Consider the following 897286-nt stretch of genomic DNA (forward strand, 5'->3'; position numbering starts at 1 on the left):
GACGGCAGCGGGGATTTACTGGCCAAAATCAGCATTGTGCTGCCGGAAAAACTTACTGCCGCTGAAAGAGACCTTTTTGAAAAACTGCGCCAGCTTAGGCCGGACAGTTAAAGGGAGATATTTATGGAAAATGCAAACCAGCCCCGTTATGTAATCTCAGTAGCTGCCGAAATACTGGGTATGCAGACTTATACCCTGCGGTATTACGAAAGGGTGGGCATTATCAAGCCTTTCCGTTCGCAGGGCAGGATAAGATTATACTCGGAACAGGATATTGAACGGCTGAAACTGGCCAAAACCCTGCTGGATGATTTGGGTATAAATATGGCCGGGGTTGAAGTAATCTTAAACATGCGTAACCGCATTCAGGAGCTTATATCCGAAAACGAAGCCCTGAGGGAAGAAATACAATTACTCAGAGAGGAGTAAACCCGTGAGACAGGAAAAATTTACCGAACAAGCCCAGGAAGCCCTCAGTGCTTCACAGATGCTGGTGCAGGAGTACCAGCACAGCCAATGGGACGTTGAACATGTACTGCTGGCCCTTATCCGTCAGGAAAAGGGGCTGGTGGGTGAAATACTAAAAGAACTTAAAGTAAGCTCAGAGGAAATAACCAAGCAGCTGGTGGACTCTTTAAAGCGTTCGCCCAAAGCGGTAGGCGGCAATATCCAGATATACCCCACCCCCCGCATTATAAACCTGCTGCAAACCGCCAACAACGAAGCAGAGCGCCTGCGGGACGAGTTTATCGGCACGGAACATTTACTGGTGGCCATTGCCGGAGATACCCAGGGAGAATCCGCCCGCATACTGAAGCAGTTTGGTATTGACCAGGAAAAAGTATATTCCGCTCTCCAGAAAATACGGGGCGGACACAGGGTGACCGACGCCAGAGCCGAAAGCAAATACCGGGCGCTGGCCAAATACAGCCGTGACCTTACCGAACTGGCCAAGCAGGGCAAAATAGACCCGGTAATAGGCCGTGACCAAGAAATCCGCCGGGTTATGCAAATACTCTCCCGCCGTACCAAAAACAACCCGGTGATTGTGGGTGAAGCGGGCGTGGGTAAAACCGCCATTGCCGAAGGGGTTGCCCAGAAAATTGCGGATAATGACGTACCCGAATCCCTGCGTGACCGCAAGGTAATGGCCCTGGATATGGGCGCTCTGGTTGCCGGAAGCAAGTTCCGCGGAGAGTTTGAAGAACGCCTCAAAGCGGTCATGGACGAGGTGCGCCAATCCGCCGGTGAGATTATCCTTTTCATAGACGAAATCCATACTGTAGTCGGGGCGGGAGCGGCTGAGGGGGCTATAGATGCCTCAAATATGCTCAAACCGGCTTTGGCCAGAGGTGAACTTCAGACAATAGGGGCTACCACTCTGGATGACTACCGCAAATATATTGAGAAAGATACCGCTCTGGAGCGCCGTTTCCAGCCGGTGTTTGTGGACGAACCTACAGTTGAACAGACTATTGAAATATTAAAGGGCATCAGACCCAAATACGAAGCCCACCATAAGCTGAAAATAACTGAGGCCGCTCTGGAGGCAGCCGCCAGACTGTCCAGCCGATATATAACCGAACGCCAGCTGCCGGACAAGGCAATAGACCTTATTGACGAAGCGGCCAGTAAACTCCGTCTGGACAGCGAAAGCGCCCCGCCGGAAGTAAAAAAACTGGAAGATGAACTCCGCCAGGCAGGTATTGAGGAAGAGGCCGCTTCCCAGCTTCAGGAATACGAAAAAGCGGCTGAACTCAAGGCTGAAAAGATGCGTCTTGAGGAAAAATTCAACACCGCCCGTGAGGATTGGCTGAAACAGGAGAAAATAGCCGAAGAAGTCACCGCCGAACAGATTACCACTTTGGTTTCGTCTATGACCGGCATACCGGTCAGCCAGATGCTGGAAGGCGAAGCTTCCAAACTGCTGAATATGGAAGAACGCATCCACGAGCGTATGGTAGACCAGGAGGAGGCGGTAAAAGCCGTAGCCGAAGCTATCCGCCGCAGCCGGGCCGGTCTTAAAGACCCGCGCCGCCCCATCGGCAGCTTTTTGTTCTTAGGCCCGACCGGGGTTGGCAAAACCGAACTTGCCCGCAGCTTAGCCTGGTTTTTGTTTGATGACGAAACCGCCATGGTCAGGCTGGACATGTCCGAATATCAGGAAAAACACACTGTTTCCCGTCTGGTAGGTGCTCCTCCCGGATACGTGGGCTACGACGAAGGCGGGCAGCTGACTGAACTGGTTCGCCGCCGCCCGTACCGGGTTATCCTGCTGGACGAAATTGAAAAAGCCCATCCGGATGTATACAACACCCTGCTCCAGCTGCTGGATGACGGCCGCCTGACAGACGGGCAGGGCAGAACGGTGGACTTTAAAAATACGGTTATCATTATGACCTCCAACGCGGGCATAGAAACTATCAAACGTGAATCTGCCCTGGGTTTTGCCGTCAGGACTGATGACTCCAAAACCCGCCATGACGGCTATGAACGCATGAAAGACAAGGTCATGGCCGAGGTTAAAAAGACCTTCCGCCCGGAGTTTATCAACCGGGTAGACGAAATAATTGTCTTCCATGAGCTGGCCGAAGAACAGATACGCCAGATAGTGGATTTTATGATAAAAGATGTTTCCAAACGGCTTGAAGAACGCAAACTCAAGCTGGAGCTGACCGATGCCGCCAAAGGCTGGCTGGCCAAGGTGGGTTATGACCCGGCCTTTGGTGCCAGACCCCTTCGCAGAGCCATTGAAAGATACATAGAAAGCCCGCTGGCTGACAAGCTGCTTCGCAATGAGTTCAGCGAAAATGCTACAATACTGGTGGACAAGGCGGATGAAGCCCTGAGTTTCAGCCAGAAGGCCGCCTGATACCAGGAAGGCCTTGGATAGTGGATCTGCCCGAAGAAGACATCTCAATATGTGAAACCGGTGCCGAGCTGAAAACCCGTGCTTGGTTTAAAAGGTGGGGGATTTGGCTCGGCATTCTGGTGATAATTATCAGTATTGCCCTTTCGGTCTGGCTTATTATCCGCCGGGATATTATTCAGGACCTGGCCGGTTACGGCTACATAGGCATGTTTGCCATCAGCTTTCTGGGCAGCTCCATCTCCATTGTCCCGGTGCCTATGCTGGCTGTCCAGTTTACTCTGGGGGGTGTTTTGCCCCCGCCGGTGGGGGAGCCGATACTGGGGCCCCTTTTTGCCGGAATAGTAGCCAGCTTAGCCGAAGCCTTAGGCGGCTTCTCCATTTACATGACCGGCTACTCCGGCAAATCCAGCCTGGCCGGGTCAGATTCAGGCAGCAAACTGAACCGCCTCTACTGCAAAATGATACGACTGATGGAAAGGCGGGGTTCGCTCATGGTCTTCATCCTTTCAGCCATTATCAACCCTTTTTTCTACCCCATGACTTTGGCTGCCGGAGCGGTAAATTTCGGTATCCGCAAATTTATGCTGATTTCACTGGCCGGCAAATTTATAAAATGCACTGCCATCTGTTATGCCGGATATTTCGGCTTAACCCGCCTGTTTGGTTTTTAAGAGGTTCGTATTACCCTTTAAATTGACCCGTTTCAAAGCTTGGCGTATAATAAAAAGCTGTCACTCAGATATAAAGAGGCTGTCTGCTTTGCATGAATCTTGCGGCATTTTCGGTGTATTTGCCCCCGGTCAGGATGTAGCCCGGCTCACATTTTTCGCCCTGTTTGCCTTGCAGCACAGGGGACAGGAAAGTTCAGGTATTTCTACATCTGACGGGCGGGAACTTAAGCTTTATTCCCAGATGGGTCTGGTCTCCCATATCTTTACTGAAGATATACTCCGCAAACTGGGCGGACATATTGCCATAGGGCATAACCGTTATTCCACCACCGGTTCAAGCCAGCAGATAAACGCCCAGCCATTCCTGATGGGACAAGGCGACAACGTTATGGCCATAGCCCATAACGGCAATATAGTTAATTCCGAAGCCCTGAATGCCGAACTAAGCTCTCAGGGATATGTTTTTAAAAGTTCTACAGATACCGAAATAATCGGCCAGCTTATCCTGTCAGCAGTTGAAACCGACTGGGTCAAACGGATACGCTATGCCATGAACCGCCTTAAAGGGGCTTTTTCCTGCACCATTATGACCAAAGACACCCTCTACGCCATGCGTGACCCGCTGGGCGTCCGCCCCCTGTGCCTGGGCAAAATTCAAGGGGGTTACGTAGTTGCTTCCGAAAGCTGTGCCCTTGACCATATCGGGGCTGATTTCATACGCGAAATAGAGCCAGGTGAAATTCTGGCTATAAATGAAAACGGGGTAACCAGTTTCAAACAGCCGATTTCCCGCCGGGCTTTGTGCATATTTGAATTTATTTATTTTGCCCGCCCTGACAGCCAGATAGACGGGCAGCTTTTATATTCCGCCCGCCAGGCTATGGGGGCAGAGCTGGCCAGAGAGTACCCGGTAGAAGCGGATTTGGTGATAGGCGTACCTGACTCCGCTACAGCAGCCGGTATAGGTTATGCTATAAATTCAGGCATACCCCCGGCCGAAGGCCTTATTAAAAACCGCTACATGGGGCGGACATTTATTCAGCCTGACCAGCACCTTCGTGACCTGGGGGTAAAGCTCAAGTTCAACCCCCTGAGGAGTGTCCTGGAAGACAAGCGGGTAGTACTGGTAGATGACAGCATAGTCCGCGGGACTACCACCCCCCAGGTTATCCGCCTGCTTCGCAAGGCCGGCGCCAAAGAAGTACATATGAGGGTATGCGCCCCGCCCATAACCAACCCCTGTTTCTTCGGGGTAGACATGGCCACCCGTTCGGAGCTTATTGCCGCTAAAATGAGCGTGCCTGAGATACAGAAATACATAGGGGCAGATTCACTTGGTTACCTCAGCCTGCCCGGTTTGATAAAGGCAGTGGGGCTGCCCAAAGATAACTTCTGCCTGGCCTGTTTCACCGGCGAATACGCCCTGCCGGTTCAGCTGGAGATGGATAAATTTGCACTCGGCAACCAGCGCGGCAACTGCTGCCAGATGCCCTCACCCGGCAGCTAATCCTCCCCCCGCAGGGAGTTATTCCGGATTTAACACCGCCCGAAGTTTTATACCTTCGGCGGTGTTTTTTCTTTGCAGTTGATAGCTATTTCTGATAATCTTAGATACCACAATTTGAGAGGTGGGCACATCAAAGATACATATGCCGGGGCAGGAGTAGATATAAATTCCGCCTCAAAATCAAAAGAACTCATCAAGCAGTACGCCAAAGCCACTTTGGGCTCCCAGGTACTGGCCGGGCCGGGATTTTTCGGCGGAATGTACGAATTCAAAGGTTACAAAAACCCGGTGCTGGTTTCCAGTTGTGATGGAGTAGGCACCAAACTGAAACTGGCCGGGGTGCTGAATAAACATGATACTATAGGCATTGACATTGTCAACCACTCTGTCAATGATATACTGACCTCCGGGGCTGAACCAATCTTTTTCCTTGATTACATAGCCATGGGCAAACTTTCGCCTGAAAAAATAGCTGACATTGTCAAGGGACTGTCTACTGCCTGTCTAGAGGCGGGCTGTGCCCTTATAGGCGGGGAAACGGCCGAAATGCCAGGCCTTTACCACGGGGAAGATTATGATTTGGCCGGCTTTATCGTAGGGGTAGTTGAAAAAGAAAATATGCTTATCAACCGGGGTATCAAACCGGGAGATGTCATTTTGGGTCTGGCTTCAAACGGACTCCACACCAACGGTTATTCGCTGGCACGCAAAGTTCTGGGCGAAAGCCGCGAAGCTCTGGATAAATACTATCCCGAACTGGGGCAAACCGCAGGCGAAGCCCTGCTGGTGCCTCACCGCAGTTATCTGAAAGAAATAAAGCCCAACCTCCCCCTCATAAAAGGGCTGGCCCACATAACCGGCGGCGGCCTGACAGACAATGTCCCCAGGACACTGCCCGAAGATGTATCCGCCCGTTTTGAAACCAAAAACTGGGAAATACCGCCCCTCTTCCAGCTTATCCAGAAAACCGGGGGAATAGACCGCGAAGAGATGTTCCACGTGTTTAATATGGGTATAGGCATGGTGATTATAACCGGCAGCGAAGAGGCCGCTCTGATAATGCAAAACCTGCCGGAAGCAAAAGTAATCGGGGAGATTGCAGCCCGCCAAAGTGGAGTGCAGGTAATAATTGAATAAGCAGCCTGGATTATTCCCAGAGGCAGCTTTTTCACAGACTATACTGGCATAGCTGCCAATAGCAGCTTGCCGCAAATATATTTATGTACCTGGTAAAAAATAAATTTATTTAACATAAGGAGGGATTGTCATGAGGGCTATCCTGAGCGTCTCAGATAAAACCGGTCTTATCGAATTCGCCAAAGGCTTGTCAGAACTGGGTTTTGATATATACAGCACCGGCGGAACCAAGAAATCACTCCAGCAGGCAAATGTAACCGTTCACGGTATTTCGGACATGACCGGTTCGCCTGAAATACTGGACGGACGGGTCAAAACTTTGCATCCCAAGGTACACGGCGGCATACTGGCCCGGCGTGACCTGCCCGAACATATGGCCGAACTGGAAGAACACCATATCCAACCCATTGACATGGTGGTAGTCAATCTCTACCCCTTTGTCAAGACTGTTTCCCGGCCGGATGTAAACCTGACTGATGCACTGGAGAATATTGATATAGGCGGTCCTACCATGATACGGGCTTCCGCCAAGAACTTCCCCAGTGTGATTGTAGTGGTAGACCCTCAGGATTACTCCCGTGTACTGGAACACCTTCAGGCAGGCACTCTGAGCCTTGACGAACGCAAGAAACTGGCCCAAAAGGCCTTCCAGCACGTAGCTATGTATGATACGGCCATCTCCCAGTACCTCTGGCAGGGAGAAGAGGGTTTCCCCGAAAATATGACCATAGCCCTTTCCAAACGCTATGACCTGCGTTACGGTGAAAACCCCCACCAGCCGGCTGTTTTCTATGCTGAAAACAGGGTTGGACAAGGGCAGGACAGCGGCATTACCTGGGCGCAGCAGGTCTGGGGCAAACAGCTTTCCTTTAACAATATTCTGGACGCAGACGCCGCCTGGGGAGCCGCCACTGACTTTGCGGCTGCCACAGTAGCCATAGTCAAGCATACCAATACCTGCGGTCTGGCCAGTGACGAAAACATTGCCGAAGCATATAAAAAGGCCTTTTCGGGTGACCCCGTTTCGGCTTACGGCGGTATAGTAGCCTCCAACCGTAAAGTGACACTGTCCATGGCCGAAGCCATGAAGGGTGTCTTTTATGAAATAATCATTGCCCCCGAATACGAACCGGAGGCGCTGGAATTCCTTAAAACCCGCAAGGACTTGCGAATACTAATAGCCGAACTGCCCAAACATGCGGAAAACAAGGCCGCTTCGCTGGATTACCGCCGGGTAAAAGGCGGGCTGCTGGTACAGGCGGCTGACGAACTGGCCGAAGAAGCCCTTCAGACCAAGGTAGCCACCAACCGGGCACCCACCGCTGAGGAAATGGCAGATTTGAAATTCGCCTGGCGTGCAGTCAAGCATATTAAATCAAACGCCATTGTTTTGGCTAAAAATAAAGTCCTGCTGGGCATGGGCGCCGGGCAACCCAACCGGGTAGTCAGCGTAGACATTGCCAAGAGCAAGGCCGGTGAGGCTTCAAAGGGCAGTGTCATGGCCTCAGATGCCATGTTCCCCTTCCCGGACAGCGTTGAACAGGCGGCTGCCGCCGGAGTAACCGCCATTATCCAGCCGGGCGGTTCTATCCGTGACCAGGAGTCTATTGACGCTGCCAACAAGTACAATATAGCTATGGTATTTACCGGTACCCGCCACTTCCGCCATTAGAAAGAACCGGAGGAATTATGCCTGTTAAACCGAAGTTCAATATACCCGGAAACCTGCTCTCAGGTGATACCACCGATATTTATTTTGCCCGTACAGTGGAAATACTGGCTAAGGAAAACCAGAACCCGGAGACGGTAATGGAAGTATTTACCACCCGCCCCGGTATTCTGTGCGGCCTGAGCGAGGCTGTAGAGCTTCTGCAGGCGGTATTACCGGCGGGTGAGGGTGAAATATGGGCTTTGGAAGATGGCGACCAGATTTCCGCCAAGGAAGTTGTGATGCGTATCAAAGCTCCTTACCTGAGCTTCGGTCTTTACGAGACTGTTTATTTGGGTATGCTGGCATCCGGCACAGGCTGGGCAACCGCCGCCCGTGAGTGTGTTGAAGCGGCCGGGGATATACCCGTTACCAGTTTTGGTGCCCGCCATATTCACCCGCTGGTTGCCGGACGGATGGATTACGCCGCCATGATAGGCGGGTGTAAAGGCTGTTCGTCTATTGAAGGGGCGCGCCTCTGGGGTATCAGCCCTTCGGGTACCATTCCCCATTCCCTGATACTGGTTATGGGTGATACCCTGAAAGCTACCCTGGCCTTTGACAAACACATGCCGCCCCAAGTACCCAGAGTAGCTCTGGTGGACACCTTCAAGGACGAGGTGGAAGAAAGCCTGCGGGTAGCCGAAGCCATGGGACAAAGGCTGGACAGTGTCAGGCTGGACACCCCCTTTGAGAGAGGCCGGGTTACAGCTGACCTGGTTAAAGAAGTGCGGGCTAATCTGGATATGGCCGGACACAATCACGTTAAGATATTTGTTTCCGGCGGCCTTACCCCGGAACGTATCCGCTACTTCGCAGAGAACAACGCCCCGGTAGACGGCTACGGCACAGGCAGTTATATAAGCGGCGCCCGCCCCATTGACTTCACTGCAGACCTGCACGAAATTGCGGGCAAAGCGGTAGCCAAGCGGGGGCGGATACCCGGTCTGTCCCAAAATCCCCGCCTTAAAAAAGTGCGTTAATATTCCCTGTGATACTGCTTAAAGCGGCTCTAACCAGCCGCTTTTTTATTTGACAGAAAAGCCCGCCTGAAGTATTATTCAGTATATTCTGATTTTTCTGATTTATTGCGAGGCCGAGATGGAAGAAAAATGTTGCTGCGGGGTAGATGCCATCTTAAGCGTAGATGCCCGCGGCCAGCTGGTACTGCCCAAAGAAATCCGCACTAAACTGGATATTAAGCCGGGAGACAAGCTGGCAGCTATCACCCGCCATTCAGGCGGCAAGCCCTGCTGTCTGCTGCTTATCAAAGCAGACGAATTTTCAGAACTGGCAAACGAAATAGTCAGCCCTATTTTAAAAAATATGACCGTGGCAGGAGGAAATTAGCCCGTGACAGACATCAAAAAACTGGTTCGTGACGAATATGGACATATCGCCGAAAGAGCAGCTTCGCCAGCCAGCGGCTGCAGTTGCTGCAGCTGCAATTCTGACATAGCCGCCGAATCCAGCCTTCAGGCAGGCTACACCGAAGAGGAAATAAACTCCGTTCCCGAAGGGGCAAACTTGGGGCTGGGGTGCGGCAACCCTCTGGCACTGGCTGAAATAAAAGAGGGTGAGACCGTACTGGACCTGGGGTCAGGCGGCGGCTTTGACTGCTTTCTGGCAAGCCCGCGGGTAGGTGCAAAAGGCAAAGTAATAGGTGTTGACATGACACCCCAAATGCTGTCTATAGCCAAACGCAATGCTTTTCAGGGCGGCTATACCAATGTAGAGTTTATCCAGGGGGAGATTGAAAACCTGCCGCTGGAGTCAGACAGCATAGACCTTATCATCTCCAACTGCGTAATAAACCTGTCACCGGACAAGCCTGCCGTTTTCAAGGAAGCCCTGCGGGTGCTCAAGCCGGGCGGGCGGATAGTTATATCTGATATTGTACTGGAAGGTGAACTGCCGGACGAAGTCCGCAAATCTGCCGCCGCCTATATAAGCTGTATTGCCGGGGCAGAACAGTTTGACGATTATCTGGATATCATCAATGAGGCCGGCTTTGTTGACATAACATTACTTTCCAAAGAAACCTATGGCGCAGATAGCTGCTGTAACGACGATGAAGGTTGCGGATGCAGCTGCGGCTGTTCAGGCGAATCCTGCCAGAGCGGTGAAGATACTGAAACTAACGCACTGGACGGCCTGATAAGCAGTCTCAGGCTAAGGGCTTACAAACCGCTTTAATTTTGGAGTTTAAATTCCACCCGAAGCACCCGGCGGGTATTTTCATCTACCTTGGCAGACTGGCCAATACGGTAGCCCACCAGCCAGAGTATTTCTTCGCCTGAAAAAAGCAGGGGTACTCTGGCCCGCCAGCTTCGGGGGATTTTATTATCTATCATAAATTCCTTCAGGCTTTTGGCTTCGTCCATGCCCAGCGGCTGAAACTGGTCCCCCTCGGTGCGGGTGCGGACAGCCAGGTCACTCCCGGCTTTGTCCATATCCAGATAAGCCACCAGAGTACTTTCACTTAAATCCAGCCCTACCGGGGAAGGCAAGACTTCAGTCTTTACAGTCCAGCCGTCCAAAATAGTTTCAGTGCCAACTCCCAGCCGGTACTCCCCCTGAAAAGGCGGGTATGGACAGAGTTCATCAATCTCCCAGCCCAGCAAATAATGTTCATAGTCCACCTGAAAGACCAGCTTGTAAGGCAGGTCTATCCGCCGTCCGGCAGGCTTGTCCAGAGTCTGGATAATGCTTTCTATATGACGGGCTTCAATATCCTTCAGTCCGCCCAGCAGTTCTTCCAGCATCTGCCTAAGCAGGTTTCTTTTGAGTGCCGGATGAAGCCGCTGCATCTCTATTTTTTCAATCATAAGCACATTGTCCTGCCGGATTACCAGCTCAGCCTTCATTTGAGAAGTCACTTCGTCCAGCAGGGCCATTTCTTCACCCGCAATAAATGCAGTGCGGAGTATGGTTTCTTCAAAGGCGGGGTTAATTCCCCTGAGCATGGGCAGCACCTCAAGCCGGATACGGTTGCGTAAAAGGTCTGTACTCTGGTTAGTTACGTCCTGTACGGGTGAAAGCCCGGCTTCGCGGCAGTAACTTTGAGTTTCAGCCCGGCTAAGGCCAAGCAGAGGGCGGATAACCCTTAGACAGCCTTCACCGGCTACCGTACGGTTTAAAACAGGCCTAAGTCCCTGAAGCCCGCGGGTTCCGCTGCCCCTTACCAGATGAAGCATAACGGTTTCAATATTGTCATCTGTGGTATGTCCCACCGCCACTGCCACCGAACCATACTCAGCCGCGGTACGGCAGAGGAAAGCATAACGCATTTCGCGGGCAGCTTCTTCAGTTGACAGGTGGTGTTCAGCCTGATAGGCCTTGACACTGACTTTCTGCTGGCAAAGGGGTACACCCAAAGCAGCCGCCAGTTCGGTCACATAGGCGGCATCACGCTCTGATTCTTCACCCCGCAGGCCGTGGTTCAAATGGGCCAGCCGCAAACTGAAACCCATTTCACGGCTTAGTTTATGCATTATGTAAAGCATACAGACGGAATCAGGCCCGCCGGAAACCGCCAGCAGGATTTCGTCTCCGTCTGACACCATGCCCTGTTGTTTTATATATTTGCTCACCCGTTCGCTCAAAATTTCATTGTTGTCCAAGGGTATGTCCCGCCTTTTAAAAACTTCGTCAACAAGTATTTTTTCAAATACAACGGCTGTCCTGATGAAAAACGTTTTCATTAAAGAGTGCCAGATAGGCCTGGCTGCCCTTAAACTCTATCAGACTCAGACTGCCAATGTGAAGCCTGAAATTGGCCATTTTTTCCAGAGGCAAATCCAGCACCTTGCAGATAACCGCCAGTATCACAAAATAGTGACAGACCACCGCCACATTCTGGTCAGGATGGTCAGCGGCTATTTTTGTGATAACCCGCCAGGCACGGGTCTGGACATCAGTCAGGGATTCACCGCCCGGAATCCGGGGCAAACCGCCCTCCGGGTGGGGTTCGGTAAAGAGTTCGGTAACCTTCATATTGGCACTGCCCATGTCCATACCCTCAAAATCACCCGCCTCTATCTCCCGAAGGTCTGGTGCGGTATTGATGGCAAGGCTGTGCTCAAGGGCAATCACCTCAGCCGTCACTTTGGCCCGGCTGAGCGGGCTGGAGTATATGGCAGACAGTTTTTCATCTTTGAGCCGCAGTGCCAGATTTCGGGTCTGGCGCAGCCCGTTTTCATTCAGGGGGGTATCACTTAACCCGCCCTGCAGCCGCCTTTTATTATTCCAGTCTGTTTCCCCGTGGCGAATCAAATATATTCTGGTCATGTCTAACCTCTGTCTACACTATGGCGTTTTTCAAATTCGTCTGCCAGCCTAATCCGTTGAGTATAGTTAGGGTGGTCCTGGGTCAGCCGCTCCAGCCAGTTTGAGGGTTCAGCCTCAGCCAGATTCTGGTTGGTCAGGCGGGTCATAGCTGTCCGGAAGGCCGAAGGATTATTACTGATATTAAGGGCAAATTCATCTGCCTGCTTTTCCAGCCTGCGGGTAAAAAGGCTGATTAGCGGGAAAACTGCCATCAGCAAAAGAAACAGGATACTACCCATAAGCGGCAGCCCGGCCGGGTCTGTCAGACCATTATACCCCACCGCATCACCCAGATAACTGAAAATTAGCCCGCCCGCCGCCAGCACCCCGAACAGGACTGCCGCCTGAAGAGAAAAAAGACGGAGCATATCGTTATGCTGCTGGTGGGCAATCTCGTGAGAAAGGACAACCTCTATTTCGGGTATGGCATAACGGTCTATCATGGTATCACTCAGGACTATCCGCCTGGTACGCCCCAAACCCATCAGGGCGGCATTGGCGGCGGTTCCGCGCTTACTCAGCTCTATAACATATATCCCGCGGACATATACGCCTATACGCCGGCAAAGCTCTAAAAGACTGTCTTTCAGCTGCCCGTCTTCAAGCGGTTTCATGGGGTAGAAAAGGGGTATCAGCCAGACAGGGGCAATAAAGGTCATACCCAAACTCACTGCTAAAAATCCCAGCCAGACCAGCAGCCACCAGATATCCGGCCATGCACCCATAACGGCATATACCGCCGCAACCAGGGGCGCACCCAGCACCAGCATAATCAGAAAAGACTTGGCTGTATCCGCAAAAAAATCCCGGCGGGTCTGTCGGGAAGTGCCGTAGCGTTTAGCCAGTATATACCCGGTATAATAACCAAACGGCAGACTGAATATTTCGTAAACAACCGCCAGCAGCAAAAAGTAAATAACGGCTGCCCAGACAGGGTGAGATACCAAATGGGCAGCAAATGAGGCGGATAACCCGCCGAATATTAAAACCAATGCGGCTGCGGCAATGATAAGGGATTGGATATAAGTAAACCGCCGCTCAATACGGCCGTACTCCCTGGCTTTTTGCTGACGCTGGGTATCCAGCTTAGGGGAAGAGTTCAGATTATCTTCAGGGGGAATAGCCAGTTCTTCTTCAGGCATCAGGCCTCCAGGACAAGCCGTATACGCTCCACTGACAAAGGAAATTCGCTGATACCCAGGGCTTTAGTGAATTGTTCGGGGCGGCCTGCCCCTTTGCTGTCACACTGAAGCAGCATCCTCAGGCACAGCACACCCTCGGCCAGAGATACCACTTCCAGTTCAGCTGTCTGGGCGCGTAAATCATATTCCTTTACTTTGTCCTGACGCTGCAGCTGCCACAGGAAGCTGTCTTTAGCCATAAAATCATCTACAGCCTTATGGCATTCCGCCAAAGACATTGAAGTATTTACGCTTACCAGATACTCTGCCTGCCGTACCAGCGCCTGGAGTGAGTCATGTTCGGGGGGAACAACACAGCTTTGAAGTATCTTGACGCCCTCCGGCAGATGGCGGTTAATCAAATCTTCAAAATAATGGGGGCTGACAGCAGCAGAGGTATATAAATCCATAAACTCCGCCCGGCTGGTATACCCCACCGGCAAGGGTGAGGCCAGAGCCATTCGGGGGTGAGGGTTAAAGCCCTCCGAATAGGCCAGTTCTACCCCGGCCCGGTAAAAAACCCTTTGCCACAGGCGTATTATGTCAAGGTGAGAAATAAACTTCAGGTTTTCTCCCCTTTGGTATCTAACTCTTAGACGCTGCACGCTTTTCCTTTGTTATCAGGACTTCATCAATCTTCATACCCTTCATACGGGTAATCACTACCTTAAGGTTCTGAAGTTTAATCTGCTGGCCCTGCTTGGGTATGTATCCCAGGCGGTCAAGTATCAAACCGGCAATAGTCTCATAATCACCTTCGGGCAGGTCCAGTTCCATTTCTGCGTTAGCTTCTTCTATCCGCATGCTGCCGTCCACCTGAAAGGTGTATTCGTTTATAGATTCGTAGTCTTTTTCGGCTTCCGCCAGTTCATCACCCACCGGCCCTACTATCTCTTCCATCAGGCGGGAAAGGCTTACGATACCGGCCGTACCGCCGTACTCATCTACCACCACACACATCCGGAAATTCTTTTCCCGCATCTCGTTAAACAGCTTGCCGATAGGCTTGGTTTCAGGAGCAAAATAAGCCGGGCGCATAAGGTCATCTACCAAATCCTGCTGGTTATGAGTGCCTTTGGCCAGTGCCATCAGCACGTCTTTGATAGATAAAATACCCAGCACGTTATCCATGTTGTCTTCGTACACCGGGAAACGTGACATGGGGGACTCGGCATATAAATCCAGAAAATCTTTCAGGGTTGAGCCTTTTTCCACACTTTCCACTTCCGGTCTGGGTACAATCACTTCCCTGACCGGCCGGTCTGAAAACTCAAATACCTTGTGCAGAAGCTCCGCTTTATCTTCTTCAACCGTCCCCTCTTTATGGCCGACAGTTATCATAGCCCGGATATCATCTTCGGCCACCAGAGAACTTTTAAGGGCAGGGCCGCCGAAGAGCTTGGTAAAACCGGAGGATATCCAGCCAAGCAGAGCTACTATAGGTGCGAATATTTTGGAAATCACCTCTACCGCAGGGGCTACTGCGAAGGCTATTTTTTCAGAATGCTGGGTAGCCAGAGTTTTGGGGGTGGTTTCGCCGAAAACCAGCAAAATAATAGTAACCCCGGCAGTGGCGATAAGCACGCCTCTTTCATTACCCCAGATAGAAACCGCCAGAACAGTACCCAAAGCGGAAGCGGCTGTATTTACAAAGTTGTTGCCCAAAAGTACAGTGGAAAGGAATTTTTCCGGCCTCTCCATCAGCTGCGAGACCTTGTCTGCGCCCTTTACTTTACTTTGAACCATATTTTGCAGGCGGAACCGCTGGATCGAAATAAAGGCTGTTTCAGAGCTGGCAAAAAAAGCGGAAAAGACAATGCACAGAAAGAAGAGTATAAGGTACCAGGTATCGGTACTCATTTTGAAGAAAACCTCACTAACCTAGGCTATATGGCCTGGATATTTATAATAACATTGCCCTATATAGGTGTCAAAGGGTTTAGCCCCTTGACATTGTCTATGCTATAATCCTGAGTATATGAAGATACTCGGTATAGAAAGCTCCTGTGACGAAACCGCTGCCGCAGTAGTGGCAGACGGGGTAAATATTTTATCCAACCGGGTATCCTCGCAGATAGATATCCACTCCCGTTACGGCGGGGTAGTCCCCGAAGTAGCTTCCCGCCAGCACCTGCTTTCCATATTACCGGTCATAAGTGACGCACTTAAGGAAGCACGTACCGGATTTGATGAAATTTCGGCCATAGCTGTAACCAACGGGCCGGGTCTGGCAGGCTCTCTGATAGTGGGGGTAAATGCCGCCAAAGCCATAGCCGCCGCCCGCAGCATACCCCTGGTGGCGGTAAACCACCTGCACGGCCATATCTATGCCAACTGGCTTTCCGGCAGGATACCGGAATTCCCCTGCCTGTGCCTGACTGTCTCAGGCGGGCATACCGACCTGGTGCTGATAAAAGGGCATGGTCAGTATCAGCTGCTGGGGCGTACCCGTGATGATGCCGCCGGAGAAGCCTTTGACAAAGCCGCCAGAATACTGGGTTTAAGCTATCCAGGCGGGCCGGCCATAGACAGAGCTTCGCAGGACGGTGAGGCAGTACTGGATTTGCCGCGCTCGTGGATACCCGGCAGCCATGACTTCAGCTTTAGCGGACTCAAAACCGCCCTGCTCCGGCTGGTGGAAAACGGCGAAGTCTGTTCGGTAAATGACGCCGCTGCCAGCTTTCAAAAAGCGGTGGTAGATGTACTGGTAACCAAGACCCTGAACTGCGCCCATGAGCATAAAGTAAAGCAGATACTGCTGGCAGGCGGAGTGGCCGCCAATAACCTGCTGCGTAAACAGCTAAGCGAACAATCCCCTCTGCCGGTTTCCATACCGCCCATAGGCTTATGTACCGACAATGCCGCCGTAATAGCCTCCTGCGGCTATTTCCGCTTTATATCCGGCGGTCAGGACAGGCTGGACATGGATGTACTGCCGGCGCTATCCGTTGTTTCCTGATACCTAAAGCACTTTTTCGCCAAATAAAAAAGGAACTCGTTTCCGAGCTCCCTTTTACAAACTGTACAGTATTTGAGGCGGCCTGTACAGTATTTCAAAGACCATCCAGATCTTTGAGAACTGCAATCAGTATAGACCAGAACCAGAGCCCTTGCTATCGTACTTAATACGTAAATTGACTGCGCATTTATGCTTAGTACTATTCTATACTTTAGTATATTTTCAGTTTAGCAAACACTGTGAAAGCTCTGCTAAGCATTGCTATTGACACACTGTAAAGCATTCCGGAGAGTTATCAGCATTGGATTAAATAGCTTTTCGTAGTCTGAAGGGTGTATTTATGGTTATTTTATTCTAAATACCTGTAATTACCGCTGCTTGCAGTTGCAGCCGACTTCCCAGTGCTGTATTATATGCCTGTTAGCAGTCTCGTACTGAGACTGCTAAAACATTGCCGCAATAAATTTAGTCAAACTTAGAAGGAGGAATAATGGCAACTAGATTCGAACCCCTGCACAACATGGTACTCATCCAGCCCCAGGAAAAACAAGACATGAGCAAAGGCGGTATCATCATCCCGGACGCCGCTCAGGAAAAATCCCAGGAAGGCGTGATTGTCGCCGTGGGCCCCGGCCGTCTGGACAAAGATGGCAAACGCGAACTCATGAGCATTAAAGTCGGTGACAAGGTTCTTTTCCCCAAATTCGGCGGTGTTGAACTTAAATCTGGCGGTATTGATTACATCATCATGCCCGAAAGCCAGATTATGGCTAAAATCGTAGGCTAAATTTTTTAACGAATATTAGGAGGTATAATGGCTAAGCAGATTATATTTGGCGAAAAAGTCAGGGTCTCCCTCAAAAAGGGTGTTGATACTCTGGCTAACACAGTAAGAGTAACCCTTGGTCCCAAAGGTCATCCCGTTGCCCTGGAGCGGAAATGGGGCGCACCCACTGTTATAGATGACGGTGTAACCATTGCCCGTGATATTGAACTGCCCGATGCTTTTGAAAATATGGGCGCCCAGCTGGTCAAAGAGGCCGCAACCCGCACCAGCGATGCCGCCGGTGACGGTACTACCACCTCTATCGTACTGGCTCAGGCCCTTATCAACGAAGCCTTCAAGAATATTGCCGCCGGTGCCGAACCCATCAACCTGAAACGCGGCATTGAAAAGGCTGTGGCCGCCCTTAAGGCCCAGCTCCGCAAAAACTCCACCCCCGTCAAGGGCAAACAGCAGATTGTTCAGGTAGCCACCATCACCGGTAAAGACCCCGAAATCGGCAACCTGATTGCTGATGTTATGGATAAAGTCGGCAAAGACGGCGTTATCACTATTGAAGAATCCCGTGGTCTGCGCTATGAAACCAGCTACGTAGAAGGTATGCAGTTTGACCGCGGTTATATCAGCGCTTACTTCGTAACTGACCCCGGCCGGATGGAATCCATCATGGAAGATGCCACCATCCTGATGACCGACCGCAAGATTGAAACCGTTGCCGAGCTGCTGCCCGCTCTGGAAAAAATCCTGCAGATTTCAAAGAATCTGGTCATTGTAGCTGAAAACGTTGAAGCCGAAGCTCTGGCTACCCTGGTAGTCAACAAGCTGCGCGGCAACCTGAATATCCTGGCTGTCAAAGCCCCCGGCTATGGCGACCGCCAGAAAGCTATGCTGGAAGATATGGCCATACTGACCGGCGGCCATGTAATCAGCAAGGAAGCCGGCCGCAAGCTGGATTCCGTAACCGAAGCTGACCTCGGTCATGCCCGCAGAGTTGTCTCCAATAAAGACAAGACCACCATTATTGACGGCGAAGGCTCTGCCGAAGCTATCAAGGACCGCATCAAGCAGATTAAAGCCCAGATTGAAGAAACCGAATCTGCCTTTGACCGCGAAAAACTGCAGGAACGCCAGGCTGCTCTGGTCGGCGGCGTAGCTGTTATCGCCGTAGGCGCTGCTACCGAAACCGAAATGAAAGAGCGCAAAGCCCGCGTTGAAGATGCTCTGGCTGCCACCCGTGCCGCCATTGAAGAAGGTATCCTGCCCGGCGGCGGTACCGGCCTCCTGAATGCCCTGCCCTGCCTTGATGCCCTGAAACTGGAAGGCGACGAAGCCACCGGTGTCAGCATTGTCCGCAAGGCTCTTATTGAACCCGTCCGCTGGATTGCTACCAACGCCGGCAAAGACGGCAACGTTATCGTTGACAAGGTCAAGAACTCACCCGTAGGCCATGGTTACAACGCTGAGAAAGATGTCTTCGGCGATATGGCTGAAATGGGTATCATTGACCCCACCATGGTTGTCCGCTCTGCCCTTGAGAACGCTTCCTCCATTGCCAACATGGTTCTCATCACCGACTCACTGGTAGCTGATATTCAGGATAAAAACCCCGCTCCCCCCATGCCTGAAGCTCCCGGAATGTACTAAGACCCAAAAGGGTTAAACAAGAAGGGCGGGACTTTAAAGTCCCGCCCTTTTCTATTATTCACAATAGGCTTAGATACAAATATATTGTCTAGTCTTTCAGCAGACAGGCTACTGCATCTTTGTCAACAGGCCCTACCAGTGCCAGCCGCATTTGGGGTTTTTGGAAGTATTCGTCTGCCAGATCCATAACACCTTTCAGGCTGACCCCGTCTATCAGGCGGATAACATCTTCGTGGGTATTTACCCTTTGGCACAGCAGTTCCTGAGAACCTATCCACTTGGCCATATAGCGGCTGTCTTCCATAGCCAGCTGAATCCGTCCCTTGGACATTTCCTTAGCCTTTGTCAACTCTTCAGCTGTTATGGTTGTCTTGGCAGTTTCCAGTTCACTAAGTACAGCCTTTATACAGGCCGTCAGATTAGCCGGGTCTACCGCCGCAAAAACAGAGAAAGCCCCGGTATCATGCAAATACTCAAGCCCGGACTGGACAGAATAAGCCAAACCCAAATTATCCCTGACACGGGCAAAAAGGCGGCTGCTCATGCCGTCACCCAGTATAGTGTTTAATATGCTGAAAGCATAACGGCGGTCATTCAGACGGTTCATGCCCGGCATGGCCAGCATCAGGTTAATCTGCTCGGCATCACGCTTGTCCACCCCTACCTGACAAGGGTTGCCATCGTGATACGGCTCAAAGGTCTGCATTTTTTCCCGCCCGGCCAAACTGCCGAAAGCCTGAGAAATGGCCGAAACGGCGTTCTCATGCTTTATATCCCCGGCTACTGCCACCACTATATTGGCAGGGGTGTAATGGCGGTGCATAAAATCAAGCAGTTTTTGGCTGTCCAGACCGGCCACACTCTGGCGGCTGCCGGCTATATCCCGCCCCAGCGGGTGGTCCGGCCAGAGTATTTCATCAAGCAGCAGCCCCACCCGGTGGGAAGGGTTGTCCAGGCTCATGCTTATTTCTTCGTAGATTACCTTGCGTTCCTTCTCAATGTCTTCGGGGTTAAACAGGGGGGTTACCAGCATATCCGAAAGCACATCCAGGGCCAGAGCAAACTTGTCACTGCCCACTTTGGCATAATAAAGGGTAGACTCACGGTCGGTAGCCGCATTCAAAATACCCCCCACCCCCTCTATGGCACTGGAAATAAGCTGGGAATCAGGATACTTTTTACTTCCCCTGAATACCATGTGTTCTATAAAGTGGCTGGCACCGGCCTCGCAGTCTGTTTCATAACGCGAACCCACCCCGATATATACGCAAATGGTAACCGAACGGCTGGCAGGCATATGGTGGCTTATTACCCGCAAACCGCTTGGCAAAACACTTAATTCATACAAATAAACACCTCGCTTCTTTCTGAATAATAAACACAGCCTTAAAAGGTGTCAAATACCCCCCGCATTAGACACCCAAGCGGGTCTGCCTTATAATTAAATAAGAATTATGCACGAACTATCCATAACCGAAGAACTGCTAAAAACAATTGTAGCCAAGGCTGAAGAAGCCAAAGCCCGTAAAATCAGCCGGATAAATCTGGTGATAGGCGAATATGCAGGCGTGGTGGAAGACAGCGTAAAAATGTGTTTTGATATACTCAGCCAGGACACTATGGCCAAGGGGGCACTTTTAGAATTTAAGCGCATACCCGCCGAGTTCCGCTGCCGTTTATGCGGCCATACCTTCCCTTCAGGGCAGCATGCACTGGTCTGCCCCAAATGTCAGGGCTGGAATGCCGAAGTGATAGCCGGCAACGAATTTTTTATTGAAAGCATTGAGGTAGATGATGAAAGTCAAAGTTCTTAAAAATATCACTGACATGAATGACCAGTTGGCTGCCAGAAACAAGGATATGTTTGCCGGAAAAGGCATACTTGTGATAAATGTCATGTCTTCACCCGGCGCCGGTAAAACCAGCTTGCTTCTTAAGACTATTGAGCTGCTGGGAGATGATGCCCGGGTGGGTGTGATAGAGGGTGATATAGCCTCAAGCGTAGATGCCGAAAAAATAGCCGCCACCGGTTCGCAGGCTATCCAGATAAATACAGACGGGGGCTGCCATCTGGATGCCAACATGGTAGCCTCAGCCGCAGACGGGCTGGAACTGGACGAGCTGGATATTATTTTTATTGAAAACGTGGGCAATCTGGTCTGCCCGGCCGGTTTTCAGCTGGGTGAGGCCAAAAGGGTAGTGCTGGCATCCGTGCCGGAGGGTGATGACAAACCCACTAAATACCCCTTTATGTTCAGGGATACAGACGTAATAGTCATAACCAAAATGGATTACCTGCCGCTTAGTGATTTTAATATGGAATCCTTCCGTAAAACAGTGCTGGGTCTAAACCCTGACGTCAAAATAATTGAGCTTTCAGTAAGGAATGGCCAGGGGCTGGACGAATGGACAGCCTGGCTGAAAAGCAACCTCCTAAAGGGGAAATAGATGCCCGCACCTAAGCAAACCAAGCGGTTTGCCTTTGCCATCAGCGGGATTGTCCAGGGGGTGGGCTTCCGCCCCTTTGTTTACCAGCTGGCCGCCAAACACGGCTTAAACGGCTGGGTCAGGAATACTTCTGCCGGAGTGGAAATAGAGGCCGAAGGGATTGAACAAGCGCTGGACAGCTTTTCCGATGAGCTAATTAGCCTCAGCCCGCCCCAGTCAGTCATTAAAACATTTAAACAGACTGAAATACCCTTAACAGGTGAAGAAGGTTTTAATATCAAACCCAGCCAGAGCCTTTCCGGGCGTTTTCAGCTGGTTTCACCGGATATAGCCACCTGCACCCAGTGCCAAAATGATATTCTTGACCCCCGGAACCGCCGTTACCGTTATCCCTTTACCAACTGCACCAACTGTGGCCCCCGTTTTACCATCATTGAGGACATACCCTATGACAGACCCCTGACCACCATGAAAGACTTTGAAATGTGCCCGGCCTGCCAGGCCGAATATGATAACCCTTTAGACCGCCGTTTCCATGCCCAGCCCAATGCCTGCCCGGTGTGCGGCCCCCGCCTCTGGCTGGCGGATAAAACCGGAAAAGAGCTTGAAAGTGCCGATGCTATAGCAGAAGCCGCAAAACTGCTGAAAGACGGCCGGATTTTAGCCATACGGGGTCTGGGGGGCTTTCTGCTGGCCGCTGACGCCACTAATCCGCTGGCGGTTAATACCCTCCGGCGCCGTAAACACCGCCCTTCCAAACCCTTTGCGGTTATGCTTCCTGATATAGCCGAAGCCCGCAAACACTGTTTTATATCTGCCGAAGAGGAAAAGCTGCTAATTTCACCCGCCGCACCCATTGTCCTTTGCAAATGGAACAGGGAAAGCCCCGTATGCCCCGAAACCGCCCCCAAACAAAATTATCTGGGCATAATGCTGGCGTATACCCCTCTCCACCACCTGCTTTTAAAGGACACGGGTAAACCCCTTATCATGACCAGCGGCAACCTGAGTGAAGAGCCCATTGCCAAAGACAATGACGAAGCCCTGAAACGGCTGGGCAATATAGCGGATTATTTTCTGCTTCACAACCGCCCCATTTACTCCCGTTATGATGACAGCGTGGTCATGTATGAGGCCGGTGCAAAAAGGGTAATCAGGCGGGGCAGGGGTTATGCCCCCTACCCTGTCCAGACCTCTTTTACGGATAAAGAAGTACTGGCGCTTGGTCCGCAGGAAAAAAACACCTTCTGTCTGCTTAGAGACGGTTATGCTTTTGTCAGCCAGCATATAGGGGATATGCAAAACCCCGAAACGCTGGACAGCTTTGAAGAAACCCTGGCGGTTTACCTGAAGCTATTCCGCTTAAACCCCCAAATAATAGCTTCAGACCTGCACCCCGGTTATATTACCACCGCTCTGGCTGAGGCACGCTCAGCCAGCCTTGACATACCTCTGGTCAAAGTCCAGCACCACCATGCCCATATTGCCTCCTGTCTGGCGGAAAACAACTGTGACGAAGAGGTTATCGGGGTGGCTCTGGACGGCACCGGCTACGGGCTGGACGGGCATATCTGGGGCGGGGAATTTTTCTGCGGGGGCATAAAACAGGGTTTTAGCCGCCAAGCCCATCTGGAATACCTGCCTCTCCCCGGAGGCGAAGCCGCCATTAAAAAACCCTACCGCACAGCCGTGTCATATGTCTATACACTGCTGGGGGAAGAGGGTTTGAACTTTTTTAAAGATATAGAACCGGAAGAACTGGATATCATAAAAACCCAGCTTGACCGGAAACTGAACTCACCCCTTACTTCCAGTGCGGGCAGGCTGTTTGATGCGGTTGCCGCCCTATGCGGAATCTGCCAAGTGGCAAACTATGACTCCCAACCGGCCATAGAGCTGGAAACCGAAGCCGGGGATACCGAATTTGCCCAGTGCTACCCCTTTGAGTTAGACTTAGACAATGGCATTTACCTGATACGGCTGAAGGGCATAATCCAAGACGTCCTTTCAGACCTTTCATCAGGCAAAACAGCCGCTTATATATCGGTAAAATTTCACAATACTGTCAGCCAGATAGTTCTGGACACCTGCCTAAGGCTTTCAGCCCAAAGCGGCCTTACCAAAGTAGCTCTTTCAGGCGGGGTTTTCCAGAACAGGCGGGTTTTCCGCCAGGTGATAAAAAAGCTGGAAGCAGAGGGATTTGAAGTGATTACCCATAAAGAAATCCCCTCTAATGACGGCTGCATATCACTGGGTCAGGCGGTAATAGCCGCCAGCCAAGGAGGAATATAATGTGCCTTGCAGTACCTGCCAAAATAATATCAGTTGAAGACGGGGTGGCGGAGGTAGACCTGAACGGGACTACCTATAAAGCCAGCCTGATGCTCACCCCCGAAGCCAAAGCGGGTGATTACGTACTGCTTCACACCGGCTATGCCATACAGGTAATAGACGAAAAAGACGCTTTGGAAACCCTGTCTATATTCAAGCAGATGGAGATGCTGTAAAGAGTGAATTTCATAGAGGAATTCCGCAGCAGCCAGTCAGGACGCACCCTGCTGGAATATATAAACAAACGTTCCACCAAGCCTGCCCGCTTTATGGAGTTTTGCGGCGGGCATACCGTAGCCATTTTCCGCTACGGCATCCGCCAGCTGCTGCCGCCCCATATTGAAATGCTGTCAGGGCCGGGCTGCCCTGTTTGTGTAACCTCTACCGCTGACCTGGACAAAGTCATAGCCCTGTCCAGGCTGCCAGGGGTTATAATCTGCTCATTCGGTGACCTGCTAAGGGTTCCCTCCAGCCGCCAGAGCCTGCTGGAAGTGAGGGCGGAAGGGGCGGACGTACGTATTGTCTACTCCACCATGGACGCACTGGAGATAGCCCGCCAGAACCCCTTGAAAAAGGTTATCTTTGTGGGTATAGGTTTTGAAACCACCGCCCCCACCATTGCCGCTTCGGTAATACAGGCGCGTAATCAGGGACTTGCTAATTATTATGTAATGTCACTCCATAAAATAACCCCGCCCGTCATGCGGGCTATACTGGATGCCGGTGAAACCCGCCTTTCGGGCATAATCTGCCCCGGCCATGTTTCTTCCATTACCGGCAGCAATGCCTGGGAATTTATTCCAGAGGAATACCATCTGGCATGTGCCGTGTCAGGCTTTGAAAGCCTGGACATACTCTACTGTGTCAAGTCTCTGGTAGACCAGGTGGAAGACGCAACTCCCCGTCTGGACGTCAGCTATTCACGGGCAGTCAAACCTGAAGGCAATACTGCCGCCCTTAAGATTATGGATGAAGTATTTGATATCTGCCCGGCCAACTGGCGGGGGATAGGTATTTTACCCCAAAGCGGCCTCTGCCTGCGGCCTGAATTTGCCGCTTTTGATGCCGAAAAAAACTTTGAGATAAAACTTTCCGAGCCCAGCCGCGAAACACCCGGCTGTCTGTGCGGTGAAATCATCAAAGGCACCCGGACACCTCTGGAATGCAAGCTTTTTTCAAAGGTCTGCACCCCGGAAAACCCGGTCGGGCCGTGCATGGTCTCCTCCGAGGGTACCTGCGCCGCCTATTACCACTACGGAGGCAAACTTGGATAAAACCAAAATCCTGCTGGCCCACGGTTCGGGCGGGCGCTTAACCCATGACCTTATCACCAAGCACCTTGTCCAGTCTCTGTCTAACTCGCTCTTAAATAAGCTGGATGATGCGGCTGTTTTTGAGTCCAAAGGGAAAACGGCTTTTACTACCGACAGTTACGTAGTAAACCCCATTTTCTTTCCCGGCGGCAATATAGGCAAGCTGGCAGTCTGCGGCACAGTCAATGACCTGTCTGTCATGGGGGCTGTCCCCAAATACCTCAGTCTGGCTTTTATCATTGAAGAAGGTCTGGACATATCCGCTCTGGAAGAGATAATAAAGTCTATTGCCGCTGCCGCTAAAGAAGCCGGGGTGGAGATAGTCACCGGAGACACCAAAGTGGTCAATACCGGCAAAGCCGACAAGATATTTATAAATACCGCCGGGGTAGGCTTCATACCCGAAGGGCTGGACATATCCGGTGCAAACGCACGCCCGGGTGATGCGGTAATTGTATCCGGCACTATGGGTGACCACGGCATAGCCATTATGGCCCAGCGGGAAGGGCTGAACTTTAAAACGGCAGTTGAAAGTGACTGCGCCCCCTTGAACGGGCTTATCACCGATATGCTCAAAGTCTGCCCCCGGATACACGTCATGCGTGACCCCACCAGAGGCGGACTGGCAACCACCCTTAACGAGATAGCCGGGCAGTCACAGGTGGGCATAGAACTTAACGAGGAGTCTATACCCGTAAAGCCGGCAGTGGGCGGTGCCTGTGAGGCACTCGGCCTTGACCCCCTGTATGTAGCCAACGAAGGGAAAATTATAGCTATAATGCCGGAAAAAGATGCCCCGGCTGTACTCTCTGCCATGAAAGCTCACCCTTACGGGAAAGACAGCGCCATTATCGGGCGAGTAATCTCCCCAAACCCCGGGCGGGTAAGCATACGCACCCCGCTGGGGGCGCTCCGCATACTGGATATGCAAAGCGGAGAGCTGCTGCCGCGCATCTGCTGAACTAACATCCCAAGCATTGACACAGGCTGGACAGTTATTCTGCCCGGCCTTTTTTATTTTTAAAATCTCCCCGAAATATCTTTCAGGCTGTATTGACAATGCCCGCTTTTAAACTATAATAGACTATATATTGAATGAATATTCAATGAACTTTAAAGGAAACGCCCATGCCCGAAACAGCCAAACCGGAAACCCGCAGAATACAGGCTGAAAAACGCCGCCAGGAAATACTGGACGCTGCCCTAAAGGTATTTGCCGAACAAGGCTATCAGGGGGCAACTATCAGCCAGATATCTGAAACCGCCGGAACATCACTGGGGCTGCTTTACCATTACTTCTCCAATAAGGAAGCCCTGATGGAGGCGGTAATAGCCGAACACAGTTTCCTGCCCCTGTTAAAAAACATAATAGCCAAACAGGGTAAACAGAGTATCGAATCTGTCCTCAGCCAGCTCTGTCTTCAGTTTTACCGCCTGCTGGAATCAAAAAAAGAGCTGGTGGCTATCTTTCTGCGGGAAGGAACCAGCAATCCGGCCGTCAGCCAGGTCTGGTTCAGCATGATACGCCAGGGGGTAACTTCGCTCATCTCCCTACTTGACCAGGGCGTCAAGCAAGGGGTTTTAAAAGAACACCGTCTGGACGTTACTGCCCGTACACTGATGTCAGCGGTAGTTATGCTTTACCTGACCCGGGAAGCTTACGGAGAGGGATTTACCAGCCCGGAAGATTTTATCCCCCAAATGATAGCCAGCCAGCTTTCCGGCATAAAGTCCCCCCAAAAAGAATAGGAGAATAGAATGAAACTGGAACGCAAACATGGATTCGGCATTATGGCACTTGGCTGTCTTATACTTACGGGAGCAGTACTGGTATTTATATCCATACCGGAGTGGGGCAATTTTATCGGCTCGTACTTTCAGGGCATAAACCCGGATGACTATTCCGCCCAGGTTATACCCCTGCTTACCACCTGGAAAAGCCTGTTCAGCCCGCTGCTTGCCCAGGTGGGCGGTTACATGAAAGCAGCCGGAATATTCGGGGGCTGTGCCCTCAGTATTATGGGGCTGATAGCCCTGTTTGTGGGGACTACCATCGCCCGCCAAAGTGCAAAATCTGCCTGAAAACTCTTTGAAAAGCGATGCCGGACGAAAGCTAAACTGCCCTCAGGCGGAGTTGACTTAGGGGGCAGTTTAGTAGTAAGATACTTCTCTAGATTTTTACGATTTAGGAGTGTAGCTCAGTCCGGTAGAGCAGCGGTCTCCAAAACCGCCGGTCGAGGGTTCGAATCCTTCCACTCCTGCCATATTGGCCGAGATGGTGGAATGGCAGACACGCTAGCTTGAGGGGCTAGTGAGTGATGAGCTCGTGGGAGTTCAAATCTCCCTCTCGGCACCAATAAGTTATAGGGGCGGAAGTAGTTCAGCGGTAGAATGCCTCCTTGCCAAGGAGGAGGTCGCGAGTTCGAATCTCGTCTTCCGCTCCAAAATCACTTATCTGGCGTAAAATCTAGTCTTTGGCTGGGCGACGTAGCCAAGTGGCAAGGCAGGGGTCTGCAAAACCCCTATTCAGCGGTTCGAATCCGCTCGTCGCCTCCAGATACTTTCAATCCCCATCAACTTCCCGCAATTTTCATTCTGCTTTTCAGCCTTTCCAAAATCAGTATTGACCGCCTTATCTTTTGCTTTCGCAAGGCTGATACCGGAAATACCTGCCGTTTAATGCGTATTTCGGCATAAAAAACCCGTGCCGCCGGACTGCAATCCGAAGCAAACACGGGTATAAATTTTATAAAGATGGCAAAATGCAGTTATTTAGATGTTTTTGCCGCTGACAACCTTCCAGATTAACTTTAAGCGATACCCCAGAAACGCCAGCAAGGGCACTGCTATGAAAAATGACATAAACAGCAGGTCGGAGTTCTGGTTAAGATGGGTAACTTCGGCCAGGCCGATAGTAAGCAGTACCCCCAGAACAGCCCCTAACACCCCCAGTCCGGCAGAACCCGCATAAGGCGTCCGGAAACGCAGCCAGATCATAGCCATGCTAAGCCCCAGAGGGTAACCCAGAATTATGCCCAGTACAGCCCCGCCCAAAGCGGCAAAACCGGCTGAATCAGAGCCGATGGCAACTACTGCCAGAGTGCTGAATACAAGCGCCCCGGCAATCCCCCCGCCAAACAGAATACCCAAAGCCAAAACATGTTTCAAAAAACCCGGAGCTTCAAATATATTTTTTATCTTCATTATTCCAGTATAGCGTTTTTCCTTGAAAGAAGCACCGTAAGACGCTAAAATGGCGTTACTAATTAGCCGGGGTGGCGGAATCGGCAGACGCAGCGGACTTAAAATCCGCCGGAGCAATCCTTGTGGGTTCGACCCCCACCCCCGGCACCACTTTGAGGCTGCAATATGCCTTTACTCTTTGTCCTGCTAAGTTACCTGCTGGGCACATTCTTGTCCGCCTATCTGGCCGGATACCTGAGCACAGACCGAGATATCCGCCTGATGGGTGACCACAACATGGGCGCCCAGAATGCCTACCGCTGCCTCGGCCGCGGCTGGGGTTTAGCAGTCTTCGTTTTTGACCTTGCCAAAGGCTCTCTGGCCATTATACTGGCTCTGGCGGCTGGTCTCAGCCCCGGCTGGGTGATGTTTTGCGGCTTGGCCGCAGTTCTGGGGCATAACTGGCCTGTCTGGCTGGGATTCAGGGGAGGGCGGGGTGAGGCAACCGCCATAGGGGTAATGCTGCTAATCGCCACCCAGCCCATGCTTATTATGGGGGGTCTGGGCTTGCTGGTACTGCTGTTTACTTCCAGCGTAATTGCGGCTTCGGCAGTTATGTTCGGGCTTCTGTGGCTGGCGGTTATACTTTACGGACTGCCCGGCGGAGTGGTCGCTTACAGTATCGGCCTGCCGGTAGTAGTGGGACTGACCCATTTTATCCGCAGCCGCAAAAACCGCCTTTAAACGGCATAAAAAATCCGGGGCTCATCCCGGATACTTTACATACTTACCCTTAGAAACTCAGGCCTTTTCTGTCCAGCCCAGTTTCTGCCAGAGCCTTTCAAACCAGCCTTTTTTAGGTGCTTTGTCAGGAGTGTTGTCACCCGGTGCATTCAGCATTTTCAGCTGACTCTCCATCTGCTTAATCTTTTCAGTGGCCGCCCCAAGTTGGGCGGCTAAAGCCAGATTTTTCTCATGCAATTCACGCACCACGTCCATAAACTGGACCGGCGTCTGGATAGTCTGCAACGACAGGTCTTCCTCGTCTTCCTTCTTCAGGTCAGAGGGGATTTCATAAATGCGGTATTCCTCACCGAAAGAGCCGGGAACAAGCTCCGCCTGTATCTTGCCGGACTTAATATAACGCCGGATGGTACGGGTGGAAACACCCAGTAAATCAGCGGCTTGGGCAATCGTCATACCTTCTTTAGTCATGGCTTGACAAGTGTAGTCAAAGGCACAAGTTTTGTCAAGGGGTCAGCGGGCTTTATTCCAAAGCTGTACGGCAGGCAAATATTGCTCACCGGGCGGTATGCCCCCAAAATGGAAAAGCCGGGCATGATTCACATCCCCGGCTATTTCAACAAACAGATAAAAAAACCTTATGCTTTGCCGATTTTGAACATTTTGGTGCCGCAATCGGGGCAAACACCCTGAGTAGCGGGACGGCCGTTCTTCATGGTGATCTGCTTGGTATTTTTCATTTCCTTCTTAGCGCGGCATTTCATACAATAACCCTGCATAGCTTACCTCCTATTAGATTTGTATAAACGATAAAACACTCTGAACGCAATGTCAAGCCTTTAGCCAACATTTTTTAGCTATATTTTAGTTTAGCTCCCCCCGCCAACCGCCCCAAGTATCTCCTCAAGACGCAAACCCTTGATAATCATGCTGATTGCAATAGCCGCCAGAAACAGGCTGAAAATGCGTGACATAGCTTTGAGACCGCCCTGCCCCATGTAGTGAATAAACCATTCGTTAGACTTGAAAATAAGCCAGGTTGCCAGCATATTCAGGCCAAAGGAAATTAGTACTATATACACGGGAAATTGGTTTACCAGCAAAATCAGGGTGGTAATAGTGGCCGGCCCCATGGTAAGGGGAGTACCTATGGGCACAACCGCCACCATCTCCTCCTTGATAACCTCCACCATGTGCCCGCTGGTCATATAGCGTATGGCAAAAAGCAGCAGGATAATACCGCCGGCAATGGCAAACGCCCCTACGGATATTCCCATCAGATCCAGTATCAGTTTGCCCATAAAAAGAAACACTAGCCCCAGCAGGGAGGCGGTGATAACTGAAAGGTTGACTACTTTTTTGCGTTCTCCGGCGGGAATTTGGTCAGTAATGGATATTACAAAAGGCAGATTACCCACCGCATCCACCACTATAAACAGCGGCACAAAGGTCAGCAGAATATCATTCCAGAACTCACTCATGCATTTATTACACTCCTACCCCAGAATGCTATGTCCTCAAGGTATATTCTGTCAACACCTGTTGCCACCGTTGCCGTCAGGTTTATAATAATTTATCACAGGCAAGGATTTATTTTGATAAAATATCTGTTTAAAACTGTCTGGCACTTTGATGCCCCGCCCCAAAAGGTCTGGGAGCTGATTAAAGATGCCCGCAGTATGCCCGAATGGTGGCCGGGGGTAAAGCGGTTTGAAATACTGTCTAAAGAACAGGAAATGCTGCCGGGCTGCCGCATACAGACAGCAGTAAAGGGGCTAACCGGAGACCTGAACTTTGAGCTGGAAATAACCAAAGCTGTACCCTTCGGTGAAATAGTGATGCAAAGCCGGGGGGACTTGACGGGACAGGGGGTCTGGACACTTACCGCTGACAATGGCAATACTATCAGCACCTATATCTGGGAAGTAAGCACCACCGGCAAGCTGATGAATTTCCTGGGTTTTGGCTTTAAGCCGCTATTTATCTGGAATCACAACCGGGTAATGAAAGCCGGATATACAGCCCTTAAAAAACGCCTCTGAAAAGGCTACTTGGAGCTTAGAGACAAAGGCAGCAGGTAGGTTTGACCGGGACGGCGGTTAAGATATGACTTGGTATATTCCTGAGGGAATGAATAGACTATCTGAACCTTGGGGTGTTCCAGCCAGAACAGGAAAACGCCCACCACCTGGGGCTTAGTGCCGAACGGCCCTATCACCATGTTATAGGTGGTCTTGACTTCATCATAAATAGACTCAAGTATATTGCGGACTGCCCAGGGATTATCCGCCGGAGCCTGCCGCACCTCTACCGATGGCTGGGAAAGCAGGTACTCGTTATTTTTCTCGGCGTATTTCAGGTATTCAAGGTTGCTGTCACGGGGGGCGGTTATCAGGGCAATGGTACGGGTGGGATTAAACTGCTTCCAGACCGAAAGCGCCCGTTCAGGTTCAAAACCCAGGAACAGCACCAGAACATTGTCTTTTTCCAGAGATATATTCCCGAAGTAATTGGTAACCGTGCTTATCTGCTGCACGCCCTGAGTCAGGCGGGTGGGGGAATAAGACTGGGTGGTATGAATCATACGGGGCAGTCCCAGATTAGCCTCAGCCACCAGGTAATGCATCAACCCCAGCAGGTAGACCTTGGTAAAGCCTGATATATCCACCGTTATAAACGGCTCTTCGGAATCTTTGGGTTTACACCTGTGCCAGATACTCTTTAACTGGCCGATACCGTCAACCGGGTCTTCGCGCTGGCAGCGGATAACAAACAAACCCTCAGCCGTTTTGCGGGAGAGAATAGCCTGTATCTTGGCCAGGTTTACTTCCACCAGTTCTTCATGGCGGGGTTCTTCAATCACAAAAATAATGGAATAGCGGGCCCGGAAATTCGGGCTCATCCGCTGGACAGAGGTAACACACCGTTCTTCAAAACTGGCACAACAGACAAAAAGGTCATCAGGCCCGTATTCGTTAAGACGGGTCAGCACCTCTATCAAGATTGGTTCTTCAGCAGCCTTCATGGCCTCTCCAGACAAACCCGCATTTTGCCCAAATATAAACGGAATCAGTCAATAAGTCAAATTGACGCAAAGCAGGGCAGGGACACTAACGGCCAAATATCCCCCGCTATATCATCCACAACACCCATTTAAAGCCCTTTACCAAACAGCTATAATGATATAATCTAAATAACAGACAGGAGAGTGACATGCTGTATTTCGCCTACGGACAGACCCTCAGCCGCAAACAAATGAAGGAAATCTGCCCGGACGCTGCCCCCAAACAGAGTGCCTCTCTGGCTAACTACAAGCTGGTTTTCCTGGGCTATTCACGCAAATGGCACGGGGCACTGGCCAGCATCAAACCTTCCCGCGGTGACAGAGCCAAAGGCGGGCTTTACGAAATCAGCGAATCAGGGCTGCGCAAACTGGACGCCCATGAAGAGTATCCGGCTAACAGCGAACGAATAAAAGTAAATGTCCATGATGATGACGGCAATCTGCTGGAAGCCTTTACCCATACCCGCCGCCGCTCTGATGACGAGGGCAAACCCTCCGCCGAATATCTGGCCGTAATCCAGCAGGCTTACCATGAATGGGGGCTTATCTGACCCCTGGACAGCGCTTGACAGCCCAGATGCCATGTCAAGGGGAAGTTAATAACCAGCTTCAGAAATAATTTGAAGCTTATCCAAGTAGCCATTGACAAAGGAATAATCAGAGAGATACCCGGATTTTCTCAGCATAACAGGTAAGAAATTTTATCTGATTTGAAGGAGGCACAAAATGACTGGTATCAGCCTGGCACTTAATCCCCGGCAGGTTTTCGGCAACAAAAACAAACTCCTGAGGGCTCAGGGAATAACCCCGGTCCACATCTTCGGTCACGGCCTGAAATCACTGGCACTTCAGGCGAATACACTGGAACTTGAGTCTACCATCAGCCGGGCGGGCAGTTCCCACCTGGTAAGCCTAAAACTGGATACGGACAAAAAGACCCGCAAGGCATTTATACGTGAAATACAGCGCCACCCGGTAAAAGGCTATCTCCAGCACGTAGATTTTTACCAGATAAACTTGAAAGAGAAAGTAACAGCGGAAATCCCCATCCATTTCAGCGGGGAGTCACCCCTTCTCAAAGAAAAAGGCCACAAACTGACCGCCCCCTTCACCCACCTTACGGTTGAAGCCCTGCCGGATGACCTTCCGCCGGAAATACATATTGAGCTATCCCAATTTGACAGTCCGGAAAAAGACCTTTACATAAAAGATATCGTCCTGCCCGGTAATGCCCGGATACTGAACGAGCCTGACCTTCTGGTGGCCAAAGTAAGCGAAATCCACCTTAAGGTCGAAGCCCCGGTAGCGGCCAGCCTGCCTGAAGAACCCGAAGAAAAACCGACTGCCGCTGCTGAAGAAAAAGAAACCGCTGAAAAGGAATAAAAATCCAACCCTTATGATAATAGATTTTCATACCCATATTTTCCCGCCCGAAATCATTGCAGCCCGGCAGGACTACGCCTGCCGGGATAGCTGTCTGGAGATGCTGTATTCAAATCCCAAAGCCAAAATGATTACCGCAGAGGAACTGTTAACAGCAATGGACGAAGCCGGCATAAGTCAGGCGGTAACCCTTAATATCAGCTGGGATTCAGCCGAACTGTGCGCACTTACCAATAACTACCTGTTGGATTCTGCCCGCCGCTATCCCAAAAGGCTTATCCCGTTTTGCGCTTTACCTGTTTCAGACCCGGCGGCCAGCCTTAAGGAACTGGAGCGCTGCCTTGAGCTGGGAGTAAAGGGCTTGGGTGAACTCCGCACCGAAGAGCCGGAAAGACTGGCTGCCCCTGCCTATCAACCCCTGTTTGACCGGATATCCGAAAACGGCCTAATCTGCCTTTTTCACGCCTCAGAGCCGCTGGGGCATATCTACTCCGGCAAGGGCAATACCACTCCGGAAAAGTTTTACCCCTTTGTTGCCCGCTACCCTGAGCTTAAGCTGGTACTTGCCCATCTGGGCGGGGGTATGCCCTTTTACCACCTTATGCCCGAAGCTGAAAAAGCGCTGGCCAATACCGCCTATGACACCGCCGCCGCCCCTTTCCTGTACAAGCCGGAGATTTACCGGCAGGTCATAACCCTGAGCGGGGAAAGTAAACTCCTTTTCGGCAGTGATTACCCCCTGATGGCTTATGAACGCACCTTGAAACATCTGGCACAAGGCTGTCTTGAGCCGGATATACTGGAAAAGGTAATGCAGCAAAACGCCCTGAACTGGCTGGGCGAAGGGAAAGACCAGTCTTGACCGAAGGACTTATCCGCACCTTTATTGCCGTAGAACTGCCGCCGGAGCTCAAAACCAGACTCGCCGGTCTCCGGGATGCATTACCCATACCATCACAAGCTGTCAAATGGGTAAACCCCGAATCAATGCATCTGACTATCAAATTCCTGGGGGATACCCCGTTAAGCCAAATACCCAATATCATAAAGGGGCTGGAGAAAGCCGCACAGGTCTGCCACGCCTTTACCCTATCCACCACCCGCATAGGGGCTTTCCCCTCACTTTCAAGCCCCAAGGTAATCTGGCTGGGGCTGGAGGGTGAGATAGAAAAACTAAATACCCTCTTTGCGGAGGTTGAAAAAAATATTTCAGGGCTGGGTTTTCCGGCAGAAAAACGGGATTTTGCTCCCCACCTAACCCTGGGGCGTCTTAAGGAGGGGGCTGCAAAAAGTGACCTGCAAACCGCCGCCGAATCACTTAAAACCGCACCCCCCGTTCCTAAAACCAGTTTCAAAGCCTCGCATATCTGTCTCTTTAAAAGCCAGCTTTTACCTGCCGGGCCGGTATACACCAGACTGGCCCAAATCAGCCTCGCCTAGTCTTGTCAGGATAAGCCTCTTGGAGTATACTCAATCAACTTAAAACAAGGTCTCAGCCGGGAGGTAGCTTCGTGGAGAATACAGGTTTTCCGAAATGTTTAAAATGCAATCAGGGTGATTTGCTACCCCTGTCAGACTTTGGCAGCCAGGGTGCGTCCATCCATTACAAAGCCTGGGTCTGTTCCAACCCCAACTGCGGCTTCAACCTTAAAATCCGCAACGGGGATATATATATAAACGAACCCATCATAAACGGCAACAACCGCCAGCACTAGGCCGGGAAACGCCAGCTCAATCTGCCGGGGGGCAAACAGATGAAACTTTGGCATCAATCCCTCAAGGATACCCTTCTTGACTTAGTCTTTCCCCAGCAGTGTCTGGTCTGCGGCAAAGAAGGCACGCTGTTTTGTGCCAAATGCAGTGGCAGCCTGAGTTATATCACTCCGCCGGTCTGCTCACTCTGCGGCCATCATACCGGAGATGACGGGGTTTGCCCCATGTGTCTTTCCGGCAAAATCCATCTGGACGGGCTGCGTTCGGTTTTCAACTTTGAAGGCGGCATTGCCCAAGCCATATATGCCCTGAAATACCACAACCTGCGTTCGGTTGCCCCCTTGCTGGGGGATTTTCTGGCAGACTACCTGAAACAAAACCCCATTCCGGCTGATGTTGTTGTGCCTGTACCCCTCCACCCCAGCCGCTTGAAATACCGCGGCTACAACCAGTCCCTGCTGCTGGCAAGGGAACTCTGCCGCAGAACAGGTTTGAAACTGGATGAACACTGGCTAGAACGTTCACTGTCATCTGCCCCGCAGGCACGTACCAAAAGCCGCACCGAACGTCTGGAAAATGTCAAAAATGCATTTATTTTCAAATACCCCACGACAACCGCCCCCAGGGTGATTATAATAGATGATGTAGCAACCACAGGCGCTACCCTGAATGCCTGCGCCGCCACTCTTAAAGAGGCTGGTGCCCTCAGCGTATGGGGGCTGAGCATAGCCAGAGAAAGATAGAGGAGTGTAGAGTATGGAGATTCAGATTACCACCAAGAATTGCCGCCTGGACAACCGCACCCGCAGTTATATCCAACGCAAAATGGGACGGATAACCCGGATACTGCCCCAGATTTCCGAATTCAGGATAGAACTTGACGAGGAACAAACCCGTTCCCAGGCAGACCATTTTATCCTTAAAGCCACTCTCAATACCGGTACAGACGTACTTTACGCTGAAGAACGGGCAGAAAACCTGCTGACCGCCGCTGACCGGGCGGTAGAGGTGCTTAACCAGCAGATTGACCATGCCAAAGGCAAGATGGAAGTAAAAGCGCGCAATCGTGAAAGTATACGCCTCAGTCAGCCGGAGACATTTTCATCTCCCAAAGAGCCCCTAATCCGAAGACGCAAACAAGAGGCCAAACCCATGACCGTAGAAGAAGCGGTCAACCAGATGCACCTATCAGGTGAAGAATACCTGCTCTTTTTGGGCCCGGATACCAAACGGGTAAACCTGCTCCGCCGCTTTGCTGACGGCAAGTTTGAGCTGGTTGAACCCGTACCGGAGTAGTTTTTGATGTCCGGCCTTCCTCCTCAACATACCCAGGAGACCGCAGGCTCAAAAATCAGGGGCGGGTAACCGCTTTTGAGTAGAGTTACACCAAACGGCCCAAAACCCGTCTCCAGCAGGGTTAAGGCTGCCGCCGGTATAAGCTGGGGTATTCTTGAAATCCAACCGGGTTGGGTTGGGGTAATGGCATCTGCACAGGGAATCTGCCGCCTTACCCTGCCCCAGCCCGGCCAAACCGAAGCACTGGCAGAGCTTAAACCGCCGGCGGAGGCTATCCGTACGGACAGCCTTTTCAACCCCCTGGCAACGAAACTTGAAAGCTATTTTCAGGGGAAGGAAACTGATTTCCCGTTCAGCCTTGACCTTAGCGGGTACACCCCGTTTGAATCACAGGTGTTTAAGACCTGCGCCCTTATACCCTACGGTCAAACCGCCAGTTACGGCCAGATAGCCCGCCGGATAGCCCGCCCCAAAGCCGCCAGAGCAGTAGGGCAGGCTCTCCATAAAAACCCCGTGCCTATACTGATACCCTGCCACAGGGTGATTGCCGCAAACGGCAAAACAGGCGGTTTTAACGGGGGCACCAATATAAAATGCTGGCTGCTTACTCTGGAAGCTAGGAAACCTTAAGGTTGATAACCAGCGTATCAGCGGGTATGGAATCCCACGGGCGGGAATAATAAAACCGGAGTTCGGTCTCATCTGTATCCAATGCCCTCAGACGGAAATATTCGGTTCCGCCGCCGCCAACTGCAGCACTGCCCGCATCATCCGGCGTATAGGTTTTTTCAACCAGATATACTTTGGAGCTGGCAGACTGAAATTCCCAGCTATAACCGGTAGTGGGGTTAGATGGCAAAGCCACTATAAACTCATCCCCAGCCCGGCATTCAATCAGAGTATCCGCATCTGTATAAGTTTTGACCTCCGGACTGCAGCCGGAAAAGGCCAGACTGAAAGTGCAGACCAGACTAAGTATCAAAACAGCAGATTTCTTCATTTTCCACCCCTTAAGCCCGGGTTTACTCCGGGTTTCCCCCGAACAGTTCTGCCCGGTATATATGGCGTTTAGCCTCGGAAACGTGCTTCAGTTTCAAATTTAAAAAACCTGTTTCATACTCTCCCATAAGGCCGGCAGCCGCAAAACTGAAATAGCAGTTATCCCCGATAATAATATGGTCTAAAGCCCGTATTTTCATCACCATGGCGGCATATACCAGCTCACGGGTCAGGTCTTTATCTGCCTGCGAAGGCTCGGTCTTGCCGGAAGGGTGGTTATGAACAAAAATAAGGGCGGAGGCATTTTGGGAAATAGCCGCCCCAATCACCTCCCGGGGGATAACACAACCGCTGGCCACTGTCCCGCTAAAAAGGTCTGCCACCTCCAGCACCCGGTGCTGGCTGTCCAGATATATTACCTTGAAAACCTCTTTTTTCAGACCCCGCATGGCGCAATACAGGTAATCAAACACCTGCTGAGCGGTATTGCAGACCGGTTTTTCCATAATCCCGTCCTTAAGGTAGCGCCGGGATACTTCCCTGATAAGGGTAAGGGCCATGGAGTTGACCTCGCCTATTCCCTTTATGCTTGAAAGTTCAGCGGGGGAGGCTTCCAGCACCGCCCTAAGGCTGCCGAAGTGTTTTATAGCCTCTTTGGCCGCTTGCTTGCAATCACGGCGGGGAGTCCCTAAGGTAAGCAGCAGCTCCACCACTTCATAATCATTCAGCCCGTCCAGACCGGCCTTAAGGAAACGCTCACGCAGACGCTGGCGATGCCCGGCGTTCGGGTTAGAGGGTGAAACAGAGGGGGTATCCTCAGTCTTCTTGGGCGAGTTCATCCGGCTCTTCATTCTGCACTTGCAAATCCGCCAATATCTCTTTGGCCTGAGTAAGGTGCTCTTTCAAAACATATAGACTGACCGGCAGCAAAGTTATACCCAGATACGGAAACACCTGCTTCGCTCGCAGAGTGGAGGGAATACCCTCCCCCTCCAGAAAACCCTGCCACATTTCCGCCACTATCTGGTTAGGGGCTACCCCGGCCAGTTCCAGTTTATCCGCTTGGGGCATTATTCTCCAGCCTCACATTGGCACTGCCCACCAGGGCGGCAAGCTTGCTTTTAAGCTCCGGACAATAGTATACCCAGATATCCGGCATTTTCAATATGAAAACCCGTTCGTGGTTTACCACGCACAGCCGTACCTCAGTTTCACCGGGGTATTGCTTCAATATTTCCACTACTTCGTTCAAGCAGTCAATATCCCGGCCCTCATTTTCGGTCTGCTGGATACAGACCACCAGCCGCTGCAGCTGGGGAGCCGGGGGCTCTTTGTCTTCCGCCTTCGGCTGGGGAGCGTTTATAAATACCGGGGCCGCTTTTTTATCTGTTTCCGGCTGATACCGGCTTACTTTTTCCGCATGAATTGATACCCTGTCTCCACGAACCACAGCTTTACCTTCCACTAATAGAATATTCCCCTCCTCCCAGAGGGCTTTAGTTGCGGCATATACTTTAGGCCAGGCGGCTACTTCCACCCGCCCCACCAAATCTTCTATTTCCGCCATTACAAACGGTTTGCCTTCGCGGGTAGCCGAAACCCGCACCGAAGCCACCATACCGGCCACCGTTACCGGCTGGTTATCCAGTTCCTCATCTATCTGGCCACACAAGGCGGTAGTTACCTCCTGAGCCGCACTGGCATAAGGGGTAAAAGGGTGTTCAGATATGAATATGCCTACCAGCTCTTTTTCCCACTGGAGCTTTTCACGGGTGGTAACCGGTGATTCCGCCATCTCCAGACTGGGCATGGGCATGGGTGACTGCTGACCGAAAAGGTCAAACATGGTAGTCTGGTTTGAATCTTTCAGCTTCTGTTCCCGCTGAACCAGGGAAAGTATATTCGGCAGATTAAAAAGGAGAGTCCCCCGGTCACCCAGGCTGTCCAGCGCCCCGGCTTTGACCAGACTTTCCATTACCCGCTTGTTAAGTGATGACCCTTCCGCCCGGCGGCATAAATCCTCAACAGACAGATACTCCCCGTTGGCTTTTCTCTCTGCCACAATCGGTTCCACCGCCGCGACCCCAACATTCTTGACCGCCGCCAGCCCGAAGCGGATTTTCTTAACCCCGTCTTCGTTTTGCTCTATTTCAAAATTAACCCCGCTGCGGTTAATATCCGGCGGCAGCACCTCTATCCCCATATGGCGGGCTTCGGTAACAGCGGTTACCACTTTTTCAGTCACATCGCAAAATGCCTGGAGATAGGCGGTTATATACTCAACCGGATAGTTGGCTTTTAAGTAAGCCGTCTGGTAGGCGATAAGGGCATAGCTGGTGGCATGAGCCTTGTTAAAGGCATAACCGGCAAAGGGCTCAACCAGAGCAAACACCTCTTCGGCTATTTCAGGGGTATAGCCGTTTTTCAAAGCCCCGTCAATAAAATTGGCTTTCTGTTTCTGCATAACGGCCGCAATCTTCTTGCCCATGGCCTTGCGGAGTATATCCGCCTGTCCCAGGGTATAGCCGGAAAAGGTCTGGGCTATAAACAGCACCTGCTCCTGGTAAACAATAACACCGTAAGTTTCTTCCAGTATGGGTTCAAGGGCGGGGTGGGGGTAGGTGATAGGCTCAAGCCCGTGCTTGGATTTGATAAAACGGGGTATCTGTTCCATAGGGCCGGGGCGGTACAAAGCCACCATAGCGCCTATATCTGAAAATACAGTCGGTTTCAGCTCTTTAATATAGCGGCGCATACCCGTGCCTTCCAGCTGGAAAACACCCACCGTTTCGCCGGCCGCCAGCAGCTCAAAGGTTTTTGCATCGTCAAGGGGTATGGCCAGGGGGTCAATATCCTGCCCGGTGTATTCTTTGATAACCGCACAGGCCTTGCCAAGTATATTCAGGTTGACCAGCCCCAGAAAATCCATTTTGAGCAAGCCAATCTTGGCAATATCTTCCATGGTGTACTGGGTCATGACCAGACCCAGATTATTTTCTTTGCTCAGGCGCTGCAGGGGTACATGGTCTGTCAGCGGGTCTTTGGAAATAACCACCCCGGCGGCATGGGTGGAAGCATGGCGGGAAAGCCCCTCTATCTTGCGGGCGGCATCCACCAGATTACGGACCACCGAATCCTGATTGTACATATCTTTCAGTTCGGCGCTTTCTTCCATAGCCTTGTCCAGGGTCATGTGAAGGGAGAATGGTATAACCTTGGCTACACTGTCCACATCAGCATAGGCCATGCCAAGCGCCCGCCCCGCATCCCGCACCGCCGCTTTTGCCCCCAGCGTACCAAAGGTAATAATCTGGGAAACATGGTCACGCCCGTACTTGCCCACCACATATTCAATGACCTCCTCGCGGCGGTCATCCTGAAAGTCCATGTCTATATCAGGCATTTCCTTGCGTTCAATATTCAGAAAACGCTCAAAAACCAGCTTATATTTAATAGGGTCAAGGGCGGTAATACCCAGACAGTACAGCACTATAGACGAAGCGGCGCTGCCGCGGACGCCGTAATACAAACCCTTTTCTTTTACAAAACGGATAATATCCCAGGTAACCAGAAAGTAATTGGCAAACTCGGTGGTTTTAATAACATCCAGCTCATATTTCAGGCGGTCAAGTATCTCCTGGCTGGCATCAGGATAAAACTTGGGCAGCCCCTCATAACACAGGTCTGCCAGATACTCATCCGGGGTTTTACCGGCAGGTATATCTATCTCCGGCAGGTGCAAACGCCCGAAATCCAGGCTTACGTTGCACATTTCGGCTATCTTGGCGGTGTTTTCAATGGCATCCGGTATATCCTGATAGGCTTCCGCCATTTCTTCAGGAGATTTCAGGTAAAAATAATCACCCTCCATCTTCATCCGTTTTTCGTCACTGACCAGCGCATTTGTGCCTATGCAGAGCAGCAGGTCATGATAAGGGGCATCTTCTTTATCCAGATAATGGGTATCATTGGTAGCTACCAAAGGTATATCCAGCTCCCGTGCCATGGGAATAAGAACGCTGTTTATCTTTTCCAAATCCGGCATGGGGTGGCGCTGGATTTCTATATAGTAGTTTTCAAAAGTTTTCTTGTACCACAGGGCGGCCTCTCTGGCTTCATCAAAGCGGTTTTCCAGTATCAGGCGGGGTACTTCCCCCGAAGGACAGGCCGAAAGGCAGACCAGCCCTTCCGAATATTTTTCAAGCAGCTCTTTATCTATCCGGGGTTTATAGTAAAAACCCTCTATGTGTGAACGGGAACTTAACTGGATAAGGTTGTGATAGCCTTTGTTATTTTTAGCCAGCAGCACCAGATGGTAATAGTTTTTATCTGCCGCTGTTTTGGCGGTACGGTCACCATATGCCAGATAGAATTCACTGCCCAGTACCGGTTTTATACCTGCTTCTTTGGCCTCTTTGTAAAAACGGGGAATACCGTGCATAGTACCATGGTCGGTAATAGCCAGCGCCTCCATGCCAAGTTCTTTGGCACGGGCTACCAGCTGGGAGATACGGCACATACCGTCCAGCAGGCTGAATTCGGTGTGGACATGCAAATGACAAAACATAGACTTTCCTAAGGGCAGATTATAACACAGCCCCGCCCAATTGAGGTATGCAGGTAAGCAGTCATTTCAAGGCTCAAAACAGCCCCAAACAGACACCTTCAAGGTTGAAAAGTGCTATTTTCGCAAACAAAAGTGTAAAATACAGCCATGAAGCCGGATTTAAAAAGATTTTTATTCAACACCTGGAAAACCTTAGCTGTAATCATTGCACCGCTGCTGATACTCAGCTTGACCCTGAGCGTTCTCATAAACTGCCGCTGGCTGTATGAACAGGGTTTTGAAAAATATGAGGTAAGCCAGCAAACCGGCTTCACCCCAGCCCAGCTTAAAACAGCCGCATCCGCCCTTATCGGTTACTTCAACAACAGCGAGGAATACCTAAACCTGCATCTGGAAAAAGACGGAGCAGACATGCAGGTATTTAACGAACGGGAAATACTCCACTTGAAAGACGTTAAGGGGCTTATCCGCCTGAATTATTTAATACTTGGAATCTGTCTGGTACTGGGCGGCGGATTTTTCCTGTACCTCTACTTTAAAAGACAGCCCGAATTCAAAAAAGAAGGCGGCCTGGTACTGCTTCAGGGGGGAGTATTAAGCCTAATGCTGCTGGGGGGTATCGGGATTACAGCCCTTAGTGATTTCCAGAGCTTTTTCACCCGGCTGCATCTGCTTGGTTTCAGCAATGATTTCTGGCTGCTGGACCCTACTAAAGACTATCTGATAATGTTTTTCCCCAAAGAATTCTGGGCAGACAGCGCCATTATGCTGGGTATTTTGGCAGGGGTACTGGCCGCCAGTTTCATAACCGGCGGCTATTTACTCAGGAAACCTTCCAGCCAGGAACTCTACTCTTAAAAAAGCCTAAGCGGAAAGTTAGCCGGTTTCTCAGGACTTACTGACAACCATCACCAGCCGGTACTCTTCCGGGGTGATTTCGGTACCTGTTTCAGGGTAGGGAGTAACGTTAAAGCTGAATTTATAATCCCTAAAAGCAGCCACGGCGTCTCCTCCGCCCCTGTTGACTATATAAAGTTTGCTCGTTGCACCGCCGTATTTAATCAGCAGCTCAACTGTCACTTCCCCCTCCCAGACGCACTGAACACCTTCCGGACAACGGCTGTCAGATAATACCCCCACAAACTTGATAGTCAAATCTTCACCAGCTATCAGGCAGCTTTGTCCGGGGGGAAAAGAAATTGACTGGTCCAGCCCGGCAGTAGGAATTTCAGCAGAGCAGGCAGAAAGAGGGAAAACCAGCATTACCAGACCGGCAAATATGGCCAAGGCTCTCTTACGCATATTGTATCCTTTACCTTTCCGGGAAACACACCCTTAAAACCCAAATCCGGCCGAACTGCCATCAGTGCAACAATACCTGAAATATCTGTTTCCCACTTATTTTATAACGATAAACAGCACTTGCAGATAGCCACCCACTAAAAAATATCTCTCCAAGCGGGGTTTGCAGCCGCCTTATCTACCCCGCACAGCCACTTCGCAATACTGCTCTGGAGCTAAAACAAAAAACCGGCACAACACATCGCTCTACAAGATAGATAAATGCATTATGCCGGCATTTGCCGCTTAAGCCTGATAAAACACAGTTGTATTAAGCTGAATTAGTGGCAGCCGGAACAGCTGGAACAAGAACCGCCTGAACAGGAACCGCCGCCCCCGCCGCAGGAATCTATACCGCGGCAGGCAAAACCAGAAACACCTCTGAAAGAGGGGGTTTTGCACTCAGGGCAGAGGGCCTCATCATCGGCCTTGCTGGTAGAGCGGATGTCTTCAAACCTGGTATTACATTTTGGGCATACATATTCGTAAATCGGCATTTTCATCTCCTCTAAAAATTGTATCGTCAAAAAGATTTAAAGTCAACGATTAGGTGACATAACTACATAATTCCAATGCAGATTCCCAAAACAGCAAACCGTCAAAATAAATCCGCCCGCCCGCAACCAACATTCCTGAAGCTGGATTGACACTAGTCTATCCCAATAAGTATAATCTAGCGGTTCAAGTTGTCCGGATTGCCCTGACCAACTGGTGACTTGACAGGCCGAAGTGGCGGAACGGCAGACGCGCTACGTTCAGGGCGTAGTACCTGTAATGGGTGTGAGAGTTCAAATCTCTCCTTCGGCACCATACCGGCGCTTGTAGCTCAGTTGGATTAGAGCGCAGCCCTGCGAAGGCTGAGGCCGTGGGTTCGAGTCCCACCAAGCGCGCCATATATTTCTGGGGCGGTTAGCTCAGCTGGTTAGAGCACCTGCTTTACACGCAGGGGGTCATAGGTTCGAATCCTATACCGCCCACCATTTTTTAAACGTAAAACAGCCCCCATGATTTAGGTTCACGGGGGCTGTTTTTATTGGCGGCACTAAATCCTCCCCAAAAAATCATAACACCTACCTAAACATAACTATAGCAACCAACCCAGGCAACTGAATGGTAAATTATCACCCGCTATTCCCGGAAATCCGCCTTCCCGGCAGTTTGGTTTTAGATACTGCCATTTGGACGCTGTGTTATAATATTACCCAAATACACACATACGTCTAAAGACAGGAGATAATTTTATTATGGATTTACTGGCTTTTATCTTAGCCATACTGGGCATAATGGTAGCTATTTCCTTGCTCTATGTTCTAAATCTATCCGCCAAAGCTTTGATGATTTATATCCGCAAAAACAAAAGCTGAATATCTGAAATAAGCCGGCATTGACAAAGACTTTTTTTATATTGTAATATTGTTTTACAGACTGGGAATGAGATTAGTAGGTCTTAAGCGAAGCTCAGAGAGCCGGGCAAGGTGTGAGCCGGTGCTAGCGCAAAGAACTGAATGGACTCAGGAGTCGCAGGCCGAAAAAGGAAACTTGAGTAGGTTTTGACGGAAGGGCACCGTTATCAGAGCCTAGGGTATCGCCTTGAGAAATCAGGGCCGCACCCGAAAAAAGATGTTTCTGCATTTTTTGCAGAGATAATTAGGGTGGCACCGCGAAGGTTAATCCCTCGCCCCTAAAAAGGACGAGGGATTTATTTTTTTGCGAGGTACCCTAAAATGTATTATCCATCCTTAGCCGAAGTAAAAAAACTGGCTTCACAGGGTAACCTGATACCCATCTCCCGTGAGATTGTGGCCGACCTTGAAACCCCGGTTTCCGCCTTTCTGAAAATCAAGACCAGCCAAAATGCTTTTTTGCTGGAAAGTGTGGAAGGCGGCGAAAGGGTAGCCCGGTACAGTTTCATCGGCGCTAACCCTTACAAAGTAATCACCGCCTATCAGACAGATACCGTTCCACCTCTAAAGCAGGTTGAAAACGAACTGGGTAAATACCGCTTGGTACAGGTGGGTGAGCTGCCGCGTTTTTGCGGCGGGGCAGTGGGTTTTCTGGGCTACGAGGCAGTCACCCGCTTTGAAGAGCTGCCCTCTCCCGCATCAGACCCGTTAAACCTTCCTGAAGCGGTCTTCATGCTGGTAGATACCATGCTGGTTTTTGACCATATCAGCCACTCTATCAAGGTACTCAGCTATGTCCATACAGAAGAGGATATTGAAGCCTCTTATAACAAAGCTATCCAAAATATAGAAAAGCTGATTAACCAGCTCAGGCAGCCGCTTGCCAAAACAGAGTTAAAACCCGCCCCCGCCGGTGTTCCTGAAACAAAGTCCAATTTCAAACAAACGGATTTTGAGAGCCGGGTATCCAAAATAAGAGATTACCTTAACTCCGGCGAAGCCATTCAGGTAGTTTTGTCACAGCGTCTGTCCAGACCCACCTTGGCCCACCCCTTTGACATTTACCGCGCCCTGCGTTCAGTAAACCCTTCCCCATACATGTATTACCTTGATTTCGGTGATTTCCAGATAGTAGGGGCATCACCTGAGGTACTGGTACGGGTGGAAGACGGCGAGGTTATGACCCGCCCGCTGGCCGGCACCAGAAAACGGGGCAAAACCCAGGCAGAAGATATCCGTCTTGAACAGGAGCTCCGCCAGGACGAAAAGGAGTGCGCCGAACATATCATGCTGGTAGATTTGGGCAGAAACGATATCGGCCGCATAAGCAGGCCCGGCACAGTCCGCATAACAGACGTAATGGATGTGGAACGCTATTCCCACGTAATGCATCTGGTTTCCCATGTGCAGGGCAAACTGAAAGCGGATATCACCCCGTTTGAGGCATTGGAGTCCTGCTTCCCGGCAGGCACAGTCTCCGGCGCGCCTAAAATACGGGCGATGGAGATAATTGCCGAAATGGAAACCGAGAAACGGGGCATCTATGCCGGGGCTGTGGGTTACTTTTCCTATTCGGGCAATATGGACATGGCTATAGCCATACGCACCATGGTTGTCAAAGGCGGCGTTGCCCACTTGCAGGCAGGCTGCGGCATTGTAAGTGACAGCGTACCCGAATCTGAATATCAGGAAACACTGAACAAGGCTCAGGCCCTGCTGAAAGCCCTGGACAGGGCAGAAAATATGGCAACGGAGAAACCGCATGTTGTTACTAATTGATAACTACGACAGCTTTACCTACAACCTTTTCCAATATTTTTCAGAACTGGGACAGGAAGTAAAGGTAGTCCGCAATGACAAGATTACCCCTGATGATATAGACGCCCTGCGTCCCGAATACATCGTAATTTCACCCGGGCCGTCTTCACCCCTTCAGGCAGGCGTGTCTAACGAGGTTATCCGCCGCTTCGGCCCCGAACTGCCTATCCTGGGCATCTGTCTGGGGCACCAGTGCATCGGGCATACATACGGGGGGATTGTCAGGCAGGCAGACAAAATAATGCACGGCAAACAGTCACTTATACAGCATGATAACCGGGGTATTTTCAAAGGCCTGCCCAAGGGGTTTCCCGCCATACGTTACCACTCCCTGATAGTAGACAAGCCAACTCTGCCACAGTGTCTGGAGGTAACCGCCTGGACAGATGACGGCACTATCATGGGGCTTAAGCACAAGGAATACCCTGTTGAAGGTATCCAGTTTCATCCCGAATCATTTAAAACCGAGTGCGGCAAGGAGATTCTGGCTAATTTTCTAAAATACTATGCACCTTTATCAGCAAAAAAGGAGCGGAAAAATGATTAAAGAAGCAATCGGGTCTTTAGTTCTGGGCAAATCTCTTACTATTGAACAGTCTGCCTCTGTCATGGACGAAATAATGGAGGGCAAAACCACCCCTGCCCAGATAGGGGCATTTCTGACAGCCCTTCGGGTCAAGGGGGAAACTGCCGAAGAAATAGCCGGACTGGCCAGTGTCATGCGGGCCAAGTCTACCCGGATAATCACCGACACCCCGGTGCTGGACATAGTGGGTATCGGCGGTGACGGGATAAACACGTTTAATATATCTACCGCCGCCGCCTTTGTTATATCCGGTGCAGGGGTAAAAGTGGCCAAGCACGGCAACCGGGCGGCCAGCAGCATGTGCGGCAGCGCTGATGTACTTGAAGCGCTGGGCATAAAAATAGACCTGCCAGCCGAACAGGTAAAAACCTGTATAGAGCAGGCGGGTATCGGCTTTATGTTTGCACCTGTGTTCCATCCGGCCATGAAATATGTAGCCCCCTCCCGGCGTGAAATAGGCATACGCACCGTGTTCAATATCTTAGGCCCGCTAACCAACCCGGCCTGCGCCCAGTACCAGCTTATCGGCGTGCCTGAAATATCTCTGGGTGACAAGATTATTTCAGCCCTGTCCCATATGGATATAAAGCATGCCCTGGTGGTACACGGCTTAGACGGCATGGACGAAATGTCCATCAGCGGGGATTCAGTCATATGGGAGCTGAAAGATAACGAAATAATCAAATTCCGCCATGCACTTTCACCGGAGGAAATGGGCTTGAAAGCATCTCCCCTTGAGTCGGTTAAAGGCGGCTCAGCCCAGGAAAACGCTCTTACCCTGCGTGCGGTGCTTTCCGGCGAAAAAGGGCCTAAGAGAGATGTAGTCCTGCTGAATGCGGCCGCCGCCCTGATGGTAGCAGACCGGGTTAAAACCATTAACGAAGGTATCAGCCTGGCGGCTAAAACGATTGACAGCGGGCTGGCACTGGCCAAACTGGAATCTTTAATCAAACTCAGCCAGTCTCAGGCAGGCGGGTAAAGCCGTGATATTGGAACGTATAGTATCCGGCAACCTGCCTGATTTGAGGCGGAGGAAAGAAGAGCTGCCGCTTTTGAAACTGCAGGCATTGGTAGCGGACATGCCCTGTCCACCCCTTGACATGGCGGCAAGCCTGAAAGGCAACGGTATTAAGCTTATTGCCGAGGTCAAAAAGGCCTCACCCTCCAAAGGGATAATCCGGCCTGACTTTGACCCGGTGGATATTGCCCGCATATATGCCCGAAACGGGGCGGCCGCCATTTCGGTACTGACCGAAGAACACCATTTTCAGGGCAGCCTTGATAATCTGAAACTAATACGTGAGTCCGGGGCGGCATCAAGTCTGCCTTTGCTGCGGAAAGATTTTATCCATGACCCCTATCAGGTATATGAAGCCCGCCTGTACGGGGCGGATGCTGTTTTGCTGATAGCGGCCATGCTTACACCCCAGAAACTGGAGAAACTGCTTTCACTCAGCCACACACTGGGCATGAAATGCCTGGTAGAGGTGCATACCCGGCCGGAACTGGACATAGCCCTCAAGAGCAATGCCCGGATTATCGGCCTGAATAACCGTGATTTGCATACATTTAAAGTGGACCTAAGCGTAACCGAAACCCTCCGCCCCCTGATACCGCCTGAGCGTATAGTTGTCAGCGAAAGCGGCATCCAAACCAGAGCGGACATATCCCGTCTGGCAGAGCTGGGGGTAGATGCGGTGCTTATAGGGGAAGCCCTGACGGCCTCGGCTGATATTGCCGCCAAAATGAGGGAACTGCTGTGATAAAGACCAAGATTTGCGGTTTGACAGAGGTTGGACAAGCCTTGGCCACAGCCCGGACAGGGGCTGATTTTGCCGGAGTGGTATTTGCCCAAAGCAAACGGCGTATCACCCCTGACAAAGCCTTGCAGATAGCCGAAGCCCTAAAACCGCTTAACCCCAGACCTCTGCTGGTGGGTGTCTTTGCCAACCAGCCGCTGGAGGAGGTAAATGAAATTGCCGCCACCTGCCACCTGGATATGGTACAGCTTAGCGGGGACGAAAGCTGGGAATACTGCAACCGGGTAAAGCTGCCGCTTATCAAAGCAATCCATATTGCCGAAGGCACTACCGCCGAAATAGTCATGCAGGAGATACAGGACGGGCTAAAAGCCCTGAATAAACCGCCCGTATTCCTGCTGGATAAACGCACCCAAACATTGCTTGGCGGCAGCGGCCAGAGTTTTGATTGGCAGATTGTAAAACAGGTTTCACAGAAATACCCTGTGATGGTGGCCGGGGGGCTTAATCCCGAAAACATACAGGAGCTTCTGGAAATAGCCGCCCCCTGGGGAGTAGACGTAGCCAGCGGGGTGGAAACAAACGGGATAAAAGATACAGCCAAAATAAACCTTTTCATCAAACGGGTGAAGGATGCGGATGGTAAGCGGATATGTTAGTAATAATGAAAAATGACGCCACAGAGGCACAGATAGCTAATGTTATGAAGGAGATTACCAATTCAGGCTACCGGGGTATACCCATACCGGGTGACCACCGCACCGCCGTCTGCATAGTGGGCAACCAGGGCATGGTGGAGGAAAACCCCTTTCTGGCACTGGAAGGGGTCAAGGAAGTGCTCAGGGTAACCAAGCCCTATAAACTGGTCAGCCGGGAAACCTGCCCCGAACCCACTGTTATCCGTCTGGGAGATGTGGAAATAGGAAACGGGTGCAAACCGGTTATAATAGCCGGGCCTTGCTCGGTGGAGAGCGAAGAACAAACCCTCCGCATAGCCCGTCAGGTAAAAGAGGGCGGTGCCAAGCTCTTCAGAGGGGGGGCATTCAAGCCCCGCACTTCACCCTACAGCTTTCAGGGTTTGGGTAAAGCCGGCCTCAAGATACTGGAAAAAGTACGCTCTGAAACCGGCCTCTTTATTGTCACCGAGGCTACCGATTCTGAAAATCTGAAGCTGGTTGAAGCCAGCACAGACATTATCCAGATAGGTGCCCGCAATATGCAGAATTATTCGTTGCTGCGGCGGGCAGGCCAGACAAAAACACCGGTTATCTTAAAGCGGGGGCTGTCAGCCACCATTGAAGAACTGCTGATGGCCGCCGAATACATTATGGCCGAAGGCAACACCCAGGTAATCCTGTGCGAACGGGGTATCCGCACCTTTTCAGACAACACCCGCTTTACGCTGGACCTGAGTGCCATTCTGTCCGTCAAAGCTGTAAGCCATCTGCCTATCATAGTAGACCCCAGCCATGCGGCCGGACGCCGTGATTACGTTATCCCCCTGTCCAGAGCCGCCATTGCGGCCGGGGCAGACGGGCTGATAGTGGAAGTCCATTCAGACCCCGCTGCCGCTCTGTCAGACGGGGCGCAGTCTTTATATCCGGAACAGTTCAGCCGGCTGGCAAAAGAAGTGGAATATTTAAATATGCTGGGAGTAGAAAAATGCCTGAAGTAAACAGCAACTGCAAACCGGGGTATTTCGGCAAGTACGGCGGCCAGTTCGTGCCTGAAATACTGGTACCCGTCCTGAACGAACTGGAACAGGCTTACGAAAAAGCCAAAACAGATGAGGCCTTTCAGTCACGCCTGAAATACCTTTCAAACACCTTTTCGGGGCGTCCCACCCCGCTGTATGCGGCCGAAAGGCTGACCGAATATCTGGGAGGTGCCCGTATTTACCTCAAACGGGAAGACCTGGCCCATACCGGCGCCCACAAAATCAATAATGCCCTGGGGCAGGGTCTGCTGGCACAGCATATGGGCAAAAAAAGGGTTATTGCCGAAACCGGGGCGGGGCAGCACGGGGTAGCCACTGCGGCTGTCTGCGCTATGCTGGGGCTGGAATGTATTGTCTACATGGGCGAAGATGATATCAAACGCCAGGCCTTAAATGTGTTTCGCATGAAGCTGATGGGAACGGAAGTCAGGAGCGTTTCTTCGGGCAGCCGCACCCTGAAAGACGCCATCAACGAAGCCATGCGTGACTGGGTAAGCAACCCGGAAACCACTTATTACATAATCGGCTCGGTAGTCGGGCCGCGCCCTTACCCGGCCATGGTACGGGATTTTCAGGCCGTTATCGGGCAGGAAACCAAAGACCAGTCACTAAAACAGCTGGGGGGACTGCCGGACTGTATAGTGGCCTGCGTAGGCGGCGGCAGCAATGCCATGGGCATTTTTTATGATTTCATACCTGACCAAAGCGTACGCCTTATAGGGGTGGAAGCCGCCGGCAGCGGCATAAGCACCGACAAACATTCGGCTACCCTGAGTGCCGGCAAAGTGGGCATACTTCACGGAGCCATGTCCTACCTGCTTCAGGATGAGCATGGGCAGGTGATTGAAACCCACAGCATTTCGGCAGGACTGGATTACCCCGGCGTAGGCCCGGAGCACAGCCATCTGAAAGACAGCAAACGGGTGGAATATGTTTCGGTAACAGATGACGAAGCCCTGAACGGTTTTAAACTCCTTTGTTCACTGGAAGGGATTGTACCCGCTCTGGAATCATCCCACGCCATTGCCCACGCCCTGAAAATAGCGGGTAATATGCCCAAAGATAAAAATATAGTCATAAACCTGTCCGGCAGGGGAGATAAAGATATGGATATTGTCCAGAAAGCAATGGGGGTGAACCTATGAGCCGCATCAGTGACGCATTTTGCAAACGCAAACCACTTATAGCTTACATAACAGTCGGCTATCCGGATATTGAGACCACCTTGAAACTGGTGCCTATGCTGGAAGCAAACGGGGTGGATATTATAGAGCTGGGCATTCCTTTTTCAGACCCCTTGGCAGACGGGGTCACTATTCAGAACGCCAGCTACCAGGCACTTCAGAACGGGGTAACCCCTGAAGTCTGTTTATCAGTTGCCGCCCGTTTAAAAGAAAAAACCTCTATACCCATGGTGTTTATGGGGTATTACAACCCCGTTTACAATTACGGGCTGAGCGAATTCTGCAATAAAGCGGCCGCCGCCGGTATAAGCGGCCTTATTATTCCTGACCTGCCGCCGGGTGAGGCCGAAGATATAGAAGCAGCCGCCAAAGAAGCCGGGCTGGATATAATCTTCCTGTTAGCCCCCACCAGCACAGACGAACGGATTAAACTGGTAGCCGCCAAATCAGGGGGGTTTATCTACCTTGTTTCCCACTCAGGCGTTACCGGGGCAACGAGAAACCTTCCGGCTGACCTCGGCAGTTTCGTAAGCAGGGTCAGGAAGGCCGCCCGCCAGCCTCTGGCAGTGGGTTTCGGCATTTCCACCCCCGAACAGGCCGCCGATATCTCAAAATATGCTGACGGGATAATAGTAGGCAGCCGCATTATCCAGCTGGTACAGGCAGACCCTTCACTTGAAAAGGTAAGCGGCTTTGTCAGGCAGCTAAGAAAGGCACTTGACTAAACTGCCAAACCGGAGAAAAAGTTAACAGAAAACGGGGAGAAATTTCTCCCCGTTTGGTTTAGTAATATGGTGCATCATCCCTCAGGCTGATAAATATACTGTGCCTAAATCCCCCCGTAGTATTCTTGGTTTCAGCCGAAATAGGGCTTGGAGAAAACGCTTGCCCCCGTATACTACGCCGCAGATATTTCCGCTTGTGAAAATACTCCCGAATTGGTATCCTTTCGGCATAAGGAGACGCCTCTTATGGAATACAATGTAGAAGTAAAACTGCTGGCTATTACCCCGGATGCCGAAAATCTGGCCGAACAGGCCGGGCGGCTGTGTTATGCCAGCGGCAGTAAACAGGGCAGCAGTCAGGACTGGCTGCAAACCCGCATCAAGCAGGGGCATGAAAGCCTGATTGAACATGTGTCCGCCACTTTTTATATAAAGGCATCACGGGTGGTTACCCACGAACTGGTCAGACACCGTATCGGCAGTTACTCCCAGAGGAGCCAGCGTTACGTAAAGGAAAATCAGGCCGAGTTTATCACCCCGCCAGAAATAGCCGAAGGAAACGACGCCAAACTGGAATTATTTAAAGAGGCCATGGCAAATGCCTGGGATTCATACCGCAAACTGCTTGAGGCAGGCATAAAAGCAGAAATTGCCCGTTACGTACTGCCCAATGCCTGCACTACCGAGATTATCTGCACCTGGAATTTCCGCGAGCTGCGGCATATTTTAAAACTGCGTACCGCCCCGTCTGCCCAACCGGAAATGCGGGCTGTAGCCGGCCGGATTAAAGAAATACTAAAAACAAAAGCCCCCAAGATATTCGGAGACCTTTAAAACACAGCTTTAGCATTATCTCCGGTGTGATTCGGCTTAGACATCAGCCAGAGAGGCAGTTTTGGGCTATCTCGCTAAGCAGTGGTGCTTCTTCCCCGCGGCAAAGCGGCAGGCAAAGTCAGCACGAATGCTTTGGCTCTGATATTTAAAAACCAGTTTCTGTTTTTGGTCTTGTTTACTGGTCTGGCCTCTCTTTAGAGGTACTTCCAGAAGGTCTGTAACCCGCCTACAGGGCTACCTGTTTGCAACTAATACAAAGTTACAGGGTAGTCTTCTTAAGCCTTATAAGGGCATCCCGGTTCTGGCGTTTCAGCCAGACCTGCCCGCCCTCAGTTACAGTTTTGCCGCTGTCCTTAAGAAAATTTTCCAGCCGCGCCAGTTCATCCGGATTAAACCCCGGATTGTAGGCAAACATTTCCAGCTGAACATCCAGCGGTATCTGGTAATCACGGTAAAACACCTCTACATCAGGGCTGAAACCCATCTGGTAGAGTATGTTGTACAGGTAAATATAATCCGGTGAGGCTTGCAGCCCGAAAAGAGTTTTCAAAGCTGGGCGGAGGTCATTGCCGGCAGTGTGGACAATAAACACATTTTTAGCGGCAACCGCTATCATCTTTTCCAGCGCCAGACGGATATTTTCCATTTCCAGTGAATAAACCGCCATTACGTGGTCATGCAGCCCTATTTCCTCAGGAGACAGGGCTTCCCATTCCTGATTTACTACCCTGATATTCCCCAGAGACTCTTTTTCTATCTCTGCCGTAAGCAGAGCTGACTGTGCGGGGGAAGGCTCAATAGCAGTCACCCTGATACCCTGCCGGGCCAGAGGTATAGCGAAGGCACCCGCACCCGCCCCTATATCCGCCAGACTTTCCCCCGCACAGGTAAGCTGGATAATCCTCTCAAGGAGTTTACCCGGATAGTTGCGGTTGACATACAGCCTCATCCAGGTCTGGTATTTCTGCCAGAAATCCTCGCGGCTATGACCCTGCCGCCCAAGGTTGACCCTCAATCCCCTGCGGGCATTAGCCTCATCCCAGGCTCCCGCCCAGTCAATATCAAATGCAGGTCTGTCCATTTCACCATCTCTTATGCAATATTAAGCAATTGCAACTGGTTGCGTTAGAATATAATAAACACCATCACCTGTCAAGCAAGCAGGATTACTCCTAAGCCCTCAGGGAAACCTTCCTCTGCCCATCTGCCCGAAACCGGCATAAGTACCCCGGTACAAGGCCGTTACGTTTATTTATAACCGGCAGGCTTATTTTTAAAGTACTTGCCCCAATGTGTTATAATGACCCGCACGTTTTATTTAATGGGAGAAAGAAACAAAAAGCATAATGGTAGAAATGTTCGAAAACCTTAATCACAGACTCTATCACCACTTCAGCTGTACCTATCTGGGTATTTTGCGTTATATGCAAAAAAGAATGGCCCATGATACCGAATATACCCTTGAGCAAATGTCCATTTTAAATATGCTCAGAAATTTAGGCAAAGCTGACGTAGATACCATGGCACGCCTGATAATCAAAGAGCCGAATACCCTGCTTCAGATTATGAACCGCATGGTAGATAAAGGCTATCTGGAAAAACGGAAAATAGGCCGCAAGACTGTTTACCAGATAACCGCAGAGCACCGCGCTAAACATGACCCCGAACTTTTTAATGAATATACCGGGGATATTTTTGACTGCTTTACCCAGGCGGAAAAAGATAAATACCTGGAACTCTCAGACAAGCTCTTCAATTCGGTAAACACTAAGCTGACCAATTATTTCGTAGAGTACGAATAACCCCAAATTCTACGTACAAAGCACCGTTATTCCTCCGCTTATGACAGTCATTGTCTTTAGCCGGAGGGATGGCGGAACTTAGCGCCCCTAAATCAGGCTATTTCAATTTACCCGCTTCTTCTGCTAAAATATCCCAGTACCTGAATATGATATGGTATACCAAAACTTAATAGGGTGATGAAGCTCGCCTGAAAAAATGCCGTAAGGCTGATAGCTTCTACTGGAGTTCCGGTAGAGGCTTTTTTATTATCCGGCGGTGTTCGCCGCGGGAAATCAGCCAGGTTTTGGCGGACAGCACCCGCCAAAAAGTTAATCTGACCCTATGTAAAGGTCTGGTGAGGAGGTTAGACTGTGCGGGAGATTCTCTATATTGCAGTGGCCGGCGGACTTGGGGCGCTGGGGCGGTATTCCATTTCCGGCTTAGCCCAGAGGATATTCGGAGACGCCTTCCCTTACGGGACTTTAGTGGTTAATATACTGGGGTCTTTTCTGCTGGGATTTGTGATGCAGGCCAGCATGAATACTGACCTGTTTCCGCGCAACTTGCGGCTGGCAGTAACAATAGGGTTTTTAGGGGCTTTCACCACCTTTTCCACCTTCAGTTATGAAACACTGGGATATATTGAAGACGGGGCCTGGCTGACGGCGGGTTTAAACATACTTACAAACGTTGTACCGGGTATTATCGCGGTATTTTTAGGTATTTTACTGGGACGAACGCTATTTGGAGGTGCATAATATGCGCAAGCTTAACGGCGAATCAGCCCTTATCAGGATATTCATAGGCGAGTCGGACAAATATCAGGGAAAGCCCCTCTATCAGGCGCTGGTGGAGATGCTGCGGCAAGAGAAAATAGCCGGAACTACCGTACTCCGGGGCATCATGGGCTTCGGGGCGGGGAGTCACCTGCATACAGCCCATATACTCCGCCTCAGCCAGGATATGCCCATTGTGGTAGAGGCAGTAGATTCGCAGGAAAATATTGACCGCATTCTGCCCGAAGTAGAGAAGATGATGGGAGACGGCCTGATAACACTGGAAAAAGTAAAGGTTTTAAAATACGCCGCCGGACAGCAAAGCCCAGGCTAATCCCGCCTGAAAACCCTTGCTGAGAGTCAAATAAAAAACAGCTTCTTTGGGGAAGCTGTTTTCGTTTATGCTAAACTTAGGCCCTAAAGGCTGGTCAGTGAATATTCAATACTGCGGTCTTTAAGGCTGGAAACCAAAGCATACACATCTTCTTCAGTGCAGACCACCGCCGAAGACAGCCCGTGCAAAGCCGCATCTATAACCACCCCGGAAACATCATAAAGGTAATTCGGCTCTATACCCGCCCTGTGGAGCGCCGCCACAGATTCAAGCCCAACTGCCCCTACATGGCTGACCCCTTTGAGTCTGGTCTTTAAAAGTGCCAAATCAATATGGCGTGAACCGCCCTTGGCAATACCCGGCACTACCAGAATAGTCACCAGCCCGTATTTAAACTCAATCAACCCCTGTATATCATGAACGCCCACATCCTCACCGGCTTTGGCATCAGCCTCCGCAATGCCGGTGGAACTGGTCTGGCAATCAGCTGTGGCATACAGCAGGCCGTTTATCATCTTCAGGCCTACCTGTTCGCCCTTTTTGATATTTTTTTCGGCAATGGCAGGGGATATCACTATACCGTTTATAACGCTGTCTATTCCGTCAAAATAGGCCTTTACCTCGCGGACATTCTTCAGCACCCAGTTTACCCCTTCGCGGGTTATCTGGTAGCGGGAACGCCCCAGATAGGTAATCATGCTTTCGCCTTCCAGCTGACTTATATAATCTGAAACGGCCTGCGGGGTAATAGACAGCTCCTGAGCAATAGCCCTCTGCTGAATAGTTGGCCCGTGAGTGGCTATCTCTATAAGTATCTGGAAACGGGTGGCAAAACTTTTATTCCGAAGTATCTCTACCATACCGGCTTATTATAACGGCTAAACCATCTGCTTACAATGTTCCTGTTTACAAAAACAAGACCCCAACCAGGCTGGAAAAGCATGCTATACTTGTTGCAAATATTCCGGCTAAGGAGGTATGGATGTCTCCGCGCAAACTGAAGACTGACCCGGTAATAACGGATATGCCCGCCCAAAAGATGGCGGTAGTCAGAGGAAAGGGTGCTCCCGACCAGGTTTTCTCCAAGGTATTCCCCGCCCTTTTCGGCTCTGTATACACCCTGAAATTTGACCTTGTGAAGAAGGGCTTGGAATCATTCAAGGTAAGCTGCCCGCGCGCCCGTTACCCTGATGCCAACTTAGTCCCGAAGGGCGAATGGATTATTATTGCCGGTATTCCGGTACCCGAAAATACAACTTCGCTGCCCCAAAAAGAGCCCGGCACCGAAGTAAAACTGGAAACCTGGGAATATGGCCCGGTAGCTCAAATACTTCATCTGGGGTCTTATGACCGGGAAATGGAAACCGTAGAACGTCTTCACAAGTTTATTGCCGAAAACGGTTACGAGATAACCGGCCCGCATGAAGAGGAATACCAGTCCAAACCGGATGCCAAAGTATTAAAAACCCTTATCCGCTACCAGATAAAAAAGCGCCCCTGAAGCAGACCCGGTTTAAGCCATATCAAACAGGGTATCCGGCCGGAAGGGGCAGGTTTATACTTTACGGCTGCTCCCTCTGGACAGGGAAGCAAATATACCTATAAAACACATGCTGGTAAAGAGTATCATGGCGGTGCGGGTGCTGGTCAGCAGGCCTTCATAGTTCTCCGGGCCGATATTCACCGGCCCCAGTATCAGGGAAAACAGGAACATAACCACTGCCAGGCTTATCATCTGGCCGGAAAGACGCATGGTGGAAAGAGTCCCCGAAGCCACCCCGTAATGTTTGCGCTCAACCGAACTCATAACCGCATTGGTATTCGGCGAGGAAAAAAGGGCAAAGCCCATCCCCAGCAGCACCAGGGATATTATTATAAATACCAGCGAAGTATCCGTACTCAGGGTGGACAGAAGGGCCAGACCGACAGTCGTCAAACCCATGCCGGCTGTAGCCACAAAACGCGGTTGAATGCGGTCTGACAGCCGCCCGGCAAAAGGTGACAGGCAGGCCTGAACAAAGGGCATAGCCACCAGTACCAGTCCGGCAGTTTGGGGGCTGAAACCCTTTATATACTGCAAATACAAACTAAGCAAAAAACCGACTGCAAAAGTGGCACTGTAATTTATCAGGGCGGCCAGATTGGACAAAATAAACGGGCGGTTGCCTTTAAACACCCGTATATCAAAAATAGGGCTGGCAAAATTAAGCTCCCTCCAGATAAACACGCTGAAAGCCATAAGCCCTACCAGTATATACCAGATTGCAGACGGGTCAGGCAAAATAGTAGTACCGGCCATAGCCGCTACCACTCCAAGCCCGTATACCAGCGAACCGAAGTAATCAAATTTCTCACCGCAGCACTCAGCCATATCCCAGCCGCGCATCTTCCAGAAAATAAACCCCATAACCAGCAGCCCCAGCGGCACGTTTGACCAGAAAATACTCCGCCAGCCGAAGTGCTCGGTAAGAAAGCCGCCCAGAAAAGGCCCGGCAGACAAACCTATATAAACTGCCGCCACATTTATCCCCAGCACCCGTCCCCGCATACTGGGGGGGAAAGCCGAAATGAGAATAGGGGCGGAAGTACCGAATATACCGGCACCGCCTATACCCTGAATAACCCGGCTGAATATCAGCCAGGCCTCATTGGTAGACAACGCCGAGGAGATAGAAGCCAGCGTATAAACAATAATACCTATGGTCAGTATGCGTTTGCGCCCGTAGATATCCGCCAACCGCCCGAAGGGCACCAGGCAGACCACCGCCGCCATGATAAAGGCGGTAGCTATCCAGCTGAGGTGGACGGCATCAATCCCGAACTCTTCGCCTATGGAAGGCAAAGCGATATTGATAGAAGAAGAGATAAAAGGAGTCAGGAAGGCGCTTAAAGTGGTAACTATCAGTACGGCTTCCTGACTTATCTGTTTCTTGGGCGAATTCACTTGGGTCATAATCCAGTTATTATAGTCCAAATAACTCTGACCGCAAAATCAAATCCGCCCGGTTTTTCTTAAAGAACCAGATTCATAAGTCCCCCCACCCCGATAGCCGCCACCAGCATAACCAGTACTGATTTCAGGGCATCTTTCCGCCCCAGCTCACGGAAGAGTATTACCAGAGACGCTATACAGGGGAAGAGCATGGCCAGCACCAGACTGGCCACCACCAGCTGTTCAGGCCCCATATCCAAAGGCCCTAAAAGGGCCATAGCCGCATCTTTGCGCAGGAAACCCACCACCAGAGGCACAGCCGCATCAGCCGGTAAACCCAGAATACCGGTCACCACCGGCTCGGCCGCTTTGGCGATAACGTCAAATACCTTGGTGAAATTAAGAATATTTATAACTGCCACTACCCCCAGTATGATGGGTAAAGCTTCCTTGAGAAAACTTTTAATCCTGAAAGCCAGCTTTTTCAGCACCAGATTGACAGGGGGCAGGCGGTAGGGAGGCACTTCCAGCAAAAGTTCCGGGCTGAAACCGGGGGTAATCTTGTTCAGAATCATACCCAGCCCCAGCCAGACTGCAAACAGGGTACCGAAAACCAGAAAAACATACCCTATCCCGAATCCCCCCAGCATACCTATTATCATAGCCTGCAGGGAAACACAGGGCACAGCTACCGAAACCAGCGTAGCCGCAATAAAACGCTCGCGTCTGCTTTCCAGACTGCGGGTAGCCATAATAGCCGGCACGTTACAGCCTAATCCCAGCAGGGTGGGTATAAAGGCAAACCCGTGCAGCCCCAGCCGGTGCATTACGTTATCCAGCAGCACCGCCAGACGGGGCAGGTAGCCGGTATCTTCCAGTATGCCCAAGACCAGGTAAAAGGCTACTATGTAAGGCAAAACCATGGCAAACGGCACGTATAATCCGCTGGTAAGCAGCCCCAGGGATTCCTTAAAGTTTATTTCCCCGCCGCTTACATCACCCACCAGCAGCCCATGCAGGAAACCACTGCCGCCCAAAGCATCTGACAAAGAATGAACTACCGGCGCCCACAGATTATTAAAAATGGGGTCAAATACATAGGCTATCAGCCCCTCGCCCACAAACCGCACCACCAGAAAAACTGCCGCCATAATGAATACCGCCATCAGGACACCCAAAACCGGGCTGACACTGGCATCCGCCAGCCTCTCCCCAATGGTATGGTGACGGTGGGTTATCTGCTGAACCTCACGGATAATACCGCCGATACGCTGCCAGCGTTCGTCCTGCCCCTGTTCGGCCAGCACCGGCACTCTGGGTGAAAGCAACTGGACCACCAGCTGTTTAATCCCCTCGCCGCTGGTAGCGGAAGTGGGGGCTATAGGCACGCCCAGTATTTCCGAAAGCTTATCCAAATCTATTTTTATGCCCTTGTGGCGGGTTTCGTCCCACATATTCATAGCTATAACAGTGGGCAAACCCCTCTCCAGAAGCTGCTGGGTAAGATACAGGTTTCTTTCCAGATTAGTGGCATCTATCACATTCAGGATAATTACTTCACCCTCTTTGTCAGACGCCACTTCATCCAGCATTTTTCTGGCCACCGTTTCCGCTTCACAGGTGGGTTCAAGGGTATAAGAACCGGGTACGTCTATAACCTCGGCAATTTCATCACCCAGCTTCATCTGGCCGCGGCTGAAAGTTACAGTCGTACCGGGATAATTGGCAGACATGGTTTGGACGCCGGTCAGGCGGGTAAAGACCACACTTTTACCCACATTGGGGTTGCCGAAGAGCAAGACTTTTTTCATATACCGGCAACTTCCACCATTACTTTGGAAGCCATGCCATGCCCCATAGCCAGCTGGGTTCCGTCAACCTTTACTGTAACCGGCCCTTTAAATGACATGGCACTTATTTTGGTTAATTCCTTGCCCGGCCTAAGCCCCAAAGCCGCCAGGCGGTTATTAACCGCCGCGCCGCCTTCAATGCTGCACACCCGGGCACGGCTGCCGTTTTTCAAATTTGCCAGAGAAACTATTTGCTGAGCCATATGTATCCTTGTCTATATAAAATAATTTACTTACCGAATACTAACGGGCGTCCTGAATTTTAGAGCAGTCAGCACAATACCCGCTGAAACACAGGTCGGTATTCAAAACCCGAAAACCACTGGCTTCAGGCACATTACTCAAAACGTGTTCCAGCGGATACTTAAACTCCACCACCTTGCCGCAACCCAAACATAGCAAATGGTAGTGCTCGCCGCCGGTCTTTATTTCGTAGTAATGGGTATGCTCATCCAGATGAATCTCCTCAATAATCCCGGCCTCTCTAAGGGTTTTCAGGTTTCGGTAGATAGTCCCCAAACTCACCTTGGGGAATTTTTTCTGCACTTTCTGATATATATCTACTGCGGACATATGCCCCTTGGCTTTAGACAAAACCTCCAGCACAGCCTGGCGCTGACGGCTGGCGCGGCTTCCGGCCTGAATATTTTCATTTACTGAGTTAGCCATATTGCTGGCACCTTTCTCTTATCAGTAATGATTACTGTTATTAGTATATGGCAGCCGGCTATCTTTGTCAAACCATTCCCGCAGGCAATTGTAAGGGGCAAGCAGTCTGGGGTATGATATAATGTATATGACTGAGTACGTAACCCTGACAACTAACCGCAAAGCATTTCACAACTATTTCCTGGAAGAAAAATATGAAGCCGGAATAGTCCTGCTGGGCACGGAGATAAAATCTCTCCGGGGCGGCAGGGTAAACATGGGTGATGCATACGTCAAACCTCAGGGGGGTGAGCTCTGGCTGGTAAATGCCCATATATCGGCTTACCAATGCAGCGGACATACCAGCCATGAACCTTTGCGGGAACGCAAACTGCTTATGCACCGCAAAGAAATAGCCCTGCTTATGTCAAAGGTCAAGGAAAAAGGGCTGACCCTGGTACCGGTGCGTATCTACCTTAAAAACGACATTGCCAAGGTAGAGCTGTCACTGGGGCGGGGTAAAAAGCTGTATGACAAACGGGATACCATTACCAAGCGGGATACCGAGCGTGAACTGGAGCGGGAAATAAAACACCGCAATTTCCGCCGTTAAACCAATATTAGGGGACGCGTGGTTTCGACAGGGAAGGTAGGCTACTGGATTGCAGGCTGAGGTGCCATCCACCTCATTAAACAGGTGGCAAAAAACAACTGGCGAACGTGAACTCGTTCTTGCTGGCTAAATAAAACCAGCACATCCTGCCTGGCCCCACCTCAACGGGCCGGGTTTGGGTGCCGATTAGTTGAGGTGCCGTTTCCCCAACGCCGATGAGGGGAACGAAAGAAACATCGGCTGGTTTGGCTAAATTAGGCCGGCAAAAGCTAGCCAGACAAGATTAAATAGACGGCTAATCCTGTAGTAGATCCTGGGTCACCTTTTCTGGACGGGGAGTTCGACCCTCCCCCGTCTCCACCAGAAACACGGACGAGCCGGCGGGTGAAGTACCCAAAGGCTCGTTTAAGATACGTATTTTGGATTCCTTCCTTGATACCGCCACCTGAAAAATGGGTTTAAAGGGCGGCTTCACCTTAACTGCAATCACCGAACAGCTTTGTTTCACATCCACATACACCCCGTCCAGCATGGTCAGGAGTATCTTCCTCTGTTCAGCAAGGTTTGCCTTACCCCAGAGTACAGGCAGATTCTGGATAAGTTTCCCAGCCTGCTCGGATGCGTCATAGTCGGGTACTACCAGTGATTCCAGACTGAGTTCCAGAAGTCTTTTCTGCCTTAAGTATTCTTCCTCAGGTATCAGACCGTCTATATAGGTCTTGGCCATACGGTGGAGTTTGCCGGTTACCTGCTCTTTTTCTTTTTTGACCCTTTCCACTTCATCCTTAAGGCTTATGATAGATAGTACTTCCTCAAGCCAGCCCGGACCAAGCTCTATAGCGGAAACAAGTTCCCTTATCTGATTATCTATTACATGGCAGGCTATAGTACCGCCATGTCCGGGGCATTCCTGTATGCTTCTTGAAGCTTTGTGCTCCCGGTAGTAGCTGTTTCCGCTTTTATAAGTCTGAGCCCACATAGGCATTCCACAATAGGCACATCTGACCAATCCTTTAAGCAGGTATTCTCTACCAGGTGAAGTAGTCAAGGTTTCAGATCTGCCCGAATTCTTCCTTAAGGCCAGTTGGACAGTATCAAATAATTCCCGGCTGATTAAGGCTTCATGGGCACCGGCTAGGATTTCATCCCGGTGGTTTATCTGCCCGGTATAGAAGGGGTTATGCAGGATATTTCTGACCGAGGAACTGGTAAATAGTCTTGGCCCTGAGACTAATTCTCCGTTGGCATCAGGTAGATTTTTGGTGTTGTGGGTACGAAATCCCTGTTCATTTAGCCAGATAGCCAGTTGGGAGAGAGTGGTTGTACCGGAGGAATAGCGCCGGAAAAGCTCGGCTGCTGCTGGCCCTTCCCTTGAGTGGATGTGAAGTCCTCCGGGGTGTTCCTTCTCGCAGCGCCTTTTCTTTTCTCCCTTGTCGCCTATCTCCCAACAGGATTCATAGCCGAAGGGGATACAGCCATTGTGTTTGCCTTCCCTGGCTCTTTGGTCAAGTCCTTTTCTGACATGGGTACTTAAAGCTTCACTGAAATACTGGGCAAATGCCCCCAGCATCTGGGTGAAAAGGATACCGTCCGGTTTAGAATAATCCAGATTTTCAACAATAGAGACCAGCCCTATCCCGTACCTGCCCAGTAGTTTTAATGATTCCAAAGTAACGGTAAGATTCCTTGACCAGCGGTCAAGTGTATGTACAACTACAATCTCAAATTCATTTTTGGCTGCATCTTCAAGGAGTTTCCTGAAGACCGGTCGTTTATGAGTACTGTCTACATGGGCGGATTTGCCTTCTTCCCGATATATGCGTACAGCCTGCCAACCCCGGTTCTTGCAGAGCTCGGTAAAGAGTCTTTCCTGAGCATCCAGAGAGTAACCCTCAACCTGTGAAGCCGAAGAGACCCGGACATAGGCAACCGCCCGTTTAGTTTCGGCCATTTCCTGTTTCCCTGTTAGCTTCACGCTGAGAAACTGAAAATGCCACCTCTGCCAGAGTTGTCAGAAACTGTTCTACCATCATCTTTTGCATTACCTCAACCTCAGAAGTGGCGGTTAGTGTATACGCAGCACGTATACGTGTCAACTCATCCGATTTATCAGATTGAGTTATCTCTTCAGATACAAGCTTGCCGCCATCTTCCTGTATAGACATCTCTAACAATTCCTAGTTCATTTGCAGAAGAGTCTTTCAGATTTTTCTACTACCTGTCTCACATATTCCTGTTGAGTAATAAACCCCCTGAAATGCCTGCCATCTTTCGGGCAGACAAACATAATGAAAGGTTTACCGGATTTACGGCCGCTGGCCAGTTTCACTTCCAGCGTTTCACTGCAGACCGGGCATTTTATGGATTCAACTGCCATATCTTTACTCCTTACCCAGATACGATTGACATAATAGATACAAAGCCTGTCCTCTTAAGGTGGGATTATCACTTTTATTACCTCTGGCAAAGGGAATAAAACGGGTTATGGCTTTTTCTACAACTTTCTTCTGGTCACTTGTCAATTGAAAATTGAGATGACTCAATTTGGCAAGTCTGGATTGCTGCCAGTTTTGGAGCTGAACACTCAATTCTTCCTGGCCTATGGAAGCCAGAGAAGTCAGATTATCCGAGGATTCAGGCAATACCAAAAGTACTTCTTCCTGTTTAATCTGGGACAAAATTTCCCGTAGAAGTTGAGCTCTGAGCCCCAGGTCATCCACCCCGTGGATATGATTTAGAGCCTGAGCCAACAGTTTAGCTTCAGAGTCATTTAATTCAAGTACAATACAAGGCACAGTTTGTATCTTAAGTTCAACCAGTACCTTTAATCTCTGGTTACCGGATAAGACTTCAAAATATCCATCTTTAGATCTGACCACCAGATTTTCAACCAATCCATATCTTTTAATACTCTGCTTCAATTTCCCAAGTGTCTTCTCATCCAGTTGGTTCGGGTTCCAGACTGCTTCCCTGAGAATCCCCAAGGGCAAATTAGTTATTTCCATTATTCCCCTCCTTGATAGGGTAGGGTAATACCGCAGATTTCAGGTATCCCCGCCATTTCGGATCCAGAAAATATAAATATCTGTGCTTGGCAGATTGTTTAATCGCATTAATTTTTATCCCCTGTTTTTTCAGGTAACCCTGATCACGGCTGCCCAGAAAATTATTTAAAGAGCGTCCGTGCCTGAGTCGGCCATCTCCCAAATCATACAAAGGCATCGCCGATGATAGTCCGGTATAAAGCCAGCCGGTAGCCTGATAGATAATTCCCAGATGCCCTGCCGATGGATCGCTGTAGGATATCAGAAACTTTAAATCTGTATGACGTTTTAAGTACCTGAATATCACCCCTAAAACCCTTGATTCAGCGTTTTTAGGTAAATCATCTGATAACCAAAATCTGGTAAGGGTTAAACAATCCTGAGGCTCTGCCCCATCCACCAGTCGGTAAGCCAAGGCTGGACCGGCACCCAGGGTAATGGCACCGGTCAGCCGGTTATCCAACATAACCCCAAAACAAAGCATCGTGCCTGCCGGAAATGAATGCAGATAGTGCTCCCGTTCCAGAATCCGGGCAGCCGCTTTACGGGGAATTGGGCAAACCAAGAGGTTATGGAGCGCCGCGCTGGGATTTAAACCCGCTCCTGTATCCCGGCAGGATACCATGCTACTCATCACACCCGCGGCGCAATTTACATCCATAAAAACCTTCCTTACCTTAAGATCCCAAAACCATTTGATTTCCTAAATTATCTATCTCTCTATTCATCATCATTTTCCAGGTCATAAGTTTCTTCCTCTTCTCTGCGCCGTGCAATTCCTCTGGCTTAGGATACAATAGCCTGGTAAAGAGAATCACCCAGCAAGATTTCATCAGCCCCAATATCCAACTGGTACAGCTCACCCAATAATTGAGCTAAAGTCTTCATTTTCGCATTCCTTTCCTGTGATATAATTTTGCCAATACCTTTTGGCATCAATAACAGTATGTCCTATAATTCATGAGATGTAATTGCGTCATAGGGAGGTATCTATGACAACGGATAAAATACAATGGGCGTTAAATACCTTATTCCCCAAGGGTGAGGAGAATGGAGGGCCAGCGTATTTAATATTAGACAAATATCAACCCGCAATAACAAGTTTACGCAAAAAAGATCCTGCTTTAGCAAGAAAAGTTGAACGTACGCTTAAACTAATATTTCCAGAGTACTTTCCTCGGAGAAAATATATCAAATGGGACGATACTTATCGTGCGACAAAGGCTAGAATAAATCTTTTACCTCATAACCCATATCTTAGAAAAGATATCTCGGATATTAGAAATGCACTTGGTCTTCCTGATGAGCAAATTAAGATACCATTTGAACAAAAAATATATTCTGATAAATTACAATTATTGATGAAACCGAAAAAAAACCAGGAAAAAGTATCTCAAGAAGAGGCCCAAAGGATAATCGGAGTTGAAGTACTATTGGAGTGGTTAAAAGTATTTCATGAAGTCGAGACCAAACATCAAATAGCTGATAGTGATTTACCCCTAGATATCAGAAAGATGGCGATCAAATCTGCAGAGAAAACCTTCAATACTACGAATTTCCCTGTCTGGTTGCAAGAGCACCTTACATCAACAGTAAATGATGAAACTTCTTTTATAGATAAAGTTATAGACCTACTAATCAAACGACACAGACTGCCGTTTGATTTATATTGGAAGTATGCGATTCAACAATTAAAATACTATCTATTAACTAATAATCCAGAGTGGGTCACAAACTTGGGATATAAAAACATTATAATTTCACCAACATTTCATAAGGGTAGTTACGTAACTCATTTTAATGCCACTATCACAAATATCGATGAGACCTTCACTTTTGAAGATTGGACCAAGTTATGGAATAAGTATATAAAGCCAGAAAATAATGCACTACTGGAAGCAAGTGGTAGTATACCTCAAGGGCGCCTCCCTGTCGGAGTTGATTTTAATAAATTAGAGAAACGGATTAAATTTTTCGAACCCATGATTAATAACAATTTAAGTCCACAGGAGATCGCGAATGATTGTCCAAAATACTTAGATTTAAACGATGACGAGCAGAATTTAGAGCAAGAGTCGATTGTTGATTCAATGAAAAAGTTGAAGACACTTCTAGAACCAAATGATTAGAACGATATGAACTGGATCCTTAAGAGTTAACACTAGAATAAAATACGCTGATTATTTAAAACAAATCGGCTTTTAATGGTATTAAAATTATCAGTAAAATACGAACATTTTGCAGGTAAATTTGTCATATTTATCATATTTTATAACACACCTTTGATGTAAACTATGGCGATGATTTTTGGGATTTTACCCAGTTAATCAGATCCTCTTTTATGAACACCCGCTTATTCCCCAGCTTATATGAAGGCAGGCCTTTCTTAATCAGATTATAAATTGTCTGGTGACTAATACCCAGAAACTCCTGAGCCTCTGAAAAAGATAAAAAACCGCACTCAATCTTCGTTTCTGACTTCTCTATTTTCTTTCTAACCATTGTAATACTCCATTTATTTATGGAATATTACACATCCGTATTGTTTTAGGCACATATTGATTATATTTGATTATTATTGACACCTTTGCGTTTATGTTATATCATCTCTTTATCCATTTACGGGAGGATCTAATGCGAAAACTAATTATCCCATTAGCTGTTATTTTTACCTTGCTGCTTTCCATTTGCCTTACCGGCTGCAATACCAATATCTTTGACCCCTCAGGTAACAACCCGGGATTATTTAATCGCCCTCTGGTAACCAAGATCTCATATTTTATAGACAATACATTTGATATTTCCGCAGGTGATTATTATAAATTCGAGTTTACGATTTCTTCTGATATGCTTAATACCCGGGTCGGAGGCTCATTCTACGCTTCCGGTGGATCAGGTAATGATATCCGGATGCTTATTCTGGATAGTACCGATTACGTTAACTGGGCAAACGGTCACTTTGTAACACCTTGTTATGACTCAGGCAAACTGACCACTCATTCATTTATGTTGAATCTTACCGCTGGCACTTACTATCTGGTTTTAGACAATACCTTCTCCTTCATTTCTTCCAAGCAGGTTAAAATCGACGCTGGGATGGAATGGCAGGAATACGAATAAACTTAAGGAGCATCTACATGGCACTTGGCTTCAGCCTTACAATAATCGGTTTAATCCTATTCGCAACCTGTTATGCAGCCTTTGGAATAGACCTCAGCCAACTGGGCATCAGAATCGGTCCTATTGAGTACCAAATACTTCAATGGGTAATGATAATAGGAGGAGGGCTGTTCCTATTAGGATTGGTCAGGATTATTGCTAAATCTATTGAACATAATAAAAACAGTTAGAGCAAAATAAAAGTGATTCTGAGACCTTGCGTGTAAAAATTTTAGGTATATTACATCTAGGTCAGAATATATGTAAGTTCAAGTCCAACACAGTGGGTGGTATTGCACGGCAGACAGAACTAAGACGTTTGAATTGGCATTCATTATATCAAAATAATGTTTACCGGACATTGTATTTCCTTCCTCGTAGTTTATACGGTTCAACCCCTCCTTCCAGATGGTCAACCACCTGTCTAGCGACTAGTTCTAGGTCGATTGCTCCGGCACAGACAATTTCTCCAGAAGTAGCCGTCCCCTTCAATATGTGGAACATATCGGAGTCTGAGGAAACTGCAACATTCGAATTGTGGGTCGTGATTACAAATTGCCGTTGGTCTTTCCTTTGCCGCAGACGCTGAACTATGTCGTGATAAACGGTAGCCACGTCGAGCGCATCTTCTGGCTGGTCAATGATGATAGGCATTGACCCTTCAGACAAAGCGATGAGCAGGAGAGCGGTACACTTTTGTCCCACCGATAACTGGGTAAGTGGATAATATTGCTCATCTTCTTTTCGGTATTGGATGTTGGGAACGTCCTCGGGTAAACATTCATACGGGATGGACAACAGCTGACGCAATAGCGTTTCATTCCCTATTATCGAATCTACAATCTTTGAGGAAGCCGCGGCGGTCAGTAATCCTTTTGTTTCTAACTCCGTCTTGTCTTTTCTTAATACAGCAGCCACAAACTCCCTCGGCATCATATTCTTCACAAGTTGTTCCTTAAATTTCTGACCTATGGATAGTCCACGGGTGATTTCGGTTAACCCTTCTATAAACGCTTGACGGTTACCATTTTGTTCTAACGTCAATTGAAGTCGTTCATCGCTTTTCTTGGTTAGATCTTCATAAATATTCGACCTAGCTACGAAAAGGTCCTGTCTGGCTTTATCCAATGTATCCAACAAAGTTTCTCTTTTTACACGGTGAGTCTCAAAGAAAGATGCTTTCAGATTGAACTCATCTCGCTGGGAGACTATATTATCTAGGTTCTCAGCTAGCCCTTTGCGCTGTTTCGACAGAGCTTCTTGCTGGCCACCGGCTGTCTTCAGGAAGGCTTCGAATTTTTTATCCCATTCGCCCTTTCTTTTGTCAAATTCAGAGCGATCCTTTTGGGCCAATAGCAAAGCATCATCGAAAGCTTTCAATGATACCTTGACATTTGATACCAAGCTATCAGCCGCCGCCGATACTTTGTCTCGATAACCTTTCAGATCAGTATCTTGTTCTCCGTCCGGTAGTCCAGGAACCGCCGGCACCGACTCCGGGTTAACGCTTTGTTCAATTTGTTGCCGAAGTTTTTGGGAAGCCGCATTGACCAAATTTATCAAAGCGACTTTATTATTCCAATCCTTTCCTTCTTTGTACATCGGATCTGCAAGCATATTATCCAACTCTTTGATTTGAGCGTTGATAGTAGCAATGCTCGCATCAAGTTCTTGAACCTTGTCCTTCGCGAGCAGAGAACTTATATACTCCTCAACATTCGATGCAAGATTATCTTGCGCTTCCTGAATTGGCCGGCGTAATGTATCAAGGTCAACTAACCTATCGATCGAACGTAATTGGATGCCGGTATCACGAGAAATATCGATTACTTCATTTTGGCTATATGCGAGTATCGGGAATACTTTCGTTATATCTCCTTGGAAGGCACTCCCATCAGATGAATCAGTAACTTGAATTGGATTAGTATCACCGTCGAATTGCCTTTCGACTATATAATTAATACCTGAGGCAGTTTTGACATGGATGGTGATTTTACCCCCGAGACCTAGTTGATTTTCGAGTTTACTCTTTAAATCGGTTTGAATATCGTGAACATATGAAGGTTGATTGAGTGCAAACCTAACAAACTCCACAACAAGGGACTTGCCGACTCCTTTTCCGCCTAGGATTGCGTTCATACCGGGATGAAACTTGGCACGCAGACCATTGAAAAAGCCTTTGTCGACATGTAAATCCAGAACCATCGGGCATTGGACGTTGGGCGGGTCGATAATTCTGATCCGTGTCTGTGGGTCATAGAAGCACTGCCGAAGTGCACCAATCGACATTGTTCCAATCTTAAAGTACGAGCTCTTACTGCCTATTTCACGCAGTGAATGACTATCTGAGCACTTAATGCAGGCGAGTTTTCTCTGGTAATTAGGATCTTCACCGTCGAAAAAAGCCATAGTCTCGTCTTTTGTAATCTCAGCACCTAGCAAATTTTGATTTCTAATTATGCTAATCCTCGCTTGCCCCTTCATTTCCTTGACAACCCCTGAGGATGAATCGCAATGAGCTAATAATGCAACTCCCTCAGCTTCGGTTATCTTGTTAATGACTTGGTTAACGTCACCTGTAGCAAGTGCGTCTTTCCGTCCCCTCTTTTCTTCGGTAATGTCAATCTGCGCTAGAAAATCATGAACATGTGCCATACCTTTTGAAGGATCGAAAATAGCCAGGACGTGGACGTTTCGTTCGCCGCCCATCACTGTTATCTCGACACCTGGAAAGACGACTATGCCACTTCCACGAGCTGCGGTCTTCAATGAGTCGATCCAAATACCGGTATTGTGGTCCGTAACAGCCAGAGCATCTAATCCGTGTTTCTTTGCCCTAGAGATTATCATTTCAGGCGTTGCTCCGCGCTCTTGATAGTCATCACCTGATCCTGGACTGTGAAAGTGAAGATCTATTTTCTTCCACCTGAGACCTTGAAAATCGGTAGTCATTATCCAGCCCTCCTACAAAGCCGCCCGATGCTACTTGATTTAAAGGTAATCTTTCATCAATGAATTTGCCTATCTAAAAATCCTTACCGCACACTTTCCTGTTTTCTCGAAATCGCTGATGAATCTGCCGTCGTCCTTAATCGCTCTATCGTGGTCATACACAACAAAAAGCATCTTATAATCATTGCTTCCATACTTGGTGATATCCGCAGCAATGCCCTCGGAGGCTTTGCTTGGTGTTGTTTGTCTTCGGATATATTTCGTTTCGATCACGAGATCCAACTCACTAAATGAGTGGTCAGGTATCGTTGTAGCTAATGCGAACCTTATGCCAGGATGCTCTCGTTCGTAATCGTTCCGATTGGCGTTAATAACCGATTGAATCTTGTCATTAAGGTCAGCCTCGTTTAAAGGCAGATTCCGTTGAAAAAGGGTTGGAATTGCTTTGTCTAGTTGGTCACAAATTGTTTCGATTAATCTTATTACGGGTTCCTTCAAATATGTTTGTTCACCCATGATGGCTAATAGCGAATCTTTGGGTCTTTCTTGATACGGTTCATCGTGCAACCTTTGAATTCTCTTCAGCGCCTTATTAATCTCTAACCCATGTCTGTTGCACAACTCCCAGATATTTGTAATCGCAGTCTCTTCGTCCAAAGAGGGGTACAATCGAGAAACGGGTTCACCAAGATATGTAAGTTCATTGAGATAATCATAAGAAAAACTCTCTAATGTCGATTCAGCGAACAGTCGTGCTTGCCGGATGTAGTCAATAAGGCAAGTCTTTTCTTCAGCGTTGTTTGGTTCTTTTATCAAATCATGGTTGTATATACCAGACTCATCGACTGTCTCAAGCTCAGATGCATAGCTCGCTAATCGCCTATCTACACATTGAAAGCATCCTCCGCAATGACTTGCCTGCTTCCGATTTAGAAAAGTCTTGCTACAAGACACAGCGCTTGGTATTAAATTTTCGCGGTTGTGCGTACTCAGTTCTCTAAAAATATCTGATTTTGTTTTGAATAGGAATGGTGTTTCGATTTGAACCTTTGAACCGTGTACCAGCGAGAAAAAGTCTTGAAGCAAGGAGAGAGTTCTGGGATGCGTAGTCCTGCTAGTCCTGGCATTAATCCCATCTTGCCTTCTTGCGAAATTAAGGGAGGTAACACCATTTTCGTGCACATAAAACCGAGGATCATGTTGAGAACTCGCAATGGCATAGGCAATTGACGTGTACAGAAAGGCTCGGGTACGCTGCGTCTCTTCGACCGCTTTGTTAAGAGTTGAAACCAAGCTACACTTAAATTGGTAGTGCCTGACACGATCAGAATAAGTGTCTTTTAGTGCTTGAAATAGCCCGTTCTGTGTTTTTATAGTCCCTGGCTGGCTTTGGTGACTAACAAGGCAGATAACGTCTTTGGACTCTTCGAGTAAATCTACAGCTCCTGCAAGAGAGTCCAACCCTCCAGAAAAGAGCATCACTCTCAAATTCCCATCTTCGGGCAAAACGATACCCGGGTCATCGAACATGCTTGTAGGAGGAGTGGAATGCCCGGCTTGAAACGTGAATTCGTATTCTTTGTCGCCAGTCATGAAAACCAGTGCTTCAGCCAATTTGTGTTGAACTGAGGCATCGTTCCAAAAACTGTAGTCGCGAACTTTCACAATAAAATGAAGTCGTCTAGCCCAGTTGTGATATTCAACGGCGTCTCGGGGGCCACGAGATATCAACCTGTCGGCCGCGTAAATATATCCTGCTATTTCCAGTAAATCTAAAATCCGGTCGGGCAAACGGAATGCTTGGCGAACGAACCGTGGCAACTGAATGGTGATATTCTTCTCTTGCATGCCAACACGATATTCGAGTGACAGTGCTGGGTTAGTTAGAGACTCAGTCGGAGAGGCACCATTGCATGTAACAACTCTTGGGGCTGACTCTGTCGAGCCGGAACCTTCAAAGATAGTTTCAAGGGAAGGGTCTGTCATTTTGCCTCTTCCCTCCGGAGTTCCTCTCTCAGTTTACCAAACGCTATTCTTAAGAAAGTGCGGATTTCGTAGTCTGAGGGAACTTCTCGATCAGCATGCTTGTTAAACCATCCGGCAGCGAATGATTGTGTGATCTTGGCCGTCTCGAACGCATGTTGGGATGCGATATTGATGTGCTCGTTCAGGCGTTTTCTTAGCGCCTCCCTTTCCTGCAGCGTCTTAACTGAGGATGACAAAGCTCTTTCGAGGAAGTAATTCAGATATCGTTCGGTTGTTTTAGCAAAGAACAGGCGCGATATTTCGCAGAAACCGACACCACCTCCGGTACCTCGCCAAGCTTCCACAGAGTTATTATCGGTGTCAAACATTCTCAGTTGCTGGCTATTCTTGCCATGCCAGATTGAGACTGCATCGACCGCAGCAGCCCGAGCAATCTCGCCGTATTCCAATGAACCTATTGTAGCTTCAACATATTTGTGAAGGGCTTTTGCGATGAAATAAGGAGAAGCATTTGTACCGATGTCTACATTTGAATCCGCCAAGAAGCTAAGTGGATTCGCAAACTGTGAAGAGACAGCCAGAGTAACCAAGAATTTAAAAGAAGCAATGACTCCAGAATCCCCTTCGACCTCATTTAAGCGATCCCGGACATTTTCAATGGTTTGGCTTGCAACGATCTTGACCTTGTCTTCTGCAAGGTCTGAACTCATCAGTTCATCGACAATGCGAATCCAAGGTTTGGTCTTTGGTAGAATACCAAGCCGTTCGTGCCCCATTAGCCTTGGTTACCTCATAGCTTAAGCATTATTTGGTCTTTTTCCTGAGACCTGGTTACTTTCTTCTTAACGACCCTCGGCTTAGGGTTGTCCTTATTGCTTTTCAAGCTCCATACATCGTTTTCCAAGGATGAAATACGCCTATGATAATATTTATAACACCTAATCCTCACATATTTTCAATATTGGATGCAGCAATTTACTTGCTGTATCCAATATAATTCCATCAATCTAAAGTAACTATTTGGTCATTTTAGCCCTTATTTTTCTTATACACAATGCCTGCTTTTACCCCGTGAAAACTGCCAAGTTCTTTATAACAGGTATCTGTTTTCAGTTCAGATATCACCTTTGTTCCCTCCATATCAGCCTTATTCCCTTTCCCCGTAAAATATGCCCCCTCCGGAATACAGGAGGGGGCTAATTATCTTTAACTCCGCACCTGCTCTTTCCTTAGTCACCGGAAGGGCAGTACCTGAATCCGGGCGCTTTGCTGGCTTGCTCTTTCCCCCGCTCACAGCAGGCGCTACTGCTCCGGATTTTCACTAAACTATGATTTACTTTGTAAAGACTTTATCTTCAAGACAACAACTTGAAATATCCCAATACCAGTTGTTACCCCACTCATCAGATTTATGCACCTTATCTGAGTTAACTACCCGAAGACGCTTTTTAAAAATGGGCCCATCAAGGACAATAGTATGGTAATATCCAACTTTCCCTTCAGGAGACCGTTCTGCTCTGGATTTCAATTCATCTATCACATAATTATCCAGTTTTTTACCCAACCACTCCGGTGAAAAGTTAGCATCATCAACCACTACAAAACGCACATCAAATCCCAGATCAATCAGCTTCCTCAATATCGTTTCTCTGTCTAAGAACCATAGTGGTATAAAGGCTGTTATATCTATTGGGTTACATATACTTTCAATCCAGCCCCTATGCAATTTCGCTTCACAATTACCTAAATCTACATCTCCAAAGACAGCACCATGAACACCGGTTTTTTTCAGTAACTGCAATTGCTCTCTAAAATCATCATCATAAGTTGAAACAGTAACCGGCAAGACCAATAAAGGCACTCCTATAGCTTCAGCCTGCTTAGACAAGACAGATGGCTTCAGGGCATGCGCCCCCATTCGTCCGGTATGATCAACTGCTGTAATCAGGCAGCGAATATCTAATCCCTGTTGGGTGGCTAAGTAGAACGCCAGATTGCAATCTTTACCCCCGCTCCAAGAAACAACTATTGACATAGACTCCCCATATCAGAATTTTCATTATCCAAACCCATTCCTCAGACTAAACCAGCCTGAGGAATGGGCACATTCGGGATTAATTCAGCTAACGTTTTTGTGCATTGAAGCTAACCGGAAAGCTAAACCAAAAAGTAATAAGCCCGGCAAGCAAACAATCAGCAGGAATATCAATGATGCATGCGAAGCAAACTCAGCAAACCCGGTCAGGAAATTTTGCAATCCGAAGAAGAACATCACCAATCCTATAGCACCAATCAGCATTTCGTACCATCTGACAGAAATCCGTTGATTTCTAATAGATTGGTAAAGCAAAGTTGCACCTATTCCAAGCACAAATCCAATCACTGCCCATATTAAGGTATCAATAGAATTAATCTTGGCTTTCAATTCTCTGGGATGAGGGGGTGAGCATATAAATGAGTCTGCACCCATCTCAAGAATCTCGGAAGATTCATGGCGGTGGCCCAATACCAGTACAGGCATATAAGATAATTGAGCTATCAAAGGAGCTAATTCAGATGGAAGCAATCTGAGGCAGGCCTGGTTCAGTATTACCAAATCCAGCCGGGATTGTGAGGCCTTTATAAGACCCTCAATCCCATTTTTGGCCCGTATGATTTGATAACCATCAGCTTTCAGCAGCGAAGCCAGCTCAACTGTGTTATCAATTAGGAGAATATTTTCTTCCGCCATCTTCAAATTCCAACCTGTATCAAGACCATATCACGCGAAAGTATCGAAACAGGTGGAGACTATACTTTTTTATAAGTATGTTTAATGAAGATTCGGTTTAATTTAGTGAAATTATGACGATATGTATTAGTTATAAATCAACAATCCATCTGCTGCGCCAGAGGAAGAACATGCTGTATTAGAACTGCCTGATAAGGCTGTAACCCAACCCTCGTTCGGTAATAATAATCTTGGGGTACTCCGGATTTGCCTCTATTTTAGACCTAAGATTATGGATATGTTTTTTCAAGAGATTTAAATCCCCGCTGTATTCTGTACCCCATACTTTTTCAAGCAATATCCTGTAGGTAAGTACCTGACCGCTGTTCCGGGTGAGCACAGCCAGCAGACTAAATTCAATAGGCGTCAGATGGACAGGGGAACCGAACAGGGTTAATTCCCGCCGGTTAAAATTAACCTCCAGCCCGTTACTGATAGGTATCGTGCTTTCGGTCTTAAACCCCAAATTCAGGTTACGCCGCAACAACGCATTGGTAACCGCCTGGCATTCAATGCCGTTTATCGGCTTTTCCACACATTCATCTGCCCCGTCTTCCAGAAACTGAACTTTGCTGCCGATTTCCCCGATGGAATTCAGGATAATAATGGGTATATCGGAAAACTCCCGGATACTGATAATTATATTTTGGGCAGCAGCATCACATAAACAGGCATCTAAGAATATGATATCCGGCGAGATTGTTTCTATCAGGCCTATCCCGTCACTAATATTGCCAGATACCGTGTATTCCAGATTTTGATAACGGATTTTGAGGCACAGTACCAGGTCTTTTAAGACTTGTGAGTCATTGCATATTATTAATATTTTCATTGCATGCTGATTTCCCTTACCTCAAGATTAGTCTCCAGCACGGAACGGGTAAATTTACCGGTCCGCATACCATGGTGACACTTAAAATTAGCATGTAAACATTAGCCTTCCTAAATTATCTTCTAATTATCTGCCCCCTTTTCTGTTACTTCCGGTGCAATTTTAAACACGGAAGAGACATTTTATATTCCCAATAAATAAATTTAACATACAAAAGTGTAGAAAAAGGTTAATATTGTGCTTAAAAAGGTCTAATCTACTGAAAATCCCGTTTAATATTGTGAATATTGAACGAAATATTGATAACATTCTTCGGCACCCGCTTCCAGTATTTGAGATTAATCGCAATTGGTATATAATACGATTGTCTACCTGGATTATCCTGATATTCACAGTTTATGGTCTGCCCATTGGGTTGTCAATACCTATAAAAACAATATGGGAAATATTTAAGGTGCTGGCTGCACATAATTAAGTGCGCAACACACACAAACGCCTGCTTTATGATAATATATGGCAGTTAGGAACTAGTGATGATTAAAATCCGGTGGGAAGCTGACATGGGAAAAACCAATCATCTGACAAAAAATCACCTGCTCTGGATAATGATAACCCAGATTGAACACATAGTCGGGCAGGCATTTGCTCACGAATTAAGGAAAATAGGCCTGACACGTGAAAAATGGGCGGTTATCCATGAGTTGGTGTACTTAGGCGGAGAGTCTACCCCGTACAGGTTATCAAAGCGTTTCATTTACGAACCGCACTCTATTTCGGCCCTGCTCAGCCGCATGGAACGTGAAGGATTTATCCTGAAAACCAAAGACCTGGCCAAAAAAAATATGGTCAGGGTTTCCCTGACCGATAAGTCCAAAGAACTCTACCCCAAGGGCATTGAGATTTGCCAGGAACTCTTTACCGATATTATGGGGGATATCCCGGAGGGGGATGGAATAGGGTTTATGGAATCTGTAGCCCGGTTACGGGATTATGCCCTTGTTTCGGCGGCAAAAAGGAAAAACCTGACGCCCTTTAAATACGAATAGCCGCTGCCGGGAATATGAGTTTCAAAGTTCAGGGTCTTTCAGCCCTCCAGCCTTTTAACTACTCTCTGGCCTCCAGGCTGCCTGATTTACAAGCTTGCATTATCACAAAGTACGGGTAACTTACTTTTACTTTGGGCTATACCCATCTGAAGCAGTCTCTAATAGTGGAGAGCAGCCGTGCTAAAAATCAGACTACGGTAAAAGAAACGCTGATTAACTCTGATATATCCAGGTAAACCACAGCCGTATAATCACCGGCAGCAAAGCCGCTTTCCTGCTGCGGATAAAACTCAATGCTGTCAGGATTTTTCAGGTCACTCTCACCCACAGTTTGAGTATAAGTAAATATGATTTCGTCATTGCACTTAAGCACTATAGACAGGTCATGACAGCATATTTCATCGGTTATCCAGTAAGTCAGGATAATTACCTTTGTGCCTTCGGCAAATGTACTGGCAGGGTTTACCGGCACGCCCTGAGCATCTATCTCAGTAGATACTTCGCCCTTGATTATACGTACGTAGGTATCAGGGCAGACGTTGTCAGCAGGCGGTTCAACATAGGCATCATTGGCACAGCCGGTGATGAGCAGGCCTAAACCGGCCAGTATACTTAGTAAGCTAACCACCTTCAGTTTCATTGATACCCTCGTAATTAACAAATTTTTGGGGGGCTGGATTCCAGCCCCCCACACTCTGCCAAAAAGTTAGCTAGCTTTTTGCCTGACGGCAACCAGACGCCAGACTATAACAAAAAGGATAAGCGCCGGGATACCCATAGCCAGTGCACCAAACCAACCGGCTGTCATGTACATTTCAATCTGGGAGCCCATAAAGTGCTGGATGGCCATTATCACCAGTGCCAAACCAACCAGGCTCATCAACCATTCGTACCACTTAAGCCCGATGTTTTTGGAGCGAAGCCAGCTTACCAGCAAGGTTATTGCAGCCCCCAAGATAGCCCCGGTAATTAAAACTGCAGTAAAATCAAACATTATTCACATACTCCCTAAGTTTATTTGACCAACAATGCCGGGTTTACACCATAAGCAGGAATCTGCTCCAGGGGTAGATCCCACCATGATTCAGGCTCTTTGTGGCCATAGTTAAAGGTCTCGGACATGCTCCTGAAGAAGCTGTTGAACACCGGGGTAACAGACATAGTGCCCTTAACAACCTCGTGGATTAGGGAAGCACCAGCTGTACCGAAGGGACACGCACCCATGCAGGAACAGCAGTTACCCATGCACTTGCGGTAGTCCAGCCGCCAGCCGTTGTAGCCGGGGATATTCCACATACAGGTATCACCGCCAACGCTCTGGTCGGCAGCCCAGTCTTGTCCGCAGGCGTTATCCCAGGATTTATCACCCATGGCAATAGCCCCGAACGGGCATTGGGTTCCGCAAACGCCGCAGGTTTCGCAGAAGCGTTCCATACCGGCATCTATGGGTTTGGTAACCGCCAAAGGTAAATCAGTAACTACCCGATACTGTCCTCTAAGATGTGAACCGTATTCGGGAGAGTTAAGGGTAGTACCCATGCGGGTATGCTCACCCACGCCGGTCATAATGCCAAAAGCGGCTGAGGGGCAATAGTTACCGGCATTTATGCTTTGGTAACCCAAACCACGCAGGAACTGTTCAATAAGCAGGTCTATTCTCTTTACATGGGTATAGGCCATGGGGAAGCCAGCCCGGCCTACATGGCTGGGCATACGGGAAGTCAGCTCGGTATCCTGCAGATTTGTCCAGTGGATTACCCACTGGCAATTATTGGGAATAGCAAATCGGTCTGTTGTTGACTCGAATAAATCTATATCCTCGAAAGTAACCTTTTGTTTTCCCACATATGAGTAAAACAATTTGCGAGTCTTTTCATCCACTGGGGCAACAGTTACGGAACTGACGCCAAAGCTGCGGAAAGCGGCCCGGATAGTCCGCAGGTTTTCTTCCGGAGTACCCTGCCACTTGGGCATAGGGCCTATTGAAGTGTTGCCCGAAAGCTGGTCAGGGGTAGGTGCGGGGGTTCTGACAGTCTGGGTACCCATCCAGGTAGAATACCAGGCTTCGTTAAGAGCCCGGTCACGCAGGGTAGTACCTTTCCAGTCAGGAAATTCCCTCTTAACAAACTCTTCAATTTCCAGATAGTAGCTGTAATACCCGTCTGACCTGCCGGCCATAACATCACGGCCGGGCTGGCCGCGTCTGTCCATCCGGTGAATCTGATTCCAGTCAATTTCCAAAGTAGGCTCATCAACTTCTTTTACAAACCAGGCTCTTTTCCAGCCAGCGGTAGGAGAGGCAGTGACCTCATCTAGGTCGTGAAAAACCGGAGATACGGCTGCCGCTGCACCAATACCAGCACCAGCCAAACCAAGCGTTTTCATAAAATCTCTTCTGCTTACGGTTGAATGAAAACTATGCATGTGTATTACCTCCTGAACATAAATTTGATACTGACAATGATTCTGGTAAAATATATTGGGGAAGGTGAAACTAGATTAGTTGCCTGTCTTTTATGCTTTGACCACCTACCTTTCAGGCGGCCTGTGCCAAATAGGCCACCGGTTTATTTAGAGCAAACAGAATACTCACCCGTTAAAAAGATGAATATCCCTAAAGGTGTGATCCCGACTCTCCACTGGCAATTCAGGCTAACACCCACTAAACTGTTATGTAATTGTACATAACACGTATCTTAGATGGACTTTAAGGTCTTTGTGAATCTCTTTGGGTACACCCAAAATACGTAGACAGAAATACGTATATTAGTTGTGAAGGCGTATTTACGCTTGCATCTGGTAAAGCTATTATTTCCGGGTATAATATTATTAGTCAGGTTAGTGTATGCAAAAAGAACAGAGCCACATTAACACGGATAAAAGTGCTAATCCGCCTGTTTTAAATGACTGGGCGACAACACTTCTGGACGCAGCCCCGATTGCCTTCTACCTGCTGGATAAAGACCTGAGAGTCATTGAGGCAAATGCCAAAGGAATAGAGTTTCTGGGTAAAAAATCCCGCTCAGAGGTCATTAACCGAAATATCATGGATATTGCCCCCGGAATACCGCCTATTCATATCCACAGCTACAAACAGATTCTCAAAACGGGCATACCCAAAATATGCCCCAGCATCAAAGCCTGGCCGACAGTTGGGGAAAACCGGTATATAAATTCAATACGCTTTCCGGTGCGGGACGGTCTGGGCATTATCGTGACAGACATAACTGACCAGTATAAACTTGAACGTGAGCTCAAAAAAAATAAAACCCAGCTCAAAGAGCTGGCTTCAGCCTATGTAAGTTCACAGGAAAACGAAAGGGAGCTGATTGCTTGCGAGGTGCATGACCGGGTAATCCAGCTTCTGATTAGTTCCTGCCGGCTGATTGAAAGTACCAAACAGGGCAGCACCGATTCACCCCAAATGAATAAATCCCTGAACGAAATAAACGACACAATCTTAAAAACTATCGCAGAATGCCGCCTGATAACCAAACAGCTATACCCGTCTGTATTGTCAGAAGGTGGACTGGTTTCGGTTATCACCGAAGAGTTAAGTGCCTTGAAACTAACCGGCATGTCAGCCGAACTGACAACCGATAAAACCGCCCCTATACCCAAACCTGTTGCCGAGGTACTCTACCGGATATTCCATGAAGCTATCTGGAATGCCCAGAGACATTCCAAGGCCAGCCATATTGATGTTATACTAAAAATAGTGGAAAACGGCGTAAGACTGGCGGTTATTGATGACGGATGCGGGTTTAATCTGTACAAATCCCTGCAATCCGGCAAATTTGGCGGGCTGAAAAGCATGCGCAGACGGGCCGAACTGATGGGCGGCAGTTTCAATATAGAAAGTGAGATAGGTAAAGGTACATCTATCGAAGTTTTTATCCCGTTTTCGGTAGGGTAGGGAAAATGCTTGAGAGTAAGATAAAAATACTGATATGTGATGACCATGACATAGTTTGTCAGGGGTTAGTAAATATTATTTCCTGCGAAGCTGATTTGGAAATAGTGGGGTGCGCAGCCAATCTAAGTTCAGCTTTGACCATGATAAGAGAATTAAAACCGGATGTTGTCCTGGCTGATATCCGCCTTGGAGATGAAAACGGATTTGACCTGATAAAACAAAGCCACCGGGCGGGGTTCAAAATACCTTTTATCATGATTACAGGGTTTAAAAACGAATTTTACGTATCCAAGGCCATAGAAAACGGGGCAGCCGGACTGCTATCCAAAGAAAGCCCCGGCAGAGTAATAGTGAACTCTATCCGCCTGACTTTTGACGGCAACAGTGTCTGGCCGATGGAATTATTAAAAAACACTTATAACAGTCTGTCCATATCACATTATGCATCAGATACAGATACCAATCTGGCTGTGCCTAACTTCACACCGCGGGAAAAAGAGATAATTAAATTTCTGCTCATGGGTAATACCAATAAAGCCATTGCCCATGAACTGGGTTTATCTGATGTTACCGTGAAAAAGAGCCTTAAAAATATTATGACCAAACTCCATGTTGATAACCGGATGAAATTGGCAATGGTCATAAGCAGGCTTAGCCTGGACTAGCAAAATGTATTTCCCGACCTGCCTGAAATGCCAGCCCGGTTTATACGGATATTCCGTCCCGGCTTTGCCGCTGCTATAAAGACAGTTATCCCCTTAAGCCCTAATATGCAGGCAGAACAGCTTTCCCCTGACATATAAGTGAGCAGGCCAAAACAGCCGTTTCTGCCCGCATGAGTTCCGCAGTTTTGAAACCGCCGGATAAGCCGGGTAGAATCTTCTTTAGTGCAAACGCTCTGTCAGATTCGGCAGTTTGCCTTCAAGGTAAAGCTTCAGGGCGGTGTCTATATCCGCTACGTCAGTCATATGTACATCAATTCCAGCCTGGCTCAGGCTTTGCCGGGCACCCATACCCATACCGCCGGCTATCACCAGCTGGCAATCAGTAATATTTGAAACCATGCCGGCATGAACAGATTGGGAATGGGCATTAAACCCGTGGCAGTCCCCGGCGGCATGATTATGCTGCATGCCCTCGGTATGGTGACCGGATTTGGGTCTTTGCTCTTTGCCAATAACCTGGCCGTTTTCAATACTTGCCACCAGATAATACCCGGCCCGTCCGAAATGCTGACAGATTGTTTTACCGTCGTCAGTGACTACTGCAATTTTCATTAACTATTCCTCCGCTTGCTTGATAGGGTAATACACCCTTTTTTATTTCGGGCATATGCTCTTTATTAATATTAGCCCATTCCGGAAGGTATAGCAAACCCTGCGCATAATAAAAAGCGGGGGAACAAGTCCCCCGCTTCCAGTTCAAGCACCGAAACTTAAACCTAGGTCTTGTTGGCTCTCCTTACGGACAACTGCCAGGCTACCCCCAGCAGAATAAGGGCAATAATGCCAAAGATAAGCGCCCCCATCCAGGCTGACTGAGGCTCATTCTCACGCAGAGAGCTGAAATAATGCTGACCGGTAGCGAACAGGGCTAAGATACCCAAACCAGCCAGCAGCCATTCGTACCATTTGGTAAGTATTCCTTTTCGCACCAGCCAATTGACCGCCAGAGCTATTGCCGCGCCGGCAAGCAGTCCAATCCAAAACATTTCATTACTCCTTTATTCATTAAGTCTTAGTAGGATGTATTTATGCCGTAGGTATAGTCGTCTATATTCCACCAATCACGCGGGTCCTTGCGTCCGTAACCCATAGTTTTCTCCATATTGGCAAAGAAACTGTTGAAAACAGGGGTAACGGAAACGGTATTGCGTACCAAATCATGTATAAAAGAACCGTCACCGTTGGTATTAAAGGGGCAGCTGCCCTGGCAGACCGGACAATGCGGGCAGGTGGTGGTATTGGTACGCCAGCCGTTAAAACCGGGGCGGGTACCGGGCTGGGTAGCCTCCCAGGACGGGTCACCCTGCTCAATAAGGCCAAACGGACAGCTGTCTGCGCAGATACCGCAGGTCTGGCAGAATTTATAGACACCGAAATCTATAGGTTTGGTTGCCATCAGGGGCATATCGGTGATAATTACCCACATAGCCCGGTTGGTCGTGCCGTATTTGGGAACCAGGGTAGGTGATGACATCCGGCAGTGTTCTCCCAAACCGGTCAAGGTGGCTATAGCATTAGTATGATAACCCGCCATATGGGTGGAAACCGCAGTATAGCCTAAGGCATGGATAAATTCCTGGATTATAGCCCCGACAAAGGGGAATCTTTGATAAGACCAATAAACAGCCGCATCTTCATATTCACCGGCCTGGCGCCGGGTAGATTCGTAAGGCTGGCGGGCAGTCCACTGGAGTATGTATTTGGCTTTAGCGGGAATGACCAGCTTGGTGGCAGTCTCAGCCGCTTCGTCTACGTCTTCTATGACCAGCTGTTTGCCGCCGCTTGTCTCATGGAAGAGCTTGAAAACATCTGAATCCATTTCCTGAGCACCGACATCACAGCCACCAAGGAAACGGACTACCTGCCGCAGGGTAAGCAGATTTTCTTCGGGAGTGCCTTCCCAGCGCGGTACACCGAAGTCCTGGGGGCGGAGTGTTTCGCTGGAACGGAGACCCAGGAATGAGGTAAAGGTAGCCGTGCCTCCGGCTGCTGAAATAGCCTGGGCCACATTAACCCGTTTACCGCCCATGTTTATTTCACCCGGCCACATACCCATCCGCATAAATTTGGTGGCCATAAAGAGGGCGGTTGTGCGGTTATCACCCAGACCGGCATAGCCGGGGTCCCAGCCAGGAAATTCCTTCTTCATGTAATCAAAAAGGACTTGGGCCTGTTCAGGACTGGCCCAGACACCCGAACTGCCGCCGGGAATCCCCATGGCATACCTTTCCTGAGCCGACAGGGTCGGTCTGGCCTGGTAGGGGAAAGTACCCTCCATCTTGGGCAGGTTTTGCCAGTCAATGGGGACTGAAGGATTTTTGAAATCCCGCTCCTTTACCCACCAGGGCAGTTTCTGCACTCCGCCTGATGACGCAGTTACCTCATCCAGGTCATGGAAAACCGGAGCAGCGGCAGCAGCCGTACCAATGCCTGCTCCCGCCAAACCCAAAGCCTTCATAAAATCCCTTCGGGAAAGTGTTGAATGAAAAGTTTTCACTTGCTATCTCCTAATCATGTATTTGACACTAATAACCGGTTCAAGGAAAATATAGATACGGGAGGATAATAAAAGTTATCTCTAATCCAGCTAGCTTTAACACCTTCCTTTCTGGCGGCCTCTGGTACAGGCCGCCGGTTTATTTTTCAAAGCCCACTCCGGCAGGGGAAACCTGAATACATCTGCCGGATGAACTTTAAAAATCCTGTTTATATATCTGCATTCACCTCCACAATACTTCAAAACCAGGCGGCAAATACGGAGTGAACGCGGAGTTTAAGCACAAAATTTAACGCCCTGAAGCGCTGTTTGAACGCCGGATAAAAGACTGCTACTTCCCATAGTTATTGTTCGTATCATAATATTCGTACTATAATGTTCGTTATAGAATATACAGCCAGTGTATGAGAGGGTCAATACGCCGAAATGCGTATTTTAGATGAGTTTTGGGGTATACCTTGGTATACAAGGCTGAAATACAGAATTGTTTAGATACTGCTAGTTATTTGTAATTAACAACTGGTTTATTGTTTAATATCAGCACAAACTGATATTTACCAGAATACAGATTGGGGAAACGGGATTATGCCAAGTGACGAAAACACCTTTGAGATTTGGTCTATATTGATGCAGGCCAGGGCAGGTGCCTATAATGTTCGGCGGAAGGAACTGCTGGAAAGCGGAATTACGCCTGAACAAGCCGGTATATTAAATATTTTGTATATGGAAAAGGATTCAATAGTAACCCCAGCCAAAATTTCCAAAATATTTTTGCGGGAACCCCACACCGTTTCGGTCACTTTAAGAGGCATGGAAGCCAAAGGGCTGCTGGAACTGAGAAAAGACCTGGAAAGACGGAACATGATACGGGTGGTAATAACAGAAGCCGGAGAAAAAGCCAGAAACTCCGCCTTTATGATGGAGAAGGTCCAGAAAGTATTTGAAGATTTATCTGCAGAGGAAATAGAGCAACTGAAAACTTTGCTCAAAAAAATACGGGATAAATCTATGATTGAACTCTCCACCCCCAAAATCAAAACAAACTATGATTTAAATATTCTGCACAATTATGACCAGGAAATATCCTTCACGGATAAAACCTGATAAAAAGCCGCTAATCAAGAAAGCTGGGGGATAACCCCCGCTTAAGTCTGTTTTAAAGACCTGTTTCAGGTTTTTTTACTCTTCTGCCAGCCAGCTGCCAAGTAATAAGCAAAAATTAAATATGCCTGAAAAGACCGGGCATATCTTGATAACAGGGCAGAGAACGGTATAATACAAGGGACATGTATACTTATCTGCAAAGGAAGCTTGACCTGAGAAAATCAGGTGCCAAACCCACCGCCGCGCCGCAAAAACAGCCATAATTTATAAGCAGGAGGGATGAAATTAATGTCCAGCGTTAGCCCGTATCCGGCCACTCTAGATGTTGATTACCAGGACAAACCCCGTGACAAAGTAAGTGTAGCTTTCCGCTTTCTTATGATTATCCCTATTGCTATAATCTTATCCCTGGTCAGCGGCGGCACTTATGAATACACTATGGACAACGTAACTTATTCCGCAGGTAATGCCGGAGGCCTTATTATTATGGCTACGGCGCTTATGATTCTCGTCCAGCAGAAATACCCCAGATGGTGGTTTGACTGGAATCTGGCTCTCAGCCGGTTTGGTTACAGGTTTATCTCATACTTCGCCCTGCTTAGGGATGAATACCCCTCAACTGACCAAGAACAATCAGTTCATCTTGACCTGACTTACCCCGATGTAAAAACCGACCTTAACCGCTGGATGCCGCTATTCAAGTGGTTTTTAGCCATACCGCATTATATTATTCTGCCGTTTCTGGTATTTGCCGCATTCATAGCTGCCATTTTCGCCTGGTTTGCCATTCTGTTTACCGGGAAATACCCCAAATCACTGTTTGATTTTGTGGTAGGGGTAATGCGCTGGGGACTTCGGGTATCTGCTTACTCAGCCTTACTGATTACAGACACCTACCCGCCGTTCAGTCTGGAACCCTGAGCCGCTTTTACCTGCCGGAAGGGGAAGACTGCCTTCTCCAGTACAATGAAAAATACAAACCCTGCTTTGCCAGCCAGGCAAAACCTTGGCTGGCAAACTGCTATTTGGCGCTATACATCCTAAGGTCTGCCATAAGTTTATACGCCCCCTAATCAGGCCGGATGCCGGTATTGGCAGCTTTAAATAACCAAATGCGCCCTCCAGGGTATTTACACTGGCAAGTATTTGGAGTAATACTATCATTAAGGGTAATGTACCGACAAAAGGTCATTTCTAACTCTGATACATCAAGAAGGAGACTGCCTAAAGCCTGCCCCTTAAATTGCTTGAACTGCCAAAAATTAAGAAATAATAACCGTATCAGATAAAATGCCGTCAGCCCGGGCGGAAAGCCCACTCCGGTTTATAGCCAGTTTGCGGCTGACAGGTAAAGAGGTACTCTGATTGTGAAAGATAAACCGCAAGAAAATAACCAGACAACAGAAAAACCAGCAGACAACAACCCCGTACCAAATACCCGGCTAACACCTGATGCCCCAAATACGTCAGCCGAGAATTTGGCTAATCTGGAAAAGGCCAAAAGACATTACGGGGAACTGGCGCTTAATCTGACTGATATTTTCTTTGAGCTGGATACGGATTTAAATATTACATACTGGAACAAGGCCTTGGAAAAGCTTATCGGGATAACGGCTAAAGACGCTTTAGGCAAATCCATTTATGCCCTTTTCCCTGAGAGCCGGGGTTCTGAGCCTGATAAAGCTCACCGGAAAGCGGTGGAAACTCACCTTCCCCAGCACCTTTTTGCAGAATACCGCATTGGAAACCAGCAGCGCTACTTTGAAATCAATATTTATCCTACTGCCCACGGCGTATCTGTTTTTGCCAAAGATATTACCGAATCCAGAAATACCCAGGAAAAGCTGCATCAATCCAATATTTTGTATTCCACCCTGGTGGAAAAAAGCAACGACGGGATTATTATAATTCAGGACGAGCTGCTGGTTTATGCCAATCCCAAAATGACCGCCCTGAGCGGCTATTCGCTTAAAGAAATCACGGGCAAACCCTTTATCAATTTCATTTCCCCGGAATATAAAGGGCTGGTCCTGGAACGATACCGAAAGCGGCTTTCAGGAGAAGAACCCCCCAACCAGTATGAGATAGAAATTGTTACCAAAGACAACCGTAATATGCCGGTTGAGGTGAATGCCAGCCAGATTGAGTACAAAAACAAACCGGCCAATATGGCCATACTCCGGGATTTGACTGAATACAAAATGTCCCAGATGAAGCTGGCCGAAAATGAAATCCGCTTCCATGAACTGTTTGAAAACAGCTATGATGCTGTTTTGCTAACCACCCCTGACGGGCATATCCTGGCAGCCAACCCGGCGGCCTGCCGCATGTTCGGCAAAACCGAAGCCGAGATATATACAGCCGGGCGGAACGGGCTGATAGATGCAAATGACCCGCGCTTAAGCAAAGCCCTGGAAACCCGGAACGCAACCGGGGAATTCAGGGGAGAACTAACCTTCCTCCGCAGTAACGGGACGCCTTTCCCGGGTGAAGTCACCTCCAAAATATTTTCTATAAGCAAAGGTGAATTCCGGACAACCATGATAATACGGGACATCAGCGAACGTAAAGAAGCCGAAGAAAAGCTGAAAGCGGCTGAAAAACGTTACCGGGGTGCTCTGGACAATATGCTGGAAGGCTGCCAGATTATCAGCTATGACTGGCGTTATATATACCTTAATAATTCAGCCGTCCAACAGAGCCGCCAGCCCAGACAAGCCCTTATGGGCCATACCATGATGGAAGTATATCCCGGCATTGAAAAAACTGGATTATTTACCACACTCCGCCGCTGTATGGAAACAAGAACTGCTGAAAGAATGGAAAACCGGTTTATTTTCCCGGATAGCACCGAAGGCTGGTTTGAACTGAGTATTGAACCGGTTCCGGAGGGGATTTTTATACTTTCACTGGACATTACCGAACGCAAAAGGGTTGAAAAGCAACTCCAAATCAGTGAAGAGCGTTTCCACCGCGTATTTGACCAGGTACCTGTGGGCATAGCTATTACTGATTTGAATTTCAGGTTTACCCAGGTCAATAAGACCATGTGCAGAATGATAGGTTATTCCGAAGAAGAATTTACCTCAATCACATTTAAAGATATAACTCCCGCCAAATTTTTAGCGTATGACCTTAAGCGGATAAAACTCCTGAATACCGGCGCAATAGACCATTTTGAACGGGAGAAGCAATACATCCGCAAGGATGGCAGTGTTTTCTGGGGACATTTATTTGTAGGCACTATAAAAGATGACCAGGGCAAGATTTTATATTACACCCCCTGCATTATAGATATAACCAAACGCAAACAAGCTGAAGAGTCCCTGCAAAAATACAAGATACTGGCTGACGACAGCCGGGATATTATCTTGTTTTTAGACAAGAACAGCGGCCAGATTCTTGAAGCCAATACAGCCGCCACCAAAGCTTATGGTTATACCCGTAAACAACTGCTTCACAAAACAATCTACGATATACGCCCCCTGGACACACGGGACGCCATTCCCCGGCAACTGGCACAGGCAGATTCCGAAGGAATACTGTTTGAATCAGACCATATGCGCAAGGACGGGAGTACCTTCCCGGTGGAAGTAAGCTCCAGAGGCACCAGCGTAAACAATACCCGAGTAATGGTAAGCGTGATACGCGATATCAGCGAACGCAAAAAAGCCGAAGAGGATTTCAAAACTATATTTAAACACCAGGAGACAATCCTGGCTACCGTTCCGGATATAATTGCCGAGGTAGATATAAATAGGGTCTATACCTGGATAAACGAATCCGGACGGGAATTTTTCGGAGATGATGTAATAGGCAAAGAAGCATCTTATTATTTCTCCAAAGAACAGGATACCTACCAGAAAGTCGCCTCGGTTTTCAGCGGCAATGAAAACACGATTTATGCTGAAAGCTGGCAGCGGCGTAAAGACGGGGAAAAACGTCTGCTGGGCTGGTGGGTACATTCCCTGAAGGATATCACCGGCAAAACCGTAGGAGCGCTATCGGTTGCCAGTGATATTACCGACCGTAAGAAAATGGAAGAGAATCTGGTCAAATCAGCCGCAGAATGGAGCATAACCTTTGACTCTATAAATGACATGATTTGCATTGTGGATGCTGACTATTCCATTCTCCGGGTAAACAATGCCTTTTCCAAATTTTTAAACAAACCGCCTGAAGACATTGTCGGCAAGCGCTGTTACGAGATAATACACGCAACCGGCAAACCCCATTTTATGTGCCCGCATAAGAAGACCCTGGAAACCGGGGTAACCCATGTGAGCGAATACTTTGAGGAAAACCTGAAAATATGGGTTGAGGCCACTACTTCCCCCATATTAGATGCCAAAAACCGGACGGTAGGGTCAGTTCACGTTATGAAGGATATCAGCGAAAGAAAGAAATCCGAAGAGGCTTTGCGGGCAGAACGCAAGACCTATATGTCCCTTTTCAACAGTGTGACTGATGCAATTATTGTCCACCGCCCCAAACCGGACAGGACGCCGGGCAAGATTCTGGAAGTAAATGATGCAGGGGTGGCTATACTGGAATACAGCCGGAGCGAACTGCGGAATATGAAGATAACCGATTTTGTTAAGAGCATAGAGGGAGATAATACCTTGTTCTCCGCTGTTATCAGTCAAATTGAAGAAAACCCGGAAGCTACTTTTGAACGGTTATTTGTGACCAAAAGCGGGCGGGAAATACCGGTGGAACTCCGACCCAGGATATTCCTTTTTGAAGGCAAGCCTACTATCTTGACCATGGTCAGAGATATCAGCGCGCTGAAAAAAGCGGAAGCTGAGAAACAGAAACTGCGGGAACGGGCAGATATGGCTAACCGGCTGGCCGCGGTAGGGGAAATGGCGGCGGGTATTGCCCATGAGATTAACAACCCCTTAACCGGAGTAATCGGCTTTGCAGAGCTGCTTTCAAACAGGTCAGATTTGCCGGCTGATGTACAGGACTCTTTAAAGATAATAAACAGCGGCAGCCTGAGGGTAGTTGAGATTGTAAAGAGGCTGCTCACTTTCGCCCGCCAGACAAAACCGATTATCAGTAAGGTTAATATAACCGAGGTTATAGATAACGCCCTGACTTTGCGGAATTATGTCCTGGAAACATCCGGAATAAGAGTACTCCGGGATTATGCCCCGGACCTGCCTTGGATAAACATTGACCCTGCCCAGATACAGCAGGTCTTCCTTAACCTGATACTAAACGCCGAACAATCCATGAAGAAGGCCCATGAAAAAGGTACGCTGGCTATAAAAGCCGAAAAAGCCGGCCAGTATATCCGCCTGTCATTTAAAGATGACGGCACAGGCATACCGCCGGATGTAATGGATAAAATATTCCAGCCATTTTTCACCACCAAAGACCCGGGGCAGGGCACAGGCCTGGGTTTAAGCCTGTCACAGGGTATTATTCTGGAACACGGCGGCAAAATATGGGCAGAAAACAACCCCGAAGGCGGGGCAACCTTTGTATTAGAACTGCCTATAAACACCGCCAGCGAAATTACGGCTAAACCCCCGGCAGAAAGCGGCAGTACACATCCGGCATCAGACAGGACAGCTTCCATCCTGGTAATAGATGACGAACCCGCGGTCAGGTCACTCCTGAGGATTATTTTAACCCAGGACGGGCACCGGGTAGCTGAATGTGAAAACCCCGAAAAGGCTCTGGAAAAGCTGAAAGACCATACCTATGATATTATCTTTCTGGATATCCGTATGCCCGGCATGAGCGGCACCGAGCTGTATAACAAAATTATAACCAGCCGGCCGGAACTGACCGGTCATGTGGTCTTTATCACCGGTGATACATCTGATGCCAAGGTCAGAGACTACCTGGATAACCATGATATTCCCTATGTTGCCAAACCCTTTGATATGGCCTTGCTCAAGACAGCCATGCACACTATATTAGACAGAATGGACACAGACAACTGATGAATGCACAGCAGGAGACATTACTGATAGTAGATGACGAGGAACTGATACGCCAGTTACTCAAGGTAAAATTTTCAGCCGAGAATTACCAGTGCCTGACAGCCAGTAATGGGATTGAAGCTGTTGAGCTGGTCAAGGGGATACAGGTGTCAGTGGTCCTGCTGGATATCAATATGCCGGGCAAAACGGGTATTGAAACCCTGAAGGAGATAAAAGCCCTCAGACCGGATACCGAAGTGATTATGGCAACAGCCATAAACGATATAGATGTAGCCCTAAAATGCATCCGCCTGGGAGCATATGATTATGCCATAAAACCCTTTAACCTGGAGGTGCTTATTCACATTACCAAACGGGCACTGGAACACAGGCGTCTAGTACTGGAAAACCGGGAATATCAGCTTGGGCTGGAAAAGAAAGTGGTTGAACGTACCGAGGAACTGAGGCGGGCTTTAAATCAGCTGAAAGAAGCCTCGCTGGACACTATTTTCCGTTTGTCGCGGGCGGCTGAATATAAAGACGAAGATACCGGCACCCATATTAGGCGTATTGGCCATTACGTAGCTGAAATAGCCAACACTATGGGACTACCATCTGAGCAAGTGGAAGCCTTCCTGTATGCCGCTCCCATGCATGATATAGGCAAGATTGGCATACCTGACCATATACTGCTTAAGCCCGGAAAGCTTACTCCTGAGGAATGGGAGATAATGAAACAGCATACAGTTATCGGGGCCAGTATCCTTGAGGGGGCAACCTCAGAGGTTATTAAACAGGGGGCGGTAATTGCCCTGAACCACCATGAAAGATGGGACGGCAGCGGTTATCCGAATGGCTTAAAAGGGGGAAACATACCTTTGGGAGGGCGGATTACCGCCATCGCAGATGTTTTTGATGCCCTGACTTCCAAACGCCCCTACCGCCCGTCATCATTTTCAGTGCCCGAGGCTTTGAAAATGATAGAGGCTAATGTGGGCAAACAGTTTGACCCCGAAATATACCAGGCTTTGCAGGGCAGCCTGAAAAATATACTAACTATAAGACAGAGCCCCTGATTTACTTTCCTGCTAGCGCCGGTAATTTTATTTGTATCTGTCCAGCGCTAACCATAAGAAGCCGGATATTTACCTGAGCAGGAAGGGTATTACTACCGCCACCAGCCCGGTGAAGAGTACTGCCAGCATAAAGAGATTGTATCTGAGGGCATAATCACTAAGCATAGACGGGTCATAGTAATCCGCCACACCCTGGTCTTTGTACATCTTGAGTAAACCCTTGATTAGTTTAGTCCGCATCTGGCGGCCGCGGATAAGCCCTACCTCAACTACAAAATTGACCACCAGTATCAGCGCCACAAAAGTAAACATGACTATTGTCTGGGTGCTATCAGCAGAGGAAGACGCTATACCGGAGTTTATACCCAGAGTTACCAGGTTCAGGAAAATAGCCGTCAGGACAAATATAGTATCTGTGCGGGCATTGGAAGCCAGCTCAGCAATCAAGTGTTCATGCACCCGTTCAATCATCTTATCACCTCAAAACCTGTTAATTACGGTTGAAGTGGCGGTAGAACAAAATAAAGCCGCCAATCATCACCAGCCCCAGACCCAGACCCACCCATTGCCAAAGGCCGGAGGTATCCCTGACTAATACGGCAGTACTGCCAAAAGTGCGTGTACCGGCAGTTTCAGCTATGAAGACCAGGTTGTACTCTCCGCGGGAAGTATTTTCAGGTGCCAGCACTACTGCCTCCAGCGGGATGCGCTGACCCGCACCCAGATACGGAATAGATATGGGAGTATATTCCACCGTCCAGTTTTCAGGCAGGTCTGCCAGCAGGTCTATGCCGGATATACCCTGAGTACCGGCGTTTTCAATCTCCAGGTAAAGCGTTTCCGGCTCACCGGGTATAATCTCCGTATAGTAACCTGAAAGCACATACAGGAAAATATCAGGTTGTTCTGTCTGGGCAGTTACCCTGGAGGGCAATACCAGCCCGCTGAACATACTGCCAAACAGCAGGGCGGCACAGACCAGCCCCGCCAGCATCTTATATGTTTTGAAATTTGTTATACATTTATTCATTCCGGGTTAATAATAGACGTTTGGCATAGACAGTGCAATCTGGAATGGCCTGATTTTTGCTTGTCAAGGGTACTTAGTCCCCTGCCGCCCCAATGAATAGTCAGTAAATACCCGAACCTGAATAGCGCAAGGAAACTATTACCCCAGAGACATTACTTTTGTACTGGTTGTAGTAAGAAAGTTTTATAGTACAAAAGGAATAAATCCTTGCTACAAACCTACTCAAGGAATAGAATAAAGGGTATTTAAAAAAACAGCTATATAATATGCTTCCACTGCTAAAAGCATACATTTTCCTTTGAACCCTTAAATATCAAGGCAGGTAAATACATCTTCAGAGCTGATGACCACGGAGAAGACCGATGAGCCAATCCTACCTGGTTTTCTATTATCTGGCCATGACAATTTCGCTGCTGACTTGTCTGACAGTAGTAGTACTAAGCTGGAAGAACCGTGAAGCACCCGGAGCCAGGGCTATGCTGGGTTTGGCAGTTGCCACCTTTATCTGGGGATTTGGCTTTATATTTGAAGCCGCAAGCAGCAGTCTGAGCCAGCAAATACTGTTTAACAATATCGGCTATATAGGCTCAATGAGCGTGCCGGTTACCTGGCTGCTTTTCGCTATTTTGTATACCAACGCCGGCAAGCCCTTTGCAAACTGGAAAAAAGTACTGCTTTCTGTTTTTCCATTTTTCATAATCATAATGGTCTGGAGCAATGATGCCCACCAGCTTATGTGGTCAAATGAGCACCAGGTTGCTTCCGGCCCATTTCTGGTAGTGGCCAAGACCTACGGCCCGCTTTTTTGGATAGCCGTAGTACATAACTATACGCTGGTTATCAGCGGGGCTATTATCCTAATCCGCCAGCTGTTTATCGGCGTGCCTTTATACCGCAAGCAGGCCTTTATACTTCTGTTTGCCGCCTGTCTGCCTTTGGTCTGGAATGCCATATATGTTTTTGATTTGCTGTCACTGCCGCGCAAAGACCTGACCCCGGTAATGTTTGCTATCTCCGGTATAGCCATAACTCTGGGGCTGATGCGTTTTAAGCTGTTTAAAACAATCCCGTTTGCCTATCCGATTATAGTGCAGCAGATGAATGACGGCGTTCTGGTTTTTGACAGCTCCGACCATTTGCTGGAGACCAATCCGGCGGCTTGCCGGATGACCGGCCTGGACAACAGCATGGTCGGGCATGAACTGAAAGATATATGCCATCTTTCACCCCTGCTGGAGTGTCTGGCTATTGCAGATTTCGGACACCTTGATCTGGAATCAACGTCCAAAACAAAGGGACAGTTTTTTGACCTGGACAAGCAGCCCCTTTTTGATAAACGGCAACAGCAGGTAGGCTGGCTGGCCACTATCCGGGATATAAGCCAGCGCAAGCAGACTGCACAGGAACTTAAGGAACGCAAAGAGCAATACTTTACCCTGGTGGAACACGGCAATGACGGCATTGCTATAGTCCAGAACGGGCTGATAATCTATGCCAACTCCAAAATAAAAGAGATGTCCGGCTACCAGCTGGAAGAAATTCTGGAAAAGCCCTTTACCCAGTTTGTATCCCCCGAACAGAGAAAGACCGTTGAGAAATACTATCAGAAGCGGATTGGGGGGCAGGAATCCGCCGGCAGGTATGAAGCCCGCCTGATAAACAAGCAGGGACAGGAAGTCTATGTGGAAATAAGCGCCAGTATTATTGAATATGAAGGCCAAATAGCCGATATAGCCATTGTCCGTGACCTGACTGCCAATAAACAAGCCGAGCTTGAAAACCGCAAACTGCGGGATAAAGCGGAGATGGCCAGCCGTCTGGCCGCAATAGGTGAGATGGCCAGCCGTCTGGCCGCAATAGGTGAGATGGCCGCCGGAATAGCCCACGAGATAAATAACCCCTTAACCGGTGTTATTGGGTTCTCCGAGCTTTTAGCCACTCGCGGGGATTTACCCAAAGAAGTCATGGCAGACCTTCAGATAATCAACCACGGTTCCCAGCGGGTAGTGGAGATTGTAAAGCGGCTGCTTACCTTTGCCAGACAGAACAAGCCGGTTAAAACACGGCTGGACGTGCACGAGCTGCTTGATAATACTCTGGAATTCCGCAGTTACGTATTTAAAACCGCTAATATAGAGGTTATCCGGCAATATGACCCGAAGTTACCCTGGATTACCGCTGACCCGGGGCAGCTGCAACAGGTATTTCTGAACATATTTATAAATGCCGAACAGGCCATGCGGAAAGTACATGACGGTGGGAAAATAACCATAACCACCACCCGGAAAGACCAGTTTTTAAGCATCCGGATTGCAGATGACGGCCCGGGTATGACACCTGAGGTTAAAGCTAAAATTTTCCAGCCGTTTTTCACCACCAAAGGCCCCAAAGACGGAACGGGGCTGGGGTTAAGTTTGGCTATGGCTATTATTCTGGACCACCACGGCACCATAGAGGTTGAAAGCGAATACGGGCAGGGAACTGCTTTTACTATCAACCTGCCGCTGGACTCTGAAACGGAAGCATCTTCCGGCCGGACTGCCGTATCCCCGCCAATAAAAGCGTCTAAGCGGACAGCCAGCATTATGGTCGTAGATGACGAAGAGCACATTTGCCAGCTGGTCAGCCGGGTGATAGAGCAAATGCACCATAAGGCAGAAAGCTTCAATGACCCAACCCAAGCTCTGCTGAAGCTGGAATCAGACAGCTACGACCTGATACTTTTGGATATCAGTATGCCGGGCATGAGCGGTTTGGAATTTTACTCCAGAATAATTGCCAAGCGTCCCGAACTGGCAGACAGGGTAATATTCATGACCGGAGATATGGCCGCTCCGGGTCTGGAAGCCCGTCTGAAGCAAACTGACCTGATGTATATTGTAAAGCCTTTCCAACCCGCTGCACTGGAACAATTTTTGTCTAAGGTTCTGAAAGAGCAGCTGGGATAAAAAATATAATCTGTCAGCCGGATTATACCTATTAACCCGGACTTCATATTTTCTTAACATTTTCCATTATAATTAGTATTATTAGTCCAAATGAAAATTAAGAAGGGAATTAATGTGCCGACTAGCAAAAAATATATAGCTGCCCTGCTTACCATACTTATTCTGCCCGCTCTGCTGTTTTCTTCCTGTGCCGCCATTGCGGAGATGACTTCAGACCAGACTGACAACCCTGATGCCGTTGACAATACCCAGATTTCAGACCCGGATTCGCTGGTGGAATGGCAGGCGGACGGGGTGATAACAACCAATGAGTATTCCAACAGCGCCAATATCAGTGCCAATTTCACCCTGTTTTCCAGAACAGACGACCAATATGTTTACATTGGCATCAAAGCCAAAGCCAGCGGCTGGATTTCTATCGGTTTTCAACCCGTATCGGCCAAAGGCCACACCGGCGCTGATTTTGCCCTGGGCGGGGTAAGCAGCGGACAAGCTTATGTTTATGACCTGTGGGGTATAAGTAAAGATGAGCACTCTCTGGATACCAAACTGGGCGGGACAAACAGCATCTTAGCCTACGGGGCAACCGAATCCGGAGGGTATACGGTTTTAGAGTTTAAAAGGCTGCTCTCCACCGGTGACAGCTATGACCAGAATATTGTACACGGCTCTAACAATATCCTGTGGGCTTACAGTGATGAGGACGGTTTTGCCGCTATGCATATAGCTGAAGGAACCGCTAAAATAAATATACCCTGATAGTTTTAGCGCAGGGGAATATTACACTTGCAGATAGTTTAAAGGGCGCTGAGTAACTCAGCGCCCTTTAGCTTTTAGCTGTTTTAAAACCGTTTTTTAGCCGCCCTGAGCCAGAGCAATGCCAAGCTGTTTGGCACTTTCTTTACCGGCTTCAATTTCATCTACTTTTACATTTAACTCACCGGCTAACTGACCAAGGCCAAGGTGACTGGCAATTGCTTTGATACCCTCTTCGGTAGGTTTGGTATCATTCATATGGCAGATAATAATAGCAAAGGGAATTCCCTTTTTAACCTTGTCCCGGCCTATCCACAGCCGCTCAAACATGCTTTTCATGCCGCCTGCCATGGACTGAAAGGGCTGGGTAGTAGCCAGAATAACCCCGCTGATACTGGCAAAATCTTCCGGACTAACAGCCGATACTTCTTTAACGGCAGCTTCAGCCCCGACAGAAACAGCACCGGCGGCGGCCGCTTCGGCCAAAGACTTGGTCTTGCCCCCAAAGCTTTGGTAAACCACTAGAATTTTGGACATTACACTCTATCTCCTTTTATTTAATAAATCAGATGATTACGGGGAGGGCACTCCTGCGGGCACACCTCTATATTGCAATTGAGGCATTGGCTAACCATGCTTATTATTTCCTTACGCTCACGGCTCTGGCGCTCAAGTTCGGCAATAAGGCTGGCGGCATTTTCGGCTTCCAGTTTAAGCACTTTAAGGGTATGCTCCGCCCTGGCTTTGCGGTCTTCTTCGCCGTCTGCATTTAAAATATCCAGAATACGATTAAGACTCATGCCGCTATCTTTGAGGCGGCGGATAAGTTTCACCCGGTTGACATCTTTTTGGGAATACAGGCTCATACCACCGGAGGTGCGCAGAGAGGGGACAATCAGCCCTTTCTGCTGGTAAAACCTGATGGTACGCAGACTGACACCGGACTGTTTGGCTATTTCACTTATCTGGTAGGCTATTTCTTTTTCCATTGGTATTGATATTACTACGGTATGACGTTACTGTCAAGACATACATTTACGTCACTGATAGCCGCTCAACTAAAACGGAGAGCTATACTACCGAACCGGCTGAAAATGCTATAATAAACATTCATGATACACAGCTATTATTCCCGTATAAATGGCAATTCCCCTGATGAAAAGCCCAAAATCACCCGCGGCTTACTGAAAAGGGTCTGGAGTTATGCCCGCCCTTACCGCTGGCTGGTGCTCTGGATGCTGGTACTCACTCTGGCCACTACCGGCCTGGGGCTTCTGACCCCTTTGATACTGCGTGACCTGATAGACATCACTCTGCCGGACAAGAATATAAGCCGCCTAAGCTGGCTGATTGCAGCCCTGCTGACAATACCCCTTCTGACCAGTTTCTTAAACGTGGTATTACGCAGATATAACTCACGGGTAGGTGAGGGGGTAATATCCGACCTCAGGCTGGCCATGTTTTCGCACCTGCAGCGCATGTCACTCAGCTTTTTTACCCATACCAAAAGCGGCGAACTGATGAGCCGCCTTAATAACGACGTTATCGGCGCCCAGACGGCTATCAGCAATACTTTTGTATCTATAGTAACCAGCCTGATTCAGGCCATAGTGGTATTTTCAGTTATGATTACCCTGGAATGGCGGCTGGCACTGATAAGCGTGGCTATACTGCCCCTTTTTTTCTGGGCAGCCCAGCACCTGGGAAACAGGCTCCGGGATATTGCCCGGAACCAGCTGGACCAAAACGCCAGAATGAATGCCGTTGCCCAGGAACTGCTTAACATAAGCGGGGCTTTACTGGTCAAACTTTTCGGCCGTTCGGCGGAAGAAGACCGCCGTTTCAAAGAACGCTCTGATGAAGTAAAAAATATTGGTATAAAGCGGGCAGTGACCGGCTCACTCTTTTTTGCCAGCATAGGCCTTCTAAGCGCTATTGGCATAGCCCTGGTTTACGGGGTGGGGGGCTATTTTGTAATTCAGGAAACCCTGACTATAGGTACTATCGTAGCTTTGGGTGCGTTACTGACTACCCTGTACGGGGCTTTGCAGACCCTGACTAACGCCCCGGTGGATTTTGCCACCTCTATGGTTAGTTTTGAACGGGTTTTTGAAGTGCTGGACGTACCGCTTGATATTGAAGAGAAAGAAAATGCCTGCATTTTAGGCAATGTAAGCGGCGTTTTGGAATTTAAGAATGTAGTCTTTCATTATGAACGCGAAGAAAAAGGCCTGCTCAGGGAAGTGCGGCGTTTCGGACAGATGCAGGACGTAGTTTCGGTGCTCTCCGGGGCTGACGGAACACCTAAAAACGGCGGTGAAAAAAATGCAGACAGCGCCGGACGGGCAAATGGCGAGGTGCTGGAAAATATTTCGTTCAGAGCCGAACCCGGCCAGCTGGTAGCCTTGGTCGGACCAAGCGGTGCCGGCAAAACAACCCTTACTTACCTTATACCCCGTTTATATGACCCGGTTGCCGGGCAAATACTGATAGACGGGCATGACTTAAGAGATGTCACCCTTGATTCACTGGCCGCCCAGATAGGTATGGTCACCCAGGAAACTTATCTTTTCCATGATACGGTGCGCACCAACCTGCTGTACGGCCGGCCGGATGCCACCCAGGCGGAAGTGGAAGCGGCGGCCAAAGCGGCCAATATCCACAAGTTTATCAAAAGTCTGCCCCAGGGGTATGAGACCATTGTGGGTGAGCGCGGCTACCGGCTGAGCGGGGGCGAAAAACAGCGGCTGGCACTGGCCCGGGTTATATTAAAAAACCCGCGGATACTGGTGCTGGACGAAGCTACCAGCTCACTGGACAGCCAGTCGGAATACCTTATTCAGGAAGCCTTAAAACACGTAATGGTGGGGCGTACCAGCATTGTCATTGCCCACCGCCTGAGCACTATTCTGGCGGCGGATATGATACTGGTGATGGACCACGGGCATATTGTGGAAAGGGGCACTCACCGCGAACTGCTGGCTCTGGGCGGGCTGTATGCCAATCTATATGAAACCCAGTTTCGCAGCAAGGCCAACACGCCCTCAGCGGCGGAGTAATTAGCCGGGTTTTCAACTGATACAGCACCGCTTTTTACGGACGTAAATCTTTTCAGTTAAACTTATTCTGGTTGTTTTCTCCGCCTGAAAACCGCCTGAACCCAAATAATTTCTCCTTACTGTATAATAAAACTACCCTTAGGAGTGAGAGATTATGTTTTTACCTACAACCCCCCAGGAGCTGGCCAAGCTGGGGTGGGATAGACCGGATATAATCCTGGTAACCGGTGACAGTTATATAGACAGCCCGTTTATCGGCTCTGCCCTTATCGGCAAAGTTTTAAGCCGGGCGGGTTACCGGGTGGCTATTATTGCCCAGCCGGATATACATTCGGATACAGACATCTGCCGCTTAGGTGAGCCCAGACTCTTCTGGGGGGTAACGGCCGGCAGTGTGGACTCTATGGTTGCCAACTATACTTCACTCAAAAAGAAAAGAAAGAGTGACGACTATACCCCCGGCGGTGTAAATAACCGCCGTCCTGACCAGGCCAGCATTGTCTATACCAACCTTATAAAGCAGTACTTTAAGCATACCCGCCCCATAGTGCTGGGCGGTATTGAGGCCAGCCTGAGACGTGTTGCCCATTATGATTTCTGGACTGACCGTATCCGCCCCTCAATCCTGTTTGACGCCAAGGCAGATTATTTGCTCTACGGCATGGCTGAAAAAGCGGTGCTGGAACTGGCCACCGCCCTGAACAACGGTACCGAAGTAAGGGATATACGGGGGCTTTGCTATATTGCCGGGGCAGAAGAAAGCGCCGGAAAAAGGGCAGGCTATCTGGCACTGCCGCCGTTTGAAGCGGTTGAGAAAGATGCAAATGCCCTGACGGATATGTTTCACACCTTTTACCAAAATAATGACGCCCTGACTGCCAAAGGGCTTTACCAGCAGACAGGCAACCGTTATCTTATCCAGAACCCGCCGCCCATGCCCTTTTCCCAAAAAGAAATGGACGAAATTTACGAACTGGATTTTGAACGCGCCCAGCACCCCTACTACCAGAAGCAGGGGGCAGTCAAAGCCCTGGAGACTATCCGCTTTTCCATTCAGTCTCACCGCGGCTGTTACGGGGAGTGCAATTTCTGCGCCATTGCCATGCACGAAGGGCGGACTGTCCAGTGGCGAAGCCCCGAATCTATTCTGGCTGAAGCCCGGATACTTGCCGGTTACCCTGATTTCAAGGGGTATATCCAGGATATAGGCGGCCCGACCGCCAATATGTACGGTTTTGAGTGTGAGAAAAAGCTGAAAGAGGGGGCATGCGCAGACAAACGCTGTCTATACCCCCAGGTATGCCCTTCATTAAAAGTGAACTACCACAAACAGCTGGAGATGCTGAAAAAAGTCCGCACAGTTACCGGGATTAAAAAGGTATTTGCCGCATCCGGTATCCGTTATGACCTGCTGCTGGCTGACAGGCAATACGGCGAGCAGTACCTGAAAGAACTGGTGCAGCACCATATATCCGGCCAGATGAAGGTTGCACCCGAACATACCCAAGCTACTGTTTTAAACAAAATGGGGAAACCGGGAATTTCAGGTCTGCTGCGCTTTAAAGAGCTGTTTGACCGCATGAATAAAAAATTCGGCAAGGAACAGTTCCTGACTTATTACCTGATTGCCGCCCACCCCGGCTGCACTAGAAGCGATATGCAAAAGCTGAGGCAGTTTACCCGTGATAACCTTAAGATGAACCCTGAGCAGGTGCAGATTTTCCTGCCGGCGCCATCTACCTATTCCAGCCTGATGTACTGTACCGGACTGGACCCGTTTACCAAAAAACCTCTCTTTGTGGAAAAAGACCCCAAAAACAAGGAGCAGCAGAAAAATATTGCGGTTGCCAAGGAGACGCCAAACCCTGTTACCCAAAGACGCCCCCGCCCAAAACGCAAAATTTAGTTTATCTACCCGCCTGAAATAAACTAAATAGCTTCGGGGGTGCCGCTGCTTGAACGCCACCCCCGAATAATTCTCAAAACCCCAAGGTTAAAAAGCCTTGTTACTTTCCCCGGTAAACCATGCTGTATACAGCCGGTATAACAAACAGGGTCAGGAAAGTAGAGCTGACCATACCGCCGATAACCACAACAGCCAGTTCGGCACTTAACACCGTGCCGGAGCTGACACTAAGCGCCATGGGAATCATGGCCAGTATGGTGGTAAGAGCGGTCATGACAATGGGCCGCAAGCGGATTTTGCCGCCCTCTATCAGGGCGTCTTTGACGCTAAGACCGCGCTTGCGCTGCTGCTCTACCATGGACACCAGTACTATGGCATTGGTAAGCACTATACCCACCAGCATCAGCAGACCCATCAAGGCAGATACACCCAGCGTATAGCCGGTAATTACCAGAGCCAGCATAGAGCCGATAAAAGCCAGCGGTATGCTTAACATGATAAGCAGGGGATTGCGGATAGAACGCATCATCAGTATTACTATCAGGAATACAATGGCAATAGCTACCAGAATGGCAATACCCATCTGGGTAAATGTATCACCCATCTGTTCGGCTATACCGGCAGTAACCACCTCCACCCCGGGGTGAGCGGGCAGGGCATCTACCTGTTCCTGAACCGCCATATTGACCGCACCCACGTTAGCATCAGTGATAAGGCCGGTAATAGTGGCCGAAAGCATGGTATCTGTATGGCTGATATGCGAGGCTACTTCGGCTATGCCTACATTAGCAATATCACTTAGGGTTATCGCCACCGGAAAACCTATTTTCAGACTTTTAGCCTGCTCGGCGTCAGTCAGGCGCTCAGCTATCCCCTTGAAATAAACCGGATAACTGCCGCTTTCAAGTGTAACAGTTGTGCCGGGCAGTGCCCCGCCGTTCATCAAAAGGACAAATTCCTGCTGAAGCTGGGCTAGCTGGGCAGCTGAAATACCAGAAGCAGCCACCTTAGCCGGGTCTACCTCAATATTCAGTACCGGCACTACGGTTGTCAGGTCACTTTTAAGCTCGGTCAGGCCATCAACACCCTCAAGCATCTCCAGCAGCTGGGCAGTGATTGCGGCTATTTCTTCCTGATTCTGCCCCTGTATGGAAAGGTTTATAGAAGAGCTGGATATACTCCCGCCCATACTGTCACCCGAACCGGAGCTGACCTGAATAACCCCCTCGGTGGAAATGGCCTGGCTGGCTACAGTAATATTTGAGAGTTCTGTTTGTAAATCAGCACCTTCCGTCAGGTAGACCGTAATGGTGGCTGTATTGGCGCCACCGCCGCCCTCAGAGGCGCTCATTATACCGGCCATGGAAGTAGCGGATGTGCCGATAGTGGCGCTGTAACTCCGGACAGCCGGGTTTGCACCCAGGATTGCCTCTACCTTGGCGGTAAGGGCACTGGTGTCATTGACATCCGCCGTTGACGGCAGCGAGATATTTATGGCAATAGTTTCTTCGCCGAATGAGCCGGACATAAATGAAGTACCCGCCATGGGCAGAAGCCCGGTGCTGCCAATAAGCAGAATTACCGCCGTGGCCACTACCGCCAGGCGGTGTCCCAGTGTCCATTTCAAAGCCTTGACATAAATTTTCTGATACCAGTTGTCTTTAGTGACAACCGCCTTTTGTTTAGCGCCCACCAGCCACTTGGAGAGTGCCGGAATGAGGGTCAGGGCCACTATCAGTGAGGCCAGCATGGCAAAAGTTACGGTCAGGGCAAAAGGAATAAAGAGCTCACCCACAATACCGCCCACAAACATCAGGGGGGCAAAGATAGCTACGGTAGCCAAAGTAGCCGTAGTAATGGGGGTGGCCACCTCTTTGGCACCGCCGATGGCCGCCTCTTTAAAGCTTTCCCCGGTGCGCAAGCGGCGGTAGATTACTTCTATTATGACTATACTGTCATCTATCAGCCTCCCGACAGCAATAGTCATGGCACTTAAGGTCAGGATATTAAGGGTTATCCCGAACAAACTCATGCACAGGAACCCGAAAAAGATGCTTAAGGGGATAGAGATAGCCGCTATCAGGGATGCCCTGACAGCCCAAAGGAAAAAGAAGACTACCAGCACCGCCAGAATACCGCCCACCACCGCCTTTTCTTCAAGCTGGCTTATGCTGGTATCAATGAAATCTGACTGGTCAAAAACAGTGCTGATGCTGACGCCGTCACCCAGTGTTCCCTGAAGTGCGGTTATCTTTTCATTTATAGCTTTGGCAGTTTCAACTGTATTGGCAGCTTCTGTTTTTATTATAGATATACCTACGCTGGGTTTGCCGTTGGTACGGGTAATGGCGGAGGAAGGCGAAGGGCTGAGGCTGACAGAAGCCACGTCTGAGAGCTTAAGGCCGCTTTCCCCCAGCGGAATCTGTTCCATTTCACTTACCGAGGAATAACCGGCCGAAATTATTCCGGCTATCTGGGAAATAGTTATGCCGTACTGAGCCATTTTGGCGGGGTCAGGTGAGATTACTATATAGTCTTTTTCGCCGCCCTCGGTATCCACCCGGAGTACCCCGTCAAGTTGGGAAAGTGCGGGGACAATCTGGCTGTCGGCAATTTCTTTAAGCTGGTCCGGCGGTAAATCCCCGGATAAACTTAAGCTTATCATGGGCATAATATTCATATTGATAGGGATAATCTGAGGGTTTTTGGCATCAGCCCCCATCATAGCGGCAAAGCTGGTAACCGCCTGAGGAAAGTTTATTTCACCTATGCCCTCATTAAGGCTTTCAGTAACAGCCGTCATGTCCGTGCCGTATTCAAATTCGGCCATAATGACGGACATACCCCCTGAAGAGGTGGAGGTAAGGTGCTTTAAACCCTGGTCTGACCATTCGTCCCAAATAAATCTTTCAATAGGGGTGGTAACATCCCTGACCACCGCATCCGGGGTAGCCTGGGGATAAACTGTAACCACAGTGGTATAGGGCAGGCTGATATCAGGCATCAGTTCCACTTTGATGCCGGTGAATGCCCACCAGGAAGCACCGGCCACAACCAGTGCCAAAAGAATGGTAATAAATCTACTACGCAAAGCCCATTTGGTAATATGCCACATTTAAAAATGCTCCTTTATACTGTTAACCCAGTTCCTGCTGATGCGCCCTTATGGCGGAAATGAGCTCCTTTAGGCCTTTCTCCAGAGATACCAGACCATCTAAACTCATATGTTCCAAGATATCTGCCATATGTTCAGACTTGCTCTCTACCAGATTGGTAACCAGAGCACGCCCTTTGTCTGTAGCTGAAAGCCAGGTAACCCTTCTGTCTTCGGCACCGGGTTTACGGCTAATCAGACCCTGCTCAACCAGACGTTCCACAATGCCGGTTACGTCCCCCGGAGTAACCCCCAGACTCTGAGCTAATGCACCCAGATTCATTTCTCCTTTGCCTATGATAATGAACAAACTTTTCATCTGGGCCAGAGGCACATCCAGTTTGCACCATGAATTCATAGCATAGGGCAGGATAGTCTGGCCTATCCGGCCTTCAATTTTAATTATATTATCAATAATTGCGGCTTTATTCACATCTCCTAAGCCTTTCCGGTTTAATAGGTCTGCAATAAAAATTTATTTTACTTTATATATATAATTTATACAGTATATAGTATTTTGTCAAATACACCGCCTCCCGGTAAGGCTACGCCCCGAAAAATAAAACGGGGGACTTAAAGTCCCCCGTTTTCAGCCGGAACCTTAGTTTCCAGCTAGGCTTTATTAACTCTCCTGACAGTCAGCTGCCAGCTAAGTGCCAGCAGGATAACCGCCGGAATACCAAGCACCAACAGGAACATGGTGGCCGCTTTCGGTTCGGTCTCGCCCAGGGCATCGGTAGCAAACAGAATGGTAGAAAGCAGCAAAGCCAGACCGATAATACCCAAGACCCATTCATACCAGGTTAAGGATACATGGCGGGCTCTCAGCCACATAACCAGACCCAGCAGCAAGGCTCCCAGTACAAAACTTATTATTAACCACATAAAATCATCCTCCCTCGTATTTTAATAATCTTTGCCCAGGGTAACGTGTGCAGTATCAAAGCCGAGTGTTGGCTGGGACATATCCCACCAGGCTTCTTTATCTTCGTGCACACCATAGCCGAAGAATTTATCCGCCTGCCACAGGAAACTGTTGAAAATAGGCGTAGTTGACAGGGTTGCCCTGACAACCGTGTGGATATTAGCCACGTCAGTATTAAAGGTGCAGGTACCCATACAGGCACCGCAGCCTCCGATAGTGGCTTTATACGACCAGCAGGCAATACCGTCCGTCCAGAACTGTTTACGCCCCGGAATGTGGGTGGTATCTTCCTTGCCGTATATCTTCGGCACATCCCAGGTGGGCTCATGTTCTTTAGAAATACACTGGGCGGGGCATTCGTCAGCACACTTGGTGCAGGTCTGGCAGAAGCGCCACATACCGGCATCAATGGGAGGGGTGGGTTCAAGCGGAAGGTCTGTAATCAGGCTGAACAGACCAACACAAGGGCCGAACTCCGGGCTTATGAAAGCGCCGTTGTTTCGGGCACCCTCGCCCAAACCGGTAAGGGTAGCAGTGGCAATGGCAGGGATAGCCCCGTTAAACGGCCGGGTATAGCCGTAACAGGTATAACCCAAAACCTGCATAAAAGTCTGGACGCGGGGCTGGATAATAGAGAACTGGCTGTACCGCATGCTGTTTCCGGCACTCATCAGGTCAGAGCTGGGAGATGAACGGAACATCTCTTTGTTTAAGGGGTGGGTAAAGGCGAAATCATAAAGCTGTACCTTATCAGGGAAGACCAGCTTGTCAGCGCCTTCATAGCCTACCGGCACATCCTCAAACATATATTTCTTGTGGGAGGCATCTTTATCATATTCTCTTATGAGTTTTGTTTTCACCCGGTCAGTTATTTCAGCCATACCCACCTGGGCTGCTCCGAAATGAATCATGGCGGCTCTAAGCATTTTGCTGTTTTCCTCCGGAGTACCCTGCCATTTGGGCACACCCAAAGATTCAGGAGTAGTGCTGGAGACAGGCCCTATAAAAGAAATAGGGTACATATAGTTGCCGGAGGATAAAGCCCTGTCCCTGAGGGTCAGACCGCTTTGATTTTTTTGCACGGCATTGGCAGTATAAGCTGCGGCCGCCGCCCGCCGTTTGGCACCTTCTTCCGCACCCAAAAAGTAATCCTGGGTAGGATTGTTCTGGCCGGTCCAGATGCCATCTGAGCGGTACATAAGCGACCAGTCCAGCTCCACTGTGGGGTCTTCCATCTCACGGTTTTTGACATACCAGGGGCGTTTCCATTCGGCTGCCGGAGATGACATAAATTCATCAACATCATGAAATACCGGGCTTACGGCAGAAGCCGCTCCCAGACCCGCACCTGTCAGTCCAACCGCTTTCATAAAGTCCCGGCGGCTTACCATTGAATGAAATTTTGACATTTTAATTCCTCCTTTTTTAAACGGACTATGTGTTTCCCTGCAACTTACAGCTACCTCTAAACTTTATTTCTTCATCGGCCCTCCTCAATATTTGTGCATATTAGATATTCGTAATAGAATATTATCTATCCTTCATAAGTACTGTCAATTAGTAGAAATACTTAATGAACTAAGCATTTAGTATACGAATAGTATATTTACTGCTTAGTCTTTACGGCTGGCACCCGGATGCGGCGGATAAGATTTGTATCAAACAGCAATTTTGGTGTTTAATTACTCTGCGTATTATTTTCAGCAAAATACAACGCAGGAAGATAACATGAACCACACTTCAAGGCCTGACACTTTTGAAATCTGGGGCATTATCATGCAGGCAAGGGCTGTAGCTTATAATGTACGCAGAAAAGAACTGATGGAACAGGGGCTTACCCCTGAACAAGCGGGTATACTGAATATTCTGCATAAAGATAAAAACAAAATCGTAACCCCGGCCAAAATCGCCAAAGAATACCTCAGGGAACCGCACACTATATCGGTGATACTGAAACGGATGGAGGAAAAGGGGCTGATTGCCCTGACCAAAAACCTGACCCGAAGGAACATGATAAGGGTAACCCTTACCGAAAAAGGGGAATCAGCCAGGGTTGAAGCTTTCCGGCTGGATAGAATAAACAAGCTCTTTCAAAACCTGTCTGACGAGGAAGTTAAAACACTTTATAGTTTACTAACCAAAGTAATGAACAACTCGGTAGAGGCTATGGCAGAATTTGAATCTAGAACTCACCATAGTTTAGATATTTTTCACGAATATGATATAAAACTGAGGTCAGAGAGCTCTCCCTGAGAGAGTAACCCGGCTACCCAGGCCGGAGCCGGCGGTATTCTTAGAATGAGACCATCTGCATTTCCCGAAGCAGGTGAAGAAATTGCCGGCAGTCTTTCTCAATAATATCTTCGGGTGCATTGTATTTAGCCGAAAGTTTGTCTGTTATCTGTCTCAAATCCCGCTGCCCGTCACACAGTTTCAGTATAGCCAGCTCAGTAGCAGTAAGCGAAATCAGGCGGCTTTTAACCGGTTCATACAGTACCGCCGTTTTTTGGGGAACAGCAATCAACCCGGGTGTGCGGCTGATATTCTGCCTGATTTGCAGCAGGTCAAAGTTAAGTACGGCCGCAGTTACCTGTTTGTTCAGCCGGGGTACTCCTGAAGCACTTAACGGATAATCCTGCTTTGCCTCCGCCTGAGGCGATACCCCGGCAGCATTTAACAGGTCTTTGATGAACGGGAAATGGGACACATACGGCAAAAGGTCTGCTACTATAAGCCTTTTAAAAATATCCCGGCTGGGGTGGTTATTTATCAGCTCTGTCCAACTGCTAAGGCTCATTTCCCTGGCTTCCTGCTGGGAAAGCCCGCCAGACGTCTCATAACTGCGTGACAGTTTAAACTCATCTGCCTTTTTGTCTTCTATCACCCTGGTAACACCATATTTTTCAGGCAGTCTGGACACGGCTGAGCCTTTGCCCAAACTGAAGAAGTCTATATTGAAAGAGCGGATAATATCCCTGTTTTTAAGCAGAAAATCAATAGTCTCGTGGTTCAGGCGGTAACGGCTCATATTAGCGGCATAACAAACACCAGAAGGGGCGGTGCGGTACATTTCTTTGGGCATGGGGGTAGTATAGGTAACTATCCAGCGGGCCGTATTGGGGATAACATAATTAGTGTCAGTCATATAGCCCTTATCCACGTCCTCAAATTTATATGACATAATAGGGCCATTGAAAAACATCCGGCTGGCATCCTGGGGGTAGAGCATTTTTTTAACATTGGTGTCCAGCTCTATAGAAGCAATCTGTCCAGCCCCGAAAAACCTCATAGCAGATTTGAGCAGGGCAAAATTCTCTTCAGGAGTTCCCTCCCATTTAGCCACCCCCAAAGTTTCGTGGGTCATGATGGAGCCGACCAGTTCGGGAATAGGCGCCGGGTCTGCCAGTACCGGAGTAACCGGCTCCCGCCAGCCTGCCTGGGTCAGAAAATGAGGCCAGCTGGCCTCCTGAATGGCGGTATCCAGCAGCGAAATAGCTTCACGTGAACCAACCTTTTGTGCCCCTTCCTTAAGGGCTGTCTGCCCCTGAGCCATAGCTGTATTTACCCTGTCCCATCCTACAAATTCGGCCAGCAGGGGCGGAAGATGGCAGCCTTCGGTAGGTATAGCCAAAGCAGCCATTTTATCCCAGTCTATTTCAATAGTAGGCTTGTCAACCTCTCTTACCCACCAGGGGCGTTTGTTAACAGATGAATCAGCAGAGGCTACTTCATCAAGGTCATGGAAAACCGGAGAGACGGCGGCCACTGCGCCGATACCGGCACTGGCTAAGCCTAGCCCCTTCATAAAATCTCTGCGGCTAAGACTAGTGTGAAATTTGTTCATAACTTTTTCCTTTCCTGCAAATATCTCCAGCGTGTCAAAGGGTATTTTTTAGCTTGGTCTTGTCTGCCCCTCCTTTAGGTTATTTGAAGCTACCTGGATATTATAAATAAGCACGGTAAACCGGACGGTAAATCTGAGCAGCTGAAAGTAAAGTTAATATAAGGCTTAATTAAGTATTCTTAACTATTGCCAACCTGAGCATCGGCGGCCAGCATCTGGTTATAGGCAATATCCTGGCAGTATAATATAGCTATAAACACCCGGGAGAACCTGAGTGGAAACAGACGAACTTAAAGAAGAACTGGCCCGGTTAAAACAATGTAATTACACTCTGAAAAAAGAGCGTCTGAAATACCGCGAACTTTTCAACCGCGCTAATGACGCTATACTGCTGTTCAAATTTAATAGCCCCAATGAGCCGGTAACTATTACCGAAGCCAATACCGCTGCCTGCAAGCACTTCGGCTATACGTACGAAGAACTGATAGGCAAAACAAACCTGTTTATTGATTCCCCCGAAACAGCAATCCGGGGGACGGAAATACTGAGTGACCTGTTTGAAAAAGGGCATGAAGTGCTGGAAATAGCCCACAAGAATAAAAACGGCGAGAGTATCCCGGTTGAAATTAACCATAAATTGATTTATCTGGCCGGTGATACCATGGTTATTTCGGTTATCCGGGATATAACTGCCCGAAAGAAAAATGAGCAGGAACTGCGGGAGTCTTTAGAGCGGGAGAAACAGCTCCGGGAAACACTGGAAAATGAAATAAGCCAGCGGGTTACTTTTATGCGGGCATTGGTTCATGAACTGAAAACCCCTCTGACCTCCATGCTGGCTACATCTGAACTGCTGAGCAAGAACCTGAAGGAAGAACCCAACCAGAGTTATATGAAATGCCTGTATGCGGGCATCCAAGACCTTAATCTGCGGATTGACGAGCTGCTGGATATTGCCAGGGGAGAAATAGGGCTGCTAAGGCTGGAATGTGAACCGCTGAATATTTACGAACTGCTTAAAGACGTAAATGAAATAATGAAACCCGTGTTTGAATCAAATGCCCAAAAGCTGACTATAAATATCCAAAACCCGCTGCCTATTATGATTGCGGATTATAAACGTCTCAAGCAGGTTATCTTAAATTTGCTGGATAATGCGGCAAAATACACTAATGTTGGCGGAGATATCCGGCTTTGTGCCTCAACTGATGATAAGTATTTGATAATTGAGGTCAGGGATAACGGCAAAGGCATGAGCCTCAAGGAAACAAGTAATTTGTTTAAGCTATATTCACGCAGCCATAAAAAAGGCTCTCCTTCAGGCCTGGGTATAGGCCTGGCTTTATCCAAGATGATTATTGACCTGCACCAGGGTGAAATAAGAGTGAAAAGCAAACTTGGGGAAGGCAGCACCTTTACTTTTTCCATACCGCTGAGGCCGGAAGCCCCATGAAGATACTTATTATTGAAGATGATTACAAGATAGTGCAGGCAATATCTTTTGCTTTGAAAATAGGCTGGCCTGATGTGACCCTGCTGAGCGCTTCCCGCGGGGAAAGCGGGCTCAGGATGATTGAAGAACAAAAGCCCAACCTGGTTATCCTTGACCTGAGCCTGCCGGATATGGACGGGCTGGAAGTTCTGAAAGACGCCCGGCTTTTCTGTGATACCCCCATTATTATTCTGACGGTACGCTCGGAAGAATCTGATGTAGTGGAAGCGCTGGAGCTGGGGGCAAACGAATATATCATAAAACCCTTCCGCCAGATGGAACTGCTGGCCCGGATACGTTGCATACTCCGCCGCCCCATAACCACCAGCAAAGATGCCCTGCTGGAATGGGGGCCGTTTAAACTGGATTATTTTAAAAGGCTGCTGTTTATAAATGAGAAAACTGTTATCCTGACCACTATTGAAAGCCAGATTATGCATGAACTCCTTAAAGATGCCCCCAATATAGTAACGTATTCAAGGCTGTCCGAACTAATTTCGGGGGGGCATTATCCCGACGTGGTCAACAGCATAAAGGTCCATGTATATAACCTGAGGCATAAACTTGAGGCGGATTCCTATGCCCCGAAATATATTATGAATATGCATGGGGTTGGTTATTTTCTATCCAAGTAAGCGTAATCACCCTGATGAAAGTTCCGTTTAAGTATAAGAGCAAGACGGATTAAAAACTAACCGGTAAATTCGTCTTTGGCAGCCAGCAGCAGTATAACCGCCGGAATACCGGTCAGGATAAATGAGCAGGCCGCCGCTGCGGCACCAATCAGCGCCCATTTCCATTTCTTCCGCAGGAAAATAAAAACACTCCCGGCCAAAGCCGCCAAGGCAATTACAAGCGCCGGTATGGGAGTATCAAAGATAATGCTGGGCACAAAAGGCGGGATATCCCCTTTGCCAAACCCGCTCCCGGCTTCCCCGAAAATTCCCACCCAATAATTCAGTATGCCCAATGCACCCAGCAGGGCTGAAAGAATACATAGACCGCCGGCAATCACTCTTCCCCGGCTTTTCTTTATCTGTTCATTCATGCACTTGCCTTTCTCCATGATAACCACCAGTCAGCCTCAAATACAAGGGCAGGCGGGCGGCAAAGCCGGTACCAAAAAAGCTCCGGGGTATAAAAACGGGGAGCGGGTTTTAAACCCAGCCCCCCGTTTTAGATTTGATTAAGATTTAGCCCTAGGCTGCGCGGTTACGGAAAAACCCTATTCCTATAAAGACAATGCCCACGCCAACCACTATCCAGAAGGCATAAACACTGGCCCACATAATCAGACTCTGGGTAGACTCGGCAGTGCTCACCATCTCGTCAATGGTTTCAGAGGTATAGGCTATGGTTGAAATAAATATCGGCATACTGACTGAGGGGGCAGGGGAGATTTTAAGGGTAGTAGTGGTGTCTGAATACACAGGCACCCCGCTGACCGGCTCTACTTTGATATTTATCAGGAAGTCTCCGCTCTGGGGTATGCCGGTATTAGCGTAAGTACCCAGATTTATATTCTTCTGGTCTACCTGAAAGACATACACAGTCAGACCCTGATAGGTTTCTTCTTTGACGAATTTGGCAGTCAGGCTCTGGTTAGCTGTGGCAGACCAGAACGGATAGTCCTGCTTTTGGGTATCAGCCGGGAAGGTAAACTGGCCGGTGCGGCTGATATCTCCGTAACCGGCAACATTCGCCCGGGTAGTTCTATCCAGGCCATAAACTTCCTCCGAACCGAAAGGCAGCTCTGTACCGGCCTGAGCATGGGTGAAAGTAATCTTCTGGTCTAACAGCAAAACATCATCTTCCAGACCGCTGGCTTTCAGGGCACGGGTAACATTGACCGGCATAGCCGGGTTTAACTGGTTGGTAGCGGAATTAAGTACCTGAACAGTGCCGGAAAAATAATAATTCTGTTCATAATCCGCCGGAAGTTTAGCCATAACCGGAAAGAATACATACACCCAGATAAAAGCCGCCGCTACTAAAAGAGCACCTAAGAATGAGGGCCACCAACGTTTGAACAACCTGATTAACCTCCTACGTCATTTTTTGTGCACGCTGATTTGAAACCGATGCCAATAATGTTTAAGCAGATGCGCCGGAGAGTCCTGTACGGCCTGCGGTATGCCGGAAGCGAGTAATAATAACATACTATTTTATTTTTTGAAAGATATTTTCAAAATTATTCATTTTGAGCAAAAATAATCCTCCGCTCAAAATACCAGTGCCCGAACTTTTCAGGTCCGGGCACTTTTAGTTTTTGCCAGAGGATATTTACCTGTTATACAGGTTTTAGGCTTTGGAAAGTCTCCTGGCAGCCAGCTGCCAGGTTAAGGCTAACAGGATAAGGGACGGCAAGCCGGTAACCAGCAGGAACATATAAGCAGCCTTGGATTCTACTTCTTCAAAACTGCCCATAAAATTTTGCAGGGTAAATACCAGCAATATCAGGCCGACTGCACCTATAAGCCACTCATACCAGGTAAGGTGAAGGTTTTTGTGTTTCAACCACCAGATAAAACCCAACACCAAAGCCCCAATCAAAATTCCTATAAAAAACCACATAAAGCTTTAATCTCCTTTCCTATTTACCGTAACCGCCATCAGCCGCGATAATGGTTGAGTCCTGACCAAGAGTAGGCAGGCTGAGATCCCACCATGTTTCGGCTTTTTCAGCATCAGCACCATAACCAAAGGCCTCACCCAGCTTGTAGAAGTAGGTGTTGAAGAGAGAAACATTAGCCACAGTGCCTTTGATAATCTGATGCACCAGTGAGCCCCGGTTAACTGTAAAGGTGCATTCACCCCAGCAAATGCGGCAGCCATGAGAGGTTTCGTTGGAATACTGGCGGCACAGGGGCAGATTGTTATAAAAAGCCTTGGTACCTTTAACCGAGAAAATGGTCTCCTTGCCTTCGGTCAGGGGTATATCCCAGGAGGGTTCTTTCTCTTTGGATATAACCTGAGGCGGACAATGGTCAGCACACTTCTGGCAGGAATGGCAGAAGCGGTAAATACCGGCGTCTATGGGGTGGGTAGGTTCAAGAGGCAGGTCTGTTAAGACGCCATATAAACGGCCGGGAGCGCCATATTCGGGAGTAAGGGTATAAAGTTTCTGGCGGCTGGCTTCACCCAGACCGGCCATAATAGCCGCTCCGCCTTCGGAACCTACGTAGCGGGAGTCATTACCGATAGTACCGATAAGCTGATAACCCAAATACCTGAGGAAGTTGTAGGTGGAGGCGTGCAGATTGCCACAGTTGTAAAAGGTATTGGAATTGGCAAAACCGCCCAGCAAAGTGCCGGAGGAACGCCAAAGCTCATTTGAGCCCTGGGTTGAAAGGGCTATCTCCCACAGGGGTACATTGGGGATGACCAGCTTTTCAGTGGTCTCATATGCTTTCGCTACATTTTCAAAGACAATGGGGCGGGCAGCGGTAACCGGTACGTCGGTACCGATGTATTTTTCGTTATTTGAATCACCCTTCTCATACGAGAAGATAACATGGTCACGATGTTCCTGGGTAAGCTCGGTATAGCCTACCAGCGAAGCGCCGTAAGCCCGCATAGCCGCTCTAAGCATACGGGAAGCTTCTTCGGGAGTACCAGTCCACTTCGGTTCGCCCCGTTCTTCCGGAGTTTTTACCGGAGCGGGGTCTTTGGTTTCAGCCCAGCCAGGGGCAGTACCCTGAGAAACCCGTTTAAAGCTGCCGGCTAACGCCCTTGACCGGTAAGTATATCCCGGATAATTTGAGGCAGTTCTTTCAGCCAGTTCGGCAGCGGACAAGGCCGCAGCCCCCAGAACTCTATCTGCCCCGTAATACATAGCCCTGACTCTGGCGGACTGACCCTGATTACGCCCGTCATGGCGTTCCATCATATCAAAGTCTACCTCTATGGTAGGGTCATCAATAGGGCGTTCTTTTACCCACCAGGGACGCGGCTGAACAGCCGTATCAGAGGCTATAAGTTCATCAATGTCATGAAAAACCGGAGCTGACGCCGCAACAGCGCCTATGCCTGCCCCGGCCATACCCAAACCCTTCATAAAATCACGGCGGGATACCATGGAATGAAACTTGCTCATAAAATCCTCCTAATTTGTTGACGGTATACCTGTTCTTTCACAACGCCACCCAGTCTTTCCTGAGCGTCATAATACAAACTGCACCTCACTGAAATAAATGATAATCAGGAATAGCAATACATGAGTAAATTATATATTTCGGTGTGTTTTTTACTATCCGCTTTTATACGTAATACGCTTTAGGCATTTTTACTTATTTTTCTTATACGTAAAACTACTTATAAAAAAGAAAAACTGTCCACGTGGATACAGGCGGGCTTTAAAGGGTAATCTGAAATGTTTGTTACCGGGGGAAAAAACTGAAAACACAAAAAACCGGTCTCAAAAAGAGGCCGGTGCAAATCGTTATATTATAAGCTTAAAACCCTGTTTTCAATTTTTTAAAAAACAGCCGGACTATTCCTCAAACACGCTGCCCTGTTCATATGAACCCAGAACATGAATAGTCTCGGTTACCTTTGCCAGTTCTTTCAGGGCGCGCTGGGTTTCAGGCGTATATAAGCCCCGTTCAAAATCCAGATAGAAGTAATAACCCCAGGTACGCCCCATAACCGGGCGGGATTCTATTTTGGACAGGTTTATGCCCTGGTCATAAAAACACTTAAGGCACTTGTAGAGGCTGCCGGCATTGTTCTCGGCCTTTATGGCCAGAGAAGTTTTATTCGCCTGAGGGGGGTATTTGGGCTCTTTGGCTATGATAAGGAAACGGGTATAGTTCTGCTTTTCAGTTTCAATATCTTTGGCCAGTATTTTCATATCATACAGCTGGGCTGAGAGGTTGCTGCTGATAGCAGCGGCAGTAGTAAGGTTTTTTTCTTTTATCATGCGGACACTGCCGGCAGTATCGTAGCCCTCTATACGTATCACACTGGGGTGCTTTTCAAGGAAAGATTCGGCCTGAATCATGGCAATAGGGTGGGTATAAACTTCACGTATCTGTTCCATTTTAACACCGGGCAGGGCAATAAGGTTCAGGATAACGTGCAGATAGGTCTCGCCGACTATTTTGCTTTCATATTTGAGCAAATTGTCATAATTATCCAGAAACGAGCCGTAAAGGGAGTTCTCTATAGCCACAACCCCGTAATCAGCCAGCCCCTTTTTGACATCTTCAAATACCTGATGGGAGGTGTCACTTTCAATAATCTCGGAATCACCGGGGAATTTATGGCGCGCTACAATATCATGAAAAGAGCCGCGAGCTCCCTGTATAGAAATCTTAATCATTGGCCTGCCCCTTTCCGTACCCAGATTATGCTAATAATAGCGTTTACCGCAGGCAGAGGCAAGGGTATATATATACAGCGTTTTTTGGTATAAGACACCTGCGGGTGTACAGGGCGTGGTATAATAAATACAGGCAAGGAGAATTCCTGTCAATACCGGCAAGAAGGAGGCAAGGCATTTGGAGAAACTGCAGGCTCTGTTATGTACTTGGTTTTTCCCTTGTAGCGGCTCTTCGCTGGTGGGAGTTAGGGGGAGTTGACCATCATCAAGCCGGCAAAGAGCGGCGAAGGTTCCTGAGCTTTCCGGTTAGTTTACTCTACGGTTAATGAGAAATCTGGCTTTTCTGGCCAGGCGGGGAAAGTAAGGAACGACCGTTTCCCCCGAAAATTAAATACAGTTTGGAATACATTTGGGCCCCGAATCTTTTACGGGGCCCTCTTTTTTAACTTATTTATTCTCTGGATACAGCCGGAATACTAAGGCGGAAACAGTCTCCCGGGCGGGCTGAAAGCAGACCGGCGGCACTGCCGCCCTGAAGAGCAATCTCCAGCCTCCCGCTGCTGCCGATAACAGCCAGCAAACCGCTGGCCTGAGAATAGTTTTGGCAAAGACCATGGATAGTCCGGCCCAAAATCTCCAGCCCGACAGGTTTGCCGGAAGGCAACATTTGGGGAGTAATATCGGTAACCAGATTGCCGAAATGGTCTGCATATACCACATGCCCGGTAATAGTCCCGTCAGGGGCAGTCTCCGGGCAGGGCAGATGAAAGGCGTTTATCCAGTCAAGACGCGGCCCGAAATCCCGAAGGGGAGTACCCAAACTGATATAAGCGGCGGCCGGTGCAAATATATCCCGCCCGTGAAAGGTGGCACTGACCGCTTTAAGCCAGAAAGCGGGGTTGGTTAACTGAAAAGCCTCTACACCCCGGGGAATATCCAGCTTCAGCAGACCTTCGGCCGGCAGCAAATCACTGTTACTTTTGGGCAGATAGGGGCTAAGCACATAACTGAAAATACCGTTGTCCGGGCCGATAAATATGCCAGCCGGAGTGGCTAAAATAATCCCCCGGCGGCCGCTGCCTACCCCGGGGTCTACTACCGCTAAGTGAATGGTGTCTGCCGGGAAATAGGGGCTGGCCTCACCTAACAAAAAGGCCGCCTGCTGAATATTCTGGGGCTCTACCTGATGGGAAACATCCAGCAGCCGGACATTTGGGTTTATACTCAGGATAGCCCCCTTCATGGCGGCCACATAGGCATCTTGCAAGCCAAAGTCAGTAGTAAGGGTAATAATACCCACAACTAGCCCCCTTTAGCTTAGTTTCAGCATAAGCAGAGATACCAGCAGGAACAGGACTACCAGTACAATGGTGAGTATAAAAAGGGTTTTCTCTATACCCCGTTTGGTACGGTAGACACTGTCTGCCTGCCCGAAGATACCGCCCAGGCCTCCGCCCTTTACTTGCATCAGAACTGAGAGAGTGAGGGCTACGGCCAGCACTATCTGGGCTATAATCAGGTAGGTTTGCATGTTTATCCTTCCTCCAGAGCTTTCTTAAGCAACTCCATGGCTATGTTAGGGTTGGCTCTGCCTTTGCTTTGTTTCATCATTTGGCCTACTAAAAAGCCGATAACCTGGGTCTTGCCTTCGTTATATTCGGCAACCGCCTTGGGGTTATCCGCCAGCACTTTTTTGGCAATAGCTACCAGCTCGGAACTGTCGGAAATCTGGCTGAGACCCTTCTTTTCAATAATAGTCTCGGCATTTTGCCCGGTACTATACATATCTTCAAGCACCGCTTTGGCGGTGGCGGCATTCACTTTGCCGGCTGAAACCAGCACCAAAAGATGGCACAGACTGGCCGGGCTGACCTTGAGGGCAAAAGCGTTTATATCCACCCCGGCAGTATTCATTATGGAGCTTACCGGCCCGACTACCCAGTTAGCCACTTCCTTTATGCCCTTGTCCTGGGGTATATTCTGGAAATCAGCTTCGGACAGAACCGCTTCAAAATAGTCTGCCAGTTCACGGCTGGCCGTCAGCAGTGAAGCATCATATTCGGACAGCCAGTATCCCTGAATAAACCTTTCTTTGCGGACTTCGGGCAGTTCGGGCAGCTTTGCCCTTATAGCCTCTATCCAGTCACAACTGATATGCAGGGGGGGCAAATCCGGTTCGGGGAAATAACGGTAGTCATGGGCAAATTCCTTGGAACGCTGGGAGACAGTCTGGCATTTGTCATCCTGCCAGCCGCGGGTCTCCTGGCTTATCTTTTTGCCTTCATCTGCCATTTTCCGCTGACGGACTTCTTCGTATTCCAAGGCGGAAAAAACCGCCTTGAAGCTGTTCATATTTTTTACTTCCACTTTAGCCCCAAGCTCAGGCGAGCCTGCAGGCCGTATTGAAATATTGGCATCACAGCGGAAACTGCCGTCTTCCATGTTGGCAGTGGAAACACCCAGATAGCGCATGATGGTCCGCAGTTTCATAAGGTACTGGCGGGCTTCTTCCGGGGTGCGCATATCCGGCTCACTGACTATCTCCATCAAAGGTATGCTGGAGCGGTTTATGTCTAAAAGGCTGTAAGGCTGGCCGTTAATATCACTCTCATGGTGGAGTTTGGCCACGTCTTCTTCAAGGTGAATACGGGTTATGCCGATGCGGCGGATAGCCCCGTCTATATTTATATCCATAAATCCCTTGCCGCAAAGCGGCTGGTCATACTGGGAAATCTGGTAACCTTTCATAAGGTCAGGATAGTTGTAATTTTTGCGGTCAAACTTGCTGAAGGAGGCAATATCACAGCCCAAAGCCAAGCCGGACATAATGGTGTATTCCACCGCCTGTTTATTTATAGTGGGCAGTACCCCCGGCATGCCCAGACATACCGGGCAGACATGGGTATTGGGTTCGGCACTGGTATAGTCTGTACTGCAGCGGCAAAACATTTTGCTTTTGGTATTCAGCTGAACGTGGACTTCCAGCCCGATTACTGTTTCATATTGAGTCATTGTAGTTACCATTTCACCTACCTCTGGTTAACTAGCAAGTATATCAATATTCTTCGTCCACTGGCAAGGCAGGCCGGGTATTTTGCTTTAATGCTAAAGCGGGCTTATGTTATAATGCCCTTTACATGGGGCTGTAGCTTAGTTGGGAGAGCGCTGCGTTCGCATCGCAGAGGTCAGGGGTTCGAATCCCCTCAGCTCCATTTTCCCTGCTGTTTTTGTACTACTTTTGTTTACACTAATTCTCTCACCGAGTCCCTGTTCTCACGCATGTTAGAATTAAAATGAACATGGTAACAGAATACATAATTAAAGACGAAATCGAAAAGGAAAGAACGCCTTCTGAGCTACAGAGTTGGTTAAGCCAGAAGGTGGAAAATATTTGTTCAACCCAAGAAGGTTTAAAAGCCTTCAGGCTGCAAAAAGGGCTCTTGAAAAAACTAACCGAGGAAATTAGTCCTCTAGCAAAATTTGGTGAACATAAATTTGGAAACACCAACCAAGTTCTTTTAAAACCAGTTATGGGTAATCAAAGATACGATGCGATAGTCATAGACAAGAGAACAGCGCCTGCAACTAAAACTTACATTGAGGTAACCCAAGCTCACGAGGGGAAAAACGATTATTGGCGCAGGCGCGAACTGTTTAATAAAAGTTATAGTTTTGCAAAGGCTCCTGTTATCAAGACTGGTAAAGGAAAGAACATTCAGGTTTCAATCCCGCCAGAAGCTACCCCAGTAGAAGAAGGAGTAGAAAACGAACTTAAACGAATTGTAGTAGCAGCAGAAAAGAAGGCTGGCAAAGATTATCCAACCAACACTTCTTTGATAATCTCTTTTGACGATGCGGAACTCTCAGAAAAAAGGTTGGAAGAATTAAGCTATCCAACCATAGATGACTTCGTAAAAAAGGAACTCTTGCCATTAGACCTGAGGTTTTCACACCTGTATCTTGCTGGCAAAGCCAACAAGGTCTTTCGGGAATATCTTATTACAAAGCAAGTTTAAAGAGATTTTACGATATGGCTAGGTCACTCTCTTGCCTGTTTAACATATTTAAGCAATAGTTCAAGCTGCCAATCACGCTCCTGTAAACCGCTATTTACATCTGCCGAATGGGCCACAACAGCCCTGGTACTGTATAGTGCCGCGCCCAAAGCATGCGTCACAACATGGGCTGTGCCAACAGCCTGACCCGCAGCGTGGGCAGCAAAGACAGCGTCTGTTTCTTCCTTCCCTTTGGCTGCAGCATGGGCATCAAGAGAAGCTTTGCGTATGGCCGCCATACTAAAGATCCCGGTATCAATCCAGTCCCGGAGTACTTCAATTGCTTTTCTTGGCCTGTCATCACCCGGATAATTTTCTTCAAAAAATGGCAGAACACGCTCCGCACATTCTGCAGCCCAAACAGCCAAAATTATTTGGTCAGGTTTGAAGACCTGATGGTCTATATGTTCTGTAAAAGGCTTATCCAAAATCTTTGAGACAGACTTGCGGATTTCATATAACAGTTTTGTTGGCCTTATCTTTTCCTGCAATCCCGGCCTCCAAATAATACGCATTTTAAGTCATGCCCAAAACAAGCACCTGCACAACTAAACCGAATATTTAAATCAAAGTCCATACTGGTACTGTCTATTATTTACCCCGATTTGCAAACCTAACCTGATAAATAACGGCTAAAAGATTTCCTGTTTAATACCAGATGGATAAGTATTGAGGCAATAAAAGCTATTGCCACAGCCACATGGTGGCCGGAATTACCGGGGTGGACATGGGCTTCCGCAATTCCGGTTATTATGGTGGCCAGAAATAATACTGCCATGGATAAGCATACAACTCTTCTCATCAGGCAATCTCCTTATTATGGTGAATATTTGTTTGAGAAAGGGTTATCGCTTTCTCCGGGCATACCCTGACACATTTTTGACAGCCTTTGCAATTATCCGGCCAGCTGATGCGGGCGTGCTTGTGGAACGGCAGATTAACCTTGTCAAGCACCCCGTTGGGGCAGGTCTCAACACATTTCCAGCAGGCCTGACATAATCTGGTATCCAGGCTGATATATTTAGTAGAGTGGTGCGGTACTCTATGAAGCATCTGGCTTTAACTCTCTTTCTTATCCATATCCTGTTGGTGCATCTCTAAAGCTTGGCGGTAAACCCTTGTAGCCAAATAGGCTTTTAAGCTATTAAGGGTACTAAACAGCCTGGCTACGGGTACTGTATCCATACCACGCATATGATGAATTTTATTGTGTATTTCATCAGCTTCGTTACGTATTACCTCAATATACCGGCTATAAATACCCAGGTCATTCAGTTCCAGACCAAATCCGGCCAGTTCTTTAATAATACCGGCCACACGCAGGTCAATATCATCATACACATCACCCTTGGCGGTTTTCCGAGGCACCAGCAGCCCCATTGATTGCAGGCCCTTAAGCTCCGGAGCAGACAACCCAGAGGCATTCATCAGCTCACCTGCCGTCAGCGGGTTAGGCTCTCCTGTGACTACCGGCTGAAATACATCATCAAGAAGCGTACGCATCTCCCCAAGATGCTCAATATCCTGTCCGTCCCGCCTGGCTTGCAGTATGAGTTTTATTACAGACAAAGGAAGGAATTTTTCTGATTGGAGTTCTTTGATTAACCGGATATCCTCAACACAGTCAGGGCTGTAGTAAGCCATATTGGGGGCAGTTTTGAGCAAGGGGGACAGTAAGCCTTCACGGGTGTAGTAGTGAATAGTTGGCAGAGAAACACCCGCCGCTTTCGCGACTTCACTTATCCGCATCAGGGTCTGTTTGACTATATCTGTTTTTCCCATATTCACTAACTCTATAGTGTATAGTATATACTAACACTATATACTTTTCAAGCAGAAGAGACCAATTAAAATCAGTCAGAAACCTGAAGGCTACCCGCCAGGCAGTGAATGAAACCTGAGGGAGTGCCGTTATAGGAAAACCAGCCACACTTGGACTGGTGATATTCAAACAAATAATCGCAGCTTGTTTTAACCCTGTTATCAGATTTTCCTGCCCCCAGCTGGGCCGAAAAATAATCTGCCAGACGGTACTCCGGTATTTGGGGAAATAACCTGCACCGGGGCGAAGCCAGTAGCCCTGCGCTGACTGGGCTGCCAGTATAGATGGGACAGGGCGCTTAGCATAATGGCGGCCTTAGCTTCTGTCAGCCCGGCATCATTTTGCCCGAAGCTGATAATATCCCTTAGGGCAGACCCTGTGCCCGAAGTTTATCTTTCCAGGTCACCCTTTCAGACATTAATAGTTTCCTTAGCGCGCTTTAAAACTATTATATTGCCGGTCTCCGGGTAAAACCCATGCCATTTCTTAATAATAAGGGCGGCTTTTGGCCGCCCTCTAAAAGAGATTAAAGATAGGGGACAAATACTATTTAGTTAAAGCTTTTTTAATAACTCCTTTGGGGTCACTGGCAAGCAGCACAATTTCCCAAACCAGCAACCCGAATATAATTACGCTTATGCCCAAGAGGGTTGCATCCTGATTGATTTCCAGAAATTCACCTCCTTCCTGCAGATAGGCTATTACGTGGTCAACCAGCCACATTATGCTTGCACCCCAGAACATAAGGCTGAGAAAACCCAGTTTATATTTATCATTTGGAGATTTTATATACCAGACAGCGGTGGTGATAACAGCGGCAGCCAAAGTCATTATCAGCCACATTATGCACCTGCACCAATGTTATTTGCCCTGGCAGATGATTTAAACTTGGCATCTGCAATAAGTACCATAACTGCCCAGATGGCGGTGACCGTAATAGCCATGGCAGTCCCGATAGTAGCCATTTCATGCAGCATGGGGGCAATATCATCCGGGTTCTCCATAGCCGTTAAAAACGGCCACCAGGGCACAACCTCACCATGCCAGACATGCTCCAAAGCCAGCAGCGCCGTGCCGCCCCAGAGCATTTTGTTGAGCCAGCTCAGTTTCCTGCCCCAGCTTATGCCCAAAGTATTATCCGCCTTGATACCCTGCTGTTTTTCCTTTTTTTCTACCGTTTTCTGAACAACTGTGGTAACCACGGCTTCCCCTGCAACTACCAAAAAACATGCCATACCCTGCTGTCTCCTTTCATTTATGAGGTTTTGCCTGAATACTATTTGCAACTGGTTTATTATTGCATCTTGTTGCATTTAGTAATTGTTGCAATTATAAAACGTACGGCTATGCGGCGTCAAGACCAAATGGAAATAATTTTTTCAGAAAAGTGCCGCTTTCCTAAGGAACAAGCAGGGCAGGCAGCAAAAGGGTTAGACGGACGGCAAGGGGCAACAGGGAGGGGTTATTTCTTGCCCAGAGACCGCATAAGCCCCAGCAGGGCAGTGATTATCTGGATTGGTTCAGGCGGATTGCCGGGTATTTTCAGGTCTACCGGCAATATTTTATCAACCCCGCCCAGTACCCCGTAGCCGCCGCAGACAATGCTGCTGCCGCAGGCATCATCACCCAGGGCTATTACCAGCTTGGGGGAGGGCATGGCATCAAAGGTTTTCCTGACGGCAATAGCCATATTCTGGCTGACCGCACCGGTGACTATCAAGATATCTGCGTGGCGGGGTGAGGCAACGAAGCTGATGCCGAAACGCTCAATGTCATAATAGGGGTTGGAAAGGTTATTCAGTTCTATTTCGGCAGAGTTGTCACTGCCGCTGTCCAGCGCCCTGATAGCCAGACTCCGCCCGAAGACAGCATGTATCTCGGTTTTCAGGGCAAAGCCCAGTTTATCAAAGTCTGCATCACCCTTTGGCATCTGCCGGCATACTTTGGGTTTAAAAATATTATTTAAAACGTTTTTCACCTCAGATACCTCACAGGTCTGTCCCGGCATAAGACAGGTTCAGGCTTTTATTTATCAGGGGAAAGTCCGGAATAATATCCCCCAGCACCGCATGCTCTATGGCCTGCCAGTTGCAGTAAGAGGCGGTACGCACTTTATAGCGTTCAATTTTGCCATCCCTGAGCCACAGCCAGTGGAGGGACTGCCCGCGGGGAGACTCAACCAGCACCAGGCTGTAGCCGTTTTGCATCTTAAGCGGGACTATATATTCGCCGGCGGAAAGCCTGGAGGCGGTCTGAAGTATAAGTCCCAGTGAGTTTTGCACCTCGGAAACCCTTACCTTAAACCTGGCCATGACATCACCTTCGGGCAAAACAGGCGGCTCAAACGCAAGCTCAGAGTACAAGCCGTAAGGCTGGTTTAAACGGGTATCTGTATCCGCCCCCGAAGCTCTGGCTGCCACCCCGGTAATATTAAGGGGTACAAGCAGGCGGTTATTTATAATGCCGGTAGTTTCAAAACGGTCAACCACCGAGGTCTTGGCCAGTGCCTTTTCAACCTGCTGGTTAAACCTGCCCTCAAAGACACGCAGGTAATCTGCCAGTTCATTTACAATCCCGGCAGGTATATCCCGGAGCAAGCCGCCGGGGGTAATTATGCCTTTTAAAAAGCGGGAGCCGCTAAGGCGTTTGTTCCAGCGCATCAGTTCTTCACGCAGTGCCATAAGAGCAGCCGCCCCCACCGGATAGGCTACGTCTGTGAGCATACCGCTAAGGTCTGAAAGGTGCGAATAGAGCCTTTCCATTTCCAGCAGTATTAACCTAAGCTGTTCAGCCCGGCGGGGCGGACGCACAGAGCAAATATGCTCAACCCCCAAAGAGTAGGCATAAGTGTTGGCGGCGGATTCATCACCGCTTATAGATTCGGCTATTTTAAGCCCAAAATCTATATCCCTGCCCATGGCCAGTTTTTCAAGCCCGCGGTGTTTGTAAAAAAGCCTGATTTCCAAATTTAGAACAGGCTCGCCGATGGCACTGAAACGGAAATGCCCCGGCTCTATAATACCGGCATGCACCGGCCCTACCCCAACCTCATACACACCTTCGCCGCTGACCTTTTTAAATGGATACAGGGCTTCATCCTCCACCCCGGCAGGCAGACTAAGCGGCTGGTTTTTAAAACTTTTTACCAGCGGATGGAAATTGGCAGGGTAGGTTTCGTGAAGCCAAAGCCGGCGGCGGTCAAAGGCATTTTCAAACTCACAGCCGTAGCCGTCCCGTATTTCCCGCTCAAAGTAACAGGCAGAGGGGAAAATGGCGGCAATAGAGGCAACCGGGCTGTCTGTACGGCGGATAATTACCAGCGTCCCGGAGTAATTCCTTTTTTCAAATACGTATAAAAGGCTGAGCCCCTCGTAGCCCCTGAACCCCTCCAGGCCAAATAAGCCTATAAGCCCGAAGCCGTCTTCGGCCAACTTCGGGTAAAGGGCAGCCGCTTCGGCCCAGTCAAGCCCCAGATAATAATCTTTGTTTGCCCCTTTTTCCAGCCTGAGGGGATTGATAGCAGGGCTTAGGAATTCGGACAGATAAGTATATAAATCAGGTATTTTCATAGCTAAAAACCTAAACCTTTGACTATCTGGCTAAGGAAATCAGCCAGTACGGGAGGTTGGAAAACCCCCAAAATCACTACTCCAGCCATAATGATATAAACCGGCAGCTTCATGGACAGGGGGGTCCGGAAAACAGGGCGGTCGGCAGTTTGTTCACTGCGGGTAAAGGCTTTGAGCAGAAAAGTGGCAAAGGAAGAAGCTACCAGCAGCAGGCAGAAAAGCACTGCCAGCACCAGCCAGACTGAAATACCGCCCAGCTGGATAAGGATATTAAGTTCAGACAGGAAGACCGGAAACAGGGGCATACCGGTAATAGCCGCACTGCCGATTATAACCCCCCAGGCCGCCACCGGCTGGAGACGGAATATATCAAATATACGGTCAAAACGGTCACTGCCGTATTGGCGGCGGATAATGCCGGCTGAAAAAAACAGCCCGCTCTTGACCAGCGAATGAGCCAGGGTATGGAACAGCATCCAGAATACCGCCAGAGGCGTGCCTATGCCTATAGCCAGCAGCATAATACCCATATGCTCTATGCTGGAAAAACCAATAAGCTTTTTAAGATTTCGGCGGGAGAGCATACTGAAAGCGGCTACCCCTATGCTGAGTATACCTAAACCTATCAGCACATTGGAAAAGGTTTCGCCTATCTGGCTTTGGCGAAGCAGGGCGCTTAAGCGGAGAATACCCACTATGCCTATATTCAGCACGGTAGCAGACATCAGGGCGGTAACCACTGACGGGGCTTTGGCATAAGCCGCCGGCAGCCAGTTATGCAAAGGGACTAACCCGCTCTTAGCCAGCAACCCGGTCAGTATCAGCAAAGCACTTAAACCCAGCACCGATGGTGAAAGCAGGGGAGCTAAGCCAGCCAGTTCGTCCCAGTTCAAAGTGCCTGTACCGCTCACCTGACGGGTAAGGGAGAAAAGAATAATAAGCCCGATGAAGGCAAATATCATGGCGGTAGAGGCAATAAATATATACTTCAAAGCGGCCACCAGGTTATCACGGGCATTTAAGGTGGCAATGAGCAGGGCGGAAAAGAGGGTGCTCAGCTCTAAAAAGAGCCAGAATAAAGCCAGATTATTGGCAAAAAAGGCAAAGGTAATCACGGACAGAAGCAGGTTAAAACCCAGATAGAAAACGGGCAGGTTTTCCGTATCCAGCTCTTTATTTGAAATTAGATGGCTGACATAACCGCGGGAATAAAGTGCCGCCAGTATAAACACCGCTGAAGCAATCAGTACCTGAAAGATACCCAGCCGGTCAATGAATAAGTAACGGCTTTCCATGAAATAATGGGGCAGGGGTAAAGCTAAAAGTACCCATAGGCTCAGCCCCAGATGCCACAAGCCATGCCCCAGACTGAATCCGGCCAGCATTTTCGGGGACAAGCTGCCCCTGACTAAACGCAGTCCCAGCAACCCTCCGCCCAGAATGAGTGAAGGCAAAATATAAGCCAGCAGTATCAGGTTTTCCATTACTTTTTCTTGAACCATTCACCCAGCGGCGTAAAACGGGGGTGAAAATCCTCTATAGTTGAATCTATACCGAAAGCCAGCACCGTAAGAAGCAGCACCAGTATCACCAAGTCTATCAGGACCAGTATTTCCAGTATAAAGGGCAGTTCCGCTACAAATAAACCAAACAGTATGGCCCCGTTTTCCATGCTCAGGTAGCCTACTATCTTGGTCAGCATTTTCTTGCGGCTGAAGATGACCATCATGCCCATTAGTGCCATGGACACACCTATAACCGCCCCCAGAGTAAACAGCCGCTCAGGCATTACTTCACCCAGAAGGCTTGAAAACACCTGATAAACCCCGAAAACCAGCAGTATGCTGACTATCAGTGAGCTTACCGGATAAAGGAAGCGGAACTCCAGGTCACGCCGGATATTCATCTGGAAAAGTATCCGGTTCAGAATACGGGGTATCAGAAATACCTTGCCAAACAGAGTTAGCAGGGCAATAAAAAGCAGGGTCAGGTGTCCGTCATGTATAAAAAACGCCAGAGCTACCAATGCCACCAGCAGGGACTGCAGAGCATAAGTTTTAAACAAACTGGTAAGGCTGCGCTGCCACAAAACCAGGGCAGATGTAACCAGCACCAGCACCAGCAGTATTTTCAGTATGTCGTTTAAAGGTATATTTTCTAACATTCTCTAGGCCAAAAATTTAAATATTACGGTGATAAAGGAAAAGAAAAAGGCCAGCATAAAAAGCCCCGGTACCCGGAAAAGGCGGAACTTGGCCATGAGGGACTCAAATATGCCCACCCCCACCGCAAGCAGGCTGCCTTTTATCACAAAAGCCAGAAACGCTAAAGCTATGCCGCCAGCCGTACTTTCCGCCGCCAGTCCCCAGGGAGCGATTATATTTAGAAGCACCCCCATCAGCAGGGTTTGTTTAAGGGCATGAGAAAGCTCTATCAGTGCCAAATCCGGCCCGGAATATTCCAGCGTCATGGCTTCGTGTATCATAGTCAGTTCCAGATGGGTTTCGGGGTTATCCACCGGTATCCGCGAAGTCTCTACAATAAGGATTATAAAAAGTGAAATACCGGTCAGTATCAGGCTGGGATTGGACAAAAAACTGCTTTCCCGCACCTGAGCAAACATATCAAACAGGCTGGTTGTCTGAAGCACATACGCCAGCGCCCCGAATACGATAATAACCACCGGCTCTATAATGGCTGAAATGGTCATCTCGCGGGAACTGCCCATACCCCCGAAACTGCTGCCGGCATCCAGCCCGGAAAGTGCCATGAAAAAGCGGGACATAACCATCAGGTATAAAAACAAGATGATATTGCCCAGACCGGGGTCTGCCGCAGGTATAAAAACCAGCGGCACAGATAAAGAGGCCACCAGCATAAAAACCAGGCTCAGGTAAGGGGTCAGGCGGATTATAAAGGAGGTTTGATAGGAATAAACCCGTTCCTTCTTGAAAAGTTTGTACAGCTGGTAGTAGGTCTGTAAAAGGGGCGGCCCCACCCGCCCCTGAGCATAAGCCTTGACCTTTTTAATAAGGCTGATAAAGAGGGGAGATACCAGCAGTGCCAAGGCCGTGTTTATAAGACCGTATAACACCAGATTTAAGCTCACCACAGCCACCTTGCCGCCAGTATAACCAGCAGAACGGTTATAAAGCTGTACAGGATATGGCTGCCCAAATCAACGTCCTGCAGGCGGGATACGAAACGGGAAATACGCCCGAAGAAACCGGCAATTGGCAGGTAAATATACTCATCAAAAAACTTTAAGGTATGAATGGCGGACTTGCCCTGCTTGAAAATAGCCTGCTGGTTATCTTCGTAACTGCGTTCATTGTAGTGGCGGGTGCGGTATATCAGCCGGAATATCTGGAAAAGAGGTTCGGCAAAGCCGGTGGCGGTATACTCAAAGCGGGGGGTGGGGCGGATATATCCGCAAGCCCAGGTCTCACTCCGGCGGCTTTTCCGGGGTGAAAACAGCCTGACCATACCGAAGACCAAAACCCCGAATATAACCAGCACCAGGCCAACCAGTGACATATCCGGCAGGTCAAAACTGTAACCTGCCGCCTGGAATACCTGAACCGCAAAAAGACCCAGCACCAGACAGGCAACTGCCAGTATGGCCGGCCCGATAATCATGCTTTTTGAAACTTCCTTAGCCGAGGCTGCTTCCTGACTGCGGGGCATGGCCAGAAAGACCGCCCCGAAAGCCTTTACAAAACAGGCAGCCGCCAGAGCCGAAGTAAGTGCCAGTATGGCCAGCACACTGAACAGAAGTATCTTTATACTGCTTTCAGCCAGAGAAAATGACTGGAAGAAAGACTCAAAGAGCATCAGCTCACTCATAAAACCATTGAAAGGCGGCAGGGCGGATATGGAAACCGCCCCCACCAGAAAGATAACCGAAGTGTAGGGCATCAGCTTCACCAGCCCGCCCATTTTTTCAATATTACGGTCACCCACTGCCATAACCACCGACCCGGCAGTCATAAACAGCAGGCTTTTAAAGATGGCATGGTTCAGGCTGTGGAATAAAGCTGAACCGAGTGCCAGCAGGGCTAAAGTATCCTGCCCGTACAGACCGAAAATAACATACAGCCCGATACCCATCAGGATAATGCCGATATTTTCAATACTGTGGAAAGCCAGCAAAGTTTTAAGGTCGTGCTCTTTCAGGGCGTATATTACCCCCAGCAAGGCGCTGACCGCTCCCAAAAGGAGTATGACCACCCCCCACCATATTTCCGGACTGAGCACATCCATAAGGAAGCGTACCATACCGTAAATAGCCACCTTGAGCATTACCCCGGACATCAGGGCTGAAATATTGGAGGGGCTGGCTGAGTGGGCATAAGGCAGCCACTTGTGAAGGGGTATGATACCGGCCTTTATCCCAAAGGCCAGAAATGCCAGTACAAAAACAAGGCTTTGGATACCGGACGGCGCACCGTCAAGGCTGAGCTCAAAACTGCCGTTTTGGATATACATAACCACAGCCATCAGCATCAGGAAAACAGTGCTAAGCTGGGTAAGCACAAAATAATAGACGCCGGCCCGCTGGGTAAATACCGCCTGATAATCATTCATCATCAGGAAAAAGGAGCTAAGCGCCATTATCTCCCAGAAGAATAACAGGCTGAAAGTATTGGCTGAGGCCACCACCCCGGCCATGGAAAATATGAAAATGCCCATAAAAGCCGAAAGCAGGTTGGCACGTTCGTTGGAAGACAGGTGATTATTGTAACCCAGCGAATAAATTGCCACGCAGAGTGAAACCAGGCTGATTATCAGGATAAAAAATGAGGCCAGACGGTCAATATAGAAAGCTATATCCAGCCCGGGTGCAATACTCCAGAGGGAAATATCCAGCGGGTTACCGAAAAATACCCGCAAAGACCCGCAAATCAGGCATACCGCTGCCGCTATAATCAGCCACAGCACCGCCTGCCAGACTTTTTTGCCGCCGTGATTGAAGACTATGCCCGCCAGAGCGGCAAAAAGCAGCAAAATACCCCCGCCGAGCCAAAAACCCGCTGTCATTTTAAGATACAAATCCTCATAAAAAGATAAAGAGCCCCTGTAGGCCCCTCTATTCTATAACTCTGTAAACAGTAGGTTTATATTCTAGGTATTGCCCTAGCTAAAGTCAAAACCTGCCCAAAGCTGGCCGTCTGCCAGCTATTTTACATAATAGAATAATGTCAAAATACCCTGCCACAGGGATTTAACACAACCTTAATATCCGCTTAGCAAAAGCTTAATAATGGGGTGTTACAATGTGATTTACGGAAAGTGAGAGGCACCCCTCTGGAGTGACACGCCATGGAAGAACCTAAGATTACTCTGGGTCTTATTGCCCACAATAACTGCAAAAAGGACATGGTACACCTGATTCAAGCTTATGCCCACCTGATGAAGGGGCATCACCTTATTGCTACTAAGAGCACCGGCGAACTTATCCGGAAACACACCGGGCTGCCGGTTATACTCAAGGAAAGCGGCCCTGACGGCGGGGAACTGCAGCTGGGAGGGTTTGTGGCCAGCGGCATAATCAAAGCCGTAATCTTCCTGCGTGACCCGCTGAAACGCAAAAGCCATGAACCGGATGTTACCGCCCTGATGCGGGTATGCGATGCCCATAATATCCCGCTGGCTACCAACCGGGCTACGGCTGCCTGTGTCCTTCATACAGTACTTTTCCACCCCGACAAACTGGAGGACATGCCGCCTAAAGAAAGCGACGACGACCCTTAAACCTTGCTCCTTCCGGCTATCAGCCACCGGCCATACTTCTACAAACCATGTCTATACTTCTGCTTTAACTAAGCACCCGCATTCAGAAACACTTTACAAGCCGGTATTCTTTTTCTAAAATATTCTGTATAAATGCTTCAGGAGAAATATAGGCATGGCAATATATGAATTCAGCTGCGCCAAATGCAGCCATGTGTTTGATGTTAACCTGAAGGTAGATGACCGGGATACCCCCCAGGTTTGCCCGGAATGCAAAGCTACCGGATGCAAACGCAGCTTCGGCAGTTCGGTCACTTCCCATGTTTCAAGCGGTGCCAAAACAAACAGGAGCGGCACTAAAAACAGAACACCCGAAAAAAAGGTAATCCACCTGAGCAATCTAAACAAGTCCGGCTGATTTCCCCGGATAAAAACCAAATCAGACAGCCTTCATAGCAGCTGTCTGATTTTTATTCAGCGTAATAGAATGAACCTACTCTGAGTCAGACTCCGCTTCCGGATGTTCTCCATCCGGCACTTTGGGAATTTGCACCTTTGTATCCGGCAGAGCATTGCCAAAGAATACTTTGGTATGCGGCCAGGGTATTTCAATATTTTCGCGGTCAAAAGCTATCTTTATCCGCTTGCGAAGCTCGCCTTTGATAGCCCACTGGGTACCCGGCTTGACGTCCCCCAGCACTTTTATATCCACCCCGGAATCACCCAGTTTATTTACCCTGAGCACCCCAAGTGAATTTTTGACTACAGATTTATTCCATTCGGGTTCACTGGTAAATTCGGCGCATACTCTGTTTATGACGTCTATAGCGTGATTTATATCTTCCTGATAGCCGATGCTGATATCAAAATTAACCCTCGAAAGGTACTTGGTGTAGTTACTGGTTATCCGTATTTCGCCGTTGGAAACCACGTGCACCACCCCGTCCAGGTCACGCACAATGGTCCGGCGGAGGTCTATAAATTCAACCTCTCCCACCACATCCATAACCTTTATTACATCTCCCACCGAATACTGGTTTTCCAGTATGATAAACAAACCTGAAAGATAGTCTTTGACCAGACTCTGGGCACCAAAGCCGATAGCCACCCCCAGAACGCCGACCCCGGCCAGGATAGGCCCGATATCCAGCCCCACTTCAGACAGGGCTACAAAAGCCCCCATAGCCACCACTACTACCTCAGCAGTGGAAACGGCCACCCCGATAAGGGTATCCGCCCGCTTTCTGGCCTCTTCTTTGGGTTTGGCAACCCCGCCGAACATTATGCCGCGGATAAGAGCCGGCACCCCCCGGCTGACGGCATAAACCCCGGCAATCACCAAACCGATAATAAGCAGCAGTTTGACTCCGTGCGTACCCAGCCAGACAGTCAGCCCGTCGGCTGATACCCCGTATACGTTTATACCTGCCACAACCAGCGCCAGCAGCGCCAGAAAGGGCACTACGAAACGGAGGCTGTCTATTATATAATCATTTACCTTTGAATTGGCCTTGCCGGGTATTTCCGTTTTCAGCCAGCTAAGCAGCCCCTCTATAAGCCCGGCCCCTATCCAAAGAGTGAAGGCTACCATGAGTAACTCAAGAGCCTGGGAAATCTGCTTGCCCAGCTCTACTTCAATAGTCAGATTTTCAGTAATAACATACAGCGCCAGACACCAGATGATGAGCAAAACCGGGAGGCGGATGGCTTTAAGAACATTCCTGAGCAGGCTTACTTTGTTTTCCTCATCTTTGCGTATAAATTTGGAAAACAGCCTGTTTACCAACAAAAACAGCACCAAGGCCACAGCTGCTACAATAGCCAGCATAACCAGACTTTCAAGTGTAAATTCTATCAGCATAAGGTTTTCTTTCTATCCCGAATTTCCCAACCGGTAGCCAGATTATACTCCAAAAACCGGCTAACCGCGCAAACCATGAATAGCCACCGAAATAACCTCCGGCATAAGATGGGGTTTATTCAGCATTCTTTCAGCAATATTAGGTATGGCATAAACACCCCGCCTGACTATCTGATAGTAAAAGAAAAAGACCTGCAGGCTGAGGTCCTGCCGTATGTAACCGCCGGCTTTCCCTTCAGCCAGCAGCTTGCCGATAAGGTTGTCCCGCTGCTCTCCCCAGTAATCATCAATATACTCCTGCACTACCGGATAACGCTTAGCGGAGGTCTCCATAAGCTCACCCTGATACTGCTGGGTAAAGGCCTCCTGGCTGAAAAACAAGGTCTCCAGCTTTTCCTCAAACGGCATTTTGGCCTCTATTATCTTACGGTAGCTATCCAGCAGGTTGTCCAGAAAGACTTTGAATATCTCTTTGATAAGCTCTTCTTTATTTCCGAAGTGGTTATAGACAGTCACCGGTGAAACGCCTGCCTGCCGGGCAATTTCAGGTATGCAAACACGGCTGAAACCATGCTGCTCAAATAATTCCAGGGCCACTTTTAAAATAGCTTCTTTACTTTGGGTCTTGCGTTTTTCAAATCCGTCCATTATTTCACCGATTTTTTTATTACTTTTACTAATAGTATACAAAATATAAGATTAAACACAAGGCATCAAATATTAAATTTAATAAAATTTATATAAAAAGCTAAATCGCCCCAATATCCTGCCTGAAATGCAGAAAGGGCTGGGGTAAAGCAGGGTTAGCAAAGGCAAATAACCGGATAAAAGTGATAGATACCCCCTGTCAGGCCGGTGCTGCCGGTGATAAAATATAAAGAGGGCCTTTTATAACACCACTCAGCCCTCTATATAACCCGCCGGGAATATGCCGGTAAACTAAAACAGGAGGATAAAATGGAAGAAGTAACTCAACCCATGCCCCGTATAGGGGATATCGCACCCCAGTTTGAAGCTTTGACTACTCACGGCGTTTTGAAACTGGAAGATTTTAAAGGCCAGTGGCTTATTATCTTCTCCCACCCCGCAGACTTTACCCCAGTTTGCACCACTGAATTCATTGCCTTTTCCGAGATTTATCCCGAACTGCAAAAGCGGGGGGTTGAGCTGCTGGGCCTGAGCGTAGACAGCAACTCGTCCCATATTGCCTGGGTAAGAAATGTTGAAGAAAAAACCGGAATAAAAATACCCTTCCCCATTATTGCTGATCTTAACAAAGAGGTCTCTTTGGCTTATGGCATGATTCACCCCGGACAGAGCAAAACCGAGACTGTCAGGTGCGTATTTATAATTGACCCTGACCAGAAAATACGCCTTATCATGTATTACCCCATGAACGTAGGGCGGAATATGAAGGAGATTTTGCGGGTGATTGACGCCCTTCAGACCGCTGACGAAAACATGGTAGCCCTGCCGGCTAACTGGCATCCGGGTGACAAAGTAGTAGTGCCTCCGCCGTCTACCCAGGAAATGGCCGAGGAAAGAATGGGGCAGGGGTATGAATGTATAGACTGGTATTTGTGCAAGAAAAATCTTTAGGAGAATAAAATGCCCTGTTTTGAATCTGACGGAAGCCTGAGCACCAGCGGCAGACAAACTTTAAAAGCCATAAAGGAGCATCCCGGCACACCTGAAGAGATAGCCCCGTTTGCAGGTCTGCCTTTGTATCGGGTAAGAAGCGGGGTACGCTCCCTGACAAATGCAGGGTTAGCTGAGGAAAAAGCGGGCAAATATCAGCTGACACCCAAAGGCAGTAAACTGCTGGACTGAAAAATCAGGCGGAATGAGATATGCCCGTTCCTCAGACAGAACGGGCATATTTTTATTGGAATGGATTAAGGCCTGTCCGGAAGGCAATTGCCCGTTCCGGCGATTTTCAGCTATAATAAGGGCTTGTTGCAGGCCCCTGTAGCTCAGCAGGATAGAGCAGCGGTTTCCTAAACCGCGTGTCGGGCGTTCGAATCGCCCCAGGGGTACCACTTTCTGAAGCTAAAAAGCCCCTTCTGACGGTGTTTTTCCGCAAGGGGCTTTTCTTTTTGCATGTCTCTTTGCTAATCTTTTTTCCCAGACACCCCTATTTATTGCCAGCAGACATTTTTGACCTGATAAGCAACCTCGGCATAGGGGAATAGCTGTTATCCTGCCGCCGTGCTGTATAAACAGCGTTTTACTGCCGGTCTGCCCAGTATCCGCCCATTGACAAGCACCTATGCCTATCCATACACTAATAGATACGTTATATAAGGAGAAGTCTATGATTTGCCCGGCTTGCTCTAAAGATATGCTGGTAGTAGAGTACCGTGAGATAGAGCTGGACTATTGTCCGGCCTGCCGCGGGGTTTGGTTTGATGCCGGGGAACTGGGTCTGCTGCTGGATGCGGTAAAACTGAAAAGCACCGCCCCAGAGGCAGAAGAAATAACCGATAGCCGCGAGGCTAAACGCCATTGCCCCATCTGCCGCCGTAAGATGAAAAAAACTGCCCTCTTAAAAGACCCCCTGCTGATTACAGATGACTGTCCGGGGGGACATGGCATGTTTTTTGACGGGGGAGAAGTAGACCAGCTTATTACCCGTTTAGGCAAAGATACCAACCAACCGGCAGTGGATTTCCTCAAAGAGGTTTTCAAAGCCCGGTAACGCGTTCATTTTGAATATATTTAGTATATAAAGAACACAAGGAGGGAAATATGTGGATTGCACTTATAGTTATTCTGGCACTGATACTGATACTGGGGCTGTGGTTTGCCGGTGCTTACAACGGGCTGGTAGGCCTGCGTAATCAGGTTAAAAACGCCTGGGCCCAGATAGATGTCCAGCTGAAAAGACGCTATGACCTGATACCTAACCTTATTGAAACAGTCAAAGGCTACATGACCCATGAACGGCAGACCCTTGAGTCTGTGACCAATGCCCGGAATCTGGCCCAGCAGTTATCCACTTCTACCAGTGTGGAAGCCAGAGCCAAAGCTGAAGGCGAGCTGTCTTCCGCCCTTTCACGCCTGTTGGCAGTAGTTGAAAACTACCCCAATTTAAAGGCTAACCAGAACTTTCTGGCTTTGCAGGAAGAACTCACCTCTACTGAAAACAAGATAAGCTTTGCCCGCCAGTTTTATAATGATTCGGTTATGAAATACAACAACCAAACCCAGATGTTCCCCTCAAATATTGTGGCCGGTATAGCTAATTTCAAGGCCAGCGAATTTTTTGAGCTTAAAGTAGAAGAGGAACGCCAGGCTCCCAAGGTAAAGTTTTAAACAGGATTTAAACCGATATGTGGGAACAGATACAATCCAATAGAACTCGTTCCATTATGCTGGTTATAGGCATGGGGCTTATTCTGGTAGCCCTGGGCTACGCTTTGGGCATGGCCTTTACCGATAACGGGCTGGTGGGACTGGTAATTGCCCTTGTCCTGTGGGGAATTATGAATCTGGTAGCCCTGACCCAGGGTGACAGTATTCTTCTGGGCATGGCTAATGCCAAGGAAATAAAACCGGCTGACCATCCGCGCCTTTACAACGTGGTAGAGGAAATGAAGATTGCCTCAGGGCTGGATACCATGCCCAAGGTTTATATTATTGACGACCCCGCCTTAAACGCCTTTGCCACCGGACGGGACAAAAACCATATTTCAGTTGCCATTACTTCCGGACTGCTGCAGAAGCTGAATCGTGATGAGCTGCAGGGTGTAATAGGGCATGAAATGGCCCATATCAAAAACCGGGATGTCTCACTAATGGTGTGGTGCAGTATCCTTTTGGGGACTATAGTTATTTTAGCCCAGTACGGCTCACGGATGTTCATTTTCGGCGGAGGGTCACGCCGTTCTTCCTCAAACGAAGGGGGCGGCGGCGGGGCTCAGGCTATCTTGATGGTGGCGGCACTGCTGCTTATTATACTGGCACCCTTGTTTGCCCAGCTGATATATTTTGCCATCTCACGCAAACGCGAATATCTGGCAGATGCGTCATCTGCCCAGTATACCCGTTACCCGGAGGGGCTGGCTTCCGCCCTTGAAAAGCTGGGAGCTTCTACTGCACAGCTGCGCTCAGCCAACCAGGCTACCGCCCCCATGTATATAATTAACCCCTTCAGAGCCAAGGGCAAAGCCGCCGCTGACCTGACTTCCACCCATCCCCCCATAAGCGAGCGGATACGGATTCTGCGGTCTATGAATGGGGCTTCCTACCACAACTATGACGAGGCCTTTAAACAGGTAAAAGGCGGGCATGTTATACCGCCTACCGCCATCAAGCTTGACCACGCCGAGACTATACGGGAGGCTTCGGACGAAGGGCCTTTGGCTACTGAAATCGGCCGCGCCCGCGAAACCTCAAACGCCCTCTGGAATATGAATAAATACCAGACGGTAGATTGTGACTGCGGGGTCAGGCTGCGTGTCCCACCCGGCTTAAAGGGACAGGAAATACAGTGCCCGCACTGCGGCAAAACCCACCAGACCTGATAAATAAGCTGTTAGACCGAAATATTAAAGGGGCGTGAAACCGCCCCTTTTTGTTGTATCCGCAAAATCCATTTTAAAAAGTCAGAGGTTAAACTCTTTCATAATTTCACGTATCTGCCCGCGAAGCTCATCCTGAGGTACTTTCAGCCCGCTGTTTTTTTCAAGCTGGGCAAGCCTGTCCATCAGCTTTTGCTGTTCGGCCAGAACCACCTTTAAGGCATCCGCTACCGGGTCAGGCAGCTTACCGTGTTCCAAATCAATAACCATCTGGCGGGATTCTTCTACTACCCGCCCCGGAATACCCACTACAGTTGCCCCGGCCGGGACGTCTTTGGTCACTACCGAACCCGCCCCTATTTTTGCCCCTTCGCCCACTGTAATGCCGCCCAGCACTACCGCACCTGTGCCGATAACCACATTGCTGCCGATAGTAGGGTGACGCTTGCCCTTGGACAAACTGGTGCCGCCTAAGACCACCCCCTGATACATAAGCACGTCATCACCAATTTCAGAGGTTTCACCAATGACTACACCCATTCCATGGTCAATGAAGAAACGCTGGCCTATTTTTGCCCCCGGATGAATCTCAATGCCGGTGCAGAACCGCCCGCCGTGGGAAAGCCAACGCGCCCAGAAATGTAGTTTGTGCCGCCAAAGCCAGTTTGCCACCCGGTGAAACCAGAGGGCATGCAAACCCGGATAACAAAAAAGAACCTCTGCCACACTTCGGGCAGCCGGGTCTTTACTGAAAACGTTTCTAATATCTTTTATCATTTAAGCACCCATTATAGCACCCATTGGCTATTCCGGAATATCCGGCGGGGCGGAAAGTTCTTTATCCAGCCAGTCCAGATATTCCGGGCTGCCCCCGGCTACCGGCAGTGCCAATATTTCGGGGTTTTCGTAACTGTGAACTTCCTTTACTACCTCTATAAGCGAATCCAGCAGGGACTGGCGGGTTTTAACAATAAGCAGGCTTTCGGCTGATTCCTCTATCTTCCCCTGCCACCAGTACTGCGAGTTTACCCGCGGAACAATGCTGACGCAGGCCGCTTTGCGCTGGCTAAGCAGCGCCTTTGAGATAAGGGCGGCTTCCTCCGCGTCTTTGGCGGTTATGAAGACTACCAGAAATGAATTTGCCTTCACCCTTTTAAGTCACCTTCAGCATTCGTTCTACCGCACCCACTGCCTTACGCCGGATTTCCTCCGGCACACTTACTACTGTCTGCATATTTTCCAAACTGGCAAGCAGCTTGGGCAGGGTGGTCATTTTCATATTGGCACACACAGCCTGTTCGGATACCGGTATAAAGAGCTTGTTTGGGTTTTCCTTTCGCAGGCGGTAGAGCATACCTATTTCAGTGCCTACAATAAGCTCTTTGACATCTGCCCGGGCAGCATAAGCTACCATTTGCCCGGTAGATAAAACCCCGTCTGCCAAGGCGGTTACCTCAGGCCGGCTTTCGGGGTGGACTACCACTTTGGCTTTGGGGTAGTGCTTTTTTAAGTTTAAAATATCTTCGGGCTTTATACGGGCATGGCAGGGGCAATAACCCGGCCAGCTTACTATTTTTTTCGCGGTATGCGCCTGAACAAACGCCCCCAGATACTGGTCAGGAACGAATAAAACCGTATCTGATTTCAGGCTTTCCACCACTTTTACGGCGTTAGCAGAGGTGCAGCAGATATCAGACTCAGCCTTGACCTCCGCAGTAGAGTTAACATAACAAACCACCGGCAAACCGGGGTAACGGGCTTTAAACTCCCTGAGTTCCGCCCCGCTTATCATATCCGCCATGGGGCAGCCGGCCTTTGGTTCTGGTGCAAGGACTGTCTTTTCGGGGCTGAGTATAGCCGCTGTTTCAGCCATAAAGTGAACCCCACAGAAAACTATCACTTCGGCATCAACATTGGCCGCCTTGCGGGCCAGCTCCAGCGAGTCACCCACAAAATCCGCCGCCTCCTGAATTTCTCCCAGCTGGTAGTTGTGGGCCAGTATAACGGCCTTACGTTCTTTTTTGAGTTCCGCTATTTTGTGCGAAATAAGCTCTGTGTACATATATATGCCCCTTACGGCCTAATTTTACCACCCGAAGGATATAAAAACCTATACTATATGACAAACCCGGCTAAACTCTGTGGTTTGCAGCCGGGCTGGTTTATTTGCTGGGAAAGCGCCAATGTTAGAGCGGTTTGCGCGCCTGAATTATCTGGAACATGCCTAAAAGACGCTGGCGGCGGTTAAGAATTTCAAACCCGCCATCCTTTAGTTCACCGCTTAAGACCCCCGGCTGCATCATCTGATAAGCCGGCAGACCCTCAAACACCCGGATAAATACCCTGATACCCAAACCCCCGATACCCTGAGGCAGGTTATAGTCCAGCACGTTGAAAACGCCCCCCGGCTTGAGCACTTTATAAATCTGTTTAATGGCTTCATGGCGGATAGGGGTGGGCATTTCATGCAGGCCATAGGATACAAAAGCCTTGTCAAAAGTACCCTCCGAAAAGGGCAGGTTGTCACCCGAAGCCTGCTGGAAAACAGCCGGCAGGCCTGTTACTTTTTCTTTAGCTCTGGCCATCATATCAGGAGAAAGGTCAACCCCTGTTACCTGACCGTCTTTTAATTTTCCGGCTACCAGACGGGTAGTTGCCCCTGTGCCGCAGCACATATCTATGATATTGTCCCCAGGCTGAATATTGGCTTCATCTACGAATTTGCGGCGAAAGCGCTCTTCCCCGCCGAAAGGCGTGAAAAGCAAACGGGTTAGAAAGTCATAAACCTTGGAATAACGTTTCCAGTAATCTGTCTTGTAATAGGAGGGCGGAGTAACGTTGTCCTGCATCATTTTTTGCCTTCCAGTTCATCATACTTTTCCAGGGCATTATAAAAGGCCTTCCAGAAAGGGTCAACCTGAGGGTGAACCAGCGGTTTTTCCTGCCCGTTTTCCACCAGCTTCATACCGCTTCCAGCCGGGGTTATTTCACCGGCAACCGAAGCTTTGATACCCTTAGCCGCCAGGGCTGAAAGGATTGCCTCCGCCTTATGGGCACGGCAGGTAAGCAGCAGAGTGCCTTCACTTATGGAAGCAAAAGGGTCTATCCCGAACAGGGCGCAGATTTCCTTTACCCCGTCTTCAATCACAATCTGGTCTTTTTCTATGGTGACACCCATACCGGCAGCTTCGGCTATTTCATACAGTCCGCCCCAGATGCCGCATTCGGTTGCATCATGCATAACAGTTACCCCGTTATCCCGCACCCCCACAGACACAGCCGCCAGAGCGTCTTCCACCACACTCATTTTATAAAAAATATCCTGGGCTTTCCGGCTGAAATCAGCCCCGAATTTTCTGGCCAGAAAACCGGGGAACATGGCGGCAAAAATACCGCAGGCTTCAATAGCCGGTCCTTTGGTAATAATTATTTTATCGCCCGGCTTTACGAATTCCGGGCCGACATACTGATTCAGTTCACCCTCACCAATTACGGTTGCCCCGCCAACAAACGGGTAGCCGCAGTTTTCATATCTGGCGGTGTGTCCGGTTACTATGGAAACGCCGTTACTGGCGCACTGGTCATGAATAACCTGCCAGACCAGACTCAGCTGGTCTTTGGTAATACCCATGGGTAAGTTAAGGTCTATGGTCAGATATTTGGGTTTTAAACCGGAGGTAACCGAATCTGAGAGGAGGATATTGATAGCAAACCAGGCAGCCCTCTCCCAGCCATATTCAGGTACTATAAAAACCGGGTCGGTAGTCAGGGAAACGGCCTTACCCCCCAGATTTACCACGGCGGCATCAACCCCGCTTCTAGGTCCTATGAGCACATCCGGTGAGGCTGCCCCCAGTCTGGGATAAATCAGTTCCCTGAAAATATCCGGTGATATTTTACCTATTTCAGGCATTTCGGTCATATCAGCTACTCCTTTTGATACTGGACTACCGGTAAAACAGTGATCTGCAGATTATACCTGAAATATCTCCCGAGACCAATTCTGCTCTGAAGGCAGGGGAATATGGGACTCCCAAAAACCAGATTTCCGGCAGGTTATTTTAAATATCCTTACCGGAAACCGGATAACTATCTTGATGGAAGGGTATGCCCGAAGATTTATTGCAGGGGCTAAACACCCAGCTCCAGAGGAGTTTCAGGTGAACCGCTTTCTTTCCACTGCTGCACTAAATCAGCCAGGCTTATAGAATCCAGAATTTCATCGGTAGCTTTTTTAATCTTCACCCAGACACCGCGGGTGATACAGCCTTCACCGCGCCAGCACACTCTGGGGTCATCTACACACTCCGAAGGGGAGGTAGAACCTTCGGTAGCCTTTACAATATCACTCAGTCTTATTTCTTTGGGGTCTCTGGCCAGTACAAAACCGCCGTTAGCCCCGCGAACGCTTCTGACCAGCCCGGCTATACGCAAAGGGATAAAAAGCTGAGCCAGATACTGTTCAGATATCTTTCGCCGCTGGGCAACATCACGAATCAAAATAGGGCCTTCACCATAATGAACAGCCAGGTCAAACATGGCTTCCATAGAATGCCTGCCGCGGGCTGACAATTTCATTGTATCTGCCTCCAAAAACTAACCATTAATAGTAGTATTGTTATTACTAACAAGCTCAGGAAATACGTCTATGCTATAGGAATGGCAATTTTTTGTCAAGAAAAGGGCATTCGGCAACGCAGATATAAAATAAAAAATGAGGACTGCTTGATTTATGGTCAATAGTCCTCATTTAAAGAGTACCGTTTCAAAAGGGTCAGGTGCTGAGGTGCTCACTTAGGGCACGGTAACCGCTGGTTGTATAACTCTTCAGGTCTTTGCCGATAAGCAAAGCTTCGGCTCCGTCCAAACTCTCCAGCAGTTTAAGGGTCTCGTCTACGCCCATAACCATGGCGGCAGTAGCCAGAGCATCAGCCAGCAGGGTATCACGGGCAATAACCGTAGCACTGCACAGTTCCTGAGGTGAAAAACCGGTGCGGGGGTCAATAATATGGTTATATTTATAATCTGGGGTAAAGGCGTTTTCATAATCACCGGAAGTAGCCAGACAGGCATTGGAAGACTGGATAACATCGTAGTAGCCGGTATAAGCCCTGGGATGGGTAATACCCACCTTCCACGGCTGGCCGTCTTCGCGCATACCCTGAAGGGCCAAATCCCCGCCAGCCTCAACTATTACCTGGCTGACACCCCGCCCCCGCAGATATTCGGTAGCCTTATCCACAATATAGCCTTTGGCAATGCCGTCCAGCGTAAGAGCCATGCCGTTTCTGCCCAAGACTACGTCTTTGCCTTTAATAGACATCTCTTTATAATCAACCAGATATTTTACCTCATCCAGCTGGGCAACAGAGGGGGGCAGCTTGGTTTTGGCAAAGCTGTCCTGGCACAGGTCCAGTGCAGGCAGTACGGTAGGGTCAAATGCCCCGCCGCTAAGTTCGGCACAATACTGGGCACTGGAAAGAACCGAGACAAATTCGCTGGAAGCACCTATGGCCTGACCGCTTTTATTCAAACGGTAAAGCTCAGAGGTAATATCAAAGCGGTTAAATACCGAAGACAAGCGCTCAATTTCAGCAAAGGTATCCTTGACCTTGGCTTCGGCATTGTCCCGGCTACTGTCTACCAGAGTGATGGTTATATAAGTACCCAAAAGAGTTTTGGTTTCGGAATACTGGCATTCAGCCGCAGAGGTTATCAGCTCTTTAACCCCTAAACCTCCGGCAGCTAAAACCCCGGCACCTACAGCCGAAATCCTGATAAAATCTCTTCTGGTAAGTTTATTTTTCACTTTATTATCCTCCCCGGCACCAAACCCCTAAATATAAATGCGGCCGGCGCTGGTAAAAAACTACTGCTATTTTATTTGTACCTATCTGCTGGAAAACTTCCGAACCAGCCCGATAGTGCCTTTGCGTATTTTAAGTATGATATCCATAGTAGCACCCACCGGGCAGAGGTAATGACACCAGAAGTCATGGATAAAGAGAGACACGCCCAGAGTAGCTATAACCAGAAGCCACTGATCCAGCGCCCCCTTCAGACTAAAGATGGTATTCCATGGCTCAAATACTGCCATTGGAGGGGACTGGAAAACCAGAACCAGCACTACTATTACCCAGAGAATAACATACCTGGTGTTACGCATGGCAAGCTGAGTGCGGGTAATGGGACGGGTACGGCCGCCGCCGATAAAATTAAGTCCTTCCTGAATGGCAGAGAACGGGCACATCCAGAAACACCACAGGTTTTTACCGAAAGCAAGGGCCGCCCCTATGATACCGAAAACCATCAGGTACAGGAGCAAGTTGCTTTGCCAGGTGGGGGCAAAACCGGTGGGGAAGACAATGAAGTTAACCAGACTCAGCGGTATGGAAAGCCAGATACCGAAAACTGCTAACCCTATCAGCAGGCTCAGGTAACGCAGGACATGTATTTTGCGTAAAGCAGGCACCATCCGCAGGGCAAATACTGACACAATGCCGGCAATAAAGAAGACTTCGGCCAGCCCGAAATTGACAGGTTCAGGCGGAACAGGATAGGGGTTGCCCAGCTGTTCGGAAAGTATCAGACGTCCTGCGCGCACACCGGTATCAACACCGGTTGAAGAACGGGTAGCCCCGGAAATGGCGTTGATATCTTCATTCAGCTGGAGCGGGTCCTGATAAGAGCGGCCGATAAACTGGGAAAAATAATCATTGGCAGCCAGTCTGCCGTACCAGGCAGGAGTATCATTGGTTTGGGGGACATCCATAGCCAGAATAACGCCTTCGTTGCTCCAGGCAACTACTACCGTCATAGGGCCGGCATAACCTATACCCTGGCCGGAAGTAACATACGCAATCTGGGCGCCATTTGAGTCAAGGGCAGCGAACAGATAGAGGTCATCTGATGCGCGGTCATCCAGTTTTTTAAAGCTGGCAGCTTCCGGAACAACCTTTGAAAGATACTGCTCAACGTCAGGTGAAGCGGAAACCTTGCCTATTACCCCGGCTATAACTACAGAGATAATGGCAAATATTATAAGCGCTTGTTTACCGTGTAGTTTCCAGAAACTGCTCTGCATCTAATGACCGCCTCACTTTCTGAGACACTTTACCAACCGTCTGCGTACCCCAGAAATGATTGTTTATTAAAAACTATTATTAAATAAATAATTCACTGATAATACTACAACTAAATAGCTAGTTTATCACGCATATATTTTATTGGCAAGCTCAAGTATATACCTCAGATTTTCCTTTAAAACAGGCTATTCAGTCTACCAGCCCGGTAGCTTTTACTAGCATAACTATCAGACTGAAAACAGCGCAGAACGCTATCATGACCGCCAGGAAAATATCTATTACCTTTATTTTTTCTTTAACAGGCTTTTCCATTTGTTTCCTATCCACTTACGGGTCTTTACTATTATATCCAGCGAAGCCCCTACAGGGCAAAGATAATTACACCAGAAGTTGTAAAAAATTATGGCACCTATCAAGGTGGCTATCATGAGTATCCACTCCTGAAAGTCCCCTTTGAGGCTGAAAAACAGATTCCAGGGTTCAAAACCGGACACATTGGGCGCTCTGAATATAAACACCAGCATCAAAGCCAGCCAGAGGAGCGCATAGCGCACCCACCTGAAACGTTTCTGGGCATTGGAAGAGGGGGAAATGCCCTCTCCGATGAAATGAAGACCTTCCTGTACCGCAGAGAAAGGACACAGCCAGTAACAGTAGTAGTTTTTGCCAAATAGGATGGCCAAACCCAGTATTCCCCAGACTACAATGTAAAAGATGATAAACTGCTCAAGGCTGGGGGCATAACCTACCAGGAAACTGGCAATATTGTTCAGGCTAAGGGGTACTGAAAGCCAGATACCCACTATAAAAAAGCTGTAGGTAAGTGCCAGATAACGGGCACGTTTGGGATTTTTAAAAGGCTTGAAGGTGCGCACCCAGAACACAAAGGCCAGACCCAAACAGACCATAAATTCGGGTAGACCGAATTTTATACCCGGAAGCGGGTCTTTATAGTCTGACCCCAGTTCCTTCACCACCAGAAGCCTTCCGGCCTTAACAGCCATGGCGACCCCGTTTGAAGAAACGGTAGAACCGGAAACAGCGTCTATGTCTTCATGTATCTGGATAGGGTCTTCGTAGCCGCGGCCTATATACTGGTCAAAAAAATGTCTGGCTTCCAGAACCCGCCACCAGGGAAGGTCTTCGTGCTGAACGGGGACAGATATCTGCTGAATAATGCCGTCAAGGCTCCAGTTAAGGGCAACCAGCAGAGGGCCGCCGTAACCCTGTCCCTGTGAAATAGTAACATAGCTTTGAGGCTGACCCTCGTCATCCAGTATGGCGTAAAGCACACCCTGACTGGTAGCCATTAACTCTGTATACTTAGAATCTTCCGGTACAACCTGAGAAATGTATTCCTTGTAGCCTAAATCCTGATGGGTAAAACCATATATAGCGGCCAACCCCAGACTTAATAAAGCCAGCAGAGTTATTATCTTACTGCGATTTGAGCTAAACCAATTTGAACTTTTCAATCACTTGCCCTTCCGGGGGTATATAAGAGGAGAGGCTTTATTCAAGCCTCTTTAAGATACACTTAGTTTACTCTAATCTATTAGTGAAATTCAAATAGGCCAGAGTATTCACTTTTTTGTGACTAAGATTCGCTGACTTCCCTCTTCTTGCGGTATACCAGTTTTGACAGCCAGATGGATATTTCATAAAGAACAATCAGCGGACCGGCCATGATGGTCTGGTTTACCGGGTCAAAGGTAGGTGTAATAAGCGCGGCAATGACAAAGGCCACGACTATCCAGATTTTGCGCTTGGAAGCCAGCCACTTGGGGGATACCACTCCCAGTCTGGCCAGCACCATAATAACAAAGGGGGTTTCAAATATAAGTCCCAATGCAATGAGTATTCTGGTGACTACATTCATATAGTCCCGGATACCTACCACGGTGAGTACCACATCATCGCCCCAGTGCAGCAGGATATTTAAAGCCGGAGGCAAAGCCACATAATAAGCAAAAGCCAGACCCAGCAGGAACATTCCAGTGACCGCCGGTATGGCCGTAAAAATAAATTTCTTTTCATTGCGGTTTAGAGCCGGGGTAATAAAAGCAATCAGCTGGTAAAGAATGTAAGGGGAAGCCAGAATAAACCCCGCCCAGAGTGATACATTGAAAAAGACCGAGGCATATTCCATGACCCCCAGCTGGGCCGGTTTGAAATCCGGGCCGCCGGGAGCGGTTAAAAAGCCGATAATGGGAGTGGCGAAGAAAAAGGCCACCAGTACACCCACTATCAGGGCAATGATACTCCGGGTAAAACGCTGGCGAAGCTCATTAAAATGCCCGCCGATAGGCATTTTGCCTTTTGCCTTGGCTTCCTCCGGGGGTTCTTCTTCGTCCGTTTCGGGAGTTTCGTTCTTACTGCTCACGCCTTACCCCCGCTTCCAGGTCCGTTCAGAAAATTTTCAAGTGATTTAGATTTGCTGGAAGTACTGGTAGAACCACTGCCGGTCTTCTTTTTACCGGGAGAGGCCAGATTTTCAGCATCAATAGCTCTGGTAAAGTCTCTGGTCATCTCACTGGTTACCTTGCGGAAGGAATTAACGAACTGTCCGATTTGGCGGGCAAACTCAGGTATCTTGCCGGGCCCGAAGATCAGGGTGGCCACAATAAGCACGATAATAATTTCACCGAAGCCGATTCCCAGAAAATCCATAATCTAACGCCTTAATCCAAATTACTAGCGAATTTTACTTTAGAGCCTAGTAAAAGACAAAAGGGCTTAAGACTCTTTTTTAGTCTCAGCTATCTTTTCGTTTATCTTGGCGGAAACCGCATCATCCTCCAGTTTTTTTACAACCTTCGGCTTGGGAGTTTCCTCTTCAAAGTCATTCTTCTTGCGGATATTGTGCAGGGCTTTACCCAGTGATTCGCCGATTTCGGGAATTCGGCTGGCACCAAAAACCACCACAATCAGAAGTACAATAATGAGTATCTCTATTGGGCCAATCTTAGGCATAGCCTACCTCCTATTTAAAACCTTTCACAGGTTTTCAAAACAAATCCCTTCTATACATATAAAAGGGGTTAATTCAGTTTTATTTATTCTGATTTTTCAATGGTCTTGGTTTCTTCCTTGGTCTCAACTTCCTCTTTTTCTTCTTCACCGGAGGAAGCCTTCCTGAAGTTTCTGATGCCCTTGCCGATAGCATCTCCGACCTGAGGAAGTTTGCCTATACCGAACACCACTACAACCAAAATAACTATGATAAGTATTTCCATAGGACCAATCTTAGGCATGTGTGACCTCCTAAATTAAACCTGAAATGGACTTAGACTGAGGCTTAATTGCGATATATCAAATACTCACAACCAACGTTTTATGATACTCGCTAAAATTTGGCTTGTCAAACTACATAAAAAATTAGTTAAGGCTCAAAATACTTTGATTAAGCCCTTTTAAGCTTGAAAATGACGGCTGGGCGGCAGTATTTGCTTGCTCCTTTTATCATTTGCTGAGATAATCATCACAGAGGGGAAAGTTAATGGATTTACCCGCAAAAAAACCTGAAGAAAGCCTCTTTGGCTCAAAACAATTCGGCTGGGGAGAACGTACCTACATAATGGGTATAGTCAATGTCACCGCTGACTCCTTTTCAGGTGACGGACTGGGGGCTGACCCCGAAGCCGCTCTGGAACAGGCCCGCCGTTTCGCTCTGGAAGGGGCAGATATACTGGATATAGGCGGTGAAAGCACCCGCCCGGGCAGCCAGCCGGTAAACACCCGGGAAGAACTGGACAGGGTCATACCGGCGGTCAGGCTTATTTCCCGAAATCTGGATATACCCGTAAGCGTAGATACCTACCGGCGAGAAGTGGCGGAAGAAGCCCTGAAAGCCGGCGCCTGCATAATAAATGATGTCTGGGGATTAAAAAAAGACCCTTCCCTTTTTGAGCTGGCAGCCAAAAGGCCTGCCGGCTGGGTGATAACCTCCAACCAGCGGGAAAACCCGGCGGAAGATATAATGGCGGCAGTCACCAGCGAACTAAGGGAAACTGCCCTGAGGCTGCTTGGCTTGGGTGTACCCGCCCGAAATATTATTATTGACCCCGGAGTGGGGTTCGGCAAAACCCTGGAGCAAAATCTGGAAATTGTCCGCCGTTTGTCAGAACTGAAAGCCCTAAATCTGCCTATACTGCTGGGCACTTCCCGCAAATCCCTTATCGGGCAGGTGCTGGACACCCCGCCGGGCGAAAGGCTGGAAGGAACAGCCGCCACGGTTGCCCTGGGGATAGGGGGCGGGGCGGATATTGTAAGGGTGCATGATGTAGCCTATATGAAACGGGTCTGCCGGATGAGTGATGCTGTTGTAAGGGGTAAAATATGGAAATAATCTACCTGGGGCTGGGGTCAAACACGGGTGAGCGTGAGCAGAACCTGAAAGATGCCCAGAGCCGCCTTTCAGAGAAAATCAGTATTAGCGGCCTTTCTACAATTTATGAAACCAAGCCGCTTAACTGCCCTTCCCAACCCGACTTTTTAAATATGGTGCTGGAAGCCCGCACCGGGCTTTCACCCCAAGACCTGCTTGCGTTTACCCAAAAGGTAGAGCAGGATATGGGACGAAGCCCAAGCAGCCATAACCAGCCCCGCATAATAGATATTGATATCCTGCTGTACGGACAGAAGCGCTTGAATACACCCGCCCTGACTATACCTCACCCCGGCCTGACTGAAAGGGCTTTTGTAATGCTGCCCCTTGTGGAACTGGCAGCTGATTTTATCTATCCGGGCAGCCGCTTAAGTTTGTCAGAGCTGCTTGAAGAACTGCCACCCGGCCAGTCTATCCGACCGTTTTCCCGCCTGCCGCAAAGCGGCGAAGATACAGCGGAAGATGACGAGGAGGACGAGTAATGTACTACCTGAGTGTAAAAAAACATTTTGAAGCCGCCCATTTCCTGCGGGGATATAAAGGCAAGTGCGAAAACCTGCACGGACACCGCTATGAAGTAGCCCTGAAGGTAAGGGCAAATGAACTGGACGAATGCGGCATGGGGGCTGATTTCAAAGTGCTGAAAACCCGCCTGGGTGAGGTTTTACAAAGCTACGACCATACCTGCCTGAATGACTTGACACCCTTTGACAACCAAAACCCCTCCGCCGAAAACATATCCAAAGACATATATGACAAGCTGAAACCGGTTATCAGCCGGATGGGGGTGGAGCTGTGGGGGGTGGAGGTCTGGGAATCACCGGACAGCTCTGTGCTCTACCAGCCTGACTAACCCCACCCTTGACTAAAGGTCTGGACAAGACCGTTTTCACGCACGCCAAAGGGCTGAAAAGTCAAGGGCTTATTGTAGAATAAGTTACTATATGCTATCATTTTGACTAGAAAACGAGGCGAAATGACCACGGAAAAAGATAAGGCACTGGAACTCACTGTCGGCATAATAGAAAAGCGTTTTGGCAAGGGTTCAATAATGAAACTAAGTGACCCTACCTTCAGGCAGACAGTTGAGTTCATTCCTACAAGTTCACTGGCACTTGATATTGCTTTGGGCGTTGGTGGGATTCCCAGAGGCCGGATATCTGAAATATTCGGTCCGGAAGGCTCCGGCAAGACGACTCTGGCCCAACATATTATTGCCCAGGCCCAAAAAATGGGTGAAAAAGCCGCCTACATAGACGTGGAGCATGCCCTTGATCCCAAATACGCTTCAACCTGCGGGGTTAATCTGGATGAGCTTTTAATATCTCAGCCGGATACCGGTGAAGAAGCGCTTGGTATTGCCGAAGAGCTGGTGAGAAGCACCGCCATTGGTGTCATAGTGATTGACAGCGTAGCGGCGCTGGTACCCAAAGCCGAAATAGAAGGCGACATGGGTGACTCACATGTAGGTCTGCAGGCCAGGCTTATGTCCCAGGCACTGCGTAAACTGACTGCTTCCATCGGGCAAACCAGAACGGCCGTAATCTTTATTAACCAGTTGAGAGAAAAAGTGGGTGTTATGTTCGGCAATCCCGAAGTCACCCCCGGCGGCCGGGCGCTTAAGTTCTACAGTTCGGTGCGTATAGATCTAAGGCGCATAGAAACCATCAAGCAAGGTACCGTAGCAATTGGTACACGGGTACGGGCCAAAGTGGTAAAGAATAAGGTTGCTCCCCCTTTCAGGACAGCCGAATTTGATATCATGTTTGACTCAGGTATCAGCCGTGAGGGCAACCTTATTGATTTAGGCGTAACCAGTGAAGTTATAAGGAAAGCAGGGGCTTTCTTTTCCTATGGGGACATTCGCCTGGGGCAAGGCAGAGAGAGCGCCAAAAACTATCTGGCGGCAAATCCAGATCTGGCGCAGGAAATTGAAGAAAAAATACGTGCCTCAGCGGTCACCCTTTGCAGTATTGGTGATGGCGATTAATCCCTGGCTTTAAGTAAAAAGACATCTTTTTATATTGGGGCTGAGGCAGACTGTGTCTCGGCTTTGTCTTTTTTTTGGGGGATTAAATGCCAAGTATAACGGCAATAAGAAAAACCCGAGGTGCTAACCAGAGGTGCAAGATATCTCTGGACAACAAGGATTTCTTCAACCTGTCTTATAGCGTATGTGAGAGGGAAGGCCTGAAAATAGGCCAGGAATTGAGCCCCAGCCAGATTGAAACCTTAAAGCTCATTGATGACTGCCAAAGCTGTTACGAAGCCGCTTTGGGGTATCTGTCCTATCGCCCCCGCAGCCAGTCTGAGCTGGCCCAGAAACTGGTTAAGCGGGGATTTTGCAGCCGGGATATTGACTCTATACTGGCCAAGCTGAAGGAGCAGGGGCTGGTAGATGACCAGGCTTTTGCCCAGTTCTGGCATGAAAACCGCCAGTCATTCCGTCCCCGCAGCCGCAGCCTGACTTCACAGGAACTCAAAAAAAAGGGTATATCTAATGAGATAATTGAAAACGTGGTAAACACTGTTGATGACGTGGACAGTGCTTACCGGGCAGCCCTGACCAAGGCAAAAAACCTGCCCAAAGATAATTACCACCTGTTCCGCCAGCGCCTCAGCCAGTATTTGCTGCGCCGCGGATTCGGCTACGAGGTAATTAACCGTACCGTTTCCCGCCTGTGGGATGAATGCGAAAACGGTAACACAGACGAATTGTAAGTCTTACATAGTTACGGCTCTCTGATACCCCCGTTGAAGAGAGCTTCTAAAAGAAAGGGGTTTATATATATATGTTGGAATTCTTTATGGAGACAGCGCCGACAACAACTACCGGCCTGCCTTTATCTGCCATTCTGGCCATCTTTTTCAGTTTTATTATAGGTATTGTCTTCGGCGGTATGGCCCTGTTTGTATTCAGGGGCTTTATTATGAACCGCCAGCTCCGCATCGCCCAGCGCAAAGCAACCAAAATGCTGGCGGACTCCAAAGTGGAAGCTAAAGATGTGCTGGTGGAAGCCAAGCGCGAAGCTGACAAGGCCCGCAATTCCGCCGAAGCTGAACTTAAAGAACGCCGTTCTGAACTGGCCAAGCAGGAAAACAGGGTTATGCAGAAGACCGAAGCCCTGGACCGCAAGCTTGAAAACCTGGAACAGCGGGAACAGTCCTTAACCAACCGGGAAAAAAGTATTGATGAGACACAGTCCCAGATTGAAGAAATACGGACAGCCGAACTGAAGCGTCTGGAAGAAGTGGCTAGCATGACCACTGAACAGGCCAAGTCAAGTTTGCTTGAGATGCTGGAAGGCGAAATGCAGCAGGAAACCTCCCGCCGATTGCGTGAGTGGGAGATAAAAATCAAGGCTGAAGCGGATGAAAAAGCCCGGGAGATTGTTTCCCAGGCTATCCAGCGCTGTGCCTCTGACGTAGTTACCGAAACCACTACCAATGTCGTACCCCTGCCCAGCGATGAAATGAAGGGCAGGCTGATTGGCCGCGAAGGCCGCAATATACGGGCGCTGGAACAGGCAACCGGAGTAGACCTTATTATAGATGACACCCCAGAGGCAGTTACTATCTCCAGTTTTGACCCGGTACGGCGGGAAATTGCCAGACAGGCACTTTCCAAACTTATTATTGACGGGCGTATCCACCCGGCCCGCATAGAAGAAGTGGTAGCCAAAGCCAAAGAGGAAGTGGAAGCCGCCATGATAGCTTCCGGCGAACAGGCCGCCTATCAGGCAGGCGTTCACGGACTGCGGCCTGAAATCATAAAGGTAATGGGGCGGCTGAAATACCGCACCAGTTACGGCCAGAACGTGCTTCAGCACAGTATAGAGGTAGCCCAGATGTCCGGCATGATAGGCAGCGAGCTGGGGGTAAATGTTACCCTTGCCAGACGGGCCGGCTTCCTGCATGACATAGGCAAAGCGGTTGACCGTGACGTGGAAGGCACCCATACCCAGATAGGCGCAGACATGGTCAAGCAGTGGGAAAAATCACCCGAAGTTATCAAGGGTGTGGCTGAACACCACTTTGACACCCCCACCGTTTCCATCTGGGGTTTTATCGTATCTGCCGCAGATGCCATTTCTTCGGCCAGACCCGGTGCCCGCCGCGAATCACTGGAAAACTACATCAAACGCCTCAAGGCTCTTGAAGAGATTGCCGACAGTTTCAAAGGGGTTGAAAAATCCTTTGCCATACAGGCAGGGCGTGAAGTGCGCATCATGGTCAAACCTGAGGAGATTGATGACCTAGGTGCTATGCGGCTGGCCAGAGATATAGTCAAGAAGATTGAAGACGGGCTGGAGTACCCCGGACAGATTAAGGTTACTGTTATCCGGGAAACCCGGTCTGTAGACTTTGCCAAGTAGGGCAGGTAGTAATGAAGATACTGGTAATCGGTGATGTCATCGGCAAGCCGGGGCGGGATGCCCTGCGGGATATCTTGCCGGGGCTGAAACAGGAATACAAGATAGATTTTACCATTGTAAACGGAGAAAATACGGCCGGGGGGATTGGCATAACCCCGGCCACTGCCCAGGACCTGATTTCGGCCGGGGCAGACGTAATCACCACCGGCAACCACGTCTGGAAACACCGTGACATAGCCACGGTAATGGACGAGGAGAGCCTGCCGGTTATCCGCCCCTTAAACTACCCTCCGGGCGTACCCGGACAGGGTTATGTCCTTAAAGACAAGGTTTTAGTGGTAAACCTGATGGGGCGTACCTTTATGTACGATATAGACTGCCCCTTCCGCAGTATTGATGCCCTGCTGTGCAAACTGAATTTCAAACCGGCTGCCATTATTGTGGATTTCCATGCCGAAGCCACCTCTGAAAAAATGGCGCTGGGTTTCTATCTGGACGGGAGGGTAAGTGCTGTACTTGGCACCCATACCCACGTAGCCACCTGTGATACCCGTTTGCTGCCCAAAAACACCGCCTATGTCAGTGATATAGGCATGGTAGGGCCTATTGATTCCATAATAGGGGATGAACCGGATGCGGTTATCCAGCGTTTCCTGACCGGCATACCCGGCCGCCTGAGTGTAGCCCAGGGCAGGGTCATGCTGAATGCCGTGGTAGTCACCGTAAATACCAAAACCGGACTGGCCACAGGTATAGAACGCATTTACAGGGAGATAAGCTAAAAATGTCTTCCAAAGTAGATTTGCATATCCACACCACCGTTTCAGACGGTGTCCACTCACCAGAGAATATTGTTGCCAAAGCCGCCAAAGCCCACATGGAGTATATTGCCATATGTGACCATGACAACCTGGGCGGGGTTGGCATTGCCATAGAAGCCACCCGGAAATACCCCAAACTTAGGGTCATACCCGGCGTAGAGATAAGCACCGACTACAGCGGCGGGGATGTCCATATTCTGGGGTATTTTGTAGATTACCAAGACCCGGTTTTGAATGATACCCTGACTGAAATGCGCCGCTCCAGAGTGGAACGCGCCCGTGATATGGTCATAAAGCTTAACGGGCTGGGTATGGAAATAAGCTGGCAGAGGGTTTCGGAAATTGCCGGTGAAGGTACAGTGGGACGGCCGCATATTGCCACCGCCATGCTTGAAAAAGGCTATATCCAGAACATGGGCGAGGCTTTTGACAAGTACATAGGGCGGGGAGGGCCTGCCTATGTGGAGCGGATAAAAATGAACCCCGAAGAAGCGGTCCGGCTGGTACTTTCCTGCAGGGGCATACCGGTCATGGCTCACCCCCTGACCATAATGGACCATGAGCCTATGGTGGAACGGCTGGTTCAGGCCGGGCTGATGGGCCTTGAATGCCACTACGGGGGGTTTAACCCCCAGCAAATAGACGGGCTGGTAAAGCTGGCTGGCAAACACCACCTGCTCACTACCGGCGGCAGCGATTACCACGGTCTGGACGAACTTACCGAAACACCCATCGGCGGGGCGGAAGTACCCTTGCAGGATGCAAAAAAGCTGATTGCCAAAGCCCGCCAAATAAAGGCCAAAGGGCTGGCGGAGGATATGGAATGAGCCTGGTATTTATAATCATGGCCATAGCCGGTTATCTGGTAGGGGCTATCCCCATGGCCTACCTGCTTTCCCGCTGGCGCAGGGGTATAGATATACGCCGTTACGGCAGCGGCAATGTGGGGGCTTCCAATGTTGTTAAAACCGCCGGCAAGAGGCTGGGGCTGGCTGTTTTTATTTTTGATGTTTCAAAAGGGGCTGTGATGATACTCCTGTCCGGCGCTTTGGGACTGGCGCTCTGGCAGCAAATAGTAGTCGGTTTGTTTACTATTGCCGGGCATAACTGGCCGGTCTTTCTCCGCTTTAACGGGGGGAGGGGTATTGCCACCTCACTGGGAGTGGCTCTGGTAATGGCACCCGTTCCGGCTTTGATAGCTTTGGGAATAGCCATCGCCTTCGGTCTCTTCAAAAAAATGGCTCCGGGGGTGTTTCTGGGGGTGGCAGCACTGCCGTTTATGTCAGGCTATTTTCACGGGTTTTTTGGCATCCGGGAATACCAGACTATTAGCTGGGGCTTTATAGGAATTTTCCTAATCATGGTTACCCGCCGTCTGATGGCACCTGACAATGAATATGCCCATACCGTTTCCAAAGCCGAGCTGATATTTAACCGCATGTTTCTTGACCGGGATATAAGAAGCCGCTCCGTCTGGATAAACCGGAATTCTGCCCCCGCTGAGGAAAGCCCGGATATTTTATAATCCTGTTTTTGCCTAATCAAAGAATATTTCCGCAGGCAACTGCCCGGACTATCAGTTAAAGCCGCAGATAGTTTTCAGCACACACCCCTGACACACAGGCTTGACCCTGCAATGCTCTTTGGCATGCCTGACTATGAGGGCATGGTATTCGTTAAAAACCGCGGCATCAGCCGCCAGATTTGCCGTAAAAAGCCTTTGAAGACGGTCATAACCCGCATCCCTCTCCGCCAGACCCAAACGGCTGAAAATTCTGCGGGTATAAGCATCTATAACAAAAACGGGTTTTCCGCAGGCGTATAAAAGTATGGAATCTGCCGTTTCCTCACCTATGCCCCATACCCCCAGAAGTTCCTGGCGGAGTGCGTCAGTCTCCGCCGGCAGCAGTTTATCAGCCTGTCCGTTATAACCAGCCACAAGCCAGGCGGCTAAAGCCTTTAGTTTACGGGTTTTGACATTGAAGTAGCCTGAGGGACGGATAGCTTCGGCCAGAGCATCATCATCAGCCTTCATTATAGCTTCCGGTGAGAGCAGACCAGCCTCTTTTAATCTTGAAATGGCTTTTTCTACATTTGTCCAGGCGGCACTCTGGGTAAGCACCGCACCTGTCATCATCTCAAAGCGGCTTTCAGCCGGCCACCAGTGCTGAGGGCCGTATTTATCTAAAAGACACTGGTATATGTAACTGAGTTTTTGACTTAAATTTTGCTGAGCCAAGGTGCTGTTATCGCCTCTTTATCAGAGTCATAATCTATTATAAAAGGCTTGATATCCAGTACCGGCGTACCGTTTATGGCATCCAGCCCTTTGACTTTAAGCACATTGCCTTTATGCTCAAGCAGCCTGACCAGCGTCTTAGCTATAGGATTAGGGCGGAAGGGAGAGCGGCTGGCAAAAACCCCTATTTTACCGAACTCTTTTTGACCTCTGGGATAGACCAGGAGCGCCAGGCCTTCGGACTGGGACTGATGGAAAGACCAGATAATATTCAGGTGAGAAAACTCTTCTATACGCTCAAGTCCCTCAGCCAGTTCCGGATTTATATGTATTTCAGAAACCACATCTGCCCATTTAAAATTATGGTCAGGTTTGGCGGCAATATCATTTACCACAGTGCCGATGGATTTCATTTGTATATTCATCTTACCCTCCAAATAAAAAAGGGGATTTAAATCCCCTTTTTAAAGTCCGGCTTTTTAGTCATTCATAAGCGGTGTCAGAGTAAGCAGGCGGCGGCTTATCTCCGGATATTTGGCAATAAAGATAAGCTCGTCTTCCACCAGAGGTTTATGGGCCTCTACATTGGCATAACGTACCAGTTCCAGTATTTTGTTGGCTTCATCTTTATCTTCAGGCAGTTCCACCGACATATTGCCCATAACGTGGCGGAAGCCTGAAATGCCGCTGTACTGGCCGGCACAGATTTCACGCCCGGTTTCAACCATCAGGGCTTCACCCCGCCCCAGTTCCTCATAGCCGTAAAGCTCGTAGTTCTGGGAGTCTTTGATAACGCCGTCTGCGTGTATGCCGGAGGCATGGGCAAAACAGTTGCGTCCCACACCCGGCTGGTTAATGGGTATTTCCACATCAAACGCATATGAGGCAAAGCGAGCTATCTTCCAGGCCTTGGAAAGGTCTATCTCATGGCCCAGCTGATATTTTTCACCAAAACCCTTGGATTTAAGAACAGCCAGCAGGAAAGCTACCAGGTCGGCATTGCCCGCCCGTTCGCCAATGCCGTTTATGGTGGTATTCACATACACGTCCTGACCGCCGTCAACCACGCCCTTAGCACCGGCCAGAGAGTTGCCGATAGCCATACCTAAATCACCGTGGCAGTGAATCTCTATAGGCATTCCCACTTTTTCTGACAGAGTACGGGCAGTTTCATATATGGTAAAAGGGTTGTCATAACCCAGAGTGTCACAATAACGCAGGCGGGTAGCACCTGCTTCTTTGGCAGCCTTGCCGAACTCAAGCAAGTTTACAATTGAGGTGCGGGAGGCATCTTCGGCATTTACCCCCACTGTCTCAGCCCCTTTGGCATAAGCAGCATTGACAGCCACAGTCATATCATCAATTATATCGGTAAAGACCTTGCGCCCCTGAAACTTGCCGTTTATCATCTGTTCCGAAGTGGATATGGACAAATTGAGGTGTCTCAGGCCGGGTGCCCGGCGGAAAGCCAGGTCTACATCAGCCACAAGAGCCCGTATCCAGCCTTCCAGACGCAGATTCTTGATAACGCCCATTTTGGCCAGCTCAAGGTTAGCTTCAATATAACCGCGCTCATGTTTAGTGGTGGGAAAGCCGAACTCAGACTGAAAAACACCCATTTCGTCCAGATACATATTTATCAGGGTCTTTTCCAGCTTAGAAAGGCCGAGACGCGCTGTTTGGACACCGTCTCTGTTGGTTACATCAACTATGAAAATTTTTCCCACGTGATTATACCCCCTGTAATAGATGCGCTAAATATAATATTTTATCATAGCCTGCTTTAGCTCACAAACCCTTGCGGTTTCTTTCTCTGTTTTAACATCCAAAAACCCTTTGACTTGGGGGCTTTTTACGTTTAAAATCATAAACAGACAAGGAGCTGGCATGGATAATTTATGGGCACCCTGGCGGGCAAAATACATAGAAAAGGCAGTCAAAAACGAAGATAGCGGCTGTATATTCTGCACTTTTCCGGCCGCAAGCGAAGACCAGAAAAACCTGATACTTTTCCGCGGCCAATACAACTTTGTTATCTTAAATGCTTTTCCTTACAATGCCGGGCACCTCATGGTTGTACCCTTCCGCCATACTTCCGCTTTGGAGGAGCTTCCCGAAGAAGAACGCAACGAGCATTACCGTCTGGTCTGCCGGGCGGTTGCCGTACTTAAAAATGAATACAAACCTGAAGGCTTTAATATAGGTATGAATCTGGGACGGGTGGGCGGTGCCGGTATAGACAAACACATCCACACCCATATTGTACCCCGCTGGAACGGGGATACCAACTTCATGCCGGTTATAGGCCAGACCAAAGTTCAGAACGAAGCCCCGGCAGATACCTACCGCCGCCTTAAGCCCTGCTTCCAGTCCGTTTAAATAAGCCCGTTTTTGTCTTTGCCAGCCTTTCAGAAACTTTATTTGCAAAACCCGCCTGCAGGGTCTTGCCTTTTAGTAATACTTGTTATACTATTCATACTAGTAGGATATGTATTATTATCCCCAGATATTTAAACGGGAGGCAGTGGAATGAACCCACAACAGATGGAAATTTTTTACGGTTCGGGTTCGGTGGGAGCTAAGGGGCAGATAGTCATACCGGTAAAATTCCGCAAAATATTCAATATCCACCCCGGAGACCAGGTGATTTTCATGGGAAACCCCCAGCAGAATGCTTTTGCGGTCATGAGGGCTGACCAGCTGTCTGCCATGCAGAGCCAGCTGGACCAGGCAAGAGCCCAGATACAAAGAGCTAACGCCGAACTGGCAAACGAAACAAAGAAGGAGACTAAAACCAAATGATACTTACCAATACCGAAGATGTAGCCGGACACAAGATTATAAAAAACCTGGGGCTGGTAAAAGGAAATACTATCCGGGCTAAACACATAGGCAAGGATATTCTGGCCGGATTAAGGAGCATTGTGGGTGGCGAAATTGAGGAATATACCCAGATGCTGGACGAAGCCCGGAATGAGGCCATACGGCGCATGGAAGCCGAAGCCAAGGAAAAGGGGGCTAACGCTATTATTTGCATCCGCTTTTCAACCTCGGCGGTTATGCAAAATGCTTCCGAAGTAATGGCCTACGGCACAGCCGTAGTAGTGGAATAAAAGGCGGGAAAATAAAATGGATATTAACTGGGCACTTATTGCCCCTCTGATTGTCCTCCAGCTGATACTGCTCATAATAGCGGTGGTGGATTTAGTCAAACGCCCCAAAGTCCGCTGGGACAACAAGTGGGTCTGGGCGGTAATAATCGTATTTGTAAACATTATAGGCCCGATAATCTACCTGACTCTGGGCCGGGAGGAAGACTAAACCTTGGATGCCATACTCTGCCAAAAGCTGACCAAAAAATTCGGTGATTTCACCGCTCTGGACGGGCTGGACCTGGCGGTTGAAAAAAACCGGGTTTTCGGGTTTTTAGGCCCGAACGGGGCAGGCAAGACTACTGCCGTACGGATGCTGACCGGCCTTTCCCAGCCCACTTCAGGCAAGGCTTACGTATCCGGTGAGGAGGTAACACCCCGAAACCTGTCACTCCGCTCCAAGATTGGCTTTCTGCCGGACGTACCTGCCTTTTACGGCTGGATGACAGGACGTGAATTTATGCTTTTTTCTGGCGAACTCCACAAGTTATCTCCCAAAGATAATAATCTGCGGGCAGACGAACTGCTGGAGCTGGTAGACCTGAAAGAGGCCGGTAAACGCCGGGTGGGCGGGTACTCGCGGGGCATGAAACAGCGGCTGGGTATTGCCCAGGCCCTGGTAAACAAACCCGAAGTGCTCTTTATGGACGAACCCACTTCTGCCCTTGACCCTATGGGGCGGAGAGATGTGCTGAACCTTATTGAGCGCCTAAGCGGGGATACCACTGTTTTCATGTCCACCCATATACTTTCAGACGTGGAAAGGGTATGTGACCGGGTAGCTATTATAAGCGAAGGCAAACTGATAACATCGGCCAGCGTGGAGGAGCTTAAACACAAATACTCCACTTCGGCCTTTGAGATACAGTTTGAGGAAGAACCCACCCCCATTCTGACCCAGCTGCTGAAAATGCCTTATGTCAAAACAGCCGAGGTCCGAACTGAAGGTGACCTGAAGGTGGTGTATGTTCAAGCCAGTGACCTTGCCAAAGCCAAAACTGAAATACCCGGCATAATTGCCCAAAGCGGGCTGACCCTAACCCATTATGAACTTACCACCCCCAGTATTGAAGATGTATTTATCCAGCTTGTAGGGAATGGTGCGAAGGCATGAGCGGACTGATACCTTTATTTAAAAAAGAACTGAAGGAGCAGTGGAAAACCTATAAAACACTTATAGTAGCCATTGCCTTTGCCTTCTTCGGCATATCCACCCCGCTCATTCTGGCCTACCTGCCCCAGATTATTGAGATGAGCGGGCAGGGGGGCGACATACCGGTGGTAATGCCTGACCCCACCCCCCTTATGTCCATGCAGGAATTCGGTCAGACCATGCTGCAGGTAGGGGTGCTTATCTGCATTCTGATTGCCATGGGTGCAATTTCCGGGGAACGGGATAAGGGCACGGCCATGCTGACTCTGTCCAAACCGGTCAGCCGGGGGGCATTTGTAATGTCCAAGTATCTGGCTCTGGGACTGCTGGTGCTGGTTTCCATGCTGCTGGGCGCCGGGCTGTGTTACTGGTACACCGTTATGCTGATAGGCGACTTTTCATTTATGCCTTTTCTGGGCAGCACCCTGCTGATGAGCCTGTTTTTGCTTTTGTGTCTGGCAGTTACCCTGTTTTTCTCCAGCTTCTTTAAAAGCTCTCTGGCGGCCGGAGGCACTGCTCTGGTAATTCTGATAGCCCAGGGTCTGGCAACCCAGCTGCCCTGGATAGGCCAATATCTGCCCGGCAACCTTTCCAGCTGGTCTACCCGGCTGCTCTCAGCAAGCAGCGACCCGGCCTGGGGGGCATTGGCGGTAAGCATAGCCATTATTGGTCTTTGTCTGTATTTTGCCCGTATCAGGCTGGAGAGAAAAGAGTTATAATAGGGGAGAAAATGTGAAGGAAGGTTGAAGGAGATGCCTGAGAAAGAGCTGAACCCTGAACCCGATAATTCCAGAGAACCCCATGATGAAGACTTTGAACCTCTAGACAAAAATAACGAGTTTTCCAAAGAAAACTCTGAACCCGCAGATGAATATGAAGAACCTCCGCTGGAACCTGAAACTCCGGCGGAGGTTTCCCAATCAGAGAAAATACCGGGCTACTACTTTTACCGCCGTAAACAAGCTAAGACCAAATTAAAAGGCAGGCACTCCAAAATGCCTGCCTGGTTTAACATAAGCCTGGCGGTACTGATTGTACTGGGTGTAATCTTCGGCAGCTGGGGGCTGACAGCCGGGCATTTCCCGCCCTGGGGTATAGCGGTTGATGTCTCCATTTCCCCGTCCGGTGGGGGAACAGTAAACCTAAGCCCGGATAAATCTTCTTACAGCCGCGGCTCAAGTATTAACCTGAATGCGGTGGCGGCTGCCGGTTACCGTTTTGACCACTGGAGCGGAGACTTAAGCGGTACTAACCCAGCCGTAAGCCTCAGCCTGAACTCATCTAAAAATATAGTAGCCAATTTTGTAAGGCAGTTTCAGCTTAACATAAGCACCTCCCCCCAGGCAGGGGGCAGTCTAAGCACAGTCAGCGGCAGCTTTGATGCCGGGTCTGTCATAGAGCTAAGCGCTAATCCTATGCAGGGTTACCGTTTTGACCACTGGAGCGGAGACATAAGCGGTACTGACCCCTCCATCAGCTTTATAATGGATGCCAACAAGACTATTGTGGCTAATTTCGTACCCCTGCTGCTGCTTGCGGTTAATATCTCCCCGAATGCCGCCGGTATTGTCACCCCCGAAGGGGACTATTTTGACTACGGGGCCAGCATCACCCTGACAGCCCAGGCCGCCCCCGGCTACCAGTTTATAGGCTGGACAGGAGACCTGACTACTAATCTGACTACTATAAATATTACGATGGATAAAAATTACACCTTAACCGCCAACTTTGCACCGGTTATCCAGACCGCTTCTTTAGTGCTGCCTAACCGTATCGGCGAATCTACCTGGATAAGCTGGAGCAAGGAGCTTCTGAAAGACCAGTACATAGTCATCAATTCCAGCCTGACCGGTGCCTTTAACCTGTCGGATTCAAGCCACCTCTGGCGGGTAGAAGTATTCGGTCCGGACGGAGAACATATTGAAAACTGGTTCGGCGACTACTGGCTGACCCCGGAACATATATTCGCCTTTACCGCCCAGGTAAGCGGTACCTATATGCTGAAAATATCCCACTACAGTTCATTTATAAAAGACCTAAATATGTCATTCAGTCCTGGGGGCTGGGTGATAAGCGGTTATTCCTGGAGCTAACGCAAAGACCTGTAACTGCTAAACTCAGACCGGTATAGAGGCAAAACCTATGCCGGTCTTTGCGTTCACATATATAGCCTAAGGAGAGAAAGATGAAAGCCAGTCAGGGAAGTATAGGCAGAGTATTTATAATACGGCTGGAAGACGGCGATAAAGTACCTTCCTGCCTGGAAGATTTTGCCCGCACCCAGCATATAAGCCATGCCCAGGTGGTGCTTATCGGGGGAATTGAGGGAGGGCAGGTGGTGGTAGGGCCGCGCCAAAGCCGTGAGTACCCGCCTGAACCGGTGCTGATACCCCTTGACGGAGCCCATGAAGTGGCCGGGGTAGGTATAATAACGCCTGATGAAAGTGGTAACCCCAAGTTGCATATCCACGCAGCTCTTGGGCGAATGGGTAAAACAACCACCGGCTGCCTGAGGCCGGGGGTAAACACCTGGATTGTGGGTGAGGCGGTTATGTATGAAATACTGGGGGCAAAGGCCATCCGTCGCTTTGATGAAAAAACCCAGTTCAGCCTGCTGCAACCCGAATAACCGTTTTTCAGGTTTAAGGCTGATAACACCACGGGGAAGCAAGTAAGTTTGCTTTGAAGGATACTGCATCAAAACTGCCGTTTGGGAATGCCAAACAGCAGTCTAATGATAATCTGACGCCCTCTTTTAAAACTTAAACAGAGGAAGTGCCAAATCAGGACTACTCACCGCTGGAATCAGGCAGGTTTACCGGGGCTTTATACGAGTCTTCTATCCGTTTCATATCCTGCCCGCAGCAGACCAGCGTTCCGCCGCCTACTTTAATAACACGTACAATATTGCCGCATATGTCGCACTTGTAGGTTTCACCCAGCTGTTTTACACCCATTCCCGGAAGCCTCCGTTTCGTTAAGAATACAGCTAGTCTTTTTTGACAGGTTTAATAATTATTTCTTCTTCGTATTCTTCAGGTTCGCGGATAAGTTTGAAACCCAGCAGAAACAGCCCCATAAAAAGCAGCCCGCCCACAATAAAGAGCGGCCAGTAAATTATACCCGCCAGCATAATGAAGAAACACACCAGAAGAACAATAGTATAAGCTATAACATGGGTACGAAAGTATTCCAGCATATCTGTAACCTCCCGCCAAAGGACTGTAGATATATATTATACCAGTCCGCTTAAGAAACATAGCCGGAAAACAGACAATATTTAACTGCCGGAGTGAAAATAAGAACAGCCGGAGAAAAAATTGGTACCCCCAAGGGGATTCGAACCCCTGTTGACGGCGTGAAAGGCCGCTGTCCTGGGCCTCTAGACGATGGGGGCACACAGGGTAATCAGTATAGCAAAACTAAGGGTAGCTGGCAAACTGAAGCTAGGGCAGGGCGGCTATAGCTTTGAGTCCGGTATCTTCAGATAGTCCCAGCATAATATTCATATTCTGTACAGCCTGCCCTGCCGCACCTTTTACCAGATTATCTATACAGCTTATGACTATCAGCCGTTCATTCAGGGCATCTACCACCGGGTAAATAAAGCACATATTGGTACCGCGGGTATAACGGGTGTGGGGCGGCTCGGCGGTTATCTTTACAAAAGGCTCATCTTTGTAAAAACGGAGGTAGAGCTCTTTGACTTCTTCGTCTGTAACCGGCTGTTTCAAGCGGGCATAGGCACTGGAAAGTATACCCCGGCTCATGGGTACCAGATGGGGGCAGAAAGTAACCCGCGGAATTACTCCCCCGCCAACCAGAGAAAGCTCCTGCACTATTTCCGGCTGGTGGCGGTGAGTGCCAATGGAATAAGCGCAAACATCTTCGCTGGCTTCACAAAATATATTTTTAGCAGCAGGTGTCCGCCCTGAACCGGAAAGCCCGGACTTGGCATCTACAATGGCATTTGGCTCTATCAGGTCCATTTTAAAAGCCGGGGCCAGCCCGAGTATGGCAGAGGTGGGGTAACAGCCCGGGTTTGCCACCAGACGGGCACTGGCAATATCCTTGCGCTTAAGTTCAGGCAGACCATACACCGCTTCGGCAAGAAGCTCCGGACAGGGATGCTCAAACCCGTACCATGCCTGATACAGTGAAGGGTCTTTCAGGCGGAAATCAGCGCTGATATCTATAACCCGCATACCCTTTGAGAGCAAATCAGGTACCAGGGCCGCCCCTTCCTTGTGGGGCAAGGCCATAAAGGCAATATCCACTTCCCCTTCCAGACTTTCAGTAATAGGTAAATCAAGGCTGTGCAGGTAAGCAAATGCATCCGAAAGCTTTTTCCCGGCCAGACTCCGCCCGGTTACCGAACAAAGCTCCACCGAGGGGTGGCTTGCCAAAATACGGGCAAGCTCCAGCCCGGCATAACCGGTTACGTTTATAATACCTGCTTTATATTTTTTCATCTGCTTTTCCCATTAAAAGATGCTAAAAGTATAGCACATCCGGCCGCAGCCGAAGCTACTCCGGTTTACCCATATTCCGCAGGCTGTTTAAAATGTACTGGATTTCAATGGTGGTCATGCCGAAGCGGTGCATGGCGTGGCGTGAAAGTTCCAGACCTACCTCAAACTCAGGCTGGACTACCTCGCTGACACCCATTTTTTTCAGCTTTTCAGCCTGGATGTCACTGGAAACTCTGGCTACTATATCCAGCCGGTCGTTTATCTTGCGGGCATTTTTAACCACCTGTTCGGTATCCGCAAAACCGGGCATGGCGCATATAAGCAGGCGGGCTTTATCCAGGCGGGCAAACCTGAGTATTTCGGGATTAGCGGCATCACCGTAGATAGCGGGGGCTTTCTGGCGGCGAAGTTCGGCTATGGTCTGGGGGTCTAAATCTATAACCAGAAAGGGGAAATTACGGCGGTTCATCACCCGGGTCAGAGTCTTGGCAACACCCCCCTGCGAACAGATAACCGCATGGTTGGAAATATCCAAATCCATAAACTCTGCCTGGCCGGAGGTGCGCAAACTGACCAGCTTGCTGGCCAGCGGCCACTGGCTGACCTTTCGGTAAGCCGCACCGCTGAAACTTAAGGCAAAAGGGGTGATTATCATGGTAATAACGGCACTGCTGATGGTAATAGCATAAATACTGTCTGAAATAACTGATGATGCCAGACCCACCCCGGCCAGTACAAAGCTGAATTCACCTATCTGCATCAGGCCGATACCGGTAGTAAAAGAGGTCTGGAAGGTATAGCCGAACAGCCAGGGGACTGCCCCGGCCACCAGACTTTTAATAACCAGCAAAAATACCACTACCAGCAGAACCAGACCTATATTTTCCACTGCAAAGTTAAGGTTTGCCAGCATACCCAGAGAAACAAAGAACAAAGCCCCGAAAATATCCCTAAGGGGGATTATATCTGCCAGTGCCTGCTTGGCATACATAGACTGCCCGATAAGAAGCCCGGCTATAAAAGCCCCTACCGCCGGTGAAAGCCCCAGCGCAGTTGCCCCCAGAGCCGCCCCCAGGGACAGGGTGATAACAGACAGCAGAAAAAGCTCGTGCGAATGGGAAGCCACTCTCCCCAGCAGACGGGGAAAAACCCAAAATCCCAAACCAAACATGGCCAGAATAAAGGCCGCCGCTTTAGCAAAGGCAATACCTATGGTCAGGCCGATGTCCCCGCCTTCACCCCCCAAAGCCGGCAAAATAATCATCAGGGGAATAAGGCAGATATCCTGCACCAGCAGGATGCCCAGCATCACCCGTCCGTGAGGGGCTTCGGCTTCACCCTTGTCCATAAGTATTTTAAGGACTATCAGGGTAGAGGAAAGGGAGACCATAAACCCGAAGAAGATAGAGGCGTTTACATCCCAGCCAAGGCCTCTGCCCAGCAAAAACCCGAACCCGGCGGTAACCACTATCTGGATAAGGCCGCCCAGCACCGCCACCTTTCCCACCCGTTTAAGCTCATCCAGCGAAAAGTCCAGGCCAAGGGTAAAAAGGAGCAGAATCACGCCGACTGTAGCCATGGACTCAATAACACCCGGAGACTGAACCAGACCAAAACCGTTTGGCCCTATGGCTATTCCCGCCCCCAGATAACCCAAAAGGAGCGGCAGTCTGAAGCGGCGTGCCAGTAAACCGGCCAGAACGGCCGATACAAGCACAATGATTAAGTCCAGCCCGAAGCTGGAGCCTAATTCTTCCAATGCCCTCTCCTTATGCGGGGGAAAATCGGGGATGCCATATTCTAACATATAGACCCGTACTTTCTACACAGGCTTTTGTAACTAACACCCCAAGATAGCCAAAATATTTTCTGAATTGGCATTTGGCTAAATAATGTCTATACTAAGTGTCTGATATGAGCTACACCGAAGAAACCAACAGCATCACTTTTCTGGGTACAGGCGGGGCCAGATTTATGGTCAGCCGCCAGATACTGGCTTCGGGCGGAATCTGGCTGAATCTTGACGGCAAACGGTTCCTGATTGACCCCGGCCCGGGCAGTATTGTGCAGGTATGCCGTCTGGGCTTAAACCCGGAAAACCTGAGTGCTATTCTTTTGTCCCACCGCCATCTGGACCACTCCGGTGATGTAAACGTAATGATAGAGGCCATGACCCAGGGCGGCTTTAACAAAAACGGCCATTTTCTGGCCCCTAAAGATGCCCTGGATAACGAACCGGTTATATACTCGTATCTAAGGCCGTTTCTGAATGACCTGACCGTGCTTGAGGAAGAACACGAATACAATCTGGACGGGATAAAGGTTTTCACTACCCGGCGTCATCAGCACCCGGTGGAAACCTACGGGTTTATATTTGAATCTTGCGGAAAGCGCATAGGCTACGTAAGTGATACCCGCTATTTTGAAGATATGCCCCAGATTTATGCCGGCTGTGACGTACTGATAATAAATGTTGTTCTTAGGGAATCTATAGAACTCATTTACCATTTGAGCATAGCGGATGCTGCCAAACTTATCAGCGGGGCTAAACCCAAAACAGCCATACTTACCCATTTCGGGCTGCAGCTTTTCCGGGCAGACCCGGCCAGGATGGCAGCCAAAGTTGAAACCGAAACCGGCATACCTGTCATAGCGGCCGCAGATGATTTGCTGTTTAAGCTGGAATAAAAGCAAACCATATTTTAACGGACTTGTCCCAGAGAGGAACTTTTGTTGAACTACCCCGAACATATTCTCCATCAGGTTGAAAAACCCGGCCGTTATACCGGCGGGGAGTGGAATTCCGTTTGCAAGAAATGGGCAAAGACACAGCTTAAGGTTGCCCTTAGCTTTCCGGATACTTATGAAATAGGCATGTCCAACCTGGCCATACCCCTGCTTTATGATATTTTAAACCGCAACCCGGATATTCTGGCCGAAAGGGTTTTCAGCCCCTGGCTGGATATGGAAAACCTTATCCGTGAGAGAAAGCTTCCCTTTGTCAGCCTGGAAAGCGGCCACCCCGTAAAAGAGTTTGATATCTTGGGTTTTTCACTGGGGTATGAGCTTACCTATACCAATATACTTAATATGCTTTCTCTGGCAGGCATACCCATACTTGCTTCCGAAAGGGGAGGGGATTTTCCGCTGGTGATTGCCGGCGGCAGCTGCAGCCTCAACCCCGAACCCCTGGCAGATTTTATAGATGCTTTTGTAATAGGTGATGCCGAAGAAGCTATACAAGACCTGTGCCAAGCTGTCCTTGATGCCAAAAAACAGACCCTCGGTAAATACCAAGTCTTGCGGGAACTGGCTAAAATCCCCGGCATTTACGTACCCAGCCTGTATCAGGCCGAATATAACCCTGACGGTACTTTAAAATCCATAATCCCCACCACACCTGAAGCACCTCCCGTAATAAACCGCCGCATTTTGCCTGCTTTGCCGCCGCCAACCGTAAAACCGGTAGTACCGTATATAGAGGTGGTGCAGGACAGGGGAGCGGTGGAGATAAGCCGCGGCTGCAGCCGGGGCTGCCGTTTCTGCTCTGCCGGCATTATTTACCGCCCGGTCAGGGTACGCCCGGCGGCAGAGGTTTTAAGTGCCGTTGAAGGCATACTGGATAACTGCGGTTATGATGAAATTTCGCTGCTTTCGCTGAGCTGTTCGGACTACCCGGGTATTGAAAATCTGGTAAAAACCCTGGCGGAAAAATACGCAGACAAACACCTTGCTTTGTCACTGCCCAGTTTACGCCTGACCCCGGATTCGGTCGGGCTGGTAAACGTGCTGGCGGGCGGGCGTAAAAGCGGGCTTACCTTTGCACCCGAAGCAGCCAGTGAGCGCCTCCAGCGGGTTATAAATAAACTTACCTCTGAAGAAGAGCTGTGTGATACCGCCCGTACTGCCTTTGAAAGCGGCTGGACCAGCTTCAAGATGTATTTCATGATAGGGCTTCCGACTGAAACTGACGAAGATGCCGCCGCTATCTGCCAGATGGCAGGCAGGGTAAATTCACTGTCCCGCGGCGCTCCCGGACGCCGCCCCCAGATACGCCTGAGCCTGGCCTCATACGTACCCAAAGCCCATACCCCATTTCAGTGGGAAGCCCAGCTGGACGAAGAATCCCTCTACCGCAGGGCGGATATAGTAAGGCAGGGGCTGAAACGCTGGGGAATAAAGGTTTCCTGGTCTGATACCAAAATGAGCCTGCTGGAAGCCGTGTTTTCCAGAGGAGACCGCCGTCTGGGCAAAGTGATATACACCGCCTGGCAAAAGGGTGCCAAGTTTGATGCCTGGAGTGAGTGCTTCAATTTTACCCTCTGGCAGGAGGCTTTTGACCAATACGATTTAAACCCTTCGTTCTATGCCCACCGCAAACGCCCGCTTGACGAAACGCTGCCCTGGGGGCATATAAATGCCGGGGTAAGTGCCGAATTCCTGAAAAGGGAATATGCCCGCTCAGTGGAAGGGCAGGATACGCCTGACTGCCGCGAAGGCAAATGCCACGCCTGCGGGCTGGAAAAAGCGGTAGCCGAATGTAACAACCGCCTGCACGGCAAATAAACGGGGTAAAAAGCCCCCTTTGTGTTTTAACCGGAATATTTCAGCTAAAAAGTAGCTACCGCAACCACCCTGTCACCTTCCTCAAGGCGCATTACCCTCACACCCTGAGTGGCCCTGCCCATGATGGGTATGCCATGAGAGGGGTCTTCTTCTTTGACCTGGGTACGGGTAACCATGCCGTCAGCGGAGATAAGCATCATCTGGTCAGTCTCGCTGACTACCTTTGAGGCCACAACCTCACCGGTTTTGTCTACTACCTTGAAGTTTATAACCCCGCTGCCAGCCCGGTGCTGCTGGGGGTATTCCTCTATGGCGGTCAGCTTGCCGGCACCGTTTTCAGTTACCGTTATTACCAGAGTACCCTCCTGGGCAACGTCCATACTGACCACTTCGTCCCCCTTGGAGAGGACTATAGCTTTGACACCGCCGGAAGCCCTGAGGCTGGTGCGGAGTTCACTTACCGGGAAGCGGATAGACTGCCCCATGCGGGTAGCCAGCAGAATATCTTTTTCCTCAGTGGTTTCAACCGCCGCCACCAGTTCATCCGAAGTAGCCAAATCCATAGCTATCAGGCCGGAGGAACGGACTGCGGTAAACTCCTGAAGCGAGGTCTTTTTGATTTCACCTTTATTGGTAGCCATCAGCAGGAAATGGTCTGCCGGGAAGCTCTTTAAGTCCAGTATGGCGGTTATCCGTTCGTCCTGGGTCACAGGTATCAGGTTTACGATAGCCGTACCCTTGGCAATACGGGAGGCATCATCAGGTATATCAAAACAGCGCAGGCTGAATACCTTACCCCGGTTGGTAAAGAAGAGCAGGGTGTCATGGGTATCTGAAACCGAAAGGAAACGGACTGCGTCTGCCTCACGGGTGGGCATGCCCATTATGCCGGTACCGCCACGGTGCTGCAGGCGGAATACGTTAGCCGGCACCCGTTTGATAAAGCCCCTCTCGCTCAAGGTTACGATAACGTCCATATGGGGTACCAAGTCTTCCACCCGGAATTCTATAACCCCCTGGCTGGAAATCTCGGTAGCACGGGGCTGGCCGTAGCTCCCTTTAAGGTCTTTGGCGTCTTCCTTTACCAGGGCATAAATCTTTTCAGGGTGAGACAGTAAATCTTCCAGATAACCTATCCGTTTCATAAGCTCGGCGTATTCGTCCAGTATCTTCTGGCGTTCCAGATTGGCCAGACGGCGAAGCTGCAAGTCCAGAATAGCCTGGGCCTGAATAACTGAGAAATCAAACTCAGCCACCAGATTTTTGCGGGCGGTATCACCGTTTTCAGAGTTTCGGATAATGGCAATAATACGGTCAATAAAATCCAGCGCCTTTTTAAGACCTTCCAGTATATGGGCGCGGTCTTTGGCAGCTTTAAGTTCAAACTGACTCCGGCGGGTGATGATAAGGTGGCGGAAGTCTATAAAGTTTTTAAGCACTTCTTTCAGGCTGAGTACCTGCGGCTGGCCGTCTACCAGTGCCAGCATATTAACGAAGAATGAAGTACGCATATTGGTATGTTTATATAGGCTGTTTAAAACCTGCTGGGGTTCGGCATCCCGCTTCAGCTCAATAACTACCCGCATACCCTGCCGGTCAGATTCGTCCCTGAGGTCGGAAATACCTACTATCTTGCGGTCTTTGACCAGTTCGGCAATCTTGACCACCAGTTCGGCCTTGTTTACCTGGTAGGGAATCTCGGTAACAAATATGGCCTTGCGGTTGTCCACTTCGCCTATATGGGCTTTGGCCTGTATAACAATCTTGCCCTTGCCGGTTGCGTAAGCACTCTTTATGCCGTCGGTACCCAGTATAGTGCCGCCGGTGGGGAAGTCAGGCCCGGAAACAAACTGCATCAGCTCATCTACGCCGCAATCCGGGTTGTCTATCAGGTAGCAGATGGCCTGGCAGAGCTCAGCCAGATTATGGGGGGGTATATTGGTTGCCATACCCACTGCGATACCCGAACTGCCGTTCATAAGCAAGTTAGGTATGCGGGCCGGCAGAACGGTAGGCTCCTCCAGTGAGGCATCAAAGTTAGGCATAAAGTCTACCGTATTTTTATCTATGTCAGTCAGCAATTGCTCGGCTATCTGGGCCAGGCGGGCTTCGGTGTAACGCATGGCAGCCGGAGGGTCGTTGTCCACGCTGCCGAAGTTACCCTGACCGTCTACCAGCGGATAGCGGTAGGAAAAGGGCTGGGCCATACGCACCATAGCATCATAAACGGAAGCGTCACCGTGGGGGTGATATTTACCTAAAACCTCACCCACGATACGGGCACTCTTTTTATACGGGGTATTATGCTTCATGCCCAGGTCATTCATGGCATAGAGGATACGCCTCTGTACCGGCTTAAGGCCGTCACGCACATCCGGCAGGGCGCGCGAAACGATTACACTCATAGCGTAATCAAGGTAAGAACCCTTCATTTCCTCTTCTATATTTATAGGCCTGGTATTACCTGTTACCATCTTCTAAACCTCCAGATCACCCTCGTTTTCATCATCTGTATATGTCTGGCTTTCAGCCTCGGCTTCTTCCACCATCAGTTCGGTTTCGTCTACTTCCATCTCGTATCCGCCTTCTTCTTTGTCACCCTCTTCAGATTCGGCGCTGACCGCACCCTTGGAAAGCCCTCTGGACGAGAATGAGGGAATGCCCATCTGCGAGGGGTGCTGGAAGGTTTCGCGGATAATAACCACCAGTTTTTCTTCATTGGAACTGATAACGGTGGCTGAATATTTGTTGCCGCCCTTCATCAGCTTTATAAGCCGCTTGGAAGTGGGTATGTCCACCATACCCAGCACTTCCCCGCCGCAGTTTTCCACCCACAAATTGGCACCGTCTATCCGCAGACAAAGCTGGTCACCGGCTACAATTCTGGCCAGTACCCCTTTGGGAGCTAAACGGGTCAGGTTTATCACCCCGGCCTTGCCTATTTCTTCAAGGAAATCCTGGGGCTGAACCCGGTGAATAACCGTCCCGGCAGATGCATTTTCTTTGCTGAGTACTTCCAGCCGGTGCAGATTTTTTTCAGCTATTATATTATAAGGATCTATTTCTTTGGCACGGGTATAGGCGGCAATAGCCTCCGGGTAGATAGCCAGTTCCAGATAAGCCCGCCCCAGACGGTTAAAGGCCTCCACATCATTGGGGAACTGCTCAATAATCTTTTTATTAACCTCCACCGCCTCTTGCCAGCGCCCTTCCATGGCTAAACTTACAGCCTGTTTACTGCTCTGGCGCTTGAGTCTTAGCTGTTCCTCTTCTTGGTATGCCATAGATTCCTCATTTTCAGTTATTTGCTAAACGAGTAGTTATTTTACTGTATGCTAAACCCGTCTACAAGTATGAGAAACCCTTTATCCGGTTATTATACTCCATATAGCTTAAAAATTCGCTTATTTCAGGGGCAAATTGACACCATTTCCGGGCTATGGTACTGTAAATTATAGGTGTTTTAATAATTTTTATACTGCTGGAAGGAGCTACTAATGCTGGAAAAAGTGGAAGCCGTTCTGGATAAAATCAGACCGGCCCTGGAAGCCGATGGCGGCAATGTTGAACTGGTAGAAGTTGTGGACGGAGTAGTAAAAGTAAAGCTGGTGGGCGCCTGCGCCGGCTGCCCCATGTCTACAATGACCCTGAAAAACGGCATTGAAAAAATCTTGAAGCGCGAAATACCCGAAGTCAAAGAAGTAGTGGCTGCTTAAGGCAGCCACTCTCTTTTTATATACAGTTTAAACCCCGGTTTATACCCTTTTACAAACCCCTAGTCTTTTTCCATCTCAAAGGCCTTGTGTATAGCCTTAACCGCATCTTTTACCTTATCTTCTTCTATAATACAGGTTATGCGTATTTCCGAGGTGGAAATAAGCAAAATATTTATTCCGGCATCTGACAAAGCTTTGAACATGCGGGCGGCATAACCGGGTGCATTTAACATGCCGGTGCCGATAATGCTGACTTTGCCTATCTTGGAATCACTCAGCACTTCCCGGGCCTGAATATCCTTGGCAATAGGGCCGATAACCTCCAGCGCCTTGCCCAAATCTGACTTGGTAACCGTAAAGGTCAGGTCTGTTATATGGTCCTGGCTGGAGTTCTGGACGATGGTGTCCACGCTGACTCCGGCTTTGGCCAGCGGGGCAAAAAGACCGGCCGCTATGCCCGGTTTGTCAGGCACCCCGAGTATGGTTATCTTGGCAACCTCAAAATCATGGGCTATTCCGCTGACCCTGTTTCGTATTTCCATATTTTCCCCTCCATGTATCAGTGTGCCGGGATTTTCATTAAAGCTGGACGCTACCAGAATGGGTATATTGTACACCTGACCTATTTCCACCGCCCGGGGGTGCATTATCTTAGCCCCGTAAGATGAAAGTTCCAGCATTTCTTCATAACTTATTTCCGCAAGCCGCCGGGCATCCGGTATCAGGCGGGGGTCAGCGGTATAAACGCCGTCCACGTCTGTATAACGCTCACATATACTGGCACCCAAACTGGCCGCCAGAGCAACCGCTGTAGTATCAGAACCACCCCGCCCCAGGGTGGTTACGTCCTGACAGTCTGAAACGCCCTGAAAACCGGCCACAATTACCACCCGCCCTTTAGCCAGTTCATCATGAATACGCTTGGGGTCAATGCCGGTAATGCGGGCTTTGGAATGAGCCGAATCCGTACGGATACCTGCCTGCTGGCCTGAAAGGCTGATAGCATCCTGCCCCATGTTTTTAAGCGCCATGGCCAAAAGGGTGCTGGAGACTATTTCACCGGTAGACAGTAAAACGTCCATTTCCCGCGGTTCGGGACAGTCATTCAGCTTGTGGGCAAGGGCAATCAGGTCATCGGTGGTATCTCCCATAGCCGAAACCACCGCCACCACATCGCTGCCCTTCTGGCGGGCGGCAATAATCCGCTTGGCTACGTGTTTAATCCTTTCGGCATCACCAACCGAAGTGCCGCCGTATTTATGAACTACAACTGCCATACTAAACCCCAAACAATCTGTTTATATTTTGCCTGTACGTTTTAAGAACTGCACAGGCTTAAAAGACGGTTTTGCCCTATATTATAAACCTTTAGCCTGAAAATAAAAGGCTCAGGCGCGGCTGCCCCACCAGAGCACAAACATGATTATCACCAAAACCACCGCCCCGATAATAATCCAGCTGAACAGGCTGCGTTCCACGCTCTTGCGGCGGGCATTTCCCGCCAGCCGCCGGCGGGTGCAGTCCACACAGGTACAGGCCGGGGGATGCCCGTTGTACATGGCGTTCCGGTATCTGTCATCTTCTCTGGGCATATTTATCTACCTCTAAATAAACCTATTTGAGAAAAGCCTGCATCAGATTGCAGCCCTTTTCAAATATTATACCTGTTTTAGCCGCTTCTTTCTCTGTAAAGCGGGAGACACCGTTAGAGGCAACCCCTTTGCCCCACATCAGGAATGGTACCGGCTCTGTCACATGGGTTTTAAGCTCAAGCGGGGTAGGGTGGTCAGGCGTAACCAGCACCCGTATATCTTCGGGATAAGCCAGAAGCTGGCCAACCATAAGCTCGTCTATAAGCTCTATTGCCTTTACTTTATCTGCCAGGCTGCCGGCATGACCGGCTTCATCCGGCGCTTCTACATGGATTACCGCCAGGTCGTTATCCCCAAGTGCCAAAAGGCCGCCCCGCATCTGGCCGGAAAAATCATTATTAAGCCCGTCTGTTATGCCGTTTAGTTCCAGTATTTTCATATTCATCATAATACCCAGCCCCCGCAGCAAATCCACACCTGAATTTAAAACTGCATCCAGCCCGTAAGCCTTTTTGAAAGAGGGCATGGGCGGGATAGGGCCGCTGCCCCAAAACAGCCAGATGGAATTAGCCGGCAGTTTACCCTGACTCTGGCGGCGGAGGTTTAGCGGGTGGTCTTTGAGTATCTGCTGGGAGGAGCTGATAAGCTGGTTTAAAATAAGGCTGCCCTCACCCTGCGGCAAATACGGGGATACCTCACGGTCGGAAATATCATGGGGAGGGGTGCAAAGCGCTTTGGCCGTATCCCCCATGCCCTTTAGTTTAAGCAGGTGGCGGTAATTTACCCCAGGGTAAAACTTTACCCGCTCACTGCCAAGCTCTTTGGCTACTGCCTCAAGCAGTTCGGCCGCCTCTTCGCTGGAAATATGCCCGGCCGAATAACTGGCCATTTTGCCGTCTATTACAGACACCAGATTACAGCGGAAAACAACCTCGTCAGGGGCAACATCTACCCCCATGCTGACCGCCTCAATAGCCGCCCGCCCTTTGTAATATATTTCGGGGTCATACCCCAGCAGGGACATGCAGGCACAGGCAGACGAAGGCTCCATTCCCGGCGGCACATTGGCACTTTGGCCCATAAAGCCGTTTTTGGCCATTTTATCCAGATTGGGGGTGCGGGCCAGTTCCAGTGCGGTTTTACCGCCCTGTTCTTTTATCCCCCAGCCGGAAGCACCGTCAGTAATAAGTACGCAATATTTCATTTTATTTAACCCCTGCCTGCTTTAGCTTCAAGTTGCCCTTATAAGCAATTGTCTCTATAATATTAAATCTGGCGGGGCGTAGCGCAGCCTGGTTAGCGCGCAGCGTTCGGGACGCTGAGGCCGGAAGTTCGAATCTTCTCGCCCCGACCATTCTAATCTGCTTTTTCCCCGTTTTCTTTCTTTTTAGCCGCCTGCCAGAGTTCGTTCTGTTCGCCAAAGCTCAGTTTAGATATATCTCTGCCCGTGTTCCGGCAAAATTCTTCCATGTGTTCAAAGCGGCTGTAAAAACGTTTGTTCGCCCCCCTGAGGGCAGACTCCAAATCTATACCCTGTCTGCGGGCATAATTAGCCAGGGTAAAGAGTATATCCCCGAATTCCTTTTCTTTTTCAGAAAGGGTAGGGGCAGAGCTGTATTCGGCTATTTCTTCTCCCAGCTTTTCCAGCACCCCTTCGTCTTCTTTCCAGTCAAAGCCCACTCTGGCCACCCGTCCCTGCACTTCCTGGCTGTAACTGAGAGCCGGCAGCTGTTTGGGTACACCGGAAAGCATGGACTTGTCATGGCCGCGTTCAGTCTTTTTAATCTCCTCCCAGTTATGCAGAACCTCAGCCGGAGATGTAAATTTAGACTGACTGAATACATGGGGATGGCGGCGGATAAGCTTGGTATTTATAGCCTCTATCACGTCACCCATGTTAAACTCTTTGGCTTCAGCGCCGATTTCGGCGTGGAAAACTATCTGGAGGAGCAAATCACCCAGCTCACCGCAAAAACGCCCTGTGTCTTCTGCGTCCAAGGCTTCCAGCACTTCATAGGTTTCTTCAAGCAGGCTGTCCCGCATGGATTTATGGGTCTGCGCCCTGTCCCAGGGACACCCCTCCGGACTGCGAAGCATATGCAGAATCTGCTGCAAACTTTCAAAACTGCGCAGGTCTTGCGGCTGTTTCATAACCTACCCCCTAAGACTACTGGTGTGATTATACGTTTATAACCCTTAGCTTGACAAGAAAAAACCCCGCTTTTGGGGCGGGGCTTTAAGACTCAAAAAAACAGATACGCGGCAGGTAAAAGCTTTAGTCGTTCCGCCCGAACCCCACCAGCATAAGCACAAAGTAAAGCAGCTGGCCTACCGCCTGAAGCAAAGCCGCCACGTAAGTAAGGGCAGCCGCACCCAGCACGGCTTTGACCCCGGCTGACTCTCTGACCGAAACCAGTGAGCCGCCGCTAAGCATAGCCATGGCCCGGCTGGAAGCGTTAAACTCCACCGGCAGGGTAATGAGCGAAAATATTACCGCCACCGCAAATAAAGCAACCCCCGCCCAGGCAACCGGAAGCCCGAATGACAAGGAGAAGCCGTAAAGGAACAATCCCACCAGTACCAGAATGAAACCGAACTGGCTGCCGAAACTGGCCACCGGAAAAAGGGAATTACGGACTTTCAGGGGGGCGTAAAACTCCCTGTCCTGAACCGCATGGCCTACTTCATGGGCAACAATACCTATAGAAGCCACCGAAGCGGTATTGGCTACTTCGGGAGACAGCCTAAGCACCTTGGCTCTGGGGTCATAGTGGTCTGAAAGCTTGCCCTTGGTAAGCTCCACCTGAACATTTCCCAGCCCGTGTTCGTCCAGCAACCGTCTGGCCGCCTGAAGACCGCTGAGACCGGCCAGATTGCCCACTTTGGAATATTTTTTAAAAGAACTGCTTACCCGCCACTGGGCATACAGCATCAGCGCCAGGGGAGGCAGCATAAACAGCAGATACAAAAACATGATATGCTCCTTAGGTTACATAAATATATTATATTTTAACAGAAATATACCCGCCGATAAAGGCGGTGTGCCTGCGGTTGCATTTGGGTTATATATTTGCTATATTCCATAGGTACATTTTATTGGAGGTAGACTCACTTGCCTAACACAAAATCTGCGGAAAAAGCTTTGCGCGTAGCAGATGCCAACCGTCAGGAGAACCGCCGGGCCAAGAGCCAGGTAAAGACCAGCCTGACCAAGGTCAAGAAACTGGTTGACGCCGGTTCGCTAACCGAAGCTGAAGCCGCTGCTGTGTCCGCTCAGAGCACTTTGGATAAGGCTGCCGAAAAGGGCATTCTTCACCCCAAAAACGCCGCCCGCCGCAAAAGCCGCCTGATGAAAAAGCTCAACCAAGCCGCTAAATAACTCCGCTTTTTATTTGCGTTTTTCACCTTCCTTTGTGTATTGACAGGGAAGGTGTTTTTGATTTATTATGTAGAACAAGTGTTCTTATGCGGGGACAGAGTTGACTTTGAAACTGACCACCAGACAGCGGGCTATGATAGATTTTATTGCCCGTTTCCGCCGCCGTTACGGATATCCCCCCAGCATACGGGATATTGTAAACGGCTGTAATATCAGCTCTACCTCTGTGGTTGATTATAATTTGAAAATCCTGCAGAAAATGGGGCTTATCCGCCGTCAGGCTGAGATATCCCGCGGGATTGAGCTGGTGGGCACGGAAGAAACCGAAGAAGGGCGTATAAGCATACCGGTTATCGGCCAGATTGCCGCCGGCATCCCCATACCCGTTCCCGAATCAGACAGCTTTGCGGTAGTCACTTCTGACGAAAATATAGAGGTGACCGAAGACCTGACCCGCGGCCGGGAGAATATCTACGCTTTGCGGGTTAAGGGCGTCTCCATGATAGAAGATTTGATAAATGACGGAGACCTGGTAATTATGCAGCACACCCAAACGGTAGACAACGGCGAAACGGCTGCTGTCTGGCTGAAAGACCAGAAAGAAGTCACCCTGAAAAAGGTTTATATGGAACCGGGCAGGGTGCGCCTGCAGCCGGCCAACCGCACTATGCCGCCCATATATACCCAGCCGGATAATGTTGAAATACAGGGGCGGGTTATAGCTGTAATCCGCCAGATGGATTAGGGGACAAGCCAACTTTGAATAAACAGATACCCCCTGAAACCCTGAGCTGGTTTATACAGGCCGGAAAACTGCTGTTCAGCAGGGGGCTGGTTTCTTCGCACTCCGGCAACCTTAGCCAGAGACAGCAGGACAAGCTTTACATAACCAGAACAGGCAGTTCACTGCCCCTGCTGGCTGAAACAGACCTGATACTGACAGGTATAGATTATGATGATCAGTTTACCCCGCTTGCCTCAAGCGAACTGCCGGTACACCGGGCTATTTACCGCCGCACTTCCGCCAAAGCTATAGTCCATGCCCACCCGCCGTATGCGGCCGCCCTTTCCCTGCTTGAGGCGGAAATAATACCGGACTGCGGAGAGGGGCTTTACTGTATGGGGGCTATACCGGTTATCGGTTTCGGAGAGAGGGTTCACCCCGGCGGTATGGCTGAAGAAGCGGCCCGGGCACTTGAAAACCGCAATGTTATAGTAGTAGCCGGGCATGGCAGCTTTGCCACAGGGGAGACTATTGAAGAAGCCCTGAAATACACCTTTGCTTTGGAAGAAATGTGCCAGGTGACCTATTTAGCCCGCCAGCTGAAGCGGGCTTGCTAAACCCCCAGATTAACCCCGTCAAAGTGGCGCTGACCGCGCAGGAAATCTGCCGCAGAGCAGGCGGCCTTGCCCTCCAGCTGAAGCCGGATTATCTCAAGCTCTCCCGAAGCTGAGCCAACCATTATTCTGTCACCTTCATAAACCCTGACCTGAGACGGCTGTAAGCCCAAACCCAGCTTTTGGGGTCTTGCTTCCAGTATTTTCAGGGTCTTTTGGTTATACGAAGTAAAAACACCCGGCCAGGGGAAAAACGCCCTCACCCGCCGTTCAATTTCCGCTGCCGGAGTCTGCCAGTCTAACTGCCCCATGTCCTTGGTGACCATACCGAAATAAGTGGCCTCCGCGTTATCCTGAAGCTCCGGCTGGGGCAAAGAGGGAATCCGGCTTAATAACTCTAAAAGCAAGCAACTGCCGATAAAGGCCAGTTTATCAGCCAAAAGAGGTGTGGTATCTTCCGGGCGGACAGGTATCGCAGCCCGGGAATAGACCGGCCCGGTATCCAGCCCGGCTTCCAGTTTCATCAGGGAAACGCCAGCCCATTCGTCACCCCCCAGCAGAGTTGCGGCCACCGGGGTTGCCCCGCGGTAACGGGGGAGCAGGGAGGGGTGGATATTTAAGACCCCGTATGCCGGTATATCCAGCACCGCCTGGGGCAAGATAAGGCCGTAAGCCGCCACTACTATTACATCCGGCTTAAGCCCGCTCAAGACTGCCTGCTCTTCGGGTTTCTTGAGGCTTTGGGGCTGGTAAACCGCCAGCCCGCGTTCCAGTACCAGCGCCTTTACCGGGGGAGGACAAAGCTCACGCCCCCGCCCTGCCGGACGGTCAGGCTGGGTGTAAACCCCGCAGATATCGTATCCTTCGGCAAGGAGCATCTTAAGAGGAGTAAGGGCAAATTCGGGGCTGCCCATAAAAACAATCCTGAGTTCATTCATCACCGCCATTGTAACACCGCCTAATTACCATAACAACTTTATTTTAATTTATGCATCTATGAGGGCCGAAAGAGGCTAAAAACAGACATACCAGTGAGATTTGGAGAGTAAGGGGGTGTCAAGTGACCTTCTATCCCTGCCACAGGCACCTTGCTTGTTGTCAACCGCCATTGTTACTATTTATCTAGTCTTTAACAGATTGGTACTTATTCTTTAAGGGGTGGATCATTTTCATGGCAGAGTGCTTGCCCCCTTGATTTCAGATACGGTTTAATTACTGGGAGGGATATTTTTGTCTGTTCGGCCTGCACAAGAACTTTGGGAAACAGCCCTGGGGGAGATTGAACTTCAGGTAAACAAGCCCAATTTCCGCACCTGGTTTGCCAAAACTGTCGGACTTAAGTACGACGGCAGTGAGTTTATTATAGGTGTTCCCAACACTTTCGTGGCCGAATATCTGGAGGTCAATCAGCGTTCGCTGATTGAAAAAACCCTGATAAATATTACCCACAGCCCGGTTGAGCTGGGTTTCCAGCTTGTCCAGTCCGCTCAGGTACAGGCTAGCGCTCCCCAAACAGCCAGAGAAAAAACCGTTTCACCCTTTAACCCCCGTTATACTTTTGAATCCTTTATAGTAGGCTCTTGCAACCGCCTGGCTCATGCCGCTTCGCTGGCAGCCGCCCAGAATCCCGGCAAGAGCTACAACCCGCTTTATATATATGCAGCAGCCGGTTTAGGCAAGACCCATCTTTTACAGGCTATCGGCCATCTGGCAAACTTAAACCGCCGCAAGGCCCTGTATGTCAGCGGGGAACAGTTTACCACTGACTTTATATCATCTATCCGAAACGGCCAGACCGAAGAGTTCCGTGCCCGTTACCGGGATGTAGATTTATTGCTGCTGGATGATGTCCAGTTTATCGGCGGCAAGGAGCAGACCGAAGAATGCCTGTTCCATACCTTTAATGACCTGCATAACTCCAACCGCCAGATAGTCATTTCGGCAGATTCACCCCCCAAGTCACTGCCCCAGCTGGCCGAAAGACTGCGTTCCCGTTTTGAGTGGGGGCTGACGATTGAGATTGAACCGCCGGATGAAAAAACCCGCCTGGAGCTTTTGCAGCTTAAAGCTGAGCAGTCCGGTACCGAACTTAATATGGACACCCTGGAGTACCTGGCCCAGGAAGTAAAGCATAATATCCGCGAACTGGAAGGCAGCCTTAACCGGGTGTTGGCCTATGCCCGCCTGCTTAGGGCTACCATTACCCCGGACCTGGCCGCCAGAGCCCTGTCGGATATCGGCTCACGCCCGGTCAGGGAAAACAGCCCTCTCCGCCCCGGTAATATAATTTCGGCGGTATCCCAGGTATTTCAAATACCCGCTACCGAACTTTTGGGTGCCGCCCGTGACAAAGATACCGCTCTGGCCCGTCAGTTTGCCATGTTTATGCTAAAGCAGCAAAACTCCGCCTCACTGGTAGAAATAGGCCAGTCCCTGGGGGGAAGAAGTGCTTCCACCGTCAGCCACGCCTGTGACAAAATCCAGCTGGAGATGGAAAACAGCGCCTTTCTGCGCCTGAAAATGAACGAAGTTCAAAACCAGCTTTCCCAGCAGCGCCTTTCCCGCTGATTTAGCCCTTTTCGCCGCACCGCTTTTCCTTATCCTTATATTTTTCTTTATTTTCATTCTGCCAGCAGGGTGCTTTTGCCGGTTTTTTCTATTCTTTTTAGACAGGCTTTCTATAACTTTATTATATTTTTCGATAACCGGGCTGAATTTTCGATAACTTTGCAGATACTTTGCTTTAAAAATAAGGCCGGAGGACAGGAATAGCGATTTTACTCGTAAAGCCTTATTATTAGTATTTCTGATATACTTAAAAAATAAACCAGTTAAAGTTTACAGGTTTTCGATAACTCAAGAATTAGATAACTTTTTAGATAAGGTGTTTTTATATGTTTGACAGAGTGGAAATACGGGTTAAGTCCGGAGACGGCGGCAGCGGCAAGGTCAGTTTCCGCCGCGAAAAATTTGTGCCTTACGGCGGGCCGGACGGGGGTGACGGCGGGGACGGGGGTAATGTATATCTGGAAGCTGATTCCGGGCTTTACAGCCTTTTAAATTTTAAACATAAACGGGTGCATAAGGCGGCCAACGGCGAGAACGGTATGGGCAGCCGCTGCACCGGCCACAACGGGGCTGACCTGGTGATAAAAGTGCCGGTGGGTACGGTTGCTACTATTGTGGAAGAAAACGGCCAGAAACGGGTTCTGGCTGATTTGGCCGCTGACGGAGATCGTACCCTGGTAGCCCGCGGCGGGCAGGGCGGACTGGGCAATACCCACTTTGTTTCGTCCACCAACCAAGCCCCCATGCTGGCTCAGAAAGGCCAGCCGGGCGGCGAATATGAGCTGATACTGGAACTGAAACTTATTGCCGATGTGGCTATTATCGGTTATCCGAATGTGGGTAAGTCTTCGCTGCTTTCACTGCTTACCGCGGCCAAACCCAGGGTGGCTAACTACCCGTTTACTACTCTTTCACCGGTAATGGGGGTGGTGGAAAGACCGGAGGGTACATTTGTTATGGCGGAAGTACCCGGTCTTATTGAAGACGCCCATCTGGGCAGGGGGCTGGGGCATGACTTTTTACGCCATATTTCCCGTACCCGCATGGTTATCCATTTGCTGGACGGGACTTCGGATAACCCCATAGATGATATGATAAAGGTCAACAGCGAGCTGTACCTTTATGACGCCTCTTTGTCGGAACGCCCCCAGGTGGTGGCGGTAAACAAAATAGATGACGAACTGGTGCAGTTAAGGCGGGAAGAGCTGACCGAGACTTTTAAAGAAGCCGGGCTGGAGGTGTTTTTTATTTCGGCCCTGACGGGCGAAGGGGTGGAGGTGCTTTTGGATAAAGTAGCTGAAAAGCTGGCTATTCTTAAAGCGGCAGATGCACCTGAAGCAGAAAATGACCAGGAAATCAAGGTATTCCGGCCTGCCCCCAAGGGCAAAATGGGTTTCCATATAACCCGCCTGGAAGACGGCTGGCAGGTGGAAGCCCCTGAAATTGAGCGGATTATTGAGCACTCTGATATTGAAGATTTGGAGGTCAGGCGGCAGATAATGGTGCTTCTTAAACACCGGAATGTCCAGCAGGCGTTGATAAAGGCCGGGGCAGTTATCGGCCAGAAGATTATAACCGGCAGGCTGGAATGGTATCTTTAAAAACAGGCATACTGGGGGGAACTTTTGACCCTATTCATACCGGCCACCTGATACTGGCGGAAGAGGTAAAAAAGAGGCTGGGGCTGGACGAGATTATTTTTATACCCACCGGCCAGCCATATTACAAAGCGGACAAGGCTATCAGCCCGGCTGCAGACCGCCTGAATATGGTTAAACTGGCTATATCCGGCAAGCCCTATTTCAGGGTTATGGATATTGAAATAAAAAGAAGCGGCCCTACCTATACGGCAGATACCTTAAACGACCTGAAGCTTATTCTGCCCGAAAAGACCGAACTTTACTTTATATTGGGCTGGGATAATCTGGAGGCTTTGCCGCGCTGGCATAAGGCTCCGGAAATAATACGGCTCTGCCAGCTGGTGGCGGTGCCCCGGATAGGGCAGGCAAAGCCTGATGTGGACGAACTGGATGATAAACTGCCCGGTTTGCAGCAGAGCCTTATTATGCTGTCCAAGCCGGAGGTAGATGTCTCTTCGTCTCTGGTAAGGGAAAGGCTGGAAAACGGACAGGGCGTGGAACATCTGGTGCCTGAGGCAGTGGCTGCTTATATCAAAGAGCACAGTCTGTACCACAGGCAATAAAGCCGCTATTTTAACGTCAGACAAAAAATAAGGGGCGTCTTAAGACGCCCCTTAGCTGTTTTCAAAGGCTTTATTTCAGCCTTAGATATCCAGATTCTTAACTGTTTTGGAATGGGACTGGATAAAGGCCTTGCGGGGAGCCACTTCACCGCCCATCAGCAGGTTAAAAATCTGGTCTGCCTTGGCGGCATCTTCCACTTTTACTTCAAGCAAAGTGCGGCTGGCCGGGTCCATGGTTGTCTTCCAGAGTTGCTCGGCACTCATTTCACCCAGACCTTTATAGCGCTGGATATCCACTTTGTTGCTCTTGGTTTGGGAAAGCAGGGTCTCTTTTTCGGCATCGTTGTATACCCAGTGTTCGTTGCTGCCTATTTTTATCTTGTAAAGAGGCGGCTGGGCAATAAACAAGTGGCTTTCGGTAATAAGCCGGGGCATATGGCGGAAGAAAAAGGTCAAAAGGAGTGTCCGTATATGTGAGCCGTCCACGTCAGCATCTGTCATGAGTACCAAACGGTTATAGCGCAGTTTGGCGGGGTCAAAGTCATTATCTATGCCGGCTGCCAGAGCGGTAATGATAGCCCTGATTTCCTCGTGGGCCAGCATCTTGTCCGGTGAAGCCTTTTCTACGTTTAAAATTTTACCCCGCAGCGGGAGTATGGCCTGAAAGCGGCGGTTACGCCCCTGTTTGGCTGAACCACCTGCCGAATCACCCTCTACCAGAAAGAGTTCGCACAGCGAAGCATCCCTTTCCGAACAGTCTGCCAGTTTGCCCGGCAGGGTGCCTGTATCCAGAGCACTCTTGCGGATAATCAGGTCACGGGCTTTGCGGGCGGCTTCACGGGCCTTGGCGGCGGTGATACACTTTTCCAAAATACGTTTTGTATCATCCGGGTGTTCTTCCAGATACAGGGAAAGCTGTTCGGTAACGGCACTTTCCACGAAGCTCTTTATTTCAATATTGCCCAGCTTGCCTTTGGTCTGTCCCTCAAACTGGGGTTCGGGCAGTTTGACGCTGACAATGGCTACTATGCCTTCGCGTACGTCATCACCCATCAGGTTGGGGTCTGTGTCTTTAAGGAATTTTGACTTGTGGGCATAGTCATTGAAAGCCCGGGTCAGGGCGGAACGGAAACCGGTAAGGTGAGTGCCGCCGTCAATGGTATTTACACAGTTGGCAAAGGTCAGGGTGGAATCAGAGTAGCCGTCATTGTACTGGATAGCTACTTCCAGTATAGTGCTGTCTGATTTTTTGGTTATATAAATGGGCTGGCGGTGGCGTACCTCGCGGTTGCGGTTTAAATGGCGGACAAAGCCGGTAATGCCGCCCTCAAAATAATACGTCCGCTCCTGGTCAGATTGTTCGTCATAAATATAAACCTCAAGCCCTTTGTTGAGGTAGGCTATTTCCCGCAGGCGGTCAGTCAGGGTTTCAAAATCATATTCCGTAGTGGAAAATATCTGCGAGTCCGCCTTGAATATAGTGGTGGTGCCGGAACCGTCTGATACCCCCACTTCTTCCAGCGGGGTGCTGGGCTTGCCGCGCTGGTAGCTTTGCTGGTAGATTTTGCCGTTACGCCTGACCTTGACCGTAGTCCATTCGGCCAGAGCGTTTACTACTGAAGCGCCCACCCCGTGCAGACCGCCGGATACCTGATAGGTCTTGCCGCCGAATTTGGCACCGGCATGCAGGACGGTCATAACTGTTTCCAGGGCGGAAATCTTGGTCACAGGGTGAATATCTATCGGGATACCGCGGCCGTTATCTTCAACGCTGACGCTGCCGTCTTTATAAATAATGACCTTTATGCGGTCACATACCCCGGCCATGGCTTCATCTACGCTGTTATAAACAATTTCATAAACCAGGTGGTGCAAACCGCGCTGGTCAGTAGAGCCGATATACATGCCCGGTCTTTTGCGGACAGCGGCCAGACCTTCCAGTACCTGGATATCACTGGCGTTATAGTTTTCGGCATTTGCACCCGGTTTGGCTTTATTTTCATCTAACATAATTTCATTTCATCCTGCGGCTTAAAATATACAAATGAGCGGAGTTTAATACCAAGGCTCTTTAAAAAGAGACAAAAAAAGAGAGGTTTCAGAGGAGGGTTTTGACATACTCTAAAAGCTTTCATTAGATATCCAATTATAGCACACAGGCTTAAACGGGTAAAGAAATCAGCTACACCCCAGCTTTGGAAGGCAGGGCAAAATCAGCCGGACCTTGAGCCGTCCGCACCTACCCGGCTGATACTTATGATGCCGCGTATACCCTCCAGTTTGGCCATCAGCCTGGTCAGCTGGGAAAGGCTTTTTATCTGGGCGGTCATGGCAAGGGTGGTAGTTTTATCGTCGTTTTCAGTTACGGTCATGGAGAGGATACTTATTTTTTCTTCGGCTACCATGGTGGAAATATCCCGTACCAGACCCACCCTGTCCCAGGCCTGAATGCGGATAGAGGCCGGGTAAAGTTCTTCTTTGGGTATACCCCAGTCTACGCTCACCAGTCTCTCCTTCTCTTCCTCGTGGAGAATATTGTGGCAGTCCTGACGGTGTACTGTAACACCCCGGTTACGGGTGACATAACCTATTATATCGTCACCGGGTACCGGGTTGCAGCATTTGGCAATATTGGTTAAAAGAGAACCGGTGCCCATCACCGAAACACTGCTCTGGGAGGAGGGCTTGGCGGTCTGAACCGCCGGGGTGATAACCCTGGGCTGTTCCTGCTGGCTGAGGAGTTTCATGGATACCTGGTGGACTGAAACCGCCCCGTAGCCTATGGCTGCCAGAAATTCATCTGCGTTTTCGTATTTAAAGGCTTTGGCCAAAGCCTCACGGTCAACTGTTTTTATGCCGATATGCTTAAGCTCTTTTTCCAGCAGCTCCCGGCCGCGTTCCAGGTTTTCTGTCCGTTCCTGTTTCTTGAACCAGGCCAGTATCTTTTCGCGGGCGTGATGGGTTTTTATATAACCCATATTGGCATTCAGCCAGTCACGGCTGGGGCCGCGGTCCTTTTTGGTGGTGACTATTTCCACTACCTCACCGTTTTTCAGCTGGTAATCCAGGGGTACCAGCCGCCCGTTTGCTTTGGCACCTATACAGCGGTTGCCCAGTTCGGTATGGATACGGTAAGCAAAATCTATGGGGGTAGCCCCTTTGGCCAAATCTTTTATTTCGCCTTTGGGGGTAAAGACAAAGACCTGGTCGTTGAAAATATCGGTCTTGACGGATTCCAGAAATTCTTCGGCGCCGCGCATATCACGGTGCCACTCAATAAGCTGTCTCAGCCAGCCGATACGGTCTTCAAAGTTTACGTCTTCTTTACCGGCGGTTTTGTAACGCCAGTGGGCGGCCACACCGTATTCGGCAATATGGTGCATCTGGTAAGTGCGTACCTGAACCTCAAGCGGGGTAGTGCCTAAACTCATAACGGCGGTATGCAGGGACTGATATCCGTTCGGTTTGGGGTTGGCTATATAATCATCAAACGCACCCGGTATGGGGTGCCACAAACTGTGGACAATGCCTATGGCATGGTAACAGTCCGGTATGTCATTTACCAGCACCCTCAGGGCGAGTACGTCATAAATATCTTCAAACTGTTTGCCCTGGGAGGCATATTTTTCCATTTTCTGATAAATGCTGTAAAGGTGTTTGGGGCGGCCGGAGAGTTCCACCTTCAGCCCGTTTTTTTCAAATTCGCTCTGGAGAATGGCACTGACGTGTTCAATATAATTTTTGCGCTGGGCAAGTTTTGAATCTACCAGGTTGGCTACCTGGCGGTAATGGCGGGGGTCAAGGTAACGGAAGGCCAGGTCTTCAAGCTGCCATTTCAGCTCCCATATGCCCAGGCGGTGAGCAAGGGGGGCGTAGATTTCCATAGTTTCCTTGGCTATGCTGCGGCGTTTTTCAGCCGAAAGTGCCTGAAGGGTGCGCATATTGTGAAAGCGGTCTGCCAGTTTTATAAAGACCACCCGCAAATCTTCGGACATGGCCACCAGCATTTTACGCAGGTTTTCAGCCTGACGCAGGCTGGCATTGCCGCCGGGGCGGCGGGCGTCTTCTATGCCGGGGCCAAGTGCCAGCTTGCTCAGCTTGGTGACCCCGTCTACCAGCTTGGCTACGTCTGCCCCGAATTTTTTTTCTATCTGCTCCAGGCTGATATGGGCATCTTCGGGGACGTCATGGAGCAGAGCGGCCGCCAGGGTGGCCGAGTCCAGCTGGAGGTCAGCCAGAGTTATGGCCACGTTTAAGGGGTGTTCAATAAAGGGTTCGCCGGATTTCCGCATCTGGCCGGTGTGGGCTGCGGCGGCATAGTTATAGGCTTCCTCCAGAAAAACCAGTTTTTCCGGGGGAAGATACTTGGAGGCCTTTTCTTTAAGATCGGCGAATTCCATCTTGAAATACCGCCCTTGGTTTAATAACTAAAAGTATAGCGCACTGGCAGCGGTGTGTACAAAATCTGGCGTCATGCCTAACTAAAGGCTATAATAGAGACCACTTACAGTTGAAGGAGACAGATAGCTTGTACCAGTCACCCAGAGGTACAGAAGATATACTGCCTGAAGACCAGCCTTACTGGCATTTTGTCAGGCAGCAGGCCGCCCGGATAGCCGCCCTGTACGGTTACCAGCGGACAGATACACCCGTTTTTGAAGATGCCGGGCTGTTTGTGCGGAGTGTTGGCGAGGGTACAGATATTGTCTCCAAGGAAATGTATACCTTTGAAGACCGGGGCGGAGACAAACTGACTTTGCGGCCTGAAGGGACTGCCCCCATTTGCCGGGCTTACCTTGAGCATGGCATGCAGACCCGCACCAAGCCGGTCAAGCTTTATTATCTTAGCTCTATTTTCCGTTATGACCGCCCCCAGGCCGGGCGTTACCGCCAGCACCACCAGTTTGGTTTTGAGGCTATTGGCGAGGCTGATGCTTCGCTGGATGCCGAAGTTATAGAAATGGCCTGGCGTTTTTACAATCTGCTGGGTATCAATGACCTTTCGCTGGAGTTAAACAGCATAGGCTGCCGTGAGTGCCGCCCTGCCTATATTTCGGCCCTTAAAGCTTATTACGGGCAGCATGAGGGCAAACTTTGTTCAGACTGTAAAACCCGTCTGGATAAAAACACCCTGCGTTTGCTGGACTGCAAGCGGGAGGAATGCCAGTGCGTGGCTGAAAATGCTCCCCGCAGCGCAGATTACCTTTGCCCGGACTGCCTTGCCCACTATAACCGCCTGAAGGAGTGCCTGACGGTAGTGGATTTGCCCTTCCATGAAAATTTCCGTCTGGTAAGGGGTCTTGATTACTACAGCCGCACTGTTTTTGAAATCCAGCCCAGGATAGAGGGCGCCCAGAGTACCATTGGCGGCGGCGGGCGTTATGACGGGCTGATAGAACAGCTTGGCGGAGAGCCTACCCCGGCCATAGGTTTTGCTACCGGTATTGAGCGGATTATTTTAAACCTGAAGCGGCAGGGTATTACCCCGCCGTCATTGCCTTCCCCTTCGGTTTTTCTGGCCTATATGGGAGAGGCCGCCTCTTTAGCTTCAATTGCTTTGGCATCAGACCTGCGTAAAGCGGGTATAGGTATATACCAGACATATGCCCAAAAGAGTATCAAGGCTCAGCTCAGGCAGGCCAACAGCCTGGGTGCAGACTGGGCAGTGATACTGGGTGAAGAAGAACTGAAACAGGGCTGTGCTGTCCTCCGGAATATGAAAGAGGCCGGTCAGGCAACCATACCCCTTGACCAGCTGATTTGTGAGATAAAAAAACAGATATGACAAAGAATATACTAATTATCGGCGGTTACGGCAATGCCGGCAGCTGTATAGCTATGTTGCTGCTTCAGGAGACAGATGCCCGCATATTTCTGGGCGGCAGGAATCTGGAGAAAGCCAGGTATGTAGCCGAAGGGCTGAACCAGCTGGAAAACATTCAGCGGGTAGAGGGGGTAAAACTAAATGTGGAAGACCCCCAGAGCCTGAAAGAGGCTTTCTGCGGTATGGACATAGTGGTGGTGGCCTCCAATACGCCCGAATATGCCCGCCAGATTGCTTTTGCCGCTTTGGAAGCTAAAGTGGATTATATTGATATCCAGTATTCAGACCGCAAGCTTCACCAGCTGAAGCTGCTTTCCCAGAAGATAAATAATGCTAATCTGTGCTTTATTACCGAGGCCGGCTCGCTGCCGGGACTGCCTTCGGCCCTGGTGCATTTTTGCCATCAAGGGTTTACCACTCTGGAAAGGGTTTCGGTGGGGGCTATTATCTGCCAGAACTGGAAATCAGCCATATCCGAAGAGCGCACCAACGAAGTAATGCGCCAGCTTTCGGATTACCAGCCCTATATTTACCGGGATTATCACTGGAAGCGTTTGGGCTGGTTTCGCCCCGGCACTTCACGCACCTTTAATTTCGGGCCTTTCGGCCGTTTTTCCTGCGGCCCTATGACCCTTGAAGAAATGCGCCCGCTGCCCGGCATGTACCCCACCCTCAAAGAGCTGGGTTTTTATCTGGGCGGGTTTAACTGGTTTACCAACTGGATAAGCATACCCCTTTTGAACCTTGGGCTTCGCTTTTTGGGCAAAGAGGCTAAACGCTCTTTGGGCAGACTGCTGGTCTGGGGTCTGCGCAATTTTGACAGCCAGCCTTACGGTATGGCTATTAAAGTTTCCGCCAGAGGTGAGAGGGGCGGGATAAGGGAGCGGCAGGAGATGCTGCTTTCCCATAAAGATTCATATATGTTTACGGCTATACCCCTGGTAGCCTGCTTGAAACAGTATATAGACGGTTCAGCCCGGCGTTCCGGCCTGCATTATATGGGGCATCTGGTAGATTCCAGGCGGCTGGTGGCGGATATGGAAAAAATGGGTATGACTATCCGTTTTCAAACTCATCTGATAGACAAGCCCCCGGCAGAACGCCCCCGGATAGAAAACTAACTGTTCTTATCCGGCCGTTTCCAGTGGTCAACTATCAGATTGCGGCGGTTAGCCGGGTCACGCAGGTTTTTCCTGTTATCCAGTACGAACTTTATGCCTATCATCAAAAAGAGCAGGACGGATATCAGGGTGGCAAATTCGGAATGGCTGCCATACCAGACTAAAAAAGGCAGGCTGAACAGGGCAATTCCGGTGGCTAAAGCTATGTTTCGGGTAATGGCTAAAGGTATAAAAACTAAAAGTGCCAGTATGAGCAGATGCTGGGGAAGACCGTAAACAGGCAGCAAAAAGAGCATTGCCCCGAAGGCCGGCCCCAAACCTTTGCCGCCCTTGAAATCTAGCCAGATAGGCCAGTTATGGCCGATTACCGCTGCAAAGCCGGTCAGGATAACCCACTGGGCATTTTGGATAAGCAGGTAATAGGCAACCGAAACTGCCAGAGCGCCTTTGGCCAGGTCCATCAGCACTACTGCCGCACCTGCCCCCACGCCTACTTCGCGGAAGGTATTTAGCCCACCCATATTTCCCCCGCCCATCTGGCGTATATCCCGCCCGGTTAGGCGGCGGGTGACCAGATAAGCAGAGGGGATAGAACCCAGAAAATATCCTATCAGGAGTGACATAAGGGTATACACAGTGCCCTCCTAATGGTTATTTACAGATTATAAACCGGGGTACACCAGCTTGAATATTTGGCTATATTGCCCTTTATAGCTTCGAAATACAAATCTTTCAGTTTGGCGGTTACCGGCCCGATTTCGCCGTTGCCCACTTTGCGGTGGTCAACCTCGGAAACAGGGGTCAGGTGGGCGGCTGTGCCGGTAAGGAAACATTCTTCCGCCATATAAAGTTCCACCCGGTCAATGCTTCTTTCAAGCACCTCCAGCCCCAGCTCTTTTTCGGCCAGCTCCATAACAGAGTTACGGGTAATGCCGTCCAGTATGCTGTCACAGATGGGCGGGGTGATAAGTTTGCCCTTGCGGACTATAAACAGATTTTCGCCGCTGCCTTCGGAGACATGCCCGTCAGGGGTCAGCATGATACCTTCGTCAAAGCCGTTTTCCACGGCTTCGGTCTTGGTAAAGGCATTATTCAGGTAAATGCCGGTTGATTTCAGCTGGGGAGGCATGACGTTATCGTCAGGGCGGCGCCAGGTGGAGACACAGCAGTGGCAGGTGTCTTTGTCTATATATCTGCCCCAGGGTATGGCCACAATCAGCAAATCACAATCCAGATTGTGCAGCCTGACCCCGAAGGTTTCGGAACTTTTATAAGCTAAAGGGCGGATATAAATATCTTCTTTGAAGCCGCACTTTTTTATAAGGTCTAGAGTTATCTTGCAAAGCTCGTCCACAGTGTAGGGCAGGTTCATCTTGAGCACTTTGGCACCGGTCAGCAACCGGGTATAGTGCTCCTTCAGGCGGAAAATGTACATCTGCTTCTTTTCATTATTCCAGTTGCCGCGGATACCTTCAAATACCCCGGTACCGTAGTGCAGGGCGTGGGTCATTACCCCTATCTTGGCATCCTCCAGCGGTATTATCTGTTTTTTAAAGTAAGCATATGACGTTCCCATATTGCGGACTCCTTTCTTTGAAAATAGATTATAGTCCGCCCGGTATTAAAGGACAAGCCGGGTTTGGCTATGGGATAAAGTGAAAAAGATGAAAGTGTTTGTTAGATTGCAAATCAGGACATATAATGGTTTCCATGGAAACTTGTTTGATATTTTCTGATGAAGCAGGCACTTGTGGTGGTAATGACAGCAATATTCATTGTAAAAAGACGCCTTTTTATGTGAGAGCTAATTTAATTGTTAATACCAATAATTGGAAAAATATTTATGCTGGATACGGACAATTATTTAGGGAAATGGGTTTTCCATCGAATAAAGAGGTTAAATGGTCAGAGGTAAGTGAATATATTACTCAAACAAAGAAGGAATCTTCGACTATTAATAAATCTCTAGAGTACTTAAAGAGTTATAGCTATGATAGTTTATTGGGTTTTACAATAAGTTGCTTAAATTTACTCAAAGACAATGATGTAAAAGTAATATTAACAATAAGTTCCAATGAGAATGTGAAATTTAGTACAGCAGACATGATAAACTATCATATTATAAATGCAATGGAACGGCTGGAAATGGTACTTACTAATAAGGATATTCTTGGGTTGTTGTTTTGTGATTCTCTTAATAAGAATGATGCTAATGGTATTAGCGAGGCTTATAAAAACCAATTTGAGAATCCCCAATTTATTAAAAAATATCGACATATATTTGACAGTATTATGTTTCTAGATTCGGACAAAAACTGTTGCATACGACTTGCAGATTATATTTGCGGAATAACTAATGGAATGCTTAAGGGATTTGAAACAAGTCAAAAGTTATTCTTAAAAAATATTTATCCTTTAGTTATTAAGAGCCCAGTTAATAACCCTTTTGGTTATGGTATAAAAATTATTCCTGATGACTCGAAAATGAAAATAAAACAAATTTTTGTTAAGTGCGGCGTTGTATCGGATAATATTTCAAACTCACAAATGCTTTAGGCATAACTTAAAACATATCTTTCAGCTTGTAAGTCCGCCCGGTTTGGACTGAACCAAAACCGTATTTCTGGCGGATTTTATCCAGAGAGGCGTCCAGTTTTTCCAGCCGGGCTCTGGCCGGGTCTATTTCCAGCTGTTTTTCCGGGCCGCAGAAATCACTTATGCCCACCCCCAGCAGCCTGACTGAGCGGCGGTCTGAATCCAGTATGCCGTTCATCAGTTTGAGGGCGGTTTGGAATATTTCCTGATTGCCGGAGCAGGGGTGATTAAGGTGCTTCTGGCGGGTCAGGGTGGTAAAGTCCGCAAAACGTATTTTTATCTGGACTACCCGGGCCTGTTTGTCACGTTTGCGCAGGGTGGCGGCAATCTTTTCAGACAGATAACCCAGCTTTGCTTCCAGAAAAGTATGGTTTCGGGTATCGGTCTCAAAGGTGGTTTCGCGGCTGATAGATTTGGCTTCGGCCGGCATTTCTACCGGGCGGTTATCTATTCCGGCAGCCGCATTCAGAAGGTACGGGGCGTATGTTCCCAGATGGATTTTCAGAAAGGTGGCGGGTATGCCAGCCAGCTTGCCCAGAGTATTTACGCCCAGTGATTTCAGGTGATATTCGGTCTTTTTGCCTATGCCCGGCATTATGGATATATCCAAAGGGGCTAAAAAGGCGGCTTCCTCACCAGCTGGCACTTCACACTGGCCATTGGGTTTGGCACGTTCGGTGGCTATCTTGGCTACTACTTTGGAATTGGCAATGCCGATACTGGCGTTTATGCCCAGTTCGGCGGTGATGCGGCGGCGGATTTTTAAGGCCATTTCGCCTATACTGCCGTGCAGGGATTCAAAACCGGTTACTTCCAGATAGGCTTCATCCAGCCCCATGGGTTCAAGAAAGGGTGAGAAGTCTGAGAGTATCTGCATAAATTTTTCGGAATATTCACGGTAAAGGCGGTGGTTGCCTTCAATAAATACAGCCTGAGGGCAGAGGTGTTTGGCGCTAAGAAGCGGCATACCGGAGTGAATACCAAATTTGCGGGCTTCGTATGAGGCGGCAGCCACCACGCCCCTCCGTTCCGGTTTGCCCCCTACGATAACCGGCTTACTTTTCAGTTCGGGGCGGCGTGATTGTTCTACTGAGACAAAAAAGGCGTCCAGGTCAACGTGCATTACCCGCCGGATAGCCATTATTCACCGCGCTTTATCAGGCATTTTACCTTTTTTTCAAACAGGGGGCGGGGCAGCAGCAGGTGGTGGCCGCAGCGAAGGCAGGTAATGCCGATATCCGACCCCGCAAAATCCACCTTCCAGTCTGCACCGCCGCAGGGGTGGGGTTTACGCAGTTTGTATACATCTCCGGGGAATATTTCCAGCATTTTACTTCCGTATGGCGGGTGAGTTTATTTTGGATGCAGACTTGTATAAAAGCAGCCGCCGTTTCCGTATATTAGAAACGTTTCCGATAATGGTTTATGGCATCACGCATCTGCTTGGCGGCTTCGGCTGCCCCCTGGGCAAATTCACTGCCGCTTCGGGCGTAAAGTATGCCGCGGGAAGCGCAGATAAGCGCCAGTTGGCCGCTTTGGTTAGTTCCGTTTTCTACGGTAGCTTTCAGGTCTCCGCCCTGAGCGCCTATACCCGGAATAAGAAACGGCATTTTGGGGTAGCTGAGGCGGAGTTTTTTTAGCTCCTCCTGCTGGGTTGCACCTACCACCAGCCCAATATTTTCATAGCGGTTCCACTGCAAGGCCTTGTCTGCCACTACTTCGTACAAAAAGCGTTTTTGCCCCAGATACTCGGTTTTGAGCATCTGGAAATCTGCTGAGCCCTGATTGGAAGTGCGGCAGAGGATAAATATGCCCTTGTCCTGATATTCAATAAAAGGCTCAAGTGAGTCATAACCCAGATAGGGGGAGGCAGTTACGCCGTCACAGCCCAGTTCGTCAAATACGGCTCTGGCATAGGCTTTTGAGGTGTTGCCTATATCTCCCCTTTTGGCATCGGCTATGCTCAGAAGTTCCGGCGGAATAAGCTTGCAGGTTTCGGACAGGATTTCCCAGCCCTGTTTGCCCAAAGCTTCATAAAAAGCCAGATTTATCTTGTAGCCGCAGACAAAAGGCGCGGTGGCGGCGATAATTTCACGGTTAAATTCCAGTGCCGTCATGCCCACCGGCATAAGTTTGGGGTCAGGGTCCAGCCCCACGCAAAGCAGGCTGTTATGACTGTTTCCGGCTTGTTTCAGCTTTTCCAAAAACTTCATATGTATAGTCCTCTGGAGAGGATATTAGCAACACTAATGCCTTACAGTCAAGAGAATAAAGTCAGGAAATAGGCTGTCTGCTATATTTAAAAGCCCTGTTTGGGGTGCTAACATAAAGCAGGAGAATAAACAGGGAGGAATTCGGCCATGAAAAAGGAATTTCCGAACAAAAATTTTCAGCGGATAGAGGCCGGGCATGGCTTTGAGCTGAAGCTGATACAGTCAGACAGCTTTGGGGTAACGGTAGATGCATCTGAAGACGGGTTTAAAAATATTGAAATGAAGCAGGAAGGAGATAAGTTGTGGCTTATGTACAGCCCCAGTATCTTCAGCCTGAAAAACCTGCTGCCCGGCTGGTATCTGCCTAAGGCTACCGTTAAAATGCCGCTCTTGACCGGACTGTATATAAACGGTGCGACCAGGGCTAATCTGGAGGGTTTTGATTCCGATGGTAAACTGGAAATATGTCTCAGCGGTGCCAGCCAGCTTGAGGGTGAAGTCAAAGCGGGCGAAGCCCGGATAAAGGCGGAGGCGGCTTCCGAAGTAAGGCTGAAGGGTGTTTTCAAGCAGTTGAAACTGGAGCTGGAAAGCGGCAGTAAAGTTCAGATGGAAGGCTGGACCGAGGAACTGGAAGCCGAGGCTGCTGGTGTCAGCCAGATTGTGCTGGACAAAATGGTTTGCAAGCAAGCCAGAGTAAGGCTGGAAAATGCCAGCCAGGCGGAAGTATGGGTTGAGGAAGTACTGAATGTGAGATTGAATGGTGCTTCCGAACTGAAATATGCCGGATGCCCCTGTTTCAGCGAAGTGGAAATAAAAGGTTCTTCCAGCCTGAGCAAAAGCTGAAAACATGGTATAATCAATCCCCTTCAAGGAGGCTTCAAGTGAAGAAAGCTGGTCTTTCGGGGTTATCTGTATGTATTGTCTTTATAATGGCCTTGCTTGGAGGCGGGTGCATTCCGGGTGTCGGCGGGTTTGTTACAGGCAGCGGGGAGGTAGAAAACCGCTCCTTTGACTACGCTGGTTTTAACCGGGTGGAGGTATCAAATGCTATTACGGCTGATATCTTGTATGCCGGTTCTTTTGAAGTATCCGTTTCCACACATGAAAATATTTTTGAATATCTGGAACTGGAAAAAAGCGGCCAGACCCTTAAAATCGGCTTAAAAGATAGTTATACCTTTATGAACGTAACAATAGAGGCTGTTATCCGTCTGCCGGAATTGGTGGGGCTGAGTGTTTCAGGGGCTTCCCGGGTAAATGCCAGCGGCTTTGATTCGGCAAATGACTTTACGGCTCTGGTGGATGGTGCCAGCCGCCTGACACTGCATAATATGCAGGTGGGGCAAAGCAGTTTTTATATAAGCGGTGCCAGTACGGCCAGCGGAGAGCTTATTTGCGGTAAGGCCGCTATGAAAGTGTCCGCTGCTTCCCGCCTGGAACTTTCGGGGCAGGGCGGTGACATAGAGGTACTGGCTGAGGGTGCCAGTACTGCCAGTCTGGAAAGCTTTTTGGTGGCAAGTGCCAGAGTGGAAGCCACCGGTGTAAGCAATATCCGGATATATACTGACGGAGAGCTGTATATTACAGCCAGCGGCGTTTCTTCGGTAAAATATTTTGGTAATCCGGTTATCAAAGACCTGAACGTATCAGACGTTTCCTCAGCGGGCAAGGGTTAGGGGGATTTTCTGGAAGAGAGTTACCGGGCGGCTTTAAACTACATAATGGGGCTGACAGATTATGAATCTGCCACCAGCCGGGCAGCGGCTAATTATGACCTAAGGCGGGTGGTAGAGCTTCTCTTGAGGCTTCATAGTCCCCATATAGGTATTCCGTCTGTTCATCTGGCCGGTACCAAGGGTAAAGGCAGCACGGCCGCTCTGATTGCTTCGGTTATGTCGGCGGCCGGTTACCGTACCGGTCTTTATACTTCACCCCATCTGCTGGATTTCCGCGAACGTATTCGTCTGGATGGCAAGATGATTTCCAAAGCCCATCTGGTGCGGATTATGGATTACATCAGCCCTATGGTGGAGGAAATGAATGCCCGGACCTGTTTGGGAAAAATAACTTCGTTTGAGGTTATGACGGTGCTGGCGTTTGAGTTTTTTCACCGCCAGCAGGCTTCTTTTCAGGTGATTGAAACCGGGCTGGGCGGCAGACTGGATGCCACCAATGTTATTACCCCCAACCTTTCGGTGCTTACCCCTATAAGTCTGGACCATACTGAGGTCTTGGGAGACAGCCTGGCCAAAATATCTGCCGAGAAAGCGGGTATTATTAAACATTTTGTGCCGGTGGTTTCTGCTGCCCAAAGACCGGAAGCTATGGCAGTTATCCGTGAGCGTTGCCTTAAAACCGGCTCAAAACTGATTGAGGTGACTGACGGCTACAAGGCCGAACTCTTAGGTTACACTGCCCAAGGTCAGTCACTCAAACTTAGCGGCCGTCAGGCTGAATACCGGCTGTGTCTGCCGCTTTTAGGGCATTACCAGCGTCAAAACGCCCTTACCGCCCTGGCATCTCTGGAGGCGCTGGTAGAAGAGGGCTTTAAAATAAGCCCTGAAGATATAGCTGAAGGCTTTGGGCAGGTCAGATGGCCGGGGCGGTTTGAGGTTATCAAGGGCAAGCCCCTGATGGTTATTGACGGCGCCCACAATCAGGAAGCCGCTGCCGAACTCCTGCTTTCGCTGCAAGAATATCCCCCGGCCGCCAAAATAGAAAAAGAAAAAAGGCTGCTGGTCTTCGGCACTTCACTGGATAAAGATGCCGGCGCTATGGCGGATGTGCTTTCCGGGTATTTCGGAACAGTGATACTGACCCATTCCCTCCACCCGCGGGCTATGAAACCGGATTTGCTCAGGAAAGCCTTTGACGGGCGTGGGCTTAAGGTACTTGAGGCAGACGGCGTGCCTAAAGCCTTGGAACTGGCAGGCAGGATGGCTCCGGCAGATGGTCTGGTATGTGTTGCCGGCTCTCTCTTTGTTGCCGCCGAGGCTTTAAAAGGGCAGAGCCAGCCCCGCTCAGGAACTGGCTCTAAGTAACTCTATCAGTTGGCTTTTCTTGTCCGGGTAGGGGATAACCTCTTCCTTCAGTTTTTTCCAGGTCTCCGGGCAGCTTTTGTATTCTATCCCCAGAAACTGGTGGATTATTCTATCCAGTTCCTTGCGTTTTTCCCCCTGCGGGTCTACCCCGGCTGCCTGAAAAATATCCCCTATATGCCTGAAATAGCAGGACATAGTTTGCTCCTTGTTAAGGCAGTTCGGCAAATACGTTGCTTAATGCCTCATCCGGCAGCATGTTATCCAGTATTTTTTCCATTGCCATAGTATGGCTGCACATACCCCAGGCGGCAAAGAAATTACAGGTGCAGTGCCATTGACCGTTAATATATTCGGTGGTGTGGATATCGTTTTCCCCCCGGAACTGGACGGATAGCTGATTAAACCTTATGCGGTCTTTCTCTTGGGCATAGCGTTTGGCTTTTTCTATTTTGCCTATCAGGCTAGACTGCATTTCGCCACCTCCTAAAATATTAAAGGCACTGGTCAAAGCTGACCGGTGCCTTATACCCGAAGTTTATTTAAATGATAAAAAATGAGAATTTTCAGCATCTGCTCCCACTCTCGCTTTTATTATTTACATTGTAATCCCTGCTTGTGCCGGAAGTCTAGAGGCAACAACACCAAATGCCGTCTTATAGCGAGTTTGTTTGTGCCTGATATCTCGCTGTAAGTGGTTATTTCTCCATTATACCTATTATTTCGTTTTGCCAGCTGGATAGTTTAAAATAAGGCGGCATGGAGGCAGGCAAATATGAAAGCGGTAATCCAGAGGGTTAGCCGGGCATCTGTAATGGTAGGCGGAGAGACCGTGGGCGAAATAGGGCCGGGTCTGGCGGTGCTGCTGGGCGTGGCCGAAGGGGATACGGAGGCAGATGCCGAATACCTGGTATCCAAGATAATAAACCTGCGGATATTTGCTGATGGCGAAGGCAAGTTTAATCTGTCTTTAAAAGACCTTTGCCGTGAGCTGCTGGTGGTCAGCCAGTTTACCCTTATTGCCGATACCCGGAATGGCCGCCGCCCCAGTTTTGTTGAGGCCGCCCAGCCAGAGGAAGCCGACCGTTTATATAACTTGTTTATCCGCCTTTGCCGTGAAGAAGGTGTGCAGGCGGCAACCGGAAAGTTCGGGGCTATGATGATGCTGGAAATCCATAATGACGGCCCGGTGACTATTATTCTGGACAGCCGTGACCGTTTGAACCCCCGCCAGTAGAGGCAGTTGCAAACAGTTGCAATAATAAGCTCTAACTGCTAGACTAGCTGTATGCATAAACAAAATTCTATAGCTGGTGAACTGGCAAATGACGGTTTTCGCCTGACCCCCCAGCGGGTGCTTATTCTGGAGGCTCTGGATATGGCTGAAGGGCATATGAGTGCCGAAGATATCTATGCTGAGGTGGGGCAGGAATACCCCAATATAAATATTTCCACTGTTTACCGTACCCTGGAGCTTTTAAAGGGGCAAGGCCTGGTGCTGGAAACAGACATGGGTGACGGGCGTTTACGCTACCATAGTGTCAATAAGGGTTCACGCCATTATCTGGTTTGCCGTAAATGCGGAAAGATAACCGACCTGAGCGAAGATATGGTTAGAGAGCAGGAGCAGAGTATCTTAAAAAAGTACGGCTTTGCGGCTGATTTTAAAAATCTGGTTATTTACGGACAGTGCCGGAAGTGCGGTGATTCGGCCTGAGAGCCGGGTTTTTGGTATCGGATATATTTACCGCCCCCTAAAGGGCGGTTTTTTTATTCGTGTATAACCGGGTTGGGGCTGGGCTGGAAGGGGTGGGTGCGCAGCACCAGTGAGTACAGATGGGGATACTGGGATTTTAAGTGGATAAGGTATTTTATCCACTGGTTAAGCAGCAGGGCATACATACGCTTTACATCATTGGCAATATGGGCTTTGTCAGTTTCCGGCAGATTTTCAAGGCTCTGGCGGGCATCCAGTTCCTCTCCCAGGTGGAAGCTTGCCCAGAGCAGGTCTGTAAAGTCATCTTTTTCCAGCAGGTTAGGGTTTTCAAGCAATGTCAGCATAAAAGAGCGTTTGGCGTCCAGCAGGTTTTTAAGGTGCTGAAGGTCCAGCTTGCCGGGGTTCGGCATATGGCTGAAATGGGCAGAGTAAGTAAGCGCTTTTTTAAATTCGGCATTTGACCAGTTTTTATCTACTGCCATCTGGGAAGAAATCTGTTCGGGGTTGTCAAAGCTGTCCAGCAGTTTTCCCAGCAGGGCATTGCCCAGTTCGCTGTAAAAAGCCCCCACCACCATGTTCATTTTTTGGGATAGGGCGTGCTTTTCCCGGCTGGTAAGTATCCGTTCAATCACCACTACCACCAGAAAGACTTCCAGAGGTATAAAAGCCAAATCCCCCAGCATATAAATAAATATGTGGTGGCTGTCCTGAAAAATATAATAATGAAGCAGATACAGCAGGGTTGAGGCTGTAAGGCTTATTATGGCTACGGTAACAATAAAACGGCCCAGTTTGCGGTTTTCCATAAGGTTATTTAACTTTATAGCCGCCTGCTTGTCAATATATACAGGATTGACCGCCCTTATCCCCTCAATTACAATGTTGCCAGACTGAAAAAGGAGGCTGATATGGCAAAGCATGCACCTGATATGGTGGTGGACAAAAAAGACCAACTGGAGCAGATTGAGGGTATCTGCCTGCCGGATGAGCTTATCCATGCCGTTTTTGACCTGAAAGGTCAGGGTACCGGATTTATCGGCCTGACTAACAAGCGGATAATCTTCTATGACAGGGAGTTTGCCAAAAAGGCCAAGGCTATTGTCAGCCTGCCTTACAGCCGGGTGGTAACGGTGGGCAGTGAAGACAAGGGCGGGTTTATATTCCGCAAGGGTTTTATGGTGAGTGACAAGCTCTACGTGGGTGTATCCGGGCAGGAGGTCAAAGAGTTTGAATTTCGGGGCGGGGACAAGGCCCATCAGGCTCACGATATTATCATGACCTATGTGCTTGATTAAAAAAATAGGCAGGGCGAACGTTCACCCTGCCATATAATAAACTTGCCCGCATGCAGGACAAGCAGACCAGGCTAAAGCGGTTATCTTAAGCCGTAATAGTCGGCCTGCAGGCTTGCACGGCTTCTGTTCCAGAGGTAGGCATATTTGGCCTTTGGGGGCATAAAAAGCCACTTGAACTGGAAAATAGTGCGTTCAATTTGCTCAGCAATTCTGTTAGCCATTTCAGTTCTCCTTTCCGGTGTTCGTTACTTAATATAACGCAACGGGCGGGGAAAGGTTACGGCTGAAAAATATAAAGGCTTTGGCCGTCAGTGGCAAAATCCAGACTGCCCCATATATCAGTGCGGTAGATATGGTTTTCGGCCATAACCAGGCTAAGGCGGGACAGGGTTTCGGGGTGGGGGTGTCCGTAGCGGTTGTCCGCACCGGCTGAAATCAGCCCGAAAACGGGTAATGTTACATTTAAAAACTCTGTGCCGGAAGAATATCTTGAGCCGTGGTGGGCTACTTTTAACACGGTGGTATTCTCAAGCAGGCGGCGGGTGATAAGCTGGTATTCTGTGGCAGTTTCAATATCGGCACAAAAAAGGTAGTTTATCTGCCCGCAGCTTAGGGTCAGCACGGTGCTTTGGTTGTTGTCCTTATCTGCTTCCTTGCTTGCTAAACCCTCAAACGGGCTTATTACCTCCAGAACCGCCCCGTTTGCCAGAGTTATCTGCATACCTGTTTGGGCAGTTCTTGCCGGAATAGCCTTTTCTTGTATTAAATCCTGATAGTTCTGGTAAAGGGCGTCCTGACTCTGGGTTTGGGGCAGAAGCACTTCAGTTACGCTATACCGTTCCAGCACTTCCAAAAGCCCGCTTAGGTGGTCTGAATCCGGGTGGGTCAGGATAACCATTTCTATATTGCGGTCAAAAAAGGGCAGGTGTTTGTCCAGTTCATTGCAGAGGGCTTGGGGGCTGGGGCCGCCGTCTATGAGTATATCCTGATTCTGGTACTGGATAAGTATGGCATCACCCTGCCCCACATTCAGAAAGTAAACGTGCATTTTCTGGTCAGCTGATGGGTTCAGGCTGAAAGAAAATACCAGCACCGGTACGGCTATGCCTGCCAGCACCCAGCGCAGTTTAATTGCCGAAGAGGGGTTGGCATGGCTTCGGGCGGGGATTTTCAAAAAGTGTTTGTAGGCCTGGTAAAGTACCCCCAGTAGGAAATAGTAAATACCCATAAGTATTGCACCTGGGCGGATACCGGCTAAGAGCACGCCCGGAAGTGAGGCGGTTAGGGATACTACTGTAAGCATATAGCGGCAGGGCAGCCAGGTCAGGTAGCCCATAAACACCGCCCCGGCCGGAAAGACCAGCCCCAGCAGGGCAGTTAAAAAAGACAGCACTATAATAAACGGCATGGCCGGCATGGCCAGCAAGGTAGCCACCGGCCCAATAAGGGATATATTTTCAAAATAATAAAGCAGCACCGGCCAGATACCGGCAATAGCGGCCAGGGAAACCCCCAGCCCGTCCAGCAGCATACCCAGAGCTGTCCTGAGTATGCCTTCGGAAAGGCCGAAACGCTCCAGCAGCCTGAGGTTGAGTTCCTTCAGCATGGGGTAAACCAGTATCAGCCCCAGCATGGACATGAAACTGAGCTGGAACGAAACAGACCACAAAATAGATGGGGTAAAGGCCACCATAACCGCTGCCGCCAGGCATAAGGCGGGCATGGCATTTTTCTGCCGCCCCAGCAGCTCGGCGGAAAGAAATATACTGGCCATAATCACCGCCCTGACTACCGGCGGGTCAAAACCGCTGAGCAGGGAGTACCCCCAGATAAGTATCAGGGTCAGGTATATATAAATATAGCCCCTCTTGCCCAGTACCCAGCCCAGGGCCGTAAGGAGTATGCCGGAGAGTATGCTTAAGTTAGCCCCGGATATAGCCAGCAGGTGGGTAGTGCCGGATATACTGAACTCTGCCTGGATATCTTGGGGTATGCCGCTTCTTTCGCCCAGCAGTATTCCCTTGGCAAGTGAGGATTCAGGTTCGGGTATGGCCCTGCTAAGGCTGTCAGAGAGGCTCTGGCGGAAGCTGAATATAGCTGCCATTAGCGGGTTTCCGTTACCCTCTGACAGGAGGGTTATTTCAGGGTAGACCATGACCGAGTATATCTGCTGGTTTGCCAGATAGGCTTTGTAATCAAACCCTTCAAAGTTTTCCGGGGTTTTTAAATATCCGTTTATCTGAATTTCTTCGCCGTAGTTGTATTCGGGGTAGCTTGGCAGGGTCAGAAGGATATTTCCGGATACACCCTGCCAGCCGTCCGGGGTTGCAATGCTGTTTACGTTCAGTACTATCAGGCTGGTTTGGTCACGGTTGTCAGGGTTTTGGGTTATTATGCCCTTAAGCTCCAGTTTGCCGCTGTCATTATAGTAACTCAGCTGGGAAGGGTCTGAATTGGTATTAAGCTGGCTGCCCGCAAGTAAAATCCCGCCGGAGATTGCCAGAACACCCAGACTAAGTCCCAGCAGCAGGCGGTATCTTTTTCTGAAAATGAACCAAAACCCGCCCAGCACTGCTGCCAGCACAATAAACGGCAAGACAGGCAAACTAAAGCGGCTTAAAGCCACCCCGCCAATCAGCCCCAGACTGATAAGGCTGATAATCACGGCATATCTGCCGTTTCAGAAACACATATCAGGTCTTCTATCTGGTCATAAAGGCTCTGGCTGAAGCCGGGAATCAGCATCAGCTCCAGAGTATTTTTAAAGCCCCCGTTCTGGTTGCGGTAGGTGACAATATCGTTTGCCCGCGCTTCGCCTATGCCTGGCAGGGCAACCAGCAGCCAGATTTCCGCCCGGTTCAGGTCTATTTTCTGGGCTGAAGACCCTGGTACAGGCGGATTGAAACTGAGGTAGATAGTTGTAAGCTCTGAGTTATCCATTAGTCCGCCTGCGGCTTCAAGCAGGCTCTGAAGGGTATCCCGGGTGTTTCCGGGGTAAATACCCGGGAGCTTTATATTGCCTGAAATATTTATCTCAAGCTGGTTCGGGCTAATCTGGGAGGGGGTATATACCTCAAGCGGTTCAGTTTCCGAACATCCCTGAGCGCTTAGCACTGCCAAGGCAAGCCCCAGCAGCAGGGCAAATCTTTTAGTAACCTTCATATGTCCTCCCGAAGCCGTAAAGGTATATAAATGTTTCTAGGCTATACTAAAAGGATTTACCCGTCAATATATCCGGGCAGAAGGCTAGAAGACCGGCGGATAAGCTTCGGTCAGGGGTAAGTATGCAAAGGCATCAATACATATGTGAATAGGGGTTTGGCAAAGGGGGCTTAAGCGGCGGCGGTCAGAATATCCCGTATCTCGGTTTCTTTGGAAGCGTCAGCCACTATCATAAACTGGTCACCTGCCTGGACGGTGGTTTCGGGGCGGGGCAGGACGGGTTTGCTGTCTTTGCGGATTATCAGGGAGATAATAGTCTGGGAAGGCAGCACCAGTTCATGTATCTGTTTACCCACTGTCAGGGCATTATCAGGTATGCGTATATCTATAATCTCCAGGTCTTTGCCGTGCAGGGTTAAAAGGTGGGTCATGGCGTGACTGGGTACTTCGTGTTCAATATGTTCCAGTATAATATTGGTGGAGTTTACGGTGGAATCCACCCCCAGTTTTTTAAATACAGATTCATTCTTGGGGTTTCTGACCCGGGCTATAGTGCGGGGTACGTTAAATTTGTACTTGGCAACCTGACAGGCTACCAGATTGTCTTCGTCATCTCCGGTTACGGCAATAAGCAAGTCAGCTCTGGAAGTGCCGGCTTCAGTCAGAACGGCGGTTTCGCAGCCGTCACCGTGCAAACAGACACTGCCCATTTCTTTATTTATGCCGTCACACAGGGCGGAATTTTTTTCAATCAGAAGCACCTCATGCCCGTCATTCAGAAGGGCTTTTAAGAGATAATAACCCAGACGTCCGCCGCCGATTACTACAACATACATAGGTTTATTCCTTGCCTTCTATCTTGTCTTTGAGCATTTGGGCAAAGATAGTAGTGGGACTTATGGCATCCAGCCCAAGCAGGGTATAAAGGTCACGGCGGAGGGGGTCATATATGCGGCAGACCACTTTGGGTACGTTGAAAATCTTTTTGGCTATCTGGGCGGCCATAATATTGCGGTTGTCACCCTGGGTAACGGCTACGAAGGCATCCGCGGTTTCAATCCCGGCTTTTTTTAGTGAATCTTCATCCATTCCGTTGCATAAAAGGGCGGTGCCTTTGAAGTCTGCCGGCAGGCGGCGGAAACTATATGCATCTACATCCAGAGAAATAACTTCATTGCCTTCTTTATCCAGCATGGTGGCCAGCTGGGCGCCAACCCGCCCGCAACCCATAATGACTACTTTCATCTTTTACACCTTGCGCTGATGATAAACTATTACCCGGCAGGGAGCATTCTGAAGTATGTAGGGCAGAACGCCGCCCATGCAAAACTCCCCGAAGCGGGTTTTATAGCTAAGACCTATCAGTATAAGGTCTATTTCTTTCTCTATAGCCTCGTCAATAATAGCGTTGGCTACTTCGCGTGCCTGAAGGAGGTCTGTTTCCAGCTTTACGCCCTGCTTTTCAGCTATTTCTTCGGCTTTGGCCAGAATACCCTCAGCTTTGGTTATGGCAGATGAAAGTTCGGCATCAAGAGGCAAAGCCCGTTCAACCGGAATGATATGAACAGCAAATACCCTGGTTTTGCCGGAAACTTTAGATATAGTGCAGGCTAAACTTATAGCCTCTTCATCTGTTTCCGTACCGTCTACGGGTACCAGTATACGTTCAAATTCCATAGTCTATCGGATAGCCCCTTATTTCCACAAAGTCCATTATAAACTGCGGTTTAATACTTTACAACTAAGCGGCTCTTAACGCCAGCGCCAGAAGGCCGGTATGAACAAAACCAGCAGGGTGAATAGCTCTATTCTGCCTACCAACATGGCTGTAAGGAGTACCAGTTTGCCGATACCGGGTATGTCCGCATAACTGGCCATGGGGCCGACAGTACCCAGCGCCGGGCCTACGTTTCCCAAACAGGAGGTAATGCTGGATAGGGCGGTAACAAAGTCCAGCCCTATGGCACTCATTACTAAAAAGCCTGCCCACAGGGTGGCAAAGTAGAGTATAGTCAGGCCTACCGAACGGGAGATAAGCTTGTCTGAAATAACGTAGCCGCCTATTTTGATGGGTATAACCGCGTTGGGGTTGAAAGTAAGCTGGATACGGCGGTAAGTATATTTAAATAAAACCAGCAGGCGGATTACCTTTAGGCCGCCCCCGGTAGAACCGGCAGATGCGCCTACTACCATAAGCACCAGTAAAATAGCCTGTGAAAAGTGGGGCCACTGGGCGAAATCAGCGGTGGCAAAACCGGTGGTAGTCATAACCGAAGCTGTCTGGAAGCTGGCCTGGCGCAGACCTTCAAAGATACCCATTCCGGCATTGGCTACCAAGTCCCAGTTTATCAGCAGGATACAGCCTATCAGGATACCTATGTATAACTTGAACTCCGCATTGCCGAAAAATTTGGCCGGGCGGCCTTTCCAGAGCAGATAATAATATAGCCCGAAGTTTACCCCGCTGGCTACCATGAAGAAAATAAGAATAAGCTCAACCGCCAGATTGTTATACACCCCGATACTGCTTACCGGGGCAAAGCCTCCGGTGGGGGTAGTGGTCAGGATAATATTAAAGGCATCAAACCCGGGCAGACCGGCCAGCATAAGGGCTATAAAACCGGCTACTGTAAAGCCCAGATAAAGAAGCCACAATGTTCTTGCGGTATCCCGGATACGCGAGGTCAGCCGTTCCTGCTGACCGGGGGTTTCGGCTTCCATGAGCTGGGAAGCGCCTATGCCCAGCATGGGCAGAATGGTCACAAACAGCATGATAATGCCCAAGCCGCCTATCCACTGGGTAAGGGAACGCCAGACAAGTATGCCGTGAGGCAGGTTTTCTACGCTGCTGAATACACTGGCACCGGTGGTAGTCAGGCCGCTCATAGCCTCAAAGATACAGTCTATAACACTGGGAAGCACCCCTGAAATGATAAAGGGAAGCGAACCGAAAAGGGCGGCCATAATCCAGCTGCCGGCCACAATAGCCAGGGATTCGCGCAGGCTGATACGCCTTTCGGTAATGGGGGTGAAACGCCACAGCAGAAAGCCTGCGCTTAAGGTGATGACAATGGAAACGCCGAAAGCTAATTGGTCCGGCTCTGCGTTTATCAGGCTGAAAACAAAGGGGATAAACATGAAGCCGCCCAAGATGGCAATAACCAGCCCCAGGTAATGGAGAACGTTATTTATTTTCATGTCTTATTTAAACAGCTTCTCCACGTCATGCAGAACGTTTAGCTGGGAGACTACAATAACATGGTCTCCGCCATGGATAACGGCTTCGTCAGGGGGAATAATAACCTGGTTATTCTGGACAACCGCCCCGATAACGGCTTCTTTGGGAATATCCAGCTGGTTTACCTTCTGGTTTATAATGCTGGCCTGCGGGCTTACTACAAATTCCACTGCCTCCAGCTGGCCGCTTTCCAGCAGTGCGGCCGCAATAGCTCCGCCGGAAAGCACAAAGTGAGCTATCTTGCGGGCGGTAATAATGGCCGGAGAACCGGCCACATCTATATCCACCGCTTCAGCCAGGGGTATATAAGAAGGCTTGTTGATAACACTAAGGCTGCGGTCTACCCCCAGATTTTTGGCTACCAGGCAGCTTAGAATATTGAACTCGTCATTTTCGGTAGTGGCTACAAAAGCATCAGCCGAAGGCACGCCCTGTTCGGTCAGGAAATCCCGGTCAGTGGGGTCTCCCCTCAGGACCACCGCTTTTTCCAGCCGGATAGCGGCTTTCTGGCTTTTTTCCTCGTCAGGTTCTATCAGTTTTACATCAACGTCATGGTCTGCCAGCCCTTCGGCTACCAGTAAACCTATCTGGCTGCCGCCCAAGATGAAAACGCTGTGGGCCGGGCGCTGAATGGCGCTGAACATCCGCCCCAGGTGGTCCATATTGTCACGTTCGGCCACCAGGTAAAGGACATCTTCTTCTTCCAAAACCAGCTCAGGCTGGGGTATCAGCAGTTCTTCTTTCCGGGCGATGGAAGCTACCACGCAGGGCTTGGTAAAATTAAGCTCGCTCAGGGTCTTGCCGGCCATGGGTGAGCCTTCAATAGTAAAGTTGCGTATCTGAACCAGACCGTTAGCCAGCTGTTCCACCGGGGTAGAGTAAAAACTGGACAAAATACCCAGTATTTCGCGGGCCATTTCAACTTCGGGGTTTATAAAGACGTCTATACCCAGTGACTTGGGGCGGATAATCCGTCTGGCAGACAGGGTGGATTTGGCCGGGGGTATAAAATAGCCGGTGTATTCGGAGTTGCGGATACGGGCGGCGGTAGTGGAAGCCCCCATTTCTTTGGCTATGAAGCAGATTACCATGTTGGTTTCGTCCCGGTCTGTTACCGCTAAAACCAGGTCTGCCCGTTGAACTTCGGCATCACGCAGTATCCGGGGAATGGCGGCATTGCCGAAGATAGTTCTGATGTCCAGCTGCCGGTTAAGGTATTCAACAGCTGTTTCAGACTGTTCAATAACTACCACTTCGTGGTCTTCTACGACCAGCATGGAGGCTATATTAAAACCTACCGTGCCGCCGCCGGCAATCACAATAAACATTTTCTAGTCTCGCTGTTTGCTTATAGAGCTTCTGAACTGCTTCAACTGGCTCATAAGCGAACTAATCCGGCTTTTCTGTTTTCTCTCTATCCGGAATACCTGGTGATGGCAGTGTTCACGGTGAGAGATGGGTTTAAGTATTTCTTCTTTTGGCATTTTCTCAAAAATATATTTCTATAATGGCACTCAGGCTGCCTGATGGTCAAGTGCATTTTTTCAGGCTTAGGCATTTTAGGCAGTTGGCGGGCTGCTGTCAAATAACAGGTTTTTTCAGCTTTGGAAAATATTTTAATGGTGTTTATGTAAGTGAGGTTTCTGTTCTATTTCCAGCTGGCAGAGGATATCGTTTGTCCGGCAAACCCGGCACTCCATCTGGAGGGTGACATGGCTTAGGGCAAAGCTTTCTTTCAAAATGGTTTCTATATGATGGCGGATATCATCTGCCTGGCTTACAGGGCAGTCGTCTATCAGCACATGGGCGGAAAGGGCGTGGATTTCGGGGCTGATACTCCAGATGTGGATATGATGAAAGTCTTTTACCCCAGGTATGGTTTTTACTGAATCAGCCAGCTGGTTTAGGTTTATATCTTTGGGGCTGGCTTCCAGTATCACCCTCAGACCCTGGCGGAAAATATTTACACCTCCCAGGCTGATAATCAGGCCGATAATTATACTGACAACTATGTCCGCCAGATAATTGCCGCTGATTATTATTACCACCGCACTTATAATAACCCCCACCGAAGCCAGAGCGTCACCGGCGGCGTGCCAGAATGCGCTTTTGATATTCAGGTTTTCTTTTTGCTCATGGTGCAGTATCAAAGCAACCGTGAGATTAGTTGCCAGACCCAGCAGGGCAACCGGCAAAACCAGCCCGGCATTTATTTCCGGAGGGTTCTGAAAACGCTGGAAAGATTCGTAAAAAATAAAAACGGCAATGCCGATAAGGCTTATGGAGTTTAAAATAGCCACCAGAACACCTATCCGGTGATATCCGAAGGTCATTTTAAAGTTGGAAGGGCGTTTGGCCTGCATTAAGGCAAAATAGCTTAGGGAAAGGGCTAAAACATCTGTCAGGACATGCCCGGCGTCGCTTAGCAGGGCCAGACTGTTAGATACCAGAGCGCCGATAAATTCGGCCAGGAGGATAATTCCGGAAAACAGGATTCCCAGCTTCAGTTTTTTGCTGACCGACATCTGCTTATCAGAAGTAGTTTTTTTACTTGAGATGGGGGACATAAATTAATGATAGCACAATTATTATAAGTTTATTACGTTAGCTTTGGCTTTGAGCTTTTTCTTGATTTTGACCCCCCGAGACCCTATCATATATACCGTAATAAAAGAGAAAAAATAAATGAGATGCCGTGTTGGCATAGGAGGACAGTTGCCTAAAATCAGTATCATCCCCAGGGAGGAAAAATTCTTTGACCTGATTGAGCTGAGTGCAAAGAACATGGTAAGCACCGCTCAGGAACTGGATGAATTAGTTAATAACTGGGCAGATGTAGACAATAAAGTTGCCCGGATAGCCGATTTGGAACACGAGGGTGACAGTATTGCCCACCAGATTATAAACCTTCTCCACCGCACCTTTGTTACCCCCTTTGACCGCGAAGATATAGCTTTGCTTGCCCACACTATGGATGACGTGACCGACTTTATTCATTCGGCGGCGGATTTTATGTTTATTTACAAGACCGGGCGTCCCGGTGAACGTGCCAAGGAACTGGCCGGTATTATTGTGCTGGCGGCTAAGGAAGTTGCACTGGCTGTGCCCCATCTGCGGCACAAGTCCGAGATGAAGCAGGTTATTGTCCACTGCGTAGAAATAAACCGCCTGGAAAATATGGCGGATGTGGCTTTCAGGGCCGCTTTGGGAGAGCTTTTTACTGATTCAAAGGACATGGCAAACATTATCAAGTGGCGTGAAATATATGAACATATGGAAACGGCCACAGACCGGTGCGAAGACGTGGCCAATGTTCTTGAGGGGGTTGCCCTGAAGAATGCCTGATGCCTCGTTTATCCCTTATCTGATTATTATTCTTTTAGCTATAGGTTTTGCCTTTGTAAACGGTACCAATGACACGGCCAATGCCATTGCCACGGTGGTGGGTACGCGGGTTTTGTCTCCCCGCAAGGCTATAATCATGGCGGCAGCGGCCAACCTGGTGGGTGTTTTTACCGGCACGGCTGTTGCCCGGACTATCGGTAAAGGCATACTGGGGGCTGAATCACTTACCTATGAAACAGTTATTGCCGGGCTGATAGCCGCGGTTATCTGGTCTATGGTGGCTACCCGTAAGGGTCTGCCGGTCAGCCTGACGCACTGTCTGGTGGCGGGCTTAGCTATGGCCGGGGTAGCGATGGCCGGGGTTGGGGCAGTAGACTGGGGAGTTCTTTTAAAGATTGTGGCGGCGGTAGGTATTGCCCCCATTATGGGAATGGCGGGCGGTTACCTGCTTATGGTTGCCCTGCTCTGGATATTCAGGCGGAGTGTTCCTTCCAAGACTCACGGCCTTTTTTCCCACCTGCAGATATTTTCAGCCGCTTTTATGGCTTTCAGCCACGGGCGGAGTGACGGGCAGATGCCTATGGGTATTATTGCTCTGGGCACAGTCCTTTATACCGGCAATGCCGGTCTCTGGGATGCTATACCCATCTGGATTATTATACTTTCGGCTTTGTCCATCAGCGCCGGGACAGCTATTGGCGGCTGGAGGGTTATCCAGACAGTGGGTGTGCGGATGACCAATTTGCGGCCTATAAACGGTTTTGCGGCTGAAACAGCGGCTGCCACGGTTATCCAGATAGCCGCGTCCATCGGTATACCTGTTTCCAGCACCCATGCCATTTCTTCGGCCATTATGGGGGTGGGGGCTACCCGCAGGCTCTCGGCGGTGCGCTGGGGCGTGGCAGGCAATATTGTGAGTGCCTGGCTGCTTACCTTTCCCATTTGCGGTGCTTTGGGCTTTCTGGTAGCCGGTTTGTTTAAGCTTATATTCTAAAGTTCAATAGAACGCGGGTTTATGCGGCAGTGTTCAGCCGAGATTATAGACATAATCTCACTGACTGCATTATCAATCTCCCCCTCAGGGTTGACTACCACGTAGTCAAAGTCGGGGAGTTTTTCTATCTCAAGCGGGGCAGTAGCCAGCCGCCGCTTGAGGGATTCGGGTGATTCGGTCAGGCGGTGTTCCAGCCGGCGGGTCAGTTCGTCCATATCCGGGGGCATCAGGAAAATAAATACCGCATTCGGGACTATTTTCTTAATGCTGGCCGCACCCTGCACGTCCACTTTTACAATAACGTCAAAACCGTGTGCCAAAGCCTGCCTGATAGGCGCCTTGGGGACTCCGTAAAAATTTCCGTAGACATTGGCCCATTCCAGCAGTTCATTCTGTCCGATAAGCTGCTGAAACTCAGCCGGCCTGATAAAATTATAATCAACCCCCTCGGTTTCCTTTTCCCGTTTGGTGCGGGTAGTGGTGGTGACAATATAAGCCAGGGGCAGTTTCCGCTCTTTCATGCGGGCCAGGACTGCATCTTTGCCTACGCCGGAAGGACCGGAAACAACTAACAGCAGGGGTTTATTGGCTTTATTAAAGTTCCAGTTTGTCATCAACCAGCTCAGGCTTTACCGCACCGCCGCGGCTAATAGAAAGGCGACCGGTAATGGTTTCAGGGGCAAGCGCCGCCAGTACGATATGCCCGCTGTCAGTAAATATAACCGCCTTGGTCTTGCGGCCGTTGGTCATGTCTATCAAAAAGCCTTTGGTTCGGCTTTCCTGTATAATACGTTTAATAGGGGCGGAACTGGGCGGGGAAATGGCAATAACCCGGTTCATGGCCAGAATATTGCCGAAGCCAATATGGACAAGTTCAATAAACATGCTATTTCCTTAATGCTTAATAAGGCGACCAGAGGTAAAACGCTTAATATATTATAACTTTGACAAGCTAAATTCAACTGGTTGCAGTTTGAAGTAAGGCGTCATTTAATGCTAAATTATCATAGGTTTTTATATTTACCTGTAAATCGGCACTAATACTCATAGATGCTTCTGGATTATGTCCAGCGGTATACTGGCAAGGAGGGGTATGTACACGATTGTTGAGCGGCAGGATTTATTGCCCAGGGTACACTTGCTGAAGATACAGGCCCCCAAAGTAGCGGCCGCCGCCGCCGCCGGCCAGTTTGTTATCCTCAGGATAGACGCTGAGGGTGAGCGTTTCCCTCTGACTATTGCGGACTGGGACGCTCAGGCAGGCACAGTTACGGTTATTTACATGGAAATAGGGGCTTCAACCCGCAAGCTGGCCAAGCTGGGTGAGGGTGATGCCATACTGGATTTTGCCGGTCCTCTGGGCAAACCTACCGAGATTGAAAACTTCGGGACAGTGGTCTGCGTAAGCGGCGGCTTTGCCATGGCTACTATTGTACCCATTGCCAGGGCTATGAAAGAAGCGGGTAACCGGGTGATAAGCGTGGTGGGTGCCAGAAGCAAAGATTTGTTTTTCTGGCATGACCGCCTTACTAAATATTCGGACGAAATGATAGTCTGCACTGATGACGGGTCTGCCGGTATCAAGGGGGTAGTTACCGAACCCCTGCGTGACCTCCTTGCCTCCAGTACCAAAGTGGACCGGGTAATAGTAATAGGCCCCAGCGTTATGATGAAATTCTGCTCAAAAACCACCCAGCCTTTCGGGGTGAAGACTATTGTCAGCTTAAACCCCATAATGATAGACGGAACGGGTATGTGCGGCTGTTGCCGGGTAAGTCTGGACGGGCAGACCCGTTTTGCCTGTGTGGACGGGCCGGAGTTTGACGGGCACAAGGTAGACTGGGACGGGCTGCTGGTACGCCAGAAATCTTACGTGGCCGAAGAGGCTGTGGCCGCCGAGAGATGCCGCTGTAAGGAAGAGGGGTGCGGAAACCATGGCTAAAGCGGGGTTGAACAGAATAGATATGCCCAAGCAGGCAGTTAATGACCGTATTCAAAATTTTTCCGAAGTGGCCACCGGTTATACCCCGGCTGATGCCCATACCGAAGCTGCCCGCTGTTTGCAGTGCAAAAAGCGTTACTGCGTAGAGGGTTGTCCGGTAAATATAGATATTCCGGAATTTATTTTGGCTTTGCGGGACGGAAATATGCCCGAAGCCGCCAGGGTACTTAAAAAGACCAACAGTCTGCCGGGGGTCTGCGGCAGGGTATGTCCCCAGGAAACCCAGTGCGAACAGGCCTGTATATTAAATAAAAAAGAAGCCCCTATAGCTATAGGCCGTTTGGAACGTTTTGTAGCTGACTGGGAACGCGGACATTCGGCTGAGGTTAATCTGCCCAAAAGCCTTAAGCCCAAGAGCGGGAAAAAGGCGGCGGTAGTGGGAGCCGGCCCGGCCGGACTTACGGCGGCGGCCGAGCTTGCCCGTTTGGGGCATGATGTTACCCTGTTTGAGTCTTTGCATACGGCAGGCGGGGTGCTGATGTACGGCATACCCGAATTCCGCCTTCCCAAAGATATAGTTCAGGGTGAGATAGAGTATGTAAAATCTCTGGGAGTAACGCTGGAGTTAAATTCGGTAGCGGGGCGGCTCTTTTCGCTGGAAGACCTTTTCAAGCAGGGATTTCAGGCGGTTTTTTTAGCAACCGGAGCCGGTTTGCCCTTATTTTTAAATGTACAGGGTGAAAACCTAAGCGGGGTATATTCGGCTAACGAATTTCTGACCAGAGTCAACCTGATGAAGGCTCATAATTTTCCTTCCTCGGATACCCCGGTTAAAAAAGGCAGAAAAGTGGCGGTGATTGGGGGCGGAAACGTGGCCATGGATGCCGCCCGCTGTGCCTTGCGTCTGGGGGCGGAAGAGGTGAGTATCGTCTACCGCCGTTCGGAGCTGGAACTGCCGGCCCGCAAAGAGGAAGTGGACAATGCCCGCGAAGAGGGAATAAAGTTTCATTTTCTGACCAGCCCGGTCCGCTTTCTGGCTAACGAACAGGGGCAGGTGCGGGCTATGGAATGCCAGAAGATGGCACTTGGCGAACCTGACGGAAGCGGCCGCCGCCGTCCCATACCGGTGGGCGGCAGCGAATTTGAAATGGATATAGATTTGGCCGTTATTGCCCTGGGTACACGCCCCAATCCACTGGTCATGCAGTCCGCCCCGGATTTGCAGGTAAACTCAAACGGTACTGTTCTGGCTGATATAAACGGACAGACTTCGCACCGGGCGGTTTGGGCCGGTGGGGATATAGTAACCGGCTCCGATACTGTCATAAGTGCTATGGGTGCGGCCAAACGTTCGGCAGTGGTTATAGACGAATACCTGAGAAGCCTTTAATTCCGGCGGCTCAGCAGTAACATAATAAATATTACCAGTACCCACTTCCAGACATACTCCAAAGGGTCGGCTGTTAGTTTGATTACCAGACTCAGGTTCTGGTCAAGCGGGGCTGTAATCTGGCTGATAAAACTGTGCCAGGCCGGTATAAAACACAGCACCAGCATGGCAAATACATAAAAGAGCAGGGCAGAGCGAAATACGTTCATACCCCAACCGCCTTTCTTTCGGGCAGAGGCTGTCTGCCTGTCTGCCGCACCGTTTTAAAGAAAAACCCCCGCCTTTGTGACGGGGGCTTGGTTTGTTTGCAAAGGATAGTTTACATATAATTCCATTCGGGAGGGGCATCTTCGCCCGGTTCGGAATTCGGGGTTTCATTTTGAGATGCACCGGTTGTTTCCGGAGTGACTTGCTCAGCTTCAGGCAGGGGAGTCGGCCCTTCGGGGAACTCCAGTTCCGCCGGAGCGGATAAATGCATCTGGCTCCAGCGCCATTCATCTTTAATATTTTCCATTACCCCGCTGAGGTAGAAATCAAATTCCTTCTGGTTATCCCCGTTTTTACAGGTATAGGTTACATGGGTATCCAGCCAGACAACCGGACCGTTGCCTTTTATGGTGGTAAACCCTAACTTGAATTTTACCGGGGTGGCTTTGTCCAGCAGGGCTTGCATCCAGCGTCTGAAACCATTCTGCCCCAGGCCGACATTATCCGGGCAGGGACCCACGGTGAGTATATTCGGTTCGCTGTCTACCTGTGCCACCAGTGCCTCTATGTTTTTGGCCTCAACCGCTTCTTTCATAGCATCCAGCACCTGGTTTATCTCTTTGCGGACTTCAGGGTCTATCTTCATGATAAGTCTCCTTGGATATTATCCGGCTTTAATATTCAGCCATTAGTTTTATAGCATTTGGTTGTTTCTGTCAACTGACTTTAGCTTTGGTTACAGTTATCAGCCCGTAGCTGATGGATTGGGTACTTTCAGCTTTGATGCCCAGTTCCTCAAGCAGGGCCGGCACGCCACCGTTTTTCAGGAAGTGGCGGAAATTACGGTAGTGTTCGCCGCCGGCTATGCGCTCTATAAATCTTATAACCTGTCCGGGAAAACTGGCAGGCAGGGGATAGCTGTAGTCCGCTATCAGGATATAACTTTGGGGTTTGACTACCCGTTTCATCTCAGCCAGTATCTCCAGACGGGTTTGGGCGGGTTTGTCATGGAGGGCTAAGGTGATAGACGTATAATCAAAACTGGCATCTGCAAAGGGCAGGTGGCGGGCATCTGCCCCGGTAAAATAATCGGCTTTGTCCGGGTCATAAAGACGGCGGGAGAGCCTGAGCATATCCGGGCTGAGGTCCAGCCCGAACCCCAGAATACCCCGGCGGCGGTATTCGCCTACCTGAGCCCCCGAACCGGAACACACGTCCAGCACCCGTTCACCCGGCTTTATACCCCCGAATTCGGGTATAAAACGTCTTACACCCCGCAAAAACGGGTCTATGACAGTTGAGTAGTCTATTCCCAGCATAAAGGCAGGGCTACTTTTTTACTGACCAGACCAGGGCTACTACCCAGCCGATAAAAGTCCAGCCGAGTAAAAGGTTCAGCAGGAAGATAGCCAGAGTATTGCGGCGGTGATTGGCCAGGGCGATTATGCTAGGCAGGAAGTATAAGGCCAGACTGATTGCAAAAGAGATGAGACCAAAGATTCCGCTGAAGAAAAAATCAAACACTTTAACACTCCTTGATAATATAAAATAGTGGCTATGAAAAGATTAGCCTAAAGACGGCTTATTTACAAGGAATCTGGTTTATAAGCAGGCAGGGCGAGGGTTCGGGCTGTTATTTCAGCCGGGTTCGGGATATTATAAAAATATGGATACAGAGCAGTTTAAACAAATCGTGGCCGAGGCAGTGGATAGCCTGCCTGAAGAATTTTTAGCCCTGCTGGACAATGTTGAAATAATGGTGGCTGACCGCCCCAGCAGTATCCAGCGCCGTAATCTGGATATGCACCGGGGTGAAGAGCTGCTGGGGCTTTATGAGGGTGTTCCCTTGACCGAACGCCATGCCTCTTATGGTATGGTTACCCCTGACCGCATTACCATATTCCGGCTGGCCATACTGGATATGGTTAAGACTGAAGAAGACATAAAAAACGAAGTCCGGCGGGTGGTTAAGCACGAAGTTGCCCACCACTTCGGCATAAGTGACGAACGGCTGGAGGAAATGGGCGGCCCGGTTTAGGTCTCAGCCGTTTTTTAATTTGTCAGCGGCATAAACCCGCCCGAAGCACGCATATTTTTCATTTTACCCTGAAAATAGGGTATATTTATATTTTATGCTCTTTACAGATATATATTTCAGGAGAATAAAACCCATGAGTGATACAGCCGTTTCAGCCCAGAGCCTGCATGAGCAGGGTTTTAACTGCGCCCAGTCTATTTTAGGTGCTTTTGCCCCGTCTCTGGGTATTGAAACCGGGGCAGCTTTTAAACTGGCTTCTGCTTTCGGCGGGGGCATGGCGGGGCGGGGAGACAGCTGCGGGGTAATCAGCGGCGGGCTGATGGTAATAGGGCTGAAATTCGGGCAGACTTCGGCTGAAGATAAAGCGGCCAGAGAAAAGTGCAACCGCCTGGGACGTGAGTATATAAAGCAGTTTGAAACCCGCTTCGGGGCAACGGCCTGCCGTGAACTTATCAAGTGCAATATAGGCACTCCGGAGGGGGCAAAACTGGTAAAAGAAAAAGGCCTCCGTGAAGGCCTTTGTTCAAACCTGGTTTACAGCGGGGCGCAAATGCTTTCCGCCCTTATAGAGCAGGCTTAGACATTAAACAGGAAGTTGGCGGTATCCCCGTCCTGCACTAGATATGTTTTACCTTCCAGCCTCAGCTGGCCGCGTTTTCTGACCTCTGCCAGTGAACCGGCCGCAAGCAGGTCATTTACGTGGACAATTTCCGCCCGTATAAATCCCCGCTCTATATCGGAGTGGATTTTACCGGCGGCTTTCTGGGCTATAGTCCCGCGGGTAATAGTCCAGGCTCGCACTTCGTCAGGACCTACGGTAAAAAAGGATATAAGGTCTAAAAGCTCATATGAAGCCCTTATGGTGCGGTCCAGCCCGGTTTCTTTAAGCCCGTAGCTGGAGCGGAACTCGGCGGCTTCGGCCTCGTCCATGTTTATCAGCTCGGCTTCCAGTTTGCCGCACATTACAATTACCCGGTAGTTTTTGCCTCCGTAGCGACCGTTGAGTTCGGCCTCCATTGCGGCGGCTTTGGGCAGGTCATCTTCGCCTATATTTATCACCATAAGCACCGGTTTGCTGCTCAGAAACTGGTATCCGGAGAGTATTTTGGCTTCTTCTTCGTCCAGTTCAATATCACGGGCGGGGATATCTTTCTCCATGGCCTCTTTGATTCTGGCCATGAGCTCTTTTTCCCGCTCCAGAGCGGCTCTTTCCGGGGGTTTGGCACCCTTCATCTGGCTGCCAATGCGGTTAAGCCTTTTTTCAATAATGGTCAGGTCTGAAAAAATAAGCTCGGCATTCATGGTGGTCAGGTCACGTTCTGCGTTCAGGCCGCCGGCGGGCAGGGGAATGGCGGTATCTTCAAATGCCCTAATAACATTCAGCAGGGCATCCACGTTTTGCAGCTGGGTCAAAAGCTCACCTGAAAAAGAGCTGTCTTTGGTGCCGCCCTTAAGGGAAGCGCCCACGTCAAAATATTTTATTTCAGCCGGGGTGAGTTTCTTGGGGTGAAACATCTCCTCCAGCGGGGTCAAACGGGCATCAGGCACTTTCACTATGCCTACGTTAGCCGAACTGCTCTGTGAATAAGAGCCGGTGGCAGCGTTACTGCGGGTGGCGGCGTTGAAAATGGTGGTGCGGCCGCTTTTAGCCAGACCTATTATACCTATTGTTACTGCCATATATTACTTTCGCTTTTGCTCCTAGATATCGTTCTTGCGGCTGTTTTTAAGTACGTCCCGGGATACTTTCAAGGCCAGGTCACGTTCACCGTAGCTTGCCTTGGTATTGCAGGCAATGTCCAGTAGGGCGCAGAGAGCCTCGTAGGAACCAAAGCGGGCAATATGTTTAATGGTCTGTTCCCTTATTTCAGGGGCTATTTCCATATCATTGGCAATGGCAATATGTTTGCGGAGTTCGTAGGGCATTACAACTTCTTCGGGCATTGTTTCAAATCCTCCAAGTGCAGCTTACGGGCAGATTGTAACATACTGCCAGGCAGTTTTGCACTAAACTTCAAAGGTTACGCGCCCGTTTCGTTATGCTACAATATCAGCCGAAGGTGGCTGTTAAATTTGCTGTATATTTTTACCGGCAGTGATGATTTTTCCCTGAAAGAACGCCTGAAGCAGATAAAACTGGCTTTGGGTGATGAGTCTTTGTCCTCTGCCAATACCACCATGCTGGAGGGCAAAAACCTGACGGCTGCCGAACTTCAAAACTATGTGCAGACGGTTCCTTTTTTAGCCCCTGCCCGGCTGGTTATAGTAAACGGCCTGCTGGAGAGGTTTGAAGGCTCAAAAGGTAAAGCTGCCGCCAAAGATAGGGCAGACAAAAACAGCCCGGATGAATTTGCCCGGGCGCTGTCTAATCTGCCCCCCACAACCCTGGCGGTGCTTCTGGACTATACCACCGCCAAAGACGGTGATTACCGTGAAAAAGAAAAAGTATCCGCTTTGGCCTCAAACCCCCTTTTTAAGCTGGTAAGCCCCGGTGCTGAGGTAAAGCACTTTGCACCCCTTTCTGCCCAGAACCTGCCCGGCTGGGTAATGCAGCGTGCCAAACAGTCTTCCATCCAGATGTCTGTTCCGGCTGCCCGTTTGCTGGCCCGTTTTGTGGGGGCTGATTTGTGGGCGCTTTCCTCCGAGATTGATAAACTGGGCTTGTATGCCCAGGGGCGGGCGGTGGAGGAAGCCGATGTTGAGAATATGGTGGGTTATTCCCAGGAAGTAAATATATTCGGTTTGGTGGATGCCGTACTGGACCGCAAGGTTAAAGACGCCCAGCAGTCTCTGGCGGCTTTTACTGCCGGCGGCGGGTCACCCGGTTTTTTGCTGTTTATGCTGGTACGCCAGCTGCGGCTGATGGTGCGTTATACTGCCCTTAAAAAACGGGGGCTGAAGGAGACCGAGATTTTTAAAGCTATGGGCGGCTCTGAGTACGCCCTTAGGAAAACAGCCTCTCAGGCGGCCTGCCAGAACATGGACAGCCTGAAAGCTATTTATTCCAAACTGCTGGAAACAGATTTTAATATAAAAACCGGCCGCTTTGAACCGGAGCTGGCCATGGGTTTGCTGGTTGCCGAACTTTGCGGGAGAAAATAGCTTGGAAGAAAAACGAAAACAGTCACTGAAAGAACAGCTGAAAGCCGTAAACTGGGGCAGTCTGCTGCTGACCTTCGGGGCTCTTATCGCACTCAGCTTTCTGCTGGCCTGGGGGCTGAATTCGCTGGTGGACAGTCTGGAAGTACCCCTTGATGAATATGCCTGGCTGACCTACCTTTTGGTTTTTGTTATGTCTATACTGGCCAACGCTACCGTAATAGCCCCGGTGCCCTTTGCCATTTCCATAATGGTTGCGGCCGCAACCAATTTTAACCCGGTGATGGTAGCCCTGTTTGGTGCTTTGGGCGGCAGTCTGGGTGAAATGAGCGGTTATTTTGCCGGCCGTCTGGGCAAGAAACTGGCTATTCCCGAAGGGCTGGTGGGTTACAGCCGGGTGGAAAGCTGGATACAAAAATACGGGGCTTGGGCGATTGCCTTTCTGGCTGCCCAGCCGGTAGTGCCTTTCGATGTGGGCGGGCTTATTGCCGGGTTGGCACGCATGCCCGTTCACAAGTTTTTGCCAGCCCTTTTTCTGGGTAAATTTCCCAAGTATATCGTGATGGTGTATGCCGGAATAGGCCTGATAGACTGGCTGCCTTTCCTGAAGAGCTAGGTGCTTATTTTAGCTTTAAAAGTAAGGGATCTTTGTGAACCGGAGTAATTTAGAGGTCATACTTAAGCCCTGTTTGTGCCTGGATATAGGCGGCAGTAAAATCCGCTCGGCGGTAGTGACCCATGACGGACGGGTGGTGGCCTGGGAACAGGAGCCTACCTGCGCCCGGAACGGGGCGGAGGGTGTATTTGAGTCTGTCTGCCGGGTGCTTGACCGCCTGCTTGAGCGTAACAACCTTTGTCTTTCCCAGTTTGAGGCCCTGACTGCGGCGGTAGCCGGGGGTATAGATATGCCAAACGGACTGGTTACCCAGTCTCCCCATCTGCCCGCCTGGCGGGATGTACCCCTTCGGGATATGCTGGCAGAGCGTTATCTTGAAACTTTCCTCATAAATGATGCCTCGGCCGCCGCTTTGGCCGAACACCGGCTGGGAGCGGGGCGGGGGGTTAAAAACCTGGTTTACCTGACGGTCTCTACCGGTATCGGGGGCGGTATTATTATAAATGATGAGCTTTATCTGGGGCAGAGCGGCTGTGCCGGTGAAATAGGTCATATGTGTCTGGATATAAACGGCACCGAAGATGTCTGCGGCAATGCAGGCTGTCTGGAAACGCTGGCTTCGGGTACGGCTATTGTCCGCAGGGTTCAGGCTGAACTTGCCGGGGGTGAGTTTTCTCTGCTTTCAGAGCGGTTTAGGGCGGATTATTCGGCTTTGACGGCTGAGGATATCGGCCGGGCGGCTTCCGAAGGTGACAGGCTGTGCCAGGGGGTTATCCGCCGGGCAGGCGAATATTTGGGAATAGGGCTGGCCGGTATTGCCAATATATTTAACCCTGAGCTTATTATACTGGGGGGCGGGGTTTCCAAACTGGGGGAGATTTTTATTGAGCCTGCCCGCAAAATGCTTTTCAAACGGGCTTTCCGTCTGGCGGGGGATGATGTCCGGCTGGTTGCTTCGTTTCTGGGGGATAATGCCGGGGTGACTGGGGCGGCACTTTATGCCTACGGCTGTCTGGGGGACGGAAATAAAACCCCTTAGGGCTGAACGGGTGTTATATATAATATAGAAGACCCCCTGTCTCTTTATTAAAATTGACAGTATAACGGGCTTAAACTAAAATCGTATTTATCTTATCTATCTTGAAATGGCAGGTGCGGCTTTGTTTAGCAGTGATGAATTACGCGAAAATTATCTGAAATTTTTTGAGGAGAAGGGGCATAAAAGGATTGCCAGCTCTTCCCTGATACCCCACAATGACCCCACCCTTCTTTTAACTACCGCCGGCATGGTGCAGTTTAAGCCCTATTATCTGGGGGTGGCCAAGCCGGAAAACCCGCGTATGACTTCCTGCCAGAAGTGTTTCCGCACTACCGATATTGAATCCGTGGGGGATGCCAGCCACCTGACCATGTTTGAAATGCTGGGCAATTTCAGTATCGGCAATTACTTTAAAAAAGAGGCTATTGCCTGGGCTTGGGAATATGTGACCCAAAGGCTGAACATACCTGCCGAAAAACTCTGGGTGACAGTTTATCTGGATGATGACGAGGCTATTGCCCTCTGGAAGGAACAGGGAGTACACGAAGGGCGGATAGTCCGGCTGGGTGCGGCTGATAACTTCTGGGGTCCGGCCGGGGATTCAGGCCCTTGCGGCCCGTGCAGTGAAATCCACTATGATTTCGGGCAGGAAATGGGCTGCGGCAAGGCTGATTGCAATCCCTCCTGCAAGTGCGGCCGTTTTTGTGAAATATGGAATCTGGTATTTGTCCAGTTTAATCAGGATAAAAGCGGCAAACGCCAGAATCTGCCTGCCCCCAGCATTGACACAGGGATGGGGCTGGAACGCTTGACTATCCTGATGCAGGCCAGAAAAAACGTATATGAAACCGATATATTTGCCCCCGTTATAGAAAAAGCCTGCCAGCTTTCGGGCAGGAAGTACGGGATTGATGCCGAAACTGATAAGGCTTTGCGGATAGTATCCGAACACAGCCGGGGCATTACCTTCCTGATTGCAGACGGGGTTATCCCGGATAAGGCGGGGCGGGGGTATGTGCTTCGCCGCCTGCTTCGGCGGGCAGTCCTTTTCGGGCGCAGGCTGGGTCTGGAGAAACCCTTTTTGGTGGACATGGCAGGGGCTGTTATTGCCCGCATGAGCGGCATTTACCCCGAAATCAAAAAACGCCAGGCATATGTGCTGGAGATGATAGCCAGTGAGGAAGCCCGTTTTTCGGAGACGCTGGCTACCGGGCTTGAGCTTCTGGAAGAAATAGTCCGCCAGACCAAGGGCGGGCAGATTTCCGGGCAGGATGCCTTTAAACTATATGACACTTACGGCTTCCCGGTGGAGATGACCACCGAAATAGCCGCCGAGAGGGGCTTGAGTGTAGACCTTGGCGGGTTTGAAGCCGAAATGGAAGTCCAGCGTACCAAAGCCCGTTCCAGCCGCAAGTTCAGTTTTGATGCGGCGGCTATTGCCGAGGCAGTCAAGAATATGCGCCACGGGGAAAAGACCTGTTTTGTGGGTTATGAACTTACCCGCCAGAAATCAACTATTATGGATATCCTGACCGAAGGCGGCACAGTTGACAGCATAGAAGAGGGTGATGAGGCCAGTATAGTGCTGGATGAAAGCCCCTTTTATGCCGAGATGGGCGGACAGGTGGGTGATACCGGTGAGATTATAACCGGCGGCGGGCGTTTTGAGGTTAAAAATACCCTTCACCTGCCTAACGGGGTTTTCCTGCATCAGGGTAGGGTAATAAGCGGCTGCCTGAAAATATCTGAAACCGCCGCTGCCCATATTGACGAAGAACGCAGGCGGGATATTGCCCGTAATCATACCGCCACCCATATACTCCAGACAGCCCTCAGACAGGTGCTGGGTGAGCAGGTTCAGCAAAGGGGTTCGGTGGTGACGCCGGAGCGCCTCCGCTTTGATTTTTCCCATCTGAAACCCATGACCAAAGATGAAATCCGCCGGGCGGAGGAATTTGTAAATGATAAAATCCGCCGCAACCTGCCGGTTTATGCCGAAGAAATGCCCTACCGCCATGCCCTGGAAGAAGGGGTAACCGCCCTTTTCGGGGAAAAATATGGTGACAGGGTGCGGGTGCTTAGGGTGGGGCGTCCGGCTGTTTCAGCCGAACTCTGCGGCGGTACCCATGTGAGTGCCAGCGGCGAAATAAGCCTGTTTAAAATAGTCAGTGAGAGCAGTGTGGGGGCAGGCCTTCGGCGGATTGAAGCCGTAACCGGGCGTGAGGCCGAGGCTTATATTAACCTTCAGCAGGACAGCTTATCCGAGCTTTCGGGTATGCTGGAAGCTGCGCCTGAGGAATCTCTCCGCAAACTGGCTGAACTTAAAGAAGAAATAGATACGCTTAAGAAAACAGTCCAGAATCTGGAACGCCAGATGTCCCGCGGAGAGGCGGAAGAGCTGCTTTCCAAAGTTGAAGATTATAAAGGGATTAAACTGCTGGTCAGCCGCATGACTTCGGTCAATACGGATACCCTGCGTGAAACAGCTGATTTCCTGCGGGACAAGCTGGGCAGTGGGGTAATAGTGCTGGGTACGGTTAGCGAAGACAAGCCTTTTTTCCTGTGTATGGTAACGCCGGACCTTATTGAGAAAGGTTATCATGCCGGCAATATAGTCAAAAAACTTTCCCAGATAGCCGGCGGCGGCGGCGGCGGCAAGCCGAATATGGCTCAGGGCGGCGGGCGTGACAAAGCCAAACTGGACGAAGCCCTGCAGGCTGTAAAGGGAATGCTATAAAGAACTGCTGCGGAGGGCTAAAATAGGCCGTATACTGGCTCTGGACGTGGGTGACAAGTGGATAGGGGTGGCTTTGAGCGACCCCTTGCGGATACTGGCTTCGCCTTTGGTTATCCTCCGGCGTGACAATGATGTAAAGACAGTGGAAAACATTGAAGCTTTAGTCAAAACCCACCAGCCGGATTTGCTTGTTGTCGGCTTGCCGGTATCTCTGAACGGGACTATCGGGCCTCAGGCGGAAAAGGTAAAAGCCTTTAGCGGGCTGCTCTCACAGAGTTTAAATACCGAAATTGTTTTCCGGGATGAACGCTTCTCCACAGACGAAGCCCGCCGCAAAATGAATGACAGCGGCAAAAACAATAAAACCGTCCGGGATGATGCGGCTGCGGCCGCAGTTATTTTGCAGGATTATTTGGACGAGACCAATCCGCCCTGCTTCCAGCCTTAAATATTCAAGGAGCATACGCTTTTGGATAAATCCTTTATATTAAATAAAACCAGTCCCCGCAGTTCTGCCCGCCGCGGCCGGCTGCTCACAGCCCACGGCCAGGTGGAGACGCCTGTTTTCTGCCCGGTAGGCAGCCAGGCCACTGTTAAGACCCTTACCCCCGAAGACTTAAAATCTGTAAACGTGAACATGATACTCTCTAACACCTATCACCTCTATCTCCGCCCCGGCATACCCGTGGTCAAAGAGATGGGTGGTTTGCACAAATTTATGAACTGGGACGGGGTTATTCTGACTGATAGCGGTGGCTACCAGATATTTTCACTGGCCAATCTGCGAAAGCTGGATGAGGGCGGGGTCAGTTTTCGTTCCCATATAGACGGCAGCACCCGTTACATTACCCCCGAAGATGCGGTCAGCTTCCAGCAGGACTTGGGTTCGGATATTGCCATGGTGCTGGACGAATGTCCCCATTCCGAAGCCTCCGAGAATGAGGTTTTGGCGGCTATGGAACGCACTCACCAGTGGGCAAAACGCTGTCTTGCCGCCCATACCCTGAAAAGCCAGCATCTTTTTGCCATTGTTCAGGGGGGGCTTTCCCCCGTACTCAGGCAGCAGTCTGCCGAATATCTGGCTTCGCTGGATTTCCCCGGTTATGCCCTGGGCGGGCTTTCTTTGGGTGAGCCTAAGGATATTACCTTTGAAACAGTCCGCCATACCCTGCGTTTTCTGCCCGGAAACAAGCCCCGCTACCTGATGGGAGTGGGTGCGCCGGAAGATTTGCTGGAAGGGGTAAGCTGCGGGGTAGATATATTTGACTGTGTACTGCCTACCAGAGTGGCCCGCAACGGGGCTTTTTTCAGCCGCCTGGGCAGGCTTAATATCCGCAATGCCTCTTTTGCCACCCAAAAAGGGCCGGTTGACCCGGAGTGTAACTGCTATACCTGCCGCAATTATTCGGCGGCCTACCTGCATCACCTGTTCCGCTGCGAAGAAATACTGGCCTACCGGCTGGCTACTATACATAACATCGCCTTCCTGAGCAACCTTATGCAGGAGGTGCGTACTTCTATTGAAAAAGACTGTTTTGAAGAGTTTAAAGGGGATTTCCTGGCCCGCTATCAGCCTACCAACGAATCTGTCCGTATTGAGCAGAAACAGAAATGGCTCTCCGCCCGCAGCGGTGAAACCCCTTCCTAGATATTATCTGGCGGCTGTCTTGCGGCAGGGATAAAAAACGGGAGGTCAGGGGGCTGTTTTAACAGTGCTGTTTTCTGTTATTATATTTTTATGATAACAACATTTGAGCTATCCACCCGCATTATCTTCGGGGTGGGCAGCATAAGCAGCCTTAATCACGAAGCTTCACTGCTGGGCAGGCATGCTTTGCTGGTCACCGGTAAAAATTCGGTACGCCGTTTAGGCATACTGGAACGGGCTTTATTTTTACTGAAAGAGGCCTGTATTCAAACCACCCTGTTTGACAGGGTAGAGCCCAACCCCCGTTCATCTACGGTAGATGAGGCTATTGCCTTAGCCAGAGAGAAAGGGATAGACCTGATTATTGCTCTGGGCGGCGGAAGCGCTATGGATGCCGCTAAGGCCATTGCTTTCGGGCTGGCCTGTGAAGGACCTGTTTGGGATTACATAAAACAGGGAGAGTACCCTGAGGGTGATTTTCTGCCTCTTATTATGATACCCACCGTTGCCGCCAGCGGCTCGGAGGCAAACGGGAATGCGGTTATTTCCAACTGGGAAAAGCATGAAAAAAGGGTTATTTCCGATAGCCGTCTTCAGCCCAAAGTATCTCTGGTAGACCCCCTGCTGACCCTCAGCCTGCCTTCCCGCCAGACAGCCCAGGGCGGAGTAGATATATTCTGCCATCTGGCAGAACCTTATCTGACCGCCGCAGATGATGCTCCCCTGCGGGACGGAATGGCTGAGCTGGCCATGCGGTTGGTAACAGAATATTTACCCAAAGCGGTTAAGACCCCGCATGACCTTCAGGCCCGCACCCAGCTTAGCTGGCTTTCAACTATTGCCTGTTCCCAGTTTATGTCACTGGGCGGCAGAAGCGGCGGCATGACCATGCACGGCTTGGAGCATGCCTTAAGCGGTTACTATGATATTGCTCACGCTGACGGTTTGGCTGCCCTTTTGCCGGCTTATATGAGAAACCTTTACCCGGTGCGGCGGCACCGTATAGAAATGCTGGGGGAAAAAGTATTCGGGCAGACAGACGGGATAGAAGCAGTTGAAAACTGGCTCAAAAAAAATAATATGGGTTTCAGCCTGAAAGAGCTGGGGGTTTCCGAAGCTAAAATTGATGAAATGGCGGCGGCGGCAATCGTGATGTCACCCTGGGTGAAAAACCACCCCGGGCTCCTTGACAAGAGGGTGGCTGCAAGTCTATACTCTGATGCTTTTAATTAAGCGCCTTTTACACAGCTTAAAAATCTGAAAAAATCTCCAAGGTTTTTCCCGCTGAACGTGGGGTCGCCCTTGACAGCGGCTGAAGCAATGGGATATAATACCCTTCGCCTCTGAATGAGGCAGAGAGATAAATGATAAAAATAGCTACATAAAAATTAGTTTAAGGTGAATCCAAGCTCGCGGCTTGGTAATGTTACCAAGCCGCTTTATATTTGTTACGCACTTTAAAAACTGAATACTACGGGTTAATATCAATTCCGAAGCAGGTCAAGCAGGTAAGGGCACATGGTGGATGCCTTGGTATCAAGAGCCGATGAAGGACGTGGTAAGACTGCGATAAGCCTCGGTCAGCTGTCTAACAAGCTTAGCCGGGGATTTCCGAATGGGGCAACCCGCTCAGGCAAAACCTGGGTACTCCCAGCTCAACACATAGGCTGGGTAGAGGTAAGTGGGGGAAGTGAAACATCTCAGTACCCCGAGGAAAAGAAATTATTCTCCTAGTAGCGGCGAGCGAACGGGGATGAGCCCAAACCTTGTAATCTTAGTGGTTCTGTGACCTATGTTTACAAGGGGTTGAAAGAAGAATCTGGTTTGTGCAGAGCAAACCGAGAAGTTACAAACCTAACCCTATTAGAAGGTCCCTGGAACGGGCAACCACAGAGGGTGAGAGTCCCGTAAATTAAAGGGTATAGGCTTCTGATTCTTTCTTGAGTACCACGAGACTCGTGGAATCTCGTGGGAATCCGCCGTGACCACATGGCAAGGCTAAATACTCTTGATGACCGATAGTGAACTAGTACCGTGAGGGAAAGGTGAAAAGCACCCCGAGAGGGGAGTGAAATAGAACTGAAACCGTGTGCCTACAAGCAGTCAGAGGAGCGTAAGCTCTGATGGCGTGACTATTGAAGAATTATCCGACGAGTTACTCAGTGCAGCTGGTTAAGCAATTAAGTTGCGCAGCCGAAGCGAAAGCGAGTCTGAATAGGGCGTTTTAGTTGTACTGAGTAGACCCGAAGCCGGGTGATCTATCCATGGCCAGGGTGAAGTGAAGGTAATACTTCGCGGAGGCCCGAACCAGTCAACGTGGCAAAGTTGTTGGATGAGCTGTGGATAGCGGTTATATGCCAAACGAACCCGGGGATAGCTGGTTCTCCTCGAAATGCATTTAGGTGCAGCCTCAGGCGTTCATTAATGGAGGTAGTGCACTGGATAGACTAGGTGGGAGAGATCCTGTCAACTCTAACCAAACATCGAATGCCATTAATCAAAGCCTGGGAGTGAGACTATGGGGGCTAAGCTCCGTAGTCAAAAGGGAAACAGCCCAGACCATCAGCTAAGGTCCCTAAGCGCAGGCTAAGTGGGAAAGGAAGTAGCATTGCCTAGACATCCAGTAGGTTGGCTTAGAAGCAGCCACCCTTTAAAGAGTGCGTAATAGCTCACTGGTTGAGTGGTGTTGCGCCGACAATCCAACGGGGCTTAAGCCTGTCACCGAAGCTATGGATCTACCTATATGGTAGATGGTAGAGGAGCGTTCCCTCGGCAGTGAAGCAGGAGTGTAAACAACTGTGGAGCTTAGGGAAGTGAGAATGTCGGAATGAGTAGCGCAAGGCGTGTGAGAAACACGCCCACCGTAAACCTAAGGTTTCCTACGCAAGGTTAATCCGCGTAGGGTTAGTCGGACCTAAGCCGAGGCCGAAAGGCGTAGAGCGATGGACAGCAGGTTATTATTCCTGCACCACCGTTGTGGAGGTAAAGGGGGGACACAGGAGGATAGATCAGGCATGCCCATTGGACATGGCGTGTCGCTGAACCCTAGACGTTTCAGAATAGGCAAATCCGTTCTGGAGTTAAGTTGAAGTTCAGTGGAAGGTGCGGAGAGATCCAAGCCAATCTGGTTGAGTCCAAGCTGTCGAGAAAAGCCTCGTTACTGTTGAAGCAATGGTGACCGTACCGCAAACCGACACTGGTAGGTGGGGGTAAATGTCCCAAGGTGATCGAGATAACCCTCGTTAAGGAACTCGGCAATCTAGCCCCGTAACTTCGGGAGAAGGGGTGCCCTCGCGAGAGGGTTACAATAAAGTGGCTCGAGTGACTGTTTAACAAAGACACAGGTCTCTGCAAAAGCGAAAGCTGAAGTATAGGGGCTGACACCTGCCCAGTGCTGGAAGGTTAAGGGGAGGAGTTAGGGCAACCAAAGCTCTGAACCGAAGCCCCAGTGAACGGCGGCCGTAACTATAACGGTCCTAAGGTAGCGAAATCCCTTGTCGGGTAAGTTCCGACCCGCACGAAAGGTATAACAACTTGAGCGCTGTCTTAACGAGGGACTCGGTGAAATTGAATTACCCGTGAAGATGCGGGTTTCCCGCGACTGGACAAAAAGACCCCGTGGAGCTTTACTATAACTTGCCATTGAGTCTGGGTTCATCATGTGTAGGATAGGTGGGAGGCTGAGAAGCCAGGGCGCTAGCCTTGGTGGAGCCAACGTTGAAATACCACTCTTGATGGATCTAGCCTCTAACTCTAGAACAAGCTAGAGGACAGTGGCTGGTGGATAGTTTGACTGGGGCGGTCGCCTCCTAAATTGTAACGGAGGCGCCCAAAGGTTCCCTCAGGGTGGATGGAAATCACCCTAAGAGTGCATTGGCATAAGGGAGCTTGACTGCGAGACATACAAGTCGAGCAGGGACGAAAGTCGGGCAAAGTGATCCTACGGCACTGAGTGGAAGGGCCGTGGCTTATCGGATAAAAGCTACCCCGGGGATAACAGGCTTATCTTGCCCAAGAGTTCACATCGACGGCAAGGTTTGGCACCTCTATGTCGGCTCGTCGCATCCTGGGGCTGGAGTAGGTCCCAAGGGTCCGGCTGTTCGCCGGTTAAAGCGGCACGCGAGCTGGGTTCAGACCGTCGTGAGACAGGTCGGTCTCTATCCGTCGTGGGCGTCTGGAGATTTGAGAGGGTCTTTCCATAGTACGAGAGGACCTGGAAGGACAGACCAATGGTGTGTCAGTTGTTCTGCCAAGGGCATTGCTGAGTAGCCAAGTCTGGTTTGGATAAGCGCTGAAAGCATCTAAGTGCGAAGCCGGCCTCAAGATTAGATCTCCCATCCCGGGCAACCGGGGGTAAGACCGCAGGTAGACTACCTGCTTGATAGGCTGCATGTGTAAGTACGGTAACGTATTAAGCTGAGCAGTACTAATGGTCGAGGGCTTGACCTGTTTCTGAATTGATATAAACCCATGTATTCAGTTAATATAGTGTAAACAAATATCGCTTGGATTAAAGTTAACAAGTGAATTAATAGCGTGCATCCGCTCCCCCGGTGGTTAGAGCGGGGTGGTACCACCCGTTCCCGTCCCGAACACGGTCGTGAAACGCCCCAGCGCAGACGATACTTAGGAGGCAACTCCTTGTGGAAAATATGCCACTGCCCGGGGAGCTTTGCTTTTTTATTCACTTGAAAGCGGGCTCCATTTTCCCCCTCGCTGCACCCATTAAAAACAAGGCCTGTCGAGGGCCTTTTTTTATTTCAAAGCTGATACCCTCTGTTTGCTTTACACTTTCTTTTTAGCTGAGCTATAATAAGATTACTAACCTAGTGAAAGTAAAAAAATTATGTCTAGCAGATTTGATAAATTTTCTGAAAGAGCGCGCCGGGTTCTTACCTATGCACAGGAGGAAGCCCAGAGTCTTAACCATAACTATATCGGCACTGAGCATATTCTGCTGGGGCTGGTTAGGGAAGAAGAAGGCGTGGCCGCCCGCGTACTGGTGAATATGGACGTAAACTTGGCCAAGGTACGTTCGGCTGTTGAGTTTATACTAGGGCGGGGCGAACACCCGGCCACCTCTGAAACCGGTCTTACCTCCAGAGCCAAAAAGGTAATAGAACTGGGTATTGATGAAGCCCGGAATCTGGGTCACAACTATATCGGCACTGAACACCTGCTTTTAGGTTTATTGCGTGAAGGCGAAGGGGCGGCTGCCGGTGTCCTTGAGAGCTTCGGGGTTACTGTTGAAAAGGTACGCACCGAAGTAGGGCGTATTTTGAATCAGGGCTTAAATAAACCTAAAGCCGGCCGGGCAACTCCCAGCCGCACTCCCCAGCTTGACCAGCTGGGCTTTGACCTGACGGCAGCTGCCAGAACCGGCAAACTTGACCCGGTTATCGGGCGTGCCAAAGAAATAGAGCGGGTTGTCCAGATTCTTTCCCGCCGTACCAAAAATAACCCTGCCCTTATCGGCGAACCCGGTGTCGGCAAAACCTCCATTGTGGAGGGGCTGGCCCAGCGGATTGTTTCGGGTGACGTGCCGGAAACTCTGGAACAAAAACATATAATTTCTCTGGACGTGGCCTCACTGGTAGCCGGTACTAAATACCGGGGTGAATTTGAGGAACGGCTTAAGAAAGTTATTGAAGAGATTAAAACCGCAGGCAATATAATCCTGTTTATAGACGAATTCCATACCATGGTGGGTGCCGGTGCCGCCGAGGGTGCGGTAGATGCCGCCAATATCCTAAAGCCTTCGCTGGCCAGAGGTGAGGTACAGGTAATAGGGGCAACTACCCTGGATGACTTCCGCAAATATGTTGAGCGGGATGCCGCACTTGAGCGGCGTTTCCAGCCGGTGCTGGTGGAAGAACCGGCCATTGAAGATACCCTGAGTATACTTCGGGGCATAAAAGAGCGCTACGAAGAGCATCATAAGCTTATCATCAGCGAAGAAGCTATTGTCGCTGCCGCCAATATGGCTGCCAGATATATACCTGACCGCTTTTTGCCGGATAAGGCTATAGATTTAGTTGACGAAGCCGCTTCACGGGTGCGGATAAAGAAACGCACCAAGCCGGTCTCTTTGAAAGAGATGAAAGCCATAGAAGACAGCTACCGCCGGGATAAAGAAGCCGCTTTGGCTACCCAGCAGTACGATTATGCCTCCGAATTGCGTGAGCGTGAGCTTCAGATAGCTGAAAAGATACGCCGCATGGAAGACGAATGGCAGAACGAACAGGCCATGGATAAGCCGGTAGTGGGTGAAGAAGATATTGCCCAGGTAGTCAGCATGTGGACGGGTGTGCCGCTGGTACAGCTTACCGGTGACGAAACCGAACGTCTTTTACATATGGAAGAAGCCCTGCATGAGCGGATTATCGGCCAGGAAGAGGCCATTGTTACCATATCCAAGGCTGTCAGACGGGCACGGGCTGGTCTTAAAGACCCCCGCCATCCCATCGGCAACTTTGTCTTCCTGGGGCCCACCGGCGTAGGTAAAACCGAGCTGGCACGGGCGCTTGCCCAGTTTATGTTCGGTTCGGAAGACGCTTTAGTGCGGCTGGATATGTCCGAATTTATGGAGAAGTTTGCCGTATCCCGTCTGGTGGGTGCGCCCCCCGGATATGTGGGCTATGACGAGGGCGGCCAGCTGACTGAAGCTGTTCGCCGCAAGTCTTATTGCCTGATACTGCTGGACGAAATAGAAAAAGCTCATCCTGACGTTTTCAATATTCTTCTGCAGATATTTGATGACGGCCACCTGACAGATGCCAAGGGCAGACGGGTGGACTTTCGGAATACCATTATTATTATGACCTCAAACATCGGGGCGGAGCTTATCCGCAAGGGCAGCGGGACTATCGGTTTTGCTACCCAGACAGATGAATCAAAGGCTCAGCAGACCAACTTTGAGCATATGAAAGACAAACTGCTGGGTGAGCTTAAGAAGAGTTTCCGCCCGGAGTTCCTGAACCGTATTGACAGTGTGGTGGTCTTCCACTCACTTAATAAAGAGCAGATTCGCAGTATTGTTGACCTGATGCTTAAGAGTGTTATCAAGCAGATGTCTGAAAAGGGTATCGGGCTTGAAGTGACTGACTCTGCCAAAGACTTGCTGGGCAAGAAGGGTTATGACGAGGTTTATGGTGCAAGGCCGCTGCGTCGTACTATCCAGACCATGCTGGAGGACAGGCTGTCCGAGGACCTGCTGCGGGCTAAATTTAAAGCCGGGGATAAAGTGATAGTGGATACTGCTGAAGACGAAATAATTGTCCGTCTGGCAGAGCCAGCCGAACTTAGCCAGGCCACTTCGTAAAGACGGGGCAGGGTATAACTGGTTGTTTTAAGGGGAGTTTTTAAAACTCCCCTTTTTATTTGGTCAGAACACGAGGTCAGGGCGGAAACGCCTTTACGATGCAGGGGAAAACGCAAGGTGGCGTGTACTTTGAATCATATCTTAGCCGCAACATCTGACGCCGTTTTGGGCATCAGTATATCCTTGCGTTAGCGGATTAAATTGTGTAGTCTTTGGTATATGGAAAAAAGCCGTAGAGTTTATGTTTGTTCCAACTGCGGGCGTGAGAGCCTGAAATGGCTGGGCCGCTGCCCCGCCTGTCAGGAGTGGAATACTTTTGAAGAAAAAACGGTTGTTTCGCCCATAGGGCGTAAAAGTGAACCTGCCCGGGTTATCAGCCCGGCGGCAGAGCTTTCCAGTTTGCAGGCAGCCGAAACTACCCGGCGGAGTTTATCCATTTCGGAGTTTAACCGGGTTTTAGGCGGCGGTATAGTGCCGGGTTCGCTTATGCTTTTAGGGGGGGAACCGGGCATCGGCAAATCCACTCTGCTTCTTCAGGTGGCGGCTTCGGTAGCCCAAAGCGGCGGCAAGGTAGTATATGTATCCGGGGAAGAAAACCCCGCCCAGATAAAAATGCGCGCCCAACGCCTGGGCATCAGCGGCGAAGGGCTTTTCCTTATGGCTGAGACTGACCTTAATGCCATTTTAGCCCAGCTTTCAGTCCTCTGCCCGTCACTGGTCGTTATTGACTCTATCCAGACTGTATTTCTGCCGGAGCTTGAGGCCGCACCCGGTGCTATAAATCAAGTGCGTGAGTCAGCCCTCCGCCTGATGCAGTGGGCTAAAAGCAGCGGAGCCAGCGTATTTATAACCGCCCATGTCACCAAAGAGGGAAACATAGCCGGGCCGCGCATACTGGAACATATAGTAGATGTGGTCATGTACTTTGAGGGAGAGTCCCAGAGTGCTTACCGTTTGGTGCGTTCGGTCAAAAACCGCTTCGGTTCTACCAACGAAGTGGGTATATTTGAAATGAAAAGTGAGGGTCTGGTAGAAGTGGCCAACCCTTCCCAGATATTTTTATCAAACCGCCAGGCAAATACGGTTGGTTCGGCTGTAACCGCTGTGCTGGAGGGCAGCCGCCCGCTGCTGGTTGAGGTGCAGGCACTTACCAATACCACCAGTTTCGGTCAGCCCCGCCGCACCGCCAACGGGGTGGATTTTAACCGCACCCTTATGATAGCCGCTGTCCTCTCCAAACGCCTGTCCATGCGTTTAGGTACCCAGGACATAATAGTCAACGCTACCGGCGGTATCCGTCTGGATGAGCCGGCCGCAGATTTAGCTATAGCTCTGGCCATTGCTTCCAGTTACCGGGATACCGGCGTCTGCCCAGAAACCATTGCTCTGGGGGAGATTGGTCTTTCGGGGGAACTGCGGACTATTCCCCATCTGGAAAGGCGTCTTTCCGAGGCCAGCCGTCTGGGTTTTAAGAGGGCTTTAGTACCGACCGGTGCTAACTGCCACACTGTACATAATATCCAGATAATTCCGGTTTCAACTGTCAAAGAGGCGGTGAAGCTGGCACTTACCGGGGTAAAAACGGAGACCGAAGATGTTTTTGAATGAAAAAGTCGGGGCAGTTATTGTAGCTGCCGGCCAGAGCCGCCGGATGGGCGGGCAGGACAAGATATTTGCCCGGCTTTCGGGTAAACCTGTTTTGGCTCACACCCTTTCGGTTTTTCAGCAGTCACCGGAGATAGATGATATTGCCCTGGTTGTATCCGAACACAACCTTAAAAAAGCTAAAGAACTGGTCAAAGAATATAATTTCAGCAAGGTAATTGCTATATGTCCCGGCGGTGAACTCCGCCAGGACTCCGTTTCTTCAGGGCTGACCGCCTTGTGTGATTGCGGCTGGGTGCTTATTCATGACGGGGCGCGCCCCCTGCTTGACCCTGTCTCCATACCCGAAGGGCTGGAAGCGGCCAAACTCTGCGGTTCGGCCGTTGCGGCCGTGCCGCTCAAAGACACTGTCAAGGAAATATCCCCGGAAGGGCTGGTGGAAAAGACCCTGCCCAGGGAAAAACTGATATCTGTCCAGACGCCCCAGGTATTTAGGGCAGACATTATCCAGAAAGCCTACCGCAGGGTGGGTATAACCGCCACTGATGATGCCCAGCTGGTAGAAAAGCTGAAGCTCCCGGTCAAGATATTCTCCGGCGCATATGCTAATATAAAGATAACCACACCCGAAGACCTGCTTATGGCAGAAATACTGCTGAAGAAAGGACGGTGAGCATAATGCGTATTGGAAACGGTTATGATGTACATCGTCTGGCACCGGGGCAGAAGCTGGTGCTGGGCGGGGTGGAAATCCCCTTTGAGTGCGGGCTTATAGGCTGGAGTGATGCGGACGTGCTTACCCACGCCATTATGGATTCGCTTCTGGGGGCGGCGGCACTGGGGGATATAGGGCTTTACTTCCCGCCGGGTGACCCCAAGTTCAAGGGCATATCTTCACTTAAACTCCTTGAGCAGGTAACAGCCTTGCTGGCTGAAAAAGGTTTCGGGATAATAAACGTAGATTCAGTTATAGTAGCGGAGGAACCAAAGCTACGCGGCCATGTAGATACCATGCGTAAACACCTTGCCAAGGCCATGGGGATAGACCCGGGGCGGGTAGGGATAAAAGCCAGCACCTCGGAGCAACTCGGCTTTGTGGGCCGCGAGGAGGGCATGGCAGCCTGGGCAGTGGCCCTCGTAGACGAAAAATAGACTATGAAAATATATAACACTTTATCCGGCAAGCTGGAAGAATTTGTCCCTCTGGAAGACGGCAAGGTAAAAATGTATGTCTGCGGCATAACCCCGCAGTCAGAGCCGCATATCGGCCATGCCATGAGCTATATAAATTTTGATGTAATCCGCCGTTACCTCAGCTACAAAGGCTACCGGGTAAAATATATCCAGAACTTCACGGATATAGATGACAAAATAATAGCCAAAGCCAACGCTCAGGGCATAGAGCCGTCTACCCTGGCCGAAAGAAATATCGGGGTATTTCTGGATGCTATGGCCGCACTCAACATAACCCCGGCGGACTACTACCCGCGGGCCACCCAGGAAGTACCCAAGATAATAGAAATGGTCTCCGGCCTTATAGAAAAGGGCTATGCATACGAGGCAGGCGGCAGTGTCTACCTGCGGGTGCAGCAGGTGGAAGGCTACGGCAAACTGTCCCACCGCACTCTGGAGCAGATGATGGCCGGTGCCCGCATAGAGCCGGGCGAAGAAAAAGAGTATCCCATGGACTTTGCCCTTTGGAAGGCTACCAAGCCGGGAGAGCCTTCTTGGGAAAGCCCCTGGGGATTGGGACGCCCCGGCTGGCATATTGAGTGTTCGGCCATGTCTCTGCGTTATCTGGGAGAGCAGATAGACATACACGGCGGCGGGCAGGACCTTATTTTCCCCCACCATGAAAACGAAATAGCCCAGTCCGAATGTTTCAGCGGGGTCAAACCCTTTGTCAAATACTGGCTGCATAACGGTCTTCTCAAGCTTGGCGAAGAGAAAATGAGCAAGTCGCTGGGTAATCTGGTCACCATAAAAGAAGCCCTCAGCCGCTATTCGGCTGATGCCCTGCGTATCTTTGTACTCAGCTCCAGCTACCGTAACCCGCTTACTTACTCTGAAGAAGCTCTGGAAGCGGCCGAAAAAGGGGCGGAACGCCTGCGCCAGACAGCCGCCAGACAGGATAATCCCCAGTTACAAGAAATAAATGTAGATGTTAAAACATACCGTGAGCGGTTTACCCAGTATATGGACAATGACTTTAACACCTCAGCCGCTCTGGCTACTATCTTTGACCTCAGTAGGGAGCTAAACCGCATTGAAGCAGAAGGCGGCAAAAGCACACAAGGGCAAGAACTGTTTAAAGAACTTGCAGATATCCTCGGGCTGAGTCTAAAAATAGCAGAACCCGAGACTGGGACCGATGCCGTACCTTTTATAGAGGTGCTGATAGAACTCAGAAAAGACCTGCGTCTGGCAAAGCAATACCAGTTGGCAGACAAAATCCGTACCAGTCTGGATGCCGCCGGGATACTTCTGGAAGATTCTGCCGGCGGCACTATATGGAAAACAAAAACCAAATAACCGCCGAAGATTTCAGTATAACTATTGACTCTGCGGTTTCGCTGTAAAGCTAAAAAAAGTTGCACTTGGTGTCCATTTGTGATAGATTATCTATCTGTTGCTGGGGCCGTAGTTCACTTGGGAGAACGTTTGACTGGCAGTCAAAAGGTAGAGGGTTCGAATCCCTCCGGCTCCACCATAAAGCTAAAAACAGTCCGGTAGCCAAAAAAGAAGTATGAGCTACCGTTTGTCTACTCAAAAATCCCACGATTGCTCCAATATAGCGAGCTACCTGTTAACTGCTGAAAATAATCTCGAAAAGAGCCTTGCCTCATTCCTTTTGGTCTGCAAGGTGGGGCAGTTAAGCCCGGCAACAATCCACAATTACAGCTACATGGTAGGCAGATTTATTGCCTTTTGCTCACGAAATGGCGTTACTAAACCCCCTCAGATAACCCAGCTGGTAGTCTGTTTGTTTATTCAGGAACTCCAAGAGACCAATTCGGCACAATCAGTCCTGGACTACTTCAAACAGGTGAGAAGGTTTATAAACTGGTTAATAGAAAATGACCAGATAACCACTTACCCGTTAAAGAATATCCGCTTGCCTAAAGTGCCTAGAAAAATAATCCAGCCGTTCAATAAAGAACAATGCCAGGTGTTATTAGACCTGGTATCAATGGACACATTTGAAGCCCGAAGAAACAAGGCTATTCTGATGGTGTTTATAGATACCGGGGTAAGGTGTCAGGAACTGGCAAATATGAAACTGGAAGACTTGAACTTTGAAACCGAGACTATAAAAGTATTTGGTAAAGGGGCAAAAGAAAGGGTAGTCAGAATAAGCCGGAGAACCCAGAAAGCCTTACTCGAATATCAATTTGAGCGTATGAAGCTGATGCCGAATGATAAATGCCCCTTTGTATGGGTAAGCAGGCTAAAGAACAGGTATTCCAGGAAACAGAGCCACCAGCTCACCAATGACGGCATCAGGAGAATGATTGAAAACTTGGGCAAGAAAGCCGGTATACAAAACCTGCGTTGTAGTCCGCACACTTTCCGGCATACCTTTGCCACTATGTCTTTACTTAATGGAGCAGGTGAGTTTGAACTTCAATCCTTGCTGGGGCATAGTACCCTAACCATGACAAGACGTTATACCGCTAGCTTAAATAGCCAGAATGCCGTTTTAGCCCACAAAAAGTTTAGTCCGGTGGAGAACATGAAATTATAAATTCTAATGTTTTTTCATATTCTGGAGAGGAGTAACATTGCTCACATAATTTTTAGGGAGTAATAGTTTTTCCGGTTTATCTTTAATTGCAATCCCCAGCTCTTTATACATAAGAGTTCTAACATATACTGTAAAGGGTAGCCCCTTCTTTTTAGCCTTCAGTTTGAAGTTTTCTAAAATCTTATCGTCTATTCTTACTGAAAACCTTGTTGTAGACCGTCCATGCGACATATTAAAACCCCCTTTTGTCCGACACTATACAGGTTTAATTTTGGGACTTATTAAAACCATCTCAAGACTTATTCTGATGTATTTTAAGGTTTTGTCCGACACTATGCAAGAAAATAGACCAAACGTAAGCCATTGTTAAACAATGAGTAAACAGGTAAGATAAGGCTTGAAATGAAGTGCTGGGCGTTTGAGACCTCCCTGTTAGTAGGTGAGGGAGGTCTGCGGCGGTGTCGAGCGAAGCGCGATTTAATCGGCTATCGCTTTCCACCGTCCGCCCGGACTTTCCGGCTTTTCGGCAGGAGTTTTGCATGGTAGTCAAGGCACGCCCTGGTCGTCTTCGCCGAACCAGTGGCTTTCCTTTGTCAACCTTGACTTACCATGCATGATACCACTTTTGTAAAAGCCGGGAAAGTCTTTTTTGGAGTGGTGGGAAAATTGTTAGTGGGAAGTGCGAGTGCTTTCAATGTACCCATCGAAAAAGGCATTTGCGATGCACTTCAAGAACCCTGGGTCAGTATCCACAGTTTTTATGAAGTCAAAGCAATATTCCTCAGTCTTACGAATAGCAAGGGCTTTGATTTCCTCATCAATACCTTGTTCAAATTCAAAACCTATGTCCGCTATGATATCCGAAATATTGTTTTGATTGACAGAGTTATGCTTAGAATTCCTCATATACCCTCGCATTAACAAGTACTTAACAAGATAATAGCAAGTACCTATCAATGTGTCAATATACTTATTGACTTTGAACATATCATCTTATTATCATATGCATATGAAAACATTAAAGCAGATAAGGGAAAATAAATTCATTACTCAGAAAGAGCTTGCCGATTTAACCGGGCTTTCAGTAATAACAATAAGCCGTATCGAGAATGGCGTTAGTAAACCGACATTCAGTTCAATTAAAAAAATTGCTCAAGCACTGAAAATAGAGCCAGGGGAAATAGATTTCACAAAATAATTCTGGATTGGGACTTTAATGTCGACTAGAACTTTTATTACAATTGCTGGTTTTCTAACAGCTTTTCAAACACTTTGGGTTAGTACTTGGAGTAATATTTCCCTTTCTAACATAGGCACTATTTGGACGTACATCTCTATTTTGGTATCGATTTTAGCAATAGCTTATGTTGTAATACGTAGTTTACTTTCAAATAACAGAGTTGAATATATACCAGACAATACTGCTTGGGGTTTTTTAATTGTTTCTGGATTGATGACATTATTAAATATAGAACAAACAGTTATTACTCAAATCAGCAAACATATAGATGGTATTCCGTACTCCGCATATGGCTGTCATCATCAATCAGAGATTGCCTTTGTAAATACTAATCAGTTTCTTGAAAAGATTTTAAATATTTGTTCTTCTTCCAATCAATCATCAAATAGTCTCTCTTCATGGGCTGATTTTATATTTATAGGTATTGGGCTACTTTTATTAATTTTTTCCACCATAATATTCCTATGTTGTAGGAGAAAAACTTGGTGGATAAATCATCCTAACCGGATATTCTTAGTTTTTTTAACAATACCTGTTGGTTTTGCCGCAATACTGATATTTGCACATTTTTGGGAATAAGATTTCAAAATAAAGAATAAAGAGGTTCAAATAAGGCTACCTGGTGCTTGGTTTTAGGTTTAATCGCTGGCAGTCAAAAGGTAGAGGGTTCGAATCCCTCCGGCTCCACCAAATCAAATACCATCTATTGATAAAAGGAATTTTGTCAGCAGGTGGTTTTTTGTTGTCAAAAAGTGCTTGATTTAAGCCGCTTTCGGGCTTTGTGCTTTTCGCCTTGTAGCAATAGTTGGTGTATTAGAGTTGCCGTTTTCGGAGGATACTTGACACGAACTTGTGGCTGCCAAGTGCTTATTTTTAACGATTAGACCTCTGGGGGTGTGCATCTTTTAACGATTTACCTTGTAATCGTTAAAAGATACTGTTAAGGCAAAAAAAACAGCCCGCCGATTGGCGAGCCGTAAATAGTTGAATGTTAAGCTGTGACTTCCGAGCCGTTTTTGAATCTGAATGTCATTGCGCCATCTTGGTTGACCGTCACTTGGTCGATTACAGCAAGCCACAGTTTTTCGTCAAACTCAGCTATGGCAAGCGGTCGGCTCTCAATGTCTTTGATGAAGCCTTCGATGATTTTGCCCTTGCCAAGGCGCTCTCGCTTGATCGCTTCCAACTCATCGACTTGCTTTGAAGCTTTATGGTGGCGTTCGAGATAGGCGTTGTTACGCGCCGTCCATTCCTTCTGGTCTACTGCCGATCGCGCATTTTCATAAATTGCCTTTCTGGATAGTTCGGTAACAACCTCAATCTCACGGAACAATTCGGCAAGTTCTGTATCAATTGCCGTGGTGTCACAAAGGACATTTTGAGCAAGTCGGCAGTCTTCAATCAGCTCATCGCGGTTATGCATTAGTTGATTGAATGCGGCTAAAAACCTTTCCTTGATCACTTCCTCGGTGATATGTGGCGTCTGGCATCCCTTTCCGGGGTTTCCGAGCCGTTTGTATTTATCATTACACTGCCAGACTTCTTTGCGGTAGGTCTTGTCGCCCTTATAACTGCCCCAGACCTTCTTGCCAAAGCGGCCGCCACAATCCGCGCAGATAAGTCGGGATGCAAATATACTCGTGCTGCTCGTGGGTCTGCCGAGGTTCTTACGTCGCTCTATTTCAAGCTGAACGGCGTCGAACTCATCAGGTTCGATAATGGCGGGATGGCTGTTCTCGACGTAATACTGCTGAACCTGTCCTTCGTTCTTGACCATTTTCTTCGTGAGGAAGTCTGCACAGAAAGTCTTTTGCAGTAGGGCATGGCCTTTATATTTCTCGTTGGTCAGGATTGATTGAACCACCGCCGTTTGCCACGTTTTCTTACCTGCAGGTGACGGAATGTTATGACGTTCGAGGTGTTTGGCAATTGCCGAGAATGTCTTGCCCTCCATGTAGAGACGAAAGATGAGGCGAACAATTTTTGCTTCGGCAGGAACTATTTGCGGTAGGCCGTCCTCACCTTTCTCGTAGCCGAGGAATTGTTTGTACGGAAGGCTGACCTTGCCGTCCGCCATTCGCTTGCGCTGACCCCAAGTCACATTCTCTGAAATGGAGCGGCTTTCTTCCTGCGCCAAACTGCTCATAATCGTAATAAGTAACTCGCCTTTGGAATCCAGCGTATAGATGTTCTCTTTCTCGAACCAGACTTCCACGCCTTTTTCCTTGAGTTTGCGGACGGTTGTGAGACTATCTACTGTGTTTCTGGCAAAGCGGCTGACTGATTTTGTGACGATGAGGTCTATGTCGCCCTCCAGAGCATCAGCTACCATCTGATTGAAGCCATCGCGTTTCTTGGTGGTGACCGCAGAAATCCCTTCGTCCGTGTAGACGGTCACAAATTCCCAGTCTTCTCGGCTCTGGATGAATTTTGTGTAGTAATCAACTTGCGCTTCATAGCTTGTAAGCTGCTCGTCGCTGTCGGTGGAAACCCTTGCGTAAGCCGCCACGCGACGCGTGACAGCGTTCGACTTTGACTGCGCCGACAAAGCTGGAGCGGTGGCAGGGATAACTCGTATATTAGCCATTGTCCGTACCTCCCAGCGCCCGTTCTCTTGCGGTTTGCCGCATCTCGTCAGTCCAGCTCTCTCGTCGGGAGCGATTTTCCCATGTAGATGTTTGCTCTGTGCCGTCTTTAAAAGTAAATACCAGGACGCCGTCGTCGGGGACTGCTATCGCTATGATCTTCCCCGATAATACATCGGGGTCGTACACAGCAAGCCCTAACACTTCGGTGCATTTCTCTTTGAGTATGTCCTCGGGTATTCGCTTGGCGGCACATTCGTGCTTTCCTCGGTAAGTGTAGGTAGCGCAAGCCCAAACCACCTTGGCATATTTTGTGCCCACGCCGCTTACCTTTTTGCGGAATTTTGCTCCACACTTTTTACAGGTGATTAGTCCCGAAAATTCGCTGAATGTCAGCTTCCGGGGATGATTAGCTTTTGCTGCCCGCCGGGCCATCTCAATCTGAACCGCCTCGAAGGTCTCGCGGTCGATAATAGCTTCATGTGAACCCTCGACATAGTATTTCGGCAGCTCACCGCTGTTTGACTTCCATTGCTTTGTAAGGTGGTCAGTGATAAAGCCCTTTTGCAAGCACGTATCACCGATGAATTTCTCGTTCCCCAGAATAGAGCCTATGGTGCTTTCTGACCAGCGACCACCGCACTTGGTGGGTACTCCGAGCCGAATCAGCTTCTTCATAATCGCATTTTTACCAAGTCCCGATAAATAGTCGGCGAATATCATTCGCACGACCTCGGCTTCTTCGGGAATAATGGTTAACTTGAAGTCCTTATAGTCAAATCCGTAAATGCGGATGTTGTTGGAGGGCTTGCCCTCCTTGAAATCTTTTCTGATACGCCACTTTTGGTTTTCGCTGACAGAGCGGCTTTCCTCTTGTGCGTAGCTTGCAAGGATGGTGAGCATTAACTCTCCGTCTCCTGAAAGTGAGTGCAGGTTTTGCTCCTCAAAATATACGCCGACGCCGAGATTCTTAAGTTCCCGTACAGTTTCAAGCAATGTGACTGTATTTCTCGCAAAGCGACTGATAGACTTCGTGAGAATGAGATCGATGCGTCTCGCACGGCAGTCGGCAAGCAGTCGCTGGTATTCAGGTCTTGAATCCTTCGTGCCGGTTTCCGCTTCGTCGGTATACACGCCGACATACTCCCATTCAGGTTTGCCCTGTATCAGATTGCTGTAGTAGCTGACCTGAGCGGCAAGGGAATGGAGCATTTCATCTTTACCGCAGGAAACACGAGCGTAGGCTGCGACCCGTTGTCTGGTCGGCAATGGCGCCGTTTGTTCAACTTTTGTTATCTTTCTGCCCATAATGGCCTCCTTTCGCATTACCATATATCACTCTTTTTTCCTTACATAGCAAGTCATTTTCGAGGAATATACTGCACGAGGATAAACCATACTTTTGGGCAAGTATTGCATCTATTGACTGCAGGTCATCATCAGAAATGATGCCATTTGCGTGCCAGTTTTTAAACACCGCCATAGCTGACTTGTAGCGGAGGATTGCTTCGTCTTTACTCATGGCAAGCCCTCCGTGACTGCCCAAAACAGGCGCGGGAACAGTATCGCCGACGTGCGTTACCATAGCTTTCAAACTCCGTGCCACAGATCGGGCATACGAAATGATATAAGGCTCTGCGGTTCACGGCCTCAGGGTGTGCCTTCCACCAAGCCATACGGCACTTGTCCGAACAGAACCGTTTCTGCTTAGAACCCCGCATGTGCTGAAGTGGAATGCCGCAGTTGGCACAGGCATCAGTATCTACGGGTAGTTCTTGGTTTATCGAAACGCTGATGTTATTTCGGCGGCAGTAGGACTTGACGGTGTTTTCGGACATACCGAGATCGGCAGCGATAGCGGCATAGCTGTTACCTTTACTACGTAAGTATTCAACTCGCTCTTTTTGAGCAGTAGTCATATGCTTTCCTCCGTTCGGAGGGGAAATAAAAAGCGCCCCTCTACCGTCTACAGACAGAAGAGGGGCACTTGCGTACCAGCATATGCTGGTTATTCGGTTTTGATGAAAGCATCCGTAAATCCCGCCGCCTTGACTCTTTTTAGCATGGCATCAGCATTGGCTTTGACGGCGTAAGCACCGACTTGTACACGGTACAGCTTTTTCGGTTCAGTTGGGGTGGGAGGCTTTGACGGTTCTGTTGCCGTGAGTAGCCTTTTGACCTCTGCTCTAAATGTATCCATTGACTTGCCGTGCTTCGGAAACCAGTGACCTGGATCGGCATGGTTACTGGCGATGCCGCGTTTATGCCCCTCGTAATGACCGATAATAACGCCATCTGCCATCGGGTCGAGATTATACTCCTTGCAAAGATAGGCACACAGTTCGGTGGCTTCCTTGTAGATTGCGTTGAAATAGGCTTTATCGGTTAGGCCATCCTCGCAGATTTCAAAACTTGTGTGACTGTCATTGACCGATCCTTTTGAGCCGGAAGCCCCATGCCAACCGCGGTGATTCCACGGCAGTGTCTGATAGGTAGCGATACTCCCATCAGCCAGTTTACCTATAAAGCCATGTACGCAGACCTGCCGACCGTCCGGTTTGTCTTGATTCCAGTGGTTGTTATATTGATTCTTGCCAAGCAATCCATCGTCCGGACCCACATAACGGCGCAGATTCGGATTGTTCGCACCGGTGGAGTGAACCATAATGCCTTTGACAGTAATAGTCCTGCCAGCCTTGTAGCAGGCGTTGTTTGTGAATATCAATTTCCGTAGATTCATTTCTGTTCATCCTTTCCATGAAGCTGTGCCAGCACATCTTTTAACTTGGCAGGCACGGGTAACCCAATAGCCGTGGCATTCTCAACGAGAGAAATTCCCTCATTAGCAATGTAGAAGAAGATAATCGCCGTCCGAAGTGGTGCTCCCGTGCCGCCGAGCAGATAGGTGTCGATGAGATGACCAATGCCGACCACAAGGAATAGCGCTACCTTCTTGGCGATACCCTGCGCTCCGATTCTGCTGGACAGTTTCTTCTCCACAATTGCCCGAAGCACGCCCGTGATGTAGTCGACGACCACGAAGGCGATGAGCGCATAAAGGAAGCCGTCCAATCCGCCCAAAAACCAGCCAAGCGTACCTCCGATGGCTGCAAATGCAACCTGAATCCAGTTCCAAATCTCTTTCATTTTCGTTTTACCTCCTGTTTTTTCGCATAAAAAACGCCTGCTGAATATGCAGACGCGAATGCTAATATGAATGATTATTCTTTAACTCTGTTTCGGGAGTGCCTCCCAAAGCCGCAAGTCTTCCTGACCGAGTGACCATAGGGCAAAACCACGCAACCGCCATCGGTATCCCGCTTCATTTGCCCAGTAGACAATCGAGTCCACGTCTTGGTAGTAGACAATTCCAAAACCATCCCCATCACCGAGGAATACCCTCGAACACCAGACGTTGATGTCACGTGGCGTAAATTTTGCCGTGTAGTCAGCGTTGCATGGAATGTATAGCATTGCTGAATGCACGAAGTCATAGTCCATAGAGATATCCTCGCTTCGGGTAGCGGATTCCTCCACATCTGAGGTAAGCGTGAATACCTCGAATTCACTGTCCCATGTCACGCTACTCCGGGCGATCCTGCCGTAGTTTTCGGTAGTACCGTTTGGCATTGTCACATCAAAGGCTTCATACGGCTCGTAAGTCCAGGCATCGCCTAAACGAAGCAGTTCACACTTGATTTCATTATCCGAGCGAATGCCGCAATAACCGCTTGTCGGTGATACCGTGGCAGTGAAGCGGAGGGTGTTACTGTTACCGGAATAGACCCTCACACGGTTGCCGCGTTTCCTCATTTCAATGAGATACATATTGGGGTTTGTGCGGATGTCGGTGGCAGGTGTTTTAGAGTAAGCTGCACCATAACTGCCGAGCAAAATAGAGTCTTGATAGAGTTCCACTCGCTCAGTGTCGATGTTGATACAACAGAAGATGTCGCCGATAAATACCCCGGCGCGCCCGCTTCCGTTATGAGGGAAAGCAAGCCGTGCTCGAAGGTGAACGTCGGAGAAACCGTCATATCTCCAGGCAAGCTGGCCACTACCTTCGAGCTGTGAATAAACCCTGCCGGACGCATATTCATCGCTTCGCCAGACTGCCCAACTGCCTGAAAGTGTAGTCCAGTAAGTGCTTTGCAGCGTGATGGGATCTCGGAAGTCCTCATACCACACCAGAGCCGAGTCGGGTTTTCGCCGTAGAATCTCGGTGGTCAGCTTGAAGCCTTTGTCCGGCACAGCCATATTCCCGTTCACGTCCTTGAAGCTACGAGGAGAGAGTTCAAAGGTAGCCGAACCTGCCGAGGGCTGTTCAGAAAACGATGAGCAAAGACGAAAGCCATATAACTGCGCGCCCACCACACCGCCATCAACTGTGATGGTATGTTCGCCTGCCGACATGCTGCGTCCTTTGGCAAGAATCGCCCAGAAGGTGCTTCTCCAATACGGCCACCATAGGCGGTTTTCGTAAAAGCCGACCGAGGAACCGTCAAGGGAGATGTTGATACCGTTCTTGTCCCAATACGGATAGCAGATACGGACTGCGACATCATAAATTCCCGATTGCGGAACGGTGATATTGTAGGTCGCTGTACCCGTTTCGGATGAGAGCGTAATCATGCCGTTGCTGATCACCACGCCCTCTGTGTAACTATCCGGCTCTCCGTCACGGTCAATATAGATTGTGCCAAACTCTGCCTTTTGTGTTTTGCCGTAGCAAGTTAAGTATCGACGGCGGTTGTATGTTTCCTCGATTATTGGAACTTCTCGGCTGGTTGCATCGCCACCCTCAGCATAATCGTAGACTTGAGGGAGCATATACGGTACTTGATCGTAATCGTCCCAGTAGGCAAGCCACGGTATCATCGGCTGCGGAGGAGCATTACCCGTGAAGTTATAGCCGCCCTCCGCCCATATTTTGGCGGCGTAATAGGTAAGCGACACGCCACGATACGTCTGGCCGAGGTCGGCAGGGTTTGTGTATATCTGCCACTCCCAACCGTAACCCGGTAAACCCATATAGATCTTTTGCGGATTCATTACTCTGGCGGCATAATCATAAACACCGACAAGCCAGTCCCGTGGAGAGACAGGACCCGGTGCGCTGCCTGCCCAGGCCATACCGTATGACATAATTGCTGCCGTGTCACAGTAAGCATCGAGATCGGCATAGACACACCAATTCTCGCCGCCGACTGAGCCTTGGACGCCCGTCATACCGGGCAAACAGATATTGACCAGCTTGGCGGGATTGTACGCTTTGACAGTTTGGTAAATGTCGCTGAAGAGAATATTTGCCGCTTCCTTGTTCTCATATCCACCGCCGCGTTCCAAGTCGATATCCACACCGGCACACCACGGATATTTCTGCATGATACGCATCAATTCGGAGAGAAACTTCGTCTTTGCGCCACTTTCGTTATTCCGTAGAGCAGTGAAGATAGAAGCTGCGCCGTGGTTCATTACAGTGAGAAACCACCGCACTTTAGGCCATTTATTGATGTACGGCATCATGCCGGATATCGGCGTCCCTGTTTCGGTTATCGTTCCTGTTATGTCCACCTCGAAGGTGAAGATGCCGACGGCTTCAAAGCGGTCGCCATAATTGTTCAAGGCTTGATGCATTCGGGTGTTGCCCATGAAAGACCATATCATGCACTTCTTGCCCTTAAGATAATCCCTGCTCATAGACGCGGATCTCCTTCCATCATTTCTACATATTCGAGGTAGACCCTCGCTGATTTGCCGCTTTCCAGCTTCACGTGGTGCTTGCTGTCGTAAGCGGCGGTATATTGGTAAAATCCATCCTTTGGCGTGGGATTGCCATTTCGCAGACATTCCCTTGACACAGCTTTCAACGCAAATTCATCACCCGCATTTACCGCCGATGTAAATTTGCACTTATGCGAACCCATACCTTGTGAAATTTCAATGCTTCCCGCCGCCATTGGCTGTTTAGGATAGATATATAAGTCAAGACCCGTCGAGGTTTCCCCGGTATTGAAGAGGACGAGGGTCGCGCCGCCACGCACCACGGCATTTTGGTAGCGAGGAGCATTCCCGCTACCTTGAAGCATGGTCGAGGTGTGCGGTGTATAGCCTGTCAGTTTGTCGCCCTCCTGAAGCTGAAGGTCGGTGAAGTAAATCTCGCCCGTGCAATCGGCGATGAGGGGACGGAGGGTTACGCTTACAATTCGCTTTTCCTCTTTGAGTTTTAGTACTTCCGCAAAGCGGATGAAGTTGTTGATTATCTTTGCCACCTCCTCCGAAAACGGTGCATAGCTCAAATGCGAGTGTGTACAAATGCTGAATTTGACAACATAGCCTATTTATTTTATAATGAAAACCAATCTATATTTGGAGGCTTGAATACACCTATGAGTGGAATCTTTCGGACTCGTCAATAAGGTGCACTAAACAAACGGAAGCGTAAAATACTCTTCCTTTAGTTTTGTGCAATTTTTTTCGACCCGAATAGAATCGAAAGAGGTGTATTTTTTATGTCCAAAAATAGAAACCAAGGGCAAAATCCGCCCATTTGTGTATCCCAAAATTACCTGACCAGCTACAAAACAATAAAAAAATTGCTTCATAAAACCAGTATCACCGCAGGTGATCATGTGATTGAAATAGGCCCCGGTAAAGGCCATATTACTGGTTTACTCCTTGAAAACTGCCAGAAAGTAAGCGCTATTGAAGTTGACAAAAAGCTTTATGGAAGGCTTCTTGAAAAATTCAGTGATGACGAAAACCTCGACCTTTATCATCAGGACTTCCTGCAATGGCGGCTTCCTGCTTCTGTGGACTATAAGGTTTTTGCAAACATTCCTTTTTTCCATACCACCAGCATATTGCGCAAGCTGACGGAAAGCAAAAACCCACCAACAGAAGCATGGTTAACGATGGAAAAGGGTGCGGCCAAGCGTTTCATGGGAACCTCGCGTGAAAGCCTGCGGTCACTCATGATAAAGCCAGTATTCGATCTTGAAATCGTCTACCATTTTCGCCGGGAGGATTTTCATCCGAAGCCCGGCGTAGACGTGGTATTGCTCCATCTGAATAAAAAGGCACAACCAGATGTATCGCCAGTCCAATGGCTTGCTTACGAGCGCTTTGTCTCAGCCGGCCTACGAAGCAATGGTGCCGAATTACGACGCATGTTTACAAAAAAGCAGTTGTCCAGAGCATTTCGAGAAGCTGGCATACATGGTTACGCCTCTGGGGAAATGCTTTATGTGCAATGGCTCTGCCTTTTCCGATGCTACTACAAGCATGTACTTCGCAAAGACTGAATCACCCATCCAGTGTCCACCTAATTTCACAGACGTGGCCGACCCAGCCTGTGGCGACGATACCTGCTTGCAACATTAGATCAGTGAAGAACACCTCTCCAGTACAGTTCTGTATAACAAGACGGATGGTGATGGAGCGCAGCCTGCCGTAGCCTTTGGGTGAAGCGTCTCGCGCCACTTGTTGAAAAGATACCATGTGAAATCACCGCCCTCTCAATACAAATCAATAAATCGTGTTTCGGTTGTCCCATCCTCGTATTCAAATACTAACTCGATACCGACCTGTCCGTTCGTTCCCTTGCTTAGGTTATTCGATCCTATTTGCGCCGATATGGTGTAATTGCGTCTTGATGCCGGATAAACTGTTTGTGCCATACTTTTGGTCATATCCGCCACGCCAACTGCCTTAAAGGAGGCTGTACCGGATACACCGTTTTCAGTATCCACTTCAAAACCGCTATTTTGCCAATAGGCAAAGCCGTCGTCGGCTCGGGAGTTTCGCAAATGGTTAAAGGGCACCATATCTTTAATTTCCTGCCCAATGAGATTGCTTTGGTCGAACTGGTCTGCAATCGTCGAGGATGAAGAGTCGCCCAGTTCTCTAAGTTTCGTGGAGAGTTCCAGTACGGTTTTCCATGGCTCTTGAAGGTTATACTGGCGGCGTACAATTCGTGTTTTAATGGTCAGATTCAAATCCCTGTCATCAACGGTTACAATGTCACCTAAATCCCATCGCTCATGCTCATAGCCCGTCAGTACGGACAAATCCATCGCCGATAGGACATAGGATACGCGGGGCTTTGCATATTCGGCAAGCCGCATATTGGTAAATTCAAGCATCTGATAGGGGTTTGTAAAATTGGAGCAGTCGAGTGTCGCTACCCGCACCTCGCTTGAATAGCTGAAGTCTTCCACGTAGTCCTTGCCACCATTGATTGCAGCGAACGTCATGCCGTCCTTACCAATAGCATAGAGCCTCGTGACAAGGGATCGAGTATCGACTACACGCTTAATCCCCGTCAAGTTTTTGCGGTAGGCAAAGAGCGCACCGCTGTCTGTCCCGCTGAATGTCAGTAAGTCCACTCGCCTGTCCCGGCTGTGGAATACCAAATCGCCACCATGGATGTTCTGCACCATCCGCAGGATGGAGAGTGCGTTTTTTTCTTGGCAGGTCCATGTTCTCAGGGTGGTTACACTTACCGTGCCGACTTCCCAGCCTGTGCCCGCAAGCGCAAACGCCATCGGGGCAGCGGGCAGGTCGGCGTTGAATTCAATCGGTTGTTTTTCTGCAGAAAAAGTCAGGTCATAGAATGCCGCTTCAGCATAGACCGTTGTGAGTATGCTGTTGCCATCCGAACCTTTTTCATCCGTCATTGTCCGTATGCGGTAAACATCCTCAGCAATCTGCACCTGCTTCTCGTTGTCAAGCGTCGCCCGCTTCGGGTCACTGTAGGGCAGCTTGAATTCCAAGGTGTCCGCTCCGTTGATCTCGCCCGTAACAATGATGTCGTAAGCATTCTCCAGAACTGTTTCCCACGCTCCGTTCCCGTCCAAAACAACGGGGCGGGCAAAACCCAGTTTCTCATACGGAGATTTGGGGATATCATGAAGTGTTATATCGAGCAGCTTCGGCGTGACCGTCGTATCGCTGGTGGTGAGCGTTACCCTGTAACGGATATATGAGCGATTCGGTGAGGACAGTTCGCCGTTCGTGCCAACTGTCTGCCATGCCGACCAGTCCTGCAAATCATCTGAGGTTGATGTTTCTATCAGTGAAATGGACGTGACGCCCGCCGTGTATTCGCTTGTTGCCGATACCCGACCGCTCCCGGCAAGGTTGCATTCGGCAGCAATCGTCGTCAGTTGGCCGCTTTCGGGGTAGAGATTATCAATGCCTTTCCGTAGGGTAACAGCTCCCGGCTCAGTTAGCGCATCCACGTTACCCGAAGTATCTCCGCCATTGGCAAGCATCGCCTGACGGAAATAGTGAATCAAATCATCAATAGTTAAGTCGCTGTCTGTTTCAAAGAACCACTCGTCCAAGCCACCTGCGTAGTAATACTGGTTTGCGTGCATTCCCATGACGATATCCGCCGTACAGGATGGATTCAATGTACCAGTAAATGTCCGCAAGGGGGCTGTCCACACTACACCGTCGGCACGGTTGCACAGAACTATCTGAGATGTTTTGTCCGTCGCATTTATGATGGCAGAGAGGAAATACCAACCACCATTGACCATGTTGAATCCAGGTGTTTCGGTTTGGTCAAGGATAAGCGTGCCCGCCGAATTATAGAGCATCATTCGCGGCCGCCCTTGATAGAGGGAAATATATAAAATTGGCTGACCGGGTCCTTGCCTTGTATTGAAAAGCGGAATGAAGTTCTGCCCGACAGAATAGGTGGTCGGATTTACCCAACCGCCGACGGCAATTTTATCACCGAGATAAGAAAAGAATGTACCGTCGTTGGTGGCGACAAGGTGCGTCTTTTCTGTGGTTGGGTTGTTGATGTTTATGCGAAAATACCGCCCAAACCTGCCGTTTAGTAAAGAGGCTGTTGTGCCGCTCCAGCCGGAGACAGTAAAATGTCGTCCGTTGCCGGAGGAGTCTGTAAGGCGGGTATCGCTGTCCGGCGTGGATTCGTTGAAACGCCAGAGTGCGGATGTTTTTTCGGTTACAGGGATCTCGCCTGTAAAGTCTGTTTGAGAAGTCAATATGGATTTTACCGCCATGTCCTCACCTCCAACGGCTCTTCGCCTGTATTTGCAGTTCTGTAAAGGTCACACCGATTGCCGTAATGGTTACGCTGTTCGCTCCTTTGCGAAGAATTGGAAAATTCAACTCTTGAAGCAGCGGCAGACCATTTCGGAGCGTTTCGCCCGTGCCGTCTACCACCTTGGCAGTAACCAAACCGCTGTCGATGACAAGGGTTTCCCCGGCAGCCAGCACACCGATAACGCGAAGTTCTTCGTCATTTGTTTTCAACGACACATAGGTTGATGCCCCTGATGGAATGATGCCTTTCAAAAGGAAGACAGGCAATGAGTCTGTATTGCCTTTACTCCTCGTGACCGCATTCGCGCCTGCTTGGGTTAGCGTAAAACCCTCATCCGTCAAAGCGTAAGCATGTGGGTCGGGACAGACGAAGTTCAAGTCAAATGCACCCGCCGAGCGAATAAGCCGTTCACAATTCACTTCCGTCTGAAGTCGCGCCGTGAAATAGCGGTCAGGTACATCGTCAAGCACAAGCTGTTTCAGCCCCTTATCCGGGTCAAGCCATTCTGCCAGACCATCCAGAACTCCAACCAATGAAGCGAGGTTGTGCTTTGGTGCGATATTACAGCGCACGGTTATGACCCGCTCTGCGCTATCACTGCCAAAGTCTGCCACACCGGGTTTGCCGGGTATGGAAACAAAGGAGTTGCGCAAGGGTGGCGAAGCCTGCCAAGAGGTCAGCCGAGCCTTGACGTTCATGCTTTGTGATGAGATTCCGTTGAAAATAAAGCCCACGCCAACACCTCCTTATGCCGGGCTAAACCGCCCCTGCGCCCGCGAGCCGGTTTGCATCAGGTTGTACAGTTCCTGTGATATTCTGCGGATGTCGTCCTCGCTGCGGACAATCATCTGCTGTATGTTGATGAGAGAAGGCATGCCTGATACCGCCAAGCCGCCATGACTTCCTGTCACATCACCCATGTTTATGCCGGGCGTATCAAAAGCGGTGGGGATAGCGTTCTGCATATCGTCTGCGACTTCATCCATCGCCCGTTCGAAGCCCACACCGATGCCCTGACCCATGTTTTCGCCAAGTCCGGCAAATAAGGTGGAGGGAGAACGGATACCGAAGAAGTTTTTAATGCCGTCGACGATCCCTCCGAAGAAGCCGGAGATTTTACCCCAAATCCAATCGGTGACGTTTGAAATACCCTGCCACAGCCCCTTGATAAGGTCGCTGCCGACTTGCACGATTTTACCGATGTTACCGGTAAAGCCTTTCACGATAGCCGTAATAATCTGAGGTATCGCTTTTACGATTTCCACGATGATGGTTGGCAGGTTCTTTATCAACGCCACGAACAGCTGAATGCCCGCACCCACAAGCTGTGGGATGCTCCCGATAATCGCCGTAATAAGCGATGAGATGATCTGTGGTATCGCCGCTACGATGGCAGTTATAATTTGCGGTAGGTTTTGAACCAACGATATTAACAGCTGAATCCCGGCGTCAATAAGCTGGGGAATAGAGCCGAGGATCGCCGTAATTAAACCCTCGATAATTTGCGGTATTGCCGCCACAATTGCTGTGATGATTTCCGGCAAAGCGTCTACTAAGGACATCAGAAGCTGAATCCCTGCATCAATAATTTGCGGAATAGCCCCGATGATAAAATCTACAATGCCGAGGATGATAGCGGGCAGAGCAGCAATCAATTGGGGTAGTGCATCCAGGATGCCCTGTGCCAGTCCGAGAATCAGTTGAAGGGCGGCATCAAGTATCATAGGCAGGCTTTCCATTAAGCCTTGAACAATTGTGATCACAGCGTTCACCGCCGCCGGTATCAACTGTGGAAGTGCATCGGCGATGCCTGTAACGAGAGTGGCCACTAATTGAACCGCTGCATCAATAAGTAATGGAAGATTATCAATCAGCGCACCCACAATGGTCATAACAGCATCCACGGCGGCGGGGATGAGTTCGGGCAAAAGCGTTAAAATCGTTGTCAGCACCTGTGTGAAAAGGTCGACTACCGTAGCGAGCAGAGTCGGAAGCAAATCACCGATTGCCTGTAGTATCCCGTCAAGGGCAGGCGGCAGTGCTCTTACGATATTCTCAATAACTGGAACAATGTTTTTCACGACGTTCTGGAACGCTTCGACCACATTACCAATCAAAAGTCCTACATCAGCATTGGCATTACCCAAACCCGCCATCAAGTTGCCGATAGCCGATTGCATTCCCGCCATAGAGCCAGTTATTGTTTCCGTGGCTTCCAAGGCGGTCGTTCCTGTGATCCCCATTTCGGTCTGAATGACATGGATTGCTTCGGTCAAATCGGAAAATGAAGAGAGGTCGTATTTAATACCGGAGATTTTTTCGGCATCAGCCAAGAGCCTCTCCATTTCAGACTTTGTGCCGCCATAGCCCAGTTTCAGGTTGTCGAGCATCGTGTAGTTCTGCTTGGCGAAACCCTGATAGGCATTTTGGATAGATGCGATGTCCGTACCCATTTTATTGGCGTTATCGGCCATATCCGTAATCGCCATGTCCGCAACCTGCGCCGCTTTTGCGGTATCGCCGCCGAGGGACTGGATAAGACTTGCCGAAAAGCCCGTGACGGTTTCCATATATTCGTTGGCGGACATACCGGCGGTCTTGAAGGCATTTTCGGCATACCCCTGTACAGACTGTGACGCCTCGCCGAATAGCGTATCCACGCCGCCGACCAGTTGTTCGTAGTCCGCATAGGCGGATATAACCTCTTTGCCAAGTTTGATGGCAGCGGCTCCGGCGGCAACAGCCACCGCGCCCAGTGCCACACCGATGCCTTTGAGGATGCCGCCCAGCTTCTCGAACTTTCCACCGGATTTTTCGGCGCTGTCGCCAGCGTCCTCCAGTTCCTCGCCAAGGTCGTCGGCTTCTTCCGCTGATTCTTCTAATTCACGCTCCATGTTGTTGAGTTCCGCGTTGGCGTTATTGAGAGCGATCTGCCAGTTTTGAGTGCGGCGATCATTTTCACCAAAGCTTTCGGAGGCGTTTCGAAGAGCGGCTTCAAGGGTGGAGATTTTGTCCTTCTGGGCGTCTATCGCTTTATTGAGGACTTCGTTACGGGCAGCAGTAGCCGCTATGGATTTGTCCTGTTTGTCGAATTCGCTCGTTACCAGCTTCATTTCGCTACCCAGTACTTTGAACGACTGGTTTATATCACGCAGTGCACTTTTAAACTCCTTTTCGCCCTCGACGCCTATTTTCAACCCGAAGTTGTCAGCCACTTAGAACACCTCCTCCCTCAAAAAATTAGATGCCATCAGGGATGACATCTTCAATAAACAGTTCGCGCTTTGGTTTGGTCATTCCGAGGAACTGGCGATGGCATTCCCACAAGTCCAGCAATTGCCCAATCGGGGTGAGCCACGTTTCCTCTTCGGAGCGATTCAGATGAACCGTACCGTAATATAAAAGTCGGGTAAACAACTCATCGTCGCTTACCCGACCTCGGCGTTTTTTGGTTCGCCATCCTCGCTTTCGATGTTACGAGCCGTCCCTTTGAACATCGCCTCGGTAATTGCCGACTTATACGCCGCCAGTTCAAGTGGTGAGGTGAGCAATTCCACTTCTTCCTCGGTCAGCAGATCTTTCGGATTTTCCTTGTTCCGTAGGTTGTGGATGAGTATGGGCTGGTTAGCAAGGAGCGTAATCAGCCAAATAATCTCGTCGAGCGCCATCTCGAAGTTTTCTGACTTCATTAACTTCTCACCCAAGTTATCCAGCCCTCCGTAGCGTTTGGCGATTTCCTTTGTAGCACGGGTGGACAAAATCAACTGATAATCTTCATCGCCGATTTTGATGACTGCACTTCGTTCGTTATCCATGAGTTAGCCCTCCAAACCTGTGTCAAAGTCAGGTTCGTACACTTCCGTATACCAGCCGCTGATCACACCCGGTAGCACATCTGCATCATCTTCGTTAACTTCCGCTTTCCAAGGATGACGATCGTTGCCGTCCGGTTTATTGCGGCGGGAAACAGTACCTTCAATACTCGGTGTGGAAAAGGTGATGCTATCGCCCTTGGTGGCGAGATTGGTGGACGGAACGCCGAACTTCACGCGGTAAAGCCAGAAGTAGCGGTACTTACCATTCGCCTTTTTTGCCCGGAATCCAATAGCAACAGGGTCACCACCGTCCTCTGAAGCCGAAATAAGAACGCCGTTTTCATCCGTGGTCGCTCCTGTCAGCTTTGCGGCGACGGTTTTTCCGATGTCATCCACACCAAGGGTCAGTTTACCGTTTTTGAATTCCTTGATGATTTCAGCGGCACCATCGTCCGCCCAGAGTGTCGCTTCCGCAAGTTCGACAGATAATTCAGCTGAGATTGCCTTGGCCAGCATTACCGGAGTGTCGTAGGTCTCGTGACCCGTAATAGGCGCTTCGGTGACTGTTGCGTAGTAGAGTTTATCAAGACCAATTGTAGCCATGTTATATTTCCTCCGTTTCGTATTCTTTCGCCACATCGATGGCGTAATGATAATAGCCGCTATCGTTCTCATAGCCGATGTAGCGGCGATCTGTTATCGTAAACGCCGCACCAAGCAGGACGGCGGTAATCTGATTTTTCCGGTTGATGTAATTGCCTTCTGAAAACAGGGATATCCTCACCTCGGACACATCAATAAGCGGTGTATTATCCCCGAACAAGGCAAACTCATCCGTCATCGGTGTGAGAACAAGATACTCGTTGGGTGCAACACCGCTGAATATGCCCGTTTCCACCGGTAGTAGAGGAGAGAGCAGCGCGTTCAGTTCCTGCAAAATGCTCATATGCGCTCCACCTCCTGGTCGAATTTTTCCTTCATCGCTTCAATAGCCGCATTCCTCGATTGTCTGCGGGCTGGTCTCATGAAGGGTTTCGGCGGCTGACCATGCTTACCGTATTCGAGAATATTAGCGATTTTGGCGTTACTGTCGCCGTCACTTCTTGGCTCGTCAAAACCAATTTTGATATCCCAGCCTGAGCCGTCCCGTTTCTGCTTCGCAGGCGACAAACCGAGAGAGTCTTCCAACTCACCTGTGGAACGACTCTTTGTTTTCGTGCCATGCCCGACTACAGAGGAGAGGTTGCTTTTTGCCTTAGAAAGAACGACTTCACCGCCTGCTTCCAGCACTTTCGGGATAATTTCATCCGTTTTATTGCCAAGGCGAGAGAGTTTTAAGAGGAATTCCTCCGGCATTTTCATTTCGATTTTTGGCATTACCTCACCGTCCCTTCCAATTTCTCCACCAACACTTCGATATACATCCCGCGTCCACGTACATCTTCCGCGTTAATAATGTTATAGCGGCCATCAGCTTCGGAGATAAAGTGTGAAGTCGTGACTGTTAAGCCCGGAATTTTGCGGAAGCGAAATATCGCTGTTACGCTTGAAAACGCTGCGTTCCCAATAATCCGTTCCCATTTTGCGGAGGTGTTGCGAACTTCCTTATATGCCTTAACTGAAGCGATGATGTTGTCGCCTTTAGTGACGAAACCCTCTGCATCTTTGATGGGATCGGTTGAGATGATGTTGATTGGCGTACTCATTTTTCCGTATCCCATGCTTACACACCCCACAATCTGTCAAGACGCAAAAGCATGTTGACCGTATTCCAGACTTGTTGAGAAGCCTGAACGCTGTCGGCAAAGAAACCGGCAGTCGAGCCATCGCGGGATTCGTACCAACTCGATACAAGCATGATTACGGCCTGTTCAGTTGCGGCGGGTATAGAATTTTCGGTGTAATAGCCCTCCGCAATATGCTGGTAGCTCTCGGCATAATTGACAGCGGCGGCGATGAGGCGCAGGAGCAGATCGTCGTCATCAGCGTGTGTCAGTATTAGGTTTTCTTTGACTTTTGGCAACAATTCCGTTGGCGTCATCGCCGCTCACCTCCATTATTCTTGGTCTGCCATCAATCCCGCAGCTTTCAGCTTTGCGAGCAGGGCATTGAAATCCGTGACAAGAGTGGCTGTGTCCTCAGCTATGCTGTCAGCTTGATTCGCAGCAGCTTTCACAAGTCCGGAGATTGACTCCGTAGCATCGGTAGGATATGTCGGGACATACAGCTTATGGTCATCGCCGATTTTAACTTCGACGGTGTCATCCTCACCAGCAGCAGCGGCTTTTACACCGCCGAGAGTATCCCCAGTTGCCACAAGGAGAGGGTCGGCGGAGAGCCCCGTTACCGAGGCTCCCTCCTTGATTTCCAGCGTGCCGCCGATAACGGTTTTTTCGCCGCCCTGTTCGGTATAGTTCTTTGTGTTATAGCTCATATTGCACCTCCGTTAAGCTTTTTGCTGGAGAACCTTGATAGCCTCCGGCAGAATCAATTTGCCGTCCACACGTTGGGTGGCAACGAAGCCCACCTGCCCGGTGACAGCGAAGAGTTCATTCAGTCGCTTAAACACACGCCCCTGACGGTCGGCTACCCAGTAATAACTGAAGTCTCCAAACACAATGGTCTTGGCGGCCGCAGCGATGGTGGGTACATATGCGGAGGTGTAAACAGGACGGTTCAAAATGGTGTCAGGCGTACCCGCTTGCAGGGAGGGCTGCCACAGATACTGGCCCTGCCCATCCTTTAACTTGCGGATGGCCTTTACAGTAGCATCGTTCATAACAAATACAGCCTTGTTGCGGTAAGGCGCCTTAAGCGAGTAGAACAAATCAAGCACCTCATCCATCGTGACGGCGGTAGCTCCTGCCGTGGTTACGCCAAGCTGTGCACCGCCAGTCGCAGCAAGGATGCCGGTGGGCTTGCCGGAGCCGTCGCCAGTAAAGAAGGCGTCCTCCTCTTTATTACCGATGCGCCTTGCAAACTCTCTGGAAATGTAGGCTTCGAGATTGAACACGCTGTCGTTTAGGAGTTCCTCGGATACCTTGATGAGCGTACCCAGCTTGTAAGCGCCGATGGACACCTGACCGAAAGCATCATCGCTGTCGGGGATGGTACCTTCTTCGTCGATCCACGATGCGGTACCCTTGGATGCTACGACAGGAATTTTACGATCACCGGAAGAGGTGGTGATGACGTTTGCCAACCTGCGGAAGACATTCTCCTCGTCGAGGGCTTCCACAAGCGTGCGCTCAAATTCGTCGGGCACGAGGTAGCCACCTTCGGAGTCGGTGCCGATTTGCAGGGCGTTCTTTACGCTCATATCAAGACCCTCGTTGCCACGAGTGCGCATGGCATTCCAGAAGGCTTTTCTGTATTCGGCGGACGCACGGCCAGTCTTGTCCTCAGCGGACTTGTTTGGCGCACCCAAAATAGGAGCGGATGTAGGCTTACTCATCTCAAGGTCATAGGCAGCCTGGCGTTCCAGACGCTCAATTTCCTTGCCGAGAGCGACCATGTCGGCTTCCATCTTGTCGTACTCTGCGGCAGCTTCAGCGGGAACAAACCCGTCAGCGCCGCGCTTCTGGTCGAGGAACTCCTTTGCGGTGTTCCAGATTTTGTTGCGCTTCTCGCGCAGTTCAAGGATTTTATTCATAGTCATTACCTCCATAAATTTAGTGGATAATCAAATTGAGCCGCTTTTGAAGCGACTCAGCGAGTACGCCTTGCGGTTCAGATTTCGGTTGCGGTTGTTCTTTGGTCTTTACCTTATCAAGCAAGGAATTGGTGACTGCCCTGCGACTGAACGCATAGGTCGGAGTGGCTTGATGTCTTTTGCTGTCTTCCAGCACACCGTCAGCGAAACCCAGTTCAATCGCCTTGTTTGCGTTCATCCACGTTTCTGCGTCCATCCAGTGGGAGATTTTTGCTCTCGACTGATTGGTCTTGACTTGGTAGGCGTTGATGATGGATTCCTTGACCTCGTCCAGCATGGAGATGGCTTTTTGCATTTCGTCCGTGTCACCAATGGCGATGGTCAGTGGATTGTGCACCATCATCAGTGCGGTGGGAGCCATGAGGACTTTCGTGCCAGCCATAGCGATGACACTTGCCGCAGAAGCGGCGATGCCGTCAATCTTGACCGTGACGTTGTGCGGATAATCCATCAACATGGCGTAGATTTGACTTGCAGCGATGCAGTCTCCGCCGGGCGAATTTAGCCAGATGGTGATGTCACCCTTGTCTGAGAAGAGTTCCGATTTGAACATTGCCGGAGTGATTTCATCACCCCACCAAGTCTCATCCGAGATCTCTCCGTCAAAGTAAAGGACGCGCTCGCCACTTTCGTCAGCATCACGCGCCCAGTTCCAAAACTTCTTGTTTTTTGCCATTAGCTTGTATCCTCCGTTTCATTTGGTTTGTATGCTGCTCCAACATCGGCCAGCTTGACCATGTTGCCGTTGACGAAGTGCAGATCGCCGCCTTCCTCGGCAGTCAGCAGATTCATATCCTCCAAGCCACGTACATCGTTGACCGACATAAATCCGTTTTGAATGCCTGTTGAATAGCCTTGCATACGGCTTTGGTAGTCGCCGCGAAGTAATCCGTCGAGATTAAACTTGATAAAGATCGTCGCTTTTTCCGATGGCAAAATGAGAGCCTGCTGTAAAGACTGCTCCCACCTGACCACCCACGGGTCGAGGGTATACTTGACGAACTCTAAAGACTGCTGTTCGATGTTGGAGAAGCTGCTCTTTTCAAGGTCGCCGACCATATGAGGAGGCACTCTGAAAATACGGGCAATTTCATTTATTTGAAACTTACGTGTTTCCAAAAACTGCGCCTGTTCCGGCGGTATGGACATCTGATGGAATTTAAGACCTTCCTCCAAAACCGCTACTCTGTGTGCATTTGCGCCTCCGAATTGCGACTGCCAGCTTTCTCTGAGCCTGTCGGCCTGTTCCGGCTTGATGACACCGGGGTGTTCCAGTACGCCGCCAGGATTCGCACCGTTGGCGAAAAAAGCAGCGCCGTAGTCCTCCGTTGCAAGGGCAAGCCCCACGGCGTTCTTTGCCATCGCAATCGGCGAGTAACCTATAAGGCCGTCAAAGCCCAAGCCGGGGATATGCAGGATATTCTCGCGACGTAACTTGACCTGACCCTTGTCACTTTGGTAGGTGTAGACCAGTTCGCCGCTTTCGTTTCTATCCACAGCCATTCGGTCGGGCAGGAGTGGATAGAGCGCAATGGGAAAACCCCTGCCGTCTCTGATAATCTGTGCGTAGGCGTTGCCCCAAAGTAAAAGATGACTCATCAGTGTTTCTCTGAACACAAATGAAGTCATCTCGCGGTTAGGCTCATCATGAAGCAGCCGGTAGAGGGGGTGCGACGGTTTTGTGGATTTACTTCCGTTGGCGGTTCGCTCATATACATGGAGCGGAAGTCCCGCCACCGATTCGGCAAGGATACGGACGCAAGCGTAGACCGCCGAGGTCTGCATCGCCGTCCGCTCATTGACCGCCTTACCGCTGGTTGTGCCACCGAAAAGAAAATTCCAGCCGCCGCCTACACGGTTTTTAGGCTTATCCCGTGAGCGGAACAACCCTGAAAATATGCTCATATAAATAACAACCCCCTTTCGTCATAGACACTGTTGTTGATACCACCGCCGAGGGTTGCCCTCGCAAGTCCCATGATCAGCGCGACCACACCATCTATTTTCTCTGTTGATTTCTTTTTATTGGGTTTGATGTTGCCTGCAGCGTCTTGGTCGACGATTACATTACCCATATTCCAGTCGAGGACAGGATGTTTGCCGTGGCGTATTTTGCCCTCCATCACAAACTGATAGAAGTCCTTTGAAGGTGGGGACATGGAAATGAAACCCTGACCGAACGGAAACACCGTAAACCCATGCTCCGCACCCAGTTCTTCAAGGTCGCGGCGAATCTTCTCCGCACCGTAGCGGTCGTAGGCGATTTCACGAATTTTAAAACGCTCCGACAGCTTGGCGATGAAAGCCACTATGTAGTCATAGTCCACCACATTGCCCTCGGTGGTGTTGAACACTCCTGTCTTTTTCCATACGGCATAAGGAACGTGGTCGCGCCTTGTACGCAGGTCAATCACATCTTCCGGCAGCCAGTAAAAAGGCATCACTGTGTATTTGGTATCAACTTCAACAGGTGGGAATACCAGAACCAGAGCTGTAAGGTCTCCGGTACTGGAAAGGTCGAGACCGCAATAGCAATCCCGACCCTCGTATTCTTCAAAGTCTATGTCTTCGCCGCAGGCGTCCCATTTGTCCATAGGCATCCACCTGATATCGGCGTTGCACCATTCGTTCAGGCGGAACTGCCGAAAGTGCATCTCCTCAGCAGGGTTTTGCTTTGCCTGCTCGTAGGCGGCTTGCACTGTCTCGAAGGGAATGGTCACACCGATGGAGGGGTTCACGCGCCGCCAGACGGCTTCGTCGTTCCAATCGTCATCTTCTTCAATGCCGAATACGGCAGGATAGAAGGACGAATCAATTTTTGAGCCGTCCATAACCGCTTTAGCTTTTTGGTGGATTTCATAGCAGATGCTCGTCTTATCCCTGCCTGCTGTGGTGATGAGAAAGTAGAGGGGCTGCCGTCTGGCGTCACCTGTGTACTTGGTCATGGTATCGAACAGTTCGCGGGTCTGCTGGGCGAAGAGTTCATCAAATATAAGACCGGAAACATTGAAGCCTTGTTTGGACTTTGTTTCCGAGGACAGCACTCTATAAAAGCTGTTGGTGTGCGGGAATATAATTCGCTTGGTTGACGGCACGAGTTTTGACAGTTTTGCCAGATCGCCGCATTGCTCGACCATCGCTTTTGCAGTATTGAAAACAATACTCGCCTGATTGATGTCTGCAGCACAGGAGTAGACCTCGGCACCCGCTTCGCCATCGGCGAACAGGAGGTAGAGGGCGATTGCCGCCGCCAGTTCGGACTTGCCGTTTTTCTTGCCGACCTCAACATACGCCGTGCGAAACTGCCGATAACCGTCCTCTCCGACGATACCAAAAATATCACGGATAATTTGCTCCTGCCACGGCATCAACTGAAAAGGTTTTCCATACCATTCGCCGGTGGTGTGCTTGAGCATGGATATAAAATTAACCGCAAAATCCGCTCGACGTACATCGTATCGGCTGGTCGGCAGCATGAGTGGTGTTGGTTTGTATTTGAAATCAGGCACCGTCGTCCTCCTTTCGCGCAAAATAAAAGACCTCCGAAGAAGTCATCAAAATCTATCTGTACGAGAGACAGCCCCTTGTCGGGGTGTCTGTCTTTCGGTTGTTTCGTGTTTAGTTGTACTTGCTGAGGATGATGGTGTAGACCGCCTTGACTTCGTCACCCGGTTCGATATCCCAGCCCCTGTCATAGCTGCAAAGGTCGCGGGTCTCGCCGAACTTGCGTAGTGTCAGCTTGCTGATTTTGCCGCCGTCGATACCGAACGGAGAGCTTTCCTCATAATGCTTGACCCAGTATTTGTAATTGCTGCCTGTCGATGGGCAGTAGATAATTCCTTCACTCCACATTTTCGAGTTCCCCCGTCAATATCAGATTTGCATATCGCTTGGTGTCCGTGGAAATGAAGTTCGCTAACTCGTTGAATCCCATCTCCATCGCAATTTTGAACACTGCTTTAGTATCGAACATATTCGTGCGCCCCGTGGACGCCACCTTACGACATTGTGCTTTGACAACCTCGGCTTTGGAAAGCAGTCTGATTTCATCCTCACCAAAAACCGCTCCGAGATGTGAGCCGCTGTCCCAGATAATGAAAACCGTGCCTGTGTCGTCTACGAAGTCTACCGTTCCCGTGTCGCCGGGTTTCAGCTTGGTGTAGGGGTCAGTCATGAAAATCAGTTCAACACGAGCGCCTTTCTTGTACCTTGCCCTCCGTGCTTCGAGGGCTGCTTTTGAAATGAAACTATTCACTGTCTGCCACCTCCATTTTCTTGCCGCCTTTCCAGCTTGAATTGCCCTCAAGTCTTGAAAGTAATATCTTTCGAGCTGCTTTGTACTCGTCGCCGATGAAGCCAAGGGAGAGCAGGAAACACCGCATGGCGTATTTCGGGTTGCCGTCGATGTCTTTTTCTCTTGCCGTGATACGCTTCTTTTCAATTGCGGTTTTGCAAAGCAGGCTGATCAGCGTGGCGTAGGCTTCTGTGTGTTCTGCATCAATCGTTCCTTTAAACCAGGGGAACTGCAGTGTGTCGGTGGTCTGCTTAATCGGCAGGTCATCCGTTCCGATCGACGCCTTGAGAAGCGGGGCTTTGGCATTCACCAGTTTGGAGAGGTTGTCGAGTTTTTCAGGTGTAAAGCCGTCAAGGGGTATTTCGATGGTCAGGCGGTCGCTGAGATCTGCTTGGTATGTGCTGCTTTCGGGTCCAGTCGCCAGCTCATCGTATTCTTCGGTGACTGCCTTGAAGCTGTGCAAACCGCAAAGGCTAGCGACCAGCTCCCGGTTGTCCTCGCCCATGACCGTGCCAGTCTTGTCGATGTGGTAGCCGCCAATCTCGTAGGCGAATGTCGGCGCTCCGAGGTAATTGGTCGGAGCGTTTAGTTCATGGCTGATGGCTGCGACCAGTGATTTGCGTTCAGGGCCTGTTACGTTGTAAGAAAGTCTCATGCTCGTTTCCTCCATTTTCCTTGATTTTGCAGGGTTTTTTTATCCTCCGCGCACTACATATATCACTCTAAAAGCCTTTATTAGCAAGCTTTTATGTGATAATAAATGCACCGAATATCAAGGAAATACAGCCCTCTGTTATTATGTGTATGACACAATGCCGCTGAGAATAAAATCATACTTGGAAGAGCCACATATTGTTTTTGACTATATTAAAGCCACCTCTTTCACGAGATCGGCATATTGGAATACCTTGCCGTCACGCTCACAGGTGATATCCTCGCCGCCGTTTTGCTTGTACTCGGCATACCTACGTAAAATAACCGAAGCATACTTTTCGTCCAATTCGAGCATGTAGCAGTTGCGATCAAGCTGCTCGCAGGCAATGAGCGTTGAGCCGGAGCCTCCGAAAGTGTCCAGCACGATGGCGTTTGCCTGACTGCTGTTGGTAATCGGGTATGCCAGCAGGTCGAGGGGTTTGCTTGTCGGGTGATCGGCGTTTTTCTTTGGTTTATCGAAGTTCCAAATGGTGGTCTGCTTGCGGTCGGAATACCACTTGTGTTTGGAGGTATTCTTAAAGGCATACAGCACCGGCTCGTGCATTTGCTGGTAATCACCCCGCCCAAGCACGAGGGCGTTTTTCACCCAGATGCAAGTCGTGGAGTAATGAAACCCCGCGTCCACACAGGCACGAAAGAAGTTCACCTTCTCCGAATCCGAATGGAAGCAGTAAAAAGCCCCGCCATCGGCGAGGTTCTCATAAAGGTTCTTAAATGCCGACAGCAAAAAGATGTAGAACTGTTCTGCTTTCATGCTATCGTTCTTGATTTTTAGTCCGCTCACAGATTCAAAGCTGACGTTGTAAGGGGGATCGGTCAGGACAAGGTTGGCTTTGCGGCCATCCATCAGCTTCCTGACAGTTTCCGATACCGTGGCATCGCCGCAAATGAGTCGGTGCCGCCCCAGCGTCCAAACATCTCCGGGCAAAACAAAAGCCGCCTGTTCAAGAGCGGCTGTCATGTCGAAATCATCGTCAGCTACGTCCCCGCCGGAGTCGGTGAAGAGCTTTTCAATCTCGTCGGCGTCAAAGCCCGTAATTTCGAGGTCGAAGCCGAGCTCCTTGAGGTCGGCAAATTCCAGAGCTAAAAGTTCCTCGTCCCATCCGGCATTGAGTGCCAGTCTGTTATCAGCAAGAATATACGCCCGCTTCTGCGCTTCGGTCAGATGCTCCACAAACACGCAGGGGATTTCGGTCAAACCTTCTTCCCGTGCTGCCATAATGCGTCCATGCCCTGCGATAATATTCAGGTCTTTATCCACGATGACCGGGTTGACGAAACCGAACTCACGCAGGGAGGAACGAAGCTGTAAAATCTGCTCCTTGCTATGGGTGCGGGCGTTCCTTGCATATGGGACGAGACGGTCTATATTCACTTTTTCAAATCGTTCTGTCGATTTCATATACTAAAACCCCCTGTTTGTTAGCAATTCGAGAAAGGCGTTCTTTTCTTCGCCCTGCGTGTTGCTGTGGCGATTGATGATTTGCATAATCAGGTTAAAGTCGCCTTGCATCGCCTTATAATACTGAGCGCCTGCCGTGACATAGGGCGAGAGCTTCAGTTCCTTGGTCATGCGCCCGATTTTACGGTTCATGGCTTCGCAGGCAAGAAAGCCCTGCCTGTTCAGCACATAATCTGTAATCGTCTGCGGCGCGACATAACCATCACAGCCGCGAGCCACGATGTATTCCTCAATTTCATTTCGCAGCACATCTGCCGACGGCACTTCTTTTTCACATTCCTTCATCGCAATGGAGAAGTAGTCTGCCATCACATTTTTGGAATTGACCTTTTTTGGTTTTGGCTGAGTTGCAGCATTTGCGCCAGAAGTTTTGCCTTCAAGCTTTTTATCGATTGGATTTTTCCGAGGGCGGCCTGCCCCCGGACGATAGCCTCCGCTGGGCATGAGTGTCACCTCCTCGGTTTGATTCTAAGTTTGATTTTGATTTTTTGATTTTTTGATTTTTGATTATTGAAAAACTCACACGAAAGGCCGAGCGCGCTGTCCGCCTTAGAAGTCACAGGGATTGAGACCGCCCCTCGGTCTGAACTTAAAAGTAGTCGCCTTGCCCAGCGTGAAGTCTTGAGTGGCATTCCTGACAAAGCGCCATCATATTCTCCCAGTCGTTTGTGCCGCCGTCGGTCAGCTTGATCTTATGGTGGGCAAGCGTTGCGGGAGTGAGCCGTCCGTCACGTTTACACATAACACACAGCGGGTTCGCCGACAGGAACGCTGCACGGATTTGTTTCCACGTTCTGCCGTAGCGTTTATTGCTGTCGGGGTTGCGGTCGTGTCTGTTATATCGTTTGGCTTCCTGTTTCTGATGTTCCTCACAGTACCTACCCGTGGTCAGCTTGGCGCAGCCGGGGTAGGCGCAGGGTTTCTTTGCTTTATATGGCACGTTGCACCTCCTGTTCTGCGCATAAGAAAAGCCCCGTGGGGTTGCTCCCGCGAGGCTCGTGTGTGCATTCAATTTTGCCATTTTAATAATAACAGGCTTCTAAGCGGAATTATAGTGGTCAACAGTGGCGTATGGCATCGATCTCGTCCAAAGCCCGGCCATGAAGCCGGTAAACCCAGCGAAGGTCGAAATGCAGCTCGACCGCTATCTGTTCCCATGTCTTGAAACACAAATATCTTAATTCCAGAAGCGTCTGGAGTTCGGGGCTTTCCACGCACTTAATCACCGTGACGATTTCATGCTTCAGATTTATCAGGCGAGTCAGGTCAGCGTTGATTTCAGACTCCAGGTCTACCATCTTGGCGATAACATCTTCCATGCGGTGAACATTGCGGTTTCCCTTGCTTGGCGGCACATCGGACAGAGTGGCACTTGCTTTTCCGGCGAGTTCTCGCAATGACTGCACCTGCTCAATCTTGCTATTGATACGCTGGTCTATGCGATAGGCTTGGGACAAATAATCCTTTGCCGATAGTTTTGGTTTGTTCATAGGCTACCTCCGATAATTTGGTCCACTCGGATTGGCAGCTTTTGACTCCATAGATTGTCATAGATTTGCTTTTACCGCGTCAATTAAGGCGGTTTGTGTTTTGTCCTTGGCGGACAGGGCTTTCATCACCCGTTCGTCAATGGTGTCCTTGGCGATAATGTGGTGGAGAACCACCGTTTCAGCTTTCTGACCCTGCCGCCAAAGACGGGCATTGGCCTGCTGGTAAAGCTCTAAACTCCACGTCATCCCGAACCAAATAATCGTGGAGCCGCCCGACTGAAGATTCAGGCCGTGTCCGGCAGAAGCGGGGTGGATTAAGGCGACAGGCCATTTACCCTCGTTCCAGCTTGCAATACTATCCGATGTATCTAATTTTGTAAATGATATATGCCGGTCTTTCAGCCTTGCTGATATTCGCTCCAAATCGTGCTTGAACCAGTAGGCCACGAGAACGGGCTTGCCGTTGGCGGCTTCGATTAAGTCCTCAAGGGCATCCAGTTTGCGGTTGTGGATGTAGTGGACTGTGCCGTCGTCGCCATAGACCGCACCATTCGCCATCTGGCAGAGCTTTCCTGATAGGGCGGCGGCATTGGCGGCAGTGACATCGCCACCAGCCAGTTTTAATACCAAATCCTGCCGCAGTTCGTCATATCGCTCACGCTCTTTGTCTGATAGCTTCACAGGATACCCAGCGGTTACCAGTTCCGGCATGATCAAGAGGTCAGTAGATTTCATCGATATGGTAATGTCGGCGATTTTGGCGTATATTTCTTTTTCAGCAAAAGGCAGAGGCTTGTAGCTGAATATGACCTGACCGTTTCTTTTGTCGGGCGTAAAGTATGTGCTGCGATACTGCCCGATGAACCGTCCGAGCCGCTGACCCATGTCGAGAAGCCGGTACTCAGCCCATAAATCCATCAAACCGTTACTGCTCGGAGTTCCTGTCAGACCGATGATGCGTACTACCTTGGGGCGAACCTTCATCAATGACCTGAATCGCTTTGTCTGGTGGTTCTTGAAGCTGGATAGTTCATCAACCACCAGGGTGTCGAAATCGAAAGGGATGCCGCTGTCCTCGATCAGCCACCCTACGTTTTCGCGGTTGATGATGTAAATATCTGCTTTAGCCTGAAGCGCCGCTTTGCGCTCCGTCTCCGTGCCGACAGCCACGGATAACCGCAGATCGGAGAGATGCTCCCATTTGTGAAGTTCATCCGGCCATGTGTCACGGGCGACTCGAAGCGGAGCAATTACTAAGATCCTGTGGGCTTCAAAGCTGTCAAACAGCAGGTCGGCGATGGCGGTTAGTGTTAACACCGTCTTGCCTAACCCAAGCCCATATCGAGGAACACAGCTGCGACAGGGTTTTTCTTGATATATTCGGTCGCATATCGCTGGTAATCGTGTGGTATGAACTTCATCCGGCACCACCTCCTATCTGCTCTAAAATTTCTCCAATTTGCGCTCCATCGTCCAGAACGTAGACCGCAAAACCCAACCGCCGAAGCATCCCATGCCGCGCTTCCTGCAAAGGTCGAGGTTTCTCCCCATGCCGCTTCACTTCAACAAAGGCGATTTTGCCGCGCTGCAGGAGAATAAGGCGGTCGGGCATCCCATCAAAACCGGGACTTGTAAATTTAAGTGCGATACCACCCATTGCTTTGACTGCTTGGACGAGTTTCTGTTCTATGGTTTTCTCTCTCACGATAACCTCCAATTTCTCATTTGCCGATTGCCCGATTTTTCCTATAATTACTACGCGTGCGTTTCCCGTGTGCCTATTACTCTTATCCTTACCTATATAAATTAATAGAATAAAAAGGGCAATAAGGGAAAGGGCAACCGTAGAACACTGATTTAGTAGGGGCTTGCGACTTTGCCGAGCTTGGTTGCCGAAGCCCCAAAACGAGCAGACAGGCAATAAAAATGCTTCATTCCGTTCTAACGAAGACCCTTTGAACGCCATAGATGGGCAAGGATTTTTTGCCGGTCTTATTTCCGTCGAATAGAGACCAGCCGCCGATACGGTTCAAGATACCTTGGATTTCGTAAGAATCAGCTTTCTTTATGGACTCGCGGGACTTACCGAAGCACTCACACCATATCTCCATCACGCAGACTTGATTCCTGCGGACGCTTCCGCTCGCTCTCGTGGGGTCGTCAGGAGAACGGATGTATTCGATCCTGCGATAAAGGTCCATTGCATCCCAGCTTTCAGGTAGCAGGGTTTCAAGGTAATCTACAACCATGCCCTCGCGCTCGTCGTTTTCCATAGCGTTGCGCTGTTCGGCAAACGCCGCCATAGCAACATCGCCTTTTAAGAACAATTCTTCGCCGCCTTGGTATTTTACGAGGGCTTCCGCCCAAATCTGGTCTATGTCTGTAAGTTCCCATGCACGGTATTTTCCTTCGCCAGATACCCAAACAGGCCAGAAGCGTCGGTTGCCCGTGATGTCCCGCAGAAATCCGCCGTCTGAGTTGGTCGTACCTACGATAATGCACTGGCGCGGGTGGCTCTCAACCGCCCGACCGTACGAGGGACGATACTTATCATCTGTGCGGGTGATAAACGATTTTACTGTCTCGACATCCATTTTCTTAATGCCCGCAAGTTCCCCGAGCTCGAGTATCCAGTAGCCTTGAAGCTTCTCCGGGGCGGTTTTATCTTTCATATCAGATATAGAAAGGCTGTCGGAATACCATTGCTGGCCCAGTTTGGAGAAGAGTGTGGATTTGCCGATACCCTGCTTACCATTGAGGACAAGGATGGAGTCATGCTTTGTGCCGGGGCTAATAATCCGAGCCACCGCTGCTACGAGGGTTTTACGGGTGACGGCTCTGGTATAAGGCGAATCTTCCGCGCCGAGGTAATCAATAAGCAGTGTGTCGATTCGAGGAACTCTGTCCCATTCTGGCAAGCCTTCGAGGTATTCCCGAATCGGATGATAAGCACGGTCGTCGGCAACCTTAGCCAGCGCAAGTTCATAGTTTCGAGCCGAGAACGTACCATAGCGTTTATCGACAAAAGCCACAAGCTGGGCTGTATCGACATCCCGCCAAGGCTTATGTGGACGTTCCCAGGGCAGTTCGTCACCGTATATCTGGTTGGCGAGGCGATTATGTCGGATACCCGTTAAGGTTTCGTCGTTGTTCAGGATAAGGAGCAGGTTGCCGAGGGTGTTGGAGAGGATGCCGCTTTTCTCACGCTGAAGCTGGGATTTCCAATCAGCATCTTCATCAAAGTCGCTTTCAGCCTTGGCAATGCGCTCCTCGGCGAGCAGTAGTTTTACATTTTCATCCTGTACTGCCAGTGCGCTCATCGCCTTAAAGCCTGCCTTTTCGTCAAGATCGGTGAACTTATGGATGCGGACGAGGTCAAAGGCGTTTAACAGCCTGCCACAGGCGGGGTCGGTGGCGTGATGGGAATACGACCATTTGCTTTCATACAGCACCACACCCGCCGAACTATCGGCAGGGATATAGTCATAACGGCCGCTCATTGCCGACGCCTCGTATACATCAGATAGAAATGTTGCAATCACAGCTTCAATCGAATAAGCACGACAGAAAGCGCCGACTACGCCTTCTTTTTCGAGCGGATCTTGCTGCTGGCGGATGTTGCGCTGTATTACTTCGGACTGGCGGCTTGATGTAGGCCAGAGTGAGCAGTCGTGCCAATCGGAGAGCTTGGAGAGGTATGCGTCTGGATCGAGGACATCGCCATCGATTTCTTTAAAAATGTATCTACCGTCGGAAGGTGTGGACGGCCAGTACATCAGGCGTTCCGGTTCATAGGTGCTGTCGTCAAAGAAGTCCATGCCGATGACTTCCGCTACCAGTCGGGAAACAGCAGCGTATTCGTCCGGCGAAACCTCGCGGGCAAGCGGAATAACCATACGAAGCCGGGGTTCTTCGGGTGTATGGCTGTGGGTAGAATAGATCACGTACTTGTGAGGAAACAACATCTCCACCGTGTCAATAAAATTACTACCGGCGTGATCGGCATCGAGGGTTATCCCTGAGCGACTTTCTACCGTATCCTTTTTACGTCTGCCGCCCTTTAGATGCCCGAGAACATAGCCACCTACATCTTTTGCAGCATCGCGACGGTCTTTGGTGAATCTCTTGTATTCTGCGACAGTTTCAGTTGTGCGGCGGGTGACTTTGAACCGCTCGCACAATTCATCAAATGTGGTCTTTTTATTGATCCACCGTTTTGAAAGACGGCTGTCGCCATATGCGATTTTAAGTTCCATATTCCAGCACCTCACATTTGTGGTTGTAGTATTTGATAGGAATACCGCGCTTTTTTGCCTTAGCGATCTCGCGGGACATACCCTCTGAAGGTTTGCCGAAAACCCATAGTTCATCGCATTTGCCAAGCAGGACAAGAGCAAAGAACATCCCCAATTCGCGCTGCTCTCTGTCATCTTCATCTATGAACTGCGGGTAGTGGAGGTGGGGAGCAATCGGGATGCATCCCTTGGAAACAGCAAAGCGACAATAGCCTCTTGCCCGTTCTATGTTTCTTTCCGTGTCTCCTGCAAAAGGTGAAGCGAGGTAAACAAGCGGACGATAAGTTTTCTCCGGGGCTTCCGATTTGGTAACCGCCGTCAATGCTTCATAGGCGGTCGGGTCGGGATAACCCTCGCTATTGTACTTGTCCATCGGGCACCTCCCCTTGGTAATACTGCTCAACAAGCGAACGCAGCCAGTCGATTTCTTCATCAAGGCGGGCGTTTACCGATTCGTACATAGCGTTCTCAGCTTCAAGCGCAGCAAGCTGTTTTGACCGTTCTGCACTTTTGTCCGCACTGATAAACAGGAGTGAGAAGAAGCATGTCAGCCCGATCCACATCAATACCCACGGGAGCGATGACCATATTGCCTTCCCAACCTTCTTCAGAGCCGTCTTGATAGCTTGCTTCTTCTCAATATTCATTTTCGTTTACCCCTTTCCCAAGGAACAGATTGATGAAATATTGCTGCCCCTTGCCCGTGACTTTTGTAGTCTTGCTGATAGTGACATGACCGTCTGAATGAGTGATGGCGGTTTCCTTGACCCGGAAAAGCCCCAGCTCCATCGCCCTTTGGGTTGGTGCGTTATAATCTGTTCCTTTGCGCTTGATGAGGTAGCCGTCCTGACGAAGTTTTTCAAACAGACGGTTCTGGCCGATTTCGATACCGTTGCCTTTGAGGATTTTCGCCAGTTCACCAATAAGGATGGCGCCTTCGGAGACAGACACCGCATCGGCGAAGATAACCTTTGGTTTATTCTCGGTGGCTTCCAGTTGTAGCCGTTCCTTGGCAGCGCGCTCTTCCTTAAGGGCGGTCAGAACTTTAATCCATGAGTCGGGATCATTCATCAACTCTTCTAATTTGGCGGGAGTGACATACGCGCCGTGCTTGCGGATGGTAGGAAGCACTTCATGGGTGACCCAGCGTTTGAACTTTTTGGCTTCGGGCTTACGGGATAACAAAACAATGCTGTAAAGCCCGCTTTCAGTAACTGCGATCATTTCCTGTCGGCCACCAAGGGTGTCCACTAATAACGGCTCCCTTTCATCGTCGTCTAATCGTGCTGCTGCGTCGCGATATTTCTCAATCCCGAGAATGCCGCACACATCCTTAAGCACCCAGAAAATTTCGCTACCCTTTTGAACAGTCCTGACTTCGTTCCCCTCATAGGAGAACACTTGTAATCCGTACATATTGAACCTCCTGAAAATTTATTTTCGAGAGGCAACAACCCCTCTACTGCATACAGACAGGAGGGGTTGTTTTGCGTACTGGCATTTAATCTTTTTTATAAAATGAGCAATCGAACCCATCGGCAATGAGTAAAAGTCCCTCAGCCCAAGGCGGTGTACGGCTCATTTGCTGACATAAAATTTCGGCAGACATCTCTGGACCGGCTTCAATGACGACTTCGTCGTGGATGTGCATCACGATGGAGCAATGACGGAGCGTCTGCATGGCGTAGGATAAAATATCCCGGCTGATCGCCTGCACAATATTTTCTACAAACTTGGGACCGTAGCTTTCAATACGCTCCCATTTCTTTGTGCCACCGACGCCCTCGTAGGTCACACAGTCTGAGCCGAATTGGTTTGTTCCGATACGTGGCTTGACATAGGAAAGCCTCCTGCCGGAGGGAAGCGTGATAAACAGCATCCCGCTTTGATAGCCGAAGTGAATGCCGTGAGTTTCGGTCATCGTCCTGTCCCTGACTGCTTTCATAGCCGCGCGATCAACATCCCACCAAAACCTCACGATATTCGGGTTCGCCGACCGCCATGCTGAAACGAGTGGACGGAGTTCTTCTTCCGACAAACCCATCTCCAAGGCGCCCATCGCTTTGAGTGCACCGACCGAGCCGCCGTAGCCGAGGGCAAGTTCGGCAATCTTTCCTTTTTGCCTGAGCGGGCTACCTTTGGTGACTTCCTCGATCGGAACATGGAACATCTGACTTGCCGAAGCTTCGTAAATCTTGCCGTGGGTGGCAAACACATCGTTTCGCCACCGCTCTCCGGCAAGCCAAGCGATGACGCGGGCTTCAATCGCCGAAAAGTCAGCGACAATTAGCTTGTAGCCATCCTTCGGCACGAAGGCTGTGCGGATCAACTGGGAGAGAACGTCGGGAATGTTGTCATAGAGAAGTTCCAAAGCGGCGAAGTCTCCATCATGAACAAGCCATCGTGCATCTTCAAGGTCGATCAGATGATTTTGTGGCAGATTTTGCATTTGAATGAGCCGCCCAGCCCATCTGCCGGTTCTGTTAGCGCCGTAAAACTGAAACATTCCACGGGCGCGACCGTCAGCGCAGACGGCGTTCTCCATCGTCTGATATTTCTTGATCGAGGATTTTGCTAATTGCTGTCGGAGCGACAGGACTTTTCCAAGTGGCTCAGGTGCATCCTTAAGCAGCTCCGTTACCACTTTTTTCCCGAGAGAATCAGTTTCCATACCGTTATCGGCGAGCCACTGTTTCATTTGTTGTAGTGAATTTGGATTATCCAGATCGGTGAGTTCCTTCATCAAGCGGGTCAACTTGGTACGGGAGCGGGCATCTGCTTTAATGGCATTGCGGACGAGCGCCATGTCCAAAGCTACGCCACGATCGTTAATCTCTTGGTCATGGGCGTATTCTTCCCATACATTTTCAGGCACGGGAAACTTGGCGAGCCGCTCGTGGATAGAGAGTTCCGTCTCAACGTCGCGGCGATTGTATGCTTTGAATGCTTCCCATTTGTCGGGGGCGTGTTCCGGCAAATTCCGTGTTCTTTGCCCGTTTGTGGCGGTGGGTTTACAGGGTGAGCAGAAATATCTGATGAGATCCTTGCCCTCGGTCAGTTTTTGCTTCTCAAGTCCCAATACCGCTCCCGCGCCTTCGAGGGAGAGGGGCAACCCCATGTATGCTGACCATATCATCGCACACCGCCACGATGCGGGGTTCAGGTATTTCGCCTTGCCGAGAATTTCAGCAGAGTGGTGGTTATCGGCGAAGGGGTCAAGACTGATATCCATATCCGAAAGGTATCGAGAGAGACAGACTCTCTCAAAATTGGCGTTGAACGCCCATTTTTGAACATTATCGTCTGTTAGCGCATTGAGGATTTCTGGCGGTAGATGTTCGCCCGTCGCAAGGTCGATGACCTGAACCTCGCCGTCATCTACGGAATAACCGAACAGAAGAATCTCGAAGTCGGGCGACTCGGTATACTTGTACACGCCGCATTTGGAAAGGTCGTAGCTGCTATAGGTTTCAATATCTATGGATAATGTTCTCATAAGACCTCCATAATCGAAGAAGGCGGCAAGTTGCCCTGCCGCCCTCCGTAGTCTCGCGAATGTAGTTAGCCGAGGAAATCCTCGTCATCGTAGGTGGCAAAATCATCCTCCGCACGGGATTTACCGCCGAGGGGTTCGCCATCGCGGATTTTCTGCAGGTTGTTCAGGCCACAGGCAATGCCTTTATTGCCGTTACTGTTGAAAGCGTAGAAATTGATACTTGCTCTGCCATATACACCGCTGTAAACTTCCGAGCGGTTTATAATTTCCTGACGGTCTGCATCTACCACGCCCGGTGCGGTTGCACTGTTGGCGTTGATAAAATAGGCATTGTTGTAAGCGGGATCATCGGGTCTTTCGGTGTCGCCATCACGGAGCGGGGTCTTGAGGGCGGCAAGGGGCGGTACGGTTTTGCCGTTGCCTTTTAGTTTCGCCTCACCTTCGCGGTAAGCCGCTTCAATCGCTGCCTTGATTTTGGCGATGGTCTTGGTATCTGATTTGGGGATAATTAGTGATACCGAGAACTTCGGCGTGCCGCCGTTGATAGATTTCGCTTCCCACACATTAGCGTAAGACCAGCGGGTATCGGGTCCTGTGATGACCTTCATAGGGTTTTGAGCCTGTGCGTTTACATTGTTTGTCGTGTTAGCCATTGGAATTCTCCTCCTCATAATCATTAAAATCGTGTTTTGCTGTATGGATTGCCGGACGTTTGTCGCCCTCCGGTACGAGCGTTGGTTTGCCTTGTGGCTTCTCGACCAGACTGCCGAGCAGTTCGGAGAACTTTACCTTGCCGAGAGCCTTTTCCATTGCGGTGATGCCCATCACCTTGTGTTCATATGGGTCGTAGCCTGCCGCGCTGACGGCATTAGCGACTGCCTCATCGTTTGTGTACCTGCGGTTAGAACGACCTTCAACCAGTTTCCAACCTGACCAATGCTTGCCACTGAGTGCACTTTGAAGAGCGTAGTCCTTGATGTCAGAAGCCCACGAAACAAGATCGTCTATCTTGCCAAGAATGGGTTCGATTTCATCATCTTCCAGAAGGGGCGGCAGCTTGAATTCGTATTTTGCGAGTTCAAGGTTTTGCTCTGCCCGTTTGCGGCAGTCATGCTTCGCCTTGCAGAATTGGCACCAATCGCCACACCGGAATTCGCCCTTGCCGTCGTAGGCAAGGTCTGCGATAGGTTTTAAGGTTTCTGCTGCCCACTGATAAAGTGATTCTTTGAAAACCGTGTGGGTACTGATGTTATCCCGCCTTGGCTGGTAAATGGTCATGCTGACTGTGTCGATGTCATAGATTCCGTCAAACAACTCCAGAGCACCCAAGGCGTATAGTTTCATTTGCGGGTTGTCGTCAGATTCGATCAGTACACCTTGTCCGTGCTTGTAATCCACGATGTGGAGCGTGCCGTCAGCGATGATCACGCAGTCGCCGGTGCCAAAGCCACCCTCGACATACTTAGAAAAGTCGAGACGCTGCTCAATCAGCACCACAGGGTCGGAGCAATTTTGCTTTGCCGTTTCCACCAGTTCCATGATGTAAGCGGCATATCCGTTGGCGTATTCCTCCATCTCTTCGGAGTAGTAGGTCAGGCTGGTGGTTGGATCTTTGGTGCGGATGCCGAGCGCTGTTTTTAACTTGTACTCACAAAGGGTGTGTGCCTCCGTGCCTTCGGCGGCATAACTGCTGCCTTTATCTTCGTACTGCTCACCAAGCCTGGCCGAGGGAGGGCAGTTCAACCATCGGTGGCTTGAAGAAGCAGAGAGAAGTGCATGCTTACCCATTGCCCAGTACCTCCGCTTCTGCGAGCAGGGCTGCGTACTTTTTGGGGTCGATCTCTGATAGCTTCGCAGCGCCATGCTTTTCAAGCAGTTCCCGAATTTTAGCGGTGTGACCGTTACGAGATTTTTCCGCAAGTACTGCTCTGACATCTTCCAGCGTTAGAGGTTTTGAAGTTGGCTTTGATTCTGGCTGTACCGATGTTCTGGGTTGGCTGCCGCTGAAAAGAGAAGTCAAGCTATCAGCTACTGTGTTCAGGGACTGTGCAGCACTACGAAGTTCGCCGACACAGAGGTCGAGTTCACTCATCTTGCTCATCTGGTACACCTCCTTCTCTGGTGGATTCTTTCTGCTTTTGAAGTGCGATCAGCTTCTTGGCAAGACGTTTAGACACGACGCTTATTGCCGTGAGGATGCCTGCAAGTTCTTCGTCCAGCTCGGCATCACGCATTTCCGCGTTCCTTTCATTTGCTTCTGTTTGCATTTTCTTACCTCCGTTTCCGAGAAGCATTGCCGCCCCTCTACCGTCTACAGACAGAAGAGGGGCGGTTGCGTACCACGGAGAGTGGTTACTCGAAAAACTTCTTCAGGGCTTCGTCATTTCGCAGGATGTCAAGGATACGGCGTACATGAACGGTAATGCTCCGCGATGATTTAAAATCGTACTTGGGCGCTAATTCACGCACGGTTTTTTCAAGGATAATGCGGTCTGTTATAAGCTCACGGTCTTTTTGAGTGAGCGTAGCAAGTGCGGCATAGAGAGTGTCTAATACAGCCTTTTGTTCTAAAAATTCTGTGATATCAGTGGGATCGGCAGGTTCGTAAAATGTATCCGAGCCGTCAGAATCGCTACCCAATGGCTTATCAAGTTCAACTGTGCGGCTCGTGCGGGACTTACAAGTCTCACATTTCTGATCACATTTGTTTGTGCCTTTCCATACGCATTGGAATTTCCGCTCTTGATATTTTTGTTCCCGCCATATAGAGCGCATATTCTCCCGTGCGAGGTCTTCACCCATCTGGTTACGGGGCAGACGGACAACAAGGCCGGATTCTTCATCGACATACCAGCGTTGTGGGAATGAGTTTTCGGGTTCTTCGGAACGGGCAAGGCAAGCTGCCCTTGACGTTTCGGTATGGATTTTCCCATCGTCCGAAAGTGTATAGTAAATCATTGGCTCACCAAATTTCGTGCGATGCGGAATGGGGGTGGTTCTGAAAGTGTTGTTTTGGCTCATGGTTGACTCCTTTCGAATATGCAAGGAGCCAAGCGAGAGATATATGAAGAGCCGAATGCTTACAAAACACAAAAGACCGGATGATTACGAATTTGCGTTTCGTAAATCATCCGGCCATTTGGTAGCTCGCACTCGGCTCCGTTGCTCGGTATGAGTTGATTAATTTAATTACGACTCAGATAAGGTTAAAGGGCTTTCTGTAGTCGTCTGGGTTCTGAAGTTTGCTTTGCCAGACCTACTGGCTCACGTTCGATTGCTACTATGTTGCGGCAATGAATGCATTTGGTTTTTACAACTGTTCGTTCACGCCATTCAAGGTCAAATATCCTTTTGTGGCACTTCGGGCATTTAACTGTTTCTTGCATAAAACCTCCTTTCCCACAAACAAGCAAATCAGCTATGTTGCGAAGTATTTAAGTAAAAAAATAGCCATATTTATGCAATTACTCACGCAAATAGTAACCTCTCTCAATAAGACGGATTTCAGTGGATTGTTTTGATACTTTGAAAAAACTGGCTAACTCATTAACAAGCCAATGATACTTAGATTGCCAATGAATACTTGGGAATTTTGTAGTAGAAAAGTCCTCAATAAATTGCTTTGCCATATCGTCAAATTGTACTGGAGGCATAAGGATACGAGGAGCGATGCCTCGCGCTTGCCACTCCATCCAATCTTCGTCCAACCAGTCCGCCTTACTGGATTCATCGTATTTGTCGAAGCCGCTACGAACTTTAATAGCTTTTTTGGGATCGACCACCGAAGCGGCGATATAGTAATCTCGATGTTTATGCCAGTGGAACGCTTCGTGAGCGATGGTATTATTCTTGCAGCCTTCATTGCGCTTTTCGATTGTATCAGGGTCGATAATCATAGTACCGTAGCGCACCTTCACGCTTTGATACTCATCTGTTTCCTTTACATAAATTTCTTCAATACCACTGGTAAAGCACATTTGACCCAATACACTAAAATCCTCAGATAAACGTCTTTCAACTACTCGCAAGCCCATGCGCTTGCGGGCAATTTCCAAGATAGGTACTGCCATTGGACTCTGCAGTGCCTCTGGATAGTACCTCTCTAAAAATTCTATAGCCTCTTTATCAAAATCATTTCTGGAAATATGCGGAGCATTTGAATCAAGTAATACTGCCATCTACATTCCTCCCATTTACTGTTCCTCATCCTGTTTATTGATTTCCTCACATACCTTCTTCCAAAAAGCATCGCCAAGATTCTTCTCGGTTGCTCGGCGTAATGCTTTTCTGACATGAGGTAACTGCGTTGACATTAGGTATTCCGGCAAATCGGGAGCAGCAGAATCCCTATCCCTTCCGGCAAGATCAAGCATTTCTTCTTTTTCGTCCGATGTTAATTGAAGCACAGCGGCTATTTTTTCGAGAATATGAATCTCAGGCGGATTGCGCCTACCTTTGACGATGTCTGAGAGATAGGAAGCGGTCATCCCCATTGCATCAGCGATGTCTTTTAATTTTATATCATCACCGCCCGAACCGCGCCCTTTCCTTTTACTGTCAATAAATTTGCCAAATTCTCCAGCCATTTTCGAACTCCTTTCATTTGACGCATAACATATTTCTATGCAGCTAATTAGCTACATCGCTTATAAGCGAATTATAGCATTTTATTATGAGGCTTGTCAATACCGGAATTATGAGGAAAGTGTAACTTTTCCACGGAAAGAGATTTAAAGCATTAGAATCAAAAAATCATGCTATCGCACTAATTTATCTTGCAATAACACATCAAAGGTTATATAATAATCAAAATAGCACAGTCAGAGAACCTGAAGGCGAGGTATTGAAATGGCAATAAGCTATAAAAAACTATGGAAACTTCTAATTGACCGCGACCTTAAGAAAAAAGACCTCCCATCCTTGGCGGGAATCAGTTCTGCATCCGTTACGAAACTGGGGAAAAATGAAAACGTCAATACGGAAACTCTCGAAAAAATATGCCGAGCGTTGAATTGTGATATTTCGGACATTATGGAAATGTCTGAAGACGAGTGAGGGGGATAGCACGCAATGTCGTATACAGAGCATCAAATCCGGTTTTTTGCCGAACAACTTATGCTAAGACGCCCGCAAGACAAAATTGACGGGCTTGCTTCATCTATGTCAGGAGTAAAGGTTGACTTAAATCCACACCAAGTAGATGCGGCTTTATTTGCGTTAAAATCACCTCTATCAAGCGGCGCATTGCTGGCAGATGAAGTTGGTCTTGGAAAGACGATTGAGGCCGGGCTTGTACTTGCACAATGTTGGTCAGAACGCAAACGAAAAATACTATTAATAGTAACGGCATCCTTGCGGACCCAATGGAGAACGGAACTTGAAGAAAAGTTTTTTATACGTTCAGAAATATTAGAATCCAAAAATTATAACAAGGCAAAAAAGAACGACCCGTCATGCAATCCGTTTCTGGTTCAAGATGCGGTGGTAATATGCTCATATAATTTTGCATCGGCAAAGATGCGTGACATTCAGTTAGCCAACTGGGATTTGGTGATAATGGACGAGGCGCATAAACTACGCAACGTCTACAAGCGTAACAATGTCATGGGGAACAACCTAAAGCTGGCTCTCAAAGGTAAAAAGAAACTACTCCTTACCGCAACCCCACTCCAAAATAATTTGATGGAACTTTACGGTCTTGTCAGCATTATTGATGAGAGGGTTTTTGGTGACCCTGATATTTTTCGTGAGGCATACGTTAATGTGTCGAACATCGAACTCAGGAACAGGAACTTAAAAACACGCTTACATAATTTTTGCAAGAGAACATTGCGTCATCAAGTACGAGAATATGTTCCTTACACGGACAGAACAGTCATTTTATCGAGTTATACACCAAGTCCTGACGAAGAGAAGCTGTACAATAACGTGTCTAATTATTTACAACGAGAGAGACTTCATGCGTTCCCGCAAGGGCAACGCCAACTTTTGATGTTAGTAGCTCGAAAACTTCTGGCGTCATCCTCAATGGCAATCCACGGTACGCTGTCTACAATCATTGAGCGGTTGAATTTGAAATTGACCGATTATGAAGCCCAGTTAAACCTTACCGACCTCGATGATTACGATGGCATTGAGGAACTTATCGATGGTGAAAACAGCGATGGAGACTGTGGTGCAACTGATGAGCTTACGGCGGATTACGAAGGCATTAAAAAGGAAATTGAGGATTTGAAGCAGTATGCAGAACTCGCTGATAGTATTAAGACAAACGCCAAAGGTGATAACTTGCTCTTAGCTCTTCAAGAAGGGTTTAAGAGAAATGAGGAGCTTGGAGGCGCAAGGAAAGCCGTCATTTTTACCGAATCCAAACGTACTCAACGATATTTAATGAATCTTCTTACTCAAAACGGCTATGACGGGCAGATTGTGTTTTTAGACGGTTCAAACTCTGACCCCGTATCTAACCGTGTTTATAGTGAATGGAAAGTGCGTCATAAGGATGATGGAATGATTTCCGGCTCAATGGCAGCAGACAAGAAATCTGCAATTATTGAAGAGTTCCGAAATAACGCTTCAATACTTATCGGCACAGAAGCGGCCGCCGAAGGTATAAACCTGCAGTTCTGCAATATAGTCGTTAACTATGATTTGCCGTGGAATCCGCAACGTATAGAGCAACGCATAGGGCGTTGTCACCGCTATGGGCAAAAAAATGATGTTATCGTTATAAACTTCCTAAACAACGGCAATGCCGCAGATGAAAGGGTGTATCAACTTCTTTCACAAAAATTCAGGCTGTTCGAAGGCACCTTCGGTTCATCTGATGAGGTTTTAGGCGCAATCGAAGATGGAGTGGACTTTGAAAAGCGCATTCTTGATATTTATCAAACCTGCCGAAAACCTGATGAAATAAAAGCTGCTTTTGATGCTTTGCAGTCGGAACTATCCGATCAAATAGACGAGAGGATGACAGAGGCTCGGCAATCAATTTTAGATAACTTTGATGAAGAAGTATCTGTACGGTTGAAGGATTGCCATACCAATACAATAATGGAGCTTGATCGGTTTTCGCAGTGGCTTTTCAGCTTTTTTGTGATGCAGGGCGCAGAACGTGTTGAACCCCTCAATCAATGGCGTTTTACATATAAAAGCAACGGTGAAACCAAGACCTATAATCTGCGTTGGCGTGATGCAGAGGTACAGCATGATGAGTTTCTGCGTCGAGACGGTGAATTAGTAAGCGATTGGATTAAAGGGGTTATGAAACCCGGCAAGTTACCGGAAGTAGAGATTCAATTCATGCACTCGATTCTACCAACCGCAGAGCGCATAAGCTTTTTAGACAGCCATCCAAATTTGAAGAATGGAATAATATCCATTGATAAAATGACGCACAAGGGTATCGAAAACGAGGAGCATCTTCTCTTTTCAGTCATAACAAATGATGGAACTTATATTGATGATGATATGCTCGAACGTATTATGAGACTGAAAGCCACTGTGGTCGGTGAATGTTCCCCTGAAACTGCAGACCTTATTACCCAGCGGCAAGAGCGGATTGCAAACCAAAAGGCTGAGATTGCCGAGCGTAATATGAGGTTCTTCTTGGAGCAGGAAGCCCAGATGGAGGCTTATACCGAAGATCTAAAAGATGGCTTGCAGAAATATCTAAGGGCGGCCAGAAAAGAAATCGCCGAAAAGAAAAAAGAGCGCCGAGCATTAAAAGATGTAGGAACTCTTGAAGAAATGTTGGATAAATCGGCTGAAATAAACAAACTCGAAACAGCACTGAAGAAGAAGCAACGTGAACTCTACGATGAAGAAGATAGGTTAGAGCGTGAGCGTGATGCTTTCTTGGAAGATATCCGCAGCCGCCTAAACGGTGAGATTGAAACTGAAACGATAATGACATTCTCGTTTGAGATTGTATAACTGGAGGAATACGATATGCAGAAACTGGAGTTAACATGGATTGGCAAAGGAGAAGAACCGGCTGTTGAGCCGCGTATACTTTTGCATGACTCATCAAAAGATTACGGTGATCCTACCGCCGAGAATATGCTCATACATGGGGATAACCTGCTTGCACTAAAAGCATTAGAGCAGGAATTTACAGGAAAGGTGAAGTGTATATATATTGACCCTCCATATAACACTGGGGCAGCATTTGAATTTTATGACGATAATTTAGAGCATTCTATTTGGCTTTCTTTGATGAAGCCAAGAATTGAAATTTTACGACGTTTATTGAGCGCTGATGGGAGTATTTGGATAAGTATTGACGACACCGAACAAGCGTACTTGAAAGTGATGTGTGACGAGATTTTTGGTAGAGGAAACTTTGTGCAAACTATATCAAATCAATCAACGCCAAATGGCAGAGACTACGGTTCGTTTGCTCAAACGCACGACTTTATTCATATATACGCCAAGGATATTCGCACTTTAAAGATGAATAAACTGGCTAACACCGACACAAAAAAGTATAACAAAGAGGATGAGTTTGGTGCGTATTATTTACATCCTCTATTTAATAGCAATAGTAACTTTCACAAAGGTAACCGTCCGAATTTGTACTATCCGTTTTATGTTTCAAATACGCAAAATGAAGATGGATACTATGACTTATCATTAACTCCAACGGTAGACAGCATAGAATTATATCCGCCATTATCGCAAACAGACGGAACACAGTTCGTTTGGCGATGGGGAAAAGAAAAATCTGCACAATATATGAATCAAGAAATTGTTGGGCAATTGATGCGAAACGGTGAATTTAGAATTGCTCAAAAAATGCGGGTCAAAGAAAAGATACCACGCACCATTTGGATAGAGACCGATTTTTCCACGAGACGTGGTACAGAGGAATCGCAAGCGTTATTCGGCAAGAGTAAATTTCCATACCCCAAGCCAGAGCCACTTGTTTCGCATATTCTTACAATAGCTACAGACCCAGACGACCTCATTATCGACTCCTTCCTTGGTTCCGGCACAACTGCTGCTGTTGCTCATAAAATGGGACGCAAATACATTGGTATAGAATTGGGTGAGCATTGCTACACTCATTGCTTGCCACGCTTAAGGTCTGTAGTTGATGGTGAGCAAGGCGGTATATCAAAAACTGTAGAATGGCAAGGCGGCGGCGGGTTTATGCCAGACGGTCGAATTGTTACGAAACTGAGGGAAGTCAATTCAAAGGTTGAGGAAATACTTGGCATTAACCGCGAGCAGTTTGTCCAGATTGCGATGATAGCACAAGGCGAGTTCCTAAAAGTCCTTCACGCCAGCACCGAAGACCGCATTGAGATATTTCGTAAAGTTTTCTACACAGATGCTTACAAAACCTATCAAGACAGAGTCAAGAAAGATACAAGCGGACTCGCTCAAGAGCTTAAAGAGCAACGGCGTAACTACGAATATAACCTCGGCAATATTCAAGTTGATTCTAATGATGATGAAAACAAACAGAAACTCTCAGATGCTAAGTCAGGTCTTATATTGGAAGATGATGTCATTGAATGGCTCAACCAGGTTATTGTTGCTGATAATGAAGTTTTTTCCGCGAACGAAAAACTGCTTACAGAAGTCGGCACTAAACTGGCTGAGATAAACCAAAAAGTCGGACAAGCAGAGCAGGACAAAAAAGCGCGATACACTTTGAAAGCGGCGCAAGACCGTCTACCATCTGAAACAACCGCTCAGGCCGAAGCTGAGTCGGCTTTAAAGGCGGAGAAAGAAAAGCAGCCTGAGTACGAAGGTGTAAAAACTCAAATAACTGAAATAGAGAGGTCTTTACCCAAGTACCAAGAATTGCAGACTCTTATTGATACTATAACGGCGAACGAAGAAAAGCTTTCTGTTGAAAGTAAAAACGTCGAAAACCAACTAAAACAACAAGGTACTGACGCAGCTGCTCTTGAAACTGCCAAAGTAGAACGGGACTCGTTATCGGATGCCGCAGCCAAAGCCGAAGCATTACGCGGTCAACAGGACGCGATAACGACAAGGCAAAGCAGACTCAAGGTATTGGCAACCTCGCTGGATGATTATGGCTCACTACTCGTTAGCTTTAAAACGGCACAAGAGGACTACACAGCAAAGTCTACAGTAGCAAAGACAAAAAGAGATGAATATGAAGCCTTCAACAAGGCTTACCTTGACGAGCAAGCAGGTATATTGGCGGCGGAACTGGAAGTTGGGCGGCCATGTCCTGTTTGTGGATCAATCGAACATCCTGAGCCTGCTGTTTTGTCGCCCAAGGCTCCTACAAAAGAGGTGCTTGATAAAACAAAGAAATTTGCTGAAACCGCTGATACGGAAATGGCAACTGCCAGTGGCTTAGCAAATAATTTAGGAGGGCAAGTCGATACCAAGCGAGATGAGATCAAAGTAACAGCAGCATCGCTACTTGGTGAAACACCGTTCGATAATATCCCAATAGTCTTAAAAAATACATTGGCTGAGTTAGAAGCTCAACTGGTAGGCATAGGTGAGCAACTTGGAGAACAGGAAAAAAGAATGGATCGCAAAAAGGAACTTGATGAAGCGATACCGCTTTCTGAAGAAAATCTTGTGAAAGTCGGCGAGGCTCTTGGTAAAGCAAAAGAACAAGTAGCTACGCTGACCACTCAGATTGAAGCTGATTCTAAAATGCGAGATAAACAGGCTGCAGAACTCAAATTCAAGAGTGAAGCTGATGCAAAAGCGGAAATATCTATCCTCACTATTAAAAAGAAAAAATATGAAGATACGCTTCAAACTGCCCAAACCATATTTGATGCGGCAAAAACAAAAGCTGATGGCACAGCAACAGAGATTCAGACATTACAAGCACAGCTTGGTGATTCAAAGCCCCTGGATTTAGATGCACTAAAACAAGAAAAGGAATCTATCGAAAACTCGCAGCGTGTATTGGGAGAAAGCAACCGTATTATTAGCACTCGAAATTCTACCAATCAAACCACTTTGAGAGCTATCACAAAAACATCAGATACCATCCGTGAGCTCGAAACTCACTACAAATGGATGAAAGAGATCTCTGACACGGTAAATGGGGATATTAGTGGAAAGGAAAAAGTTAAACTGGAAACGTATATCCAAGCAGCATACTTCGATAGAATAATTGCACGGGCAAATATTCGGCTGTTACAAATGTCAAGTAACCAGTATGAATTGAAGCGGCGTGATGTTAGCGGTAAGCAAGGACAAAGTGGCTTGGACTTAAATGTTATAGACCACTATAACGGTTCTGAACGTGATGCCAAAACTCTCTCAGGTGGTGAGTCGTTTATTGCTGCTTTGTCACTTGCACTTGGTCTTTCTGACGAAATACAAAACAACGCTGGTGGCATAAGATTTGATTCAATGTTCGTGGATGAAGGATTCGATACATTAGACGACACAAGGTTAACCCAAGCTATGCAGACGTTAATGAGCCTATCGAAGACCAGCCGACTCATCGGTATCATATCTCATGTGCCCGGGCTTGCTGAAAAAATAGACCGTAAAATTACCGTTACGAAAGAGCGTACAGGTGGTAGCAAAGCTGAAATACAGGTAGGTTAGGAGATAATTATGTTTTACCGGAAAGGTAAAACCGAAAACAATAAGACATTGACTGAAGAACTGACTTCGTGTGGATTGGTTAATCAGGGGGGCGGATTATGAACAATGAGTTTTTTCAAGAACAACGCGAGCAGTCAATAATCAAAGCGCGGATTGTATCAAAATACTTCTCGACGTGGGCGAGCATTATACTTGCGACACAGAAGAGATACCCTCAGCATGCCCAGCGAATGGCATACATAGACTTATTCGCTGGACCTGGTAGGTATGATGACCAAAGTAAATCTACGCCGCTATTGGTTTTAGAAACGATACTTTCCAATCCTGATTTGACGAGCCGAATGGTTACGTTGTTTAATGACAAAGATGCAGCAAACATCGAAAGTCTGAAAACAGCAATTGCACAAGTGCCCGGAATTAAAAAACTTAAGTATGCGCCGAGCTTTTATAATGAGGAGGTCGGCGACGAAATAGCAAAAATGTTCAGTAGCAAGAGTATTGTGCCGACATTCTTCTTTGTTGACCCTTGGGGTTATAAGGGCCTGTCGCTAAATTTGGTATCCTCAATCATCAAAGATTGGGGTTGTGACTGTGTATTCTTTTTCAACTATAATCGTGTGAATATGGGTGTAAATAATGACGCTATAAAACAGCATATGGCTTCATTGTTCGGCGGGGAACGTCTTGACGAGCTGCGAAATCAATTGTTGGATACTCTTACTACCGACGAGCGAGAAGTGATTGTTGTTCAAGAATTATGTGATGCTCTGCGACAAAATGGCAGCAGATTTGTTCTGCCTTTCCGTTTTAAGAACAACAACGGGGCAAGAACAAGCCATCATCTTATCTTTCTGAGCAAAAACTTTCGTGGTTATGAGATAATGAAAGAAATAATGGCGAAAGAAAGTTCTGACACAAAAGACGGAGTTGCAAATTTTGAATACAACCCACGCGATATGTATTATAGGCAAGGCACATTGTTCGATCTGCTTTCACGTCCGCTTGATGAACTGCAGGGTATGCTGATAGAGCAATATGCTGGACGGACAATTGATTTTCTGGAACTTTATGAAGAGCATAGCGTTGACCGCCCATATATCAAGAAAAACTATAAAGAAGTCTTACGCACGATGTTTGACACGGGCTTGATTAGTGCCGTAAATCCAAAAACCAACAATCCTCCACGAAAAGGGTCGTTTTCAGATGAAATGCGTATAACTTTTGGAGGTGCTGTATGAGAACTACTAAGATAGAATGGACTGACAGGACGTGGAATCCGGTAACGGGCTGCACAAAGCAGTCAACTGGGTGCGCTCATTGTTATGCGGAGACAATGGCAAACAGGCTTCGTGCTATGGGCGTTGCAAAGTATGCCAATGGATTTACGCCGACAATGCATGAGGCTTCGTTATGCGAACCTATTAAATGGAAGAAATCTCATACCATATTTGTTTGTTCAATGGCCGACCTATTCCACGATGAAGTGCCGTTCGGTTTTATTGATAGCGTTATGAATACGATAAGGCAGACTCCCCAGCATCGTTATCAAATTCTTACAAAACGTGCAGAACGAATGGCTGGATATTTCTCTCAGACTGATATCCCCAAAAATGTGTGGCTCGGAGTAACAGTAGAATCGCCGTCGGTTAAACATCGCATCGAATCACTCCGTCCATTGCAAGCCTCTGTTCGATTCCTTTCGTGTGAGCCGTTGGTGGAAGATGTGGGTGAACTCGACCTTACTGATATCGATTGGGTTATTGTAGGCGGAGAAAGCGGTGTACAAGCACGCCCGATGAAACCAGAATGGGTTCGCTCAATATTACAACAAGCTGATGAGCAAGGTGCGGCATTCTTCTTCAAACAGTGGGGAACTTGGGGTTCGGACGGAGTTAAGCGTAATAAGAAAGCTAACGGCAAGGCGCTTGACGGCAAAATTATTCAGGCGATGCCGCATTTAGATATGCGTTAAAAAGATTTGGGAATTTGAATTGAAAAAGAAGAACCTCCCAGAACGGCTTGTAAAAATTGACAGTCTGGTTATAGATTAGTCGCTAATGCTACAAAGCAATAGCGACACAGACCAATAATATTTGATAGGAGGTGCTGATGTGATTAAATTTGTAGATTTTATTTCCACACCTGACCCAAAACGAACCAAGGTGAAATTTAACATGAATGCAGGAGACTGGGACAAGCGTGCTTGGGATTTGCTTTTAGAAGATGACCCTGAATGGATTGGCATGAATAGATGGAAAACAAAGCAATCAAACAATAATTTAAACTATGCCGATTATCTCATTGCACTTGCACAATATTACCCATACGGAGCTGAGTATTTTGTCTTTGGCGGTCTCTTTAAAGTCGAAAAAATTATGCCAGAAGTATTTAATGGTTCTGGATACAATCTTTATCCTATGGATGATTATAAAGAGTACATCAAGCGGCTTATAATAAAAATTGACAAGCCTATCGGACGTGACCTTTATAATCGGAAATACGAGAACTTGCAAGAACAGTTAAATCCTGAAATATATGAACTTGCACCAAGCACAAAACTCGGACACTTTCCCGGCTACCAGAGCGTCAGTTTAAAGCATAGTGACCTTAGACAAATAATATCTCAAAACGAGCCGAGTTGGAAACAAGCCCTATCGAATGTAAAGGGCATTTATGTCATCACCGATACGAGCAACGGAAAGCTGTATATCGGCTCGGCTTCCGGCAACAACGAGGGAATATGGCAACGGTGGAGCGCATACGCCGACAAAAGGAATTTGACTGGCGGGAACAAAGGTTTTGTTGAAATCCTCGAATCTAAGGATAACGACTACATTATAAAAAACTTCAAGTATTCCATTTTAGAGATTTTTGACACTAAGACTAAGGTCGAGACCATCATCGAGCGGGAGAACTACTGGAAAGGTGTCTTTGATACGAGAAAGCATGGAATGAACTTTAACTGACTACTGTTGTGGTTCGGGTGGGCTGGTGATCCCTGCTAAAACGGCTAAAATAAGGGGTGTGCAAGAGCGGTGCAAGTTTTAACGATTTGCTTTGGAGCGGTGCATTTTATCAATAGGTAGTACCTTTGCCATAAAGCTAAAAGCACCGCCGGTAGCCAAAAATGAATGCTTTTAGACCATTTAACTAGTTCCGGTTCTCACGAACAGCCCAAAGCTGAAACCTACCATTTAACTGATTTCAAAAACCTTTCTGGAAGGCTGAAAGCCTTTGTTCTCACATGTAAAGTTGCCCGGTTATCTCCGCATACCATCAAGTATTACACTTATCTTTTAGTTATACTTGCAAATATTTTATGCCCACCAATCAAATATAAGCACTGAATAAAAATAACTGCAAAAACCCAATAATTTTCAGGGATAACTTTTTGTTAGGTCCATACCTTAAGAATATTTGTCACAAAGGCTGTGCCTTAGTTAGTTCATATAAGAATAAACTTAAAATCGTTGCGAGTGTGTTTGTGGTGAAAATTGAAAATTGTAAAGATAAGCAAAAGGATCCCTTCCGATACTTTTTTGATCATTGCGTTGATGGATTGGCAATAGTTGATTGCTCTTGTGTACCAATAGAATTAACAGAACAAGAAACTCCTGATATTGTAATATTGGACATAGGGCTACCAGACATTTCTGGGTTCGATGTTATAAAAGAAATCAGGCAATTTTCCGATGTCCCCATTCTCATAACATCTGTGCGAGACAGTGAGCAGGATATTGTGAAAGGCATTCAGCTTGGAGCAGATGAATATGTTGTAAAACCGTTCGGTCAGCTCGAACTTATTGCTCGAATTAAGGCACTGATACGCAGAAACTCACATAATCTTAGGTCTCCGATCGTAAAGGGGACACTCTCTTTCAATCCGATATCTGGTGAATTATTTAATAAATCAAGAAGGATTATTTTAACTAAAACGGAAAGTATCATTATAGGAATTCTCCTTAAGAATTCACCAGAGCTAGCCACTTTTTCAGAGCTTTCAGAGGCAATTTGGGGAGAAGAATACGATGGTGCAATTGAAGCATTGAGGGTATATATTAATCGTTTACGCTCAAAGATCGAAACAGACCATCAAAATCCTGTTGTTATTGTCACGAAACTCGGCAAAGGTTATTGCCTTGAAAATGTTTCTTCAAAAATCTAGTCTCGTAACAAGCTTATTCTATTAATAAATTCGCTTTTACTTGGCTAATGACGCTGCAGATTTATGCTAAAAGTTAAATTAAATTCCTTAAGAGTTCTACCTACTGCAACCTCAGCTCCACCATAAAGCTAAAAACAGTCCGGTAGCCAAAAAAGAAGTATGAGCTACCGTTTGTCTACTCAAAAATCCCACGATTGCCCCAATATAGCGAGCTACCTGTTAACTGCTGAAAATAATCTCGAAAAGAGCCTTGCGTCATTCCTTTTAGTCTGCAAGGTGGGGCAGTTAAGCCCGGCAACAATCCACAATTACAGCTACATGGTAGGCAGATTTATTGCCTTTTGCTCACGAAATGGCGTTACTAAACCCCCTCAGATAACCCAGCTGATAGTATGTTTATTTATTCAGGAACTCCAAGAGACCAATTCGGCTTATATATAATACTGGACCGGCACAATAACTGTACAAAATTTCATAAAGCCGATGCCCTTCTTTCCTCCGTTTTAGATAGCCTAACCACTTGTATTTAGATAACTTTGGCCGCTAATTCAGAATACCTGTTTGATACCTCATTAGTAACCTATCACTGATATTGCATAGGCTTTAAGTACGATGTCAGGGAAGTTTAACAGTGTTATCTTAGTTTAAATTATCACTAAGGTGATAGTCTCCTAATAGAAGTTTTTCAGCTGTATGCTGAAAATAAATGGGCAGTTTTGCGATATGACTGCCGGAAAGAAAGGCATTTAGGACTATTAGTACTGGATGGGTTCGTTCTAAAGGAGCAATCCGGCGCTATAATAGCCGGCGCAATTAAGATGGCATATGCGGGTGTAGGCGCTTGGGATACACGGATTTTGCACCGGGCACTTGTAAACCGGCTGAAAGCGCATACCGGGGATACTATTGATAATTTAGGCAATATTAAGGCTGATATAGACCTTAATGATAAAGAACGGTTGGTCTTCAATCTTCTGGCGCGGGGGTATTCAAATAAAGACATTGAAAGTACGTTAAAATATACTGCCAGTACAGTCAAAAAATATGTGTACACCTGTATGAAAAAATTCGGGGTTTCCAACCGCACGCAATTGGCTCTTATAGCTAACAGTACCGGAGTAAAATAAATTTATACAATCAGTCCGGTTTGGGCTTACGGCTAAAGGCAGATGTGCCTTTGAAGCATATCATAAAGCCATAAATAAGTTATCGGACGGGATAAATGATACTACTAAGGCCTGGGAATGCAGATAATTATGCTAAGTTTAAATTGGCGAAGGAATAAGTTCCCAAAGCTTTGGGAACTTATTCCTTAAGGTGGGCAGGGATTTACGTATGTCTGCCAGTATCAAAAATCCTGATAGACAGCAACCTTTCTAGGGGCAGATTGCAAGTAATTTTTTCTGGGGTTTACCTTTTAATATGTGCCTATGTTAACCCCCGTCGCCTTACTTTTTTGTGAAGCTGTCCGGCTGTTTTGTTGCCCCGCATTGTGAACAGGTCTTATCCTTTCCCCCCAGTTCGCAGCCGGTACAGCCGCCGCTTTTAGCGGAGCTGGTGACCTGACGGATAATTATCCCGGTTACCAGCAGGCCTATTATTACAATTACCACTGTTTCCATGTTATACCTCCCGGTTTAACCCAGCCCGAGCAGCCGCCCGACCTGGTATATCAGTACTGCTACTACCCAGCCTAATATAATGCTGTAGCCGATAGCAAAAGATGTCCATTTCCACGAATTTGTCTCCCTCTTTATTGCCGCAATAGCCGCAATGCAGGGGATATACAGCAGGGTCATGGTCATGAAAGAATAGGCGGAGAGTGCTGTCCAGGAGCCGGCGATGGCGGCGGTCAGTCCCGCTTCCTCAACTCCATAGACTACACCCAGTGTACCCACCACTACCTCTTTGGCCAGAATACCGAAGAGCAGGGCGATACCCGCTTCCCAGAAACCGAAGCCGGCAGGGGCAAAAACCGGTGCGATAAAGCTGCCTATCCTGCCCAGAATGCTTTCCTGGCTGGCATATTCTACCCCGAAGGGCAGGTTGGACAGCACCCAGACCAGAACTACAACCGCCAGAATAATAGTTCCCATTTTGCGCAGGAAGGTGTAACTCCGGTCCCACATATTGGTAAGGGTGCTCCTGAGTGTAGGTATGCGGTAAGGCGGCAGCTCCATGACAAAATGAGATGATTCACCTTTGAAAAGGAATTTCTTAAAGATCATACCCATGATGATTGCCAGAATAATACCCAGCAAGTACAGGGAGAAAATGATTATGCCCTGATTGGCGCTGAAAAACGCTCCGGCAAAGAGGACATAGACCGGCAGCCGGGCGGTACAGGACATCAGGGGGTTAATCAAGATAGTAATCAAGCGGTCATTTCTGTTGCCTAGTGTCCGGGTGGCCATAATGGCCGGTACGTTGCAGCCGAATCCCAGAATAAGGGGCATAAATGATTTCCCATGCAAGCCCAGTTTGTGCATAAAGCGGTCCATGACATAAGCTGCCCGGGCCATATAGCCGCTGTCTTCCAGCAGTGATAGGGCCAGGAAAAGCAGGATAATATTCGGCAGGAAGACAATCACTGAACCCACCCCGCCGATAATACCGTCTACCGCCAGCGAGGTAACAAAATCCGGGGCGGAAATAGCTGTCAGGCCTGTGCTGACCACCCCCCCGAGCCAGCCGAAAAGCTGGTCAACCAAATCTGCCAGCGGAGAACCCAGGGCAAAGGTCAGCTGAAAAACCGCAAACATTGCCAGGAAGAAAATGGGAATACCCAGCAGGCGGTGGGTCAGTATCCGGTCAAGTTTATCTGAGAAAGACTGCTTCTGGCTGGACGGTTTAACTACAATTCCCGTCAGAACCTGGCTGATGAACTGGTAACGGCGTGCGGCAATCAGGGAAGCCATGTCTTCACCCAGTTTATCTTCCAAGCGTTTGACGGTGGCATCCCGCTGTGCCACCAGCTGTCCGGTCTGGCCGTACTTACCGATAACCTTCCAGATATTCTGGTCGCCTTCCAGGATTTTGATTGCCAGCCAGCGGGGAATAAACTTATCTGCCAGACCCGGAATAGTCTTAATGGTCTGGGCCAGAGCGCTAAGCTCCGCCTCAACCTCCCTGCCGTAGTCTATTTTTAGCGGCTCGCGGTTATTAGCCCCGGACTGATTAAGAGCGGCTGTTACAAGTTCCTTCATACCTTCTTTGCGGCAAGCCGTAGTGGGTATTACCGGTATGTCCAGCCGCTTGGAAAGCTCAGCGGTGTCTATTTTTATCTGTTTGGCGCTGACTTCGTCGTACATATTCAGGGCCAGCACTACCCGGGCTCCCATCTCCATCATCTGGACGCTCAGGTACAAGTTACGTTCCAGATTGGTTGAATCAAGCACATTTACCACAATATCCGGCTTCTCCAGCAGGACAAAATCCCGGGCGATAATTTCGTCTTCGGAATAAGCTCCCAGGCTGTAAGCGCCCGGCAGGTCTACGACCTGTATTTCCCGGCCGCCGAAGCTAAAGCGTCCTTCTTTCTTTTCAACTGTCTTACCGGGCCAGTTGCCCACGTGCTGGCGGGCACCGGTAAGGTTGTTGAATACAGTTGTCTTTCCGCAGTTGGGATTGCCCGCCAGCGCAACCACAATTGATTTGCTGTTAATCATTTCCCCACCTCTTTGCAGAGGGCTGTGCCGCATAAGTTAGTAATACCTAACTCATGGCTAAATTTTTTTAGACTGTCAGCCTCTTCAACCAATACCTGCAGGGCAACCCCGCGTCCCAGGGCTAAACGGGTGTCATTAACAGATATAATGAGCGGCCCGCCCGTATCGTTCTTCACTACTTTTACCCGGCAGCCGTCTACCAGTCCCTGCTCAAGCAGCTCCTGTTTCAGGTGCTCGCTACCGCGGATATCCCTGATGACAGCCGTCAAACCGGACTTGACCAGACCAAGCGGCAATCTTTCCATCAGGCGCCCACCTCCACATAGATTTGAGCAGCCTCGTCTTTTCTCAGGGTCAGGTGATAGCCTTTTACATCTACTTCTACCGGGTCACCCATAGGGGCGTGACCTTCCATTTTAATCTCTGCACCGGGGGTAACGCCCATGTCAAGGACACGGCTTTTCAGCGCCTTGTCAGAGGCAATGCGGATTACCCGCCCCCGTTCTCCGACCTTGAGCTCATTTAGAGCTCTGATTGGTTTAGTTTCCATAGGGTTAGTCTCCTTGTTACTTTGCACTTGGCTCAAATTATTTATAGCGGGGGTATCTTTTTGACTGATATTTTTAGCACAGTTCATGCAATCGGTTGATTCCAGAAAATGCATCAGGCGGTTCATGGTGTGCTTACTGACAACGTGCTCCATGAGGCAGGCATCCTTTTCGGCTATTTTGGCATCAACGCTGAGCACTTCGGTCAGGAACTGTTTTAGCTTGCGGTGTCTCCAGCGCACTTCCACGGCCATAGCTTTGCCGCTGGCGGTAAGCTCTACCGGACCATATTTTTCCTGAAGCACCAGCCCGTGTTTTTTCAGGTATTCTATCCCCTGGGTTACGGTGGCTTTGGCTATGCTAAGTTTGGCGGCAATATCCGTCACCCGGATTTCATTTACAGACTCAGACAGGGACAGCATTGTCTCAAGGTAGTCCTGCATGGCCGGAGTAATTGCGCTTATGTCAGTCATTCAAGCACCTCCCTAATAGTTAGGCTTGCCTAACATTTATAATATAACAGGTTCTTTTTTTTCGTGCAAGTGTTTTTTTAAGTAATGCTGGCGGCTGATGAGGGAAATAAAGACAACTGGATTGGGAATGTTTTGTATTAAGGAAAGCAGCTTTACCGTAAGACTGATAAGCAGGCAAACTGAGGGTTGCGGCTTTTTTGTTAAACAGAAGTTTAAGAGGGGCGGTACAGACCGCCCCCCGTGTAACCGGTTTATTTCTTGTGTTTTTCTATCTCTTCTTCTACTTCTTTAGCTCCGTCGGCGTAAAAGGATTCTTCGTCAGGTGCAAGTTCTTTGAGAAGTCTAAGGAATTCACCTGCGTGTACTTTTTCTTCATTGGCAATATCCCTGAGTACTTCTATGGCAAGCCTGTTGGTAGTGGATTCGGCCAATTGCAGGTATAACTGAATGGCTTCGTATTCGGCCGCTACCATAAACCTTATTGCCCGGATAAGTTCTTCATTGTTTAGGGGCTGGCTTTTGGCCAATCCTGAAAACGGTGTTCCAAACTCTGGCATTGTATCCTCCTGCTCAAAATATTGTTATGACCCTTTAATTATAATACACTTTTGCGGCTCTGGAGGCACTGTTTTGGGAAAAGTGACCGGGGGAATGGTATTAGCCGGAAACAGCTTTTTTGTTTGCGGCTATGTCTCTGGCTGTGTCCAGGTCTTCGGGGCGGTTGATATTGAAAAAACTGCGGTGTTCGGGGTCAAATCGGTCAATCTCAGGTTCTTCTATATATCTTGTGTGCAGGCGGGCAAGTAAATCACTGACGGCCAATTTGCCCTGGTCTAACAGGCTAAGGGCTTTTTCACCGGCTGATTTAGAGTAAATGGCATGCAGGGGTTCAGGCCTGTGCCCAAGTCTGGGTACGACAGCCTCAAAGCCTGCCACCTGGTCTTTCATATACTCCAGCAGAGCCCGGTTGAGGAAGGGCATATCGCAGCCTACCACCAGATTAAACTGGGATTTTGAGGCCTTAAGGCCGCTGTAAATACCGGCCAGAGGCCCTTTTTCCGGCAGGATATCCCGCACTATTTTTATGCCGGGTAGCGGCTTTATTTTTGTATCTGCCTGGCCGTAAGCGGTAACCACCAGAATTTCCCGCCCGTAACCGTTAAGGTTAGCCACCGCCCTTTCCAGCAGGGTTTGCGAATCTAAGGTGGCGCTAATTTTATCCCTGCCCATGCGCTTGCTTTTGCCGCCTGCCAGTATAATGCAGCTTATATCGGTTTTGTCAGGCGGGGTTTTAAAAAAGGCGGGGTGTATATCCGGGTCGGCCTCTATATCCTGTATGACAAAAATATTTTCGGACTCCTCCGGGGCGAAGGCGGCCAGAAACTTTTGAAGCAGGGATTTGCGGACTACGGAGACAGTATAAGGTGCTTTCTGGTAAGCCAGACGGGCTTGTCCGGCCAGCCCCTTGCCGGCTATCTCCAGGTGTCCCATTTCATCAAGGAAAATAACCTCATAGCCAGTCCGGAGAGCTTCCTTGATGGCGTTACAGGCGAAATCAAGCCCGCTTTGGAGGATAGAATACCTGCCAACCCTTTCACCCTGAAAATCAGCCGGAGGGTTAGTCAGGCTGAAAACAGCCTCTGCCGAAGTGCGGATATCGGTAACCGTGTAACCTGTTTTGGTGTCTTCCTGAAACACAGGGCGGCAGATAATACCGCCGGTTTTAAAACCGTACTCCCGCAGGTACCGGGCATATCTCTGGCAATGTGAGCTTTTTCCGCTGCCCACTTCTCCGGTGATAATAAGGTTCACCTAACCTCCCAGATGAAATACTGCCGGAATAACCCAGCACGATACCACTGTCACGGCTGAGGTTATGTAGTACGCGCGGGGATAGCTGGTTTTGAAATTAGCCAGTTTGGGCATACCGAATTTACCCAGATAGTAGCCTATGGCCAGGGTAATGCTGCCGGCCAATGCCACCGGCCAGCCGGTGCTTATTATGGTGTCTATCTTGCCGGCCATATCCAGCATAGGCCATTTGCCCATACCGAATACAGAGGCGATAACCGCATATAATACTATACCCAAAGCACCTGACAGAAAGCCGGTAGTTATCTGGGCAAGGAGGTGCTTTTCCATAGCTTTTTTGAAGATAAAGGCCACCGATCCAAAGGCAACCGCTTCCATTATGATGGCGACTGCCGGGTTGATTACATAAGCCGAAAAGACCGGCTCGCCGAATATCAGGGCGGAGAAGGGTTTAAAAGCGGCTGCAATAACGCCCAGCAGGGGGATAAGGGCGGGTTTTTTGGTAATGCTCATAAATATAGCCATAAGGGATATAGCTAAGCCTCCCATAACCGCCCCTTGATAGGTAAAGTGGATTGCGTGCAGGAAACCCCCCAGTGCCATTTCCAGAAGCCCCCAGACAGAGCCGATGACGGCCAGGGTCAGAAGGGCGGGGATACGGTTTTTCTCAGGGTTTAAATATATGCTCATAGTTAGTCTCCTTGTACTTTGGTTAGGTATTAACTTTTTCCAGTCTGACCTTGGTATCATAAAAAACGGCACTGCCCCCGATGGTATCAACCAGACAGGTATTTTTCAGGTGGGGGTCTACCCTCATGGCGGCGTTGGCGTTTACCCCCTTGGTGCGTTTGGCCTCACCTGGAATAAGCTCACCGTCAATGGTGATATCCAGCCCGCCGTAGGCGAAATGGCCGTATCCCAGTGAGAAGGCTACTACTCCGGGGCGGATACCCTGCATAATATTTAGCTTGGCGTTCATAGGCCATTCCTGACCGTTCCGCAGATTCCAGACGCCCCTGGGATTGCTCTCGGATACCACCCTGACTATATCTGTTTCGCCCAAGCCAAGCCTGTCTGCATCAGCTTGGTTAATCAGTATTGTGTTCTCCGGCAGCAGGGGGTTCAGATAATAATTGCCGGCGGTGGTAGGGGTGCGGGCAATCTCCCTGTAGGTAATCAGGTTTAAGTCATAGCCGTTTTTCTCGTCATTCAGTTCCTGCCCGTAGCAATCCCGCCCGGCGGTAATATAGCAGGCATGGCCGGGGATGGGTTCACCCGTCTGCGAGTTTTTGACTTCGGTAGTTTTTTCCAAAAACACGTTGAACAGGCGGCCGTATTTGTTGCCCAGCTGCTGGTTGGCCGGGTAGCCACCCTCATAGTCCTGAAAGCGGCCGCCCCGGTTTAGCATATAAACAACCTTTGGCCAGTTTTCACCCGCCAGACTGCTCCAGCGTTCAAGGTTGTAAATATTATCCGGCAGATGGCGTCTGGCCTGGGTAAATATGCGTATTTCTTCTTCGTCTGCATCAGGAACGGCATCAGAGCCGTCAGCTTTTTCGCCGAAAGCCAGATTAGCCGCCATTCTAAGGTAGAGGTCATCAAAGTGGTTAAGGGGTATGCCGTTACCCAGCCCGTCCGGCCCGAAGCCCGGCAAGCCCATTTTTTCGGCCAGCCCCAGCAGCATGGTCTCCATGGAAAGGGGCATATCCTGACCGAATACTTTCACTATTTCCACCAGCGGGGCAATAGCAGGCTGTCTGACCGGCTGGGATTTAAAGGGGATAGTATTCTGGCTGCCGGCAAACTCCCAGCGTTCCATGTTGGTCAGGTCCGGGAAGATATAATCAGCATACATGGAGGTTTCACCTACCACTATATCGGTAACAACCAGCAGGGGCAGTTTTTCCGGGTCTGACAGAAACTCCAGAGCGGTATGCCCGGCCGGGACTACGTAAACAGGTGAACCCATATGCAGGAAAAGAGCCTTGATAGGGTAGGGATAGGCATCTCCGGCCGAGGGGATAACCTCCTGATAAATATCCTCCGAAAGGGGATACCAGTTCCGCTTGGCCGGATAACCCTGACTCTTAAACAGGGTGGTATCTTCGTATATATGCCCGTACCTTACTATATTTATGCCGGAGGGAGTAAGTGCGCCGGGCTTCATCTTGCCCAGATTAAAAGGGCCGCCGGCTTTGCTGCCGCTGATATCATAAGCAGAGCCTTTGAGCATGCCGCCCTGCCAGTCATAGTTGCCTATAAGCATATTCAGGTTCCACCAGGCAAGGGCGTTATAAAAGCCGTTGGTATGCTGGCTGACTCCCCGGTGGACATCCGCTGCCGCTTTTTTGCCGTGGCTGGTAAATTCGCTGGCCGTTTCGGCAAGGTCATCCGCCTTTACCCCGCAGATTTCGGCCCATTCTTCCAGAGTGTGGCTGGAGGCTTCGTCCCGGAGTATCTGCAAACTGCTTTTCATCCGCAAACCATTTATAACGGTGTCAATGAACAGCTCACCTTCAGCCGCATTTACAGTATCATTCGGGTCAAACCGGGTAGGCTCTCCATTTTTCATAATCAGCGGGGTATCAAAGCCGAAGCTGCCCTGTTCCAGGCCGATATCCGAAGCCCGTAGAAACCTTTCGGCCTTGCCTTCGGCATCTATCTTTACCAGCCAGGTGGAGCCGCTCCAGGTGGGCTCTCCGTCTGCATCAGCGGCGGCTTTGTTGGCATTGGCCAGATATTTGGCGTTGTAGCGGCTGTTATTAAATATCCAGCGGATTAAGGCCAGTGCCAAAGCCCCTTCGGTACCGGGTTTAGCCGGAAGCCATTTCCAGGCCTTTGAAGCGGCCTTGGAGAAACGCGGGTCTGCCACCGCATATTTCATCCGGCCGCTGTCCAGCCCGTCTGCTATCCGCATGGCGCGGCTGGTTGGGCCAAAGCTGGCCTCAAAGGGGGATGCGCCGGTGAAGATGACAAATTCGCTTTTGCCTATATCGGCCATCCAGTAAAATTTATCACCTTCCATAAATTCGCCGGTTGTGGAATCAAACTTGGCACTTAAGGCCTTGGCTGACTGAAATAAACTGCCCTGGCAGACTGTGGTATGCCCGTGGGCGTTTATAGAACCCATGGCGTCATGGGTAAAGCGTTTTATAAAATCCACCCGGCCGCCCTGGGTCCGCCCGAACATATAGCAAAAGCCGTTGTTTTTCAGCCCAAGGTCAGGGTGATTGGGGTCTATAAATTTATCCAGATAATCCCTGTATTTTTCCTTAAAGGCCTCTACCAGAGCTGTTTTTTCAGTTTCATCTTTTTCAGCCCAGATAGCCTTTATATCAGTGTTAATGGCTTTTGTTACTTCGGGTGAGCGCAAGGCCCAGATATCTTTTAAGCCTTCCACGTTCCGGTTTTCTTCACCGGGTACGTTTGAAAAGATTTTGCCGCCGCTGGCTATTTCTTCTACTGCCTGGTCAAAGGGGATGCTCTTCCATTTGTTTGAGCCGCGGGGGCCGTCACGCTTTATTACCTTGACCAGACGGAATGGGTCATAAGAAGTTTGGGCACCCGAATGCCCTTTGGGGCAGATGCTGGCGTCTGTCAGGGCAGAGGTGGTTACCGGTGTTTTATAATCCAGCTGGGGCATCATATTCCAGGGGCTGAACGGGTTTCCGTCCACCTTGGCAATAACCCCGTCAACCAGCTTTACTTTTATACTGCACTGGGTGGCACACTGCTGGCAGGTGCTGTAGATAATATCTTCGGGCCTGGATAAAGAATAATCATTGTCGCCCAGTATCTTTCTGGGGTGGGTCACCAGCTCGCAGCCGGACAGCAGGGCAGTACCCCCCAGCAAAGCGGAAACCTTTATAAAATTAGCCCGGGTTATGCCCCCGGAGGGGTTTTTGGCTTGCCTTTCTTTATTCATTGCCGGTTTCCTCATTTCCAATTCTGACAGGTATCAGTTTCATCATCCTGGCCACCATGTAAAATACCAAAATGGCTGCGGCAGTCACACCCGCTGAAAGCGCCCATTCGGGCAGGGTGGGTATGTAGCTGTCTATATATCTGCTGTCTATAATGGGGCTGGATAAAAAGTCTGCCCCGGCAACTACCTGAGCCGGAATGATAAAATTCAAACGGGCAACAGCCGCCCCCAGAAGCACCAGCACACCTACGCTCAGCCCCCAGGCCGGTTTTTTGGATAAGCCGGGTTTAACCAGAATGGTGATTAGAGCTGCCATGGCTACCACAATACCCAGACCCATCTGGACTATCCAGAAGCCGTACCAGTACTGTCCGAACATTATATAGTTGGCGGCTTCGATAGTGGGCGGGGTGGCGTCATATATGCCCACAAACAGCACCGAGCCTATTATGTAGGTAATGGCAAGCAGTAAAATCATGGTGGAAATTACCATAGTCCTGGCCAGGCGGGGGTAACCGGGGCTTTTTTTATCTCCGTACAGGGCAACTATGATGCGTGACAGGGCGAACCCGGCAGACATACCGAAGATAGGGAAGAGTACCGGAAAAAGACCCACGCTCCAGAATGAATGTGAAGACTGGGTGCTAAGGGTAAATCCCACCGCCCCGCTGGCAATAACCGCTACCGGGAAACCCAAAATCATCAGCCATTTTACTACCGGTTCTTTGGGGAAAGGCAGGCGTTTTTGGGGCATAAACAGAACGAATAAAATTGCGGCCGTAGCCAGGGCAATCAGGGTATAAATCCAGACAGACCAGGCCAGCACCGAATCAAAGTTAGGGTGCAGAAATACGTTCATTACCCGTTCGGGGCGGCCTTCGTTGATAAGGATGTGCACCAGACCGGCACCCAGGCTGGTCAGCGAAGCCAGCATAAATATCTTGCCCGTGCCGGCAAAGGTTTTAACCTTAAAAAGCAGGTCCAGCGAGGCTATAAAAAACATACCGGCTGCGGTACTGGCAAAAAAGACGTAGAGTGCCATCCACAAGCCCCAGACTACGAAACTGCCCAGTCCGAGCATCTGCTGACCGTTGTTGAGGAGCATCAGGAATCCCCAGACTCCGGCCGCCAGGGAAAGGATTAATATACCCAGGGCTATCCTTTTCCAATTCATGGTTTGCGGTACTCCTCCCCTTAAAATAAATAATAAACTGAAGGGTCAGTGCCCAGCTCTGATTTAAGCTGGATAATGCCCGGGTTGGCTATCAGTTCCGAAACCAGGCTGTCAGGGTCATTGGCATCACCGAAGTAGTTTACCCGGCCGATGCAGGTGGTGACACAAGCCGGCAGCATGCCCTTTTCCAAGCGGTGCAGACAGAAATGGCATTTTCTGGCATTGCCGATGGGTGAGTCCCGTTTGGGGGTGCGTGAATGTTGGTAGCCGTATTCAAAACTGGGGGCACTTTGCCAGACCCCGCCTTGCTCATAACCCAGCACCAGGCCAGAGTCCTCAGGTTCGTCTTCCAGATAGTTATCGCCGTAGTCCATAGTCCGGGCAACATAAGGGCAGGCCACTATACAAAAACGGCAGCCTATACAGCGGTGATAGTCAATTACCACTATCCCGTCAGGCTGTTTAAAGGTGGCACCCACCGGGCAGACTTTGGTGCAGGGGGGATTGTCACAGTGCATGCAGGGGCGGGGAGTGAAACGCCGGGAGACATTAGGGTACTGACCCATCTCTTCGTCCATAACAAAGCGGTATATCACCCCCGGAGGGAGTTTGTTTTCCGAGATGCAGGCTTCGGTGCAGGCATGACAGCCGACACATTTCCTAAGGTTTATTACCATAGCCCAGTGGCGTTCGGCGGCTGGTTTTTGCATAGCCCGGCGCAAATCTTCCTGCATCCGGATAAGGGGGTCTTCCTTAACAGGGCTGGGAAGGAAAGTGGTTTCTTCCGGCGGAAAGCTGGCCGCAGAGGGGGGTGCAACAGCCGCTTTGAAATTCTGAGTGCCTTCGTCCAGCTTTATTATAGCCGCCAGACCCAGCACACCTCCGGAGTTTTTTATAAAATCCCTGCGGGTTGGAGGGGGAGTTGACCGGGAATTTCCCTGTTTACGTTTATCTGTCATCGCTCACTCCTGCCATACTTGATACTTATCTAACAAGCTGCCTTGTTTAGTTTGGCTGTTCCGGAGATTAGGGGTGATAGATATTGCGAGGCTGGGGTATTATCTTAGGGTACCAAGTAGTATTAGTTCTTAGGTACTAGTACCACTTGGTAGAGTATAATGAATACAACACCTCGCTGTCAATTTACTCTGATTCGCCTTTGGCCTTATAATTACTATAGCACAGTTTGGGGGGGTGCATTTGGCCAGATTTGCTCATGAAATATATCCGGTATTACTCTGCTTTACGCGCGTTGACGCTTTTAGGGTATTGGTATAATATTACTAACGGGCATATGCTCATAATAACAGAGTAAATTCCGGACTGCAAACTGGTATTTATTGATGTGGTGCAGTTATGCTAAGCGAACCTGACGGCGGGGCTGGCAGGTGTAGGTTTTAAATAAAATACACGGGAGAATATCTGGATTATGTCTACTGAAGCTGAAATACGGGAAATACTGGGGAAAGTAAAGGTCGCAGCGGCTGGAACTACCCTGGCCGAGCTTAATCTGTTACAGGAGGTTACGGTTCAGCCGGATAAAATAGCAGTCAGAGTAGCCAGTGCCGGTTTATCCGAAGACAGCCGGCAGATTTTGCGGCAGGAAATAGAGCTGGCTCTAAAGCCGGTACTTAAAAAACAAACCCTTGAGATTGAGTATATTACAGTCCCTCTGAAAGATCTCAACCGGGTTAAAAAAGTAGTGGCTGTTATGAGCGGCAAGGGCGGGGTAGGGAAATCTCTTATAACAGGTTTGTGTGCGGTGGCCTTAAACCGGCAGGGGTACAGGGTGGGCATACTGGATGCCGATATAACCGGCTCAAGTATACCCAAAATGTTTGGTGCCAACCAGAAGATTATAGGTAACGAAGAGGCTATTTTGCCGGTTCAATCCCGCGGGGGTATTTCTTTGGTATCCACCAGCTTATTATTGACTAATCAGGATGATGCCGTTATCTGGCGCGGGCCGCTTATTTCCAAGATGATTAACCAGTTCTGGGATGATGTACTCTGGGGAGAGCTGGATTACATGGTGGTGGATTTGCCGCCCGGTACCAGTGATGCCGCACTTACGGTCTTACAGGCGCTGCCTATTTCGGGTATTCTGGTTGTTTTCACCCCTCAGGGTCTGGTGGAGATGGTGGCCAGAAAAGCGGTGAGCATGGCCAAGAAAATGGAAAAACCCATTATCGGTTTGGTGGAGAATATGGCTTATCTGAAAGTCCCCGAACTGGATAAAAAGATTGAGGTTTTCGGTGCCGGACACGGTGAAGAGCTGGCCAAATCAATAGGCGTGCCTTTTATAGGCCAAATGCCCTTGGACCCTGCTCTGGCGGCCTTGTGCGATAACGGGGATATTGAAAAGTACCAGCACCCCCTGCTGGATGAGCTGGAAAAGGCTATTTCCCGCTCATAACAAAGTCATAGTCAAGATAAAGGGCAGACCTAAGAAGGTCTGCCCTTTTTTTATATTCGTTTAAAACTGAAGCTAAATCTGTTTTAACCAGGTTTTTGGCCTAGAGGAAGAGTATTACCCCCAGTATGGCCAGCTCCAAAGCTATGGCATAAGCGGCCACTACTGACCAGTTTTTCTGCTGGACAAAGTAACCGGGGCTGTTTATGGCTGAATAAATAAACATACCGGTTGCCAGCAGATACAAGCTTTCCCCCCAGCTCTGTTCAGACAGCAAGCCTGTACCTGCCAGAATAAGCATGAGGGCGGTGGCAAATTCGGCAGCTGAGCGGAGTATGAGCTCATACGTACCCCACCTGGATTTATAGCCTTTGTTGGGGTCCTGGAGCGCCCGCCGGTTAAGGTTTTCTCTCCACTGGAAAATAACAAGCACACCGATAACTATTGAAAATATTGCTGCAAAGCTCATTTAATCCTCCCTGCCTGCCGGGTAGAGTAAGCTCAAGTGGGGTGCTAAATAGCCCCCTATATTTAAAGTATAGCATGTAAAAGGCCGGGGATAATATAAAAAGGGGGGAATACTCCCCCCGCTCAATTAAATACAGTATCTTATATATGATTATCAAGATTCCCTGTAGGCCACCCAGAGGGTGCCGGGGCCGCCGTGAGTCCCCAGAACAGCTCCCAGCTGGGCAAGTATAGTCTGGTCTTTGGGGAAAATATCACTAAGCATATCCGCCAGTTTATGGGCGGTTTCCGGGGTAGTAGAATGGATTACGCTGAAATCAGCTATGTTTTTACCTGTTTTGGCAAACTCCACCAGCCGCTCCAAACCTTTGGCGGTATTGCGTACCCTGCCGCAGGGCTGGTATTCGCCGTCTGCCACTGTCAGTACGGGTTTTACCCCCAGCAGAGAGCCCATAAGTATTTTGGCTTTGCCAAGCCGCCCGCCCACCTGAACATACCGCAGGGTATCAAAAAAGCCCATCAGCTTTATCTTGGGTATGCTGTTTTTGCAGTCTTCCACAATCTCCCCCAGCTTTTTGCCTGAACGGGAGGCTATGGCAGCAGCCTTGATGATAAGCCCCATGCCCATGGAGAGCAGACGGGAATCTATAACCTCTATGGGGCAGCTTACGCCCGAAAGTTTGGCGCCCTCTATGGCGGACTGGTAAGTGCCGCTGAATTTAGAGGAAATGTGGATGGATACAATGCCGGTGGTATTGTCTTTAGCCAGCTCACGGTAGACATTGGCAAAATCTTCGGGGCTGGGCTGGGAGGTTTTGGGGTGGATGCCGCCATGTATCAGCCTGTGAAAAAAGGTTTCCTTATTTATATCCACACCGTCACGGAATACTTCAGTGCCAAAATGGACGTAAAGAGGTACAACCGTAATCCCCAGATTTTTTACCAGGTCAGCCGGTAAATCAGCGGTGCTGTCAGTGACTATTTTGATGGTCATGTGGAATTTACTAACTCCTTGTTGAAATTTATGGGCAGTTCCCACAGTATACTGGTATAACACTTTTGTGTAAAATTTTATTAATATAATTAGACAAATGGTAATATTTTGCATGCTCATTACGGATAGCTTTTATCCGTCTGGAAGGCGGGTATGTTATGATAAATACCAACTAAGCTTTACCGGGGAGTGGGCGAATGGAGTTTCAGATTTGGGGTTATCTGGTTTTTGCACTTAGTCTGGTGGCTTTGGTGCTGGCATTCCGGGTGATGCGGCGCAAGCGGCTGGTAGATGATATACCCACTTCGCGTACCCAAGGGGTATTTATCGGTCTGGTTGAGCTTAAAGGCAGGGCCGAAAGTGAAAATCCTTTTACCGGCTTTCTTTCGGCTAAAAAGTGCGTTTACTATCATTATAAAGTAGAGGAACACTGGTCACGTCTGGTGACTGAAACTTATACCGATGCTAAGGGGCATGTGGGTGTCCGTACCCGGCAGGAGAGCGGCTGGACACAGGTGGCCTCCGGCAAAGAGATGCAGCCGTTTTACCTTAAGGACGAAACGGGGATTATCCTTATACAGCCGGAGGGGGCGGATATCCAGCCCCAAACCCTGTTTGACCAGACCTGCGGCCGGAGTGACCCGCTGTACTATGCCAAAGGCCCGCAGGGGAGTATAGCTAATTCTGACCACCGGCGCCGTTTTACCGAGGAAGCTATCCCGCTGCATGCAGAGCTTTACATAATGGGGCAATCCCGGGAACGGGGGGATATAGTTGCCCCTGAAATAGCCAAAGACAAATCTGCCCCTATGTATGTGATTTCCACCCGGACTGAGAAGCAGATAAGCCGCAGTTACAGCGGCTGGTTCTGGTTCTGGATAATCCTGGGTTTGCTGGTATCTTCAGGCAGCGGGTTACTTTTGTCTCAGCAGGGCACTGAGGGTTTTAATCCGGGCTGGGGTGCGGTTTGGTGGCTGGGGTTTTATCTCTTTGGCTGGCTGCTGGGCTGGCTTTGGGCGGGTTATAACAGTCTGGTGGGGCTTCGGAACAGGGTTTGCCAGGGATATGCCCAGGTAGATATACAGCTGAAACGCCGTTTTGACCTGATACCCAACCTTGCAAAGAGTGTAGCGGGTTTTTCTAAGCATGAGCATGAGCTGCAGGAGATGCTGGCGGAAGTACGCACTATCTCCAGGGTAAACGGGCAGGATACTACGGATATCCGGAGTGCCTCTGCCATACTGGTTTTTAATATGGAAAAATACCCTGAACTCAAGGCAGATACGCTCTTTCTGAAACTCCAGGAGGAACTGGCGGCTACCGAGTCTCGGATAGCTTTGGCTCGTGACTACTATAACTCTATAGCTACTTTTTATAATACCCGCCGCGAGATATTCCCTGACCGTCTGCTGGCCGGGATTTTTGGCTTTAAAGAGCGGGTGCTTATAAATGCCAGTGACCTTGAGCGGATAGCCCCTGAGGTAAAACTGGCAGAATAAAAAAAGTTCTGGGAAATATTTGTTGGCGGACAGGCATGGTTAGAAAGTGAGGTACGGCAGGCATGAGGAGATTTTTTCAGGAAAAGCCGGGTGCAGTGGAATTTTTGTTGCCGGCAATGGTTTTTACCCTGGCGGTGAGTCTGTTTCCGCTATTCAGTTCAGGTATGACCTGGATACTGGGTGACCGCTTCGGACAGGGGGCAGGGGTGCTGGGACTAATTGCCCTTGTCATTTTCGGTCTGTCCTTTCTGGCTAAGCCCCTGCGCGGTTTGTTATGCAGTTATAAAGCCATTATTTTCAGTGCCGGTGGAGTGGCCATACTTAGCCTGCTGGCCCAGATAGGCTTTGCCGAGCCTCTTATAAACTTCATCTGCTCTGCTTTGGGTCTGTCTCTCTTTGCTGTTTTTTTGGCGGTTTATCTGGATAGTGCCCGGGTGCGGGGGGCATCTTCAGTGGGGCATTTCGGGGCGGGGGTTGTCTTCGGCTTACTGCTGAATGCCGCTTTGTCTGCCGGATTTGGCACTTATGACCTGGTAAACCAGCCTTCGGTTTTCCCCTTGCTGATTAGTGCTGTGATAGCGGCGTTTATACTATTTTTGCTTAGTGTGCATATGCCTCTGTCAGAGGGGCCGGCTGCCAGTAACAATGGCTTGGGCTGGCTGGTAATAGGCCCATTTTTGTTTCTGGAACTGGTAATTTTCGGCAATATTGCCCGGCTGTCTGTCCTCAGCGGTTTTTCCAGCCCGGTTGCTTCTTTATTTGTGCTGGGGGCTTTATCACTGGGTTTAGTGGGCATACTCTGGGTGTTTTCACTCAACCAAAGGCATATCAGGCTGCTGTCCATGATTGCCAGCCTGTTTTTGATACTTTCCCTGACCGGTATTTCAGGCGGAGTGGCGGCTATAAGTCTTGCCCAGCATTTTCTGGGGCAGCTGGCATTGATACTCCTGTTCGGAGTGATTCTCCGCTATATTGGCGGCAGAATGGCTGAGGGGCAGCCTGAAAGCCTGAACTTGCCTAACGGGCTGGGTATGATTTTATTCGTTATACTCCTGCTGGGGTATTATGCGGTGTATCAGGTGGCTGTGCCATATGATAATACGGTTTTAGAGCTTGTGGCCGGGCTTATGGTGGTGGTTTTGGGCTTGTATTCGGGGCGGGAGTGTCTGCCTCTGCTGGATTTTAAGGGTGAACGCTTTATTTTGCCGGCTATGTCCATACTGCTCCTGACGCTGCCCCTTTTAGGTTTGCTTACCTATAAAACGCCTCCGGCTGCACCTCAGTTTAGCGGAACTCTGCGTATTATGACTTATAATTTACATAACGGGTTCAATACCCAGGGTAAGCTGGATTTGGAAGCTCTGGCCAGGGTTATTGAAGACAGCGGGGCGGATGTGGTGGCCTTACAGGAAATTTCCCGCGGCTGGGTGATAAGCGGGCGGGTGGATATGCTGGAGTGGCTTGCCCAGCGGCTGAATATGCACTTCGCTTTTGGGGCTACTGTCGGTGAATACTGGGGGAATGCCATATTATCCAAATATCCCATACTGGATACCCACAATGTCAGTCTGGAAAGTGAAGGGCTGCCTATCAAACGGGGCTATCTGAACGCTGTACTGGATTTGGGTGTCAGGTATCTGTACCTGGCGGCTACCCATCTGCACCACGTGCCCGAAGAAGGGGAGGTGAGGGTTATTCAGGCAGAGGAGCTGGCAGATTTTTGGCACCATGCCCCCTCTACGGTAATAATGGGTGATTTCAATGCCGAACCGGATTCAGCGGAGATAGCTATACTGCGGCAGGCAGGCTTTTCTGATAGCCTGGAGGGGCAGACTTCGGTTCTTACTTACCATGCGGCAGATTTATACCAGAGAATAGATTATATCTGGGCTTCGCCTGATATAGAGTATCTGGATTCTTATACTGTATTTAGTCTGGCCTCAGACCATCTGGCTATTATTGCCGATATACGGCTTTCCTGAGCATATCTGGGTAATAAAAAAGGGCGGTAAAAGCCCGCCCTTTTAAGTCCGGTATTTATAGCCGGGGTTACTTGATGTCCAGCTCTGCCTTCATCATTTCCACCACCCGGTTTACAGCCTTGTCTACTGCCGGGGTAAGCTCAAACCCCGGTGCCATACTGCCGGGCTGGATACCGTATATTATAATATCCTTTGGCAGGGCGTCATGGTATTTGGCCAGATTAAGTATTTCCATCAGCCCCATCTGGTGGAAAGAGATATCTATTTTCTGCTCGGTTTTGATATCTTCGGGGCGGAAGCGGTATATCATACCGGGTTCGTCTCCGCCGTGAACCGCATCCAGTATAAATATTCTTTCACGCCTGGATATCACGTCCAGCAAATCCATGGCGGCGGTGCCGCCGTCATACAGCTCCACATCTTCAGGAACAGGAAACCGGGATAGCCGCTCTATGCAGCGTACCCCGGCACCTTCATCACTCAAGAGTATATTGCCTGTACCCAGGACCAATATAGGTTTGGGAGATTCACTCCCCGGATTAAAAAACATACTTAGTATACGCGGAAGCGGCTGATTTCGTTGCCGGTGGGAGAGACCAGGTGAACGGCACAAGCCAGACACGGGTCAAACGAGCGGACAATACGAACCAGCTCAAAGGGATTGTCATTATCACGTACCTTAGTACCGATAAGCGCCTGCTCCACCGGACCGTAAACACCCTGATTATCCTTGGGCGAACAGTTCCAGGTGGTGGGCACTACGCACTGGTAGTTGCTTATTTTGTGGTTTTCAATCTTTATCCAGTGGCCGAGAGCGCCGCGGGGGGCTTCCCAGAGGCCCATACCTTCGGCAGTTTCGGGTATTTCATAATCAGCAATAACCGGCTCGCCAATCTTGAGTTCCATCAGCCACTTGACCATTTCGTCAGCCACAATCTTGCATTCCAGAGCACGGGCGGCATGTCTGCCGAGGGTGCTGAAGAGGGCAGCCGGACCGGCACCGAAATGGGAAAGGGTATCATTCACCATCTGCTGAACCAGGGGGTCACCGGATACGTAGTTGACTACCATACGGGCCAGAGGGCCTACTTCGTAGGGAGTGCCATCGTAGCGGGGGGCTTTAAGCCAGGAATAGCCGTCAGCCTTGGTAAATTCAGGTTCGGTTACCTCGTTCAGGGGATATTCAGTAGTATCACCCTTGAACCAGCTGTATTTGATGGATTCGGTAATCTTGCTGGGGTCAAAGGTGCGGTGAGCCAGGTCAGATGCGGAAACCACACCCTGAGTGAACAGCCTCTGGCGGGTAGCCAGATTAGTGCCGCTGGCCTCAAGGTCAAACACACCATAGCTGAGCAGGTTGCCGCAGCCCACACCGATACCGAAGTAATCAGGATAGGACTCAGCTACTGCAATAACGTCAGGTATGTATACATTATCAATAAAGTTGCGCAGGGTATTCAGCTTGCTCATAAAGTTTGAAATGCTGTCTATGCTGGGGTGTGAAGTAACACCGCCGGCTACCACTGCCACGCTGTGGGGCAGACGGCCGCTGTAAATGGCGGACATTTCATGAGCCAGGCGGCGCATATTCAGGCCCTCAACATAATGGGCAACTGCGGCCTGGGCTACCTTTTTGGGCAGGCGGTAATCACCTTCGTATCTGGGGTAGAAAGGCGCCAGCATGGACATATCACCGGCAGCCAGAGCCCGGGCAATGAAATCTTTAACCTTCAAAAGTTCAGGGTCAGTGCCGTCATAATCTGCTACTTCGGTTACGTCTACATAGTCCAGAGCGGCCAGATGGTAGAAATGGACTATGTGAGAAGCAATGTAGTTGGCACCCTGAATAAGGTTGCGGAGTATCCGCCCGTTATTCGGTATCTTGTCAGCTACACCAAAGGCAGAGTCCAGGTTTAAAGCGGCGGTAGTGCCGTGGGAGGTGGGGCAGACGCCGCAGATGCGCTGGGTAATGTGAACAGCATCACGCGGGTCACGGTCCTTCATAAATATTTCAAAGCCGCGGAACAGAGTGCCGACACACTTGGCATCCTTGACCTCGCCGCCGTCTACGGTGGCTTCGATTTTTAGATGACCTTCAATCCTCGTTATGGGGTCAATTACTATCTTCTGCATTTTCTTCTCCAAAGGTAAGATTACGGTCTACTAACCCTTTTTTGCGGCATTCCGCTTGGCTTTTTTAGCAAGTTCTACGGCTGCTACACCGGCAGTCAGTACCACGGCAGTACCGGCAATACCGATAGCCAGTTTGTCAGTACTATTGATAACAGGCGGCGCTTCAAACATGGGAGAAACCGCATCCGGGAAGCCGGGGTGGGCACAGCCGATACACGGAGAATCAGCTTCTACGCACCAGCGGGTCTTATTGTTCCAGAGCCTGTCAGAACAGTCAGCATAGGTCACCGGACCTTTGCAGCCTACCAGGAACAGACAGTAAGGCTCGGACAGTTTGGTGGCAAACAAACCCTTTTCGTAGTGACCGCGGCGCGGGCACTGGTCATGAAGGAGTTTGCCGTAATAAGCCTTGGGGCGGCCCATCTTATCAAGGTCAAGTGCGTCAAGTCCGCTCATAAGTATGGTAGCCAGAGTGCCCACTACCCAATCCGGATGAGGGGGGCAGCCGGGCAGGTTTACAACCGGGGTAGTTATATTATGGTCTTTAAGAATTTCTTCAAGAGCCTTGGCACCGGTGGGGTTGGGGGCGGCAGCGGTGATGCCTCCAAAGGCGGCACAAGTACCGGCAGCCACAATGGCCAGTGCCTTGGGAGCCAGATTCAGTACATGCTCCAGTATGGTGATGCCTTCGCCGTTCTCTTCGCCTACCTCAGCATAAATCCCGTTATCTTTGAGGGGTACAGAGCCTTCAAGTACCAGTACAAACGGCCCTTTGGCCACAGTATCGGTGATAGTGCTCATAGCCAAATCACCCTGAGCGGCCATGATAGTGGGGTGGTACTGCATGGAGACATGAGTACCGGGGACTACCGAAGTAAGCAGCAAATCCTGGATGGTGGGTGAAACAACGTTGATAGTAGAGATAGTGCATCCGTTGCAGCCCGCACCCTGGAGCCATATAACCGGGATTTCTTTCAAAGCCTCGGCAAACATTTTTTCAAATTCGGGGAGCTTCAAAGCACCCAGACTGAGGGCGGCGGTAGAGCCGGCGGCTAGCTGTACAAAATCCCGTCTAGTAAGTTTAGTATTAAACATTTTTCCTACTCCATTCCAAAGTGGTTCTTTTGTCTAAACCCGCTTACGCCGGTCTAGTGCTTGCCAGCCTTGTTTTCAGCATGCTCGGCATCATGTGCCTGCGCCTGAATTCTGCGGCCGCGGAAATACCATATGCCAACCATCAGCGAAGCTACTATAGAGATTTCCAAGGGTATGTTGCCCAGGAATTCTCTGGTGAAGCTGGGGAAGAACTCATTTTCATGCATGTCAAAGCCGATTTTTTCGGGTTCAACACTGCTTAAGTACAAAACATGAGTACCGCCGGCTTCTTTTTCGCCGTAAACATAGGGGTAATATCTGTCAGGGTCATTTGCAAGTCTTTCATAGGCTTCGGCCAGCAGGTCAGCCCGTTCGCCGAATTTGATAGCACCGGTGGGGCAGGTAGCTGCACAAGCCGGTTCTACACCGTTTTCCACTCTGTTCCAGCACATGGTGCATTTGGTGATTTTAGCCCAGTTGTCATCCCACTCAAATTTGGGGATTTGGAAGGGGCAGGCGTTCTGGCAGTAACGGCAGCCGAAGCATTTGTCCTGATCCCAGACTACTGCACCGGTAGGCCGTTTGTGGAGGGCACCGACCGGACATACCGAAACGCAAGCCGGTTCATAGCAGTGCAAACATCTCTTGTGAGCGAAAATCCAGTTAAGTTTTCCGTCTTCTTCAATCTCCCTGCACTCCAGCAGGTTGTAGTTGAATGCGTTCTGTTCCAGGGGATTGGTCACTTCAGGACTGAAAGTTGTCTTGACAGCAGGGTTTTCGTTCCACTGTTTACAGGCTACCTGACAGCCTCGACAACCAGTACATCTAGTGGTATCAATCAGCATTCCATTAGGCATTCCTGTTGCCCCCCTTGTGCTTTAATCTCTAAAGGGCCTCGCCCTGTATTGCATAAACCAAATGATACTGTGCAGGTATTTTACAAAAAAGGTATAAAACCCATATTGTCTAGAATACCTCTAAACACCATCTGCGTGCAACCTGCAAAGTTCTAATACTTTCTTTCGGTTGTCCGCCGTTAGCACTAAGCCTTTTTTTCTGCCAGAGGCAGGCAGAATTTCAGTTTTTAACTGATGTATTGTAACACACAGGTTTTTACATCGTCAAAGGGGTATTAGTACTTTGATACTAGGTCTTAATCGTAAGGCCGAAAAATATTACCTATTATTTTATAAAAGATTATAAGGAAGTAGAGGTGCCGGGTTTATATATTAACAGGCAGCTTCGTACACTCCTTCAGATTGCCTGCTAAGCGAAGAATTTTAACACCCGTAATACTGAGTGTCAAACAGGTGTTTGCTTCGTGAGCTATGCGGTAGGCAGAAAATATAAAGATGAATTGACTACAAAGGTGAAAGTATCAGGGCAAGTCAGGGGAAATTTGCGGGATAAACGGGAGGGTACGCCTCTGGTCAGATAACTATCATGCGTACTCTGGGGTTTTAAAAAACAGTTATTAGCCGGATAAATCTGGTTCAGGTTACCAAGAAGCGGGCTTTCTAGAGCCGTACACCGCCAGCAATCATAAAAAAGCCGCCTGGTTCTGGACAGAGCGGCTTTATGTTTTAACCCAAAGAGCTTTGTCAGGTATAAAGGCGCAGGGCAGAGTTTGACATGCGTTTGACTACGTTGGAAACCACTGCCAGCAGTATAGCCACCAGTATCACGGTTATCCCTGCGTTCAGGGCTATGTCAGACCAGCCGGCATCATAAATACTCAGGTCTACTACCGGTTTTAAGATGTAATAGGTGGGGAAGAAGTAACCTATCCACTGGGGTATCTGGGGGAAGAGGTAAATGAAAGCCGGCCCGAAAAGGAGCAGCCCGCCGAACTTCCAGACGGCAAAAAGGGTGTTCATATCCTTTATAAAGGCACCTGCCAGAAGCCCCAGCAAAGAGGCCATGAGCGAACCCAGTATTAGCATCAGTACCAGCGGCAGAGGGGCATTGCCGAAAGCTGAGTTCATACCGAGTATAATAAGCCCCATAATTAAGCCCAGCAGAGTGCCTATTGCCCCCTTGGCGGTAAATATTTCGCCCAGAGTGGCCGGGGTGATATTGACTGCTTCCAGAGTGCGTTTTTGTTTTTCATCTATAAGGGAACTGGCCGGCAGCATCAGCCCGCTGAAGAACATGGCCATGAGTACCACGAAGGGAAACAAACGGTCAGACCAGGGTACGTTCTGCTCATCTCCCAGTGAAATGGAGTTTATCTCCACCGGCACATTCGCCCCGGTAATCTGTCTGGCGGTATCAGCCAGCACCGCCGGGATAATCATGCGGTTTTTAGCCAGGCTTTCCCCCCAGACATAGGCACTAGCCTTGAGGGTATTGGTCTGGATAAGGGCAGTATCAAAATCTGCCGGCAGCACCAGCCCCATGTCTACCGCACCGCTTGTGGCCGCCTCTTTAAGGGCGGCTTCGTCAGGGTATTCCTTTATAAGCAGGGTGCTGTTTTCTTTCAGCAGGCTTACAAGCTGGGAGTTGCCCAAATCAGTCAGCCCCAGCTTGGGTTTTTCCGAAAAAATATTGCCGAAAGCCAGAGATATAAACAGGGAAATAAGTATGGGGGTTACCACTACCATTATAAAGGTAACGTCCTTAGGGCCGTGGATTACTTCGCGGTTAAAAAGGGTGATGATGTGCTTTATGCTCATTGGTAACGCCTCCGCAGGACAACAATACCGGCTGCTACTATTACGGCGGTAAAGCCCAGCAGGATAAGCAGGTTTCCGCCCACTGCGCTTAGGTCTGCCCCGTAGTTAACCACCCGGTTTACGGTATCTGTCAGGTAGTACGAGGGTATTACCTTAGCCCAGCTGCTTATCAGGCCGGGGAACATTATGCCCATGCCGGGTATAGCCAGAATGATAAACAGCAGCATACCCCAGGCGGTCACTGACATAAGGCTCTTGGTAAGAGAGGCCAGCAGGAAGCCCAGCCCGGTTACCATAAGGCTGCCCAAAATAAGCACGCTTAAGGTTATAAGCGGCTGGGAACTGAACCCGCCGACCAGCAGCATAAAGAGCACCACCTGCCCCAGCGCCATGCCAACCCCTATTATACCTTTGGCGGCAAAGAGTTCGGGTACGCTCATAGGGGTTACCAGCAGGGCTCTGGCCGTACCCTGTTCGTTTTCTTCGGCTATCAGGCTGGCCAGGCTGAGTATTTCCATCATAAGTATAAATATGGCCAGCAGGGGCACCATTCGGTTGCGCATGGGTATCTGTTCACCCAGCATATCCTGTCCCATTACCTGTTCGTTGGTATCAAAGGTAAGAGACTGGCCGGTCTGAGCGTAGGACAGCTCTTTTACCAGGCTGATTATGGCATCCCGCAGCTCCAGCGGGGCAGATGAGGAATAATAGATATCTATTTCAGGTTTGCCGCCTGAAGCCCAAACCTGCATGATATCTTCGGGCAGGGCAATAACTGCCTGGGTATCCCCGTTTTCCACTGCGGTTTTGGCATCCTCCAGCGAGTCATAGCTGGAGAGGCTGTTTGCCGGGTCTGCCACCAGTACTGAAAATGCCGGCGGCATGACCGGGGCGTATATACCCGCTTTAAGCTGCTCGTCTACTTTGTTGGGCATGATGAAGAAGATAATAATATAAAATACCAGCCCGACAATAGTCATCAGCATATAAAAGCGGTTTTGAAGGAAAAGGGAAAAATCCTTTTTCAGCAGGGCTTTTATAATGCGAAAGTTCATTCGGTCAGCCTCCGTCCGGTTATCTTTATAAAGATATCTTCCAGAGTGGCTTCTTCGCTGTGCAGGGTCAGCACCTGTTCGCTATCAAGGAGCTTGCTGACCTCTGCGGAGGTTTTGCCGGTATCCAGGGCAATCTCTCTGGTTTCCAGTTTTCCGTCCGGGGTTTTTATTTTGGCCACCAGGGAACGTTTGCCGTACTGCTGTTTTAGGTTAACCGGGGTATCCAATGCGGCAATAGAGCCTTCGTTGATAAAGGCTACCCGGTCACATAGTTTGTCTGCTTCCCACATGTCATGGGTGGTTAAAAATATGGTTGCCCCCCGTTTGCGTTCTTCCAGTATGATATCCCGGATAGATTCCGAAGATACGGGGTCAAGCCCGGAAGTGGGTTCGTCCATAAAGAGTATGCTGGGGGTGTTTACCAGGGAGCGGGCTATCATAAGGCGCTGTTTCATGCCCTTGGAGTAACCGGCCACCTTGTCTTTTTCCCGTCCGGCCAGCCCCACCCTTTTTAAAAGGGCATAACCGTCAAAATTTTTCACCCCGAAAAGGTCAGCAAAAAGCTGGAGGTTTTCCAGAGCGGTCATTTGTTCGTACAGATTGGTCTGTTCAAAGCAGATGCCTATCCGCCGGTGGATTTCCTCGGTATCCTTGGCCACATCAAATCCCAGCAGGGTAGCCCGGCCGTCCTTCGGTTTGAGCTGGCCGGTCAGCATTTTCTGAGTGGTGGTTTTACCTGCCCCGTTGGGACCCAGAAAACCCAGAATTTCACCCTGTCCAACCTCAAAACTTATCCCGTTTACCGCTTTGAGGTCTCCGTACCAGTAGCTCAGCTTTTCTACTGAAATTGATATTTGACTCATCAGTTACTCCTTCAGCCGGTTTTTGCCTGAATATTTTGGCGGGTTGGAATAGGGCAGGCATCGTTTTTGAAAAAGCCGTACATCATTATCCGGGAAAGCCCCATCATCAGGTTTATTTTGTCTTTGGAGGGTTCAAACAAGGCGGCGTTGGCATTAAAGCCGTCACGCATTATTTTAAGGTAAATAAAGGCGGTCTCTTCGGAAATGGACGGGTCTACGTATCCTTCGGCTTTGCCGTCCGCTATCAGTTTCTGCCACATGGGCTGGATTTCTTTCTGGTAGATTTCCTGTATCAGAGCGGCCACATCATCGTCCATGTGCACCAGTTTTTTCAGTATCTCTTCCGGCATTTTTCCGGCCATATCGTTTTTGTTGGAGAGTATCAGCTGTATTTTGTCAGGGAAGGGTAGGGAGCCGTCCATAATGTTTTTTGCCTGAGCAATGTTGTTATCTATTATTTTTTTTACTACCCCCTGTACCAAAGCTTTTCTGCCCCCGAAATTGTTGTAAATGGTAGTGGGGGAAACTCTGGCCTTGCGGGCAATATCTTCAATACTTACTTTGCCGGCATCATGTGAGTTCAAAAAAAGGTGGGTAGCGGCCGAGATTATTTTGTCACGGCTGGCAGTGCTCTGTTTGGTTCTGGTCAAGGGAATTTGCTCCCCCTTTGGAATATAATACTGTAGTAATGCTATAACTTTACTACAATTAAGTCAATATCTCCCGGGAAATATTTTTTACAAACAGGTGCTGCCATAGGGAATAGTCAAGTGGTTTAAATACAAAAGGGGGGCAAAAGCCCCCCGTTTTATTTCAGATGGTGCGGTGTCTAAACCAGCATCTCGTCACGTACCACCTTAGCGGCCTGGGGTTTGGCAAACATATCCATCAGGGTCAGGGCAAAATCCATGGCGGCCTGAGGGCTTCGCCCGGTAATAAGTTTGCCTTCCACCTTTACCCGCAGGTCACAGGCCGTACAGTTTTTCAGCAGGTGCTTAACCCCCGGATATATGGCAACCTCTTTGCCGTTTATCACCCCGGCCCGGGAAAGGACGGCCGGCCCGGCGCAGATAGCTGCCAGGTATTTGCCTTCGGCGTGGGCGCTGCGGATAAGCTCAAGCACCCGCTGGTCTTTGCCCATATTTATAAAGCCGGGATTGCCGCCGGGCAGAACCAGCACTTCGTAGTCGCTGCTTTTCAGCTCATCTATACCCAAATCCGGCATGATGCGGATTCCCCTTGAGCCGCCGGTAAGACCGTTTTTAAGCCCCACTATTTTTACCTCAAGGTCTGCCCGCCGGAGAATATCCGTAATGGTGCAAAACTCTATTTCTTCAAAACCTTCGGCTAACAAAACGGCAAAACGGCTCATATTTTCCTCCGAAAACAAATAAAAATAGTTATGCCCGCATGCGGTCGGGTAATACCTTTGGAGGGTTAACATTATATTCCAGAAACACGCCGAAGTGAAATCTGCCGTTTCAGCTATAAAGGCGTAGCCTTTCAAGCCTTGTTAATGAACGGCTAATGCTTGCCGTTTCTTGACAGTCCAATGGGGCTAAGATAGAATTAACTTCACTTCCAGCTTTTTTGCCTCAGTATTTTCAGATGTCCTTTCTGAGCTAATAGCAACCGGATTACTAATATAGACGGTAGGTTAATAATATGGGTATAAAGATAACAGATACCACTCTGCGGGATGCGCACCAGTCACTGATAGCTACCCGGATGCGTACCCGTGACATGATTGATATTGCCGCCAAGCTGGATAAGGTCGGCTTTTATTCACTGGAGGTCTGGGGCGGCGCTACCTTTGATTCCTGCATCCGCTTCCTGAACGAAGACCCCTGGGAACGCCTGCGCCTTATACGCCAGAAAGCTCCCAATACCCCCCTCCAGATGCTTCTCCGCGGGCAGAATCTGGTGGGATACCGCCACTATGCAGATGATGTAGTGCGGGAGTTTGTCCGTTTGTCCGTTAAAAACGGCATAGATATTTTCCGGGTTTTTGATGCCCTGAATGATACCCGCAATATGGAAGTTTCCGTTCAGGCGGCCAAAGAACTTAAGGCTCACGTTCAGGGTACTATCTGCTATACTACCAGCCCCATTCACACCGTAGAAAATCTGGCTGAGATGGCAGTGGAACTGGAAAAGATGGGCTGTGATTCTATCTGTATTAAAGACATGGCCGGGCTTATTACCCCCACCGCTGCCGCCCAGCTGGTAAAATCTATAAAAGCTAAGGTCAAGCTGCCGGTAGACCTCCACTCCCACTGCACCAGCGGCATGGCACCTCTGGCTTATTATGCCGCGGCCGAAGCCGGGGTGGATATAATAGACACCGCCTTCTCCGCCTTTGCCTGGGGTACTTCCCAGCCCACTACCGAAAGTTTCGTGGCCGCTTTTCAGGGTACGAAACTGGATACCGGGCTTAATCTGGAACTGATGAGCGAAATAGGTGAGGAGTTTAATAAAATAAGCTCTACTTACCGCTGCCTTTATACCTGCGAAGCCACCCAGCCGAGTATCGGGGTGCTTCTCCACCAGATACCCGGCGGTATGATTTCAAACCTGGTCAGCCAGCTTCGCCAGCAGAATGCCTTTGACAAACTGCCGCAGGTACTGGCCGAAGTACCCAAAGTAAGGGCGGATTTGGGCTACCCCCCGCTGGTTACCCCGTCAAGCCAGATTGTAGGCACGCAGGCTATTTTGAACGTGCTGAGCGGCGCTCGCTACAAACAGGTTACCAAAGAAACTAAAAATTACCTGCTGGGGTATTACGGCAAAATACCCGGTGCGGTAAATGAAGAAATACGCAAAGCTATTATCGGTGATGAAAAACCCATCAGTGTCAGGCCGGGGGCTTTACTTGAGCCGGAATTGCCCAAGATGAAGGCCGAAGGTGAAAAGCTGGGTATACTCAAAACCGAAGAAGACCTTTTGACTTATGCCATGTACCCTGAGGTAGCGGCCAAGTTCCTCAAGGGTGAGTGCAAGGAAGAGTGCCTTTTGCCGTCCACCCCTGAAGCAGCCAAAGCTGAAGCCAAAACCGAAGCTAAATCCGCTCCGGTCTTTAATGGTTCGGCTGAATACAGCGTTGAGGTAGACGGAGAAGTCTTTACGGTCAAGGTTTCCGCTAAGGCCGGTGCGGTTGGCGAAGCCCCCAAAGCTGCCAAGCCTACGGCCTCACATCCCGGGGCGGTTGTCTCCCCCATGCAGGGTATGCTTCTTTCACTGAAGGTGAAGGAAGGGGACAAGGTTAGCGAAGGTGAAGTGGTGGCCACCATTGAGGCTATGAAGATGGAAAATGATGTTACCGCCGCTGTCAGCGGGGTAGTTTCAGAGATATATGCTTACGAGGGCGAAGTGGTGGGCAGCAAAGACGTAATTATGGTGATTGAGCCAGATGCTAAATAAAATACTGGTTGCCAACAGGGGTGAGATAGCCATACGCATTATGCGTGCCTGCCGTGAGCTGGGCATAAAGACTGTTGCCGTTTATTCGGATGCTGACAAAGGCGCTCTTTTTGTAAAGTATGCAGACGAAGCTTATCATATCGGCCCTTCCCAGCTGTCTGAGAGCTATCTGAATATAAAAAAGATAGTCTCGGCTGCCAAAAAAGCGGGGGTAGACGGGGTTCACCCCGGATACGGTTTTTTATCTGAAAACCCCGGTTTTGCACTGGCTCTGGAAAAGGCCGGCATCAAGTTTATAGGCCCCAGCAGCCGGGTTATAGAGCTGATGGGCAACAAGATTGCCGCCAGACGTGAAATGAAAAAGGCGGGTGTGCCGGTACTGCCCGGCACCGAAGGCTGTGTTTCCGGTATTGAGCAGGCCACCGAAGCGGCCGCGGCTATCGGTTACCCGGTTATTATCAAACCCAGCGGCGGCGGCGGCGGTATCGGTATGCGGGTGGCAAACGGCCCGGACGAACTTAAAGATGCCATAGAATCCTCCCAGAAAGTAGCCGGAAATACCTTTGGTCTGGCCGAAGTCTATATTGAAAAATACATATCCAATCCCCGCCATATAGAGATACAGATAATGGGTGATTCACAGGGGAATGTGGTTTATCTGGGTGAGAGGGAATGTTCTATCCAGCGGCGTTATCAGAAACTTATTGAAGAAGCCCCTTCACCGGTTATTACCCCCGAACTCCGCAAGAAAATGGGTGAAGTGGCTATCAAGGCCGGCAAGTGGGTTAACTATGAGGGTGCCGGTACTATTGAATTTATCTTTTCAAACGGCCAGTTTTACTTCCTTGAAGCCAATACCCGGGTGCAGGTGGAACACCCTGTTACCGAAATGGTTACCGGCATAGATATAGTCAAAGAACAGATAATGGTAGCCTCCGGAGATGAGCTTTCTTTCAAACAGGAAGACGTTCATATGCGGGGTTGGGCTATAGAGTGCCGCATAAACGCCGAAGACCCCTTGAATGAGTTTGCCCCCTCGGCGGCCAAACTGAAGGGTTACCGTTCACCCGGCGGTATCGGAGTGCGGGTGGACAGCGGCGTTCATACCCGCTATAACATACCTTACCTGTATGACCCCATGATATCCAAGCTGATTGTCTGGGGACGCACCCGCGAAGAAGCCATAGCCCGTATGCGGCGCGCCCTTTACGAATACATTATAGTAGGGGTTAAGACCAATATCCCCTTCCATAAGGCGGTTCTGGTTAATCCCAATTTTGTGGCCGGGAATTTGCATACCCATTTCATTGAAAAAGAAACCACCCTGCTTGATGAGATGAAGCGTATCATGAGTGAAGAACAGCCGCTGGAAGAGAAGCTGTCCGAAATATTTGACGATACCCGGAGGATTGCCGCTATTGCGGCGGTTGCCGCTCTGACCCAGCTTCCGGCTGAAATTGATGAAGATGAGATAACCGGCGTTTAAAGGTTTTTCTTTAAACGCCCAATCTCTTTCTGGATTTCCTTGTTTTCCCAGTCACTTTCGTCACGCATGAAGCCGAAAACACTCAGGAAGTGAAAAATCAGCCCGATACCCCAGCCCCCCAGGGGAAAAATAAACCAGGGGTATGAACTGCCGGTAAATGCCCAGATACCTATAAGCATCAGGTTTATCACTATATAAACCGACAGGTGATTGTAAAAATCCTTCTTTTCCTTGACCCTTTTCTGGGCAATACGGTAGATTTCGTCATCAGTCAGCTGTTTCATGTTATCTGCCTTCCTTCACCCAGAATTATGCTTTATTTCACCGGGGTTATCAAGCCTTTAGAGCTAAATCCGGGTACAAAAAAACTGCCGGGTTTTAAAGCCGGCAGTCTGCAAATGCTATGAATTATCTGCTATTAGAAAAGTTTAGCCACAGCGGCAGCTATTATCATAAGGCCTATGGCAACAGGCAGAATCCGGATAGCGTAGTTGTAAACGCCATTCTTTTCCTCCAGAGCGGTTATCTCTGCCTTGCGTTTCTTGGCGGCGGCTTCATAACCGTAACCGCTGGTAATGGCATCCCAGTAGCAGGCGTCTACGCACCGTCCGCAGTAGGTGCAGCTGGAGGTATCCAGACTATAGTCATGTACCTGATGAACAATATCACACCGCAGACATCTCTGGGCTTCCTTCTTGGCAGCTTCGGGAGACAGAGTTTTTTCAATCTCCACTTTGTCACCGCCGGCCTGTTTTACCAGACTAAGCTCTACCTGAGAGCGGTTTTGACCCTTAGGTTCGTTAAGGGGTTTGATATTTTTTTCAGGCGGGGCCAGAGTCTCATCCAGATTGCCTTCGCCCCCCAGATATTTGTCAATCAGACCGGCTACCGAACGTCCGGCGGCCATAGCCTCAATGACCGAGCGGGCACCGCTGATGCCGTCACCGGCGGCAAATACGCCGGGCTGGACTACGGAAAGATAATCCGCCCCCGGTTTTTCATTGGAAGTAACCGTAGTGATAACTGTATCTGCCGCTATAAAGCGGTGTGTATCATTTATTATCTCATAATGGAGTTTATTTTCTTTGTCATATCCGTAAGAGCGGATACGGAAAAGTTCCACTCCCTCAATTTTGCCGTCCAGCCTGACCAGCTTTGCAAAATCCAGTGATGGATGAACAGTCACACCTGCATCTATAGCCCGGTCTACTTCCTCCGGGGAGGCTTCCTTGCTGCCGGCGTGGCGGCTGCAAACCAGATGCACCTCTGAGACCCCCAGGCTCTTAGCGGCAAAGGCACTGTTGTAAGCTTCAATGCCGCCGCCTATTATTACTACTTTGTCACCCAGACTTTCTTTGGTGGATGATTTTATATTCTTAAGGAAATCACTGCCCTGCATCAGGTCTGATTCAACGGTTTCATCACAGGGAAGGAGCAGCCCTTCGTCCAGACCGAGTACGCCGGTGGAAAGGAGGACCGAATCGTATCCCTGTTTGAACAGGGTCTGTACGGACTGCACCTGGCAGGAGGTATGGATAGTTACGCCCAGGTCGGTGATGGCCTTAATTTCTTTATTGAGTATATCTTTGGGCAGCTGATGCTCTGGTATACTGTAAAACATCTTGCCGCCGGCGTATTCCATGGATTCAAATATAGTTGCTTCGTGCCCCAGCAGGGTCAAAAAGTAGGCTGAGGTAAGTCCGGCCGGGCCGGAACCGATAATAGCTACCTTTTTGCCGGTGGAAGGGGCAATTTTAAGGTTATTTTTCCAACTGCCGTCGTCATTTTCAGCGGCATATCTCTTTAAAGCCCGAATAGCAATAGGCTCGTCAAATTTCTGGCGCTGGCACTCCAGTTCACAGGGGTGGAAACAGACATAACCGCACACTGAAGGGAAGGGTATTTTCTCTCTCATAACAGCAGTGGCAGCCGGGGCGTTGCCCTCAGCTACAAAGCGGACATAGCGGGGGATATCCAATCCGGCGGGGCAGGCGCGGGTGCAGGGAGCGGTGCCGACCCGTTTGGTGGGTGTCTTATCCCTATCCAGTTTGATAGCATCTACCGGGCAGATGCTGGCACAGCGGTTACATCCGGTGCAGCGGCTCTGTGTCCAGAAAAACTCACTGCCGGCGGTACGCTTGGTAGAAACTACCTTGCCGTCCTGTTTGATTTCTTCAGCCGGTTCCATTTTGTCTGCAGGTGCTTTTGTTTTGGCCATATATGTCTCTTCTACAAAATATTTAAGCCGATATTTAAAAGACCTAGTTCCTGATATTATACTTGCAACATATAGTACATTGTCAATCTGCAAGCTCACCTGTGAGCCAAACTGCTCTATTCTACCACCCATTTAATTCTTTATCCACCCGGCTTTTAAAGCAGCTGTTTTTTGGGCAAAATGCGGCTAAAATAAGTATTGACAAAACAGAAATAACTAATTAAAATCAAGTCTAATTGAATATGGTCTGCCGGTGCTTTGTAACAAAAGCTTAAAAGGGAAGCCTGTTAGAATCAGGTGCGGTCCCGCCGCTGTATACGGGGACGAAAACTGGAATACGCCACTGTTTCATTAAAATGAAGCGGGAAGGCCCGGTGAGTAGGTTGAGCCGTAAGCCAGAATATCTGCCGGTATAGAGTTTCGCGGAAAATGGCCGTGGGAAATGGTAAATCCCTGAGCCGAAAGGTTTGGGGTTTTATTTTTTTTAATCCTCAAACCTTGGTGGTTTGGGGATTTTTTATTATGGGGGGAAATATGAAAGCGGTCTTGCTGGAAGAACCGGCTAAACTTAGCCTGGCGGAGGTGGACACTCCGTCCTGCCCCAAGGGTGGTGTGCTCTTGGAGGTAGCCTGCTGTGCAATCTGCGGCACAGACGTAAAGATGTTCCGGCGGGGACACCGTGACCTTAAGTATCCCCGGATACTGGGGCATGAAATAGCCGCTGTGGTAGCCTGCTCTGAACACCCTGATTTCAAGGCGGGTGACAGGGTGCAGGTTTATCCGGGTATTGCCTGCGGGGTTTGCCCGCTTTGCCTGCAGGGCAGGGAGAATTTGTGCGGGCAGGTGAAAATAATAGGTTTTAATTATGACGGGGGCTTGGCCGAATATATGGCACTTCCCCCTGAAAGCCTGCCTGGCGGGCTTAACATAATACCTGGGAATGTTTCAGACGAAGAAGCCTCTCTGGCAGAGCCGCTTGCCAGCTGTATCCACAGTCAGTCTGTTAGCCGGGTGGGGGACGGAGATCGGGTGCTGGTGCTGGGGGCTGGGCCTTTAGGTCTTTTACAGGCCATGCTCGCCCGGCATAACGGGGCGGAAAAGGTGCTTATGGCCGAAGTCCTGCCTGACAGGGTGTGTGGGGCGGAACTGGCCTGCCCTGACGGGGTGATAGATTTGGCAAAGACCAGCCTTAAACAGGGGGTTTATGAGCAGACCGGGGGGGCGGGGGTAGATGTGATTCTGATTGCCAGTTCGGGGGTAGAAGTGGGAGAGCTGCCCTCTGTTTTGAGCCCCGGCGGGCGGATAAATTTCTTTTCCGGCCTGCCTAAAGACCGCTCTGAATTCAGCCTTGACGCCAACACTATCCATTACCGGGAGCTGGCCTTGAGCGGCTCTTACGGCTCTACTCCAGCGGATAATGCCCGGGCACTTAGCCTGATAACGGATGGGATTATACCTGTAAAAAGGCTTATCAGCCGGGTAACGGGTATTTCAGATATAGAGGAGGCTTTTCTGGGGGTGGAAAAGCTAAAAGGCCTTAAAACAATTATCAAATTTTAATAAAAAAGGGGGAAACAAAAGTGGACGAAAACAGGGTAAAAAATTTCGGGGCTGTCATAAGCCGCCTTATTTCCAAGGAAAATCTTAACCGTGAGGAAGTAAAAGACTGTTTCTGCCAGATAATGCGGAATGAACAGCCTGACCTCCAGCAGGGTGCCTTTATGGCCGCCCTAACCGCCAAGGGTGAAACAGCACCGGAGATAGCCGGTGTCTGGGAAGCTATATATGAGCAGGATACGGTAAGGGTTAAGCCTTTGGTCAATAAACCTTTGGTGGATAACTGCGGTACGGGCATGGACAGCCTGAAGACCTTTAACATCAGCACGGCTGCTTCCATTGTGGCGGCGGCGGGCGGGGTGGTACTGGCAAAACACGGTGCCAGAGCCCTTTCCGGCAGCTTAGGGACTATTGATATGCTGGAATCACTGGGTGTTGACGTGGAAACAGACGTGGAGACCGTCAGGCGGAGTATTGAAACGGCGGGTATAGGCATTTTTAACGGCATGAGCGCCCAGGTTCACCCCCAGGCTCTTTTCCGTATTCTTTCCCAGATACGTTTCGGGACTACCCTTAATATTGCCGGTTCGCTGGCAAACCCGGCTTTGCCCCGTTATGCGGTCAGGGGGGTATATTCGGCCGAACTATTGCAGCCGGTGGCCGAGGTGATGCGTGAGATAGGTTATAAAAAAGCCCTGGTTATCTACGGCTCTGCCCCCGGCGGCCGGGGAATGGATGAACTTTCCGTTTTGGGCGAAAGCCTCATTGCCGAGCTTGGCGAAGACGGGCAGATTATTAACTACAGCTTGTCCCCGGCAGATTTTGGTTTAAAACCCGGCCGGATGGAGGATATTCTTACTTCAGGGGATAAACAACGCGAAACCCTGCGGCTTCTCCGTATTCTTTCTGGCGGTGAAAACGGGGCTGCCTTTGACGCGGTTTGTCTGAATGCTGCTCCTGTTTTTTATATAGCCGGTGAGGCTGACAGCCTTCAGCAGGGTTATGCTAAAGCGGCGGAGATAATCCGTTCCGGTGCGGCTATTGCCAAGCTCCGGCAGTGGGTGCAGACCCAGAATTCCAACCCCCAAGCCGGTCTTGCCCGGCTGGACAGCCTGCTGGCTGAACTGGACGGAACAAAGGTCAGCTAAGGGTATTTATTTGGGGGGTAAAAGTCAGCCAAGCGCAAATCACGGCGCTGTTTTTTGGCAAGCCCGCTTGGCTTGCGGTAGAGATTTAACCCGGGATGCCTTAATATACGTGTTTAATACGTATTAGAAGATTAACCGGTGCTTGGGCTGATGCTGTCAGCGGTTGAGGCCGGTTTAATATCTGCAAACGGCAGTTCTATACGGAAAGTAGCCCCGTTGCCGGGGGTGCTTTCCGCTGATATTCTGCCATGGTGTTCTTCAATAATGCCATGGCAGATGGAAAGCCCCAGTCCGGTACCCTTACCTACCTCTTTGGTGGTAAAGAAAGGGTCAAAAATACGTTTGATATTTTCAGGGCTGATGCCGGGGCCGTTATCTGAAATACTGATTACCGCATAACCTTTGCGGCGGCTGGTTTTTATGGTTATCTGGGGGTGCTCCTTAAGGCGCAGGAAGAACTCTGCGTTGATAATAATATTTATCAGTACCTGCTGTATCTGGAAGACGTCCAGCATTACCCGCGGCAGGTCGGGGTCCAGTTCGGTTATGCAGCGGATATTATTTATCCGGTGGTCATGTTTGCGCAGTTCAAGCACCTTCTGAATGCTCAGGTTTATATCACCGGCTTCGCGGGTAGGGGTTTGCTGACGGGCAAAAGTGAGCAGATTGCGGACTACTTCAGCCGCCCGCAGGGCTTCGCGGTGAATAGTCTGGACATCTTCTTTGACTGATTCTTCCAGTTCATTCATCAGCAAAAGTTCACTGAAGCCGACAATGCCGGTAAGGGGGTTGTTTATCTCGTGGGCCAGACCGGAAGCCAGCTCACCTACCGAGGCCATACGGTCAGTCATGATAAGCTGCTGTTCCAGTTTCTTGTGTTCGGTAATATCCGCACTGAGTATTATTATGCCCTGGATTTCACCTGAGTAATCACGCAGTACCGCTCCGCTTATCTGGCAGAAATATTCCGTTCCGTCCGGGCGTACACACAGAAGTTCCAGATTGCGTACTTCATTCAGGCTGTCTGCCTGGGCCAGATAGGCTCTGGCTTCTTCACGGTCTTTGGGGGCAATAAATTCCAGCCCGTGTCTGCCTATCATCTGGTCTTTGCTGGTGTAGTTATTCATTTTCAGTATAGTCTGGTTGACTTCGGTAATATAGCCTTGGGTATCCATGACAATTATGCCTTCGTTAACCCCGTTGAACATTCCCCGGATTTTTTCTTCCGAGGCTATCAAGGCATTATGGGTCTGTTTCTGTTCGGTAATATCAGAGATAATGCAGATAGCATTCGTTACGCTGCCGTTTTCATCAAGCAGGGTAGAGCAGTTTACCATCACATCCCGGTACTTGCCGTCTTTGTGGAGCATACGGCAATCCTTGTTATAAATAATTTCCCCGCGGTTTAGGCTGGCAATATGCCTGCGGACTTCATGGCGGAAGGGTTCTTCCACAATTTCCAGAAAGCTCATCCCCACCAGTTCGGCCGGAGTATAGCCCAGTATTTCCTGAACACGCATATTGCAGTCATTTATAATACCGTTCTGGTCAAACGAAATAATAATGCTGGCGGCTGTTTCAAATATAGAGCGGTAGCGGTTTTCACTGCGGGTAAGGGCATCACGGGCATTTTTCAGACGGCTTATATCTGTGAAGGTGGTATAAACCATGTACGAGTTTTCCTGGTTGAGGCGGAACAGCGGCAGGGCAAACAGGTTGACCCAGCGGACCTCACCGGAAAGGTTATTCTTTATGCCCATAAAGACATTCCGCACCGCTTTGCCGGTCTTCAGGGCAGTTATTACCGGGTTTTCCTCCGGCGGCATTATTGAGCCGTTTTCCTGCACATAAGTCCAGACCGGGTCGGCAATATTTGTTCCCAGCAGTTCGCTTTCATGCCTGCCGAAAATAGTATTGGCGGCCGGGTTGGTTTCAATTATGATGCCCTTATCATCAATATAAATAGCCCCCTGGGCCATAGTTTCAAACAGGGTGTGATACTTTTCCTCTGACATACGCAAAGCTTCTTCAATATGTTTAAGCTCGGTGACGTCTTCGCCTGAATACAGTATTGAATTAAATTTTCCGTCCTGGCTGCGGATAGCCGTAGAATGCCACAAAATCACCTTTTCCTGGCCGTCTTTAGTCAGGACTACATCCATATAGCGTTCCGGCAGGTCGGCTTTGCCTGAGATAATTTGTTTGTACATGGAGTGTTTGATAAGACGGCGGTAACCGGGCACAAAACTATCAAACCAGTTACGCCCCACAATTTCCTGGTATTCATAACCCAGTATTTCGCAGCCCCGCTTGTTAATCTGTAAAACAATCTCATCTTCACTTAAGACAACTATAATTACCCCGGCAATATCCAAATACAACTGGGCTTTGTCCCGTTCTTCTTTCAGCCGGATTTCAGTTCTGGCCAGTTCTTGACGGTGGCGTATTTTTTCCACCCCCAGAGATATATCCTGGGAGACCTCTCGCAGCAGGGAAATTTCTTCTCTGCCGAATACGTCCGGGTTATTTGAATAAACGCATAATACCCCCAGCAGTTCATCCCCGAAATCAATAGGCGAACAAAGCAGGCTGCAGCAATGCTGACAGCAGATATCATCACCGGGGCAGGTTTGGATGTCTGGAACTACTATCAGGCTGCGGCTTTTTATAGCCTGCTGGATAGGTTCTCCGGGCAGGTAGAGGCAATGCGGTGCCGGGCACTCCCCGGCGGGAAGCTGGGACGGCTGCCCGCTGGCAGCGTGATAGCGGGGTTCAACTGTCTGCTGGTTAGGGGTTGCATAACCTATCCAGGCTACCTGATACCGCCCGGCATAGACCAGTCTTTCGCACACCCTTTCCATCAGCTCTTCTTCGTTGTCTATATGGGTGATATGGTGGTTTATATCCCGTATCATGGAGAGTATCTGGTTGAGTTCTTCTTCGTGGCTTATTACCCGCCGGTGGTTGTTGATTATCAGCCCCACCAGACTGCCGGCACCCAAAGTTAGCAGCATAACGAAGAAAATAACCGGCTCAAACAAGTCCATTCCAACCATCAGCAGCATACCCGGTATTAGGATGCTGCTGACCCAGATTATGGAAACTTTTAATCCCCAGCGCCAGGTGGCAATGGCAATAATAATAATGGTAGTGGATGCCTCCACCATAGTGGCAAAAAGCTTCCAGTTGGCATTTTGAACGAAGTCCTGCGGGGATAAGACTGAGTATAATCCTAAGATGATTACCAGTACGGATAAGCCGGTGACGTATGTAAAATATTTATCTTTGAAAAGAGGGGGGGATTGCTGGTTTTTCATTGTCCTGTTTTCCCCCTCCTGTTTGCTGGATTATATTAAAACAAAACTTTTTGGATTATTCAAAACAAATCAGGTGTGAGTCAAATAGCATAAAAACCTTTGGAAACACGAATAAAATTCTTAGCCAGGTCCGGGTTTGTGCCGAAATGGAGATGCAGGTAACTGGCCAGTACATTAGTACTACTTCCTATAATAAAACCCTCATTCTGTCCGGCATATTCAGCCGGCTCCAGCAGGGTATAGGCTGGTTTGGTTTGGGGGGAGGGCAGTTTTGACCAGTGGAAAATGTGCCCCCTTAGTTCAGTTCCCTTGCCGGAAAGAATATTATCGTTCTGGACGGCGGCTCTGGTATAGCCCAGACGGTGCAGTTTTTTCTGCATGACGGATACGCCCGGCAGAAGCCCCAGCATCAAGTATTTGTTATTATCAAAGTCTTCTATCGCTTCGGATAAATACATCAGCCCGCCGCATTCGGCATAAATGGGCATACCGCCTTCGGCTGCTTTGGTCAGGGCGTCTTTCATGGCCTGGTTGGCGCTAAGCTCTGATGCCATTATTTCCGGAAAGCCGCCGCCTATATATATGCCGCCGATATTCTCAGGCAGACAGGTATCATGCACCGGGCTAAAATAACAGAGTTCAGCCCCCCAGTATGAAAGCATATCCAGATTAGCCTGATAATAAAAACTAAAGGCTTCGTCCCTGGCTATGGCTATACGGGTAACCGGCCGGGTGGGGGTTTCGGGGAATAGATATGGGCAGGGTTTTTCGGGCAGGGGCGGTGCATTCCGGGCAATTTCCAGAATACGGTCAATATCTATGGTACTTTCAATATGGGCAGCTAAGTTTTGGATAAAGCTTGCCAGTTCGCCGCCTTCAGAGGTGGTCTTCAGCCCCAGGTGGCGTTCCGGTATAGCCAGCTCTTTATTGCGCAGCAGATAGCCTACCACCGGGGTAGAGGTATATTTTTCAATTGCCTTGCGGCAGATTTCATAATGGCGCAGACTGCCGGCCTGATTAAGTATAACCCCGGCAATATTTATCCTGGGGTCCAGGTTTTTATAGCCCAGCACTATGGCGGCGGCGCTTTCCGCCATGTGGGAGATATTAAGCAGCAGTATAACCGGGGCTGAGAGTAATCTGGCAATTTCGGCGGTAGAGCCCCCGGGGCGTTCGCCGCTGTATCCGTCATAAAGCCCCATCACGCCTTCCACCAGGGCAATCTCCCTGTCTTTCAGCCCGTGGAAAAATACCTCGGTCATGGCATCTTTACCCAGCATCCAGGAGTCAAGGTTGTGGCAGGGGTTATTGGCAGCCAAAGTCAGGTATCCGGGGTCTATATAGTCAGGGCCGCACTTGTAGGCGGCTACTTTATGTCCGCGCTTTGTAAGGGCAGCGGTAATGCCGCTGCTTATGGTAGTCTTGCCGCTGCTTGAAGAAATACCGGCTATGACAATACGTGGAAAATTCATACAGCAGAGTATATCACTCAGGATTGATTTGCGTAAAGATTAGTTTTCTTTGAGAATTTTTATGTATACAGTCCGTCTGCGCGGGCCGTCAAATTCTGCAAGGTAAATACCCTGCCAAGTCCCCAGCAGAAGTCTGCCTTCTTCTATAATCAGGTTCAGGCTGTTGCCCATAAGGCTGGTTTTTACATGAGCGGCGGAGTTGCCTTCCGCATGGAGGAAGGGAGTAACAGCCGGGACTATCCGTTCCAGCTGGGCTTTGATATCGGTTATGACATCAGGGTCGGCATTTTCATTTATGGTCAGCCCGGCGGTTGTGTGGGGGACAAATACCTGACACAGGCCGGAGGTAACACCGCTCTGGCTTATAAGCGAACTAATCCGGCTGGTAATATCTATAAATTCGGTCTGGCTGCGGCTGGGTATTTCAAGGCGGTACAGGGGCAGGGAGTCAGGCATGCTTGATAAACTCATTTATCTTGGTTCGCAGTTCCCGCGGGCTGAAGGGCTTGGTAATATAGCCGTCAGCACCCAACTGCTGGCTGAGTTTCTTGTTCAGTTCATAGCCCACTCCGGTCAGCATGACAATAGGAATGGCACTGGTCTGTTTATCACCTTTGAGCATACAGCAGGCGGCCAGCCCGTCCAGTTTGGGCATCATGATATCCATCAGTATCAGGTCAAAGCCCTGCTCTCGGGATTCTTTTACCGCCTCTTCGCCGTTTTTGGCTTGAACTATCTGATAGTCTTTGTCCAGTATGCCGCAAACAAGCTGCCGCACATGCTCTTCATCATCAGCTATCAGTATTTTCATTTTGGGCATGGCTGCCTCCCTAGGATACCATAGGTAATAATAAATAATAGTATAACATTCAATGGTAGGTGAAAACAGGTAAAGTTTTAAAAACCTTAGTTTTGGGCATTAAGTTTTTCTAAAGTTTCGCTGACTATCTTCTTAAGGTCACTTGGGGTGAAGGGTTTGGGTAAAAACGGCTGGCCGGTGGCATCCAGAAAACCCTGGGTGCTTTCGTCCATGAGGTCACCGGTAGTGAATACCATCCGTTTAGCGGTTTCCGGGTAATAGTTCAGCGCATAGGTGTACAGGTTTTTGCCGTTTATAATAGGGGTGCGGATATCTACCAGGCAGAGGTCAAACTTTTCCTGCTGGATAAGTGACTGACCTATCTGCCCGTTTATGGCAATAGTAACATCAAGCCCCATACTCTCCAAAGTGCGAAGGCATACCTGACATATGGATGGTTCGTCTTCAACTACCAGTACCCGGTATTTTTTATCAGTCATAGAGTCCTGCTTATCGGGAGGTGAGTTTGGATTGCTATAATGGGTAATTTATTTATACTAATGGTATATTGTATCACAGTGTTGACAGCTGTCAATAGCGGGGTACAGAAAAGTGTTAATGAGGCAAAAATGAGGTCAAAATGATTAGAATCTAAACTTGCCGCGCTGGATAAGGTAACCGCAGGCAAGCCCCACCAGTAACCCTCCCAAATGACCCTGCCAGGCAACTGACGGCAGGAATGACAGGATAGCAAAACTGCCCAAAACTGCAATCCAGAGGGGGATAGGTATGGGCAGGGGGAAAACCATAACCTTGGAGTTCGGGCGGAGTACGGCCAGAGCGCCGCCAAGTGCAAAAACCGCCCCGGAAGCACCTATGACATACCCGTAGGAGCCGGCGTTGAGTAGTATGAACAGCAAACTGCCCGCCAGACCGCCCCCGAAGAATATGATGAGCCAGCTGCGCTGACTTACCATCTGGAGCAGGGCATTGCCGAAGAAATACAGGGTAAGCATGTTGGCGAAAAGATGCCACAGGTTTGCATGGACAAACAGGCTGGTTAAAATAGTCCAGGGGTGGCTTAGGGCGGTTGCCGGCTGAAGTGCCAGGTACGGCCCGATTTGGGGAGCAAAATTAACCCCGAAGAATACCACCACACAGGTTATTATTATCAGGAGTATGATATCCGGCTGGTTGCGGTAGTTGGAATATCTCATATGGAGTCATTCTGACAGTTTTATCCAAGGCGTGTCAAATTTTTGGCAATAGACGGAGAGCTGAAACGAAAGTTTGGCCGGAAGGTATTTATCAGCTGAAATTACGCTAAGGCCTCTTGGGTGAGCCGGATGCCGCTGTTAAGCAAATATGGCACTAGCTAAAATGCCCTTATCAGCGGGCAGACAAAACTAATACTTTCCATAGCCCTGAGGCAGCATATCCGGGCTTCAGGAAGTGGTTTTTTTAGAGGGTGTCTGTTTGGGGGCTTTTAAGTTTACTTCTTCGGCGGAGAAAGGTGAATAACCCTGTATTATTTCACCTTCGGTAATTATTTCCAGTTTGCCGCCGCACTGGGCACAGGTTTGATGGCGGGCATTTAAAAGTGCCCAACCATGATAATGCCCCCCGCACCTGGTACATCTTGCCTCTGGTATCTGCATACTATTATATTACCATTAAGGTAGGTATAAGCTGTCAACTATTTTGTAGATACTCTTTTGAAAGAAGCCGGTTTTACTGCCAGGCACCGTTTACAAAGGTAAGGTTTGCCCAGTCACTGCCTTCAGGCATCAGGGCGCTTACTATCAGGCCTTTTTCATTCAGGGTATAAATACCTATTACTTCACCCATAACAAAATTATGAACTGCCAGGCTTACCGAAGGTGAGCCGTAGCTGACATTTGAGGTATGGCCGGAGCCGACTGTCCCGCCGTCATTCAGGGTGTTTATTTCCGCATCCACCATAGCTGACAGGACAGCCAGACGGACATTTGCCAGTTCGGTATTGGCAGATTCTACCTTACCCTCGTGCATAAATTTTACTATATTGGGTATTACCACTCCGGCCAGCACCCCCAGTATAGCCACAACTACCAGTATTTCAATCAGGGTAAATCCGTGTTCACGTTTAAAAATATTCCCGGGCATTTTCATAGATTCCCCCTTATGACGGCAACTGTGCACATTTATATAGCCAATAGTACTAAAACCTGGTAAACATTTTCAATACCTGTCTGATGAAATGCCTGTCTTGCTGAAAATAGTCTCTGGCTTTATACTTTAGCCATGCCTGAGCATAAAATACTGGTAGTTGAAGATGATGCCACCTTGCGTGAGCTTTTGTGTTACAACCTTGCCAAGGAGGGATACCAGCTGGAATGTGCTGAAGACGGGCTTAAGGCGCTTGGTATGTACCGCCGGTTTAAGCCGTCTTTGGTTATACTGGACGTAATGCTGCCGGGCATGGACGGCTTTGAACTTTGCCGCCTTATCCGCGCTGAGAGCAGCGTGCCCATACTTATGCTGACCGCCCGTTCAAGCGAAACAGATAAAGTAAACGGGCTGGAAGTGGGGGCGGATGATTATCTGTCCAAACCCTTTGGCATGAAGGAACTGCTGGCCAGAATGAGGGCACTCCTCCGCCGCAGTCAGATGCAGAACTCCCAGCCAGAGCCTGTGAGCGGCCTGAAAATAGATAATCTGGAAATATTTTTTGAACGTCATCTGGTCATGCGGGACGGGGAGGCTTTAGACTTTTCCCCGAAGGAGTTTGACCTGCTGAGTTTTATGGTTCAGAACCGGTGCCGGGTTTTCAGCCGCGAACAGCTGCTGGAAAAGGTTTGGGGTTATGATTATCCGGGCGGTACCCGCACGGTTGATGTACATATCAGCTGGCTGCGCCAGAAAATAGAGACTGACCCGTCCCGTCCCCGCCACCTGATAACAGTGCGGGGAACCGGCTATAAGTTTGAGGAGTAAATATGGCCAGAAGCCTTAAATGGCGTTTAATAAGCCTGTTTTGCCTGCTTATTGCCGCTAGCGTGGGTCTGCTTAGCATTTTCCTGTCCAATCATCTGGAAAACTCTTATCTGGACAATTTGCAGTCCCGCCTTGTTCAGGAAGCCACGCTGCTTTCAGAGATAGTGCCGGAGCATATTTCTGAAGACCCGGACAGTTTTGATGCTTATATTAAGGAACTGGGAGCTTCGCTGGATATACGGCTGACTGTTATAGACCCCGGCGGTCAGGTGCTGGCAGATTCACTCCAGTCACCCTCGGACATGGAGAATCACTCTACCAGAGTTGAGTTTATTGACGCTTTAAAAAACGGCCTTGGCACCAGTGTTCATCAGTCTGCCAGTTTGGGATATGAAATGCTGTACGTGGCTATCCCGGTTAAAAGCGGGGCAGAGGTACTGGCGGTAGTGCGGGTGGCCTTGCCGGTAGAAGAAGTATACGCGGCGGTGGGGGATGTAGACCGGACTATTTTGCTGAGTGCCTTAATAAGCATACTGGCGGCCGGGCTTTTAGCAGTTTGGGTAGCGGCCAGCCTGACCCGCCCGATTAAGGAACTCACCGCTATTGCCCGGCGTATTGCCCGGGGGCAGATGGATGCCGTTCAGATAGAGGTAAGCGGCAAAGGCGAAATGGAAGAACTGGCCCATGCCTTCCGCCTGATGACGGAACGCCTGCGTGACAGCATAAATGCAGTCAGCTCCGAGCGTGACCGCCTGTCAGCGGTACTGGAACGCATGGGTGACGGCATTTTCCTGCTGGACTGCGAAGGCACTATAAGCCTTTTAAACCCGGCTGCCGAGCGGATATTTAAACTGGAAGCCGAACGCGTAATAGGCCACAGCTTTGTGGAAGCAATACGTGACCATGAAATCCACTCTATTTTTGAGCATTCCAAATCCTCCGGTAAGCAGGAGATGGGTTTTGTAGAGCTTGCCTCCGGCAGGCGTTTTCTGGGTATTATTGCTACCCCGCTGGTCAGCCAGTCAGGTTATCTGGTGCTGGTGCAGGACCTTTCAGAGCTTCGGCGGCTGGAGAAGGTAAGACGGGATTTTGTAGCCAATATTTCCCACGAATTACGCACCCCTATCAGTTCCCTGAAACTGCTGACTGAAACCTTGCAGGAAGGGGCGGCATCTGATGCTGCGGTTGCGGCCGGGTTTATTGAAAAAATCCACCTTGAGGTGGATAAACTGGCCCAGCTGGTTACCGAACTGAGTGATCTTTCCGCTATAGAAAGCGGCCAGGCGGTTTTAAACCTCCAGCCGGGAGATATTTCCACAGCTATAAATCTGGCGGCTGCCAGGCTGAGCCCCCAGGCGGAACGGGCAGGTATAAGCCTTGGGGTAGAGCTGCCCGAAACCCTGCCGCAGGTAAAGCTGGACGAAAACCGGATTGAACAGGTGCTGGTAAATCTGGTGCATAATGCCATCAAGTTTACCCCCAAGGGCGGCCGGATAAAGATTGGTGCCCGCACCCAGGGGCAGATACTGGTAGTATATGTATCTGACAGCGGCATAGGCATACCCGAAGATGATTTGACCAGAGTATTTGAGCGTTTTTACAAAGTGGATAAAGCCCGTTCCGGCGGCGGTACCGGCTTGGGTTTGGCTATTTCCAAGCATATAGTGCAGGCACACGGCGGGGATATCTGGGCTGAGAGCCGCTACGGCAAGGGGGCAACCTTCAGTTTCAGCCTGCCGCTTGGCTGAGTATTTTCTTACACCCGTTAGTCTATAAACCAGCTCTATCAGGGCTGGTTTTTTTATTATTCCGGTATTTTAAGATTTTTACATAACCTTAACAAATCCTTTATATAGCCTTAACCTTGGAGATTTAAACTGATAATGTGAATAAGGAAAGAGGAAAAGAAACAAGAAAGGAGGTGAATATAATGGAAAGAATAACTTTGGCTCTGGTAGCCCATGATAACAAGAAGCAGGAAATAGTAGACCTGGTAAAGAAGCACGAAACCGACTTGGCAGGTCTTAATCTGGTAGCCACCCGCACCACCGGTAAGCTCATTCAGGCCAGCACTGATCTGAATGTAAATTTACTCCAAAGCGGCCCTCTGGGAGGTGACCAGCAGATTGGTGCCATGGTAGCCAGCGGGGTAGTAACGGCTATCATATTCCTTCGTGACCCCCTGACCGCCCAGCCCCATGAACCTGATATTTCCGCCCTGATGCGCGTGTGTGACGTACATAACGTACCCTTAGCTACCAACGTATCTACCGCTGAAGCTGTTTTGCACCTTATATTCGAGCATCCGGAGGAACTTAAGGAGCACAGGCTGAAGAGCCAGCTTTTAAATAGTTTAAACAGCTGATACAGGTTTACAGAATAAATAACCATAGAAGGAAGGAAAATTGAACAAGTTAGTAACCAAGAAAAAGATTATGCTGCCTGTTACCGCCGTAATGCTGCTGGCACTGGGCGTGGCAGGATGCAGCAATGATGACGAAGCCGACAACAACGATGATAATAATGACAACACCCCCACTCTCTCAGGAACTATCAACGAAGCCGGTTCCACCACCGTTCAGCCTCTGGCTGAAAAACTGGCAGCCGCTTTCAAAGTTCTGTACCCGAATGTTAACGTGGTAATAGGCGGCGGCGGTTCTTCAGTAGGTGTTAAATCAGCAACTGACGGCACGGTAGAAATTGGTGCTGTCTCACGCGAACTCAAAGACACCGAGACCGGCCTGACCAAATACCTCCTGGCCAAAGACGGCATTGCCATCGTAGTTCACCCTGACAATACTGCGGTGGCTAATCTGACCGTAGACCAGGTACGGGATATCTTCTCCGGTGTTATAACCAACTGGAGCCAGGTAGGCGGCCCTGACAAAGCAATCCATGTAATGGCCCGTGAAGAAGGCTCCGGCACCCGGACTGCCTTTGAAGAACTGGTAATGGGTGAGGGTGTACGGATTGTAGCCAATGCAGTCCTTCAGAACTCCAACGGCGCTCTTAAGACCGCTCTGGCCGGTGACAAAGATGCCATAGGCTTTATCTCCTTCGGCTATATAGATTCAAGCGTAAAAGCCCTGAGCATAAACGGTATAGCTGCTACCTCCGAGAATGGTAAAAACGGTACTTACCCCATTATCCGCCCGCTCTACTTCCTGACCAAAGGCACTCCCAGCGAACTGGTACAGGCCTTCCTGGACTACTGTATGAGTGATGCAGTCCAGCAGATAATAACTGAAGAAGGTTACTTATCTGTAAACTAAGCCCGGGTCGGGTAAATCAGGTAATCACAATGGGCAGAGACCAAAAATCTCTGCCCGGACTGGTTTAAAGGGAAATGTTGCCGAGATATTTTACTGATAAATTAGCCAAATACGGGGTTCTTATTACCGCCCTTGTCTCCATACTGGTACTGCTGGCTATTGCGGTATTTATCATTCAGGGGGGGCTGCCCTTATTCAGCGCAGTAAACCCCTTTGATTTCCTGTTCGGACAGAGCTGGAGCCCCACCTATGACGAATACGGCATATTATCCATGATAGTGGGTTCTCTGCTGGTTACTCTGGGGTCAATGGTGATTGCAGTGCCGCTGGGTATTGCCTGTGCTATTTTGCTGGCAGAGGTTGCCCCCCAAAGGGTGCGTAATCTGCTTCGTCCGGCAGTTGAGCTGCTGGTGGGTATTCCCTCTGTGGTTTATGGTCTGGTAGGTATAATGGTAATTGTACCGGCCATCAGGAATCTGGGGGGTACGGGCTATTCCGTACTGGCGGCAGTGCTGGTACTTTCAATCATGGTCTTACCCACTATTATCAGCATCTCCGAAGACAGCCTCCGGGCTGTGCCCCGCACTTACCGGGATGGGTCTTTGGCACTGGGTGCCAGCCAATGGCAGACTATCTGGCATGTGCTGCTGCCGGCTGCCCGCTCAGGGGTAGGGGCAAGCATAGTGCTGGGTATGGGCAGAGCCATCGGCGAAACTATGGCTATGATTATGGTCATAGGAAATGCGGTTATTATTCCTACTTCTCCCCTTGACCCGGCCAGAACGCTGACCGGCAATATTGCGGTAGAGATAAATTATGCGGCAGGCCTGCATGAAAATGCCCTTTTTGCCACCGGTTTGGTGCTCCTTATCTTGATACTTATACTAAATAGTTTGGCCACTTTGGCGCTGAAGCGGGGTGAACAACATGCTTAAATTTTCCTCCCGCAGTACCCAGAAAGTGGCATTTACAATATTATGGGCGGCAGGCATTATTACTTTGCTGGTTCTGCTGCTTATCATAGGTTATATTATTGTACGTGGGCTGCCCGGTTTCTCCTGGGATTTCCTGATTACCCCGCCGGCTGGCGGTCTGGCAGGAGAGGGGGGTATTTCCTCTACAATTGTGACTACTCTTTATCTGGTCGGGCTGACCCTGCTGATACTGGTACCGGTGGGTATCGGGGCGGCTATATACCTGGTGGAATATGCACCGGACAACCGCCTGACCCGTTTTATACGTTATGGAGTTCAAACTCTGGCGGGTGTGCCTTCTATCCTGTTTGGTTTGTTCGGGTTTGCTCTGTTTGTGACCGCCCTTCATTTCCGTTTCTCTATACTTTCGGGCGCGCTTACCCTGGCCTGTCTGCTGCTGCCGGTGCTTATTACCGCTACCGAAGAAGCCTTAAAGGCTGTCCCCCGCTCTTACCGGGCAGGGGCTATGGCTCTGGGGGCTACCAAGTGGCAGGCGGTGACTCACGTGATACTGCCGGCGGCTTTGCCGGGTATTGCAACCGGGGTAATTCTGTGTGCCGGACGGGCATTGGGTGAGACCGCCTGTCTGTACGTGACTATGGGCGGGAGTGCCGCTATGCCGGAGTCACTTCTTTCAGGAGGGCGCTCACTGGCACTGCATGTCTTTTATCTGGCTACAGAAACCAACGCTATGGATAAAGCTATGGCGACAGCCGCAGTTTTAATAGTGATTATTGTAGGCTTAAACGGACTGACCAATTTTATTTCCCGGCGTTTCCAGAAACGCATCTGCGGAGGAGTTTAAATGGAACCTAAAATCAAAATCCGCGGTGTCAATTTTTTCTATCACCGCCACCAGGTACTTAAAAATATAAATATGGATTTCCCTGACCGCCAGATAACCGCCATTATCGGCCCTTCGGGATGCGGCAAAAGTACCCTTTTACGCGCCCTTAACCGGATGAATGACCTGGTCAGCGGGGCCAGGCTGGAGGGTGAGGTACTGCTGGATAATGAAAATGTTTATTCCCCCAACCTGGACGTGGTCAATCTCCGCAAGAGGGTAGGTATGGTCTTTCAGCAGCCCAATCCCTTTCCCAAAAGCATTTTTGATAATGTGGCTTTCGGTCCGCGGATGCTGGGTATTACTGCCCAGTCCCGTCTGAATGAGATAGTGGAAAAAAGCCTGCATCAGGCGGCACTCTGGGATGAGGTTAAGGATAACCTGCATAAATCAGGCATGGCCCTTTCGGGCGGCCAGCAGCAAAGGCTGTGTATTGCCAGAGTGCTGGCGGTAGAGCCGGAAGTTATCCTGATGGATGAGCCCTGTTCCGCCCTTGACCCTGTAAGCACTATGCGGATTGAAGAATTGATGCAGGAACTGAAACAGAACTATACTATAGCTATAGTCACCCACAATATGCAGCAAGCCGCCCGTGCTTCAGACTGGACAGGCTTTCTGCTGACGGGTGACCTGGTTGAATACGGGCGTACCGGTGAGATTTTTTCCCGTCCCAAGGACAAACGCACCGAAGACTATATTACCGGCCGGTTCGGTTAGAGGAGAGTTATTATGCCGCGAATGGGATTTGACCGCCACCTTAGGGAACTTGAAGATGATATGCTTCTTTTGGGTAGCATGGTAGGCAAGGCTGTTGACCGCTCTATGCAGTCTATGAAAGAGCGGGATTTGGAGCTGGCCAAACAGGTTATAGAAGAAGACAAACTTATTAACCAAAAACGCTTTGAGATAGAAGAAAAAAGCATAGAGCTTATGGCTACCCAGCAGCCGATGGCCCGAGACTTAAGGATAATAGTAGCCGTACTTAACATAATAGTTGACCTTGAGAGAATTGGCGACCATGCCGAAGGTAATGCTAAAATAGCCCTGATGCTGGGTGAAGAGCCGCCCTTAAAGCCGCTCATTGACCTGCCCCGCATGGCTTCCAAAACAGAGGAAATGCTAAACCGGGCGCTGGGGGCTTTTGTCCGGCGTGATTCCGCCGAAGCTTTGCGGGTAATAGACGAAGATGACGAAGTAGACGGCCTGTATAACCAGATTTTCCGGGAACTGCTGGTTTTTATGGCCGAAGACCCCCATACTATCTCCCGGGCAACCCGCCTTATCTGGGCAGCCCATAATCTGGAAAGGAGTGCGGACCGGGTTACCAATATTTGCGAAAGGGTGCTCTTTGTGATTACCGGTAAATCTGAAGAGTTTGGTTCGTCAAAGTACTAATATGGAAAATAAAAAACAGATATTGTTCGTGTGTTTGCATAATGCCGGCCGTTCTCAGGCCGCCGAAGTTATCTTTAATCATCTGGCCGGGGGTAAGGCTCTGGCGGTTTCGGCTGGTACCGAACCTGCGGCCGCTCTCAACCCGGAAGTGGTGACGGTGCTTAAAGAAGACTACGGTATAAATGCAGGTGGTCTCAAACCCAAAATGCTAAGTCAGGATATGCTGGACAGTGCCAGCCGGGTTATCAGTATGGGGTGTGATGTTACCCTGTCCTGCCCGGGGCACCTGTACGGCAAGGAAGATTGGGGCATAACCGACCCGCGGGGTAAAAATCTGGCAGAAGTCCGCCTGATAGTGGGAAGTATCCGCCAAAAGGTGGAAAAATTGCTGGATGAGCTTGGTATAAAATACCAAGTTTAGCAGTCCGGGTATTGGCGGCGGCAGTTGCCGTATCTTCCGGATATTAAGTGGTTTATCTAGATAGCAGGTAATCATTGCGCAGCAGCCCGCAGTATTCCACGTCTTCAAAAACACCGTTTTTCAGCAGGTGCTTGGGAAAGCTGCCTTCATGTTTAAACCCCGCTTTGGCCATTACCCGGCCGGAAGCGGGGTTTCTTGTGAGATAATAAGCCTGCAGCCGGTGCAGGTTCAAATCTAAAAAGGCATATCTTACCAGGGCTTGCAGTGCTTCGGTGGCATAGCCCTGGTTCCAGTAGGGTCTGCCAATCCAGTAGCCCAGTTCAGCCCGCCGGTGGGGAAAGCAGAACACCAGCCCGCAGGCACCCAGCAGATATCCGCTGTCTTTTTCAGTTACGGCAAAGTGCTGCTCGGTATTGGCAGCCAGTTTTTTGGGCTGGCTGTTTATCCATTTTACGGCCATTTCCGGCAGGTAGGGGTGGGGAATATTCAGGGTAGTGTCAGCTATCAGGGCATCGCCTGCCAGTTCGGCAACCATATCCGCATCTGCCCGGCTAAAAGGCCTCAGTACCAGGCGGGGTGTGCTGAGTGTAGTTTTGTAAAGAACCATGTCATTATTCCGAAATATTTTTTTGTATTATATCAGGGGTATTGTTATTTAGGGATAGCCAAGCCTTAAATTTTATGGTATTATATAAAAAGTATTAGTACCTTTCTTTACTCTATACGGCAATAACCTGTACATTTGGTAACTTGCTTACGAAGGGAAAACGGTGCTTATTGGCAAGCCCTTGCCTATTGTTTTATTAGTTTATAGCTGGAATTATTATTCTGATTTGCTAATTTGATATCTTTTGCCGTTATATGCTAGTATTTAAAGGTCTTTTACGCCCCCTATTAAAATAACCGGAGTTACTTCAATATGGAAAGTATCTGGAAAGAAAAAGTAGACGGCGTCATTACCCAGAGCGGAAGCTCTCGGCTCTCTCTCCTTCCATGTTTGGAAGCGGTTCAGGAAGAATGTGGCTATATACCCCATGAAGCTGTAAATTATTTGAGGGAATGCTTAAGCATTCCCTCTATTGATATTTACGGCATGATTACCTTTTATAGCCTGCTCTCAACCAACCAAAAGGGAAAGTACGTGATTCGCCTGTGTAATTCGCTGCCCTGTTACCTGAACGGTACAGAAAACATCCTGGATACCCTGGTGGACAATCTGGGTATCGAACCCGGTCAAACCACTCTGGACCAACGTTTTACCCTGGAGCTGGTCCCCTGTTTGGGATTATGTGACCAGTCACCGGCTATGGTAATAAACGGGGTGGTTTACGGAAAGCTGACTGCTCAGCTGGTAACCGAAGTCCTGGACGAATTGAGGACTTACTAAAATGCAAGACATTAAGATTATTACCCGTCATCTGAATACCGCCAGCTCAGCTGATATTGATGTATATATGGCTGACGGCGGCTACCAGGCCCTTAAAAAAGCCCTGTCCATGACTCCGGACGAAGTAATTGCCGAAGTCAAACGCTCAAAGCTGGTAGGCCGGGGTGGAGCGGCCTTTCCTACCGGGCTCAAGTGGGAGCTTACCCGCAAGGAAAAGGCTAATCCGAAATATATCGTCTGTAATGCCAGCGAGGGCGAACCGGGCACTTTTAAAGACCGGCTGATACTTAAAAACGACCCCCACATGGTGCTGGAAGGTTTTATTATTGCCGCTTATGCGGTGGGTACTTCCCAGGGCTTTATCCATGCCCGTGAGGTTTATACCGAAGAAATAGAGCTTTTCCAGAAAGCCATAGACCAGGCAACCGAACGCGGTTTTCTGGGGCAGAATATCATGGGGAGCAATTTCTCGCTGGATATCCAATTTTACAAGAGCGCCGGTGCTTATATCTGCGGTGAGGAAACCGCCCTTTTTGAATCCCTTGAAGGGCACAGAGGTATTCCCGCCGCCCGTCCGCCGTATCCGGTGCAGGTGGGGCTTATGGATAAACCCACCACTGTTAATAATGTAGAAACTCTCTGCAATGTGCCTGCCATTATAAATAACGGGGCAGACTGGTTTGCTGCAATCGGCCATCCGGACTATCCCGGCACCAAGCTCTTCTGCCTTTCGGGTAACGTGAAAGAGCCGGGTGTTTTTGAAATGCCGCTGGGAACCAACCTTAAGGACTTGCTTGAGGCCGGGGGAGGCGTAGACGGCAAGTTCAAGGCGGTTTTACCGGGGGGCATATCTTCCAGCCTGCTTACCGAAATGGATGTCAATCTGGACTTTAAGACGCTGGCCAAGGCCGGTACTATGCTGGGGTCAGGTGCGGTTATTGTGATAAACTCCGATACCAGCATGGTAAATGTAGCTTCCAACGTAGCCCACTTCTTTGACGAAGAGGGTTGCGGCAAGTGCTCTATCTGCCGCGAAGGCACCCGCCGGGCGGCTGAAATCCTTAGCCGCTTTTCCCGCGGGCAGGGCAACCGCAACGAACTGGAGTGGCTGCTGGAACTGCATGAAGTAATGAAAGATACCGCTTCCTGCGGTCTGGGACAGGTAGCCTTAAATGTGGCTGCCAGTGCCATTCGCAACTTCAAGGGTGAATTCTTGGCGCAGGTGCGTAAGGAGGAAGGCGTATGGTTACGCTAAATATTGACAACAAGCAGATAAGCGTACCTGAAGGTACGACTATTATGCAGGCCGCCAAGCAGGCCAATATCAATATCCCCCACCTGTGTTATTTTGAAGGCCTGAAAAGTTACAGCGGCTGCCGGGTATGTGTGGTGGAAATAGAGGGTGAACCCCGTCTGGCTACGTCATGCTCACGCAAAGTAGCCGAAGGCATGAAGGTTAATACCCACTCCGCCAGAGTACGCCGCGCCCGCCGCACCATACTTGAAATCCTGCTGGCCAATCACCCGCAGGACTGTTTTAACTGTGAGCGTAACCAGAACTGTGATTTGCTGCGTCTGGCGTTTGAATGCGGCGTGAAAAAGCTGCGCTTTGAAGAAAGCGAAAAGCGGGTGCTGCCTATAGACAGTACCAGCCCCAGTATTATCCGTGACCCCAATAAATGTATTGCCTGCGGCCGGTGTGTCCGCGTCTGCCACGATATACAAACAGTAAATGCCATTGGTTTTATAAATAAAGGCCCGGATACCATGGTGGCAACCTCCATGGATAGGGGTATGGGCAATGTTGCCTGTGCCAACTGCGGCCAGTGCATACTGGTCTGCCCGGTGGGTGCTATTAAGGAACGCTCGGCGGTGGATGCTGTCTGGGCGGCCATAGCAGACCCCACTAAACACGTAGTTGTTCAGGAAGCCCCTTCGGTCAGGGTTTCTCTGGGTGAAGAGCTGGGCTTGCCGGCAGGTACGCTGGTTGCCAAAAAGATGTATGCCGCTTTAAGGCGTCTGGGTTTTGACGCTGTATTTGATACCAACTTTACCGCTGACCTGACCATTATGGAAGAGGGCTCGGAACTGGTGGAACGGGTTAAGGACGGCGGGGTGCTTCCCCAGATAACCTCCTGCTGCCCCGGCTGGGTCAAGTTTATGGAACACTATTATCCTGAACTTGCGCCCAACGTTTCCTCCGCCAAGTCCCCTCAGCAAATGTTCGGGGCGGTCTGCAAGACCTATTATGCCGAAAAATCCGGCATAGACCCCAAGGATATTATCAATGTTTCGGTCATGCCCTGTACGGCCAAGAAGTTTGAGTGCCAGCGGCCCGAAATGAATGACAGCGGCTTTAAAGACGTGGATTATGTCTTAACTACCCGTGAGCTGGCCCGGATGATAAAAGAAGCCGGACTGGATTTTGCGTCGCTTGACGAAGAGCCTGCCGAAGACTTGCTGGGTCTTTATACCGGTGCTGCCACTATCTTCGGGGCTACCGGCGGTGTTATGGAAGCGGCTATCCGCAGTGCCTACACCCTGATAACCGGGCGTGAACTGGAAAACCTGGACATAGAACCGGTGCGCGGTCTGGAAGGCATTAAGACCGCCAGCGTTAATATTGACGGGTTAGAGGTTAAAGTAGCGGTGGCTCACGGGCTGGGGAATGCCCGTCACCTGCTTGATGAGATAAAAGAGGGTGTTTCGCCCTATCACTTTATAGAAATCATGGCCTGCCCCGGCGGTTGTGTCGGCGGCGGCGGCCAGCCAATACGCTTTGATTCCAGTCTCAAGAAAAAGCGCGGCGAAGCCCTTTACGAAGAAGACAGGAACATGGCCAAGAGGTGTTCCCACCACAACCCGTCTGTAGAGAAGATATATAAAGACTATCTGGAGAAGCCGCTGGGCAAGCGTTCTCACAAACTGCTGCATACCGAATATACCAGTCGCCCGGTAGTTTAAGGGCAAGTAATAAAAACAATACGCGGGAGGAACAAAATAGATGTTCAATATCCAGAGTATCAGCCTTAGGAAAGAGCTTGTTATTGCTTTTTTAGTTATGCTGGGGCTGGCCACCGCCGCTCCCCTGATAGGTAATCAGTACCTGACCGGTTCGCTGGTAAATGCGGTTCTGTTTATCAGCGCCGTAATACTGGGCTGGAAAAATGCAGTGGCTATCGGCCTTATTTCCAGCAGCATTGCTTTGGCTACCGGTCTTTTGCCCATAGTCATGGCTCCCATGGTACCCTTTATCATAGCCGGTAACGCTTTGCTGGTGGTCAGCTTTCACGCACTCCGCAGCAAGGGCTTCTGGCTGGGTGCAGGTGTGGCTGCCTTTTTGAAGTTTGCTTTCCTCTGGGCTACTTCCAATCTTGTTCTCAATCTCTTTATTGAGCAGAATGTGGCAGACAAGATTGCCGGAATGATGGGTTTGACCCAGCTCTTTACCGCCTTGATGGGTGCGGTTATTGCTTACGGCGCGCTGCGTCTGGGCAAGAAGATATAGCTTTCAGGAAATATCGGGTGCAAAAACTAAAGGGGGCTAAAAAGCCCCCTTTTTGTATTTATAATAGTTAACTGGTGTATCCGGCTTGGCGTTTGGCTCAGCCAGAGCTTAGAGATGGTTTTCAAGCCAGAAAAACAGGTCATTCCAGACCTGAGGGCAGTCAGGCTCATTAAATACCTCGTGGTACATACCGGGGTAGGTTATCAGGGTCTTATCTTTGGAGCTTATTTTCTGGACCAGCTCACGGCTGCCGCTTATGTTTACCAGGTGGTCTTCTTCACCGTGGATAATCAAACTGGGCAGGCTGATATTCTTCAGAAAATCAGGCAAATCCTGGCAGATACGCAGAAATTCGGCGGCCATTTGGGCGCTCATCCGCTGGTGAAGCACCAGCGGGTCTTCATCATAAGCCTTGACTATTTCCTTATTATGGCTGATAGTAGCGGCGTCAATTTTACGTATTCCCAGCATGGGGGCTATTTTGGAAATGGGTTTAACCAGCTGGTTTAAAATGCCCGGCATGCCGGTATAAGGCTTGAGGGCTATGCTGGAAAAAATAAGGCCGCTGGCGTCATACTGGTGCTTGCTGGCATAGGCTGCGGTAACCAGGCCGCCCATGCTGTGGCCGAAGATGAATATTTTGGAAGTGGGATGTTTGGCCTGCACCATGCTAAAAGCGCTGATAAGGTCATAAATATATACATCGTAACTGGATACATAACCGGCTTTGCCGTCTGTTTTGCCGTGACCGAAATGGTCATAAGCATAAACGGCATAACTGCGGTCTGCCAGATAATGGGCCAGCTCACTGTAACGGCCGGAATGTTCTCCCAGGCCGTGTACCACCAGTACAATGGCCTTGGGGCTGCCGTTTGGCAGTAAGGCCTGATAGTAGCAATTGTAGTCCTGACAGCCTTTAAAATGCCCTTCTGTAAACCTCATCTTGCTTTAGTCTTCCACTCCTGCTTCAGCTTCCATTTTGGCCAGACGGGTATAATAATCTTCTATTTCATTCAGGTGAGCCAGGGCTATTTTACCGGTCATTACCGGGTCATCATTGGTGACATTGGTCTTGGGGTCTCTGGTGCCATGTTCCAGCTCTACGTCCATGCCCATGCGGAACTGTTCTATATCAAACTTCTCAAAGGTGATGCCCAGTATTTCGGCCACTGCTTCGGCTTCATCGCTTGAAAAACTTTTTTTAGACATTTTCCAGTTTCCTCCCCTGCATAATCTTAAAGCTATTCTGAAGGTAAACTGAAAATATGTCAACCTGTTTCACCACCTAAAATGGCAAAGGCTCAGCGGGGCAGAAATAATCTTTGCCGGGTGGGTGGCCGGGGGTATTTTATTCGTAGGTTTTCAGCTGTTTGCGCAGGGTTTTCCAGTTGGGACAATACTTTTCCACTACTGCCCAGAATCTATCCGTGTGGTTCATTTCCAGCCGGTGGGCAAGTTCGTGAATTATGACATAGTCCATAAGGGATGGCGGCATGGTTACCAGCTTCCAGTTAAAACTAAGGTCACCCCGTGAGGTGCAGCTGCCCCAGCGGGTTTTTTGGGCGCGTATGGACAGCTTGCCAAAGCTTAACCCCATTTGAGCGGCATTTTTTTCCAGGCTGGCTTTAACTGCCTCGGCAGCCTGGTGGCGATACCACTTTTCCATCACTTCAGCCGCACCTTTGCCGCCGCTAAGCAGGTGAAGATTGCTTCCCTCCAAACTTACGTGGCCTCTTTCCCCGCCTTCCCTTATCCGCAGGGTATAGAGCTTGCCCAGATAGGGGACTTGCTGTCCGTCATGCAGCCCGTCCTCAAGTATAAAGCGGTTGGCGTTCATTTTGGTCTGGTGTTTTAAAATCCAACTTGAGCGTTTCAGCAGGATATCGTCCAGACCGCTCATGTTATAGTGATGGGGGACGGTAACTACCAGTCCGGTGGTGGAACGTATTGCCAGGCGGATAAGGTCTGAAAAACGGCTTTTCCGCAGGGTATAGTGGACTTCTTTACCTTCCAGGACTATGCTTTTCTTACCGATAACCTCAGGGCGGGAATAAATATTGCGTGGACTCAACGCGGTGTCTCAGCCTCCATTTTTTTGGTGCGGGGCTGATTTAACATAACAATAAATATGCCGGCCAGTACCAGCATGCCCCCCAGAAATTCATTAAGAGTAAGGCCTTCACCCAGGAAAATATATCCCAGTATAATAGCGCCCACCGGCTCACCCAGTATGGCTACCGAAACTACCAGTGCGGATACCAGCCTGAGTGCCATATTCAGGCAAGAATGGCCTACCAGCTGGGAAACTACTGCCAGCAGGAAAATCATCAGGTAGGTAGTGCTGGTATATCCGCTGAAACTTTCCCCGCTTAGAAATGCCCCCGCCAGCAGGGTAATTGCGGCACTGCCGTAAAGCAGGGTTATATAGGGCAGAAAATCTATATGGCTGCGCATTTGGCGGCCTATAATCAGATAACCGGTGGTGGGTATGGTGGCTGCCAGAGCCAGCATATTGCCCAAAAATGCCTGTTCACCCACCTGGGTAGTAGCCAGATTTATCAGGGCCATGCCGCCGAAGGCCGACAGTACCCCTCCGATAGCCTTCAGGCTGAGTTTCTCTCTCCACATCACATAGGACATAATGGCTACCAGCACCGGGTGGGCGGTCACCAGAATAACCGAGCTGGCAATAGAGGTGTATTCCAGCGAACTCACCCAGAACAGCTGGTCAATCCCCACCAGAAAACCGGCCAGGATTATAAGCAGCAGGTTTCGCCGGGAAAGGCGTTTTATAGCCAGATATACCGGCTTTGCGGCAAACGGCAGGAGTAGACAAGTGGCCGCAAGCATACGCAAGCTGGTGATTATAATAGGCGGAGCGTCTGCCAAACGGGTGAAGACCGAAGCTGCAGCAATGCCAAATACCCCAAGAAGCAACAGGAGATACATTTTCGCTTTCATGTGAAGGACTTAGCATACCCTAATTCATTGAAAAATACCAGTTTAGGCCGCCTCTGGTGTGCGGCGATTTATGAGTGAAACGCCTCTTGAGAGGCAACCTGATGGCGGTAGCTGGTTTTATTTGTGAAAAAACAGCTGTTAAGTTAAAATTAGCTGATATGAAGAAGTTCCCCAAACGTACATATTCAAATCCCGCCCAGTTTCTCTCAGACATAGGTTTTATCCTGAAAAACCGCCGTAAACTAAAGGAATCCCGCTTAAGCGGATTTCCCAGTCCGGCTTTTCGGGAACGGCTGATGCTGGCGGTAACCGGGGTTAATGAATGCCGCTTTTGCACTTATGCCCATACCAAAATGGCTTTGGAGAGCGGCATTTCCCAGCCGGAAGTAAAAGCCCTGCTTGACGGTGATTTCGGCAACTGCCCTTCGGGCGAATTAAATGCAGTTCTGTATGCCCAGCACTGGGCGGATACTGCCGCCAAACCCTCCACAGAAATGCAAAGCAAACTTGAGGCAGATTACGGGGCTGAAAAAGCAGGTTTTATCCACCTGTATCTGCGTATGATACGCATAGGAAATCTTAGCGGCAATACGGCTGATAAATTTCTGTACTATCTCACCTTTGGCAAAATGGGGCTTAACCGCCAGCCGTAAGTACGTTGAATTTAGATTTTCTATAAGATATAATCGGCCTGAGTTCTTTGGGTGGTTAGCTCAGTGGTTAGAGCACCTGCTTCACACGCAGGGGGTCAGTGGTTCAAATCCACTACCGCCCACCATTCTTTAAACGTAAACAGCCCTCATGATGTTAGTGTCATGGGGGCTGTTTTTATTGGTGGCACTAATTTGGCACTAAACTTACTGGTAGCGGCTTGTTGCTGGCCAGGGGCTACATGGCTGTAAGTATCCAGGGTAATCTGGATGAAGGCCCAGCAGGTAAGGTATGCCCATTTTATCTGACAAGTAAGGGGTTGTATGGTTTCTGCGGTAGCTTCTTTAAACTTTGACATGGGATTAGTTATTGGAATGGTAAAGCTCAAACAAGACCTGTATGAGATACTTCCTTTCAAAGTATTCAAGGACGATGTGGTCAAGGGGCAAGGACTGGTTTTCAACATAGGCGAGCGCCCAGTAATTATCTTTTGGAAACTGCCTTTAAGATGGGTGCGGAGATTTAGAGGATAGGATGAGGCAACTAGAGTAATGGCGTATAATATTAGTTTAATATAACCATTATGTTGACATCTTTGCCGTTAGATTTATAATTTGTTATATATCAGGATATCAGCCGTCTGAGGATGCAAATAGTTGGAATAAAATAAAGAACTTCAGAAAAAGAACGGGATTCGATATGAAAACTAGAAGAAAATTACCTATTTATAAAATAATGACATTTTTCTTGAGTTTTTTCTATATTCCAATTCTGATCATTGTTAGCGAAACTAGAGATGCGCAGGAAAATATATCTGAAATACTATCCCAAGCGTTATTGTTTTTCCCGATCATTATGTTTCTCTTGGCCTGGGTGATCCTTATCATAGATGTGTTCCATAATAAGACGGTAGCAAAGAACCAAAGGGCTTTCTGGGTGTTGTTATTGATTGCCGGCCATTTTGGGGTTTTCCCTTTTTATTGGTATTTCCACATATATAAAAATTCCAAAGAGTCTGCTACGGTTGTTACGGAAGAACCAGTCAAGGCGCAGCGAGGTCTTTTTGAAGGCAAATCTGAGGGTTTCAAAATAATGCTGTTGGTGGGCGGATTATTACCTTTAGTGTTAGGTGTTATAGGCGGTATAGCCCGCGTTTTCTTAAATAATGAGGGATTGTTTTATACATTTGGGATTGCCAGCTATGCTGTGGGGATAGCAATCCTAGTTCTATATATAATAGATGCTACCAGAAACAGCTTGGTTGCTTCGAATCAAAAGGGGCTGTGGATAGTTCTGCTCATACTGGTAAATGTAATTATCTTTCCTGTTTACTGGTATATGAATGTGTGGAAAGAAGCAAGCAGACCGCAGATTTAGAACCTAATAAATAAGGCAAGTAACTATCATTGATTTTCACATATAAATATTGGTGGCACTAATTTGGCACTAATGTTTAGCAAATTGATTTCTGAAAATAAGCTTGTAAAGCTAAAATCAGTGTTACCACCAGCCAAGAGTTTAGCTTTAGCACTACTAAAAAGCAGGTTAGGGATATAATTCACACGCAGGGGGTCAGTGGTTCAAATCCACTACCGCTCACCATTCTGTTCCATGAGCAGAGCTTGTTTCCCCACCCCGTTTACTTATTACGGCTGATAGTCTCAAGGGCTGTATCCTGTTAGGAAGAAGATTCCGCTTTGGGCGAATCCTGGCAGATAAACATATACCCTTTGCCGGGGATATTTATAAGAAACTTGGGGTTGGAAGGGTTGTCTTCAATTTTTTCCCGCAAATGTCTTATATTTACCCTTATTCTCTCGTAAGCATTTTCCCCCCAGATTTTTTGAGCTATCGTTTCATTATAAATATAACGTCCGTTGGAACGCATCAGGTAATACAGTATCTGCCCCTCTATATTTGTCAGGCGTATGGGTTTGTCATTTTTATAGAGTTTGGTTACTGACTGGCCGAAATGGAATGGGCCGCATTCAAATTCCAAATCAACTTCGGGTGAATGCAAACGCCTGCTTATAGCTTTGATACGGGCGAGTAGCTCCATCTGGCGGAATGGTTTGACCAGGTAATCATCCGCCCCCAGGGAAAGTGCCTTCACAATGTCGCTCTCCTCATTCCGGATAGTCAGAATAATCACCGGTAGCTCAGAAAAGAGCCGGATTTGCCTTAGCACTTCATAGCCGCTGATATCCGGCAAGCCGATATCAAGAATAATGGCATCGGGCTTGGCTGTTTCCACCATGGCCAGGCCGCTTTCACCGGAACTGGCTTCCAGCAAACGCACATCCGGCCAGCCGAGTTTAAAAGACAGCTTCACAATTTCGGTTGTTTGGGCATCATCCTCAATTATTAGTATCTTCATGCTCTTCTCAACTTCCGCCATTTTGTTTTATGGGTAAAATAATATCACAGGTGGTACCGTGGCCTTCCTTGCTGTGTATAGTAATCTGCCCCTGGTGGAGGTCTACAAATGTTTTAGATAGAGCCAGCCCCAAACCAAGCCCCCCAGAACTTTCCCTGGAAATTAGCCGGTCGTCATATGAGGTCAGCAAGCGCCTCTGTTTTACTTTTGAAATTCCCCGGCCATTATCTTTTATACAAATAACCAGGCAGCGGCCTTTTTGGAATACGCTCATTTTGATAAAGCCGCCCTGGGGAGTAAATTTCAGGGCGTTTCCCAAAATATTCATCACAATTTGTTTAAACCTGACCGGGTCAACCTCAATTAACGGCAGGTTCGGTTGGAAACCTGCTTCAAGAGTTTGATTTTTAGCCTGTGCCTGGGGGCGTATGAATTCTATGATATCCCCTAATAACCTGGTGCAGTCAATGCTTTCAGTATTCAGCGAAAGTATGCCCAGCTCCCCCCTGACCAGGTCAAACAGGTCATTCATCCTGTTGTTAAGCTCTTCAGCCCCTTTATTTATCTGGCTGGCCAATTCGTGCGAAATATCAGGCGGCGGCATTTTTATCAGCATATCACTGGCGGCTATTATGGGAGTAAGGGGAGTTTTTAATTCATGTACCAGAATGCGGGTGAATTCTGCCCGTTTCTGAGATTCGTTTTCCAGCCGGGTATTGAGCAACTTTTCCCGCTCGTACATATTTTTCAGTTTTATTTCATATTCTTTGCGTAAAGATATATCACGGATAACAGATAATATTACCGGTTTGCCATTTAACTCAAAGCGCAGGCCGCTTACTTCGTTCTGCATAATCTTGCCGGACTTTGACTGATGCAGGAGTTCATAAGTCGCTCCATCTTCCTTGTTGACAGTGGCTTTGGTTCCGGCCAGAAACTTGGCTTTGCTCTCCTTGGAGTTGGGCTGGAAAAAATCAGCATATTTACCGAACATTTCCTGCCGGGTGTACTCAAACCGCTGGCAGGCCATGTCGTTTACTTCAATTATCTTAAAGCCTTCTTTATGGGCATCCCATTCCCAGAGGATTATGGCATCACGGGCTTTATTAAATATGGTGCGGAATTTTTTCTCGCTCTCATAGAGAGCTTTTTCGGTAAGGGTTTGCCTTTCAATCAGGGTCTGTATAAGTTTATTAAAGGTAACCGCCTCATCTGTTTTTTGTCTGGCAATCTCTTTGAGATGGGGTTGGGGTGTTACGGGATTAACTTGAGTAATCTGCTCACTGTCTGCCTTGTTTAAAAAGGCACAGTCATAGTCTGTATCGGAATATCTTAAATATGAATCATTTATGTTTACCGGGATTTTATGGCCTGATTTTGACAATAAAGTGGCTGACCTGATATTAGCGCCTGATTTTTTCAGCCTGTTCCAGTAACTTTCCCACTGCGGGCGGCTGAAATCCGAAGAAATCTGGCAGATATCCAACTGGGCCAGTTCTTTGGCACTGTAACCGGTCATTTTGGTGAAGGCTTTATTTGAATACACCACTTCCCCCCGGTTGTTTAACCAGTAAACGGCCACCGGAGCGCTATCCAGTGCTAGCTTGCCTACAGAATTGAACATCAATAGTTAATTATCCTTAATAACATATGTATCAAATCTCTGTACCAGATTATAGCTGTAAAAATCTAAAAATACACTACCAATTTCCTTTTGCCCTGCCCAGCCATTCGTGGCGGTGTTAATAATTTTAACACCAATTAACAGATAAATAATGAATATCAGCATTATTATTTTTAGTGGTGTTACTATCTGTTTTAGAGGAGGTGACGGCTTAAGAGAGACTTCCGGAAGAGACCGGGTGACTTTGGGAAAGACCAAAACGAAAAGGAAGGAAATTAATGAGTAAATTTCACAGTGCAGTAACTCGTCGTGACTTTATGAAAGGGCTTGGTTTAGCCGGAGCGGGTATTGGTACTGCGGCTGCCGTGTCCCCCTTGTATCGTGATCTAGATGAAATGATCGGTTCGAAAACCGCCCAGTGGAAACGTCCCTGGTGGGTAAAGGAACTCGAACTGGAAGAGCCTACCACTGAAATAGACTGGGATATGGTTGAGAGATTTGATGCCCGCTACTCAGCCCACTCACCAGCTGAAGTATGCCGCTTTGTAGGATTGGATGAGTATAACAGGGTGAGAGCCTTATCTAACGCCAAGCAGGATATGCTTGATAATAAGCCCGGTTCAACCCTGCGGGATAATGCTTTAAATATCGGAGCCGGTACCGGTCAGTATATGAGCGGTTATAAAACTGATTACGTTTTCCCGGCCGCCGGGACTTGCTGCGGTTCTTTCTCCGTATATTGGACCGGACAGAAAGGTGTTGCTACCCCGGAAAGCATGGGTGTACCTAAGTGGTCTGGTACGCCTGAAGAAAATACCCAGATGGTACGGGCTGCCATGCGTTTCTTCGGTGCTACCGACGTATCCGTAGGTGAACTGAATGAACGGACCAAGAAATTTGTTTCCACCTATCCCCAGGGCGGTGACGTCAAATATCTGGATAACTGGCCGCCTCCGGATACCTACATCAAGAAGATTGTCTTTGAAGATGTTGACCAGGGTTATTCCACTGACACCAAATATGTCATTCCCAATAAACCCCTCTACTGCATAACCTATACTGTACCCATGTCAAAAGACCTCTTCAGGACTGGCCCCGGTTCCCAGCTGCGCTCAGCGGCCAATATCAGCCGCTACCGCCTGCGGGCAGCCATTGATACCTGTACCAAAGGTTTCCTGACTGCTTTGGGTTATCAGGGTCTGGAAGAGCCGTATCCTTGCTTCCCGTCACAGGCCGGTGCTGTACTGGACGGTCTGGCTGAAATGGGACGCAACTCAAACGTCTGCATCAGCCCCGAATACGGCAGTGTTCACGGCTATTTTGATATCATAACGGACTTGCCTATGGCACCCACTCACCCCATAGATGCCGGTATATTCCGTTTCTGCCATACCTGCCACAAATGCGCTGATGAATGCCCTGCCAAATGTATTGACCAGGGTTCAGAGCCGACCTGGGATTTCCCGGCCAGCATGTACAAACCCGAAATGCCGGTAGATTACCATGCCCCCGGCAAGCGTTTGTTCTGGAATGACCCCATCGCCTGCCAGATGTATTCAAACTCGGTGGCTGGTGCTTGCGGTGTCTGTATGGCTACCTGTACCTTCAATACCAACGGCGCTTCCATGATACATGATGTAGTCAAGGCTACTTTGGCCAAGACATCTCTGCTCAACGGCTTCCTCTGGAATGCTGATAAAGCTTTCGGCTACGGTTTGGTTGAGGGTGACGAGAAAGAGAAGTTCTGGGAGATTGGTCTGCCTGCTTACGGCTTTGATACTACAGTCGGCTCAACGGTGGGCGGTTACTAAAATTTAATTTTTCAGGAAAATTGTATGAAAAGGTTAATGGTGCTGATAACAGGTCTGTTGATAGTAGGCTGCTTATCTTTATTGGCTTCCTGTGCAAGTAACGTTGAGGCAGAGGATACGCAGGGAGATATTCCTATGGAGCATGGATATCCGGCTAAAGACCCGAATGTTCCTTACCTGCCTGTTCAAGACCCATTGCCGACTGATTCATGTGGTTGCGGGTGAATAAATGTTGAGACCAATCTCTGATGGTTGGTAGGAGGAAAATCAAAATATGTGGTTTATAATTGGCTTGATAGTTGGGGCTTTGATACTGGGAGTAGTCTGGATGTTAAAACGCAATAACGCCAGCCTTTCCTGGTATGAATGGGTAATCGGTTTAGCTGGCCTGGCATTGCTCCTTTTTACAATCCAGAATTTCATTGGCAGCTTTGCCGAGCTGGAATCCAAGGCCGCTTCTATGTTCCTGCTGGTTACCGGTTTGCCTTCGCTGATACTGCTGGCTTTGGCCTGGCAGCTGGCGGCTAGAAGAACCAAAAAAGCTTAACACTGGGGTTATCTATGTATCTGGAAGGGGAGGGGGTTAACCCCCTCCCCTTTGGTATTACCGTGAAACAGGACTGTTTGTTTTGCGGGCGGTTTAGGGTACTTAGAGAACCGGCTAAGAAGCGAGTTTAAAGCTTGTATCCGGGGTGGCTAAAACAGGCGGGGGTTTATTCGGCCAGAGACAGCCGGTATCCTATGCCGGCCTCGTTTTTGATTATGCACCCGGCCTTCAGGTTTTTTTCTATCTTCAGGCGCAGCCGGGATACGTAAACCCGTATGCTTTCATCTGAACCGGGGTAGGCGTGCCCCCAGAGGGCATCAGATATATCCCGGTAGTCCACTATCTGCCCGTTCCTTTGCAGCAGCAGGCTCATAATCATGGTTTCTACTCTGGTCAGGAATACCCGGTCATTCCGGAACGAAAGCTCATGCTTGGCACAGTCAATGGTAATATCCCCGGATTTTATTATGGCCGTATTTTGGCTGATATTTTTAGATAAGGCTTTTTTCACTCTGGCCAGAAATTCAAGATGGCGGAATGGTTTGGTAATATATTCGTCTGCTCCTTGTTCCAGAGCTTTTAAAACATTTTCCTCGTCTTCACAGGCGGTGACCACAATAATAGGGGCACCGGTAATCGGGCGTATTTCGTCCAGAACCTTCAGGCCGTTCATATCTGGCAGCCCCAGGTCCAGCAGAACCAGGTCAGCCTTGTCGGAGTTTACGCTTTCTACCGCCTCATAACCGGTACGGCAAACAGTAATTTTGGCGTCATGGTAAGATAGTCTTAAGATAGAGCTTATGGTTGAGGCAGCCGCGTCATTATCTTCAACTATTAGAATGTTCATTTACTATCCTGAGGTCAGAAAGTTCGTTTTCGGATATGGTTTTAAGAGGTATGGTAAAAGCAAATTCGCTGCCTTTAGGTTCTGCTGGGTTATAAGTAATCTGGCCGCCATGGGCTTCAACATAGAGTTTGGCAATGGGCAGCCCTAGTCCCAGACCGCTGAGGTTATTCCCGCCGCTGAGTTTGCCGTATTCGGTAAAAAGGTCGGGAATCATGCAGGCGGATACGCCCGCACCGCTGTCAGTTACCCTGAAACGTAAAAATCCTTTTTCTACCCGGGCGGCAACTGAAACGCTGTCCTCTGCCTTGGTATACTTTAAGGCGTTGTCTATCAGGTTGGTCAGTATCTGCAGCAGACGTTCCTTGTCACAATATATATAAGCCTCAGGTGTTTCATCACAAAAGGTAAGGTGTTTATGCTGTTTTTGAAAGATGGGCGTATAACGCATTTGCAGTTCGTCCAGGATATCCTCAACGGAATACTGTGCCATTTTCAGTTTCAGCATGCCTATTTTGCCGCGTTCAAGTTCAATCAAATCGTGGATACGGTTGTTTAAAGTCTCTGCCCCTTCGCGGATACTGCTGGCCAGATTATACAGTTCGGTGCCTTTTTCAGATACATTTACCAGAGCGTCACTGGCGGCCAGCAGCGGGGTCAGGGGGGTTCTGATTTCATGCACCAGTGCCTTAAGGTGGGCTTGCCGTTTCTTGGTTTCGTCCTGTAAAGCCTGTCTGAGCAGGCATTCTTTGGTATAGCTTTCGGCTATAGATTTTTCGGAGGTCTTTACCTTGGTAATATCTTCCATCCGCCCGCAAATGCTGGATATAGAGCAGCTATCATCATAAGATACCCAGAGTATCTCTTTTATCCAGGTGGATTGGCCGTCCTGAATAATCTCGTACTCAGTAGTCAAAGAAGAGCGGTTGGCAAAGCGTTTGCATTTGTCCAGATACAGCCCCCGTTGTTTCAGCAGGCAGTCAAAGTCTATTACCTTAAAACTGCTGTCAGTCTGATGTCCCAGGATAAATTCCAATAGCTTTTCGCATATCTGGTTGGGGGTGGTGGGGGCAACATACGGGCTGAACACCAGATTGTCATGTTTATCCAGAATGTACAGATATTCATCTGAATTGTGGAAAGAGAACGGGAAAATCAGCCGGCGGGTTTCGTCTTCTTCATAACTGGCAAGCTGTATCTTGGCATAAGCCTGGTCAAGTTTATCTTCTAAAAAGTGGGGCTGGGGGTTAAGTACCTCCACCGAGTAGTCAAGAGCGGTGACACTTTTAAGTTTGTTTACATAACTGGTGGCTTTTTCTTCTTCGCCATTTTCCAGAATAAAGGTTATGGGGGCAGGGTAGAGACCCGTTTCAACCGGTTGCATAACCTCCAGGGTGGGCATATTCTGCCAGCAGGTCATAGTGGTAGGATTGCGGAAGATATGCCCCTGTTCTATCCGTTCCTGGTAGATAGCTGTGCCTATGGCTGCTTCGTAACAATTGTCCAGCTCTACTACGGATAACCTGCCGGCATAATGGTCTTTAAGCTGGCTGATAGATTCGTTGCACATACCATAGTTTAAAATGCAGTAGCCGTTTTCCAGAATTGCCCTTTCAATATAATAAGAGAGCATCTCTATTTTTACACTGTAAAAGCAGGAATTGGTTATGGGGTAAATACGCACGTCCAGATTCCTGTGCTGAGCCCAGTTTTTCACGAAGTTACTCATGCTCACGCAGGTGACTATTCCAACCTTGTTATTTTCAGTCTTCATTTGGTAAATCCTCGCTAAGTTTGCAGATAAGCTCCCGGAGTGATTCCGGGAAATAACAAAAAGAGAGCCTGTCTTTGTTCTGGTGCTGGTAGATAAAGGGTACGCCCCCCGCTATGACACTCAGCCCGGCGTCTTTGAAACAGGATTGCAGTTTCGCCAGTTTATCAATATGGTGAAACAGGGTCAGGCTGACAACAGCCTTTGGATAAATCTGCCCGGCCATCTGCCGTATGCTTTGTTCGTCAAGCTCCAGTACCAGCGGCCTGAATCCGTTCAGTTTAAGATAGGCTTTCAGCAGGGTAATACCCGGCGGGATATAGGATGCAGGGCTGAATATGGCTACAGGAGCGCAATCACGGTCTATTATCTGAGCGTTGTCGGCTTTATTTTGGATTATGCCGATAAGATTCCTGGCCTCGTTATGCTGAATCAAGCCCTGTTTGTAGTCGTCAAACATCTGTTCAGCCAGATCAATCAGCTTCGCAGTTTCCGAAGGGAGAACAGCGTGAATGGCTTTTTCAAGTTCAGCGGATTGGGTTCTGGTAATCATACTGCTTTCTGACAGTAAATTCTGATATGCCATATTTCCATTTTATATCTATTAATCTGGTAATACAATGCACCCCCGCACGTTTAGGTAGGGTGTAACAGAACTGATACAGGGTATTACTGATTAGTATCCACTAGTTATTGAGTGTTAGATACGTGATGTAATACCATGCATTTAACACCACTTTAGGACAAGGGCGACGCGCGCAATCTGCCTGGGGCCTATTCTGCAATTAAATCTTACATAGAAAGGTAAACAAAAGGGTCAGGACATGGATGGAAAAATAAACCGCCGTGATTTTGTAAAAGGTGCGGGTATTGCATCTGCTGCCACCGTTGCCACTATCATGGCAACAGCTTCAACTGTATCCGCTGAGGAACTGGTTAATCCGAGTATCAAAGCTATGGATGAAATGGGAAGTGCCTCCCTTACCCGGGACCTGCCGGAAAGTTTTTACAAAAGGATTGAAAACAAGGACGGCTATATAGGTACTACCAGGGTTATTGCCCCTACTCAAAGACTTGATGCCCGCGAACATGGTTTTTCCCAGATAGTCAGGCGCGGCTCAACCGGTGACTGGTCAGGTGAACCCGGAGACTGGGGACCGGTGCTGTTTGCGGCTGTTCAGGAAAAAAAGAAACACGCAGCTGAAATTACCCCTTTGGAAGCGGCTGATTATACCTGGAGTAATGCTTTCCAGATTGCTATGGACAGGTGGCATATTACCCTTGAGCCGGGCCGGTATCAGCAGGCACCTATAGCCGCCACTAAGGTTGAGCTTTCTCCCGAAGAAATGACAGCCCGCATAAAGAAAATCTGCCGCTGGTTTGGCTGTGAGCAGGTGGGTATCTGCGAAGTAACTGAAGATATGAAACCTTTCTTCTACAGCGTTGGCAGAACCAAGGGTACTTATACCACCGGACATGCAAATTATGTAGATGAAGGCCGTGAAATACCCTGGCCGTATCCCTACAAATACTGCATTGTCATGGCTGACAAATGTGATACCGATACTCTAAGTGCCATGACCGGACCTCTGGTTGAGGCCAGTGCTAAAATAGCCTGTTCCCAATCGGACTTTGCTCCCCATTATCTGGAATCCATAATCCGCTCACTGGGACATGATGCTAAGGCCAATATCTTTAGCGATACTGATATCATGGATACCCCCTTTGCGGTCAAAGCCGGCCTGGGTGAACTGGGCAGGAGCGGCCTGGTGATTTCACCCTGGGGCGCCCAGATGAGAATCATGGAAGTCTTTACCAACTTGCCGCTGGTTCCGGATAAGCCCATAGATTTTGGCCTTCAGGAATTCTGCAAGGTCTGCAAGAAGTGTGCTGACAATTGTCCTGCCAGTGCTATTTCCATGGATGACGAACCCAGCGAAGTGGATACGGTAGTCAAATCTATCCGCTGGTTCCAGGATGGCAAAAAATGTTTGTCCCAAAGGTTGGCTTATGGCTGTTCCAAATGCCAGAGCGTCTGCCCCTGGTCTAAACCTGACACCCTGATTCACGAAATAGGGCGTATGGTAGGCCAGAACCCGGCCTTTGCCCCGTTCCTGGTTAAGCTGGATGACTTCTTCTATAACCGCTATCCCGAAGGGCATGCAACCGGTGAATGGGCTCCCTGGAGATAGACACGGGGTCTCTCTGAATATCAAGGTATTTTAAAAAGGAGTTGGAGATATGACAGCAATTATCTTTTTGTTCGGCTTGCTTGTCGGTATATTTGGCAGCTGGCTGTGGCATGCCGCCAAGGAACATAATATAAAACTTATCTGGGTAGATTACCTGATGATGGCTTTGTTTGTTTTGCTGGCTGGCAGCGGTATCGTCTTTGTTAATACATTTAACGAAGAATCGGTGGCCAGTGCCGCCCGCAGTTCCGGTCTGATATTCGGCTTGCTGGCTTTGCTGGTGCTGGGTATAACCTGGCAGCTTATCTGGCGGCGTAACCGCAAATCAGGCATTTAAACCACTTAGTTAGTACTAAGAAGAAAGGCAGGGGGCTGTATGGCCTTCTGCCTTTCTTTTTGTATTTGGCAGGTAAAGGCTAATCCTATTTGAGTGTTAGTTGGGGTAAATTTGACATAAAAACCAGATTGTTATATCCTTAGTTAACTGCACAAGCAGGGCAACACAGATAAGAAAATATAGTAATTCGGGTTTGGCCCCGGTTTCACATGGCCTGGCCCGGGCAGGGAAAAATCCCAGGGCTGGGTAGCTTTTCAACCGTCCTCATTGAAGGACCGGCTCATCTACCCCCAAGGTAATTACTTGCACTCCTATCTTCTGCATCCTTTTTAGAACAGGGCAGGATAATGATGGGATATAAGATTTCCTATCTGGACAACAGTGAGAAATTAGCGGTTGTCTGACTGCCGGCAGAAGAAAAATATGAGTGCCAAGCACTCAACAGGAGTTGTATGCCTTTCGAATCTTTCAATTTTGCTCCGGCTGTTATGGCCGGGGTCAGGGCTTGCGGTTATAAAGAGCCCACCCCCATTCAGGCCCAGGCTATCCCCCCTATTTTAGAGGGGCATGATGTTATTGGTCTGGCCCAAACAGGTACTGGCAAAACCGCGGCTTATGCTTTACCCGTTATCCAGAAAATGCTTTCTACCCCCAGGGGGCGGGTACGTACTTTGGTGCTGGCGCCTACCAGAGAGCTGGCTTGCCAGATTGCTGAGAGTTTCCGCTCACTGGGTCAGCGCGCCCGCATCCGGGAGTGCTCTATCTACGGCGGGGTTAATATGGACCAGCAAATCCGCCGCTTACGGAGCGGGGTAGATGTGGTAGTGGCTTGCCCCGGCAGGCTTTTAGACCATATCTGGCGGGGAACTATTGATATTTGCGGGGTGGAGACCCTGATTATAGACGAGGCTGACCGCATGTTTGATATGGGTTTCCAGCCGGATATCCAGAGTATTTTGAAATGCCTGGTTCAGCCGCATCAGACCCTTTTATTTTCAGCCACCATGCCGCCGGAAGTCCGCAAGCTTACCCTGGAAACCCAGACTAATCCGGTAACTATCCAGATTGGTACTCAGGCTCCGGCAAGCAGTGTCAGCCACAGTGTTTATCCGGTGAAAAACCACCAGAAAACCCCTTTGCTGATTGAAATTCTGAAAACAACGGAGACCAAGTCTGTTTTGATATTTGCCCGCACCAAGTACGGGGCGGAAAACCTGGCTGATGAAATATCCAGAGCCGGTTTTACTACTGCTTCGCTTCAGGGCAATCTTTCTCAAAACCGCCGCCATGCCGTTATGGAAGGCTTCCGCCGGGGGAATTTTAAAATTCTGGTGGCTACCGATATTGCCGCCAGGGGTCTGGATATTGACCATATTTCCCACGTGATAAATTATGATATGCCGGATACCCCTGAAGATTATACTCACCGTATCGGACGGACCGGGCGTTTTGACCGCACCGGGCAGGCCCTCAGCCTGGTGACCGGGCGTGATGGTGATATGGTAAGGGATATTCAAAAACTTATAAACAGCCCAATCCAGCGCCTCCGGGTTGACGGGTTTGATTATGCCACCACCCGTAATGACGGGCAGAACCATTCGCAGCGCCGGGGTTTTGCTCCCCGCCGGGGTTATTCGGCTGAGGGTTATAACCGCTCTGAAATGCCTGCAGCTGAAACTTCACCAAATAGTCTTACGGCTGAAATGCCCGCAGGCAATGTCAGGCCGTTTAGTCAGGCTGTCCGTTCCGGACGTCCGGCTGATTCCGCCCCCCGTTTCCGCCGGGAAGGGTACTCTGCCCCCCGCTTTGGGGGACGCCCTTCGTTTGAGGATGCCCCTATAACGGCGGCTAAGCCTGCAGCCAGGTTTAATGCCCGTCCTGCTTTCAGGAAAGAGGATGACGCTCAAGCTGCGGCTAAAGCCTACCCTTCATTTGGCAGGGAAACCGGAGTGACTTCGGCTGAAAATACCCGGTCCGTTTCTGAAAACCAGGAGCAGTTTTCAAGCCGCCGTCCGGCCCGCTTTAACGGCAAAGCTTCTTTTGCAAACCGCCCGGCCCGGCCGGGGAATAAAGTGGGAAAACCGCCCTTCTTCAGGCGCTCAAAACCGCCTGTTTCAGAGAATAACCCAACTTATTAGGAATAAAAGGGGAGTGCCAAAATCACTCCCCTTAGTTTTCAAAAGGTTATTTGACGGACTCTATGGCGGGTGTTATATTAGCCTGATTAATACGGTGCATAAACAAAAGCTGTTTATTTTGGTATTTTGCTTTGGGATAAACTGTATCTGGTTTAAAGGAGCATAGCCTTGTCGCTGACTGTTTTGTGGATAATATTTGCCGTAATGGTGCTGTGTATGCTGGCACTGGACCTGGGCGTCTTTCACCGCCGTGCCCATGAAGTAAAAACCAAAGAAGCCCTTATCTGGAGCGGCGTCTGGATTTTGCTGGCCCTGATATTCGGCGGGCTTATATATTTCAGTATGGGCAGTGAAGTCGGGCTTAATTACCTGAGCGGGTATATTATTGAGCTGTCCCTTTCGGTAGATAACCTGTTTGTGTTTATCATGATATTCTCGTACTTTTGTATTAAGCGGGAGTATCAGCACAAGGTTTTGTTCTGGGGTATTCTGGGGGCTATTATTATGCGGGCGGTTTTTATAGCGGCCGGCATTACCCTTATAGAAAACCTCAGCTGGGTACTGTATATATTCGGGGCTTTCCTTATCTATACCGGTATCCGCATGGTCAAAGACCAAAATCAGGAAATACACCCTGATAAAAACCCGCTGGTGAATTTTGTCTGCCGTATTTTGCCCATGACCAACAAACTGCACGGAGACCATTTCTTTATAAAAGAAAACGGCAGAAAACTGGCTACCCCCCTGATTCTGGTGCTGGTTACCATAGAGGCTATGGATTTGGTTTTTGCCATAGATTCCATACCGGCGGTTATGGCTATTACTTTAGACCCGTTTATTGTCTTTACGTCCAATATCTTTGCGGTGATGGGCCTTAGGGCTATGTATATGGCTCTTTCGGGGATTATCCAAAAGCTGCATTATCTGCATTATGGTTTGGCTGCTATCTTGTCTTTTCTGGGTATCAAGATGCTTATCAGTGAATTTGTCCACCTGCCGGTGGCGCTTTCCTTAAGTGTGGTGGCGGTTATACTGGCGGTATCGGTTGCGGCGTCACTTCTTAAGCCGCCTAAGGAAATAAAGCCGGTTGAAGTACCTCACCCGGAGTGTCCGGTAGATGAGGGTGATAAGTAAACAACAGGGGGGCGAAAGCCCCCTTCCTTTTTCCCGGTATTATCTGGCCTGGTGTGCTTTCCCCGTGAATTTTGCCTGACTAAAATGGCATAGCTATGCGCTTTGGGGGATTCAGGTGAAATTATATGGTCAGGGCAGGAAACAGGGCTTAAAAGGGGTTCTAGCCTGGCTGGTAGCCCTCGTTCTGGGCGATGTTATCCAGATGAATGGAAACAGCGTCTTCCACTTCAGGCAGGCATTCACGTCCCAGCCGCCGTTCGTCAGTGGTCTTGATGTATGATTTGCACTTTTCGCAGACATCTGCCCGCTGGTAGGGGAATACCGCAGAGTAAAAGTGGCGGAGTTTTTCAGTGTTGGCATTAGTGCAGTAGGCGCATTTTATCCGCCGGTAATTCCACTGGGTATGGCAGAGTGAGCAGAAAAGGCGGCGGGCACCGGTGTCTTTGTCCAGCCGTGAGTAGCGGGGGCTGGAACCGCAAATGGGGCAGGTATTTTTATCCCAGCCCAGCAGGTCTACCTGCGGCTGGTAATATTTAGCCTGGGCAACCAGGAATGGCGAAACCAGATTGGTCACAAAAAACAGCAGGGTTTCAGGATTGAAGCTGGTTTTTTGGGTAAACTCAGCCAGATAGTCCAGATTGTCTGCCAGCAGGGCGGAAATAAAGCCGGATAATCCTTCAGGATGGCTTTCTATCAGCTTAAGCAGGGCTGGAGCGGGGAATTTCTCTCCGGCGGTTTGGGTAAAGGTGCGTCCCAGTTTAAGGCCTGTCTGGTGAAAAAGTTCGGCCGGGGGGCTAAGCGGAATACCTTTCAGTATATATTCCCCGGATGCCAGTTTGGCTATGGCATCTTCCTCTGAAATAAGGGGAGCCGGCTCCTCTTGCGAGGAAGCCGACTCCTGAATTGCAAAAACCTTCTGGTACAGGGCAAGTATGGTTTCCAGTTCCGGCTGAGCGGCCCTGTATCTTTCAATTTCCGAATTGATACGCTCCAGCCGATTAGTATTCATTTAGCTTGCCGGTATAACCTCAGGTGCTTTCTTGACCTGTTCGGGGGTAAGCCCCTTCATGTGGTCAGAATAAAGCGGCAGGTATTTGGCACACAGACGGAATACATACATCGCCCCGGCAATAAGGCCGAAGGTGAAGACAAATTCCAGTATGTGCGGGAAGTAGCTGCCTTCGCGGTTGGGAGCCTGAGAGATAACCAGGGTGTTTATGCGGTTTAAGACCACACCCATAATTATCAAACCGGTTGACCAGAGAAGGCCGGTGCGCGAAGTGCGGACCTTCTTTATAAAGAGCAGTATCATGGGCAGTAACATGCCGATACCTACTTCAGCTACCCAGAGTACGGTATACCAGTCACCGTTAAGGCCGGCGGCCAGGTTTCCGGTGATAGCGTAGTCAACGCCGCGGGCTGCCAGATAAACCAGCAGAATCCAGGCGATAACCAGCCCCAGTTTGGAAAGTATATCCATACGCAGGGTCATCTTCCATGAGCGGGACAGGATAATGGAGAAGTAAGTGAGTACTGCCAGACCCAGAGCCATGGCGGATACCAGGAAGAGGTGACCCATCAGCGGGCCGTGCCAGAGGGGCTGCTGAGCCGGGTTAATCAGGAACAGGGCACCCAGTGAAGACTGGTGGAGGAAGGAGAGCATAATGCCGAAGATAACCAGCGGGATAATAAAGGCGTGCTGCAGGTTACCCAGCTTCTTCCAGCCAATACGTTCAAAAATATTGTTGGAGAATTCAAGGTAGAGTACGGTCAGGTACATCATAACGCACCAGCCTACTTCAAACATGATGGACTCATGGTTCCACATCCAGATAGGATGAACAATCCGTATGGAGCGGGCAAGGTCAATCATGATGCCGATAGCGCCGATGGTGTAACACAATGCACCAATGAGAATAGCCGGCCGTACCAGGGGGCGGAATTTCTCAAAACCGAATATGTATACAATGGCAGCCATGGTAAAACCACCAGCCGCCGAGGCGATATATGCGCCTACGTCAAAGGCAACCCAAAGACCCCAGGGCCAGTTATCTGAAAGGTTGGTAATGGGACCCAGACCGTAAGCCAGTTTTAATCCGGCTACGGTTAAGGCGCCCAGAGCAAGGATAATCTGGAGGAGTCCCCATTTGCCGAATAAAGGCACGTTGGGGTTGCCGGTCTGTTCGAGCTTGTTTACCCAGCCCTTGATGGCACTGAACATGCTCTAAAGCCCTCCCTTCCTGGAAGGAGAATTCCCTTCCGTATATGCGAGTTCGCCGTTTAATTTAGCATTTAGATACTTCATGGCTTAGTCCTCAAGTACCTTGTAGCGTCCGGTAATGGTCGGTACGGTACCGTCGGCTTCTTTTTCCACCTTGACCAGGAACGCCTTGAACTCAGGAGTGGAGGAGTTGGAGTCTGCGGTGTTCGGGGCAAGTGTGTTGGCACTGTCACCCTGTGCAATCCCCATAAAGCCCCAGTGATAGGGTATAGCTACCTGATGAACAGTCTTGCCGCCAATACTGAATGGTTTAAGCCGCTTGGTAACGGCCGCAGCCACTGACACACTGCCTCTGGCCGAGGTCAGTTTGACAATATCACCGGCTTTGATACCCTTTTCGCTGGCCAGCTGTTCGGATATTTCCACATAAGCGGCCGGGGCAAGTTCTACCAGGAAAGGCATATTGCGGGTTAGTTCTCCGCCCAGACTATGCTCAACGGTGCGTACAGTAGTGCAGATAACCGGATATTCACCGGCACTGCCATTAGTGTCGCCCTCAAAGACCATAGCGGCCGGATTATTCTGGGTGCCGGACAGAGCATTGTCCACCGGGCTTTCCCAGGGTTCGTAATGTTCGGGCATGGGGCCGTCAGCCATAGCGGCAAAGAGTTGTCCTTGATTGCCGCTTGTGCCTTTGAAGGGCAGTCCGCCGCTCTGATTAACCGGGGGGTTATTGCCGTCAACAATGTCACCGCTCCAACCCATACCGTTCCAGCTGACAACGGGTTTAGCCGCATTGAAGGGCTGGCCGCTCAGGTCAACTGAAGCCCGGTTGTTCAGGATACGGATATTCACCGGCCAGCTCCAGGCCCAACCGGCATGGAAGACACCGGTCTGTTCGCGGCGCGCCATCTGGTTGCCGGCATCTGTAAAGCTGCCGACATAAAGATTGTTGCCGCAGGCAACCGTTCCGTCCGTCCTCAGCTCTTCAGGGCTTTCAAGCTGCTGCAGGGAAGATACTTTATAGCCGTTCATCTCTTTGGCTACGTCAGCCGCAGAGGGGTTGGTGCTGTAAGTCCAGCTGAGCTTGGTGATAGCTTCTGCATTAAGAGCGCTTTCGCCCTGATAAAGGGACTGGATGCGGCTAAGCAGGGAGCTGATAACCTCCAGCTCGGATTTGGCTTCACCCGGAGCACTTACGGCCTGGTTCCGCCACTGTACCCAGCGGTCGGCATTGGTTACGCTGCCTTCCTTTTCATAAGAACAGGCGGCGGGCAGCAGGAAGACTTCGGTCTGGGAACTGATGCCTTCTTTCTTCCAGAAAGCGGCAGTTTCAGATTCAAACATATCTGTCACTACCAGCCAGTCCAGTTTAGCCAGGGCTTGAGTGGCTTGACCGGCAGCGGCACTTTCAACCACCGGGTTTGCACCCCAGGCGAAAGCACCTTTGATAATGCCGGCAGCCATCTGCTTGATAGCATTTACATAAGAGTAATCGGTATTTGTATCTGTCTTGGGCAGGAAGCTGAAACCAAAGCCATTTGAGCTGGAGGCATTAGAGCCGTACCAGGCCTTCAAAAGGCTGGCTGCGTTCTGCTCGCTGGATTTAGCGGCAAAAGCAGCAAAATTGGTGTCATCTTCGGTGGGGGCAGATAAATAACCGGGCAGTTTGTTCCAGGCAACACCATTGTCGGCTGCACCCTGTACGTTAGATTCGCCGCCCAAGGCGAATAAACCGCCGCCGGATACGCCGATATTGCCCAGCAGCATCTGAAGTATGGCATAAGCCCGGACTGTCTGAGCGCCGGAAGTGTGCTGGGTGGAGCTCATGGCGTAGATAATAGCGCCGGCCTTGTCAGCTTTGCCGGTTGCGGCAAAAGAGGCACAGATCTTTGCAAAATCAGCCTGAGAGCAGCCACAGGTTGCGGCTACCATTTCCGGGGTGTAACGGGCATATTGCTTCTTCAAAAGCTGGAAGACACAGTTGGGGTTGGTCAGGGTTTTGTCTATTATCGGGTCGCCGTTGCTGGCTTTGGCAAAACTCCAGTTTGACTGGTCGTAAGAATGGCTGGCGGAGTTGTAACCGGTAAACATACCGTCCAAATCAGCCGGGCCCTTGAAGTTGGAATTTACTACCATGCCGGCAGTGGTGTACTCGGTAATATAAGTCAGGTTGTAATTTGCGGGGTGGGCTTCAATGTCAGCAATGACATACTTGATAAGACCGCCGGTAAAGGCAATCTCCGAACCGGAGCGGGCGGCAACGAATGTGCCGGCCTTGGCCGCAGTCCGGGTCAGGCGGCAGTCAACGCTGATAAGCTCTGCCCCTTTGCCCATGGCTTCACCCAGATGGGAGAAACAGGCAGGGTAGTTTTCAGCCGGGTTACCGCCCATGTCCAAAATGACATTGGCGTTGCTGATATCCGTCCAGCTGTTGTTCATGGCATGATGCCCGAATGAAGCCGCCAGGGCTTCCAGGCTGGAAGCGGTACTCAGTCTGGCCTGGCTGTCCAGGTAGACAATACCCAGGGCGCGAAGCATCTTGGACAGCAGATAACATTCTTCGTTGTCCAGTGTAGCCCCGCCCAGTGAGGCAATAGCCTCGGTGCGGTTGACAGTCTTGCCGGCAGCATTTGTAGCTACAAACCCGCTGTCACGGCTGGCTTTTACCTTGTTGGCAATTTCACCAAGGGCCCAATCCCAGCTTTTCTCTTCCCAATCACTTGCACCGGCGGCACGGTAAAGCACCTTTTCTAGACGGTGTTTGTTATTGTGAAGCTGAATCAGTGAAGCACCCTTGGAACAGGCACTCCCCCGATTTACTGGATTATCAGGATCACCTTCCATATTGGTGAGGTTGCCGGCCGAATCGGTATAGCAGATAAATCCGCAACCGCTGGCGTCAAAGGGACAGATGGTGGTGGTTTCTTTTACCCACCGGGGGCGCGTGTCAACCATCGTGGGCTCAACACCCTTGATGGGTCCACGGAAAAGACCAGCTGTGGCAAAGAGACCCGCGGTCCCTCCGCTGATCTTGAGGAAATCTCGCCTACTAAACTGAGACCTCATCACTACCTCCTTACTAAAGGCTCTGGAGACACAATTTGTTAATATGATATACCAAGTAGTTGTTTAAACGCAAGTTAAAATCACGAATAAATTATATCCAAAGTACTAGTGCTGGGGTTTAATCAGGAATAAATCTTTTCAAAAATATTCTTTGGCTGGGAAAACCCGGTAAACCAGGCGGTCTTTAAACTGAAAATGCCGTAAAATATTCCAAAATATCTTAGGCTCTTCCCGGACAACAGGCATAGTTCCCGCCTGCCTGGCTTTGAGATTCTGAAACGTATTTTTGCAGCCGGGTATTCGGGTAAAACTGGTTTCGGCTATGTTTAAACTTGATTTGGAGTCTGCATTCCGCTATTTTTTAAGGTATGAGAATTATTGCCGGAGATGCCAAAGGCAAAAACATAATTGTACCCCAGCGTAAAGCCACCCGCCCGGCTACCGAACTGGTCAGGGGAGCCATGATGTCCATGCTGGAGGCAATAGCCGAAGACTGGAGTGAGGTGCTGGATATTTATTCCGGCAGCGGCTCTTTAGGTTTGGAAGCCCTTTCCCGCGGGGCCGGTCATGTAGATTTTGTTGAACATGAACGCGCCTGTTGTGATATAATAAAACAAAATTTGGAAACCATTGGCTGTGCAGGCCAGGCTCACGTTTATTGTTTGGATGTACCCAAGGCTATGTCCTTGCTAGGCAAGCAATATGACGTAATACTGGCAGACCCTCCGTACCGTAACCAGCAGATTGGCGAGGTACTGGAAAAGCTGGGGAATTCCAGCCTTATAGGCGAAAACACAGTTATGGCGGTTACCCATTCCGCCCATCTGACCCTGGCGGAGCGTTACGGGCGGCTTACGATGTTAAAAGAACATCGTCACGGGGATAGCCTGATTGCTATATATAGAAAGGACAGCAGTTTTGATAGCCATTTACCCGGGCCGGTTTGACCCGGTAACCCTAGGCCATCTCAGCGTCGCCAGACGCGCTTCTGGCTTTTGTGACCGGCTGATTATTGCTGTCTTTGATAATCCTGCCAAACCGGGTCTTTTTACGGCTGCCGAAAGGGTAGACCTTATTAAACAATCCGTCAAAGACCTTCCTAATGTAGAGGTGCATTCTTTCAGCGGGCTTATGGTTAATTTTGCCCGCAGGATGGGTGTTTCACTTATAATCCGCGGTCTCAGGGTAGGGGCTGATTTTGAGCGTGAAATGGAAATGTACGTCATGAACCGCCGTCTGGACGAGGGGATTGAGCTTTGCTGTCTTTTCTCAGAGCCTCAGTACCAGTATCTCAGTGCTTCGCTTATCAAAGAAGTGGTAATGCTGGGGGGGGATTCAAACGGGTTAATCTCGGAACATGTGGCAGATGCTTTAAAAAACAAGTTGGCGTCTGCCTAGTGTGGTATAATCAATTAATTATTTTACAGGAGGGTGTATCGCCAGAAGAAGTTTTGCTTAAGACAGATTTTGGAGGTAGAAGGAATTTATGTCGTTCAAGATAACAGATGACTGTATCAGTTGCGGAGCTTGCGAACCGGAATGCCCCAATAAAGCTATTTCGGAGGGCGAGACTATTTACATTATTGACCCTGAAAGGTGCTCTGAGTGTGTGGGTGCTTTTGAAACCCCTCAGTGCGTTGAAATCTGCCCGGTAGACTCATGTGTGAAATGCTGCAATGAATCTCACGAAGAGTTGCTGGCCAAATGGCAGAAGCTGCACCCCGGCGAAAGCCCCAAGTAACAAACCGGAAATTTTAAGGCGATCTGGATAGATTGTTTTAAATAAAACAGTAAATGCCCTAGGGCCATCTGGGTTACGGCGGTTTAGTGTGCTGGTTTTGGATTGGCTTTAGTTGAAGAAGTCCCGGATAACACCGAATTCATCAGGTAAAAGCGACAAAATCAGCGGGAACTTGTCAAGAAGTATCTGGGCAATGGCAGAGTCAGTAATGACCGAAGCGGAGCCAAAGAACTTGACCCAGATGGCCAGCAGGGCGGCAGTAAAAATGCCGGAAACCAGCAAACCGAATATTGCGCCCCCCAGCCGATTTATCCAGTTAAGGAAAGTCGGCTTTATTATGGCATCAAGCAGCTTGGCAATGATAGTGGTGGCTGCCCAGATGACCATGAGTACCAGCAGGAAAGCCACTATATTGGCCCACTCCGGGCTGGATATAAAACTGAGCCATTCGGCCACTGTGGGGTAAAAACGCCCTGCCAGTATAATGCCGATAATCAGCCCCACCAGATGCAGAAAGTTGCGTATCAGTCCGGTAAAAAAGCCGCTTACGGTCTGAATGCCCAGTACTATCAGTAAAACTATATCTAGCCAGTTCATAGCTTTGATTAAAGCATATCTGCATGGGTAAACGCAATAGCCGGATTGGTCTGGATTTGTCAGCCGTATTTAAGCAGGTCTTGGGCTAAAGGGAGATTAGCCCTTTCCCAGCTCTACCGAACGGTCAAAAGCCGCTTTGGCAGCCTTAATTACGGTTGTTTCCAGTCCGGCTTGCTCAAATACCTTTATAGCTTCGGCGGTAGTGCCGCCGGGCGAGGTTACATTTTTGCGGAGCTGGGCAAGCGGCAGGCCGGATTTTTCCGCATAAACAGCCGAACCGGCGGCTGTCTGGGATACCAGTACCGTTGCTTCCTCAGGGGTAAAGCCCATTTCCTGAGCCGCTTTTTCCAGACTTTCCATAAACAGGAAGAAATAAGCCGGGCCTGAACCTGAGATGGCGGTAGCCGCATCCAGCATGGTTTCTTTGCCGGTATATATTTCTTTGCCCATGGCGGAAAGTATGCTTTGGGTTTGTTCTTTCTGGGCGGGGCTTACCGCCGGCAGGGCAGTCCAGACGCTCATGCCCATGCCTATCATAGCCGGGGTGTTGGGCATAACCCTTACTACGGCTTTGTGTCCAAGCCCGCCGGACAGTTTACTTAGAGTTGCCCCGGCAATAATGGATATCACCAGCTGTGTCTCTGCCAGTTTGCCCTTAAGTCCGGCGCTCAGTTCAGCCAGGTTCTGGGGTTTTATAGCCAGCAGGACTACTTCGGCGTTTTTTATAGCCTCCGGGTTTGAAGGGGTGGTCTTTATGCCATAGGTATTTTCAAGGAAAACGCGGCGTTCGGCTTTAATCTCACTTACGGTAATATCCTTAGGCGGGCAGATTTTTTGCTTGATAAGGGCGCCCAAAATGGCCTCACCCATATTCCCCCCACCGATAAATGCTATTTTCATATTATTTCACCACAATATTTACTAATTTGCCGGGTACATATATGACAGATGACGGGGTTTTGCCCTGAAGGTGGGGTTTGACTCTGGCGCTGTTTAAGGCAGTTTCCTTAGCTTCGTCCTCCGAGATACCGGCCGGCATTTCCAGCCTTTCGCGGAGTTTGCCGTTTACCTGGATAATCAGGGTAATTACTTCGTCTTTGGCCAGTTCTTCGTCCCACTTAGGCCAGCTCTGGTTGTGAATGGAATATTCCATGCCCAGATTTGCCCAGAGTTCCTCGGCAATATGGGGGGCAACCGGGGCAAGCATAAGGGCAAAAGTTTTAAGGCTGTTTTGCCAGCTTTCTGCCGAGACGGCGGCAGCCTCTTTAAACTTGGCCAGGCTGTTTGAAAGCTCCATCAGGGCGGCCACTACCGTATTGAAACGCAGCCGTTCAATATCCATAGTTATCTTTTTGATAGTCTGGTGGAGGGTGCGCTTAAGTTCGCGTTCCGCTTCAGCCGAGGCGGTTTGGGGGGTGTATTCTTCTGTAAACAAGTTCCAGACCCGGTTCAGCCAGCGGCTCATGCCCGAAAGGCCGGAATCATTCCATTCGCCGCCCTGATCCCACGGGCCCACAAACATCAGGTAAGCCCTGACGGCGTCTGTGCCTACCTCTGCCACCAGATTATCCGGGGTAACTACATTGCCCTTTGATTTGCTCATTTTCTGGTGGTTGCTGACGATAATGCCCTGATTAAAAAGCTTTTTAAAGGGTTCGCCGAAGTCTATTATGCCCATATCCCGCAGGGCTTTGGTGAAGAAACGGGAATAAAAAAGGTGCATAACGGCGTGTTCGGCACCGCCGGTATAAAGGTCTACCGGCATCCAGTACCGCAGTTTTTCCGGGTCAAACGGCCCTTTGTCATAACCGGGGCTGGTATAACGCAGGAAATACCACGAAGAACACATGAAGGTATCCATGGTATCTGTTTCGCGTTTAGCCTTACCCCCGCAGACCGGGCAGGTGGTATTTACAAAGCCTTCATTATATTTCAGGGGGGATTCGCCCCCGCTGCGGAATTCTACGTCTTCCGGCAGAAGTACCGGCAGGTCTTTTTCGGGTACGGGTACAATGCTGCACTTTTCACAGTAGACCATGGGTATGGGGGCGCCCCAGTAACGCTGGCGGGAAATAAGCCAGTCACGCAGTTTGTAGTTTACGGTTTTTTTGCCCCAGCCGTGTTCCGCCAGATAGTCACATACCTTTTCTTTGCCTTCGGTATTGGGCAGGCCGTTAAACGGGCCGGAATTTTGCATAACCCCTTCATTTATATAGGCGGCTTCAAGGGGCTGGCCGTCATAATCCGGCGGGGCAATTACAGTTATAACCGGCAAGTGGTATTTTTGGGCAAAGACAAAATCACGCTCGTCATGGGCGGGCACGCCCATAACCGCCCCAGTGCCGTAACTCTGGAGAACATAATCACCAATCCAGACAGGTACTTTATGGCCGTTTACCCGGTTGGTCACGTATGCACCGGTAAAAACGCCGTCCTTTTCCCTTTCGGTGGAAAGGCGCTCAATCTCAGTGCAGGCGCGGGATTTCTTTATATATTCATCCACCGCCGCTTTGTTTTCGGGGGTGGTAATCTTTTCAACCAGAGGGTGTTCGGGTGCCAGCACCATAAAGGTCACCCCGTAAATAGTATCAGGGCGGGTGGTAAAGACCTTTATCTCATGTTCTGGCACAGCCGGGCAGTCCAGGGCAAAGGATACTTCCGCCCCGTAGCTTTTGCCTACCCAGTTTCTCTGCATGGCGGTTATTTTTTCCGGCCAGTCCAGGCCGTCATGGTCTTTGAGTTCATCAGCATAGTTGGTAATGCGGAAAAACCACTGTTCAAGGTCACGGCGGGTGGTGGGGGTTTCACATCTCCAGCAGGTGCCGTCTACCACCTGTTCGTTGGCCAGCACCGCCTGACAGCTGGGGCACCAGTTTACCGGGGCTTTGGCGCGGTAAGCCAGCCCGGCTTCATACAGCTTTAAGAAGAACCACTGAGTCCACTTGTAGTATTCGGGCAGGCAGGTTATAACCTCTCTGTCCCAGTCAAACATAGCGCCGATAGTTTTAAGCTGGCGGCGCATATTTTCCACGTTATTAAGCGTCCAGATACGGGGGTGGATATGGTGCTTGATGGCGGCGTTTTCAGCCGGCAGACCGAAAGAGTCAAAACCCACCGGGCGCATTACGTTAAAGCCGTTTAAGCGTTTGTATCTGGCAAAACAGTCCGCCGGGACTTCGGCATACCAGTGGCCTATATGAAGGTTGCCAGAAGTATAAGGGAACATGGTAAGGGAGTACCATTTGGGTTTGGGGCTGTCTTCACCGGCGTGGTAAAGGCGGTCTGCCGCCCATTTATCCTGCCACTTTTTTTCTGTTTCCTGCGGATTATATTTTTCGGCCATTTCTGTTTTCCTATCTGAGATATCAGATTATATTACCCCGTACTGCCGGTGCTTTCAAGTTTGGGGCGGCTTTTCGGGGCTATTTCTATATTGGGCAGGAATTGGGTAAAATGAAGCAGACCTGAAAATGTGCTATATATAAATAGAAAGGCTGGCCGTAAGTGGCCGGTGGTTTTTTAATGACAGTTAAAGAGATTGTGGTAATAGGTGCGGGGGCTGGCGGGCTTATGGCGGCAGGACGGGCGGCTGAGTGCGGCGGTAAAGTAATCCTGCTGGAAAAGACCGAACAGCCGGGTAAGAAAATGCTTATTTCGGGGCAGGGCAGGTGCAATATTTCCAACAGCCGGGATATTGCCGAATTTATCACCGCTTTCGGCCCTAACGGGCGGTTTTTATACAGCGCTTTCAGCCGTTTTTTCCGGCAGGAGCTGGTGGATTTGCTGGCACGTTACGGGGTGGAAACCAAAACCGAACGGGGCGGGCGGCTTTTCCCTGTTTCAGACAAAGCTCATGACGTGGTGGCGGCCTTAACTGAATATGCCTCCGGCGCGGCTTTGGTAAGCGGGCAGAAGGTCAGCCAGATACTGGTAAGCGAGGGGCGGGTAGTGGGGGTCAAAACCGAAAAGGAGACCTTCAGGGCGGATGCGGCGGTGATTGCCACTGGGGGTGCGTCCTATCCCGGTACCGGCTCTTCGGGAGACGGTTTCCGTTTGGCGGAAGCGCTGGGGCATACTATTGTGAAACTACGTCCGGCTCTGGTGCCTCTGGTGGTGAAAGAGATAGATTTGGCAAAGAGCATGCAGGGGGTGGCCCTGAAAAATATCCGCCTGACGGCCTACCGCTGTGAAGCGGATAAAATACCTGCGGATTTGACCTTGCAGGACTGGGGGCGGGGTATTGCGGGCAAAAAACCGCCCAAAGCGGTGATTGAAAGCCGCATGGGTGAGCTGATGATTACCCACTTCGGGCTGGGCGGGCCTTTGACCATGCTGATGGGTCTGCCGGTTGCCGAGGCACTGGAGCAAGGGGCGGTGAGTGTGGCCATAGATTTAAAACCGGCACTTTCGCTGGATAAACTGCGTCTTCGCCTACAGCGGGACTTTGACACTTTCGGCAAACGCAGTTTTCAAAACCTGCTCTCAGAGCTTTTGCCCCAGAAGATGATAAGGCCGTTTGTAGACCTGACCGGCATAGACCCGTTCAAATGCGGCGGCCAGATAACGGCGGCTGAACGCGAAGTTATCTTGGCAAACCTGAAATGCCTGCGGTTCAATATTACTTCCACTCTGCCTTTAAGTGCGGCGGTGGTGACTGCCGGCGGGGTAGACCTGAAGGAGATAAACCCGCGGACTATGGAGTCTAAACTGGTAAAAGGGCTTTATTTCTGCGGGGAGGTTATGGATATAGATGCGGATACCGGCGGTTATAACCTTCAGGCGGCTTTTTCCACCGGCTATCTGGCAGGTGAATCAGCGGCGGGAGCTTAGCGGGAATGGCCGGGCGGGGTAATAGACATCTGCTTGAAATAAATACGTACAATTACTAATACCGTATAAAGCCTGTAAAACGCATAATGAATATCCGGTGCGGTTGCCAGGGTTTTTCAGCATATGGTATGTCCTGCCATACCGGGAGGAATGAAAGTGAGCATGCAAATATCTTTTAATCTGGATATCATAAATAAATGCGTCTGCCATAAATGCCCCGTTCAGAACCAGAGTGAATGTGTCCGCACCCAAATGGCCGGGCTGAAAACCAGCCTTAGGGAAATACCCCTCAATCCCCATAAAATACCCAAGGCATATTGCCTTAACGGGAAGTCTGTCTGCAAAGGAATTGACCGCAGCAAACCGTGTATCTGCGGCAGCTGCGAAATATATGCCAAACACCAGCTGTCCGAAGCTGAACCGGGCGGCTTCTACTGTATTGAGGGCAAGTCTGCTTAAGATAATCAAATACAGGCTTTTTTATATGTCTCCGCCTGCCGCTTATGCTATTTCACCGGGTTTCATTTAGTAGTAATATATTTCTTATACAGGCGTATGTCTTACAGATAAAAGATTTGCCGCCGTTTTAAGCAGTCTGTTTGCACACTGAGTGCTTTATTAGTCCGGATAGGAGGGATTTAGGGATATGGAAAAAGTTACGGGAAAAAATGCCGGGGAGATTAAACTTTATGCTCTCAGCACCTGCGGCTGGTGCCGCCTAACCCGCCAGCTTCTGGCTGAACTGGGAGTGGCTTATGAATTTGAATATGTTGATTTGCTTACCGGGTCTGAGCGGGATAAAGCGGTAACAGAGCTTAGCGCCCTTAACCCGTCCAAATCTTTTCCCACTATGCTGATAGGGGGAAGCAAAGTGATAATAGGCTATAAGGAAGCCGAAATACGGGAGGCTCTGAAAGCATGAGTCAGCAGCTTCCCGGACCAGCCGAAGATTTAGCCCTGTTCCAGCTGCGCCTAAGAAGTGAAGCCGAGGCTTCGGGTTATCACCTGAACCCGGATAACGCTTTTGTCAAAATGCTGGCAGAGGGCTTGCTGGCTAACCGCCAGCGTTATGGTTATCAGTCCTGCCCCTGCCGTCTGGCAGAGGGTAACCGGAAAGCTGATTTAGATATTATTTGCCCGTGTGATTACCGTGATGCAGATATAAACGAATTTGGCAGCTGCTACTGCGCGCTCTACGTTGACAGTCAAATTGCCAAAGGTGAAAAAAAGCCTCAGCCGGTGCCGGAACGCCGCACTGCACCCAAGGCCCTGCCAAAAGCAAAAACTGCCCAGGCACCTGCTAAGCTTGCATATCCTGTCTGGCGCTGCCGGGTCTGCGGGTATCTGTGCGGGCGTGATGAAGCCCCTGACCAGTGCCCTATCTGCAAAGCAGACAAAGAGCGCTTTGAGCTTTTTATGCAATAAAACCCAAAAGTCCAAAAGGCTTGCCTCTATGTGCCGCTTAGTCTATTATAGTGTCAATTACTGTGCTTATGGGGCGGGCCTTTCGGGATGAATTTTTTACGCCGGTATGATTTTTATCTGCTGATACTGTTTATAGGGTTAGGTGTGCTGGCTTTTAACGGTGGCTGGGTACTGCCTTTGCGGCTGTTATTTGGCCTGCCGCTGGTTCTGATAGTGCCGGGTTATGCCCTGGCATCAGTCCTGTACCCCTCTAAGCTTAGCCTCAGCCGCTCATCACGGCTTATGGTGAGTTTGGCACTCAGTCTGTCAGTCTCCATGCTGGCCGGGCTGGTTTTAAACTATACGGCCGGGCTAAATCAGGAAAGTGTTTTCTATACGCTTGGCGGCTTCAGCCTTGTTTTCTGTCTGGCGGCTATTGCCCGAAGGCAGCACCTGCCGCCAGATGAAAAGCCCGGCCTGATACTGGTTCCGCCTGATACCAAAAAACAAACGCCGAAAAGCACTGCCCAGGTCTTTTTAAATGTGCTTCTGGCGGTTTGCCTGCTGGGGGCGGGGGGCTTTGCCGTTCAGCGTCTGGTGCAGGCTTATTCACCGGCTGAGTTTACCCAGTTTTATCTGCTGGGAATAGATAATACCGCCGAAAATTTCCCGGAGCTGTTTATTCTAAGTAACGGGCAGGTATCCGCTGTCCGGTATGGCAATCAGCCTGCTGTAGAAGCTGACTTAGCCCGCCTTAAACTGGTCATCTCCAATAATGGCCAGTCAGGTACACTCTACCGGGTAGAGGCCTTTATTAACGGGCAACTGTATATATTTTCCCTGGCAGACGGCGGGGAATTTGATGGTTTGGTGGATGTGGCGGCGGGTGCGGCCGAATCACTTGAGCTTTATTTTGCCCCGCCCGAAGCCGGAGATAGCCAGATACTGGAAATCTGGCTTTATGCGGGTGAAGAAGCTGTTTTCCCTCAGCCGCTAAAGCTGGTGTTCAGTACGGCTTAGGCTAAATCTTTTCATTTAAGAGCTTTGTGTAAACTTCTTTCAGGCGGTTAATTACTTCCGGCCAGCTGCACATTTCCGCCTTGGTGCGGGTCTTTACCGGTATCCCCTGAGTATAGGCCTGAAAGGCCTTCAAGAATTCAAAATCATCTTGGGCATAGTATAGTCCGTCTCCCTCAGGAAACATTTCCGGCAGCGCCCCGAAGGGGGTGGTTATCACCGGCAGATTGGCCGACATGGCTTCCAGCACCGACAGAGGCATTTCGCTGGAAAAAATCTGGTAATTGGCATCTTCTTCCGGCAGCATGGGGTAGATATAACAATCTGCCAGAGCATATAAATCTGCAATATTGGGGCGGAAACTGGTCAGAATCATGCAGCCGCTTTTCCTCAGGCTTTCCAGCAGTGTCCGGTTGAAAATACCCGGATTTGAAACGGCCATGATTACCTGGGTATCCGGGTTTTGCAGCCGCCTCAGCAAGTCCACTCCCCGCCCGGCCCGTACAGGCCCTACGTGAAGCAGCAGGAGCTTATTTGGGGGCAGGCAATACCGCCGGCGGAGTTCGGCCTTGGTTTCAGGGGAAACCGGCCTGAAATTAGTCATATCCACCCCATTCGGCAAGATAACGGTTTTTACCCCGCACTCCCCGAAAAAACCGGCACTTTTTGGGGATAAACAGATGGCCAGGTCCGGCTTTACATAAGAAAGCATATTCCTGACAGTGCGGGTTTTGACAGGCTGTTGGGCGGAAATAACCGTTTTGGCACGGGGGGCAGACAGTTTGGCCATTTTCAGGCGGAAAAGTTCGGCGGAATCCGGCTTTCCCAGCAAATGGATTATATCCGGCTGGAAACGGCGGATGCGGTTTAAACTGCGGGGGCGGGTAAAGTGTTCCCTGGGACAGGGCAGCAGGGATATCCCCTTTTCTTTGGAGAGAAAATCAGCCAGCTGGGCCGCCATCTTGTAGATGCTGCGGTCAGGGCAGGTTTTAAAGTCACCTATCAGGCAGATTTTTATCATATTAGGCTCTCTTAAATATCCGGAGCTTAGTGTAAGCCACTTTTGGCTGTTCGTCAAAGCATTTTTGATTGCGAAGCTGAGAGAAGTTTGGGTAATTGCCAGATATGCCAAATGACCATGACAAAGCGTAATATTTAGGCAAAAACTATTGACAAATGGCATCTGATGGTCTTATTATAGTGACAATAAGCGAAAAACAGGGTACAAATGAACCAAAAGGCTGTATTTATTGACCGTGACGGCACAATTGTAGAAGACGTGCCGTATTGCAATTCCCCTAGAAAGATACGCTTGCTGGAAGGGGCGGGCAAAGCTATTAGACGATTGAATGACCAGGGCTTCCTGGTCATTTTGATTACAAACCAGTCCGGGGTTGCCAGAGGCTATTTTTCGGAAGAGACTTTAGGCGAAATCCACAACAAGCTCAAAGAAGATTTGGGCTATTTCGGTGCTCATTTGGATGATATTTTTTACTGTCCGCATCACCCTGCCCAGAGTTGCGTCTGCCGTAAACCGGCCACCGGCCTTATTGACCAGGCAGTTGCAAAATACGGCCTGGATATCAGCGGTTCATACTTTATAGGTGACCGGCTGATAGATATTCAGGCGGCCAACCGTTCAGGCTGCCAGGCGGTACTGGTGCCGTATACCTCCCCCGAAACAGATTATTTTGAGCTGGAAATTTCTGTTGACAGCCGCCCCTCTTTTCTGGCAGGTGATATTTCAGCCGCGGTGGATTGGGTGCTGGCGGATACGCTGGGCAAGGCGGCTGTTTCGGTAGTTATACCTACCCTGAATGAAGAAAAAAATATCTGCAGTGTTCTGCCCCGCTTAAGGTGTGTGCCGGGTATTGCCGAAGTTATTTTGGTGGACGGCAGGTCTACTGATAAGACTGTTGAAAATGCCCTGCGGCTATGGCCGGAAATAAAGGTCATAAATCAGCCTGGCCGGGGTAAGGGTGATGCTATGCGGGCGGGTTTTGAAGCTGCTAGCGGGGATATAGTGGTTACTCTGGATGCAGACGGGTCACTGGCTCCGGAGGAGATTCCCCGCTATGTAGGGCCTCTGTTTGACGGGTATCAGATGGTCAAAGGTTCGCGCTTCTGCCGGGGCGGTGGCACTTCGGATATGCCGCTCTTCCGCCGTTTTGGCAATTTTGTCTTTACCAAAATGGCTAATCTGGTGTGCGGCTGCCGTTATACAGACCTGGTTTACGGTTACCATGCCTTCCGCCGCCAGATACTGGGAAGCCTGTGTCTGAAAAGTGACGGGTTTGAGATAGATACCGAAATGTATATCCGGGCTACCCGCAAGGGTCTGAAAGTAAAGGAAGTGCCCAGCTATGAAGCAAAAAGACTGGAAGGGGCGGGTAAACTCCGCAGTTTCCATGACGGCGCCCGCATTTTGAAAACTATACTGCGGGAGAGTGTTAATGGCTGACCCGTTTATTTCGGTAGTGGTTTCAGCATACAGCATGGAGCGTTATACCGACCTGTTATCCCTCATAGACAGCCTTAAATCCCAGGCTTATACCAATTTTGAAGTAATACTGGTTATTGAAAAATCCAGCCAGCTTTTTTCCAACCTGAACCGCTGTCTTTCGCAGCACCCTTACAGCCGTAATTTCAAGCTCTTTTTCAATGACGGTCTGCCGGGGCTGGCCAGTGCCCGCAACCTGGGGGTGGAGAAGTCACAGGGGGAAATAATAGCTTTTATAGATGATGATGCGGCCGCTTCACCGGAGTGGCTTGGCTGTATCGCCTGCTGTTTTAGGGAGGATAAAAAAATCATAGGGCTTACCGGCCCGGCCTTGCCCTGGTGGGAACACCCCGGACTCAGCTGGTTCCCGGCTGAGTTCAGCTGGGTTATAAGCACCATGCCCTGCCTTCCCCGCAGCCGCGGCTATATCAGAAATGCCTGGGGAACCAATATGGCTTTTCGGCGGCAGGCTTTCAGTAACGGGCAGGGCTTTGATACCGAACTGGGCGCTAAGGGCGGGGGCAAAAAGGGCAAGTCAGAACTGGTGGGTGAGGATACCGAATTTTGCCTGCGTATCTGCCGGCAAAGCGGCCTGAATATCCTTTACGCACCCGAAGTAAAAGTTATGCACCGGGTATACCGTTACCGTCTGAAGCCGGGTTTTATTGCCAAAAGGGCTTATTGGGAAGGGTATACCAAGGCGGTTTTTAAATACAGGCTGGGCAAAGAAACAAGCGGGGCAGGGGTTTTATCTGAAGAACTGGGTTTGCTTAGGCGGATTTTTCTCCGTCTGCTTCCCCTCAGCTTGCTAAATCTGCCTCTCAAACCCCGCCGGTCTGCTTTAACTATTCTGACCACCTTAAATATTCTGGGTTCTACCGGCTGGGGTTATATACGCGGAATGGCCTCAGCCAGATTTATATCAGTTAAGGAGGCGGTAAATGCCTGAAGTGTTAGTCACCGGCGGGTGCGGTTTTATCGGCAGTCATCTGGTAGATGCCCTGCTGTCACAGGGATTTAAGGTAAGGGTAATTGACAACCTTTCAAACGGTTCACTTGAAAACCTTAAGTGCGGCCAAAGGGATAAACTGGAAATAATAAACGGAAACCTTACGGACAAATTTCTGCTGGATTCAGCCGTAAAAGGCTGCGAAACGGTATTTCACCTGGCTGCCCATGCCAATGTCCAGAATAGCGCCAAAGATACCGGCATAGACCTTGAGAATAATACTCTGGCTACCCATAACCTGCTGGAAGCCATGCGCCGAAACCGGGTGGACAGGCTGGTATTTGCTTCCAGTGCGGCAGTATACGGGGAGAGCGGTCTGACGGTACTGGATGAGGATTACGGGCCACTTTTGCCCATTTCCCTGTATGGTGCCAGCAAACTGGCAGGCGAAGGGCTGATAAGTGCTTACAGCCATCTCTACGGGCTGAAAGCCACCATGTTCCGCTTTGCCAATATTGTGGGTAGCAGACGGCACAGCGGGGTGATATATGATTTTGTCAGCCGTCTCCGTCAGAACCCGTCCAGTCTGTTGGTGCTGGGTGACGGAAGCCAGAGCAAGCCTTACCTGCACGTCAGTGACTGTGTTGCCGGTATATTGCTGGGGTTTGAAAAATCAACCAAAAATTTGGGTTTATATAATCTGGGCACGCCTGATTCGGTGGCAGTCAGGGATATTGCCTGTCTGGTCGCCTCGGAAATGGGGCTTAAGAATGTTTGCTACAGCTATAGCGGCGGGGAACGCGGCTGGCAGGGGGATGCCCCTCAGGTACGCTTTGATATCAGCCGTATCCGCACTTTGGGCTTTAAACCTAAGTTTACTTCACTTCAAGCCGTCAAACTGGCAATCAAAGAAACTCTGAAGGAGATTTGACTATGCAGGCGGTAATACTTTGCGGCGGTTTGGCTACCAGACTAAGACCCATAACTGAAAACATTCCCAAGTGTCTTTTGCCCATGGCCGGGCGTCCTTTCCTGCACCACCAGTTTCGCTTGCTGAAATCACAGGGCTTTGACCGGGTGGTTTTGTGCATAGGCCATCTGGGTGAAATGGTCAAAGATTGTTTCGGGCCGGGAGATGAATACGGCCTTAAGCTGGCCTACAGTCAGGAAACCGAAAAACTGCTGGGTACAGCCGGGGCTTTGAAAAATGCCGAAGATTACCTGGAAGAAGAGTTTTTTGTAATAAACGGGGATACCTATCTGGATATGGATTACCGGCAGGCCTGGCAGACCTATTCTCAAAATAATTGTGATGCCCTTATGACAGTTTATGATAACAGGCATGGGCGTATAAATGCCCGCAATGACGTGGCACTGGATGAAAATATGCTGGTCAGCTGTTATGAAAAAGACAGCCACCTGCCGGAGCTGAAGTTTGTAAATGCCGGGGTGCTTATTCTCCGGAAGAGCCTGTTTGCCACCCTGGAAAAGGACAAACCTTATTCGCTGGAGAGGGCTATTTTGCCGGTGCTGGCCCACAACCATCGGATGCTGGCCTATCCGGTAAAGGAATGTTTCTATGATGTGGGTACGGTAGAGGGCATATATACCTTTTGCAACTATCTGGAGAACCAGCCGGTATGATTATCAGCCGTACACCATTCCGGATAAGCTTTGCGGGGGGCGGCACAGACCTCAAGGCTTTTTATTCCCTTAAAGCCGGTGAGGTGGTAAGCACCGCCATCAATAAATACATGTATATTACGGTCAACAAACGTTTTGACAGCACTATCCGGGTCAGTTACTCGTCCACCGAAATAGTAAATACGGTTGATGAAATATGCCATCCCATTGTCAGGGAGGCTTTGAAACTTACCGGTATAAGCGGGGGGATAGAGATTGTCTCTATAGCGGATATACCTGCCGGTACCGGGCTGGGTTCGTCCAGCACTTTTACGGTCGGTCTGTTAAATGCCCTTTATGCTTATCAGGGGAAACTCCTTTCGGCTGAAGAACTGGCCAGACAGGCTTGCCGGATAGAGATAGACTGCCTGAAAGAGCCTATCGGCAAGCAGGACCAGTATATTGCCGCTTACGGGGGCATATGCTATTTCCGGTTTGAAGCTGACGAATACGTGGGGGTTTCACCCCTGCCGCTTAAGGCGGAGCTTAAAGCAAACTTAAATAAAAGCCTGCTCCTTTTCTATACCGGTTCTTGCCGTCAGGCAGGCAGTATTCTGGCTGAACAGCAGTCTAATACCACCCGCCCGTCTAATTTTAAGAATTTAACCTGCCTTACCGGACTGGCCGCTTCTTGCCGGGAGTGCCTTCTTGACCATGCTTTGCCGGAGGACATGGGGAATATTTTACATAAAGGCTGGCTGGCCAAGAAGAATCTAAGCAGCGGTATTTCAAACCCGTATATAGACCAGTGTTACCAGTCTGCATTAAGTGCCGGTGCTTACGGGGGCAAGCTTTTGGGGGCGGGTGGCGGCGGCTTTTTGCTGGTCTGTGCCCCGCCCAAGAGCCATGATTCCGTACGCCGGGCGCTTTCAGATTTGCCGCAGGTGGATTTTGAGTTTGAACCTGAGGGCAGCAAGATAATTTATGTTTTGTAAATTTCAGAATGCAAATGGAGGTAAATTATGATTATCAGCAAGCCGGATGTTGCCAACGGCAAAGGGCACAAGCCCGAATTACCGGAAACCAGTCTTGTAAGCGATATGGACTGTTTGTTCCGTGAGTACCTGGGGGGTCTAAGCCATTGTCTGGAAGAGCTGGCTGCCCAGGATATCAGCGGGGTAGCGGAGCTGATTTATCAAGCTTACAGCCGCCGCCGCCAGATATTTATTGTGGGCAACGGGGGAAGCGCCTCTACTGCTTCGCATATGGCCCGTGATTTGCGTATAGGCACAGCCCTCCGGGGTAAACCCCGCCTGCGCACCTGCAGTCTGGCTGACAATGTGGCTTTTATCACTTCTCTGGCTAATGATGTTAATTATGAGTCTATCTTTACGGAGCAGCTTATCGGCCAGATAGAGCCGGGAGACGTGCTGATAGCTATCAGCTGTTCGGGCAATTCGGCCAATGTAGTACGGGCGGTGGAATACGCCAATGAATGCGGTGCCTCTACGGTGGGGCTGACCGGTTTCGGCGGGGGAAAGCTGCTGGAGCTTTGTGACCGCTGCATAGTCCTTTCCAGCTGTGATTACGGTCAGGTGGAAGATGTGCACCTGAGCCTTGGGCATATCTTTTCCTGTATGGTAAAGGCCCGCATAGCAAAAGAAACTGTCTAGTTCGGGGATTAGCCTTGGAAAATATAATGAGCCTTTCGGTAGTAATTTGTACCCGAAACAGTGCTTCTACTATAAAAGACTGTCTGGATTCGCTTATGCCTGCTTACCGCAGCAGTCTTATCCGCGAAATTATCATAGTGGACGCCCAAAGCACGGATGCAACCTGCCGTATAGCCGGGGATTATCCGGTAAGGATATATTTTGAACCCGGCAAAGGGGTTTATTTCGGTTACCAGTACGCCCTGGGCATAGCTTCGGGGGAATACGTGCTCTTTCTGGACAGTGATGCCTATCTGGATAATACCAGCCTGACCAGCGTTCTTAATACATTTACCGACCCGGAAGTAGGCTTGGTGGGTGTATATTCCTTCAGCCCGGACAAAAGCCGCCTGGGCAGGTGTGCCGGGCAGTGGTGGGACTACCACCGTATGCGTCTTTTAGCCCATTCCAGCTCTTCACTATTCGGGCGCCTTTATCACCGGGTGGTGGGTTTTGGTGCGGTCTATACCAGCGGCCCGTGTTTTATAGCCAGCCGCCAGTGTCTGGAAGCAACCGGCGGCTTTGCCCCCGAATTATACCTGTATTATCTGCACCCGAAACTGGCCTATCCCGGTGATATTATGCTTTCAAAACGGGCTGTTAATGCCGGGTACAAGGCGGTTTGGGCAAACTGCGGGCGGGTTGGGCATTACCCTCCGGCAAACGCCTTGGAATTATGGCGTCAGCGGGTCAATTGGGGGCGGGGTGATGCGGCTTATCTAAAGATATGCCGTACCGGTTTTACCAAAAGGGCTACGTGCGTGCTGTCACGTCTGGGTTCTCCCTTTATGGCTTTGTATCTGGCTTTCAGGTACCGCAACCCGGTTCATTTGTGGTATTTGCCGCTGGCTCAGCTGGCCTGGCTGGGCGGCTATTTTAATTTCAGGCTGAAAAGATGAAAAACGAAGCCCTTTTGCTTTCGTTTTCAAAGCTGTTTGGCATTTTGGCACTGGTTCTGTGGGGTTGTAGCCTGGCGGGAAGCACTTTCAGCCCGGACACAGAAAACATACTTAAGCCGCCGCTGCTTCTTTTTGTCTTGGCGGTGGCATCTTTATGTATGGGGTCGGCATTTCTCTGGAAAATGCGCACCCCGCAAACCCGTTTATTGTGTTTATATACCTTTATAATGTTGATTATGCTCTGGCTCAGCCCGGTTATTCTGCAGTCCAGCCCGGTCTCTGCCCAGTGGACATATGGCATTTATTACCCCAATACCCAGTTTATCAGCCAGACCGGCGGTATAGACCCGGCCGCCTATACCTTTCACAACTGGCCGGGGTTTTTTATACTGGATTATAGTTTGTCTGCGGTATCTGGTACTTCCTGTCTGGATTTTATGGCTTTTTACGGGCCTCTCCTTATGCAGATACTAGTGTTTGTTCCGCTGTACTGTTTATTTAAGAATATTATCCCCAATCCCAATCACCGTTTTGCGGCTATCTGGGTGTTTTATCTGGCAAACTGGGTAGCCCAGATTTATTTTGTGCCTCAGGGAGTAGGGGTTTTCTTTTTGATTTGCCTTTTGGCCCTTATCACCAGCCCCGGTTTTTCCCTTGCCCAGGGAAATGCCGTTTCCCACCGGGTAGTGGTTATTCTGGTGCTGGCGGCACTGACGGTAACCCATTTGCTGACCTCGGTGGCAGCTTTGCTGTGTGTGGCGGCTTTAATCCTAAGCCGTCTGGTAAAGGGGTTTAATCTGGGTATTCTGGCAGTGGTAATGGTGGGCTGCTGGACTATTTACGGGGCGGCCACCCAGTTTGATTCCCAATTGCCGGAGTTTGTTAACCGGGCTTTTGAGCTTGAAAACCTGTTCCAGTTCAGCTCCGCAGGCAGCGGTGGGGAAGCGGGAGCGGCATTCCTGCAAATATCTCAGGTAAGGTTTATCTTTTCAGGCTTATTTGCCGGTCTGGCGGTTTTGGGGGTGCTTTTATCCCTCAAATACCGTCACCGTTTTGATTTTCCCCTGCTGGCTCTGGAAGGGGTGGCAGCGGTGATTTTATGCAGTATGCTTTACGGTTCGGAATTCTGGACGCGGGCATTTCTGTTTTCGCTGGTGCCCATTGCTTATTTTACGGTTAAACTGCTGCGTAACCGCCTGACTACCCTTATAATGGTGGCCGTTTTATTGGTGGCTATTCCGGGGCATCTGCTGGCTCACTACGGGGCAGTATCTGATATGGTCAGCCGTTTTGATGTATCTGCCTGGCAATACCTGGAAAACTATACTCAGCGGGGCTATATAAGCGGTGGTATCAGCTATATAAAACCGGACTATCTGAATCTTTCGCTGAAAAAACTAAGCTGGCAGGATGGTTTGCTGGTTGGGCAGGACTATACAGGCCGTTATCCCCAGTACCTGCAAATAGGCAGGAGTACCGATGTGGACTGGGTTTATTACTATGGGGACAGCCAGTATGTGCCTGCTCTGGAAACTGTGCTTGAAGATTCGCCTGGGTACGGGCTTATCTACCAGAACCGGGAGATGAATATTTACTTTAATCAGGGGGCCAACTGAATTGAAAGACAGCCTGCCTTTGTCTGTCATAGTTTGTGCCAGAAATGCTGAAAAGACTATCAGCCTCTGCCTGGAGAGCATTCGTATAAATAACCCTTGGGAGATAATACTGGTGGACGGAAATTCCACTGATAAAACAGTTGCGCTGGCGGCCGGTTTTACCCGGAATATCTTAAGTGACCAGGGCAGGGGAACCAGCTTTGCCCACCAGATAGGCTCGGAAATAGCCAGTCAGGATTACATAATGTTTGTAGATGCTGATGTGGAACTGCCGCCTGAAGCTTTCAGCCGGATGTTTGCCGAACTGAAAAAATCCGGACTTGAGGGCATATATGCCCAGACCGAAGGGGCAGGGCGGGGAAATTTCTGGGAGAAAGCGGCATCGGACTTTCTTTCCTGCCGCCCCAGTCCGGCCGGAATCTGGTTCGGGGCAGGGCTGGTTAAGCGTGAGATAGTCCTCAAGTATGGCTTTGATTCATTTATAAGCCCAGGTGATGACGTGGATTTTAACCGCCGTGCCCTAAGCGGCGGCTGCGTATTTGGTGTTTCGGCAGTACAGGTCAAACATCACCACCGCACTACTTTTCAAAATGTGGTCCGCCAGTATATCTGGTACGGCAAGGGGCGTTCACGCCTGGCCTGGAAAAACGGCTTGCTTATCCTGCGTTTTTGGCCGCCTTTCCCGGCTGTGTATGGTCTGGTTTATTCGCTGGGGCATTTCAAGTTCCGTCCGCTATCCCTCCATCTTTTGGCACTGGTATTTCAAAGCTGGGGTATGGTGTGTGGACTGGCTGAGCTGGTTTTCAACCCCCCGCCGGACCGGCCGCCCCGGCCTTGCTGGAAGTGGGGTATCTGATGAATATACTCCATCTGGGCAGCGGCAGCCTGAAAATACCCCCGGAGGGTTACGGCGGCATTGAAAAATATGTATTTGAATCTGCCCGCTGTCTGGTGGCCAGAGGCAATAAGGTAGTCATATTTGATATACGCCCGGATAAGGCGGATGCTAAAAGTGAGCGGATTGAAGGGGTAGAGATAGTCCGGATTCACCGCATGTCCACAAACCGGTCTTCCAGTTTGTGGCTTGCCAATATTTATTCGGTATTGAATTTGCTGGTTTTCAGTCTGAGAGCCCGCAGTTATATAAAACGTAACCGTTTTGAGATTATTCATATACACCGTACTCTGGTGGGGCTGATACTGGTGCTGGTTTTGCCCTCCCAAAGGCAGAAAATGATTTATACCCTGCATTCGCCGGTTTGGGTGATGGAGAAGGGCAGCTTCAAAGACCGTCTGAGCCGCAAACTGGATATATTTGTTATAAGGCATATCAAAAGGGTTCTGGTACAGTCAGCCCAGATTAAGGCCATACTGGAGATGGAACGGGTGAAATCCTCCAAAATAAGGCTGCTTCCCTGCGGGGTGGACACCGAGGCTTTCAACCCTGCTCATCGGAGCAATCTTATCCGCTCTAAATATGGCATAGGTGAACGGCTGTTAGTTTTGTTTGTAGGGCGGATAGTGCCTTACAAAGGGGTGGAATACCTGGTGAGGGCGGCTAATCTGGTGGTAAACAAGGCCGGTTTCCGTGAGTGTGCTTTTTTACTGGCCGGGCCGATAGCTGAACACGGTCTGGATGCGCTGGAACATGCCGGATACCCCGGCAAAGTCAAAGGATTGATAAAGGAATATAAGCTGGAGGACTTTGTTTTTTTAACCGGCAGCCTTCCCCAGGACGAATTGCAAACCGCCTTTGCTTCGGCAGATATTTTTGTGCTGCCGTCTTTGGCGGAATCATCACCGGCGGTGGTGCTTCAGGCGCTGGCCTCCGGCTGCGGGGTTATTGCTTCCAATATATCCGGCATACGTGAGCAGGTTATAGATGGGGTAAACGGCGTTTTGGTAAAAGCGGCTGACGAAGCCGAACTTGCCAAACAGATTTTGGAATTTTTGCAATCCCCAGGCAGGCGGTTTGCTATGGGTGCTAACGGAATAGCTTTGGTTAAGGAGCAGTTCAGTTGGGAAGTCCTCTGCGGCCGGCTGGAGGGGATTTACAGGGAGTCAGTATGAATAAAATTTTTATCAGAAAACTGCTGAGCCTGAGCCACCGCTATGGGGGGTATATACCTCTGTCCCGCCTGAATACGGTCAGCCGCTGGCTTGGAAATGAAAAGGGGGAAGTGCTGGATATAGGCTGCGGGGGCGGGTCTGCCATGCTTTTTCTAAACCGCCGGAAGTCATTCAGTGCCTGCGGAGTAGATATAAACCCGGCGCTTATTGCAGATGCCAAAAGCAAAAAGAGCCATCAGCAATATTTCTGTCAGGATATCCTCAGCCTGAATCTGGCTGATAAAAGTTTTGATACGGTTATCTGTCTGGAGCTTATTGAGCATTTGCCCAAAGATGAGGGGTTAGCACTTATTTTGCGGCTGGAGAAAATAGCCCGGAGGCGGGTTATTTTAAGTACGCCGGTAGGCTTTTCCGAAGTAGAGGGCAATCATGATGAGGACGGCTCTGCCCACCAGTGCGGGTATTTGCCGGCTGAACTCAGAGAAAGGGGCTATCTGGTTCGGGGTAACCGTCTGCGTTTGGAAAGGGCATGGTGGCCGTATCTTTTAAAACATTCGCCGGCACTGGCCTCGGTACACTGGGCTTTCTGGCTGGTGACAGGGGTAATTTTCAGTCCGCTGGCATATTTTTTCCCCGACCAGGTAGCTTCGGGTATGGTGTGCCTCAAAGAGGTTGGTTGTGAAGGAAAATAAAGCGGGCAGTCCGCCGTCTATACTGGTGCTTTCCAACGCTGATTTTGAAAGCCGGGGCTTTCAGGCTATTGTACGCGGTCTGGAAAACTGTCTGGGTAAAAGCCTGCCGGGGCTTACCTTTGATTATTTTAGCTTTGCCCCTAAAAGATATAACTATCTGGAAAGCAATAATTTAAAGCTGATTCCCCACCCCTGGGCAAAAGGCAGCTCTGAAACGCTGAATATATTCAGCTACATGGTGCTTATGCCAAAAAGCCTGCTTAAGGCTGTTTATTATAAACTCCGCCCGGCTAAAAACCCTTACCGCCGTTATGCTGCCCTTTTGCATATAAATGTGGATTGTCTGAATGAGACAGATTACGGCTTCAGCTGCGTCTGCCTGAACCTGCTTAAAAGCTGGGCGGGTTTGCGGGCTTTTGGCTGCCCGCTGCTGACTGCCCCGGTGGATATCGGGCCTTTCAATACCCCTGTCAGCCGCTTTCTGGGCAGGTATATACTCTCAAAAGCAAAGCTGGTAGCTTTGCGGGATGGGCTCAGCTATGATTATCTGATTAAGCTTGGGCTTAAGCCTGAAAACCTGTATCTGGGGGCGGATATGGCCTTTCTGATGCCGCCCGCACCGCCCCGGGTGATGAAAGAGGTGCTTACCGCTGAAAAGACGGTTAAGGATAAACGGCTAATTATAGGTATTTCACCCAGTTTGTTTCAGATGGAACTGGGGAATATATTTGGCGGTTCGGCAGCTGACAAACCCGAAATATACCTTGGGCTGATAGCCTCTCTGGCTGATTTTGCGGCTGATACGCTGGATGCCCGTATTTATCTTATCCCCCATGTCCACCCTGATGACAGCCGGGTCTGCCGTGAGGTATATAGCCGGATGCACCGCAAAGATAGTGCGCAGGTATTTAACGGTGATTATCCGTCTGAAATCATAAAGGGGCTGATAGGGGAGTGCCATATTTTTGTAAGCTGCCGCATGCACGCCAGTATTGCCGCTTTGTCTCAGGCTATACCCACCCTGACTTTAGGCTATCAGGAAAAATACTGGAAGCTGCTGGGGAATTACTTGGGGCAGTCTGACTATCTGGTAGATATCAAAATGCCAAAGGCAGAGGATATTCAGGATACTCTCAGGCAGAAACTGGCCTATATGGCAGCCAACCGCCCTGAAATCAGTTTAAAAATAAAAGAGCGGCTGGAAGTAATAAACCAAAGGGCATCTTTGTACGGGCAGAAAGTTGCAGAAATAATCAGCCGCGGGAAGCCCGTTTCCCGATAAGCCTTTCGGCCAGGCCGCTAAGCCCTGTCCAGAAATGTTTGGCCGGTTCTATAATCAGACTGGAGTTAGTCCTGCCCAAATGGTAGTTTATAACCTGTTCAATAGTATACAGGTAAGCTATCCTGCGGGCGGGCGGATGGGGGGCGGGGTATTCGGGCAGTTTCCAGCCCAGCAGGGGCAGAACAGCTTTTTTGGCGGCATAATCCTGCCGCTTGTTTCGCCACTCCATTACCCGCTTGGCGGCCAGAGGCCGGGATTTGATACACCCGTTTTTGACGGCGCTTTGGTATAAATTCTGTCCGGTGCCGCCCCGCACAATCACCGCTGAGGTCCCCTCATGGTCATTTTCCAGTTCTTTCAGCCAGGCATCTCCCAGAGAGATGTCTGCCAGTTCGTTCAGCTGGTCATTGCACATCAGGCAGCGGCGCGGGGTGAAAAAACCGTGTCCGTGATAAGGGTGGTAAGCCTTTAAAGGCAGGCTGAGAGTAGTCCCGCCGCATGTTTCCAGCCGCATATTCCCCGGCCAGCCGTCAGTACGGTAACTAAGGCCTGTTACCGAATCTTTATTTATGCCCTGCCTTTTAAGTATATATTCTGTCCCTTTGAAACTCATGGTGCTTGAGCAGACTATACCCAGATGCAGCACTATCCGTTCTTTCAGTACCGGGTTTTGGCGCTCTGCCTTGCGGATAGCCTGAATATGGCAGGGCAGGCCTGCCACTGCATAACGCCCCGGTTTGGCGGCTATCTCTGACATGGCTGTGTTGGCGGCAACCGGGCAGTATTTAGACCCGGCGGCCTGTTTTAATTCCTCTGCCGTACGGGCAATAAAACCTGTGGGAGTAAGGGGTGAAAAGGGGGGGGCAATGCTGACTAATGCCCCGTCTATTAAGCCTGTTTCCAAAGCATAAGCTAGCAGCGTGGTAGCTATTCCGCCCGAAGTGGAAAGGTGACGCTGCAAACTGTCACTGCTGAAAGCAGTATAACAGCTGTTTTCAATTAAAAAGGGTGATTTACCGCCGAAAAGGGCTTCGGTGTATTCATCCAGATTTATTCCTGTGCCGGGGCAAACTTTCAGGCATTTGCCGCAGTTCTGGCAGAGGGCTTCGTTCAGCTTCGGCAGGTAAATGCCTTTCTGGGGGTCAATCTGCATTTTTATAGCACCGGCAGGGCAGACCGCCTGACAGATACCGCAGCCGCAGCAAAGTTTCTGCCGCAGGGTTACAAGTATACTCTTTGGCGCTTTTAGGTTAGCCATTAAGCGGGGCACTCCTGTTGGCAAATAGTCTGCTGCTGACATATACAGCGCAGACAGATTGGGCAATCACCCAGGCCAGACCCGCTCCGTTGATACCCATGGACGGTATAAGCCCGAAACTTAGTATTAAACTTAATCCGGCAATCAGGCAGTTCAGGGCGATAAGCCCTTTCAGGCGTTTTTTTACTTTCAGGCTGCCCATATAGATTACGTTCAGGGTTTGGGGCAGCAGGCCTATTATCATTATCCTGAGCAAACCGGCCGATGACAACGCATATTCCTGCCCGAAAAAGAGCAGTATTTTATCCGCCAGCAGAAAAAATATTATAACCAGCGGCAGTATAAGCCCCAGGCTTAGCTTCAGGCTCTTTTTGATATGGGTAGATAAGCCGTTTTCATCATGCGAACCCTCACTGAACAGGGAAGTGGAAACAGAGGCGGGGATGGTGGTAAGGGCGGCAGCAGTACTCCAGCCTATATAAAAATAGGCATTGGATTCCGCCCCCAGTATACCCAGTACCAGCAGGGGCAGGAGCAAGGCTGGTGCCGAGCCCAAAAATTGGGATAGATTGTTGCCCAGTGAGAACCCGAAACTTGATTTTATATAAGGTGTGCAGAGTTCAAAACCGGGGCGGAAGCCTTTTGAAACTCTGGGTATAAAGCCGAATATTGCCACCAGCAAAGCGGCTATCAGGGCTACACCCCAGGCCAGAATAATCCCGTTTTCCGGGAAAAGGCTTGCCAGAATAACCACCAGTATCAGCCGCAGTCCGCTGGCTGTTATTACCCTTAGGGTGGAATACCCTGAGTGCCGCTGGGCAATCAGGCTGTCATCTGCAATGGAATTAAGGGCGGTGGCGGCGGTAAAAGCGGTAAAGGCAACCGCCAGCAGCAGGTTTTGACGCAGAAAGACAAGTTCCGGTGACCATAAACCCAAGCCCAGTAAAAAGATAACCCCAGCCAGTATGGAGACTATAAATGTAAGGCTGATAGATGAGTTTATAATGCTTTTAGTCGGGTAAGCCTTCTGGGGCAGGAAGCGGATAATCCCAAACCCCAGCCCCAAATGTGAAATAGTACCCAGCAAAGACATGGCAGATATGGCAGCTCCGGCCAGCCCCACCGCCGCCGGGGGAAAAAAACGGGCGGCCAGTATCCAGAAAACAAAGCTGAGGGCGGCGCCTGCCCCCCCGGCTATCATCAGAAAAATGGCATTTATATAAAGAGGAGAGCGGATTTTATCAAAGAACCGGTATGGCTGCAGGTTAGCGGGACGGGTATCGGCAGCCGCATCAGGGTGGATCTTGTTAAACATATGTGCCACAAAGTCTCCAAGCCAAGTTCAAGCTATAGCCTGACAAACATATAATAGCAAAAATAACGACAAAAGGCTATATATTATCTGGCGTAACCGTGTCAGGTATCTTAGGGATGCGGGTTTTGTCACTTGTACTTGGCGGCTATATTTTCTAAACTGATAAAGATGAATTATTTTAAAAAGAAACGGTCAGGACTGCTTTTCGGCCTGATGTTTATCTGTCTGGCAGGTGTTACTTTTTTCTTCTGGGCGGTGCCGGATGTGCTTGGCCAGCAGTATATTAAACAGCTGGATTACTTGCCTTCACCCCAGGCAGGCGAAAAGATACTTATATTTTCACCCCACCCGGATGATGAGACTATTGCTTTGGGTGGATATATTGCCAGTGCCTGTCAGGCCGGTGCCGAGGTGGAAATTGTGCTGGTTACCGATGGCAGCAAGTTCGTAAATAAAGATATCCGCTACCAGGAGTTTGAGAATGCCTGCCGTCTGCTGGGGGTACCGGCGGATAATCTGGTGTTTTTAGGCTTTAAAGACGGCAGCCTCCAGTCAGTGCCGCTTACCCGCCTGGTAGACTCATTTAATCTTTTGATAAATGAATTTGCACCGGATATTGTATTTTATCCCCATCACAAAGATGCCCATGATGACCACGCGGCCATAAGCAGGGCAGTGGGGCAGTCTTTGAAAGTGAGTCCCGGCATCCGGTGTTACGAATATCTGGTGCATTACCGGATTTTCTTCCCCCAGCCGCGGGTTTATAATTCTAATCTGTATCTGTTGCCCCCGCTTACGCTGGTAAATGAAGACCAGAACTGGCTTCGGTTTGACCTTTCTGAAGGAGTATTGGAGCAGAAAACGCGGGCCTTGGAAGCTTATGAGAGCCAGCTGAAAAATCCATTCCTTAAGCCTCTTATCCAGAGTTTTATCCGCCAGAATGAGCTGGTTTGCCTGCCGAATTAGATTGGCTAGGTTTTTTACAGATTTTAGTCCGGCAGAGTGAGGATTAACAGGGATAAATTAGATGCCCTGAGCCGGAGATTACAGTTTTGCTGGCGGCTTCGGGCTTGCCTTTGGCGGCCCCAGCGGCTAACATTTAGACGCGGTCTGTTAAGTATATAAAGATTATCGGGAGCGGCCGGATATGGATAATATTTTAGATAAGAAATGGGCTTACCGTGAACTTGGTCAAACGGGCATAGGGCTTAGTCCTTTGGGTTTGGGCAGCTGGCAGTTTTCCCGCGGCAAGGGGGCGGCTATCGGTGTTTGGGGTATGCTGAACCAGACCAAAGTAAATGAGATTGTGCTTAATTCGCTTGCGGGCGGCATAAACTGGTTTGATACCGCCGAAGCTTATGGCATGGGGCAAAGCGAAGAGTCTCTGGCCGAAGCTTTGAAGCAGGCGGGTATCCGGCCGGGTGAGTGTTTTATAGCTACAAAATGGCAGCCTACCATGCGCTCGGCCTCTTCTCTGAAGACCCTTTTGCCCATACGTGAGGGCTTTCTAAGCCCGTATAAGGTAGATTTGTATCAGGTGCATTTCCCGGGGCTTTTTGCCTCCATTGATGCCCAGATGGATAACATGGCCGCTTTGTATAAAGAAGGCCGGATACGGGCTATAGGCGTCAGCAACTTTAATGCTTCCCAGATGCGTATTGCCCAGAAACGTTTAAACAAACACGGGCTGTCACTGGCTTCAAATCAGGTCAAGTATAATCTGCTGGACCGGCAGATTGAGACAAACGGGGTGCTAGAGACTGCCCGCGAACTGGGTATCAGCCTGATTGCTTATTCTCCGCTGGCTATGGGTGTTCTTTCAGGTAAATACCAGCGTAATCCGGAGTATCTGGAGATGGTGCCTTTTATCCGCCGTAAAACTATCCGCCGCGCGCTGGAAAAGAGTATGCCGGTTATAGCTAAGCTCTCTGAAATATCTGCTAGCTACAATGCGGATATAGCTCAGGTAGCTTTGGCATGGGTAATTTACGGGCAGGGGGACACTGTTTTCGCTTTAGCCGGTGCCAGTACCCCGGTGCAGGCAAGTGAAAACCTGAAAGCCCTGGATATAAAACTGACCGCCGCTGAGATAGCTGAATTAAACAGTGTTTCCGGGTTTTAGGTTTGTCCGGGAGGGTCTGTTTGGGAAGGAGGTATTTGCCGCTGGCAGCAGGGACGGGCGTCCAGTTCGAAAACTCCCCCCTCTATCCGCAGGGCTTTACCTTTTAAGAGGGCGTCTGCTACTTTGTATCTGGCGGAATAAAGCATTCGCTGGAAAGTAGGTCTGGAGATATTCATTTGCCGGGCAGCCTCGGCCTGTTCCAGCCCCAGCAGGTCTTTTAAACGCAGGGCCTCGGCTTCCTCGGTAGACAGCTGGTTCTCCTCAAGCAGGCTAAGAGGTATGCCGGCAGGCTTATAATAGGCTACTTTGGGTATCTCACTTATGCGGCGGCATTTGTATGGTCGGGGCATGGTGTTTACCTTTCAGTTTCTTTGGCACTTGGAATCAGAATAGCTTTTGCTTTTATTTGTGTCAATATTTTGCTCCGGACTGTATTTACGTATTATTACTAATTGACCAGATGTCTTTATTAGATTAAATTCAGAAAAGGAGGGCAAAACAGATGGCAGATACCAATTTTATAAATCAGCAGTTAGAACTTTTGAAAGATCCGGATGGGCTGAAACGCCAGTCTGCCCGGCTGGAGCTTGAAGATTTAGGCAGCGCCAGTGTGCCGTATTTAGTAGCTAAACTGGACGAATATCAGGGTGAAGCGTTGTGGGAAAGTGTCAAGGCTCTTAGCCGTATCGGTGACGCTGCATCCGCCCCGGCTCTGGTCAAACTTCTCTCTCACGAGGTATCCGATATACGCTGGCTGGCTTCTTTGGGTTTAATAAAGATAGGCAGAGAAGCGGTGGGGCCGGTGCTTAGGGCTCTTAGTTTGTCAGATGCGCGTTCCCCCTTCCTCAGGGAGGAAGCCCACCACGTGCTTACCAGTCTGCGGGATAAAGCGCTGAAAGATGATTTGTCCGGGGTTATAAGTGCTTTGGAGAGCAATTCCCCCCGGTCTGCTGTGCCGGTAGCCGCTGAGGAAGCACTTCTAAAGCTGAAACTTTAGGGGCGGACTTTCGGGCAGAACTAAATAGAAGCATTTAGAAGTAACTAAACTAAACCGCAGTAATTTATGGCAATTTATGGTCAAAAAATAAGCTGTATTTACTTAAAACAAATCAGTATCTCTCTATTATACCTCTGTAGCTTGACTGCGGGGGTATAATAGAGGTACAATACACTTGGTATCAAGGACACGAGGAGGTATTTGTCACTCCAAAGTGAGAAAATATACTTAAATATAGTCTTGGTGACCCGTTATAAAACGGGTTTTATCCCCGGCCCTTTCCGCTGTTTTTAATCTTCCGGTTGTTTTCTTCTCAGTTGTTTTGTGTCATTCTGCTAGTCTTAGCGTAGTTTCAAACCTCTTTATTCAAGCTGTCCGCTTGTCCAGCCGTGTTCTCTTAATTCAGCTTTTGGGTTGGGGTGTATCCCGCACAAAGGAAGGATTAACATGGTTTTAACACATATTGAAGAAAAGATGCCCCAGACCTCTTTGCCGGAGCATGATTACCGCCTGATGGCCCACAAGATAAGCTCTGACTACAGTGAGGAAGAGTGGGGGAACTGGAAATGGCATGTCTCCCATACTATTAAGGACTTGGCTACCGTTGAAAAACTGCTGGGGGTGAAATTTTCAGCTGAAAAACGCCGCAGTCTGGAAGATACTATCCGCAATTTCCCCATGAGTATTACCCCGTATTATTTTTCCCTGATTGACCCCAAAAATTTTGAAAATGACCCGGTTTTTATTCAGTCTGTACCCAGTGCCGCCGAGCTTAATTTCAGCTGCCATGACAAGGAAGACCCACTGGCTGAAGATGTGGACAGCCCCGCCCCCGGCATTACCCACCGCTATCCTGACCGGGTGCTGTTTCATGTTTCAAACCGCTGTGCCATGTACTGCCGCCACTGTACCCGCAAACGTAAAGTGGGGGATGTTGATAAGACCCTGTCCCGTGATGACCTGGTAAAGGGCTTGGAATATATTAAAAATACCCCCCAGGTGCGGGATGTGCTGCTATCCGGGGGTGACCCCCTGCTGCTTTCAGACAGCATGCTTGAGTGGCTGCTGTCTGAGCTGAAGGCTATACCCCATGTGCAGGTAATACGCATTGGCACGCGGGTGCCGGTGGTACTGCCCCAACGGATTACCCCCCATCTGGTAAAAATCATTAAAAAATACCACCCTGTCTGGGTAAATACCCACTTCAACCACCCCCGCGAGATTACTGCTACCTCTATCCGGGCGCTTCGCCTGCTGGCGGATGCCGGTATCCCGCTGGGTAATCAGACAGTCCTGCTGGCCAAAGTAAATGACTGCCCGCGGGTTATGAAGGCTCTGGTGCACAAGCTGGTGGAAAACAGGGTAAGGCCTTACTACCTGTATCAGTGTGACCCGGCGCAGGGGCTTTCCCATTTCCGCACTTCCATAGGCAAGGGAATAGAGATTATTGAAAATCTTATCGGGCATACCAGCGGTTTCGCTGTGCCTACATATGTAATAGACGCCCCCAACGGCGGCGGCAAGATACCCATTATGCCGAATTACCTGATATCCCAGTCTTCCAGCAAGGTTATCCTGCGTAATTACGAAGGGATTATAACCGCCTATTACCAGCCGGAAGACTATCACCCGCCCAAGTGCGGCCAGGACTGTTCGGCCTGTAACCTTGAGCTTGATTTAAACGGTGCGGCCGAAGGGTCACTGGTGGGCATTGCCCGTTTGCTTTCAAACCATGAAGACACAGATTATTTAGTCCCCACCGAATGTGACCGGATGGACCGCCGCAAGAGCGGTTATGACCAGATAGTCACTCTGGGTACGTCTTTGATTCAGCACGGCAAAAACAGTGACCGTATTTACCTGATGCGGCTGGCTGCCGAGGAAACCGCTACCCTGCTGCCTGAAATGCAATCACTGGCCGCTGAAAACGGCTATACCAAGCTGTTTGCCAAAGTGCCCGGTGATGTTAAAACCCTGTTTGAGGCAGACGGTTTTGAAACCGAAGCGGTTATTCCCTGTTTTTACGGCGGGACTAAAGCCGGTTATTTTATGGGCAAATTTATAGATGAGGGCAGGAAAACAGAGGAAAATGCAGAATTGCTGGAAGATGTGCTGAAGGTGGCCCATTCCAAAGCCGGTAAGGCACTTTCGTTTAAACTGCCTAAGGGATACACCCTTCGCAAATGCACTGCTGATGATACTGCGGCCATGGCCGAGGTGTTTTCCACTGTATTTGCCTCATATCCGTTCCCTATTTACGAACCGGAATATATCAGCCGCACCATGACCGAGAGTATAACCTATTATGGTATCTGGCACGGGCAGAAACTGGCGGCGCTGGCTTCGGCTGAGCAATATCCTCTGGAAGGTCATGTGGAACTGACAGATTTTGCTACCCTGCCGGATTACCGCCGCCGCAAGCTGGCGGGTATCTTGCTGCATACTATGGAAACCGAAATGAAACAAAAAGGTTTCGGGGTAAGCTATACGTCTGCGGTGGCAGAGTCTTACGGTATGAATATAAGCTTTGCCAGACAGGGGTATGAGTTTGCCGGCAGGCTTAAGAATAATACCCAGATAAACGGCGGCCTGAAAAGCATGAATATCTGGTACAAATGCCTGAAGAAACAGACTGAATAAGCCGGATTTTTATGGTGTTATATAAGAAAGCGGACACCTCTGAGAGGTGTCCGCTCTTTTTCTTACAGACGTGTATTATTTCAGGCGGTGGGGTCTATTACCCGTCCGGTAAAGAGGGTAGTGCCGGTAGCCATATCTACTATACAGAAGATAAAAGCCCTGTCAATAGACAGGGTAACAAGTTCGGTTGGGGCGGAAGTCAGGTTTATACTTACGGCTGTTGCCGCGGCCGCTTCAGTGCCGCCTTCGCTGACAGATATAAATGACTTGTGGAATACATCACCTATCATAAGGTTATATCCGCCGTCCATCTTGGAGAAATCTGCCTGGCTGCCAAAGGCAGTGGGCATACCCAGGGAAGACAAAGCGTCTTTAAGGGTAAACTTTGATTCAAAGCTGAACTTGGGCAGGGACAGGTTTATCTGGTTGGATTTGATAGAAGAAAGTATCTTTGCCAGCATCTGCCCGGAAAGGGCATTTTCCACCTGGGCAAATTTGCCTTCATCCGGCAGAATAATCACCATTGAGAGCCCGTTTCCGGCATAAGCCAGCTCTACAGCCTGAAAATCATCTCCGCTGTAATAGCCGTGGTTTTCAATCTGGCGCAGCATCTGCACATTTACGCTGGTACCGTTTTGCAGGTAGAAAAGGCCGCTTTGAGTATTTTCTTCATCAAAGGGTGCTGCCCAGGCGGCATTAAAGTAGATAGCATTGGTCAGCACCAGACGGGTGGTTGCATCTATGCCGTCAGCCGGGATAAGGTCTTTGATTTTGTCTTTGGTTGCGTCTGATACCCAGTCATTTATGACCTTGCGGGCTTCTTCGGAATTAGCGGCAAAGTCCAGCACCCTAAGACCTGCCCCGTAATTCTGGGCCAGTGTATCCAGAAAATCTGACAGGAAGGTGTAGTCTTTCTGCCCCCAGATGGCATTTACCAGCTTGAGTTCAAAAGTGCCTTCATCTGCTTCCTTGGCCTGAGCCTCTCTTTTATTCAGTTCCTGGTCAATAAAGTTAAAAAAGGCATGCAAATCAGCATCCGGCAGCAGGTAATTAAGGGTGTTTTGCATTTCGGTTTTGGTGGCGGTATCTGCCCCGGCATAGGTCATGGCCAGAGCAATGGAAATGCTGAACGGGGAGTAAAAGAAGTTGCCTTCCTCGGTGCCTTTCAGGTAGCGGTACAGTTTAAAGGCTAAATCATTATTGGCTTGGACTTGGGTGTTTAAACTTTGCTGGCTGACATTCGGACTTAAGATCCGGTCTTTGTCAGATTTCAGTTCTTCAGCCGAAACACCGCCCGCACAGGCGGTAAAGGTGAATAAACTGACTACGGCCAGCAGCGAAAGCGCAAGTTTGGTTTTCATGCTCATATCTCCTTGTTTTGTCTGCAAATATTAAAACGCACAGGGGTTAAAAAGGATAGCATAGGATAAAAATGCCCGTAGACCATTCCAGCCCAAAGGTTTATAATTGTAGTTTCTTTCAGGAGGACCGATATAAATATACGCAAAGCGGAGCGCTTTTCTTCATTTTCTCATCTGGCAGGGGCGGTGGGGGGTGTGCTGGCACTGATAGTGCTGGTCATACTTAGCTGGGGGAACTGGGATATCATGGCGGTCTCAGTCATTTATGCGCTGGCTGTTATCAGCCTGTTTTCTTTCAGTACCATTTACCACGCCCTGAAAAAACAGGAAAATGAAATAAATGTCTGGCGCAAGCTTGACCATATAGCCATATTTATAATGATAGCCGGTACTTATACCCCCATGGCTTATATCTATCTGGACGGGGGCTGGCGGCTGGGTATGCTTATTGCCACCTGGGCTTTTGTGCTTATAGGTGTATTCCAGAAGGTATTTTTCTTGAATGCCCCCCGCTGGCTCTCACCGGTAACCTATCTGGGTATGGGCTGGATGGCGGTTTTCCCTTTAAGAGAGTTTTGGCTGAATATGCCGTCTCTGGTGTTCTGGCTGATTGCTTGCGGCGGTTTGGCCTACAGCATAGGGGCGGTTATTTACGGTATTAAAAAGCCAAACCCGGTGCCGGGAGTATTCGGCTTCCATGAGATATTCCATGCCCTTATACTCTTGGGCTGGGCGTTTCATCTGGCGGCGGTTATACTGGCTACTTAGGCTAATTATCCAGTGCCTTCAGGGCATCTTCCAGTTTCTGTTTGAGGGTATCGTTCTGCTGGCAGAGCCTTAGCCATTTATCACCCAGAGTGACCAGCTGCTCCTTGCAGTTTTTATATTCCGCTGATGTATCGGCCGCTTTTTGGCCGTTGCGGTATAAATCAGGGTCGGCAAGCAGGGTTTCCAGTTCCTGTTTGCGTTGTTCCAAGTTTGTTATTTCAGCCTCTGTGTCGGATATTTCCTTCTTCAAAGCCCCGGTTTCTTTATAATGCTGGTTTCTTATCTGCCCTTCCAGAGTTTTGCGCTGTTTCTGGGAGAATGCGGCCGGAACGGGGGCAGGGCGGTGAGAAATAACCGGTGCAGGGTTTTTAGACACTTCCCCTTCAAAAGGGTTGGCGGCGGCAAATTCCAGATAGGCATCATAATCGCCTTCAAAAACCCTGATTTTGCCGTTACGTACTTCAATAATCTTGTTAGCTACTTCGCGGATAAGGGTGCGGTCATGGGTGATAAAACACAGAGTGCCTTTGTATGCCTGAAGAGCGTCCGCCAGTATTTCGCGGGCGGGTATGTCCAGATGATTGGTGGGTTCATCCATTAGTACCAGATTGGCGGGCTTAAGCAGCATTTTGGCAATGGCCAAGCGGGTTTTTTCACCCCCGGACAGTACCGATATCCTCTTTTTTACATCATCTCCGCTGAAGAGAAATGCCCCCAGCATACCCCGCAGCTGCTGTTCGGGGGCATCCGGTAAAATAGTTTCCAACTCCTCTATCAGGTTATTGGCAGGGCTTAGAGACTCTACATAATACTGGGCAAAATAGGCGGTATTTACGTTTGCTCCCAAATTACGGTAACCCGAATCAAACGGCATAACCCCGGCCAGTATCTTGAGGAGGGTGGTTTTGCCGGCACCGTTAGGGCCTACCAGAGCGGCCTTGTCACCCCGGGTAAGCACCAGTTCCAGCCCCTGGTAGATAACCAGGTCACCGTAAGACTTGGTGAGGTTTCTTAGTTTTATAACATCATGCCCGCTGCGTTCGGGTTCGGGGAAATTAAAGTGTATTTTTTTAGTCTGGCGGGGGATAGCTACCGCAGACAGCTTATCCAGCTTTTTTATCCGGCTTTGCACCTGGCTGGCTTTGGTGGCTTTGTAACGGAAGCGCTCTATAAACTTGGTTTCTTTATCAATAAGTTCCTGCTGGCGGCGGGCCTGGCTTTCCAGTTGGTTCAGGCGGAGTTCGCGTTCCCGCAGGTAGCTGTCATAATTGCCGGAATAAAGGCGGGCTTTTTGGTCTTCCAGTGACAGTATCTTGGTAGCGATGGAGTTTAAAAATGCCCGATCATGGCTGGTAAAGAGCACCGAGCCGCTGTATTGCTTTAGATAGCTTTCAAACCAGCGGGTGGACTCTAAGTCAAGGTGATTGGTAGGTTCGTCCAGTATGAGTATATCCGGGCTGAGGAAAAGGAGTTTGGCCAGTTCAGCCCGCATCAGCCAGCCGCCGGAAAACTCATGCAGGGGGCGGTCAAAATCTGCCGGTTTGAAACCCAGCCCGGCCAGTATCAGCTTGGCTTCCTGTTCTGCATTATAACCACCCAGAGCCTCAAATGAGTGCTGAAGCTCCCCCAGTTCGCTCATCAGACGGTTATTTTCAGAGCCGTCTTTTTCCTCGGCCAGTTCCCCCTGAAGCAGGGAAATTTTGTGTGAAAGTGAGCTAAGGCGGTCAGAGGCACTTGAGACAGCTTTAAGCAGGGGCTGTTTGGAGCTGGGCTTGATATCCTGTTCCAGATAACCCACCGTAGTGCCGCGGCGGAGGATAATTTTACCTTCGTCAGCTTCCAGCCTGCCGGCAATCATTTCAAAAAGGGTGGTCTTGCCGCTGCCGTTTGGACCAAGCAGAGCCAGCCGGTCTCTTGCACCTATATTCAGGTTTACGCCGGTGTAAAGGCTGCGCACCCCGAAGGATTTGGAAAGATTTTGGATATTTAGCATTTTAGTTTTGTATCAGCGCCATTATACAGTAAGAAACCCCCGCCGCCAAAAGGGGCGTCTCCTGACAAAAAGATAGGGGGAGGGTTTTAAAGCCTCCCCCTTGGTTTTTCCTGCCGGAAAGTTTCAGAAAATTTAGCCTAACTGAATGGCGTTAACTGCATCAGGTGGCAGGGTAATAGTGACCGGCTGGTTAATATTGTCTATAGAGATTGACATAACAAGAGATAGAGTTTGGCCTTCTGTTACTATATCCATGGACATATCCATTTTTACTACAAAAGAAGTATCTTTGGCAATCCAGGCAGTCATTTTGATATTTTTCAGGTTGTCAGAGGGGTTGGTTATGCTTGACGGGTCATCTACAGCTTGCTGTTCATTCAGGTATTGTATCAGTTCTTCCATGTCAGGGGTGATGGTCACTTTCCAGCAGCTTACTCCGTTTATTGTTTCAGACCCGTCTACGGTAAGGGTTGATTTGGAGAACAGATAGTCATTTTGCTGGGTTTGGGAATCCCAGTTTTGGTTTTGCGTCTGGGCATCCATCAGCATTTTGTACCAGGTATTAAGCTGTATGCCGGTGTACTGGTCACTGTTGGTAATCTTGAAATACTGGATACTGTCAATCAGGTACATTTCCATTTCCAGTGTGCTTTCTATTTCTCCAGTCATGATGGTGCTGGTTGTCAAATGGGCTTTTTGATTGCTGAGGTCTTCTTGGCCGTTTGTGGTCATAACTGTTCTGACGCTCATGCCGGAAACCTGTATGGTCATTTCAATAACACTGGTTGTATTAAAGCTGGTTATATTGGGAGAAGCTGCCAGTATGGACGCAATCAGCTGTGAGCCGGTAGGGGTGGTGGGAGTTTCAGATGCAGGGGGATTATTGTTATTGTTATTGGTGTCTGGTGAGTCAGTGTCATCAGTAGCGCTTGAACAGCCGCCCAAAGCCAGTGAGAGCAGCATGAGCAGGCTGAGTAGGGTAGCCAAAAATTTGCCGGATTTCATCTGTTTCCGCCTTTCGCGTTTACCCTCATAGTAAACTATATGACTATATAGGACATAATGATAAATCCAGGTAATAAATAAGTCAATACATTTTTAGTTTAAACCGGCTATGTAGCCTGAAGCCCAGGCCCAGCCCAGATTATAGCCGCCGCGTACCCCGTTTACGTCCAGCATCTCACCCGCCAGATACAGCCCTTTGACCAGCTTTGATTCCAGTGTCTGGATGTCTATCTCCCCGGTGTCTATCCCCCCGGCGGTAAATTCGGCCTCATTCCAGCCGCGGGTACCCGAAACCTCAAACCGCCAGTTTTTTAGTTTGGCAGCGGCTTTGGCGGGGTTGTCTTTTTCAAACAACTGTTTAAACGCCATACAGAGCTTGTTGGGCAGTATGCCGGTCAGCATTTCCTCCGGGCTTAAGCCCATTTTCCGGCGCTTTAAAAGCTCTGTTTCCAGCTGTTTTGGCTCTATAAATGGTATCAGGTCTATTTCAAGGGAGACATCTTTTATGTTTAAACGGTTTATGGCCAGTGAAATCTCCTGGCTTATGTCCAGTATCAGGCTGCCTGACAGGCCGTATTTGGTAAAAAGCAGTTCACCGTCAACCGGGGTGCCCGCTTTGTCCCTGATACGGCTTTGAGCCCGGGCGGTAATTCGCTGCCCCTGCAGCAGGTGGCAGAGGGGGTCTTTGACCACTAAGGGTACGGTGCTGGGTATTGGCTTTATAATGCGGTGCCCCAGTGAAGCGGCCAGTTTGTAGCCGCTGCCGTCAGAGCCGAAAGACGGGTAGGTGCAGCCTCCCCCGGTCAGGATAAGGCTTTGCCCTGTCTGCTGTCTGCCATCTGCCGCTTGCAGGCTGAACCCGTTTTGAGTTTTGCGGATAGACAGGCAGTCAAAGCCGTACTCCACTTTTACCCCCAGACGCTGTATTTCCATTTCCAGTACTTTCAGGACCGAAGCAGCCTGGTTGGTAAACGGAAAGATGCGGCCGTCCTGTGAATAATAGTGAAGCCCCAGTTCAGAAAAGAAATTTAGTATCTCGTTCCGCCCGAAGCGGCTGAAAACGGAATTTACCAAAGGTCTGGCTTCGGGGTTATAAAAGCTGGAATCCAGCTGTTCGTTAAGCAGATTGCAGCGCCCGTTGCCGCTGGCAAGTATTTTTTTGCCTAACTGGGCAGTTTTCTCAAGGATAATCACCGGCTCACCGCGGCGGGCTTTGCTGATGGCGGCTGTCATGCCGGCAGCACCCCCGCCAATAATCAGGGTTGTTGTCTGGGGCATTTCTAAAAGGCCTCTCTGGGAAATTTGTCATGCAGGCGTTAAACGCCAGAAGTTATTATACACCAGGCTGCGAATAAGCTGTTGGTTAAAGGGCAGTTTTGTAAATGGTGGGGAAGGGGGCAGAGAGATATTTTTTAGTTTTTCCCCAGTTAAAGGCGGGATAAATTTTGCTAAGGGCTAGGGTGTTACTTTTTGGCCGCAGGCAGGGCAGAAGGATGCATCCGCTGATAGCCCGTTGCCGCATTTGGGGCAGTACCTGCCGGGTGTGCTGGGGGTATTATCAGCAGCTAAGCCGGGTTTTTCCGCCTTAGCGGGTTTAGGCGGGTTTTTCAGATAGCTTCTTATAAGGAAAAATGACCCTAAAAGCATAATCAAAGCCGGAAATCCGGTAACAAAGAAAAACATCAGAGCCGCATTTGACTCGCTTTCATTAAGAGAGCCGATGAGGTTTTGGGCTGAAAAAACAAGAAGAGGCAATCCCCACAGACCCAGCAGTATGCCTATAATCAGCCTGACCATATTGCTTACTCCTTATTGTTTTTCCGGGGTGCATAGTTTTTTTGTACCGCAAACCGGGCAAAACTCTGCCTCTGCCTCCAGTTTCTGCCCGCACCGGGTGCAATACTGCACTCCTCTGTTGAGTTCCTCTGTATCCAGCGGTTGATTTCTGACCGGTTTTTTATCCAGCTTTCTAAACAGGTGGATTAAACCCCAGATAAGGGCTACAGGTATCATTATTACTACAATGAGTATCAGTAATTCCATCGGACCAATTCTGGGCATGGCACTTCCTTTCCCGTGTAATACCGGCTGTACGCTAGGAGTATCTCTATAAGGTATATAGCAGTAAGGATTGTATCCTTTTATTAATCCCTCAGGGGTATGCCTTTGGCGTCATACTGGAATGAGCCGGTAAGTATCAGGATACCCTCAATAAACCCCCAGATAGAACCGATACCCAGCGTAACAATAGTCACTATAATCTGGGCTATACCTATGCCTACATAGCCAAGGTAAAACCTGTGCACGCCGATGCTTCCTAAAAATATCCCCAGCAGACCGGCCGCTATTCTGGATTTGCGTTCTTGGTATTCTTCAGCAGTCAGGCTGCTTTGGCGGATTTGGCTGCCGCAGGCAGGGCAGAAGGATGCATTTTCAGCTACTTGTTTGCCGCATTTGGAACAATACATATTGTTTTGCCTCTATATTGTTGTTTTAAACATTATAGCTTTGAAAATATGTATTAACAAGTCCGCAAAAGATAATAAATAAGCCGGGATTGTATCAGTATAAATACCTTAGGGATATCAGGCTGCCCGCCTGAGCCAAAAAAACATTCAAAAACGCTGATCAGAGAGACGTATTGCCGTTCTTATATATGCAGGGGTGTGAATATGTCTCTGTTAATCAGTAGTCTTTAAAATATATCCGCGATTCGGGCTGTTAATTAAAAGTTTGGGATTAGATGCGTTCTCCTCTATCTTATTGCGTAACCTTAAGATATGGGTTTTAAGATTGCTGCGGGCTTCCGGGTAATAATCCCCCCAGAGTAATTCAGATAGCTCTTCGTAGCTCACTGTTTTATCATGGTTTTTCATCAGCATATACATAATGCGGCCTTCGCTGACAGTCAGATTTATGAGGGTATCGCCTATCCATAATTCCCTGATTGACGAACCGAAATGCATTTTGCCGCAAGTGACGGACAGGTCTTCACCGTTTATCTGTTTTTTAGTCAATAAGCGCCGGACTCTGGCCAGCAGCTCCATCTGGCGGAATGGCTTGGTAATATAATCATTGGCACCCAAAGTTAAACCCCGGACAACATCACTTTCATCTCCGCGTACCGTCAGAATAATAATGGGTACATCTGAAAAGTTGCGGATTTGCTTCAGGACATCAAAACCGTTCATATCAGGTAACCCCAAATCCAGCAAAATAATATCAGGGTTTACTGATTCAACAGATTCTATCCCTTTCCGGCCGCTTGACGCAGAAATTACCCGTGAATTTGGACAGCTTATCTGAAATATGGTAGATATGACATCAACTATTTCGGCATCGTCTTCAATTAACAGCAGCTTCATATGATTTCCTTTTGTTCTTATACCCCAGTTTTAGATGCTCTGGCTTGACCGGAGTCAATGTGGGTATAGTAAACGTGAAGATGCTGCCATGTTCGTTCGCATTTTCCACCCATATTCTGCCGCCGTGAAGCTCTACAAATCTCTTTGACAGGGCTAAGCCCAAGCCCATGCCGTCAAATCTTTCTCTGTCTCTTTCCAATCTGTGGTAGGGTTCAAATAAATAAGCCATGTCTGATGAAGATATGCCTATACCCGAATCAATAATCTGGAAGACCACATCAGTTGAGGTTCTAAAGCACTTGATTTTTATCAGCCCTGACCCCGGAGTATATTTGATAGCATTGCTTAAAAGGTTAAGCAGGACTTGCCTTAATCTATCAGGGTCGGCTTCTATAAATATAGTATTTTCGTCATGTTCGAATACCAGCCTTAGATTAGCCTTCCTGAGTTTGGCATCAATATACTGGATAATATCGGCAGATAATTCAATACACTCAATCGGTATTTTTTTAATCTGAAGAACACCTATTTCACCTCTGGCCAAATCCAAAAGCTCATCAATCCGTTTATTCAGGTTGAAAGCCCCTTTATTGATATTCTGGGCTAAGTTAAGCCAGGGTTCTTGCTTTAACCCCGAAGAAAGGGTGTCACTGGCCGCCATTATTGGCGTCAGGGGAGTCTTTAGTTCATGGACTAAGGCTCTGGTAAATTCAATCCGGTTTTGGATTTGAGTTTCCAGTTCGTGGCGCAGTGAGGCTTCATTCTGATACAGGTCTGTTAATTGCTGTTCGGTAGTCTTCCATTCGGTTATATCTTCTATTCTGCCGGCAAAGGCACCTATGCTCCCGTCAGCTTTAAACTGGGGGTTCAGAGTTTCTCTAATCCAGCGGCATTCGCCTTTGCCATTTATTATCTGGTATTCAATCTTCAGGGGGTCTTCAAAACCCCTTCCCAGGCAGTCAGTAATAAAAGCAGAGCGTTTTGAGATTATCTGGCTGCGTTTTTTGTATAAATACCCGCCTTTATTCTGGGTAGACAGGAATGTCATCTTGAATTCTTTGGTGGTTATGCTCAGTAATTTTTCAATTATCGGGCTGATAAAGGTGACTGTGCTACCCGAATTATCTATGATATAGATAATCTCCTTCATAGTTTCCAGCAGGGAGAGGGGAATCAGTTCTGCTTTGGGGGATAAACCGGAGTTAATCCGGGCTTCGTTTTCAATATGGGCTTTATCAATCGCAGATTGAATCAGGTTTTTTAGATAGTCAAGGCTTTCATTATGTATGCTGTAGGGCAGTCCGGCTTTTTGGGCTTCCCTTTTTACAATTTCTTCATCTGGCTGGTTGCTTTCAAACCGGAAAGCTGTTAGTTCTTCAATACCGCAGCTTGAGGCAACTTGGCCATTTCGGGTTTCTGAACCAAAACTCTTTGAAACTTCCCTGTTCCACTTGGTCAGAAATGAATTGTTTCCCAGCCATGAGTTCTGACTGAGATATTTCTCCACCCGTTCGGGCCCAAGTAACATTTCCCAGCAGTTATTCCCCTCAATTTTACGGATATTGCTGTCACAGTACATATCCAGCAGGCTATTCAATTCCGGGTGGCAAGACCCATATATGATAACGGTAGCCTCGTTTGCCAATACGGATTTGTCCACCTGGTTGCGAATGGTGTCTCCGCTTATGGCGAACAGACAGCAGGGTAGTACCGGGTAAATAACGAACTGGTCTTGAGGTATAAGCGGGACAATTTGCCTGACTTGATCTAACATGGAGGCGCAGGTAACTAAACCTATTTTCATATTAAACCTTCTCTTCACTGGCTGACGGATTTATTTTATTTATCAGCCAGATAATATCCTTTATGTTTTCAGGGAATATGCAGCTGCCAAAATTAAGTTTCAGGCTCGGTTTTAAGTAAAAAACGTTACCGCCGGCCAGTATAGTTAATTTTTTAGGCTGCATAATCTGGAGGAAATTTTTAAAAGAGTTCAGGTGATTATACTGGGGAATAGTGACTATTAAAATCTTATGGCGGTCATCAAGTTCCAAATCCAGCGAACCGTCAGGTTTTTGCAAAATAGGCATTTGATAACTTTTGATACCCTCAATTTGCAGCAGGGATTGGAGCACTTCGGCTGATTTGGGTATAACCTTGGAGAAATAACAGATGGGGATTGCCTGATTATCCAGGTATTTTATGCCCGCAAGCGGGATATTGTATTTAATAAACTCTAAGGCAGCCGTCAGGTCTGCGGCACTGAGGCAGTTGCCTTCTTCCCATTTCTCAATGGTGCTATATGTGAAATTCCGGAGCTCATCCAACGACAAAGCCGGCATTTGGGTGTAATCAGCCTCAAGCAGATTTGCATATAGAGGTAGCGAATTTTTACACATAGCTGGCATGAGTTTAGCCCTCATATAATTCTGATACTTTTAATCATAGCATATCTTTGCGTTATTAATGGTTATATTCGGTAACTATTTAGTAACTTTTCTTCAGGTTATTTTGTTACTTCAGCTTGCTTTGCATAAACCTAGCTACAGTTTGGGTTGCCCGGGTACAGATTTGTTACCAGATAACTCAGGCTTATTCTGCTTGCAGCCAGAGCGTGTGCCGCCGTAGCTAAATAAACGCTTTAAATCTTAGCGTATCTTCCAAATCAAATTGATACCGTTGCCTTGGAAATCACCACCTATTGTTACCTGAGATGAAACTTTGACTTGGTATATTTAGTTCAAGTAATTGGGGTATGAGCTAAATCTATAGCTAAAAGGGGGGTACTATGCGCTTTGGCACCGGGAAAGACCGGGATTATACAAAATATAAATTGTGAGGTTGGATGTATGCAAAATTTCCATTCTACTTTATCAAGACGTGACTTTATGAAGGGGATTGGGTTAGCTGGTGCTGGCTTTGGTGCTGCTGCTGCTACAGCTCCGGTATTCCGTGATTTGGATGAAGGTGCTTCCATAGCCGCTAATACTTATAAGAAAAATCCGTGGTGGGTCAAAGAGCGCAATTATTGTGACCCCACGACTCCTATTGACTGGGATGTATGGAAAGCATTTGACGCTACTCATTATGACTACATCGGCGGGCAGTATTCTGAAGAGTATTTAGCTCAAATCGGTGTCCCTTCGGTACTCAATGAGAGTGTAGCAAAGAGGCACGAACGTATAACTTCTCGTTTGGGCAAGCCTGGGTTCTCCATGCAGGACTGGGCCTTTTGTCAGGGCGCTAAAAATGTAACTTCTTCCATGTGCTATAACGAATTTGGTCAGAGTCGGTCCATGTTCTTGGGTGACAAGAAAATGATGGATGAAGTAATGACCCCGGAACAGATTGGTTTGTCCAAGTATGAAGGTACTCCTGAATATAATGCTCTGATGCTAAAAAGCGCTATTCGCTTTTTGGGTGGTACAGATATTCGGTGCTTACCAGTTGATGACAAGACTAAGAGGGTATTGAACGTTGGTGAAAATCAGCATCCTGACCAGCCATATGTCTGGGAGGATGGAATATCTTGGCCTTATGAAACCATGACCAAACGGGCAATTCCTACTAAAGACGCCCATATTTTAGTGTTCAGCTACAATGGTTCATATGACGGTACCGTACGCAGCCCCTCCTGGATATCCAACGGCGTTGCTTTTAATCAGTGTCTTTCAGGTGATTCTATTCAGCTTTACCTCCAGCGCTTCCTGAAAGGCCTTGGCTACTGGCTGGTAGGCGGTGACGATTTCCCCGGTATAGCCAGTTATCCAGGCGCAGGTGCGCTGTCCGGTTTTGGCGAAATTGGCCGTATTGGTCATGCAGTTGGCTGGGACAAGTGGATGCGCTGCACCCGCCTGATGGTAACTAATCTTCCTCTGCCGGCGGATAATCCTATTGATTTTGGTGTAGTTTCCTTCTGCACCACTGCCTGCAAGAAATGTGCCGAATTCTGCCCTGTCAGCGCTATCAAGATGGATTCGGAGCCCAGCTGGGAATTGGCTACTGACCCCTCTAACCCGTACCTTAAACCCCAGAATTTCAATAACCCCGGCCGTAAGACCTGGTATCTGAACCAGGCCGGTTGCTTCTCCAACTGGTGTTTGACTGATACTTTCTGTGGTATTTGTATGGGAGAGTGCGTATTTAACAAACTGGCTGATTCCAGTATCCACGAGGTTGTTAAACCCGTTATTGCTAATACCACTTTGCTGGACGGCTTCTTCTTTAATATGGATAAAGCCTTTGGCTATGGCTGTCTGCCTGAAGATCAATGGGAAGACTGGTGGACGCTGGGCGAGAAGATGCCTATACATGGTATTTAGGCTTTTTGCGATACTAATTAGAAAGGATAATAACTAATATGTTTTGGCCTATAGTTATGGTCATTTTGACAATCGTTGTCGGGGCTCTGCTGATGTGGGGCAAAAATAAGGGGCTATCATTCAAAATGTATGAATGGCTGCTTTTTATTGCCGGTATAGCCTTGTTTATTTTCACTCTGGAAAATATTCAGGGTAGTTTTCAGGAGAATGTGCCTAAAGCCGCTCTGATGTTTGTGCTGGTAACCGGCATTCCTTCCATTATCTTGCTTGCCATACCCGCCATAGGTACTTTCAGACGGGGTAGCGGCCGGTCTTAATACAGGGTGCTTTTATTTGCTCTTAGATACCCTGAAAAGGGGGGCGGCAATGCCTCCCTTTTCAGGTGTGTTTAGCGGTTTAAACGGCTAAGGGCGTAATGGGACTGAAAATTAAGCTCAGGCTTCCAGGTAATTTATTATCTCCGGCAGTTTTCTCCGGCTGCCGTGCTTTGTGAATGGAATATATGAAAACTAAAATCGGAATCAAGCAAGTTGTAATATCTTTGGCTGTAGTAACCCTGGTAGGGGCTTTTATTGTCGGGCAGTTGCCCAAGGAAACCCGGATTGAATCATATCTGCCGGATAATGGCACCGGTTGCACCTATGACCTGGTAAAGTATATTCCGCCTCAGGATTATATTTTTAAATCTGTAGACGCTGAGGGTAATGTAACCGGTTATGTTACCCTTACCGAAGGCAAAGGCTACGGGGGAATACTTTTGGTTGAGATAGAGTGGACGCCGGACGGTACCATTCTGGCCATTTCTGTTCCCCAGCAGCAAGAAGGTGATGCCTGGTGGGATAAGCTTAAAACGCACGAGTTTTTTGAACAGTATGTGGGGCGGCAGTTTAATACCGGCCTGCTGCTGGGAGAAGACATAGATGCAGTTTCCGGGGCCACCATTTCCAGCAACGGGGTGGCTTTGGGTGTATATGAGGGCAGGGCTCTGGTAGCGGCTGAACTGGGGGAGCCCTATCCCGCTCCGGTAGAGACTGTTAAATTCGGTTTGGGTGAGATACTTCTGGTGACCGGCTTGCTGATGGCGGTGGTGTTCCGGACTATGGTCGTTTTTCAGAAGCGGAAATGGTTGCGCTATATTACGCTGGGATTAGGGCTGGTGGTTCTGGGTTTCTGGTTATCCCGCCCCCTTAGTCTAACCAATATTGCCGCCTGGCTTATCGGCTCACCGCCCAATATGGCTAATAATCTATTCCTCTATATACTGGTTCTTGGGGTGGTCGGGTTAGCCCTGCTGACCGGCAAGAATTTCTACTGCTTCTGGCTGTGCCCGTTTGCCGCCGTGCAAGAGGTAACCCACCGGATTGGCGGCCAGATAGGCCTGCGTCCTAAACCCAAAGTCTACAGATTCTTACGGAATATCCGTTACCTGCTGCTATGGGCAACCCTGGTGATGGTCTTCTGGTTTACCAATCCTTCTCTGTCTGTTTTTGAGCCCTGGGGCACTCTGTTCAGTCAGGTGGGCACCTATGACCAGTGGTTGCTGCTGATTGTAACTATCACCTTTGGTTTCTTTATCTTTAGCCCGTGGTGCTTTTATTTGTGCCCGGTAGGGGCGTTTATGGATGTTTTACTCAAAATCCGTAAAGGAGGGATAAGCCTTTGGAACAGACTAAGAAATCCGGCGGAAAAGAAATTGGCCGGGGACAAAACATAACGGTGGTAGTCATGGTGTCAGTGATAACCCTGCTTGCCATAGCGGTTATATTCATGAAGGTGGCCGGGATTGAGCTGTATGCCTAACGGCTTAGTTGCCTAATGCACCTATTACTTTTAGAAGGATGAAAATATGGAAAAAGCATTTGTTTCATGGAGCGGGGGTAAAGACTGCTCACTGTCTTTATACCGGGCCCTAAAGGGCGGCTATGATGTGCGCTATCTGGCCAGTATGTTTACCGAAGGCACAGGTCGCCTTTATCCCCACCATTTCACTCCGGAATTGCTTATTAGTCAGGCGGAAGCTATCGGTATTCCTCTGGAAGTTACCTGGACTAGCGGCCAGGAATATACAAATAACTATATCAAGATGCTTAAAGGTTTCTGCGAAGAGGGCATAACGGTAGCGGTATTCGGGGACGTAAGCGTGGGCAACCCGGATGCCCTTGAGCACCGGATGTGGGTGGAAAGGGTCTGCCAGGCTGCCGGTATGAGGGTAGTGCTGCCTCTCTGGGATGAAGACCGTGAATCCATTATCGGTGACCTTATAGATTCCGGTTTTGAAACCCTGATTGTGGCCGCCGACAATACCAATCTGGGCAAAGGCTGGCTGGGGCGGAAGCTGGATAATGAGCTCTTTGAGGAATTAAAGCTGCTTAATGCCAGTTCGCCTGACGGTAAAGTAGGCCTTTACCATACGCTTACAGTTGACGGGCCTATTTTCAGGAAGAAACTGGAAATAGCTGACAAGAAGATAATCTATAAAGAATGCGGTCTGTATGACGGCAAACCGGCTGTAGCCCCCTTCTGGTATCTGGAACTGGAAGACTGTTTTCTGGTGGACAAACCGGTGCTGATTGCGGAGAGTGCCGCGGGGTTGGAATAGTGATGAAAACAAATATATACCATATTACTTATACCCCTACTACCGGGAGTGTCTCGCTGCGTTTTTGGGGCTGTAATATGAGCTGTCACGGGTGTCTGTGCAAAGAGGGTATCTATGACCATCTGCTGAAAGAAAACAGACTTGGTAACCCGCCTCAAACTGAAAATGCCTTTAAACCCAGGCGTCTGCTGGAACTGGATGAAGTACTGGCCAGACTTGATGAACTGAAACCCCAAAAGGTGTTCCTGACCGGAGAAGAAGCCTCTCTTGACCCGAATTACGCCGCCATTACCCAGGCTTTTCATGATCGGTATGGCTGTGAAAATGTTTTATATACCAACGGGTTTAAAATGCCTGCCCTGGGAGACACCGATGCGGTTGAGGTGGGTATAAAGGCTATTTCCGAGGAACTGCACCAGTGGTACACCGAACGCTCGGTTGAGCCGATAAAGCAAAACTTTATCCGTTATGCCCATTCGGAGGTAAAGCTGACTGCCGCTTCCATACTTATACCCGGGCTGGTGGAAATAGAGGAAATTGAGCGGATTGCCCGTTTCATAGCCGTAATCAATCCGGATATACCATACTTTGTGCTGCCGTATTTCCCGGCCGGCAATAATAGCTGGCGTAAAACCAGCCCTTATGAGGTGGCCGAAGCGGTGAAAAGGGTAAGCCGTTACCTGACGAATGTATCCGGCTGTCAGGGAGTTGAGCAGGAAATACTCCACGAAGTGGAACGGGTAGTCTAAGGCTATGGCCGGGACTGCTTCCAGAATATATTATCCCAGAGTGTTTGTTACCGGAGTCGGTACCGGCGGCCGGGCTTTCCTGACGCCGGCAGCCGAAGAGACTGTAAAAAGCTGCGGCATTATTGTGGGCTGGCCGGAAGTTATAAAAAACCTGGGATTCGGGCTGGAAAACAAGCTGGTTTTAGAGCAGAACTGCCTTAATTACCAGCAGTTACTGGCTGAGGCGGCCGGTTTGGCCAGGGCTAAACTGGAAGACGTTGCCCTTTTGGTTATGGATGACCCGCTGGTATATTCAGCCGGACTTGGCGGCTATAGTGACATCTTTAAAGACTTCCGGATTGAATTTATACCGGCTGTTTCCAGCCTGCAGTTACTGGCTGCTTCCGCCCGGCTTTCACTGGAAGACTGTCTGCAGGTGGTCTATAAACCGGATGCCTCCGGCAATATTGACCAATCTGATTTAGCCTTAAAACGGGAGCGGATGCTCAAAGCCCTGAAGGCTGGCTATCATGTACTGGTACTTAGTGACCTGGAACAGACACTTGCCCAGACCGCCTGTTTTCTGATTGAGAAAGGGCTGGCTGTTGAGACCGGGGTAATAGTGGGTGAGCAGATGGGCACTGACAGCCAGAAAATAACCGAAAAAAGCATCCTGAAAGTTTCCCGGGATACCAGCCACTGGATGTCCTGCATGGCGGTCAGACAGGGCAAAATTTTAAAGAAGTAAATTGCGAGGGAATTTATGACTATCTCCAACCTTGAATATCAGAATAACCCGGAGCTTTGGGCAGATAAAATGGACAGGCAGACCAATGTTTATCATGTTGCCTATGCCCCGGCTATCAAAAAGGCTTACCTTTTCCACTGGGGATGCAACTTAGAATGCAGGGGCTGTTTGTGCAAGAAGGAAATAAACTGCATGGCGCTGGAGGAGAATCTGGACGTGGTCTTCCGTGACCCCCGTTTCTGTCCCCCCCAGACCCCGTCTGCCCCGCTTTCCTTCGGTAAGCTCATTGCCCTGCTTCAGGATATAGAACTTACCGAGGTGGCCTTTGAAGGGCAGGAAGCCTCGCTTGACCCGATGCTGCCGGATATCTGCCGCTGGCTGAAGGAGCGGGGCTGCAAGGTAATCCTGCATACCAACGGGGTAGCTATGTCGGATGCCAGCCATATAGATGACGTTATTGTCAGCCTGAAGGCTATTACCCCTGAAATATATGCCGGCTACACCTGCCGTTCCAACTCAAGTCTGCTTGAAAATTTTAAGAAATACTATCAGGCCGGGGTTAACCTGAAGGCCGAAAGCGTGTTTATACCGGGCTATATTGACCTTGAAGAAACCGAAAAAATAGCCCAGTTTATTGCTTCGGTAGACGAAAATATACCCTACCGGATGGATGCTTATTTTGAATCCGGGGATAATCCCTGGCGGCCGCCTACGCCTGAGGAGATGCAGACGGCACTGGAAGTGGCCCGCAAGCATCTGAAGAATGTTTACTGCACCCAGCAGACCAAGCAAAACTTAAGCAAAGCAGACCTGCTGTACGAAGTGGTGCGGCTGTATTAGACAGCCGGATAGATTAAGGAGGCTAGAAAATTGACTACTAAGAGTGAACTTAAAAAGATATCCCTGGGTTCGTTTGAAGGTTTTACGGCTGATACGGTTTATTATACGGCTATCGGCTATCCCAATAATGTTTTTGCCCTGCGTTTTAATGAAATGCGGGATGTCATAAGCAGCCGTCACGGTATTATGAAGTCAGACTTTTTAACTATCTGCCATATACCGGATGAGCTGGGCCTTTATATGCATGACCAGAGCAAGAGCCATTTCTATTATTACGGGCAGCTTCTGGCAGATGTTCTTAAAGAATATGACGTTGAAATTGAAAACACCGCTTTTCTCTCCACCGGCGTCCAGATGCGTAATCTGGCCTTTGCGGTGGAAAGGTATGAAGAACTCTGGGTAGTCTGCTTTACCACTGCCGGCGTCCGCCACAATGCGGTGCGTATAGGCAAAGATGCGGCAGTGGGTATAGAGCGTAACGGGGAATTCAAGGGTTTCGGCACTATCTGCCATGTGGTGGTGACCAATGCCTCTTTTGACCACGGGGCACTGGTTTCATCAATCATAACCGTTACCGAGGCCAAGAATGTAGCCCTGCAGGAAATGGATATACGCAGTTCCCATAACCCTGACTGGCTGGCTACCGGCACCGGTACAGACCAGGTGATTGTAGCCTCCGGCTTTGGAGAGAAGTGCAAGTATGTTCAGGGGCACACTGTAATAGGTAAGATGATGGCTGATGCGGTTATAAAATCTACCAAAGAAGCGGTGGCTAACTGTATCCGGGATACGGCCGGACAGCCTGACTAGCCAAGATGAATATTTACCAGATTACCTACGAGCCGAATTACCGGGTGCTGGGGCTTCACTTCTGGGGCTGCAACCTTTTTTGCCGCGGCTGTTATAAAAACTACCGGATTGATGACCTTAGTCTGCCGGGCAGTTCGGTAGAACAGCTTAAAGATGCCCCCAGAGCCAAAAATCCTGCCAGATTTTTAACCCTTGGGGAAGTGCTGGAAAAGACTGAAGGCCTGACCCCCAGAGATATATTCTTTATGGGCAAGGAAGCCTCGCTTGACCCCGAACTGCCTCTGCTGGCAGCCCGGCTTCATGCCCGGCACAAGAGCTTCCATACCCTGCTGACCAACGGGCGTAAACTTACCGACCTTTCAGATATAGACGAAGCGGTTTTCGGCTTTAAATCTGCCAGCGAATCTGTCCACCGGGAATATACCGGGCTGTCCAATACGGGCATACTGGCTAATTTCAAGAAGGTTTACCAGAGCGGTAAAAAGGTTCAGGCTGAAATAGCTTTCATTCCCGACCTGGTGGAGGAGGAAGAGATTGGGATGCTGGCTAAGGCTATTTCTGAAATAGACCGCCGGCTTCTTTTCCGGGTTACGGCTTATTTTGCTGTACCGGGAGCTCCGTGGCCTTCGGCCTGCCGGGAGCAGGTGGAAGATGCCGCTTCAGTTGCCCGCAGATACCTTGATAACGTGGTTACTATGGCCTCTGACAGCCGGGATAACGGCTGGAAGCCGGAAGTAATTTTTTAGGAATAAATATGAAACTAAGCCAAAATGCCAGGATTGTGCTTGAAAAACGCTACCTCAAACGGGACGGTGACGGGAATATTGCCGAATCCCCTGAGGATATGTTCCGCAGGGTAGCGGACACGGTGGCGGCGGCTGAAAATGCCTATAACCCGTCTGGTAAGGCTGCCTGTATGGCAGATGAGTTTTACGGCATGATGACCGGGTTTGAGTTCCTGCCCAATTCGCCCACCCTTCTGAATGCCGGGCGGGAACTGGGGCTTTTATCCTCCTGTTTTGTATTGCCAGTGGCAGATTCGGTTGCGGGGGTAGCTAAAGCTATCGGCGAAGCCATGGTTATCCACCAGTACGGGGGCGGTACCGGCTTTGCCTTTGATGCCATACGGCCGGAAGATGACCCGGTAAAAAGCGGCCATAAGGTGGCTGGCGGGCCGGTCAGGCTGGTGGGGGTATTTTCGGAAGCGGCCAACTACATAAAACAGGCCGGGGTGCGCTGCGGCTGTAATTCGGCCAGTCTGCCGGTAAATCACCCTGATATTTTAAAATTTATCCGGGCTAAAGATGAAGGCAGTCACTCCGCCAACTTTGGCATCAATATTGCCCTGACGGATGATTTTATCTGGAAAGTCCGGCGCGGAGAAGATTATGAGCTGGTTAACCCGCGCACCGGAAGGGTCAGCGGCAGTTTATCCGCCGCCGAAGTCTTTTACCGCATAGCCCGAAGCGCATGGGAAACAGGTGACCCGGGGATAATGTTTATTGACCGCATAAATAAAGATAACCCCACCCCCCGGCTTGGAGAATTTATAACTACCGACCCCTGCGGCGGCCAGCCTTTGCTCCCGTACGAATCAGCTACTTTGGGGACAATAAACCTGTCCGGTATGCTCTTAAAAGAAGACAACTGCTGCCGGGTGGATTACCCGCGGCTTGGCGGGCTGATTGCCAAAGCTGTCCGCTTTCTGGATGACGTGCTGGAGGTAAACCGCTATCCGTCAGCCGAGGTTGAAAAAGCGGCTAAGGCCACCCGCAAAATAGGCCTGGGGTTTATGGGCTTTGCCGAGATGCTGATAAAGCTGGGTATCCGTTATGATTCAGCGGAAGCGGTATCCGCAGCAGATGAGCTTATGGCTTTTGTAAAAGAAGCTGCCTGCCAGGCCACCGAAGAACTGGCTCTGGAACGGGGGGCTTTTCCGGCTTTTGCAGGCAGTATATATGCCCAAAAGGGTGCCAAACCCAGACGGAATGCCACCTGCCTTACCTTTACCAATACCGGCACTACCAGCATTATTGCCGATACCTCGGTCGGTATTCACCCCATATATTCGCTGGTTATGGTTCGCAACATACTGGACGGGCAGCGGCTGCTGGATATAAACCATGCTTTTGAAGAAACCGCCAGAGAGAGGGGCTTTTTCAGCCCGGCGCTTATAGAAAAACTGCTTACGGGGGAAAGCCCCTGTAACTGCCCGGAGATACCGGAGGATTACCGCCGGTTGCTGGTTACCGCCCGGGATATTCAGCCGGAATGGTGTATCAGGGTGCAGGCAGCTTTCCAGAAATATACTGACAATGCTATTTCCCAAACGGTCAATTTCCCTGCTGATGCCTCGGTTGAGGATATCGCAGATTTATTCCTTAAAGCCCACGAACTGGGTCTTAAAGGGGTTACGGCTTACCGTGACAGCAGCCGGGAATTGCAGGTGCTTTGCACCGGTGGGGACTGCCGGGATATAGCCAGAAAGTATTTTGAGGATTGCTGTGTTTAAGGTATCTGGGAAGCCCCTGCCCGGTCTTGTACAGGTCTTTTACGGTGACGGGCGGGGCAAGACCTCGGCCGCTATGGGTGAGATTGTGCGGGCTGTTTCTGCCGGGCTCAGGGTTACGGTAGTGTTCTTTATGAAAGGCGAACGCCGGAATGCCGAATATAGTTCCTTAAAAGATCTGGGGGTGGAATACGCTGTTTTTGGCCGGAGCGGTTTTTTAAGCGGTGCAGACGCCCGGGCAGAAGATGCCAGACTTTGCCGTCAGGCTCTCACGTTTGCCGAAGGGCAGATAAGTTTGGGTAAATGGGATTTGGTAGTGCTGGACGAAATAAACAATGCCCGTTACTACGGCGTTATAGAAACAGAGGATATTTTAAAACTGCTTTCCGTCAAACCGGCCTGTACCTCACTTGTGCTCACCGGCAAAACGGCGGACAAAGAGGTAGCGGCAAAAGCAGACCTGGTGGCTGAATTCCGCAAACTGAAGCACCCGTATGACCGGGGTATTTTAGCCCGGGCGGGTATAGACTATTAGGTGAATAAAACACAATGAACGAATATATTCTGATACTTATTCTGGCTGTCCTTTGGGATTTGGCTCTGGCTGAGCCTCCGGCGGCTATTCACCTGACTGTCTGGATAGGGCGGGTGATTTCGCTGGTGGAGAAGGCAGGGCTTAAGATACGCAGTCACGCCCTGCAGTATATCTTCGGCATGGCGGCCTCTTTGTTCCTGATAGCTTTGTTCGGCTGGCTGACTTATCTGCTGCTTGATTATCTGGGCGGCCTAAGCTTTGCCTTATACCTGATAGCCGCCTTTTTAATCCTGAAGACCACGTTCTGTTTACGCTTTAACGCCCGCATGTCTTTACTGGTAGAGAAATACCTGAAAGGCGGGGACTACCGGATAGAGAGTGCCGCCCCGGAAATCCGCTATCTTCTGACAACGGTTGAACGTGACAAGGAGGACGGATTTGCTCCGCCCATGATATCCTCCACTATCCGTTCGCTGGCGGAAAACGCTTCGGATTTTCTGGTAGCCCCGCTGTTCTATTTTCTGATTCTGGGTGTGCCGGGGGCGGTGGCCTACCGGGTTTGCAACACCCTTGACGGTATGCTGGGACACCGTGGTGAGTACGAATACCTGGGTAAGTTTGCCGCCTGTCTGGATGATATCATTAACTATCTGCCATCCAGACTTACCGGGCTGATGTTTGTACTGGCGGCTTTTGTTTCGGGGATGGATGGCAAAAATGCCTGGAGGATTGCCCGCAGAGACCAGTCCAAAACCGAAAGCCCCAATGCCGGCTGGCCGATGGCATCTGTTGCCGGAGCACTGGGGGTAAGGCTGGAGCGGGCTGGTCACTATGCGCTGGGGGATGCGGCAAAACCCCTCAGCCCCGGTCATATAGGTCAGGCCGTAAGACTGTTCGGGGTGATGTCCGCTATCAGCATTGCCGGCAGTACGGGCATACTGCTGGCGGTATATTTACTAAGCTTGAACTGATGGGAGGTGGCTTTTATGGCCAGAGAAATGACACATTGTTACGTTAAAATACCGGTTAAACCGCTGGATGATACTGCTATGGAAAAACTGCGCAAGCTGGAGCAGAAGCTGGGTCTGCCCTTGATAGCTTTCAGTGCCCGCAGTGACGAATATGCCAGGTTATCCGCTGAGGAACTGGCTGAGCTGGATAAGCTGGGGGCGGAACTGGATGCCTCTATTGTGGCTTACTCCCGGGGTAAAACCGCCCGCCCTGCCGGGCAGTCCTGCAGGATATAGGGGGAAGTACTATGGATGAGCTGATTTACCTGGATAATGCCGCCAGTACCCCGGTTGACCCGAGGGTAGTTACGGTTATGCTGCCTTACTTTACCCGGCACTACGGAAACCCCTCGGCTATTCACCCTATGGGGCGCAGGGCGGACGAGGCTCTGGAAACTGCCCGGGAGCAGGTGGCCGCCCTGATTAACTGCCAGCCGGAAGAGGTTATTTTTACCAGCGGTGGCACCGAATCAGACAATCTGGCTATCAGCGGTGCGGCTATGGCTGGCCGGGGCAGACATATTATTACCTCGGAGATTGAGCACCATGCCGTGCTCTTAGCCTGTCATGCCCTGGAAAAGAAGGGCTTTGAGGTTACCTATCTGCCGGTGGACTCCTTCGGGCAGATTTCTCCTAAGGATGTAGAGGCGTCCATTACTCCCCAAACGGCTTTGGTAAGCATTATGGCGGCCAATAATGTAATCGGCACGCTTCAGCCTGTAGCTGAAATAGGGGCTGTCTGCCGCCGTCAGGGAGTTATTTTCCATACTGATGCCGTCCAGATGGCCGGTCACCTGCCGCTGGATGTAAAGCGGGATAACATAGACCTTTTATCCCTGTCTGCCCACAAGTTTAACGGCCCCAAAGGGGTGGGAATACTCTATGCCAAGGGCGATGTGCCTTTAGCCCCGCTTATTCTGGGCGGGGGGCAGGAAAGCGGCCTGCGTTCGGGTACGGAAAATGTGCCCGGTATTGCGGGACTGGGGCTGGCAGCCGGGATAGCCGCACTGGAAATGCAAGAAGAGGCGGGCAGGGTTTCCTCTCTTCGTAAAAAACTGGCCGAAGCCATACTGGGGTCTATCCCCGGCAGCCGCCTTAACGGCCACCCCCAAAAGCGTCTGCCCGGTAATCTGAATATCAGTTTTGAAGGAGTGGAGGGAGAATACCTGAGCAAGGAACTGTCCAAGCAGGGTATCTGCGTATCTACCGGTTCGGCTTGCAGTTCGGCAAGCCACGAAGCCCCTTATGTGCTTCTGGCGACCGGCCTTGAGCGTGACCTGGCCAACTGCTCTATCCGCCTTTCTCTGGGTAAAATGACCACCCCTGAGCATATTCAAAAAACCGCAGATACTTTGAGTGCGGTAGTCAGCCAAATCCGCCGGCAAACCCCGGTCTGGTAGGAGGAAAAAGCTTATGCAACTGAAAAATACAGGGTATTCACCGGTAACTTTGGAAAGGGAGGTCTGTTCTTTGCCGGGCATAAAAGCCGAAGTGTTTTCCACTCGTGTCTGGGATGCCCCGGCTAATCTGCTGGCGGTCTTTTTTGATGAAGACCATGCCGCCCTTTCAGGTACAGACGGCTACGGCAGCATCCGGCTGGTCTGCAACTGCTACCTGCCAAAAGATTTGTGTGATTACCTTCATTTCAACCACAAAGATTACGATGATTATTTAAAAGACCTGAAGCAAGAGATGGCCTCATTTTACAGTCTTGAAACCCAGGAAATTTTCATGCTGTCCACCGGGGTCAGCATGGACGAAGTTTGTTATACTCTTGAATCCGGGGATAAGCTCTGGGTCTGCGCCTGGGTTACGGCCGGTTTTAAGCATAATGCCATGCGGATAGGGGTGGATAAAGGTGCAGGACTGGAGGTTGAAGGGGAATGCCAGCCCTGCGGGACTATAAATATCATTACCGCCACTAATGCCCGGCTGGACTCTGCCGCTCTGGCTTCCAGCTTTGTGACTGTTACCGAAGCCAAGGTGGTGGCCCTGCAGGACCTTAATATCCACAGTTCATTTAATCCGGCTTTGCAGGCAACCGGCACTGGTACTGACCAGATAGTAGCGGTTTCCGGCTGGGATTTTGGCTGCCGCTATGTCGGCGGGCATACCCGGCTGGGGGAAATGACGGCCAGAGCGGTTACCTCCGCCTGCCGGAAAGCCCTCAGTATCCAGCTGGCCAAAGACCCCAACTATCACTCCGGGGGTAAAAAATGAGTACAGCTGCTAAATACGCCACCCGCCAGATAACTGACCAGGCCGGACGCCAGGTTCATTTCGGCTGCTTGCCCCAGCGGATTATATCCCTTGCCCCCAGCCTGACCGAAATAGTATATGCCCTGGGAGCGGAAGATCTTTTAAAGGGCGTGACTGACTACTGTGATTATCCTCCCGAAGCCAAAAACAAGCCTCGGGCTGGCGGTTACAGTACGGTTGACGTTGACCAGATTGGCAAAATACAGCCGGATCTGATACTGGCCGGGCAGATACACTTAAAAGATATTGTCCCCCGGCTGGAGGCGCTGAGTTATCCGGTGCTGGTGCTTGAACCAAGCACCATAGAAGGTTTGCTGGAAACTATCCGGATAGTGGGCAAGTGTACCGGGCGGGCTAAGGCCGCTGAACTGCTGGCGGAGTCACTGGGCAGGCGGACAGACTTTATAACCGCCAAAATCGCTTCCCTGTCACCGGAAAACTGCCCCTCGGTTTATGTTTTGCATGAATGCCAGACCTGGAAAACCTTTGGTTCGGATACTATCGGGGATACCCTGATTGAGATGGCCGGGGGGTATAATATCGGGCGGGATTTCGGCCGTTATTATCCGTATCCTGCCAAAGAGGATATTAAACTCAAAAACCCGGATATTATCATTGCCGAAACCGGTTACGGGGATAACCCCCGGGAACCGCTTAATATCGCCCTTGGCGAGCCTGTTCTGGCAGAGGTAACCGCCCGCCGGACCGGGTGGGTCTTTGGTATCCACAGTGACCTGGTCAGCCGGGCAGGCCCCCGGATGGTGGACGGGCTGGAGTGTCTGGCTCACCTTATCCACCCGGAGTTATTTCCGGCCAAACCTGCCGTTTGCTGCGGCCGGGTCTATATAGCCGGGGTAGGGCCGGGTTTGGCTAAGTGGGTTTCCCCCAGAGTGAAAGAGCTGGTGGCCGAGGCGGATATACTGGTGGGTTGGGAACAGGACTTGAAACCTGTAAAGAGTCTGATTAAAAACCAGCGGATATTCTTACAGGAGCCCGGCAATTACCTTGAAGTGCCCAAACTGGCTGCTCTGGAAGCTCAAAAAAACGGTGATACCGTAGTGGTGCTTAAAACCGGTGACCCTCTGGTAGCCCCGGCTGGTTTGGATGGGATAACAAGCACTTTTAACGGCTTTGAGGTGGAGATTATTCCGGGTATAAGCTCAGTTCAGCTGGCAGCAGCCAAAGCCGGCATATCTTTGTATGATGCCGCTATTATTACCTACCACCCTTTGCCGCATGACGGGGGCAAAGACCTGCGGAAAAAACGCCGCCGGATGCTTGATGCTCTAAGCTGGGGCTTGCATTTAATAGTCCTAACCGGGGTTCGCCAGCTGCCCAATGCTACTGCCCGCTACCTGCTGGACAGGGGTATAGCGCCGGATTCCAGAGTAATGGTTATTGAAAACCCGGCCTGCCCTGACGAAAAAATCACCAGCTGTTCACTTGCTGATGTAAGCTCTCAGAGATTTGGCTGGTTTTCAGTGATGGTTGTTTTTAATAAACCTGACTAAAATAATAAAGGCCGGTCAAAGCCGGCCTTTAGCTAGTACCTGTGGCTGCTTAATCAGGAAATGAGTTTACCTTTGTCCTGGGGTGCCTGGGAATAGACCGCATCTACTTTGACTGTGCCTACCCCGGTGATATCCACCCCCATGGCTTCTTTGAGTGCCTTGGCGAACTGGTCAAAGAGGGGGCCGGAGGTGTGGTATTTGAGGAAAGTGCCTTTTACCTGATAAGTGGTGAAGGGAGGGGCAACCGGTACTTTCACGGCTACAATAGCCACTTTCTTGGTTTCTTCAAGGTTCTTAAAAGTGCGGGTGGTGCGGCCGTATAAATCAGCAAAGGCCAGTGTTTCTGCGTCCACTGCGGTCATGCTGGTTTTGGGGGTAACGTTCAGTTCACCCTTTTTATCTATAGTGGCTACCATTTTGGGGACACTGGGGTCCTGAAAAAGGTTGATTACTTCTTGTGACATTTTGCCCATGTTAGATTTCCGTCCTTTTTGAATAAAAATAAATTTCTAAGAAGATTACGTCTGAAAATATTTAGTCCGTATATACTCCTCCTATTAATAATACCAAGTGGCGGTGTCTATTTTGGTGACACAGGGTTAAAAACTGGTGGCTAAAGGTATTAAATTCCCGGTAAGGTTCCTGTGTGCTGTCTTAACTTAACAGGGCCAGAACAGCCAGCACGATGGCGGTTATACCCAGCAGCAGGTGCACCCAGAACAGCTTTATGGTAATAAAGCCCTTAAGCGGGTTATGGGGGGTTTTCAGGGTAAAGCCGCAAATCCCGGTTGCCAGAATGAAGATAAGTGCCCAGGTAGACATAAAATAGCCTCCTTTTAGTTTTTGTGCAGCTTAATATTTGCATACTCAGGGCGGCTTAGTCTGTAAAATTTATTACATATTCAGCGTCCGGTTTTTTGTATAATCTAGGTATAAACCGAAAACGGGGAGGACTCAGGTGAAATATTTGAACTGCATGATGGATTTGTGGCTGTTTGACTCCCTTAACCAGCAGGAGAAGACCGAGATAAGCCGCCTTTTCAGGCGTCCGGAATATTTAAAGAATGAGTATCTTTTCAGCGAAGGCGAACCGGCCAGTGCTGTTTTTGTGGTGGCCAAAGGCCGGGTGAAGCTCTTTAAAACGGCTGAAAATGGGCGGGAGATTGTTCTGGCTTATTTGACTCAGAACCAGCTCTTCGGGGAAGAGATTTTGTTTAATGATGCTATCCGGACTATTACCGCCGTAGCCATGGAAGATACCCGGCTGTGTGCCTGTTATAAAAGTGACTTTGAAAATTTGCTTTCTCAAAATTCGCAGATAGCGGTTAAAGTTATCCGCACCCTCAGTGAAAAAATAAATAACATTACCGAAACTCTGGCAGATATGGCTATTTACGATATCCAAAACCGGCTGGCGCGCACTCTGGCCAGGCTGGCTAAAGAACACGGCGAAGATGTGGGCGATGGCAGACGCCTAAATTTCCGTTTAACCCATGATGACCTTGGTTCTTTAGTGGGGGCATCCCGGGTGATGGTAACGAATGTTATAAAATCCCTGAAAAAATCCGGCATAATTAAAGATGATATTGACCATAAGCTGGTGGTCAGCCAGTGGTTTCTGAATGATTTTTCTGATGAAATGCCCAAATTTATCAGAAAAGATTCAAGCGCCTGCAAGTGTTTCCCGAAACCCGGCGAATAAGTGTCTTAGCAGTAAGTGTTTAATGCATCTTTCAGGGGGAAGAGGCGCTTCAGGTTATTTGTTATAACTATGTAGCGGTTTATTCGGTAATCTGATAGCCTACTCCGGGTATGTTAATGATGAATTCTTTCGCACCGTCAATCCTGCTTAATTTTTGTCTTATTCGCATAATATGGGTTTTGATAGTTTCTTTGGCATAATATTCATTGCGTCCCCAAATTGATTTGGATATATCAGCGTAACTTACAGTACTTCCGGTTTTGCTCAGTAGTATATGCAGTAGCTGTCCCTCCGTAACGGTTAAATTTACGTGGTTGTTTTTGTAGGATATCTCCTTCAGACTGTTACCAAATCTCCAATGTCCGTACTTGATTCCCAGGTCCTGACTGGTTTTATTGAGCCGTTTCAGTAGAGATTTTACTCTGGCTATCAGTTCCAGCGGCTGAAAGGGTTTGGTAATGTAATCATCTGCACCTAGTTCAAAAGCCGTAAAAATTTCCTGTTCGTTGTTTCTGGCAGTTAGAATAAGTATGGGCAGACTGGAAAATGCCCGTATTTGCTTAAGGACGTTTATGCCATCAATATCCGGCAGACCCAAATCTATAATAGCAATGTCAAAATCGTCTTTATAGACAGCCTCAATGCCTGTTTTACCCAGATGTACAGCCTTGGTTTCCATATCCGGCCAAAAAGACTTGAAGAGTAAGAAAACGGATTCAACTATCTTTTTATCATCTTCTATAAATAGAAGTTTCATGTCGAAGATACCTTTAAAGGCGGTTGAGGTATGGTAAACAGGAAGGTAGTGCCTTTCCCGTATTCGCTTTCTACCCAGATACGTCCGCCATGCAGTTTGACGTATGTTCGTACAATGCTGAGCCCCAGTCCCAGCCCTTGCAGCTTTTTCTGTCTGCTCTCCACCCGGTAATAAGGTTTGAATATATTTTTAATCTCTCCCGGTTCTATCCCAATGCCGCTGTCTGAAACAGAGAAAAGAACGTTATTCTGGTCACGGCTGATATTAATGGATATCAGTCCGGAATCTGGGGAGTACTTTATAGCGTTATCTATCAGATTGTCCAGGATTTGCCTTAAACGGTCCTCATCGGCAATTATAAAACTTACTTCCGGGGCGATAATTATCTTGAAATCAATATGGTTGGTATTGTACATACCATGCTGTATGGAGATGATATGGTCAAGCATTTCTTTAATATTAAAGCGGCTTCGGTTCAGTTTGGGGTCTCTGACTTCACACTGGGCCATATCCAGTAGTTCGTCAAGGCGGGTATTTAAATTCATGGTGCTCTCGTAAATGTTTGCAGCCAGCGCTTTATATTTACCATCAGCCGCTATATTGGAGAGTACTCCGCTGGATGAGATTATGGAAGTCAGGGGTGTTTTCAAATCATGGACTACTATTCGGGTAAATTCCAGCCGGCTTTTCATTTCTGTTTGTATGCACTTCCGGAGTTTCTTCTCATTCTCATAAGATGCCAGTAGTTGGTTATAGACCAGTTTGCGTTTATTGATTTCGTCTGATAGTAGCTTTTTTACGTCAATGGCGAGGTTTTCCTGGCCGGATAAGGCCGGGTTGCCGGAAATGTTGACAGGTGCTGCAGCCGAGAAGGAGATTTCTCTGGTTACATCTTTTATAAAAGTGATACTCAATATTCCGTTATCGGAGTTGTCCTTCAAAAGGAAACCCTCTGATTCTGCCCAAATGAACCCGCCATCCTTTTTAGAATAACGTTTAACAATCTTTGAATAGCAGTGTTCGTCATCCCAGATTCTCATGGCGTGCTGATAGCTGATTTCCAAATCATCCGGGTGAGTAAGATCGAACATGGTTTTACCAATGAGTTCTTTTTTACGGTAACCAAGCATTTTACATAAAGCTTGATTAACGTGGATTATCTGGTGCATCTTCTGATCGACAATAGCCATTCCGACCAGAGTGTTGCGCTGCATTATCTTGACAATCTGGCTGCAATAGTCAGCTGTCCCGATCCGTTCTGAAGAAGGCATTTTCATCCGGTGCTCCTTGAATTTAATTTTATACCCCTTATTTTCGAAGGACAATGACTGTTACAATTTTTTACCGCAACTTCATTATTTATAACCATAATTAAATTCTCCTGTCACTGCCTGGTTGGTAAACTCCACTAAACCGTACTTTTTTGGCTGCCTGCATTATCTATTGCCCTGATTCCCAGGCAGCCTTTCAAGTAAATAAAGTGGAGGTGAGAACAGAGTAAAAAAACTTTATCTGACTGGCATTTCACTGGTATTTGTTGTCTGAATATAAGGAGAGGAAAAATGAATAAATTCCATTCAATTGTAAGCCGGCGTGATTTCATGAAAGGACTAGGTTTAGCCGGGGCGGGGTTGGGAGCAGCAGCGGCGGCAGCGCCGGTTTTCCATGATTTGGATGAAGCGGCCTCTGCACCTGTAGCCGGCGGTTTTAGACGCCCGTGGTGGGTTAAGGAACGCGAATATGAAGATCCTACCTGTGAAGTAGATTGGAATCAGATAGAGCGGTCTGATAATTCGTGGACTATGCACGGTGTAAGGAACGGGGTAAAAGGCGGCTATCTTTTTGCCGGCCAGAAATACCTTGACTGGCAGAAAGAAGGTTCTGACCTGGCTTTTAACGGGGTGAAGAATAATGAACCTGGCCTTACCCTTCGGGATATGGCACTTGAGGGCGGCGCATCTCCGTTACTTATGGGCTTAAACAAGGTCGTTAATTTTGTTTTGCCTGAAATAGACCAGAATGAGGTGCTGGCCCAGTTTGGTTTTACCGCCGCCGCTTGGCCTAATGCCTCGTCTTTCTGGGTAGCTTCTGCCCCGCCGGACTTTTGGGGAGTATCAAAGTGGCAGGGTACACCTGAAGAAAATTCCCGTATGCTGCGTTCGGCCATGCGTTTCTTTGGGGCTTCCGAAGTGCGGTTTGCCGAGCTGAATGAGAAAACCAAGAAGCTTATTTTCACCCACCATGTTCATAATACGCCTATCGTATTTGAAGATGTGGACCGGGCATACGAAGTTGCCGGTCAGAAATTTGTCCTGCCAGATAAACCGCTCTATATAATCAGCGTTGCCATTCAAATGAGCAAAGAAATGTACCGCCAGGGTAATGCCGGCATCCGTTTTGCCGCCAATAATATGCGTTATCGTCTTAACAATGTGGTACAGGTGGCTACCCAGTCGTTTTTGAAGGGTATCGGTTATCAGGGTATTGGCTATCCTTCCGAATCACTTTTCCATGGTATGATGCCATCTCAGGCGGATGCTATTCTCACCGGTTTTGCCGAAATGGCCCGGAATAACAACTATTGCATAAGCCCGGAATTCGGAACGGTGGTTGGCTACTACAGTATTCTTACTGACCTGCCGCTGGCTCCAGATAAACCTATAGATGCGGGCTATTTCCGTTTTTGTCATACCTGCCGTAAATGCGCGGAAGCCTGTCCCTCTCAGGCTATCTCTTTTGATAGTGAGCCTAGTTGGGAAATACCCCCGTCTTCTGTAGACCCGGCTAAGGAAACTAAATACTCTACTCCAGGTAAGAAAGTATTCCACACAGATTCCCCTGCCTGTTATTCAAGATGGATCGGCCTGCATGGTTGTGCCCGGTGTATGGGTACTTGTGTGTTTAATACCAATATGAAAGCCATGGTGCATGACGTGGTTCGGGCTACTGTGGGTACCACCGGTCTCTTTAACGGTTTTCTCTGGAATGCGGATAAAGCGTTTGGTTATGGGCTGGTGCCTCCGGAGAAATGGGAAGAATGGTGGGATAAAGATTATCCGGTACTCGGTCAGGATAGCACCATATATTTTAATTTTTAGATATGTTTGTTCGGGCATTGGCTTTACCATATCCAACTTATCCACAGCTTCTCTGAGTGCGTTAGGTCTTATACCCAGATACACAGAAGTTGTTTGGAGGCTTTCGTGTCCTAATAATGCTTGTACAGAAGTAAGGGCGGCGCCTTTTTCTAATAATTGCTCAGCATATGAATGGCGTAACTGGTGAGGGTGAATTTTAACTCCGGCTTTCTTGCTCCAAGTGGAAAGTTTGTCAGTAATAGATCTGCTGGTAAGATTAAATAAGTTATCAGAAGGCTGTTTATTTGCCATAAAGCTGGTAAGTTTTGAGATTAGACTTAGAGGTATAGGCACAGCCCTGTCTTTCATCCCTTTACCTTGACGAACAAACACAGTTCTTTTGTCTAGGTGTATATCGCTTACTTTAAGGTTGGCTAATTCACTTCGTCTCAAACCGGTCATTTGGGCGAAGCGTATTAACATCTCATCCCGGGCAATGGTATCTTTATGATTGTGTTTGCAAGTAATGGCATCAACAAGTTTTTCAATATCAGCAGGCTCAACATATTCCGGCAGGTGCTTGGGTTTTTTCACTTTAACATCCAACCCTTCGCCATACCATTCCATGAACCCGCGGATTATACCGGTATAACGGAAAATGGTAGCCTGGGCTCTATGGTAGTACAGGCCTAAAAACTTCAGGGCTAATGCTTGAGATGGTGGCACGCCGCCTAAGAAAGCCTGGAATTTATCAAGTAAGGCTTTGTACTGGAGATATTGATTTGGCGTTATCCGGATTTTTAGTAGGTCATAGTAGCCGGTGAAGAGTTCATCAGTGGTTAATTTTTTATGCGAAAGTCGGCGTTTTGTCTTCTCGTCCAATAAGGCCTCCAGAATTTCCATCACGTTTGGAAAATCGGGCTTTTGTATTTGAGACAGGACATTGGATGGTGGAGCTGAGGGGATTCGAACCCCTGACCTCCTCCTTGCAAAGGAGGCGCTCTCCCGACTAAGCTACAGCCCCACGGAGCACCATTATACCAAGTTTGAGTTAAAGTGTTAAATAGTGGGGGTATAGCTGTATTTTTGAAGCAGCAGGTGTTTCAAGTTAGGTATGGCGTCGGTTGCGCTCAGTTCCCCCCGGAGGACTATTTCCGGTGCTTTCAGGAAATCACCCGGTCCTATGCCGGAAAGGTCTGGTTCTATAGCAATATCTGCGGCCTGGAGATTTTCCTTAGCCATATGTATTGACATAATGTTTACTATCTGGAAAGCGGTATCAAAAATAGATGGGGCGGAATCTTTGTCCGGTTTTATATAATCATGGTGGTAAATGGCGTTTACCGCAATTACAAAATCTGCGCCCATATCCCGTACAATCTGGGCCGGAATGGGGGTAATAAGACCGCCGTCCACCAGGAAACGGTTTTTGTTTTTTACTGGACGGAAGATGATGGGCAGGGACATACTGGCAATTACCCCGTCAATAACCGGACCTTCCCTGAAAAGCACTTCCTGTCCGGTTTTAACGTCTGCGGCTACGCAGGCAAAGGGCTTCTTAAGTTCGGAAAAAGTAACATCCCCGATAAGTCCTTTGAGATAGTCTTTTATCTTGCGGGATGACAGGAAGCCTGCTCTGGGGGCAGCCAGGTCCAGCAGGGGCATAAGCTGTTTCCAGCTCAGGTTGCTTACTATTTCTTTCATTTCCGGCGGTGTATGGCCGCTGGCATATAAAGCACCTATAATAGCACCCATGCTGGTGCCGGTGACTAAATCCAGCGGTATGCCTTCTTTTTCCAGTACTTCCAGCACCCCGATATGAATAATACCCCTGGCGGCGCCTCCGCCCAGAGCGATACCTATTTTAGGCGGTTTGGATGCGGGCATGAATAACCTCCTCTGCTTGCGGGGCGGTATGCCCCGGGTTTTCTTCCCATATACATTTAGAAAAGTTCCTCTATCTCTTCGGTGCTGATTTTTTTACGGCTGACTTCGTTGTAAATAGATTGGTCATACTCACGGGGGACAAAGGCTACCGGCATGGGTACGGCCGCACCGAATATAAGTGCCTGCTGGCGTGAAGCCAGTTTGGCCAGTACGCCTTTGAGTTCGTTTTTGCCGGAGATTCCTGAGAGTACGGCGTCTATGTCTTTTTCATTGTCCAGCAGGGCGGTTATTTTAGTGCCCAGCTGAGACATAACCTCTGTATCTATGCCCGAAGGCCGCTGGTCTATAATAAGCAGGGTGACATTGTATTTGCGCATTTCACGGGCGATAGTGCCGAAGATGGTGCGGGAAGCGACCTCGGGGTTTAAAAATTTGTGGGCTTCCTCTATGGTGATAACCAGCGGGGTGGGTTTGGCGGCGTCTTCGGCCATGGCCTGTTCCATGCGGTCACGATAGCTGGTATATATGCGGCGGGTGAGCAGATTAGCTACCAGTATGTAGGCGGTGATATCTGTATACCGCCCGAATTCCAGTACTACATTTATATTCCGGTTTAAGTACTCAAGCACCCGGTCTACCGCTTTGACCGGGGCGTTTTCCACGATAAAGGGCAGGCGGGTGAGGGTATTTAAGCCCCGTTTCAGGTTCTGGAAGGTGCTTTCATGGATACTTAAACTGTCCAGCAGTTTTTTATCATCTTCTTCGTCACCGATATTATTGGCTTCTTTTATCCAGTTTTTCTTGAAGTGTTTGCGTAACTGGTAAACGGCTTCTACTGCCTGTTCGGTCAGGTTCAGGGTCTGGCGGAGCAGGCTGATATCTTCCGGTTCTATTTCGTCATAGCCTATCTTTACCTCAAAGTCCACGCTGACTTTGCGTTTGCGGGAGCTTTCTCCGTCCAAAGTAAATACGGCTACCCTGTCCGGAAAGAGCTGTTTTAAGGCTTTGACTTTGTGTTTTTTCTCACTGGTACCCTCCCAGCCGTATTCGGAGTGCATATCAAACACCAGATTTACGCAAGACCCTTTCTGGAGCATACCCACCAGCAGGGTGCGGGTGAGGAAGGTTTTGCCGGTGCCGCTTTTACCGAAGATGCCGTTTGAACGTTTGACCAGTTCGGGCAGGTTCAGGCAGAGGCGGGTTTCCATATCCAGCGGGTTGCCCACGTAAAAATGGGAGGCGTCTTCCTTGCCGAAGACCATTTCTATATCTTCGTTGGAGGCAATATCTACCGGGGCATAGTGGCTGGGTATGGTCTTGACCGGCTGAGGGCCGTCCAGAAGGCTTTTTTCGTCATTTCCCAGTACCAGATAGGGTATCACCTTGAGGTCTCCGTAAGCGGCTGTGCCGCTGAGTATTTCCGCCAGAAATTTTTCGTCTGCGGCCGGGGGTGTAAGGGTAAGACGCTGGTCGGTTACCCCCAGAGAAACATCGGTTATCATGCCCAGAAAACGCTTGGTTTTACCCTGTATGGTTACATAACGGCCAACCGCCATGTCCTCCACCAGAGCTTCGCCGTCCAGGCGGACATCTATTCCGCCGGAGAGTGAACCCCCTATTACAATACCCAGTTTGTTTTCGCTTGTCATAGCTGTATCCTCTCCAGGATTACTTTAAGCCGCTGGTACTGGCCGGGCAGGATTCTGGCCAGTTCTTTGCCTGCTTTTACTAAAAATACCTGTTTGTCAGGTGCGGCGGCAGCAAGTTGACGCAGGCAGGCGGCGGTGACTTCGTCTGCCGGTACGGGCAGTTCGGAGTTTACCAGTATGTTTAAAAAGCCGAACGAGCGGCTGAATTCGGCGGTTTCTTCAGGGGTGCAGGTTTCGGCAAAACTGTGGATATGGGCAGGGCGGGGTGGCAGGCAGTGGCAGATTTGCCCCTGTCCCCGGTAACCCAGTATCAGGCAGGAAAATTCGCTCCGCAGGAGTTTGCTTAGCTGGGGGCTTTGGGCATATATATCTTCTTCGCTTGCGGCGTCCTGTCCGCGGGCAATGGGCTTCCTGCCTGGCTCTATGGATGAGGTGGTGGCATGATAGACGGCGGCATAAATGGTATTTTCGCCTTCGCCGGTTTTTACCAGTGCCCCCAGAGCGGGTGTGTTATAAAGCTGGTAAGACTGGGCGGTAAAGTCAGTGGTGCTGGTATCTATAACCTCGCCGATGCGGCTTATATTTAGGTTGTCCAATTTTTTTACCCCCTGCGGTTAATGGTGTATTTAAACCTGTTAAACAGACTGGCGGTGTTAGTTTACATAAACTATACCCAGCGGGTTTTCTTGCTTAGGCTTTTGGCCGAACTGCTGGGGTTTATTTTGCTTGAGGTCAGCATTTCTTCTACCAGCTGGTTGAAAATACGCCTGTCCTGACCGCTGACTACTGCCTGTTCGTGGGCTTCGGAAAGGGAGACGGGATAGCCATGCCCCAAGCGGCATTGTTCCAGTATCAGGCTATGGCTTAAGCTTAACAGCTCTTCAGAGCGGGCAGTCCAGCCGGGCAGTTCCACCCGGGCTATTTCTTCACTGGTTTTCAAGTAGTAAAAATAGACCCTGTGTTCCCCGTAATATTTTTCCAGTATGGAAGATGAGCTGGCAAACAGGGCAGAACGTTCACCCGGTTTCAGTATGCGCTCAAACAGCATGCTGTCCGTGACGCCGGAGAGTATGTCACAAGGGCGTTTGCCGTTTGGCAGCTGGTCACACCGGCTGGTGCAGTCTGCCGGTTCGTACGGGCAGTAAAGCAGGCGGAGGGTATTGACTACGTCTGTGCTTCCGGGGTAGCTGATATAGCTGGCTAAAGCCACCTGTCTGTCTTTGGTGTTCAGGTTTTGTATTTTGCCTAAATATTTCAGGTAACCGTTTACCAGCAGGTTTTCAACCACGTATTCGGGAAACTCTTTGGAAAGGAGTGACCAGAGTATCAAAGTGCCGTCTGCCAAAGCCAAAGTGGGCAGATTGGGGGAGGCGGCATCTGCCATTTCAGCCAGATGGCGGGTTTCTTCTACGCTTCTTTTTATTCCCAGCAGAGTGCCTTCCACGGCTACTTCTTTGCTGCCGCAGGAGATTACCATATCTTCGGGGCGGGCATACAGAGCGGGCAGGCTTTCCAGAGCGGCAGACGGGGATTGGCCGTATTCCAGCAGCACCCTGCCGATATTTATCAGGTAACAGCGGCTAAGCTGGTGGCGGTCTACGTCTATTTGTGAGCCGTCTGTGGCCAGTATGCGGTAATTTTGGGGCAAGGCAGGCGTCGGGTGGGTGGCATCCGGTATTTCTTCCGGGTGTGCCAAAAGAAAAGTGGTCTTGCTGCGTGCTGCCTTATCCAGTAAATGCTGGTATTCAGCCGGAGTGCGTTTCATGCCGTTCAGACCGGCCTCAAGGTGTTTTTGGTGTTCCAGGTCACGGCCTTTTAAGTCTGAGACCATGCTCTGTATCTGAAGGGCGGTTTTGTCCAGGTTTAAAGACAATACCGTTTGTCTCCTTGTTTTTGCATTTGCTTCAGTATAAAACAAGATATGTATTCCCACAAGCAACAAATGGCATTTATGCCGGGGTGCGTTCGGGTTTTTGCCCCTAACGGGAGAAGTGTTATAATGGATTTTATGTTAGCCACTCTGCTTAGTGTTACGGTTATATCTTTTTCAGGTGTGCTGATGCCTGGCCCCATGTTCGCTCTGACTCTTTCACGGAGTTACCATACCCCCTGGGCAGGTGCCCAGATTGTGCTGGGGCATGTGCTGGTGGAACTGCCCATTATTCTGCTTATTTATTTCGGTTTTGCCGGTTTTTTTGAGCTTGTCTGGGTGCAGATACTGCTCAGTCTGGCAGGCGGAATTATGATTATTTACATGGGGCTGGGTATGATAAAAGCCCGCCGTGAAGCCGCTCAGGATAAGGCTAATTTTAAATATAATACAGTGGTGTCAGGTGCGGCCATGAGCGCCCTCAATCCGTTTTTTCTGGTCTGGTGGGCAACTGTAGGGGCGATGCTGGTTATGAAGGTATCGGACTACGGGCTTGGGGGGCTGGGGGCTTTGGCGGCTACTCACTGGCTGGTGGATTTAGCCTGGCTTTGTCTGGTTTCATTTATTGTTTACCGCACCCACCGCCTGTGGGGGAGCAGGGTGCGGGAGATAGTTTTTATAGGCTGCGGGTTGTTGCTTGCGGCTTTCGGGGTTTATTTCATTGTTTCCGGGCTGAAGCTGTGGCTTTAGCAGTATCTTAATATGGAGAAGGTATTTTAATGGCAGTGGGGCTGGTTTATAACCATATATATTTGAACCACGAAACGGGTACCCATGTGGAAAACCCTGACCGCCTGCTGGCGATTATGGAATACATAAATACGCATGGGCTGAAAGACCGTTTAGTACATGTTGAGCCGAAACGGGTGGGTTTGGGTGAACTGGAGGGTTTTCATACCCGCAAGTATATCAGCCGGGTGGAAGAAGTGGGTTTCAGCGGCGGCGGCTGGCTGGACCAGGACACGGTGATTTCGGTGGATAGTTACGAAACAGCCCTGTACGCGGTGGGCGGGGTGCTTGAGGGGGTGGACAAGGTGCTTTCAGGTGAGCTGGAGAGTGCTTTTGTAATGTGCCGCCCACCGGGTCACCATGCCCTGCCGGAGGCTTCCATGGGTTTCTGTATTTTTAATAATGTGGCTTTAGGGGCTTTGCATGCCCTTAATAAACATAAACTCAAGCGGGTGGCGGTGGTGGATTTTGATGTTCACCATGGCAATGGCATTCAGCATGTCTGCCTGAATGACCCGCGGGTGACCTATATTTCCACTCACCAGATTCACCATTTCCCCTTTACGGGGGACAGCCGTGAAGACGGCCCTTTCCAGAATATTTTAAATATCCCCCTGCCTGCCTGCTGCGGGGACAGCCATTACCAGAAAGTATTTGACCAGCTGATTTGCCCGTATCTTCGGAAAATATCACCTGAGCTGATACTGGTATGTGCCGGTTATGATGCCCATTTTGCTGATGATATGGGTGAGATGTGCCTTTCACAGCAGGGTTTTGCCGGTATAACCCGTGCCCTGAAAAAGACGGCGGATGAGGTCTGCGGGGGAAAAATGGTCTTCAGTCTGGAGGGCGGCTACCATTATTTGGGTCTGGCAGAGAGCGTGGGGGCTAGCCTTGCGGTTTTATTAAATGAAGCTTTGCCTCCCCCTAATACCAAAGCCCCCGAAGAGACTGCGGATACGCCTGATATCAACGGGCTGATTCTGGAGTTACGGGGTATTTTCGGGATTAGCTAAGTCCGAAGGGCGTTTCTTACAGCTTATCTGGCATTCGGGGCAGTTTTCCTCGGTGCAGGGTTCTACGTGGATAGTCACGTAGTCTATTTTCAGTTTATCTTTGAGGTCTTTTTCCAGATGGTCACATATGGAGTGGGCTTTTTCCACCGAAAGCGTTTTGGGCATAACCAGATGCAGGTCTACATACCGGTAACTGCCGGCTTTGCGGGTGCGCAGGTTGTGAAACTCCACCAGTTTTGAGGTATGTTCATTTATCAAACTGCTGATGGCATCTACTTCTTCTTTGGGCAAACGGGCATCTACCAGTGCCCCGAAAGACTTGTTGAGTATATCCCAGGCGGCTTTTATGATAAGCAGGGCTACCAGCAAGGCTACGATGGGGTCAAGTACGCTCCAGCCGGTCAGTTTTACCAGTAGCAGACCCAGCAGTACTCCGGCTGAGGTTATTACATCTGTGGTGAGGTGTGAGGCGTCTGCCTCCAGGGCCACTGAATCAGTCTCGCGGGCTATCTTTTTCAGGTAGCGGGAGACTAAGGTATTGGCAACTACGGATACGCCCATAATTACCACGCCCCATTCCAGCATCTCCGGGGCAGAGCCCTCTATAAGCCTGTTTATTGCTTCGTAGATAATCCAGATAGCGGCTACGAAGATAAGGACTGCTTCTACTGTGCCGCTTACGTTTTCCCATTTGCCATGCCCGTAAGGGTGGGTAGCATCTGCCGGTTTGTCAGAGGCTTTGACGCCGAAAAAGGCGATAACTGCGGCTACCAGATCCAGAGTGCTGTGGATAGCTTCTGCCAGTATACTCACGCTGCCGGTAACAAAACCGACCGCCGCCTTCATGACTATAAGCGTTGAGTTAGAAGCTATCGAAAATGAAGCCGCCCTGGTTTTTCTGGTAGCCATAGTTTATCCTTGTTATCTGTTAAGCCCTCTTAAAGGGCTTAAGTAGTTTGCCCCAGTCACCGTTTTCCCAGGTGACCAGCAGGGAAGGGGCGACAAAGAGTGAGTCATAAGTACCGGCAATAAGACCGATAAGCAGGACTACGCTCAGGTTCTGGATAGATGCCCCCAGGAAAAGCATAAGGGCTACTACGGTAATGATAACCGTAAAGCTGGAGTTGATAGAACGGACTATCGTTTCCATAATACTCTGGTTTACTACTACATCAAAGCTGGGGTGAATGCCTTTAAGCTGGTTTTCCCGTATGCGGTCAAAGACCACAACGGTGTTATTTATACTGTAGCCGATAACCGCCATGATGCCGATAACAAACATGAGGTTAATTTCCCAGCCAAATATGCCGGCCAGCAGGGCGAAAATGCCCAGCACTACCAGTGCGTCATGGAACAGGGCTATGACCGCGCAGGTGCCGTAGTGGAACGGCTTGGGCATGCGGCGGAAAGCCCAGGTAACATACAGCAGAATACCTACCAGAGCCGCTCCGATAGCTATCAGGGCCATTTGGGTGGTCTGCTTGGCAATCAGGGGGTCTACATTTTCAAAGCCGCGTTCAGTTAGGCTGCCGAAGGCTTCTTCCAGAGCGGTTTCCAGAGTGACCTTCTGGCTGACATCAAGCTCGCTGGTGCGGATAAGAAAGTCTCCGTCACCGGTTATCTGAACAATAGCTTCGCTCTGCCCCAGGCTTCTAAGCTCCTGGGTAAGCTCATCCACGCTGACTGTCTGGTCAAATTTGATGGTCAGAATGGAGCCGCTGGAAAAGTCTATGCCGGGTTTCAGCCCGAATATCAGCAGCGAAGCCAGCCCGGCAAGTATAATCAGGGCTGATATAAATATAAACAGGGGTCGGTGCTGGATTATCTTATTCATTTTTGCCTCTTGTCTGGGTGGTGAATAGGGCAAGCTTTTTAGCGGTTTTAGTACCTACAAAAAGCCTGAGCAAGGTGCGGGTGACAAAGATAGCGGTGAACATGCTGACCGCCACACCCAGGAACAGGGTTACGGCAAAACCTTTGACCGGTGCCCCGGCCGCAATAGTACCGCCCACCCAGAACAGGATTCCGCAGGCTATAAAGGTGGTAACGTTGGAGTCCCAGATGGCAGACCAGGCACGGGAAAAGCCGGCTTCCACCGCCGCTCCCAGTGTCTTGCCAGCCAGCAGTTCCTCTTTCAAACGGGCAAATATCAGGATATTGGCATCTACCGCCATACCTGCTGATACAATGAAACCGCCGATACCCGCCAAAGTAAGGGTAACCGGTACCAGTTTAAAGAGAGCCAGTACAATTACTCCGTAAAATACCAGAGCTATACTGGCCAGCAGACCGGGCAGGCGGTAAAAGGCTATCATAAATATCATAACCAGGATTATGCCTGCCAGACCGGCTTTTACGGCCAGGTCAACAAAGTTTTGACCCAAGGTAGGTGAAACGGTCTGCTCGTATATGGGCTCAAGCGGTACCGGCAGGCGTCCGGCATTCAGCTGGTTGGAAAGCATTTCTGCTTCGTTGTAGCTTAAGCCTTCTATCACGCCGCTGGTTTCAATAACATTGTTTATGTAGGGGGCAATCGGTACGCCATCATCACCGGCCAGGGCTTCATCACCTTCAAAGATACCCAGCTGCTGGCTTAAAAGGCGGGTGGTGATTTCTTTGGATAACTGGGCCCCGATGTCATCCCATTCAAATACCAGTAAAATATTGCCGTACTGGTCCCGGTTTACATAAGTACTATCTTTGAAATAGGCACTGGTCAGGGCATACTCAACCCCGTCAATAGTGGCGGTGGCCGGTTTCCATTTGCCCAGACTGTTTTCCCATTTATAATCTTCGCCTTCAGCCGCCAGTTCGCCGAATTCCAGTAGGGCGGTACGGCCGATGCGGGCTTTTTGTTCATCTGTAATATCCAGCCCCGGCAGTTCAACCACTATCCGGTCATCTCCCTGACGCTGGATTGAGGCTTCGGTGACACCAAGAGGGTTGATGCGGTTGGAGATAACCTCCACCACGCCATCCATTACGCTGTCAATATTGCTTTCATCTACATTGGACAAGTCAGCCTGATATACCATGTGCAGGCCTCCCTTTAAGTCCAGACCAAACAGGATTCCCTTGCCCAGAAGTGCGCCTTTGTCTGTTGGCAGCACTATGGTAAAGGCAAGGATCATGGCGGCCAGTATGGCCAAAAACACGAGCCCGTTTTTCCTTCGCATAATTCTCCCCAAGCTAATTTAGATTATTTTCAGGCTTGCCCTTCAAGCCTTTGGCTGATAAATTTAAAGGCCTCCTGGCGGTTTTTTATTTCACCGGCCGCCTGGGCCTCGGTAATTTCACCCAGCAGGGTTCTTATCCGGGGTCCCGGCCTGAGGTTAAAACGCTCTATCAGGTCGGTGCCGGTCACCAGACGTTTCGGAACAAGCCTGGTAAGCTGTTTTTTCTGCTCCGATAAAATATGCGCTACTATATTAACATGTTCTTGCCAATTTGCCACCATCAAATTCGGCCCGTCTGTTGCCAAATGGTCTGCCAGACTCAGATAAAGGGTAGATTCGGCGGCTTCCCCCAGGTCACGGAAATAGCGGTAAATAGCTTTTGCGGAGGGTAACTGGCTGTCAGGGTTCATTTGAACCGGGCGCAGATGGTAGCAAACCATTTTTTCTACCATTAAAATTTCTTTTTTTGAGAAACGCAGGCGGGTGAGTATCTGGCTGCTTAAGCGGCTGCCTTCCAGCGGGTGTCCGGTAAAACGTATCCGCCCGTCAGGGTCGGTGCTGCGGGTCTGGGGTTTGGCGATATCGTGCAGCAGGGCGGCCAGTTTGGTTAAGGTGCGGATACTGGAAGTGCCGCTTATTTTCCCTGCAAAATATTTTTCAAAGCCGCTTTCGCGGTAGATTTCGGTGATGATTTCAGGGTTCTGGTAAGGCCAGACAGACCTGCCCAGTATGGCATCAAGTGCATAAATGGTTTTTATGGAGTGTTCCAGCACATCCCAGGTGTGTTCATAGGGCTGGGGGTGGCGGCAGCAGGGAGTAAGCTCAGGGAATATGTTTAGCAGCAGCCCCAGCTCAAGGCACTTTTCCCAGATGCCGGGCTGGCTGGTTTCAAGTAGTTTCAGCAGTTCTTCCCGAATTCTCTCACCGGCAACGGTTGATATCAGGGCGGCATGGGTGGTGATAAGGCTTTGGGTTTGCCCTTCAAGTGCAAAGCCAAGTTCGGCTGATAAGCGGATAGCCCTTAGCAGCCTGATGGGGTCAGCACTGAATACATCTGCTGAGGTTACCCGTATAACCCGGTTTTCAATATCCGGCAGCCCCTGCATGGGGTCAATTATGGCCTGTACCGGCAGGCTGCCCTGATGTACCGCCGACAAGGGTGCGGCCATGGCGTTAAGTTTGAAATCACGCCGGGTGAGGTTGGCAGTAATATCTGCCGTGCCGGAGATATCCAGCTGAAAAGCGGGCAGGATTACTCTAAAGACGTCATTTCCGGCATCCAGCACCACCTGAGGGGCTTTGAAATAACCGGAGATTTTGGCAGAAGCGGCTTGTCCGCTGCCGGTGATGCACAGGTCAATATCGGCAGTGGGTTTTTTAAGTACCAGATTACGCAAAAAACCGCCTACCAGATAGACTTCGCTAGCTTCTTCTGAAAATAAACGGCGGAGGTCTTCAAGCAGGGCGGCGGTTTTTTTATCAATACGGAGCAGCAGGTTTTTATTCGTCACGGCCTTCACCCAAAAATCTACTAAACTATACTCCGAACGTATCTTCAATATCAAGAAAATTACGTTTGGATAGCTTTGGGTAGCCGCCGGGAAGAGCCTTTACTGGCTGATAGCAGCAGACCTGTATTTTGCGGGACAAATTTATCCGGCTAGGTCATGGATTTGGAGATACTTTTCAGCATGGCCAGAATGGCAATAACCGCCCTTTGCAGTTCAATAGGCTCCTGGGCCAGTACTTTGGCTACGTAAGGGTCAAGCTGTCTGGGGGTAGAGATATATTCCGCTTCCATTTCCGAGATGCTGTCCTTCTGGGGGGTAAGATATCCGGCCAGAGTGAATAACTCGTCCTCTTCAAAACCCAACGGACGGGCAATTCGTTTGAGTATTCTGGCAGACGGAAAACGCTCGCCGCGCTCAATGCGCCCCAGATGCGAGGGGGAGACGCTGGTTTTAGAAGCCAGTTCTTGCAGGGTAAGCGGTATTTTTACCCTTTGCTGGCGGATTATCTCTCCAAGGTCTGCCCAGCCATTTGGTGATGTGGCTTTACTCATGATCTTCCTGCCTTAGATATAATTCGGGTAAGGACTGAATATGATAAAGATACAATAGTATTATACGATAACGGCAGCTTATATGCCAGATGTCAATATATGAGCTTTGTACAATGTATACCACTGAAAGGCAAGTGTCAAAATATGTATTCTTTACCTGCATATTTATACAAATTGCATACCGTTTGAGGGGATTTAAGGCTTATTTCATGGCAAAAAAGACCTCCCTGTCTTTTTTAAAGGGCTTTAAAATATTTAACATAAACCATACGGGTCAATATCAATACTCCAGCCCTGTCCCGGATTTATCTCTCTGAGGAACTCTGCCGGGTTGGGCGCACGCAGGATTAGCTGATATCTATAACGTCCCCGCAGACGCTGGATAAAGGCAGGTGCCGGTCCTAAAATTTCCAGATTGCCTAGCCCAACGGCCTCCGCTTTTTCCCGAAGGGTTTTAGCCATAAGTTTGGCCTGCTGCTGACAAAAGTCATGGTTCAAATGGCTGAATACCAGACAGGCCAGTTTCCGGAAGGGAGGGTTATTCAGTGCCTGGCGGTAGACTATTTCTTTGGCATAAAAACCCGGATAGTCATGGCAGACAGCTGACCGGATGGCATAGTTTTCAGGGCTGTAGGTCTGGATAACTACTTTCCCTCCTGATATACCCCGGCCTGCCCGCCCGGCTACCTGGGCCAGCAGCTGAAAAGTGCGTTCGCCTGCCCTGAAATCAGGCAGGTTCAGGCTGATATCTGCATTTATTACCCCTACTAAAGTAACATCCGGCAGGTCAAGCCCTTTGGCTACCATCTGGGTGCCGATAAGTATATCTGCCTGATGGCAGCTGAATTTATCCATTATTTGCTGGTGGGTGTTTTTGCCTTTTATGACATCACTATCCCAGCGGAGCAGTTTTGCCTGGGGAAAAGCCAGTCTTGTTTCTTCCTCCAGTTTCTGGGTACCCATGCCCAGGTATTTAATCCGGCGGCTGCCGCAAACCGGGCAGGTGAGAGGATTTGGGTAGTGCCTGCCGCACTGGTGGCAGACCAGATTTTCCTGGTCGGGGTGGTATGTAAGCGGGGCATCACAGCTTTTGCACATGGCTACATAGCCGCAGTCACGGCACTGGATAAAACTGGCACCGCCCCGGCGGTTTATGAATAAAATGGCCTGCTCATGGTTTGTCAGTACTTTTTCAATAGAGGCCTGCAGGTTACGGGAGAAGATGCTGCGGTTGCCTTCGGAGAGTTCGGTGCGCATATCTACCAGCTCTGTTTTAGGCAGGGAAGCACCCCGGTAGGGGGTCAGGCGTTCGGGCAGTTCCAGTAACTGATAGATGCCTTTTCGGGCTTTGAAATAGCTGTCAATATCCGGGGTGGCACTGCCCAGTACCAGTACGGCACCGTACTCTTCAGCCATTTTATTAGCCACCGTACGGGTATGATAACGGGGTTGGGGGTCCTGCTGTTTATAGGTCCATTCGTGCTCTTCGTCTATGATAATAATGCCCGGTTTGTCCAGCGGGGCAAACAGGGCGCTTCTGGGTCCGATTACAATGTCTGCCTGGCCGTTTTTTATCCTTTGCCATTCGTCAAACTGTTCACCGGGACTGAGGCGGCTGTGAAGAACGGCTATTTGGCCGGGGAAACGCCCCGCAAAACGGGCGATAGTCTGAGGGGTAAGGGAGATTTCAGGTACCAGTACTATAGCCTTTTTGCCCAGACACAGGTTTTCAGCCAGTGCCTGCAGGTATATTTCGGTTTTGCCGCTGCCGGTTATGCCATGCAGTAAAAAGGTACGGGGGTTTTGGTCATCTTCGGGCGGGGTATTCAGTGAACGGGTGATGAACTCAAGGCACTTTTTCTGGGGGGGGCTTAGCTCAAGGTGCGGCAGTGGAGGTATCCGGCTGTAATCTACGGGCTGGCGGAATACCTGGCGTTCTTCAGTACTTACCAGACCCTTTTGCTCAAGAGCCTTTAAGACGGCCGAATTATTTTTCACCAGCAGATTTAACCCGCTTTTGGAAATGCCCCCGGGGTTTTCCTGAAGGTAATCAAAAACCTGGGTCTGGCGGGGGGATAACTTTGGCAGGGTCTGGTTTTTAATAAATGCCAGTGCCTGCACGCTGAGGCGGAAATGTTTTTCAAATTTGGTCTTTGCCCTGACCGGGCTTATCCGGTAGGTGCGTTTGACTAGCCCCTGATTTATAAGTTTAAGTATGGCGCTTTGAGCGGTTTTCTTGCCGAATATTTTTCCCAGTTCGTTTTGGGGGGTGATGTCTTTGGCCTTTAGCCGGTCAAGTATTTTTTGCATGTTTGGGCTTAGGGTTGCAGACGGATTTTTTGCTGTAGCCGGCGGGCTGGACTCCAGGCTGATATAGGCCAGGCTTTGGCGTTCAAAAGACGGCGGCAGCATGAGGGCTACTGCTTCGTAAATACTGGATAAATAGGTTTGGCTTATCCACTTGGCCAGGTTCAGCTGGTGAAAAGAAAGAAGCGGCGTATCAGAGATAACGCCGCAGATTTCACGTGTTTGCCCGAATGCCGGCTCTTCAGTTACTTCAAGGACGATGCCCTGAACTATTTTAGGCCCGAAAGGAGCCCAGACTGCCTGACCGGGTTTTATTTCTAACCCCGCTGGTATAGAGTAGGAGAAACTGCCCGGTCTAAGTACCGGAGTGTTTACGGCCAGTTCGGCAAAAGCCAATTTTATACCCCCTAAGAGAGCTTAAGAGGGTGTTTGTTTAACTTCTTTAATGCGGGCGGCTTTTCCGGAAAGCTTGCGCAGGTAGAACAGGCGGGCACGGCGTACTCTGCCTCTTTTAATAACCTCCACCTTGGTAACATTGGGTGAGAGGAAGGGGAAGGTGCGCTCAACGCCTACGCCGTAGCTGATGCGGCGGACGGTAAAATTGCCGCCGTCAGCGGCCTGCTTGACCTTGAGGACTACGCCCTGAAACATCTGAATGCGCTCTTTGTCGCCTTCTTTAATGCGGGCGTGTACTTTTATGGTATCACCGGGGCCGAAGCTCGGCAGAACTTTTCCGGCGGCGGTATTTTCTACAGCAACTGTTTCTTCAGCTGCGGTTTCTTCTTCACTGGTTTCAGGGGTTTCCTGATTATTAACAGTCTCTTCCATGGCGGTAAAAACTCCTTTAAATATCAACGGAATATTAAAACACAAACCCATTTCATAATCAAGTGCGCGGGTTTGCAGGGGGGATGCGGGGTGGTTGCATACCTTATATATAATGCAGGGTTTTAATCTTCGGGGTTTTCTTCGGCCAGTATTTCGTCTATCAGCTTGCGGTCTGCTTTAGAAAGGGTTATTTTTTCAAGCATATCCGGGCGTCTTTTCAAGGTACGCCGCAGAGATTCTTTACGCCGCCAGCGGTCTATCCGGGCGTGATTGCCGGAAAGAAGCACTTCCGGGATATCCCAGCCCCTGAATACCGGGGGACGGGTGTAATGGGGGTGTTCCAAAAGACCTTTTGAGTGCGAGTCTGATTCGGAGGAGTCGTCTGAACCAAGTACGCCGGGTATCAGGCGTGAAACCGCATCTATAACTACCATGGCGGCCAGTTCCCCGCCGGTCAGTACAAAATCACCTATGCTTATTTCGTCGGTGGCCAGGTGTTCCCTAACCCGTTCGTCAAAGCCCTCATAATGGCCGCAGATTATAATCAGCCGCTGGTGGTTTGCCAGTTCGCGGGCGACAGACTGGTTAAAGGTGCGTCCCTGCGGGGAAAGTAGAATTACCGGGGCAGGGGTGGGGTCTTTTTCCATGACCGCCTCTACTGCCTCAAACAATGGTTCGGGCTTAAGCAGCATGCCGGCACCGCCGCCGTAAGGGGTATCATCTACCGCATGGTGCTTGTCATGGCTGAAATCCCTGAAGTTATGTATTTCTAACCTTACCAGATTTTTGTCCGCCGCCCGCTTGAAAATGCTTTCTTCAAAAGGGGACTGAAACATCTCCGGAAAAAGGGTTAACACGTCTATTTTCAAGCTTTTCTCTCCTATTTTTACCCCTTGACGCTGTTCTATTTTAGCATACCCTTTTGGCCAGACCCAAAAGCCAAAAAGGTATATAAAAATATATTTTCAAAGGCTTGACAATGGGGGTGTTGGCTTATAGAATGGGAAAAAGTGGGGTAATGTGGTAAGTCGGGGAGAGAGTACTTAAGAGAATGTTTTTTGGGGAATTTGAGTACAAGCTGGACGAAAAGGGGCGTTTCCCTTTGCCTCCGGGCATCAGGCCCAGCATGAAGGACGGTTTGATACTTGCCCCCGGCACCGGTGAGAAATGCATTTACGCTTACCCCCTGTGTGAATGGAAAAAACTGTCTGAAAGCCTGAAGAGTACTACAGTTGCTCCCAGCAAGATGCGCCGCCTAAACAGGGCTCTTTTCGCTTTGGCTTTTGATGTTAATCTGGATGCCCAAGGCCGCCTGACCCTGCCTGCACCCTTAAAAAGCTATGCTGGGGTTAATATAGAGGTTATTGTGGCGGGTGTCAACAATTATATAGAGATATGGGATAAAGAGACCTGGGAGTCTGAAAAGAAGGCCAGCCAGGAGCAGGCCTGGCAGATAATAGAAACGCTTGAGGGGAACTAGGCGGAAGTGACTGAGTATCCTCACATACCGGTTATGCTGGAGGAGTCCATACAGGGGCTGGGGGTTATACCCGGCGGCCGTTATGTGGACTGCACTTTGGGGGCTGGCGGTCACTCAGAGGCTATTTTGGAGCACAGTTACCCCGGCGGACAGCTTTTATCTATAGATGCAGACCCCAAGGCTATTGCTTTGGCTGCCGAACGGCTTAAGTGTTTCGGCAGTTCGGTTTTACTGGTAAATGATAACTTTGCCAATCTGAAAGATATATGCCAGCGTTATGAATATATGCCGGTGCATGGCATTTTATTTGATTTGGGGCTTTCTTCCATGCAGCTTGACAGGGAGGAATCCGGGTTCAGTTTTCAGACCGAAGCCCCGCTGGATATGCGTTTTTCACCCGGCCAGGAGCTTTCGGCGGCGGATATTGTTAATACTTATGACCTTGCCGGGCTGTCAGATTTAATCTGGAAATACGGTGAAGAGCCTTTCAGCCGGCGGATTGCCAGGGCTATTTTAGAGAAAAGACCGTTTAAAACAACTACCGAATTGGCGTCTGTTATTGAAAAAGCGGTTGGGGGGCGTCACGGGCGGATTCATCCTGCTACCCGGACTTTCCAGGCTTTGCGGATAGCGGTAAACGAAGAGCTTCCGCACCTTGAGAGCGCCCTTGCACAGGCTCAGAGCCTTTTGGGACATGGCGGGCGGCTGGTAGTGATAAGCTACCATTCGCTTGAAGACCGCATTGTAAAACAGTATTTTCAGAAAGAAGCCAAGGGCTGTATCTGCCCTGATGATATACCCCAGTGTGTTTGCAACCACCAGCCTTCACTTAGGCTGATAAACCGCAGGGTAATTACCCCTTCGGATGAGGAAATATCCCGAAACCCGCGCAGCCGGAGTGCCAAGATGCGGGTGGCGGAACGGATTATACAACCCGGCGAGGGGCGTTTTTTTCACAGCCGGGCTAAGGGATTAGTTAATCATGTCAGCGAAACTGGCTCTGTTCGGTACGGACAGGCTAAACATAAGGGGGTGGTCCAGAGGGGAGGCAGCTGATGTGCGCAAAGGAATAACGTTCCCGTAAGGGATTTTTAGATACACGGTTTTGCAAATGGAGGGAGATATATGAAAAACAGAATCGTTACAGCGATTGATGTCGGCACTACCAAGATCTGTACCATAATTGCCGAAGTAAATCCTGTGGGCGGTGTCAACGTAGTGGGTGTTGGCATAGGCCCTTCGCAGGGTTTACATAAAGGCTTGGTAGTAAACATCAATGACGCACGGGAGTCTATCAGGGAGTCTATCCGTAAGGCGGAGCAGGCTTCCGGATACAAGGTTGAGTCCGCCTATGTAGGCGTAACCGGACGCCACGTGGCCTCTATGAACAACAGGGGTGTGGTGGCTATTACCAGGAATGACCGTCTGGTAAGAAGTGATGACCTGAAGCGGGTTATGGCTACCGCTCAGAACATCAGCGTCCCCAATGACCGCAAACTGCTCCACGTTATCCCCAGAACTTATGCAGTAGACGGCCAATCCGGGGTGAAAAACCCGGTAGGTATGCATGGTTTCAGGCTGGATGTGGAAACACATATTATTACTGCGGCCGCTACCTCGGTACAGAATCTGGTAAAGTGCATTCGGGGGCTGGGCATTGATATTGATGACCTGGTGCTTGAACCTATTGCCTCCAGTGAAGCTGTGCTGACTGAAGACGAAAAGCAGGTGGGTGTTATCCTGGCCGATATTGGCGGCGGCACCACTGATATCTGCATCTTCAAAGACGGTAGTATCTGGCACACGGCTATTATCCCGGTGGCTGGTTACCAGCTGACACGGGATGTGGCTATTGGCCTGGGCCTTCCCTTTGACGTTGCCGAGGAAATGAAGAAACGCTACGGCAGCGTCCTGCCCGTATATGAAACTAAGATGGAATCTCCCAGCCCTATCTGCGAAGATGGCCATGGCGTTTCTTATCAGGACCTTTGTGACATTATCCGCGCCCGGGTTGAGGAAGTTCTCCGCCTTATCATGCTGGAGATACCGAACTCTGATTATGACAGCCTGGTACCGGCAGGGCTGGTACTGACCGGCGGCAGCTCTAATCTGGCGGGTATGGAAACTCTGGGACGGGATATCCTGCGCATACCGGTAAGGGTAGGAAACCCTGACAAGGTTTACGGCATTGTAGATTCACTTCATGACCCGGCTTATGCCACCGGTGTGGGTCTGCTCATCTGGGGTGCCAAACACCAGCCGGTCAAAAAATCCTGGCTGGATAATATCGGCTTCTTTGGCCGAATGCGTAACTTGCTCAAGGGTTTTGCCGGTTTGTTCGGGTCTAACTAAGTAAAGTAAATATTTAGAGTGATATAAGGAGAATATAAAAATGGCTAAAACAAGTTTCGTTCCCAATCCCGCCAGAATTAAAGTATTCGGCTGTGGCGGCGGCGGTTGCAATGCTGTTACCCGCATGGTCCGTGAAGAAATACAGGGTGTTGAGTTCATTGCTATCAACACTGATGCTCAGGCTTTGGCTATCACCGAAGCCCCTATCCGCCTTCAGATAGGCGAAAGAGTTACCCGCGGTTTGGGCGCCGGTGGCGACCATAACATGGGGCAGAAGGCGGCCGAAGAGAGCCGTGATGAAATCCGCGAGATAGTCAACGGGGCGGATATGGTTTTCGTAACTGCCGGCATGGGCGGCGGTACCGGTACCGGTTCTGCTCCCATTGTAGCTGAAGAGTCCAAGAAAAGCGGCGCTTTGACCATTGCCGTTGTTACCAAGCCCTTCACTTTTGAAGGCGCTCACCGGGCTTCTACCGCCAAAGAAGGCATTAACCGCCTGCTGGGTAAGGTAGATACCCTGATTATTATCCCCAATGACCGCTTACTGGACCTTTGTGACCAGAAGACCGGCGTTGATGCCGCCTTTAAGATGGCTGATGATGTACTCCGCCATGGCGTACAGGCTATCTCCGAGGTAATCACCGTACCCGGTTTGATTAACCTGGACTTTGCTGATGTGCGTGCCGTTATGAAGGATGCCGGCCCGGCCTGGATGTCTATAGGTTATGGTTCCGGTAAAAACAGGGCTTCAGATGCCGCCAAGAGTGCTCTGGCCAGCCCCTTGCTGGATGTTTCCATCACCGGTTCCAAGGGTGTTCTCTTTAACATAGTGGGCGGCCCTGACCTGAGCCTTATGGAAGTTAACGAAGCGGCGGATGTAATTAAACAGGCCGTTGACCCTGATGCCAACATTATCTTTGGTGTGGCCTCTGATGCTTCCATGGGTTCCAATGTAAAAATCACCCTGATTGCTACCGGTTTTGTCTCCAAGATGGGCATGGCCGAAGAAGAGGGCGATGATGCCATTACCCGCCAGCTGAAGGGCATAAAAACCGAAGACGAGCTGGACGTTCCGTCCTTCCTGAGGAGACCGCTTTTCAACCGTGCCCGCCCGGTTGCTCCTCCGGTGGATTCCCATTCTAACAAGCCTTCATCCAGGATTTCCTGGTAAATAAGGCATAGTTATTGCTGCAGGGCTGCGGTCAATGACCGCAGCCCTGTTTCTTTGTAAAAAATAGGACTATTTACGTATTGACTACCACTATCCCTTGTGTTAATCTATCTGCGCAACACAATATACAGTGTTGGAGGGCGTAGTGAATTGTCCTTATTGCAGCCATCCTGATACCAAGGTTATAGACTCAAGAGATGTTGATGACGGGGTACGCCGAAGACGCGAATGTGTAGTTTGCGGGCAGCGCTTTACCACCTATGAGCGGTTTCAGCCGGCCGGTCTCTTTGTAGTTAAAAAAGACCAGCGGCGTGAGGAGTTTAATAAAGAAAAATTGCTGAGCGGTCTCAGGCGTGCCTGTGAAAAACGCCCTTTGCCGGCCGGAGCGGTGGATAAGATAGCCGGAGATATAGAGGCCGAACTTTACAATATGGGTAAGGCTGAAATACCCAGTACCCTTTTGGGGGATATGGTTATGGAAAAGCTTAAGGCACTGGATAATATTGCCTATGTGCGCTTTGCCAGTGTCTACCGCGAGTTTACTGATATTACCCAGCTTAAAAAAGTGGTGGACAATCTGGTAAGCGGGCAGGATGAGGGCATACATAAAGGGCAGCTGAGCCTGCTGCCTGAAGACAGGGTCTCCCCCAAGACCAGATATCAGAGGAGATGACATGGTAAATCACATAAGCGGTAAGAAACCAACTCCGGTTAATCGTAACCGCGTGGCCAGAGCTATGTTTGCAGCCGCGGCCTCAATGGGTATTTCCGACAGAACCCAGATAGAAACACTTATCAGCCAGCTTATAAAGAAGCTGGAAAAACCGGTAGGTTTACCTGGTATGGAAGATTTGCTGCCCAGTGATTTAAAAGCCCCTGCGGTACTGGCCACCGATGACGAAATAGATTTAATGGTCAAAGAGGTGCTGGAGGAAGGCAACAAGGACAGGCAAGCCCAAAATAATACCCAAGCCAAGGAGGAAGAACCAATGCCGGTAAAAGTACAAGTTAAATCTGAAATTAAGGCTGATGCCAAAACTGAGGGGCTGAAGCTTACAGATAATGCCATGTGCGTGCTGGAACGCCGCTATCTGAAAAAAGACAAGCAGGGGAAACCCTCTGAAACAGTGGAAGATATGTTCCGCAGGGTTGCCCGCACTATTGCCATGGGGGAGCTTATTTATAACCCCAAGGCAGACGTAAGAAGCCGCGAGGATGAGTTTTATAATATTATGACCCGGCTGGAGTTTTTGCCCAATTCCCCCACCCTTATGAATGCCGGGCGTGAATTGGGTCAGCTTTCGGCCTGTTTCGTGCTGCCGGTAGATGATTCCATAGAGTCTATTTTTGATGCCGTAAAGCATACCGCCATGATACATAAAAGCGGCGGCGGCACCGGCTTTTCGTTTTCCCGCCTGCGTCCCGAACAGGACCGGGTGGGCACTACCGGAGGGGTGGCCAGCGGGCCTGTATCCTTCATGCGTGCCTTTGACGTGGCAACTGATGTTATCAAGCAGGGCGGCACCAGACGGGGCGCCAATATGGCTATCTTGAGTATTGACCACCCGGACATCATGAAATTTATCCATGCCAAAGATAAGGCCGGGGTGCTGACTAACTTTAATTTGTCGGTGGCTATTACTGATAAATTTATGCAGGCGGTTAAAGACGGGGTTGATTATGATTTGCTTAATCCCCACAACGGCGAGGTGGTTTCCCGGCTGAATGCTACCGAGGTGTTTAACAAGATTGTCCACATGGCCTGGAAGACGGGTGACCCCGGTATTGTGTTTATAGACCGCATAAATGCTTATAATCCCACTCCCCAGCTGGGGCGGATTGAAAGCACCAATCCCTGCGGTGAACAGCCTCTGCTGCCTTATGAGTCATGCAATCTGGGGTCTATAAACCTGTCCCGCATGGTGACCGTAAGCGGCGGCCAAGCGGTGGTTGATTATAAAAAGCTCAGCCGGGTTGTAAAGAGTGCTGTCCGTTTCCTGGATAATGTTATTGATGTTAATAAATTTCCCCTGCCCCAGATTGAGGAGATGACCAAGAAAAACCGCAAGATTGGTCTGGGGGTAATGGGTTTTGCGGATATGCTTTTGGAACTGGGCATACCTTACAATTCGGAAAACTCTATCAAGCTGGCAGAGGAGATAATGTGCTTTGTAAATGAGGAAGCCCACAAGTTCTCTTCGGAGCTGGCGGTGGAGAGGGGGGTGTTCCCGGCTTACCGCGGGAGTATTTATGAAAAGAGCGGCCGCCCCATGCGGAATGCTTCCTGCACAACCATTGCACCCACCGGTACTTTGTCTATTATAGCCGGCTGTTCTTCGGGTATTGAACCCCATTTTGCCCTGTGCTTCACCCGCAATATACTGGACGGTACCAAGATGATAGAGGTTAACCCGTATTTTGAGCGGGCGGCTAAAGAAGGCGGGTATTATTCCGAGGAGCTCATTAAATCTTTGGCGGAAGGGGCTCATCTGGACGAAGCTGATGTGCCGGCCGAAGCCAAAGAATTGTTTGTAACTGCCCACCAGATTGTGCCGGAGTGGCATGTGCGTATTCAGGCGGCCTTTCAGAAGTGCACTGATAACGCTGTGTCCAAGACAGTAAACTTCTCACGTGAGGCGGTTGAGGGTGACGTAGCCGAGGTTTACAAGATGGCTCATGACAGTAACCTTAAAGGCATTACCATCTACCGTGACGGCAGCCGTGAAGACCAGCCTATGTCTACCGGCAAGGCTGAAAATAAAATTGAGACCCCGGCGGCGGTTGTTAACCCCAATTTGGCACCGCGCAAACGTTCCAAAGTAACCCAGGGTATTACCGAAAGGGTCACGACGGGTTGCGGATATATTTACGTTACTGTAAACTCTGACGAGCATGGAATTTGTGAGGTATTTTCCTCACTGGGCAAAGCGGGAGGCTGTGCCTCTGCCCAGCTGGAATCTACCTGCCGGCTTATTTCGCTGGCTTTGCGTTCCGGTATGGAAGTGGCTTCGGTGGTTAAACAGCTTAGAGGTATCCGCTGCCCATCCATTGCCTGGGATGACAGCAAAGCTGTGTTAAGCTGTGCTGATGCTATTGCCAGTGTGCTGGAAAAACATGTGGATGGTTATACCCAGCCGGTGGCAGGTTCGGCAAAGACCGTAAGCGCTAATGCTCTGGTTCGGAATATAGCCGGGCAATGTCCGGAATGCGGCAGTATTCTGGTGTATCAGGAAGGGTGTTTTATTTGTCCCGGTTGCGGTTATACTAAATGCTAAAAAATAATGGAGGAATATAAAATGGAAAACGTTAAGGATATGCTGGCTCTGGTACTGGTGGCTGCTGGTTTTATGTATCTTATGATAGTCATGGTAGCCGGTCTGCTGGCCTAACTTTAGTTTAATTAGTTCTGGTATTAAAACACCTCTCCTGCCCAACAAACAGGATAGGTGTTTTTTTATCTCAAATAATATATTATAGAACTAAGATTGCACATGGGTGGTGATTGATGACAGATACACTTGAAAGAGTGATGATATTTATAGATGGCAGCAATATGTACCATTATCTGAAGTCCCATTTTCAAAGGACTGATATAGATTTTGGCTGTTTTTGCTCTAAGATTGCCGGACGCAGGCGTTTGGTGCGTATTTACTATTACAATGCCGAGGTAGGCCGTAAGGAAGAACCGGAACGCTTTAATGACCAGAAGAAGTTTTTTAGCAGTCTGGAAAAGATATCCTATATGGAGCTTCGGCTGGGCAGGCTGGTATATTCGGGTTGGCCATCCACCCCGCCGTATGAAAAAGGGGTGGATGTACTGCTGTCTACCGATATGCTGAGCCACGGCTTCAAGAACAACTTTGATACGGCTATACTGGTGGCAGGTGACAGTGATTTTGTAAGTGCCCTGCAGGCTGTCAAGGATAACGGTAAAAATGTGGAGGTAGCCCTTTTCGGCAAGGAAACAACCTCCATGGAACTTCGTAAAGTAGCAGATAAAACTATTACTATAGACGGGCGTCTGCTGCGTAACTGCTGGAAACAGCAAAGAAACAATTATGGCACGCAAAGACCGTCTCAAGAATCGTAAAGAGCTTTCACGCACCCGGGTTTCTTATGCCTCCTCGGAGAGGGTAGCCGGTGAAAGCGGGGTTATTATTAAGGACTGGGGGGGCAGACTGCCGCTGGCAGTTGCTTATCCCAACTCTTATTACGTGGGGATGTCAAACCTGGGGCTTCATACCCTTTACCGTTTGATAAATAACTATCCGCAATATCTGGCGGAGAGGTTTTTCTGGGAAGGCGGCGCCGCCAAAGGCCGCCCGACCCTGAGTGTGGAGTCACGCCGCCCTTTTACTGACTATGTAGCTATTTTGTTTACCCTTTCCTACGAACTGGATTTTTTAAATATCCCCTCTATGCTGGCAGATTGCGGTATGCCGCTCTATGCCCGTGAAAGGGACGAGACTTTTCCGCTGGTTATCGGCGGGGGGGCCTGCATAATGTCTAACCCCGCACCGGCAGCTGATTTTTTTGACCTGTTTTGTATAGGTGAGGCCGAGGCTATTTTGCCGGAGCTGCTGCCTGTGCTTGCCGAAACAGCAGGCGAACCCAAAGGGCTGGTTCTGGAACGTCTGGCCAAAATTCCCGGTTTATATGTACCGTCTTTGCCCCCGGAGAAACCGGTGGAAAGGGTATTTCCGGCAGAACTTACTCAAGGGGCGGGGACAGCGGTTTTCAGCAAGGCAACCGAACTGGGGGAGATGTACCTGATGGAGGTGGAACGCGGCTGCGGACACCAGTGCCGGTTCTGTCTGGTGGCCGGGGTGTTTTGCCCTCTGCGTTACCACCCTTTGGAACTTCTTTTGAAGCAGGCAGAAGAGGGCATGCTTGAGCGAAAGAGGATAGGTTTGGTAGGGCCGGTAGTGAGTGATCACCCTCAGGTGACGGAACTGATTTCCCGTTTGCGGGGCATGGGTGTAGGTTTAAGCATAAGTTCACTTCGGATAAAGCCGTTGCCTGAAAAAATGCTTGGCGAACTGGCACTTTCGGGTGTTTCCAGTCTGGCTATGGCACCTGAAGCCGGTTCTGAGAGGTTGCGGCGGATTATCCGCAAGGGGATAACCGAAGATGACATAATACGGGCAGCGGCTTTGGTGGCGGAAAAAGGCTTCCGTCAGCTGAAGTTTTATTTCATGCTGGGGCTGCCGGGTGAGACTGATGAAGACATAGAAGAGATGATAAAACTGGCCGAAAAAGCCCAGCAGGTTATGTCTGCTGCGGGGCGGGGACTAAGATTAAGCCTGAATATTGCCCCGTTTGTGCCCAAGCCCTCCACCCCGTTTCAGTGGCTGGGTATGGAAGATGCAGTGTTGGTAAAAAGGCGGCTGGATATAATACGCCTGCGTCTGGAGGGGCAGGGGATAGAGGTCAGGGCTGAAAGCCCGGAGATGTCCCAGATACAGGCGGTGCTTTCCCGGGGTGATGTTAGTCTTTCAAAACTGCTGGCGGCTGCGGGGGGTGACTCTCTGGCCTGCTGGAAGCGGGCAGCTAAGTCACTTGAGGTGGACAGCTCATCTTTGGCTAAAACAAGGTTTGATTTGGCAGATAAACTGCCCTGGCATATGCTGGAAAACCCGAAACAGAGACAAAGACTGGAAGCCGAGTATAAAGCGGCTGCTAAGGAAATATAAAAGGGAGACTTTTAAAAGTCTCCCTTTTTAGTTTAGAGGGTATTAAGTTTAATTATTCAGAAGTGCAGTGACCAGGTTATTCACCATTTGCCCGTCCGCTTTGCCTTTTACCAGCGGCATCAGCTTGCCCATTACTTTCCCCTTATCCTGAGGGGTGCTGGCACCCGTCTCCGAGATTACTTTTTTAATAATCATGGTCAGTTCGGCTTCGCCCATCTGTTCCGGCATATAGGACTGGAGGATTTCCATTTCCTGCTGTTCTTTTTCAACCAGCTCAGGCCGGTTTGCCTGCTTATATGCTTCTATGCTTTCACGCCGCTGCTTTATCTCCTTGGCTATTACCCCGAAGATTTCCTCATCTGTAAAGGTCTTCTGCTTGGCTATTTCAGCATAGCTGATGGCTGAAACCAGCATCCGGAGGACAGAGCACTTCAGTTTTTCACCTTGTCGCAGAGAAAGCTTGACCTCTTCGCCAAGCTTTTCTTTCAAATTGGGCATTTTTAGGTAGCCTTTCTGGCGGCTTTTATTGCCAAACGCCTTTTTGCGGCATCCTTACGCTTGCGGCGGGTCGGGGGGCGTTCAAAGCGGGTGCGGCGACGCGCTTCAGAAAGAATGCCGTCCTGCTGTACCTTGCGGTTAAAGCGTTTGAGCATACTCTCAAAGCTCTCGTTATTTTCGGGTCTAACGTCTGCCATTTGTATATCACCCCCTTACTTTGAAAAAATGACCTGGAGGATTATTCTACTTGGATAGAGTGTCTAAGTCAAGATGTGCAATCTGAAGCGGCTTTGGAGAATAGGAAAACAAAGAAGAAGCCCTCTCTTTTCAGGGAGAGGGCTTCTTAAGAATACTTTTAAAACAGTGGTTTTTTAGTAGTCAGCATTGCGGCGGCCGAGCCAGAAGCCCAGAGCCAGCAGTAAGAGACCACCGATACCAATCAAGACGTAGGTAGCCCAGGTGGGCAGGTCCAGGCTGAAGCCAACGGTGAAACTGCCGGCACCGGTATATGCACTTGCATTTCCGGCACCGTCAACCGCCTTGACTCTCCACCAGTAAGGGCTGTCTGAAGATACGCTCTCCAGTTTTTGGGCGTCAGTCATGGTGTAGCCGGATTCGGTGAGGTCCTTTATCTGGTAGAGCATGTTGGTAAAGTTCTGGTCAGCGGCAATTTCCAGTACATAGGTAACACCGCTGGGGTCAGTTACGTCATCCCAGTCAAAGACCACCGGTTGCTTAGCCTTAAGCCCCATTTCGGGGGTAAGGGGGGCGGGGGTGGCCGGAGCAGTGCCTTCAACAAAGAAGGTAAAGGTCTTGCTGGTAGTGCCGGAGATAACGGTAATGGTGTGAGGTCCGGCAGTGGTGGCGGGGACATTGAATTTCAGGCTGAAATCCCCGTTAGAATCAACTATGGGGCTGGGGGTTATGGTGACCTGGGCACTGTCAAAGGTGACCAGTACGGTATCATTGGCCTTAAGCCCCGAGCCGTTTATGGTTATTTCCTGTCCCACGTTTCCGGGGGTGGAGGCATTGTTGGTGGGGGACATGGTGATATTGGTAGTTACTGTCAGGGTGGCGGTGGAAGTAACACTGCCGTCAGTGGCGGAGATAGTGTAAGCGCCAGCCTGAACACCGGGTATTACAAAGGTGGTGGTAAAAGTGCCGTTAGACAGGGTGACGGTAACACTCTGGCCGAAGTAGGTCAGGGTAATGGTGCCGGTGGTGTTAAAACCGCTGCCCCTTACGGTAACACTGGTACCCACATTGCCGGTGTTGGGGGTTAAAGTGATTTTCTGGGCTATATCAAAAGTGACCTGAGCGTTGTTGTTCCAGGCATCATTAACTTTCAGGGTGTGTGAACCGCGGGTGAGTGCGGGTATTTCGTAAGTTGCGGTGAAACTTCCGTTTGAACCTACGGATACGCCGGCATTAACAGCCGCACCTGAATCTATAGCTATCTGAACAGCTCCGTCGTAAAAACCGGTGCCGGTTATGGTTATACTGTCACCTACACCGGGACTGCTGGACGAAAGGGTTATCTTGGGGTTGATAATGAAGTTAACCGGTGCAGTACCTGGGGTCCCGCCGTCATTGGCAGTTATGCTCAGAGTGCCCTTTTTGGCAGCCGGGATGGTGATGGTGGTGGAGATTGTGCCGGTGCTGCTTGAAGAGGTGGTGGCAAAGGGAGCGGTGCTGCCGGCCAGGTAGAAACTCACGGTGGTGCTGGGGGTAAACCCGCTGCCGGTTACGGCCACACTGTCACCCACATAACCGGTGCCGCTAGCCAGAGTTATGCTGGGGGTAATGGTAAATGTTTGAGATGCGGCACTGTCCCCCACAGGGAAATAGAAGCTTACGGTGTAGTTACCACGAGTGAGATTAGTCGGAACTGTGAATGTGCCATAGATATTGCCACTGCTGTCTATAGTGGCTGTCCCAACGCTCACAGAATTAAAGAGAATCATCACATTACCTGATGTAAGGGTTGAGGAACGACCTGTAATGTTTACCATTGAACCGGCCGGGCCGGAATTGGGGGAGAGAGTGAGAGTGGCTGCCGAAACCGGGGCAAGCGGTAAGGCCGCAATCAACAAGGCCAGGGTGGAAAACACCCCTAATACGCGAAGTAAAAATTTGTGTTTCATTATCTGAGTTCTTTCAAGCCTCCTTATTTGAAAATAACATACCCTCTAAACTTGGGGCAATTATACCACAGAAGCCCTCCTATTCAAACAATTTGCAAGCTGATTATATCTATTTACTAAAACGACAAAAAGGTCTTGAAGATATTAGAACATATGTGCTAAATTTAACCACGCTAAGCGCAGATTTTGCTAAAAAGGATTGGAGAGATGACGCTATCAGACCATGATTTGAAAACGGAAGAAACAGATTTGCTGCCTGAACTTACCTCATACCCTGACCAGGGCTGTGAGTTTTCAAAAACCTGTTTGGACTGTCCTCTGCCGGTGTGTGTCTTTGACCAGCCGCGCGGCCGCCAGAGGTGGCTGAAAAGGCAAAGGGATAAGGAAATAGTAAGCCTGTTTCAGGGCGGGCAGGACGAGAGGGAACTGGCAGACAGATTTCGGCTGAGTATCCGTACTATCCAGCGGGTGCTTAAGAAGAGTCTGGCCGGGGTAAATATAAATAGAAAAACGGAGGTTTTAGAAAATAGTAATGGTACAGATTTTTAACCCGGATGAACTGAAAAGCCGTGATTTGGACAGGTTAAAAAGGTATGTAAATCTGCTGGATTTTTATCAGGGTAAACAGTGGGATGGCCGCCAGTCCCGAAATGAAAAACAGCTTACCTTCAACTATGCCAGAGTGATAGTGGACAAGCTGTGTTCATACCTGATGAGCGGGGTTAACTTCGGGGCGGAAGCTTTGAATGAAGAAGATATTGAGAAAGCGGTGACTGCCCGCTCTATGCTTAACGAAGTTTACCAGCAGAATAATCTGGAACAGCTGGACCTTGAGACTGAGATAGACTGCGCGGTGCTGGGAGACGGCTGTTTCAAGGTTATCTGGGATGCATCTTCGGGCAGGGTGAGGGTAAGTGCGCCTGATATACAGGGTATTTACGCCTGGTGGTCACCGGATGATATGTCCCGCATCTACCGGGTGGCTTCCCGTTATGCCTTAAACAGTGAAGAAGCGGAGGTGAGCTACGGGCTGGAGCTTCCGTCCAGGCAGTCATTCCTGACAGAGGTCTGGACAGAAGAAACCTTTGAACTCTGGCAGGATGAAAAGCTGCTTGAGAGTAAACCTAATCCTTACGGCTTTATCCCGTTTGTTATTTACCCTAATCTGCGTGAACCCAAGCGTTTCTGGGGGGTGTCTGATCTGGATGAGATTATGGAACCCCAGCGTGAGCTTAACCGCGCCTTAAGCCAGCTTTCCCGTATTCTGGAGCTTTCGGGTAACCCGATTGCGGTGCTGGAAAATGTGGAACAGTCTGAGGATATTGCGGTGCGGCCGGGGGCGGTCTGGAATCTGCCCGAAGATACCCGTGCTTACCTTTTAGACCTGCTTCAGGGCGGGGGTGTGGGGCTTCATATTAACTATGTGGATTTGCTTTACCGCACTTTGCATGATATTGCCGAAGCACCCAGAGCCGCTTTCGGGGGCAGCGGGCGTGACCTTTCGGGTATAGCCCTGGAGATAGAGCTTCAGCCCTTGCTTCAGAGGGTTTGGCGGAAACGCCTGATAAGAAGTGTGGCTTACCGCAAACGGAGTGCCATGATACTCCGGCTGCTTGAAAAATACCGAGGGCAGGATTTTGGCAAAGTAGACCCCAGTGTCAGTTTCAGCCCGGTACTGCCCAGAGACCTTTCGGTGGTGGTGGGTAATGAACAAACTATGGTTCAAAGCGGTATTCATTCCCGCCGCAAGGCTATGAATGAACTGGGGGTAAAAGACCCGGAGGCGGAGTTTGAGCGCTGGTGCCAGGAACGCCGCCAGATACTGGAGATGAACCGTGACAGCAGCCTGAAAAATGGAAAACAGCGCCAGAGTGAGAGAGATGCGCTTGAAGAATAAGAATGAAAAAGAAAGGAGCGCAGGTGAAGACAACTGAAAAAGCAACGGAAGGCTTAGCTTCTGAAACAGAGGCAGTTACCCCGGAGGATTCGGCCGAAAGCATGGATAGCCTTAGGGAACGGCTGGCCCTAAGCCAGAGCCGGGCGGAAGAACTTTTAAAGAGCAGCCGTGAAGCCTGTGAGCGGGTAACCCAGCTGGAGACCGAACTGAGGCTGGCGGTGGAAAGCTACCGCAGGCTGATGGTTGAACAAAACCCGGAGGTGATACCTGAGCTTATCAGCGGGCAAACGGTAGAGGAGATAAACCGCTCTTTAGAGCTTTCCCGCAAACTGGTGGCCAGGGTCAAGCAAAGCCTTGAAAAAGAGGCGGTGCTTGCCAGAGTGCCGCTGGGTCAGGCATCCCGGCAGAAACCGGATTTTTCGTCACTTTCTGCCCGGGAAAAAATAAAATACGCAGTAGGAGGAACTAATTAAATATGGCAATTTCATTAACCGAGGCTTCCAAGCTTTCAAATGATATTCTCAAACAGGGGGTTATAGAGACTATCGTCAGGGAGTCTCCTGTTTTGGCGGCTATGCCCTTTGTAGAGGTGATGGGTAACGGGCTGACCTATAACCAGGAGAAAACCCTGCCGGATATCAGCTTTTACGATACCGGTGACACCTGGGATGAATCTACCCCCACCTTTGAGCAGAAAACTGCCCAGCTGAAGATTATGGGCGGTGATGCGGATGTGGACAATTTCCTGAAGACTACCAGAAGCAATGTGCAGGATTTGGAAACGGCCATTATTGAGCTGAAGGCCAAAGCCCTTAAGGATAAGTTTGAAGAGGTGTTTATTTACGGTGATTCGGCACTAAGCTCAAAGCAGTTTGACGGCTTAAGGAAGCTGATTAATCCTGCTTCGGCCAGTGCTCAGGTGGTGGCCGCCGGGGCTTCGGGTGCCAGCCTGACCCTGGCTAAACTGGACGAACTGGTGGATGCGGTAAAGGGCGGCAAGCCGGATATGCTCCTGATGAGCCGCCGCAGCCGCCGTAAGCTGAATGCCCTTTTGCGGGCCGGCGGCGGTATGCTGGAGACCGACCGGGATAAATGGGGCAACTTTATCCAGTTTTGGGACGGTATACCTATAGGGGTAAGTGACTGGATTTTGGATACCCATGTAGTTGCCGAAGGGCTGGAAACGGCTACTTCAGGCGGCGGCTGTTCCGCCGTTTATGCCGTGCAGTTTGGCGAAGGCGGTCTTTGCGGCCTGAGCAGCCCCGGCTTCATTCAGGTGGAGGCTTTGGGTTCACTGGAAGACAAGGATGCCAGCCGTACCCGGGTTAAATGGTATTGCTCGCTGGCCCTTTTCAGCGCGGTCAAGGCGGCTGCCCTTATCGGGGTAACGGACTAATAGTTTTTATTAGAGCGGGGGGAGGGGTTAATTTTGGCCTTCCCCCGCTTTTATTATGGAGGTAGATATGAACCTGGTTGAAATGCGTACTTTGGTACGCCGTGATTTGCACGATGAAGATGAGGCTAACCGGCGCTGGACGGATGCCGAACTGGACCGCCATATAAAGCATGCCCTGGAGGAACTTTCGCGGAGTATCCCCTTTGAAACCGAGTGCCTGATACCGGTAACGGACGGGGACAGGGAATTCACCTTAAGTACCCTTGAGGGATTTATCCGCTTGCAGGCGGTGGAGTATCCCATATACAGCTACCCGCCGGTTTTCCACCGTTTTGACTGCCGGGCGGACAAGCTGAAACTGCTGGATGATATTTTGCCCGAAGCGGGCTATATCCGGCTGTATTACTCCGCTGCCCATACCATGACCGAAGAAAATACCAGTTTGCCGTCTTATCTGGAGGATTTGGTAGCTATCGGGGCGGAAGGGTTTGCCAGCCTGGAATGGGCGGTTTTCTGCGTAAACAGGGTAAACAGCGGTGGTACAGATACGCCCAAGGTCTTTGAAGCTATAGGCCGGGAAAGGCTGGCGTATTTCAGAAATGAACTTAAGCGGCTTTGCAGCCGGAACAAAGTCAGGGTAAACACTTTTTTTACACCCGCTGTTTAGGCGGGCAGGTTGTATGGGACGAACAGGACGAAGGAGGAAGATAGATATGAATTTATACCGTGAACTATGGAGCCGTATCGGCGGACGCCCCTGGACTTATATTTTAAGGGACTTATGGCACAAATACGAAGGGCTTTGTATCCTGGCGCTGGTGGCCGGAGGGGCTTTTCTGGGGCATTGGCTGTGGCACAGTGTTTTGTGGTATTTACTGAATTTTACTTTCGGGTATATTGCCGGGCATCTTTTCTGGGGGAAAGACTATATACCTGACCAGAAGGGAGACTAAATGTACCCGCTAAGCCCGTCACTTTTAGCTGCCCAGCAGTCCGGCTATGCCTGCCCGAAGGTAAAGCTTGCGGTCAGAAACTGTTTGGACGGGGCTTCCAAACTAAGATGGGAGGAAATATATGCCGGTACCCAGGCTGATGGCTATCATGCCATGGCTATAGCCGGAGACGGGGCAATGATACGTATCCGGCTGGGGGATAACCCGGATGACTACCGGCTCTATTTTCAGCGGGTTGCCCAACCGGGGCCGGGGGCTGATTTCGGGCAGTGGACATACAGCGGTTCATATTTTTTCAGCCGGGCAGATGTGGCCAGTTTCGGTAACCGGGTTTATGTAATAGCTATAGACTATTACCGGAATATGTTTATTTTTGAAAGCCTTGATAATGGCCAGACCTGGCCAGCCCCTGTGAGTATAGGCCGCAGTAATAATACCCAGATAAACGGACTGTCCTTAGCCTTTAAGCCAAACGGAGATATGGCTGTATTTTATATAGAGTTTAATACTCTGTGCTACAGAAAAAGAATCAACGGAAACTGGCAGTCACGCCAGATTTGGGATAAATCCAGCGGTGCTCTCTCAGGAGTGAGTGCGGTATATGATGGTGACTGGCGGCTGGTAGTTTCGGGGTCTGATGGTACGGGTTGCTCTAAGGTGTGGAGTGTAAGCCTGGGTGACGGGGCTGATTTTGGAGTGGGGGTTTGGTCTCCCCTGTACGAATTTGCCTCCGCTCCGGCCGGAGGGCTTTACAGCTACAGTGCGGTTTCTATGGACTGCCCGGATGTATTCCGGGTGTGTTATCTGGAAAGCTATACCGGCAGTGTGGCAGATAAACGGGCATTCCTGAGCCATCTGGTAGCGGATAACAGTTTTAGTGATAACATCTGGTGCGAAAGCGTGCCTACCAGTATGAGCAGTGAATTTGGCTTTGCTATGGAACATGACGGACAGTATGTATATCTGGCCGGGGTGAACCGTATTTACCGTGCCAAAATTGCCCAGAGCAGTTTGGAAATAGGGGCAGATATACTTAAACTTGAAACTGACTGCGGCAGCCTGAACGGCAGTTTGACAGTAGAGCTGGATAACTCAGGCGGCCGTTATAACCGGGCGGGCAGCGGTGAGCTGGATATGCTTACCCCGGGCAGTGAAATCCAGTTTTCCCCCGGCTGCGAGACAGACAACGGTGACGAATACGGGCCGGGGCAGTTATATGTTATCCAAAGTTTGGAAAAGCGTATTTCGGGCGGTAAATCAAGCCTGCTGATACGGGCGGAGGATACTTTTTGCCGCTTGAAAAGGTGGCGGGCAACCAACCAGATGCGCTGGAACCGCAGCTCTTCCCAGCTTTCGGTCAGAGGGATAATGGGGTATGTCTTAAGCAAAGCGGGTATCCGCATGGAAGTGCTGAGCGCATCCGCCCAGCTGGACAGTTTTTACCCGGATTTTACTATACACGTAGGTGATGACGGGTATGAGCTGCTGGAGAAGCTGCTTAGTTTTGTGCCTGATTTGGTCTTTTTGCAGGGTCACTATATTTACTGTGTTTATCCCCGGGAAACAGACAGCCCGGTGTACAGTTACGGGCTTAATCACCCTGTATTCAGCGGAGTTTATGCGGATACATTTTCCGAAGTAAACCGGGTGGTGCTGGAAGGGGTGGATTCTTCTTCCCGTATCTTTATGGTTCAGGGCTTCCTCTGGGATGAGATTTACCAGAACCATGACCGTACTCTAAGGATTTATGACCGCAATATAAACACACTTGCTCATGCAAGAGAAAGGCTGGATAGCTATTTCAGAAAAGCGGCATTGAAACAGCAAACGGGGCGGATAGTGACGCCCGTAAATTGCGGGCAGCAGCTTTTTGATGTGGTCCGTATCGGCCAGCCGGAAAGCGGTTTGGAAGGGCTGGTACGGCGCATTAACGGCATCCGTGTGGTTTACGAGCCGGGCAAAGGGATATACCGCCAGGAATTAAGTTTGGGAAAGGTGTAATTAACTATACGATGGAGATAAAACGGGCAGTCCTGAAGGTTTTTAATTCTGCAACTTATACCGCCTCTATCCAGCTGGCGGGTGATTATAAATCTATGCTGGAAGAAGTAAAAGTGGCCCGGAATATCCCTGCCGCCGAAATGCTGGCCGGGCGGAATCTGGGGGTCTGGTTTTTTGATGACCACAATACCAAAGATACGCTGGTAATTGCAGTTTATTCTTAAAATGGGGCAGGCACGGGTTGATTGAATCCGTTTTTTAAGAGGTGCAGGCTGGTTTTTGGCTTGCACCTCTTTATTATCAGGACAAAAGGGTTTTAGGGGTGTGCTTTATCTCAGCTTGAGCCTTTGGCGCTTCTGGGGTGATAAGCTTCGGCTGCCTCCAGGCAGAGTGCCAGACTCATCAGGTAGTCATCATGCCCGCGGGTGGTTTCCACATAAAAATTCATCTGCTGGCTTTGGCGGTAGTCTGCCCGTGCCAGCTCCATTTCCTGCCAGAACAGGGCATATTCGGCACTGCCGTTGGCCGCATACATCTTCAATCTGCCTGAATTTACAGCCGAAAGCAAATTAAAGCCCAGCCGTGATTTTGAAGACGGCTGGAAAACAAACGACAGAATACGGCTGCCCAGTGATTCCCTCAGGAATGAGGCTACCGGCTGCCCTAAACCGGTGGCATCCACGGCCACTTTGCGGCATTTCCAGACCTTGCCCAGCAGTTCCACCAGTTTTTCATAAAGCAAGGCATGGCGCGCTCCCTGCCAGCTATAGTGGCAGACCAGCCTGACCTGAGGCAGGTTAAAGGGTGCTTTGGCAAATGTATAGTCCAGCTCTGCAATGGTAAGCACGCTTGAGTCCCGCCGCAGGTTTACGGCTGTGGGCAAATCAGCGGCTGATTGTACGTCCTCACCTGCCAGGTCCAGCCCGGCTACATATACCTTGCCATTTTCCGGGTATAACTGGCAGGGGTGGCTGCCCTTAAGCAAGCCAAGCTGTGCGTTGCTGAACATGCCCCCGCCGCCGCTTACCGGAAGCAGACGGTACTGGGTAAGGAACAGGGGGTGATTTTCTCCCAGCCGGTCTTTTTCAGACAGGGCATAAGCCAGATAAGCCGGGTTGTGGGCGGCAACTTCTTCCCAGTCATAACGGAAATGCCGTTTCAGACCGTCTTGGTGTTCTTTTTCTATATTCTGTCTTTTTATCTCTTCCAGCAGGCTGGAGTTATCCCAAGTAGTGCCGTACAGTACGGTGGTTACATTGGTGGTGGCACCCATAGGTTTAAATTCCTTGCTGTACTTTTCCCGGTTTACGTCCTGGGCTTCGTCTACCTCAAGCAGCAGGTGGGCGGTATTGCCCACCACATTGGCACTGGGTTCGGCGGAAAGAAAAACCGCTCTGGCCTGATTAAGCCTGATGATATACCCGCCTTCGGTCTGGTATATGTCTCCAAAACCGGCCTCGTTCAGGCGGTCTTTCAGTCTCATCATGGAGATATTCAGCTGGGGTTTGAAGGTAGGGGCGCATTTAACCAGATTTTTGGGCTCAAACATGAAAAGGGTCAGCAGCAGAAGCTCCAGCTGAGACGAAAGCTCATTTTTCCCTCCCTGCCGGGCTATTTCCACGCTGAAGGTTTGTCCCTGCCGGTTAAATATACTCTGCAATACCGCTTTGGCAATATCCTGCTGGTAGGGGCGCAGTTTATTTATCAAAGGTAGCCTTTATAATGCCCAGCGGTACTGCCACGTCCCGCAGGACATTGAAAATAGCTTCCTTTAACCCGCCCTTGTCCTGACGGCTGATATTATAGCGGGCTGAAAGCAGGCGTGAGAGGGTGGTTATGGCCTGCATGAGCAATTTTAAGTTATCCGGGTCATGGCGGAGGACAGATTTTATTTTTACCCGCAGCAGGGCAATTTCTTCGTCAATGCCTTCCGCCAGGGTGGCCTGCTCATAGTCTTCCAGTTCAGCAGTATCCAGCACACGTGAATAGAAGCCATGTTTGCGGGCATTCTGGTTGCCGTAGGGAGCGCCTTTTTTCCGTTCAACAAATTCTTGTGTCATAGTGGCAAAATAATAGCACAAATGTTCTAATATTAGCTATGACTATCTGTCACTCCTTCAGGTAGTTATTGCCAAAGTGTTACTAAGGACTTACAATAGTGGGCAAGTATGCAACTAGCGAAAGAGCTTTATCAACTGCAAGAACTGGAACTGGATTTGGAGTTTCACCTGATACAGGCCTCCAAATTACAGGCAACCCTTAAGGATGATTCTGCTCTCCGGCAGGCGGAAAATAGTCTGGCAGAAGCCGCTTTGCACTTGAAAGACCAGCAGGCTTCGCTTCGCGCGCTTGAAGACCAATCTGCTGATTTGGATGCCAAGGTAAATGAGGTCAAAAAAAGCCTTTATTCCGGGCGTATCGGTAATCCCAAGGAGCTTTCCAATCTGAGTAAGGAGCAGGAACTCCTTGAGGCCAAGCGTGCCCAGATAGATGACCAGGCACTGCAGGGGATGGATAATCTGGAGGAATTGCAGGCAAGATGTGACCAGATGATGGAAAACCTGGAATCTGTCCGCGCTCTCTGGCAGCAAAACCAGACTCAAAATACTCAAGCCTTAAACGCTATCCTTTCGGAGATAGAAAAACTTAAAAGTGAGCGGCAGGAATTTATATCCCGCTTTAACCCTTCGGATTTAGAGCTTTTTCAGACTCTGCGGAAGAGTAAGGGCAAAGCCGTTTCAAGGGTAGAGCAGGGTAATTGCCGCGGCTGCGGCTTGAAGCTTACGCCAGCCTGGATACAGCGTGCCAGAGCCGGGACTCTGGTGCAGTGCAGCGGCTGCCAGCGCATACTATATCTGGACTGAAAGAAAGGTATCTGAAAGATTAGCAAAATCATTATAAACACAGACGGGGCATCAAGGGGTAATCCCGGCCCGGCTTCCATTGGCGTAACCCTTAAAGACGAAAAATATAATCTGGTTGCCTGTATATCCAGGGCTATCGGCCATACCACCAACAATCAGGCCGAATATCAGGCCCTGCTGGCCGGGCTGGAAAAGGCGGCTTCACTGGGCGCAAAGGAACTGGAAATACGGTCTGATTCCGAGCTTCTGGTAAAACAGATAAAAGGTGAATACCGCATGAAGAACGAGGGGCTTAAACCCCTGTTCAGTAAGGCGGTGTCATTGCTGGGGCGGTTTGAGAGCTACCACATAAAGTACATACCCCGCGCCCAAAACTCCGAGGCAGATGCTCTGGCAAACAAGGCTCTGGACGGCGGGAGTTAAGAATCAGCTTCAGTTAAGGGGGGCGTTGCCACCCTTTTTTGGGGTATATGTTTTATGCGGCCGGGGTACATCTCTGCTATACTAAGCTTGCCAAGCAGACCGGATGGCTGCCCGCTTTTATGGCGGGAGGAAAGTCCGAGCTCCTCCAGACAGGATGCTGGGTAACACCCAGGGGGGGCGACCCTACGGAAAGTGCAACAGAAACATACCGCCTGTGCAAACAGGTAAGGGCGAAATGGTGAGGTAAGAGCTCACCGGCAGTCCGGGTGACCGGCTGGCCGGGTAAACCCCGTCCGGAGCAAGGCCAAATAGGGGAACCTAAGGCAGTCTGGCCTGTTCCCGGGTTGGCCGCATGAACCAGCTGGTAACAGCTGGTCTAGATAGATGGTCATCGCCTTTGCCTTCGGGCAAGGGTACAGAACTCGGCTTACAGGTCTGCTTGGCTTAAATTTTATTAGTAAACCACTCCTTTTTAAGGGGTGGTTTTGTTATTTAAAAACTATCCAGGCCGGATTCAGCTGGTATATTTAAGACGGGTGTTTAGATAGGAAAACAGCAAAAGGCTGCTTCCGCTTGCGGCCATTACCGTCATTGCCGTAAACAGGTTGGCTACGTATTCTCTGGCCGGAGCGGAGTCAGGCAGTACAAGAGATAATACCTGGGGTAAAATAAAGAAGGTAACTGCCAGCAGGCAGAGTATCCACCAGATTTTAAGCAGCAAATTTATTTTATATTCAGGCAGGGCGTTTTGGGCTTCGGGCGTCAGTTTGCTTAGCTGCCATGTCTCGGCAGTAAACAGCAGCGGAAATACCACATTTACCACGGGTATCAAAAATCCTGAAAATGCGCGGCTGGATCTGTATCGGGGGGTGATAAGGTACAGGTTTACATAATAGGCGTGGCTCAGATGCAGGTAAAACATACCGTATACAAAGCTGGCGGCCAGCAGTATATCTAAGCTTATAATAGCTTGGTCTATTGCCCCCTCACAGAGATGCACATAAGACGGAATAACAAAACCAGTCCGGCTGATATCGTCCAGATAGCTGCTTAAGTTTGCTTGCTGGGCTGCCAGATATATGCTGCTTAATACACATAACCCCAGCAGCACCGGCAAGAGCCAGCCCAGTATTTTTAGCCGGGTAAGTTTTTTATGTTGGCCGGTATTCAGCAAGTCAGTGCCTGTTTAGTTGGAAACATATATATAAATGTATAATAAAAAGACAAATATAGCAATCAATATCAGTTTATCCAGATTTTGGCTGCCGCTAAATGGTTTTCTTTAGTAATAAAATCAGCTGCTCTTAAGGCTTCAAACAGGCCTGTTTTCAAGGCTTAAGAGGCTCAAAATACAAAGATATAAGCCATTATTGAGGTTAGCCAAGGGGTTTGACTGGTTATAAATTATCCCCGGCAACCCTCCTCAGGCGGTTTGCCGCTTTCTAGGTGGCGCTGGGTTATAATGGGTGCAGTTATGGAAGACCTGAATGTTTCTGCTCTGGATTTTGTCAGTTTCTGCCACCGCCGCTGCGGGCAGGAATGGCCTGAACTGTATGATGAAATGTGCCGGGTAGCCGGGAGACGGCTCTACCGGGGAATGGGTTATTACGAACTGAATAACTTGGGTATTCCGCTGGACCTGACTAATCTGGACAGTACGCTGGCTCTGGTGGACCAGTATAAATCAAATCAGAAGTGCTCTTAGCGGCACTTTATATCAAGCGTTATCCGCAGGCACGAAAGTAGTACTTCCGTGCCTTTTGTTTTATGATTAGGACAGGATATTTTACAGGGAGATGTCTATGACTTTGAGAATAAAAGTATTGCTGGGTACTATTCTGGCTATGGTGGGTTTGCTGGTTTCTTTCGGGGTGGGTTATCTAAGCGGCGGGATAGCCGCCTTAAATAGCGATGAAAACCTGTCCAGCATTGTAAATGCCTGGCAGATTATCACTACCGAATACGTAGAGCCGGATAGTATTGACCAGGCGGCTCTGGCTGAAGCTGCCATAAAGGGCATGATGGATGAACTGGATGACCCTCATTCCGTTTATCTGAATGCCGAAGACTACCAGTCCAGTCTGGAATATGATGACGGAAAGTATGTGGGCATAGGTGCTACTGTCCAGATAGAAGATGAGGCTATTGTCCTGGTTCCTTATGATGGCTCTCCGGCAGCTCTGGCCGGTATACAGGCCGGTGATATTTTGCTGGAAGTGGACGGGCAGTCAGTGGCCGGGTTCAGTTTGGCAGACCTGTCCCCGCTGGTAAGGGGAGAAAAGGGGACTTCGTTAACCCTGCTGGTGGAAAGAAGCTCCTCTGACCAGCCGCTGCTGTTTGAAGTCACCCGTGATGAAATACTGATTTCCAGCGTTACCTCCGAAATGATGGGTGATATCGCATATATACGTATCAGCCGTTTCAGCGAAAGAACAGATGAGGAACTGGAGCAGGTGCTTAAAAACCTGGGCAGTGCGGAAGGTATTGTGCTGGATTTGCGGGGTAATCCCGGCGGTCTGGTAAGCTCGGTTATAGACGTAACCAGCCGCTTTGTAAGCAGTGGGGTGGTTTTGACTACGGTGGACAATGAAGGAAACTCCTCTGAGTATAGTGTAGTGCCTAAAACGGTAACTACCAGTTTGCCCATGATAGTTTTGGTAGACCAGTACAGCGCCAGCGGCTCGGAAGCCCTTTCCGGTGCTTTGCAGGACTACGGACGGGCAACTATTGCGGGAAAAACCACTTATGGCAAAGGCAGTGTAAACCGCACCTTCAATGTAACGCCGGATACGGGTATCTACCTGACTATAGGCCGCTGGTATACACCCAACGGGCGGATGATAGAAGGGCAGGGTATTACCCCGGATATAGAGCTGGAGCTGACCGGGGATGAGGCAGTCAGCTGGGCCTTAGGTTTCCTGCATGGGGACACCTGAATTATTCTGGAAAGCTGATTAAGGCGGATATACCTGACATAATGTTAGTTTGTGTTGACCATTCAAAGCTAATAGCATATAATTTTTATAAAAATTTTGATGTGAAGCTGGGCTATGGAAGAAATTAAGAATATCACCGAAATTACCCAAAGTGCCCTTGCCGAACTGGAAGCCATAACGGAACTTAAAGACCTTGAAGCGTGGCGTGTCCGGTATCTGGGCAAGAAAAGCCTGCTGACCGGGGCACTCCGGAATCTGGCCAGTTTGCCTATAGAAGAACGCAAAGCGGCCGGAGCGGCAGCCAACGAGGCTAAAGCCGCACTTGAAGCGGCTTTTTTAGAGAAAGAGCAGCTGTCTAAAGAAAAACAGTTTGCCAGCCGCAGTGAGGGGCTGGATATTACTTTGCCTGGCAGACCCTGGCCTATCGGCCGGATACACCCCTTGACTCAGGTTACCAATGAAGTGACTGCTATCTTCTCCACTCTGGGTTTTTCCGTACTGGAAGGGCCGGAAATAGAAGATGACTATCATAATTTTGAGGCTCTTAATATTCCGGAAGACCACCCTGCCAGAGAAAATATGCAGACCTTCTGGATAGACCGGCCTAATAAAGACGGCAGGCTGGATACTTTGCTTCGCACCCATACCTCTCCCATGCAGGTGCGCTATATGGAGAAAAACAAACCTCCCATACGGATAGTAGTTCCGGGCAAGGTTTACAGGTATGAAGCTACCGATGCCACCCATATTCCCATGTTTACCCAGGTGGAAGGGCTGGTGGTGGACGAAGGCATTTCTATGGCTCACCTAAAAGGCACTTTGATGGAGTTTTGCCGCCGCTTTTTCGGGGCTAACCGCAAGGTGCGTTTCCGCTGTGACTACTTCCCCTTTGTAGAGCCGGGTGTGGAGGTAGCGGTAAGCTGTACCTGCGGGGGCAAAAAAGAATGCAGCGTCTGCCATGGCTCCGGCTGGCTGGAAATACTGGGGGCGGGCATGGTACACCCCAGGGTGCTGGAGAGGGTAGGTATAGATTCGGAAAAATATACCGGTTTTGCCTTTGGCATGGGGCTGGAAAGATTGCCCATGCTGAGATACGGGATTGATGATATTCGTCTGTTCTACTCTAACGATACTAGATTCTTGAGGCAGTTTTAATATGAAAATACCTTTGAAGTGGCTTAAAGAATATCTTCCCACAGATATGCCGCCGGCCGAACTGGCCGAACGGATGACTATGGCCGGTACTGAGGTGACAGTACTGAATTCCCACAAAGATAAATGGCCGAACGTATATGTAGGCCAGATAATGGAAGTAAACCGTCACCCCAATGCTGACCGTCTGGTACTGGTTAAGGTGGATTGGGGGCAGGGGCAGGAGACAGTGGTTACCGGCGCACCTAACTGCAAAGCCGGTGACAAGGTTGTTTTTGCCCGTACCGGTGCAGTTCTGATAGATGGCCACAACGGCAAAGAAATGGTACTTAAGCCGGCTGTTTTGCGGGGGGTGGAATCCTGCGGAATGGTTTGTTCCGAAAGGGAATTGGGACTGTCTGACGAACATGAGGGTATTTTGATACTGCCGGCTGATGCTCCGGTGGGTATGCTGGCCAGTGAATATCTGGGTGAGATAATACTTGACCTTGAGCTTACACCTAACCGGGGTGATTTGATGTGTGTAACCGGTGTGGCCAGAGAACTGGGCGCCTTAATAGACCATTTGCCTTCTATCAGCACGCCGGATTTCAAGGCCACCGGTAAGGATATCAAGGACAAAATAAATATAGAGATAAAAAACACTAAACTCTGCACCCGTTATACCGCCAGCCTGATAGAGGGAATAAAAATCGGCGAATCACCGGACTGGCTTAAAGAGCGGCTGATTGCCTGCGGTATGCGCCCGATAAACAACGTGGTAGATGCTACCAATTACGTTATGCTGGAATTCGGCCAGCCTCTGCACTCCTTTGATTATGATCAGATTAAGTCAAAACATATTATCGTCCGCCCCGCAGCGGAGGGTGAGGTTTTAACCACTCTGGACGGGGTTGAACGCAAACTCAGCCCGGATATGCTCCTTATTACCGAACCGGACAAAATAATTGCCCTGGCCGGGGTAATGGGCGGTGAAAATACCGAGGTTACTGAGAAAACTACCAGCGTACTGCTAGAGTCGGCTACCTTTGACAAGCACAGCATCCGCAGGACTGCTAAAGCTTTGAAACTCCAGAGTGAGGCTTCAGCCCGTTTTGAAAAAGGGCTTAGCTTTGAGCTTGCGCCTATTGCCCTGAAACGCGCCACCCAGCTGATACTGGAAATAGCCGGCGGGCAGGCGGCTTCGGGCTTAATGGATGTTATGCCGGTTAAAAAAGACAGAAACAGCGTTGTATTATCTCTTTCAAAGGTCAACCGGGTATTAGGGCTTGAGGGAGAGAAATTTGACAGCTGTAAAATAGCCAAAAGGCTGGGTTTTGCCTGGATGCCCGAATATGTACCCGGTATGGAAGAATTCGGCTACGGTTCAGTTGATGATAAAATGCGGTTTTTCCCCGGTTACTGGCGGATGGATATTGAAAGTGATATTGATATGATTGAAGAGGTGGCCAGGATAGCCGGCTACGATACTATACCCTGTCTGCCTCTGGATAAAGCTATTCCTAAAATAGAAACACCCCCTCTGCCGGGCATGAAGCGTTTCTTACGGCAGATACTATCAGGGTATGGTTTTCAGGAACTTATATCATATTCATTCACCAGCCGCGAAATGCTTTCCCGTGTTTTTTCAGGGGCTGAGCCAGAATGTCTGGCTATCAGCAACCCCATGAGCAGTGAGCAGGAAGTTATGCGTACCAGCTTGCGTCCGGCTCTGTATGCATCTTTAGCGGCAAACCGCCGCTTTGAAAAAAACGGCCTCAGGCTGTATGAGCTTGGGCGTGTATATCTGCCGAAAGAGAATAATAAGCAAGATGAGCCCGAAATGCTGTGCGCCCTTATAGCGGGCAGTGCCTCTGAAGCCTGGTGGCAGAGAAATACCGCTGGTTTTGACTTCTTTGATGCCAAAGGCATTGTGGAATCTTTGGTCAGCCGGTTAGGTATTGCAGCTGATTTTGCGGTATCTGATGAACCGGGGCTGACCCCGGGATATCAGGCCGGTATACTGGTGGGAGACATGCCGGTGGGTGTTTTGGGCCAGCTAAGCCCCCAGACTGCAGATAAATTCGGCATAACAGAGCCGGTATATATGTTTGAAATCAATCTTTCCAAGCTCATTACCCGGGCTACGGTTAGGCGCAAATTTACCCAGATTAACCGCTTCCCCTCAGTGGAACGTGATTTGGCTTTGGTGCTTGACCGCAGTATTACCAACCGTCAGGTTACCGATATTATTTCCGAGTTTGATTTGGTTAAAAATGTAGAGCTGTTTGATATGTATCAGGGCAAGCAGGTAGCCGGGGACAAAAAATCACTGGCTTATCATCTGCTGTTTCAGTCTGATACCCATACCCTGAAAGATGCGGATGTAGACAGTGTAATGAACCAGATACTTAAACGGCTTAATACTGAAACGGGGGCGGTTCTGCGTTCCTGAGCGTATTTATCCGGTTATTGCAAAAGGGGCTTTTGGGTAGAAGCCCCTTTTGGTTTTTAAGCCCGAATGAGGTATTATAAATGCGGAGGAAAAATGTTAAGCGATAGTTCAAAGCAGATTAAAAAAGAAGTTGAAGCCATCAATTCAGATTTTAAGACAATAGTGGGTTGCGGTGAGTCAAAATGCCCCAAACTTAAAAGACTGAAACTGGCAAGTACCCCGGATATTATCCTTAAGGTTATGATAGAAATACCTAAGGGTAGCCAAAATAAATACGAATATGATAAAGAACGCAAGGTAATCAAGTTTGACCGTATGCTTTTCTCGGCTGTTCATTATCCCAGTGACTACGGTTTTATTGAGGATACTCTGGCCGAAGACGGTGACCCGCTTGATGCTTTGGTTTTGGTTTGGGAGCCCACCTTCCCCGGCTGTCTGATAGAGACCAAGCCGGTAGGTCTTTTCAAAATGTACGATGAAAAAGGCCCGGATGCCAAGCTGCTGTGCGTGCCCATTGGTGACCCCCACTTTAACTTTATCCGTGACCTTTCGGACGTGCCTCCCCACCTGCTTAAAGAAATATTCCATTTCTTTAACATCTATAAAGAACTGGAAGCCAAGAAAACCGGTGTTGAAGGCTGGGAAGACCGTGAGTCAGCCATTAAGACTTATTGGGAATCTCACCAGAGATATCTGGATTCACTTAAAAACAAGCCGGAACAGAAATAAAAAATCAGGGGGGCTGTCAGCCCCCCTGATTTTTCTACCTTTAGACAGCTCTTGGGCAAAACAGGCAGTTATAAATCACTCTCGCTCTTGATGCAGGTGATTACCCTTTCCATTACGCTTTCAAGCGGAACAAGCTCGGATTCCTTGTTCCGGCGGAGCTTGAGTTCCACCCCGCCTTTATCCAGATTGCGGGGGCTTATCGTCAGCCTCAGGGGGATACCTAAGAGGTCTGCATCGTTAAATTTGACCCCGGCTGTAAGTTCGCGGTCGTCAAACAGCACTTCCACCCCTTGGGCTTCCAGTTCGGTATATATCTTTTCAGCCGCCTGGCTGACTGCCGGGTTATCCAGGAAAAGCCCGCAGATATATACCTGATAAGGGGCAATAGGCATAGGCCAGATAATGCCTTTTTCGTCATGGTTTTGCTCTATGGCGGCAGCCAGCAGCCGTCCTACCCCCATGCCGTAGCACCCCATTATTATAGGGTGGCTGATACCCTCGGCATCTGTGAAGTTTGCCTCGAAACGTTCTGAAAGGAATGTTCCCAGTTTAAAAATATGCCCCACTTCCACCCCCCGCTTGGAGGCAAAAGTGCCGTCACAGAAGGGGCAGGCAGCCCCTTCGGCCGCCAGGGCAATATCCGCCATTTTATCTGCCTTGAAATCCCGCCCGAAGTTGACGTTTTTCAGGTGAAAGCCGTCTTTGTTAGCCCCGGCTACAAAGTTAGAGCCGTTTTCAACAGAGTCATCAGCCACTATCAGTCTATTTTTCAGCCCTACGGGTGATGCAAATCCGGCTGCTATCCCGGCGGCTTTTACTTCGCTGTCTTCCGCAAGACGCAAATCATTGCACTTCAGCAGATTTTTCAGCTTTATTTCGTTTATATCCAAATCTCCCCGTATGACCGCCATCACAAACTTTCCGTCTGCCATGTAAAAGACTGCTTTGAGGGTATTTTCCGGTTTGAGCGAAAGAAAAGCGGCTACCTCTGAAATGGTTTTCTGGCCGGGGGTGGCTACTTCCTCTAAGTCTTTCGGGGGTTCTTTGGGCAGGGTTTTCTTTTTGAACACTGCTTTTTCGGCATTGGCGGCATAATTGCACTTCGGGCAGTAGATAATACTGTCTTCGCCGCTTTCGGCCACAATCATAAATTCGTGTGAGGCCTTTCCGCCTATTGCCCCGCTGTCCGCATCTATTACCATAGATTCCAGGCCGCAGCGGCGGTATACGTTTTCATAGGCCTGTTTCATAGTCTGGTAGCTTTCATCCAGCCCTTCGGGGCTGGCATCAAAGCTGTACATATCTTTCATAATAAATTCGCGTACCCGTATCAGCCCGCCGCGGGGGCGGGGCTCATCACGGAATTTGGTCTGTATCTGGTAAAGCCGCTGGGGCAGGTCACGGTAACTCTGGATATAGCGGCTGGCAAGGTCGGTTATAACCTCCTCGTGGGTAGGGCCAAGCACCAGATTACGGTCTTTGCGGTCTTTCAAATGGAAAAGGGTCTGCCCGAAGGGGGCTTCGCGTCCGCTTTGCTGCCATATTTCCACCGGCTGGAGTACCGGCATGGCCAGTTCCTGGCAGCCTGATTTATTCATTTCCTGCCGGATAATGTTTTCAATTTTCTGGATAGAACGCCAGGCCAGAGGCATAAACGAATACACTCCGGCGGTCAGCTGGGCTATCATACCCGAACGCAGCAGCAGCTGGTGGCTTATAGTTTCGGCATCTGACGGGATTTCACGCTGGGTCTTGCCAAATAACCTGGAATAACGCATATTAAAAGCTCCTTGTAAATAACGGCTTGCCAAGAAGGATTATACCCTAAAATCATCTGCCAAAGAAGCCTGAAAGCGGGGGCGTATAAACTACAGAGAAGCTATTTCCCGCAGCAGGGCATTTACCAGCTCATCTTCGGGAAATGAGGCTATCTTTTCACCCTTGCGGAATAGCAGTCCCTGTCCTTTGCCGCAGGCTATGCCCAAATCAGCCTCTTTGGCTTCGCCGGGACCGTTTACGGCACAGCCCATTACGGCCACCCTGATAGGTTTATCTATTTTGTTCAGGGCTTCCTGCACCCTGGCGGCAATACCCACAATATCCACTTCGGTCCGGGAGCAGGTGGGGCAGCTGACCAGCACCGGGCCGCGCTGCCTTAAGTTCAGGCTTTTCAGTATTTCATAAGCGGCAAATACTTCTTCCTGGGGCGGGGAGGTCAGGGAAACCCGGATAGTATCCCCGATACCCATATACAGCAGATTGCCTATGCCCACCGCGCTTCGCACCAGACCGGTTTTGGGGGTGCCTGTTTCGGTAATGCCCACATGAAGCGGGTAGGGTATAAGGGAAGCTATCTGGCGGTAGGCTTCAACAGTGGTAGGCACGTCAAAAGCCTTCAGTGAAACCTTAATCAGGCTGAAATCCAGGGCTTCCAGTATCTTTATATGACCCATGGCGGCTTTGACCATCTTTTGGGCAGTGGTGAGCTCTGGGGGCAGGTCTTTGGGCAGGCTGCCGGCATTTACCCCGATACGGATTGGGATTTCCCGTTCTTTTGCCGCCCTGACCACCGCTTTAACCCGTTCCGGGTCACCGATATTGCCGGGATTGAGCCTGAGGCCGTCTGCCCCGGCTGAGAGTGCTGCCAGTGCCAGGCGGTAATCAAAATGAATATCCGCCACAATAGGTATTCTGACTTCTTTGCGGATAGATTTCAGGGCAGTGGCAGCTTCCATATCCGGTATAGCCAGCCGGATTATTTCACAGCCGCATTCTTCCAGCTCTTTTATCTGGGAGATGGTAGCTGGGATATTGCGGGTATCTGTTTTGGTCATGGACTGGACTGATACCGGGGCATTCCCCCCGATAGTCATATTCCCCAGCCGGATTTCAGTACTTTTACGCCGCATAATCATATTTTAAAAGCCTCTTCGTAGAGAGTATATCAGAAACTAGCCTTGGGCAATGCGTATAATATCCTGAAAGGTTACCGCCAGCATAAGCCCTATCAGCAGGAAAAACCCGGTCATATGGATAAGGTTTTCCACTCTGGGAGAGATGCGTCTGCCGCCCCGTATCCACTCAATAAATACAAACAATATCCGTCCGCCGTCAAGGGCGGGTAGAGGCAGCAAGTTTATAATAGCCAGATTCAGGCTGAGAAACGCGGTAAACTCCAGCAGAGGGCCAATCCCGGCACGTGCCACATCCCCGGTCATCTGGGCAAGCCCCACCGGCCCGACTACGTCAAAGGGTACACTGCCCATAATAAGGCCCAGTATGGAGTTTTTAAAAAGCACCAGGGTTTCAAAATTTTGCTGTATAGACAGGGGAATGGAATCCAGAACAGACTCGCTTTCGCTTATTATCCGGTAGTCCAGAGTTTGCAGTGAAATACCCACCGGGCCTTCACCGGCCGGCGGCTGCCAGCGGGGAGACAAACTGACGGTACTTTGGGTCTGGTCAGCATGGAGTACGGTTATTTCTATGGTTTGTCCCAGATTCAGCTGGGAAATACGGGAAAATTCGGAGGTATTCCGTATTTCAGTGCCGTCTACACTTAAAATAGTATCACCCGCTACCAGCCCGGCTAAAGCGGCAGGTGAATCCGGCACTACTTCTTCCACGTTTACCCTACCCACCAGCACGTCATGCGGCACCATCAGGGCAAAGGCAAACAGGACAATGGGTAAAACAGCGTTTACCAAAGCTCCAGCACTGAAAAAGAGCAGACGCTTACCGGCACTTTTTGAGGAAAGGCCTTTATTATTTACGGGGTCGTCCTCTACTTTTACAAAACCGCCCAGCGGCAGCCAGTTAAGGCTATACTCAGTCTGTCCGAATTTGCGGCCGAATATTTTAGGCGGATAGCCAAACCCGAATTCCTCCACCTTTACCCCTATAGCTTTGGCGGAAAAGAAATGGCCAAGCTCATGGGAGATAACTACTATGGAAAATATAATCAGAAAAGAAACAATGGTTAACAGCATTTATAATTTACCTGCCAGTTCGGTTACTTTGCGGCGTGCCCAGGCATCTGCGGCCAGAATATCATCCAGAGACGGGCTGGCAACAGCCTGATGGGCATCCAGTACTTTGGCTATCAGTTCGGGTATCTGCCCGAAGCCTATCTCACCCTTCAGGAACATCTCAACTGCCACTTCGTCTGCGGCGCACAGTGCTGCCGGAAAGGTTTTGCCTTCTTCTCCGGCGGATATGGCTAACTTCAGGCAGGGAAATCTGTCCATGTCCGGCATTTCAAAGTCCAGCTTGCCTATTTCCGCCCAGTTTAGGCGGGGCAGGGTTAGGTTGGTCAACCTTTCGGGGTAGGTGAGAGCACACTGAATGGGGAAACGCATATCCGGCCGTGACAGCTGGGCTTTAAGGCTGCCGTCTGCAAACTCCACCATGGAGTGGATAATGCTCTGGGGATGGATAACCACTTGAATATTCCGTACCGGCATATCAAACAGCCAGCGGGCTTCTATTATCTCCAGCCCTTTATTCATGAGACTGGCTGAGTCTATGGTAACCTTGGTTCCCATTTTCCAGGAGGGGTGCTTAAGTGCCTGTTCCGGGGTGACTTTGGCTATTTCGTCTTTAGTTAAGGAACGGAAAGGTCCGCCTGAGGCGGTCAGGATAATCCGGGCGGGGGGTGTGACCTCACCTGACAAACACTGCCAGATGGCACTGTGTTCACTGTCCACCGGCAGTATTTTAGCTTTGTTTTCCTGTGCGGTGGCGGTTACTATCTCCCCGGCTGAAACCAGGGATTCCTTGTTGGCCAAAGCTATTACCTTGCCGGCTCTGGCAGCGTCAAGCACCGGCTGCAAACCGGCACTGCCGGGGGTGGCCACTACCACTATGTCGGCTTCGGGCAGGGCGGCCATTTCCTCCATGGGGATAAAACGGGCGGTACAGGCGTTAGTATCATGGCAGTTTTGGCAGTAGATGTATTTGGGGTGGAACTGCTCGGTTTGTTCTTTAAGCAGATTTGCATTCGTTCCGCCAGCCAGTCCCAGTACCTTGAACCGGTCTGGCAGTGAATGGATAACCTCCAGAGTCTGGCGGCCAATAGAACCGGTAGACCCCAGTATGACAATGTTTTTTATTGAATGAACCATATCACGTAGTAGTATACCACTATGCCGGTAAAAAGCAGGCTGTCCAGGCGGTCCATAATTCCGCCGTGTCCGGGTATCAGATTCCCGGAATCTTTACAGTGCATATTGCGTTTAAACAGAGATTCGGCGATATCCCCGGTTTGTCCGGCTACGCTGACCAAAAGGCCTATCAGCATGGCCACAAATACATTTATAGGCAGTCCCAGCAAGTCAGCAAAAATGGGGGCGACTATAATACTGAATACCGCCCCGCCTATAGCCCCCTGCCAGCTTTTGTTGGGGCTGATGGAGGGTGCCATTTTCTGTTTGCCGAAACGGCTGCCTATGAAAAAAGCCATTGTATCGGTAGCGGCGGTAAGTATCAGCGTCCAGAGCACCCATTCGCGTCCCATGGGCAGTTCGCGCAGGGCCACCCAGAAACTGGAGAGCAGACCGATATAAATTACCCCGGAGAGTGTCCAGGCCCAGCGGGGAAAGGCATCTGTGCGGTCTTTCAGGGTCAGCAGATATATGAGTGAGGTCAGGCTGAAAGACCCCAGTAAGAACGGCAAGACGCTTTCTATTTGCAGATGGGGGCTAATTACGATAAGCATACCCCAGAAAATACCCAGCGCCTTGAAGGGCTGGGATTTAAGGTAAACGGTAACGGCATTGTAAAATTCATTTAGGGCCAGGGCTACTACCACTGCCATAGCTAGGGTAAGCCAGGCTATGGGCTGGTCAATCCAGATAACTGCCAGAGCAATAATGGCCAGCAGGCAGCCGCTTAAAACGCGTTTTTTAAGCATAATTTACAAACCACCGAAACGTCTCTGCCGCTGATTAAAGGCAGAGATAGCTTTATCAATTTCTTTTTCGCCGAAATCCGGCCACATTACTTCCGAAAAATACAGCTCGCTGTAGGCTGACTGCCACAGGAGAAAATTGGAAAGCCGCATTTCGCCGCCGGTGCGGATTACTAAATCAGCTTCCGGTATGCCTGCGGTATACAAATAGCCGTCAAATACATTTTCGGTTATTTTATCAGTAGCTACCCCGTCTTTAACCAGCTTTTTTACCGCCTGAATAATTTCATCCCGCCCGCCGTAATCAAAGGCCAGACACAGGGTCAGGCCGGTATTATGGCTGGTACGGGACAACAGGTCTGCCAGTTTATCCTTGAGTACAGATGGCAGTTTATCCAGATGCCCCAGATGTTTTAAACGGACGTTGTTTTCCACCAGCTCCGGGATATAAGATGACATAATGTCATTTATCAGCCCGAAAAGCCCTTTTATCTCGGTATCAGGGCGTTTCCAGTTCTCAGTGGAAAAGCTGTAGAGGGTAACATATTTGACCCCCAGTGAATTTAAGTGGCGGATAATTTGTCTGGCGTTTTCAAGACCGGCTTTATGCCCGTCTAAACGGCTAAGGCCGCGGCGTTCCGCCCAGCGGCCATTTCCATCCATTATTATTGCGATGTGGTTCGGGGGGGTATTATTTATTCTAACTGTTGTGTCCAAGATAAAAACCTCTATCGCAACAGGGGGTTGCCGGACTATCCTTTGAGTTTGACGGAGAATAGGGGGTTAAACTTGCTTTAGTTCAGTTTCTTTATCTGCCCCCAGCTTGTCAGCCTTGGCAATAAAGCTGTCTGTTATCTTCTGAAGCTGGTCAGAGCCGCGTTTCAGGTCGTCCTGGGAGATTTCCTTGGACTTTTCCAGTTTTTTCATTTCGTCCATTGCGTCACGGCGGACATTTCTCATGGCTATTTTGTCTTCTTCCAGCCGTTTGCTGACCATTTTAATCATTTCCTGGCGGCGTTCTTCAGATAGGGGGGGTATATTCAGGCGGATAATATTGCCGTCATTATTGGGCATAAGACCCAAATCAGATTTCATAATGGCCTTCTCAATAGCGGAAAGGCAGCTTCTGTCCCAGGGCTGAATAGTAATATAACGCGGGTCAGGAGCGGCAATGCTGGCCAGATGGTTAATAGGGGTGGGTACGCCGGCATATTCCACTTTGATATGTTCAACCAGGGCCGGGGACGAACGCCCGGTGCGTATGCCGGAGAGTTCCTGCGAAAGCACATCAAGCGAAGCAGCCATCTTTTTTTCAGATTTTTGTAAAATTTCGTTTATCATTTTAACTCTCGCTGGATATTAATGTACCTATCGGCTGACCGGAAATGGCGCTCACCAGGCTTTCGGAGGATTGGAGGTCAAACACAATAATCGGCAATTTATTATCCAGACAAAGTGAAAGGGCCGTTGCATCCATAACCTGGAGGCGCTTATTTATAGCTTCCATATGAGTAAGGTGCTGGAAAAGGGTAGCTTCGGGGTGTTTTTTGGGGTCAGCGGTATAAACGCCGTCCACCTTATTTTTGGCCATAAGAAGCACATCGGCTTCTATCTCTATGGCCCGTAAAGCGGCGGCAGTGTCGGTGGTCATATAGGGGTTGCCGGTGCCTCCGGCAAATATCACTACCCGCCCTTTTTCCAGGTGGCGGATAGCCCGTCTGCGGATATACGGCTCGGCTACCTGCTGTACTGCCAGAGCGGATTGGGTGCGGGTTACGATGCCCTCACGTTCCAGGGCATCCTGCAGGGTAAGGGCGTTTATAATAGTGGCCAGCATGCCCGCATAATCGGCTGAAACCCGGTCAATTCCCTCTTTGGCGGCGGTTGCCCCCCGCCAAATATTGCCTCCCCCTACCACAATGGCCACTTCCACGCCCATAAGGCAGATATGCTTAATCTCGTGGGCAATACTTCTTACGGTAGGGATATCAATACCGTATCCGGTGGCTCCTTTGAAAGCCTCTCCACTGAGTTTTAACAGGATACGTTTATATTTTATTTCAGCCATAAAAAATACCGGTACTAGCCTCCAAGCTCAAATCGGGCAAACCGCTTCAGGCGGATATTCTCTCCAACCTTGGCAACAGTTTCAATAATGAGACCGTTGATGGTTTTGGAGGGGTCTTTGATGTAAGGCTGAAGCAGCAGGCAGGCGTTTTCGGCTTCAACTTCACATTCAGCCGGGCGGTCTTCTTCAGACAGGTAAAGCGGACACATGGCCGCAACCTGCATGGCCAGATTGTGGGCCAGTTCCTTAAAGGCATCAGTGCGGGCAACAAAGTCAGTTTCGCAGTTAAGCTCAACCAGCGCACCAATCCGTCCCTGGGTATGAATATAGGATTCCACAATACCCTGGACAGTTTCACGTTCAGCCTTCTTGGCGGCTTTTACCAGGCCTTTCTCCCGGAGAATCTCCTGGGCTTTTTCAACATTGCCATTTGAATCCATCAGAGCGTTGCGGCATTCCATAACGCCTGCGCCGCATTTCTCGCGGAGTTCCTTTATCTGTTCAGCATTGATAGCCAATTTATTAACTCCAGTGTTTATTATTTAACCGGCAGTTTCAGCCTGAGCTTCGCCGGTGGTTTCAACTTCGGTAACCTTCAGGGCGTTCTGGGCTTCGATAACGGAATCAGCCATTTTGGAGCAGATGAGTTTGATAGCCCGCATAGCGTCATCGTTAGAAGGAATAGGATAGTCAACTTCGTCAGGGTTGCAGTTGGTATCAACCATAGCCACCAGCGGGACACCCATCCGTTTGGCTTCGGCCATAGCAATCTTTTCTTTAGTGGGGTCTACCACAAAGATTACATCCGGCAGGCGGGTCATCTCTTTGAAGCCGCCCATAGTGCGGTTCAGACGGGCAATCTCTTCTGCCAGTTTCTGAGCTTCTTTCTTGGGCAGACGGTTAAAATCACCCCTGGCCTGCTGGTCTTCCAGCCGTACCAGATAATCAATCCGTGACTGGATGGAGTGGAAATTGGTTAAAATGCCACCGGTCCAGCGCTGATTGATAAAATACATGCCACATCTCTTGGCTTCTTCAGCCAAAATTTCCTGGGCCTGTTTTTTGGTACCGACAAAAAGAACCTTACCGCCTTCACTGACAACCTGATTAATGTAATTGCAGGCTTTGTCCAGCATGACTACGGTCTTTTCAAGGTCAATAATGTGAATACCGTTGCGTTTGGTGAAGATATATTTCTTCATCCGCGGATGCCAGCGGCTGGTCTGGTGACCAAAATGCGCCCCGGCTTCCAGAAGCTCTTTGATGTTTGTAGTTGGCAAGCTCTATCCCCTCCTAGTTAGTTAAAAACCGTTTAATAGCAATATTTGCATGATGATAACACAGAAGTATAACACAAGCCCAATTAGCCAGCAACACCGCTTCCGGTGCCGAAGCGGCTAAAAGCTGCGGCTGATGTCATGTATTTATTACAAAAATGGAGCGCACCAGCTATATTTTCGGGTCTCAGACCTGGCGTGCCCATTTTACGGCATTGGTAAATATTTTCAGCCCGTCACCTTCTTCTTTAAGGCCTTCCGCCGGCCAGCGCGGGTGCTGGCTGCCCCGGACAAACCGCTCCGGGTGGGGCATAAGGGCAAATATCCGCCCGCTTTCGTCTGCAATACCGGCAATATCCATCAGGGTGCCGGCCGGATTAGCCGGGTAGGGGGCGTTGCGTTTGCCGTCCTGGTCGGTATAATAAACCACCGAATTCAGCTTGTTTATCACTTCAGGGCTGCCCAGCAGTTTGCCTTCGCCGTGGGCTACCGGCAGATACAGGCGGTCTATACCCTGGGTGAACACGCAGGTGGAAAAGGGGTTTACCACAAGGTATGTCCAGCGGCATTCAAAACGGCCGGAGTTGTTTTCTGTCAGGGTTATTTTCTGCCCGTCTTTCATAGGGCCGGGTAGTATGCAGGTTTTGACCAGTGCCTGAAAGCCGTTGCAGATACCTATAATAAGCCCGCCGCTTTCGTGAAAACGGTTTATTTTTTCACCCAGTTTCAGGCGTACTTCATTAGCCAGTACCCGTCCCGCCCCCAGGTCATCACCGTAGCCGAAGCCGCCGGGGAAAGCCATTATCTGAAATTCGGCTAAGCGCGAAGGCTTGGCCAGGAGTTCGTTTATATGCACCATCTCTGTTTCGGAGCCGGCCAGCTCAAAGGCATAAGACGTTTCAATATCACAGTTAGTACCGGGTGTGCGGAGTATCAGGGTTTTTACTTTGCTCATCTTTACCTACCAGCGCATCGGCCTTTGCCAGGCCTCTTTCAGTTCGCTAACCGGGGTGTTTATAATAATCTCCCTGCCGCCCAGTCCGCTTATTTTCAGACGGGGTTCGGCGGTGACCTCACCTATAAGCCCGAGGTCACCCGCCTGCATCAGCTTTTCAAATTCGGCCTTATGTTCGGGTGATACTTCTACCAGAAAACGGCTGTTGGACTCTGAGAAGAGTATGTAATCTTCCCGTTCTATCTTTTCAGACAAGGGTACATCTGCCAGACGTATGTTTGCCCCCAGTTTGCCGCTGAAGGCCATTTCGGCCGCCGCAACTCCCAGCCCGCCTTCGGACAGGTCATGGCAGGCAGCCACCAGCCCTTTGGCGGTAGCGGAAGAAAGGGCCTGCATGTTTTCTTTGGCGCGCCCGGCATTTACGGCGGGTGCCCGGTTGCCTATAAAGCTGTGGTTTTTGAAGTAATGGGAACCGCCCAGTTCTTCGGCGGTTTTGCCCACAATATAAATAAGGTTTCCGGCTTTTTTAAAATCCATACTGACGGCCTTATCACCGTCTTCCATTACCCCTATGGCGGAAATAAGCAGGGTGTGGGGAATGGTAATCAGCTTGTCATTATAACGGAACTCGTTATTCAGGCTGTCTTTGCCCGAAATAAAGGGGGTTTCAAAGACCAGGGAAAGGTCATGGCAGGCCTGACAGGCACGCACCAAATCCCCCAGGCTTTCGGGGCGGCTGGCATTGCCCCAGCTGAAGTTATCCAGCAGGGCTACCCTGTCCAGATTGCCGCCTACCGCAATAATCTGCCGCAGGGCTTCGTCTATAGCCGATGCGGCCATATTGTAGGCATCTACGTCAGCGTAGCTGGGGTTAATGCCGTTTGATATTACTACCGCTTTCTTTGAGCCAAGCACCGGGCGGATAACGGCGGCATCACCCGGCCCGTCATTTTCAGCCCCCGCCATGGGTTTGAGGACGCTCCCGCCCTGTACTTCATGGTCATACTGGCGGATTATCCACTCCCGGCTGCACACATTCCAGTGGGAAAGTATATTTTTAAGCTCGGTTTCCAAATCTTCCGGGCAGTCAAAGTCAGCTTCGGGGTGGCGGTGTTTGTGGCGGGTGGCACTTAATTCCAGCTGAGGCCGCCCGTTATGCAGAAAATCCATCTGCAAATCAGCTACCGGATTGTCCTCATAAAAAAGCTTGAGGTGGCGGTCATTGCTGAATTCGCCTATGACGGACGCTTCTACCCCTTCGCTTTCAAAGAGTGCCATAATCTCACCCAGTTTTTCTTTTTTAACTGCCAGCAGCATCCGTTCCTGGCTTTCGGATATCCATATTTCAGAGTAGGTCAGGCCGGAGTATTTCAAGGGTACTTTATCCAGATAGACTTTTACCCCGGTAGACTCGGCCATTTCACCTATGGCGGAGCTTAAACCCCCGCCGCCGCAGTCTGTAATGCGTACAAACAGCTCACGGTCACGGGCGGCAAGCAAAGTATCCAGCATCCGCTTTTCTACAATGGGGTTGCCTATCTGGACGGCGGTAAAAGACAGCTCGGTAGAGCGGTCATTCAGTTCGCCGGAGGCAAAGGTCACCCCGTGTATGCCGTCACGCCCGGTACGCCCGCCAATCAGCACCACCAAATCACCGGCAGACTGCTTGCCCGGCAGGGCGTATTTTTTTGGTATCAGGCCTATAGTACCGCAGTAAACCAGCGGGTTGGCGGTATAGCGTTCATCAAAAAGGACTGCCCCGTTAACTGTGGGTATGCCCATACGGTTGCCGTAATCTGCCACGCCGGAGCGCACACCTTTGAAAACGCGGCGGGGGTGAAGCACTCCCGGGGGGAGTTTATTTTCTGGCAGGTCAGGCTGGCCGAAACAGAATACATCTGTGTTGGCAATGGGTTTGGCGGCAAGTCCCGTGCCCAGTATGTCACGGATTACCCCGCCAATGCCGGTAGCCGCCCCGCCGTATGGCTCAACCGCTGACGGGTGATTATGGGTTTCAGCCTTAAAGCAGACCCCCCATTTATCATCAAACTCTATTACGCCGGAGTTATCTACAAAAACAGATAAGCACCAGGGTTTGTTAAGTTCAGCAGTGGCTTTGGCTATAGTCTGCTTCAGCAGGTTATTTATAATCTGGCCGTCATAATCCAGCATAGCCTTAAATGTTTTATGGCAGCAGTGTTCGCTCCAGGTCTGGGCCAGGGTTTCCAGTTCGGCATCAGTGGGTGCTCGCCCCAGTTTCAGGTAATGTTCATAAATAGCCGAAAGTTCCTGGTGGCTCAGGCTGAACTCCTTGCCCAGCGAGGCCATGTTGTCCTTCAGCTTTTCGGCCAAAAGGTCAATCTTCCTCAGTTTAAAAGTATACTGGGGGTTGGGGGGGAAGGGGTTTGAACCGCTCTTAACCACATGCTGGACAATGGGGTTTATAAGAAGCTTGCTGCCGATGGTATCCAGTTCGTCAGCCGAAATTTCCCCCTTAAGCAGATAGCGTTTGGCCGTTTTGGCGGCAGTTACGCCGTTTATGCCCAAATCAGAAATGGCTTTGAGTATAGTTTCCTGAACCGGGTCGGTTACCCCGGCGTTATAGGTGACTTCTATAGCTGAAAAGCCGTCAGCTTCCGCCTGCGGGCAGTTGGCGTCATATTTAAAGGTCTGGATTATCTTGTCTGAAAGAAGCTCCCCGGAAATGGTCAGGACTTCACTGTCTGAAAGCTGTCCTTCCAGCCAGAAAACGTCTATTACCCGCACTTCGCTAACTGAGGTAATGCCAAGGTCTTGTATATCACGGCAAATGCTGTTGCCTTTCGGGTCTGGCCACTCCGGTTTCAGGGAGACTTCTATCCTGTGCACTTTTTACCAGCCCCTCCGGGAAATCAGTTTATCGGGTTCTATTTGTTTTATATCCAGACCGGGCATGGCATCACCCAGCCCCTTGGATATTTCGGCCAGTACTTTGGCATCTTTATAGTGGGTTACCGCCTTTACTACGGCTTTGGCCATGGCGGCGGGGTCAGATGATTTAAATATACCTGAACCTACAAATACCCCGTCCGCCCCAAGCTGCATCATCAGGGCTGCATCAGCCGGGGTAGCCACCCCGCCGGCGGCAAAGTTTACTACCGGCAGTTTACCGGTCTTGTGAAGTTCAAGCACCAGTTCCAAAGGTGCATTTATCTCTTTGGCATAAGCGGAAAGTTCGTCAGCGGACATAGACTGTACCCGTCTGACAGAGCCCATAACGGAACGCATATGGCGTACCGCTTCCACAATGTTGCCGGTACCGGCCTCACCCTTGGTGCGTATCATAGCCGCACCTTCGCCAATCCGCCTTAAGGCTTCACCCAAATCACGGCAGCCGCAAACGAAGGGGACTTTAAAATCATGTTTCCAGACGTGAAAACTTTCGTCCGCCGGGGTAAGCACCTCGGACTCATCAATGTAATCAACCCCCATGGATTCCAGTATCTGGGCTTCTACAAAGTGACCTATGCGGCACTTGGCCATAACGGGTATGCTGACTACTTTCATAATCTTTTCAATAATAGTGGGGTCTGCCATGCGGGCAACGCCGCCGGCCGCCCTTATATCCGAAGGTACGCGCTCCAGCGCCATAACGGCACAGGCGCCTGCTTCTTCCGCTATTTTAGCCTGTTCGGGGGTGGTCACATCCATAATCACCCCGCCTTTGAGCATTTGAGCCAGGCCAGATTTTACTTTGAAAGTACCGGTTTCCATATCTAATCTCCCCTGAGGGTTCTCCCTCCTGTCCTATTCGGCTATATTCTACTATTTATGCCCCTTCGGGGCAAACATAATTGTATATTATTACGGCAGGTATCTGTTAATCAGGCCTGGTCTTTGTGCTATACTTTTGTAGTCAAACGGGAAGTTTTTAAAGTAAAAACAGGGAGGCTTTGGTGAATATTTTTAAAGCTATCATGGGTAAATGTGATACCGCACCCTTAGCTGACGATGTCTGGAGTGTGATGGACAGCCAGATTACCCTTGATTTGGAAAAGCTGCCGGGGCTGGCTTTAAAGGGCGGGGCGGGTTATATGGCGGGCAAAGGCCTTGCCAAGCCGGTGCTGGTGGTACGCGGGCAGGATAACAACCTTTATGCTTATGAAAATGCCTGCCCCCATGGCGGACGCAAAATTGACCCCGTACAGGGCGAAGCCAGACTCCGCTGCTGCAGTGTAAACCACTCTACTTTTGATTATAACGGCAAGGTTCTTTCCGGGCCTGCCCAGCATAAGCATGAACTAAGGCGTTTGCTGACTAGCCAGGCTGACGGGAAACTCCTTATTAGCCTTTAATATCGGGTTTAAAAAACTCTGCGGAACTGCTTCGGTAGTGACGGAAATATCCGTTATGCTATACTGTTGCCTGCGCCAGCGTGGCTCAGAGGTAGAGCAGCGGTTTCGTAAACCGCCGGTCGGAGGTTCGAATCCTCTCGCTGGCTCCATTTATTTATGACGAGGTATAAGACTAAATGAGTAAATTTGTAGACAGGCTTAAAAATGTTTCCAAGGGCTATGTGCGTCCCATGGGCTTTAACGCGGTTGCCTCTGCTCCCCCGCCCAAAATGCTGCTGGCAGCTGAGCTGGATATTGAAAACCTGACGGATAAAGAAGCATTTGGCGGGGCAGACGTGGTGCTTGTCTCTGCCAGTAAAGCCAGTGCCAAGAAGCTGAAAGAAGCGGCTGATTTGCTGGGAGAGACTGTTTGGGGTGTTATGCTGGGTGATAAAGCAGCCGATGCCGCAAAAATGGCCAAGGCCGGGGCAGATTTTGTGGTCTTCAGCCCGGATGCCGAGGTATCACCCCTGACCGCTCTTGAAAAGACCGGCAAAATAATAATTCTTGAAACTAATCTGACTGATTTTATGATAAGGGCGGCGGACTGTTTGTCCGTAGGGGCGGTTATCGTGGGTGAGCAGGCAGATACGGCTACTCTTAGCTGGCGGAAGATTATGCTCTACCAGCGTTTTGCGGATATATTGTCAAAACCCTTTCTGGTAAGGGTAAGTTCAAATATCACGCTTTCAGAGCTTCAGTCACTCTGGGCTTTGGGTATAGACGGGGTACTGGTAAGCGGGGGCGCAGGTTTGAAAGAACTGCACACGCTGATAGACGGGGCGGAGTGGACTCCTAAACGCAAACGCGGGCACATGAGTGCCATTGTGCCGTCTCTGAAAATGCCTGCGTCCGAATCAGTTGCCCCTGAAGAGCCGGAAGAACCTGACGAAGGCGACGAGGAGTAGGCGCTTCTTTTCGGATTTGAATTTCAGCCAATAAAAAAGCCGGTTTAAACCGGCTTTTTGTTTTATAGTTTAGACCAAATACTTTATTGGCACTTGGAGAGCTGGTAGCTTTTGCCTTCGGTGGTAATAGCCGGGGCAATAACCATTTCAACCTGCTGCATTTCGCGGATGTTGGAAGCACCGCAAACACCCATGGATGTCTTAAGTGCGCCCACCATATTTTGGGTGCCGTCAGTAACGGAAGTGGGGCCGAACAGTATTTGCTCCAGACTGCCGGTAGTGCCCACTTTGATGCGGGTACCTCTGGGCAGGGAGGGGTGGGGATGAGACATACCCCAGTGATAACCTCGTCCGGGAGCTTCGGCAGCCTTGGCAAACGGTGACCCCAGCATGACGGCATCAGCACCGGCACAGATAGCCTTGCAGACATCGCCGCCCTTTTTAAAGCCGCCGTCGGTAATGATGGGTACATAGCGGCCGGTTTCTTTATAATAAGTTTCACGGGCAGCGGCACAATCCATGCTGGCGGTTATCTGGGGAACGCCGATACCCAAAACCTCGCGTGAGGTGCAGGCGGCACCCGGGCCTACGCCTATTATTACACCGTGAACACCGGTGCGCATAAGCTCAAGGCAGGCCTGATAGCTGACGCAGTTGCCAACCAGCACCGGTACTTTAATCATTTTTACAAATTCTTCAAAAATAAGCCCGTGGCTGCTCTTGGAGACGTGGCGGGCTGAAGTGACGGTGGAAGCAACGGAGATAATATCCGCTCCGGCTTCTACTGCTACGGGAGCCAGTTTTTTGGCATTGGCAGGCATAATGGAGACGGCACAGATGCCGCCTTTGGCCTTTATTTCGCTTACCCGTTTGGCAATCAAATGTTCTTTAATAGGTTCGGCGGTATAAACCTTCTGCATGAAAGCAGTTACTTCGTCAATGGGTTTGGATATAATCTGGTCAAGAATTTCCTGGGGGTTTTCATAACGGGTATAAATACCCTCCAGATGCAAAACGGACAAACCACCCATTTTGCTCATGGCAACCGCAGTATCCACGTTGGTTACGGCGTCCATGGCCGAGGCAATAAAGGGGATGGAGAAGTTAATATTGCCGATTTTGAAATCAATTTCTACCTGTTCGGGGTTAACGGTTAACCCGCCGGGGACAATGGCTACCTCGTCAAAGCCGTAGGTACGCCTGAGGGTTTTAAATTCTGGTACTGTCATCTCAGCTCTCCTTACTATTAAACATGAACTATATCAGAGCCGGCAAAGTCAAGTCAAGGCAAGTTATTTAGCTCTATTATAACCTTGCATAAGGCCAAAAAATATATAAAGATGGGGATAGTTTCCGGCCCGAAATACCATGGCAGTCAGGGCGGGGTGTTATCACCCTTTTATTATACAGTATTTCGGGATTCGGTTTTTTTCTTAGCCAGTTTAGCCTTCAGGCTTATTCTGCTACAATAATAAGGTTATGGCTTTATATGTGGTGGCAACGCCTATAGGTAATTTGGAGGATATAACCCTCCGGGCACTGCGTGTGCTTTCAGAGGTAAAGCTGATTGCAGCGGAGGATACCCGCCATACCCGTAAACTGCTTTCCGCCCATAATATAAAGACTCCCCTGACCAGTTACTTTGAGCATAACCGCCTGTCAAAGCTGGATTATATTCTGGAGGTGCTGGGGGAGGGGGATGTGGCTTTGGTTTCAGATGCCGGTATGCCCGGTATTTCAGACCCCGGCTACGAGCTTATAAAGGCCGCTCATGAGCATGGCATAAAGGTTGTGCCGGTGCCGGGGGCTTCGGCCGTGATAACAGCGGTGGCGGTATCCGGGCTGGACTGTGCCAGTTTCAGCTATCTGGGGTTTCTGCCCCGCCAGAAAACTGAACGCCGGAAAGCCCTTTCGGAAGTGGCATCACTTGGTGCAAGTATTGTTATACTGGAAGCGCCCCACCGTTTGCAGGGCTGCTTGCTTGACATAAAAGATGTGCTGGGAGACCGTGAGATAGCCGTCTGCCGTGAGCTTACCAAAATATATGAAGAAATATTCCGGGGCAGTATCAGCCAGGCTATCAGCCATTTTGACCAGCCGCGGGGTGAATTTGTGCTGGTGGTGGAGGGCTGTAAAGTGCCCGTGTCTCAGCCGGAGCTGACGGATGATATAATAAAGGAACTGGGCATGCTCAAAAAACAGGGCAAACCGGCTAAAGAAGCGGTGGCTCTGGTAAGCCAAAAAAGCGGTCTGCCCAAAAAAGAAATCTACCGGGCTTGGCTTAAAATTAACAAAACCTTATAATAGGTAAAATTTGCGAGGTGTTTCATGAGGAGAGGATGTATTTCACTGGGGGATGTGGTTTGCACTGGCTGCAACAATAATATTCCCTATCCTGAGCGTTATTTGGCTGTAGACGAAGAAGACGGCAAAGAAGTAGACAAAGGCACTACCGTTCATTACTGTGTGGAATGCGCCCTGAAGAAAGGGTATGCCAGCTACAAAGAAGAAAAAGGCGAGAGAATTCTAACCTTTCTGCCCTGAGGATATAAATGAGCGAACGAATATTTATAGGTGTGGCCTGGCCTTACGCCAACAGCCAGTTGCATCTGGGGCATGTTGCCGGCGCTTATCTGCCGGCAGATATTTTTGCCCGTTACCACCGCACCCGCGGGGATGAAGTGCTTATGGTATCCGGTTCGGATATGCATGGCACTCCCATTACCATAAGGGCGGAGCAGGAGGGCATTACGGCTGCCGAGGTGGCAGAGCGTTATCACCGGCTGTTTATGGCCTCGTGGCCGAAGCTGGGTATAAGCTGGGATTGCTATACCTCTACCGCCACTGCCAACCACGCCCGCACCGCTCAGCAGATGTTCCTCAGCCTGTATGAAAAGGGTTATATTTATAAAGATACGGTTTGCCAGCCGTTTTGCCCCCACTGCAACCGCTTTTTGCCTGACCGTTATGTGGAGGGGACTTGCCCCCACTGCAAATATGAAGGCGCCCGCGGTGACCAGTGTGACAACTGCGGCAAACCCTTAAATGCGGCCGAACTGTTAAATTTCCGCTGTAAAAACTGCGGCAATCCTCCCGAATTCCGTGAGACCGAGCATTTTTTCCTGAAACTTTCGGCATTTGAAGAAGAACTTACCCGCTGGGTGGAAACTAAAACCTACTGGCGTACCAATGTGCTGAATTTCACCCTGCGTTATTTAAAAGAGGGGCTTAAAGACCGGGCTATTACCCGTGATTTGGACTGGGGCGTGCCGCTGCCGCTGCCGGGTTATGAGGGCAAACGGCTGTATGTCTGGTTTGAAGCGGTAATAGGTTATCTGTCTGCCAGTATAGAGTGGGCGGCATCTAAAGGCCAGCCGGATGAATGGCAGAAATACTGGGGCGGAGATACCAAAAGCTATTATTTTATAGGCAAGGACAATATACCGTTCCATACCATTATCTGGCCGGCTATGCTGATGGGTAGGGGCGGGCTTGATTTGCCGTATGATGTACCCTCAAACGAATACCTTACCATAGAAGCCCAGAAGTTTTCCAAGAGCCGTAATAAGGCTATTTGGGTGGATGATGTTCTTTCACGCTACAGTGTGGATACCCTGCGTTACCTTCTTTCGGCCAATATGCCTGAAAGTTCTGATATGGATTTCTCCTGGAGGGAATTTGTCCGCCGCAATAATGACGAATTGGTAGCCACTTACGGCAATCTGGCCCAGCGGGTTTTGACTATGGTCTGCCGTAATTTTGACAACAAAGTACCCGAATACGGTGAGCTGGACGAACGTTCCCTGAACCTTATTGAGAAAACCAGCGCCATGCTGTCTGAAACAGACAAGGCCTTGCACGGCTGTAATTTCCGTGAGGCTATTAAACTGGCTATGTCACTGGCCCAGGAGGCAAACCGCTATCTGGATGAAAAAGCCCCCTGGAAAGAAATAAAGGTGGACAAAGCTGCCGCTGCCCGCAGTTTATACGTGGCCATGGCGGCTCTTTCCGGACTTCGGGTGGCTTTTTACCCGTTTTTGCCGGAAAGTTCAAGCAGGCTCAGTACTTACCTGGGTTTCGGCTCTGAAATAGAAAAAGACGGCTGGGTGCTTAAAATGCCGGTAGCCGGGCAGGAAATGATACCGCCGGAGCCGCTTTTTAAGAAACTGGAAGATTCGGTTGTAGAAGAAGAAACCGCCCGCATGGGGCTTTAGTATTTACCAGGAGGCAAGGTCTTGTTGAAACTTAGCTCTATCTACGCACCTATAAATGAGGGCCTCAAAGGGGTTGAGGACGAGTTTAAGCTGGTATCCGAAAGCCGGAAACAGTCCTTTCCCGAAATGGCGGAAATGCTGGATTATATTCTGGTGGGGGGCAAGGTACTCAGACCGGCCCTTTCCATGTTGTCTGCCATGTGTTTCGGTACGGGTATAAAAAAAGTGTTGCCTTTGGCCACTTCTTCCGAAATGCTGCACATAGCAACCCTGGTGCATGATGATGCCATTGATAAGGCTGATACCCGCCGCAGCCGCCGCACTGTCAATTCCGTATGGGGGCTGGAAAAGGCTATACTCCTGGGTGATTTCCTGTTTGCCCATGCCGCCGAAGTAGCGGCAGAGACCGGCAATATGCGTATAGTTACCCTGTTTGCCCAGACTCTGCAGATAATTGCCTCCGGGGAGCTGAAACAGGCTTATGCCAGTTTCAACCCTGACCAGAGCTACGAGAACTATCTTGAGAGGATATCCGGCAAGACGGCCGCCCTTTTTGTAATGGCTACCAAGGGCGGGGCTATACTGGCAGACGCTTCGCCCTCTGATGAGGAAATAATGCGTTCTTACGGCTATAATCTGGGTTTAAGTTTCCAGATAGTAGATGATATACTGGATTTTGTGGGCAACGCCAAAGATATGGGCAAACCGGTAGGTTCAGACCTGAATAACGGCACAGTTACCCTGCCGGCGCTTCTCCTGATGGACCGTTATCCGGAAAATAACCCTATCAAAGACATGCTGGGGGCAACAGACCGTTCCGCTCATGTGGCCAGAGCGGTGGAGATGATAAATTCGTCAGACATCATAGACCTTAGCTACAAAGAGGCTAAACGCTATGCTGATTTGGCCTGCAAAGATTTGTCAAAGCTCCCCAAAACGGCTGCCCGCGAATCTCTCTACCAGCTGGCTGAATTTATAGTTGAACGCAAGAACTGACAAGGAGGTTCAACGTGAAACTTTTTATAAATATTATCGGCATTATTCTGGTTATTTTTGTCCTTACCCATTTGCGTGAAGTCTGGCACTGGCTGGAAGGTATTTTTAAGCGCAAAATCTGACAAGGAGATAGAAGATGAAACTGATGGGTTGTCTGGGAAGTATTCTGGCTCTTATTGTGATTGTCTTTGTCCTTACCCATTTGAGCGAAATATGGTCTTGGCTGGAAGGTATTTTTGCCTGATAAGGCAGGCAGGTTTTTTACCGCAAACAAAAAAGCCACCTTTTGGAGCGTTCACACAGGGATTTAACAAAAAACTTGAGTGACAGCTTCAAACGGGGCAAACGGAAAGCGACCATGTAAGGACATTACGCTCCTGCATGGTCGCTTTTTTGCGTTTTTATAGAATCCCTTAGTTACCCGAACAGATTGCTCTACGCCACCGACGCGGCGTCGTTTGTCTTAGTCCTTGACTGCGCGGAACTCAGAAACCTCCGCTGTGGTCATGTCATAATACATTACGCGGTTTTCGGCATCGAACTCGCCGGTGACCTTATATCGCTTTTTCGGCTGATAATCGGGAATGAGCGCGGCAATCACATCGTGGAGATTTTTGTTGTTGCAGCCGAGCGTATTCGTCTGCTCGGCGCGGGGCTTGGCGAATGATACAGCTTTTGCCTCGTTGCTTTTGCAGACGCGAATGGCGAAGACCTTGTTTGCTGGGGCAGTGCAGTACTGCACATTTTGCGGATAGTTCAAATCCTCAAGAACGCGCTTACTAAACGTGATACCGTTCTGATTGATGAAGATATCCGGTGTCGCATTGGTAGAAAGGTCGAGCACCTCCAGATTGATGTTAGAAAACTTGATAGCCATAATTTTACTCCTTTTCTGCTTGACCATCGTCAAGCTCTCTTATACTTTTTATGATGTTGATGAACTGCTCACGTTCGTCACTTGTCCAATTCATATCTATAAGGAAATAACCGCGTAAAACGCCGGATTTCACCTTTGCAACAGTGAACTGCCGCTTCATCGCTTGAAGCGTAGTGGCGCGTTTGCTCCATTTACCGGACGCAAGTAGCTCCTGCGCCTTCGTCCAGTTCTCACGTTTGATGATGGCTGGGTGGTTATTTTCCCAGAACCATTGCGGGAGAACATCCTTGTTTTTCACGGTTTTGTGTGACAGATAATCCTTAGAATATGTCTTCTGGTATAGGACATCGCCGCAATACTTCTCGTTTGCGAGAATACTTCGAATCGTTGCCTGACGCCATGCTTCCATACCCATTGGCGAGCGTATGCTTTGCTGGGTGAGGGACGCTGCTATCTCCTGCGGAGACGCTCCCTCGAGAAAACTATCGAAGATGTACCTTACAATTTCTGCTTCAGCAGGCTCGATTTTCACCATACCGCTGTAATCTCGATAGTACCCGATGAGGTTTTTCACCGGGAATTTGTAGAGGCCCTCCTGCATACGATAGCGGATGCCCTCTTTGATAGCGATGCTTTTCTGTTGACTCTCCAGCTCTGCCAGCGCCGACAAGATGGATATCACCAGCTTGTTTTTGCCGTCGCTGGAGAAGATGCCCTCCGACTCAAAGTTCACAGCCACCGGCGGGTCCAAATCACTAAGACTGCGTAGCGTGGTCAAAATATCCACGATGTTTCGCCCGAAACGGCTGATGCTTTTCGTCAGGATCAGGTCGATTCTGCCGCTCATGGCGTCGTCAATCATCGCCTGAAAGCCCTTACGCTTATTCAGAGAAGTGCCGGAAATACCCTCATCTGTATAGATTTTCACCAGCTCGTATGTCGGGTTATTCTCTATAACGGACTTGAAGTGCTGCACCTGCATCTCAAAACTTCCGACCTGCGCTTCCTCCGCTGTGCTGACGCGGCAGTACGCGGCGACACGCACTTTGGGTGCTTCTTGATACGCATACATTTTTCGCTCCGGCATGATGACATGACCCTTGCGCTCACCACTGCGGTTTTTTGCGATGGTGTCCTGAATGCGGCGCTTTTCTTCCTCACGATGGTCTGTGGTCTGGCTTTTCTGGCGGGCCTGTTCGATGCGCTCCGCATCTAATTTTTTCGCCATTTAGCCATCCTCCGCATTCATGTTGATATGCGTTTCCAAGATGAACACCCTCCTCTCTATACAGAATGTGCATATCATGGGCATCACCCCCTTTCCGGTGTACTTCGCAAAAAAAGACCACACCGAGAAAAATCTCCCGTGTGGTCTGTGTACCTTGATTGCTGAGATCAGCATATACCGCTATGTACTTGCGTTATAACTTCAAGAATCCCTGTTTAAAGGCATCCGGAAAAATGAAGGTCTTTTCACCGGCGCTGAAGGTGACACGGATATGCTTCTGTGCCTTGTCTATCCATGTGACCGTACCCGCGCCAAAGGCTTTATGCGTAACGGCAGAGCCGACTTCCACGCCGGAAAGGTCAAGCTCCAGCTCCTGCGGCTTCTGCACTGACGCAGCCACGGGTGCTTTCGGAGCATCCGGCTTCTTAATGCCATAGGCTTCCGTAACAAGTGACGGCTTGGACGCGACGGGCGTAACGGGCGCTGTAGGCTTTTTGACCTCCGGCACCGGTTCGTTCTCTACCTCTGGCTCCTCTACGATGCCGGGTCTATCCATTGTGGACTGCTGATTATAAAACAACCGCTCGTATTCCTCACGCTTGATGACGGTATCCCATCCGCCGATGTCCTTGCCCTCATGCTTGTCGATGCCGGTATAGGACAAACTGGAATCCTCGTAGCGCTTGAATTTAAATATAGCGTCATTCATCAGGCTGGCGTTGAACACGCCGATGGAGCATAGCAGCTCAAAATCCTTCACGCCGAGACCTGTGACCTTTTTGAACAGACCCGGTTCAAGCTGTGTAATAACATCCTTAAGAGACCGCTCACGGTAATCGGTCAGATACATGAACACAGGCACACGGGTAGCAAACTTGATGAGCTTTTCCTGTATCTGCTTGCGCATGGACTTGTATTCTTTTTCTTCGTCGGAAAGCTCTTTTTTCTCCTTGGGTGTCAGCTTGTCGTCGCCGTCTTTTTTCGCCTTCTTGACGGCTTCGGACTTGTTGATGATCGTTTCAATGTCGGAATTGAGACTGCGGAATCCCTCAATATTCATCAACGCCTCAAGCGCATCCTTGTTATTCATGAGGCGAGTGAGGGTGTCGTTATCCACGTTGACGAGTAGCGCGGACTCCCAGCGCTTGGCAAGCAGCGTGGCGGAGGTGCCGGCCATTGCGATATCGAGGACGTCCTGCGCGTTGATTTGCCGCATGGTGCTGCCGTCGTAGGCGAGGACAGGTAGAAAATTGATAAACTCCGCTACCTTCTTTTCGGGATTACCCTCGTTCACATCGAGGCGACAGCTATAGTCGGAAATCTGCCGCAATGCGCGGTCAAGAGCAAAGTCAAAAACATAGCATTCCTGCTTCATGATAATGCGTTCGCCGCTGTCGTCCTTGATTTCCCACGGCGACTGCACACGGAACGCCGCTTGGAAATAGGTCTCCGGGCTTTTTAGATTGCGCAGCATGAAGATACCCGTCCACGGGCGAATGGTCACGCCGGTGGTCAGCTTACCGCAGGAGAGTGTGATGGTATTCGTGACAAGCGGGTCACCCATTGCGGCTTGAACAGGGGCAAGCGCATCAAGTCCGATACCGGCTTTCGTACCAGCGCAGACAATGACCTTGTATTTCTGGTTGTAATAGCTGTTCTGTTTCTGGGCGAGAAGGTTTGCCATTGCCTGACAGGAGGCGACATTCGGCAAAAACCACATCGTATGCGACAGCACGTTTAGAAGGCGTGTATCGGAATACGGCATCGGCGGACGCTTGTCCTGTCCCAGCTTCAAATCGTCGACGCTGGCGGGAAGATAGGAGCCTCGAATGAGGTCGAGCCACTTCTGCACCTCGTTCTCATATGTAAACCGCGCCTCCGCGCCCTTGCCCTTGGCAGAGAAAAACACATTGAGGTCGAATTCGTCAAACTCGCCCTGCATGGCGATCTGGCGGATGCTGTCCGGGATTCGATAGGTCAGCATGACCATTCGCGGCAACGACAAATAGGGATTGCCGGATCCTATCCAGTTTTCCTTTGCCCGCTGCTCGTCGGAATATGTCCAGTTGTAAATCTGATCCTCGATGAACTCGCCGGAGTTGAGCGCCCGGAAAGGTGTGCCGGATAGGAACAAATAGTGGCCTGTGGTGATGGGCAGGAAGGTTTCGTTGTAGGCGTTATCCGCCTCGTCCTGCTTGTACTGCTCCGGGTCGAATTCCGTATCGGCTTCTTCGTCGGGATTGTCGAACAGCTTCTTTGCGTTCTCACGCCACGCGCCGAAGTGGTACTCGTCGAATATGACCAAATCCCAGTTGCCGGAATGGATGAATTCGTTTTTCGCCTTAATGCCGCCGTTTTCATTTGTACCGAGCAGGTCTTGGAACGAGCCGAAAACCACGATGGGGCGGGACTTGTCCGCCTGTGCAAACTGCTGGTCGATGTTAATGCTGCCAGCGTGAGCATCCTTGTTGGAGACGAACTGCCAACCCTCAAAATCCACATGGGTCATGAGGTCTTCAGACCACGCGGATTCCACGGCGGGCTTGAAGGTCAGCACCAGAATCCGCTTGAAGCCCATCTTCTTGGCAAGCTCATAGGAGGCGAAAGTCTTACCAAAGCGCATCTTTGCATTCCAGAGAAATTTCGGAGCGCGGGTAGGCTCATCCTTTTTAGCCGAGGCATAATACTCCATCGTGCGCTTAACGGCGAGTTGTTGCTCCGGGCGCATTTTGAAGGTCAGCGTTCTGTTGCCGTCCAGCCGGAGGCCGGTGTGCAGCTCCGTAAGGGCAGCGCGGACATCGCCTATGGAGCATTTGAACCATTCGTTGCGGTCAGCGCCCTCTTTGAGCTGTGAAAACCCCTTGCGGCGCAGAATGGCATGAACATCATGGTCGGAAAAACAGGTGCCGTCCTGACACATGGCCGATTCTTTTAGGAGGATTTTATACGAAACGCCGCTGGTGTGCATCTGCTCGGCGATACGTTTTTCCACATCCCGCTCGGTATAGCCAACCTTGATGTATCCCTTGTGGGATTCCACATCAGGCAGCGAATAGGCGTAGATGGTAGGCGTGACCGACGGACGCTGCACAAAGAATTCAGTTGGCATCCGTGTCACCTCCGCTCAAATCCATGGGCTTTATCATTGACTCTATAAAAGAGATTTCATCATCCGTTAATCCATATTTAGTATAAAGTTCTTCATCTGTCCAAGTTAGTGAGAAATCCTGTGTAGGAATAAAACAGAATTTTTCCTTTGTAATGCTAATTGATGCGATACCCTGTAAAAGTAAGAAACGAACGAATTTTGTTTTTAAGTAAGAAACGAAATTTTCAGCTTCCATTCGAGATTTAAAATTGCCACCGACAATATAGGTATCAGTACATATTTCACCAGGCTCCATAACCATAGTTCTTGAGAGTACTTTTACCATACCATCTTTGTCAGGCTCTCCGGCGTGTTCTGCAGAAAAACGACTTATCATTACTTTGTAATTATTGGCCAGTTCTTCGTTCTTTTCAAGTTCACTCTTTTTAATATATGTTATATCATCTCTGGAAAACAATTTATAAGAATTTTGTGTTGCCTCTTTTAAACCACGACCATTTGACGGTATTCCAAATGGGTTTCGTGTACTAATTAAACTTGAAATTGATGGTTCGTGCATAGCTTTATGAACAATCGAAAGCCCCTCGTTATATCTAATAAAAACATCAAACTCATTTAGTTTTCTTAATGCTGTACTTGTTTTAGAACCGTTAATGCTTGTAAATTCACATTCGGTTTCCTTATCTCTCTCTCTAAGAAAATAGCATACGCCTCCTCCAACACTCATTCCAGGAAAACACTCTTTTGAGTTTATATAATCAACAATTTTTGTTATATGATGATCATTAAGCATATCTTGCCGAAAACCATCGAGTCCTTTTCCTCCCGTAAACCAGCGCGAGGGGATAATCATTGATAAATAACGCGGATTTAATTTTTTTGCTTGCTGTATAAACAACTGATATATAGGACTTGCACTTATACCATTTCCTCCATCATCAAGTTGATACGGGGGATTTCCAATTATCACATCAAATCTCATATTAAATATCTCCTCTGGTTTCAAGGTATGTATCCACTCATATGCGTGGGATTCGAGGGTTTGACCCCTCTCGCCTCCACCAAGAACAGTGTTGTCCTTGGATATTCCGCAATACTTGCATTTCCCGTTCGCCCAACTGTGCTTGATATTCCGATACCTGATGTTTCCCTCGGCATCATCAAACTGCGTGACGGAAAACTCGCTTTGCGGGTATTTGGAGCAGTACACGCCGCGCCGGGAGAGCAGGCTCGTCAGCTCCGTAATGGCGATGGCGAAAAGCTGCTTGTGGAAGATGTGGTCAATACGCTCCTGCAAATCCGGTATCTGTGGCTCCAGCCCGGTAATCAGTCTTTTCGCAATTTCACGCAGGAATACTCCCGTCTTGCAGGCGGGATCAAGAAAGGTGGTGTCAGGGTTGTGAAATAATTCCTGCGGCAGCATATCCAGCATTTTGTTCACGACATCCGGCGGCGTGAACACTTCATCATTCGAGAGATTCGCCAGACACGACAGCACGTCGGGATTATATACAGTGTTAAACAGATTATCAGCCATTGTCCTGCACCCTCCTATAATCAGAAATATATTGCTTTAAGAATTTGCCCTCTTCATCGGCCTGCGGCTCATCAAACAAGGTGAGCTGCTCTTTTTTTTGTCTCTTTTTTTTAGAAGCATCGTCACCGTTCAGCAGCTCGTCAAAGGTGTAGTCCTTACGCTGCAACTGTGTGCTGGTGATGAACGCCCATTCTGAAAAAACGATAGGCTCGGCGGTGTCGTTGCCGTTTTCGTCTACGCACATCAATGTCAGCGCGTTTCCGCATACGATATTGCGGGAAAGGATAAACCTTGCAGCCTCGCGGGTATCTTCGCGGCATTCCTTTTTGCAGATGGCTCTGTATTCCTTATCCCAGATTGCAAACAGCCGCTCACGGCAGGCGATGGCATTATCGAGCATGATGTCCACACCATATATGCTGGACAGCGCCAGAATCGCGTTTTTCTCATAATCAAGCGGCAGACGCTTATATTTCTTCTTAACGATAGTGAGCTTGCGCGAGAGTATCTCGGAGAGAAAGTTTCCGTCGCCGCAGGCCGGTTCCAAAAATCGGGAATCAATGCGCTCCGTCTCCTGCTTTACAAGGTCGCACATGGCTTTGACCTCGCGCTCTGCGGTGAATACCTCGCCATGCTCCGCCACGCGTTGTTTGGATTTTACCTGCTGTGTCATTTTTTCACCTGATCCTCGTCCGGGATAAACTCCACGATATCATCAACCTTACAATTGAGCACCCGGCATATTTTTTCCACGGACTCCAGAGACACATAGGTGTTATTCTTGAGCCGTGTGGTTATATTCGCACTGTACCCAGCCATCTTCTGTAGCTGGGCATTGGATATATCCCTGTCTATGAGCATATGGAATAACTTTTTATAGCTGACTGCCATATTGCACCTCCAAGAGTATTGCATTTATTATATCACGAAAAAGTGAAAATGTCTATGGCCATTCGATGAAATTAATCGAATGGCCTATTTTTTTGTTCGTTCTGGTACGGATTTTACCGCTACTTGTCCTGTACGAAATGAGGATAGGAAAATTTCAAAAGTTTTCGTCCAAAGCGGCCTTTTCGTTCCAGTGAGATTTGAAGGGTAGAAAAATATCCGAAATCTTCGTTCAAAACGCACTTTGACCTCCATTGGATAGTGAGAGAGAAAAAACTTCAGAAGTTTCGGCCAAAACGCACTTTGGCCTCCATTGGGCAGTAGAGGGAAGGAAAATTTCAAAAACCTTCGTCAAAACGCGCTGCTCATCTCCAGTGGGAAGTGAGGATAGAAAATTTCGGATTTCTTCGTCAAAATGCGCTGCTCGTGTCCAGCGAGAAATGAGAAAAAGAAATTTCAAAAAGTTTTGTACGACCGGCCTCAAATTTTCCAGTGGGTAATGAAAGGAGGGAAAGAATCAATGAAGTTTTCCGAAAACGTCCTTTTTGCCCGTTCTCCAAGGCTACAGGACAGATGACGCCCCTCAATAATCATTCAAGTAAGAAGGTGAAACAAAATGTACGACAAGTTACCAAGTGAACTCAAGGAAAACGCGCTGTTCTGCCTGTGGAAGTATGAAGAACGCGACGGGAAAATTCAAAAGGTGCCCTATCAGGTCAACGGCATACGCGCAGACCACACAAACAGGAAAACTTTCTCCGACTACCAGTCGGTAGTGGCAAATCTCTCCGGCTATGACGGTATAGCGGTCGGAACCTTCGATTCTATCTGCAATATCGATATCGACGACTGCGTGTTCGGCGGAAAGCTTACCGAGATGGCACAGCATATCGTGAACACCGTAGATTCGTATGCCGAAATAAGCCCGTCCGGAACAGGTGTTCATATCAGCTGTAGCGTGAAAGGCATTCAATATGACAAAAATCGCTACTACGTCAACAACAGAAAAATCGGGCTGGAGGTGTATGTTGCGCCATTCGTTACGCACACCATGTCAGTCACAGGAAACGCTCTCAATAATAAAGGAATAGAAGAGCGTACAGAGGCTGTCAAGGAAATCCTCGAAAAGTACATGGTCAAACCGGAGAAACCGCAGAAGGCGAAAAGCAAAGCCCCCGGCAGCTACCTCTCCGACGAGTCCGTCATCTCAAAGGCGCTGTCCTCCAAGCAGAGCGAGAAGTTCAAGGCGCTCTGGAGCGGCGACATTCCCGACGGCAAAAGCCACAGCGAGGCGGATCAAGCGCTCTGCACCATGCTGGCGTTCTGGTGCGGCGGTGATACGGCGCAGATGGACAGGCTGTTCCGGCAATCCGGCTTGATGCGTGATAAGTGGGAGCGCGAGGACTACAGCAGCATGACGCTGGAAAACGCCGTGGTGCTCACAACAGAGTTCTACAAACCCATTGCCGTCGACAGCGCGTCCGATGATTTCAATGAAACAGCACAGGCACTCATCCGGCTCAATCCCGCGCAGAACAACAGGTATCGCAACGGTGATATCGGCTTCGGAAGGCTCTTTGCAGATGTCCACAAGCACGTCGCCCGGTATGTGCCGGAGCGAAAGAAATGGTATATCTACGACGGTTCCCGTTGGGTGCCGGACATCGGCGGTCTGATGGCGATGGAGCTGTGCAAGAATCTGGCGGACGGGTTACTCCTGTATCTGCTGACCTTCAAAGACGAGTCCGTCCGCATCCGCAATCTGGAGGACTACAGCAAATGGCAGCAGCGCAGACTGCGGGACATCTATCTCAAAGAAGCGCAGAGCGTGTACCCGGTGTCGATGGAGGAATTTGACGCCGACCGCTACCTGCTCAACTGCGAGAACGGTACTCTCGATCTGCGGACGATGCAGTTCCGCGACCACGACCCGGAGGACAGACTCACCAAAATGGCTCATGTCAGCTACGACCCTGCGGCGACCTGCATTCGCTTCGAGCGCTATATCGACGAGATTATGAGCGGTGATACAGAGCGGGCGCGATTTCTGCAAAAGGCTCTGGGTTATGCGGTCAGCGGCGACACCCGTCATGAGTGTATGTTCTTCCTCTACGGAGAAACCACACGCAACGGCAAGGGTACGCTGATGGAGAGCATCCTGCGCGTCATGGGCGACTACGGCAGAGCCGTCAGGCCGGAAACGATTGCTCAAAAGCAGAGCGTCAACAGCCAGAATCCCAGTGAGGACATCGCCCGCCTTGCCGGTATCCGCTTTGCAAATATCTCGGAGCCGAGCCGAGGGCTGGTGCTCAACGCGGCGCAGGTCAAGAGCATGACCGGCAACGATACCCTTAATGCCCGGTTCCTCAACGAAAACAGCTTCGATTTCCAGCCTCAGTTCAAGTTGTATGTGAACACCAACTACCTGCCCGTCATCAGCGATATGACGCTGTTCTCCAGTGGACGTATCCTAATCATCCCGTTTGACAGGCATTTTGAGGAATACGAGCAGGACAAAACGCTGAAAACGGAGTTTGCCAGGCCGGAAGCTAAAAGCGCCATTCTCAACTGGCTGCTCAAAGGCTATGAGTTACTACGGCAGGAGGGCTTCACAGTCCCGAAAGCTGTTGCAGAGGCTACACAGGCGTACTCCCACGAAAGCGACAAAATCGCGCAGTTCGCGGATGAACGGCTGCAGCCGGACACCGATGCCGAGACTCGCACAGCCACTGTGTATGACGAATACCGCCGGTGGTGCAGTGACAACGGCTGCTACACCGAGAACAGCCGGAACTTCAACCATGAACTGCGTAAGTTTGGCACTGTGGTCAGGCGGCGTCCCAATACCGGCGGGGAGAAGACCACACTTCTGCTCGGCTACAAGGTGCGAGAAGGGATGGAATTCCTGAAATAATGCGTGGGGCAGATTGTGGCAGGCAAAAACAGTCCTTCTCTATATAGGAACATTTGAAATGAACATAAAAACCTGCCACATACCTGCCCCAGCGTGGGAAAGGAGCGAGATATGACGGAAAAGAAGTATCGGTGTCGTTCTCCCACCGGGTGGGGGCGGTCGAATCTCCACAGCTTTTTATCTCGGACAGCGGCGTGGGGCTTCGTACACAAAAACGCGAATTCAAACGGGTGAATAGCCCGAAACCAAACAAATAATAGGAGGATTTCATTATGAATCGCAAAATCAGCTACGGCACAAAGCCGAAATTCACAGCAAAAGACAAGGATATGTTCTCTCGCGGCAACTATGAGTGCCATGTTCTGCTCCAAAACCGCAGGGGTGAGCCTGTTGCCATCTCTCAGAACAATGACCCGGATTCCCCTGTATGGAAGGTCGAATACGGCTGCTCCTGCTTGGTGTTCGGCAGCTATGACGAGGCGATGGCTTACTGCAAAGGCCGCTTCTTCGACCTTTCCGGCAAGCCGCTCTCCGAAAGGGATGAGTGAGCGTTATGGACTACATCAAGTACCATCCGCTCATTGGCGGCGATACGGAGGATATCGACAAGGTGCCGATGTTCGCCTCGCCGCAGAAGGACAGCGTCAGCGCCACCAGTGCGCTGTATCTGGAGGAATTTGTCCCGCACCGTTACCGCCTTCATGCAAAAAGGCCGACGAGCATGAAGGAATATCTCGGCTACAGGGTCCACTGCCCGCACTGCGGTGCGGTCATGGATTCCATAGCCCCGCACGTCGACCAATACACGCTGGCGATTTACGCCTGCAAAAAATGCAATTAACAGGAGGAAAACATCATGAATTATCCACTTAATTCGCTAAACAAGGAAGGCACTCTGCTTCTGCCGCAGCATTCGTACTACTCAGACGAATATGCACAGTCACACTGCGACCTGTATCTCTCAGATGAGTTTGAGGGCGATGCCTACCACAACAACATCAAACAGCTCTATCGCCTCCACGCTAAAGAGCCTCACAACATTGAAATGGCACTTGCCTACGACATCAAGTGCCCGCATTGCAGCGGTCGACTCAAACAAGTCGGACGTCAGCTCAATTATCACGACCTCGGCCTCTATGAGTGCCCGGCCTGTAACAAACATTAAGGAGGATTTTTACCATGTATACAACTGAAAGCTACTCCAAGGCATTTTGGAACAGCATGAAAAGCAACCGCATAGACGATATCTCCCTCAACGAGGGCAGGAACACAACCAATGGCTCATATTTTCTGCCGTCACAGTCTGCTGAAAAATACAAGGCCGCTCTTGAAAAAGAGAACCTGTTCCGCAGACTGGCTACGGTAGCCAATGTCCCGTCGAGCGGTGGACGCATTATCACATCAGATACACCCATTGACGCCGCTTGGATTGGCGAGGGCGGTTCGGTGCCAGAAGCGGAGTTGGCGGTCACCCGCTTTATGCTCGATGAGTATAAACTCGCCTGCATCACCATGTTGGACAGTGATTTTGTTAGGGACACCGGATTTGACATATCCAATTATCTGACCCTCGACTTCGCCCGTATCTTCGGTAAAGCCGAGGAGGACTCATTCCTCAACGGTGACGGTGTAGACAAACCCAAGGGCGTTCTGCACGCAACAGAGGGCGCTGATGTTGGCGTTACAGCTGCTTCTCCTACAGGTATCGCCTTTGATGAAATTCAGAGGCTGTACTTCTCGCTGAAGCCGGAATACCGCTCCAATGCGGTATGGGTCATGAACGATGAGACGGCTCTGGGACTGCGCGACCTCAAGGACAGCACCAATAATTTCCTCTGGCGCGGTGCAGCGGACACGCTGCTCGGCAAGCCTGTGGTCATATCCAATCATATGCCCTCTGCGGCAAGCGGCAAAAAACCTGTAGTATTCGGTGATTTCAAGTATTACTGGATTGCTCAGCGCGAGCCGCTGTCCGTCAGGGCTTTGCACGAAAAGTACCTGTTTGCCAATAAAATCGGTTACTTGGGCATAGAGCGTCTTGACGGATGCCTGATTCGCTCCGAGGCAATCAAGGCTCTCCAGATGGCAGAATAACAGCTTGCAGCGGCGCTTGATCTCACACTTAGGCTCAGCACCGTTATCCATAACATAGACAGGAGGTGTCGCTTATGAGCGAAAAATTGAATAGCCGTATCACCCGCAAAACCATAGGCGGCACCGTCTATGTTGTGGAATCGATGGTGAGCGATACGGCGCGAGAAACGGTGTACGACAAGTTAAAACGGCTCGTATTGACGGGCGCGAAAAGCCGCAAAAATATATCAGATAGTTCAGATTTATATCCGAAAAACTACTCGACTTCTTCAAAATAGTACGGTAATATACACGATGCCAACCGCTTGAAGACTGTCGGAAACGGAGGATTATATGTATAGACAGTCAGCAATAAGCACCAGCCGTAGAACGGCTGCGGTATCCGAAGCAGAGAAAATAACGGCTCTCTACTGCAGATTGTCCCGTGACGACGAGCTTGCGGGAGACAGCAACAGCATCGTGAATCAGAAAGCTATCCTCAAAAAGTATGCAGATGATAATGGCTTCCACAACACCTTGTTCTTTGTTGATGACGGATTCTCAGGTACGAATTTTGAAAGGCCGGATTTTCAGCGCATGATAGCCGAGATGGACGAAGGGCGAATCGGCGCGATTATCGTAAAGGATATGTCGAGGCTTGGTCGTGATTATCTGAAGGTCGGCTATTATACCGAGGTCGCATTCCCCAATGCCGATGTTCGCTTTATCGCCATCAACAATGGCGTGGATAGCGCCAACCAGCAGGACAGCGATTTTACTCCCTTTTTGAATATAATAAACGAGTGGTACGCCAAAGATACCAGCAAGAAGATACGCGCTGTGTTCAAATCCAAGGGACAGTCCGGCAAGCCGCTCTGCACGAATCCGCCATACGGGTATGTGAAGAGCGCCGAGGACAAGCTAAAATGGGTCGTTGACCCGGAGGCCGCCGATGTGGTCAAGGACATTTTCAAGATGTGCATGACAGGGCTGGGTCCTACGCAGATTGCAAGAAAGCTGGAACAACGTTGTATCGAGGTTCCGACAGTACATCTGAACGGAATGGGTATCAATACTCCGGCGAGACAGCCAGAAAATCCCTACGCATGGCAGTCACGGACGGTCGCGGACATACTCGCGAAAATGGAGTATCTCGGACACACGGTCAATTTCAAGACCTACAAAAAGTCCTACAAGAGCAAGGTCAAGGTGTGGAACAATCCAGAGGACTGGGAGGTTTTCGAAAATACTCACGAAGCCATTATCGACGAGGCTACATGGGACATCGTTCAAAAAATCCGTGAGGGCAAGCACAGACCGTCACGCCTGGGTGAAATGGGCATCCTGTCCGGCATGATGTTCTGCGCCGACTGCGGCGCGAAGCTGTATCAGGTCAGAGCCAACGGCTGGACGCACGACAAGGAATATTTTGTCTGCGCTACATACCGTAAGAAAAAGGGCTTGTGCAGTTCACACCAGATTCGCAATGTGGTCATCGAGGAGCTGGTGCTGGACGATTTGAGGACGGTTATATCCTTTGCAAAGGAACATGAGCGTGAGTTCGTTGAGCTTGTCAAAAAGGATTCCGAGAAAAAACACGCCTCTGAAATGCGTCTGGCGCAGAAGGAATACGAGCAAGGGCAGTCACGGATTGCCGCACTGGACAAAATCATGCAGCGCCTTTACGAAGACCATGTGATGGAGAAAATCTCGGAGGAGCGTTTCCGCAAGATGTCGGACGATTATGAAGCCGAGCAGAAAAGCCTGACGGAGCGGGCTTCAGTGCTGAAAACCACGCTCGATGCCGCGAAGGAGCAGAATCTGAACATCGACCGCTTCCTCAAACAGGTCAAGGGCTACACTGACATCACGGAATTGGACGGTGAAATAATACGCGAGTTCATCGAGAAAATCATCGTCTACAAAGCCGAAAAGGTCGATGGTGTCCGCACCCAGCGCATTCAAATCATTTACAACAGTATCGGAGCAATCGAAGTTCCGAGAAAGCATGAAAAAACGGCATAGCCGCAATTCACGACTATGCCGGATTTTTCAGAGATTAGAAATCCCTATGGTAGGACGCCTTTTAGGGGTGGCTTTTTGATTATTCAGGCGGGATATCAGGCAGATTCTGATACGGGAAACTCACCTACAAACAGGTTTTCCAGTTCAGCCCCTTCCAGGGTTTCTTTTTCAAACAGCTTCTCGGCAATGAACTTCAGGCGGTTTTTATTTTCGGTGAGTATAGTTTTAGCCTTTTGATGGGCTTCTTCAATCAACCCGCGGACTTCTTCGTCAATCATATCGGCTACTTTTTCGCCGTAGTCTTTCTGTTCGGATATCTCACGCCCCAAAAAGACCATTTCTTCTTTGTTGCCAAAGGTGCGCGGCCCCAGTTTGTCACTCATGCCATAGCTGGTGACCATCTTGTGGGCAATATCGGTAGCCCGGCGCAGGTCATCTGAAGCACCGGTGGAAAGTTCTTTAAAGGTCAGCTCCTCTGCTACATACCCGGCCAGCAGCCCGGCCATCATGGCCTTGAACTGGGAGCGGGTCATCAGGTAGCGGTCTTCGTTGGGTAGCTGGCGGGTATGCCCCAGGGTCATGCCTCTGGCCACAATGGATATTTTGTGAACAGGGTCAGCCCCCTGTACCAGCCGAAGCACCAGCCCGTGTCCGGTTTCGTGGTAGGCGGTGACCTCTTTTTCCTGGGTGCTTATGCGGCGGCTCTTGCGTTCCGGCCCGGCAATAACCCGGTCAATGGACTCTTCAAGGTCTTCGGTCTCAACCACTTTGCGGTTCTTGCGGGCAGCCAGTATGGCGGCCTCGTTAAGAAGGTTAGCCAGGTCCGCACCCGAAAAGCCGACCGTTTGCTTAGCCAGATTTTCCAGATTAACCGTATCTGCCAGGGGTTTGCCCTTGGCATGTATTTTGAGTATGGCTTCGCGCCCGGTTATATCCGGTTTGTCCAGCACCACTCTGCGGTCAAAACGGCCGGGGCGGAGCAGGGCGGGGTCAAGGATATCAGGGCGGTTGGTAGCCGCAATGACTATTACGCTGGTATCGGTATCAAACCCGTCCATTTCCACCAGTATCTGGTTAAGGGTCTGTTCGCGTTCGTCATGCCCGCCGCCCAGTCCGGCACCGCGCTGGCGTCCGACAGCATCTATTTCGTCTATAAAGATAATGCAGGGGGCATTCTTTTTAGCCTGGTCAAACAAATCACGCACTCTGGAAGCACCCACGCCCACAAACATTTCCACAAACTCGGAGCCGCTTATAGAGAAGAAGGGAACTCCGGCTTCTCCGGCAATAGCCTTGGCCAGCAAAGTTTTACCCGTACCGGGGGGGCCTATCAGCAAAATACCTTTGGGAATGCGGGCACCCAGCGCCTGAAACTTTTCACGGGATTTCAGGAACTCTACTACTTCGCCTACTTCCTGTTTGGCTTCGTCTACCCCGGCCACGTTGGCAAAGGTAATGGTGGGCTTGTCCATATTAAAGAGCTTGGCCTTGGAGCGGCCGAAAGAGACAGCCTGATTGTTGGCGCCCCTGGCCTGGGTAAAGATGAAGATGAGCAGGCCGCCGAATATCAGGAAGGGCAGATAGGTAAGAATCATAGTGCCCCAGTCCAGTCCGCCTGCCGGCTGGATATTTACCTTGACATCAGTCAGGTCCAGGCCTTCAATATCGTAAATACTGGCAATGTATTCCTTTACGGTGGACAGTTTTGTGCCGTCAGTGGTAGTTACCTCTATATTTTCACTGTCAACTGTAATTTCGGCAATCTTGTGTTCCTGAGACAGGGTTATTATCTGGCTCAGAGGCACTTCCTCCGGTTTCTGGGAGTTCGGCACCAGAAACGAAAAGATTGCTATGATAGCCACCAGCATCACGATATAAATAATGGTGCTGCGTTTCCAATTTGAATTCATTTGGTACCTCAAAATTTCATGTAATATGGGACATATTAAGTAAATTATAGCATATAAGGATTGCGTCGTCTTCAGGCCAGAGAGAAGTAGGTCTCTTTAAGAAGCAGGGCATCTTCCTCCAGATTAGGGCTTTCGCATATTACCAGCCCGGCACAGCCTTTGTCACGAAGGCAAAGCAGCAGTTCTTTATAATTGAAATCTGACTCAGCCAGATTCAGGTGCTGTCTTTCGCCTCGGGGTGAGTAATCTATACCGGAAATGTGTATATGCATATTTTTAAGGGCGCTTTCACCCAGGTAATCAGCCATAGTGGTTAGCATAAAACTGAACTCGGAATAAGAGTTGAATTTGCCGGTGCGGGCATGGTAATGGGAAAAATCTATAGTCGGCAGCAGGCCGGGTATCTCGCTGCAAAGTGCCATAGTCTCCTTAAGGTCTCCGAACTGGGTGACTTTGCCGCTTACTTCGGGGCGGAGGCTTATCGGAAAGCCCTCTTCCCGAAGACGCTGGGCAACAGGGCGGATGTTATCCCGTATAGCTTCGTAGGCGGCAGAAGGCGAATCCGTCAGGTAAAAACCGGGGTGGAATACCAGTGACCCCGCCCCGCACAGAGATGCCGTTTTGGCGGACTGATACAGAAGGTGCTGGCTCATTTTAACCTTGTTTTCTTCCACTGCATTAAAGTTCAGGTAGTACGGGGCATGGGCGGACAGCTTTATGCGGAGAAGTTCTGAAAGTATGCGTACCGGATTGGTATCCGGGGCTTTCATATATACCCCGCGGACAAACTCTATTTCCATGCCATCCAGCCCCAGCTCTGCCACCCGGTGGATACCGTTCTGGGTGGTGTGTTTGGGGGTGGAATAGGGAATGCCGGCGGTGCCGAAAAGTAAACCTGCCATAGGGTATAAGTATATCAGATGTGTTCGGCATTTAAAAAACCTAAGGCCTGTTTTAGACTTATTACAGCCCGCAGCGGGTTGTATGCTATACTAAAAACAGATTTTTGGGGAGGGTGCACTTGGAATCAATAGATATTGCCCGGCAGATGGTAAGTATAGCCAGTGAGAAACAGGCTGAAGATATAATCCTTTTGGATGTCAGGGAGTTGGTTAGTTACTGTGATTATTTTGTGCTGATGAGCGGCGCTTCCGGCCGTCAGCTTTCGGCTATTGCGGATACGGTTGAAAAGACCTTTAAACCCCTTAAAATAGGGCCGCGCCACCGTGAAGGTGACGCGGATTCAGGCTGGATACTGCTTGATTTCGGCGGGGTGATTGCCCACATATTCACCCCCGAAATACGCTCTTATTATAAGCTTGACCGTCTCTGGGAGAATGCCCCCAAACTGGTTTCTGTCCAGTAACTAACGGCGGTCGTAGTTTACCAGTTCGCTTTCGCTGAAAAACAGGCTTATTTCATGTTTGGCGTTTTCAGCCGAGTCTGAGCCGTGGACAGTATTCTGCTCTATATTTATACCCAAATCTCCCCGTACCGTACCCTTTTCAGATTTGGCAGGGTCAGTGGCGCCCATAGCCTTGCGCATTTTCTCAACGGCATTTTCGCCCTCAAAAACAGCGGCTACAATAGGGCCGGAGGTAATGTAAGTGACCAAATCCTTGAAAAAGGGGCGTTCCCGGTGGGGGGCATAGTGCTTGTCAGCTAAAACGGCGTCCATCTGGAGCATCCGCAGGCCAATCATTTTCAGCCCCAGTTTTTCCATTCTGCCCAGTATTTCGCCGGACAGGCCGCGGTTAACGCCGTCAGGCTTAACCAGTAAAAGTGTTCTTTCCATATTTCTCCTTTATTTAGCGCCGGCCAAACCTATAAAACCGGCTATATCTTCTACACTAATCTTGCCCAGGGTGTCAACTATCATATCAGCTTCGCTCAGGGCTTGGGGTTGCTGGCTGTTGGTAACAGCTATGCATTTCATACCGGCTTTCTTGGCGGCTTCCACTCCGGCAGGTGCGTCTTCTATTACCAGGCACTCTTCCGGGCTGGCGCACAGTCTGGCGGCCGAGAGCAAAAACACCTGGGGGTTGGGCTTGCCCTTGGTGACATCTTTTTCGCTGACTGTAGCCAGGAAGTAGTCCCCTATACCCAGTTTGGTCATAACCAGCTTAATATTGGCCAGCGGTGCCGAAGATGCAATAGCCATGCGGTAACCGGCTGTTTTCAGGGATTTTAAAAGTTCTATCACGCCGGGAAACAGCTTTATCTCCTGCCCGGCGTATTCACGGAAAAGGTGTTCCTTGCGGTCAGCCAGAGCGTGGATAGTATCCGCGTCTGACTTTTCACCCAGCACCGAGTAAATTATCATGTCATTCCGCAGGCCGAAGGTACGGTAAAAATCTGCTTCGGAAAAAGTATAACCTATCTCCGCAAAAGTAGTCTGCCATGCCCGCATATGAAAGGGGGCGGAATCTGCAATTACCCCGTCCATGTCCCAGATAACGGCTTTGTTTTGGGAAAGCGGCAGGCCGGTGCGGTGTTTGCGGGGGGATATCTGGGGGCGGCGCAGGTAAAGCGGCTGCAAACCGGCAGGGCTGTCAGTCAGGCCGTCTTCAATCCTCTTTTTAGCCAGCCGTGCCAGCGAGGCTGCCCTTGAAGGGCGTATATCAGCCGGGGCAAATACTGCTTTTTTATCTCCAAGCAGGGCTTTAAGCTCGTCTTGGGTGCTTTGGCTTATCGGCCCGCAGATAACACAGGGTTCACTGACTTCAGCGGCCAAATCAGCCAGATTGGTGATATAGGGTTTAACCTCTTCTTTTAAGCCTTCGCCGTCCTTTTGGTAAACCGCTGCGGCATATTCCTGTTGCCCTGAGGGCAGTAATGCCCACACCTTAAGGCCGCTTGCCAGATAGGGGTAGGCGGCCAGTTCCAGTGTGCCGATACCGCACAAGGGGATATCCAAAGCAAAAGCCAGGCTTTTGGCGGTACTCAGGCCTACTCTTAAGCCGTTAAAACTGCCCGGCCCTATGGAAACCGCAATGGCGGAGGCATCTTTAAGGCTTAGCCCGGCTGACTCAAGCAGCCACTCCAAACGGGGCAGCAGCTCTACCGTCTGGTTCTGATGGCTTAGCCAGTTGTACTGGGCCACTATTTCATTATCTTTAAGAATAGCCAGCCCGGTGTCCGGGGTGGCGGTATCAATGGCTATTAAAACCGGCATCCTTTACCCTCTGTGCAATCTCATTTAGCAGCTCTTCATAGCGGATACCCCAGGCAGACAGGGTCAGTTTCCGCTTATTTTCATCCAGATAGGCTATTTCTATCCGCAGGTTTTCCGTAGGCAGCAGCTCATCGGCCTTGTCAGCCCACTCAACCACCGTTACTCCGCTGCCGTAAAAATAGTCATCCAGTCCCAGTTCCTCTATTTCTTCGCTCAGGTCCAAACGGTATAAATCTATATGATACAAAGGTACCCGCCCGTACATCTCACGCACCAGTACAAACGAAGGGCTCAGGGCATTTTCGGTAACATCCAGTCCCTTGGCTATTCCCTGGGTCAGGTTCGTTTTGCCTGCTCCAAGGTTCCCCACCAGGAAGATAATATCCCCGGCTGATGCCAGTCCGCCTATTATCTTGCCCAGGTCTTGGGTTTGCCGGGTACTGTGACTTACCAGTTCAAGTTGGTTCATTTCGGTTTTTTAAAATGCTCCCAGCCGTTCTTTTCCGGCTGAAGGGCCCTCCCATCTTTATCCACTAATTTCAGTTCATCCGGTTTACCCGGAATAATCTCACCTATAATAGTAACCGGTATAGGGCTTTGGGCTGATATCTGCTCTATCACTTTGGCCGGGGCAGTAAATAACAGCTCGTAATCTTCCCCCCCGTAAAGTGCCATGTTTTGGGCTTGGAGAGGGCAGCAAAGACGCAGGCTGGGGTGGATAGGCAGCCTCTCAAGCTCAATTCGGGCACTCACCCGGCTCTGCCTTAGTATATGCAAAAGGTCAGCCACCAGCCCGTCACTGATATCTATACAGCAATGACCCCCCTCTTTTACCAGCAGCCGGGCTTCATTTATCCGCGGTTCGGGGCGGTAAAAAGAGCGGTAAAATATCTCCCGGCTTTCTTCTGGAACTTCAGTTTGGTTTAAAAGCATATCCAACCCGGCGGCGGCATTGCCCAGATAACCGGTAACAGCTATTTTTTGTCCTGGCAAAGCCGTGTTCCGGGTAAGCAGCTTGTCCGGGTTTTCTGCCGAACCCAGCAGGGTAACCGCCAGATTTATTAAGGAGGATTGGTTGGTATCCCCGGCTATTATGGCCGTCTGGTATTTGTCAGCCAGGCTTCGCATGGCGTTATAGCAGTCTGTCACGCTGGAAACGAGCGTATCCGGCGGCAGGTCAATATTCACAATAGCATATTGGGGGACTCCCCCCATGGCGGCAATATCGCTTAGGTTTATCGCCAGGGCTTTGTAACCTAAGTCTGCCCAGTTAAGCATACGGCGGTTGAAATGTACGTTTTCAATAAGGCTGTCCACTGTGACCAGCTGGTATCCCTGAGGCCGGAAAACAGCCGCATCGTCACCAATATCCAGTATCAGGTTTTGACGGGCAGGGGTGGTTTCATCTGTTTCCTGGTGCAGAAGTTTGTTCAGCTGGTCTATCAGCTGGCATTCGCCTATGTCAGAAACCTTCATAATGCAAGGATTATACCATTTTCAGCTATCGCCTGCAGGGTCTAAAACAAGCGTTTTCTAAAATTCAAGGAGGGGATTTTTTAGCTTTGGCTTACGTATGGGTTGCGATGGGAATTAACCTTGACAATTAGTACATTGAGGAATATTATTGATTTTTGAAATCGCCATTAGTGTGGCGTTTTTGTTTGGCACTTACTCAAAAAAGCTGAGTTTTGTCATTGGTGGGTTCCCCGTTTCAATGACTTCAGATATGGAATATGTCTAAATAAATGCTTCAAAAGGTGATAGCTGATGAGTAGTTTGGCCGAAGCGCCTATCCATGACCCCGGATTTGACTCTGAAGAGGCGCATAAACGTAAACAGTACATGGTTGACTTGTTCGTAGTCCAAGCAAAAAACTACGATTTCCATGATGATGTTTTCGGGCTTTATGCCCACCGTTTCTGGATGCGGACCGTTCTTAAGATAATGGGGCGGTTTCTGAAAGACCGGAAACATGTTGATATGCTGGATTTGGCCTGCGGCACCGGCTTTGTTACCTTCAATACAGCCAGAAACTTTGACAATGTTGACATAGAGGCCTTTGATATCAGCCCGGATATGCTGGCCGTTGCCAAAGAACGCTACGAAAAGTATTTCAAAGGGCGGAATATCAAGTTCTGGCGGGGTGATGCCGAAGTTCCCTTTGGCGAAGAGAAATATGACCTGGTAACTACCAGTTTTGCTTACCGCAACTTTGCCAACAAAGGCATTGCCACCGAAAACGTTTTCAATGCCCTGAAGCCAGGCGGTCTGTTTATTATTCAGGACCTTACCAAACCCGAACGCCACCCCATGCGCGGGTTGTATATATTCTACATGAAGTATATCCTGCCGGTGCTTACCGGTATTCTGGGCACCGAAAAATCCGCTGCCCGCTGGCTTTACAAGTCTGCCATGATGATGCCCACTAACGGGCAGATTGTAAAACTGATGGAAAGCAAAGGCTTTGAGAAATGCCAGTACAAGAGCCTGTCACTGGGTATTGCCTGCGTAATCTGGGGTTTCAAGCCGGAGAAATCAGAATAAGATGAGCAGTGTGAATGTAAGCGTAAAAGACCCCGGTTTTGAGTCTGAAGAGGCTCAGGCCCGCAAGCGTTATATGCTCCAGCTGTTTGGCTTTCAGGCCAAACACTATGATTTGCACGATGATATTATAGGTATGGGTATTCACCGCCGCTGGGGCAAAGAGATGGTTTTAGAGATACTGACCTATACCCGCAATATGCCCCAGGTAAAAATGCTGGATTTGGCCTGCGGGACCGGTTTTGTTACCTTTAACACTCTGCATTACATGAATAATGTGGATATAGACGCCTTTGATATTACCCCTGAAATGGTGGAAGTAGCCAAGGGGCGGCTCAAGAAAAACTACCCTGACCGCAATGTGAAGTTCTGGGTGGGTGATGCCGAGGTACCCTACGGGGATGCCAAGTACGATGTTATCGGCACCTGCTTTGCCTTCCGCAATTTTGCCAACAAAAATCTGGCGGCCTCTAATATTTTTAAAGCACTTAAACCGGGCGGTCTGCTGGTTTTGCAGGATATGACCAAACCCGAAAAACAGCCCTTCCGCGGAATTTACCTGTTTGCCTTGAAAAACCTGATGCCCATCATGGCCCGGATAATAGGCACAGAACGCAAATCAGCCCGGTATCTGGCAAACTCGGTGCTGGCCATGCCCAGTAACGCGGAAATAATGTCTATACTCCAGAATCAGGGTTTTATAAATATCAAATCCCGCTATCAGAGCGGTGGTATGGGTACACTGACCGTGGCCTATAAGCCGGAGAATTAAAATGGGTAAAGTGGATACACTGGCTTATGACATTGGGAATAACCGTACCCGCCACGTATATATAGGCAGTGACATACTGGGTAGTCTGCCCGAATATGCAAAACAGCTAAATGCGGACAAGTTTTTTATAATAACTGATTCCAATCTGGAAAATATTCTAAAAGATAAAATCAAAGATTTGCTTTCCGGGGTGACCGAAACCCACCTGCTGGCTTTCCCGGCCGGTGAAGCTTCAAAAACTCTGTCTACCCTGGAAGACATAGGCTCAAAAATCCTTGACCTCCGGGCTACCAAATCAAGCGTTATCGTCTGCTTGGGGGGCGGAGTAGTAGGGAATCTGGGCGGCCTTACCGCCGCACTCCTTTTCAGGGGGTTGCGCTTTTTCCATATTCCTACCACCATGGTTGCCCAGATAGACAGTGCCATTGGACAAAAACAGGCTGTTAACTACAAAATGGGTAAAAACCTGTTCGGACAGTATTATGCCCCTGAGTTTGTCTTTATAGATTTTAATTTCCTGCGGACTCTGCCCGAACGCCAGATACGGGCGGGTTTGGCCGAATCTGTAAAACACGGCTTGTGCCAGGAATCCTCCTTTTTTGACTACATTGAAGAACACGCCGGTGATTATTCGCCGGAAGTTATAGATTATATCTCCCGCCATACCATAGAGCTGAAGCTGGAGCTGCTTAAGATTGACCCCTTTGAGGGCAAGCTTGACCCCCAGCTGGAGCTTGGGCATACCATAGGCCATGCGGTAGAGATTATTAAAAACGGCCAGCTTTTGCATGGTGAGTCCATTGCTATCGGCATGGTGGCTGAGGCCGCCCTTTCCTGTGAGATGGGCTATATGAAGCCCGAACTGGCCGCTAAAATAGAGCGTATTTTCAAGAAGCTGGGTTTGCCCACCCGTATTCCGGCGGATGTTCCTCTGGAAGGGGTGCTGGAAGCCCTGCGCTATGATAACAAACGCCGTACTGCCCGTACAGACTTCTTTTTGCTTGAGGATTTTACCCGTTTCCACAAGGAAAATGGTAAAATAGGTACCAAGGTTTCTGAAGAGGTTTTGAAGAAAGTTCTTGAAAGCGCTTACTAGCGAACGTCCGGATTTTCAGGACTGGATACAGGCCGCCCGTCTCAAGTTCCTGCCCCAGGGTGTAATGCCGGTGGTAATAGCCGGCGCTTTGGCTTTTTCTGAAGATACCTTTGACGTAGTCAACTTTGTAGTGGCCTTTTCAGCCGCTGCCGCTGTTCAGATTGGCCTTACCATGTTTAATGACACCCTTGATTATGTTTATGGCACTGATTGCAAACATGCTGATGCCAAAAACCCTTTTTCCGGCGGGAGCGGGGTTTTTACCTGCGGGGTTATAAAGCCCCGCCAGTCCCTCCTGGTTATCTTCTCTCTGTATTTCTTCGCCCTGCTGTGTGCCATTTATATGGCGCTGGATATGGGCTGGGGGGTTATGTGGATTGCCGTTATCGGGGCGGCTATTTCCATACTCTATTCTGCTAAACCCATGCGTCTGGCTTACCATGGCCTGGGTGAGCTGATGATGCTTATCGGTTACGGGCCGGTGCTGACAGCCTGGGGGTATTTTGTGCATACCGGTATGGTTAACCGGGATGTGCTGCTGATAGGTGTTATACCGGGCTTGTGCATGTGGGCAATGATACTTATAAATGAGATACCTGATTATCAGGAAGACAGGGCAGCCGGTAAACGTAACCTGACTTATCGCCTGGGGCCTAAAAATGCCAAAAATCTTTTCAGTCTCTCTTTGGCAGGCCTTTACACCTATATACTGGCACTTGTATTTACCGGGGTGATGCCCCCGCTTTCAGCCATATCCTTAGGCGGTATCCCTCTGGCAGTTATGGCTGTCAGGATTGCCCACCGCTATTATAATGACCCCATAAAGGTAGCCATGGCCAATAAATTGATGGTCATAATATATTCGGTCACAACTGCTACGGTGGCCATAGGGATGTTGACATAATGGTAGCCCCCAGTTTTTTTGAAAAAGTTGCCCCGGTATACGAATTTTTAACCCGTATGTTTATGCTGGGTACATTTGAAAGTGCCCGTGACAGAATGCTGAATGAAGATACCTCGGCTTTCAGTGTCCTTGACCTGTGTACCGGTACCGGGTATATTGCCAACAAAATAGAAGCAAAGCGGATTGTGGGTTTAGACCAGTCTGTCCAGATGATGGCCCTTAATGACCGCACCAAACGCCCCAACAAAACTCTGGTACGGGGAAATGCTTACCATCTGCCGTTTGAAGACGGGGAGTTTGAGCGTATTTATTGCTCCAGTGCCAGCCACGAGTTTAAACTCTTCGGTAAAGTACTGGCGGAATGCTTCCGTACCCTGAAGCCCGGCGGCAAAGTGGCTGTTTATGATATTTACCAGCCCAAAAACAAGTTTTATTCCCTGATAGTCAATACTATATACCGTTATCCTGTTGAGCATAATATTATGTGGGTGCATACGCTGGAGGAATGGCGCAAGCTTTTGACCGAAGCCGGTTTTGAGGTAGAGGAGCTGGAAGCTGTGCGGGGGGTATTTGTATTTGTGCGGGCCCGTAAACCTGTTTAAACAGTAAAAAGTTATAGATATATTACAAACAGGCCTTATCCAAGGCCTGTTTTATTTTTCCGCAACAGGTATAGCTAAAAATGGACAGTGGGCACTTAACAAAATAGTACCTTATGGTATCATTAGGTATGCGTTATGCTGTTATGGCGGACATACATGCTAATCTGGAGGCATTAAATGCTGTTCTGGAAGATGCCGATAAAAGGGGCGCTGCCGGGATATGGTGTTTGGGGGATATTGTAAATTATGGCCCTGACCCGGTGGCCTGTCTGGAAATACTGAAAAGCCGCAAACATCTGGCTGTAGCCGGTAATCATGACCTGGCGGTTGCCGGTAAGATAAACCATTCTCTGTTTGCGCTGGAAGCCGCCCGGGCTCTGGTTTGGACCAGAAACCAGCTGTCCAGCACTATGATTGATTATCTGGCCTCTTTGCCGGAGGTTGTAGTTGAGGGTGATTTTACCCTGGTGCATGGCAGTCTGCGCCGCCCGGACTGGGAGTATATAAGTACCCCCCAGATTGCGGCTGAAAATTTCGGGCTTATGAGTACCCCTTATTGTCTGGTGGGGCATACCCATATGCCTTATGTCTTTACTCCCGGCCAAAGGGGTATTTGCCGGGGTATGCCGCTTATGGCAGGCAGTATGCAGCCGCTCCGCCAGACCAGTCTGATAATCAATCCCGGCAGTGTCGGCCAGCCGCGGGACGGCAACCCGCAGGCCAGTTACGGTATTTACAACGAAGAAGCCCGTACTTTTTGTCTGTACAGGGTGTCTTATAACATAACGGCTACCCAGAAAAAGATGCAAAAAGCCAAATTGCCCCAGTTTTTATCAGCACGATTGAGCAAAGGGAGCTAAATCCCTATAATAGAGGTACATGGAGAAAGACGCACCTCTGGCAGCTACTGGTACACCTTCACTTATGGCTCAGGCCAAAGAGATGATGGAGGGCTATACCCTCAGGGCCCGCAAAGGGTTGGGGCAGCATTTTCTGATAAGCCAGGGCGTGCTTAATAAAATACTACTGGCTGCAGATTTGAAACCCACGGATACGGTTATTGAAGTGGGGCCGGGGCTTGGAGTACTTACCGAAGAACTCCTTAAAAAGGCCGGGCAGGTTATAGCGGTAGAGCTGGATGACAAGCTGGTAACTGCCTTGACCGAAAAATTTAAAGCCTATCCTAATTTCAGGATTATCCATTCAGATATACTTAAAACCAGCCCGGCGGAAATACTGGGTCAAAATATTCCCTATAAGCTGGTGGCCAATCTTCCGTATTACATAACCTCAGCCGTACTTCGCCAGTTTCTGGAAGCTAAGGCCAAGCCGGAACTTATGGTGGTCATGGTACAAAAAGAGGTGGCCAAAAATATGGTCGCTCAAACAGGGGACATGGGTCTTTTAACCCTGAGTGTGCGGTTTTACGGCAACCCTTCGCTGGTATCAGTAGTGCCGGGCGGGGCTTTTTATCCTCCGCCGGAAGTGGATTCGGCTATTGTAAAGGTAGCTATCCCCCAGGCAGCCATTATGCAGGGGGTGTCTGAGGCTGATTTTTTTAAACTGGCCAGAGCCGGTTTCGGCACCCGCCGTAAAACCCTTCTTAACGCTCTGGCACAGGGACTGGGTGTATCCAAGCAGAGTGTACTGGCACTGCTGAACAGGGCAGGTATAGAACCCGCCCGCCGGGCAGAGACCTTGAGTATGGAGGAGTGGAAAATGTTATGCCTGGTGTACACGGAGAACCCATGCTGACACTGCTGGCTCCGGCCAAAGTCAACCTGAGTCTGGAAATCCTCTACCGCCGGAATGACGGGTACCATGAGCTGCGGAGTATTATCCAGTCACTCAGCTTATGTGACCGCCTGTCTTTCAGCCCGGCCAAAACAGTGCAAATAAGCTCAGACAGCCCGGATTGGCAGGCTGAACATAGTCTGGTTTCCAAAGCTGTGGCCTTATTTAGTGAAAGGTGCGGGCAGGGACGCGGGGTAAACCTGACTATAGCCAAGCGTATTCCCCTGGTTTCGGGGTTGGGGGGAGACAGTTCCTGTGCGGCGGCTGTTTTAAAAGGGCTTAACAAGCTGTGGGGGTGCGGTTATCCGCGCTGGCGGCTTATGGAACTGGGGGCAGAGCTGGGTTCTGACGTGCCGTTTTTCATGATGGGCGGTACGGCTATGATGGAAGGACGGGGAGAAACCGTAACCCCCCTGCCCACTCTCAATCAAATGTGGGCGGTTTTGCTGGTTCCTGAAATAGAAATGCCGCCGGATAAAACTGCCGCTCTCTACCGTAATCTGCATACAGATAGCTTTAGCAGCGGGGAAATAAGCGATAAACTGCTGGAAGATATATGTCAGGGTAAGCTAAGCTACAGTTCGTGTTTCAATGTATTTGAAAAAATAGCCTTCACCCTTTTCCCTGATTTGGCCAAATATCGCTGGCAGTTTCTGGAAGCCGGGGCTTACCAGATATTTTTAGCCGGAGCAGGCCCGACCCTCTTTACCCTGCTTAAAGATAAAAATATGGCTGAGAAGATATACCATAATCTGTGCCAGAAGGGGCATCAGGCTTATCTGGTATCCACTTTAGGGCCACTGGATTGATGGGTGGCATAGAGGTATCATATAAATATCATTCAAATATCAGGGAGGTGTTTTAATGTCCAGTTCCGAAAATTTGTCGGCTGCTTTTGCCGGTGAAAGCCAGGCCAACCGTAAATATCTGTTTTTTGCTGATAAAGCTGAGAAAGAGGGTTTTGCCCACGTAGCCCGTTTATTCAGGGCTGCAGCCGAGGCAGAAACTGTCCATGCCCGAAACCACCTTAATGCTCTGAAAGGGGTGGGTGCTACTGCGGCTAATCTCTCAGCGGCGGTTGAGGGTGAGAGTTATGAATTTACCAGTATGTATCCGCCTTTTATCAAAGAAGCTGAGGCCGAAGGAAATTCAGCAGCCCTGCTTAGCTTTAACCACGCTAATAAGGTAGAAAAAATTCATCACGGGCTTTTTGAAAAAGCGCTGGAAGAAGTAAAGTCCGGTGTCAAAGCCCCGGACCAGGTATACTATGTATGTCAGGTTTGCGGTAATACCGTGCTGGGTGAGGCTCCTGCCCGCTGTCCCATCTGCGGGGCACCCGCCTCCAGTTTCAAAGCTGTCTAGGAGAATTTTTTTACAAAACCAAGGGGGCAGATATCTGCCCCCTTTTGTATTTTCAGGACTGCTTTTGTGCTAAGGTCAGGTAAGGAAAATATCCTCCGGTTTGGCTGCAAATTCCTGCCCGCAGATACTGCAGCAGAAAAGCACCCGCTCTACTTCGTTATCTTTGCGGTCAATGCGGGCTACTGTTCCGTCTCCGCCGTCCTTGGGGCAGGTGGCACAGAGTATATATCTGAACCCGGTTTCGGGGTCGCGGCTGGAGACCAGGCCCTGGGATAAAAGCTTGTTGGTTAGCGCCAAATCCTTTTTTATCTGCATATTATAGTTTCCCCTCTTTGTTTGTTCACTTAGTATATACTCCTAGAGACATTTAGGGTATCCCCGGAATTAGCCTAAGGGTTTTTAGTGTTTTGGTATTTCCTGCCCGCAGACGGGGCAGATGTGTTCGTTCAGTTCCTTTTTCCTGCGGAATTCTTCCAGCAGCCCAGCGGATAAAATGGCGGTCGGCAAAGCGAAGACAGCCAGCCCCAGTACAGCGATAACACTCCCCAGAAATTTCCCCAGTGCGGTAATGGGGTAAATATCACCGTAACCTACCGTAGTCATGGTCATAACAGACCACCACATGGCATCAGGTATATTTTTAAACACTTCCGGCTGAGCCGGGTTTTCCACGAAGTACATCAGGCTGGAAGTAATAATAACCAGCAGCAAAATAATGGAAAAAGATATTATCAGGGCTTCTCTGCGTTCGCGGAGTACGTTTAGAATCATGTGGGAGGTTTCGTTGAAACGCTTCAGATGGCTTAAGCGGAATAACCGCAGGAGCCGCAGGGTTCTCAAGAAACGCAGGTCTACGCGTATAAGGAACGGCAGGTAGAAGGGCAGGATAGCCAGTAAATCCATCAGCACCAGCGGGGATAAGGCAAAGCGTATCCGTCCGGTAAAAGGGTGCGAATACTTTGGCTCAACGGTGCAGCTCCACACCCGCAAAATATATTCCAGGCTGAATACCGTCACTGAAAATATTTCAAAACTATGAAGCAGGGTATGATAATCACGTGCAATGGTATCTACCGAACCGAGTATAACCGCCAGAACATTTAAACAGATAAGGCTGATGATAAACCAGCTGATAAACTTGCGGGGCTGGCTTTCAAAGCCAAAGGTCAGCAGGTCGTGTACCTTTTTCATAGTATCATGACTGGTCATCTGCTTGTCTCCGTTTTACATAATCTATTTCATCTGCCCGGCTGGTTAGCTGGCCGTCAAGCTTCAAAAAGAGCAGTTCTCTTAGTATAGTTTGGATAGCCGGGCCGGGTGCAAATCCGAGGGCAATCAGGTCAGCTCCTTTTAAATGCGGCTTTATATTTGAAAGTTCTTCCTCAAAAAGTAATATATTTTGCCTGACCAGAGGGTTGTCTGACGCTATATAAAAACTCTGCCGGGCCTCTTTCCGGCATTTTACCAGTATCTTGTACAAATGGCTGGGTCTAAGGCCGGTTTTTTCCAGTTTGGGTAGATTTTCAGCCAGATACCGGTAATCACCCAGACAGCCGGTAATATATTTACCGGGGTTAAGCCCGGTTACCAGGTTTTCTGCCTGAAGTTTATTCAGACGGGCAGAGAGCAGGCAGTAATATATTACCCTGGGTATACATGTGCCGTATATTTTTCTGGCTTCGACAAATTTTTCCACCAGCCAGCCATCAGCCTTTACATCTGGCAGGCTGTACCTAAGGACGCCTGTTTCCTCTGCTTTCAGGAAGATATTTTCAGGTTTGGCTTCTTCCAAAACACATTCTATCTCATAGCGCAATCTGTCAGCACCTATCAGCGGAATTAGCTGCATATCACGCTTAAGCAGGACAAGAGTCTCAGCCGAAATATCAAAACCGAGCCGCTCCGAGTAACGCAAAGCCCGCCAGATGCGGCTGGGGTCATCCTGGAAGCTTTTCGGGTGGAGTACGCTAAGTTTGCCCTGTTTCAGGTCTGTAAGCCCGTCATAGGGGTCTACAAGGCAGCCGAAATCCTGTTGGCTAAGGCTTATGGCCATGGCGTTTATTTTGAAATCCCGGCGAAACAAATCTGCCTTGATATCGCCTGCGCCTACTTCCGGCAGTTTGCCGGGGGCGGGGTAAACTTCGCTTCGGGCGGTAGTAATATCCAGTTTAAAGCCGTTTATATCTGCCGAAAGGTTACCAAAGCGGTGGTGCAGGGTGGTTTTGTATGAAGTGCCCTGAAGCAGGTCTTGTCCGAACCGGATAGCGTTTGCGGTAATTACCAGGTCTGCATCTTTAGGGGGGGTGTCCAGCAGGCAGTCCCGTACCAGCCCGCCCACCAGATAAAGAGATGCCTTTTGGCTGGCGGCCAGTTCAGCTGCCGCCAGAATAAGCCGGTTTATTTCTGGCGGCAGGCGGTTTTTTAAAAAACTTCTCAGTTTTTCAGTGTTCATTTAAAGCCAATTATAGCACAGCTTCCTGCCTGATTTTATTGCCGAGATGGGCAGTTACTGGTATCATTTTAAGTAATTTTATGAGTACTCCTGCTATCAAGGTTTCCAATCTGGTCAAAAGGTACAAAGACTGCACTGCTCTGGACGGGCTGAACCTGGAGATAGAGCAGGGAGAGTGCTTTGGCCTTTTAGGGCCGAACGGAGCGGGTAAAACCACTCTGGTACGCATACTGACTTCACTTACTCCCTCAGATTCGGGTAAAGTGGAGGTGATGGGGCTTGACCTGGCAGACCACCTAAGGCAGATAAAGGCCATGTTCGGGGTAATACCCCAGCTGGACAATCTGGATTCTGAGCTTTCGGTAACTGAAAATCTGGTCACCTTCGCCCGTTTCTTTGATATAAAAGCAGCTGATGCCCGCCGAAGAGCCTCTGAGATACTGCATCTTTTTAAATTGGAACAAAAGGCTAATTCCGAGGTAAAGGCCCTTTCGGGCGGTATGCGGCGGCGTTTGCTGCTGGCCAGAGGGCTTATGAATAACCCCGGCATTATTATTCTGGACGAACCTTCGGTTGGTCTTGACCCCCAGTCCAAATATCTGGTCTGGCAGAAGCTGAAGGAATTAAAAGCCGGCGGAATAACCCAGCTCCTTACCACCCAGAATATGGATGAAGCGGCGGTACTGTGTGACCGGATAGCCATAATGCATCAGGGCAGAGTGCTGGACATGGATACCCCCAAGGGGCTGGTGGACAATCACGTAGGTCACTGCCTTATGGAGATAGAAGTCCGCCCGGGTGAACACGAGGCCATAATAGCTGAGTGTATGCGGCGGAGGCTGGATTTTGAAGATTCCGGCCTCATTATCCAGGTGTTCCGCTGCGGCGAGGATAACCTGCTTGACGAACTTAAGGCCCTTGGCTGGAATGTATGGCAGCGGATAGGCACACTGGAAGACGTATTTTTGCGTCTGACCGGGAAGGGGCTGGTGGAATGAACTGGCCTACCTACCGTGCCTTTTATATGTGGCTTCGGAATTACGATGTTTTTATCCGTTTGTTCTGGTCTATAGCTCCGGGGTTTATAATTGAGCCGGTAGTGCTGCTGGTGGCACTTGGTTTCGGCTTCGGGTCATTTATAGGGGATATAAACGGCCAGCCGTATATGGAGTTTATAATACCGGGTGTTATTGCCAGCTACGCCATGACCAGCGCCACCTTTGAGTGTACCTATAACGTCTTTTTCCGCATGGACTTCCGAAAAACCTATGACTCCATACTGGCTACCCCAATGAATATAAGTGACGTGGTAACCGGGGAAGTTTTGTGGGGAGCTACCCGCTCCATCATAACAGCCTGTATTATCCTGCTGGTGGCCGCCCTGTTCGGTATTATCCATTCGCCGCTGGCTCTGCTGGCGCCTGTTTTTGCGGTGCTGGAAGGTATCATGTTTGCCAGTATGGGTGTTTTCTTTGCTTCCATAGTCCCCTCTGTTTACAGTTTTAATTATTATTTTACCCTGTTTATCGGCCCGATGACCTTTTTCAGCGGGGCTTTTTTCCCGGTTTCCAGCTTTCCGGAGACGGTTCAGGTTATTTCAAATATTGTGCCTCTTACCCCGGCGGTCAGCCTTATACGGGGGGCGGTCAGTGGTGACTTTGCGGGGGTAAATGTGGTAATCTCGTTGCTGGCGGTTATCGGGGTGTCAGCCGCCTTTTATATAGCTACCCTGTTCAGCATGAAACGCCGGGTTATGGAATAACCCTTTAAATAGTCTGGGGTTTTTGGATAATATACAAAGGAGCGGGAGATGAAGGTAATTGCCCTGGTGGGCATGCCGGGGGCGGGTAAGACCGAAGCCTCGCGTATGTTCAGTAAAAACGGTTTTATACGGATACGCTTCGGAGATATCACTGATGAGAAACTTCGCGAACTGGGGTTGCCCCTGAACGAGGAAAATGAACGCAAGGTGCGGGAATCACTCCGCAAGCAGTACGGCATGGAGGCTTATGCGGTGCTGAACCTTAGCCGTATTGATGAAAACCTGAAGAAAGACAACGTGGTGGTGGACGGGCTGTATTCATGGGAAGAGTACAAGTTTTTAAAGAGCTACTATAAAGACCAGCTGATTGTCCTTGCCATTTCTTCTTCACCCGCCACCCGTTATTCCCGTTTGTGCGAAAGGGCAGACCGCCCTTTGAATTATGAAAATGCCGTTTCCCGTGATTACTCTGAGATAGAAAATATAAACAAGGCCGGGCCGATTGTCATGGCGGATATTACCCTTCTTAACGAACTGGATTTAAAAGATATGGAAAAACAGGTAAAGAAGCTTAGCCTGGAACTGCGGGCAGACGTATGAGCCGCCCGAATGCAGACGAATATTTCCTGAAGATAGCGGCGGTGGTTGCCGAACGTTCTACCTGTGTCCGCCATCATGTCGGGGCGGTAGCCGTAAAGGATAAACATATTCTCTCCACCGGTTACAACGGGGCACCGGCCGGTCTGACAGACTGTCTGGAACTGGGCTGCCTGCGTAATCAGAACGGCATACCATCGGGTACCCGCCATGAGATTTGCCGGGCAGTCCATGCCGAACAGAATGTTATTATCCAGGCGGCTTTGCACGGCACCAGTCTGGAAGGGGCAACAGTGTATGCCACCCATACCCCCTGTGTGCTGTGTGCTAAAATGCTGACCAATGCCCGTATCAAACGCTACGTTAGCTACGGCAAATACGCAGATGATTCATTTATAGATATGTTCAAACAGGCAGGGATAGAGGTAGTTATAAAAGACCGCCCCCCCGGCATAGTAGAATATCTGGACTAAGAAGTATCAAAAATGGTCAAAAATTCGGAATAGCCAAAACGGTATTGCAGTGTTACAATTAGTGCATACCAATGTGAGTTAAAGTATTTGGTAGCGAAAGTAATAGTTAACCCGGTGGCGGGGGCAAAGTCCACTGAACAAAAATGGCCGCATATCAGCAGGCTTATGCGTGATATGGGCTTTTCTTATGATTTCCAGTACACCGAAAGCCAGGGGCATGCTATTGAGATTGCCCGTGATGCCGCCTTAAACGGTTATCCTTATCTGGTAGCGGTGGGCGGTGACGGCACTATTAACGAAGTAGTTAACGGTATTCTGACCGCCAGCCATGACCAAAAAACCCTGATGGGGGTGGTGGATACCGGCACCGGCAATGATTTTGTGCGTTCGCTGGGCCTTGACGGTAATTATCTCCATTCCTGCCAGCATTTGCTCAGCCCCAAGCACACTTTGGTGGATGCCGGTCTGGTAACATTTCAAAAAGATGGCCGTCAGGTCAGTCGCTTCTTTGTAAACGGGGCAGGGGTGGGCTTTGACGCCGAGGTGGCAGCTACGACCGAACATATGCCCAAAGCTCTGGGCGGCACTATCCCCTTTGTCATGGCTCTGGCAAAAACCCTGCTTGGATACCGTAATAAAACTGTAGATATAGGGCTGGATGAAGATAACTATACCCGGCGTGTTTTAAGCGTGATTGTAGCCAACGGCAGTTATTTTGGCGGCGGCATGAAGGTAGCCCCGTCCGCCCTTATTACTGACAGCCGGTTTGATGTTATCACCCTGGGTGACGTAAACAAGCTGGAAATCCTGCAAACCTTCCCCAAAATCTACAAGGGTACTCATATTACCCATCCCAAGGTAAAAACCGAACACGCCCGTTTTGTGAGTATTAGTTCTGAAGAGGGGCTGTATCTTCAGGCAGACGGGGAGCTTTTAGGTAAAACCCCGGCAACCTTTGAGGTCTTGCCTCAGGCACTTACCATGGTTTTCTAGATTCGCCCCTGCTGTTTTTCTCTTTCACTAAAAACCGGGACTATCTGTCTTGTTCTCGGTTTATTCTAGCTTTTATTTTCGTTCTGATAAATGCCGCAGTAGCCGCCGGTTTCGGCATTCAGCTTGAAAAATACCAGCTGAATCAGGCGGGTATTCCGTTCCAGTATCAGCCCGGCTGGATTATAAACCACCAGCAAAGACTCACTCCGGCCGGAATAACCGGCATCCCATACCGCTGTATTGACGGTGCAGCCGCTGCGCAAAAGTGATGAGCGGGGAGTAGCCAGGGCCATAACGTCTTTGGGAATGTTTACTACTTCGTTGTATACCACAGAGTAGATGCCGGGCATCAGCTTTATCTGGTTATTACAGTCAAACTCAAGGGGATTATTTGAGGGCAGTTTACGGCGGGCATTGTCTGTGGGCAAAACGCCTTCGCCTTCCAGAGTGCGTACCTGTTTCAGGCTCAGGTCAAATCCGTTCGGCTGCAGCTGGTTTTCCAAATCAGGGTAATTTTCCAGCAGGGGTTTGGCTGACTTTATAAGACGGAGTATTTCTTCTCTGGCTAAGGCCGTCATTGGCGTTTCTCCCGTATATTTTTTTAAGTGAATTTAACACAATACAGGCACTTCGGCAAATTTATTTTGGCGTTAACATAAAAAAGCACTTGACACTGCGCTACTATTTATTGTATACGTATTAAAGCTAGCTTGGTTCCGAGGCGGTTAATTGGGAGTCTGTGTCCATAGACTGCGCTGGAAACAAAGCAATTTATATCAAGGAGGTGCAGTCATGGCACAGGACAAAACTTTGGTCTGTCGTGATTGCGGCAATGAGTTCATTTTTACCGCCGGTGAGCAGGAATTTTATGCTTCCCGCGGCCTGAAAAATGAACCCAAACGCTGTCCCGCATGTCGTTCCGCCCGCCGCTCTGAAAACAGGGGTGAAGGTGGTGAAAGAAGGACATATGAAGTAGTGTGTGCCGCGTGTGGCGTTCAGACAACCGTTCCTTTTGAGCCTACTGAGGGCCGCCCGGTTTATTGCAAAGACTGTTACGCTAAAACAAAAGAAAGCGAAATAGTCTCCCTTTTATCCCGGTAAAATTAAATCAGACTCATGCTTGCAAGGGTTTCTTACAAGTGTGAGTCTGTGTTTTTTTATATCTAGGAGTTATGCAGGATTTTAGACAGGAAGAGCTTGGTTCTTTCGTGCTTGGGGTTGGTGAAAAATTCGTCCGGTGCGGCACTCTCCACTATCAGGCCCTCGTCCATGAAAATCACCCTGTCAGCCGCCGCTCTGGCAAAGCCCATTTCGTGAGATACCACCACCATAGTCATACCCTCTTTGGCCAGGGTGGTCATAACGTCCAGGACTTCTTTTATCATCTCCGGGTCAAGGGCGGAAGTCGGTTCGTCAAAGAGCATTATCTGGGGATTCATGGCTAAGGCTCTGGCTATGGCGACCCGCTGCTGCTGGCCGCCTGAAAGCTGAACGGGGAAGGCATGGGCCTTGTCCGGTATGCCCACTTTTTTAAGCAAATCTGCCGCAATCTCGGCCGCTTCCTCTTTAGTGCGTTTGCGCACCTGGCACTGGGCAAGGGTGATATTATCAATGACCTTCAGGTGGGAAAAGAGGTTGAATGACTGAAAAACCATGCCTACCTCACGGCGGACATGATTGATATTTTCGGTGCTGTCCAGGGGGATGCCGTCTACGGTTATTTTGCCGGAGTCATATTCTTCCAGCCGGTTTATGCACCTCAGCAGGGTAGATTTACCCGAACCCGAAGGGCCGATAATCACCACTACTTCGCCCCGTTTGATATCAAGGCTGACCCCGCGCAGGGCCTTTACCCGTCCAAAATGCTTCTGGACGTTTTCAATCTTGATAATAGGTTGTTCGGCTGCGGTCTGTTTTTTATTCATTATCTTGAAAACGCAGTTTTCTTTTCTATGTAGTTTATCAGACGGCTGGACAGGAGTGTCAGTATCAGGTAGAGCAGGCCAATCATAGTCCAGACTTCAATAGGATTGAAATTGGTTGCGGTAAATTCACGCCCCAGCCTTACCATGTCAGCTACGGCTACCGTGGATACCAAAGAAGTATCCTTGAGAAGGGCGATAAATTCGTTGCCCATAGGGGGCAGCACCACCCTGAGTGCCTGCGGCAGTATCACATACCTCATGGCCTGGGTATGGCTCATGCCAAGGCTGCGGGCAGCTTCCATTTGCCCTTTGGGTATGCTCTGGATACCCGCCCGGTAGATTTCGCTCATGTATGCCCCGTAGCAGAAGGTCATACCCCAGATAGCCATCACAATGGGGTTAGCCTGATAATTCATCATAGGCCCGAAATTCAGGCCTTGCCCTATGCTTTGAATTATGACCGGGAAGGCGAAATACCACCAGATAAGCTGCACCAGCAAAGGAATGCCGCGTACTATTTCAACATAAAATGTAGCCAGTCCGCGCAAAATGGTGTTTTTAGATAAACGCCCTAAAGCGCCGAACATACCCAGGATAAGCATCAGGAAATAAGATACAACAGCCACCAGGACCGTTATGCCGATACCTACCCATACGTATTTGAAAATATCCAGAAAAGGGTCAGGCTGAAACAGCATAAGGCCGCCGGTCAGGACAAAAACACCGGCTACCAGCCACCACCAGGGGTCCATCCGGCTGGACGGTTCAGCCCCCGGTATCAAATTCATTTTTTCAGATTGTTTAAGCTTGTCTTCTGCCATTGCTCCATACAAGAGAGGGGGCTTTTCTAAAAGCCCCCTCGGTGTTCTTTACTGCTTAGGGATTTAGGTTCCACTTAGCTACCAGTTGGTCAAAGGTGCCGTCAGCTATGACGGCTGCCAGACCCTGGTTAATTCTGGCCAGTATTTCTGTTTGGCCTTTGGCTACCGAGATTCCGTAAAATTCGTCAGTGAAAGCCGTGCCCACTTTTTTGATTTTATCAATGTTGGCATTTACATAATCTATGGCAACGGGGGTATCACAGATAACGGCATCAATCTGGCCGTTCATAAGGTCCTGGAAAGCCAGGCCGATTTCATCGTACGATTTAACGGTGGCACCCTCTATTTTCTGGGCTTCTATAAACCCGGTGGTTCCGGTCTGGGCTGCCACCTTTTTACCGGTGAGGTCGTTATGGCTCAGAATAGTGGTATTGTTTTTCTGTACGCAGACCATCTGGCCGGCGTTGAAATAGGGGTCTGAAAAGAGCCATTTTTCAGCCCGTTCGGCGTTTATGGTGATTGAAGAAATGGCTACTTTGTACTGACCGGTAGCCAGACCTGCCAGCAGAGCATCCCAAGCCACGTTCTGGAAAGTAACTTCCAGGTTGCCCTTTTCGGCAATGGCTTTCATCAGGTCTATGTCAAAACCTTCTATGGCGTGAGTTTGTTCATTAACATACTCAAAAGGCGGCCAAGTGGCATCGGTTACTACCGTAACCTGTATTTTGGCAGTGCTGTCATCATTGTCATCGGTGTCGTCAGTGGAGCTTTGGCAACCTGAAAACAGCAATGCGCCCGACAGGATAAGGGACATAAGGATAGTACTTAAGCGCTTCATCTTTCCTCCTAGATTTATTAAAGCCTGATTTAGAGCTTTACAATTAACGCAGATTAAAAAGATTGCGAACAAAGTCTACAATATTTATGTCCGTGTGTCCATGTTTTTGGAGTTTGATTTGAAAAAATAATGCCCGGCCGGGCATTATTTGTATCTGAAAACCGCCCGGCAGAGGGCATTTATGATTAAATTTTAACGGTCTTTATTTTGAACGGGTAGCCACAAAGAGGGTACCCGGACCGGCGTGCACACCTAAGGCCGCTCCCAGTCTGGATATTATTATCTGTTTACGCGGGAAAAACTCTGCCAGACGGTCTGCCAAGGCAACTGCTTCATCCGGGGTAGTAGTATAAACCACTGACAGGGCGGCCAGATTTTTTACCCCGGCCGTAAATTCAGCCAGTTTGTCCATACCCTTACTCCGGCTGCGTACCTGTCCGGCAGGCAAAAGTTCGCCTTCACCCACAACCAGCACCGGCTTTACCGAAAGGAGCGCCCCCAGCAGGGCTTTGGATTTGCCTATACGCCCGCCCAGAGCCAGGTATTTGAGGGTATCAAAAAAGCCCATCATCTGGACTTTGTCTACGGCGCTGCGTACGGTATCGGCTACTTCGTTCAGGCTTTTGCCGGAAGAAGCTTCTTCTGCTGCCAGCAGGCCCAGCAGTCCCAGCCCCATGGAGACCGAGCGGGAATCTATAACTTCTATTGGTGGGGCATCATTGCCCAGCAGTTTTTTGGCCTGGACAGCGGAGTCATATGTGCCGGAAAGTTTGGAAGAGATATGTACAGAGACAATTCCATCACAGTCCTGTGCCAGTTTCTGGTATACATCTATAAAGTCCTGGGGTGAGGGTTGTGAAGTATTGGGGTGGACTGTTGAGGTCTGGAGTTTTTCAAAGAACTGGTCCTGGGTTATTTCCACCCCGTCTTTCAGGGCTTTTTCTCCGAAGCGTACATACAGGGGGACTATGGTTATTCCCAGAGATTCTGCCAGTTGGGGAGGTATATCTGCTGTGCTGTCTGTTACAATCTTGATTGCCATATTAAATCTTCCTCCGATAATTACCCTGATGCTGTCTGGTATATTCCGGAAAATCCCCGGGGAGTGTACCCGCCTTAGACCATCTGACCTCCTTGGGGTGCTTGCTGTATCTGCCTGGCAGCTGTAATAACGGGGCAAATTTTATAATGTTTACAGTTTCTTATAAAATATAAAAAAAGTCAAATTTAGACATAATCAGGCCCTTGCAGGCGGGTTTTTGAAAAAACACACAAGTTTGGAAGATGCTGCCGCAAAAACGGCTGTGTATTATGACGGCAGGGATATGCCAAAATGAAAAGGGCAGTCCAGATGCCGGGTAAACAGGGTATGACTGAAATGTGAAGTGATGAAATGGCAGAATGAAAATAAGCCTGGGGGGAAAATAATTGGTGGCAGCGGGTAGATTTGAACTACCGACCAAGGGCTTATGAGTCCCCTGCTCTGCCACTGAGCTACGCTGCCACTAAAGAGGTATTGTAAAATCTGCAAGGAGTATTTGTCAAATAACCCAAAGTAAAGCATAAGGCAGGGCTAAGCAGCGGGCAAAGGTGTTTAAGGGTATTTGCGGTCAAAATCTGGCAAATACGTAAGCTGGAAAAGCATAGGGCTTTTAAAATGTACCGAAAAGTGTTAGATTTTGGTGTTGTTTTAGCGTTTTATGCTAAAATAGCAGCGTTGCGAATAAACTTTGGGGGCGTAGCATGGCGCTGACTCAAGTTAAAAATAATACTTCCAATATAGAATCCATTACCTATGGCAAACTTACCTGGATAAATATTGAGAATCCCCAAGAGCCTGACACCGAGTATCTGGCGGCGAACTATCCTTTCCACCCGCTGGACCTTGATGATGTGCTCTCACGCCGTCAGCGGCCCAAGATTGACGAATACAAAGAATACCTTTTCTTTGTGCTTCACTTTCCCTTCTACAATAAGGAACTGCGGACAACCGTGCCGGCTCAGCTTTCGGTATTTATCGGGGAGAATTATATTATCACCCTGCATTCAGGTAACCTGAAACCGCTGGTCAAGCTGTACCGGGAGATGGAGCTGGATGAGGATGCCCGCCCCGAATATTTCAGCCACGGTTCAGGCTTTTTGATGTACCGCATTGTAGACCGGCTGGTAGACTACTGTCTGCCTATTACCGTAAAGCTGCTGGACAACCTGGAAGAAGTGGAAGATACCATTTTTACCGGCTCCGGCAGTGACCTTAACATTGTCAAAGATATTGCCCTGCTGCGCAGGGATATTATTGCCAACCGCCGCATTATCTGGCCGATGAGGGCAGTTATCGGCTGTCTGGAAAATAAGCTCAGGAAATTTATCAATCAGGATATGTCTGTTTATTTCGGAGATATGACAGACCATATGGATAAAGTATGGGATACTCTGGACGAAACCAAAGAAGTTATTGAGGGTTTAAGCTCTACTTTTGACTCCATGTCTTCCCACCGGACTAACCGTGCCATGCGGATTTTAACCATTGTGGCTACCATTTTACTCCCGTTCACTATGGTAGCCAGCATCTTCGGCATGAATATTCCCTTACCTTTCCAGAATTCGGAAAATGCCATTTACTTTGTGGCGGTTATTACGGCTATTATTGTGGGTTTTATGCTGTATATGTTCCGCCGGATACGCCTTATTTAATTCTGCCGGAGAAAAGTTATTATGAATGTTTCCAGCCGTCTGCTTGTTGTCAGTGGTTTGTATATTACCTGCCTTATCACCGCTAACCTTATAGCGGTGAAAATTATTGCCCTGGGGGATATATTTCTGCCGGCGGCGGTTATAGTCTTTCCGTTCAGCTATATCTTCGGGGATGTCCTGACCGAGGTTTACGGTTTCCACTGGGCAAGGCGGATTATCTGGCTGGGCTTTATCTGCAACCTTATTTTTGTGGTCTTTGTGGCTTTGGGTCAGGTACTGCCGGGTGCACCCTTCTGGGAAGGGCAGACGGCCTATGAGACTATACTGGGTTATACCCCGCGGATTTTGCTGGCATCTTTCCTGGGGTATCTGGTGGGTGAGTTTGTAAACTCATTTATAATGGCCAAGCTGAAGCTGCGGACACAAGGGCGTTACCTTTGGGTGCGGACTATCGGCTCTACTCTGGCCGGGCAGGGGCTGGATACTTCCATATTTATTCTGGTGGCTTTTCTGGGTACGCCGGCATTTGTGCCGATGATGATACTCTATCACTGGGGTTCAAAAGTGATTATTGAAGCAGCGGCTACACCCCTTACTTACAAGCTGGTGAATTATCTGAAAAAAGCTGAAAAAAGTGACCACTTTGATATATCTACCAATTTCAGCCCTTTCCGGCTCTAGATAATGTTTAAGGGGTAAAGGTGGAGATAGTATTTTTAGGCGCTCACAACTGCGAAACTAAAACCACCCGTCCCAGCTGCCTGATGCTCTCCGGTGGGGTGGTGCTGGATGCCGGGGCTATTACCTCAAGCCTGACTCTGGACGAGCTTTATGAGCTTAGGGCGGTTATACTGAGCCATGCCCATTATGACCATATAAAAGACGTACCGCTGCTGGCTATGAACCTGGCTTACGGGCTGAAAAGCGTGGATATATACGGAAGCCGGGCAGTTCAGGAAGTAGTTACCCAGCCGCCTTTTTCCGGCGGTTTCTACCCCGATTTTTTCACCCGCCCCCCATCTGCCCCGGCCTTGCGCTTTCATGAAATAACCCCCGGTCTGGAATTTAGCTGTGAAAACTACCAGATACTGCCTTTGTCTGTACCCCATTCCAGAGATACCACCGGGTTTTTAGTAAAAGATGCAGGCGGCCATTCGTTTTTTTATACCTCGGATACCGGCTCAGGCCTGGGGGATGTCTGGCAGCAGATCAGCCCGGAGCTGCTTATTATTGAGTTGACCATGTCGAACAGGCTTACAGAGCTGGCTTTAAGTTCCAAGCATTTGTCCCCGGAACTGCTGGAAACTGAGCTTCGGCTCTTTCGGGAGCTAAAAGGCTATCTGCCCAGGATAGTCACCCTACATACCACACCCTTGTTTGAGGCTGAAATCAAAACCGAGATACAGGCAGTGGCTGAAAGACTGCATACCGATATACTTATGGCCAGTGAGGGTTTGAAACTCCGGCTGGGAGAGTAAGGTGCTTTGGCTGCCTCTGAGCTGCCGGGTTTTTTGGGCAGGCCAGAATGTGGGCAGGCTATCAGGGAAGCATGAAAAAAGCCGGGTGTTGATAATAACCCCTCTTGCTGATAAACTCGTCTTAAGCTTAGCGAAAGCCGGTAATAAATGTATATAGTCTCAACTACCCAGATGCGGCAAATAGAAGAGGCCTGCCTAAAACAGGGTATCACCACCGAAACCCTGATGGACAATGCCGGCAGGGCGGTGGCTGTATTGGCCCGCTGCCTGCTGGAAAAGCAAAATGGCTGCCGTGTGGTAATACTTGCGGGTGCGGGCAATAACGGGGGTGACGGGCTGGTTGCCGGGCGTTATCTGGCGGCCTGGGATAAAAAGGTGAGCATATTCGCACCCTTTGCGGGTGCTTCAAAAAATAAAACTGCTTCGGGTGGTTTAAAAACCCCTGAAAACATATTTACGGATTTAACCGAACTTAAGGAGCATCTTAGGGAAGCAGATTTGGTAATAGATGCTTTGCTGGGTACAGGTGTAAACCGCCCCTTGGAAGGGGTGTACAGGCAAGCCCTGCAGATGACGGCTGATGCCAAAAATACCAGACCCGAAATGCAAATACTGGCCTTAGATTTACCCTCCGGTCTGAATGCCGATACCGGGCAGGCGGACGAAGCCTGTTTGAAAGCTGATTTTACCCTGTCACTGGGTATTGCCAAACAGGGGCTTTTTACCCACCGCGGGCTGGAATTAAGCGGGGCGGTTTCGGTGGCGGATATCGGCATACCGCTGGGACTTACAGCTGATATCCATACCCGTCTGATTGAAAAAGACTGGGCAAAGGGTGTTTTACCCGTCCGTTCCCCTCATGCCAACAAGGGCAGTTTCGGCCGGGTGATGATTGTGGCGGGAAGTGACCGTTACATAGGGGCGGCCATGCTTGCCGGAAGTGCCGCCATGCGCATTGGTGTGGGCTTGGTTACCCTGGCACTGCCTCAAAGTTTAACCGGGGCGGTAGCCGCCAAAATACCCGAAGCTACCTATCTGCCGTTGCCCGAAGTATCTTGCGGCACTGCGGATAGCTTTGCTTCACGCCTTATCCTGAGTGAACTGGGCAAATATGACGTGCTTCTGATAGGGCCGGGCCTGGGGCAAAGTCCATATGCCGCCAGGCTGGTTACCGAAGTGCTATCTAACCTGCCTGAGGGGCTTAAAGTGGTAATAGACGCTGATGCTTTAAATATACTTGCCGCTATACCCCGGTGGTGGCTGGAATATAGTTTTGATGCTATACTCACTCCGCATCCGGGTGAAATGGCCCGCCTGGCCAAAACCACAGCTGAGGCTGTCCAGTCTGACCGCTTCGGCATTTGCCGTGAATCTGCCCGCAAATGGGGTAAGACCATTATTCTTAAAGGTGCCGGAACAATAGTTTCATCACCGGAGGGTGAAACCCTGTGCAACCCGGCGGCTAACCCGGTACTGGCTTCGGCCGGAACGGGTGACGTACTGGCCGGAATAATAAGTGGTCTTTTGGGGCAGGGTTTGAACCTGTTTGAGGCGGCGGGTTTAGGCGTTTATCTGCACTCGCTAGCTGGGGCAACTCTGCGGAGTGAAATGGGTGATGCCGGTGTACTGGCTTCGGATTTGCTGTTAAAATTGCCTGCGGTTATAAAAGAATTGAAACAGAGCTGAGAGATGGATAAACAAATGTCTGAAAAACTGGTGGCGGTAGATATCGGCAATACCAGTGTAAATATAGGTATATTTGAGGGCGAAAAACTGCTGGCAAACTGGCATCTGGGTTCGGTTGTACAGCGTATGGCTGACGAATATGCCAGTCTGCTTTTAGGCCTGTTGCAGCACGCCGGTATACACCCCGAAGAGCTAAACAGGGTAATCATGTGCAGTGTGGTGCCGCCCCTGACCACTACTTTTGAAGAGGTATTTAAAAGCTATTTCAAGGCTGATCCTCTGGTAGTGGGTGCAGGTATAAAGAGTGGGGTTAAGGTGCGCATGGATAACCCCCGTGAGGTTGGGGCTGACCGCATAGTAAATGCCGCTGCCGCCAGAGTGCTTTATCCGGGGGCGTGCATAATAGTGGATATGGGTACGGCCACTACCTTTGATACCCTTTCGGAGGGTGGGGAATACATAGGCGGGGCGATTGCACCCGGTATTGCCACCTCAGCCCAGGCTATTGCGGAAAAGACTTCAAAACTGCCCAAGATTGAGATAATCCGCCCTGCTAAAGTTATTGGCTCTAATACTGTGTCGGCTATGCAGTCAGGTATATACTTCGGTTATATCGGGCTTGTGGAAGAGCTGGTCAGGCGGATTCAAACTGAACTGGGGCAGAAAACCAGAGTTGTGGCTACCGGCGGCTATGCCGCGCTTATAGCCGAAGGCAGCCGTATTTTTGATATTGTCCGCCCTGACCTTACCCTTCAGGGACTCAGGATTATTTACCAGATGAATCAGGCTTAGTTGTCGGTGTATATTAAAAGCAGGAATGTAGGCTGCGGTAAGAGCCTTACTGCTTAAGGGATATTAGCTGAAAAGACTTGCCGGGGGAGTGCAGACGGATATGGATAAGAAAAAGACAGTGGTTTTGGGCATAACCGGCAGTATTTCTGCCTATAAAGCGGCAGATATTGCCTCCAAACTGGTTGCCGCAGGGTATACGGTTAAAGCGGTCATGACTGAAAACGCCTGCCGTTTTATATCTCCCCTGACTATCCGGACGCTTAGCCGCCAGCAGGTAGTGACCGGCATGTGGGATATGAACTCCGAATACAGCGTGGAGCATGTCTCTCTGGCAGAGGAAGCGGCTGTTATTCTGGTTGCTCCGGCTACCGCCAACATAATTGCCGAACTGGCCTGCGGGCTGGCAGGCGATATGATTTCATCAACTATTTTAGCCAGCAAAGCCCCGGTTATAATAGCCCCGGCCATGAATGACAATATGTATTCCAATCCTGCCACCCAGCAGAATATTGCAAAGCTGAAGGAACGGGGTTTTGTATTTGTAGAACCCGAATCAGGCCGCCTGGCCTCAGGTAAAACAGGGCAGGGGCGCTTGGCTTCCGCAGATACAATACTGGGTTCGGTTACCCAGGTTTTGGGTAAAAACGGACCTTTGGCCGGGAAAAAACTGGTTATCAGCGCCGGGGGCACCCGTGAGCCGGTTGATCCGGTGCGTTATCTGGGTAACCGCAGTTCCGGTAAAATGGGCTATGCTCTGGCCGAGGAAGCTGTCAGACGGGGTGCCAGCGTAAGGCTGGTTTCAGGGGCTGTTGATAAACCTGCCCCTTTTGGGGTTGACATAAAGTATACAGAAACCGCTATGGAAATGTTTATCTCCCTCAGAGAAGCAGTCAAAGGGGCAGATGCCCTCATTATGACAGCGGCTGTGGCAGATTACCGCCCGGAAAAACCGGCGGCGGATAAGATTAAAAAAGGGGACGGGGAGCTTGACCTGCACCTGGTAGCCAACCCTGATATTTTGGCCTCGCTGCAGGGTGATTTTGTAAAGGTGGGTTTTGCGGCTGAAAGCCGTGACCTTATGATAAATGCCGTCAAAAAAATGGCTGACAAAAATCTGGATATTATTGCGGCTAACGATATCAGCCAGCCGGACAGCACCTTTGGTTCAGATACCACCCGCCTGACCCTTTTCTTTAAAAGCGGGCGGATAGAGGAAATGCCGCTTATGTCCAAACAGGAAGCGGCCGTGAGACTTCTTGATGAACTTTCAGCTTTGCTTTAAAATTTGATTTAATACGCTCAAAATAAGATTATATTGTTCAAGTCAGATGCGGGGTGTTTACCCGGCCGCAGTTTGTGAGGTTAATTAGTATGGCTCAGTGTTCCGGTTTGCCTGAAATGGCCAAGTCTTATGAAGCCGCCGAGGTTGAGAAAAAATGGTATCAGTACTGGATGGAGAAAGGCTATTTTAAGCCAAACCCTGATTCAGATAAGAAACCGTTTGTTATAATAATGCCCCCGCCCAATGTAACCGGGGAGCTCCACCTTGGGCATGCCCTGACGGCTACGCTGGAAGACATTATGATTCGCTGGCACCGCATGCTGGGTGAGCCGGCTTTGTGGCTGCCGGGTGCTGACCATGCCGGTATTGCCGCTCAGGTAGTGGTGGAAAGGATGCTGGCCAAACAGGGCAAAACCCGCCAGGAGCTGGGACGGGAACTTTTTCTGGAGAAGATGTGGGAGTGGGTTAATCCCTGCCGGGAAAGAATCCGCCACCAGCATATGCGGCTGGGTGCTTCGTGTGACTGGGACAGGGAGACCTTTACTCTTGATCCCGGCCCTGTCAAAGCGGTGCGTGAGATATTCACCAACCTTTACCAAAAAGGCCTTATCTACCGGGGTGAGCGGATAATAAACTGGTGTCCCCGCTGTGCTACGGCTGTGTCAGACCTTGAGGTAGACCATAAGGATTTAGCCGGGCATATCTGGCACTTGCGTTACCCTCTGGAAGACGGAAGCGGGTTTGTCACCGTGGCGACCACCCGTCCTGAAACCATGCTGGGGGATACGGCGGTGGCTGTTCACCCTGACGATGCCAGATATACAGGTATGGTGGGTAAGAATGTTCTTTTGCCAATTATGAACCGCCGCATACCTGTTATTGCTGACGAAGCGGTAGATATGGCGTTCGGTACGGGTGCGGTCAAGGTTACGCCTGCCCATGACCCCAATGACTTTGAAATGGGGCTTCGCCATAGCCTGCCCATGATTACCATTCAGAACCGTGATACTACCATGAACGAAAATGCCGGACCCTGCAGCGGCATGACTGCCAAAGCCTGCCGTGAGTACGTGGTTTCGGAGATGAAGTCACTGGGTCTGCTGCTTAAGATAGAGGATTATACCCATTCGGTGGGGCATTGCCAGCGCTGCAGCGCGGTTATTGAACCTATGGTCAGCAAGCAGTGGTTTGTTAAGATGGAACCTTTGGCCAAACCGGCTCTGGAGGCGGTAAACAGCGGGCGTATCCAGATACTGCCCGAAAGATTTACCAAAGTTTACCAGAACTGGATGGAAAATATACGTGACTGGTGTATTTCCCGCCAGCTTTGGTGGGGTCACCGCATACCCGTCTGGTACTGCCCCTGCGGTGAGATGATAGTTTCCAAGGAAGACCCGGCTGCTTGCCCCAAATGCGGCAGCACCAAGCTGGAGCAGGACCCGGATGTGCTGGATACCTGGTTTTCTTCGGGTTTGTGGCCTCACTCTACTTTGGGCTGGCCTGACCAAACCGAAGATTTAAAACGTTTTTATCCCGGCTCGGTTCTGGAAACCGCTTATGACATTATCTTTTTCTGGGTAGCCCGGATGATTGTCATGGGTATAGAGGACATGAAAGAAGTCCCTTTCCGCACTGTTTACCTGCATGGCCTGATACGGGATGATAAGGGCGAAAAAATGAGCAAAACCAAGGGGAATGTGATAGACCCGCTTAAGGTTATTGACCAGTACGGAACAGATGCCCTGCGGTTTGCGGTTACCTTTGGCACTTCACCGGGGAATGACTCCAAACTGGGGCAGACCAAGCTTGAGGCCGCCCGTAACTTTGCTAACAAACTTTGGAACGCCAGCCGTTTTGTAATAATTAACCTGGGTGAGGAAAAGGAACTTTTGGCGGAGGCTGAACTGCCCCTTGAAGACCGCTGGATACTTAGCCGTATGAACAGGGTTACGGCAGATGTAATCCGCCTGATGGAGGAGTTTCAGTTTGGCGAAGCCCAGAGGGTTTTACAGGATTTTGTCTGGGGTGAATTTTGTGACTGGTACATTGAGCTTGCCAAAGTGCGGCTGCGTGACGAAGCGTCTGTATCCCCCCGCCCGGTGCTGGTTAAGGTGCTTTCCACCATTTTGCGTCTGCTTCACCCCTACATGCCTTTTATTACCGAAGAGCTCTGGAGCTATTTGAGACCGTACCTGCCGAAAGCACTCGGCGAAACTGATATTATTGTTGCCCCTTTCCCGCAGGCTGACGAGACCTGTTTTGATGAACAGGCCGAAAGTATTATGGGCAGTCTGGTTGAAGTAGTCCGTTCTCTCCGTAACCTTCGGGCGGAACATAACGTGGAGATTTCCCGCTATATAAAGGCCAACATATATGCCGGAGATATGGCAGAGGTTCTCAGTAATTACTTAGGGGCGGTAGAAACCCTTTCCCGCTCCCGCCCGGTGAATATCCTGCCCGGCCACTATAGCGGTGCGTCTACTGCCACTGAGGTGGTTCTGGTGCTTAACGGAATTGAAGTGGTGGTGCCCATGTCTACCATGGTAGACCTTGAGGCAGAGGCCAAACGGGTAGAAACTGAAATTGCTGAACTGGAAACCCAAATAGAGCGGCTTTCTGCCCGGCTGTCAGATACCCAGTTCCTGGCCAAAGCACCCCAGGCGGTGGTGGACAAAGAACGCACCAAGCTGGAAGGCTATATTGAGAAAGTAAGCCGCCTGAAAGCGGTCTAGGAGGCCTGCTTTATGTCTGTATTGACGGTAGGCACTTCGGCAATTACGGTAGTTCCCTGTCCGGGGTGGGTGAGTATATGTATATGCCCGCCAATCAGCTGGGCACGTTCGTGCATACCTGCCAGTCCTAGTTTGCCGTTTTGAGCCAGATTGTCAGTCTGTTCCGAAAGGTTAAACCCTTTGCCGTTATCCTGGATAGTCAGTAAAATGGCCTTGGGTTTGAACTCCAGTTCCAGCCTTACCCAGGTAGCCAGCGAATGTTTGCGGATATTGTTAAAGGCTTCCTGAGCAATACGGAAAACAAGCAGCTGGATTTCAGCCGTCAGCTCTACTTCCCGTCCTTTTATACTTGATTCGGCATGTATCTGCCCATCCTGTGCCAGTTTCTCGGTTAGCCACTCCAGGGCAGGTATAAGACCCAAGTCATCCAGTATACGCGGACGCAGGTCTTGGGCTATCCGCCGTAAGCTTTCCAGTGCTTCTTCAGACTGGCTGCGCAGGGCATCAAGCTGGGGTTTGCAGTCTGCAATATCCCGTTCAGACTGTTTACTCAGGTTGTCTATTTTCTGCATCAGCAGCAAGAGCAGGGGGGCTACTTCGTCATGGAGTTCACGGGAAATACGTTTGCGTTCGGCTTCCTGTGCCCGTATAACATCCTGCACGAATGATTTCATGTTTTGCTGGCGGCGTATTTCTTCGGTGATATCCCGGGCTATATTTTGAAAACCCAGTACCTCGTCAGCTGATTTTACCAGAGTGGTTGCCATACGCAGCACCGCTATCGAACCGTCATGGCGGCGGATTTTTTGTTCGTAAGGCATCTTTACCTCTTCACCGGAGGCTATACGGGAATTTATATCCATTATCTGGTCATATTCGGAGGCGGTAGTCAGCAGGTCTTTCAGGTTTTTCTGCTTAAGTTCAGTCCGGGTGTAGCCGGTCAGTTCGGCAGAAGCCCGGTTGGCGTATACAATATGCCCGTTCCGGTCGTAAAACCAGATAGCATCAGAGGCATTTTCAAATAAACAGCGGTGGCAGAGGGCCGGTGGTTTAAAGCGTGTTTCGGTCATATCCGTCTATCCCCTGAGGTACGTCTTCCAGCATTACATAACCTTCGCGAAAACCTTTGACAATGGCTTCGGTACGGCAGCTGCAGCGCATTTTGTTAAATATATTTGAAAGGTGGGCTTTTACAGTCCGCATGGACAGTTCCAGTTTATCAGCGATTTCGCGGTTGCTAAGGCCTTTAGATGCCAGCTGGAGTATTTCAATCTCCCGGGGGGAGAGCTGACCGCGGACTTTATCTTCATCAGTTTCCTTGCTTACGTTTACCACCCGTTCCAGCAGTTTCCTGGTGGCTATGGAATCCAGTACGGATTCACCCGCTTTTATAGCCCTGATAGCCCCTACAATCTCGTCACTTTTGGCGCTTTTCAGCAGGTAACCGCTGGCGCCGGCCTCAAGCAGGCCCAGTATATAACGGATATCGCTATATGCCGTAAGTATTAGGATACAGGTGGAAGGGTTATTTTTTTGATAAGTTTGGTTGCTTCCACCCCGGTTAGTCTGGGCATGACTATGTCCATAAGGACTACGTCCGGTTTGAACTGGCCTACCATATCAACGGCTTCCTGCCCGTCTCCGGCTTCGCCGACTACTTCAATGTCTTTTTCCTGGCTTAACAATCGGCTCATACCTTCTCTAAGGACTGCATGATCATCAGCTATCAGGACTTTGGTTTTTGCCATGTTAAGCCTCCGTGAGCGGGGAATTAGTACTGTTAAATGATTGTATTATATCTTTGGGACTATGGCAATACATCATTTGGTTAAATGCCCGAAATGGCCGGCTTAGCCCGATTTTTGCTGAAGCCGCCGGGCATATTTTTTGAGATAGTTCAAGGATTTATTGGTATCAGAAGCAACTCTGGCTTTTTCACTGTGGAGCAGGCGGTATTTAAAAAGCCAGTAGGTAAATTCTTTCAGCTGATGGATTTTTATAGTACTGGTTTTAGAGTAACGTTTTTCGCGGCGGAACTGGTCCAGCATTTCGTCATGGGTGCGTTCATACAGCTGGACGAACGCCTCGTCTATAACTGTGCCTTCTCTGCGTACCCCCAGAGAACGGTGCTCTTTGCGGACTTCACTCTGGGTGACTACCAGCAGTGCTTCTTCTACCGTAATACCGTAAAAATAGTTCAGGTACTGGCGGTAACGCACTTCCCCCAGAAATGCCAGCAGTTCATCAGAGGTGAGTTCCTGGGGGGCAATCCCCCTGAAAAGGAGGTTATCTCTTTCCTGGGCAGGTATCAGGTCTTCCAGTTCACGGCTGAAGCGTTCAAACAGGAGTATCAAATCCAGTGCTTCACTGCCAATCAGGTACTGGTAGTGACGTCCGGCGTATTCTTCACTTTCCAGCGGCCAGGCGGCGGCCGCTTCCAGCATAGCCGGATACCACGCCTGTCCGTTTTCTATAGCCGCCCTGAGGCGGGCAATGACCAGTTCAGGGGTTTGTCCGCTTAGTACTTCAGTCAATTATTTACCCACTAGCCGGGTGGCTATTTGCCGCAGCATTTTTTGTATTTTTTGCCGCTGCCGCAGGGACAGGGGTCATTCCGGCCTACTTCTTTAGCAGCAGGTGCGGCCGGTTGGGTAGCGGCTTTGGCGGAGACACCGGGTATAGCGGCGGCGGGTGCGGCCGGCAGGGGTTTTTGCTGCTGCACCGGGCGGGAGGCAGCCTTGGCGGTGGCAGATTCAGTCTGGTGCTGAATCTGGATATTCACCCGGTAAATATTATGCACTACGTCATGTTTGATAGTTTCCAGCAATTCCTGAAAACGGACGTGGCCTTCGTTTTTGTAAGCTATCAGCGGGTCACGCTGGGCAAAAGCCTGAAGCCCTATTTCCCGTCTTAAGTTTTCCATGATTGTCAGGTGTTCCACCCACAGGGAATCAAGGGTGTGGAGCATAATAATCCGTTCAAGCAGCCTCATGGAGCCTGCCCCGATTTCAGCTTCTTTCTTCTGGTAAAGCTCTTCGGCGGTGCGGGTAAGGAGTTCGGTTATTTCCTCCTGGGAAAGTTTTGCCAGTGCCTCTGCATTTATTTCGGCGGGCAGGGCAAAAATGCCGCCTATATGGGTGACTAACCCTTCCAGATTCCATTCGGAAGAGTCATATCCCTGGGTATGTTCGGCAGTCTGGGTTATTATCTCTTCCCGAATCATATCCAGTATGTTTGATTTCAGGTCTGCCCCCAGGAGTATCTTGCGGCGTTCCGCATAGATAACCTCGCGGTGCTTGTTAACTACGTCATCATATTCCACCAGGTGTTTGCGCACATCAAAATGGTAACCCTCCACCCGTTTCTGGGCGTTTTCCAGAGTACGGCTGACCAGCCCGTTTTCTATGGGGGTGTTTTCGTCCATGCCGGCCCATTCCATTATGCCCTGTATGCGTTCACTGCCGAAACGGCGCATGATATCATCATCCAGTGCTACGTAGAAACGGGAAGAACCGGGGTCTCCCTGGCGGCCTGAGCGTCCCCGAAGCTGGTTATCAATCCGTCTGGATTCGTGGCGTTCCGTACCTATTACGTGTAAGCCGCCGGCTTCCAGCACCTGCTGGTGGTGGGCCTGCCACTGGCTATAGGCTTTATCATCATCTTTAGGCGGTTCTTTGCCGCCCAGCAGTATGTCCACACCGCGTCCGGCCATGTTGGTAGCTACGGTTACCGCCCCCGGTTTGCCGGCTTCGGCTACCACCTGAGCCTCTTTTTCATGCTGTTTGGCATTAAGTACCTTGTGCTCAATACCCTGCCGTTTAAGCATGTTTGAGAGCATTTCAGAGTTTTCAATGGAAACTGTACCCACCAGCACCGGGCGTCCCAGATTCCGCATTTCGTTTATTTCATTGACCACTGCCTTGAATTTGGCGGACTGGTCTTTATATATCTGGTCACCGTAATCTTCGCGGATGGCAGGTTTGTTGGTGGGGATAATAACTACTTCCAGTTTATAAATCTTGGAAAATTCCTCTGCCTCGGTGGCCGCCGTACCTGTCATGCCGCAGAGTTTGCGGTACATGCGGAACAGATTCTGGATGGTCACGGTGGCATAGGTCTTGCTTTCCTGCTGGATTTTTACGTGTTCTTTGGCTTCAATAGCCTGGTGCAAGCCCTCGGAATAGCGCCGTCCCAGCATCATGCGGCCGGTGAATTCGTCAATAATGATAACTTCATTTTCCTTGACTACATACTGGTGGTCTTTTTTATAAAACTCCTTGGCGGAGAGGGCATTCCGCAGATGGCGGATAAGGGGGGCATTCTGGGGGTCATACAGGCTGCTGCCCTTCATAACTCCTTCGCGTGAAAGCAGTTTTTCCACATTTGCCCAGCCGTCTTCGGTCAGTTCGGCATTACGGTCTTTTTCGTTTATCTCGTAGTCTTTCCCTGCCGCCAAACGGGGAGCCAGCCGGGCAAAGACCTCGTACAGTTTACCTGCCTCGGTATCCGGGGCAGATATGATAAGAGGGGTGCGGGCTTCATCTATAAGCAGGTTGTCAATTTCATCTACTATGGCATAGTTCATTTCCCGCTGGACACACTGGGCAAGGTCAGGCCGCAGATTATCCCGCAGGTAATCAAAGCCGAATTCGGTGGACGTGCCGTAGGTAATATCTGCTTTATAGGCTTCCTGCCGGGATATAGGGCGGAAATGCATCCAGGGGTCATTAGGTGTTTCAGAGGTATAAGTGGGGTCAAACAGCCGTGAAGGCAGTTCTTCGGTGGGTGTCTGCATGGGGTAAATACTGGAAACGCTGACCCCCAGAGCATGGTAGACCGGCCCCATCCAGTAAGCGTCACGTCTGGCCAGATAATCATTAACTGTTACCAGGTGGACACCCTTTCCCAGCAGGGAATTAAGGTAAAGGGGTAAAGTGGCTACCAGGGTCTTACCTTCACCGGTGCGCATCTCGGCTATTTTGCCGTGGTGAAGCACCATACCGCCGATAAGCTGGACGTCATAGTGCCTGAGGCCGATAGTCCGGCGGGAGGCTTCCCTGACAGCGGCAAAGGCTTCGGGCAGAATGGCGTTAAGAGCGGCGTTTTCTTTAACGGAAAGGTCTTTATTTAAAGACTCAAGCTTAGCCTTGAGGCGGCTTTGTTTGCTGTTGTCAGCCGTTTTCTGGGCTTCTTCAAGTTCGGCGGTAGTACCGGCGATATCTTTCAGGATAGCGGAGGCGGTAGTTTCAAAAGTTTCTTTCAGCCGTTCCTTAAATTCGGCAGTTTTGGCCTTCAGGGCTTCATCACTGAGGGCAGAAAAAGAGCTTTCCAGCTGGTTTATTTTGTCTACCAGCGGTTCAAGTGCCCGGATCTCTTTTTCGTTTGAGTCTCCGAAGCCGGAAAAAAATTTAAACATGGTTTACTCCATTTGCATCTGATCGTACATCTCGCCGATGGAATTACCGGTATGTATCCGGTAAATAGCCTCACCGATGAGAGGAGCGATGGAAAGAACAGTTATTTTATCTATTTTCTTGGGGGGAGTGAGGGGTATTGAGTCAGTTACCACCAGTTCCTTTATGGGGGAGGCGGCAATGCGCTGGATGGCCGGGCCGGAAAGCACCGGGTGAGTGGCGCAGGAATATACTTCCTTTACCCCTTTGTTTATAAGTATGTTTACGTTGCCCACCAGCGAGCCGGCAGTATCTATTTCATCATCAAAGGTCAGGGCGTTTTTGCCCTCTACATCACCTATGATATTTATAGTGCGGGTTATGTCGTTATTGCCCATCCGCCGTTTTTCTATAATGGCCAAAGGAGCATCCAGCTTGGCGGCAAAGTCACGGGCTTTTTTGGAAATGCCCACGTCGGTGGCTACCACCACCAGGTCTTCCAGCTTCTTTTTCTTGAAATAGTTAGCCAGCAGGTTTTCGGCGGTCAGTTCGTCTACCGGCATATCAAAGAATCCCTGTATCTGGGGGGCGTGCAGGTCTAAAGTGAGGATACGGCTGGCACCGGCGGCAGTTAAAAGGTCAGCAATCAGACGGGCGGTAATGGGTACCCTCGGCTGGTCTTTCTTGTCAGTGCGTCCATAACCGTAATACGGAAGTACGGCTGTAATCCTCTCTGATGAAGCCCGCTTCAGGGCATCCATCATGATAAGCAGCTCCATTATGCTCTGGTTTACGGGTGAGCAGGTCGGCTGGATAACGTAGACATCTTTCTTGCGGACGCTTTCCTGTATGCGGACGAATATGTTTTCGTTTGAAAACTGGAAAACTTCGCATTTGCCCATCTGCACCTTCAGGTAGTCTGCTACCGCCTTGGCCAGGTCAGGGTTTGCATTACCGGTGAAGATTTTCAATTCGTCTGTCAAATTACCGTTAGCCAACACGTATGTCCCCCTTTTTATGCGTCTATGCCGGGAACAGGGAATTTGCGGCATAGGTGAATCACCTCTGCCAGCACCTGTTTCTCTATATCTTCGTTGCCTATATTTTTGAGTATCTTGCCAATCCAGCCTACCGTCTGGCGGATTTCAGCCGGACCGAATCCGCGGCTGGTGGCCGCCGGACAGCCCAGGCGTATACCCGCCGGAACATTGGCGGTCTGGTTTTCGGCAAAGGGTACGGTATTGCGGTTGATTACAATACCGGCTCTGCGCAGTGCCAGCTGGGCATCATAACCGTTTACCCCGATGGGACTAAGGTCCACCAGCACCAAATGGTTGTCAGTGCCGCCTGAAACCAGGCGAAGCCCCAGTTTGCGGAGTTCCTCAGCCATTACCTGGGTATTTTCAAGGATTTTCTTCTGGTAAGTAACAAAACCGGGCTGCATAGCTTCCTGAAAAGCCACTGCTTTGGCGGCAACTACCTGCATGAGGGGTCCGCCCTGTATTACCGGGAATACCGCCTGGTCAATAGCCTTGGCGTATTGCTCTTTGCAGAGGATAAAGCCGCCCCGCGGGCCGCGCAGGGTTTTGTGGCTGGTAGAGGTAACCACGTCAGCGTAGGGTACGGGTGAAGGATGAAGCCCTGCGGCTACCAGACCGGCAATATGGGCAATGTCCACCATCAGCTTGGCGTCTACTTTGTCACAGATAGCCCTGAAACGTTCAAAATCCAGTATCCGGGGGTAGGCCGAAGCGCCGGTAACAATCAGGCGGGGGCGATGCTCCAAAGCCAGTTTTTCCAGATTGTCATAATCAATCCGTTCGGTTTCGGCATTCAGCCCGTATTCAATTACGTGATAAAGTTTACCGGTGAAATTGGCCTTTGAACCATGGGTCAGGTGTCCCCCATGGGAAAGGGTAAGACCCATTATGGTATCACCGGGTTTTACCATGGCGAAATAGGCAGCCATGTTAGCCTGAGCCCCGGAATGGGGCTGGACGTTGGCGTGTTCGGCATGGAACAGGGTCTTGGCCCTGTCTATAGCCAGCTCTTCTATGGCATCTGCATATTCACATCCGGCATAGTATCTTTTACCGGGGTAACCTTCGGCGTATTTATTAGTGAAAACTGAACCCTGAGCTTCTAAAACAGCTTTGCTGGTATAGTTTTCCGAAGCAATGAGGTCAATTGTTTCTTTTAAGCGGGTGGTTTCCTGCATTATGGCATTATAAACTGCCGGGTCCGAGGTCTTTAAAAAGCTCATGGCTCTCCTTTCAGGTGTAAAAAAACAATCAGGCTAAGTCTACAACGCAAGGAATATTATATCAAATTGACTTGACATATTGACAGTGTTATCATAGCTCTATTAGGCAGCTAGATGTCAGATAAATAATATAATGCACGATAAAGAAGAATTACTCAAGGGTATATATTCGGAAATAGCCCAGTGTGCACGTTGTAACCTTCATACCACCCGCACTCATGCTGTCCCCGGCGAAGGAAATGCCGATGCCAAAATTATGTTTATTGGCGAAGCCCCGGGTTTTAACGAAGACCAGCAGGGGCGTCCTTTTGTAGGGGCAGCCGGCAAATTCCTGACTGAGCTTATTCACTCTATAGGGCTCAGGCGGGAAGATGTATATATTACTAATGTAGTCAAAGACCGTCCGCCGGGCAATCGTGACCCCCTGCCGGACGAGATTTCTGCCTGTCGCAATTTTCTGGACCGCCAGATAGAAATAATAAAACCAAAAATCATAGTCACTCTGGGCAGGTATTCTATGGCCAGGTATTTCACCGGCAGCACCATCAGCAGAATTCATGGTAAGCCGATGAGACGGGACGGGGTAATTTATTATCCTATGTACCACCCGGCCGCAGCCCTGCACCAGGGAGGCTTACGTAAGGAGATTGAGCAGGATATGCTCCGGATACCGGGGTTGCTTGAAGAACTGAACCGCGCCGAAGCGCCTTTAGTTCCCAAAGAACCTCCTGCCCGCCAGCTAGGCCTGTTCTGACGAACTATGGCAAAACCTAAACTTAAGATTGTACCTCTGGGTGGCCTGGGTGAGATAGGCAAGAATATGATGTCTGTAGAATATGGGGAAGATATTATCCTCATAGACTGCGGGCTGATGTTCCCGGAAGAAGAAATGCTGGGTATAGATTTGGTTATACCTGACATTTCATACGTGCTGGAAAACCGCGAAAAAGTACGGGGCATTGTAATCACCCACGGGCACGAAGACCATATAGGTGCGTTACCCTATATACTTCCCCAGATAAATGTGCCTATTTATTGCACCAAACTGACCCAGGGGCTTATTTCGGTAAAACTGAAAGAAGCCAAGCTGCTGCACCAGACTAAGATAAATGTTATCCCGTCTGACGGCACTTTCAAGCTGGGTAAACTCAAAGTGGACTTTTACCCGGTCTGCCACAGCCTGCCGGATTCGGTGGGGCTGGTTATTCAGACGCCTATCGGGGCGGTAGTCCACAGCGGGGATTTCAAACTGGACTATACGCCGGTAGATGGCAAGCCCACCAATCTGTCACGTCTGGCTATGCTGGGCTCGCGTGGAGTACTGCTTTTGATGTCGGACTCCACCCATGTGGAGCTGCCGGGTTATACCCCTTCGGAAACTGTGGTGGGCGAAAATATTGACCGCATTATCGGGGCGGCTACGGGGCGGGTACTGGTAACCACTTTTGCTTCGCTTATTTCCCGCCAGCAGCAGGTGATTGATGCCGCCGCCAAATACGGGCGGAAGCTCTTTTTTGCCGGCCGCAGCATGACTGAGATTCATAAAATGGCGGCTGACTTGGGTTATCTTAAAGTGCCCGAAGGTCTGGTCTGCAATATAGACCAGCTTCAGCGTGTGCCTCCGGAAAAAGTGGTCTTGATGACCACCGGTTCTCAGGGTGAGCCTACTTCCGCTCTGGTGCGGATAGCCAACCGTGATTTCCGCCATGTCCATATAATGAAAGGTGACACCGTAATTATTTCGGCTTCGCCCATACCCGGCAACGAGTCACTGGTGAGCCGTACTATAGACAGTTTGTTCCGCCAGGGGGCTAAGGTATTTTATGACCGTATAGCCAAGGTGCATGTGCATGGGCATGCCAGTCAGGAAGAACTGAAGCTGGTGCTTAATCTGGTTAAACCCAAGTATTTTGTACCCGTACATGGCGAATACCGCCACCTGACCATGCATGCGGAGCTGGCCCGGACTATGGGCGTTGCCCCGGAGAATACTTTTATCATGGAAGACGGGGATATACTGGAACTTAATACTAAGTCCGGCCGTATTACCGGCAAAGTTCCTTCCGGCAATGTTTATGTAGACGGCCTGAGCGTGGGTGATGTGGGCGGGGTGGTACTCCGCAACCGCCGTATGCTTTCGCAGGACGGTATTGTGGTGGCGATTGTAGCTATCAACAAGCAAACCGGTATGCTGGTAGGCAGGCCGGATATTGTTTCCAGAGGTTTTGTTGACCCTGATGAATCTAAAGCCATGCTGGATGCCAGCCGTGACCTTATAATCAAGCTGCTTGACCATGACGGTAAGGATATTCCCGAAGGGGCTATGTATAATGACGTCAAAGAAACGCTGAACAAGTTTTACTACGAGCAGACTAAACGGCGTCCCATGGTTATCCCGGTTATGGTAAAAGTGTAGGTTTGCAGACGAGGTTAATATGCCTAAAAAAGAAGACCCCAGAGACACCCTGCGGAATGCCCGCCCCAGAGCTAAATCTGCGGCTAAGGTAACTGCCCGTCCGTCTAAGAAAACCGCTCCGGTACGCAGCAAGGCTAAAAAACCCGCTGCTAAGAAGGCTTTTTCAAATACCCCGGTCAAAGGCGGGGCTTCCTGGCTTTGGGTTATGCTGATAGCCTCGGCTATTGCCTTTGTGGTCTGGCAGTGGGAAGGCGTAATGGACTTTTTTGCCAATTTCGGCAGCGGTACGGCCGGATTGTTCGGCTGGGGGCTGCTGCTTATTCTTTTGGGTATTATCATAGCTATTGTGGCTCTCAGGTTTGACCAGATGTCCGAATGGGCTCACCGCTACCGCTTAAATCTCTGGAACAAATGGCTGGGCGGGGTGGTGCTGATTCTGGCGGCCTGGGGTATGCTGGGCATGATGGATGCCGGCGGTGATATAGGTCTAAGCATACTTGGCGGTAACGCTGATATAAACGGGTTTATGCGGGTGCTGGCCCTGATTGTACTGGGGGTTATCCTTATAGCTCCGGGTGCAGTCTGGCGAAGCCTCAGCGGGCTTTTCAGGGGCATTTTCAGCCCCTCCCGCCGCTCTAATATGCCCGAAGTGGCCCGCCTTGACCGTACGGTAGTCAGCCGTCCTGTATTCGGTGGTGATGAAGACCGTATTGATATGGGTGAAGAGGCCCGCAGGCCTCTGCCTGAAAAAGCTGCCCCGAAGATAGAACTACCCTCTATAAAGCTGCCGTCTTTCGGCAAAGCTGAATCACGGGTAGTAGAAGTAAAAAACCCGCTGGCGGCTAAAAGTACTCCCCAGACCGAGCTTCCCAATATGCCGCCGGAGACTGCCGCTAAAGAACCTAAACCGGTTGATGAGCGCACTGATGCAGACCGCAAACAGATAGCTTCCGAAGTCTGGAAGAAGTACGGTGAGGCTGAGGGGATAGCCGAGGTGGACGGCTGGAAACTGCCGCCTATAGAAATGCTGGATAAAACTACTGAAATAGGTTTTTCGGAAGCAGATAATCTGCAGCGGGCAAGGGCTATTGAAGAAGCCCTGGCCAGCTACGGGGTGGAGGGCAAGGTTATCCAGATAAATGCCGGCCCTACCGTTACCCAATTCGGGGTTGAACCGGGCTGGGACCGCAAGTTTAAAGAAGTTAAAGAGCGTGACAAAGACGGGGAGACTGTTTCCCGCCAGGTGGAGGTTTCCAAGACAAGGGTCAAGGTTGACCGGATTGCCTCTCTGGCAAATGACCTGGCTCTGGCTCTGGCCGCCCCCAGTTTACGCATTGAAGCCCCGGTGCCGGGTAAATCCATAGTGGGTATAGAAGTGCCCAACACTTCATTCGGGGTGGTATCTATGCGGAGCGTCATGGAGACCAATACTTTTCAGAAGATACTGGCCCGTTCACCCCTGGCTCTGGCTTTGGGTAAAGGCGCAGGCGGTGAGGCTGTTTCGGGAGACCTTACCAAGATGCCCCATCTGCTTATTGCCGGTGCTACCGGTTCGGGTAAGACAGTCTGTTTAAACTCTATTATCTGCTGTATGCTGCTTAACAATACGCCTTCCAGCGTAAAGTTTATTATGATAGACCCTAAACGGGTAGAGCTGACCCCCTTTAACGGCTTGCCCCATCTGGCTACCCCGGTGATTGTAGACGTGGAAAAAGCCCTTTCCGCCCTGCGCTGGCTGGCGGCCGAAATGGACCGCCGCTACCAGACACTGGCCGCCGCCGGTTCGCGTAATATAGAGGGTTACAACAAGACCCGCATGGGTTCTGACCGGATGGCGTTTATTGTGCTGATAATAGATGAGCTGGCTGACCTGATGATGGCCGGTTTTGATGAGGTTGAGCATATTCTCTGCCGTTTGGCCCAGATGGCCAGAGCGGTGGGTATTCACCTGGTGGTGGCCACCCAGCGCCCGTCAGTAGATGTTATCACCGGGCTTATTAAGGCTAACTTCCCCACCCGTATCAGTTTTGCGGTTACCTCTCAGGTGGACTCGCGGACTATTCTGGATATGGTAGGGGCGGAAAAACTGCTGGGGCGGGGCGATATGCTTTATATGCCCACCGAGGCAGCCAAACCCAAACGCCTGCAGGGCTGTTATGTTTCGGATGCTGAGAGTGAACGCCTGATATATTTCTGGACCAACCAGAAAGATATTTCTCCGTCTGAAGCTTTGAAGGTTGAGGAGATTACCGCGCCGCCGCCCGCCCCAAAAAGTAAAAGCAAAGACCCTTTGTTTGATGAGGCTATGGCACTAATATCAGAGCATAACAATATTATTTCAGCTTCATTCCTGCAAAGGAAGATGCATATCGGTTATCCCAGAGCCGCCCGTTTGGCAGATGAACTGCGGGAAGCTATTGAGGGTGATGACGGCAAAGCCGAAGTGCCTAAAGATGAGTATTAAATAAACAGCTTACTCTGTATTAAAAAAGCCCTGATTTAAATCAGGGCTTTTATTTGGTCTTTTTTTCAACAGCGTCTTTGTAAACTCTGGCCAGACCTTTGCCGTGCTGGGTCATCTTGCGGCGGCGGCTTTCCAGCTTTTCTTCGCGCCGTTCCTGGCGGGTTAAGGGGTTTTTACTTGGTTCTTTCATTTTTATTTACGGGGTCTGTTTCAAGTGCCGCCCGCAGTTCCACCACCCGGTCACGGATAAGGGCAGCCCGTTCAAATTCCAGATTTTTGGCCGCTTTTTTCATCTGGCTTTCCAGTTCTTTTATCAAACGGGCAATGTCTTCCCTGAGAGTGGGGGCAGGCCTGAATTCAGGGCCGCTGACTTCGGCGGTGACTGAGCGGATGCGTTCATTTATATCCTTGATAGCCTTGCGGATACCCTGCGGGGTAATATTGTGCAGGCGGTTATAGTCTTCCTGTATTTTACGGCGGCGGCTGATTTCGTCCATAGCCCGCTGCATAGACCCGGTGATTTTATCTGCATACATGATAACCTGCCCGTCCACATGGCGGGCAGCCCGTCCCATAGTCTGGATAAGGGCCTGTTCACTCCTAAGATAACCCTCTTTGTCGGCATCCAGTATGGCCACCAGGCTGACTTCTGGCAGGTCAAGCCCTTCGCGGAGCAGGTTTATGCCAACTATAACGTCATAAACCCCCAGCCGCAAATCACGCAGGATTTCCACCCGTTCCAGCGTGTCTACTTCCGAATGCAGATAATGGGTTTTTATTCCCATTTCCACCAGATAATCAGCCAGTTTTTCAGACATCTTTTTGGTAAGGGTAGTGATAAGCACCCGTTCTTTTTTATCTACCCGTTTTTTCACTTCTTCCAGCAGGTCATCTATCTGGCCGCCGGTGGGTTTTACGGTTATAACCGGTTCAAGCAGCCCGGTGGGGCGTACCAGTTGCTCAACTACCTGCTGGGAGTGTTCTTTTTCATACGGGCCGGGTGTGGCTGATACGTAAATAGCCTGTTTGACTCTGGCTTTAAATTCATCAAAGCTTAAGGGGCGGTTATCCATAGCTGAGGGCAGGCGGAAGCCGTAGTCCACCAGGGTTTTCTTGCGGGCGGCATCTCCGGCATACATGCCCCGTATCTGGGGCAGGCTCATATGGGATTCATCTATTATCAGCAGGAAATCTTCCGGAAAGTAGTCCAGCAGTGTCCAGGGGGCGCTGCCTGCTTTCCGTCCTGCCAGGTGGCGGGAATAGTTTTCCACCCCGGAGCAATACCCCGCCTGCTGCATCATTTCAAGGTCATAATTGGTGCGCTGCTTCAGGCGGGCGGCTTCCAGCATTTTGCCCTCGGCTTCCAGTTCTTTCAGGCGGTCTTCAAGCTCGGCCTGAATGCCCTTTATAGCTTCGGCCATTTTTTCGGCTGAGGTTACAAAATGCTTGGCGGGGTAGATATTTATCTCATCTATGTCAGCCAGCAGTTCGCCGCTTACCGGGTCAAGGCTGACTATCCGTTCTATCTCATCACCGAAAAACTCCACTCTGAGAGCCAGTTCTTCGTAAGCAGGCTGGATTTCAAGGGTATCTCCCCGCAGGCGGAACTTGCCGCGGGATAAATCTATGTCATTCCGCTCATACTGCATATCCACCAGCCGCCGCAGTATAAGGTCACGCCTCAGGGACTGTCCTTTTTTCAAAGGGAGTACAAAACTGCGGTATTCTTCGGGTTCACCCAAACCGTAAATGCAGGAAACCGAGGCTACTATAACCACATCCCGCCGTTCAAACAGGGCGCGGGTGGCCGCATGGCGGAGTTTATCAATCTCCTCGTTTATGTCAGCGTCTTTTTCAATATACATGTCCTTTTGGGGGACATAAGCTTCAGGCTGGTAATAATCATAATAACTTACAAAGTATTCCACCGAATTTTCGGGCAGGAACTCTTTCATTTCGGAGTAAAGCTGGGCAGCCAGAGTTTTATTGTGGCTGATTATCAGGGTGGGACGGTTTACTCTGGCAATTACATTTGCCATGGTAAAGGTTTTACCGGAGCCGGTAACCCCCAGCAGGGTCTGATCTGTAAGGCCCTGTGCCAGCCCCTCAGAGAGTTTTTCCACCGCCTGGGGCTGGTCACCGGTAAGTGCAAAATCCGAGACTATTTTGAAATCAGGCATATTAAAATTATAAACGTTTGGGGGGATAGGGGCAATCAGGGGAGGTCACTTATTGTTGAAATAGTTAAGCGCCAGTTTTATCCGTTCTTCCAGAGGCAGGCCTGTGATATCTTCCAGACTGGCAATAGCTTTGGCGGCTTCGCCTGCTGAGTATCCCAGGGCGGTCAGGGTGGCTAATATGTCGGAATTGGCTTCGGTAACCTGGCTGAGTACACCTGCCTCCCAGCTTTTAGTTATCTTGTCTTTAAGTTCCAGCACAATACGGCTGGCGGTCTTTTTGCCCACACCCGGTATAGTGGAAAGAAGCTCTGTATTGCCGCTTATAATGGCGGAAGCCAGAGCTTCGGCATTCATGGCGGAAAGCATGGCTAATCCCAGCTTGGGGCCTATGCCGCTTACGTCTATAAGGGTTTCAAACAGGGAGAGCTCTTCGGCTGTGCCGAAACCGAACAAGTTCAGGGCGTCTTCGCGGACATGGAGGTGGGTAAATACCCGTACTCTCTGCCCCAGTTCGCCGATAAGGGCAGGCGAGGAAGCCGGCATATAGGTGCGGAAACCCACTCCGGATACATTTATTACCGCCCAGTCTTTGCCGCTGGCTTCCAGAATACCGCTCAGACTTGAAATCATTTCAGTCTCCCTGTGATGTTATATTTGCAAAAGCCCTGTGGCTGTGGTGGCAGATAGCTACTGCCAGGGCATCAGCGGCATCATTGGGCTGGGGAATTTCAGCCAGATTTAACAGCAGGCGCACCATTTCCTGTATCTGTTCTTTGGAGGCATTGCCTGAGCCGCTTACCCGGCTTTTTATACAGGCGGGGCTGTATTCGGTAACTGACAGATTGTGGTTGGCGGCCGCAAGCAGGGCTACAGCCTGAGCTTTGCCGATAGCCAGGGCACTCTTTATATTTTTATCTGCAAACGGGCTTTCCACCGCTACTTCGTCCGGCTGGTATAGCTCAATCACTTCTACCAGTCCTTTATATATGTAAGCCAGACGCTGAGGTACGGGTGCGCTGGCAGGCGGGGTAAGGCTGGAAAAACCTATCAGTGACAGCTCATCATCTGCGGCCTCAATAACGCCGTATCCCACTACCATTGTGCCGGGGTCTATTCCCAATATTCTCATAAACTAAGCCTGAGAGTGGTATTTCTCCACTACTTCGGGGTCAAAATCTGCATTGGAAGAAACAGTCTGGACATCATCCAGTTCCTCAAGCTTGTCCAGCAGCTTTAAAACCTGCAGAGAGGTTTCTTCGTCCAGTTTAACAGTATTTTTGGGTATCATATTTATTTCGGCTGAATCTACAGTTACGCCTTGGGCTTCCAGCTGCTGGCGGACTTTTTCCATATCCGGCATGGCAGTATAGATTTCCATATAGTCTTCTTCTATATTTACGTCTTCTGCTCCCATATCTATGGCTTTTAAGGAAAGTTCATCGGTATCAAGCCCCACCGTTTCCACCCCGATAACCCCTTTAGTTTCAAATATCCAGGATACTGCCCCGGATTCGGCTAAACTGCCGCCGCTTTTGGAGAACATATGGCGGACATCTGAAACGGTGCGGTTGCGGTTGTCACTCATACCGTTTACCAGTACGGCAACGCCTCCCGGCCCGTAACCTTCCAGAATCATTTCAATAACTGTCGCCCCCTCCAGTTCCCCTGAGCCTTTTTTGATAGCCCGTTCAATATTGTCTGAAGGCATGCGGTTGTCTTTGGCTTTTTGTATAGCCAGGCGGAGGCGGGCATTTCCTTCGGGGCTGGGGCCGCCCTGTTTGGCAGCGAAGATGATTTCACGTGAAAGTTTGGTAAACAGCTGGCCCCGTTTGGCGTCAGCCGCACCCTTGGCGTGTTTGATGGTAGCCCACTTGGAATGTCCGGACATATATTATCTCTCCTGTTGTCTAGCTGCTACCATTCTAGCACTTTTTACAATTTGGGATAAAGTGTTTGGGGAAAATGTAAAAAGCAAAATTTGCTAGGCGGAGGGTGTGGGTTTTTCAGTCCTGGGCAACTACCATTGCAATGGCGTATTCGCGGCAGTGGGATAGACTGACAGATATCTGTTTGATACCAAGTGTGCCGGCTTTTGCCAGTGCCTGCCCGTACAGATTTACTGACGGCTGTCCGTCAGGCAGGTTCAGGGTTTCTATCTCTGAGTAGCTTTGGTTCTTAGGCAGGCTGAGGGCTTTTATGACTGCTTCTTTAGCCGCAAAACGGGCTGCCAGTGAAGGCAGGCGGTCTTTACATAAAGACAGTTCAGCTGGGGTGAATATGCGGTTTAAAAAGCGCTCTCCCCAGCGGGCTTGGGCCGCTTTGATGCGGCGGATTTCAATAATATCCGTACCTGTATAAAGCATAATGGCTTTATTATAACGGCTGCGTGCTTACTTGGCGAGGTCTATTTTTTCTTTTTGCCCAGTATGCGGTTTAAGCTGCTGCCGTCAAGGCGGGTATAAAGTTTGCCGTCTACCTCCAGGGTGGGTGCCAGACCGCAGATACCGGCGCAGTTTATAGTATCCAGGCTGATTTCATTATCAGGGGTGGTCTCGCCGGCTTTGATGCCCAGCCGTTTTTCAATATTCCTAAGCAGTCTTTCCGCCCCCATTACGTGGCAGGCTGTTCCCCGGCAAACATGCACCTTGTTAATTCCCGGCGGTTCCAGCCGGAACTGGCTGTAAAAAGTGGCTATATTGTAAACAGAGCTTTCGGGTACGCCTACGTAAACAGATACCGATTGCATCATGTCACGGGAAAGATACGAAAACTTGCGCTGGAAAGCCAGCAAAATGGGGATAAGGTTTTCCTTTTTTGCTTCGTACAGGGAGAGTACGGGGGTGTATGCCTGGTTTACGGGTTTGTCCATAATGCACCTCCGCAAGATTTACTTGGCCGGCACAAATTACCCTTACTGAAAAAAATTATATCCCAGATAAATCTTGATTAGCAATGGATTTGATAAAAATAAGTACTAATACTTATGATATATAGAGATGTACTTAAGGGTAGTTTGCACCTGTATCTACGTACAATGCAAACGTGAGTTCAGTTGCCCTTGGTAGTGGGCTGTGTTATCATTACGGGAGTTTTGGGTGGAGGAAGTGCGTGGCTGTACAGGAACAACTGGATAACCTGAACCGTCTTAAAAAACAGGCGGAAATGGGTGGCGGGGAAGCCAAGATAGATGCTCAGCATAAACGGGGCAAGTTAACTGCCCGTGAACGTATAGATTTGCTCTTTGACAAAGGAACATTTAACGAACTGGGGGCTTTTGCCGCCCACCGCTGCCGTGATTTCGGGCTGGAAAAACAGCGGAATGCGGGGGATGCGGTGGTAACCGGCAGCGGTCTGGTGAACGGACGGCTGGTTTTTGCCTACTCCCAGGATTTTACTGTCCTAGGCGGCTCTATCTCCGAAGTGGTAGGCCAGAAAGTAGCCCAGGTTATAGATATGGCTATCAGGGCGGGTGCGCCCCTTATTGCCATAAATGACTCAGGCGGTGCCCGTATACAGGAGGGGGTTGCCAGTCTGAGCGGGGTGGGGGATATACTCCTTAGGAATACCATTGCCAGCGGGGTTATTCCCCAGATTTCAGTAGTGGTGGGCCCAAGTGCCGGGGGTGCGGTTTATGCCCCGGCTCTGACAGACTTTATCTTTGCGGTTAAGGGCATAAGCCAGATGTATATTACCGGGCCGGATGTTATCAAAGCGGTAACCGGTGAAGATATCAGCCATGAGGCGCTGGGGGGAGCGGAAATCCACGCTAAGAAAAGCGGGGTAGCCCATTTCCTGTGCGAAAATGAAAAGGAGTGTTTTGAGCAAATAAGGGAGCTGATGGGGTTCCTGCCCCAGAGCAACCGCCACAAACCTCCCCGCGGCAAAAACAAGGATAATGAAGAACGCAAAACCCGTGACCTCAGGGATATTATACCGGATAATCCCAAACGGGCTTACGATATGAAAAAAGTGATTACCGAAGTAGCTGACGAGAAGGAGTTTTTTGAGGTTCACAAGCATTTTGCCCAGAATATAATAGTCGGCTTTGTGCGGATGGGCGGGCAGCCTGCGGGTATTGTTGCCCAGCAGCCTTCGCATATGGCCGGGGTTATAGATATAAACGCATCACTCAAAGCAGCCCGGTTTATCCGCTTTTGTGATGCCTTTGAGATACCGCTGGTCAGTTTTGTAGACGTGCCGGGTTTTATGCCGGGTACAGACCAGGAGCACAGCGGTATTATCAAGCACGGTGCCAAGCTGATTTATGCTTATGCGGAAGCAACTGTGCCCAAGATAACGGTTATCACCCGCAAGGCTTACGGGGGTGCATATATTGTTATGAGCAGCAAACACCTCAGGGGGGATATAAACTATGCCTGGCCGGCCAGTGAAGTGGCGGTCATGGGGGCGGAAGGGGCAGTAAATATCATATCCCGCAAAGCTATAGCTGAGGCAGCTAATCCCGAAGAAACCCGCCAGAAACTGCTTGACGAATACCGGGAACACTTTGCCAACCCTTATCAGGCGGCTCAGCTGGGATATATAGATGACGTAATTGACCCGGCGGATACCAGGAGCAAAATAATAAAAGCCCTGCGCTCTCTGGAAAACAAGGTGCTGGCAAATCCGCCTAAGAAACACGGGAATATACCTTTGTAAAGGAAGGTTGCATAAACAAAACATGGGGAAAACACTAGCAGAAAAAATACTCAGCCTGAAGTCTGGCAGTGATGCCAGCGCCGGAGACATAGTAGTCTCCAAGGTAGACCTGGCCTTTGTTCAGGATACCACCGGCCCTCTGACTGTCAGGGAATTTTGGGACAACGGCTTTACCAAACTGGCTAATCCGTCACGGACAGCCCTTTTTCTGGACCATGCCGCACCCAGCCCCCAAAGACAGCTTTCAACAGACCATATCCTGCTTCGCAAGTTTGCCCGGGATACCGGGGCGCTCATTTTTGATGTAGGCGAGGGTGTCTGTCACCAGCTGGTAGCCGAAAAGCTGGCCAGACCGGGTGATGTGATTGTCGGGGCAGATTCCCATACGGTTACCGCCGGCGGTTTGGGCGCTTTTTCCACCGGCATGGGTTCATCTGATATTGCGGTGGCCTTTGCCCTGGGCAAGACCTGGTTCCGGGTGCCGGAGACTATTAAAGTAGTAGTCAGCGGGCGTTTTAAGCACGGGATTTATGCCAAAGACCTTATTTTGTATCTTATCGGGCTTATCGGGGCGGACGGGGCTACCTATAAAGCTTTGGAGTTCTCCGGTAATGTGGTGAATAATATGACGATAGCTGAAAGGCTGACTATCGCTAATATGGCGGTTGAGGCCGGGGCTAAAGTAGGGCTTTTCCCTTCTGACCGCCAGACACTTGAATACCTGCGTTCGGTAGGGCGTGAGGCTGACTACCAGCCTTTGGCGGCTGATGAAGATGCAGTGTATGAACGGGTGATAGAAATAGACGCAACCGCCCTTGAACCTATGGTTGCCAAACCCCACACTGTAGACAATACCGCTACTGCCCGTGAGCTGAAAGGTACTAAATTAGACCAGGTGTTTATCGGTACCTGTACCGGGGGGCGTCTGGATGATTTGGCAGTGGCAGCGGCTATATTTAAGAACCGCAGGCACCATCCCCAAACCCGCCTTATAGTCACGCCTGCTTCTCAGAAAGTATATCTGGAAGCTATCCGCCTGGGATATATAGAAATACTGGTGCAGGCCGGGGCGAATGTTATGCCGCCCGGCTGCGGTGCCTGTCTGGGTGTCCATCAGGGTGTTTTGGGAGACGGCGAAGTCTGCCTTTCCACCGCCAACCGCAATTTCAAAGGCCGGATGGGCAACCCCGAAGGGTTTATTTATCTGGCAAGTGCGGCAACGGCTGCGGCATCAGCCATCAAGGGTGAAATTTCAGACCCCAGAGAGGTAATGTAATGCTTAAGGGCAAAGCTTTTAAGTTTGGTGATAGCATATCCACTGACCATATTGCACCCGGCCGTCTGGTGCACCTGCGGAGCAATCTGCCGGAACTGGCCAAGCACGTGCTGGAAGATGCAGACCCCACTTTTGCCCAAAGGGTAAAACCGGGTGATTTTGTGGTAGCCGGCAACAACTTTGGCTTGGGTTCTTCGCGTGAACACGCCCCGCTGATTATTAAAATGTCCGGGGTGAGTGCGGTACTGGCAAAGTCGGTAGCCCGCATTTTCTTCCGCAACGCCATAAATTTGGGTCTGCCCGTACTTATATGTGATACCGATAAAATTGCCGAAGGGGATGAACTGGAAGTAGACCTTAAGGGCGGCAAAATATATGACCGTACCAACGGGGCAGAGCTGACATTCGGCAAGATACCCCCTGCCATGCTGAAGATACTTGATGAGGGCGGTGTCATGCCCTATATAAAGAAATACGGTGATTTCAAGCTTAACGAAGTTTAAGGAGTTTTATTCTGATGTCTCATAACGTAACCCTTATACCCGGTGACGGGATTGGCCCTGAAATATCTGAGGCAACCCGCCGGGTACTGGAAGCTACCGGTGTAAAGTTTAACTGGGAGATAGTAAATGCCGGTGCGGATGTGGTAGCCGAATATGGCACGCCTCTGCCGGATATGGTGCTTGAATCCATTCGTAAAAACAAGGTTGCCATTAAAGGGCCGGTGACTACCCCGGTCGGCTCAGGATTCAGAAGTGTAAATGTGGGTATGCGCAAGGCTCTAAATCTTTATACCTGCCTGCGCCCCTGCAAGACCTATCCCGGTGTTCCCTCCCGCTATGACAATGTGGATATTGTTATCGTGCGGGAAAACATGGAAGACCTGTATGCCGGTATTGAGTTTGAAAAGGGCAGCCCCGAAGCCCTAAGGCTTATAGAGTTTATCAAAGAGAATAAAAAGGTTGAAATACGGGCGGATTCGGGTATCAGCATAAAGCCTATCAGCGTGTTCGGCACCGAACGCATATTCCGCTGGGCTTTTAAATATGCCCGGGACAACAAACGCAAAAGGGTTACGGCTGTCCACAAGGCTAATATCATGAAATACTCTGACGGGCTTTTCCTGGCTATAGGCCGCAAGGTGGCCGAGGAATACCCTGAGATAGAGTTTGAAGACCGTATTGTAGACAATATGACTATGCAGCTGGTCAAAAACCCCTCCCAGTTTGATATTCTGGTCTGCCCAAATCTGTACGGGGACATTCTGTCTGATTTGTGTGCCGGGCTGGTGGGCGGCCTGGGGGTTGCCCCGGGTGCAAATATCGGTGATGAGTATGCCCTGTTTGAGCCTACCCATGGCTCTGCCCCCAAATACAAGGGGATGAATAAAGTAAACCCCATGGCCATGATGCTTTCCGGGGTGCTGATGCTTCGCTATCTGAAAGAGGAAAAGGCCGCTGATAAGCTGGAAAATGCTATTGCGGCTGTTATTGCCGAAGGCAAGAGTGTTACCTATGATATGCTTTCACCTGACAAACAGGCGGCGGCGGTAGGCACTTCGCAGGTGGCAGACGCCATAATAGCCAAAATGAAATAAAAGTGCGGCTAGCCTTATGGGTATTGTACCCTCAGGCTTAGCTGCCTGAAGTGATAACAGGTGAGGAAGAAAATAAATGCCCAAAATTAGTGTCATAGGTGCCGGTAATGTGGGGGCAACACTTGCCCAGCGCCTTATAGAAAAAGACTTTGCAGACGTGGTCATGCTGGACGTGGTGGAGGGTATTCCCCAGGGCAAGGCTCTGGATATTTCCCAGTCTGCCAATGTGCTTGGTTTCAGCCATACCATTACCGGTAGCAATGATTATGCCGAAACAGCCGGCTCTGAAATAGTGGTGATAACCGCCGGTATTGCCCGCAAACCGGGCATGACCCGTGAGGAACTGCTGGCTATAAACCAGAAGATTATGACCGATGTGGTTTCAAACTGCCTTAAATACTCCCCAGAAGCCACTCTGGTAGTTGTTTCCAACCCGGTGGATACCATGACCTATCTGGCCTGGAAACTTTCAGGCCTGCCCCGGAAACGGGTGGTGGGTCTTTCAGGCGTGCTGGACGGAGGGCGTCTGGCTACCTTTGTAGCCCGTGAGCTTGGGGTAAAACCTTCGGCTGTTACGCCCTGCGTAATGGGCGAGCACGGCGGCAGCATGGTGGTCATGCCCCGTTTTACCCTGGTAAACGGCAAACCCCTGTCCGAACTGGTTTCGGCTGAAAAAGCAGATGAACTGGCCAAGCGGGCAGTCAACGGCGGTGCCGAGATAGTGGCGTTCCTTAAAACCGGCAGCGCTTTTTATGCCCCGTCCGCTTCCATAGCTGCCATGGTGGAGGCTATTTTTACGGGCAGCGGAAAGGTTATGAACTGTGCCGCGGTGCTGGATGGCGAATACGGCCTGAAAAATATTGTGCTGGGCGTGCCGGTAAAGCTGGGCAAAGGCGGCATACAGGAAATTATCACCTTGCCGCTGGATGGGACGGAAAACGCCCGCCTTTTAGCATCTGCCGAAGTGGTAAAAGGGCAGATAGCCGCCCTTTCGCTTTAATAAGTTTAAAGGAGACAATGCAGTGAGTAATGATAAAGAATTTCTGGATGCTTTTTTAAAGCTCAAAACCGAGCTGGATGATACGGTTTACAAGCTTGAAGATGTGGTCATAAACGGCAATCTGGAAGAGAAAGTAGCCGCTTTGAAGGAAGCGGAAGAAACTTTGCTTCCCGCCCTTGAAAGATTTGATACCCTGCCCGAACCCGAAGCTGAAAGTGTTAAAAATGCCCGGGATTCATATAAAAAAGCCATGCAGCTTTATCAGCAGGCCTGCGGGCATTACGTGAAGCTCCTGACCGAGCAGAACCGCGAAGAGGGTAAAGATGGTGCTTACAAAATGAAACAGGCCGGAGACCTGTTTGTAAAGGCCAGCGAGTATCTAGAGGGTAAATAAGTGCGGGAGATAGATTCATCCCAAATAAGTGCGGCTCTCTCGGAGCTTATTGTAAAAACCAGTACCAGCTTGGGCGATGACATTTTAACAGCTTTACATAAAGCATGTGAAGCTGAAGTGTCTCCTGCCGGGCGGGATATACTTCTGAGTTTGCTTGAAAATGCCCGCATTGCCGGGGAGAAAAAAATACCCCTCTGTCAGGATACCGGTACGGCCATTGTCTTTGCCGAAGTGGGGCAGGACGTGCATATAAATGGCAATCTTGTTGATGCTATAAATTTGGGTGTCAGGCAGGGGTACGAGCAGGCTTATCTCAGGAAATCCATTGTCTCCCAGCCGTTTTCCGAACGTGTAAATACCCAAGATAATACTCCGGCGGTTATTCATACCGAAATAGTTCCCGGTGACCGCCTGAAGCTCAGTTTCATGGCAAAGGGAAGCGGAGCGGAGAATATGAGCCGCCTTTTCATGCTTAAGCCCGGGGTGGGGCGTGAAGGGGTGATAGAGGCGGTGCTGGAAACAGTGGAAAATGCTGGCGGCAGTCCCTGTCCGCCTATTATTATAGGGTTGGGGGTAGGAGCAACTGCCGAAAAGGCCATGTTTATGGCTAAAAAGGCTTTGCTTCGGCCGCTGGGCGTACCCAGCCCTGTGGCTGAGGTGGCGGCTCTGGAAGCCGAGGTGCTGAAACGGGTAAATGGCCTGGGTATAGGCCCGCTTGGCTTAGGCGGTAGGGTGACTGCCCTGGGAGTGATGGCAGAAGCCGCACCCACCCATATTGCCAGTTTGCCGGTGGCGGTAAACCTGCAGTGCCATAGCGCCCGCCATGGTGAGGTGGTGCTGTGATATCCGGTATAAAACTGAATTCCCCCTTTAACCCTGCTGAACTGGAAAAGCTGCAAGCCGGAGACAGGGTGCTGATATCCGGTGTTATATATGCCGCCCGTGATGCCGCCCATAAGCGGCTGGTGGAAGCTCTTAATCAGGGCAAACCGCTTCCTTTTGACCTTAAAGGCCAGACTATTTACTACATGGGGCCGTCTCCTGCCAAACCGGGTGAGGTTATAGGTTCAGCCGGCCCTACCACCAGCAGCCGGATGGACCGTTATACCCCGGAACTGCTGGATGCTGGGTTGCTGGCTATTATCGGCAAGGGCAACCGTTCGGCTGAGGTCAGCCGGGCGATTGTAGGCAAAAAGGCGGTTTATTTCATATCTATAGGCGGGGCAGGGGCACTTCTCTCACAGCGTATCAAGGAAAGCCGGATGGTGGCTTACCCTGAACTTGGGGCGGAAGCTATACTGGCGCTAAAGGTGGAGGATTTTCCGGCTATAGTGGCTATTGACTCTCAGGGGAACAACGCTTTTACTCTTGGTCAGTCCATTTACCGCACGGCTAAGGAGGCCTGATATGAGTTGTATATTTTGCCAGATTGTCAAAGGGGAGATACCTGCCCAGATAGTTTACAAAGATGAAGATTTGGTGGCTTTCAAAGACATAAATCCCCAGTCACCGGTGCATATACTTATTATCCCCCGCAGGCATATTGCCAATCTGACCGAGCTGGACGAAGCTGATACCGAACTGGCCGGTAAAATGATTTTACTGGCCGGCAAGCTTGCCCGTGAGATGGATATCGCCGAAAGCGGTTACCGGCTGGTGATTAACAGCGGGCATGAAGGCGGACAGGTAGTTAATCACCTTCATTTACACCTTTTAGGCGGCCGCCAGCTTGGCGGACAGCTGGGTTAGACAGAAGTCCGGCTGAAATACAGCATCAGCCCGGCCAGTGTCTTGGAGTCTGTTATTTGCCCCCCCGCAATCATGGCTTTTACTTCCGCCGGGGTATAGCGGAAAACCTCTATATCTTCGGTATCTTCGGCAGTGAGGGGGGCGTATTCCAGGTCACTTGTCACCAGAACGTGCAGATACTCGGTCAGAAAGCCCGGTGATGAATAAAATCCGCCCAGCAGCTTGAGTTTGTGCGGTTTATAGCCGGCTTCTTCCCGCAGTTCGCGGCTGGCACTTTCTTCCGGTGTTTCCCCGGCATCCATGCTGCCGGCCACCAGTTCCAGCATATCTTGGGAAGCTGCCAAACGGTATTGTTTTACCATCAGCAGTTTGCCGTCCGCATCTTCTGCTATTACTACCACGCAGGGGTTATGTTCCACCAGCTCACGCGGGGCAACTTTGCCCGAAGGCAGTTCCACCGCCGCTTTGCGGACTTTAATCAGATTGCCGCAGTATATATACTGGCTTGAAAGTATCTTTTCTACCATGTTACAGATCTCCTGAGTTTAGGCGGGATTTGCTTCGGTTAGGGATAGCATCATAGCAGTTTCATCACAGTTGGGGAATTTGGGGCATCGGTAGCATTCCCCCCATATTTTGTGGGGCAAGGCATTTTTTTCCACCTGGCGGAAGCCGCATTTTGCAAAGAAAGCCGGTTTATAGGTCAGGCAAAATACGGTGGGTATCTGCAGGGATTTGGCATCTTCCAGACAGGCTTTGACCACCATTTCACCCAGCCCCTGACGGTGGCGTTCTTCGGAAACAGCCAGAGATTTTACCTCCGCCAAATCTGCCCAGCTGATATGCAGGGCGGCACAGGCAATTACCTCACCGTTATCACCCCGGATTACATAAAAATCCCGCAGATTTTCATATATTTCAGCCAGAGAGCGGGCCAGCATCTGGCCATGGTCGGCAAAGTTGTTTACCAGCTTGTGAATAGTGGTGGCGTCTTTTATGGTGGCTTTATCTATCGTATACACTTTCGTTATTACCTTTCAGTTTGGTATCAAGCTCTTTGTAGAAATAATTATCCGGCCTCAGCCTTATGAATTTTATCTTCTTTGCACTTCGCCTGAGACGAAGGATATCTCCGCTTGATACCGGCATATTGATAAAGCCGTCTATACTCAGGGTGGCTTCGTGCCAGGTATTTACCTTTAAATCTATAGTACTGTCTGCCGGAAGTACCAGACTGTAGCCTCGCCCCAAGTGGGGAAGAATAGGGGTAAGAATAATATCAGCTGAGTTTGGCTGGAGGACAGGCCCTCCGGCAGCATACGAATAGCCGGTGCTGCCGGTGGCGGTGGAAACAATAGCCCCGTCAGCTTTATAGGTAGTAAACGGATGTGAGTTTATATCTACCGAAACGCAGATAACCCGGGCAATCTGCCCGCGGGCTACTACAGCGTCATTCATAATAAAAAACTGGCGGGCGGGTGCTGAGTTGTGGGGCAGATACTCTGCTTCAAGCAGGCTGCGTTCATCTATCCAGCCATTACCGGCCAGTACCTTTTCCAGCCCCAAAAGAGCCTCTTCAGGTGAAAGTTCGGTCATAAAGCCCACTTTGCCCAGGTTTATACTTAAAATGGGTATCTCGTGGGGCAAAATGGCATGGGCGGTACGTAAAATAGTGCCGTCACCGCCGGTAGTCACAATAAGCTGGGTGTTTTGTATTTTGGAGGCCAGCTTGTCTGCCTGCCAGGCAGAGTCAGACCAGTTTTCAATCCCCAGTGAGTCCAGCTTGGTGGCCAGCCTGACAGCCAGCTCACAGGCAGCCGGATTTAAGGGGTGATATATAATGCCAATCTTTTTGTACATAACAGAAAATCCTTAAATAAAGACAAAATGAGTGTAACAACCCTAAGTGCGGGTGTCAAACAGAGGAAAGTTTACCTGCGCCTGGAGAAAAACAGCAGCAAAAGGCCGACACAGGCAATGGCTGCACCCCAGACAATTCCGTAGGCCAGCTGTTTTACCAGCAGGAACGTAATGGCACCCAGAAGGAGGCCAATGAATAATACAATAATACCCAAGTACTGCAAGCGGTATGATACATGGCTGCGGGGGGGCGCTTTGGGAGCGGTCCGAACCGGCTTGGGTTTGTCATCTTCAGTGGTATCTGACTTTTTGCCTAGCTTGCCGAATTTGCTGACTGCCCAGACAATAGCTATCAGGCCGCCTATCAAGAGTATTTCTATAGGGCCAACTTTCATAATGCTCCTGCAGGTTCAAAATCAAATACTAAGTATATAGAATACCATAAAATACCGAAAGTTCAAATCATATTCTGTACGGAGTGCATTTATCAGGGCTGTTTTAAGTGATACATGTCCTGATAGGCTTTTTCAAACCCGGGCTCTGTTTGGGCAAGCTTATCTTTAATGGCTTGCATACGGTGGGCAAACCCGATTTTGTCTCCGTTTTTTACCAGTTCAGCCCATCCGGTTGCTCTCTTTATAAAATCGGCTTCCAGTCCTGGCAGCTTTGGCATATTTACCTGGAGTGAGGCATACAGATTCGGGTCTTCGGTTAAAACGCTCTTGGTCAGGGTGTCCAGCAGGCGGAAAGTAGTGCCGCTGGCACCGGCTATACCGGGCAGGTTCTGCCCCAGCAGGGTATCAGCTGACACTATGGCTATAAAATGAGCCAGCCCCAGCACCACTGACATCAGCCGGTCATGCCCTTCCGGGCTAATTAGGCTGACAGTGCTGCCGTGTTTTTCCAGCCAGGTCTTTATCTTTTCGGCAAGTTCAGTTTCTGCTCCGGTAGTGGGTGTCAGGATAAAGTTATAGCCTTTAAGTGATTCTGCCCCCGGCCCGAATACCGGGTGGGTGCCCAGTGTGCGGCAGTGGGGCAAATACTGGTGCATCAGCTCCACCGGGCGTTCTTTTACCGAACACAGGTCAAAAACCAGCTGCTCCGGTCTGGTAAACGGGGCAATTTCCTTCAGGGTGTCTTCAAATGCGTCAATAGGTACGGATATCACCAGACAGTCCATTTCGGTCAGCTGGTCAGGCTGGGTAATCACCTGAGAGCCTAAGCGGCTGGCTACGGGTGCAAGTTTGGAGGGGTTTCGCCCCCAAAGCCAAACCTGATGTCCGTTTTCCGTAAGGAAGCGGCTGAACCACTGTCCCATCTTGCCGCTGCCGCCCAGTATGCCTATTTTCATATTCGTTTTTTCATTTTGGGGTAAGACCCAAGCACTTTCATAAATATAACATGGTCTTCGGCTTTTGCCAGCGCCTGTTTAATGTTTTCGTCCTGGCGGTGGCCTTCTATATCCAGGTAAAAGTTGTACTCCCAGGGTTTAAGGCGGGTGGGACGGGATTCCAGCTTGGTCATATTTATCTTGCGGGAGGCCAGTTCCTTTATAAAGTCATACAGAGCCCCGGCCTCATGTTTGACGGCGAAAACCACTGAAGTTTTATCATTGCCGCTGGGTGCGGAATCCTGCTTGGCAAGGACGAAGAAACGGGTGTAGTTGTTTATATTATCCTCTATTTCCCGTTCCAGCACTTTCATATTATAAATTACGGCCGCTCTTTCGGAGGCGATGGCCGCCCCGTCTAAAAGGTGTTTTTCTTTAATCATTTTGACACTGCCGGCGGTATCGTAGGCCGGTATCAGCTCTGCCCGCAGGTGTTTTAAAAATGACTGGCATTGCCCCAGTGCCTGGGGGTGGGAATAAATGGTTTTTACCCCTTCCAGGGTGGTTTCGGGGTTGGCTATCAGACAGTGGGAAACCCTTAGCTCATGTTCGGCGGCAACCATAAGGTTGGAATCAAGTAGCAGGTCATAGGTGCGGGAAATAGAGCCCTCAAGTGAGTTTTCCACCGGCACTACCGCAAAGCGGGCCATTCCTTTTTCCACTGCTTCAAAAGCCCCGTCCAGCTGTTCGTAAGGCAGGGCGAGGGTGTTGGGGCCGAATATTTTCAGGGCAGTTTCCTCACTGTAGGCACCGGCCGCTCCCTGAAAGGCTACGGTGAACCGCTGCTGTTTCTTGGATATAAACAGTATTTCCTGGTACAGGGATTCAATATCCTGCGGGTCAAGACCCAGAGACCGGGCCAGTGACTGAACCCTGTTTAAAACCTCTGATTCACGTGAGAGGTCCTGAACAGGGGAGTTAGTTTCTTCTTTGACTTTGCCTATCTGGTCGGATACCTCAAGCCTCTTTGCCATCAGCTTGACCAGCTCGGCATCCAGCTCATCTATCTGTTTGCGCAGGTCTGAAAGGTTCATTGTTTTATTACCCTCGGTATCATTCCGGCTCTCAGCGCCAGATCAGCCAGCACTATACAGGTCATAGCTTCCACTACGGAAACTGCCCTGGGTACAATGCAGGTATCATGGCGGCCGCGTATTTCCAGGCTGGTATTAGTCATGGTATCAATATTTACGGTAGGCTGGGATAAAGATATGGAGGGAGTGGGTTTTACGGCCACCCTGAACTGAAGCGGCATACCGTCTGAGATTCCGCCCAGTACACCGCCGCAGTTGTTGCTGGTGGTGCGTATGTGGTTAGCCTGAATACTAAAAGGGTCGTTGTTTTTTGAACCGCGCAGGCGTGAAGCTTCAAAACCTGCCCCGAATTCCACCCCTTTTACCGCCGGAATGGCAAACATGGCTTTGGCCAGTTCGCCTTCCAGAGTATCAAACACCGGCTCTCCCAGACCAACCGGCAGATTAAGCCCTAAGCACTCTACCACCCCGCCCAGACTGTCACCCTCCTCGGCGGCTTGCTGGATAAGCGCCAGCATTTTCTTGGTGGCTGTAAGGTCAGGGCAGTTTACATCACTTTGGCTGATATTCTGGCGGATATCTTTGGTTTTGGGCAGTTTAGCCACTATGCCGCCCAGTTCGGCGGTATAGCCAATCACCTCAATACCGATAGTGGAGATAAGTTTGCGGGCAATAGCCCCGGCCATAACGTGTCCGGCGGTAATCCGCCCGGAGAAACGCCCTCCGCCCCGGAAATCATTGAACCCGCCGTATTTTACAAAACCGGTAAAATCCGCATGCCCCGGCCTGATTTTACTGCGGGTGCGTTCATATTCGCTTGAGTCTATATTTTTATTCCAGATAACCAGGCAGATAGGTGCGCCGGTGGTGAAGTTGTTGAGTATCCCGGAAAAAATTTCTATCCGGTCATCTTCGCAGCGGGGGGTAGCATGGGCTTTGGCTCTGGATTTACGTTTGTCTACTTCCGCCTGGATTTCATCTACATTTATGGCCAGACCTGCCGGCACGCCGTCAATAACTACTCCCACGCAGTCTCCGTGGCTTTCACCGAAACTGGTAATCTGAAACAGTTTTCCCAGACTGTTAGACATCTTTTATTACCTTTCCGCCGAGGCTTTCCAGTTTCTGCCAGAAATCAGGATAAGTCTTGGATACACACTCAGCCTCTGAAATACAGGTTTCCCCGGTAATTGCACCCAGTGCGCCGAAAGCCATGGCAATGCGGTGGTCTCCCAAGCTGTCAATCTCCGCGCCTCTGGGCATTCCGCCTTCTATAATCAGGCGGTCATCTTCTTCGGTAACGTTTATCCCCATGGCGCTCAGCCCCTGGCTTACCGCCCGGATACGGTTAGATTCTTTAATACGTGCCTGACGGACTCCGCTTAAAATACTTTGTCCTTTGGCACAGGCAGCGGTTATGGCCAGAGCGGGCAGAAGGTCTATAGAGTGGGTAAGGTCTGCCTGTATGGCGGTGAGCGGTTTGGGGCTTACCTTTACCCAGTTTTGTCCGCTTTCTACTTCCGCTCCCATCTCACTGAGGAATTTTATCATTATGCGGTCAGCCTGAAAACTTTCTGTATCCAGGTTGGATATAAACAGCGGGGCTGCAATAGCCCCCAGTGCCAGAAAGCTGGAGGCCGAAGACCAGTCTCCCTCTACCCGGTATCTGGCGGGCAGGTAGGGTTGAGGGGGGATACTTATTTCCTGCCAGTCTATAGATGTATAGGCTTTTATACCAAAGCTTTCCAGCGTTTGTTTGGTCATTTTCAAATAGGGCAGTGAAGCCGGCGGGGTGGCCAGATGAATTTCCAGCCCGCTTTTACAGGCAGGCGCCATAAGCATAAGGGCCGAAACATATTGGGAACTTATATTGCCGGGCAGGCTGACCTTTGAACGGGTTATCTCACCGCCCTTGATGACGGTGGTATTGCCGCGGGTTTCTATTTCTATGCCAAGCTGGTGCAGGGCTTGAATAAGGGGCAGCATAGGGCGTCTCATAAGGGAATGCCCTGCCAGCAGGCGGCACTCAAAGGGCAGTCTGGCACATACAGCTGACATAAAGCGCAGGGTGGCGGCAGATTCGCGGCAGAAGAGGTTGCCGGTGGGTTTTTTAAAGGTGTTGCCGGTAAGCTGCCAGCTTTCAGCCTCTGCATCAGTATTTATATCTATGCCCAGCCCCAAAAGAACCTGTCTGCTTGCCAGGGTATCGTCTGCAGCCAGCGGGCTTATAATGCGGCTTTGGCCGTTTGCCTGGGCAGCCGCTATTAAGCCGCGTATGGTGTAGCTTTTTGAAGACGGCACGGCAATTTCTCCGCCGGGCAGGCTTTTATCCAGACGTATTTTCATATTCCCTCAGTTTGTCTTCTATTTCTTCGCAGACTTCATGGCATGATTTGTTATGGGTGGAAATAGTAATATCAGCTGCCGCCCGGTATAAAGGCAGCCGGCTTTCCAGCAATTTTAACATTTTATCCAATCGTTCGGCATTGTACAAAGGGCGGTTGGTATGGTTTTTCAAGCGGGCCTCCAAATCTTCAGGCCGGCTTTCCAGATAGATTACCAGACAGTTTAGACGCATAAGGCTGAGATTAGGGGGGCGCATGACTATACCGCCGCCGCAGTCTATAATCTGGCCTGATTGCCGGCAGAGGTCTTCCAGTACCCGGCTTTCCATCTGGCGGAAATAGTCTTCGCCTTTTTCTTTGAATATGCTGATTATGCTTAAGCCTTCGCGTGTTTCTATGCAGGCATCTGTACTGACCAGCGTTTTCCCCAGCTTTTCAGAAAGCAGTTTGGATACACTGCTTTTGCCGGCACCCATAAAGCCTATCAGGGCAATATTATTTTTTATTTTCATCTAAGGCCAGCTCTGCTTCTTTCATCATTAACCGGAAAGGGGCTTTCTGGTTTGTCCAGATTTCAAATGACATAGCCCCCTGCCAGACCAGCATTTCCAGCCCGTTTATTATTCTGGCGCCTCTCTTTTCGGCATCTTCCAGCAGGCGGGTTTTGCAGGGATTATAAATAGCATCTATGACGGTCAGGTCAGGGCGGAGGAGGCGGGGGGGTACAAGGCTCTGGCCCGCCAGATTTCCCATGCCCACCGGCGTGCAGTTCACGATAACATCAGTATCGGCTAAGGCTTTTTCCAGATTTGTATCGTTCAGTTCCAGCCCCTGGGTTTTGCCGCTGAGACGCAGATACATTTTACCAGCCAAATCTTTGGCTTTTTCCTCCTGGCGGGCAAGTACAGTCAGGTGTCCGCCCAGATTGCAAACAGCCAGGGCAATAGCATGGGCGCTGCCTCCTGCCCCCAGCAGGGTAAAACGCTGCTGGGCGGGGGCTATACGGTTATGCTCCAGCAAGCGCACAAAACCGCCGAAGTCGGTGTTATACCCCTTCAGCCGGCCGTTTTCATTCACAATGGTATTTACCGCACCTATCTTTTCGGCGGCCGGGTCAAGGCTGTCAATATACTTTATGACTTCTATTTTATGGGGTATGGTCACATTTAAGCCGCGTATATTTAAAGGACCCATACTGGCAATTACGTTTTGCAGTTCCTCAGGTTTGGCCGCAATGGTCAGATACAGGTAATCCAGCTTGCAGTGTTTAAAGGCTGCATTCTGCATGGCAGGTGAGACGGAGTGACTTACCGGGAAACCAATAAGCCCGAATAATGCATCAGGTATGGTTTTCATAGTTCACTGACCGGTAGATTTCAATCATCTGCGCCAGGGTCATCTGACCTGATGCTGACTGATTGCCGTCATTCAGGCTGGCGTAGGTAAAAGGGCTTCCGGCCAGCGGGCAGAGTATGCGGCTCAGAATGCCCAGATTCCCCATAGCAAAAGCGACAATCTTTTTATCCGGTATCTCCTTTATCAGATTAAGCAGCTTTATATTATCATTTATTGAGGTAGCAGTGGTAATTACCTTATATATATCCGCCGGGTAGTTGAGCATATCCTTTACCAGTGTCTTCAAATCACCGGCGGAGGGAGTGTCAGTAAAATTATGGTGGGACACCAGACACTTTGATTGCGGGCGGAGCCGCTTAAGTACTTCACCCAGATGGGGGGTGGAGTACTCAATATCCAGCATAAATGCACCGGACGCGGCGGCTTTTTCAAGCAGCCCTATCCGCTCTTCTTCGCTGCCGTTAAAACTGCCCCCTTCGGCAGACCTGCGGCAGGTGGCCATAAATGGTTTATCAAGCATAGCCGCAGCTTCCCGCCAGCTTTCACCCAGCAGGTCCAGCCTTAGTTCATAAAAGGCCGCACCTTCGCTTTTTTTCAGGCTTTCGGCCTCCGGCAGCCGGGTGATTACGCAGCAGACGGGCGGGGTTTTCATTTCATCTCCTCCAGTATGGAAATGACATCTGCCCTTAAAATGTTTTCAGCTATCAAAGGTTCTCCCGGCCTTTTCAGGAGAATAAAACGGATACGCCCGTCTGATACCTTTTTATCATGGTGCATGGCATCTATAATTTTTTCGGGGTCTATATCCTGGGGGCGGGTGGGCAGACCGAAATCAGCTATCAGTTTTTCCAGCCGCAGTACAGTCTCATTTTCACATAAACCCAGTTTTACCGAAAGCCTTGAGGCAAAACACATACCTATAGCTACCGCTGCCCCGTGGCTCTGGCTGAAAGAGGAAGTGCTTTCCAAAGCATGCCCCAGGGTATGCCCGAAGTTAAGTATGTTTCTGATGCCGCGGTCAGTTTCGTCCTGGCAGACTATACCGGCTTTGATGGCGGCAGTCTGGCTTATTATATCTTCCATTATCTCCGGAGAGCGGTCTTTGATAGCCGGGGTATTTGTCTCAAGCTGCTTGAACAGTTCGCTGCTACCAATAGCCGCACTCTTTATTATTTCCGCCATGCCGCAGGCAAATTCTTTTTCGGGCAGGGTTTTCAGGCAGCTTATATCTGAAATAACCAGCTTCGGCTGATAAAAACTGCCCACAATATTTTTGATTCCGCCGTGGTTGACTGCCACTTTGCCGCCGATACTGGAATCTACCTGTGACAGCAAACTGGTAGGCAGGTGTACCAGCGGAACGCCCCGCTGGTAGGTGGCCGCCACAAACCCGCTCAGGTCGCCTATGACCCCGCCGCCCAAAGCCAGTATGGGGGTATTCCTTTCGGCAAAGTGGTTTATCAGCTGAGGATAGATATGGGAAGCCATATCCAGTGATTTATGTATTTCGCCCTCAGGCAGTTCCAGAAACAGGCTGCCTATGCCCTTTGACTCAAGGTGCTTTTTCAGCTTTTTGCCGTAAAGCCTGTTTATATCTATATTGGTTATGACCACTACCCGGTCACAGGGTATGACCTGCTTAAGCAGGTCTGCTGTTTCAGCCAGCAAATCACTTCCTATGAGTATTTTGTATTCACGCCCGCTTAGATTAAGCCCTATACTTTTCAAGGTTCTTTCCTTATATATATTAGTGTTTTTTCACCAGTTTGTTTATCTGGCGGCAGGTATTTATAAGCTCTTTCAGTTCCGGCGGAGTAATCATCTGCGAAGCATCCACCAGAGCCTCTGCCGGGTTGGTATGTACCTCAATCATCAGTCCGTTAGCCCCGGCGGCCATGGCGGCACAGCTCATGCTGTATATCAGGTCACGCCGCCCTGTGGCATGGCTGGGGTCAACCATTATGGGCAAATAGGTTTCCTTCAGGGCTACCGGCACGGCTGCCAAATCCAGGTTGTAGCGGGTGAAGTTTTTGCCTTTGCCCACCGGCACTATGCCTCTTTCGCATAATATTATATCCTTATTTCCCTCTGCGGCTATATATTCGGCAAAAGAAAGGAATTCTTCCATACTGGCCCCGAAGTGGCGTTTGTACATCACCGGTTTGCCTTTTCTGGCCACTGTGGCCAGCAGGTCCTGGTCATACATATTGCGTGAACCCACCTGGAGTATATCTACATATTCGGCAACCAAATCCGCCTGGGATTCACCCCGTATCTCGGTCATTACCGCCATCTCAAAGCGTTCACCGGCCTCTTTCAGCCAGGACAGGGCTTCGGTGGCTTCATCCTTGCCGGCAGAGCCCAGCCCCTGGAAAGAGTGGACGGATGAACGGGGTTTGTAAACGCCGCCTCTGAGTATCTGGGCACCAGCCATCTTTGCCCCTTCGGCTATCTTCATCAGGGCTTCCTTGCTTTCCACCGCACAAGGCCCGGCAATGAAGACCGGCTCGTCCCCGCCGATAGTTATATCTTTTACTTTTATTTCACGGGTCAGCCCCTCAGCCTGCCACAGGTTTGAGTACTCGCGGCTGATAAGCTTGTAAGGGGTTTCTACCATACGGGCTTCCTTGACGCCGGGCAAGCTGGAAAAGTAAGCAAACGGGATTGATTTTTCATCTCCTATCAGGCCGATAATAGTCCGGAACTCTCCCTTTGAGATGTCGGTCTTGAGACCGCAGCGGCGAACTTCGGCAATTACGTTTTCTAGTTCTTCCGGGGTGGCATCTTTTTTCATGATAATCATTGTTTGCTTTCTCCTTTGCTTTTTATACCCGTATAAATCAAAAATCCTCCCGTTGCCTGGGAGGATTTCTAACTTACTAACTGGTGGTTATTGATTTTTTAGTAAAACGTTATCTCCCAAGCAAACTTGTCTTGGTAAAGTAATAATAGTTCTTAAAGGATTTAACGTTTAACATACCTGCATGACAATAGCATAGCTGAAAAGGGTTTGTCAAGAAAACTATTTAGTGCTATTATATGGGGTCTTTTTTCCTGGTGGTTGTTATCGGTCGGGCAGCGGATAAGTGCCCTGAGGCAGACGGGGGATACCCCCAGCTTTAAACCAGCGGGTTTTCAGTGATGGGTGGAGTTGACATCCATATATTGCTGTGCTAGACTAACTTTCTGTTTGTGGTTAGATTTCAGGTTTGACCATATCCGTTATGGTCGACTTATGGGTTTTAAGGATGGGCCTGGCTCATCCTTATTGATTGAAAACGGGAAATTTATTAAAACAGCAATTGTTAACAGGAAGGTACATTATGCCAACGGTTAATCAGCTAGTAAGAAAAGGGCGCTCAAGTGCGGCCAAGAAGTACAAAGCACCTGCGCTGCATTACAGTTTCAATTCTCTGCGCAACAAGGTAGCCTTCGGTGACGGTTCCCCCCAGAAGAGGGGCGTCTGCACCCAGGTAAAGACTACTACCCCCAAAAAGCCGAATTCGGCTTTGCGCAAGATTGCCAGAGTAAGGCTGAGCAACCATATGGAAGTTACCGCATATATCCCCGGTGAAGGCCATAACCTTCAGGAACACTCTGTGGTTCTGATACGTGGCGGCCGCGTTCCTGACTTACCGGGTGTTCGTTATCACATCATTCGCGGTACCCTTGATACCGCAGGTGTGGCAAATCGGCAGCAGGGCCGCAGCAGATACGGCGCCAAAAAGGGCAAAGCCGCTCCTGCCAAGAAGAAATAACCGGAGATAAGATATGCCTAGAAGAGCACGAAAATTTAAAAGAGCAGTTGCCCCGGATTCCAGGTATAACAGCCTGATGCTTTCCAATTTTATAAACAAGCTTATGATGCACGGCCAGAAGGCCACCGCCCAGAGGATTGTTTATGATGCAATTGACATAATGGGTAAACAGGAAAATAAAGAAGGTTTGGCTGTGTTTGAGCAGGGTCTCAAAAATGCCACTCCTTTTATTGAAGTTAAACCCCGCCGTGTAGGCGGTGCTACTTATCAGGTGCCTATTGAGGTTCGCCCTGACCGCGCCCAGACTATGGCTATGCGCTGGATTATCAAAGCTGCCCGCAAGCGGACCGGCAAGTCCATGGCCGAACGGCTGGCGGCTGAGATGCTGGAAGCCTCACGCGAGCAGGGTGCTGCTGTTAAGAAAAGGGAAGAGACCCACAAGATGGCCGAGGCCAACCGTGCTTTCGCCCATTACAGGTGGTAGAGAGAAAATAGGGGGAATTGGATAGCCCTGACGGGTTAGCCAGATTTTAGATAATATGAGCGACAGGAAATACCCTCTGGAGAGGGTTCGGAATATAGGTATCATTGCCCACATAGACGCCGGAAAGACGACTACTACCGAGCGTATCCTTTACCTTACCAAACGTACCCATAAAATCGGCAATATTGACGAGGGTACTACCGTAATGGACTGGATGGAGCAGGAAAAGGCCAGAGGTATCACCATTACTTCTGCCGCCACTTCTGCTTACTGGAACGGGCATCACCTTAATGTTATTGATACTCCCGGACATGTTGACTTTACGGTAGAAGTAGAGCGCAGTCTGCGGGTGCTTGACGGCGGTGTGGTGGTATTTGATGGTGTAGCCGGTGTTGAAGCCCAGTCTGAAACAGTCTGGCGTCAGGCCAGCCGCTACGGTGTACCCCGCATTTGTTTCATTAATAAGATGGACCGCACCGGTGCTAACTACGAGCGTACTTTGGGTATGATTACCCAGCGCCTCAAGGCTAAGTGCCTGCCCCTTCAGATACCCATTGGTTGTGCTGAAACCTTCCGCGGCAGCTGTGACCTGCTTGACTTCCAGTGTTACGGTATGGATAACAGCCCTGAAGAACCCGCTGAGACATTTGATTTGCCCGATGCTGACAAAGAACGGGCAGTAAAATTCCGCAATACAATGATAGAACGCCTGGCCGAAGAAGATGACGAGGTCATGGAAGCCTATCTGGCAGGTGAAGAACTGCCGGTAGAAAAGCTGAAAGCCGCTATCCGCCGGGTATGTCTGGCTAACAAGGCCATCCCCATATTCTGCGGCACTTCACTTCGTAACAAGGGTGTAAAAAGGCTGCTGGATGCGGTCTGTGACTATCTGCCTTCTCCTGTGGATATCCCGGCTATCAAGGGGACTGCCCCTAAAACCGGTGAACCTATGGAACGCCATGCCAGCGACACCGAGCCGTTTTCGGCTCTGGCTTTCAAGATTGTATCTGACCCCTTTGTGGGACGTTTGGTGTATTTCCGCATTTATTCCGGCAATGTTTCAGCCGGTTCGGGTGTGTATAACAGCACCCGCGGCGAACGGGAACGTATCGGCCGCCTTATCCGCATGCATGCCAATGACCGCGAAGAGATAGAATATGCTGATGCGGGCGAAATTGTGGCCAGTTTAGGCCTTCGCAATACCTTTACCGGTGACACTTTGTGTGACCAGAGTGCGCCTATCTTGCTTGAAAGCATAAAATTCCCTGAGCCGGTTATCAATCTGGCCATTGAGCCTAAGACCCGTTCTGATCAGGATAAAATGACCGAAGGTCTCCAGAAACTGGCTGAGGAAGATCCTACTTTCAAGGTTAAGTTTGATGATGAAACCGGCCAGACGGTTATATACGGTATGGGTGAGCTTCACCTGGACGTACTGGTCAGCCGTTTGCTGTCTGAGTTCAAGGTTAATGCCAGCGTGGGTAAACCCCGCGTTGCATATCGGGAAGCTATTACCGCCCATGCCAAGGCTCAGGGCAAGTTTGTCCGCCAGTCCGGCGGCCGCGGTCAGTATGGCGATGTTACCATTGAGGTTGAGCCCCGTGAACGCGGTGCCGGTTATGAATTCGTCGATAATGTTAAGGGCGGTGCTGTACCCCGTAACTTCCTGATGGCGGCCGAAGCCGGTATCAGGGAAACCCTGGAGACGGGCGTATATGCCGGTTACCCCATGGTTGACGTAAAGGTAACCGCTGTTGACGGCAGCTACCATGATGTAGACTCTAACGAAAATGCGTTTAAAATGGCCGGCTCCATGGCTATCAAGGCCGCTGTTGCCAAGGCCAAGCCTATACTCCTTGAGCCTATTATGAAACTGGAAGCGGTTACCCCCGAAGAATACATGGGTGATGTTATCGGTGACTTTAACTCACGCCGCGGCCAGATTATCTCGGTTGAGCCTAACCCGGAGACTACGGTTATCACTGGCAATGTGCCGCTGGCTGAAAGCTTCGGTTATACTACTGACCTTCGGTCAGTAACCAAGGGACGGGCAACTTTCTCTATGGAGTTTGAATCTTACCGTGAAATGCCGGGTGAATTGGCCAATCAGGTCGTTGAAGCCGCCGGCAAGAAATAAGTATACTGGTTAGGGTGATATTGTATGACTAAACAAAAAATCAGGATAAAACTAAAGGGCTTTGACCACAAGATACTTGACCAGTCTGCGCTGCAGATTGTAGAGGCTCTGGAACGGACAGGGGCTACTATATCTGGGCCGGTTCCTCTGCCTACCCGTATCCAGCGTTACAGCGTCATACGCTCATCCTTCATTGATAAGGATTCACAGGAGCAGTTTGAAATCAGGACTCACAAACGTCTTATTGATATAGTGGAAACTACATCCAAGACCATTGACGCCCTGACCAACCTGAACCTCCCGGCTGGCGTAAGCATAGATATTAAACTTTAGGAACGAATATGATTCAAGGTATTATCGGTAAAAAAATCGGTATGACCCAGATATTCCAGGAGGACGGCAAGGCTCAGCCGGTCACTCTGGTAGAAGCTGGTCCGTGTGTAGTGGTCCAGGTCAAGACCGAAAAACAGGACGGCTATGAGGCTGTTCAGTTGGGTTACGGCAAGGCCAAGCATATCACTTCGGCTGTCAAAGGTCAGTGCAGAGGATTCGGTGAATTCAAAGTGCTGCACGAAGTAGACGTGGATGATATTGCGGCGGTTAATGTTGGTGACCAGATTACGGTCAGTGACTTTAAGGACGGCGAAAAGATAGACGCCAGCGGCGTCTCCAGAGGACGTGGTTTTGCCGGTGTAGTTAAACGCTGGCACTTTGCCGGTGGTCCCAAGACCCACGGTCAGTCTGACCGTCACCGGGCTCCGGGTTCCATCAGCTCCACCACCACTCCCGGCCGTATTTATAAGGGCAAGCGCATGGCAGGCCACATGGGGAATGATGCGGTGACTATCCGCAATCTGGTTGTGCTCAAAACTGATGCAGAGAAAAATCTGCTGATGGTAAAGGGTGCTATCCCCGGCGGCAAGAATACAATAATATTAATTAAGAAAACGGGTAAATAAACGTGGAAATTCCTGTTTATAACGCATCCGGAGAAATCATTAAGAATATCAGCATCAGCGAAGACGTCTTTGGCGTGCCCTTCAATGAAGCTCTGGTTCATCAGGCCTTTGTAGCCCAGCAGGCGAATGCCCGCCAGGGTACTCAGTCCACCAAGACCAGAGGTGAGGTACAGGGTTCAAGCCGCAAGATATATCGCCAGAAGGGTACCGGTAATGCCCGTATGGGTACCAACCGTTCACCCGTCAGGCGGCATGGCGGCGTAGCCTTTGGCCCCCGCCCCAGGGACTTCAGCAAGGATTTGCCCAAAAAGATGCGCCGTCAGGCCATCAGGTGCGTGCTGTCCTTCAAACTGGAAAGCGGCGAACTGAAGGTGGTTGATCAGCTTAGCTTTGATGAACCCAAGACCAGAGATATGGCCAAGATACTTGCGGCTCTTCAGGTAATGTCTCCCACGCTTATAGCGGTAGATAATCCTGATACCAATTTTATAAAGTCTGCCCGCAATATACCGGCAGTCAAAACCACTCCGGCTAATCTTCTGAATATATCTGATATGCTCAGGAACAAGCAGCTGGTTATGACTGAAGAAGCGGTACGTCAGGTTGAAGAACTCTGGGGTCAGCGCTCAGGCTAAGGAGAAAGAACAATGAATTTATACGAAGTATTGCGCCGACCGTTAATATCTGAAAAGAACAGTGTTCAAGCTGTCCAGAATAAATACGTTTTTGAAATAGCCAAAGGTGCCAACAAACGTATGGTAAAGCTGGCAGTGGAACAGGCTTTTAATGTAACTGTTGAAGATGTAAACATGCTTCACATACCGGGCAAGCAAAAGCGGATGGGGCGCAATCTGGTCCAGACCGCAGGGTTGCGTAAAGCCATCATCACTCTCAAAGAGGGTGATAAAATAACTCTATTTGAGGGTGTTTAGTCAAGGAAAGGGTGGTTGATATAAAGTGGCAATAAAGATATATCGCCCTACTTCCCCGGGCCGCCGGCATCACAGTGTTTCCTCTTTTGAGGAAATTACCAAGAGCCGGCCGGAAAAAGCGCTGCTGGTTTCGGTCAAGAATGATTCAGGCCGGAATAATCAGGGGCGCGTAACCGTTCGCCATAGGGGTGGTGGTAGCAAAACACAGATTCGCGTTATAGATTTCAAACGTAATAAGCTGGATGTGCCCGGAAGAATAGCGGCTATAGAGTATGATCCTAACCGGACTGCCCGTATAGCTCTGGTCTTCTACACTGACGGTGAGAAACGCTATATTTTAGCCCCTTCAGATTTGAAGATTGGTGATGTAATTATGGCGGGTGAGAATGCTGAGCCCAAGAGCGGTAACGCTTTGCCCCTCAGTGCCATACCCACCGGTACATTCATCCATAATATTGAGCTTATTAAAGGCCGTGGCGGCATAATGGTACGCAGTGCCGGTGCTGCCGCTCAGCTGATGGCTAAAGAGGGTGATTATGCTCTGGTGCGTTTACCTTCCGGTGAAATGCGCAAGGTGCGGAGTGACTGCTCTGCTACCGTAGGCCAGATTGGCAATATAGAGCATGGTACTCTTGAAATAGGTAAGGCCGGACGCAACCGCCACCTGGGCTGGAGACCGACTGTCAGAGGTTCGGCCATGTCACCTAACAACCATCCCCATGGCGGTGGTGAGTGCCGCAGTCCTATCGGTATGACCGGGCCGAAAACCCCCTGGGGTAAACCGGCTCTGGGTTATCGTACCCGCAAGGCTAAATACTCTGACAAACTTATTGTGAAGCGGAGGGGGTAAGGAATAATGTCACGTTCCGTTAAAAAAGGGCCGGCTCTTTGCCCTAAACTTATGAAAAAGGTAGAGGTAGCCAGTGCTACCAACCAGAAGTCCATCATCAAGACTTGGGCTCGCTGGTCTACTATCACCCCGCTGATGGTTGGTTTGAATGTGGGTGTGCATGACGGCAGACGCCACGTGCCCATCTACATCACCGAAAACATGGTCGGGCACAGACTGGGAGAGTTTACCACCACCAGAAATTTCCGCGGTCATGCCAAAGCGGAAAAAGTATCTCAGGTAAAATAGTGAAGTTAACCGGTTAGGGTAGGTTATAAAATGGAAGTAAAAGCAATAGTAAAGGACACGGGATATTCAGCGCTCAAGGTAAGGCTGTGCGTTGATATGGTTCGCGGCAAGAAAGTAAGTGAAGCTATTACCATGCTTCGCTTTATGACCTCGCCTACGGCCAAGGTTGTCTCCAAGGTTATAAAATCAGCCGCGGCTAATGCGGAAAATAATTTCCAGATGAATCCGGCTGACTTAAAAATATCACAGATTTATGCAGATGAAGCGCGAATGCTTAAGCGGATGCGTCCTCAGGCCAGAGGCCGGGTTTCGCCAATATTAAAGCGCTCCAGCCATATAACTGTTGTCGTGGCTGACTAGGAGGGTTAATGGGACGCAAAGTTCATCCAATCGGGTTTAGACTTGGCATTATTAAAGACTGGAGTGCCAAATGGCATTCCAGTGATAAGGGTTTTGCCGAATGCCTCACCGAAGACCTTAAGCTTCGCAAGGCTATTGCCAAGAAGTATGTAGATGCCGCTATCTCTCAGGTAGATATTGAGCGCCAGTCCAACAAGGTGACTGTTTCTGTCCGGACAGCCCGGCCGGGTATTGTTATCGGACGGGGCGGTCAGCGTGTTGATGAAATGCGCCATTTCCTTGAGGAGCTTATCGGCAAAAAGGTACAGCTGAATATTGTTGAAATATCTCAGGCTGAGCTTGACGCCTTCCTGGTTGCCCGGAGTGTGGCAGAGCAGATTGAACGCCGTGTTGCTTACCGGCGCGCCATGAAGCAGGCCATCTTCCGCAGCATGCAGGCTGGTGCCAAGGGTATTAAAGTATGTGCCTCAGGACGTTTGGGCGGTGTTGAAATTGCCCGGCGTGAGGTAATGCACGAAGGGCGTGTTCCTTTGCATACTCTTCGGGCTGACATTGATTACGGCTGCACCAGGGCTCACACCGCCCTTGGAGATATAGGCATAAAGGTATGGGTATACCGCGGTGATATCCTGCCTGAAGCAAAAGAACAATCTGAACCCGAAGTAACGGAAATGGCTGCTGTTATGGCTGATGCTCCTGCTGCCGCTGTTGCCGAAACCAAGGTTGCTGATACTGTGGCCAAACCCAAGAGGGTTACAAAAAAGGCCGAAGCTGAGGCTTCCGCTGAGGAAAAACCGAAGCGCGCAGCCAAAAAGGCTGAGAACATAACCAAGGAAGAGGAATAATATGCTCCAACCCAAGCGTGTTAAGTTTAGAAAGGTACAGCGCGGGCGTCGTGACGGGGCTGCCCATAAAGGCAACACAGTTGCTTTTGGTGAATTCGCTTTGCAGTCTCTTGAGGCCGGCTGGATTACCGCCCGCCAGATAGAGGCTACACGCCGGGCAATCACCCGTTATATCCGCCGCGGCGGGCAGGTATGGATACGGATTTTCCCTGATAAACCCATTACCAAGAAACCGGCTGAAACCCGTCAGGGTGGCGGTAAAGGTGCTCCGGAAGAATGGGTAGCGGTAGTAAGGCGCGGCCGGATAATGTTTGAAATCGGCGGGGTAACCCCCGAAGCTGCCAAAGAGGCTATGCGGCTTGCGTCTTATAAAATGCCGGTTAAGACCCGGTTTGTAGCCCGGGATGTACCTGCGGCTGCAGAAGAAACTGAAGTAGCGGAGGCTGAATAAGATGAATATAAATGATATTCGCGGCCTTTCTGATACTGAAATAAAGAAAAAGCTTGAAGATGCCCATAAGGAACTTTTTGAGCTTAGACTGAAGCTTTCTACCAGGCAGTTAGTGAATCACCGAGAGCTTCCCAGGGTAAAAAATGATATTGCCCGCATTCTAACCGTAATGCGTGAGCGCGAACTGCAGATAAGGTAGGACTGATATGGAAAAAAATAAAACCCGAATCGGTCATGTGATCAGCGATAAGATGGAAAAAACCATTGTAGTGGGTATTGATGTTGCCAAGCGCCATCCCCTTTACAAAAAGACTTATCGCCGGACTATGAAATATCTGGTTCATGATGAAAAAAACGAAGCTAAAATTGGTGATATGATTGAAATAGTTGAATGCCGTCCCATCTCCAAGGGGAAATACTGGCGGCTCAACCGGATAATCACCAAGGGCCACATTGTTGCGGCTCAGGAAGCATAGTTCTGGAGAGAAGAGATGGTTCAGCAGTATACCAGGTTAAACGTAGCAGATAATACCGGCGCTAAGAAAATAATGTGCATCAACGTTTTGGGTGGCAGCCGCAAGCTGCAGGCCAAAGTTGGTGATGTTATAGTAGCTGCGGTAAAAAAATCCAGCCCTGATGCCCAGGCTAAATCCGGCACTGTGGTAAAGGCCGTTGTGGTACGCATTACCAAGCCTTATGCCCGCCCGGATGGCTCTTATATAAAGTTTGATGATAACGCTGCTGTTATTCTGAATGACAAAATGGAGCCCAAAGGCACCCGTATTTTTGGCCCGGTGGCCCGCGAGCTTCGTGATAAAAAATTCACCAAGATTTTGTCGCTGGCGCCTGAGGTATTGTAGAGGTACTTAGATGAGACTGAAGAAAAACGATAACGTGCTGGTAATTGCCGGTAAAGACAAGGGTAAAACCGGTAAGGTTCGTTATGCCTTTCCCCGCACCGACAGGGTGCTGGTGGAAGGCGTGAACATGATAAAAAGGCATTCGCGTGCCAGGGGTCAGGCCAAACAGGCCGGGATTATTGAACGTGAAGCTCCTTTGCATGTTTCAAATTTGATGTTGCTTTGCAGTAAATGCAACAAACCGGCTCGCATCGGCAGCCGGGAACTGGCGGACGGTAAAAGTGTACGCTACTGCAAATCCTGCAATGAGGTAATTGACTAATGCTTAAGGTAGAGGAACGTTACACTAACGCCGTACCTGAACTTCAGAAGGCTTTCAAGTACGAAAATATTATGCAGGTGCCCAAGCTGGTCAAAGTAGTTATAAACACCGGTGTAGGTGAGGCTGTGTCCAACTCCAAGGCACTGGAAACTGCGGAAGCGGACATTGTAGCTATAGCCGGCCAGCACCCGGTAATCACCCGTGCCAAGCGTTCTGTGGCTAACTTTAAGCTGAGAGCCGGTATGCCCATCGGTTTAAAGGTCACCCTGCGCGGACAGAGAATGTATGATTTCCTGAATAAACTCTTCTTCATTACTCTGCCCCGGGTACGTGATTTTCAGGGTGTTTCAAATACCGCTTTTGACGAACACGGCAACTATACTTTAGGTTTTAAAGACCATTCGGTTTTTCCTGAGATTGACTTTAACAAGATTGAGAAACCGCGCGGTCTTGAAGTTTGTATTGTAACTACCGCCAACACACCTGAAGAAGGCAAGAAGCTCCTGGAACTCTTGGGCATGCCTTTCAGTAAGGATTAGAGGAGACTATGGCTAAAACATCTAAAATTGTTCAATCCCAGCGCGCATCCAAGTTTAAGGTGCAGCACCATAACCGTTGTAGCCGGTGTGGTCGTCCCCGGGGCTATATTAACAGGTTTGGTTTATGCCGCATCTGTTTCCGCGAGCTGGCATTACAGGGGCAGATACCCGGTGTCCGAAAGTCCAGTTGGTAGGGTATAATTGAGGTTTAATAACGGGGGTTTACGATGATCTCTGATCCGATTGCAGATATGTTAACAAGAATACGGAATGGCGTAATGGCCAAACACGAGGTAGTAATCATGCCGGCTTCCCGGATGAAACAATACCTTGCCAAGGTCATGAAACAGGAAGGCTTTATTGCCGGTTATGAAGTAATTGGCGCTAAGCCCAAACGTCAGCTGAAAATAGTCCTCCGTTATGACGAAGGTGGTGCTTCCTTTGTCAGCGGGCTGGAAAGAATCAGCAAACCCGGTCTTCGGGTTTATGTACAGCGGGGCGAAATACCCCGTGTTTACGGCGGTTTGGGTATTGCCATTGTCTCCACCTCAAAGGGTGTGATGACCGGTTCACAGGCCTGGCGCCAGGGGCTCGGCGGCGAGCTGCTTTGCAAAGTCTGGTAAACTAGAGGTTTTGATATGTCTAGAATAGGTAAAATGCCGATAAAGGTTCCACCCGGCGTAACGGTGGATATAAAAGGGAATGATGTAACTGTTAAAGGGCCTAAAGGCACTCTTAACAGGACCTTCAGGCCGGAAGTAACCATTACCCGTGACGGGGATTATCTGGTTGTCGCTCCGGTAGGTACAGACAAGGCCGCCAGGTCTTTCTTCGGCCTTAGCCGTACCCTTTTGGATAATATGATTGTGGGTGTCAAAGACGGCTTTGACAAGAACCTTGAAATAGTGGGCGTGGGTATGCGTGCTGACAAAGATGGCAACAATATCATCTTTAAAGTAGGTTATTCGCACACTGTTACGGTAGCCCCTCCGGCGGGCATCACTTTGAGTGTAGACGGTACCACCAAAGTCAAGGTATCCGGTATAAATAAAGAAGAAGTGGGCCAGATGGCTGCTGAAATCAGGTCTATCAGAAAGCCTGACCATTATATGGGCAAGGGTATCAGATATGCCGGTGAATATGTACGCATCAAGCCCGGCAAGGCTATCGGAAAGGGTGCTAAGTAATGGCTAAAGTAAATGCCAGAGAAGCGCGAATTGTACGGCACGAACGGTTACGCAAAAAGGTAAGCGGCACTGAAGCCCGCCCCAGACTGTGCGTTTTCCGGAGTATCGAAAACATTTATACTCAGGTAATTAATGATAACTGTGGTTCAACCCTTGTTCAGGCCTCCACCAAGGATGCCGAGCTGAAGGCTGAGCTGGACGGTAAAACTAAAACCGAACAGGCAGTTGTTATAGGCAACTTGATTGCGAAACGGTCTCTTGAAGCCGGCATTTCAGAAGTAGTTTTTGACCGCGGCGGTTACAAATATCATGGCCGGGTTAAGGCTTTGGCTGAGGCTGCCCGCTCCGGCGGCCTGAAATTCTAAGGAGGATGGAAAAGACGTGTTAGCTAAGGTAGAAAGAATCGATCCTTCTGAGCTTGAACTGAATGACAAGCTTATATTTATTAACCGCGTGACCAAGGTGGTTAAAGGCGGTAAGCGCATGGGTTTTGCGGCTCTGGTGGTAACCGGAGACGGTAAAAATCATGTAGGTATCGGCGTAGGCAAGGCCAAGGAAGTTCCTTCGGCTATATCCAAAGCCAGTGCCAATGCCAAGCGCAATCTTTCCCGTATACTTCTAAACGGGACTACCGTCCCCCACGAAATAGTTTTTAAATACGGCGCCGCTCAGGTTTTGCTGAAGCCGGCTGCTCCCGGTACCGGTATCATTGCCGGCGGCAGTGTCAGGGCAGTATTGGAATCCACCGGCATTAAAGATATTCTGACCAAGTCTATGGGTTGCAGTAACAAGGCTAATGTTGCCAAGGCTACTCTGGGCGGGCTGACTGCCATGCGGGATCCCAAAACTACGGTTACCAAACGGCGCTCTTCTTTGAAAGAGGAGGCTGCTGGTGGCTAAGATTAAGATTACCTGGGTAAAAAGTGCTATCGGTTATAAATTTGATCAGGCGGCCACTATCAAGGCGCTTGGTTTTAAAAAATTAAATCAGAGTGTTATACAGGATGATTCTGCTGCTATACGCGGCATGATACTCAAGGTAAGGCATCTTGTTGTTCTGGAAGAGGTGACCTAAGTGAGATTGAATGAACTTTCTCCAGCCCCTGGTTCTAAAAAAGACCGCAAGCGGGTAGGCCGCGGTGACGCCGGAAGGGGTAACTATTCGGGACGCGGAATGAAAGGGCAAAAAGCCCGTTCAGGCGGAGCGACCCGCCCCGGTTTTGAAGGCGGCCAGTTGCCCATATATCTGCGTCTTCCCCGGAAACGCGGTTTCTTTAATCCTTTCCGGATTGAATACACTGTAGTAAATATTGAACAACTGAACATATTTGAAGCTGGCACCGAGGTCACTCCTGAGACCATGCTGGCGGCAGGCTTAATAAGGAATTTTGTAAAGCCGGTAAAAATACTTGCAGCCGGGCATATTGACCGGGCTCTGGAAGTAAGCGCCCATAAATTTTCGCAGGCAGCCAAAGCTCAGATTGAAGCTGCTGGCGGTAAGGTACAGGAAATAGATTATGCGGCAGAAATCGAGTAGACCACGCCTCTTGCAGGCGATGATTGACGCTTTCAGCTTGCCTGATTTAAGGCGTCGGTTACTTATTACTTTGGGAATATTGGTTGCGGCACGTTTTATTGCTCATGTGCCGCTTCCTGGCGTTGATTCAGCTGCCCTGCAGGATTTGTTCGACCAGAACGGAGCTTTGGGTATGCTGGATTTGTTTTCCGGCGGTGCTATGCGGTACTTCAGCGTGGCGGCTCTGGGTGTTTATCCCTACATTACCGCATCCATCATCATGACTTTGCTTACGCCCGTTATCCCCAAACTTACCGCCCTTTCAAAAGAGGGAGATGCCGGACGCAATAAAATCAATACTATTACTCACTGGCTGGCAGTGCCGACAGCGGCTTTAGCCGGTTACAGCCAGTTGCTTCTTCTGCAAAGAGAAGGGGCGGTAGCTCAGACTGAACCTTTGGCGGCAGTTGCCATAGTTTTGTCCATTGTGGCCGGCACCATGTTTATGGTCTGGCTGGGTGAACAGATTACCAATTATGGTATCGGCAACGGTATTTCGCTGATTATATTCGCCGGTATCGTAGCCGGTCTGCCGGATACGATTGGGCGCGGCCTGATGGCCTCTGACCAGTTTGCCGGTTTGGCTGTATATGCTATTATGGCTCTTTTGACCACAGTTCTGATAGTTATCTTTACTGAGGCACACCGCAGGATACCTGTTCAGTATGCCCAGACTGTTATCCGCAGCGGCAAGATGTACCGCCGCGGCGGTGAGAGCCATATACCCCTGCGGGTTAACTCTGCCGGTATGATACCCCTTATCTTTGCGTCTGCTCTGGTGATGCTGCCCGGTCTGGTGGCCAGTTATTTTATGGCAGGCTCAACTGAAGACCCTAACTTCTGGAATACTATTTATAATATCTTCAGTTCCAGCGCCTCCATGCCTGGAGGGCTGGTATACTGGGGTCTTTACTTCTTTATGACTATAATCTTTGCCTTCTTCTATACTATGGTGACCTTTGAACAGCAGGATATACCCGGCACTCTTCAAAGGCAGGGCGGTTTTGTACCCGGCATTCGTCCCGGCAAGATGACTGACCAGTACTTAAGCGGTGTTATCGGCCGGATTACCTGGGCTGGTGCGTTATTCCTGGGGTTTGTAGCTATTATGCCTTTCATTGCCCGTGAGGTTACCGGCATACAGGTTATTCAGCTATCCAGCTTCGGTATGCTGATTGTGGTCGGTGTAGCTCTGGATACTATGAAACAGCTCGAGGCGCAGCTTGTAATGCGGCGTTACGAGGGCTTTATTAAGTAGGCAAGAATAGTGTATAATGTTATTTTCCTTGGCGCCCCGGGTTCGGGTAAAGGCACACAAGGTGAAGTAGTCGCTAAAGAGCTTAGGCTGGCGCATATGGCTACCGGTGATTTATTCCGCAAGGCTATAGAGTGCGGTGACGAGCTGGGTGATACGGTTAAGTCCTATATGGAACGGGGCGAGCTGGTGCCGGATGAGATTACCATTAGTGTAGTCCTTAAGCACCTTGCTGGCTTGAAAGATGTTAGCGGGATTATTCTGGACGGATTCCCCCGGAGCCTACGTCAGGCCGAGGCGCTGGATGAGGCGCTGGTAAAGCAGGGAGAGGGAATCGGCAGAGTAATATATATAAATGTGCCGGAAGATGAGCTGGTCCGGCGCTTAAGCGGGCGCTGGGTTTGCCGGAGCTGTCAGTCACCTTATCAGTGTGGCTGTGCTGAGGTAGCCGAGGGGAAGTGCAGCCGCTGTCAGGGTGAGCTGTATCAGCGCCCTGATGACACACCCGAAACCGTAAAGGAAAGGCTCAAGGTGTACTTTAGCAAAACGGCACCGCTTATTGAGTACTATCGCTCAAAGGGAAAGCTGAGTGAGATTGATGGTATGGCTGAGATAACAGAGGTGACCAAGCGGATTGTATCAGCTATAAAGTGCGGTAAATAACCGGTTTATGACCATAATACTGAAAACCGAAAAAGAGATTGCTATAATGCGGCGGGCCGGTCATATACTGGCAGCTGCTTTAGAAGAAGTTAAGAAGAATGTCAGACCGGGGATAACTACCCGGGAGCTGGACGAGATAGCCGAGAGGGAACTGCGGCGCAGGGGGACAACTCCTTCGTTCAAAGGTTACCAGGGCTTCCCGGCCAGTCTTTGTGCGTCTGTAAACGAAGAGATTGTTCACGGCATACCCGGTGGCCGGGTATTAAAAGAAGGCGACATAATATCGCTGGATATAGGCAATATATTAGAAGGATTCCAGGCGGATATGGCTGTGACAGTGGGGGTGGGTGAAATATCTCCTGCGGCCACGCGGCTTTTATCTGCTACTCAGGCCTCACTGGTGGCCGGGATTGCTCAAGCCAGGGCAGGCGGGCATCTGGGTGACATAGGTGCGGTAGTTGAGGAATATGCCCAAAGCAGAGGGTATGGGGTAGTCAGGGATTATACCGGACACGGTATAGGCCGGGATATGCACGAAGACCCCCAGATACCGAACTTTGGCCGCCGGGGTAAAGGCCCGGAATTAAAAAAGGGTATGACACTGGCTATAGAGCCAATGTTAAATCTGGGCACTGAAAAGACAAGAGTAGCCCCTGACTGCTGGACAGTGTATACTGCGGATGGCAGTTTGTCGGCTCATTTTGAACATACAGTTGCCATTACCGATGGTGAGCCGGAAATACTCACCGTGATAGAAGGATAGCGGGGATTTATGCCTAAAAAAGATGCAATAGAAGTTGAAGCGACAGTGCTGGAGGCTTTGCCCAGCGCCGCTTTTCGTGTTCAGCTTTCAAACGGGCATGAAGTCTTGGCGCATATTTCGGGCAAGATGCGGGTACATTACATAAGGATTTTGCCCGGAGACAGAGTACTGGTGGAGTTATCTCCCTATGACTTGACCCGCGGCCGGGTTACATACCGATTCAAGTCATAGGTTTGGGAAGGATACAGGAGAACAGTAAATGAAGGTTAGAGCTTCGGTAAAGACAATGTGCGAAAAGTGCAAAATAGTGAAACGTAACGGGGTGGTTAGAAATATTTGCACCAACCCCAAACATAAACAGAGGCAGGGTTAAGGAGGCATTATGGTTCGCATAGCGGGTACAGATATACCCGATAACAAGCAGGTTTATTTCTCTTTGCAGTATATATTCGGCATAGGCCCTGCTCGCAGTGAGAAAGTACTTGCTCAGGCGGGTGTGGATAAAGCGATTCGGGTCAATAAACTGACCGATGAGGAAATCAACCGCCTTAGGGAAATTATTGATAAAGAGTATCGGGTAGAAGGGGATCTTCGCAAAGAAATCGCCCTCAATATCAAGAGGCTTATTGATATTGGCTGTTACCGTGGTAATCGCCATAAGCACAATTTGCCGGTACGTGGCCAGCGCACTAAAACTAACGCGCGTACTCGTCGTGGCCCGCGCAAGACTGTGGCAGGGCGTGGACAAAAACGCGGTGCAACTAAGAAATAAACGCTAAGTAGCGTAGGAGGATATAATGGCAGTTAAAAAACGTGCCGGTGCCAAGAAAAAAGAGAAGAAAGTTATACCTGTAGGTAAAGCCTTCGTACAGGCTACTTTTAATAATACTATCGTAACTCTGACTGACCTGCAGGGCAATGTAATTGCCTGGGCCAGCTGCGGTACTGCCGGTTTCAAGGGCTCACGCAAAGGTACTCCCTATGCCGCCCAGATGGCTGCTCAGGCTGCCGCCCGCAAGGCTGCTGAAAGCGGCCTCAGACAGGTGGAGGTATTGGTAAAGGGGCCGGGCAGTGGCCGTGAAGCTGCTATCCGCTCTCTTCAGGCGTCAGGTATCAATGTGACCGCAATCAGGGACGTAACTCCCATTCCGCATAATGGTTGCCGTCCTCCCAAGAGAAGGAGGGTATAGAGGTAGAATATGTCTAGAGAAACAGGTGCAGTTTGCAGAATGTGCCGCCGCAGCGGCGATAAGCTATTTTTAAAGGGCGATAAATGTGTCACCAAGTGTGTGTTTGAAAAACGCCCCAAAGCACCCGGCCCGCAGCTGGGCAGACCCCGCCGCTTGTCTGACCGTGGTCAGCAGTTGCGGCATAAGCAGAGTATCCGCTGGAGTTATGGTATGACTGAACGTCAGTTCCGCCGTTTCTTTGGCTTGGCTACTGCTCAGCCCGGTGTTACCGGTGACAACATGATGATTCTTTTGGAACGCCGTCTGGATAACGTTTTATTCCGCTTGGGTTTCGGCACTTCGCGGGCTCAGGCCAGACAGATTGTTATGCACGGACATATACTGGTAAACGGTCAGAAAACCGATATCCCGTCCTATCTGGTTAAAGAAGGTCAGGAAATAACTGTCCGCGAAACCAGCAAAGCTACTGCATATTTCAAGACTTTAGCTGAAAATATTGAGGCCAAGGCAATTCCTGGTTGGTTAAGCTTGGATCGAAAAACCCTTTCCGGCAAGGTTATTAGTCTGCCCGCTGCCGGTGATATAGACGCTAGATTCGATGCTCAGACCGTAGTTGAGTACTACTCCAGGTAACTAGTATAAGGAGGTATTTCGTGTCTGATCTAGCTATACCCACAATTAGTTGCACCGAAAGCGACGGTAAATACGGGCGCTTTGTGGTAGAACCTTTGGAAAAAGGTTTCGGGACTACTATGGGTAATTCACTTCGCCGTATACTTCTTAGCTATCTGGACGGGGTTGCCATTACCCGCGTCAGGATAGACGGCATTCAGCATGAGTTTAGCGCTCTGCCGAAAGCCAAGGAAGATACACTGGATTTTTTGCTGAACCTTAAAAATATAAGGGTGGAAAGCCTGTCCGGGCTTGAGGGTATTTTATACCTGAAGGCTTCAGGCGCAAAGGTAGTTACAGCAGCTGATATTGAACCCTCAAATGATTTTGAGGTAGTAAACCCGGAGCTGTACCTGCTTACCCTTGATTCAGATGATGCAGTTTTGAATGTGGAACTTGAGGTGGAACTTGGCCGGGGCTATCGGGCTCCTGAAAGCACCGAGAATACGCCTATAGGCACTATTCCGGTAGATGCCATTTTCACTCCCATCCGCAAGGTGAACTTTACCACTGAGCCTATGCACGTAGGCCGTGAAACCAGCCTTGAGCGTTTGGTGCTTGAAGTCTGGACTGATGGAACTATCGAACCGGCTACTGCAGTCAGCCGCTCAGCGGATATTCTGGTCAAACAGTTTGCGGCTCTGGTCAGCCATAACAAGGTAGTGGCTGAAGTAGAGGCCAGCGAACCGGTTAAATATGCTATACCCGAAGAAAAATATAATATGCCCATTGAGCAGCTGGATTTGTCCGTCAGGGCTGTCAATTGTTTGCGGCATGCCGGTATAACAACGGTGGGTGAAGTTATAAACAGGGGTACCAAAGAGCTGCTGACTCTGCGGAATTTTGGTCTTAAATCTCTGACCGAGCTTGAAGACAGGCTTAAGACTATCGGTCTGTCGTTGAACCCCGAAGAAGAGTTGTTTGAGGATGCTGAAAACAGCAAGAAGAAAAACAAGGGCATGGACGAAGCCTAAAACTTGTACTTGCACATAAGGTGAGGAAATATGAGACACAACGTATCAGGTAGAAAATTTGATAGACCCACTGGCCAGAGGATGTCACTTTACCGCAATCTGGTAACGGATCTTTTAAATTATGAGGAGATTACTATCTCCGAGCCCCGGGCAAAGGAAATACGGAGCATGGCCGAAAAGATGATTACTCTGGGCAAAAAGGGTACTTTGGCTTCCCGCCGCCGTGCTTTGGCTTTTGTATACATACCCGGTATTGTGGATAAGGTTTTTGAAGACCTGTCAAAACGGTATGCCGAGCGTCCCGGTGGTTATACCCGAATGACCAAGCTGGGTCCCCGTCAGGGTGACGGTGCGGAGATGGTTAAGCTGGAACTTGTCAAGTAACTTTTGGGAGGGGTATTATCTCACCCAGAGTGTTATTGGTAATTGAATACGAGGGTACCCGGTATTCAGGCTTTCAGGTTCAGGATAAAGGGGCCACTATACAGGGAGAGCTGGAAACAGCTATCCGGAAATTAACAAGTGAACAGACCAGAGTGAGCGGTTCCGGAAGAACTGATGCCGGAGTACACGCGGCTTACCAGGTAGTCAGCTACCTCTCGGAATCTTCACTGGGGTTGGAAAAGATAAAGGGCGGGTTAAATTTTTACCTGCCGCCGGACATAGCCGTAAAAGAAGTCCACTTCGTAGCTGAAAGCTTTGATGTGAGACGCCGGGCTATCAGCCGGGAGTACTCTTACCAAATATTAAATAGTAAAACTCGCTCGCCGCTTGCCAGGCTTCAGGCTTGGCAGGTGCCTTACAAGCTGGATATAAAGCTAATGGAACAGGCTTTTAAGATGCTTGAAGGGGAGCATGACTTTATCGCTTTTGCCTCCAGTCTGGGGCCGGAGATAAAGAAAACTGTCCGCCGGGTTAACTGGACCCGGTTAGATGTTAGGGAGGATAGGCTGATATTCAATATAGAGGCCAATTCCTTTCTTACCCACCAGGTACGGAATACTATCGGGACACTGGTGGAGTTAGGACGCGGGACTATGAGCAGGAGTGAGTTTGAGGCATTATTTGAGGCTAAAACCCCCGGACTGGCGGGGCCGGCAGCGCCGGCTTGTGGACTGAGCCTCGTTCGGGTAAACTATAGAGAACCTTTTGGGAGTTAAGATGAATACGTACACAGTTAAAGCTAGTGACATAAAACGGGATTGGCACGTGATAGACGCTTCCGGCCGTGTGCTGGGTGAGGTGGCTGCCGAAGCCGCTAAATACCTTATGGGCAAGCACAAACCCATGTTCTGCCGCAATCTGGACTGCGGTGATTATGTGGTTATTATAAATGCAAAGAAAGTTACAGTTACCGGCAACAAGCTGGACCAGAAGATTTACTATCGCCATTCCGGTTTTCCCGGCGGTTTCCGTCAGGAAAAACTGGGTGACCTTCTGAAAACCAAGCCTTTATTTGTAATTGAACATGCTGTAAAGGGCATGATTCCCCGCAATACTTTGGGTGCCCAGATTTTGGCTAAATTAAAGGTCTACGAAGGTGAGGAACATCCTCATGCCTCTCAGACCGGCGAAGTAAGCAAGGAGTCTTAACGGGAGATAATAATGGTAGAGAAGAATACATATTTTATCGGTGTTGGTCGGCGTAAGACCGCAGTTGCCACTGTCAAACTTACCAGCGGCAACGGCGTTATCGTAATTGATGGCAAGCCCATTGAGGAACGCTTTACCCGTGTGCAGGAACGCAACGTTATTTTGAATCCCATGATGGTCACTGATACTATGGGCAAGTATAACGCTGTTATAAAAGTTCTGGGCGGTGGTGTTGCCGGTCAAAGTGGGGCTATTGCTCACGGCATTGCCCGTGCCCTTGAAAAGTCTGACGATAAGTTGCGCGCTACTCTTAAGAGCAACGGTCTTCTTACCCGTGATGACCGGACTAAAGAACGCAAGAAGCCCGGTTTGAAACGTGCCCGCAAAGCTCCCCAGTACACTAAACGTTAAGACATTATCTTATATACAAAAGCCAAAGGCCGGAACTTCAAGGTTCCGGCCTTTTTATTGTTTAAAAAAGTATAGTTTTAGTGTCCGCGTTCGTCCCTGAAATAACGCACTGCCCCGATAATTATTGTCAACAGGCCAATAGCCATAGACAGAATACCCAAAACAGTCTGGGAAAATGCCAGACTATCAATGCTGGCCGGTTGCAGATAAGTAAAGATACCTATACCTATCATCACTACACCCAAACCAAGGTAAAAAAGGCTGGTTTTCATGAATTACTCCGTGAAATTAGTCTAGATATTATAACACACCGCCGCTTTGATTTGGGTTTTAGAGGTCAGGGCAGTATTTGAATCCGCCTGGTGTTCACGCCATTTCAGCCAAGTACTTCGGGCTCAGTGCCTTATTTCCGGGCAGTTAACCGGGCTTAGTAAAAACCTTTAAGCACATCACACGCCTGACCGGGCGGTAATATAAGGGGAATGGTGCTGTGGCGGCAGCAAAACATCTGCATAGCCGCCCTGTGCCTTTAGAGGGGTGGTCTGGCACTTGGCTCGCGCTTTCAAATGCCGGAGAAAACTAGCTTTCGGCCAACTCCTGTTTAAAGTAGTCTACCGCATCTATCGGGTAGGGGTCTACTCCATTCAGAAAAGCCAGATACAGGCTTACAAAGTCTCCCTGGAGGATTAAGCTGAGTGCCTGGCATAAGGGGCTGAAGCCGTAACCGTCAATGCTGAAAACAGGTATTTTAGCTTGGTGGAGAATATCGGTGGTAATTTTCATGCGCTGGTGGATACGTTTAGATAGAAAGGTGGTTTTAAACATCACCGCTGCCCAGTAGCGGCCGGAATTTTGGGGCAGCTGGTATCCGACTACCGAGTTGTGGTTCATTTCAGGTATTTCTTCGGCAAAAGCAAAACACTTGGCATTCTCATTCAGCTGGGTTTTAAAACGGCGGGCAGCCGGGAAAGTTACTCCTGAGCCGAATGCCATGACCGCCCGGCCTTCCAGTTTATCAGCCAGCTGTTTTGCGGGGTTGTTGCTGGTCTGGTATTTTTCTGACAGCCTCTCTGCAATTTGAGAAAGGACTATCAGGCTTTCGCTTACTTCGGCAGCTTTGTTGGGTATAAAGCCCAGTTTATGCAGGATGCTTAAAACAGGCAGTACCCCGTAGGCAATAGCGGTGCTTGGGCGGTAGGTATAGTCATAAACCAGTCCTGGTATATTATGTCCGGCCGCCATTTCTTTCAGTTCGCCGCCGGTGGTTAAGACCAGCAGCTTGGCCTGGCGGCTGGCTGCCTGATTAAAACAGGATACTACTTCTTCGGTTGAGCCGGAACTGCTGGAAGCAATAACCAGTGTATCAGCCGATACATATGCCGGCAGCAGATAATCCTGATGGAGGTAGATAGGTATTTTACATTCATCCCGCACTATCCGCTCAGCCAGTTGGGCAGCCACTCCCGAAGTGCCCATACCCAGTATTACCACCTGTTTGACAGCCCGGTAATCTTCAGGCAGGTTTAGGGCTTCGGCAGTCTCCCAGGCCTGTTTGCAGAGTGATGGCATACGCCGAAGTTCATCCAGCATATGGTTAGGGTCAAGTTTTGTATAAATATTTAAGTCATCAAGGTTTCTAATATCCATCAGGTATATCCCCAAGACAATATTTTAAATACCGGAAAGTTGGCGGCCGTCTTCCAGCAAAGCGGCGGTTTTAGCCTGGCTGGGGCTTTCGGCATATATCCGTAAGAGCGGTTCAGTGCCCGAAAAGCGGATAAGCAGCCAGCTGCCGTCTTCCAGTTTATAGCGGAAGCCATCCAGTTTGTCTGTAGAAACTACTTTGGTTTCACCCAGACTAGCCGGTTTTTGGTCCGCCAGGTGTTTTATTATTTCTTCCCGGCGGGCTTCGGCAAAGGTATAGTCAATCCGGTTGTAATAGTGAGGCCCAACCTTGGAATACAAATATTCCAGCATCTCGGCGGGTGATTTGCCGGTGGTAATCATAAAATCCAGAAAATACGCCCCCGCCAGTATGGCATCACGCTCAGGTACATGCCCGGTGAAAGCGTAACCTCCGCTTTCCTCACCGCCGATAAGGGCATTTTGCTCAAGCATAACTGGGGATACATACTTGAAGCCGACTTTGGTTTCAAATACCGGCACATTATAAAGCTCACCCAGTTTATCTATCATACTGGAGTTGGTAATCGTTTTTACCAGCGGCCCGCGCAGCCCTTTTACTTCCAGCATATAAAGTGCCAGCAGGGAAAAGACCTGCAGCTGGTTAAGAAAGTTGCCCATTTCATCTACCACACCCAGACGGTCAGAATCCCCGTCGGTAGCCAGCCCTATATCTGAACGGATATCCTTGACCAGCCTCATCAGCTTAGCCAGATTAGGGGTGATAGGTTCAGGCTGAAGCATACCGGGGAAATTGGGGTTGGGTTCGGCATTTATCTCATTTAAGCGGTTGCAGCCGCCGTCAAGCAGTTGCTTGAAGTAGCCTATACCGGCACCATGCATAGAGTCTATAGCTATGTTGAAGCCGGCATCCCTCAGTTTTTCAATATCTACCAGCCCGCCTATTTTTTCAAAGTAAGCCGGAGCAAGGTCTACATGTTCAATAAGACCGCGGGAAACTGCCGTATCAAAATCCAGATTAAGCACAGACGGCTTATCACCCAGTTTGGCTATCTCTGCTTCAATACCGGTTATCATCTGGGTGGGGGCACTGGCTCCATCGGCGGATTTAACCTTGAAACCGTTCCATCTGGCGGGGTTGTGGCTGGCGGTAATTATTACAGCCCCGGCCGCTTTCAGGTTTACCACCCCATGGCTGATTACCGGCGTAGGGGTGGGGCATGAACAAAAATAAACCTTTATGCCGTTTGCTGCCATGACTTCGGCAGCCGAACGGGCAAAATCCGCTGAGGCAAAGCGGGTGTCATACCCTATTACCAGTGAAAGGTTGCGGGGGCTGGTATTTTTCAGGTATGCGGCAGTAGCTTGGGCACAGACAGAGACATTATCAAAGGTAAAATCTTTGGCAATAATGCCCCGCCAACCATCAGTGCCGAACTTAATTTGGCTTGTTATTTTGGCTGTCTCCTTTGAATATTTTGCTCAATATAAAGATAACAGAGCCCAGAATAAGTACTACCGGCAGGAATAGTACCATGATGACGAACGTAAGTCCGGCCAGCCCCATTACGGTAGCCAGCACAATTACGGCCAGTTCAACTATAATCGCCCCAAAGAAGGCCAGCAACACAGTCCTTATCATAAGCACACCTTCCTGTCGGTAGTAAATATTTTTTACTTGGATACGCTTAGGGATTCCATCGTAGCCTTTATGGCATCTACCTTATCCAGCCGTTCCCACGGCAGGTCCAGTTCCGGGCGTCCCAGATGGCCATAAGCAGCAGTCTGGCGGTAAATAGGGCGGCGAAGCCCCAAATTACGGATAATAGCTTCCGGCCGCAAATCAAAATGTTTCTGGATAATAGACAGAATATCTTCATGGCTCATGCGGGCGGTGTTGAAAGTCTCAATGGAAACTGACAACGGGTGGGCAACCCCGATAACATAAGCTACCTGAATTTCCAGTCTGTCTGCCAGCCCGGCCGCTACCAGATTTTTGGCAATATATCTGGCCATGTAGCAGGCAGAGCGGTCTACTTTAGTGGGGTCTTTGCCGGAGAAAGCGCCGCCGCCGTGGCGGGCAAAACCGCCATAGGTGTCTACCAGAATTTTGCGTCCGGTAAAACCGGTGTCAGAAACCGGACCGCCTACTACAAAGCGGCCGGTAGCGTTTACATAATATTCGGTATTTTCGTCCAGCAGGTTGGTGGGGATAATAGGTTTGATAACCTCACGGATAATATCTGCCTGAATTTTTTCGGTAGTTACATCCGGGTCATGCTGAGCGCCGATAACCACGCTGCTTATCCTTTTGGCCTCTCCGTTGTGGTATTCCACTGTTACCTGGCTTTTGCCGTCAGGACGCAGATAGGCCAGCGTGCCGTTTTTGCGTACTTCAGACAAACGCTTGCTCAGGCGGTGGGCTAAAGAAATGGGCAGGGGCATATATTCCGGGGTTTCGGTGCAGGCATAACCAAACATCATTCCCTGGTCACCGGCGCCGGTCAGGTCAAGTTCATCTACCTGCCCGCTCTTGGCCTCCTGAGATTTGTTAACCCCCAGAGCTATATCAGGAGACTGGCGGTTAATAGAAGTGAGTACGCCGCAGGTGCGGTCATCAAAGCCGTATTCGGGCTTGGTGTAGCCTATATCTTTTATAACCCCCCTGACCAGTTCGGGTATTTCCACGTAGCAGCTGGTGGTTATTTCACCCATGACTACTACCAGACCATTGGTTACGGCGGTTTCACAGGCAACATGGGCATTGGGGTCTTTGGCTATGATAGCGTCCAGAACTGCGTCAGAAATCTGGTCGCAAATCTTATCAGGGTGTCCTTCGGTAACTGATTCCGAGGTAAAAAGATATTTTGAAGAATTCCCAAAAGTCTGAGACATCGTTTCTCCTTAAGTTCCTTCCTGCCAGCTGGACAGGTATTTTATTTGCTCTTCGGTAAGGGTATCTATACTTATGTTCAAGGAGGAAAGCTTGGTGGCCGCCACTGCCCGGTCAATTTCTTCAGGCACAGCGTAAACCTTCTTTTCCAGCTTGGTGTGGTTTTTTACCAGATATTCCAGTGACAGAGCCTGGTTGGCAAAGCTCATATCCATTACGGCGGCCGGGTGTCCTTCGGCAGCCGCCAGATTTATCAGCCGTCCCTCACCCAGCAGGTAAATCCTTCGCCCGTCTTTCATTTTGTATTCCTCAACTGAGGGGCGGATAGTCTCCTTGCCGCAGGCAAGGGTTTCCAGAGCGGGGATATTTATTTCGCTGTTGAAGTGGCCGCTGTTGGCCAGGGTTGCCCCGTCTTTCATAAGCTTGAAATGGTCAGCATCTATAACGTGCTTGTCTCCGGTAACGGTTATGAAGATGTCACCCACTTTGGCAGCTTCGGCCATGGGCATTACGCTGAAGCCGTCCATCACTGCTTCCAGTGCCTTTACCGGGTCAACTTCGGTGACGATTATATGCGCGCCCAAGCCTTTGGCACGCATGGCAACCCCATGTCCGCACCAGCCGTAACCCACCACTACCACGGTCTTGGATGCCCAGAGGAAGTTGGTAGCCCGGGTAATACCGTCCAGTGTGCTCTGGCCAGTGCCGTAGCGGTTATCAAACATATATTTGGTTTTGGCGTCATTTACCGCAATGATAGGGTAGCAGAGTTTGCCGCTTTCAGCCAAAGCCCTAAGGCGGATAACACCGGTGGTGGTTTCCTCTGTACCGCCAAGTATGCCGGACAAAAGTTCGGTTCTCTGGCTGTGCAGGGTAGCTACCAAATCAGCTCCGTCATCTACGGTCAGCTGGGGTTTGGCATCAAGTGCGGCTGCTATATGGCGGTAGTAACTTTCGTTGTCTTCACCGTGTATGGCAAAGGTATTTATACCGTGTTCTACCAGAGCGGCGGCAGTTTCATCCTGGGTGGAAAGGGGGTTGGAGGCACACAGGGTCAGGTCAGCACCGCCTGCCTTTAGCACCAGCCCCAGGTTAGCGGTTTCGGTAGTGATATGCAAACAGGCCGCTATGCGTATGCCCTTAAAGGGTTTTTCTTGCTCAAAACGTTCTTTGATAAGGGACAGGGTCTTCATCTCACGGCCAGCCCAGTCTATGCGTTTTTTGCCCAGTGCGGCCAGAGACATATCCTTGACATCAAAATTTGGCATTACGAATTCATTCTCCTTGATTGGATTTAAAAAACTCCAGTATGTCTGAAAGTTGTTTATCCGTTGGTTTAGAACTATCAATTATAACACGATTTGGTTGAACAGCCAGAGGCTCAAATGACTTAATTTGCTTCAAATACACTTCCCAGCGCCCGTCAGAGACGCTCTGTTTGTCCAGACGCTCCTCAAGCCTTTTTTTAGCTAGCTCAGGTGAAAGTTTGACTTCCAGCACCACAAATCTGGCATTATTCTGGCTGGCGCACTCTTCAGCCTGCTTTCGTTGGTCTTCTTTTAAGAAAGTGGCATCAAGTATAACTGAGTAGCCTTCCTTCAGGGCATCACCGGCCTGGTCAAACATGGCCTGATAGGTTTTCTTAGTCATCTCAGGCGAATATATGCCCTGGTCAGCGTCTTCAAAACAGTGCTGATGGCAATCTATATTTGATAGTCCCTTGCGGACAATATCCGAAGAAATAACTACCGAACCGGATACCTCAGCCAGACTTTGGGCAATAGTACTCTTGCCGCAGCCGCAAAACCCTGTTGTTATAAAGAGGGTGGGATTGGGTTTGGCATAGAAATCTGCCAAGTGGTAATAATTTTTGGATTTTTGGATGTATTTGGCTTTTTCAGCCTCGGAGATATACGGGTCATCCAGCTTAAAGCCTTCCACTTTACCCCGGATATAAGCCCGGTAGCATTTGTAAAAGCGGAGCAGTTTATAAAGGTCGGTATCTTTGCTTTTTTGGATATAGCTGTTTACAAAGCGGCGGGAAAGGTCAGCCCTGCCGTAATGGTCTAAATCCATAGCCAGAAAAGCCACTTCGGAAGCTACATCCCCGTATCTGAAGCGGTCATTGAACTCTATACAGTCATATATGCAGATATTGTCCATAAAGCAGATATGGGCGGCGTGCAAATCTCCGTGGCAGTCCCGTATTTTGCTCCCGTTTACCCGTGCGTTAAAAAGGGCTTGGTTATCAGAGATAAAACTGCGGGTAAAAGAACTGATACGGGCGTATTCTCCGGGGCTTACGGTAAGGCCGACTTTACTGCCGGTCTGTTCAAAATTTTCTTCGGTATTGTATGTAATGGACTCAAGGTTGCCGTATTTCTGGACTTCGGCATCGGTTCTGGCGGTTTGATGGAAAACGGCCAGTTTTTCAGCCAGTTTTTCCAGCATTCCGCTGCTGACACCGCCGGTTGACAGCAGATTTATCAACATGCGGTCTTCAGGTAATCTTCGCATTTTCAGGGTATATTCCACCACCTCCCCACATCCACCCAGCGAATAACCCCCCTCATTTTTAGTAACAGGCAAAACCTCAAGGTAGGCATAGTCACACAAACGGCGGTTTAGTACCAACTCTTTTTCAGACAGGGCTTTGCGTTCTGACAGTTCAGAGTAGTCCAGATATCCCAGATTAACCGCTTTTTTGGTTTTATATGCAAAATGGTCAGTCAGGAAAACAAAAGACATCTGGGTTTGCACCAGCTCCACTTTGCTGGTAGGTTCAGGGTAAAAGTCAGGCCTCAGCATAGCCTGGGCATACAAGGGCAAATCAGACATCAGCTTTCCTTGCTGACCATTCGGGAAAAGCATTTGAAGGAACGGTCATGTGTTTTTTCAATATTATCCGGAAAAGCGCAGGCGGGCAGTTCATCCATGGCCAGATGGTACGAGATACAGCGGCAGCACTTGCCTTTCCTTTCGCAGGGTTCATATGTACAGTTGCAGTTTACTTTATTAAGTTCGGTTGCACAGTTCATACTGTTCCGTGTTTCCTTCTAAGCAGGGCGGAAAGTTCAGCCAGCAGCTGGGGAGCCCGTTCTGCCGCTTCGGGGCTTTTTAAGCCCAGACCGCAGGCCGGGGTGATAAGTGAGTGGCGGGCAAGTTCGGCAAAGGGCAGGCCGTGGCTGTCAAAGTGGGACATGGCCGCTTCCAAACGGTCTTTCAAACTGGCGGCAGTTTCTTCTTTTAATGCTTTTTCATCTGTGGGTACAATCCCCCAGGCAACCGCTCCGCCCCTTTTTATGAAGGCTTTGAGTTCATCAGTATATATAGACAGCGAATTTGCATAGGAATAAGTATCAAAATTTATAATATCCACACTGGTATCCATCAGGATTGACCAGTCCGTATTGCCGCAGCAGTGTACGCCTTTCAGGCCAGATATGCCTGAAAAAACCTCATCAAACATACTGGTAACCTGCTCACGGGAGAGAGGCAGGTAGGCTGACCCGTAGGCACTCATGGCAGGTTCATCCACAAAGATAATGGTATTACGGCAGATATTGCTCAGGAAATGTTCCTGCCAGGTTGCCTTCAGCTTAAGGAGCTTGGTAGCCGCATCTGAAAGGACTTCATCATACAGGATATCTTTGCCCGAAGGGTCTTTGATAGACATGCAGTAGGTCAGTGGGCCGGTTATATGCCCCTTTACCAGCAGGGGGGAAAGATTGCGGGAAGCAAGCTCATAAAGCCCGGCGGCGTACTCCGCCCCTATGGGAAACTTGTTAAAATTATTATCCAGATAGGCCTGATACAGGCTTTCCAGTTCGCTCTCAAAACTGGGGGTTGGTTTAATCCACACCTTGTCCTGGTTTATTTTTACCCCCGGCAGCCCCTGGCTGAACTGGGCGGACATACCTTCAAGGCAGCTTCTGCGGGGCAGCTGCGGCCAAACGGGTATATCCTGAAGGTAATGGGTAATAATATCCACCGCCGCCTTCGGGTCTGTATGGGGCATACTGCCTATCATGGTAGGCAGAAAATGAAAATCAGTTTTAGTCATTTTCACTCGCTGCGGGCATGTATTTATCAATTATCAAAGCTAATTCACGCTTACGGGTATTCGGCACTGCCTCAGGTAAAGTCATGATGGCGTTGGAAAGGGCGGTGCTGCATTCGCAGTTCCGGGCTTCTTCAATGCGCCCCACGGCCAGTTTTATTATATTTTTTGAAAGGTTTATATTGCCGCGCAGGGTGGCAATCACTTTGTCTACCGTTACGGCTTCTTCTTCCTCATGCCAGGCATCGTAGTCGGTGGCACAGGCGATAATAGCGTAACAGATTTCAGCTTCTCTTGCCAGTTTTGCTTCGGGCAGGGCGGTCATGCCGATAACATCTGCCCCCCAGCTTTTGTGAAGGCGGCTTTCGGCCTGGGTGGAAAAGGCAGGCCCTTCCATAACTACATAAGTGCCGCCGTTATGCACATTGGCACCCGCCTCTTTGGCGCATTCATACAGGAGTTTGCGTAAATCCGGGCAGAAGGGCTGGGAGAATGCTATATGGGCTACAATTCCTTTGCCGAAAAATGTATTGGTGCGCTGGCTGGTGCGGTCTATCAGCTGGTCAGGTATTAAAAGATGCCCCGGTTTGACCTCTTTTTTAAAACTGCCTACTGAATTTATGGCGATAATATGCTCCACTCCCAAACTTTTCAGGGCATATATATTGGCGCGGGAGGGGATTTCCGAAGGGAGTATGCGGTGTCCCCGCCCGTGTCTGGGCAGAAAAGCCACCCCCACTCCGCCCAAGTTGCCGGTAACGATAGTGTCTGAGGGTTTGCCGAATGGGGTGTCCGGACTATGTTCGCGGATATCGGTCAGCCCCTCAATATCATACAGGCCTGTCCCCCCGATAACGCCTATTTTAGCGTAGTTTACCATTTAAAGACCTCCTCAGGTTTTATGTGCCGTTGGGCAGTTAGTCTGCCTAGGGTAGCATGGCAGATGCGACTAATTTTTAGCCTCTCGCCGTATTATCCCGTTTTCAGTTATAAAAGCGGTTATGAGGTTAGCCGGAGTTACGTCAAAAGCGGGGTTGGCCACCGCTATGTTTTCCGGGGCTATGCGCTGCCCCCTTATTTGGGTTATTTCCTCAGGTTTGCGCTCTTCTATAACTATATCCCGGCCTGATTCAATGGATTTATCAAAGGTGGAGCTGGGTGCGGCTACGTAAAAGGGTATACCGTGAGCCAGCGCCAGCACTGCCAGAGAGTAAGTGCCTATCTTGTTGGCGGTGTCTCCGTTTTTGGCAATACGGTCTGCCCCCACTACCACCGCGTTGATTACTCCTTTTTGCATAAAGTGTCCGGCCATACTGTCGGTAATCAGTTTAAAGGGTATGCCGGCTTCTTTCAATTCCAGTGCGGTCAGGCGTGCCCCTTGAAGAAGGGGGCGGGTTTCGGTGGCAAAGGCAGAAATATTTTTGCCCTGCTGATGGGCGGTTATAATCACCCCCAGAGCCGTGCCGTAACCGGCCGTTGCCAGCGGGCCTGCGTTGCAGTGGGTGAGCACTGTCCAGCCGGGTTGTATCAGCTCCGCCCCGAAGGCGGATATTTTGCGGCTGGCCTCTTCTTCTTCATGGTGGATTTTTACCGCTTCTTCTATCAGAGATATTTTTACCTGTGAAACATCTGTCCCCGAAGCCACCACATGGTCCATGCGTTCTGCCGCCATAAACAGGTTTTTAGCGGTAGGGCGGGTGGAGGCAATCTCTGCTGATACCTGCTGGTAAAGGGGCAGAAACTCACTGCAATATTGGGTTTCTATGCCCAGTGCCCCCAGAGCTATGCCGTAAGCGGCGGCTACGCCTATGGAGGGTGCGCCCCTTACCCTAAGGGTCTTGATGGCCTCGGCAACGGCGTGGTAGTCATTTAGTTCCAGGTATTTTTCTTCCAGCGGCAACAGGGTTTGGTCAAGTATTATCAGGCGGTTATCCCGCCACTCAATTGCTTTCATATCAGCTGCGCATAGTCCTTCCGAATATTATTGTCCCCAGGGCGAAGATAGCTACTGTCCAGACGGCCAGTATGCCTATTTCACTGCTTACGGCCGAAAAATCTGCCCCTCGCAGGATTACCAGGCGTGATGCCTCAATGGCATGGGAGTAGGGGAAGGCGTATCCCAGCCCTTTGAGTATGTCCGGCATAAACTGGATAGAAAACCAGGTGCCGGATACCATGGCCAGCGGCATGGAGAAAAACCAGCTGATAGATTCTGACTGGTTTTCGCTCTTGGAAAAACCGGCAATCACCATCCCGATACCTATACTGGATAGCCCGGTCAGGAAGAATATCAGGAAAGCCAAAGCTATATTACCCGTTATATCCATGCCAAACAGGTAACCCAGCAGCATAAAAAATATTATCTGGATTATACAGATAAAGGTCATGCTAAGCGAATACCCCAGTATAAAGTCCACGGGACGGCTGGGAGTGGTCAGCATTCTTGACATAAATCCTTTTTCTTTATCCCGCACCATTATTCTGGCGGAAGTGGGGATAAGGATGAGCAGCCCGAATACAATAATGCCGGGGGAGATAAAATCTATGTTGGTTATCTTGTTTTCAATATTTACCGGCTGGGCATTTATGCTCAGGGGTATTTCTATTTTGGCAAAGGCGCGGCAAACTGCGTTCAGCTGTGAGAGGATTTCACCGGCGGCCTGTATATCACTTTCATCATAGGTCACGTCCAGATATATATTGCCGTTTTCACCCGTCCAGAGTTTGCTTACTTCTTCCCCAAAGCCGGCCGGTATTATTATATATGCCCGTATGTCAGACTGTTTCAGTTTGGTCAGGGCTTCGTCAGGGGTATTTATATAGCTGATTTCATAAGCGGGTACGTTCGGCAGGGCTTCATCTGCAAAGGCAATTGAAACGGGTGTTTGGTCTTCATCTATTACCCCAATCTGGTAGCTGGCACTGCCTTCACCGGAGAAAGCAAAACCGAAAAGAAGCATGAACATAAGGGGGAAACCCAGCAGGAAACCCAAAGCCATGGGGTCACGGTAAGTTTCCTTTAGGGCGCGGATACCCAGTTGCCAGAATCTCATGGCCGCAGCTCCTTTCCGGTCAGTTTCAGATAAACATCTTCAAGGCTGGGGTCTTTTATCTGGGCAGAGCGGATAACTGCCCCGGCATTTTGCAGCCGGTTTACTATTTCGTTAAACTCCAGGTGTTCCGCCGAAACGGAAAGAGTGCCGCCTGATAACTCCACCTTGGGGTAGAAAGTTTTTAAATCGGCTATTATTTTCTGGGAAATATTAAAGGCCTGTATCTTCATGGTGGGCTCTTTTATAAGGCTCTGTTTCAGCTCAACCGGTGTCCCCAGTGCCACTATTTTGCCCTGGTCCATAATGCCTATGCGGTCTGCCAGCTGGTCTGCTTCCTCCATATAGTGGGTGGTAAGGAGTATAGTTTTTTGACCCTTCAGGGATTTTATATATTCCCACATGGCGTGGCGTACCTGGGGGTCCAAGCCCAGAGTGGGTTCATCTAAAAAGACTACATCCGGATTGTGGATAAGTGCCATCATTATGCTCAGGCGGCGTTTCATGCCACCTGAAAAGGTGCGTACCTGGCTTTTGGCCCGGTCTTCCAGCCCCATTATTTCCAGAAAGCGGGGTATCCATTCCTTCAGTTTTTCGGGGGCTACCCCGTTCAGCCTGCCGAAAAGTTCCAGATTTTCCACCGGGGTAAGGTGGTCTGAAATGGCGGTTTCCTGGGGGGAACTGCCAATAGTAGACTTAACCTGGTAGCTTTGGGTATTTATATCAAAGCCCATTATCCGGGCTGTTCCGGCGGTGGGTTTCAGCAGGCAGCAGAGCATATTTATGGTAGTGCTTTTGCCTGCCCCGTTGGGGCCCAGCAGGGCAAACAGTTCACCCTTGCGGATATTCAGGTTAAGTTTCTCCACTGCCAGAAGCTGCCCGTATGAGCGGCTTAAATCTGCGGTTTCAATAGCCGGTATTTCCGGCGGTGCTTTTGAAGTGGCGGCCATTTGTATGCCTCCCATCTCAAATAATGGCCTATTATAACATAAGGCAGCCATTATTTTGACAAAATGCCGGGTTGTATTATAAGCTTGGCCGAATGCAAGACATAAAATATACTCTGGAAGATTTACGGGCTAACCCCGGCTTGAGGTTACCGCCTCTTAAGCTGGTGATTGAGCGGGGTATGGTTGAGCGTTTTTGCCGGGCTGTTGGGGATGATATGAATAACTGGCAAACTGAGGCACCTCCCTCACTGGCACTTACTCTGGGTTTCGGGCAGATGCTGGAAGCTATCTCGGCGGATGATATTACCGTTCTTCATGGCTCAAGTGAGCTGGAAAGCCTAAAACCCCTTGAAATAGGGCAGGAAGTGGTGGTGGAGACCAGTTTGCTAAGTTTAAGGGAACGTCCGGGCAAAATGGGGCTTTCGTCATTCCTTAATTTTGAAATGCAGGTATCAAATAACAAAGGGGAGCTGCTGGCCAGGGTTTGCCAGCTGGCTATAGTATATTCGGCATGACCAGTGTTTTTGAAAACATAACCGAAGGGCAGGAAATAGCCTGCCAGATGCTTGCCCTTAGCAGCCGTGACCTGGTTATCTGGGCGGGGGCTTCGGGGGACTATAACCCCATTCATTATGATAAAGACATAGCTTTGAAAAAGGGCTTAGGCGGGGTGGTAGTGCCGGGGCAGCTGGTGGGGGCTATACTTGGCAGTCTGGCCTCCCGTTTTGCCTGCCCCTCAGGCAGGCTTGCCAAACTGTCTGTCAGTTATAAAAAGATGATGCCTTTGGGTGAAAACCTGGTTTTGAAAGGTATAGTATACTCAAAGGCAGATACACCTAAAAGCAAAAGTCTTAGCCTGAAACTCTGGGCGGAAGATACGGTTGGTGATAAAACGGTAACGGCGGCGGCTGTTATACTTTATTAGGCTGGCAGTCTTCAGCCAGCATGTCTTTGTTTTTCAGCCAGTCTGCTTTTAAAAGTTCCATAAGTAAAAACCGGTACTGGCCTGATTCCTTTTCTGCGAAAGGTTTGAAGCCGCATTTTTTAAAGCATAACTGGGCACGGCTATTGTCATGCAGGGTTTTCAGGTGGAGTCTTTTCAGCTTAAGCCCTTTAAATGCATAGTCAATCATCTGCCTCAGGGCATCACTGCCGTAATCCTTCCCCCAGTACTCTTTTTGACCTATCATTATGCCTACTTCTGCTTCGGCGGCAGCGCTGTCCAGATTGTAGCAGGCACAGTAACCAATGTATTCCCCCTTCAGGGTTTCGATGCCGAATTGCACCCGCAGGGCTAAAGAATTTTCCAGCACGAATAAATATTCACCCAGAAAGGTTCTGAAGGGTATTGTCAGAGGCTCGGCCGCATCCAGGCGGCTTAGCTCCGGGTCAGTTTGCCAGACATAATCCAGCGAGGCATCTTCCAAACGCTTGTCTCTCAGCCGGGTCAGCTTTCCCTGAGTGTATATCACAGCCTTATTCTTCCGGTTTAATGGCCGGCAGGCCGGAAGCGGATTCCTCTGCCTCTATATCTGCCAGAGCGGTGGTTATCATCTCACGGACAGCCTGGCTTGTGGTATGCTCCAGACTTTCTGTCAGCCCCTTTTTGGCATTTTTGCCGCCTATCTTGGCCAGTGCCTGGATTGATGCCAGCTGGACTTCCATGTCAGAGTCCTCAATCAGGGAGATAAGTTTAGGTACGAAACTTTCCATGCCCAGTTCTCCGGCGGCTACAGCGGCTTCATAGCGGAGGTCATTATTATCACTGTTCAGTTCAGAGGTTATTACCGATTCCCACTGCCTGCCGGCATTCTGCCCCATAGAATAAACGGCACCTATTCTCAGCAGGTGCTCGGGGCAGTTGTAGGCCTGGGAGATAGCCATGGTTACCTGCGGCTGACCGAAAGGCGAAACTGATTCCAGCGCCCTGCGTCTCAGTTCCAGCGGCAGTTCGGTATTTTGGAAAATGGCCAGCAGACTGGTTTGCAGCAGCTGGCTGGTTTTTTCCGGCAGCTGGCCGAATTCACCCATAAGGCTGTAACGCCCCAGGGTGGCGGTTGCGGCTATGCGGACTTCTATAGACGGGTCTTCATTGGCTAAAGACAGCAACTGGTCAATAAGTGAGGGGCGGTTACATTCCCAAAGGCCGTCAATGGATTTGGCGCGCACTTCCGGGTTGGGGTCATGCATAGTACGCAGAAAAATACTTTCAAAATCAAGTGACACATCATCTTCGGCCAGCTCACCCAGACGGCTGACTATATCCAGCCGTCTTTCGGGGCTAAGACGTATCCAGAAATCCTTGAAAGCGGCTATTTCCTGGCTATTGAGGTCAGACAGCAGGGCTAAATCTGTGTGCTTAAGGCCGGTGCTTTCATCTGCCAGCCTGTCAAAAATTTCGGTTATTTCGGTATTTTCCTGGCTCATCAGTTGTTACTCTCTTCCTCGTTGTCATCATCGTCATCATTATCAAGGTCATCATCGTCGTCTTCACCGCTTTCCCAGATAGGTTCGGTAAAGTAATCTATATAATCTTCCATGGCTTCGGCTGCAATCTGGGATACATGCTGCTTGGCCTCAGAGGCTATCTGTTCCAGTTCGCTTATGTCCACTTCCAGCTGGAGCAGTTTGGACAAAATCTGAACAATTACCAGGGCTGCCATGGGGTTTTGAAGACGGGAAGCGTAGCTGGGTACTTCGCCCAGCAGGCAGACCCCGTCTATATTGCGTTCTTTGGCTACCCCCAGCAGCAGGCCGTTCAGGCCGGAAATCTGGAGGTTGCCGCTGCCGCTCAGCCCCCGTTCTACCAGTTCATTGGCTACCTGGGGGTTGGTACCCACTGCCCATGCCCGCGGCTGTTCGCTGTGGTGAATACGGGTCAGGGCGGCGGCAAAGGTATATATCTTTTTAACGCCGAAACGCTGCCCCACGTCCAGAATAAGGTTAGCCAGTTCGTAACTTTTGGCAGAAGGCTGGTCTTCCCCTATGAATAAGATAATATCGTTATCCTGTTTGTTTTTCAGGTAATAAAAGCGGTTTTGGGGAAACTGGGGTTCTTCCACTACCCCGTCTTTGACCAGTACGCCGATAGGGTCAAAAAAACTGGGGGAATCTATTTCGGCCAGCTCCTTAAACTCCAGTTTGCGTGCCAGATAGGTAGCCACAATAAGGGCGACATTGCTTATGCCCGGCCAGGCGGCAAGCAAACAGGGAGACTTTAATTTGGGCCTGGAATTAAGCTTGTATTTTTTGTCCATATATCTGTCTCTCTTATTTGGAAGCTACAGACAGCTTCGGGAAATATATGGACGGGCTGAAAAGCTCACCGTCCAGCCAGCGTCCGTCACTGCCAATGGCGTTTATGGTTTTAAGTGCATTGTATATATTCCCGGAGAGCATGGTGTCTTTTACTCTTCCGGCAATCTGGCCGTTTTCTATCTTGTAACCCAGCAGGACGTTGCCGGAGAAATCTCCGCCCAGCACATTTCCCTGTTCCGCCCCCATCATAAATTCCACTATCAGGCCTTCTTTTATACCTGAAACCATTTCTTCAAAAGAAACCGTGCCGGGCTTTATCATCAGGGCGCTGAAACCGGGCGCAGGCTGTCCGCCATGCCTTTCGGCGTTTCCGGTGCTTTTGGCTTTGGCCAAAGCGGCGGTGCGGAGGTCATAAATAAAGTTTTTAATAACCCCGTTTTCCACCATGGGGGTTATCTGGCTGGCGGTGCCTTCATCATCAAAGGGGCGTGAATTCGGGCTGAAACTCTGGGTAGGGTCATCAACCAGACTAAAGGCAGGGTCAAACATCTGCTCACCCAGTTTGCCGGCCAGCGGAGATGCTTTTTCCTGTACCAGCTTGCCGTTAAGTGCGGCAGACAGGGCCGGGATAATGGTGCTACCTACCCCGTGGGGGGTAAAAATAACCGGCATTTCCCCGCTTTGCAGAGTTACATTCCGGCTGGCACGTTCAAGCTGTTTGCCAACCAGATTTACTACTTCGCTGCCGGAGCGGATAGGGCGGCAGGAGCTAAGCCCGTCACCTACAAAAAGCATATCCGTGCCCCGTACCAGCGTGCCTTCCAGCCCCATGGAAAAATGGCTTTTTTTATAGCTGATATCAGCCCCGCTGGTATTCAGCAGGCGTATCCTGAGGGTGCTTTTGGCAAGGCTGGCACTGCAGACCAAATCAGGGTTTATTTCAAGCAGCCCGGTTATCATATCTTTGCCCAGCTTTACCATCTCCTCCAGACTTACCGTCTCTACCTCAGGGTCAAATATTTTGACCTCAGGGCAGGTTTGGGTGGCCGGGAACTGGAAACGGGCCGTCTGACCGTAAGCGGCTGTTTCCAGAGCCATATCAGCCAGTTTCGGCCAGTTGGCCGGGTTGGAGCTGGCGGCATAACCTATTTTGCCGTCTTTGATAATCCGCAAAGCCAGGCTAAGGCTCTGTTTAGACTCAATATTTTTCAGCTGGTTAGCTTCGAAATGAATGGGGGCGGATTCAGATTCCACCATAAAACATTCGGCCTGTTCAGCCACTTTTTTAGCTTGCTCAATTATTTTTTCAAGCATATCAGGCACCACCTACCAGGCATTTCTGAATACGGATATGGGGTGAGCCGTTGGAAACCGGCAGGGGAGACTGGCCGCCCTTGCCGCAGCCGCCGCCCTGGTTCATATCCAAATCATTGCCTATCATATCTATATTATGCAGGGTATCAAATACATTTCCGGACAGAACCACCGGGCGCAGGGCTTCGGCTATCTTGCCATCCCTTATCATATAGGCCTCTCCGGAGGAGAAAGTAAACATTTCCATGCTGGTAGTTCCGCCGTACCAGTTCTTTACATAAATACCTTCTTTTACCCCGTCCAGCATTTCTTCCAGAGTGGAAGTGCCGGGCTCTATATAGGTATTACTCATACGTACAATGGGGGCATAGCGGTATGATATGGCTCTGGCATTGCCGGAAAGGGGCTCATTCATTTTGGCGGCAGTCTCACGTGAGTGAAGGCGGCCGCTGAGCTTGCCCTCGCGGATAAGGTAATTTTTGGTGGCGGCTACCCCTTCGTCATCATATTTATAGCTGCCCCGTAGGTCCGGCATGGTGGGGTTGTCCACAATATTCAGTATTTTCGGACCGAATTTTTTGCCCAGCACCATTACTTCCCGCATCTGGGGGTTTTCATATATATGGTCTGCTTCGGACAAATGGCCGAAGGCCTCGTGGACAAATACCCCCGCCAGTATGGGGTCAAGTATTACGGTGTATTCGCCGCCTTTGACTTTGGGGGCGGTGAGCAGTTTTACGGCATGTTCGGTCATGTCTTTTATCTGGGAGTGCAGCCCGGTTATGGCATTGTAATCTCCGCGGCTGCCTACCGAGATATTTGACTGCTGGAGTTCGCCGTCTGCCGAAGCAATGGCAGTGGCGTTGAAATTTATATCTGCGCGTGACTGCTCTATGACACTGCCGCGGGAGTTTACGTAAAAGCGACGGCGGTAGCCGTCTGAAAAGCGGATAAAAGATGTTTTTATGCCTTTGGTTTGCCAGATAAGGTCTTTATATTCGTCCAGCACCCGTTTCTTATCTTCAAGCGGGCGTTCCACCGAGCTTTGAGACAGTTCATCCGGCTGGGCGTATGTAACCGAAGGAGCAGACGCAAACTGGCTCTGGGCAGAACCGGCCAGGGCAGCCTGATGGATTGCCTGGTCTATCCGCTTCTGGATATCATCCAGACTGTTAAAGCTTACAAAACCCCAGCCGCCATTTACCAGCGCCCGGATATTGCCGCCCAGGTCACTGCTGCGTCCGGCAGTATCCAGGTTTTGCCCCCGGTAAGAGATATAGCTGCCGGAGCTTTCTTCCAGGTGGATTTCCAGATAGTCTGCCCGGTAGTGGTAAAGCTGTTGGGAAAGTTCATGGGCAATATTTCTGAGTTCAGTCAAGGTGGTCACCTTTAGAGAGTATTCTAACTTAAGTTTAAACTGGGGCAGTTGGCTTGTCAATTTATTGTTCAGTTTTCAGCCTTAATAGCCGGGCGGGCATTGACTAATGATGGGTAAAAGGGCTAGGATTTAGCCGTATGGGATTATTCGGAACTTCCGGCATCCGCCGTTTGGTAGATGAGCGTTTAATGGAAATAGCTCTGAAGGTAGGGTTTTCAGTAGGAAAACGCTACCGGAGAGTGGTTTTGGCGGGTGACAGCCGCACTTCAACCCCGGCTATCAAACGCATACTCAGCGGGGCGCTGGTTTCCGCCGGGGCAGATGTAGTTGATATAGGATTGGTGCCTACGCCTACCTTGGCCTTTATGGTCCGGGATTTTGATGCCGGTCTGATGGTAACCGCTTCACACAATACGGCTGAATACAACGGTATCAAGTTTCTTAATCCTGACGGCTCGGCCTTCAGTTACCTGCAGCAGCAGGAAATAACCAAAGATGTTGAATCAAGCCGTGCCCACTCCATGAAGTGGGACAGTTTCGGCCAGATAAATGCCTTTCCCTCTACTGTTGAAAAACATATGGAGCATATACTTGGTTATTTGCCGGACAAATGCCGTCTTAAGGTGGTGGTGGATTGCGGCGGCGGGGCGGCATCCGTTATAACCCCTTGGCTGCTTCAGCGTATGGGCAGCCGGGTGATTTCTCTGAATGATACTACCCACGGCTTTTTCCCTCACCCGCCTGAACCGCTGGCTGAAAATCTTAGCGGGCTGATACAGACCGTCAAAGAAAGCGATGCTGATTTGGGTATTGCCCATGACGGTGATGCCGACCGGATGGTAGCGGTGGATAAGCACGGAAACTTTATTTCGGGCGACAAGATGCTGGTGCTTTTTGCCAGAGCTGCCAGGGCAGACAAGGTGGTTACCACTCTGGATGCTTCTATGGCAGTAGACGAGATGGGGTTTAAGGTTATCCGTACGGCTGTGGGTGACAACTATATTTCCGAGGAACTTAAACGGCAGGGTAACTTCGGTGGCGAGCCCTGCGGTGCCTGGGTCTTTCCCGAAAGCTCTCTTTGTCCTGACGGTATTTATGCCGCTGCCAGACTACTAAACCTGGTTTCTCACCAGCCCCTTTCAGAACTTATTTCGGATATACCGGAATATTCCATGAAGAGAGGCAGTGTGGAAGGCAGCGGTTTGAATCTGGCCCTGGTTGAGGAATCACTCCAGTGCCTGAATCCTCTTTCCTCCAGCCTGCTGGACGGTATAAAATTAAACCTGAAAGATGGCTGGCTGCTTATCCGCCCTTCGGGTACAGAGCCTAAAATCCGCCTGACGGCCGAAGCCAGAACACCTGAGTACTGTGAGACTATTTACCAAACCGGGCTTAAGTGCCTGAAGAGCTGTCTTTCCCGGGAGAAATAAAATGAAGGCAGTCATATTGGCAGCGGGCGAAGGCAGCCGCATGCGTCCGCTTACATTTACCCGCCCCAAGGTTATGCTGCCCATTGCGGGCAAGCCTATTTTGGAGCACCTCTTACTGGAGGTCAGCGCTGCCGGTATCACGGAGTTTATACTGGTGGTGGGTTACCGTGATGAACAGGTGCGTTCGTATTTTGCAGACGGTGCCAGGTGGGGGCTGAAAATTAGCTATTGCCAGCAGACCCGTCAGCTGGGTACCGCCCACGCCTTAAAGCAGCTTGAAAAGCAGCTGCAGGCTGATTTTCTGGTTATGAACGGGGATATACTGGCAAAATCAGCCGATATCGCCGCTCTGGCGGCATCTTCCGAAACTACACTGGGTGTTTTTGAAGCATCAGACCCCAGCCGCCTGGGGGTGCTTGAAACAGACGGCAGCCGGGTAAAACGTATCCATGAAAAATCCGCAAATCCCCCCACCAATCTGGCAAATGCCGGTCTGTATTTCTTTACCCCAGGGATATTTACCGCCATAAACAATACTCCGCTATCACTTAGGGACGAATATGAAATAACCGCATCTATACAGATGCTTATTGACAGTGGCCTGGCGGTGGGTTACCGCCCGCTTACTTACTGGCAGGACGTCAGCTACCCGTGGGATTTGCTTGACCTGAATGCCTCCATGCTTAAAAGCCTTAGCCAACGTATTTGCGGCCAGGTAGAGGAAAATGCGGTTATCAGGGGGGCGGTGGAAATAGGTGAAGGCAGCCTTATCCGTTCGGGGGCGTATCTGGAAGGGCCGGTAATCATAGGCAAAAACTGTGATATAGGCCCGAATTGTTATATCCGCCCGGCAACCTCCATAGGGGATAACTGCCGGGTTGGGGCTTCGGTTGAGATAAAAAACTCTATTATTATGGATAATACCAAAATACCTCACCTGAATTATGTGGGGGATAGTGTTATCGGGCAAAACTGCAATCTGGGTGCCGGAACCAAACTGGCAAACCTGCGTTTTGACGGCGCGGATATTACAGCCGGGGGTGTCAATACCCGCCGCCGCAAGCTGGGTGTGGTCTTGGGGGATGGGGTTGAGACCGGTATTAACGTAAGCCTTAATCCGGGCGTCCTTATAGGCTCAGGCAGCCGTATAGGGCCCGGTGCGGTTGTGAGCGGGGTTATTGAACCGAACTCATACATCGGCTAAGGCGGGGAGTGAAATATGAAACAGGCAGTTATACTGGCGGCCGGTGAAGGGCAGCGCCTTCGGCCTTTTACCTCAAGCAAGTCAAAGGTTATGTTGTCTATTGCGGGTAAGCCACTGCTTGAGTACGTTATTGAATCTCTTGCCCGAAACGGTATCCGGGATATTATTCTGGTAGTGGGTTATAAACGTGAGCGTATCTTTGATTATTTCGGAGATGGCGGGCATCTGGGGGTAGAGATAACCTATGTCAGTCAGCCAAACCAGCTGGGTACAGCCCATGCCCTTAAGCAAACCAAAGACAAAATCAGAGGGGATTTTCTGGTATTAAACGGAGACCAGCTTATTAGTCCCGCAACCATAGGTGATTTTGTAAAAGAGCCGCCCCAGGCTGTTATGGTAAAAGCTATAAACGGTGAAGACCCCAGACGGTACGGGGTGGTAAGCTCTTCGGGCAGGCGTTTGACCTCTATAGAGGAAAAACCCAGTATAGCTAAGAGCAATTTGATAAATACCGGCATTTACTCCTTTTCAACCTGGGTGTTTGACTATATTGCTGAGCATCTGGATATCCCGATGGTCTTGCAGTCCATGATTAAAGACGGGCTGGATGTACGGGTAGCAGAAAGCCGGGGTGTCTGGTTGGATATAGTCTACCCGTGGGATATGCTCTCACTTAATGCAGTTGTCTCAGATACACTCAAGCCGGGCGTAGCCGGTACTATTGAAAGCGGCGTGGTGATGAAAGGGCCGGTGCTTATCGGCAAAAATACGGTTATCCGCTCAAATTCATATATTACAGGCCCGGTGATAATAGGTGAGGGTTGTGATATCGGGCCGAGTGTCTGTATTTACCCGTCCACCAGTATTGCAGACAATGTCACCATTGCCCCTTTCTGCCAGATAAAAAACAGCCTTATTTACAGCGGTAACAGTATCGGGGTGGCTTCGGTTATTGAAGATTCGGTTATAGACCGGGGCTGTGTGATTCGCGGCCAGTTCAGCGCCCCTTCCGCCGAGGTGGAAACCCGCATAAATGATGAATTACATAAAATAAAAGTAGGTACTATGATGGGTGAAGACTGTATGGTGGGGAACGGTGCAGTTCTTCAGGGCGGTACGGTGGTGGGAAATTCCAGCCGTATAGCCCCTTTAAAAACCCTGTCGGGCAGTATACCTGACGGCAGTCTGGTGGTCTAGAATGTGCGGTATAGTGGGTTACACCGGTAAACGCCAGGCACAGGCTGTTTTATATGATTGTCTGTGCCGTCTGGAGTACCGCGGGTATGATTCCTGCGGCATAGCCGTAAACACGCCTGAGGTGCAGGTTTTTAAAGATGCAGGCAAAGTCCGTAACATACTTCAAAATGCCCCCCGGTTTGAGGGTACAGCCGGTCTGGGGCATACCCGCTGGGCTACCTGCGGTGAACCAACCCGGATAAATGCCCACCCCCACACAGACTGCACCGGCAAAATCAGCCTGGTGCATAACGGGGTAATAAATAACTATGCCCAACTCCGCAAACGGCTTGAGGCTAATGGCCACAAGGTTGTTTCAGATACGGACACCGAGCTTATTGCCCATTTGATAGAGGAGTACGATAAAGGAAACCTGGAAGAAGCCGTCCGTCAGGCAGTGAAGGAGATAGATGGCTCTTATGCTCTGGTGGTGATGCGTTCCGGGGATAATACCCTGGTAGCCGTGCGGAAGGATAGTCCGCTGGTTATCGGGGTGGGGGACGGTGAGTATCTGGTAGCTTCAGATGTGCCTGCTATTTTAGGATATACCAACCGGGTTATATATCCGGAAGAGGGGGATATTGCCGTTATCAGCCCGGACAGCCTGAAAATAAACCGGAATGGCGAATATATTATTCCCCGTGTAGAGAAGATAAACTGGACGCCGGATGAAGCCCAGAAGGGCGGCTACAGCCACTATATGCTTAAAGAAATACACGAACAGCCGCAGGTGATTCAAAATACCCTGATAAATATGCCCCTGACGGAGTCTTTTTATAAATCCCCGCTGCTGGAGCAGGGCCGTAAGACAGGCATACTGTTTCTAGCCTGCGGCAGTTCATACCATGCGGCTCTGACCGGCCGTTATCTGGTAGAGGAACATTTGAATATACCTGTCCGTCTGGAGGTGGCTTCAGAGTTCAACTATATGCAACATTTACCGCCCTGCAAACTGGCTGTGGTGCTTAGCCAGTCTGGCGAAACCGCAGATATTTTGCGGGCCATGCGCCGTTTAAAGCAAGCCGGTTGTATGATAGTGGCCATAACAAACGTAGCCGGCAGTACGGCTGCTCGTCTGGCAGACCATGTTATATATACTCAGGCTGGGCCGGAAATAGGGGTAGCAGCTACCAAGAGTTTTATTGCCCAGCTGGTAGTCCTGTACGCTTTGTGTTTTGCCTGTGCTTCTGCTGCCAGCCCGCGTTATCAGGATTATCTAAGCACTATGCGGCTTTTACCCGGTGCTGTCCAGAAAATACTGGGCAGCCATCAGAATATTAAAGATGCGGCTATAGAAGTAGCCAAAGCTAAAAGTGCCTTTTTTATAGGACGGGGGATTAACTACCCTATTGCCCTGGAGGGTGCTTTGAAACTAAAGGAGATTTCGTATATCCATGCGGAGGGCTATGCTGCCGGGGAACTGAAACACGGGCCGTTTGCCCTGCTTTCTCCGGAAACGCCGGTGCTGGCGTTGGTTAGCCGTGACCAAACCTATGAAGCCATGTTGACCGGGCTGCGGGAAATAAAGGTACGGCGCGCACCTTTGATTGTTATCGGTGAAGACGGAGACGACCAGCTTGAACAGCTGGCAGACCGGGTGATAAAAATTCCGCCCTTCAACCGGCTGTTCAGTCCCATACTCTTTTCAGTAGTGCTTCAGCTGCTGGCATTTTATGCGGCCTATGAGCTGGGGTGTGACATAGATACCCCCCGCAATCTGGCTAAAAGCGTCACAGTAGAGTAGGTATTTCTCAGGCTACAAACAGGCCGGTAAGGTCTGTCTGGTCAATTATATGCCCTTCCATGGCCTTGATAAGGTCTGCCTGGTGGTTTCCGGCTTTCAGCCGCAGCACTGTATCCAAAGCAAACAGGCGGAAATGATAGTGGTGCACCCGGTTGGGCGGAGGATAAGGTCCTGTATAGCCGGTTTCTCCGGCGCTGTTTAAACCCTGACGTATACCGTCAGGCAGGTTGGGCTCAGTGGGAACAGCTTCGGGCAGACCCTCCCTGTCAGGCGGGATATTGTAGATAAGCCAGTGGGTAAATGTTTTGGAGGCGTCCGGGTCTTCCAGTATAAGGGTCAGGCTTTTAGTGCCTTCTGGCAGCTTCATCCACTCCAGAGGGGGCGAAATATTGCCGCCCAAACCGGAGTAACGGCGGGGAATATACTCTCCGCAGGCAAATGCACTACTACCCAGAAGCATATCCGCCTCCTCTAAGTATTGTCTATGCAATACTCCAGCTCAGCCAGACCGGTTATCCTGCGGCAATCTTTCAAATCCAGATAACAGTTACGCCGGTCAAGCAGAACGGGGTTCAGCCCGACATTCATTGCTCCCATATAATCTACCTGATACTGGTCACCTATGTATAGTACTTCTTTGGCGGTCAGGCCGCTTTTTTTCAGGGCTGCCTGAAAAATAAGGGGATTGGGTTTAGTTGCGCCCACCTCCTGAGAAATCACCACCGTTTCCAGATATTTATTTAATCCGGTTTTGTTAAAAAGTTCGGACATATCTTTCTCGGCGTTTGAAATAAGCCCTATTTTCAGGTTGCGCTTTTTCAGGTTTTCCAGGCAGGGTATTACATCCTGATAGAGGGTCATCTCCCATTTCAGGTTTTTCCAGCGGCTAATCAGGTTATTTATAAGCTCAGGTTTGGGCTCAATACCAATTTCCTCAAGGATAATCCGGTAATAGTGGCTCCAAACCGCCATTTGTTCCGCTCTTTCCCTCAGGCTTATAGGTTTTTGGGCATTTTGCTGGTAAAAATATTCGTCAGCCTTGTTCACGGGCAGGTAGAGGCCATCTTCATTTATTGTGTAGCCCAGTTCGGCAAGCAGCTTAACCGTCATCTCCTCGCGGCTGGGCTGGTATCCTATCAGGGTATTATACAGGTCAAAGAAAACACCTTTTATCATCTGGCACTCCAGGATATTATTTTATGCTTAATTCTAGTCTAATAAAATAAATTAAAGCAAATTTGAACGGACGGTGGGTTTAGTTAACATGGCAATCTTCATTGACGCAGTTGCTTTAGCACTGGTATGATAAGCAATTATGGAACCAAGAATACAGGTATTCCCCAAAAACACTGAAGTAAAAAATAACCGCCTGGTTATCGGCGGTGTAGATGTTGCCGGGCTTTGTGCCAAATACGGCACGCCCCTGTACGTTTTTGACGAGGCTACTATCCGCCAGAACTGCCGTGACTTTAAACGGGAGTTTTCCCGCCGCTACGCAGACAGTTCGGTGAGTTATGCCTCAAAAGCCTTTTTGCATCCGGCCTTGCTGAAAATACTGGCCGAAGAGGGTATGAGTCTGGACGTGGTTTCCGGCGGGGAGCTGTCTATTGCCAGCAGCGCCGGTTTCCCTATGGATATGGTCTATTTCCATGGAAATAACAAATCTGCTGATGAACTCAGGCTGGCACTCCGTCTGCATGTTGGGCGGATTGTGGTAGACAGCTTTGATGAAATCAAACTGCTGTCAAAACTGGCGGATGAGAGCGGGCATATTCCGGATATACTCCTCAGGCTTACCCCGGGAGTAGATGCCCACACCCATCACCATATTACTACCGGCAAGCTGGATTCCAAATTCGGTTTCCCCCTGTTTCAGGCAGCCGAAGCGGTAGGTTTGGCTATGGCGCAGGCCAGTCTGAATCTGGTCGGTTTCCATTTCCATATTGGTTCCCAGATATTTGAAACCCAGCCCTTCCTTGATGCTATAGATTTGGTGCTGGAATTTGCCGCTCAGGTTCAGGAACGCTATGGTTTTGACATAGAGGAGCTGGATATCGGCGGCGGTTACGGCGTTCAGTACGAAGTGGATAAACCTGCACCTCAGATATCAGTTTATGCGGAGGCTATCGGCGCTAAGATTGTCTCCAAGTGCCACAGCTTAAAGCTGACTCCCCCCAGCCTTAATATTGAACCGGGGCGGGCTATCATAGCTCAGGCAGGAGTGGCCTTGTATACGGTGGGGGTTATTAAAGATATTCCCGGTATCCGGGTGTATGCCTCGGTGGACGGGGGCATGGGTGATAATATCCGCCCGGCTTTGTATGAGGCAAAGTATGAGGCGGTGGCGGCAAATAATGTCCAGTCTTCAGAAAAGCAAAAGGTAACTATAGCAGGCAAGTTTTGCGAATCCGGTGATATACTTATAACCGATATTGAGCTGCCTGTCCTCAAGACAGGTGATATACTGGCAGTGCCCTGCTGCGGGGCTTACTGTTTGCCTATGTCCAGCAATTACAACGGCTATCAGCGCCCGGCTGTAGTGATGCTGAAAAATGGTGAAGACCGCCTGATACGGCGGCGCGAAACTGTGGAAGACCTTAGCCGTCTGGATTCGGTCTAAGCCGGGTTTCTTATATGTGGCAGATAATAGGTCAGGACAAGGCAGTCTCCTTCCTCTGTAACAGCCTCAATCAGGACAAGCTTTGCCACGCCTATGTGTTTTACGGCCCGTCCGGGGTGGGTAAGAAACGGATGGCACTTAGTTTTGCTCAGGCGCTAAATTGTCAGGCTGCCTCACCCCCATGCCAGGAATGCCCGGTATGTGAGCGCATCACGGCCGGAAACTTTCCGGATGTTATCCATATAGAGCTTCTTTCAGCCGAAGATTCCTCTGACGGCAAAGCTAAGGCCGAAATAGGGGTTAAACAGGTAGAGGATATCCAGCACGCCGCCAGTTTGCCCCCGTTTGAGGGCAAGTACAAGGTTTTTATTATCCATCAGGCTGAAAAGCTGTCAGTAGAATCTTCAAACCGCCTTCTGAAAACGCTGGAAGAGCCGGGTTCTCAAAATATCTTTATTTTGCTGACTGCTGATAAATCACTCCTGCTGCCCACGGTTTTATCCCGCTGCCAGATTTTGGAATTAAAATATGCCGAAACCGGTCTTATCCATGAGGCATTTATTAAACAAGGTTTGGATGAAGAAAAAGCTGAACTTTTGTCTCACCTGAGTTATGGCCGGGTGGGCTGGGCTATGGAAGCAGCCTCAAACTCCGAAATTTTGGAAGAACGTAAAACTAAGATTGACAAGATTATGCGGGTACTGGGGCAGGACGAAGAAGACCGTTTTAATTATGCCGCTGATGTTTCAAATCTGTTTGGTAAAAACCGGGCAGAGGCTGAAGAGGTACTGGATATGTGGCTGGGGCTTTTTCGGGATATGCTGCTACTTAAGGCTGATGCCGGCCAAAACATGACTAATATTGATTATAAAGATATACTATATCAGGCCTGTGGCGGGCTTGGGCTTGTGGATATACGTGCGGGTATAGATAATATACTTAAGGCCCAAATCCAGCTGCGGGCAAATGCCAACCCCAGGCTTTGTCTGGAAGTGCTTATGCTCAGTTTGCCCTTGGTAAAGGAAGGACTATAAAAATGGTTGATATTGTAAAGATACGCTACAAACAAGCCGGCAAGATATATTATTTTGACCCGGCCGGTTTTGAACTTTACCCGTATGACTGTGTAGTGGTGGAAACCAGCCGTGGCGAAGAACTGGGCTGGGTGGTTGCCTCTCCTTCACAGGTAGAGGAGAGCAGTCTGGAACAGCCGCTGAAGCCTGTTATCCGTCTGGCTACCGCTGAAGATATGGCCCGCGAACGCCAGCTGGAAGAGAAAAACCAGAGTGCAGTTTCGGAATGTGTGGAATTGGTAGACAGGCTGAATCTGCCCATGAAACTTATCAGGGCGGAATACAGTCTGGATGAAAACCACGTAACCATATATTTTTCAGCCGAAGACAGGGTGGATTTCCGCGAACTGGTCAGGGAAATTTCACGCAAGCTGAGAGTCAGGGTAGAGCTTCGGCAGATTGGCCCGCGGGATGAGGCTAAGATGGTGGGCGGTTACGGCCGGTGCGGACGGGAACTTTGCTGCTGCAGTTTCCTGAGTGAGTTTGACCCGGTGTCTATAAAAATGGCTAAAGAGCAAAATTTGCCGCTAAATCCCCAGAAGATTTCAGGTGTTTGCGGCAGGCTTCTTTGCTGCCTTGATTATGAATATGAAACCTACAAAGCCGCCAAGGCTAAGATGCCTAAGGACGGGCTGAAGGTAATCACCCCGGTAGGCAAAGGCGAAGTGGTCGGCGGCAATCCCTTGGAAGAAATGGTATTTGTACTGCTGGAAAGCGGGGCTAATGCCGAAGTGCCTTTGAAGGATATCCGCCCGGATAAAGAAGGCCGCCGCCCTGATGCCTCACTCCACCGTTAGTTTAGGTTCGTTTTCAAGCCCCAGGTAAGGCCGCCACTCATGGCGGATACTGCCGTTTGACCTGGGCAGTGAATATCCGTATCTGTATTGGGGTACTCCCGGCGTACTCAGAAGCTTCATATGGGCTTGTTCGGGAGTGCGTCCGGCTTTAAGGCGGTTGCAGTGCAGACAGGCGGTTACCACGTTTTCCCAAACATGGGGTCCCCCCTGATGCTTGGGGTTAACGTGGTCTATAGTCAGCTCCAGGTCTTTGCGTCCGCAGTACTGGCAGGTATGCTTATCCCGGCTGAATATTTCAGCCCGGTTCAGTTTGGGGCGGGGGGGCGGGTGCTTTATAAGGCAGGAGAGGCGTATAACTGAGGGCAGGGCAAAAAGGTCTTTTTCAGAGTGCCAGAAACCTGACCCGTTTTCCAGCATCTCGGCTTTGCTCTGGTAAACAAGCAAAACAGCCCTCCGTACGTGGCATACGTTCAGTGGCTGATAGTCTTGGTTTAAGACCAGTACCTGATGGTTGTCCATCAAACACCGCTTCCCCCTGAAAGATTAAGTTTATTCTAAACAAAATCCTCATATAGGGCAAGTTTGTTCGCTTAGCGTTGGGGGCGAGTAGTCCTGTTCAGACGGGATACCGGGCGCTGTTTTTGCTGGCCGGTGCTGTCACAGCGGAAGTTAGGGGCAGTGATGTTAAACACCATGCTTATCTGGGGGTCAACAAAGCGTGAGCTTATGGCCACTTCTATTTCACTCAGCGGGCATCTGGTGGTAATTACGGTGGGCAGACGGCGGTTATAGCGGTAATTTATTACCTGATATAGTTTTTCCTGAGCCCAGGGGGTGCTGGACTGTTCGCCGAAATCATCCAGTACCAGCAGTTTGGCGTTTTTAACCGCATCAAACATCTGGTCGTAAGAGGTTTTGCTCTCAGGGCTGAAGGTTGAACGCAGGTGGTCCAAAAATTCGGGTACGACCACGAACATGGCGGGTTTGCCCTGGCGGTAACGTTCGTTGACAATGGCTGATGCCAGATGGGTCTTGCCGCAGCCGGTTTCTCCTTGAAATACCAGCCAGCTTTCAGGGTTTCGGGAAAACTCCAGAGCCAGGTTGTAAGCTGCTTCTATATTCTGGCGTTGCTCAGGCGGCAGGTTTGAACGCTTGTGATCATAATTTTCAAAGGTCATTTTCTTTTGAAGCGCCAGAGCATTATCCCAGCGGTATTCCAGGGTGTCTTCCGGGTTTGAGGCAACCGGATATATCCTGGATACAGATTTATCCAGCAGACGGCTCTGGATACGGGAATCAAGCTCGTTTATAGGTGTAGACAGGGTGATAATAGTTGGCAGTTCCTGACTGAAACGGTAAGTAAGCAACTGGTCAAGTTTTTCTTTTGACCAGTCCGAACCGCTCTGGACGGTAAGGTCATCTATTATCAGCAGGGGGGCGTTCTTAAGTATGTCAAAGCTCTGGCTGTAAGCAGCCTCGCTGTCAGGTTCAAAAGACTTTTTCAGGTCATCTATCAGCTCGGAAGCCCTTTTATACAGTACCGGCTGCCCCATGGCAAGGCGTTTGTTGGCAATGGCGGCTGCGAGGTGGGTTTTACCCGCACCGCTTGGGCCGCTGAAAACCAGCCAGCCGGCGGGTTTAGAAGCAAAGTCCAGGGCGGCATTGTAGGCTTGGCTGAACATATTCTGGTTATGCGGTTCTTCGCTTTTACCCAGCGAATTCAGCTTTTCAAAGGTGTATTTTTGCAGACCTCCCAGACAGCTATAGGTCAGCAGCCGTTTTTCCCTGTCCGCACCGGATTCGGTCTGGGTGCACTGGCAGGGGATTACCCGGCTAAAATCCGTTACCCCTTCGGCGGAAACAGGGTACACGAACTTTGCCCCTTTACATAACGGGCATAAGTTTTCTTCGGCCGCTTTATCTGCCTTACCTTTGGACGAGGTGGTCGAAGAGCTGCCCTTTATATTTATCTGTTTCCCCAGTATGTCCTTTATGTGTTCCACTGCTTTTTCCCTGACTTGACCAATTTTCCAGTATTCGTTCTATATAACGCCAGTTGCGTTTATTCAGGCTGACCGCCTCTTTTATGGCTTCGGCAATCCATTCTTCGGGGTAGAGTTTTTCCGCCTCTTTCAGGTTATCTGCCAGCATGGGGGTCAGCATGCCTATATTCTGTTCGTAAAGTTTAAATATATTTGGCTGTTCGGCCTGGCCGCTTATTACTTCGGTTGAGGCTTCTTTTAAGCCGGGCAAAACCAGACTGCCGGTTTTTATCTTTTCCACCACTGCCGCTTCTGATTCAGTATTTACAAAATAAAGCTGGTGGGTGTGTTTGCCGCTTTTTACTTCCAGCCCCAGCAGGGTTCCCCGTTTTACGGCCATTTGGAGGGCTTTTTCCAGTGATTGCAGGCTTTCGTCCCGCGTTTTGCCCAGGGCTTTTACCAGGGTTTCTTCGGCTGCCAGTTCAGCCAGCGTGGTGTATCTGGGGTAGCCCTTCTTTGCCTGAATAAGGCTGAATACCGCCAGGCTTACTTTCAGTTCGGCCATATCTTCTATCAGGGGAGCTACCCGGTGGATAAAAAAGCGGGATACAGGGGTAAACTCCTGTCTGGCGGGGAATAACGGTGCATTGCTCATAAGAAGCTGGGCTCCGTGCTTGACCCCAGATTTTCAAAGCGGGTCAGGTCATGCCGGAAGCGGCACTTTACAGTGCCGATAGGGCCGTTACGGTGTTTGGCTATGATAATATCCGCAATTTCGCGCGGGTATTCCTGGTCAGGGTGGAGGTTTGCCCATTCATCTTCTTTGTAATAAAACTCGTCACGGTATATAAAGACCACTATATCCGCGTCCTGTTCAATAGAGCCTGATTCACGCAAATCTGAAAGCTGGGGCTGATGGGAGGAGCGGAACTCCGGGGCGCGGGAAAGCTGGGATATAGCTATAACCGGCACATTCAGTTCGCGGGCAATACCTTTCAGCGAACGGGAGATATAGCTTATTTCCTGCACCCGGTTTTCTTTGCCGCTGCCCTCACCCTGAATAAGCTGCAGGTAGTCCACAATAATAAGGTCTATATTTTGCTCGTAGCGCAGCCGCAGGGCTTTACTCCGTATTTCGGCCACCCTTATCTGGGGTGAGTCATCTATAAAAATGGGGGCTTCGGATAGTACGCCGATGGCATCCATTATTTTACGCTCTTCATCAGGGCTGCTTTCATTCAGGCGGATGGAACGTGAATTTACCGCAGCTTCGTTGGAAAGCAAACGCTGCACCAGAGATTCGCGGGACATTTCCAGGCTGAATATGGCGGTGCAAGCTCTTTGTTCAACCGCCGCATTCCGGGCAATATTCAGAGCCAGCGAGGTTTTTCCCATGGAGGGGCGTCCCGCCATAATGATAAGGTCTGAACGCTGCAGCCCGCCTAAGAAGGTATCCATGCCGGTCAGCCCGGTAAGGACATGGGGTATAGCCTGGTAACCCTCGCTGCCGGGTATGGGTACAGGTTCAAAATATTTATCCAGAATATTTTTAATATGGGTAAAGCCCAGACTGGAGCGTTCATGGCGCAGGCGGAATAGCAGGTCTTCGGCTTTGCCCAGTGAATCCGATACGTCAGGGTCGGCCTTAAATCCCAGTTCGCTTATTTTTTGGCCTGCCTCAATCAGCTGGCGCATGACTGAAAGACGGTAAACTATGCGGGCATAGTGTTCAATATCCAGTGAGGTAGGCACTACCGTAACCACATGGCTCAGGTAAGCTGACCCGCCGCATCTTTCCAGTTTGCCCAGCCGCTCCAGTTCCTGGGCTACGGTAACCTGATTGATGGCTTCACTCCGCCCGTAAAGGGACATACAGGCCTCAAAAATAAGGCGGTTAGATTCGGTAAAGAAATCCTGCGGCTTTAAGATGGGTATAATATCAAAAATAGCCTGCCCGTCTATCAGCAGAGAGCCGCTTACCGATTCCTCGGCATCTACATCATAAGGGGGCATTTTGGCATCAAGCAACTAAGTGTTCTCCTCAGCGGTGATTATCAGGTTTATTTTAGATGACAAATCTTTATTAAAACGGATAACTACCTCGTAGCTGCCCAGCTGGCGGATAGGTTCGGAGAGCTCCAGTTTGCGTTTGTCTATGGCTTTGCCGGTTTGTTTTTCAATCTCAGCGGCAATTACAGTGGTAGTAACCTGCCCGTAAAGTTTATCTTTTGCACCGGTCTTGGCCTTTATGCTTACGTTAGTGCCGTCAAGCTCTTTGGCTAACTGCGCCATTTCAGCTTCGGCTTTAGCTTTGCGGCGGTCTTCAGCCGCCTGTTTGGCTGCTATTTCGCTGGTTACCGAGGCAGAAGCGGGCATAGCCAGTTTATTGGGTATAAGATAATTACGGGCATAGCCGTCATTTACTTCTTTTACATCCCCGGTTTTCCCTCTGCCGGGTACATCTTTCAGAAAAGCAACCTTCATGCCAACCCCTTTTTAATTTATTATTATACTGGAAAAGCGGAGTAGTTTTGTACTCTTAAATAATATAATTTAGCGGTCAAGATAGCGTTTGGCGGAAAGGGCGGCAACTGCCCCGTCTCCGGCGGCAGATATAACCTGCCTTATTGAGCCGCTTCGGATATCCCCGGCACAGAGTATGCCGCTTACTGACGTTTCCATCTGGTCATTTACCAGTATGCTGCCGTTTTTGTCCATATCCACCACCCCCTTCAGATAAGCGGTATTCGGCTGTAAGCCCACGGCTACAAAAAGCCCGTTTACCGGCAGGTCAGATGTTTTTTGGGTTTTAAGGTTATTTAATGAGAGTGACTGGATGCTGTCTTTGCCGTTTATGGCGGTAATTACCGTATCCAGCACCATTTCAATATTGCCCTTGCTTTTTGCTTTATCTACTAATACCGCATCTGCCCGGAAACCCTGGCGGCGGTGAATCAGGTAAACTTTTTTTGCAAACTCTGACAGGTGCAGGGCTTCGTAAATTGCCATGTTCCCCCCGCCTACCGCCGCCACAACCTTGTCATTGTAAAAAGGGGCATCACAGGTGGCGCAGTAGGAAACACCCCGGCCTGAAAACTCCTCTTCGCCGGGAACGCCCAGCTTGTTGCGTTCGGTACCTCCGCAGATAATAATACAACGCCCGCTTAGCTTGCCCGCTTCGGTGCTAAGTTCAAAGCTGTCTTTGGTTTTATTAAGGGCAGTTACCTCTGCCGAAGTTATCTCCGCCCCGTATTTTTCGGCCTGTATTTGCATCTGCTGGGTCAGGTCAAAGCCGGTGATACCCTCCGGAAAACCGGGATAGTTATCCACTTTTTCCGAACGGGTTATCTGCCCGCCGATAAAAGCGCGTTCAATAACCAGTGTCTTCAGTTTTGCCCTGCCCGTATACAGGGCGGCAGTCAGCCCGGCCGGGCCTCCGCCTATAATTATTACGTCATACAGGAGTGGTGACATGGTTTTGTTCTCCTTCCGTAGCTGTTAGGGTGCGCAAGCGGACATCTTCGGCAATCAGTTTATCCACCCCTTTTTCGGCAGTGCGTTTAGCCAGCCCGATAGCATTTTTAATAGCTCTGGCATGGCTTCGGCCGTGGGCAACAATAACTGTTCCTTTTACCCCCAGCAGGCAGGCACCGCCGCATTCTTCAAAATCCATGCCTTTTACCATAGAACCCAAGCCCACGTCAGCCAGCAAAGCCCTGCCCCGCAGGTGGGCGGCACTGTCAATGGCATGGCCTACTTTCCGCAGCTTAAGCAGGGCATCCCCCAGCCCCTCCAAAGTTTTGAGTACAACGTTTCCGGTAAAGCCGTCTGTTACAATCACATCCGCTTTATTCAGGGAGATATCATGCCCCTCTATATTGCCGATAAAATTCAGCTGGCTTTTCTTGAGTAGCTGGTGGGTTTCCAGTGTTAGCTTGGTACCCTTAGCCTCTTCTTCGCCGTTATTCAGCAGCCCGATTCGGGGTTTTTCAAGCCCCAGCACTTGTTTGGCATAAATATTGCCCAGGTGGGCGAACTCATCTAGATGGTTGGGGCGGCACTCTGCATTTGCCCCGGCATCTATCAGCAGGGAAGGGATGTGGGGGCGGGTGGTGATGATGGCACCCAGTGCCGGGCGCTCAACCCCGTCTATTTTGCCCAGAATAAAAAAGGCGGCAGCCAGCACCGCACCGGTGTTACCGGCAGAGATGAAGGCATCTGCCTTGCCCTGTTTGACCAGAGAAGTGCCTATTACGATAGCTGACTTAGGTTTGCCCTTGATTGCCTCCACCGCGTGTTCGTTAAAGGTAATGGTTTGGGGGCAATGGACTATTTCTATAGGGTATTTCTTCAGGTAGTGCCCCGCATGGACGTGAATAACCTCTTTTTTACCCAGCAGGATAAGACCAATCTTGTACTCCTGGGCAGCCTTAAGCGCACCTTTTATGATTTCCTTCGGGGCGTAGTCACCCCCGTCTACATCTACCGCTATTATCATCTATATCCTCTTTGAAAATTCATCTTAATAAAACCGGGACTATACTTTCTCCCGGAGAAAAGGGGTTTCAAACCCCCGAAAGTTGGTGGGCTTGGCTGGACTATCCGTCTCTCTTTCCTGACAAAGCAGCAAAGCCGCACCCAAAGCCCCGGTTATTTCCGGCCGGGGCGGGACTATCAGTGAAAAACCAAGTTCTTCTTCAAAGGCTTTTTTCATAGCCGGGTTCCGGGCAACCCCGCCCTGAAAAACCACCGGCTGGCGGATTTCCTTATGCAGCCCCAGGTCATTCAGATAGTTTCTGACAAGAGCTTTACATAAACCGTAAACAATATCGGGACGGCTGCTGCCGGTTTGCTGGAAGTGAATCATATCTGATTCTACAAATACCGTGCAGCGCCCTTTAAGTTCAATAGGGTTTTGGCTGAAATGAGCCAGTTTCCCCATTTCCTCCAGTGAAAGGTTAAGCCTGCGGGATTGGTGTTCCAGAAAGCTGCCGGTGCCGGCGGCACAGACAGTGTTCATAGCAAAATCAGATACAAACCCGTTTTCCAGCAGGATAAGTTTGCTGTCCTGCCCGCCAATCTCTATTACTGTTTTTACTTCGGGTATCAGGTGGGCAGCCGCTTTGGCCTGTGAGCTGATTTCATTTTTGACCATATCTGCACCCACTGTTTCAGCTACCAGCTCACGGGCGCTGCCGGTTACGGCCACTCCCAGTACGCTGGTATCTTCCGGCAAACGGTGTTGTAATTGCCTCAGCCCCGTCCGCAGTGTACTTAACGGGTCTCCGGCTGTAGGCAGATATATCCAGTCTGCCAGTTCGGCAGACGGTGACAGGCATATTATTTTGGTAGATACGGAACCGCTGTCAATGCCCAGAAAAATGTTCATCTAAATAACCTGTGGCCGGAAGGGTCAGGCGGATGGCCGGGTAGATTTTTGAAATTCTGTTCGTACTTTTTCCAGATTGGCTGAGCTGCCGAATAAATCTGCCGCGGTCATAGCCATAGCCTTGGCGGCATCTAAAGCACCCTTGATGCCCTTTGCCGAGCAGGCGGCAGAAGCAAATTCCGGAGTATGGCCGGAGACATCTTTGCCGGTAATGGCATAATAACCGTGCAGGCTGGGTACAACCTGGCTGACATTGCCCATATCGGTACTTCCAAAATTCATCTCAGGGTCTTCAAGCAAAGTCCGGTGACCCAGCATATCCATATTTATTACATATAGGTTTGCCAGAGCCATGTTGTTATTCATGGGGGCATATATGGATTTATCAAAGCGGTACTCCAAACGGGCACCGGTAGCCTGGGCGGCAGATTTAAAGCAGTCCAGCACCCTGTCCATCAGCTCTCTTAGGTAGGGCAGGGTTTGGGAACGTATCAGGAAAGTGCCGGCGGAATGCCCGGGTACAATGTTGGCGGCTTTGCCCCCGTCGGTAATAATGCCGTGAATACGGGCACCCGGCTCTATGTGCTGGCGGAGGGAATTCAGGCTGGTATATGCCAGTACTATGGCGTCAAGTGCGTTTATGCCTTTGTCCGGGTGGGCAGCGGCATGGGATTCTTTACCGAAATACTCTACGTTTAATGTTACACAGGCCAGTGCCTGGGTGGTGGCAATATCATCATTGCCGGGGTGGGCTATAAGCGCCGCCTCCAGCTCTTTAAATACACCCTTTTCCACCATCTGTATTTTACCGCCGCTAAGCTCTTCAGCCGGAGTGCCGATAAGACAGACCGTCCCGCCGTAAAGTTTGGCGGCCAGACGGGCGGCTACAGCCGCACCCGCTGCCGCGGTGGCAATAAGGTTATGGCCGCAGGCATGACCCAGCTGGGGCAGGGCGTCGTACTCAGCCAGAAAACCTATAACCGGTTTACCCTGACCGAAAGTGGCTTTAAAGGCAGTCTTGAGGCCGCCGGTATTTCTTTCAATACTGAAATTGTGTCTGGACAGGTATTCGCATAGCCATTCCACTGCTTTGTATTCCTGATAACCCAGCTCCGGGTTGGCATGCAGCTTAAGAGACAGTTCTTCCAAACTGCCCTTTTCAGTGTCAATCATTTTAATAACAGCACTTTTGATATTGGCAAGATTGTTATCTGACATTGACCTGATTATATCCCAAACCCGCCTTAAATACCATTTGCCGTTCGGCTGTAACGGCTTAAAGACTGTTTTTTTACGCTTGGATAGGCAGGTTTTTGATTTTAAACTAATACACCGCCAATAGGGGTTTGGTCTTGGCTTGTTAAGCATTATGGTGTAAAATATTAGAACACATGTTTTGATTTGCCCGGACTAATATAAATGAACAGGAGACTTGCCTGTGGCTCAGGAATATATAAAGATAAAAGGTGCCCGCGAACACAACCTCAAAAATATAGATGTCCAGATTCCCCGTGACAAGCTGGTGGTTGTGACCGGGCTTTCGGGGTCAGGCAAGAGTTCACTGGCTTTTGATACCGTTTATGCCGAAGGGCAGCGCCGTTATATGGAGTCTCTTTCATCATACGCCCGCCAGTTTCTGGGCAGGATGGAAAAACCGGACGTAGACCATATAGAGGGGCTTTCCCCGGCTATAGCCATTGACCAGAAGGGCGTCAGCCACAACCCCCGTTCCACCGTGGGGACAGTGACTGAAATATATGATTATTTGCGTTTACTGTTTGCCCGCACCGGTCACCCTCACTGCCCTGAGTGCGGCAAGGAGATTTCCGCCCAGAGCGTGGAACAGATAACAGATGCCGTTCAAACTCTTGCGGAGGGTACAAAAATACTTATTCTGGGGCCGCTGGTGCGGGGGCGCAAGGGCGAGTATGCCCAGATGTTTAAAGACCTGCGTAAATCAGGTTACGCCAGAGTGAGGGTAGACGGGCAGATTAGAGATTTGTCCGAAGAAATAGAGCTGGATAAAAATAAAAAACATGATATAGAAGCCGTAGTAGACCGGCTGGTGGTCGGTCAGGCAGGTGTGCAGGGGCGGATTGCAGATTCGGTTGAAACTGCCCTGAAACTGGGCGGCGGGCTGGTAATAATATCTGTGGTAGACGGGCAGGACATGCTCTTTTCAGAAAAATTTTCCTGCGCGGACTGTGGAGTGAGTCTGGGGGAGATAGAACCCCGGACTTTCAGCTTTAATACCCCCCACGGTGCCTGTCCCACCTGCATGGGGCTTGGTGCCAAGATGGAGCTTGACCCTGATTTGATTATACCGGACAAAAGTTTGTCTCTGGCTGACGGGGCTATCAGCCCTTATCAAACCCAAAACTGGTATTTCGGGCAGCTTGAGGATTTAGCCCGCCGGGCGGGTTTTTCTGTTAATAAACCTGTCTCTACTTTTACGCCAGCCCAGATGCAGGTGCTGCTTTATGGTGAGGGCGGTGATATCCACAAATACCGCAACCGCTACGGGCGGGTACGGGAATATACCAGCGGCTTTGAGGGAGTAATCCCCCGCCTGGACAGGCTTTACCGTGACAGCGAATCTCAGGGGGTGAGGGAAAGCATTGAAAAATACATGCTGGCCAGCCCGTGTCAGGCCTGCGGCGGTAAAAGGCTTCGCAAGGAGGCCTTGTCAGTAAAAATAGGCGAGCTTAATATTGCTGATGTTGCGGCCATGTCTGTAGATGAGCAGCTTAAATGGGCAAATGAACTGGCTGGCAAGCAGACCATATTTAACAAACGCGAACAGCTTATTGCCGCCCAGATACTCAAGGAGATACGTTCACGTTTGGGCTTTTTAAACAATGTGGGTTTGGAATACCTGACTATAGACCGTATTGCCGGGACGCTTTCCGGCGGTGAAGCCCAGCGGATACGCCTGGCATCCCAGATAGGCTCAGGGCTGATGGGGGTGCTGTATGTTTGTGATGAACCTACTATAGGCTTGCACCCGGCAGATGATACCCGTCTGGTGGAAACCCTGCAAAAGCTGCGTGATTTGGGTAATACCATACTGGTGGTGGAGCATGATGAATCCGTGATGCGGGCGGCGGACTATATTATAGATATGGGGCCGGGGGCAGGTGAACACGGCGGGCGGGTAGTGGCTACCGGTAATATCACCGAAATAATGCAAAATCCGGCTTCGCTAACCGGGCAGTATTTATCCGGTGCCAGAGTAATACCCGTACCCGAAAAGCGGCGTAACGGTAACGGGCAGGAAATAATAATACAGGGTGCCAGACAGAATAACCTTAAAAATATAGACGTACATATTCCGCTGGGCAAGCTGGTCTGCGTCAGCGGCGTGTCCGGCAGCGGCAAATCCACACTGGTTACCGATATACTTTTTAAACATCTGGCCCAGGTGTTTTACGGGGCAAAAGACCGGGCGGGCGGCTCAGACGCTATAACAGGTACAGAACATATTGATAAAATAATAGAGATAAATCAGTCACCCATCGGGCGGACACCCCGTTCAAACCCGGCCACCTATACCGGGGCATTTACCCATATAAGGGAACTGTTTGCCTCTGTACCTGAAGCCAAAGTAAAAGGCTACGGGCCGGGGCGGTTTTCATTTAACATAAAAGGCGGACGCTGCGAGACCTGCGGCGGTGAGGGTTATATCCAGATAGAAATGCAGTTCCTGCCGGATGTGACCGTACCTTGTGAGGTCTGTCACGGGGCGCGTTATAACCGCGAAGTGCTGGAGATAAAATTTAAAGACAAGACCATTGCCGACGTGCTGAATATGACGGTGGACAGGGCATTGGAATTTTTTGAAAATTTCCCCAAAATCAGCTCCAAACTCCAAACCCTGCAGGACGTGGGTTTGGGATATATCCGCATCGGCCAGCCGGCACCCACCTTATCCGGGGGCGAAGCCCAGCGTATTAAACTGGCAACCGAGCTTTCCAAGCGGGCTACCGGGCGGACTTTATACATACTGGACGAACCCACCACCGGGCTTTCTTTTGAAGATGTGGCGGCACTCTTACGGGTGCTTCAGCGGCTGGTAGACAGCGGCAATACGGTGGTTGTGATTGAACACCAGCTGGACGTTATTAAAAATGCAGACTGGATTATAGACCTGGGGCCGGGTGCGGGCGTAAAAGGCGGGCAGATTGTGGCTGAGGGCGTGCCTGAAGATGTAGCCTTAAATAAAGCTTCGCTTACCGGCAAATACTTGCGGCGGGTTTTGCCGAAACTTAAACCGGCTTAAGAAATTACGGTCTGCTGTCAGGCGGCAGTGGCAAATTTGTGAAGACTAATCAGCGGAGAGATAAATATGGACAGGCAGCTTGCTTTAGCTGAAGTAGAAAAACGGATAGAAAATAAAAATCTGGTCAAACATATGCTGGCGGTTGAGGCCGTCATGAAAAGTTTGGCCGCATATTTCGGTGAAAACGAAGATGAATGGGCTTTGGCCGGGCTTATACATGATATAGACCTGGGTGAAGTAAAAGACGATATGTCGCTTCACAGCAAACGCGGTGCCGAAATTGCCGCCGGTTTGGGTGCCAGTAAAGCTGTCTGCCGGGCAATTCTGGTGCATAATTCGGCTCATGGCATCCTTCCTGAAAGCCGTATGGAAAAAGCTTTGTTCTGCGCTGACCCTATAACCGGGCTTATTACAGCCGCTGCTTTAGTCAGGCCGGATAAAAAGCTGGCCTGTGTGGAAGCTAAAAGTGTATCCAAACGCTTTAAGGAAAAGTCTTTTGCCGCCGGTGCAAACCGGGAACAGATAGCCGCCTGTTCCGCTTTGGGTTTGGAGCTGGATGAGTTTATCCGTATCTCTCTGGGTGCTATGCAAGCTGTTGCCTCTGATTTGGGGCTTTAAATATTTTCAGTAAACACTTTAACCCTTTGCATTTTGTCCCGCATACGTAATATAATTCTAACATAAGTACTTTATGCTAACGGGCAGAAAGAGCAAGGGGAAATTCCTGATGATACTGCGTACCCGTATTAAGGAACTGCGGGCAAGATACAATCTTACCCAGGCTGAGCTGGCTGAAACGGTGGGTGTCAGCCGCCAGACTATGCTTTACCTTGAAAAGGGTACTTACAATCCTTCGCTGATTCTGGCTCACAAAGTAGCCAAAGCCCTGCACGCAGATATAGATGACGTTTTTATACTGCGGGATGTTTAGTTTAAGCGTATAGCTGAGCCTGACGGGGTTTTATCTATCTCAATGCGGGTGGGGAAAGAATCTTTCAGGTCATCTATATGGGTTATGACCAGTATTTTATCAAATTCATCCTGAATAGAGTTTATAGCCTCTTTCAGGCGTTCAATACCGGTTGAGTCCTGTGTGCCGAACCCCTCATCAATAATCAGCGTCCGCAAGGGTGCGCCCAGGCGGTTTGCCAGCAGGCGTGACAGGGCAATCCTGACCGCAAAATCTATCCTGAAAGCCTCACCCCCGCTGAATGTTTCGTAGTTGCGGGTGCCCAGCTCATCCGAGATATTTATATCCAGCGTCTCGGTCTGGTCTCCCTTTTTGGTGGAACGCTGGGTTTCTATACTAAGGTGCATACGCCCGTCAGTCATCCGTGACAGCAGCAGGTCTGCCCCGCTTTCCAGTTCCGGCAGGGTGTCTTCAATGAGCATGGTCTGGATGCCGTCTTTCTTGCCGAAAGCTCTGGCCAGTTTACCAAAGTAGTATATTTCTTTGGCGGTTTGCTCTTTATCCTGCTCCTGTTTTTTCAGCTTCTTTTCAAGTTCGTTCAGCTGTTCTTCTTTCTGGCTGAGTGAACCCAGTTGTTGCCTCAAGGTATCTTGCGTTTGGCTGAGTGACTTGTATCCGGCTTCGGCGGTTTCCAGCTCCTGCTCCAGTGCGGGCAGTTCAGCCAGTTCTCTTTGCAGGGTTTGCTGTTCATTCAGTTTAGTATCATAGCGGGCGGTGAGTTCTGCCAGTGCCGAAGCCATTTTTCCCAAGCTATCTTTTTCCCGTGGCAGGTAGCTTTGTGCATCGTCCAGTTTGCGTTTTTGCTCCTCAAAATGGGTCAGTCCGGCCAAAGTTTGCTGGTTTTTGGTGTATTCGGCGTTATCAAAATTCAGTTCCTGTATCTCTTTTTCAATTACGGCCAGCCTGGCTTGCTCGGAAACGGCATAACTGCGTTCGTTCAGCTGCTTCTCAATATCCGAAATCAGCTCTCTGCCTTTTGCCGCTTTGGTTCCGGCATCTTTGGCGTCTTCAATCCCTTTTTCCAGTACGCTCAGCTGTCCCTCATACTGCCTGCGCTTTTGGTTTAAGCGTTTGGTTTCAGTTTCAATTTGGGCAGTTAGGGTCTGGATATCCAGCCTTAGCTGCTCAAGCTTTATTTTCAGGCTGTTTTGCTGTTTTTCCTTAGCATCTTGTTCTGTCCGGTATTTGCCGAATACCAGTTTGAGTTTGTCCTGCCCCAGCTCGGTTTCGCACAGGGGGCAGTTGCAGCGGCTTTCACCTGCTTCGGTAAGCAGCTTTAGTTTTTCTTCCAGAGAGTTTATTTCTCTGGCTGTACCGGCATACTCGGTCTCCAGTCCGGCTAAACTTCCCTGCATATCAGCCAGCCTGGTTTGCCGGGCTTTTAAGGCAGTCTCTTCATTTTCCAGTTCCATGTGCAGCTGGTCTGACTGTATTTTTTCTTGTTCCAGTTTGCCCAAAGTCTGGGCGGTTTCCTGCCGCATTTTGAGGTGTTCCTGATATTTAGTCAGGGTGTTTTTCAGGCTGTTTTCTTCTTTATAAACGGCATCTTCCAGCGGTTTTTTTTCTTTTTCCAGCTGCCTTAGTTTTGCCAGTATTCGGTTGTGTTTTTCATACAGGCTTTGGCAGTCTGAGTATTCCTTATAGCCTTTGAGAATCGCTTCTTCCTGAGCGATGAGTGTTTCAAAGGTGCTGATACGCTCTTTTATTTCCTGCTGGTTTTGAAGCCAAAGGGATTGGTCTTTTGATATATCCCGCAGGTCTTTTTCTATCTGGAGGCAGGCACTTTGTTTGGCATCCAAGGCATGTTTTTTGTGCCTTAGGATTTCCAGCTTGGCAAGATGGGTTTTCAGTTTCTCCTCACCATCTGTCAGGTCCAGGCGGGTATTTTTTAAAGTTTCTTCCAGTTCCGGTCTGGATTTCAGCCCTTCTTGGCCATCTGCAATGCTCTGTTCTATAAGCAGTTTTTTAGCCTCTACCTCGCGTACGGCCTGTCTGGCCAGGTCTTCCATCTGGTCATATATTTCTAACCCCAGTATATTGGAGAGTACTTCCTTGCGTTTGCCGGGAGGCTGCTGGGTAAACTGGTTGGCATGCCCCTGCCGCAGAAAAGCACTGTTTATAAAGGTGTCATAGTCCATATGCAGTATGGAAATTATCTTTTTCTCTGTTTGGGTCAGGGTATCCCCGGTGATATTCAGGGGTTTCCCGTCCTTAATGGCAAACAGGCTCAGCAGGCTTTGTCCGTTTGCCCCTGCTTTTTTGGGCCTCTGCCGCTGGCGGATAACCTGATACAGTTCCCCTGAAATTTCAAAATCAAGGCTGACTTCAGTTTCCTGTTCGTTTAGAGACACTACATCATCATCACTTTTAGCCCGGCTTTTTCCCCAGAGTGCCCAGGTAATGGCATCTATCAGGGCAGATTTACCGGCCCCGTTTTGGCCGCAGATGCAGGCGGTATGCACCCCGTTAAAAGAAAAAGGCGGAATTTCGCCGCGGTAGCACATAAAGTTTTTTATTTTGAGTTTGACAGGAATCATAATATTCTCCAGTTTTACTGCCTATATTTTAGCATAAAAAGGGGAATATAAAGCCATCTGCCATGCGGATGGTCGGTGGAATACCCACTTATTTTGTATAATCCGGTAAACCCAGATAAAAAACCCCTGCCGTTTGGGGCAGGGGTTGCCTTTGGTTATGAATGGGTTTGGCGGTTATTCCAGATAATCTTTTAGTTTGCGGCTGCGGCTGGGGTGGCGGAGTTTACGCAGAGCCTTGGCTTCTATCTGACGGATACGCTCACGGGTAACGTTAAACTCTTTGCCCACTTCTTCCAGCGTACGGCTGCGGCCGTCTTCCAGCCCGAAACGCAGCTGAAGTACCCGGCGTTCACGCGGGGTCAGGCTGCCAAGCACTGTATCTATCTGTTCTTTGAGCAGCTGGCGTGAAGCGGCATCCGGCGGAGCCAGTGCATTCTGGTCTTCAATAAAGTCTCCCAGGTGGCTGTCTTCTTCTTCGCCGATGGGGGACTCCAGCGAAACCGGCAGCTGGGAAACCTTGGCAATCTCACGCACCTTTTCCGGCGGCAGGTCCATCTCAACCGCTATTTCATCAGGAGTAGGCTCACGCCCCAGTTTCTGGGATAACTGGCGGCTTATGGAAAGCAGTTTGTTGATAGTTTCAACCATATGGACAGGTATGCGGATAGTTCTGGCCTGGTCTGCAATAGCCCGGGTAATGGCCTGGCGTATCCACCAGGTGGCGTAAGTGGAAAACTTGAAACCGCGGTGGAAGTCAAACTTTTCCACTGCCCGTATTAGGCCTATATTGCCTTCCTGTATAAGGTCAAGCAGGGGCATGCCTCTGCCTATATGTTTTTTAGCCACGCTGACTACCAGACGGAGGTTAGCCTGAATAAGGTGGCGTTCCGCCCGTTTGGCGTCTATCTCAAGGTTGTCCAGATAATACTTAAGGCTGGCTTCATGCCGCTCCAGATGGCTTATAAAGGCGGGGTCATTGGTGTAGGTGGCTATTTCAGGGATAGTCATTTTTTCAGGTATGGCATCCAGTATAACCTTAGGCAGGAGAGAGCTGTTGATAGCCAGATTGATAAATGACTGCTCAATTTCCGCCATGCTCTTGCCGGTATTATCCGAAATATTTTTAGTGAGCTGCTGGTCAATCTCATGGTCAATAGCTGTTCTTAGTTTGGGGTCATGGATAACATTTTTCAAGCTGGCAGAAGTATCCATACCCAGTTCCTGTCCTAACTGGAACAGGACTTCGGTTGCCTGGGAAAGTTCCCTGAGCATACACAGGAAAGACTCCGCAGCCGAAGGGTAACGCCCGCGTTTTTCCAGGCATTCCTGGCGGATTTCGCGTATGCGTTTGCCTTCTTCCATTTTCTTGGCCAGGGTTTTTTCGTCTTCAGCGGAAAGCAGGGGTACCCGCCCGATTTCATGCAGATACATGCGCACAGGGTCATCTACTATACCCTGGGTATCTATCTGCTCAAGCGGTATTTCAAGGTCAATATTAAGCGGGCCGATTTCTTCGTCCGTGTCCGGCATCATATCCGCTTCGGCCGCCAGCTCTTCTTCGGTTAGTTCGGCCGGGATGTCGGTATCGGCTATATCTTTGAGGTCAGGCTCTGCCATTTTGTCATTTTCAGCTTCGGCATCCTGTTCCTCATGGATGTCTTCCAGCCCATCCTCTATATCTTTGTCATCATAAGTATCGTCAGGGCTGAACTCTTTCTTATCTTTCTCAGCGGGCATTTATTGTCTCCTCTGTTTCTGGTTTCGCCGGTCTTTAAGGCTGAATACACTCCGCAATTCTTCGTTGACCTTTACACACTGGTCATTAAGCGTCTGGTATTCAGCAGTTTCCGGCTGGCTGATTTCATTTAGGGCCTGATTAAGTTTTACCGCCAAGTTCCTGAGGTATCTTTCTCTTAGCCTCAGGCATAGGTCATAAAACTTATCCTCTATATTATCATTTGCCGGATTTTTATTCATCAAGTTGTCATAATATTCCCGCAGGTTTTCATCAAGTGCTGCCCGGAGGTTGTCTTTTTCGGCAGACTGGCTATAGATGGCCAGCAATTCCCGGTACTGGGGTATTTCAAGATACTCCGGGTGGAGTTTTCCGGCGAAGCGGCTGAGTTCCGGTGATTTGAAAAGCAGGCTAAGAGCATACTCTTCCAGAGCCGGGTTTTTGGCGGCTGAAACTGTTTTAGAAGGGGCTTCCTTTTCTAAAACTTTGGTAATCCGGGTTTCATTTTTCAGTTTTTTCATCCGCTCCAGTATACGGTTCTGGCTGGTGCTTACCATTTCAGCCAGCTTGCCCAGGTAGTGGGACTGGCGTACCCCGTCTTCCATTTTGGATATTATGGGCAGCAGGCGGTCGGTCAGTCCGGCTTTGCCTGCGGCGGAACTCAGGTCCAGGCCTTTCTGGCTGTGTTCAAATATATAGTCCAGCAGGGGGCGGGCATTATCCAGTATCTCCTGCCAGGTCTGGGGTGCATGGCGGATAATTTCATCCGGGTCTTTGCCGCCTTCGGGTACGGCTACCCGTATTTCAGATTCTATCTGGTTTTCATAATATATAGCCCTCAGGGTGGCTTCCTCACCGGCTGAATCCGCATCCAGCCCCAGTATAAGGTGCTTAGTCTGGCGTTTTACCAAAGCTATCTGGCGGTCAGTCAGGGCAGTACCCATGCAGGCCACTGTGTTGGTAAAACCGCCCTGGTGGGACATAATGGCATCCATGTAGCCTTCCACTATAATGGCCTGGTTCTTTTCTCGTATGCTGGCGGAAGCCAGATGCAAACCGTACAGCAGGCTGCTTTTATCAAAAAGGTCTGTCTGGGAGGAATTGCGGTATTTGGGCTGTGAGTTATCCATCACCCGCGCCCCGAAACCGGCTATCTGCCCTTTGTAGTTGGCAATGGGGTAAATAATATTATTGCGGAAGCGGTCATGAATCCGCCCCTCGTCAGAGCGGACTATTACACCGGCTTTCAGCAGGTCTTCATCTGTATAACTGCGTTCTTTCAGGTAATCATAAAGCCCCTGCCATTCAGGCAGGGCATATCCCAACTGGAAATCTGCCAGAGACTGCTCATTTAAGCCGCGTGATTTAAGGTAACTGCGGGCACTTTCCGCCTGGGGGCTGTTTAAAAGCAGGTTATGGTAATACTGGGCGGCTGCCAAATTTATTTCATACAGGCGCTCACGCTGGTCTCTGATTTGGGGGTTTATCTGGCTGGGCAAGCTTACACCCGCTTTTTCAGCCAGCAGTTCCAGCGCCCCTTTAAAATCCAGCCCTTCTTTTTTCATTACGAAAGCGAAAATATCCCCGCCGGTATTGCAGGCTCCGAAACAGTGCCAGTTTTGGGCTTCGGGGTAAACGAAGAAAGAGCCGTGTTTTTCGCTGTGAAAAGGGCAGATTCCGCGCATAGTACGGCCTGCTTTGGTCAGTTTGGTATACTGGCCGATAAAGCTCACAATATCCAGTTTTTGCTTTATTTCTTCTACAGCGTCATTCATATTATTCAGCCAGATTAAGTTCTTTAGCCAGCCTCAGGGCGAATAGGTCTGTCATACCCGCAATATAATCAACAACCCTCTGTTCAGGTTTATCAGACAGGGCTATATACTCCATGGGCAGCAAATCCTGATGGTCTACCAGATATTTGTATAACAGACGGACTATTTCCCTTTCATGTTCGGCCTTACGGTCTTTGCTCTGGTATACCTGTTCAAACAGGAAATCCCGAAGGGTATTGCTGGCACCCAGCACCTTGTTGCTCATGGTAACTTCCGGCTCCGCACCGGGAATCAGCCCGGTGCATGACCACGAACTTTTTATAATATCACATACCATGGTGTTTATCCGCTGGGAATGGCTGTTTCCCAGCACCGAAACCGCACCCAGCGGCAGGTCATTTGCTTTGATAATGCCTGCCCGGATAGAGTCTAAAATGTCATGGTTTATATAGGCAACCGCATCTGCAATCCGGCAAATTTGCCCTTCAAAAGTTGCGGCCTTGTTATGCACTTCCCCGAGTATATTTGAGCGTGACTTGGAGTGGTTGAGTATACCGTCACGTACTTCCCAGCTGAGGTTAAGGCCCTGCCCGTTTTTCTCCAGACGGTCTACCACCCGCAGGCTTTGTTCGTTATGGTGAAAACCCTTGGGGTAAAGTTCGTTTAAAACCTCTTCGCCGGCATGTCCAAAGGGGGTATGCCCCAGATCATGCCCCAGGCAAATCGCTTCGGTCAGGTCTTCATTAAGGTTGAGCGCCCGGGCAATAGTCCGGGCTATTTGGGTAACCTCCAGCGTATGGGTCAGGCGGGTCACAAAGTGGTCACCCAAAGGGGCAATGAAGACCTGGGTTTTGTGCTTTAAGCGGCGAAAGGCCTTGGAATGTATAATCCGGTCCCGGTCACGCTGGAAACAGGTGCGAACCGGGTCCGGATCTTCAGCTTTTTGCCTGCCACGGGAAAGGCGGCTTTTAACTGCGTAAGGGGAGAGGCTCTCCTCTCTTGCTTCAATGCGCTCCCTTATGCGAAGCTCGCTAATCATTTAATCTTTAATTTGGCCTCTGCCTTGGCAATAATCTCGCGGGTGGTGCCTATCATATCAGGGCTGACGGAAACTGAGGTTATGCCCCATGAGACCAGCTTTTCAGTCAGTTCCGGGTAAACCGAAGGTGCCTGTCCGCAGATAGAGGCGGTAATACCCCGGCGGGCAGCGGTGGTAACGGCTTTTTCCAGGGCTACCAGAACCGCTTCGTTGCGTTCGTCAAAGGTTTCACGCAGCATTTCACTGTCACGGTCAACGCCGAGTATCAGCTGGGTAAGGTCATTTGAACCTATGGATATGCCATCTATACCGGCATCGATAAACTTATCAATCAGGAAGATATTGGAGGGGACTTCCACCATCATCCAGAGTTTGAAATCAGGCCCTCTCTTTAGGCCCTCATCTTCCAGTATCTGCTTTACTTTTTTCAGTTCATCTACGGTGCGGACAAAGGGAAGCATAACGTAGACATTGGGGTAGTCCTTGCGTACCCGTTTGATGGCTTCTATTTCCATCTTGAACACTTCAATATCTTTAATATAGCGGGAAACACCCCGGTAGCCCAGCATGGGGTTTTCTTCCTGGCCTTCGTATTTGTCACCGCCCAGCAGGTCACGGTATTCGTTAGTCTTAAAGTCATTGGTACGGTAGACTACCGGTCGGGGATGGAAGGCTTTGGCGAAGGACAAAACACCTTCGTATACCTGCTGGATATATTCTTCCTGCTGACCCATTTCTATCATGTAGCGGGGGTGTTTGCCTATCTGGCTGAATATAAATTCGGCTCTCAGCAGACCTACGCCGTCTACATTGCGGGCGGCTACTTTGTCAGCCAGTTCGGGCTGGGCTAAGTTTACATAGACACGGGTCTTGGTGCGGATAGCTTCCCGTACAATGGAAGCTATGTTGCTGGTTTTTACATTCCGGGTAACCTTGCCGTTATAAACCTTGCCGTGAGTACCGTCAACGGTAATTATCTGTTCGTTCTTAAGCAGTCTGGTAGCTTCTCCGGTACCCACCACGCAGGGGATACCCAGTTCACGGCTGACAATGGCGGCGTGGGAAGTACGTCCGCCGCGGTTGGTTACAATGGCAGCCGCCCTTTTCATGGCCGGTACAAAGTCCGGGGTGGTCATTTCGGCTACCAGAATATCACCCTGAAGCACCAGGTCTATTTCGGAGGGGTCTTGGAGTACTTTGACTTCGCCGGTAGCCAGACCGGGTGAAGCTGCCGCACCCTGCAGCATGATAGGAGCTTCAATTTCGGGCTCCAGTTCACTGGCGTCCTTCAGGGCGGTAACAGGGCGGGACTGGACAATATAGATTGTATTTTCTTCTTTAGCCCATTCAATATCCTGAGGGCCGTTATAATGTTTCTCAATAAGCATGGCCAGTTTGGCCAGAGTGATAATATCATCTTCGGTTATCTTTTGCTGCTCTTGTTTGGTGGAGGGAACCGGCTGCCAGTAGTTGTTGCCGGATTCATCTTCGGGGCCGGAGGCAGAGTTGCCGTTTTTGCGTACCAGCCGCCTCTCCTGGTGGCTGATAGTCCGCGAAAGAACCGCCGGGCCTTCTTTATCTATAATATAAAGGTCCGGTGTAATTTCCCCTGACACCAGACCTTCTCCCAGACCGTATATAGCTTCAATTACTATTTTAGTGGGGTCTGAAGTAATGGGCTCAATAGTGAAGCATACTCCCGAAGCCTGTGACTGTACCATTTTCTGTACCGGTACGGCTATGCCTACCTGCAGGTGGTCAAAGTTTTGCTGTACCCGGTAGTAAATGGCTCTGGCCTCAAACAAAGAAGCCCAGCATTTTTGCACGGCTTCAACCACCTCGTCACCGCCCTCTATATTAAGGTAGGTGCTCTGCTGGCCGGCAAAAGATGCCTCCGGCAAATCTTCGGCAGTAGCTGATGACCTTACCGCCACCAGACCCTGGCCCATTTTCTCGTAGGCAGCCTTAATCTGGCTGGCCAGTTCGGTAGGCAGAGGAGTGGCCATAATCATTTCTTTTACGCTGTTAGCCACAACAGCCAGTTGCTTGGAATCATTGATATCCAGTGACTCAAGAGCCTTGCTGATAGAGGGGCGAAGGTTTGAGCTGTTTATGAAGTCAAAGTAGGCATTGGCTGTTACGATGTATCCGGGGGGTACAGGGATACCGGCGCCGGTCATTTCGCCTAAATTAGCGCCTTTACCGCCGACCAGAGGGATATCGTTCTTCGTAACTTCGTTAAACCAGACAATAGCCTCATGACCTTTTTGCATCGGTAGATCTCCTTCATCTATGACGGTTCAGGTAGTTTATGATAGCACACCCAGATATTTAAAATCATTATTCTGGAGCTCTGTATTATTTCACAAAGTCCCCCATCTTTGCAAAGTTTTGCTTGAGAAATATTGAGATAGATTAGAGGGCTGTAGAGCACTAAGGATTTGGGCTAATATGTCTACAATACTGCCAGAGGTCTTAGATTGTTATAAACAGCTACACAAATTGACACCCTATTTCTTTGGGGGTAGAATTCATGGTACGCCGTCAGGCAAACTTAGGAGGCATATAATTATGATAGAAATGACGATAGACAGCATAAGGGTTAGCCTGATGAATTATCAGAGAGTGGTACTGCTTAAGGAAAAAACAGCCGACCGCTATCTGCCTATTTGGATTGGCACTGCCGAAGCTGAGGCTATCGCCGTCAAACTTCAGGGTGTGGCAGTCCCCCGTCCCCTTACCCATGACCTCCTCGGTACAGTTATAGATGTATTGGGGGCAAAGGTGCGTTCCATAGTGGTAGATGACCTTAAAAATGACACTTTTTACGCTAAGATATTACTAGAGGTAGACAGCGAGCAGATGGAAATAGACTGCCGCCCGTCAGATGCTTTGGCACTGGCGGTAAGGGTGAATGTACCTATATATGCGGCTGACAGTGTGCTGGAAAAAGCCAGCATCATGCTGGACCGCGAACAGGATAAACGGGCCATGGACGAAATGGATTTGCCCGAACCACCCGCCGGCGGCAAGGGCGAAAAGACCCGCAAGGCCAGTGACGAAGAGATTAAGCGGCTGTCCGCCTTCCGTGATTTTGTAGATAACCTTGACCTTGAAGATTTTGACAAACGCAAATCCTGAAAAGTATTAGTACAACCGGGCATTCTTGACCTAAAGAACTAATTCTGGTATGCTACTTTGCGTTTTGAGGCTGTAATGAACAAATGGGGTACAGGTCTTCAGTATCTTGGTTTGGGCTGGTACATTGCCCTTGTCATATTGCTGGGGACGCTGGGCGGCAGGTGGCTGGACGAGACACTTGGTCTTTCACCCTTGTTCTTACTGATCGGTCTTTTAAGCGGAGTTTTTCTGGCCTTTTACGGCGTTTATCGGTTGCTGCCGAAGATAACTAACAACGGTAAAGGGAATTGACAGTGCCAAAGAAAAAGATTTTAGGTATGCCCAAAGCGGTATTCTGGCCAGTAATGATAGTTATACTGGCAATGTTAGTGGTCGGTTTCCTGTCCGGCCCTATAGGTGTCGCCCTCTTTGGTGATCTTGGATTTCCTGACTGGATGAAAATTACCACTCCCAAACCGGAGCTTCCGTCTGCTGAAATTTTCAGCATAGGCCCGGTGGCAATCACCAACACTATCCTTACCGCCTGGGTTACCATTCTGGTACTGGTGGGGCTGAGTATTGCCGCCACCCGCAAAATGAAACTTATTCCCGGCCGTCTTCAGGGTGCTTTGGAGATGGTGCTTAGCTGGATTTACAATATGTGCGTAGATGCTGCCGGTGAAAAATTCGGCCGCAAGTTTTTCCCCCTGGTAGCCACTATCTTTCTTTTTATTATCGTCAATGCCTGGATGAACCTGCTGCCCGGTTACAATACCATATTTATAGAGCTGGGCAACGGCCACGAAGCCCACTTGCTTCGCGGTGCCAATACCGATATCAACCTGCCGCTGGCTTTGGCCGCCATAACCTTTATTATGGTAGAGTACTGGGGTATAAAAACTCTGGGCGGTTTCCATTATCTCAGCAAATTTTTCAACTTCAAACCCCTGATAAACGCTTTCCGGCACAAAGAAGGGGTAATCGGTATATTTAACGGTTTTATTACCATCTTTGTAGGTTTACTGGAATTCTTCCTGGAGTTCGTCCGTATTATCAGCCTGACCTTCCGTCTTTTCGGCAACATGATAGGCGGCGAAATCCTGATACTTATGATTACATTCCTTGCGCCGTTCATCATCGGCATACCTTTCTACGGTCTTGAAATGCTGGTAGGCTTCGTACAGGCGTTGGTGTTCTGTAATTTGGCTCTGGTCTTCTCCCTGATAGCGGTTACGCCTCACGGGGAAGAAAATCATTAATCAAGTATTATGCAATTAGAACAAGGGAGGAAAAACAATAGTGGAAGCTGATGTAATCAAACTCTTAGCGGCTGGCTTGGCAATGGGTCTGGGTGCAATTGGCCCTGGTATCGGTGTAGGTATTCTGGGTTTTGGTGCTTTGCAGGCTATCGGCCGCAATCCTGAAGCCAAGGGTTCTATCTTTACCAACATGATCCTTTTGGTGGCTTTCGCTGAGTCCATCGCCATCTTTGCACTGGTTATCTCTATCGTACTTATTTTCGTTGCCTAAGGGGCATAATACAGGAGGAAACCGGTGGAAAAACTGGCAGAACTGGGAATAAATATACCTTCTTTCATAGCCCAGGTTGTAAACTTCGGTTTACTCTTAGGTCTGCTGTATCTGTTTGCCTATAAACCCATTCTGGCTAAACTTGACGAGCGTTCCGCCCGTATCAAGGAAAGCATGGAACGGACAGACCAGGTAAAAGAGCAGGCCCAGCGGGCGGAAGAAGAGTTTAAAAAGAAGATTGGCGAAGCCAGCCAGCAGGGGCAACTGGTGATTGAACGGGCTGTAAAGACCGGTGATGAAATCCGCCAGAAAGCCATAGAAGAAGCTAGGGCTGAAGCTGAAGCCATGCTTAGCCGCGCCCGGACTGAAATACGTCAGGAGCGTGACGAAGTAGTGGACCAGCTGCGCAAGGAATTTGCCGAACTGACCATTTTGGCGGCCGGTAAGGTTATTGACCAATCTTTAGATAAAAAGGCGCATCAGGCGCTGATTGACAGTGTGCTTGAAAATAGCACCAACCTGCGGAAAAATTAAAAGAGAGCAACGGAGAAGCAGTGGCCAAAAGAGTTTATGCTATAGCTATGCGTTATGCGCAGGCATTATACGAACTGGCTAAGGAGCAAAAGTCTCTGGATAAGTGGCAGGAAGATTTACAGGATCTTTCCAGTCTTACAGAGGATGCTTCGGTTGCAGAGTTTCTCAGCAACCCCAAAATTGCCTCTGCCAGAAAACACAAGGTCCTTGCCAAGCTGAGCAATATAGACCCGCTGATGCTGAACCTGGTGGATATGCTGGTGGCTACCCGCAGGCTGGGTATCATGAGGGCTGTTTCAGGTGAGTACAACCGTTTGCTGAATGAGGCCAGAGGGGTGGAGGATGCTATTGTAACCACTGCCAAGCCTTCCAGCGAAGCGGATATTGAAATAATCAGACAGCAGTTAAGCAAGATAACCGGGAAAAAGATAAATGTAGTAACTGCAACAGACCCCGGCTTGATAGCTGGTCTGAAAGCCAGAATCGGGGATAAACTGATAGATGGTTCTGTCAGCCGGAGGCTGGTCTTACTGCAAAACGAAATCAGTCAGGGACGTATTTGATAACCCTCAGGAGGTGGCGTAATTGAGCGCACGTGGTCAAGATATAGTATCTATCATTAAAGAGCAGATAAAAGAATTCGGGGCACCGGTCAGTATGACCAGCGTCGGTTCGGTTATCGAAGTAGGCGATGGTATCGCCCGTATTCATGGTCTTTCCAACGCCAAGTACAACGAACTTCTGGAATTCCCCGGCGGTGTTATGGGCATTGCCCTTAACCTTGAAGAAGACAGCGTAGCCGCTGTTATCCTGGGTGACGATTCCAATATTAAAGAAGGCGATGAAGTAAAGGCTACCGGCCGTATATCTGAAATTACGGTTGGTAAAGGTATGATAGGCCGCGTGGTAGACCCCTTGGGCCGCCCTCTGGACGGCAAAGGTCCTATCAAGGCTGAAACAGTCCGTCCTCTTGAACGTATCGCCCCCAACGTAGTTGACCGTAAATCGGTAAATACCCCGGTTCAGACCGGTATTAAGGCTATTGATGCCATGATACCCATCGGCCGCGGTCAGCGTGAGCTGATTATTGGTGACCGTTCAACCGGTAAAACCGCCATTGCTCTGGATACCATTATTAACCAGAAGGGCGGAGACCTGGTTTGTATTTATGTGGCTATCGGCCAGAAAGCTTCTAAAGTAGCCCGGACAGTAGCTTTACTTGAGCAGTACGGCGCTATGGAGCACACTATCGTGGTTGCGGCCAACTCTTCTGATGCGGTTGCTTTGCAGTATCTGGCACCTTATGCCGGCTGCGCTATCGGCGAAGAGTTTATGGAACAGGGTCAGGATGCTCTTGTAGTCTATGATGACCTTACCAAGCACGCTTGGGCTTACCGCCAGCTTTCCCTCCTTCTGCGCCGCCCGCCCGGCCGTGAGGCTTATCCGGGTGACGTATTCTACCTGCACAGCCGTTTGCTGGAACGGGCTGCCCGCCTTAACGACAAGCTCGGCGGCGGTTCGCTGACTGCTTTGCCTATTATTGAAACTCAGGCCGGAGACGTTTCGGCTTATGTACCTACCAACGTTATCTCCATTACTGATGGTCAGATTTACCTTGAACCTGATATGTTTAACTCCGGTATCCGCCCTGCGGTCAACGTAGGTATATCGGTATCCCGCGTAGGTTCAAGCGCCCAGACTAAGGCCATGAAAAAGGTTGCCAGCAAGCTGAAGATGGATATGGGTCAGTATCGTGAACTGGCCGCTTTTGCCCAGTTTGGTACTTCCGAACTGGATAAAGCTACCCGTATGCAGCTTGAACGCGGTCAAAGAATCACCGAGGTACTTAAACAGGGACAGTACCAGCCGGTACCTATGGCTAATCAGGTTGCTATCCTGTATGCCGCACTCAACGGGTACCTTGACAGTGTAGAAGTGGCTAAAGTACGTGATTTTGAAAGCGGGCTTTATCGCTTCCTTGAAGCGAACTTTGCTTCAGTGCTGAACAATATCACCAAGGAAAATGCCATCTCTGCTGAAACCGAAACAGCCCTTAAGACCGCTTTGGATGATTACAAGAAGGGTTTAGTAGTATAAATTTCGAACCTGGCGGGAAGTTAAATGGCTAATATAAGAATAATAAAAAGGCGTATCCGCAGTGTCCGTAACATAGCCAAGATTACCAGGGCTATGGAAATGATTGCGGCCTCTAAAATGAAAAAAGCCCAGGAACGCGGTCTGGCGGGTAGGCCTTACAGTGAAAAAATCACCGAGGTTATTGCTGCTTTGGCGGCTTTACCCCAGAGCGGTGAAATTTTGCACCCCTTGCTTGAACGCAGGCCGGTTAAAAAGATAGCCGTACTTCACATAACCCCTGACAGGGGTCAGTGCGGCGGCCTGGTTGCCAATATCAACCGCAAGACCGGTACGTTTATGCTGGAGCAGAAGATTCCGGTATCTGCCGTAGTTGTAGGGCGTAAGGGTGTGGATTTTATACGCCGTATCAAACAGCAGATGCGGGCAGAGTTTATAAATCTGGGGGATAGGCCCGGCTACCTGGATACCCTCCCCATTTCCAGAGTTATTATGGATGACTTTATGAGCGGGGAAATTGACCAGGTTTTTATTGCCTATACTCAGTTTGTAACTACCGCCGTACAGAAGCCTGTTCTTGAGCAGCTTTTGCCGGTAGTGCCGCTGGAATTGCCTCCCGGCCAGAATCTGGAATATATTTATGAGCCGGAATCAGCTACTGTTTTAAATTCGCTTTTACCCCGTTTTGTTGAGATGAGTGTGTATCATGCCATTCTGGAGTCTATTGCCTCAGAGCAGTCAGCCCGGATGGTAGCTATGCGCAATGCTACCGATAACGCCAAAGAACTTATCGGAGAGTTGACACTTGTTTACAACAAGGCTCGTCAGGAATCTATCACTAATGAGCTTTTGGACATCGTCGGCGGAGCTGCCGCGCTGGCCTAATTCTAGGAGGATATAATGGCAAACGGAAAGGTTATACAGGTAATTGGTTCGGTTGTTGACGTAGAGTTCTCGGCAGATTCCATGCCGGCTCTGTTTAACGCATTGGAAATTCCCCGTGATAACGGCAAGATGGTGCTGGAAGTGCAGTCACACGTCGGTAACAACCGCGTAAAGTGCCTTTCCTTTACTCCTACCGATGGTCTGGAGCGCGGCGCCGAGGTTATAGATACCAAAAGGCCGCTTTCAGTTCCGGTAGGCCGGAATACTCTGGGGCGTATCTTTAACGTGCTGGGTGAACCTCTGGATAACAGGGGTGATGTAAAAGCTGAAAAGACTATGCCTATCCACCGCTCGGCACCCGCTATGGACGAGCTGGAATCTTCTGCTCAGGTACTGGAAACAGGTCTTAAAGTTATTGACCTGATTGCCCCCTTTGCCCGCGGCGGTAAGATTGGTGCTTTGGGCGGCGCTGGCGTAGGCAAGACAGTGCTTATTCAGGAACTTATACGTAACATTGCTACCGAACACGAAGGGTTTTCGGTCTTTGCCGGTGTAGGTGAACGTTCCCGCGAAGGTAATGACCTCTGGCATGAAATGGAAGACTCCGGCGTGCTTCCCAAAACTACCATGGTATTCGGTCAGATGAATGAGCTTCCCGCTGTACGTCTGCGTATTGCTCTTACCGGCCTTACCATGGCCGAATATTTCCGTGACGAAGAAAGACAGGACGTGCTCCTGTTTATTGACAATATTTATCGTTATACTCTGGCCGGTATGGAAGTATCCGCCCTTCTGGGGCGTATGCCTTCCGCTGTAGGTTATCAGCCTACGCTGGCTACTGAAATGGGTGCTCTGCAGGAACGCATTGCCTCCACCAAACAGGGTTCAATTACTTCATTCCAGGCTGTGTATGTACCGGCAGATGACTATACCGATCCCGGTGTAGTCGCCACCTTCGGTCATCTGGATGCTATGATAGCCCTTGAGCGTTCACTGGCTGAACAGGCTCTTTATCCGGCGGTAGACCCGCTGGCTTCCAATTCCCGCATACTTGACCCTCAGGTAGTGGGTGAGGAACACTATCAGGTAGCCCGTGACGTGCAGAAGGTTCTCCAGCGCTACAAGGACCTGCAGGACGTTATTGCTATTTTGGGTATGGAAGAACTTTCTGAAGAAGATAAACTCACAGTTGCCCGTGCCCGCCGTATTCAGCGTTTCCTGACTCAGCCCATGTTTGTTTCCGAGGTATTTACCGGCCGTCCCGGTCAGTATGTATCTCTGGCTGAGACTATCCGCGGGTTCAAGGAAATCCTTGAGGGTAAGCATGACAGTTTGCCTGAACAGGCTTTCTATATGGTAGGCACTATTGATGATGCCGTAGCCGAAGCTAAAAAGCTAAGCGCGGCCTAAGTATTATATCTGGCAGGTAAAAAATTGGCTAAATTAAAGCTGGACATAGTAACTGCGGAACGTTCGGTCTTTTCCGAAGAGGTGGATTTGGTGGTTGCCCCCGGTATTGAGGGTGAAATGGCCATACTGCCTCATCATGCCCCGCTGATGACAGCTTTGCAGGCGGGGGAACTTAAGGCCAAGATAGGCTCTGAGGAGTATTCTATGGTGGTTTCCGGCGGTTTCCTTGAGGTGCGGCCTGACAGGGTAATTGTACTGGCGGACAGCGCCGAAAGGGCTGAGGAAATTGACATTGCCCGGGCTACCGAGGCTAAGAAGAGGGCTGAAGCCCGCATGGCTGACAAATACGAGCCCGGTATGCTGGCTGCCGAAACAGAGGCTTCGCTGAGACGGGCTATGATACGCCTTAAGGTGGCTGAGAAGCGGCGGAAACGCCCCTCTGTTTAGTGGATATTTCATTACTTACAATAAAAGCCCCTCTAAACGAGGGGCTTTTTGTTTAAGCGGCGGAAACTAAATCTAGTCAAGCAGGCCGGGGATAGGGTCTATTATCACCTGGCCTTTTTGCAGGTTTATTCCCTTGACCACATCTTTGACTGCCGGTATCAAGGCCTCCTTGGTACCGTAACTACTTACGTATATATCGTTTGAGGGCATATGGAGTATTTCCTTTATTTGCCCTATTTTATTACCGGACAGGTCTGCCACTTCCAAACCTATCAGCTGAAAGTCATAGTAAACGCCCTTCGGCAGTTTTTTCAATGCAGCGGCAGGTATTTCTACCTGAGCACCGCTAAGCTCCTCAGCGGCATCAATACCGGTTATTTCGCTCAGGTGAACAATCACCTGGGCTTTTTGCCAGCTGGTCTGGCTTATGGTATATGGCGCGCGTCCTATCAGGAGTTCATTCCCGGCATCAAAGCGTTCGGGGAAATCAGTCAGCACCTCAATTTTGAGACCGCCGTTTATACCCCATACTCCCAGCACCTTGCCTATTAAAATATATTCTTCTTCTTGGGTCATTTCTTTCACATATTAATAAGGTCAACCCGAACCGCGGCACCGGGCCGGGGGAGGGGTTGACCTTAGATAGGCCTTAACTTGATTTAACTAAAGAATTTCAAGACGGGCGCGCTTACCGGCTTTAGCCGCTTTGACCCGAATGAGGGTGCGCATTGCCTGAGCAATTCTGCCCTGCTTGCCGATAATTCTGCCCTTATCTACATCAGCTACCTTTAGAGTCAGCTTTATGCCTTCTTCTTCAGGTTCTTCTGTCACTACTACATCATTTGGCTCGTCAGCTAACGATTTGGCGATGTACTCGACAAGTTCTTTCATGGGATCTCCTTTTGTTTAGTTAGAATTAACGACGCCGGCCTTTTTCAAAAGACGGGCAACCGTATCCGTAGGTTGAGCACCTTTACCAATCCAGTAGAGGGCTTTTTCAGCGTTTATTACCACAGTTTCAGGATTAGTCATGGGGTTATAGGTGCCGACAAGGTCCGTATAAGTGGCATCACGCGGCGAACGGGCCTCAGTTACGATTATCCGGTAGCAAGGCTTCTTGGGGGCTCCGATACGAGTGAGTCTGATTTTCAACATGATTGTTTACCGCTTTACCTTTTTTGCTGGTATTATGACTTATCGTAGCCAAGCTGTCAAATAAGCCGTTAGTGTTGCTTAGCCCCAGGAAGGTATAAATATATACAAATTATCTCTGTAGTTATCTAAAAATATTAGATATAATGTGAATGTGAAAATTAAAAAGCTTCATGATTGGGATATGACGCCCTCTCAGGCAATAGCTCTCCAGCGTGAGCTGGCCAAGAAAGTGTCTGTTTGCGGTACTCTTCCGGATATACATCTGGTTGCCGGGGCAGATGTCTGGCACAGCCGCACTTCAGGTATGGGCAGGGCAGCAGTAGTGGTGCTTAGTTATCCTGACATGCAGCTGGTGGAAGTGAGCCGTTCCGAAGGGCATTGCCATTTCCCGTATATACCCGGCTTGCTCTCATTCCGGGAGATGCCCCTTCTGCTTTCTGCCTTTGAGGGGCTGGAAAATATACCTGATTTAATTCTGATGGACGGGCAGGGTTTAGCTCACCCCAGGCGGCTGGGTATTGCCTCTCATTTGGGGCTTTTTTTAAATAAACCGGTTATAGGTTGCGCCAAAAGCCGTTTGATAGGTGAATATACCGCTCTGGACGAAAGTGCCGGCAGTTTTTCAGATTTGTATCATAACACAGAGCTGATAGGGCGGGTTATGCGCACCCGCCAGGGGGTAAACCCTTTGTTTATCTCTGTGGGGCACAAAATTTGCCTTGAGGAAGCCTGCAGTATGGTTGCAGAATGCTGCCGGGGATACCGTCTGCCAGAACCCACCCGTCAGGCCCACCTGGCGGCTGCCGAGCTGATTTAACCCTCCTTCCGGTATTATCATATCCGCCCATAAATGGTATTCTATATAATGCGGGTTTGGGTATGCAGCCCCTAACCGTGGTCTGTTTTCAGCGTTATATTTAAAAGAGGTATTATGCAAGACATATTAAGTGAACTTAAGAGCCGCATTCTTTCCGATATGGTGCGACTTTGACATTGCTGCTAAAGAACTGGAAATAACCGAACTGGAAAGTGCCTCTGCCAGCCCTGATTTCTGGCAGGACCAGCAAAATGCCCAGAAGGCTATGAAAAAGCTGGCCGCCAACAAGCGGGTTTCAGAGGTTTGGCGGGGTTTGGAGCAGCGGGTAAATGACCTATCCGAACTGTTTGTATTAGCTCACGAAGACCCTTCTTTAGGGAATGAAATAGAGCGTGAGGTGAATACTCTTACCGCCGAGATTGATACTCTGGAAGTAGGCTTAGCTTTTTCCGGCCAGTATGACAGCCGGAATGCCTTGCTTACGGTGCATGCCGGAGCGGGCGGGGTAGAGTCTCAGGACTGGGCTGGTATGCTTCTGCGGATGTTTATGCGCTGGGCAGAAAAGAAGGGTTTTGGTATGGAAGTACTAGACCAGAGCCCCGGTGAAGAAGCCGGTATAAAGAGTGCCACCCTGCAGATAGAGGGTGAATATGCTTATGGCTTTCTGAAGAGCGAGCATGGGGTGCATCGCCTTATCAGGCTCTCCCCATTTGATGCTGACCACGCCCGCCATACTTCGTTTGCTTTGGTAGAGGTAATGCCTGAAGCCGAAGACAGTGTGGATATTGATATAAAACCGGAAGATATTAAAATTGATATGTTCCGTTCCAGCGGTCCGGGCGGACAGAATGTTCAGAAAGTTTCAACAGCGGTGCGGGTTACCCACATACCTTCAGGGATTGTGGTTGCCAGCCAGACAGAACGCAGCCAGCACCAGAACCGTGAAATTGCCATGCGGATACTGGCCTCCAAGCTGCTGGCGGTGGAGATTGCCAAGCGGGCGGAAGAACGTGCCAAGATTAAAGGTGAGCGTATTTCTGCCGAATGGGGTAATCAGATACGCAGTTACGTGCTCCACCCCTATAAAATGGTCAAAGACCACCGGACAGATTATGAGGTGGGTAATGCGGAAGCTGTACTTGAAGGTGAACTGGACGGCTTTATAAATGCCTATCTCAGGCAGAATATAGGAAGGGAAGAATGAAAAGACATCTGTTAGCCCTGGGGCTTATGCTGGGGATGCTGCTTGGCGGGTTATTTCCTGTATCACTCAGTGCCCAAAGCTCCATTAGTATAGACAGAAATAATACAAGTATTACCTTTCCCAGCAGTATCGGCTTCAGTATTACAGCCAGCAGTACCAGCAATATTACTGATATTAGGCTGTATTATACGGTTGAGCGTAAAAGTTTTGCACAAATATACAGCGAATTCGTATTGGAAGTTACCCCGGCTCTTAGCGTAAGTGCATCATATTCATGGGATATGCGCTATACCGGCGGTATGCCGCCCGGAGCTAGGGTTAACTACTGGTACCGGATAACAAATGAGGATGGAGATATTCTCATCAGCCCTATCCAGACCCTGGTGTACAATGATACCCGCTTTGACTGGCAAAGTATTTCTGAGGGCATGCTTGAAATTTACTGGTATGAGGGTGACCAGGCCTTTGCTGAGGAACTAATGGAGTCAGCTCAGGCGGCGCTGGTGCGTCTGGCGGCAGATACCGGTGCCGAACTTAAAGACAAGGTTACGCTCTATATTTATGCCAATTCTTCAGACCTGCAGAGTGCTATGGTCTTTCCGGCTGAATGGACTGGCGGAGTAGCCTATACTGATTTTAATGTGATTGCTATAGGTATAGCATCATACGATATTGACTGGGGTAAAAGGGCTATTACCCATGAGCTGGCCCATAAGGTGACCGGCCAGATTACCTCTAACCCTTACGGTGATTTGCCGGTGTGGCTGAATGAGGGCATTTCTATGTATGCCGAAGGTAATCTGGAAGCTGTATATGTAAATTATCTTATCTGGGCTATCAATCAGGATAAACTTATTTCGGTTCAAAGCCTGTGCAGCCCCTTTTCAGCTAATTCGGCTGATGCATATTTATCTTATGCCGAAAGCTTTACTCTGGTGAATTATCTTATTACTAATTATGGTTCTGAAAAGTTTTCAGATTTGCTGGAAACCTTCAGCCACGGTGCCGGTTATGACGAAGCATTGCTGGCTGTTTATGGTTTTGATATCCAGGGTTTAAACACCAAGTGGCTGGCTGCTTTAAAAGACGGTACTATTGAAATTCAGCCGGTCAGGGCCATTATCCTGACACCCGGGTTAGTAGTCCTTTTTACCATAGTAGGCGGGGGCAGTATTATAACCGCTTTCTGGTTATGGAGTAACAGAGTTGCTTCCCGCACCTAGAATGCGTGATTTGCCGCTGGCCGAAAGACCCAGAGAACGGCTTCAGTCTTTGGGGGCTGGGGTGCTTTCCTCAGCTGAACTTCTGGCGGTTATTTTGGGGCGGGGAGTAGCTGGTGAACCGGTTTTACAGAGCGCTCAGCGCCTGCTTACCCATTTCGGCGGTCCGTCAGGCATAGCCTCGGCCAGCGTAGAGGAACTTTCAAAACTGAAAGACATAGGTCTGGCCAAAGCCTGCCAGCTGAAGGCTGCTTTTGAACTGGCTAAACGGGCAGGCGGGATTCAGGCTGAATACCAGCCCTGCATAAAAACCCCGGAAGACGTTTTTCAAATAATATACCCGCTGGTCTGTGACGAAAAAAAGGAACATTTTTTCTGCCTGATGCTGGATGTCAAAAGTAAGCTTATCCGGGTAGGGCATATATCTGCCGGCAGCCTGGATGAGAGTGTGGTGCATCCGCGCGAAGTCTTTAAAGAAGCACTTTCGGCCAGTGCCGCAACCGTAATACTGGCACACAACCATCCCTCCGGGGACAGTGAACCCTCGCCGGATGATATCGGCCTGTCCGCCCGCTTAAGAGAGGCCGGGGGTATAATGGGGATAGAAGTGCTTGACCATGTAATAATAGGCGGACAAACTTTTACCAGTTTAAAAAGACAGGGGCTTTTATAATTATGAAAAAAATACTGTTTGCCATTTTTTCTGTCTGCCTCAGCTTTAGTTTAGTGCTGAGCGGCTGCGGTTATGCGCCGGATGATTCCACTATGCCTGCCGGTGACAATGTGCTAACCCTGATTGGGGAAGAGCCGTATACCCTTGACCCGGCCAAGGTGAGCGATACCACTTCGGTTGCCTATATTTACCAGATATTCAGCGGTCTGCTTAAGATGGGAGATGACCTTACCCCGGTTGCGGATATTGCCGAAAGCTGGGAGGTAAGTCCTGACGGGCTTACCTATACTTTTCATTTAAAACCTAACGTGAAATTCCATAACGGCCGGATTGTCACTGCCGCAGATTTTAAATATTCATGGGAGCGGGCGGCCAGCCCGGAAACCGGCTCCAGTACCGCATTGACTTTTCTGGGGGATATTGAAGGCGTAAAAGAAATGACCGAGGGGCAGGCAAGCTCTATCTCCGGCGTTACAGTGGTAGATGATCTGACTTTAAGGGTAAAGCTGGTATCTGCCTGCAGTTTCTTTCTCTCCAAGCTTTCATATGTGACCTCTTTTGTGGTAGATAAGAATAATGTATCTTCGGGCAGTGACTGGTGGAAAAAACCGGTGGGCACTGGCCCGTTTATGCTTACCGAACTTACTCAGGGAAATTATATTATTCTGGATAGAAATCCTGATTATTATGATACTCCAGCCAAGATTTCAAGCGTTATTTTCCGCTTACAGTCCGGTCAGCCCATGGATTTATACGAAGTGGGAGGGGTAGATGTGGCAGGTGTGGGCGCTGATTATCTGGCCAAAGCTACCGACCCTGACGGCATTTTTGCCTCTGATTTGCAGGTAATACCCCAGCTTGGATTTTATTATTTTGCCTTTGTTACCAGCAAAGCCCCGTTTGATGACCCTAAAATCAGGCAGGCTTTCAGTATGGCGGTGGATAAATCCCGCATTATAGAGCTGGTTTACAAGGGAAGTGTCAGCGCGGCCGAAGGTATCTTACCGCCGGGTATACCCGGCTACAACCTGGATATTACCGGGCTTGAGTATGACCCGGAACGTGCCCTTGAGCTGATTGCCGAATCCTCCTATGGCAGCGTGGAAAATCTGCCCACTATTACCCTGACGACTTCAGGCTGGGGCGGGCTGATTACGGCGGAACTGGAAGCTGTAATTGACCAGTGGCGGCAGAATCTGGGGGTAGAAGTGGTAGTCCGCCAGATAGATAACGAAATGTTCTTTTATGACCTGCAGGCAGAAAAAGACAATATTTATTACTCCGGCTGGGTAGCTGATTATCCCCACCCGCAGGATTTTCTGGCAGTACTTTTTGGGACTGGTTCTGCTTATAACAACGGAGATTACTCCAATCCCGAAGTAGACGCCTTGCTGGCTGAGGCAGCTGCCACTCTGGATACCGAGGAGAGTATGCGGCTTTATGCCCAGGCTGAGCAAATACTGATAAATGATGCGGCCTGCCTGAGTTTCTGCTTTGGTGAAAGCTATATACTGGTCAAACCCTACGTAAAAGGCTATAAGCTGAATGCAATGGGGGTGCCTGTTCTTACCGGTGTCACTATTGAAGACCACTAGATTAGGCTGAAAAACGCTCTGAAGAGGTCTCAAGCCAATCCGCTGCTTAGGGGCGGCCTTGCAACACTAAAAAACCCTGGCCGGAAATTTATAACTCCGGTCAGGGTTTACTTTTGGCATAAATGGCGGAGGGGGTGGGATTCGAACCCACGGTTCTCTTTCGGGAACAACGGTTTTCAAGACCGTCACCATAGACCGCTCGGACACCCCTCCAGGTACTGGATAGAGCTAAGGCTAACTCTTTCCGCTATGCATTATCAGAATAAACTGCGGGCATATTATACCTGCTGGCAAATCCGGCGTCAAAGCTGATTTAGGTATCCGTTCAAACATATGGTGTCTGTGTGCTGCAGTCCCAAAACACCGGCGTTTAGTTGGTATTTAAAAGGCGGGCAGTTTTACGGGTATTTCGTTCAATATCTATCAGGCACTGCATAAGCTCGGCTGAGGCAAAAATAAGTACGCCGGTTATCAGCGAACCTAAAATGCCCATAATACCGGCAAAAACCGAAAAGCTGGATGCTATCTCAAAAAACGTGACGCTTTGTCCTGTCATAACGTAAATAGACATAACCAAACCGGCTAGGGCTATCAGCACCGCCAGTATTTTTAAAACTATTATTATGAATTGTAGTACCGGATATCTGCTTCGCATTTTTCAGGTTTCACCTTTCAGATTCGGGTTATATTTTGCGTTGTTTTGGCCATTTAACGGCTATAAATTAGTGTTTATTTGAGCGGCTGTTTTTGTGAACGGATACTTTTAGATAAATGTTTGCTGACAGTCATAAAGCCCCTCTCAAATAATCTAAGGGATATTATAGTCTAAAAAACAGAAAATAAGAACCAATAAATACTAAAAGGCAAATAAGTCTGTTTAGAGGGTTGAGTTTGCCGTTATATAGTCCTCAAAGACCTGCAGCACTTCAGGGAAATCTGCCCGTCCGAATCCGATACGGAAGTGGTTTTGGCCATAGCCGTACACTTCTGAAGGCAAAAGCATAATACCTGCTTTTGCTAAAACCTGACGGCAAAAATCCATACAGAGGCTATTCTTATTCAGACGGGGAAAGCAGACTGAACCGGCTTTGGGCTTTACCCAGCTGAAATCCGCCTTGTGCCTGCCCATAAAGTCTTCAAGCAGCGTTAAGTTTTGGTTTAGCCTGTTCAGTTGGGAAGATATAATAGTTTGCTTGTTTCTAAGGGCTATTACAGACAGTATTTCGTCTGTGGCACTGCCGCAGATGGTAGTATAGTCTTTAAATCCGGCCATTTTGGAAAGCATATCTTCATCCCTGCAGGCAAGCCAGCCGCTTCGCAGTCCCGGCAGGCCGAATGATTTTGAAAGCCCTCCCAGGCTGACAGCCCTTGAGGATTGGTCACAGGCGGCAGGCAGGCGGGTATCAGGGGCATATTCCATCAGGCGGTACATTTCATCTGAAAAGTGCCAAAGATTATGTTTGTTTATTATTTCCAATATGCGGGCGTAGTCTTCCCTGTCCGGCATGGCCCCGGTGGGGTTGTGTGGGAAATTGGTGATTACCAGGCTGGTATTCGGGCGGATGTTTTGAGCCAGAAAATCAGGGTTAAACCTCCAGCCGTTTTCTTCTTCGGGAATCCAGTGGCTTACTTCGCAGCCCAGGGTTTCCGCCAGCTGGTAGAGTGACTGGTAACCGGGAAAGGTGCAGATAACGTGGTCGCCTTTTTTAAGCAAGCAGTTTAAAGCTATAAAAATGCCCTCTTCGGGTACAACAGTTAAGATATCCGCCGGGGCGGTTATTTGATACAGTTTGGCTATTTCATTCCTGAGCAGGGGGTGTCCGTCTGAATAGGTATATCCCAGCTTCAGGTTTTGCCAGAGACTGCGGCACTCGGTATCCGCCAGTGCCAGCAGGGCAGAGAGTGCCAGCGATTCGCAGTCTGAGCTTGACATAAGGTATCTGGCGGAAAACTCATGCCGGGCAAAGTAACGTTCCAGTTCAAAGGGTTTTATCTCCAATAAAACAGTCCTTTTCTTAGCAGATAGCATCCACTCCCATAAAGGGGCGGAGTACTTCGGGAACAACAATGCTTCCATCCGGCTGCTGGTAGTTTTCTATAACCGATATCATCACCCTGGGCAGGGCCAGCCCTGAGCCGTTTAAGGTGTGGACAAATTCGGGTTTGGCTTCAGGGGTGCGGCGGAAACGGACATTCGCCCGCCTGCCCTGAAAATCTGTGCAGTTAGAGCAGGAAGAAACTTCCAGCCACTCGTCAACACCCGGCGAATACATTTCAATATCATAAGACTTGGCTGAACCGAAACTGATATCAGCCGTGACCAGCTGTTTTAAACGGTAGGGTATCTTCAGGGCGTCTGCTATTTCTTCAGCATCTGCCACCATCTTTTCCAGTTCGTCAAAAGAGTCTTCCGGTTTGCAGTATTTATACAGTTCAACCTTGTCAAACTGGTGCAGCCGTTTTATGCCGCGCACATCTTTACCGGCAGACATTTTTTCGCGGCGGAAGCAGGCAGTGTAGGCTACGTAATGAATGGGCAGTTGCTCCACAGAAAGTATTTCGTCACGGTGCAAATTAGTCAGAGGGGCTTCGGCGGTAGGCACCCACCAGTAGTCCTCCTCTGCGTCATGGTACAAATTGTCAGCAAATTTGGGCAGGTTACCAGACGCTACCAGACACTCCCTTTTTATCATGTAGGGCGGGTAGATTTCGGTATAGCCGTGTTTGCGGGTGTGCAGGTCCAGCATAAAGGCAATAAGTGCCCTCTGAAGGCGCGCGCCCTCGCCCTTTAAAATATAAAAGCGCGAACCGGAAAGCTTGATACCCCGGTCAAAATCTATAATATCCAGCGCTTCTCCCAGTTCCCAGTGGGGTTTGGGGGTGAAACTGAAATTACGTTTTTCTCCCCGGTAATAAAGGACTACGTTTTCGCTTTCGTCTTTGCCCACAGGTACAGATGCATCCGGGATATTGGGTACCCTTAGCAAGCGGTCAGTCAGTTTTTCCTCTACTTCTGAAAGCTCGGTCTCAAGCTCGCTTATCCTGCCGCGTAATATCCGCCCTTCTTCAATGGCGGCCTCATCCCGCTGCTTGGCTATTATTTTGCGTTTGGCGCGAAGGGTATCCAGCTCCTGGCTGAGAGTGCGGCGGCAACTATCCAGCTCCAGTATCTCATCAATGGGGGCATCGGTATTACGGGCGGCTACCGCTTTACGTACCAGTTCGGTATTTTCTCTTATAAATTTCAAATCAAGCATGAAAGGTCTCCTTCTGCCAGAGTAATATCAATTATTCCTGTTCGCCCTTGTCTTCCCGGTCTTTCAGTGCGGGGAACAAAATAACCTCGCGGATAGAGTCATGGTTGGTAAGCAGCATCACCAGACGGTCAATACCTACACCCAGACCGCCGGTGGGCGGCATACCATATGCCAGAGCGGCCAAAAAGTCTTCGTCTATACTTTCGGATTCTTCCGTACGCAGCTGATTGCGCTTTTCGAGCTGTTCTTTAAAACGCGCCCTTTGCTCTACCGGGTCATTCAGTTCGGAAAAAGCATTGGCTATTTCCATATTGGCGCAAATGACTTCAAACCGTTCTGTCAGACGGGGGTCTTCCGGCTTCTGCTTGGCCAGCGGGGACATGGCCACCGGGTGGTCAGTAAGGAAAGTGGGTTGAATCAAACGGGGTTCTACAAATTCACCCACCAGCTCATCAACCAGTTTGCCCCAGTCCTTGGCGGGGTCTACCTTCAGTTTGCGGCGGGTCATTTCCGCGGCTAAAGCCTCTTTGGTGGGGAAATCAAAGAAATCTATACCGGCATATTGTTTTACGGCATCACGCATGCTCAGGCGGGGCCAGGGAGGGGTAAAATCCAGGGTGGTATCCCCGAACGGCACGGTGTATCCGCCGCTTATTTCTTTCACCACACTTGAAACCATTTCCTCAAGGAAATCCATAACGTCTTTATAGTCAGCATAAGCCTGGTAGCTTTCCATCATGGTAAATTCGGGGTTGTGGCGGGTGGAAACCCCTTCGTTGCGGAATATCCGCCCTATCTCATATACCCGGTCAAAACCGCCCACAATCAGCCTTTTCAGGTGCAGTTCCAAAGCTATCCGCATATAAAAATCACAGTCCAAAGCCTGATGATGGGTAATAAAGGGGCGGGCGAGTGCCCCGCCTGCCTCAGGCTGAAGAACCGGGGTTTCTACCTCCAGAAAACCTTTGCTGCTCATAAAGCTGCGGATGGCACTGATAACCTGGCTGCGGGTAAGGAAGGTCTGGCGGGCGTCCGCATTGGAAATAAGGTCCAGGTAACGCTGGCGGTAGCGTTTTTCCACATCCTGCAGGCCGTGCCATTTCTCAGGCAGGGGCAGCAGGGATTTGGAAAGCAGGCTTATTTTGGTGGCTGCCAGACTGGGTTCACCGGTGCGGGTACGCATAAGGCTTCCCTCCGCACCTATAAAATCACCCAAATCCAAATCTTTAAGCAGCTCTATACTGGCTTCGTCAAGGTCATTCTGGCGGCAGAAAACCTGTATTTTGCCGCTGCCGTCACGTATATCCATGAAAGAAATCTTGCCCATGTCGCGCAGGGTCATAATCCGCCCGGCAATCCTCAGAATTTCCTTTGGCGGGTTCTCCTGTTTTTCCAGTTCGGCCAGCAAGGCAACTGCCTGGACACTGGTATGGCTGGGGTGGAAAGTGGCTGGATAGGGGTTTATACCCCGGCTCTTTATCCGTTCCAGTTTTTCCATCTTTTGGGCGTTCAGATATTCTTCCGGCATAGACTACTCTCTTGTAACTGGGATTTTCAAAGCTATTATATGCTATCACTGCAGCTATGGCAAAGATAATGCCTGTGGTTTGTTTAGTTTGTTAAAATTTATTAAAGGTATAAAAGGGATAAATGGTATAAGAATATTCCAGATAATATTTGAAATATTATATAAAAGTGCTATAATTTCTGGCGTTCCAGAGCAAAGTCACAAATAATACAAAATGGATAAAAAAACACATGGATGTATCAGAGTCTATTATTCCTATTATTGTGGGTATAGTTCAGGTAGTTTTTATTGTGGTGCTGTTAGCTTTGGGAATATATAGTTTTAGAAATCATTATTCTAAAAAACACTTGGATACAAAGGATATTCCGGCAGAGGAATCCCGTGAAGACCTCTTTTTTTAACCGCTGTCCGCCTTGTTTTCCGCTTATAGATTAGCCATTCTCAGGCTGTCCAGCCAGAGCAGGGCTTTGGGTTCTTTTTCCAGCACAAAGCGGATATTGGCACGTATTGCCAGCTCCAGCTCAGACAATATTTCCCGGTTGATTTTCAGACGGTATATGTTCGGGATATCATTTTCCTGAATATAGCGCAATACTTTCACCGCATTTACCGAAATAGGTATGCCGGTTTGGGTATTCCGGCAATCAGGGCAGATTATGCCGCCGCTTTCCGGGCTGAAATAATTGGTGGTAGCCAGCAGTTTCTGGTGGCAGTTGGCACACTCACGCAGTTCCGGTTTGTATCCGCTCATTTCCAGCAGGTGTATTTCAAAATATTTGGTACATAGTTCTGCCTGAGTTGTATTGTCCAGTTCCTCCAGGGTGGAAAGCAACAGCTGAAAGATAGCCGGGTTGGCAGATTCCTCGGGTGAGAAGTGAAAAGCCAGCTCACAGACATAAAAGGCCATGGCCGAAAGCTGAAGGCTGCTGCGGATGTTTAGAAAACTCTGGATAGTCTGGCTGCCGGTTACCGTATCTATAGCTTTGCCTCTGGCCAGAGATACTTCCGAATAACAAAAAAGCTCCAGGTGGCCTGAAAGTTTGCTTTTGGTTTTTCTGACGCTTTTAGCAAAACCCTGTATCAGCCCCAGGTCCGGGGTGAGCAAACTTAAGATACGGTCAGCTTCCCCGCATTTGGTCTTACGAACTATAATTGCTCTGGTTTTAAAGTCATGGGGTTTGGTCATTTATAATCTGTCTTTTCGGTTTTGCTAAGAGTATTGCCTGATGTTTGGTCTTTACCAAATGATATTATATGTTTAAGCTCAAAAGGTAAAGCGGTTTCGGGTCTTTTGAACTTATAAGCCGGGTTTTTAGCTGTGAGGCTGTTTTTCCTGTTTGATTGCCAGACGTTTTTGCACCTGGGGGCTTTTTAATTCACGCAAAGCGTCTGTAGCTATAAATCTGGCGCTTCTGGTATTTAAGTCCAGTATCTCCTGCCCCAGGGCTATAGCGGCCTGGTTTAAGCTCAGATTGCGTTTGCCTATCTGGCGGAGTGCCCAGTTAACCGCCTTTTTTACATAATTGCGTTCATCAGATGCTTCTGCCAGCAGGCGGGGGAAAAAGGAGATAAATTTTTCATCCGCCGCTTTTTTATCATGGACTGCCAAAGCGGTAAGTAATACAAAACCCGCCCGTTTGACGTATTCCTCCCGGCGGTAGGTCCAGGCCAAGGCCTGTTCGTAAGCAAATGGGGTTTTTGACCAAAGGTTGTTGCAGCACAGGTCACAGATATCCCATGAATCCAGGTCTTTGACCCAGCTTTCCATCTCCTCTTGGCTGACCTTTTTGCTTTCAGCAATCAGGCTGGCCATTATACGGGCTTCATGAATACCCGAATCCCAGAGTAAAAGTGCCAGGGCATGATTATGCCCGGCGGATTTGGCAAGCGGGCGGATATCTTTTACGCTCACTCCCAGGGTATTGGCGCTGGATATACCGAAGCGGGCCATACCAGCCACATTATCCGCATTGGCCAGTGATTTAAGCCGGTTTATGAGTGTGTTGTATTCTATCCGGATGTTTGTGTCTGACAATTTAAAGCCATTTCTTCCGCTTGAAAAACAATACTAATATTAAAGCTATGGCTAGCATGAATAAAAGTATACCGGGATACCCCCAACTGAAGCGGAGCTCTGGGATATCAAAATTCATGCCGTATATGCCTACGATAAAGGTCAGGGGTATAAAAATGGAAGCGAATATAGTTAAAACCTTCATGACCTCACTCATGCGGTTGGATAGGCTGGAAAGGTAAATATCTATCATGTTGGAAAGCATATCCCGGTAGGTTTCGCCGGTATCTATCTGCTGGATAAGGTGGTCATAAATGTCACGGAAATATATGTGGCTGCTTTTATCTATCAGGGGCGTTTCACTGCGTTCAATGGCTGCCACGGTCTCCCTGACCGGCCAGATAGATTTACGGATAAAGAGCATTTCTTTTTTGGCCTCTGAAATCTGTTTGAGTGTTTGGGAGGATGGGGAGGATAGAAGTTGTTCTTCTATTTCGTCCAGATAATCTCCGAAGCCCTCTATCAAACTGAAATAGCCGTCTACTATTATATCCAGTATGGAATAGAGCAGATAGTCTGCTCCTAGTTTCCGAATCCGCCCGTTATCTGACTGTAAACGTTGGTGAATGGGGTTAAAAATATCACTCTGGTGTTCCTGAAAACTTATCAGGAAGTTTTTACCCAGTATCAGGCTGATATGCTCTGAGCGGGTTTTCTTAAGCTCGGAATCCCAGTGAAGTGCTTTGATAACGGCAAAGAGGTAATTGCCGTAGTCTTCCAGTTTGGGACGCTGCTCGGTATTGACCACGTCTTCAAGGGTAAGGGGGTGAAGGTTAAAGCATTTACCCAGTTCCTCCACCATAGCAGTATCCTGAAGGCCGCTGACCTTTACCCAGACTATGCCGCCGGACTGTTTAACCTGGGTACTGCAGTCCGCCAGGGTTTTTAAAGGCAGCGGCTGGTAGGAATCCGGAGTATACGAGCTAAGGCTGAGGCTGGCTGGCTCTGTCTTTCCTTCGCCTATAAATACTACTGAGCCTGGCAGCATACCTGCCTTCTGGGAGTATTTTTTAGATTGTCTGGTCATAGCCTGCCTCCTTTCGGGCTCAAGTCAGGAAAGGAAAACTAAAAGTTCTGGCGTCCCTCCATGGCCCGGCTTAAGGTTACATCATCAGCATATTCCAGTTCGGTTCCAAAGGGTAAACCCCGTGCCAGTCTGGTTACTTTTATACCCAGCGGGGTTATCAGGCGCGAAAGGTACATAGCGGTAGCCTCACCCTCGGTGGTGGGGTTGGTAGCTAAAATAACCTCATCTACCTGCCCGTCATTCAGGCGGCTCATAAGTTCGTTTATGCGTATATTTTGGGAAGTGATGCCTTCGGTGGGGGAAATAGCCCCGTGCAGTACATGGTAATAACCGCGGTAGACGCCCACGTGTTCCAGTGCCAAAATATCCTGCGGCTGTTCCACCACGCAAATCTTGTTTGCTTCGCGTTTGGTATTCTGGCAGATTGGGCAAAGCTCACTGTCAGCCACGTTAAAGCAGATACGGCACTGGCTTATCTGGTTCTTGATACTGCGGATAGTATCTGAAAGAGCCAGAACCTGTTCTTCAGGCGCCCGCATCAGGTAAAAAGCCAGCCGCTGGGCGCTTTTCGGGCCTATGCCCGGGAGTTTGCCCAGCGAATCTATAAGCTTGTTTACTGCACCGGCTGTAGACGGTAAAGAAGTATCCTTCAACAAAGTCTCCTGCCGAAATATTACATCAGACCCGGAATTTTAACATCCCCCATCAGTCCCTGCATTTGCTTTGAGCCTTCTTTTTTAGTCTCTTCGTAAGCATCATTGAAAGCTTTAGTCAGGGCATTTTCCAGGTCTTTGGGTTTGGACGGGTTGATGATGTCAGGTGAAATACTGAGGGACAGTATTTTTTGCTGGCCGTTCATCTTTATCTTGATAGCACCCTTGGCGCTTTCAGTCTCCACTATTACTTTTGCCAGTTCTTTCTGGGCTTTGTCCAGCTTAGACTTAAGCTCCATGGCCTGCTTAATCATGTTCATGTTCACGCTTTACTTTTCCTCCACTGATATAATCTGGGCTCCCAGTTTTTGGGCTTCTTTGACCAAATGGTTGGTTTCGGCTTCGGATATGCATACCAAAGTGCATGTCCTGCCTACGAAATTTGAAATAATTTCGGCGGTAACCTTGCGGTTTTCCAGTTCTTCAATCTTGTCTTTGTGGTATTTGTATTTAAAAGACAGAGTGACCACATTTTTTTCTATAGAGACCGGGCGGACACCGGCGCTGCGGAGTATGGCTACTGCCGCTGAGCGTTTAAGGTTGTCCGGTGCCTGGTCAAGTATGTTTTTCCAGCTGACCTTTAGCTGTTCAATCACATCCCCGGCCCCTATAAGCACTTTTTCTTCTTCTTTGGGCGGGGCGGGGGCAGTGTATTTGGGTTTTTCTTCCACAGGTATAGCCGTTCTGGTAAGTTTGGGGGCAGATTCTTTAGCCCCGTTTCTGGAGGCAGCGGCCGGTTCTGAAGCATTCTTGGTTTTATCCTGGATTTCTGCTTTGGCTTCTTTCTGCGGCGGCTCATTAGATACCGCCGGTTTTTCAGTTTTAGGGGCTGGTAATTCGGCCTGGGGGGGTATAGTAGCCGGTGCAGTATCCGGATTAAGCGAAGCATCTACCAGCGCCAGCTCAAAACTCAGGCTGGAGGCCGTATCTGAACTGAAATCAAGCTGGCTAAAGGCCTTTATAGCTTTGGTAATGCCCTCCAGGTTGGTTATGGCTGACACTTTTTGCAGGGCTTTTTTCTCATCTGCGGTAAGTTCCAGGCTGCCTTCCGCCTCGCTGTTTAGGAGCATAATCTGGCGGAGGTAATCCAGCAGTTCACGGCGGAACTGCTTTAGATCAATCCCGTCCGCCACGACGGCATTAAGGGTTTGCAGCCCGTTTTTGATATCTTTTTTAAGTATATTTTCCGCCAGGGTTTTTATGCGTTCATCCCCGCTGATACCCAAAGCCGCCTGCACCTGGGGCAGGCTTATTTCGGTACCGTAAGTGGTGGCTATCTGCTGAAGCAGGTTTTCACCGTCACGGAAACTGCCCCCGGCTGAACGGGCTATCAGTTTTAAAGCCTCCGGTTCTATATTTATGCCCTCCGCCTGGCTTATTTTTTCCAGTTTGCGGCTCATATCCGAAAGGGATACCCGGTGGAAATCAAACCGCTGGCAGCGGGACATAATGGTGGGCAGTACCTTGTGGATTTCAGTGGTGGCCAGTATAAATATAACCCTGGGCGGGGGTTCTTCAAGTGTTTTCAAAAGGGCGTTTGAGGCACTGTTGGAAAGCATATGGACTTCATCTATTATATAAACCTTGTAGTTCGCCAGTGCCGGGGCGTACTGGACTTTTTCTTTAAGCTCACGGATATCGTCTACCCCGGTATTGGAGGCGGCATCTATTTCGATTACGTCCATAGAGCTGCCCTCGGTTATGGATAAACACATGGGGCAGGTATTGCAGGGTTCGCCCTTTCCCTGGTTGGTGGTGCAGTTTACCGCTTTAGCCAAAATGCGTCCGGTACTGGTTTTGCCCGTACCCCTGGGGCCGCAGAAAAGATAGGCCTGGGCAATACGCCCGCTTGAAAGGGCATTTTTCAGGGTGTGGGCAACGTGTTCCTGGCCGACAAGGTCAGCCAGAGTTTGGGGGCGCCATTTGCGGTAAAATACCTGACAGGTCATATCTGCCATATTATACCCTAAAAGTGTTATTCTCCAAAGCAATTTCGGGCAGATATTTAGCTACAAGGTATGAAAAATCCCCGCTGATTTGCCAGGTGGGGAAGATATCCGGGGTGTAACATACGGGCAGGGTGCAGACGGCGGCTGGTTTTCCGGTTGCACCCTGTGTTTTTTAGCCGTTTTTTATTTATCCGGGTAAGTTATTTCCGGCATTTGGCTGCCTGGTATACAGGCTGGTTTGCTCTTTTATTCAGTAAATACCTTTACCTTGCTGCCTTCACTGTCTACGTCTACCTCCATCTCGGTCATAGCCTCAATCAGGGGTTCAATATCCTCTTCACGCAGGTTCTTGAAATCAAAGTTGACCCCCTTTTCCTTCAGGTTATGGTCTATTTCGTTGGTAGCATCTGCCGGCAGTATGGATGCCAGCTTGATTCCGGCTCTCAGCAGAGCCATTGGAACGCGCACATTGACCTTGGCATTACTGTCTTCGTCAGTGCCGTTTATTATTACCCGCAGGTATTTGGGTACTCCTTTGGCAGTTATGGCGGCAGCCGGGGCGGGTTTTGGGTCTTCATTACCCAGCGCTTCAAGCAGTTTGTTGGCCTGGTCTACGGTTATTTTGCCTTCGGAAAGCATTTGCAGTATTTTTTTAGCATTTTCAGACATTTTTAATATTCCTCCTTATATAAACTGTACTTTTATACGGGTTTTATTGTCGCGGATATCTGCATTCATACCTCTGAGGGCACACCACAAGCGGTATGAATATGGGCCGATAAGCAAGAGGAAGCGGCCTCTGCCGCTTGACCAGGTCAGTAAGATAGCCAGCAGCATGAAAGGTGCAAATACAATCATTAGTGCCAGTACAATGGGATATATCAGGAAAAGCGGCAGTATCAGCGGAAAGCTTCCGCCGCCCTTGCCGAATGGTATGCCCGCCCAGAGAAGCATAGGTGGCCAGTACATTATCTTTGCAACCTCCTTAGAGCTTCGTCTACTGAGATTCCGCCTTTTTCCAGTTCTGCCAGTACATTATCATCTTCGTTGGTTGTGGGTGGGGTGGGAAAGTTTTCAACAAAGCTGAAATTTGCCCCTATCCGCTGCAGGCGGTTTTTCACGGTGGGGTAACTGATACCGAAAAACTTTTCCATGTCTTTTATAGAGCCGTGGCATTTTACAAAGGCCATTACAAACACCTGGTCTTCGGCGGAGAGTCTGGCCAAAGCAGGCAGCTCAAAGCTCCCCTCAATGGCAATGCCTGAAGATGCCAGTTTGACCCGCTCAACCGTTACGGTTGCTCCCTGGGTGAGCTTGGTCAGTTCCTGCCAGTCTTTTGCCATATTGTGTACCTCCGGGTAGTTATTTAACTTATATCAGTATTATATGGTGAAAAATTAAAAAAGTCAATATATAAATTAAGAAAATTAATATAGCAAGGTGGTATTAATTAATAATATTTATCGGCGGGCAGATGGGTAGCTGCGGGCAATAAAAAACGGCTTCGGAATTTCCGAAGCCGTCAAAGTGCCGTGGTGTTTTAGGGGTTATTCAAGCAGGGAAGGAATATCTCTGCTGAGTTCATCAATATCTCGCCGCCTGTCCGCCAGGTCAGCCTGACGCTGCTTGATTACCGGCATCATGCTGGTGGAGCGGTTGTAGTAGTAGCGTACCCTCTCAAGGTCAGATAACTCGGAGAAAATAACGGTTACAGTCATGGTGTCTTTTTCGCGGGGGTAGTCACCGTTGCGGATAATGGCGTTCGGTGCCATCTCACGCAGCCAGTCACCCTGTTCTTTTATGATATCCATATTTATTTCTTTGGCAGGGGCGGAAATAAGGAACAGCGCCCGTCCGGCATCACGGGGGTCAATCTTGAGCGAAAGCTCGCTTACGGCTTCATCCATAGCCCGGATACCTTTGTAGTTGGAAACGCTCTTCATCCGGAAATGGTCAGTTTTATCAAAGGGCAGGGTCAAGGTGCGGACGCGGGCCTTGCCGTGACCGATAACCGTCCAGCCGGAAATGGTCTGGATGATATCACCGGCATCCATAGTCTTGGCACCGATGTACTTGGAGTTCTTTTCTTCACCGGCACACAGCAAATCCCAGAAAGGCTCAACAATCAGAGAGTTTATCTTGGAAAGGTTGTAGCGGAGTGAAAAATCCTTGCGGACATAACGCTGGTTTTCCACCAGTATAACCGCATCTGCAACCGAACTGATTGATTTTAAGCAGACAGCGGTATTGTAGACGGTGCGCTCTTCGGTTTTCTCCTCATGCTCAAAGGGCAGGGCTATCAGGGCATAAACCGGTTTGTCCATGTAGCGCTCTTTGATATGCTGGGCGATAATGGAAACCGAACCCGAACCGGTACCGCCGGCCGCACCGGCAATAACCAGAAAACCGTCTGCATCATAAAAACGCTTGGTAGTGCGCAGGGCATCTATAACCTTGTCGGCATCTGCTCTGGCAATTTCAGCACCCAGTTCATTTATTTTACCTACCCCATGGCCGCCGGTTTTACGCCCGCCGATAAGTATGCGGTGCTGGTGGTCAGGTTTGATGGTGACCAGACCTGAAAGGTCAGCCTGGTCGGTATTTACGGCGAACACTCCCGGGCAGATACTCACGTTACGCTGGGAGCGGGCTCTTTTATCCATACGGGCAAACTCATCCGCTATGCGGCTGCCGCATTGCCCAAGACCGATTACAATTAATTTCATTTTGTCCTCCGTTAATCGGGCTAAATTCTAAACTAATAGCTTTAGCATGTCAACAACTTACGTTTAAATCTGCCCCAGTTATTAGTTTAAAATTTATTTGGAGATGTAAGCTATCAAATCTCCCAGGCGGGTGGAGTAACCCCACTCATTGTCATACCATGAAAGTACTTTTACCATATTGCCGTCCAGAACCATAGTACTGGGGGCATCTATGATGGAACTGGCAGGGTTGCCCTTGAAATCACTGCTGACCAGCTCCTCTTCGCAGTATTCCAGTATTCCGGCCAGCTTGCCCTGGGCGGCTTCCTTGAAAGCGGCGTTTACTTCCTCTACGGTTACATTTCTGGCCAGTTCACCAACAAAATCCACCAGTGAAACGCTGGCAGAGGGTATGCGGAATGAAATGCCGTCCAGTTTGCCTTTAAGTTCGGGCAGCACCAAAGCTACCGCTTTGGCAGCACCGGTAGTGGTGGGGATAACATTGACCGCGGCGGCTCTGGCCCGGCGGATGTCCTTGTGGAACATATCCTGTATCTTCTGGTCATTGGTATAGGCATGGCAGGTAGTCATGAAACCTTTTTTAACCCCGAATTTATCATGGAGTACCTTTATAAGGGGGGCGACACAGTTGGTGGTGCAGGAGGCATTGGAGATAACACGGTGAGTATTGCAGTTATATTTTTCTTCGTTTACACCCATAACCACGGTGATATCTTCACCCTTGGCCGGGGCTGAAATTACCACAGTCTTAACACTGCCGCGAAGGTGGGCGGAGGCTTTGGCGGCATCGGTAAACAAACCGGTAGATTCAATCACCAAATCTACTCCGGCGGTCTCCCAGGGGATCTGCATGGGGTCACGTTCGCTGAAAACCTTGATGGGTTTGCCGTCTACTATTATAGAGCAGTCATCAGATTCAACTGTACCGGGATATTTGCCGTAGGTTGAGTCCCATTTTAAAAGGTGGGCGTTGGATTTATTGTCGGCCAGGTCATTTACCGCTACTACTTCAAGTTCGCCGCGGTGGTACTGGTTAATAGTCCTTAGGGTAATACGCCCGATTCGCCCGAATCCGTTAATGCCGATTCTGGTTACCATAATAATCCCCCTTCAAGTAAATTATAGGTTTATCTGTTTTTTGGCCTTAAGCATATCCAAAAAGGCCTCAAGCCGAGTTTTCTGATGCTGGTTTAAATGAAAATCTGCGTTGCCTTCCAGGGTGAGCATGGGAAGCGGCAGCTTTTGCCTCAATATAATATCACCGATAGCCCGATGACAGAAAGCCTGAACATAATGGATTATGCCGTCTATACGGCGCTCGGTGAGCTGGGTCTGGATATCCCTTAAGCGGTATTCCATGGGGTAGGGGTAAGTATAAGCGGTGTAAGACCGGGAGATATCAGCACCGCCTTCGGGCAGGCTGAACTGCCGCTGGATTTCATTAAACACCACTCTGGCTCCGTTTTGCTCAAGGTAAGGGTAAAGCTCCTGCCCGAATACCGATGGCACACCCAGATAAGCCAGCCGTAGTTCGGTCGGGGGATAAGGAGTGCGGTTCTCCGCTGTGTTCAGGAGTTTCTGAAGGTCGGCTTGGTACTTTACATAATCACTATTAAAATCTGAACTGGATACCAGCCAGTAGTGGTCTTCAAAACCGGATACTTTGTTTCCGGCATAACACAGGTAGTCTAGCCTGTGTGCCAGTTCTCTGGCGGGACTAAGTGTTTTCCGCCATTCTTCCGCCGCCTCAAGAGTAGTGCCCAGCCTGAGGGCCAGTTTTGACAGAGATGCTTTTACCTCCGCGGGGTTGGGTTCGGTGGGGAAGTCAAAAGGAATGGTGCGGATACCTTTTAGGTTTAAAACTTCCCTTAGCATCTGGGTGTTTGAGCAGTCACCGCTGGTTACACAGATAACCTCGCTGATGCCTTTATCCAGGCAGACACCGTAAATGCCTTTTATCCAGGCGCAGCAGTTTAAGGGAAAGCCGTCTTTTTCAGCCAAGCGGATAAGCCTGTCAGGATTTGTATCTGAAACGAAAATATTATTCAGGTCCAGCGGGCTGTAACCGGCTGAAAGCAGTATTTCTATGGGTACGGTGGTGGTAATGCCGATGTATTTGGGGTGCCCGTTATTTTTCAAAACAGCTCACATTTTATGAAAAATTTTTTATCCCATATGGCATCTGGCATATCTTTAAAGCTTTACCCTGCGGATGCAGTGTGGGAGGGTTTTCACCGGCTGCCGGCTGCATCCAGAGGGTTTCTATATCCTTTTATAATTATTTTAAGTTGAAAAAGGCCTCTTTGCCGGGGTATTTGGCCTTTCCGCCCAGTTCCTCTTCAATACGGAGCAGGCGGTTATATTTGGCAGTGCGTTCTGCGCGGCAGGGAGCGCCGGTTTTTATCTGGCCGGCCTTCATGGCCACAGCCAAATCTGCAATAGTAGTATCTTCGGTTTCTCCGCTGCGGTGGCTGACCACTGCTGTCCAGGCGGAATTATTTGCCATTTTGATAGCGGCAATAGTCTCAGACAAGGTGCCTATCTGGTTAAGTTTAATAAGTATGGAGTTGGAGGCGTTTTCTTTTATACCCCTTTCCAGCCGCTTTATATTGGTGACATAAAAGTCATCACCCACCAGCTGAACCTTGCTGCCGATTTTTTTAGTAAGCATTTTCCAGCCGTCCCAGTCATCTTCAAAAAGGCCGTCTTCAATACTGATTATGGGGTATTTTTCCACCCAGCCGCACCAGTAATCCACCATTTCGGCACTGCTGAGGGTTTTATTTTCAGTTGCCAGGGTGTATTTGCCGTCCTGATAAAGTTCACTTGAAGCCGGGTCAAGGGCTATGAATATATCTTCACCGGGGCGGTAGCCGGCTTTTTCAATGGCTTTCAGTATTACTTCCACCGCATCTTTATTGGTGGGTAGGGAAGGGGCAAAACCGCCTTCATCACCTACAGTAGTATTCTGGTTCATACCTTTCAACACTTTTTTCAGGCTGTGGTAAACCTCGGTACCCATCCGGAGTGCCTCGGCAAAGCTTTTGGCACCTGTGGGCATCACCATAAACTCCTGAAAGTCAGTGGAGTTTGAGGCGTGTTTGCCGCCGTTTAATATATTGAACATGGGTACGGGCAGGATATATTCGTCACAGTTGTTCAGGTAACGGTAAAGAGGCATATGGCAGGATGCAGCTGCGGCATGGGCAACTGCCAGTGAAGTGGCCAGCATGGCGTTAGCCCCCAGCTTGGCTTTATTGGGAGTGCCGTCCAGTTCTATCAAAAGATTATCCAGCCCCTGCTGGTCTGATGCTTTGAAACCGGATATGGCCTTAGCAATGGCGGTATTTACATTAGTAACTGCCTTTTGTACGCCAAGCCCGTTATAGCGGGATTTGTCTCCGTCACGCAGTTCCACGGCTTCATGGCTGCCGGTGGAAGCACCCGAAGGTACAGCCGCCCGGCCGAAAGAGCCGTCAGATAAAACTACATCCGCTTCAACGGTGGGGTTGCCACGGGAATCCAGTATCTCTCTGGCCTTGATAGACTTGACTACTGCAGACACAATTACCTCACACTCGTATTAGTTTATTAAATCCAGAGCCATTGTAACTGCTTCAAGGGCATTTCCGGCTTTGATTACAGCGCCGTCAGCCTTGCCGTTCTGGCTCATTGACCAGCTGTTTAAAGTAATTACCGGCAGTCCGCTTTGCAGGGCATAGGCTATTTCAGACAGTGTTCCGTAAGCACCGCCCACCGCAATAACCGCCTGGGCAGATTTGACCACCATGACATTCCGGGCAAAACCTATACTGCTTATTATGGGTATTTGGACATACGGGTTTGCCTCTTCACGGCTGTTTCCCGGCAGTATACCTATGGTTAGCCCTCCATTTAAAGATGCACCCCGGCAGGCGGCTTCCATTACCCCGCCCATGCCCCCGCAGACAAGTGTAACCTGCCTAAGCGCAAGTTCTTTGCCCACTTCCTCTGCCAAACGGGTTTCCTCAGGAGTGGCTTTGGAGGCACCTATAACCGCAATGAAAATACGTTTATTATCCATGAAAAGCAAGGGAATTATAACACCCCCGTGCTATTTGGGGCAAAGATTTAAGAGTTGAAACGGTTGGAGGCGGTATCCAGCCCACAGGTCAGCAGGCAGGTGAGTGCTTCGGAAGCACGGGTAATAGCCTTGTCCATAATCTCCTGTTCTTCCCCGCCGAAATTGCCCAGTACATGGTCTACCACCTCAGTTCCGTTATTCCGGCTATCCGGCTTGCCGATACCTATCTTCAGGCGGATAAATTCCTTGGTGCCGATGTCTGTAATAATAGACGAAATGCCGTTATGCCCGCCGGCACTTCCCCCCAGCCGCAGTCGGATTTTGCCCGCAGGCAAATCCAAATCATCCTGCACTACAATAATATCAGCGGCTTTAAGGTTGTAGCGGCGAAGCAGCTGGCTGGCGGCTTTGCCGGAGAGGTTCATATAGGTCTGGGGTTTGGCCAGCACTATTTCCTCGTCATTTATGCGTCCTGAACCGGTGCGGGAAAGGCAGCATTTTTTGTCAAAGCTGATATGGTTGTCTTTGGCAAAACGGCTCAGGCACTGGAAACCCACGTTATGGCGGTTACCCGAATATTCTTTGCCGGGGTTTCCCAGCCCGATAATAAGTTTCATCAAGATTGCTCCAGCATATTTATAAATTCCTGTTCGGACAGCTCTTTTACCCCCATACTGCGGGCTTTGGCCAGCTTGGAGCCGGCATCAGCACCTACCACCAGATAGCGGGTTGCTTTGGTAACATTGTCCTTGGCCGTGCCGCCAAGTGAGCGGATTTTTTGCTGTGCTTCTTCGCGGCTTAAACCTTCCAGTTTGCCGGTGACTACAAACTCCACTCCGGAAAGCGGCAGAGGTTTATGTGAGGGTTTTTGGTCTGAAGCAAGCTTTACTCCGGCTGTTTCCAAACGGTGGATGACCGCTATGTTTTTTTCTTCGCTGAAATAGGCTTTTATGCTGCTGGCTATCTTGGCACCTATATCCGGTATGGTTTGCAGTTCATCAAGACCTGCCCCAGCCAGTGCCCATATATCCCCGTAGCGGCTGGATAGCAAAGCGGCTGTCTCATTTCCCACGTGGCGGATACCCAGCCCGAATATTACCCTGTCCAGCGGGCGGCTTTTGCTGTCTGCGATAGCTTTTATTATATTATCCGCACTTTTTTCACCCATGCGCGGCAGTTTCAGTAAATCAGCCGCAGTCAGGTAGTAAAGGTCAGATACGTTTTTGACCAATCCCTCTTGTGCCAGTATCACGCTCAGGCTTTCGCCGATGCCGCGGATATCCATAGCCCCTCTGGAAACAAAGTGTTCCAGCTGGCGTTCAAACTGGGCGGGGCAGGAAACGTTGGCACAGTAGTGCATAGCCTCACCTTCAGGGCGGTATATTTCCCCTCCGCACACCGGGCAGGCCGGGCGGTTAAGTTTGGGGTTAAACAGGGTTTCCTCCATGCTGAAGGGTTTTGATTCGGGGCTGCGTTTAGCCAGCACCGGGGCAACTACCTCAGGTATTACTTCCCCCGCCCGCTGGATTACTACCGTATCCCCTTCACGGATATCCTTGCGGAGGATATCATCTTCGTTATGCAAACTGGCCTGTTTTACCACTACCCCGCCTACATTTACCGGTTCAAGGATGGCATACGGGTTTAAAGTGCCGGTACGGCCTACCGATATGCCTATTTTGTTAAGGAGGGTAGTGACCTGTTCAGCCGGAAATTTATAGGCGATAGCCCAGCGGGGTTCACGTCCCGCATCCCCCAGTTTTTGCTGCAGGGATACGGAATCTACCTTGAAGACTACCCCATCTGCTTCGTAGGGCAGGGAATCCCGGTTTTCCGCCATCTCACGGTAGTATTCTTTGGCTTCTTCCAGGGTGTTTACCAGACGGTTACGCGGGTTTATCCTGAAACCCAGGCGGCTGAAGTACTCCAGTATCTGCCAGTGGCTGTCAGGCAGCAGGCTGTCTTCCGCATACCCCAGAGCATAAATAAATATATCCAGCGGTCTTTCGGCCGTTACTGACGGGTCAAGCTGGCGGAGTGAACCGGCGGCGGCATTGCGGGGGTTGGCAAAAAGGGATAGCCCTTTATCAGCCCTTTCACGGTTGAGTTTGGCGAAGCCTTCTTTTGGAAGATAAACTTCACCCCTTATTTCAAAAACAGGGGGGGTGTCCTCCTCGGTATTTAAGGGTATAGAATGGATAGTTCTCAGGTTTCGGGTAATATTTTCACCCTGAAAGCCGTCACCCCGGGTAGCGCCGGTGGTAAACTTGCCGTTTCGGTAGGTAAGTGCAACTGCCAGCCCGTCCATTTTGGGTTCGCAGTCTATCTGAAAAGCGGCATTCCCCAGCAGTTTCTTTACCCGCAGGTACCAGGCTTCCAGTTCCGTATCTGAAAAGGCATTTGCCAGAGAAAGCAGCGGATAAGGGTGATTGACAATGCCGAAGGCCTTTAGCGGCTCAGCCCCCACTCTTTGGGTGGGTGAGTCCGCCGTAACAAGCTCAGGGTGGGCTTCCTCCAGCTCTTTTAAGCGGCGGAGCAAGGCGTCATACTCGGAATCAGATATTTCAGGGTTATCCTGAACGTAATACAGCTGGTTATGGCGGTTTATCTCGCGCCTCAGGTTTTCTATTTCCGTTCGGGGGGAAAACATATCTTCCATACAGGTTATTAGTATATCACAGCCCCTGTTTAGAGCAAGTACAAAAGTACAACCGTTCACGTTTGAAAGGGGCTTGCGTCAGACGCCGTTCTAAGTTAAACTAAAACCAGATTTTGGAAAGAGGGAGCTAGAAAAATGGCTGAAGTTCGGGCTTTTCACGGATTACGTTACAACCCTATGTTTGTAGATGATATGGCAGATGTTATCTGTCCGCCTTATGACATTATCAGCCCTGAACAGGAAAAAGCCCTTAAAGAGCGCAGCCCTTACAACTATATACGGCTGGAATACAGCCAGCCCACCCCCCAGGACAATATTGTAGATAACCGCTATACCCGTGCCGCCGCCATCCTGGAAAAATGGATTGGCGAACGGGTAATGACTGCCGAAAAGAAAGCGGCTATATACATACATGACCATTACTTCAGCGTGTTCGGCAAACAGTATAAAAGGCGGGGCATTATTGCCAGAGTGCGGCTTGAGGAATGGGACAGGATGGTTATCCGCCCCCACGAAGGCACACTTTCCGAACCTAAAAGGGACAGGATTAACCTCATTTCAGCTGTCCGTGCCAATACCAGCCCGGTGTATGGGCTGTATCAGGATATAGAAAAAGACGTAAGCAGGCTGCTTGAGCTGCAAACCGAAAGCAAACCGGTTGTCAGCATGAATATTGAAGGCGAACGCCATGAGCTTTGGGTGGTAACTGATGAACCAGCCATATCCAAAATAACGGCTTTATTTGACAAGAAACCCATCTACATAGCTGACGGCCATCACCGTTATGAAAGCGCCCTGACTTACAGGCGGGAGCGTCTGGCCGGAAACCCCCAGCTCCCCTCTGATGACCCGGTTAATTTTGTAATGATGACCCTGGTAGACTTTGCTGACCCCGGTCTGGTAGTTTTGCCAGCGCACCGCCTGCTGGGCGGCATGGACGCAAGCACATTATCAAACCTTAAGACCAAACTGGCATCGTTCTTTGATGTTACTACCATACCTGCCAAACTGCCTGGTGCTTGGGATACTCTGGACAAAGCCCTTAAAGAAGAGGGTAAAATCCGCCTGGTTATGTACGGTTTGGGTGGCACAGAAAACTTCACGCTGCTTACCCTGCGTGAGGTTGAGACTGCCAGTAACCTTATGCCGTATTTCCATTCAGATATCTATAAGAAGCTGGATGTTAGCGTACTTGACCATATTATCCTTGAGGAGCTGATGGGGCTTAAAACGGTGGAAGACCCGCGCATAGCTTTTAATTTTGACCGTAATGATGTGGTTTCACGGGTGAAATCAGGTGAATTCCAGTTGGCCTTTATTCTGAACCCCATGAAGGCGGAGGTTATCAAGGCTATTTCAGATGTATCTGACCGCATGCCCCGCAAATCCACTTATTTCTTCCCCAAACTGCCTTCGGGTTTGGTCGTTTACCGTTTTGACTCTGAGGCAAGTACTAAAAAGTAAATCACATAGGTTTATAAAACAAAGAAGGGGAGGTGAAAGCCTCCCCTTTATGATTTTACCTAAATATTTTAATCAGGGTTTGTAATCTTTGGCCATCTGAACAAAGTACCGGTGAAAGCGGTTATCCGCCGAGAGTTCCGGGTGGAACGATGTTGCCAGCAAATTATTCTCCCTTACCGCCACCATAGTCCCGTCAGGCAGCTTGGCCAGTACTTCCACCCCTTGTCCGGTTTTTTCCACCAAAGGAGCGCGGATAAATACCGCCGGAAAATCCCCGCCTTCCAGAGCCTTGACCTTCAGCATTGCCTCAAAGCTGTCTACCTGCCTGCCGAAGGCATTCCGGCGGACAGTGATATCCATAAGTTCAAGCGTTTTTACCCCGGAAATATCTCCGCTTAGCTCTTTGGCAAGGCAAATCATACCGGCACAGGTACCCCAAACGGGCATTCCGTTACGTGCTAAATCTTTTACAGGCTTGGCCAGGCCGAATGTATAAAGGAGTTTGGTAATGGTGGTGCTTTCGCCGCCGGGGATGATAAGCCCTGAAAGTTCAGCCAGTTCTTCAGCCTTGCGTACTTCCACCGCTTCCGCTCCCAGCGTACGCAGCATATTTATATGTTCCCGGAATGCCCCTTGTAGGGCCAGTACCCCGATTTTCATTTATCCCTCAAATAAGCAAGGCTACCAGCAACTTAAGCGGTAGCCTTGCTTTATTACCCTAAACCTTAAAAACTAGATTTTTACAACTTGGACTGTTTGAACGTCCGGCAGGGACAGCAGCTGCTGGCGCTGTTTTTCCGGCAGGGGTTCATCCAGAGCCAGTATCATCAGGGCCTGCCCTCTGGCTTTCTGGCGGCTGAGGTGCATGTAGCTTATGTTGATATCTGCATCACCGGTAATCTTACCGGCCGCACCTATCAGTCCGGGGCGGTCTATATGGTCTGCAAACAGGAAATAACCGCCGGTAGGTACAATATCTATCCAGTAATCATTCAGCCTTACAATATGCACGTCACCCCGCACCAGACTGCCGGCAACCGTATTGGATTTGCCGTTATCGGTATCTATGGTGACGGTAATCAGGCTGGAAAAATTCTGGCAGGCGGATTCCTTTTGTTCGGTTACACCCAGCCCGCGCTGTGAGGCTACGATATCAGCATTGACCACGTTCACCCGTTCTTCGCTGATATGCTCAAGTATACCGCCCAGCACCAGAGCCTTCAGGGCGGTGGTGTCATAAGCGGCCAGTTCGCCGCAGTATTTGATGGTCACATTTTTCATGTGCCCGTCAGTCAGCTGGCTTACCAGACTGCCTACCGTGCGGGCAACCGGCATAAAGGGACCGACTACCGGCAGGCTTTCGGCCGAGATATAGGGTGCATTTACGGCATAGCGGGCAGGGCGGCCTTCAAATACATCTATTACCTGTTTGACTACGTCAGAGGTGGCCAGCTCCTGGGCTTCGGCAGTGGAAGCACCCAGGTGGGGGGTAACAATAATATTGTCACACTCAAAGAGGCAGCTTTCGGTGCAGGGTTCTTTGGAGAAAACGTCAATAGCGGCACCGCCGATACGCTTTTCTTTGATGGCTGCTGCCAGAGCTTCTTCGTCTATGATGCCGCCGCGGGAGGTATTGATAAGGCGGACAGTGGGTTTCATCATCTCCAGTTCCTTGGGGCCGATAAGTCCCTTGGTCTGACCGGTCATGGGAACATGCAGGGTGATAAAGTCAGCCTGTTTCAGCAGGTCTTCAAAGGGTACCAGTTCTACCTGCAGTTTTTTGGCACGTTCCATAGATATAAAGGGGTCATAACCTATAACCCGCATTTCCAAAGCTAAAGCCCGTTTGGCTATCTCAGAGCCGATATTGCCCAAACCTACAATGCCCAGCGTTTTGCCCTTAAGTTCAGAGCCTATAAATTCATTGCGTTTCCACTGGCCGGATTTCAGGCTGGCGTTGGCTCTGGGAATATGGCGGGCCATAGACAGCATAAGGGCCAGGGTATGTTCGGTAGCGGAGATAGTGTTGCCGGTGGGGGCATTTACCACGATAATACCGTTACCGGTGGCAGCTTTTAAGTCAATATTATCTACGCCCACTCCGGCCCGGCCGATAACCTGCAGTTTTTTACCGGCATTGATAATATCAGCGGTGACCTGGGTCTGGCTGCGTACCAGCAGGGCGTCATATTCACCGATAATGCTTACCAATTCCTCCGGTTTTAGGCCGGTCTTTACATCTACCTGTGCAATCTCCTTAAGGGGGGATAACCCGGTTGCGGAGAGTGCATCGCTTACCAGTACTTTTTTCATTTTAACTCCTGAAACCTGCCTTGGGCAGGGCTAATTTAAGATTGTCCAGGGTGACTTTAATGTCATTTTCGGTTACCCAACCCAGATGGCCTATACGGAAAATCTTGCCTTCCAGAGGGCCTTGTCCGCCGGCCAGCACGGTGTTGTATTCTTCGCGCATTACCTTTAAGAGCTTCTTGGGGTCAAGCCCCTCGGTAGCCAAAACAGCAGTAACGGTGTTGGATGCATATTTTTCTTCGGCAAGCAGGGTCAAACCCAGCTCTTTAACACCCTTGCGGGTAAAGTCAGCAATTTTCTGGTGGCGCTTGAAAATATTCTGCATACCTTCTTTTTCCATCATTGCTAAAGCTTTGTGTAAAGCTACAATAACTGAAACGCAGGGCGTCCAGGGGGTCTGCCCTTTCTCAATGCTGGCTTTGTGTTTAGCCAAGTCCCAGTAGAAGCGGGGCATCTTGGATTCGGCATTGGCTTTCCAGGCATCAGGGCTGACGGAAATAAAAGCCAGACCGGGGGGAACCATCCAGCCTTTTTGTGAGCCGGATACAACCACGTCACAACCCCATTCGTCAACCGGCAGGTCAATGGAACTGAGGCTGGAAATGGCATCTACCATCAGCAGCTTGCCGGCACCCTTTACTACGGATGCCAGAGATTTAAGGTCATTGGTAATGCCGGTGGAGGTTTCGTTGTGGGTAATCAGCACCGCTTTTATTTCGGGGTGTTCCGCCAGAGCCTTTTTGACCAGAGCGGGGTCAGCCGCTTTGCCGTGCTCAAAATTAAGGGCAATTATCTTAGCCCCGAAAATGGAGGCAATCTTGGCAAAGCGTTCGCCGAATACACCTATGGAAACGCTTAGTACGGTTTCACCGGGAGATAAAAAGTTGACAGCCGCGGCCTCAAGGCCGCCAGTACCTGAGCCAGTGAGCACCAAGACATCATTTTTAGTCTGGAAGAAATACTTCAGTTTTTCAGCTACCTCTTTCATGATAGCTGCCATTTCGGGTCCGCGGTGGTTTATCATCTGCTGGCCCATGGCGGTTAAGACTTCTTCAGGACAGGGGGTAGGTCCGGGGATTCTCAGGTTTTGCATACTGGCTCCTTTTCAAATATTACCTTTAGTATATAAAAAATATTGCTTTTAGCAAAATTCTAAACAGCTTTGGAGTAGCGTCTCTTGCCGGCTTTTATTATATCACCGCATTTTACGGTTGTACCGGGGTCTGATATTTTAGCGGAATTTATTTCCACTCCGCCCTGTTCCAGCAGGCGGCGGGCTTCGCTTTTGCTCTTGGCAAGGTCTGCCTTGATAATAAAATCTATCACGCAGATGCTCTCCCCGTTTTCCAGGCGGCATTCCGGCATATCTTCCGGTATTTCACCCCGCTGCACCACCCGGGTAAACTGGGCATCCGCCTCTTCGGCGGCAGCGGCGCTGTAAAGCTGGGTTATCAGCTCACGGGCCAGGCGTTTTTTAAGTACCATGGGGTTTACCAGGCCGTTTGCCATCTGGTTTTTAAAATCAGCTATTTCGGTTGCGGGTATGTCAGTCACCAGTTCAAAATACTGGAGTATCAGCTCATCCGGGATAGACATGCACTTGCCGAATATTTCGGTGGGCTCTTCGGCTACGCCGATATAGTTGCCCAGGCTTTTGCTCATTTTGTGGACGCCGTCAGTGCCTACCAGTATGGGTACCATTAGCACCTGCTGGGGTTTCTGCCCCAGCATTTCCTGCAGTTCACGCCCTACCAGCAAATTAAACTTCTGGTCTGTCCCCCCGAACTCCACGTCAGATTTCACCATGACAGAGTCATAGGCCTGAAGCATGGGGTAGAGCAGTTCGGTTACGCTGATGGGTTTGCCGGCGGCATATCTTTTGGCAAAATCGTCTCTGGCCAGCATTTGGGCTACGGTAAATTTGGAAGAAAGGCGGACTACGTCTTCCAGTTTAAAGTTAGCGTACCATTCGCTTTGCCAGCGGACTTCGGTTTTGTCTTTATCTACAATCTTGAAAAACTGCTCCAGATAGGTTTTGGCATTTGCCTTTACCTGCTCGGCCGAAAGCATGGGGCGGGTGACAGAAGCGCCGGAAGGGTCACCAATCTGGGCGGTCCAGTCTCCCACTATCAAAACTACCTGATGCCCCAGGTCTTGAAGCTGGCGGAGTTTCCTAAGGGCTACCATGTGTCCCAGATGGATATCCGGCGAACTGGGGTCAAAGCCTTCTTTCAGGCGGAGTTTTTTACCCGAAAGAAGCAGTTTTTTAAAGTCTTCTTCTACAATTACTTCGGCTACGCCCCGTTTCAAAATCTGGTCTATCCGGTTTTCCGCTTGGTTCATCTGGTATTACCTCAGTATATCTCTGGCTTTTGATATATCAGCTGAAATCTGGGTTTTCAGGGCTTCGGCATCTGCGAAGCAGATTTCAGGCCGTAAAAATTCTACAAATTCTACCTTAAGTACTTGACCCCTTATATCACCTGCAAAATCCAGCAGGTGGACTTCAAGGCGGTGTTCCTCCTGCCCGAAGGTGGGGCATGAGCCTATATTTGCTACCGCGTTATACTCTTTTTCGCCTAAAAATGCTTTGGCGGCATAAACACCGTCTGCCGGCAAGGCCAGATAACCGGGCAGGGTAAGGTTGGCGGTGGGGAAGCCCAGTTTCGTACCCCGGTTTGCCCCGTTTTGAACAGTTCCGCGGAGGTGATAGTTTCTTCCCAGCATCAGGCGGGCTTTGCTGACATTGCCGGAAAGCAGTGCCCGGCGGATAGCGGTAGAGCTGACTATCTGGTTTTCTATAACTACCGGCGATACTACCGAAACACTGAAGTCCATAATATGGCTAAGCCGCCTAAGGGCGGTGGCATCTCCGGCCCGGTTTCTGCCCAAAGCAAAATCCGAACCCACCACAATGCCTTTCATGTGCAGGTGGTCCAGCAGATAGCCTACAAAGTCGGTGGCGGAGACAGTGGAGATTTCAGGGGTGAAAGAGAGCATTATAATCTGATCAAGCCCCATTTGCGAAAGCGCCAGATTGCGTTCTTCCAAACTTAGTATCAGTTTAATATCATCCTGCCCAAGCACTTTGCTGGGATGGTCTTTAAAGGTGATAAGGCAGCTTTGCAGATTACGTTCTTTGGCCTGTTTTTTAAGCTCGTTTATAAGGTGCTGATGCCCCAGATGAACACCGTCAAAAACTCCTATGGTAATCAGGGTATTTTGGTCTGAGGAATGGCGGATAATTTCTTCTTCAAGGAGTGTCATAAAAGTTGCCAACCTCTTGCTAAATATTTCGTTTAAATATCTGACAAAGAAAAAGGGGCTTTCTGTAATATGAAACCCCTGCCGGAACATTACTTTTAAATCTGTTTTATACTAACACAAGGCTATAGGTACGTCAATTTCATTATATATAAGGAAAAGGGGGGCAGATAAAATATTTTCGGGAAAGAGTACTTTTTCCTTTAAAACAGGCTATTTATATTACATAAAACCTGCTATAATACTTGACAAACTGTGTTTACAGGAGTACCATTATTATTTGCAAATTATGCCTCCAGAAAAAATGTCAAACCAAAAACAGCAACTTTTTCTTCTAGCCGCATTATTGTGCGCTTTTGTTTTTTAGCGCAACGACGTCCCTTGAGATTATAATAAGGAGCAGACATGGTATCTATGTTACCTAAGGCCGACGCCGCCACCGGTATAACCCGCAAATCTTATGCCCAACTACCCGAGGTTGTCAATGTACCTAACCTGATAGAGATGCAGCTGCAGTCTTTTGTCTGGTTTCAGGAGGAGGGTCTCCGTGAACTGATTGAGGAGATTTCCCCTATCAAAGACTTCGTGGGCAACAGACTGGAACTGGAATTCATTGGCTACGAATTCCGCGAACCCCGTTTGTCTGAGTACGAATGCACTCAGCGTGACCAGACCTATTCTGTACCTTTGTATGTTAAAGCCCGGTTAATAGTTAAAACTACCGGTGAAATCAAAGAACCCTTTGACTTGTTCTTCGGTGACATTCCCCTGATGACCGCTTTGGGTACATTTATCACCAGCGGTACGGAGCGGGTGGTTGTCAGCCAGCTGCTGCGTTCACCCGGCGTTTACTTCACTATTTCAGATGACCCGGCCACCGGCCGTCCTCTCTGCCACACCAACCTTATTCCCAGCAGGGGTGCCTGGCTGGAGTTTGAAACCTCTAACCGGGATGTTATTTCAGTAAAGATTGACGGCCGCCGCAAGATTCCTGTCAGCACCCTTCTGCGGGCCATCGGTTATTCTGATGACCTGGATATTTTAAATCTGTTTGAGGTTATTGATAATGACCCCGAACGCCATTATATCCAGTCCAGTATTGACCGCGACCCCCTTATAAAAGACGAAATCAGTGCTCTTATTGATATTTACAGCCGCTTGCGCCCCGGTGACCCGCCCAATGCGGACAACGCCCGCAAGCTTATTAACGAAATGTTTTTTGACCCCCAGCACTATGACCTGGGCAAGGTAGGCCGTTACAAGGTTAACCGCCGTCTGGAGCTGCCTGACCGCGAGGTTGGTGATAACCGCGCCCTTACCCGCGAAGACATAGTGGCTATAATCAAGCGGATTATCATGGTCAACAACGGCCAGGATACCCCTGATGACATTGACCACCTGGGTAACCGCAGAATCCGGACGGTGGGTGAACTGGTGCAGAACCAGTTCCGCATAGGTCTGGTACGTCTGGAAAGGGTTGCCCGTGAGAGAATGAGCATTGTAAATCTGGAAGTAGTTACTCCCAGCGCTCTGGTTAATATCCGCCCGGTGGTTTCGGCAGTTAAAGAGTTCTTCGGCGGTTCACAGCTTTCCCAGTTTATGGACCAGACTAACCCTCTGGCTGAAATTACCAATAAACGCCGTCTGTCCGCCATGGGCCCCGGCGGTCTTTCCCGCGAAAGAGCCGGCTTTGACGTTCGTGACGTTCATTATTCCCATTACGGGCGTATCTGCCCCATTGAGACACCTGAAGGCCCGAACATTGGTCTTATCGGTTCTCTGGCTACCTATAGCCGGATTAACCGCTACGGTTTTGTGGAAACCCCTTACCGCAAGGTTTATTCCAAACTGAAAAATAATGATAAAAAACTGGTAGGCCTTAAGCTTGCAGCCGCAGTCAGTGACAAAGACAAAGTGCTGGCATCAGCCGGAAGCGTAGTCAGCGAAGAAAATTTCAAGCTTATTTCAAAGCTGCCGGAGTGTGATATTCAGGTCATGCCTTTTGTGTCTGCCGAGGTCAAATATATGCCGGCAGACGAAGAAGACCGCTATATTATCGCTCAGGCCAATACCCGTCTGGACGAGAACGGCTATTTCCTGGATGAAAGGATTGAAGCCCGTCTGGCTGAACGCTACGTAATAGAACCCCCCGAAAAGATTGATTACATGGATGTTTCACCCAAACAGATTTTCAGCGTGGCGGCTTCGCTCATACCTTTCCTTGAGCATGATGATGCCAACCGCGCCCTTATGGGTGCCAACATGCAACGCCAGGCTGTGCCTTTGCTTCGGGCAGAAGCTCCCATGGTGGCAACCGGTATGGAACGCGAAGCAGCCAGATACTCCGGCCAGGTTATTTTTGCCAAGCGCGCCGGTGTAGCTGCTTCGGTGACCAGCGAAAAGATAATAATCCGCACTGCCGAAGGCCAGGATGACGAATATCTGCTAAAGAAATTTGTCCGCACTAACCAGGGTACTTGTATAAACCAGCATGCCGTTATAAATAAAGGACAGAAGATAGAAGCCGGGCAGGTACTGGCTGACAGCTCTGCTACCGAAAACGGCGAACTGGCTCTGGGTCAGAACTGCGTAGTAGCCTTTATGAGCTGGCAGGGTTTCAACTATGAAGATGCCATTATCCTCAGCGAACGGCTGGTGAGGGAAGACGCCTTTACCTCTATCCATATTACCAAGCATGAACTTGAGGCCCGTGATACCAAGCTGGGCGGTGAGGAAATAACCCGTGATATCCCTAACGTGGGTGAAGAAAGCCTGCGTGAGCTGGACGAAGACGGTATTATCCGCATCGGGGCTGAAGTGGGTCCGGATGATATTCTGGTGGGTAAAATCACCCCCAAGGGTGAAACCGAGCTTTCAGCTGAGGAAAAACTCCTCCGGGCTATCTTCGGTGAAAAAGCCCGCGAAGTTAAAGATACTTCACTCCGTATGCCTCACGGTGAATGGGGCAAGGTTATAAATGTAAGGGTCTTCTCCCGCGAAAACGGTGATGACCTGCCTGCCAGGGTTAACAAATGGGTGCAGGTCTGGGTTGCCCAGAAACGCAAGGTTTCAGTGGGTGACAAACTGGCCGGCCGCCACGGTAACAAGGGTGTTATCTCTATAATTGCCCCGGTAGAGGATATGCCTTACCTGCCTGACGGCACTCCGGTAGATGTGGTATTGAACCCTATCGGCGTACCTTCCCGCATGAACCTGGGGCAGATTCTGGAAACCCATCTGGGCTGGGCAGGACACCTGCTGGGCTTCAGGGTGGCCACCCCCGTATTTGACGGGGCAGATGATACCGCCATTGAAGACGCTTTGGCCCGTTCCTGGCTTTCCGCCAAGGCCGGTGCCACAGACATGAGCCCGGAAAACAAACGCCCCAGCACTGATACCGCCAAGGCTGTAGAGTGGATTAAACAACAGGGGTTTGACGGTAAGAAGGTCTTTGACGAAAAGCACCCCGGTCTGGCCAAGGAAGTCAGCCTGAAGCTTTGGCTGAAGGATATGGGGGTAGATGCTTCTTCTTTAAGCGGGGCTGAACTGGAAAAGAAAGCCTACGAAGTAAGCAGTCAAAGCCGCCTGCCTTCGCCTATTGTGGGTAAATCAGTTTTGCGGGACGGGCGCACCGGCGAAACCTTTGACCAGCCGGTAACCGTAGGCAATATGTATATTTTGAAACTTATCCATCTGGTGGAGGATAAAGTCCACGCCCGGGCCACCGGTCCTTATTCGCTCATCAGCCAGCAGCCTCTGGGTGGTAAAGCCCAGTTCGGCGGCCAGCGCTTCGGTGAGATGGAAGTTTGGGCTATGTACGCTTACGGTACAGCCCATAACCTGCAGGAAATGCTGACTATCAAGTCAGACGATATTGCAGGGCGCGCCAAGGCTTATGAATCCATTGTAAAGGGTGAGGATGTAATCCAGCCCGGTGTCCCCGAATCCTTTAAAGTATTGGTAAAAGAGCTTCAGAGCCTGGGTCTGGCTGTTGAAGTAATAAATGAAGAAGTCAAGATTGCCCCCTCTGAAAAGGTGGCCGCACTGACTGAGGCCAACCTGCCGGGCAGTGAAGATGTTTCTGCTGAAATACTGCCTGAGACCCTGTATGCAGGCGCCGAGGATATTGAAGACTCCATGATGTCGGTAATTGATACTGACGACCAGGATTTGGCAATGTCATCAAATGATGAAGAGGTATCCGAAAACGATGAACGAAGTTAATGATTTTGATGCAATACGGATTTCACTGGCTTCCCCTGACCAGATAAGAAGCTGGTCTTATGGTGAGGTTACCAAACCTGAAACCATAAACTATCGTACGTTAAAGCCGGAGCGGGACGGTCTGTTCTGTGAGCGTATCTTTGGCCCTATAAAGGACTTTGAGTGTGCCTGCGGCAAATACAAACGTATCCGCTACAAGGGCATTATATGTGACAAGTGCGGCGTGGAAATTGCCCGTGCCAAGGTACGGCGTGAACGGATGGGGCATATTGAACTGGCCTGTCCGGTAGGCCATATCTGGTTTACCCGCGGTATTCCCAGCCGGGTAGGCCTGCTGCTTAATTTGTCCACCCGCAGCCTTGAAAGGATAATTTATTATTCCCATTTCATTATAACCGGGGTCAATGACGAAGCCCGTGAAAAGGCCATTAAAGATCTGGAGGTTATTTCCTCCCAGCGGGTAGCTGATAAGGGCAGCGAGGTAGATACCAGGGTTGCCCAGATGGAAGCCGAAGATGCCACTGTTGAAGCCATAAATCAGGTTCGCCGTGATTTTTCAACTGAACGTGAGCAGATGGAAGAAGATATCCAGCTGCTTATAGACCAGCTGAAAGACCTCCAAATAGGCAATTTGCTGACCGAAAACCAGTATTACGAGCTGAAACAGCGTTTCAGCAATGTTTTTGAGGCCTCCATGGGTGCCGAAGCTCTGCTTAAGCTGCTTTCTTATATAGATATGGACAAGGAGCGGAGTAAGCTTATTCAGGAAACCCGCTCCACTTCCGGCCAGCGCCGCAAAAAGGCTGGCAAACAGCTTCAGCTGGTAGAGGCTTTCCGCCGTTCCAGCAACAAGCCTGAATGGATGATTATGACGGTTCTGCCGGTACTGCCGCCTGACCTGCGTCCTATGGTTCAGCTTGACGGCGGCCGTTTTGCCACCAGTGACTTAAATGACCTTTACCGCCGGGTTATCAACCGGAACAACCGCCTTCAGCACCTGATGGAAATCGGGGCGCCGGAGATTATTATCCGCAACGAAAAGCGTATGCTTCAGGAAGCGGTGGATTCACTTATTGATAACGGGCGCCGTGGCAAGAGCGTGGCTGTAAATGGTGACCACAAAGCTAAATCCCTTTCTGACCTGCTTCGCGGCAAACAGGGACGCTTCCGCCAGAACCTGCTGGGTAAACGGGTTGACTATTCAGGCCGTTCGGTTATTGTGGTAGGCCCTTCACTCAAACTCTCACAGTGCGGTCTGCCCCGCCGTATGGCACTTGAGCTCTTTAAGCCCTTTGTCATGCACCGCTTGGTACGGGACGGCTTAGCCCCCAATATCAAGAGCGCCCGCCGTCTGGTAGAGCGCGCCCGCCCGGAGGTTTACGATATTCTGGAAGAGGTGGTCAAGGAGAGGCCGGTTATGCTTAACCGCGCTCCCACTCTGCACCGCCTTAGTATCCAGGCCTTTGAGCCGGTGCTTATTGACGGCAGTGCTCTCAGGCTTCACCCGCTGGTCTGTTCAGCCTTTAACGCTGACTTTGACGGTGACCAGATGGCTGTCCACGTGCCCCTTTCCAAAGCGGCCGTAAAGGAAGCCCGTGAAACCATGCTGTCCATTCATAATATGATGCTTCCCTCCAGCGGTGAGCCGGTGGTATCCCCCAGCCTTGATATGGTCTTCGGGTGTTATTACCTGACTACTACCCGGCCGGGTGCTAAGGGTGAAGGCAAGATATTCAGTGACTTTGAAGAAGCCAAGCACTATTACGAAATGGGTATTATTGACCTCAGGGCTATTATCAAAGTCCGTGACGGCAAGGGTAATATGCTGGAAACCACTACCGGGCGGATTATATTTAATGATGTCCTGCCCAAGGAAGTAGAGTTCCAGAATATGGATATACCCAAATCCGCCATCAAAAAGATAATCGGCCGCTGTTACAAGATTCTTTCCAGCCAGGATATGGCCGCCATGCTGGACAAAATAAAACAGCTTGGCTTTAAATATGCCACCAGCTCCGGCATTTCCATTGCCATGAGTGATATTTCGGTGCCGCGTGAAAAAGCCAAGCTGGTAGCTGCCGCTGATGAGCGGACTGCCATTTCCGAAGGTCAGTTTGCCCGCGGTCTTATCACCGAAGACGAACGCTACAACAGCATCATTGAAACCTGGATGGAAACTACTGACCGCATTACAGATGCTATTCAGGCCGGTTTTGACAAACAGGGTTCCGTGTACATGATGGCTAACTCCGGCGCTAAGGGTAATATTTCCCAGATACGCCAGATGGCCGGTTTGCGCGGCCTTATGACTAACCCGTCCGGCCGTATTATTGACTTCCCCATCAAGTCTTCCCTGCGTGAAGGCCTGACTACTCTGGAGTACTTTATATCTACTCACGGTGCCCGCAAAGGTCTGGCTGATACCGCTTTGCGTACGTCCGGTTCAGGTTACCTGACCCGCCGCCTTATAGACGTAACCCAGGATGTTATTATCCTTCAGGAAGACTGCGGCACTTCAAACGGCACCTGGATAGTAGAACCCAAAGAAAAGGGTATGCTGCCCCCGCTGGTTGACCGCGTACTCGGTCGCTGGGCAGCTCACAATGTAGTTCACCCCCAGACCGGCGAGATTATCGTGGGTAACAATGAAGAGATTGACGAAGCTAAGGCTAAGGCTATCGGCGAAGCCGGTATCACCGAAGTCTTTGTCCGTTCTCCGCTTACCTGCGAAGCTACTCACGGCATGTGCCGTCGCTGTTACGGGCGTGACCTTGGCCGTGTCCGTCTGGTAGACATGAATACCGCCGTAGGTATCATTGCCGCCCAGAGTATCGGTGAGCCCGGTACCCAGCTGACACTCCGTACCTTCCATACCGGCGGTGTGGTAGGCGTAGATATTACGACCGGTCTTCCCAGAGTTGAAGAACTCTTTGAGGCCCGTCCGCCCAAGGTTCAGTCCATTATTTCTGAAATAGACGGTGAGGCCGAGGTTATTGAAAATGAAAACGGCCGCCATATCCGCATATTCTCTGATGAAGTATATCAGGACGAATATGAGCTGCCTTCCGGCTGGAAGACTCAGGTTCAAAGCGGACAGTGGGTGGATTCAGGCATGGTGCTGGCTTCGCCTGAAATGGAAGGCAAGTCCAAGGCGGTAGTTCAGAGTGACCAGAATGTGGTTGCCAGAGTGGCCGGTGAAGTTTCAGTGGATGGCAGCCTTATCACCATCAAGTACAGCGAAAGCGAAGAACGTGAATACGCTATACCTGCCGCCATGCAGATAAAGGTTAAAACCGGGGATAGTGTCCGTGCCGGTCAGCAGCTGACTGACGGCTCTATAAACCCGCAGGATATTCTGTCCATTTTGGGCAGGGACGCTGTCCAGAAGTATCTGGTTGAAGAAGTCCAGAAGGTTTACTACTCTCAGGGCGTACATATCAACGATAAACACATAGAGGTTATTGCCCGCCAGATGCTTATCAAGGTACGCATTGACTCCTCAGGTGATACTGACCTGGTTCCGGGTGAACTGGTAGACAAGTTCCGCTACGAGGATATCAACGCTAAGGTTCTGGCCGAAGGCGGCGAACCGGCAACCGCCCATACCGTGCTTATGGGTATTACCCGTGCCTCACTCAGCACCGAAAGCTGGCTGGCGGCGGCCTCCTTCCAGGAGACCACCCGTGTCCTTACTGATGCCGCTATTTACGGCAAGGTGGACAAGCTGTCCGGCCTTAAGGAAAATGTTATCATAGGCAAGCTTATACCTGCCCAGTGCAAATCCTGCAAGGAAGCTACGGTTGAAAGAGCGGAACGGATAGCCGCTGCCGCTGCCGCACCTGTAGTCAGCACTCTGCCGGAAAATTGCCTTTAGGCTTAAATAAGCTTCGGTTGTTATAGTCTTGAAAAGAGGGGCATTATGCCCCTCTTTTTATTATCCTGAGATATCTCCCTTATCAGCCCACAAGGCATATGACCCGTCAGACACCCCCTCTAACGCCTGAATATTGAGGGCGGTTTGGAATATTTGTGCTATAATATTTCAAATGTCAGAGGAAAAAGAGCGTCTTATATCCGGGAAACTGGCCGCCGATGATGCCAAGCTGGATACCAGTCTCCGCCCCCGTTGCCTGTCTGATTTTATAGGTCAAAAACGCCTCAAGGATAATCTTGGGGTAGCCATACAGGCGGCCAAGCAAAGGGGAGAGGCGCTGGATCATGTTTTGCTTTATGGGCCGCCGGGGCTGGGTAAAACCACTCTGTCCCATATAATAGCTTTGGAGATGGGGGTGAATATCCGCATCACCTCCGGCCCGGCCATTGAAAGGCAGGGTGACCTGGCGGCTATTTTAACTAACCTTAAGCCTTTTGATATTTTGTTTATAGATGAGATTCACCGCCTCAGCCGGAATGTAGAGGAAGTCCTTTACCCGGCTATGGAGGATTATGCACTTGACATAATGGTAGGAAAAGGGCCGGGTGCCAGAAGCCTGCGGCTTAAACTGCCTCACTTTACCCTGATAGGGGCGACCACCCGTTACGCCATGCTTTCCGCACCTCTGCGTGACCGTTTCGGTTCTATATTCCGGCTGGATTTTTATGACGAAGATGCCATTCATGATATTGTCAGCCGTTCCGCCCGTATACTGGGGGTGGAGGCGGAAGAAAACGGTATCCGCCAGATAGCTTGCCGTTCCCGCGGCACTCCCAGAGTGGCTAACCGTCTGCTTCGGCGGGTGCGGGATTATGCCCAGGTAAAGGGAAACGGGCTGATTACCGGGGATATGGCAGCGGAATCTCTGGCCTGTCTGGAAGTAGACAAATTGGGGCTGGATGAAATTGACCACAAGGTTTTAAAAACCATTATCCATAAATTCGGCGGCGGGCCGGTAGGGCTTGAAACCATTGCCGCCGCTATTTCCGAAGAAGCAGATACTATTATGGACGTTTACGAACCGTATCTGCTCCAGTTGGGTTTTCTGGAAAGAACGCCCAGAGGGCGTCAGGCAACCCGTCTGGCTTACCAGCACTTGAATATACCTTACCCGGCTGATAAAAATAACCAGCAGGGGCTTTGGGCGGAGAATGGCACCTAAACTTCTCCTTCATGGCTGTTGCGCTCACTGTACCGCTTACTCTTTTAAATACTGGCAGGAACAGGGTTTTGTGGTCAGTGTTTACTGGTATAACCCTAATATTCACCCATTTACTGAGCATCAAAGCAGGCTTGAGGCTATGCGGAAACTTTCAGCTGAAATGGGTTTTGAGCTTATAACAGAGCCTTCATATCAAATGGCCGAATATTTTAAAAATGTATCCGCCAATGTGGACGGGCGCTGCCGAATCTGTTTTGATATGCGGCTGGGGCAGACTGCCGCTTATGCCGCAGGGCATGGGTATGAATATTTTTCTTCCAGCCTTTTTATCAGCCCCCACCAGAAACACCAGGATGCAGTCTGCTCGGCTGAAGCTTTGGCTAAGGAAACGGGGGTCAGGTTTGCTTATGCAGACCTTCGGAAACGTTATTCGGACAGCCGCCATATTACCAAGTCCTTAGACCTTTACCGCCAGCAATACTGCGGGTGTGTATATAGCGAATATGAAAGGTTCGGCAAGCCAGATTTACCCGCCTGATAGGCTGTTTTGTACCCTTTTATTTGGGCATGTATGTTAAAATATCCGGGCAGTGTTTGCAAGAGGTTTATTTAAATGACCTATTTAATCCGTCCTATAAAAGACCAGGACATACCGGAACTTAACCAGATAGATAAAGAAGCATTTCCCACCATGTGGCCGGCTACCAACTTTAAGCGTGAGATGGAAAACATCATGGCCCATTATATGGTGCTGGTTGATGAAGATATTTCCCGTGGTGCTTCGCCTGAAATCAGCCCGAATATCTGGAAACGGCTGTGGAGCTGCATACGTCAGGATAACGGCGTTGTCAGACAGGATACTGACTGCCCGAAGGTTATCGGTTACAGTGCCATATGGGTTATGGCCGGTTCTGCCCACTTGGTAAGCGTGGCAGTCCGGGATTCCTTTCGCCGTAAAGGGTTTGGCGAATTGCTTCTGATGAGTTCCTTAAAAGAGGCTATAAAACACAAATGCTTTGAAATGACCCTTGAAGTCAGGGTTTCAAATATTGTGGCTCAAAACCTGTATCTGAAATATGGTTTTGCCATAAAAGGCATACGGAAAAAATATTATTTGGATAACCATGAAGATGCTCTTATTATGACATTGGACAGCATTGACAGTCCTGATTTTCCGTCTAAACTGGAGGAATATAAAAACAGCCACACCCGGAAATGGAAGACCACACCGGGCATGGCCGAACTGGCTTCATAAATTTATTAAAGGGAAGGCTACTCTTCGTCCCCGCCCCGTGATTTGCGTTTTAAGTCACCCAGGGATTTCAGCCGTTCAAATTCTGCTTCATCTATGGGCTCGCAAAGCTGTACAGAACCCCGCTCAATGCGTATTTTGAAAAGTTTGCGGCATTTCCAGCATTTATAAGGCCCTTCATATACCTCGTCAGCTAATGAAAAACTGCCAATTACGCCACAATCAGGGCAGGGGATTCTTACCATCATCTCTCAGGTACTTCCTTTCGCCAACTTACGTTTACAGCCTAATAGTTTATTCCTGTGGATAAAACTATTCAAGCAGGTTTACTTTTGAGAAAAGGGCATTGGCCAGCATACCTGCGGCAATAGGCATCAGGGCGGTTACTGCCAGCCGTATCAGGGCAAATTTCCAGCCCAGCATACCAATCTCAAGGGGGAGGCGGTTGACCGCCAGCAGAGACCAGCCGGTCATAAAAGCAACCATAGTGCCGGCTCCGGCGCCACCGCCCAGCAGACCGGCGGCAATAGGCATACAGCTGTAAGGCCCGCCCGGCATCAGTCCGCCTAAAGCCGTGCCGATAAGTACGCCCTTGAAACCTGATTCCTGCCCCAGCCACTGGCTGATAGTTTCCTGGGGTATAATAACCCTGAGCATACCGGCAATAATAAAGGCCAGTACCATCATGGGTAATACCTGAATAAATATATCCCAAGCGGCCTTAAACCCTTCGGTGTGGGCGCCGTTTTTGTTATAAGCAATAATGCTGACCACCACCGCTACAACCGCCAGAATTATGGTGGGGATTATCATAGAAGAACCGGAGCCTCTTTCGCAGCTGTTATTTGCCATCTCACTTATTACAATATAACCTAAAGTATTATTTTTTTAAAGTTTGCTTCTCAAGCACCAGGCATATATTCCGGGCAAAATATTTCGGCCCGCGGTGGTTTTTTTCACCAAAAGAGCTGACTACTCTGAATCCGGCTTTTTTTACCAGTGCCTCTATCTCCCAGCAGGTATACAGCCGGTAATAACGCATAAGTACCTGGTCTTGGCTTTTCCACGGCACCAGTGTTTCACGCCCCTTAAACCAGAAGCGGGGCTGCAGGCGGTTCCAAACGGTCAGGAATACCTGCCCGCCATCTTTCAGTACCCGCCCGAATTCCTTTAAGGCTTTCTCTTGGGCATCCTGCCCTTTCAGGTGATGGAAACTGGCCACCGCAATCAGCCAGTCAAATTCGGCATCTTTAAAAGGCAGATTTTGCATCTCCGCCACTGCCAGATTAGGTTTGAAGCCGTGTTTACGGGCATATTTCCCGGCCTGTTCTATCATTTCGGCTGAAAAATCTATGCCGTATAGCTCAAAGCTGTCTTTAAAGGGTAAGAAATCCGCCCCACAGCCGCAGCCCGCGTTAAGAAGTTTGCCTGTTTGCCACTTTGCCGCCAGTGCTGACAGCTCATGGCTGAAGATGGAACGGTGGCGGAAGCTGTACCAGCCGGCGGCTATTTGGTCAAATACCTGTGACTGGGAAGTAAAATTTTGTTCGTTCATAGCTTTAGGTTATAATTAACTATCCTTATAAATAAGAGTATATATGAAGAAGCTTTCCCGAACAATATCAGGCGTTACTCCGGTGGCGGTTATGACCAAACCCTTACCCTGCCCCGGCAAATGCGTATACTGCCCCACCTTTGCGGCTACTCCCCAGAGCTATACGCCTGAATCTCCGGCTGTTTTGCGGGCCAAAAGCTGTGAATACCAGGCGTACCGGCAGGTTGCCCTTCGCCTGCGGATAATACAGGATATGGGTCACCCCACTGATAAGGTTGAGCTTATAATCATGGGGGGCACTTTTCTTGCGGCAGATACTGCCTACCAGTATGGTTTTATTAAAGATTGTTATGATGCTTTGAACGGGGTAGTGGCGGACAGTTTAGAGGAAGCCAAGGCTATAAATGAAACCGCCCAGCACCGCTGTGTGGGTTTGTGCATTGAAACCCGCCCGGATATCTGCGGTGAGGCCGAAATACAGCGGATGATAGATTTTGGTACTACCAGAGTGGAACTTGGCGTCCAGATGCTGGATGATGATATTTATAAACTGGTTGAGCGGGGGCATACAGTGGCAGATGTGGCTGAGGCCACCCGCCTTTTGCGTGAATACGGCCTTAAGGTTCATTACCACTGGATGCCCGGACTTCCCGGCTCTTCTCCTGAAAAAGATTTAGCTCTTTCCCGTATGGTGTTTGAAGACCCGCGTTTCTGTCCTGACGGGCTTAAGCTTTATCCTACTATGGTAGTGGAGGGTACCATACTTGAGGAGTGGTGGAAAGAAGGCCGCTATACCCCGTACCCTAGTGACATCATGACCGGGCTAATTGCGGATATTAAAGCTCTGGTGCCGCCTTATGTGCGTATTTCGCGGGTGCTTCGGGATATACCGGCTGTATTTATCCGTGCCGGTCTCAAAGACTCACTGCGGGATGGAGTGCGGCAGATACTGGAAAGCCGTAACCAGAAGTGCAGGTGTATACGCTGCCGTGAGTATGGTCACCGCCAGCGCAAGGGTCAGACCAGCGGTGAGCCTGCCTTAAAGCGTCTGGATTATCAGGCTTCAGGCGGCAAGGAGATATTCCTTAGTTTTGAAGATGCCTCTGATACCCTTTACGGCCTGCTCAGATTGCGCATACCGCAGGTTTCTCTGCCGGTACTTGATAAAAAATATGGCGGTAAAACAGGGCTGGTGCGTGAACTGCACGTATACGGCACAGAGCTTTCACTGGGTGAACAGGGCGAACAGTCTGCCCAGCACCGGGGTCTTGGCAGAAAGCTGGTGGCAGAGGCAGAGCGTCTGGTGCGGGACGAATACGGCCTTAGCTCACTTGCTATTCTAAGCGGGGTGGGTGCCAGAGAGTATTACCGCTCACTGGGGTATAAGCTTGTGGCTGGTTATATGTGTAAGTATTTGGGCTGATATTTCTGCGCCTTTGGCAGATTTTGTCCTGTCTGGTTATAAATGCTAAACTACGGGTGTTAATTTTGGCGGTATATATAAAAATACCCCGTGTGAATGGTAAAAACGTTTTTTAGGTGCTAGAATATAAACAGTTGTTTTATATACTAACTTGTATGTATTACCGGATTATGCGGTGACGGCAAAGCAAAAGACATGGCTAGGAGGATAAAATGGTCCGTGTTGCTGAAGAATGGTTTGCGGTATGCGGAGGGTGTGAACTTTCTCTACTGGATATAGGTGAACCGCTGCTGGATATTTTACCCAACTTGGAAATAGTACATATGCCGGTGCTTATGGACCATAAACTTTTCGGGCAGAAGGGTGACGGCACTAAACCGGAAATCCCGGAAGCTGACCTTGGCCTGATTACCGGCGGTATCCGGAATGAGGAAAACAAGGAACTTGCTCTGGAAATGCGCAAGAAATGCAAGATAATAGTTGCCCTTGGCACCTGCGCCTGTTTCGGCGGCATTCCGGCTCTGGCAAACCTTTCCACTACCGAAGCAATGCTGGACCAGATTTTTAATAAAGAAAAGGGCACTGACCCTTCTTCTCCTCCCAGTGACAAATCCCTCCCCAAGTTGCTTGACCGTGTTTATGCCGTAGATGAAGTAATAAAAGTAGATATCCATCTGCCCGGTTGTCCTCCTACACCTGCCCATATAGTTGAACTTTTAAATGCAGTACTTGCAGGCAAGACATTTGCACTTCCTGAAAGAAGTGTGTGTGATACCTGCCCCACTATACGTGAAAAACAATCTACCGGCGGGTCTATCAAACGCCCTCTGCAAAATGCCCAGTTTACCCCCGGCCGCTATGACAATATGCGCTGCCTGAATGAACAGGGTTTGTTCTGTCTGGGGCCGGTTACCAAAGCCGGGTGTAACCGCATCTTGGGGGCTGACCCTTCAGAAGAAATTCCCCGCTGCATCAAAGCCTATATGCCTTGCCGCGGCTGTTTCGGGCCGGTACGCCAGAGTTCCAACCCCACTGCTGATATAATGGGCTCTTTAAGCTATATCGGGCGTGACCCGAAGGAGATTGTTGACCGGGTGGCCACCATAAACCGCTTTATCGGTTCGGGTAGACTCCGCCCGCAGGATAAGTAGTAACCACCTTTAGTTTATTCGGAGGATATATGAAACAGATTACAATACAGCCGGTTACCAGAATTGAAGGTGCTGCCAAGGTTGTGATAAACCTTGATGATAATGGCAACGTATCTGATGCCCGCATGCATATTATAGAATTACGCGGTTTTGAAAAATTCTGTATCGGGCGTCCGGTAGAGGAAATGCCCCGTATTACCCCGCGTATCTGCGGTGTCTGCCCGCTTTCCCACCATTTGTGTTCGGCCAAAGCCTGTGATAATGTTTTCGGGGTTACCCCGCCTTCTGCCGGCCGCAAACTGCGTGAGCTGGCTAATGCCGCTGCTTATATGGAAGAGCATATCCTCCACTTCTTCTTTTTAGCCGGAGCAGACCTGGTAATGGGTCCGGGTGAAAACTACTCCATGCGCAATGTTTTCGGTATAGCCCAGAAGATGCCTGAACTGGGCCAGAAGGTTATACGCTCACGTCATCTGGCATCAAAAATGCTGGATTACCTGCTGGGAAAAGATATTCACCCGGTAGCGGCTGTAGCCGGCGGTTTTTCCAAGCCGCTTACTGAAACCGAACGCGAAAAGATGATGGAAATGGCTAAAGAGCTGTTGGAGTTCGCCAAGTTCTCCATCGCCTATGCCAAAGAAAATCTTTTCGGAAAATATGAAGACCTTATTAAAGAAATTGGCGTTATCAAGACCGGTTTCTTGGGTACGGTAGATAAAAACGGGGCTTTAAACCAATATGACGGCCATCTTCGCCTGATGCACCCTGACGGCAAGTTTACCGAGTTTGACCCCAAAGATTATCTTGACCATATTACCGAACGGGTAGAAGACTGGAGTTATGCCAAATTCCCGTATGCTAAGGAACTGGGTGAGTTCAATATGGATTTGGACAATCCCTCCGGCATTTTGCGGGTAAATACTCTGGCCCGTATAAATGTTTGTGAGCGCATTGCCACACCTTTAGCCCAGAAAGAACTGGAAGAGTTCCGCTCCAAGTTCGGACGCCCCGCCCAGCAGTCACTCCTTTTTAACTGGGCGCGCCTGATAGAGCTTTTGTATAATGCCGAAAGGGCGGTTGAACTTTTGTCTGACCCCGAAATCACCAGCACTAATACCCGTGTGCCGGTAACACCTAAAGCCGGCCGGGGAGTAGGGTGCATAGAAGCCCCCCGCGGCACACTTATCCATGACTATACCACAGATGAAAATGGTCTGGTTACCGATGCTAATCTGCTGGTTGCCACGGTTATGAACAATGCGGCTATAAATATGTCGGTAAAACAGGCTGCCCAGACCCTGATTAAGGGCGGCAAATACGATGAAACCATTTTAGATGAAATAGAAATGGTGATACGGGCTTATGACCCCTGTTTGTCCTGCTCTACCCATGAGCTGAACGGCAAATTAGCGGTCAATCTGGATATAGTTGACGCCAAAGGTCAGCTGGTCCAGACTTACTCCAACTAAATATGGAATGTTTACCGGAGTATTGCTCCCGTAAGGTAGTTGTGTTCGGCTGCGGGAATATACTTTACGGGGATGACGGTTTTGGCCCGGCGGTGGCAGATTACTTAAATGCCCACTGCCGGGTTCCTGATTTTGCCTGTGTTATGGACGTTGGCACAGCTATCCGCGAGCTGTTATTTAACATAATAATCAGCGAGGTTAAACCCAAAGTTATCGTGCTGGTAGATGCTATGGAAACCGGTTTGGGGGTGGGGGAACTGGGGCATCTTAGGGTTGAGCAGGTCTCACCGGAAAAGATAAATGATTTTTCTCTTCACCTTATGCCCACCCTGAATATGCTTGAAGAACTCCATGCGGACGGCGGGGTGAAAATAGACGTGCTGGCGGTTAAACCCGAATGCATTCCCACCGAAATGACACAGGGTCTGACCGAAAAAGTGGAAAAAGCGGTAGCTGAAACAGCCGGATATATAGCGGATACCTATTTCAGCCAGCCCCCGCTTTAGGTGCTTTCCTGACTCCAGTTCTGCATTATTTCCTTTATCTTTTGGGCCAGTTTAGGGTTATTGCGCAGGCGGTCAATAAAAATAGGGCAGGCTTCCAGCATGGAGTTCTGGGCAGCCGAAGCCATAGATAACATTTGCTGCATGGCTGCCTCGTCCTGGGGGGCATTCATGCCCGGGCTTCCGCTTTGTACCTGCCGGCGGATATCTTCAGAAGTGTAACGCATGGGGGTTGTGCATGCCCTGTACCAGGGGCATTCCTTGCATTGGGCTATGTTTGAAGCTTCATTTAATATATCTGTCATATTTACTCCTTGATATTCAGGTTATTTTTTTAAGCTGATTGTCAAAATCTGTCTGGCTGGAAAATCCCCCGAATTTTATGGCTTTTATTATACCCTCGGCATTTATAAAATAAGTAATGGGGATATAGTTTGCATTATAAAGTTGGCCTATATCACCGGTATTATCCAGCAGTACCGGAAAGGTGAAACCTGTGTTTGCCATAAACCGCTCTATCAGGGACTGGCTTTCCCGTATGTTTACCATAAAAATCTTTATACCGCCGGGGAGTGACTTGTTTTCATTATAGGCAGCTTCAAAGAAAGGCATCTCGTCTTGGCAGTAACCGCAGCTTATCATCCAGAAGTTCAGAACTACCCCAGAGCCCTTCAGTCCGCTTAAACTTATATCCTGCCCGGTAAGGTCTTTCAGTGAAAAATCAGGTGCCAGGTTGTTTATTCTTATGCCTGTTACCGCTTCCCCGTCATCCGGTGGTAGGGGGGCAGCTTGGTTGCAGGCGGACAGACAAAGGCTGCCTATGAGCAGGAAACTGAGAGTTATCAATTTTCTTTTCATTTTAAATTTGCAGAGTACTAAAAAACCCTATTTGGTTGCTTAGTATAAGTATACCAATAACTATCAGTATCCCGCCACTTATCCCGTATACAGCTCCTGAGTAGCGGCTGAGTTTGCGGATAAGAGGCAGGGTTTTTTGAAGCAGCAAACCTAATACAAGAAAGGGTATACCCATGCCCAGTGAAAAAACAGCCAGCAGAGCCGAACCGTAAAGCGGGCTTTCCCCTCCGAAGGTAAGGCTGAGTATGCTTCCCAGTATAGGGCTTATGCAGGGCGTCCAGGCAAGGGTAAAAATAGCCCCGCTTAAAAAAGAGCGGACATAACTGCCACCACGCAGGCTTTGCTGGCCGAACAGGTGTTTTTCAAAACTGAGGGATGGGAAGCGGAGGCTAAGCAGCATATATCCGCCGAAGATAACAAGTATTCCCCCGGAAAGTATTCTTATCCAGAGTTCGCTTGGGTTTATAATAACGCCTCCCAGTCCGGCTAATGCTCCCAGGCTGGTAAAAACAAGGCTGAAACCGGCTACAAAGGCGGCTGAATGCGGCAGAGTTTTAAAAGAAACGGCAAAGTCCGGCCGGGTATCCAGTATCTCTCTGCCGGTCAGACTGGCCAGATATACAGGCATCATAGGCAGCACACAGGGAGAGAAAAAGGCGGCCAGACCGCCCCCCAGGGCTAAAAGGTAAGAGATATCTTCCAAGCCTGTTTTGCACCTTCCCATAGCCCTGAAAACAAGGCTATAATGTACGTTGATATTATATCAGTTTTACAGGCGGAGTATTTATGCGCCCTCTTTCTTACAGCCAGATAGACCAGTATCAAAGCTGTCCTCTGAAATATCGTTTTTTATATATTGACGGCTTAAAACCGCCGGCAAAGGGGTATTTCAGTTTCGGCACAACTTTGCATGATTGTGCGGAGTACTTTCTCCGGGTAAAAGTACCCCCGCCGCCCAGTCTGGAAAACCTGATGGAGTATTACCGTTTGCACTGGCGGTCTGAAGGGTATGAATCTGCTGAGGCAGAAGAAAATTACCGTCAGTTAGGCGGGAAAATACTGGCAGACTTCCACCGGATACATAGTGCAGATTTTCATATGCCGCTGGCGGTGGAGCACCAGTACACTGTAAATCTGGACGGGGTCAAACTGACCGGCAAGATTGACCGGGTGGATAAACTTCCTTCCGGCGAACTGTGTATTATAGATTATAAAAGCAATAAAGATTTATTTTCAGCCGAATATGTCCAAAGCAATTTGCAGTTAAGCATTTACCAACTGGCAGTGGAACAGATTTGGTTTTTGCCGGTAGGTGAGCTTTGTTTGTATCACTTGCGCTCCAATACTGCCATGCGTTGTCCTGCCCGCAGTAAAGAGGTTATTGCCGATGCCCGGAATCTGGTGCTGGAAGTAGCTGAAAAAATAGAAAAAGCTATTTTCCCTGCCTGTGAAAACAGCTTTTGCCCGTGTGATTTTGCCCATCTCTGCCCGCTGTACCGCCACAAATATGCCCCTCCGCCCCAGTTGCCTCAAGCACCGCCTGTAGATATATCCCACGCGGTTGAGGAATATGTGGAACTCCAGGCCCGCAAAGGCGAAATTGAGGCCAGAATAGACACCCTGAAAGAGGCTATTATTGAGTATTGCCGGGCTAATTCACTGGGGAGGGTCTTCGGCAGTGAGCATGCGCTTAGCTACAAGGAAGTTTTGCGGACTGCTTACAACAATAAAGCTGTACGTGATTTGCTGGAGCCGCTGGGATTGTGGAATCAGGTATCCAGTTTGGATAAAACCCTGCTTGAGGAATATCTGGAAACAGATGCCTGCGGTCAGGAACTGAAAAAACGGATACTGGCTTTAAAAGAGGTTATTTCCTCCTCTCCGCGGCTGTATGTAAAACAGGTTTCAAAAGACCAGGACAACTGAAAGCGCAGGTTTGGGGAATAGATGTTCTTTCAAGTAATAGGGGTATTTTTACTGGCGTTGCTGGAAATCTGGCTGGCAATACCGGCTGGTTTGATTTGGGGTTTGGACCCTGCTCTGGTTATCCTGCTGGTATGCGGCGGTACTCTAAGCGGCGTTGGTGTAATTCTGCTTCTTTCAGAAAAGATACGGGCAGGCTCAAACCGCTGGCTGGACAAAAACCGTACCGGTGATGCAGCTTTAAGCCTGTCAGCCCTGTTTGCCCAAATCATTATATCCCTGCAGGAGAGGCTTCGTTCGGGCCGCCTGTACAAGGTATGGCTGAAATACGGAATTATCGGGTTGGGGCTTTTATCCCCGGTGCTGACCAGCGCTCCCATAGCGGCTTTTCTGGGAGTAATGCTGAATGCAGGCAGGTTAAAACTGTTTGTCTGGATAGCAATCGGGGTGGCGGTGTGGACTACCGGGCTCACTCTGGCTATGCATTTCGGGCTGATACTGCTGGGAATCTAAAAAAGTATCCGAAATGCTTAGTGAAAAAACAAAAAAACCTGATGCCAAAAGCCAAAACATGTGGTACAATAAATTCTAGCAAACCAAGAGCCAGAGTACTAAAGACGATTATTGTTTGGGTATTTTAACAATGTTATACTTATAAAAGCGAGCCTTTCTGCAGGCTTGCTAATCATGTTTGGGGGACTGAATGAAGGTTTATCATCTGGCATATGAGCCAAGTTACCATTCAATGGATTTTCATTTTTGGACTGAATGTAATTTAAAATGCCGCGGTTGTTATACCAATTATGAGGTTTATGATTTTGGCCTGATGGATGACCCGGTAGCTGAAATAATTACCCATGAAAGACAAGCCCCTCCCACCGAATTTCTGTCTTTTGACCAGGTTATGGAAAAGATAGATGGCTATACTATAAAATATGCAGTTTTTCTGGGTACGGAGGCGGTGCTTGACCCTGAGCTGCCTAAACTTGCCAAGGCTGTCCATGAAAAATATGGCTCTTACAACATACTTTTAACCAATGGCATCCGGATGCCAGACCTTACGGATATTGACCAGGTTATTTTCAGTCTGAAGGCTTATTCCGAAGATATTTACCGTGATTATACCAGCCGCTCAAACAAGTCAGCCCTGGAAAATCTGAAGAAAATACATGCGGCTTTGGGTGACCGCAAACTTCACGTAGAAGTGGTGTACATACCTGATTATATAGCCAAAGACGAAATAGAAAAGGTAGCCCAGTTTTTAGCCAGCATAGATAAAGATATGTCTTTTCGTATAGATGCCTATTTCCCCATTCCGGGTTGCCCCTGGCGGGCGGCCAACAAGGAAGAGGTGGAAGAAGCCGCTGAGGCGGCACGTAAGTATTTGAATAATGTGGTGGTGCTTACCCTGGATATGAAACGAATCGGTGATAAGGCCATTAAGGTTTTTTAAATGACAGTAGAATTCGGCAGGCAATCAGTTCTGGCAGATGTACGCTTATCTACTACCGCCAAGAGGGTACTAGAAAAACGTTATCTAAAGAAAGATTCCAACGGACGGGTGATTGAAACGCCGGAGGATATGTTTCACCGGGTTGCCAGAGTGGTGGCATCTGCCGAATGCAAATATGCACCGGGGGCGGATACCAGCCGGATAGAAGAGGAATTTTATCAGGCCATGTCCCGCCTGGAGTTTCTGCCGAATTCGCCCACACTGTTAAATGCCGGGCGGCAGGTGGGGCAGCTTTCGGCCTGTTTTGTACTGCCGGTAGAGGATTCCATTGAGTCTATTTTTGATGCGGTCAAGCAGACAGCTCTTATTCATAAAAGCGGGGGCGGTACCGGCTTTTCCTTTTCAAATCTCAGGCCTGCCGGAGACAAAGTAGGGGAATTAACAGAAGTAGCCGGAGGGCCGGTTTCTGTAATAAACATATTTTCCGCAGCGGCAGATTATGTGCGCCAGGGCGGGGTACGCCGCGGGTGTAATGCCGCTATTTTAGACGTAACCCATCCTGATATTCTCAAGTTTATATCCTGCAAGGGTGACCCTAATGCCCTGACCAATTTCTACATTTCGGTTGTGGTCACCAGAGAATTTATGACTAAAGTACGCAGCGGTGAAGATTACGGTATTATCAACCCTCATACCGGCGAAGTAGTCCAGCGGCTCAATGCCGCCTGTGTGTTTGACTGTATTGTAGACCAGGCCTGGAAAACAGGTGAACCCGGTCTGGTATTTATAGACCGGATAAATGATGATAACCCCACCCCGGAATTAGGCCGTATCAGGCACGTGACCGGTTGCGGTGAGCAGACCCTTTTGCCGTATGAATCCTGCAATCTGGGTTCAATCTCCCTGCCCCGTATGCTTAAGCGTGACGGTGAGAGGGTAGTGGTAGACTATGAAAAACTGGGACGGACAGTCAAAATGGCTATCCGCTTTTTGGATAATGTAATAGATGTAAATAAATTCCCCACCCCTGAGATTGAAAAAGCCACCTTACGTAACCGCAAGATAGGCTTGGGGGTGATGGGCTTTGCCGATATGCTGGTTTTGATGGGTATACCATACAATTCCGAAGAGGCTATATTCCAGGCTGACCAGATAATGGATTTTATCAAGGAAACCTCCCACCGTGCTTCGTCCAAACTGGCCGAAGCCAGAGGCTCTTTCCCTGCTTATGAAGGCAGTATTTATGACGTACCCGGCGGACGCCCCATGCGGAACGCCACCTGTACCAGTATAGCCCCCACCGGCACCCTTTCCATTATCGCCGGGGTTTCTTCGGGCATAGAGCCTTCTTTCGCTATGGTATTTGTCAGGAATATTCTGGATGGTGAAAATCTGCTGGAGATAAACCCCTATTTTGAGGAAATGGCCAGACGTGAGGGTTTTCATTCCAAAGAGCTGTTTGAAAAGCTGGTTTCGTCAAACCATCTGCATGATATGGAGTGTGTGCCGGACTGGCTGAAACGCCTGCTGGTTACCGCTCACCGCATTCGCCCCGAATGGCATATCCGCATTCAGGCGGCTTTCCAAAAGTATACTGACAATGCTGTTTCCAAGACGGTGAATTTCTCCCATGAAGCTACCCGTGAGGATATGGCCAATGTGTTTAATCTGGCCTACGACAAGGGGCTTAAAGGGATAACGGTTTACCGTGACGGAAGCCGGGCAGCCCAGCCTTTATGCACCAGCGAATCCGGTGTCAAGCTGGTAGACCAGTACCTGGATAACTGCTCCTGCCATTAGGTATTGTTGTTTACACGGGAAAAGACAGCTAAAATCTCCGGGTCAAACTGTGTGCCTGAACATCTCTTCAGTTCTTCCCAGGCTTCTTTATCTGTCATTGCTTTGCGGTATGGCCTCAGGGAGGTCATGGCGTCATAGGCATCAGCCAGCGCCATTATTCTGGCGCCCAGCGGTATTTCCTCACCCTTTAGTCCGTCAGGATATCCGCTCCCGTTGAAATGCTCGTGGTGGTGGCGGACTATTCTCAGAATTTCGCGGTCCTCGGTTATAGGGGAAAGAATACGTTCACCTATGCCGGGGTGGGTTTTGATATGGGTGTATTCCTCTTCGGTCAGGTTGCCGGCCTTATTCAGGCAGGCACTTCTGATACCTATTTTGCCGATGTCATGCACCAGCCCTGCCAGACGTATCTGCTCAATGGCAGCAACCGGCAGTTCCATAGCGCTGGCAATAGAAACCGAGGTTTCAGCTACCCGCTGTGAATGGCCTATGGTATAGCTGTCTTTAGATTCAAGCGCATAAGCCAGGGAAGTAATGGCATTGAAAAAAGAACTGCGGATTTTTTCCGCCTGGTCTTTGATTTTTATTTCCAGATGCTGCTGGTAATCCCGGTTGTCCAGTACAAGGCGGCGTTTTTCCAGTGCCCGTTCTATGCTCATCATGACTGCATCCAGTTTAAAGGGTTTAGTCACATAATCATATGCACCCAGTTTCATGCAGGCTATAGCAGTGTCAGTGTCGCTTATGGCTGTAGCCATTATAACTGCGGTATCAGGTGAGATAGTACGGATTTCCGGGAAAATATCCATTCCGGAAAGGCCTGGCATTTTTATATCCAGTATGGCCAGTGAAACATCCTGGCCCTTTATTATTTCCATAGCTTCGGTGGCGTTTGAGGCGGTCAGGCATTTGTAGCCTTCGCTGGTGAGTTTCTGGTAAAGCAGGCGGCGTATTGTATCTTCGTCGTCCACTGTTAGAACGGTTTCATTTTTTGTAGTCATGCATACCCCTTAGAATGTCTGACAGTTTATTGGGCTGGCGGGTTGATTGGAAGCTCTATAAAAAAGGTAGCGCCCTTACCTTCGGAACTTTCTGCGTACAGTTTACCACCATGCTGGGTGATTATACCATGTCCGATGGATAATCCTAACCCCGTACCTTTGCCTACTTCTTTAGTAGTAAAAAACGGGTCAAATATACGATTTAAGACGTTTTCAGACATGCCCGGACCATCGTCCTTAATAGATATCCGGATATTATCTCCGAATCGGGAACTGGAGATAACTATAGTACCCTCACCGTGTGCCTTGGTTATGAAATATTCGGCATTTATGATTATATTCAAAAGTACCTGCTGCATCTGAAAATAGTCAGCTTTTATTTCCGGCAAATCTGCATCCAGATTGGTAACTATATGAATGTTGTTTACCCTTTGTTCGTAGTTGCAGATATCAAGCACTTTGTGGATTAGCACATTCATATCCACCCAGTCTTTAGATGGTTCATGGCGGCGGGCAAATGCCAGCAGATTGCGGATTACTTCGGCTGCCCGCAGGGCTTCCTGGCTTATTATCTGGATATCACGCTGCAGGTCTTCGGGCAGTTTTTTTTCCTGAAGGAGTTCGGAAAATCCTATAACGCTGGTCAGGGGGTTATTAAGTTCATGAGCAAGCCCGGCGGCCATTTCACCTACCGAAGCCAGTCTATCCGTTATCATCAGCTGGGCGGCCATTTTATGGTGCTCAGTGAGGTCTTTTAGGATATGGACAGTTCCCAGAGATTGCCCGTCTGTATCTAGAATGGGGTCAATGGTTTCCTGAAAATGCTTCTCAATAGTTTCTTCAAAGTAATTTATATACTGGGTCTTTTGGGTATCGGAAGCTACTAACTTGGGGCAGTTTACTTGAGGGCAATTGGTGTGGTGCAGCACCTCGTAGCATTTCTTGTTTAAGATTTCTTGCGGCTGGCAGTTCAAAGCTTTGGCAAAAGCCCGGTTTGCCCGCTGGATATTAAAATCATTATCCAGCAGAAACACTATTTCGGATATATTATCAAAGGTGATTCGCCATTCCTCGGCGGCATGCAGCAACTTGGCATATACATTCTTGCGTTCGGTTATATTCCTCACTACTGCACAGCAATAATCAACTCCCTCAAACTCCAGGAAATTGCACATCACGTCAATAGGTAGTTTCTGACCGTTTTTAGTAATCAGGGCAGTTTCCATAGCATACTTGATATCATGCTTTAGTCTGCCCCAGAGGGTCTTCCACCTTTCCGGAGTGCAGACAGGGTTTATATCCTCTACGGTTAAACTGCATAGCTCATCATGGGTGTAGCCCAGTGACTGGTAGGCTGAGCGGTTGGCACCTATGATATTGCCGTTCTGATTTACCCATATTATGAGATCTGCCGAATGTTCCATTGAGAAAGAGGTGAACTTTAGATGCTTTTCGGCTTCTTTGCGCTGGCGGATATTCCGGACTATGGATATGTTGTATTCCATCTTGTCGTACTGAAGATAATTGGCGGTTATTTCCACTGGAATACTGCCGCCCCGTATATTCCGGTGAATAGATTCAAAGTGCAGGTAAGTACGGGCTTTCAGCTTTTCCCAATGTTTTTCCCAATCCGTCTGGCTGGTTATGAGGGCATCTATATCAGTAACTTTTAATTTGAGCAGGTCTTCGCGCTGGTAGCCAAGTGAGTCACAGGCTGATTGATTTACATCTACAAATTTACCCTCGGCATCAGTCCAGAATATTGCATCTGTAGCCCTTTCTATCGCAAATCTGGTTAGCAGGAGCATTTTTTCAGACTTTTTGCAGATGGTGATATCTCTGGCAGAGAGCTGCAGGTATGGGGAAACAGTACCCGGGTTTATTATCTGGCTGTGGCCGGAAAGCCAGCAAGTCTGGCCATTTTTATGTATCAGGCGGATTTCAAAGGGCCGAATACTGTCACTTCGGCTGTCCTGGAGCATTTGGGCAATACGCTCCCTTGCCTCCTCACTAAACAGCCCGCAGGACTGCCATTTATCACCGCTTATTTCACCTGCCGGATAACCGGTTGCTTCCTCAAATATCCGATTGGCAAATAATAGTTTGCCGTCCGGTTCAAAACTTATTATCAGCGGCATAAGGGTAGGGGCTTCATCAAAAAAGGCCAGTTGATTGGGATTATTCTGCACCTGGCCGTGACAGTGTATAAGGCAGATTAGTTTGCCCGAAGAAAGTTTACATAACAATTCACCTGAGAGGGGTAATCCTGTTTTGCTGGGGATATAGCAGGGTATAGGGCCCAGGGGTGTTTTAAATTGTTTGGGTGTTCGGGTATCAAGGTTTAAACCAGCGGGTTTTAATATTTCATCTAACAAAGCAGGGTTAGACAGATAATCAGCAGGCAAATAGCCGCTTAGAGCGGGTGTATTTGAACTGGCATAGATCAAGCGGAATTGGGGGGAGGTTTCAAATATAAATGCCATAGTTCGGGTACTTTCTATCATGGAAAGTATCTCGGCCAGGCAGGCACTTTCGGGCAAAACTCTTTGCTCTGCATTGGTGCGGCAGGATTTATATCGGTCTTGCATATCCTTACGCTTTTCTATACTTTGTTAAAGAAGCAGGCAGAGGTCTCATATATACCCAAGTATAACTGATTTTAGTATAGCAGGGTAAGTGCCCAGTTGTCATGTGTTTTGTCAAAAAAAAGGCTTTGCTTCGGGAAAATAAAGACAAAAAGCACTAAGGCTGCAAACCTTCGCGGCATTCGCGGTGTTTGAGACTGGGCTGGTAGTCACGGCAGGCCTGAGGCTTGAAATCATGAATGGTACACAGGGATAAATTGTCTACGCCGCGTCCCAGGAAAATACAGCCGTTTTCATTGTGGCGGATGAGCATGGTGCGCTGGCCCGGCCAGCGTTTATCGGCGTATTTCTGCTTAAATTCTTCCAGACTTAGACTTAGATGTCCTGCAATTCTTTGAGCCTCATCCATTTCCAAATGAGGCTGAAAGTGAGAGCAGCAGTTGCCGCAGCGTCTGCATTCAAAAACCTCAGTGTTTTCAATATCACTCATGGGCTTCATTATAGATGCCGGTTTATGCTATTATCAAGGTGGTGTTGAATACTCATGTGTAAGTGATATAATCATTAAAAATATGAAAAAGAAAAAAGACTACATAATTAGACTTTTAGCCACTCTGGTGATAAGCGGAGTGCTGTTTTTGGGTTCTCCCGTTGTAAACAAAGCAGCTCTGGAAGGTGAGTTGTCTTTTTCTGATATTATTCTCAAGGTAGGTGCTGAGCTGACCGTATATGGTCAGAATTTCCTGCGCCAGAGTGATATTAAACTCTATTTTGATGATGAAGAGGTTGCCTTCGGGGCTACCAACCAGCTGGGGGAGTTTGCTCTTAGTTTTGTTGTTCCGCCATCAGGGCGGGGATTACACCTTATAAAGGCGCTGGATGCTGATTATAATACGGGCAGCGGGCTAGTTCTGATTGAAAGCTGGATTGACCTGTCAAAATCTGAGGCTGCCATTGGCGAGACTGTTAATATAAACGGTACAGGTTTTACTCCTTTAGCCTCGGTAAATTTTTATTACAATAACACCCCGCTGGAAGTAATCCCGGCTAATGTTAAAGCTGATATAACAGGCAGCTTTTCCGTGAGTTTTGCCGTTCCGGAGCGTTTTGCCGGGGTTTATCTGGTGGAAGTACGCCAGGGTGATTATATAAACAGCCAGAGTCTCAAGGCCAATGTCTGGCTGGATATTAACCCGGAAATAGGTCTGGGTAAATTAATTGATGTTGGAACGCAGCTGAATATTTCCGGCAAAGGTTTTAAACCTAACGGCCAGGTAGATTTGCAGTATGATGGTGTTTCTTTATTAAAGGTAAGTGCAGATGATAAGGGCACCTTCTCTGCCCAGATAGTTATTCCTTCAAGTGCAGCTGCCAGCCACAGCCTGATACTGGATGACGGGCAGAACCGGATAGTGCGTGAAATCTGGCTGGAAAATACGCCGCCGCCTGCACCTGATATAACAATACCGGTTTCGGGTGAGGCACTTGATGACCCCTTTACTTTCGGCTGGGCAGGGGTAAATGATGCTAGCGGTGTTACCTATACTTTGCAAGTAGCTTCTGACAGCGGGTTCGGCAATATCCTCTTTGAGCTGAAAGATATAAAAACCAGCCAGTATATTCTGGCCGATAACCAGGCCATAAATAATTCTTCGGCGGACACTTTTTACTGGCGGGTTCAGGCGATTGACGGTGCCGGTAATGCAAGTGCCTGGTCTGAAACAGGTACTTTTACCAGAACTTCTCTGGTTCAAAATCTGGGTTTGGTAGTCGGGGTCGGTGTGGGGCTGGTGGCTATTATAATATTTATGTGGTGGGCTATCCGGAACCGCCGTTAGTTCATAAAAAATATTTTTTGCCTTCCCCTGACCCACGTTTGGGCTTCCTTGACAGTAGCTATGTTTCGTGTAGAATATTACTCACAATTATACGTAATTGTGAGTAAACGCCATAAATTCTTAAGGAGGCTTCAGGCCTAACGTGACCACTACCGAAGAAAATAAAAACAAACAATCAGATGACCCTCTCGGCGCAGGTGCAGTCGAAACTTATGGCAAGGTAGACGATGAGCCTCCCAGTAGGCTTGGACAAACAAAAAGATTTAGACTTAAATATTTCCCCAAGGTAAGTGACCAGAACTGGAATGACTGGCACTGGCAGTTTAAAAACCGTGTTACTTCTGTAACAGAAATAGCAAGGTTTTTTCATTTGTCTGCAGAAGAATACAGGGATATGGAGGCCGTTTCTGCGGTTTTCCCCCTTTCCGCCACCCCTTATTACCTCAGTCTGGTAGATTTTGACAATGTAAATGACCCGGTAAAGTGTCAGCTTATGCCGGATACAGCTGAACTTAATTTTGATACCCGCTGCTGTTCTGACCCTTTGGAAGAGGCTCATAGTTCGGTAGTGCCTGGGCTGGTACACCGTTATCCTGACAGGGTGGTCATGGTGCTGACTGATATATGCCCGGTACTGTGCCGCCACTGCACCCGTAAAAGGGAATGGAAAAACGGCGGTTGGGTGCATACCCAGGCAGAGATAGATGCCATGCTGGCATATATACGCCAGCATCCGGTTATCCGGGATGTAATTATCTCCGGCGGTGACCCCTTAACCCTGTCTACACCCCGCTTGGAGAGTGTTCTTTCGGCTCTGCGTTCAATACCCCATGTGGAAATTATCCGAATTGGTACCCGCTATCCTGTGGTTCTTCCCCAGCGGATAGATGATGAACTATGCAATATGCTTTCCAAGTACGGTCCTATCTGGCTTAATACCCATTATAACCACCCTAATGAAATTACCGAGGAATCCCGTCAGGCCTGTGACCGTCTGGTCAGGGCGGGCGTACCTGTAAATAACCAGTCGGTACTTTTAAAAGGCATAAATGACAATGTGTCTGTTCAGAAATCCCTTTGCCACAAGCTTTTAATGAGCAAAGTGCGCCCTTACTACCTTTTCCAGTGTGACAATGTTCAGGGTACAGAGCATTTCCATACCCCCATTGAAACCGGGGTGGGGATTATTGAGGGCTTGCGCGGTTATACCTCCGGTTTGGCTGTGCCGAATTACGTTATAGACCTACCGGGTGGCGGCGGCAAAATAACTATTCAGCCGGACTACGTGCTGGATAAACAGGCTGACGAATATATAATCCGTAATTACAAGGGTGATATAATCCGTTTTAAAAATCCGGGTGAACCCAAAGTTTACAGCAATACCGGCCGGACAGATTTACTTAATAATGCCGCTAAAATAAAGGGAGAAACAGATGCAGATAGGGCTGTCATACGATCTTAAACAGGCGTTAAATCCGGTTAGCGGCGGCCCTGATGATGCTCTGGAAGAATATGACTCACCGGAGACGGTTGAAGCTATCACTAATGCTTTAACCCAGGCCGGGCATACGGTTTACCGTTTGGGTGGGGGAAAAGAGTTTTTACGCAGGGTACAGGAACAGAAACTGGACCTGGTTTTCAATATTGCGGAGGGTTTGGGCAATTACCGCAGCCGTGAGGCTCAAATTCCCGGTATTTTAGAGATGTTAGATATACCGTACACCGGCTCCGACCCGCAAACACTAGCTATTTGTCTGGATAAACCCCTGACTAAGAAACTGGTAGCTGATGCCGGTATAAAAACTGCCCGGTGGCAGTTAGTCACCAGCTGCGAAGAGCTTTCGGCTATAGACTGGTCAGGGTTCCCCTTGCCGGCTTTTCTTAAGCCTGCCTGTGAGGGTTCTAGCAAGGGTGTCAGGTTTGCTTCACGCGCCGGAAGTGCCAAAGAAATAGTAAACATGGCAGCAGAGCTGCTTACTGCCTATGAGCAGCCTGTTTTGATAGAAGAATTTATAAGCGGCGAAGAGATTACGGTAGGGGTTACCGGTAATATACAGCCCAAAGTTTTGGGTATCATGCGGGTTGTCCCCAAAACCAAAACCGATTATTTTGTCTACTCTGTAGAGGTGAAACGCAACTGGCGGCAGATGGTGGAGTATGAGGTACCGGCGGCTTTGCCTGCTGAGACTTTATCCCGCATTGAAAAGGCTACGCTGGATGCGTATAAGGTGCTGGGCTGCCGTGACCTGTGCCGTATGGATTTCAGGGTCAGCCCTGATGGCACACCTTATTTTCTGGAAGTAAACCCTTTGCCCGGTCTAAACCCTGTCAGCGGAGATTTGCCGATTATGGCATCTAAACTGGGTATCAGTCATGCTGAGTTGGTGTTAAAAATACTTTACACTGCTCTGACCCGCCACAGTTTGGCTGCGGCAAACTGCCTGCCTTGAGTTAAATAAAATGTTATATAAAAGCCTCCTTCGGGAGGCTTTTTATTTTAAGGGATAATTACCCCCCGTGATTCTTGCTATTTGAAAAAGCCGTAGCTATAATTGAGAAAACCTATCAATTAGAAGGATTACAGTGCCAACTATTCAGAGCCGTATCCGCCAGAATAAATACAAGATTACTCCCCAGCGGCAGGCTGTTTTAAAGGTACTGTCTGCTGCTACCCAGCCGCTAAGCCCGTCAGAAGTGCATGAACTGGTGCAGGCGGCTAAACCTTCAACCGGTATGGCAACTGTCTACCGTTCTCTCCAGCTTTTGTCCGAACTGGGGCTTGTTTGCGAGCTGCATACCGCCGGCAATTGCCACCGCTATCTGCTTAGGCGTATTGATTCCCATCACCACCATTTGATTTGTTCCGGTTGCGGTCAGGTTATTCACGTGGAGGGGTGCGGGCTTAAAGAGATTACGGAAAACTTGTCCCGGCAGACCGGGTTTGCCATAGATGCCCATTTGCTGGAGTTTATCGGGCGTTGCCGGAATTGTCAGAAAGAGGCGGGAAAAGTATGAAATTAAGGACATTATTTTTGAGTTTGGCTTTAGGCGTTACTCTGCTTAGCAGTTTACTGCTGGCGGGTTGTCAGGAAGATTCATCTTCTGCTGCCAAGCTCAAAATTGCAGTTAGTATAGTGCCCCTGAAAGAATTTACCCAGCAAATTGCCGGGGATAAGGCTGAAGTAATTCTTATGGTTCCTCCCGGGGCGGAGCCGCATACCTACCAGCCGCTTCCTTCCCAGATGGTAGATATAAGCCAGGCAGATATGTACGTGAAGCTGGGCTCTGATTTTGGTTTTGAGCAAACCTGGATTTCAAAAATATTGGCTTTAAACCACTCTATGCTGATGGTAGATAGTTCGGTAAATATTACACTGGAAAGCAGTCCGGAAGGTGACGGGGCAGACCCGCATATCTGGCTTTCACCGCGTAATGCTATCCAGATGGTCAAAAATATCACTACGGGGCTGATGAGCCTGGACCCGGAAAACAAGAGCTATTATGCAGCCAACCGGGATGCTTATTTAGCAAAGCTTGAGCAGTTGGATAATGAAATAACCCTGGCTCTCAGCCACCTGCATAACCGTACCTTTCTGGTTTTTCATCCTGCCTGGGCTTATTTTGCCAGAGACTATAATCTGAAAGAACTTTCCATTGAAATAGAAGGCAAAGAACCCACCCCCCAGCAGATGATAGAAATAATAGATTTGGCTATACAAAATAATATCAGCATTGTCTTTGCTTCCCCCCAATTTTCCAGCCGGAGTGCAGAGTCAATTGCCTCTGAAATAGGCGGGCAGGTGATAATGATAGACCCGCTGGCCCAAGATTACATAAAGAATATGGAATTTGTTTACAAGCAAATGCAAGAGGTTATGAGCTGAAAATGTCTGACACGCCAGCCCTGGTGTTTAGGGGAGTTAGTGCCGGTTTTGACGGCCTTACGGTACTGGAAGATATTACTTTCTCCCAGCCTGCAGGACGGATGCTGGGGATTATAGGCCCGAATGGCGGGGGGAAAACTACCCTCCTAAAGCTGATTTTGGGTCTTATTCAGCCTGACTGCGGCAGTATAAAGGTTTTGGGTAAAAGCCCCGAAGATGCCCGGCCAGAGATTGGCTACGTTTCCCAATATCACCTTTTTGACCGTGACTTTCCCATAAGTGTTTTGGAAGTGGTGCTGATGGGCAGGTATGCCAAAAGGGGTTTAGCCCGCCGCTACTCCAGTGGGGATGTGGCCTTGGCTAAGGAGTATCTGGATAAAGTGGGTATGCTGCCGTTTGCTAACAGACAGATTGGCCAGCTTTCAGGCGGTCAGCAAAAGAGGGTATTTATTGCGCGGGCGTTGGTTAATCAGCCGAAACTGCTTATCCTGGATGAACCGACTGCCGGGGTAGATGCCGCCATGCAAACCGGGCTGTATGAACTTTTGGAAATATTAAAAAAAGAGATGACCATTATTATGGTTACCCATGATATCAGTGCGGTAGCAGTATGTATAGATGATATAGCCTGTTTAAACAAGCATTTGTCGTATCACCATGCCGAGGAAGGGCTGACCGCAGAAGCTTTGTCTGAAACCTATAACTGCCCAATCCAGCTTATTGCGCACGGGCAGGTGCCCCACCGGGTGCTGAAGGAACACGTATGATAGAGGCTTTGGGATATGGTTTTATCCAGAATGCTATTTGGGCTGGTCTGCTGGCGGCCATAGGCTGCGGGATTATTGGCAGTTATGTAGTAGTAAAAAAACTGGTATCCATAAGCGGCGGTATTGCCCATGCTTCATTCGGGGGAATAGGGTTGGGGTATCTGCTGGGTATCAGCCCTGTGCTTGGGGCATTGGTATTCAGTCTGCTGGCCGCGGCCGGCATGGGTGCCATTACCCGCCGGGGACGTATAAGTGAAGATACGGTTATCGGTATGCTCTGGTCTTTGGGTATGGCTCTGGGTGTTATTTTTATAGGCTTAACGCCCGGTTATGCCCCGGACTTATTCAGTTATCTTTTCGGCAATATCCTGACTGTGCCGTCTTCAGATTTGCTGCTTATGCTGGTGCTGGATGCCCTGATAATAGGGGTGGTCTGGCTTTTTTATAAAGAGTTTCTGGGTATATCTTTTGACGAAGAGTTTTGCCGTGTCAGCGGTATGCCTACCGGCCTTTTATACATAATAATGCTGGGGCTTATAGCTTTGACAGTAGTGATGCTGATACGGGTAGTGGGCATAATACTGGTGATAGCTTTGCTGACTATACCGGCAGCGGTTGCCCGCCGTTTTACTGATAACCTTTTTAAAATGATGCTGCTTTCAATCGGATTTGGTATGGTCTTCTGTTTGGGCGGTCTGTGGCTTTCATATGTGCTGGACCTGGCTTCGGGGGCTACTATCATACTCTTTAGTGCGGCAGTATTCCTTTTGGTTTGGGCTTTTAAAAACAAAAAGAAGCAAGAGCCGGTCAGAGACTAAACCGGCTGTACCCGCTCCGGATAAAGCCCTTCTTTTCTGGTTAAGAAAACTAGTGTGTACCCAGCGGTCTGGTTTGGGGAAAAACATTCAGCCCGATTAGCTTTCGTCTGGAAAAGTTTTGCTGCTGTTTCCATTCCATATTCCCCAGGCGGGTTACCATTTCCCTGAGTTCCGGTTCACTGGTCAGGTAATACAGTTCAGCCCCGCCTTTCTGGCAGAGCTTAATTATGCCGCTGGAAACCAGTGACTGCAGGGTGGGCAGGATATCGCTGCCGCCTTCTATAGTGCTGGCAATGGCAGAGCGGTCAAAACGGGCAAAGGGGTGTTTGCTGAAAAGAAGGATTATCTGGCGGCTGGTATAATCTACGGCACTCTGTTTCAGAAACTCGTCAAGTTCCATCTTCGTTTCCTTATCTATGTCAACCCTCATTGGCTTTTCAGACTTTAATGTCTAGAGAGTGGCAGGGGAGGGAGTTCAACCTGCCACTCTCTTTCAAGATATAAAAATGTAGGTTATTATCTGCTTAAGAAACGCGGCGGGGCCTGATGGGCGGGGGGAGCCGGTTTCCGGATGGAAGGCTGAGCGGAGCGGTAGCGCATAAACGAGGGCACTTCCAGTTCTTCCTGGGTCTTGCTGCGCAGACCTTTCATCATACGGGTCATTTCTTTTTCATGGTTATTGGAGAGCATGCTCTCTTTGGTGGCAAAGCCGGTGGCTATCAGGGTTATCTGTACTTCCTTACCCATGCGGGGGTCAGTGCTTACACCAAAGATAATATTGGCCTCAGGGTCAACCGCCTGGCGGATAACATCAGCCGCAGAGTTTACTTCCATAAGGGACAGGTCTTCACCGCCGCAGACGTTATAAATAACACCCTTAGCCCCGTCCACCGCAATATCCAGCAGGGGGCTGGCCAGGGCGGCTCTGGCGGCATCGGAAGCCCGGTTTTGTCCGGCTCCTTTGCCTATAGACATCCAGGCGGGACCGGCATCTTTCATGACGGCTTTTACATCTGCAAAGTCCAGGTTGATAATACCCGGCACGGTGATAACCTCGGCAATAGCTTTGACGCCGTTGCACAGAACTTCGTCAGCCAGTTTAAAAGCCCCGTCAACCCCTGTTTTCTGGTCAACCATGTCCAGCAGGCGGTCATTGGGGATAATTATAAGGGTATCCACACTGTCTACTATATTATTTATGCCCTCTTCGGCGGTTTGCATACGGTGAGCGCCCTCAAAGCAGAAAGGCTTGGTGCATACCGCAATGGTCAGGGCACCTGATTCCTTGGCTATTTTGGCAACCACCGGGGCTGAGCCTGTGCCTGTGCCGCCACCCATACCGGCGGTTACAAAAACCATATCAGCGCCTATTACGTTTTCCTTGAGCTCACTCATGCTTTCTTCGGCAGCAGCTTTGCCCATGGTGTGGTTACCGCCAGCACCCAAACCGCGGGTGCAGCGTTCGCCAATCTGGATTCGGGTAGCCGCTTCGGTAATAGCCAGATGCTGGGCATCTGTATTGACGGCTATAAACTCTACCCCCTGGATATTATCCCTGACCATACGGGTTACAGCGTTGCTGCCTGCGCCGCCGCACCCGATAACTTTAATCTTTGCGCCACTGGGTACATATACTTTCTTTGACATTTTATTATCCTTAGTAAACTATTATCCTTTCGTTAATTTTTTGGATTCCCGAACATTCGTGAGATAAAGCCGCCTTTGGCGCTCTCTTCATTGGCCGGATGGCTTTTTGAAGCATCACGGTTATTGATACTCCAAAGCAGCATACCGACAACATTGGTACAGGCGGGGTCATTTAAGATATCCGATACACCAAATAAATTGGGGGGAGTACCTACCCGTACCGGAATCCTCAGTACTTCGCTGCCAAGCTCGGCAATGCCGGGCAGGTTGGCAGTACCGCCGGTTATTACCAGTCCGGAAGGCACCATCTTGGAATAATCATCACTGGGTAACTCAAGGATAATAAGGCGAAGCAGCTCTTCCACCCGCATCCTGACAATCTCGCAAAGGTCAGGATAAGAGAAGGTATGTCCGCTTTCAACAAAGCTTGCGTCATTACATTCACCGGGTATCACACTGCTGTATCTCTGTTTGATATCATCGGCCATTTCAAAGGGGATGCCCAAGCCCACAGAAATATCATGGGTTACCTGTGAACCGGCAATGGGCAGAACCGATGTATGGTATATGCTGTTGCCCTTAAAGGCAGCTATATCTGTAGTGCCGCCACCGATGTCAGCCAGAATAACGCCCTTTTCGCGTTCCTCATCGGTTAGTGCTGCTTCAGCACTGGCTAAAGGATTGAAGACCAGGTCATCAATCTCTACGCCGGCAGCACGGATGCACTTGGTTAAATTTTCAATTGAATTGGAAGCGGCGGTAATAATATGGGTTTCTACATCCAGGCGGAAGCCATGCATGCCCACCGGATTACTGACGCCTTCCTGTCCATCCACCGAATAATTGCGGGGGATGATGTGGAGTACTTTTCTGTCCTGGGGCATGGTGATGCTGCTGGCAATATCTATAGCCCTTTGCAGGTCACTCTGGCGCACCAGGTGGTCATTGCGGGTTATACTGATAACCCCGCGGTTGTTTTTGGAGTTAATGTGTTTTCCGGTCACGCCTATCAGGGCGGATTTGAGTTTATAACCGGCAGTTCTCTCTGCCATGCTTACCGACTCACGGATGGCTTCTTTGGCTTCATTCAGGTTAACCACCATGCCCTTTTGCATACCGCGGGATGCTACCACCCCTACGCCCAGTATCCTAAGGTCTCCGTTTTCGGTGTCAGCCATAACGGTACAGATTTTACTTGTACCAACGTCTATGGCTGCTATCTGTCTCCTTTTCATTTTATTGCCTCTCCCTCATTTTTTATCCCCTGGCAACCCCTATATATAATAGGTAGTTACCTACTTGACTTGGCGAAAATGGACATTCCACTTACCGGATAGTGACTCAATAAAAGCCTTTGAATCAGTGCTGGGCGCGCGGTATAATTCAGCCAGGAATCCGTGCAGAAGTTCGCCGCCGCTCATGCCGGGCATAGGCTCGGCCGGGCCGGGTAGATTGATGTGTACAATCTCCGTCATCAGCTTCTGATACTCAATTGCAGTCCCCATAGGTATTTTCCCTCCCTTTGAAGATTCAGTTGTGCCACATATTAGTCCGTTCCAAATAGAGCCGTCAAATTTAGTCCAAAATAATTTTGGAATATTCTAGCTGGAATTAGAACACTTGGAACTATATTAAAAAATGTCCTCAAGAATACCAACTAATCCAGAGCTGGAATATACAGCAAAACAGCTAAAAGTCTTGCCATTTCAGAATTTATGGAATAGAATATCTGGACGGAGGAGAAATGGCTAATCTGAAAGGCTCAAAACCCTTACCCCCATATGTATCATACCGGACCTTTTTAAACTTTCTTTTAGGATTACAGGAGGCCATTCCGTCCCGCCTTGACCGCAGTTTTTGGGGTGACAAGTGGTCAGGCAGTACCGGTACCCAGCTAATGGCGGCTTTGCGGTTTTTGGGCTTGGCGGATAATGAGGGTATGCCGCGGGAAAAGCTGCGCCGTTTGGTGGATGCCAAAGGGGAAGACAGAACGCTGATACTCAGGCAGATTGCCCTTGAAGGGTATGAGTTTGTGTTTAATTCGTCTGCTGACCCGGAGTCTCTTACTTATGCCCAGCTGGAAGAGCTCTTTCATAATAGCTTTAAAGTAGCGGATGACGTAGTCCGCAAGTGCATAAAGTTCTTTTTGGGGCTGGCGGAAGATGCGGATATACCAATTTCCCCGTTTGTTACCAAAAAATCACGTACTGCCAGGTCAGGTGCCGGTACAAAAAAGGTATCACGGAAGATAATGCCGAGGACTGCTTCGCATGTTCTAATTCCGGATAATGCAATGAAAATTCCAGAAAATTCAGATATAGACAAGGTATTACTGGGTAAATTCCCCACTTTTGACCCTGCCTGGACGGACGAAGTTAAGGTAAAATGGTTTGAAGCTTTTGACGTTTTGCTTAAAAAAGTGTCAAAGACCTGACCTTAAAAGTAGTACTATCCGCTAGATTTTGATTGTACGCCCTCTAATATTGTGGCATATTTTAAAAATTACGCCATATTTTTTCTTTGCCCATGAAAAATAATATTCCACAGACTAGATGTATAGGGTATAATCTTCTGAGAACATTTGAGGTCAGAAGATGTATTTTAAGCGCATACTGGTTGCTCTTGATGGGACAAAAACTGCTGAAAAAACCCTGCCCATAGCTGAATGTATGGCTGGGGCTGCCGAAACACAACTCCTGCTGGTAAGTATATGTGACCCCAAACCCAAAATCACCGATGAGCGCCAGAAGTATTTGGATATCAAAGCGGCTGAGTTACAGGCAAAAGGCATTAAATCCAGCGGAAAAATGTTTTGCGGTGAACTGCTGCCGCTCATTTTGAAGTGTATAAAAGATAATGATATTGACCTGCTGTGTGTGGCTTCTCATGGATATACCGGTATTAAGAAAATGGTACTGGGCAGCGTTTCCGAAAAGCTTATTAAATCTACCAATCTGCCGGTTTTGCTGGTAAAAGATGGGTACGACACAGACAAGGCAGCTTTCGGGAATATTTTATTGCCACTGGATGGCTCTCTTTTTTCAGAGGCTTGTCTGAAGCAGGTATCGGTTCTGGCCCGTGATTTCAAAAGCAAACTTACCCTGCTGGTGGTTATTCAGCCCCCCTGCATACCCTCAGATCGTTCCCCCAGTATTCAACCCAGCTGGGATGAATACTATCAGGCGCTTCTTGAGGAGCTTAAACAGCAGGCGCAGGCCTATCTGGAACGGCTTACTGGCGAATTGCGGGAAAATGGAATTGAAACTGAATTCCGTATGGAAGTTTCAGATAATATTCCTGAAACTATTTTAAGTACCGCCGAAGATATAAATGCCTCTCTTATTTCATTTACCACCCATAACCGCTCCGGAATAGAGAAATGGTATTATGGAAGTGTAGCAGCCGGTTTGATTGAAAATTCCCCGCGCCCCATGCTGTTATGGCGGAACAGCATTTAAACTTTGCTTGACACCTGCCTTTATTCCTTCCTACAATTAGACAAGAAAAAGGCATGAAAAAGATTTATGACTTAAGCCCCGAAATACGCCCTGAAATGATTAGCTGGCCGGGTGATGGCCCTCCGCAGATAAAACTTTTGCATAGTATCAGGGATGGTTTTCCCACCAACCTCGGTCAGCTTACCATGACATTACATAACGGCAGCCATATTGATGCCCCTCTCCATTTTTTTGAAGATGGCGATGGGGTGGGTGAGATACCCCTTGAGATACTTATTGGCAATGTCCGTGTTTTGCGCTTGAGCGGGGTGAAAATTATAACCCGTGATATGCTTGAGCAGGCTGAATTAAGGGGGGTAACCCGGCTTATATTGGCTACGGATAATGAAGCCCTTTGGGATAAGCCTGATTTTGACCGGAACTATACTTGTATAGATATCGGGGCTGCCCGTTATCTGACCGAGATAGGTGTACGCCTGCTGGGTATAGATTACCTTTCGGTAGAGGATTTTGAAGAGACCCAGGGAGTGCACAAGCACCTTTTAAGCCGTGGGGTAGTTATACTGGAAAGCCTGCAACTGGCAGGTGTGGCTGAGGGGGATTATGAGCTTTTCTGCCTGCCCTTGAAACTGGGTAAAGTAGATGGTGCCCCCGCCAGAGTAATACTAATAGAGAGATAACAGTTTGAAAGACGTAAAGATAGTACCGGCTGTACTTACCGATGACCCTGCGGCCTTTGAGTATATGCTAAACCAGCTGGAGAGTTTTGCCCCTTCTGCCCAGATAGATATTATGGACGGGCAGTTTGTGCCTTCGCTAAGCATTCCGCCTGAAGTACTGGGCAGATACAAGCCCCGTTTTGCCTCTGAAATACACCTGATGACCCTTAATCCCGAAGAATACCTTACCTATTGCAAGCAGCACGGCGCTTTCAGGGTAATATTCCATTTTGAAGCAACAACCCGCCCCGAATACGTTATCAGCAGGATAAAGGAACTGGGTTTTCAAGCAGGGCTGGCGGTGAACCCTGAAACACCTGTTTCAGATTTTGCTTATCTGGTGCCGCAGCTGGACATGGTGCTTTTCATGTCGGTTATTCCCGGTTTTTACGGCGCGCCGTTTATACCGGAGGTGCTTCTGAAAGTGAAAGAGTTTAAACACCGTTTCCCCGAAACTGAAATAGGTCTGGACGGCGGTGCCAAAGAGGGCAACATACCTGAGATTGTGGCGGCCGGGGTAAATGATATATGTGTGGGAAGTGCTATCTTCCGGCAAACTGACCCTAAGTCAAGCTACCTGTATTTGGATAAACTGGCTAAAAATGCGGCCAAAGAAGCGGGTATTTAGCCCTCTTTTTCAGCCTGAAGCAGCTTTTCCAGGCGGCGTTTGTGCCGTTCTTCGCCGGTAAAGCGGGCATTTAAAAAGGCCGTAATAATCTCTTTGGCTACTTCAATGCCTATTACCCTTGCCCCTAAACAAAGCACGTTCATATCATCATGCTCCACCCCCTGGTGGGCGGAATAAACGTCGTGGCAGAGGCCGGCCCTGACGCCCTTGATTTTATTGGCGGTGATACAGGCGCCCACCCCGCTGCCGCAGATGATAATGCCGCGGTCTGTCTGCCCGCAGGCAACCTTTCGGGCAACCGCTAAAGCAAAATCAGGATAGTCATCGGCACTGTCATAGGTACAAGCACCCAAATCCAGCACCTTTGCCCCCAATTGATTTAGAAAGGGTAAAAGGTCTGTTTTCAGGCCGTAACCGCCGTGGTCTGCCCCGATGGCAACAGAGATATTACTCATCTTCATTCTCCAAAAGCTTTAAAGCCTTTTCAGCCATATTTTCCGGGGTTAGCCCAAAATGTTGGTAAAGCACAGGCGCCGGGGCTGATGCCCCAAAATGGTCAATGGAAATAATATCACCGTTTGCGCCCAGATATTTGCACCAGCCCTGCGCACTGCCGGCTTCTATTATTACCCGCGGCAGGGAAGCTGGCAAGATGCTCTGGCGGTATGTTCCGAGTTGGGCCTCAAAAAGCTGCCACGAAGGGAAGGATACTACCCTTGACGAGACGCCTTTGTTTTTAAGTATTTCAGCAGCCTGAACGGCTATGCTTACTTCTGAGCCGCTGGCTACCAGGGCAACCTGCGGGCGGGAATCTGTTTCTGCCAGTATATATGCCCCTTTGGCCAAGTTTACGGAATTTGCCTGTGAGTTATCTAAGAGAGGCAGTTTCTGGCGGGACAGGGCAATGGCGGTCGGGCCGTCCTTGCGGAGTATGGCTGTTTTCCATGCCTGGGCTGTTTCATACGAATCTGCCGGGCGGATAGTAACCAGACCGGGCACCGAACGTAAACCGGCCAGCTGTTCAATAGGCTGGTGGGTAGGGCCGTCCTCTCCCAGACCGATAGAGTCATGGGTAAAAATATAAATAACCCTTTGCCCCATAAGGGATGCCAGCCTTACCGCCGGACGCATGTAATCATAAAATATAAGGAAAGTGGCAACATAAGGTATAATCCCGCCGTGGAGAGCCAGCCCGTTGGCTATTGCCCCCATGGCGTGTTCACGTACGCCGAAATGGATATTCCGCCCCTCATAATGCGGCGGTTCATATTCGCCGCCGTCTTTGATAACAGTTTTGTTTGACGGGCTGAGGTCTGCCGAACCGCCCATAAGGGCGGGCAGGCGAGAAGCCAGTGTATTTATAATCAAACCGGAAGCCTCGCGGCTGGCCATAGCCTTGTCAAAAAGTTTATCCAGCTCATTATCCCAGTTGTCTGGCAGCTTACCAGAAAGCCTGTCCTGCAAAAGGGCGGCTTTTTCGGGATAACGGCTTGCATAGTAGTCCAGCTTGGATTGCCAGACCTGCTGGGCAGTTTTGCCTTTATCCAGTGCCATGCGGAATTCCGCCAGAGCTTCAGGCGGTATTACAAAAGGCTCGTAATCCCACCCTAAAGATTTGCGGCTTTTGGCCACTTCGTCTGTTCCCAGCGGCTCACCATGGGCAGAGGCCTTGCCGGCCTTGTTCGGGCTGCCAAAACCGATAACTGTTTTACAGATAATCAGGCTGGGGCGGGCGGAATCTGACTGGGCTTCTTTGATAGCCGCAGAAACTGCCTCAGGGTTAAGCCCGTCTACCGGGCCAATTACCTGCCAGCCGTAACTTTCAAAACGCAGAGCCGTATTTTCGGTAAAAGCCAGCTCTGTTGAACCTTCAATAGATATTTCATTATCGTCATACAGGTAAATCAGCTTACCCAGTGCCAGATGACCGGCCAGAGAGGCGGCTTCCGAGGCCACGCCCTCCATCAAATCCCCGTCAGAGACTATGCCGTAGGTATAATGGTCTATTATTTTGCAATCCGGCTGGTTAAAAACGGCAGCCAGATGGGCTTCGGCCATAGCCATACCCACACCGCTGGCAAAACCCTGCCCAAGCGGGCCGGTAGTCATCTCAACGCCGGGGGTCAGTCCGTATTCCGGGTGTCCCGGGGTTTTACTGCCCCACTGGCGGAAATTTTTAAGCTCATCCAGCGGCAAATCATAACCGGTAAGGTGGAGAAGTGAGTAAAGCAAGGCTGAGGCATGACCGGCAGAAAGTATGAAACGGTCACGGTTAGGCCAGGCCGGGTCTTGGGGGTTATGCTTGAGGAAATTTTGCCACAGGGCATAGGCCATAGCGGCCATACCCATAGGTGCTCCGGGATGCCCCGAATTTGCCTTCTGAACGGCGTCTACCGCAAGAAAGCGCAGGGCATTTATACATAAACTATCTGATTTTGTATTTGACATGGCGTTTAATTTTAACGTTTAGCGGACTCTTTTTCAAATCTGGTCTAAACCTGCCAGCCGTTTTTGTGTATATGGCTTTCCAAATATCGCCCGGCCGGAGGTTTTACCTCCCCCTTCTTTCCAATGGCTATAAGGCTAAGCGGAGAGATATTGGCCGGAAGGTTTAAAAGCTGAGAGATGCCCTCTTTCCGTTCCTCACGGGGGTGCAGCCCCAGCCAGCAGGCACCTAAGCCCAAAGCTTCGGCTGCCAGCAGGATGTTCTGGCTGGCGGCAGCGCAGTCCTGTATCCAGTAACCGGGTTTGGTTTCGGCGCTTGTATCTGCGCAGACCATAATAGCCATGGGGGCTTCTTTCAGCATTTTAGAGTAGGGGTGAATGTCGGGTATTTTATCAAGTATGCGGCGTTCATCTATAACTACAAAATGCCAGACTTGCTGGTTTCCGGCGGAAGGGGCGGCCATGCCTGCCCTCAAAAGGGTATCCAGTTCGGAGGGGCTTACATCTCCGTTTTGATAGTGGCGGGTGCTTCGGCGGCTGAATATTGCTTCAAGTGTGTCCATTTCATACTCCTTGACGAATACTGTTATCTCTTTATATCATATTGTATTATGATCTGCTAAATACTTCCCGAACGTCAGGGGTTTAAGTGCCCGGTTTTCCATTTTTTAAAATAAAAGGGGAAGTTTGTGTTTAAAAAACTGGCAGATATAAATAATAAGCCTGAGTTATATCAGCAGTACAGTGCGCCTGTACTCTGGAATGACCCTCATATCTCCTCCCGTATGCTGGAGTTTCACCTCAACCCGGATATTGAGCCTGCATCACGCAAAGCAGCCTTTATTGAAAAATCTGCCCGCTGGATAGCAGAATATTTTGGTTTGGGTGACGGCAAGCGGGTCTGTGATTTCGGCTGCGGGCCGGGGCTTTATACCAGCCGTTTGGCGGCTGCGGGTGCAGATGTGACAGGTATAGATTTTTCAAACCGCTCTATAGCTTATGCCCGTGAATCCGCATCTGCCCATCATCTGGATATCAATTATATAGAGCAAAATTATCTGGAGTTTGCTGCCCCGGATAATTTTGACCTGGTAACTCTTATCTATTGTGATTACTGCGCGCTTAGCCCGGCCCAGCGTTGCCGGCTTCTTTCGGTCTGGCGGAAATGCCTGAAAGATGGCGGGCAGATATTGCTGGATGTATTTTCTCTTTCAGCTTACGAAGGGCGGGCGGAAAGTGCAGCTTACGGACGCCGCTTGATGGATGGCTTCTGGTCAGGACATGATTATTTCGGCTTTATTAACACTTTTAAATATCCGCTAGAAAAAGTGATACTGGATAAATACACTATTATAGAGGCGGATAGGGAGTGGCAGGTCTTCAACTGGCTGAAGTATTTTTCCTCCGCAGAGCTGAAAGACGAGCTAGCTGAAAACGGGTTTGAGGTAACAGGTGTATTTTCAGATGTTGCCGGGAAGGTTTACTGCGAAACTTCACCTGAAATTGCCGTAGTTGCCCGAAAGAAAAACTGATTTATTAGCTAGGATACTGGTTTTAACAGCCGCAGTTTTTGAGTCTGCGGCTGTTTTATTGATTGAGATAAACCCGTTTATTAGGGTAAAATGGTTTGCAGTTATATATCCTTAAACCTTACAAGAGAGAAGCGAGCGTAATGATAAAACCAACCAAGCTGATTCCGCCTTTTCCCCAGATGACAATAGGGGTTATGGGTTCTGCCGGCGGGGCAATGTCTGATGAAACCAAAAAAAATCTGCGTTGTCTGGGTGAGTGCATAGCCAAGCGTAAACATGTACTTATTACCGGTGCCTGTCCCGGTATGCCCCATGAAACTGTGCTGGGGGCTAAGGAAGAAGGCGGAGTAGTAGTAGGCATTTCCCCGGCCCTCAATCTGGAAGAACACGTAGAAAAATACCATTCTCCCACCCGCGGATATGACGCCATTATCTATACCGGCTCAGGTCTGATGGGACGGGAGATTGAAAATATCCGCAGCTGTGACGTAGTAATATTTGCCGGGGGGCGCTCCGGCACTCTGGGTGAGTTTGCCATAGCTTATGACGAAGGCAAGGTTATAGGCGTGTTGCGGGGGAGCGGCGGTATTGCTGACCATCTGGACAAGATTATTGCCATGGTGGACAAGGAAACCGGTGCCCGGGTCTACTACGAATCAGACCCGCATAAACTGCTGGATGTACTGGAAGCAGTTTACCGGGAACGTATTTTCCCCAGGCATAAGCTTCTGCTGGAAAACCACAGCCCTGACGGTATTTACGACGGCTAATCTAATTTTAATCTGAAAGGGATTTAGTTTCTAAATCCCTTTTTTATATCCCCGGAATGCTTGGGATATGGGGGCTATCAAAGCAGGTTTACGGGTCTGGTTTCCCTGAGAATATATTTCAGGTTTTTCGTTTATGTATTGACTAAACAAAATAACTGGAGTAAACTAAAATTTAGTTGAATATATGACGGGATAGCTATGAGTGCAAGACCGGTGCGAATCCGGCGCAGTACCGCCTACTGTGACCGAGGGGAGACCTTCGGGAGCCAGAACCTCAAATTCCGTTACCAGGCACTCCGCGGAATAGGGAGGGTAGTCATTTTAGAGTGACTTAAATACCTTTGTCCGATGAGGCAGAGGTATTTTTTATGTCTGGCAGAGTATATAAAAAATAACAGGGCCTTGAACTTTGAGTGCAAGACCGGTGCAATTCCGGCGCAGTACCGCCTGCTGTAATGGGGCAAGTACCCCGAAGTCAGAACTTCAAAGTTCGGTTTTAGAGGCTCTCCGCGGTAAGAGGAGGTACGTGGCCATGCAGAAAAACTTGTAAGAGGAAACAGTTTTGCCCGTGGTTTTGGTTTCCGATATTAAAAATGAATGGAGCAGTTATGCTGAGTGATATTAAAATGAAACTTAACAGTAAGAGTGCCCGCTTGGGTACGGCTGTTGCCAGTATCTTCTTAAGTTTGGTTTTGCTGCTGGGTTTGGCAGGCGGCTGTAAAACGGCAGACGATACCGAGAATGAAGATGATACCCCGGTAGTAACCGAAGTAAGCTATCCCCTGACAGTGACAGACCAGCTGGGCAGGACGGTAACTATTCAGTCCGAACCCCAGACTATAGTCTCTCTTTCCCCCAGCAATACCGAAACTATTTATGCTATGGGACTGGAAGATAAACTGGTGGGTGTGACCACCTATTGCAACTACCCTGAAGCCGCCGCAGATAAGCCCAAGGTGGGCGGTTTTTCAACTGTGGATGTTGAAGCGGTGACTGCTATAGGACCTGATATTATTCTGGCCTCCAATCTTCATGAGTCTACCGTTATCCCTCAGCTTGAACAGTTGGGTCTGACTGTGATAGCTATCAGCCCGGATAACCTGGAAGAAGTAATCTCATCTATTGAGCTTATCGGCAAATGCCTTAATCAGGTTGAAAAAGCCAATTCGCTGGTAGACGGGATGCAAACCCGTATAGATGCGGTAACAGCCAAGGTCAAAAACCTGTCTGACAGTCAGAAACCGCGTGTTTTATACATTGTCTGGCATGAACCTCTTATGAGTGTTGGTTCTACTGCCTTTATAACCGGCTTGATTACTGCTGCCGGAGGCGTTAGTATTACTGCTGATTCTGTAGAAGCTTATCCTACCATTAGTTTGGAAACAGTACTCGGGGCTAATCCCCAGGTGATAGTGGTGGGTACCGGTATGGGCTCAGGGGCGGATGCGCCGCTGATTTTTATGCAGGATGAGCCCCGTCTGGCGGCTATTGATGCCAGAATAAACGGCTATATATATAGTATCAATACAGACCTTATCGGCCGTACCGGCCCGCGGATTGTAGATGCTCTGGAGCAGCTGGCCCAGATGCTCCACCCTGAAATATTCGGGGCTTTCAGCGGATAAAGAATTCGGGTGGGGCAGGTATATACCTGCCCCACAGTTTTGCAGGTAAGAATGGGTGTTAATACAAGTCTGAATAAAGAAAACAGCCCGGCAGTACCCGGCGGTCTGCACCCTCACTGGCAGGGCAGGCTTTATGCAATGCTCGGGTTGCTTGGATTGCTGCTGCTGGCGGCAATCTTTGCTATTTCATTCGGCTCGGTTGAAGTGCCGTTTTTTACCACTATATCCATTATAATTTCAAAAATCCCCTTTATACATATCAGCCCTGACTGGACTGTAAATACCCAGACTATTATTTGGGATATCCGTTTGCCCAGAGTCCTGCTGGCCGGAGTGGTGGGTATGGCTTTGGCTGTGGCCGGGGCTACATATCAGGGGCTTTTCCGTAACCCTCTGGCAGACCCGTATCTTATCGGTGTGGCCCAAGGGGCGGCGGTAGGCGCTGTACTGGGGCTGATACTGGGTATCGGTTTTGATATACTGGGTATTTTTGCAACCCCGCTGTTTGCCTTTGTGGGGGCGTTCGGGGCGGTAGGTGTTGTGTATATGCTGGCCAGGGTGGGAAACCGCCTTACGGTTACCACTTTGATACTGGCTGGTGTGGCACTGGGCTCATTCCTTACGGCTGTTGTATCGTATTTAATTACGGTCAGCGGCGACAAGATTCACTCTGTTATGTTCTGGCTGATGGGCAGTTTTTCTATGGCTGCCTGGGACAGTGTAAAAATAGTTGTACCTATTGTAATCATAGGTACTATAGTTATACTTTTATTTGCCCGTTCGCTGAACCTTATTCAGCTGGGTGAAGAGCAGGCTCAGGAACTGGGGGTGGATGTGGAACGGATGAAAATCTTCCTCCTTACGGCAGCTACCCTGATAACAGCGGCAGCGGTATCTTTTGTGGGTATTATCGGTTTTGTGGGTATTATAGTTCCCCACGCCGTGAGACTAATCTGGGGGGCGGATTACCGTTTCCTGCTGCCTCTTTCGGCTCTGGTGGGGGCGGTATTTATGATAATGGCTGACATTGCCTCCCGTACTTTGGTTGCTCCCAATGAAATCCCGGTGGGGGCTATTACGGCACTGGTGGGTGCGCCCTTTTTCCTGTATTTGCTTAGAAAACGCACCCGAATGCTCTTTTAGGTATATGAAAAATGTTTGAACTTGAAGTCCGGGATATAACCCTGGCCTATGGTGCGGTTGATGTTTTAAGGAATGTCAGCTTTAAAACCATGCCCGGTGAAATGATAGGTTTGGTAGGGCCGAATGGTTCAGGCAAGTCTACCCTGATAAAATCTTTGGCCAGAGTTATAGAGCCGCGTCTGGGGCATATTTACATAAACGGGCGTGATTCGCGTACTATCCCCCGCCTGGAGCTGGCTAAAATGGTAGGGGTTGTGCCTCAGATACCGGTACTTCCCAGCGCTTTTACCGCTTTTGAGATTGTCCTGATGGGTCGAAACCCTCATATGGGAACGTTTCAATATGAAAGCCGCAAGGATATTGCCATTGCCTGGGAGGCTATGGAGAGGGCAGGGGTACTGCATCTGGCTGAAAGACAAATAGGCGAACTGTCGGGCGGTGAAATACAAAGTGTAGTCATTGCCCGTTCTTTATGCCAGAAAACCGAGGCTATTTTGCTGGATGAGCCTACTTCCAACCTGGATATAGGCCGCCAGATAGAGGTACTTGACCTTATAAAATCAGAGTGCCGCGAACGGAATATTACCGTAATTGCCGCCTTGCACGACCTTAATCTGGCTGCCCATTATTGTGAAAGGCTGATACTTATTGATCACAACGGCATTCATGCAGACGGCAGTCCGGCCGAGGTAATAACCACTGAAAATATCAGCCGTGTTTACGGCCCCGGCAGTTATGTCCATACTCATCCCCTAAGCGGACTTCCGGCGGTACTGCCGCGTTTAGGTAATACCCGCTGTGCAAACGGCGAAAAGGGAGGCACGGGTGCCCGCTGAGCAGGTAAATATCCGGACAGTTGCCGAATTTCACGGCATAAAGGCCGAGGTTATTGAGCATGAGGTCTGGGGTGTTCCCGCCAATGCTTTAGTGATTACTTTTCCCGAAGAACGGCAGGCACTTTCCGGCAGGCAGGGTTACCGCAAGGTCAAGGCAGTCTGCAATATTTATCTGCCGGATGCTATCTGGCCGCGTCTGCATAATGATAAATTAAGCTGGAATGGCTATTACCGTCAGGTTTTTTCCAAAGCCCTGAGTGCTATCGGCATTCCCCTTTCCAAAGTGCTGGTTTTATCCACCGGGGTTACCATGGACCATCTGGCCTTCCATGAAGAAAAACAGGGTGATTTGTGGGTGGCGGTTCTGGCTACTGCCGGGGTGGAGTCTAATGCCTTACGCATTGGGCAGGATAAGTCTTCGGGTATTGACCGTAACGGCAAGTTCAAACCCTTCGGCACTATAAATACTATTATTCTTACCAGCGAAAGCCTGCCGCAGTCTGCTCTGGCTTCCTGTTTTATAACCGCTACCGAGGCAAAGACTATTGCTTTGGATGAACTGGGTGTCATGAGTGCTTATACCCCCGGCCTAAAAGCCAGCGGCACCGGCACTGACCAGATAGTGGCAGTTTCCGGCACAGGTGACAAGGCAACCTACGTGGGCGGGCATACTTTGCTGGGCGAACTGATGGGGCGGAGTGTGACCCTGGCTATAAAAGAAGCCCTGACCAAGCGTATGGCCAGCAGAAAAGGGCATTAGGTTGGAAGTCCTTTTTATATTCCTGCTGGCGCTCATTATTGATTTGGTTTTTGGAGACCCGCCTAATGCTTTTCATCCGGTAGCCTATATGGGCAGGGTAATTGCCATTTTTGAGCGGGCAGGGTTTAAGGGCGGCCGGGTCTACCAGTTTGTTTACGGTATAGTCATGGTTTTTATTGCCATGGCACTTTTTTTTATACCGGTATATTTTCTGCTGGACTGGCTGCATGGAGTAAACAGTGTAGTTTACATAATAGTGTCAGCCGTTTTACTCAAGATGTGTTTTACGGTAACCGGCTTGCGTAAGGCCGCTTTGCTGATTAAACAATTGTTAGAAAAAGATGACATTGCCCAGGCCCGTTTTGAGCTCCGCTCACTGGTTTCACGTGATACCTCCAAACTGCCTCAGCCCAAACTGGTGGCGGCGGCGGTGGAATCTGTGGCGGAGAGTATCGGAGACGGGTTTGTGGCGCCGCTCTTTTTCTTTCTGATATTCGGCGTGCCCGGTGTTATGGCCTACCGGGTAGTTAGCACCTTTGACAGCATGGTGGGTTACCGCGGCAAATACGAATATCTGGGCAAGTTTGCCGCCAGATTTGATGATGTGCTTAATTTTATTCCGTCCAGACTGTCTGCCTTGTGCATACTGATTGCCAGCTTCTTTGGGCGTTACAGCCCGGCAGGGGCATGGCGGATAATGTGGCGTGACCACGCCAAGACCCAAAGCCCCAATGCCGGCTGGCCAATGGCGACTGCGGCCGGTGCCCTTGAAGTTTGTCTGGAAAAAGTGGGACACTATTCTTTAGGGGATAATATCAGGGAGCTTGTTCCCCAAACTATCAGCCGTTCGCTGCTGCTTATAAACAGTGCGGCCTTTATCTGGGTTTTAATAAGCGCAGGAGTGATTTATTTTGTCCGTATCGCCTAAGCCGCAGGTAGAAAAATTAAAGCCGTGTTACCACGGCGGGCCGAACTATGCCGAGCTTAGAAAACTGGGTATCAGCCCGGATGCGGTTATGGATTTTTCGGTAAGCTCAAATCCCTATCCGGTACCTGTTGAGCTTAAAAATGCCCTTTGCTCTCTGGTGATTGACCGCTACCCTGATTCAGATTCTGCCGAACTAAAAGAATACCTGGCGGGCAGGCTTTCGCTTAAGCCCGAAAACCTGATTATGGGCAACGGTTCTATGGAAATTATCCGTCTGGTTGCCGGGGCGTATTTCGGGGTGGGGGATACGGTTTTAATACTTAAACCCACCTTCGGGGAATATGAACTGGCAGCAGAAGTGGCCGGTGCGGATATAATTGAGCAGTGGGCAGACGAAGAAAGCGGATTCAAGTTTGATTTAGATGTGACCTGCCGTCTTATTAAAAAACACCAGCCCAAAGCGGTATTTATCTGCAATCCCAATAACCCGACCGGGGTTTATCTTTCTAAAGCGGATATTGAAAAAGTGCTGAGCGCCTGCACTGATACCCTGCTGGTGCTGGACGAAGCTTATATAGCCTTTGCTGAAGGCGGCTGGAATTCAACAGATTTGCTTGAAACGGGCAATATTATAGTTATCCGCTCTATGACCAAAGATTGCGCTTTGGCCGGGCTGAGGCTTGGTTATGGCATGGCTTCGGCGGAGATAATAACCAACCTTAAAAAGGTCTGTCCGCCGTGGAATGTTAATGCTGCCGCCCAGAAAGCCGGGCTTGTTTGCCTGTGTCACCCCAGCTATCTGGCGGAATCTGAGAAAAAGATAAAGGCCTCTAAGGAGTATCTCAGGCAGGGTTTTGCAGGCTTGGGCTTTAGAGTGCTGCCCTCCGAGACCAATTTTTTCCTGCTGAAAGTGAAAAAGGCCGCGGATTTCCGTTCGGCACTCCTTAAGCACGGGCTTATGGTGCGGGACTGCACTTCATTCGGTTTGCCGCAGTATGTCCGCATTGCTCCCCGCACCCAAAGTGAGTGTGAACGCCTGCTTGCGGTTGCGGCTGAATTGAAAAGTAAGTCTGAGATTTATCCAGCCTGATTGACTGGCAGGGTTTTGTCTGATATAGTTTTTAATGGTGATTAGCAAACGGAACACGGTTTGAATCCGTGGCGGTCCCGCCGCTGTAACCGGGGACTCTGGTTTCTTAAAGCACTTTTTGTGCGGCCACTGTCAGGGCAGTACCCTGATGGGAAGGGCGGAACCGGGGGATAATCCGGAAGCCAGAAGACGTGTTAACACCAAACCGGATACCTGATGGTAAAGGGGCCGGCTCATCTTGAAGATATTTTGAGATGTGCCAGCCCCTTTTTTATTTGGGCAGGCGCCAGAGGAGGATAAACTGAGCATAGCCTGAGATACCACTATGGATATTATGACCAAAGTTTTTAATATAGGAGTTTTAAAAATATGGAACTATTAAATGCAACACTGGCAAAGATACACGGGCTTGATAAAGAGGCCATGACCAAGGCTCAGGCCCATCAGGATATCCTGACTAAACCACAGGGTTCTTTAGGCAAGCTGGAAGCAATTGCGGTTCAGCTTGCAGGCATTCAGGGGGATGCCAAGCCCCAAACTGCTCGCAAAGCCATTATAACTATGGCTGGCGACCACGGTATTATTGATGAAAAGTTTCACAACTGGCCCAAAGAAGTAACCGCCCAGATGCTGCAAAATTTCGCCCATGGCGGTGCCGCCATAAATGTCCTTTCCAGACAGGTGGGGGCGCGTAATGTGGTGGTTGCTTTGGGGGTGGCCACCCCCATGGCGGAAGACCCGAATATAATCAACCGCAATATTGCCCCCGGTACCAATAACATGGTTTACGGTCCGGCTATGACCCGCGAGCAGGCGGTAAAAGCTATTGAAACAGGTATAGAGATTGTAAACGCCGAGGTTAAAAAAGGGCTGGATTTGGTAGGTACCGGTGATATGGGTATCGGCAATACTTCCCCCTCCGCCGCTATTTGCTCTGTTATTACCGGGCGGTCACTTGAAGAGGTAACCGGGCGGGGTACCGGTGCTTCAGACGAGCAGATGAAGCTGAAACGCAACGCCATTGCCAAGGCAATTTCCCTTAACAAACCCAATGCCCAAGATGCGCTGGATGTGCTGTCCAAGGTGGGCGGCTATGAAATAGGCGGTCTGGCAGGAGTAATACTGGGTGCGGCAGCTAACAGAGTGGGGGTGGTTGTAGACGGATTTATTTCAGGTGCGGCGGCACTTATTGCGTATACTATCTGCCCGCAGGCAAAGGACTTTATGTTTGCCGCTCACCAGTCGGTAGAGCCGGGACACCGTATTTTGCTTGAACACATGGGGCTGGATGCTATTTTGAAAATGGATATGCGCCTGGGTGAAGGTACAGGTGCCGCCCTTGCCATGAATATTATTGAAGCATCCAACCGTATCCAGCACGAGATGGCCTCTTTTGCAGATGCCGGGGTTTCCGAAAAGCAAAGTTAGGTGTATTCTGGTATAATCCCGGTTTGAGGAAATATATATGGGTTCATTCTTAGCGGCTTTCCGCTTTCTTACCAATATACCTGTCCCCTGGCTGAAAGAAGACTGGCAGGGGGAGAAGTCACATCTGGATTTTGCCCGCTCACTTGGCTTCTACCCCCTGGTGGGTTTAATTGTCGGGTTGATACTGGCCGTTTTGGGCTGGGTTTTCAGCCTTTTTTTACCAGATGTACTTACAGCCGCTTTGCTGACAGTAAGCCTGGTGGTGATTACCGGCGGTTTGCATCTTGACGGCCTGACAGATACCTTTGACGGTATTGCCGCCGGCCACAAGTCATTTGAACGCGCCCAGGAGGTAATGCATTTGCCGGGGGTGGGGGCTATCGGGGTACTTGCGGCAATCTGCCTGTTACTTTTAAAGTTTGCCGCTATCGTTAGCCTTCCTTCAGGTGGTTTCATAACCGGGCTTATCCTGTTTCCTGTAATCAGCCGCTGGGCTATGGTCTATGCGGTGGTTTGTTACCCGTATGTCAGGTCACAGGGTTTGGGCAAAGAGCTTAAGGGCGGGTCTGCAAAAGCCAGCTTGTGGCTTGCTACCATTTTCTGTCTGGCAGTCTGTGTAATACTGGGCGGCTGGGCAGGGTTGCTGGCTATGTTCGGCAGCTGGCTGCTGGTTATGTATCTGGCATCTTTCTTCAGACGCAGGCTTGGCGGACTAAACGGGGATACTTACGGCTCAATTAACGAATTTACCGAGGTAGCGGCGCTGATATTTATAGTGGCCTTGTCCGGGTATTTCAGTTGAAACAGAGGGAGTTTATAGCATGAAACTGATACTGGTGCGTCACGGGGAGACCGAAACAGATAACTGCCGCCGTTACTGGGGGCATAGTGATATCGGCCTTTCAGACTCCGGCCATGCTCAGGCTAACTCCCTGCGGGAATATTTGTCTGCAGTCAGGATAGATGCCATTTATTCCAGTCCTCTTAAGCGCTGCATGGAAACTGCTGAAACCATTGCCTACGGGCGGCCTCTTTCAGTCAATAAAAATAATGACTTGAAGGAAATAGATTTCGGGCGGGTAGAGGGCCTTACCTACGATGATGTTTTAGAACGCTACCCGGATATTGCCCAGAAATGGGCTGATGGCAGCTTTGACGTGCATTTCCCGGACGGGGAAGGCATGGAACATTTTGCCCAGCGGGTTGTTAAATTTGTAAAAATGCTCTCCAAGCACCGGGAGGATGAGACTTTATTGCTGGTGGGGCACGGGGGTGTTTTCCGTATCCTTATCTGCCATTTTCTGGGCATTGATTACAAACACTGGTGGCAGTTTACGCTGGGTGTTGGCTCGGTAACTGTTCTGGATATTTACCCTGAGGGGTCTATACTGGAAAAACTGAACGACAAGTCCCACTTGGGCTGATTTTTAACTTTTGTTCAGGCAGGGCGTTTTATAATACCGGAGGGTCATTAAAATGAATTATTTACTTATCGGCGGTGCCCGCAGCGGCAAAAGCAGTTATGCTGAGGAACTGGCCAAGTCTATAGGCGGCAATATTGTGTTTGTGGCAACAGCCGAAGCCGGTGATGATGAAATGAAAACCCGTATCCTGCGGCATCAGCAGGCCCGTCCGCCTGAGTGGGGTCTTATAGAGGCCAGTCTGGGGGTGGGTGAAAAAATAATTGCCCAGGGAAATAATGCCGATGTGATTATACTGGACTGCATTACCCTGCTGGTAAATAACATAATGTGCCGGTATATGCTTGAACATGGTGATGAGCTTACCGGTGATGCGGCTGACTATCTGGATGCGGCAGTTAAAAAAGAAATAAACGATGTTATAAAAGCTATGGAAAAGACGGGTGCGTCATTTATTGTGGTGACCAATGACGTGGGTGCGGGGCTTATCCCGCCCAATGCCATGGCCAGAATTTACCGGGATTTGCTGGGCAGGGCAAACCAGATGCTGGGTGCATATGTGGAATATGTGTACCTTATGGTGGCCGGACTGCCCATGCAGGTTAAGCCTTTGCTCCGCTAGGGGCAGTTTTATAGTAAACAGAATATGAAAAACCCCCGCTAAAGACGGGGGTTTTTGTTTATAGGGTATTAAAAAATTTATTTCTGGAGTAACTGGTCAATCTTCTGGCTTAAGGCAGATTCGGGTACTGCACCTACCACCATGTCAGCTACCTGACCTCCCTTGAAAAACAGCAGGGTAGGTATGGACATAACCCGGTATTGGGCGGCAGTAGTTTTATTTTCATCTACATTCAGCTTGCAAAATTTAAACTTACCTTCGTATTTAGTAGATAATTTGTCTATTATGGGGGCTACCATGCGGCAGGGGCCGCACCACGGTGCCCAAAAATCTACCAGCACGGGCTTATCTGATTTTAGTACCTCGGCCGCAAAACTCTGGTCGGTTATTTCCATTACCATCTTGTTTCTCCTTAGTGTATATTCCTGTCTCTTTTAATACTACTTTGAGGTTCATTTGCTGTCAAGGCGGCCTGAAACTGGCATCAGGCTTTAAACCTCATTATCCTCCAGGTTGCCGGAATTTGGTACGGCTACTGTTACCATGGTACCTACCTCCGGTTTGGACTGGATGGAGAGCCGCCCGCCAATAAGCTGTGCCCGTTCCTGCATACCGGTCAGTCCCAGTTTGCCCAGAGCGGCCAAATCTCCCACCCGTTCCGGCAGCAAAAACCCCCTGCCGTTATCTTTTATGGTCAGGGTGGCTTTGTATTTGCCGAAGTCTATATAAACCCAGGCTTTGGTTGCCTGAGCGTGCTTGCCTACGTTACGCAATGACTCCTGGACTATACGGAATAACACCAGTTCGGTTTCGGGGGCAAAACGGCGGATTTCCCCGTTTACATCTATATCAATATTTATGCCGAAGTGCTTTGAAAGGTCAGGTATCAGCCATTCCAAAGCCGGAATCAACCCCAAATCATCCAGTACCGAAGGCCGTAAATCCTGGGCAAAACGGCGGACTTCACTTAAGGTGCGGTTTACGTGGTTCTGCAGCTCTTCCAGTTCAGCCAGATTGTCTTCGCCCAGATTGGGGTTTTGGGTAACAAAGCGGTCTATGGCTCGTGATATGACAATCAGGTCCTGAGCGGTATCATCGTGCAGCTCCTGGGCAATACGGCGGCGTTCGTCTTCCTGGGCTATAGTGATTTGTTTAAGATAAAAACGCAGGTTTTGCTGCATACGCTGAAGTTCGCGCTGGGCGGTTTCCATTTTTAGGTAAGCCTGCTGGCGGTGTTTTTTATCAGTCTCATAGCTTTCCAGCCAGAGGTTTACTACCAGCCCGATGATAATAATGCCGATAATTTCAATAATATCATCAGGGGTGACCGTATCAGTCACGAAAATATTCGGAATAATAATAGCAATAGCCAGTACCAGGGAGAGAAGTCCCGGTCTTAAGCCAAATACCAGAGCGGTGTAGGTAACCGGCAGCAGCATTATAAGCCGTCCTACCGAATGGCGGGTCAGGTACAGAAAAGAATCAGGTTCTATCTGGCCGATAAAGGGCAGTAGCTGGGGGTAATGCAGGAAAAAACCGCCGGTAAACAGCAGTATCAGTATCCAGATATGCACATTGGCAAATAATCTGGGCAGGCGGCGGATTTGGCTGTAGAAGAAACTAAATACTTTTTTCATAGGGTAATATCAAGTTCTAGGGCAAATCTTCCATAATAAACCAGCCGCGTTTAAGCCCGTAGAGAATAGCTTCAGTCCGCGACCCTACGGATAACTTTTTGAAAATATTGGAGAGATGGGTCTGAATGGTGCGGTTGGATAAATAAAGCTGGTCGGCTATATCTTTGTTGCTGACACCCCGGGCAGCCATCTTAAGCACTTCTATCTCGCGGTCGGTAAGCGGGTTTACGGCTGAAACCTCTTCTGTTTTAGTGGCTTTGTTAATCAGCTGGTCAATAACCCGGCGGGTGGTAGAGGGCTGAAGTACTGATTCTCCGGCATATACAGCCCGGATAGCTTCCAGCAGCTGGGTACCTTTAACATTTTTCAGCAGAAAGCCGGCTGCGCCTGCTTCCAGTATGGCCAAAATGTATTGTTCAGATTCGTAGACGGTAAGTATAAGTATGGCCGTGGTGGGCAAAAGCTGTTTTATTTGTTTGGTGGCCTCAATCCCGTTTAAGCGGGGCATGGCAATATCCATAACAACTACGTCAGGGTGAACCTTCATGGACATTTCCACTGCCTCAACCCCGTCTGAGGCTTCGCCGACGACCATCATGCCGGATTCGCGCTGGATAAGCTCACGCGTGCCCTCACGCACAATTACGTGGTCATCTGCCAAAAGCACCTTTATCATCTGGGTAGTTTGCATTTCATTTCCCTCGTTCTAATTATATACTCAGGACTGGGCTGCTTCAACGCATTTATCAGACGGCATATCTTCAAGGGGTTTTTTGGCTGAGCCTGTGGCCAAGGTTCTGGCAGATTTCGGTAATGGCTTCAGTATCCAGATAATGTGAAATGGAGCGGTCAAAAATAATATTGCCCTCCGGGGGGAATTCATCGTCTCCCTGCCAGAATACCAGCCAGAGGGGCAGTCGGGGCAGGGCTTGAAATAAGAAACTCATATCAGCCTGGTCTGTTTTTTCACCGCCTAGTGACAGAGCGGATAAGCTCAGTTTAGCCCTATCTGCGGTATAAAGGGCTATCAGCCCTTTGAGCACTCTGTTATAGAAAACAGGCTGGTAGTTGGCACCCTCAGGCAGTTCTTTAAAGCTTATCTGTTCGTGCAGAACCGGTGTCCCGTCTGCCTTTAGCAGGTAATGCAGTATCAGGGCTTCTTCACGCAGGGACAGGTCTGTATCAGGGCTGGTTACGGCTGCGTTCCGGGTGTCTACCTTTACCTTAAACCCGAAATATTCCAGCTGGATAAAGGGCGGCTGGAATACCGCACCTGAGTTTTGGCATATCTTATTAAAATCCTGCGTAGCCAGAAAACGGCTGCGGTTAAGTTCAAGGGTGCGCTGGGTGGCCAGCTCAAAATTGCGCTGGTCAGGCAGGCGGAAACCTTCTCCTGAATTTATCATTTAACCCTCCGGTTTATGTTAGGGTTTAAACTGCTTTAAATAGGCCGGTATATGGGCGGCTTCACGCGGGCCGACCATTATCTCCCAGCCGGACAGCTCTTCTTCCAGACCACCGCTTTCCATTGAGGCGTAGCCCGGTATAATCAGCTTGCGGTGGTTGATTTTAGCGGCAATACCGCTGTTTTTTACAAATTTGCCAATGGTATCCGCCCCGAATTTGCCTGCCGCCCAGGCGGTCATGACCGAAAGCCCTTCGGTGTCTTTTATCATCAGGTAACAGGGTACGCGGCTGTTTTCCATCTCACCGGAGACAATAAAATATGTCAGCGAAAAATTGCAGGTGAGTATGACCGGTGAACTGGCATCCGGGTTGTTTATTTCATAAATACCCTCGGTAGTAGCCAAAGGCCGCTGGGGGTCAGTGTAAAGGTTCATACGAGTTACCAGCAAAGGGAACAGGGTTTCGCCGCTAAAGTCAGACAGCACCAGTATACCGGCGTATTTGGCAGTCAGTATGCCGGCAAACAGTGATTCTTTCATGGGGTCTTGGGTCATCTGGCCGGGGAAATTGATGACCGGAAAACCCATGGGGCGGAATTTTTTCAAAATGGCTGAGCGCCTTATGGCAACATTGTCAGATAAGGCCTGTTTTAAATTTTCGGCAGAGCTGTCAAGCACAATATCTTTTATTCCCAGTGATTGAAGCTTGACGCTAAGGTCAGCCAAATCTGCCAGGTTAGCCGCTTTGGCTACCAACGGGCAGTTGTATTTTTTAGCCAGCTCTGCCATTTCGCTGCTGTTTTCGGCTGTGGCGGCGTAAAGAAGCGGTTTGCGTTCAGCGCAAATCTTCAAAGATTCATCAAGTACGGCGGTATCAGCACACATCAGCATGAGGCTGGCCGGGCATTTTCCGGCGGCCAGTTTGACCAGCTTCAGGTATTTTTCACCTGAGCCGCTGTCTGCCCTGAGTGCCAGCATATCCGGCTTCAGAATAGCACCCACCCGTTTGTACTGAAAACGGTTGAAAGAGGCCAGTTTGGCATCCTGTTCCGTCTCGCTCAGGCTGTCTGAGATGAGCAGGGCAATACCCGGCTGGTGCTCAAAGCGTTTTTCATGGCGGTGCATGACAGTTTCGCCGCCGGTTTTAAAAGAGTAATCACCGGTACCTATGCTGACCGTTCTGACCGGGGGGGCGGAAGCTTCCTCCAGCTTCTGTTTGGCTTCTTCCGAAACGTAAGGGCAGGCAGAAAGTTCAGCCCGGCCTCCTGCCAGACTCATGGCAAATGCCAGACAGGTGGGTACGCCGCATTCGCCGCAGTTAGTTCGGGGTAAAAATTTATAAATCTCTATACCGGTAGGTGACATAATATCAAACGGGCTCCTTTCTAGATAAGTGGCTCAAGGGTCAGCGCCGGGTGTTGTTTTGCTTCAAGGAAGGGGAGTATTTCTTCCTCGGTAGTGCCTACGCTTTCGTCTGCAATCCGCTCCAGTAAATCCGGTATACCCAGTTCGGCGGCTCTGGCATTAAACCGTTCCCGTATCTCGTCTTTCAGGGATTTGGGCATCCAGACCAGCCGGAGCAGTCCGTCTTCGGCGGAGATAAATTTGCGTTGGGTAATATTGTATTTGCTGTGGCCCAGAAAACCGGGGGTGGTAATGCCCCCGCCGATAGTCCCGGCCAGAGTAGTAAATTTCATACCGCAGGGGGTCATACCGGCGTATTCCCGGTTTACGGTCATAATCCCGTTGCACAGGGGGAGTATGGCCGCAATACATTCGCAGCAGCCGCAGGTGGTCATGGGGTCATGGATTATGCTGTAAAGATTGTAATGGCTGACCACCCCGCCGGATGTTTTTTCTACAAACTGGTTTATACCTGACCATTGCCCCAGCTTGGCATCAATAACTGCCCCCTTGTTTACCGGCTGGTTAGGCCCTAAATTATTAATCTCGTTGGAAGCCCGGCAGTCCATCCAGTTGTAAGCCCCGCACAGACCGGTTCTTTCGGGGCTGACTATGCAGACATGGCTGGGGGCAAATGACTGGCAGAGGGTGCAGGAATAAAAAGTCTCGGTATTTTCGTCAGTCATACCTTCAATGCGTTCATCCCGCTTGGCATAAATCTTTTTGGACTGCCCGCTTATCTCGGCCACTTTTTCAGGGGTGGTATATAGTTTTATCTGTATTTTATCTACTATACCGCCGAAATCCTGATGCAGTTTGGCATGGAGAATAGAGCCGATATGCTTTAAGGAAAAGCCCTTGGCGGCTGCGCCTTTGCTTACACGCAGCCAGGCTATATCCCTCTGGCCGATATGCATAACACCCTGGGCGTAGTTCAAGAGGTGGTGTATCTGGCGTTCCAGTATAGGTTCGTAATCTTCATTCATTTTGTGTCCGGCTGCTTCTACCACTATAGCCAGCGGCAGGCGGGAGCCTTCGGGCACATCTGATATATCCTGCCCGAACAGTTCTATTTTGCCGTCGGTAACATCATCCATTCCGGCGGTTGTTACCAGCTCTACCATCTGGGTGCGTCCGCCGCCGCATTCCAAATATATCTGTTCACCCCGTACCCGTTCGCCTTCGTAGGCAGGGCCGTAAGCCACCGGAACAGGCACTTTGGTTATATTTACTTTTATTCCCCGGACGTCCATAGCCTTGGAGACAATACGGTCATAAGGTATGCCTGCCAGCACTGAATCAACCGCCTCCACCCCCGGCAGAATGGGCAGCACGGATTTGTCCGCAATTATGGGGAAGCCGAAATTTAGCGCCCCGGCGGCATTGGCATACCATTCGTCACTTATATCTCCCAGCGGCATAACAAAGGCCTTTATGCGCTCCTGGCTGTATTCAAACAGTTTGGCCCGGTTGCCCGGCTCTACATTGCCGAATGACAGGGCAACCCTGACGGCAAAGCCGAAGGCAAAAATAGCGGCGGTGGGCTCATCCCCGAAGGAGACCAGGCGGGGTGTCCAGCCAAGCTCAACCCCGGCATCAGCCAGCTGGCTGGCAAAACGCTTGCCTTGAGATTCACCGCACATAAACGTATACAGGTTTTTCTGCTGAAGCTCGGCGGCTATGCTTTCGGCGGTGGCGTTATCAGGTGCCGCACCTATAATGGCGGCAAAACCGGGGGCGGTGCCGTCTACAAACTCTACCCCGCGTTTACGCAGAATAATATCATCAGCCGCACCCAGCCAGATGTTATCCGGGGTGGGGTCTTCGGTATTGGTGTAATATTCCGGCTGGTTCAGATAATGCAGAGCTTCCAGCATTTCCTCTGCAAACAGGGTGGCCAGACCGGCCTCCAGCACCGCACCCAGCTCGGTTACCTCTTCGGCTTTTACCTCCGGCGGGGGCAGCATCTTGAAGCATTTATCAAAAACGGTCTCCATATCAGACAGTTTTTCAACCTGAATACCCAGTATGCCGTAAATAACCGGCAGGAAATAGGCGGTATTCGGGAAACCCACTGCTGTATCAGGGCAGTTTGCGGCTAGTGTTTGTTTAAATATTTCATAACTGGCATTTACTATGTTTCTGGCGCCATTTATAGAAGCTTCGGCTACGGTATTACTCATTTTTCATGTCCCTCCTTGATAATCAGGGAATTACCTGTAAGTGCACTACGCGGGCGGGGTTAGCTAAGTTCGTCTATCAGTTCACCCGCCAGCCGCATGGATTCCGGATGGCGCATTACCAGTATATCCGCCCCGGCAATAAGTAAAATAGCAGCGGACATAGCTTCAATCATAATAGCCCGTTTTTCGGTATGGCCCATTTCCGGGCTTTCCGCTTCGGGTATTTTGGCTTCTTTGGTTTTCCAGGCTTCCCGCCCAATATTGCAGATAAGGGGGTACTGGAGGCGTTCGTCCTGCTGGGTGAGCGCCGCCAGACGGATGCGTTCTATCACCGAATACGAATATTCTATGCCGTATCCTATGCTGCTGACAGTGGGGTCCATAATAAGCCCTTCGGCGGGTACGCCCAGATTGCCCAGCAGGATATTAAGCTGTTTAGCCAAGTTTATATCTATGGGTGACGAAGCGATAATAGTATGTTTATAGGCCATGGCCTGGGCGGCTATTTTCTTATAGTCACCCTCTTCCACCGGCCCCAGTATAAGCTTTTTATCAGGGCAGGCTTCACTTGCCTTGCGGAGTACTTCGGTGTCCTTTTCATGGTTAGCCGTTCCCCAGACTATCAGGGGTACATCCACGGCATCTGCCACTTCCCGGACAATTTTGGCAGATTCTTCGGCAGAACGGTCAAGCCCGTTCGGGTCAGTGCTTTCCAGTTGAAGGCAGATAAGCTCCGCCCCGTATGTATCAACACATTTTTTAGCCCAGCTGACCGGGTTATTGACTGCATCCCCAAAGGGCTTTAAAACATCTTCCGGCCAATCTTCGGGCGGGGTATCCTGTATTTCCATGGCTATTTTAGGTTTGCGGGGCATTTCCCCCTCAAACAGGTAAAAGGGCATGGAAGTTTCACCGCCTACAGTGACGGCTTTCGGCCCTTCACCCAGAGTTATTTCCTTGATACGTCCGTTGTAGTTTATTTTAGGTATTTCAAATGCCATAAACTTTCCTCCATACGGGGGTTAAAAGTATTTGTCTATTTTACCAGACCGGCAGCCCTTTTGGCGGCAGTCAGGGTATTTAGCATAAGCATAATAATAGTCATAGGGCCTACACCTTTGGGTACGGGGGTAATGGCAAAGGCTTTTTCCTTGACGGCTTCAAAATCAACATCACCGGAAAGTATCCGCTTGCCTTCGGGTGTGTAGCCTATACAGGTTGTGCCTACATCTATCACCACCGCGCCCTGCCTGACCATATCTGCGGTGATAAATTTGGGTTTGCCCATGGCGGATACCAGTATATCTGCCTGCGAAGTTATCAGCGGCAGGTTTTTAGTGCCGCTGTGGCAGATAGTGACTGTGGCGTTTGCCCCCGGGGCTTTTTGCAGCAGAATATTGGCTAGCGGCTTGCCGACCAGATTGCTCCGCCCCACTATAACCACATGGGTGCCCTCTATCTTTATGCCCGAGCGGATTAAGAGTTCCTGAACGCCGTGCGGGGTGCAGGGCAAAAAGCAGGGTTCACCCAGGCACATTCTGCCTACGTTTACCGGGTGGAAACCGTCTACATCTTTATCCGGATTTATGGCATTTAAGACCAGATTTTCCGAAATCTGGACGGGCAGGGGTACCTGTACCAGAATACCGCTTATTTTGGGGTCTGTATTCAGCCTGGCTATCAGGGTCAGCAAATCCTCGTTGGTGGCACTCTGGGGCAGCGGGTGATGCTCTGAATATATACCCAGATTCTGGCACATTTTTATTTTGGAGTCTACATAAGAGTGCGAAGCAGGGTCATCTCCCACCAGTACGGTGGCCAGACCGGGTACTATGCCGTGCTTGGCTTTAAGTGCAGTTACTTCACTGCGTATCTCTTCGCGGATGGCGGCGGCTATTTCTGTGCCGTTTATAATATGTGCGCTCATTATTCTGATACCTCTGTACGGTTTTTAATGCCAAGCCGGGTTGAAAGTATTTTGGCCACTGCCTGCACTGCCGGAGAGTTGTCAGGCAATTTAAGCAGGGGGGTTTGCTTCAGGTCAAATTCACGTATCATTTCATCTGCCGGTACGGTATCTGTATAGGCTATGCCCAGTTTATTAATCTCCGCTTCCAGACGCGGGTCAAGCGTTCCGGTGACCATGTTTATGATAACAGAAATCTGGCTGACATTAAGTTTCATTTCATCTACCAGCTGGCGTATCCGCCCCAGTGTCCGCACCCCTTTGACCGAGTGGTCAGATACTATAAAAAGGTGGTCTACATTCTGGGTGGTGCGGCGGGAAAGGTGTTCCATACCGGCCTCGTTATCCATAACTACATAGCGGTAGTTCTGGCTGAGTTTGTCTATATAACTGCGCAGGATGCTGTTAGGGTAGCAGTAACAGCCATCACCTTCGCCCCGGCCCATGCTTATCATATCCAGCCCTGTGCTTTCCGCCAGAGTGGTATTCAGCTGATATTCCAGATAAGCTTCTTTGGTCATGCCGGGCGGCAGGTTTAATTTCACATTGTTAAAGCTGGCTATCAGCCCGCCCACAGTCTGCGGCACGTCTAAACCCAGGCTTTCCCCCAGATTGGCGTTGGCATCAGCATCTACCGCCAGCACCGGGGTGAGAGAGTTTTTTAAAAGCTGGCGTATAATCAGACTGGAAACGGATGTTTTGCCTACCCCGCCTTTGCCTGCCAGTGCAATAGTATAGGTCAAGTATTGCCTCCGTTAAATTTACTTAAAGCGGCATATACCTCAGGGAAATCACTGGATTTGGTATGAGGCAGGAACATGGCCGCCATATAGTTATCCATAAAGCTGGTGCTTTCAGACAGCTCTACATTGGTCATCATTTTGGCGGCGGCAGCGGCCTGTGTTTGGGCATTGGCATCAAAAGCACACAACCTGGCACCCGCCAAAGAGCCGTTGCCTACAAAAATGAAACGTTCTTCGGGAAGTTCGGGCAGCAAGCCTATATTGATAGCTTTTTTAATATTCAGTTTGGCACCGAAAGTCCCGGCAATAATCACCTTTTCAAGGTTGTCAAAACTGGCGCCGGCATTTTCCAGCAGTGTCTGGTAACCGGCATACATGGCAGCCTTGGCCCGGATAAGGTTGTCTATATCTACCTCTGAAAGGGTTATATCCTGTCCCTGCCCGAATTCGCGGCCAAAGGCCAGTACATATTCGCAGCCGTCAGCACCTTTGCGCAGGCGGCTGGTTTTAATATTTGAGTTGTATTTGCCGTTTTGCCCCAGCAGGCCGCATTTGAGCAGGGCGGATACCGTATTTATAAGACCTGCACCGCAGATGCCCTTGGGACTGCCGCCGCCTATAATGCTAAGTTTGGGTTCAAAATTTTGGGTATCCAGTTCAATATCTTCTACCGCCCCCGGTTTGGCCAGCATGCCGTTTTTTATGCCGCCGCCCTCAAAAGCCGGCCCGGCAGAGCAGGAAGCAGTTAGCATAAAGTCTTTGTTACCGACTACTATTTCCCCGTTGGTGCCAATATCTATATACAGCACCAAACCTTCCCGGCGGGGGATATTGGTGCTTATTACTCCGGCCACTATATCACCGCCCACATAGCTGGCAACGCAGGGCAGGGTGTATATATATGCCTGCGGGCAGATGCTCAGATTTATATGGCGGGCAGGTATCAGCGGCAGTTCATTTGCCGCGGGTACGTACGGGGCAAGCCTGAGGTGTTTGGGGTCAAGCCCGTAAAGCAGCTGGGTGATGGTGGTATTGGCGGCTATGGTTGCAAACGAAATATCCTCCGCTGTAAGACCGTATTCGGAAAGCATGGCGTTACCCAGATTGTTAAGGGTGTTTACCACTGCCCGCTGAAGCTGAATAAGACCGCCCTCTCTGGCAGCATAGTTTATCCGGCTGATAACGTCTTCCCCAAGGGGTATCTGACCGTTATATTCGGTTGCCTGTGTCAGCACCTTAGATTCGGTAAGCTCCACTAGCTGTCCGCGGACACCGGTAGTGCCTATATCAAAAGCAAAAGCGTATGTTGCCTTAGTCCGGTCTCCCGGTTGGATATTTATTATCTTTTCCCCGAAGGGGGTTTTAAGCAAACTCACACTTACTTCCCAGTTATTTTCCCGCAGGGTTTCGGAAAGACCTGAGAGAAGGTGATAATCTATATCCGGCTCTGCCGGACACACAGGTTTAAGAAAACGTTTTAATCTGGCAAGGTCACTTGCGTTATCCGTACCGGACGGGGGGGTAAGTTTCAGCAAAACCTTTCGGAGAGGCAAAACGGCTTTATCTTCAGCAGATTCAGGCTGGCTTTGCAGGGTGCAGCTTATAGTATCACCGCTTAGGGCGGTATCAAAACGTGATTCGGCCAGAATCTCCACTGTTACGTTTGATATAAGACGGCTCTGGCAGGCCAGCCGTATTCCCTGGGCAAACTCTTCAGCGCTTATCTGGAGGTGGTCTTCGCACTCCAGTTCGCCTTCCACCAGTTTTATACGGCAGCGTCCGCATACGCCTTCGCCCCCGCAGGAGGCACACAGCCCTGTTCCGGCGGCAATAGCCAAATCAAGCAGGCTGTCCCCCTTCTGGCCATTTATAATTTTATGGCCGGGCTCAAAGCAGACGCTAAATCTCTTCTCGGTCATCTTACTATTTTATCAGCTTTAAACAGATTAGACCAATTTAGAACAGACCCTTAACCTTGCCGGTGTGAGTGTCTATATCTATCCGCCTGAAATTGGGGTCAGACGAAGTGCCGGGCATAAGTTTGATATCCCCCGCCACCGGCACTACCAGGCCTGCCCCCATATAGGTGAGTATATCACGTATAGGCAGAGTAAAGCCGCCGGGGCGTCCTTTAAGTGCGGGGTCATGCGATAGGCTGAGGTGGGTTTTGACCATACAGCTGGGCATAAACTGGGTGTTGCCCGTGTTTTCCAGGCGGGCAAGTTTTTCCAGGGCTGTCTGGGTGTAGGAAACGCCGTCTGCCCCGTAAACCTTTCGGGCAATGGTTTCAATTCTTTCCCTCAGCGGCATATCTTCGGGGTAAAGGAAATGAAAGTCATTAGGTTCGTTACAGGCATCTATCACTGCTTCGGCCAGTTCGGCTGCTCCTTCACCGCCGTTTGCCCAGTGATAGGAAACAGCTACTCTGGCACCTGCCTGTTCGGCTGTGCGGCGGATAATATTTATTTCCTGAGCTGTGTCTGCGGCAAAGTGGTTTATGCAGACCACCGGGTTTATGCCTGCCGTTTTTACGGTCTGGATGTGGGCAAGCATATTCTGGCAGCCCTTTTCCACCAACGCCGCATTGGGAGTGGTATAGGCCGGGTCAAGGGGGGCGCCGGGAGTTACTTTGGGCCCGCCGCCGTGCATCTTTAAAGCCCTGACCGTAGCCACAATAACTGCACAATCCGGTTTTAAGCCGCTTAAGCGGCACTTTATATTCCAGAACTTTTCAAAACCGATATCCGCCCCGAAACCGCTTTCGGTCACATGGTAATCAGCCAGCTTAAGTGCCAGCCGGTCAGCCACAATAGATGACTGCCCGATAGCAATATTGGCAAAAGGCCCGGCATGGACAAACACCGGCTGGCCTTCTATAGTTTGAAGTAGGTTCGGGTTTACCGCCCGAAGGAGCAGGGCGGTCATGGCGCCGTCTACCTCAAGGTCTGCGGTGGTAACCGGTTCGCCGTTTTGGCGGTAGGCTACAATTATTTTGCTCATGCGTTCCCGCAGGTCTGCCAAGCCGGTAAAAACCGAAAGTATGGCCATAACCTCTGAGCTTACGGATATGCCGAAGCCGGAGTGCATCTGGTAGCCGTCTGTTTTACCGCCTATACCCATTATGATTTCCCTGAGGGACTGGGCGCAAAAGTCTATTGCCCATTTCAGTTCCACTCTGGCGGGGTCTATATCCAGCCGTTTTAAACTGCGGCTGGACAGAAATTCATCTGTATTATTCGCTTCGTGCTGAAGTCTGGCCTGAAGGGCGACCATGGCCAGATTGTGGGAATTGGTAACAGCATCTATATCCCCGGTCAGCCCCAGAGTAAAGGGTGAAAGCGGCAGGCACTGGGAGCGTCCTCCTCCGGCTGCCGAGCCTTTTATATTGAAGGTGGGGCCGCTGGAAGGCTGGCGGATTGCCCCGGTTACTTTCTTGCCCAGATTGCCCAGCCCCTGCACCAGCCCCATAGTGGTGGTGCTTTTACCTTCACCCAGCGGGGTGGGGGTAATGGCGGTTACATCTATATACTTGCCGTTTGGTCTGTCTTTCAGGCGGGTAAGTACCCCGGCAAAATCCACTTTGGCAACATATTTGCCGTGGGGGATTATCTCATCTTCGGTCAGGCCCAGTTCCTCAGCCAGCATTTTTGACGGCTTCAGGAATTCTTCGGCCTTTTCGGCTATTTCCCAGTCTTTCATCAGGCCGGGGTCAAGGTCTTTTAAGTGTGATTTGCGGTTATTTATAGTCAAAATACTCCCCGTAAAATCTTTAAAAGGTACTGAACCCAGTATATCAGACAGCCCCTTTTTTGCAATGATTTAAGTATAGAAAATGGTAATACGAAAGGCTTTTCCTGCCGGTTCTGGTATAATAAAAAAATGCACGAACTATTGCCCTTTTACGGCAAACGCCAGAAGTCATTTCTGAAGTGGTATATGCGTCTGGCATCACTCAGCCGCTGGCCGCTTGCAGGCGGTCTGGTAAAGAAATATGCCAACCATTATGCCCGCAAACAGCATGGCGGGTATTTGCTGAATCTGTCCGAAGCCAAAGAGATACTGGACATGTCCGAAAATATTTATCTCGGCCCGTGCAGCTGCCGTGAGGTTTTTAAAAACTGTGATGCCCCGGTTATGGCGGAGATTATAATAGGGGCGGGCGGGCATGTCTACCGGGATACACTCGGGAAGTTTAAGCCCATCAGCCGTGAGCAGGCACTGGAGGTTATTATTTCCTGCCAGCAGGCCGGGCTGATGACCACCCTGGTACACTGCAAAGAGCATTTTTATTCTATCTGCAACTGCTGCCGCTGCTGCTGTGTGCCGTACCGTCTGAAGCACCAGTACGGCATAGAGTTTGCCCTGGTACGGGATAAAAATATTGTTAACCGTTTTGCACAGTTTCTAAAGGAGGAAGGCCTGCATGGAGTACCGCAAGATATACAGCCGCCTAAAACCTGAGCTTCTTTTTGATACCCTTAAAGACTTAATCACCAAACATGGCGGGCATCTGGAAAGTGCCAGCAGTGACAATTATTCCGTAACCGACTCTTCTTCAGATTTCATTTTCAAAGGCACAATGGTCTTCAGCCGGGTGAAAAACAGCTCTGCTGCCTGTGCCAGTGTGTATGTAATGGGGTCTGAACGTAAGGACAGCCGGGTAATACTGGATATAGAGCCGGGTGCTTTCGGCGAGGCGGCTGTAAAATGCCTGCTGGATGAGGTGGATTTTTTGCTGGGTGAATACGAAAAAAAATAGCTTTCAGCGTTTGAACAAACACAATGTATAGGATATAATCTTTTCTAATTGTCTTGACTAAATTTAGAAGGTGCGCATGCTTAAAACTCATAGCTGTGCCTTAACTCAGGAAAATATTGGCACTGAAGTTACTCTGGCAGGTTGGGTACACCGCCGCCGAGACCATGGCGGGGTTATATTTATTGACCTTCGTGACCGGGAAGGCATTGTTCAGGTGGTATTTAACCCCGAACAGTCCGCTGCCTGTCTGGATATCGGTAAAGAGCTGCGGAGTGAATATGTCCTGCAGGTAAAAGGCACTGTCAGCCACCGCCCGGCCGGTACGGAAAACAGCCGTATGCCCTCCGGTTTGGTGGAAGTGGTGGCGGAAGATGCCAAAATCTTAAATACAGCCAAAACCCCGCCCTTTTATATTAACGAAGAGGTAGAGGTGGACGAGAGCCTCAGGCTTAAGTACCGCTATCTGGATATACGCCGCCAGGGCATGAAAAACAACCTGATTATCCGCCATAAAACTGTCAGCTTTATGAGGCAGTTTTTAAATGACCGGGGTTTTATAGAGATTGAAACCCCCATTCTGATTAAAAGCACGCCTGAGGGGGCGCGTGACTATCTGGTTCCCTCCCGCTTGTTTCCGGGGCAGTTTTTTGCCTTGCCCCAGTCTCCCCAGCAGTTAAAACAGCTGCTTATGGTGGCGGGTATGGAAAAATACTATCAGGTCGCCCGCTGTTTCCGTGATGAAGACTTAAGGGCAGACCGCCAGCCGGAATTTACCCAGCTGGATATGGAAATGAGCTTTGTTGACGAAAATGATATGATGCAGCTCATGGAAGACCTGTTTACCGGGCTGGTAGCCAGTGTCCGCCCGGATATGAAATATAATAAAAAGTTTCCCCGTATCAGCTTTGCTGATGCTATGGAGAAATACGGCTGTGACAAGCCTGACCTTCGCTTCGGTATGGAACTGGCAGATATTACCGATATCGGCGCTTCCTCGGCTTTCGGTGTTTTCAAAAATGTGGCTGCCCAGGGCGGGGCTATCAAAGCCATTTCCGCTCCCGGTTGCGGCGGGTACAACAAGAGCCAGCAGGAAGAACTGATAAATCTGGCTAAAAAGTACGGGGCGGCCGGTTTGGTACCCATTTCACTGGGTGCGGAAAGCGGAGAGCTTAAAGATTTGACTATGGAAATGGTTAAATCGGTAGCTGCCAAGTACCTTACTCTGGAAGAAATCAAAACCATAGCCGAACGCAGCGGGGCTAAGCCGGGTGACCTTATTTTGATTGTGGCCGGTGCCCGTAAAATGGTAAACAGCGTACTGGGGGAGATGAGAAACCATCTGGCTGCAAAGCTTGGTTTGTGTGATAAAAATGAACTCAGTTTTGCCTTTGTGGTAGACTTCCCTCTCTTCCAGTGGGATGAGGAAGGCAAACGCTGGGATTCGGTTCATCACCCCTTTACCGCTCCGCTTGAGTCTGACCTGCCCCTTATGGATACCGACCCCGCCAGGGTAGGCAGCCGGGCTTATGACGTGGTTTGCAACGGCTATGAGATTGCCGGCGGCAGTATCAGAATCCACCAGGCAGACCTGCAGAGGAAAGTATTTCATCTGCTGGGGTATAATGACAAGCAGATAAATGAACGCTTCGGCCACCTGCTGGAAGCTTTTGAATTCGGGGCTCCCCCCCACGGAGGTGTTGCCCCCGGTATAGACCGCTTTGTAATGCTGCTGGCAGGGGAAACTTCCATACGTGAAGTCATACCCTTCCCCAAGAATCAGGCCGCTCAGGACCTGCTGTTCGGGGCTCCGTCAGTGGTAGATGACAAGCAAATAAGGGATTTACATATCCGTATTCAAACGGAAAAAGAATAGTTTTTTAGATTGAGGTGCCATGAAAGTAACAGATAAAAAGATAGAAGGCTGCCAGGCCAGCATAACGGTAGAGATGGATCCGGCTGAAGTTGAGGCGGGTCTTTCCAAAACTTACCGCCGTCTGGTAAAAAAGGTGGAAATCCCGGGTTTCCGCAAGGGTAAAACCCCCAGAGACGTGTTTGAAAAATACCTCGGCCGTGAAAAAATGCTGGATGAGGTAGTGGACGATATCGTCCCCGAAGCTTGCCAGCAGGCTATAAATGATGATGAGGAAATAAAACCCTTTGCCGCCCCCAAGATAGCCATGGTCACCACCGAACCTTTTGTGTTTTCCGCCCGCATACCCCTGCCTCCGGTAGTGGAACTGGGTGATTATAAAACCATAAGAGCCTCTAAAGAAAAGGTGGAAATTACCGAAGAAAATATTGATACCGTTATAGACCAGGTACTCCACCAGAGAGCTACCTGGGAAAAAGCGGAGCGCCCTGTTAAAATGGGTGATATGCTGCTTATGAAGGTTGAAAGTACCCTGAACGGCGAACCTTATCTGAACCGTGAGGATATGCAGTATTCCGTAAGAGAAGAAGCTATTTATCCCGCCCCCGGTTTCGGTGAGCATCTGGTAGATATGGTAGTGGGCGAACCTAAAGAGTTTTCCGTAGTTTTCCCCGAAGACCATGCCCGGGCGGAACTTGCCGGTAAGACAGCTGCTTTCAAGGTTACCATTCAGGAAATCAGGGAAGAAAAACTGCCTGAACTGAATGATGCCTTTGCCCACGAATTAAACCCTGAATTCAATACTCTGGCTGAGCTTCGCCAGCGTATCCGGGAGAATATGCAGGAAAGACAGGATGACCAGGCTCAGGCCAAGTTTGAAGACCGGATTGTTGAAGCTTTGATAAAAATGAGTAAAATAGATTATCCGGAAGTTATGGTGGAAACAGAGCTGGACCAGATAATTGAACAGCAGCTGCAGCGTCTGCAAAGCACTATAAAGAGCCCTGAAGAATTCCGGGCTACGCTTTCCCAGCTGAGTCCGGCAGATATGCAGCAGCGGTACCGCCCTCTGGCTGAGCAGCGGGTGGCATCTTCTCTGGCCCTGGGCAAACTGGCCACTACTGAAAATCTGATACCCAGTGACGAAGAAGTAGATGCCGAAATTGAAAAGCTTACCCAGGATTCCGGTGATAAAAAAGAAGAAGAAAAAGCTTTTTACAATAAGCCGGACACCAGAGACCGTCTTATTCAGCTCCTTACGGCCCGTAAGACCATGGCCTTTATAGATGAAATAGCCCTCCAGCCAGCTCTTGAGGCTGTTGAACCTAAATCTGATGAAGGTGAAAAAACAGAGGAGGCAGATAAATGATAAGCCCTGAAAACGTAGTACCTATGGTTATTGAAAGCAGCGCCAGGGGCGAACGCGCCTTTGACATTTATTCTCTGCTGCTAAAGGAAAGGATTATCTTTCTGGGTTCGCAAATAAATGACCAGGTAGCCAATCTGGTTATTGCCCAGCTATTGTTTCTTGACCGCGAAGACCCTGACAAGGACATAAGCCTTTATATTCACAGCCCCGGCGGCGTAATATCTGCCGGCCTTGCCATGTATGATACCATGCAGCTTATCCGTCCCAAAGTGTCTACCATTTGCGTGGGTGTGGCGGCTTCCATGGCTACAGTTTTGCTGTGTGCCGGTGCTAAGGGGAAACGCTATGCTCTGCCCAATGCCACCATCCATATGCATCAGGCTATGGGGGGTGCTCAGGGACAGGCCTCAGATATTGAAATTGCCGCCCGTGAGATTATGCGCCAGCAGGATATCCTCAGGAATATCCTGGTAAAACACACCGGCCAGCCTATGGAAAAAATTATTCATGACAGTGACCGTGATTATTACCTGAATGCCCAGCAGGCTGTTGAATACGGCCTGATAGATGAGATTTTGCAGAAACCCGAAAACAAATAGTTAATAACTGGTTGTTTCGTATCTAAAAATAAAACGCCCCTTCGTAACAGAGGGGGCGTTTTCCTTTCAGCCAGATAATGAATCAGCTGGTAAAATAGTGCATACCAAAGCGCTCCTTCAGCGCCTCAAGGTCAGGCAGGCCTGAGCGGGCACCCAGCTTGCCTATACAGAAACGGGCAGAAATATCCCCCAGCAAACCGCATTCTTCAATAGGCTTTTCTTCCATAAGCCCGAACAGGAAACCTGTAGTAAACGCATCTGCCGCGCCGATTGTATCTACTACTGTGCGGATATCTTTCCTGAGGCTGACGGTTGACTCCATATGGCATTCGTGGTCTTTGTCCCGTATGTAAGTCTGCAGGGTTATTTTGCCTTTTCGTTGGAAGCGGCGGCTCTCACCCAAAGTCACCACCACGTGTTCACACCCGCTGCGGATACACATATCCGTCGCCCGCTGATAGTTTTTCTGGGTCATTTTTTCTATATCCTGCTGGTTGGTAAAAAGGGCATTGGTGCGGGAAAGTATGGGGGCCAGCTTTTTCAGCCCCTGGGCGGCAAAAAGAGACCCCGGTGAGAAACTGAAAAGTATATCCGGTGCCAGCCGTTCCGCTATTTCATGGCACAGGGCAAACTCATTCTGGTTAAAAAAGGTGGACATATGCACCAGCTTGGCCTGGCTGAGGTATTCCAGATTTACATCAGAAAGGTCAAGGTAGTTATTGGCGCCGGGATTGACGTAAGTTGAGCGGCGTCCTGAAGATTCACTCAGTGAAACCACAGAGCCGGTTTGGGCTTCATTTTTTACTAACAGGTAACGGTTATCTATTCCCGAGTTTTCAAAATCACTAATCAGCAAATTGCCGTCAGGGTCATTCCCTACGGCCCCTATGAAGCCGCATTTTAATCCCAGACGGGATAACCCGTGTATGGTATTGGCACCCGAACCGCCGGGAAACGAGGCAGATTCGGTAACCACGCATTCTCCGTCATGGAGTATCTGTTCCACAGTGTATATATGGTCCACATGCACCGCCCCCAGGCCGATAGCCTCAAGACGATAAGCAGTCATATCATTCTCTCCCCTGAATTATGCGGTCAATTTCGCTGCTCAGGTCGTATCCCTCTATGGCCTGGACGCGGTTATCCGTAATTTGCCCCTTGCATATATTTACCCGCTCTTCGCTTATGGCTTTGATACTGCGGACTATAAGCGGCAGTTCACGGATAGTGCCCTGATGGCGGATAGCTTTGAAAAGGGCATTTTCTTCCCCTTCTTCCGCTTTTATTTCAGCTGCTGTCCGCCCCGAAATACTATCCCACAGCGGTTTGAAGGCGTCTGTCTGAATAGAAAAGCGGCAGTAGCTGACCACCGGCCCTCTGTCCAGTTCAGGTGTTACCAAATGTATCATAGCTCCGGTCTCGGAGGTTTTTTGCTGGATAAGCTCCCATATGACCTCTTTCCAGGTGCCTTTTGGTCCCCAGGGGGTGGCGGGGTGCAGATTGATGATGTTATACCGGCTGCACATTTCCGGCCCCATTATCAGCATATAGCCGGCCAGTACGCATAACTGGGGATTATACGGCCTAAGGCGTTTTAAGACTTCGCTGTCGTAGTCCAGTCTCCACTGGGGCAGGCTGCCGCCGGGAGTTTCGTCACTGCCGTTTACCTTGGCCTTATATTTCTGGTAGGAAAAGGTAATAAGCGGTATATTATGGCTTTTTACCAGTTCAAAAAAAGCGTCTGTTTCGGCTGATTCGCCGGGGTCGCGGCTGCAAAAGACAAAACTTATTTTGGCTTTAAGCTCTCCCGTTTGGATGCTGTCCAGTACGGCAGTCAGCAGATTGCGTGACCCCTTGCCTCTGGCGGTTGAAAACCAGCCCAGTTCAAACATGCTTATTTCTCCGGTTTGATATATTTGGAAAGTTTGCGAATCAGCGCCCGTATCCGCACCATGCGGTTCTGGCGGCCGGTTATCCGCCCCTGTCTGAGGGCGGCTATAAATTCTTTGGGGGTATTGAAATCAGGCATGGTAACGTAGGTAGTGCCTATTTCGGGCAGGGTATGGGAATCTGTGCCGGCACTTGTGGGCAGGTCATACTGTTTGGCCAGTTTGCGGGCTTTTTTAAGGCTTCCGTTCAGCAGGGTGCGGGAGTTAAATACTTCCAGCACGTCTATTTTTCCTTCGGAAGCCAGCCTTTCCAGTTCCGAATCTATCAGAGCCGAACCCCTTAGTTTGTCATAAGGGTGGGGAATGCAGACCAGAGCGTCCTGGGCTTTTATCCGGGATACACATTCGTCTACTGATATTCCGCTGGGTATGCTCTCCTTGAGAAACATACCCATAATCTCTCCGTGGGGGGTAAGCACTTCCTCAGAGACTATTATTTTGATGGGGCTGTTTTTAGCCAGCATTAAAGCTCCCTCGGCTGTGCCGTGGTCACACAAAGAAATGCAGTTTATGCCTTTTTCAAGACATCTCTTTATCAAATCTTCGGGTTTGGTATTTGAGTCCATAGAATAATTGGTATGGACGTGTAAATCAGCTTTTAACATTACTAATTGGTTGCCTTTCCCAGATATTGGCCGCTGCGGGTGTCTACCCTGATTAGGTCTTCGTTATTTATAAATAAGGGCACCTGTACCACCAGTCCCGTTTCCAAAGTAGCCGGTTTGGTAGTGGTGGCAGCGGTGTCACCCTTAAAACCCGGTTCGGTATGGGCAATTTTCAGGTTAACCGATGCCGGCAGCTCAACCCCGATGGCTTCTTCCTGAAAGGTCATTACCCTGACACTGCCGTTTTCCAGCAGGTAGTTGACAGCGTCACCCAATACACTTTTATTTAGAGCTATCTGCTCAAAAGTTTTGTCATCCATGAAATGGTAAACGTTTTCGTCATTATATAAAAATTGCATATGGCGGTATTCCAGGTTTACCAGATTGAACTTTTCGTCTGACTGAAAGGTTTGTTCCATAGTATGCCCGTCCCGTATATCTTTAAGTTTCAGACGGAGCAGGGCGGTGTGTTTCATCTTGACATGTTGGATATCCATGACCTGAAACAGGCCGTTTTCCTGTTGGATGATGCAGCTTTTCTTTAATTCGTTTCCAGTGGCCATATAAACCTTTCTTCTTTAAATATAGGGGTTTTGTTTATCTGATTTTGAGAGCAATTCTATTTTACCATTTTTAAGGGTGCAGGTATCTTCTATACGGATGCCCCCCCAGCCCGGCAGGTATATGCCCGGCTCTATGCTGAAAACCATTCCGTCTTCAAGTATATCCGCACTTCTGGGGCTTAGGCGGGGTGCTTCATGCACCTCCAGCCCCACCCCATGTCCCAGACTATGCCCGAAATTGGCACCGTAGCCGGCTTTTTCAATAACCTCTCTGGCTATAGAATCAGCCTCCTGCCCGGTCATTCCAGAGGTGATTTGGTCTATGGCTTTTTGCTGGGCGGCCAGAACTATATCATATATTTTCTTAAATTGGCTATCCGCTTTCCCCTGTAATACAGTTCTGGTCATGTCACTGGCGTACCAGTTTACTTTTGCCCCGTAGTCCATGAGCAGGGGCTGCCCGCAAACCACAGCGGCCGGGCGGGTTCGGGCATGGGGCAGGGCGGAGTTTGCCCCTGTGGCGGCAATAATCTCAAACGGCATAGACTGGCTGCCGCGGTTTCGCATAAATTTCTCAAGTCCCCAGGCCAGCTGCTGTTCGGTTATACCCGGTTTTAGCAGGGAGGGCAGGGCGGAGAAAGCGGCATCACCAATGGCGGCGGCCTGTTTGATATCGTCTATTTCTTTTTCAGATTTTATCTGCCGCAGTTTGCCTGCCAAGTCTGCTGTTTCTGTAAGTAAAATATCTAAACCGCCTTCGCTGAGTGCGGTCTTTAGTTTGCTGTATTCTTCAAAAGTAATATAGAAAGATTCAAAACCCAAACGGCGGATATGTTCGGAGCTTAACAGTTCGGGCAGCCAGCGGGACATTCCGTTAGTAACTTTACATAAGGTATATTCAGGGGATTCATTTTCCGCTTGCTCGTAGTAGCGGAAATCTACCGCAATAAAAGATTGTGCCTGGGTGATAAGCAGGTGACCTTCGCCGCCGGTAAAGCCGGACAGATAAAACATATTTTCAGGTTTGGACACCAACAGGCCGTCCAGCTCATTTTCGGCCATAAGCTTTCGCAGGAGTGCAAGCTGGGTGTTTGGCTGTTTCATTCGTCTTCGCTCCCCGAAATATCATTCTGCGGTTTGGCCAGCGGGTGGCTGGACATATAGACTTTGCGGGCTTGGCTTTTGGTAACGTGGGTATATATCTGGGTAGTGGAAAGGTTTGAGTGGCCGAGTAGCTCCTGTACTACCCTTAAGTCTGCCCCGCCGTCCAGCAGGTGAGTGGCAAAGGTATGGCGCAGCATGTGGGGGTGCACGTGTTTTTCAATACCGGCTTGGTGTGCCAGCTTATCCAGTCTTTCCTGAAAACTGCGGGCACTCAGTCTGCCGCCGTTTGGATTAAGGAATAAAGCCGGAGTATTCCGCTTGCCTTTCAGCAAAGGTCTGCCCAGGTTTAGATAGGTTTGGATTGACTGAATTGCCGGCAGACCCATCAGAACTATGCGTTCTTTAGACCCTTTGCCCCAGACCCGTATCTGGTGGGAGTGCAAATCCAGGTTTTCTATATCCAGTTTGACCAGCTCACTCACCCGCAGGCCGCTGGCATAAAGCAGCTCCATAAATGCTTTGTCCCGCAAACCCTGGGGGGTGGAGGAATCAGGTATCCGCAGCAGTTTACTAACTTCAGCGGTAGTCAGAAACTCCGGCAGGCGTTTATCCAAACGGGGGCTGGAGGCATTTAAGGTGGGGTTTTTCTGAATAAGACCTTCCCGCATAAGGTAACGGTAAAAAGAACGTACAGCCGAAAGTTTGCGGGCAATACTGCCTTTAACAATCCCTTTTTCTATCAGGCTGGACATATAATCCCGCAAAATATAGCGGTCTACCTTGTCAAAAGAGCTTACCTTTTTTTCAATCAGGTAGTTAACAAAACCAATCAAATCTGTGCGGTAGTTTCTAAGGGTATAAGCCGAAACATTTTTTTCTACCGTCAGATATTCAAGGTATTTGTTAAAATTCTCCTGCATTTAGCTTTCATCTTCAAGTTTTTTGCGTTTACCGCACTTGGTGCATTTGGCCCAGTTCTTGCCGCTCTTGGTCATGAGGGCGCCGCATTCCGGGCAAGGTTTGCTTAGCGGTTTGTAGAAAGATACAAATTTGCAGTTCGGGTAACCGGCACAGCCGTAAAATATCTTGCCCTTTTTGCTGTATTTTTCAACTATATCCGAATTGCACTCAGGGCATTTGGCACCTGTTTTTATCTGGTATGAGCGGGTATAACGGCAGCCGCCCTCTTCTTTGGTATAACGTGAGCAGGCAATAAATTTACCAAAACGCCCCCGTTTTACTACCAGCTTGGCATTGCATTCGGGGCAAAGCTCGTCCAGCTCTTCTTCCGGCGGTTTAATTTTTTCAATTTTTTCACTGGCGGCTTCTATCTCTTTGATAAAAGGTTCATAGAACCGCCTGATTATAGGTACCCAGTCCAGTTTTTCAGTGGCTATTTTGTCCAGTTCGGTTTCCATGGCGGCCGTAAAATCTATACCGATAATATCCGGGAAATACTCTACCAGCAGGTCATTTACCAGCATTCCCAGTTCACTGGGTTTCAGGCTGCCTTTGAGCTTGGTAATGTATTCCCGTTCCTGTATTGTGGAAATAGTGGGGGCGTAGGTGCTGGGGCGGCCTATGCCGTATTGCTCCAGTGCCTTGATTAGCGTGGCCTCTGTATAACGGGGAGGAGGCTGGGTAAAGTGCTGGCTGGCTTCCAGGCTTTTCAGCTTCAGCTCTTCGCCTTCTTCCATGGGCGGCAGGCTGGACTGCGCCGCTTCCTCATCTTCGTCCTTGCCTTCTATATATACAATGGTAAAACCCGGGAAAGTATTTACCGAACTGGTGGTTCTAAGCAGATAACGGGTTTTTGAGGGCTGGTGCTTGGCTTCTATGTCTATTGTAGTATTATCAAAGGCGGCCGGGCTCATCTGGCTGGCCATCATACGCTGCCAGATAAGCTGGTAAAGTTTGAACTGTTCGGCAGACAAGCTCTTTTTTATCAAGTCAGGGGTGCGGGTTATGCGGGTAGGGCGGATAGCTTCATGGGCTTCCTGTGCGCCCTTAACCTTGCTTGAAAATACTCTGGCCTGTTTGGGAAGGTAAGCCGGGCCGTATTTTTCACTTATATAATCACGGGTTTCGGCTACGGCGGTACGGGCTACGTTGGTAGAGTCAGTACGCATATAGGTTATAAGACCCACTTCCCCTTCGCCCTCTATATTCAGGCCTTCATACAGCTGCTGGGCTATCACCATGGTTTGCTTGGCTGAAAAATGGAGCTTCCGCCAGGCCTCCTGCTGAAGGGTGCTGGTAATAAAGGGGGCGGGGGACTGCCTGAGGTTTGATTTCTTTTTTATCTTCAGTACCTGATAGTCAGATACTTCCAGTTCTTTTTTAATTTGTTCGGCTTCAGATTCGTTATGTATTTCCAGTTTGCCTTTGGTTACATAACCTGCCAGAGAAGCTTTGAAAGCGGCTGATTTAACCTTTTTATTCAGCAGGGCTTCTATATTCCAGTATTCGGCAGATACAAATTTTTCTATTTCCCGTTCGCGGTCAACAATTATTTTCAGGGAAACAGACTGCACCCGCCCGGCTGAAAGTCCCCGTTGTACTTTTCGCCAGAGCAGCGGGCTTAATTTATAACCTACCAGCCGGTCAAGCACCCTCCGGGCCTGCTGGGCATTTACCAAATCCATATCCAGTTCGCGGGTGTTTTTAAAAGCCTTATCTATGGCTTCTTTGGTAATCTCGTGAAAGACCACCCGTTTGGGCTTAGCCAGATTGGCTTTGGTAACTTCGGATATATGCCAGGCAATAGCCTCACCTTCGCGGTCAGGGTCGGTAGCCAGGTAGATTGCCTTGGAATTTTTAACTGCGTCTTTGAGTTCCTTTATGACCTTGGCCTTGGCTTTCAAGGAGACATACTTGGGGGTAAAACTGTTTTCAACATCTACGCCCAGGGTGCTTTTGGGTAAATCCCGTATATGCCCCATGGTGGCCATAATATTAAAGTCTTTGCCCAGCATTTTGCTGATAGTACGGGCTTTGGCAGGTGACTCAACGATAACAAGTTTTTCTTTCATGACAGCTTAATTCATCTCCAGCTGGTAGATTTCTTTCTTTTCACGGGTGCGCACATAATTCATGCCTCCGGCAGAGCGGACCTGGCCTCTTAGTTCCATTATGGCCAAAGTGCTGCTGACCAAGGCTATCCCCAGGCCGCACTCACGGCAAATCTGGTCAATATGTATTGGCTCATAGCCTAGTTTATCCAGTATCAGGCTTTCGGTCTGGTTTTCAGGTATAGCTTTGGTAGTGTTATCCGGCACTGAAAGCAGGCCTATATTCAGTTCTTCAAGGACATCTTTGGCGGAACAAACCAGCTTGGCTCCTTCCTGGATAAGGCGGTTTGTTCCCACTGAAGCCGCTGATAGTATACTCCCCGGAACGGCAAAAATCTCGCGGTTTTGTTCAAGTGCAAAATTGGCGGTTATCACAGCCCCGCTGTTTTCTCCCGCTTCGGTTACCAGTATTCCGCGGCAAAGGCCTGAGAGTATACGGTTGCGGCGGGGGAAAAATTCGGGCCGGGGGCGGATTCCGGGCGGGTGTTCACTCACCAGGGCTCCGTTTTCAGCTATCTGGCGGGCAAGGCAGCTGTTTTCAGATGGATAAATTATATCCAGTCCGCAGCCGAAAACCGCAATGCTTCTTCCGCCGGCTTTAAGGGCGGCAGTATGGGCAACTGTATCTATTCCTCTGGCCAGACCGGAAACTATAGTCATACCTGATCGTGCCAGTGATTCGGCCAGTTCTTCGGTGACCAGTTTGCCGTAGACGGTGGGCTGGCGGGTTCCCACTATCCCCAAACACAGTTCATCATTCCCCAAAAGCTGTCCCTTTACAAAAATAAGGGGAGGGTAATCATGTATTTGCTTAAGTCTGGCAGGGTAATCACTGTCTGTATGGGTGAATACCTGAATATCGTGCCGCTTCAAGGTTTCAAGGGTTTTAGGCAGGTCTATTTGGGGGCGGGAAGTAACTATGTTTTCCGCCAGAGAGTTATCAAGCCCGGCTGATACCAGCGCTTCCTTACTGGCGTGCCAGGCACTTTCCAGATTGCCGAAATAGCTTTCCAGCAGGTTCAGGCGCACCCGGCCGACCCCGTTTATATAACTGAATCCTATGGCGTATTTGCAGTCTTGGTTTTGCATCTTGTTCTTTTGGAATTCTAGCACAGGCACAATATCCAAACAATAAAACATTATTAAGGAAGAGATGCGCTGGCTGGACGGCAAAAAAATAGCCTTCATAGTTTTGAAGGCTTCAGTGTTTAAGTGTAATGGCGGAGAAGGTGGGATTCGAACCCACGGTCACCTTGCGGCGACACACGCTTTCCAGGCGTGCCTGATAGACCACTCCAGCACCTCTCCGTATTGTCTGTAAGTATTCTTTTATTAAACCCTGTGGCGGAGAGGGTGGGATTCGAACCCACGCTCCGCTTTCACGGAGACCGCTTTTCGAGAGCAGCACCATCAACCACTCGGACACCTCTCCGGAGGCTATATTTTACTTGAATGCAAGCAAAATTAAAAGCCAATCAGGAATGTATCCAAATGCAGGAGTAATGATATAATGAAACCCACCCCGAATTCAAATTTGTCTCATATATTTCCCGGATAATATTGCCGGGTGTAAAGGTGCCAATGTTATTACGGGTATTTGCGGTTAACGGATGAACTTATTGCTCATACTTGCGAAAAATTTAAACAAACAGGACGGACCGGGGTTTCTGACGGGCAGGCAGTCGGTAAAATTTATTCTTCTAAAATATATTTCCCTGTGGTTCTTCTGCAATAGCAGCTCATAAATTAGATTATCAGCCGTATTTTTGCTAAAATAAATCAAATTATTCTTAAGTGACTGGTATGGAAACAGAAATCTATTTTAAATTTATACTCTCTTTTGGGCTTATTTTGCTTGTTGCCCGTTTGGGCGGAGCCTTTGCAGAACGCTTTCTGAAACAACCGGCGGTTATCGGTGAACTTTTGGCCGGTATTATCATCTCACCCTTTCTGCTGGGGCATTTCCTTTTTGCCAATGACCCGGTTATTTTGAACTTTGCCCTTATTGACGGGGTATTCAGCCAGAATGGTGAACATCTGAGTGAATTTGCCCCTATGGAAATCATTTCGCAGATAGCGGTGGTGGTGCTGCTGTTTGTGGCGGGTCTTGAAACAAATGTTGCTTCGTTTATTAAAAACAGCTTTACCGGTGCTATGGTAGCCATTGGCGGGGTTGTTGTACCCTTTGCTTTGGGTGTCTTTGGCGCCATGTACTTTTTCCCTGATTTACATATTGCCGGATGGCTCTTTATCGGTGCCATTCTGACAGCCACCAGCATCGGCATCACGGTGCGCATACTAATGGATATGGGTAAACTCAGTTCCCGTGAGGGCACTATTATTCTGGTTGCCGCCGTGGTAGATGATATTATCGGTCTGGTTATTTTGTCTGTGGTTATTTCCATGGCTCAGAGCGGCAGTATCAATGCCCTAAGTGCTGTCGGCACCGGCGTTATCGGCTTTGCAGTCTGGTTGGGTATACTCTTGCTGGGTGTGTACGGCCACAAGTATATTTCAAAATATATACTTACCCCGTTTAAGGCCTCCGGTACTATGCCGGTCATGGCCTTGATTGTAGGGCTGTTGGTTTCCTATATGGTCACGCTGGTGGGTCTGCACCCGGTAGTTGGTGCTTATGTAGCCGGGCTTATGTTTGCTTCCACCGCGGAAAAAGAAGAAATACTCCATCAAACCCGCCCGATAATGCTTTTTATTGCCCCGTTCTTCTTTGCTTACCTGGGTATGCAGGTGGATTTGAAGGAAGTCTGGGCAGTAATTGTTCCGGCGCTGGTTATAGTTGTGCTGGCCATTATCGGCAAGATTATCGGCTGTTATTTTCCCGCCCGGTTTGTGGGCAAGACCAGTCATAAAGGTGCTTTGATTGTCGGTGTAGGTATGGTACCCAGAGGTGAAGTGGGTCTTATCGTAGCCGGGGCGGGACTTATTGCCGGGGCTATCACCCGTGACCTTTTCGGCATTGCGGTAGCTGTCAGTATTTTGACTACCCTCGTTATGCCCCTTATGATAAAACCTTTATTCAAACCTAAAGCTGAAGCTAACGGCAAAGAGCTTCCTTGAGTAAAAACATAGCTTAAGGTAAAATTGGGTACTATGCCTCTGTAGCTCAGTGGATAGAGCACCAGCCTCCGAAGCTGGTGGCGAGAGTTCGAGTCTCTCCAGGGGCACTTTTATAAAACGGGGAGGATTACCACCATAGACATGAAACATTTTATTGAAATCAGATGGCATGGGCGTGGCGGTCAGGGTGCGGTAACCTCAGCCGAGCTTATCGCTCAGGCGGCAATTGGCAAGGGGAAATATGCCCAGGCTTTCCCCAGTTTCGGGCCTGAACGCAGAGGAGCTCCGGTTCAATCTTTCAACCGTATCAGTGATGATAAACCTATCCGTGAGCGTTCCGGTATAAGCGAGCCGGATATTGTGGTAGTACTTGACCCCAGTCTGGTTATTATCGGCAACGTTATTTCCGGGCTCAAAGAAGGCGGTACTCTTATTATAAATACCACTAAACCGCTGGATTATTTCGTATCCGAATATGGTGACCGCTGGAAAATAGCCACAGTGGATGCCACCGCTATTGCCAAAGAATTACTGGGCGTCAATATCGTTAATACAACCATGCTTGGAGCTCTTATCAAGGCTACCGGTTTGGCAGGTATAGAAGACTTCGAAGAACCTTTGAAACACCGCTTCGGAAAGCTGGCTGCCAAAAATATGGCGGCTATGAAAAAGGCCTTGGAAGAGACCGCTGTAAAGGAGCTTAAAGTTGGCTAAACAGGAAAATAAGATTACCTGGCAGGAAATGACCCCTGGCTGTATAGTCAGTGAACCCGGAAATGCCAGCCAGTATAAGACCGGTGACTGGCGTTCCCAGCTGCCTGTGCATAATTTTAAAAAGTGCATCAAGTGCGGCTTGTGTTATGTATTCTGCCCCGAAGCTTGTATAAATGAAACCAAAGAGGGCTTTTTTGAGGCCGACCTTTTCTATTGTAAGGGTTGCGGTATCTGTGCCCATGAATGTCCCACCGGGGCTATTGTTATGAAGGATGAGGAGGAGAAATAATGGCCAGAGTAGGCGTAGAAGTTTCTATCGCTCTGAGTGAGGCAGTCGGGCTTTGCAATGCTGATGTTATTGCCGCTTATCCCATTACTCCTCAGACACATATTGTTGAGCATTTGGCCGAGATGGTGGCCGATGGAGAACTGGATGCCGAATATATCCCGGTAGAATCTGAGCATTCGGCTCTGAGTGCCTGCCTGGGCTCGGCAGCAGCCGGTGCCCGCACCTTTACTGCCACTGCCGGTCAGGGACTTGAGCTCATGCACGAAGTGCTTTATGTGGCTTCCTCCATGCGGCTGCCCGTCATAATGGCGGTTGCCAACCGGGCTCTTTCCGGCCCCCTTTCAGTTTGGGGTGACCACTCTGACGTCATGTCCTGCCGGGATATAGGCTGGATACAAATATTTACTGAAAACGGGCAGGAAGTAGTTGATAACGCTATCTGTTCTTTTAAAATAGGCGAAGATAAGAGGGTGCTTTTACCTGTTATGGTTCACCTGGACGGTTTCCATCTGTCCCATGTTATTGAGCCTATTGATATGCCTGAGAGAGCGCAGGTAGATGCTTTCCTTAGCGTTAATGATTACCCCTATGCCCTGAATCCTGATAACCCCCATGCTATGGGTGACTTTGCCCCTCCGGTGGTTTTTACCGAAGCCAAGTGGGCCCAGGAACAGGATTTTCAAAAATCTAAAGCCGTTATTCTGGAAGTCTGGAAAGACTTTGAAAAACAGTTTGGCCGTTCTTACAAACCGGTTGAGACCTACCGCACCGAAGGTGCTGAGAACCTGTTGTTCACCATGGGCAGTTTTTCTGAGACTGCCATGGCCGCCATTGATAAAATGCGTGATGACGGTATGAGTGTCGGTCTGGTAAGGCTGCGGCTGTGGCGTCCCTTCCCGTTTGAAGAGCTGCGGGACGCGGTTAAAGATGCCAAAAACCTTATTGTTCTGGACCGTGCTCTGTCAATAGGCGGTCCGGGCGGGCCGGTCTGCTCTGAAATTAAGGCTGCTTTGTATCCGCTGGAGAAAAAGCCCAAGATTGTCAGCATTATCGGCGGTTTGGGCGGACGGGATATAACTGTTGCCAATTTTGAAGATATCATGAAAAAAGGTCTGGAGATTGCTGAAAAAGGCAGTCCCAACGAATACGAAATATATGGAGTGAGGGCGTGATGCAGAACTATTCAGTATTTGTTCCCAAGCTACTGCCCAAGCGTGAGTTATTTGCCCCCGGTCATCGCGGGTGTATAGGTTGCGGTGAGGCTCTGGCAGTTCGTCTGGCTACCAAGGCTATGGATGAAAACACCATAATAGTGAATGCCACCGGCTGCATGGAAATTATCGCTTCCCAGTACCCGTATACTTCATGGCGTTTACCCTGGATACATACCCTGTTTGAAAATACAGCCGCAGTTGCCTCTGGCGTTGAGTCAGCTATAAAGGTGCTTAAACGGAAAAAGAGGATAGAGGACAGGGATATAAAGATTGTAGCCATTGGCGGTGACGGTGCAACTGTGGATATTGGTCTTCAGGCACTTTCAGGCGCTATGGAACGCGGGCATAACTTCACTTATATCTGTTTTGACAATGAAGCTTATATGAATACCGGTATCCAGCGTTCTTCGGCCACCCCTTTTGGTGCGTCCACCACTACCTCACCGGCCGGTAAAGTAGGCAAAGGCCAGTTCTCATGGAAAAAAGATATGCCGGCCATAGCTGTGGCCCATAATATTCCTTATGTGGCTACCTGTTGCCCCAGCTATCCTTTTGATATGATTGAAAAAGTAGGTAAGGCTCTGGCGGCTGACGGCCCGGCCTATATACACTGTTTATCTGTTTGTCCCACCGGCTGGCGCTGTGCCACTGAGGATACCGTGAAGATAGGGCGTTTGGCAGTCGAAACCGGTGTTTTCCCGCTGTATGAGGTTGTTAACGGCCAGTACAAAATGAGCATGGAAACGCCTGAGCTTAAGCCTTTGCGTGAGTACACCAGTCTTCAGCGGCGGTTCCGCCACCTGACAGAAGAATCTCTGGACCTTATTCAGGAAAGAGTTCAGCTGGAATACAATAAGATTGCAGAGAGGGCGGCATGTGCACCGAAACTAGAGAAATAGTAGCGCCAAAAGTTAAAAATATTCTGGATAAATATGCCAAAGACAAGGGTATGCTGGTAGCTATACTGCAGGATATCCAGACTGAGTTCAACTATCTTCCCCGTCCCGCTCTGGAGGCCGTAAGCGAGGGCTTGGGTGTTCCCATGAGCCAGGTTTACAGTGTGGCCACTTTCTTCAAGGCTTTCAGCCTGAAACCCAAGGGCAAACACTCTATTCATGTATGTATGGGTACTGCCTGCCACGTACGCGGTGCTAATAAGATACTGGATAAACTGGTTGAAAAACTGGGTTGCTGTGCCGGTGAAAATACCGCAGACATGAAATTCAGCCTTGATGCCGTAAACTGCGTGGGCGCCTGTGCTTTGGGGCCTGTGGTGGTAGTGGACGGGCAGTATGTAGGCAATATGACTACCGAAAAGGTTAAACCTTTGATTGAGGGATGCCAGGATGATTAATACAGCAATTAAAAAGTTTAACAGTGTAGCCGAACTTGAGGCCAAACGGCAGGAAATCCTTAAAGACAGGAATTCCCAAAAGACGGTTATTGCTATTTGCTGCGGTACCGGCTGCCAGGCTTACGGGGCTAAAAAAGTTGCCGATGCCTTTGAGGAAGAGCTTTCCAAAGCCGGTTTGGGAGATAAGGTTGAGGTCAGAACGACCGGCTGTCACGGCTTTTGCGAACGCGGCCCGCTGGTAGTTATCCGCCCCCAGAATATTTTTTACCAGCGCCTGAAGATTTCAGATATACCTGAAATCATTGAAAAAACCATAAAAAACAATGAAGTTATTGAACGCCTGCTGTATGTTGACCCCATGACCAAAGACAAAAAGGTGCATGAACATGATGTGCCTTTCTATAAAAAACAGATGCGTCTGGTTTTCGGCAACAACGGCAATATAGACCCCACTTCTATAGATGACTATCTGGCGGTGGGCGGCTATAAATCCTTGGCCAAGGCTATATCTGGCCTGAAGCCGGAAGAAATTGTGGAAGAAGTTATCAAATCCGGACTGCGCGGGCGGGGCGGCGGCGGTTTTCCCACCGGCTGGAAATGGAAGTCCTGCCGGGACGCCCATGACCCGGTAAAATATGTAATCTGCAACTGTGACGAGGGTGACCCGGGCGCGTTTATGGACCGCTCACTTATGGAGGGCAATCCCCATAGTGTTATAGAGGGCATGATTATCGGTGCTTATGCTATTGGCTCTCATGAAGCTTATATTTATATCCGTGATGAATATCCTATGGCTGTAAAGCACGCCCTTCTGGCTATAAAACAGGCCGAAGATTATGGTCTGCTGGGTGAAAACATACTGGGCAGCGGCTTTGACCTGAAAATACATATCAACCGGGGTGGGGGTGCCTTTGTCTGCGGTGAGTCCACGGCACTTATGGCCTCTCTGGAGGGCAAGGTCGGCGAACCCCGTGCCAAGTACGTTCATACCTCTGAAAAGGGTCTGTATGACAAGCCTACTACCCTGAATAATGTGGAAACCTGGGCTAATATACCCCTGATTATAGAAAAAGGTGCAGACTGGTTTAACAAAATAGGTACAGAGGGCAGCAAGGGCACCAAAATATTCTCACTGGTGGGTAAGGTAAACAACACCGGCCTGATTGAAGTTCCCATGGGTATTACCCTTCGGGAAATTGTATATGATATAGGCGGCGGCATTCCCAAAGGCAAAAAATTCAAGGCTATTCAGACCGGCGGCCCTTCAGGCGGCTGTCTGCCCGAAAGTATGCTGGATTTGCCGGTAGACTTTGATGAACTTACCAAAGCCGGTTCTATGATGGGTTCGGGTGCCATGATTGTTATGGACGAAGATAACTGCATGGTGGAGATAGCCCGTTACTTCCTGAGCTTCCTTGAGGGAGAATCCTGCGGCAAATGTGTACCCTGCCGTGAGGGTGTCAAGCGTATGCGCCAGATTCTGGAAAGAATAACCAAGGGCGAAGGCGAAGAGGGAGATATAGAGCTTCTGGAGCAGCTTTCGCAGGCAATACAGGACGCTTCTTTATGTGCTTTGGGCGGCAGTGCTCCCAATCCGGTTTTATCTACCATTAAATACTTCCGTGATGAGTACGAAGCCCATATCCGCCAGAAGACCTGTCCGGCTAAGGAATGTAAAGCCCTTATTACTTATAACATCATTGATGCCAATTGCCCCGGCTGCGGTTTATGTTACAAAGCCTGTCCGACAGGGGCTATTATTTCACAGGGTAAAAAGATGCCGGTCATACTTGACCAGAGCAAATGTACTAAATGCGGTGCGTGTTTTGATGCTTGTAAGCTCCACGCCGTAGAAATCAGATAAGGTAGGGTGGCTATGATAAATTTAACCATAGACGGCAAGAAATATCAGGCAGAAGAAGGTCAGACAATACTGGAAGTAGCCAACCGGCATGGTATTTTTATTCCTACCCTATGCGTAGATGAAGCGGTTTCAGCTTATGGAGCCTGCCGTTTGTGTATGGTGGAAATTGAGCGGAAAGGCCGCAAAAAACTGGTGGCTTCCTGTCTGTATGAGGTTGAAGAGGGTTTGTCTGTCAGCACCCAGAATGACCGGATTGCCAATATCCGCAAGACTGTTATAGAGCTGCTGCTGGCACGCTGTCCCCAGTCCGAGGGTGTCCAGGCTATGGCTAAGAAACTGGGGGTTACCTGCTCCCGGTTTGAAAGTGAAAAACCTGAAAATCTGTGCACTTTATGCGCCCTTTGCACCAGAGTTTGCTCTGAGGTAGTGGGTAAGAGCGCTATAAGCCTGGTAAGCCGGGGCACCAGCCGTGAAGTAGCCTTGCCCTATTACGAAGATAAAACAGATTGTATTGCCTGTGGTTCGTGTGCTTATATCTGCCCAACCGGGGCTATAAAGATGGAAGACGGGAATGGTATGCGTACTATTACCTGGCCTAACTGCCAGGTCAGCTTTAAGCTTAAGCGCTGTGCCAAGTGCGGCGCCGAATGGATTCCCGAAAAACAGGTCAAGCATATCTTGAATACCACCGAGGTTCCGGCAGAGTTTTTTGATATCTGCCCTGATTGCCGCTAGTCCTGAGGCAATCGTCCTTGACCCTATAATATAGCTTTGTTATACTGGCGCCTGCGGGGTGTAGCGCAGTCTGGTTAGCGCGCAGCGTTTGGGACGCTGAAGTCGGAGGTTCGAATCCTCTCACCCCGACCAGGCCCTTTTTTTCTAAACTCAATCCCGGTCTTCCCTGTGTTTCCAATCTGTATGCACCGGTCTACCTGTCAGGGTGTATCGCTGTTTCCGTACTGCCAAGTCAAAGACCGCACTTCTGTTTTGTGCCTCTTTATTTCAGACTAACTCTTCATATTTAGACTAACCTCAAAAGCTGTTTTTGCCCTCTTGTGCCAGAGTTAATTGCATTTGACTGCTTAAGAGGATATACAGCCAAGTTTTCGACTGGATATTTTGAGTTCGTAAGCTTAAGCCGAAGTTTCTTTTTGACTCAAAAAAGCATTGACTTGCCGCTAGTGCCTGATAGAATAAAATTAACATTTGCCTGACTGTAGATTACATAATATAAAGATTGGTTCGCTGATATAGAGTGTGAACGGGGTGGGGGAGGGGTTAGGTTCTGTGTTGGGTTAAGAGATTTGCCAGGCAGAAAGAGAACAGATATGAAATATCAATATGATTTGGTGGTTATCGGTGGCGGGCTGGCTGGATTTACTGCCGCTGTTTTTGCAAATGGTCTTGGCAAAAAAGTGGCCATAGTGGAGAAGGGTAAACTGGGTGGGGCTTGTACCTGGAATGCCTGCGTGCCGTCTAAGGCTTTACTCCAGCTGGGTCTGCGTATCCGTCAATTAAATAACTATAACCGCAGCGGTACCAAACTGGCCAGCGTAAACTTGCAAACAGAAAATGTTATGCCATACCTGCACTCGGTGCTGGAAAATATTTCCCGGATTGATGATTTTGCAAGTTTAGTAAACACGGGCATAGATATATTAAATGGTGAGGCGGTATTTAACGGCCGTCATCAGGTAAGTCTAAACGGACAGCTTATATCTGCCAAGCACTTTATTATTGCAACCGGCTCAAGCCCGGCAATTCCCCCGGTAGAAGGACTGTCTGATATACCCTATTATACTAATGAGACTGTATTTGACATAAAGGCTATACCATCTTCTATGATAGTGTTAGGCGGGGGTCCGGCCGGTATTGAGTTGGGGCTGGCTTTTGCCTGGCTGGGCTGCAAAGTAGATATTATTGAAATGGCAGACCGTATATTGCCGAAGGACGATACCGAACTAAGTGCCTTGTTACTGGAATACCTGAATGCTGAAGAAAACTTAAATATTCATATATCCACTAAAGCCGTTCGCTTTCAAAGTCAGACTGATGGCAGTCTGAAACTTGAAATGCAGACGCGCGAAGGCAAGATTAGTGAAATATCTTCCGAGACGGTGTTGGTAACAGTAGGCAGACGGGCAAATGTAGCCGGTCTTGCACTGGAAAAAGCTGGTGTTAAGTATACTCCCCGGGGTATCAGTATCAATAACAGGCTTCAAACCAGCTCTTCAAACATCTTTGCAGCCGGTGATGTGGCCGGACCTATCCAACTGGGTATGATGGCGGAAAAACAGGCTATTTTGGCGGCAAGTAACGCCTGCTTGCCGTTTAAACAGAGCACCCGGTATGAAGATGTGGCTTGGGTAACATATTCCGAACCTCAAATGGCTCATATCGGTTTAACCGAGGATGAAGCCCGGAGGAAATATGGTAATAATGTGCGGGTTATCCGCTATCCGCTTACTAAAGTGCGCCGGGCGGTTATGGACCATGATACCCGCGGTCTGTGCAAATTTATACTGGACAAAAATGACAGGTTGATAGGGGCACATCTGCTGTGTTCCCATGCCGAAAACCTTGTCCATGAACTGCAAATAGTAAAGTGCCTGAATAAGCCGCTTTCAAAACTGCACACCATTCCCCATATTTATCCTACTTATGAAGAAGGGATAATAAAACGGGCAGCGGATGTCAGCTATACAATAAAAATGCAGCGCAATCCATTTGTCAGGCTGGTACTGCGCTACTGGCCTGGTTATAAGGACAGGCTGGATACAGTGATAAGCCGGCTGTAAGGCTTTCAGTTAGATATATAAACAGGGGAAAGTATGGAGCGGGAGACGGGGCTCGAACCCGCGACAGCCTGCTTGGAAGGCAGGAACTCTACCACTGAGTTACTCCCGCTGATTTTGTATGGTTATTCTAACCTGAACACCCTGACATGTCAAAGGTGTTTTATGAGTAAAGACAGCAGCTTTTCTGCTTGAACGAAGATATAAAACGTGTTAGAATTCTTTGCAGATTAAAGACAACAAGTTCATCGGAGGTAACTCATGCCAATCTATGAATATTCATGTTCAAAGTGTAACAAAGTCTTTGAACTTATGAGGCCACGGAGTGAGTCCAGTTTGTCTGCTACTTGCCCTGTCTGCAATGCGGATGCACCCCGGATTATTTCGGATTTTACCTATGGGGTGGCTTTTGCTAAGGATGGAGCTGAATCCCGCAGAGACTCTGCTAATGAAAAGATGTGGATTTCCCAGCAAAAAGTAGCTGAAGATAAAATTAAAAATCCTGATCCGTTGAAAAAATGGCGTGAAGAGCGTGAAAAAACCTGCGGCAAAGGGCCTGAAGCCTGGGTGGAATATGCCAAACAGGAAGAGGCTAAAGAACAGAAGGTCAAAGACTACGGCACTGGTTTTACCGGACGCGAAGTATAAAACAGTTTTATCCTGAGGGCTCGTAGCTCAGGGGCAGAGCGGGCGGCTCATAACCGCTTGGTCGTAGGTTCGAAACCTACCGAGCCCACCATATATATAGAAAGCAAAGAGGGGGGAGTGAAAACTCCCCCCTCTTGTTATTTAAGAAATTACTATTCGGTTTTTTAGACCAGCAGAGCACCGCCGTCAGCTACAATCACCCCGCCGACCATATAATCGGCAGCTGCGCTGGCCAGGAAAAGGACTACTTTGCCGATATCGTCCGGTTCGCCCATCCGTTTGAGCGGCAGCTTTTCTACAAAAGATTTTGATAGCTCCATTAATTGTTCGGCTGACATACTTCCGCTGGGCGTAAGCGCGGAAGCGCCTGGAGTGTTTATGCCGCCAGGGGCAACGGCATTAACCAGTATGCCATGGGGTGCCCATTCCTGTGCCATAGCCTTGGTCAGCATTATTACCCCGCCCTTGGATGCGTCATAATGAGATAAGTTGCCGGTGGGGCGGAAGCCGTCTATAGAGGCAATGTTTATTATCTTCCCGCCGTGTTTTGCCGCTATCATGGCTTTGGCGGCTGCCTGTGAGAAAAACATAAGCCCTTTAAGGTTTATGCCAAGGGTTTTATCCCACATGGCTTCGGTCATATCTATGGCAGGCATAAAGCGATAAATGCCGGCATTATTCACCATAATATTCAGGTCGCCAAACTCCTTGATGGTGGCATCTACGACTTTTTGAGCATCACTTATATTACTTACATCAGCCTGGATTGCCGCTGCCTTGCCTCCGAGAGCCTTAATTTCAGCTGCGGTCTTTTGGGCGACTTCAAGGTTTAAGTCCGGAATCATTATACTGGCGCCTGCTTCGGCCAAACGCATGGAAATACCTTTTCCAATACCCATTGCGCCACCGGTTACAATAGCCACCTTGCCGCTTAGGTCAAATAACTCGGCTACGGTCATCATGGTTTTTCCTCCTAACAGTATTAATCCATTGGTACTAGCCCTTATTTATTTTGATTTATCAGGCGGGTGTGTGTCAATACCTGATTTAACTTAATTATGTGAGCAATATGGTATATAATAGATAAATATGTATTTACTTTACATAACTGGAGGCTATTATCAATAAGGCATCTATAAATAGCGTAATAATTCAGCCGGAAAAAGCTGTTCTGGTGGCGGTGGATACTGATAATAACGCAAACTGGTCTATAGAGGATTCTTTAGATGAGTTAGCTCAGCTGGTGCTTACTGCCGGTGCAACAGTGGTAGGGCGTTTGACCCAGAAACTTCAGGCACCTGCCCGAAACTCATACCTGGGAAAAGGCAAACTGGATGAACTGGTTGAGCTGAAAAAAGAGCTTGGCTATAACCTGGTCATTTTTGATGATGAACTTTCGCCTATTCAGCAGAGATTATTGGAAGAAGCGCTAGGGGTTAAAGTGATTGACCGGGTAGCGCTCATCTTGGATATATTTGCTAAACATGCCCATACCCGTGAGGGTCAGCTTCAGGTAGAGCTGGCTCAAATGCAGTATATATTGCCCCGGCTGGCCGGCCAATGGAGTCATCTTGAAAGACTTGGCGGCGGGATAGGCACCAGAGGCCCGGGTGAATCACAGCTTGAAACCGATAAACGTATTATCCGTACCAAGATACGCAACCTTCAAGAACAGTTGGACGACGTAACAACTCACCGGGACTTATACCGGGAGAGAAGGCGTATGCGGGGCGTGCCGGTGGTTTCCCTGGTTGGTTACACAAATAGCGGTAAGAGCAGTCTGCTTAATGCGGTGGTCAAAGCTGATGTTTTGGTTGAAAACAAACTTTTTGCCACGCTTGACCCGACTACCAGGAGAATGTATATAAACGGACTGGGTAATGTACTGCTGACAGATACAGTAGGGTTTATCCGGAAGTTACCCCCGGCTATTGTGAAGGCTTTTAGGGCTACGCTGGAGGAAATAAACCAGGCAGACCTGCTGGTGCATGTGGTTGACATAACAGCAAAAAATGCCTTTGAACAGTGCCAGACAGTGGAAAAAATACTTGGAGATATGGGGGTAGCTGAAAAACCCCGCCTGACGGCTATGAATAAGATAGACCTGAAGCTGGATAACAGCCGCAAATGGACTGAAGATGAGGCTTTAAGCTTACTGAAGGCGGAATGCCCTGTGGCGGAAGATACAGTGCTTATTTCAGCTGCGAAGCGCTGGGGCTTAGCTGAATTTAACCTCAGGCTGAAAGAAAAATTGATAGGCATGGGGTTTAATCCCGGATATGCGGTTTATGATGAAGATGTCGGCGGAAAGAAATAACGGTGATAAATGGAAAAAGAACTGGCTGATAGTATGATGTCCTGTTTGGATGAATTATCAAAGGTGCTTAGCCGCCGGAGAGAATTATTGTCCAAAAAGGGTGCCTGTGAAGACTATTATTTCTATTATGATTTAGCAGCTATAGATGAAGAAGAAACAAAGGCTCTGAACAAGCTAAATGGGCTTGGCCAAATGGGAAATACAGCCGAATAAACGTATGAAATATACAAGCCTCTAGAATCCAAATCTAGGGCTTTTGTAAGGGCGGGCAATACAATTCCCTTAATAAATTATTACCCTTTAATGTATTATGCTCAATTAACATCAGCATAACTTACTATTAGTAGGTTTTAGGCCAGTGTGATTGCTGTTGAGCAGCGGGGTCACGGCCTGTAGGGTATAGGCTAAATTTTCTGAACAATTTTTCTTTTTCTAAAATATCCATGTATTTGTCTGTAAGCAAAAGTCAAAGATATATTACAAAATATATCTAAATTATTTTCCTGGTTATTGGTTTGGGGTAGAACCCCTAAAACTAAGCTGTGGAATGGTTCGCACTATATATGTTATGTAATTACTAGCTTCAGCAACTTTACGTAACTCTGCATTATCGCTGGAAGGGTTTTCCAAAATCAATTCTTGTGCTTTAGGGAAAATTCCACACACATAATCAATGCCTTTCATGAATCCGGCTAATTCGGCTTCAGACATAGTAGCAGATAATTTCTTAAATTCTTCAGCCATAGAATTACACAGCATTGACTCAAGTTTGGGATTTGCTTGCATCGCCCCTATTGCACTTAGATTACTGGAGCTACCCATGTTATTGATCAAGATCCTGCACCCCCTTAAAAGAATAATTTAATCACCGAAAGCAGATTTTTGCTGTGTGGCTAGACTAAACCTCCTGTTCAATTCTTCATATTCAGAACACTTTCTTTCAGCGTTTTGCCGGAGAAGGCGTTCCTGCTCCAGTCTGGCTTCTAACTCCGCAACACGTTCTTCTAGCGTTACTGCCTGATTGGCTTTAGCAACTACCTCTACCATGTTAGATATGAAGTTAGGCAGATTAGTAGACGCAGGCAATACAGAGGCTTTTAGGGCCGGTTTTTCAGCGGCATAAGTATAACCTATCAAGCCTTTTTTGCGAAGATTAGATTTGTGCAACCGGATCGTAGGCTCTTTACAGCCGAACATTATAGCCAACTCTTTGTTGGTTATTGACGGGTTATCATTTATCGCCTTTGCAAGATCTTTATCGTTTACAAGTTTGTCCATTCTCTTCACTCCTTTCTTTATGTTTTATATAACATGATAAATCATAACCTGATAATTGTCAATGATGTAGTTAAATCGGCTTAACGTAATTACTGTTATTTAGCCTCTGGCTTACACAATCTGCAAGGAAAGCTTGCAACGTAACTCCCTGTAAAGAAGCCTCCGCTTTAGCTTTGCGAAGTAGCTCTTTTGGGAAACGGACTTGCGTATATATCATGTCTCTCTTATTCACTTAACGCCTCCTTATCTAGCTTACGAAGATAATTTAGCCAAGCGTTAGTTCTTTTCATACATATTTCATTCTCACTACGTTCTAGGTCTTTAAGTTCATTGAAAACCTGTTCATCGTATTTATGCCATTTATTAGCTCGTGAAACCTCTGCATGCTTAAGACCATTTTCTATAAGCATATATGAGGAATTACCTACTAATTTAACCACATTAGCTTTAACTAAGTAGCCAACGCAATTAAGGCCCATAACTATAGATCCAGCCGGACAACGTGTATCTTTTACCTGTGTCATGTCTTTCTCCCTTTATATAATAAATATTATGTCAAGAGTATTCTTTAGTCCTTCTTAATTGGCTTGTTATCTATGATCGCATATACTCCGGTCCGATTCACTAAATGGAAGCCACGCATATATATACATTCGTCATTCCCGTTATCGTTATCACACTGTGTATAGACAACAGCTTCCGGTAATTTCTCAAGCATTTGCTTTGCCCATAATAACCCATCATCTACATTGGCATCTGCCGAAGTCATGGCATTGTTTCCAAAGGCATCAAAATCATCTATGGTTAATATATCCTTCAAGATTGGGAATAGCTGAATAGACCGATCCAGTGATGATAAATGAGGATCGCACATTGGCATTATAAAGCCAATACCTTCTGGTTCTGGATCATTGATGAAATGTTCCAGAACAATCTTACTGGAAGCACTATCAATAGACATGGCACAACGATTAAAATCACCTTGTGTACTCTTCGGATTAATTGCTTTTAAAGTCTTTATCATAAAATCAGGGTTGAATACAATGCGTATCCTTGTCTTTTGTGCTTCAAATATATGAGACACATTACAATAGGTTACTTTCTGAACAATGATATTAGCTTGCCCATTATCCGGTATGGCAATACCTTGCTCTGTGTCAATATCTAATAAGACTCCATTGGATTTAGCAGGAATTTTCAAAGCTTTTATATCTGAAGCCAATAAACAAATAGGCTCGCTTCCCAGATAAGAAGATTTATGAAGAGATAGCATATAACCATTAGAGGAGTATGCTATACCTTCTCTGAAGCATATCATCTGAAGGTCAAATCTGCCCTCTTTGGCTATGGCTGTATTGGTTAAAGCCTGTATCTTGTTGGTTATTCGTATAGTTGTTTTCATGGCAATACCCTTCCTTAAAATCTTATTTATTGGTGTCCATCTGGTGGCCTTCTGGTGTGGTAATATACCCTTTTCTATTATATTTGCCCCTCTTTGCCTTATACGGCCTCCCTCTTTGTTGGCTCTGAATAGCGAGGCCTGAAGCCATGCTCCAATTTGCCAGTATCTCTATTGATAAAATTGTAAATACCACAAATATCATGCGTGAAGTTGAAGGCGTCTGCCTCTAATAGCTCTTTGAGTCTTAATGGATTTCCATTAGCGTGGCAAGCTGATAAATCCATGCCTGTACTCAATTTGTCCAGTTGCAAATCCTTTACTGCCCGGACTGCAATAGCCTCAATTAAGTGTAAGTCCTTTGTATTAGTTACGAATTTAACTTCACTGTTAGGCATATTCTTCCTCGCATAAAGGCGTACCATCCAGTGAGAACAAATAGTTATTATTATTAAATATGTCCTCACAAACTTCCATGGAAGACAAGAGTTCAAAATCGTTTTTGAGTTTGGTATATATCCAACCCATAAAATCCCTGAGCAGTTCATCTAATCGGTTATTATTTGGATTGCTTTTGATGACAGCAAAATCCTTATGACAAATACAGCCAGCATACTCAACAGAGGCTTCAAGGTTATAAGCGTGAGCTGATTGTAATACCTGCAAGTCTTCAGCAAGTTTGATTATTAAAGCGTCATTGGGGAATAACTTCTTGATATTCTCTGTTGCATTTGGTAGATACTTATACGTACCAATGAAGCAAGCACCTTCACCCTCGTTGCGGTAGAACCTTTGCCAATTGATATTTTCTAGGTCAATACCCAAAAACTCGGCTACTGGTGTTATGGTATTGTCTAATGTGCCGTAAAACCAAGTATCATTCCTGAGAGCTTCCCTATGTACTTCTAATGCCCTTTCTTGTGCCTCTGGTGTCAATTCATCAAATGAGAATGTTTGGACTACTTCTTTAACGGTCATTGTTTCTACTCCTTTAATTTAACTGTTTAAGAGTGAGTTCTTTTTTGTGAACCTTGATGACTTCAAAACTTTTACCCATGTAGTTAGTGAGTATGACACCCACTAATGGCAGTCTATCGTCTTGTCTCCATGTAACAACAGATATTTCGCCTTTCATAAAATACATCTCCTATGTCAAGAGTTTTAAGGGGTCTAATATGGTATAATATATAGTGTGTTAAATGAGAGCTTGCCTAGTGGTGTTCACATTTTGTCCTTGATGCTCTCTAATCCAGATAGTCGGCTTTTGCTGGCAAAGTTCTCGTCTCGTAAGCTTCGGCGTAAATCTAACCTAGATTGGTTACGGTCAAATTTATGCTGGTCTACTCTTACGTTTGAAGATATTGCCTATTTTGTTACCGCCTATGAAGCCTCTCTTTACCAAGATGCCGTATAATTGATGTCAAGACACATACCTCTGCTTAGTGATACTATTTCTAAGCGAGGTATAATCCGCTCCAGCTCTGCAATAGCGTATTCAATGTCTTCAAAATATGCTTCGTCTGGTTCTTGTTCATCTACACAAGGCAATAGCTCGTTGGCTAAGAAATGGGAATCTTTTACTGTCTTACAACGGTTAAGTAGCTCTTTTAAATCTGTTATCGCTACATACATAGGGATACCGTTAGCTTCATCATCTATTGTATTATCTGCAAAGAATCGGTGGAAAAAATTACTCCCTGTCCATTCTATTAGGCTGGCAGTTATGTTTTTAACGCCTTTAAATAGGTCTGGCACTAGTTCTGTATCTTTGATTAACGTTGATGCTTCATCTCTGAGGCTATCCGGTATATAATAAACGGCTTCTAAGTGCATTAGTCTTCCCATTTTCTTAATCTCCTTTATTTGTTCTTTATCTGCTAGCCACTAGTACGGCTTCTATTGGCTTTTTGTTAGTGCTTACCGTAATGTAAGGCAATCGCTCGGCGTCTATTATCTGACTGAGGCAGTCATTACAAATATATTTGCCATTGTGCAAAGTGAGCGGTTGCTTAACTGTGGGATTACTGCAAAGGCAGTCTTGACAATATCCTTGTTGGTATCTGAGTATACGCATTTCTTCTAGCTCCTTTTTAGTCCTCTTCAGTATGGGTTTTACCCATATACGCCTATTGCTAGGCGTTTCGGACTTTAGTATTTGCTGGGTGGTGTTTCTGAAAGGATGTAATGGTAACCTTCCGTATCTGTTCCAGAACGTTCTTTACGGAGGGTGTAACCAGCGTGATAAAGTGCTGTTTTTGCTCCTTCAAGTTCTCGGTTGAGCTTGGACAAGATAAGTTCATTTACATGTACAATTTGTCCATTTTTAATAAACTCCTTGCGTTTATCCATGTTGTTCAAAACAGCGTTTAAATAACTATTAATTCGTTCTAGTTTTTCATTCCTGACAACATTTGTTGTTTTACCTTCTATCGTGCAATACATTTCGGGTGTCTCCTTTTACCTAAATACTGATTGTTCCTATAAAATTTGGCTTAGCTGGGATATCGGCATAATTAGCTATTCTCAAACCCTTGTATCCCTTCTTATCCGCTTCGGCTAAAGCTGTTTTTGCGTTGGCTTGGTCATTCGTTTCTTTTATTATAGTTTCCATATATGGCTGGTCTGGTGGAAGATATCCCCATAAAACGTAAAGCATCTCACTTACTCCTTTTTATTTAATAACCTAGTTTTTGAATTTGCTTTATGATTTGCTCGGCTACCTTTAAAATCTTTGTGCCTGAGTCTTCCAGTTTATCCTTGTCGGCTTTCCAGTTGCCAAGATAAAGGGCTGATTTCTCGTTATCAATGCCCACGTAATAAGACACTAGGTAGCTGACTGCTTCGGCTTCCATTTCGGCGGTGCTTCTTGGTAGTGGTTCGCTTGCTGTGTGTGCGATAAGTGAGACATGCTCAAGCATACAATGGGCTAATTCGTGAAAGTATGTAGCAAGCATGGCTGGCTTGGAGTTATGACGGGTAAGATAGATTTCCTTTCCGTTTGTGTGTCCGTTACAATCGTCAATTTTATCTTCAATTGTTACGGGATACGGAAAGAGCGAAGCTATTTTGTCTATATCAATGTTTGGGTTGCCATGTACTAACTCTTGACAGCCTAGCTCAATAGGCTCTCCAGCGGTTTGCGATATGTCAAAGACGGACACGATGCGAAAGCCAACTAATATTTTAATTGCTGTTTTCTGGTCGCTCTGTGTTTCCTTTGCTTCTTCTTGGTCTTGTCGGTTGATAAGTAGAGGGGCAAAAATACGTATAGCCTTTTCTCCCTTCTTTACGTGGCGGTTATGCTTCTTCCAGTGTGCAAAGCCAGCCACAAGTGAGGCGTGGGGGCAAGCATTATATATCAGTAGATAATTAAATAAGCTGTAATGGTGGAAGCCTTTTGACCATGAATAAACGAAGTCCTTTAGCTTGTTGGGGTCGGTTACGATACTGTTCGCAAGCTGGCTTAATTTGGCTTTGAGTTCGTTTAACTGCTCGGTGTTTTCCACTGTCTTTGATACTCCTTTGCTTCGGCTTGTTACTTAATGATTAGTGATAAAACTATCTGATGGCTTTAGAGGTATAGCAAAGTTAGACTCCATAAATTCCTTTAAGGTCTCAAAGTTTGTGTCGTGTTCCCTGTTGTAATCGGTTAAGTTATCGTATTCCTTGTACTGTGATGCAATAATCCATGGGTCAAAAGTAATCGTGGACTCTGTTTCTTTTTCTTGTGACTCCAGATGATTAAAGAGTGCATGAAGCCCTTCAAAACTATAGGGGCAATTATGGTTATCTTCTCCAACGTCTCCAAGTGCAAAAGCGAAGTCGTCAAAATTAACTGGCTGTATCACTTGTTTACTCCTTCTGTCTATTTAACTCTTGATAAGATATTATATAACAGGCGTTAAGTGGTTGTCAAGGGTGTAAAGGGTGTTAAATGGGGTTATTTGAAAATATTTTACGAACAAATAAACGGAGTGGCACAAGATAACAGACCAATGCCAGTCTTAGAGAGTAACGGCTCTTGCCGTCTGTATAAGCCCTTATGGTATATAAGTATAGGTAATGGGTAAAGGGTGTATAGTCGGTTGTAAATTTGGGGGGTGGGGCTTGTGGGGGGATTAAGAGCTTTCTATTGTCTTACACTTGCAATTGAACGTGAGCGGTTAAGGTTTGGGGGCTGGGTGGTATTTCCTGAATGTGTCTTGGGGGCTGTTCGGCTTGTCTTGTGGTTGTCGGAGGGCTTACTTAGTTATCTTTGTCGGTCTGGGATTTCTTAAAATAAGCTCTTAATTTGACTGCTTTTTAAGTAAAATACCGTATTATACGGCAATAACAAGCACGAATACGGTGTCAAACGGCGGTAAGATGTGGCATAATACGGCAAACGGGATAAAGCTAAGGTGTATTTGTGGTAAGGTAAAGTAAGGTTCGCACTAGAAAACTTATGTCAATTATCACGATTGTTTAGCTTTGTTTCGGGGTGTTAGTTTTGGCTTTGCCGTAGCTTTGCCGTAAGCCAGTCTGGATTTTCTTTCTTTCAAGCCGTTATTCACCTACCAGTAAGTCAATGGTTCGCCTTAGCTTAGAGCGAAGCGAATAAGCGTACACCTTAACCTTGACTACTGGTGTAAGCTCCTAGGCGAGAAAGAAAATCTCTTATACCTTTAACACTACCCTACTCTGTATTGGGTGTCTCTTTACGGATTGTACGCCTTGGTATTTGTCTCTGCAACTTTACGGCAAGGTTTCCGGTTGAAGTCTGGGTGTCAGAATGAAATAGCCCACTCACTACCGAAGGCTTGAATGTCTAAGGGGAGGGAAAAGTTAGTTGGTACTATTGCTCTACCCCCCCCGTACCGTCCCCTTACCCGGTTCGTTATTGTGGCCTATATGGTTAAATCTTTTAAAAAACAAAAAAGGATTCAGCCCTTCCAATCCAAGCTATAAAAAGGGTTTTACCTGCCTTTATAACCTCTTATGATGTTGGTTATAAGCTTTTTAATGGCAATTATGATCATCAAAACAACGAAAATACCAAAAGCAAACCCCAGAAATTCACCTAAAGCTGATGGACTCATGCGAAATTCCCTCCTGATGTTGAAATAATGGCATAAGGATAGCGTATAAGTGGCAAATAAAGCAATAAATGACAACAAAAATATACAAGGTGGACAAGGAATGACAAATCAAGATATATCCCGGTTGTTTATATGGGTACTTTTGCAGGGTGGAACGCTTATGGCTGTAAACCATCCAAAGAGTAAGGCTCGGTGGGATGATTGGAAGCGAGGGCGGGTGTAATGAGTGATACTGTTTTATGTCCTCACTGTTCTCCCAATAGAAAATTCCCCCGGATTTTGGATAAGGTAAAGACAAAGGTCGTTCACTCAATTACTGGTGAACGCAAAATTGATGTTTACCACTGTGAAGAGTGCGGCCGGAATATTGAGGTTGATAAGGGTGATGCCTATTGGGTGTCTGATGAAAGGTTTTGGAGCTAGTGCATGACACAGCCTGAAGCCCAAACTGACAAGAAAGAGCCTTCATGTGATAAAACCCTCACAAGTGATAATGAAAGCCCTGTAATTCCATTTGGCGTTGTTACAATAGGTGGAATCGCATGGCGAATAGTTGTAGATCATGGTTTAGAAGCCGAGGGGTTAAATGGGGATATATCTGAAGATAAAGCCCTGATTAGAATAAAGCCACGTGATCCGTCTGCTATGACAATAACCCTTGTGCATGAGATCTTACACGCAATAAATTGGGTGTACTGTAACAGTGATCTTCCGCATAAGGTTTTCAATGCTTTGGCACATGGGTTGATACAATCGGCAAAACAGCTAATGCCCGGTTGTGTTATTGAATGGCCGGATAAAATTCACAAATCCTAGCGGACAAGGCTTTCAGGTTGCAAACTGATAGCACGTATTCTCCAAAGTCTTATATAGTGCGAGCTGAAATTACGAAAATGGCAAGTGTATCCAAGACAGGGCGGAAGGCTTACCAGCTATATGGAGTAATCGTGATAGGAAGCGTGTGGCTAGGTGGTTACTGGTGGCGGAATAGGTAGACGCTATGGCTAGGAAGTAGTGAGGTTAGATTAATCGCACCTAGTTGTGCTTACCACATGTAAAAATTAACGATGTGTTCTTAGGCTATAGGTGGTTCTTTAGCGGGAGAGAATACAGTTAATCTCTCATATCTAGGGTTCAAATCCCTAGCCAGTAACCAATAAATTATTGCGAGTGGCGGAATGTGGAGACGCAGAGATTGTGCAACATACAAACGTCTATAAGGCGGTACTCGTAAATGAAGCATAGAGCAGTTTACATCCGGGGTAAAAATCCCCGGCTCGCAGTCTACGGATTGGTGAGAGCTACCCGAATTGCCTTTTGAAATTTTATTAGGCTCGGTGTGCATTAGTTAATGCTCTTAGTGGTAGTGAATGAGGCTTAGACTACCACACCCATATATTTAAATTCTTATTTTGGGAGAAAGTATTGAAATTACCCCAAGGCGAAACTAAGCACTCTTTTTTAACTAAATACGATGAGGTCAAGGGTAAAAGGGGTAATTCCGAAAAAATACTTGAACTCCAGAAGGCATGTGGCAGGGGTACTCGCTCCTCTTTACGTGATTATGTTTCTACTTTAAGAAGCAAGCCTGTAGAGGATCTGATTGTCCAACCTTTTGTTCCGAATACACTTCGGTTCTCTATGCCGTTTATCCGGCGTAAAGATGTAATTACCAAGCTTGATATACCTGATCGTGAACACCTGAAGACACTTGCTGTCCTAAATGACGTTCATGCTCCGTATTATGATCCGGTTGTTTATGATCTTGTTTGTCGCTTCTTAGCCAAGATACAACCTGATTATGTAATTCTAGTTGGTGACTGGTTTGATTTCTATCAGTTAAGTCGCTTTTCGCAGAACCCCAAACGCCGATTAGAACTTCAGAATGATTTATATCATCTCTTTGCACTGTTTTCCAAACTGAGAATATCCTGCCCGGCTTCAAATATTATCTTTATACCGGGGAATCATGAGGATAGGCTTCGTAGGTTTAAATGGGATAAAGTGCCTGAACTATCTGGTCTTGATGCTTTGAAGTTGGACCAGCTCTTCAAACTTGATAAATTTGACATTAAGCTAGGCTCTTACGATAAGGGGTTACTGATAAACGGTGTCTTTATGGCACATCATGGTGATCGTGTCAGAAAGCACTCTGGTTGGACAGCCAAGGCCATGTACGAGAAACGTGGCGGTAGTGGTATATGTGGCCATTCACATCGTGGCGGTACTTACACTAAGCGAGATACGTTTGGTGAGTATGGCTGGTGGGAAAACTATTGCCTGTGTTCTTTAGATCCAGAGTTTGATAATACTCCGGATTGGCATCAAGGCTTTTCACTCGTTCACTTTATTGATAACCGTTTTATGGTTGAGCCTATTCCTATAGTTAAACATGCTTTTATCTACGGTGGCGAGATATGGCGTGGTAACAAAAATATTACACAAGAGGATATTATCGGTACAGAATTCAATGCAGACTTTCAAGCCTTCTGAAGCAGAAGAAAAAATATGGGGACAATTCGGACTTCAAGCTATCGGTGCTTTTGAACCTTTCCGCATGTACGGTATGCAAGATTACATCGCACCTGCTATTGAGGAAATAACTGAGTTGGCAAAGCAGGCCAAAAACAGATGTCTCGGACTGGATGTTCCAATTGATTATGCACTGGCAAGAAAATGCCGGATACTGAAAAAACGAGTTATGTAATGTAGTTTATTCGCTAGGATAGTTTAACTGGCAAAACGATTGCCTTGTAAGTAATTAGTATCAGGGTTTGAATCCCTGTCCTAGCTCCATGAGGGGTAATGACATGGTGTGAGTACATCATGCGGTGGCTAACGCCGCCTGCCCCTCTAACCTTTCGGGATCGTCTAACGATAGGACTTTTGGTTTTGGCCCAAAAGATATAGGTTTGAATCCTATTCCCGAAACCAATCGTGAAAAATCAAGCCCTACGATCAAAATCTAGGGCTTTTTACTTTAGTACTGGAGTGATTGCATGGGTAGACCAAAGGGTAGTCAAAACAAAATAGTCAAAATGGAAACTCGGAAGGCTTATAAGAAAGCCAGTGAATTTCCTGAAGAAGAGGCTATGCAAATAAAGGATGCGGCCATTGATCTATTAACTGATCAAAGGGCGATGGATCTAACAGAGGCCGCTGACCTACTTGGTATACCACCTACTGTTTTGCATGTCTGGTACAAAGAAGACCAAATATTCAAAAACTGTATTGATGCCACCGGGCAAATTATTGCTGATGAACAAATAAGGATACTTCGTAGTTCCAAGAATGTTCTGGCGGCCATGTTCCTTGTTAAGAGGCATAGACCTGAATATCGTGATAACAATAAACAACCCGAAGGTGAAAACAAACTGTCTCTTTTTGTACGTGACATTAAGACCATCCGGGACAGAGCTACTCCGGGACTTTCCGCAGGTGAAAACGAGGCAATAAGGACAAGCGAAGTGCTTATTGAAGGTACTATCTCCCCTGCCCTATCTCCGGTAGCTGATTCGGATCAGGTGTAACTTATGTCAAGTATACCTGAAAAGGAATATGTTTGGAAAAGGTTAGGGTATAAACCTAGCATTGAGCAAGCCCGTATACATTATTGCCCTGAACGTGTAAGGATGGTAGCCGGGGGTGAACGCTCCGGCAAATCATACTTGGCTGCTATGGATTTTATGTCAATGTTTTGGGAAGGCACTCTTTACTGGTTGATTGCCGCTGATTATGAGCGTACACGTGCCGAATATGAGTACATAAAAGACGCACTTGATATCTTGGAATTTCCGTATACAGCTACCAAATGCATTGATCCGGGCGAGATTGTTATTGCTGATACAATCCGAGTACAAACTAAGAGTGCCAAAGACCCCCGAAAAATAGCTATGCTTGCTCCGGATGGCATTATTGGTTGTGAAGCTTCACAGCTTGATATTGAAACTTACCGTAAGTTAAGGGCTAGAATTGCTGAAAAACGAGGCTGGCTGTTACTTGAAGGTACGTTTGAAAGTAGTCTGGGTTGGTATCCTGAGAAATTTGCCAAATGGCAATTACCCAATAGTGAAGGTGCAAGATCCTTTTCTATGCCCACATGGTCTAATCTGAAAGTCTTTCCCGGTGGAAGAAACGATCCGGAGATAAAGGCTATTGAAAATACTGCCACTCCTGAATGGTTTATGGAGCGTTTCGGTGGTATTCCTTGTCCTCCGAAGGGGCGTGTAATATCTGAATTCAATATCAGTACACATGTTGGTAATCATGAATTTGATCCTGATCACGAGGTTTATATTTGGGTTGATGTAGGTTATGCCCACTTCTACTCTGTTTTGGCCGCTCAATATTATGATGACCATGTTTATATCATTGATGAAATCTTTGAACGTGGTTTGATTACGTCTGAGATTATTAAAATGGCCAAGCAAAGAGCTTGGTGGAAAAACGTTAAGGGTGGTGCTATTGACATAGCCGCCACACAACATCAAGGGATGCCTGCTCCGTCTGAAATATGGTTGAACGAAAGTGGTGTCTACCTTAGAAGTCAAAAGGTTGATATCAAAGATGGCATAGAGCGTACAAGGGCTTGTTTTAAATTAAACCCTATAACGAATGAGCCAATGATTTATATCAACGAAAACTGCACTGGCCTTATTTCAGAGTTAGGCGGTTGTCCTAATCCTTTAACCGGACTTACACACGTGTATCATTATCGTTTGGATAAAGACGGTATACCTATATCTGACTTACCTGAGGATAGGTATAACGATGCGTGTAAGGCCCTTGCATACGGGTTGGTGGATTTGTTGGGTCATACTAAAGAAGAACGGCCTGAGAAAATTAAAGTAGGAGTATTACCTCAATGAAAGAAATAGCTATAACTGAATTCCGTAAACTTTCCAAAGACGATGTCTTGAAGAATATGCCCTTTAAGATAGTTTGGGAAGGTGAGCCTGTAGCTCTGGTGAGTGATTTTAAGGATACTGTCTCAATTAAAAATCTGCATCCGTATGCTAAAAAGCGTATTAAGAATATGCTGGCTCTTTACGGTGGTGAAAAAGTTGAAAAAGTATCAGCCAGCGATGTCAAGGCTATTGTATCCGATGTTGAACAAGCCCCTGCTGATGATAAGAATACCGTTGCTAATGAGGTTAAATAATGCTTGATGGGTTAAGGAAGGCTATCAACGGTGGCTCAAAAGATGAAGAGCTTTCCCGAATTGAGCAAAAAGTTAAGAGGTTCTTTGGTAATACATCCTTTCTCAAACTGAAGACACGTATGGATGCCGATATGGATCTATATAATCTTGAGCCTTTTAATGCCGGCAGGAATTTTACATCTGTTACCGTCAATATACCTCAAACTGATGCTGATAAGGTTATGCTGATCTTGCAAGGTATGAAATTAATTATTCGCATACCTGATGATGACCTTACTTCAGATGAACGTGATTCTGCTTCTGTTTTAGAGCGGTTTTTGTATGGTGTATTACAACTAAACGATGAGAGATGTATTCGTCTTTCTACCCCTTCAATCCGAGAGGCTATAGGCGGTTATCTGGTATTACGTGGCGGTTGTTTTATTCGCACCTTCGTATACAAAGATGACAAAGGCAAGACAAATCCCCGTATTGATATTTGGGATAGACGTAATGTCGCTTATGGTACTGGTAAGGAAGGCTTACTATGGGCCGCCCATTGTTATACCACTACAGCGGAAAATGCCGAAAGTGAATGGGGCATATCCTTCCCCAATCTATCACCTGATAGTGTTGTTCATGTTATAGACTATTGGGATGAAAAGAAAAATGCTGTAATCATCAATGGCCAATGGGCAAAGAAACCTACTCCGCATGGCCTTGATTATTGCCCGGTCTATCGTATTCTGCCTTGGATATCACCTCCTGTTTATTCATATGGTCCGCAGGATACGAAGATTAACTACGATAAAGCAGGGGCGAAGATTGGTGAATCCTTTTTCTCTGCCAATCGTGATATGTATCCTGTACTGAGCAAATCTATCTCGGATAGGATGACGATCGTTGATCGTGGTCTAAATCCTACGGTAATAATTAAATCTCGTAATGGCAAACGTACCCTAGATGCCAATCCGTATATTGCAAATAAAACTACCACTATTGCCCTTGCCAGTGATGAGACAATTGAGTTACTAAAGCCCCAAACAACGCCTCCTGACACTGATAGATTAATTGGTGAAGTGGCTCAACTGGTAGAGAACGGCGGTTTACCTTCCTCAGTTTATGGCAGGACAGGTAATAGGCAGAGCGGATTTTCTATCAATCAATCGCAAGCTTATATTGAAACCGCATATCAAGCGTTTGCAAATGCCTTGACTAAGGCATATACGATTATCTGTAGGGAAATGATCGCTCAATTTAAGACTGGTCTTCCAGCTTTACAACTACATGGAACTGATAGCAGAGGGCGTGCTTTTGGCCGGGCAAAGAAACTGAAAGTATCTCCATCAAATCTTAAACGTGATTGGGATCTTGATATTTCTCTGGTTCAAATTCTCCCGAAAGATGATGCCCAACGATATATGTTGGCACAACAGGCCGGGCAAGCTGATCTTCTTAGTAAGCAGACTATTCAAGAAAACCTGCTTGGTGTTGAAGATACTAACCGGGAAAATGAACGTCAATTGCGTGAAAAAGCTCGCAACATTCCCACTGTATGGATGTTGCAATCCCTATTGGCGGCACTGAGTGATGGGCGTGTTGATATTGCTATGGCGATTACACAAGAGCTTCGCTTATTACAGCAGAAGATGGGTTTAAATTCTAACCCTGAACAAGCCCCTATGTCTCCGGGATCTATGGATGCAGGGAAACAATCAGCCTTAAACGCTATGGCGATGACCATGCGTGGTGTTGGCCAACCATCCGGTCCTACTGGTATGCCGAGTAATATGTATCCCCCCGAAATGTCGGGGGGATTACCTTCTGGTGCGTTGAACGCAAAGGAGAATGAGGAATAATGTCGGAATGGACACCTACAGATGACCAAGCCGCTTTCTTGCAGGCCTATGAAAACTACCTGAATAAGCTCCTGTCTGAGGGTGGCATAACATCTTCAGATGCTTTTTCATCTATGAATAAGATCTTGCAGAGGCTTCAAAATGGGGATGACTGGCAAACATTTTCTGAGGCTGGTCTTGTTACTGATGATGATCTTTCATATGCCCGATATCAAAATCGTAATAACACAATGCAAAATCTGTATTCTGGTTACGGCGGTATAGCTAATCTCTTTGATTCTGATACTGGCCAATACAGGATAGGTGGCTGGAAACCTGCTACAGCACCACTCTCTACTACTGATTTTCAACAGCTTTATGATCTATTTGTTAAAAACCTGCCTGATGAGCTGAAAGATCAGTACGGTTCAAGGACTGCTTTTCAAGAGATTTATAATGAGTTTATGAATTCTCAATCCTTCTCTGCCCCAAACGATTGGGCTAAACAGTGGAAGGAATATGATGACGATCGTCAACTCGGTATGACTCTCTATAGCCAAGTGACAACAGCTAAAGATGCTCTGGATAAACTTCAGGCCGAATACGATGCTTTGCTGGCTCAAAGTGTTGATATGGCTGGCTATTTCAACGAGAATGGCGGCTCTACTGATGCGGCACAGGCTTACGGTGAGAATCTTGAAGCTATAGCAAAGGCTAAGGCAGATGCCGAAAAACGTTATCAGCAATTACTTGAAGAACAACAAAGATGGGACAACAAAACACGTAAGACTTTCACTAATCCTTTTGAGGCATATCTATCGCAGAAGTTTTCAAAAACTGGTAATACGTACTCGTTTCTTGATGAGTACAATAACAGCAATAAAAAAGGATTATCGTATTTCAATGATACAACAAATATTTATAATCCCAAAACAAAATTTATGCTCTGGTAATCATCATGCCTCTTGGTAAGAATGGTTCATGGGTAATCCCTGATTTTTCACAAACAATTGTGAATAAACAGGAAGAGGTTAAAACCCCTGAGATAGAAGAGCCTGAAGAAAAGACACTTGCTGGTTATATCCCTCCTGAGCGTAAGCCTGACAATTGGAGTTTATCTAATTTCTTACAATGGGATGAGTCCAAAAGTGAGCGGCTTGGATTATTTGATTGGATTGCGGCAGTTGGTGGGAGTTTACTTTCAAAATGGTTTAATCCGGATTATAGCGGTGAAACACTTCAAGATTATGATTTGTTTCGCAAAGCTTTACAGTCTGGGGAAGCCACAGAAAATGCCTTGGTCACTCTACCTAGCTGGCTTCGTTTACTATGGACACCCGGTGAATTCGGCCCTGCAATTAAAGCTCTGTCCGTTGTAGGTGAAGAAGGATGGGCAAGGGCTGGTGATGTCTTCTTGGAAGAGATGAATAAACCTATGCGTATTACACCTAGCGGAACAGGTGAATTTGCCACAGGTATGATCGGCATTGAAAATGTTGCCATCAAGCCAATTCAGACTGTTACAAGTATGTTCAAGGCTGTTAAAAATGGAGCAAAGGTCGTTGATGAGGTTGTTGACGCTATACCCTTTAACAAAATTGACCAAGCTGATAATGTTCTGACTCCTGAAATCAAGACAGCCGAAAATGGTATTGAGACTGTCACTAGATCCGCTGATACTGGAAAATCACAAGTAGACGCCAGACTTGAAGAGATCAATGTCCGTCTACGTGAAATAGATAATGTACCGGGCAATAAAACAGCCCCGGATATGCCTCGCATAACTCACTCCGTTGAATATGATGGGTTAGTTGCGGAGAAAATCATCCGGGAAACGGTTCAATCTTATAGTGATAATATTTCCGGTATTCAGAAGTCGTTGCAGAATGTCATATCTAAAAACACCCATAGTTCTGGCACATTGGGAATTCTGAAGGATGTTGAAAAGCAATTATCGGAAATGCAATTAGCCGGAAAAGGAATAGAGTATCTTCATATTCCTAAAACATCTATTTCTAAGCCATCTAAGATGATGTCATTGTTGACCACGATTGAGGATTATATCAAACAAGATGTTCATCCAGTGCTTGAGAAGTTAGCTAAAAACCCTGCTGTTAATGCGGCCTTGCGAACCCTCGCTCCTGCCGCTTCTGCTGTTACTCCCCTAACTAAGGGGTTGTATGGTTGGGTAAAGATGAAAGCATCTGCTGTTTCTCTCTCTCGCTTGAGCATCAATGACTTTATGTCAAGAAAAAATCCTTTTAAAATTATCAATGGCAAACTTACTGGTGTAATTGCAAAAGACGGCAAGTCAATTATTGATATCAATGCCGTAGCTGAGAATCCGGGCAGATATTGGTTGACACAAGAACAGTGGGATTATTTAGATTCTCTTGATGAGATCTATACCACAATGGTAGAGGTACTTAAAAACGAGGGCGTTAATTTCAAACCTATTACCTTAGGCAAAGGTGAACGATATATTCATCGTATGCTGAAAGATGTCAATGAAGTGAAGGCACAATTAGCAAGTGCCAAAGCTGTAATTGGCGGTAAAGGTGATGCCTTTAAACAACGCTTAATAGAAGATATTGCAGATGCTTTGAAAAGCGGTTATACCTACGAGAGCGATCTTCAGTTTGCTCTTGAAATGTATATGCGATCTGCCTATAACTTGATAGCCGACACACGCTTGACGAAATATCTGAAGACTTTAAAAGCGGATGATGGATCTTTCTTGGCAAGATATATCCCGGATAACACATTTATTAAAGCAGACGAAGCCTTAATAGAACATGCCGGGATGAAACACTATGTTATGCCAATTGATCATGCAAGGGTTGTTAATGATGTAATTCATGGGCAAACCTCGGCTAACCAATTTTTGGAATGGGCAACAAACCTAACCTCTGTTGTTCGTATGGTGAATACAGGGCTTGATACAGGTTGGTCTATGATACAAGGCCTTCTGCTTGTCTGGTATAAACCTGCGGTATGGGCCAAAGGTTTTTCGGCTGGTATGCATCATCTGGGTGATCCTGAAAACATGAAAACTTGGATGTCTTTGCCAGAGCATAAACAAGCTATGATTGAAATGTCTCAACATGGTGGGGTTGCTATAGCTTCAACTGAGGTTACAGAGGCTTCCCATGCTGTCAATGCAATTGGCCGGAATAAAGTACTCAATCGTTTATCCGGTGCGTATGAGACGTATATAGATATTTCTCGTACCCTGCTCTACGAAAATGAACGTGATATGCTCGTTGCTAAATTGGGTCGTAAACTAACTGAGAAAGAAACGGCAGAATTAGTTACTACTTGTGATCATATTTGCGGTGTTTCAGATTTTGTACGGCTCGGTTATACAAAGGATCAACGTGCTGGTCTCTCTCTCTTGAGTTATGCTCCTAGATATTATGCTTCGGCCTTTGCTCTTATATCTAAGGGGTTTCAACGTGGGGAATCTGGAAGGATTGCACGTAATTGTATTGGCCGTATGGCTATTGGTATGCCTGCTTTGATGTCAGCGATAGCCATAGCTTTAGGGCAAGAAGATAGACTTGTGTGGCAAGATGGCAAAGCCCCCAAAATGTTTGATCCTACTCAATCTGAATTTATGACTGTAGAGGTTGGCGGTAGCCATATAGGTTTTGGTAGCATTTGGTGTAGCTTGATTAAGACGTTAGCTGTCTTAACCGATACATCACTGAATGATCCCGAAGAATTGGCTTCCCCTGACGTAAGAGAAAATCCCTTACTGAAATTCTTTTACGGCCACACCTCCCCTGCTATTAGTACTGTAATAGATTTTGCTACAGGCCGGGATTATCTTGGAAACGTACTCTTTACAGGTAAGGATGAGATTGGCCGCCCCAAGATGCGACTAATTGATTTGCTTTCATATGGAGCTGGTAAAGTCCTCCCATTTTGGATGCGAGAACCTGTAACAGACATTATATCCGGTGAGAATGTATGGGATGTCTTACGTGGTACTGGTGGCTCGGATGGTGAACCTAATCAGACATGGGCAGATGGTATTGCAAACTGGTTTGGCTTCCGTACTTACGGAGTGCAGTATAGTGAGCAGGCAGAAGATTTTGCTTCCAAACATCTAGACGAATTGCCCGACAATCTACTCCTTGATTGGCAGAAGGAAAAAAAGAAAGCTGGTACTTTCACTTATGCTGATTTAAATATGGAGCAAGAGAGCTGGCTTTATAGCCAATATGCCGAGTATGCCGAATTATACGAAAAGGCGGCTCTTCAAAAACTCAAGCGTGGTACGGACTATGATTTTATAGACCGTTTTGTATCCGAAAAACTTGATGCAATTTACCATGATGGCTTAAAAGACCTAGCCTCTAAAGTCACATCCGGTGAGATAACCCTTGAAGATTACATGAAGGCCTCTGATAAATTACGTACTGATAGGTACAGTAATAGCTGGTATAACGAATTGCTAGCAAATTACGTACCAAAAGATAAAGAGGCGGCACTTCAGGAATGGCTTAATGAAAGGGCCGCACCCGAAGAAAAAGCTCTTAATCAATACTACGAGATAAGAAGCACGCTTTCTTATCTTAAAAATGGTGATGTTGATTGGGATGATTGGAATAAACGCCAAGAAGATTTCTTATCCCAATTACCACCTGATATCAGTGCTTATATCAAACGTCAAGAAGATAACTTCATTGATAATCTGCCCGAGACGGTACAGCCAATTGAGCGGTTAATATTTACAGCTAAGACTCAGGTGAAAGAATATTACGACCAAAAAAATGCTATTGAGAAAGATAGGTATTTGGTCGCAAATCCCGAAATAGACGCCTTATTATTGATTCTAGGGCGTCATTCTACGGCACGTAGTAGGCAAGCATTGGAAAATGCTAGCCGCATCTTGCAAAATGCCGGGCTAGACTCTGACTGGATATCCAAAATCAGAATCTATACCCCTTCATATAGGACTGTATCCTATAAGGAGTTGATGAATAAGCAAGCCCGGAGTAATTCATATCTGCAAAATTCTCTTTTCTATCATAATTTGCAAGGTAATAAGACGAATGAAAATGAGGTGAATTGGCAAAATGTGTTAGCCCAAATTAAATAATTGATTATTGGTGCAAATCACACTTAAAGGCTGGTATTTACCAGCCTTTTCTATTTTAACAGTAAGAGGATAAACGATGGGTGAAACTGTAAATTCAACTTCTGCTGATGTTTCTGTGAATCTTCAGCCTGCCGCTTCTGAAAATGGAGAGGCTACCGGAGCTTCTGCGAACACAACCGGAGCGGAAAACAAAGACCAAAAAACCAACAATGGAGACAGAGTTTACACTTCAGCGGAATGGGATTCCCGGCAAAGTTCGTGGGATAAAAACTACCAGAGGGTAACACAGGAAAACAGTGATTTAAAGAGCAAACTGGCCAAATATGAAGGCGGTTCTGGCAATGCTTCCAGCGAAGCAAAAGTACCTGAGAAGCCAGAGAATACAGCCGAATTTAAGGCTAATGAATCAATTCGGATTGCTAAAGCAGGCGAGTATATCAAGAAATATTCTTTGCCTCCCGAATCTCTTAATGATCTGTCTACTGCTAAAACTCCGCTTGAAATGGAAAACAAAGCCCTTCATCTGAGGTTGGAAAGTCAAGGCGATTCTAAAGTGCCTGCCCAAAAAATAGATGGCGGTTCTCCCGGTGGTGCAGGTGTCAATTTTGACGAAATGACACCTGATCAACAATGGCGTCATGTCATTCGTAATTCAACAAAATAAGAAAGGATAACAGAATATGGCAATAAGTCTTATAGAGGCTAACAAGTATTCCACAACTACCCTGAAGGGGCAGGTTATTGATAGGCTGGCTAAATCCAGTCAGATCCTTGCCAAACTGCCCTTTATGGATGTTCTCGGCAACTCCTTTACCTACAACACAATCACAAAGGATTCCAGTGCCGAATTCTACGCTCCCAATGAAGAATGGACAGAGGAAAGCACACCTGAAGTTACACAGGCTACTGCTCAACTGGTTATTCTTGGTGGCAATGCTGATATTGATGGCTTCCTGAAAGCTACTCGCTCCAATCAGATTGACCTGAAAGCCACAGTTATTGACAACAAGATTAAGGCTGTTCGCAACGCTTTCCTTGATCGTTTTTACTATGGTGATAACAGTACCAATACTAAGGAATTCACTGGCCTTCATAAGCTCTTGACTTCCACTGTTTACAATACTGTTCATGCTGGCACTGATACTGGTACAGCTCTCTCAATGGCAAAACTGCGTGCCGCTCTGGACATGCTGTTGGAATCTGCTGATATCATCGTTTCCTCCGGCCTGCTTCGGCGTAGTGTTGCGGCCTACAGAGAATCCATAGGCGATAAGATCCCGAATGTTTCCATTGGCTTCGGTGCTTCTGCCCTTGACTTTGATGGTATACCTTGGATCAAGGATGAATTCATTGTCAATACAGAAACAGCTTCCAGTGGTGCTTTCGCCGCAAAAACAGGCGGTGCAAACACAAGTCTCTTTGGCCTCAAATTCGGTGACCAAGGTGTTTGCGGTCTCCAGTCTCCTGAAGGCGTGCAAACTATTGAACTTGGCGAACTGGAAAGCAAGGATGCTGACCGTACCCGCATTAAATGGTATTGTGGCCTTAAGTTGGAAAATATCCGTCTGGCTGTCAAGGTAGACGGTATAGTAGCGGCTGGCACTGTTACTGCCTAGTTTATTGCAGGTATACCTCACAGAGGCCGGGGATTCCCGGCCTCTCCAATAAATTATAAAGGAGTTAATTAAATATGGCTTTTGCTGATAGTGGTGTTCGCTCAATCGTCAATAGTGGTAAGGGCAGTACACCCCCGAAAATAACTCTAGCCGAGGCATGTAAGGTTGGTGATGTTCTTGGTTACAGTAGCGGCTGGAAGCTTGCATTGGCGACTGCTGGCTCTGTTGTTCAGGGCCGCTTGGTCGCCTTAAAAGGTGGTGCGATTGGCGATGAGATACCTGTATCTCCTTGCCCCGTAGTTGACGGTTATACTGGTGGCACACCCGGTAATCCGGTCTATGTTGATGAGGGTACAAATAAGGGGTGTATCACTGAAACTGTTCCCTCAACTGCTTCCGATGCTACTACCCCGGTGGGTATGATGCTGAGTGCAACACAATGTCAATTTGACGTTGGCGGCCGAGCAGATAGCGTTGCAAGTAGCTAGTCGTTAGTCTCGTAATCTGAAATAAATGCCCGGAGGTTTACTTCATCGTAGCTTCCGGGCATTTTCTATTTTCACTAAATTGAGAGGGATTTAATGTTGAAAATTAAAAGAACAATTGCACAAGTTAAAAATCTATTAGGATTCAGTTGTGTAAATGTTCAAACTGTTATGACAGCTAAAAAGAAGGTCTGGAATCCTGCTACACTCGCATATGAATATACTGGTGATAAACGTGTAGTCAAGAATAAGTGCGTAACAGATGCTTTCGTTGCTTTGTTGATTGATTCTCTTCAGGCTCAAGCTACACCTTTAGCAAATTTGGCTTTATTCAAATACCATGATTGTGGTACTGGTACATCTGATGAAGCGGCTGAAAATACATCTCTTGGTACACCTTTTGGTGGTGCAAGGGTAGAGGGTAATCAGATTGAAGGATCTTCAGGGAATATCTATAAATCTGTCGCTACCATCACTTTTTCCGAGGAATTGAGTATTACCGAGCATGGGCTTTTTAATGCCTCAACAAGCGGTACATTAATGGATAGAACGAAGTTTACAGCTATAAATGTTCTTGCTACAAATCAAATAGAGTTTACTTTTGAAATAACCTTTACATCTGGTGGTTAATGATTAATGAAATAGCCCGTAATACATTTGAATATACTACAAAATGTGGAGATAAATATGTCGTAGGTGACAAAGATTCTTTTGATTGTCGGCCACATATTCAAATGAATAGATGGGAAGGTTGGCCAGATAAAAGGTCTTTAATTGCGGAATATCCTATTGCTACTACCTTAAGCAATCCTATTATTGATGGTAGCAAAATCCGTATTGAGACTAACAGCTATGCCTATCTTATTTATGATGCTCCTGATGCAGGAGATGAAGGCGGGGTTGAATTTGAGATTATTCTCCTCAAGCGGTTATCAGCCAATTGTTTTCCTGTTCCTATGGATTTGACCGGGTTAAATGTGTATTTACAACCACCTTTAAACCTTGAAATCAAAGATCCTGCTTGGGATCTTGTAACGGAGACACAAGCATTTGATGCAAAGGGTAATCTCCTATGTGAACGGCCTAAAGATATTGTTTGGTCGTTAGCCGTATACCATGACAATAAAGGAGGGAAACTCTATAAAGGAGAACCTTATAAATCTGGTAAAGCCTTTCATATAAAACGCCCTATTGCCTTTGACGATAAAGGTTTAATTTGTCTTGGTAAGTGGGTATTTTTGTATGGCTATTGGTGTTGCGAATTTGATAAGGAATGGCTTGCGTCAGCTACATATCCTATAAGAATTGATCCGACATTCGGATATGAAACGGCAGGTTCTTCTAGTCAACAAGGCCCGGCTGGTGCTGTGCTTGGTTCATTGTTTACATCTCCTTCAGGAACAAGTATGGGGGAAAGTATCACTGTAAGCACAAGTAGCACTGGTGGATATCCATTTAAGGGATTACTTATCGCACACACAAACCTTTCAGTAGTCAATAATGGTGTTGGTAATGAAGTGTCGTCTGCTTATTCTAAATCTTGGAAAACGAGTGCGTTTGGGACACCTCCCATCATCGCCTCCGAAACACCTTATGTCTTATCAATCATAAATAAAAATGCTTATAATGCCGCTTTTTATTATGACACTGGTGTTACTGATCAGGGACATTATGATAGTTCAAATAGTTACGACTCTCCTACTTCTTTGGGTACTATTACCCATTCAACAAATAAGTTCTCCATTTACTGTACGTATTCACAAGGTATCTTCCAAATAAATGTTGGTGGAATACTTGGAAGTTCAGGTATCCTTTCTGATCAAAAACGAATCTTTTTGGCAATTGGCGGTGGGACAGTCATACCACAGAGTTCTCTTGCTACTGTAAGAAAATTCATTCAGTTCGTTGGAGACGGTATCGTTAGACTTGCATCCTCACTTGCGAAGATCAAAACAATCAAAATGTTGGTTGGCTCTGGTTTACTTGCGGCTAGTTCTGGATTAAATACTATACGAAAAATATTCTTACTCATTGGTGGTAGGGTGAGTTCTTCGGGGTATATCCGTAAAGCTAAGGGGCAATCCAAATTTCTCGGTGGGATTGTCTCTCTAAGATTATTGGTTAATGGTTTCAGGGAAAAAGGTAATCATGCAGATTTTAAGCAAAAAGGTGATTAAATATGGCTCTGTTTAATAAAACTCTGGCTGAATTGATAAAAATAATTGCTAATTTGTATCTTGATGATTGGTACGAAGGTGAAGCCACTGGAGGTAGTACAACTACCTGTGCCGATACTTCCCGGCCGGAAACTGATGACTACTTCAATTCCACTGGAAGCCCTGAAATCTATTTTGAGTCAGGTAATAATGCTACTCTGAGACGGCGTATCACTGATTTTGCTTCAACTGGTGGTGTTATTACTTTTACTCCGGCTTTGCCTAATACCATTGTAGCGGGTGATTTGTATTCAATCCTCACGAAATATAGGCGTAGCCAAATTGTGGATGCCATTAATCAAGCTATGGATATAGTTGTTGAGGAAGGTTTATTTTGGAAACTTGATGAAGCATCTGTTACTGTTGAGGAGGACACATGGGAGTATGATTTGCCTACGTCTTTCATTTATGTCTATCGTGTAACTGAAGCTGATGAAGACGGCACATTCCAGAATGACGAAATAGATCCCAATGCTATTGAAATTATCAAAGGGACTAACCCTCAAATACGTATTAACCCTGCTTTCGCAAGCCTTACAGTTGGTCGTAAATTACGTATAGAAGGGTTGTCTGTACCTGAGAATCTCACATCTGATACGGATGCTTGTCCTATAAATCCGGCTTATATCTGCCCTCAAGCGGCGGCCATTCTTCTAATGAAAGATGACACTAAGAAGATATTATCCGAATCCTATCAGAAGAAAGCTGATATCTGCCGAAGTAATACTGTCTCAATGGCTTTACCTATGAATTCCAAACGGGTGATTGAATAATGTCAGTAATGCAGGTTCTTGAACCCGGCGAAGTGTATCTGGATGGTAATCGTTTTGCGATTAAGGGTGGAGTCCAGCCTATTCTTACCAGTGTGTTTCCTGCAAAAGTTGTAGTTGGAGACTATAACAAAGAGAGCAATAATGAACTCTCTGCATGGGTATTAGCTGATCTAAGAAGCGGCATACTCTGTGAGGAAATGGATGAGAAGACACAATTTGATCGCTCTTGGTTTGCGAATACAAATTGTCAATTCAAAAATCATCATACCCTACAGGCAAAGGTAAATTCTATATCCTTTCCTGCTTTTCCCTCCGGTGCAACTCTGGTCAATCCTAGTTTTGATAATGGTACTTATGGGACAGATGGCTGGACCGTTACTGGCGGTGATGGTACATTAAGCAAACAACTTCTCTCTGGTGATGATTATTATGTGAATGTGGCTTGCTCTGATCTTTACAATCCATCAAATTATAATCGTACATTTACTCAAACCATAACACTCTCTGAGAGTGTTACTAATATGGTTGTTAAATTCAAAGCTAAAGCATTGGCCACTTACGCATCTGGTGGTACTGGTAGCGTTACAATTAAAATAAACTCTACAACTGTTTACACTGGCATAGGTAATTGGGCTGATTATGTTGGTGGATCTATCCGGATATCCGGTTCATCATTTACTGTAAGTATACAATTATCCGGGACTGCCGCTGTTGCCGAATCAGCATCTGGCAAGGCAAACGATGCAATACTGGAAATAGGGTACAGCCATTCAGCACCCTTACAATACCGTAATTTCAACGGGGATCTGTATATCGCTAATGGATCTGTCCTGTACAAGTTAGATAAAACCACAGGAAACAGTCTTGTAGTGGTACGGACTTTTACTCATCAGATAACATCCCTTTGCGATAGTGTTGGTACATGTCTTTATGTTGCACTTGGAGATGATGATTATTATGAGTACATGAATACTTCTGGCACATGGACCGTTACTAATCAGGCCGGAGCAACTTGGTTTGCTCACTGGCAAGACAAATTATTTGCCTTGAGTCAAACAGGTGCATTGATTTATTCCACTACTCCTAACTCGGCCGCCCCTGTATTTCTGGGAAATGGGACGCTTCACAAAGGAGCTTCTACGATCAATAATCTGGACATATACCGCTCTGCTGAGGGTAATCCTATACTTTATGTCGCAACTACATCAGGTCTATTTGCTCACGACTTCGCAAATGATAGGTTTGTAGAAACCGAACTTGCGTTGCCTGAGCATCCCAATGCAGGGAAAGGCGTCTGCTGGTGGCGAGATAGTTATTATGTAACTGCCGGGCTTGATGTTTTACGATATATTGCTGGTGGTACGGCTACCATACAAAGCTGTGGGCTTGATCGTGATGATGGATTACCTGCTGAATATCGTGGCGAGATAGTCTCTTTGATAAAAGGTTACAATGAATTCTACGCCCTCGTTGATGCGTCACAAACTGATGGTACTGGTTATTCTGGCGTGTATGCTAAAGATGAATGGGGTTGGCATCCGGTCTGGTTGGCATCTACGGCTGATAAAGTAATGTCCGGTGGGATTATATCATCCGCATATGATTATCGCCTATATTTTGACCATGACGGGACTCTGTATTATCTCACACGTGAGCGGAATATCCGTAATCCCTTACAATCTCCTTCATACTCTTTTACAAACAGTGGTGTTCTTATTACTCCTTGGTATGACGGTGATTGGCAGGTTGGCCAAAAACTCGCAGTAAGATATACCGTAGCTTGCAAATGTCCAACGTCTTCAGAAACTATCACTGTAAAATACAGGCTTGATCATGCTTACACTGATACGTCTACTGGCTGGACAACACTTGGTGTTATTTCCTCATCCGGGGAAACCACTTTTGAATTCGCTAATAGTGCTGGTATTACCTTCAAGGCAATACAATTTCGTTTTGATTTTGCCAGAGGTACTACTGATACACGATCACCTGATCTTGAATATACTGTGTTAAGTTACCTTAAGCTTATTCCTGATAGTTGGGGTTGGCGAATCCAAATAGATTGCAGTAAGCCTTATAAGGAAAAAACGCCTGAACAGCAGATTGACTTGATAAGGTCTCTTTGCTCCCCCGGCACACTGAAGGATTTTTGTTTTAGGGCAGATAAGACTAATAGCGATACGTTTAAAGTACGCATACGGTCCGCACAAGGTCTTGAGAACACAGGGAAGGAAGAGTCCGGGCAATTCGTATTGCTCTTGACTGCTCCATAAAATGCCCACAAATAAACTTGCGTTAGTCAACCCCTCTGTACCTGAACCGCCTACTACATGGCTAGGATCAAAGCCTGAGTGGTGTATTTATTGGGCGTTGATACAACTCGGATATCAAGATGGTGTGGATTTTGACTACCAGACCTCCGCATTTGGCGGTAGAAGTGGAGAGGGAGGGGCTGTAATGGATTTTACTATCCCCTCCCTTAACCTCGCTATCAATGTACAGTCTGTATATTTCCATTATGCAAAAGAAGGTAGCCGGGTACACGATGAGTATGTTCGTGTTTCTGCGGAACAGTGGGGATATAACGTGATTTATATTGATGAAGATGATGCAATTCGTGATCCGATTTTCTATGTGAAGGAGGCATTTATGTATATAGACCATAGTTTAACCGTAAGGGGCAGAGGCAGATAGTGGGCGGTCCTAATTATGCTGAGATCTTCAATTTAAGACTTGAAAGTGTTGAGTCTAGTGTTAAGCATCTTAGGGAAAATGAAATGGCCTTCGTCATAGAAGCACAGAAGAACATGCGTGAATTGCTTGAAAAAGTAAACGAAAATGTAACCTTCTGGACTGCGGAGAGCTTGCCCAATGCTAAATGCGTAGCAAGGTTGGAGGCCAAGGTTAGTTTTCTTGAAAAAATCACGTGGGCGGCCCTGACTACAGCGGCTACTGCTATTGCCAGTGTAATAGTTTCATGGGTGCAAAAAAACTTTATTTAGGTAGGTAAAAATGGCTTTCAGGAATTTCCTGTTTATCTTTATGCTTTTCTTCACTTTAGTATGGACTCTGTGCATTTATCTATTTGTCCTGAATATCGGTGTTGATGATGTTATGGCACTCAATCTTGGGGCTACTATCGGTATGCTATTTGGCATGATTGTAACCGGGTGGCAATTCTATTTTCGGAAGAAGCCCTCAGAGGATGAGGCTTCACAATCAAAATCTACAGGTGAAGGGAAGTAACAAGACCGAATGGCTATAGGTGATATAGAAAAAGCTCGCATAGGCTCTACGCTCGCTTGGGATGGGCGTGGAATGTTATATGAGAAGCTCTCTGCATTGATAAAACGCTTTGATCCAGATCCTTGGGTAAGGGAAAAATGGGATGGTCGTCTCTGGCATCTATCCGAAATAGTTGGCCGGAAACATAATGGTGATTGGTGGGTTGATGAGATCACTGGTGATGGTGATCGTTTAATTGAATTGAGTAAACTGGAAGGCCGCTTTACGGTAATCAACTGGTTAGACCGGGCTGTAACAGAAGATGAGTGTATGGCTTGGCGAGAAAAATACACAGGCTACCATTATGATCATGCTGGTTATATCTGGTGTGCTTTTAATAGGCTATCCAGATGTGAATTCCCTGTTGTTACTGACCGTACACACTATTGTTGGGAGCGTAATGCTTCATTCAATCGTGATATGGGCAAACCTATTTATTACGAATGGGAAATGCCTTATATGCCTATCCTGCTAAAACGATATTACGCCGAGCAATCTTCTTTGGTGGGCGGCAAAAATGCCAATCGTTCATCACTGAAGCAATTTCAATCATAGAGTCTACGGACAAATCCTCTAATTCATCAGTATGGATTCCAAGAGCATTAATGGCTCGTTTAAAATCCGTCCGTTCTTCAATCCGGTAGAATGGATCTATACATTTTCCATCAGCAAAGTCCATAACCTCTACAGGTTCGTATTCGTAAGTTAGGCCGCCATCCTTCCAACTCATTTACACCTCGCTTATATCTTCAAACAATATTGGCAGGGCATCCGAAAATACCCTGAGGATAAGCCCTGCCAATTCCCTCATTTGCGGATGTGCATTAGTATCAAGCCGAAGCTTGAGAACATGTCTCCACTCTCTGATATTCATAGTGGCTACAATTTCCGTTTTAAGACACAATGGCAATATTGCCCTTGCCATTTCCGGTTTCATGTGTGCGTTTACCAATGTGTTGTAAGTGGCTTCAACCTGTTCAAGCACTTTCATTACATTGTCATGATGCTTATCACCTGATAAGTTCTCCGGCAGAATAACGGAAAAACCTCGCTGGTTATAATTACAGTACCTTGTTGATTCCTGTGTATAAGATGCGATCCGATGCCGGACCAGCTCATTAGCAATTGCCCTGTCTGTAACTATCCGTACTGATACTGAGATATGCTCCAGTACGCTCTCATGCCCACGATTAATTAGTGAACGAATAAACCTGAGTGTTGTTTCTTGATCACCCTTACTCTCTGATTTGTAAGCAGTCCTTCCGGCACGTTCAATTCGTTGATATACTTCATTAGCCCGTATTTCCTGATCCAGTTTAACGCTTTGCCTAACTATATTGACCACTGTAACATACTCCTATAGGATTATTTGAAACCCAGACATGACGTTTCAACACCTCTTTCTCAAATTGTTTCCAATCTCCCGGAGTCAATGGGCTTGGTAAAGGGTTACATTTAACACCTGATAAGCCATTTTCTGAGGAAATAGCATAGGCAAAATCCAGATAGTTATGCCCATCTATGACTGTATCCAAGACTGATTCACATTTGGGTTTTGCATCGTTTTTAGTAAGGTTATTAAACCTGTCTACTTTCATTACCAACATGAAAAGGGCAACACCTATGGGTGACTTCGTGTCTATGCCGAGAATCTCTACGGCCTTTGCAATACGTTTGAAATTTGCTAATGCATCTGCCTTGCAAGAATAATCATGGTTTTTGTTATCCAAAATTGCTGTCCGGTTATTATTCACTTTCTCAACCATAGACACAAAGTCTTTAAGATCCATACCTAACCTATTCCTCCTTCGGTAATTCTGGCTCGTCTATATCCATATAGAGGCCATCTTTTATTTCGTTGCAATCAACTACTGTGCCGGAACTCTGCAAGAAAATACTATCCTCCTGCACGTATGCCATATTCAATTCTTTAATACCGTTTCCGGTATCACCAAAAAACCAATTCCATCCTGTTTTTGACGGCTGACGTGTCCATTTCTTACTCATTGTGTTCCTTCCTTTCAGAGAAAATGATATTAAATTATATCTTCTTTGTTGCCAGAGAGCGTAGGTACATGAAAAAATTTAGTAGCCTACTATATAATCTTTCTCTCTTATCCGGTAAAGAAGGATTGAAATTAGGTCAACTGTATTACTCACGTCTGCCGCTTCAAGAGTAGCCTCTTGGATTCGTAACTCCTCCGTTTTATCCGAGAATAACGCTTCCTCAAGTTCATCCACTTCTGAACGTAAATGTTCAAGAAGCCCCTTCAATGTTTGTTTTGAATGTTTATACTTGTTAGCTCTCACAGAGAGCTTTATATTTTTTATTGGCAGAAACCAAACTTGGGCCGCTAAACGATCCGGTTGCGTAAGTGCGTTTCCCTCAAGTATGGCTTCATCCAGCTTGCCCATCAGTACCCCCTTTGTTCCCTACATGAAGATCCAGCCAGTCATGCTCGGTTACCACATAAAACACGTTGCCATTTTCACGATTGGCTATTACTCCTACTGGTATAAGGCCTGAGGATGAAGGGCAATTCCTTACTGCTTGTGTCATGACCTTGTCAAGGCATTTAGGCGTAGATTTGAGCCATTTACTCTCGTAACAGAACGGAGGGGCTATGACATCGGGTGGACATTTGACATCAACCTGAACAAATTTTTCCCCATTCCATGATATTCCATCAGCCAACTTTACGGCTTTAGATTTGCCAACTACTACACCTCCAACTTTCTTTGCGAGGCGGCGTTCTCCATAACCGCCCCGTTCTCTGCTTAATTGTTGGGGTGATCCTTTCGTTGTTTTAGGGCGAAGCGTCATTAACTTTTACTCCGGGGGAAAACATTTTAGCAGGCGTCTCAATAAAAAAGGCGTATGTGATTTTTTCATCCCCAATAACCTTACGCATAGTATCCTGCGTAATAAGCCCGGAGCTGGCCAGCTTCAGAAGTTTTTCATTATTAACATGACGGTCAATTACGGCAAGTGCAAATTCTGGACAGTATTGTTCAACTAAAACAGGCGAGTACTTTATACTCTTACGTTCCTGCTTAATTGCATATAGCCCATTTGTTATATCCTGAAAGCTTCCCTCTGTGTCAATTGTCTGTTTGATACGAGCATCAACTTCAGCCAACTGCCCTTTAGCTGAGGCAAGGATCTCGTGTTCTCTTTCGCATTTCTGCCGGATGAGACATTCAACTTCAGTGATGGCCGAGCATATACTGCACCGCAAAGACAGAAGCTCCCTGAGAACAGTACTATTATTTAGATTAACAGCACTGGCAGTAAAATCCTTTGTTTGTGCCATGTTGTTTAGTATGTGCCAGCTACGATAATGTAGCTGGCACATGTCCTTTCTATTTACTTTTAATATACTACCGGGTTTAAAGAAGAAGGATTATTCATTTGTGGTCAATACCCCATTTGTTTAGTACCTCCTTGTATTTAACGGTGGATATATTATAGCGAAAGAATATAACACCTGCTAATTTGCGTATCATTTAAATAAAGAGGCTATACGATGTGCCACATTGTATATCTTGAAACGGAGTGCTGGTAAAGTTAAACCTTGCCTCTCAACTACGTCTCCGAATTCCTCTTTAAGTATGTTTTCTATTTTAATGGCTTTCTGGATACGTTCAATACAATCCGGTGTAAACGGGCAATTATCAGTATAGTGTTCTCTCGCTCCGCAAATTCTACATACCATTGAATTGTGTCTGCCTTTCATCAATATTTTCATTGATGTTTGTGTATTTGCTATACGCAGGATTCCATTTAAGCTTAATGCACTGGCCAGACTCCACATGCCTATTCTTCGCATGGTATATCTCAAGAATACCCTTTGGATACATCTTATCCGGATATGCTTCTGCCCACTGTGATTCCGTATAATAAACATCATCTCTATGGCATAACAAAACACAATTTGCATCTGATTCAATTTGACCGCTATCTCTGATATCTGCCATTGTAGGCCTTTTATTATCCCGATATTCACTTGCTCGGCTAAGAGATACAATGGCTAGAACTGGCACATGCAAAGATTGAGATAACTGTTTGAGTGATTTTGAGACAAAACCAACACGCTCTTCCTTTAAGTTTCCGCAACGCTTATCGTGGCAATCACTCATAAGCTGAAGGTAATCAACTACAATAAGATCTAACCCTTTTTCACGTTGAAGTAGCTCGGCGGTTGATGTTAGTGTAGATACAGAAATATTATCTGTGATAGTAGATAATCCCCAATCTGCGAATTTACCAGCAAGATCTATAATGGAATCCTTCTCCCTGTCAGTCATTAACTGTTCACGCATTTTACGGACCGGAATACCAACCTGAGTACTGATAATTCTCTCCATGATGTCTCGTTTGCCCATTTCCAGAGTAACTAATAACACCTGTTTCCCGTTTTTAATCTGGCGAATAATCAGCTCATGGGCTATCTGGCTCTTGCCTATACCCGGTCTAGCTCCCATAATTATCAATTCATCAGGGAACAAACCAGTGGTAATTGCATCTAAATCATCCCAGCCCCAATACAATGAAGGCGAAAATTTGTGCGGATTTATTGCAAAATCCATCATCATATCAGAGAGTTCAGATGCAGATATTACATACTTACCGCTACCTCCTGCTTCAATACCCTCAAGAAGCTTCTTGGCCGAATTTAAGGCCGCTAAACTATCTGGATCAGCGGAATACCCAATACTTGTAATTTCTTCCCCTGCTTTTATTAAGCGGCGAGAAGTAGCTAGTCTAGCAACGATGTTGGCATAATGCTCCGCATCTAAAGAAGTAGGGCAAGCATTTGCCGCTGAAGCTAACTGACCTGTACCGCCAACCTTCGCTAGTTGATCTGTCCGCTCCAACTCTTGAGCCAATGTAATAGTGTTTATTGCTTCACCACGCTGATTCATAGCAAGGCAAGCAATAAACATTTGACGGAAATTCTCCGAAAAGAAGTCATCCGGCTTAACAATTGGCATAACTTCAGTAATGCAGTAACCGTCAATTAGCAATGCACCTATTAGTGCTTGCTCTGCCTCTGTATCATATGGCACATGCTCCTTGGTTAGTGATTTAGCCATGTACCAATTCCTTATCTAGCTTTTCTGCTGAGATTGGTTGATAGTCCGGGATAAAATCCGTATTGAGTAGCGTCTGATCAAATAAACCTATGCCTAACCTGATAAGCTCTGCTTTATCCTTATCATAGAATAAGAAGCGAGATACAAGGAATTCATCTGCCTCATCGTTTTTAGTAGTTATTAAAATAACGGCAGGGACTAGTTTACTTTGTTGCTGAGATAAATTTTTGTCATTCGCTTCAAGGATTGATAATATTATTTGGCGAACATATCCACCTTCTAGATCCTTATAACCAAAAGGTACAGGTTTTATCTCTTGATAAATGATTTTCATTAAAATAAAAACTCCTTACTTTCTGTTTAATTTTCTTATTGCCCGGTCCGCTAGGAAGCCCTTGAATTCCAAGACCATAAGGTATATACCGTAGATGATCAAGCCCAAGACTATTAGTCCGATTACGATTAAGTCAATTACCGGAATAGTGAAAAGCACGCCGTTAATATTCATTTGTTCTTACCCACCTTTCCTTCTTTGTTTGCGTTTAACCAATTCCTAACCAATGGTTGAAGTTCCTTAAAACACGCTGGGCAGATATGTAACTCGTCAATATATGTTATATCCAACCCCTTAATTGTTTTCCAAGCTCTTAATTTGTCAATATCACATATGGGTTGATATTTATTTATAGTTACTCCGCATTTATTACACTTAAGCAGTTCCATTTATTCCTCTCCCTTATAAGGTTCTGGTTCTGGTATGTAGAGCCACTTAACGAAAAAATAACCGAGCCAATCAAGAAATCGGTATAGTAAATCATTTTCACCCTCAAACTGAACGTATGTATCTTTATCAACTTTATATAAACGAACTGGTTCATCTATGGAATATATAATATGCCACTCTGCGGAGTTTATACTTGCTTTAGCACATATTGCGTAACATCCCTCTTTATCTGGCTTATCTTGCCACTTAGGTTGGTTCTCGTACAATTCAAGAGCCTTACGGATAGTGGGCAGATTACAAATATCTTTAGATAGCCTACAGAAATATCCCAGATTATCCCAGCATGGTTCTTTAGAACTGCTTTCCATTTCACTGAACATTAAATCCCTATACTCTTTGGCAATCTGTTCTATCAGCTCTTTACTCGGTTCGTACATAGTTAAGCCTCTCTTTCCTCTTTAAAATCAGGACATTCAAAAACTGGAGTTACAATGTGATATTTTTTATCAAATGCGAATATGGCTTCAGCTCTTTGGCAACTAGGCTTAAACCACTTACACTTGTAGCATAGACAATAATCTCTATGTTTTCCTAACAAGTCGCTTCTGACGCCCACCTCAATACCATGATGAATATATCTCTCGTATTTACTCGGTTCGTATGTCATTTGGTTATTCTCCTTCCGCACGAAGGGTGTCTTTTTCACCTTCCCATGCTTCTTCTGGAGTGTCACCATCTTTAAAACTATCATCATAAGCACCATTGATAACGCCCTCCACTTCGCCTGCGACAATGGCGTCATTTTTACCCTTGCCGACATCTTTATCGTTGATAATGGTTTTAATAAGTTCCAGTTTCCAGCTTTCAAGTGTTCCTGTAGCCATCTTATTTAATCTCCTTTAATCTTTTGTTACAAATAACCACAAGCCATAACAGATCGCATAGGAGTAACCAATGGTTATTATTATAAGTACAATAATCGTTGACCACTTTGCCCAAAGGACGTCTATCATGCACTCACGCACATCATTCACATCTGTTTCAAGGTTGATTAAACCCATTTGATAGACATCGGTTCTTGGATCTTGGGTAGATAAAATATCTGCCCTTTCTATAATGCCTAAGATAACATCTTTGTAATTACGAACACTTGACGCTTCATACTTAAACAAAGTTGTATACTTGTCATCTACATTCTTGGCGTTTATTTCTGATAAGTATGTACCTAAGTATGTTGATACTTGTGCAGGATTACCAGCGGCTTGAGCCCTGATTAACCAGTAATCAGTTTTCTTTGCATCAATGTATCCATCTACAAGAAACGCAGTTCCCAAAATTGCGACTACGATAAGTATAATCATAAATATAGTTGTTTTTATCATCTTATTTAATCTCCTTTAGTAGTTCTGGATTGCCCCTGAATTCAATTTCTCTTGTCATTTACAGTTCTCTTCTCTATTTACAAATTTTAAAGTGTGCTACCAGTACATCATCTAAATTAGACACTGTTTTCTCCTGTTAGTTTTAATATGCCATACTTAACTGTGCCATCCAGTTTCCCGCAGGTAATTGTCTGCTCGCTCTCTGAAGGATTCTTCCACACACATACACCTGCGAATATGCCTAATCTAGCAGTAAGCAGTGTCTTACATGTGATTGATAACTGGGCTAATATCCCGCGGTCAACATTGATAGACCCACCAGCCTTGATAGACCCACCAGCCTCGATAGACCAACCAACATTGATAGACCCACCAGCCTCGATAGACCAACCAACATTGATAGACCCACCAGTCTTAATAGACCCACCAGCCTTGATATACTCACCAACATTGATATACTCACCAGCCTCGATAGACCCACCAACATTGATAGACCCACCAGCCTTGATAGACCCACTAACAAATAACCCTTTATCTAGATTAATAACGATGCTAGCTTGTGTAGAGAGATTGCCCTCTATTTTGTAGCGATATCCCTCGTCTATAATCCCTAGGTATTCTTTTGTGATAATTAAGTTTTCCATTTACTTTGCCTCCACTCTCATTCCTTCTGGATGACCAATATAGGCGGCCAAATCCTTCTTGATGTAGTAGCTTTTTCCCAGCTTATCCAGCCGTTCTATAATCCGATTTGCAACTTTAGCCCAATCAATAAGGTCTGCCCTCTTATCGTAATTCCACTTACCCACTAAGAAGCGGTCAACAAATTCAGCAGACTGCTCTATGAGGTTCAGTGTTTGGGTTGGATTGATTATCGGCTCACATGATGCGAATGTTTGTATGCCTGCATTATGAGCCACTCTCAAACTGCCCACTCTCCACAATGGGTTAGCGGCGTTTGGCTCATACTTCCTGCTATCGTGCGGATTATCAAAGGTGAGAGTCTGCCCGAACCAGTCCGCATTGGTCATTAAATCAAGGTCGCAACAATCACCTGCCTTTGATAAGATGGCCACGTTCAAACCATGAGTTTTCATGGTATGGATGGCTTTGCCTGTAATACTGACGCAACCCGGTAACGGCTGGTATGGGTCAGTCAAAAAGCTCATTAAGATATGACGTGTTTCACCTGCCTTTTCAAGCTCGGCACAATCCAATTCAAGGTTTTTAAGCAGGTCTACTCTCGGTTGAACATTCTGGAATTCCAACTTACTTTTATGAGCTACCTGCGGTGCATAGCAATATGTGCATCCATGAGTACAGCCACTATAAAGATTGACCGCCAGTTCAAAATATTCTCTGGCTTTGCCTTTTGTTTCATAGACTACTCTCACTGTTGTGCCTCCACTTTCTTAAACTCTATGACCCAGACCAGATAACCTTTAATTGCTGTCATCTCTTACACTCTTACTCCTGTAAACTATCTCACCATTATTGAGTTTGGAAAATGAAAACTGGCTACCATCAACTTTTTCCTGAACAACGACTGTTCCATCTAAAATATTCTGTATCATTCTATGGCCCAATCTGCATACTGACGGATAACTGCTAATATTTATATTTGACACCTATACTCCTTTTATCTTGTCCAGCCACTTTGTGCCGGAGCTATATTGGGTTTATTCTGACCGAAGCGTTTAGGATCATCCCGTTTATAGTTGTTATGAGCTACATCCCACTCAAGGAATTGGCCGACATGATTAGAGCGAGAACCGAAAAAGTCATCTAGTTGCCAACGATAAGTGAACCGATAGACATCCGGCCTTGCCAAGATCCGGCCATAATTAGTAATGGCTTTATTTATTTCTTCTAAAGAGTAAGTTTGAAGGGTATTAAGAATAGCCTTTTCCATACGTTCAGTTAGTGTTCTGTGTTTTACTATGCCTGATATATTCCAGTGTTCAAAAACACTGGAAACAATATCTTTTCTATTCTCTTTCTCCTTCTCTTTCTCTTTCTCCTTCTCTTTCTCCTTGTAACTTTTACTTGTAACTTCCCTATAAGGCTTTTGTCGTTCGTATTCAGACTGATATTTAGTCCAATTTGTGACCAAAATTAGGTTGTTTTTATCAACCGATATACGGTTTTTGAGGACAAAAATAGACTTAAATTTGACCCAAATCTCTAAATCTATGCCGAAAATCTCTGCTATTTGTTGGTCTGAATAGCCTATATTTTCCCCAATTTTGATTGCTCCTATGTCACCATAACGGCCAAGTGCCGCTAGTGCCAATACTGAGGAAAAAACGCCACGTTCCTCCATAGATTCAAATCCTGCTTCTTCACCGGAAAGAGAATTGCGAAGCCAGTTATCTGGATAAATTTTAAACCAAGTTCTACTTCCCATTATGAAGCCTCTGCAAATTTCTTAGCATATGTATAGCATGTATCAACCGATATACCGAGTTTTGATGAAATAGAAGAAGCTGATTCACCTTTAATATGAAGCTCCTTCCATTCATCAAATTTACCCCTGACCTGTACTCGGTCTTTCCGGCGGTCCGTATCCCAGATACAATTCGGCAAATGGCAATTAAGGCAGGACTTGGCATATTCGCAACCATCATCCGGATGTGTATCAATCCAATTATTAAACACATGATTGCTATCTAAGCTATTATCAGCTTTGTTTTTAAGCTTTTCCCTTAATGCTTCATGTACTGCCATGAAAAACCTACCCCTTTATACGGCCAAGATAGGATGCGATCTTAGCCGGTTCATGCGAAATATCACCCATGATATACGCAAAGAATACATCAGCTTCAAGTAGCATATTGTTCCTGTCCAAAACTCCTTGAGCCACTAAGTGAACTGAAAGAGATAATGCCTCTGTCCGGTATTTACACTTATCAACAGATGAGACTGAATTAGGGGAAATGGAAGAATTCGGATTGGCTACCTGAGAGCTTTGAGTAGATGGCGTGCAGACACCCTGATCCGCTAAAGAAACCGTCTTTATTTTGGGAATAGCTGAGGAAGTAGACTTGGTATATTCAATTTTCAACATGTTACCGGGGGCGAAAAGATTATACTCTTCCTGCGTGATAAACTTCGGAAAGGCATACCACTTCTTATTAGTATTATCCAAGATTTCCTTATATGGACTACCGGATTTATCAACCCTTGTATTTATTGAGACCACCTTGATGTTAACTGAGTTTACCGGAGCGGCTGATGTAACCACTGATTTATTCTCCTTATCTTATTATCTTAAATTAAATACTGAACACCCTTGCATCATCGTCTATATCTTCAAGTATATTTAATAACTCTATCCCTTTTTGTATCTCCTCCTCTTTTTTATTATTATCCTTAACGGATATACGCCGGAACAGTTCATCCTTTTCCTTCTCTAATTCATCAACTCTAGATGCTAGTTGTGACAATTTGGATACTAACTTCTCAACAATCTTTTCTGCCAATTTATCAAGGTCTTTATTGGGATGAGTGGCTACCCATCCAGTATTTTTATCACCCGTTAAACTGTCTACATAAGTTTGCCAAGCAAGAAGATCCCTTGCTTCATACTTATCCATCGCCTGCATAAGTCCAAACGTCTTAACGTATTGCACTATCTCGGCTTCTTTACCTGCAAAGCGTTTTTTAAATGGCACTGACATATCGCCCTCCCTGATATATGAAAATAAAGTTTCTTATTCTATCACCCTAGTCATATGATAAGCTAGATAGATTATGGTAAATGATAGATATTCAGCGATTGCGTTATGTTACATCACCTGATTAAAGTCGCCAAGCAAAATGTTATGTTAGCTAAACCCTTAAAAATAAAGCTAGTTAGAAGGTTCGGGGAATTTATATGTTATGTAATTAGCATGAGTAAAAATATAACTTAACATAAATAATGCAGTTAAAAATATATTACAAATATTTTGGTTTGTGCAAGTTTTAGCCGCCGTTTTTGAGTTTCCATCTGAAACAAATTTTAGTCATAAAGAATTATATGCAATCCTGATTAGATGCTGATTACTAATCCCCCTACCTGATTGTGCCGTTTACTTAATAAATAACGACCCCCGCTCCCGGAATTTTCTTGGTGCCGAAGCGGGTCGTTATTAGTATCTTTACTTATCTGTTATCTATGCTTGGCTCTTAAAATTGGCAAGCTTGGCAATACCTTTTTCAAGTTGTTCGTCAGGTACGGTCAGTGATAACCTTATGTACCCTTCGCCGGATGTGCCATACCCCGTACCCGGTGTAACTACAACACCGGTTTTATCCAGAAGTTCGGTTGCAAAGCTGGCTGCAGTATAACCTTCGGGTACAGGTGCCCAGATATATAAACTGGCTTTTGGGGCTGTAACCTCCATACCGATATTGCGCAGGGCTTCCACCAGGCGGTCACGGCGGCGCTGATATACGGTGCAGTTCTGGCTAATCACATCTTGGGAGCCGTTCAAAGCCGCTATTGCCATCAGCTGGATAGCCTGAGGAATACCTGAGTCAAGGTTGGATTTAAACCGCCGCAGTGCGTCTATCATTTTGGCATTGCCAACGGCCATGCCAATCCTCCAGCCGGTCATATTATAGCTTTTGGAAAGAGAATGAAACTCTATCCCTACCTCTTTGGCACCATCAGCTTTAAGAAAACTTACAGGTTTGTAGCCGTCAAAAGCTATTTCAGAGTACGGTCCGTCATGGCAGACTGCCAGATTGTGTTTAGCGGCAAATTCCGCTGCTTCCTTAAAAAAATCCAAGCCTGCCACTGCGCCGGTGGGATTATTGGGATAGTTTATCCAGAGGACTTTGGCCTTAGAAAGTACATCTTGCGGTATGGCGTTAAAGTCCGGCAGGAAGTTGTTTTCTTTGTTAAGCGGCATATAAAATACCTCTGCGCCTGCCAACTGGCTGCTTATGGCATATACCGGATAGGCCGGGTCTGGCACCAGTGCAACATCACCGGGGTCAAGAAAGCACCAGGCAGCGTGTCCTATGCCCTCTTTTGACCCTATAAGAGGCAATACCTCGGTATCAGGGTTTAGTTTTACCCCGAACCGTTTTTCATACCACTCTGCCATAGCTTTACGCAGCACCGGCAATCCTTCGGTTTCGGGATAGCGGTGATTAGCCGGGTCTTCAGCCGCTTTGCAAAGTTCCGCCAGTATATGTTTGGGCGTCGGTAAATCAGGGTCTCCAATAGCGAAACTGATTACCTCTTCGCCTTTAGCGCGTTTCTCAGCTATCTTTTTGCTTATCTGGACAAAAAGATACGGCGGCAGATTTTCAATCCGTTTAGACAGTTTCATCTTTCAACCATTCTCCCGTGTATATAATTTCAGCTTTTCCGGTCAGATAGACGTCATCATGGCCATCCCACTCAACGCCCAGTGTCCCTCCCGGTAACTTTATGTAAACAAATTTCCCGACATACCCAAGTATTTGGGCGGCAACCGCCACAGCAGAAGCTCCGCTGCCGCAGCCCAGAGTCTCCCCTACCCCCCGCTCCCAAACACGTACTTTTATATGCTCACTGTCCAGAATGTTTGCAACCTCAAAGTTAGTGCGTTTGGGAAAGGCTTTATGAGTTTCCACCAGTGGGCCAACTTCACCTAAGGGGAATTCTTCTACAGGTTTGGTGCAAAAGTGTATGGCATGGGGGTTGCCCATGGATACCAGGGAAAGGAGTAATCTGCGGTTATTGATATTTAGCGGAAAGTCAGAAATAAGCTGTCCGTTATAGTATTTGGGGTCTGGTTCGGCGGCAACAGGTATTTGGTGGGCTTCAAACATGGGTTTGCCCATGGTGGTACGTATCCGCCCGTCGGCAAATATCTGGGCATTGCGTATGCCTGCCAGAGTCTCAATGCTTAGTTCATCCCTGTTGCTAATCAGCTTGTTGGTGGCTATGTAATGAATAAGACAGCGCAGACCGTTGCCGCAGATTTCGGCCTCAGAGCCGTCCGCGTTAAATATCCGCATACGGAAATCAGCTTTGGCTGAAGGTAAAATAAGCATCAGCCCGTCAGCCCCGGCACCGAAATGCCGGTGGCACATGTGGAGTGCCAGTTTTGACCAGTCTTTATCCTCACCCTGAGGGTCTATCAGAACAAAGTCATTACCTACGCTTTGTAACTTAGTAAATTTCATTCTTTTCCTCCGTCAGCCAGGAAATTACGGACTAAATTGATAATCCCGCTATCCATGCTTTCTTCCAGTGTTATCCAGTGTATATCAGGGTCAGCCAGCCGGAAATAAGTATTCTGCTGGCGGATTAGGCGGTGAGTTTCAAACTGCATTTGCTCAATTGCCTCACTCAGGCTGATTTCACCCCCTATATATTTGGCTATCTGGCGGTAACCTATGCCGGACATAGACGGTAAAGTAGCCGCATAGCCCTGTTCCAGCAGATGGCGGACTTCCGCTTCCAGCCCTTGTTCTAACATTTTTCCCACCCGCAAGTCAACGGTGCGGTAAAGTTCTTCACGGGCTAAATGAATACCGATTTTAAGTACTCTGTACGTAGGCGGGTTTTTAGTCTGCAGCTTGGAAAATTCAGCACCGGTTTTATTTATAACCTCCAGTGCCCGTACAACCCGGCGGATATTGCGAGGGTCTATTTTGGCTGCTGCCTGGGGGTCTTGTTTTACAAGTTCTGCAAAAATAGACGCCACCCCCTCTTTTTCGGCTTTTTCAAACATGGCCGCCCGGAAAGTTTCGTCAGGAGCTATCTGGGGAATACTCCAGCCCTCAAGTACTGCTTTCAGGTATTGACCGCTTCCCCCAACCAGTATCGGCAAACGGTTTTGGGTATGCAGCTTATTTATGGCCTGATAAGCCAGTGCCTGGTATTCCGCCAGGCTGAACGGCTGGTCAGGTTGGATAAAACTGTACAGGTAGTGAGGTATTTCTGACATTTCTGCCGGTGTGGGTTTGGCGGTGGCTATATCCATCTGGGAATATATCTGGCGGCTATCCGCATTGACTATTCCGGCAGGAATTTCTCTGGCCAGTTTCAGGGCTAAGGCGCTTTTACCAGAGCCGGTGTTGCCCAGAATGACCAGTAGAGGCGCTAAGGGCGGATTTGGGGCGGTTGCTTTGGCGGTGCTATCAGTTCTCTTCATTGGCTTTCTTACAGGGCTTAAAAGGGGTTTAGGCAAACTATGATTAACTAATATCCCCGTTTATTTTCTTACATCAGCGGCCTGGCGGCATATGCTGACAAAAGACTCTGCTTTCAGGGAAGCTCCGCCTACCAAAGCTCCGTCTATGTCTGGCTGGCAAAGGAGTTCGGCCGTGTTTTTTTCATTTACGCTGCCGCCATATAGAATAGGCGTAGTCTGGGATGCGGTATTGCCCCATATATCACCCAATACCTTGCGGATATAACTTATAGTGTTATTGGCTTCCGCTGCAGTGGCAGCCTTGCCTGTGCCTATAGCCCAGATAGGCTCATAGGCTATTATGATACTGCTTGGGTTAATCCCGGCTAAAGCCTCTTTCAGCTGGGTTTCCAGTATTTGGCGGGTCTGGCCGTTTTCATTCTCTTCCAGTTTTTCTCCCACGCACACTATTGGCATTATACCTGCCTGAAGGGCGGCTTTTATCTTCCGGTTAACTACTTGTCCGGTCTCGCCGAAATAGGCCCGCCTTTCAGAGTGGCCTATAATCACATATGGGCAGATATCTTGCAGCATAAGGGGGGATATTTCTCCGGTGTAAGCCCCTTTTTCTTCATAGAAAAGGTTTTGAGCACCCAACTGGATACTGCTGCCGTTCAGTATGGTTTTTACCGGGGCTAAAGATATAAACGGCGGGCAGACTATTTTCTGAATGCCGCTTATTTGGTCAAGTGCATCTTTCATGCCTTGCACTAGTGTGCAAGCTTCGGAAAGAGTGGTATTCATTTTCCAGTTTCCGGCAATAATAATCTGTCTCATACGGCTTGCTCCTAGGCTCCGAATTTACCGAGTTTCAGGGCATTAGCCATGGCCAGCGGCATAATATCAGTGGCGGGTATATGTCCCAGTCCGCCCTGCAGGCAGTCTGTTTCGGAAAATCGGCAGACTTTGTCCGGACGGCAATATTTAGAATAAATAAGCACCGGTACTTCGTGCCAGCTGTGTCCCTCTATAACGGCCGGGGTGGAATGGTCACCGCTTACGGCCACCACATCCGGCTTTAAGGCCAGTATTTCAGGCAGTACCTTATCCAGTTCTTCCAGTGCTTTTACTTTGCGCTCAAAGTCACCGTCTTCACCGGCGGCATCTGTAGCTTTTACATGGATAAAGAAAAAGTCGTACTTTGTAAAGTTAGCCTTATAAGTGGCTATTTCATCATTCAGGGTCGGGCCGGTGGGTAATACATCCATACCCACTACCTTTGAAAGTCCCCTGTACATGGGGTAACTGGCAATAGCGGCCGTTTTAAGCTTATAAATCTCATTCATAGTGGTAAAGCAGGGTTTTTCTGAAAACCCCCGCAGAAGTATCATGTTTGCCGGGGCATGGTCTTTGAGGGCTTTGGCTGCAAACTGCAAAAACTGGTTTGCTACTCTGGCCATAAGGCCGGCATCTTCAGCTAAGGGTTTGACCTCTTTGGGAGCAGCCCCAAGCTTCTGAGGGTCTGAATCAGTCACCTTTTCAGACAAACCGCTGCCGCGGAATACTACTACCAAACGGTGGTCTTTGACCGGTTTTACAATTACCTGAATGCCTTCGAACTCTTGTCCGTCCAGAAGGGCGCAAAGTTTAGCACTGACTGTGCTTGAAACCCGCCCGGCTCTGCGGTCACAAATCAGCCCCTGCGCATCTACCGTGCAGAAGTTTCCGCGGGTTGCCACATCTCCGGGCCTCAGGTCAAAATCTATACCCAGCGCTTCCAGCACGCCCCGTCCTATAAGGCAGTCAACCGGGTTATAACCGAAAAGTGCCAGATGGCCGGGGGCACTGCCGGGGGTTATACCGGCTGCAACCGGGCTGGACATGCCGCAGATGCTTTTACCGGCTAATTCGTCCAGATTTGGGGTATGGGCAGTTTCAAGTTCGGTCTGCCCGCTTTCGGGGTGGGGTAAACCGCCCAGCCCGTCTATCACCAGCAGTACAATCTTGCTGGGAGTAGCTTGGGATAGCTCTTCCATCAGGTTTAATTTATTCATGTTTTTTTGCAAGCACCTCTACGCCGGGCAATTTTTCACCACTGAGAAACTTGAGTGAAGCTCCGCCTCCGGTAGATACGAAACTCATTTTACTGGCAATATTCAGTTCGGTCACAATTTCGGCTGTAGAACCGCCGCCGATAATAGTAGTACCGTGCAGGCGGGTCATGGTGTTTACCATTGCCCTGGTGCCCTCTGAAAACTGGGGTATTTCGTAAATGCCCATAGGTCCGTTCCAGAAGACTGTTTTGCACTTCTCAAGCTGCTTGGTGAAAAGGGTAATGGTAAGCAGCCCAATATCTACAATTTTGGCTGTGGGGGGTATGTTTTCCACGCTTACGTTTTCTGCTTTGGCATCAGGGCCTATTTTATCAAATGTTATCAGTACATCATCCGGCAGGACAATCTTAACATTTTTAGACTTTGCTTTGTCCATCAGCATTTTAGCAGTATCCAAGCTGTCATCAATAAGAGAGTCACCTATCTCCAGCCCTTGTGCCTTCAGGAAAGTGGCAGCCATGCCTCCGCCAATAAGAATAGTATCTACCTTATCCATAACGTTTTCCAGCATGCCCACCTTGTCACTTACCTTGGCACCCCCCAGCAGTATCATAAAGGGTCTGGGCGGGTGTTCCAGCACTTTCCCCAGAGCATTAAGCTCCTTTTCAAGGAGAAGCCCGGCCACTGCCGGCAGGTATTTGGCCACACCTACAATAGAGGCATGTTTGCGGTGGGCAGTGCCAAAGGCGTCATCTACATATATATCAGCCAAGTCTGCCAGTTTTCTGGCAAAGGCAGGGTCATTGGCTTCTTCTTCCGGGTGGAAACGCAGGTTTTCCAGCAGCAGCACCTGCCCGTCTTCCAGCGCGTTTACCTTTGCGGTTACCTCATCTCCAATACAATCAGAGGCTGTAAGCACTTCCTGCCTGAGTATCTCTGACAAACGTTTTGCCACCGGGGCAAGACGCATACTTTCTACTACCTTGCCATCCGGCCTTCCCAGGTGGCTGCATAAAATAACTTTGGCCTGGTGATCCAGCAGATAATCAATAGTAGGTATAGCTGCCCGTATGCGGCTGTCATCATTTATACTGCCGGTCTCTGCGTTTATAGGAACATTGAAGTCCACTCTCACCAGAGCTTTTTTACCAGAGAAATCCAGATCTCTGATTGTTAAGTTTTCCATGAACGCTCCTGAAAAGGTCTTATTATTCATAACCGAGGCCGGTCTGATTTCCGAACGGCTTCGGGTTATAGCTGGTAATAATTTTCAGCAGTTGGTTTTTCTATGGGCAAAGTATCTGCTGGTGTTTTGCTTCACCGGTATTAGCCATTAAGGATAATACTTTTTGGGCTATGCCTTTCCCGTCCAGACCGTATTTGGCACGAAGCAGGCTCTGGTTGCCATGTTCTACAAATTTATCCGGTACGGCGATATTGGCAATCTTGACCGCATTAACCAGCCCCGCCTCTGCCAGAATAGTATTTATCCGGCTGCCCAGCCCCCCGGAAAGCACGTTTTCTTCAACTGTAATAAGGTATTTATGGTTTCCGGCTATTTTTAAAATAAGCTCAGTATCAAGCGGGCTTATATAGCGGTTATTTACCAGCGTAGGTTTGATACCACTTTCGGCCAGTATCTCCATAGCCTCTTTGGCAAATGCAACACTCTTGCCGGTGGCAAAAATGGCTATTTCACTGCCGCTGGCAAGAACTTCATTTTCCCCTATTGGAATATTACGTAAAGTTCCTTCTGTCTCAACCCCCTCCCCAAATCCCCTGGGATAGCGGAGGGCAAAAGGTTTGCCGGAATTGACAGCGGTGTAAAGGAGGTGCTGCAGGTCGTTTTCGTCAGATGGAGCGGTGACTATCATATCCGGTATAAGAGACATGAAGGAAAGGTCAAAAATACCCTGATGGGTTTTCCCGTCATCTCCTACAATCCCTCCCCTATCAATAGCGAAGACCACCGGCAGTTTTTGCAGACAGACGTCATGGATTATCTGGTCAAAACTGCGCTGGAGGAAAGTAGAATAGATAACTACTACCGGTATATACCCTTGGGTAGCCATTCCGGCTGCAAAAGTGACGGCGTGCTGTTCGCAAATACCCACATCAAAGACCCTGTCCGGGAAATCTGCGGCAACTTCACTCAGCCCGCAGCCGTCAGTCATGGCGGCGGTTATGGCTACTACTTTGGGGTTATCAGACATGATTTTATGTAATGTCTGTCCGAATACCTGGCTGTAGGAAAGACCGTGCCCGCTCTTAAGCCCGCCTGATTTGGGTGCAATACCGTGGTATTTTACAGCATCAGCTTCAGCATCATCATAGCCTTTGCCTTTTTTGGTAATCATATGGATAAGCACCGGCTGGGATTCAAAATCCTTGGCGCGTTTAAGTGCGGCCTCAAGTTCACGGATATTATGACCGTCTACCGGACCAAGGTAAATAAAGCCCAGTTCTTCCCAGAGACTGCCGGGCAGCATAGACTTTTCAAATTTACGTTTAATGCTCTTGGTAAAAGCCCAAACTGATTTGCCGAAAGGCATATTGGTAATAGTCTGTTTGGCACCCCGTTTGGCAAATTCAAAACGCGGGTCAAAGCGGACGTTATTTAAAAACTTGGATAAAGCCCCTGTAGAGGGAGATATAGCCATGCCGTTATCGTTGAGTATGACTATAAATTTGGTATGCAAATGCCCGGCATTGTTTATAGCCTCAAATGACATACCGCCGGAAATAGCCCCGTCTCCGATTACTGAAATAACGCTGTAATCTTCCTTGGCTAAGTCACGGGCTACCGCCATGCCCAGTCCGGCTGATATGGAGGTGCTGGCATGTCCTGCACCAAAAGGGTCATGCGGGCTTTCATCACGGCAGGTAAAGCCGGATAATCCTCCATGCTGCCTAAGAGTGGCAAACTGTTCACGGCGGCCTGTTAAAAGCTTGTGGGCATAAGACTGATGCCCCACATCCCAGATTATTTTATCTTTGGGGCTTTCAAAAACACGATGCAATGCAATAGTAAGCTCAACGACGCCTAAGCTTGAGGCTAAATGTCCCCCGTTTAAAGTCACCCGGTTAACGAGTTCTTCACGGATTTGGACAGCCAGCTCTCTTAATTCGTCCAGAGTAAGCTTTTTCAGGTCTGAGGGACTATTTATTGTGTCTAGCAGTTTTGACATTTGCAAGTTATGCGGAATAGAAATTTCCAATCCCGTATGCAAATTATAGTAACAGTTGTGTTCATACTAGTCAAGCTAGAAAAAGATTGACTGGCATAGCCGTATTTGTTAGAGTTGTCAGAGACAGCGGGCATATAAAATGCCAAAAGAGGTTATAAAAAAGACTTGTCGTCAGAATTTTGGCTTAGTTTGGGGTTGCCGCCGGAGTTACTGGTTTTTCTGGTGTCGGCCGTGCCTGTTTCTGAGTTACGCGGGGCTTTGCCGCTGGCTATAAATGTGCTGGGTATACCCTGGTATTGGGCGTACTTGATTGCACTGGCCGGAAACCTGCTGCCGGTGCCCTTTATATTATTTTTACTGGAGAAGGTTCTGGCTCTGCTTGGGCATTTTACTTTTATCCAAAAATTTACCGACTGGATTGTTGATTTGGGTAAAAAAAGAAGCGCCCCGGTTGAAAGATATAAACGCATCGGGTTACTGCTGTTAGTCGCAGTTCCCCTGCCCTTTACCGGAGCGTGGACAGGCTCATTGGTTGCGGTGATGCTGGGTCTTGACCGCAAAGAAGCTTTGATTTACATCAGTTTGGGAGTGGTTGTGGCGGGGGTGGTGGTTACCTGTTTGTGTTTGCTGGGATGGTTTGGGGCTTTAATAGCTGGGTTGGTGCTTAGCGGGGTTGCAGTTTTCCGTATGATGAATTCCAGAAAACCGCCTTGTTTAACTTGACCTTAAAAGCGCTAAAATGGTAGCATTTCATCGTGTCCCCGTAGCTCAGCTGGATAGAGCAACTGCCTTCTAAGTAGTGGGTCGAGAGTTCGAATCTCTCCGGGGACGCCACTCTGTACCACTCCCCTCCCCGGCTTTTGCATAAAAATATTTTCAGTCTACTCCAGGCGTCATCTATATCAAATAACTAATAGATTTGCGAATATTAGACTAATTAAGGGTGTGTGGGAAAGCCCTTTCCGGCTGTACTCTTGTAAATAGTTTTAAATACGGTTGCTGGTGTATCAACTGGTATGTCATATTAAAACTGTCCCAGGTGACCGAAGCAATGGTGACGGAAACTGACCCAGATAACCTTAGTAAGTTCTACCAGAATACGGAGCTAGGTAATCTAAAGAGCCCTCTCTGAGGATTGTCAAGAAACTGGGTGGGTAGAAACCGAAAAGGAGCTCCAAGGTTAAAACGTCCCGAATGCATAGGCTACCTGGGGCGGCTATTTTATAAGGGTTTATTATCCGGGGTTTCTTTTATGCCTGGTATGCCTATAAACGGCAGGTTGCGGTATTCTTCATGGTAATCCAGCCCGTACCCCACTACAAATTCATCCGGCAGTTCAAAGCCCACGTAGTCTATCTTTATGTCAATCAGCCGTCTTACCTTGCGGTCAAGCAGAGTACAAACTTTCAGGCTGGCTGGATTTTTAGACCTGAGGTGGTTTAACAGATAGTTCAGGGTTATACCTGTATCCACAATGTCTTCAACCAGCAGCACATCTCTGCCTGCTACTTCCAAATCCATATCTTTGGTTATGCGTACCATAGATGCGTTGCTGCCGCTGTAATAGGATATAGTCATAAAATCTATATCCAGCGGAACGGCTATCTGGCGTATCAGGTCTGCCATAAAGCAGATAAAACCCCTTTGCACCCCTATAAGTATCGGGCGGCTATCCCGGTAATCATCGGAAATCTGGCGTGCCAGGCTGGACACCCTTTCAGATATATCCTGAGCAGTATAAAGCACCCTATCTATGCCGTGGGCTCTGGTCTGGGCTAACGGGCCGCAGCCGTATTTAGCCAGCAGACGGGCATAATCATTTTTATATAGCAGGCTTATTTTTATATCCGGATAAAGCTCCCGAAGCAGCTTGAGTTTATGGTTTTTGGTAGTGACCAGACTTTGTTTCAGAGTGGTCAGCTCTATATACATATCCATCCCCGGAAGGTAAAAATCAGGGGTGAACATTTCAGTCACCTGTTCGCCTTTCCAGCTAAGCGGGAAAGAGCGGGGTTCGTATATCCACTCTATATTATAAAAATCCAGCAGGCGGGCAAATTCAGTTTCGCTCTGGTGGGCAAAGGTGACATTTCGGGCTGTTTTCAGGTCTGAAGCGGGTAATGGGGCGGTTTTATCCCAACTAGTTGCGTTCACAGGCAAAGTGCCAAATGCCAAGGAGATTATACGTGCCATATTTTCGGCGAAATTTATATCCTGCTGGCTGAATTCATAAGAATCTTTGCAGTAAAACCTGAGGCTGCCGATAACTTTTTCCTGATGGATAACAGGACTGCCCAGGATAGAAGAAAAACCGGCCTTTGCAGCCATTTGCGGAAACTGGATACGGCTATCGTTCTGTGTGTCTGTTATGCTGACAGTTTGAATGCCTGCGGTTTCGCCTATACTTTCGGCGGCTGAGAGGACGCCTTTGTGAAGGTAGAACTGGGGCAGACCGAAAGAAATATTATGGGACAGCTTCTGTCCGGCTGTATCCATAAGGAGCAACGATACAGCACAATGGCTGGCCCGTGCCGCCAGCCGGATAATCCCCTCCAGCTTTGCTTTCAGTTCAGCTTGGGTATTCAGGCTCTGAATTGACCGGCTAATGGCCTTGTAAAAAGCCCGCTCTTTGTTCAATCCCATCCTCCCTTGGCACAATTGTAAAATGGCAGGTGGGGTATGTCAATTTAATAAAATGGAAAAACCGCTGCCTGAGAGCAGCGGTTAATAATCCGTCTAACGGGTTTTAATTTAGTTTGCTTTAGCAGCAGCGGCTTTAGCGGCCACAGCGGCAAATGCAACGCTGTCAGATACGGCCATGTCAGCCAAAACTTTGCGGTTGATATCAATACCGGCAGTTTTAAGGCCGGACATGAGCTCGCCATAAGTCAGCCCTTCGGCTCTGGCAGCCGCATTTATGCGGGTTATCCAGAGTCTGCGCATATCACCTTTGCGTGCGCGTCTGTGGGCAAAGGCATAGCTCATGGCATGAACCATGGACTCATGTGCCCGCTTGAACAGCGAATGTCTGGCTGAAGCGTGGCCTTTGGTTAAAGCCAGTACTTTTTTATGTCTTTTATGTGTGGCTACGCCACCTTTAATACGTGCCAATGTAATACCCCTCCCTAGTTAGCTTACACCATACGGAATTAACTTTTGAATACGAGCCCTGTCCACACCAGCTACCTGAGACATTTCGTCAAACTGGCGGCGTACTCTGGCGGATTTATTACGGCGCAGGTGGCTCTTCATGCCCTTGCTGCGCATAATCTTGCCGGTACCGGTTACATGAAAGCGCTTTGCAGCAGTCTTTCTGGTTTTCATTTTAGGCATTAGCGGTTTCCTGTCCTTCCTTTACCTTGGTCGCCTTAGCAGGTGCTTTAGGCAAAAGTGTTAAATGCATTCTGGATCCCAGTAATGAAGGTTGCCCTTCTATAGTAGCAATATCAGTCAGGGAGTCAGCCATTTTCTTAAGTAATTTCAGCCCCAGCTCAGCGTGGGTTATTTCCCGTCCCCGGAACATAACAGTCAGCTTTACTTTGTCTCCGCATTCCAGCTGTTTGCGGGCAGAGCGGGCTTTGGCATCAAAATCATGTTCGCCAATCTTGGGACGCACACGTATCTCTTTTAATAGAGACACTTTCTGTGTTTTTTTAGCTTCACGATCCTTCTTGGTTTGTTCAAAGCGGTATTTACCGTAATCCATCAAACGGCACACGGGGGGCACCGCTGTAGGAGCAACTTCAACCAAATCAAGATTGATTTTTCTGGCCTGTTCCCGGGCCTGCAAAATCGGCAGAATTCCTAACTGCTCGCCTTTATCGCCTACCAGGCGACACTCCCGGGCAGTTATCTGATTATTGATGCGCAGTTCCTTAAATATTCCTGGCTACCTCCTTAACGGACACGCGTCTATTCTGGCAAAATATACCACAGTTCAGCTAGGTAATCAAATTTCGGTAGACTTGGTTTTTATTTTATCAATCAGCATGGATTTGAACTCTGCAAAGGGCATTACACATTGGCTGCCGCTGCGGGTTCTAATGGAGACACTCTGTGTTTCAATCTCTTTGTCACCCACTACCAGCATATAAGGTATTTTGGCAAGCTGAGCCTGGCGGATTTTCTGGTTCATGGTTTCCGAGCGGTTATCTACCTCTACCCTAACCTCTTCTTCCCTGAGTTCGCAAGCCAGTTTTTCGGCAAATTCGCTATGCCGGTCTGCAATGGGTATCAGCATAACCTGCTTTGGTGACAGCCAGACCGGGAAAGCACCGCCGTATTGTTCGGTCAGGCAGGACATAAAGCGTTCCATACTGCCCAGTACTGTGCGGTGAACCATGGCTACCGGCTGGTCTTTACCGTCCTCACCGACTACATTTACATCAAACCGCTCCGGCAGCTGGAAATCTACCTGGATGGTTGGGCCTTGCCAGGCACGTCCTAAGGCATCTTCAAACTTTATGTCAATCTTCGGGCCGTAGAAGACACCCTCTCCGGGGTCTACCTGGTAAGCAATCTGGTTGGATTCCAGTGCCTTGGCCAAAATGTCAGTGGCATATTCCCATTTATCTAACTCCCCTACGTATTTTTCGGGGCGGGTGGAAAGCATAACCTTGTATCTTGTAAAGCCGAAGGTATCAATCATGAATTTAGCCAGGTCAAGCACCTTGACTACTTCTTTTTCCAGCTGTTCATACAAACAGAAAATATGGGCGTCATCCTGGGTAAAGCCACGTACTCTTGAAAGCCCGTGCAGTACCCCGGAACGTTCATAGCGGTAAACAGTGCCCAGTTCAGCCATGCGGATAGGCAGCTCTTTGTAGGAGCGGGTGCGGTTTTTGAACATAAGAATATGGTAAACACAGTTCATGGGCTTAAGTACATATTCTTCGCCGTCAATATCCATGGGGCTGTACATATTCTCACGGTAAAAGCCCCAATGCCCGCTTGTTTTCCAGAGGTCTACTTTGGCTATATGTGGGGTATAAACCAGACTATAACCCCGTTTAAGGTGTTCTTTCTTCCAGAATTCCTCAATCAGGTGGCGTACTATAGCGCCGTTGGGCAGCCAGTTTACCAGCCCGCCCCCTATTTCCTGATGGAGTGAGAAAAGCTCCAGCTCTTTGCCCAGTTTGCGGTGGTCACGTTTGGCAGATTCCTCAAGCATATTCAGGTATTCAGCCAGAGAGGCTTTATCCAGGAAAGCTGCCCCGTATATGCGCTGCAGCATGGGGCGTTTTTCATCACCCCTCCAGTAAGCACCGGCAATAGATAAAAGCTTAAACGCCTTTACCTTGCTGGTGTAGTTAACGTGAGGTCCGCGGCAGAGGTCACAAAAGTTCCCCTGGCGGTAAACACTTACAATTTCATCAGGAATATCATCTAAAAGTTCCAGTTTATACGGCTGGTCGGCAAAAAGCTTTCGGGCTTCATCTTTAGACATTTCTTCACGCCTGAAAGGAAGATTAGCCTTTACCAGCTGGTTCATTCTGGTTTCTATTTCCGGCAGGTCTTCGGGTGTGAGGGTGCGGGGTAAGTCAAAATCATAGTAAAAACCGGTATCAATAGCCGGCCCTATGCCAAGTTTGGCCTCAGGAAACATGGACAAGACCGCTTCAGCCATAATATGGGCGGCGGAGTGACGCATGATTTCAAGGTCGCTTATGGGCTTTGCTTCGTCTATTTGGTTGGCCATAAGATTCACCTCTTATCTAAATAAAAGCCTCTCACCCACCGTTTCCGGCTAATGAGAGGCTTTTTCTCTCTTGGGTTAGCTTTTGTAATTAATTATACATGGGCTAAGCCAAATTAGGCAATATTATCAGATAAGCGCGCCGAAGGCAGTAGCCAGGAGTACGGCCGCAAAAACTATACTTAAGTTTATGATAACCAGGATTGAAATCCACTCCCAGCTGGTAAGGCGTTTGATAACGGCCTTGACCAGAGCTTCCTGAGCTTTGTTCATGGCTTCTTCGGCCGCCAGTTTGGCCGAATTGGCAATGCTTTCTGCTTTGGCACCGGCATCTTCGGCAGCACGGCGGGCTTTTTCAACCTCGGCAGCGGCTTTCATCTGGGCGTCACGCAGCATGGCTTCTGCCTGTGAGCGTGATATCCGGGCAAAGTCTTCGGCTGAACGCTTGGCCTCAATACCCACCTGTTCAGCCCTGTTTATTAGTTCCTGAATAATGCTCATAGAAGCATGGATGGCAGCATCACCGGCTTCGTCAGCCAGGGTGGCTTTCTTGCGGGTTTCTTCAGCTACCTTGAAGCCTGACTTGGCGGATTCCTTAGCGGCATAACCGGCATCTTCAGCCCGTTTGGCAATATCACCGCTGACTCTGGTTGCGGCTTCAAGGGCTTCATCTCCGGCTATTTCGGCTAGAGAAGCTTTACGGGCAGTTTCCTCAGCTAACTGAAGGGCGGCAGTAGCCGCCATTTTGGCTTTGCGTCCGGCTTCATCTGCCTTGCGGGCACTGTCAGCATCTTTTCGGGTATTGGCGGCAGCAGTGGCTTCCTTAGCGGCAGCAGTGGCTTCAGTGGCATTATTCCCGGCTTTATTTGCAGCCAGAATAGTTTTATCAAGTTCTGTCTTGGCAGCCAAAGCAATCTGGCTGGCCCGGATGGCAGTTGCCTCGGCAGCTTTTTTATTGGCCAGAGCAGTCTCTTTGGCAGCTAAAGCTACTTCATCAGCCCGGTTGGTAGCTTCTTCGGCAGCCAATTTAGCCGCCTTGGCGGTATCTTCGGCCTTATAAGCAGCTTCCTCGGCTCTTAGAGCGGCGGCAGCAGCGGCAGAAGCCGCGGCGGCGGATGCCTCCTCTGCCCGGCGGGTGGCTTCTTCGGCGGCTAACTGGGCTTTTTTAGCTGCATCTTCAGCAGCTTTGGTTGCGGCTTTCACCGCTTCGTCAGATGCCAGTTTGGCAGCCGCTATAGCCTCTTCGGCTTTCTTTGTAGCGGCAGCGGCGGCAGCTTCAGCCCTCTTGGCAGCTTCACTGGCCGCATTTGTAGCATTGGTAGCCGCCAGTTTAGCAGCTTCTCCGGCGGTTTTAACTGCTTCATCAGCTTTTTGAGTGGCAGCCAAAGCAGCCTCTTCGGCTCTCTTGGCGGCTAAATCGGCAGCCTTTATGGCTTCATCAGCCTTTTGGGTGGAAAGCGCGCTGGCGGTCTCGGCTTTTTTAGATGCTTCAGCGGCAGCAGCCTCGGCTTTACGGGCGGCATCTTCAGCCACTAAAATGGCTTTTTCAGCCGAAGATTTGGCGGCGGCAACAGCAGCTTCTGATTTCATGGCCGCAGACATGGCAGCTTCACTGGCGGTGGCTATTGCCTCGGCCGCAGCTTTCTTGGAGGCTAAAAGTACCTCTTCTGCTTTTAAGGTAGCGGCTTTGGCAGCCGCTTCGGCTCTCAGGGCCGCATCACTAGCGGCTTTTATAGCTTGTTCAGCCGCAGATTTGGCAATAGCGCTGGCTTCCTCTGCTTTTTTGGCCGCGGCCTGAGCGGCGGCAGTCGCCATGGCGGCAGCTTCTTTGGCGGCCAGACTGGCAGCTTCGGCTCTTTTGGCTGCTTCGCTGGCAGATTTCATAGCATTTTCGGCTGCATTGGTAGCCGCTAAACTGGCAGCTTCGGCTTTACGGGCGGCTTCTTCAGCTTTGAGTACAGCTTCGCGCGAAGCATTGCTGGCCTCTTCGGCAGTTTTTCTGGCTAAAGCAGAAGCTTGTTCGGCTCTATGGGCAGCGTCTTCGGCGGCGTTAGTGGCCAGTTCGGAAGCCTGAATAGCGGCAATAGTAGCATCTTGAGCTTCGCGAATAGCTTTTTCAGCTGCTTGACGGGCATTTTCACCGGCATCTTCAGCCCTTTGGGCGGCAGATTCGGCTATAAGCATGGCGTTATCTGCTGCATCACGGGCGGCCTGGCTGGCAGCTTCAGCTCTTCTGGCAGCTTCTTCCGCTACCTTTTTAAAATCATCAGCTGCTTTGGCAGCCCCTCTTTCGGCATCTTCGGCTTTACGTGAAGCCAGTTCAGCAGCTTTCAGGGCTTCATTGGCAGCGTTAGTAGCTAACTTAGCAGTTTTTTCGGCGGCGGCGGCAGCTTCTGCTGCAGCACGGGTTGCGGTTTCAGCCGCTTTTTCACCGGCTAACCGGGCATCTTCAGCCCGTTTTTCAGCCAGATTGGCAGCATGGGTAGCACTTTCAGCGGCTTTACCGGCGGTAATGGCGGCTTCTTGTGCCCTGCGGGCAGCTTCGGCAGCTGCGCGTATATTGGCATCCATTTCGTCCAGAATTTGAGGTAAAGGCTTAGTTAAAATCTTGGGTTGGGCAACAGGCTCATTATTTGAAGAAATGTTTTTCTTTCCTTCCATTTTTAGATTCCTCTCACCAGTATTAGGTAAAAAACCTAAAGCCTCCCAGCCGGATTAAACGGTTGAGAGGCTTTCGTATCAGGTTTGACCACCACGAAGCCATTATAACATTCGTGGCGGACCATCAACAAGATATTTTATTAGAGCAAGGCACCCAGAGCAGTAGCAATAAGTACTGCCGCAAATACTATACTAAGGTTAATTACTACCAGGATTACAATCCACTCCCAGCTGGTAAGGCGTTTGATGACAGCTTTTACCAGAGCTTCCTCAGCTTTGGCAAGTGCTTCATCTGCTGCTTTGCGTGCGCTTTGGGCAACTTCTTCGGCTGTTTGCCTTACCCGCGTTACCTCTGCCACTGCTCTGTCGGCAGCGGCTCTGGCAGTGGTTTCAGCACCGGTAGCCCGTTCGGCAGCGGCTTTGGCAGTAGCTTCAGCACCGGTAGCTCGCTCAGCGGCAGATTTGGCGGTGCTTTCAGCTCTGGTGGCTAGCTCCTGCAAGATGGACATCGCAGTCCGGATAGCATCATCGCCGGCTTTGTCTGCAGATACAGCTTGCTGAGCCATATTTTCGGCAATCTTGAAACCGCTTGCAGCTGATTCTTTGGCTATTCGTCCGGCTTCGTCAACTGCGGCGGCTAATTTACCGCTGACTTTAGTGGCTGCTTCTATAGCTTCATCTCCGGCCACATCAGCCATTTCGGCCTTGTGAGCCAGCTGTTCGGATAAATGTAAAGCAGATACGGCCATTTCTTTGGCTTTGCGCCCGGCATCATCGGCGGCTTTACCTGCTTCGGTAGTTAGTTTTATAGTAGCTTCTTTGCCGGCTGATTTGGCAGCCGCAATAGCGGCGGCAACTTCATCACTGGCTTTTTCAGCTTGCTTAATAAGTCTCTCAAGAGCTTCTTTGGCAGCTTTGGCAATTTCTTCAGCCCTGATGGCTGTTTGTTCGGCGGCTCTCTGGGCAGCTAAGGCAGCTTCTTTTGAAGAACGGGCAACCTCATCGGCTTTGGCGGTTGCTTCTTCGGCTGCATATATGGCAGCTCTGGCTGTTTCTTCAGCGCTTCTGGCAGCTTCTTCAGCACGTCTGGCAGCTTCTTCAGCGGCCAAACTGGCTTGGGCAGCTGCTTCGGCGGCCGAAGCTCTGGCTTTTTCACTGGCATCATCAGCAGCTTTTTTGAAGGTTTCGGCGGCTTTTACGGCAGCCTTATCAGCCTCAACTGAACGTAAAATAGCTTCCTGGGCTTTTGAGGCGGCTTCAGCCGCTTTTGCGACTGCTTCGGCAGCAGCTTTTTGGGCTACTGCAGCTGCATTTTCACCTGCAAGCCTGGCATCCTCCGCCCTTTTTTCGGCTACTTCTGCGGCATGCATAGAAGTACCGGCAGAGGCACTTGCTTGTTTTGCTGCTTCCTCTGCGCGTCTGGCAGCTTCCGCAGCGGCGCGGATATTAGCCTCCATTTCGTCCAGAATAATAGGCAGAGGCTTGGTCATAATTTTGGGACCGGGCTGGTCTACATGCTGACCCAGAGTAGGGCTTTTATTCTCCATTTTATCCTCTTTCCTTGGCCGGCTAGTAGTACCAATGCCACAAATAGCCGTTGCCAAAAACTACATATAGCTCTGACAATCAAAACGAACTATTAAACAAGCAAGTACTTATATATAACTCATGTGTAGTCTAATCTATGCTCAATCCAGAGTCAATACGAAAGTATGAGTAGATAAGAATAAATTCTATTATGTAAAGAGAAAAGCCGGATTTGATTTGCGGTAGTTTAAGGGCAGATGGGTAAATATATTACCAGCCAAATATTGTAAATAATTAAATATTTAAGTAGATGATAATGGAATAAAGGTAAATATAGCTTGAATGCGGATAGCGGCTGATTACTTGAGAAGGCAATGAGAGAGAGAGTATACCCTGGTGATTTAGATTTAACAGGTATTTAAGGCGGTGTGTGGTGGGGAAGCGGGGACTCGAACCCCGACGCCTTTCGACACATGATCCTAAGTCATGCCCGTCTGCCAATTCCGGCACTCCCCCGCTGTGAGAGTACATATTAACATTTTAGGCTTGGCCTCTCAACCTGATAATAAATAACCAGTTTGACAAGCAGGCTTTTCCATTATAACATCACTTGATGATTGTACTGTTTGGAAATAAAGCCTATTACGATATTTTAGGATACATGGTCACTACCTGTCCGGGCTGTAAGACTACTTCGGTGATGACTGTTGAACAGCAGCGCAAAAAGCTTACGGTTTATTTTATCCCCACCTTTGATTTTTCCCGCAAGCAATATATGTATTGCGGCCATTGCCATGAGCGGTTTGAAATTGATAAAAGTCTCCAATCTACAGTGAAAGCCCGCCTGCTGAGCCGAAAGCAGATGGAAAACTTGATACAGCAACTGGAAATGGAAACACCCCGGTACGAGTGTGCTAATTGTGAAGCCAGAGTGGAAGCCGGTATGCGTTTCTGCCCTCAATGCGGAAATAGCCTGGGCTAAGGTTGAAAATATGTACGAAGATATTGCTCGGAACATAAGGGAAATACTGGCTGAGCTGTCGCCTGATGTGGCGCTTGAAGCGGCTGTCAAAAAACGCCAGCCGGCTGAGATACTGGCGGCTATAGAGGCCGGGGTAAAGATAATCGGGCATAACTATCTATCCGAAGCGGAACAAACTTACCCGCTTATAGGGGAAAAGGCTGAGTGGCATTTTATCGGCAAGCTTCAGTCAAATAAATGCAAAAAAATTGTCCGTTTGTTTTCGGTGGTTGAAACGGTGGATAGTTTTGAAATAGCCTCCGAGTTAAACCGCAGAGCTGCCGAAATTGACAAGGTTTTATCTGTGTTTATAGAGATAAACAGCGGACGGGAAGAACAGAAATCAGGGGTATTGCCGGAAGATACCGTTGAATTAGCAAAGCGGGTATCCGGCTTGTCAAATCTCAGGCTTTCAGGGCTTATGACTATGGGGCCGGCACTGGAAGACCCTGATGAACTGCGTAGCGTATTCCGTCTGACTAAAAACAAGTTTGATGAAATAGCCGCTATGGGTTTGCCTAATACCGAGCTTAAGTTTCTTTCCATGGGCATGTCGGGCTCTTATAAAGTGGCCGTTCAGGAAGGAACTAATCTGGTCAGGCTGGGCACGCGTATTTTTGGACCCCGACCCTAACGGGGCAGTGCTTTTAAGTGGGATACGATATCGTGCAGGTCCTGAAAAGGATAGCAGGGCAGATTACTCTGTTTAAAACGGTCAAGCAGCATATCGGTAGCAAAGGCGTATTCACACAGCTTGGCCGGCGGAAAATCAGAAGGGCCGTTACCGGCATAAATTACCTGGTAGTTTTGTGATTTATAGTGGTTGGTATAACTTTCTTTAAAGCCGTTTTCTACCATTTTGCCGTCAGGCCCGTAATAACGGGCATCTAAGCCGTTGCTGGTGAAAAGCGTGCGGGCGGCATTTATCTCAATATCCTTAAATCCCATTTCTTCCAGCATGGTATGAATATAAAAATCTAAGCCGTTACTTACCACCGAAAAGCGGATATCTTCCTGGCGGCAGTAGTTGATAAGTTCGTAAATGCCCTTCTTGGGTATGGCATTTTTACGGATAAAATCAACCAGTGTTTCACGGTCTTCTTTTACCAGGGCGAAAGCCCGGTAATTAAAATCACCTACGCTTATCTTGCCCTCTTGGTATTCACGCAGAATAGCACACCAGTCACCCTGGGCATATTTCTCAAGTATTAAGAAGCTTACATCCCCTTCGGTAAGGGTGCCGTCAAAATCACTCTGGAACATTATTTTAGGTTTATGAGCAACGGGCATATATGTTTATCCTGTTCATCTGCTAATCACGGATTTCTTCGGGTATTTCATCTTCCGGCTGTATCTCATGCAGTTTTTCTTCACTCTCAAGGTGGTCTATATAAAGTATTCCGTCCAGGTGTTCGGTTTCATGTTCCAGCAGCTGGGCAACAACACCGGTACCTTTTATGCGGAAAGCCTTACCGTGGCGGTCAAGACCCTTGGCAGTGACAGTTTCGGCTCTGGTAAGTTCACCAAAATAACCCGGAATGGAAAGGCAGCCTTCGGTCACCTGTCTCTGCCCTTCTTTTTTCACAATTTCAGGGTTGATAAGCACTGTGGCTTCTTTAGCGTCCGGTTCGCGGAAAACTATCAGCCTTAGAGATACGCCTACCTGCGGGGCAGCAAGCCCTGCTCCGTCAGCGCTCTTCATGGTTTCAATCATGTCATCAATGAGCGTTTGAATAGAGCCGTCAATAGACGGTACTTTTTTAGCCTTCTTCCTTAATATAGGCTCAGGCAACTCACAGATGCGGCGTATTGCCATGAAATTTCTCTCCGTTTATGCATTAGTTTTTGAAATTACCCTGTAATTATAGCATATTTAGCTTTGGCGGACAAAAAGTCAGACTTGCTCAAAGTTAAGCACTATGCTACCATATCTTGCACAGTCGGGGTGTAGCGCAGCCTGGTAGCGCACCTGAATGGGGTTCAGGTGGTCGGAGGTTCAAATCCTCTCACCCCGACCATTTTCTTTAAACTAAAGCCCTCTTTTAAAAGAGGGCTTTTTTATTAGCCGTGTCAGTAAGTTTAGGATATTTGTTCAGTCTCGTTTAAGAACCGCCTGCCAGTGCTCCTCCAAATACCTGCCAGGCCAGAGCTGTCTTGGCAGTAAGGCTCAGGAATATATAAACCTTCTCGCCAAACAGGTAATCCCGCCACTTGCCCACTTTCTTGTATTGCAGCCACATGTTTAGAGCAAAGCTGAAAAAGAAAACGAACAGAGTAGGCAGGATGAAATAAACAAAGGTGGGTATATTTTCGCTGGCTTGCGATATTGCCCCGAAGAAATAAATACTTATAGCCACCCAGGGTATGAATCCGGCAAAACACCCGAAAGTGTATGAAAGCCAGTTGGTTTTGGATGTGGTCTGGTTATGAAGCTCCATCATCAGGCCAAACAGATTCATAGCAGCATTTGCCCCGAAAATTGCAATCAAAGTGGCTATATCATATATGCCGCTTAGCATGGCAATAAGTACAATCATAACAGAAGAACTTAAGGCATATTCGTACCAGCGGGCGTAGTTAATCCCTTTTGATAAATTAGATTTGTACCAATCAAATATGCCCGGTGCAGATAACAGAAAATGGGCTGCGGCTGAAAGCAGCAGAAAAATGGCTACCATGGGGCCTATAGGCAGGTCAAACAGTATTTCGGGTGGTTTAAAAGTAATCCCGCCGGGCCCGCCGCCGATAAAGTTGGTGGTAACCGGAAGTGAAAAACTGTTGCTGAGGAATAAGATAAGTATTGATTGGGCTAAATGGAAACTGCCCATGACAAGGTTATAAACCCGCAGTTTCCTGAACGCTTGTGGCTGATTCAGCTCAGGCTGTTTTACTTTTTTGTTAGCCATATTACCTCCCGTCACCATTTACAGGTAAAAACAGGTAAACTCTCAAAAAAAGTTACAGGCTGTACAGAATGCCGCCTGTCAGTCCGGCGGCAGCACCCAGGAAAACCCCCCAGCCCATATCTACCAAAGCCATCTTCAGGCTGAAACTATTTAAAGTGGAATAATTAGTCAGGTCATGAACGCCGTAAGTAATAAAACCGAAAAGCCCGCCATAAGCCAGAGCGGCAAAAATATTATCATCTGCCAAAGGCAAAGCCATAGTTACTATGCCCAAACTGAAAATCAGATAAACCAGTATGGCTGAAGGCCAGTCCGGTGACATACTCCCTCCGCTCCAGCGGGCAATAGGAGAAAGTTCGGTTACGTAAAATTTTTTGGCAATTAACCCAATCCAAATCATGTCCAGGACAAAGATAAGCACCAATAATATCAGGTAGACCAGCAGACTGCTCATCTTTCCTCCTCAGGCCGTCTTTTCCATGTATTCTATAAACCAGCCGCCGGCCAGTTCGGCTACTTTTTCAAGTGCCCCGGGTTCTTCAAAAAGATGGCTGGCTCCCGGTAATATACACAGATGATTGGGAGCGCGCATTATCTTTTGGGCTTGAGTATTCAGCTTTAACACCTGAGAGTCCTTCTCCCCTACTATAAATAAAGTGGGGGATTCAACCATGGGCAGCAGTTCTCTGGCAAGGTCAGGCCGGCCTCCTCTGGAGACTACCGCTTTTATCTGTCCGGGCAGCAGCGAAGATGCATAGAGTGCGGCGGCGGCTCCGGTACTTGCCCCGAAATAACCCAGCGGCAGGTCTTTGGTTTCTTCCCTGTCCTTCAGCATTTCGGTTACTTTTATAACCCTGTCTGCCAGAAAGCGGAAATTGTAGCGGGTATTGGCTATCAGAATATCAACCATATCTTCTTGGGGTGTCAGCAAATCAAATAAAAATGTAGCTAAACCATAGCTGTTCAGCTGGTGGGCAACCTGACGGTTGCGGGGACTCTGGCGGTTTGAACCGGAGCCGTGCACAAATATCACCAGCCCTATGGGTTCCAGCGGTACAGCCAGTTCACCGGGCAGTTTGGTAGTGCCTATGACAACATTTATGGTTTTTTCGTATATCTGCATAAAAATTCCTGGCTATAGTATATGGTATTACTCTACCAAAGTCATTATAAATAAAGCAAAATTGTTAAGATATATTTAAAAATAGGTGTTTTCCCATAGTCCAAATAAGTACTAATACGCATTATCTTTAGCGGTCAATTATTGTAACCTTCTAACACAGACAGACTCTTTTCCTCACAGCGTTTGAGTCAATAAATATGGAGGAGGCCGAAATGAAAGTTACAATCAACGCCTGCCCCAAGTGCAAAAAGGAGAGGGTTATCAGGATAGAGGACGAAAATAACCTTTATGAGTATCGGGAAAGATATGTGCATCAAGATTGTGCCAAATGCCTGGCCAAAGAGATGGAATCTAAGGCAGTGGGTGCTGCAGCCTGACTATAGTATCACTTCAATAATAAAGCCCCCGGTTTTTCGGCCGGGGGCTTTTGATTTTGGTTAGCTATTTTACTAGATAAAGAGGGGGGCCAGTACCAGGGTAATGGTGGAGAGTAACTTTATCAGTACGTGGATTGAAGGGCCGGCAGTATCCTTGAAGGGGTCACCTACCGTATCCCCTACCACGGTTGCGGCATGAGTAACAGTATGTTTCATAACGGGGCTGCCGTCTGATTCAAGCATTTCGCCGGTTTCAATGTATTTCTTGGCATTATCCCAGGCACCGCCGGAGTTATTCAGATAAGCGGCCATCATAATACCGCCTATGGTGCCTACCATCAGGAATCCGGCAATGGCCATAGCGGAATCATATCCGGTGACTTTAAGGAAAACACCCAGCACAATGGGCGAAAGAACCGGAAGCAGTCCGGGGAAAATCATTTCACGCAGGCCGGCGGCAGCGGTTATATCTACTGCGCGGGCGTAATCCGGGCGTGAAGTCCCAGCCAGAATACCGGGGTCCGCCTTAAACTGGCGGCGTACTTCTTCAATAATCTTGGAGGCAGTTTTGCCTACGGCTTTGATAGCTACAGCAGAGAAGAAGAATACCAGCGCAACCGCCAGCAAGCCGCCTACAAATACTTCTATACGTGAAAGGTCTACCGCCATCATTTCAGTTTCGCCGCGAAGGAAGGCAACCCGCTCCAGGTAAGCCTCAAAGAGCAGGAAAGCAGCCAGACCGGCAGAGGCCAGAGCATAGCCCTTGGTCAAAGCCTTGGTAGTATTGCCTACGGCATCCAGATGGTCGGTAATTTTCCTTACCTTGCCGCCTACCCCGGCCATTTCAATAACACCATTGGCGTTATCGGTAATGGGGCCGAATGTATCCATGGCAAGGATAAAGGGACAGGTCATAAGCATACCCATGGTAGCAGCGGCCGTACCGAACACAGCCCCGCCGGCGATACCTGTTTGACCGCCCATCCAGTAAGAAAGCAGCAGAGCGGCACCAATAGTAATGGCGGTGGGCATGGCGGTCTCAAGGCCGACAGCCGTACCGGAAACGATATTGGTAGCCGGACCGGTGCGTGAGGCATTGGCAATTTCTTTAACAGGGTTATAGCGGAATTCAGTGTAGTACTGGGTTATGAATACCATGGCTACACTGGTAAGAATACCGATAACGCCTGCGCCAAACAGCCACAGGTCGCCGCCGATAGTTTGGTTAGCTACGAAGAGGCCTATTATGGATAAACCCACAGCTGTAAAATAGCCGCGGTTAAGGGCATTCATGGGGCTTTCATTATCCTTACCGCGTACAAACATAATACCTACGATTGAGGCTATGATGCCGAAGGCACGGACAACCAGCGGGAAGAGTACCCAGGCAGCATTTCCGGTGGCCAGATAGAGGGTAATACCCAGAATCATGGCACCTATGTTTTCGGCAGCAGTAGATTCAAATAAATCAGCACCGCGGCCGGCGCAGTCACCTACGTTATCACCCACCAGGTCAGCGATAACAGCGGCATTGCGGGGGTCATCTTCGGGGATGCCGGCTTCAACTTTACCCACCAGGTCAGCACCCATGTCTGCGGCTTTGGTGTAAATACCGCCGCCCAACTGGGCAAACAAGGCTACAAAGCTGGCGCCGAAACCGAAACCGATAATAAGATGGGGAGTTACTTCGGGGTTGCCGCCGTACATGTAATAGATGCCGGCAACGCCTAGCAGGCTTAGGGCAACAATAAGGAAGCCGGAAACAGCCCCGCCTCTGATAGCTACGGTAACAGCTTCAGAGAGGCCGCCTTTTGCGGCAGCAGCGGCACATCTGAGGTTTGATTTAACCGAGATGTACATACCTATGATGCCAGAGATACCGGAACATAGAGCACCTGCCATGAAGGCGAGAGCAGTCCGCCAGGCTATACCGAAACCGGTTATGCCATAGGCTTCCAGTCCGCGTTCGCCACCTAGCAAACCAACCACTGCACCCACAGCTACTGCAGCCACAATGGCCAGAATAGCGATGGTGCGATACTGCCGCCTCAAGAAAGCTACAGCGCCTTCAAGAATACGGCCGGCAATATCCTGCATAGCCGGGGTACCGGAATCACGACGCATAACATCGCGAATCAGGTAGAGGGCAAATAGCACGGCAATAAGCCCTGCTGTCCACACCAACCAGGATAGATCCACAGTCTTCTCCCTTTCTTTTTTAATATTCTATTTTTAAACGCCGTAAGTATAAGTTATAAGTGCATTTTCGTCAAACATATAACCACCTTGAACTTAAGTGTTATATATGTAACTTCACATCAGCAGGGTTAGCCATTTTACAAAGCCGGCTGTATTTTGATATAACTACCCGTCAGGAGACAGTTATGGGTATTGCCAGTTTTATAATAGGGCTTTTTAGTTTGGCCGGTATGGGTATAGGCTTAATCCCCTTGCTGGGCACGATAAATTTTTTCAATTTTTTTCTGGCTCTTATCGGTTTGGGATTAGGGGTCGGCGGTATGCTGCGTTCCCCCCGCCACCGCCTTAGCCTGTTAGGGATGGTACTCTGCGGGCTTTCTCTGGTGCTGGGTTTTATAAAATACATACTGGGCTGATATACAAGAACTTTCTGATATAAAAAAGCCAGACGGTGAAGTCTGGCTTAGCGGTGTTCCCTTGGTTTTTCAGAGGTTATTTATTTGCCCAGCGCTCGGCTATATCCCCTGCGATAGGCAGTTTATATTTGAACCCCTGTGCCGCTTTGACTATCAGGACTACCCACAATATGAATGAAAGGACGCTTATTACCCAGGTGATAAATACCCCCAGCACAGGTATTATGGTAAAAACCAGCCCGATAATCTGAAGTGAACCGAAAACCACCAGTGACTGATAGGCATGGAAGCGGACAAATTTATTATCTTTTTCAAGAATCAGGAATATGATAGCGGAAATCCAGGCGAGTACGTAACAAAGTAATCCGGCAACATTTTCCTGCAAACCGGTAGAGGTTTTGGTCATTAGTATCTCCTTTAATAATCTAGTTTAAGGCTATATTATTTTAAACTTGGCGTCAATATATCCGGCTATATTTTTATTGTTTTACATCCGGCTGCTTGGTTTCTATTTCCTGCCGCATCTGCAGGTATTCTATTAGGCTGGTACGGGAAATAATGCCTACCAGTTTGCCATCTGACAAAACCGGCAGCTGGTTAATATCTTTGGACTGCAGCGTATTTACAACACTGCTCAGATTTTCTTCCGGAGCAACAGTTTGCAGCTTTTCAAGGGGGGTCATTACCTGCCGTACGTATGTCTGGCCAAGTTTATCTGTGGGTATTTTTTTAATATCACTCAGGCTTATCAGGCCAGTAAGTTGCCCGTTTTCAAATACCGGGAGCGCCCTTTGGTTAAGCGGCAATATATATTCGTGAAGTGTCTGATAGAGTGTTTTATCCGGGTCAATAGTTTTAAATTCACGCCGCATCACTCTGCTTACGTTTACTGCGCTGAGTATTTCCGAAATAACTGTTTGCTGGTATGACCCCTGGGCGGCTGTAGCCATGAACCAGCCTATCAGCGCCAGCCAGAGGCCGCTTATTCCTATACCCAGGAAAGCAATGGCAATGCCCCCGAATATTAGCAGGTAAGCAAAGCCCAGCCCCACTCTGGCGGCAATCCGGGTTGCTTTTTTGATGCTGTTTGAGGCATTCCAGATAATAGCTCTGAGTACCCGCCCCCCGTCCAGGGGGAAACCGGGAATAAGGTTGAAAATGGCCAGCATGGCATTTATCTGAGCTAGGTACAGGAATACTCCGCTGGCTAAAGTGGCATCTAAAGCGGAAAAAGCAGCTTGGAAAGCCCAGAATACCAGTGCCAGTATGATGCTGACTGCCGGACCGGAGATAGCCATCCGGAATTCGGCTCCGGGGTTATCCGGTTCTTTGGTCAGGTTTGAAACCCCGCCGAAGATAAACAATGTTATGCTTTTAACCGGTATTCCGTGGCGTATAGCTACAATAGAGTGTCCCAGCTCATGGGCTAAAACCGAGCCGAAAAGCAGCAGGCAGCTTGTAATGCCCAGTACCCAGGCGGTAAGGGGGCTTATATTTTCATCTATTGCGGGGTAATAAGCTACCGCCAGAGACCAGCTGAGCAGGGCAAAGATGATAAGCCACGAAACATGAATGCCTATCTCTATGCCCAGAATCCGCCCAAGCTTGAAAGAGGATTTCACGGTCTCCCTCCGTTAGCTGTAAGGAGTTATTAAAAGCTTATATCTTCTATTATATATTGTAAAGTGCCTGAAGGCACTTCTATTTCTATCTGTTCCCCCTTGTTCCGGTTAAAGACAGCCTTGCCAATGGGTGAAGAGGCTGATATTTTGCCTTTTAAGGGTTCTATTTCTTTGGGGCTTACCAGAGTATAGGTACAGCATTCGCCGTTTTTCGGGTCACGGAGTTTTACGGTGCTGCCCATATTCACTTTTGAAGTGTTGGTGTCTGTGTACTCACTGACGTCGGCGTATTTCAGTTCGTGTTCTATTTCTTTTATGCGCCCTTCTATCTGGCCGCGCTGTTCTTTGGCGGCATGGTAAGGGGCATTTTCCCTCATGTCTTTATCCATAGCGGCCAGACGCATTTCTTCAATAACATCAATCCGTTTGACCTTAAGCGTGCTAAGTTCATCTTCCAGCTTTTTGTACCCGCTGGCGGTCATGGGTATTTTTTCAACTACGGTCTGGCTGGCGCGGGAGGCAGATTTGCGTGAGGCCAGTTTCTTTATCTTTATATGTGAAGAAAGATTGTAATCCACCCAACCCTGTTCGTTCAGGTATGTCAGGAAAGCCCGGATGGACTGGAGTTTGGCGGATATTTCCTTGTCAGAAGATGAGATACACTCAGGGTAGCGGGATACCTCAATAGCGGTCAGGCGGCAGACTAGCTTGTCTTTGCCGCACCAGCGGGTAAAGTGAACCAGCGAGTTCTGATTTATCTTTTTGTGGCTGTTATCGCTAAGGTATTGGTTTAATGCTTCATCAAGGTTAATGCCGCTGTTTTGCATAAAAGTTTTGATTGACTCCGATTTTCTTTTTTAGCTGCGGATAAGGTCAAGCGGGTTTTTTAAGAGGTGGGCAAAGGCTTTGCCATGCCAGTCAAACCCCAGCTGACTTTTTGCAGCCATCTTATCAATCATACCATTTACGGCACATTTTTTAAAAATCTGTTCAATCAAATAGTCATTCAGCCCAGCATATATACGGTTGAGCATTCTGCCGGCGGATAGTTCAAATCCGATAAGGGATTTCCAGTCTTTCTCATATTCGGCCATCCCGGCTTTGGAAAGGTTACCGGTTTTTATTTTTTTATCCAGACAGGATATTGCCAAATCGGCACATAGCAGGCCGAAATAAATTCCTCCCCCGGTAGTGGGTTTAAGCTGGCCGGCAAAATCACCTACTGCCAGTATTCTGTCTCCGAAGCTGGCCGAAAGATTGCCTGCCGGAACCTGGCGGCAGGTATAACGGATATGGCCAGGGGGTATCAAATTGCGTTCATGCAAAACATTATGTAATCCAGACCAGCATTCAAGAGGGTTTGTGCGGGTAAGCAGCCCTATTTTGGCGGTATGGTCATTTATGGGGCTCAGCCAGCCAAAATAGGCTTTGGATATGGCGTTACCGGTAAAAAGCGCCAAGCCGGACGGTGCGGCAATATGGCTTTCGGCCTGCAAGCCGAAGGCAAAGTGTTTTATTTCTCCCAGACCGGCTGCCCGGCTGAGCTCAGTATTATATCCTGCGGCCAGAACAGCGGCTTTGGCAAAGAAAGTTTGCCCTCCTTTGGTGGTTATGCGGATACCATTCCCTGTGTTTTCAAGGCCGTTTACCTGGCAGCCGAAATTTGTCTGCACTCCGCAGTTTAGGGCCTGTTTTAGTAAACCAGCCTGAAATCCGCCCCTATCCAGCATTACGGCCTGGGGTGTATCCCGCTTGAGCAGTAACTTTCGCCCGTTTGGTGAATATACAAGCGCTTCCGAAAATATATTTTGTACGTGTTCGGCCTCAAAGCCATATTTTGCGGCGCACTCTGTGCTGATTAAGCCCGTACAGCAAACCTGTTTTGCCATCTCCGGCCTTTTTTCCAGCAGCCTTACTCCGTAGCCGCGCTGAGCCAGACACTTGGCGGTGTATATCCCTACCGGCCCCGCCCCTATTACCAATATATCCTTATTCACAAAATATATTATCCATTTTTCAGGCAAAAAAGACAATTGGCAATAATAACACAAAAGAGTATTGTGCTAAATCTAAAATAACGTTATAATAAAGGACAAAAGTATAAAACTATGCTTGGCAGAGGGGTATATGATAGTAACCGTAACCAGTGTGGTTATTGCTACTGCAACAGGTACGGCGGCAGTTATAGGCGGTGTCTCGCTGGCTTCTCTGATAGCTTTTTTGATTGCCCGGGAGATGGCACTGGCCAGAAAATCCGCTTTTTCCATAAGGGTAGCCCGCTACCTGGGTATCAGTATTTTTCCCCTGTTTCTGGTGATGGGTGTTATTGTGATTTCCCGTATAATGGAGACGCTAGCCCAGTAACAGCGGCGCTACCGCAAAGAGTATAGTATTTGTTATCCCGTGCGCCAGGGTTACTCCCAGTATAGAGTCAGTCTTTTTGACCAGATAACCGAAGAAAACTGCCACTCCGAATACAAATACTATATCTGCTATAGATAAAAATCCGGTATGGAGCACGGCAAATATCAGGCTTATATAAATAATACCTTTTGAGCCGAATGACTCCAGGGCTGCTTTCTGTAAAATGCCTCTGAATATCAGTTCCTCTACAAACCCTGTGGTGAGCAGAAGTATTGTGGCGGGTAATATCAGGCTGTTCCAGCTTAAAGTATCTATAATGGCATCAGGTTTCAAAATAGCATATTCGGCAAATCCCAGCCCTATCCCCGTCAGGCCTATCAGTATCTGTACCGGTATTTTCCCCCAGCTGAGGCCGATATCTTTAAAAGTATATTCCAGTATTCTGGCTACTATGACCGCGCCTATAAGTAATGGCAGGTAAATAACAGGATACCACCATATCTGCGGTATATCCCCAAGGGGCATAGCCAGGCTGATTATCCGTATCAAGGCTACCAGTGAAAGTGCCAGAATAAGCCGGTCCGGGTGAAAACGGTTAGTTCTGGCAACCTGTACGATGATGCTAAATAGCAGACAAATATACAGGCCCAAACCTAAAAGCGGGTGTAAGACTACGGTGATAAGTTCGGCGGCGGTGATTAATAACAGGTAAATGAGGGCACTAAGCATTGGTAAAGCCCTTGTCCGCCGCTTTGTTTACATATGCTATGAAACTGTCCAGAGTAATGAAACCGGTTTGAGTATCTTCACCTGCCAGCCTGACTATCTCAATATCATCCTCATTCATGCGGCGGGCAATATCCAGAGCATTTTCCTCCGGCGGTATGACCGGTATTTGGCTGATGGGGGTATACAGTTCAGCTAAGGGCTTGGATTTAAGACTGTCCGTATTTTTCAAGTTGTGCCGGTTTATTATACCTGCCAGCCCGTTTTCATCTTCAACCAGTATATATGATTTATCCGTGCGGTTTGCAAAGTCAGCCCAAAGCTGATTGGATTTGGCACTGGGCATACCAGTATCCAATATCTCAGCCGGAGATACCCTCTTTAAGAACTGCTGCAGGGTATACTGGCGGAAACTGGTGCGGGCGGTATCAGATAGATACCAGCCCAGCAGTCCCAGCCAGACGCCGGACAGCCAGTCCTGAGTGCGGATTACGATAAATATTCCGGCCGCTATAAAAAGATAACCGAATATCTGGCCAGCTATGGTTGAAATGCGGGTGGATTTGGTCAGGTCTTTGGTTTGCTGCCAGAAAGCTGCCCGGAGAATACGCCCCCCGTCCAGGGGGAAGCCGGGAATCAGGTTAAATACCGCCAGTATCAGGTTAATCTGAGCCAGCCAGTAGTTCATTACGGCCAGTTCAGGGCTTTGTCCGTTAAGGTTTATATACAGAACATAAAATATTCCTGCCAGTACCAGACTTGAAGCCGGTCCGGCCAGTGCCATTTTAAATTCGCTTCCGGCAGTTTCCGCTTCTTCACTCATATTGGCAGCCCCGCCGAATATAAACAGGGTTATGCTTTTTACCTGCATTCCGTTTGCCCTGCCGACCACACTGTGGGCAAGTTCGTGGACAATTACCGATGCAAAAAACAGCAAACTGGTGGCAAGCCCCATAACCCAAAGCTGGAGGCTGGAAGTACTCTCCAGAATATCAGGAAATACCTGGGTTGCCAGAAATACGGACACCAGCCCGAAAATTATGAACCAGCCGTAATGAAGGCGAAACTGGATGCCGAAAAGCTTGCCTATATTTATGCCCTGTTCCATATCACCTGACAATCTTATAAAAAAATTTATCTTATGCTAGCACCGCGAGACCGAAACACCAAGATGTTTTTCCGCCAGTTCCATGGCGCAAAAGTCTCCGCACATACTACAGGCTTTGCCTTTGGTTTTAAAGCGGTCACGGGTAAGCCGGGCGTGTTCCGGGTCAAGTGAGAGATTAAGCTGGCTATCCCAGTCCAGTTTTTTACGGGCAATGGCCATCTGCCGGTCACGTTCTGCTGCCCCGTTTACCCCCTTTACAATGTCAGCGGCATGGGCGGCAATGCGTGAGGCGATCACCCCGTTTCTTACGTCGGTAACATCCGGCAGAGACAGATGTTCAGCCGGGGTAACGTAACACAGAAAATCAGCCCCGGCGGCTGCCGCTACAGCCCCGCCGATAGCCCCGGTAATATGGTCATATCCGGGGGCAATATCGGTCACCAGCGGGCCAAGCACATAAAAGGGGGCGTCTTCGCAGACGGATTTCTGCAATCTTATATTGGCCTCTATCTGGTTCAAAGGCACATGCCCGGGACCTTCCACCATTACCTGTACTTCGGCGTCTCTGGCTCTTTTTACCAGTTCACCCAGCACCAGCAGTTCAGCTACCTGGGCGCGGTCTGTTGCATCTGCAATACAGCCTGGGCGCAGCCCGTCTCCCAGGCTCAAGGTAACGTCATATTCGCGGCAGATATCCAGCAGGCGGTCAAAATGTTCATAAAGCGGGTTCTCTGCTTGGTGGAATACCATCCAGCCGGCGGTGAAAGTACCCCCGCGGGAAACTATATCGGTAAGCCTGCCCTGCCCCTTAAACGTATCTATAACCTGTTGGGTAACCCCGCAGTGTACGGTTACAAAATCCACTCCCTCTTTGGCCTGGGATTCTATTGCGCTAAACAGGTCGTCAGCTGTCATCTTTACCATAGCCCCGTAACGGTCTTTGGCTTCCACAGCTGCCTGATAGACAGGCACAGTCCCCAGCGGCAGGCAGGTATTTCCCAGTATAGCCTGGCGGACTGAATTTATCTTGGGGCCGGTGGAGAGGTCCATTATGGTATCAGCCCCCGCCATTTCGGCCATTTTAAGTTTTTCAACCTCACTTTCCACCGTACCAAAGTCTGTGGAAGTGCCAATATTTGCATTTACCTTGGTGGAAAGCCCCTTGCCTATGCCGCACAGTTTCAGGTTTTTCCGGAGTTTGTTAGCCGGAATTACAATATTCCCGTCAGCTATGCCTTGGCAGATAAACTCCGGCGGTAGTCCTTCAATTTTGGCTACAGCTTTCATTTCGGGAGTGATGATGTTTTTTCGGGCTTGTTTGAGTTGGGTCATGATTTTCCCCTGAAAATAAATTAACCAAGGCAAAGCGTTAACTTTAGACCCTGGTCTCAAAGTTCGCTTCCCTACGCTCGCATTACCGAGTTCAGGTTTTAGGGTTGGCTATATGCCTCTCAGCCTGGAGCACCCCTAGCGAGTTTATGTAAATAAATGATAACACGGTTAAATTGTCAAATGCAAAAATAAAGCCTGAAATCTGCCTTTATGCTATATTACTATCCATGAATAAACTTATCTGCGGTCTATCCTCTTTGGGCCTTTCGCTAAGTTCTGTCCAGCTTGAACAGCTTGAAACCTATTACCGTGAACTGGTGGACTATAACAGCCGGGTTAATCTGACGGCTATTACCGGATACGAAGACATTCAGTTAAAGCACTTTTTAGATTCGGCTTCGCTAGCACTGGCTGGTATTAAGGGTGATGAAAAACTGCTGGATGTAGGCAGCGGAGCCGGTTTCCCCGGTCTGCCGCTAAAGATAATCTTTCCGGGTATGAAGCTTGGTTTGCTGGAAGCTACTCAGAAAAAAGCCCGTTTTCTAACTGATATTACCGCTAAACTGGGTTTAACTGGTGTTGAAATAATATCCCAAAGGGCGGAAGATGCCGCCCAAAACCCCCTTTACCGCCAGAAATATACTCTGGTTACCTCACGGGCAGTGGCGGATATGGCAACTCTCGCCGAACTGACTTTGCCGTTTTGTGCCGTAGGCGGGCGGGTTATCGCCCCCAAAAAAGGTGACATAGAGGAAGAGATGGACAGGGCTGCCTCCGCTATTAAAAAAATGGGCGGGCGGGTGTCTGAAATAATAAAAGTGGATTTGCCGGGGCTGCAAGACGGCCGTAAACTGGTGGTACTGGAAAAAATATCAAATACCCCGCCCCAGTATCCCAGACGGGCGGGAATGCCGGCTAAAAATCCCCTTATTTAGCTTGTTGGAGCGCGGTATAAATAGTAAAATATACTAAAGATAGGCAGGGGAAATATTTGTCCGGGTCACTAATTATATAAAAATGCATATTATTCCGGAGGGCTTTACCGGGTATCCGCTAAAACCGGGTGAGGCCTTGTAAGGAGTGGAATCAGATTAAGCCCTGTATACTTATCTGCAGTACTGGTTGCCAAAAAGATTACGGAGGCAGATATGCCTGAACTGTTGACTGATGACCTCAATGCCCTGCTGGAGGTACTTCCCCCTCATGTCCGCCAGCCGTTTGCAAACCCTGCTGACCGGGAAAATCTGATAGAAATTGTTATGGATTTGGGGCGTACTCCCGAAGCCCGTTTTCCTGACCGTGAGATTATCCTGTCTGAACGGGATGTAACCCAGGAAGATATTGATTATGTATCCTCCCGCATAGGTGATTTCGGTGATGATAACCGGGCAGGTATTGAACGTACTTTGCACCGTATTTCCGCCATACGCAACCGCAAAGGCAAGATAGTAGGTCTAACCCTTCGGGTAGGACGGGCGGTTTTCGGCACTATAAAAATAATTCAGGACCTTATCCAGTCAGGACAGAGCGTGCTTATGCTGGGCCGCCCTGGTGTGGGCAAAACCACTATGCTCAGGGAAGTAGCCAGAGTGCTGGCGGGTGATCTTAAAAAACGGGTGGTGATAGTGGACACTTCCAATGAAATTGCGGGTGACGGGGATATTCCCCACCCCGCCATTGGCCATGCCCGCCGCATGCAGGTCCGTACGCCTGATATGCAGCACGCCGTTATGATAGAGGCAGTTGAAAACCATATGCCGCAGGTGATTGTAATAGATGAAATAGGCACGGAACTGGAAGCCCTGGCCGCCCGCACCATTGCTGAACGGGGAGTTCAGCTGGTAGGCACAGCTCACGGCAATGTGCTGGATAACCTGATGCTTAACCCCACCTTAAGTGACCTTATCGGCGGTATCCAGTCTGTCACTCTGGGTGACGAAGAAGCCCGCAGACGCGGAACCCAGAAAACTATACTGGAACGGCGCGCCCCGCCCACTTTTCAGGTGATTGTGGAAATACAGGAACGCAACAAAGTGGCTGTCCACCCGGATGTGGGTGCGGCGGTAGACTCTATTTTACGGGGTGTGTCCCCTTCGTCTGAAATCCGCTACCTTGATGAAAATGGCGAGGTAGTTATCAGCAAGCAGCAGCCCAGCGAAGAAAAAGTTAAAGCTGCCGCCGAGAGTTTGCCTCTGCCAAAGGGCAAGGAGTTGCCGGTTATGTACCTTTTCGGGGTGAACCGCAGCCGTATGGAAGAGATTGCCCGGGAAATGCATCTGGATATAAAGCTGGCCGAACGCCCGGAGCAGGCACAGCTGATGGTTACTTCGCGGAATTATTACCGCCGCAAACCCCAAAGGGTGCGTGATGCTGAAAATATGAATATACCTATATATGTACTTAAGAGCCATACACCGGGGCAGTTCCACCAGCTTTTGGCTACCCTTAGCGGCAGGGATGTAGCTTTTACAGCAGATAAGCCGCCTGAAATAGATTTAGCTATACATGAAGCCGAAGAAGCAATAGCCCAGGTTAAGAGTTCCCATATACCGGTAGAGCTTAGCCCGCAGGGTGCTTATATAAGGCGCTTTCAGCACATAATAGCTGAAAAAGAGCATCTTTCTTCCCATAGTTTGGGCAAAGAGCCGCACCGCCGGGTAAGAATATCAAGGGGTTAAAACATGTCTTTGTTTATAACATTTGAGGGCGGCGAAGGCTGCGGCAAAAGCACCCAGTCCAAAGCCTTGTACAGGTATCTGAAAAAACTGGGGCTGGGGTGTGTGCTTACTCACGAACCCGGCGGTACCCGCTCAGGTGACAAAATAACCCGTTTGCTGAAGTGGTCTGAAGAAGAAAACATTTCCCCTCTTGCGGAATTGCTTCTTTTCAACGCCTCGCGGTCTATCCTTATAGACAATGTGATTAAACCGGCCTTGCAGGACGGCAATATAGTTATATGTGACCGTTATACAGATTCCACCTTGGCATACCAGGGGTACGGGCGGGGGCTTGAGCTGGATACGGTAAAATGTATAAACAGCCTGGCAAGCGGCGGTCTGGTACCTGACTTAACCATCTGGCTGGATATGGATGACAAAGCCGCCCTCCTCCGCAAAGGAAAGTTGCCGCCTGACCGCTTTGAAAGTGAAAATAACGGCTTTCACCAAAGAGTGAGAGATGGTTTCGGGGTTATTGCCGCTGCCGAACCAAACAGGTTTCTGAAACTGGATGCTTCACTCTCCCAGTCAGAGCTTACCAAATGTATCAGGCAAAGGGTTAACGCTCTTTTGAAGCTGCCGCAATGAATGACACTTCCGAATTAACAATGGTAGCTATGAGCGGCGGGGTGGATTCCTCGGTTGCGGCCATGCTCCTGCTTGAACAGGGATACGATGTAGCCGGGGTCAGCCTGCAGCTCAAGTCCAATAATGAACCTTACGGCAACGGCTATAACCTGAAACTTATTAACCGGGCGCGTGAAGTGGCGGCCGCTCTGGGTATCCCCCATTATGTGGTTGATTTGAGTGATATTTTTTCCCAAAGGGTTATTGCAGATTTCTGCCAGCAGTATTCGCAGGGGCGTACTCCGAACCCCTGTATCCGCTGTAATTATTATGTAAAGATAGGCGCCCTGCTTGATAAAATACCTGATTTCAATGCCGGTTATTTAGCTACCGGGCATTATGCCCGTGTCCTTTCAGATGAAAACGGCACTCACCTTCTAAAAGGGGCAGATGAGAAAAAAGACCAGTCATATTTTTTATACACCCTGCCACCTGCATCACTGTCCCGCCTGGTTTTCCCTCTGGGCAAAAGGTACAAAAAGGATATTATCCGTTTAGCGGCTAAGATGAAACTGCCCGTTTCCCAAAAGGAGAGCCAGGACGTGTGCTTTATACCTGACGGTGATTACAAATCTTTTCTGGCTACCCGCATGGGATTTACCCCCGGCAAAATTCTGGATAAAACCGGCAAAATACTGGGCGAACATCAGGGCCTACCTCTTTATACCATAGGCCAAAGGCAGGGACTGGGACTGGCTTCAAATGAAAAGCTCTTTGTATCTGATATGAATCCGGAGGCCAATACCATTACGGTTGCCAGCCATGACCAGCTGTATGCCAGCCGCATATTGCTGAGCAATTTCATCTGGCGGGAAAGCATTATTCCGCTGGATACCCCCGGTATGATAGTCAAAGTCCGCTACAAAGCCGCCCCGGCCGAGGTGAAAAAGATATCCCAAACAGGTGATTTTTATTTACTTGAACTGGCAAGCCCCGTTTGGGCAGCCACCCCCGGTCAGGCAGCCGTTATTTATCTGGGTGATATGGTACTTGGCGGGGGCATTATTGAATACGGCGGGGACGCCGCCTGATATGCCTGCTGCTATCTGCCCCGGCTGGGCTGAGGAAAAGCAGCTCTGGAAGCAGGGTTTTTCCTCAATTGCCGGTTTAGACGAAGCCGGCAGGGGGTGTCTGGCCGGACCGGTGGTAGCCGGAGCGGTCATCATGCCGTCCCGGTTAAAGGGTGACTGGGTGGCTATGGTGCGGGACAGCAAGGTGCTTACCCCCGAAAAACGAGAATACCTTTACTGTCATATTGTTTCCATGGCAATAAGTTTCGGGGTGGGTGTAGTGGATAATACCCAGATTGATTGCCTGGGGATTGCCCCTGCTACCAGACTTGCCATGAAGCAGGCGGTGGAACACTTGGATTGCCGGCCTGATTTTTTGCTGGTGGATTACCTGAAACTGCCGGATATTCTCCTGCCCCAAAAGGGCATTGTGGACGGCGATGCCCTTTGCTTCAGTATTGCCTGTGCTTCCATTATTGCCAAGGTCAGCCGTGACCGGCTGATGTGCGAGCTTGATGCTATCTATCCCGGATACCACCTTGCCAAGCACAAGGGGTATGGCACGGCGCTTCATATGGAGTGCATTTCCCAAAAAGGTATCTCCCCCATCCACCGCCGCACTTTTGCCCCTTTAAAGAGTATGTTTGATGTCATATAAGCGTAAAGCAACAGGTAAGCTGGGTGAGGAACTGGCAGCAGAGTACCTGATAACTTTGGGATACCGCATTATCCAGACCAACTGCCGCCTGCCTGAGGGCGAAATTGATATAGTGGGGCAGGATGGTGATTGTCTGGCATTTATTGAGGTGCGTACCAAACGCCGTTTGGAATACGGTTTGCCTGCCGAATCTGTTACCCTGCGTAAAAAAGCCCATCTTATTGCCAGTGCCGAAAGCTATATGCAAAAGTACCATCTGGAACATCTGCCCTGCCGGATAGACTTCGTTTCAGTAGACCTTAGCCAGCCTGAACCTAAACTGGAACTTATTAAAAACGCACTGGGTGAAGAATAAAGACGAAAGATACGGGTTTGTGTTAAAATCTTGGCGTGGATAATCTTGATAAACTGTGGCGGATAGTTGATGTCAACCAGAACCGCTTAAGCGAAGGTTTACGGATACTGGAAGAGATTGCCCGTTTATATCTTGAAGATGAAACGCTGACTTCGCGTTTGAAAAACCTGCGTCACTCACTTACTTTACAGGATATTACCTCTAATTCCCGCCTTTTATTTTCCCGCCAGGCGGATACGGATATCGGCGCTCAGTTAGAAACATCTGACCAGTCCAAACCGGAAACCTTATTTTCGCTTGTAAGTGCCAATGCCAAGCGGGCAGAACAATCCCTGCGGGTTCTGGAAGAGTTTGCCGGTTTACCTGAGACGGGTCTTGATGCCGCTCTCTACAGCCGCGGGCGTTTTGAACTTTATACCCTTGAAAAAGACCTGGCGGCCAGGCTTTTGCGTAAAAACCGCCGGGATATGATAACGGGGTTGTATGTGGCTATAGATGCAGATTATCTGGCCGGGCGGGATATACCTGCAGTTACCAGAGAAGCCCTTGAAGGCGGTTGCCGCCTCATCCAGCTTAGGGCTAAAACGGCCTCTACCCGAAAGTTTCTGGCACTGGCCCTAAGCTTGAAGGAAATTTGCCTTGCATACGGTGCGCTTTTTATTGTAAATGACCGCCTGGATATTGCCCTGGCCTGCGGTGCTGACGGGCTTCATCTGGGGCAGACAGATATGCCGCTTTCGCAAGCCCGCCATTTTATGCCGCCGGATAGCATTATAGGTATTTCTGCGGATACGCCCGAACAGGCTGTTTCAGCTCAAGACGAAGGGGCGGACTATGTGGCAGCCGGGGCGGTTTTTCCCACCCAAACTAAACTAGATGTCCTTTTCGGCGGTCTTTCAGGTTTAAAGGCCATTCACAAGGTGGTAAAAATACCTCTGGTGGCTATTGGCGGCATAAACAAGTCAAATTTTTATGAAGCCATGCAGGCAGGTGCGGACAGCCTCTGCCTGATAAGTGCGGTCTTAGGTGCGCCTGATATTAAAAAGGCTACTTCAGAATTTATAACCCTTATGGAGGCAGCAAAAATTGACTAGTATCAGTCTCAAAATGGAACAGATATCTGACAGCATACGGGAAAACTTTAAAACCCGTGATGCCGCCCGTGAAAAATCCCTGCCTGTCAGCCGGGAAGCTATCCGCTACTGCAGTCTGGCTATCAGGGCGGTTCACCGCCAGGAACTGGCACAGGCAAGGGAAATGCTGGTTTCGGCCAAAGCCCTTATTAAGGAGGCCGGGCAGGCTATAGACGCATGCGGCGAACTATCCAACACCGCGTTTTTCCTTGATGCCCAGAAAGAGTACGCCGAAGCCAATACCGTACTGGCTCTGGTGGATGGCAAGGATATGCCCTCGCCACAGGAACTGGAAGTGGACAATGCCGCCTATTTAAACGGTATTGGCGAAGCGGCAGGTGAACTTAGGCGCTATATACTGGATGGCCTGAGAAAGGGCGAAGATACCCGCGGCGAAGAGCTGCTTCAGGCTATGGATGATATCTACGAAGTACTGGTTACCATGGATTTCCCGGATGCTATTACCGGCGGGCTTCGTCGGACTACAGACATGGTTCGGGGTGTGCTGGAACGCACCCGAAGTGATTTAACGTTATATATACAGCAAAAGGGGCTTGAGCAAAAGCTGGAAGATTTCCAGTCAAAATTGACCCGGAAAGGGGAGTAATTTAGTGTCTATCTGGATTGCATTGGTTGTCGGTTTAGCGGGTCTGGTTGTTGCCGGGCTGCTGGCCAGGTTTGTCCTCCGGCAAGATGAGGGCATATCTAAAGTGAGGGAAATTGCCTCGGCCATCAGGGAAGGTGCCATGGCCTTTATCACCCGTGAATATACGGTTATGGCCATCTTCGTAGCGGCAGTGACTATCATACTGGCGTTGTTGCCTTCGCTGGGTTGGCCGGTATCGGTCTCGTTCCTGTTTGGGGCATTATGCTCCGGGCTTGCGGGTTTTATTGGCATGAGTATAGCCGTCAGGGCTAATGCGCGTACTACTACTGCCGCCAGTCACAGCCTTAATCAAGGCCTGAAATTTTCTTTCAGGGCCGGTTCGGTTATGGGCATGAGTGTGGTTGGTATCGGTATTATCGGCCTTTCAATAATGTACTTTGCCTTTGGCAGTAACGCAGATTTCCTGCAGATTCTGCCCGGATATGGTTTCGGGGCTTCATCTGTGGCTATCTTTGCCAGAGTGGGCGGCGGTATTTTTACCAAAGCGGCTGATACCGGGGCGGATATTGTGGGCAAAGTGGAAAAAGGTATCCCCGAAGATGACCCCCGCAATGCGGCGGTAGTGGCAGACTTTGTGGGTGATAACGTGGGTGATGTGGCCGGGATGGGGGCTGACCTTTTTGAATCTTATGTAGATTCCATTATAGCTACCATGGCTCTGGCTACTGTCGGGGCCTTCTCAATGAAACTGGGCTATTCGCTTGTCCCGTCTGAGGAAGCGGCTTTCTTCCTGCCCATGCTGGTTGCGGCCGGGGGTATACTGGCCTCGGTTATCGGTATCTTTTTGGTACGTACCGGGGAAAAACTCCAGATGAAGGCCTTGCTGGCAGCTTTGCGCAAGGGTACTCTGGCAGCCGCCTTTTTATCGGCTGTATTCTCTTTCCTGGCTGTCTGGTATCTTCAGGCAGATTTGGGTCTCTTTGTTGCCATTCTGGCCGGGCTGGCGGCGGGTGTATTTATCGGTGAAAGCACCAACTATTTTACTTCATATGTCTATAAACCCACTCTGGGTATAGCGGCATCCTGCCAGACGGGTGCGGCCACCAATATTATTTCCGGTTTTTCGGTGGGGCTGTTGAGTGTAGTCCCTCCGATAATTCTGGTGGTCGCCGCTATTGTCATTGCCTATACTTTCGGTGATGTTTACGGTGTAGCTCTGGCCGGTGTGGGTATGCTGGCTACTCTGGGTATTCAGGACGCTACCGATGCGTACGGCCCGGTAGCTGACAATGCCGGCGGTATAGCTGAAATGGCGGGTTTGCCCAAGGAAGTACGCGAACGGACGGATGCGCTTGATTCTCTGGGCAATACCACTGCCGCCATAGGCAAAGGGTTTGCCATAGGTTCCGCCGGGCTTACTTCACTGGCTCTTTTGCTTTCTTACACCCAGGCGGTTGGTATAACCGCTTCGCAGGTAAGCCTGCTGGATGTCAAGGTGCTGGCCGGGCTTTTGCTGGGTGTTATGATGCCGGCTGTTTTCTGTTCACTTACTTTAAAAGCAGTGGGTGTGACCAGTTTTTCCATTGTGAACGAAGTGCGGCGTCAGTTTAAAGAGATTGCCGGTATTATGGACGGCACTGCCAAGCCCGAATACGGCAAATGTGTAGATATCTGCACCCGTGACTCCATTAAGCAGATGATTTTACCCGGTATTATCACGGTAGTTTCACCGGTAATAGTCGGCTGGTTGCTTGGTTCGGTTGCCGTAGTAGGTTTCCTGGCCGGTATCATCCTGTGCGGGTTTATACTGGCAGTCACTTTTGCCAATGCCGGCGGTGCCTGGGACAACGCCAAGAAATGGGTTGAAACCGGGGCTTACGGCGGCAAAGGTTCGGACGCCCATAAAGCGGCAGTGGTGGGTGATACGGTGGGTGACCCCATGAAGGATACCGCCGGGCCGTCACTTAATATTATGATTAAGCTGGTTGCCATTATTGCCTTGGTTATGGCACCTATACTGGCTAATTTTAGCGGTATAATTTAAGGCTATATAAAGCTAAATAAACGGGTTGCCGGCCTTTTCCTTGCCAATGGTTGTTTCCCGGCCGTGTCCGGGGAAGACAATGGTTTCAGGGGGAAGGCTGAGCAGCCTGTTTATTATATTCTGCCGCAAGGCCTCGGTATCACTTTCCTCAAAATCTGACCGCCCTATGCCGGAGTTAAAAAGGGTATCCCCGCTGAACAAATAACCCGGCGTGTACAAACAGATACCGCCCGGTGTATGTCCAGGTATAGAAATAACCGAAAATCTGGTTTTGCCCAGTTCCAGTGTACTGCCTTCATCAAGCGGAATATCCGGCACAAGGTTTGGCAGCGCGGGCATTCCCAGGTAACTTACCAGCTCAATATTTTCACTTAAGCTGGCATCCGAAGGGTTAAAACAGAGTTTAGCTTCGGGGTAAAGTTTCCGGACATAATCCAGCCCGGCCAGGTGGTCAAGATGCCCATGCGTAAGTAAGATATATTTTACATTCAGCTGGTGCTCGGTCACTGTTTCGGGGATGGAGTTTGAGATAGCAGCCGGGTCAATTATAAGCCCCTCACGGCTTTCTTCGTCACCCAGTATATAGCAGTTTGTGCCCAGTAAACCTAAACGGAGTTTGCGGTTAAGCATGTTTGTATAAGCCTCAAGGATAATATTTTGGCACATTCTAGCACTAAAGCTGGTATCCGCCAAAATATTTTTGACTTATTTGCCCAAAGCTGATAACTTTTTATTCATGAGTATAGATAATCAGCCGAATCTGTCTGCCGCTTCATTCAGCTTCCGTCCGGCTTATTTCATGGCACCGCTGCTGGTGCTGGTTATGTCGCTTATCCTTACTGCTATTTATTTTGGCCGTTTGCCGGCAGAGGTAGCTTACCGCTTCAGTATTGACGGCGCACCGGTTACCTATATAAATGCCGGGCTGATAACCGGCATGCTGGTTGGGGTGCAGGTTTTAGTGGTACTTTTGGCTTTTGGCTTGGCGTTTTTCCTGCCGCGGCTCAGCTTTTTTAAAACCAACCAGACGGATTTCTGGGTGAAACCGGGAACTTTGCTTGGGTTTATGGGTAATATTATGGCCGTGCCCCAGCTGATACTGGCATATGCTTTGCTGGACGTATTTGTTTACAATGTTCATCAAATTCACCTGTTGCCCCTGTGGCTGTTTGCCATTATCCTTATTGTTATATCAGCCATTGTTATAGGGATTTTTGCCATTCCGGTATTTGTCAGGGCTTACAAAACTTTTAACGGCCCGAGTGCAAGCAAAAAGGAGTAATTGACCTTGTCTGAAAATGTTTCTCAGCCTGTTTCCATGGATAAAATAGTTTCTCTGGCCCGCCGCCGGGGCTTTATATTCCCCAGCAGTGAAATCTACGGCGGCCTGAATAGCTGCTGGGACTACGGCCCGCTGGGCGTAGAACTGAAGCGCAACGTTAAAGAAGCCTGGTGGCGTTATATGGTACGTGACCGGGATGACGTGGTTGGTTTGGATGCCAGTATCATCATGCACCCCCGTGTTTGGGAGGCCAGCGGTCATGTGGCCGGGTTTTCCGACCCCATGGTGGACTGCAAAAATTGTAAAATGCGCTGGCGCCCCACAGACCTTGCCGAACCCAAATGTCCGGCCTGCGGCGGTGAGCTTACCGAATCTCGCCAGTTTAACCTCATGTTTAAAACCTTTATGGGCCCGGTTGAAGAGGCGGCCAATATTGTTTATTTGCGGCCGGAAACCGCTCAGGGCATATTTGTAAATTTTGAAAACGTTTTAAATACCACCCGCAAAAAACTGCCCTTCGGTATTGCCCAAATAGGTAAATCGTTCCGCAACGAAATTACTACCGGTAACTTTATTTTCCGCTCACGCGAGTTTGAGCAGATGGAATTGGAGTACTTTGTAAAACCGGGTGCGGATGATGCCTGCTTGGAGGAATGGACTCAGTACCGCCTGAACTGGTATAAAAACCTGGGTATGAATCCTGAAAACCTCAGGCTTCGGGCTCACCGCTCTGACGAACTGGCTCATTATGCCAAGGGTTGTTATGACGTGGAATACAATTTCCCCATGGGCTGGAGTGAGCTTGAAGGTATAGCCAACAGGCGTGATTTTGACCTTACCCAGCACTCCAAATACAGCGGCAAGGCACTGGAGTATTTTGATGAAGAAACCAAAGAACACTTTATACCCTATGTAATAGAACCATCAGCCGGGGTTGAACGCTCTACTCTGGCTTTCCTGATTGATGCGTATGCCGAAGAGCCTGACAAGGACGAAATACGGACTGTTTTGCACCTGCACCCTGCACTTGCCCCGTACAAGATAGCCGTCTTGCCTCTTTCCAAGAAAGAAATACTGTCTGATTATGCCCGCAAGATTTATGCTGACCTTAGAAAATGCTGGATGGTAGCTTACGATGACTCACAGAGTATCGGCCGCCGTTACCGCCGTCAGGACGAAATAGGTACACCCTACTGTGTTACGTTGGATTTCCAGTCTCTGGAAGATGGCATGGTAACCATACGTGACAGGGACAGCATGGACCAAATACGGGTAAAAGTATCCGAACTTAGCTGCATTCTGGCTGCCAAACTTTCGGGTGAGCCGTTTAACAGCTGATTTGGAGGCGAAATTGAAAATCCTCCACTTTGCAGACCTTCACATAGGGGTGGAGAATTACGGCCGTTTTGACAGTGCAACCGGGCTTTCCTCCCGGCTGGCTGATTTCTTGGCTGCTTTTGACCGTTTGGTGGCTTATGCCATTGAGAACAAAGTGGATTTGGTGGTTTTCAGCGGTGATGCTTACAAAAGCCGTGACCCTTCCCAGACCCAGCAGCGGGAGTTCGCCCGCCGGATAAGTACCCTGGCAAATAACGGCATACAGGTGTTTCTGCTGGTGGGAAACCATGACCTGCCGAATGCCACCGGCAGGGCTACCACAACCGAAATATTTGATACGCTTAATATTGCCAATGTGCATGTTTCCGCCAAGGCGGAAGTGCGGCTGATAAATACCCGCAGCGGCCCTGTTCAGGTCGCCTCCCTGCCGTGGTTACGCCGTTCTTCTGTTCTTTCGGTCTCAAACCAGAAAGAAGAAAAAAGCCTGAGCATTGAGGAACTTAACCAGAGGGTGGAACATTATCTGTCCGGTATTATAGAAAATCTGGCCGGCCAGCTTGATAAAAATATTCCTGCCATTCTTTCCGCCCATCTTTCGGTCAATACCGCCAAACTGGGCTCAGAGCGGAATATCTCAATAGGTCACGAGCCCACAGTTATGTTAAGTAATATTGCCAACCCTGCTTTTGATTATATTGCTCTGGGGCATATCCATAAGCAGCAGGTATTGTCTTCTTCACCTCCGGTAGTGTATCCCGGCAGTCTGGAAAGGCTGGATTTCGGCGAAGAAAAGGACGATAAAGGTTTTTATCTGGTTGAGATAGACCCCCTCAGCCGCAAAACTGAATTTGAGTTTATAAAACTGGAAGGCCGCCGTTTTCTGACTATAGAGCATACTGTAACGGCAGACAGCCTTGACCCGACTCAGGAAGTAATAAATATATTACAATCACGTCAGCCGGAAATAAAAGATGCAATAGTCCGCCTGAAGCTGGAGCTGCCGGCAGAGATTGGCGGGCAGCTGCTGGATAATGATATACGGGAAGCTTTGTGTGAGGCCCATAACTTCACTGTTTCCAAAAATTTCACCCGCTCAAGCCGCCAAAGAGAGGGCGGTTTCAAAGCGGAGGGGCTTGACCCTGTTCAGGCTTTGGAACATTATTTGGATGCCAGGCAGACTTCGGCACAGGAGAAAAAGACTCTGCTGGAGTATGGCCGCAGGCTGTATACTGCACTGGATAGCAAACAGACAAAAGTTTAATACCCATTTAAAGGAATTTTAATGTCATATAATGCATCTTCAGGTACTCCGTTGGTGAAAGTTTTAGTGGAAGCCAGGCTTGGTTCACGCCGCAAAATGGCGGAGGCTATTAAACAGGGTCTGGTTACCCTGAACGGACAGAAAGCGGAATCTTACTCCCAGCCGGTAAATACCCAGAAGGATAAGGTAACCTTTGAGGGCAAACCTGTTGAACTTAGCCGTATCCGCCGTATATACCTTATGTTAAATAAGCCGCCTGAAATAGTCTCTACCACCAGTGATGAACTGGGTCGTAAAACTGTGATGGATTTGCTCCACCGCCGTTATGAAGGGGCAGGACTATTCCCTGTGGGCAGGCTGGATGAAGCTACTACAGGACTGCTATTGCTTACCAATGACGGTGAACTGACTAATCGCCTTACCCACCCCAGCTATGAAATAGAAAAAGAATACCTGATATCCATTGATGCCGCACTTACCCAGGCAGATAAAGAAAGCCTGGAAAAAGGCATGTTGCTGGATGACGGACTGACCTCACCTGCCCGCTTAAGCCGGGTTACAGACGAACCGCCGTATAACTATAAACTGATAATACACGAAGGTAAAAAACGGATAGTAAGGCGTATGTTTGCCCATTTGGGATACCAGATAAAGGCTCTGAAGCGCAGCCGTATAGCCACACTGCGTTTGGGCAAACTGGAAGAAGGCAAAACCCGTGAGCTTACTCCGGGAGAAATAGCCGCCCTAAAGCGTATTACCCGCCTTAAATAAGGGGTTTACGCCGCATGGTCATGCTGGGCGGAGGCAGGTTTTCCGGGCGGAGATTTAAGTTTTGGCGGCGCATCTGCCAGTCTTTAAATACCTTTAACCCCTGTTCATCATCCAGTACATTCCAATACCGGTAGTAATCTGATACGTAAAACTTGGGCATAAACCCGTCAGCTACGGTAATTACTTCGTCGGCTGCCTTTTCCACCAGTTTACGGGCAGTAGCTGAAGCAGCGGGTACGGCGGCGACTATTCTGGCCGGTTTTTTACGCCTTACAGATTCTATCGCCGCCAGCATGGTGTAACCTGAGGCGAGTCCGTCATCAATGATAATAGCTGTCCGCCCGTTCAGTATGGAAAGTGTGCGGTGTCCCCTGTACAGCAGGCTTCTCTGCTGTACTTCCGCCCGTACTTTGTTGACCGTATAATGTATCTGCTGTTCGGTCATCTTCAGGTAATTTACCACTTCGTGGTTAAGCATCACCGCCCCGTCGTCTGCCACTGCCCCAAAGCCTCCTTCCGGCCTTAACGGTATGGGCAGTTTACGGGAAATAATCATATCCATATCGGCATCCAGTGCCAAAGCCACCTGGGTAGCAATGGGTATACCGCCGTTAGGGATAGCCAGCACTATGGCAGATTTGTCCTTGTATTGGGTCAGTTTTTCAGCCAGCTGTCTGCCTGCATCAAATCGGTTTTCAAATATGGGCGATACCAGTGGTCTGTGCATCATGTCTCCTGCGGAATAAGTTTAAAAGCGTTTACATCTACCAGCCCCAGGTCTGTCAGGCGCAGTTTGGGTATAACAGGCAGGGCCATAAAGGATAAAGTGGCAAAGGGGGCGCTTAATTTACAGCCCAGTCCGGCTGCCTGTTTATTTATTTCTTCCAGTGCGTCTACCACTTTTTCAAGCGGCTGGGTGGAAAGCAGCCCGGCTACGGGCAATGGCACCGAAGCACTTATCTTCCCGTCCACCACCAGGGCAATGCCTCCGTTTATTCTTTCCAGTTCCTTTACGGCAGCATATATATCGGCATCATTTGTGCCTACGGCTACTACATTATGCGAATCATGGGCGACAGATGAAGCTATAGCCCCTTTTTTAATTCCAAATCCCTTTATCAGCCCCCGTCCTATATTGCCGCTTTGGCAGTGTCTTTCCAATACCACTATTTTTAGCAAATCCTGTTCAATATCTGGTGTGATAACCCCGTTTTCAGCGGGTATTTTCAGGTTTAGCCTGCGGGTTACAATCTGCCCGGGTATTACCTCTATGACAGGCATTTGGGTACTGCTGCCTTTAAGCGCCAGGTCTTTGATGTCAAAAGGTTTTATGTGCATACTGCTTAGAAGTGATTTGGGGACGTGGCTTTGGGGTTTAAATAATACCTGACCCTTTTCCGCTACCAGTTCCCCTTTGTGAAAGACCATATCTATATCCAGCTGATTTAGGTCTTGGCAGATTATCATGTTAGCCAGATATCCGGGTGCAATTGCCCCGTGACCATTCAGACGGAAATACTCGGCGGTGTTTATACTGGCCAGCTGGATAGCCCTTACGGGGTCAAGCCCCAGCTTTATGGCTTTGCGCACTACTGCGTCAATATCCCCGTCCTTTTGCAAATCAGCACAGCTTCGGTCATCTACCACAAAAATACAGCGCTTATAAGTTTTATCGGTTACCAGCGGCAGAAGCTCTGTCAGGTTTTTCTCCGAAGACCCTTCGCGTATCATTATGTACATGCCGCGGGCCAGTTTTTCTTTGGCCTCATCAAGGTGAATACACTCATGGTCAGAGTGTATCCCGGCGGAAATATAGGCATTTAAATCCTTGCCCGAAAGACCCGGAGCGTGGCCGTCCAGCACTTTACCCGAAGCGGCCTCAATCTTATCCAGTACCGAAGGGACAGCGAACAGTACCCCGGGAAAATTCATCATTTCTCCCAGTCCGGTTACGTTTGGAAGACGCAGCAGCTCGGTCACATCTTTAGAGTTTATTTCGGCTCCGGCAGTTTCCAGATGGGTGGCAGGTACGCAGGAAGGGACTTGTAAAAAAATGTTTAAAGGCAAATCAGCTGAAGCACTCAAGACATAATCAATGCCCTCTTTGCCGCAGACATTACTTATTTCGTGCAGGTCGGTTATCAGGGCGGACGTGCCATGGGCAACTACTGCTCGGGCGTATTGGGAAATATCCAGCATGGAGCTTTCCACATGGGTATGTCCGTTGATAAATCCGGGCAGAAGATACGCCCCTTTAAGGTCAATCACCCGGTTACCCAGTGTGTAGTCCCCGACACCGGCTATTTGGCCGCCAAACATAGCCACATTTGCCGGTTCTATTTCAGCGTTAAATACGTTTACTACTCTGGCATTTAAAAGCACCAAATCAGCTTTGGCTTCGCCTCTGGCAACTTTTATCAGCTGGCTAAGGTTTGTCTGCATCCGGTTGTTCCTCCAGAGCAAATATTTCAGGTAACTGGCGGTGGCATTCGCCCCTGTCCAGTCCGTAACCTACCAGAAATTTATCAGCTACTTCACAGCCCAGATAGTCTATTTCTACCGGGCAGATTCTGCGGCTGGGTTTACTGAGCAGGGCACACAGCTTTACCGAGTTTGCTTTACGCCTTTTCAGATACTTTAAAAGGTAAGAAATAGTTAACCCCGAATCAACAATATCTTCCACTACCAGTACGTCTTTGCCGGTAATATCCCGCTTAAGGGGGCGGGTCAGGCGTACTTTGCCGCTGCTTTGGGTATTTTGACCGTAACTGGCCAGCCCTACAAATTCCAGTTCAACAGGCATATTCAGGCGGCGAATCAGGTCAGCCATAAAAATAAATGACCCCTTTAGCACGCCTATTACCACCAGCGGTTTATCTTGGTAGCTGCGGTTGATTTCAGCGGACAAACGTTCAAGATAAACTTCAATATCAGCCCTGGGAATAAAAAGCGAAAGATTTATCCTGTTCATCATCTGGTTGTGATTATAGCCCCCAAAACTTCACCTGTCTAGAAAACCGGGGTTTTTCGGCCGCACTGACATCTATTATTACTGCCTAACCTTGCAGCCTGAAATACGTTATAGACACTGGTAGTCGAATTTGTTACGGGGAGGTGCGCAGCGGCTGGTGTTTTGACCTTTTCGGCTGGTTAAACTTTAGTTCCATAAATACAAAGTTTAAAGCTAAATGGTATGCTTCGGGGAAAAAGAGTGTTATAATTTGCCAACTAAAATTGATAGATAACGAGGATTTTATGAAGTGTCTTAATTGTTCCCGTGATTTTGATGATAGCCTGGTTGAATCCGGCTTGCTTTTCTGCCCTTTCTGCGGTGTCGGACAACCCCGGGGTTCGCAAAACCCCGATATAGATAATATGACCTTTTGTAGCTGCGGTCAGGGCATTGTGGGGAAGGTTAACTATTGCCCAAGCTGCGGCCAGATGTTAAACCCTGACGCTCCCCCTCTTGAGCGAACCGGCCGTCTTTATAAGAATACCACCCGCCGTGAGTCAGCCGAAAAGTTTTCACCGCCAGTACAGCCTGCTTCCGAAGATGACGAATATGAAAATGATGAAGAACTGGAATCAACTGCCAAGCCGCGGAATTACCGTGATGAAGATGATACTACCCCTGTCGCTAGACCTGCCCGGCAGGCTTATCCCTATTATGACCAGTACGAAGAACGTCCCCGCAGCCGCACCTCCCGCCGTTATGCTGCTGAAGATGATTATTACGAAGATGAAGAACCCCGCTACCGCACTCCCCGCCGCCCTGCCAAGGCTTACCGTGAGGAGCGCAGTTACCGTCCTAACCGCCGCAATGATGTAATGCCCCTTCTGGTGGTGCTCCTGATTGCTGCGGTGGCTGTGCTGGGCTATGGTGTTTATCTGCTCATCCAAAACTTTACAGGCAGTTAACCCATCTTCCTTAATCCAGCCTTAATATTGCTGCTGTATAGTTAGTGCACGTGCAGTTTAATTATGCCTTTTCACTGCAGACAGAGAAAGGAAACAGATGGTTATTCAAGTGCAAGACTTGGTAAAGGTCTACGGTCCAATCAGGGCGGTGGATGGTATCAGTTTTGAGGTCAAAAAAGGTGAGGTCTTCGGTATGCTGGGTCCGAACGGTGCCGGTAAGACTACCACAACCGAAATTATTGAGGGTCTGCGGGATGCGGATTCAGGCAGTGTCACGGTGATGGGTATGGATGTACGCAAACAGCGTGAACAGATTAAACAGCTTATCGGCATCCAGCTTCAGGCTCCGGCTCTTTTGCCGCTGTTAAATGTAGAAGAAATATTAAAACTTTTCACCTCTTTCTACCGTAATTCTCTGCCGGTTGATAAACTATTGGAAATGGTAGCGCTGACCGAAAGCCGCAAGGTGCTTTCTAAGAATCTCTCCGGCGGTCAGCAGCAGCGCTTATCGGTAGCTATGGCTATGGTCAATAACCCGGAGATTACCTTTCTGGACGAACCCACCACCGGGCTTGACCCTCAGGCCAGGCGGGGTTTGTGGTCGGTTATTGAAGAGCTGCGCGCACAGGGTAAAACAGTCTTCCTCACCACCCATTATATGGACGAGGCTGAACGGCTTTGTGACCGGATTGCGGTAGTAGACCATGGCAAGATTATTGCTTTGGATACACCTAAAAAACTTATCTCAAGCAACTTTAAAGAAAGCGCCATTGAGTTTGAAATGGAACCTGTGCCCTCCGGTGAACTTCTGGGGTCTTTTCCGTGTGTGACCAGTGCTTCAGTAGAAGGTTTTGAGGTTATTTTATATTCGGCTGATGTCCCTAAAACTATGGGCGCCATACTGGATTATGCGGATAAAAACAAGGGTAATACCGAACTGCGTAATCTGCATGTCCGCCAGGCTACCCTGGAAGACGTATTCTTGAAACTGACCGGCAGGAAGATAAGAGAATGAATTCATTTTTAAATATGCTAAATGCCAATTTCAAGCAATTTCTTCGGGACAAGACCGCTTTGTTTTTTACCCTGGCTTTCCCGGTACTCTTTATCATTATGTTCGGGCTGGTTTTCAGCGGTACAGACAAGATTAATTATGATGTTGCCCTGGTAAACGAAGACGATTCGCAGATAAGTCAGGGTATAGTTCAGGCTTTCAGTCAGGTAAGCATATTTTCCGTGCAAGATAACCCGCGGGATGACAGTCTGCAGCTTCTTACAGACGGTAAGCTCAAGGCAGTTATAATACTGCCGGAGGGTTTGGGGCAGGCGGCTCTGTCCGGGCAGACTACCGAGGTGCAGGTCTATTATGACGGCTCTCAAACCAGCGTAAACCAGATTATTTTGCCGGTGGTCAAAGAGATACTTCAGAGTATAAACCGTGAGATAACCCAGACGCCTGTTTTGTTTGAGATAAGCGAAGAGACTATCCAAACCAAAGATATGAGCATGATGAGTTTCTTTATCCCCGGTGTGCTGGCCATGTCTATCATGTTCCTGGGAATTTATTCGGCCATGCCGCTTATTCAGCAGCGGGAAAAGAAGATTTTGAAGCGGCTGGGGGCTTCCCCCATTTCCCGCTCCACTATTATATTCAGCCAGGTAGTGCTCAGGCTGGGGCTGGCAGTGCTTCAGACCGTTATCATTATAGTCATCGGGCAGCTTATGTTCGGCGTGGAGATTTTAGGCAACTGGTGGCTGCTGTTAGGGCTGGTGATGCTGGGAACGCTGTCATTTATCAGTCTGGGTTTTCTGGTGGCTTCACTGGCCAAGACCGAAGAGGGTGCTATGCCCATTGTGCAGCTTATCCAGTTCCCCATGATGTTCCTTTCCGGCATTTTCTTTCCGCTGGAATATATGCCGGATTTCATGCGCCCGGTGGTGAATGCTTTACCGCTGACCTATTTGGGTGATGCCTTCAGACAGGTAATGGTGGACGGAGCTCCCGCTTTCCCGCTGGGGGTTGATTTGCTGGTAGTCACAGGCTGGCTGGTGGTATGTATGGCTATCTCGGTCCGCTTTTTCCGCTGGGAATGACCAGTTTTTGCGAATAATAAAACTAAAGGCCGGGAATTAAACCCGGCCTTTGTTATTTATGGGTAATTTTGGGGGTTTTTTATAAAACCAGCATGGCATCACCAAAGCTGTAAAAGCGGTAATGCTCATTTATAGCCTTTTCATAGGCTTTCTGAAGTAACGGCCAGCCGGCAAAGGCCGCTGTCAGCATAAGGGGGGTGGAACGGGGCAGATGGAAATTGGTAATAAAACAGTCAGCCACTTTAAATTTATATCCCGGCAAGATAAACAAATCCGCCCAGCCGGAATAAGGTTTGATAAGGCTGGTCTGGCTCAGGCTGGAAGCCTGTTCCACCAGTCTGGTGGCCGAAGTACCCACACAAAATACCCGTTTACCGTTTGCTTTGGCCTGGCAGATAGCCGCGGCAGTTTCCTCACTTAATATTCCGTATTCCCGGTGGATTATATGGTCACTGGGGTCGTCTTCTTTGACCGGGCGGAAGGTATCCAGCCCTATGTGCAGGGTTACGTAGGTACAAATTACACCCATATCCCCAAGGCGTTCTAACAGCTCCGGGGTGAAATGAAGCCCGGCAGTTGGGGCGGCAACACTGCCGTTAGTCAGGGCGTAAACTGTCTGGTAGCGTTCCGGGTCTGAAACAGGCGTGTGTATATAAGGCGGCAAAGGCACTTCGCCCAGTTTCATGAGCAGGGTTTCATCTGAAAAACGCAAAAGTTTGATGCCGTCTTCTTTATCTGCCAGCACTTCGGCTTGAATATGTATCTGTCCGTCTTGCTTCCGGATATCAATAACAGTGCCGGTTTTGGTGCGTTTCCCCGGTTTTAACAGGGCTTCCCAGCAACCGTTGCCGTCACTTTTCAGCAGGAGTATTTCAATTTTGGCTGAAGTATCCCGCTTAATGCCTTTTATACGGGCGGGCAGCACCCGGCTGTTATTCATTACCAGTACGTCTCCCGGCTGAAAATAACCGGTTATGTCTCTGAAAATACAGCTCTTTAGCTCCCCGCTCTGGCGGTTTAAGACCAGCAAACGTGAGCTGTCACGGGGTTCGGCGGGTTTCTGGGCAATGTATTCCTGCGGCAGGTTATAATCAAAATCGCTGGTTTTCACAAATCCTCAAACAAATATACAGAGTGATAGTCAATTTTTAGTCACTGTAAGTATATCCGTGAGAAGTTTTTTAAGCAATTTTGGTAATTCCGGCTGTTATCCTGGTAATGACGGCGGTTAGTTTGCCCGGTTTTTGAGGGTATGCTAAACTCATCTTTGTTATGAAAATACTTGTGAGCAATGATGACGGTATTTATTCATCAGGCCTGTGGGCACTGGTGAAAAGGCTCAAAGAAGTTGGTGAAGTAGTGGTGGTAGCCCCTGACCGTGAACAAAGTGCTACCGGTACCCAGGTAACCCTGCGCCAGCCCCTCCGGGTGCAGAAAACCCACCCGCTTATTCCGGGCATAGAGACTTATTCGGTAGAAGGCAGCCCCTGTGATTGTGTAATAATGGGTTTAGCCAAGCTGATAACCGAACCGGTGGATTTGGTGGTATCAGGCATAAACCATGGCCTGAATCTGGGTGATGATGTGCTTATTTCGGGGACAGTGGGTGCCGCCCTGCAGGGATACCTGCGTAACATACCCTCAATAGCCATCTCAATACCCGTCACGGCGGAAGAGCCCGAAAATCTGGATAGTGCCGCCTGTATTACAGCGGAGATAGCACGCCGGATACAGAGCGGGCATATCAGTAAAAATTCTTTTCTAAATATAAATACCCCTGACCTGCCGCTTTGCCGGATTAATGAGTTACGGGTTACCCCGCTTGCCCATAAAACCCATATAGAAACAGTGGAAGAAGGGCATGATGGCCGGAAGCGTTATTTCTGGCTCAGGCGCCGCCAGCTAAGCCCGGCAGACAATAACGAAACGGATATCTGGGCGGTGGAAAACGGTCTAATCTCTATAAGTGCCCTTCATGAAAGACTTTTCCAACAGCCGCCCTTTATGCTTGAAGATACTGAAACTGCCGGCATACTGGCTTCAGCCAGAGCCCTTCAGGATATAATCTAGTAGTAAATAACCGCCCCGGATAGTCTTAGCCTGATTTTTTAAGTCACTGCCAGATACAAAAACCGGTTTTTGGCTTGACCGGATATGTCATGTGGTATATCATTTTAGGGTATCAATATAATGTCTTGAGGTATTGAGATGAGCAACTCTACAAATGGCAAATTTCTAAGGGGGATAATGCTCTCTTCGCCTGTGCTGGTTATTGCCGCAGTGAGCGTAATATTCTCGATTTCAGTTGCTTTGGAAGGCAAAATAGATTCTTCACCTACCGGAAGTACCAGTAACAATACCCAGCAGGTAGATAATAATGAACCTGCTGATAATACTCCATCTGGTGAGCCGATTATTATACTGGTAGCTGCCGAAACTTTGTATTCACAGTTTATCAGTCCCGGTGAAATCAACCCTGAGCAGTATTATACCAATAAAACTATCAAAGTCAGAGGGAAAATAGCCGACTTTGTTTATGGTTCGGCACCTAACAGTTGCTGGATATCCTTGAAAACTGATTTGGATAACGGGGCAAATATAATTTGCTACTTCGGTAATTATGTAATCAAACCGGGAGCTGATATTGAAATCGGCATGGAGATTGCAATTACCGGTACATGTATGGGTATGACCAACGGGAAAATCACTTTCGTTGGTTCATCTACGGAGGACATTGAGTTTATACCCTACGACCAGAATATAGAGGCCTAAATACGGGTTATATGCCACCGACCTTAACCGGCGGTGAGCTTTCGGGTGCTTTAAATTAAATATCTCCCCGCTTGGATCGGAAAACGGCCGAGACGGTAAATAAAAAGATTTTTTTAGATGCCTTCTTCGATCTTTCGGGGAGGGCATCTATCATTATCAGGGGGTAACAGGTGCAGACGCTGGGTTTTATAGGGGCAGGCACAGTGGGGAGTGCATTAGCTGTGGGGCTAGCCGGTAAAGGATATCCCGTTTCCGGCATTGCCAGCCGCACGTCTCAGTCTGCAAACAGGCTTTGCCGGAAAATCCCTTCGGCACAAATCTGCCTTAATCCGCAGGGAGTGGCTGACACCGCTGATATTATATTTATTACCACCCCGGACGACGCTATTGCCGAAGTCTGCCGCAGTATCAGCTGGCATCTCGGCCAATATGTAATTCACTGCTCAGGGGCTTATTCGGCTGATTTGTTGCAGTCCGCTAAAGATTTCGGTGCTTATACAGGGGTACTGCACCCTCTCCAGAGTTTCAGTTTGCAGACAGACCCGGTAAAAAACCTTAGGGGTATTACCTATGCGCTGGAGGGTGATGACCAGACTTTGCCTGTGCTTAAAGATATGGTAAAAGTGCTTGGCGGAGAGTGGATAATCCTTAAACCCTCAGATAAGCTAAGTTATCATCTGGCAGCAGTTATGGCTTCCAACTATCTGGTTACCCTTATAAAAATGGCTGCCGGGCTCTGGCAGACTTTTGGGGTCCCCGAAGATAAAGCCGTAAAAGCCCTTATGCCGCTGGTACGGGGCACCCTTTCAAATATAGAAAAAGCAGGTATAACTAGTGCTCTATCCGGGCCTATAGCCAGGGGGGATTACGGGACTGTTTTAAAACATCTGGCAAGTCTTGAAAATACTGCCCCGGAGTTACTGCCTGTTTATAAAGAACTGGGCAGGCAAACTGTTAAAATAGCGCTTGATAAGGAAAACCCCAATCTGGCTGGCATAGAAAAAGTATCCGCGATACTGGCAAATTAAGGAGACATATACAGTGAGAATCATGCTCAAAAGCAAAATCCACCGGGCTACCATTACCGATGCCTGCATAGACTATGAAGGCAGTATTACCATTGATAAAAACCTTATGCAGGCAGCCAACTTGCTGCCCTACGAACAGGTTCATGTGGTAAATGTAAATAACGGAACGCGGCTGGAGACCTATGTTATAGAGGGCCCGGCTGGCAGCGGGCAGATATGTTTAAACGGGGCAGCTGCCCGTATGGGAATGAAGGGGGATAAAGTAATTATACTGGGCTACAGCCTGATTACCGAAGAAGATACCCTTACCCACCAGCCGAATCTGGTATATGTAGACAGTCTTAACCGCATAACCAAAGTTAAAAACGGGATTGCCAGCCGGAATTTAGAGGTATAAATATGCGTACCACCATCAGCCAGCTAAAGGAAATGAAACAGAATAAGCAGAAGATAGCCATGCTGACTGCATATGACTATCCCACCGCCCAGATATTGGATAAAGCCGGTATACCGGCCATACTGGTGGGAGACAGTTTGGGTATGGTGGTGCTTGGATATGATTCCACCGTAAGCGTTACCATGGAAGATATGCTGCACCATCTGAAAGCTGTAGTCAGGGGCAGTCAAAAGGCCATGGTCATAGCAGATATGCCTTTTATGACCTATCACCTAAGCCCGGAACAGGCACTCCTGAACGCAGGGCGTTTTATGCAGGAAGGCGGCGCTCAGGCTGTTAAACTGGAGGGCGGGGTAAATGTGGCTGACAAGGTTAAACGTATAGTTGACTGCGGCATTCCCGTTATGGGGCATATAGGGCTGACTCCCCAGTCTGTTAACCAGTTAAGCGGGTTTAAAGTCCAGGGGAAAACTCTGACAGCTGCTTTAGCCCTGCTAGAGGATGCCAGGGCTCTGGAAAAAGCCGGGGCTTTTGCTATAGTGCTGGAAACTATGCCGGCTGAGCTGGCGGCTATGATTACCGCTGCCGTTTCCATACCTACCATAGGCATAGGGGCAGGTGAAAGTTGTGACGGCCAGGTGCAGGTGGTATCCGATATGCTGGGTATGTTTACTGATTTTGTACCTAAACATACTAAAAAATATGCTGATTTAAATAGTATTATCTCAAAAGCTGTATCCGAATATGTCACTGAGGTTGCAAAAGGTGAATTCCCCACTTTGAAAGAAAGCTTCACCCTTGATAAAAAGGTATTGGAGGAACTGAAAAAGTGCGTATCATCAGAACAGTAGCCGAGATGCAAAAACTGCACCGTGAAATTTGCGGGCCGGTTGGCCTGGTGCCGACTATGGGCTATCTGCACGAAGGGCATTTATCCCTGATTAGAGCCTCTAAAAAACAGGATCTAAATACGGTCGCCAGTATCTTTGTTAATCCAACCCAGTTCGGGCCGCATGAGGATTTTAAAAAGTACCCCCGTGACGAAAAACGGGATATGGCCATGCTGGAAAATGCCGGTGTGGATTATGTCTTTGCCCCGCCTGTTGAGGAAATGTATCCACCCGGCTTTGATTCATGGGTAGAGCCGGGTGTTTTGCAGGAACGTTTGGAAGGGGCTGTCCGTCCGGGGCATTTCCGCGGGGTATGCACTGTTGTAGCTAAACTTTTTACGATAATCCGCCCTGACAGAGCCTATTTCGGGCAGAAAGATTACCAGCAGTACCTCATAATAAAAAAAATGGCCTCAGACCTTAATCTGGACGTATCAGTGGAAATGCTGCCCATAATACGTGAGAGTGACGGTCTGGCACTAAGCAGCCGCAACACCTATCTTTCTACTTTAGAGCGTAAGGCGGCTTTGGTGCTTTACCGTTCCCTGCTCACAGCCAAAAGCTTGTTTGCTGCAAAAGAGTACAGTGCAGATGCCATACGAAGAAAAATGACTGAGGAAATACAGCGCGAATCCCTGGCGGAAATAGATTATGTCAGTTTGTCAGACAAGGATACCATTTGTGAGGCGGATAAAGTATCTGCCCAAACTATTGCTCTGGTAGCTGCCAGATTCGGCAAAACCCGTCTGATAGACAATATGTTTTTAGCCTAAGCTGCCCCCGCAGGTTTTTTCTTTGGCGGTTCTTTGATAAATACCAGCAAACCGATAATGGCAAGCAAGGCCAGTGCCGCCCCGAAGTAAAAGGGCGCTGCCGAACCTATACTATCCCACAGAATACCCGCAATAAGGCTGGCTGGCAGCAAAGTCAGCCCGACTACACCCTGATACAAGCCATAGGCAGTACCCCGCTTATCCGGTGGTATCATATCTGCCACAAAGGCTTTGGCTACCCCTTCTACAATCCCGTAGTATAGCCCGTAACAGCCAAACAGTATCCAGATACCAATCTGGCTTTGGGTAACGGCAAAACCCAGATACACCAGGGCGTAAAACAGCCAGCCCATGGCTATTACTCTTCTGCGCCCTATTCTGTCTGAAAGCAGCCCGGCCGGCAGTGAAATCAGGGTATAGGTCAGGTTAAAAACTACCAGCATCAGGCTGATTGCCAGTACCGAAACCCCCATATCCTGTGCCCGCAGAATAACAAAATAATCACTGGAATTCCCCAGCGTAAATAAAAACATAACCAAAAGAAAAAGTTTGAAGCGGCTGTCCATACCGGAAAACAAAGTGCGAAAATTAAAATGAGGTTTCATATCCGCTTGGGCGGTATTTTGGGGGCGGCGTTTTTCCTTTACAAATACCGCCAGTACCAGCACTGCCAAAAAAGCCGGAATTATGCCCCACCATACCAGTGTAGTATATGTTTCCGGTTTGAGTGTCAGGCTGCCGCTTTGGGCAAAATATATGACTACTGCCGCAATACCCAGACCCAGTGTCGCCCCCAGACTGTCCATTGCTTTATGTAAACCAAAACTGCGCCCTCGTTCATACACTTCAACCGAATTGGCAATCAAGGCGTCTCTGGGTGAAGATCTGACCCCTTTGCCCACTCTATCTGCAAAACGGACACCGGTTACTACTCCCCAGCTGTTTGCCAGAAGCATAAACGGCTTTGAAAGTGCAGAAAATCCGTAACCGAATAGTGCTAGGCTTTTACAGCGGTTAATCTTGTCACTAAGATACCCGCTCAAGATTTTAAAAATAGCTTCGGTAGAATCTGAAAGCCCGCCCACAAAGCCGATTACGGTGGTAGTCGCTCCCAGTACGTTAGCTAGAAACAGCGGCACCAGGGTAAAAATAATCTCACTGGAGATATCGGTCAGGAAGCTTACTATCCCCAGAAAAAATACGTTGGGTGCAAACCCCATAATCCTTTTTTCGGAAGCGGCAGGTTTCATTTCTTGCTTCATTTTCCAGTTACCTTAATTCGCCCCTGCTGGATATGTTTGCACCACTCATTAAGCCTCTCAGGGCTTTAGACGGCGGTTTGGGCGTCTCCCTGCCCTATCCGGCTAGAGCTTCTTTTAAAAGCATGCAGCGTATTTAGGGCATCAGCTGAGATACCTTTGCATATGCCGGAAATATTATCCGGCTGATAATATATCGCTTT

Annotated in this window: 927 protein-coding genes, 28 tRNA genes, 2 rRNA genes, 2 other RNA genes, 4 pseudogenes, 6 riboswitches and 1 other annotated feature (1 of these 970 cut by a window edge); of the genes and pseudogenes, 473 read left to right on the forward strand and 490 right to left on the reverse strand. The window is 49.1% G+C overall.

Translation table 11 applies throughout. The annotated features are described in order from the left end of the window. The 10 genes from ACE6F3_RS01495 to ACE6F3_RS01540 form a co-directional block, all read left to right on the forward strand. Positions 1–111, forward strand: partial view of a J domain-containing protein gene (locus ACE6F3_RS01495; RefSeq protein ID WP_278532416.1) — the end only. Its footprint begins 882 nt before the window's first position; only the last 111 of its 993 coding nucleotides appear in the window; its start codon lies off the left edge, out of view; it ends in the stop codon at positions 109–111. Between the two features lie 12 nt (positions 112–123). After that, a complete protein-coding gene (locus ACE6F3_RS01500) occupies positions 124–429 on the forward strand; it encodes a helix-turn-helix transcriptional regulator (protein WP_010937097.1) in 306 nt (101 codons plus the stop codon). Positions 430–433: 4 nt separating this feature from the next. Further along, complete coding sequence (locus ACE6F3_RS01505; RefSeq protein WP_324664709.1) at positions 434–2872, forward strand: AAA family ATPase; 2439 nt, start codon at positions 434–436, stop codon at positions 2870–2872. A 17-nt stretch (positions 2873–2889) separates the two neighbouring features. After that, on the forward strand, positions 2890–3543 hold the full coding sequence (locus tag ACE6F3_RS01510) for a VTT domain-containing protein (protein WP_392655077.1): 654 nt from the start codon (positions 2890–2892) through the stop codon (positions 3541–3543). A gap of 88 nt (positions 3544–3631) precedes the next feature. Then, positions 3632–5050, forward strand: coding sequence for an amidophosphoribosyltransferase (purF, locus tag ACE6F3_RS01515; RefSeq protein ID WP_010937100.1), 1419 nt, complete (start codon positions 3632–3634; stop codon positions 5048–5050). 114 nt (positions 5051–5164) lie between these two features. Then, the gene (purM, locus tag ACE6F3_RS01520) at positions 5165–6187 is read left to right on the forward strand and encodes a phosphoribosylformylglycinamidine cyclo-ligase (RefSeq protein ID WP_324664710.1); all 1023 of its coding nucleotides are present in this window, start codon (positions 5165–5167) and stop codon (positions 6185–6187) included. Positions 6188–6317: 130 nt separating this feature from the next. Further along, a complete protein-coding gene (purH, locus tag ACE6F3_RS01525) occupies positions 6318–7859 on the forward strand; it encodes a bifunctional phosphoribosylaminoimidazolecarboxamide formyltransferase/IMP cyclohydrolase (RefSeq protein WP_278532413.1) in 1542 nt (513 codons plus the stop codon). Between the two features lie 17 nt (positions 7860–7876). Beyond that, positions 7877–8878, forward strand: coding sequence for a nicotinate phosphoribosyltransferase (locus tag ACE6F3_RS01530; RefSeq protein WP_010937103.1), 1002 nt, complete (start codon positions 7877–7879; stop codon positions 8876–8878). A gap of 118 nt (positions 8879–8996) precedes the next feature. Continuing rightward, entirely contained in the window at positions 8997–9245 is a 249-nt protein-coding gene (gene hgcC, locus ACE6F3_RS01535; protein ID WP_058292463.1) for an HgcAB-associated protein HgcC, read from the forward strand. Between the two features lie 3 nt (positions 9246–9248). Continuing rightward, positions 9249–10091 (forward strand): arsenite methyltransferase, encoded by an 843-nt coding sequence (locus ACE6F3_RS01540; protein ID WP_010937105.1) that lies wholly within the window; start codon positions 9249–9251, stop codon positions 10089–10091. Here the strand turns inward: ACE6F3_RS01540 and tilS are convergent. From tilS to ACE6F3_RS01565, 5 genes are read right to left on the reverse strand one after another with little or no spacing between them, the layout of a single operon-like run. Then, complete coding sequence (gene tilS, locus ACE6F3_RS01545; protein ID WP_324664712.1) at positions 10088–11518, reverse strand: tRNA lysidine(34) synthetase TilS; 1431 nt, start codon at positions 11516–11518, stop codon at positions 10088–10090. The genes ACE6F3_RS01540 and tilS overlap by 4 nt on opposite strands. A gap of 43 nt (positions 11519–11561) precedes the next feature. Then, positions 11562–12185 carry a histidine phosphatase family protein gene (locus tag ACE6F3_RS01550; RefSeq protein ID WP_324664713.1) on the reverse strand — a complete coding sequence of 208 codons (624 nt, stop codon included), beginning with the start codon at positions 12183–12185 and terminating at the stop codon, positions 11562–11564. 2 nt (positions 12186–12187) lie between these two features. After that, positions 12188–13366 (reverse strand): M48 family metallopeptidase, encoded by a 1179-nt coding sequence (locus ACE6F3_RS01555; RefSeq protein WP_324664715.1) that lies wholly within the window; start codon positions 13364–13366, stop codon positions 12188–12190. After that, the gene (locus ACE6F3_RS01560) at positions 13366–14010 is read right to left on the reverse strand and encodes a TIGR03936 family radical SAM-associated protein (RefSeq protein ID WP_324664716.1); all 645 of its coding nucleotides are present in this window, start codon (positions 14008–14010) and stop codon (positions 13366–13368) included. The genes ACE6F3_RS01555 and ACE6F3_RS01560 overlap by 1 nt, the downstream gene beginning before the upstream one ends. Then, positions 13991–15265 (reverse strand): HlyC/CorC family transporter, encoded by a 1275-nt coding sequence (locus tag ACE6F3_RS01565; protein ID WP_010937110.1) that lies wholly within the window; start codon positions 15263–15265, stop codon positions 13991–13993. Before ACE6F3_RS01565 ends, ACE6F3_RS01560 begins: the two co-directional genes overlap by 20 nt. Before the next feature lie 118 nt (positions 15266–15383). Between ACE6F3_RS01565 and tsaD the strand changes: the two genes are divergently transcribed. The 3 genes from tsaD to groL all read left to right on the forward strand — a co-directional run bounded on the left by tsaD (position 15384) and on the right by groL (position 18792). Then, the gene (gene tsaD, locus ACE6F3_RS01570; RefSeq protein ID WP_324664719.1) at positions 15384–16364 is read left to right on the forward strand and encodes a tRNA (adenosine(37)-N6)-threonylcarbamoyltransferase complex transferase subunit TsaD; all 981 of its coding nucleotides are present in this window, start codon (positions 15384–15386) and stop codon (positions 16362–16364) included. A 490-nt stretch (positions 16365–16854) separates the two neighbouring features. Next, positions 16855–17151: a co-chaperone GroES gene (gene groES, locus ACE6F3_RS01575; protein WP_010937112.1), complete on the forward strand. Its 297-nt coding sequence runs from the start codon at positions 16855–16857 to the stop codon at positions 17149–17151. 27 nt (positions 17152–17178) lie between these two features. Next, positions 17179–18792, forward strand: coding sequence for a chaperonin GroEL (gene groL / locus ACE6F3_RS01580; RefSeq protein ID WP_041343058.1), 1614 nt, complete (start codon positions 17179–17181; stop codon positions 18790–18792). An 88-nt stretch (positions 18793–18880) separates the two neighbouring features. On the opposite strand, the gene ACE6F3_RS01585 is transcribed toward groL, so the two are convergent. Further along, positions 18881–20140 carry a pitrilysin family protein gene (locus ACE6F3_RS01585; protein WP_324664721.1) on the reverse strand — a complete coding sequence of 420 codons (1260 nt, stop codon included), beginning with the start codon at positions 20138–20140 and terminating at the stop codon, positions 18881–18883. 106 nt (positions 20141–20246) lie between these two features. Here ACE6F3_RS01585 and hypA point away from each other — a divergent pair, with 106 nt between their 5' ends. The 12 genes from hypA (at position 20247) to ACE6F3_RS01645 (ending at position 27440) form a co-directional block, all read left to right on the forward strand. Beyond that, a complete protein-coding gene (gene hypA / locus ACE6F3_RS01590; RefSeq protein ID WP_010937115.1) occupies positions 20247–20606 on the forward strand; it encodes a hydrogenase maturation nickel metallochaperone HypA in 360 nt (119 codons plus the stop codon). Continuing rightward, complete coding sequence (gene hypB / locus ACE6F3_RS01595; protein ID WP_340713113.1) at positions 20587–21240, forward strand: hydrogenase nickel incorporation protein HypB; 654 nt, start codon at positions 20587–20589, stop codon at positions 21238–21240. Before hypA ends, hypB begins: the two co-directional genes overlap by 20 nt. Next, complete coding sequence (hypF, locus tag ACE6F3_RS01600) at positions 21241–23532, forward strand: carbamoyltransferase HypF (protein WP_324664728.1); 2292 nt, start codon at positions 21241–21243, stop codon at positions 23530–23532. Then, positions 23532–23747 (forward strand): HypC/HybG/HupF family hydrogenase formation chaperone, encoded by a 216-nt coding sequence (locus ACE6F3_RS01605; protein WP_010937118.1) that lies wholly within the window; start codon positions 23532–23534, stop codon positions 23745–23747. Before hypF ends, ACE6F3_RS01605 begins: the two co-directional genes overlap by 1 nt. A gap of 3 nt (positions 23748–23750) precedes the next feature. Continuing rightward, the gene (hypD, locus tag ACE6F3_RS01610) at positions 23751–24845 is read left to right on the forward strand and encodes a hydrogenase formation protein HypD (RefSeq protein ID WP_023652733.1); all 1095 of its coding nucleotides are present in this window, start codon (positions 23751–23753) and stop codon (positions 24843–24845) included. Beyond that, positions 24838–25845: a hydrogenase expression/formation protein HypE gene (hypE, locus tag ACE6F3_RS01615; protein WP_392654811.1), complete on the forward strand. Its 1008-nt coding sequence runs from the start codon at positions 24838–24840 to the stop codon at positions 25843–25845. Before hypD ends, hypE begins: the two co-directional genes overlap by 8 nt. Before the next feature lie 167 nt (positions 25846–26012). After that, entirely contained in the window at positions 26013–26633 is a 621-nt protein-coding gene (locus ACE6F3_RS01620; RefSeq protein WP_096476925.1) for a TetR/AcrR family transcriptional regulator, read from the forward strand. Positions 26634–26642: 9 nt separating this feature from the next. Continuing rightward, a complete protein-coding gene (locus tag ACE6F3_RS01625) occupies positions 26643–26966 on the forward strand; it encodes a hypothetical protein (protein WP_278532399.1) in 324 nt (107 codons plus the stop codon). 105 nt (positions 26967–27071) lie between these two features. Continuing rightward, positions 27072–27148, forward strand: a tRNA-Trp gene (locus ACE6F3_RS01630). Between the two features lie 5 nt (positions 27149–27153). Beyond that, positions 27154–27240 (forward strand) — tRNA-Leu (locus ACE6F3_RS01635). Between the two features lie 13 nt (positions 27241–27253). After that, positions 27254–27328: transfer RNA gene (locus ACE6F3_RS01640), tRNA-Gly, on the forward strand. Positions 27329–27365: 37 nt separating this feature from the next. Then, positions 27366–27440: transfer RNA gene (locus ACE6F3_RS01645), tRNA-Cys, on the forward strand. Between the two features lie 216 nt (positions 27441–27656). Here the strand turns inward: ACE6F3_RS01645 and ACE6F3_RS01650 are convergent. Further along, positions 27657–28088 (reverse strand): hypothetical protein, encoded by a 432-nt coding sequence (locus ACE6F3_RS01650; protein WP_096476927.1) that lies wholly within the window; start codon positions 28086–28088, stop codon positions 27657–27659. A gap of 65 nt (positions 28089–28153) precedes the next feature. Here ACE6F3_RS01650 and ACE6F3_RS01655 point away from each other — a divergent pair. Further along, positions 28154–28238 (forward strand) — tRNA-Leu (locus tag ACE6F3_RS01655). Between the two features lie 15 nt (positions 28239–28253). Then, positions 28254–28811, forward strand: coding sequence for a glycerol-3-phosphate acyltransferase (locus ACE6F3_RS01660; protein WP_324664739.1), 558 nt, complete (start codon positions 28254–28256; stop codon positions 28809–28811). 57 nt (positions 28812–28868) lie between these two features. Here the strand turns inward: ACE6F3_RS01660 and ACE6F3_RS01665 are convergent, their stop codons facing one another. From ACE6F3_RS01665 to ACE6F3_RS01675, 3 genes are all read right to left on the reverse strand, one after another. Next, complete coding sequence (locus ACE6F3_RS01665; RefSeq protein ID WP_010937126.1) at positions 28869–29282, reverse strand: helix-turn-helix domain-containing protein; 414 nt, start codon at positions 29280–29282, stop codon at positions 28869–28871. A 167-nt stretch (positions 29283–29449) separates the two neighbouring features. Beyond that, the gene (locus tag ACE6F3_RS01670; RefSeq protein WP_010937128.1) at positions 29450–29590 is read right to left on the reverse strand and encodes a DUF5679 domain-containing protein; all 141 of its coding nucleotides are present in this window, start codon (positions 29588–29590) and stop codon (positions 29450–29452) included. Positions 29591–29680: 90 nt separating this feature from the next. After that, on the reverse strand, positions 29681–30292 hold the full coding sequence (locus tag ACE6F3_RS01675; RefSeq protein ID WP_010937129.1) for a MarC family protein: 612 nt from the start codon (positions 30290–30292) through the stop codon (positions 29681–29683). A gap of 114 nt (positions 30293–30406) precedes the next feature. Here ACE6F3_RS01675 and ACE6F3_RS01680 point away from each other — a divergent pair, with 114 nt between their 5' ends. Further along, a complete protein-coding gene (locus ACE6F3_RS01680) occupies positions 30407–30853 on the forward strand; it encodes an SRPBCC family protein (protein WP_324664742.1) in 447 nt (148 codons plus the stop codon). 5 nt (positions 30854–30858) lie between these two features. On the opposite strand, the gene ACE6F3_RS01685 is transcribed toward ACE6F3_RS01680, so the two are convergent. Further along, positions 30859–31836, reverse strand: coding sequence for a hypothetical protein (locus tag ACE6F3_RS01685; protein WP_010937131.1), 978 nt, complete (start codon positions 31834–31836; stop codon positions 30859–30861). A gap of 188 nt (positions 31837–32024) precedes the next feature. Here ACE6F3_RS01685 and ACE6F3_RS01690 point away from each other — a divergent pair, with 188 nt between their 5' ends. The 8 genes from ACE6F3_RS01690 to ACE6F3_RS01725 all read left to right on the forward strand — a co-directional run bounded on the left by ACE6F3_RS01690 (position 32025) and on the right by ACE6F3_RS01725 (position 36897). Continuing rightward, positions 32025–32426 (forward strand): gamma-glutamylcyclotransferase family protein, encoded by a 402-nt coding sequence (locus ACE6F3_RS01690; protein ID WP_324664745.1) that lies wholly within the window; start codon positions 32025–32027, stop codon positions 32424–32426. 175 nt (positions 32427–32601) lie between these two features. Next, positions 32602–33258: a 50S ribosomal protein L25/general stress protein Ctc gene (locus ACE6F3_RS01695; RefSeq protein ID WP_324664747.1), complete on the forward strand. Its 657-nt coding sequence runs from the start codon at positions 32602–32604 to the stop codon at positions 33256–33258. Positions 33259–33271: 13 nt separating this feature from the next. After that, on the forward strand, positions 33272–34120 hold the full coding sequence (locus ACE6F3_RS01700) for an amidohydrolase family protein (protein ID WP_324664749.1): 849 nt from the start codon (positions 33272–33274) through the stop codon (positions 34118–34120). Further along, entirely contained in the window at positions 34117–34698 is a 582-nt protein-coding gene (gene thpR / locus ACE6F3_RS01705; RefSeq protein ID WP_324664751.1) for an RNA 2',3'-cyclic phosphodiesterase, read from the forward strand. Before ACE6F3_RS01700 ends, thpR begins: the two co-directional genes overlap by 4 nt. Before the next feature lie 71 nt (positions 34699–34769). Further along, complete coding sequence (locus ACE6F3_RS01710; protein WP_010937137.1) at positions 34770–34973, forward strand: hypothetical protein; 204 nt, start codon at positions 34770–34772, stop codon at positions 34971–34973. Between the two features lie 39 nt (positions 34974–35012). After that, positions 35013–35714 (forward strand): ComF family protein, encoded by a 702-nt coding sequence (locus ACE6F3_RS01715; protein WP_324664753.1) that lies wholly within the window; start codon positions 35013–35015, stop codon positions 35712–35714. Between the two features lie 13 nt (positions 35715–35727). Beyond that, entirely contained in the window at positions 35728–36267 is a 540-nt protein-coding gene (gene hpf / locus ACE6F3_RS01720) for a ribosome hibernation-promoting factor, HPF/YfiA family (RefSeq protein WP_324664755.1), read from the forward strand. A 75-nt stretch (positions 36268–36342) separates the two neighbouring features. Continuing rightward, a complete protein-coding gene (locus tag ACE6F3_RS01725) occupies positions 36343–36897 on the forward strand; it encodes a methylated-DNA--[protein]-cysteine S-methyltransferase (protein WP_324664757.1) in 555 nt (184 codons plus the stop codon). On the opposite strand, the gene ACE6F3_RS01730 is transcribed toward ACE6F3_RS01725, so the two are convergent. Genes ACE6F3_RS01730 through ACE6F3_RS01745 form a run of 4 tightly spaced genes read right to left on the reverse strand, consistent with a single transcriptional unit; the run spans position 36884 to position 41833 of the window. Continuing rightward, positions 36884–37267 (reverse strand): protease inhibitor I42 family protein, encoded by a 384-nt coding sequence (locus ACE6F3_RS01730; RefSeq protein ID WP_324664759.1) that lies wholly within the window; start codon positions 37265–37267, stop codon positions 36884–36886. The genes ACE6F3_RS01725 and ACE6F3_RS01730 overlap by 14 nt on opposite strands. 22 nt (positions 37268–37289) lie before the next feature. Next, a complete protein-coding gene (radC, locus tag ACE6F3_RS01735; protein ID WP_392655079.1) occupies positions 37290–38105 on the reverse strand; it encodes a DNA repair protein RadC in 816 nt (271 codons plus the stop codon). Next, positions 38083–38337, reverse strand: coding sequence for a putative signal transducing protein (locus tag ACE6F3_RS01740; protein ID WP_324664763.1), 255 nt, complete (start codon positions 38335–38337; stop codon positions 38083–38085). The genes radC (ACE6F3_RS01735) and ACE6F3_RS01740 overlap by 23 nt, the downstream gene beginning before the upstream one ends. Further along, positions 38321–41833, reverse strand: coding sequence for a DNA polymerase III subunit alpha (locus ACE6F3_RS01745; protein ID WP_324664765.1), 3513 nt, complete (start codon positions 41831–41833; stop codon positions 38321–38323). The genes ACE6F3_RS01740 and ACE6F3_RS01745 overlap by 17 nt, the downstream gene beginning before the upstream one ends. Positions 41834–41980: 147 nt before the next feature. On the opposite strand from ACE6F3_RS01745, the gene ACE6F3_RS01750 reads away from it, so the two are divergent. Next, positions 41981–42691 carry a TIGR01906 family membrane protein gene (locus tag ACE6F3_RS01750; protein ID WP_324664767.1) on the forward strand — a complete coding sequence of 237 codons (711 nt, stop codon included), beginning with the start codon at positions 41981–41983 and terminating at the stop codon, positions 42689–42691. A 30-nt stretch (positions 42692–42721) separates the two neighbouring features. On the opposite strand, the gene ACE6F3_RS01755 is transcribed toward ACE6F3_RS01750, so the two are convergent. Next, the gene (locus ACE6F3_RS01755) at positions 42722–43135 is read right to left on the reverse strand and encodes a hypothetical protein (RefSeq protein ID WP_041343117.1); all 414 of its coding nucleotides are present in this window, start codon (positions 43133–43135) and stop codon (positions 42722–42724) included. Positions 43136–43455: 320 nt separating this feature from the next. After that, a complete protein-coding gene (locus ACE6F3_RS01760; protein WP_041343120.1) occupies positions 43456–43671 on the reverse strand; it encodes a zinc ribbon domain-containing protein in 216 nt (71 codons plus the stop codon). Between the two features lie 226 nt (positions 43672–43897). Here ACE6F3_RS01760 and ACE6F3_RS01765 point away from each other — a divergent pair. The 12 genes from ACE6F3_RS01765 to thyX (ACE6F3_RS01820) all read left to right on the forward strand — a co-directional run bounded on the left by ACE6F3_RS01765 (position 43898) and on the right by thyX (ACE6F3_RS01820) (position 53201). Next, positions 43898–43984 (forward strand) — tRNA-Leu (locus ACE6F3_RS01765). 5 nt (positions 43985–43989) lie between these two features. Further along, a tRNA-Arg gene (locus tag ACE6F3_RS01770) sits at positions 43990–44067 on the forward strand. 10 nt (positions 44068–44077) lie between these two features. Further along, a tRNA-Val gene (locus tag ACE6F3_RS01775) sits at positions 44078–44154 on the forward strand. A gap of 438 nt (positions 44155–44592) precedes the next feature. Further along, positions 44593–44860: a binding site (T-box leader), on the forward strand. A gap of 38 nt (positions 44861–44898) precedes the next feature. Next, positions 44899–46356, forward strand: coding sequence for an anthranilate synthase component I (gene trpE / locus ACE6F3_RS01780; RefSeq protein WP_324664770.1), 1458 nt, complete (start codon positions 44899–44901; stop codon positions 46354–46356). Further along, the gene (locus tag ACE6F3_RS01785) at positions 46340–46942 is read left to right on the forward strand and encodes an aminodeoxychorismate/anthranilate synthase component II (RefSeq protein WP_324664772.1); all 603 of its coding nucleotides are present in this window, start codon (positions 46340–46342) and stop codon (positions 46940–46942) included. The genes trpE and ACE6F3_RS01785 overlap by 17 nt, the downstream gene beginning before the upstream one ends. Continuing rightward, positions 46935–47960: an anthranilate phosphoribosyltransferase gene (gene trpD, locus ACE6F3_RS01790; protein WP_041343127.1), complete on the forward strand. Its 1026-nt coding sequence runs from the start codon at positions 46935–46937 to the stop codon at positions 47958–47960. Before ACE6F3_RS01785 ends, trpD (ACE6F3_RS01790) begins: the two co-directional genes overlap by 8 nt. 4 nt (positions 47961–47964) lie before the next feature. After that, the gene (gene trpC, locus ACE6F3_RS01795) at positions 47965–48744 is read left to right on the forward strand and encodes an indole-3-glycerol phosphate synthase TrpC (RefSeq protein ID WP_324664774.1); all 780 of its coding nucleotides are present in this window, start codon (positions 47965–47967) and stop codon (positions 48742–48744) included. After that, a complete protein-coding gene (locus ACE6F3_RS01800) occupies positions 48741–49400 on the forward strand; it encodes a phosphoribosylanthranilate isomerase (protein ID WP_324664776.1) in 660 nt (219 codons plus the stop codon). Before trpC ends, ACE6F3_RS01800 begins: the two co-directional genes overlap by 4 nt. Beyond that, the gene (gene aroF / locus ACE6F3_RS01805) at positions 49394–50416 is read left to right on the forward strand and encodes a 3-deoxy-7-phosphoheptulonate synthase (protein WP_324664779.1); all 1023 of its coding nucleotides are present in this window, start codon (positions 49394–49396) and stop codon (positions 50414–50416) included. Before ACE6F3_RS01800 ends, aroF (ACE6F3_RS01805) begins: the two co-directional genes overlap by 7 nt. Continuing rightward, the gene (trpB, locus tag ACE6F3_RS01810; protein ID WP_324664781.1) at positions 50404–51603 is read left to right on the forward strand and encodes a tryptophan synthase subunit beta; all 1200 of its coding nucleotides are present in this window, start codon (positions 50404–50406) and stop codon (positions 51601–51603) included. Before aroF (ACE6F3_RS01805) ends, trpB begins: the two co-directional genes overlap by 13 nt. Next, positions 51600–52367 carry a tryptophan synthase subunit alpha gene (trpA, locus tag ACE6F3_RS01815; protein ID WP_324664783.1) on the forward strand — a complete coding sequence of 256 codons (768 nt, stop codon included), beginning with the start codon at positions 51600–51602 and terminating at the stop codon, positions 52365–52367. Before trpB ends, trpA begins: the two co-directional genes overlap by 4 nt. A 246-nt stretch (positions 52368–52613) precedes the next feature. Beyond that, a complete protein-coding gene (gene thyX, locus ACE6F3_RS01820; protein ID WP_324664785.1) occupies positions 52614–53201 on the forward strand; it encodes an FAD-dependent thymidylate synthase in 588 nt (195 codons plus the stop codon). A gap of 259 nt (positions 53202–53460) precedes the next feature. Here thyX (ACE6F3_RS01820) and ACE6F3_RS01825 read toward each other — a convergent pair whose 3' ends face one another. Beyond that, a complete protein-coding gene (locus tag ACE6F3_RS01825; RefSeq protein WP_324664787.1) occupies positions 53461–54282 on the reverse strand; it encodes a class I SAM-dependent methyltransferase in 822 nt (273 codons plus the stop codon). Positions 54283–54547: 265 nt separating this feature from the next. Here ACE6F3_RS01825 and ACE6F3_RS01830 point away from each other — a divergent pair, with 265 nt between their 5' ends. The 3 genes from ACE6F3_RS01830 (at position 54548) to ACE6F3_RS01840 (ending at position 56093) form a co-directional block, all read left to right on the forward strand. After that, on the forward strand, positions 54548–55003 hold the full coding sequence (locus ACE6F3_RS01830) for a BlaI/MecI/CopY family transcriptional regulator (RefSeq protein ID WP_324664789.1): 456 nt from the start codon (positions 54548–54550) through the stop codon (positions 55001–55003). Positions 55004–55167: 164 nt separating this feature from the next. After that, positions 55168–55230, forward strand: a riboswitch (Fluoride riboswitch). 124 nt (positions 55231–55354) lie between these two features. Further along, positions 55355–55741, forward strand: a complete 387-nt coding sequence (gene crcB / locus ACE6F3_RS01835) for a fluoride efflux transporter CrcB (RefSeq protein ID WP_096476951.1) — start codon at positions 55355–55357, stop codon at positions 55739–55741. Between the two features lies 1 nt (position 55742). Continuing rightward, positions 55743–56093: a DUF190 domain-containing protein gene (locus tag ACE6F3_RS01840; protein WP_041343155.1), complete on the forward strand. Its 351-nt coding sequence runs from the start codon at positions 55743–55745 to the stop codon at positions 56091–56093. An 83-nt stretch (positions 56094–56176) separates the two neighbouring features. Here ACE6F3_RS01840 and ACE6F3_RS01845 read toward each other — a convergent pair whose 3' ends face one another. Continuing rightward, entirely contained in the window at positions 56177–56953 is a 777-nt protein-coding gene (locus tag ACE6F3_RS01845; protein ID WP_041343158.1) for a winged helix-turn-helix transcriptional regulator, read from the reverse strand. Positions 56954–57075: 122 nt separating this feature from the next. Between ACE6F3_RS01845 and ACE6F3_RS01850 the strand changes: the two genes are divergently transcribed. Next, positions 57076–57594, forward strand: coding sequence for a GyrI-like domain-containing protein (locus ACE6F3_RS01850; RefSeq protein WP_324664791.1), 519 nt, complete (start codon positions 57076–57078; stop codon positions 57592–57594). A gap of 54 nt (positions 57595–57648) precedes the next feature. On the opposite strand, the gene ACE6F3_RS01855 is transcribed toward ACE6F3_RS01850, so the two are convergent. The 4 genes from ACE6F3_RS01855 to ACE6F3_RS01870 are packed head-to-tail and all read right to left on the reverse strand — an operon-like array spanning position 57649 to position 61544. Continuing rightward, positions 57649–59046: an MFS transporter gene (locus ACE6F3_RS01855; protein ID WP_324664793.1), complete on the reverse strand. Its 1398-nt coding sequence runs from the start codon at positions 59044–59046 to the stop codon at positions 57649–57651. Positions 59047–59105: 59 nt separating this feature from the next. Then, positions 59106–60836: a ferrous iron transporter B gene (locus ACE6F3_RS01860; RefSeq protein WP_324664795.1), complete on the reverse strand. Its 1731-nt coding sequence runs from the start codon at positions 60834–60836 to the stop codon at positions 59106–59108. Next, entirely contained in the window at positions 60833–61078 is a 246-nt protein-coding gene (locus ACE6F3_RS01865; protein ID WP_023652781.1) for a FeoA family protein, read from the reverse strand. Before ACE6F3_RS01865 ends, ACE6F3_RS01860 begins: the two co-directional genes overlap by 4 nt. A 40-nt stretch (positions 61079–61118) precedes the next feature. Further along, the gene (locus ACE6F3_RS01870; RefSeq protein WP_305757392.1) at positions 61119–61544 is read right to left on the reverse strand and encodes a Fur family transcriptional regulator; all 426 of its coding nucleotides are present in this window, start codon (positions 61542–61544) and stop codon (positions 61119–61121) included. 127 nt (positions 61545–61671) lie between these two features. On the opposite strand from ACE6F3_RS01870, the gene smpB reads away from it, so the two are divergent. Together smpB and ssrA are read left to right on the forward strand one after the other, a co-directional pair. Further along, a complete protein-coding gene (gene smpB / locus ACE6F3_RS01875) occupies positions 61672–62136 on the forward strand; it encodes an SsrA-binding protein SmpB (RefSeq protein WP_324664798.1) in 465 nt (154 codons plus the stop codon). Between the two features lie 10 nt (positions 62137–62146). Further along, positions 62147–62499, forward strand: a transfer-messenger RNA (tmRNA) gene (gene ssrA / locus ACE6F3_RS01880). Positions 62500–62998: 499 nt separating this feature from the next. Here ssrA and ACE6F3_RS01885 read toward each other — a convergent pair. The 5 genes and pseudogenes from ACE6F3_RS01885 to ACE6F3_RS01905 all read right to left on the reverse strand — a co-directional run. Next, positions 62999–64087 (reverse strand): annotated as a pseudogene (locus ACE6F3_RS01885) (recombinase family protein); the annotation flags it as partial. Beyond that, entirely contained in the window at positions 64074–64301 is a 228-nt protein-coding gene (locus ACE6F3_RS01890; protein WP_023652785.1) for a hypothetical protein, read from the reverse strand. The gene ACE6F3_RS01890 and the pseudogene ACE6F3_RS01885, both read right to left, overlap by 14 nt. Before the next feature lie 17 nt (positions 64302–64318). Next, positions 64319–64513 carry a hypothetical protein gene (locus ACE6F3_RS01895; protein ID WP_023652786.1) on the reverse strand — a complete coding sequence of 65 codons (195 nt, stop codon included), beginning with the start codon at positions 64511–64513 and terminating at the stop codon, positions 64319–64321. 4 nt (positions 64514–64517) lie between these two features. Further along, complete coding sequence (locus ACE6F3_RS01900) at positions 64518–65141, reverse strand: ParB N-terminal domain-containing protein (protein ID WP_023652787.1); 624 nt, start codon at positions 65139–65141, stop codon at positions 64518–64520. Beyond that, positions 65128–65841 (reverse strand): hypothetical protein, encoded by a 714-nt coding sequence (locus tag ACE6F3_RS01905; RefSeq protein ID WP_023652788.1) that lies wholly within the window; start codon positions 65839–65841, stop codon positions 65128–65130. Before ACE6F3_RS01905 ends, ACE6F3_RS01900 begins: the two co-directional genes overlap by 14 nt. 331 nt (positions 65842–66172) lie before the next feature. Between ACE6F3_RS01905 and ACE6F3_RS01910 the strand changes: the two genes are divergently transcribed. Then, positions 66173–67309, forward strand: a complete 1137-nt coding sequence (locus ACE6F3_RS01910) for a hypothetical protein (protein WP_023652790.1) — start codon at positions 66173–66175, stop codon at positions 67307–67309. Positions 67310–67472: 163 nt separating this feature from the next. On the opposite strand, the gene ACE6F3_RS01915 is transcribed toward ACE6F3_RS01910, so the two are convergent. Then, the gene (locus ACE6F3_RS01915) at positions 67473–67682 is read right to left on the reverse strand and encodes a helix-turn-helix domain-containing protein (RefSeq protein ID WP_023652791.1); all 210 of its coding nucleotides are present in this window, start codon (positions 67680–67682) and stop codon (positions 67473–67475) included. A 132-nt stretch (positions 67683–67814) separates the two neighbouring features. On the opposite strand from ACE6F3_RS01915, the gene ACE6F3_RS01920 reads away from it, so the two are divergent. Further along, positions 67815–68300, forward strand: a complete 486-nt coding sequence (locus ACE6F3_RS01920; protein ID WP_023652792.1) for a hypothetical protein — start codon at positions 67815–67817, stop codon at positions 68298–68300. A gap of 390 nt (positions 68301–68690) precedes the next feature. Here the strand turns inward: ACE6F3_RS01920 and ACE6F3_RS01925 are convergent, their stop codons facing one another. The 6 genes from ACE6F3_RS01925 to ACE6F3_RS01950 form a co-directional block, all read right to left on the reverse strand. Then, complete coding sequence (locus ACE6F3_RS01925) at positions 68691–71291, reverse strand: TrlF family AAA-like ATPase (protein ID WP_023652794.1); 2601 nt, start codon at positions 71289–71291, stop codon at positions 68691–68693. 69 nt (positions 71292–71360) lie between these two features. Further along, the gene (locus ACE6F3_RS01930; protein WP_023652795.1) at positions 71361–73277 is read right to left on the reverse strand and encodes a 7-cyano-7-deazaguanine synthase; all 1917 of its coding nucleotides are present in this window, start codon (positions 73275–73277) and stop codon (positions 71361–71363) included. Beyond that, positions 73274–74053 (reverse strand): hypothetical protein, encoded by a 780-nt coding sequence (locus ACE6F3_RS01935; RefSeq protein WP_023652796.1) that lies wholly within the window; start codon positions 74051–74053, stop codon positions 73274–73276. Before ACE6F3_RS01935 ends, ACE6F3_RS01930 begins: the two co-directional genes overlap by 4 nt. Positions 74054–74610: 557 nt before the next feature. After that, positions 74611–75312 carry a diphthine--ammonia ligase gene (locus tag ACE6F3_RS01940; RefSeq protein ID WP_058291940.1) on the reverse strand — a complete coding sequence of 234 codons (702 nt, stop codon included), beginning with the start codon at positions 75310–75312 and terminating at the stop codon, positions 74611–74613. An 84-nt stretch (positions 75313–75396) separates the two neighbouring features. Next, positions 75397–76008, reverse strand: a complete 612-nt coding sequence (locus tag ACE6F3_RS01945) for a hypothetical protein (protein WP_392654831.1) — start codon at positions 76006–76008, stop codon at positions 75397–75399. A gap of 178 nt (positions 76009–76186) precedes the next feature. Continuing rightward, on the reverse strand, positions 76187–76879 hold the full coding sequence (locus ACE6F3_RS01950) for a winged helix-turn-helix domain-containing protein (RefSeq protein WP_392654833.1): 693 nt from the start codon (positions 76877–76879) through the stop codon (positions 76187–76189). Between the two features lie 560 nt (positions 76880–77439). On the opposite strand from ACE6F3_RS01950, the gene ACE6F3_RS01955 reads away from it, so the two are divergent. Further along, on the forward strand, positions 77440–77925 hold the full coding sequence (locus ACE6F3_RS01955; protein WP_234943814.1) for a MarR family winged helix-turn-helix transcriptional regulator: 486 nt from the start codon (positions 77440–77442) through the stop codon (positions 77923–77925). Between the two features lie 187 nt (positions 77926–78112). Here ACE6F3_RS01955 and ACE6F3_RS01960 read toward each other — a convergent pair whose 3' ends face one another. The 3 genes from ACE6F3_RS01960 to ACE6F3_RS01970 form a co-directional block, all read right to left on the reverse strand. After that, complete coding sequence (locus tag ACE6F3_RS01960; RefSeq protein WP_324664811.1) at positions 78113–78565, reverse strand: hypothetical protein; 453 nt, start codon at positions 78563–78565, stop codon at positions 78113–78115. Positions 78566–78631: 66 nt separating this feature from the next. Continuing rightward, positions 78632–78919 carry a hypothetical protein gene (locus ACE6F3_RS01965; protein ID WP_010937202.1) on the reverse strand — a complete coding sequence of 96 codons (288 nt, stop codon included), beginning with the start codon at positions 78917–78919 and terminating at the stop codon, positions 78632–78634. Between the two features lie 20 nt (positions 78920–78939). After that, positions 78940–80349, reverse strand: a complete 1410-nt coding sequence (locus ACE6F3_RS01970; protein WP_010937203.1) for a reductive dehalogenase — start codon at positions 80347–80349, stop codon at positions 78940–78942. Positions 80350–80770: 421 nt separating this feature from the next. Here ACE6F3_RS01970 and ACE6F3_RS01975 point away from each other — a divergent pair, with 421 nt between their 5' ends. Together ACE6F3_RS01975 and ACE6F3_RS01980 are read left to right on the forward strand one after the other, a co-directional pair. Next, complete coding sequence (locus tag ACE6F3_RS01975) at positions 80771–81841, forward strand: ATP-binding protein (protein WP_324664814.1); 1071 nt, start codon at positions 80771–80773, stop codon at positions 81839–81841. 5 nt (positions 81842–81846) lie between these two features. After that, on the forward strand, positions 81847–82506 hold the full coding sequence (locus ACE6F3_RS01980) for a response regulator transcription factor (RefSeq protein WP_324664816.1): 660 nt from the start codon (positions 81847–81849) through the stop codon (positions 82504–82506). Between the two features lie 219 nt (positions 82507–82725). Here ACE6F3_RS01980 and ACE6F3_RS01985 read toward each other — a convergent pair whose 3' ends face one another. The 3 genes from ACE6F3_RS01985 to ACE6F3_RS01995 form a co-directional block, all read right to left on the reverse strand. Beyond that, positions 82726–83118 (reverse strand): NifB/NifX family molybdenum-iron cluster-binding protein, encoded by a 393-nt coding sequence (locus ACE6F3_RS01985; RefSeq protein WP_041343191.1) that lies wholly within the window; start codon positions 83116–83118, stop codon positions 82726–82728. Positions 83119–83282: 164 nt separating this feature from the next. Beyond that, on the reverse strand, positions 83283–83552 hold the full coding sequence (locus ACE6F3_RS01990) for a hypothetical protein (RefSeq protein ID WP_010937209.1): 270 nt from the start codon (positions 83550–83552) through the stop codon (positions 83283–83285). 26 nt (positions 83553–83578) lie between these two features. Further along, positions 83579–85063 (reverse strand): reductive dehalogenase, encoded by a 1485-nt coding sequence (locus ACE6F3_RS01995; RefSeq protein WP_058291925.1) that lies wholly within the window; start codon positions 85061–85063, stop codon positions 83579–83581. Positions 85064–85648: 585 nt separating this feature from the next. Here ACE6F3_RS01995 and ACE6F3_RS02000 point away from each other — a divergent pair. From ACE6F3_RS02000 to ACE6F3_RS02015, 4 genes are all read left to right on the forward strand, one after another. Beyond that, positions 85649–86167: a MarR family winged helix-turn-helix transcriptional regulator gene (locus ACE6F3_RS02000; RefSeq protein ID WP_041343197.1), complete on the forward strand. Its 519-nt coding sequence runs from the start codon at positions 85649–85651 to the stop codon at positions 86165–86167. 288 nt (positions 86168–86455) lie between these two features. Beyond that, positions 86456–87088, forward strand: a complete 633-nt coding sequence (locus tag ACE6F3_RS02005) for a DUF4389 domain-containing protein (RefSeq protein ID WP_324664820.1) — start codon at positions 86456–86458, stop codon at positions 87086–87088. 446 nt (positions 87089–87534) lie between these two features. Then, complete coding sequence (locus ACE6F3_RS02010; RefSeq protein WP_324664822.1) at positions 87535–92124, forward strand: PAS domain S-box protein; 4590 nt, start codon at positions 87535–87537, stop codon at positions 92122–92124. Next, positions 92124–93179, forward strand: a complete 1056-nt coding sequence (locus ACE6F3_RS02015) for an HD domain-containing phosphohydrolase (protein ID WP_324664824.1) — start codon at positions 92124–92126, stop codon at positions 93177–93179. The genes ACE6F3_RS02010 and ACE6F3_RS02015 overlap by 1 nt, the downstream gene beginning before the upstream one ends. A 69-nt stretch (positions 93180–93248) precedes the next feature. On the opposite strand, the gene ACE6F3_RS02020 is transcribed toward ACE6F3_RS02015, so the two are convergent. Next, the gene (locus ACE6F3_RS02020; protein WP_278812885.1) at positions 93249–93650 is read right to left on the reverse strand and encodes a hypothetical protein; all 402 of its coding nucleotides are present in this window, start codon (positions 93648–93650) and stop codon (positions 93249–93251) included. Between the two features lie 19 nt (positions 93651–93669). Beyond that, positions 93670–94209: an NEW3 domain-containing protein gene (locus ACE6F3_RS02025; protein WP_324664828.1), complete on the reverse strand. Its 540-nt coding sequence runs from the start codon at positions 94207–94209 to the stop codon at positions 93670–93672. Between the two features lie 362 nt (positions 94210–94571). On the opposite strand from ACE6F3_RS02025, the gene ACE6F3_RS02030 reads away from it, so the two are divergent. Together ACE6F3_RS02030 and ACE6F3_RS02035 are read left to right on the forward strand one after the other, a co-directional pair. Further along, a complete protein-coding gene (locus tag ACE6F3_RS02030; protein WP_324664829.1) occupies positions 94572–97157 on the forward strand; it encodes a histidine kinase N-terminal 7TM domain-containing protein in 2586 nt (861 codons plus the stop codon). Positions 97158–97271: 114 nt separating this feature from the next. After that, positions 97272–97916, forward strand: coding sequence for a DOMON domain-containing protein (locus ACE6F3_RS02035; RefSeq protein ID WP_324664830.1), 645 nt, complete (start codon positions 97272–97274; stop codon positions 97914–97916). Between the two features lie 96 nt (positions 97917–98012). On the opposite strand, the gene ACE6F3_RS02040 is transcribed toward ACE6F3_RS02035, so the two are convergent. Both ACE6F3_RS02040 and ACE6F3_RS02045 read right to left on the reverse strand, forming a co-directional pair. Beyond that, positions 98013–98450 (reverse strand): hypothetical protein, encoded by a 438-nt coding sequence (locus ACE6F3_RS02040; protein WP_012882648.1) that lies wholly within the window; start codon positions 98448–98450, stop codon positions 98013–98015. A gap of 20 nt (positions 98451–98470) precedes the next feature. Further along, the gene (locus tag ACE6F3_RS02045) at positions 98471–98902 is read right to left on the reverse strand and encodes a MerR family transcriptional regulator (protein ID WP_058291918.1); all 432 of its coding nucleotides are present in this window, start codon (positions 98900–98902) and stop codon (positions 98471–98473) included. Between the two features lie 123 nt (positions 98903–99025). On the opposite strand from ACE6F3_RS02045, the gene ACE6F3_RS02050 reads away from it, so the two are divergent. Both ACE6F3_RS02050 and ACE6F3_RS02055 read left to right on the forward strand, forming a co-directional pair. After that, positions 99026–100972, forward strand: coding sequence for an ABC transporter ATP-binding protein (locus ACE6F3_RS02050; protein WP_058291917.1), 1947 nt, complete (start codon positions 99026–99028; stop codon positions 100970–100972). 154 nt (positions 100973–101126) lie between these two features. Further along, complete coding sequence (locus tag ACE6F3_RS02055; RefSeq protein ID WP_324664833.1) at positions 101127–102878, forward strand: YgiQ family radical SAM protein; 1752 nt, start codon at positions 101127–101129, stop codon at positions 102876–102878. A 100-nt stretch (positions 102879–102978) separates the two neighbouring features. Here ACE6F3_RS02055 and ACE6F3_RS02060 read toward each other — a convergent pair whose 3' ends face one another. From ACE6F3_RS02060 to ACE6F3_RS02075, 4 genes are all read right to left on the reverse strand, one after another. After that, positions 102979–105993 carry an efflux RND transporter permease subunit gene (locus tag ACE6F3_RS02060; RefSeq protein WP_324664835.1) on the reverse strand — a complete coding sequence of 1005 codons (3015 nt, stop codon included), beginning with the start codon at positions 105991–105993 and terminating at the stop codon, positions 102979–102981. 22 nt (positions 105994–106015) lie between these two features. After that, a complete protein-coding gene (locus ACE6F3_RS02065; protein WP_278545076.1) occupies positions 106016–106465 on the reverse strand; it encodes a MarR family winged helix-turn-helix transcriptional regulator in 450 nt (149 codons plus the stop codon). A gap of 179 nt (positions 106466–106644) precedes the next feature. Beyond that, positions 106645–106917, reverse strand: coding sequence for a hypothetical protein (locus tag ACE6F3_RS02070; protein WP_041343232.1), 273 nt, complete (start codon positions 106915–106917; stop codon positions 106645–106647). Between the two features lie 21 nt (positions 106918–106938). After that, positions 106939–108366 (reverse strand): reductive dehalogenase, encoded by a 1428-nt coding sequence (locus ACE6F3_RS02075; protein WP_041343235.1) that lies wholly within the window; start codon positions 108364–108366, stop codon positions 106939–106941. Between the two features lie 319 nt (positions 108367–108685). Between ACE6F3_RS02075 and ACE6F3_RS02080 the strand changes: the two genes are divergently transcribed. Next, complete coding sequence (locus ACE6F3_RS02080) at positions 108686–109210, forward strand: MarR family winged helix-turn-helix transcriptional regulator (protein WP_278545080.1); 525 nt, start codon at positions 108686–108688, stop codon at positions 109208–109210. Between the two features lie 40 nt (positions 109211–109250). Here ACE6F3_RS02080 and ACE6F3_RS02085 read toward each other — a convergent pair whose 3' ends face one another. Beyond that, positions 109251–110801: a PqqD family peptide modification chaperone gene (locus ACE6F3_RS02085; protein WP_392654844.1), complete on the reverse strand. Its 1551-nt coding sequence runs from the start codon at positions 110799–110801 to the stop codon at positions 109251–109253. Between the two features lie 274 nt (positions 110802–111075). Between ACE6F3_RS02085 and ACE6F3_RS02090 the strand changes: the two genes are divergently transcribed. Beyond that, positions 111076–112254: a PAS domain-containing sensor histidine kinase gene (locus ACE6F3_RS02090; protein ID WP_010937214.1), complete on the forward strand. Its 1179-nt coding sequence runs from the start codon at positions 111076–111078 to the stop codon at positions 112252–112254. Beyond that, the gene (locus ACE6F3_RS02095; protein WP_324664855.1) at positions 112251–112928 is read left to right on the forward strand and encodes a response regulator transcription factor; all 678 of its coding nucleotides are present in this window, start codon (positions 112251–112253) and stop codon (positions 112926–112928) included. Before ACE6F3_RS02090 ends, ACE6F3_RS02095 begins: the two co-directional genes overlap by 4 nt. Positions 112929–112984: 56 nt before the next feature. Here the strand turns inward: ACE6F3_RS02095 and ACE6F3_RS02100 are convergent, their stop codons facing one another. The 8 genes from ACE6F3_RS02100 to gatB form a co-directional block, all read right to left on the reverse strand. Next, positions 112985–113359, reverse strand: coding sequence for a hypothetical protein (locus tag ACE6F3_RS02100; RefSeq protein ID WP_324664857.1), 375 nt, complete (start codon positions 113357–113359; stop codon positions 112985–112987). Positions 113360–113492: 133 nt separating this feature from the next. Further along, the gene (locus ACE6F3_RS02105; RefSeq protein ID WP_010937218.1) at positions 113493–114326 is read right to left on the reverse strand and encodes a porin PorA family protein; all 834 of its coding nucleotides are present in this window, start codon (positions 114324–114326) and stop codon (positions 113493–113495) included. Between the two features lie 268 nt (positions 114327–114594). Continuing rightward, entirely contained in the window at positions 114595–114867 is a 273-nt protein-coding gene (locus ACE6F3_RS02110) for a hypothetical protein (protein ID WP_010937219.1), read from the reverse strand. Positions 114868–114886: 19 nt separating this feature from the next. Next, on the reverse strand, positions 114887–116389 hold the full coding sequence (locus tag ACE6F3_RS02115; protein ID WP_324664860.1) for a reductive dehalogenase: 1503 nt from the start codon (positions 116387–116389) through the stop codon (positions 114887–114889). Between the two features lie 396 nt (positions 116390–116785). Then, positions 116786–117616, reverse strand: a complete 831-nt coding sequence (locus ACE6F3_RS02120) for a prephenate dehydratase domain-containing protein (protein WP_324664862.1) — start codon at positions 117614–117616, stop codon at positions 116786–116788. A 451-nt stretch (positions 117617–118067) separates the two neighbouring features. Beyond that, positions 118068–118916 (reverse strand): SAM-dependent chlorinase/fluorinase, encoded by an 849-nt coding sequence (locus ACE6F3_RS02125; protein ID WP_324664864.1) that lies wholly within the window; start codon positions 118914–118916, stop codon positions 118068–118070. A 12-nt stretch (positions 118917–118928) separates the two neighbouring features. After that, entirely contained in the window at positions 118929–119147 is a 219-nt protein-coding gene (gene secG, locus ACE6F3_RS02130; protein ID WP_010937224.1) for a preprotein translocase subunit SecG, read from the reverse strand. A 2-nt stretch (positions 119148–119149) separates the two neighbouring features. Then, positions 119150–120628 (reverse strand): Asp-tRNA(Asn)/Glu-tRNA(Gln) amidotransferase subunit GatB, encoded by a 1479-nt coding sequence (gatB, locus tag ACE6F3_RS02135; RefSeq protein WP_392655041.1) that lies wholly within the window; start codon positions 120626–120628, stop codon positions 119150–119152. A gap of 127 nt (positions 120629–120755) precedes the next feature. Between gatB and ACE6F3_RS02140 the strand changes: the two genes are divergently transcribed. Continuing rightward, positions 120756–120828: transfer RNA gene (locus ACE6F3_RS02140), tRNA-Ala, on the forward strand. A gap of 81 nt (positions 120829–120909) precedes the next feature. Continuing rightward, the gene (locus ACE6F3_RS02145; RefSeq protein WP_324664869.1) at positions 120910–121632 is read left to right on the forward strand and encodes a hypothetical protein; all 723 of its coding nucleotides are present in this window, start codon (positions 120910–120912) and stop codon (positions 121630–121632) included. 23 nt (positions 121633–121655) lie between these two features. Here the strand turns inward: ACE6F3_RS02145 and ACE6F3_RS02150 are convergent, their stop codons facing one another. From ACE6F3_RS02150 to ACE6F3_RS02205, 12 genes are all read right to left on the reverse strand, one after another. After that, positions 121656–122162, reverse strand: coding sequence for a putative immunity protein (locus ACE6F3_RS02150; RefSeq protein WP_324664871.1), 507 nt, complete (start codon positions 122160–122162; stop codon positions 121656–121658). A gap of 122 nt (positions 122163–122284) precedes the next feature. Then, positions 122285–122473 (reverse strand): hypothetical protein, encoded by a 189-nt coding sequence (locus tag ACE6F3_RS02155; RefSeq protein ID WP_041223414.1) that lies wholly within the window; start codon positions 122471–122473, stop codon positions 122285–122287. Beyond that, entirely contained in the window at positions 122473–122724 is a 252-nt protein-coding gene (locus ACE6F3_RS02160) for a DUF362 domain-containing protein (protein WP_010937238.1), read from the reverse strand. Before ACE6F3_RS02160 ends, ACE6F3_RS02155 begins: the two co-directional genes overlap by 1 nt. 6 nt (positions 122725–122730) lie before the next feature. Next, complete coding sequence (locus tag ACE6F3_RS02165) at positions 122731–123453, reverse strand: MerR family transcriptional regulator (RefSeq protein ID WP_324664873.1); 723 nt, start codon at positions 123451–123453, stop codon at positions 122731–122733. 586 nt (positions 123454–124039) lie between these two features. Then, positions 124040–124336: a hypothetical protein gene (locus ACE6F3_RS02170; RefSeq protein ID WP_041343289.1), complete on the reverse strand. Its 297-nt coding sequence runs from the start codon at positions 124334–124336 to the stop codon at positions 124040–124042. Further along, positions 124336–124728 carry a hypothetical protein gene (locus ACE6F3_RS02175; protein ID WP_324664875.1) on the reverse strand — a complete coding sequence of 131 codons (393 nt, stop codon included), beginning with the start codon at positions 124726–124728 and terminating at the stop codon, positions 124336–124338. The genes ACE6F3_RS02170 and ACE6F3_RS02175 overlap by 1 nt, the downstream gene beginning before the upstream one ends. A gap of 227 nt (positions 124729–124955) precedes the next feature. Next, a complete protein-coding gene (locus ACE6F3_RS02180) occupies positions 124956–125471 on the reverse strand; it encodes an NADH-quinone oxidoreductase subunit B family protein (protein WP_278532619.1) in 516 nt (171 codons plus the stop codon). Positions 125472–125481: 10 nt separating this feature from the next. Then, positions 125482–127062: an NADH-quinone oxidoreductase subunit C gene (locus ACE6F3_RS02185; protein ID WP_324664877.1), complete on the reverse strand. Its 1581-nt coding sequence runs from the start codon at positions 127060–127062 to the stop codon at positions 125482–125484. A gap of 2 nt (positions 127063–127064) precedes the next feature. Continuing rightward, positions 127065–128546, reverse strand: coding sequence for a proton-conducting transporter membrane subunit (locus tag ACE6F3_RS02190; protein ID WP_077975692.1), 1482 nt, complete (start codon positions 128544–128546; stop codon positions 127065–127067). After that, a complete protein-coding gene (locus tag ACE6F3_RS02195) occupies positions 128546–129226 on the reverse strand; it encodes a hypothetical protein (protein WP_058292864.1) in 681 nt (226 codons plus the stop codon). Before ACE6F3_RS02195 ends, ACE6F3_RS02190 begins: the two co-directional genes overlap by 1 nt. Positions 129227–129229: 3 nt before the next feature. Continuing rightward, entirely contained in the window at positions 129230–130171 is a 942-nt protein-coding gene (locus tag ACE6F3_RS02200) for a respiratory chain complex I subunit 1 family protein (RefSeq protein WP_010937247.1), read from the reverse strand. Then, a complete protein-coding gene (locus ACE6F3_RS02205; RefSeq protein ID WP_324664881.1) occupies positions 130168–132102 on the reverse strand; it encodes a proton-conducting transporter membrane subunit in 1935 nt (644 codons plus the stop codon). Before ACE6F3_RS02205 ends, ACE6F3_RS02200 begins: the two co-directional genes overlap by 4 nt. Before the next feature lie 282 nt (positions 132103–132384). On the opposite strand from ACE6F3_RS02205, the gene ACE6F3_RS02210 reads away from it, so the two are divergent. Both ACE6F3_RS02210 and ACE6F3_RS02215 read left to right on the forward strand, forming a co-directional pair. Next, positions 132385–132816, forward strand: coding sequence for a methylglyoxal synthase (locus ACE6F3_RS02210; protein ID WP_010937249.1), 432 nt, complete (start codon positions 132385–132387; stop codon positions 132814–132816). 154 nt (positions 132817–132970) lie between these two features. After that, entirely contained in the window at positions 132971–133213 is a 243-nt protein-coding gene (locus ACE6F3_RS02215; protein WP_041343304.1) for a zinc ribbon domain-containing protein, read from the forward strand. A gap of 75 nt (positions 133214–133288) precedes the next feature. On the opposite strand, the gene ACE6F3_RS02220 is transcribed toward ACE6F3_RS02215, so the two are convergent. Continuing rightward, on the reverse strand, positions 133289–134656 hold the full coding sequence (locus ACE6F3_RS02220) for a mechanosensitive ion channel family protein (RefSeq protein WP_324664884.1): 1368 nt from the start codon (positions 134654–134656) through the stop codon (positions 133289–133291). Positions 134657–134716: 60 nt separating this feature from the next. Beyond that, positions 134717–135304: a TetR/AcrR family transcriptional regulator gene (locus ACE6F3_RS02225; protein WP_301085878.1), complete on the reverse strand. Its 588-nt coding sequence runs from the start codon at positions 135302–135304 to the stop codon at positions 134717–134719. A gap of 309 nt (positions 135305–135613) precedes the next feature. Here ACE6F3_RS02225 and ACE6F3_RS02230 point away from each other — a divergent pair, with 309 nt between their 5' ends. The 6 genes from ACE6F3_RS02230 (at position 135614) to ACE6F3_RS02255 (ending at position 139182) form a co-directional block, all read left to right on the forward strand. Beyond that, a complete protein-coding gene (locus ACE6F3_RS02230) occupies positions 135614–136255 on the forward strand; it encodes a peroxiredoxin (RefSeq protein ID WP_324664886.1) in 642 nt (213 codons plus the stop codon). A 9-nt stretch (positions 136256–136264) separates the two neighbouring features. Further along, on the forward strand, positions 136265–136486 hold the full coding sequence (locus ACE6F3_RS02235; RefSeq protein ID WP_041343310.1) for a hypothetical protein: 222 nt from the start codon (positions 136265–136267) through the stop codon (positions 136484–136486). A gap of 132 nt (positions 136487–136618) precedes the next feature. Further along, positions 136619–136695, forward strand: a tRNA-Arg gene (locus tag ACE6F3_RS02240). 275 nt (positions 136696–136970) lie between these two features. Then, the gene (locus tag ACE6F3_RS02245) at positions 136971–137354 is read left to right on the forward strand and encodes a zf-TFIIB domain-containing protein (RefSeq protein WP_324664888.1); all 384 of its coding nucleotides are present in this window, start codon (positions 136971–136973) and stop codon (positions 137352–137354) included. Positions 137355–137404: 50 nt separating this feature from the next. Next, positions 137405–137971 carry a LemA family protein gene (locus ACE6F3_RS02250; RefSeq protein WP_010937258.1) on the forward strand — a complete coding sequence of 189 codons (567 nt, stop codon included), beginning with the start codon at positions 137405–137407 and terminating at the stop codon, positions 137969–137971. Positions 137972–137988: 17 nt separating this feature from the next. Then, positions 137989–139182 carry a M48 family metallopeptidase gene (locus tag ACE6F3_RS02255; protein ID WP_096477031.1) on the forward strand — a complete coding sequence of 398 codons (1194 nt, stop codon included), beginning with the start codon at positions 137989–137991 and terminating at the stop codon, positions 139180–139182. An 81-nt stretch (positions 139183–139263) separates the two neighbouring features. Here ACE6F3_RS02255 and cysE read toward each other — a convergent pair whose 3' ends face one another. From cysE to tatA, 14 genes are all read right to left on the reverse strand, one after another. Continuing rightward, the gene (cysE, locus tag ACE6F3_RS02260; protein ID WP_041343322.1) at positions 139264–139956 is read right to left on the reverse strand and encodes a serine O-acetyltransferase; all 693 of its coding nucleotides are present in this window, start codon (positions 139954–139956) and stop codon (positions 139264–139266) included. A gap of 27 nt (positions 139957–139983) precedes the next feature. Then, on the reverse strand, positions 139984–140328 hold the full coding sequence (gene cutA, locus ACE6F3_RS02265; RefSeq protein WP_324664891.1) for a divalent-cation tolerance protein CutA: 345 nt from the start codon (positions 140326–140328) through the stop codon (positions 139984–139986). A gap of 4 nt (positions 140329–140332) precedes the next feature. Further along, entirely contained in the window at positions 140333–141241 is a 909-nt protein-coding gene (gene nadA / locus ACE6F3_RS02270) for a quinolinate synthase NadA (protein WP_324664893.1), read from the reverse strand. A gap of 124 nt (positions 141242–141365) precedes the next feature. Further along, the gene (locus ACE6F3_RS02275) at positions 141366–142031 is read right to left on the reverse strand and encodes a class I SAM-dependent methyltransferase (RefSeq protein WP_058292871.1); all 666 of its coding nucleotides are present in this window, start codon (positions 142029–142031) and stop codon (positions 141366–141368) included. Then, complete coding sequence (locus tag ACE6F3_RS02280) at positions 142028–143101, reverse strand: AIR synthase family protein (RefSeq protein WP_324664896.1); 1074 nt, start codon at positions 143099–143101, stop codon at positions 142028–142030. Before ACE6F3_RS02280 ends, ACE6F3_RS02275 begins: the two co-directional genes overlap by 4 nt. Before the next feature lie 209 nt (positions 143102–143310). Further along, a complete protein-coding gene (locus tag ACE6F3_RS02285) occupies positions 143311–143757 on the reverse strand; it encodes an Rrf2 family transcriptional regulator (RefSeq protein WP_041343336.1) in 447 nt (148 codons plus the stop codon). A gap of 196 nt (positions 143758–143953) precedes the next feature. Next, entirely contained in the window at positions 143954–144988 is a 1035-nt protein-coding gene (locus ACE6F3_RS02290) for an FAD:protein FMN transferase (RefSeq protein WP_041343339.1), read from the reverse strand. A gap of 81 nt (positions 144989–145069) precedes the next feature. Next, positions 145070–146263: a 4Fe-4S binding protein gene (locus tag ACE6F3_RS02295; RefSeq protein ID WP_077975621.1), complete on the reverse strand. Its 1194-nt coding sequence runs from the start codon at positions 146261–146263 to the stop codon at positions 145070–145072. Between the two features lie 190 nt (positions 146264–146453). Then, complete coding sequence (locus ACE6F3_RS02300) at positions 146454–146576, reverse strand: hypothetical protein (RefSeq protein WP_010937268.1); 123 nt, start codon at positions 146574–146576, stop codon at positions 146454–146456. Next, positions 146549–147691, reverse strand: coding sequence for a 4Fe-4S binding protein (locus ACE6F3_RS02305; protein WP_041343705.1), 1143 nt, complete (start codon positions 147689–147691; stop codon positions 146549–146551). The genes ACE6F3_RS02300 and ACE6F3_RS02305 overlap by 28 nt, the downstream gene beginning before the upstream one ends. 170 nt (positions 147692–147861) lie before the next feature. Next, entirely contained in the window at positions 147862–148647 is a 786-nt protein-coding gene (gene tatC / locus ACE6F3_RS02310) for a twin-arginine translocase subunit TatC (protein WP_010937270.1), read from the reverse strand. After that, a complete protein-coding gene (locus tag ACE6F3_RS02315) occupies positions 148644–148934 on the reverse strand; it encodes a twin-arginine translocase TatA/TatE family subunit (RefSeq protein ID WP_096477036.1) in 291 nt (96 codons plus the stop codon). The genes tatC and ACE6F3_RS02315 overlap by 4 nt, the downstream gene beginning before the upstream one ends. Before the next feature lie 66 nt (positions 148935–149000). Beyond that, on the reverse strand, positions 149001–149237 hold the full coding sequence (locus tag ACE6F3_RS02320; protein WP_096477037.1) for a twin-arginine translocase TatA/TatE family subunit: 237 nt from the start codon (positions 149235–149237) through the stop codon (positions 149001–149003). An 83-nt stretch (positions 149238–149320) separates the two neighbouring features. Then, a complete protein-coding gene (gene tatA / locus ACE6F3_RS02325; protein WP_096477038.1) occupies positions 149321–149518 on the reverse strand; it encodes a twin-arginine translocase TatA/TatE family subunit in 198 nt (65 codons plus the stop codon). Positions 149519–149763: 245 nt separating this feature from the next. On the opposite strand from tatA, the gene folP reads away from it, so the two are divergent. The 9 genes from folP to ACE6F3_RS02370 all read left to right on the forward strand — a co-directional run bounded on the left by folP (position 149764) and on the right by ACE6F3_RS02370 (position 157373). Continuing rightward, entirely contained in the window at positions 149764–150612 is an 849-nt protein-coding gene (folP, locus tag ACE6F3_RS02330) for a dihydropteroate synthase (RefSeq protein ID WP_324664903.1), read from the forward strand. Next, positions 150603–151133 carry a 2-amino-4-hydroxy-6-hydroxymethyldihydropteridine diphosphokinase gene (gene folK / locus ACE6F3_RS02335; protein WP_324664904.1) on the forward strand — a complete coding sequence of 177 codons (531 nt, stop codon included), beginning with the start codon at positions 150603–150605 and terminating at the stop codon, positions 151131–151133. The genes folP and folK overlap by 10 nt, the downstream gene beginning before the upstream one ends. Further along, positions 151133–151504, forward strand: coding sequence for a 6-carboxytetrahydropterin synthase QueD (queD, locus tag ACE6F3_RS02340; protein WP_077975625.1), 372 nt, complete (start codon positions 151133–151135; stop codon positions 151502–151504). The genes folK and queD overlap by 1 nt, the downstream gene beginning before the upstream one ends. A gap of 123 nt (positions 151505–151627) precedes the next feature. After that, positions 151628–152641: a recombinase RecA gene (gene recA, locus ACE6F3_RS02345; RefSeq protein ID WP_010937277.1), complete on the forward strand. Its 1014-nt coding sequence runs from the start codon at positions 151628–151630 to the stop codon at positions 152639–152641. Between the two features lie 86 nt (positions 152642–152727). Continuing rightward, positions 152728–153372 (forward strand): RecX family transcriptional regulator, encoded by a 645-nt coding sequence (locus ACE6F3_RS02350; RefSeq protein ID WP_324664907.1) that lies wholly within the window; start codon positions 152728–152730, stop codon positions 153370–153372. Between the two features lie 71 nt (positions 153373–153443). After that, positions 153444–155027 carry a ribonuclease Y gene (rny, locus tag ACE6F3_RS02355; RefSeq protein WP_010937279.1) on the forward strand — a complete coding sequence of 528 codons (1584 nt, stop codon included), beginning with the start codon at positions 153444–153446 and terminating at the stop codon, positions 155025–155027. A gap of 11 nt (positions 155028–155038) precedes the next feature. Further along, positions 155039–155809: a TIGR00282 family metallophosphoesterase gene (locus ACE6F3_RS02360; RefSeq protein WP_010937280.1), complete on the forward strand. Its 771-nt coding sequence runs from the start codon at positions 155039–155041 to the stop codon at positions 155807–155809. 2 nt (positions 155810–155811) lie between these two features. Next, a complete protein-coding gene (locus ACE6F3_RS02365; RefSeq protein WP_324664910.1) occupies positions 155812–156675 on the forward strand; it encodes a PHP domain-containing protein in 864 nt (287 codons plus the stop codon). Beyond that, positions 156672–157373 carry a glycerol-3-phosphate acyltransferase gene (locus ACE6F3_RS02370; protein ID WP_305757358.1) on the forward strand — a complete coding sequence of 234 codons (702 nt, stop codon included), beginning with the start codon at positions 156672–156674 and terminating at the stop codon, positions 157371–157373. Before ACE6F3_RS02365 ends, ACE6F3_RS02370 begins: the two co-directional genes overlap by 4 nt. A gap of 51 nt (positions 157374–157424) precedes the next feature. Here ACE6F3_RS02370 and ACE6F3_RS02375 read toward each other — a convergent pair whose 3' ends face one another. The 3 genes from ACE6F3_RS02375 to ACE6F3_RS02385 are packed head-to-tail and all read right to left on the reverse strand — an operon-like array spanning position 157425 to position 159814. Next, complete coding sequence (locus ACE6F3_RS02375; RefSeq protein WP_324664913.1) at positions 157425–158087, reverse strand: endonuclease III domain-containing protein; 663 nt, start codon at positions 158085–158087, stop codon at positions 157425–157427. Then, the gene (tsaA, locus tag ACE6F3_RS02380; protein ID WP_010937284.1) at positions 158069–158512 is read right to left on the reverse strand and encodes a tRNA (N6-threonylcarbamoyladenosine(37)-N6)-methyltransferase TrmO; all 444 of its coding nucleotides are present in this window, start codon (positions 158510–158512) and stop codon (positions 158069–158071) included. Before tsaA ends, ACE6F3_RS02375 begins: the two co-directional genes overlap by 19 nt. Before the next feature lie 54 nt (positions 158513–158566). Further along, positions 158567–159814, reverse strand: a complete 1248-nt coding sequence (locus ACE6F3_RS02385) for a homocitrate synthase (RefSeq protein WP_010937285.1) — start codon at positions 159812–159814, stop codon at positions 158567–158569. Between the two features lie 160 nt (positions 159815–159974). On the opposite strand from ACE6F3_RS02385, the gene ACE6F3_RS02390 reads away from it, so the two are divergent. From ACE6F3_RS02390 to ACE6F3_RS02425, 8 genes are all read left to right on the forward strand, one after another. Next, entirely contained in the window at positions 159975–160466 is a 492-nt protein-coding gene (locus ACE6F3_RS02390; RefSeq protein ID WP_010937286.1) for an HIT domain-containing protein, read from the forward strand. Between the two features lie 150 nt (positions 160467–160616). Beyond that, complete coding sequence (locus ACE6F3_RS02395; protein WP_010937287.1) at positions 160617–160889, forward strand: AbrB/MazE/SpoVT family DNA-binding domain-containing protein; 273 nt, start codon at positions 160617–160619, stop codon at positions 160887–160889. Beyond that, complete coding sequence (locus ACE6F3_RS02400) at positions 160886–161200, forward strand: YbjQ family protein (RefSeq protein ID WP_278812690.1); 315 nt, start codon at positions 160886–160888, stop codon at positions 161198–161200. The genes ACE6F3_RS02395 and ACE6F3_RS02400 overlap by 4 nt, the downstream gene beginning before the upstream one ends. Before the next feature lie 16 nt (positions 161201–161216). Then, positions 161217–161408: a PLD nuclease N-terminal domain-containing protein gene (locus ACE6F3_RS02405; RefSeq protein WP_010937289.1), complete on the forward strand. Its 192-nt coding sequence runs from the start codon at positions 161217–161219 to the stop codon at positions 161406–161408. A gap of 3 nt (positions 161409–161411) precedes the next feature. Further along, on the forward strand, positions 161412–162353 hold the full coding sequence (locus ACE6F3_RS02410; protein WP_324664918.1) for an ABC transporter ATP-binding protein: 942 nt from the start codon (positions 161412–161414) through the stop codon (positions 162351–162353). Further along, the gene (locus ACE6F3_RS02415) at positions 162350–163111 is read left to right on the forward strand and encodes an ABC transporter permease (RefSeq protein ID WP_041343386.1); all 762 of its coding nucleotides are present in this window, start codon (positions 162350–162352) and stop codon (positions 163109–163111) included. Before ACE6F3_RS02410 ends, ACE6F3_RS02415 begins: the two co-directional genes overlap by 4 nt. 33 nt (positions 163112–163144) lie before the next feature. Then, the gene (locus ACE6F3_RS02420; protein ID WP_324664920.1) at positions 163145–164485 is read left to right on the forward strand and encodes an InlB B-repeat-containing protein; all 1341 of its coding nucleotides are present in this window, start codon (positions 163145–163147) and stop codon (positions 164483–164485) included. A 92-nt stretch (positions 164486–164577) separates the two neighbouring features. Further along, positions 164578–165021 carry a PPC domain-containing DNA-binding protein gene (locus ACE6F3_RS02425; RefSeq protein WP_010937293.1) on the forward strand — a complete coding sequence of 148 codons (444 nt, stop codon included), beginning with the start codon at positions 164578–164580 and terminating at the stop codon, positions 165019–165021. 160 nt (positions 165022–165181) lie between these two features. Here the strand turns inward: ACE6F3_RS02425 and ACE6F3_RS02430 are convergent, their stop codons facing one another. The 5 genes from ACE6F3_RS02430 to ACE6F3_RS02450 form a co-directional block, all read right to left on the reverse strand. Then, positions 165182–165349, reverse strand: coding sequence for a desulfoferrodoxin FeS4 iron-binding domain-containing protein (locus tag ACE6F3_RS02430; RefSeq protein WP_010937294.1), 168 nt, complete (start codon positions 165347–165349; stop codon positions 165182–165184). Between the two features lie 32 nt (positions 165350–165381). Continuing rightward, positions 165382–165591 (reverse strand): hypothetical protein, encoded by a 210-nt coding sequence (locus tag ACE6F3_RS02435; protein ID WP_010937295.1) that lies wholly within the window; start codon positions 165589–165591, stop codon positions 165382–165384. A 122-nt stretch (positions 165592–165713) separates the two neighbouring features. Then, positions 165714–165789: transfer RNA gene (locus tag ACE6F3_RS02440), tRNA-Glu, on the reverse strand. A 49-nt stretch (positions 165790–165838) separates the two neighbouring features. Continuing rightward, on the reverse strand, positions 165839–166864 hold the full coding sequence (gene argC / locus ACE6F3_RS02445; RefSeq protein ID WP_324664923.1) for an N-acetyl-gamma-glutamyl-phosphate reductase: 1026 nt from the start codon (positions 166862–166864) through the stop codon (positions 165839–165841). Between the two features lie 55 nt (positions 166865–166919). Further along, complete coding sequence (locus ACE6F3_RS02450; protein ID WP_324664925.1) at positions 166920–168623, reverse strand: cation:proton antiporter; 1704 nt, start codon at positions 168621–168623, stop codon at positions 166920–166922. Positions 168624–168778: 155 nt separating this feature from the next. On the opposite strand from ACE6F3_RS02450, the gene ACE6F3_RS02455 reads away from it, so the two are divergent. Together ACE6F3_RS02455 and ACE6F3_RS02460 are read left to right on the forward strand one after the other, a co-directional pair. Beyond that, complete coding sequence (locus tag ACE6F3_RS02455; RefSeq protein ID WP_324664927.1) at positions 168779–169552, forward strand: MBL fold metallo-hydrolase; 774 nt, start codon at positions 168779–168781, stop codon at positions 169550–169552. A gap of 45 nt (positions 169553–169597) precedes the next feature. Further along, on the forward strand, positions 169598–171430 hold the full coding sequence (locus ACE6F3_RS02460; RefSeq protein ID WP_324664929.1) for a TIGR03960 family B12-binding radical SAM protein: 1833 nt from the start codon (positions 169598–169600) through the stop codon (positions 171428–171430). 44 nt (positions 171431–171474) lie between these two features. On the opposite strand, the gene gyrA is transcribed toward ACE6F3_RS02460, so the two are convergent. Then, positions 171475–173904, reverse strand: a complete 2430-nt coding sequence (gene gyrA, locus ACE6F3_RS02465) for a DNA gyrase subunit A (RefSeq protein WP_301085815.1) — start codon at positions 173902–173904, stop codon at positions 171475–171477. A gap of 3 nt (positions 173905–173907) precedes the next feature. Next, positions 173908–174714 (reverse strand): tetratricopeptide repeat protein, encoded by an 807-nt coding sequence (locus tag ACE6F3_RS02470; protein WP_010937301.1) that lies wholly within the window; start codon positions 174712–174714, stop codon positions 173908–173910. 213 nt (positions 174715–174927) lie between these two features. On the opposite strand from ACE6F3_RS02470, the gene ACE6F3_RS02475 reads away from it, so the two are divergent. Continuing rightward, positions 174928–175146, forward strand: a complete 219-nt coding sequence (locus tag ACE6F3_RS02475; protein WP_010937302.1) for a NifU family protein — start codon at positions 174928–174930, stop codon at positions 175144–175146. A 59-nt stretch (positions 175147–175205) separates the two neighbouring features. Here ACE6F3_RS02475 and ACE6F3_RS02480 read toward each other — a convergent pair whose 3' ends face one another. The 3 genes from ACE6F3_RS02480 to ACE6F3_RS02490 all read right to left on the reverse strand — a co-directional run bounded on the left by ACE6F3_RS02480 (position 175206) and on the right by ACE6F3_RS02490 (position 177942). Further along, positions 175206–176423: an aspartate kinase gene (locus ACE6F3_RS02480; protein WP_058292891.1), complete on the reverse strand. Its 1218-nt coding sequence runs from the start codon at positions 176421–176423 to the stop codon at positions 175206–175208. Positions 176424–176534: 111 nt separating this feature from the next. Beyond that, on the reverse strand, positions 176535–176738 hold the full coding sequence (locus ACE6F3_RS02485) for a hypothetical protein (protein WP_010937304.1): 204 nt from the start codon (positions 176736–176738) through the stop codon (positions 176535–176537). Between the two features lie 22 nt (positions 176739–176760). Further along, the gene (locus ACE6F3_RS02490) at positions 176761–177942 is read right to left on the reverse strand and encodes a cofactor-independent phosphoglycerate mutase (protein WP_392654874.1); all 1182 of its coding nucleotides are present in this window, start codon (positions 177940–177942) and stop codon (positions 176761–176763) included. Positions 177943–178014: 72 nt separating this feature from the next. Between ACE6F3_RS02490 and ACE6F3_RS02495 the strand changes: the two genes are divergently transcribed. Next, positions 178015–178092: transfer RNA gene (locus ACE6F3_RS02495), tRNA-Pro, on the forward strand. 2 nt (positions 178093–178094) lie between these two features. Here the strand turns inward: ACE6F3_RS02495 and mazG are convergent. Next, on the reverse strand, positions 178095–178889 hold the full coding sequence (gene mazG / locus ACE6F3_RS02500) for a nucleoside triphosphate pyrophosphohydrolase (protein ID WP_324664936.1): 795 nt from the start codon (positions 178887–178889) through the stop codon (positions 178095–178097). A gap of 124 nt (positions 178890–179013) precedes the next feature. After that, positions 179014–179712, reverse strand: a complete 699-nt coding sequence (locus tag ACE6F3_RS02505; RefSeq protein WP_058292894.1) for a zinc metallopeptidase — start codon at positions 179710–179712, stop codon at positions 179014–179016. A 138-nt stretch (positions 179713–179850) separates the two neighbouring features. Here ACE6F3_RS02505 and rpsT point away from each other — a divergent pair, with 138 nt between their 5' ends. The 3 genes from rpsT to ACE6F3_RS02520 all read left to right on the forward strand — a co-directional run bounded on the left by rpsT (position 179851) and on the right by ACE6F3_RS02520 (position 181458). After that, positions 179851–180117 (forward strand): 30S ribosomal protein S20, encoded by a 267-nt coding sequence (gene rpsT, locus ACE6F3_RS02510; RefSeq protein ID WP_010937308.1) that lies wholly within the window; start codon positions 179851–179853, stop codon positions 180115–180117. A 100-nt stretch (positions 180118–180217) separates the two neighbouring features. Then, on the forward strand, positions 180218–180862 hold the full coding sequence (gene lexA / locus ACE6F3_RS02515; protein ID WP_012882749.1) for a transcriptional repressor LexA: 645 nt from the start codon (positions 180218–180220) through the stop codon (positions 180860–180862). A 14-nt stretch (positions 180863–180876) separates the two neighbouring features. After that, positions 180877–181458, forward strand: a complete 582-nt coding sequence (locus ACE6F3_RS02520; protein ID WP_324664940.1) for an aldolase — start codon at positions 180877–180879, stop codon at positions 181456–181458. Here the strand turns inward: ACE6F3_RS02520 and fmt are convergent. Beyond that, a complete protein-coding gene (gene fmt, locus ACE6F3_RS02525; RefSeq protein ID WP_324664942.1) occupies positions 181455–182402 on the reverse strand; it encodes a methionyl-tRNA formyltransferase in 948 nt (315 codons plus the stop codon). The genes ACE6F3_RS02520 and fmt overlap by 4 nt on opposite strands. 283 nt (positions 182403–182685) lie before the next feature. On the opposite strand from fmt, the gene dnaA reads away from it, so the two are divergent. The 3 genes from dnaA to nadD all read left to right on the forward strand — a co-directional run bounded on the left by dnaA (position 182686) and on the right by nadD (position 186226). Beyond that, positions 182686–184023, forward strand: coding sequence for a chromosomal replication initiator protein DnaA (gene dnaA, locus ACE6F3_RS02530; protein ID WP_324664944.1), 1338 nt, complete (start codon positions 182686–182688; stop codon positions 184021–184023). Between the two features lie 326 nt (positions 184024–184349). Beyond that, a complete protein-coding gene (gene obgE, locus ACE6F3_RS02535; protein WP_324664946.1) occupies positions 184350–185624 on the forward strand; it encodes a GTPase ObgE in 1275 nt (424 codons plus the stop codon). Continuing rightward, the gene (gene nadD / locus ACE6F3_RS02540) at positions 185612–186226 is read left to right on the forward strand and encodes a nicotinate-nucleotide adenylyltransferase (RefSeq protein ID WP_324664948.1); all 615 of its coding nucleotides are present in this window, start codon (positions 185612–185614) and stop codon (positions 186224–186226) included. The genes obgE and nadD overlap by 13 nt, the downstream gene beginning before the upstream one ends. An 81-nt stretch (positions 186227–186307) precedes the next feature. Here nadD and gyrB read toward each other — a convergent pair whose 3' ends face one another. Next, the gene (gyrB, locus tag ACE6F3_RS02545) at positions 186308–188236 is read right to left on the reverse strand and encodes a DNA topoisomerase (ATP-hydrolyzing) subunit B (protein WP_010935814.1); all 1929 of its coding nucleotides are present in this window, start codon (positions 188234–188236) and stop codon (positions 186308–186310) included. A 203-nt stretch (positions 188237–188439) separates the two neighbouring features. Then, positions 188440–190626 (reverse strand): bifunctional (p)ppGpp synthetase/guanosine-3',5'-bis(diphosphate) 3'-pyrophosphohydrolase, encoded by a 2187-nt coding sequence (locus tag ACE6F3_RS02550; RefSeq protein WP_324664950.1) that lies wholly within the window; start codon positions 190624–190626, stop codon positions 188440–188442. Positions 190627–190754: 128 nt separating this feature from the next. Here ACE6F3_RS02550 and hisS point away from each other — a divergent pair, with 128 nt between their 5' ends. Then, positions 190755–192011, forward strand: coding sequence for a histidine--tRNA ligase (hisS, locus tag ACE6F3_RS02555; protein ID WP_096476532.1), 1257 nt, complete (start codon positions 190755–190757; stop codon positions 192009–192011). Next, positions 192008–193171 carry a saccharopine dehydrogenase NADP-binding domain-containing protein gene (locus ACE6F3_RS02560; RefSeq protein ID WP_010935817.1) on the forward strand — a complete coding sequence of 388 codons (1164 nt, stop codon included), beginning with the start codon at positions 192008–192010 and terminating at the stop codon, positions 193169–193171. The genes hisS and ACE6F3_RS02560 overlap by 4 nt, the downstream gene beginning before the upstream one ends. On the opposite strand, the gene ACE6F3_RS02565 is transcribed toward ACE6F3_RS02560, so the two are convergent. Together ACE6F3_RS02565 and ACE6F3_RS02570 are read right to left on the reverse strand one after the other, a co-directional pair. Then, entirely contained in the window at positions 193168–193794 is a 627-nt protein-coding gene (locus ACE6F3_RS02565; RefSeq protein WP_010935818.1) for a glycerol-3-phosphate acyltransferase, read from the reverse strand. The two genes, ACE6F3_RS02560 and ACE6F3_RS02565, sit on opposite strands and share 4 nt — an antisense overlap. A gap of 32 nt (positions 193795–193826) precedes the next feature. Beyond that, complete coding sequence (locus ACE6F3_RS02570) at positions 193827–194747, reverse strand: branched-chain amino acid transaminase (RefSeq protein ID WP_278532648.1); 921 nt, start codon at positions 194745–194747, stop codon at positions 193827–193829. A gap of 125 nt (positions 194748–194872) precedes the next feature. On the opposite strand from ACE6F3_RS02570, the gene ACE6F3_RS02575 reads away from it, so the two are divergent. Continuing rightward, positions 194873–195727 (forward strand): DUF3800 domain-containing protein, encoded by an 855-nt coding sequence (locus ACE6F3_RS02575; RefSeq protein ID WP_324664954.1) that lies wholly within the window; start codon positions 194873–194875, stop codon positions 195725–195727. Between the two features lie 7 nt (positions 195728–195734). Here the strand turns inward: ACE6F3_RS02575 and dinB are convergent, their stop codons facing one another. The 3 genes from dinB to pyrF all read right to left on the reverse strand — a co-directional run bounded on the left by dinB (position 195735) and on the right by pyrF (position 197979). After that, positions 195735–196907 carry a DNA polymerase IV gene (dinB, locus tag ACE6F3_RS02580; protein ID WP_324664956.1) on the reverse strand — a complete coding sequence of 391 codons (1173 nt, stop codon included), beginning with the start codon at positions 196905–196907 and terminating at the stop codon, positions 195735–195737. Beyond that, a complete protein-coding gene (locus tag ACE6F3_RS02585; RefSeq protein ID WP_010935822.1) occupies positions 196907–197095 on the reverse strand; it encodes a DUF951 domain-containing protein in 189 nt (62 codons plus the stop codon). Before ACE6F3_RS02585 ends, dinB begins: the two co-directional genes overlap by 1 nt. Before the next feature lie 71 nt (positions 197096–197166). Continuing rightward, positions 197167–197979 (reverse strand): orotidine-5'-phosphate decarboxylase, encoded by an 813-nt coding sequence (pyrF, locus tag ACE6F3_RS02590; RefSeq protein ID WP_041340758.1) that lies wholly within the window; start codon positions 197977–197979, stop codon positions 197167–197169. Positions 197980–198126: 147 nt separating this feature from the next. Between pyrF and ACE6F3_RS02595 the strand changes: the two genes are divergently transcribed. Genes ACE6F3_RS02595 through ACE6F3_RS02605 form a run of 3 tightly spaced genes read left to right on the forward strand, consistent with a single transcriptional unit; the run spans position 198127 to position 201020 of the window. Continuing rightward, positions 198127–198822: a GIN domain-containing protein gene (locus tag ACE6F3_RS02595; protein ID WP_096476535.1), complete on the forward strand. Its 696-nt coding sequence runs from the start codon at positions 198127–198129 to the stop codon at positions 198820–198822. 38 nt (positions 198823–198860) lie between these two features. After that, positions 198861–199655 (forward strand): GIN domain-containing protein, encoded by a 795-nt coding sequence (locus ACE6F3_RS02600; RefSeq protein ID WP_103908336.1) that lies wholly within the window; start codon positions 198861–198863, stop codon positions 199653–199655. A 45-nt stretch (positions 199656–199700) separates the two neighbouring features. Continuing rightward, positions 199701–201020: a folylpolyglutamate synthase/dihydrofolate synthase family protein gene (locus tag ACE6F3_RS02605; RefSeq protein ID WP_103908335.1), complete on the forward strand. Its 1320-nt coding sequence runs from the start codon at positions 199701–199703 to the stop codon at positions 201018–201020. On the opposite strand, the gene ACE6F3_RS02610 is transcribed toward ACE6F3_RS02605, so the two are convergent. Both ACE6F3_RS02610 and ACE6F3_RS02615 read right to left on the reverse strand, forming a co-directional pair. After that, complete coding sequence (locus ACE6F3_RS02610) at positions 201000–201215, reverse strand: hypothetical protein (protein ID WP_077974878.1); 216 nt, start codon at positions 201213–201215, stop codon at positions 201000–201002. The genes ACE6F3_RS02605 and ACE6F3_RS02610 overlap by 21 nt on opposite strands. Before the next feature lie 13 nt (positions 201216–201228). Then, positions 201229–201492: a hypothetical protein gene (locus ACE6F3_RS02615; protein ID WP_010935828.1), complete on the reverse strand. Its 264-nt coding sequence runs from the start codon at positions 201490–201492 to the stop codon at positions 201229–201231. A gap of 300 nt (positions 201493–201792) precedes the next feature. On the opposite strand from ACE6F3_RS02615, the gene dtd reads away from it, so the two are divergent. Beyond that, a complete protein-coding gene (gene dtd / locus ACE6F3_RS02620) occupies positions 201793–202254 on the forward strand; it encodes a D-aminoacyl-tRNA deacylase (RefSeq protein WP_324664966.1) in 462 nt (153 codons plus the stop codon). Positions 202255–202305: 51 nt separating this feature from the next. Beyond that, positions 202306–202734, forward strand: coding sequence for a Fur family transcriptional regulator (locus ACE6F3_RS02625; RefSeq protein WP_010935830.1), 429 nt, complete (start codon positions 202306–202308; stop codon positions 202732–202734). A 53-nt stretch (positions 202735–202787) separates the two neighbouring features. Here ACE6F3_RS02625 and ACE6F3_RS02630 read toward each other — a convergent pair whose 3' ends face one another. Continuing rightward, positions 202788–203654, reverse strand: coding sequence for a hypothetical protein (locus tag ACE6F3_RS02630; RefSeq protein WP_324664969.1), 867 nt, complete (start codon positions 203652–203654; stop codon positions 202788–202790). Between ACE6F3_RS02630 and ACE6F3_RS02635 the strand changes: the two genes are divergently transcribed. Beyond that, on the forward strand, positions 203643–204029 hold the full coding sequence (locus tag ACE6F3_RS02635) for a PH domain-containing protein (protein WP_041340772.1): 387 nt from the start codon (positions 203643–203645) through the stop codon (positions 204027–204029). The genes ACE6F3_RS02630 and ACE6F3_RS02635 overlap by 12 nt on opposite strands. Before the next feature lie 80 nt (positions 204030–204109). On the opposite strand, the gene ACE6F3_RS02640 is transcribed toward ACE6F3_RS02635, so the two are convergent. The 10 genes from ACE6F3_RS02640 to ACE6F3_RS02685 form a co-directional block, all read right to left on the reverse strand. Further along, positions 204110–204250, reverse strand: coding sequence for a hypothetical protein (locus ACE6F3_RS02640; RefSeq protein WP_010935833.1), 141 nt, complete (start codon positions 204248–204250; stop codon positions 204110–204112). Positions 204251–204306: 56 nt separating this feature from the next. Beyond that, positions 204307–206694 (reverse strand): DNA internalization-related competence protein ComEC/Rec2, encoded by a 2388-nt coding sequence (locus ACE6F3_RS02645; protein ID WP_392654885.1) that lies wholly within the window; start codon positions 206692–206694, stop codon positions 204307–204309. Continuing rightward, on the reverse strand, positions 206691–207191 hold the full coding sequence (locus tag ACE6F3_RS02650) for a helix-hairpin-helix domain-containing protein (protein WP_058292910.1): 501 nt from the start codon (positions 207189–207191) through the stop codon (positions 206691–206693). Before ACE6F3_RS02650 ends, ACE6F3_RS02645 begins: the two co-directional genes overlap by 4 nt. A 170-nt stretch (positions 207192–207361) precedes the next feature. Then, entirely contained in the window at positions 207362–208027 is a 666-nt protein-coding gene (locus ACE6F3_RS02655; RefSeq protein WP_010935836.1) for a TrkA family potassium uptake protein, read from the reverse strand. Between the two features lie 4 nt (positions 208028–208031). Beyond that, on the reverse strand, positions 208032–208436 hold the full coding sequence (locus tag ACE6F3_RS02660; protein ID WP_010935837.1) for a TrkA family potassium uptake protein: 405 nt from the start codon (positions 208434–208436) through the stop codon (positions 208032–208034). Between the two features lie 3 nt (positions 208437–208439). Further along, positions 208440–208868: a universal stress protein gene (locus tag ACE6F3_RS02665; protein WP_010935838.1), complete on the reverse strand. Its 429-nt coding sequence runs from the start codon at positions 208866–208868 to the stop codon at positions 208440–208442. A gap of 75 nt (positions 208869–208943) precedes the next feature. Beyond that, on the reverse strand, positions 208944–210389 hold the full coding sequence (locus tag ACE6F3_RS02670) for a TrkH family potassium uptake protein (protein WP_010935839.1): 1446 nt from the start codon (positions 210387–210389) through the stop codon (positions 208944–208946). Positions 210390–210392: 3 nt separating this feature from the next. Then, positions 210393–211757, reverse strand: a complete 1365-nt coding sequence (gene trkA / locus ACE6F3_RS02675; protein ID WP_324664977.1) for a Trk system potassium transporter TrkA — start codon at positions 211755–211757, stop codon at positions 210393–210395. A gap of 3 nt (positions 211758–211760) precedes the next feature. After that, a complete protein-coding gene (locus ACE6F3_RS02680) occupies positions 211761–211913 on the reverse strand; it encodes a hypothetical protein (protein ID WP_010935841.1) in 153 nt (50 codons plus the stop codon). A 132-nt stretch (positions 211914–212045) separates the two neighbouring features. Continuing rightward, positions 212046–212954: a cation diffusion facilitator family transporter gene (locus ACE6F3_RS02685; RefSeq protein ID WP_324664979.1), complete on the reverse strand. Its 909-nt coding sequence runs from the start codon at positions 212952–212954 to the stop codon at positions 212046–212048. Positions 212955–213144: 190 nt separating this feature from the next. Between ACE6F3_RS02685 and ACE6F3_RS02690 the strand changes: the two genes are divergently transcribed. Beyond that, positions 213145–213774 carry a DUF47 domain-containing protein gene (locus tag ACE6F3_RS02690; protein ID WP_010935843.1) on the forward strand — a complete coding sequence of 210 codons (630 nt, stop codon included), beginning with the start codon at positions 213145–213147 and terminating at the stop codon, positions 213772–213774. Further along, positions 213767–214768, forward strand: coding sequence for an inorganic phosphate transporter (locus ACE6F3_RS02695; protein WP_010935844.1), 1002 nt, complete (start codon positions 213767–213769; stop codon positions 214766–214768). The genes ACE6F3_RS02690 and ACE6F3_RS02695 overlap by 8 nt, the downstream gene beginning before the upstream one ends. On the opposite strand, the gene ACE6F3_RS02700 is transcribed toward ACE6F3_RS02695, so the two are convergent. Together ACE6F3_RS02700 and ACE6F3_RS02705 are read right to left on the reverse strand one after the other, a co-directional pair. Beyond that, entirely contained in the window at positions 214765–215382 is a 618-nt protein-coding gene (locus ACE6F3_RS02700) for a guanylate kinase (protein WP_041223278.1), read from the reverse strand. The genes ACE6F3_RS02695 and ACE6F3_RS02700 overlap by 4 nt on opposite strands. Continuing rightward, the gene (locus ACE6F3_RS02705; protein ID WP_010935846.1) at positions 215363–215653 is read right to left on the reverse strand and encodes a DUF370 domain-containing protein; all 291 of its coding nucleotides are present in this window, start codon (positions 215651–215653) and stop codon (positions 215363–215365) included. The genes ACE6F3_RS02700 and ACE6F3_RS02705 overlap by 20 nt, the downstream gene beginning before the upstream one ends. 208 nt (positions 215654–215861) lie before the next feature. Here ACE6F3_RS02705 and ACE6F3_RS02710 point away from each other — a divergent pair, with 208 nt between their 5' ends. Both ACE6F3_RS02710 and gltA read left to right on the forward strand, forming a co-directional pair. Then, complete coding sequence (locus ACE6F3_RS02710; RefSeq protein WP_324664988.1) at positions 215862–216710, forward strand: sulfide/dihydroorotate dehydrogenase-like FAD/NAD-binding protein; 849 nt, start codon at positions 215862–215864, stop codon at positions 216708–216710. Next, entirely contained in the window at positions 216703–218100 is a 1398-nt protein-coding gene (gltA, locus tag ACE6F3_RS02715; protein ID WP_324664990.1) for an NADPH-dependent glutamate synthase, read from the forward strand. Before ACE6F3_RS02710 ends, gltA begins: the two co-directional genes overlap by 8 nt. Here gltA and ACE6F3_RS02720 read toward each other — a convergent pair. The 4 genes from ACE6F3_RS02720 to ACE6F3_RS02735 form a co-directional block, all read right to left on the reverse strand. Beyond that, positions 218097–218309 carry a hypothetical protein gene (locus ACE6F3_RS02720; RefSeq protein ID WP_010935849.1) on the reverse strand — a complete coding sequence of 71 codons (213 nt, stop codon included), beginning with the start codon at positions 218307–218309 and terminating at the stop codon, positions 218097–218099. The genes gltA and ACE6F3_RS02720 overlap by 4 nt on opposite strands. Before the next feature lie 110 nt (positions 218310–218419). Continuing rightward, positions 218420–218953, reverse strand: a complete 534-nt coding sequence (locus ACE6F3_RS02725) for a nuclear transport factor 2 family protein (RefSeq protein WP_324664992.1) — start codon at positions 218951–218953, stop codon at positions 218420–218422. 70 nt (positions 218954–219023) lie between these two features. Continuing rightward, positions 219024–219626 (reverse strand): methyltransferase domain-containing protein, encoded by a 603-nt coding sequence (locus ACE6F3_RS02730; RefSeq protein WP_324664994.1) that lies wholly within the window; start codon positions 219624–219626, stop codon positions 219024–219026. A 10-nt stretch (positions 219627–219636) separates the two neighbouring features. Further along, complete coding sequence (locus ACE6F3_RS02735; protein WP_010935853.1) at positions 219637–219831, reverse strand: superinfection immunity protein; 195 nt, start codon at positions 219829–219831, stop codon at positions 219637–219639. Positions 219832–219973: 142 nt separating this feature from the next. Here ACE6F3_RS02735 and ACE6F3_RS02740 point away from each other — a divergent pair, with 142 nt between their 5' ends. Next, positions 219974–220345, forward strand: a complete 372-nt coding sequence (locus ACE6F3_RS02740; RefSeq protein ID WP_041340802.1) for a metallopeptidase family protein — start codon at positions 219974–219976, stop codon at positions 220343–220345. 133 nt (positions 220346–220478) lie between these two features. Further along, positions 220479–220925 carry a C-GCAxxG-C-C family protein gene (locus ACE6F3_RS02745; protein ID WP_324664997.1) on the forward strand — a complete coding sequence of 149 codons (447 nt, stop codon included), beginning with the start codon at positions 220479–220481 and terminating at the stop codon, positions 220923–220925. Here ACE6F3_RS02745 and ychF read toward each other — a convergent pair. Beyond that, the gene (ychF, locus tag ACE6F3_RS02750) at positions 220922–222025 is read right to left on the reverse strand and encodes a redox-regulated ATPase YchF (protein WP_324664999.1); all 1104 of its coding nucleotides are present in this window, start codon (positions 222023–222025) and stop codon (positions 220922–220924) included. The genes ACE6F3_RS02745 and ychF overlap by 4 nt on opposite strands. A 21-nt stretch (positions 222026–222046) precedes the next feature. After that, positions 222047–222289 carry a hypothetical protein gene (locus tag ACE6F3_RS02755; RefSeq protein ID WP_023651713.1) on the reverse strand — a complete coding sequence of 81 codons (243 nt, stop codon included), beginning with the start codon at positions 222287–222289 and terminating at the stop codon, positions 222047–222049. A 129-nt stretch (positions 222290–222418) separates the two neighbouring features. Here ACE6F3_RS02755 and holA point away from each other — a divergent pair, with 129 nt between their 5' ends. The 16 genes from holA to ACE6F3_RS02835 all read left to right on the forward strand — a co-directional run bounded on the left by holA (position 222419) and on the right by ACE6F3_RS02835 (position 242155). Continuing rightward, positions 222419–223447, forward strand: a complete 1029-nt coding sequence (gene holA, locus ACE6F3_RS02760) for a DNA polymerase III subunit delta (protein WP_324665003.1) — start codon at positions 222419–222421, stop codon at positions 223445–223447. Position 223448: 1 nt separating this feature from the next. After that, positions 223449–224060 carry a VTT domain-containing protein gene (locus tag ACE6F3_RS02765; RefSeq protein ID WP_023651715.1) on the forward strand — a complete coding sequence of 204 codons (612 nt, stop codon included), beginning with the start codon at positions 223449–223451 and terminating at the stop codon, positions 224058–224060. Between the two features lie 34 nt (positions 224061–224094). After that, positions 224095–225099, forward strand: a complete 1005-nt coding sequence (locus tag ACE6F3_RS02770) for an ROK family protein (RefSeq protein WP_324665005.1) — start codon at positions 224095–224097, stop codon at positions 225097–225099. A gap of 121 nt (positions 225100–225220) precedes the next feature. Next, a complete protein-coding gene (gene alaS / locus ACE6F3_RS02775) occupies positions 225221–227836 on the forward strand; it encodes an alanine--tRNA ligase (protein ID WP_324665007.1) in 2616 nt (871 codons plus the stop codon). 40 nt (positions 227837–227876) lie between these two features. Next, the gene (ruvX, locus tag ACE6F3_RS02780; RefSeq protein ID WP_080775283.1) at positions 227877–228284 is read left to right on the forward strand and encodes a Holliday junction resolvase RuvX; all 408 of its coding nucleotides are present in this window, start codon (positions 227877–227879) and stop codon (positions 228282–228284) included. 21 nt (positions 228285–228305) lie between these two features. Continuing rightward, complete coding sequence (tgt, locus tag ACE6F3_RS02785; protein ID WP_324665009.1) at positions 228306–229484, forward strand: tRNA guanosine(34) transglycosylase Tgt; 1179 nt, start codon at positions 228306–228308, stop codon at positions 229482–229484. A gap of 90 nt (positions 229485–229574) precedes the next feature. After that, positions 229575–230717 (forward strand): iron-containing alcohol dehydrogenase, encoded by a 1143-nt coding sequence (locus tag ACE6F3_RS02790; RefSeq protein ID WP_324665011.1) that lies wholly within the window; start codon positions 229575–229577, stop codon positions 230715–230717. A 265-nt stretch (positions 230718–230982) separates the two neighbouring features. Then, positions 230983–233933: ribosomal RNA gene (locus tag ACE6F3_RS02795) — 23S ribosomal RNA — on the forward strand. Between the two features lie 100 nt (positions 233934–234033). Further along, a 5S ribosomal RNA gene (gene rrf, locus ACE6F3_RS02800) occupies positions 234034–234151 on the forward strand. Positions 234152–234330: 179 nt separating this feature from the next. Beyond that, positions 234331–236805 (forward strand): ATP-dependent Clp protease ATP-binding subunit, encoded by a 2475-nt coding sequence (locus ACE6F3_RS02805; protein WP_041340825.1) that lies wholly within the window; start codon positions 234331–234333, stop codon positions 236803–236805. A gap of 219 nt (positions 236806–237024) precedes the next feature. Continuing rightward, entirely contained in the window at positions 237025–238413 is a 1389-nt protein-coding gene (radA, locus tag ACE6F3_RS02810) for a DNA repair protein RadA (protein ID WP_324665013.1), read from the forward strand. Next, a complete protein-coding gene (locus ACE6F3_RS02815) occupies positions 238400–239083 on the forward strand; it encodes a 2-C-methyl-D-erythritol 4-phosphate cytidylyltransferase (RefSeq protein WP_058292929.1) in 684 nt (227 codons plus the stop codon). The genes radA and ACE6F3_RS02815 overlap by 14 nt, the downstream gene beginning before the upstream one ends. 5 nt (positions 239084–239088) lie before the next feature. Next, positions 239089–239562, forward strand: coding sequence for a 2-C-methyl-D-erythritol 2,4-cyclodiphosphate synthase (ispF, locus tag ACE6F3_RS02820; RefSeq protein WP_010935868.1), 474 nt, complete (start codon positions 239089–239091; stop codon positions 239560–239562). A gap of 3 nt (positions 239563–239565) precedes the next feature. Beyond that, positions 239566–240942: a cysteine--tRNA ligase gene (gene cysS / locus ACE6F3_RS02825; RefSeq protein ID WP_324665016.1), complete on the forward strand. Its 1377-nt coding sequence runs from the start codon at positions 239566–239568 to the stop codon at positions 240940–240942. 102 nt (positions 240943–241044) lie between these two features. Further along, positions 241045–241120 (forward strand) — tRNA-Ala (locus tag ACE6F3_RS02830). A 36-nt stretch (positions 241121–241156) separates the two neighbouring features. Continuing rightward, on the forward strand, positions 241157–242155 hold the full coding sequence (locus tag ACE6F3_RS02835) for a tyrosine-type recombinase/integrase (RefSeq protein ID WP_041340858.1): 999 nt from the start codon (positions 241157–241159) through the stop codon (positions 242153–242155). Between the two features lie 3 nt (positions 242156–242158). Here the strand turns inward: ACE6F3_RS02835 and ACE6F3_RS02840 are convergent, their stop codons facing one another. Then, positions 242159–242386, reverse strand: a complete 228-nt coding sequence (locus ACE6F3_RS02840) for a hypothetical protein (RefSeq protein WP_324664131.1) — start codon at positions 242384–242386, stop codon at positions 242159–242161. A 778-nt stretch (positions 242387–243164) separates the two neighbouring features. On the opposite strand from ACE6F3_RS02840, the gene ACE6F3_RS02845 reads away from it, so the two are divergent. Together ACE6F3_RS02845 and ACE6F3_RS02850 are read left to right on the forward strand one after the other, a co-directional pair. Further along, entirely contained in the window at positions 243165–243353 is a 189-nt protein-coding gene (locus ACE6F3_RS02845) for a helix-turn-helix transcriptional regulator (RefSeq protein WP_324664129.1), read from the forward strand. Positions 243354–243371: 18 nt separating this feature from the next. Beyond that, complete coding sequence (locus ACE6F3_RS02850; protein WP_324664127.1) at positions 243372–243974, forward strand: hypothetical protein; 603 nt, start codon at positions 243372–243374, stop codon at positions 243972–243974. A 412-nt stretch (positions 243975–244386) separates the two neighbouring features. Here the strand turns inward: ACE6F3_RS02850 and ACE6F3_RS02855 are convergent, their stop codons facing one another. From ACE6F3_RS02855 to ACE6F3_RS02885, 7 genes are all read right to left on the reverse strand, one after another. After that, positions 244387–245982: a recombinase family protein gene (locus ACE6F3_RS02855; protein WP_392654901.1), complete on the reverse strand. Its 1596-nt coding sequence runs from the start codon at positions 245980–245982 to the stop codon at positions 244387–244389. Next, positions 245975–247288, reverse strand: a complete 1314-nt coding sequence (locus ACE6F3_RS02860) for a recombinase family protein (RefSeq protein WP_392654903.1) — start codon at positions 247286–247288, stop codon at positions 245975–245977. Before ACE6F3_RS02860 ends, ACE6F3_RS02855 begins: the two co-directional genes overlap by 8 nt. Next, positions 247263–247502 (reverse strand): SHOCT domain-containing protein, encoded by a 240-nt coding sequence (locus ACE6F3_RS02865; protein WP_392654905.1) that lies wholly within the window; start codon positions 247500–247502, stop codon positions 247263–247265. Before ACE6F3_RS02865 ends, ACE6F3_RS02860 begins: the two co-directional genes overlap by 26 nt. Before the next feature lie 486 nt (positions 247503–247988). Further along, positions 247989–248720 carry an N-acetylmuramoyl-L-alanine amidase gene (locus ACE6F3_RS02870; protein ID WP_392654907.1) on the reverse strand — a complete coding sequence of 244 codons (732 nt, stop codon included), beginning with the start codon at positions 248718–248720 and terminating at the stop codon, positions 247989–247991. Then, positions 248717–249127, reverse strand: a complete 411-nt coding sequence (locus tag ACE6F3_RS02875; protein ID WP_277853136.1) for a holin family protein — start codon at positions 249125–249127, stop codon at positions 248717–248719. Before ACE6F3_RS02875 ends, ACE6F3_RS02870 begins: the two co-directional genes overlap by 4 nt. Before the next feature lie 81 nt (positions 249128–249208). After that, entirely contained in the window at positions 249209–251680 is a 2472-nt protein-coding gene (locus tag ACE6F3_RS02880; RefSeq protein ID WP_392654909.1) for a glycosyl hydrolase family 18 protein, read from the reverse strand. After that, a complete protein-coding gene (locus ACE6F3_RS02885; protein ID WP_392654911.1) occupies positions 251677–252252 on the reverse strand; it encodes a hypothetical protein in 576 nt (191 codons plus the stop codon). Before ACE6F3_RS02885 ends, ACE6F3_RS02880 begins: the two co-directional genes overlap by 4 nt. Positions 252253–252492: 240 nt before the next feature. Here ACE6F3_RS02885 and erm point away from each other — a divergent pair, with 240 nt between their 5' ends. Further along, the gene (gene erm / locus ACE6F3_RS02890) at positions 252493–253284 is read left to right on the forward strand and encodes a 23S ribosomal RNA methyltransferase Erm (protein WP_392654913.1); all 792 of its coding nucleotides are present in this window, start codon (positions 252493–252495) and stop codon (positions 253282–253284) included. A gap of 1 nt (position 253285) precedes the next feature. Here erm and ACE6F3_RS02895 read toward each other — a convergent pair whose 3' ends face one another. The 38 genes and pseudogenes from ACE6F3_RS02895 to ACE6F3_RS03080 form a co-directional block, all read right to left on the reverse strand. Next, a complete protein-coding gene (locus ACE6F3_RS02895) occupies positions 253286–253480 on the reverse strand; it encodes a hypothetical protein (protein ID WP_277853129.1) in 195 nt (64 codons plus the stop codon). Positions 253481–253497: 17 nt separating this feature from the next. Further along, positions 253498–256017 carry a phage tail spike protein gene (locus tag ACE6F3_RS02900; RefSeq protein ID WP_392654915.1) on the reverse strand — a complete coding sequence of 840 codons (2520 nt, stop codon included), beginning with the start codon at positions 256015–256017 and terminating at the stop codon, positions 253498–253500. Between the two features lie 4 nt (positions 256018–256021). Continuing rightward, positions 256022–256795 carry a distal tail protein Dit gene (locus ACE6F3_RS02905; RefSeq protein WP_392654917.1) on the reverse strand — a complete coding sequence of 258 codons (774 nt, stop codon included), beginning with the start codon at positions 256793–256795 and terminating at the stop codon, positions 256022–256024. Between the two features lie 12 nt (positions 256796–256807). Next, the gene (locus tag ACE6F3_RS02910; RefSeq protein ID WP_392654919.1) at positions 256808–259276 is read right to left on the reverse strand and encodes a phage tail protein; all 2469 of its coding nucleotides are present in this window, start codon (positions 259274–259276) and stop codon (positions 256808–256810) included. A gap of 213 nt (positions 259277–259489) precedes the next feature. After that, positions 259490–259876: a hypothetical protein gene (locus ACE6F3_RS02915; RefSeq protein ID WP_392654921.1), complete on the reverse strand. Its 387-nt coding sequence runs from the start codon at positions 259874–259876 to the stop codon at positions 259490–259492. A 3-nt stretch (positions 259877–259879) separates the two neighbouring features. Then, complete coding sequence (locus ACE6F3_RS02920; RefSeq protein ID WP_392654923.1) at positions 259880–260479, reverse strand: major tail protein; 600 nt, start codon at positions 260477–260479, stop codon at positions 259880–259882. Between the two features lies 1 nt (position 260480). Beyond that, positions 260481–260822, reverse strand: a complete 342-nt coding sequence (locus ACE6F3_RS02925) for a hypothetical protein (protein WP_392654925.1) — start codon at positions 260820–260822, stop codon at positions 260481–260483. Beyond that, a complete protein-coding gene (locus ACE6F3_RS02930; RefSeq protein ID WP_392654927.1) occupies positions 260819–261253 on the reverse strand; it encodes an HK97-gp10 family putative phage morphogenesis protein in 435 nt (144 codons plus the stop codon). The genes ACE6F3_RS02925 and ACE6F3_RS02930 overlap by 4 nt, the downstream gene beginning before the upstream one ends. Then, positions 261253–261597, reverse strand: coding sequence for a head-tail adaptor protein (locus ACE6F3_RS02935; protein ID WP_392654929.1), 345 nt, complete (start codon positions 261595–261597; stop codon positions 261253–261255). Before ACE6F3_RS02935 ends, ACE6F3_RS02930 begins: the two co-directional genes overlap by 1 nt. Before the next feature lie 2 nt (positions 261598–261599). Continuing rightward, on the reverse strand, positions 261600–261917 hold the full coding sequence (locus tag ACE6F3_RS02940; protein WP_392654931.1) for a head-tail connector protein: 318 nt from the start codon (positions 261915–261917) through the stop codon (positions 261600–261602). Between the two features lie 15 nt (positions 261918–261932). Then, on the reverse strand, positions 261933–262193 hold the full coding sequence (locus tag ACE6F3_RS02945) for a head fiber protein (RefSeq protein ID WP_392655045.1): 261 nt from the start codon (positions 262191–262193) through the stop codon (positions 261933–261935). A gap of 129 nt (positions 262194–262322) precedes the next feature. After that, positions 262323–263528: a phage major capsid protein gene (locus ACE6F3_RS02950; RefSeq protein WP_392654933.1), complete on the reverse strand. Its 1206-nt coding sequence runs from the start codon at positions 263526–263528 to the stop codon at positions 262323–262325. A 19-nt stretch (positions 263529–263547) separates the two neighbouring features. After that, a complete protein-coding gene (locus ACE6F3_RS02955) occupies positions 263548–264264 on the reverse strand; it encodes a head maturation protease, ClpP-related (RefSeq protein WP_392654935.1) in 717 nt (238 codons plus the stop codon). Beyond that, complete coding sequence (locus ACE6F3_RS02960; protein ID WP_392654937.1) at positions 264264–265493, reverse strand: phage portal protein; 1230 nt, start codon at positions 265491–265493, stop codon at positions 264264–264266. The genes ACE6F3_RS02955 and ACE6F3_RS02960 overlap by 1 nt, the downstream gene beginning before the upstream one ends. After that, entirely contained in the window at positions 265490–267064 is a 1575-nt protein-coding gene (locus ACE6F3_RS02965; RefSeq protein ID WP_392655047.1) for a terminase large subunit, read from the reverse strand. Before ACE6F3_RS02965 ends, ACE6F3_RS02960 begins: the two co-directional genes overlap by 4 nt. A gap of 142 nt (positions 267065–267206) precedes the next feature. After that, positions 267207–267440, reverse strand: coding sequence for a hypothetical protein (locus tag ACE6F3_RS02970; protein WP_392654939.1), 234 nt, complete (start codon positions 267438–267440; stop codon positions 267207–267209). After that, positions 267430–267633: a DUF5049 domain-containing protein gene (locus tag ACE6F3_RS02975; RefSeq protein ID WP_392655049.1), complete on the reverse strand. Its 204-nt coding sequence runs from the start codon at positions 267631–267633 to the stop codon at positions 267430–267432. The genes ACE6F3_RS02970 and ACE6F3_RS02975 overlap by 11 nt, the downstream gene beginning before the upstream one ends. Continuing rightward, a pseudogene (locus tag ACE6F3_RS02980) lies at positions 267622–267843 on the reverse strand (DUF4314 domain-containing protein); the annotation flags it as partial. The gene ACE6F3_RS02975 and the pseudogene ACE6F3_RS02980, both read right to left, overlap by 12 nt. After that, positions 267836–268537 carry a virulence protein gene (locus ACE6F3_RS02985; protein ID WP_392654941.1) on the reverse strand — a complete coding sequence of 234 codons (702 nt, stop codon included), beginning with the start codon at positions 268535–268537 and terminating at the stop codon, positions 267836–267838. The pseudogene ACE6F3_RS02980 and the gene ACE6F3_RS02985, both read right to left, overlap by 8 nt. 207 nt (positions 268538–268744) lie before the next feature. Beyond that, positions 268745–269998 carry a site-specific DNA-methyltransferase gene (locus ACE6F3_RS02990; protein WP_392654943.1) on the reverse strand — a complete coding sequence of 418 codons (1254 nt, stop codon included), beginning with the start codon at positions 269996–269998 and terminating at the stop codon, positions 268745–268747. A 3-nt stretch (positions 269999–270001) separates the two neighbouring features. Continuing rightward, positions 270002–270502: a hypothetical protein gene (locus tag ACE6F3_RS02995; RefSeq protein ID WP_392654945.1), complete on the reverse strand. Its 501-nt coding sequence runs from the start codon at positions 270500–270502 to the stop codon at positions 270002–270004. Between the two features lie 145 nt (positions 270503–270647). After that, complete coding sequence (locus ACE6F3_RS03000) at positions 270648–270998, reverse strand: HNH endonuclease (protein ID WP_392654947.1); 351 nt, start codon at positions 270996–270998, stop codon at positions 270648–270650. 118 nt (positions 270999–271116) lie between these two features. Continuing rightward, positions 271117–271548 (reverse strand): DUF1492 domain-containing protein, encoded by a 432-nt coding sequence (locus ACE6F3_RS03005; protein ID WP_321720801.1) that lies wholly within the window; start codon positions 271546–271548, stop codon positions 271117–271119. Between the two features lie 57 nt (positions 271549–271605). Continuing rightward, positions 271606–272969: pseudogene (locus ACE6F3_RS03010) on the reverse strand (SNF2-related protein). Then, on the reverse strand, positions 272966–273253 hold the full coding sequence (locus ACE6F3_RS03015; protein ID WP_392654949.1) for a VRR-NUC domain-containing protein: 288 nt from the start codon (positions 273251–273253) through the stop codon (positions 272966–272968). Before ACE6F3_RS03015 ends, ACE6F3_RS03010 begins: the two are co-directional and overlap by 4 nt. A gap of 226 nt (positions 273254–273479) precedes the next feature. Next, positions 273480–275804, reverse strand: coding sequence for a VapE domain-containing protein (locus ACE6F3_RS03020; RefSeq protein ID WP_392654951.1), 2325 nt, complete (start codon positions 275802–275804; stop codon positions 273480–273482). Next, complete coding sequence (locus tag ACE6F3_RS03025; protein ID WP_392654953.1) at positions 275794–276216, reverse strand: DUF4406 domain-containing protein; 423 nt, start codon at positions 276214–276216, stop codon at positions 275794–275796. Before ACE6F3_RS03025 ends, ACE6F3_RS03020 begins: the two co-directional genes overlap by 11 nt. After that, a complete protein-coding gene (locus ACE6F3_RS03030; protein ID WP_392654955.1) occupies positions 276200–276490 on the reverse strand; it encodes a hypothetical protein in 291 nt (96 codons plus the stop codon). Before ACE6F3_RS03030 ends, ACE6F3_RS03025 begins: the two co-directional genes overlap by 17 nt. Then, on the reverse strand, positions 276480–277259 hold the full coding sequence (locus tag ACE6F3_RS03035) for a phage antirepressor (RefSeq protein ID WP_392654957.1): 780 nt from the start codon (positions 277257–277259) through the stop codon (positions 276480–276482). Before ACE6F3_RS03035 ends, ACE6F3_RS03030 begins: the two co-directional genes overlap by 11 nt. Positions 277260–277344: 85 nt before the next feature. Then, a complete protein-coding gene (locus ACE6F3_RS03040; protein WP_392654959.1) occupies positions 277345–279339 on the reverse strand; it encodes a DNA polymerase in 1995 nt (664 codons plus the stop codon). A 65-nt stretch (positions 279340–279404) separates the two neighbouring features. Further along, positions 279405–279992, reverse strand: a complete 588-nt coding sequence (locus ACE6F3_RS03045; RefSeq protein WP_277853105.1) for a DUF2815 family protein — start codon at positions 279990–279992, stop codon at positions 279405–279407. After that, positions 279985–281127: a DUF2800 domain-containing protein gene (locus tag ACE6F3_RS03050; RefSeq protein WP_392654961.1), complete on the reverse strand. Its 1143-nt coding sequence runs from the start codon at positions 281125–281127 to the stop codon at positions 279985–279987. The genes ACE6F3_RS03045 and ACE6F3_RS03050 overlap by 8 nt, the downstream gene beginning before the upstream one ends. Continuing rightward, complete coding sequence (locus tag ACE6F3_RS03055) at positions 281120–281440, reverse strand: DNA ligase (RefSeq protein WP_392654963.1); 321 nt, start codon at positions 281438–281440, stop codon at positions 281120–281122. Before ACE6F3_RS03055 ends, ACE6F3_RS03050 begins: the two co-directional genes overlap by 8 nt. Then, the gene (locus ACE6F3_RS03060) at positions 281424–281606 is read right to left on the reverse strand and encodes a hypothetical protein (RefSeq protein WP_392654965.1); all 183 of its coding nucleotides are present in this window, start codon (positions 281604–281606) and stop codon (positions 281424–281426) included. Before ACE6F3_RS03060 ends, ACE6F3_RS03055 begins: the two co-directional genes overlap by 17 nt. Before the next feature lie 85 nt (positions 281607–281691). Continuing rightward, positions 281692–282360, reverse strand: coding sequence for a hypothetical protein (locus ACE6F3_RS03065; protein ID WP_392654967.1), 669 nt, complete (start codon positions 282358–282360; stop codon positions 281692–281694). A 185-nt stretch (positions 282361–282545) separates the two neighbouring features. Continuing rightward, the gene (locus ACE6F3_RS03070) at positions 282546–282725 is read right to left on the reverse strand and encodes a hypothetical protein (protein WP_392654969.1); all 180 of its coding nucleotides are present in this window, start codon (positions 282723–282725) and stop codon (positions 282546–282548) included. A 78-nt stretch (positions 282726–282803) separates the two neighbouring features. Further along, the gene (locus tag ACE6F3_RS03075; RefSeq protein WP_392654971.1) at positions 282804–283517 is read right to left on the reverse strand and encodes an ImmA/IrrE family metallo-endopeptidase; all 714 of its coding nucleotides are present in this window, start codon (positions 283515–283517) and stop codon (positions 282804–282806) included. 15 nt (positions 283518–283532) lie between these two features. Then, the gene (locus tag ACE6F3_RS03080; protein ID WP_392654973.1) at positions 283533–283925 is read right to left on the reverse strand and encodes a helix-turn-helix domain-containing protein; all 393 of its coding nucleotides are present in this window, start codon (positions 283923–283925) and stop codon (positions 283533–283535) included. Positions 283926–284187: 262 nt separating this feature from the next. Here ACE6F3_RS03080 and ACE6F3_RS03085 point away from each other — a divergent pair, with 262 nt between their 5' ends. The 9 genes from ACE6F3_RS03085 (at position 284188) to ACE6F3_RS03125 (ending at position 296199) form a co-directional block, all read left to right on the forward strand. Then, on the forward strand, positions 284188–284394 hold the full coding sequence (locus tag ACE6F3_RS03085; protein ID WP_392654975.1) for a helix-turn-helix domain-containing protein: 207 nt from the start codon (positions 284188–284190) through the stop codon (positions 284392–284394). A 15-nt stretch (positions 284395–284409) separates the two neighbouring features. Continuing rightward, entirely contained in the window at positions 284410–287274 is a 2865-nt protein-coding gene (locus ACE6F3_RS03090; RefSeq protein WP_392654977.1) for an SNF2-related protein, read from the forward strand. Positions 287275–287289: 15 nt separating this feature from the next. Further along, the gene (locus tag ACE6F3_RS03095) at positions 287290–290907 is read left to right on the forward strand and encodes a DNA methyltransferase (protein WP_392654979.1); all 3618 of its coding nucleotides are present in this window, start codon (positions 287290–287292) and stop codon (positions 290905–290907) included. 98 nt (positions 290908–291005) lie between these two features. Then, the gene (locus ACE6F3_RS03100; RefSeq protein WP_392654981.1) at positions 291006–292145 is read left to right on the forward strand and encodes a three-Cys-motif partner protein TcmP; all 1140 of its coding nucleotides are present in this window, start codon (positions 291006–291008) and stop codon (positions 292143–292145) included. Then, positions 292142–292879: a phage Gp37/Gp68 family protein gene (locus ACE6F3_RS03105; protein WP_392654983.1), complete on the forward strand. Its 738-nt coding sequence runs from the start codon at positions 292142–292144 to the stop codon at positions 292877–292879. Before ACE6F3_RS03100 ends, ACE6F3_RS03105 begins: the two co-directional genes overlap by 4 nt. 139 nt (positions 292880–293018) lie before the next feature. Continuing rightward, positions 293019–293873 carry a GIY-YIG nuclease family protein gene (locus tag ACE6F3_RS03110; protein WP_392654985.1) on the forward strand — a complete coding sequence of 285 codons (855 nt, stop codon included), beginning with the start codon at positions 293019–293021 and terminating at the stop codon, positions 293871–293873. Between the two features lie 521 nt (positions 293874–294394). Next, a complete protein-coding gene (locus tag ACE6F3_RS03115; RefSeq protein ID WP_392654987.1) occupies positions 294395–295072 on the forward strand; it encodes a response regulator transcription factor in 678 nt (225 codons plus the stop codon). A 159-nt stretch (positions 295073–295231) separates the two neighbouring features. After that, positions 295232–295513, forward strand: coding sequence for a phage integrase N-terminal SAM-like domain-containing protein (locus ACE6F3_RS03120; protein WP_324664121.1), 282 nt, complete (start codon positions 295232–295234; stop codon positions 295511–295513). A gap of 377 nt (positions 295514–295890) precedes the next feature. Beyond that, the gene (locus ACE6F3_RS03125) at positions 295891–296199 is read left to right on the forward strand and encodes a LuxR C-terminal-related transcriptional regulator (protein ID WP_324664119.1); all 309 of its coding nucleotides are present in this window, start codon (positions 295891–295893) and stop codon (positions 296197–296199) included. Between the two features lie 321 nt (positions 296200–296520). Here the strand turns inward: ACE6F3_RS03125 and ACE6F3_RS03130 are convergent, their stop codons facing one another. The 10 genes from ACE6F3_RS03130 to ACE6F3_RS03175 all read right to left on the reverse strand — a co-directional run bounded on the left by ACE6F3_RS03130 (position 296521) and on the right by ACE6F3_RS03175 (position 307631). Further along, complete coding sequence (locus ACE6F3_RS03130) at positions 296521–296694, reverse strand: hypothetical protein (RefSeq protein ID WP_324664117.1); 174 nt, start codon at positions 296692–296694, stop codon at positions 296521–296523. A gap of 15 nt (positions 296695–296709) precedes the next feature. Beyond that, complete coding sequence (gene feoB / locus ACE6F3_RS03135; protein ID WP_324664115.1) at positions 296710–298740, reverse strand: ferrous iron transport protein B; 2031 nt, start codon at positions 298738–298740, stop codon at positions 296710–296712. Continuing rightward, entirely contained in the window at positions 298737–299045 is a 309-nt protein-coding gene (locus ACE6F3_RS03140; RefSeq protein ID WP_052470922.1) for a FeoA family protein, read from the reverse strand. Before ACE6F3_RS03140 ends, feoB begins: the two co-directional genes overlap by 4 nt. Further along, entirely contained in the window at positions 299045–299761 is a 717-nt protein-coding gene (locus ACE6F3_RS03145) for a metal-dependent transcriptional regulator (RefSeq protein ID WP_041340915.1), read from the reverse strand. The genes ACE6F3_RS03140 and ACE6F3_RS03145 overlap by 1 nt, the downstream gene beginning before the upstream one ends. Positions 299762–300012: 251 nt before the next feature. Beyond that, positions 300013–300318 (reverse strand): ferritin family protein, encoded by a 306-nt coding sequence (locus tag ACE6F3_RS03150; RefSeq protein ID WP_324664111.1) that lies wholly within the window; start codon positions 300316–300318, stop codon positions 300013–300015. A 100-nt stretch (positions 300319–300418) separates the two neighbouring features. After that, complete coding sequence (locus tag ACE6F3_RS03155) at positions 300419–301573, reverse strand: NTP transferase domain-containing protein (protein WP_324664109.1); 1155 nt, start codon at positions 301571–301573, stop codon at positions 300419–300421. Further along, positions 301574–302263 carry a hypothetical protein gene (locus ACE6F3_RS03160; protein WP_324664107.1) on the reverse strand — a complete coding sequence of 230 codons (690 nt, stop codon included), beginning with the start codon at positions 302261–302263 and terminating at the stop codon, positions 301574–301576. A 22-nt stretch (positions 302264–302285) separates the two neighbouring features. Then, entirely contained in the window at positions 302286–305498 is a 3213-nt protein-coding gene (locus tag ACE6F3_RS03165) for a molybdopterin-dependent oxidoreductase (protein WP_324664105.1), read from the reverse strand. Beyond that, positions 305491–306672, reverse strand: coding sequence for an NrfD/PsrC family molybdoenzyme membrane anchor subunit (gene nrfD, locus ACE6F3_RS03170; RefSeq protein ID WP_041340928.1), 1182 nt, complete (start codon positions 306670–306672; stop codon positions 305491–305493). The genes ACE6F3_RS03165 and nrfD (ACE6F3_RS03170) overlap by 8 nt, the downstream gene beginning before the upstream one ends. Before the next feature lie 20 nt (positions 306673–306692). Then, positions 306693–307631 carry a 4Fe-4S dicluster domain-containing protein gene (locus ACE6F3_RS03175; RefSeq protein ID WP_324664101.1) on the reverse strand — a complete coding sequence of 313 codons (939 nt, stop codon included), beginning with the start codon at positions 307629–307631 and terminating at the stop codon, positions 306693–306695. Between the two features lie 470 nt (positions 307632–308101). Between ACE6F3_RS03175 and ACE6F3_RS03180 the strand changes: the two genes are divergently transcribed. Further along, entirely contained in the window at positions 308102–309088 is a 987-nt protein-coding gene (locus tag ACE6F3_RS03180) for an Mrp/NBP35 family ATP-binding protein (protein WP_324664100.1), read from the forward strand. Between the two features lie 100 nt (positions 309089–309188). On the opposite strand, the gene ACE6F3_RS03185 is transcribed toward ACE6F3_RS03180, so the two are convergent. Next, on the reverse strand, positions 309189–309554 hold the full coding sequence (locus ACE6F3_RS03185) for a hypothetical protein (protein ID WP_041223294.1): 366 nt from the start codon (positions 309552–309554) through the stop codon (positions 309189–309191). A 153-nt stretch (positions 309555–309707) separates the two neighbouring features. After that, positions 309708–310547, reverse strand: coding sequence for a DegV family protein (locus ACE6F3_RS03190; protein WP_324664098.1), 840 nt, complete (start codon positions 310545–310547; stop codon positions 309708–309710). Between the two features lie 197 nt (positions 310548–310744). On the opposite strand from ACE6F3_RS03190, the gene ACE6F3_RS03195 reads away from it, so the two are divergent. Both ACE6F3_RS03195 and ACE6F3_RS03200 read left to right on the forward strand, forming a co-directional pair. After that, the gene (locus ACE6F3_RS03195) at positions 310745–312046 is read left to right on the forward strand and encodes a LemA family protein (RefSeq protein ID WP_324664096.1); all 1302 of its coding nucleotides are present in this window, start codon (positions 310745–310747) and stop codon (positions 312044–312046) included. 62 nt (positions 312047–312108) lie between these two features. Further along, positions 312109–314028, forward strand: coding sequence for an endonuclease/exonuclease/phosphatase family protein (locus ACE6F3_RS03200; RefSeq protein WP_324664094.1), 1920 nt, complete (start codon positions 312109–312111; stop codon positions 314026–314028). 67 nt (positions 314029–314095) lie between these two features. Here ACE6F3_RS03200 and ACE6F3_RS03205 read toward each other — a convergent pair whose 3' ends face one another. The 9 genes from ACE6F3_RS03205 to ACE6F3_RS03245 all read right to left on the reverse strand — a co-directional run bounded on the left by ACE6F3_RS03205 (position 314096) and on the right by ACE6F3_RS03245 (position 323221). After that, positions 314096–314578, reverse strand: a complete 483-nt coding sequence (locus ACE6F3_RS03205) for a HyaD/HybD family hydrogenase maturation endopeptidase (protein ID WP_324664091.1) — start codon at positions 314576–314578, stop codon at positions 314096–314098. 2 nt (positions 314579–314580) lie between these two features. Further along, the gene (locus ACE6F3_RS03210) at positions 314581–316161 is read right to left on the reverse strand and encodes a nickel-dependent hydrogenase large subunit (RefSeq protein ID WP_010935916.1); all 1581 of its coding nucleotides are present in this window, start codon (positions 316159–316161) and stop codon (positions 314581–314583) included. Positions 316162–316191: 30 nt separating this feature from the next. Next, positions 316192–317256 carry a hydrogenase small subunit gene (locus tag ACE6F3_RS03215; protein ID WP_010935917.1) on the reverse strand — a complete coding sequence of 355 codons (1065 nt, stop codon included), beginning with the start codon at positions 317254–317256 and terminating at the stop codon, positions 316192–316194. Positions 317257–317309: 53 nt separating this feature from the next. Continuing rightward, positions 317310–318113, reverse strand: coding sequence for a 4Fe-4S dicluster domain-containing protein (locus ACE6F3_RS03220; RefSeq protein WP_010935918.1), 804 nt, complete (start codon positions 318111–318113; stop codon positions 317310–317312). 744 nt (positions 318114–318857) lie between these two features. Beyond that, positions 318858–319931, reverse strand: coding sequence for an ABC transporter permease (locus ACE6F3_RS03225; protein WP_324664088.1), 1074 nt, complete (start codon positions 319929–319931; stop codon positions 318858–318860). Continuing rightward, complete coding sequence (locus tag ACE6F3_RS03230) at positions 319928–320986, reverse strand: ABC transporter permease (RefSeq protein WP_324664086.1); 1059 nt, start codon at positions 320984–320986, stop codon at positions 319928–319930. Before ACE6F3_RS03230 ends, ACE6F3_RS03225 begins: the two co-directional genes overlap by 4 nt. Next, a complete protein-coding gene (locus tag ACE6F3_RS03235) occupies positions 320983–321849 on the reverse strand; it encodes an ABC transporter ATP-binding protein (protein ID WP_324664083.1) in 867 nt (288 codons plus the stop codon). The genes ACE6F3_RS03230 and ACE6F3_RS03235 overlap by 4 nt, the downstream gene beginning before the upstream one ends. Before the next feature lie 11 nt (positions 321850–321860). Beyond that, on the reverse strand, positions 321861–322499 hold the full coding sequence (locus tag ACE6F3_RS03240; protein WP_324664081.1) for a TetR/AcrR family transcriptional regulator: 639 nt from the start codon (positions 322497–322499) through the stop codon (positions 321861–321863). A gap of 179 nt (positions 322500–322678) precedes the next feature. Then, complete coding sequence (locus ACE6F3_RS03245) at positions 322679–323221, reverse strand: DJ-1 family glyoxalase III (RefSeq protein ID WP_041343447.1); 543 nt, start codon at positions 323219–323221, stop codon at positions 322679–322681. A 293-nt stretch (positions 323222–323514) separates the two neighbouring features. Between ACE6F3_RS03245 and oadA the strand changes: the two genes are divergently transcribed. Continuing rightward, on the forward strand, positions 323515–325269 hold the full coding sequence (gene oadA / locus ACE6F3_RS03250) for a sodium-extruding oxaloacetate decarboxylase subunit alpha (RefSeq protein WP_324664078.1): 1755 nt from the start codon (positions 323515–323517) through the stop codon (positions 325267–325269). Next, positions 325259–326755, forward strand: a complete 1497-nt coding sequence (locus ACE6F3_RS03255; RefSeq protein ID WP_279116270.1) for an acetyl-CoA carboxylase biotin carboxylase subunit — start codon at positions 325259–325261, stop codon at positions 326753–326755. Before oadA ends, ACE6F3_RS03255 begins: the two co-directional genes overlap by 11 nt. Here the strand turns inward: ACE6F3_RS03255 and ACE6F3_RS03260 are convergent. Together ACE6F3_RS03260 and ACE6F3_RS03265 are read right to left on the reverse strand one after the other, a co-directional pair. After that, positions 326752–327039 (reverse strand): 2TM domain-containing protein, encoded by a 288-nt coding sequence (locus ACE6F3_RS03260; RefSeq protein ID WP_010935926.1) that lies wholly within the window; start codon positions 327037–327039, stop codon positions 326752–326754. The genes ACE6F3_RS03255 and ACE6F3_RS03260 overlap by 4 nt on opposite strands. 134 nt (positions 327040–327173) lie before the next feature. After that, entirely contained in the window at positions 327174–328973 is a 1800-nt protein-coding gene (locus tag ACE6F3_RS03265) for an FAD-dependent oxidoreductase (protein ID WP_324664073.1), read from the reverse strand. A gap of 234 nt (positions 328974–329207) precedes the next feature. Beyond that, positions 329208–329400: riboswitch (cobalamin riboswitch) on the forward strand. A gap of 107 nt (positions 329401–329507) precedes the next feature. Between ACE6F3_RS03265 and ACE6F3_RS03270 the strand changes: the two genes are divergently transcribed. Then, positions 329508–330533, forward strand: a complete 1026-nt coding sequence (locus ACE6F3_RS03270; RefSeq protein WP_324664071.1) for a zinc-dependent dehydrogenase — start codon at positions 329508–329510, stop codon at positions 330531–330533. A gap of 20 nt (positions 330534–330553) precedes the next feature. Beyond that, complete coding sequence (trpD, locus tag ACE6F3_RS03275; RefSeq protein WP_324664069.1) at positions 330554–331678, forward strand: anthranilate phosphoribosyltransferase; 1125 nt, start codon at positions 330554–330556, stop codon at positions 331676–331678. 131 nt (positions 331679–331809) lie between these two features. On the opposite strand, the gene ACE6F3_RS03280 is transcribed toward trpD (ACE6F3_RS03275), so the two are convergent. From ACE6F3_RS03280 to ACE6F3_RS03315, 8 genes are all read right to left on the reverse strand, one after another. Next, on the reverse strand, positions 331810–334995 hold the full coding sequence (locus tag ACE6F3_RS03280; RefSeq protein ID WP_324664067.1) for a PAS domain S-box protein: 3186 nt from the start codon (positions 334993–334995) through the stop codon (positions 331810–331812). Between the two features lie 80 nt (positions 334996–335075). Continuing rightward, the gene (locus ACE6F3_RS03285; protein WP_324664065.1) at positions 335076–336467 is read right to left on the reverse strand and encodes a cobyrinate a,c-diamide synthase; all 1392 of its coding nucleotides are present in this window, start codon (positions 336465–336467) and stop codon (positions 335076–335078) included. A 39-nt stretch (positions 336468–336506) separates the two neighbouring features. Further along, the gene (locus ACE6F3_RS03290; protein ID WP_324664063.1) at positions 336507–336923 is read right to left on the reverse strand and encodes a secondary thiamine-phosphate synthase enzyme YjbQ; all 417 of its coding nucleotides are present in this window, start codon (positions 336921–336923) and stop codon (positions 336507–336509) included. After that, a complete protein-coding gene (locus ACE6F3_RS03295; protein ID WP_324664061.1) occupies positions 336916–337287 on the reverse strand; it encodes a response regulator in 372 nt (123 codons plus the stop codon). The genes ACE6F3_RS03290 and ACE6F3_RS03295 overlap by 8 nt, the downstream gene beginning before the upstream one ends. A gap of 86 nt (positions 337288–337373) precedes the next feature. Next, positions 337374–337766, reverse strand: a complete 393-nt coding sequence (locus tag ACE6F3_RS03300; protein ID WP_324664059.1) for a response regulator — start codon at positions 337764–337766, stop codon at positions 337374–337376. Between the two features lie 144 nt (positions 337767–337910). Next, positions 337911–338483, reverse strand: coding sequence for a rhomboid family intramembrane serine protease (locus tag ACE6F3_RS03305; RefSeq protein ID WP_010935937.1), 573 nt, complete (start codon positions 338481–338483; stop codon positions 337911–337913). A 228-nt stretch (positions 338484–338711) separates the two neighbouring features. Then, positions 338712–338924, reverse strand: coding sequence for a hypothetical protein (locus ACE6F3_RS03310; RefSeq protein ID WP_010935938.1), 213 nt, complete (start codon positions 338922–338924; stop codon positions 338712–338714). Positions 338925–338997: 73 nt separating this feature from the next. Beyond that, positions 338998–339417, reverse strand: a complete 420-nt coding sequence (locus tag ACE6F3_RS03315) for a type II secretion system protein (protein ID WP_324664056.1) — start codon at positions 339415–339417, stop codon at positions 338998–339000. A gap of 132 nt (positions 339418–339549) precedes the next feature. Between ACE6F3_RS03315 and ACE6F3_RS03320 the strand changes: the two genes are divergently transcribed. From ACE6F3_RS03320 to ACE6F3_RS03360, 9 genes are all read left to right on the forward strand, one after another. Then, a complete protein-coding gene (locus tag ACE6F3_RS03320) occupies positions 339550–340242 on the forward strand; it encodes a response regulator transcription factor (protein ID WP_010935940.1) in 693 nt (230 codons plus the stop codon). Positions 340243–340244: 2 nt separating this feature from the next. Then, a complete protein-coding gene (locus ACE6F3_RS03325) occupies positions 340245–341990 on the forward strand; it encodes an ATP-binding protein (RefSeq protein ID WP_324664054.1) in 1746 nt (581 codons plus the stop codon). A 182-nt stretch (positions 341991–342172) separates the two neighbouring features. Beyond that, positions 342173–342607 carry a methylglyoxal synthase gene (locus ACE6F3_RS03330; protein ID WP_010935942.1) on the forward strand — a complete coding sequence of 145 codons (435 nt, stop codon included), beginning with the start codon at positions 342173–342175 and terminating at the stop codon, positions 342605–342607. Between the two features lie 70 nt (positions 342608–342677). Next, entirely contained in the window at positions 342678–343514 is an 837-nt protein-coding gene (locus tag ACE6F3_RS03335; protein ID WP_041343450.1) for a phosphate ABC transporter substrate-binding protein, read from the forward strand. Positions 343515–343588: 74 nt separating this feature from the next. Further along, the gene (gene pstC / locus ACE6F3_RS03340; RefSeq protein WP_041340986.1) at positions 343589–344449 is read left to right on the forward strand and encodes a phosphate ABC transporter permease subunit PstC; all 861 of its coding nucleotides are present in this window, start codon (positions 343589–343591) and stop codon (positions 344447–344449) included. Next, a complete protein-coding gene (gene pstA / locus ACE6F3_RS03345; RefSeq protein ID WP_010935945.1) occupies positions 344442–345293 on the forward strand; it encodes a phosphate ABC transporter permease PstA in 852 nt (283 codons plus the stop codon). Before pstC ends, pstA begins: the two co-directional genes overlap by 8 nt. Further along, positions 345294–346049: a phosphate ABC transporter ATP-binding protein PstB gene (gene pstB / locus ACE6F3_RS03350; protein ID WP_041340989.1), complete on the forward strand. Its 756-nt coding sequence runs from the start codon at positions 345294–345296 to the stop codon at positions 346047–346049. 12 nt (positions 346050–346061) lie between these two features. Next, a complete protein-coding gene (phoU, locus tag ACE6F3_RS03355) occupies positions 346062–346727 on the forward strand; it encodes a phosphate signaling complex protein PhoU (protein ID WP_324664050.1) in 666 nt (221 codons plus the stop codon). Between the two features lies 1 nt (position 346728). Continuing rightward, positions 346729–347148, forward strand: coding sequence for a phosphatase (locus ACE6F3_RS03360; protein ID WP_324664048.1), 420 nt, complete (start codon positions 346729–346731; stop codon positions 347146–347148). Positions 347149–347200: 52 nt separating this feature from the next. On the opposite strand, the gene ACE6F3_RS03365 is transcribed toward ACE6F3_RS03360, so the two are convergent. Further along, positions 347201–347755: a GNAT family N-acetyltransferase gene (locus ACE6F3_RS03365; protein ID WP_324664046.1), complete on the reverse strand. Its 555-nt coding sequence runs from the start codon at positions 347753–347755 to the stop codon at positions 347201–347203. A 312-nt stretch (positions 347756–348067) separates the two neighbouring features. On the opposite strand from ACE6F3_RS03365, the gene ACE6F3_RS03370 reads away from it, so the two are divergent. Genes ACE6F3_RS03370 through ACE6F3_RS03385 form a run of 4 tightly spaced genes read left to right on the forward strand, consistent with a single transcriptional unit; the run spans position 348068 to position 352043 of the window. Continuing rightward, complete coding sequence (locus ACE6F3_RS03370; RefSeq protein ID WP_010935950.1) at positions 348068–348535, forward strand: NAD(P)H-dependent oxidoreductase subunit E; 468 nt, start codon at positions 348068–348070, stop codon at positions 348533–348535. Position 348536: 1 nt separating this feature from the next. Beyond that, the gene (locus ACE6F3_RS03375) at positions 348537–349790 is read left to right on the forward strand and encodes an NADH-quinone oxidoreductase subunit F (RefSeq protein WP_010935951.1); all 1254 of its coding nucleotides are present in this window, start codon (positions 348537–348539) and stop codon (positions 349788–349790) included. Further along, a complete protein-coding gene (locus ACE6F3_RS03380) occupies positions 349778–351499 on the forward strand; it encodes an NADH-dependent [FeFe] hydrogenase, group A6 (protein WP_041340994.1) in 1722 nt (573 codons plus the stop codon). The genes ACE6F3_RS03375 and ACE6F3_RS03380 overlap by 13 nt, the downstream gene beginning before the upstream one ends. Before the next feature lie 40 nt (positions 351500–351539). Beyond that, positions 351540–352043 carry a hypothetical protein gene (locus ACE6F3_RS03385; protein WP_041340997.1) on the forward strand — a complete coding sequence of 168 codons (504 nt, stop codon included), beginning with the start codon at positions 351540–351542 and terminating at the stop codon, positions 352041–352043. 108 nt (positions 352044–352151) lie between these two features. Here the strand turns inward: ACE6F3_RS03385 and ACE6F3_RS03390 are convergent, their stop codons facing one another. From ACE6F3_RS03390 to ACE6F3_RS03405, 4 genes are all read right to left on the reverse strand, one after another. Next, positions 352152–352985 carry an alpha/beta hydrolase gene (locus ACE6F3_RS03390; RefSeq protein ID WP_058292382.1) on the reverse strand — a complete coding sequence of 278 codons (834 nt, stop codon included), beginning with the start codon at positions 352983–352985 and terminating at the stop codon, positions 352152–352154. A gap of 6 nt (positions 352986–352991) precedes the next feature. Next, positions 352992–353252 (reverse strand): DUF5661 family protein, encoded by a 261-nt coding sequence (locus tag ACE6F3_RS03395; RefSeq protein WP_041341002.1) that lies wholly within the window; start codon positions 353250–353252, stop codon positions 352992–352994. Between the two features lie 139 nt (positions 353253–353391). Then, entirely contained in the window at positions 353392–354114 is a 723-nt protein-coding gene (locus ACE6F3_RS03400) for a M48 family metallopeptidase (protein WP_077974972.1), read from the reverse strand. Continuing rightward, positions 354111–355004 (reverse strand): DMT family transporter, encoded by an 894-nt coding sequence (locus ACE6F3_RS03405; protein ID WP_324664038.1) that lies wholly within the window; start codon positions 355002–355004, stop codon positions 354111–354113. The genes ACE6F3_RS03400 and ACE6F3_RS03405 overlap by 4 nt, the downstream gene beginning before the upstream one ends. Before the next feature lie 101 nt (positions 355005–355105). Here ACE6F3_RS03405 and ACE6F3_RS03410 point away from each other — a divergent pair, with 101 nt between their 5' ends. The 3 genes from ACE6F3_RS03410 to ACE6F3_RS03420 all read left to right on the forward strand — a co-directional run bounded on the left by ACE6F3_RS03410 (position 355106) and on the right by ACE6F3_RS03420 (position 357032). Next, positions 355106–355657: a carboxymuconolactone decarboxylase family protein gene (locus tag ACE6F3_RS03410; protein ID WP_238581974.1), complete on the forward strand. Its 552-nt coding sequence runs from the start codon at positions 355106–355108 to the stop codon at positions 355655–355657. 49 nt (positions 355658–355706) lie between these two features. Further along, a tRNA-Val gene (locus ACE6F3_RS03415) sits at positions 355707–355782 on the forward strand. Positions 355783–356354: 572 nt separating this feature from the next. After that, positions 356355–357032, forward strand: coding sequence for a hypothetical protein (locus tag ACE6F3_RS03420; protein ID WP_324664035.1), 678 nt, complete (start codon positions 356355–356357; stop codon positions 357030–357032). 301 nt (positions 357033–357333) lie between these two features. Here ACE6F3_RS03420 and ACE6F3_RS03425 read toward each other — a convergent pair whose 3' ends face one another. Together ACE6F3_RS03425 and ACE6F3_RS03430 are read right to left on the reverse strand one after the other, a co-directional pair. After that, the gene (locus tag ACE6F3_RS03425; RefSeq protein ID WP_010935973.1) at positions 357334–358032 is read right to left on the reverse strand and encodes a response regulator transcription factor; all 699 of its coding nucleotides are present in this window, start codon (positions 358030–358032) and stop codon (positions 357334–357336) included. Positions 358033–358039: 7 nt separating this feature from the next. Then, a complete protein-coding gene (locus tag ACE6F3_RS03430) occupies positions 358040–359656 on the reverse strand; it encodes a PAS domain S-box protein (RefSeq protein WP_392655013.1) in 1617 nt (538 codons plus the stop codon). Positions 359657–359934: 278 nt separating this feature from the next. On the opposite strand from ACE6F3_RS03430, the gene ACE6F3_RS03435 reads away from it, so the two are divergent. Together ACE6F3_RS03435 and ACE6F3_RS03440 are read left to right on the forward strand one after the other, a co-directional pair. Continuing rightward, complete coding sequence (locus tag ACE6F3_RS03435) at positions 359935–361467, forward strand: reductive dehalogenase (RefSeq protein ID WP_041341013.1); 1533 nt, start codon at positions 359935–359937, stop codon at positions 361465–361467. Positions 361468–361741: 274 nt separating this feature from the next. After that, a complete protein-coding gene (locus ACE6F3_RS03440; protein WP_010935978.1) occupies positions 361742–362014 on the forward strand; it encodes a hypothetical protein in 273 nt (90 codons plus the stop codon). Positions 362015–362180: 166 nt separating this feature from the next. On the opposite strand, the gene ACE6F3_RS03445 is transcribed toward ACE6F3_RS03440, so the two are convergent. From ACE6F3_RS03445 to ACE6F3_RS03455, 3 genes are read right to left on the reverse strand one after another with little or no spacing between them, the layout of a single operon-like run. Further along, positions 362181–362861, reverse strand: a complete 681-nt coding sequence (locus tag ACE6F3_RS03445) for a response regulator transcription factor (protein ID WP_041341016.1) — start codon at positions 362859–362861, stop codon at positions 362181–362183. Beyond that, complete coding sequence (locus ACE6F3_RS03450) at positions 362842–364632, reverse strand: HAMP domain-containing sensor histidine kinase (RefSeq protein ID WP_324664030.1); 1791 nt, start codon at positions 364630–364632, stop codon at positions 362842–362844. The genes ACE6F3_RS03445 and ACE6F3_RS03450 overlap by 20 nt, the downstream gene beginning before the upstream one ends. Beyond that, positions 364622–365182 (reverse strand): hypothetical protein, encoded by a 561-nt coding sequence (locus tag ACE6F3_RS03455; protein ID WP_324664028.1) that lies wholly within the window; start codon positions 365180–365182, stop codon positions 364622–364624. The genes ACE6F3_RS03450 and ACE6F3_RS03455 overlap by 11 nt, the downstream gene beginning before the upstream one ends. Before the next feature lie 271 nt (positions 365183–365453). On the opposite strand from ACE6F3_RS03455, the gene ACE6F3_RS03460 reads away from it, so the two are divergent. The 4 genes from ACE6F3_RS03460 (at position 365454) to ACE6F3_RS03475 (ending at position 370430) form a co-directional block, all read left to right on the forward strand. Then, positions 365454–366821, forward strand: a complete 1368-nt coding sequence (locus tag ACE6F3_RS03460) for a reductive dehalogenase (RefSeq protein WP_010935983.1) — start codon at positions 365454–365456, stop codon at positions 366819–366821. A gap of 49 nt (positions 366822–366870) precedes the next feature. Next, entirely contained in the window at positions 366871–367158 is a 288-nt protein-coding gene (locus ACE6F3_RS03465; RefSeq protein ID WP_041341023.1) for a hypothetical protein, read from the forward strand. 452 nt (positions 367159–367610) lie between these two features. Continuing rightward, on the forward strand, positions 367611–369296 hold the full coding sequence (locus ACE6F3_RS03470) for a DEAD/DEAH box helicase (protein ID WP_324664024.1): 1686 nt from the start codon (positions 367611–367613) through the stop codon (positions 369294–369296). A 168-nt stretch (positions 369297–369464) separates the two neighbouring features. After that, positions 369465–370430 (forward strand): TerC family protein, encoded by a 966-nt coding sequence (locus ACE6F3_RS03475; protein ID WP_041341027.1) that lies wholly within the window; start codon positions 369465–369467, stop codon positions 370428–370430. Positions 370431–370590: 160 nt separating this feature from the next. Here ACE6F3_RS03475 and ACE6F3_RS03480 read toward each other — a convergent pair whose 3' ends face one another. The 3 genes from ACE6F3_RS03480 to fdnG all read right to left on the reverse strand — a co-directional run bounded on the left by ACE6F3_RS03480 (position 370591) and on the right by fdnG (position 375720). After that, a complete protein-coding gene (locus ACE6F3_RS03480; RefSeq protein ID WP_041341029.1) occupies positions 370591–371439 on the reverse strand; it encodes a formate dehydrogenase accessory protein FdhE in 849 nt (282 codons plus the stop codon). Beyond that, positions 371440–372651: an NrfD/PsrC family molybdoenzyme membrane anchor subunit gene (gene nrfD, locus ACE6F3_RS03485; RefSeq protein ID WP_058292314.1), complete on the reverse strand. Its 1212-nt coding sequence runs from the start codon at positions 372649–372651 to the stop codon at positions 371440–371442. Between the two features lie 87 nt (positions 372652–372738). Then, entirely contained in the window at positions 372739–375720 is a 2982-nt protein-coding gene (gene fdnG, locus ACE6F3_RS03490; RefSeq protein ID WP_324664021.1) for a formate dehydrogenase-N subunit alpha, read from the reverse strand. A 368-nt stretch (positions 375721–376088) separates the two neighbouring features. Between fdnG and rsmD the strand changes: the two genes are divergently transcribed. From rsmD to ACE6F3_RS03505, 3 genes are all read left to right on the forward strand, one after another. Beyond that, positions 376089–376667: a 16S rRNA (guanine(966)-N(2))-methyltransferase RsmD gene (gene rsmD, locus ACE6F3_RS03495; protein WP_058292311.1), complete on the forward strand. Its 579-nt coding sequence runs from the start codon at positions 376089–376091 to the stop codon at positions 376665–376667. After that, complete coding sequence (gene coaD / locus ACE6F3_RS03500) at positions 376639–377118, forward strand: pantetheine-phosphate adenylyltransferase (protein WP_324664017.1); 480 nt, start codon at positions 376639–376641, stop codon at positions 377116–377118. Before rsmD ends, coaD begins: the two co-directional genes overlap by 29 nt. Positions 377119–377206: 88 nt before the next feature. Beyond that, entirely contained in the window at positions 377207–377461 is a 255-nt protein-coding gene (locus ACE6F3_RS03505) for a YfhL family 4Fe-4S dicluster ferredoxin (RefSeq protein WP_010935994.1), read from the forward strand. Positions 377462–377569: 108 nt separating this feature from the next. Here ACE6F3_RS03505 and ACE6F3_RS03510 read toward each other — a convergent pair whose 3' ends face one another. The 3 genes from ACE6F3_RS03510 to leuS all read right to left on the reverse strand — a co-directional run bounded on the left by ACE6F3_RS03510 (position 377570) and on the right by leuS (position 381401). Beyond that, positions 377570–378058, reverse strand: a complete 489-nt coding sequence (locus ACE6F3_RS03510) for a CvpA family protein (RefSeq protein ID WP_010935995.1) — start codon at positions 378056–378058, stop codon at positions 377570–377572. Between the two features lie 96 nt (positions 378059–378154). Further along, the gene (gene proC, locus ACE6F3_RS03515) at positions 378155–378958 is read right to left on the reverse strand and encodes a pyrroline-5-carboxylate reductase (protein WP_324664014.1); all 804 of its coding nucleotides are present in this window, start codon (positions 378956–378958) and stop codon (positions 378155–378157) included. Position 378959: 1 nt separating this feature from the next. Beyond that, positions 378960–381401 carry a leucine--tRNA ligase gene (gene leuS, locus ACE6F3_RS03520; protein WP_324664012.1) on the reverse strand — a complete coding sequence of 814 codons (2442 nt, stop codon included), beginning with the start codon at positions 381399–381401 and terminating at the stop codon, positions 378960–378962. Between the two features lie 179 nt (positions 381402–381580). Here leuS and ACE6F3_RS03525 point away from each other — a divergent pair, with 179 nt between their 5' ends. The 5 genes from ACE6F3_RS03525 (at position 381581) to ACE6F3_RS03545 (ending at position 385312) form a co-directional block, all read left to right on the forward strand. Further along, complete coding sequence (locus tag ACE6F3_RS03525; RefSeq protein ID WP_010935998.1) at positions 381581–382888, forward strand: NAD(P)/FAD-dependent oxidoreductase; 1308 nt, start codon at positions 381581–381583, stop codon at positions 382886–382888. 162 nt (positions 382889–383050) lie between these two features. Continuing rightward, positions 383051–383347, forward strand: a complete 297-nt coding sequence (locus ACE6F3_RS03530; protein WP_077974982.1) for a DUF2769 domain-containing protein — start codon at positions 383051–383053, stop codon at positions 383345–383347. Between the two features lie 187 nt (positions 383348–383534). Beyond that, complete coding sequence (locus tag ACE6F3_RS03535; RefSeq protein ID WP_010936001.1) at positions 383535–383810, forward strand: glutaredoxin family protein; 276 nt, start codon at positions 383535–383537, stop codon at positions 383808–383810. After that, positions 383807–384313, forward strand: coding sequence for a ferredoxin-thioredoxin reductase catalytic domain-containing protein (locus ACE6F3_RS03540; RefSeq protein ID WP_324664008.1), 507 nt, complete (start codon positions 383807–383809; stop codon positions 384311–384313). Before ACE6F3_RS03535 ends, ACE6F3_RS03540 begins: the two co-directional genes overlap by 4 nt. 87 nt (positions 384314–384400) lie before the next feature. Further along, positions 384401–385312 (forward strand): DUF1616 domain-containing protein, encoded by a 912-nt coding sequence (locus tag ACE6F3_RS03545; RefSeq protein ID WP_324664006.1) that lies wholly within the window; start codon positions 384401–384403, stop codon positions 385310–385312. 1 nt (position 385313) lies between these two features. Here the strand turns inward: ACE6F3_RS03545 and ACE6F3_RS03550 are convergent, their stop codons facing one another. Continuing rightward, positions 385314–386330: a glycosyltransferase family 4 protein gene (locus ACE6F3_RS03550; RefSeq protein ID WP_324664004.1), complete on the reverse strand. Its 1017-nt coding sequence runs from the start codon at positions 386328–386330 to the stop codon at positions 385314–385316. A 207-nt stretch (positions 386331–386537) separates the two neighbouring features. Between ACE6F3_RS03550 and ACE6F3_RS03555 the strand changes: the two genes are divergently transcribed. The 12 genes from ACE6F3_RS03555 to ACE6F3_RS03610 are packed head-to-tail and all read left to right on the forward strand — an operon-like array spanning position 386538 to position 398652. Continuing rightward, a complete protein-coding gene (locus ACE6F3_RS03555) occupies positions 386538–387770 on the forward strand; it encodes an HAD-IIIA family hydrolase (RefSeq protein WP_324664002.1) in 1233 nt (410 codons plus the stop codon). After that, the gene (locus ACE6F3_RS03560; RefSeq protein ID WP_324665691.1) at positions 387763–388758 is read left to right on the forward strand and encodes a glycosyltransferase; all 996 of its coding nucleotides are present in this window, start codon (positions 387763–387765) and stop codon (positions 388756–388758) included. The genes ACE6F3_RS03555 and ACE6F3_RS03560 overlap by 8 nt, the downstream gene beginning before the upstream one ends. Then, positions 388751–389689 (forward strand): NAD-dependent epimerase/dehydratase family protein, encoded by a 939-nt coding sequence (locus ACE6F3_RS03565; protein WP_324665689.1) that lies wholly within the window; start codon positions 388751–388753, stop codon positions 389687–389689. Before ACE6F3_RS03560 ends, ACE6F3_RS03565 begins: the two co-directional genes overlap by 8 nt. A gap of 2 nt (positions 389690–389691) precedes the next feature. After that, a complete protein-coding gene (locus tag ACE6F3_RS03570; RefSeq protein WP_324665688.1) occupies positions 389692–390402 on the forward strand; it encodes a nucleotidyltransferase family protein in 711 nt (236 codons plus the stop codon). Further along, positions 390399–391376 carry a GHMP kinase gene (locus tag ACE6F3_RS03575; RefSeq protein WP_324665686.1) on the forward strand — a complete coding sequence of 326 codons (978 nt, stop codon included), beginning with the start codon at positions 390399–390401 and terminating at the stop codon, positions 391374–391376. The genes ACE6F3_RS03570 and ACE6F3_RS03575 overlap by 4 nt, the downstream gene beginning before the upstream one ends. A 27-nt stretch (positions 391377–391403) precedes the next feature. Then, positions 391404–392054, forward strand: coding sequence for an SIS domain-containing protein (locus ACE6F3_RS03580; protein ID WP_324665684.1), 651 nt, complete (start codon positions 391404–391406; stop codon positions 392052–392054). A 14-nt stretch (positions 392055–392068) separates the two neighbouring features. Continuing rightward, on the forward strand, positions 392069–392992 hold the full coding sequence (locus ACE6F3_RS03585; RefSeq protein ID WP_324665682.1) for a glycosyltransferase: 924 nt from the start codon (positions 392069–392071) through the stop codon (positions 392990–392992). Further along, a complete protein-coding gene (locus ACE6F3_RS03590) occupies positions 392989–394608 on the forward strand; it encodes a hypothetical protein (protein WP_324665680.1) in 1620 nt (539 codons plus the stop codon). The genes ACE6F3_RS03585 and ACE6F3_RS03590 overlap by 4 nt, the downstream gene beginning before the upstream one ends. A 1-nt stretch (position 394609) precedes the next feature. After that, on the forward strand, positions 394610–395464 hold the full coding sequence (locus ACE6F3_RS03595; RefSeq protein ID WP_324665678.1) for a glycosyltransferase family A protein: 855 nt from the start codon (positions 394610–394612) through the stop codon (positions 395462–395464). After that, on the forward strand, positions 395464–396678 hold the full coding sequence (locus ACE6F3_RS03600) for a glycosyltransferase family 4 protein (protein ID WP_324665676.1): 1215 nt from the start codon (positions 395464–395466) through the stop codon (positions 396676–396678). The genes ACE6F3_RS03595 and ACE6F3_RS03600 overlap by 1 nt, the downstream gene beginning before the upstream one ends. After that, positions 396675–397370 (forward strand): bifunctional 2-polyprenyl-6-hydroxyphenol methylase/3-demethylubiquinol 3-O-methyltransferase UbiG, encoded by a 696-nt coding sequence (locus ACE6F3_RS03605; protein ID WP_058292296.1) that lies wholly within the window; start codon positions 396675–396677, stop codon positions 397368–397370. Before ACE6F3_RS03600 ends, ACE6F3_RS03605 begins: the two co-directional genes overlap by 4 nt. After that, positions 397357–398652 (forward strand): polysaccharide pyruvyl transferase family protein, encoded by a 1296-nt coding sequence (locus tag ACE6F3_RS03610; RefSeq protein WP_324665674.1) that lies wholly within the window; start codon positions 397357–397359, stop codon positions 398650–398652. The genes ACE6F3_RS03605 and ACE6F3_RS03610 overlap by 14 nt, the downstream gene beginning before the upstream one ends. Here the strand turns inward: ACE6F3_RS03610 and ACE6F3_RS03615 are convergent. Together ACE6F3_RS03615 and ACE6F3_RS03620 are read right to left on the reverse strand one after the other, a co-directional pair. Then, positions 398624–399910, reverse strand: a complete 1287-nt coding sequence (locus ACE6F3_RS03615; protein ID WP_324665672.1) for a Coenzyme F420 hydrogenase/dehydrogenase, beta subunit C-terminal domain — start codon at positions 399908–399910, stop codon at positions 398624–398626. The genes ACE6F3_RS03610 and ACE6F3_RS03615 overlap by 29 nt on opposite strands. After that, positions 399903–401225: an oligosaccharide flippase family protein gene (locus tag ACE6F3_RS03620; RefSeq protein WP_324665669.1), complete on the reverse strand. Its 1323-nt coding sequence runs from the start codon at positions 401223–401225 to the stop codon at positions 399903–399905. Before ACE6F3_RS03620 ends, ACE6F3_RS03615 begins: the two co-directional genes overlap by 8 nt. Before the next feature lie 168 nt (positions 401226–401393). On the opposite strand from ACE6F3_RS03620, the gene ACE6F3_RS03625 reads away from it, so the two are divergent. Together ACE6F3_RS03625 and ACE6F3_RS03630 are read left to right on the forward strand one after the other, a co-directional pair. After that, positions 401394–402191: a PIG-L family deacetylase gene (locus tag ACE6F3_RS03625; RefSeq protein WP_324665667.1), complete on the forward strand. Its 798-nt coding sequence runs from the start codon at positions 401394–401396 to the stop codon at positions 402189–402191. 181 nt (positions 402192–402372) lie between these two features. Further along, positions 402373–403347 (forward strand): aldo/keto reductase, encoded by a 975-nt coding sequence (locus ACE6F3_RS03630; RefSeq protein ID WP_324665665.1) that lies wholly within the window; start codon positions 402373–402375, stop codon positions 403345–403347. On the opposite strand, the gene ACE6F3_RS03635 is transcribed toward ACE6F3_RS03630, so the two are convergent. Next, a complete protein-coding gene (locus ACE6F3_RS03635) occupies positions 403344–403697 on the reverse strand; it encodes a DUF134 domain-containing protein (RefSeq protein ID WP_010936021.1) in 354 nt (117 codons plus the stop codon). The genes ACE6F3_RS03630 and ACE6F3_RS03635 overlap by 4 nt on opposite strands. A gap of 152 nt (positions 403698–403849) precedes the next feature. Here ACE6F3_RS03635 and ACE6F3_RS03640 point away from each other — a divergent pair, with 152 nt between their 5' ends. Both ACE6F3_RS03640 and ablA read left to right on the forward strand, forming a co-directional pair. Continuing rightward, positions 403850–404344 (forward strand): HEAT repeat domain-containing protein, encoded by a 495-nt coding sequence (locus ACE6F3_RS03640; protein ID WP_010936022.1) that lies wholly within the window; start codon positions 403850–403852, stop codon positions 404342–404344. 447 nt (positions 404345–404791) lie between these two features. Further along, positions 404792–406984, forward strand: a complete 2193-nt coding sequence (gene ablA / locus ACE6F3_RS03645; RefSeq protein WP_041341092.1) for a lysine 2,3-aminomutase — start codon at positions 404792–404794, stop codon at positions 406982–406984. Between the two features lie 80 nt (positions 406985–407064). Here ablA and ACE6F3_RS03650 read toward each other — a convergent pair whose 3' ends face one another. Beyond that, complete coding sequence (locus ACE6F3_RS03650; protein ID WP_324665662.1) at positions 407065–408345, reverse strand: serpin family protein; 1281 nt, start codon at positions 408343–408345, stop codon at positions 407065–407067. Positions 408346–408483: 138 nt separating this feature from the next. On the opposite strand from ACE6F3_RS03650, the gene ACE6F3_RS03655 reads away from it, so the two are divergent. Next, a complete protein-coding gene (locus tag ACE6F3_RS03655; protein ID WP_392655052.1) occupies positions 408484–409113 on the forward strand; it encodes a hemolysin III family protein in 630 nt (209 codons plus the stop codon). A gap of 1 nt (position 409114) precedes the next feature. Here the strand turns inward: ACE6F3_RS03655 and ACE6F3_RS03660 are convergent, their stop codons facing one another. From ACE6F3_RS03660 to ACE6F3_RS03700, 9 genes are all read right to left on the reverse strand, one after another. Beyond that, complete coding sequence (locus ACE6F3_RS03660) at positions 409115–411106, reverse strand: ABC-F family ATP-binding cassette domain-containing protein (RefSeq protein ID WP_324665660.1); 1992 nt, start codon at positions 411104–411106, stop codon at positions 409115–409117. Positions 411107–411238: 132 nt separating this feature from the next. Further along, positions 411239–412111, reverse strand: coding sequence for a DUF6612 family protein (locus ACE6F3_RS03665; protein ID WP_324665658.1), 873 nt, complete (start codon positions 412109–412111; stop codon positions 411239–411241). Positions 412112–412204: 93 nt separating this feature from the next. Continuing rightward, complete coding sequence (locus ACE6F3_RS03670; protein ID WP_324665656.1) at positions 412205–413389, reverse strand: NAD(P)/FAD-dependent oxidoreductase; 1185 nt, start codon at positions 413387–413389, stop codon at positions 412205–412207. A gap of 177 nt (positions 413390–413566) precedes the next feature. Next, complete coding sequence (locus ACE6F3_RS03675; protein ID WP_324665654.1) at positions 413567–413908, reverse strand: zinc ribbon domain-containing protein; 342 nt, start codon at positions 413906–413908, stop codon at positions 413567–413569. Between the two features lie 12 nt (positions 413909–413920). After that, a complete protein-coding gene (locus ACE6F3_RS03680) occupies positions 413921–414172 on the reverse strand; it encodes a zinc ribbon domain-containing protein (protein WP_324665652.1) in 252 nt (83 codons plus the stop codon). Positions 414173–414255: 83 nt separating this feature from the next. Beyond that, a complete protein-coding gene (locus tag ACE6F3_RS03685) occupies positions 414256–414579 on the reverse strand; it encodes a TM2 domain-containing protein (protein ID WP_010936033.1) in 324 nt (107 codons plus the stop codon). Between the two features lie 213 nt (positions 414580–414792). Further along, positions 414793–415476: a response regulator transcription factor gene (locus ACE6F3_RS03690; RefSeq protein WP_010936035.1), complete on the reverse strand. Its 684-nt coding sequence runs from the start codon at positions 415474–415476 to the stop codon at positions 414793–414795. After that, positions 415457–417280 (reverse strand): ATP-binding protein, encoded by a 1824-nt coding sequence (locus tag ACE6F3_RS03695; RefSeq protein ID WP_324665649.1) that lies wholly within the window; start codon positions 417278–417280, stop codon positions 415457–415459. The genes ACE6F3_RS03690 and ACE6F3_RS03695 overlap by 20 nt, the downstream gene beginning before the upstream one ends. A gap of 1 nt (position 417281) precedes the next feature. Further along, a complete protein-coding gene (locus ACE6F3_RS03700; protein ID WP_324665647.1) occupies positions 417282–417884 on the reverse strand; it encodes a hypothetical protein in 603 nt (200 codons plus the stop codon). A gap of 441 nt (positions 417885–418325) precedes the next feature. On the opposite strand from ACE6F3_RS03700, the gene ACE6F3_RS03705 reads away from it, so the two are divergent. From ACE6F3_RS03705 to cbiE, 17 genes are all read left to right on the forward strand, one after another. Continuing rightward, positions 418326–419798, forward strand: coding sequence for a reductive dehalogenase (locus ACE6F3_RS03705; RefSeq protein ID WP_324665645.1), 1473 nt, complete (start codon positions 418326–418328; stop codon positions 419796–419798). Between the two features lie 38 nt (positions 419799–419836). Then, on the forward strand, positions 419837–420115 hold the full coding sequence (locus ACE6F3_RS03710; RefSeq protein WP_010936039.1) for a hypothetical protein: 279 nt from the start codon (positions 419837–419839) through the stop codon (positions 420113–420115). Between the two features lie 185 nt (positions 420116–420300). Next, entirely contained in the window at positions 420301–421512 is a 1212-nt protein-coding gene (locus tag ACE6F3_RS03715) for a 4Fe-4S binding protein (protein ID WP_324665643.1), read from the forward strand. Then, positions 421458–421598 (forward strand): hypothetical protein, encoded by a 141-nt coding sequence (locus tag ACE6F3_RS03720; RefSeq protein WP_193744896.1) that lies wholly within the window; start codon positions 421458–421460, stop codon positions 421596–421598. The genes ACE6F3_RS03715 and ACE6F3_RS03720 overlap by 55 nt, the downstream gene beginning before the upstream one ends. Before the next feature lie 46 nt (positions 421599–421644). Continuing rightward, positions 421645–422397 carry a diphthine--ammonia ligase gene (locus tag ACE6F3_RS03725; RefSeq protein WP_392655032.1) on the forward strand — a complete coding sequence of 251 codons (753 nt, stop codon included), beginning with the start codon at positions 421645–421647 and terminating at the stop codon, positions 422395–422397. A 77-nt stretch (positions 422398–422474) separates the two neighbouring features. Continuing rightward, positions 422475–423146, forward strand: a complete 672-nt coding sequence (locus ACE6F3_RS03730) for a radical SAM protein (RefSeq protein ID WP_236887337.1) — start codon at positions 422475–422477, stop codon at positions 423144–423146. A 4-nt stretch (positions 423147–423150) separates the two neighbouring features. After that, positions 423151–423873 (forward strand): SAM-dependent methyltransferase, encoded by a 723-nt coding sequence (locus tag ACE6F3_RS03735; protein WP_077975009.1) that lies wholly within the window; start codon positions 423151–423153, stop codon positions 423871–423873. A gap of 15 nt (positions 423874–423888) precedes the next feature. Then, a complete protein-coding gene (locus tag ACE6F3_RS03740) occupies positions 423889–424713 on the forward strand; it encodes a radical SAM protein (protein ID WP_077975010.1) in 825 nt (274 codons plus the stop codon). 30 nt (positions 424714–424743) lie between these two features. After that, a complete protein-coding gene (locus ACE6F3_RS03745; protein WP_010936045.1) occupies positions 424744–425523 on the forward strand; it encodes an adenosylcobinamide amidohydrolase in 780 nt (259 codons plus the stop codon). Positions 425524–425528: 5 nt separating this feature from the next. After that, complete coding sequence (locus ACE6F3_RS03750) at positions 425529–426269, forward strand: radical SAM protein (RefSeq protein WP_392655036.1); 741 nt, start codon at positions 425529–425531, stop codon at positions 426267–426269. An 8-nt stretch (positions 426270–426277) separates the two neighbouring features. After that, positions 426278–428035: an adenosylcobalamin-dependent ribonucleoside-diphosphate reductase gene (locus ACE6F3_RS03755; protein WP_324665631.1), complete on the forward strand. Its 1758-nt coding sequence runs from the start codon at positions 426278–426280 to the stop codon at positions 428033–428035. Continuing rightward, entirely contained in the window at positions 428028–428567 is a 540-nt protein-coding gene (locus ACE6F3_RS03760; protein ID WP_324665629.1) for a cob(I)yrinic acid a,c-diamide adenosyltransferase, read from the forward strand. Before ACE6F3_RS03755 ends, ACE6F3_RS03760 begins: the two co-directional genes overlap by 8 nt. A gap of 14 nt (positions 428568–428581) precedes the next feature. Beyond that, positions 428582–429538: an adenosylcobinamide-phosphate synthase CbiB gene (cbiB, locus tag ACE6F3_RS03765; protein ID WP_324665627.1), complete on the forward strand. Its 957-nt coding sequence runs from the start codon at positions 428582–428584 to the stop codon at positions 429536–429538. A 15-nt stretch (positions 429539–429553) separates the two neighbouring features. Next, positions 429554–429814, forward strand: coding sequence for a hypothetical protein (locus ACE6F3_RS03770; RefSeq protein ID WP_324665625.1), 261 nt, complete (start codon positions 429554–429556; stop codon positions 429812–429814). Between the two features lie 11 nt (positions 429815–429825). Next, positions 429826–430977 (forward strand): cysteine desulfurase family protein, encoded by a 1152-nt coding sequence (locus ACE6F3_RS03775; protein ID WP_324665623.1) that lies wholly within the window; start codon positions 429826–429828, stop codon positions 430975–430977. A 13-nt stretch (positions 430978–430990) separates the two neighbouring features. Next, complete coding sequence (locus ACE6F3_RS03780; protein ID WP_324665622.1) at positions 430991–431797, forward strand: adenosylcobinamide amidohydrolase; 807 nt, start codon at positions 430991–430993, stop codon at positions 431795–431797. Next, positions 431794–433347 carry a precorrin-6y C5,15-methyltransferase (decarboxylating) subunit CbiE gene (cbiE, locus tag ACE6F3_RS03785; RefSeq protein WP_324665620.1) on the forward strand — a complete coding sequence of 518 codons (1554 nt, stop codon included), beginning with the start codon at positions 431794–431796 and terminating at the stop codon, positions 433345–433347. The genes ACE6F3_RS03780 and cbiE overlap by 4 nt, the downstream gene beginning before the upstream one ends. Positions 433348–433400: 53 nt before the next feature. Here cbiE and ACE6F3_RS03790 read toward each other — a convergent pair whose 3' ends face one another. Beyond that, complete coding sequence (locus tag ACE6F3_RS03790; protein WP_233417654.1) at positions 433401–433811, reverse strand: pyridoxamine 5'-phosphate oxidase family protein; 411 nt, start codon at positions 433809–433811, stop codon at positions 433401–433403. 190 nt (positions 433812–434001) lie between these two features. Continuing rightward, positions 434002–434169 carry a hypothetical protein gene (locus ACE6F3_RS03795; protein WP_171973437.1) on the reverse strand — a complete coding sequence of 56 codons (168 nt, stop codon included), beginning with the start codon at positions 434167–434169 and terminating at the stop codon, positions 434002–434004. A gap of 136 nt (positions 434170–434305) precedes the next feature. On the opposite strand from ACE6F3_RS03795, the gene ACE6F3_RS03800 reads away from it, so the two are divergent. Further along, positions 434306–435049 (forward strand): Crp/Fnr family transcriptional regulator, encoded by a 744-nt coding sequence (locus tag ACE6F3_RS03800; protein WP_324665618.1) that lies wholly within the window; start codon positions 434306–434308, stop codon positions 435047–435049. Between the two features lie 79 nt (positions 435050–435128). Here ACE6F3_RS03800 and ACE6F3_RS03805 read toward each other — a convergent pair whose 3' ends face one another. Both ACE6F3_RS03805 and ACE6F3_RS03810 read right to left on the reverse strand, forming a co-directional pair. Next, positions 435129–435806 carry a response regulator transcription factor gene (locus tag ACE6F3_RS03805; RefSeq protein ID WP_324665617.1) on the reverse strand — a complete coding sequence of 226 codons (678 nt, stop codon included), beginning with the start codon at positions 435804–435806 and terminating at the stop codon, positions 435129–435131. Further along, positions 435803–437083, reverse strand: coding sequence for a PAS domain-containing sensor histidine kinase (locus tag ACE6F3_RS03810; protein WP_010936082.1), 1281 nt, complete (start codon positions 437081–437083; stop codon positions 435803–435805). The genes ACE6F3_RS03805 and ACE6F3_RS03810 overlap by 4 nt, the downstream gene beginning before the upstream one ends. Positions 437084–437368: 285 nt before the next feature. Here ACE6F3_RS03810 and ACE6F3_RS03815 point away from each other — a divergent pair, with 285 nt between their 5' ends. Beyond that, entirely contained in the window at positions 437369–438904 is a 1536-nt protein-coding gene (locus ACE6F3_RS03815) for a reductive dehalogenase (RefSeq protein WP_392654490.1), read from the forward strand. An 87-nt stretch (positions 438905–438991) separates the two neighbouring features. Here the strand turns inward: ACE6F3_RS03815 and ACE6F3_RS03820 are convergent. From ACE6F3_RS03820 to ACE6F3_RS03845, 6 genes and pseudogenes are all read right to left on the reverse strand, one after another. Then, positions 438992–439786: pseudogene (locus ACE6F3_RS03820) on the reverse strand (tyrosine-type recombinase/integrase); the annotation flags it as partial. 45 nt (positions 439787–439831) lie between these two features. Then, positions 439832–439907 (reverse strand) — tRNA-Ala (locus tag ACE6F3_RS03825). Between the two features lie 35 nt (positions 439908–439942). Continuing rightward, the gene (locus ACE6F3_RS03830; RefSeq protein ID WP_324665600.1) at positions 439943–440770 is read right to left on the reverse strand and encodes a patatin family protein; all 828 of its coding nucleotides are present in this window, start codon (positions 440768–440770) and stop codon (positions 439943–439945) included. Positions 440771–440826: 56 nt separating this feature from the next. Further along, complete coding sequence (locus tag ACE6F3_RS03835) at positions 440827–442419, reverse strand: ATP-binding protein (protein ID WP_324665598.1); 1593 nt, start codon at positions 442417–442419, stop codon at positions 440827–440829. Further along, positions 442416–443015, reverse strand: a complete 600-nt coding sequence (locus ACE6F3_RS03840; RefSeq protein ID WP_278812242.1) for a hypothetical protein — start codon at positions 443013–443015, stop codon at positions 442416–442418. Before ACE6F3_RS03840 ends, ACE6F3_RS03835 begins: the two co-directional genes overlap by 4 nt. A gap of 71 nt (positions 443016–443086) precedes the next feature. Next, positions 443087–444292, reverse strand: coding sequence for a DNA double-strand break repair nuclease NurA (locus ACE6F3_RS03845; protein ID WP_324665594.1), 1206 nt, complete (start codon positions 444290–444292; stop codon positions 443087–443089). 126 nt (positions 444293–444418) lie between these two features. On the opposite strand from ACE6F3_RS03845, the gene ACE6F3_RS03850 reads away from it, so the two are divergent. Both ACE6F3_RS03850 and ACE6F3_RS03855 read left to right on the forward strand, forming a co-directional pair. After that, entirely contained in the window at positions 444419–445039 is a 621-nt protein-coding gene (locus ACE6F3_RS03850) for a LysE family transporter (RefSeq protein WP_010936109.1), read from the forward strand. A gap of 29 nt (positions 445040–445068) precedes the next feature. Next, on the forward strand, positions 445069–446094 hold the full coding sequence (locus tag ACE6F3_RS03855) for a histone deacetylase (RefSeq protein ID WP_077975045.1): 1026 nt from the start codon (positions 445069–445071) through the stop codon (positions 446092–446094). Here ACE6F3_RS03855 and ACE6F3_RS03860 read toward each other — a convergent pair. The 8 genes from ACE6F3_RS03860 to trmD form a co-directional block, all read right to left on the reverse strand. Then, the gene (locus ACE6F3_RS03860) at positions 446068–447003 is read right to left on the reverse strand and encodes a cation diffusion facilitator family transporter (RefSeq protein ID WP_077975046.1); all 936 of its coding nucleotides are present in this window, start codon (positions 447001–447003) and stop codon (positions 446068–446070) included. The two genes, ACE6F3_RS03855 and ACE6F3_RS03860, sit on opposite strands and share 27 nt — an antisense overlap. 19 nt (positions 447004–447022) lie before the next feature. Next, entirely contained in the window at positions 447023–447928 is a 906-nt protein-coding gene (gene secF, locus ACE6F3_RS03865; protein ID WP_058292423.1) for a protein translocase subunit SecF, read from the reverse strand. Next, the gene (secD, locus tag ACE6F3_RS03870; RefSeq protein ID WP_010936113.1) at positions 447921–449270 is read right to left on the reverse strand and encodes a protein translocase subunit SecD; all 1350 of its coding nucleotides are present in this window, start codon (positions 449268–449270) and stop codon (positions 447921–447923) included. The genes secF and secD overlap by 8 nt, the downstream gene beginning before the upstream one ends. Positions 449271–449299: 29 nt before the next feature. Further along, positions 449300–450781 (reverse strand): HD domain-containing protein, encoded by a 1482-nt coding sequence (locus tag ACE6F3_RS03875; RefSeq protein ID WP_324665587.1) that lies wholly within the window; start codon positions 450779–450781, stop codon positions 449300–449302. Between the two features lie 149 nt (positions 450782–450930). After that, positions 450931–451332, reverse strand: coding sequence for a helix-turn-helix domain-containing protein (locus tag ACE6F3_RS03880; RefSeq protein ID WP_010936116.1), 402 nt, complete (start codon positions 451330–451332; stop codon positions 450931–450933). 255 nt (positions 451333–451587) lie between these two features. Continuing rightward, positions 451588–454035, reverse strand: coding sequence for a primosomal protein N' (gene priA, locus ACE6F3_RS03885; RefSeq protein WP_324665585.1), 2448 nt, complete (start codon positions 454033–454035; stop codon positions 451588–451590). 21 nt (positions 454036–454056) lie between these two features. Beyond that, complete coding sequence (gene rplS / locus ACE6F3_RS03890; protein WP_041341224.1) at positions 454057–454467, reverse strand: 50S ribosomal protein L19; 411 nt, start codon at positions 454465–454467, stop codon at positions 454057–454059. Between the two features lie 122 nt (positions 454468–454589). Further along, on the reverse strand, positions 454590–455336 hold the full coding sequence (gene trmD, locus ACE6F3_RS03895; protein ID WP_324665582.1) for a tRNA (guanosine(37)-N1)-methyltransferase TrmD: 747 nt from the start codon (positions 455334–455336) through the stop codon (positions 454590–454592). Positions 455337–455518: 182 nt separating this feature from the next. On the opposite strand from trmD, the gene mraZ reads away from it, so the two are divergent. The 8 genes from mraZ (at position 455519) to ACE6F3_RS03935 (ending at position 465163) form a co-directional block, all read left to right on the forward strand. Beyond that, the gene (gene mraZ, locus ACE6F3_RS03900) at positions 455519–455947 is read left to right on the forward strand and encodes a division/cell wall cluster transcriptional repressor MraZ (RefSeq protein WP_010936120.1); all 429 of its coding nucleotides are present in this window, start codon (positions 455519–455521) and stop codon (positions 455945–455947) included. Between the two features lie 6 nt (positions 455948–455953). Then, complete coding sequence (gene rsmH / locus ACE6F3_RS03905; RefSeq protein ID WP_041341228.1) at positions 455954–457003, forward strand: 16S rRNA (cytosine(1402)-N(4))-methyltransferase RsmH; 1050 nt, start codon at positions 455954–455956, stop codon at positions 457001–457003. A gap of 69 nt (positions 457004–457072) precedes the next feature. After that, entirely contained in the window at positions 457073–458299 is a 1227-nt protein-coding gene (ftsA, locus tag ACE6F3_RS03910) for a cell division protein FtsA (RefSeq protein ID WP_010936122.1), read from the forward strand. Between the two features lie 40 nt (positions 458300–458339). Then, positions 458340–459470 carry a cell division protein FtsZ gene (gene ftsZ, locus ACE6F3_RS03915; protein WP_041341232.1) on the forward strand — a complete coding sequence of 377 codons (1131 nt, stop codon included), beginning with the start codon at positions 458340–458342 and terminating at the stop codon, positions 459468–459470. 145 nt (positions 459471–459615) lie between these two features. Then, positions 459616–460143, forward strand: a complete 528-nt coding sequence (gene nrdR / locus ACE6F3_RS03920; protein WP_010936124.1) for a transcriptional regulator NrdR — start codon at positions 459616–459618, stop codon at positions 460141–460143. A gap of 316 nt (positions 460144–460459) precedes the next feature. After that, on the forward strand, positions 460460–462745 hold the full coding sequence (locus tag ACE6F3_RS03925) for a vitamin B12-dependent ribonucleotide reductase (RefSeq protein WP_353915046.1): 2286 nt from the start codon (positions 460460–460462) through the stop codon (positions 462743–462745). A gap of 230 nt (positions 462746–462975) precedes the next feature. Then, a complete protein-coding gene (locus ACE6F3_RS03930; protein WP_077975052.1) occupies positions 462976–463560 on the forward strand; it encodes an NYN domain-containing protein in 585 nt (194 codons plus the stop codon). Further along, positions 463529–465163 carry a radical SAM protein gene (locus ACE6F3_RS03935; RefSeq protein WP_392654498.1) on the forward strand — a complete coding sequence of 545 codons (1635 nt, stop codon included), beginning with the start codon at positions 463529–463531 and terminating at the stop codon, positions 465161–465163. The genes ACE6F3_RS03930 and ACE6F3_RS03935 overlap by 32 nt, the downstream gene beginning before the upstream one ends. A gap of 48 nt (positions 465164–465211) precedes the next feature. Here the strand turns inward: ACE6F3_RS03935 and ACE6F3_RS03940 are convergent, their stop codons facing one another. The 3 genes from ACE6F3_RS03940 to ACE6F3_RS03950 all read right to left on the reverse strand — a co-directional run bounded on the left by ACE6F3_RS03940 (position 465212) and on the right by ACE6F3_RS03950 (position 467805). Then, positions 465212–465661, reverse strand: coding sequence for a GatB/YqeY domain-containing protein (locus ACE6F3_RS03940; RefSeq protein WP_324665573.1), 450 nt, complete (start codon positions 465659–465661; stop codon positions 465212–465214). A 2-nt stretch (positions 465662–465663) separates the two neighbouring features. After that, positions 465664–465858, reverse strand: a complete 195-nt coding sequence (rpsU, locus tag ACE6F3_RS03945) for a 30S ribosomal protein S21 (protein WP_010936130.1) — start codon at positions 465856–465858, stop codon at positions 465664–465666. Positions 465859–466032: 174 nt separating this feature from the next. Further along, the gene (locus ACE6F3_RS03950; RefSeq protein WP_392654499.1) at positions 466033–467805 is read right to left on the reverse strand and encodes an IPT/TIG domain-containing protein; all 1773 of its coding nucleotides are present in this window, start codon (positions 467803–467805) and stop codon (positions 466033–466035) included. A gap of 207 nt (positions 467806–468012) precedes the next feature. On the opposite strand from ACE6F3_RS03950, the gene ACE6F3_RS03955 reads away from it, so the two are divergent. From ACE6F3_RS03955 to ACE6F3_RS03990, 8 genes are all read left to right on the forward strand, one after another. After that, the gene (locus ACE6F3_RS03955; protein ID WP_010936133.1) at positions 468013–468354 is read left to right on the forward strand and encodes a hypothetical protein; all 342 of its coding nucleotides are present in this window, start codon (positions 468013–468015) and stop codon (positions 468352–468354) included. Then, positions 468338–469702, forward strand: a complete 1365-nt coding sequence (locus ACE6F3_RS03960) for a phage portal protein (protein WP_096476574.1) — start codon at positions 468338–468340, stop codon at positions 469700–469702. Before ACE6F3_RS03955 ends, ACE6F3_RS03960 begins: the two co-directional genes overlap by 17 nt. A 23-nt stretch (positions 469703–469725) precedes the next feature. Then, positions 469726–470175: a hypothetical protein gene (locus ACE6F3_RS03965; RefSeq protein ID WP_231935569.1), complete on the forward strand. Its 450-nt coding sequence runs from the start codon at positions 469726–469728 to the stop codon at positions 470173–470175. Positions 470176–470177: 2 nt separating this feature from the next. Beyond that, positions 470178–471098: a major capsid protein gene (locus ACE6F3_RS03970; RefSeq protein ID WP_077975057.1), complete on the forward strand. Its 921-nt coding sequence runs from the start codon at positions 470178–470180 to the stop codon at positions 471096–471098. A 67-nt stretch (positions 471099–471165) separates the two neighbouring features. Next, on the forward strand, positions 471166–471765 hold the full coding sequence (locus tag ACE6F3_RS03975; RefSeq protein WP_324665561.1) for a hypothetical protein: 600 nt from the start codon (positions 471166–471168) through the stop codon (positions 471763–471765). 46 nt (positions 471766–471811) lie between these two features. Beyond that, complete coding sequence (locus ACE6F3_RS03980; protein WP_012881633.1) at positions 471812–472051, forward strand: hypothetical protein; 240 nt, start codon at positions 471812–471814, stop codon at positions 472049–472051. After that, complete coding sequence (locus ACE6F3_RS03985; protein ID WP_324665558.1) at positions 472052–474052, forward strand: hypothetical protein; 2001 nt, start codon at positions 472052–472054, stop codon at positions 474050–474052. It abuts the gene before it with no gap. Positions 474053–474063: 11 nt separating this feature from the next. Then, on the forward strand, positions 474064–474276 hold the full coding sequence (locus ACE6F3_RS03990) for a hypothetical protein (RefSeq protein WP_077975059.1): 213 nt from the start codon (positions 474064–474066) through the stop codon (positions 474274–474276). A gap of 110 nt (positions 474277–474386) precedes the next feature. On the opposite strand, the gene ACE6F3_RS03995 is transcribed toward ACE6F3_RS03990, so the two are convergent. Then, the gene (locus tag ACE6F3_RS03995; RefSeq protein ID WP_324665555.1) at positions 474387–475760 is read right to left on the reverse strand and encodes a hypothetical protein; all 1374 of its coding nucleotides are present in this window, start codon (positions 475758–475760) and stop codon (positions 474387–474389) included. Continuing rightward, complete coding sequence (locus ACE6F3_RS04000) at positions 475750–476112, reverse strand: hypothetical protein (protein WP_041223440.1); 363 nt, start codon at positions 476110–476112, stop codon at positions 475750–475752. Before ACE6F3_RS04000 ends, ACE6F3_RS03995 begins: the two co-directional genes overlap by 11 nt. 108 nt (positions 476113–476220) lie before the next feature. Here ACE6F3_RS04000 and ACE6F3_RS04005 point away from each other — a divergent pair, with 108 nt between their 5' ends. The 3 genes from ACE6F3_RS04005 to rnpB all read left to right on the forward strand — a co-directional run bounded on the left by ACE6F3_RS04005 (position 476221) and on the right by rnpB (position 477785). Continuing rightward, positions 476221–476916 carry a C4-type zinc ribbon domain-containing protein gene (locus ACE6F3_RS04005; RefSeq protein ID WP_324665553.1) on the forward strand — a complete coding sequence of 232 codons (696 nt, stop codon included), beginning with the start codon at positions 476221–476223 and terminating at the stop codon, positions 476914–476916. 33 nt (positions 476917–476949) lie between these two features. Then, positions 476950–477339, forward strand: a complete 390-nt coding sequence (locus tag ACE6F3_RS04010) for a ribonuclease HI family protein (protein WP_267881995.1) — start codon at positions 476950–476952, stop codon at positions 477337–477339. Positions 477340–477430: 91 nt separating this feature from the next. After that, positions 477431–477785: RNase P RNA component class A (rnpB, locus tag ACE6F3_RS04015), an RNA gene on the forward strand. A 68-nt stretch (positions 477786–477853) separates the two neighbouring features. Here rnpB and ACE6F3_RS04020 read toward each other — a convergent pair. After that, positions 477854–478513, reverse strand: a complete 660-nt coding sequence (locus ACE6F3_RS04020) for a DUF4328 domain-containing protein (RefSeq protein WP_324665551.1) — start codon at positions 478511–478513, stop codon at positions 477854–477856. A gap of 288 nt (positions 478514–478801) precedes the next feature. Here ACE6F3_RS04020 and ACE6F3_RS04025 point away from each other — a divergent pair, with 288 nt between their 5' ends. The 5 genes from ACE6F3_RS04025 to ACE6F3_RS04045 all read left to right on the forward strand — a co-directional run bounded on the left by ACE6F3_RS04025 (position 478802) and on the right by ACE6F3_RS04045 (position 484590). Beyond that, on the forward strand, positions 478802–479044 hold the full coding sequence (locus ACE6F3_RS04025; RefSeq protein ID WP_233417657.1) for a hypothetical protein: 243 nt from the start codon (positions 478802–478804) through the stop codon (positions 479042–479044). 97 nt (positions 479045–479141) lie between these two features. Further along, positions 479142–480275, forward strand: coding sequence for a S41 family peptidase (locus tag ACE6F3_RS04030; protein WP_324665549.1), 1134 nt, complete (start codon positions 479142–479144; stop codon positions 480273–480275). Between the two features lie 114 nt (positions 480276–480389). Continuing rightward, a complete protein-coding gene (gene pheS / locus ACE6F3_RS04035) occupies positions 480390–481430 on the forward strand; it encodes a phenylalanine--tRNA ligase subunit alpha (protein ID WP_301085317.1) in 1041 nt (346 codons plus the stop codon). 1 nt (position 481431) lies between these two features. Then, positions 481432–483861, forward strand: coding sequence for a phenylalanine--tRNA ligase subunit beta (pheT, locus tag ACE6F3_RS04040; protein ID WP_324665545.1), 2430 nt, complete (start codon positions 481432–481434; stop codon positions 483859–483861). A gap of 93 nt (positions 483862–483954) precedes the next feature. Next, the gene (locus ACE6F3_RS04045; protein ID WP_010936146.1) at positions 483955–484590 is read left to right on the forward strand and encodes an inorganic diphosphatase; all 636 of its coding nucleotides are present in this window, start codon (positions 483955–483957) and stop codon (positions 484588–484590) included. A gap of 68 nt (positions 484591–484658) precedes the next feature. On the opposite strand, the gene ACE6F3_RS04050 is transcribed toward ACE6F3_RS04045, so the two are convergent. The 13 genes from ACE6F3_RS04050 to pdxS form a co-directional block, all read right to left on the reverse strand. Beyond that, the gene (locus ACE6F3_RS04050) at positions 484659–486368 is read right to left on the reverse strand and encodes a proline--tRNA ligase (RefSeq protein WP_324665543.1); all 1710 of its coding nucleotides are present in this window, start codon (positions 486366–486368) and stop codon (positions 484659–484661) included. Positions 486369–486458: 90 nt separating this feature from the next. Then, positions 486459–487505, reverse strand: a complete 1047-nt coding sequence (gene ispG, locus ACE6F3_RS04055; RefSeq protein WP_324665541.1) for a flavodoxin-dependent (E)-4-hydroxy-3-methylbut-2-enyl-diphosphate synthase — start codon at positions 487503–487505, stop codon at positions 486459–486461. 36 nt (positions 487506–487541) lie between these two features. Then, positions 487542–488579, reverse strand: a complete 1038-nt coding sequence (locus ACE6F3_RS04060; protein ID WP_324665539.1) for a M50 family metallopeptidase — start codon at positions 488577–488579, stop codon at positions 487542–487544. After that, a complete protein-coding gene (locus tag ACE6F3_RS04065; RefSeq protein ID WP_324665537.1) occupies positions 488580–489713 on the reverse strand; it encodes a 1-deoxy-D-xylulose-5-phosphate reductoisomerase in 1134 nt (377 codons plus the stop codon). Next, the gene (locus ACE6F3_RS04070; RefSeq protein ID WP_010936151.1) at positions 489698–490501 is read right to left on the reverse strand and encodes a phosphatidate cytidylyltransferase; all 804 of its coding nucleotides are present in this window, start codon (positions 490499–490501) and stop codon (positions 489698–489700) included. Before ACE6F3_RS04070 ends, ACE6F3_RS04065 begins: the two co-directional genes overlap by 16 nt. 3 nt (positions 490502–490504) lie before the next feature. Next, positions 490505–491215, reverse strand: coding sequence for an isoprenyl transferase (locus ACE6F3_RS04075; RefSeq protein ID WP_324665534.1), 711 nt, complete (start codon positions 491213–491215; stop codon positions 490505–490507). 66 nt (positions 491216–491281) lie between these two features. Further along, complete coding sequence (frr, locus tag ACE6F3_RS04080) at positions 491282–491839, reverse strand: ribosome recycling factor (protein ID WP_010936153.1); 558 nt, start codon at positions 491837–491839, stop codon at positions 491282–491284. A gap of 1 nt (position 491840) precedes the next feature. Beyond that, positions 491841–492566, reverse strand: a complete 726-nt coding sequence (gene pyrH / locus ACE6F3_RS04085; protein ID WP_041341275.1) for a UMP kinase — start codon at positions 492564–492566, stop codon at positions 491841–491843. Positions 492567–492580: 14 nt separating this feature from the next. After that, complete coding sequence (gene tsf / locus ACE6F3_RS04090; protein ID WP_041341278.1) at positions 492581–493084, reverse strand: translation elongation factor Ts; 504 nt, start codon at positions 493082–493084, stop codon at positions 492581–492583. A gap of 24 nt (positions 493085–493108) precedes the next feature. Then, positions 493109–493846 (reverse strand): 30S ribosomal protein S2, encoded by a 738-nt coding sequence (gene rpsB, locus ACE6F3_RS04095; RefSeq protein ID WP_010936156.1) that lies wholly within the window; start codon positions 493844–493846, stop codon positions 493109–493111. A gap of 184 nt (positions 493847–494030) precedes the next feature. Next, complete coding sequence (locus tag ACE6F3_RS04100; RefSeq protein WP_324665530.1) at positions 494031–494798, reverse strand: phosphoribosylformylglycinamidine synthase subunit PurQ; 768 nt, start codon at positions 494796–494798, stop codon at positions 494031–494033. A 6-nt stretch (positions 494799–494804) separates the two neighbouring features. After that, positions 494805–497666, reverse strand: coding sequence for a phosphoribosylformylglycinamidine synthase subunit PurL (gene purL, locus ACE6F3_RS04105; RefSeq protein WP_324665528.1), 2862 nt, complete (start codon positions 497664–497666; stop codon positions 494805–494807). Positions 497667–497669: 3 nt separating this feature from the next. Beyond that, on the reverse strand, positions 497670–498551 hold the full coding sequence (gene pdxS / locus ACE6F3_RS04110; protein ID WP_010936159.1) for a pyridoxal 5'-phosphate synthase lyase subunit PdxS: 882 nt from the start codon (positions 498549–498551) through the stop codon (positions 497670–497672). A 182-nt stretch (positions 498552–498733) separates the two neighbouring features. On the opposite strand from pdxS, the gene ACE6F3_RS04115 reads away from it, so the two are divergent. The 3 genes from ACE6F3_RS04115 (at position 498734) to ACE6F3_RS04125 (ending at position 500079) form a co-directional block, all read left to right on the forward strand. Further along, positions 498734–499132: a Rieske (2Fe-2S) protein gene (locus tag ACE6F3_RS04115; RefSeq protein ID WP_324665526.1), complete on the forward strand. Its 399-nt coding sequence runs from the start codon at positions 498734–498736 to the stop codon at positions 499130–499132. A gap of 74 nt (positions 499133–499206) precedes the next feature. Then, a tRNA-Thr gene (locus ACE6F3_RS04120) sits at positions 499207–499281 on the forward strand. A 27-nt stretch (positions 499282–499308) separates the two neighbouring features. Then, the gene (locus ACE6F3_RS04125; protein WP_324665524.1) at positions 499309–500079 is read left to right on the forward strand and encodes a hypothetical protein; all 771 of its coding nucleotides are present in this window, start codon (positions 499309–499311) and stop codon (positions 500077–500079) included. An 83-nt stretch (positions 500080–500162) separates the two neighbouring features. Here the strand turns inward: ACE6F3_RS04125 and ACE6F3_RS04130 are convergent, their stop codons facing one another. Beyond that, complete coding sequence (locus tag ACE6F3_RS04130) at positions 500163–501308, reverse strand: GuaB3 family IMP dehydrogenase-related protein (RefSeq protein ID WP_010936162.1); 1146 nt, start codon at positions 501306–501308, stop codon at positions 500163–500165. A gap of 250 nt (positions 501309–501558) precedes the next feature. Here ACE6F3_RS04130 and rsmI point away from each other — a divergent pair, with 250 nt between their 5' ends. Genes rsmI through ACE6F3_RS04150 form a run of 4 tightly spaced genes read left to right on the forward strand, consistent with a single transcriptional unit; the run spans position 501559 to position 505289 of the window. Beyond that, on the forward strand, positions 501559–502383 hold the full coding sequence (gene rsmI, locus ACE6F3_RS04135) for a 16S rRNA (cytidine(1402)-2'-O)-methyltransferase (RefSeq protein WP_324665521.1): 825 nt from the start codon (positions 501559–501561) through the stop codon (positions 502381–502383). Positions 502384–502407: 24 nt separating this feature from the next. Further along, positions 502408–502623, forward strand: coding sequence for a hypothetical protein (locus tag ACE6F3_RS04140; RefSeq protein ID WP_010936165.1), 216 nt, complete (start codon positions 502408–502410; stop codon positions 502621–502623). 8 nt (positions 502624–502631) lie between these two features. Then, positions 502632–504293, forward strand: a complete 1662-nt coding sequence (gene metG, locus ACE6F3_RS04145) for a methionine--tRNA ligase (protein ID WP_324665519.1) — start codon at positions 502632–502634, stop codon at positions 504291–504293. A gap of 21 nt (positions 504294–504314) precedes the next feature. Further along, on the forward strand, positions 504315–505289 hold the full coding sequence (locus tag ACE6F3_RS04150) for a polyprenyl synthetase family protein (RefSeq protein WP_301085285.1): 975 nt from the start codon (positions 504315–504317) through the stop codon (positions 505287–505289). 463 nt (positions 505290–505752) lie between these two features. On the opposite strand, the gene ACE6F3_RS04155 is transcribed toward ACE6F3_RS04150, so the two are convergent. The 6 genes from ACE6F3_RS04155 to ACE6F3_RS04180 form a co-directional block, all read right to left on the reverse strand. Beyond that, positions 505753–506166 carry a hypothetical protein gene (locus tag ACE6F3_RS04155; protein ID WP_392654505.1) on the reverse strand — a complete coding sequence of 138 codons (414 nt, stop codon included), beginning with the start codon at positions 506164–506166 and terminating at the stop codon, positions 505753–505755. A gap of 4 nt (positions 506167–506170) precedes the next feature. Beyond that, entirely contained in the window at positions 506171–507394 is a 1224-nt protein-coding gene (locus tag ACE6F3_RS04160; RefSeq protein ID WP_392654506.1) for a recombinase family protein, read from the reverse strand. 193 nt (positions 507395–507587) lie between these two features. Next, positions 507588–510503: a GIY-YIG nuclease family protein gene (locus tag ACE6F3_RS04165; RefSeq protein WP_392654508.1), complete on the reverse strand. Its 2916-nt coding sequence runs from the start codon at positions 510501–510503 to the stop codon at positions 507588–507590. Next, positions 510493–512040, reverse strand: a complete 1548-nt coding sequence (locus tag ACE6F3_RS04170; RefSeq protein ID WP_392654509.1) for an Eco57I restriction-modification methylase domain-containing protein — start codon at positions 512038–512040, stop codon at positions 510493–510495. The genes ACE6F3_RS04165 and ACE6F3_RS04170 overlap by 11 nt, the downstream gene beginning before the upstream one ends. Then, positions 512033–512713 (reverse strand): restriction endonuclease subunit M, encoded by a 681-nt coding sequence (locus ACE6F3_RS04175; protein WP_392654511.1) that lies wholly within the window; start codon positions 512711–512713, stop codon positions 512033–512035. Before ACE6F3_RS04175 ends, ACE6F3_RS04170 begins: the two co-directional genes overlap by 8 nt. After that, on the reverse strand, positions 512710–512931 hold the full coding sequence (locus ACE6F3_RS04180) for a helix-turn-helix domain-containing protein (protein ID WP_392654512.1): 222 nt from the start codon (positions 512929–512931) through the stop codon (positions 512710–512712). The genes ACE6F3_RS04175 and ACE6F3_RS04180 overlap by 4 nt, the downstream gene beginning before the upstream one ends. Positions 512932–513544: 613 nt before the next feature. Here ACE6F3_RS04180 and ACE6F3_RS04185 point away from each other — a divergent pair. The 7 genes from ACE6F3_RS04185 (at position 513545) to ACE6F3_RS04215 (ending at position 519940) form a co-directional block, all read left to right on the forward strand. After that, on the forward strand, positions 513545–515842 hold the full coding sequence (locus ACE6F3_RS04185; protein WP_392654513.1) for a phage/plasmid primase, P4 family: 2298 nt from the start codon (positions 513545–513547) through the stop codon (positions 515840–515842). A gap of 272 nt (positions 515843–516114) precedes the next feature. Next, complete coding sequence (locus tag ACE6F3_RS04190) at positions 516115–516390, forward strand: hypothetical protein (RefSeq protein ID WP_392654515.1); 276 nt, start codon at positions 516115–516117, stop codon at positions 516388–516390. Positions 516391–516395: 5 nt separating this feature from the next. Continuing rightward, entirely contained in the window at positions 516396–516683 is a 288-nt protein-coding gene (locus tag ACE6F3_RS04195) for a hypothetical protein (RefSeq protein ID WP_392654516.1), read from the forward strand. 15 nt (positions 516684–516698) lie between these two features. Further along, on the forward strand, positions 516699–517007 hold the full coding sequence (locus ACE6F3_RS04200; RefSeq protein WP_392654517.1) for a hypothetical protein: 309 nt from the start codon (positions 516699–516701) through the stop codon (positions 517005–517007). Positions 517008–517021: 14 nt separating this feature from the next. Continuing rightward, the gene (locus tag ACE6F3_RS04205; protein WP_392654518.1) at positions 517022–517936 is read left to right on the forward strand and encodes a phage major capsid protein; all 915 of its coding nucleotides are present in this window, start codon (positions 517022–517024) and stop codon (positions 517934–517936) included. Between the two features lie 74 nt (positions 517937–518010). Beyond that, on the forward strand, positions 518011–518214 hold the full coding sequence (locus tag ACE6F3_RS04210) for a transposon-encoded TnpW family protein (protein WP_392654519.1): 204 nt from the start codon (positions 518011–518013) through the stop codon (positions 518212–518214). A gap of 55 nt (positions 518215–518269) precedes the next feature. Then, positions 518270–519940 (forward strand): DUF4368 domain-containing protein, encoded by a 1671-nt coding sequence (locus ACE6F3_RS04215; protein ID WP_392654520.1) that lies wholly within the window; start codon positions 518270–518272, stop codon positions 519938–519940. A gap of 95 nt (positions 519941–520035) precedes the next feature. On the opposite strand, the gene ftsH is transcribed toward ACE6F3_RS04215, so the two are convergent. Continuing rightward, positions 520036–521850 carry an ATP-dependent zinc metalloprotease FtsH gene (ftsH, locus tag ACE6F3_RS04220; protein ID WP_041223332.1) on the reverse strand — a complete coding sequence of 605 codons (1815 nt, stop codon included), beginning with the start codon at positions 521848–521850 and terminating at the stop codon, positions 520036–520038. Between the two features lie 71 nt (positions 521851–521921). Further along, the gene (locus tag ACE6F3_RS04225) at positions 521922–522752 is read right to left on the reverse strand and encodes a TIM barrel protein (RefSeq protein WP_058292218.1); all 831 of its coding nucleotides are present in this window, start codon (positions 522750–522752) and stop codon (positions 521922–521924) included. Positions 522753–522865: 113 nt separating this feature from the next. On the opposite strand from ACE6F3_RS04225, the gene rsfS reads away from it, so the two are divergent. Next, positions 522866–523216: a ribosome silencing factor gene (gene rsfS / locus ACE6F3_RS04230; RefSeq protein WP_231935573.1), complete on the forward strand. Its 351-nt coding sequence runs from the start codon at positions 522866–522868 to the stop codon at positions 523214–523216. On the opposite strand, the gene ndk is transcribed toward rsfS, so the two are convergent. Genes ndk through thiL form a run of 4 tightly spaced genes read right to left on the reverse strand, consistent with a single transcriptional unit; the run spans position 523217 to position 526501 of the window. Next, the gene (gene ndk / locus ACE6F3_RS04235; RefSeq protein ID WP_010936172.1) at positions 523217–523645 is read right to left on the reverse strand and encodes a nucleoside-diphosphate kinase; all 429 of its coding nucleotides are present in this window, start codon (positions 523643–523645) and stop codon (positions 523217–523219) included. A gap of 9 nt (positions 523646–523654) precedes the next feature. Beyond that, entirely contained in the window at positions 523655–525025 is a 1371-nt protein-coding gene (tsaB, locus tag ACE6F3_RS04240; protein ID WP_392654523.1) for a tRNA (adenosine(37)-N6)-threonylcarbamoyltransferase complex dimerization subunit type 1 TsaB, read from the reverse strand. Continuing rightward, positions 525003–525494: a tRNA (adenosine(37)-N6)-threonylcarbamoyltransferase complex ATPase subunit type 1 TsaE gene (tsaE, locus tag ACE6F3_RS04245; RefSeq protein WP_077975078.1), complete on the reverse strand. Its 492-nt coding sequence runs from the start codon at positions 525492–525494 to the stop codon at positions 525003–525005. The genes tsaB and tsaE overlap by 23 nt, the downstream gene beginning before the upstream one ends. Continuing rightward, complete coding sequence (thiL, locus tag ACE6F3_RS04250) at positions 525491–526501, reverse strand: thiamine-phosphate kinase (protein ID WP_392654524.1); 1011 nt, start codon at positions 526499–526501, stop codon at positions 525491–525493. Before thiL ends, tsaE begins: the two co-directional genes overlap by 4 nt. A gap of 291 nt (positions 526502–526792) precedes the next feature. Here thiL and ACE6F3_RS04255 point away from each other — a divergent pair, with 291 nt between their 5' ends. From ACE6F3_RS04255 to ACE6F3_RS04295, 9 genes are all read left to right on the forward strand, one after another. Continuing rightward, positions 526793–527569 carry a class I SAM-dependent methyltransferase gene (locus tag ACE6F3_RS04255; RefSeq protein WP_010936176.1) on the forward strand — a complete coding sequence of 259 codons (777 nt, stop codon included), beginning with the start codon at positions 526793–526795 and terminating at the stop codon, positions 527567–527569. Between the two features lies 1 nt (position 527570). After that, a complete protein-coding gene (locus ACE6F3_RS04260; protein ID WP_041341302.1) occupies positions 527571–528338 on the forward strand; it encodes a class I SAM-dependent methyltransferase in 768 nt (255 codons plus the stop codon). 1 nt (position 528339) lies between these two features. Continuing rightward, on the forward strand, positions 528340–529434 hold the full coding sequence (locus ACE6F3_RS04265) for an iron-containing alcohol dehydrogenase (protein ID WP_010936178.1): 1095 nt from the start codon (positions 528340–528342) through the stop codon (positions 529432–529434). Further along, positions 529418–530338 (forward strand): prenyltransferase, encoded by a 921-nt coding sequence (locus ACE6F3_RS04270; RefSeq protein WP_324665489.1) that lies wholly within the window; start codon positions 529418–529420, stop codon positions 530336–530338. The genes ACE6F3_RS04265 and ACE6F3_RS04270 overlap by 17 nt, the downstream gene beginning before the upstream one ends. Then, positions 530338–530940: a class I SAM-dependent methyltransferase gene (locus tag ACE6F3_RS04275; RefSeq protein WP_010936180.1), complete on the forward strand. Its 603-nt coding sequence runs from the start codon at positions 530338–530340 to the stop codon at positions 530938–530940. The genes ACE6F3_RS04270 and ACE6F3_RS04275 overlap by 1 nt, the downstream gene beginning before the upstream one ends. 113 nt (positions 530941–531053) lie before the next feature. Continuing rightward, positions 531054–531800 (forward strand): metallophosphoesterase, encoded by a 747-nt coding sequence (locus tag ACE6F3_RS04280; protein WP_233417660.1) that lies wholly within the window; start codon positions 531054–531056, stop codon positions 531798–531800. 19 nt (positions 531801–531819) lie between these two features. Then, complete coding sequence (rsmA, locus tag ACE6F3_RS04285) at positions 531820–532695, forward strand: 16S rRNA (adenine(1518)-N(6)/adenine(1519)-N(6))-dimethyltransferase RsmA (protein WP_324665486.1); 876 nt, start codon at positions 531820–531822, stop codon at positions 532693–532695. After that, entirely contained in the window at positions 532689–533543 is an 855-nt protein-coding gene (gene ispE / locus ACE6F3_RS04290) for a 4-(cytidine 5'-diphospho)-2-C-methyl-D-erythritol kinase (protein ID WP_324665711.1), read from the forward strand. The genes rsmA and ispE overlap by 7 nt, the downstream gene beginning before the upstream one ends. Positions 533544–533598: 55 nt before the next feature. Next, on the forward strand, positions 533599–534096 hold the full coding sequence (locus ACE6F3_RS04295; protein ID WP_058292211.1) for a rubrerythrin family protein: 498 nt from the start codon (positions 533599–533601) through the stop codon (positions 534094–534096). A 75-nt stretch (positions 534097–534171) separates the two neighbouring features. On the opposite strand, the gene ACE6F3_RS04300 is transcribed toward ACE6F3_RS04295, so the two are convergent. The 3 genes from ACE6F3_RS04300 to ACE6F3_RS04310 all read right to left on the reverse strand — a co-directional run bounded on the left by ACE6F3_RS04300 (position 534172) and on the right by ACE6F3_RS04310 (position 536548). Further along, positions 534172–534411, reverse strand: a complete 240-nt coding sequence (locus ACE6F3_RS04300; protein ID WP_010936185.1) for a hypothetical protein — start codon at positions 534409–534411, stop codon at positions 534172–534174. An 84-nt stretch (positions 534412–534495) separates the two neighbouring features. Then, on the reverse strand, positions 534496–535305 hold the full coding sequence (locus ACE6F3_RS04305) for a potassium channel family protein (RefSeq protein ID WP_010936186.1): 810 nt from the start codon (positions 535303–535305) through the stop codon (positions 534496–534498). Further along, a complete protein-coding gene (locus ACE6F3_RS04310) occupies positions 535292–536548 on the reverse strand; it encodes a CCA tRNA nucleotidyltransferase (protein ID WP_324665482.1) in 1257 nt (418 codons plus the stop codon). Before ACE6F3_RS04310 ends, ACE6F3_RS04305 begins: the two co-directional genes overlap by 14 nt. 80 nt (positions 536549–536628) lie before the next feature. On the opposite strand from ACE6F3_RS04310, the gene ACE6F3_RS04315 reads away from it, so the two are divergent. From ACE6F3_RS04315 to ACE6F3_RS04335, 5 genes are all read left to right on the forward strand, one after another. Then, on the forward strand, positions 536629–537546 hold the full coding sequence (locus ACE6F3_RS04315; RefSeq protein WP_324665480.1) for an ABC transporter ATP-binding protein: 918 nt from the start codon (positions 536629–536631) through the stop codon (positions 537544–537546). Next, on the forward strand, positions 537543–538310 hold the full coding sequence (locus ACE6F3_RS04320; protein WP_324665478.1) for an ABC transporter permease: 768 nt from the start codon (positions 537543–537545) through the stop codon (positions 538308–538310). The genes ACE6F3_RS04315 and ACE6F3_RS04320 overlap by 4 nt, the downstream gene beginning before the upstream one ends. A gap of 48 nt (positions 538311–538358) precedes the next feature. Continuing rightward, on the forward strand, positions 538359–538910 hold the full coding sequence (locus tag ACE6F3_RS04325) for an AAA family ATPase (protein ID WP_041341319.1): 552 nt from the start codon (positions 538359–538361) through the stop codon (positions 538908–538910). Next, complete coding sequence (locus tag ACE6F3_RS04330) at positions 538907–539380, forward strand: cytidine/deoxycytidylate deaminase family protein (protein WP_010936191.1); 474 nt, start codon at positions 538907–538909, stop codon at positions 539378–539380. Before ACE6F3_RS04325 ends, ACE6F3_RS04330 begins: the two co-directional genes overlap by 4 nt. Before the next feature lie 87 nt (positions 539381–539467). Next, positions 539468–540373 (forward strand): diacylglycerol kinase family protein, encoded by a 906-nt coding sequence (locus ACE6F3_RS04335; RefSeq protein WP_077975086.1) that lies wholly within the window; start codon positions 539468–539470, stop codon positions 540371–540373. 65 nt (positions 540374–540438) lie between these two features. Here ACE6F3_RS04335 and ACE6F3_RS04340 read toward each other — a convergent pair whose 3' ends face one another. Beyond that, positions 540439–540951, reverse strand: coding sequence for a deoxyuridine 5'-triphosphate nucleotidohydrolase (locus tag ACE6F3_RS04340; protein ID WP_010936193.1), 513 nt, complete (start codon positions 540949–540951; stop codon positions 540439–540441). 214 nt (positions 540952–541165) lie between these two features. Here ACE6F3_RS04340 and ACE6F3_RS04345 point away from each other — a divergent pair, with 214 nt between their 5' ends. Further along, positions 541166–541474, forward strand: a complete 309-nt coding sequence (locus ACE6F3_RS04345; RefSeq protein WP_324665473.1) for a zinc-ribbon domain containing protein — start codon at positions 541166–541168, stop codon at positions 541472–541474. Positions 541475–541536: 62 nt separating this feature from the next. Here ACE6F3_RS04345 and ACE6F3_RS04350 read toward each other — a convergent pair whose 3' ends face one another. The 5 genes from ACE6F3_RS04350 to ACE6F3_RS04370 all read right to left on the reverse strand — a co-directional run bounded on the left by ACE6F3_RS04350 (position 541537) and on the right by ACE6F3_RS04370 (position 545461). Next, complete coding sequence (locus tag ACE6F3_RS04350) at positions 541537–542298, reverse strand: amino acid ABC transporter ATP-binding protein (protein ID WP_010936195.1); 762 nt, start codon at positions 542296–542298, stop codon at positions 541537–541539. Beyond that, complete coding sequence (locus tag ACE6F3_RS04355; RefSeq protein ID WP_010936196.1) at positions 542298–543119, reverse strand: amino acid ABC transporter permease; 822 nt, start codon at positions 543117–543119, stop codon at positions 542298–542300. Before ACE6F3_RS04355 ends, ACE6F3_RS04350 begins: the two co-directional genes overlap by 1 nt. Positions 543120–543174: 55 nt before the next feature. Next, the gene (locus tag ACE6F3_RS04360) at positions 543175–543957 is read right to left on the reverse strand and encodes a basic amino acid ABC transporter substrate-binding protein (protein WP_058292204.1); all 783 of its coding nucleotides are present in this window, start codon (positions 543955–543957) and stop codon (positions 543175–543177) included. A 202-nt stretch (positions 543958–544159) separates the two neighbouring features. Further along, the gene (locus ACE6F3_RS04365; protein WP_010936199.1) at positions 544160–544999 is read right to left on the reverse strand and encodes a DegV family protein; all 840 of its coding nucleotides are present in this window, start codon (positions 544997–544999) and stop codon (positions 544160–544162) included. Positions 545000–545386: 387 nt separating this feature from the next. After that, positions 545387–545461, reverse strand: a tRNA-Met gene (locus ACE6F3_RS04370). Positions 545462–545700: 239 nt separating this feature from the next. On the opposite strand from ACE6F3_RS04370, the gene ACE6F3_RS04375 reads away from it, so the two are divergent. From ACE6F3_RS04375 to ACE6F3_RS04405, 7 genes are all read left to right on the forward strand, one after another. Further along, the gene (locus tag ACE6F3_RS04375) at positions 545701–546651 is read left to right on the forward strand and encodes a magnesium transporter CorA family protein (RefSeq protein WP_010936201.1); all 951 of its coding nucleotides are present in this window, start codon (positions 545701–545703) and stop codon (positions 546649–546651) included. Positions 546652–546672: 21 nt separating this feature from the next. Continuing rightward, positions 546673–547332 (forward strand): queuosine precursor transporter, encoded by a 660-nt coding sequence (locus tag ACE6F3_RS04380; RefSeq protein WP_058292202.1) that lies wholly within the window; start codon positions 546673–546675, stop codon positions 547330–547332. A 20-nt stretch (positions 547333–547352) separates the two neighbouring features. Continuing rightward, complete coding sequence (locus ACE6F3_RS04385; protein ID WP_077975092.1) at positions 547353–548129, forward strand: MBL fold metallo-hydrolase; 777 nt, start codon at positions 547353–547355, stop codon at positions 548127–548129. Between the two features lie 147 nt (positions 548130–548276). Further along, entirely contained in the window at positions 548277–549815 is a 1539-nt protein-coding gene (locus tag ACE6F3_RS04390; RefSeq protein ID WP_077975093.1) for an NAD(P)H-hydrate dehydratase, read from the forward strand. A 3-nt stretch (positions 549816–549818) separates the two neighbouring features. Then, entirely contained in the window at positions 549819–550607 is a 789-nt protein-coding gene (locus ACE6F3_RS04395) for a type III pantothenate kinase (protein ID WP_392654531.1), read from the forward strand. Positions 550608–550707: 100 nt separating this feature from the next. Beyond that, a complete protein-coding gene (coaBC, locus tag ACE6F3_RS04400) occupies positions 550708–551889 on the forward strand; it encodes a bifunctional phosphopantothenoylcysteine decarboxylase/phosphopantothenate--cysteine ligase CoaBC (RefSeq protein ID WP_324665461.1) in 1182 nt (393 codons plus the stop codon). An 89-nt stretch (positions 551890–551978) separates the two neighbouring features. Further along, the gene (locus ACE6F3_RS04405) at positions 551979–554621 is read left to right on the forward strand and encodes a valine--tRNA ligase (protein WP_324665459.1); all 2643 of its coding nucleotides are present in this window, start codon (positions 551979–551981) and stop codon (positions 554619–554621) included. Here the strand turns inward: ACE6F3_RS04405 and ACE6F3_RS04410 are convergent. From ACE6F3_RS04410 to glyA, 7 genes are all read right to left on the reverse strand, one after another. Then, complete coding sequence (locus tag ACE6F3_RS04410; protein ID WP_324665457.1) at positions 554618–555691, reverse strand: PAS domain S-box protein; 1074 nt, start codon at positions 555689–555691, stop codon at positions 554618–554620. The genes ACE6F3_RS04405 and ACE6F3_RS04410 overlap by 4 nt on opposite strands. Further along, positions 555672–555956: a response regulator transcription factor gene (locus ACE6F3_RS04415; protein WP_324665455.1), complete on the reverse strand. Its 285-nt coding sequence runs from the start codon at positions 555954–555956 to the stop codon at positions 555672–555674. The genes ACE6F3_RS04410 and ACE6F3_RS04415 overlap by 20 nt, the downstream gene beginning before the upstream one ends. Positions 555957–556126: 170 nt before the next feature. Then, positions 556127–556369 (reverse strand): response regulator transcription factor, encoded by a 243-nt coding sequence (locus ACE6F3_RS04420; protein WP_324665453.1) that lies wholly within the window; start codon positions 556367–556369, stop codon positions 556127–556129. Between the two features lie 102 nt (positions 556370–556471). Further along, positions 556472–557155 (reverse strand): hypothetical protein, encoded by a 684-nt coding sequence (locus tag ACE6F3_RS04425; protein WP_010936210.1) that lies wholly within the window; start codon positions 557153–557155, stop codon positions 556472–556474. 23 nt (positions 557156–557178) lie between these two features. Further along, on the reverse strand, positions 557179–560037 hold the full coding sequence (secA, locus tag ACE6F3_RS04430) for a preprotein translocase subunit SecA (RefSeq protein ID WP_324665451.1): 2859 nt from the start codon (positions 560035–560037) through the stop codon (positions 557179–557181). 3 nt (positions 560038–560040) lie between these two features. After that, positions 560041–561015, reverse strand: a complete 975-nt coding sequence (locus ACE6F3_RS04435; RefSeq protein ID WP_010936212.1) for a ribose-phosphate pyrophosphokinase — start codon at positions 561013–561015, stop codon at positions 560041–560043. Positions 561016–561029: 14 nt separating this feature from the next. Then, positions 561030–562277 (reverse strand): serine hydroxymethyltransferase, encoded by a 1248-nt coding sequence (glyA, locus tag ACE6F3_RS04440; RefSeq protein WP_301085223.1) that lies wholly within the window; start codon positions 562275–562277, stop codon positions 561030–561032. Between the two features lie 133 nt (positions 562278–562410). Between glyA and ACE6F3_RS04445 the strand changes: the two genes are divergently transcribed. Genes ACE6F3_RS04445 through ACE6F3_RS04455 form a run of 3 tightly spaced genes read left to right on the forward strand, consistent with a single transcriptional unit; the run spans position 562411 to position 567157 of the window. Then, a complete protein-coding gene (locus tag ACE6F3_RS04445; protein ID WP_324665447.1) occupies positions 562411–563031 on the forward strand; it encodes a uracil-DNA glycosylase in 621 nt (206 codons plus the stop codon). Between the two features lie 6 nt (positions 563032–563037). Further along, positions 563038–564693 (forward strand): ribonuclease J, encoded by a 1656-nt coding sequence (locus ACE6F3_RS04450; RefSeq protein ID WP_010936215.1) that lies wholly within the window; start codon positions 563038–563040, stop codon positions 564691–564693. Between the two features lie 19 nt (positions 564694–564712). Further along, positions 564713–567157, forward strand: a complete 2445-nt coding sequence (locus tag ACE6F3_RS04455) for a DNA translocase FtsK (protein ID WP_324665445.1) — start codon at positions 564713–564715, stop codon at positions 567155–567157. A 49-nt stretch (positions 567158–567206) separates the two neighbouring features. Here ACE6F3_RS04455 and ACE6F3_RS04460 read toward each other — a convergent pair whose 3' ends face one another. From ACE6F3_RS04460 to ACE6F3_RS04490, 7 genes are all read right to left on the reverse strand, one after another. Continuing rightward, complete coding sequence (locus ACE6F3_RS04460) at positions 567207–567347, reverse strand: hypothetical protein (protein ID WP_010936217.1); 141 nt, start codon at positions 567345–567347, stop codon at positions 567207–567209. Further along, positions 567331–569337, reverse strand: coding sequence for an excinuclease ABC subunit UvrB (gene uvrB / locus ACE6F3_RS04465; protein ID WP_324665442.1), 2007 nt, complete (start codon positions 569335–569337; stop codon positions 567331–567333). The genes ACE6F3_RS04460 and uvrB overlap by 17 nt, the downstream gene beginning before the upstream one ends. A 45-nt stretch (positions 569338–569382) precedes the next feature. Continuing rightward, positions 569383–569967: a Holliday junction branch migration protein RuvA gene (ruvA, locus tag ACE6F3_RS04470; RefSeq protein ID WP_058292192.1), complete on the reverse strand. Its 585-nt coding sequence runs from the start codon at positions 569965–569967 to the stop codon at positions 569383–569385. 1 nt (position 569968) lies between these two features. Then, on the reverse strand, positions 569969–570466 hold the full coding sequence (ruvC, locus tag ACE6F3_RS04475; RefSeq protein ID WP_324665439.1) for a crossover junction endodeoxyribonuclease RuvC: 498 nt from the start codon (positions 570464–570466) through the stop codon (positions 569969–569971). A gap of 3 nt (positions 570467–570469) precedes the next feature. Beyond that, positions 570470–571225 (reverse strand): YebC/PmpR family DNA-binding transcriptional regulator, encoded by a 756-nt coding sequence (locus tag ACE6F3_RS04480; RefSeq protein WP_041341383.1) that lies wholly within the window; start codon positions 571223–571225, stop codon positions 570470–570472. Between the two features lie 115 nt (positions 571226–571340). Continuing rightward, a complete protein-coding gene (gene acpS, locus ACE6F3_RS04485) occupies positions 571341–571700 on the reverse strand; it encodes a holo-ACP synthase (RefSeq protein WP_077975103.1) in 360 nt (119 codons plus the stop codon). A 41-nt stretch (positions 571701–571741) separates the two neighbouring features. Then, on the reverse strand, positions 571742–572206 hold the full coding sequence (locus tag ACE6F3_RS04490; RefSeq protein ID WP_077975104.1) for an NAD(P)H-dependent oxidoreductase subunit E: 465 nt from the start codon (positions 572204–572206) through the stop codon (positions 571742–571744). A gap of 239 nt (positions 572207–572445) precedes the next feature. On the opposite strand from ACE6F3_RS04490, the gene ACE6F3_RS04495 reads away from it, so the two are divergent. The 9 genes from ACE6F3_RS04495 to ACE6F3_RS04535 all read left to right on the forward strand — a co-directional run bounded on the left by ACE6F3_RS04495 (position 572446) and on the right by ACE6F3_RS04535 (position 580012). After that, complete coding sequence (locus ACE6F3_RS04495; protein ID WP_010936224.1) at positions 572446–573996, forward strand: acyl-CoA carboxylase subunit beta; 1551 nt, start codon at positions 572446–572448, stop codon at positions 573994–573996. A 22-nt stretch (positions 573997–574018) separates the two neighbouring features. Beyond that, complete coding sequence (locus ACE6F3_RS04500) at positions 574019–575272, forward strand: 3-isopropylmalate dehydratase large subunit (protein ID WP_010936225.1); 1254 nt, start codon at positions 574019–574021, stop codon at positions 575270–575272. Continuing rightward, positions 575272–575775: a 3-isopropylmalate dehydratase small subunit gene (locus ACE6F3_RS04505; RefSeq protein WP_023651995.1), complete on the forward strand. Its 504-nt coding sequence runs from the start codon at positions 575272–575274 to the stop codon at positions 575773–575775. Before ACE6F3_RS04500 ends, ACE6F3_RS04505 begins: the two co-directional genes overlap by 1 nt. Positions 575776–575789: 14 nt before the next feature. After that, on the forward strand, positions 575790–576869 hold the full coding sequence (locus ACE6F3_RS04510) for an isocitrate/isopropylmalate dehydrogenase family protein (RefSeq protein ID WP_010936227.1): 1080 nt from the start codon (positions 575790–575792) through the stop codon (positions 576867–576869). 76 nt (positions 576870–576945) lie between these two features. Beyond that, the gene (mdh, locus tag ACE6F3_RS04515) at positions 576946–577869 is read left to right on the forward strand and encodes a malate dehydrogenase (protein ID WP_324665430.1); all 924 of its coding nucleotides are present in this window, start codon (positions 576946–576948) and stop codon (positions 577867–577869) included. 22 nt (positions 577870–577891) lie between these two features. Continuing rightward, positions 577892–578263, forward strand: coding sequence for a hypothetical protein (locus ACE6F3_RS04520; protein WP_041341396.1), 372 nt, complete (start codon positions 577892–577894; stop codon positions 578261–578263). Continuing rightward, positions 578264–579106: a fumarate hydratase gene (locus ACE6F3_RS04525; RefSeq protein ID WP_324665428.1), complete on the forward strand. Its 843-nt coding sequence runs from the start codon at positions 578264–578266 to the stop codon at positions 579104–579106. Beyond that, a complete protein-coding gene (locus ACE6F3_RS04530) occupies positions 579106–579669 on the forward strand; it encodes a Fe-S-containing hydro-lyase (protein WP_052470955.1) in 564 nt (187 codons plus the stop codon). Before ACE6F3_RS04525 ends, ACE6F3_RS04530 begins: the two co-directional genes overlap by 1 nt. Before the next feature lies 1 nt (position 579670). After that, on the forward strand, positions 579671–580012 hold the full coding sequence (locus tag ACE6F3_RS04535) for a histidine triad nucleotide-binding protein (protein ID WP_324665426.1): 342 nt from the start codon (positions 579671–579673) through the stop codon (positions 580010–580012). Here ACE6F3_RS04535 and ACE6F3_RS04540 read toward each other — a convergent pair. The 13 genes from ACE6F3_RS04540 to aroF (ACE6F3_RS04600) all read right to left on the reverse strand — a co-directional run bounded on the left by ACE6F3_RS04540 (position 580009) and on the right by aroF (ACE6F3_RS04600) (position 590800). After that, positions 580009–580539 (reverse strand): NUDIX hydrolase, encoded by a 531-nt coding sequence (locus ACE6F3_RS04540; RefSeq protein ID WP_324665424.1) that lies wholly within the window; start codon positions 580537–580539, stop codon positions 580009–580011. The genes ACE6F3_RS04535 and ACE6F3_RS04540 overlap by 4 nt on opposite strands. A gap of 18 nt (positions 580540–580557) precedes the next feature. Beyond that, complete coding sequence (locus ACE6F3_RS04545) at positions 580558–581034, reverse strand: N-acetyltransferase (protein ID WP_324665422.1); 477 nt, start codon at positions 581032–581034, stop codon at positions 580558–580560. Beyond that, entirely contained in the window at positions 581018–581872 is an 855-nt protein-coding gene (locus ACE6F3_RS04550; protein ID WP_392654538.1) for an NAD(+)/NADH kinase, read from the reverse strand. The genes ACE6F3_RS04545 and ACE6F3_RS04550 overlap by 17 nt, the downstream gene beginning before the upstream one ends. A 71-nt stretch (positions 581873–581943) precedes the next feature. Next, on the reverse strand, positions 581944–582267 hold the full coding sequence (locus ACE6F3_RS04555; RefSeq protein ID WP_010936236.1) for a hypothetical protein: 324 nt from the start codon (positions 582265–582267) through the stop codon (positions 581944–581946). A gap of 92 nt (positions 582268–582359) precedes the next feature. Beyond that, the gene (locus ACE6F3_RS04560) at positions 582360–583223 is read right to left on the reverse strand and encodes a prephenate dehydrogenase (protein ID WP_324665418.1); all 864 of its coding nucleotides are present in this window, start codon (positions 583221–583223) and stop codon (positions 582360–582362) included. Further along, entirely contained in the window at positions 583220–584296 is a 1077-nt protein-coding gene (pheA, locus tag ACE6F3_RS04565) for a prephenate dehydratase (RefSeq protein ID WP_041341409.1), read from the reverse strand. Before pheA ends, ACE6F3_RS04560 begins: the two co-directional genes overlap by 4 nt. Next, on the reverse strand, positions 584293–585387 hold the full coding sequence (gene aroC / locus ACE6F3_RS04570; RefSeq protein WP_041341411.1) for a chorismate synthase: 1095 nt from the start codon (positions 585385–585387) through the stop codon (positions 584293–584295). Before aroC ends, pheA begins: the two co-directional genes overlap by 4 nt. Further along, positions 585380–586642 carry a 3-phosphoshikimate 1-carboxyvinyltransferase gene (aroA, locus tag ACE6F3_RS04575; protein ID WP_324665415.1) on the reverse strand — a complete coding sequence of 421 codons (1263 nt, stop codon included), beginning with the start codon at positions 586640–586642 and terminating at the stop codon, positions 585380–585382. The genes aroC and aroA overlap by 8 nt, the downstream gene beginning before the upstream one ends. Further along, positions 586623–587153 (reverse strand): shikimate kinase, encoded by a 531-nt coding sequence (locus ACE6F3_RS04580; RefSeq protein ID WP_041341415.1) that lies wholly within the window; start codon positions 587151–587153, stop codon positions 586623–586625. Before ACE6F3_RS04580 ends, aroA begins: the two co-directional genes overlap by 20 nt. Beyond that, a complete protein-coding gene (locus ACE6F3_RS04585) occupies positions 587137–587997 on the reverse strand; it encodes a shikimate dehydrogenase (protein WP_324665413.1) in 861 nt (286 codons plus the stop codon). The genes ACE6F3_RS04580 and ACE6F3_RS04585 overlap by 17 nt, the downstream gene beginning before the upstream one ends. Continuing rightward, positions 587981–588649, reverse strand: a complete 669-nt coding sequence (gene aroD, locus ACE6F3_RS04590) for a type I 3-dehydroquinate dehydratase (RefSeq protein ID WP_324665411.1) — start codon at positions 588647–588649, stop codon at positions 587981–587983. The genes ACE6F3_RS04585 and aroD overlap by 17 nt, the downstream gene beginning before the upstream one ends. Beyond that, a complete protein-coding gene (gene aroB / locus ACE6F3_RS04595) occupies positions 588646–589725 on the reverse strand; it encodes a 3-dehydroquinate synthase (protein ID WP_324665409.1) in 1080 nt (359 codons plus the stop codon). The genes aroD and aroB overlap by 4 nt, the downstream gene beginning before the upstream one ends. Positions 589726–589744: 19 nt before the next feature. Next, positions 589745–590800 (reverse strand): 3-deoxy-7-phosphoheptulonate synthase, encoded by a 1056-nt coding sequence (aroF, locus tag ACE6F3_RS04600; protein WP_010936245.1) that lies wholly within the window; start codon positions 590798–590800, stop codon positions 589745–589747. 520 nt (positions 590801–591320) lie between these two features. Here aroF (ACE6F3_RS04600) and rpsL point away from each other — a divergent pair. From rpsL to rpsI, 37 genes are read left to right on the forward strand one after another with little or no spacing between them, the layout of a single operon-like run. Continuing rightward, positions 591321–591755 (forward strand): 30S ribosomal protein S12, encoded by a 435-nt coding sequence (gene rpsL / locus ACE6F3_RS04605; RefSeq protein ID WP_010936247.1) that lies wholly within the window; start codon positions 591321–591323, stop codon positions 591753–591755. 13 nt (positions 591756–591768) lie between these two features. Then, positions 591769–592239 (forward strand): 30S ribosomal protein S7, encoded by a 471-nt coding sequence (gene rpsG, locus ACE6F3_RS04610; protein ID WP_012881741.1) that lies wholly within the window; start codon positions 591769–591771, stop codon positions 592237–592239. A gap of 55 nt (positions 592240–592294) precedes the next feature. Beyond that, positions 592295–594376, forward strand: coding sequence for an elongation factor G (gene fusA / locus ACE6F3_RS04615; RefSeq protein WP_041341429.1), 2082 nt, complete (start codon positions 592295–592297; stop codon positions 594374–594376). 24 nt (positions 594377–594400) lie between these two features. After that, the gene (gene rpsJ / locus ACE6F3_RS04620) at positions 594401–594709 is read left to right on the forward strand and encodes a 30S ribosomal protein S10 (RefSeq protein WP_010936250.1); all 309 of its coding nucleotides are present in this window, start codon (positions 594401–594403) and stop codon (positions 594707–594709) included. An 8-nt stretch (positions 594710–594717) separates the two neighbouring features. Then, positions 594718–595335 carry a 50S ribosomal protein L3 gene (gene rplC / locus ACE6F3_RS04625; protein ID WP_324665405.1) on the forward strand — a complete coding sequence of 206 codons (618 nt, stop codon included), beginning with the start codon at positions 594718–594720 and terminating at the stop codon, positions 595333–595335. 2 nt (positions 595336–595337) lie between these two features. After that, positions 595338–595970 carry a 50S ribosomal protein L4 gene (gene rplD / locus ACE6F3_RS04630; protein ID WP_041341432.1) on the forward strand — a complete coding sequence of 211 codons (633 nt, stop codon included), beginning with the start codon at positions 595338–595340 and terminating at the stop codon, positions 595968–595970. Positions 595971–595982: 12 nt separating this feature from the next. Then, positions 595983–596267 carry a 50S ribosomal protein L23 gene (gene rplW / locus ACE6F3_RS04635; protein WP_010936253.1) on the forward strand — a complete coding sequence of 95 codons (285 nt, stop codon included), beginning with the start codon at positions 595983–595985 and terminating at the stop codon, positions 596265–596267. A gap of 25 nt (positions 596268–596292) precedes the next feature. Continuing rightward, on the forward strand, positions 596293–597117 hold the full coding sequence (gene rplB, locus ACE6F3_RS04640; protein ID WP_010936254.1) for a 50S ribosomal protein L2: 825 nt from the start codon (positions 596293–596295) through the stop codon (positions 597115–597117). Positions 597118–597123: 6 nt separating this feature from the next. Continuing rightward, positions 597124–597405: a 30S ribosomal protein S19 gene (gene rpsS, locus ACE6F3_RS04645; protein ID WP_010936255.1), complete on the forward strand. Its 282-nt coding sequence runs from the start codon at positions 597124–597126 to the stop codon at positions 597403–597405. 30 nt (positions 597406–597435) lie between these two features. Next, on the forward strand, positions 597436–597765 hold the full coding sequence (gene rplV, locus ACE6F3_RS04650; protein WP_010936256.1) for a 50S ribosomal protein L22: 330 nt from the start codon (positions 597436–597438) through the stop codon (positions 597763–597765). Positions 597766–597773: 8 nt separating this feature from the next. Next, the gene (gene rpsC / locus ACE6F3_RS04655) at positions 597774–598610 is read left to right on the forward strand and encodes a 30S ribosomal protein S3 (RefSeq protein WP_392654544.1); all 837 of its coding nucleotides are present in this window, start codon (positions 597774–597776) and stop codon (positions 598608–598610) included. Between the two features lies 1 nt (position 598611). Further along, positions 598612–599061 (forward strand): 50S ribosomal protein L16, encoded by a 450-nt coding sequence (gene rplP, locus ACE6F3_RS04660; protein WP_010936258.1) that lies wholly within the window; start codon positions 598612–598614, stop codon positions 599059–599061. A gap of 1 nt (position 599062) precedes the next feature. Beyond that, positions 599063–599260: a 50S ribosomal protein L29 gene (gene rpmC / locus ACE6F3_RS04665; RefSeq protein ID WP_010936259.1), complete on the forward strand. Its 198-nt coding sequence runs from the start codon at positions 599063–599065 to the stop codon at positions 599258–599260. A gap of 7 nt (positions 599261–599267) precedes the next feature. Then, positions 599268–599537, forward strand: a complete 270-nt coding sequence (gene rpsQ, locus ACE6F3_RS04670) for a 30S ribosomal protein S17 (RefSeq protein ID WP_041341436.1) — start codon at positions 599268–599270, stop codon at positions 599535–599537. Positions 599538–599552: 15 nt separating this feature from the next. Beyond that, positions 599553–599921: a 50S ribosomal protein L14 gene (gene rplN / locus ACE6F3_RS04675; protein WP_010936261.1), complete on the forward strand. Its 369-nt coding sequence runs from the start codon at positions 599553–599555 to the stop codon at positions 599919–599921. Between the two features lie 10 nt (positions 599922–599931). Next, positions 599932–600243, forward strand: coding sequence for a 50S ribosomal protein L24 (rplX, locus tag ACE6F3_RS04680; RefSeq protein ID WP_010936262.1), 312 nt, complete (start codon positions 599932–599934; stop codon positions 600241–600243). Then, complete coding sequence (rplE, locus tag ACE6F3_RS04685) at positions 600243–600782, forward strand: 50S ribosomal protein L5 (RefSeq protein ID WP_010936263.1); 540 nt, start codon at positions 600243–600245, stop codon at positions 600780–600782. The genes rplX and rplE overlap by 1 nt, the downstream gene beginning before the upstream one ends. A gap of 8 nt (positions 600783–600790) precedes the next feature. Beyond that, positions 600791–600976, forward strand: coding sequence for a type Z 30S ribosomal protein S14 (locus ACE6F3_RS04690; RefSeq protein ID WP_010936264.1), 186 nt, complete (start codon positions 600791–600793; stop codon positions 600974–600976). 33 nt (positions 600977–601009) lie between these two features. Continuing rightward, positions 601010–601405 carry a 30S ribosomal protein S8 gene (gene rpsH / locus ACE6F3_RS04695; protein WP_010936265.1) on the forward strand — a complete coding sequence of 132 codons (396 nt, stop codon included), beginning with the start codon at positions 601010–601012 and terminating at the stop codon, positions 601403–601405. Positions 601406–601420: 15 nt separating this feature from the next. Then, positions 601421–601969 (forward strand): 50S ribosomal protein L6, encoded by a 549-nt coding sequence (rplF, locus tag ACE6F3_RS04700; RefSeq protein WP_041341439.1) that lies wholly within the window; start codon positions 601421–601423, stop codon positions 601967–601969. Beyond that, complete coding sequence (rplR, locus tag ACE6F3_RS04705) at positions 601969–602334, forward strand: 50S ribosomal protein L18 (RefSeq protein WP_010936267.1); 366 nt, start codon at positions 601969–601971, stop codon at positions 602332–602334. The genes rplF and rplR overlap by 1 nt, the downstream gene beginning before the upstream one ends. A gap of 16 nt (positions 602335–602350) precedes the next feature. Then, on the forward strand, positions 602351–602869 hold the full coding sequence (gene rpsE / locus ACE6F3_RS04710; RefSeq protein WP_010936268.1) for a 30S ribosomal protein S5: 519 nt from the start codon (positions 602351–602353) through the stop codon (positions 602867–602869). Continuing rightward, entirely contained in the window at positions 602862–603044 is a 183-nt protein-coding gene (gene rpmD, locus ACE6F3_RS04715) for a 50S ribosomal protein L30 (RefSeq protein ID WP_010936269.1), read from the forward strand. The genes rpsE and rpmD overlap by 8 nt, the downstream gene beginning before the upstream one ends. Beyond that, positions 603045–603506, forward strand: coding sequence for a 50S ribosomal protein L15 (gene rplO, locus ACE6F3_RS04720; protein WP_010936270.1), 462 nt, complete (start codon positions 603045–603047; stop codon positions 603504–603506). Between the two features lie 19 nt (positions 603507–603525). After that, the gene (gene secY, locus ACE6F3_RS04725; RefSeq protein ID WP_324665708.1) at positions 603526–604803 is read left to right on the forward strand and encodes a preprotein translocase subunit SecY; all 1278 of its coding nucleotides are present in this window, start codon (positions 603526–603528) and stop codon (positions 604801–604803) included. A gap of 9 nt (positions 604804–604812) precedes the next feature. Continuing rightward, positions 604813–605463: an adenylate kinase gene (locus ACE6F3_RS04730; RefSeq protein WP_324665388.1), complete on the forward strand. Its 651-nt coding sequence runs from the start codon at positions 604813–604815 to the stop codon at positions 605461–605463. 7 nt (positions 605464–605470) lie between these two features. Beyond that, the gene (map, locus tag ACE6F3_RS04735; protein WP_324665386.1) at positions 605471–606226 is read left to right on the forward strand and encodes a type I methionyl aminopeptidase; all 756 of its coding nucleotides are present in this window, start codon (positions 605471–605473) and stop codon (positions 606224–606226) included. A gap of 9 nt (positions 606227–606235) precedes the next feature. After that, positions 606236–606457 (forward strand): translation initiation factor IF-1, encoded by a 222-nt coding sequence (infA, locus tag ACE6F3_RS04740; protein ID WP_010936274.1) that lies wholly within the window; start codon positions 606236–606238, stop codon positions 606455–606457. Positions 606458–606485: 28 nt separating this feature from the next. Further along, positions 606486–606599, forward strand: a complete 114-nt coding sequence (gene rpmJ, locus ACE6F3_RS04745) for a 50S ribosomal protein L36 (RefSeq protein WP_010936275.1) — start codon at positions 606486–606488, stop codon at positions 606597–606599. 9 nt (positions 606600–606608) lie between these two features. After that, positions 606609–606998 (forward strand): 30S ribosomal protein S13, encoded by a 390-nt coding sequence (gene rpsM / locus ACE6F3_RS04750; RefSeq protein ID WP_041341444.1) that lies wholly within the window; start codon positions 606609–606611, stop codon positions 606996–606998. Between the two features lie 25 nt (positions 606999–607023). After that, complete coding sequence (gene rpsK, locus ACE6F3_RS04755; RefSeq protein WP_010936277.1) at positions 607024–607416, forward strand: 30S ribosomal protein S11; 393 nt, start codon at positions 607024–607026, stop codon at positions 607414–607416. A gap of 9 nt (positions 607417–607425) precedes the next feature. Continuing rightward, positions 607426–608049, forward strand: coding sequence for a 30S ribosomal protein S4 (gene rpsD, locus ACE6F3_RS04760; protein WP_010936278.1), 624 nt, complete (start codon positions 607426–607428; stop codon positions 608047–608049). A 20-nt stretch (positions 608050–608069) separates the two neighbouring features. Beyond that, complete coding sequence (locus ACE6F3_RS04765; protein WP_010936279.1) at positions 608070–609062, forward strand: DNA-directed RNA polymerase subunit alpha; 993 nt, start codon at positions 608070–608072, stop codon at positions 609060–609062. A gap of 30 nt (positions 609063–609092) precedes the next feature. After that, a complete protein-coding gene (gene rplQ, locus ACE6F3_RS04770; protein WP_010936280.1) occupies positions 609093–609446 on the forward strand; it encodes a 50S ribosomal protein L17 in 354 nt (117 codons plus the stop codon). 29 nt (positions 609447–609475) lie between these two features. Then, entirely contained in the window at positions 609476–610222 is a 747-nt protein-coding gene (gene truA, locus ACE6F3_RS04775) for a tRNA pseudouridine(38-40) synthase TruA (RefSeq protein WP_324665379.1), read from the forward strand. A gap of 1 nt (position 610223) precedes the next feature. After that, on the forward strand, positions 610224–610655 hold the full coding sequence (rplM, locus tag ACE6F3_RS04780) for a 50S ribosomal protein L13 (protein ID WP_010936282.1): 432 nt from the start codon (positions 610224–610226) through the stop codon (positions 610653–610655). A 12-nt stretch (positions 610656–610667) separates the two neighbouring features. After that, the gene (gene rpsI, locus ACE6F3_RS04785) at positions 610668–611066 is read left to right on the forward strand and encodes a 30S ribosomal protein S9 (RefSeq protein WP_010936283.1); all 399 of its coding nucleotides are present in this window, start codon (positions 610668–610670) and stop codon (positions 611064–611066) included. A gap of 77 nt (positions 611067–611143) precedes the next feature. On the opposite strand, the gene ACE6F3_RS04790 is transcribed toward rpsI, so the two are convergent. From ACE6F3_RS04790 to ACE6F3_RS04850, 13 genes are all read right to left on the reverse strand, one after another. Continuing rightward, a complete protein-coding gene (locus ACE6F3_RS04790) occupies positions 611144–611338 on the reverse strand; it encodes a hypothetical protein (RefSeq protein ID WP_010936284.1) in 195 nt (64 codons plus the stop codon). A 307-nt stretch (positions 611339–611645) separates the two neighbouring features. Next, positions 611646–612713: a bifunctional phosphoglucose/phosphomannose isomerase gene (locus tag ACE6F3_RS04795; protein ID WP_324665374.1), complete on the reverse strand. Its 1068-nt coding sequence runs from the start codon at positions 612711–612713 to the stop codon at positions 611646–611648. 24 nt (positions 612714–612737) lie between these two features. Continuing rightward, positions 612738–614153 (reverse strand): phosphoglucomutase/phosphomannomutase family protein, encoded by a 1416-nt coding sequence (locus ACE6F3_RS04800; protein ID WP_324665706.1) that lies wholly within the window; start codon positions 614151–614153, stop codon positions 612738–612740. Next, positions 614149–614352, reverse strand: coding sequence for a hypothetical protein (locus tag ACE6F3_RS04805; RefSeq protein WP_278812778.1), 204 nt, complete (start codon positions 614350–614352; stop codon positions 614149–614151). Before ACE6F3_RS04805 ends, ACE6F3_RS04800 begins: the two co-directional genes overlap by 5 nt. Positions 614353–614384: 32 nt before the next feature. After that, a complete protein-coding gene (gene metK / locus ACE6F3_RS04810) occupies positions 614385–615605 on the reverse strand; it encodes a methionine adenosyltransferase (protein WP_010936289.1) in 1221 nt (406 codons plus the stop codon). Positions 615606–615614: 9 nt separating this feature from the next. Continuing rightward, positions 615615–616871 carry an adenosylhomocysteinase gene (gene ahcY, locus ACE6F3_RS04815; RefSeq protein ID WP_324665371.1) on the reverse strand — a complete coding sequence of 419 codons (1257 nt, stop codon included), beginning with the start codon at positions 616869–616871 and terminating at the stop codon, positions 615615–615617. A gap of 7 nt (positions 616872–616878) precedes the next feature. Beyond that, positions 616879–618441, reverse strand: coding sequence for an AAA family ATPase (locus ACE6F3_RS04820; RefSeq protein WP_324665369.1), 1563 nt, complete (start codon positions 618439–618441; stop codon positions 616879–616881). After that, positions 618441–618641, reverse strand: coding sequence for a DUF6485 family protein (locus ACE6F3_RS04825; protein WP_324665368.1), 201 nt, complete (start codon positions 618639–618641; stop codon positions 618441–618443). The genes ACE6F3_RS04820 and ACE6F3_RS04825 overlap by 1 nt, the downstream gene beginning before the upstream one ends. After that, positions 618638–619666, reverse strand: coding sequence for a methionine synthase (locus tag ACE6F3_RS04830; RefSeq protein WP_324665366.1), 1029 nt, complete (start codon positions 619664–619666; stop codon positions 618638–618640). The genes ACE6F3_RS04825 and ACE6F3_RS04830 overlap by 4 nt, the downstream gene beginning before the upstream one ends. After that, on the reverse strand, positions 619659–620543 hold the full coding sequence (mtnP, locus tag ACE6F3_RS04835; RefSeq protein WP_324665364.1) for an S-methyl-5'-thioadenosine phosphorylase: 885 nt from the start codon (positions 620541–620543) through the stop codon (positions 619659–619661). The genes ACE6F3_RS04830 and mtnP overlap by 8 nt, the downstream gene beginning before the upstream one ends. Positions 620544–620612: 69 nt before the next feature. Then, complete coding sequence (mtnA, locus tag ACE6F3_RS04840) at positions 620613–621617, reverse strand: S-methyl-5-thioribose-1-phosphate isomerase (RefSeq protein ID WP_324665362.1); 1005 nt, start codon at positions 621615–621617, stop codon at positions 620613–620615. A gap of 1 nt (position 621618) precedes the next feature. Then, a complete protein-coding gene (locus ACE6F3_RS04845) occupies positions 621619–622716 on the reverse strand; it encodes an ABC transporter permease (protein WP_324665360.1) in 1098 nt (365 codons plus the stop codon). After that, the gene (locus tag ACE6F3_RS04850) at positions 622713–623663 is read right to left on the reverse strand and encodes an ATP-binding cassette domain-containing protein (RefSeq protein WP_324665358.1); all 951 of its coding nucleotides are present in this window, start codon (positions 623661–623663) and stop codon (positions 622713–622715) included. Before ACE6F3_RS04850 ends, ACE6F3_RS04845 begins: the two co-directional genes overlap by 4 nt. 92 nt (positions 623664–623755) lie before the next feature. On the opposite strand from ACE6F3_RS04850, the gene ACE6F3_RS04855 reads away from it, so the two are divergent. After that, positions 623756–624178 (forward strand): MaoC family dehydratase N-terminal domain-containing protein, encoded by a 423-nt coding sequence (locus tag ACE6F3_RS04855; RefSeq protein ID WP_324665356.1) that lies wholly within the window; start codon positions 623756–623758, stop codon positions 624176–624178. Further along, positions 624175–624588 (forward strand): MaoC/PaaZ C-terminal domain-containing protein, encoded by a 414-nt coding sequence (locus tag ACE6F3_RS04860; RefSeq protein WP_324665354.1) that lies wholly within the window; start codon positions 624175–624177, stop codon positions 624586–624588. Before ACE6F3_RS04855 ends, ACE6F3_RS04860 begins: the two co-directional genes overlap by 4 nt. Here ACE6F3_RS04860 and ACE6F3_RS04865 read toward each other — a convergent pair. Genes ACE6F3_RS04865 through ACE6F3_RS04885 form a run of 5 tightly spaced genes read right to left on the reverse strand, consistent with a single transcriptional unit; the run spans position 624575 to position 629613 of the window. After that, entirely contained in the window at positions 624575–625135 is a 561-nt protein-coding gene (locus ACE6F3_RS04865) for a GNAT family N-acetyltransferase (protein ID WP_324665352.1), read from the reverse strand. The genes ACE6F3_RS04860 and ACE6F3_RS04865 overlap by 14 nt on opposite strands. Before the next feature lie 4 nt (positions 625136–625139). Beyond that, positions 625140–626090 carry a HEAT repeat domain-containing protein gene (locus ACE6F3_RS04870; RefSeq protein ID WP_324665350.1) on the reverse strand — a complete coding sequence of 317 codons (951 nt, stop codon included), beginning with the start codon at positions 626088–626090 and terminating at the stop codon, positions 625140–625142. Beyond that, positions 626090–626920 (reverse strand): PAC2 family protein, encoded by an 831-nt coding sequence (locus ACE6F3_RS04875; RefSeq protein WP_324665348.1) that lies wholly within the window; start codon positions 626918–626920, stop codon positions 626090–626092. The genes ACE6F3_RS04870 and ACE6F3_RS04875 overlap by 1 nt, the downstream gene beginning before the upstream one ends. A gap of 13 nt (positions 626921–626933) precedes the next feature. Next, positions 626934–628235, reverse strand: a complete 1302-nt coding sequence (locus tag ACE6F3_RS04880) for a TldD/PmbA family protein (RefSeq protein WP_077975131.1) — start codon at positions 628233–628235, stop codon at positions 626934–626936. Between the two features lies 1 nt (position 628236). Next, positions 628237–629613 carry a TldD/PmbA family protein gene (locus tag ACE6F3_RS04885; protein WP_392654556.1) on the reverse strand — a complete coding sequence of 459 codons (1377 nt, stop codon included), beginning with the start codon at positions 629611–629613 and terminating at the stop codon, positions 628237–628239. Positions 629614–629750: 137 nt separating this feature from the next. On the opposite strand from ACE6F3_RS04885, the gene glmM reads away from it, so the two are divergent. The 4 genes from glmM to glmS are packed head-to-tail and all read left to right on the forward strand — an operon-like array spanning position 629751 to position 635227. After that, positions 629751–631043: a phosphoglucosamine mutase gene (glmM, locus tag ACE6F3_RS04890; RefSeq protein WP_324665342.1), complete on the forward strand. Its 1293-nt coding sequence runs from the start codon at positions 629751–629753 to the stop codon at positions 631041–631043. A gap of 1 nt (position 631044) precedes the next feature. Continuing rightward, the gene (glmU, locus tag ACE6F3_RS04895) at positions 631045–632247 is read left to right on the forward strand and encodes a bifunctional sugar-1-phosphate nucleotidylyltransferase/acetyltransferase (protein ID WP_324665340.1); all 1203 of its coding nucleotides are present in this window, start codon (positions 631045–631047) and stop codon (positions 632245–632247) included. A 15-nt stretch (positions 632248–632262) separates the two neighbouring features. Next, positions 632263–633444, forward strand: coding sequence for a bifunctional sugar-1-phosphate nucleotidylyltransferase/acetyltransferase (gene glmU / locus ACE6F3_RS04900; protein WP_324665339.1), 1182 nt, complete (start codon positions 632263–632265; stop codon positions 633442–633444). 1 nt (position 633445) lies between these two features. Continuing rightward, on the forward strand, positions 633446–635227 hold the full coding sequence (glmS, locus tag ACE6F3_RS04905) for a glutamine--fructose-6-phosphate transaminase (isomerizing) (RefSeq protein WP_324665337.1): 1782 nt from the start codon (positions 633446–633448) through the stop codon (positions 635225–635227). A 7-nt stretch (positions 635228–635234) separates the two neighbouring features. Here glmS and ACE6F3_RS04910 read toward each other — a convergent pair whose 3' ends face one another. Both ACE6F3_RS04910 and ACE6F3_RS04915 read right to left on the reverse strand, forming a co-directional pair. Then, positions 635235–635687, reverse strand: coding sequence for a YbhB/YbcL family Raf kinase inhibitor-like protein (locus ACE6F3_RS04910; protein ID WP_041341495.1), 453 nt, complete (start codon positions 635685–635687; stop codon positions 635235–635237). 11 nt (positions 635688–635698) lie between these two features. Next, entirely contained in the window at positions 635699–636403 is a 705-nt protein-coding gene (locus ACE6F3_RS04915) for an HAD family hydrolase (RefSeq protein WP_324665334.1), read from the reverse strand. A 139-nt stretch (positions 636404–636542) separates the two neighbouring features. Between ACE6F3_RS04915 and lysA the strand changes: the two genes are divergently transcribed. From lysA to ACE6F3_RS04930, 3 genes are read left to right on the forward strand one after another with little or no spacing between them, the layout of a single operon-like run. Further along, positions 636543–637847 (forward strand): diaminopimelate decarboxylase, encoded by a 1305-nt coding sequence (gene lysA / locus ACE6F3_RS04920; RefSeq protein WP_324665332.1) that lies wholly within the window; start codon positions 636543–636545, stop codon positions 637845–637847. Positions 637848–637861: 14 nt separating this feature from the next. Then, positions 637862–638881, forward strand: a complete 1020-nt coding sequence (holB, locus tag ACE6F3_RS04925; RefSeq protein ID WP_324665330.1) for a DNA polymerase III subunit delta' — start codon at positions 637862–637864, stop codon at positions 638879–638881. A gap of 2 nt (positions 638882–638883) precedes the next feature. Further along, positions 638884–639717 carry a stage 0 sporulation family protein gene (locus ACE6F3_RS04930; RefSeq protein WP_077975139.1) on the forward strand — a complete coding sequence of 278 codons (834 nt, stop codon included), beginning with the start codon at positions 638884–638886 and terminating at the stop codon, positions 639715–639717. Here ACE6F3_RS04930 and ACE6F3_RS04935 read toward each other — a convergent pair. The 9 genes from ACE6F3_RS04935 to ACE6F3_RS04975 form a co-directional block, all read right to left on the reverse strand. Next, positions 639703–640236 carry an HNH endonuclease gene (locus ACE6F3_RS04935; RefSeq protein ID WP_324665328.1) on the reverse strand — a complete coding sequence of 178 codons (534 nt, stop codon included), beginning with the start codon at positions 640234–640236 and terminating at the stop codon, positions 639703–639705. The genes ACE6F3_RS04930 and ACE6F3_RS04935 overlap by 15 nt on opposite strands. A gap of 71 nt (positions 640237–640307) precedes the next feature. Continuing rightward, the gene (locus tag ACE6F3_RS04940) at positions 640308–641720 is read right to left on the reverse strand and encodes an ATP-binding protein (RefSeq protein ID WP_324665326.1); all 1413 of its coding nucleotides are present in this window, start codon (positions 641718–641720) and stop codon (positions 640308–640310) included. Further along, positions 641644–642354 (reverse strand): DnaD domain protein, encoded by a 711-nt coding sequence (locus tag ACE6F3_RS04945; RefSeq protein WP_324665324.1) that lies wholly within the window; start codon positions 642352–642354, stop codon positions 641644–641646. Before ACE6F3_RS04945 ends, ACE6F3_RS04940 begins: the two co-directional genes overlap by 77 nt. Then, the gene (gene dnaB, locus ACE6F3_RS04950) at positions 642351–643727 is read right to left on the reverse strand and encodes a replicative DNA helicase (protein ID WP_010936317.1); all 1377 of its coding nucleotides are present in this window, start codon (positions 643725–643727) and stop codon (positions 642351–642353) included. The genes ACE6F3_RS04945 and dnaB overlap by 4 nt, the downstream gene beginning before the upstream one ends. Continuing rightward, complete coding sequence (rplI, locus tag ACE6F3_RS04955; RefSeq protein WP_010936318.1) at positions 643728–644183, reverse strand: 50S ribosomal protein L9; 456 nt, start codon at positions 644181–644183, stop codon at positions 643728–643730. Between the two features lie 69 nt (positions 644184–644252). Next, entirely contained in the window at positions 644253–645173 is a 921-nt protein-coding gene (gene trxB / locus ACE6F3_RS04960; protein WP_324665317.1) for a thioredoxin-disulfide reductase, read from the reverse strand. Continuing rightward, positions 645154–646197 carry a phosphate acyltransferase PlsX gene (plsX, locus tag ACE6F3_RS04965; RefSeq protein ID WP_010936320.1) on the reverse strand — a complete coding sequence of 348 codons (1044 nt, stop codon included), beginning with the start codon at positions 646195–646197 and terminating at the stop codon, positions 645154–645156. Before plsX ends, trxB begins: the two co-directional genes overlap by 20 nt. Positions 646198–646236: 39 nt before the next feature. Continuing rightward, on the reverse strand, positions 646237–647088 hold the full coding sequence (locus tag ACE6F3_RS04970) for an acyl-CoA dehydratase activase (protein WP_324665315.1): 852 nt from the start codon (positions 647086–647088) through the stop codon (positions 646237–646239). A 24-nt stretch (positions 647089–647112) separates the two neighbouring features. Continuing rightward, positions 647113–648306, reverse strand: coding sequence for a M20 family metallopeptidase (locus ACE6F3_RS04975; RefSeq protein WP_324665313.1), 1194 nt, complete (start codon positions 648304–648306; stop codon positions 647113–647115). Between the two features lie 220 nt (positions 648307–648526). Between ACE6F3_RS04975 and uvrA the strand changes: the two genes are divergently transcribed. From uvrA to ACE6F3_RS04990, 3 genes are all read left to right on the forward strand, one after another. After that, a complete protein-coding gene (gene uvrA, locus ACE6F3_RS04980) occupies positions 648527–651367 on the forward strand; it encodes an excinuclease ABC subunit UvrA (RefSeq protein WP_324665311.1) in 2841 nt (946 codons plus the stop codon). Between the two features lie 66 nt (positions 651368–651433). After that, complete coding sequence (locus tag ACE6F3_RS04985; protein ID WP_324665309.1) at positions 651434–651985, forward strand: HD domain-containing protein; 552 nt, start codon at positions 651434–651436, stop codon at positions 651983–651985. Positions 651986–652094: 109 nt separating this feature from the next. Beyond that, positions 652095–652298 carry a helix-turn-helix transcriptional regulator gene (locus tag ACE6F3_RS04990; protein WP_010936325.1) on the forward strand — a complete coding sequence of 68 codons (204 nt, stop codon included), beginning with the start codon at positions 652095–652097 and terminating at the stop codon, positions 652296–652298. Here the strand turns inward: ACE6F3_RS04990 and ACE6F3_RS04995 are convergent. From ACE6F3_RS04995 to ppsA, 5 genes are all read right to left on the reverse strand, one after another. Beyond that, the gene (locus ACE6F3_RS04995; RefSeq protein WP_392654558.1) at positions 652295–654874 is read right to left on the reverse strand and encodes an AAA family ATPase; all 2580 of its coding nucleotides are present in this window, start codon (positions 654872–654874) and stop codon (positions 652295–652297) included. The two genes, ACE6F3_RS04990 and ACE6F3_RS04995, sit on opposite strands and share 4 nt — an antisense overlap. A gap of 174 nt (positions 654875–655048) precedes the next feature. Next, the gene (rpoD, locus tag ACE6F3_RS05000) at positions 655049–656611 is read right to left on the reverse strand and encodes an RNA polymerase sigma factor RpoD (RefSeq protein ID WP_010936328.1); all 1563 of its coding nucleotides are present in this window, start codon (positions 656609–656611) and stop codon (positions 655049–655051) included. After that, positions 656612–658384, reverse strand: coding sequence for a DNA primase (gene dnaG, locus ACE6F3_RS05005; RefSeq protein ID WP_324665304.1), 1773 nt, complete (start codon positions 658382–658384; stop codon positions 656612–656614). Between the two features lies 1 nt (position 658385). Continuing rightward, the gene (locus ACE6F3_RS05010) at positions 658386–659423 is read right to left on the reverse strand and encodes a deoxyguanosinetriphosphate triphosphohydrolase (protein ID WP_324665302.1); all 1038 of its coding nucleotides are present in this window, start codon (positions 659421–659423) and stop codon (positions 658386–658388) included. Further along, the gene (gene ppsA / locus ACE6F3_RS05015; protein ID WP_010936331.1) at positions 659420–661696 is read right to left on the reverse strand and encodes a phosphoenolpyruvate synthase; all 2277 of its coding nucleotides are present in this window, start codon (positions 661694–661696) and stop codon (positions 659420–659422) included. Before ppsA ends, ACE6F3_RS05010 begins: the two co-directional genes overlap by 4 nt. A gap of 298 nt (positions 661697–661994) precedes the next feature. On the opposite strand from ppsA, the gene ACE6F3_RS05020 reads away from it, so the two are divergent. From ACE6F3_RS05020 to ACE6F3_RS05065, 10 genes are all read left to right on the forward strand, one after another. Then, the gene (locus ACE6F3_RS05020) at positions 661995–662564 is read left to right on the forward strand and encodes a bifunctional nuclease family protein (RefSeq protein ID WP_041341540.1); all 570 of its coding nucleotides are present in this window, start codon (positions 661995–661997) and stop codon (positions 662562–662564) included. 75 nt (positions 662565–662639) lie between these two features. After that, complete coding sequence (locus ACE6F3_RS05025) at positions 662640–662855, forward strand: AtpZ/AtpI family protein (RefSeq protein ID WP_231854728.1); 216 nt, start codon at positions 662640–662642, stop codon at positions 662853–662855. A 2-nt stretch (positions 662856–662857) separates the two neighbouring features. Next, a complete protein-coding gene (locus ACE6F3_RS05030) occupies positions 662858–663802 on the forward strand; it encodes a F0F1 ATP synthase subunit A (RefSeq protein WP_041341543.1) in 945 nt (314 codons plus the stop codon). 40 nt (positions 663803–663842) lie between these two features. Beyond that, positions 663843–664073 (forward strand): ATP synthase F0 subunit C, encoded by a 231-nt coding sequence (atpE, locus tag ACE6F3_RS05035; protein ID WP_010936335.1) that lies wholly within the window; start codon positions 663843–663845, stop codon positions 664071–664073. Between the two features lie 24 nt (positions 664074–664097). Beyond that, entirely contained in the window at positions 664098–664607 is a 510-nt protein-coding gene (atpF, locus tag ACE6F3_RS05040) for a F0F1 ATP synthase subunit B (RefSeq protein WP_010936336.1), read from the forward strand. A 20-nt stretch (positions 664608–664627) separates the two neighbouring features. Then, the gene (gene atpH, locus ACE6F3_RS05045; protein WP_010936337.1) at positions 664628–665170 is read left to right on the forward strand and encodes an ATP synthase F1 subunit delta; all 543 of its coding nucleotides are present in this window, start codon (positions 664628–664630) and stop codon (positions 665168–665170) included. A gap of 22 nt (positions 665171–665192) precedes the next feature. Beyond that, entirely contained in the window at positions 665193–666704 is a 1512-nt protein-coding gene (gene atpA / locus ACE6F3_RS05050; protein WP_278812835.1) for a F0F1 ATP synthase subunit alpha, read from the forward strand. 24 nt (positions 666705–666728) lie between these two features. Then, positions 666729–667586: an ATP synthase F1 subunit gamma gene (gene atpG / locus ACE6F3_RS05055; RefSeq protein ID WP_010936339.1), complete on the forward strand. Its 858-nt coding sequence runs from the start codon at positions 666729–666731 to the stop codon at positions 667584–667586. Positions 667587–667601: 15 nt separating this feature from the next. After that, a complete protein-coding gene (atpD, locus tag ACE6F3_RS05060) occupies positions 667602–668996 on the forward strand; it encodes a F0F1 ATP synthase subunit beta (RefSeq protein WP_010936340.1) in 1395 nt (464 codons plus the stop codon). A gap of 24 nt (positions 668997–669020) precedes the next feature. Continuing rightward, a complete protein-coding gene (locus ACE6F3_RS05065) occupies positions 669021–669443 on the forward strand; it encodes a F0F1 ATP synthase subunit epsilon (protein WP_010936341.1) in 423 nt (140 codons plus the stop codon). A 72-nt stretch (positions 669444–669515) separates the two neighbouring features. On the opposite strand, the gene rimM is transcribed toward ACE6F3_RS05065, so the two are convergent. The 3 genes from rimM to rpsP form a co-directional block, all read right to left on the reverse strand. Beyond that, entirely contained in the window at positions 669516–670019 is a 504-nt protein-coding gene (gene rimM / locus ACE6F3_RS05070) for a ribosome maturation factor RimM (protein WP_324665267.1), read from the reverse strand. A gap of 87 nt (positions 670020–670106) precedes the next feature. Beyond that, positions 670107–670334 carry a KH domain-containing protein gene (locus tag ACE6F3_RS05075; protein WP_010936343.1) on the reverse strand — a complete coding sequence of 76 codons (228 nt, stop codon included), beginning with the start codon at positions 670332–670334 and terminating at the stop codon, positions 670107–670109. 15 nt (positions 670335–670349) lie between these two features. Continuing rightward, positions 670350–670598: a 30S ribosomal protein S16 gene (gene rpsP, locus ACE6F3_RS05080; protein WP_010936344.1), complete on the reverse strand. Its 249-nt coding sequence runs from the start codon at positions 670596–670598 to the stop codon at positions 670350–670352. 145 nt (positions 670599–670743) lie between these two features. Here rpsP and nfi point away from each other — a divergent pair, with 145 nt between their 5' ends. The 5 genes from nfi to ACE6F3_RS05105 all read left to right on the forward strand — a co-directional run bounded on the left by nfi (position 670744) and on the right by ACE6F3_RS05105 (position 676107). Beyond that, positions 670744–671415: a deoxyribonuclease V gene (gene nfi / locus ACE6F3_RS05085; protein ID WP_324665259.1), complete on the forward strand. Its 672-nt coding sequence runs from the start codon at positions 670744–670746 to the stop codon at positions 671413–671415. Positions 671416–671529: 114 nt separating this feature from the next. Then, positions 671530–672619, forward strand: a protein-coding gene (gene prfB / locus ACE6F3_RS05090; RefSeq protein ID WP_148311191.1) for a peptide chain release factor 2 whose coding sequence is annotated in 2 segments (ribosomal slippage) — positions 671530–671586 and positions 671588–672619 — 1089 coding nt in all. Because the reading frame shifts where the segments join, the coding sequence is not laid out codon by codon here. Beyond that, positions 672616–673842 carry a peptidase MA family metallohydrolase gene (locus tag ACE6F3_RS05095; protein WP_324665256.1) on the forward strand — a complete coding sequence of 409 codons (1227 nt, stop codon included), beginning with the start codon at positions 672616–672618 and terminating at the stop codon, positions 673840–673842. The genes prfB and ACE6F3_RS05095 overlap by 4 nt, the downstream gene beginning before the upstream one ends. Position 673843: 1 nt before the next feature. Continuing rightward, positions 673844–674512, forward strand: a complete 669-nt coding sequence (gene radC / locus ACE6F3_RS05100) for a DNA repair protein RadC (RefSeq protein ID WP_392655056.1) — start codon at positions 673844–673846, stop codon at positions 674510–674512. Between the two features lie 2 nt (positions 674513–674514). Further along, positions 674515–676107 (forward strand): peptide ABC transporter substrate-binding protein, encoded by a 1593-nt coding sequence (locus tag ACE6F3_RS05105; protein WP_324665252.1) that lies wholly within the window; start codon positions 674515–674517, stop codon positions 676105–676107. A 123-nt stretch (positions 676108–676230) separates the two neighbouring features. Here ACE6F3_RS05105 and ACE6F3_RS05110 read toward each other — a convergent pair. The 5 genes from ACE6F3_RS05110 to lysS all read right to left on the reverse strand — a co-directional run bounded on the left by ACE6F3_RS05110 (position 676231) and on the right by lysS (position 680892). Beyond that, positions 676231–676320: transfer RNA gene (locus ACE6F3_RS05110), tRNA-Ser, on the reverse strand. A 157-nt stretch (positions 676321–676477) separates the two neighbouring features. Further along, on the reverse strand, positions 676478–676762 hold the full coding sequence (locus tag ACE6F3_RS05115) for a hypothetical protein (RefSeq protein WP_010936350.1): 285 nt from the start codon (positions 676760–676762) through the stop codon (positions 676478–676480). 222 nt (positions 676763–676984) lie between these two features. After that, complete coding sequence (locus ACE6F3_RS05120; RefSeq protein WP_324665250.1) at positions 676985–678106, reverse strand: aminotransferase class I/II-fold pyridoxal phosphate-dependent enzyme; 1122 nt, start codon at positions 678104–678106, stop codon at positions 676985–676987. A 16-nt stretch (positions 678107–678122) separates the two neighbouring features. Next, positions 678123–679364: a serine--tRNA ligase gene (serS, locus tag ACE6F3_RS05125; RefSeq protein ID WP_324665248.1), complete on the reverse strand. Its 1242-nt coding sequence runs from the start codon at positions 679362–679364 to the stop codon at positions 678123–678125. A gap of 31 nt (positions 679365–679395) precedes the next feature. After that, a complete protein-coding gene (lysS, locus tag ACE6F3_RS05130; protein WP_324665247.1) occupies positions 679396–680892 on the reverse strand; it encodes a lysine--tRNA ligase in 1497 nt (498 codons plus the stop codon). Positions 680893–681122: 230 nt separating this feature from the next. Here lysS and ACE6F3_RS05135 point away from each other — a divergent pair, with 230 nt between their 5' ends. Further along, positions 681123–681293 carry a hypothetical protein gene (locus ACE6F3_RS05135; protein WP_010936354.1) on the forward strand — a complete coding sequence of 57 codons (171 nt, stop codon included), beginning with the start codon at positions 681123–681125 and terminating at the stop codon, positions 681291–681293. A gap of 23 nt (positions 681294–681316) precedes the next feature. Here the strand turns inward: ACE6F3_RS05135 and recO are convergent, their stop codons facing one another. From recO to ligA, 16 genes are all read right to left on the reverse strand, one after another. Continuing rightward, positions 681317–682078: a DNA repair protein RecO gene (gene recO, locus ACE6F3_RS05140; protein WP_041341576.1), complete on the reverse strand. Its 762-nt coding sequence runs from the start codon at positions 682076–682078 to the stop codon at positions 681317–681319. A 126-nt stretch (positions 682079–682204) separates the two neighbouring features. After that, on the reverse strand, positions 682205–682927 hold the full coding sequence (locus ACE6F3_RS05145; protein ID WP_324665244.1) for a DNA alkylation repair protein: 723 nt from the start codon (positions 682925–682927) through the stop codon (positions 682205–682207). 1 nt (position 682928) lies between these two features. Then, entirely contained in the window at positions 682929–683993 is a 1065-nt protein-coding gene (gene corA / locus ACE6F3_RS05150; protein ID WP_324665242.1) for a magnesium/cobalt transporter CorA, read from the reverse strand. Between the two features lie 38 nt (positions 683994–684031). Then, positions 684032–684646, reverse strand: coding sequence for a recombination mediator RecR (gene recR / locus ACE6F3_RS05155; protein WP_041341583.1), 615 nt, complete (start codon positions 684644–684646; stop codon positions 684032–684034). Between the two features lie 20 nt (positions 684647–684666). Then, positions 684667–684966 carry a YbaB/EbfC family nucleoid-associated protein gene (locus tag ACE6F3_RS05160; RefSeq protein ID WP_010936359.1) on the reverse strand — a complete coding sequence of 100 codons (300 nt, stop codon included), beginning with the start codon at positions 684964–684966 and terminating at the stop codon, positions 684667–684669. Between the two features lie 9 nt (positions 684967–684975). Beyond that, positions 684976–686664, reverse strand: coding sequence for a DNA polymerase III subunit gamma/tau (dnaX, locus tag ACE6F3_RS05165; protein WP_077975172.1), 1689 nt, complete (start codon positions 686662–686664; stop codon positions 684976–684978). A gap of 237 nt (positions 686665–686901) precedes the next feature. Continuing rightward, positions 686902–687324, reverse strand: a complete 423-nt coding sequence (locus ACE6F3_RS05170) for a hypothetical protein (protein WP_041341589.1) — start codon at positions 687322–687324, stop codon at positions 686902–686904. A gap of 15 nt (positions 687325–687339) precedes the next feature. After that, on the reverse strand, positions 687340–687624 hold the full coding sequence (locus ACE6F3_RS05175; protein ID WP_041223345.1) for a hypothetical protein: 285 nt from the start codon (positions 687622–687624) through the stop codon (positions 687340–687342). Continuing rightward, positions 687624–687998: a DUF2089 domain-containing protein gene (locus ACE6F3_RS05180; protein WP_041341593.1), complete on the reverse strand. Its 375-nt coding sequence runs from the start codon at positions 687996–687998 to the stop codon at positions 687624–687626. Before ACE6F3_RS05180 ends, ACE6F3_RS05175 begins: the two co-directional genes overlap by 1 nt. Before the next feature lie 204 nt (positions 687999–688202). Beyond that, complete coding sequence (locus tag ACE6F3_RS05185; protein ID WP_010936364.1) at positions 688203–689381, reverse strand: tubulin/FtsZ family protein; 1179 nt, start codon at positions 689379–689381, stop codon at positions 688203–688205. A gap of 93 nt (positions 689382–689474) precedes the next feature. Beyond that, entirely contained in the window at positions 689475–690479 is a 1005-nt protein-coding gene (gap, locus tag ACE6F3_RS05190; protein WP_077975173.1) for a type I glyceraldehyde-3-phosphate dehydrogenase, read from the reverse strand. 21 nt (positions 690480–690500) lie between these two features. Beyond that, positions 690501–691520, reverse strand: a complete 1020-nt coding sequence (locus ACE6F3_RS05195) for a 2-hydroxyacyl-CoA dehydratase (RefSeq protein ID WP_077975174.1) — start codon at positions 691518–691520, stop codon at positions 690501–690503. A gap of 139 nt (positions 691521–691659) precedes the next feature. Beyond that, complete coding sequence (eno, locus tag ACE6F3_RS05200; protein WP_077975175.1) at positions 691660–692946, reverse strand: phosphopyruvate hydratase; 1287 nt, start codon at positions 692944–692946, stop codon at positions 691660–691662. Between the two features lie 18 nt (positions 692947–692964). Then, on the reverse strand, positions 692965–693444 hold the full coding sequence (locus tag ACE6F3_RS05205; protein ID WP_077975176.1) for a TIGR00725 family protein: 480 nt from the start codon (positions 693442–693444) through the stop codon (positions 692965–692967). 47 nt (positions 693445–693491) lie between these two features. Next, a complete protein-coding gene (gene pth / locus ACE6F3_RS05210; RefSeq protein ID WP_077975177.1) occupies positions 693492–694061 on the reverse strand; it encodes an aminoacyl-tRNA hydrolase in 570 nt (189 codons plus the stop codon). Beyond that, positions 694061–696094, reverse strand: coding sequence for an NAD-dependent DNA ligase LigA (gene ligA, locus ACE6F3_RS05215; RefSeq protein ID WP_077975652.1), 2034 nt, complete (start codon positions 696092–696094; stop codon positions 694061–694063). Before ligA ends, pth begins: the two co-directional genes overlap by 1 nt. A 144-nt stretch (positions 696095–696238) precedes the next feature. Here ligA and ACE6F3_RS05220 point away from each other — a divergent pair, with 144 nt between their 5' ends. After that, positions 696239–697567 carry a DUF1015 domain-containing protein gene (locus ACE6F3_RS05220; RefSeq protein WP_077975178.1) on the forward strand — a complete coding sequence of 443 codons (1329 nt, stop codon included), beginning with the start codon at positions 696239–696241 and terminating at the stop codon, positions 697565–697567. 72 nt (positions 697568–697639) lie between these two features. Here the strand turns inward: ACE6F3_RS05220 and pdxT are convergent, their stop codons facing one another. The 5 genes from pdxT to ACE6F3_RS05245 all read right to left on the reverse strand — a co-directional run bounded on the left by pdxT (position 697640) and on the right by ACE6F3_RS05245 (position 703144). Then, positions 697640–698227: a pyridoxal 5'-phosphate synthase glutaminase subunit PdxT gene (pdxT, locus tag ACE6F3_RS05225; protein ID WP_077975179.1), complete on the reverse strand. Its 588-nt coding sequence runs from the start codon at positions 698225–698227 to the stop codon at positions 697640–697642. A 72-nt stretch (positions 698228–698299) separates the two neighbouring features. Then, a complete protein-coding gene (serA, locus tag ACE6F3_RS05230) occupies positions 698300–699880 on the reverse strand; it encodes a phosphoglycerate dehydrogenase (protein WP_077975180.1) in 1581 nt (526 codons plus the stop codon). A 1-nt stretch (position 699881) separates the two neighbouring features. Next, entirely contained in the window at positions 699882–700970 is a 1089-nt protein-coding gene (locus ACE6F3_RS05235; RefSeq protein WP_010936375.1) for an alanine--glyoxylate aminotransferase family protein, read from the reverse strand. Between the two features lie 59 nt (positions 700971–701029). Further along, complete coding sequence (gene tyrS / locus ACE6F3_RS05240) at positions 701030–702220, reverse strand: tyrosine--tRNA ligase (RefSeq protein ID WP_010936376.1); 1191 nt, start codon at positions 702218–702220, stop codon at positions 701030–701032. A 6-nt stretch (positions 702221–702226) separates the two neighbouring features. Further along, positions 702227–703144 (reverse strand): bifunctional riboflavin kinase/FAD synthetase, encoded by a 918-nt coding sequence (locus ACE6F3_RS05245; RefSeq protein ID WP_058292251.1) that lies wholly within the window; start codon positions 703142–703144, stop codon positions 702227–702229. 402 nt (positions 703145–703546) lie between these two features. Here ACE6F3_RS05245 and ACE6F3_RS05250 point away from each other — a divergent pair, with 402 nt between their 5' ends. From ACE6F3_RS05250 to rimI, 5 genes are all read left to right on the forward strand, one after another. Further along, positions 703547–707365 carry a DNA-directed RNA polymerase subunit beta gene (locus ACE6F3_RS05250; protein ID WP_077975181.1) on the forward strand — a complete coding sequence of 1273 codons (3819 nt, stop codon included), beginning with the start codon at positions 703547–703549 and terminating at the stop codon, positions 707363–707365. Then, complete coding sequence (gene rpoC, locus ACE6F3_RS05255; RefSeq protein ID WP_077975182.1) at positions 707352–711239, forward strand: DNA-directed RNA polymerase subunit beta'; 3888 nt, start codon at positions 707352–707354, stop codon at positions 711237–711239. Before ACE6F3_RS05250 ends, rpoC begins: the two co-directional genes overlap by 14 nt. 172 nt (positions 711240–711411) lie before the next feature. Beyond that, a complete protein-coding gene (gene ruvB, locus ACE6F3_RS05260; RefSeq protein ID WP_077975183.1) occupies positions 711412–712461 on the forward strand; it encodes a Holliday junction branch migration DNA helicase RuvB in 1050 nt (349 codons plus the stop codon). Then, entirely contained in the window at positions 712451–712999 is a 549-nt protein-coding gene (locus tag ACE6F3_RS05265; RefSeq protein WP_077975184.1) for an epoxyqueuosine reductase QueH, read from the forward strand. The genes ruvB and ACE6F3_RS05265 overlap by 11 nt, the downstream gene beginning before the upstream one ends. Before the next feature lie 75 nt (positions 713000–713074). Then, positions 713075–713716 carry a ribosomal protein S18-alanine N-acetyltransferase gene (gene rimI, locus ACE6F3_RS05270; protein WP_077975185.1) on the forward strand — a complete coding sequence of 214 codons (642 nt, stop codon included), beginning with the start codon at positions 713075–713077 and terminating at the stop codon, positions 713714–713716. A 17-nt stretch (positions 713717–713733) separates the two neighbouring features. Here the strand turns inward: rimI and ACE6F3_RS05275 are convergent, their stop codons facing one another. From ACE6F3_RS05275 to ACE6F3_RS05285, 3 genes are all read right to left on the reverse strand, one after another. Then, positions 713734–713961: a hypothetical protein gene (locus tag ACE6F3_RS05275; RefSeq protein ID WP_010936384.1), complete on the reverse strand. Its 228-nt coding sequence runs from the start codon at positions 713959–713961 to the stop codon at positions 713734–713736. A 64-nt stretch (positions 713962–714025) separates the two neighbouring features. Then, the gene (locus ACE6F3_RS05280; RefSeq protein ID WP_231935580.1) at positions 714026–714526 is read right to left on the reverse strand and encodes a permease; all 501 of its coding nucleotides are present in this window, start codon (positions 714524–714526) and stop codon (positions 714026–714028) included. A gap of 67 nt (positions 714527–714593) precedes the next feature. Further along, positions 714594–715268 (reverse strand): class I SAM-dependent methyltransferase, encoded by a 675-nt coding sequence (locus tag ACE6F3_RS05285; RefSeq protein ID WP_077975186.1) that lies wholly within the window; start codon positions 715266–715268, stop codon positions 714594–714596. Between the two features lie 43 nt (positions 715269–715311). On the opposite strand from ACE6F3_RS05285, the gene ACE6F3_RS05290 reads away from it, so the two are divergent. The 4 genes from ACE6F3_RS05290 (at position 715312) to ACE6F3_RS05305 (ending at position 719817) form a co-directional block, all read left to right on the forward strand. Next, positions 715312–716691: an elongator complex protein 3 gene (locus ACE6F3_RS05290; RefSeq protein ID WP_077975187.1), complete on the forward strand. Its 1380-nt coding sequence runs from the start codon at positions 715312–715314 to the stop codon at positions 716689–716691. Positions 716692–716903: 212 nt separating this feature from the next. Then, the gene (locus tag ACE6F3_RS05295) at positions 716904–717842 is read left to right on the forward strand and encodes a methyl viologen-reducing hydrogenase (protein WP_041341643.1); all 939 of its coding nucleotides are present in this window, start codon (positions 716904–716906) and stop codon (positions 717840–717842) included. Positions 717843–717871: 29 nt separating this feature from the next. Beyond that, the gene (locus tag ACE6F3_RS05300; protein ID WP_058292107.1) at positions 717872–719311 is read left to right on the forward strand and encodes a Ni/Fe hydrogenase subunit alpha; all 1440 of its coding nucleotides are present in this window, start codon (positions 717872–717874) and stop codon (positions 719309–719311) included. 2 nt (positions 719312–719313) lie between these two features. Continuing rightward, positions 719314–719817 (forward strand): hydrogenase maturation protease, encoded by a 504-nt coding sequence (locus ACE6F3_RS05305; RefSeq protein ID WP_077975188.1) that lies wholly within the window; start codon positions 719314–719316, stop codon positions 719815–719817. Here the strand turns inward: ACE6F3_RS05305 and ACE6F3_RS05310 are convergent. Genes ACE6F3_RS05310 through ACE6F3_RS05320 form a run of 3 tightly spaced genes read right to left on the reverse strand, consistent with a single transcriptional unit; the run spans position 719814 to position 721375 of the window. After that, positions 719814–720119, reverse strand: coding sequence for a hypothetical protein (locus tag ACE6F3_RS05310; protein ID WP_041341650.1), 306 nt, complete (start codon positions 720117–720119; stop codon positions 719814–719816). The two genes, ACE6F3_RS05305 and ACE6F3_RS05310, sit on opposite strands and share 4 nt — an antisense overlap. A gap of 16 nt (positions 720120–720135) precedes the next feature. Continuing rightward, positions 720136–720672, reverse strand: coding sequence for a peroxiredoxin (locus ACE6F3_RS05315; protein ID WP_077975189.1), 537 nt, complete (start codon positions 720670–720672; stop codon positions 720136–720138). 1 nt (position 720673) lies between these two features. Next, entirely contained in the window at positions 720674–721375 is a 702-nt protein-coding gene (locus ACE6F3_RS05320) for a cytochrome c biogenesis CcdA family protein (RefSeq protein WP_231935581.1), read from the reverse strand. An 83-nt stretch (positions 721376–721458) separates the two neighbouring features. Here ACE6F3_RS05320 and ACE6F3_RS05325 point away from each other — a divergent pair, with 83 nt between their 5' ends. The 4 genes from ACE6F3_RS05325 to ACE6F3_RS05340 all read left to right on the forward strand — a co-directional run bounded on the left by ACE6F3_RS05325 (position 721459) and on the right by ACE6F3_RS05340 (position 725848). Then, positions 721459–722598: a PD-(D/E)XK nuclease family protein gene (locus ACE6F3_RS05325; RefSeq protein ID WP_077975191.1), complete on the forward strand. Its 1140-nt coding sequence runs from the start codon at positions 721459–721461 to the stop codon at positions 722596–722598. A 21-nt stretch (positions 722599–722619) separates the two neighbouring features. After that, positions 722620–723108 carry a small multi-drug export protein gene (locus ACE6F3_RS05330; RefSeq protein ID WP_077975192.1) on the forward strand — a complete coding sequence of 163 codons (489 nt, stop codon included), beginning with the start codon at positions 722620–722622 and terminating at the stop codon, positions 723106–723108. A 190-nt stretch (positions 723109–723298) separates the two neighbouring features. Continuing rightward, positions 723299–724048 carry a radical SAM protein gene (locus ACE6F3_RS05335; RefSeq protein WP_010936397.1) on the forward strand — a complete coding sequence of 250 codons (750 nt, stop codon included), beginning with the start codon at positions 723299–723301 and terminating at the stop codon, positions 724046–724048. Further along, positions 724049–725848: an adenosylcobalamin-dependent ribonucleoside-diphosphate reductase gene (locus tag ACE6F3_RS05340; RefSeq protein WP_392654576.1), complete on the forward strand. Its 1800-nt coding sequence runs from the start codon at positions 724049–724051 to the stop codon at positions 725846–725848. On the opposite strand, the gene ACE6F3_RS05345 is transcribed toward ACE6F3_RS05340, so the two are convergent. The 3 genes from ACE6F3_RS05345 to ACE6F3_RS05355 form a co-directional block, all read right to left on the reverse strand. Beyond that, positions 725845–726849, reverse strand: coding sequence for an HD domain-containing phosphohydrolase (locus ACE6F3_RS05345; protein ID WP_077975194.1), 1005 nt, complete (start codon positions 726847–726849; stop codon positions 725845–725847). The two genes, ACE6F3_RS05340 and ACE6F3_RS05345, sit on opposite strands and share 4 nt — an antisense overlap. Positions 726850–726875: 26 nt before the next feature. Then, positions 726876–729437, reverse strand: coding sequence for a PAS domain S-box protein (locus ACE6F3_RS05350; protein ID WP_077975195.1), 2562 nt, complete (start codon positions 729435–729437; stop codon positions 726876–726878). Between the two features lie 154 nt (positions 729438–729591). Then, positions 729592–729924 (reverse strand): YkgJ family cysteine cluster protein, encoded by a 333-nt coding sequence (locus tag ACE6F3_RS05355; protein WP_010936401.1) that lies wholly within the window; start codon positions 729922–729924, stop codon positions 729592–729594. Between the two features lie 82 nt (positions 729925–730006). On the opposite strand from ACE6F3_RS05355, the gene ACE6F3_RS05360 reads away from it, so the two are divergent. The 7 genes from ACE6F3_RS05360 to ACE6F3_RS05390 all read left to right on the forward strand — a co-directional run bounded on the left by ACE6F3_RS05360 (position 730007) and on the right by ACE6F3_RS05390 (position 736741). Beyond that, positions 730007–731272, forward strand: coding sequence for a hypothetical protein (locus ACE6F3_RS05360; RefSeq protein ID WP_077975653.1), 1266 nt, complete (start codon positions 730007–730009; stop codon positions 731270–731272). Between the two features lie 142 nt (positions 731273–731414). Continuing rightward, the gene (locus ACE6F3_RS05365; RefSeq protein WP_077975196.1) at positions 731415–732734 is read left to right on the forward strand and encodes a KamA family radical SAM protein; all 1320 of its coding nucleotides are present in this window, start codon (positions 731415–731417) and stop codon (positions 732732–732734) included. Continuing rightward, on the forward strand, positions 732706–733722 hold the full coding sequence (locus ACE6F3_RS05370; RefSeq protein WP_077975197.1) for a D-alanine--D-alanine ligase: 1017 nt from the start codon (positions 732706–732708) through the stop codon (positions 733720–733722). Before ACE6F3_RS05365 ends, ACE6F3_RS05370 begins: the two co-directional genes overlap by 29 nt. 133 nt (positions 733723–733855) lie before the next feature. Beyond that, a complete protein-coding gene (locus ACE6F3_RS05375; RefSeq protein ID WP_010936405.1) occupies positions 733856–734287 on the forward strand; it encodes a Fur family transcriptional regulator in 432 nt (143 codons plus the stop codon). Further along, a complete protein-coding gene (locus ACE6F3_RS05380; protein ID WP_058292097.1) occupies positions 734284–735156 on the forward strand; it encodes a metal ABC transporter solute-binding protein, Zn/Mn family in 873 nt (290 codons plus the stop codon). The genes ACE6F3_RS05375 and ACE6F3_RS05380 overlap by 4 nt, the downstream gene beginning before the upstream one ends. A gap of 2 nt (positions 735157–735158) precedes the next feature. Further along, positions 735159–735923: a metal ABC transporter ATP-binding protein gene (locus ACE6F3_RS05385; protein WP_058292096.1), complete on the forward strand. Its 765-nt coding sequence runs from the start codon at positions 735159–735161 to the stop codon at positions 735921–735923. Next, the gene (locus ACE6F3_RS05390; RefSeq protein WP_010936408.1) at positions 735920–736741 is read left to right on the forward strand and encodes a metal ABC transporter permease; all 822 of its coding nucleotides are present in this window, start codon (positions 735920–735922) and stop codon (positions 736739–736741) included. Before ACE6F3_RS05385 ends, ACE6F3_RS05390 begins: the two co-directional genes overlap by 4 nt. A gap of 49 nt (positions 736742–736790) precedes the next feature. Here ACE6F3_RS05390 and ACE6F3_RS05395 read toward each other — a convergent pair whose 3' ends face one another. The 4 genes from ACE6F3_RS05395 to ACE6F3_RS05410 form a co-directional block, all read right to left on the reverse strand. After that, positions 736791–737141, reverse strand: a complete 351-nt coding sequence (locus tag ACE6F3_RS05395) for a hypothetical protein (RefSeq protein ID WP_010936410.1) — start codon at positions 737139–737141, stop codon at positions 736791–736793. Positions 737142–737257: 116 nt separating this feature from the next. Then, entirely contained in the window at positions 737258–738388 is a 1131-nt protein-coding gene (ftsZ, locus tag ACE6F3_RS05400) for a cell division protein FtsZ (RefSeq protein ID WP_010936411.1), read from the reverse strand. Positions 738389–738420: 32 nt separating this feature from the next. Beyond that, the gene (gene ftsA / locus ACE6F3_RS05405) at positions 738421–739623 is read right to left on the reverse strand and encodes a cell division protein FtsA (RefSeq protein WP_058292095.1); all 1203 of its coding nucleotides are present in this window, start codon (positions 739621–739623) and stop codon (positions 738421–738423) included. 60 nt (positions 739624–739683) lie between these two features. Beyond that, the gene (locus ACE6F3_RS05410) at positions 739684–739893 is read right to left on the reverse strand and encodes a hypothetical protein (RefSeq protein WP_010936413.1); all 210 of its coding nucleotides are present in this window, start codon (positions 739891–739893) and stop codon (positions 739684–739686) included. Between the two features lie 239 nt (positions 739894–740132). Between ACE6F3_RS05410 and ACE6F3_RS05415 the strand changes: the two genes are divergently transcribed. The 4 genes from ACE6F3_RS05415 to ACE6F3_RS05430 all read left to right on the forward strand — a co-directional run bounded on the left by ACE6F3_RS05415 (position 740133) and on the right by ACE6F3_RS05430 (position 743193). Beyond that, positions 740133–740822 carry a DUF5343 domain-containing protein gene (locus ACE6F3_RS05415; protein WP_077975198.1) on the forward strand — a complete coding sequence of 230 codons (690 nt, stop codon included), beginning with the start codon at positions 740133–740135 and terminating at the stop codon, positions 740820–740822. Between the two features lie 160 nt (positions 740823–740982). After that, on the forward strand, positions 740983–741846 hold the full coding sequence (locus ACE6F3_RS05420) for a universal stress protein (protein ID WP_058292093.1): 864 nt from the start codon (positions 740983–740985) through the stop codon (positions 741844–741846). Between the two features lie 53 nt (positions 741847–741899). Further along, positions 741900–742526, forward strand: a complete 627-nt coding sequence (locus tag ACE6F3_RS05425) for a cyclase family protein (protein ID WP_077975199.1) — start codon at positions 741900–741902, stop codon at positions 742524–742526. Positions 742527–742530: 4 nt separating this feature from the next. Continuing rightward, positions 742531–743193: a ribulose-phosphate 3-epimerase gene (locus ACE6F3_RS05430; protein ID WP_077975200.1), complete on the forward strand. Its 663-nt coding sequence runs from the start codon at positions 742531–742533 to the stop codon at positions 743191–743193. On the opposite strand, the gene rpiB is transcribed toward ACE6F3_RS05430, so the two are convergent. Genes rpiB through ACE6F3_RS05445 form a run of 3 tightly spaced genes read right to left on the reverse strand, consistent with a single transcriptional unit; the run spans position 743190 to position 746201 of the window. Beyond that, positions 743190–743648: a ribose 5-phosphate isomerase B gene (rpiB, locus tag ACE6F3_RS05435; RefSeq protein ID WP_077975201.1), complete on the reverse strand. Its 459-nt coding sequence runs from the start codon at positions 743646–743648 to the stop codon at positions 743190–743192. The genes ACE6F3_RS05430 and rpiB overlap by 4 nt on opposite strands. Further along, entirely contained in the window at positions 743641–745641 is a 2001-nt protein-coding gene (gene tkt, locus ACE6F3_RS05440; RefSeq protein WP_077975202.1) for a transketolase, read from the reverse strand. Before tkt ends, rpiB begins: the two co-directional genes overlap by 8 nt. Positions 745642–745685: 44 nt before the next feature. After that, positions 745686–746201: a nitroreductase family protein gene (locus tag ACE6F3_RS05445; protein ID WP_077975203.1), complete on the reverse strand. Its 516-nt coding sequence runs from the start codon at positions 746199–746201 to the stop codon at positions 745686–745688. 126 nt (positions 746202–746327) lie between these two features. On the opposite strand from ACE6F3_RS05445, the gene ACE6F3_RS05450 reads away from it, so the two are divergent. The 12 genes from ACE6F3_RS05450 to cobU all read left to right on the forward strand — a co-directional run bounded on the left by ACE6F3_RS05450 (position 746328) and on the right by cobU (position 757793). Beyond that, positions 746328–747170: a bifunctional 2-polyprenyl-6-hydroxyphenol methylase/3-demethylubiquinol 3-O-methyltransferase UbiG gene (locus tag ACE6F3_RS05450; RefSeq protein WP_077975204.1), complete on the forward strand. Its 843-nt coding sequence runs from the start codon at positions 746328–746330 to the stop codon at positions 747168–747170. Positions 747171–747310: 140 nt separating this feature from the next. Beyond that, positions 747311–747940: an LOG family protein gene (locus ACE6F3_RS05455; RefSeq protein ID WP_058292086.1), complete on the forward strand. Its 630-nt coding sequence runs from the start codon at positions 747311–747313 to the stop codon at positions 747938–747940. A 159-nt stretch (positions 747941–748099) separates the two neighbouring features. Further along, a riboswitch (cobalamin riboswitch) is annotated at positions 748100–748235 on the forward strand. A gap of 90 nt (positions 748236–748325) precedes the next feature. Then, positions 748326–748444: riboswitch (cobalamin riboswitch) on the forward strand. A 104-nt stretch (positions 748445–748548) separates the two neighbouring features. Then, entirely contained in the window at positions 748549–749565 is a 1017-nt protein-coding gene (locus tag ACE6F3_RS05460; protein ID WP_077975205.1) for an ABC transporter substrate-binding protein, read from the forward strand. A gap of 51 nt (positions 749566–749616) precedes the next feature. Further along, positions 749617–750708, forward strand: coding sequence for an iron ABC transporter permease (locus ACE6F3_RS05465; RefSeq protein WP_058292084.1), 1092 nt, complete (start codon positions 749617–749619; stop codon positions 750706–750708). 11 nt (positions 750709–750719) lie between these two features. Then, complete coding sequence (locus tag ACE6F3_RS05470) at positions 750720–751544, forward strand: ABC transporter ATP-binding protein (RefSeq protein ID WP_041341715.1); 825 nt, start codon at positions 750720–750722, stop codon at positions 751542–751544. Next, complete coding sequence (locus ACE6F3_RS05475) at positions 751534–752304, forward strand: adenosylcobinamide amidohydrolase (protein WP_077975206.1); 771 nt, start codon at positions 751534–751536, stop codon at positions 752302–752304. Before ACE6F3_RS05470 ends, ACE6F3_RS05475 begins: the two co-directional genes overlap by 11 nt. A gap of 1 nt (position 752305) precedes the next feature. Next, on the forward strand, positions 752306–753232 hold the full coding sequence (locus ACE6F3_RS05480) for a cobalamin biosynthesis protein (RefSeq protein WP_077975207.1): 927 nt from the start codon (positions 752306–752308) through the stop codon (positions 753230–753232). Beyond that, positions 753216–754322 (forward strand): histidinol-phosphate transaminase, encoded by a 1107-nt coding sequence (locus tag ACE6F3_RS05485; protein WP_077975208.1) that lies wholly within the window; start codon positions 753216–753218, stop codon positions 754320–754322. The genes ACE6F3_RS05480 and ACE6F3_RS05485 overlap by 17 nt, the downstream gene beginning before the upstream one ends. A gap of 15 nt (positions 754323–754337) precedes the next feature. Beyond that, a riboswitch (cobalamin riboswitch) is annotated at positions 754338–754536 on the forward strand. A gap of 155 nt (positions 754537–754691) precedes the next feature. Beyond that, positions 754692–755750, forward strand: a complete 1059-nt coding sequence (cobT, locus tag ACE6F3_RS05490; RefSeq protein WP_077975209.1) for a nicotinate-nucleotide--dimethylbenzimidazole phosphoribosyltransferase — start codon at positions 754692–754694, stop codon at positions 755748–755750. Positions 755751–755787: 37 nt separating this feature from the next. After that, a complete protein-coding gene (gene cobS, locus ACE6F3_RS05495; RefSeq protein WP_077975210.1) occupies positions 755788–756552 on the forward strand; it encodes an adenosylcobinamide-GDP ribazoletransferase in 765 nt (254 codons plus the stop codon). Between the two features lie 19 nt (positions 756553–756571). Next, positions 756572–757174 (forward strand): alpha-ribazole phosphatase, encoded by a 603-nt coding sequence (cobC, locus tag ACE6F3_RS05500; RefSeq protein WP_077975211.1) that lies wholly within the window; start codon positions 756572–756574, stop codon positions 757172–757174. A 52-nt stretch (positions 757175–757226) separates the two neighbouring features. After that, a complete protein-coding gene (cobU, locus tag ACE6F3_RS05505; RefSeq protein ID WP_077975212.1) occupies positions 757227–757793 on the forward strand; it encodes a bifunctional adenosylcobinamide kinase/adenosylcobinamide-phosphate guanylyltransferase in 567 nt (188 codons plus the stop codon). Positions 757794–757870: 77 nt separating this feature from the next. Here cobU and trxA read toward each other — a convergent pair whose 3' ends face one another. The 11 genes from trxA to ACE6F3_RS05560 form a co-directional block, all read right to left on the reverse strand. Then, the gene (gene trxA / locus ACE6F3_RS05510) at positions 757871–758194 is read right to left on the reverse strand and encodes a thioredoxin (protein ID WP_041341732.1); all 324 of its coding nucleotides are present in this window, start codon (positions 758192–758194) and stop codon (positions 757871–757873) included. A 90-nt stretch (positions 758195–758284) separates the two neighbouring features. Next, positions 758285–759430 carry a sensor histidine kinase gene (locus tag ACE6F3_RS05515; protein ID WP_010936437.1) on the reverse strand — a complete coding sequence of 382 codons (1146 nt, stop codon included), beginning with the start codon at positions 759428–759430 and terminating at the stop codon, positions 758285–758287. 16 nt (positions 759431–759446) lie between these two features. After that, positions 759447–760121 carry a response regulator transcription factor gene (locus ACE6F3_RS05520; protein WP_324665207.1) on the reverse strand — a complete coding sequence of 225 codons (675 nt, stop codon included), beginning with the start codon at positions 760119–760121 and terminating at the stop codon, positions 759447–759449. Between the two features lie 70 nt (positions 760122–760191). Further along, positions 760192–760836 carry a DUF3786 domain-containing protein gene (locus ACE6F3_RS05525; RefSeq protein WP_077975213.1) on the reverse strand — a complete coding sequence of 215 codons (645 nt, stop codon included), beginning with the start codon at positions 760834–760836 and terminating at the stop codon, positions 760192–760194. 18 nt (positions 760837–760854) lie between these two features. Next, positions 760855–762201: an acetyl-CoA decarbonylase/synthase complex subunit gamma gene (acsC, locus tag ACE6F3_RS05530; protein WP_077975214.1), complete on the reverse strand. Its 1347-nt coding sequence runs from the start codon at positions 762199–762201 to the stop codon at positions 760855–760857. A 20-nt stretch (positions 762202–762221) separates the two neighbouring features. Then, positions 762222–764423, reverse strand: a complete 2202-nt coding sequence (acsB, locus tag ACE6F3_RS05535; protein ID WP_077975215.1) for an acetyl-CoA decarbonylase/synthase complex subunit alpha/beta — start codon at positions 764421–764423, stop codon at positions 762222–762224. A 59-nt stretch (positions 764424–764482) separates the two neighbouring features. Further along, entirely contained in the window at positions 764483–765424 is a 942-nt protein-coding gene (locus ACE6F3_RS05540; protein ID WP_077975216.1) for an acetyl-CoA decarbonylase/synthase complex subunit delta, read from the reverse strand. Positions 765425–765459: 35 nt separating this feature from the next. After that, complete coding sequence (locus ACE6F3_RS05545) at positions 765460–766350, reverse strand: bifunctional 5,10-methylenetetrahydrofolate dehydrogenase/5,10-methenyltetrahydrofolate cyclohydrolase (protein ID WP_077975217.1); 891 nt, start codon at positions 766348–766350, stop codon at positions 765460–765462. Then, positions 766350–767132 (reverse strand): AAA family ATPase, encoded by a 783-nt coding sequence (locus ACE6F3_RS05550; protein WP_010936444.1) that lies wholly within the window; start codon positions 767130–767132, stop codon positions 766350–766352. The genes ACE6F3_RS05545 and ACE6F3_RS05550 overlap by 1 nt, the downstream gene beginning before the upstream one ends. After that, positions 767129–769051, reverse strand: coding sequence for an ASKHA domain-containing protein (locus ACE6F3_RS05555; protein ID WP_077975218.1), 1923 nt, complete (start codon positions 769049–769051; stop codon positions 767129–767131). The genes ACE6F3_RS05550 and ACE6F3_RS05555 overlap by 4 nt, the downstream gene beginning before the upstream one ends. A 37-nt stretch (positions 769052–769088) precedes the next feature. Next, positions 769089–770882: a formate--tetrahydrofolate ligase gene (locus ACE6F3_RS05560; protein WP_103908379.1), complete on the reverse strand. Its 1794-nt coding sequence runs from the start codon at positions 770880–770882 to the stop codon at positions 769089–769091. A gap of 129 nt (positions 770883–771011) precedes the next feature. Between ACE6F3_RS05560 and ACE6F3_RS05565 the strand changes: the two genes are divergently transcribed. From ACE6F3_RS05565 to ACE6F3_RS05585, 5 genes are all read left to right on the forward strand, one after another. Continuing rightward, positions 771012–771593 carry a ferredoxin-like protein gene (locus ACE6F3_RS05565; protein WP_096476586.1) on the forward strand — a complete coding sequence of 194 codons (582 nt, stop codon included), beginning with the start codon at positions 771012–771014 and terminating at the stop codon, positions 771591–771593. Continuing rightward, positions 771556–771891: a hypothetical protein gene (locus ACE6F3_RS05570; protein ID WP_041223348.1), complete on the forward strand. Its 336-nt coding sequence runs from the start codon at positions 771556–771558 to the stop codon at positions 771889–771891. The genes ACE6F3_RS05565 and ACE6F3_RS05570 overlap by 38 nt, the downstream gene beginning before the upstream one ends. A gap of 76 nt (positions 771892–771967) precedes the next feature. Then, positions 771968–773764, forward strand: coding sequence for an aspartate--tRNA ligase (gene aspS / locus ACE6F3_RS05575; RefSeq protein ID WP_096476587.1), 1797 nt, complete (start codon positions 771968–771970; stop codon positions 773762–773764). Positions 773765–773783: 19 nt separating this feature from the next. Next, complete coding sequence (tig, locus tag ACE6F3_RS05580) at positions 773784–775130, forward strand: trigger factor (protein WP_096476588.1); 1347 nt, start codon at positions 773784–773786, stop codon at positions 775128–775130. Next, positions 775127–775729 carry an ATP-dependent Clp protease proteolytic subunit gene (locus ACE6F3_RS05585; protein WP_010936452.1) on the forward strand — a complete coding sequence of 201 codons (603 nt, stop codon included), beginning with the start codon at positions 775127–775129 and terminating at the stop codon, positions 775727–775729. Before tig ends, ACE6F3_RS05585 begins: the two co-directional genes overlap by 4 nt. Before the next feature lie 82 nt (positions 775730–775811). Here ACE6F3_RS05585 and ACE6F3_RS05590 read toward each other — a convergent pair whose 3' ends face one another. The 10 genes from ACE6F3_RS05590 to ACE6F3_RS05635 all read right to left on the reverse strand — a co-directional run bounded on the left by ACE6F3_RS05590 (position 775812) and on the right by ACE6F3_RS05635 (position 784453). Beyond that, on the reverse strand, positions 775812–776798 hold the full coding sequence (locus tag ACE6F3_RS05590; RefSeq protein ID WP_077975223.1) for a carbohydrate kinase family protein: 987 nt from the start codon (positions 776796–776798) through the stop codon (positions 775812–775814). Position 776799: 1 nt separating this feature from the next. Next, positions 776800–777621: a phosphoribosylglycinamide formyltransferase gene (locus ACE6F3_RS05595; protein WP_077975224.1), complete on the reverse strand. Its 822-nt coding sequence runs from the start codon at positions 777619–777621 to the stop codon at positions 776800–776802. A gap of 2 nt (positions 777622–777623) precedes the next feature. Next, positions 777624–778283, reverse strand: coding sequence for a PHP domain-containing protein (locus tag ACE6F3_RS05600; protein WP_077975225.1), 660 nt, complete (start codon positions 778281–778283; stop codon positions 777624–777626). 2 nt (positions 778284–778285) lie between these two features. After that, the gene (gene efp, locus ACE6F3_RS05605) at positions 778286–778846 is read right to left on the reverse strand and encodes an elongation factor P (protein WP_010936456.1); all 561 of its coding nucleotides are present in this window, start codon (positions 778844–778846) and stop codon (positions 778286–778288) included. 15 nt (positions 778847–778861) lie between these two features. After that, complete coding sequence (locus ACE6F3_RS05610) at positions 778862–779950, reverse strand: Xaa-Pro peptidase family protein (protein WP_077975226.1); 1089 nt, start codon at positions 779948–779950, stop codon at positions 778862–778864. Continuing rightward, complete coding sequence (gene xerC, locus ACE6F3_RS05615; RefSeq protein WP_077975227.1) at positions 779947–780870, reverse strand: tyrosine recombinase XerC; 924 nt, start codon at positions 780868–780870, stop codon at positions 779947–779949. The genes ACE6F3_RS05610 and xerC overlap by 4 nt, the downstream gene beginning before the upstream one ends. After that, the gene (topA, locus tag ACE6F3_RS05620) at positions 780871–782982 is read right to left on the reverse strand and encodes a type I DNA topoisomerase (RefSeq protein WP_077975228.1); all 2112 of its coding nucleotides are present in this window, start codon (positions 782980–782982) and stop codon (positions 780871–780873) included. It lies immediately after the preceding gene. A gap of 6 nt (positions 782983–782988) precedes the next feature. Beyond that, positions 782989–784110 carry a DNA-processing protein DprA gene (gene dprA, locus ACE6F3_RS05625; protein ID WP_077975655.1) on the reverse strand — a complete coding sequence of 374 codons (1122 nt, stop codon included), beginning with the start codon at positions 784108–784110 and terminating at the stop codon, positions 782989–782991. A gap of 129 nt (positions 784111–784239) precedes the next feature. Beyond that, positions 784240–784329: transfer RNA gene (locus ACE6F3_RS05630), tRNA-Ser, on the reverse strand. A 34-nt stretch (positions 784330–784363) separates the two neighbouring features. Next, positions 784364–784453: transfer RNA gene (locus tag ACE6F3_RS05635), tRNA-Ser, on the reverse strand. 371 nt (positions 784454–784824) lie between these two features. On the opposite strand from ACE6F3_RS05635, the gene ACE6F3_RS05640 reads away from it, so the two are divergent. The 11 genes from ACE6F3_RS05640 to ACE6F3_RS05690 all read left to right on the forward strand — a co-directional run bounded on the left by ACE6F3_RS05640 (position 784825) and on the right by ACE6F3_RS05690 (position 794332). Next, a complete protein-coding gene (locus ACE6F3_RS05640) occupies positions 784825–786099 on the forward strand; it encodes a cation:proton antiporter (protein WP_077975229.1) in 1275 nt (424 codons plus the stop codon). 35 nt (positions 786100–786134) lie between these two features. Further along, positions 786135–786206: transfer RNA gene (locus ACE6F3_RS05645), tRNA-Arg, on the forward strand. Between the two features lie 34 nt (positions 786207–786240). After that, a complete protein-coding gene (locus ACE6F3_RS05650) occupies positions 786241–786813 on the forward strand; it encodes a 2-oxoacid:acceptor oxidoreductase family protein (RefSeq protein ID WP_010936463.1) in 573 nt (190 codons plus the stop codon). After that, a complete protein-coding gene (locus tag ACE6F3_RS05655) occupies positions 786806–787102 on the forward strand; it encodes a 4Fe-4S binding protein (RefSeq protein ID WP_041223350.1) in 297 nt (98 codons plus the stop codon). The genes ACE6F3_RS05650 and ACE6F3_RS05655 overlap by 8 nt, the downstream gene beginning before the upstream one ends. Continuing rightward, positions 787102–788274 carry a transketolase C-terminal domain-containing protein gene (locus tag ACE6F3_RS05660; protein WP_041341777.1) on the forward strand — a complete coding sequence of 391 codons (1173 nt, stop codon included), beginning with the start codon at positions 787102–787104 and terminating at the stop codon, positions 788272–788274. Before ACE6F3_RS05655 ends, ACE6F3_RS05660 begins: the two co-directional genes overlap by 1 nt. Further along, positions 788274–789215 (forward strand): pyruvate synthase subunit PorB, encoded by a 942-nt coding sequence (gene porB / locus ACE6F3_RS05665; protein ID WP_010936466.1) that lies wholly within the window; start codon positions 788274–788276, stop codon positions 789213–789215. The genes ACE6F3_RS05660 and porB overlap by 1 nt, the downstream gene beginning before the upstream one ends. Further along, on the forward strand, positions 789191–789670 hold the full coding sequence (locus ACE6F3_RS05670; protein ID WP_058292058.1) for an NAD(P)H-dependent oxidoreductase subunit E: 480 nt from the start codon (positions 789191–789193) through the stop codon (positions 789668–789670). Before porB ends, ACE6F3_RS05670 begins: the two co-directional genes overlap by 25 nt. Beyond that, complete coding sequence (locus ACE6F3_RS05675) at positions 789663–791534, forward strand: NADH-quinone oxidoreductase subunit NuoF (RefSeq protein WP_077975230.1); 1872 nt, start codon at positions 789663–789665, stop codon at positions 791532–791534. The genes ACE6F3_RS05670 and ACE6F3_RS05675 overlap by 8 nt, the downstream gene beginning before the upstream one ends. A gap of 12 nt (positions 791535–791546) precedes the next feature. Continuing rightward, positions 791547–792269 (forward strand): 2Fe-2S iron-sulfur cluster-binding protein, encoded by a 723-nt coding sequence (locus ACE6F3_RS05680; protein WP_096476589.1) that lies wholly within the window; start codon positions 791547–791549, stop codon positions 792267–792269. A 54-nt stretch (positions 792270–792323) separates the two neighbouring features. Beyond that, positions 792324–792401: transfer RNA gene (locus ACE6F3_RS05685), tRNA-Pro, on the forward strand. 461 nt (positions 792402–792862) lie between these two features. Further along, complete coding sequence (locus ACE6F3_RS05690; protein ID WP_096476590.1) at positions 792863–794332, forward strand: NAD(P)/FAD-dependent oxidoreductase; 1470 nt, start codon at positions 792863–792865, stop codon at positions 794330–794332. A 34-nt stretch (positions 794333–794366) separates the two neighbouring features. Here ACE6F3_RS05690 and ACE6F3_RS05695 read toward each other — a convergent pair. Continuing rightward, positions 794367–794441 (reverse strand) — tRNA-Gly (locus ACE6F3_RS05695). A 149-nt stretch (positions 794442–794590) separates the two neighbouring features. Here ACE6F3_RS05695 and ACE6F3_RS05700 point away from each other — a divergent pair. Both ACE6F3_RS05700 and ACE6F3_RS05705 read left to right on the forward strand, forming a co-directional pair. Then, on the forward strand, positions 794591–794977 hold the full coding sequence (locus ACE6F3_RS05700) for a zinc ribbon domain-containing protein (protein ID WP_096476591.1): 387 nt from the start codon (positions 794591–794593) through the stop codon (positions 794975–794977). Positions 794978–794993: 16 nt separating this feature from the next. Further along, positions 794994–795068, forward strand: a tRNA-Ile gene (locus ACE6F3_RS05705). 73 nt (positions 795069–795141) lie between these two features. Here ACE6F3_RS05705 and ACE6F3_RS05710 read toward each other — a convergent pair. Beyond that, positions 795142–795939, reverse strand: coding sequence for an SDR family NAD(P)-dependent oxidoreductase (locus ACE6F3_RS05710; RefSeq protein ID WP_041341790.1), 798 nt, complete (start codon positions 795937–795939; stop codon positions 795142–795144). 146 nt (positions 795940–796085) lie between these two features. Here ACE6F3_RS05710 and hflX point away from each other — a divergent pair, with 146 nt between their 5' ends. After that, entirely contained in the window at positions 796086–797294 is a 1209-nt protein-coding gene (gene hflX, locus ACE6F3_RS05715) for a GTPase HflX (protein ID WP_096476592.1), read from the forward strand. 9 nt (positions 797295–797303) lie between these two features. Beyond that, positions 797304–797507, forward strand: coding sequence for a hypothetical protein (locus ACE6F3_RS05720; RefSeq protein ID WP_077975234.1), 204 nt, complete (start codon positions 797304–797306; stop codon positions 797505–797507). A 294-nt stretch (positions 797508–797801) separates the two neighbouring features. Here the strand turns inward: ACE6F3_RS05720 and ACE6F3_RS05725 are convergent, their stop codons facing one another. From ACE6F3_RS05725 to ACE6F3_RS05780, 12 genes are all read right to left on the reverse strand, one after another. Further along, entirely contained in the window at positions 797802–798038 is a 237-nt protein-coding gene (locus ACE6F3_RS05725) for a hypothetical protein (RefSeq protein WP_392654598.1), read from the reverse strand. A gap of 117 nt (positions 798039–798155) precedes the next feature. After that, the gene (locus ACE6F3_RS05730) at positions 798156–798572 is read right to left on the reverse strand and encodes a hypothetical protein (RefSeq protein ID WP_392654600.1); all 417 of its coding nucleotides are present in this window, start codon (positions 798570–798572) and stop codon (positions 798156–798158) included. Positions 798573–798796: 224 nt separating this feature from the next. Further along, positions 798797–799096, reverse strand: coding sequence for a hypothetical protein (locus tag ACE6F3_RS05735; RefSeq protein ID WP_392654602.1), 300 nt, complete (start codon positions 799094–799096; stop codon positions 798797–798799). A gap of 44 nt (positions 799097–799140) precedes the next feature. Beyond that, positions 799141–799974, reverse strand: a complete 834-nt coding sequence (locus tag ACE6F3_RS05740) for a hypothetical protein (RefSeq protein ID WP_392654603.1) — start codon at positions 799972–799974, stop codon at positions 799141–799143. A gap of 98 nt (positions 799975–800072) precedes the next feature. Then, complete coding sequence (locus ACE6F3_RS05745) at positions 800073–800369, reverse strand: hypothetical protein (RefSeq protein ID WP_392654605.1); 297 nt, start codon at positions 800367–800369, stop codon at positions 800073–800075. Continuing rightward, positions 800362–800949: a hypothetical protein gene (locus ACE6F3_RS05750; RefSeq protein ID WP_392654607.1), complete on the reverse strand. Its 588-nt coding sequence runs from the start codon at positions 800947–800949 to the stop codon at positions 800362–800364. Before ACE6F3_RS05750 ends, ACE6F3_RS05745 begins: the two co-directional genes overlap by 8 nt. 13 nt (positions 800950–800962) lie before the next feature. Beyond that, on the reverse strand, positions 800963–801106 hold the full coding sequence (locus ACE6F3_RS05755; RefSeq protein WP_392654609.1) for a hypothetical protein: 144 nt from the start codon (positions 801104–801106) through the stop codon (positions 800963–800965). Positions 801107–801366: 260 nt separating this feature from the next. Continuing rightward, positions 801367–801816, reverse strand: coding sequence for a hypothetical protein (locus tag ACE6F3_RS05760; RefSeq protein WP_392654610.1), 450 nt, complete (start codon positions 801814–801816; stop codon positions 801367–801369). Positions 801817–802119: 303 nt separating this feature from the next. Continuing rightward, positions 802120–802413: a hypothetical protein gene (locus tag ACE6F3_RS05765; RefSeq protein WP_392654612.1), complete on the reverse strand. Its 294-nt coding sequence runs from the start codon at positions 802411–802413 to the stop codon at positions 802120–802122. Positions 802414–802432: 19 nt separating this feature from the next. Then, on the reverse strand, positions 802433–802627 hold the full coding sequence (locus ACE6F3_RS05770) for a hypothetical protein (protein WP_392654613.1): 195 nt from the start codon (positions 802625–802627) through the stop codon (positions 802433–802435). 19 nt (positions 802628–802646) lie between these two features. Continuing rightward, a complete protein-coding gene (locus ACE6F3_RS05775) occupies positions 802647–803477 on the reverse strand; it encodes an ArdC family protein (protein WP_392654615.1) in 831 nt (276 codons plus the stop codon). 33 nt (positions 803478–803510) lie between these two features. Further along, entirely contained in the window at positions 803511–803819 is a 309-nt protein-coding gene (locus ACE6F3_RS05780) for a hypothetical protein (protein WP_392654617.1), read from the reverse strand. A 1452-nt stretch (positions 803820–805271) separates the two neighbouring features. On the opposite strand from ACE6F3_RS05780, the gene ACE6F3_RS05785 reads away from it, so the two are divergent. The 22 genes from ACE6F3_RS05785 (at position 805272) to ACE6F3_RS05890 (ending at position 826064) form a co-directional block, all read left to right on the forward strand. Beyond that, positions 805272–805472: a hypothetical protein gene (locus ACE6F3_RS05785; RefSeq protein ID WP_392654619.1), complete on the forward strand. Its 201-nt coding sequence runs from the start codon at positions 805272–805274 to the stop codon at positions 805470–805472. Positions 805473–805475: 3 nt separating this feature from the next. Then, positions 805476–805865 carry a hypothetical protein gene (locus tag ACE6F3_RS05790; RefSeq protein ID WP_392654621.1) on the forward strand — a complete coding sequence of 130 codons (390 nt, stop codon included), beginning with the start codon at positions 805476–805478 and terminating at the stop codon, positions 805863–805865. Positions 805866–806474: 609 nt separating this feature from the next. Then, entirely contained in the window at positions 806475–807542 is a 1068-nt protein-coding gene (locus tag ACE6F3_RS05795) for a metallophosphoesterase (RefSeq protein WP_392654623.1), read from the forward strand. Further along, entirely contained in the window at positions 807520–807756 is a 237-nt protein-coding gene (locus ACE6F3_RS05800; RefSeq protein WP_392654625.1) for a hypothetical protein, read from the forward strand. Before ACE6F3_RS05795 ends, ACE6F3_RS05800 begins: the two co-directional genes overlap by 23 nt. A gap of 12 nt (positions 807757–807768) precedes the next feature. Further along, positions 807769–807845: transfer RNA gene (locus ACE6F3_RS05805), tRNA-Thr, on the forward strand. 203 nt (positions 807846–808048) lie between these two features. Further along, a complete protein-coding gene (locus tag ACE6F3_RS05810) occupies positions 808049–808579 on the forward strand; it encodes a hypothetical protein (RefSeq protein ID WP_392654627.1) in 531 nt (176 codons plus the stop codon). A 3-nt stretch (positions 808580–808582) separates the two neighbouring features. Further along, positions 808583–809917 carry a hypothetical protein gene (locus tag ACE6F3_RS05815; protein ID WP_392654628.1) on the forward strand — a complete coding sequence of 445 codons (1335 nt, stop codon included), beginning with the start codon at positions 808583–808585 and terminating at the stop codon, positions 809915–809917. Continuing rightward, entirely contained in the window at positions 809914–810210 is a 297-nt protein-coding gene (locus tag ACE6F3_RS05820) for a hypothetical protein (protein WP_392654630.1), read from the forward strand. The genes ACE6F3_RS05815 and ACE6F3_RS05820 overlap by 4 nt, the downstream gene beginning before the upstream one ends. Then, positions 810210–812048: a hypothetical protein gene (locus tag ACE6F3_RS05825; protein ID WP_392654632.1), complete on the forward strand. Its 1839-nt coding sequence runs from the start codon at positions 810210–810212 to the stop codon at positions 812046–812048. Before ACE6F3_RS05820 ends, ACE6F3_RS05825 begins: the two co-directional genes overlap by 1 nt. After that, entirely contained in the window at positions 812048–812980 is a 933-nt protein-coding gene (locus ACE6F3_RS05830) for a hypothetical protein (RefSeq protein WP_392654634.1), read from the forward strand. The genes ACE6F3_RS05825 and ACE6F3_RS05830 overlap by 1 nt, the downstream gene beginning before the upstream one ends. Before the next feature lie 5 nt (positions 812981–812985). Beyond that, entirely contained in the window at positions 812986–817134 is a 4149-nt protein-coding gene (locus ACE6F3_RS05835) for a hypothetical protein (RefSeq protein WP_392654636.1), read from the forward strand. 76 nt (positions 817135–817210) lie between these two features. Continuing rightward, positions 817211–817798, forward strand: a complete 588-nt coding sequence (locus ACE6F3_RS05840; RefSeq protein WP_392654638.1) for a hypothetical protein — start codon at positions 817211–817213, stop codon at positions 817796–817798. A gap of 16 nt (positions 817799–817814) precedes the next feature. Beyond that, the gene (locus tag ACE6F3_RS05845; RefSeq protein WP_392654640.1) at positions 817815–818750 is read left to right on the forward strand and encodes a major capsid protein; all 936 of its coding nucleotides are present in this window, start codon (positions 817815–817817) and stop codon (positions 818748–818750) included. Positions 818751–818824: 74 nt separating this feature from the next. Then, positions 818825–819238, forward strand: coding sequence for a hypothetical protein (locus tag ACE6F3_RS05850; protein WP_392654641.1), 414 nt, complete (start codon positions 818825–818827; stop codon positions 819236–819238). 93 nt (positions 819239–819331) lie between these two features. Then, positions 819332–819865, forward strand: coding sequence for a hypothetical protein (locus tag ACE6F3_RS05855; RefSeq protein WP_392654643.1), 534 nt, complete (start codon positions 819332–819334; stop codon positions 819863–819865). Further along, complete coding sequence (locus ACE6F3_RS05860; RefSeq protein WP_392654644.1) at positions 819865–821412, forward strand: hypothetical protein; 1548 nt, start codon at positions 819865–819867, stop codon at positions 821410–821412. The genes ACE6F3_RS05855 and ACE6F3_RS05860 overlap by 1 nt, the downstream gene beginning before the upstream one ends. 2 nt (positions 821413–821414) lie before the next feature. Then, positions 821415–822224 carry a hypothetical protein gene (locus ACE6F3_RS05865; RefSeq protein WP_392654646.1) on the forward strand — a complete coding sequence of 270 codons (810 nt, stop codon included), beginning with the start codon at positions 821415–821417 and terminating at the stop codon, positions 822222–822224. Further along, on the forward strand, positions 822224–824497 hold the full coding sequence (locus tag ACE6F3_RS05870; protein WP_392654647.1) for a hypothetical protein: 2274 nt from the start codon (positions 822224–822226) through the stop codon (positions 824495–824497). Before ACE6F3_RS05865 ends, ACE6F3_RS05870 begins: the two co-directional genes overlap by 1 nt. A 184-nt stretch (positions 824498–824681) precedes the next feature. Continuing rightward, the gene (locus ACE6F3_RS05875; RefSeq protein WP_392654649.1) at positions 824682–824918 is read left to right on the forward strand and encodes a hypothetical protein; all 237 of its coding nucleotides are present in this window, start codon (positions 824682–824684) and stop codon (positions 824916–824918) included. Then, positions 824918–825226 carry a hypothetical protein gene (locus tag ACE6F3_RS05880; protein WP_392654651.1) on the forward strand — a complete coding sequence of 103 codons (309 nt, stop codon included), beginning with the start codon at positions 824918–824920 and terminating at the stop codon, positions 825224–825226. Before ACE6F3_RS05875 ends, ACE6F3_RS05880 begins: the two co-directional genes overlap by 1 nt. A 10-nt stretch (positions 825227–825236) precedes the next feature. Next, a complete protein-coding gene (locus ACE6F3_RS05885) occupies positions 825237–825470 on the forward strand; it encodes a hypothetical protein (protein WP_392654653.1) in 234 nt (77 codons plus the stop codon). 9 nt (positions 825471–825479) lie between these two features. Further along, positions 825480–826064, forward strand: a complete 585-nt coding sequence (locus tag ACE6F3_RS05890; protein ID WP_392654655.1) for a hypothetical protein — start codon at positions 825480–825482, stop codon at positions 826062–826064. Between the two features lie 175 nt (positions 826065–826239). On the opposite strand, the gene thyX (ACE6F3_RS05895) is transcribed toward ACE6F3_RS05890, so the two are convergent. The 26 genes from thyX (ACE6F3_RS05895) to dxs all read right to left on the reverse strand — a co-directional run bounded on the left by thyX (ACE6F3_RS05895) (position 826240) and on the right by dxs (position 845072). Further along, positions 826240–826854, reverse strand: coding sequence for an FAD-dependent thymidylate synthase (gene thyX, locus ACE6F3_RS05895; protein WP_392654657.1), 615 nt, complete (start codon positions 826852–826854; stop codon positions 826240–826242). After that, entirely contained in the window at positions 826838–827299 is a 462-nt protein-coding gene (locus tag ACE6F3_RS05900; protein ID WP_392654658.1) for a hypothetical protein, read from the reverse strand. Before ACE6F3_RS05900 ends, thyX (ACE6F3_RS05895) begins: the two co-directional genes overlap by 17 nt. A 7-nt stretch (positions 827300–827306) precedes the next feature. After that, the gene (locus ACE6F3_RS05905) at positions 827307–827516 is read right to left on the reverse strand and encodes a hypothetical protein (protein WP_392654660.1); all 210 of its coding nucleotides are present in this window, start codon (positions 827514–827516) and stop codon (positions 827307–827309) included. Positions 827517–827594: 78 nt separating this feature from the next. Beyond that, a complete protein-coding gene (locus tag ACE6F3_RS05910) occupies positions 827595–827924 on the reverse strand; it encodes a hypothetical protein (protein ID WP_392654662.1) in 330 nt (109 codons plus the stop codon). Continuing rightward, a complete protein-coding gene (locus ACE6F3_RS05915) occupies positions 827908–828333 on the reverse strand; it encodes a hypothetical protein (protein ID WP_392654664.1) in 426 nt (141 codons plus the stop codon). The genes ACE6F3_RS05910 and ACE6F3_RS05915 overlap by 17 nt, the downstream gene beginning before the upstream one ends. Continuing rightward, complete coding sequence (locus tag ACE6F3_RS05920) at positions 828317–828649, reverse strand: hypothetical protein (protein ID WP_392654666.1); 333 nt, start codon at positions 828647–828649, stop codon at positions 828317–828319. The genes ACE6F3_RS05915 and ACE6F3_RS05920 overlap by 17 nt, the downstream gene beginning before the upstream one ends. 565 nt (positions 828650–829214) lie before the next feature. Further along, positions 829215–830606 (reverse strand): replicative DNA helicase, encoded by a 1392-nt coding sequence (locus ACE6F3_RS05925; protein WP_392654668.1) that lies wholly within the window; start codon positions 830604–830606, stop codon positions 829215–829217. Then, positions 830599–830940, reverse strand: a complete 342-nt coding sequence (locus tag ACE6F3_RS05930; RefSeq protein WP_392654669.1) for a hypothetical protein — start codon at positions 830938–830940, stop codon at positions 830599–830601. Before ACE6F3_RS05930 ends, ACE6F3_RS05925 begins: the two co-directional genes overlap by 8 nt. 170 nt (positions 830941–831110) lie before the next feature. Continuing rightward, positions 831111–831329 (reverse strand): hypothetical protein, encoded by a 219-nt coding sequence (locus ACE6F3_RS05935; protein WP_392654671.1) that lies wholly within the window; start codon positions 831327–831329, stop codon positions 831111–831113. Then, positions 831330–831767, reverse strand: coding sequence for a hypothetical protein (locus ACE6F3_RS05940; RefSeq protein WP_392654673.1), 438 nt, complete (start codon positions 831765–831767; stop codon positions 831330–831332). 2 nt (positions 831768–831769) lie between these two features. Then, the gene (locus tag ACE6F3_RS05945; protein WP_392654674.1) at positions 831770–831997 is read right to left on the reverse strand and encodes a hypothetical protein; all 228 of its coding nucleotides are present in this window, start codon (positions 831995–831997) and stop codon (positions 831770–831772) included. A 4-nt stretch (positions 831998–832001) separates the two neighbouring features. Further along, entirely contained in the window at positions 832002–832214 is a 213-nt protein-coding gene (locus ACE6F3_RS05950; RefSeq protein WP_392654676.1) for a hypothetical protein, read from the reverse strand. Positions 832215–832229: 15 nt separating this feature from the next. Continuing rightward, entirely contained in the window at positions 832230–832712 is a 483-nt protein-coding gene (locus ACE6F3_RS05955; protein ID WP_392654677.1) for a hypothetical protein, read from the reverse strand. Positions 832713–832828: 116 nt separating this feature from the next. Continuing rightward, on the reverse strand, positions 832829–833356 hold the full coding sequence (locus ACE6F3_RS05960; RefSeq protein ID WP_392654679.1) for a hypothetical protein: 528 nt from the start codon (positions 833354–833356) through the stop codon (positions 832829–832831). After that, positions 833357–834106 (reverse strand): hypothetical protein, encoded by a 750-nt coding sequence (locus tag ACE6F3_RS05965; protein ID WP_392654680.1) that lies wholly within the window; start codon positions 834104–834106, stop codon positions 833357–833359. Positions 834107–834351: 245 nt separating this feature from the next. Continuing rightward, positions 834352–835119 (reverse strand): phage replisome organizer N-terminal domain-containing protein, encoded by a 768-nt coding sequence (locus ACE6F3_RS05970; RefSeq protein WP_392654682.1) that lies wholly within the window; start codon positions 835117–835119, stop codon positions 834352–834354. Next, complete coding sequence (locus tag ACE6F3_RS05975; protein ID WP_392654684.1) at positions 835119–835439, reverse strand: helix-turn-helix domain-containing protein; 321 nt, start codon at positions 835437–835439, stop codon at positions 835119–835121. The genes ACE6F3_RS05970 and ACE6F3_RS05975 overlap by 1 nt, the downstream gene beginning before the upstream one ends. 7 nt (positions 835440–835446) lie before the next feature. Next, entirely contained in the window at positions 835447–835956 is a 510-nt protein-coding gene (locus tag ACE6F3_RS05980; protein ID WP_392654685.1) for a hypothetical protein, read from the reverse strand. A gap of 31 nt (positions 835957–835987) precedes the next feature. Beyond that, on the reverse strand, positions 835988–836392 hold the full coding sequence (locus ACE6F3_RS05985; protein WP_392654687.1) for a hypothetical protein: 405 nt from the start codon (positions 836390–836392) through the stop codon (positions 835988–835990). Positions 836393–836869: 477 nt separating this feature from the next. After that, positions 836870–838036, reverse strand: coding sequence for an LL-diaminopimelate aminotransferase (locus ACE6F3_RS05990; RefSeq protein ID WP_279115847.1), 1167 nt, complete (start codon positions 838034–838036; stop codon positions 836870–836872). Next, positions 838023–838877 (reverse strand): diaminopimelate epimerase, encoded by an 855-nt coding sequence (dapF, locus tag ACE6F3_RS05995; RefSeq protein WP_279115846.1) that lies wholly within the window; start codon positions 838875–838877, stop codon positions 838023–838025. Before dapF ends, ACE6F3_RS05990 begins: the two co-directional genes overlap by 14 nt. Then, positions 838874–839851 (reverse strand): tRNA (adenosine(37)-N6)-dimethylallyltransferase MiaA, encoded by a 978-nt coding sequence (gene miaA / locus ACE6F3_RS06000; RefSeq protein ID WP_279115845.1) that lies wholly within the window; start codon positions 839849–839851, stop codon positions 838874–838876. Before miaA ends, dapF begins: the two co-directional genes overlap by 4 nt. 60 nt (positions 839852–839911) lie before the next feature. Then, positions 839912–840667: a triose-phosphate isomerase gene (tpiA, locus tag ACE6F3_RS06005; protein WP_279115844.1), complete on the reverse strand. Its 756-nt coding sequence runs from the start codon at positions 840665–840667 to the stop codon at positions 839912–839914. An 11-nt stretch (positions 840668–840678) separates the two neighbouring features. Then, the gene (locus ACE6F3_RS06010; protein ID WP_279115842.1) at positions 840679–841884 is read right to left on the reverse strand and encodes a 2,3-bisphosphoglycerate-independent phosphoglycerate mutase; all 1206 of its coding nucleotides are present in this window, start codon (positions 841882–841884) and stop codon (positions 840679–840681) included. Further along, positions 841877–843070 (reverse strand): phosphoglycerate kinase, encoded by a 1194-nt coding sequence (locus ACE6F3_RS06015; RefSeq protein WP_010936480.1) that lies wholly within the window; start codon positions 843068–843070, stop codon positions 841877–841879. The genes ACE6F3_RS06010 and ACE6F3_RS06015 overlap by 8 nt, the downstream gene beginning before the upstream one ends. Before the next feature lie 100 nt (positions 843071–843170). Then, positions 843171–845072 carry a 1-deoxy-D-xylulose-5-phosphate synthase gene (gene dxs / locus ACE6F3_RS06020; RefSeq protein WP_279115840.1) on the reverse strand — a complete coding sequence of 634 codons (1902 nt, stop codon included), beginning with the start codon at positions 845070–845072 and terminating at the stop codon, positions 843171–843173. 165 nt (positions 845073–845237) lie between these two features. Here dxs and ACE6F3_RS06025 point away from each other — a divergent pair, with 165 nt between their 5' ends. Continuing rightward, complete coding sequence (locus ACE6F3_RS06025; protein WP_279115838.1) at positions 845238–845795, forward strand: small multi-drug export protein; 558 nt, start codon at positions 845238–845240, stop codon at positions 845793–845795. A gap of 34 nt (positions 845796–845829) precedes the next feature. Then, positions 845830–845906: transfer RNA gene (locus ACE6F3_RS06030), tRNA-Arg, on the forward strand. 387 nt (positions 845907–846293) lie between these two features. On the opposite strand, the gene hpt (ACE6F3_RS06035) is transcribed toward ACE6F3_RS06030, so the two are convergent. The 8 genes from hpt (ACE6F3_RS06035) to ACE6F3_RS06070 form a co-directional block, all read right to left on the reverse strand. Continuing rightward, positions 846294–847715 carry a hypoxanthine phosphoribosyltransferase gene (gene hpt, locus ACE6F3_RS06035; protein ID WP_324665180.1) on the reverse strand — a complete coding sequence of 474 codons (1422 nt, stop codon included), beginning with the start codon at positions 847713–847715 and terminating at the stop codon, positions 846294–846296. Positions 847716–847823: 108 nt separating this feature from the next. Continuing rightward, positions 847824–848183, reverse strand: coding sequence for a 50S ribosomal protein L20 (gene rplT / locus ACE6F3_RS06040; RefSeq protein ID WP_041341817.1), 360 nt, complete (start codon positions 848181–848183; stop codon positions 847824–847826). An 18-nt stretch (positions 848184–848201) separates the two neighbouring features. After that, the gene (gene rpmI, locus ACE6F3_RS06045) at positions 848202–848405 is read right to left on the reverse strand and encodes a 50S ribosomal protein L35 (protein WP_010936486.1); all 204 of its coding nucleotides are present in this window, start codon (positions 848403–848405) and stop codon (positions 848202–848204) included. Continuing rightward, positions 848398–848955, reverse strand: coding sequence for a translation initiation factor IF-3 (gene infC, locus ACE6F3_RS06050; RefSeq protein ID WP_197702149.1), 558 nt, complete (start codon positions 848953–848955; stop codon positions 848398–848400). The genes rpmI and infC overlap by 8 nt, the downstream gene beginning before the upstream one ends. Positions 848956–849021: 66 nt before the next feature. Continuing rightward, positions 849022–850770 (reverse strand): threonine--tRNA ligase, encoded by a 1749-nt coding sequence (gene thrS, locus ACE6F3_RS06055; protein ID WP_279115837.1) that lies wholly within the window; start codon positions 850768–850770, stop codon positions 849022–849024. A 126-nt stretch (positions 850771–850896) separates the two neighbouring features. Next, positions 850897–853428, reverse strand: a complete 2532-nt coding sequence (locus ACE6F3_RS06060) for a hypothetical protein (protein ID WP_279115836.1) — start codon at positions 853426–853428, stop codon at positions 850897–850899. A 140-nt stretch (positions 853429–853568) separates the two neighbouring features. After that, on the reverse strand, positions 853569–854975 hold the full coding sequence (locus ACE6F3_RS06065) for a hypothetical protein (RefSeq protein ID WP_058292831.1): 1407 nt from the start codon (positions 854973–854975) through the stop codon (positions 853569–853571). A 411-nt stretch (positions 854976–855386) separates the two neighbouring features. Then, positions 855387–855471 (reverse strand) — tRNA-Leu (locus ACE6F3_RS06070). 97 nt (positions 855472–855568) lie between these two features. Here ACE6F3_RS06070 and ACE6F3_RS06075 point away from each other — a divergent pair. Both ACE6F3_RS06075 and ACE6F3_RS06080 read left to right on the forward strand, forming a co-directional pair. Beyond that, positions 855569–855937 carry a zinc ribbon domain-containing protein gene (locus ACE6F3_RS06075; protein WP_279115834.1) on the forward strand — a complete coding sequence of 123 codons (369 nt, stop codon included), beginning with the start codon at positions 855569–855571 and terminating at the stop codon, positions 855935–855937. Positions 855938–855947: 10 nt separating this feature from the next. Further along, on the forward strand, positions 855948–856610 hold the full coding sequence (locus ACE6F3_RS06080; protein WP_279115832.1) for a YggS family pyridoxal phosphate-dependent enzyme: 663 nt from the start codon (positions 855948–855950) through the stop codon (positions 856608–856610). Here ACE6F3_RS06080 and ACE6F3_RS06085 read toward each other — a convergent pair. Continuing rightward, entirely contained in the window at positions 856607–857266 is a 660-nt protein-coding gene (locus tag ACE6F3_RS06085; RefSeq protein WP_041341833.1) for an MtnX-like HAD-IB family phosphatase, read from the reverse strand. The two genes, ACE6F3_RS06080 and ACE6F3_RS06085, sit on opposite strands and share 4 nt — an antisense overlap. A gap of 22 nt (positions 857267–857288) precedes the next feature. Further along, positions 857289–857792, reverse strand: coding sequence for a peptide deformylase (gene def, locus ACE6F3_RS06090; RefSeq protein WP_010936494.1), 504 nt, complete (start codon positions 857790–857792; stop codon positions 857289–857291). A 125-nt stretch (positions 857793–857917) separates the two neighbouring features. On the opposite strand from def, the gene ACE6F3_RS06095 reads away from it, so the two are divergent. Then, positions 857918–857994 (forward strand) — tRNA-Pro (locus tag ACE6F3_RS06095). Positions 857995–858078: 84 nt separating this feature from the next. On the opposite strand, the gene heR is transcribed toward ACE6F3_RS06095, so the two are convergent. Genes heR through ACE6F3_RS06110 form a run of 3 tightly spaced genes read right to left on the reverse strand, consistent with a single transcriptional unit; the run spans position 858079 to position 860005 of the window. Then, a complete protein-coding gene (gene heR / locus ACE6F3_RS06100) occupies positions 858079–858882 on the reverse strand; it encodes a heliorhodopsin HeR (protein WP_279115831.1) in 804 nt (267 codons plus the stop codon). Positions 858883–858934: 52 nt separating this feature from the next. Next, positions 858935–859336 (reverse strand): DUF2177 family protein, encoded by a 402-nt coding sequence (locus ACE6F3_RS06105; RefSeq protein ID WP_279115830.1) that lies wholly within the window; start codon positions 859334–859336, stop codon positions 858935–858937. A gap of 9 nt (positions 859337–859345) precedes the next feature. After that, positions 859346–860005, reverse strand: coding sequence for a dienelactone hydrolase family protein (locus ACE6F3_RS06110; RefSeq protein ID WP_279115828.1), 660 nt, complete (start codon positions 860003–860005; stop codon positions 859346–859348). 212 nt (positions 860006–860217) lie between these two features. Between ACE6F3_RS06110 and ACE6F3_RS06115 the strand changes: the two genes are divergently transcribed. Beyond that, on the forward strand, positions 860218–860382 hold the full coding sequence (locus ACE6F3_RS06115; protein ID WP_010936498.1) for a hypothetical protein: 165 nt from the start codon (positions 860218–860220) through the stop codon (positions 860380–860382). A 72-nt stretch (positions 860383–860454) separates the two neighbouring features. Here ACE6F3_RS06115 and ACE6F3_RS06120 read toward each other — a convergent pair whose 3' ends face one another. Next, positions 860455–862581, reverse strand: a complete 2127-nt coding sequence (locus tag ACE6F3_RS06120) for a sodium-translocating pyrophosphatase (protein WP_279115827.1) — start codon at positions 862579–862581, stop codon at positions 860455–860457. A 185-nt stretch (positions 862582–862766) separates the two neighbouring features. On the opposite strand from ACE6F3_RS06120, the gene ACE6F3_RS06125 reads away from it, so the two are divergent. Beyond that, positions 862767–862997 carry a hypothetical protein gene (locus ACE6F3_RS06125; protein ID WP_010936500.1) on the forward strand — a complete coding sequence of 77 codons (231 nt, stop codon included), beginning with the start codon at positions 862767–862769 and terminating at the stop codon, positions 862995–862997. Positions 862998–863073: 76 nt separating this feature from the next. Here ACE6F3_RS06125 and ACE6F3_RS06130 read toward each other — a convergent pair whose 3' ends face one another. The 4 genes from ACE6F3_RS06130 to ACE6F3_RS06145 form a co-directional block, all read right to left on the reverse strand. Beyond that, positions 863074–863403 carry a DUF4870 domain-containing protein gene (locus ACE6F3_RS06130; protein ID WP_010936501.1) on the reverse strand — a complete coding sequence of 110 codons (330 nt, stop codon included), beginning with the start codon at positions 863401–863403 and terminating at the stop codon, positions 863074–863076. A 73-nt stretch (positions 863404–863476) separates the two neighbouring features. Next, the gene (locus ACE6F3_RS06135) at positions 863477–864619 is read right to left on the reverse strand and encodes a site-2 protease family protein (RefSeq protein ID WP_279115826.1); all 1143 of its coding nucleotides are present in this window, start codon (positions 864617–864619) and stop codon (positions 863477–863479) included. A gap of 29 nt (positions 864620–864648) precedes the next feature. Then, on the reverse strand, positions 864649–865446 hold the full coding sequence (gene greA, locus ACE6F3_RS06140; protein ID WP_041223356.1) for a transcription elongation factor GreA: 798 nt from the start codon (positions 865444–865446) through the stop codon (positions 864649–864651). Positions 865447–865476: 30 nt separating this feature from the next. Beyond that, positions 865477–866616, reverse strand: a complete 1140-nt coding sequence (locus ACE6F3_RS06145; protein WP_279115825.1) for an NAD(P)/FAD-dependent oxidoreductase — start codon at positions 866614–866616, stop codon at positions 865477–865479. A gap of 130 nt (positions 866617–866746) precedes the next feature. Here ACE6F3_RS06145 and ACE6F3_RS06150 point away from each other — a divergent pair, with 130 nt between their 5' ends. Further along, complete coding sequence (locus tag ACE6F3_RS06150; protein ID WP_010936505.1) at positions 866747–866983, forward strand: hypothetical protein; 237 nt, start codon at positions 866747–866749, stop codon at positions 866981–866983. On the opposite strand, the gene ACE6F3_RS06155 is transcribed toward ACE6F3_RS06150, so the two are convergent. The 3 genes from ACE6F3_RS06155 to thiC are packed head-to-tail and all read right to left on the reverse strand — an operon-like array spanning position 866972 to position 870149. Beyond that, the gene (locus tag ACE6F3_RS06155; RefSeq protein WP_279115823.1) at positions 866972–867712 is read right to left on the reverse strand and encodes a CPBP family intramembrane glutamic endopeptidase; all 741 of its coding nucleotides are present in this window, start codon (positions 867710–867712) and stop codon (positions 866972–866974) included. The two genes, ACE6F3_RS06150 and ACE6F3_RS06155, sit on opposite strands and share 12 nt — an antisense overlap. Beyond that, positions 867705–868817, reverse strand: coding sequence for a site-2 protease family protein (locus ACE6F3_RS06160; RefSeq protein WP_279115821.1), 1113 nt, complete (start codon positions 868815–868817; stop codon positions 867705–867707). The genes ACE6F3_RS06155 and ACE6F3_RS06160 overlap by 8 nt, the downstream gene beginning before the upstream one ends. A 36-nt stretch (positions 868818–868853) precedes the next feature. After that, entirely contained in the window at positions 868854–870149 is a 1296-nt protein-coding gene (thiC, locus tag ACE6F3_RS06165) for a phosphomethylpyrimidine synthase ThiC (protein ID WP_279115819.1), read from the reverse strand. Between the two features lie 51 nt (positions 870150–870200). Then, positions 870201–870296: riboswitch (TPP riboswitch) on the reverse strand. A gap of 80 nt (positions 870297–870376) precedes the next feature. On the opposite strand from thiC, the gene rsmG reads away from it, so the two are divergent. The 9 genes from rsmG (at position 870377) to ACE6F3_RS06210 (ending at position 879300) form a co-directional block, all read left to right on the forward strand. Beyond that, positions 870377–871084 carry a 16S rRNA (guanine(527)-N(7))-methyltransferase RsmG gene (gene rsmG / locus ACE6F3_RS06170; protein WP_279115817.1) on the forward strand — a complete coding sequence of 236 codons (708 nt, stop codon included), beginning with the start codon at positions 870377–870379 and terminating at the stop codon, positions 871082–871084. Positions 871085–871297: 213 nt separating this feature from the next. After that, the gene (locus tag ACE6F3_RS06175; RefSeq protein ID WP_279115816.1) at positions 871298–872827 is read left to right on the forward strand and encodes a R3H domain-containing nucleic acid-binding protein; all 1530 of its coding nucleotides are present in this window, start codon (positions 871298–871300) and stop codon (positions 872825–872827) included. Between the two features lie 3 nt (positions 872828–872830). Then, positions 872831–873454 carry a dTMP kinase gene (tmk, locus tag ACE6F3_RS06180; RefSeq protein ID WP_279115815.1) on the forward strand — a complete coding sequence of 208 codons (624 nt, stop codon included), beginning with the start codon at positions 872831–872833 and terminating at the stop codon, positions 873452–873454. Then, positions 873451–874524, forward strand: a complete 1074-nt coding sequence (gene mnmA / locus ACE6F3_RS06185; protein ID WP_279115814.1) for a tRNA 2-thiouridine(34) synthase MnmA — start codon at positions 873451–873453, stop codon at positions 874522–874524. Before tmk ends, mnmA begins: the two co-directional genes overlap by 4 nt. A 1-nt stretch (position 874525) precedes the next feature. After that, a complete protein-coding gene (locus tag ACE6F3_RS06190) occupies positions 874526–875161 on the forward strand; it encodes a ribonuclease HII (RefSeq protein WP_279116072.1) in 636 nt (211 codons plus the stop codon). Then, positions 875151–875516: a YraN family protein gene (locus ACE6F3_RS06195; RefSeq protein WP_279115813.1), complete on the forward strand. Its 366-nt coding sequence runs from the start codon at positions 875151–875153 to the stop codon at positions 875514–875516. The genes ACE6F3_RS06190 and ACE6F3_RS06195 overlap by 11 nt, the downstream gene beginning before the upstream one ends. 35 nt (positions 875517–875551) lie before the next feature. Further along, on the forward strand, positions 875552–876610 hold the full coding sequence (locus ACE6F3_RS06200) for a thiamine phosphate synthase (protein ID WP_279115811.1): 1059 nt from the start codon (positions 875552–875554) through the stop codon (positions 876608–876610). Then, a complete protein-coding gene (locus ACE6F3_RS06205) occupies positions 876603–877256 on the forward strand; it encodes a haloacid dehalogenase (protein WP_041223357.1) in 654 nt (217 codons plus the stop codon). The genes ACE6F3_RS06200 and ACE6F3_RS06205 overlap by 8 nt, the downstream gene beginning before the upstream one ends. 4 nt (positions 877257–877260) lie before the next feature. Next, on the forward strand, positions 877261–879300 hold the full coding sequence (locus tag ACE6F3_RS06210) for a sodium-translocating pyrophosphatase (RefSeq protein ID WP_279115810.1): 2040 nt from the start codon (positions 877261–877263) through the stop codon (positions 879298–879300). Between the two features lie 12 nt (positions 879301–879312). Here ACE6F3_RS06210 and ACE6F3_RS06215 read toward each other — a convergent pair whose 3' ends face one another. Continuing rightward, complete coding sequence (locus ACE6F3_RS06215; RefSeq protein ID WP_279115808.1) at positions 879313–879930, reverse strand: MBL fold metallo-hydrolase; 618 nt, start codon at positions 879928–879930, stop codon at positions 879313–879315. Between the two features lie 106 nt (positions 879931–880036). On the opposite strand from ACE6F3_RS06215, the gene ACE6F3_RS06220 reads away from it, so the two are divergent. The 4 genes from ACE6F3_RS06220 to ACE6F3_RS06235 are packed head-to-tail and all read left to right on the forward strand — an operon-like array spanning position 880037 to position 883952. Beyond that, a complete protein-coding gene (locus ACE6F3_RS06220) occupies positions 880037–880582 on the forward strand; it encodes a hypothetical protein (RefSeq protein ID WP_279115806.1) in 546 nt (181 codons plus the stop codon). A gap of 36 nt (positions 880583–880618) precedes the next feature. Further along, positions 880619–881920: a glycine--tRNA ligase gene (locus tag ACE6F3_RS06225; RefSeq protein WP_353913034.1), complete on the forward strand. Its 1302-nt coding sequence runs from the start codon at positions 880619–880621 to the stop codon at positions 881918–881920. A 13-nt stretch (positions 881921–881933) separates the two neighbouring features. Continuing rightward, entirely contained in the window at positions 881934–883181 is a 1248-nt protein-coding gene (locus tag ACE6F3_RS06230) for an exonuclease SbcCD subunit D (RefSeq protein ID WP_279115804.1), read from the forward strand. Positions 883182–883235: 54 nt separating this feature from the next. Then, positions 883236–883952 carry a pseudouridine synthase gene (locus ACE6F3_RS06235; RefSeq protein ID WP_279115802.1) on the forward strand — a complete coding sequence of 239 codons (717 nt, stop codon included), beginning with the start codon at positions 883236–883238 and terminating at the stop codon, positions 883950–883952. Here the strand turns inward: ACE6F3_RS06235 and ACE6F3_RS06240 are convergent. From ACE6F3_RS06240 to hpt (ACE6F3_RS06250), 3 genes are read right to left on the reverse strand one after another with little or no spacing between them, the layout of a single operon-like run. Further along, positions 883945–884682 carry a phosphoribosyltransferase gene (locus ACE6F3_RS06240; protein ID WP_231935588.1) on the reverse strand — a complete coding sequence of 246 codons (738 nt, stop codon included), beginning with the start codon at positions 884680–884682 and terminating at the stop codon, positions 883945–883947. The genes ACE6F3_RS06235 and ACE6F3_RS06240 overlap by 8 nt on opposite strands. Beyond that, a complete protein-coding gene (gene ade, locus ACE6F3_RS06245) occupies positions 884679–886394 on the reverse strand; it encodes an adenine deaminase (RefSeq protein WP_279115799.1) in 1716 nt (571 codons plus the stop codon). The genes ACE6F3_RS06240 and ade overlap by 4 nt, the downstream gene beginning before the upstream one ends. Continuing rightward, positions 886378–886926 carry a hypoxanthine phosphoribosyltransferase gene (hpt, locus tag ACE6F3_RS06250; protein ID WP_279115797.1) on the reverse strand — a complete coding sequence of 183 codons (549 nt, stop codon included), beginning with the start codon at positions 886924–886926 and terminating at the stop codon, positions 886378–886380. Before hpt (ACE6F3_RS06250) ends, ade begins: the two co-directional genes overlap by 17 nt. Positions 886927–887207: 281 nt before the next feature. On the opposite strand from hpt (ACE6F3_RS06250), the gene ACE6F3_RS06255 reads away from it, so the two are divergent. The 3 genes from ACE6F3_RS06255 to ACE6F3_RS06265 all read left to right on the forward strand — a co-directional run bounded on the left by ACE6F3_RS06255 (position 887208) and on the right by ACE6F3_RS06265 (position 889964). Then, a complete protein-coding gene (locus tag ACE6F3_RS06255) occupies positions 887208–887870 on the forward strand; it encodes an ABC transporter substrate-binding protein (protein ID WP_279115795.1) in 663 nt (220 codons plus the stop codon). 97 nt (positions 887871–887967) lie between these two features. Continuing rightward, positions 887968–888885 carry an ABC transporter ATP-binding protein gene (locus ACE6F3_RS06260; RefSeq protein ID WP_010936527.1) on the forward strand — a complete coding sequence of 306 codons (918 nt, stop codon included), beginning with the start codon at positions 887968–887970 and terminating at the stop codon, positions 888883–888885. Then, a complete protein-coding gene (locus ACE6F3_RS06265) occupies positions 888882–889964 on the forward strand; it encodes an ABC transporter permease (protein ID WP_279115794.1) in 1083 nt (360 codons plus the stop codon). Before ACE6F3_RS06260 ends, ACE6F3_RS06265 begins: the two co-directional genes overlap by 4 nt. A 79-nt stretch (positions 889965–890043) precedes the next feature. Here the strand turns inward: ACE6F3_RS06265 and queA are convergent, their stop codons facing one another. Beyond that, on the reverse strand, positions 890044–891075 hold the full coding sequence (queA, locus tag ACE6F3_RS06270; RefSeq protein ID WP_279115793.1) for a tRNA preQ1(34) S-adenosylmethionine ribosyltransferase-isomerase QueA: 1032 nt from the start codon (positions 891073–891075) through the stop codon (positions 890044–890046). A 161-nt stretch (positions 891076–891236) separates the two neighbouring features. Here queA and surE point away from each other — a divergent pair, with 161 nt between their 5' ends. The 6 genes from surE (at position 891237) to panC (ending at position 895824) form a co-directional block, all read left to right on the forward strand. After that, a complete protein-coding gene (surE, locus tag ACE6F3_RS06275) occupies positions 891237–892034 on the forward strand; it encodes a 5'/3'-nucleotidase SurE (RefSeq protein ID WP_279115791.1) in 798 nt (265 codons plus the stop codon). Positions 892035–892172: 138 nt separating this feature from the next. Next, complete coding sequence (locus ACE6F3_RS06280; protein ID WP_279115789.1) at positions 892173–892736, forward strand: hypothetical protein; 564 nt, start codon at positions 892173–892175, stop codon at positions 892734–892736. Between the two features lie 170 nt (positions 892737–892906). Next, positions 892907–893764: a Rossmann-like and DUF2520 domain-containing protein gene (locus ACE6F3_RS06285; RefSeq protein ID WP_279115787.1), complete on the forward strand. Its 858-nt coding sequence runs from the start codon at positions 892907–892909 to the stop codon at positions 893762–893764. 22 nt (positions 893765–893786) lie between these two features. After that, on the forward strand, positions 893787–894161 hold the full coding sequence (gene panD, locus ACE6F3_RS06290) for an aspartate 1-decarboxylase (protein WP_279116071.1): 375 nt from the start codon (positions 893787–893789) through the stop codon (positions 894159–894161). A gap of 2 nt (positions 894162–894163) precedes the next feature. Continuing rightward, positions 894164–895012: a 3-methyl-2-oxobutanoate hydroxymethyltransferase gene (gene panB / locus ACE6F3_RS06295; RefSeq protein WP_279115786.1), complete on the forward strand. Its 849-nt coding sequence runs from the start codon at positions 894164–894166 to the stop codon at positions 895010–895012. Beyond that, positions 894991–895824 (forward strand): pantoate--beta-alanine ligase, encoded by an 834-nt coding sequence (gene panC, locus ACE6F3_RS06300; protein WP_279115776.1) that lies wholly within the window; start codon positions 894991–894993, stop codon positions 895822–895824. Before panB ends, panC begins: the two co-directional genes overlap by 22 nt. On the opposite strand, the gene ACE6F3_RS06305 is transcribed toward panC, so the two are convergent. Beyond that, positions 895821–897086 carry an MFS transporter gene (locus ACE6F3_RS06305; RefSeq protein ID WP_392654707.1) on the reverse strand — a complete coding sequence of 422 codons (1266 nt, stop codon included), beginning with the start codon at positions 897084–897086 and terminating at the stop codon, positions 895821–895823. The genes panC and ACE6F3_RS06305 overlap by 4 nt on opposite strands. Between the last annotated feature and the right edge of the window lie 200 nt (positions 897087–897286).

Origin of the sequence: Dehalococcoides sp. THU4 (assembly GCF_043231265.1) — a bacterium.
In the GTDB taxonomy this organism is placed as follows: domain Bacteria; phylum Chloroflexota; class Dehalococcoidia; order Dehalococcoidales; family Dehalococcoidaceae; genus Dehalococcoides; species Dehalococcoides mccartyi.

What these genes read in the sequence shown, in the direction of transcription:
- ACE6F3_RS04450 (WP_010936215.1), top strand. Translation starts at nt 563,038, where the DNA reads ATGGCAAAACCTAAACTTAAGATTGTACCTCTGGGTGGCCTGGGTGAG.
- secD (WP_010936113.1), bottom strand. Translation starts at nt 449,270, where the DNA reads ATGCGAAGGAAAAACGGGCTCGTGTTTTTGGCCATACTGGCCGCCATG.
- ACE6F3_RS02505 (WP_058292894.1), bottom strand. Translation starts at nt 179,712, where the DNA reads ATGTTTTTGTATCTGCTGTTTATGCTGCCTCCCCTGGCGCTGATGCTG.
- nadA (WP_324664893.1), bottom strand. Translation starts at nt 141,241, where the DNA reads ATGTACACAGAGCTTATTTCGCACAAAATAGCGGAACTCAAAAAAGAA.
- ACE6F3_RS03680 (WP_324665652.1), bottom strand. Translation starts at nt 414,172, where the DNA reads ATGCCCAGAATTGGTCCGATGGAATTACTGATACTCATTGTAGTAATA.
- ACE6F3_RS05445 (WP_077975203.1), bottom strand. Translation starts at nt 746,201, where the DNA reads ATGGACACACTTGAAGCAATATTCAGCCGCCGAAGCACCCGCCACTAT.
- ACE6F3_RS04265 (WP_010936178.1), top strand. Translation starts at nt 528,340, where the DNA reads ATGGGTAAAGTGGATACACTGGCTTATGACATTGGGAATAACCGTACC.
- ACE6F3_RS01755 (WP_041343117.1), bottom strand. Translation starts at nt 43,135, where the DNA reads ATGCGTAAGAGAGCCTTGGCCATATTTGCCGGTCTGGTAATGCTGGTT.
- ACE6F3_RS04070 (WP_010936151.1), bottom strand. Translation starts at nt 490,501, where the DNA reads ATGCTTAAAAAACGCGTTTTAAGCGGCTGCCTGCTGGCCATTATTGCT.
- ACE6F3_RS01870 (WP_305757392.1), bottom strand. Translation starts at nt 61,544, where the DNA reads ATGGCTAACTCAGTAAATGAAAATATTCAGGCCGGAAGCCGCGCCAGC.
- ACE6F3_RS03210 (WP_010935916.1), bottom strand. Translation starts at nt 316,161, where the DNA reads ATGCAGAAGATAGTAATTGACCCCATAACGAGGATTGAAGGTCATCTA.
- corA (WP_324665242.1), bottom strand. Translation starts at nt 683,993, where the DNA reads ATGACCAGACAATCTAAAAAATACTCCCAGAAGGCAGGTATGCTGCCA.
- ACE6F3_RS05010 (WP_324665302.1), bottom strand. Translation starts at nt 659,423, where the DNA reads ATGATTAGCGAGCTTCGCATAAGGGAGCGCATTGAAGCAAGAGAGGAG.
- ACE6F3_RS05765 (WP_392654612.1), bottom strand. Translation starts at nt 802,413, where the DNA reads ATGTATTGCACGATAGAAGGTAAAACAACAAATGTTGTCAGGAATGAA.
- ACE6F3_RS01890 (WP_023652785.1), bottom strand. Translation starts at nt 64,301, where the DNA reads ATGTCTATACAGGAAGATGGCGGCAAGCTTGTATCTGAAGAGATAACT.
- ACE6F3_RS03045 (WP_277853105.1), bottom strand. Translation starts at nt 279,992, where the DNA reads ATGGCTAACACGACAAACAATGTAAACGCACAGGCTCAAAACCCTATG.
- ACE6F3_RS03955 (WP_010936133.1), top strand. Translation starts at nt 468,013, where the DNA reads ATGACGCTATCAGACCATGATTTGAAAACGGAAGAAACAGATTTGCTG.
- glmU (WP_324665339.1), top strand. Translation starts at nt 632,263, where the DNA reads ATGAAACAGGCAGTTATACTGGCGGCCGGTGAAGGGCAGCGCCTTCGG.
- ACE6F3_RS05855 (WP_392654643.1), top strand. Translation starts at nt 819,332, where the DNA reads ATGTTGAAAATTAAAAGAACAATTGCACAAGTTAAAAATCTATTAGGA.
- ACE6F3_RS04350 (WP_010936195.1), bottom strand. Translation starts at nt 542,298, where the DNA reads ATGAATAAAAAACAGACCGCAGCCGAACAACCTATTATCAAGATTGAA.
- glmS (WP_324665337.1), top strand. Translation starts at nt 633,446, where the DNA reads ATGTGCGGTATAGTGGGTTACACCGGTAAACGCCAGGCACAGGCTGTT.
- ACE6F3_RS02855 (WP_392654901.1), bottom strand. Translation starts at nt 245,982, where the DNA reads ATGGCTAATATACGAGTTATCCCTGCCACCGCTCCAGCTTTGTCGGCG.
- trkA (WP_324664977.1), bottom strand. Translation starts at nt 211,757, where the DNA reads ATGTTTATTGTGATTGCCGGCGGCGGCACGGTAGGTTTTAATATAGCC.
- ACE6F3_RS05170 (WP_041341589.1), bottom strand. Translation starts at nt 687,324, where the DNA reads ATGTCTGAAAATGCTAAAAAAATACTGCAAATGCTTTCCGAAGGCAAA.
- ACE6F3_RS03140 (WP_052470922.1), bottom strand. Translation starts at nt 299,045, where the DNA reads ATGGAAAGATTGCCGCTTGGTCTGGTCAAGTCCGGTTTGACGGCTGTC.
- ACE6F3_RS01500 (WP_010937097.1), top strand. Translation starts at nt 124, where the DNA reads ATGGAAAATGCAAACCAGCCCCGTTATGTAATCTCAGTAGCTGCCGAA.
- ACE6F3_RS05845 (WP_392654640.1), top strand. Translation starts at nt 817,815, where the DNA reads ATGGCAATAAGTCTTATAGAGGCTAACAAGTATTCCACAACTACCCTG.
- ACE6F3_RS04460 (WP_010936217.1), bottom strand. Translation starts at nt 567,347, where the DNA reads ATGAAAGAACCAAGTAAAAACCCCTTAACCCGCCAGGAACGGCGCGAA.
- rpsG (WP_012881741.1), top strand. Translation starts at nt 591,769, where the DNA reads ATGCCTAGAAGAGCACGAAAATTTAAAAGAGCAGTTGCCCCGGATTCC.
- ACE6F3_RS05710 (WP_041341790.1), bottom strand. Translation starts at nt 795,939, where the DNA reads ATGATGACCGTAGCCGAGTTATTTGACCTAAGCGGCAAGGTGGCTATT.
- ACE6F3_RS05915 (WP_392654664.1), bottom strand. Translation starts at nt 828,333, where the DNA reads ATGACGCTTCGCCCTAAAACAACGAAAGGATCACCCCAACAATTAAGC.
- hypB (WP_340713113.1), top strand. Translation starts at nt 20,587, where the DNA reads ATGAAAGTCAAAGTTCTTAAAAATATCACTGACATGAATGACCAGTTG.
- ACE6F3_RS03150 (WP_324664111.1), bottom strand. Translation starts at nt 300,318, where the DNA reads ATGCCAGAGTTTGGAACACCGTTTTCAGGATTGGCCAAAAGCCAGCCC.
- ACE6F3_RS02030 (WP_324664829.1), top strand. Translation starts at nt 94,572, where the DNA reads ATGAGCCAATCCTACCTGGTTTTCTATTATCTGGCCATGACAATTTCG.
- ACE6F3_RS03725 (WP_392655032.1), top strand. Translation starts at nt 421,645, where the DNA reads ATGGAAAAAGCATTTGTTTCATGGAGCGGGGGTAAAGACTGCTCACTG.
- ACE6F3_RS05600 (WP_077975225.1), bottom strand. Translation starts at nt 778,283, where the DNA reads ATGTTAAAAGCTGATTTACACGTCCATACCAATTATTCTATGGACTCA.
- ACE6F3_RS03625 (WP_324665667.1), top strand. Translation starts at nt 401,394, where the DNA reads ATGAATTATTTTAAAAAGAAACGGTCAGGACTGCTTTTCGGCCTGATG.
- ACE6F3_RS06150 (WP_010936505.1), top strand. Translation starts at nt 866,747, where the DNA reads ATGATAGTAACCGTAACCAGTGTGGTTATTGCTACTGCAACAGGTACG.
- radC (WP_392655056.1), top strand. Translation starts at nt 673,844, where the DNA reads ATGCGTGATTTGCCGCTGGCCGAAAGACCCAGAGAACGGCTTCAGTCT.
- ACE6F3_RS03795 (WP_171973437.1), bottom strand. Translation starts at nt 434,169, where the DNA reads ATGTCTACCTGGGCACTTATCTTCATTCTGGCAACCGGGATTTGCGGC.
- radA (WP_324665013.1), top strand. Translation starts at nt 237,025, where the DNA reads ATGGAAAAAAGCCGTAGAGTTTATGTTTGTTCCAACTGCGGGCGTGAG.
- ACE6F3_RS03270 (WP_324664071.1), top strand. Translation starts at nt 329,508, where the DNA reads ATGAAAGCGGTCTTGCTGGAAGAACCGGCTAAACTTAGCCTGGCGGAG.
- ACE6F3_RS03835 (WP_324665598.1), bottom strand. Translation starts at nt 442,419, where the DNA reads ATGACAAGCGAAAACAAACTGGGTATTGTAATAGGGGGTTCACTCTCC.
- ACE6F3_RS04825 (WP_324665368.1), bottom strand. Translation starts at nt 618,641, where the DNA reads ATGAACTGTGCAACCGAACTTAATAAAGTAAACTGCAACTGTACATAT.
- ACE6F3_RS03775 (WP_324665623.1), top strand. Translation starts at nt 429,826, where the DNA reads ATGGATGAGCTGATTTACCTGGATAATGCCGCCAGTACCCCGGTTGAC.
- lysA (WP_324665332.1), top strand. Translation starts at nt 636,543, where the DNA reads ATGGAACCAAGAATACAGGTATTCCCCAAAAACACTGAAGTAAAAAAT.
- secF (WP_058292423.1), bottom strand. Translation starts at nt 447,928, where the DNA reads ATGAATAAGATAATCCAGCACCGACCCCTGTTTATATTTATATCAGCC.
- infA (WP_010936274.1), top strand. Translation starts at nt 606,236, where the DNA reads ATGCCTAAAAAAGATGCAATAGAAGTTGAAGCGACAGTGCTGGAGGCT.
- ACE6F3_RS02195 (WP_058292864.1), bottom strand. Translation starts at nt 129,226, where the DNA reads ATGTTAGAAAATATACCTTTAAACGACATACTGAAAATACTGCTGGTG.
- ACE6F3_RS04985 (WP_324665309.1), top strand. Translation starts at nt 651,434, where the DNA reads ATGGACAGGCAGCTTGCTTTAGCTGAAGTAGAAAAACGGATAGAAAAT.
- ACE6F3_RS03430 (WP_392655013.1), bottom strand. Translation starts at nt 359,656, where the DNA reads ATGTTCAATTCTGTAGGCAAGCTAGCACTGGATAGCGCTCCGGTGGCC.
- ACE6F3_RS02365 (WP_324664910.1), top strand. Translation starts at nt 155,812, where the DNA reads ATGTCTTCCAAAGTAGATTTGCATATCCACACCACCGTTTCAGACGGT.
- ACE6F3_RS02900 (WP_392654915.1), bottom strand. Translation starts at nt 256,017, where the DNA reads ATGGCGGTAAAATCCATATTGACTTCTCAAACAGACTTTACAGGCGAG.
- ACE6F3_RS04410 (WP_324665457.1), bottom strand. Translation starts at nt 555,691, where the DNA reads ATGACCGAAACACGCTTTAAACCACCGGCCCTCTGCCACCGCTGTTTA.
- feoB (WP_324664115.1), bottom strand. Translation starts at nt 298,740, where the DNA reads ATGATTAACAGCAAATCAATTGTGGTTGCGCTGGCGGGCAATCCCAAC.
- ACE6F3_RS02475 (WP_010937302.1), top strand. Translation starts at nt 174,928, where the DNA reads ATGCTGGAAAAAGTGGAAGCCGTTCTGGATAAAATCAGACCGGCCCTG.
- ACE6F3_RS02615 (WP_010935828.1), bottom strand. Translation starts at nt 201,492, where the DNA reads ATGCAGTCTAGCCTGATAGGCAAAATAGAAAAAGCCAAACGCTATGCC.
- ade (WP_279115799.1), bottom strand. Translation starts at nt 886,394, where the DNA reads ATGCAGACAAACCTTAGCCAGCTGATAAAAGTTGCCAGAGGCGAAGCC.
- cobU (WP_077975212.1), top strand. Translation starts at nt 757,227, where the DNA reads ATGAATTATTTACTTATCGGCGGTGCCCGCAGCGGCAAAAGCAGTTAT.
- ACE6F3_RS05470 (WP_041341715.1), top strand. Translation starts at nt 750,720, where the DNA reads ATGTTTGAACTTGAAGTCCGGGATATAACCCTGGCCTATGGTGCGGTT.
- ACE6F3_RS02725 (WP_324664992.1), bottom strand. Translation starts at nt 218,953, where the DNA reads ATGAAGATAGACCCTGAAGTCCGCAAAGAGATAAACCAGGTGCTGGAT.
- ACE6F3_RS05985 (WP_392654687.1), bottom strand. Translation starts at nt 836,392, where the DNA reads ATGTCAGTGCCATTTAAAAAACGCTTTGCAGGTAAAGAAGCCGAGATA.
- ACE6F3_RS02940 (WP_392654931.1), bottom strand. Translation starts at nt 261,917, where the DNA reads ATGACGCCAACGGAATTGTTGCCAAAAGTCAAAGAAAACCTAATACTG.
- recO (WP_041341576.1), bottom strand. Translation starts at nt 682,078, where the DNA reads ATGACCAAACCCCATGACTTTAAAACCAGAGCAATTATAGTTCGTAAG.
- ACE6F3_RS02020 (WP_278812885.1), bottom strand. Translation starts at nt 93,650, where the DNA reads ATGATTGAACGGGTGCATGAACACTTGATTGCTGAGCTGGCTTCCAAT.
- ACE6F3_RS02415 (WP_041343386.1), top strand. Translation starts at nt 162,350, where the DNA reads ATGAGCGGACTGATACCTTTATTTAAAAAAGAACTGAAGGAGCAGTGG.
- leuS (WP_324664012.1), bottom strand. Translation starts at nt 381,401, where the DNA reads ATGGCCGAAAAATATAATCCGCAGGAAACAGAAAAAAAGTGGCAGGAT.
- ACE6F3_RS04160 (WP_392654506.1), bottom strand. Translation starts at nt 507,394, where the DNA reads ATGGCGAAAAAATTAGATGCGGAGCGCATCGAACAGGCCCGCCAGAAA.
- ACE6F3_RS02720 (WP_010935849.1), bottom strand. Translation starts at nt 218,309, where the DNA reads ATGAACGTATTTCGCTCTGCCCTGCTCTTTTATGTATTTGCCATGCTG.
- ACE6F3_RS04100 (WP_324665530.1), bottom strand. Translation starts at nt 494,798, where the DNA reads ATGAGCAAAGTAAAAACCCTGATACTCCGCACACCCGGTACTAACTGT.
- gatB (WP_392655041.1), bottom strand. Translation starts at nt 120,628, where the DNA reads ATGACTCAATATGAAACAGTAATCGGGCTGGAAGTCCACGTTCAGCTG.
- glyA (WP_301085223.1), bottom strand. Translation starts at nt 562,277, where the DNA reads ATGAGCTTTTTAAAGACCTCGGACCCGGCAGTTTATAATGCCATAATG.
- pyrF (WP_041340758.1), bottom strand. Translation starts at nt 197,979, where the DNA reads ATGAAGTTTTTGGAAAAGCTGAAACAAGCCGGAAACAGTCATAACAGC.
- ACE6F3_RS02840 (WP_324664131.1), bottom strand. Translation starts at nt 242,386, where the DNA reads ATGTCGCATGGACGGTCTACAACAAGGTTTTCAGTAAGAATAGACGAT.
- ACE6F3_RS05790 (WP_392654621.1), top strand. Translation starts at nt 805,476, where the DNA reads ATGACACAGCCTGAAGCCCAAACTGACAAGAAAGAGCCTTCATGTGAT.
- pheA (WP_041341409.1), bottom strand. Translation starts at nt 584,296, where the DNA reads ATGAACCTTTCAGACCTGCGCAAACAGATAGATGAGCTGGATGCCGAG.
- ACE6F3_RS03405 (WP_324664038.1), bottom strand. Translation starts at nt 355,004, where the DNA reads ATGAAAGCGAAAATGTATCTCCTGTTGCTTCTTGGGGTATTTGGCATT.
- ACE6F3_RS03565 (WP_324665689.1), top strand. Translation starts at nt 388,751, where the DNA reads ATGCCTGAAGTGTTAGTCACCGGCGGGTGCGGTTTTATCGGCAGTCAT.
- ACE6F3_RS05355 (WP_010936401.1), bottom strand. Translation starts at nt 729,924, where the DNA reads ATGAGTGATATTGAAAACACTGAGGTTTTTGAATGCAGACGCTGCGGC.
- ACE6F3_RS02280 (WP_324664896.1), bottom strand. Translation starts at nt 143,101, where the DNA reads ATGACCGAAATGCCTGAAATAGGTAAAATATCACCGGATATTTTCAGG.
- acsB (WP_077975215.1), bottom strand. Translation starts at nt 764,423, where the DNA reads ATGAGTAATACCGTAGCCGAAGCTTCTATAAATGGCGCCAGAAACATA.
- ACE6F3_RS01715 (WP_324664753.1), top strand. Translation starts at nt 35,013, where the DNA reads ATGAAACTTTGGCATCAATCCCTCAAGGATACCCTTCTTGACTTAGTC.
- ACE6F3_RS05420 (WP_058292093.1), top strand. Translation starts at nt 740,983, where the DNA reads ATGTATTTTAAGCGCATACTGGTTGCTCTTGATGGGACAAAAACTGCT.
- ACE6F3_RS03260 (WP_010935926.1), bottom strand. Translation starts at nt 327,039, where the DNA reads ATGAAACAGCTGACTGATGACGAAATCTACCGTATTGCCCAGAAAAGG.
- ACE6F3_RS03815 (WP_392654490.1), top strand. Translation starts at nt 437,369, where the DNA reads ATGAATAAATTCCATTCAATTGTAAGCCGGCGTGATTTCATGAAAGGA.
- ACE6F3_RS06220 (WP_279115806.1), top strand. Translation starts at nt 880,037, where the DNA reads ATGAGTATAGATAATCAGCCGAATCTGTCTGCCGCTTCATTCAGCTTC.
- groES (WP_010937112.1), top strand. Translation starts at nt 16,855, where the DNA reads ATGGCAACTAGATTCGAACCCCTGCACAACATGGTACTCATCCAGCCC.
- ACE6F3_RS04170 (WP_392654509.1), bottom strand. Translation starts at nt 512,040, where the DNA reads ATGGCTGATAATCTGTTTAACACTGTATATAATCCCGACGTGCTGTCG.
- erm (WP_392654913.1), top strand. Translation starts at nt 252,493, where the DNA reads ATGTCCAAAAATAGAAACCAAGGGCAAAATCCGCCCATTTGTGTATCC.
- ACE6F3_RS03860 (WP_077975046.1), bottom strand. Translation starts at nt 447,003, where the DNA reads ATGGCTACCAGAAAAACCAGGGCGGCTTCATTTTCGATAGCTTCTAAC.
- rpsD (WP_010936278.1), top strand. Translation starts at nt 607,426, where the DNA reads ATGTCTAGAGAAACAGGTGCAGTTTGCAGAATGTGCCGCCGCAGCGGC.
- ACE6F3_RS02710 (WP_324664988.1), top strand. Translation starts at nt 215,862, where the DNA reads ATGTACACGATTGTTGAGCGGCAGGATTTATTGCCCAGGGTACACTTG.
- ACE6F3_RS06125 (WP_010936500.1), top strand. Translation starts at nt 862,767, where the DNA reads ATGGGTATTGCCAGTTTTATAATAGGGCTTTTTAGTTTGGCCGGTATG.
- ACE6F3_RS06160 (WP_279115821.1), bottom strand. Translation starts at nt 868,817, where the DNA reads ATGGAACAGGGCATAAATATAGGCAAGCTTTTCGGCATCCAGTTTCGC.
- ruvC (WP_324665439.1), bottom strand. Translation starts at nt 570,466, where the DNA reads ATGAGAATATTGGGAATAGACCCCGGCACAATGGTAGTGGGATACGGC.
- ACE6F3_RS03715 (WP_324665643.1), top strand. Translation starts at nt 420,301, where the DNA reads ATGAAAACTAAAATCGGAATCAAGCAAGTTGTAATATCTTTGGCTGTA.
- ACE6F3_RS01910 (WP_023652790.1), top strand. Translation starts at nt 66,173, where the DNA reads ATGACAACGGATAAAATACAATGGGCGTTAAATACCTTATTCCCCAAG.
- ACE6F3_RS04855 (WP_324665356.1), top strand. Translation starts at nt 623,756, where the DNA reads ATGCAAGACATAAAATATACTCTGGAAGATTTACGGGCTAACCCCGGC.
- ACE6F3_RS04970 (WP_324665315.1), bottom strand. Translation starts at nt 647,088, where the DNA reads ATGAACATTTTTCTGGGCATTGACAGCGGTTCCGTATCTACCAAAATA.
- ACE6F3_RS02420 (WP_324664920.1), top strand. Translation starts at nt 163,145, where the DNA reads ATGCCTGAGAAAGAGCTGAACCCTGAACCCGATAATTCCAGAGAACCC.
- rpoC (WP_077975182.1), top strand. Translation starts at nt 707,352, where the DNA reads ATGAACGAAGTTAATGATTTTGATGCAATACGGATTTCACTGGCTTCC.
- ACE6F3_RS03530 (WP_077974982.1), top strand. Translation starts at nt 383,051, where the DNA reads ATGCAAATATCTTTTAATCTGGATATCATAAATAAATGCGTCTGCCAT.
- ACE6F3_RS04225 (WP_058292218.1), bottom strand. Translation starts at nt 522,752, where the DNA reads ATGGCAGGTTTACTTTTCGGCACCGCCGGCATTCCCTATTCCACCCCC.
- ACE6F3_RS02860 (WP_392654903.1), bottom strand. Translation starts at nt 247,288, where the DNA reads ATGGGCAGAAAGATAACAAAAGTTGAACAAACGGCGCCATTGCCGACC.
- porB (WP_010936466.1), top strand. Translation starts at nt 788,274, where the DNA reads ATGCAGAACTATTCAGTATTTGTTCCCAAGCTACTGCCCAAGCGTGAG.
- ACE6F3_RS01550 (WP_324664713.1), bottom strand. Translation starts at nt 12,185, where the DNA reads ATGACCAGAATATATTTGATTCGCCACGGGGAAACAGACTGGAATAAT.
- ACE6F3_RS04325 (WP_041341319.1), top strand. Translation starts at nt 538,359, where the DNA reads ATGAAGGTAATTGCCCTGGTGGGCATGCCGGGGGCGGGTAAGACCGAA.
- ACE6F3_RS06260 (WP_010936527.1), top strand. Translation starts at nt 887,968, where the DNA reads ATGGTTATTCAAGTGCAAGACTTGGTAAAGGTCTACGGTCCAATCAGG.
- ACE6F3_RS03555 (WP_324664002.1), top strand. Translation starts at nt 386,538, where the DNA reads ATGAACCAAAAGGCTGTATTTATTGACCGTGACGGCACAATTGTAGAA.
- ACE6F3_RS05235 (WP_010936375.1), bottom strand. Translation starts at nt 700,970, where the DNA reads ATGCAAAACCTGAGAATCCCCGGACCTACCCCCTGTCCTGAAGAAGTC.
- ACE6F3_RS04390 (WP_077975093.1), top strand. Translation starts at nt 548,277, where the DNA reads ATGTATATAGTCTCAACTACCCAGATGCGGCAAATAGAAGAGGCCTGC.
- ACE6F3_RS02730 (WP_324664994.1), bottom strand. Translation starts at nt 219,626, where the DNA reads ATGCTGGGAATAGACTACTCAACTGTCATAGACCCGTTTTTGCGGGGT.
- ACE6F3_RS02040 (WP_012882648.1), bottom strand. Translation starts at nt 98,450, where the DNA reads ATGTCCAAAATTCTAGTGGTTTACCAAAGCTTTGGGGGCAAGACCAAG.
- ACE6F3_RS03540 (WP_324664008.1), top strand. Translation starts at nt 383,807, where the DNA reads ATGAGTCAGCAGCTTCCCGGACCAGCCGAAGATTTAGCCCTGTTCCAG.
- ACE6F3_RS03100 (WP_392654981.1), top strand. Translation starts at nt 291,006, where the DNA reads ATGAACAATGAGTTTTTTCAAGAACAACGCGAGCAGTCAATAATCAAA.
- ACE6F3_RS05555 (WP_077975218.1), bottom strand. Translation starts at nt 769,051, where the DNA reads ATGACCGAGAAGAGATTTAGCGTCTGCTTTGAGCCCGGCCATAAAATT.
- aroF (WP_324664779.1), top strand. Translation starts at nt 49,394, where the DNA reads ATGTTAGTAATAATGAAAAATGACGCCACAGAGGCACAGATAGCTAAT.
- ACE6F3_RS03705 (WP_324665645.1), top strand. Translation starts at nt 418,326, where the DNA reads ATGCAAAATTTCCATTCTACTTTATCAAGACGTGACTTTATGAAGGGG.
- ACE6F3_RS03255 (WP_279116270.1), top strand. Translation starts at nt 325,259, where the DNA reads ATGCTAAATAAAATACTGGTTGCCAACAGGGGTGAGATAGCCATACGC.
- ACE6F3_RS03385 (WP_041340997.1), top strand. Translation starts at nt 351,540, where the DNA reads ATGTTCAATATCCAGAGTATCAGCCTTAGGAAAGAGCTTGTTATTGCT.
- ACE6F3_RS05250 (WP_077975181.1), top strand. Translation starts at nt 703,547, where the DNA reads ATGGTATCTATGTTACCTAAGGCCGACGCCGCCACCGGTATAACCCGC.
- ACE6F3_RS01785 (WP_324664772.1), top strand. Translation starts at nt 46,340, where the DNA reads ATGTTGTTACTAATTGATAACTACGACAGCTTTACCTACAACCTTTTC.
- ACE6F3_RS03650 (WP_324665662.1), bottom strand. Translation starts at nt 408,345, where the DNA reads ATGAAAACCAAACTTGCGCTTTCGCTGCTGGCCGTAGTCAGTTTATTC.
- ACE6F3_RS02625 (WP_010935830.1), top strand. Translation starts at nt 202,306, where the DNA reads ATGCATAAACAAAATTCTATAGCTGGTGAACTGGCAAATGACGGTTTT.
- uvrB (WP_324665442.1), bottom strand. Translation starts at nt 569,337, where the DNA reads ATGCCTGATTTCAAAATAGTCTCGGATTTTGCACTTACCGGTGACCAG.
- tyrS (WP_010936376.1), bottom strand. Translation starts at nt 702,220, where the DNA reads ATGAACCAAGCGGAAAACCGGATAGACCAGATTTTGAAACGGGGCGTA.
- ACE6F3_RS01920 (WP_023652792.1), top strand. Translation starts at nt 67,815, where the DNA reads ATGCGAAAACTAATTATCCCATTAGCTGTTATTTTTACCTTGCTGCTT.
- ACE6F3_RS02245 (WP_324664888.1), top strand. Translation starts at nt 136,971, where the DNA reads ATGATTTGCCCGGCTTGCTCTAAAGATATGCTGGTAGTAGAGTACCGT.
- ACE6F3_RS01980 (WP_324664816.1), top strand. Translation starts at nt 81,847, where the DNA reads ATGCTTGAGAGTAAGATAAAAATACTGATATGTGATGACCATGACATA.
- ACE6F3_RS02655 (WP_010935836.1), bottom strand. Translation starts at nt 208,027, where the DNA reads ATGTATGTTGTAGTAATCGGCGGCGGACGTCTGGGTTATTATCTCTTA.
- ACE6F3_RS05755 (WP_392654609.1), bottom strand. Translation starts at nt 801,106, where the DNA reads ATGAAAGGCGAAATATCTGTTGTTACATGGAGACAAGACGATAGACTG.
- ACE6F3_RS02155 (WP_041223414.1), bottom strand. Translation starts at nt 122,473, where the DNA reads ATGAGAAGAGTTGTATGCTTATCCATGGCAGTATTATTTCTGGCCACC.
- ACE6F3_RS03750 (WP_392655036.1), top strand. Translation starts at nt 425,529, where the DNA reads ATGAATATTTACCAGATTACCTACGAGCCGAATTACCGGGTGCTGGGG.
- ACE6F3_RS02970 (WP_392654939.1), bottom strand. Translation starts at nt 267,440, where the DNA reads ATGTGGAGTGAAGGAATTATCTACTGCCCATCGACAGGCAGCAATTAC.
- ACE6F3_RS04995 (WP_392654558.1), bottom strand. Translation starts at nt 654,874, where the DNA reads ATGATTCCTGTCAAACTCAAAATAAAAAACTTTATGTGCTACCGCGGC.
- ruvA (WP_058292192.1), bottom strand. Translation starts at nt 569,967, where the DNA reads ATGATTTCAAGTCTGAGCGGTATTCTGGAAGCCAGCGGCAAAGACTGG.
- ACE6F3_RS02490 (WP_392654874.1), bottom strand. Translation starts at nt 177,942, where the DNA reads ATGAAATATTGCGTACTTATTACTGACGGTGCTTCCGGCTGGGGGATA.
- ACE6F3_RS02965 (WP_392655047.1), bottom strand. Translation starts at nt 267,064, where the DNA reads ATGCTGCCGACCAGCCGATACGATGTACGTCGAGCGGATTTTGCGGTT.
- ACE6F3_RS05770 (WP_392654613.1), bottom strand. Translation starts at nt 802,627, where the DNA reads ATGCTTTACGTTTTATGGGGATATCTTCCACCAGACCAGCCATATATG.
- ACE6F3_RS02000 (WP_041343197.1), top strand. Translation starts at nt 85,649, where the DNA reads ATGCCAAGTGACGAAAACACCTTTGAGATTTGGTCTATATTGATGCAG.
- ACE6F3_RS04910 (WP_041341495.1), bottom strand. Translation starts at nt 635,687, where the DNA reads ATGCTTCTGGGTAGTAGTGCATTTGCCTGCGGAGAGTATATTCCCCGC.
- ACE6F3_RS02230 (WP_324664886.1), top strand. Translation starts at nt 135,614, where the DNA reads ATGGAAGAAGTAACTCAACCCATGCCCCGTATAGGGGATATCGCACCC.
- ACE6F3_RS05945 (WP_392654674.1), bottom strand. Translation starts at nt 831,997, where the DNA reads ATGACATACGAACCGAGTAAATACGAGAGATATATTCATCATGGTATT.
- ACE6F3_RS03600 (WP_324665676.1), top strand. Translation starts at nt 395,464, where the DNA reads ATGAATATACTCCATCTGGGCAGCGGCAGCCTGAAAATACCCCCGGAG.
- ACE6F3_RS03810 (WP_010936082.1), bottom strand. Translation starts at nt 437,083, where the DNA reads ATGAAAATGCCTTCTTCAGAACGGATCGGGACAGCTGACTATTGCAGC.
- ACE6F3_RS05395 (WP_010936410.1), bottom strand. Translation starts at nt 737,141, where the DNA reads ATGGAACTTGACGAGTTTCTGAAACAGAGTGCCGTAGATTATACCAGC.
- ACE6F3_RS04555 (WP_010936236.1), bottom strand. Translation starts at nt 582,267, where the DNA reads ATGAAAGTTGGCCCTATAGAAATACTCTTGATAGGCGGCCTGATAGCT.
- ACE6F3_RS03395 (WP_041341002.1), bottom strand. Translation starts at nt 353,252, where the DNA reads ATGTCTAAAAAAAGTTTTTCAAGCGATGAAGCCGAAGCAGTGGCCGAA.
- lysS (WP_324665247.1), bottom strand. Translation starts at nt 680,892, where the DNA reads ATGCCGGAAGAATATCTGAACGCCCAAAAGATGGAAAAACTGGAACGG.
- ACE6F3_RS05545 (WP_077975217.1), bottom strand. Translation starts at nt 766,350, where the DNA reads ATGAGCGCACATATTATAAACGGCACAGAAATAGCCGCCGCCATCCGC.
- tkt (WP_077975202.1), bottom strand. Translation starts at nt 745,641, where the DNA reads ATGTCAAATACAAAATCAGATAGTTTATGTATAAATGCCCTGCGCTTT.
- ACE6F3_RS03695 (WP_324665649.1), bottom strand. Translation starts at nt 417,280, where the DNA reads ATGAAAATAGGTTTAGTTACCTGCGCCTCCATGTTAGATCAAGTCAGG.
- ACE6F3_RS06105 (WP_279115830.1), bottom strand. Translation starts at nt 859,336, where the DNA reads ATGAGCAGTCTGCTGGTCTACCTGATATTATTGGTGCTTATCTTTGTC.
- secY (WP_324665708.1), top strand. Translation starts at nt 603,526, where the DNA reads ATGATTGACGCTTTCAGCTTGCCTGATTTAAGGCGTCGGTTACTTATT.
- ACE6F3_RS05305 (WP_077975188.1), top strand. Translation starts at nt 719,314, where the DNA reads ATGGAATGTTTACCGGAGTATTGCTCCCGTAAGGTAGTTGTGTTCGGC.
- tatA (WP_096477038.1), bottom strand. Translation starts at nt 149,518, where the DNA reads ATGCCTAAGATTGGTCCTATGGAAATACTTATCATAGTTATTTTGGTT.
- ACE6F3_RS05570 (WP_041223348.1), top strand. Translation starts at nt 771,556, where the DNA reads ATGGAGTACCGCAAGATATACAGCCGCCTAAAACCTGAGCTTCTTTTT.
- ACE6F3_RS04030 (WP_324665549.1), top strand. Translation starts at nt 479,142, where the DNA reads ATGACTTTGAGAATAAAAGTATTGCTGGGTACTATTCTGGCTATGGTG.
- ACE6F3_RS03265 (WP_324664073.1), bottom strand. Translation starts at nt 328,973, where the DNA reads ATGGCCAAAACAAAAGCACCTGCAGACAAAATGGAACCGGCTGAAGAA.
- ACE6F3_RS02390 (WP_010937286.1), top strand. Translation starts at nt 159,975, where the DNA reads ATGGATAATTTATGGGCACCCTGGCGGGCAAAATACATAGAAAAGGCA.
- topA (WP_077975228.1), bottom strand. Translation starts at nt 782,982, where the DNA reads ATGAAAGAAAAACTTGTTATCGTTGAGTCACCTGCCAAAGCCCGTACT.
- tsaE (WP_077975078.1), bottom strand. Translation starts at nt 525,494, where the DNA reads ATGAACCAACTTGAACTGGTAAGTCACAGTACCCGGCAAACCCAAGAC.
- ACE6F3_RS02865 (WP_392654905.1), bottom strand. Translation starts at nt 247,502, where the DNA reads ATGAGTAAAGACGAAGCAATCCTCCGCTACAAGTCAGCTATGGCGGTG.
- ACE6F3_RS02635 (WP_041340772.1), top strand. Translation starts at nt 203,643, where the DNA reads ATGGCAAAGCATGCACCTGATATGGTGGTGGACAAAAAAGACCAACTG.
- ACE6F3_RS02835 (WP_041340858.1), top strand. Translation starts at nt 241,157, where the DNA reads ATGAGCTACCGTTTGTCTACTCAAAAATCCCACGATTGCTCCAATATA.
- ACE6F3_RS01960 (WP_324664811.1), bottom strand. Translation starts at nt 78,565, where the DNA reads ATGAAACTGAAGGTGGTTAGCTTACTAAGTATACTGGCCGGTTTAGGC.
- ACE6F3_RS01695 (WP_324664747.1), top strand. Translation starts at nt 32,602, where the DNA reads ATGACTGGTATCAGCCTGGCACTTAATCCCCGGCAGGTTTTCGGCAAC.
- ACE6F3_RS03230 (WP_324664086.1), bottom strand. Translation starts at nt 320,986, where the DNA reads ATGAACTTTCGCATTATAAAAGCCCTGCTGAAAAAGGATTTTTCCCTT.
- ACE6F3_RS03710 (WP_010936039.1), top strand. Translation starts at nt 419,837, where the DNA reads ATGTTTTGGCCTATAGTTATGGTCATTTTGACAATCGTTGTCGGGGCT.
- rplM (WP_010936282.1), top strand. Translation starts at nt 610,224, where the DNA reads ATGAATACGTACACAGTTAAAGCTAGTGACATAAAACGGGATTGGCAC.
- ACE6F3_RS01665 (WP_010937126.1), bottom strand. Translation starts at nt 29,282, where the DNA reads ATGACTAAAGAAGGTATGACGATTGCCCAAGCCGCTGATTTACTGGGT.
- panB (WP_279115786.1), top strand. Translation starts at nt 894,164, where the DNA reads ATGCGTACCACCATCAGCCAGCTAAAGGAAATGAAACAGAATAAGCAG.
- ACE6F3_RS02320 (WP_096477037.1), bottom strand. Translation starts at nt 149,237, where the DNA reads ATGCCTAAGATTGGCCCAATAGAGATACTCATTATTGTACTTCTGATT.
- ACE6F3_RS03370 (WP_010935950.1), top strand. Translation starts at nt 348,068, where the DNA reads ATGGAAAGTATCTGGAAAGAAAAAGTAGACGGCGTCATTACCCAGAGC.
- ACE6F3_RS06225 (WP_353913034.1), top strand. Translation starts at nt 880,619, where the DNA reads ATGGATAAAATAGTTTCTCTGGCCCGCCGCCGGGGCTTTATATTCCCC.
- ACE6F3_RS02045 (WP_058291918.1), bottom strand. Translation starts at nt 98,902, where the DNA reads ATGGAAAAAGAAATAGCCTACCAGATAAGTGAAATAGCCAAACAGTCC.
- ACE6F3_RS03030 (WP_392654955.1), bottom strand. Translation starts at nt 276,490, where the DNA reads ATGAATATTGAGAAGAAGCAAGCTATCAAGACGGCTCTGAAGAAGGTT.
- aroD (WP_324665411.1), bottom strand. Translation starts at nt 588,649, where the DNA reads ATGAAAACCCCGCCCGTCTGCTGCGTAATCACCCGGCTGCCGGAGGCC.
- ACE6F3_RS04155 (WP_392654505.1), bottom strand. Translation starts at nt 506,166, where the DNA reads ATGGCTATCAAGTTTTCTAACATCAATCTGGAGGTGCTCGACCTTTCT.
- ACE6F3_RS02650 (WP_058292910.1), bottom strand. Translation starts at nt 207,191, where the DNA reads ATGAAGGTTACTAAAAGATTTGCCCTGCTGCTGGGGCTTGCCTTGGCA.
- ACE6F3_RS02485 (WP_010937304.1), bottom strand. Translation starts at nt 176,738, where the DNA reads ATGCCCAGAGAAGATGACAGATACCGGAACGCCATGTACAACGGGCAT.
- ACE6F3_RS04275 (WP_010936180.1), top strand. Translation starts at nt 530,338, where the DNA reads ATGGTAGCCCCCAGTTTTTTTGAAAAAGTTGCCCCGGTATACGAATTT.
- ACE6F3_RS03390 (WP_058292382.1), bottom strand. Translation starts at nt 352,985, where the DNA reads ATGAGGTTTACAGAAGGGCATTTTAAAGGCTGTCAGGACTACAATTGC.
- metK (WP_010936289.1), bottom strand. Translation starts at nt 615,605, where the DNA reads ATGTCTCAGACTTTTGGGAATTCTTCAAAATATCTTTTTACCTCGGAA.
- ispG (WP_324665541.1), bottom strand. Translation starts at nt 487,505, where the DNA reads ATGATTATGCGGCGTAAAAGTACTGAAATCCGGCTGGGGAATATGACT.
- ACE6F3_RS03635 (WP_010936021.1), bottom strand. Translation starts at nt 403,697, where the DNA reads ATGCCCCGACCATACAAATGCCGCCGCATAAGTGAGATACCCAAAGTA.
- ACE6F3_RS05220 (WP_077975178.1), top strand. Translation starts at nt 696,239, where the DNA reads ATGGCTGAAGTTCGGGCTTTTCACGGATTACGTTACAACCCTATGTTT.
- ACE6F3_RS03950 (WP_392654499.1), bottom strand. Translation starts at nt 467,805, where the DNA reads ATGAAACACAAATTTTTACTTCGCGTATTAGGGGTGTTTTCCACCCTG.
- hpf (WP_324664755.1), top strand. Translation starts at nt 35,728, where the DNA reads ATGGAGATTCAGATTACCACCAAGAATTGCCGCCTGGACAACCGCACC.
- ACE6F3_RS02670 (WP_010935839.1), bottom strand. Translation starts at nt 210,389, where the DNA reads ATGAAAATAAATAACGTTCTCCATTACCTGGGGCTGGTTATTGCCATC.
- xerC (WP_077975227.1), bottom strand. Translation starts at nt 780,870, where the DNA reads ATGCAGGAGAATTTTAACAAATACCTTGAATATCTGACGGTAGAAAAA.
- ACE6F3_RS02455 (WP_324664927.1), top strand. Translation starts at nt 168,779, where the DNA reads ATGAGCTACACCGAAGAAACCAACAGCATCACTTTTCTGGGTACAGGC.
- ACE6F3_RS02875 (WP_277853136.1), bottom strand. Translation starts at nt 249,127, where the DNA reads ATGAAAGAGATTTGGAACTGGATTCAGGTTGCATTTGCAGCCATCGGA.
- ACE6F3_RS03165 (WP_324664105.1), bottom strand. Translation starts at nt 305,498, where the DNA reads ATGAATAAAGAAAGGCAAGCCAAAAACCCCTCCGGGGGCATAACCCGG.
- ACE6F3_RS02990 (WP_392654943.1), bottom strand. Translation starts at nt 269,998, where the DNA reads ATGAAATCGACAGAACGATTTGAAAAAGTGAATATAGACCGTCTCGTC.
- ACE6F3_RS04455 (WP_324665445.1), top strand. Translation starts at nt 564,713, where the DNA reads ATGCCTAAAAAAGAAGACCCCAGAGACACCCTGCGGAATGCCCGCCCC.
- ACE6F3_RS05725 (WP_392654598.1), bottom strand. Translation starts at nt 798,038, where the DNA reads ATGGCTGAAGAATTTAAGAAATTATCTGCTACTATGTCTGAAGCCGAA.
- ACE6F3_RS02360 (WP_010937280.1), top strand. Translation starts at nt 155,039, where the DNA reads ATGAAGATACTGGTAATCGGTGATGTCATCGGCAAGCCGGGGCGGGAT.
- ACE6F3_RS01700 (WP_324664749.1), top strand. Translation starts at nt 33,272, where the DNA reads ATGATAATAGATTTTCATACCCATATTTTCCCGCCCGAAATCATTGCA.
- ACE6F3_RS01750 (WP_324664767.1), top strand. Translation starts at nt 41,981, where the DNA reads ATGAAGCCGGATTTAAAAAGATTTTTATTCAACACCTGGAAAACCTTA.
- ACE6F3_RS02175 (WP_324664875.1), bottom strand. Translation starts at nt 124,728, where the DNA reads ATGGCATGTTTTTTGGTAGTTGCAGGGGAAGCCGTGGTTACCACAGTT.
- ACE6F3_RS02100 (WP_324664857.1), bottom strand. Translation starts at nt 113,359, where the DNA reads ATGGAGAAAGGCAAGTGCATGAATGAACAGATAAAGAAAAGCCGGGGA.
- ACE6F3_RS04805 (WP_278812778.1), bottom strand. Translation starts at nt 614,352, where the DNA reads ATGATAAGGACTGTGTTGCTGGCCTTCTTTGGGGCGATTATAGTTGAA.
- ACE6F3_RS02145 (WP_324664869.1), top strand. Translation starts at nt 120,910, where the DNA reads ATGAACATGGTAACAGAATACATAATTAAAGACGAAATCGAAAAGGAA.
- ACE6F3_RS05670 (WP_058292058.1), top strand. Translation starts at nt 789,191, where the DNA reads ATGTGCACCGAAACTAGAGAAATAGTAGCGCCAAAAGTTAAAAATATT.
- ACE6F3_RS04935 (WP_324665328.1), bottom strand. Translation starts at nt 640,236, where the DNA reads ATGGACAACCATCAGGTACTGGTCTTAAACCAAGACTATCAGCCACTG.
- ACE6F3_RS01965 (WP_010937202.1), bottom strand. Translation starts at nt 78,919, where the DNA reads ATGTTTGATTTTACTGCAGTTTTAATTACCGGGGCTATCTTGGGGGCT.
- ACE6F3_RS03095 (WP_392654979.1), top strand. Translation starts at nt 287,290, where the DNA reads ATGCAGAAACTGGAGTTAACATGGATTGGCAAAGGAGAAGAACCGGCT.
- ACE6F3_RS05115 (WP_010936350.1), bottom strand. Translation starts at nt 676,762, where the DNA reads ATGCGAAGCAGATATCCGGTACTACAATTCATAATAATAGTTTTAAAA.
- trpA (WP_324664783.1), top strand. Translation starts at nt 51,600, where the DNA reads ATGAGCCGCATCAGTGACGCATTTTGCAAACGCAAACCACTTATAGCT.
- ACE6F3_RS03880 (WP_010936116.1), bottom strand. Translation starts at nt 451,332, where the DNA reads ATGAGTAAAGCCACATCACCAAATGGCTGGGCAGACCTTGGAGAGATA.
- ACE6F3_RS05940 (WP_392654673.1), bottom strand. Translation starts at nt 831,767, where the DNA reads ATGTACGAACCGAGTAAAGAGCTGATAGAACAGATTGCCAAAGAGTAT.
- ACE6F3_RS05300 (WP_058292107.1), top strand. Translation starts at nt 717,872, where the DNA reads ATGAAACAGATTACAATACAGCCGGTTACCAGAATTGAAGGTGCTGCC.
- ACE6F3_RS05970 (WP_392654682.1), bottom strand. Translation starts at nt 835,119, where the DNA reads ATGGGAAGTAGAACTTGGTTTAAAATTTATCCAGATAACTGGCTTCGC.
- ACE6F3_RS03550 (WP_324664004.1), bottom strand. Translation starts at nt 386,330, where the DNA reads ATGATAAAAATCTGCCTGATAGGTGACTTTAAAACCTGCCCTGACCGC.
- ACE6F3_RS05975 (WP_392654684.1), bottom strand. Translation starts at nt 835,439, where the DNA reads ATGGCAGTACATGAAGCATTAAGGGAAAAGCTTAAAAACAAAGCTGAT.
- tpiA (WP_279115844.1), bottom strand. Translation starts at nt 840,667, where the DNA reads ATGAGACAGATTATTATTGCCGGAAACTGGAAAATGAATACCACTCTT.
- ruvB (WP_077975183.1), top strand. Translation starts at nt 711,412, where the DNA reads ATGTCAGAGGAAAAAGAGCGTCTTATATCCGGGAAACTGGCCGCCGAT.
- ACE6F3_RS06175 (WP_279115816.1), top strand. Translation starts at nt 871,298, where the DNA reads ATGCCTGAACTGTTGACTGATGACCTCAATGCCCTGCTGGAGGTACTT.
- ACE6F3_RS05290 (WP_077975187.1), top strand. Translation starts at nt 715,312, where the DNA reads ATGAAGAAGCTTTCCCGAACAATATCAGGCGTTACTCCGGTGGCGGTT.
- cysE (WP_041343322.1), bottom strand. Translation starts at nt 139,956, where the DNA reads ATGATAAAAGATATTAGAAACGTTTTCAGTAAAGACCCGGCTGCCCGA.
- ACE6F3_RS03605 (WP_058292296.1), top strand. Translation starts at nt 396,675, where the DNA reads ATGAATAAAATTTTTATCAGAAAACTGCTGAGCCTGAGCCACCGCTAT.
- ACE6F3_RS03930 (WP_077975052.1), top strand. Translation starts at nt 462,976, where the DNA reads ATGACAGATACACTTGAAAGAGTGATGATATTTATAGATGGCAGCAAT.
- dnaX (WP_077975172.1), bottom strand. Translation starts at nt 686,664, where the DNA reads ATGGCAGATATGACCTGTCAGGTATTTTACCGCAAATGGCGCCCCCAA.
- holB (WP_324665330.1), top strand. Translation starts at nt 637,862, where the DNA reads ATGTGGCAGATAATAGGTCAGGACAAGGCAGTCTCCTTCCTCTGTAAC.
- ACE6F3_RS01955 (WP_234943814.1), top strand. Translation starts at nt 77,440, where the DNA reads ATGGGAAAAACCAATCATCTGACAAAAAATCACCTGCTCTGGATAATG.
- mtnA (WP_324665362.1), bottom strand. Translation starts at nt 621,617, where the DNA reads ATGAAAGCAATTGAGTGGCGGGATAACCGCCTGATAATACTTGACCAA.
- ACE6F3_RS02935 (WP_392654929.1), bottom strand. Translation starts at nt 261,597, where the DNA reads ATGGGATACGGAAAAATGAGTACGCCAATCAACATCATCTCAACCGAT.
- ACE6F3_RS02660 (WP_010935837.1), bottom strand. Translation starts at nt 208,436, where the DNA reads ATGAAAGTAGTCATTATGGGTTGCGGGCGGGTTGGCGCCCAGCTGGCC.
- groL (WP_041343058.1), top strand. Translation starts at nt 17,179, where the DNA reads ATGGCTAAGCAGATTATATTTGGCGAAAAAGTCAGGGTCTCCCTCAAA.
- ACE6F3_RS03020 (WP_392654951.1), bottom strand. Translation starts at nt 275,804, where the DNA reads ATGGAACTTAAAATCGCATATGGCGACAGCCGTCTTTCAAAACGGTGG.
- ACE6F3_RS03285 (WP_324664065.1), bottom strand. Translation starts at nt 336,467, where the DNA reads ATGAATTTTCCACGTATTGTCATAGCCGGTATTTCTTCAAGCAGCGGC.
- ACE6F3_RS02225 (WP_301085878.1), bottom strand. Translation starts at nt 135,304, where the DNA reads ATGGACGGATTTGAAAAACGCAAGACCCAAAGTAAAGAAGCTATTTTA.
- ACE6F3_RS01840 (WP_041343155.1), top strand. Translation starts at nt 55,743, where the DNA reads ATGCGCAAGCTTAACGGCGAATCAGCCCTTATCAGGATATTCATAGGC.
- oadA (WP_324664078.1), top strand. Translation starts at nt 323,515, where the DNA reads ATGGGTATAAAGATAACAGATACCACTCTGCGGGATGCGCACCAGTCA.
- ACE6F3_RS04140 (WP_010936165.1), top strand. Translation starts at nt 502,408, where the DNA reads ATGAGGAGAGGATGTATTTCACTGGGGGATGTGGTTTGCACTGGCTGC.
- ACE6F3_RS04330 (WP_010936191.1), top strand. Translation starts at nt 538,907, where the DNA reads ATGAGCCGCCCGAATGCAGACGAATATTTCCTGAAGATAGCGGCGGTG.
- ACE6F3_RS03480 (WP_041341029.1), bottom strand. Translation starts at nt 371,439, where the DNA reads ATGAATACTAATCGGCTGGAGCGTATCAATTCGGAAATTGAAAGATAC.
- serS (WP_324665248.1), bottom strand. Translation starts at nt 679,364, where the DNA reads ATGCTTGATTTGAAATTTATAAGAGAAAATACCGAACTGGTACGTAAA.
- ACE6F3_RS02595 (WP_096476535.1), top strand. Translation starts at nt 198,127, where the DNA reads ATGAAAAAGGAATTTCCGAACAAAAATTTTCAGCGGATAGAGGCCGGG.
- ACE6F3_RS03075 (WP_392654971.1), bottom strand. Translation starts at nt 283,517, where the DNA reads ATGGCAGTATTACTTGATTCAAATGCTCCGCATATTTCCAGAAATGAT.
- ACE6F3_RS03640 (WP_010936022.1), top strand. Translation starts at nt 403,850, where the DNA reads ATGGCAGATACCAATTTTATAAATCAGCAGTTAGAACTTTTGAAAGAT.
- ACE6F3_RS01685 (WP_010937131.1), bottom strand. Translation starts at nt 31,836, where the DNA reads ATGAAGGCTGCTGAAGAACCAATCTTGATAGAGGTGCTGACCCGTCTT.
- ACE6F3_RS02880 (WP_392654909.1), bottom strand. Translation starts at nt 251,680, where the DNA reads ATGAGCAGGGATTATCTTAAGGGCAAGAAGTGCATGATATGGTCTTTC.
- ACE6F3_RS06085 (WP_041341833.1), bottom strand. Translation starts at nt 857,266, where the DNA reads ATGCCCGTTGCTCATAAACCTAAAATAATGTTCCAGAGTGATTTTGAC.
- ACE6F3_RS02550 (WP_324664950.1), bottom strand. Translation starts at nt 190,626, where the DNA reads ATGGAATTCGCCGATCTTAAAGAAAAGGCCTCCAAGTATCTTCCCCCG.
- ACE6F3_RS04850 (WP_324665358.1), bottom strand. Translation starts at nt 623,663, where the DNA reads ATGGCCGCCACTTCAAAAGCACCGCCGGAAATACCGGCTATTGAAACC.
- ACE6F3_RS04560 (WP_324665418.1), bottom strand. Translation starts at nt 583,223, where the DNA reads ATGAAAATAGGCATACTGGGCGGCAGCGGCAAGATGGGACAGTGGTTC.
- ACE6F3_RS04365 (WP_010936199.1), bottom strand. Translation starts at nt 544,999, where the DNA reads ATGGCAATCAAGATTGTAACAGACAGCACAGCAGATATACCTCCCCAA.
- ACE6F3_RS01760 (WP_041343120.1), bottom strand. Translation starts at nt 43,671, where the DNA reads ATGCCGATTTACGAATATGTATGCCCAAAATGTAATACCAGGTTTGAA.
- ACE6F3_RS03560 (WP_324665691.1), top strand. Translation starts at nt 387,763, where the DNA reads ATGGCTGACCCGTTTATTTCGGTAGTGGTTTCAGCATACAGCATGGAG.
- dprA (WP_077975655.1), bottom strand. Translation starts at nt 784,110, where the DNA reads ATGCAAAACCAAGACTGCAAATACGCCATAGGATTCAGTTATATAAAC.
- ACE6F3_RS01690 (WP_324664745.1), top strand. Translation starts at nt 32,025, where the DNA reads ATGCTGTATTTCGCCTACGGACAGACCCTCAGCCGCAAACAAATGAAG.
- ACE6F3_RS04130 (WP_010936162.1), bottom strand. Translation starts at nt 501,308, where the DNA reads ATGACAGTACCAGAATTTAAAACCCTCAGGCGTACCTACGGCTTTGAC.
- ACE6F3_RS05660 (WP_041341777.1), top strand. Translation starts at nt 787,102, where the DNA reads ATGGCCAGAGTAGGCGTAGAAGTTTCTATCGCTCTGAGTGAGGCAGTC.
- ACE6F3_RS01555 (WP_324664715.1), bottom strand. Translation starts at nt 13,366, where the DNA reads ATGCCTGAAGAAGAACTGGCTATTCCCCCTGAAGATAATCTGAACTCT.
- rpsI (WP_010936283.1), top strand. Translation starts at nt 610,668, where the DNA reads ATGGTAGAGAAGAATACATATTTTATCGGTGTTGGTCGGCGTAAGACC.
- ACE6F3_RS04180 (WP_392654512.1), bottom strand. Translation starts at nt 512,931, where the DNA reads ATGGCAGTCAGCTATAAAAAGTTATTCCATATGCTCATAGACAGGGAT.
- ACE6F3_RS06130 (WP_010936501.1), bottom strand. Translation starts at nt 863,403, where the DNA reads ATGACCAAAACCTCTACCGGTTTGCAGGAAAATGTTGCCGGATTACTT.
- ACE6F3_RS04405 (WP_324665459.1), top strand. Translation starts at nt 551,979, where the DNA reads ATGGCTCAGTGTTCCGGTTTGCCTGAAATGGCCAAGTCTTATGAAGCC.
- ACE6F3_RS06075 (WP_279115834.1), top strand. Translation starts at nt 855,569, where the DNA reads ATGATTGTACTGTTTGGAAATAAAGCCTATTACGATATTTTAGGATAC.
- ACE6F3_RS05870 (WP_392654647.1), top strand. Translation starts at nt 822,224, where the DNA reads ATGTCAGTAATGCAGGTTCTTGAACCCGGCGAAGTGTATCTGGATGGT.
- ACE6F3_RS04880 (WP_077975131.1), bottom strand. Translation starts at nt 628,235, where the DNA reads ATGCTTGAAAAAATAATTGAGCAAGCTAAAAAAGTGGCTGAACAGGCC.
- ACE6F3_RS02845 (WP_324664129.1), top strand. Translation starts at nt 243,165, where the DNA reads ATGAAAACATTAAAGCAGATAAGGGAAAATAAATTCATTACTCAGAAA.
- rplR (WP_010936267.1), top strand. Translation starts at nt 601,969, where the DNA reads ATGGCTAAAGTAAATGCCAGAGAAGCGCGAATTGTACGGCACGAACGG.
- ACE6F3_RS04585 (WP_324665413.1), bottom strand. Translation starts at nt 587,997, where the DNA reads ATGAAAACCATACCTGATGCATTATTCGGGCTTATTGGTTTCCCGGTA.
- ACE6F3_RS04315 (WP_324665480.1), top strand. Translation starts at nt 536,629, where the DNA reads ATGAGTACTCCTGCTATCAAGGTTTCCAATCTGGTCAAAAGGTACAAA.
- ACE6F3_RS03460 (WP_010935983.1), top strand. Translation starts at nt 365,454, where the DNA reads ATGGATGGAAAAATAAACCGCCGTGATTTTGTAAAAGGTGCGGGTATT.
- ACE6F3_RS05700 (WP_096476591.1), top strand. Translation starts at nt 794,591, where the DNA reads ATGCCAATCTATGAATATTCATGTTCAAAGTGTAACAAAGTCTTTGAA.
- ACE6F3_RS05325 (WP_077975191.1), top strand. Translation starts at nt 721,459, where the DNA reads ATGCGCCCTCTTTCTTACAGCCAGATAGACCAGTATCAAAGCTGTCCT.
- ACE6F3_RS04535 (WP_324665426.1), top strand. Translation starts at nt 579,671, where the DNA reads ATGAGTTGTATATTTTGCCAGATTGTCAAAGGGGAGATACCTGCCCAG.
- ACE6F3_RS06195 (WP_279115813.1), top strand. Translation starts at nt 875,151, where the DNA reads ATGTCATATAAGCGTAAAGCAACAGGTAAGCTGGGTGAGGAACTGGCA.
- dinB (WP_324664956.1), bottom strand. Translation starts at nt 196,907, where the DNA reads ATGGCTATCCGGCGGGTAATGCACGTTGACCTGGACGCCTTTTTTGTC.
- ACE6F3_RS04540 (WP_324665424.1), bottom strand. Translation starts at nt 580,539, where the DNA reads ATGGTAGAAAAGATACTTTCAAGCCAGTATATATACTGCGGCAATCTG.
- rsmD (WP_058292311.1), top strand. Translation starts at nt 376,089, where the DNA reads ATGAGAATTATTGCCGGAGATGCCAAAGGCAAAAACATAATTGTACCC.
- ACE6F3_RS06240 (WP_231935588.1), bottom strand. Translation starts at nt 884,682, where the DNA reads ATGATGCACAGACCACTGGTATCGCCCATATTTGAAAACCGATTTGAT.
- aroF (WP_010936245.1), bottom strand. Translation starts at nt 590,800, where the DNA reads ATGATTATCATGAAAAAAGATGCCACCCCGGAAGAACTAGAAAACGTA.
- tmk (WP_279115815.1), top strand. Translation starts at nt 872,831, where the DNA reads ATGTCTTTGTTTATAACATTTGAGGGCGGCGAAGGCTGCGGCAAAAGC.
- ACE6F3_RS03630 (WP_324665665.1), top strand. Translation starts at nt 402,373, where the DNA reads ATGGATAATATTTTAGATAAGAAATGGGCTTACCGTGAACTTGGTCAA.
- ACE6F3_RS02700 (WP_041223278.1), bottom strand. Translation starts at nt 215,382, where the DNA reads ATGACAAACTGGAACTTTAATAAAGCCAATAAACCCCTGCTGTTAGTT.
- rplF (WP_041341439.1), top strand. Translation starts at nt 601,421, where the DNA reads ATGTCTAGAATAGGTAAAATGCCGATAAAGGTTCCACCCGGCGTAACG.
- miaA (WP_279115845.1), bottom strand. Translation starts at nt 839,851, where the DNA reads ATGAAGAGAACTGATAGCACCGCCAAAGCAACCGCCCCAAATCCGCCC.
- ACE6F3_RS02060 (WP_324664835.1), bottom strand. Translation starts at nt 105,993, where the DNA reads ATGTGGCATATTACCAAATGGGCTTTGCGTAGTAGATTTATTACCATT.
- ACE6F3_RS04300 (WP_010936185.1), bottom strand. Translation starts at nt 534,411, where the DNA reads ATGCAGATAAAAAAGGATTTGGCGCTAACCAACAAGCTTTTATCCCAG.
- ACE6F3_RS05840 (WP_392654638.1), top strand. Translation starts at nt 817,211, where the DNA reads ATGGGTGAAACTGTAAATTCAACTTCTGCTGATGTTTCTGTGAATCTT.
- ACE6F3_RS04065 (WP_324665537.1), bottom strand. Translation starts at nt 489,713, where the DNA reads ATGGTTCATTCAATAAAAAACATTGTCATACTGGGGTCTACCGGTTCT.
- cbiE (WP_324665620.1), top strand. Translation starts at nt 431,794, where the DNA reads ATGAGTACAGCTGCTAAATACGCCACCCGCCAGATAACTGACCAGGCC.
- ACE6F3_RS02085 (WP_392654844.1), bottom strand. Translation starts at nt 110,801, where the DNA reads ATGAACAAATTTCACACTAGTCTTAGCCGCAGAGATTTTATGAAGGGG.
- ACE6F3_RS04420 (WP_324665453.1), bottom strand. Translation starts at nt 556,369, where the DNA reads ATGGCAAAAACCAAAGTCCTGATAGCTGATGATCATGCAGTCCTTAGA.
- def (WP_010936494.1), bottom strand. Translation starts at nt 857,792, where the DNA reads ATGGCAATACGCCGCATCTGTGAGTTGCCTGAGCCTATATTAAGGAAG.
- ACE6F3_RS03850 (WP_010936109.1), top strand. Translation starts at nt 444,419, where the DNA reads ATGGATTTTATGTTAGCCACTCTGCTTAGTGTTACGGTTATATCTTTT.
- rplV (WP_010936256.1), top strand. Translation starts at nt 597,436, where the DNA reads ATGGAAGTAAAAGCAATAGTAAAGGACACGGGATATTCAGCGCTCAAG.
- ACE6F3_RS03160 (WP_324664107.1), bottom strand. Translation starts at nt 302,263, where the DNA reads ATGAGCATATATTTAAACCCTGAGAAAAACCGTATCCCCGCCCTTCTG.
- ACE6F3_RS03830 (WP_324665600.1), bottom strand. Translation starts at nt 440,770, where the DNA reads ATGCCCGCATCCAAACCGCCTAAAATAGGTATCGCTCTGGGCGGAGGC.
- ACE6F3_RS02585 (WP_010935822.1), bottom strand. Translation starts at nt 197,095, where the DNA reads ATGCTGGAAATATTCCCCGGAGATGTATACAAACTGCGTAAACCCCAC.
- ACE6F3_RS02285 (WP_041343336.1), bottom strand. Translation starts at nt 143,757, where the DNA reads ATGAAATTGTCAGCCCGCGGCAGGCATTCTATGGAAGCCATGTTTGAC.
- recA (WP_010937277.1), top strand. Translation starts at nt 151,628, where the DNA reads ATGACCACGGAAAAAGATAAGGCACTGGAACTCACTGTCGGCATAATA.
- ACE6F3_RS02870 (WP_392654907.1), bottom strand. Translation starts at nt 248,720, where the DNA reads ATGAATCTACGGAAATTGATATTCACAAACAACGCCTGCTACAAGGCT.
- rpsQ (WP_041341436.1), top strand. Translation starts at nt 599,268, where the DNA reads ATGGAAAAAAATAAAACCCGAATCGGTCATGTGATCAGCGATAAGATG.
- ACE6F3_RS02015 (WP_324664824.1), top strand. Translation starts at nt 92,124, where the DNA reads ATGAATGCACAGCAGGAGACATTACTGATAGTAGATGACGAGGAACTG.
- thiC (WP_279115819.1), bottom strand. Translation starts at nt 870,149, where the DNA reads ATGACCCAACTCAAACAAGCCCGAAAAAACATCATCACTCCCGAAATG.
- pdxT (WP_077975179.1), bottom strand. Translation starts at nt 698,227, where the DNA reads ATGAAAATCGGGGTACTGGCCCTACAAGGGGCATTCCGGGAACATATA.
- ACE6F3_RS05160 (WP_010936359.1), bottom strand. Translation starts at nt 684,966, where the DNA reads ATGAACATGATTAAGCAGGCCATGGAGCTTAAGTCTAAGCTGGACAAA.
- ACE6F3_RS05910 (WP_392654662.1), bottom strand. Translation starts at nt 827,924, where the DNA reads ATGGGCAAGCTGGATGAAGCCATACTTGAGGGAAACGCACTTACGCAA.
- ACE6F3_RS05830 (WP_392654634.1), top strand. Translation starts at nt 812,048, where the DNA reads ATGTCGGAATGGACACCTACAGATGACCAAGCCGCTTTCTTGCAGGCC.
- ACE6F3_RS05315 (WP_077975189.1), bottom strand. Translation starts at nt 720,672, where the DNA reads ATGAAAAGAAAATTGATAACTCTCAGTTTCCTGCTCATAGGCAGCCTT.
- ACE6F3_RS02160 (WP_010937238.1), bottom strand. Translation starts at nt 122,724, where the DNA reads ATGCTTCATAGAGTACCGCACCACTCTACTAAATATATCAGCCTGGAT.
- ACE6F3_RS02400 (WP_278812690.1), top strand. Translation starts at nt 160,886, where the DNA reads ATGATACTTACCAATACCGAAGATGTAGCCGGACACAAGATTATAAAA.
- ACE6F3_RS03335 (WP_041343450.1), top strand. Translation starts at nt 342,678, where the DNA reads ATGCTGCCTGTTACCGCCGTAATGCTGCTGGCACTGGGCGTGGCAGGA.
- aspS (WP_096476587.1), top strand. Translation starts at nt 771,968, where the DNA reads ATGCTTAAAACTCATAGCTGTGCCTTAACTCAGGAAAATATTGGCACT.
- gyrA (WP_301085815.1), bottom strand. Translation starts at nt 173,904, where the DNA reads ATGGTAACAGGTAATACCAGGCCTATAAATATAGAAGAGGAAATGAAG.
- rplN (WP_010936261.1), top strand. Translation starts at nt 599,553, where the DNA reads ATGGTTCAGCAGTATACCAGGTTAAACGTAGCAGATAATACCGGCGCT.
- ACE6F3_RS05810 (WP_392654627.1), top strand. Translation starts at nt 808,049, where the DNA reads ATGGGTAGACCAAAGGGTAGTCAAAACAAAATAGTCAAAATGGAAACT.
- ACE6F3_RS05180 (WP_041341593.1), bottom strand. Translation starts at nt 687,998, where the DNA reads ATGGCAAAAGACTGGCAGGAACTGACCAAGCTCACCCAGGGAGCAACC.
- mnmA (WP_279115814.1), top strand. Translation starts at nt 873,451, where the DNA reads ATGAATGACACTTCCGAATTAACAATGGTAGCTATGAGCGGCGGGGTG.
- ACE6F3_RS02610 (WP_077974878.1), bottom strand. Translation starts at nt 201,215, where the DNA reads ATGTCCTGCTATTTCAGGCATATAGGGGATATTTTTCAGGCAGCCGGG.
- ACE6F3_RS05955 (WP_392654677.1), bottom strand. Translation starts at nt 832,712, where the DNA reads ATGATAAAAACAACTATATTTATGATTATACTTATCGTAGTCGCAATT.
- rpsJ (WP_010936250.1), top strand. Translation starts at nt 594,401, where the DNA reads ATGACTAAACAAAAAATCAGGATAAAACTAAAGGGCTTTGACCACAAG.
- ACE6F3_RS03180 (WP_324664100.1), top strand. Translation starts at nt 308,102, where the DNA reads ATGTCTACTGAAGCTGAAATACGGGAAATACTGGGGAAAGTAAAGGTC.
- ACE6F3_RS01850 (WP_324664791.1), top strand. Translation starts at nt 57,076, where the DNA reads ATGTCTCCGCGCAAACTGAAGACTGACCCGGTAATAACGGATATGCCC.
- trpD (WP_041343127.1), top strand. Translation starts at nt 46,935, where the DNA reads ATGATTAAAGAAGCAATCGGGTCTTTAGTTCTGGGCAAATCTCTTACT.
- ACE6F3_RS03450 (WP_324664030.1), bottom strand. Translation starts at nt 364,632, where the DNA reads ATGAAGACTGAAAATAACAAGGTTGGAATAGTCACCTGCGTGAGCATG.
- ACE6F3_RS01905 (WP_023652788.1), bottom strand. Translation starts at nt 65,841, where the DNA reads ATGGATGTAAATTGCGCCGCGGGTGTGATGAGTAGCATGGTATCCTGC.
- hgcC (WP_058292463.1), top strand. Translation starts at nt 8,997, where the DNA reads ATGGAAGAAAAATGTTGCTGCGGGGTAGATGCCATCTTAAGCGTAGAT.
- rpsH (WP_010936265.1), top strand. Translation starts at nt 601,010, where the DNA reads ATGATCTCTGATCCGATTGCAGATATGTTAACAAGAATACGGAATGGC.
- ACE6F3_RS04975 (WP_324665313.1), bottom strand. Translation starts at nt 648,306, where the DNA reads ATGTCAGATAACAATCTTGCCAATATCAAAAGTGCTGTTATTAAAATG.
- cbiB (WP_324665627.1), top strand. Translation starts at nt 428,582, where the DNA reads ATGAACGAATATATTCTGATACTTATTCTGGCTGTCCTTTGGGATTTG.
- ACE6F3_RS03205 (WP_324664091.1), bottom strand. Translation starts at nt 314,578, where the DNA reads ATGTTTTTTAATCCGGGGAGTGAATCTCCCAAACCTATATTGGTCCTG.
- ACE6F3_RS01825 (WP_324664787.1), bottom strand. Translation starts at nt 54,282, where the DNA reads ATGGACAGACCTGCATTTGATATTGACTGGGCGGGAGCCTGGGATGAG.
- ACE6F3_RS02470 (WP_010937301.1), bottom strand. Translation starts at nt 174,714, where the DNA reads ATGGCATACCAAGAAGAGGAACAGCTAAGACTCAAGCGCCAGAGCAGT.
- panD (WP_279116071.1), top strand. Translation starts at nt 893,787, where the DNA reads ATGCTCAAAAGCAAAATCCACCGGGCTACCATTACCGATGCCTGCATA.
- aroA (WP_324665415.1), bottom strand. Translation starts at nt 586,642, where the DNA reads ATGAAAATACGTCTGGATAAAAGCCTGCCCGGCGGAGAAATTGCCGTG.
- ACE6F3_RS03300 (WP_324664059.1), bottom strand. Translation starts at nt 337,766, where the DNA reads ATGACTGATAAAAAATACCGGGTACTGGTAGTTGAAGACGAACCATCC.
- ACE6F3_RS05860 (WP_392654644.1), top strand. Translation starts at nt 819,865, where the DNA reads ATGATTAATGAAATAGCCCGTAATACATTTGAATATACTACAAAATGT.
- ACE6F3_RS02850 (WP_324664127.1), top strand. Translation starts at nt 243,372, where the DNA reads ATGTCGACTAGAACTTTTATTACAATTGCTGGTTTTCTAACAGCTTTT.
- ACE6F3_RS05800 (WP_392654625.1), top strand. Translation starts at nt 807,520, where the DNA reads ATGCAGACTTTCAAGCCTTCTGAAGCAGAAGAAAAAATATGGGGACAA.
- ACE6F3_RS05990 (WP_279115847.1), bottom strand. Translation starts at nt 838,036, where the DNA reads ATGAAACTGTCTAAACGGATTGAAAATCTGCCGCCGTATCTTTTTGTC.
- rpiB (WP_077975201.1), bottom strand. Translation starts at nt 743,648, where the DNA reads ATGAGTAATATCTCTGTTGCCATCGGGGCAGACCACGGCGGTTACGGC.
- ACE6F3_RS02480 (WP_058292891.1), bottom strand. Translation starts at nt 176,423, where the DNA reads ATGGCAGTTGTAGTTCATAAATACGGCGGCACTTCGGTTGGTGATGCC.
- ACE6F3_RS03940 (WP_324665573.1), bottom strand. Translation starts at nt 465,661, where the DNA reads ATGCCCAATTTGAAAGAAAAGCTTGGCGAAGAGGTCAAGCTTTCTCTG.
- tig (WP_096476588.1), top strand. Translation starts at nt 773,784, where the DNA reads ATGAAAGTAACAGATAAAAAGATAGAAGGCTGCCAGGCCAGCATAACG.
- ACE6F3_RS04175 (WP_392654511.1), bottom strand. Translation starts at nt 512,713, where the DNA reads ATGACACAGCAGGTAAAATCCAAACAACGCGTGGCGGAGCATGGCGAG.
- ACE6F3_RS02570 (WP_278532648.1), bottom strand. Translation starts at nt 194,747, where the DNA reads ATGGGAACGTCATATGCTTACTTTAAAAAACAGATAATACCGCTGGAG.
- ACE6F3_RS03770 (WP_324665625.1), top strand. Translation starts at nt 429,554, where the DNA reads ATGGCCAGAGAAATGACACATTGTTACGTTAAAATACCGGTTAAACCG.
- ACE6F3_RS03315 (WP_324664056.1), bottom strand. Translation starts at nt 339,417, where the DNA reads ATGAAAATGCCCGGGAATATTTTTAAACGTGAACACGGATTTACCCTG.
- ACE6F3_RS03305 (WP_010935937.1), bottom strand. Translation starts at nt 338,483, where the DNA reads ATGAGATATTCCAACTACCGCAACCAGCCGGATATCATACTCCTGATA.
- trxA (WP_041341732.1), bottom strand. Translation starts at nt 758,194, where the DNA reads ATGGTAATGGAAATAACCGACCAGAGTTTTGCGGCCGAGGTACTAAAA.
- ACE6F3_RS06305 (WP_392654707.1), bottom strand. Translation starts at nt 897,086, where the DNA reads ATGAAGCAAGAAATGAAACCTGCCGCTTCCGAAAAAAGGATTATGGGG.
- ACE6F3_RS01565 (WP_010937110.1), bottom strand. Translation starts at nt 15,265, where the DNA reads ATGAGTACCGATACCTGGTACCTTATACTCTTCTTTCTGTGCATTGTC.
- ACE6F3_RS03290 (WP_324664063.1), bottom strand. Translation starts at nt 336,923, where the DNA reads ATGCCTGACTCCCTGCCCCTGTACCGCCTTGAAATACCCAGCCGCAGC.
- ACE6F3_RS02745 (WP_324664997.1), top strand. Translation starts at nt 220,479, where the DNA reads ATGAGTGATACAGCCGTTTCAGCCCAGAGCCTGCATGAGCAGGGTTTT.
- ACE6F3_RS01620 (WP_096476925.1), top strand. Translation starts at nt 26,013, where the DNA reads ATGCCCGAAACAGCCAAACCGGAAACCCGCAGAATACAGGCTGAAAAA.
- ACE6F3_RS03660 (WP_324665660.1), bottom strand. Translation starts at nt 411,106, where the DNA reads ATGCTAAATATCCAAAATCTTTCCAAATCCTTCGGGGTGCGCAGCCTT.
- ACE6F3_RS01650 (WP_096476927.1), bottom strand. Translation starts at nt 28,088, where the DNA reads ATGAAGATAAAAAATATATTTGAAGCTCCGGGTTTTTTGAAACATGTT.
- cobT (WP_077975209.1), top strand. Translation starts at nt 754,692, where the DNA reads ATGGAACTATTAAATGCAACACTGGCAAAGATACACGGGCTTGATAAA.
- ACE6F3_RS05595 (WP_077975224.1), bottom strand. Translation starts at nt 777,621, where the DNA reads ATGTTTGAACTGGGCTGGTTTTCAACCGCCAGAGGCAAGGGGTCACGC.
- pstB (WP_041340989.1), top strand. Translation starts at nt 345,294, where the DNA reads ATGGAACCTAAAATCAAAATCCGCGGTGTCAATTTTTTCTATCACCGC.
- ACE6F3_RS04205 (WP_392654518.1), top strand. Translation starts at nt 517,022, where the DNA reads ATGTATACAACTGAAAGCTACTCCAAGGCATTTTGGAACAGCATGAAA.
- rpsS (WP_010936255.1), top strand. Translation starts at nt 597,124, where the DNA reads ATGTCACGTTCCGTTAAAAAAGGGCCGGCTCTTTGCCCTAAACTTATG.
- ACE6F3_RS05745 (WP_392654605.1), bottom strand. Translation starts at nt 800,369, where the DNA reads ATGCCTAACAGTGAAGTTAAATTCGTAACTAATACAAAGGACTTACAC.
- ACE6F3_RS05565 (WP_096476586.1), top strand. Translation starts at nt 771,012, where the DNA reads ATGCACGAACTATTGCCCTTTTACGGCAAACGCCAGAAGTCATTTCTG.
- radC (WP_392655079.1), bottom strand. Translation starts at nt 38,105, where the DNA reads ATGAACTCGCCCAAGAAGACTGAGGATACCCCCTCTGTTTCACCCTCT.
- ACE6F3_RS05425 (WP_077975199.1), top strand. Translation starts at nt 741,900, where the DNA reads ATGAAAAAGATTTATGACTTAAGCCCCGAAATACGCCCTGAAATGATT.
- ACE6F3_RS05350 (WP_077975195.1), bottom strand. Translation starts at nt 729,437, where the DNA reads ATGCAAGACCGATATAAATCCTGCCGCACCAATGCAGAGCAAAGAGTT.
- nrfD (WP_041340928.1), bottom strand. Translation starts at nt 306,672, where the DNA reads ATGAATTGGAAAAGGATAGCCCTGGGTATATTAATCCTTTCCCTGGCG.
- ACE6F3_RS03215 (WP_010935917.1), bottom strand. Translation starts at nt 317,256, where the DNA reads ATGTTTAATACTAAACTTACTAGACGGGATTTTGTACAGCTAGCCGCC.
- ACE6F3_RS05390 (WP_010936408.1), top strand. Translation starts at nt 735,920, where the DNA reads ATGATAGAGGCTTTGGGATATGGTTTTATCCAGAATGCTATTTGGGCT.
- ACE6F3_RS04510 (WP_010936227.1), top strand. Translation starts at nt 575,790, where the DNA reads ATGTCTCATAACGTAACCCTTATACCCGGTGACGGGATTGGCCCTGAA.
- ACE6F3_RS02115 (WP_324664860.1), bottom strand. Translation starts at nt 116,389, where the DNA reads ATGAGCAAGTTTCATTCCATGGTATCCCGCCGTGATTTTATGAAGGGT.
- ACE6F3_RS03575 (WP_324665686.1), top strand. Translation starts at nt 390,399, where the DNA reads ATGATTATCAGCCGTACACCATTCCGGATAAGCTTTGCGGGGGGCGGC.
- ACE6F3_RS03960 (WP_096476574.1), top strand. Translation starts at nt 468,338, where the DNA reads ATGGTACAGATTTTTAACCCGGATGAACTGAAAAGCCGTGATTTGGAC.
- ACE6F3_RS04165 (WP_392654508.1), bottom strand. Translation starts at nt 510,503, where the DNA reads ATGCCAACTGAATTCTTTGTGCAGCGTCCGTCGGTCACGCCTACCATC.
- ACE6F3_RS04820 (WP_324665369.1), bottom strand. Translation starts at nt 618,441, where the DNA reads ATGTCTGATTTGCCCTTGTATGCCCAGGCTATGCTGAGGCCTGACTTT.
- rplE (WP_010936263.1), top strand. Translation starts at nt 600,243, where the DNA reads ATGCTTAAGGTAGAGGAACGTTACACTAACGCCGTACCTGAACTTCAG.
- ACE6F3_RS03310 (WP_010935938.1), bottom strand. Translation starts at nt 338,924, where the DNA reads ATGCAGATACCAGAGGCAAGATGTACCAGGTGCGGGGGGCATTATCAT.
- ACE6F3_RS04845 (WP_324665360.1), bottom strand. Translation starts at nt 622,716, where the DNA reads ATGAGATTCTGGCAACTGGGTATCCGCGCCCTAAAGGAAACTTACCGT.
- ACE6F3_RS05175 (WP_041223345.1), bottom strand. Translation starts at nt 687,624, where the DNA reads ATGTACTGGCCACCTATGCTTCTCTGGGCGGGCATACCATTCGGCAAG.
- ACE6F3_RS05135 (WP_010936354.1), top strand. Translation starts at nt 681,123, where the DNA reads ATGGATGTATCAGAGTCTATTATTCCTATTATTGTGGGTATAGTTCAG.
- ACE6F3_RS03670 (WP_324665656.1), bottom strand. Translation starts at nt 413,389, where the DNA reads ATGCCCCAGACAACAACCCTGATTATTGGCGGGGGTGCTGCCGGCATG.
- rplI (WP_010936318.1), bottom strand. Translation starts at nt 644,183, where the DNA reads ATGAAGGTTGCTTTTCTGAAAGATGTACCCGGCAGAGGGAAAACCGGG.
- ACE6F3_RS04380 (WP_058292202.1), top strand. Translation starts at nt 546,673, where the DNA reads ATGAATGTTTCCAGCCGTCTGCTTGTTGTCAGTGGTTTGTATATTACC.
- obgE (WP_324664946.1), top strand. Translation starts at nt 184,350, where the DNA reads ATGTTTGACAGAGTGGAAATACGGGTTAAGTCCGGAGACGGCGGCAGC.
- ychF (WP_324664999.1), bottom strand. Translation starts at nt 222,025, where the DNA reads ATGGCAGTAACAATAGGTATAATAGGTCTGGCTAAAAGCGGCCGCACC.
- ACE6F3_RS01855 (WP_324664793.1), bottom strand. Translation starts at nt 59,046, where the DNA reads ATGACCCAAGTGAATTCGCCCAAGAAACAGATAAGTCAGGAAGCCGTA.
- ACE6F3_RS05295 (WP_041341643.1), top strand. Translation starts at nt 716,904, where the DNA reads ATGGTCCGTGTTGCTGAAGAATGGTTTGCGGTATGCGGAGGGTGTGAA.
- ACE6F3_RS05370 (WP_077975197.1), top strand. Translation starts at nt 732,706, where the DNA reads ATGCAGATAGGGCTGTCATACGATCTTAAACAGGCGTTAAATCCGGTT.
- ACE6F3_RS05825 (WP_392654632.1), top strand. Translation starts at nt 810,210, where the DNA reads ATGCTTGATGGGTTAAGGAAGGCTATCAACGGTGGCTCAAAAGATGAA.
- ACE6F3_RS01925 (WP_023652794.1), bottom strand. Translation starts at nt 71,291, where the DNA reads ATGACTACCGATTTTCAAGGTCTCAGGTGGAAGAAAATAGATCTTCAC.
- ACE6F3_RS05275 (WP_010936384.1), bottom strand. Translation starts at nt 713,961, where the DNA reads ATGATGGTAAGAATCCCCTGCCCTGATTGTGGCGTAATTGGCAGTTTT.
- ACE6F3_RS02680 (WP_010935841.1), bottom strand. Translation starts at nt 211,913, where the DNA reads ATGCCAAAAGAAGAAATACTTAAACCCATCTCTCACCGTGAACACTGC.
- pth (WP_077975177.1), bottom strand. Translation starts at nt 694,061, where the DNA reads ATGAAACTTATTATCGGGCTGGGAAACCCCGGCAAAGAATATTCGGGT.
- ACE6F3_RS01975 (WP_324664814.1), top strand. Translation starts at nt 80,771, where the DNA reads ATGCAAAAAGAACAGAGCCACATTAACACGGATAAAAGTGCTAATCCG.
- ACE6F3_RS01930 (WP_023652795.1), bottom strand. Translation starts at nt 73,277, where the DNA reads ATGACAGACCCTTCCCTTGAAACTATCTTTGAAGGTTCCGGCTCGACA.
- argC (WP_324664923.1), bottom strand. Translation starts at nt 166,864, where the DNA reads ATGAAAAAATATAAAGCAGGTATTATAAACGTAACCGGTTATGCCGGG.
- ACE6F3_RS04505 (WP_023651995.1), top strand. Translation starts at nt 575,272, where the DNA reads ATGCTTAAGGGCAAAGCTTTTAAGTTTGGTGATAGCATATCCACTGAC.
- rpmJ (WP_010936275.1), top strand. Translation starts at nt 606,486, where the DNA reads ATGAAGGTTAGAGCTTCGGTAAAGACAATGTGCGAAAAGTGCAAAATA.
- ACE6F3_RS01945 (WP_392654831.1), bottom strand. Translation starts at nt 76,008, where the DNA reads ATGGCGGAAGAAAATATTCTCCTAATTGATAACACAGTTGAGCTGGCT.
- ACE6F3_RS02755 (WP_023651713.1), bottom strand. Translation starts at nt 222,289, where the DNA reads ATGCCCGAAGAAGTTGTAATGCCCTACGAACTCCGCAAACATATTGCC.
- ACE6F3_RS02070 (WP_041343232.1), bottom strand. Translation starts at nt 106,917, where the DNA reads ATGTGGTTAATAATAAGTTTTGTACTGGGAGCCTTGCTGCTGGGTCTG.
- ACE6F3_RS03755 (WP_324665631.1), top strand. Translation starts at nt 426,278, where the DNA reads ATGAAACTAAGCCAAAATGCCAGGATTGTGCTTGAAAAACGCTACCTC.
- ACE6F3_RS04340 (WP_010936193.1), bottom strand. Translation starts at nt 540,951, where the DNA reads ATGACGGCCTTAGCCAGAGAAGAAATACTCCGTCTTATAAAGTCAGCC.
- ACE6F3_RS04000 (WP_041223440.1), bottom strand. Translation starts at nt 476,112, where the DNA reads ATGACACAAGAATTTGTTGAACGGAAAAAAGGCGCTCCCTACGGCAAC.
- ACE6F3_RS03225 (WP_324664088.1), bottom strand. Translation starts at nt 319,931, where the DNA reads ATGAGCATAAAGCACATCATCACCCTTTTTAACCGCGAAGTAATCCAC.
- ACE6F3_RS03505 (WP_010935994.1), top strand. Translation starts at nt 377,207, where the DNA reads ATGTCGTTCAAGATAACAGATGACTGTATCAGTTGCGGAGCTTGCGAA.
- rpsU (WP_010936130.1), bottom strand. Translation starts at nt 465,858, where the DNA reads ATGGCAGACGTTAGACCCGAAAATAACGAGAGCTTTGAGAGTATGCTC.
- acsC (WP_077975214.1), bottom strand. Translation starts at nt 762,201, where the DNA reads ATGTCACCTACCGGTATAGAGATTTATAAATTTTTACCCCGAACTAAC.
- ACE6F3_RS04210 (WP_392654519.1), top strand. Translation starts at nt 518,011, where the DNA reads ATGAGCGAAAAATTGAATAGCCGTATCACCCGCAAAACCATAGGCGGC.
- ACE6F3_RS02300 (WP_010937268.1), bottom strand. Translation starts at nt 146,576, where the DNA reads ATGGAAAAGCCTGTTAAAGAAAAAATAAAGGTAATAGATATTTTCCTG.
- ACE6F3_RS05340 (WP_392654576.1), top strand. Translation starts at nt 724,049, where the DNA reads ATGACAGTAGAATTCGGCAGGCAATCAGTTCTGGCAGATGTACGCTTA.
- ACE6F3_RS02740 (WP_041340802.1), top strand. Translation starts at nt 219,974, where the DNA reads ATGGATACAGAGCAGTTTAAACAAATCGTGGCCGAGGCAGTGGATAGC.
- ACE6F3_RS03040 (WP_392654959.1), bottom strand. Translation starts at nt 279,339, where the DNA reads ATGAGAACATTATCCATAGATATTGAAACCTATAGCAGCTACGACCTT.
- ACE6F3_RS04360 (WP_058292204.1), bottom strand. Translation starts at nt 543,957, where the DNA reads ATGAAGCGCTTAAGTACTATCCTTATGTCCCTTATCCTGTCGGGCGCA.
- trpE (WP_324664770.1), top strand. Translation starts at nt 44,899, where the DNA reads ATGTATTATCCATCCTTAGCCGAAGTAAAAAAACTGGCTTCACAGGGT.
- ACE6F3_RS04200 (WP_392654517.1), top strand. Translation starts at nt 516,699, where the DNA reads ATGAATTATCCACTTAATTCGCTAAACAAGGAAGGCACTCTGCTTCTG.
- ACE6F3_RS02275 (WP_058292871.1), bottom strand. Translation starts at nt 142,031, where the DNA reads ATGATGCAGGACAACGTTACTCCGCCCTCCTATTACAAGACAGATTAC.
- ACE6F3_RS05245 (WP_058292251.1), bottom strand. Translation starts at nt 703,144, where the DNA reads ATGACACTCCTTGAAGAAGAAATTATCCGCCATTCCTCAGACCAAAAT.
- surE (WP_279115791.1), top strand. Translation starts at nt 891,237, where the DNA reads ATGAAAATACTTGTGAGCAATGATGACGGTATTTATTCATCAGGCCTG.
- ACE6F3_RS04875 (WP_324665348.1), bottom strand. Translation starts at nt 626,920, where the DNA reads ATGGACAAAAAATACAAGCTTAATTCCAGGCCCAAATTAAAGTCTCCC.
- dapF (WP_279115846.1), bottom strand. Translation starts at nt 838,877, where the DNA reads ATGAAATTTACTAAGTTACAAAGCGTAGGTAATGACTTTGTTCTGATA.
- ACE6F3_RS02095 (WP_324664855.1), top strand. Translation starts at nt 112,251, where the DNA reads ATGAAGATACTTATTATTGAAGATGATTACAAGATAGTGCAGGCAATA.
- thyX (WP_324664785.1), top strand. Translation starts at nt 52,614, where the DNA reads ATGGAATACAATGTAGAAGTAAAACTGCTGGCTATTACCCCGGATGCC.
- ACE6F3_RS03375 (WP_010935951.1), top strand. Translation starts at nt 348,537, where the DNA reads ATGCAAGACATTAAGATTATTACCCGTCATCTGAATACCGCCAGCTCA.
- rsmA (WP_324665486.1), top strand. Translation starts at nt 531,820, where the DNA reads ATGGAGAAAGACGCACCTCTGGCAGCTACTGGTACACCTTCACTTATG.
- ACE6F3_RS03175 (WP_324664101.1), bottom strand. Translation starts at nt 307,631, where the DNA reads ATGACAGATAAACGTAAACAGGGAAATTCCCGGTCAACTCCCCCTCCA.
- ACE6F3_RS05890 (WP_392654655.1), top strand. Translation starts at nt 825,480, where the DNA reads ATGGCTATAGGTGATATAGAAAAAGCTCGCATAGGCTCTACGCTCGCT.
- smpB (WP_324664798.1), top strand. Translation starts at nt 61,672, where the DNA reads ATGACTGAGTACGTAACCCTGACAACTAACCGCAAAGCATTTCACAAC.
- ACE6F3_RS02995 (WP_392654945.1), bottom strand. Translation starts at nt 270,502, where the DNA reads ATGCCCAGCGGAGGCTATCGTCCGGGGGCAGGCCGCCCTCGGAAAAAT.
- ACE6F3_RS05265 (WP_077975184.1), top strand. Translation starts at nt 712,451, where the DNA reads ATGGCACCTAAACTTCTCCTTCATGGCTGTTGCGCTCACTGTACCGCT.
- ACE6F3_RS05690 (WP_096476590.1), top strand. Translation starts at nt 792,863, where the DNA reads ATGAAATATCAATATGATTTGGTGGTTATCGGTGGCGGGCTGGCTGGA.
- ACE6F3_RS03525 (WP_010935998.1), top strand. Translation starts at nt 381,581, where the DNA reads ATGACAGTTAAAGAGATTGTGGTAATAGGTGCGGGGGCTGGCGGGCTT.
- ACE6F3_RS02080 (WP_278545080.1), top strand. Translation starts at nt 108,686, where the DNA reads ATGAACCACACTTCAAGGCCTGACACTTTTGAAATCTGGGGCATTATC.
- ACE6F3_RS01530 (WP_010937103.1), top strand. Translation starts at nt 7,877, where the DNA reads ATGCCTGTTAAACCGAAGTTCAATATACCCGGAAACCTGCTCTCAGGT.
- ACE6F3_RS04345 (WP_324665473.1), top strand. Translation starts at nt 541,166, where the DNA reads ATGGCACAGGACAAAACTTTGGTCTGTCGTGATTGCGGCAATGAGTTC.
- ACE6F3_RS03975 (WP_324665561.1), top strand. Translation starts at nt 471,166, where the DNA reads ATGAACCTGGTTGAAATGCGTACTTTGGTACGCCGTGATTTGCACGAT.
- ACE6F3_RS04395 (WP_392654531.1), top strand. Translation starts at nt 549,819, where the DNA reads ATGGATAAACAAATGTCTGAAAAACTGGTGGCGGTAGATATCGGCAAT.
- cobS (WP_077975210.1), top strand. Translation starts at nt 755,788, where the DNA reads ATGGGTTCATTCTTAGCGGCTTTCCGCTTTCTTACCAATATACCTGTC.
- ACE6F3_RS06010 (WP_279115842.1), bottom strand. Translation starts at nt 841,884, where the DNA reads ATGAATAAATTAAACCTGATGGAAGAGCTATCCCAAGCTACTCCCAGC.
- coaBC (WP_324665461.1), top strand. Translation starts at nt 550,708, where the DNA reads ATGGATAAGAAAAAGACAGTGGTTTTGGGCATAACCGGCAGTATTTCT.
- ACE6F3_RS01950 (WP_392654833.1), bottom strand. Translation starts at nt 76,879, where the DNA reads ATGAAAATATTAATAATATGCAATGACTCACAAGTCTTAAAAGACCTG.
- ACE6F3_RS05105 (WP_324665252.1), top strand. Translation starts at nt 674,515, where the DNA reads ATGAAAAAAATACTGTTTGCCATTTTTTCTGTCTGCCTCAGCTTTAGT.
- ACE6F3_RS04255 (WP_010936176.1), top strand. Translation starts at nt 526,793, where the DNA reads ATGAGTAGTTTGGCCGAAGCGCCTATCCATGACCCCGGATTTGACTCT.
- thiL (WP_392654524.1), bottom strand. Translation starts at nt 526,501, where the DNA reads ATGAAGGTTTCTGACATAGGCGAATGCCAGCTGATAGACCAGCTGAAC.
- ACE6F3_RS06015 (WP_010936480.1), bottom strand. Translation starts at nt 843,070, where the DNA reads ATGGAAAACTTAACAATCAGAGATCTGGATTTCTCTGGTAAAAAAGCT.
- ACE6F3_RS02215 (WP_041343304.1), top strand. Translation starts at nt 132,971, where the DNA reads ATGGCAATATATGAATTCAGCTGCGCCAAATGCAGCCATGTGTTTGAT.
- ACE6F3_RS04790 (WP_010936284.1), bottom strand. Translation starts at nt 611,338, where the DNA reads ATGAAAACCAGCCTTTTTTACCTTGGTTTGGGTGTAGTGATGATAGGT.
- mdh (WP_324665430.1), top strand. Translation starts at nt 576,946, where the DNA reads ATGCCCAAAATTAGTGTCATAGGTGCCGGTAATGTGGGGGCAACACTT.
- rplW (WP_010936253.1), top strand. Translation starts at nt 595,983, where the DNA reads ATGAATTTATACGAAGTATTGCGCCGACCGTTAATATCTGAAAAGAAC.
- ACE6F3_RS06215 (WP_279115808.1), bottom strand. Translation starts at nt 879,930, where the DNA reads ATGCTTAACCGCAAACTCCGTTTAGGTTTACTGGGCACAAACTGCTAT.
- ACE6F3_RS04480 (WP_041341383.1), bottom strand. Translation starts at nt 571,225, where the DNA reads ATGTCCGGACATTCCAAGTGGGCTACCATCAAACACGCCAAGGGTGCG.
- ACE6F3_RS03970 (WP_077975057.1), top strand. Translation starts at nt 470,178, where the DNA reads ATGGCAATTTCATTAACCGAGGCTTCCAAGCTTTCAAATGATATTCTC.
- ACE6F3_RS03735 (WP_077975009.1), top strand. Translation starts at nt 423,151, where the DNA reads ATGGCCGGGACTGCTTCCAGAATATATTATCCCAGAGTGTTTGTTACC.
- ACE6F3_RS03580 (WP_324665684.1), top strand. Translation starts at nt 391,404, where the DNA reads ATGATTATCAGCAAGCCGGATGTTGCCAACGGCAAAGGGCACAAGCCC.
- ACE6F3_RS01845 (WP_041343158.1), bottom strand. Translation starts at nt 56,953, where the DNA reads ATGGTAGAGATACTTCGGAATAAAAGTTTTGCCACCCGTTTCCAGATA.
- rplS (WP_041341224.1), bottom strand. Translation starts at nt 454,467, where the DNA reads ATGGAAGAGACTGTTAATAATCAGGAAACCCCTGAAACCAGTGAAGAA.
- ACE6F3_RS02170 (WP_041343289.1), bottom strand. Translation starts at nt 124,336, where the DNA reads ATGTGGCTGATAATGACTTTGGCTGCCGCTGTTATCACCACCGCTGTC.
- ACE6F3_RS03365 (WP_324664046.1), bottom strand. Translation starts at nt 347,755, where the DNA reads ATGGTTCTTTACAAAACTACACTCAGCACACCCCGCCTGGTACTGAGG.
- pdxS (WP_010936159.1), bottom strand. Translation starts at nt 498,551, where the DNA reads ATGGAAACCGGTACTTTCAAAGTAAAATCTGGCCTGGCTCAAATGCTC.
- ACE6F3_RS04490 (WP_077975104.1), bottom strand. Translation starts at nt 572,206, where the DNA reads ATGGACAAACCCGTAAACCAGGCATACACCCCCGTACTCTCCCTGTAC.
- heR (WP_279115831.1), bottom strand. Translation starts at nt 858,882, where the DNA reads ATGGCTAACAAAAAAGTAAAACAGCCTGAGCTGAATCAGCCACAAGCG.
- ACE6F3_RS05525 (WP_077975213.1), bottom strand. Translation starts at nt 760,836, where the DNA reads ATGATAAATTCAGGAGAAGGTTTCCGCCTGCCTGACCAGCGCAATTTT.
- ACE6F3_RS03125 (WP_324664119.1), top strand. Translation starts at nt 295,891, where the DNA reads ATGGCATATGCGGGTGTAGGCGCTTGGGATACACGGATTTTGCACCGG.
- ACE6F3_RS04930 (WP_077975139.1), top strand. Translation starts at nt 638,884, where the DNA reads ATGGTTGATATTGTAAAGATACGCTACAAACAAGCCGGCAAGATATAT.
- ACE6F3_RS02210 (WP_010937249.1), top strand. Translation starts at nt 132,385, where the DNA reads ATGGAAGAACCTAAGATTACTCTGGGTCTTATTGCCCACAATAACTGC.
- ACE6F3_RS03380 (WP_041340994.1), top strand. Translation starts at nt 349,778, where the DNA reads ATGGTTACGCTAAATATTGACAACAAGCAGATAAGCGTACCTGAAGGT.
- greA (WP_041223356.1), bottom strand. Translation starts at nt 865,446, where the DNA reads ATGCAAAACAGCGGCATTAACCTTGATGAAGCATTAAACCAATACCTT.
- ACE6F3_RS05675 (WP_077975230.1), top strand. Translation starts at nt 789,663, where the DNA reads ATGATTAATACAGCAATTAAAAAGTTTAACAGTGTAGCCGAACTTGAG.
- ACE6F3_RS02425 (WP_010937293.1), top strand. Translation starts at nt 164,578, where the DNA reads ATGAAAGCCAGTCAGGGAAGTATAGGCAGAGTATTTATAATACGGCTG.
- ACE6F3_RS02255 (WP_096477031.1), top strand. Translation starts at nt 137,989, where the DNA reads ATGTGGGAACAGATACAATCCAATAGAACTCGTTCCATTATGCTGGTT.
- map (WP_324665386.1), top strand. Translation starts at nt 605,471, where the DNA reads ATGACCATAATACTGAAAACCGAAAAAGAGATTGCTATAATGCGGCGG.
- ACE6F3_RS02205 (WP_324664881.1), bottom strand. Translation starts at nt 132,102, where the DNA reads ATGACAGCGGGTTTTTGGCTCGGCGGGGGTATTTTGCTGCTTTTTGCC.
- dtd (WP_324664966.1), top strand. Translation starts at nt 201,793, where the DNA reads ATGAAAGCGGTAATCCAGAGGGTTAGCCGGGCATCTGTAATGGTAGGC.
- gltA (WP_324664990.1), top strand. Translation starts at nt 216,703, where the DNA reads ATGGCTAAAGCGGGGTTGAACAGAATAGATATGCCCAAGCAGGCAGTT.
- ACE6F3_RS03090 (WP_392654977.1), top strand. Translation starts at nt 284,410, where the DNA reads ATGTCGTATACAGAGCATCAAATCCGGTTTTTTGCCGAACAACTTATG.
- ftsZ (WP_041341232.1), top strand. Translation starts at nt 458,340, where the DNA reads ATGGCTAAAACAAGTTTCGTTCCCAATCCCGCCAGAATTAAAGTATTC.
- rny (WP_010937279.1), top strand. Translation starts at nt 153,444, where the DNA reads ATGTTGGAATTCTTTATGGAGACAGCGCCGACAACAACTACCGGCCTG.
- ACE6F3_RS04320 (WP_324665478.1), top strand. Translation starts at nt 537,543, where the DNA reads ATGAACTGGCCTACCTACCGTGCCTTTTATATGTGGCTTCGGAATTAC.
- ACE6F3_RS05520 (WP_324665207.1), bottom strand. Translation starts at nt 760,121, where the DNA reads ATGCAAACTACCCAGATGATAAAGGTGCTTTTGGCAGATGACCACGTA.
- fmt (WP_324664942.1), bottom strand. Translation starts at nt 182,402, where the DNA reads ATGGCGGTGATGAATGAACTCAGGATTGTTTTTATGGGCAGCCCCGAA.
- ACE6F3_RS03025 (WP_392654953.1), bottom strand. Translation starts at nt 276,216, where the DNA reads ATGGACAAGTACAATAGCGAGGGTTATCCCGACCCGACCGCCTATGAA.
- acpS (WP_077975103.1), bottom strand. Translation starts at nt 571,700, where the DNA reads ATGCTTTATACAGGTACGGATATTATTGAAATCCGCCGCATCAAAGCG.
- rpsP (WP_010936344.1), bottom strand. Translation starts at nt 670,598, where the DNA reads ATGTTGAAAATCAGACTCACTCGTATCGGAGCCCCCAAGAAGCCTTGC.
- ACE6F3_RS06280 (WP_279115789.1), top strand. Translation starts at nt 892,173, where the DNA reads ATGAGCAACTCTACAAATGGCAAATTTCTAAGGGGGATAATGCTCTCT.
- ACE6F3_RS02395 (WP_010937287.1), top strand. Translation starts at nt 160,617, where the DNA reads ATGAACCCACAACAGATGGAAATTTTTTACGGTTCGGGTTCGGTGGGA.
- ACE6F3_RS03990 (WP_077975059.1), top strand. Translation starts at nt 474,064, where the DNA reads ATGGAGATAAAACGGGCAGTCCTGAAGGTTTTTAATTCTGCAACTTAT.
- ACE6F3_RS02165 (WP_324664873.1), bottom strand. Translation starts at nt 123,453, where the DNA reads ATGGGAAAAACAGATATAGTCAAACAGACCCTGATGCGGATAAGTGAA.
- ACE6F3_RS05385 (WP_058292096.1), top strand. Translation starts at nt 735,159, where the DNA reads ATGTCTGACACGCCAGCCCTGGTGTTTAGGGGAGTTAGTGCCGGTTTT.
- ACE6F3_RS03050 (WP_392654961.1), bottom strand. Translation starts at nt 281,127, where the DNA reads ATGGGTAAGCATGCACTTCTCTCTGCTTCTTCAAGCCACCGATGGTTG.
- ACE6F3_RS01625 (WP_278532399.1), top strand. Translation starts at nt 26,643, where the DNA reads ATGAAACTGGAACGCAAACATGGATTCGGCATTATGGCACTTGGCTGT.
- pheT (WP_324665545.1), top strand. Translation starts at nt 481,432, where the DNA reads ATGAAAATACCTTTGAAGTGGCTTAAAGAATATCTTCCCACAGATATG.
- ftsH (WP_041223332.1), bottom strand. Translation starts at nt 521,850, where the DNA reads ATGAATTCAAATTGGAAACGCAGCACCATTATTTATATCGTGATGCTG.
- tsaD (WP_324664719.1), top strand. Translation starts at nt 15,384, where the DNA reads ATGAAGATACTCGGTATAGAAAGCTCCTGTGACGAAACCGCTGCCGCA.
- ACE6F3_RS04830 (WP_324665366.1), bottom strand. Translation starts at nt 619,666, where the DNA reads ATGACTAAAACTGATTTTCATTTTCTGCCTACCATGATAGGCAGTATG.
- ACE6F3_RS02630 (WP_324664969.1), bottom strand. Translation starts at nt 203,654, where the DNA reads ATGCTTTGCCATATCAGCCTCCTTTTTCAGTCTGGCAACATTGTAATT.
- ACE6F3_RS03935 (WP_392654498.1), top strand. Translation starts at nt 463,529, where the DNA reads ATGGCACGCAAAGACCGTCTCAAGAATCGTAAAGAGCTTTCACGCACC.
- rpmI (WP_010936486.1), bottom strand. Translation starts at nt 848,405, where the DNA reads ATGCCTAAAATGAAAACCAGAAAGACTGCTGCAAAGCGCTTTCATGTA.
- ACE6F3_RS03570 (WP_324665688.1), top strand. Translation starts at nt 389,692, where the DNA reads ATGCAGGCGGTAATACTTTGCGGCGGTTTGGCTACCAGACTAAGACCC.
- ACE6F3_RS05075 (WP_010936343.1), bottom strand. Translation starts at nt 670,334, where the DNA reads ATGAAAGAACTTGTCGAGTACATCGCCAAATCGTTAGCTGACGAGCCA.
- ACE6F3_RS01865 (WP_023652781.1), bottom strand. Translation starts at nt 61,078, where the DNA reads ATGGCTCAGCAAATAGTTTCTCTGGCAAATTTGAAAAACGGCAGCCGT.
- pstA (WP_010935945.1), top strand. Translation starts at nt 344,442, where the DNA reads ATGCTTAAATTTTCCTCCCGCAGTACCCAGAAAGTGGCATTTACAATA.
- ACE6F3_RS05875 (WP_392654649.1), top strand. Translation starts at nt 824,682, where the DNA reads ATGGATTTTACTATCCCCTCCCTTAACCTCGCTATCAATGTACAGTCT.
- ACE6F3_RS03545 (WP_324664006.1), top strand. Translation starts at nt 384,401, where the DNA reads ATGAATTTTTTACGCCGGTATGATTTTTATCTGCTGATACTGTTTATA.
- ACE6F3_RS03060 (WP_392654965.1), bottom strand. Translation starts at nt 281,606, where the DNA reads ATGCAAACAGAAGCAAATGAAAGGAACGCGGAAATGCGTGATGCCGAG.
- ACE6F3_RS01940 (WP_058291940.1), bottom strand. Translation starts at nt 75,312, where the DNA reads ATGTCAATAGTTGTTTCTTGGAGCGGGGGTAAAGATTGCAATCTGGCG.
- ACE6F3_RS01830 (WP_324664789.1), top strand. Translation starts at nt 54,548, where the DNA reads ATGGTAGAAATGTTCGAAAACCTTAATCACAGACTCTATCACCACTTC.
- ahcY (WP_324665371.1), bottom strand. Translation starts at nt 616,871, where the DNA reads ATGCCAAATTTTGATGTCAAGGATATGTCTCTGGCCGCACTGGGCAAA.
- ACE6F3_RS03195 (WP_324664096.1), top strand. Translation starts at nt 310,745, where the DNA reads ATGGAGTTTCAGATTTGGGGTTATCTGGTTTTTGCACTTAGTCTGGTG.
- ACE6F3_RS06115 (WP_010936498.1), top strand. Translation starts at nt 860,218, where the DNA reads ATGAAAGTTACAATCAACGCCTGCCCCAAGTGCAAAAAGGAGAGGGTT.
- mazG (WP_324664936.1), bottom strand. Translation starts at nt 178,889, where the DNA reads ATGAAACAGCCGCAAGACCTGCGCAGTTTTGAAAGTTTGCAGCAGATT.
- ACE6F3_RS02110 (WP_010937219.1), bottom strand. Translation starts at nt 114,867, where the DNA reads ATGTGGTTTTTTATAGGAATTTTGATTGGGGCTTTGGTGTTGGGTTTT.
- ACE6F3_RS02190 (WP_077975692.1), bottom strand. Translation starts at nt 128,546, where the DNA reads ATGGAAAACCTGATACTGCTGGCTTATATTTTGCCTTCACTCATTCTG.
- hpt (WP_324665180.1), bottom strand. Translation starts at nt 847,715, where the DNA reads ATGGGATTGAACAAAGAGCGGGCTTTTTACAAGGCCATTAGCCGGTCA.
- ACE6F3_RS03280 (WP_324664067.1), bottom strand. Translation starts at nt 334,995, where the DNA reads ATGAAAAACCAGCAATCCCCCCCTCTTTTCAAAGATAAATATTTTACA.
- ACE6F3_RS02605 (WP_103908335.1), top strand. Translation starts at nt 199,701, where the DNA reads ATGGGGCTGACAGATTATGAATCTGCCACCAGCCGGGCAGCGGCTAAT.
- ACE6F3_RS02185 (WP_324664877.1), bottom strand. Translation starts at nt 127,062, where the DNA reads ATGAAAATACCTGATTTATATACTTATCTGTCCGAATTCCTAAGCCCT.
- rsmG (WP_279115817.1), top strand. Translation starts at nt 870,377, where the DNA reads ATGAATAAACTTATCTGCGGTCTATCCTCTTTGGGCCTTTCGCTAAGT.
- ACE6F3_RS04915 (WP_324665334.1), bottom strand. Translation starts at nt 636,403, where the DNA reads ATGATAAAAGGTGTTTTCTTTGACCTGTATAATACCCTGATAGGATAC.
- ACE6F3_RS03675 (WP_324665654.1), bottom strand. Translation starts at nt 413,908, where the DNA reads ATGGTCAGGCTGATTATAGGCATACTGCTGGGTCTGTGGGGATTGCCT.
- ACE6F3_RS05410 (WP_010936413.1), bottom strand. Translation starts at nt 739,893, where the DNA reads ATGGGGACTGCAATTGAGTATCAGAAGCTGATGACGGAGATTGTACAC.
- ACE6F3_RS03065 (WP_392654967.1), bottom strand. Translation starts at nt 282,360, where the DNA reads ATGAGCCAAAACAACACTTTCAGAACCACCCCCATTCCGCATCGCACG.
- ACE6F3_RS03235 (WP_324664083.1), bottom strand. Translation starts at nt 321,849, where the DNA reads ATGAGTCAAATATCAATTTCAGTAGAAAAGCTGAGCTACTGGTACGGA.
- ACE6F3_RS03700 (WP_324665647.1), bottom strand. Translation starts at nt 417,884, where the DNA reads ATGCCAGCTATGTGTAAAAATTCGCTACCTCTATATGCAAATCTGCTT.
- ACE6F3_RS02685 (WP_324664979.1), bottom strand. Translation starts at nt 212,954, where the DNA reads ATGTCGGTCAGCAAAAAACTGAAGCTGGGAATCCTGTTTTCCGGAATT.
- ACE6F3_RS03120 (WP_324664121.1), top strand. Translation starts at nt 295,232, where the DNA reads ATGAGCTACCGTTTGTCTACTCAAAAATCCCACGATTGCCCCAATATA.
- ACE6F3_RS02050 (WP_058291917.1), top strand. Translation starts at nt 99,026, where the DNA reads ATGATACACAGCTATTATTCCCGTATAAATGGCAATTCCCCTGATGAA.
- metG (WP_324665519.1), top strand. Translation starts at nt 502,632, where the DNA reads ATGAGCGAACGAATATTTATAGGTGTGGCCTGGCCTTACGCCAACAGC.
- ACE6F3_RS03440 (WP_010935978.1), top strand. Translation starts at nt 361,742, where the DNA reads ATGTGGTTTATAATTGGCTTGATAGTTGGGGCTTTGATACTGGGAGTA.
- ACE6F3_RS06065 (WP_058292831.1), bottom strand. Translation starts at nt 854,975, where the DNA reads ATGGAGAATAAAAGCCCTACTCTGGGTCAGCATGTAGACCAGCCCGGT.
- ACE6F3_RS05760 (WP_392654610.1), bottom strand. Translation starts at nt 801,816, where the DNA reads ATGGGAAGACTAATGCACTTAGAAGCCGTTTATTATATACCGGATAGC.
- ACE6F3_RS06265 (WP_279115794.1), top strand. Translation starts at nt 888,882, where the DNA reads ATGAATTCATTTTTAAATATGCTAAATGCCAATTTCAAGCAATTTCTT.
- ACE6F3_RS03005 (WP_321720801.1), bottom strand. Translation starts at nt 271,548, where the DNA reads ATGAACAAACCAAAACTATCGGCAAAGGATTATTTGTCCCAAGCCTAT.
- ACE6F3_RS02405 (WP_010937289.1), top strand. Translation starts at nt 161,217, where the DNA reads ATGGATATTAACTGGGCACTTATTGCCCCTCTGATTGTCCTCCAGCTG.
- ACE6F3_RS02295 (WP_077975621.1), bottom strand. Translation starts at nt 146,263, where the DNA reads ATGCAGAGCAGTTTCTGGAAACTACACGGTAAACAAGCGCTTATAATA.
- rpsM (WP_041341444.1), top strand. Translation starts at nt 606,609, where the DNA reads ATGGTTCGCATAGCGGGTACAGATATACCCGATAACAAGCAGGTTTAT.
- ACE6F3_RS02120 (WP_324664862.1), bottom strand. Translation starts at nt 117,616, where the DNA reads ATGATTAAGATTTCTATACAGGGAGCTCGCGGCTCTTTTCATGATATT.
- secA (WP_324665451.1), bottom strand. Translation starts at nt 560,037, where the DNA reads ATGTTTAAATTTTTTTCCGGCTTCGGAGACTCAAACGAAAAAGAGATC.
- mtnP (WP_324665364.1), bottom strand. Translation starts at nt 620,543, where the DNA reads ATGGTAAACTACGCTAAAATAGGCGTTATCGGGGGGACAGGCCTGTAT.
- thrS (WP_279115837.1), bottom strand. Translation starts at nt 850,770, where the DNA reads ATGGCCAACCAAATAGACGAAGCAAAGCCCATAAGCGACCTTGAAATC.
- ACE6F3_RS05460 (WP_077975205.1), top strand. Translation starts at nt 748,549, where the DNA reads ATGCTGAGTGATATTAAAATGAAACTTAACAGTAAGAGTGCCCGCTTG.
- ACE6F3_RS03980 (WP_012881633.1), top strand. Translation starts at nt 471,812, where the DNA reads ATGAATTTATACCGTGAACTATGGAGCCGTATCGGCGGACGCCCCTGG.
- ACE6F3_RS03685 (WP_010936033.1), bottom strand. Translation starts at nt 414,579, where the DNA reads ATGTATTGTTCCAAATGCGGCAAACAAGTAGCTGAAAATGCATCCTTC.
- ACE6F3_RS04500 (WP_010936225.1), top strand. Translation starts at nt 574,019, where the DNA reads ATGGGGAAAACACTAGCAGAAAAAATACTCAGCCTGAAGTCTGGCAGT.
- ACE6F3_RS05280 (WP_231935580.1), bottom strand. Translation starts at nt 714,526, where the DNA reads ATGATAATCCCCACCATAATTCTGGCGGTTGTAGCGGTGGTGGTCAGC.
- ACE6F3_RS05590 (WP_077975223.1), bottom strand. Translation starts at nt 776,798, where the DNA reads ATGACTGCTTATCGTCTTGAGGCTATCGGCCTGGGGGCGGTGCATGTG.
- ACE6F3_RS05185 (WP_010936364.1), bottom strand. Translation starts at nt 689,381, where the DNA reads ATGAAATTAATTGTAATCGGTCTTGGGCAATGCGGCAGCCGCATAGCG.
- rsmI (WP_324665521.1), top strand. Translation starts at nt 501,559, where the DNA reads ATGGCTTTATATGTGGTGGCAACGCCTATAGGTAATTTGGAGGATATA.
- ACE6F3_RS02960 (WP_392654937.1), bottom strand. Translation starts at nt 265,493, where the DNA reads ATGAGCATATTTTCAGGGTTGTTCCGCTCACGGGATAAGCCTAAAAAC.
- ACE6F3_RS04025 (WP_233417657.1), top strand. Translation starts at nt 478,802, where the DNA reads ATGGGTGCAGTTATGGAAGACCTGAATGTTTCTGCTCTGGATTTTGTC.
- ACE6F3_RS03470 (WP_324664024.1), top strand. Translation starts at nt 367,611, where the DNA reads ATGCCTTTCGAATCTTTCAATTTTGCTCCGGCTGTTATGGCCGGGGTC.
- tsaB (WP_392654523.1), bottom strand. Translation starts at nt 525,025, where the DNA reads ATGCCGGTTTTAATAGCCATTGATACCGCCACCCCGGACACCGGGCTG.
- gap (WP_077975173.1), bottom strand. Translation starts at nt 690,479, where the DNA reads ATGGTAACCAGAATCGGCATTAACGGATTCGGGCGAATCGGGCGTATT.
- plsX (WP_010936320.1), bottom strand. Translation starts at nt 646,197, where the DNA reads ATGATAATAGCGGTAGATGTAGACGGGGGTGACTACGCCCCGAAGGAA.
- ACE6F3_RS06190 (WP_279116072.1), top strand. Translation starts at nt 874,526, where the DNA reads ATGCCTGCTGCTATCTGCCCCGGCTGGGCTGAGGAAAAGCAGCTCTGG.
- trpB (WP_324664781.1), top strand. Translation starts at nt 50,404, where the DNA reads ATGCCTGAAGTAAACAGCAACTGCAAACCGGGGTATTTCGGCAAGTAC.
- ACE6F3_RS05540 (WP_077975216.1), bottom strand. Translation starts at nt 765,424, where the DNA reads ATGGCATTTGAAATACCTAAAATAAACTACAACGGACGTATCAAGGAA.
- ACE6F3_RS04050 (WP_324665543.1), bottom strand. Translation starts at nt 486,368, where the DNA reads ATGCGTTATTCCAGGTTATTTGGCAAGACCCAGCGTGAAATCCCGTCA.
- ACE6F3_RS05585 (WP_010936452.1), top strand. Translation starts at nt 775,127, where the DNA reads ATGATAAGCCCTGAAAACGTAGTACCTATGGTTATTGAAAGCAGCGCC.
- ACE6F3_RS02575 (WP_324664954.1), top strand. Translation starts at nt 194,873, where the DNA reads ATGGTTTCCATGGAAACTTGTTTGATATTTTCTGATGAAGCAGGCACT.
- ACE6F3_RS01935 (WP_023652796.1), bottom strand. Translation starts at nt 74,053, where the DNA reads ATGGGGCACGAACGGCTTGGTATTCTACCAAAGACCAAACCTTGGATT.
- ACE6F3_RS05095 (WP_324665256.1), top strand. Translation starts at nt 672,616, where the DNA reads ATGAAAAGACATCTGTTAGCCCTGGGGCTTATGCTGGGGATGCTGCTT.
- ACE6F3_RS02665 (WP_010935838.1), bottom strand. Translation starts at nt 208,868, where the DNA reads ATGGAATTTGAACGTATACTGGTACCCGTAGACGGTACGGAAACAGAT.
- ACE6F3_RS05455 (WP_058292086.1), top strand. Translation starts at nt 747,311, where the DNA reads ATGATAAAACCAACCAAGCTGATTCCGCCTTTTCCCCAGATGACAATA.
- ACE6F3_RS05380 (WP_058292097.1), top strand. Translation starts at nt 734,284, where the DNA reads ATGAAATTAAGGACATTATTTTTGAGTTTGGCTTTAGGCGTTACTCTG.
- ACE6F3_RS02790 (WP_324665011.1), top strand. Translation starts at nt 229,575, where the DNA reads ATGATAACAACATTTGAGCTATCCACCCGCATTATCTTCGGGGTGGGC.
- ACE6F3_RS02435 (WP_010937295.1), bottom strand. Translation starts at nt 165,591, where the DNA reads ATGCTGGAATACTTTCGTACCCATGTTATAGCTTATACTATTGTTCTT.
- ACE6F3_RS05835 (WP_392654636.1), top strand. Translation starts at nt 812,986, where the DNA reads ATGCCTCTTGGTAAGAATGGTTCATGGGTAATCCCTGATTTTTCACAA.
- ACE6F3_RS03425 (WP_010935973.1), bottom strand. Translation starts at nt 358,032, where the DNA reads ATGAAGATACTAATAATTGAGGATGATGCCCAAACAACCGAAATTGTG.
- ACE6F3_RS01900 (WP_023652787.1), bottom strand. Translation starts at nt 65,141, where the DNA reads ATGGAAATAACTAATTTGCCCTTGGGGATTCTCAGGGAAGCAGTCTGG.
- dxs (WP_279115840.1), bottom strand. Translation starts at nt 845,072, where the DNA reads ATGTCAAAACTGCTAGACACAATAAATAGTCCCTCAGACCTGAAAAAG.
- ACE6F3_RS04355 (WP_010936196.1), bottom strand. Translation starts at nt 543,119, where the DNA reads ATGGCAGAAGACAAGCTTAAACAATCTGAAAAAATGAATTTGATACCG.
- rpsL (WP_010936247.1), top strand. Translation starts at nt 591,321, where the DNA reads ATGCCAACGGTTAATCAGCTAGTAAGAAAAGGGCGCTCAAGTGCGGCC.
- ACE6F3_RS04280 (WP_233417660.1), top strand. Translation starts at nt 531,054, where the DNA reads ATGGTATCATTAGGTATGCGTTATGCTGTTATGGCGGACATACATGCT.
- pheS (WP_301085317.1), top strand. Translation starts at nt 480,390, where the DNA reads ATGGAAGAAATTAAGAATATCACCGAAATTACCCAAAGTGCCCTTGCC.
- ACE6F3_RS03330 (WP_010935942.1), top strand. Translation starts at nt 342,173, where the DNA reads ATGGAAAGAATAACTTTGGCTCTGGTAGCCCATGATAACAAGAAGCAG.
- ACE6F3_RS05205 (WP_077975176.1), bottom strand. Translation starts at nt 693,444, where the DNA reads ATGGATAATAAACGTATTTTCATTGCGGTTATAGGTGCCTCCAAAGCC.
- ACE6F3_RS02705 (WP_010935846.1), bottom strand. Translation starts at nt 215,653, where the DNA reads ATGTTTATTGAACTTGTCCATATTGGCTTCGGCAATATTCTGGCCATG.
- ACE6F3_RS01730 (WP_324664759.1), bottom strand. Translation starts at nt 37,267, where the DNA reads ATGAAGAAATCTGCTGTTTTGATACTTAGTCTGGTCTGCACTTTCAGT.
- pyrH (WP_041341275.1), bottom strand. Translation starts at nt 492,566, where the DNA reads ATGGCTGAAATAAAATATAAACGTATCCTGTTAAAACTCAGTGGAGAG.
- ACE6F3_RS02640 (WP_010935833.1), bottom strand. Translation starts at nt 204,250, where the DNA reads ATGGCTAACAGAATTGCTGAGCAAATTGAACGCACTATTTTCCAGTTC.
- serA (WP_077975180.1), bottom strand. Translation starts at nt 699,880, where the DNA reads ATGAAAAAAGTACTGGTAAGCGATGCACTCTCCGCAACCGGGTTATCC.
- gyrB (WP_010935814.1), bottom strand. Translation starts at nt 188,236, where the DNA reads ATGTTAGATGAAAATAAAGCCAAACCGGGTGCAAATGCCGAAAACTAT.
- ACE6F3_RS06110 (WP_279115828.1), bottom strand. Translation starts at nt 860,005, where the DNA reads ATGCAGATATACGAAAAAACCATAAATGTTGTCATAGGCACTACCAAA.
- ACE6F3_RS04215 (WP_392654520.1), top strand. Translation starts at nt 518,270, where the DNA reads ATGTATAGACAGTCAGCAATAAGCACCAGCCGTAGAACGGCTGCGGTA.
- ACE6F3_RS03740 (WP_077975010.1), top strand. Translation starts at nt 423,889, where the DNA reads ATGACTATCTCCAACCTTGAATATCAGAATAACCCGGAGCTTTGGGCA.
- ACE6F3_RS05730 (WP_392654600.1), bottom strand. Translation starts at nt 798,572, where the DNA reads ATGGACAAACTTGTAAACGATAAAGATCTTGCAAAGGCGATAAATGAT.
- ACE6F3_RS03220 (WP_010935918.1), bottom strand. Translation starts at nt 318,113, where the DNA reads ATGCCTAATGGAATGCTGATTGATACCACTAGATGTACTGGTTGTCGA.
- ACE6F3_RS04195 (WP_392654516.1), top strand. Translation starts at nt 516,396, where the DNA reads ATGGACTACATCAAGTACCATCCGCTCATTGGCGGCGATACGGAGGAT.
- hypA (WP_010937115.1), top strand. Translation starts at nt 20,247, where the DNA reads ATGCACGAACTATCCATAACCGAAGAACTGCTAAAAACAATTGTAGCC.
- ACE6F3_RS04295 (WP_058292211.1), top strand. Translation starts at nt 533,599, where the DNA reads ATGTCCAGTTCCGAAAATTTGTCGGCTGCTTTTGCCGGTGAAAGCCAG.
- ACE6F3_RS02250 (WP_010937258.1), top strand. Translation starts at nt 137,405, where the DNA reads ATGTGGATTGCACTTATAGTTATTCTGGCACTGATACTGATACTGGGG.
- atpD (WP_010936340.1), top strand. Translation starts at nt 667,602, where the DNA reads ATGGCAAACGGAAAGGTTATACAGGTAATTGGTTCGGTTGTTGACGTA.
- ACE6F3_RS05815 (WP_392654628.1), top strand. Translation starts at nt 808,583, where the DNA reads ATGTCAAGTATACCTGAAAAGGAATATGTTTGGAAAAGGTTAGGGTAT.
- trxB (WP_324665317.1), bottom strand. Translation starts at nt 645,173, where the DNA reads ATGTCACCACTCCTGTATGACGTAATAATTATAGGCGGAGGCCCGGCC.
- glmM (WP_324665342.1), top strand. Translation starts at nt 629,751, where the DNA reads ATGGGATTATTCGGAACTTCCGGCATCCGCCGTTTGGTAGATGAGCGT.
- tsaA (WP_010937284.1), bottom strand. Translation starts at nt 158,512, where the DNA reads ATGAATATACAAATGAAATCCATCGGCACTGTGGTAAATGATATTGCC.
- ACE6F3_RS05865 (WP_392654646.1), top strand. Translation starts at nt 821,415, where the DNA reads ATGGCTCTGTTTAATAAAACTCTGGCTGAATTGATAAAAATAATTGCT.
- ACE6F3_RS05950 (WP_392654676.1), bottom strand. Translation starts at nt 832,214, where the DNA reads ATGGCTACAGGAACACTTGAAAGCTGGAAACTGGAACTTATTAAAACC.
- ACE6F3_RS03420 (WP_324664035.1), top strand. Translation starts at nt 356,355, where the DNA reads ATGAAAACTAGAAGAAAATTACCTATTTATAAAATAATGACATTTTTC.
- folP (WP_324664903.1), top strand. Translation starts at nt 149,764, where the DNA reads ATGGATTTACCCGCAAAAAAACCTGAAGAAAGCCTCTTTGGCTCAAAA.
- mraZ (WP_010936120.1), top strand. Translation starts at nt 455,519, where the DNA reads ATGTTTTTTGGGGAATTTGAGTACAAGCTGGACGAAAAGGGGCGTTTC.
- ACE6F3_RS03070 (WP_392654969.1), bottom strand. Translation starts at nt 282,725, where the DNA reads ATGCAAGAAACAGTTAAATGCCCGAAGTGCCACAAAAGGATATTTGAC.
- ACE6F3_RS03730 (WP_236887337.1), top strand. Translation starts at nt 422,475, where the DNA reads ATGAGCTGTCACGGGTGTCTGTGCAAAGAGGGTATCTATGACCATCTG.
- ACE6F3_RS05735 (WP_392654602.1), bottom strand. Translation starts at nt 799,096, where the DNA reads ATGACACAGGTAAAAGATACACGTTGTCCGGCTGGATCTATAGTTATG.
- ACE6F3_RS01660 (WP_324664739.1), top strand. Translation starts at nt 28,254, where the DNA reads ATGCCTTTACTCTTTGTCCTGCTAAGTTACCTGCTGGGCACATTCTTG.
- ACE6F3_RS03320 (WP_010935940.1), top strand. Translation starts at nt 339,550, where the DNA reads ATGCCTGAGCATAAAATACTGGTAGTTGAAGATGATGCCACCTTGCGT.
- fusA (WP_041341429.1), top strand. Translation starts at nt 592,295, where the DNA reads ATGAGCGACAGGAAATACCCTCTGGAGAGGGTTCGGAATATAGGTATC.
- ACE6F3_RS03035 (WP_392654957.1), bottom strand. Translation starts at nt 277,259, where the DNA reads ATGTACGGATTACAAGTGTTCTCCTATGAGGGGAACGAAGTCAGGACT.
- ACE6F3_RS02430 (WP_010937294.1), bottom strand. Translation starts at nt 165,349, where the DNA reads ATGGGTGTAAAACAGCTGGGTGAAACCTACAAGTGCGACATATGCGGC.
- ACE6F3_RS05310 (WP_041341650.1), bottom strand. Translation starts at nt 720,119, where the DNA reads ATGACAGATATATTAAATGAAGCTTCAAACATAGCCCAATGCAAGGAA.
- ACE6F3_RS03085 (WP_392654975.1), top strand. Translation starts at nt 284,188, where the DNA reads ATGGCAATAAGCTATAAAAAACTATGGAAACTTCTAATTGACCGCGAC.
- nadD (WP_324664948.1), top strand. Translation starts at nt 185,612, where the DNA reads ATGGTATCTTTAAAAACAGGCATACTGGGGGGAACTTTTGACCCTATT.
- ACE6F3_RS04580 (WP_041341415.1), bottom strand. Translation starts at nt 587,153, where the DNA reads ATGAAAATAAAAAATAATATTGCCCTGATAGGCTTTATGGGTGCCGGC.
- cysS (WP_324665016.1), top strand. Translation starts at nt 239,566, where the DNA reads ATGAAAATATATAACACTTTATCCGGCAAGCTGGAAGAATTTGTCCCT.
- ACE6F3_RS05330 (WP_077975192.1), top strand. Translation starts at nt 722,620, where the DNA reads ATGTTCTTTCAAGTAATAGGGGTATTTTTACTGGCGTTGCTGGAAATC.
- ACE6F3_RS04260 (WP_041341302.1), top strand. Translation starts at nt 527,571, where the DNA reads ATGAGCAGTGTGAATGTAAGCGTAAAAGACCCCGGTTTTGAGTCTGAA.
- ACE6F3_RS06255 (WP_279115795.1), top strand. Translation starts at nt 887,208, where the DNA reads ATGAAGTGTCTTAATTGTTCCCGTGATTTTGATGATAGCCTGGTTGAA.
- ndk (WP_010936172.1), bottom strand. Translation starts at nt 523,645, where the DNA reads ATGGAAAGAACACTTTTACTGGTTAAGCCTGACGGCGTTAACCGCGGC.
- ACE6F3_RS04045 (WP_010936146.1), top strand. Translation starts at nt 483,955, where the DNA reads ATGTTAAGCGATAGTTCAAAGCAGATTAAAAAAGAAGTTGAAGCCATC.
- phoU (WP_324664050.1), top strand. Translation starts at nt 346,062, where the DNA reads ATGCCGCGAATGGGATTTGACCGCCACCTTAGGGAACTTGAAGATGAT.
- ACE6F3_RS01970 (WP_010937203.1), bottom strand. Translation starts at nt 80,349, where the DNA reads ATGCATAGTTTTCATTCAACCGTAAGCAGAAGAGATTTTATGAAAACG.
- ppsA (WP_010936331.1), bottom strand. Translation starts at nt 661,696, where the DNA reads ATGCAAAAAGGTCATGAGGCTATTGTCTGGTTTAACGAAGTTACGAAG.
- ACE6F3_RS05360 (WP_077975653.1), top strand. Translation starts at nt 730,007, where the DNA reads ATGAAAAAGAAAAAAGACTACATAATTAGACTTTTAGCCACTCTGGTG.
- ablA (WP_041341092.1), top strand. Translation starts at nt 404,792, where the DNA reads ATGGTTTTAACACATATTGAAGAAAAGATGCCCCAGACCTCTTTGCCG.
- ACE6F3_RS04860 (WP_324665354.1), top strand. Translation starts at nt 624,175, where the DNA reads ATGACCAGTGTTTTTGAAAACATAACCGAAGGGCAGGAAATAGCCTGC.
- rpsK (WP_010936277.1), top strand. Translation starts at nt 607,024, where the DNA reads ATGGCAGTTAAAAAACGTGCCGGTGCCAAGAAAAAAGAGAAGAAAGTT.
- ACE6F3_RS06155 (WP_279115823.1), bottom strand. Translation starts at nt 867,712, where the DNA reads ATGCTTAGTGCCCTCATTTACCTGTTATTAATCACCGCCGCCGAACTT.
- ftsA (WP_058292095.1), bottom strand. Translation starts at nt 739,623, where the DNA reads ATGAAAAGGAGACAGATAGCAGCCATAGACGTTGGTACAAGTAAAATC.
- purH (WP_278532413.1), top strand. Translation starts at nt 6,318, where the DNA reads ATGAGGGCTATCCTGAGCGTCTCAGATAAAACCGGTCTTATCGAATTC.
- ACE6F3_RS05345 (WP_077975194.1), bottom strand. Translation starts at nt 726,849, where the DNA reads ATGACTACAAAAAATGAAACCGTTCTAACAGTGGACGACGAAGATACA.
- ACE6F3_RS03535 (WP_010936001.1), top strand. Translation starts at nt 383,535, where the DNA reads ATGGAAAAAGTTACGGGAAAAAATGCCGGGGAGATTAAACTTTATGCT.
- ACE6F3_RS03325 (WP_324664054.1), top strand. Translation starts at nt 340,245, where the DNA reads ATGGCCAGAAGCCTTAAATGGCGTTTAATAAGCCTGTTTTGCCTGCTT.
- ACE6F3_RS03925 (WP_353915046.1), top strand. Translation starts at nt 460,460, where the DNA reads ATGCCGGTAAAAGTACAAGTTAAATCTGAAATTAAGGCTGATGCCAAA.
- rplX (WP_010936262.1), top strand. Translation starts at nt 599,932, where the DNA reads ATGAGACTGAAGAAAAACGATAACGTGCTGGTAATTGCCGGTAAAGAC.
- ACE6F3_RS01895 (WP_023652786.1), bottom strand. Translation starts at nt 64,513, where the DNA reads ATGGCAGTTGAATCCATAAAATGCCCGGTCTGCAGTGAAACGCTGGAA.
- ACE6F3_RS03465 (WP_041341023.1), top strand. Translation starts at nt 366,871, where the DNA reads ATGACAGCAATTATCTTTTTGTTCGGCTTGCTTGTCGGTATATTTGGC.
- ACE6F3_RS02220 (WP_324664884.1), bottom strand. Translation starts at nt 134,656, where the DNA reads ATGCTGATAGAATTTACACTTGAAAGTCTGGTTATGCTGGCTATTGTA.
- hypF (WP_324664728.1), top strand. Translation starts at nt 21,241, where the DNA reads ATGCCCGCACCTAAGCAAACCAAGCGGTTTGCCTTTGCCATCAGCGGG.
- ACE6F3_RS02805 (WP_041340825.1), top strand. Translation starts at nt 234,331, where the DNA reads ATGTCTAGCAGATTTGATAAATTTTCTGAAAGAGCGCGCCGGGTTCTT.
- ispF (WP_010935868.1), top strand. Translation starts at nt 239,089, where the DNA reads ATGCGTATTGGAAACGGTTATGATGTACATCGTCTGGCACCGGGGCAG.
- ligA (WP_077975652.1), bottom strand. Translation starts at nt 696,094, where the DNA reads ATGTTTTCCCCCCGAACGGAAATAGAAAACCTGAGGCGCGAGATAAAC.
- ACE6F3_RS03145 (WP_041340915.1), bottom strand. Translation starts at nt 299,761, where the DNA reads ATGACTGACATAAGCGCAATTACTCCGGCCATGCAGGACTACCTTGAG.
- ACE6F3_RS05740 (WP_392654603.1), bottom strand. Translation starts at nt 799,974, where the DNA reads ATGAAAACAACTATACGAATAACCAACAAGATACAGGCTTTAACCAAT.
- queD (WP_077975625.1), top strand. Translation starts at nt 151,133, where the DNA reads ATGTACTACCTGAGTGTAAAAAAACATTTTGAAGCCGCCCATTTCCTG.
- ACE6F3_RS02950 (WP_392654933.1), bottom strand. Translation starts at nt 263,528, where the DNA reads ATGAATAAAATCCTTGAACTGCGCGAGAAGCGCAACAAAATCTGGAAC.
- ACE6F3_RS01740 (WP_324664763.1), bottom strand. Translation starts at nt 38,337, where the DNA reads ATGCCCCAAGCGGATAAACTGGAACTGGCCGGGGTAGCCCCTAACCAG.
- ACE6F3_RS04125 (WP_324665524.1), top strand. Translation starts at nt 499,309, where the DNA reads ATGAGTAAATTTGTAGACAGGCTTAAAAATGTTTCCAAGGGCTATGTG.
- ACE6F3_RS03590 (WP_324665680.1), top strand. Translation starts at nt 392,989, where the DNA reads ATGAAAAACGAAGCCCTTTTGCTTTCGTTTTCAAAGCTGTTTGGCATT.
- ACE6F3_RS06080 (WP_279115832.1), top strand. Translation starts at nt 855,948, where the DNA reads ATGTACGAAGATATTGCTCGGAACATAAGGGAAATACTGGCTGAGCTG.
- ACE6F3_RS05785 (WP_392654619.1), top strand. Translation starts at nt 805,272, where the DNA reads ATGAGTGATACTGTTTTATGTCCTCACTGTTCTCCCAATAGAAAATTC.
- rimM (WP_324665267.1), bottom strand. Translation starts at nt 670,019, where the DNA reads ATGACCCAAGAAGAAGAATATATTTTAATAGGCAAGGTGCTGGGAGTA.
- ACE6F3_RS04795 (WP_324665374.1), bottom strand. Translation starts at nt 612,713, where the DNA reads ATGGATATTAGAAACCTTGATGACTTAAATATTTATACAAAACTTGAC.
- rplC (WP_324665405.1), top strand. Translation starts at nt 594,718, where the DNA reads ATGATTCAAGGTATTATCGGTAAAAAAATCGGTATGACCCAGATATTC.
- ACE6F3_RS03805 (WP_324665617.1), bottom strand. Translation starts at nt 435,806, where the DNA reads ATGAAACTTCTATTTATAGAAGATGATAAAAAGATAGTTGAATCCGTT.
- ACE6F3_RS01860 (WP_324664795.1), bottom strand. Translation starts at nt 60,836, where the DNA reads ATGAAAAAAGTCTTGCTCTTCGGCAACCCCAATGTGGGTAAAAGTGTG.
- ACE6F3_RS02350 (WP_324664907.1), top strand. Translation starts at nt 152,728, where the DNA reads ATGCCAAGTATAACGGCAATAAGAAAAACCCGAGGTGCTAACCAGAGG.
- ACE6F3_RS03245 (WP_041343447.1), bottom strand. Translation starts at nt 323,221, where the DNA reads ATGAGCCGTTTTGCCGTTTTGTTAGCCGAAGGTTTTGAAGAAATAGAG.
- pstC (WP_041340986.1), top strand. Translation starts at nt 343,589, where the DNA reads ATGTTGCCGAGATATTTTACTGATAAATTAGCCAAATACGGGGTTCTT.
- ACE6F3_RS03620 (WP_324665669.1), bottom strand. Translation starts at nt 401,225, where the DNA reads ATGTTTAACAAGATCCACCCTGATGCGGCTGCCGATACCCGTCCCGCT.
- ACE6F3_RS05925 (WP_392654668.1), bottom strand. Translation starts at nt 830,606, where the DNA reads ATGGCTAAATCACTAACCAAGGAGCATGTGCCATATGATACAGAGGCA.
- ACE6F3_RS05335 (WP_010936397.1), top strand. Translation starts at nt 723,299, where the DNA reads ATGAAGGTTTATCATCTGGCATATGAGCCAAGTTACCATTCAATGGAT.
- cobC (WP_077975211.1), top strand. Translation starts at nt 756,572, where the DNA reads ATGAAACTGATACTGGTGCGTCACGGGGAGACCGAAACAGATAACTGC.
- ACE6F3_RS03690 (WP_010936035.1), bottom strand. Translation starts at nt 415,476, where the DNA reads ATGAAGCTGCTGTTAATTGAAGACGATGCCGAAATAGTTGATGTCATA.
- proC (WP_324664014.1), bottom strand. Translation starts at nt 378,958, where the DNA reads ATGAAAATAGCATTTATCGGTGGGGGGAATATGGGTGAGGCCATTTTG.
- ACE6F3_RS02315 (WP_096477036.1), bottom strand. Translation starts at nt 148,934, where the DNA reads ATGGATTTTCTGGGAATCGGCTTCGGTGAAATTATTATCGTGCTTATT.
- ACE6F3_RS01745 (WP_324664765.1), bottom strand. Translation starts at nt 41,833, where the DNA reads ATGTTTTGTCATTTGCATGTCCACACCGAATTCAGCCTGCTGGACGGT.
- ACE6F3_RS02005 (WP_324664820.1), top strand. Translation starts at nt 86,456, where the DNA reads ATGTCCAGCGTTAGCCCGTATCCGGCCACTCTAGATGTTGATTACCAG.
- ACE6F3_RS02895 (WP_277853129.1), bottom strand. Translation starts at nt 253,480, where the DNA reads ATGGTATCTTTTCAACAAGTGGCGCGAGACGCTTCACCCAAAGGCTAC.
- ACE6F3_RS03445 (WP_041341016.1), bottom strand. Translation starts at nt 362,861, where the DNA reads ATGAACATTCTAATAGTTGAAGATAATGACGCGGCTGCCTCAACCATA.
- ftsA (WP_010936122.1), top strand. Translation starts at nt 457,073, where the DNA reads ATGAAAAACAGAATCGTTACAGCGATTGATGTCGGCACTACCAAGATC.
- ACE6F3_RS02075 (WP_041343235.1), bottom strand. Translation starts at nt 108,366, where the DNA reads ATGTCAAAATTTCATTCAATGGTAAGCCGCCGGGACTTTATGAAAGCG.
- ACE6F3_RS02560 (WP_010935817.1), top strand. Translation starts at nt 192,008, where the DNA reads ATGACAAAGAATATACTAATTATCGGCGGTTACGGCAATGCCGGCAGC.
- ACE6F3_RS05905 (WP_392654660.1), bottom strand. Translation starts at nt 827,516, where the DNA reads ATGAGTAAGAAATGGACACGTCAGCCGTCAAAAACAGGATGGAATTGG.
- dnaG (WP_324665304.1), bottom strand. Translation starts at nt 658,384, where the DNA reads ATGAATGACGCTGTAGAAGAAATAAAGCAAAAACTGGATATTGTGAGC.
- ACE6F3_RS02955 (WP_392654935.1), bottom strand. Translation starts at nt 264,264, where the DNA reads ATGGCAAAAAACAAGAAGTTTTGGAACTGGGCGCGTGATGCTGACGAA.
- rimI (WP_077975185.1), top strand. Translation starts at nt 713,075, where the DNA reads ATGACCTATTTAATCCGTCCTATAAAAGACCAGGACATACCGGAACTT.
- ACE6F3_RS03855 (WP_077975045.1), top strand. Translation starts at nt 445,069, where the DNA reads ATGGCAGTGGGGCTGGTTTATAACCATATATATTTGAACCACGAAACG.
- ACE6F3_RS04375 (WP_010936201.1), top strand. Translation starts at nt 545,701, where the DNA reads ATGGCGCTGACTCAAGTTAAAAATAATACTTCCAATATAGAATCCATT.
- rplP (WP_010936258.1), top strand. Translation starts at nt 598,612, where the DNA reads ATGCTCCAACCCAAGCGTGTTAAGTTTAGAAAGGTACAGCGCGGGCGT.
- ACE6F3_RS02370 (WP_305757358.1), top strand. Translation starts at nt 156,672, where the DNA reads ATGAGCCTGGTATTTATAATCATGGCCATAGCCGGTTATCTGGTAGGG.
- ACE6F3_RS05720 (WP_077975234.1), top strand. Translation starts at nt 797,304, where the DNA reads ATGGAAAAAGAACTGGCTGATAGTATGATGTCCTGTTTGGATGAATTA.
- nrfD (WP_058292314.1), bottom strand. Translation starts at nt 372,651, where the DNA reads ATGTTCAGTGCCATCAAGGGCTGGGTAAACAAGCTCGAACAGACCGGC.
- ACE6F3_RS04990 (WP_010936325.1), top strand. Translation starts at nt 652,095, where the DNA reads ATGATACTGCGTACCCGTATTAAGGAACTGCGGGCAAGATACAATCTT.
- ACE6F3_RS05515 (WP_010936437.1), bottom strand. Translation starts at nt 759,430, where the DNA reads ATGAAAAAAGTATTTAGTTTCTTCTACAGCCAAATCCGCCGCCTGCCC.
- ACE6F3_RS05650 (WP_010936463.1), top strand. Translation starts at nt 786,241, where the DNA reads ATGAAACATTTTATTGAAATCAGATGGCATGGGCGTGGCGGTCAGGGT.
- ACE6F3_RS05820 (WP_392654630.1), top strand. Translation starts at nt 809,914, where the DNA reads ATGAAAGAAATAGCTATAACTGAATTCCGTAAACTTTCCAAAGACGAT.
- ACE6F3_RS05610 (WP_077975226.1), bottom strand. Translation starts at nt 779,950, where the DNA reads ATGAAACAGCCAAACACCCAGCTTGCACTCCTGCGAAAGCTTATGGCC.
- ACE6F3_RS05465 (WP_058292084.1), top strand. Translation starts at nt 749,617, where the DNA reads ATGGGTGTTAATACAAGTCTGAATAAAGAAAACAGCCCGGCAGTACCC.
- ACE6F3_RS02985 (WP_392654941.1), bottom strand. Translation starts at nt 268,537, where the DNA reads ATGAGACTTTCTTACAACGTAACAGGCCCTGAACGCAAATCACTGGTC.
- ACE6F3_RS03295 (WP_324664061.1), bottom strand. Translation starts at nt 337,287, where the DNA reads ATGCCCAAAATGAAAATACTGATAGCTGATGATGAAGAGCATGTGCGG.
- ACE6F3_RS03360 (WP_324664048.1), top strand. Translation starts at nt 346,729, where the DNA reads ATGGAAAATAAAAAACAGATATTGTTCGTGTGTTTGCATAATGCCGGC.
- rpsC (WP_392654544.1), top strand. Translation starts at nt 597,774, where the DNA reads ATGGGACGCAAAGTTCATCCAATCGGGTTTAGACTTGGCATTATTAAA.
- ACE6F3_RS01915 (WP_023652791.1), bottom strand. Translation starts at nt 67,682, where the DNA reads ATGGTTAGAAAGAAAATAGAGAAGTCAGAAACGAAGATTGAGTGCGGT.
- fdnG (WP_324664021.1), bottom strand. Translation starts at nt 375,720, where the DNA reads ATGAGGTCTCAGTTTAGTAGGCGAGATTTCCTCAAGATCAGCGGAGGG.
- ACE6F3_RS05750 (WP_392654607.1), bottom strand. Translation starts at nt 800,949, where the DNA reads ATGACCGTTAAAGAAGTAGTCCAAACATTCTCATTTGATGAATTGACA.
- ACE6F3_RS03130 (WP_324664117.1), bottom strand. Translation starts at nt 296,694, where the DNA reads ATGGAAACAGTGGTAATTGTAATAATAGGCCTGCTGGTAACCGGGATA.
- ACE6F3_RS01670 (WP_010937128.1), bottom strand. Translation starts at nt 29,590, where the DNA reads ATGCAGGGTTATTGTATGAAATGCCGCGCTAAGAAGGAAATGAAAAAT.
- ACE6F3_RS04185 (WP_392654513.1), top strand. Translation starts at nt 513,545, where the DNA reads ATGTACGACAAGTTACCAAGTGAACTCAAGGAAAACGCGCTGTTCTGC.
- ACE6F3_RS02695 (WP_010935844.1), top strand. Translation starts at nt 213,767, where the DNA reads ATGCCTGATGCCTCGTTTATCCCTTATCTGATTATTATTCTTTTAGCT.
- ACE6F3_RS06060 (WP_279115836.1), bottom strand. Translation starts at nt 853,428, where the DNA reads ATGGAAGGAAAGAAAAACATTTCTTCAAATAATGAGCCTGTTGCCCAA.
- ACE6F3_RS03435 (WP_041341013.1), top strand. Translation starts at nt 359,935, where the DNA reads ATGAGTAAATTTCACAGTGCAGTAACTCGTCGTGACTTTATGAAAGGG.
- ACE6F3_RS03790 (WP_233417654.1), bottom strand. Translation starts at nt 433,811, where the DNA reads ATGTCACAAGAAGTAATCAACCTTTTTCAGGACCCCAGTGTCCCCAAA.
- hpt (WP_279115797.1), bottom strand. Translation starts at nt 886,926, where the DNA reads ATGATGAACAGGATAAATCTTTCGCTTTTTATTCCCAGGGCTGATATT.
- ACE6F3_RS04305 (WP_010936186.1), bottom strand. Translation starts at nt 535,305, where the DNA reads ATGACCAGTCATGATACTATGAAAAAGGTACACGACCTGCTGACCTTT.
- ispE (WP_324665711.1), top strand. Translation starts at nt 532,689, where the DNA reads ATGCTGACACTGCTGGCTCCGGCCAAAGTCAACCTGAGTCTGGAAATC.
- ACE6F3_RS02915 (WP_392654921.1), bottom strand. Translation starts at nt 259,876, where the DNA reads ATGGATAACGAACGAAGTGCAGTCATCAAAATCGGCGATGAAGATTAT.
- ACE6F3_RS01990 (WP_010937209.1), bottom strand. Translation starts at nt 83,552, where the DNA reads ATGTTTTGGATTGGACTGCTTGCCGGCGCGGCAATAGCTCTGGCGGTC.
- ACE6F3_RS02055 (WP_324664833.1), top strand. Translation starts at nt 101,127, where the DNA reads ATGTTTTTACCTACAACCCCCCAGGAGCTGGCCAAGCTGGGGTGGGAT.
- secG (WP_010937224.1), bottom strand. Translation starts at nt 119,147, where the DNA reads ATGCAAACCTACCTGATTATAGCCCAGATAGTGCTGGCCGTAGCCCTC.
- ACE6F3_RS01985 (WP_041343191.1), bottom strand. Translation starts at nt 83,118, where the DNA reads ATGAAAATTGCAGTAGTCACTGACGACGGTAAAACAATCTGTCAGCAT.
- ACE6F3_RS04690 (WP_010936264.1), top strand. Translation starts at nt 600,791, where the DNA reads ATGGCTAAAACATCTAAAATTGTTCAATCCCAGCGCGCATCCAAGTTT.
- atpG (WP_010936339.1), top strand. Translation starts at nt 666,729, where the DNA reads ATGGCTAATATAAGAATAATAAAAAGGCGTATCCGCAGTGTCCGTAAC.
- ACE6F3_RS05960 (WP_392654679.1), bottom strand. Translation starts at nt 833,356, where the DNA reads ATGGAAAACTTAATTATCACAAAAGAATACCTAGGGATTATAGACGAG.
- aroC (WP_041341411.1), bottom strand. Translation starts at nt 585,387, where the DNA reads ATGTCTAACAGTCTGGGAAAACTGTTTCAGATTACCAGTTTCGGTGAA.
- ACE6F3_RS03985 (WP_324665558.1), top strand. Translation starts at nt 472,052, where the DNA reads ATGTACCCGCTAAGCCCGTCACTTTTAGCTGCCCAGCAGTCCGGCTAT.
- efp (WP_010936456.1), bottom strand. Translation starts at nt 778,846, where the DNA reads ATGGCCACTGGAAACGAATTAAAGAAAAGCTGCATCATCCAACAGGAA.
- ACE6F3_RS04945 (WP_324665324.1), bottom strand. Translation starts at nt 642,354, where the DNA reads ATGAGCAATGCACCGTTATTCCCCGCCAGACAGGAGTTTACCCCTGTA.
- ACE6F3_RS04870 (WP_324665350.1), bottom strand. Translation starts at nt 626,090, where the DNA reads ATGAGCCAGGAAAATACCGAAATAACCGAAATTTTTGACAGGCTGGCA.
- ACE6F3_RS02920 (WP_392654923.1), bottom strand. Translation starts at nt 260,479, where the DNA reads ATGGCTACAATTGGTCTTGATAAACTCTACTACGCAACAGTCACCGAA.
- ACE6F3_RS05900 (WP_392654658.1), bottom strand. Translation starts at nt 827,299, where the DNA reads ATGGATCTTAAAGACTTTGTGTCTATGGTTGAGAAAGTGAATAATAAC.
- ACE6F3_RS03410 (WP_238581974.1), top strand. Translation starts at nt 355,106, where the DNA reads ATGGCGGTAGCTGGTTTTATTTGTGAAAAAACAGCTGTTAAGTTAAAA.
- rplQ (WP_010936280.1), top strand. Translation starts at nt 609,093, where the DNA reads ATGAGACACAACGTATCAGGTAGAAAATTTGATAGACCCACTGGCCAG.
- ACE6F3_RS02235 (WP_041343310.1), top strand. Translation starts at nt 136,265, where the DNA reads ATGCCCTGTTTTGAATCTGACGGAAGCCTGAGCACCAGCGGCAGACAA.
- ACE6F3_RS04060 (WP_324665539.1), bottom strand. Translation starts at nt 488,579, where the DNA reads ATGCTGTTAACCATTGTTTCTTTTCTGATTATATTTTCCATAGTAGTT.
- ACE6F3_RS02930 (WP_392654927.1), bottom strand. Translation starts at nt 261,253, where the DNA reads ATGCCAAAAATCGAAATGAAAATGCCGGAGGAATTCCTCTTAAAACTC.
- ACE6F3_RS03665 (WP_324665658.1), bottom strand. Translation starts at nt 412,111, where the DNA reads ATGAAATCCGGCAAATTTTTGGCTACCCTACTCAGCCTGCTCATGCTG.
- ACE6F3_RS04550 (WP_392654538.1), bottom strand. Translation starts at nt 581,872, where the DNA reads ATGTACAAAAAGATTGGCATTATATATCACCCCTTAAATCCGGCTGCC.
- ACE6F3_RS02925 (WP_392654925.1), bottom strand. Translation starts at nt 260,822, where the DNA reads ATGAGCATTTTGCAGGAACTGAACGCGCTGCTCTCTCCTCTACTACCG.
- ACE6F3_RS02025 (WP_324664828.1), bottom strand. Translation starts at nt 94,209, where the DNA reads ATGAATAAATGTATAACAAATTTCAAAACATATAAGATGCTGGCGGGG.
- ACE6F3_RS03190 (WP_324664098.1), bottom strand. Translation starts at nt 310,547, where the DNA reads ATGACCATCAAAATAGTCACTGACAGCACCGCTGATTTACCGGCTGAC.
- ACE6F3_RS05850 (WP_392654641.1), top strand. Translation starts at nt 818,825, where the DNA reads ATGGCTTTTGCTGATAGTGGTGTTCGCTCAATCGTCAATAGTGGTAAG.
- ACE6F3_RS03080 (WP_392654973.1), bottom strand. Translation starts at nt 283,925, where the DNA reads ATGGCTGGAGAATTTGGCAAATTTATTGACAGTAAAAGGAAAGGGCGC.
- ACE6F3_RS05285 (WP_077975186.1), bottom strand. Translation starts at nt 715,268, where the DNA reads ATGAACGAACAAAATTTTACTTCCCAGTCACAGGTATTTGACCAAATA.
- folK (WP_324664904.1), top strand. Translation starts at nt 150,603, where the DNA reads ATGGAAATAATCTACCTGGGGCTGGGGTCAAACACGGGTGAGCGTGAG.
- ACE6F3_RS05930 (WP_392654669.1), bottom strand. Translation starts at nt 830,940, where the DNA reads ATGAAAATCATTTATCAAGAGATAAAACCTGTACCTTTTGGTTATAAG.
- rpoD (WP_010936328.1), bottom strand. Translation starts at nt 656,611, where the DNA reads ATGCCCGCTGAGAAAGATAAGAAAGAGTTCAGCCCTGACGATACTTAT.
- ACE6F3_RS03510 (WP_010935995.1), bottom strand. Translation starts at nt 378,058, where the DNA reads ATGAACTGGCTAGATATAGTTTTACTGATAGTACTGGGCATTCAGACC.
- rpmC (WP_010936259.1), top strand. Translation starts at nt 599,063, where the DNA reads ATGAATATAAATGATATTCGCGGCCTTTCTGATACTGAAATAAAGAAA.
- ACE6F3_RS03615 (WP_324665672.1), bottom strand. Translation starts at nt 399,910, where the DNA reads ATGGCTAACCTAAAAGCGCCAAAGAGTATACTTGTAACCCTGCGGCAG.
- glmU (WP_324665340.1), top strand. Translation starts at nt 631,045, where the DNA reads ATGAAGGCAGTCATATTGGCAGCGGGCGAAGGCAGCCGCATGCGTCCG.
- ACE6F3_RS03055 (WP_392654963.1), bottom strand. Translation starts at nt 281,440, where the DNA reads ATGAGCAAGATGAGTGAACTCGACCTCTGTGTCGGCGAACTTCGTAGT.
- ACE6F3_RS05885 (WP_392654653.1), top strand. Translation starts at nt 825,237, where the DNA reads ATGGCTTTCAGGAATTTCCTGTTTATCTTTATGCTTTTCTTCACTTTA.
- frr (WP_010936153.1), bottom strand. Translation starts at nt 491,839, where the DNA reads ATGATAAACGAAATTTTACAAAAATCTGAAAAAAAGATGGCTGCTTCG.
- ACE6F3_RS05640 (WP_077975229.1), top strand. Translation starts at nt 784,825, where the DNA reads ATGGAAACAGAAATCTATTTTAAATTTATACTCTCTTTTGGGCTTATT.
- ACE6F3_RS03185 (WP_041223294.1), bottom strand. Translation starts at nt 309,554, where the DNA reads ATGAGCTTTGCAGCAATATTTTCAATAGTTATCGGTGTGCTTGTTATT.
- ACE6F3_RS01675 (WP_010937129.1), bottom strand. Translation starts at nt 30,292, where the DNA reads ATGAGTGAGTTCTGGAATGATATTCTGCTGACCTTTGTGCCGCTGTTT.
- ACE6F3_RS05025 (WP_231854728.1), top strand. Translation starts at nt 662,640, where the DNA reads ATGAACAAATGGGGTACAGGTCTTCAGTATCTTGGTTTGGGCTGGTAC.
- ACE6F3_RS01605 (WP_010937118.1), top strand. Translation starts at nt 23,532, where the DNA reads ATGTGCCTTGCAGTACCTGCCAAAATAATATCAGTTGAAGACGGGGTG.
- ACE6F3_RS03780 (WP_324665622.1), top strand. Translation starts at nt 430,991, where the DNA reads ATGCAACTGAAAAATACAGGGTATTCACCGGTAACTTTGGAAAGGGAG.
- ACE6F3_RS02565 (WP_010935818.1), bottom strand. Translation starts at nt 193,794, where the DNA reads ATGTCACTCCTGATAGGATATTTTCTGGGTTCTATCCCCTCTGCTTAT.
- ACE6F3_RS04445 (WP_324665447.1), top strand. Translation starts at nt 562,411, where the DNA reads ATGCACGATAAAGAAGAATTACTCAAGGGTATATATTCGGAAATAGCC.
- ACE6F3_RS05020 (WP_041341540.1), top strand. Translation starts at nt 661,995, where the DNA reads ATGATAGAAATGACGATAGACAGCATAAGGGTTAGCCTGATGAATTAT.
- ACE6F3_RS04310 (WP_324665482.1), bottom strand. Translation starts at nt 536,548, where the DNA reads ATGAACACTGAAAAACTGAGAAGTTTTTTAAAAAACCGCCTGCCGCCA.
- ACE6F3_RS03200 (WP_324664094.1), top strand. Translation starts at nt 312,109, where the DNA reads ATGAGGAGATTTTTTCAGGAAAAGCCGGGTGCAGTGGAATTTTTGTTG.
- ACE6F3_RS03105 (WP_392654983.1), top strand. Translation starts at nt 292,142, where the DNA reads ATGAGAACTACTAAGATAGAATGGACTGACAGGACGTGGAATCCGGTA.
- ACE6F3_RS04005 (WP_324665553.1), top strand. Translation starts at nt 476,221, where the DNA reads ATGCAACTAGCGAAAGAGCTTTATCAACTGCAAGAACTGGAACTGGAT.
- ACE6F3_RS03455 (WP_324664028.1), bottom strand. Translation starts at nt 365,182, where the DNA reads ATGATTACCAGAACCCAATCCGCTGAACTTGAAAAAGCCATTCACGCT.
- ftsZ (WP_010936411.1), bottom strand. Translation starts at nt 738,388, where the DNA reads ATGTCAAAGAAAGTATATGTACCCAGTGGCGCAAAGATTAAAGTTATC.
- ACE6F3_RS02815 (WP_058292929.1), top strand. Translation starts at nt 238,400, where the DNA reads ATGTTTTTGAATGAAAAAGTCGGGGCAGTTATTGTAGCTGCCGGCCAG.
- ACE6F3_RS04190 (WP_392654515.1), top strand. Translation starts at nt 516,115, where the DNA reads ATGAATCGCAAAATCAGCTACGGCACAAAGCCGAAATTCACAGCAAAA.
- ACE6F3_RS05935 (WP_392654671.1), bottom strand. Translation starts at nt 831,329, where the DNA reads ATGGAACTGCTTAAGTGTAATAAATGCGGAGTAACTATAAATAAATAT.
- ACE6F3_RS05415 (WP_077975198.1), top strand. Translation starts at nt 740,133, where the DNA reads ATGGCTAATCTGAAAGGCTCAAAACCCTTACCCCCATATGTATCATAC.
- ACE6F3_RS05680 (WP_096476589.1), top strand. Translation starts at nt 791,547, where the DNA reads ATGATAAATTTAACCATAGACGGCAAGAAATATCAGGCAGAAGAAGGT.